The organism is Aeromonas sp. 30P (genome assembly GCF_051919805.1).
GTDB classification, from domain to species: Bacteria; Pseudomonadota; Gammaproteobacteria; order Enterobacterales; family Aeromonadaceae; genus Aeromonas; species Aeromonas veronii.
In genome coordinates this window covers 3047285-3855000 of record NZ_JBQBEA010000001.1, presented here as the reverse complement: position 1 = coordinate 3855000, position 807716 = coordinate 3047285, and the positions used below count along the sequence as shown (strand labels likewise).

The 807716-nt window shown below is 59.0% G+C and carries 703 protein-coding genes, 29 tRNA genes, 2 rRNA genes, 1 other RNA gene, 41 pseudogenes and 6 riboswitches (2 of these 782 running past the window's edge); of the genes and pseudogenes, 421 read left to right on the top strand and 355 right to left on the bottom strand.

Annotation, left to right across the window (positions count from 1 at the left end):
* From ACTG2B_RS17955 to ACTG2B_RS17925, 7 genes are all read left to right on the top strand, one after another.
* A 23S ribosomal RNA gene (locus ACTG2B_RS17955) occupies positions 1–1611 on the top strand; it begins 1279 nt to the left of the window's first position.
* An 81-nt stretch (positions 1612–1692) separates the two neighbouring features.
* A 5S ribosomal RNA gene (gene rrf / locus ACTG2B_RS17950) occupies positions 1693–1807 on the top strand.
* A gap of 95 nt (positions 1808–1902) precedes the next feature.
* Positions 1903–1979: transfer RNA gene (locus tag ACTG2B_RS17945), tRNA-Asp, on the top strand.
* 262 nt (positions 1980–2241) lie between these two features.
* A complete protein-coding gene (locus ACTG2B_RS17940; RefSeq protein WP_429202997.1) occupies positions 2242–2694 on the top strand; it encodes a pullulanase in 453 nt (150 codons plus the stop codon).
* Between the two features lie 211 nt (positions 2695–2905).
* Positions 2906–5053, top strand: a complete 2148-nt coding sequence (locus tag ACTG2B_RS17935; RefSeq protein ID WP_439996548.1) for an adenosylcobalamin-dependent ribonucleoside-diphosphate reductase — start codon at positions 2906–2908, stop codon at positions 5051–5053.
* A 10-nt stretch (positions 5054–5063) separates the two neighbouring features.
* On the top strand, positions 5064–5747 hold the full coding sequence (locus ACTG2B_RS17930; RefSeq protein WP_021231985.1) for a TSCPD domain-containing protein: 684 nt from the start codon (positions 5064–5066) through the stop codon (positions 5745–5747).
* A 220-nt stretch (positions 5748–5967) separates the two neighbouring features.
* A complete protein-coding gene (locus ACTG2B_RS17925; RefSeq protein WP_005339173.1) occupies positions 5968–7338 on the top strand; it encodes a PhoH family protein in 1371 nt (456 codons plus the stop codon).
* A 78-nt stretch (positions 7339–7416) separates the two neighbouring features.
* On the opposite strand, the gene thiQ is transcribed toward ACTG2B_RS17925, so the two are convergent.
* The 3 genes and pseudogenes from thiQ to thiB all read right to left on the bottom strand — a co-directional run bounded on the left by thiQ (position 7417) and on the right by thiB (position 10792).
* Positions 7417–8112, bottom strand: coding sequence for a thiamine ABC transporter ATP-binding protein (gene thiQ, locus ACTG2B_RS17920; protein WP_439996547.1), 696 nt, complete (start codon positions 8110–8112; stop codon positions 7417–7419).
* A gap of 81 nt (positions 8113–8193) precedes the next feature.
* Complete coding sequence (thiP, locus tag ACTG2B_RS17915; RefSeq protein WP_439996956.1) at positions 8194–9816, bottom strand: thiamine/thiamine pyrophosphate ABC transporter permease; 1623 nt, start codon at positions 9814–9816, stop codon at positions 8194–8196.
* A pseudogene (gene thiB, locus ACTG2B_RS17910) lies at positions 9813–10792 on the bottom strand (thiamine ABC transporter substrate binding subunit). The gene thiP and the pseudogene thiB overlap by 4 nt, the downstream one beginning before the upstream one ends.
* 60 nt (positions 10793–10852) lie before the next feature.
* Positions 10853–10943: riboswitch (TPP riboswitch) on the bottom strand.
* 89 nt (positions 10944–11032) lie between these two features.
* Between thiB and ACTG2B_RS17905 the strand changes: the two are divergent.
* On the top strand, positions 11033–11323 hold the full coding sequence (locus ACTG2B_RS17905; RefSeq protein WP_005339160.1) for a PilZ domain-containing protein: 291 nt from the start codon (positions 11033–11035) through the stop codon (positions 11321–11323).
* Between the two features lie 30 nt (positions 11324–11353).
* Here the strand turns inward: ACTG2B_RS17905 and ACTG2B_RS17900 are convergent, their stop codons facing one another.
* The 5 genes and pseudogenes from ACTG2B_RS17900 to leuA all read right to left on the bottom strand — a co-directional run bounded on the left by ACTG2B_RS17900 (position 11354) and on the right by leuA (position 17283).
* A complete protein-coding gene (locus tag ACTG2B_RS17900) occupies positions 11354–12283 on the bottom strand; it encodes a transglutaminase domain-containing protein (protein ID WP_236324256.1) in 930 nt (309 codons plus the stop codon).
* Positions 12284–12400: 117 nt separating this feature from the next.
* Positions 12401–13000, bottom strand: a complete 600-nt coding sequence (gene leuD / locus ACTG2B_RS17895; RefSeq protein WP_047436255.1) for a 3-isopropylmalate dehydratase small subunit — start codon at positions 12998–13000, stop codon at positions 12401–12403.
* 12 nt (positions 13001–13012) lie between these two features.
* Positions 13013–14409, bottom strand: a pseudogene (leuC, locus tag ACTG2B_RS17890) (3-isopropylmalate dehydratase large subunit).
* Positions 14410–14442: 33 nt separating this feature from the next.
* A complete protein-coding gene (gene leuB / locus ACTG2B_RS17885; protein WP_429215983.1) occupies positions 14443–15528 on the bottom strand; it encodes a 3-isopropylmalate dehydrogenase in 1086 nt (361 codons plus the stop codon).
* Positions 15529–15720: 192 nt separating this feature from the next.
* On the bottom strand, positions 15721–17283 hold the full coding sequence (gene leuA / locus ACTG2B_RS17880; RefSeq protein WP_005341192.1) for a 2-isopropylmalate synthase: 1563 nt from the start codon (positions 17281–17283) through the stop codon (positions 15721–15723).
* Between the two features lie 408 nt (positions 17284–17691).
* Here leuA and ACTG2B_RS17875 point away from each other — a divergent pair.
* The 8 genes and pseudogenes from ACTG2B_RS17875 (at position 17692) to ACTG2B_RS17840 (ending at position 24666) form a co-directional block, all read left to right on the top strand.
* A pseudogene (locus ACTG2B_RS17875) lies at positions 17692–18311 on the top strand (TetR/AcrR family transcriptional regulator).
* Positions 18312–18437: 126 nt separating this feature from the next.
* Entirely contained in the window at positions 18438–18941 is a 504-nt protein-coding gene (locus ACTG2B_RS17870; protein ID WP_439996546.1) for a phosphatase PAP2 family protein, read from the top strand.
* The gene (locus ACTG2B_RS17865) at positions 18938–20047 is read left to right on the top strand and encodes an MJ1255/VC2487 family glycosyltransferase (RefSeq protein ID WP_005349173.1); all 1110 of its coding nucleotides are present in this window, start codon (positions 18938–18940) and stop codon (positions 20045–20047) included. Before ACTG2B_RS17870 ends, ACTG2B_RS17865 begins: the two co-directional genes overlap by 4 nt.
* Positions 20048–20084: 37 nt before the next feature.
* Positions 20085–20237 carry a hypothetical protein gene (locus ACTG2B_RS17860; RefSeq protein WP_005339147.1) on the top strand — a complete coding sequence of 51 codons (153 nt, stop codon included), beginning with the start codon at positions 20085–20087 and terminating at the stop codon, positions 20235–20237.
* Positions 20238–20627: 390 nt separating this feature from the next.
* Positions 20628–22346: an acetolactate synthase 3 large subunit gene (locus tag ACTG2B_RS17855; RefSeq protein WP_279499959.1), complete on the top strand. Its 1719-nt coding sequence runs from the start codon at positions 20628–20630 to the stop codon at positions 22344–22346.
* Complete coding sequence (ilvN, locus tag ACTG2B_RS17850) at positions 22346–22840, top strand: acetolactate synthase small subunit (RefSeq protein ID WP_005311605.1); 495 nt, start codon at positions 22346–22348, stop codon at positions 22838–22840. The genes ACTG2B_RS17855 and ilvN overlap by 1 nt, the downstream gene beginning before the upstream one ends.
* Positions 22841–22944: 104 nt before the next feature.
* Positions 22945–23571 carry a LysE family translocator gene (locus ACTG2B_RS17845; RefSeq protein ID WP_439996545.1) on the top strand — a complete coding sequence of 209 codons (627 nt, stop codon included), beginning with the start codon at positions 22945–22947 and terminating at the stop codon, positions 23569–23571.
* Positions 23572–23706: 135 nt separating this feature from the next.
* Positions 23707–24666 carry a LysR substrate-binding domain-containing protein gene (locus tag ACTG2B_RS17840; RefSeq protein WP_100654501.1) on the top strand — a complete coding sequence of 320 codons (960 nt, stop codon included), beginning with the start codon at positions 23707–23709 and terminating at the stop codon, positions 24664–24666.
* Between the two features lie 90 nt (positions 24667–24756).
* On the opposite strand, the gene ACTG2B_RS17835 is transcribed toward ACTG2B_RS17840, so the two are convergent.
* The 4 genes from ACTG2B_RS17835 to ACTG2B_RS17820 form a co-directional block, all read right to left on the bottom strand.
* The gene (locus ACTG2B_RS17835; protein ID WP_439996544.1) at positions 24757–25938 is read right to left on the bottom strand and encodes a M20 metallopeptidase family protein; all 1182 of its coding nucleotides are present in this window, start codon (positions 25936–25938) and stop codon (positions 24757–24759) included.
* Entirely contained in the window at positions 25938–26387 is a 450-nt protein-coding gene (locus ACTG2B_RS17830) for a hypothetical protein (RefSeq protein WP_033114935.1), read from the bottom strand. Before ACTG2B_RS17830 ends, ACTG2B_RS17835 begins: the two co-directional genes overlap by 1 nt.
* The gene (locus ACTG2B_RS17825; protein ID WP_439996543.1) at positions 26384–27202 is read right to left on the bottom strand and encodes a DUF3100 domain-containing protein; all 819 of its coding nucleotides are present in this window, start codon (positions 27200–27202) and stop codon (positions 26384–26386) included. The genes ACTG2B_RS17830 and ACTG2B_RS17825 overlap by 4 nt, the downstream gene beginning before the upstream one ends.
* A 258-nt stretch (positions 27203–27460) precedes the next feature.
* Positions 27461–28342, bottom strand: coding sequence for a DMT family transporter (locus ACTG2B_RS17820; RefSeq protein WP_439996542.1), 882 nt, complete (start codon positions 28340–28342; stop codon positions 27461–27463).
* Between the two features lie 270 nt (positions 28343–28612).
* Between ACTG2B_RS17820 and ACTG2B_RS17815 the strand changes: the two genes are divergently transcribed.
* The gene (locus ACTG2B_RS17815) at positions 28613–29830 is read left to right on the top strand and encodes a tyrosine-type recombinase/integrase (protein ID WP_439996541.1); all 1218 of its coding nucleotides are present in this window, start codon (positions 28613–28615) and stop codon (positions 29828–29830) included.
* 170 nt (positions 29831–30000) lie between these two features.
* Here ACTG2B_RS17815 and ACTG2B_RS17810 read toward each other — a convergent pair whose 3' ends face one another.
* From ACTG2B_RS17810 to ACTG2B_RS17775, 8 genes and pseudogenes are all read right to left on the bottom strand, one after another.
* Complete coding sequence (locus tag ACTG2B_RS17810; RefSeq protein WP_439996540.1) at positions 30001–30177, bottom strand: hypothetical protein; 177 nt, start codon at positions 30175–30177, stop codon at positions 30001–30003.
* 36 nt (positions 30178–30213) lie between these two features.
* A complete protein-coding gene (locus ACTG2B_RS17805) occupies positions 30214–30918 on the bottom strand; it encodes a DUF2931 family protein (RefSeq protein WP_439996539.1) in 705 nt (234 codons plus the stop codon).
* Positions 30918–32861 (bottom strand): phospholipase effector Tle1 domain-containing protein, encoded by a 1944-nt coding sequence (locus ACTG2B_RS17800; protein WP_439996538.1) that lies wholly within the window; start codon positions 32859–32861, stop codon positions 30918–30920. Before ACTG2B_RS17800 ends, ACTG2B_RS17805 begins: the two co-directional genes overlap by 1 nt.
* Positions 32861–33655, bottom strand: coding sequence for a DUF4123 domain-containing protein (locus ACTG2B_RS17795; protein ID WP_439996537.1), 795 nt, complete (start codon positions 33653–33655; stop codon positions 32861–32863). The genes ACTG2B_RS17800 and ACTG2B_RS17795 overlap by 1 nt, the downstream gene beginning before the upstream one ends.
* Positions 33652–35693 (bottom strand): annotated as a pseudogene (locus ACTG2B_RS17790) (type VI secretion system Vgr family protein). The gene ACTG2B_RS17795 and the pseudogene ACTG2B_RS17790 overlap by 4 nt, the downstream one beginning before the upstream one ends.
* Positions 35694–35704: 11 nt before the next feature.
* Positions 35705–35992, bottom strand: coding sequence for a type VI secretion system PAAR protein (locus tag ACTG2B_RS17785; protein ID WP_439996536.1), 288 nt, complete (start codon positions 35990–35992; stop codon positions 35705–35707).
* Between the two features lie 199 nt (positions 35993–36191).
* Positions 36192–36710 (bottom strand): type VI secretion system effector Hcp1, encoded by a 519-nt coding sequence (hcp1, locus tag ACTG2B_RS17780; protein ID WP_010634822.1) that lies wholly within the window; start codon positions 36708–36710, stop codon positions 36192–36194.
* A gap of 365 nt (positions 36711–37075) precedes the next feature.
* Entirely contained in the window at positions 37076–38629 is a 1554-nt protein-coding gene (locus ACTG2B_RS17775; RefSeq protein WP_408843032.1) for a hypothetical protein, read from the bottom strand.
* Positions 38630–38923: 294 nt separating this feature from the next.
* On the opposite strand from ACTG2B_RS17775, the gene ACTG2B_RS17770 reads away from it, so the two are divergent.
* From ACTG2B_RS17770 to ACTG2B_RS17730, 9 genes are all read left to right on the top strand, one after another.
* Complete coding sequence (locus ACTG2B_RS17770; protein WP_139749891.1) at positions 38924–39136, top strand: helix-turn-helix transcriptional regulator; 213 nt, start codon at positions 38924–38926, stop codon at positions 39134–39136.
* Between the two features lie 257 nt (positions 39137–39393).
* Positions 39394–40272 carry a YagK/YfjJ domain-containing protein gene (locus ACTG2B_RS17765; protein WP_439996535.1) on the top strand — a complete coding sequence of 293 codons (879 nt, stop codon included), beginning with the start codon at positions 39394–39396 and terminating at the stop codon, positions 40270–40272.
* A 313-nt stretch (positions 40273–40585) separates the two neighbouring features.
* Positions 40586–41413, top strand: coding sequence for a GTPase (locus ACTG2B_RS17760; RefSeq protein ID WP_047234915.1), 828 nt, complete (start codon positions 40586–40588; stop codon positions 41411–41413).
* A gap of 38 nt (positions 41414–41451) precedes the next feature.
* A complete protein-coding gene (locus ACTG2B_RS17755) occupies positions 41452–43083 on the top strand; it encodes a GTPase (protein ID WP_439996534.1) in 1632 nt (543 codons plus the stop codon).
* Entirely contained in the window at positions 43070–44815 is a 1746-nt protein-coding gene (locus tag ACTG2B_RS17750; RefSeq protein ID WP_139749888.1) for a LeoA/HP0731 family dynamin-like GTPase, read from the top strand. Before ACTG2B_RS17755 ends, ACTG2B_RS17750 begins: the two co-directional genes overlap by 14 nt.
* Before the next feature lie 81 nt (positions 44816–44896).
* Entirely contained in the window at positions 44897–46663 is a 1767-nt protein-coding gene (locus ACTG2B_RS17745) for a sacsin N-terminal ATP-binding-like domain-containing protein (protein ID WP_439996533.1), read from the top strand.
* A complete protein-coding gene (locus ACTG2B_RS17740; protein ID WP_439996532.1) occupies positions 46660–48123 on the top strand; it encodes a DUF3883 domain-containing protein in 1464 nt (487 codons plus the stop codon). The genes ACTG2B_RS17745 and ACTG2B_RS17740 overlap by 4 nt, the downstream gene beginning before the upstream one ends.
* A gap of 97 nt (positions 48124–48220) precedes the next feature.
* Positions 48221–49162, top strand: a complete 942-nt coding sequence (locus ACTG2B_RS17735; RefSeq protein ID WP_439996531.1) for a DUF932 domain-containing protein — start codon at positions 48221–48223, stop codon at positions 49160–49162.
* A gap of 11 nt (positions 49163–49173) precedes the next feature.
* Positions 49174–49734 (top strand): lecithin retinol acyltransferase family protein, encoded by a 561-nt coding sequence (locus ACTG2B_RS17730; protein ID WP_439996530.1) that lies wholly within the window; start codon positions 49174–49176, stop codon positions 49732–49734.
* Here ACTG2B_RS17730 and ACTG2B_RS17725 read toward each other — a convergent pair.
* Positions 49723–50067 (bottom strand): helix-turn-helix domain-containing protein, encoded by a 345-nt coding sequence (locus tag ACTG2B_RS17725; RefSeq protein WP_075115759.1) that lies wholly within the window; start codon positions 50065–50067, stop codon positions 49723–49725. The genes ACTG2B_RS17730 and ACTG2B_RS17725 overlap by 12 nt on opposite strands.
* A gap of 147 nt (positions 50068–50214) precedes the next feature.
* On the opposite strand from ACTG2B_RS17725, the gene ACTG2B_RS17720 reads away from it, so the two are divergent.
* The 22 genes from ACTG2B_RS17720 (at position 50215) to ACTG2B_RS17615 (ending at position 67170) form a co-directional block, all read left to right on the top strand.
* Positions 50215–51402 carry a hypothetical protein gene (locus ACTG2B_RS17720; RefSeq protein ID WP_439996529.1) on the top strand — a complete coding sequence of 396 codons (1188 nt, stop codon included), beginning with the start codon at positions 50215–50217 and terminating at the stop codon, positions 51400–51402.
* A gap of 51 nt (positions 51403–51453) precedes the next feature.
* Positions 51454–51900, top strand: coding sequence for a hypothetical protein (locus tag ACTG2B_RS17715; protein ID WP_439996528.1), 447 nt, complete (start codon positions 51454–51456; stop codon positions 51898–51900).
* 84 nt (positions 51901–51984) lie between these two features.
* Positions 51985–52410, top strand: coding sequence for a DUF2787 family protein (locus ACTG2B_RS17710; protein WP_439996527.1), 426 nt, complete (start codon positions 51985–51987; stop codon positions 52408–52410).
* Between the two features lie 10 nt (positions 52411–52420).
* Positions 52421–52849, top strand: a complete 429-nt coding sequence (locus ACTG2B_RS17705) for a hypothetical protein (RefSeq protein WP_439996526.1) — start codon at positions 52421–52423, stop codon at positions 52847–52849.
* The gene (locus tag ACTG2B_RS17700; protein ID WP_439996525.1) at positions 52824–53138 is read left to right on the top strand and encodes a hypothetical protein; all 315 of its coding nucleotides are present in this window, start codon (positions 52824–52826) and stop codon (positions 53136–53138) included. The genes ACTG2B_RS17705 and ACTG2B_RS17700 overlap by 26 nt, the downstream gene beginning before the upstream one ends.
* Before the next feature lie 74 nt (positions 53139–53212).
* Positions 53213–53710: a RadC family protein gene (gene radC / locus ACTG2B_RS17695; protein ID WP_439996524.1), complete on the top strand. Its 498-nt coding sequence runs from the start codon at positions 53213–53215 to the stop codon at positions 53708–53710.
* On the top strand, positions 53707–53898 hold the full coding sequence (locus ACTG2B_RS17690; protein WP_439996523.1) for a hypothetical protein: 192 nt from the start codon (positions 53707–53709) through the stop codon (positions 53896–53898). The genes radC and ACTG2B_RS17690 overlap by 4 nt, the downstream gene beginning before the upstream one ends.
* A 24-nt stretch (positions 53899–53922) precedes the next feature.
* Positions 53923–54261 carry a hypothetical protein gene (locus ACTG2B_RS17685; protein WP_233716084.1) on the top strand — a complete coding sequence of 113 codons (339 nt, stop codon included), beginning with the start codon at positions 53923–53925 and terminating at the stop codon, positions 54259–54261.
* A 166-nt stretch (positions 54262–54427) separates the two neighbouring features.
* Positions 54428–54934, top strand: a complete 507-nt coding sequence (locus ACTG2B_RS17680) for a hypothetical protein (RefSeq protein ID WP_439996522.1) — start codon at positions 54428–54430, stop codon at positions 54932–54934.
* Complete coding sequence (locus ACTG2B_RS17675; RefSeq protein WP_042060653.1) at positions 54934–55149, top strand: hypothetical protein; 216 nt, start codon at positions 54934–54936, stop codon at positions 55147–55149. The genes ACTG2B_RS17680 and ACTG2B_RS17675 overlap by 1 nt, the downstream gene beginning before the upstream one ends.
* Positions 55146–55508: a hypothetical protein gene (locus ACTG2B_RS17670; protein WP_042060655.1), complete on the top strand. Its 363-nt coding sequence runs from the start codon at positions 55146–55148 to the stop codon at positions 55506–55508. Before ACTG2B_RS17675 ends, ACTG2B_RS17670 begins: the two co-directional genes overlap by 4 nt.
* Positions 55509–55594: 86 nt before the next feature.
* Positions 55595–56137: a hypothetical protein gene (locus ACTG2B_RS17665; RefSeq protein ID WP_042060657.1), complete on the top strand. Its 543-nt coding sequence runs from the start codon at positions 55595–55597 to the stop codon at positions 56135–56137.
* 1 nt (position 56138) lies between these two features.
* Complete coding sequence (locus ACTG2B_RS17660) at positions 56139–56480, top strand: hypothetical protein (RefSeq protein ID WP_042060659.1); 342 nt, start codon at positions 56139–56141, stop codon at positions 56478–56480.
* 30 nt (positions 56481–56510) lie between these two features.
* Positions 56511–56807 carry a hypothetical protein gene (locus ACTG2B_RS17655; protein WP_439996521.1) on the top strand — a complete coding sequence of 99 codons (297 nt, stop codon included), beginning with the start codon at positions 56511–56513 and terminating at the stop codon, positions 56805–56807.
* 116 nt (positions 56808–56923) lie between these two features.
* Positions 56924–57211 carry a hypothetical protein gene (locus ACTG2B_RS17650; RefSeq protein ID WP_439996520.1) on the top strand — a complete coding sequence of 96 codons (288 nt, stop codon included), beginning with the start codon at positions 56924–56926 and terminating at the stop codon, positions 57209–57211.
* 2 nt (positions 57212–57213) lie between these two features.
* Positions 57214–57630, top strand: a complete 417-nt coding sequence (locus ACTG2B_RS17645) for a type IV toxin-antitoxin system YeeU family antitoxin (protein ID WP_439996519.1) — start codon at positions 57214–57216, stop codon at positions 57628–57630.
* Between the two features lie 208 nt (positions 57631–57838).
* On the top strand, positions 57839–58066 hold the full coding sequence (locus tag ACTG2B_RS17640; RefSeq protein ID WP_080938208.1) for a CopG family transcriptional regulator: 228 nt from the start codon (positions 57839–57841) through the stop codon (positions 58064–58066).
* Positions 58063–60918, top strand: a complete 2856-nt coding sequence (locus tag ACTG2B_RS17635) for an SNF2-related protein (RefSeq protein ID WP_439996518.1) — start codon at positions 58063–58065, stop codon at positions 60916–60918. The genes ACTG2B_RS17640 and ACTG2B_RS17635 overlap by 4 nt, the downstream gene beginning before the upstream one ends.
* A complete protein-coding gene (locus ACTG2B_RS17630; protein ID WP_439996517.1) occupies positions 60915–62006 on the top strand; it encodes an AAA family ATPase in 1092 nt (363 codons plus the stop codon). Before ACTG2B_RS17635 ends, ACTG2B_RS17630 begins: the two co-directional genes overlap by 4 nt.
* Entirely contained in the window at positions 62003–62647 is a 645-nt protein-coding gene (locus ACTG2B_RS17625; RefSeq protein WP_200164137.1) for a DUF4276 family protein, read from the top strand. Before ACTG2B_RS17630 ends, ACTG2B_RS17625 begins: the two co-directional genes overlap by 4 nt.
* 23 nt (positions 62648–62670) lie before the next feature.
* Positions 62671–64308, top strand: a complete 1638-nt coding sequence (locus tag ACTG2B_RS17620) for a site-specific DNA-methyltransferase (protein ID WP_421349116.1) — start codon at positions 62671–62673, stop codon at positions 64306–64308.
* Positions 64309–64317: 9 nt separating this feature from the next.
* On the top strand, positions 64318–67170 hold the full coding sequence (locus tag ACTG2B_RS17615) for a DEAD/DEAH box helicase (RefSeq protein WP_439996516.1): 2853 nt from the start codon (positions 64318–64320) through the stop codon (positions 67168–67170).
* A gap of 238 nt (positions 67171–67408) precedes the next feature.
* On the opposite strand, the gene fis is transcribed toward ACTG2B_RS17615, so the two are convergent.
* Positions 67409–67705, bottom strand: a complete 297-nt coding sequence (gene fis, locus ACTG2B_RS17610; protein ID WP_005309538.1) for a DNA-binding transcriptional regulator Fis — start codon at positions 67703–67705, stop codon at positions 67409–67411.
* A 26-nt stretch (positions 67706–67731) separates the two neighbouring features.
* Entirely contained in the window at positions 67732–68697 is a 966-nt protein-coding gene (dusB, locus tag ACTG2B_RS17605) for a tRNA dihydrouridine synthase DusB (protein WP_019445016.1), read from the bottom strand.
* Positions 68698–68989: 292 nt separating this feature from the next.
* Between dusB and ACTG2B_RS17600 the strand changes: the two are divergent.
* From ACTG2B_RS17600 to ACTG2B_RS17585, 4 genes and pseudogenes are all read left to right on the top strand, one after another.
* Positions 68990–70384 (top strand): annotated as a pseudogene (locus ACTG2B_RS17600) (TolC family protein).
* Positions 70385–70457: 73 nt separating this feature from the next.
* Positions 70458–71462, top strand: coding sequence for an HlyD family secretion protein (locus ACTG2B_RS17595; RefSeq protein WP_335812886.1), 1005 nt, complete (start codon positions 70458–70460; stop codon positions 71460–71462).
* Positions 71462–72616 carry an ABC transporter permease gene (locus tag ACTG2B_RS17590; protein WP_439996515.1) on the top strand — a complete coding sequence of 385 codons (1155 nt, stop codon included), beginning with the start codon at positions 71462–71464 and terminating at the stop codon, positions 72614–72616. The genes ACTG2B_RS17595 and ACTG2B_RS17590 overlap by 1 nt, the downstream gene beginning before the upstream one ends.
* Positions 72616–73812 carry an ABC transporter permease gene (locus ACTG2B_RS17585; protein WP_439996514.1) on the top strand — a complete coding sequence of 399 codons (1197 nt, stop codon included), beginning with the start codon at positions 72616–72618 and terminating at the stop codon, positions 73810–73812. Before ACTG2B_RS17590 ends, ACTG2B_RS17585 begins: the two co-directional genes overlap by 1 nt.
* Before the next feature lie 110 nt (positions 73813–73922).
* Here the strand turns inward: ACTG2B_RS17585 and ACTG2B_RS17580 are convergent, their stop codons facing one another.
* The 3 genes from ACTG2B_RS17580 to ACTG2B_RS17570 form a co-directional block, all read right to left on the bottom strand.
* Positions 73923–74558, bottom strand: a complete 636-nt coding sequence (locus tag ACTG2B_RS17580; RefSeq protein ID WP_439996513.1) for an NAD(P)-dependent oxidoreductase — start codon at positions 74556–74558, stop codon at positions 73923–73925.
* A 133-nt stretch (positions 74559–74691) separates the two neighbouring features.
* Complete coding sequence (locus ACTG2B_RS17575; protein WP_005349200.1) at positions 74692–75546, bottom strand: DnaA ATPase domain-containing protein; 855 nt, start codon at positions 75544–75546, stop codon at positions 74692–74694.
* Positions 75547–75617: 71 nt separating this feature from the next.
* The gene (locus ACTG2B_RS17570) at positions 75618–76316 is read right to left on the bottom strand and encodes a DnaT-like ssDNA-binding domain-containing protein (protein WP_005349201.1); all 699 of its coding nucleotides are present in this window, start codon (positions 76314–76316) and stop codon (positions 75618–75620) included.
* A gap of 240 nt (positions 76317–76556) precedes the next feature.
* On the opposite strand from ACTG2B_RS17570, the pseudogene ACTG2B_RS17565 reads away from it, so the two are divergent.
* Positions 76557–77527, top strand: a pseudogene (locus ACTG2B_RS17565) (response regulator).
* A 74-nt stretch (positions 77528–77601) separates the two neighbouring features.
* On the opposite strand, the pseudogene ACTG2B_RS17560 reads toward ACTG2B_RS17565, so the two are convergent.
* From ACTG2B_RS17560 to ACTG2B_RS17540, 5 genes and pseudogenes are all read right to left on the bottom strand, one after another.
* A pseudogene (locus ACTG2B_RS17560) lies at positions 77602–78996 on the bottom strand (peptide MFS transporter).
* Positions 78997–79209: 213 nt separating this feature from the next.
* Positions 79210–80121, bottom strand: coding sequence for a UTP--glucose-1-phosphate uridylyltransferase GalU (gene galU, locus ACTG2B_RS17555; RefSeq protein WP_167570525.1), 912 nt, complete (start codon positions 80119–80121; stop codon positions 79210–79212).
* Positions 80122–80217: 96 nt separating this feature from the next.
* Positions 80218–80538 (bottom strand): ComEA family DNA-binding protein, encoded by a 321-nt coding sequence (locus ACTG2B_RS17550; protein WP_115521677.1) that lies wholly within the window; start codon positions 80536–80538, stop codon positions 80218–80220.
* A gap of 377 nt (positions 80539–80915) precedes the next feature.
* The gene (gene pta / locus ACTG2B_RS17545) at positions 80916–83096 is read right to left on the bottom strand and encodes a phosphate acetyltransferase (protein ID WP_005339119.1); all 2181 of its coding nucleotides are present in this window, start codon (positions 83094–83096) and stop codon (positions 80916–80918) included.
* A 54-nt stretch (positions 83097–83150) separates the two neighbouring features.
* Positions 83151–84353 (bottom strand): acetate kinase, encoded by a 1203-nt coding sequence (locus ACTG2B_RS17540; protein WP_005349210.1) that lies wholly within the window; start codon positions 84351–84353, stop codon positions 83151–83153.
* A 304-nt stretch (positions 84354–84657) separates the two neighbouring features.
* Between ACTG2B_RS17540 and yfbV the strand changes: the two genes are divergently transcribed.
* Entirely contained in the window at positions 84658–85098 is a 441-nt protein-coding gene (gene yfbV, locus ACTG2B_RS17535) for a terminus macrodomain insulation protein YfbV (protein WP_338710394.1), read from the top strand.
* Between the two features lie 59 nt (positions 85099–85157).
* On the opposite strand, the gene ACTG2B_RS17530 is transcribed toward yfbV, so the two are convergent.
* The 3 genes from ACTG2B_RS17530 to ACTG2B_RS17520 form a co-directional block, all read right to left on the bottom strand.
* Positions 85158–85658, bottom strand: coding sequence for a YfbU family protein (locus ACTG2B_RS17530; RefSeq protein ID WP_439996512.1), 501 nt, complete (start codon positions 85656–85658; stop codon positions 85158–85160).
* 163 nt (positions 85659–85821) lie between these two features.
* The gene (gene bcp / locus ACTG2B_RS17525; RefSeq protein WP_139732824.1) at positions 85822–86286 is read right to left on the bottom strand and encodes a thioredoxin-dependent thiol peroxidase; all 465 of its coding nucleotides are present in this window, start codon (positions 86284–86286) and stop codon (positions 85822–85824) included.
* Positions 86287–86310: 24 nt separating this feature from the next.
* Positions 86311–86844 carry a glycine cleavage system protein R gene (locus ACTG2B_RS17520; RefSeq protein WP_064337273.1) on the bottom strand — a complete coding sequence of 178 codons (534 nt, stop codon included), beginning with the start codon at positions 86842–86844 and terminating at the stop codon, positions 86311–86313.
* 205 nt (positions 86845–87049) lie between these two features.
* On the opposite strand from ACTG2B_RS17520, the gene dapA reads away from it, so the two are divergent.
* The 3 genes from dapA to ACTG2B_RS17505 all read left to right on the top strand — a co-directional run bounded on the left by dapA (position 87050) and on the right by ACTG2B_RS17505 (position 90328).
* Entirely contained in the window at positions 87050–87937 is an 888-nt protein-coding gene (gene dapA, locus ACTG2B_RS17515; RefSeq protein WP_120414831.1) for a 4-hydroxy-tetrahydrodipicolinate synthase, read from the top strand.
* A complete protein-coding gene (gene bamC, locus ACTG2B_RS17510; RefSeq protein WP_139399054.1) occupies positions 87930–89057 on the top strand; it encodes an outer membrane protein assembly factor BamC in 1128 nt (375 codons plus the stop codon). The genes dapA and bamC overlap by 8 nt, the downstream gene beginning before the upstream one ends.
* 167 nt (positions 89058–89224) lie before the next feature.
* Positions 89225–90328: a phosphoribosylaminoimidazolesuccinocarboxamide synthase gene (locus ACTG2B_RS17505; protein ID WP_040065098.1), complete on the top strand. Its 1104-nt coding sequence runs from the start codon at positions 89225–89227 to the stop codon at positions 90326–90328.
* A gap of 117 nt (positions 90329–90445) precedes the next feature.
* Here the strand turns inward: ACTG2B_RS17505 and ACTG2B_RS17500 are convergent, their stop codons facing one another.
* Positions 90446–91048: a short chain dehydrogenase gene (locus ACTG2B_RS17500; RefSeq protein ID WP_042052299.1), complete on the bottom strand. Its 603-nt coding sequence runs from the start codon at positions 91046–91048 to the stop codon at positions 90446–90448.
* 97 nt (positions 91049–91145) lie between these two features.
* On the opposite strand from ACTG2B_RS17500, the gene ACTG2B_RS17495 reads away from it, so the two are divergent.
* From ACTG2B_RS17495 to ACTG2B_RS17480, 4 genes are all read left to right on the top strand, one after another.
* Entirely contained in the window at positions 91146–92045 is a 900-nt protein-coding gene (locus ACTG2B_RS17495) for a LysR family transcriptional regulator (protein WP_144713888.1), read from the top strand.
* A 71-nt stretch (positions 92046–92116) separates the two neighbouring features.
* A complete protein-coding gene (locus ACTG2B_RS17490) occupies positions 92117–92758 on the top strand; it encodes a DUF2057 domain-containing protein (protein ID WP_144713700.1) in 642 nt (213 codons plus the stop codon).
* 73 nt (positions 92759–92831) lie between these two features.
* Positions 92832–93278, top strand: coding sequence for an HIT domain-containing protein (locus ACTG2B_RS17485; protein ID WP_005358267.1), 447 nt, complete (start codon positions 92832–92834; stop codon positions 93276–93278).
* An 89-nt stretch (positions 93279–93367) separates the two neighbouring features.
* Positions 93368–94066: a DUF3334 family protein gene (locus ACTG2B_RS17480; RefSeq protein WP_265776334.1), complete on the top strand. Its 699-nt coding sequence runs from the start codon at positions 93368–93370 to the stop codon at positions 94064–94066.
* A 67-nt stretch (positions 94067–94133) separates the two neighbouring features.
* Here the strand turns inward: ACTG2B_RS17480 and ACTG2B_RS17475 are convergent, their stop codons facing one another.
* Positions 94134–95126, bottom strand: coding sequence for a DUF2860 family protein (locus ACTG2B_RS17475; protein WP_335865661.1), 993 nt, complete (start codon positions 95124–95126; stop codon positions 94134–94136).
* 206 nt (positions 95127–95332) lie between these two features.
* Here ACTG2B_RS17475 and arcB point away from each other — a divergent pair.
* The 4 genes and pseudogenes from arcB (at position 95333) to ACTG2B_RS17455 (ending at position 101832) form a co-directional block, all read left to right on the top strand.
* Positions 95333–97646, top strand: a pseudogene (gene arcB, locus ACTG2B_RS17470) (aerobic respiration two-component sensor histidine kinase ArcB).
* A gap of 51 nt (positions 97647–97697) precedes the next feature.
* Positions 97698–99062: a dGTPase gene (dgt, locus tag ACTG2B_RS17465; protein ID WP_338710385.1), complete on the top strand. Its 1365-nt coding sequence runs from the start codon at positions 97698–97700 to the stop codon at positions 99060–99062.
* Positions 99063–99377: 315 nt separating this feature from the next.
* On the top strand, positions 99378–99581 hold the full coding sequence (locus tag ACTG2B_RS17460; RefSeq protein WP_005349248.1) for a hypothetical protein: 204 nt from the start codon (positions 99378–99380) through the stop codon (positions 99579–99581).
* Positions 99582–99855: 274 nt separating this feature from the next.
* Positions 99856–101832 (top strand): HAMP domain-containing methyl-accepting chemotaxis protein, encoded by a 1977-nt coding sequence (locus tag ACTG2B_RS17455; RefSeq protein WP_181269933.1) that lies wholly within the window; start codon positions 99856–99858, stop codon positions 101830–101832.
* Between the two features lie 59 nt (positions 101833–101891).
* On the opposite strand, the gene rfaH is transcribed toward ACTG2B_RS17455, so the two are convergent.
* The 4 genes from rfaH to metN all read right to left on the bottom strand — a co-directional run bounded on the left by rfaH (position 101892) and on the right by metN (position 104992).
* Complete coding sequence (gene rfaH / locus ACTG2B_RS17450) at positions 101892–102392, bottom strand: transcription/translation regulatory transformer protein RfaH (protein WP_058057235.1); 501 nt, start codon at positions 102390–102392, stop codon at positions 101892–101894.
* A gap of 96 nt (positions 102393–102488) precedes the next feature.
* On the bottom strand, positions 102489–103289 hold the full coding sequence (metQ, locus tag ACTG2B_RS17445) for a methionine ABC transporter substrate-binding lipoprotein MetQ (RefSeq protein ID WP_058057236.1): 801 nt from the start codon (positions 103287–103289) through the stop codon (positions 102489–102491).
* Between the two features lie 25 nt (positions 103290–103314).
* Positions 103315–103968: a methionine ABC transporter permease gene (locus ACTG2B_RS17440; protein ID WP_439996511.1), complete on the bottom strand. Its 654-nt coding sequence runs from the start codon at positions 103966–103968 to the stop codon at positions 103315–103317.
* Positions 103949–104992, bottom strand: a complete 1044-nt coding sequence (gene metN / locus ACTG2B_RS17435; protein WP_421308708.1) for a methionine ABC transporter ATP-binding protein MetN — start codon at positions 104990–104992, stop codon at positions 103949–103951. Before metN ends, ACTG2B_RS17440 begins: the two co-directional genes overlap by 20 nt.
* A gap of 505 nt (positions 104993–105497) precedes the next feature.
* Here metN and ACTG2B_RS17430 point away from each other — a divergent pair.
* On the top strand, positions 105498–105953 hold the full coding sequence (locus ACTG2B_RS17430) for a hypothetical protein (RefSeq protein WP_439996510.1): 456 nt from the start codon (positions 105498–105500) through the stop codon (positions 105951–105953).
* Positions 105954–106057: 104 nt separating this feature from the next.
* Here ACTG2B_RS17430 and ppgK read toward each other — a convergent pair whose 3' ends face one another.
* Together ppgK and queG are read right to left on the bottom strand one after the other, a co-directional pair.
* Positions 106058–106798: a polyphosphate--glucose phosphotransferase gene (gene ppgK, locus ACTG2B_RS17425; RefSeq protein WP_439996509.1), complete on the bottom strand. Its 741-nt coding sequence runs from the start codon at positions 106796–106798 to the stop codon at positions 106058–106060.
* Positions 106799–106909: 111 nt separating this feature from the next.
* Positions 106910–108064: a tRNA epoxyqueuosine(34) reductase QueG gene (gene queG, locus ACTG2B_RS17420; protein WP_439996508.1), complete on the bottom strand. Its 1155-nt coding sequence runs from the start codon at positions 108062–108064 to the stop codon at positions 106910–106912.
* A 60-nt stretch (positions 108065–108124) separates the two neighbouring features.
* On the opposite strand from queG, the gene ACTG2B_RS17415 reads away from it, so the two are divergent.
* The 11 genes from ACTG2B_RS17415 to ACTG2B_RS17365 all read left to right on the top strand — a co-directional run bounded on the left by ACTG2B_RS17415 (position 108125) and on the right by ACTG2B_RS17365 (position 119123).
* On the top strand, positions 108125–109636 hold the full coding sequence (locus tag ACTG2B_RS17415; protein WP_439996507.1) for an NAD(P)H-hydrate dehydratase: 1512 nt from the start codon (positions 108125–108127) through the stop codon (positions 109634–109636).
* A 10-nt stretch (positions 109637–109646) separates the two neighbouring features.
* Positions 109647–110120 (top strand): tRNA (adenosine(37)-N6)-threonylcarbamoyltransferase complex ATPase subunit type 1 TsaE, encoded by a 474-nt coding sequence (tsaE, locus tag ACTG2B_RS17410; protein ID WP_005339056.1) that lies wholly within the window; start codon positions 109647–109649, stop codon positions 110118–110120.
* A 23-nt stretch (positions 110121–110143) separates the two neighbouring features.
* The gene (locus ACTG2B_RS17405; protein ID WP_439996506.1) at positions 110144–111835 is read left to right on the top strand and encodes an N-acetylmuramoyl-L-alanine amidase; all 1692 of its coding nucleotides are present in this window, start codon (positions 110144–110146) and stop codon (positions 111833–111835) included.
* 16 nt (positions 111836–111851) lie between these two features.
* Positions 111852–112010 carry a hypothetical protein gene (locus tag ACTG2B_RS17400; RefSeq protein ID WP_202411275.1) on the top strand — a complete coding sequence of 53 codons (159 nt, stop codon included), beginning with the start codon at positions 111852–111854 and terminating at the stop codon, positions 112008–112010.
* A gap of 213 nt (positions 112011–112223) precedes the next feature.
* A complete protein-coding gene (gene mutL, locus ACTG2B_RS17395) occupies positions 112224–114092 on the top strand; it encodes a DNA mismatch repair endonuclease MutL (protein WP_439996505.1) in 1869 nt (622 codons plus the stop codon).
* Positions 114082–115011: a tRNA (adenosine(37)-N6)-dimethylallyltransferase MiaA gene (gene miaA / locus ACTG2B_RS17390; protein WP_439996504.1), complete on the top strand. Its 930-nt coding sequence runs from the start codon at positions 114082–114084 to the stop codon at positions 115009–115011. Before mutL ends, miaA begins: the two co-directional genes overlap by 11 nt.
* A 72-nt stretch (positions 115012–115083) precedes the next feature.
* A complete protein-coding gene (gene hfq, locus ACTG2B_RS17385; RefSeq protein ID WP_005339045.1) occupies positions 115084–115347 on the top strand; it encodes an RNA chaperone Hfq in 264 nt (87 codons plus the stop codon).
* A 63-nt stretch (positions 115348–115410) separates the two neighbouring features.
* Positions 115411–116697, top strand: coding sequence for a ribosome rescue GTPase HflX (gene hflX, locus ACTG2B_RS17380; protein WP_005339043.1), 1287 nt, complete (start codon positions 115411–115413; stop codon positions 116695–116697).
* Positions 116698–116788: 91 nt separating this feature from the next.
* A complete protein-coding gene (gene hflK / locus ACTG2B_RS17375; protein ID WP_005339041.1) occupies positions 116789–117940 on the top strand; it encodes an FtsH protease activity modulator HflK in 1152 nt (383 codons plus the stop codon).
* Positions 117941–117943: 3 nt separating this feature from the next.
* Entirely contained in the window at positions 117944–118828 is an 885-nt protein-coding gene (hflC, locus tag ACTG2B_RS17370) for a protease modulator HflC (RefSeq protein WP_005339038.1), read from the top strand.
* A 106-nt stretch (positions 118829–118934) separates the two neighbouring features.
* Complete coding sequence (locus tag ACTG2B_RS17365) at positions 118935–119123, top strand: DUF2065 domain-containing protein (protein ID WP_111900703.1); 189 nt, start codon at positions 118935–118937, stop codon at positions 119121–119123.
* Between the two features lie 81 nt (positions 119124–119204).
* Here ACTG2B_RS17365 and ispB read toward each other — a convergent pair whose 3' ends face one another.
* A complete protein-coding gene (gene ispB, locus ACTG2B_RS17360; protein WP_088870077.1) occupies positions 119205–120176 on the bottom strand; it encodes an octaprenyl diphosphate synthase in 972 nt (323 codons plus the stop codon).
* 242 nt (positions 120177–120418) lie between these two features.
* On the opposite strand from ispB, the gene rplU reads away from it, so the two are divergent.
* The 4 genes from rplU (at position 120419) to ACTG2B_RS17340 (ending at position 124145) form a co-directional block, all read left to right on the top strand.
* Entirely contained in the window at positions 120419–120730 is a 312-nt protein-coding gene (gene rplU / locus ACTG2B_RS17355) for a 50S ribosomal protein L21 (RefSeq protein WP_005304210.1), read from the top strand.
* A 17-nt stretch (positions 120731–120747) separates the two neighbouring features.
* Positions 120748–121005, top strand: a complete 258-nt coding sequence (gene rpmA / locus ACTG2B_RS17350; protein ID WP_005339028.1) for a 50S ribosomal protein L27 — start codon at positions 120748–120750, stop codon at positions 121003–121005.
* A 200-nt stretch (positions 121006–121205) separates the two neighbouring features.
* Positions 121206–122408: an Obg family GTPase CgtA gene (gene cgtA, locus ACTG2B_RS17345; protein WP_005339026.1), complete on the top strand. Its 1203-nt coding sequence runs from the start codon at positions 121206–121208 to the stop codon at positions 122406–122408.
* 366 nt (positions 122409–122774) lie between these two features.
* Positions 122775–124145, top strand: a complete 1371-nt coding sequence (locus ACTG2B_RS17340) for a YjiH family protein (protein WP_439996503.1) — start codon at positions 122775–122777, stop codon at positions 124143–124145.
* An 84-nt stretch (positions 124146–124229) separates the two neighbouring features.
* On the opposite strand, the gene ACTG2B_RS17335 is transcribed toward ACTG2B_RS17340, so the two are convergent.
* A complete protein-coding gene (locus tag ACTG2B_RS17335; protein WP_101531091.1) occupies positions 124230–124568 on the bottom strand; it encodes a hypothetical protein in 339 nt (112 codons plus the stop codon).
* Positions 124569–124873: 305 nt separating this feature from the next.
* Between ACTG2B_RS17335 and ACTG2B_RS17330 the strand changes: the two genes are divergently transcribed.
* The 3 genes from ACTG2B_RS17330 to ACTG2B_RS17320 all read left to right on the top strand — a co-directional run bounded on the left by ACTG2B_RS17330 (position 124874) and on the right by ACTG2B_RS17320 (position 126937).
* Positions 124874–125863, top strand: a complete 990-nt coding sequence (locus tag ACTG2B_RS17330; RefSeq protein WP_374810351.1) for a luciferase-like monooxygenase — start codon at positions 124874–124876, stop codon at positions 125861–125863.
* A 3-nt stretch (positions 125864–125866) separates the two neighbouring features.
* On the top strand, positions 125867–126313 hold the full coding sequence (locus ACTG2B_RS17325) for a bleomycin resistance protein (protein ID WP_181269922.1): 447 nt from the start codon (positions 125867–125869) through the stop codon (positions 126311–126313).
* A 123-nt stretch (positions 126314–126436) separates the two neighbouring features.
* The gene (locus tag ACTG2B_RS17320; RefSeq protein ID WP_021231934.1) at positions 126437–126937 is read left to right on the top strand and encodes a 2TM domain-containing protein; all 501 of its coding nucleotides are present in this window, start codon (positions 126437–126439) and stop codon (positions 126935–126937) included.
* A gap of 125 nt (positions 126938–127062) precedes the next feature.
* On the opposite strand, the gene ACTG2B_RS17315 is transcribed toward ACTG2B_RS17320, so the two are convergent.
* Genes ACTG2B_RS17315 through lptD form a run of 6 tightly spaced genes read right to left on the bottom strand, consistent with a single transcriptional unit; the run spans position 127063 to position 133824 of the window.
* On the bottom strand, positions 127063–127884 hold the full coding sequence (locus tag ACTG2B_RS17315; RefSeq protein WP_069526582.1) for a symmetrical bis(5'-nucleosyl)-tetraphosphatase: 822 nt from the start codon (positions 127882–127884) through the stop codon (positions 127063–127065).
* Between the two features lie 6 nt (positions 127885–127890).
* Positions 127891–128253 (bottom strand): Co2+/Mg2+ efflux protein ApaG, encoded by a 363-nt coding sequence (gene apaG / locus ACTG2B_RS17310; protein WP_040065073.1) that lies wholly within the window; start codon positions 128251–128253, stop codon positions 127891–127893.
* Between the two features lie 4 nt (positions 128254–128257).
* Entirely contained in the window at positions 128258–129070 is an 813-nt protein-coding gene (gene rsmA, locus ACTG2B_RS17305; protein WP_005339016.1) for a 16S rRNA (adenine(1518)-N(6)/adenine(1519)-N(6))-dimethyltransferase RsmA, read from the bottom strand.
* Entirely contained in the window at positions 129060–130055 is a 996-nt protein-coding gene (pdxA, locus tag ACTG2B_RS17300) for a 4-hydroxythreonine-4-phosphate dehydrogenase PdxA (protein WP_439996502.1), read from the bottom strand. Before pdxA ends, rsmA begins: the two co-directional genes overlap by 11 nt.
* Complete coding sequence (gene surA, locus ACTG2B_RS17295) at positions 130055–131353, bottom strand: peptidylprolyl isomerase SurA (RefSeq protein WP_439996501.1); 1299 nt, start codon at positions 131351–131353, stop codon at positions 130055–130057. Before surA ends, pdxA begins: the two co-directional genes overlap by 1 nt.
* Before the next feature lie 26 nt (positions 131354–131379).
* Positions 131380–133824 carry an LPS assembly protein LptD gene (lptD, locus tag ACTG2B_RS17290; RefSeq protein ID WP_429202841.1) on the bottom strand — a complete coding sequence of 815 codons (2445 nt, stop codon included), beginning with the start codon at positions 133822–133824 and terminating at the stop codon, positions 131380–131382.
* Between the two features lie 174 nt (positions 133825–133998).
* On the opposite strand from lptD, the gene ACTG2B_RS17285 reads away from it, so the two are divergent.
* From ACTG2B_RS17285 to djlA, 3 genes and pseudogenes are all read left to right on the top strand, one after another.
* The gene (locus tag ACTG2B_RS17285; protein WP_439996500.1) at positions 133999–135009 is read left to right on the top strand and encodes an aminoglycoside phosphotransferase family protein; all 1011 of its coding nucleotides are present in this window, start codon (positions 133999–134001) and stop codon (positions 135007–135009) included.
* Positions 135006–135673, top strand: a pseudogene (murU, locus tag ACTG2B_RS17280) (N-acetylmuramate alpha-1-phosphate uridylyltransferase MurU). Before ACTG2B_RS17285 ends, murU begins: the two are co-directional and overlap by 4 nt.
* A 19-nt stretch (positions 135674–135692) precedes the next feature.
* Positions 135693–136526, top strand: coding sequence for a co-chaperone DjlA (gene djlA / locus ACTG2B_RS17275; RefSeq protein ID WP_439996499.1), 834 nt, complete (start codon positions 135693–135695; stop codon positions 136524–136526).
* Positions 136527–136607: 81 nt separating this feature from the next.
* Here the strand turns inward: djlA and ACTG2B_RS17270 are convergent, their stop codons facing one another.
* Positions 136608–138059: an aminoacyl-histidine dipeptidase gene (locus ACTG2B_RS17270; RefSeq protein WP_439996498.1), complete on the bottom strand. Its 1452-nt coding sequence runs from the start codon at positions 138057–138059 to the stop codon at positions 136608–136610.
* A 945-nt stretch (positions 138060–139004) separates the two neighbouring features.
* On the opposite strand from ACTG2B_RS17270, the gene gpt reads away from it, so the two are divergent.
* The 5 genes from gpt (at position 139005) to ACTG2B_RS17245 (ending at position 143939) form a co-directional block, all read left to right on the top strand.
* Positions 139005–139472, top strand: a complete 468-nt coding sequence (gpt, locus tag ACTG2B_RS17265; protein WP_005339007.1) for a xanthine phosphoribosyltransferase — start codon at positions 139005–139007, stop codon at positions 139470–139472.
* A gap of 172 nt (positions 139473–139644) precedes the next feature.
* Complete coding sequence (frsA, locus tag ACTG2B_RS17260) at positions 139645–140913, top strand: esterase FrsA (protein WP_064338704.1); 1269 nt, start codon at positions 139645–139647, stop codon at positions 140911–140913.
* Between the two features lie 62 nt (positions 140914–140975).
* Entirely contained in the window at positions 140976–141368 is a 393-nt protein-coding gene (gene crl, locus ACTG2B_RS17255) for a sigma factor-binding protein Crl (protein ID WP_439996497.1), read from the top strand.
* A 179-nt stretch (positions 141369–141547) separates the two neighbouring features.
* Complete coding sequence (gene proB / locus ACTG2B_RS17250) at positions 141548–142651, top strand: glutamate 5-kinase (RefSeq protein WP_439996496.1); 1104 nt, start codon at positions 141548–141550, stop codon at positions 142649–142651.
* 34 nt (positions 142652–142685) lie between these two features.
* The gene (locus tag ACTG2B_RS17245) at positions 142686–143939 is read left to right on the top strand and encodes a glutamate-5-semialdehyde dehydrogenase (RefSeq protein ID WP_439996495.1); all 1254 of its coding nucleotides are present in this window, start codon (positions 142686–142688) and stop codon (positions 143937–143939) included.
* Between the two features lie 98 nt (positions 143940–144037).
* On the opposite strand, the gene ACTG2B_RS17240 is transcribed toward ACTG2B_RS17245, so the two are convergent.
* The 5 genes from ACTG2B_RS17240 to rsgA are packed head-to-tail and all read right to left on the bottom strand — an operon-like array spanning position 144038 to position 146872.
* Entirely contained in the window at positions 144038–144427 is a 390-nt protein-coding gene (locus ACTG2B_RS17240; RefSeq protein ID WP_429202828.1) for a hypothetical protein, read from the bottom strand.
* Between the two features lie 2 nt (positions 144428–144429).
* Complete coding sequence (locus tag ACTG2B_RS17235; RefSeq protein WP_005338984.1) at positions 144430–144681, bottom strand: DUF2960 domain-containing protein; 252 nt, start codon at positions 144679–144681, stop codon at positions 144430–144432.
* Positions 144671–144940 (bottom strand): VF530 family DNA-binding protein, encoded by a 270-nt coding sequence (locus ACTG2B_RS17230; protein ID WP_439996494.1) that lies wholly within the window; start codon positions 144938–144940, stop codon positions 144671–144673. The genes ACTG2B_RS17235 and ACTG2B_RS17230 overlap by 11 nt, the downstream gene beginning before the upstream one ends.
* Positions 144937–145809, bottom strand: coding sequence for an archaetidylserine decarboxylase (gene asd / locus ACTG2B_RS17225; RefSeq protein ID WP_041234352.1), 873 nt, complete (start codon positions 145807–145809; stop codon positions 144937–144939). The genes ACTG2B_RS17230 and asd overlap by 4 nt, the downstream gene beginning before the upstream one ends.
* A 28-nt stretch (positions 145810–145837) precedes the next feature.
* A complete protein-coding gene (gene rsgA, locus ACTG2B_RS17220; protein WP_041233898.1) occupies positions 145838–146872 on the bottom strand; it encodes a small ribosomal subunit biogenesis GTPase RsgA in 1035 nt (344 codons plus the stop codon).
* A 91-nt stretch (positions 146873–146963) separates the two neighbouring features.
* On the opposite strand from rsgA, the gene orn reads away from it, so the two are divergent.
* The 8 genes from orn (at position 146964) to ACTG2B_RS17180 (ending at position 148386) form a co-directional block, all read left to right on the top strand.
* Positions 146964–147509, top strand: a complete 546-nt coding sequence (orn, locus tag ACTG2B_RS17215; protein WP_201994615.1) for an oligoribonuclease — start codon at positions 146964–146966, stop codon at positions 147507–147509.
* 178 nt (positions 147510–147687) lie between these two features.
* Positions 147688–147763 (top strand) — tRNA-Gly (locus ACTG2B_RS17210).
* 37 nt (positions 147764–147800) lie between these two features.
* Positions 147801–147876: transfer RNA gene (locus tag ACTG2B_RS17205), tRNA-Gly, on the top strand.
* Positions 147877–147909: 33 nt separating this feature from the next.
* Positions 147910–147985: transfer RNA gene (locus tag ACTG2B_RS17200), tRNA-Gly, on the top strand.
* Positions 147986–148010: 25 nt separating this feature from the next.
* Positions 148011–148086 (top strand) — tRNA-Gly (locus tag ACTG2B_RS17195).
* 24 nt (positions 148087–148110) lie between these two features.
* Positions 148111–148186 (top strand) — tRNA-Gly (locus ACTG2B_RS17190).
* 24 nt (positions 148187–148210) lie between these two features.
* Positions 148211–148286: transfer RNA gene (locus ACTG2B_RS17185), tRNA-Gly, on the top strand.
* Positions 148287–148310: 24 nt separating this feature from the next.
* Positions 148311–148386, top strand: a tRNA-Gly gene (locus ACTG2B_RS17180).
* Positions 148387–148625: 239 nt separating this feature from the next.
* Here the strand turns inward: ACTG2B_RS17180 and ACTG2B_RS17175 are convergent.
* From ACTG2B_RS17175 to ACTG2B_RS17165, 3 genes are all read right to left on the bottom strand, one after another.
* Complete coding sequence (locus tag ACTG2B_RS17175; RefSeq protein ID WP_005338972.1) at positions 148626–148835, bottom strand: cold-shock protein; 210 nt, start codon at positions 148833–148835, stop codon at positions 148626–148628.
* A 274-nt stretch (positions 148836–149109) separates the two neighbouring features.
* Positions 149110–149778 carry a LysM-like peptidoglycan-binding domain-containing protein gene (locus ACTG2B_RS17170; RefSeq protein ID WP_323914500.1) on the bottom strand — a complete coding sequence of 223 codons (669 nt, stop codon included), beginning with the start codon at positions 149776–149778 and terminating at the stop codon, positions 149110–149112.
* A 99-nt stretch (positions 149779–149877) separates the two neighbouring features.
* The gene (locus ACTG2B_RS17165) at positions 149878–151980 is read right to left on the bottom strand and encodes a methyl-accepting chemotaxis protein (protein WP_439996493.1); all 2103 of its coding nucleotides are present in this window, start codon (positions 151978–151980) and stop codon (positions 149878–149880) included.
* 274 nt (positions 151981–152254) lie between these two features.
* On the opposite strand from ACTG2B_RS17165, the gene gltX reads away from it, so the two are divergent.
* Entirely contained in the window at positions 152255–153670 is a 1416-nt protein-coding gene (gene gltX / locus ACTG2B_RS17160; protein WP_439981371.1) for a glutamate--tRNA ligase, read from the top strand.
* A gap of 171 nt (positions 153671–153841) precedes the next feature.
* Here gltX and ACTG2B_RS17155 read toward each other — a convergent pair whose 3' ends face one another.
* The 3 genes from ACTG2B_RS17155 to ettA form a co-directional block, all read right to left on the bottom strand.
* Positions 153842–155185 (bottom strand): NCS2 family permease, encoded by a 1344-nt coding sequence (locus tag ACTG2B_RS17155; protein WP_439996492.1) that lies wholly within the window; start codon positions 155183–155185, stop codon positions 153842–153844.
* A 264-nt stretch (positions 155186–155449) separates the two neighbouring features.
* Positions 155450–155779 (bottom strand): hypothetical protein, encoded by a 330-nt coding sequence (locus ACTG2B_RS17150; RefSeq protein ID WP_005343410.1) that lies wholly within the window; start codon positions 155777–155779, stop codon positions 155450–155452.
* A 93-nt stretch (positions 155780–155872) separates the two neighbouring features.
* Positions 155873–157540, bottom strand: coding sequence for an energy-dependent translational throttle protein EttA (ettA, locus tag ACTG2B_RS17145; protein WP_005338959.1), 1668 nt, complete (start codon positions 157538–157540; stop codon positions 155873–155875).
* Positions 157541–157782: 242 nt separating this feature from the next.
* Between ettA and ACTG2B_RS17140 the strand changes: the two genes are divergently transcribed.
* Both ACTG2B_RS17140 and ACTG2B_RS17135 read left to right on the top strand, forming a co-directional pair.
* Positions 157783–158358: a Crp/Fnr family transcriptional regulator gene (locus ACTG2B_RS17140; RefSeq protein ID WP_064337235.1), complete on the top strand. Its 576-nt coding sequence runs from the start codon at positions 157783–157785 to the stop codon at positions 158356–158358.
* A gap of 57 nt (positions 158359–158415) precedes the next feature.
* Positions 158416–158979, top strand: a complete 564-nt coding sequence (locus ACTG2B_RS17135) for a YgjV family protein (RefSeq protein WP_181003219.1) — start codon at positions 158416–158418, stop codon at positions 158977–158979.
* 8 nt (positions 158980–158987) lie between these two features.
* On the opposite strand, the gene ACTG2B_RS17130 is transcribed toward ACTG2B_RS17135, so the two are convergent.
* The 5 genes and pseudogenes from ACTG2B_RS17130 to ACTG2B_RS17110 all read right to left on the bottom strand — a co-directional run bounded on the left by ACTG2B_RS17130 (position 158988) and on the right by ACTG2B_RS17110 (position 163497).
* Positions 158988–159845 carry a lytic transglycosylase domain-containing protein gene (locus tag ACTG2B_RS17130; protein ID WP_439996491.1) on the bottom strand — a complete coding sequence of 286 codons (858 nt, stop codon included), beginning with the start codon at positions 159843–159845 and terminating at the stop codon, positions 158988–158990.
* Between the two features lie 155 nt (positions 159846–160000).
* Entirely contained in the window at positions 160001–160189 is a 189-nt protein-coding gene (locus tag ACTG2B_RS17125; protein ID WP_160881516.1) for a hypothetical protein, read from the bottom strand.
* 204 nt (positions 160190–160393) lie between these two features.
* Positions 160394–160998: pseudogene (locus ACTG2B_RS17120) on the bottom strand (DUF2076 domain-containing protein).
* A 97-nt stretch (positions 160999–161095) separates the two neighbouring features.
* The gene (locus ACTG2B_RS17115; RefSeq protein WP_439996490.1) at positions 161096–162121 is read right to left on the bottom strand and encodes an NAD-dependent epimerase; all 1026 of its coding nucleotides are present in this window, start codon (positions 162119–162121) and stop codon (positions 161096–161098) included.
* A complete protein-coding gene (locus tag ACTG2B_RS17110; protein ID WP_439996489.1) occupies positions 162118–163497 on the bottom strand; it encodes a UDP-glucose dehydrogenase family protein in 1380 nt (459 codons plus the stop codon). Before ACTG2B_RS17110 ends, ACTG2B_RS17115 begins: the two co-directional genes overlap by 4 nt.
* A 241-nt stretch (positions 163498–163738) precedes the next feature.
* Here ACTG2B_RS17110 and ACTG2B_RS17105 point away from each other — a divergent pair, with 241 nt between their 5' ends.
* Entirely contained in the window at positions 163739–164350 is a 612-nt protein-coding gene (locus tag ACTG2B_RS17105; protein ID WP_005349421.1) for a YitT family protein, read from the top strand.
* Positions 164351–164451: 101 nt separating this feature from the next.
* On the opposite strand, the gene ACTG2B_RS17100 is transcribed toward ACTG2B_RS17105, so the two are convergent.
* From ACTG2B_RS17100 to ACTG2B_RS17080, 5 genes are all read right to left on the bottom strand, one after another.
* On the bottom strand, positions 164452–165498 hold the full coding sequence (locus tag ACTG2B_RS17100; RefSeq protein ID WP_100654460.1) for an ABC transporter ATP-binding protein: 1047 nt from the start codon (positions 165496–165498) through the stop codon (positions 164452–164454).
* Complete coding sequence (locus ACTG2B_RS17095; protein WP_236340973.1) at positions 165495–166553, bottom strand: ABC transporter ATP-binding protein; 1059 nt, start codon at positions 166551–166553, stop codon at positions 165495–165497. The genes ACTG2B_RS17100 and ACTG2B_RS17095 overlap by 4 nt, the downstream gene beginning before the upstream one ends.
* 31 nt (positions 166554–166584) lie before the next feature.
* Positions 166585–168402 carry an extracellular solute-binding protein gene (locus tag ACTG2B_RS17090; RefSeq protein WP_064338688.1) on the bottom strand — a complete coding sequence of 606 codons (1818 nt, stop codon included), beginning with the start codon at positions 168400–168402 and terminating at the stop codon, positions 166585–166587.
* A gap of 151 nt (positions 168403–168553) precedes the next feature.
* Positions 168554–169597, bottom strand: coding sequence for an ABC transporter permease (locus ACTG2B_RS17085; RefSeq protein ID WP_013724081.1), 1044 nt, complete (start codon positions 169595–169597; stop codon positions 168554–168556).
* Between the two features lie 106 nt (positions 169598–169703).
* Positions 169704–170729 (bottom strand): ABC transporter permease subunit, encoded by a 1026-nt coding sequence (locus ACTG2B_RS17080; protein WP_031227629.1) that lies wholly within the window; start codon positions 170727–170729, stop codon positions 169704–169706.
* Between the two features lie 739 nt (positions 170730–171468).
* Here ACTG2B_RS17080 and ACTG2B_RS17075 point away from each other — a divergent pair.
* From ACTG2B_RS17075 to ACTG2B_RS17040, 8 genes are all read left to right on the top strand, one after another.
* Positions 171469–174024, top strand: coding sequence for a TonB-dependent receptor (locus tag ACTG2B_RS17075; protein WP_439996488.1), 2556 nt, complete (start codon positions 171469–171471; stop codon positions 174022–174024).
* Between the two features lie 108 nt (positions 174025–174132).
* Positions 174133–174897: a DUF3450 domain-containing protein gene (locus ACTG2B_RS17070; protein ID WP_005338938.1), complete on the top strand. Its 765-nt coding sequence runs from the start codon at positions 174133–174135 to the stop codon at positions 174895–174897.
* Positions 174894–176267, top strand: a complete 1374-nt coding sequence (locus ACTG2B_RS17065; RefSeq protein ID WP_439996487.1) for a MotA/TolQ/ExbB proton channel family protein — start codon at positions 174894–174896, stop codon at positions 176265–176267. The genes ACTG2B_RS17070 and ACTG2B_RS17065 overlap by 4 nt, the downstream gene beginning before the upstream one ends.
* 10 nt (positions 176268–176277) lie before the next feature.
* Entirely contained in the window at positions 176278–176805 is a 528-nt protein-coding gene (locus ACTG2B_RS17060; protein ID WP_005338936.1) for a MotA/TolQ/ExbB proton channel family protein, read from the top strand.
* A gap of 67 nt (positions 176806–176872) precedes the next feature.
* On the top strand, positions 176873–177280 hold the full coding sequence (locus ACTG2B_RS17055) for an ExbD/TolR family protein (protein ID WP_005338933.1): 408 nt from the start codon (positions 176873–176875) through the stop codon (positions 177278–177280).
* A 16-nt stretch (positions 177281–177296) separates the two neighbouring features.
* On the top strand, positions 177297–177932 hold the full coding sequence (locus tag ACTG2B_RS17050) for an energy transducer TonB (protein ID WP_040068663.1): 636 nt from the start codon (positions 177297–177299) through the stop codon (positions 177930–177932).
* Between the two features lie 11 nt (positions 177933–177943).
* Positions 177944–179185: a tetratricopeptide repeat protein gene (locus ACTG2B_RS17045; protein WP_439996486.1), complete on the top strand. Its 1242-nt coding sequence runs from the start codon at positions 177944–177946 to the stop codon at positions 179183–179185.
* A 511-nt stretch (positions 179186–179696) separates the two neighbouring features.
* Positions 179697–180617, top strand: a complete 921-nt coding sequence (locus ACTG2B_RS17040; protein ID WP_005338927.1) for a L,D-transpeptidase family protein — start codon at positions 179697–179699, stop codon at positions 180615–180617.
* 91 nt (positions 180618–180708) lie between these two features.
* On the opposite strand, the gene sppA is transcribed toward ACTG2B_RS17040, so the two are convergent.
* On the bottom strand, positions 180709–182553 hold the full coding sequence (gene sppA / locus ACTG2B_RS17035; RefSeq protein ID WP_439996485.1) for a signal peptide peptidase SppA: 1845 nt from the start codon (positions 182551–182553) through the stop codon (positions 180709–180711).
* 208 nt (positions 182554–182761) lie between these two features.
* On the opposite strand from sppA, the gene ACTG2B_RS17030 reads away from it, so the two are divergent.
* Both ACTG2B_RS17030 and ACTG2B_RS17025 read left to right on the top strand, forming a co-directional pair.
* Complete coding sequence (locus ACTG2B_RS17030) at positions 182762–184789, top strand: oxidoreductase (protein WP_439996484.1); 2028 nt, start codon at positions 182762–182764, stop codon at positions 184787–184789.
* Between the two features lie 114 nt (positions 184790–184903).
* On the top strand, positions 184904–185452 hold the full coding sequence (locus ACTG2B_RS17025; protein ID WP_201952553.1) for an NAD(P)H nitroreductase: 549 nt from the start codon (positions 184904–184906) through the stop codon (positions 185450–185452).
* 382 nt (positions 185453–185834) lie between these two features.
* Here the strand turns inward: ACTG2B_RS17025 and ACTG2B_RS17020 are convergent, their stop codons facing one another.
* From ACTG2B_RS17020 to ACTG2B_RS16930, 19 genes and pseudogenes are all read right to left on the bottom strand, one after another.
* Positions 185835–186389 carry a sugar O-acetyltransferase gene (locus tag ACTG2B_RS17020; RefSeq protein WP_439996483.1) on the bottom strand — a complete coding sequence of 185 codons (555 nt, stop codon included), beginning with the start codon at positions 186387–186389 and terminating at the stop codon, positions 185835–185837.
* Between the two features lie 66 nt (positions 186390–186455).
* Positions 186456–186818, bottom strand: a pseudogene (locus ACTG2B_RS17015) (NAD(P)-dependent oxidoreductase); the annotation flags it as partial.
* A gap of 25 nt (positions 186819–186843) precedes the next feature.
* Positions 186844–188094, bottom strand: coding sequence for a beta-ketoacyl-ACP synthase (locus ACTG2B_RS17010; protein WP_179902437.1), 1251 nt, complete (start codon positions 188092–188094; stop codon positions 186844–186846).
* A pseudogene (locus ACTG2B_RS17005) lies at positions 188091–188814 on the bottom strand (3-ketoacyl-ACP reductase FabG2). The gene ACTG2B_RS17010 and the pseudogene ACTG2B_RS17005 overlap by 4 nt, the downstream one beginning before the upstream one ends.
* Positions 188811–189269, bottom strand: a complete 459-nt coding sequence (locus ACTG2B_RS17000) for a hotdog family protein (protein WP_267529692.1) — start codon at positions 189267–189269, stop codon at positions 188811–188813. Before ACTG2B_RS17000 ends, ACTG2B_RS17005 begins: the two are co-directional and overlap by 4 nt.
* The gene (locus tag ACTG2B_RS16995; RefSeq protein ID WP_115544388.1) at positions 189266–190432 is read right to left on the bottom strand and encodes a beta-ketoacyl-[acyl-carrier-protein] synthase family protein; all 1167 of its coding nucleotides are present in this window, start codon (positions 190430–190432) and stop codon (positions 189266–189268) included. The genes ACTG2B_RS17000 and ACTG2B_RS16995 overlap by 4 nt, the downstream gene beginning before the upstream one ends.
* Complete coding sequence (locus ACTG2B_RS16990; protein WP_115522832.1) at positions 190429–190983, bottom strand: DUF3261 domain-containing protein; 555 nt, start codon at positions 190981–190983, stop codon at positions 190429–190431. Before ACTG2B_RS16990 ends, ACTG2B_RS16995 begins: the two co-directional genes overlap by 4 nt.
* The gene (locus ACTG2B_RS16985) at positions 190983–193298 is read right to left on the bottom strand and encodes an MMPL family transporter (RefSeq protein WP_439996482.1); all 2316 of its coding nucleotides are present in this window, start codon (positions 193296–193298) and stop codon (positions 190983–190985) included. Before ACTG2B_RS16985 ends, ACTG2B_RS16990 begins: the two co-directional genes overlap by 1 nt.
* Positions 193285–193881, bottom strand: coding sequence for an outer membrane lipoprotein carrier protein LolA (locus tag ACTG2B_RS16980; RefSeq protein WP_439996954.1), 597 nt, complete (start codon positions 193879–193881; stop codon positions 193285–193287). The genes ACTG2B_RS16985 and ACTG2B_RS16980 overlap by 14 nt, the downstream gene beginning before the upstream one ends.
* The gene (locus ACTG2B_RS16975; RefSeq protein ID WP_376869627.1) at positions 193881–194303 is read right to left on the bottom strand and encodes an acyl-CoA thioesterase; all 423 of its coding nucleotides are present in this window, start codon (positions 194301–194303) and stop codon (positions 193881–193883) included. The genes ACTG2B_RS16980 and ACTG2B_RS16975 overlap by 1 nt, the downstream gene beginning before the upstream one ends.
* Positions 194296–195846: an HAL/PAL/TAL family ammonia-lyase gene (locus ACTG2B_RS16970; RefSeq protein WP_439996481.1), complete on the bottom strand. Its 1551-nt coding sequence runs from the start codon at positions 195844–195846 to the stop codon at positions 194296–194298. The genes ACTG2B_RS16975 and ACTG2B_RS16970 overlap by 8 nt, the downstream gene beginning before the upstream one ends.
* Positions 195847–195853: 7 nt before the next feature.
* Positions 195854–197530, bottom strand: coding sequence for a glycosyltransferase family 2 protein (locus tag ACTG2B_RS16965; protein ID WP_439996480.1), 1677 nt, complete (start codon positions 197528–197530; stop codon positions 195854–195856).
* Positions 197527–197892 carry an ApeI family dehydratase gene (locus ACTG2B_RS16960; protein WP_215801838.1) on the bottom strand — a complete coding sequence of 122 codons (366 nt, stop codon included), beginning with the start codon at positions 197890–197892 and terminating at the stop codon, positions 197527–197529. The genes ACTG2B_RS16965 and ACTG2B_RS16960 overlap by 4 nt, the downstream gene beginning before the upstream one ends.
* Positions 197892–199283 carry an AMP-binding protein gene (locus ACTG2B_RS16955; RefSeq protein ID WP_429202777.1) on the bottom strand — a complete coding sequence of 464 codons (1392 nt, stop codon included), beginning with the start codon at positions 199281–199283 and terminating at the stop codon, positions 197892–197894. The genes ACTG2B_RS16960 and ACTG2B_RS16955 overlap by 1 nt, the downstream gene beginning before the upstream one ends.
* Complete coding sequence (locus tag ACTG2B_RS16950) at positions 199280–199843, bottom strand: hypothetical protein (RefSeq protein ID WP_267529684.1); 564 nt, start codon at positions 199841–199843, stop codon at positions 199280–199282. The genes ACTG2B_RS16955 and ACTG2B_RS16950 overlap by 4 nt, the downstream gene beginning before the upstream one ends.
* On the bottom strand, positions 199843–200088 hold the full coding sequence (locus tag ACTG2B_RS16945; RefSeq protein WP_115522824.1) for an acyl carrier protein: 246 nt from the start codon (positions 200086–200088) through the stop codon (positions 199843–199845). Before ACTG2B_RS16945 ends, ACTG2B_RS16950 begins: the two co-directional genes overlap by 1 nt.
* Before the next feature lie 5 nt (positions 200089–200093).
* On the bottom strand, positions 200094–200354 hold the full coding sequence (locus ACTG2B_RS16940; RefSeq protein ID WP_429202774.1) for a phosphopantetheine-binding protein: 261 nt from the start codon (positions 200352–200354) through the stop codon (positions 200094–200096).
* Positions 200335–201093, bottom strand: a complete 759-nt coding sequence (locus ACTG2B_RS16935) for a lysophospholipid acyltransferase family protein (RefSeq protein WP_439996479.1) — start codon at positions 201091–201093, stop codon at positions 200335–200337. The genes ACTG2B_RS16940 and ACTG2B_RS16935 overlap by 20 nt, the downstream gene beginning before the upstream one ends.
* 26 nt (positions 201094–201119) lie before the next feature.
* Positions 201120–201833: a beta-ketoacyl synthase chain length factor gene (locus ACTG2B_RS16930; RefSeq protein WP_439996478.1), complete on the bottom strand. Its 714-nt coding sequence runs from the start codon at positions 201831–201833 to the stop codon at positions 201120–201122.
* Positions 201834–202087: 254 nt separating this feature from the next.
* Between ACTG2B_RS16930 and ACTG2B_RS16925 the strand changes: the two genes are divergently transcribed.
* The 3 genes from ACTG2B_RS16925 to ACTG2B_RS16915 are packed head-to-tail and all read left to right on the top strand — an operon-like array spanning position 202088 to position 203788.
* Positions 202088–202483: a hypothetical protein gene (locus ACTG2B_RS16925; protein WP_115522821.1), complete on the top strand. Its 396-nt coding sequence runs from the start codon at positions 202088–202090 to the stop codon at positions 202481–202483.
* A gap of 12 nt (positions 202484–202495) precedes the next feature.
* Positions 202496–203557, top strand: a complete 1062-nt coding sequence (locus ACTG2B_RS16920; protein WP_429202769.1) for a methyltransferase — start codon at positions 202496–202498, stop codon at positions 203555–203557.
* A gap of 18 nt (positions 203558–203575) precedes the next feature.
* Positions 203576–203788, top strand: coding sequence for a hypothetical protein (locus ACTG2B_RS16915; protein ID WP_050513450.1), 213 nt, complete (start codon positions 203576–203578; stop codon positions 203786–203788).
* Positions 203789–203830: 42 nt separating this feature from the next.
* Here the strand turns inward: ACTG2B_RS16915 and ACTG2B_RS16910 are convergent, their stop codons facing one another.
* Both ACTG2B_RS16910 and ACTG2B_RS16905 read right to left on the bottom strand, forming a co-directional pair.
* Entirely contained in the window at positions 203831–204739 is a 909-nt protein-coding gene (locus ACTG2B_RS16910; protein WP_439996477.1) for a pseudouridine-5'-phosphate glycosidase, read from the bottom strand.
* Positions 204733–205824, bottom strand: a complete 1092-nt coding sequence (locus tag ACTG2B_RS16905; RefSeq protein WP_439996476.1) for a PfkB family carbohydrate kinase — start codon at positions 205822–205824, stop codon at positions 204733–204735. The genes ACTG2B_RS16910 and ACTG2B_RS16905 overlap by 7 nt, the downstream gene beginning before the upstream one ends.
* 203 nt (positions 205825–206027) lie before the next feature.
* Between ACTG2B_RS16905 and ACTG2B_RS16900 the strand changes: the two genes are divergently transcribed.
* Complete coding sequence (locus ACTG2B_RS16900; protein ID WP_101531070.1) at positions 206028–206480, top strand: RNA methyltransferase; 453 nt, start codon at positions 206028–206030, stop codon at positions 206478–206480.
* Positions 206481–206599: 119 nt separating this feature from the next.
* Here the strand turns inward: ACTG2B_RS16900 and ACTG2B_RS16895 are convergent, their stop codons facing one another.
* On the bottom strand, positions 206600–207343 hold the full coding sequence (locus ACTG2B_RS16895) for a hypothetical protein (RefSeq protein WP_439996475.1): 744 nt from the start codon (positions 207341–207343) through the stop codon (positions 206600–206602).
* A 189-nt stretch (positions 207344–207532) separates the two neighbouring features.
* Between ACTG2B_RS16895 and ACTG2B_RS16890 the strand changes: the two genes are divergently transcribed.
* Entirely contained in the window at positions 207533–207964 is a 432-nt protein-coding gene (locus ACTG2B_RS16890; RefSeq protein ID WP_005335309.1) for a universal stress protein, read from the top strand.
* Positions 207965–208041: 77 nt separating this feature from the next.
* On the opposite strand, the gene ACTG2B_RS16885 is transcribed toward ACTG2B_RS16890, so the two are convergent.
* From ACTG2B_RS16885 to crp, 4 genes are all read right to left on the bottom strand, one after another.
* Positions 208042–208677 (bottom strand): murein L,D-transpeptidase catalytic domain family protein, encoded by a 636-nt coding sequence (locus ACTG2B_RS16885; protein WP_005354246.1) that lies wholly within the window; start codon positions 208675–208677, stop codon positions 208042–208044.
* 174 nt (positions 208678–208851) lie between these two features.
* On the bottom strand, positions 208852–209976 hold the full coding sequence (locus ACTG2B_RS16880; protein WP_429202765.1) for a porin: 1125 nt from the start codon (positions 209974–209976) through the stop codon (positions 208852–208854).
* Positions 209977–210316: 340 nt separating this feature from the next.
* Positions 210317–211117, bottom strand: a complete 801-nt coding sequence (locus tag ACTG2B_RS16875; protein ID WP_429202763.1) for a putative RNA methyltransferase — start codon at positions 211115–211117, stop codon at positions 210317–210319.
* A 125-nt stretch (positions 211118–211242) separates the two neighbouring features.
* Complete coding sequence (gene crp, locus ACTG2B_RS16870; protein WP_005335304.1) at positions 211243–211881, bottom strand: cAMP-activated global transcriptional regulator CRP; 639 nt, start codon at positions 211879–211881, stop codon at positions 211243–211245.
* Between the two features lie 300 nt (positions 211882–212181).
* Between crp and ACTG2B_RS16865 the strand changes: the two genes are divergently transcribed.
* Both ACTG2B_RS16865 and ACTG2B_RS16860 read left to right on the top strand, forming a co-directional pair.
* Positions 212182–212586, top strand: coding sequence for an OsmC family protein (locus ACTG2B_RS16865; protein WP_439996952.1), 405 nt, complete (start codon positions 212182–212184; stop codon positions 212584–212586).
* A gap of 92 nt (positions 212587–212678) precedes the next feature.
* Positions 212679–212975, top strand: a complete 297-nt coding sequence (locus ACTG2B_RS16860) for an MliC family protein (protein WP_005348285.1) — start codon at positions 212679–212681, stop codon at positions 212973–212975.
* A 141-nt stretch (positions 212976–213116) separates the two neighbouring features.
* Here ACTG2B_RS16860 and ACTG2B_RS16855 read toward each other — a convergent pair whose 3' ends face one another.
* The 3 genes from ACTG2B_RS16855 to ACTG2B_RS16845 are packed head-to-tail and all read right to left on the bottom strand — an operon-like array spanning position 213117 to position 214813.
* Complete coding sequence (locus ACTG2B_RS16855) at positions 213117–213650, bottom strand: DUF4136 domain-containing protein (RefSeq protein WP_005335300.1); 534 nt, start codon at positions 213648–213650, stop codon at positions 213117–213119.
* 16 nt (positions 213651–213666) lie between these two features.
* A complete protein-coding gene (locus tag ACTG2B_RS16850; protein WP_005335299.1) occupies positions 213667–214536 on the bottom strand; it encodes a phosphoribulokinase in 870 nt (289 codons plus the stop codon).
* 52 nt (positions 214537–214588) lie between these two features.
* Positions 214589–214813 carry a YheU family protein gene (locus tag ACTG2B_RS16845; protein WP_005335298.1) on the bottom strand — a complete coding sequence of 75 codons (225 nt, stop codon included), beginning with the start codon at positions 214811–214813 and terminating at the stop codon, positions 214589–214591.
* A 97-nt stretch (positions 214814–214910) separates the two neighbouring features.
* Between ACTG2B_RS16845 and ACTG2B_RS16840 the strand changes: the two genes are divergently transcribed.
* Positions 214911–216062, top strand: coding sequence for a GGDEF domain-containing protein (locus tag ACTG2B_RS16840; RefSeq protein ID WP_279505745.1), 1152 nt, complete (start codon positions 214911–214913; stop codon positions 216060–216062).
* Here the strand turns inward: ACTG2B_RS16840 and ACTG2B_RS16835 are convergent.
* The 3 genes from ACTG2B_RS16835 to ACTG2B_RS16825 all read right to left on the bottom strand — a co-directional run bounded on the left by ACTG2B_RS16835 (position 216041) and on the right by ACTG2B_RS16825 (position 218806).
* The gene (locus tag ACTG2B_RS16835) at positions 216041–217027 is read right to left on the bottom strand and encodes a hydrolase (protein ID WP_439996474.1); all 987 of its coding nucleotides are present in this window, start codon (positions 217025–217027) and stop codon (positions 216041–216043) included. The two genes, ACTG2B_RS16840 and ACTG2B_RS16835, sit on opposite strands and share 22 nt — an antisense overlap.
* A gap of 66 nt (positions 217028–217093) precedes the next feature.
* A complete protein-coding gene (locus tag ACTG2B_RS16830; RefSeq protein ID WP_439996473.1) occupies positions 217094–217993 on the bottom strand; it encodes a chemotaxis protein in 900 nt (299 codons plus the stop codon).
* Positions 217994–218146: 153 nt separating this feature from the next.
* Positions 218147–218806: a hypothetical protein gene (locus ACTG2B_RS16825; RefSeq protein ID WP_439996472.1), complete on the bottom strand. Its 660-nt coding sequence runs from the start codon at positions 218804–218806 to the stop codon at positions 218147–218149.
* 39 nt (positions 218807–218845) lie between these two features.
* Here ACTG2B_RS16825 and ACTG2B_RS16820 point away from each other — a divergent pair, with 39 nt between their 5' ends.
* Together ACTG2B_RS16820 and slyD are read left to right on the top strand one after the other, a co-directional pair.
* A complete protein-coding gene (locus tag ACTG2B_RS16820) occupies positions 218846–219049 on the top strand; it encodes a YheV family putative zinc ribbon protein (protein WP_005335287.1) in 204 nt (67 codons plus the stop codon).
* Between the two features lie 143 nt (positions 219050–219192).
* Positions 219193–219864: a peptidylprolyl isomerase gene (slyD, locus tag ACTG2B_RS16815; RefSeq protein ID WP_005348264.1), complete on the top strand. Its 672-nt coding sequence runs from the start codon at positions 219193–219195 to the stop codon at positions 219862–219864.
* A gap of 102 nt (positions 219865–219966) precedes the next feature.
* Here slyD and ACTG2B_RS16810 read toward each other — a convergent pair whose 3' ends face one another.
* Positions 219967–220182: a SlyX family protein gene (locus ACTG2B_RS16810; protein WP_005335285.1), complete on the bottom strand. Its 216-nt coding sequence runs from the start codon at positions 220180–220182 to the stop codon at positions 219967–219969.
* A gap of 14 nt (positions 220183–220196) precedes the next feature.
* A complete protein-coding gene (locus ACTG2B_RS16805; RefSeq protein ID WP_127006333.1) occupies positions 220197–221165 on the bottom strand; it encodes a hypothetical protein in 969 nt (322 codons plus the stop codon).
* A 118-nt stretch (positions 221166–221283) separates the two neighbouring features.
* Between ACTG2B_RS16805 and fkpA the strand changes: the two genes are divergently transcribed.
* Both fkpA and ACTG2B_RS16795 read left to right on the top strand, forming a co-directional pair.
* Positions 221284–222087, top strand: a complete 804-nt coding sequence (gene fkpA, locus ACTG2B_RS16800) for an FKBP-type peptidyl-prolyl cis-trans isomerase (RefSeq protein WP_005335283.1) — start codon at positions 221284–221286, stop codon at positions 222085–222087.
* A gap of 151 nt (positions 222088–222238) precedes the next feature.
* Positions 222239–223645, top strand: coding sequence for a sigma-54-dependent transcriptional regulator (locus ACTG2B_RS16795; RefSeq protein WP_005348258.1), 1407 nt, complete (start codon positions 222239–222241; stop codon positions 223643–223645).
* 55 nt (positions 223646–223700) lie between these two features.
* Here the strand turns inward: ACTG2B_RS16795 and ACTG2B_RS16790 are convergent, their stop codons facing one another.
* From ACTG2B_RS16790 to ACTG2B_RS16780, 3 genes are all read right to left on the bottom strand, one after another.
* Entirely contained in the window at positions 223701–224570 is an 870-nt protein-coding gene (locus tag ACTG2B_RS16790) for a hypothetical protein (RefSeq protein ID WP_439996471.1), read from the bottom strand.
* Between the two features lie 113 nt (positions 224571–224683).
* Complete coding sequence (locus tag ACTG2B_RS16785; RefSeq protein WP_005335280.1) at positions 224684–225019, bottom strand: hypothetical protein; 336 nt, start codon at positions 225017–225019, stop codon at positions 224684–224686.
* A gap of 144 nt (positions 225020–225163) precedes the next feature.
* Positions 225164–225508, bottom strand: coding sequence for a DUF2956 domain-containing protein (locus ACTG2B_RS16780; protein ID WP_005349520.1), 345 nt, complete (start codon positions 225506–225508; stop codon positions 225164–225166).
* Between the two features lie 259 nt (positions 225509–225767).
* On the opposite strand from ACTG2B_RS16780, the gene ushA reads away from it, so the two are divergent.
* A complete protein-coding gene (gene ushA / locus ACTG2B_RS16775; RefSeq protein WP_439996470.1) occupies positions 225768–227492 on the top strand; it encodes a bifunctional UDP-sugar hydrolase/5'-nucleotidase UshA in 1725 nt (574 codons plus the stop codon).
* Between the two features lie 195 nt (positions 227493–227687).
* On the opposite strand, the gene ACTG2B_RS16770 is transcribed toward ushA, so the two are convergent.
* Complete coding sequence (locus ACTG2B_RS16770) at positions 227688–228548, bottom strand: Tim44 domain-containing protein (protein WP_005335275.1); 861 nt, start codon at positions 228546–228548, stop codon at positions 227688–227690.
* Positions 228549–228911: 363 nt separating this feature from the next.
* Here ACTG2B_RS16770 and dnaB point away from each other — a divergent pair, with 363 nt between their 5' ends.
* The 3 genes from dnaB (at position 228912) to ACTG2B_RS16755 (ending at position 231998) form a co-directional block, all read left to right on the top strand.
* The gene (gene dnaB, locus ACTG2B_RS16765; protein ID WP_439996469.1) at positions 228912–230306 is read left to right on the top strand and encodes a replicative DNA helicase; all 1395 of its coding nucleotides are present in this window, start codon (positions 228912–228914) and stop codon (positions 230304–230306) included.
* 199 nt (positions 230307–230505) lie between these two features.
* Positions 230506–231579 (top strand): alanine racemase, encoded by a 1074-nt coding sequence (gene alr / locus ACTG2B_RS16760; protein WP_439996468.1) that lies wholly within the window; start codon positions 230506–230508, stop codon positions 231577–231579.
* On the top strand, positions 231579–231998 hold the full coding sequence (locus tag ACTG2B_RS16755) for a secondary thiamine-phosphate synthase enzyme YjbQ (protein WP_150389544.1): 420 nt from the start codon (positions 231579–231581) through the stop codon (positions 231996–231998). Before alr ends, ACTG2B_RS16755 begins: the two co-directional genes overlap by 1 nt.
* Before the next feature lie 114 nt (positions 231999–232112).
* On the opposite strand, the gene pepE is transcribed toward ACTG2B_RS16755, so the two are convergent.
* The 5 genes from pepE to ACTG2B_RS16730 form a co-directional block, all read right to left on the bottom strand.
* Positions 232113–232850 carry a dipeptidase PepE gene (gene pepE, locus ACTG2B_RS16750; RefSeq protein WP_429040691.1) on the bottom strand — a complete coding sequence of 246 codons (738 nt, stop codon included), beginning with the start codon at positions 232848–232850 and terminating at the stop codon, positions 232113–232115.
* A 243-nt stretch (positions 232851–233093) separates the two neighbouring features.
* Positions 233094–234455, bottom strand: a complete 1362-nt coding sequence (locus tag ACTG2B_RS16745; RefSeq protein ID WP_439996467.1) for an endonuclease/exonuclease/phosphatase family protein — start codon at positions 234453–234455, stop codon at positions 233094–233096.
* A 338-nt stretch (positions 234456–234793) separates the two neighbouring features.
* On the bottom strand, positions 234794–235606 hold the full coding sequence (locus tag ACTG2B_RS16740) for a heme ABC transporter ATP-binding protein (RefSeq protein WP_429202744.1): 813 nt from the start codon (positions 235604–235606) through the stop codon (positions 234794–234796).
* 11 nt (positions 235607–235617) lie between these two features.
* Positions 235618–236646, bottom strand: coding sequence for a FecCD family ABC transporter permease (locus tag ACTG2B_RS16735; RefSeq protein WP_439996466.1), 1029 nt, complete (start codon positions 236644–236646; stop codon positions 235618–235620).
* On the bottom strand, positions 236643–237494 hold the full coding sequence (locus ACTG2B_RS16730) for a heme/hemin ABC transporter substrate-binding protein (protein WP_042080088.1): 852 nt from the start codon (positions 237492–237494) through the stop codon (positions 236643–236645). The genes ACTG2B_RS16735 and ACTG2B_RS16730 overlap by 4 nt, the downstream gene beginning before the upstream one ends.
* 170 nt (positions 237495–237664) lie before the next feature.
* Between ACTG2B_RS16730 and hutX the strand changes: the two genes are divergently transcribed.
* Positions 237665–238177, top strand: coding sequence for a heme utilization cystosolic carrier protein HutX (hutX, locus tag ACTG2B_RS16725; RefSeq protein WP_216961149.1), 513 nt, complete (start codon positions 237665–237667; stop codon positions 238175–238177).
* A complete protein-coding gene (gene hutZ, locus ACTG2B_RS16720) occupies positions 238174–238731 on the top strand; it encodes a heme utilization protein HutZ (RefSeq protein WP_005335257.1) in 558 nt (185 codons plus the stop codon). Before hutX ends, hutZ begins: the two co-directional genes overlap by 4 nt.
* Before the next feature lie 87 nt (positions 238732–238818).
* Here the strand turns inward: hutZ and ACTG2B_RS16715 are convergent, their stop codons facing one another.
* The 3 genes from ACTG2B_RS16715 to ACTG2B_RS16705 are packed head-to-tail and all read right to left on the bottom strand — an operon-like array spanning position 238819 to position 240791.
* On the bottom strand, positions 238819–239202 hold the full coding sequence (locus ACTG2B_RS16715) for a hypothetical protein (RefSeq protein WP_005335256.1): 384 nt from the start codon (positions 239200–239202) through the stop codon (positions 238819–238821).
* Positions 239203–239239: 37 nt separating this feature from the next.
* The gene (locus tag ACTG2B_RS16710) at positions 239240–239794 is read right to left on the bottom strand and encodes a cysteine hydrolase family protein (protein ID WP_005335255.1); all 555 of its coding nucleotides are present in this window, start codon (positions 239792–239794) and stop codon (positions 239240–239242) included.
* Positions 239795–239819: 25 nt separating this feature from the next.
* Positions 239820–240791: a ChaN family lipoprotein gene (locus ACTG2B_RS16705; protein WP_439996465.1), complete on the bottom strand. Its 972-nt coding sequence runs from the start codon at positions 240789–240791 to the stop codon at positions 239820–239822.
* Between the two features lie 193 nt (positions 240792–240984).
* Here ACTG2B_RS16705 and ACTG2B_RS16700 point away from each other — a divergent pair, with 193 nt between their 5' ends.
* The 7 genes from ACTG2B_RS16700 to ACTG2B_RS16670 all read left to right on the top strand — a co-directional run bounded on the left by ACTG2B_RS16700 (position 240985) and on the right by ACTG2B_RS16670 (position 251721).
* Positions 240985–243045 (top strand): TonB-dependent hemoglobin/transferrin/lactoferrin family receptor, encoded by a 2061-nt coding sequence (locus ACTG2B_RS16700; RefSeq protein WP_439996464.1) that lies wholly within the window; start codon positions 240985–240987, stop codon positions 243043–243045.
* A gap of 306 nt (positions 243046–243351) precedes the next feature.
* Positions 243352–244062: a LuxR family transcriptional regulator gene (locus ACTG2B_RS16695; RefSeq protein ID WP_429202735.1), complete on the top strand. Its 711-nt coding sequence runs from the start codon at positions 243352–243354 to the stop codon at positions 244060–244062.
* 227 nt (positions 244063–244289) lie between these two features.
* On the top strand, positions 244290–244808 hold the full coding sequence (gene hcp1, locus ACTG2B_RS16690) for a type VI secretion system effector Hcp1 (protein WP_010634242.1): 519 nt from the start codon (positions 244290–244292) through the stop codon (positions 244806–244808).
* Positions 244809–245171: 363 nt separating this feature from the next.
* On the top strand, positions 245172–247262 hold the full coding sequence (tssI, locus tag ACTG2B_RS16685) for a type VI secretion system tip protein TssI/VgrG (RefSeq protein WP_439996463.1): 2091 nt from the start codon (positions 245172–245174) through the stop codon (positions 247260–247262).
* A gap of 9 nt (positions 247263–247271) precedes the next feature.
* Positions 247272–249761 carry an N-acetylmuramidase family protein gene (locus tag ACTG2B_RS16680; protein WP_429203134.1) on the top strand — a complete coding sequence of 830 codons (2490 nt, stop codon included), beginning with the start codon at positions 247272–247274 and terminating at the stop codon, positions 249759–249761.
* Positions 249751–250200: a hypothetical protein gene (locus ACTG2B_RS16675; RefSeq protein ID WP_346215784.1), complete on the top strand. Its 450-nt coding sequence runs from the start codon at positions 249751–249753 to the stop codon at positions 250198–250200. The genes ACTG2B_RS16680 and ACTG2B_RS16675 overlap by 11 nt, the downstream gene beginning before the upstream one ends.
* A gap of 366 nt (positions 250201–250566) precedes the next feature.
* The gene (locus tag ACTG2B_RS16670) at positions 250567–251721 is read left to right on the top strand and encodes a 3-phenylpropionate MFS transporter (RefSeq protein ID WP_439996462.1); all 1155 of its coding nucleotides are present in this window, start codon (positions 250567–250569) and stop codon (positions 251719–251721) included.
* A gap of 76 nt (positions 251722–251797) precedes the next feature.
* Here the strand turns inward: ACTG2B_RS16670 and ACTG2B_RS16665 are convergent, their stop codons facing one another.
* From ACTG2B_RS16665 to ACTG2B_RS16655, 3 genes are read right to left on the bottom strand one after another with little or no spacing between them, the layout of a single operon-like run.
* On the bottom strand, positions 251798–253012 hold the full coding sequence (locus tag ACTG2B_RS16665; protein WP_439996461.1) for a hypothetical protein: 1215 nt from the start codon (positions 253010–253012) through the stop codon (positions 251798–251800).
* A 7-nt stretch (positions 253013–253019) separates the two neighbouring features.
* Positions 253020–253229, bottom strand: a complete 210-nt coding sequence (locus tag ACTG2B_RS16660; RefSeq protein ID WP_005335250.1) for a helix-turn-helix domain-containing protein — start codon at positions 253227–253229, stop codon at positions 253020–253022.
* Positions 253230–253236: 7 nt separating this feature from the next.
* Entirely contained in the window at positions 253237–253782 is a 546-nt protein-coding gene (locus tag ACTG2B_RS16655; protein WP_236380222.1) for a DUF2975 domain-containing protein, read from the bottom strand.
* A gap of 215 nt (positions 253783–253997) precedes the next feature.
* On the opposite strand from ACTG2B_RS16655, the pseudogene ACTG2B_RS16650 reads away from it, so the two are divergent.
* Both ACTG2B_RS16650 and ACTG2B_RS16645 read left to right on the top strand, forming a co-directional pair.
* Positions 253998–257452 (top strand): annotated as a pseudogene (locus tag ACTG2B_RS16650) (hybrid sensor histidine kinase/response regulator).
* A 234-nt stretch (positions 257453–257686) separates the two neighbouring features.
* A riboswitch (cyclic di-GMP riboswitch) is annotated at positions 257687–257774 on the top strand.
* A 102-nt stretch (positions 257775–257876) separates the two neighbouring features.
* A complete protein-coding gene (locus ACTG2B_RS16645) occupies positions 257877–260471 on the top strand; it encodes a glycosyl hydrolase family 18 protein (protein WP_439996460.1) in 2595 nt (864 codons plus the stop codon).
* Between the two features lie 130 nt (positions 260472–260601).
* On the opposite strand, the gene ACTG2B_RS16640 is transcribed toward ACTG2B_RS16645, so the two are convergent.
* The gene (locus tag ACTG2B_RS16640; RefSeq protein WP_439996459.1) at positions 260602–261837 is read right to left on the bottom strand and encodes a sensor domain-containing diguanylate cyclase; all 1236 of its coding nucleotides are present in this window, start codon (positions 261835–261837) and stop codon (positions 260602–260604) included.
* A 315-nt stretch (positions 261838–262152) separates the two neighbouring features.
* Positions 262153–262240: riboswitch (cyclic di-GMP riboswitch) on the top strand.
* 104 nt (positions 262241–262344) lie between these two features.
* Between ACTG2B_RS16640 and ACTG2B_RS16635 the strand changes: the two genes are divergently transcribed.
* The 8 genes from ACTG2B_RS16635 to ACTG2B_RS16600 all read left to right on the top strand — a co-directional run bounded on the left by ACTG2B_RS16635 (position 262345) and on the right by ACTG2B_RS16600 (position 271351).
* Positions 262345–264957, top strand: coding sequence for a glycosyl hydrolase family 18 protein (locus tag ACTG2B_RS16635; protein WP_439996458.1), 2613 nt, complete (start codon positions 262345–262347; stop codon positions 264955–264957).
* Positions 264958–265030: 73 nt separating this feature from the next.
* Positions 265031–268012 carry a M66 family metalloprotease gene (locus ACTG2B_RS16630; protein WP_439996457.1) on the top strand — a complete coding sequence of 994 codons (2982 nt, stop codon included), beginning with the start codon at positions 265031–265033 and terminating at the stop codon, positions 268010–268012.
* 79 nt (positions 268013–268091) lie between these two features.
* Positions 268092–270008 (top strand): glycoside hydrolase family 19 protein, encoded by a 1917-nt coding sequence (locus tag ACTG2B_RS16625; RefSeq protein WP_439996456.1) that lies wholly within the window; start codon positions 268092–268094, stop codon positions 270006–270008.
* Between the two features lie 788 nt (positions 270009–270796).
* Positions 270797–270872, top strand: a tRNA-Ala gene (locus ACTG2B_RS16620).
* A 28-nt stretch (positions 270873–270900) separates the two neighbouring features.
* A tRNA-Ala gene (locus ACTG2B_RS16615) sits at positions 270901–270976 on the top strand.
* A gap of 65 nt (positions 270977–271041) precedes the next feature.
* Positions 271042–271117: transfer RNA gene (locus ACTG2B_RS16610), tRNA-Ala, on the top strand.
* A gap of 48 nt (positions 271118–271165) precedes the next feature.
* Positions 271166–271241 (top strand) — tRNA-Ala (locus ACTG2B_RS16605).
* A gap of 34 nt (positions 271242–271275) precedes the next feature.
* Positions 271276–271351: transfer RNA gene (locus tag ACTG2B_RS16600), tRNA-Ala, on the top strand.
* 171 nt (positions 271352–271522) lie between these two features.
* Here the strand turns inward: ACTG2B_RS16600 and ACTG2B_RS16595 are convergent.
* Positions 271523–273706: an ExeM/NucH family extracellular endonuclease gene (locus tag ACTG2B_RS16595; RefSeq protein WP_439996455.1), complete on the bottom strand. Its 2184-nt coding sequence runs from the start codon at positions 273704–273706 to the stop codon at positions 271523–271525.
* Positions 273707–273999: 293 nt separating this feature from the next.
* A riboswitch (cyclic di-GMP riboswitch) is annotated at positions 274000–274082 on the top strand.
* A gap of 114 nt (positions 274083–274196) precedes the next feature.
* Between ACTG2B_RS16595 and ACTG2B_RS16590 the strand changes: the two genes are divergently transcribed.
* Together ACTG2B_RS16590 and ACTG2B_RS16585 are read left to right on the top strand one after the other, a co-directional pair.
* Positions 274197–277223 (top strand): glycosyl hydrolase family 18 protein, encoded by a 3027-nt coding sequence (locus tag ACTG2B_RS16590; RefSeq protein ID WP_439996454.1) that lies wholly within the window; start codon positions 274197–274199, stop codon positions 277221–277223.
* A 139-nt stretch (positions 277224–277362) separates the two neighbouring features.
* Positions 277363–278307, top strand: a complete 945-nt coding sequence (locus ACTG2B_RS16585; RefSeq protein ID WP_005335238.1) for a chemotaxis protein CheV — start codon at positions 277363–277365, stop codon at positions 278305–278307.
* A 182-nt stretch (positions 278308–278489) separates the two neighbouring features.
* Here the strand turns inward: ACTG2B_RS16585 and ACTG2B_RS16580 are convergent, their stop codons facing one another.
* Positions 278490–279101, bottom strand: coding sequence for an arylesterase (locus ACTG2B_RS16580; protein ID WP_439996453.1), 612 nt, complete (start codon positions 279099–279101; stop codon positions 278490–278492).
* Between the two features lie 56 nt (positions 279102–279157).
* Between ACTG2B_RS16580 and ACTG2B_RS16575 the strand changes: the two genes are divergently transcribed.
* Together ACTG2B_RS16575 and ACTG2B_RS16570 are read left to right on the top strand one after the other, a co-directional pair.
* Positions 279158–279853, top strand: a complete 696-nt coding sequence (locus ACTG2B_RS16575; protein ID WP_047438095.1) for an ABC transporter ATP-binding protein — start codon at positions 279158–279160, stop codon at positions 279851–279853.
* Positions 279854–279889: 36 nt separating this feature from the next.
* On the top strand, positions 279890–282337 hold the full coding sequence (locus tag ACTG2B_RS16570) for an ABC transporter permease (protein WP_439996951.1): 2448 nt from the start codon (positions 279890–279892) through the stop codon (positions 282335–282337).
* A 127-nt stretch (positions 282338–282464) separates the two neighbouring features.
* Here ACTG2B_RS16570 and ACTG2B_RS16565 read toward each other — a convergent pair whose 3' ends face one another.
* On the bottom strand, positions 282465–283370 hold the full coding sequence (locus tag ACTG2B_RS16565) for a TIGR01777 family oxidoreductase (protein WP_439996452.1): 906 nt from the start codon (positions 283368–283370) through the stop codon (positions 282465–282467).
* A 252-nt stretch (positions 283371–283622) separates the two neighbouring features.
* On the opposite strand from ACTG2B_RS16565, the gene ACTG2B_RS16560 reads away from it, so the two are divergent.
* Positions 283623–285152: an EAL domain-containing protein gene (locus tag ACTG2B_RS16560; RefSeq protein ID WP_439996451.1), complete on the top strand. Its 1530-nt coding sequence runs from the start codon at positions 283623–283625 to the stop codon at positions 285150–285152.
* A 74-nt stretch (positions 285153–285226) separates the two neighbouring features.
* On the opposite strand, the gene ACTG2B_RS16555 is transcribed toward ACTG2B_RS16560, so the two are convergent.
* Entirely contained in the window at positions 285227–286408 is a 1182-nt protein-coding gene (locus ACTG2B_RS16555; RefSeq protein WP_429202264.1) for a PLP-dependent aminotransferase family protein, read from the bottom strand.
* Between the two features lie 349 nt (positions 286409–286757).
* Between ACTG2B_RS16555 and trmB the strand changes: the two genes are divergently transcribed.
* The 6 genes and pseudogenes from trmB (at position 286758) to ACTG2B_RS16525 (ending at position 291203) form a co-directional block, all read left to right on the top strand.
* Positions 286758–287471 (top strand): tRNA (guanosine(46)-N7)-methyltransferase TrmB, encoded by a 714-nt coding sequence (gene trmB / locus ACTG2B_RS16550; protein ID WP_429202262.1) that lies wholly within the window; start codon positions 286758–286760, stop codon positions 287469–287471.
* A 48-nt stretch (positions 287472–287519) separates the two neighbouring features.
* The gene (locus ACTG2B_RS16545; RefSeq protein WP_429202260.1) at positions 287520–287852 is read left to right on the top strand and encodes a YggL family protein; all 333 of its coding nucleotides are present in this window, start codon (positions 287520–287522) and stop codon (positions 287850–287852) included.
* 122 nt (positions 287853–287974) lie between these two features.
* A pseudogene (gene glsB, locus ACTG2B_RS16540) lies at positions 287975–288896 on the top strand (glutaminase B).
* Between the two features lie 29 nt (positions 288897–288925).
* A complete protein-coding gene (locus ACTG2B_RS16535; RefSeq protein WP_439996450.1) occupies positions 288926–290221 on the top strand; it encodes a sulfurtransferase in 1296 nt (431 codons plus the stop codon).
* A 203-nt stretch (positions 290222–290424) separates the two neighbouring features.
* The gene (locus ACTG2B_RS16530) at positions 290425–290634 is read left to right on the top strand and encodes a YgdI/YgdR family lipoprotein (protein WP_005335219.1); all 210 of its coding nucleotides are present in this window, start codon (positions 290425–290427) and stop codon (positions 290632–290634) included.
* Between the two features lie 167 nt (positions 290635–290801).
* Entirely contained in the window at positions 290802–291203 is a 402-nt protein-coding gene (locus tag ACTG2B_RS16525) for a DUF2541 family protein (RefSeq protein WP_005348146.1), read from the top strand.
* 83 nt (positions 291204–291286) lie between these two features.
* On the opposite strand, the gene mog is transcribed toward ACTG2B_RS16525, so the two are convergent.
* A complete protein-coding gene (gene mog / locus ACTG2B_RS16520; RefSeq protein WP_317114763.1) occupies positions 291287–291817 on the bottom strand; it encodes a molybdopterin adenylyltransferase in 531 nt (176 codons plus the stop codon).
* A gap of 393 nt (positions 291818–292210) precedes the next feature.
* Here mog and ACTG2B_RS16515 point away from each other — a divergent pair, with 393 nt between their 5' ends.
* The 5 genes and pseudogenes from ACTG2B_RS16515 to folA all read left to right on the top strand — a co-directional run bounded on the left by ACTG2B_RS16515 (position 292211) and on the right by folA (position 294680).
* On the top strand, positions 292211–292546 hold the full coding sequence (locus ACTG2B_RS16515) for a DUF3135 domain-containing protein (RefSeq protein WP_439996449.1): 336 nt from the start codon (positions 292211–292213) through the stop codon (positions 292544–292546).
* A 235-nt stretch (positions 292547–292781) separates the two neighbouring features.
* Positions 292782–293579, top strand: coding sequence for a threonine/serine exporter family protein (locus ACTG2B_RS16510; RefSeq protein WP_005348133.1), 798 nt, complete (start codon positions 292782–292784; stop codon positions 293577–293579).
* Positions 293576–293701 carry a hypothetical protein gene (locus tag ACTG2B_RS16505; protein ID WP_005335209.1) on the top strand — a complete coding sequence of 42 codons (126 nt, stop codon included), beginning with the start codon at positions 293576–293578 and terminating at the stop codon, positions 293699–293701. The genes ACTG2B_RS16510 and ACTG2B_RS16505 overlap by 4 nt, the downstream gene beginning before the upstream one ends.
* Entirely contained in the window at positions 293698–294165 is a 468-nt protein-coding gene (locus tag ACTG2B_RS16500) for a threonine/serine exporter family protein (protein ID WP_026035076.1), read from the top strand. Before ACTG2B_RS16505 ends, ACTG2B_RS16500 begins: the two co-directional genes overlap by 4 nt.
* A gap of 24 nt (positions 294166–294189) precedes the next feature.
* Positions 294190–294680 (top strand): annotated as a pseudogene (gene folA, locus ACTG2B_RS16495) (type 3 dihydrofolate reductase).
* Positions 294681–294758: 78 nt separating this feature from the next.
* Here folA and ACTG2B_RS16490 read toward each other — a convergent pair.
* The 5 genes from ACTG2B_RS16490 to prfB form a co-directional block, all read right to left on the bottom strand.
* Positions 294759–295553, bottom strand: coding sequence for a phosphoadenylyl-sulfate reductase (locus ACTG2B_RS16490; protein ID WP_439996448.1), 795 nt, complete (start codon positions 295551–295553; stop codon positions 294759–294761).
* Positions 295543–297267, bottom strand: coding sequence for an assimilatory sulfite reductase (NADPH) hemoprotein subunit (gene cysI, locus ACTG2B_RS16485; protein ID WP_439996447.1), 1725 nt, complete (start codon positions 297265–297267; stop codon positions 295543–295545). Before cysI ends, ACTG2B_RS16490 begins: the two co-directional genes overlap by 11 nt.
* On the bottom strand, positions 297267–299057 hold the full coding sequence (locus ACTG2B_RS16480; protein WP_439996446.1) for an assimilatory sulfite reductase (NADPH) flavoprotein subunit: 1791 nt from the start codon (positions 299055–299057) through the stop codon (positions 297267–297269). The genes cysI and ACTG2B_RS16480 overlap by 1 nt, the downstream gene beginning before the upstream one ends.
* Positions 299058–299254: 197 nt before the next feature.
* Entirely contained in the window at positions 299255–300790 is a 1536-nt protein-coding gene (lysS, locus tag ACTG2B_RS16475; RefSeq protein WP_005335201.1) for a lysine--tRNA ligase, read from the bottom strand.
* A 16-nt stretch (positions 300791–300806) separates the two neighbouring features.
* Positions 300807–301905, bottom strand: a protein-coding gene (gene prfB / locus ACTG2B_RS16470) for a peptide chain release factor 2 (RefSeq protein WP_100645262.1) whose coding sequence is annotated in 2 segments (ribosomal slippage) — positions 300807–301829 and positions 301831–301905 — 1098 coding nt in all. Because the reading frame shifts where the segments join, the coding sequence is not laid out codon by codon here.
* Between the two features lie 255 nt (positions 301906–302160).
* On the opposite strand from prfB, the gene ACTG2B_RS16465 reads away from it, so the two are divergent.
* Positions 302161–304032, top strand: a complete 1872-nt coding sequence (locus ACTG2B_RS16465; RefSeq protein ID WP_139494153.1) for a methyl-accepting chemotaxis protein — start codon at positions 302161–302163, stop codon at positions 304030–304032.
* 229 nt (positions 304033–304261) lie between these two features.
* Here ACTG2B_RS16465 and gltS read toward each other — a convergent pair whose 3' ends face one another.
* Positions 304262–305461: a sodium/glutamate symporter gene (gltS, locus tag ACTG2B_RS16460; RefSeq protein ID WP_005348115.1), complete on the bottom strand. Its 1200-nt coding sequence runs from the start codon at positions 305459–305461 to the stop codon at positions 304262–304264.
* A 446-nt stretch (positions 305462–305907) separates the two neighbouring features.
* Here gltS and ansA point away from each other — a divergent pair, with 446 nt between their 5' ends.
* Positions 305908–306915: an asparaginase gene (ansA, locus tag ACTG2B_RS16455; RefSeq protein ID WP_204477630.1), complete on the top strand. Its 1008-nt coding sequence runs from the start codon at positions 305908–305910 to the stop codon at positions 306913–306915.
* 235 nt (positions 306916–307150) lie between these two features.
* Here the strand turns inward: ansA and ACTG2B_RS16450 are convergent, their stop codons facing one another.
* Together ACTG2B_RS16450 and ACTG2B_RS16445 are read right to left on the bottom strand one after the other, a co-directional pair.
* Entirely contained in the window at positions 307151–307444 is a 294-nt protein-coding gene (locus ACTG2B_RS16450) for a YeaC family protein (RefSeq protein WP_005335194.1), read from the bottom strand.
* Between the two features lie 71 nt (positions 307445–307515).
* A complete protein-coding gene (locus ACTG2B_RS16445) occupies positions 307516–308949 on the bottom strand; it encodes a glyceraldehyde-3-phosphate dehydrogenase (protein ID WP_429202250.1) in 1434 nt (477 codons plus the stop codon).
* Positions 308950–309160: 211 nt separating this feature from the next.
* Between ACTG2B_RS16445 and ACTG2B_RS16440 the strand changes: the two genes are divergently transcribed.
* Positions 309161–309961 (top strand): DUF2989 domain-containing protein, encoded by an 801-nt coding sequence (locus ACTG2B_RS16440; protein WP_439996445.1) that lies wholly within the window; start codon positions 309161–309163, stop codon positions 309959–309961.
* 7 nt (positions 309962–309968) lie between these two features.
* Positions 309969–310529 carry an NUDIX domain-containing protein gene (locus ACTG2B_RS16435; RefSeq protein ID WP_439996444.1) on the top strand — a complete coding sequence of 187 codons (561 nt, stop codon included), beginning with the start codon at positions 309969–309971 and terminating at the stop codon, positions 310527–310529.
* A 107-nt stretch (positions 310530–310636) separates the two neighbouring features.
* Here ACTG2B_RS16435 and lipA read toward each other — a convergent pair whose 3' ends face one another.
* The 14 genes from lipA to leuS form a co-directional block, all read right to left on the bottom strand.
* Positions 310637–311602 carry a lipoyl synthase gene (gene lipA, locus ACTG2B_RS16430; RefSeq protein WP_439996443.1) on the bottom strand — a complete coding sequence of 322 codons (966 nt, stop codon included), beginning with the start codon at positions 311600–311602 and terminating at the stop codon, positions 310637–310639.
* Positions 311599–312276, bottom strand: a complete 678-nt coding sequence (lipB, locus tag ACTG2B_RS16425) for a lipoyl(octanoyl) transferase LipB (RefSeq protein WP_040066806.1) — start codon at positions 312274–312276, stop codon at positions 311599–311601. The genes lipA and lipB overlap by 4 nt, the downstream gene beginning before the upstream one ends.
* 62 nt (positions 312277–312338) lie before the next feature.
* Complete coding sequence (ybeD, locus tag ACTG2B_RS16420; RefSeq protein WP_005335178.1) at positions 312339–312602, bottom strand: DUF493 family protein YbeD; 264 nt, start codon at positions 312600–312602, stop codon at positions 312339–312341.
* 292 nt (positions 312603–312894) lie between these two features.
* On the bottom strand, positions 312895–314091 hold the full coding sequence (locus ACTG2B_RS16415) for a D-alanyl-D-alanine carboxypeptidase family protein (protein ID WP_005335176.1): 1197 nt from the start codon (positions 314089–314091) through the stop codon (positions 312895–312897).
* Between the two features lie 186 nt (positions 314092–314277).
* Positions 314278–315258, bottom strand: a complete 981-nt coding sequence (locus ACTG2B_RS16410; protein WP_128816657.1) for a septal ring lytic transglycosylase RlpA family protein — start codon at positions 315256–315258, stop codon at positions 314278–314280.
* Positions 315200–316198 carry a lytic murein transglycosylase B gene (gene mltB / locus ACTG2B_RS16405; RefSeq protein WP_069554125.1) on the bottom strand — a complete coding sequence of 333 codons (999 nt, stop codon included), beginning with the start codon at positions 316196–316198 and terminating at the stop codon, positions 315200–315202. The genes ACTG2B_RS16410 and mltB overlap by 59 nt, the downstream gene beginning before the upstream one ends.
* Positions 316198–317301, bottom strand: a complete 1104-nt coding sequence (gene rodA / locus ACTG2B_RS16400; protein WP_005335170.1) for a rod shape-determining protein RodA — start codon at positions 317299–317301, stop codon at positions 316198–316200. Before rodA ends, mltB begins: the two co-directional genes overlap by 1 nt.
* Entirely contained in the window at positions 317294–319210 is a 1917-nt protein-coding gene (mrdA, locus tag ACTG2B_RS16395) for a penicillin-binding protein 2 (RefSeq protein WP_040066816.1), read from the bottom strand. The genes rodA and mrdA overlap by 8 nt, the downstream gene beginning before the upstream one ends.
* Positions 319211–319313: 103 nt before the next feature.
* Complete coding sequence (rlmH, locus tag ACTG2B_RS16390) at positions 319314–319781, bottom strand: 23S rRNA (pseudouridine(1915)-N(3))-methyltransferase RlmH (protein ID WP_076493650.1); 468 nt, start codon at positions 319779–319781, stop codon at positions 319314–319316.
* 19 nt (positions 319782–319800) lie between these two features.
* The gene (gene rsfS, locus ACTG2B_RS16385) at positions 319801–320142 is read right to left on the bottom strand and encodes a ribosome silencing factor (RefSeq protein WP_005335165.1); all 342 of its coding nucleotides are present in this window, start codon (positions 320140–320142) and stop codon (positions 319801–319803) included.
* Positions 320143–320245: 103 nt separating this feature from the next.
* Positions 320246–320896 carry a nicotinate-nucleotide adenylyltransferase gene (gene nadD, locus ACTG2B_RS16380; protein ID WP_193860148.1) on the bottom strand — a complete coding sequence of 217 codons (651 nt, stop codon included), beginning with the start codon at positions 320894–320896 and terminating at the stop codon, positions 320246–320248.
* Entirely contained in the window at positions 320890–321927 is a 1038-nt protein-coding gene (gene holA, locus ACTG2B_RS16375; RefSeq protein ID WP_439996442.1) for a DNA polymerase III subunit delta, read from the bottom strand. The genes nadD and holA overlap by 7 nt, the downstream gene beginning before the upstream one ends.
* Positions 321927–322409, bottom strand: a complete 483-nt coding sequence (locus ACTG2B_RS16370; RefSeq protein ID WP_005335160.1) for an LPS-assembly lipoprotein LptE — start codon at positions 322407–322409, stop codon at positions 321927–321929. The genes holA and ACTG2B_RS16370 overlap by 1 nt, the downstream gene beginning before the upstream one ends.
* Before the next feature lie 205 nt (positions 322410–322614).
* Positions 322615–325191 carry a leucine--tRNA ligase gene (leuS, locus tag ACTG2B_RS16365; protein WP_439996441.1) on the bottom strand — a complete coding sequence of 859 codons (2577 nt, stop codon included), beginning with the start codon at positions 325189–325191 and terminating at the stop codon, positions 322615–322617.
* Positions 325192–325336: 145 nt separating this feature from the next.
* Between leuS and ACTG2B_RS16360 the strand changes: the two genes are divergently transcribed.
* On the top strand, positions 325337–325831 hold the full coding sequence (locus ACTG2B_RS16360) for a zinc ribbon-containing protein (RefSeq protein ID WP_005335155.1): 495 nt from the start codon (positions 325337–325339) through the stop codon (positions 325829–325831).
* Positions 325832–325913: 82 nt separating this feature from the next.
* On the opposite strand, the gene ACTG2B_RS16355 is transcribed toward ACTG2B_RS16360, so the two are convergent.
* From ACTG2B_RS16355 to fldB, 3 genes are all read right to left on the bottom strand, one after another.
* A complete protein-coding gene (locus ACTG2B_RS16355) occupies positions 325914–327254 on the bottom strand; it encodes a TldD/PmbA family protein (RefSeq protein WP_439996439.1) in 1341 nt (446 codons plus the stop codon).
* Positions 327254–328654, bottom strand: a complete 1401-nt coding sequence (locus ACTG2B_RS16350; protein WP_429202241.1) for a TldD/PmbA family protein — start codon at positions 328652–328654, stop codon at positions 327254–327256. The genes ACTG2B_RS16355 and ACTG2B_RS16350 overlap by 1 nt, the downstream gene beginning before the upstream one ends.
* Positions 328655–328856: 202 nt before the next feature.
* Positions 328857–329375: a flavodoxin FldB gene (gene fldB / locus ACTG2B_RS16345; RefSeq protein WP_429202239.1), complete on the bottom strand. Its 519-nt coding sequence runs from the start codon at positions 329373–329375 to the stop codon at positions 328857–328859.
* Between the two features lie 250 nt (positions 329376–329625).
* Here fldB and xerD point away from each other — a divergent pair, with 250 nt between their 5' ends.
* On the top strand, positions 329626–330525 hold the full coding sequence (gene xerD / locus ACTG2B_RS16340; RefSeq protein WP_429202237.1) for a site-specific tyrosine recombinase XerD: 900 nt from the start codon (positions 329626–329628) through the stop codon (positions 330523–330525).
* Here the strand turns inward: xerD and ACTG2B_RS16335 are convergent.
* Together ACTG2B_RS16335 and mscL are read right to left on the bottom strand one after the other, a co-directional pair.
* Entirely contained in the window at positions 330522–332057 is a 1536-nt protein-coding gene (locus ACTG2B_RS16335; protein ID WP_069526433.1) for a sensor domain-containing diguanylate cyclase, read from the bottom strand. The genes xerD and ACTG2B_RS16335 overlap by 4 nt on opposite strands.
* Positions 332058–332143: 86 nt before the next feature.
* Positions 332144–332554, bottom strand: a complete 411-nt coding sequence (mscL, locus tag ACTG2B_RS16330) for a large-conductance mechanosensitive channel protein MscL (RefSeq protein WP_005335147.1) — start codon at positions 332552–332554, stop codon at positions 332144–332146.
* 316 nt (positions 332555–332870) lie between these two features.
* Between mscL and ACTG2B_RS16325 the strand changes: the two genes are divergently transcribed.
* The 3 genes from ACTG2B_RS16325 (at position 332871) to ACTG2B_RS16315 (ending at position 336557) form a co-directional block, all read left to right on the top strand.
* The gene (locus ACTG2B_RS16325; protein ID WP_005335146.1) at positions 332871–333518 is read left to right on the top strand and encodes a disulfide isomerase DsbC N-terminal domain-containing protein; all 648 of its coding nucleotides are present in this window, start codon (positions 332871–332873) and stop codon (positions 333516–333518) included.
* Positions 333484–335214: a single-stranded-DNA-specific exonuclease RecJ gene (gene recJ, locus ACTG2B_RS16320; protein ID WP_439996435.1), complete on the top strand. Its 1731-nt coding sequence runs from the start codon at positions 333484–333486 to the stop codon at positions 335212–335214. Before ACTG2B_RS16325 ends, recJ begins: the two co-directional genes overlap by 35 nt.
* 158 nt (positions 335215–335372) lie before the next feature.
* The gene (locus tag ACTG2B_RS16315; RefSeq protein WP_439996433.1) at positions 335373–336557 is read left to right on the top strand and encodes a MerR family transcriptional regulator; all 1185 of its coding nucleotides are present in this window, start codon (positions 335373–335375) and stop codon (positions 336555–336557) included.
* A gap of 121 nt (positions 336558–336678) precedes the next feature.
* Here the strand turns inward: ACTG2B_RS16315 and lnt are convergent, their stop codons facing one another.
* The 5 genes from lnt to miaB all read right to left on the bottom strand — a co-directional run bounded on the left by lnt (position 336679) and on the right by miaB (position 342350).
* The gene (lnt, locus tag ACTG2B_RS16310) at positions 336679–338223 is read right to left on the bottom strand and encodes an apolipoprotein N-acyltransferase (RefSeq protein ID WP_069526430.1); all 1545 of its coding nucleotides are present in this window, start codon (positions 338221–338223) and stop codon (positions 336679–336681) included.
* Between the two features lie 148 nt (positions 338224–338371).
* Positions 338372–339256 (bottom strand): CNNM family magnesium/cobalt transport protein CorC, encoded by an 885-nt coding sequence (gene corC, locus ACTG2B_RS16305; RefSeq protein ID WP_005354092.1) that lies wholly within the window; start codon positions 339254–339256, stop codon positions 338372–338374.
* Positions 339257–339351: 95 nt separating this feature from the next.
* Positions 339352–339816 (bottom strand): rRNA maturation RNase YbeY, encoded by a 465-nt coding sequence (gene ybeY, locus ACTG2B_RS16300; protein ID WP_069554113.1) that lies wholly within the window; start codon positions 339814–339816, stop codon positions 339352–339354.
* The gene (locus ACTG2B_RS16295) at positions 339813–340862 is read right to left on the bottom strand and encodes a PhoH family protein (protein WP_151286092.1); all 1050 of its coding nucleotides are present in this window, start codon (positions 340860–340862) and stop codon (positions 339813–339815) included. Before ACTG2B_RS16295 ends, ybeY begins: the two co-directional genes overlap by 4 nt.
* 54 nt (positions 340863–340916) lie before the next feature.
* Complete coding sequence (gene miaB, locus ACTG2B_RS16290) at positions 340917–342350, bottom strand: tRNA (N6-isopentenyl adenosine(37)-C2)-methylthiotransferase MiaB (protein ID WP_439996430.1); 1434 nt, start codon at positions 342348–342350, stop codon at positions 340917–340919.
* Between the two features lie 265 nt (positions 342351–342615).
* On the opposite strand from miaB, the gene ACTG2B_RS16285 reads away from it, so the two are divergent.
* The 4 genes from ACTG2B_RS16285 to ACTG2B_RS16270 all read left to right on the top strand — a co-directional run bounded on the left by ACTG2B_RS16285 (position 342616) and on the right by ACTG2B_RS16270 (position 346322).
* Positions 342616–343779 (top strand): FAD-dependent oxidoreductase, encoded by a 1164-nt coding sequence (locus tag ACTG2B_RS16285; RefSeq protein WP_236341926.1) that lies wholly within the window; start codon positions 342616–342618, stop codon positions 343777–343779.
* Positions 343780–343828: 49 nt separating this feature from the next.
* Entirely contained in the window at positions 343829–344395 is a 567-nt protein-coding gene (locus ACTG2B_RS16280; protein ID WP_439996428.1) for a cysteine hydrolase family protein, read from the top strand.
* 132 nt (positions 344396–344527) lie between these two features.
* Positions 344528–345184: an excalibur calcium-binding domain-containing protein gene (locus tag ACTG2B_RS16275; protein WP_439996950.1), complete on the top strand. Its 657-nt coding sequence runs from the start codon at positions 344528–344530 to the stop codon at positions 345182–345184.
* 199 nt (positions 345185–345383) lie between these two features.
* The gene (locus ACTG2B_RS16270; protein WP_439996426.1) at positions 345384–346322 is read left to right on the top strand and encodes a diguanylate cyclase; all 939 of its coding nucleotides are present in this window, start codon (positions 345384–345386) and stop codon (positions 346320–346322) included.
* A gap of 94 nt (positions 346323–346416) precedes the next feature.
* On the opposite strand, the gene ACTG2B_RS16265 is transcribed toward ACTG2B_RS16270, so the two are convergent.
* Positions 346417–347325, bottom strand: a complete 909-nt coding sequence (locus tag ACTG2B_RS16265) for a LysR family transcriptional regulator (RefSeq protein ID WP_439996424.1) — start codon at positions 347323–347325, stop codon at positions 346417–346419.
* Positions 347326–347441: 116 nt separating this feature from the next.
* Here ACTG2B_RS16265 and ACTG2B_RS16260 point away from each other — a divergent pair, with 116 nt between their 5' ends.
* The gene (locus ACTG2B_RS16260; protein ID WP_139463531.1) at positions 347442–347687 is read left to right on the top strand and encodes a hypothetical protein; all 246 of its coding nucleotides are present in this window, start codon (positions 347442–347444) and stop codon (positions 347685–347687) included.
* 8 nt (positions 347688–347695) lie between these two features.
* Complete coding sequence (locus tag ACTG2B_RS16255; protein ID WP_439996422.1) at positions 347696–348346, top strand: HAD-IA family hydrolase; 651 nt, start codon at positions 347696–347698, stop codon at positions 348344–348346.
* Between the two features lie 114 nt (positions 348347–348460).
* Here the strand turns inward: ACTG2B_RS16255 and ACTG2B_RS16250 are convergent, their stop codons facing one another.
* Positions 348461–349063 (bottom strand): nitroreductase family protein, encoded by a 603-nt coding sequence (locus ACTG2B_RS16250; protein ID WP_265783975.1) that lies wholly within the window; start codon positions 349061–349063, stop codon positions 348461–348463.
* 248 nt (positions 349064–349311) lie between these two features.
* On the opposite strand from ACTG2B_RS16250, the pseudogene ACTG2B_RS16245 reads away from it, so the two are divergent.
* Positions 349312–350861: pseudogene (locus tag ACTG2B_RS16245) on the top strand (diguanylate cyclase domain-containing protein).
* A gap of 247 nt (positions 350862–351108) precedes the next feature.
* Positions 351109–351591, top strand: a complete 483-nt coding sequence (locus tag ACTG2B_RS16240; RefSeq protein WP_005354064.1) for a YMGG-like glycine zipper-containing protein — start codon at positions 351109–351111, stop codon at positions 351589–351591.
* Positions 351592–351671: 80 nt separating this feature from the next.
* Here the strand turns inward: ACTG2B_RS16240 and ACTG2B_RS16235 are convergent, their stop codons facing one another.
* The 5 genes from ACTG2B_RS16235 to ACTG2B_RS16215 form a co-directional block, all read right to left on the bottom strand.
* Complete coding sequence (locus ACTG2B_RS16235) at positions 351672–352628, bottom strand: D-2-hydroxyacid dehydrogenase (protein WP_439996420.1); 957 nt, start codon at positions 352626–352628, stop codon at positions 351672–351674.
* A 133-nt stretch (positions 352629–352761) separates the two neighbouring features.
* Entirely contained in the window at positions 352762–353526 is a 765-nt protein-coding gene (locus ACTG2B_RS16230; RefSeq protein ID WP_160881829.1) for a DUF3530 family protein, read from the bottom strand.
* 134 nt (positions 353527–353660) lie between these two features.
* On the bottom strand, positions 353661–354227 hold the full coding sequence (gene efp, locus ACTG2B_RS16225; protein ID WP_005362323.1) for an elongation factor P: 567 nt from the start codon (positions 354225–354227) through the stop codon (positions 353661–353663).
* A gap of 45 nt (positions 354228–354272) precedes the next feature.
* Complete coding sequence (gene earP / locus ACTG2B_RS16220) at positions 354273–355469, bottom strand: elongation factor P maturation arginine rhamnosyltransferase EarP (protein WP_429239105.1); 1197 nt, start codon at positions 355467–355469, stop codon at positions 354273–354275.
* 96 nt (positions 355470–355565) lie between these two features.
* On the bottom strand, positions 355566–356609 hold the full coding sequence (locus tag ACTG2B_RS16215) for a GMP reductase (protein ID WP_439996418.1): 1044 nt from the start codon (positions 356607–356609) through the stop codon (positions 355566–355568).
* A 381-nt stretch (positions 356610–356990) separates the two neighbouring features.
* On the opposite strand from ACTG2B_RS16215, the gene rloA3 reads away from it, so the two are divergent.
* The gene (gene rloA3, locus ACTG2B_RS16210; RefSeq protein ID WP_100653120.1) at positions 356991–357485 is read left to right on the top strand and encodes a retropepsin-like aspartic peptidase RloA3; all 495 of its coding nucleotides are present in this window, start codon (positions 356991–356993) and stop codon (positions 357483–357485) included.
* A 38-nt stretch (positions 357486–357523) separates the two neighbouring features.
* Here rloA3 and ACTG2B_RS16205 read toward each other — a convergent pair whose 3' ends face one another.
* The 7 genes and pseudogenes from ACTG2B_RS16205 to ACTG2B_RS16175 all read right to left on the bottom strand — a co-directional run bounded on the left by ACTG2B_RS16205 (position 357524) and on the right by ACTG2B_RS16175 (position 364136).
* On the bottom strand, positions 357524–358960 hold the full coding sequence (locus tag ACTG2B_RS16205; protein WP_335811849.1) for an ATP-binding protein: 1437 nt from the start codon (positions 358958–358960) through the stop codon (positions 357524–357526).
* Positions 358957–359642: pseudogene (locus ACTG2B_RS16200) on the bottom strand (response regulator). Before ACTG2B_RS16200 ends, ACTG2B_RS16205 begins: the two are co-directional and overlap by 4 nt.
* Before the next feature lie 130 nt (positions 359643–359772).
* Entirely contained in the window at positions 359773–360405 is a 633-nt protein-coding gene (locus tag ACTG2B_RS16195; RefSeq protein ID WP_203118643.1) for a tetratricopeptide repeat protein, read from the bottom strand.
* A 1-nt stretch (position 360406) separates the two neighbouring features.
* Positions 360407–361276, bottom strand: a complete 870-nt coding sequence (locus ACTG2B_RS16190) for an SDR family oxidoreductase (RefSeq protein WP_421339225.1) — start codon at positions 361274–361276, stop codon at positions 360407–360409.
* A 42-nt stretch (positions 361277–361318) separates the two neighbouring features.
* Positions 361319–361972 (bottom strand): TenA family transcriptional regulator, encoded by a 654-nt coding sequence (locus ACTG2B_RS16185; protein ID WP_429195825.1) that lies wholly within the window; start codon positions 361970–361972, stop codon positions 361319–361321.
* Complete coding sequence (locus tag ACTG2B_RS16180; protein WP_439996414.1) at positions 361969–363465, bottom strand: AMP-dependent synthetase/ligase; 1497 nt, start codon at positions 363463–363465, stop codon at positions 361969–361971. The genes ACTG2B_RS16185 and ACTG2B_RS16180 overlap by 4 nt, the downstream gene beginning before the upstream one ends.
* Entirely contained in the window at positions 363462–364136 is a 675-nt protein-coding gene (locus ACTG2B_RS16175; RefSeq protein ID WP_163129349.1) for a thermostable hemolysin, read from the bottom strand. The genes ACTG2B_RS16180 and ACTG2B_RS16175 overlap by 4 nt, the downstream gene beginning before the upstream one ends.
* Before the next feature lie 144 nt (positions 364137–364280).
* Here ACTG2B_RS16175 and ACTG2B_RS16170 point away from each other — a divergent pair, with 144 nt between their 5' ends.
* Positions 364281–364928, top strand: a complete 648-nt coding sequence (locus ACTG2B_RS16170; RefSeq protein ID WP_429116611.1) for a class I SAM-dependent methyltransferase — start codon at positions 364281–364283, stop codon at positions 364926–364928.
* A 41-nt stretch (positions 364929–364969) separates the two neighbouring features.
* On the opposite strand, the gene ACTG2B_RS16165 is transcribed toward ACTG2B_RS16170, so the two are convergent.
* Positions 364970–366358, bottom strand: a complete 1389-nt coding sequence (locus tag ACTG2B_RS16165; RefSeq protein ID WP_439996412.1) for an NAD(P)/FAD-dependent oxidoreductase — start codon at positions 366356–366358, stop codon at positions 364970–364972.
* Between the two features lie 28 nt (positions 366359–366386).
* The gene (locus ACTG2B_RS16160) at positions 366387–367310 is read right to left on the bottom strand and encodes an ABC transporter six-transmembrane domain-containing protein (RefSeq protein ID WP_439996410.1); all 924 of its coding nucleotides are present in this window, start codon (positions 367308–367310) and stop codon (positions 366387–366389) included.
* A 107-nt stretch (positions 367311–367417) separates the two neighbouring features.
* Here ACTG2B_RS16160 and ACTG2B_RS16155 point away from each other — a divergent pair, with 107 nt between their 5' ends.
* From ACTG2B_RS16155 to ACTG2B_RS16145, 3 genes are all read left to right on the top strand, one after another.
* Complete coding sequence (locus ACTG2B_RS16155; RefSeq protein WP_203118632.1) at positions 367418–368011, top strand: TetR/AcrR family transcriptional regulator; 594 nt, start codon at positions 367418–367420, stop codon at positions 368009–368011.
* A 107-nt stretch (positions 368012–368118) separates the two neighbouring features.
* Positions 368119–369345 (top strand): winged helix-turn-helix domain-containing protein, encoded by a 1227-nt coding sequence (locus ACTG2B_RS16150; protein ID WP_439996408.1) that lies wholly within the window; start codon positions 368119–368121, stop codon positions 369343–369345.
* A 91-nt stretch (positions 369346–369436) separates the two neighbouring features.
* Complete coding sequence (locus ACTG2B_RS16145; RefSeq protein WP_439996948.1) at positions 369437–370186, top strand: substrate-binding periplasmic protein; 750 nt, start codon at positions 369437–369439, stop codon at positions 370184–370186.
* A gap of 89 nt (positions 370187–370275) precedes the next feature.
* On the opposite strand, the gene ACTG2B_RS16140 is transcribed toward ACTG2B_RS16145, so the two are convergent.
* From ACTG2B_RS16140 to mscM, 10 genes are all read right to left on the bottom strand, one after another.
* Positions 370276–371400 carry a M20 family metallopeptidase gene (locus ACTG2B_RS16140; protein WP_439996406.1) on the bottom strand — a complete coding sequence of 375 codons (1125 nt, stop codon included), beginning with the start codon at positions 371398–371400 and terminating at the stop codon, positions 370276–370278.
* Between the two features lie 25 nt (positions 371401–371425).
* Positions 371426–371893 (bottom strand): YjiG family protein, encoded by a 468-nt coding sequence (locus ACTG2B_RS16135; RefSeq protein WP_005335063.1) that lies wholly within the window; start codon positions 371891–371893, stop codon positions 371426–371428.
* The gene (locus tag ACTG2B_RS16130) at positions 371890–372618 is read right to left on the bottom strand and encodes a nucleoside recognition domain-containing protein (RefSeq protein ID WP_005335061.1); all 729 of its coding nucleotides are present in this window, start codon (positions 372616–372618) and stop codon (positions 371890–371892) included. Before ACTG2B_RS16130 ends, ACTG2B_RS16135 begins: the two co-directional genes overlap by 4 nt.
* Positions 372619–372870: 252 nt before the next feature.
* Positions 372871–373227, bottom strand: coding sequence for a fumarate reductase subunit FrdD (gene frdD / locus ACTG2B_RS16125; RefSeq protein ID WP_005335059.1), 357 nt, complete (start codon positions 373225–373227; stop codon positions 372871–372873).
* A gap of 10 nt (positions 373228–373237) precedes the next feature.
* On the bottom strand, positions 373238–373636 hold the full coding sequence (locus ACTG2B_RS16120; protein ID WP_005335058.1) for a hypothetical protein: 399 nt from the start codon (positions 373634–373636) through the stop codon (positions 373238–373240).
* Positions 373637–373652: 16 nt separating this feature from the next.
* Positions 373653–374387, bottom strand: a complete 735-nt coding sequence (locus tag ACTG2B_RS16115; RefSeq protein ID WP_005335057.1) for a succinate dehydrogenase/fumarate reductase iron-sulfur subunit — start codon at positions 374385–374387, stop codon at positions 373653–373655.
* Positions 374380–376164 (bottom strand): fumarate reductase (quinol) flavoprotein subunit, encoded by a 1785-nt coding sequence (gene frdA, locus ACTG2B_RS16110; RefSeq protein WP_047437968.1) that lies wholly within the window; start codon positions 376162–376164, stop codon positions 374380–374382. Before frdA ends, ACTG2B_RS16115 begins: the two co-directional genes overlap by 8 nt.
* A gap of 509 nt (positions 376165–376673) precedes the next feature.
* Entirely contained in the window at positions 376674–378551 is a 1878-nt protein-coding gene (locus tag ACTG2B_RS16105; protein ID WP_005354019.1) for a methyl-accepting chemotaxis protein, read from the bottom strand.
* Positions 378552–378706: 155 nt separating this feature from the next.
* The gene (locus ACTG2B_RS16100; protein WP_439996404.1) at positions 378707–379390 is read right to left on the bottom strand and encodes a glycerophosphodiester phosphodiesterase; all 684 of its coding nucleotides are present in this window, start codon (positions 379388–379390) and stop codon (positions 378707–378709) included.
* 24 nt (positions 379391–379414) lie between these two features.
* The gene (mscM, locus tag ACTG2B_RS16095) at positions 379415–382696 is read right to left on the bottom strand and encodes a miniconductance mechanosensitive channel MscM (protein ID WP_439996402.1); all 3282 of its coding nucleotides are present in this window, start codon (positions 382694–382696) and stop codon (positions 379415–379417) included.
* A gap of 155 nt (positions 382697–382851) precedes the next feature.
* Here mscM and ACTG2B_RS16090 point away from each other — a divergent pair, with 155 nt between their 5' ends.
* Positions 382852–384189 carry an MATE family efflux transporter gene (locus ACTG2B_RS16090; RefSeq protein ID WP_439996947.1) on the top strand — a complete coding sequence of 446 codons (1338 nt, stop codon included), beginning with the start codon at positions 382852–382854 and terminating at the stop codon, positions 384187–384189.
* Positions 384190–384291: 102 nt separating this feature from the next.
* Here ACTG2B_RS16090 and ACTG2B_RS16085 read toward each other — a convergent pair whose 3' ends face one another.
* Positions 384292–385113, bottom strand: a complete 822-nt coding sequence (locus ACTG2B_RS16085) for a peptidoglycan DD-metalloendopeptidase family protein (protein WP_323876080.1) — start codon at positions 385111–385113, stop codon at positions 384292–384294.
* A gap of 303 nt (positions 385114–385416) precedes the next feature.
* Here ACTG2B_RS16085 and ACTG2B_RS16080 point away from each other — a divergent pair, with 303 nt between their 5' ends.
* Complete coding sequence (locus tag ACTG2B_RS16080) at positions 385417–386196, top strand: BPSS1780 family membrane protein (protein ID WP_021229782.1); 780 nt, start codon at positions 385417–385419, stop codon at positions 386194–386196.
* Between the two features lie 66 nt (positions 386197–386262).
* On the opposite strand, the gene ACTG2B_RS16075 is transcribed toward ACTG2B_RS16080, so the two are convergent.
* Entirely contained in the window at positions 386263–387162 is a 900-nt protein-coding gene (locus ACTG2B_RS16075) for a LysR family transcriptional regulator (RefSeq protein ID WP_021229783.1), read from the bottom strand.
* A 126-nt stretch (positions 387163–387288) separates the two neighbouring features.
* On the opposite strand from ACTG2B_RS16075, the gene ACTG2B_RS16070 reads away from it, so the two are divergent.
* The 4 genes and pseudogenes from ACTG2B_RS16070 to oxyR all read left to right on the top strand — a co-directional run bounded on the left by ACTG2B_RS16070 (position 387289) and on the right by oxyR (position 391737).
* Positions 387289–388149 carry a Vmh family MBL fold metallo-hydrolase gene (locus ACTG2B_RS16070; protein ID WP_058055949.1) on the top strand — a complete coding sequence of 287 codons (861 nt, stop codon included), beginning with the start codon at positions 387289–387291 and terminating at the stop codon, positions 388147–388149.
* A 75-nt stretch (positions 388150–388224) separates the two neighbouring features.
* Positions 388225–388869, top strand: a complete 645-nt coding sequence (locus tag ACTG2B_RS16065) for a DsbA family protein (protein ID WP_139428905.1) — start codon at positions 388225–388227, stop codon at positions 388867–388869.
* A 172-nt stretch (positions 388870–389041) separates the two neighbouring features.
* Positions 389042–390681, top strand: a pseudogene (locus tag ACTG2B_RS16060) (methyl-accepting chemotaxis protein).
* A gap of 156 nt (positions 390682–390837) precedes the next feature.
* The gene (gene oxyR / locus ACTG2B_RS16055; protein ID WP_021229787.1) at positions 390838–391737 is read left to right on the top strand and encodes a DNA-binding transcriptional regulator OxyR; all 900 of its coding nucleotides are present in this window, start codon (positions 390838–390840) and stop codon (positions 391735–391737) included.
* 49 nt (positions 391738–391786) lie between these two features.
* Here the strand turns inward: oxyR and ACTG2B_RS16050 are convergent.
* Positions 391787–394256: pseudogene (locus tag ACTG2B_RS16050) on the bottom strand (penicillin-binding protein 1A).
* A gap of 300 nt (positions 394257–394556) precedes the next feature.
* Between ACTG2B_RS16050 and tapM the strand changes: the two are divergent.
* The 19 genes and pseudogenes from tapM (at position 394557) to ACTG2B_RS15955 (ending at position 412907) form a co-directional block, all read left to right on the top strand.
* Positions 394557–395618 carry a PilM family type IVa pilus assembly protein TapM gene (tapM, locus tag ACTG2B_RS16045; protein WP_270905269.1) on the top strand — a complete coding sequence of 354 codons (1062 nt, stop codon included), beginning with the start codon at positions 394557–394559 and terminating at the stop codon, positions 395616–395618.
* Positions 395606–396184 carry a PilN family type IV pilus biogenesis protein TapN gene (gene tapN / locus ACTG2B_RS16040; RefSeq protein WP_439996399.1) on the top strand — a complete coding sequence of 193 codons (579 nt, stop codon included), beginning with the start codon at positions 395606–395608 and terminating at the stop codon, positions 396182–396184. The genes tapM and tapN overlap by 13 nt, the downstream gene beginning before the upstream one ends.
* Positions 396181–396780: a PilO family type IV pilus biogenesis protein TapO gene (tapO, locus tag ACTG2B_RS16035; protein ID WP_019446350.1), complete on the top strand. Its 600-nt coding sequence runs from the start codon at positions 396181–396183 to the stop codon at positions 396778–396780. The genes tapN and tapO overlap by 4 nt, the downstream gene beginning before the upstream one ends.
* Entirely contained in the window at positions 396777–397310 is a 534-nt protein-coding gene (locus ACTG2B_RS16030; protein ID WP_005335020.1) for a pilus assembly protein PilP, read from the top strand. The genes tapO and ACTG2B_RS16030 overlap by 4 nt, the downstream gene beginning before the upstream one ends.
* Before the next feature lie 16 nt (positions 397311–397326).
* The gene (gene pilQ, locus ACTG2B_RS16025) at positions 397327–399552 is read left to right on the top strand and encodes a type IV pilus secretin PilQ (protein ID WP_439996397.1); all 2226 of its coding nucleotides are present in this window, start codon (positions 397327–397329) and stop codon (positions 399550–399552) included.
* Between the two features lie 191 nt (positions 399553–399743).
* Positions 399744–400262 (top strand): shikimate kinase AroK, encoded by a 519-nt coding sequence (gene aroK / locus ACTG2B_RS16020; protein WP_005335014.1) that lies wholly within the window; start codon positions 399744–399746, stop codon positions 400260–400262.
* Between the two features lie 14 nt (positions 400263–400276).
* Entirely contained in the window at positions 400277–401359 is a 1083-nt protein-coding gene (aroB, locus tag ACTG2B_RS16015; RefSeq protein WP_021229792.1) for a 3-dehydroquinate synthase, read from the top strand.
* A complete protein-coding gene (locus ACTG2B_RS16010) occupies positions 401349–402929 on the top strand; it encodes an SPOR domain-containing protein (protein ID WP_439996395.1) in 1581 nt (526 codons plus the stop codon). Before aroB ends, ACTG2B_RS16010 begins: the two co-directional genes overlap by 11 nt.
* A 70-nt stretch (positions 402930–402999) precedes the next feature.
* Positions 403000–403871 (top strand): annotated as a pseudogene (locus tag ACTG2B_RS16005) (Dam family site-specific DNA-(adenine-N6)-methyltransferase).
* Between the two features lie 190 nt (positions 403872–404061).
* Positions 404062–404736 carry a ribulose-phosphate 3-epimerase gene (gene rpe, locus ACTG2B_RS16000; RefSeq protein ID WP_005335006.1) on the top strand — a complete coding sequence of 225 codons (675 nt, stop codon included), beginning with the start codon at positions 404062–404064 and terminating at the stop codon, positions 404734–404736.
* A complete protein-coding gene (locus ACTG2B_RS15995) occupies positions 404723–405391 on the top strand; it encodes a phosphoglycolate phosphatase (RefSeq protein ID WP_216961321.1) in 669 nt (222 codons plus the stop codon). The genes rpe and ACTG2B_RS15995 overlap by 14 nt, the downstream gene beginning before the upstream one ends.
* A gap of 42 nt (positions 405392–405433) precedes the next feature.
* Positions 405434–406438, top strand: a complete 1005-nt coding sequence (gene trpS / locus ACTG2B_RS15990; protein ID WP_005362251.1) for a tryptophan--tRNA ligase — start codon at positions 405434–405436, stop codon at positions 406436–406438.
* Positions 406439–406556: 118 nt separating this feature from the next.
* Positions 406557–406772 carry a hypothetical protein gene (locus ACTG2B_RS15985; protein WP_005334997.1) on the top strand — a complete coding sequence of 72 codons (216 nt, stop codon included), beginning with the start codon at positions 406557–406559 and terminating at the stop codon, positions 406770–406772.
* Positions 406773–406793: 21 nt separating this feature from the next.
* Positions 406794–407374, top strand: a pseudogene (locus ACTG2B_RS15980) (aminodeoxychorismate synthase component II).
* 276 nt (positions 407375–407650) lie between these two features.
* Positions 407651–408868, top strand: a complete 1218-nt coding sequence (locus ACTG2B_RS15975; RefSeq protein ID WP_199427302.1) for an aspartate aminotransferase family protein — start codon at positions 407651–407653, stop codon at positions 408866–408868.
* A gap of 76 nt (positions 408869–408944) precedes the next feature.
* The gene (astA, locus tag ACTG2B_RS15970) at positions 408945–409964 is read left to right on the top strand and encodes an arginine N-succinyltransferase (protein WP_005334994.1); all 1020 of its coding nucleotides are present in this window, start codon (positions 408945–408947) and stop codon (positions 409962–409964) included.
* A 72-nt stretch (positions 409965–410036) separates the two neighbouring features.
* A complete protein-coding gene (gene astD / locus ACTG2B_RS15965) occupies positions 410037–411506 on the top strand; it encodes a succinylglutamate-semialdehyde dehydrogenase (protein WP_439996392.1) in 1470 nt (489 codons plus the stop codon).
* Positions 411507–411614: 108 nt separating this feature from the next.
* The gene (locus tag ACTG2B_RS15960; RefSeq protein ID WP_021229798.1) at positions 411615–412412 is read left to right on the top strand and encodes a DUF1338 domain-containing protein; all 798 of its coding nucleotides are present in this window, start codon (positions 411615–411617) and stop codon (positions 412410–412412) included.
* Between the two features lie 234 nt (positions 412413–412646).
* A complete protein-coding gene (locus ACTG2B_RS15955) occupies positions 412647–412907 on the top strand; it encodes a hypothetical protein (protein ID WP_429202179.1) in 261 nt (86 codons plus the stop codon).
* 84 nt (positions 412908–412991) lie between these two features.
* Here ACTG2B_RS15955 and ACTG2B_RS15950 read toward each other — a convergent pair whose 3' ends face one another.
* Entirely contained in the window at positions 412992–413594 is a 603-nt protein-coding gene (locus ACTG2B_RS15950; protein WP_439996390.1) for an HAD family hydrolase, read from the bottom strand.
* 173 nt (positions 413595–413767) lie between these two features.
* On the opposite strand from ACTG2B_RS15950, the gene ACTG2B_RS15945 reads away from it, so the two are divergent.
* On the top strand, positions 413768–415144 hold the full coding sequence (locus ACTG2B_RS15945; RefSeq protein ID WP_439996388.1) for an MDR family MFS transporter: 1377 nt from the start codon (positions 413768–413770) through the stop codon (positions 415142–415144).
* A 110-nt stretch (positions 415145–415254) separates the two neighbouring features.
* Here ACTG2B_RS15945 and nifJ read toward each other — a convergent pair whose 3' ends face one another.
* From nifJ to pnuC, 8 genes are all read right to left on the bottom strand, one after another.
* Positions 415255–418800, bottom strand: coding sequence for a pyruvate:ferredoxin (flavodoxin) oxidoreductase (gene nifJ / locus ACTG2B_RS15940; protein WP_439996386.1), 3546 nt, complete (start codon positions 418798–418800; stop codon positions 415255–415257).
* 229 nt (positions 418801–419029) lie between these two features.
* Positions 419030–420670, bottom strand: a complete 1641-nt coding sequence (locus tag ACTG2B_RS15935) for an alpha-glucosidase (RefSeq protein ID WP_439996384.1) — start codon at positions 420668–420670, stop codon at positions 419030–419032.
* A gap of 200 nt (positions 420671–420870) precedes the next feature.
* Positions 420871–421251 (bottom strand): DUF1622 domain-containing protein, encoded by a 381-nt coding sequence (locus ACTG2B_RS15930; protein ID WP_439996382.1) that lies wholly within the window; start codon positions 421249–421251, stop codon positions 420871–420873.
* Between the two features lie 61 nt (positions 421252–421312).
* Positions 421313–422233: an alpha/beta hydrolase gene (locus ACTG2B_RS15925; RefSeq protein ID WP_421311475.1), complete on the bottom strand. Its 921-nt coding sequence runs from the start codon at positions 422231–422233 to the stop codon at positions 421313–421315.
* An 87-nt stretch (positions 422234–422320) separates the two neighbouring features.
* Entirely contained in the window at positions 422321–422647 is a 327-nt protein-coding gene (gene yqfB, locus ACTG2B_RS15920; RefSeq protein WP_439996380.1) for a N(4)-acetylcytidine aminohydrolase, read from the bottom strand.
* Between the two features lie 42 nt (positions 422648–422689).
* Positions 422690–423361 carry a Crp/Fnr family transcriptional regulator gene (locus ACTG2B_RS15915; RefSeq protein ID WP_439996378.1) on the bottom strand — a complete coding sequence of 224 codons (672 nt, stop codon included), beginning with the start codon at positions 423359–423361 and terminating at the stop codon, positions 422690–422692.
* 105 nt (positions 423362–423466) lie between these two features.
* On the bottom strand, positions 423467–424192 hold the full coding sequence (locus ACTG2B_RS15910) for a nucleoside phosphorylase (protein ID WP_201949825.1): 726 nt from the start codon (positions 424190–424192) through the stop codon (positions 423467–423469).
* A 3-nt stretch (positions 424193–424195) separates the two neighbouring features.
* Positions 424196–424912, bottom strand: a complete 717-nt coding sequence (pnuC, locus tag ACTG2B_RS15905) for a nicotinamide riboside transporter PnuC (RefSeq protein ID WP_139460484.1) — start codon at positions 424910–424912, stop codon at positions 424196–424198.
* 263 nt (positions 424913–425175) lie between these two features.
* On the opposite strand from pnuC, the gene ACTG2B_RS15900 reads away from it, so the two are divergent.
* Positions 425176–427008, top strand: a complete 1833-nt coding sequence (locus tag ACTG2B_RS15900; RefSeq protein ID WP_201949827.1) for an SLC13 family permease — start codon at positions 425176–425178, stop codon at positions 427006–427008.
* Positions 427009–427226: 218 nt separating this feature from the next.
* Here ACTG2B_RS15900 and ACTG2B_RS15895 read toward each other — a convergent pair.
* From ACTG2B_RS15895 to lolB, 15 genes and pseudogenes are all read right to left on the bottom strand, one after another.
* A tRNA-Leu gene (locus ACTG2B_RS15895) sits at positions 427227–427310 on the bottom strand.
* 8 nt (positions 427311–427318) lie between these two features.
* Positions 427319–427395 (bottom strand) — tRNA-Met (locus ACTG2B_RS15890).
* A 39-nt stretch (positions 427396–427434) separates the two neighbouring features.
* Positions 427435–427509, bottom strand: a tRNA-Gln gene (locus tag ACTG2B_RS15885).
* A 10-nt stretch (positions 427510–427519) separates the two neighbouring features.
* Positions 427520–427596 (bottom strand) — tRNA-Met (locus tag ACTG2B_RS15880).
* Between the two features lie 39 nt (positions 427597–427635).
* Positions 427636–427710 (bottom strand) — tRNA-Gln (locus ACTG2B_RS15875).
* Positions 427711–427756: 46 nt separating this feature from the next.
* A tRNA-Gln gene (locus tag ACTG2B_RS15870) sits at positions 427757–427831 on the bottom strand.
* Between the two features lie 46 nt (positions 427832–427877).
* Positions 427878–427952: transfer RNA gene (locus ACTG2B_RS15865), tRNA-Gln, on the bottom strand.
* An 8-nt stretch (positions 427953–427960) separates the two neighbouring features.
* Positions 427961–428037: transfer RNA gene (locus ACTG2B_RS15860), tRNA-Met, on the bottom strand.
* Positions 428038–428271: 234 nt separating this feature from the next.
* Positions 428272–429363: a redox-regulated ATPase YchF gene (gene ychF, locus ACTG2B_RS15855; RefSeq protein ID WP_005353921.1), complete on the bottom strand. Its 1092-nt coding sequence runs from the start codon at positions 429361–429363 to the stop codon at positions 428272–428274.
* Positions 429364–429479: 116 nt separating this feature from the next.
* Entirely contained in the window at positions 429480–430076 is a 597-nt protein-coding gene (gene pth, locus ACTG2B_RS15850) for an aminoacyl-tRNA hydrolase (protein ID WP_058059203.1), read from the bottom strand.
* Between the two features lie 218 nt (positions 430077–430294).
* A complete protein-coding gene (locus ACTG2B_RS15845; protein WP_042082594.1) occupies positions 430295–432283 on the bottom strand; it encodes a bifunctional metallophosphatase/5'-nucleotidase in 1989 nt (662 codons plus the stop codon).
* A 116-nt stretch (positions 432284–432399) separates the two neighbouring features.
* On the bottom strand, positions 432400–433347 hold the full coding sequence (locus ACTG2B_RS15840) for a ribose-phosphate pyrophosphokinase (RefSeq protein ID WP_005343846.1): 948 nt from the start codon (positions 433345–433347) through the stop codon (positions 432400–432402).
* A gap of 195 nt (positions 433348–433542) precedes the next feature.
* Positions 433543–433617 (bottom strand) — tRNA-Gln (locus ACTG2B_RS15835).
* A pseudogene (gene ispE / locus ACTG2B_RS15830) lies at positions 433597–434467 on the bottom strand (4-(cytidine 5'-diphospho)-2-C-methyl-D-erythritol kinase). Before ispE ends, ACTG2B_RS15835 begins: the two are co-directional and overlap by 21 nt.
* A complete protein-coding gene (gene lolB / locus ACTG2B_RS15825; protein ID WP_069526375.1) occupies positions 434467–435045 on the bottom strand; it encodes a lipoprotein insertase outer membrane protein LolB in 579 nt (192 codons plus the stop codon). Before lolB ends, ispE begins: the two are co-directional and overlap by 1 nt.
* A gap of 126 nt (positions 435046–435171) precedes the next feature.
* Here lolB and hemA point away from each other — a divergent pair, with 126 nt between their 5' ends.
* From hemA to ACTG2B_RS15790, 7 genes and pseudogenes are all read left to right on the top strand, one after another.
* A complete protein-coding gene (hemA, locus tag ACTG2B_RS15820; protein WP_005362209.1) occupies positions 435172–436431 on the top strand; it encodes a glutamyl-tRNA reductase in 1260 nt (419 codons plus the stop codon).
* A gap of 51 nt (positions 436432–436482) precedes the next feature.
* A complete protein-coding gene (gene prfA, locus ACTG2B_RS15815; protein WP_005353897.1) occupies positions 436483–437571 on the top strand; it encodes a peptide chain release factor 1 in 1089 nt (362 codons plus the stop codon).
* A gap of 61 nt (positions 437572–437632) precedes the next feature.
* Positions 437633–438484, top strand: coding sequence for a peptide chain release factor N(5)-glutamine methyltransferase (prmC, locus tag ACTG2B_RS15810; protein ID WP_439996375.1), 852 nt, complete (start codon positions 437633–437635; stop codon positions 438482–438484).
* 56 nt (positions 438485–438540) lie between these two features.
* Complete coding sequence (locus tag ACTG2B_RS15805; RefSeq protein WP_005334939.1) at positions 438541–438924, top strand: SirB2 family protein; 384 nt, start codon at positions 438541–438543, stop codon at positions 438922–438924.
* A 12-nt stretch (positions 438925–438936) separates the two neighbouring features.
* A complete protein-coding gene (locus ACTG2B_RS15800) occupies positions 438937–439737 on the top strand; it encodes a SirB1 family protein (RefSeq protein ID WP_005334938.1) in 801 nt (266 codons plus the stop codon).
* A gap of 183 nt (positions 439738–439920) precedes the next feature.
* Positions 439921–440774, top strand: a pseudogene (gene kdsA / locus ACTG2B_RS15795) (3-deoxy-8-phosphooctulonate synthase).
* Positions 440775–441075: 301 nt separating this feature from the next.
* Positions 441076–442356, top strand: coding sequence for a dicarboxylate/amino acid:cation symporter (locus tag ACTG2B_RS15790; protein WP_204482816.1), 1281 nt, complete (start codon positions 441076–441078; stop codon positions 442354–442356).
* A gap of 115 nt (positions 442357–442471) precedes the next feature.
* Here ACTG2B_RS15790 and grcA read toward each other — a convergent pair whose 3' ends face one another.
* Positions 442472–442852: an autonomous glycyl radical cofactor GrcA gene (grcA, locus tag ACTG2B_RS15785; protein WP_005334936.1), complete on the bottom strand. Its 381-nt coding sequence runs from the start codon at positions 442850–442852 to the stop codon at positions 442472–442474.
* 379 nt (positions 442853–443231) lie between these two features.
* On the opposite strand from grcA, the gene ACTG2B_RS15780 reads away from it, so the two are divergent.
* The 3 genes from ACTG2B_RS15780 (at position 443232) to ACTG2B_RS15770 (ending at position 445329) form a co-directional block, all read left to right on the top strand.
* Positions 443232–443960 carry a substrate-binding periplasmic protein gene (locus tag ACTG2B_RS15780; protein WP_439996373.1) on the top strand — a complete coding sequence of 243 codons (729 nt, stop codon included), beginning with the start codon at positions 443232–443234 and terminating at the stop codon, positions 443958–443960.
* 69 nt (positions 443961–444029) lie between these two features.
* On the top strand, positions 444030–444707 hold the full coding sequence (gene ung / locus ACTG2B_RS15775) for a uracil-DNA glycosylase (RefSeq protein ID WP_005353881.1): 678 nt from the start codon (positions 444030–444032) through the stop codon (positions 444705–444707).
* 70 nt (positions 444708–444777) lie between these two features.
* A complete protein-coding gene (locus ACTG2B_RS15770) occupies positions 444778–445329 on the top strand; it encodes a hemerythrin domain-containing protein (protein WP_005362195.1) in 552 nt (183 codons plus the stop codon).
* A 168-nt stretch (positions 445330–445497) separates the two neighbouring features.
* Here the strand turns inward: ACTG2B_RS15770 and ACTG2B_RS15765 are convergent, their stop codons facing one another.
* The 3 genes from ACTG2B_RS15765 to ACTG2B_RS15755 all read right to left on the bottom strand — a co-directional run bounded on the left by ACTG2B_RS15765 (position 445498) and on the right by ACTG2B_RS15755 (position 448324).
* Positions 445498–446322, bottom strand: a complete 825-nt coding sequence (locus ACTG2B_RS15765) for a helix-turn-helix transcriptional regulator (RefSeq protein WP_439996371.1) — start codon at positions 446320–446322, stop codon at positions 445498–445500.
* A gap of 11 nt (positions 446323–446333) precedes the next feature.
* Positions 446334–446870 (bottom strand): YbhB/YbcL family Raf kinase inhibitor-like protein, encoded by a 537-nt coding sequence (locus ACTG2B_RS15760; RefSeq protein ID WP_127005875.1) that lies wholly within the window; start codon positions 446868–446870, stop codon positions 446334–446336.
* Between the two features lie 197 nt (positions 446871–447067).
* Positions 447068–448324: an adenylosuccinate synthetase gene (locus ACTG2B_RS15755; protein WP_005347796.1), complete on the bottom strand. Its 1257-nt coding sequence runs from the start codon at positions 448322–448324 to the stop codon at positions 447068–447070.
* 170 nt (positions 448325–448494) lie between these two features.
* Between ACTG2B_RS15755 and ACTG2B_RS15750 the strand changes: the two genes are divergently transcribed.
* Positions 448495–449409: a LysR family transcriptional regulator gene (locus ACTG2B_RS15750; protein WP_042658174.1), complete on the top strand. Its 915-nt coding sequence runs from the start codon at positions 448495–448497 to the stop codon at positions 449407–449409.
* Between the two features lie 124 nt (positions 449410–449533).
* Here the strand turns inward: ACTG2B_RS15750 and ACTG2B_RS15745 are convergent, their stop codons facing one another.
* Complete coding sequence (locus ACTG2B_RS15745) at positions 449534–450958, bottom strand: TAXI family TRAP transporter solute-binding subunit (RefSeq protein WP_439996369.1); 1425 nt, start codon at positions 450956–450958, stop codon at positions 449534–449536.
* An 81-nt stretch (positions 450959–451039) separates the two neighbouring features.
* Positions 451040–452185 carry a MalY/PatB family protein gene (locus ACTG2B_RS15740; RefSeq protein ID WP_439996367.1) on the bottom strand — a complete coding sequence of 382 codons (1146 nt, stop codon included), beginning with the start codon at positions 452183–452185 and terminating at the stop codon, positions 451040–451042.
* A 182-nt stretch (positions 452186–452367) separates the two neighbouring features.
* Between ACTG2B_RS15740 and ACTG2B_RS15735 the strand changes: the two genes are divergently transcribed.
* Entirely contained in the window at positions 452368–453540 is a 1173-nt protein-coding gene (locus ACTG2B_RS15735) for an MFS transporter (protein WP_323937095.1), read from the top strand.
* 14 nt (positions 453541–453554) lie between these two features.
* Here the strand turns inward: ACTG2B_RS15735 and ACTG2B_RS15730 are convergent, their stop codons facing one another.
* Complete coding sequence (locus ACTG2B_RS15730) at positions 453555–454469, bottom strand: LysR family transcriptional regulator (RefSeq protein ID WP_323937096.1); 915 nt, start codon at positions 454467–454469, stop codon at positions 453555–453557.
* Positions 454470–454596: 127 nt separating this feature from the next.
* Positions 454597–455352, bottom strand: coding sequence for a YciK family oxidoreductase (locus ACTG2B_RS15725; RefSeq protein WP_005334909.1), 756 nt, complete (start codon positions 455350–455352; stop codon positions 454597–454599).
* 222 nt (positions 455353–455574) lie between these two features.
* On the opposite strand from ACTG2B_RS15725, the gene sohB reads away from it, so the two are divergent.
* Together sohB and ACTG2B_RS15715 are read left to right on the top strand one after the other, a co-directional pair.
* Positions 455575–456582 (top strand): protease SohB, encoded by a 1008-nt coding sequence (sohB, locus tag ACTG2B_RS15720; protein WP_005347779.1) that lies wholly within the window; start codon positions 455575–455577, stop codon positions 456580–456582.
* Positions 456583–456762: 180 nt separating this feature from the next.
* A complete protein-coding gene (locus tag ACTG2B_RS15715) occupies positions 456763–457986 on the top strand; it encodes an MFS transporter (protein ID WP_439996364.1) in 1224 nt (407 codons plus the stop codon).
* A gap of 34 nt (positions 457987–458020) precedes the next feature.
* On the opposite strand, the gene ACTG2B_RS15710 is transcribed toward ACTG2B_RS15715, so the two are convergent.
* The gene (locus ACTG2B_RS15710) at positions 458021–459103 is read right to left on the bottom strand and encodes a diguanylate cyclase domain-containing protein (RefSeq protein WP_069526364.1); all 1083 of its coding nucleotides are present in this window, start codon (positions 459101–459103) and stop codon (positions 458021–458023) included.
* Positions 459104–459278: 175 nt separating this feature from the next.
* On the bottom strand, positions 459279–459632 hold the full coding sequence (locus ACTG2B_RS15705) for a DsrE/DsrF/TusD sulfur relay family protein (protein WP_005334901.1): 354 nt from the start codon (positions 459630–459632) through the stop codon (positions 459279–459281).
* 158 nt (positions 459633–459790) lie between these two features.
* Between ACTG2B_RS15705 and ACTG2B_RS15700 the strand changes: the two genes are divergently transcribed.
* Positions 459791–460183, top strand: a complete 393-nt coding sequence (locus ACTG2B_RS15700) for a DUF1090 domain-containing protein (RefSeq protein ID WP_374879149.1) — start codon at positions 459791–459793, stop codon at positions 460181–460183.
* A gap of 75 nt (positions 460184–460258) precedes the next feature.
* Here the strand turns inward: ACTG2B_RS15700 and ACTG2B_RS15695 are convergent, their stop codons facing one another.
* From ACTG2B_RS15695 to ACTG2B_RS15685, 3 genes are all read right to left on the bottom strand, one after another.
* Entirely contained in the window at positions 460259–460507 is a 249-nt protein-coding gene (locus ACTG2B_RS15695; protein WP_005334896.1) for a YfhL family 4Fe-4S dicluster ferredoxin, read from the bottom strand.
* A gap of 1 nt (position 460508) precedes the next feature.
* Positions 460509–461870 (bottom strand): prephenate-dependent tRNA uridine(34) hydroxylase TrhP, encoded by a 1362-nt coding sequence (gene trhP / locus ACTG2B_RS15690; protein WP_042082572.1) that lies wholly within the window; start codon positions 461868–461870, stop codon positions 460509–460511.
* Positions 461871–462126: 256 nt separating this feature from the next.
* Positions 462127–462864, bottom strand: coding sequence for an EAL domain-containing protein (locus tag ACTG2B_RS15685; protein ID WP_111900532.1), 738 nt, complete (start codon positions 462862–462864; stop codon positions 462127–462129).
* 291 nt (positions 462865–463155) lie between these two features.
* On the opposite strand from ACTG2B_RS15685, the gene ACTG2B_RS15680 reads away from it, so the two are divergent.
* The 4 genes from ACTG2B_RS15680 to ACTG2B_RS15665 all read left to right on the top strand — a co-directional run bounded on the left by ACTG2B_RS15680 (position 463156) and on the right by ACTG2B_RS15665 (position 468079).
* The gene (locus ACTG2B_RS15680; RefSeq protein ID WP_439996360.1) at positions 463156–463854 is read left to right on the top strand and encodes a hypothetical protein; all 699 of its coding nucleotides are present in this window, start codon (positions 463156–463158) and stop codon (positions 463852–463854) included.
* A 45-nt stretch (positions 463855–463899) separates the two neighbouring features.
* The gene (locus ACTG2B_RS15675; protein WP_151285607.1) at positions 463900–464388 is read left to right on the top strand and encodes a CS1 type fimbrial major subunit; all 489 of its coding nucleotides are present in this window, start codon (positions 463900–463902) and stop codon (positions 464386–464388) included.
* Positions 464389–464453: 65 nt separating this feature from the next.
* Positions 464454–466862 carry a CS1-pili formation C-terminal domain-containing protein gene (locus ACTG2B_RS15670; RefSeq protein ID WP_323937103.1) on the top strand — a complete coding sequence of 803 codons (2409 nt, stop codon included), beginning with the start codon at positions 464454–464456 and terminating at the stop codon, positions 466860–466862.
* 17 nt (positions 466863–466879) lie between these two features.
* Positions 466880–468079 carry a hypothetical protein gene (locus tag ACTG2B_RS15665; RefSeq protein WP_439996358.1) on the top strand — a complete coding sequence of 400 codons (1200 nt, stop codon included), beginning with the start codon at positions 466880–466882 and terminating at the stop codon, positions 468077–468079.
* 61 nt (positions 468080–468140) lie between these two features.
* On the opposite strand, the gene ACTG2B_RS15660 is transcribed toward ACTG2B_RS15665, so the two are convergent.
* Positions 468141–468779: a response regulator gene (locus tag ACTG2B_RS15660; RefSeq protein WP_219264293.1), complete on the bottom strand. Its 639-nt coding sequence runs from the start codon at positions 468777–468779 to the stop codon at positions 468141–468143.
* Positions 468780–468901: 122 nt separating this feature from the next.
* Between ACTG2B_RS15660 and ACTG2B_RS15655 the strand changes: the two genes are divergently transcribed.
* The gene (locus ACTG2B_RS15655) at positions 468902–472345 is read left to right on the top strand and encodes an ATP-binding protein (protein WP_323937105.1); all 3444 of its coding nucleotides are present in this window, start codon (positions 468902–468904) and stop codon (positions 472343–472345) included.
* Here ACTG2B_RS15655 and ACTG2B_RS15650 read toward each other — a convergent pair.
* From ACTG2B_RS15650 to astB, 5 genes are all read right to left on the bottom strand, one after another.
* The gene (locus ACTG2B_RS15650; protein WP_416032322.1) at positions 472319–472609 is read right to left on the bottom strand and encodes a hypothetical protein; all 291 of its coding nucleotides are present in this window, start codon (positions 472607–472609) and stop codon (positions 472319–472321) included. The two genes, ACTG2B_RS15655 and ACTG2B_RS15650, sit on opposite strands and share 27 nt — an antisense overlap.
* A 142-nt stretch (positions 472610–472751) precedes the next feature.
* A tRNA-Tyr gene (locus ACTG2B_RS15645) sits at positions 472752–472836 on the bottom strand.
* 44 nt (positions 472837–472880) lie between these two features.
* Positions 472881–472965 (bottom strand) — tRNA-Tyr (locus tag ACTG2B_RS15640).
* A 38-nt stretch (positions 472966–473003) separates the two neighbouring features.
* Positions 473004–473088, bottom strand: a tRNA-Tyr gene (locus tag ACTG2B_RS15635).
* 241 nt (positions 473089–473329) lie between these two features.
* Positions 473330–474667, bottom strand: coding sequence for an N-succinylarginine dihydrolase (astB, locus tag ACTG2B_RS15630; RefSeq protein ID WP_439996355.1), 1338 nt, complete (start codon positions 474665–474667; stop codon positions 473330–473332).
* Positions 474668–475022: 355 nt separating this feature from the next.
* Here astB and topA point away from each other — a divergent pair, with 355 nt between their 5' ends.
* Both topA and ACTG2B_RS15620 read left to right on the top strand, forming a co-directional pair.
* The gene (gene topA, locus ACTG2B_RS15625) at positions 475023–477644 is read left to right on the top strand and encodes a type I DNA topoisomerase (protein ID WP_005362158.1); all 2622 of its coding nucleotides are present in this window, start codon (positions 475023–475025) and stop codon (positions 477642–477644) included.
* A 108-nt stretch (positions 477645–477752) separates the two neighbouring features.
* On the top strand, positions 477753–477917 hold the full coding sequence (locus ACTG2B_RS15620) for a hypothetical protein (protein WP_005334891.1): 165 nt from the start codon (positions 477753–477755) through the stop codon (positions 477915–477917).
* 15 nt (positions 477918–477932) lie between these two features.
* Here ACTG2B_RS15620 and ACTG2B_RS15615 read toward each other — a convergent pair whose 3' ends face one another.
* From ACTG2B_RS15615 to ACTG2B_RS15560, 12 genes and pseudogenes are all read right to left on the bottom strand, one after another.
* Positions 477933–478289 (bottom strand): MGMT family protein, encoded by a 357-nt coding sequence (locus ACTG2B_RS15615; protein ID WP_019446729.1) that lies wholly within the window; start codon positions 478287–478289, stop codon positions 477933–477935.
* Between the two features lie 66 nt (positions 478290–478355).
* Complete coding sequence (locus ACTG2B_RS15610) at positions 478356–479909, bottom strand: methyl-accepting chemotaxis protein (RefSeq protein ID WP_439996353.1); 1554 nt, start codon at positions 479907–479909, stop codon at positions 478356–478358.
* Positions 479910–480121: 212 nt separating this feature from the next.
* Positions 480122–481987, bottom strand: coding sequence for a beta-N-acetylhexosaminidase (locus tag ACTG2B_RS15605; RefSeq protein ID WP_439996351.1), 1866 nt, complete (start codon positions 481985–481987; stop codon positions 480122–480124).
* The gene (locus ACTG2B_RS15600; RefSeq protein WP_258721725.1) at positions 481972–482844 is read right to left on the bottom strand and encodes a BadF/BadG/BcrA/BcrD ATPase family protein; all 873 of its coding nucleotides are present in this window, start codon (positions 482842–482844) and stop codon (positions 481972–481974) included. The genes ACTG2B_RS15605 and ACTG2B_RS15600 overlap by 16 nt, the downstream gene beginning before the upstream one ends.
* Positions 482837–482962, bottom strand: coding sequence for a hypothetical protein (locus tag ACTG2B_RS15595; protein ID WP_269428992.1), 126 nt, complete (start codon positions 482960–482962; stop codon positions 482837–482839). Before ACTG2B_RS15595 ends, ACTG2B_RS15600 begins: the two co-directional genes overlap by 8 nt.
* Positions 482955–484688: a glycoside hydrolase family 9 protein gene (locus ACTG2B_RS15590; RefSeq protein WP_439996946.1), complete on the bottom strand. Its 1734-nt coding sequence runs from the start codon at positions 484686–484688 to the stop codon at positions 482955–482957. The genes ACTG2B_RS15595 and ACTG2B_RS15590 overlap by 8 nt, the downstream gene beginning before the upstream one ends.
* A gap of 114 nt (positions 484689–484802) precedes the next feature.
* A complete protein-coding gene (locus tag ACTG2B_RS15585; RefSeq protein ID WP_005353824.1) occupies positions 484803–485795 on the bottom strand; it encodes an ABC transporter ATP-binding protein in 993 nt (330 codons plus the stop codon).
* An 11-nt stretch (positions 485796–485806) separates the two neighbouring features.
* Entirely contained in the window at positions 485807–486823 is a 1017-nt protein-coding gene (locus ACTG2B_RS15580; protein WP_439996348.1) for an ABC transporter ATP-binding protein, read from the bottom strand.
* Positions 486820–487740 carry an ABC transporter permease gene (locus ACTG2B_RS15575; RefSeq protein ID WP_005353820.1) on the bottom strand — a complete coding sequence of 307 codons (921 nt, stop codon included), beginning with the start codon at positions 487738–487740 and terminating at the stop codon, positions 486820–486822. The genes ACTG2B_RS15580 and ACTG2B_RS15575 overlap by 4 nt, the downstream gene beginning before the upstream one ends.
* A gap of 1 nt (position 487741) precedes the next feature.
* Positions 487742–488725: an ABC transporter permease gene (locus tag ACTG2B_RS15570; RefSeq protein ID WP_005353818.1), complete on the bottom strand. Its 984-nt coding sequence runs from the start codon at positions 488723–488725 to the stop codon at positions 487742–487744.
* Between the two features lie 118 nt (positions 488726–488843).
* Entirely contained in the window at positions 488844–490529 is a 1686-nt protein-coding gene (locus tag ACTG2B_RS15565) for an ABC transporter substrate-binding protein (protein WP_005362139.1), read from the bottom strand.
* Positions 490530–490944: 415 nt separating this feature from the next.
* A pseudogene (locus ACTG2B_RS15560) lies at positions 490945–494381 on the bottom strand (ATP-binding protein).
* A 249-nt stretch (positions 494382–494630) separates the two neighbouring features.
* Between ACTG2B_RS15560 and ACTG2B_RS15555 the strand changes: the two are divergent.
* A tRNA-Gly gene (locus tag ACTG2B_RS15555) sits at positions 494631–494706 on the top strand.
* 57 nt (positions 494707–494763) lie between these two features.
* Positions 494764–494837 (top strand) — tRNA-Cys (locus ACTG2B_RS15550).
* Between the two features lie 48 nt (positions 494838–494885).
* Here the strand turns inward: ACTG2B_RS15550 and ACTG2B_RS15545 are convergent.
* Positions 494886–495179: a hypothetical protein gene (locus ACTG2B_RS15545; protein WP_005347702.1), complete on the bottom strand. Its 294-nt coding sequence runs from the start codon at positions 495177–495179 to the stop codon at positions 494886–494888.
* 212 nt (positions 495180–495391) lie between these two features.
* On the opposite strand from ACTG2B_RS15545, the gene ACTG2B_RS15540 reads away from it, so the two are divergent.
* The 9 genes from ACTG2B_RS15540 to ACTG2B_RS15500 all read left to right on the top strand — a co-directional run bounded on the left by ACTG2B_RS15540 (position 495392) and on the right by ACTG2B_RS15500 (position 502625).
* A complete protein-coding gene (locus ACTG2B_RS15540) occupies positions 495392–495592 on the top strand; it encodes a YbfA family protein (protein ID WP_005334863.1) in 201 nt (66 codons plus the stop codon).
* Between the two features lie 433 nt (positions 495593–496025).
* Positions 496026–496289, top strand: coding sequence for a BufA1 family periplasmic bufferin-type metallophore (locus ACTG2B_RS15535; protein WP_005334862.1), 264 nt, complete (start codon positions 496026–496028; stop codon positions 496287–496289).
* 73 nt (positions 496290–496362) lie between these two features.
* The gene (bufB, locus tag ACTG2B_RS15530) at positions 496363–497208 is read left to right on the top strand and encodes an MNIO family bufferin maturase (protein ID WP_439996346.1); all 846 of its coding nucleotides are present in this window, start codon (positions 496363–496365) and stop codon (positions 497206–497208) included.
* Entirely contained in the window at positions 497201–497953 is a 753-nt protein-coding gene (locus tag ACTG2B_RS15525) for an HvfC/BufC family peptide modification chaperone (protein WP_439996344.1), read from the top strand. Before bufB ends, ACTG2B_RS15525 begins: the two co-directional genes overlap by 8 nt.
* On the top strand, positions 497950–498393 hold the full coding sequence (locus ACTG2B_RS15520) for a DoxX family protein (protein ID WP_439996342.1): 444 nt from the start codon (positions 497950–497952) through the stop codon (positions 498391–498393). Before ACTG2B_RS15525 ends, ACTG2B_RS15520 begins: the two co-directional genes overlap by 4 nt.
* 97 nt (positions 498394–498490) lie before the next feature.
* Positions 498491–498973 carry a GNAT family N-acetyltransferase gene (locus tag ACTG2B_RS15515; RefSeq protein ID WP_439996340.1) on the top strand — a complete coding sequence of 161 codons (483 nt, stop codon included), beginning with the start codon at positions 498491–498493 and terminating at the stop codon, positions 498971–498973.
* Between the two features lie 179 nt (positions 498974–499152).
* On the top strand, positions 499153–500448 hold the full coding sequence (locus ACTG2B_RS15510; RefSeq protein WP_439996338.1) for a methyl-accepting chemotaxis protein: 1296 nt from the start codon (positions 499153–499155) through the stop codon (positions 500446–500448).
* A gap of 161 nt (positions 500449–500609) precedes the next feature.
* Entirely contained in the window at positions 500610–501164 is a 555-nt protein-coding gene (locus tag ACTG2B_RS15505) for a DUF3332 domain-containing protein (protein WP_439996336.1), read from the top strand.
* Positions 501165–501251: 87 nt separating this feature from the next.
* Positions 501252–502625 carry an HD-GYP domain-containing protein gene (locus tag ACTG2B_RS15500; RefSeq protein ID WP_439996334.1) on the top strand — a complete coding sequence of 458 codons (1374 nt, stop codon included), beginning with the start codon at positions 501252–501254 and terminating at the stop codon, positions 502623–502625.
* A gap of 77 nt (positions 502626–502702) precedes the next feature.
* Here the strand turns inward: ACTG2B_RS15500 and ACTG2B_RS15495 are convergent, their stop codons facing one another.
* The 6 genes from ACTG2B_RS15495 to ACTG2B_RS15470 form a co-directional block, all read right to left on the bottom strand.
* Positions 502703–503761, bottom strand: coding sequence for an FUSC family protein (locus ACTG2B_RS15495; protein ID WP_439996332.1), 1059 nt, complete (start codon positions 503759–503761; stop codon positions 502703–502705).
* A gap of 62 nt (positions 503762–503823) precedes the next feature.
* Positions 503824–505587: a bifunctional molybdopterin-guanine dinucleotide biosynthesis adaptor protein MobB/molybdopterin molybdotransferase MoeA gene (locus ACTG2B_RS15490; RefSeq protein WP_439996330.1), complete on the bottom strand. Its 1764-nt coding sequence runs from the start codon at positions 505585–505587 to the stop codon at positions 503824–503826.
* Positions 505584–506228, bottom strand: coding sequence for a molybdenum cofactor guanylyltransferase MobA (mobA, locus tag ACTG2B_RS15485; RefSeq protein ID WP_236316418.1), 645 nt, complete (start codon positions 506226–506228; stop codon positions 505584–505586). Before mobA ends, ACTG2B_RS15490 begins: the two co-directional genes overlap by 4 nt.
* Entirely contained in the window at positions 506200–506895 is a 696-nt protein-coding gene (locus ACTG2B_RS15480; RefSeq protein WP_005362120.1) for an energy-coupling factor ABC transporter ATP-binding protein, read from the bottom strand. The genes mobA and ACTG2B_RS15480 overlap by 29 nt, the downstream gene beginning before the upstream one ends.
* A 34-nt stretch (positions 506896–506929) precedes the next feature.
* A complete protein-coding gene (locus ACTG2B_RS15475; RefSeq protein WP_005347674.1) occupies positions 506930–507631 on the bottom strand; it encodes an ABC transporter permease in 702 nt (233 codons plus the stop codon).
* 129 nt (positions 507632–507760) lie between these two features.
* Complete coding sequence (locus tag ACTG2B_RS15470; RefSeq protein WP_439996328.1) at positions 507761–508603, bottom strand: substrate-binding domain-containing protein; 843 nt, start codon at positions 508601–508603, stop codon at positions 507761–507763.
* A gap of 255 nt (positions 508604–508858) precedes the next feature.
* Between ACTG2B_RS15470 and ACTG2B_RS15465 the strand changes: the two genes are divergently transcribed.
* Together ACTG2B_RS15465 and ACTG2B_RS15460 are read left to right on the top strand one after the other, a co-directional pair.
* On the top strand, positions 508859–510214 hold the full coding sequence (locus tag ACTG2B_RS15465; RefSeq protein WP_421269826.1) for a sigma-54-dependent transcriptional regulator: 1356 nt from the start codon (positions 508859–508861) through the stop codon (positions 510212–510214).
* A 25-nt stretch (positions 510215–510239) separates the two neighbouring features.
* Positions 510240–512342 (top strand): sensor histidine kinase, encoded by a 2103-nt coding sequence (locus ACTG2B_RS15460; RefSeq protein ID WP_439996326.1) that lies wholly within the window; start codon positions 510240–510242, stop codon positions 512340–512342.
* An 80-nt stretch (positions 512343–512422) separates the two neighbouring features.
* Here ACTG2B_RS15460 and ACTG2B_RS15455 read toward each other — a convergent pair whose 3' ends face one another.
* Together ACTG2B_RS15455 and ACTG2B_RS15450 are read right to left on the bottom strand one after the other, a co-directional pair.
* Positions 512423–513289 carry a substrate-binding domain-containing protein gene (locus ACTG2B_RS15455; RefSeq protein WP_439996945.1) on the bottom strand — a complete coding sequence of 289 codons (867 nt, stop codon included), beginning with the start codon at positions 513287–513289 and terminating at the stop codon, positions 512423–512425.
* A gap of 15 nt (positions 513290–513304) precedes the next feature.
* The gene (locus tag ACTG2B_RS15450) at positions 513305–514162 is read right to left on the bottom strand and encodes a formate dehydrogenase accessory sulfurtransferase FdhD (RefSeq protein ID WP_439996324.1); all 858 of its coding nucleotides are present in this window, start codon (positions 514160–514162) and stop codon (positions 513305–513307) included.
* 499 nt (positions 514163–514661) lie between these two features.
* On the opposite strand from ACTG2B_RS15450, the gene ACTG2B_RS15445 reads away from it, so the two are divergent.
* The 10 genes from ACTG2B_RS15445 (at position 514662) to ACTG2B_RS15400 (ending at position 524611) form a co-directional block, all read left to right on the top strand.
* Positions 514662–515183: a hypothetical protein gene (locus ACTG2B_RS15445; RefSeq protein ID WP_144715926.1), complete on the top strand. Its 522-nt coding sequence runs from the start codon at positions 514662–514664 to the stop codon at positions 515181–515183.
* A 388-nt stretch (positions 515184–515571) separates the two neighbouring features.
* Complete coding sequence (locus tag ACTG2B_RS15440) at positions 515572–516138, top strand: DUF3305 domain-containing protein (protein WP_439996322.1); 567 nt, start codon at positions 515572–515574, stop codon at positions 516136–516138.
* A complete protein-coding gene (locus ACTG2B_RS15435) occupies positions 516131–516724 on the top strand; it encodes a DUF3306 domain-containing protein (protein WP_439996320.1) in 594 nt (197 codons plus the stop codon). Before ACTG2B_RS15440 ends, ACTG2B_RS15435 begins: the two co-directional genes overlap by 8 nt.
* Positions 516725–516827: 103 nt before the next feature.
* On the top strand, positions 516828–518594 hold the full coding sequence (locus ACTG2B_RS15430) for a 4Fe-4S binding protein (protein WP_439996318.1): 1767 nt from the start codon (positions 516828–516830) through the stop codon (positions 518592–518594).
* Positions 518595–518603: 9 nt separating this feature from the next.
* Complete coding sequence (locus tag ACTG2B_RS15425; RefSeq protein ID WP_257725193.1) at positions 518604–519221, top strand: TorD/DmsD family molecular chaperone; 618 nt, start codon at positions 518604–518606, stop codon at positions 519219–519221.
* Positions 519222–519338: 117 nt separating this feature from the next.
* Positions 519339–519542, top strand: coding sequence for a transcriptional initiation protein Tat (locus ACTG2B_RS15420; RefSeq protein WP_005303194.1), 204 nt, complete (start codon positions 519339–519341; stop codon positions 519540–519542).
* A 23-nt stretch (positions 519543–519565) separates the two neighbouring features.
* Positions 519566–522442: a formate dehydrogenase subunit alpha gene (locus ACTG2B_RS15415; protein ID WP_439996317.1), complete on the top strand. Its 2877-nt coding sequence runs from the start codon at positions 519566–519568 to the stop codon at positions 522440–522442.
* Between the two features lie 4 nt (positions 522443–522446).
* The gene (gene fdh3B / locus ACTG2B_RS15410; protein WP_005334799.1) at positions 522447–523073 is read left to right on the top strand and encodes a formate dehydrogenase FDH3 subunit beta; all 627 of its coding nucleotides are present in this window, start codon (positions 522447–522449) and stop codon (positions 523071–523073) included.
* Positions 523070–524041, top strand: a complete 972-nt coding sequence (locus ACTG2B_RS15405) for a formate dehydrogenase subunit gamma (protein WP_005334792.1) — start codon at positions 523070–523072, stop codon at positions 524039–524041. The genes fdh3B and ACTG2B_RS15405 overlap by 4 nt, the downstream gene beginning before the upstream one ends.
* A 159-nt stretch (positions 524042–524200) precedes the next feature.
* Positions 524201–524611 carry a hypothetical protein gene (locus tag ACTG2B_RS15400; protein WP_013723543.1) on the top strand — a complete coding sequence of 137 codons (411 nt, stop codon included), beginning with the start codon at positions 524201–524203 and terminating at the stop codon, positions 524609–524611.
* A gap of 87 nt (positions 524612–524698) precedes the next feature.
* Here the strand turns inward: ACTG2B_RS15400 and ACTG2B_RS15395 are convergent, their stop codons facing one another.
* Entirely contained in the window at positions 524699–525463 is a 765-nt protein-coding gene (locus ACTG2B_RS15395) for a substrate-binding periplasmic protein (RefSeq protein WP_439996316.1), read from the bottom strand.
* 274 nt (positions 525464–525737) lie between these two features.
* On the opposite strand from ACTG2B_RS15395, the gene ACTG2B_RS15390 reads away from it, so the two are divergent.
* Positions 525738–527453, top strand: coding sequence for an NAD-dependent malic enzyme (locus ACTG2B_RS15390; RefSeq protein ID WP_323925425.1), 1716 nt, complete (start codon positions 525738–525740; stop codon positions 527451–527453).
* An 87-nt stretch (positions 527454–527540) separates the two neighbouring features.
* Here ACTG2B_RS15390 and ACTG2B_RS15385 read toward each other — a convergent pair whose 3' ends face one another.
* Together ACTG2B_RS15385 and ACTG2B_RS15380 are read right to left on the bottom strand one after the other, a co-directional pair.
* Positions 527541–527882: an RT0821/Lpp0805 family surface protein gene (locus ACTG2B_RS15385; RefSeq protein ID WP_123172591.1), complete on the bottom strand. Its 342-nt coding sequence runs from the start codon at positions 527880–527882 to the stop codon at positions 527541–527543.
* Positions 527879–529216: a hypothetical protein gene (locus ACTG2B_RS15380; RefSeq protein ID WP_439996314.1), complete on the bottom strand. Its 1338-nt coding sequence runs from the start codon at positions 529214–529216 to the stop codon at positions 527879–527881. The genes ACTG2B_RS15385 and ACTG2B_RS15380 overlap by 4 nt, the downstream gene beginning before the upstream one ends.
* Before the next feature lie 305 nt (positions 529217–529521).
* On the opposite strand from ACTG2B_RS15380, the gene ACTG2B_RS15375 reads away from it, so the two are divergent.
* The 5 genes from ACTG2B_RS15375 (at position 529522) to ACTG2B_RS15355 (ending at position 535332) form a co-directional block, all read left to right on the top strand.
* Positions 529522–530760 (top strand): uracil-xanthine permease family protein, encoded by a 1239-nt coding sequence (locus ACTG2B_RS15375; RefSeq protein WP_040065362.1) that lies wholly within the window; start codon positions 529522–529524, stop codon positions 530758–530760.
* Between the two features lie 551 nt (positions 530761–531311).
* The gene (locus tag ACTG2B_RS15370; protein WP_005334783.1) at positions 531312–532043 is read left to right on the top strand and encodes a substrate-binding periplasmic protein; all 732 of its coding nucleotides are present in this window, start codon (positions 531312–531314) and stop codon (positions 532041–532043) included.
* 65 nt (positions 532044–532108) lie between these two features.
* Complete coding sequence (locus ACTG2B_RS15365; RefSeq protein ID WP_429200667.1) at positions 532109–533635, top strand: methyl-accepting chemotaxis protein; 1527 nt, start codon at positions 532109–532111, stop codon at positions 533633–533635.
* Positions 533636–534011: 376 nt separating this feature from the next.
* The gene (locus tag ACTG2B_RS15360; protein WP_439996312.1) at positions 534012–534803 is read left to right on the top strand and encodes a winged helix-turn-helix domain-containing protein; all 792 of its coding nucleotides are present in this window, start codon (positions 534012–534014) and stop codon (positions 534801–534803) included.
* 10 nt (positions 534804–534813) lie between these two features.
* Positions 534814–535332 (top strand): hypothetical protein, encoded by a 519-nt coding sequence (locus ACTG2B_RS15355; protein WP_439996310.1) that lies wholly within the window; start codon positions 534814–534816, stop codon positions 535330–535332.
* Here the strand turns inward: ACTG2B_RS15355 and ACTG2B_RS15350 are convergent.
* Positions 535322–535741 (bottom strand): GNAT family N-acetyltransferase, encoded by a 420-nt coding sequence (locus ACTG2B_RS15350; protein ID WP_040065353.1) that lies wholly within the window; start codon positions 535739–535741, stop codon positions 535322–535324. The two genes, ACTG2B_RS15355 and ACTG2B_RS15350, sit on opposite strands and share 11 nt — an antisense overlap.
* 160 nt (positions 535742–535901) lie before the next feature.
* Between ACTG2B_RS15350 and ACTG2B_RS15345 the strand changes: the two genes are divergently transcribed.
* Positions 535902–536402, top strand: coding sequence for an SRPBCC family protein (locus ACTG2B_RS15345; RefSeq protein ID WP_005334766.1), 501 nt, complete (start codon positions 535902–535904; stop codon positions 536400–536402).
* Between the two features lie 205 nt (positions 536403–536607).
* Here the strand turns inward: ACTG2B_RS15345 and glk are convergent, their stop codons facing one another.
* Positions 536608–537576 carry a glucokinase gene (gene glk / locus ACTG2B_RS15340; protein WP_439996308.1) on the bottom strand — a complete coding sequence of 323 codons (969 nt, stop codon included), beginning with the start codon at positions 537574–537576 and terminating at the stop codon, positions 536608–536610.
* A gap of 350 nt (positions 537577–537926) precedes the next feature.
* Here glk and ACTG2B_RS15335 point away from each other — a divergent pair, with 350 nt between their 5' ends.
* From ACTG2B_RS15335 to befA, 3 genes are all read left to right on the top strand, one after another.
* Positions 537927–538781 (top strand): MurR/RpiR family transcriptional regulator, encoded by an 855-nt coding sequence (locus ACTG2B_RS15335; RefSeq protein ID WP_005334759.1) that lies wholly within the window; start codon positions 537927–537929, stop codon positions 538779–538781.
* Positions 538782–538944: 163 nt separating this feature from the next.
* Positions 538945–540384: a pyruvate kinase gene (gene pyk / locus ACTG2B_RS15330; RefSeq protein ID WP_005362071.1), complete on the top strand. Its 1440-nt coding sequence runs from the start codon at positions 538945–538947 to the stop codon at positions 540382–540384.
* 213 nt (positions 540385–540597) lie between these two features.
* The gene (befA, locus tag ACTG2B_RS15325; RefSeq protein WP_439996306.1) at positions 540598–541383 is read left to right on the top strand and encodes a beta cell expansion factor BefA; all 786 of its coding nucleotides are present in this window, start codon (positions 540598–540600) and stop codon (positions 541381–541383) included.
* 91 nt (positions 541384–541474) lie between these two features.
* Here befA and ACTG2B_RS15320 read toward each other — a convergent pair whose 3' ends face one another.
* Together ACTG2B_RS15320 and ACTG2B_RS15315 are read right to left on the bottom strand one after the other, a co-directional pair.
* Positions 541475–543226, bottom strand: a complete 1752-nt coding sequence (locus ACTG2B_RS15320) for an amidohydrolase (protein ID WP_439996304.1) — start codon at positions 543224–543226, stop codon at positions 541475–541477.
* Between the two features lie 66 nt (positions 543227–543292).
* On the bottom strand, positions 543293–544204 hold the full coding sequence (locus ACTG2B_RS15315; RefSeq protein ID WP_439996302.1) for an AraC family transcriptional regulator: 912 nt from the start codon (positions 544202–544204) through the stop codon (positions 543293–543295).
* 154 nt (positions 544205–544358) lie between these two features.
* Between ACTG2B_RS15315 and fliE the strand changes: the two genes are divergently transcribed.
* From fliE to ACTG2B_RS15120, 39 genes and pseudogenes are all read left to right on the top strand, one after another.
* Positions 544359–544676: a flagellar hook-basal body complex protein FliE gene (gene fliE / locus ACTG2B_RS15310; RefSeq protein WP_005362062.1), complete on the top strand. Its 318-nt coding sequence runs from the start codon at positions 544359–544361 to the stop codon at positions 544674–544676.
* A 62-nt stretch (positions 544677–544738) separates the two neighbouring features.
* Positions 544739–546448 (top strand): flagellar basal-body MS-ring/collar protein FliF, encoded by a 1710-nt coding sequence (gene fliF, locus ACTG2B_RS15305; RefSeq protein WP_181281569.1) that lies wholly within the window; start codon positions 544739–544741, stop codon positions 546446–546448.
* Positions 546441–547500, top strand: a pseudogene (fliG, locus tag ACTG2B_RS15300) (flagellar motor switch protein FliG). Before fliF ends, fliG begins: the two are co-directional and overlap by 8 nt.
* A gap of 68 nt (positions 547501–547568) precedes the next feature.
* Positions 547569–548393 carry a flagellar assembly protein FliH gene (fliH, locus tag ACTG2B_RS15295; protein ID WP_439996300.1) on the top strand — a complete coding sequence of 275 codons (825 nt, stop codon included), beginning with the start codon at positions 547569–547571 and terminating at the stop codon, positions 548391–548393.
* Positions 548394–548445: 52 nt separating this feature from the next.
* Entirely contained in the window at positions 548446–549777 is a 1332-nt protein-coding gene (fliI, locus tag ACTG2B_RS15290) for a flagellar protein export ATPase FliI (protein WP_279505523.1), read from the top strand.
* 27 nt (positions 549778–549804) lie between these two features.
* On the top strand, positions 549805–550245 hold the full coding sequence (fliJ, locus tag ACTG2B_RS15285; protein WP_005334746.1) for a flagellar export protein FliJ: 441 nt from the start codon (positions 549805–549807) through the stop codon (positions 550243–550245).
* Positions 550246–550312: 67 nt separating this feature from the next.
* A complete protein-coding gene (locus ACTG2B_RS15280; protein WP_439996298.1) occupies positions 550313–552220 on the top strand; it encodes a flagellar hook-length control protein FliK in 1908 nt (635 codons plus the stop codon).
* 57 nt (positions 552221–552277) lie between these two features.
* Positions 552278–552793, top strand: coding sequence for a flagellar basal body-associated protein FliL (gene fliL / locus ACTG2B_RS15275; RefSeq protein ID WP_005334744.1), 516 nt, complete (start codon positions 552278–552280; stop codon positions 552791–552793).
* Between the two features lie 7 nt (positions 552794–552800).
* A complete protein-coding gene (gene fliM / locus ACTG2B_RS15270; RefSeq protein WP_005334736.1) occupies positions 552801–553871 on the top strand; it encodes a flagellar motor switch protein FliM in 1071 nt (356 codons plus the stop codon).
* A gap of 49 nt (positions 553872–553920) precedes the next feature.
* Positions 553921–554313: a flagellar motor switch protein FliN gene (fliN, locus tag ACTG2B_RS15265; protein ID WP_005298791.1), complete on the top strand. Its 393-nt coding sequence runs from the start codon at positions 553921–553923 to the stop codon at positions 554311–554313.
* On the top strand, positions 554310–554690 hold the full coding sequence (gene fliO / locus ACTG2B_RS15260) for a flagellar biosynthetic protein FliO (RefSeq protein ID WP_374810114.1): 381 nt from the start codon (positions 554310–554312) through the stop codon (positions 554688–554690). Before fliN ends, fliO begins: the two co-directional genes overlap by 4 nt.
* Positions 554677–555450, top strand: coding sequence for a flagellar type III secretion system pore protein FliP (gene fliP, locus ACTG2B_RS15255; protein WP_005334729.1), 774 nt, complete (start codon positions 554677–554679; stop codon positions 555448–555450). The genes fliO and fliP overlap by 14 nt, the downstream gene beginning before the upstream one ends.
* A gap of 25 nt (positions 555451–555475) precedes the next feature.
* A complete protein-coding gene (gene fliQ / locus ACTG2B_RS15250) occupies positions 555476–555745 on the top strand; it encodes a flagellar biosynthesis protein FliQ (protein WP_005334727.1) in 270 nt (89 codons plus the stop codon).
* Entirely contained in the window at positions 555742–556539 is a 798-nt protein-coding gene (fliR, locus tag ACTG2B_RS15245) for a flagellar biosynthetic protein FliR (RefSeq protein WP_421310669.1), read from the top strand. The genes fliQ and fliR overlap by 4 nt, the downstream gene beginning before the upstream one ends.
* Positions 556532–557662 (top strand): flagellar biosynthesis protein FlhB, encoded by a 1131-nt coding sequence (gene flhB, locus ACTG2B_RS15240; RefSeq protein ID WP_005334720.1) that lies wholly within the window; start codon positions 556532–556534, stop codon positions 557660–557662. Before fliR ends, flhB begins: the two co-directional genes overlap by 8 nt.
* Positions 557663–557769: 107 nt before the next feature.
* Positions 557770–559872 (top strand): flagellar biosynthesis protein FlhA, encoded by a 2103-nt coding sequence (flhA, locus tag ACTG2B_RS15235; RefSeq protein WP_439996295.1) that lies wholly within the window; start codon positions 557770–557772, stop codon positions 559870–559872.
* A gap of 16 nt (positions 559873–559888) precedes the next feature.
* Positions 559889–561313: a flagellar biosynthesis protein FlhF gene (flhF, locus tag ACTG2B_RS15230; protein ID WP_439996293.1), complete on the top strand. Its 1425-nt coding sequence runs from the start codon at positions 559889–559891 to the stop codon at positions 561311–561313.
* Position 561314: 1 nt separating this feature from the next.
* Positions 561315–562190 carry a MinD/ParA family protein gene (locus tag ACTG2B_RS15225; protein ID WP_013723550.1) on the top strand — a complete coding sequence of 292 codons (876 nt, stop codon included), beginning with the start codon at positions 561315–561317 and terminating at the stop codon, positions 562188–562190.
* Positions 562183–562902 (top strand): RNA polymerase sigma factor FliA, encoded by a 720-nt coding sequence (locus tag ACTG2B_RS15220; RefSeq protein ID WP_019444723.1) that lies wholly within the window; start codon positions 562183–562185, stop codon positions 562900–562902. Before ACTG2B_RS15225 ends, ACTG2B_RS15220 begins: the two co-directional genes overlap by 8 nt.
* A 123-nt stretch (positions 562903–563025) precedes the next feature.
* The gene (gene cheY / locus ACTG2B_RS15215; protein WP_005334709.1) at positions 563026–563397 is read left to right on the top strand and encodes a chemotaxis response regulator CheY; all 372 of its coding nucleotides are present in this window, start codon (positions 563026–563028) and stop codon (positions 563395–563397) included.
* A 12-nt stretch (positions 563398–563409) separates the two neighbouring features.
* Entirely contained in the window at positions 563410–564150 is a 741-nt protein-coding gene (locus ACTG2B_RS15210) for a protein phosphatase CheZ (RefSeq protein WP_005353668.1), read from the top strand.
* 11 nt (positions 564151–564161) lie between these two features.
* Complete coding sequence (locus ACTG2B_RS15205) at positions 564162–566381, top strand: chemotaxis protein CheA (RefSeq protein WP_439996291.1); 2220 nt, start codon at positions 564162–564164, stop codon at positions 566379–566381.
* A 32-nt stretch (positions 566382–566413) separates the two neighbouring features.
* A complete protein-coding gene (locus ACTG2B_RS15200; protein ID WP_429131501.1) occupies positions 566414–567529 on the top strand; it encodes a protein-glutamate methylesterase/protein-glutamine glutaminase in 1116 nt (371 codons plus the stop codon).
* 2 nt (positions 567530–567531) lie between these two features.
* Positions 567532–568269: a flagellar motor protein gene (locus ACTG2B_RS15195; protein ID WP_005343988.1), complete on the top strand. Its 738-nt coding sequence runs from the start codon at positions 567532–567534 to the stop codon at positions 568267–568269.
* A 2-nt stretch (positions 568270–568271) separates the two neighbouring features.
* Positions 568272–569192 (top strand): flagellar motor protein MotB, encoded by a 921-nt coding sequence (locus ACTG2B_RS15190; protein ID WP_128814838.1) that lies wholly within the window; start codon positions 568272–568274, stop codon positions 569190–569192.
* Between the two features lie 4 nt (positions 569193–569196).
* Complete coding sequence (locus ACTG2B_RS15185) at positions 569197–569991, top strand: ParA family protein (RefSeq protein WP_005334696.1); 795 nt, start codon at positions 569197–569199, stop codon at positions 569989–569991.
* Positions 569988–570860 carry a chemotaxis protein CheW gene (locus ACTG2B_RS15180; RefSeq protein ID WP_042054452.1) on the top strand — a complete coding sequence of 291 codons (873 nt, stop codon included), beginning with the start codon at positions 569988–569990 and terminating at the stop codon, positions 570858–570860. Before ACTG2B_RS15185 ends, ACTG2B_RS15180 begins: the two co-directional genes overlap by 4 nt.
* 69 nt (positions 570861–570929) lie before the next feature.
* Positions 570930–571418: a chemotaxis protein CheW gene (locus ACTG2B_RS15175; protein WP_005298836.1), complete on the top strand. Its 489-nt coding sequence runs from the start codon at positions 570930–570932 to the stop codon at positions 571416–571418.
* Positions 571419–571446: 28 nt separating this feature from the next.
* Entirely contained in the window at positions 571447–571824 is a 378-nt protein-coding gene (locus ACTG2B_RS15170; protein WP_005362036.1) for a DUF2802 domain-containing protein, read from the top strand.
* A gap of 199 nt (positions 571825–572023) precedes the next feature.
* A complete protein-coding gene (gene ccmA / locus ACTG2B_RS15165) occupies positions 572024–572668 on the top strand; it encodes a cytochrome c biogenesis heme-transporting ATPase CcmA (RefSeq protein ID WP_439996289.1) in 645 nt (214 codons plus the stop codon).
* A gap of 4 nt (positions 572669–572672) precedes the next feature.
* Entirely contained in the window at positions 572673–573341 is a 669-nt protein-coding gene (ccmB, locus tag ACTG2B_RS15160) for a heme exporter protein CcmB (RefSeq protein WP_103251228.1), read from the top strand.
* 170 nt (positions 573342–573511) lie between these two features.
* On the top strand, positions 573512–574252 hold the full coding sequence (locus ACTG2B_RS15155) for a heme ABC transporter permease (RefSeq protein ID WP_043820935.1): 741 nt from the start codon (positions 573512–573514) through the stop codon (positions 574250–574252).
* Between the two features lie 2 nt (positions 574253–574254).
* On the top strand, positions 574255–574461 hold the full coding sequence (gene ccmD / locus ACTG2B_RS15150; protein ID WP_005353657.1) for a heme exporter protein CcmD: 207 nt from the start codon (positions 574255–574257) through the stop codon (positions 574459–574461).
* Positions 574458–574949: a cytochrome c maturation protein CcmE gene (ccmE, locus tag ACTG2B_RS15145; RefSeq protein WP_005334685.1), complete on the top strand. Its 492-nt coding sequence runs from the start codon at positions 574458–574460 to the stop codon at positions 574947–574949. Before ccmD ends, ccmE begins: the two co-directional genes overlap by 4 nt.
* Before the next feature lie 82 nt (positions 574950–575031).
* On the top strand, positions 575032–576987 hold the full coding sequence (locus ACTG2B_RS15140; RefSeq protein WP_439996286.1) for a heme lyase CcmF/NrfE family subunit: 1956 nt from the start codon (positions 575032–575034) through the stop codon (positions 576985–576987).
* Entirely contained in the window at positions 576984–577514 is a 531-nt protein-coding gene (locus tag ACTG2B_RS15135; RefSeq protein ID WP_005353655.1) for a DsbE family thiol:disulfide interchange protein, read from the top strand. The genes ACTG2B_RS15140 and ACTG2B_RS15135 overlap by 4 nt, the downstream gene beginning before the upstream one ends.
* Before the next feature lie 11 nt (positions 577515–577525).
* Entirely contained in the window at positions 577526–578005 is a 480-nt protein-coding gene (locus tag ACTG2B_RS15130) for a cytochrome c-type biogenesis protein (RefSeq protein WP_064340931.1), read from the top strand.
* A complete protein-coding gene (gene ccmI, locus ACTG2B_RS15125; RefSeq protein ID WP_019444735.1) occupies positions 578002–579270 on the top strand; it encodes a c-type cytochrome biogenesis protein CcmI in 1269 nt (422 codons plus the stop codon). The genes ACTG2B_RS15130 and ccmI overlap by 4 nt, the downstream gene beginning before the upstream one ends.
* An 85-nt stretch (positions 579271–579355) precedes the next feature.
* Positions 579356–580167 (top strand): annotated as a pseudogene (locus ACTG2B_RS15120) (MlaA family lipoprotein).
* Between the two features lie 112 nt (positions 580168–580279).
* Here ACTG2B_RS15120 and sodB read toward each other — a convergent pair.
* Positions 580280–580864 (bottom strand): superoxide dismutase [Fe], encoded by a 585-nt coding sequence (sodB, locus tag ACTG2B_RS15115; protein ID WP_005334664.1) that lies wholly within the window; start codon positions 580862–580864, stop codon positions 580280–580282.
* Between the two features lie 288 nt (positions 580865–581152).
* On the opposite strand from sodB, the gene ACTG2B_RS15110 reads away from it, so the two are divergent.
* From ACTG2B_RS15110 to ACTG2B_RS15085, 6 genes are all read left to right on the top strand, one after another.
* Positions 581153–581497: a Grx4 family monothiol glutaredoxin gene (locus ACTG2B_RS15110; protein WP_005353650.1), complete on the top strand. Its 345-nt coding sequence runs from the start codon at positions 581153–581155 to the stop codon at positions 581495–581497.
* 359 nt (positions 581498–581856) lie between these two features.
* On the top strand, positions 581857–582861 hold the full coding sequence (tdcB, locus tag ACTG2B_RS15105) for a bifunctional threonine ammonia-lyase/L-serine ammonia-lyase TdcB (RefSeq protein ID WP_005334660.1): 1005 nt from the start codon (positions 581857–581859) through the stop codon (positions 582859–582861).
* An 11-nt stretch (positions 582862–582872) separates the two neighbouring features.
* Positions 582873–584204, top strand: a complete 1332-nt coding sequence (gene tdcC, locus ACTG2B_RS15100) for a threonine/serine transporter TdcC (RefSeq protein WP_167572904.1) — start codon at positions 582873–582875, stop codon at positions 584202–584204.
* Positions 584205–584270: 66 nt separating this feature from the next.
* Positions 584271–585614, top strand: a complete 1344-nt coding sequence (gene tdcD / locus ACTG2B_RS15095) for a propionate kinase (protein WP_272953759.1) — start codon at positions 584271–584273, stop codon at positions 585612–585614.
* Between the two features lie 44 nt (positions 585615–585658).
* Positions 585659–587953, top strand: coding sequence for a formate C-acetyltransferase (gene pflB / locus ACTG2B_RS15090; protein ID WP_429131493.1), 2295 nt, complete (start codon positions 585659–585661; stop codon positions 587951–587953).
* Positions 587954–588022: 69 nt separating this feature from the next.
* Complete coding sequence (locus ACTG2B_RS15085) at positions 588023–588412, top strand: RidA family protein (protein WP_335839341.1); 390 nt, start codon at positions 588023–588025, stop codon at positions 588410–588412.
* Positions 588413–588517: 105 nt separating this feature from the next.
* Here ACTG2B_RS15085 and ACTG2B_RS15080 read toward each other — a convergent pair whose 3' ends face one another.
* A complete protein-coding gene (locus ACTG2B_RS15080; protein ID WP_439996283.1) occupies positions 588518–589729 on the bottom strand; it encodes an RsmB/NOP family class I SAM-dependent RNA methyltransferase in 1212 nt (403 codons plus the stop codon).
* 293 nt (positions 589730–590022) lie between these two features.
* Here ACTG2B_RS15080 and pdxH point away from each other — a divergent pair.
* From pdxH to ACTG2B_RS15060, 4 genes and pseudogenes are all read left to right on the top strand, one after another.
* Positions 590023–590681 (top strand): annotated as a pseudogene (gene pdxH / locus ACTG2B_RS15075) (pyridoxamine 5'-phosphate oxidase).
* Between the two features lie 36 nt (positions 590682–590717).
* The gene (locus ACTG2B_RS15070) at positions 590718–591332 is read left to right on the top strand and encodes a glutathione S-transferase family protein (RefSeq protein ID WP_429026488.1); all 615 of its coding nucleotides are present in this window, start codon (positions 590718–590720) and stop codon (positions 591330–591332) included.
* Positions 591332–592972, top strand: coding sequence for a GNAT family N-acetyltransferase (locus ACTG2B_RS15065; protein WP_439996281.1), 1641 nt, complete (start codon positions 591332–591334; stop codon positions 592970–592972). Before ACTG2B_RS15070 ends, ACTG2B_RS15065 begins: the two co-directional genes overlap by 1 nt.
* A gap of 6 nt (positions 592973–592978) precedes the next feature.
* Positions 592979–593518, top strand: coding sequence for a GNAT family N-acetyltransferase (locus ACTG2B_RS15060; RefSeq protein WP_005353625.1), 540 nt, complete (start codon positions 592979–592981; stop codon positions 593516–593518).
* 96 nt (positions 593519–593614) lie between these two features.
* On the opposite strand, the gene ACTG2B_RS15055 is transcribed toward ACTG2B_RS15060, so the two are convergent.
* The 17 genes from ACTG2B_RS15055 to ACTG2B_RS14975 all read right to left on the bottom strand — a co-directional run bounded on the left by ACTG2B_RS15055 (position 593615) and on the right by ACTG2B_RS14975 (position 612626).
* Positions 593615–594028 (bottom strand): hypothetical protein, encoded by a 414-nt coding sequence (locus tag ACTG2B_RS15055; RefSeq protein ID WP_439996279.1) that lies wholly within the window; start codon positions 594026–594028, stop codon positions 593615–593617.
* 183 nt (positions 594029–594211) lie between these two features.
* Positions 594212–595342 (bottom strand): ribosomal protein uL16 3-hydroxylase, encoded by a 1131-nt coding sequence (locus ACTG2B_RS15050; RefSeq protein ID WP_005334626.1) that lies wholly within the window; start codon positions 595340–595342, stop codon positions 594212–594214.
* A gap of 139 nt (positions 595343–595481) precedes the next feature.
* Positions 595482–596852 carry an adenylosuccinate lyase gene (gene purB / locus ACTG2B_RS15045; protein WP_088868772.1) on the bottom strand — a complete coding sequence of 457 codons (1371 nt, stop codon included), beginning with the start codon at positions 596850–596852 and terminating at the stop codon, positions 595482–595484.
* A 129-nt stretch (positions 596853–596981) separates the two neighbouring features.
* Entirely contained in the window at positions 596982–597596 is a 615-nt protein-coding gene (hflD, locus tag ACTG2B_RS15040) for a high frequency lysogenization protein HflD (protein ID WP_005334622.1), read from the bottom strand.
* 23 nt (positions 597597–597619) lie between these two features.
* Positions 597620–598726, bottom strand: a complete 1107-nt coding sequence (gene mnmA, locus ACTG2B_RS15035; RefSeq protein ID WP_439996277.1) for a tRNA 2-thiouridine(34) synthase MnmA — start codon at positions 598724–598726, stop codon at positions 597620–597622.
* Positions 598727–598883: 157 nt separating this feature from the next.
* The gene (locus ACTG2B_RS15030) at positions 598884–599375 is read right to left on the bottom strand and encodes an NUDIX hydrolase (RefSeq protein ID WP_439996275.1); all 492 of its coding nucleotides are present in this window, start codon (positions 599373–599375) and stop codon (positions 598884–598886) included.
* Positions 599375–600301 (bottom strand): 23S rRNA pseudouridine(2457) synthase RluE, encoded by a 927-nt coding sequence (gene rluE, locus ACTG2B_RS15025; RefSeq protein ID WP_439996273.1) that lies wholly within the window; start codon positions 600299–600301, stop codon positions 599375–599377. Before rluE ends, ACTG2B_RS15030 begins: the two co-directional genes overlap by 1 nt.
* A gap of 121 nt (positions 600302–600422) precedes the next feature.
* Complete coding sequence (locus ACTG2B_RS15020; protein ID WP_439996272.1) at positions 600423–601190, bottom strand: PTS sugar transporter subunit IIA; 768 nt, start codon at positions 601188–601190, stop codon at positions 600423–600425.
* Entirely contained in the window at positions 601190–601495 is a 306-nt protein-coding gene (locus tag ACTG2B_RS15015; RefSeq protein WP_421268697.1) for a PTS fructose transporter subunit IIB, read from the bottom strand. Before ACTG2B_RS15015 ends, ACTG2B_RS15020 begins: the two co-directional genes overlap by 1 nt.
* Positions 601496–601713: 218 nt before the next feature.
* Entirely contained in the window at positions 601714–603120 is a 1407-nt protein-coding gene (gene uhpT, locus ACTG2B_RS15010) for a hexose-6-phosphate:phosphate antiporter (RefSeq protein ID WP_005353611.1), read from the bottom strand.
* A gap of 580 nt (positions 603121–603700) precedes the next feature.
* Positions 603701–605608, bottom strand: coding sequence for a PTS fructose transporter subunit IIABC (locus ACTG2B_RS15005; protein ID WP_439996270.1), 1908 nt, complete (start codon positions 605606–605608; stop codon positions 603701–603703).
* 535 nt (positions 605609–606143) lie between these two features.
* On the bottom strand, positions 606144–606920 hold the full coding sequence (locus tag ACTG2B_RS15000; RefSeq protein ID WP_042011713.1) for a phosphotransferase family protein: 777 nt from the start codon (positions 606918–606920) through the stop codon (positions 606144–606146).
* Positions 606921–606931: 11 nt separating this feature from the next.
* Positions 606932–607447: an AAA family ATPase gene (locus tag ACTG2B_RS14995; protein ID WP_362786822.1), complete on the bottom strand. Its 516-nt coding sequence runs from the start codon at positions 607445–607447 to the stop codon at positions 606932–606934.
* A gap of 194 nt (positions 607448–607641) precedes the next feature.
* Positions 607642–609183, bottom strand: a complete 1542-nt coding sequence (locus tag ACTG2B_RS14990; protein ID WP_376899965.1) for an HNH endonuclease — start codon at positions 609181–609183, stop codon at positions 607642–607644.
* An 824-nt stretch (positions 609184–610007) separates the two neighbouring features.
* Positions 610008–610271: a hypothetical protein gene (locus ACTG2B_RS14985; RefSeq protein ID WP_193860072.1), complete on the bottom strand. Its 264-nt coding sequence runs from the start codon at positions 610269–610271 to the stop codon at positions 610008–610010.
* A 165-nt stretch (positions 610272–610436) separates the two neighbouring features.
* The gene (locus ACTG2B_RS14980; protein WP_181223796.1) at positions 610437–611348 is read right to left on the bottom strand and encodes a BRCT domain-containing protein; all 912 of its coding nucleotides are present in this window, start codon (positions 611346–611348) and stop codon (positions 610437–610439) included.
* Between the two features lie 240 nt (positions 611349–611588).
* Complete coding sequence (locus tag ACTG2B_RS14975) at positions 611589–612626, bottom strand: Mal regulon transcriptional regulator MalI (protein WP_439996267.1); 1038 nt, start codon at positions 612624–612626, stop codon at positions 611589–611591.
* 290 nt (positions 612627–612916) lie between these two features.
* On the opposite strand from ACTG2B_RS14975, the gene malX reads away from it, so the two are divergent.
* Both malX and ACTG2B_RS14965 read left to right on the top strand, forming a co-directional pair.
* Complete coding sequence (gene malX, locus ACTG2B_RS14970; protein ID WP_439996265.1) at positions 612917–614488, top strand: maltose/glucose-specific PTS transporter subunit IIBC; 1572 nt, start codon at positions 612917–612919, stop codon at positions 614486–614488.
* A gap of 87 nt (positions 614489–614575) precedes the next feature.
* Positions 614576–615766: a MalY/PatB family protein gene (locus ACTG2B_RS14965; RefSeq protein WP_439996263.1), complete on the top strand. Its 1191-nt coding sequence runs from the start codon at positions 614576–614578 to the stop codon at positions 615764–615766.
* Positions 615767–615858: 92 nt separating this feature from the next.
* On the opposite strand, the gene ACTG2B_RS14960 is transcribed toward ACTG2B_RS14965, so the two are convergent.
* The 10 genes from ACTG2B_RS14960 to ascN all read right to left on the bottom strand — a co-directional run bounded on the left by ACTG2B_RS14960 (position 615859) and on the right by ascN (position 623925).
* Positions 615859–616281 carry a hypothetical protein gene (locus ACTG2B_RS14960; protein WP_439996262.1) on the bottom strand — a complete coding sequence of 141 codons (423 nt, stop codon included), beginning with the start codon at positions 616279–616281 and terminating at the stop codon, positions 615859–615861.
* Positions 616281–617231, bottom strand: a complete 951-nt coding sequence (locus tag ACTG2B_RS14955) for a hypothetical protein (RefSeq protein WP_252412169.1) — start codon at positions 617229–617231, stop codon at positions 616281–616283. Before ACTG2B_RS14955 ends, ACTG2B_RS14960 begins: the two co-directional genes overlap by 1 nt.
* 137 nt (positions 617232–617368) lie before the next feature.
* Positions 617369–618427, bottom strand: coding sequence for a SctU family type III secretion system export apparatus subunit AscU (gene ascU, locus ACTG2B_RS14950; RefSeq protein WP_100645402.1), 1059 nt, complete (start codon positions 618425–618427; stop codon positions 617369–617371).
* The gene (gene ascT / locus ACTG2B_RS14945; RefSeq protein ID WP_019446797.1) at positions 618424–619212 is read right to left on the bottom strand and encodes a SctT family type III secretion system export apparatus subunit AscT; all 789 of its coding nucleotides are present in this window, start codon (positions 619210–619212) and stop codon (positions 618424–618426) included. Before ascT ends, ascU begins: the two co-directional genes overlap by 4 nt.
* Entirely contained in the window at positions 619209–619475 is a 267-nt protein-coding gene (gene ascS, locus ACTG2B_RS14940; protein ID WP_005334586.1) for a SctS family type III secretion system export apparatus subunit AscS, read from the bottom strand. Before ascS ends, ascT begins: the two co-directional genes overlap by 4 nt.
* Position 619476: 1 nt before the next feature.
* Positions 619477–620130, bottom strand: coding sequence for a SctR family type III secretion system export apparatus subunit AscR (gene ascR / locus ACTG2B_RS14935; protein WP_439996260.1), 654 nt, complete (start codon positions 620128–620130; stop codon positions 619477–619479).
* Positions 620127–621053 (bottom strand): SctQ family type III secretion system cytoplasmic ring protein AscQ, encoded by a 927-nt coding sequence (gene ascQ, locus ACTG2B_RS14930; RefSeq protein ID WP_439996258.1) that lies wholly within the window; start codon positions 621051–621053, stop codon positions 620127–620129. Before ascQ ends, ascR begins: the two co-directional genes overlap by 4 nt.
* Complete coding sequence (locus ACTG2B_RS14925) at positions 621050–622138, bottom strand: type III secretion system needle length determinant (RefSeq protein ID WP_439996256.1); 1089 nt, start codon at positions 622136–622138, stop codon at positions 621050–621052. Before ACTG2B_RS14925 ends, ascQ begins: the two co-directional genes overlap by 4 nt.
* 6 nt (positions 622139–622144) lie before the next feature.
* Positions 622145–622606, bottom strand: coding sequence for a type III secretion system central stalk protein AscO (gene ascO / locus ACTG2B_RS14920; protein WP_429200733.1), 462 nt, complete (start codon positions 622604–622606; stop codon positions 622145–622147).
* Positions 622603–623925 (bottom strand): SctN family type III secretion system ATPase AscN, encoded by a 1323-nt coding sequence (gene ascN / locus ACTG2B_RS14915; RefSeq protein WP_042054143.1) that lies wholly within the window; start codon positions 623923–623925, stop codon positions 622603–622605. The genes ascO and ascN overlap by 4 nt, the downstream gene beginning before the upstream one ends.
* Positions 623926–624114: 189 nt before the next feature.
* Here ascN and aopN point away from each other — a divergent pair, with 189 nt between their 5' ends.
* The 28 genes and pseudogenes from aopN to ACTG2B_RS14775 all read left to right on the top strand — a co-directional run bounded on the left by aopN (position 624115) and on the right by ACTG2B_RS14775 (position 643418).
* Entirely contained in the window at positions 624115–624993 is an 879-nt protein-coding gene (gene aopN / locus ACTG2B_RS14910; protein WP_040065260.1) for a SctW family type III secretion system gatekeeper subunit AopN, read from the top strand.
* Positions 624974–625255 carry a type III secretion system gatekeeper subunit Acr1 gene (acr1, locus tag ACTG2B_RS14905; RefSeq protein WP_005334576.1) on the top strand — a complete coding sequence of 94 codons (282 nt, stop codon included), beginning with the start codon at positions 624974–624976 and terminating at the stop codon, positions 625253–625255. The genes aopN and acr1 overlap by 20 nt, the downstream gene beginning before the upstream one ends.
* On the top strand, positions 625252–625623 hold the full coding sequence (acr2, locus tag ACTG2B_RS14900; RefSeq protein WP_021229940.1) for a SycN family type III secretion system chaperone Acr2: 372 nt from the start codon (positions 625252–625254) through the stop codon (positions 625621–625623). The genes acr1 and acr2 overlap by 4 nt, the downstream gene beginning before the upstream one ends.
* Positions 625620–625985, top strand: a complete 366-nt coding sequence (gene ascX / locus ACTG2B_RS14895; RefSeq protein ID WP_139410633.1) for a type III secretion system protein AscX — start codon at positions 625620–625622, stop codon at positions 625983–625985. Before acr2 ends, ascX begins: the two co-directional genes overlap by 4 nt.
* Positions 625982–626332: a type III secretion system chaperone AscY gene (gene ascY, locus ACTG2B_RS14890; protein WP_439996252.1), complete on the top strand. Its 351-nt coding sequence runs from the start codon at positions 625982–625984 to the stop codon at positions 626330–626332. Before ascX ends, ascY begins: the two co-directional genes overlap by 4 nt.
* A pseudogene (gene ascV / locus ACTG2B_RS14885) lies at positions 626265–628428 on the top strand (SctV family type III secretion system export apparatus subunit AscV). The gene ascY and the pseudogene ascV overlap by 68 nt, the downstream one beginning before the upstream one ends.
* Positions 628425–628880, top strand: a complete 456-nt coding sequence (locus ACTG2B_RS14880) for an LcrR family type III secretion system chaperone (RefSeq protein WP_439996251.1) — start codon at positions 628425–628427, stop codon at positions 628878–628880. The pseudogene ascV and the gene ACTG2B_RS14880 overlap by 4 nt, the downstream one beginning before the upstream one ends.
* A 39-nt stretch (positions 628881–628919) precedes the next feature.
* Positions 628920–629204, top strand: a complete 285-nt coding sequence (gene acrG, locus ACTG2B_RS14875) for an LcrG family type III secretion system chaperone AcrG (protein WP_005334559.1) — start codon at positions 628920–628922, stop codon at positions 629202–629204.
* A 9-nt stretch (positions 629205–629213) separates the two neighbouring features.
* Positions 629214–630299, top strand: a complete 1086-nt coding sequence (locus ACTG2B_RS14870; protein ID WP_005334556.1) for a virulence-associated V antigen — start codon at positions 629214–629216, stop codon at positions 630297–630299.
* Between the two features lie 9 nt (positions 630300–630308).
* Positions 630309–630812, top strand: a complete 504-nt coding sequence (acrH, locus tag ACTG2B_RS14865) for a SycD/LcrH family type III secretion system chaperone AcrH (protein ID WP_017411833.1) — start codon at positions 630309–630311, stop codon at positions 630810–630812.
* Positions 630793–631965 (top strand): type III secretion system translocon subunit AopB, encoded by a 1173-nt coding sequence (gene aopB / locus ACTG2B_RS14860; RefSeq protein ID WP_167572930.1) that lies wholly within the window; start codon positions 630793–630795, stop codon positions 631963–631965. Before acrH ends, aopB begins: the two co-directional genes overlap by 20 nt.
* A 12-nt stretch (positions 631966–631977) precedes the next feature.
* Positions 631978–632874, top strand: coding sequence for a type III secretion system translocon subunit AopD (aopD, locus tag ACTG2B_RS14855; RefSeq protein WP_439996248.1), 897 nt, complete (start codon positions 631978–631980; stop codon positions 632872–632874).
* A gap of 135 nt (positions 632875–633009) precedes the next feature.
* A complete protein-coding gene (locus ACTG2B_RS14850; protein ID WP_021229946.1) occupies positions 633010–633453 on the top strand; it encodes a type III secretion system chaperone in 444 nt (147 codons plus the stop codon).
* A 2-nt stretch (positions 633454–633455) separates the two neighbouring features.
* Positions 633456–633689, top strand: a complete 234-nt coding sequence (locus ACTG2B_RS14845; protein WP_236322011.1) for a T3SS regulon translocated regulator ExsE family protein — start codon at positions 633456–633458, stop codon at positions 633687–633689.
* Positions 633686–634087 carry a YscW family type III secretion system pilotin gene (locus ACTG2B_RS14840; RefSeq protein WP_236322010.1) on the top strand — a complete coding sequence of 134 codons (402 nt, stop codon included), beginning with the start codon at positions 633686–633688 and terminating at the stop codon, positions 634085–634087. The genes ACTG2B_RS14845 and ACTG2B_RS14840 overlap by 4 nt, the downstream gene beginning before the upstream one ends.
* Before the next feature lie 344 nt (positions 634088–634431).
* The gene (locus ACTG2B_RS14835; protein ID WP_439996246.1) at positions 634432–635247 is read left to right on the top strand and encodes a helix-turn-helix domain-containing protein; all 816 of its coding nucleotides are present in this window, start codon (positions 634432–634434) and stop codon (positions 635245–635247) included.
* Positions 635248–635366: 119 nt separating this feature from the next.
* On the top strand, positions 635367–636182 hold the full coding sequence (gene exsD, locus ACTG2B_RS14830) for a type III secretion system negative regulator ExsD (RefSeq protein WP_439996244.1): 816 nt from the start codon (positions 635367–635369) through the stop codon (positions 636180–636182).
* A 15-nt stretch (positions 636183–636197) separates the two neighbouring features.
* A complete protein-coding gene (gene ascB, locus ACTG2B_RS14825) occupies positions 636198–636623 on the top strand; it encodes a YscB family type III secretion system chaperone AscB (protein ID WP_017411838.1) in 426 nt (141 codons plus the stop codon).
* Entirely contained in the window at positions 636596–638449 is a 1854-nt protein-coding gene (gene ascC / locus ACTG2B_RS14820) for a SctC family type III secretion system outer membrane ring subunit AscC (protein ID WP_439996242.1), read from the top strand. Before ascB ends, ascC begins: the two co-directional genes overlap by 28 nt.
* Positions 638446–639747, top strand: a complete 1302-nt coding sequence (sctD, locus tag ACTG2B_RS14815; protein WP_439996240.1) for a type III secretion system inner membrane ring subunit SctD — start codon at positions 638446–638448, stop codon at positions 639745–639747. Before ascC ends, sctD begins: the two co-directional genes overlap by 4 nt.
* Entirely contained in the window at positions 639710–639913 is a 204-nt protein-coding gene (locus tag ACTG2B_RS14810; protein ID WP_033113160.1) for an EscE/YscE/SsaE family type III secretion system needle protein co-chaperone, read from the top strand. The genes sctD and ACTG2B_RS14810 overlap by 38 nt, the downstream gene beginning before the upstream one ends.
* A gap of 3 nt (positions 639914–639916) precedes the next feature.
* Complete coding sequence (sctF, locus tag ACTG2B_RS14805) at positions 639917–640165, top strand: type III secretion system needle filament subunit SctF (protein WP_042031485.1); 249 nt, start codon at positions 639917–639919, stop codon at positions 640163–640165.
* A 2-nt stretch (positions 640166–640167) separates the two neighbouring features.
* Complete coding sequence (locus tag ACTG2B_RS14800) at positions 640168–640518, top strand: YscG family type III secretion system chaperone (RefSeq protein ID WP_041208837.1); 351 nt, start codon at positions 640168–640170, stop codon at positions 640516–640518.
* Positions 640515–641066 (top strand): YopR family T3SS polymerization control protein, encoded by a 552-nt coding sequence (locus tag ACTG2B_RS14795; RefSeq protein WP_439996237.1) that lies wholly within the window; start codon positions 640515–640517, stop codon positions 641064–641066. The genes ACTG2B_RS14800 and ACTG2B_RS14795 overlap by 4 nt, the downstream gene beginning before the upstream one ends.
* On the top strand, positions 641066–641404 hold the full coding sequence (gene sctI, locus ACTG2B_RS14790) for a type III secretion system inner rod subunit SctI (protein WP_033113156.1): 339 nt from the start codon (positions 641066–641068) through the stop codon (positions 641402–641404). Before ACTG2B_RS14795 ends, sctI begins: the two co-directional genes overlap by 1 nt.
* A gap of 6 nt (positions 641405–641410) precedes the next feature.
* A complete protein-coding gene (sctJ, locus tag ACTG2B_RS14785; RefSeq protein ID WP_185430698.1) occupies positions 641411–642148 on the top strand; it encodes a type III secretion system inner membrane ring lipoprotein SctJ in 738 nt (245 codons plus the stop codon).
* Entirely contained in the window at positions 642148–642774 is a 627-nt protein-coding gene (locus tag ACTG2B_RS14780; protein ID WP_042031482.1) for a Yop proteins translocation protein K, read from the top strand. Before sctJ ends, ACTG2B_RS14780 begins: the two co-directional genes overlap by 1 nt.
* Positions 642753–643418 carry an HrpE/YscL family type III secretion apparatus protein gene (locus ACTG2B_RS14775; protein ID WP_439996234.1) on the top strand — a complete coding sequence of 222 codons (666 nt, stop codon included), beginning with the start codon at positions 642753–642755 and terminating at the stop codon, positions 643416–643418. Before ACTG2B_RS14780 ends, ACTG2B_RS14775 begins: the two co-directional genes overlap by 22 nt.
* A gap of 148 nt (positions 643419–643566) precedes the next feature.
* On the opposite strand, the gene ruvC is transcribed toward ACTG2B_RS14775, so the two are convergent.
* The 5 genes and pseudogenes from ruvC to ACTG2B_RS14750 all read right to left on the bottom strand — a co-directional run bounded on the left by ruvC (position 643567) and on the right by ACTG2B_RS14750 (position 651536).
* Positions 643567–644088 (bottom strand): crossover junction endodeoxyribonuclease RuvC, encoded by a 522-nt coding sequence (gene ruvC / locus ACTG2B_RS14770; protein WP_005334512.1) that lies wholly within the window; start codon positions 644086–644088, stop codon positions 643567–643569.
* A gap of 115 nt (positions 644089–644203) precedes the next feature.
* Positions 644204–645253, bottom strand: coding sequence for an efflux RND transporter periplasmic adaptor subunit (locus tag ACTG2B_RS14765; RefSeq protein ID WP_368175113.1), 1050 nt, complete (start codon positions 645251–645253; stop codon positions 644204–644206).
* Positions 645254–645268: 15 nt separating this feature from the next.
* Entirely contained in the window at positions 645269–648331 is a 3063-nt protein-coding gene (locus ACTG2B_RS14760) for an efflux RND transporter permease subunit (RefSeq protein ID WP_439996232.1), read from the bottom strand.
* 165 nt (positions 648332–648496) lie between these two features.
* Positions 648497–650834, bottom strand: a pseudogene (locus ACTG2B_RS14755) (acyl-CoA dehydrogenase).
* 48 nt (positions 650835–650882) lie between these two features.
* Entirely contained in the window at positions 650883–651536 is a 654-nt protein-coding gene (locus tag ACTG2B_RS14750; RefSeq protein WP_005334507.1) for a TetR/AcrR family transcriptional regulator, read from the bottom strand.
* A 471-nt stretch (positions 651537–652007) separates the two neighbouring features.
* Between ACTG2B_RS14750 and ACTG2B_RS14745 the strand changes: the two genes are divergently transcribed.
* The 3 genes and pseudogenes from ACTG2B_RS14745 to ACTG2B_RS14735 all read left to right on the top strand — a co-directional run bounded on the left by ACTG2B_RS14745 (position 652008) and on the right by ACTG2B_RS14735 (position 654261).
* Positions 652008–652748: a phosphatase gene (locus ACTG2B_RS14745; protein ID WP_439996230.1), complete on the top strand. Its 741-nt coding sequence runs from the start codon at positions 652008–652010 to the stop codon at positions 652746–652748.
* 89 nt (positions 652749–652837) lie between these two features.
* Positions 652838–652913 (top strand) — tRNA-Thr (locus ACTG2B_RS14740).
* 128 nt (positions 652914–653041) lie between these two features.
* Positions 653042–654261: pseudogene (locus ACTG2B_RS14735) on the top strand (IS3 family transposase).
* A gap of 136 nt (positions 654262–654397) precedes the next feature.
* On the opposite strand, the gene fdhF reads toward ACTG2B_RS14735, so the two are convergent.
* The 5 genes from fdhF to smpB form a co-directional block, all read right to left on the bottom strand.
* Complete coding sequence (gene fdhF / locus ACTG2B_RS14730) at positions 654398–658588, bottom strand: formate dehydrogenase subunit alpha (RefSeq protein ID WP_439996228.1); 4191 nt, start codon at positions 658586–658588, stop codon at positions 654398–654400.
* Between the two features lie 532 nt (positions 658589–659120).
* Positions 659121–660332 carry an EAL domain-containing response regulator gene (locus ACTG2B_RS14725; RefSeq protein ID WP_421277543.1) on the bottom strand — a complete coding sequence of 404 codons (1212 nt, stop codon included), beginning with the start codon at positions 660330–660332 and terminating at the stop codon, positions 659121–659123.
* Positions 660325–664566: an ATP-binding protein gene (locus ACTG2B_RS14720; protein ID WP_439996226.1), complete on the bottom strand. Its 4242-nt coding sequence runs from the start codon at positions 664564–664566 to the stop codon at positions 660325–660327. Before ACTG2B_RS14720 ends, ACTG2B_RS14725 begins: the two co-directional genes overlap by 8 nt.
* A 293-nt stretch (positions 664567–664859) precedes the next feature.
* Positions 664860–665219, bottom strand: a transfer-messenger RNA (tmRNA) gene (gene ssrA, locus ACTG2B_RS14715).
* 166 nt (positions 665220–665385) lie between these two features.
* Complete coding sequence (smpB, locus tag ACTG2B_RS14710; RefSeq protein ID WP_005334498.1) at positions 665386–665874, bottom strand: SsrA-binding protein SmpB; 489 nt, start codon at positions 665872–665874, stop codon at positions 665386–665388.
* 169 nt (positions 665875–666043) lie between these two features.
* Here smpB and ACTG2B_RS14705 point away from each other — a divergent pair, with 169 nt between their 5' ends.
* Together ACTG2B_RS14705 and ACTG2B_RS14700 are read left to right on the top strand one after the other, a co-directional pair.
* Positions 666044–666478: an SRPBCC family protein gene (locus tag ACTG2B_RS14705; RefSeq protein ID WP_005334496.1), complete on the top strand. Its 435-nt coding sequence runs from the start codon at positions 666044–666046 to the stop codon at positions 666476–666478.
* Positions 666471–666818, top strand: a complete 348-nt coding sequence (locus tag ACTG2B_RS14700) for an RnfH family protein (protein ID WP_040065214.1) — start codon at positions 666471–666473, stop codon at positions 666816–666818. Before ACTG2B_RS14705 ends, ACTG2B_RS14700 begins: the two co-directional genes overlap by 8 nt.
* 81 nt (positions 666819–666899) lie before the next feature.
* Here the strand turns inward: ACTG2B_RS14700 and ACTG2B_RS14695 are convergent, their stop codons facing one another.
* Both ACTG2B_RS14695 and fadE read right to left on the bottom strand, forming a co-directional pair.
* Positions 666900–668174: an amidohydrolase gene (locus ACTG2B_RS14695; RefSeq protein WP_139477619.1), complete on the bottom strand. Its 1275-nt coding sequence runs from the start codon at positions 668172–668174 to the stop codon at positions 666900–666902.
* Positions 668175–668353: 179 nt separating this feature from the next.
* A complete protein-coding gene (gene fadE, locus ACTG2B_RS14690) occupies positions 668354–670810 on the bottom strand; it encodes an acyl-CoA dehydrogenase FadE (RefSeq protein WP_058059900.1) in 2457 nt (818 codons plus the stop codon).
* Positions 670811–671066: 256 nt separating this feature from the next.
* Between fadE and lpcA the strand changes: the two genes are divergently transcribed.
* The 3 genes from lpcA (at position 671067) to ACTG2B_RS14675 (ending at position 673246) form a co-directional block, all read left to right on the top strand.
* Entirely contained in the window at positions 671067–671645 is a 579-nt protein-coding gene (gene lpcA / locus ACTG2B_RS14685; RefSeq protein ID WP_005334485.1) for a D-sedoheptulose 7-phosphate isomerase, read from the top strand.
* A gap of 164 nt (positions 671646–671809) precedes the next feature.
* The gene (locus ACTG2B_RS14680; protein WP_439996224.1) at positions 671810–672619 is read left to right on the top strand and encodes a class II glutamine amidotransferase; all 810 of its coding nucleotides are present in this window, start codon (positions 671810–671812) and stop codon (positions 672617–672619) included.
* 291 nt (positions 672620–672910) lie between these two features.
* Positions 672911–673246: an Hpt domain-containing protein gene (locus ACTG2B_RS14675; protein ID WP_005353511.1), complete on the top strand. Its 336-nt coding sequence runs from the start codon at positions 672911–672913 to the stop codon at positions 673244–673246.
* A gap of 39 nt (positions 673247–673285) precedes the next feature.
* Here the strand turns inward: ACTG2B_RS14675 and ACTG2B_RS14670 are convergent, their stop codons facing one another.
* Positions 673286–674200 (bottom strand): gluconeogenesis factor YvcK family protein, encoded by a 915-nt coding sequence (locus ACTG2B_RS14670; RefSeq protein ID WP_236302332.1) that lies wholly within the window; start codon positions 674198–674200, stop codon positions 673286–673288.
* Between the two features lie 113 nt (positions 674201–674313).
* Here ACTG2B_RS14670 and ACTG2B_RS14665 point away from each other — a divergent pair, with 113 nt between their 5' ends.
* Entirely contained in the window at positions 674314–675498 is a 1185-nt protein-coding gene (locus ACTG2B_RS14665; RefSeq protein ID WP_439996222.1) for an FIST signal transduction protein, read from the top strand.
* 31 nt (positions 675499–675529) lie between these two features.
* Positions 675530–677626 (top strand): ATP-binding protein, encoded by a 2097-nt coding sequence (locus tag ACTG2B_RS14660; RefSeq protein ID WP_439996220.1) that lies wholly within the window; start codon positions 675530–675532, stop codon positions 677624–677626.
* Between the two features lie 248 nt (positions 677627–677874).
* Here the strand turns inward: ACTG2B_RS14660 and ACTG2B_RS14655 are convergent, their stop codons facing one another.
* From ACTG2B_RS14655 to narQ, 3 genes and pseudogenes are all read right to left on the bottom strand, one after another.
* Complete coding sequence (locus tag ACTG2B_RS14655; protein ID WP_139460374.1) at positions 677875–678450, bottom strand: LON peptidase substrate-binding domain-containing protein; 576 nt, start codon at positions 678448–678450, stop codon at positions 677875–677877.
* Between the two features lie 103 nt (positions 678451–678553).
* On the bottom strand, positions 678554–679192 hold the full coding sequence (gene narL, locus ACTG2B_RS14650) for a two-component system response regulator NarL (RefSeq protein WP_005334471.1): 639 nt from the start codon (positions 679190–679192) through the stop codon (positions 678554–678556).
* Positions 679192–680902 (bottom strand): annotated as a pseudogene (gene narQ / locus ACTG2B_RS14645) (nitrate/nitrite two-component system sensor histidine kinase NarQ). The gene narL and the pseudogene narQ overlap by 1 nt, the downstream one beginning before the upstream one ends.
* A 78-nt stretch (positions 680903–680980) precedes the next feature.
* A riboswitch (molybdenum cofactor riboswitch) is annotated at positions 680981–681121 on the top strand.
* Between narQ and moaA the strand changes: the two are divergent.
* The 18 genes and pseudogenes from moaA to ACTG2B_RS14555 all read left to right on the top strand — a co-directional run bounded on the left by moaA (position 681109) and on the right by ACTG2B_RS14555 (position 695917).
* Positions 681109–682104: a GTP 3',8-cyclase MoaA gene (gene moaA / locus ACTG2B_RS14640; RefSeq protein WP_439996218.1), complete on the top strand. Its 996-nt coding sequence runs from the start codon at positions 681109–681111 to the stop codon at positions 682102–682104. Its footprint overlaps the riboswitch before it by 13 nt.
* 239 nt (positions 682105–682343) lie before the next feature.
* A pseudogene (gene napF, locus ACTG2B_RS14635) lies at positions 682344–682885 on the top strand (ferredoxin-type protein NapF).
* 29 nt (positions 682886–682914) lie between these two features.
* Complete coding sequence (locus ACTG2B_RS14630; protein ID WP_236340688.1) at positions 682915–683169, top strand: chaperone NapD; 255 nt, start codon at positions 682915–682917, stop codon at positions 683167–683169.
* Positions 683170–683270: 101 nt separating this feature from the next.
* A complete protein-coding gene (gene napA, locus ACTG2B_RS14625; protein WP_042082166.1) occupies positions 683271–685760 on the top strand; it encodes a nitrate reductase catalytic subunit NapA in 2490 nt (829 codons plus the stop codon).
* A gap of 16 nt (positions 685761–685776) precedes the next feature.
* Entirely contained in the window at positions 685777–686514 is a 738-nt protein-coding gene (gene napG / locus ACTG2B_RS14620) for a ferredoxin-type protein NapG (protein WP_206901460.1), read from the top strand.
* Complete coding sequence (napH, locus tag ACTG2B_RS14615; RefSeq protein ID WP_439996215.1) at positions 686511–687386, top strand: quinol dehydrogenase ferredoxin subunit NapH; 876 nt, start codon at positions 686511–686513, stop codon at positions 687384–687386. Before napG ends, napH begins: the two co-directional genes overlap by 4 nt.
* Positions 687386–687841 carry a nitrate reductase cytochrome c-type subunit gene (locus tag ACTG2B_RS14610; RefSeq protein ID WP_005334452.1) on the top strand — a complete coding sequence of 152 codons (456 nt, stop codon included), beginning with the start codon at positions 687386–687388 and terminating at the stop codon, positions 687839–687841. Before napH ends, ACTG2B_RS14610 begins: the two co-directional genes overlap by 1 nt.
* Positions 687842–687852: 11 nt before the next feature.
* Positions 687853–688443, top strand: a complete 591-nt coding sequence (locus tag ACTG2B_RS14605; protein ID WP_206901462.1) for a cytochrome c3 family protein — start codon at positions 687853–687855, stop codon at positions 688441–688443.
* Positions 688444–688685: 242 nt separating this feature from the next.
* Positions 688686–689192, top strand: coding sequence for a molybdenum cofactor biosynthesis protein B (moaB, locus tag ACTG2B_RS14600; protein WP_005344126.1), 507 nt, complete (start codon positions 688686–688688; stop codon positions 689190–689192).
* 9 nt (positions 689193–689201) lie between these two features.
* Entirely contained in the window at positions 689202–689726 is a 525-nt protein-coding gene (moaC, locus tag ACTG2B_RS14595) for a cyclic pyranopterin monophosphate synthase MoaC (RefSeq protein WP_439996213.1), read from the top strand.
* Positions 689723–689968 (top strand): molybdopterin synthase sulfur carrier subunit, encoded by a 246-nt coding sequence (moaD, locus tag ACTG2B_RS14590; protein ID WP_338771878.1) that lies wholly within the window; start codon positions 689723–689725, stop codon positions 689966–689968. The genes moaC and moaD overlap by 4 nt, the downstream gene beginning before the upstream one ends.
* Positions 689969–689970: 2 nt before the next feature.
* A complete protein-coding gene (gene moaE / locus ACTG2B_RS14585; RefSeq protein ID WP_064340972.1) occupies positions 689971–690444 on the top strand; it encodes a molybdopterin synthase catalytic subunit MoaE in 474 nt (157 codons plus the stop codon).
* Between the two features lie 87 nt (positions 690445–690531).
* On the top strand, positions 690532–691260 hold the full coding sequence (modA, locus tag ACTG2B_RS14580; protein ID WP_088869494.1) for a molybdate ABC transporter substrate-binding protein: 729 nt from the start codon (positions 690532–690534) through the stop codon (positions 691258–691260).
* 111 nt (positions 691261–691371) lie between these two features.
* The gene (gene modB, locus ACTG2B_RS14575) at positions 691372–692052 is read left to right on the top strand and encodes a molybdate ABC transporter permease subunit (RefSeq protein WP_005353447.1); all 681 of its coding nucleotides are present in this window, start codon (positions 691372–691374) and stop codon (positions 692050–692052) included.
* Positions 692049–693149 (top strand): molybdenum ABC transporter ATP-binding protein, encoded by a 1101-nt coding sequence (gene modC / locus ACTG2B_RS14570; protein WP_162519458.1) that lies wholly within the window; start codon positions 692049–692051, stop codon positions 693147–693149. Before modB ends, modC begins: the two co-directional genes overlap by 4 nt.
* 91 nt (positions 693150–693240) lie before the next feature.
* Positions 693241–694017, top strand: coding sequence for an alpha/beta fold hydrolase (locus tag ACTG2B_RS14565; RefSeq protein ID WP_162519457.1), 777 nt, complete (start codon positions 693241–693243; stop codon positions 694015–694017).
* A 105-nt stretch (positions 694018–694122) separates the two neighbouring features.
* On the top strand, positions 694123–695166 hold the full coding sequence (gene parM / locus ACTG2B_RS14560) for a plasmid segregation protein ParM domain-containing protein (protein ID WP_103252105.1): 1044 nt from the start codon (positions 694123–694125) through the stop codon (positions 695164–695166).
* Positions 695159–695917, top strand: coding sequence for a hypothetical protein (locus ACTG2B_RS14555; RefSeq protein WP_439996210.1), 759 nt, complete (start codon positions 695159–695161; stop codon positions 695915–695917). Before parM ends, ACTG2B_RS14555 begins: the two co-directional genes overlap by 8 nt.
* 72 nt (positions 695918–695989) lie before the next feature.
* Here ACTG2B_RS14555 and moeB read toward each other — a convergent pair whose 3' ends face one another.
* Together moeB and moeA are read right to left on the bottom strand one after the other, a co-directional pair.
* Entirely contained in the window at positions 695990–696745 is a 756-nt protein-coding gene (moeB, locus tag ACTG2B_RS14550; protein ID WP_439996208.1) for a molybdopterin-synthase adenylyltransferase MoeB, read from the bottom strand.
* A complete protein-coding gene (gene moeA, locus ACTG2B_RS14545; protein ID WP_439996944.1) occupies positions 696742–697968 on the bottom strand; it encodes a molybdopterin molybdotransferase MoeA in 1227 nt (408 codons plus the stop codon). Before moeA ends, moeB begins: the two co-directional genes overlap by 4 nt.
* Before the next feature lie 309 nt (positions 697969–698277).
* On the opposite strand from moeA, the gene folE reads away from it, so the two are divergent.
* Positions 698278–698934, top strand: coding sequence for a GTP cyclohydrolase I FolE (gene folE, locus ACTG2B_RS14540; RefSeq protein ID WP_439996206.1), 657 nt, complete (start codon positions 698278–698280; stop codon positions 698932–698934).
* A gap of 411 nt (positions 698935–699345) precedes the next feature.
* Positions 699346–701001 carry a methyl-accepting chemotaxis protein gene (locus ACTG2B_RS14535; protein ID WP_439996204.1) on the top strand — a complete coding sequence of 552 codons (1656 nt, stop codon included), beginning with the start codon at positions 699346–699348 and terminating at the stop codon, positions 700999–701001.
* 71 nt (positions 701002–701072) lie between these two features.
* Here ACTG2B_RS14535 and ACTG2B_RS14530 read toward each other — a convergent pair.
* A pseudogene (locus tag ACTG2B_RS14530) lies at positions 701073–702807 on the bottom strand (formate--tetrahydrofolate ligase).
* 67 nt (positions 702808–702874) lie between these two features.
* On the opposite strand from ACTG2B_RS14530, the gene ACTG2B_RS14525 reads away from it, so the two are divergent.
* Positions 702875–703303 carry a hypothetical protein gene (locus tag ACTG2B_RS14525; RefSeq protein WP_439996202.1) on the top strand — a complete coding sequence of 143 codons (429 nt, stop codon included), beginning with the start codon at positions 702875–702877 and terminating at the stop codon, positions 703301–703303.
* 42 nt (positions 703304–703345) lie between these two features.
* Here ACTG2B_RS14525 and ACTG2B_RS14520 read toward each other — a convergent pair whose 3' ends face one another.
* Entirely contained in the window at positions 703346–704248 is a 903-nt protein-coding gene (locus tag ACTG2B_RS14520) for a LysR family transcriptional regulator (RefSeq protein ID WP_005361788.1), read from the bottom strand.
* A gap of 109 nt (positions 704249–704357) precedes the next feature.
* Between ACTG2B_RS14520 and ACTG2B_RS14515 the strand changes: the two genes are divergently transcribed.
* The 4 genes from ACTG2B_RS14515 (at position 704358) to ACTG2B_RS14500 (ending at position 707348) form a co-directional block, all read left to right on the top strand.
* A complete protein-coding gene (locus ACTG2B_RS14515; protein WP_005334411.1) occupies positions 704358–704918 on the top strand; it encodes a YceI family protein in 561 nt (186 codons plus the stop codon).
* Positions 704918–705655: a hypothetical protein gene (locus ACTG2B_RS14510; protein ID WP_439996200.1), complete on the top strand. Its 738-nt coding sequence runs from the start codon at positions 704918–704920 to the stop codon at positions 705653–705655. The genes ACTG2B_RS14515 and ACTG2B_RS14510 overlap by 1 nt, the downstream gene beginning before the upstream one ends.
* A 182-nt stretch (positions 705656–705837) precedes the next feature.
* A complete protein-coding gene (locus tag ACTG2B_RS14505; RefSeq protein ID WP_193860001.1) occupies positions 705838–706962 on the top strand; it encodes an adenosylhomocysteinase in 1125 nt (374 codons plus the stop codon).
* Between the two features lie 77 nt (positions 706963–707039).
* Positions 707040–707348 (top strand): SelT/SelW/SelH family protein, encoded by a 309-nt coding sequence (locus ACTG2B_RS14500; RefSeq protein ID WP_043821170.1) that lies wholly within the window; start codon positions 707040–707042, stop codon positions 707346–707348.
* A 113-nt stretch (positions 707349–707461) separates the two neighbouring features.
* Here the strand turns inward: ACTG2B_RS14500 and ACTG2B_RS14495 are convergent, their stop codons facing one another.
* A complete protein-coding gene (locus ACTG2B_RS14495; protein ID WP_274160333.1) occupies positions 707462–709171 on the bottom strand; it encodes a lysophospholipid acyltransferase family protein in 1710 nt (569 codons plus the stop codon).
* Between the two features lie 202 nt (positions 709172–709373).
* Positions 709374–710595 (bottom strand): annotated as a pseudogene (gene pepT, locus ACTG2B_RS14490) (peptidase T).
* Positions 710596–711609: 1014 nt separating this feature from the next.
* Between pepT and speA the strand changes: the two are divergent.
* Positions 711610–713511 (top strand): biosynthetic arginine decarboxylase, encoded by a 1902-nt coding sequence (gene speA, locus ACTG2B_RS14485; RefSeq protein ID WP_069526750.1) that lies wholly within the window; start codon positions 711610–711612, stop codon positions 713509–713511.
* Positions 713512–713595: 84 nt separating this feature from the next.
* Here the strand turns inward: speA and ACTG2B_RS14480 are convergent, their stop codons facing one another.
* Both ACTG2B_RS14480 and ACTG2B_RS14475 read right to left on the bottom strand, forming a co-directional pair.
* The gene (locus tag ACTG2B_RS14480) at positions 713596–714120 is read right to left on the bottom strand and encodes a hypothetical protein (RefSeq protein ID WP_439996198.1); all 525 of its coding nucleotides are present in this window, start codon (positions 714118–714120) and stop codon (positions 713596–713598) included.
* Positions 714117–716113 (bottom strand): annotated as a pseudogene (locus ACTG2B_RS14475) (alkyl/aryl-sulfatase). The gene ACTG2B_RS14480 and the pseudogene ACTG2B_RS14475 overlap by 4 nt, the downstream one beginning before the upstream one ends.
* Before the next feature lie 235 nt (positions 716114–716348).
* Here ACTG2B_RS14475 and ACTG2B_RS14470 point away from each other — a divergent pair.
* Positions 716349–716537, top strand: coding sequence for a hypothetical protein (locus ACTG2B_RS14470; RefSeq protein WP_005334402.1), 189 nt, complete (start codon positions 716349–716351; stop codon positions 716535–716537).
* Positions 716538–716611: 74 nt separating this feature from the next.
* On the opposite strand, the gene ACTG2B_RS14465 is transcribed toward ACTG2B_RS14470, so the two are convergent.
* From ACTG2B_RS14465 to ACTG2B_RS14455, 3 genes are all read right to left on the bottom strand, one after another.
* Positions 716612–716905: a hypothetical protein gene (locus ACTG2B_RS14465; protein ID WP_257725628.1), complete on the bottom strand. Its 294-nt coding sequence runs from the start codon at positions 716903–716905 to the stop codon at positions 716612–716614.
* Positions 716906–717171: 266 nt separating this feature from the next.
* Positions 717172–719178 carry a methyl-accepting chemotaxis protein gene (locus ACTG2B_RS14460; RefSeq protein ID WP_439996196.1) on the bottom strand — a complete coding sequence of 669 codons (2007 nt, stop codon included), beginning with the start codon at positions 719176–719178 and terminating at the stop codon, positions 717172–717174.
* A 193-nt stretch (positions 719179–719371) separates the two neighbouring features.
* Positions 719372–720667: a hypothetical protein gene (locus tag ACTG2B_RS14455; protein WP_439996194.1), complete on the bottom strand. Its 1296-nt coding sequence runs from the start codon at positions 720665–720667 to the stop codon at positions 719372–719374.
* Positions 720668–720918: 251 nt separating this feature from the next.
* On the opposite strand from ACTG2B_RS14455, the gene ACTG2B_RS14450 reads away from it, so the two are divergent.
* From ACTG2B_RS14450 to ACTG2B_RS14420, 7 genes are all read left to right on the top strand, one after another.
* The gene (locus ACTG2B_RS14450) at positions 720919–721302 is read left to right on the top strand and encodes a Rid family detoxifying hydrolase (RefSeq protein ID WP_005344164.1); all 384 of its coding nucleotides are present in this window, start codon (positions 720919–720921) and stop codon (positions 721300–721302) included.
* Positions 721303–721324: 22 nt separating this feature from the next.
* Positions 721325–722614, top strand: a complete 1290-nt coding sequence (locus tag ACTG2B_RS14445) for an L-cysteine desulfidase family protein (protein ID WP_227273990.1) — start codon at positions 721325–721327, stop codon at positions 722612–722614.
* Between the two features lie 63 nt (positions 722615–722677).
* Positions 722678–723331, top strand: coding sequence for a helix-turn-helix transcriptional regulator (locus tag ACTG2B_RS14440; protein WP_227273989.1), 654 nt, complete (start codon positions 722678–722680; stop codon positions 723329–723331).
* A 153-nt stretch (positions 723332–723484) separates the two neighbouring features.
* The gene (locus tag ACTG2B_RS14435) at positions 723485–724072 is read left to right on the top strand and encodes a histidine phosphatase family protein (protein WP_204381666.1); all 588 of its coding nucleotides are present in this window, start codon (positions 723485–723487) and stop codon (positions 724070–724072) included.
* 323 nt (positions 724073–724395) lie between these two features.
* Complete coding sequence (locus tag ACTG2B_RS14430; RefSeq protein ID WP_021229324.1) at positions 724396–726021, top strand: methyl-accepting chemotaxis protein; 1626 nt, start codon at positions 724396–724398, stop codon at positions 726019–726021.
* A gap of 287 nt (positions 726022–726308) precedes the next feature.
* Entirely contained in the window at positions 726309–727502 is a 1194-nt protein-coding gene (gene fabV / locus ACTG2B_RS14425) for an enoyl-ACP reductase FabV (protein ID WP_139460349.1), read from the top strand.
* Between the two features lie 162 nt (positions 727503–727664).
* Positions 727665–729140, top strand: a complete 1476-nt coding sequence (locus tag ACTG2B_RS14420) for a YfcC family protein (RefSeq protein ID WP_058055838.1) — start codon at positions 727665–727667, stop codon at positions 729138–729140.
* Between the two features lie 63 nt (positions 729141–729203).
* Here the strand turns inward: ACTG2B_RS14420 and ACTG2B_RS14415 are convergent, their stop codons facing one another.
* Positions 729204–730418: a pyridoxal phosphate-dependent aminotransferase gene (locus ACTG2B_RS14415; RefSeq protein ID WP_005334367.1), complete on the bottom strand. Its 1215-nt coding sequence runs from the start codon at positions 730416–730418 to the stop codon at positions 729204–729206.
* Positions 730419–730799: 381 nt separating this feature from the next.
* On the opposite strand from ACTG2B_RS14415, the gene ACTG2B_RS14410 reads away from it, so the two are divergent.
* Together ACTG2B_RS14410 and aqpZ are read left to right on the top strand one after the other, a co-directional pair.
* Complete coding sequence (locus ACTG2B_RS14410) at positions 730800–731012, top strand: DUF1653 domain-containing protein (RefSeq protein WP_005334366.1); 213 nt, start codon at positions 730800–730802, stop codon at positions 731010–731012.
* 270 nt (positions 731013–731282) lie between these two features.
* On the top strand, positions 731283–731972 hold the full coding sequence (gene aqpZ, locus ACTG2B_RS14405) for an aquaporin Z (protein WP_005334357.1): 690 nt from the start codon (positions 731283–731285) through the stop codon (positions 731970–731972).
* Positions 731973–732064: 92 nt separating this feature from the next.
* Here aqpZ and ACTG2B_RS14400 read toward each other — a convergent pair whose 3' ends face one another.
* On the bottom strand, positions 732065–732814 hold the full coding sequence (locus ACTG2B_RS14400) for a lytic transglycosylase domain-containing protein (RefSeq protein WP_408069017.1): 750 nt from the start codon (positions 732812–732814) through the stop codon (positions 732065–732067).
* Positions 732815–733142: 328 nt separating this feature from the next.
* Between ACTG2B_RS14400 and ACTG2B_RS14395 the strand changes: the two genes are divergently transcribed.
* On the top strand, positions 733143–733583 hold the full coding sequence (locus tag ACTG2B_RS14395) for a GNAT family N-acetyltransferase (protein WP_041980377.1): 441 nt from the start codon (positions 733143–733145) through the stop codon (positions 733581–733583).
* A 5-nt stretch (positions 733584–733588) separates the two neighbouring features.
* On the opposite strand, the gene ACTG2B_RS14390 is transcribed toward ACTG2B_RS14395, so the two are convergent.
* Positions 733589–734131 carry a DUF1439 domain-containing protein gene (locus ACTG2B_RS14390; RefSeq protein WP_005353308.1) on the bottom strand — a complete coding sequence of 181 codons (543 nt, stop codon included), beginning with the start codon at positions 734129–734131 and terminating at the stop codon, positions 733589–733591.
* Between the two features lie 97 nt (positions 734132–734228).
* Between ACTG2B_RS14390 and cls the strand changes: the two genes are divergently transcribed.
* Positions 734229–735710, top strand: coding sequence for a cardiolipin synthase (cls, locus tag ACTG2B_RS14385; protein ID WP_005334350.1), 1482 nt, complete (start codon positions 734229–734231; stop codon positions 735708–735710).
* A 107-nt stretch (positions 735711–735817) separates the two neighbouring features.
* Positions 735818–737080 carry a DUF945 family protein gene (locus tag ACTG2B_RS14380; protein ID WP_439996190.1) on the top strand — a complete coding sequence of 421 codons (1263 nt, stop codon included), beginning with the start codon at positions 735818–735820 and terminating at the stop codon, positions 737078–737080.
* A 78-nt stretch (positions 737081–737158) separates the two neighbouring features.
* On the opposite strand, the gene purU is transcribed toward ACTG2B_RS14380, so the two are convergent.
* Entirely contained in the window at positions 737159–737995 is an 837-nt protein-coding gene (gene purU, locus ACTG2B_RS14375) for a formyltetrahydrofolate deformylase (protein ID WP_005353303.1), read from the bottom strand.
* 259 nt (positions 737996–738254) lie between these two features.
* A riboswitch (FMN riboswitch) is annotated at positions 738255–738411 on the top strand.
* Between the two features lie 104 nt (positions 738412–738515).
* Between purU and ribB the strand changes: the two genes are divergently transcribed.
* Both ribB and ACTG2B_RS14365 read left to right on the top strand, forming a co-directional pair.
* The gene (ribB, locus tag ACTG2B_RS14370; RefSeq protein ID WP_139428348.1) at positions 738516–739169 is read left to right on the top strand and encodes a 3,4-dihydroxy-2-butanone-4-phosphate synthase; all 654 of its coding nucleotides are present in this window, start codon (positions 738516–738518) and stop codon (positions 739167–739169) included.
* A gap of 225 nt (positions 739170–739394) precedes the next feature.
* Positions 739395–739637 carry an Lpp/OprI family alanine-zipper lipoprotein gene (locus ACTG2B_RS14365; RefSeq protein WP_005334342.1) on the top strand — a complete coding sequence of 81 codons (243 nt, stop codon included), beginning with the start codon at positions 739395–739397 and terminating at the stop codon, positions 739635–739637.
* 172 nt (positions 739638–739809) lie between these two features.
* Here ACTG2B_RS14365 and ACTG2B_RS14360 read toward each other — a convergent pair whose 3' ends face one another.
* Both ACTG2B_RS14360 and ACTG2B_RS14355 read right to left on the bottom strand, forming a co-directional pair.
* Positions 739810–740658, bottom strand: coding sequence for a tetratricopeptide repeat protein (locus ACTG2B_RS14360; RefSeq protein WP_115522919.1), 849 nt, complete (start codon positions 740656–740658; stop codon positions 739810–739812).
* On the bottom strand, positions 740655–741377 hold the full coding sequence (locus ACTG2B_RS14355; RefSeq protein WP_139407134.1) for a 4'-phosphopantetheinyl transferase family protein: 723 nt from the start codon (positions 741375–741377) through the stop codon (positions 740655–740657). Before ACTG2B_RS14355 ends, ACTG2B_RS14360 begins: the two co-directional genes overlap by 4 nt.
* Positions 741378–741652: 275 nt before the next feature.
* Between ACTG2B_RS14355 and ACTG2B_RS14350 the strand changes: the two genes are divergently transcribed.
* The 4 genes from ACTG2B_RS14350 to ACTG2B_RS14335 all read left to right on the top strand — a co-directional run bounded on the left by ACTG2B_RS14350 (position 741653) and on the right by ACTG2B_RS14335 (position 745892).
* Positions 741653–742141 carry a C40 family peptidase gene (locus ACTG2B_RS14350; RefSeq protein WP_005334331.1) on the top strand — a complete coding sequence of 163 codons (489 nt, stop codon included), beginning with the start codon at positions 741653–741655 and terminating at the stop codon, positions 742139–742141.
* Positions 742142–742289: 148 nt separating this feature from the next.
* Positions 742290–743261, top strand: a complete 972-nt coding sequence (gene rlmF / locus ACTG2B_RS14345) for a 23S rRNA (adenine(1618)-N(6))-methyltransferase RlmF (protein WP_257696107.1) — start codon at positions 742290–742292, stop codon at positions 743259–743261.
* 245 nt (positions 743262–743506) lie between these two features.
* Positions 743507–744232 carry a MaoC family dehydratase gene (locus ACTG2B_RS14340; RefSeq protein WP_019445964.1) on the top strand — a complete coding sequence of 242 codons (726 nt, stop codon included), beginning with the start codon at positions 743507–743509 and terminating at the stop codon, positions 744230–744232.
* 244 nt (positions 744233–744476) lie between these two features.
* Complete coding sequence (locus ACTG2B_RS14335) at positions 744477–745892, top strand: SLC13 family permease (protein ID WP_005353291.1); 1416 nt, start codon at positions 744477–744479, stop codon at positions 745890–745892.
* Positions 745893–746008: 116 nt separating this feature from the next.
* On the opposite strand, the gene ACTG2B_RS14330 is transcribed toward ACTG2B_RS14335, so the two are convergent.
* Both ACTG2B_RS14330 and ACTG2B_RS14325 read right to left on the bottom strand, forming a co-directional pair.
* Entirely contained in the window at positions 746009–746995 is a 987-nt protein-coding gene (locus tag ACTG2B_RS14330) for a DUF481 domain-containing protein (RefSeq protein WP_439996187.1), read from the bottom strand.
* A 39-nt stretch (positions 746996–747034) separates the two neighbouring features.
* Positions 747035–747991, bottom strand: a complete 957-nt coding sequence (locus ACTG2B_RS14325; protein WP_439996185.1) for a L,D-transpeptidase family protein — start codon at positions 747989–747991, stop codon at positions 747035–747037.
* A gap of 391 nt (positions 747992–748382) precedes the next feature.
* Here ACTG2B_RS14325 and ACTG2B_RS14320 point away from each other — a divergent pair.
* Positions 748383–748472, top strand: a tRNA-Ser gene (locus ACTG2B_RS14320).
* Between the two features lie 86 nt (positions 748473–748558).
* Here the strand turns inward: ACTG2B_RS14320 and ACTG2B_RS14315 are convergent.
* The gene (locus tag ACTG2B_RS14315; protein ID WP_439996183.1) at positions 748559–751693 is read right to left on the bottom strand and encodes a multidrug efflux RND transporter permease subunit; all 3135 of its coding nucleotides are present in this window, start codon (positions 751691–751693) and stop codon (positions 748559–748561) included.
* A 15-nt stretch (positions 751694–751708) separates the two neighbouring features.
* The gene (locus ACTG2B_RS14310; RefSeq protein WP_439996181.1) at positions 751709–752872 is read right to left on the bottom strand and encodes an efflux RND transporter periplasmic adaptor subunit; all 1164 of its coding nucleotides are present in this window, start codon (positions 752870–752872) and stop codon (positions 751709–751711) included.
* 157 nt (positions 752873–753029) lie between these two features.
* Between ACTG2B_RS14310 and ACTG2B_RS14305 the strand changes: the two genes are divergently transcribed.
* The 3 genes from ACTG2B_RS14305 (at position 753030) to ACTG2B_RS14295 (ending at position 759142) form a co-directional block, all read left to right on the top strand.
* Positions 753030–753758 (top strand): response regulator, encoded by a 729-nt coding sequence (locus tag ACTG2B_RS14305; RefSeq protein WP_058055860.1) that lies wholly within the window; start codon positions 753030–753032, stop codon positions 753756–753758.
* Positions 753755–754840: an ATP-binding protein gene (locus tag ACTG2B_RS14300; RefSeq protein WP_439996179.1), complete on the top strand. Its 1086-nt coding sequence runs from the start codon at positions 753755–753757 to the stop codon at positions 754838–754840. The genes ACTG2B_RS14305 and ACTG2B_RS14300 overlap by 4 nt, the downstream gene beginning before the upstream one ends.
* Positions 754841–755266: 426 nt before the next feature.
* Positions 755267–759142, top strand: a complete 3876-nt coding sequence (locus tag ACTG2B_RS14295; protein ID WP_439996177.1) for an SNF2-related protein — start codon at positions 755267–755269, stop codon at positions 759140–759142.
* A gap of 154 nt (positions 759143–759296) precedes the next feature.
* Here the strand turns inward: ACTG2B_RS14295 and ACTG2B_RS14290 are convergent.
* Positions 759297–760189: pseudogene (locus ACTG2B_RS14290) on the bottom strand (DNA replication terminus site-binding protein).
* A gap of 525 nt (positions 760190–760714) precedes the next feature.
* On the opposite strand from ACTG2B_RS14290, the gene ACTG2B_RS14285 reads away from it, so the two are divergent.
* Positions 760715–760924, top strand: coding sequence for a DUF1127 domain-containing protein (locus ACTG2B_RS14285; protein ID WP_005337823.1), 210 nt, complete (start codon positions 760715–760717; stop codon positions 760922–760924).
* Positions 760925–761218: 294 nt separating this feature from the next.
* Entirely contained in the window at positions 761219–762244 is a 1026-nt protein-coding gene (astE, locus tag ACTG2B_RS14280) for a succinylglutamate desuccinylase (protein WP_439996175.1), read from the top strand.
* A 159-nt stretch (positions 762245–762403) separates the two neighbouring features.
* Here the strand turns inward: astE and ACTG2B_RS14275 are convergent, their stop codons facing one another.
* Together ACTG2B_RS14275 and gloB are read right to left on the bottom strand one after the other, a co-directional pair.
* A complete protein-coding gene (locus tag ACTG2B_RS14275) occupies positions 762404–763957 on the bottom strand; it encodes a lytic transglycosylase (RefSeq protein ID WP_005361719.1) in 1554 nt (517 codons plus the stop codon).
* Positions 763958–764027: 70 nt separating this feature from the next.
* Positions 764028–764792 (bottom strand): hydroxyacylglutathione hydrolase, encoded by a 765-nt coding sequence (gene gloB, locus ACTG2B_RS14270; RefSeq protein WP_257686648.1) that lies wholly within the window; start codon positions 764790–764792, stop codon positions 764028–764030.
* 72 nt (positions 764793–764864) lie between these two features.
* Here gloB and ACTG2B_RS14265 point away from each other — a divergent pair, with 72 nt between their 5' ends.
* Entirely contained in the window at positions 764865–765587 is a 723-nt protein-coding gene (locus ACTG2B_RS14265; RefSeq protein WP_005361718.1) for a methyltransferase domain-containing protein, read from the top strand.
* On the opposite strand, the gene rnhA is transcribed toward ACTG2B_RS14265, so the two are convergent.
* Entirely contained in the window at positions 765575–766039 is a 465-nt protein-coding gene (rnhA, locus tag ACTG2B_RS14260) for a ribonuclease HI (protein WP_005337815.1), read from the bottom strand. The genes ACTG2B_RS14265 and rnhA overlap by 13 nt on opposite strands.
* A 132-nt stretch (positions 766040–766171) precedes the next feature.
* On the opposite strand from rnhA, the gene dnaQ reads away from it, so the two are divergent.
* Positions 766172–766852 carry a DNA polymerase III subunit epsilon gene (dnaQ, locus tag ACTG2B_RS14255; protein WP_439996943.1) on the top strand — a complete coding sequence of 227 codons (681 nt, stop codon included), beginning with the start codon at positions 766172–766174 and terminating at the stop codon, positions 766850–766852.
* The gene (locus tag ACTG2B_RS14250) at positions 766849–768114 is read left to right on the top strand and encodes a TIGR03503 family protein (protein WP_439996942.1); all 1266 of its coding nucleotides are present in this window, start codon (positions 766849–766851) and stop codon (positions 768112–768114) included. The genes dnaQ and ACTG2B_RS14250 overlap by 4 nt, the downstream gene beginning before the upstream one ends.
* A gap of 93 nt (positions 768115–768207) precedes the next feature.
* On the opposite strand, the pseudogene ACTG2B_RS14245 reads toward ACTG2B_RS14250, so the two are convergent.
* A pseudogene (locus tag ACTG2B_RS14245) lies at positions 768208–769724 on the bottom strand (HD domain-containing phosphohydrolase).
* A 324-nt stretch (positions 769725–770048) separates the two neighbouring features.
* Between ACTG2B_RS14245 and ACTG2B_RS14240 the strand changes: the two are divergent.
* The 5 genes and pseudogenes from ACTG2B_RS14240 (at position 770049) to ACTG2B_RS14220 (ending at position 774910) form a co-directional block, all read left to right on the top strand.
* Positions 770049–770850, top strand: a pseudogene (locus ACTG2B_RS14240) (siderophore-interacting protein).
* Between the two features lie 175 nt (positions 770851–771025).
* A pseudogene (locus tag ACTG2B_RS14235) lies at positions 771026–772061 on the top strand (FecCD family ABC transporter permease).
* A 7-nt stretch (positions 772062–772068) separates the two neighbouring features.
* Positions 772069–773106, top strand: a complete 1038-nt coding sequence (locus ACTG2B_RS14230) for a FecCD family ABC transporter permease (RefSeq protein WP_368174324.1) — start codon at positions 772069–772071, stop codon at positions 773104–773106.
* Positions 773106–773909 (top strand): ABC transporter ATP-binding protein, encoded by an 804-nt coding sequence (locus ACTG2B_RS14225; protein WP_439996173.1) that lies wholly within the window; start codon positions 773106–773108, stop codon positions 773907–773909. Before ACTG2B_RS14230 ends, ACTG2B_RS14225 begins: the two co-directional genes overlap by 1 nt.
* A gap of 83 nt (positions 773910–773992) precedes the next feature.
* Positions 773993–774910, top strand: coding sequence for an ABC transporter substrate-binding protein (locus ACTG2B_RS14220; RefSeq protein WP_439996941.1), 918 nt, complete (start codon positions 773993–773995; stop codon positions 774908–774910).
* Between the two features lie 118 nt (positions 774911–775028).
* Here ACTG2B_RS14220 and ACTG2B_RS14215 read toward each other — a convergent pair whose 3' ends face one another.
* From ACTG2B_RS14215 to ACTG2B_RS14200, 4 genes are all read right to left on the bottom strand, one after another.
* Positions 775029–775382, bottom strand: a complete 354-nt coding sequence (locus tag ACTG2B_RS14215) for a copper-binding protein (RefSeq protein WP_042656965.1) — start codon at positions 775380–775382, stop codon at positions 775029–775031.
* Positions 775383–775426: 44 nt separating this feature from the next.
* Positions 775427–778555 (bottom strand): efflux RND transporter permease subunit, encoded by a 3129-nt coding sequence (locus ACTG2B_RS14210; protein WP_439996171.1) that lies wholly within the window; start codon positions 778553–778555, stop codon positions 775427–775429.
* A gap of 73 nt (positions 778556–778628) precedes the next feature.
* Positions 778629–780161 carry an efflux RND transporter periplasmic adaptor subunit gene (locus ACTG2B_RS14205; protein ID WP_439996169.1) on the bottom strand — a complete coding sequence of 511 codons (1533 nt, stop codon included), beginning with the start codon at positions 780159–780161 and terminating at the stop codon, positions 778629–778631.
* A 296-nt stretch (positions 780162–780457) separates the two neighbouring features.
* Positions 780458–780958, bottom strand: a complete 501-nt coding sequence (locus ACTG2B_RS14200) for a hypothetical protein (RefSeq protein WP_439996167.1) — start codon at positions 780956–780958, stop codon at positions 780458–780460.
* Between the two features lie 393 nt (positions 780959–781351).
* Here ACTG2B_RS14200 and ACTG2B_RS14195 point away from each other — a divergent pair, with 393 nt between their 5' ends.
* From ACTG2B_RS14195 to ACTG2B_RS14185, 3 genes are all read left to right on the top strand, one after another.
* Positions 781352–782536 (top strand): OmpP1/FadL family transporter, encoded by a 1185-nt coding sequence (locus ACTG2B_RS14195; RefSeq protein WP_429135842.1) that lies wholly within the window; start codon positions 781352–781354, stop codon positions 782534–782536.
* A 182-nt stretch (positions 782537–782718) separates the two neighbouring features.
* The gene (locus ACTG2B_RS14190) at positions 782719–783117 is read left to right on the top strand and encodes a hypothetical protein (RefSeq protein WP_235666687.1); all 399 of its coding nucleotides are present in this window, start codon (positions 782719–782721) and stop codon (positions 783115–783117) included.
* A complete protein-coding gene (locus tag ACTG2B_RS14185; RefSeq protein ID WP_439996164.1) occupies positions 783114–784199 on the top strand; it encodes an HlyD family secretion protein in 1086 nt (361 codons plus the stop codon). The genes ACTG2B_RS14190 and ACTG2B_RS14185 overlap by 4 nt, the downstream gene beginning before the upstream one ends.
* A 60-nt stretch (positions 784200–784259) precedes the next feature.
* Here ACTG2B_RS14185 and ACTG2B_RS14180 read toward each other — a convergent pair whose 3' ends face one another.
* The 6 genes from ACTG2B_RS14180 to ACTG2B_RS14155 all read right to left on the bottom strand — a co-directional run bounded on the left by ACTG2B_RS14180 (position 784260) and on the right by ACTG2B_RS14155 (position 793896).
* Positions 784260–787364, bottom strand: coding sequence for an efflux RND transporter permease subunit (locus tag ACTG2B_RS14180; protein WP_439996162.1), 3105 nt, complete (start codon positions 787362–787364; stop codon positions 784260–784262).
* 9 nt (positions 787365–787373) lie between these two features.
* Positions 787374–788573, bottom strand: coding sequence for an efflux RND transporter periplasmic adaptor subunit (locus ACTG2B_RS14175; RefSeq protein ID WP_106842618.1), 1200 nt, complete (start codon positions 788571–788573; stop codon positions 787374–787376).
* A 398-nt stretch (positions 788574–788971) separates the two neighbouring features.
* The gene (gene xthA, locus ACTG2B_RS14170) at positions 788972–789778 is read right to left on the bottom strand and encodes an exodeoxyribonuclease III (RefSeq protein ID WP_439996160.1); all 807 of its coding nucleotides are present in this window, start codon (positions 789776–789778) and stop codon (positions 788972–788974) included.
* Positions 789779–790014: 236 nt separating this feature from the next.
* Positions 790015–790977, bottom strand: a complete 963-nt coding sequence (locus ACTG2B_RS14165) for an ion channel (RefSeq protein WP_064341878.1) — start codon at positions 790975–790977, stop codon at positions 790015–790017.
* A gap of 66 nt (positions 790978–791043) precedes the next feature.
* The gene (locus tag ACTG2B_RS14160; RefSeq protein WP_265773615.1) at positions 791044–792690 is read right to left on the bottom strand and encodes a tetratricopeptide repeat-containing response regulator; all 1647 of its coding nucleotides are present in this window, start codon (positions 792688–792690) and stop codon (positions 791044–791046) included.
* Positions 792691–792849: 159 nt separating this feature from the next.
* Positions 792850–793896, bottom strand: coding sequence for an FAD:protein FMN transferase (locus ACTG2B_RS14155; RefSeq protein WP_439996157.1), 1047 nt, complete (start codon positions 793894–793896; stop codon positions 792850–792852).
* A 335-nt stretch (positions 793897–794231) separates the two neighbouring features.
* Between ACTG2B_RS14155 and azu the strand changes: the two genes are divergently transcribed.
* Positions 794232–794672: an azurin gene (gene azu / locus ACTG2B_RS14150; RefSeq protein ID WP_005337768.1), complete on the top strand. Its 441-nt coding sequence runs from the start codon at positions 794232–794234 to the stop codon at positions 794670–794672.
* Between the two features lie 114 nt (positions 794673–794786).
* On the opposite strand, the gene ACTG2B_RS14145 is transcribed toward azu, so the two are convergent.
* The 14 genes and pseudogenes from ACTG2B_RS14145 to ACTG2B_RS14080 form a co-directional block, all read right to left on the bottom strand.
* Positions 794787–795344, bottom strand: a complete 558-nt coding sequence (locus ACTG2B_RS14145) for a HutD family protein (protein ID WP_439996155.1) — start codon at positions 795342–795344, stop codon at positions 794787–794789.
* A gap of 85 nt (positions 795345–795429) precedes the next feature.
* Positions 795430–796089: a YceH family protein gene (locus ACTG2B_RS14140; RefSeq protein WP_439996153.1), complete on the bottom strand. Its 660-nt coding sequence runs from the start codon at positions 796087–796089 to the stop codon at positions 795430–795432.
* A gap of 138 nt (positions 796090–796227) precedes the next feature.
* A complete protein-coding gene (locus ACTG2B_RS14135; protein WP_439996151.1) occupies positions 796228–798366 on the bottom strand; it encodes a diguanylate cyclase domain-containing protein in 2139 nt (712 codons plus the stop codon).
* Positions 798363–799556 carry a sugar ABC transporter substrate-binding protein gene (locus ACTG2B_RS14130; RefSeq protein ID WP_439996149.1) on the bottom strand — a complete coding sequence of 398 codons (1194 nt, stop codon included), beginning with the start codon at positions 799554–799556 and terminating at the stop codon, positions 798363–798365. The genes ACTG2B_RS14135 and ACTG2B_RS14130 overlap by 4 nt, the downstream gene beginning before the upstream one ends.
* Before the next feature lie 162 nt (positions 799557–799718).
* The gene (locus tag ACTG2B_RS14125; RefSeq protein ID WP_005337763.1) at positions 799719–799934 is read right to left on the bottom strand and encodes a YdcH family protein; all 216 of its coding nucleotides are present in this window, start codon (positions 799932–799934) and stop codon (positions 799719–799721) included.
* Between the two features lie 276 nt (positions 799935–800210).
* Positions 800211–800821, bottom strand: a pseudogene (locus ACTG2B_RS14120) (hypothetical protein).
* Positions 800818–802179: an MATE family efflux transporter gene (locus tag ACTG2B_RS14115; protein WP_429186346.1), complete on the bottom strand. Its 1362-nt coding sequence runs from the start codon at positions 802177–802179 to the stop codon at positions 800818–800820. Before ACTG2B_RS14115 ends, ACTG2B_RS14120 begins: the two are co-directional and overlap by 4 nt.
* 108 nt (positions 802180–802287) lie before the next feature.
* Positions 802288–804111, bottom strand: coding sequence for a SulP family inorganic anion transporter (locus tag ACTG2B_RS14110; RefSeq protein ID WP_439996147.1), 1824 nt, complete (start codon positions 804109–804111; stop codon positions 802288–802290).
* Between the two features lie 71 nt (positions 804112–804182).
* Positions 804183–804773 carry a nucleotidyltransferase family protein gene (locus ACTG2B_RS14105; RefSeq protein ID WP_421320032.1) on the bottom strand — a complete coding sequence of 197 codons (591 nt, stop codon included), beginning with the start codon at positions 804771–804773 and terminating at the stop codon, positions 804183–804185.
* Positions 804760–805020, bottom strand: a complete 261-nt coding sequence (locus tag ACTG2B_RS14100; RefSeq protein WP_439996145.1) for a GNAT family N-acetyltransferase — start codon at positions 805018–805020, stop codon at positions 804760–804762. The genes ACTG2B_RS14105 and ACTG2B_RS14100 overlap by 14 nt, the downstream gene beginning before the upstream one ends.
* 203 nt (positions 805021–805223) lie before the next feature.
* Positions 805224–806407 (bottom strand): annotated as a pseudogene (locus ACTG2B_RS14095) (iron-containing alcohol dehydrogenase).
* Between the two features lie 18 nt (positions 806408–806425).
* On the bottom strand, positions 806426–806944 hold the full coding sequence (locus ACTG2B_RS14090; protein WP_021230683.1) for a hypothetical protein: 519 nt from the start codon (positions 806942–806944) through the stop codon (positions 806426–806428).
* Complete coding sequence (locus tag ACTG2B_RS14085; RefSeq protein ID WP_335818830.1) at positions 806925–807545, bottom strand: TetR/AcrR family transcriptional regulator; 621 nt, start codon at positions 807543–807545, stop codon at positions 806925–806927. The genes ACTG2B_RS14090 and ACTG2B_RS14085 overlap by 20 nt, the downstream gene beginning before the upstream one ends.
* An 11-nt stretch (positions 807546–807556) precedes the next feature.
* Positions 807557–807716, bottom strand: partial view of a coniferyl aldehyde dehydrogenase gene (locus ACTG2B_RS14080; RefSeq protein ID WP_270656018.1) — the end only. The gene runs 1286 nt beyond the window's last position; 160 of the gene's 1446 nt are visible here — the last part of the coding sequence; the start codon falls outside the window, past its right edge; the stop codon is at positions 807557–807559.

Below are 807716 nucleotides of genomic sequence, written 5' to 3'. Positions count from 1 at the left end.
CTCGCCGGAAGACCAAGGGTTCCTGTCCAACGTTAATCGGGGCAGGGTGAGTCGACCCCTAAGGCGAGGCCGAAAGGCGTAGTCGATGGGAAGCAGGTTAATATTCCTGCACGACTTGTAATTGCGATGGGGGGACGGAGAAGGCTAGGTGGGCCAGGCGACGGTTGTCCTGGTGAAAGTGCGTAGGTGGTGTTTCTAGGCAAATCCGGAGACACAACACTGAGACACGAGACGAACACACTACGGTGTGGAAGCCATTGATGCCCTGCTTCCAGGAAAAGCCTCTAAGCTTCAGATTACAAGTCATCGTACCCCAAACCGACACAGGTGGTCGGGTAGAGAATACCAAGGCGCTTGAGAGAACTCGGGTGAAGGAACTAGGCAAAATAGAACCGTAACTTCGGGAGAAGGTTCGCTCTTGACAGTGAAGTCCCTCGCGGATGGAGCAGTTGGGAGTCGCAGTGACCAGATGGCTGGGACTGTTTATCAAAAACACAGCACTCTGCAAACACGAAAGTGGACGTATAGGGTGTGACACCTGCCCGGTGCCGGAAGGTTAATTGATGGGGTTAGCGCAAGCGAAGCTCTTGATCGAAGCCCCGGTAAACGGCGGCCGTAACTATAACGGTCCTAAGGTAGCGAAATTCCTTGTCGGGTAAGTTCCGACCTGCACGAATGGTGTAACCATGGCCATGCTGTCTCCACCCGAGACTCAGTGAAATCGAATTCGCCGTGAAGATGCGGTGTACCCGCGGCTAGACGGAAAGACCCCGTGAACCTTTACTACAGCTTGGCACTGAACATTGAACCTACATGTGTAGGATAGGTGGGAGGCTTTGAAGGCGTGACGCCAGTTGCGCTGGAGCCGTCCTTGAAATACCACCCTTGTATGTTTGATGTTCTAACGCAGGGCCCTGAATCGGGCTCGCGGACAGTGCCTGGTGGGTAGTTTGACTGGGGCGGTCTCCTCCCAAAGAGTAACGGAGGAGCACGAAGGTTGGCTAATCCTGGTCGGACATCAGGAGGTTAGTGCAATGGCATAAGCCAGCTTAACTGCGAGACGGACAGGTCGAGCAGGTACGAAAGTAGGTCATAGTGATCCGGTGGTTCTGAATGGAAGGGCCATCGCTCAACGGATAAAAGGTACTCCGGGGATAACAGGCTGATACCGCCCAAGAGTTCATATCGACGGCGGTGTTTGGCACCTCGATGTCGGCTCATCACATCCTGGGGCTGAAGTCGGTCCCAAGGGTATGGCTGTTCGCCATTTAAAGTGGTACGCGAGCTGGGTTCAGAACGTCGTGAGACAGTTCGGTCCCTATCTGCCGTGGGCGTTGGATGATTGAAGGGAGTTGCTCCTAGTACGAGAGGACCGGAGTGAACGAACCTCTGGTGTTCGGGTTGTCACGCCAGTGGCACTGCCCGGTAGCTAAGTTCGGAATCGATAACCGCTGAAAGCATCTAAGCGGGAAGCGAGCCCTGAGATGAGTCATCCCTGACCCCTTGAGGGTCCTAAAGGGCCGTTGGAGACCACAACGTTGATAGGTGGGGTGTGTAAGCGCAGTGATGTGTTGAGCTAACCCATACTAATTACCCGTGAGGCTTAACCATACAACACCCAAGAAGTGTTCTAAGGCTTGTAGCAAATACGAACGAATTACTTACGTCAGCTTTCTCAGATTGAAGAATTTGCCTGGCGGCCATAGCGCCGTGGAACCACCTGATCCCATGCCGAACTCAGAAGTGAAACGTGGTAGCGCCGATGGTAGTGTGGCATTCGCCATGCGAGAGTAGGACACTGCCAGGCACCCAATTAAACGGTGATGTGAAAACACATAGCCGGCTGCGAGGATGACACCTCAGAAGAAGCAGCAAAAGATTTAGCGAAAGCTAACCGAATGCGGAGCGGTAGTTCAGTCGGTTAGAATACCGGCCTGTCACGCCGGGGGTCGCGGGTTCGAGTCCCGTCCGCTCCGCCACTAATTTGAAGGCCTTCCCGATTGGGAAGGCCTTTTTGCTATGGGTGGTTTTGCTTAGTGACACAAAGATTTTTACAGGATTACCAACCATTTTAACAGGTTTACTTTTGGCCAAGCTCTGTTCATGGTGGCGATTAGGGTTGTATCTCGCTTATAACTCTGGAATGTGATGCCTCTACCTTTCTTGTGATGCCTCCTCTGGTTTAATTCTTCAGTCCATATTGATGGACCAAGGAATCACAATAATTTAAGGAATAGACCCATGTTCAAAAGAACAGTAACGATGATGCTGGCGGCGGGAACCCTGGTATTAGGCGGTTGCGCATCCAATGTTGGTGCAGAGCAGGCAGCGGCAGACAACAGCGATTTTGGTGGCAAGTCCATCTACCTGCGCGGGGAGATGAACGACTGGATGGCGACTGATGAAAGCAAGGTAGTCAAGGTGGCCGACAAGCTCTATATGGCCAAAGGCACCCTCAAGAAAGAGTGGGCCCCCTACAAGTTCAAGTTTGCTGATTCAGGCTGGAGCTGCGGTACCAACTTTGGCTACAAGAGCCCGAGTGATGGTGTTGCCGTGTTGGGTGGTGAGGCGGTGCCGGTCAACCCCTGCTCCAAGTATGAGGACATGAAGTTTTCACCGGATGCTGATGGCGTCTACGAGTTCTATCTGAATATGGCGGGTGAAACGCCGTCCGTTTACGTCAAGAAGCCCTGATCTGTCTCTGAGTGTTAAATCTCTCAGCAAATTAATCAGTTAAGTGCCCTGGCCCAGAAATCTGCTGGCCGGGGCATTTTTTTAGGTTAGAATCGGCGCCCTCATGGCATCAGGTGTACTATATGTTGTGCCATTAATTTTAGATGGCACCATTAGTTGTGTTTTCTGCTGTTGTCATGATGTTGATGCATTCACATAAGGTTGATTGAAAATGGCTAAATCGAACCCGGTGCTGGAGAGTGAGCTTGGCTCCCGCCTTATCCCCATGCAGGAAACGTCCCTCGAGATTTGGGATAGCAAGTATCGCCTCAAGAGCAAGGATGGCACTCCCATCGACAGCTCTATTGACGAGACCTTCCAGCGGGTAGCTCGTGCGTTGGCCGAGCAGGAGCTGGAACCGGAGGCCTGGTATGAGCCGTTCCTGTGGGCGCTGCGCAATGGGGCCATTCCGGCGGGCCGCATCACCTCTAATGCGGGGGCGTTTGAGCACAAGCCTGCCACTTCAACCATCAACTGTACTGTTTCCGGCACCATCGAAGATTCGATGGACGATATCCTCGGCAAGGTGCACGAGGCCGGTCTGACCCTGAAAGCCGGTTGCGGCATCGGATATGACTTCTCGACCCTGCGCCCGCGCGGTGCCTTTGTCTCCGGTGCCGGTGCCTACACTTCCGGCCCGCTCTCCTTTATGGATATCTATGACAAGATGTGTTTCACCGTCTCGTCAGCCGGTGGCCGTCGCGGCGCCCAGATGGGCACCATGGATATCCGCCATCCCGATGTGATCGAGTTTATTCAGGCCAAGCGCGAAGATGGCCGCCTGCGACAGTTCAACCTCTCTCTGCTCATCACCGAAGATTTCGTCAAGGCGGTGAAAGAGGATGCCCCCTGGTCGCTGATCTTCCCCTACACCGCTAAAGAGGTGGAGCAGGATGGCATTGCGCTGGACGATCCCGCTCAGGTGCTATGGGCCGACTGGCCCAACAAGGAAGGGGTTGTATTCAACGAGTTGGGGCAGGTCGCTTGTAAGGTCTACAAGACCATGCCAGCCCGCAAGCTGTGGAATGTCATCATGACCTCCACCTATGACTATGCAGAGCCCGGCTTCATCCTGATCGACAAGGTCAACCAGATGAACAACAACTGGTTCTGTGAAGAGATCCGCGCGACCAACCCCTGTGGTGAGCAGCCGTTGCCGCCCTACGGTGCCTGTCTGCTGGGCTCGGTCAATCTGACCAAGTTTGTGCACGACCCTTTTACTGAAAACGCGACATTCGATTGGCAGGCGTTTCGCAAGGTGGTGGCCATCTTTACTCGCATGCTCGACAACGTGGTGGAGATCAACCAACTGCCACTGGCCAAACAGCGCGAGGAGATCACAGCCAAGCGCCGTCACGGCATGGGTTTCCTGGGTCTTGGTTCAACCCTCACCATGCTGCAGATCAAGTACGGCTCTGCGGCATCCGTCGCCTTTACCGAGCAGGTATCCCAGGAGCTGGCGATGACCGGCTGGCAGGAGTCCCTGCGTCTAGCCAAGGAGAAGGGCTCTGCCCCCATCATGGAGCAGGAGTTCGAAGTAACCGGCAAGATGCTGCGTCTGCGCCCGGAAATGGCGGCTGATGGCATCAAGGTGGGTGACAAGGTGAAGGGCAAGGTGCTGCATGCGCGTTATAGCCGCTATATGCAGCAGGTTGCCGAGGTAGATCCTGCGCTGGTCGCCGAGCTGGCCGAAGTGGGTGGGCGTTTCACCCACCACAGCAGTATTGCACCCACCGGCACTATCTCGCTGTCTCTGGCCAACAACGCCAGCAACGGCATCGAGCCGAGCTTTGCCCACCATTACAGCCGCAACGTCATCAAGCCGGGCAAGAAGAGCAAGGAGAGCGTGGATGTCTACTCCTTCGAGCTGCTGGCCTATCGTGAGCTGGTGAATCCATCCGCCATGCCCTATGCCGATGATGAGGCGAGTCGTCTGCCGGACTACTTCATTACTGCCGACGACATCAGCCCGGCGCAACACGTGGACATTCAGGCGGCGGCCCAGCGCTGGATTGACTCCTCCATATCCAAGACCGCCAACGTGCCGACCGATTTCCCGTTCGAGCAGTTCAAGGACATCTACATGTATGCCTCGGACTCTGGCCTCAAGGGGTGCACTACCTTCCGCTTCAATCCGGAGGCCTTCCAGGGCGTGCTGGTGAAGGAGAAGGATCTGGAGAACACCCTCTATGAGTTTACTCTGGAGGATGGCTCCGTCATCTCCGTCAAGGGGAACGAAGAGATCGAATACGATGGTGAGCTGCATACTGCCGCCAACCTCTACGACGCCTTGAAAGAAGGCTATTACGGTAAATTCTGAGAACGACATTATGGTCAAGAAGATCGACAAGAAAATCGTCGCCTACAAGGTGCGTACCAAGGATGAGCCGCAAGAAGATCTCTCTGCGCAGGATGACGTGGTGCACATGCACGAAACCGTGCTGCGCCCGGAGCGGCTGATGGGCACCACCTACAAACTGAAGACGCCGGAGCATGTTTCCGAGCACTCGCTGTTCATCACCATCAACGACATCATTCTCAACGAGGGCACGGTTCACGAAACCCGCCGTCCGTTCGAGATTTTCATCAACTCCAAGAGCCTGGAACACTACCAGTGGATCGTGGCGCTGACCCGCATCATCTCCGCCGTATTCCGCAAAGGTGGGGATGTCACCTTCCTGGTGGAGGAGCTGCGTTCGGTGTTTGATCCCAAGGGCGGCTACTGGAACAAGGGCAAGTATGTACCATCGCTGATCGCCGAAATTGGCAACGTGATCGAGAGCCATCTCACCGAGATCGGCATGCTCAAGGCGCCGGGACTGGACGAGCATCAGCAGGCGTTTCTGGCCGAGAAACAGGCCGAGTTGAAAGCCGCTCAGGAGGCCGAAGAGCAGCAGGCGAGCAGTGGTTTCCCGGCCAATGCGGCGCTCTGCTACAAGTGCCACACCAAGGCGCTGGTGCTGAAGGATGGTTGCATGACCTGCCTCAACTGTGGCGACTCCAAGTGCGGCTGACAAACATGCCCAAGTAGTTGAACGATAGAAAAAAGACCGGCCACAGTGCCGGTCTTTGTATTGCTGTTTTTATGCGCAATCAAATCAGGCGGCCAAGTGATTTGTTGCGCGATAGTAAAATCGGGCGTAGCGTTGAGGGTAATAAAACTGTCACGGCCGTGTGGTTTCAATGACATCTGAGATTCACATACGTGGCCCTTCAGTGCCAAGGAGGATGCTTATGGACAATACGGACCGAAAGCTGTTTATCCTGGATACCAACGTTCTGCTTCACGAACCCCTCGCTATCTACTCCTTCAAAGAGCACGACGTGCTCATCCCCATGACGGTGCTGGAAGAGCTCGATAACATCAAGGATCGCAACAAGGATGTCAGCCGCGACGCGCGGGTGGCCATTCGTGCGCTGGAAGATGTGTTCCGCGATGCAACCCCGGATCAGATCACCCAGGGCGTTCCTCTGGCTGGCGAAGCGAGCGGCAATATCTGCATCTTCAGCGATCACCATCTGCCGCAGGATGCCGAGGTCTTTACCGACAAGGAGGCCGACAACCGCATCATCAACGCGGCCCTCTATCTGCAAAAGCACGAGTTGAAGCGTCAGGTGGTGCTGGTCACCAAAGACATCAATATGCGCCTCAAGGCCAAGGGGGCCGGACTTGCACACGTTGAAGATTACCGTAGCGACCAGTTGATCGATGATATCCGCCTGCTGGCCAAGGGCTTTCAGGTGGTGCCCGGCAGCTTCTGGGAGCGCGTCGGCGAGTGCGAGAGCGAGACCCACGGCCGCGACACCATCCATGTGATTGATGCCAACCTGCTGGAGGGAGTTCACGTAAACCAGTATCTGGTGGATGAGGAGAATTTCTTCGCAGCCCGGGTGCTCAGCCACGATGGCAGCAAGATCCGCATCAAGGATCTGGGCCGCGAGCGACTGATGTCCCGCAAGGCGTGGGGTGTACATCCCAAGAACGTCTATCAGGGGATGGCGTTGGATGCACTGCTCGATCCGCACATCGATCTGGTGATCCTGACTGGCCCGGCGGGTTGCGGTAAAACCTTGCTGGCAATGGCGGCGGCCTTGGAGCTGGTGATTGAGAAGGGCATTTACGAGAAGGTGATCGTCACCCGGAATACCCCGGAAATTGCCGAAAGCATCGGCTTCCTGCCCGGCACCGAGGAGGAGAAGATGATGCCCTGGCTGGCGGCGGTGACTGACACCCTGGAGGTGCTGCACAAGCAGGACGAGAACATGAGCGGCTCGCTCAGCTACATCATGGAGAAGGCCAACATCCAGTTCAAATCGGTCAACTTCATGCGCGGGCGCAGCATCCAGAACACCTTCGTGCTGCTGGATGAGTGCCAGAACCTGACCGCATCCCAGATCAAGACCATCATTACCCGTTGCGGGGAGGGCACCAAGATCGTCTGTTCCGGTAACCTGGCCCAGATCGACTCCAACTACCTGAGCCCGGTGACCTCGGGTCTGACCTACATAGTCGAGCGTTTCAAGGATTTTGACGGCAGTGCCAACATCTTCCTCAATGGCGTGGTGCGCAGCCGACTGGCTTCGTTCGCCGAGGAAAACCTCTGATTAAACTGAATATTTCCAGATACAAAGGGAGGCCAATCGGCCTCCCTTTTTGATCCCGGCGCAGTCTTGTGCCAAGGGCTATTGACCCAGGTAGCGCAGCAGCCCCGGGTGGTCACTGTTTTGCAGAATATCCGGCTTGCCTTGCAGGGCGATGCGGCCCTCGTCGACAAACAGCACCTGATCGGCAATCAGCTGGGCATCTTCCGGATTGTGGGAGACCATCAGTACGGTAATGCCCTGTTCGCAGGCTAGCCTCGCCACTTCGGCCAGCATCTCGCGGCGCAGGGCGGGATCGAGGGCAGAGAAGGGCTCATCCAGCAGCAGCAGCGGTTTGCCCCGCACCAGCGCACGGGCCAGCCCGACTCGCTGCTGCTGGCCGCCGGAGAGCTGCTCCGGCAGGCGGTTGAGCATCTCACCAAGACCGACCCGCTCGGCTGCATCGATCACCTGTGTACGCTGGGCTGCACTGAGGCGCAGACCCGGGTGCAAGCCGATGGCGATGTTGTCGAACACCGACAGGTGGAGGAACAGGTTGTGATCCTGAAACAGGGTGGTGACTGGCCGCTCGGCGGGGCCCAGTGGCAGCAGGTCTTCACCATCGAAACTGAGGCGGCCTGATTCCACCGGCACGAAGCCGGCGATCATCCCGAGCAGGGTCGACTTGCCCGCGCCGCTTGGGCCAATCAGCGCGGTGATCTCCCCCTTGGGCAGAGTCGCGCTGAAGCTGACTCGCCAGTCGGGGTAGCTGGTCACCAGCGTATCAATGTTCAGCATGTTTTCCTCCTCAAAGGGTCCGTTCCACCAGCCGGAACAGCCGCAGAAACGCTGGCACAGGGGCGCAAGGCGTTTAGTATCTCAATGTTGCTCGCCATTTTTTCCTCCAAGTCCCCGCTCCACCAGCCAGAACAGGGAGAAACAGAGTGTCAGCAACAGCAGAGCGGTGGCTGCTGCCTCGGTCAATCGGTAGCTGCCGAGCTGCTGGTAGAGCAGCCAGGGCAGGGTGGTGAGCTCCTGACAGCCAAACATGGCGATGGCGCCGAGATCCCCCAGCGAGAGGATCATCGACAGCGCCATCGCCAGTGCCAGCGGGCGGCGCAGCAGCGGCCACTCCACCAGTCGCAGGCGATGCAGGCCGCGTACCCCCAGGCTATCCGCCAGCCGGTCGTATTGGCGCACCACCAGCTGCATGGGGGCGGAGAGGGTGCGCAGCACGTAGGGTAGCGCCATCAGGGCGTTGACCAGCACCACCAGCCAGGGGCCGAGGGCGAACACATCGGCAAAGGGCATAAACAGGATAAAGAGACCGGTGGAGAGCACCACTGCCGGGATCATCAGGATCACCGAGCCGCTTGCCTCCCACAGAGCGGCAGCCCGCCGCTGGCGGGTGCGTACCTTGAGGTGACGGCTGGTGAGCAGCAGGCCGCTGCCGAGCAGGGTCGCCAGGGTGCCTGCCGCCAGTGCAATCAGCAGCGACTGGCCGCTCGCCTGCCACAGTTTGGCGGAAGTGAGCGCCGTCAGCAGGCCGGGGTGGAGGCCGGCCACCACGATAGCCAGCAGCGGTGGCAGAAAGATGGCGAGCCCGATACCGAGCGAGAGCAGATCCACCACGGCCGTGCCCGGCTGATGGCGATCCGGTCGCAGGCAGGGGCGACGGGGTGTCACCCTGCTGGCCGGGGGGCTCTGCAGCTTGTGCTGCAGGGCGAGCAGGGCGGCGGTCAGGATGAGCTGCACCAGCGCCAATCCGCCCGCGGTGGCGAGATCGAAGTCAAAGCGCAGCGCCTGATAGACGGCCACCTCCAGGGTAGTTGATTTCGGCCCGCCTCCCAGCGCCAGCACGGTAGTGAAGCTGGTGAAGCAGAGCATGAAGATGAGGCTGGCAAGCCCCGGCAATATGCCGCGAATAAGCGGCCACTCCAGCAGCCGGAAGATATGGGATGAGCGCATGCCGAGCTGGCTGGCGAGGCGCCAGCTCGATTCGGGGATGCTCTCTATGCTCTGCAGCATCAGCCGGGCCGCCAGTGGCATGTTGAAGAAGACGTGGGCCAGCAGGATACCGAACAGGCCGTAGAGATAATTGCCGGGATCCAGCCCCAAGGTGCGCAGCAGCTGCTGCAGCCATCCCTGTTTGCCGTGGACAGCCACGATACCGAAGATGGCGATGATGACCGGCAGTACCAGCGAGAGGCCAAACAACTTGATCAGCAGGGTGCGGCCAATGAAACGGCGCCGCGCCAGCGCGCGGGCCACCGGAATGGCCAGCCCCAAGCTCAGCAGGGTGGAGAGCAGCGCCTGCCCCAGACTGAATCCCAGCACATGGCGCAGATAAGGGTCTGCGAGCAGGGAGCGGGGCGCCAGCGAACCGGCCTGCCACAACAGGGCCGCCAGCGGCCCGAGGGACAGCAACAGGATCAACAGGGTGGCTGCACTGCCCGGCAGCCACCAGAGAGGACGAGCCTGTGGTTTCAGATAACGGTTCACTGGGTGACGGCTTGCAGCCACTCGCGGATCCACCCTTTGCGATTGGCGGCCACCTCATCGCTGCTGAAGGCGAGCGGCTTGGCTACGGTGATCATCTGCTCGAAGCCCTTGGGCAGCGGCGTGTCGATAACGGGATACATCCAGTTGCCGGTCGGGATCTCGTTCTGGAAGGCGGGGCTCACCATAAATTGCAGGAACTGGTCAGCCAGCTTCCCCTGTTTGGCGCTCTTAAGCTTGGCGGCTACTTCTACCTGACGGTAGTGCCCCTCTTCAAACGCCGCAGCCTGATACTGGGGCTTGTTCTCGGCAATCAGGTGATAGGCCGGTGAGGTGGTGTAGGAGAGCACCATGTCCGCTTCACCATCGAGGAACATGCCATAGGCCTCTGACCACCCCTTGGTGACGGTGACCGTCTTTTTGGCAAGCTCGGCCCAGGCTGCAGGCGTCTTGTCGCCGTAGATAGACTTCATCCACAGCATCAACCCCTGCCCCGGGGTGGAGGTACGGGGATCCTGATAGATCACCTTGAGATCGGGGCGCTCCAGCAGCTCTTTCAGGCTCTTGGGCGGCTGCTTGAGTTTGTCTTTGTCATAGATGAAGGCGAAGTAGCCGTAGTCGTAGGGGACGAAGGTGTCATCCTGCCAGCCACCCGGCACCTTGATGCCATCCAGCTTGGCGGGATGGGGGGTGAACAGGCCGCTCTGTTTGGCTTCGCTGATGAGGGCATCGTCAAGCCCCAGCACCAGATCGGCCTTGCTGTGGTTGCCCTCCAGCCGCAGCCGGTTGAGGATGGCGACACCATCTTCGAGGGGAACCAGATTGAGGGTGCAGTGCACGCTTTCTCGAAGGCCTGTTTGATCTTGGGCCCCGGACCCCACTCGGCAGTGAAAGAGCTGTAGGTGTAGACGGTGAGGGTGTCGGCGGCGAACACATTGGCCGACAGCAGGCCGGTGGTGACCAGCAGCAGGGTCTTCATGGGTGGCACTCCCTATTACTTGTTAATAACGAGGTGCCAGCGGGTGAGGGCGCAAAAAATGAGCGCCATGCCTCAAATTCCTCCGCCAGCATTATCTGGATCAGGTACACGGGTATAATCTCAGCGGTAAACCGCACCCCGTTTGAGAAACGAACCGCATTGTATTAACGTTCTTTTGGGTAGACCAGCACAATTGTGCAATACCCATGAGATGACGCCCACCCAACAGAGGATGTTCGCGTGCTTACCAATACCAAGGAAAGGCGTGCCTTTGCGCGCATGGTCATCAATGCTCCGGTCACCGTCTATCAGCAGCAGCTGGTGCTGGAGGGGATCTGCCGGGATCTCAGTGCCAACGGCATGGGGATTGCGGTCTCTGAACACCAGCTCGACATCAATCAGCCCATCCGGATCAGTCTTGCCACCAACAACAACCTGTTGCCCCCCTTTGAAGCCCATGCCCGTATTATCCGGGTGCTGGAGGAGGAGAGCGGGTTGCTGCTGGCGGTAGAGTTTCTGCCTCAGGGTTAATCCTCTCTCCCCATCGGCAGAGGGAGGGGATTAGCCTTTCTCCTGAACCGGCTGCACACTCAACTGCTTGCTATCGACCAGCGTTTTGCTGGTCGATGCTATTTGGCCCGCAGGCAAGGTGGCGGGGCCGGTAGGTTCGAGCAGCAGGTAGTTCTGCCCCTGCCAGTTGAGGGTCACATCCCCCGGCTTGGCGGGCAGGTCAACGGCCAGCAGAGCATGGCCGGGGACGAACACCATGGCCTGTTTCAGCTCGGGAAAGAGCTGAGCCAGCATGGCGGCCATCAGGGTTACCTTGCTGTCGCAATCACCCCGGTTCTGCTCCAGCACCTGACGGGGAGATAGAAATCCCTTGCCCTGCCTGCCGTTCAGGCTATCGAGCTGCTGATAGGGGATGCTCTGGATAAAGGTGAGCATATGGGCCACGGTTTTCTGGCGCGCTTCTGTTTCGGTACTGCCCTGCTGTTTGAGTTGATCCGCCAGCGGAGCCAGCCCGCTGCGACTCTCCAGCGCGATGCGCACATGGTCCTGCTTCACCGCCAGCTGCCCGTCCGGGGTGTTGAAGTACTGGAAGTAGTGTTTGGTCAGCCACGCCTGCTCCTCTTTGCTCCGCTTGGACTGCAGAAAGGCCATCGCCTCGCGCGCCTTGTCCTGATTGCGGCTTTTCAGATGCAGCTCCAGCGAGGGACGGGCGAGGGTGAACTGCACCTCGGGGTAGTTCTGGCGCACCTTCCGCAGCAACACCTGCAACACCTCCTCCTGCATTCTGGCCGGGCGATAGGCGATAAGGGGCGGCAACTTGCCCTGTTCGAGCCGGTAGGTGAGCTGTTGGGGTTTGCCTTCGCTATCCTGCCAGCCGACGCTGATCTGGCCGAGGCTGTTGTTGAAGCTGGTTTGGCTGGCCCCCGCAGGCAGGGCAAGCAGCAGGGCACAGAGCAGAGGAATTGCCGTCGGTCTCTTCATCATCCTTTCCTGTGGCACGGGCCAGTTCCGGTGGCCCAAAGTGGGAAGTGTCGCGGACAGTAAAACAGGGAGCCGAAGCTCCCTGTTGATTCTACTCGTTTTTTTGCAACTGGCGCGTTAAATCCAGCTCGGCTGCTTCGCCTCAAAAGCGCTGATGGCGGCCTCGTGCTGCAGGGTCAGACCGATGGCATCCAAGCCGTTGAGCAGACAGTAACGGCGGAATTCATCGATCTCGAAACCGAAGCAGAGGCTACCTGCACGTACCTGATTGGCCTCCAGATCCACCTCGATCTCGATGCCCGGTTTGGCGGCCACCAGCAGGAACAGGGCATCGACCTCCTTCTCCTTCAGGCGCACCGGCACCATGCCATTGTTGATGGCGTTGCCGTAGAAAATGTCGGCAAAGCTCGGGGCTATGATGGTCTTGAAGCCGTAGTCGGCCAGCGCCCAGGGGGCGTGCTCGCGACTAGACCCGCAGCCGAAGTTCTCGCGGGCCAGCAGAATGCTGGCACCGGCGAATTGCGGCTGGTTCAGTACAAACTCGGGGTTTGGCTGCTGGCCGGCATCGTCCAGAAAGCGCCAGTCGTGGAACAGGTGCTTGCCAAAACCAATGCGGTTTACTTTTTGCAAAAACTGTTTGGGAATGATGGCGTCGGTGTCGACGTTGGCGCTGTCGAGGGGGACGACGATCCCTTTATGCTGTTTGAATCCTGTCATCGAAATGTCCTCTTACAGTGCGCGAATGTCGGCGAAGCGGCCGGTGACGGCGGCGGCGGCGGCCATGGCCGGGCTCACCAGATGAGTGCGGCCGGCGCGGCCCTGACGCCCTTCGAAGTTGCGGTTGCTGGTGGAGGCGCAGCGCTCCCCGGTTGCAGCCGGTCGTTGTTCATGGCCAGACACATGGAGCAGCCGGGCAGGCGCCACTCAAAACCGGCCTCGATGAAGATCTTGTCCAGCCCCTCGGCTTCGGCCTGCGCCTTCACCTGCTCGGAACCCGGCACCACCAGCGCCTGCACGCCAGCGGCTACCTTGCGACCGCGAGCGATGGCGGCGGCGGCGCGCAGATCCTCGATGCGGCTGTTGGTGCACGACCCGATAAACACCTTGTCGATGGCAACGTCGGAGAGCTTCTGACCCGGTTGCAAGTCCATGTAGGCGAGCGCCTTGCGGGCGGATTGCTGTTCCATCAGGTCGTTGAAGGATTCCGGTGACGGAATGGGTTCATTAACGGCAATCACCTGGCCCGGGTTGGTCCCCCAGGTGACCTGCGGGGCGATATCGGCGGCATCCAGCACTACTTCGGCATCGAAACGGGCACCTTCATCGCTCTTGAGGCTCTGCCAGTAGGCGATGGCCTGCTCCAGCGCCTCGCCTTTGGGGGCGAACTCCTTGCCACGGATGTAGTCGATGGTGGTCTGGTCGGGGGCAATCATCCCCGCCTTGGCACCCAGCTCGATGGCCATGTTGCACACCGTCATCCGCCCTTCCATGGAGAGGCCCGCAATGGCCTCGCCAGCGAATTCCACCACGTAGCCGGTACCACCGGCATGGCCAACCTGACCGATGATGGCCAGCACTACGTCCTTGGCACTGATACCCTCGGCCAGCTTGCCGTTGACCGAAATGCGCATGGTCCTGGCGCGACCCTGTTTCAGGGTCTGGGTCGCCATCACATGTTCCACTTCGGAAGTGCCGATGCCGAACGCCAGTGAGCCGAAGGCGCCGTGGGTGGCGGTGTGAGAGTCGCCGCAGACGATGGTGGTGCCGGGCAAGGTGATGCCGAGCTCGGGGCCCATCACATGGACGATCCCCTGATATTTGTGGTTGAGATCGTAGAGACGAACCCCGAACTCCTTGCAGTTTTCGGCGAGCGTCTCCATCTGGATGCGGGCCATCTCGCCGGAGGCGGCGATGTCCTTGGTGGTGGTGGAGACGTTGTGATCCATGGTAGCCCAAGTCAGATCCGGGCGGCGCAGCTGGCGGTTCATGGCGCGCAGGCCGTCGAATGCCTGCGGGCTGGTCACTTCATGCACCAGATGGCGGTCGATGTAGATGAGGGGGGTCTCCCCCTCCACTTCCCGTACCACGTGGGCGTCGAATACTTTCTGATAGAGGGTCTTGGCCATTGCTTCTCTCTTCCTTGTTCTCTGTTATGCGGCTCAGATCCGGGCGGCGATCTGGCTACCCATCTCGGACGTGCTCTGCACCGGGTGGCGGGCGCTGGCCTGATGCAGGTCGGCGGTGAAGTAACCCTCGGCCAGGGTCTGGGCCACGGCCTGCTCGATGGCTTGAGCTGCGGCTTCCTGGCCCAGGCTGTAGCGCAGCATCAGGGCGGCTGAGAGGATCTGGGCAATGGGATTCGCAATACCCTTGCCGGCGATATCCGGGGCCGAACCACCGGCCGGTTCGAACAGGCCGAAACCCGATTCGTTGAGGCTGGCAGAGGGGAGCAGCCCCATGGAGCCGGTGATCATGGCGCACTCGTCAGAGAGAATGTCACCAAACAGGTTGGAGCAGAGCAGCACGTCGAACTGGGACGGATCCTTGATGAGCTGCATGGTGGCGTTGTCGATATACATATGGTTCAGCGTCACGTCCGGATAGGACTTGGCTACCTCGGTCACCACTTCGCGCCACAGAATGGAGGAGGCGAGCACGTTGGCCTTGTCGATGGAGGTGACCTTGCCACGGCGCACGCGAGCCGATTCGAACGCTATCTTGGCGATGCGCTCAATCTCGAAGCGATGGTAGACCTCGGTGTCGAACGCCTTCTCGTTCGCCCCTTCTCCCTCGCGCCCCTTGGGCTGGCCGAAGTAGATGCCACCGGTCAGCTCGCGCACACAGGCGATGTCAAAACCGCGATCGGAGATGTCGGCGCGCAGCGGGGAGAACTGTTCCAGACCGGTATAGATACGGGCCGGACGCAGGTTGCAGAACAGCTTGAAGTGGGCGCGCAGGGGCAGCAGTGCGCCACGCTCAGGCTGATCGTTGGGGGGCAGATGTTCCCATTTCGGGCCGCCCACCGAGCCAAACAGCACGGCATCGGCCGCTTCACAACCCGCGATGGTGCTTTGCGGCAGCGGGGTGCCGTGGTTGTCGATAGCGATGCCGCCCACGTCGTGGTGATCATACTCGAAGACGAGGCCGAACCTTGCCTGCACCTTCTCCAGCACCTTGACGGCCTCGGCCATCACTTCCGGGCCAATGCCGTCACCCGGCAATACTGCGATCCGATAACTGCTCATACACTCTCCATCCTGATATTGTCTTTGAGATCCCTCTGTCCGGTTTTCGCTAATCTGTGCGCGGTTGCCGGTTCAGACGTTCCCCGTCCCGATGTTGTCATTCCATGCCGTCTGTGTGGCTGCGAGTCCTGCTCAGACGGTTTCCGATGTGATGCTGTCATTCCATCCCGTCTGTTTGGTTCCGAGCCCTGTTCAGACGGTTTCTGATTTGATGCTGTTATTGCGTTCCATCTGCTCGGCCACCTGATCGGCGCGCCAGATACTGTTGATCACATGGAGCAGGGCGTGGGCCGAGGATTCGATGATGTCGGTGGCCAGCCCCATGCCGTGGAATTTGCGCCCTTTGTACTCGGCGACGATATCGACCTGACCGAGGGCATCTTCCCCTTCGCCCTTGCTCTTGAGGGCATATTTGTCGATGCGGATCTCATAGCCGGTGATGCGGTTGATGCACTGGTAGACCGCATCCACCGGGCCATTGCCGGTGGCCGCTTCACAGATCAGATCCTGCCCCACCTTCAATTTGACCGAGGCGGTGGCCAGCACCGAGCTGCCGCTCTGGACCCCGAGGTACTCCAGCTTGAAGTGCTCCGGCTCTTCGTGGATCTGGCTGAAGAAGGCCAGCGCTTCGAGGTCGTAGTCGAACACCTGCCCCTTCTTGTCGGCCAAGGTCAGGAACTTGCCGTAGAGGTGGTCGAGGTCGTAGCTACTCTCGGCATAGCCCATGGACTCCATCCGGTGCTTGATGACGTGGCGGCCGGAGCGGGAGGTCATGTTGAGGTTGTTCTGGGTCAGGCCGATGCTCTCGGGAGTGATGATTTCGTAGGTATTTTTCGCCTTGAGCACCCCATCCTGATGGATGCCGGAGCTATGGGAGAAAGCGTTGGCCCCGACGATCGCCTTGTTGGGCTGCACCGGCATATTGCACAGCTGGCTGACCAGCGTGCTGGTGCGATGAATTTCGTTGTGGCGGATATTGGTTTGCACCCCCAGCAGGTCGGCACGGGTTTTGAGGATCATAGCCACCTCTTCCAGCGAGCAGTTGCCCGCCCGTTCGCCGATGCCGTTGATGGTGCACTCGATCTGGCGGGCCCCCATCTGCACCGCGCCGATGGAGTTGGCCACCGAGAGCCCCAGATCATCGTGGCAGTGGACCGAGATGATCGCCTTGTCGATGTTGGGTACCCGGTTGAACAGGGTGTGGATGATGCCGGAGAATTCGGTCGGCACCGTGTAGCCCACGGTATCGGGGATATTGATGGTGCGGGCGCCGGCCTTGATGGCGGCTTCCACCATGCGGCACAGGTTGTCTATCGGGGTGCGGCCCGCATCCTCGCAGGAGAACTCCACATCGTCGGTGTAGCGCAGGGCGTGCTTGATGGCGCCGACCCCCATCTCCAGCACATCTTCGAAGCTCTTTTTCAGCTTGCTCTCCACATGGATGGAGGAGGTGGAGATAAAGGTGTGGATTCGAAACGCCTCGGCGACCCGCAAGGCTTCACCGGCGGCGTCGATATCCTTGGGCAGGGCGCGGGCGAGAGCGCAGACCCGGCTGTTTTTGATGTGGCGGGCGATGGTCTGCACCGATTGAAAATCGCCGGGAGAGGAGACCGGGAAGCCCACCTCCATGACGTCGACACCGAGCCGCTCCAGTGCCTGGGCGATCTGCAGCTTCTCCTTGACTGTCAAACTGGCCGCCAGGGCCTGCTCACCATCACGCAAGGTGGTGTCGAATATGATGACCCGATCTGACATGTGACTTCCCTCTTCCTAAGTTCGGTAACGTGCATCCTGCGGCGGCATAAAAAAACCCGTGCAGTGTGCACGGGTTTTTGTAAATTCCGGCTATGCCTTAGCCCGGCTACAAGGATCCCGCGCGAGTTAACGCGATTAGGGAGATTAGTAGTAGCGGGGTGGCGATATGCATGACGTTGTTATTCCTTCCAGTCGATAACGCTTTTACCAATATCGAGATTTTTATGCTGTGTCAACACGGAAGGTCAGGGGCAATCTGCTGACGTATTTAATCGGATTGTAAAGGATTGCAAATTTCCTTGTCCCATATTCGGCCCATGACCGATTATCTGGTCATTCCTGCTGTGCTCTATTCTCTGCACAACCAGATCGACTTATCAGCATTGGCTGAATTATCTGAGGTGTTAAATGGAAAAACGTAGACCTGGTCGTCCGGTCGGACGTTCTGACATTCGTGACAAGTTGCTTGCTGCCGCCCGTGAGCGTTTTCTCAATACTCCCTATAGCAAGGTGACTACACGCGAAATCGCGGAGCTTGCTGGCTCCAATCTGGCAATGATCCACTACTACTTCGGCAGTAAAGAGGGTCTTTACAAAGCGGTGTTGGGCGATGTCGCCGAGCCCCTCGACCATGCCTGGCAAGATGAACACAGCAATCACAGCCTCAACGAGCTGCTCAATACCTACTATCAGGTGATGGCGCCCAACAGCGAGCTGACCTCTGCCATCTCCAGCGCATTGTCGACCGAGAAGAGCCCGGGCCGGGATTTTGTGCTGAACCGCCTGCTGGAACGCCAGCTGCCGCAGTTCGATGCCCTGCTGGAAACCATGAAGTCCAACGGTGAGCTGGGTGACAACCTGGATCCGACATGCTGAAGATCTCCTTCCTCAGCATGATGTGGCAGCCGTTCGTGATGAAAGATCTCTACGAGCAGGTGTTTGGCCTGAAAGTGGATGAGCACTTCATGGCCCGTCTGGCAGACCACAACTGCCGTCTGATGGAGACCGGTCTGCGCGGCAGCCACTGATTTTGCCGCAACATCGAGATTAAAAAGGGCCATTCGGCCCTTTTTTCATAAATCTGTTATCCCTTGTTCAACGTAACGTCATCCCGCTTTCTTACTCTGCAAGCAGAATTCAGGGAAGGAGGGGATATGAACAAGATCCAGCAATGGGACCTGCAGGTGTGTCGGGTCTGCCTGCTTCACGGCTACAACCGGCAGCAGGCGAGGGTGAGTCGCCTCATTTCCCGCACCGGTGATGGTCCGCTTTACGCCGTGCTGGCCGCCTTGCTCTGGTGGCAGGGTGAGACAGAACGGGAACTGGTGCGGCTGGCGCTGCTTGCATTTGCCATCGAACTGCCCCTCTATCTGCTGCTGAAAAACAGCCTGAAACGGCAACGGCCGGTCGGCTTGCCGGTCTTTATCACCCCTTCCGATCGCTACAGCCTCCCCTCCGGCCACACCGCCGCCGCTTTTCTGATGGCCACCATACTGGCCACCGGCTTTCCGCTCTGGGCACCCCTGCTGTTTGGTTGGGCGGCGCTGGTGGGGGCATCCCGGCTGCTGCTCGGGGTACACTATCTGAGTGATTTGGTAGCCGGTGCCCTGCTGGGGGGCGGTTGCGCCGTGCTGGCGCTCAGCTGGAGCCACTCATGAGGATACTGTTTGGGGTGCAAGGCACCGGCAACGGTCATATCAGTCGCAGTCGCACCCTGGCGCGGGCGCTGCGCACAGCAGGGGTCGAGGTGGATTATCTCTTCAGCGGCCGCCCTGCCGACCGCTACTTCGACATGGAGGAGTTCGGCGCCTACCGCGCCTTTCCCGGCCTCACTTTTGTCAGCCACGAGGGGCGAGTTTCTCCGTGGCGCACCCTGCAAGCCGCCTCGCCGCTCACCTTCTGGCGGGATCTGCGGTCTCTCGATTGCAGCGAATACGATCTGGTGGTGAGCGATTTTGAGCCGCTGACCGCCCACGCTGCCCGCCGCTATGGCAAGCCGAGCCTCACCGTCAGTCATCAGGCCAGCTTCAACTGGCCCATACCGCGTTGGGGAGAGGATGGGGTCAGCCGCCAGCTGATGCGCCACTTTGCTCCTGTGGATCAGCCGCTCGGGCTGCACTGGTTTCACTTCGGTCACCCCTTGTTGCCGCCGGTGATCGACCCTATCGCCGCCGCACCGGATAACGGCGAGATCCTGGTCTATCTGCCATTCGAGCAGACCGAGGCGATCGCCGCCCTGTTGTCGCGCTTTGGTCAGCAGCGCTTCGTCTGCTTTCACCCCGCCATTCGTACCCCTAGCCAATGGCGCAACCTGCGCTTCGAACCACCATCGCGGCACGGGTTTATCGCCGTACTGGCCGGTTGTCGCGGCGTCATCTCCAACGCGGGTTTCGAGCTGGCTTCCGAGGCGCTCACCCTTGGCAAGAAGCTGCTGGTCAAACCCCTCGGCGGCCAGTTCGAGCAGCTGACCAACGGCAAGACCCTCGAGATGATGGGACTGGCGACCCTGATGGATGTGCTCGATGCCAATCTGGTGCGCACCTGGCTCGACAGCGCCTCGCCGGGGGCTGTCTGTTACCCCGATGTAGCGGGGGAGCTGGCCCGCTGGCTGGCGGCGGGCGCGGACGAGAGCGTGGCCTCTCTGTCACGGCGGCTCTGGGCGCGCACCCTGTTTCCGGAGGAGGTGAGTGATCGCCTGAGCGAGCTGGATGGGGGCGACTGTTTATCCAGTTGCTGGTTATCGCAAGTGAGCGTTGTTGACTAGACTGAAAGGCGATCCCACCAAGGAGAGGACGGAGCAAATGCGCTTTACCAATGAAAACGGCGAAGTCATGAACCTGGCTGACAATCTCACCCTGCACGAGTTGCTCGATATGGGTGTCAGCATTTCGGTCAGTGAAGAGACCGATCCTGATCAGCAGATCTGGTTGGCGGAGCCGGATCAGGAGAACTGAGTCATCATTCGGCATCAAGCCCATCGCTGAGCGGTGGGCTTTTTTGTGGCTGTTTTTCCCCTCTGCGGAATGATCCGCTGGCCATTCCCCGACTTCCTTCCCTTTTGTCTCATGGTCGCTGCGGCAAGTCATTGAATGTTAATAGCCGGTTGAAATGTATGACTGTTCTGGTCAGATAAAGCCGTGGACAAGCGTTATGAAGCGGGTTAAGTTGGTTTTTCACCCTATTTTCGGGTGAATGACGGAAAAATCCTTTTTTTCTACTGTCGACGGGGCTGAATTGGGCCGATCTGCATTCAGATAACAACAAGAAACGGATCGGGCCGTGCCGGGAAGCACGGCATCGTCGGCGGGATTCGCTAAACGGAGCAAAGCCTGGAGGGCTTTATCATGGAGATGTTATCAGGCGCCCAGATGGTGGTTAGAGCGCTGGAAGATCAGGGAGTTGAGCACGTCTTCGGCTACCCTGGTGGCTCAGTGCTCGACATCTATGACGCTCTCTTCGAAAACGGCAAGATGGAGCATGTCTTGGTGCGGCACGAGCAGGCCGCGGTTCACATGGCTGACGGTTACGCCCGTTCCACCGGCAAGGTGGGGACTGTGCTGGTAACGTCAGGCCCGGGAGCGACCAACTGCATTACCGGTATTGCCACCGCCTATATGGATTCCATTCCGCTGGTGATCCTCTCCGGCCAGGTGCCGACCAGCATGATCGGTGAGGATGCGTTCCAGGAGACCGACATGATCGGTATCTCCCGCCCGGTGGTGAAGCACAGCTTCCTGTGCAAGAAGGCGAGCGATATCCCTGAGGCCATCAAGAAGGCCTACTACATTGCAGCCAGCGGCCGCCCGGGGCCGGTGGTGGTGGATCTGCCCAAAGATGTGCAGAACCCGAAAGAAAAATTCCCCTACCAGTATCCCGAGACGGTCTCCCTGCGCTCCTACAACCCGACCAAGTCTGGCCATAAAGGGCAGATCAAGCGGGCTGCCAAGCTGCTGGTAGAAGCCCAGCGCCCGGTGATGTACGTGGGCGGTGGCGCCATCAACGCCAATGCGGACCATCTGGTGACCAAACTGGCGGAGCTGCTGAACCTGCCGGTGACCACCACCCTGATGGGGCTGGGGGCTTTCTCCGGTGTCCATCCGCAATTTATCGGCATGCTGGGGATGCACGGCACCTTCGAAGCCAACAAGACCATGCACAACGCGGATCTCATCTTCGCCGTGGGTGCCCGCTTCGATGACCGTGTCACCAACAACGTGGCCAAGTTCTGCCCCAATGCGACCGTGGTTCATATCGATATCGACCCCACCTCCATCTCCAAGACGGTGCAGGCCCATGTGCCCATCGTCGGCTCGGTGGAAACCGTGCTGGAGCAGATGCTGGAAGTGATCCGCGAGTGTGGCTTCGATAACGACAAGGAGGCGCTGGTGGACTGGTGGAGCCAGATCAACCAGTGGCGCTCCCGTCACTGTCTGGCCTACGAAAAGTCGGCCACCCAGATCAAGCCGCAACAGGTTATCGAGACCCTCTACAAGGTGACTCAGGGTCAGGCGTTCGTTGCCTCCGACGTGGGCCAGCACCAGATGTTTGCTGCCCTCTACTACCCGTTTGCCAAACCGCGCCAGTGGATCAACTCAGGGGGCCTCGGCACCATGGGCTTCGGTATTCCGGCTGCCATGGGGGCCCAGTTTGCCAACCCGGATGCGGTGGTCTGCTGCGTCACCGGCGATGGCTCGGTGCAGATGAACATTCAGGAGCTCTCTACCTGCATGCAGTACGGAGTGCCCATCAAGATCATCTCCATCAACAACCGTGCGCTGGGCATGGTCAAGCAGTGGCAGAAGATGTTCTACGGCGGCCGTCACAGCCACTCCTACATGGAGTCCCTGCCGGACTTCGTCAAACTGGCGGAAGCCTACGGCCACGTCGGCATCGCGGTGAGCGATCCGGCCGAGCTGGAGAGCGCCATGGAGAAAGCCTTCGCCATGAAGGATCGGCTGGTGTTCATGGATATCTCGGTCGACCCGGATGAGCACGTCTATCCGATGCAGATAAAGTTTGGCGCCATGGACGAGATGTGGCTGAGCAAGACGGAGAGAACCTGATGAGACACATCATTTCAGTACTGCTGGAGAACGAATCCGGCGCCCTGAGCCGCGTGGTGGGCCTCTTCTCCCAGCGTGGCTACAACATCGAGACCCTGACGGTGGCGCCGACCGAGGATCCCACCCTGTCGCGCATGACCATTGTCACCATGGGTGACGAGCGGGTGCTGGAGCAGATCCAGAAGCAGCTGCACAAGCTGGTGGATGTGCTCAAGGTGTGCGACCTGAGTGAAGGGGAGCATATCGAGCGGGAGATCGCGCTGGTCAAGGCGCGCGCTGCCGGTGGGGCCCGTGACGAGCTGAAACGGCTGGCGGATATCTTCCGTGGCCAGATCGTCGACGTCACCCCCGAGCAGTACACGGTGCAGCTGGTGGGTACCAGCGAGAAGCTGGATGCCTTTATCAAGACTGCGGCCCAGACCAACGAGATCATCGAAGTGGTGCGCTCCGGCGTCTGCGGTATCTCTCGGGCGGACAAGGCGTTGCGGCCCTGATGGCTGGCGGGACAGCTGATGACTCGTCAGCTGCCGCAGAGTGAAAGGAAAGAGGGCTCTGCGGAGCCCTCTTTGTTTGGTTTCGCTTTACGAGGGGAGGGGTGATGTTCGGTATTCATGATCTTGCACTGTTTATGATCTCGGGGTTGCTGCTCAATATCATGCCGGGGCCGGACTCCCTGCTGGTCATGCTGCGCAGCGGCTCGCAAGGGTGGCGTGCCGGTTCGGTCGCGACGTTGGGTATTGGCACCGGTGTCATGGTGCATGTGCTGGCGGCGGCGCTGGGTCTGTCGGCCCTGCTCAGCGCCTCGGCCGAGTTGTTTGCCCTTATCAAGCTGGCTGGCGCCATCTACCTGCTCTATCTGGGGTTCTCCTTGCTGCGCCAGCAAGCAACGGGTGCAATGGAGAGAGGGGCCACCCTGCCTGCCCTCTCCTATGACCAGATTTACTGGCAGGGGGTGCTGACCAATGTGCTCAACCCCAAGGTGGCGCTCTTTTTCCTCGCCTTCGTACCCCAGTTCATCGCACCGGATGCCCCCGACAAGGCGCTCGCCTTTATTCTGCTTGGCTGCATCTTCAATCTGGGCGGCATCATCTGGTGTCACCTGCTGGTCTTTACCACCGTCTATGCCAGCCACAAGGTACGGTTGTCGCAGCGTCTCGGTCGCTGGCTCAACCGGGGCATCGGCACCCTGTTTGTCGGGCTCGGGATCAAGCTCGCCAGCGACTAGCTCGCCGCTTTCTGACCTGAGGCAGATTATCGTGCTGCGCGCTGTGGTATGGTCGGCTGTTAGCTGCGGGTCTCTCCCGCGCTCTCTTATAAACGCCAGCATTTGCTGGCCGCAGCAGCGAGATCCCTTGCCCAGATGAACATCGCCCGGCTCAAGAACTTTACCGAGATCGTGAAGAACAACTTCAACATCTCGGCGACGGCGGAGAAGCTCTACACCTCCCAGCCCACCCTCAGCAAGCAGATGAAGATGCTGGAAGATGAGCTCGGGCTCGCCCTCTTTACCCGCAAGGGAAAGAATCTGGTCGGTTTGACCAGCGCAGGCGAGCAGGTGATGGAGTTGGCCAAGGGGGTGGTGGCACAGGTGGAGCAGATCAACCAGCTGTCGCTGGGGGAGCAGCTGGCCACCAGCGGGGTGCTGCGTATCGCCACCACCCACACCCAGGCCCGCTACAAGCTGCCAGCGGTGATCACCGAGTTCAGTCGTCGCTACCCTGACGTGGCGATCCAGCTCCATCAGGGGGCGCCTGCCCAACTGGCCCAGATGGTGCAAAGCGGCGATGTGGATATGGCGATCGCCACCGAGTCCATGTATCTGTTCGATGAGCTGGCCGCGGTGCCCTGCTATCGTTGGGGGCGCAGCGTAGTGGTGCCGCACGGTCATCCGCTGATCGACTGCCAGCCGCTGTCAATGGCGGATCTGGCCCGCTATCCCCTCATCACCTATGTATTCGGCTTTACCGGCCGATCCAAGATGGACAAGGCTTTCAGCCGCCACGGCCTGTCGCCGAAAACCGTGCTGACCGCCACCGATACCGATGTGATCAAGCACTACGTCCGGCTCGGAATGGGGGTCGGGGTGATTGCAAGCGTGGCCTTTGACGAGGGGGACAGGGAGGATCTGGTGAGTCTCAATATCGACCACCTGATCGCCTCGAGCGCCACCCACATCTGCCTGCGCAAACATGCCCATTTGCGTGACTACATGTACGACTTTATCCACCTCTACGCCCCCCATATCAGCCGGGAGACGGTGCAGCTGCACCTTATCAACCAGCCGCCCGCTGCCAATATGGCGGAGTTGCCATGGCTTTAACCGCGGGTTGTTTGTCGTACACAGAGCAAAAATACAGAGACAAAAAAAGAGAGGCCTTGGCCTCTCTTCTGGTTTTATCGGTATGCGGGATTAAGCGCTGCGGGTCGCCAGATTGATAAAGATCTGGGCTCCGACCAGCAGGCAGTCGTCATCGAGGTAGTAGGGATTCGCATGCAGGTAGTTGCAGATCCCCTTGGCCTGACAGCCGCTGCCGAGGAAGAACATGGCCCCCTTGCGGCCACGGCAGGCGTTAACCATGTAGCTGAAATCTTCGCTGCCGGTCATCGGCTGCCCCTGAGCGTTGATCCCCTCAGAGGGCAATACATCGGCGGCCGCTTGCAGCAGACGGGCGCAGGCATCGGCGTGGTTTTCGACAGCCGGATACCCGGCATAGACCATCTTGGTCTTGAAGCCGCGCAGTTCGCTCTGGGCCACGATCTCCTTGAAGCTGTTCTTCAGGATCTGGTCGGTCTCGGCATCCATGGCACGGATGGTGCCGCGCGCCTGCACATGGTCGGCGATGGCGTTGGGGATGGTGCCGCCGTTGATCATGCCGCAGCCAAATACCGCCGGGCTGAACGGACTGGTGCGCTTGGCGACGATGTAGTCCATGTCCTCGATGATCCGCACCGCTTCGCGGATGGCATCCAGCCCCTTGTGGGGGGTCGAGCCGTGGGCGGAGATACCGTGCACATCCAGCGTCCAGGCAGAGCCCCAGGAGGACATCACACCGTGGTTGAACTTGATGGTGCCGGTCTCCATGGCGCCGTCGTTATGGAGGGCATAGACCTCGTCCACCCCCTTCATGCAGCCCAGTTCCACCATCTTCTCGGCTCCAGGCACCCGCATGTCCTCTTCCGCCATCTGAAAGATAAAGCGGACGTTGTACTGCAGGCGATCGCGGTTGGCGGCCAGAAACTTGGCTGCGGTCAGGGCGATCGCCATATGGGAGTCGTGACCGCAGTTGTGGGCCATTCCCTCGTGGGTCGACTTGAACGCAACCTCGCTCATGTCGTGCATCTCGAGGCCATCCATGTCGGCACGGAAGGCGATGGTCGGCAGCACCGGGTCAACCACCAGATCGCCGTGGAAACCGGTGAAGCCCGGGTAGTCGGTGAGACGGTAGCCAAAGCTTGCCATCAGCTCGTGGCAGTAGGCTGAGGTCTTGAACTCGACGCCGGAGGCTTCCGGAATGGTGTGCAGATGGTGGCGCACTTCCTGACTGAAGTCGCGCAGGGCCAGCAGGGCCGGTTCAATGTGGATGTTGTTCATCAGATGATCCCTTGAATGGAGAAGCCGAGTTGGGCCACCAGCGAGGCGCCGAAGAAGCAGCAGGTGGAGACGATCATGAAGATCAGGATCACTTTCCAGGACATCTTCTTCAGCTCTTCCAGCTGACCACCCACCGAGAGACCGGCAAAGGCCAGCAGCGGTACGCAGCAGGAGAGGAAGGAGATCTTGGCGACGGCATCAATGAAGAGGCCGCGCACCGGGGTCTCCGGCAGGCAGATCAGAATGCCGATGATGGTGGCATAGGCAAATGCCGGCAGGGATGAGGGCAGGTAGCGCTTGGCAATCAGCGAAGCGAACACCACCAGTGACATGGCGATGAAGCTGTCACCCATCAGCCAGAGCGGAGTGCCGGTGGTCAGGGTCTGGGTAAACATAGCCAGCAGGATCGCCAGAAAGACGAACCGCATATCCATTACGATGCTTTTCATGCTTTCTCTCCTTTGGTAGTCAGGGCATAGATTTTTTCAGCGAGCGGCAGACCCAGATAGGTGAGGGAGAGGGCGCCGAGGGCAGACGAGAGCAGGTTCGAGGCTGCCGCGATACTCAGCACCTGCTGAGCCAGTGCTTCGTCGAGACCGTTGATCAGGGCGCCGGAAGCGGCACTCAGCATGGAGCCTGAGCCCACACCGGAGCCGGCAGCCAGAGCCAGCGGGTGCAGACCGGTGAGCGGGGCGATGCTGCCCAGCACGCTGAACCAGAGGGTGCCGATGACGGAGCCGCACAGGTAGATGGCCAGCACGCCGATGTACTCCTGGGAGCCGGTGCCGAACTTGCCCTGAATTACCGCAACGGACGGCTCACGGCTGATGGAGGAGCAGGCCCCGATGGCGCGGCGGCCAAAGCCGAACTTCACCGCCAGCGGAATGGCGATCAGGATCGGCAGCAGATTGCCAATCTCCTGCAGGAACAGCGGCACGCCGACGCTCAGGATCATCTTCAGGTTGGGGATGATCATCCCCGCGTACTGGGTACCCAGGATCAGCAGGCTGAAGCCTACCATTTTGCCGCAGAAGCCCTCTTCTTTTTCGGTGAAGAGCTGCTTCCAGCCGGGGATGCGATCCTTGACCGGCTTGGCGGAGACAATCATGCCGATGATGACGGCAAAGAGCATCGGCAGGATCGGAATGATGGCGATGCCTATCTTGATCTCCTGCTTGCCTATCAGGTACTGGGCCACAAAGATCAGCATGGCGGTTGCCAATATGCTGACCGTGACCGTCTTGAGGGGGCTGGTTTGCTGCATAGTCTTTTCTCTTGTTATTCCCATGTGTGGCCATCGTCAGGATTGTCCAGACCGATGATGGGGGCATCATAGGGAGCTAAGAGGGGCAGGTATGTGACCTTCATCAAGCTGGCCATATGGCATTTTTTCATGGGGTATGCCCTTTAACCCTCTGGATACCAAGGGTTAAAGGCCGTTAACAGAACGTCAGCATTGGCAGGACAAGATAAGCAAACAGGAGGGAAATGGTGACACCGCCCCGCAGGGCGGTGACGCGTATCAGACGGGCGTTTTGAGCCGTGCGCTGCGCAACAGCAGGGGAAGCTGGTAGAGCACCAGGGCGCCGAGTACCAGTCCGGCACCGGCCAGTTTGGCGCCGCCGAGGGGTTCGCTATAGAAGAGGGTGCTCAGCAGCAGAGTCCAGATCGGCTCCAGCAGCATCATCAGGGCGGCGTGGGCGGTGGTCATCTTGCTCAACGCATGGGTGAGCAGCCAGTAGCGCAGGGTGGTGGCGATCAAGACGCTCGCCGCAAACCAGCCCCAGATGCCGTGGCTGACTCCAGCCTCGGGCCACTGTTCGGTCAGCAGGGAGAGCAGGGTGCCGAGCAGGCCGGTCATCGCCAGCTGGATGCAGGTGAGCCAGGTGGGGGCAATAGATTGGGCGAAGTGGCGATGGACGGCAAGCTGGATACCGAGGGTGGTGGCCGCCGCCAGAAACCAGAACAGCGAGAGTGACACGCCCCAGTGGGTACTGCTGGAGAGCAGCAGCAAACCGGCGATGGCGATGGGCAGGGTGAGCCAGTAGTGGCGGCCGGGCTTGGCCCGAAAGGCTCCCCATGCGGCCAGCGGGGCCATCAGGGTGGCGACGCTCATGATAAAGGCGCCGCTGCCCAGCGCATCGCTCTGGCTGATGGCGGTGACCCACAGCAGCAGGCTGGCACCGAGCAATGTGCCGCAACCGGCAGCGCGCACCAGTTGGGCGCGAGTCGGCGGCGGTTCACGCAACCAAGCCAAGGGGAGCAACAGCAGCGCCGCCAGCAGGAAGCGGCTGCCGATAAAGGCGGCAGGGGGCAGTTCGCGGATCGCCTCTTTCGAGAAGAGCCAGCCAGCAGCGGCCAGCAGGGTGACCAGTACCATCAGCAGCAGGGGAGTGCGGTTCATCGGGGTCGTCATGGTGAAATGGAGGGGAGAGCATAAAGGAAAGGCGCCAGGTATTGCTACCTGGCGCCTTTCGCATCTGCCTTGAACCGCCGTCGCGGCTCGCGGCCAGCAATCAGTTCATGCCGTATTATCGTACCGCCTGTCTAATGCTGTTTTATGTCGTCTGTGATTTAGGTATATCTAATTGATCTATATCATTTAATTTTCCATTCTTGTCTAAAGTTATCTTAGGGGATATAAGACAGGTGTGGGTTCAAGTGTGGGTTCAAAATGGCAATCTCAGATTCAAAACTCAAAGCAATGTTGCGTGGTCACGATGATGATACGCCCAGAAAGGTTGCGGACAGGGATGGGCTATCTGTTCTGTGGAGGAATAGCGGAAAAGTCAGCTTCGTGTACCGCTATCGAATTTTAGGCAAGGCAAAAAACCTGACTCTGGGCTCCTATACCGGCCAGGAGGGGGGGCTGTCGCTTTCCGAAGCAAGGAAAAAGGCGGCGCAATGTCGAGCTTGGTTAGAAGAGGGCAATGATCCCGCCTTGATGACGCGGATCGGTAAAGATGAAAGGCTTAAGCCTGTTACGGTTAAAGATGCACTCGAGTATTGGCTCTGCCATCACGCCGATAAGAAAAGGTCGAACAGTGAGAAGCATCGCCAGCAATTTGCGAAGTGGGTCTATCCCCGTATCGGAGATCTTCCCTTGTCAGATTGTGATACTCGTCACTGGTTGAGCGTCTTTGACGAGTACTCGAAGGTAGCTCCTGTGGCTAGTGGATATTGTTTCCAAAACTGTAAGCATGCTCTGAAATTTTGCCGTGTCAGACAGTTTGCAGTCAGTAATGCGTTGGACGATTTGACCGTCGCTGATGTTGGGCAAAAAGCGAGTAAGCGAGATAGGGTTCTGACGCTAGAAGAACTGCGCACACTATGGGATTGGGCTGAGAAGCTAGGTCCATATTGCTACTACGGAAATTTGGCCAAGATTCTGTTGTCGTTCGGCGCAAGAACCCAAGAAGCTCGGCTATCAGCCCCCGAAGAATGGAATCTAGTCGAAGGTACATGGACCGTTCCTGCGTCCAATTCGAAAACAGGTAATAAAATCGTGAGACCAATACCTGATTTTATTCGGCCGACGATAGACGCCATGCTGAAAGCTGCCGCCGCACAGTCATCCTTATACTTGCTAGGGGAGCTCAAGCGACCAGAAGCGGTAAGTCAGTGGGGAAGGGGGATTTGGAAACGGATCGGGCATAGCGCCCCTTGGACATGGCACGATCTGCGAAGGAGCTTAGCGACCCGGCTAAACGAGGCTGGGATTGCCCCCCATGTCGTGGAACAAATTTTAGGTCATGCTCTACCTGGTGTAATGGCTCACTATGTTCATACGGTTCGGTTACCGGAACAAAAAATGGCTCTGGAGTTGTGGGGAGGGATTTTAAAACCTTCAGAACAACCGCCAGACAATATTGTGCATCTACAAGTGGGGTAGGGGAGCACAGATCTTTCTTCAGTGATTTGTAGACTGTGTAAATGGAGGGTACACCCGGTGTACCCTCCATTTACTTTTGCTGTATTTTGCAGACTGCTCCGCTATGCTACGCAGCCACCTGATGGGCATGTAGCTGATGCGGCGCCTTCCCTGGCCATTAGCCTTGCCTGTCAGGTGGTCTGTTGCAGGTGCTCCTGATAGACCTTCTGCCACTTGGTATGCTCAACCTTATCGCCTCTGGCCTGCCAGAAAGCACAGATGCTCTGTGCCAATTCTGCGGCCATGGCATGATCGTTATCACGACGACAAATCAGATACTGGGCCAACCAGTTTTGGTATTGCTTCATTGAGACCTCTTCAATCACCCTCTGGGAGGGTCGATCTTACTTGATCGGCTGAGTATCCGTCTTGGGCTGTGCGGCGCGGTAAGCGTCCATGATCGGGGCCCAGTCCATGCCCATGGGAACGGGGTACTGTTGATAGACTTTGCTGTACTTCGCATCAAAGTCTGCCCAAGCATTTTTATACTGACTGGAGAGCGGGAAGCGCTTGTCAAAGGGATCATCCGTTACCTCTTTGGCTATTCCCCTAGCCAACAGAATATCGGGCGTAGCTCTGACACTGGTTAAAAAGGCCTCGACATAACCACCTGTCGCCATGCCTAAGCCAATATTATCCCGCCTCTCTTCACGCCACTCATTCCTCACCTTGATGCGATAAGGTTGTGCAATCATGCTTTCCAGCTCTGCTGGCAACGCCAAGCTAATCCGATAGCGCTTCTTGTCGTGAAATGAAACCCACTCAACTTCAACTCGATCGGGAGCAGGGTGAATATCACGGCGGCCTTTGCCAATGCGCCAACGATAGTCCTTGGACTTAAGTGCTTTTGGCCCGACAAATCCGGCTGCGCCACTGGATGATGCATCCACCAGTTTTCCTTCGCGATAAAACAATGCCTCAGTTACCCATATCAGGTCTGCATTAGAACCGACCATATGACGCCAGTCTAAATTTCTGGAAGATGCATGTGTGGATTGGCTAGCTACTGCTAGTGGCAATAACAGCAGAAGCAGTAATATTCTTCGCATTAATAACCACCCTTTTTGTTACCGGTACTCTGGCGCACTTCTTTGCCTCCAACAGTGTTGGGAGTATTGACCAACCCAGTGTCTGCGCTGTAGTGCAAATATCCTAACCGCAGTTGTTGATACACCTCTGAAGGCAAAGCTCGGGCCAGGTTGACGATATCCTTACGGCGTTTTGCCGCATCCACCCATTGTTTATCGAGAGCAGTAAGATCGACAGTAGGGTTCGAAATGGCACTGTTGAGCATTAAGTCTCGACGACTGGGGTCCCACTTAATAAAGGGAACACCGGCATCCCGTGCAGCTTCTACCATCATGTGCAGCGGTATACGCGAATACTCCCCCTCTACCACACGATGTAACACCACATCCACAGTCATTTTTTGCTCTGACGCATCTTTACCCACAGAGGGAAGACGACGAGGGCGCACATTCAAATACCCGGACACAGTCGGACTACTGTGCGTTTGGAGCAACTTGATCCCCTTGGCCCACCCCTGTTCTGAACGCATTCGAGCATAGACTGTGGCATCACGGTATGCCTTCGAACCGGTGATCTCGCTACGAACCCACTCATCGGAACGGAAGGTGGCGATCACGGTATTTTCGGTGATCACGGGTGAGGCATAGTTAGGATCTCGCAGGCTCCAGCGACTGTAATAGCCACCTCCGACATCAGAGTGAGCACCGGGAATGATGACTTCGGTAAAGTTGTCTGCAATATCGGTTCCTGCAGCATCGTCAGTGATACGGGTCAGGTCGAAGTGAAAACGCCACTCATCAGCAGCAACGATATGCACCACTCGTTCAGCACAATCAGGATCCAGCACCACGCTGCGTTTGCCCCACAGATAGGAGCTGACTACTGTATCAAACAACCCAACAAACTGAATGCGCACATCATCACGACTCGACCAGTCAAAGCCCGCCTTCAGGCGGATTTCGGGAGCGTTCGCAATGGCCTCAACCAAAGGATGGTCACCCTTCTTGTCAATACGGTTAACAAACTGGCGAGCAGCAGAAGCACCTCGGCTAAAGCCGAATACATCGAACTCAACTTTATGGATACACTCGATGGTTGGCAGTATTCGCTCAAGTTGTTCTTTTATCTCTGCAACAATCTGAGCACGACACGCTTGTTCGACCCGAGCGGCACTGGAGGTGTCGCCTTTGTCTGCTGCAAGGCCAGCTTTCGTGTCATCCTGCCCTTGGGTGGTACCTATACCTTCAACATAAACCGCCACCGTCAACTCAGTTTCTGTTGGCGGCAGGTATAAGCGATGAGCCTTACCAATATTGGTGACGTCGTTCTTCTCGCTATTATTGAGCTCGCTGGGCAGCGCATCATTAAAACATTGCTCCAGCAAGGTTTCCTGCTCCGCTGGGGAGCAGGAGGCCAATGCAGCCTCCAGGGCTGGCTGCCCTTCTTGGTGCTTGAAGGTGTTGTTAGCTGTGCCGTCAAAAAACACGCCGATACGCAAGGTAGTGAGCTGATATCCCTTCACCTCAATCACGTAGGAGTGCTTGGTGATAAAGCGCGGTGGCTGGGCTTGCCCAGCTTTGTGCCCTTCTGGTAGCGGCTGCTCAGGGTCAGTGAGGCAAAGGTCGCCGGACGTCACCTTGATGTGTTCGCGCTTCACGTCGCAGTGCCCCCAAAACTTGTCTGTGTAGGCGGGGACCTGGCTGGTTTCGCCCTCTTTCAGGGCTTCACGGGATTGAGCGGCTTTGAGCCAAGGCAGGGTCTCGAGCTTGACCGTCACCGGCCCCACCGCAAAGCCTTGCACCAGAGTCGGGCCGTCTTTCAGGGTCACGGTTTGGGTTTTACCGGTTTCATCGGTCAAGGTGGCTTTTTGCCCCTTGAACGAGCGGTTCTGTTCGTCGCGAACGTCTATCTCAATCCAGCAGTTGTATTGTTCACAGGGGATGCAGTAGGGAGAAATCGCCATTAGCTGGCTCCTATCAATTCAGGGTGTTTGTTCAGCCAGTTATTCACCTGAGCCATTTCGTCGTCGGTCAGCATCAACGGCGCTCTGATGGCATCCAGCGCCATGTTTGCCTGCAGCGTGAGAGCGCCAGCTACCACGCCATCAAGGACATCGCTTGCCAGCCCTGCTTGATTAACCTGCTTGAGGACGGTGGTAATGGCGGCTTCCGGATTGGGATGACGCGCCATCATATCTTCCATCCGTTGCCAGAGGTGGCGGGAGAGGATGTAGGCGTGACGGCTTTCCTCATACAGCGGCGTCAGGTGGTGAGGCTGAATGCGAAACCAGGGGGCTTGGCGGGGAGTAAATTCGGTAGCCGGCGTGCGCTGCCAGACACTGTCGTTGGCCCACAGGCTTGAGCAGGGCCCCAGGACATCATCGAGTTCCTGCTGGCTCATGGTGGCCAACATCTTGGGAAAGACCCGATTATCGGCATAGCGAAGCCACATCACTTCCCCTTCGAAGGCCACTTCTATCAGGCTTTGCCAGTGCTGCTGGACGATGTCGATAGCGGCATCGCTTGTGACGTATACGCCGCCCAGTTGTGGGTGAGCCGCGATAAACTCGGGGGTGGGGTTGGGCAATAGCCAGGGGCCTTGTTCGGCTTGGTCCGCAAACGCCGTACCAGCAAACAAGGGGATAGCATTGCTACCGCTCTGGTTGCAGTAGTCCGCCACCGCAGTGGTATCGAGCGCGGCATCGACGATGGCAAACAGTTGGCCGGGGTGTCGGCTACGCCACTCTTGAAAAGTCATGCCTTACCTCCTTGGGCAAAGGGGCAGGGCTTCACCAACGGGGCCATGGACTCCATGCTTTTTTGAATGGCGCTCGCCGGGATAGTGGCTGGTGGTGCGGGTGGCACCTTGACTGCCCCCGGCAAGCCGGGCATTTGACCCGCCCAACCGGAGCCCGAGCCGGGACTACCGCCAGAGTTCATCTTGATAGTGGGACCGACCAGAGTGACGCCGCTCGGGTCAACCTTCACAAAGCTACCGCCCACTTTGAGGGTCAGCTCGGAGCCCGCTTCCAGCACAATCTTGTTACCGGCCTTGATGTGGACCTCTTGGCCTGCCTCAACCAGCAGCGACTGGCCCAGCTTCTGGTGGAGCGAGGCATCGACTGTGAGGGAGTAGTCCGCCTTGATGTGGTCCCGCTTCTCGCCTTCTACCGTCAGGTGGTCATTAGCCTTGATACGGGCCACCCGCTCGTTGTCGATATCACGGTGCTCGTCATGCTTAATGTGCCAGGGGCATCGTTCTCTATCAGCACGTTCAGGTCTTTCTGACCGTGGATGTAAATCTCTTCCTGGCCCGCCTGGTCTTCGAAACGCAGCTCGTTGAAGCCTTCCCCCTGATGGGTTTCGGTGCGCAGCACGGTGCGGGTCTTGTTGGCAGGTAGCTCATACGGCGGCCGGTTGGTGGCGTGGTAGGTGCGACCGGTCACGATGGGCTGGTCGGGGTCTCCTTCCAAAAAGCTCACGATGACCTCGTGGCCGATGCGCGGAATGGCCATCATACCGTACTGGCCACCGGCCCAGCCTTGCGATACTCGCACCCAGCAGGAGCTCTGGTCGTTGGAGCTACCATATCTGTCCCACGGGAATTGCAGCTTCACCCGGCCATGCTCGTCGCAGTAAATCTCCTCGCCCTCGGGGCCGACTACAATGGCGATTTGCGGGCCATCCACCATCGGCTTGTGGGATGCCTCGGGGCTGCCGATGCGGGCGCGCCAGGTGGTACTCGCCTTCACTACGCCAAATTCGTTGTGGTAGACAGTCGGGCCGCTGCCCCCCTCTTCCTCCAGCGCCTGCGGTTGTTCACCGGTGTGGTGGATATGAACGATTTGCCAGTCGGTGTTGAGGCTGCCGTTGGGGTGTTCGGTCAGCGAGAAGCTCTGGCCGGGCAGCAGCGCCGCGCTGTTGGATTTGCCACTGCCGCTGACTGCGTCATTGCGCAGGGCATCGAGCCGATGCTGGGCAAAGGCCTTGCCACTCGGGTCCTCTTTGTAGCGACCCGGATAGTCAAAATGCTGGTAGGTGTCGCGCTGGTGCTCAAGCTCTGCGCCCTGCTTGTTGTGGGAGAGGCCATAGGCCGGGGTTTTGAAGCTGTAGTCCTTGAGCTCCACCTCTGAGGTGCGCACCGCTTCGCGGTAGTGGAACTGGCGCACGTAAGGCCCCTGTTCCAGTGAGCGGTTGCCGAGGTTGAAAAAGAGCTCGGGGCCTTGGGTCAGGGCTGCGGCATCGTCGGCAAAGACGATGCGGTGTTTGCCCTGCTCGAATTCATGGAAGTAGAACAGCCCCTCTTCGGCGGCAAGGCGGTTCACGAAATCGAGGTCGGTCTCGCGGTACTGGACGCAATATTCGCGCTGGGCATGCTCATTCTTGAGCGCAAAGGCGTAGTCGGTAATGCCGTGCTCTTGCAGCAAAATAGAGAGGATTTCATCAGGCTTTTGCGCCTGAAAGATGCGGGAGTTTTGGCGCAATCCCAGTCGCCACAGGGCCGGTTTGACCTCTAGGCTGTAACGGGTACGGCGAAAGCCGCTGTCCCCTTGGGCAAACTCACTCACCACCCCGCAGACCCGGCGCTGTAGTTCGCCGTGGTGCCACACCAGCAGCTCACAGGGCTGGTCCAGCACGGCGCCAAAGTCGATGTCCGGTTGCTGGCTGGCGACCTCAAGGTGGAGGTTAAAGGGACGGTTCAAGCCTTCATCGAGCTTGAAGCTCGCGACCGCAAAGGTACTGTCAGCCAGTGCGCCAACCTTGACGGTGAATTGTAATCCTGTGCTTTGTGCCATGACCTTGTTCCTTATCCTGCCTGTCCACTGCCCGAACCAATCACCACGCCACCACAATCCACCGCTGCGCCTGTAACAGCGATGGGCTTGCCGTTCACCAGCACCGAGCCGACACCACCGGCAATGCTGCGTGGATGCGGCGGGTTGTTGGGCTTATCGTGGGGTGCAAGCGGGTCACCCTGACGGGCCACTGGCTTACCATCGAGAAAGACATCAGGACTGGCGCTCATCACCGGGGTCGGCGGAAAGCCATCGTGGTCGGTGCCGATGTCACCGAGCAGTGCAATGGAGGGACACATAATTCAAACCTCTTGTGTGCTTTGCCATCACTCCGCTCTCGCCATACAAGACATCGGTGTCATCACAGGGGGATGGCAAAACATAAAAGCTCCGGCAGCCAACGGCTGGCCGGAGAAAGCACGGGCTGATAGGCCGGTTGCACACCGGCCAGACAGTACAAGATTTACTACAAGGAATTCCAAAATAAGAAAGGGAGGCTTAGGCCTCGATAGGCGCACGCCAGTCGTCAGCACCAGAGGTACCGGCAACAGTGTGTTCCCAGTCAATCTTGCGGTAAGCCAGAGAGACCTGGATCAGCTGGGTGAAGTCAGACTTCGCCGGATCCTGGCAGTGGGGCATCTGGCAGTCGATGTCAACGATGGTGGCATCTGTCAGCACGGTAGAGAAGAAGTGCTCCTGCTTACCTTCAACAGAGGTGCGGTACCACTTCAGGGTCACTTTCGGCAGCATTTCACCGGAAGCCAGGGAGTTGTACATCAGCGGTACGGCTTTGTTCAAGGCAACGGTGAACTTGAACGGCTTGTGGACACGCTGACCAGCAGGCTGACCAGATTGCGGGTCAGTCGGGACAGTCACAACGTGTTGGAACTCTTGTACCAGCATCTCGTCTTCGTGACCTTGTACGAAGATGTTGCCGACGGAATCAGAGGTGAAGGCGCCAGCGGTGATGTTGCCCTGAGTTTTACCTTCAATGCTGATATAACATGGAGTTGGCATGTGTATGCTCCTAAATAGATTGGTTAAATGAGATAGCACTCGACCAGACTATTAGCAGCGACCATGCCAATCTTCCCACATTGTTATTTATCAATAACTTAACCAAATAGCACGGCTACAGCAGCCCAACACTGAGCAATATTCCGCTCAAATTTATTGCATGCACTATAAAGTATTGCTGAGCTAGTATATTTCACTGCAACTCGCGCAATATGTTGCGCCATTCAGCATCATTCACTAGTACGACTGATATTTCCTACTTCTTTAGCACCAATATACAGCTTACCACTCCCTGTTTGAGGGCCCAGGAGCAGGAATTGGCTAGCTTACACACTGAACACCACTCCGCCTTCTCATCTGGCCGCTTAACCACCCAAGTTCTTCTGTAATTCTTGCAACGCCGCAGATGTATCGATCATGGGGTTTGGTGCATCAACCCCTTGACCTTCATTCTCAACAACATCAGATGCTGGCAGTTCAGCAGAAGTAGGCTGTTGATGAGATTGAGGCACCTCAGATGTGGCTGTACTGACACCATTCTCATTCACGTTATCCAAGAAAGCTGATGTATGTGGCGCATCTTGTATTTCATTATTTGAATGTCTGTTCTTATTTTTCCAAGGTGGCATTCTTAAACTATTATTTTGACGTCTCTTCTCATTAGGGAATGAACTATTTCGATTGGGGCTGCGGCATACTTTTAAATACTCCGCCTCAATAATATCTGTAATGAGCTTTTTTTTAGTAAGCTCTTTATTTGTTTTGCGCTTTTCAAAATACAATTGCTCGAAATGCACCCTCACTGAGGGGGCGACATTAAAAATTAGTTGTTTCACTTCTTCAGTCGATTTTCTAGCCTTACACCGCTTAGTGCTGTTGGCTGAGCTTATTTTTTGCAAAAGTGCATCTATCTGTTGATATGTCATGGAGAAAGAATTCAATACCGATTTTAAGTAAATGACCTTTTCCTTCTTGTCTTTTGCTGATGTCAACAATGTTGAAAACCACCAACATGACTTAATGGATGAAAACACAAACTTAGATAAATATTCAATTGTGTGCTCGTCAGAGTAAACCAGACTTTCTAGTTTATGCAATAAACGCTCATCAAACGTGGTTAATGACACTTGTTCTGCGCCATATATTATTGCCGCTATAGCTTTTTTACGTAAATGTCTAGCGGACTCGTCGTTCATTGCAGACAAAATTATCGAATCAACTAACACTTGAAGCATCGCTCCTACGAGTCGATTATCTTTCGACAATAGCAGTGCGCCTCCATGTAATGAAAAAAACATCTCTGCGATACTATTGCTTGGTAAAAGCATGCTGTTTTTATCGCGTTCAGACATCTTCATTAGATTGATGAAGATCACTGATAATGTATCAATCGAAGGAATATGTTCAAATGCACCTTTAACGGGATAGCTTTCCTTTTCAAGAGTGCAATAAAATAATGATAGCACTGCGTCTATAAACCCCTCCACCTCATTTTGAGATAAAGAATGTGCGTATATGTTACCTAAAGGTACTAACTCATTCCCAAGGGATTGCAACCTGTGCTCAATAAAAAAATCAAACCGTTCTAAATCAACGTTCACTGACTCCAGTGTTAATGCATCATGTTTTTTATTTACTGAAGCAAGCCGCCACAAAGGATTGCTTATAACAAATCTATAATGACAAATGTTTTCAAAGGTAACTTTTTCCTCCGAAGGATAGATGGGCCTCTCCCGCTTATAAATGAGATATCTATAAATGAGGTCGTACACCCCTTTATCATTTTTCCATAAGAGCTTAGACATTATATTTTTATAGATCCTATCGCTCTTGTATTTGTCAGCCCCACCTCGTTTACGGCTAGATGGAAAAACAAAACAATGATAAATAAAATCTACGCATCTATTTTCTCTATTCACCTGAATCTCCATAGAGTTAATTTAAAATGAACTCAACAATGCGTCACCAAGGTGACATTTTTGACTCTAAGCCAAGGTAACACAGCACATTGTTCAGGAAAATCCCTAATGATTTGACTGACCCTAAATCATCCCATCTGGGTTGACACTCTCTCAATTAGTCTTCCCTAACGAATTGCCCATCATACGACACTCTCGACTCTCCCTTCATTTCTGCGCAGAGCCTCTAAAGCCTGTTTTTTTCAACCTCACTTTCCTTCTGGTGAACGAAACCTATACCACCAGGAGCACACCATGAACTCTTCCCCCAAAGTACTGCGCATCAGAGACGTTATCCAAAAGACCGGACTTGCCCGCTCAACTATCTATGACCGTATCAGCGATAAATCACCTCGCTATGACTCGCGCTTCCCTAAACCATTCAAGATTGGGCTGTCTGCTATTGGTTGGTTTGAACATGAAATTGATGCTTGGTTACACGCACAAGCATCAACAAGAGCATTTTAATTTAAGCCATAAATGCTCCATAAGTTTATCGACATATACCTGGGGTTATTAATGTAAAAATGCATTCTCTTCTATATATGCCACTACTTAGAATTATCGAGCATTCGATAAGTAAAGCTGAATTCTATTTAAGGGGCTTATGTTATTCAATTAATATCATTCACATTCAACTATCCATTCCCACTTAGTTTAATCAATATCGTTCAATTAACTAAACATCAGCTATCCAATCAATACTCTTCATTGAGGGACTACTCATGTCTACAGATATCCTAGACTTCATCAACCACATTGAGTCTAACTATCCATCATTCAGCATCCATGCTTTCCAAAAAGCAATGGATGCAGTAACTAAACACTACTATCAATACCAAGAGGCTAAAGCAGCTCATCCATCTGTCGAACTGTTTCTGCAATCCTTCTATCAATACCGAGACCTGAATGTATTTGACGAATGTTTGTCTGCTGAAGCACGCAGTGAACTTTTGACTGAGCTAGAATACGTTCTAGAGGATTTCATGAGTGACCTGATGTCACCGCATCATCAGAAGCGGCTACGCAATCTGAGGCGTTCTGAGAAGCGTAATAGCGCAAGTATAAAATCGTATGTAGATGAACTATTTGCCAAGCATGCAAAACTACTAGTTGTACGAGTAGATTTCCATTTTAGAGACTCAGTGACTATCGAAGAAGCTCAAGAGGAACGAGAGTGGTATTTACGTTCGATTAAACGAAAGTACAAATCACTGGTCGGTTATGTGTGGAAATTAGAATGCGGCAAGTATCGTGAATATCACTATCACATCGCCTTTTTCTTCAATGGCAATATTGTGCAGAACGATATCCGGATAGGTCGTTTATTAGGGGAGGCTTGGAAAACTGGTAGTTATCGCAATTGCAATGCTGACAAGCAAAAGTATGAGGAATGGGGTACGTGCGGTATTGGAGAGGTGCATTGGGATGATTCGAACAAACGGCGGAGGCTATTAGATCATGCCCTGAACTATTTGTTCAAAATGGATGAAAGGTTACTGGCTACGATGTTTGAACGCTCCCGTAGCGTGGGCAAGATGGAGGTGCCGAGCAGGAGAAGGAAGGGTGGACGACCGAGGGTTCTCAGGGCCTATCTGAAGTAGTATCTTATTGGCTCCCCTTTCCGGAGCCCAAAACGACCGTAGAGCAGCTCTACGTAACTGTTGTAAAGGCGATACTAGGCATGGGCGTGAGTCACAGGGCAGGTCATAGACCTGCCCCTGGCTCCGATTAGGTGGTCGACTTGAAGAGATAGGTGCACAGCTATATGGGGATGCAATGTATCCACTACAAATGCACTTCTTGCCTAGAGAGCGGCTGATAATGAAGAACTACTGAGAACTTGATAGCTCTAATTTGCGACATGCAATTCAGCTACCTTGGCATCAGTCCATTCAGTAACGATTAAGGAACAAAATGAGTAAGGCTAAGGATTTCTCAAAGCTGTACGCTCGGGTTGCCAGTGATCTCGCCATGGCTCTGGATGATGTATCCAGTCTGGATGTAAGCAATGACAAGGGAAGTGCACATCTTGCCAACGTCAAAGGGAAGCTGAGCGAGATGAAAGCTCGCTTCGACGGCGAGATCTCGTACCTTGAAGAACATGCTGAATGGGATAAATTCACCATTGCATTTTTCGGTGAAACCAATGCAGGGAAAAGTACCATTATTGAAAGCCTACGTATCCTTTTTGAAGAAAAAAAACGTCAGGCTCTGATCAAGAAGAACCAGGCAACCGCCAACGACATTGAAGCTGTGTTCTCGGAAAAAAGCGATGAGCTAATAGACGAGCTCAGCACTCGTTACATCAGTTTCTGCGAGGATATTGCCTCTCTGGGAGATGATATTGGAGCCTTGGTCAATCAGACTCAACGTGACTTACAAAGCACCCGCCAGCAGTTGGAGCATACCCAACAGGAATACAACGATTGCAAAGGGCGGTTGAGCCATGTCTTAAGTGAATTGGACTCTACTCGCCAGTCACTTAATCTCAATGAAACTCGTTTGGAAGAAAACCAGAGGCTACTCAGTCAATCGCAGAGAGAACTGGAGTTGGTCGGATTGCAGTTAGCAGAACGGAGCTTGCAACTAGAGGAATGCCAGCATGAGGCTAAGGCAACCCGCATCTCGCTTGATCATCGCGCAAAGATGAGATTGGTATTTGGGCTGGTAGCTGGGGCCGCCATCGGTACCGTTGCAGGTGCTTTGGGCTACGCCCAGTGGCTCTCAGGTCATAGCTTTTAAACCCAGCACTTTCCCTTTTAGTAAAACCCGGACATCCCATGCGCGAACAACATTCCTTGAGCGATCTGGTCAGCCGCAGGCTGCCAACTCTACTGAAGCTACAGAAAGAACTGGAGCACGTGCAACGTTGTGCAGGACAAGTCGATGGTGAAATTGTTGGTACCGGTCAGGCGGACTTCACCCAAGACAATGTACTGTACGAATTCAACCATCAGGGTAAGAGCTTTCAACTAATCGACGTTCCCGGAATCGAGGGGAACGAGTCCAAATATGAAGCGATGGTCAAAACCGCCATAGCCAAGGCCCATTTGGTATTTTATGTAAACGGCACCAACAAAAAACCAGAGGCTGATACCGCAAGGAAGATCAAGCAGTATCTCAACCGTGATGCAAAAATTTACGCCATCTGCAACCTGCGCGGGAAAGCCGACTCCTATGAATTTGCCCAAGACCGTCAGTCACTTGAGCAAACCCACAAAGACGCAGTCGCTACTCGCGAGCAAACTCGGGAAGTATTGGAAGAAATTCTCGGCACCGAATTGGTTAGTGGTTGCCAAAGCCTACAAGGCCTACTGGGTTTTACAAGTGTGGCGTTCGATGAACGTGGCCTGACGAGTATTCATGCAAGCAGGACTGACCTACTGAAGTCACAAAGAGCTTATAGACAGGACTTTGTCAGCCTCCAAGCCATGCGCAACTTCAGTCAGTTGGACCAGTTACACCAAGTAATCAGCAAAGGTTGCGCTAATTTCGAAGTCGACATTGTTGAAAGCAACAAGCGCAAAGTTCTTCGCTTACTTCAAGACACAGTGCATGACCTGAAGAAGCAACGGGATGAACACCAAGAGTTTTCCTGCAAAATTGATATGGAAATTCTGGAGTGTCAAAAATCTATTCGTCTCAGTTTTGAAGAACTAACAACTAATTTTCGAAAACAGCGCAATAATGCCCTTGTTTCCTTTTTCAATGAGTTGACAAGTGCCGCACGAATGGCAGTAGAAGAACATTTCAGCGATAAAGACGATGTTGAGCAGGCAATCCAGAATCACGTCATAACCGGTCAGGAACAACTGACCAAAAGATTGGAAAATAGCCAAGAAGAGCTACTTGAACAGCTGTCTAAAGCTATTGAGCAGGCACTCAAACGTCTGCAAGAAAATGCTGAGCGAGTTAGTTTTCAACAACGCTTGAGTGCTGCTGCAAACAGCTCATTCTCGCTTTCCAGTGCGATGGATGCGATCAGCTTCAATTTTTCCGATGTCGGTGGCCTGCTATTGAACATTGGTAGTTATGCCATGAGCGGCTTCGCAATTGGTTCCTTAATTCCAGGGGTAGGCAACATTGTCGGTGCAGTCATCGGCGGTATCTTCGGGTTAGTTGCCACCGGATTGAGATACTTCTTTGGTGGACGTAGCAAGAAGATTGCTGAGGCGCAAGCCAAGGTTAGCGAGGCCATCAAAAAAGAGCGCATGATTTGCGAGAAGACATTTGAACAAGACACCCAGTCTATGTTGGGAAAAATCAAGGAGCAGATTGACAGCACTACCTTATGCCAATTAGATAGTGAACGTAACAAACTACTAGAAGTTGGTAAGCTATTCGATGACAAGATCGCCTCTATTCAGGCAATAAAAAATCAAGTGGAAGCCAAACCCTATGGAACAATTTAAGCATTTCAACGCGAGTAAAAATGAAGTTATCCAGTCCCTCGACCATCTCCAGAACCTTGTTGGTGAGCTTGAAAAACTAGGGCTCGACGTAAGTCAGGACATAGATAAGATCAAAAAGGCTATTAGTGATGTCCAAAGCGATGCTTTACGCATCGCTCTACTAGGCGCATTCTCCGATGGCAAGACGAGCGTTGTTGCCGGCTGGCTGGGCCAGGTCATGAAAGACATGAAAATCGACACCAATGAGTCTTCAGATGCTCTAGCCATTTACCGTCCTGATAACCTCCAGGAACGTTGTGAAATCGTTGATACGCCAGGTCTTTTTGGTGACAAGGAAAAAACCGCAGAGAATGGGGCACTAGTTCAGTACGGTGATATAACCAAAAATTATATCTCCGAGGCACACCTGATTTTCTATGTGGTAGATGCAACCAACCCGCTAAAGGAAAGCCATCAAGATATTGTCCGCTGGGTGTTAAGAGACCTCAATAAGCTGAGTTCAACTATCTTCGTCATCAACAAGATGGATGAAGTGGCAGACCTGCGTGACACCGAAGAATTTCAGCAGCAAAGTGCCATCAAGAAGAATAACTTGCTGGATAAACTACAACGCTTTGTTGGCCTAACGTCAGTGGAGCGTGACAAGATTAACGTGGTCTGTGTTGCGTCCAATCCCAACAGCAGAGGGTTGGAATTTTGGCTTGAGCAAAAGGACCTCTACGATCAACGCTCTCGCATCAACGAACTCAAGCATATAACTCACAAGGTACTCGATAGCTGCGGTCATGAAGCCCTGATCAAGAAAACTGGTGTCGATGTCGTACGTGATGTCCTAGGCAAGAAGATCTCGACGGCTAAGGATGAATTGATCAAGCTTGAGCTGCTGGCCGCAAACCAGCGTCGCGATTCTGCACGAATCCAAGAAGACATTGACGAGGGCAGGCGCAAAGTTCTTGCCACAGTAGGTGGCCTGTACGAAGAACTTAGCAATCTAGAAAAAGACCTTCTCAACAGCATTCGTACTTTGCCCCGAGATCAAGTTCGCGCTTTCCTTGAAGCGGAGATCGGTTTTACTGACAAGGAAATCGGTGAAAAATTACGTTTTCGTATCGACCATTTATTTAGCACGGCATTCAACCAGTCCTCGACCATCATGAATGGCATCAGTGCTAGCATTGAGCATCAATTGGATTCATCATCAGATTTTGCCGACACTATCACCGCTTCAGCCTTATCAGCTTCAAGCAGAGCATTAAGTGCGGTATCAAAAATTCCCGTTGAAAGCATCAAGAGCGGCGTGTTTCTAGCTCGTGAAACTCTGAAAAACCTTACTGGCTACGTCTATAAATTCAAACCCTGGGAAGCTACCAAACTGGCTGCAAATATCAGTAAATGGGCTGGTCCGATCGGGGCTGGTATCCAAGTACTAACCGATGTCGTCAGTGTTGCTCAGCAACAACGTGCAGAAGCAGAGCTCAAACAGTTGCAGAATGATCTCGCAGAAGTAGTCAAGCTCCACTTTGCTGAGCCAATGAAACTCCTGAAAGATCAAGAAAAAGTGATGGATATTTTTGCTCCGCAGATCAAAGAATTTGAAAAAATTTTGGTCGACCAAAAGGAAAGTTTACAGAGCCTGCGTAGCCGTCAAGTACAACTGGAGGAACTTGAAGCACAATTAAGACAAGCCTTTGGTTCGCAAACGGTGATCGAGGGAGAGTTTCAGGCTGTTTGATTATGTAGGCCTAGCCCGTTGGCTAGGCCTAACCAAGTGTCCGGATTTAGTTGACCACTACAGTGGTTATTCGGAGGGGTTGTGACATCGAATTATGAAGCTATTTGTAAAGAAAACAGAGAGAGCTATGGTACCAAAGGAGCTCAAAAATCTGGCAAGCTAGCCGCCGAATTATATGACGACCGTACGCACTTCATCTTTGAATTACTGCAGAATGCCGAGGATGCTCTTGGTCGGCGTGATGAGTGGCATGGAAATCGTAAAGTTTCATTCAACCTAACTCCAACCAACCTGAGACTTTCTCACTTCGGCAAGCCATTTGACGAGGCTGACGTTCGTAGCGTTTGTGATATCGCAGAAAGCACCAAGAATGAGGCCTCTATCGGCCGCTTTGGTCTAGGCTTCAAATCTGTCTACACGGTCACGGATTTTCCGGAAATTCACTCTGGTGATGAAGATTTTTTCATTGAGGACTATGTCTTCCCCAAGCAATTAGAGAGATCTAACCGAGCTGCGGATGAAACGCAGATCATTTTGCCTCTTAGAGCTGGCGATGTAAGGGTAATACAAGAGATCACTGCTGGATTCCGCCGCTTAAACCCAAGTGCACTACTCTTTCTCCGCCACATTGACGAAATAAGCTGGAACATAGAAGGTGGCGCTTCCGGATTTTATCTGCGCAATAGCCCTGAGTTGTTAGGACCAAATGTTCAGCGGATCAGGGTGATCGGCCAAGAGGATGGGTCCCCAGAGGTTGAGCAACACTGGCTAGTTTTCCACCGGGATGTATTTTCTGCCAAGCGGCAGAAGACCGGACGAGTGGAAATTGCTTTCTCGCTAATTGCGATAAAGGAGTCACCTGGTCGCTGGATGGTACAACCCCTGGCAAAGTCACCGCTAGTGGTATTCTTCCCGACCGTTGTTGAGAGTCATTTAGGTTTTCTTGTTCAAGGGCCTTACCGTACCACGCCAAGCCGCGACAACATTCCGCCTGGTGAACCATGGAATCAGCATCTGGTTAAAGAAACATCCAGTCTTCTGGTTGAAGCCATGATCTGGATGCGGGACAAAGCAATGTTGAATACCTCAGCACTACGTTGCCTACCACTTGATCGCGGAAAATTCCCGAAGGATTCGCGGTTCGCTCCGATGTTTGATTCTGTCCGGCAGGCATTTCAGGAACAAGAACTGCTTCCAGCCTTCGAAAGCAGGTATGTTACAGCCTATCAGACTAAGCTAGCGCGTACACAAGAGATGCGTAAGCTTTTCAGTCCTACACAGGTTGCCGCACTGTTCAGTACAGAGTTTACCGCTTGGCTATCTGACGATATAACTCAAGACAAAGCTCCAGAGATTCGCCAGTACCTGATGCGAGAACTCGATATAGACGAGATCACACCAGTCAAGCTCATTCAGAGCCTTACCAAATCGTTCCTTGAAACTCAATCTGATGAGTGGATGTTACGACTTTACGAATTCCTGAGCCGCCAAGAGAAAGCACTGCATCGCCACTTGGATAATGTTCCACTTATCCGTCTCGATAATGGCGAACATGTCGTCGTTCGGGAAAACGGAAAAGCCAAGGCATTCCTACCAAGTGCCATTGCTACCAGTTTCCCGACAATAGACTATGCAGTGTGTGCGACACCTGAGGCTCGTGCCTTCCTAATTTCGCTTGGCATCACCGAACCAGACCCTGTGGATGATGTCATATGGAACATCTTACCAAAGTATCAGCGAGCTCCCGTCGATATAGATGACAAAGCCTATGCTGCCGATATTGAACGCATACTTGCAGCATTCAAAACCGATTCAACAATGCAGAAGGAAAAACTCGCACAGTCTTGAGTGATACCCACTTTGTTATGGTGGTTGACACTGATGATAGCAAAACCTACCTCGCTAAGCCTAGAGAGACCTACATCGCTACCGAGCGTCTTCAGCAGCTATTTGCAGATGTGCCAGGCATTTTGATCGTCGATGATGAATACGACTGCCTCCACGGTGAGGACATCCGTAACCTTCTAGTGTCATGTGGTGCAAGTCGCTACCTCATACCGCAAAAAGTGCCTTCTGTGCTTGAGCCTTCAGAGAAGGCTCATATTCGCAAAGAAGCAGGCCTTGAGCGTGCAAGTTGGGAAAACACACCAGAAGATTTCACTCTTCGTGGATTGGATTCGTTACTGGAGTTATTGCCGACACTGAAACCCGAGGAAGTAATCACCAGAGTGAAGGTTTTGTGGGAAGCTTTGGTTGATCTGGAGGTACGTAGCAATTCTTCCTTCTTCGGCATCTATAAGTGGGGCTACTTTCATGAAACAAAGGCAGCTAAATTCGATGCTCTTTTTATTAAGATGCTCAATCAAATCGCTTGGATACCAAGCACAGATGGCAGGCTTGTACCACCGGGATCAGTGATGTTTGATACTCTCGGTTGGAAACCCAACCAATTCCTTGAGAGCAAGATCGCATTTAAGCCCCCGATTATCGATCAGCTTGCCAAAGCAGCTGGCATTGATCCGGCTATTCTCGACCTGATACGAAGCAACCCGGCTATCGTTGCAGAATTGGCATCTAGATTAAGTGCGGCTCCAAGGCCAGAGCAACCGTCCCATCCAGAGCCAGAAGTCGACGAGCCGTCCAGTGACAATATGGGCGATAGCGAGAAAGATCCTCACAACGGTGACGCTTTGGGCACGAATGCAGGAAGTAGTGGAAATGGTTACTACGGCACAGGGGGTCAACATGGTAGCGGACCTAGTGGTTACACTACGTCTACAGGCAGTGCCAACAACCTTGGTCAGGGAAAGAGGACTCCTGGGTACTCTGGGGGGCGACCATTCATTTCCTACATAGGTACACACCCCAACGAAGATGACAAAGACCCAAATGATCCAGATCAGATAAAGAGAATGCAGATCGAGAAACATGCAATCGACCTTATCATGGACCTTGAACCAGGTCTTTCGCGCACACCTGAAGGTAACCCTGGTTTTGACCTCTTCGAGGCTGACATCAGTGGTCACACAGTACGATGGATTGAAGTTAAGTCAATGACCGGTGCTCTAGAAGATCGTCCCGTTGGACTATCACACACACAATTTAATCATGCTCGAGAGAAGGGTGATGCATATTGGTTATATGTAGTTGAATATACTAATGATCCAGATAAGGCTAGGTTGCTAAAGATCCAAAACCCTGTTGCACATGCCAAAACATTTACCTTCGATCATGGCTGGCGTGAAATAGCACAATCAATTTCATTCCCACAAGATAGCCCACATCAACGCCGACCCGCGACAGCGTAGAGCTCCAGGCTCAAACGAACCAAATCTCAGACATATGTTATCTCCATGAACCTACCTCAGGGACTGCTTCGGCAGTCCCTTTTCATTGGAGATCTCTATGGCTCATTTGATTGATTCCATGGCCTACACTGGCCAAACCCCCTGGCATGGCCTCGGCAATGTCTTACCCCCACAACAGTCCCTGGATGTCTGGCTACAAGCTGCCGGGATGGACTGGACCATCGAACAAAGCGATGTGCTGTATCAGGGCTCGCCTGACCTGCACACCTACCCCGACAGCAAAGTGCTCTACCGCTCCGATACTCTGGCACCACTGTCGGTGGTCTCACAACGCTACAACGTGGTACAGCCCCATGAGGTGCTGCACTTCTATCAAGATTTGGTGGAAGCGGGCGGTTTCGAGCTGGAGACCGCAGGCTCACTGAAAGGTGGTCGCAAACTCTGGGCCTTGGCCAAGACAGGCCAGGATCTGATGCTCAAAGGCGGTGATCTGGTGAAGTCCTATCTGCTGCTGGCGACCAGCTGTGATGGGACGCTCTGTACCACGGCGCAATTCACCTCGGTGCGGGTAGTCTGCAACAACACCCTTCAGGTAGCAGTAGGTAACCAGTCCGCCGCCATCAAGGTGCCCCACTCAACCCAGTTTGACGCTGTAGCAGTGAAACAGGCGCTGGGGCTGGGGGTAAGCCAGTGGGACCATTTCGGTCTGCATGCTAAAGCGCTCAGCCAACGTCCAGTGGCACCTCAAGAGGCACTGCGCTTTTTCAGTGACCTGCTGGCTCAGCCTTTAGATGAAGAGAGCATTGTGCTCACTCGAGCTGTGCAGCGTTTGCATGAGCTCTATCAAGGGGCAGGAATGGGGGCTGAGTTGGCCAGTTCGCACAACACTGCATGGGGATTGGTCAATGCAGTGACCGAGTATGTCGATCACCATCGCCGTACCCGCAGCCAGGATCATCGGCTGGATTCAGCCTGGTTTGGTCAAGGCGCTCAACTCAAATCCCGTGCCCTGGCACAAGCCACCACCTTGCTGCAGTAGGAGAGAGCATCATGTCCGCATTGAACTATGGCGACCACCTTATCTCCCCGCGTATCGGTTATGAGCACCACGGGATCTACGTGGGTAACAATATGGTGATCCACTACCAGGGCCCCTTCTCGGGACACGATGCTTGCCAGATTGTCCGCTCCAGGCTCAGCCAGTTTTCCCAGGGAAATGACGTCCGGGTCCAGCAGCACCCCCATCGTTACTTCAGCCGGGAAGAGGCGGTCAATCGTGCCCGCCGTCGTTTGGGGGAACGCAGCTACAACCTGCTGTTCAACAACTGTGAGCACTTTGTGCAGTGGTGTATTGAAGACCGGCATCACTCACCGCAGGTCACCCGTGCAGCCCAAACGGTAATCGCTTCTCAGGTGGTGAAAACCTCGGTCGGCAAGCTCGCCTCCACGGCAGGAGCCGGGCTGACTGGCGCCTATGTCAGTAGCACCGCAGCGACGTCCACGGCGGCCTCCCTGGTTGCGCTTGGGAGCGCGCCTGCCTGGGCACCTGTAGCCGTGGGAGTGGTCGCGGCTTACGGTGTTCACAAACTGTGGGATTGGTTAACGGACTAACCGGCCAATCAGCGTCGTCATCATCTCCATCACCAGTTGCCGGTCATCATTACTCAGCGCTGCCAACTGCTGGCTGAGGATGATGGCCTGCTCCTGAGGACGGGGGCTGGTTTCACGCAGCAAGTCCACCAGCTCACAGTCAAATATGTGAGCCAGTTCAGCCAATCGCACAATGGTGGGGACCACGACCCCGCGCTCCATTCGCGATACCGCTTCTATCCCTATCTCTAACCGTTCAGCCACCGCCTCCTGGGTCAATCCACGCAGTTGGCGTTGGTGAGCAATCGCTTTACCCACCAGCTTGGCTAACACCTTTTGATTGATCTTTGTCATACGTCCTCCAAACCAACGGAAAGGTTGATAGCTAGAGCCATTGACATGAAGGACTCAAAAAGATGAGGATCGCCTTTTATGGTCGTATTCGGTTGGGTGTGGACGTTTTAAGTTGGATTGCTCGAAACAAATAACAAGGAAACAAATATGAAAAAGTCACTGTTACTGCTTGCCATGCTGGCAGCTATTCAGGCCCATGCTGCACCTGCCCAAGAGGGAGTGTGGCAAGTCAGCAAGGGCAAACCCTTTCCGGGATACAACTACCGGGTAGAGGACAACTCAGGGAAGGAGGAGGTTAGCCTGACCCTCACCTGTGACCCCAGCGCGACCGCCGAGCTCATTGCTACGGTGGGTTATACCCAGTATGGCCACTATGGCGACAAGGCATTCGGGTTGATTATTGATGGCAAGCGATACGATGGTATTCGTCGTCTCGGTGAGGATTTCCCAGCCTTTTGGGAAGCGCTTCGTGCAGCCAAGCAGTTGGCGATTTTTACTGAAGATGAGGAAGAGCAAGGCATCGTCCCAGTGCCCACCACGGGACTCGCTGCTGCGTTGCCTGCCGTCGGTTCATCGGGCTATTTCTGCCGAGCCAAAGAGAAACCCGAGTCAGAGAAGCCGCAACCAGCCAAAGGTATCTGGCGCAGCTCTGGGGATGCTAGCAAGGGATACAGCTATTCCGTACAGGCCGAGACCGGATACAAAGCCCTCTCGATCACCTGTGCCCCTGGTAAACCGGTTGAAATGAGTCTTGCGCTGGGACTCGATAATTTCGGCACCAACCCACTGCGTAACAACTTCGACTTGATGGTCGATGGCAAGCAGTTCGATGCCAGAGCATCGCTGGAGAACGACTTCAATACTCTCTGGGACGCACTGCGCAATGCCAAGCAACTGGCCATCTACCGACGTGATGGCCAGCATGTGCCACTGCCCACCGAGGGGATAGCCAGCACCTTACCAGCGCTTGGTTCTTCAGGTTTTCCTTGTCTGACCGCAGCGCAGCATAACGCGGCGGTGCTCGATGATGATCTCGCCAACATCGAGCCGCTGAAGGATGGGGATGTACACCTTCGTAAGCGCATCAACCCCTACTACCGCAAAACAACCTGGAACAAGTACCTGCTCGATATCACCAGCCGCAGTAACCGGATGGTGATCACCGACCTCAAGATCAACCGGGGCAGTTGCACGATCGATCCGAAAGCCAAGCTGCCATTTCGGATGGGCTTTGGCGGCAAAGTAACGCTCTCTCTGCTGCCGGAGGACTGCAACCCCCTTGAGGTCACGGTGACCACACTCGGTGGCGAGCAGACGCTGTCGTTTGACCAATAACCCAACCCTGGGAGGCAACAGCCTCCCTGTTATTTTTAAAAGGTAACCACAATGAACCGAGTTATCGCGCTGCTGGTGGCGCTTGCCACCAGTGGTGTCGGGGCAGAGGGAAATGGCTGGTCTCGCAGTTGGGGGCCGGGTACGCAGGCCAATTACACCGTCACCTTCGCAGGCATCACGCTGCTTACCATCATCTGCCGGGATGATGCGCCGCTCACCATGTTGGCGACGATGAACGGTCGTGATTATGGCAGCGACAGCAAACGTCAGTTTGCCTTGCTGGTGGACGGACAACACTATGATGCCCCTTACCGACAAGGAGACTTCACCACGTTCTGGGAGGCACTTCGCAACGCAACCTCAGTGGCGCTATTGCTGCCGTCAAATCCGCCCATCGATTTGCCCACCAGCCACCTTGCAGAGGTACTGCCAGCCATTGGCTCGCCAGATAACAACTGTATTGCGCCTGGGTCATCACCGGACTTTGGCACACCGTGACGCCGAGTCGCACCAACCATTGCAACCACACCCAGAGGGAGGCTAACGCCTCCCTCGCTGTATTGGATATGACAAGGAACGCTTATGACTATTCCCTTTTTCCGGGATGGCTTTGCCCTGCCCGTTACCCAAGCGCTGCTCGCGTTGCTCAATCAGGAGGTCGCCCATATTGGCCTCAACCTCGAGCGCCTGACCCAACTCACCTTCCACTTTCGCAGTCCCACCTATAGCCCCGAGCAGGGAGGGGCTCACCCCGTCGAGATACGCCTGATCCGTGGGCTCGATGGCTGGCTGTTCGATTACGTCACCAACTTCAGCTATCAGGGAGTGGGTCAGGATGCCGAGCTCTGCAAGGAGCTCGATTTCAATTTCCTGGATGACGAACACTATTTGCAAGGATGGGGGCCAATTCAGCGCTCAGAGGCCCATGAGTTATTCACCCTGTGGCAGACCAACTTTGTTGCCTACTGCCGGATGGCGTACTTCACCGTCACGGTCAGCGGGGATTAGGAGGTGTGTGATGACTAACGAACAGCCGCTCTCCCACTATTCACGTCAGTGGCTGGGGCTGGTCGCCGCCAAGGCCAAGATACAACCGCGCCACCGTGGCCAGCGCTGGTTGCTACACCTCACTCCTGATAGCCCCCATGCCCGTACCGTTACGCTGCACCTGCGCTGGTCTGGGGTGCAGTGGCAACTGCTCTCCCTCACCAATGCCGAGGATTGGAGCACCATGAGCCAGCACGTGGATGAAATCTGTGTGGACCCCACGCGTCGCTGTTTCTGGCGCTGTCAGGCTGGACCGGTGCCACTCACTGAGCAGCCCCGAGTACTGGGGCGCTTTCTGAGCGACCTGCAGCGTGCCTGCATTCATCACGGTTATCGTGTGGAGAGTGACCCCTTACCCCAAGAGGAAGCACTCGATGCCCAAACAACCGATAGCCGTTGAGCTTGAAGCGATTAATCGAGATGGCGAGACGCAGGTGGTACGTGACAGTAGCCTGACGGTTCAGGGCTACAGCGTCTACCTGCGGGCCGTGGAGAGCAGCGGGTTGGCGCTGGCCACTTGGGTGGCAGACTACGACACTATAGGCCCTGCCTATGAGCTGGCAGAACGGCTGAGCGTTGCGCTCGCTATCCCGCTCACCATGCTGATCCCAGAACCGCTGATGCCAGTGAAGAGTGAATCCGTAGCCACGCAGGCCCCACAACGGCCAGCTGAACTACCCTCAAAGTGAACCAACAACCGCTCTACCTTTAACCCCGACATGCTCCATGCGTGCCGGGGTTTTGTTTATTTGGAGAACCCCACATGCATTACCACAAGCTGAAAGCCGGGGAATGCCCCGGCACGTATGTCGTCACCGAGCCGGTGACCGAGCAAGACCTGTTGCGTATCGCCAATCAGATTGCTCGCAAGCGTCTGGCCAAAGGCTCCGCCATCACCAGTACCACAGAGGCCGCTGAGCGGCTGCAGACCCTGCTGCAGGGCCGGGAGCACGAAGTGTTCGGGGCACTGTTCCTCGACTCCCAACATCGTGTACTGGCCTTTGAGGAGCTGTTTCGCGGCACCCTCGACAGCGCCAGTATCTACCCACGGGAGGTGGTCAAAAGGGCCTTGTTACTCAATTCCGGGGCCATCATTGCGGTCCACAATCACCCCAGTGGTGACCCAGAACCCAGTCACTCTGACCGGGTCTTTACCCAGGCCCTCAAAGAGGCCTTGGCGCTGGTCGATGTGCGATTGCTCGACCATCTGGTGGTTGGTGCCGAAGGCGTGGCCTCGCTGGCTGAGCGAGGTCAGCTATGACTCTAACCCCAGGTAAGTCACACCTCACCGCCCTCGACATCCTCCTCGAGCTGCGCTGCTGGCTTGAAGACAACGTTCAGATGCAGGCCGAGCCTGCTATCGTCGCTCATCTGCCCAACGGCTACCAGCTCACCCAAGCTGAGTGTATCGAGGCCATTGATTCACTGCTGCATCAGCTACGCCATTAGTCGCGCCAAGAAGGAACAAACGCCATGCGATTACCTAATCCTTATTCCCTGGTGGAAACCCTCGAGAAGCTGCGCCATGGCCTGGCAGCCACCAGCAACGAAGGGGCGCAGGAGTTGCTGGAGAAGGCCGTCGCCAAGGCCCATGATGACGAGGCCTATGCCAGGCAGTTTGAAGAGACCTTGCTGCAGGGCTCCACCATCGAGATCCGCGAGTGCCTCAGTTGCTTTGGCGACTACTTCGAGCGATCCCGAGACGCACCACCCTATTACCCGCACCACGACGCCGTTAACGGCATTGATTGTGCGCTCTACACCATCCTGTTTGATGCGGCTCTCCCCGACACACTCCAGGATCACCAATAACGAACCGTCGATCGCCGAATAACATGCATGCCGATCACGTTTCCACCCGATCACCCGGATCATCAAACCAGGATCATCAGGTCCCACACCATGATCCGGATATCCCGACACAACCCACAAGGCCACCTCACTGCAGGTGGCCTTTTGCATTTCAAGGAGTCACCCCATGTCTGCCTTCATGATCGATCGCAAGGACTACCTTACCTTTGCCGTACAGTTACACCGCTTTTGCAATGCCCCCATGCCACCGCACTACACCCTTGAGCTGCTGCGCTCCCTCTGGTGGAATTCACCAATGGATGTCACCAGTATCTGGACGTGGCGGGTAGACCGGCTGGTACGGCTGATGATGCTCGCCAATCGGCGGGCTGTCTGGCATCGCTATCAGCTAGGGCGTCAACAGGAGCTTAAGGAACTACGCCAGCGCTGCTTGACCAAGCAGGGACAGATTAAACCTGCCCACCGTTACCACCAGGGACCGCTCACCGATAGCGAGCTGGTTGCCCTCTACAAATTCACCTGCTGCGCCCTGTACCAGTCAAGCGAATGGAGTGGGAGTCCTGAGCAGGCCCCTCGGTTGGTCAAGGTAATACAGCAGTTTCAGCAAGCGCTGGCGCAAGACGTGCTGACCCGGCTGTCACTGTGGGAGCAAGCCCCCTGGGGAGAGATGTGATGAACCTTTCCATCATTCTGACAGTGACAAGCTCACCTCCGCGCTCAACTGCCCATATAGCCCAGCGTATCGCCGATGACATGGCACACTTGCATCAGCGTTTGGGGGATGCAGTGAGCGATGAACTGGGCATCAGTATCAGTTATCTGGTCGAACAGTTTGCGCTGCTGGCAGCGGCTTACCGCACATCAGCGGAAATGGAGAAACACCCATGATCGAGTTCAACGATAGCTTCACTCAGGTCGCCGTCGCTCAGGCAATGAGCGCACATGGCGATTTGCATCGGCTCATTACCTATCAGCTCACCTTCCCAAAGTGGGCGCACGACTATGACGAGACCGGCAAGCGCACTGGCCCCGACAAGATCAAGCCCGTGCCAACGATGCACAAGACCTCGCTGTTCGTGAGTCCACTGGACATGGTGGACAACCTGCCCCGCGAAATTAACTTTGCGTGGTGGGAGCGTGAGTGCAACGACCTCGGCTATCCCGTTGGGGAGTGGCGACGCACCATTGTGGGTGCCTACGTCAACCACGGCAGTAATGACAAGCCGGATTGGAGTAGTCACACCTGAACCTGAACCACTGCCACCAGCACACCCAAGACCCCATACAGCCCCTCACGCCGAGGGGCTGTTTGCATTTGAAGGAAGCCCCAACCATGCATGACTTACGTGATTACAACACCCTGACCGCTCAGCAGCTCACCGCCGCTATTGGTCAGCTCAACCACAACACCGCGCCGAAGATAATGACCCACCTGGCATTGCGGGCCAGACAACCACACCAGCTAGGTAATGGCCGTAGCAGAGCCAAGGCCCTCAAGCTGCTGCGCCGGGTCAAGAAGGCTCACAAGACTGGCCGTATCCAGTTTGAGCTCACCGTGACGGGTTGCCGCATCGACCGAGGCAGCCATCAAGCGGACCGTTACTACTACGACCGCACGCTGCTGGCCCAGGGCTGGCAGCAATACGATACCGAGGAAGACGCCTGGTATTTCGGCATCTGGATTAACACAGAGAAGCTGGAGACCTTTACCTACGCCGAGGGGGATACCAGCCATGTGATTGCGCCAAACGTCGAGGCGTTTCGTGCTGAGCTGGAGCGGCTCTACCAGTACTACCCACAAGCCCCGGCGTTTATCAGCATCGATCCGGAGGCGGGCGTTGTGACCCACCATTTTGAAGCCAAACCGGAGGTGTGAAATGGCGAAAAACATCACCATCAAGGTGCCCGGCAAACATCCGCAAACCGGCGAGTTCACTACCTTCGAGCTCAAGGGCCAGCGCATGGATATCGACATCGGCGGCCAAGCCGTGCCCTTCCTCATTCACGGGAGGGGGATAGGGACGTCGCTCACCCACATCCCGAGTGGCTATCGCATCGCGCTGCTCGGCGGTTGGCTCACCGCGCGTTACGCAATCCCTGAGAATAAGCCCAGCAGAACGGCCTGCGCCCAGATGGCCATAGACCGACTGGTAGCCCAATACGGCTCGCTACACCTGCTGGACCGTCTCAATTGCAAGCCGGTTATCAATCAGTTGTAACGCACAGCCCAGACAACAAGGAACGATGCAATGACCAACACCCTCCCTGCAACACCTAACCCACTGGCAGGTCATTCGGTGATGCAGATGCTGGATGTCGCCATGAGTTCCATCATCGGCGATTACGATGACGCAGACTTGGTACCGGAATGGCAATGGGTCAAGCAAATGGCCTCCCATGAGCATGTCGGCGTGAAGGATGACTCCGCCTATGAGTACACCCTGAACCTGGCTATGGAGCTCGATGCCATCCCGCTAGCACTGCAACCCTTGCTCACTGCCGCCCAGCAGGCCGGTGTGAACTACATCCTGTTTTACAACGGCTAGCCACCACGACCATCTCATCACTCATCAACAAACAACATAAAAGGCCAGCCCTCACAGGCTGGCCCTTTGCATCATTGGAGTCACCGAACATGACCCGTCTTATCACCTGACTCGAGGTGCATCACTATGCCCCCGAGCTTAACAAACTGCATCTGCGTAACCGGCAGACGTTACCCGCTCCCGGCATCACCACCATCAAAGAGGCCAAAGCCCGCCTGTTTGGTCGCTGGCAGCCAGGGCATCTGGTGACCATCACCGTGAGCCATCCTGACTACGTCAATCTCTCCCGGCTCTACCGAGGGCGACTGACAAACCTGACCGACCTCCCAGAGCACCTGACCAGACTACGCCAACGTCACAACGTGCCTGGCACCCGCATCGACATTCAACTGAGGTATCGCTAATTATGACCACGAGCCATTCCGCATACCCTGCAGCCCACAATTCAGAGTTACAAGTTCCCGCACAAGCCTCCTGCATCAGCTGGGGCCTGCCGCGTGATATCTCTCCACGCTTTGGCGCTCGTCTGATACAGAGCCGCTACCGACTCGATTTTCTATCCGCTCGGGCCAGTCTGATAGGTGACTGGAGTGAGGTGCTAATAGCCAAGCTCGACCAGGCTTTCCCGGAGATCATCAAAGCTCTAGAAGCCAAGCTGCTGACCGGCGAACTGGATGCCCAACGCCAGCACTGCATCACTATCCAGCACGGCGGCTTTACTTGCGAAGCCGATACCCTGGGTAGTCACGGCTATGTCTATATCTGTATTTACTCTGCGGAGAGCATGGAGGCGACCCCTGATGTCAGGGATAGTCAGAGCTAACTCTGATATCAGCACGATTGTAAATCGTTGGGAAGGTCACGAGTTGGCCTTCCCGTAACGCCTGGGCGCAACTCCGCATGGCTCTTGGTTGTGTCTCAATTGGGTTCTTTTGGGATGATGATTGGCTACACTTCAGCCAATTTTATCGATAAAGATCATGGAGTTGTTATCTGGAGTGTCATTCAGAGTGACACCGTGATGTAATGTGATGCATCTCGCATCACTCTGTGACTTAGGCGCTATGAAATCCGTTAGAACGACCGTCTCTTTATCTCATTCACAGCTCGAGTCCTTGCAACGGATAGCTGAAAGCAATGAGGTGTCCATCTCATGGCTTATTCGCCAAGCTGTAGGGGATTTTCTGGCAGTTCATAACGAGGAGGATTTCCACCCCCTCAAGCGCAAAACTGCACAGCAAGAAGGCAATCAGGAATGACATTCTATTCACCACATCAACAGGCTTGGCTTGCCCATTACCTGACCCTTGAGGGAAAGGCGGAAGAATCGTTAACCAAAACGATGGCCGGGGCTAAGGTGGACATGAACCCGCATCAGATTGAGGCGGCGATGTTTGCCTTGGCATCCCCCTTGTCTAATGGCGTTATTCTGGCCGATGAAGTTGGATTGGGGAAAACGATCGAGGCCAGCTTGGTTTTGGCGCAGAAATGGGCTGAGCGTCGGCGAAAGTTGCTTTTGATCGCTCCTGCCACTTTGCGCAAACAATGGAGCCAGGAGCTTGAAGAGAAGTTTTCGCTCCCCTCTTTCATCATGGAGGCCAAGTCCTTCAATGAGGCAAAAAAGGCAGGAATAGCCAATCCGTTTGATATGGAAAGTGCCTTTGGCCAGCCTGCTATCTGTATATGTTCCTACGAGTTTGCTGCTCGGAAATCATTGGAACTCCAACGAGTTCCTTGGGATCTAGTGGTCATGGATGAAGCGCATAAGTTGCGCAATATCTATAAAAATGATGGGGCCAAAACAGCCAAGGTGCTTGATAACGCTTTAATGGGCATCAAAAAGGTCCTGCTTTCTGCCACCCCATTACAGAACAGCATGCTGGAGTTGTATGGGCTTGTATCCGTCATAGACCCGTACTTTTTTGGCGATTTACCTTCGTTTAAGGCTCGATATGGTCGGCAGCAACTTGAGCAGGTTGAATTGGCTATGCTGCGAACTCGATTGAGCAAGGTTTGTAATCGCACTCTCAGACGTCAGGTCCAAGAAGAGGGCGGGATCAGCTTTACTCGCCGTTATTCCATGACTGAAGACTATCGACCGTCAGCGCAAGAAGAGCAATTGTACAGGCAGGTATCCGAGTACCTGCAACGTGAAGATCTGCTGGCAATCAAAAGCGGCGCTAGGCATCTTGTGACGCTGGTTATTCGTAAAATTTTGGCGTCCTCTTCACATGCAATTCAAGGTACTTTACAGACCATGATTGCACGGCTGGAACAAAAGCTGCCCCTGCTTGATGCCTTGGAGGATTATGAGAATTTTTCTGACCTTCAGGATGAAGAAGGGATTGGTGACGAGGAGCTGATCGACCCGCAAGCCCTGCAGGCCGAAATTGATCTACTTAAGGATTTTCAAGGCCTTGCCAGTAGTATTTCGAACAATGCCAAAGCTGATGCGCTTGTTCGTGTTCTCGAACGTGCATTTGAGAAAACGGCTGAGCTAGGTGGATCACGCAAGGCGGTGATTTTTACCGAATCGGTTCGGACGCAAACATGGTTGGCAGAGATGTTAGCCACCCAGGGCTATGACGGCCAAATCGTGATGCTGAATGGTAGTAACAGTGATTCTGTGTCGAAACAGATTTATCGGGACTGGCTTGAACGTCATCGAGGTTCAAGCCGTGTCTCTGGCTCCAAAACAGCAGACATGAAAGCCGCTCTGGTTGAGAAATTCCGCGATGATGCCACCTTGATGATCTGTACCGAAGCCGGTGCGGAAGGTATCAACCTGCAGTTCTGCTCCTTGCTGATCAATTACGACTTGCCATGGAATCCGCAGCGGGTAGAGCAGCGCATTGGCCGCGTTCACCGCTATGGCCAGAAAAATGACGTGGTCGTGGTCAATTTCATCAACAAGGGTAACCGCGCCGATGAGCGCGTATTTGAACTGCTTAGCCAGAAATTCCAACTCTTTGAGGGCGTCTTTGGTGCCTCGGATGAAGTTCTGGGTTCTATCGAATCTGGCGTCGATATTGAGCGCCGGATCCATGATATCTACCAGCGTTGTCGCAGTGATGCACAAATTGAGTCTGAATTTAATGCTTTGCAGGAAGAACTCAGGGAGCATCTGGAAGCCAAAAACAGTGACACTCGGCGTTCACTCTTCGAACACTTCGATGCAGATGTCGTCCGCCGCCTTAATCTTCGTCGCGGCAAGACAACAGCGGAATTGACGGCTTATCAGCAAAAGATGTTGTTGCTGGCGCGTATGACCTTACGGGGGAATGGTGACTTTAGTGAGTCCATGGATGGTTTTGTCTGGCTAGGGAACAAGTACAATCTGAACTGGCAGAATGCGGAAATTGAGGAAGGTGAGTTTTTCCGCCCCCACGATGGTCTGGGAGCAGCATTGATCGAGCAGGCCAAGACCGCGCCATTGCCACCTGTTGCACTCCAGTTTGTTTATGAACGCTCGCCGGATCAAGGACAATGGGTTGATGTGAAGGAGCAGATAGGTAATAGCGGCTTGCTCAAAGTCATCAAGGTGAGCATTGAGTCAGAGGCGCAGCGACGTGAACAATTGCTGCTGCTAGCCACTAACCATGATGGCGAGCAGTTACATGCCGAGACGGTCGAACGGCTGTTACAACTCCCGTTAGCACAAGCTCCACTCGTCATTCCAGAGCCTGATGTATCAGCCCTGTTAGGCCTGCAGCAAACACTGCTGGGGGATTTCCAGCGTGAGGTTGAACGGGATAACGAAACCTACTATGGCGAGGAAGTAGAGAAGCTGGAACGCTGGTCAGAAGACAAACGCATTGCTCTGGACCTGCGTATCAAACAGCTGGATCTAGAGATCAAGGAAGCGCGCAAGGCCTCCCGGCAGCTGACCTCCTTGCAGGAGAAGATGGAGGCCAAGAGAGCCCTTAAGCAGTTAGAGAGAGAACGAGACAACGCCATGCTGCATTATTACGAAGAGAAGAAACTGATTGAACAGGAGGAGGACCGCCTGTTGGAAGAGGTTGAGGCACGCCTGGCAACCGAAACCCGCGTAACTGAGCTCTTTGCGGTAACATGGCAGATCGTAGCTAATGAATGTGAGGCTGCAGCATGAAGGATGTGACCAGTAGTGACCAGTTGAGCCGCATAGTGATTGATGGCTATAAATCGATTGCTCATTGTGACCTTAAAATGGGCAGTTTGAATGTACTAATTGGTGCCAATGGCGCCGGTAAATCAAACTTCATCGGATTCTTTAGATTAATTGCCACCCTGCTTGATCACCGTTTGCAATCATTGGTTGGCAAGGCGGGTGGACCTGATGCTTTGTTACATTTTGGTCGCAAACAAAGTGAAACGCTTAACGGAGCGCTGTTTTTCGGCAACAATGGCTACCAGTTTGCACTGGAAGCCACCAACGATAACCGCATGATGTTTCAACGCGAGGCTTTATGGTGGAACATTAACGGAATTAATTTAGTTGGTTCTGGACATTTTGAATCACGGGCGGAACAACATCACTCTCGCATCAAAGAGTTTACTCTTCCTATCATGCGCCGCTGGCGTGGTTACCACTTCCATGACACCAGCGAAAGTGCCAAGGTCAAGCAGATCCACCGTATCAACGATAATGACTATCTGCGTGAAGATGGCGCTAATCTGGCCGCTTTTTTGTTCCGGATACAAAAAAATCACCCTAGCCACTACAAGCGGATAATACGTACTATCCGTATGGTTGCCCCCTATTTTGGTGACTTTTACCTGCGAGCCACGCCAGATAACCAAGACAGCATTCAGCTTGAATGGACTGAGAAAGATCACGATATTCCCTTCAAAGCCAGTGAGCTGTCGGATGGCACGCTGCGCTTTATTCTGTTGGCGACAGTGTTGTTGCAACCAGAAGAGTTTATGCCTAGCGCCATTATCGTGGATGAGCCCGAGCTGGGGTTACATCCTTATGCGATAAACGTATTAGCAGAATTGATAAAAAGTGCCAGTCATGAGCATCAGCTGATTATTTCGACACAGTCTGTCGAGCTCGTTAACCAGTTCGATGCCGAGGATTTGATCGTGGTAGATAAACAAGGCGGCTCCTCAACCTTCAAACGCTTGGAGACTGCTTCATTAAGCGAATGGTTAGAAGATTACAGCCTCGGTGATTTGTGGAAGAAAAACCTGTTGGGTGGGAGACCACAATCATGAGTCGAGTATTGGTCTTCGTAGAAGGGCAGACTGAAGAAACATTTGTACGCGATCTGCTAGTGCCCTATTTTGCTCCACTTGGCATTTATCTCACCCCCATCCTGGCACAGACCAGTCCGGGTCATAAGGGCGGGATTGTCAGCTATGGCAAGGTAAAACATCAAGTCACCCGCTTGTGTCGACAAGATCACAGGGCTTATGTTACCACCTTGATCGACTACTACGGTTTACCCACTGACTTTCCTGCCATCGATAACCAAGCGCAGGATGCCCATCAACGGGTATTGCAGATAGAGCAGGTGCTACAACAGGATATCGATGAGCCCAACTTTATCCCTAATCTGCTACTGCATGAGTTCGAAGCGCTGCTCTTTTCTGCCCCCGCCAAGTTTGCCGAGTGGTTGGATGATGGTGAGCCGATTGTTGAGCTGGAGGCCATTCGTGCTGCGTTTGACTCGCCAGAGCATATCAATAACAGCCCGCACACTGCGCCTTCCAAGCGGATCCTGGCACTGGTGCCGAACTATAAAAAGACACTGCATGGCCCCTTGATTGCTGAAGATATCGGTCTGGATGCGATCCGCGCCCAGTGCCCCCACTTTAATCACTGGATTGAGCGCCTGCTGGCGCTACCTCGTTAATTTCTATTGGAATTAGAATCACAATGAACAAACAAAAACTTGAGCTGACCTGGATTGGTAAGGATAAAAGACCACGCCTTGAACCGCGTATTTTTCTGGAAGATAAGGGCCTCTCTTATCAGGCACCATTGATGGGATTGAATAATGATAGCAATGCTAAAAATATAATTAATGACAACATGTTAATCCATGGTGATAACCTGTTGGTACTTAAAGCTTTAGAGCAAAAATATGTAGGAAAAGTAAAGGCTATTTATATAGATCCGCCATATAACACAGGGGCTGCATTCTCTGAATATGATGATGGCCTTGAGCATTCCCTCTGGTTGAGCTTAATCAGAGATAGATTGTCGCTTCTGTCCAAGCTATTACGTGAAGATGGAAGCATATGGATTAGCATAGATGACAATGAGTATGCCTACTTAAAAGTTTTATGTGATGAAATTTTTGGGAGAGAGAATTTTGTTGGGACTATGATTTGGGAAAAAAGAAAAACAAGAGAAAATCGCCGCGTATTCTCATTTAACCATGACTTTATTTTAGTCTATGCTAAATCAAAGCTTGTTTTCGATAAGCAAAGAAACCCACTTCCTATTACTAACGATATTTTGGCTAGATATAAAAACCCTGATAATGATCCAAGAGGTCCATGGCAATCCATATCCGCATTAGCTCAAGCTGGGCATGGGACATCAAGTCAGTTTTATGACCTCACACTTCCATCAGGAGGTGTCGTAAGTCCTCCTAAAGGAAACTGCTGGAGATACTCTCAGTCTAGAATGAAGCAAGAAATTGAGGCAGGAAGAATATGGTTTGGGAAAAATGGCGGTAATGCCCCGAGAATAAAAAAATATCTTTCTGAGTCAGAAGATAAAGGTGTTACACCCGAAACAATATGGAAGGCTGATGATGTAGGAACAACAGATTCAGCTAAAAAACATATAAACCAACTATTGCATGAAATTTCATTTGATACACCTAAGCCAGAGGAGCTTTTGTCAAGAATTCTTCATATATCTTCCAACCCTGGGGATTTAATTTTAGACTCTTTTGCTGGTTCAGGCACTACTGGCGCAGTTGCTCACAAAATGGGACGTCGCTGGATAATGGTTGAGCTGGGTGAACATTGCCATACCCATATAGTTCCACGTCTGAAAAAGGTAATTGATGGGGAAGATCAAGGGGGTATTTCCAAGGCTGTTAACTGGCAAGGTGGTGGTGGCTTCCGTTATCTTCGCTTGGCCCCTTCTTTGCTGAAAAAAGATGATTGGGGCAACTGGGTTATCAATAAGGAATATAACGCCGAGATGCTGGCCGAGGCTGTATGCAAGCATATGGGCTTTACTTACGCACCAAGCCAAACCCAGTTCTGGAATCATGGTTACAGCACTGAAACGGATCATATCTACGTGACCACCGGTTCACTGGCCTATGACCAGCTCAAGCGGATCAGCGAGGAAGTGGGGAATGAGCGTACCCTGTTGATCTGTTGTAAGGCGTTTATGATGGATGGCGCCGACTTCCCGAATTTGACGCTGAAGAAAATCCCCAAAGTCATTCTGAACAAATGCGAGTGGGATCATGATGATTACAGCTTCACCCTCAATGTGCTGCCAGAAGAGCAGGACGAAGAGTGGGCTGATGACGACAGCGAAGAATAAGGAAAACAGATGAGCAACGGGACCACTATCGCCAACCAGATCGGGGCGCGCCTTTCCCTGCGCAAGCCGCAGAGTGAATCGCTTGCGATCCTCTGCCGCTTGTTAGAACAGCTGAAGCTGGAGAAAGAGCCTGATTTACAGCACTGGATTGATCTCCTCAAAGCCGAGAAGCTGCCATTCAAGAGTTTTGAGCGAGACTTCCCTTCGCTCTGCTTTGCTCTGGCAACCGGTGTTGGTAAGACTCGCCTGATGGGAGCCATGATTGCATGGCTCTATCTGACCGGGCGTAGCCAGCATTTCTTTGTCTTGGCTCCTAACCTGACAATCTATGAAAAGCTGAAGCAGGATTTTCTGCCCGGCTCGCCCAAGTATGTGTTCCAAGGCATCCCCGAATTGGCTCAGACACCGCCGGTATTGATCACCGGTGATGACTATCAGGAGGGACGTGGCGTTCGTCTGGATCAGGTTCAGACGATGAGTGCCACGGGAGATTTGTTTGCTGCCGAGACCGCGCCGCATATCAACATTTTTAATGTTTCCAAGATCAATGCTCTGGATAACAAGAAAGGGGCTGAGAAGTCCAAGCAGGCGAAAGTACGTCGCTTGCAGGAGTATATCGGGGATTCCTACTTCAACTATCTAGCCGACTTGCCTGATCTGGTGGTCTTGATGGACGAAGCCCACCGTTACTACGCCGACTCTGGTGCAACCGCAATCAACGACCTCAAGCCAGTGCTGGGTATCGAGCTGACAGCAACACCGAAAACCACTGGGGCCAAGCCACGAGAGTTCAAGAATATCGTGTTGCACTATCCGCTTGCCCGAGCCCTCAATGATGGTTATATCAAGACTCCGGCAGTGGCTACCCGCAAAGACTTCAAAGCGAGTAATTACAGCGAACAGCAGCTTGAAGCCATCAAGCTGGAAGATGGAATCCATCATCATGAATACGTCAAAACCGAGTTGGCCAGCTACGCCAACAATACCAATCGGCCACTGGTTAAGCCCTTTATGCTGGTGGTTGCGCAAGACACCAACCACGCCGAAGCCATCAAGGCCCGTATAGAAGATAGCGAATTCTTCAATGGTGCCTATAAGGGTAAGGTGATTACCGTCCACTCTAACCAAACCGGCCAAGAGTCTGACGAAAACACCCAACGCCTGTTGGCAGTTGAGCATGACAAGGACACCGAGATTGTCATCCACGTTAACAAGCTCAAAGAAGGCTGGGATGTCACCAACCTCTACACCATAGTACCGCTGCGTGCGTCTGCTTCTGAGATCCTGACCGAGCAGACCATCGGCCGGGGTTTGCGCCTGCCCTATGGGAAACGTACAGGGGTCGAGGCCGTGGATCGTTTGACGATCATTGCCCATGACCGGTTTCAAGAGATCATTGACCGTTCCAACCAGGAAGACTCCATCATCAAGAAAATGCTCTTCATCGGGGCTGATGATGACGATGACGGGATCCCGGAACATAAGCCGAATCAAGTGATCGTGCCATCGCAGGCCGATACGCTGCTGGGACTAACTCCTACTGATGGTCAGGGCCATCAAGTCAAGGAGGGCTTTGCTCCACCATACCAGGGCAACAGTACACACACGGGTAATCTCCCACCGGTTCTCGCAACTGAGGCTCAGCGGCAAGTTGCCGAGATCACTGTCAGGATCATCAGCGATGAAGCCAAGCGTCTTGGAAGCAGCAAAGAGTTGATGACACCTGAAGTGCTACAAAGCGTTACCCGTAAGGTTCAGCAGGTAATGAAGGAGATATCACCACCTATCTCCAGCCCAGCCATTCAACCAGAGCTGACCGGTATGTCTTCCCCTGCTCCAATTGCTCCGCGTGAGTTGGATGAGAAGAGTATTGCGAAGTTAGTTGGCCAGATTTCTGAAAAAGTAGCAGAACACACTATCGACATTCCCCAGATCGTGATCCTGCCGACCCGTGATGTGAACTATGGTTTTGCAGAGTTTGAGTTGGGTCGGTTAAACAGCATTGCGATGCGGCCAAGTAGTCAGGAGATGTTGCTGCAAAATCTGCAGGACAATAGCTCCAGCACCATCAGTTGGGCTCAAAGCGGTATGTCAGAGGAGCGTCTGGAAAACTACCTGGTTCATTATCTCTTCGACCATGACGAAATAGATTATGACGAGCATGCGGGATTGCTTTACCGCCTTGCAGGGCAAATGGTTGCACATTTGCAAACCTACCTGAATGATGAAGAGGTAGAGGTTCTGCTCAAAACACAGGGGCGGCAACTGGCAGACTTTATCTGGGTGCAGATGAAACAGCATATGTGGACGACACCAACCGATTACATTGGCCACGTTACTAAAGGGTTTGATGTATTACGGCCAGCCACCTTCAACTATGCCCATAACGAACAGCCTCGTGACTTCCGCTCTCCCATCCAGGCAGGAGAGAAGAGCAGGGTTCGCCAGATGCTGTTCACTGGCTTTAGCAAATGCTGTTATCCGTACCAAAAGTTTGATTCTGTCGATGGGGAGTGGCGCTTGGCGCAGATCCTCGAAGGGGATGCAAGCGTGCTCAAGTGGATGAAGCCTGCCCACGGGCAGTTCCGGATCGAATATGCCAATGGGCAGAACTATGAGCCTGATTTTGTGGTGGAGACTAAAGACTCCTGCTTGCTGATCGAGCCCAAAAAGGCAATCGAGGTATCAACCCCAGATGTGCAAGCGAAAGCTCGGGCTGCAGTTCGTTGGTGTAAGTACGCTAATGAGCATGCAAGCCAGCATTCTGGCAAGCAATGGCGTTACTTGCTGATCCCCCATGACGATATCGAGTTGGGTCGGAGCATTGCGGGTTTGATGCAAGAGCATGAGGTGACGAGTTAACCGAGACTCGTAAAGCTAAACAGAAACAGCAGCAGAGGGCTTTTTAGCCCTCTGCTGTTCTATGGAGTGGCCAAAAAATCAGGAGGACTTGAGGCTATGGCTCAAAGACAGTAATCAGTACGACCTTAAAGGGGTGGTCAACATAGATGCCTAGCTCTACATGTGTGGGTTCAAAACTAAAAAAGCACTTTCATTAAAATGAAAGTGCTTTTGTTTTCAATAGCTTAGTTGTTATGGCTTAGTTCATGCCGTAACGCTTGAGCTTCTTGCGCAGGGTGCCACGGTTGATACCCATCATCACGGCAGCGCGAGTCTGGTTACCACGGGTGTACTGCATGATCACGTCCAGCATCGGCGCTTCGACTTCGGAGAGAACCATATCGTACAGATCAATCACTTCCTGACCGTTCAACTGGGCCAGGTAGTTACGCAGGGCCTGTTGCACAGAGTCACGCAGGGGGCGCTGGGTCGGCTCGGCAGCGTGATTGTGAGTAGTTGTTACCAATGCATCAGAAGTCAGGGTTTGTTCGAACATATTCGGTCGGCTCTTTAGTTATCTTGTTAACCTAATCCATCGAAATACGCTTCGAGTGCCTCAAGTTGCGCGTCTGCGCAATCCAGGGCATTGAAGTGCTTACGGAATTCTCGGCCCGTCTCTTCTTCATCCAGATACCAGCCCACGTGTTTACGGGCTATGCGCGCTCCCAGATATGCACCATAAAACCGGTGCAGGTTGGTTACATGCTCGTTCATCAGGGTGCGAACCTCTTCCCTCTCGGGAGGCGGCAGCTTGGTGCCCGTCTCAAGAAAATGACGGATTTCCCGGAAAATCCAGGGTCGTCCTTGCGCAGCTCGGCCGATCATCACGGCGTCAACACCGGTATAGTCGAGGACATACCGGGCTTTCTCCGGGCTGTTGATGTCACCATTGGCGACAACAGGAATCGATACGGCCTGCTTAATCGCCCTGATCGTGTCGTACTCCGCTTCGCCCTTGTAGAGGCAGGCACGGGTACGACCATGCACGGCAAGGGCCGCGATACCGCAATCTTCGGCGATTCGGGCGATCTCCACGCCATTGCGGTTATCCGGATCCCATCCTGTGCGGATCTTCAAGGTGACAGGCACCTCCACTGCATCAACCACGGCCCGGCAAATTGCTTTGACCTGATCGGGGGCACGCAGCAGGGCAGAACCTGCCAACTTCTTATTCACTTTTTTTGCCGGACATCCCATGTTGATGTCGACGATCTGTGCGCCCTGCTCCACGTTGTAGCGGGCAGCAAACGCCATCATCTCGGGGTCGGCTCCGGCAATCTGGACCGATCGCAATCCGCCTTCTGCAGAGTGATCCATCCTCATCCGGGTTTTCTGGGTATCCCAGACATCCGGGTTGGCCAGCAGCATCTCGGAAACGGCCATGCCAGCCCCCAATCGCAAACAAAGTTCACGGAATGGTCGGTCAGTTACACCGGCCATGGGAGCCACAATCAAGGGTGTTTCAAGCGTGTGGGGACCTATCTGCATTCCACGGTTACCATCGGCTTAGGGCGGCGTATATTACGCATTTTTTAGGCAGGAGAAAAGGTTAGTATTTGAGCGTCAGCCATTTTTTTCTGAAAAAAACGTCGCGCCAAGGCTTGCAAATTCTGGAGTTATTGAAAAACGGCCAGATTGACGGAGAGTGAGCGCTGTACCATTCGGGTCGGACACCTGCATAATTGTCAGTCCACTTGCAGGCCCGCTTTGCGTTATGATAGCGGGCTTAAGTCGAGCAAATGCTCCAAACATTTATGCAACAAAAGCGGATTGGGGATCTATGACGTCAAGGTTCATTAAATCACTCTGGCCGTGTCTGATGGGGGCCGTGCTGGGGTCGGCGCAGGCGCAAACCATCAGTTTTGGCGAAGCCTGGACCCGGGTCATCCAGCAGGATGAAGGGCTGGCTGCCGAGCAGGCCGGGGTCGATCGGGCCAAGCAGCTGCGTGAGGCGGCCAAGGACATGTATCTGCCCAAGGTGGATCTGGGGGCCAGCTATACCCATCTTGATCAGCCGATTGAACTTGATGCCCTCGATCTCAATCCGCTGGCCAAGCAGAAAGATCTGATCCTGGCGCTCGGCAGCCTGTTCGGGGTCGGGGCCAACGCATTTGTCACCCCCCTGACCAAACAGAATGTAGTGACCAGCTCGGTCAAGATGCTCTGGCCGCTGTTTGCCGGTGGTCGCATCGATGCGGCGCAGGATATCCGCCAGGCGCAGGTGAGCGAGGCGCAGCAACTGCTGGTGCTCAAGCAGCAATCCACCTTCGAGAGCCTCTCCCAGACCTATTTCGGCGTGGTGCTGGCTGCTCAGGTGGTGCAGACCAAACAGGAGATCGAAGAGGGGCTGGCCCACCATCTGGATCACGCCAAGAAGCTCGAAGCGCAGGGCCAGATCGCCAGGGTGGAGCGTCTCTCCGCCCAGTCGGCCTATGATCGGGCCGCATCGATACCCAGAAGGCGCGCCGCAGCCTCGAGATCGCCGAACTGGCCCTCGGCCGCATGCTGAAGTTGCCAAATGCCCAGCCGGGCAGCGGCCTGTTCGTCAACAAGGAGCTGCCGCGCCTCGAGGGGTTGGTGAGCCAGACCCTGGCGGTGCACCCCGGTCTCAAGCTGCTCACTGCCAAGAAGGAGCAGGCCAAGGGGATGATCCGGGTCGAGCAGGGCAAATATGCCCCCGAGGTGTTCCTGTTCGGCAACTACAACCTCTATGAAGATGATTCGCTCGCCTCCAAGACCGCGCCGGACTGGCTGGTGGGGGTGGGTGTCAGCATGCCGCTGGTGAGTCGCGATGGCCGTTCCGAGACGGTGCAGGCAGCCAAGAGCGCCGAGCTGCAGGTCAATCTGCTGCAGGCCAAGACCCGTCAGGATCTGGAGTTGCTCGTTGAGAAGACCTGGCGCGAAGCAGCGCAGGGGCTGGAGGAGTATCAATCCCTCTTCCACCCAGGCGTTGGCAGAGGAGAACGTGCTGCTGCGGGACAAGGCCTTCGGGCAGGGACTCTCTACCTCCCTTGATGTGGTGGATGCCCAGAACCAGCTGGCGGGGGTGAAGACTCAGCGCGCAGCGGCGGCCTATCAATATGTGGTGTCGCTGGCCCGCCTGCTGGCGCTCTCCGGCCAGATGAACAGTTTCAATCAATATCAGCATGGTCAGGTGATCGAGGTGAACTCATGATCCCGGTCCTGTCTGTTCCTTTTTTCATGTCTTTTCCGACCGTCAAGGGTCGCCCGTTTGTCGAGGTGAAGTGATGAGCCATCCCCCCATCAAAAAGAAGATGAGCCAGGGTAAACCGCTGTTGTTGCCGCTGGCGCTGGTGATCCTGGTGGTGTGGCTCGGCTGGCGCTTCTGGCTGGCCTATCAGCCGGAGCCGGTGCATCTGCAAGGGCAGATTGAAGCGCAGCAATATTCGGTCTCCTCCAAGGTGCCGGGTCGCATCGACGAGGTGCTGGTGAAAAAGGGCGATCAGCTGACCAAGGATCAACTGGTCTTTACCCTGGCGAGCCCCGAGATCGAAGCCAAGCTGAGCCAGGCCAAGGCCGGTGAAGCTGCTGCGGGGGCGCTGGCGCAAGAGGCCGAGAAAGGGGCCCGAGCCCAGCAGATCGCCGCTGCCAAGGATCAGTGGCAAAAAGCCAAGGCTGCCGCCCAGCTGCGTGGCAAGACCTATGAGCGGGTTGCCAGCCTGCACCGCGACGGCGTGATGCCGCTGCAAAAACGCGACGAGGCTTGGACTGCCTGGCAAGCCGCCCGCTACAGCGAAGGGATGGCGTGGCAGCAGTACCAGATGGCGCTGGAAGGGGCGCGGGAAGAGACCAAGATCGCCGCTCGCGAGAAGGCCAAGATGGCGGCCGGTTCCGTGGCCGAAGTAGAGGCCTATCTGGCCGATACCCGCGTCACCAGCCCCCACAATGGTGAAGTGAGTCAGGTATTGCTGCGCAGCGGCGAGCTGGCGCCACAAGGTTTCCCGGTGGTGACCCTGCTCGACATGAGCGATGCCTGGGCCCAGTTCCACGTTCGCGAGGATCTGCTGCCCCGCTTCCCGGTCGGTACCGAGTTTGATGCCCGCATCCCGGGTCTTGGCGATCAGATGGTGCGCTTCAAGGTGACCCATGTGGCCGTGATGGGGGATTTTGCCACCTGGCGCGCCACCGATACCCGTCAGGGTTTCGATATGAAGAGCTTCCAGGTGGAGGCTCGCCCGCTGCAACCGGTTGAGGGGCTGCGGGTTGGCATGAGTGTGCTGGTTGAACTCTGATGGGACGTGAATTTCGGCTGCTGTGGCAGGATCCCTTCAGCCGTGCCCTGATGAGCTGGGTGCCGCTGCTGCTGATGGGGATCCTCTGCTGGATCTTCTCGGCAGGGCTGGCCCGCGACCTCAAGGTAGGGCTGGTGGATCTCGACCACAGCGTGCTCTCGCGCCAGCTCGCCTTCTCGCTGGATGGCTCTGCCGGGCTCAAGGTGGCGCAACAGTTTGACTCCATCGATGCCGGGGCGCGCGCCCTGCGCGGTGGCGATATCTATGCGCTGGTGGTGATCCCCAACCATCTGGAGCGGGATGCCCGTCAGGGCACCCAGCCGCAGGTGACGGTGTTCAACAACGGCCAGTTCATCCTGATCGCCAAGCTGGTCAACTCGGCGCTGGCGCAGGTGGTAGGCACCCTTAACGGTCAGGTCGGCGTGCTGGAGGCGATGGCCGATGGCAAGGCGCTGCCCGGCGCTCTCGGGCAGTCGGTGCCCATCAGCAGTCAGGTGACTGCGCTCTATAACCTCAACTCCAGCTACGCCCAGTTTCTGCTGAGTGCCATTCTGCCCGCGGTGTGGCAGATCCTGGTGGTGCTGTTTGGCCTCAATGCGCTGGCCCGTACCGATCGGCTGGGACTGGACTGGACCACTCGCGGTGTCTGGTTTGGCCTCTGGCGCACCCTGCTGCCCCACGTGCTGATTGGCTGGGGCTGGGGGATTGTCTGGACGCTGCTGCTGTTCAAGGGCTTCTCCTACCCCATGCACGGTAACTGGCTGGTATTGCTGGTGGGGCTGGGGCTGGCCTCGGCCGCCTGCGTCACCATGGGGGCCTTCTTTTACGGCATCATCCGGGATCCGGCGCGCGCCCTGTCGCTGGCGGGGGCTTACACGGCGCCCGGTTTCGCCTTTATGGGGGTCACCTTTCCGGTGAGCGCCATGGGGGATTTCGCCCGCTTCTGGCGCAGCCTGTTGCCGGTCTCTCACTATGTGGAGCTGCAGATTGGTCAGAGCAACTACGGTCTGCCCCTCGCATCGGCGTTGCCGCAACTGGGGGCGCTGCTGCTGTTCCTGCTCCCCCTGCTGCTGGTGGTACGCCGTTACAAGCAGCAGGCCGAGCTGGCCCGTCAATCAGCCGCAGTGGCGATCGCCGAAAAGGAGCCTGAGTGATGTTGGGATTTGTCGATCTGTTGCGCCTAGAGCTGCGCACCCTGCTGGCGGATCGCGCCATCATGCTCACCCTGTTTGGCGGGGTGATCTTCTACTCGTTTCTCTATCCCCAGCCCTATCTGCATCAGCTGCCGCGGGAAGAGGCGGTGGTGGTGGTCAACGAGGATGGCAGTCAGTTGTCCCGTCAGCTGGAGTTTATGGCCGATGCCACGCCGCAGGTGAAGCTGGTGGCGCGGGCCAATTCGCTGGCCGAGGCGCGCCAGCTGATGATGGCCGGGAAGGCGAGCGGGATCCTGCATATCCCCAACCACTTCTATCGGGATCTGATGTTGGGCAAGAGCGTCACCCTGAGTTATGCCGGTGATGCCTCCTACTTTCTGGTCTACGGTACCATTGCCGAGGGGCTGGCGCAGGCCGGCGGCACTCTCGCCGCGCAGGTGAAGGTGGCGCGGTTGTTGAGCCACGGCGAGGCGCTGCCACAAGCGGCCATGGGCTGGAATGCGGTGGCCCTCAACGTGGTGCCGGTGTTCAATCCCACCATGGGCTACGTCAACTACGTGGTGCCGGCGGTATTTGTGCTGATCCTCCATCAGGTGTTGCTGATGGGGGCGGGGATCCTGGGGGCGACCCAGAACCAGCGCAGTTGTCGCGGCGAGCATGGTTACTGGCAAAGCGCGCCTGTATTGCCGCTGCTGCTGGCCAGAACCCTGGTACTGGCGGGGTTGTTCCTGCTGCCGGTGAGCTACTTCCTCGGCTTCTGCTTCGATCACTACAATATCGCTCGTCATGCCGACCCGGTGCAGCTTTGGCTGTTCGCCCTGCCGTTCCTGCTGGCGACCTGCTGGTTCGGTATTGTGTTGGGCGCCATCTTTACCCGGCGCGATCTGCCCACTCAGGTGGTACTCATCTCCTCCCTGCCGCTGGTCTTTCTGGCGGGCTTTATCTGGCCGCTCGAGCTGATCCCGGCGCCTCTCAACTGGCTGGCTCAGTGGGTGCCCACTATCCCCGCCATCGAGGGTTTTCTGCGCCTTAACCAGATGGGGGCCGACTTTGCGCAGGTCTCCCGCTACTGGTGGCAGCTGTGGGGTCTGGCGCTGCTTTACGGTGTGCTGGCCAGCCTGTTGCTGCGTTGGCGGCAGCAGTCGTTGCCGGTTGCTCGTCCGTCAGTCGTGCAGAGTGAGACGACCGCCGGTTAAACGGGATAGGGCAAGCGCCCGTGAGATGGCGGGTGCGGTAAAGCGAAAACGGTCAGCCCTTGGGCTGACCGTTTTGTTATGTGGTGGGGTTAAGCGGTTTTACTGCTGCTTTAGCCACGCTGGAGTTCGGGATCCCCGATGGCGTAGATCTGCCCCACTGCCGTCTCATCCGCCAGCAGGCGCAGCCCTTGGGCGGCCACATCGGCGCGGCGCACCAGTCCGTGTACTTCCTTGCCCTGACTCAGTTCGGCGCGGCCGGTGGCGTCGCCATCCTGCAGGCCCGCCGGGCGCAGAATGGTCCATGCAAGGGCGCTGGTCTGCAGCCAGCTCTCCGCCAGACTCTTGAGACGTACCTCGTGACCGAAGGCGGCGCGTGCCCGCTCCGGCAGATACTGCCAGCTGTCGCCACAGCCGAGGGAGGTGACCAGCAGCAGCCGTTTCAGGCCTACCTGCTCCATGGCATCGATTACATGGCGGTTGCCCTGATAGTCCACCGGCGCGGCTTGACGGAAGCTGCCGAGGGTAGAGACGACCTGTGCATCTTGCCCCGCCAGAACACATGCCTGCTGCACCGCAGCCAGATCCAGCGCATCCCCCTCGATCACCTCAACTCCCAGCGCACCTAGTTCTGTGGCCATCTCGGGGTTGCGTACCAGCGCAACGACCCGGTGACCCTGGCTCAGGGCGTGATGAGTAAAGGCGCGGCCCAGCCCGCGGCTGGCTCCGAAAATCAGTGTGGTTGGCATAGCTGAGCTCCCTTGGCAAAAGGGGCTAGCCTAGTTGCTTGTTCGCCTGCTGTAAATGAGAGTTGTTTTTATTTGTGAGTCAGCAAGGAGGAGAAGGTGCGAGCCGTCAGCGACTCGCACTCTTTGAGAGGGATCAGCCGTTGTAGTTGCCGATGCTGGGGCGACGGCTTGGGCCGCTCAGGTGGATATCCACCGGATTGAATGCCTTGATCGCCTCATAGCTGAAATCACCGATCGCCTGATGCAGGCTCTGGGGCGTGTGGTTGGTGATGATGATGACGCTCTTTGACAGGTTGCGACGGCGGCGCAGCAGGTGGCCGAGGAAGCTGGACTGGCTCTCCGCCATCTTGGCGCGGTTGGCCGATACCTCGTCGATGATCAGCAGATCCACCTCTTCCAGTGCGCGGCGGTACTGGTTGCGCTCGTCCTGATCGGGGATGACGTTGAAAAACAGCCGATCGACGATGGAGGCCCACTGCTGGAAGATCACCGATTTCTGGTGACGGGCGATCAGCTCATGCGCTACCGCTCCCGCCAGGGTCGACTTGCCGGTGCCGTAGTCGCCGTAGATCAGCATGCAACCGCCACCGCTCTTCTCCCAGTGCTCGAAGCCGCTGATAAAGTAACGGGCTGTTTCAATGGGGTATTGCAGCGCCGGGTCACCGGCATCCATCTTGTCAAATACCCAGTCAGGGTTGAGATCGGCCTGGGCGATCAGCTTCTGGATCCGCTCCTGACGGGCTGCCTTCTGCAGCTCGCGTACCTCGGCGTTGGCCTTGGCGTCGTACTCCTTGCGCAGGGTCTCGTAGTCATACTGGCCGCCACCGGTCTCTTGTTGCAGGCGACGAATGCGCTCCAGCAGGCCACCCACATGGCGACTCAATTCCGGGTCGTGAATGCGGTGATCCTGCTTGGCCTTGGCGATCTTCTGGCGCTTGGCTTCGATCTCTTCCAGCTCCTGGCGCAGGGGATCTTGCGGGTCAGTCATGGAATGCTCCTTCTGCTCGATCAGGGATGGGTAGACAAGGGGTTGATTCTGCCTGCAGACGGGGGCCGCTATCAATCATTATCCGGCTCCTGCTGCGCTGCGGGTTCTTGCGTCTGCTGTTGGGCCAGTCGTTTGGCCTCTTCAATCATCTGTTGGGCCCGTTTGCTGGGGCCCGACTCTGCCGGGGCCGGCGTCACCTGCTGGTAGCCCTGCACCTCCATCGGCTTGCGACGGGTATAGCGGCGGGTCTTGAGGGCGCGAATGAACTTGAGCATCCATTGATGCTGGGAGTCGAACACCTCGGGGCGCCCCAGCCAGTAGGCGATAAACTCCCCCAGATCCTCTTCGCTGTAACTGGCATCGATCACCCCGCACAGACGGGCGAGGGCGGGCAGCTCTTCGTCCGGTCGCCACTGCAGATGCATCTGGAAGGGGCGCTCCGGCAGCGGGCTGCGCAGTTTCTGGGTCAGCAGCGGCAACTGAAACGGGCACTGGTGGTAGTGCTCACTCTCGGGCTGAGCCTCGACTTGCAGCAGGCCCGCCTCCATCAATTCATCGAACAGCTCGGTGAGCTGGCGGGCATTGACCTGAAACGAAAAGCCGCAGGGATCTCCCGGATCGACCACTGCCAGCGCCCGACCCAGCTCGGGATAGTTGAGCCGGGCCGCCTGATTTTCCAGCACCAGTCGGCGCAGCTGCAGGGTATAGAGACTGCGGGCCGGATGGGACAATCTTGGGTGGGCAAGGGCACTGTATTCGGCTGGGGTCATGGTCTTCTTCACGAGCTGGAGTGGGGGGCATTATCCCTTATGGCGTCCACTTGCACAATTCGGATGGCGGTCGTAGTCGTGGGGCCACCCAAGCGAATAGAGCTGCGCGGGCGGATAGGGTTCTCTTGATGCCATCGTATGATCGAGGTCTACTTTTGACGCAGGGTTTCCGCGCTGACCGCACTTTTGAGCTAGTCTTAATGCCTAAATAACCAATTGACTAATAAGAGCTTTATCAAGATGTCAAAAGCCGGGCTACGGATCCTGGTGGTGGAGGACGAGGTCGTTTTTCGCCACTCGTTAGTGAGTTACCTCGCACGGGACGGGGCAAGGTGTTTCAGGCCGAAGACGGAATCGAGGGTCTGTCGGCCGCTGCTCTCTACCATCCCGATGTGGTGCTCTGCGATCTCAATATGCCCAATATGGATGGCCACGAGGTGATCGCCTGTCTCTCTGCGCGCTATCCCCATATTCCGGTTATCGTCATTTCGGCCCAGAGCACCATGGAGGCGGTCGCCAGCGCCTTGCGTGCCGGTGCGCGGGACTATCTGCTCAAACCCCTCGAGGATTACGCGCTGGTCGAGCGCAGTATCGAACAGTGTCTCAACGGCAGCGTCAACCGGGCGCAGCAGCTGGAGCTGATGGATCACATCGACTATTTCAGTGCCCATGACAAGGCGGCCAGCCGCCTGCTGGCGGGGCTCAAGCCGCCGAGCTTGCAGGAGTGGGGCCCCTGGCAGGTCACGTTCAAGGGGCTGGGGCAGTTGTTTATTCCCGATACCTTCAAGGTGGAAGACAAGCTGCTGGTGCTGGTGATGGAGCTGCCGATCATGGGGACGGATGCGGCATTTTGTGGGGCACTGGTGCGCTCCTTGATGAACGTCCCCTATCGCCAGTTTCAGCAGAACGAGAGCCGGTTGCTGAGCCAGCCGCACCGGTTGCTCGACTACCTCAACCATCAGTTGATGGCGTCCGGGCTTCGCCACTCTTTTGCCATGGCGGCGCTGCTGTTTGATCAGCATGATGGGCTGGTGTTTGCCAACGCAGGGCTCACCTCTCCCCACTGGCTGATGCGCTCCGGCGGCCTACCCCTTGGTCTGATGCGCAGCAGCCACTACGCCCTGCACAAACGCAGCTGGCATGAACCGTTCGCCCTGCAGTTTCGCAGCGACAGCGGCGGCTCGCTGGATGTGCAGGTTCGTCATCACTGATGCCGCCTGATAAACAGGCCAAAACAAACAGGGCGCCGATGGGCGCCCTGTTTGTTGTTTACAATCCTGACCGTTTAGACGGTGGCGGAGTGCAGTTTCTTCTCTTGAGCTTGCGGCTCTTTGGCCGGGCCTTCGGCACCGTGCATCCAGTAAACCAGGCGGTTTGCCATGGTCAGCAGGATCAGGGCGCTCAGTACCGCCGCCAGGGCGATGCCACCGAAGATGGCGATCGGGCCGGCTTCACCCACGAAGGAGCCGATAAAGCCCGCAGCGTAGTTGGCCAAGGCAACGAAGCCAAACCAGGCACCCATCATCAGGGAAGCCAGACGCAGCGGAGCCAGCTTGGTCACCATGGAGAGGCCAATCGGGGAGAGGCAGAGCTCACCTAGGGTGTGGAACAGGTAAGCACCTACCAGCCAGAACATGGAGGTCTTGACGGTGTTGTCACCACCCTGCTGCAGCACGGCACCGACCATGAACAGGAAGCCGATAGCCAGGAACAGCAGACCCATGGCGAATTTCACCGGAGAGTTCGGCTCTTTCTTGCCGAGCTTGATCCAGATGGCCGCAACGACCGGTGCCAGGGTGATGATGAAGAAGGGGTTCAGGGACTGGAACCGGCGGTCGGCACTTCGAAGCTGCCGATCATGCGGTCGGTATACTCCTGGGTGTAGAGGTTCATCAGACCACCGGCCTGCTCGAAACCGGCCCAGAAGATGATGGTGAACAGACCCAGTACCAGAATAACCTTGATGCGATCCACTTCCTGCTTGGTTAGCGGTGCTTTCTGTTCGGTAGTACGCAGGGCGGCTGCGCGCTGGGCGGCAGTGACGCGACCGATGTCACCCAGGAAACGCTGGGCCATGGTGGCCTGGATCACCAGAGAGAGCAGCATACCGATACCGGCGCCGACGAAGGCTGCTTGCCAGCCGTAGGCCGTAGCGGCAGCACCACAGATCACGCCTGCCAGCAGGGAACCCAGGTTGATACCCATGTAGAAGATGGTGAAAGCACCATCACGGCGGTGATCGCCCTCTTCATAGAGGTCACCCACCATGGTGGAGATGTTCGGTTTGAACAGGCCGTTACCCACGATCAGCAGCGCGAGGCCCGCGTAACATGGTGTTGACCATATCCGGGAACATGGCGTGGGGCAGTGCCAGAGTGAACTGACCTGCGGCCATCAGTACGGCACCGATCAGGATGGCGCGACGTTGACCCAGGAAGGTGTCAGCCAGCCAGCCGCCGATCAGCGGAGTGATATAAACCAGACCGGTATAGATACCGTAGAGTTTGAGGGCATCTGCCTGACTCCAGCCCAGACCGCCGTTGGCAGTCAGGTCGGTCAGATAGAGCACCAGCACGGCACGCATGCCGTAGTAGGAGAATCTCTCCCACAGTTCGGTACTAAAGAGCAAAAAAAGCCCTTTAGGGTGACCTAAAAAGGTCCCTTTTGACGGGTTATTCATTGGAACTTCCACCTGTGTCTTATATTTTTTTGAGTTTTTTATGCAAGGGCGAGAAACACGCCTCAATCCTTATAGAGCATGTGTGAATAAATTACAACATTATGATTTGCTGAGAGTTTATTTACTCTTGATTGATTTTTTGTTGCAAAAATGAAAAAGGAGTATCATTTGATGCCCCTTAAATACGTCTATAAAAAACAGATTTATCAGCGATTACAACTGCTTGACGAACTGCTTCAGCCAACCGATAAATTCACCATTCAGCTCGTGATGGCGCACGGCATATTCCACATTGGCTTTCATGTAGCCCAGCTTGCTGCCGCAATCGTGGCTCTTGCCCTTCATGAAGTAGGCGTTGACCTGCTCCTGCTCCATCAGCATGGCGATGGCATCGGTCAGCTGGATCTCGTCACCGGCACCGGCCGGGGTCTTCTCCAGCAGCGGCCAGATATTGGAGGAGAGGACGTAACGACCCACCACCGCCAGATTGGAGGGGGCTTCGTCGCGGGGCGGCTTCTCGACAATGGCCTGCATCGGCAGGGACATCCCTTCGCTCAGGGCCTCGCCCTTGATGTCGGCGATGCCGTACTTGTCCACTTCGCTTTCGGGAACCGCTTCCACCATGATCTGGCTGATCTGGTTCTCTTCGAACATGTGTACCATCTCGGCCAGGTTGTCTTTTTTCGGGTCGCTGGCCACTTCATCAATCAGTACATCCGGCAGCAGCACGGCGAAGGGGTTGTCACCGATCAGCGGGCGTGCGCACAACACAGCGTGGCCCAGACCTTTGGCCTCACCCTGACGGACGTGCATGATGGTGACGTCTTTCGGGCAGATCTGTTGCACCTCTTCCAGCAGTTGACGCTTGACCCGCTTCTCTAGGGTAGCTTCCAGTTCGAAACTCTTGTCGAAGTGGTTTTCGATGGAGTTCTTGCTCGAGTGGGTGACCAGCACGATCTCTTTGATCCCGGCGGCGATGGCTTCGCGCACTACGTACTGGATCAGCGGTTTGTCGACCACCGGCAACATCTCTTTCGGGATGGCCTTGGTGGCTGGCAGCATACGGGTACCCAGACCGGCTACCGGGAGCACGGCCTTGCGAACTGTCAGAGGAGTCTTTTTCATGGAAAACTATCCAGCGGGATTAAAGTGTGGCCATGATACTCCAAGAAAAATGGGGCAGCCACAGGCTACCCCATTCGTATATGCAGAGCTCGGACGTTATTTGACGATGATCATGTCACGGTTGGCTTCCAGCGTGGCTGGGCCAATGCCGTTGACATCTGCCAGCTGATCGACCGAGGTGAACTTTCCCTGTTTTTCCCGATAGTCGACGATGGCTTGTGCCTTCTTGTCGCCAATCCCTTTCAGGCTGGTGAGTTCGGCAAGGGTGGCCGTATTGATATTCAGCTTGCCGGACTCCTTGGCGACCTCGGCTGTGGTTGTTTGCTTGGGCGCTGCCTTATCTACGGCCAGCACAGGTTGGCTGAACAGGGGCAAGCAGGCCAGCAGCATAACTGCAGAGAGCTTCTTCATCAGCATTTCCATTCCTCCATGATGTGGATATTGCCGAGTGGCACATTGATGAATAGCGTATCGAACGGGTCTTTTTCACTGCTATTTCTAACAGGTCAAATCCTCATGCCGATGGCGAAATATTTGCTATAAGCGCTTAGCTATGAATGCTCTCATATATCCAACCGTATGATCTTGAATCTATTTTAGATACATCTTTAAGGTGGCGGGCACGCTTTCCCGTAGCACTACGCTCGAGATATTTCTGGCACATCACATGGCATTATTCTGTGCAACACTGCACTGATGGCATGTTTCACTGGTCTTCAAAAGATAACCAATAAAAAAGGCTGCTCACCTGGGGTGAGCAGCCTTTGTGATCGGTTTTTTCAGACAGGCACTGATTAGGCTTGTTCGTCAGCTTGGGCAGCCTGGATACCGGTCAGGGCGATGGTGTAGACGATGTCGTCAACCAGGGCGCCACGGGAGAGGTCGTTGACCGGCTTGCGCATGCCTTGCAGCATCGGGCCGATGGAGACCAGGTCAGCGGAACGCTGCACCGCTTTGTAAGTGGTGTTACCGGTGTTCAGGTCCGGGAATACGAACACAGTGGCTTTACCTGCAACCGGTGAGTTCGGTGCCTTGGACTTGGCCACATTCTCCATGATGGCCGCATCGTACTGCAGGGGGCCGTCGATGATGAGGTCGGGGCGCTTGGCCTTGGCCAGCTCGGTCGCTTCACGCACTTTCTCTACATCGGCACCGGCGCCAGAGGTGCCGGTGGAGTAGGAGATCATGGCTACACGCGGCTCGATGCCGAAAGCGGCAGCAGAGTCGGCGGACTGGATAGCGATCTCGGCCAGCTGCTCGGCAGTCGGATCCGGGTTGATCGCGCAGTCACCGTAGACCAGCACCTGGTCAGGCAGCAGCATGAAGAAGATGGAGGAGATCAGGGAAGAGCCCGGAGCGGTCTTGATGATCTGCATCGGCGGACGGATGGTGTTGGCCGTGGTGTGCACCGCGCCGGATACCAGGCCGTCAACTTCATTGCGCTCCAGCATCATGGTACCCAGTACCACGTTGTCTTCCAGCTGCTCGCGGGCAACCACTTCGGTCATGCCCTTGTTCTTGCGCAGCTCGACCAGACGCGGCACATAACGCTCGCGTACAACGGCCGGATCGATGATTTCGACGCGATCGGTCAGAACTACACCCTGCTGCTCGGCAACACGACGGATCTCTTCCGGGTTACCCAGCAGTACCGGACGGGCAATGCCACGCTCGGCACAGATGGCGGCAGCCTTGATGGTGCGCGGCTCGTCGCCTTCCGGCAGCACGACACGCTTGTTGGCCTGACGGGCCAGCTCGGTCAGCTGATAACGGAATGCCGGCGGGCTCAGACGACGGGAACGGGTAGAGCTGACGGTCAGCGACTCGATCCAGTGTTTGTCGATGTGGCCAGCCACATAGTCCTGCACCAGCTCGATACGCTCGCGGTCATCTTCCGGAATATCGACGTTGAAGTTCTGCAGGCTGACGGCGGTCTGCCAGGTGTTGGTACCGGTCATCATGATCGGCAGGCCGGTGGCCATGGCCTGTTGGCACAGCGCCATTACCTGCGGCTCCGGATGATAGTTACCGGTCAGCAGCAGGGCGCCCAGCTTGACGCCGTTCATGGCGGAGAGGCAGGCGGAGACGATGACGTCAGAGCGGTCGCCGGAGGTGACCAGCAGGCTGCCCGGACGGAAGTGCTCGACCATGTTGTGGATGGAGCGGGCGCAGAAGGTCACGGTCTGCAGGCGACGGCTGTCCAGCTCACCCTTGTGCAGGATCTTGGCGGCCAGATGCTTGGCGAGATCCTTGGCGCGCGGGGCGATCAGCTGGGTGTTCCAGGGGATGCAACCCAGGATGCGCAGCGGGCTCTTGCCGAACACTTGCAGCACTTCCAGGTTGTGAGCCGCGTCAGAAGCGTGGTGATGGGCTTCGAACATCTCGGTCAGGTCAGGGCGGGTTACGCCATGCTCGTCAACCGGCGCGCCAACCTTGTTGATCACGCAGCCAACGATACGGGGGTTGTTGACACCACCGAAGTTGGAGCAGGCCAGTTCGATGCGCTCTTTCAGCTTCTGGCTGGAGTCATGGCCCGGGTGGGTCACGAATACCATGTCAGCATCCAGCGCCTTGGCGACGTCGTAGTTCAGCTTGTTGGCAAAGGGCTGCTTGTCGGTCGGCACCATACCTTCGACAACCAGCACTTCGGCACCACTGGATTTCACGTGCTCTTCGAAGCGGGCAACGATCTCTTCCAGCAGGATGTCGGTGTTGCTGGAGCTGATCATGTTCTCGGCGTAGGAGAGGGTGAAGGGCTCGGGCGGATTGATGTTGGCAGCAGCGCGGATAACGGCGGTTGAGCGCTCGGCACCGGTTTCACCCGGACGCGGCTGGGCAACCGGTTTGAAGAAGCTGACATTGACACCGTGACGCTCCATGGCGCGAACAACGCCCAGACTCACGGAAGTTACGCCGACACCAGTGCCGACCGGGATAAGCATAATAGTGCGTGCCACTTTATACCCCTTGTTCATTTTTTGGGATCAGGAAAAGGCCGCCCTGTGGGCGGCCTCGAGTTACTGCGTCAATTAAGCGCCGACCAGTTCCAGCGCGTCGTGGGCGATAACCCACTCTTCGTTGGTCGGGATAACCAGGGCCTTGGTAGAGCCAGCCTTGGTGATCTCGCCACCCTTGCCGAAACGAGCCTTCAGGTTGGCGTCGTGATCGACGTCAAAGCCCAGCAGACCCAGCTTGTTCAGGGTGATTTCACGGATCGGGGCGGAGTTTTCACCGATACCACCGGTGAAAACAACGGCGTCCAGACGACCGTCCATGGCGGCAGCGTAGGCGCCGATGTACTTGGCCAGGCGATAGCAGTAAACGTCCATAGCACGCTTGGCTTCTTCTTTGCTGTCGTAGTTGTCTTCAACGAAACGGCAGTCGGAGGTCACTTCGGTCAGACCCTGCAGGCCGGACTCTTTGGTCAGCATGGTGTTGATATCGGCCACGCTCATGCCCAGCTTGTCGTGCAGGAAGAAGATGATGGCCGGGTCCAGATCACCGGAACGGGTACCCATCACCAGACCTTCCAGCGGAGTCAGGCCCATGGAGGTATCAACGGATTTGCCGTTCTTGATGGCGCAGACGGAACCGCCGTTGCCCAGGTGGCAGTTGATGATGTTCAGCTCTTCAACCGGCTTGTTCAGCTGCTTGGCAGCTTCCAGGCTGATGTAGTAGTGGCTGGTGCCGTGAGCGCCGTAGCGACGGATGCCGTTCTCTTTGTAGAGCTTGTACGGCAGGGCGTACAGGAAGGCTTCTTCCGGCATGGTCTGGTGGAACGCGGTATCGAATACGGCCACGTTCTTGTCAGCCAGCGCCGGGAATACGCGGCGAGCTTCACGGATACCGATCAGGTGAGCCGGGTTGTGCAGCGGTGCGTACGGAACAGCCGCTTCGATGCCGGCAATCACATCTTCGCAGATGACAACGGAAGAGGTGAAGCGCTCACCGCCGTGAACAACACGGTGACCGATGGCGATCAGGTTCTTGGACAGTTCCGGATTGAGCGGCAGGATCTTGTTGACGATGAAGTCCAGCGCTTCCTGGTGAGCGGCACCCGCGCCCAGATCGGCACTGCCTTTCTCGCCATTCAGTTTCCACTTGATGCGGGCGTCGTCGAGGTTGAAGCACTCGGCCAGGCCGGACAGCAGGTCATCACCGGTGGTTGCGTCAATGACGGCAAACTTCAGGGAAGAGCTGCCACAGTTAAGAACAAGAACCAGCTTACTCATGAATAAATCCTATCGCAGATTGGGTTGTGTAGGCGGATGCGTTGGACGCGGTGCGGCCAAAAACTTTCAACTTATCCTTATGAGGGTTGGCAATCTGTTGCTTGCCCCTTGTATAGTGATACAAGACCCGAAATCCAGACGTCCCTGACAGGTCAATAGCAAGACGCTTTTGACGCAAAAATGGGCGTACAAAGGATAACCCGATTGTTGAAAAATAACAAAGTCATCCTCAACCTTTGTTACTTTGCATCAAATTTTGTCGAGGTTTTGCCGTTGGTACGTTCAAAAAGCGCTCGGAGGTAGTATGAGCATGAACATTTTTGGAACTAAGTTACAGCAAGGCCGCTATTATATGACGCTTTGGCCGCGCCGTCCCGAGCTCAATTCGATGTTTCCTGAAAATCGGGTGATCAAGGCGACCGAGTTCGCCCTCAAGGTGATCCCCGCGCTGGCGGTGCTGAGCGTGATGCTGCAGTTCCAGTTTGGCGAGCTGCACTACTGGCCTTCCGTCATCACTTCCGTGCTGTTTCTGCTCAGTTTGCCGCTGCAGGGTTACTACTGGCTCGGCCAGCGTGCCGACACCCGCTTGCCCCCGTCGCTGGCGAGCTGGTATCGGGAGATCAACGGCAAGATGAACGAGCAGGGTGGTCGTCGTCAGCTGGTGTCTCAGCCGCGCTATGAAGAGCTGGCCGATACCCTCAAGGCCGCCTTCCAGCAGCTCGATAAATCCTTTCTCTATGAATAACCCGTTTCAGATGCAAAAAGGCGCCAGTGGCGCCTTTTTTGTTGCGGTTGGTGTGCGGATCAGGCCGCCAGTACCTTGCGGATCTCCTGGATGGAGAGCTTGTACTGACGGGGGCACTGACACCACACCTGCAGCATCCGCTGGTACTTGTCGCGCATGGCGATGTCGCTGGATAGCTCGTCGCACGGGCACTTGAGCTCGGGGAAGCGCTTGTCCACCTCCAGCAGGAAGCAGACGTAGTCGGCCAGCTCACGCTCCTGGCTGCGGCTGTAGCCATTGAACTCCAGACGGCTGGCGTTGATCTCGCCCTGATCGGCGGCCTCCAGATTGCCCCATGAGATGGCCAGTGCATGGTGCAGCTCCAGGGTGTCGATCACCTCCTGGCAGGTCGCCAGATCCAGATGGCCGAAGCTCTTCTCCAACTCGAGGATCTGCAGGCAGTAGCCGCGCTCGATGATGGTGCTGGCGCGTTGGTAGACGTCCGCTTTCTCCGGATTGAGTTTCGCCAGAATTTCGTACTGGTTGCTCAGGATCAAACGCTCAGTGTTGCTCATGTTCATGGGATATCTCGCTGGAAGATGATTCTGGGGTCACGTTAACCCATATATAAAATGAATTTTTTGATCTGGGCGGGGGAGTTGGTGAGAAAAGTCCGTTGGCAAGGGGCGGCTGGCCAGACAAAAAAGGCCTGCATGGCAGGCCTTTCAATGACGCAGGGGAGGGTTATCCCTTGAGGAAATCCAGTACCACCTGATGGTGATCGCTGGTTTTGAACTTGTCGAAGTGGTGGGCAATCTTGCCCTCTTCGTCGATCAGGAAGCTCTGGCGGTGAATGCCGTCATACTCCTTGCCCATGAACTTCTTCGGGCCCCAGACGCCAAAGGCATCGGCGACGGCGTGGTTTTCATCAGCCAGCAGGGTGAAGTTGAGCTGGTCCCGCTCTTCGAATTTCTTCAGACGTTTGGCCGGATCAGGGCTGATGCCAAGCACCACCACATTGAGGGCGGCCAGCTCGGCGTTCACATCGCGCAGGCTGCAGGCCTGGGTGGTGCAGCCGGGGGTCATCGCCTTGGGGTAGAAATAGACCAGCACCTTCTTGCCGCGCAGGCCAGCGAGGCTGACCTGATTGCCATTCTGGTCGGGCAGGGAGAAATCGGGGGCGGGGCTGCCAGCTTGTAGTGGTTGCATGGGGTCTCCTCGGGTAAAACGCCCTCAGGCGTGTTTGCGATTGACGATAAACTCGAACGATTCGGCACCCAGTTGACGACAGAATTCGGCGAAGGCGGTTTGCGAACCTTCCACTTCACCCTCTCTGGCCAGATTGAGCTGAAAACTGATCTTCAGCAGGTTGAACGGCTGCTGCTCCAGGGTCATGGATTGCATCGCCTGAATGTTCCAGCCATGTTCGCTGAAGAACTGGGTGCACTGGCTTACGATGCCGGGCTCGTCGCGGATCAACAGGTCGGCACTGGCGCGGATGTCATACTGCAGGGACTGGTGGCGTTCGGTGCGTTTCATCATGGTGATGAGATCCCACTCCTGGCTACGCAGGGGCAGGCTGATTTCGAGTTGCATCATGCTGTTCCAGTCGCCCGAGAGCAGCATGATAAAGGTAAATTCATTGCCGAAGATGCCAAGGCGGCTGTCCACAATGTTGCAACCACAGCCACTGACGTGGCGGGTCACTTCATTGACGATGCCAGGCCTGTCCGTGCCGATGGCCGTTACGACCAGGTAGTGAGTCATAAATCTTCTCTCGTCCGTTATTTCGTTGCGAAAGCCGCGCTGGCAAGCCAACCCTCCGGCCCTGATGACCACTCCCTGAGGGACGCTGCCGACTTTCGTCCATTACTTTTTGTTCCGGATGGTATCACGGCTTGCCCCCTCTCTCCCTTGTTTTTCAAAGGGGTCAGCTTTACCATTACGCCCCTGAAAATCGGGAGAAAAGTCCATGTTACGCGGTAGTATTGTTGCGCTCGTTACCCCCATGCTGGCTTCAGGTGAAGTCGATTGGGCCAGTCTGGCCAAGCTGGTCGACTATCATGTCAGCGCCGGGACCAGCGCCATTGTTGCGGTGGGGACCACAGGGGAATCGGTGACCCTGAGCGAGCAGGAGCATATCGCCGTCGTTGAAAAGACCGTTGAGTATGCCGCCGGACGCATTCCCGTCATCGCCGGTTGCGGCTCCAACAATACTGCCCATGCTATTGAATTGGCAAAGCGACTGGCCAAAACCGGCGTGGTGGCGGGCCTTTCGGTGACTCCTTACTACAACAAGCCCACTCAGGAAGGTCTCTATCGCCACTATTGTGCGATCGCCGAGGCTAGTGGTCTGCCCCAAATTCTTTATAATGTGCCCGGTCGCACCTGTTGCGATCTCAAACCGGAGACCGTGGCCCGTCTGGCCAAGGTTCCCGGCATTATCGGTTTGAAAGAGGCAACCGGCGATTTGAGCCGCACCCCGCTGCTGCGCGAGCTGTGCGGGCCGGAGTTTGCTCTCTACAGTGGCGACGATGCCACTGGTTGTGATTTTATGCTGCAAGGTGGCGATGGCGTGATTTCGGTCACCACCAATATTGCAGCGGCCCAGATGGCCGACATGTGTCGTGCTGCGCTGGCCGGTGATGCCGGGCAGGCGCATGACATCAACAATCTCTTGATGCCGTTGCACAAGACTCTGTTCTGCGAACCGAGCCCCACCCCGGTGAAATGGGCCTGTGTCCAATTGGGGTTGATTGCAACAGCCACCTTGCGCCTGCCGCTGGTTGACCTCACCCCCGAGGGCGAACAGCTGATGGCGCGAGCACTGACCACAGCGGAGTTGATGGCGAGTGTTTAAATCTAATGGAAAGGGAAATAGAGCACGTCTGGTGCTGAGCGTTGCGACTGTGGCCGTCTTGGCCGGTTGCAGCACCCCCCAGGATCGCAAAATGGCCAACCGCGACTTCGGTTACGAAGATGCCCGTCTCGAGGGCCGCGCGTTCTTGATCCCCGCAGGATTGAGTGCCCCCACCTTCAACAGCCAGTACGATATCCCGCCGCTTCCCGAGAGCAGCCGTGAAGGTGCCCTCGGCGCCCAGGTCGATGTGCGCCCACCCGCTCAACTGCTGACCGTGGTACCGGGCAGCCAGGTGGTGCAGAGCGCAACCGAACCGACCGTTGCCTTCTATGCCCTGAGCACCAGCCAGAGCGTGGAGCGCGATACCTGGTCGTTCCTGATGAACTTCCTGGCCAAATACAAGGTCACCACCGAGAAGCTGGATCAGCAGGATGGCGTATTGCAGACCGGCTGGTTTGACAACACGGTCGCCCTCGATGGCTGGGGTGAAGATGACGAAGACTTCAAAATCCGTCAGCGTTACCAGTTCACCGTGCGCAACGATGCCCAGCGCCACGCCGTCAATATGTCGGTCCGGGTACTGGATCACGAAGAGACCATCGACGGCGAGACCAGCAACAAGCTGACCCCTGCCGATGCCCAGCGCTATGCCGCGCGAGTGCTGAACCAGTTCTCGCTCTATTACGACAGCCAGCTGAAAGCCCGCGAGCAGCACAAGTCCAACGATGGCATGGGTCTGCAACTGGGTCTGGACAACAACGAGCTGAGCGCCTGGATTGCCGAAGGCTCCTTTGATCAGGTGTGGCGTCGCCTCAACCAGGTACTGCCTGCTTACGGTTTCGCCATCAAGGATACCCAGCAGTCACTGGGCTGGATCGACGTCGAGTACGAAGAGCCGGGTGCCGAGTTCTGGAAGGCGAAAGGGAGCGAGCCGTTCAAACTGGAGGAGGAGAAATATCGCTTCCAGCTTGGCGAAATGGCGGGAGGCAAGACCTCCATCACCCTGTTCGACAAGGACAAGAAGCCGGTATCGTCCGGGGTTATCTCCCAGATGTATATCAGCCTGTCCGAGGCGTTCGCCAAGGGGCTGGCCGATCAGGCAGCAGCAAAAGCAGAATAAATACAGGGGCCTTGTGCCCCTGTTTTGTTATCAAAATCCCCCTGAAAACGCGGGGATTCCGAGCGGTTTTCGATGATGCGAGCCCCCTTGCCAGCCCGTTGCAAACAGAGCACGCAGGTGAGGAACTCGCGATGTTTACCCCCCACAAACAGGAAGTGTTATTAGCCATGAGTCTTGCAGATCAAGTATTGGCGGTGAATGACGATTTGCCGATCCGTACCGATAAACCTGTCCATTCCGGCAAAGTGCGCAGCGTCTACTGGTTGACCCCCGAAGACAGTGCCCGGCTCATAAAAGAGAAAGGCTATGATGTGCCGGCCGATGCGCCCCTCGCCCTCATGGTGATCAGCGATCGCATCTCGGCTTTCGATTGCATCTGGCAAGGTGTGGATGGCCTGAACGGCGTACCGGGCAAAGGGGCGGCGCTCAACGCCATCTCCAGCCACTGGTTCAAGCTGTTCAAGGAGAAGGGACTGGCTGACAGCCACATTCTGGATATTCCGCACCCCTTCGTCTGGATCGTGCAAAAAGCCCGTCCGGTGATGATCGAGGCGATTGCCCGCCAGTACATCACCGGCTCCATGTGGCGTGCCTACAAGGATGGCGAGCGCGAGTTCTGCGGCATCACCTTGCCGGAAGGGCTCAAAAAAGATCAGAAGCTGCCGGAGATCCTCATCACTCCCTCCACCAAGGGCGTGCTGAAAGGGCTGGATGGCGTGCCGGAAGCCGATGACGTCAACGTCTCCCGTGCCGATATCGAGCGCCACTACAAGGGCTTCAACTTCAGCAAACCGGCCGACATCGACCGCTACGAAGTGCTGCTCAAAGAGGGCTTCAACGTTATCAGCGACGCGCTGGCCGGGCTGGATCAGATCTTCGTCGATACCAAGTTCGAGTTTGGCTATGTCCACGATGCCGCCGGCAACGAAAAGCTCATCTACATGGATGAAGTGGGTACCCCCGACAGCTCCCGTATCTGGGATGGCGCCGCCCTGCGCGACGGTCAGATTGTCGAGAAGTCTAAAGAGGGTTTCCGTCAGTGGCTGCTCAACCACTTCCCGGATCCGGACATCCTGCTCAACAAGAACCGCATGCCGGAACGTTTTGCCCTGGCCCGCGACAACAAGCTGCCGACCGAAGTGATGATGGATATCTCCAACACCTACGTCGGGATCGCCGAGAAGATCATCGGCCACAAGCTGGCGCGTTCTGCCAATCCCAAGCAGGAGATCATCGAGGTGCTGCGCGATCAGTACGGCCTGATCGACTAAGGGTTGCGCTCTTTTTTTGTCGCCAACAAACAAACGTTTGCTGGTGGCGAAAGATAGAAGCAAATAAACAGACGGGCCCCATTATAGGGCCCGTTTTTTGTATCCAGCGCACGACGATCAACCGTTGACCCTGAACACCTGGCCGGTCTGGATGCCCAGCACCGACTTCTTGTAAGCCTGCGCTACCTTGGCGGCGGGCACCGGCACGAACCCCGGGAAGAAGTCGGCGTATTTGTCCATCGACTCCGCCAGCACGGTGGGGCTCACCACGTTGATGCGAATGCCCCTTGGCAGCTCGCAGGCGGCCGCTTTCACAAAGTGATCGATGGCGCCGTTGACGGTGCTGGCGCTCACGCCCCAGTTGATCGGCTCCTCGCTCAGAATACCGCTGATCAAAGTGATGGAACCCTTGTCAGTCAGATAGGGAATGGCGGCTCGGGTCAGGTTGATCTGGCCCATCAGCTTGCTCTCCAGTCCCACCTGCCACTGCTCGTCGGTCATCTCGGTCAGGCCGTTGAAGGCCACACTGCCGCTGGCGACAACCAGTGCATCAAACTGGCCCACTTGGGCAAACAGCGCCTTGATGGAGGCGGGATCGCGCATGTCGACCGTGGCATCGCCACGGCTGTGGCCGACCCGGATCACCTGATGATCTTTGGCAAGCAGTTCACTGACCGCGGAGCCGACGGTGCCGGAGGCACCCACAATCACAATTTTCATCTGCATCACTCCTGGTTGGGATGTATCGATTCTAGCGCAACAGAAAATGCGAAAAAGCGCGTAAAATAAACCCATTGTTTCCATATTGGAGCTAATGATGGATGTTGCCCATCTGGCCAGCTTTTACGAAGTGGTGCTGCGCGGCAGTTTCTCGGCTGCTGCCGATACGCTGGGGGTCAGCAAGGGGATGCTGAGCCGCCATGTCAGCGCGCTGGAGACCTCCCTCAATGCACAACTGTTGCAGCGCACCACCCGCCGCCTCAGTCTGACCGAGGCGGGCAAGACCCTCTATCAGCAGGCGGGGGAGATCTTCGCGCTGGCTCGGCAGGCGGAGCAGGATATTCAGGCGCTGACCGAAGAGGATTGCGGACGACTGCGCTTTACCTGCCCGGTCAGCACCGGCGATCGCATGGTGAGCGAACTGCTGACCAGCTTTGCCGCGCTCTGCCCGGGAGTGGAGGTGGAACTCAACTTCACCAACCAGATGGTCGACATGAGCCAGGGGGAGAACGACATCGCCCTGCGCGCCATGAACGAGGTGCCGGACAATCTGGTCGCACTTCCTCTTGGCCGACTCAAGGATGTGGTGGTAGCGAGCCCCGCACTGGTGGCGCGAGAGGGGCGTCCTACCACCCCCTATGAGCTGAGCGGGCGCAGCTGCCTGTTGCAGGGGCACAATCCGGCCTGGGAGCAGTGGCACTTTATCCGTGAGGGGGAGGAGGCCCACATTCTGGTGCAGGGCAAGGTGCGGGCCAACCACTACAGTACCGTGTTGCAACTGGCGCGCGCCGGTATGGGCTATGCCAAGTGCCCGCTGATGCTGGTGGAATCGCTGCTGACGGCGGGGGAGCTGGTGACCGTGCTAGATGAGTGGCAGAGCGGGCTGCATCAGCTCCATGTGCTGCATGCCCAGCAGCGACGGGTGCCGCGCAAGATCCGGTTGTTCAAGCAGGTGCTGGCCCAGTGGTTTGCCGAGCGACCCCACTACCTGCTCTGAGCGGCGTTATTTTTCTGTCATCTTCGGCTGCTACCCTGCGCCCATCATCGGCATCAGGAAGATCAGCGGGAATGAAGAGCAATAGAGGGTTGACCGGTTTTGTGCTGCTCTGTGCAGTGTTGGGGACAGGCAGTGTACAGGCCATGGTGGAAGTGAAGGTGCCGGAGAATTTCCGCATCCTCGCGGTGAGCAACGGCACCTTGCAGGATGAGCAGCATGCCACCCTGGCGGATGGCGAACAGCAACTGCTGGTGCGCTTCGAGGGGGTGATCCCCAGTCGCAGCAGCAGCGAGAATGATCAGCAGGTACGTTCCGAGCCGCAGGTGGTGCGCTATCAGGGCAGCAATCAGCATTTGCAGCTGACGGCCAGTGTACCGGGAGACGAGCAGGGGATGCAGGCCTATGCCAAGGCTCCTGTGGTGGCGTTGCAGGAGAATGGCCGCGCGCTTGCCATCCAGCAGGACGCACTGGTGACCAGCGGCATGCTGCTTGGGGTGGATTGGAACGGCAAACTGGCTGAATACAACCGCAGCGGCGGCAAGGCGGCGCTGACGGTTGGCGCCGTTGCTACGCAGCCAACGGCCACGGCCGCTGGTGGTGCTCAACCCGTTGTGGCAGCCAGCGAGCTGGAAGGGCAGTTGCAGCAGCTGTTCCTCCAGGCCGATCCGGCCCTGCGCAAGCGCTTTATCGGTTGGGCGGTCCCACAGCTTTAAGTTTTCTGCCCGTTGCAGTAACGTGGACACTCCTTTTTCAGGCGCTCTGTTCATCGTACTCAACGAGGTTTTCATGTTTGAATTGCATTCACGCCTGCAGGCAGATACCCGGTGGCTCGGGGATCTGCCCCTCTGCCGTGTCTTGCTGGCCAAAGACAGCCAGTATCCCTGGCTGATCCTGGTACCGCGAGTAGCCAACCTGCGGGAAATTCACCATCTGGCGCCGGAGCAGCAGCAACAGCTGATGCAGGAGTCCTGCGCCGTCGCCGCCCTGATGGAGCAGGCCCTCAGCCCGGACAAGATCAACATCGGAGCGCTGGGCAATCTGGTGCCGCAACTCCACCTTCACCATGTCGCCCGCTTTGCGACGGATCGCGCCTGGCCAGGCCCCATCTGGGGTGCTCATCCGGTCGTGCCTTATGAGCCACAAGTTTTGGCCCAGCAGGCCGATATATGGCGTGCCCGGCTCGCCAAGCTGAGCGGTTTCACCCCTGTGGCTGCTGATAACGGAGTCAACTGAGAGGCGTGTCGCTATTTCAGTCTCCGGGCCGCGCCATCTGTTAGAGTTATGGTATAGATAAGCCCATTTTCGATGTTCAGGAAGGTCCCATGATAGTGACAAGATCCGATGACGATGCCGTATTGACCACAGAGGATGTGCTGCTCAGCCTGTGCAACTCGGTGACGGACGTTTTGAGTGCCGCGACCATGAGTCAGGTGCGGTTTTCCGGCATGGTGCAGCGGATCAGCAAGACCTGCCTCAAGCCGGATATCGGCTGCTTCGTGCTGTTTGATGGCGGTTTTTCCGGTCTGGTGGTGATCAACTTCTCCGCCGCCGCCGCCATGGAGCTGTACGAGAGCTACATGCTGAGCATGGGGCTCTCCAAGGAGGATCTCGCCATCTCCCACACCTCTGATGAGGTGAGCAACGTGATGGGCGAGCTGATGAACCAGATCGTCGGCAGCTTCACCGTCAAGGTGGGCCGCGATCTGCAGACTCACATCACCCAGAACCAGCCGAAGATGCTGGCGCTAAACAAGCAGGTGATGCTGAGTGTCGATACCAATCTCGACAGCCCGGAGTCCCGCCGCGTCACTTTCTTCACCGCCCGCAACAACATCTTCTATCTGGAGCTGGCGATGGACAAAACCGAGTTCATCCGCATCCACAATGAGGGAATGGAGCATGAAGAGCTGGATCCCGATGCGCTGATCGCCCAGGCCAAGCAGGATGCCGCCAAGCCGGCTCAGGCTGCGGTCCCGGTCGCCAACGATCACGACGATCTGCTCGACTCTCTGGGTATTTGAGGCAAATGCCGGATAGCAACAAGGCCACCTTCGGGTGGCCTTGTTGTATCGGTGCGCACAACAGTTGTTAGAAGTTGTAGAGCAGGCCGGTGTTGAACATCACGGATTCAGAATCGTAGAAGTTGATGTCGGAATCGGACTTGGCGTAGCCGGCAGTAAAGGTTGCGGAGAGCGGTGCAATACCGAACAGGCGGTGCCAGAAGAAGGTTCCGGTCAGGGCAAACTCGTCGGAGTCGGCGTTTTGGCCAAAGATGGGGTTGGCCTCATCATATTTGGTCTGGCCCAGATAGGCGTTGCTGACGAAAGACCACTGGGAAGCGCGCATGCCGTAGGTCAACTGGAGGCCGTTGCTCTTGTAGCTTTGGGCGCTGCCATCCAGATCGGCTTGGCGGTAGATAAAGGCTGGCTCCAGCATCTGACCGGGTGCCAGCTGCCATTTGTAGGAGAGGTCGAGGGCGTGGATCTTGCCGTTGCGATCCAGTTTGGCGGCAGTATCGGCGCCGTACTGGCTGCCGCTGCGCTCCTCATCCACCTCGATGTTGCGGGTGGTCAGGCTGCCATTGAAGTTGCTACCCCAGATGCTGTCCCAGGCGAAGCGAACCCCTTTTGACTTGATATCGGTCGACTGGCGGTCAACACCCACCGCGAAGGGATCGCTCCACTGCTCGGTCGGCATGGCATTAAAGACCACGGAGCCAGCTACGATGCCCTTGTCGCTCATTTCCTGACGGATACCGAGCTGCTGGGTGAAGTCGAAACGGATGGCATCCTGGATCAGGTTACCGAGGAAGACCTGGGTGCGGGTATCGGCAAAGGTGTAGCGGATATCGGCGTTGAGCAGCGGGGCAACGGCGGAGCTGCTCTCGGCACTGCCCAGTCCGCTCAGGCGGCGGTTTTCGTCATCACCACTATAAAAATTCGATTCGTAATTGATGACACTGACCCCGCCGAGCAGGAAACCGGACCAGCCAGACTCCTTGGGAATTTCGCCCAAATCAGCATAAGCACTATTTGCGACCAGCAGGCCCAGGCCCAGGCCCAGCAAGGTGGTGTTGCGCATCGGATAACTCCTAAATTAAATGGTGGTGAATTTTTTCGGCCGGTGAGTATAAAGAAAAAACCTTAATGGCAACTGACTCAATATTGCCAATTATCCTAACCCACTCATTTCATTCGGCGAATCGTTAATTAATTGTGCGAGATTAAGAAGAGTTCACTCGGTTGTGCTGGTATTCTGTACCGCGAATATCGGGGGAAAACAATAAGATGAAACAGATTAAATCCTGGGCGCAATATTATGTCGATCTGATGACCAAGCTGGGACTGGTACGCTTCAGCATGTTCCTGGCGGCGGGCATTATCGTGCTGGCGGTCGCCATCCAGATGGGGGTGACCCTGTTCCTGCGCGGCAATATCGATGTGATCGACTTCGTTCGCTCGGTGTTTTTTGGCCTGCTGGTGACCCCCTGGGCGGTCTATTTTCTCTCCATCGTGGTGGATCAGCTGGAGGATTCCCGTCAGCGACTGAGCCGGATGGTGCGCAAGCTGCAAGATATGCGCGAGCGGGATCTGGAGCTCATATACCCAGCTGCAGGAGAACATCAGCCGCCTCAACGCCCAGATTGCCGAGACCAACCGGGCCGAGAGCCTGCGCCTGCAGGCCATCGAGGATCTCGAGAACGAGGTGTTCCAGCGGGAGAAAGCCCAGCTTCATCTGGGAGAGCGCACCGCGCTGCTGCGCTCTTTTATCGACTGCTCCCCCGATCTGGTTTACTACCGCAATGAGGATGAGCAGTTTTCCGGCTGCAACCGCGCCATGGAGGAGCTGACCGGCAAGGTGGAGGCCGAGCTGATCGGTCTGACCCCGTTCGATGTCTACAAGCAGGAGATTGCCAACAAGGTGGTGGAGACCGACAAGCAGGTCTTTGCCAGCAACGAGCCGCTCACCTACGAGCAGTGGCTGGAGTATCCCGATGGCCGCAAGGCTTACTTCGAGTTGCGCAAGGTGCCCTTCTTCGACCGCTTCGGCAAGCGACTCGGGCTGCTCGGTTTTGGCCGTGACATCACCGAGCGCAAGCAGTATCAGGACAAGCTGGAGAAGGCGAGCCGCGACAAGACCACCTTCATCTCGACCATCAGTCACGAGCTGCGTACTCCGCTCAACGGCATCGTGGGCTTAAGCCGGATGCTGATGGATACCCCCCTCGATCCCAAGCAGCATCAGCAGCTCAAGACCATTCACCTGAGTGCGGTGACCCTTGGCAATATCTTCAACGACATCATCGACTTGGACAAACTGGATCGCCGTCGCCTCGAAATTGCACCGACCCGTATCGATCTGCCCGCCTTCCTCGACGAGCTGGAGACCCTGTCGCGCATTCAGGCGGAGCAGAAGGGGCTCTATCTCCATTTCGATCGGGATGGCGACATGCCGCAATTCGTGATGGCTGACGGCACCCGCCTGCGTCAGGTGCTGTGGAATCTGGTGGGCAATGCGGTCAAGTTTACCGATGAGGGGGGCGTCACCGTGCGTTGTCTCTCCCATCCCGCCGATGAGCCGGGCAAGCTGGCCCTGCACTTTGAGGTGGAGGATACCGGCATCGGCATCCCGCGCGCCCAGCAGGAGAAGATCTTCGCCATGTACTATCAGGTGCAGGGCAAGAAGCACGCCACTGGCACCGGCATTGGCCTTGCGGTCTCCCGTCAGCTGGTGCAGGCGATGGGCGGCCAGCTCTATGTGGACAGCGATCCGGGCGAAGGTTCCTGCTTCACCGCCGAGCTGGAAGTGGCTTGCGCCGAGCCTGTGTTGCCAGAGCAGGAGGAGGAGATGCCCTCCCTCGATATCCTGCTGGTGGAGGATGTGGAGCTCAACGTGACGGTGGCCTGCGCCCTGCTGGGCAAGTTGGGTCATCAGGTGCAGGTGGCACGGGACGGCACCCAGGCGTTGGCGATGGCCAACCCGGATGATTTCGACCTCATTTTGCTCGATATCCAGCTGCCGGACATGACCGGCTTTGATGTGGCGAAAACCCTGCTGGAGCGTTATGGCGACAGCCTGCCACCCATGGTGGCACTCACCGCCAACTCTACCGGCGATCGCCAGTACTACCGGGATCACGGCATGCAGGATGTGATCAACAAGCCGCTTGGCTCCAAAGCCGTGCGGGAGGTGATTGGTCACCTGTTTGCCGATCTGGCCGAGGATGAAGCGGACGAGCAGGCGGATGCGGGCAATCAGGATGCCCTGCTGGATATCCCCTTCCTCACCGATTACGCCGATACCGTGGGCAAGCCGGTGCTGCTCTCCAGCGTCGATCTGTTCGAGAAGATGATGCCGGACTACATGGCAGTGCTCGACTCCAACATGATTGCCAAGGATCAGGCCGGCGTGGTGGAAGAAGCCCACAAGATAAAAGGGGCGGCAGGCTCCATTGGCCTGCGCCGTTTGCAGCAGACGGCTCAGCTGATCCAGAGCCCGGATCATCCCGCCTGGTGGGAAAACGTGGAAGACTGGATTGAGACGCTGCGCCGCGAATATCCGGGCGATATTGCCCGTCTGCGGCGCTGGTTACTGTCTTGAGGCTGGAGGTTGTCTTGAGTCTGATGGAAGTTGCTGGCAAGGAGCTGCGAGATGTATAGCCGTTTGATTACCCCCGCGCGCATCCACCCCTGGGGGGACGAGGAGCTGCTGGAGGCGACCGAGCAGGATCGCGCCCGTATCGTGCAGGCCGCGCCGGTGCGCCGGTTGCAGCAGAAGACCCAGGTCTTTCCGCTCGATGTGAAGGCCTCGGTGCGCAGTCGCCTCACCCACTCGCTGGAGGTGCAGGAGACCGGTCGCCAGATCAGCCGTCGTATTCTGGCCGCCTTGCCAGTCGGGATGGTCTGCGAAGGGGCCTTTATCAATCTGGTGGAGATGTCCTGCCTGCTTCATGACGTGGGCAACCCGCCGTTTGGCCACTTTGGCGAGCAGGTGATGAGCCAGTGGCTCGGCGAGATGCTTGATCCCCTCTATCAGCAGGCGCTGGCGCAGCCCCCCTCGGCCCAGTGGGCTGAATTGCGTCAGGATCTGCAACTGTTTGATGGCAACGCCCAGAGCTTGCGGCTGGTGCACAGCCTGCACGAGCTCAACCTGACGCTTGGACAATTGGCGGCACTCTGCAAATACCCGCAGCAGCCCCAGCCCGGGGTGAGCTATGGCCAGCATCATGGCTGGAGCAGCAAGCGGGGCATCTTCTTCAGCGAGCAGCCGCTCTACCGCGCCCTCGGTCAGAGCCTGGGATTGGCCCCCGGCTGCCGTCATCCGCTGGTTTACATCATGGAGGCGGCCGATGACATCTCCTATTGCATCGCCGATCTGGAAGATGCGGTAGATCGGCGGATCCTGACTCAGGGTGAACTGCTGGCGGCACTGCGAGCTGCCGACCAGAGTGACTACATGGGCACCTTGCTGGATGACGCGCTTGCCAGTGATCGGGGCTTTTTCCCCCATTTTCGCCAGCAGCTGACCCGGGATCTGGTGGCGTTGGCGGCGCAGAGCTATGTCAGCGAACATCAGGCCATTTTGCAGGGCTCCTATCCGCAAGCGCTGCTGCACGGTCAGGCGCCGGCGGCGCGGGTGCTCGATATACTCAAGCGGGTGGCCCGCGAGCTGGTCTTTATGCGCCCCGAGGTGGAAGCGCTCGAGCTGGAGGGGTATGCGGCGCTGCGCGGGGTGCTGACCAGTTATGCCTGTCTGTTGGCGCTGCCAGCGCCACAGTTTGCCCGCCTGCTGGCCGGGGAGGGGAGTCAGGCGCTGTTCTTTGCGCGCCGCCTCTATCACCGCCTCTCGGCCCGCCATCTCAAGGCCTATCGATTGGCGATCGCCACCCCGGATCCGCGCTTTGCCTGCCAGAACGAGCAGGAGTGGTATTACCGGGTGCGGCTGCTGCTCGATTATGTCAGCGGCATGACGGATACCTACGTGCTGGAGGAGTACCGGCTACTCTCGGGGATCTGATGCCCCAGGCTCCCTGTCGGGCAGCATAAAATGCCGTAAAAACGTTTAAAAAGGAGTCGCAAGAGGCTTGTTTTAAATTCGGATATTTTTTAGACTTCTGCAACCTGTTCAACTTTTATCCGGTAAGGAGACGAATATGCAACATCTGATGCTCAATATTGCATTCTCTCGCGGCACTGCGTGCGGCGTGAAATCTCGTGCTCTTTTACCGCGTGGCGTAAACAGGTAACCCCTGTCTTTTTATCACCCGCGGTTCGTCCCGCAGGGTGATATCCACTTTCTCCGGGAGAACCGCATGTTCAACTGGAGAATGTCATGTCTATCGAACTGGTTTTACTGCGCAGTGTTGAATCCTTGGTTCAGAGAAGGATTGCCCGGGTCGAGCGTCGTCTCGTGCAGGTCAATCTGTCACCTGCCCTGCTCAGGGATATCGGGCTGGAAGGATATCAGGGTCAAATCGCCCTCGTTCGCGAGCGGGAGTATCAAACCGGCTTCCGCCTCGGGAATCGAATAACCTGATGAAAGGGGCTTGTTTCGCCCCTTTCTTGGCATTGATGGCAGACTTCGGTCTGCCATTTTTGTTTGGCCCCGTGAGGGGCAGGCAAGGATAAACGTTGAGGTTGAATTACTGTGTCGTAGTTCTATGCACGGCGATCTGGCCACGTTGTTGTGGGCCGTCAAGTCATTACGCAGTGAATTGGCTAATTGGCACCGGACTTGGCAAGATAGATTGCCTACACTGATATCTATCTGATTCTGTTGGCTGGATCCCTCCGTTTGAACAAGGATGTTCATGAAAATCTCAAGCAAGTTGCTGCTCAGCTTCGGTTTTATCAACCTGCTGATCCTGCTCTCCTCCACGCTGGTCTATTACCGGCTGACCCAGATCAATCAGGCCCAACACACCCTGCTGGAGCAGGCACTGCCCGCTTTGCAGCGGGATGAGGCGAGCCAGAAGGCGCTGGTTGCCACCGTTTCCGCCTTGCGTGGCTATCTTATCCTCGGCAAGGATCCGGCTCAGGCCTCCCGCCTCAAGCAGGAGTGGGAGTCGGCCTGGCAGGCCATCGCCCATCAGGCGTTCAGCCCGGCGCTCGCCAAGTCTCTCGAGACCTTCAAAAGCCATCAGGAGAAGGTGTGGACCATCGCCCAGAGCGAAGAGAATCTGCCCGCTCACACCCTGATGTTGCAGGAGGCGGGGCCGTTGGCGGAGGCGGCGCTCGATCAGTTGCAATCCTTTGCCAATGAAGAAGTTGGCACTCCGCAGGATCAACTCTCCGGCGATCGCCGCATGCTGCTCAAACAGGTGGGAGATGCCTATAACAGCCTCGCCAACGCCCTCTCTGCCCTGAGGGATTTTCTTATCTCAGGCGATCCCGAATACCGCAGCAAATATCAGGATTACTACCAGTTTCATCAGCAGCGGGTGGCTGAGGTTAAGCAGCAAGCCGCGCTCTTTACCGACACCCAACAGAGCCTCTGGCAGCTGTTTGAAGAGATGGCGACCCCTTTCTCCGAGCTGGTGGGACAGGTGATCGAGAAGCGCCAGGCACCGGATTGGGATCAGGCAAACTACCTGATGGGCACCGACATCGAGCCGATGCAGTCCAGCCTCAGCGAGCAGCTGGTCCAGCAGGTGGGGAAAACCCGTGCCGAGGTGGATCAGATTTCGGCGCAGATGACCGGAGCCGGGAGGGCTATCAACCAGACACTGCTGTTGGCTACCGGCAGCGCCATCGTGCTTGGCATGGTGGTCGCCTGGTTCTTTAGTCGCCGTCTGACCCGTGACATTGCCTGTCTGGTGACCCGGGCGGGGCAGGTTGCGGATGGCCGGCTGGCGGCTGAGCCCTTGCCAATCACAGGGCAGGATGAGTTGGGAGAGTTGACCGGTTCCATCAACCGGATGTCTGCCCAGTTACATCATCTGGTCGGGGAGTTGCAGGGCGCAGTGGGGCAGGTCGAGGTGGCCTGTCTCGATGTGGGCAGCACTACTAGAGCCATAGTGGCGGATCTTACGGAGCAGGATCAGCGGGTCGATGCGGTGGCGGCGGCTATCGATCAGATGTCAGTGAGTGCTCGTGATGTGGCTGGCAACATTGCCGGTGTGGCGGATGGAGCCCATCAGGTGCGGCAGCAGACCCGTCAGGGAGAGGCCGCGCTGGCGCGAATGAGCGATACCATGCAGCAGATTGCCGCCATGATTGGACAGGCCAACGAAGCCATGGGGCTGCTGGAGCATCAGAGTGAACAAGTGGGGCAGATCACCGAGGTGATCGCCACCATTGCGGAGCAGACCAATCTGCTGGCCCTCAATGCGGCGATAGAAGCGGCGCGGGCAGGCGAGCAGGGGCGCGGTTTTGCGGTAGTGGCCGACGAGGTGCGCCAGCTGGCGACCCGCACCCATCAATCAACTGCCGAGATCAGCCAGACTATTGCGGCCATCTCCCAGCAGACTCGCCAGACGGTGAGCACCGTCAGCAGCGGTACCCGGTTGGTGGAGCAAGGGCGGGATGCAGTCGGATTGGTGACAGATACCCTGAGTGCCATGAACCAGCTGGTACAGTCGCTGTCGGGACAGCTGGAGGCCATTTCGGTGGCAACCGAGCAGCAGTCGCGGGTGGCCGCCGAGGTATCCGGGACGGTCGACGACATTGCCGCGCTCAGTCGGCAATCCTGTCAGCGTAGTCAGCAGGGGGAGGAGATCGTAGCCAGACTGGCTGGCGATACCGGCAAGCTGAAGGCGGTCATCGCCCGTTTTGATCTGGATGCGTGAGATGGCGGGGTCATCCCGCCATTGCTATTGCCATGCACCGGGCCGCCTGGCCCGTGGGCTTAGTCCAGACGTCGGAAGGTGTGGTTGTCGAAGCTGCTGGTGGTCTCCCGGTTGAGCAGGCTGACCAGCAAAATCGCCCGTTTCTCTCCATCCGGCTCCATATAGATGGCTTCGAAGCCGGCAAGCGGCCCCTCTTCAATCAGCACCTTGTCGCCCGAGCAGGGCAGGTTAGCGTAGCTGGCTCTCGCCTCATCGCTGTCATCGCGACTCATCAGCTGATAGACCAGCTTGCTGCTGATGGGGGTCCATTCACTGCCAAAGTGGATGATCCGGCTGATGCCGCGGGTCGATTTCAGGGTGACCGGTGTCACCTCTTCCAAATCAACGAAGATAAACAGATAGTTGGGGAACATGGGTTCCCGTACCGGAACTCGCTTGCCCCGGCGCAGCTTCTCGATCTCCACCATGGGGTAATAGGATTCGATACCCTGGGCATCGAGGTGGGCGCGGGCGCGGGCCTCTTCTTTTGGCTTGCAGTAGGCCAGATACCATTTTTTCATGTTATGAGTATGTTCGTGTTGCCGTGCTCGCGGATATGATAGCGGCGCCAATAAAAAAGGCCACGCATTGCGTGGCCTTTTTTGCCGAGTGAGCAATTACCAACCTTTTACCAGGCCGCCTTTGAACAGCTCGAGACCTTTCTTGTAGACATCATCGGTCTGGAAAGCTTGTACGAACTGTTTGACCTTCTCGTCATCCTTGTTGTTGTCGCGGGCGACGATCAGGTTGACGTAGGGGGACTCTTTGTCCTCAACAAACAGGCCGTTCTCGGTCGGGGTCAGACCAATCTGACCGGCGAAGGTGTTGTTGATGATGGCTAAGTCCACGTCTTCCAGCGAGCGCGGCAGTTGGGCTGCTTCCAGCTCGACAATCTTGAAGTTGCGCGGGTTGCTGGCGATATCCAGCACGGTGGCTTCCAGACCGGCGCCATCCTTCAGGGTGATCAGACCCTGTTTGGCCAGCAGGATCAGGGAGCGGCCCAGGTTGGTCGGATCGTTCGGTACCGCGATCTGGGCGCCATCTTGCAGCTCGCTCAGCGCCTTGATCTTCTTGGAGTAACCGGCGATCGGGTAGACAAAGGTGTTGCCAACCGGAATCAGCTTGAAGCCGCGATCACGCACTTGTGCATCCAGATAGGGTTTGTGCTGGAAAGCGTTGACGTCGATGCTGCCATCGTTCAGCGCCACGTTCGGGGTGACGTAGTCGGAGAAGTTGACCACCTCGACTGTCAGACCGTATTTCTCTTTGGCTACCTTGGCAGCCACTTCAACCAGTTCGGTCTCCGGGCCGGCAATAGCGCCCACTTTCAGAACCTTGCTCTCTTCTTTTTGACCGCAACCGGCCAGAACCAGACCAGCCAGCAGGGCAGCCGCAACGGATTTGATGCCAAATTTCATAAAACCTCCTGTCAGAAATCGACGATTAACGATGATCACATTTGTTGACCAGGCGCTCACCCGCGCTCTGGATAAGTTGAACCAGTACTACCAGGATAACCACGGTCACCAGCATGACGGTCGGGTCAAAGCGCTGATAACCATAACGAATACCCACATCCCCCAGACCACCGCCACCGATGGCCCCGGCCATGGCCGAGTAGTTCACCAGAGTGACGAGGGTAATGGTGACACTGTTGAGGATGCCGGGCAGGGCCTCGGGCAGCAGCACCTTGGTGATGATTTGCAACGGCTTGGCACCCATCGCCTTGGCCGCTTCCAGCAGGCCGTCCGGCACCTCCATCAGGGCGCCTTCTACCAACCGGGCGATAAAGGGCACTGCGCCAATGGTGAGTGGCACGATAGCGGCGATAGTGCCGATACTGGTGCCGACAATCAAGCGGGTCAGCGGAATGATGGCGACCAGCAGGATGATAAAGGGCACCGAGCGGCCCACGTTGACCACCATGCCGAGGGTGCGGTTGAGCAAGGGGTTAGCCAGGATCTGGCCCCCTTTGGTCACATGCAGCGCCACGCCGAGCGGCAGGCCCAGCAGGCAGCCGAACAGGGCGGAGGCAAACACCATGATCAGGGTGTCGCTCAGGGCCGTGATGAGCAGATTAATCATGGCTTCGGACATAACCCATTACCTCCAGCTGAATGTGGTTGTCGATAAGGAACTGCTGGGTCGCCTCGCACTGGGCTTCATCCCCGAACAGCTCGGCCAGCAGGAAGCCGAATTTGACGCCACCTGCGTATTCGATGTCTGCGCTCAGAATGCTGATGTCGATATTGAAACGGCGGCTCGCCTCGGAGATCAGCGGCGTATCGACCGTGCTGCCGGTAAAGCCAAGCTTCACCAGCGGATAACTGCCCGGCACCCGCTCGCTGCTCATCCGTTCCTGATACTCCTGCGGTACCTCCAGATGGATGGTGGAGTGGATGAAGTCACGGGCCAGCTGGGTCTTGGCATTGCTGAAGAACCAGGCCACTTCGCCCTGTTCGATCAGACGGCCGTCGCTGATGATGGCCACTTCGTCACAGATCCCTTTCACCACATCCATCTCGTGGGTGATGAGCAGGATGGTGAGCCCCAGCTTGACGTTGATCTCCTTGAGCAGGGTCAGGATCGAGCGGGTGGTTTGCGGGTCGAGGGCCGAGGTAGCCTCGTCACAGAGCAGCACCTTGGGGGCCGGTGCCAGTGCGCGGGCAATGGCGACGCGCTGTTTCTGACCGCCGGAAAGCTCGGACGGATAGGCCTGGGCACGGGCTTCCAGCCCGACCAGCGCCAGCAGCTCGGCAACCCGTTGCTGGATCTTCTCTTTGCTCCAGCCTGCCAGCTCCAGCGGAAAGGCGATGTTGGCAAACACGGTGCGGGAGGCAAGCAGGTTGAAGTGCTGGAAAATCATCCCGATCTGGCGGCGAGCCTGGGTCAGATCCCGTTCGCTCAGGGCGACCAGATCCTGGCCATCAACGATGACTTGACCCTCTGTCGGGCGCTCCAGCAGGTTGACACAACGAATGAGGGTACTCTTGCCGGCACCGGAGGCACCGATCACCCCGAAAATTTTGCCTTGGGGTACATGCAGACTCACATCACGCAGGGCGTGCACGGCGTCACTGCCTGTACCGTAGACTTTGTTGAGACCGATCAACTTAATCATGGATTCTTCCGTGCTAACAGCCTTAAAGCACAGGGCGCTACAGGCGGGGAAATTGGGCAGAGGTTTCACTGGGTTACTCTGTCATCATGGAGGATGATGCTAAGATGTCTGGATGGCCATGTCAACGCATGTTTTTACGTCTAGACGTCTAAAAAGCTGATAGGGATTTCTGTCAGGCAGATAACGATCAGGATGGTATTGATGCTCTTCCAGATCCTGTTTCGTCCCTGCGGTACATGGCCGAATTAAAGATGGTTTATATCGGGTAAATGCTGGTTTTATTAGTGTGTCAGCCTGTATCTGTCCACATCGGCTATTGAGCCTGATGCTCCTCCATCGTTGCACAAATTGCTGCACAAATCGTTCCCTATTCGCGGCCGGAGCACCTGACCGCCACTTTGTCGGGGTCAACCTTGATGCAGCGCAAGGAGGGCTCGGGTAGGGATTGGGTCGGTGGCGCCGATTTTTTATACTGATGATGTCGACAAGCATGGAGGGCAGTGCGATGAGATTCCTACAGATCAAAGAGTTGCTGCACTATCTTGAACAGGTTCACCACCAGCTCGGACTCTGTTACGGGCGTTTGACCAGTCAGGTGGACAGCGAACGCAGCCGGATGTTGCTGGTCTATCTGCAAGGGCGTGAGGATGCGGCCAGTGCCCATCTGCACGAATATGCCGCTCAACTGGGAGAGGCGGTCAGGGAGACCTGGCTGAACCAGAGTTTCAGCGAGGACATGCTGCCTGCCATTACCCGCTTCGAGCTGCCGGCATCAGTCCAGACCCAGGATATCGTCACTCAGGTATGCCGTTGGGAAGAGCAACTGGTGGGCGAGCTGAGCCATCTGGCCCGGGAGTGCCCGACACCGGCCACCACCGCTTTGCTCGAGAATCTGGCCGGGCTGGAGCAGACCCGCCTGACCCGACTGGTGCACGGAGTGCACCGACTCGACGACATGTAGCGGGTGATAAGCACCAAACACGCAAGAGGACGGCCAAACAAAAGGGCCCGGCAGCAGTGCCGGGCCCTTTCCATTGGTATCTGCTGACTTGCAGTGAACGTCGGTCAGCCCTGCTGCTCGGCCGCGTAGAGTGCGGCCCCGATAATGCCCGCCTGATTGAGACTTGCTGCCGGAATGAGTGGCGCCCGGGTCTCGATGCGATCGACAAACTTCTCCAGCTTGGCTGCGCTGCCGCCCCCCAGAATGAACATATCAGGGGAGAAGAGAAACTCGAGGCGGGCCAGATACTTGTTGAAGCGCTTGCCCCAGCGGTTCCAGGAGAGATCTTCCCGCTTGCGCACCGCATCGGAGCAGTAGTGCTCGGCGACCATTCCTTCCAGCATCAGGTGACCCAGCTCGGTGTTGGGCAGCAGATGGCCGTTGACGAAGATGGCGGTGCCGATGCCGGTACCGACCGTGATGAGGATGATGACCCCCTTGCGATCCTTGCCGGCGCCAAAGCGCATCTCGGCCAGACCCGCCGCATCGGCATCATTCAGCACGTAGCAGGGTTTGCCGGTGACATCGGTAAACAGATGTTCGGCATCGGTCTCAATCCAGCTCTTGTCGATATTGGCGGCACTCTTGGCAATCCCGTTGTGGATGGTGGCAGGAAAGCCGCAGCCCACTGGCCCTTTCCAGTCGAAGTGTTCGACCAGCGCCTTGAGGGTATGGGCGATGGCGGCCGGGGTGGCCGGTTGCGGTGTGGCAATGCGATGGCGCTCGCCAATCAATTCGCCGGTTTTGGTATCCACCAGACAGCCCTTGATCCCTGAGCCTCCAATATCCACTCCCAACATATGCATCTGTGTTGTCCTTGTTGTGTGCCGACCCGTTTGCAGTGACCACGTTGTTATGGGCACAGCAGGTCGGCAGAGCATGAAAAAAGTGCTGCAATCCGGCAAGGGGCAGATCACTTATGCGTGATCCGGCAAACCTTTTTCGATGCAGCGGATCAGCAAACGGGTTTTCTTGTTCTCTTCATCCTGGCGCAGTGCAAGGGTGGCCAGCGCCCATTCGATATGTTCGGCCACCATGGGGTCGGCGGTGGTCAGTTCCTGTTGCAGGGCGGCGATCACCTCGGGGGTCGCCGGGCCATTGCCAAGGGCCACCGCCAGATTGCGGCGCCAGCGTTGATAGCCGATGCGGCGGATTGGGCTCCCCTCGGTCTGTTTGAGAAAGTCGTTCTCGCTCCAGCGCCACAGCGCCAGCAGGGGCGGGCGGTGCAGGCTGGGGCGCGGGCTGAAGTCGGGTTCCGGACTGGCATCTGCGTAGCGATTCCAGGGGCAGATAAGCTGGCAGTCGTCGCAGCCGTAGATGCGGTTGCCCATCAGGGGCCGGAACTCTTCCGGAATTGGGCCGTCATTCTCGATGGTGAGATAGGAGATGCAGCGGCGGCCATCCACCACATAGGGGGTGACAATGGCGCCGGTCGGGCAGATGTTGATGCAGGCGACGCACTTGCCGCACAGCGCCTTCTCCACTGGCTGGTCGAGCGGCAGCGGCAGGTTGAGCAACAGCTCTCCGAGAAAGAAGAAGGAGCCGGCCGATTCGTTGAGCAGCAGTGAGTGTTTGCCAACCCAGCCGAGGCCCGCCTTGGCTGCCAGTGGCCGCTCGAGGATGGGGGCGGAGTCGACGAAGGGGCGCCACTCCCCCTGAGTGTCAGCAGTGCCTTGAAACAGCTCGGCGCAGCGCGCTTCGATGCGATCACCCAGCTGTTTGAGCCGGTTGCGCAGCACCTTGTGGTAGTCGCGGCCGAGAGCATAGCGGCTGATATAGCCGAGAGTCGGATCGCGCAGGGTGGCGGCAAAACCCGCCTCGAACGGCAGGTAGTTCATCCGCACCGACAACACCCGCGCCGTGCCCGGCAGCAGCTCGTGGGGGCGCGCGCGCATCATGCCGTGGCGCGCCATGTAATCCATGCTACCGTGATAGCCCGCATCCAGCCAGGCCTGCAATCTCGGCTCTTCGATGCGCAGATCGGTGTCGGTGATGCCCGCCTGGTCAAATCCTAGCTCCCGTGCCCAGAGCTTGATATCGTGAGCCAGCTGGTGGAAGTCAGGTGCGCTCATGCGGCTTGGCCTGGCCGGTGTTTGCTGGCGTGGGTCGATTGATAAGAGGCGGGAGCCGTCATGGTAGAGATCATCAGGGGCGCGTTGGGCACAAAAGAGGGGGGCAGTTTACCACAGGGGTTGTGGCAGACTGAACAGATCCGCGCACTGGAGCTCAACTGGGCCGCGCGTGAGGGGCAACCTCTCTATGCCCTGATGGAGCGAGCCGGTGCCGCGCTCCGCACCTATGCCACTCTGCATTGGCCCGACAGTCGCTGCTGGTGGATTTTCGTCGGCCCCGGTAATAACGGCGGTGATGGCTATGTGCTGGCCCGCCTTGCCCGCCAGATTGGCATCGAGGTGGTGGTGATTGCCGCCAGAGCACCTGACCAGTTGAAGGGGGATGCCAGACGGGCCGCCGATGAGTGGCTGGCGACCGGTGGCCGGGTCTGGCTGGCCGAACAGTTTTATGGGGACCAGCACTCCACCCCGGAGCTGGTGGTCGATGCCCTGCTTGGCACCGGCGTCAACACGTCCCTCTCGCCACTACTGACAAAGATCGTCGCAACAATCAATGGCTTGGCTGTGCCCGTGCTGGCGGTGGATCTCCCCTCCGGCCTCAACGGCGATACCGGCCGTGCCATGGGGGCCGTGGTGCAGGCCACTCGCACCCTCACCTTTATCGGTATCAAGCAGGGGATGCTCACCGGCGACGGGGTGGATTGTGTCGGCCAGCTCGACTGTGATCCCCTTGGCGTGACGCCAGATGATGCTATTTCGCCCGCCGCCTGGCGTATCGATTATCCGCAGCTCTGCACGCAGCTGACCCCGCGCCCGCGCGCTTCCCACAAGGGCTCTTATGGCAAGGTACTGCTGGTGGGGGGCAATCGCGGCATGCAGGGGGCCATCGTGCTGGCGGCCCGCGCCTGCCTGCGGGCGGGGGCCGGGCTGGTGCGGGTATGTCAGCATCCGGAACATCCGCCGGTCAGCCTCTATCAACCCGAACTGATGAGTCTCACTACCGCAGATGACGAGGGGTGGGCGTCGGTGCGGGTCATTGGCCCCGGGCTCGGTCAGGATGAGTGGGGAAGAGCGCAAATCGCTCGTTATCTCACCGATCGGCTGCCACTGGTTTTGGACGCCGATGGATTGAATTGGCTGGCGCAATCTCCCCGCCATCAGGATAATTGGGTGCTCACGCCCCATCCCGGCGAAGCGGCGCGCCTGCTGGGATGCACCATTGCCGAGATTGAAACAGACCGGTTTGCCGCCGTGCAGGCGCTGCAGCGGCGTTATGGCGGTGTGGTGTTGTTAAAAGGGGCGGGAACACTTATTTATGACGGCGAGCGGGTCGCTCTCTGTTGTGAAGGCAATCCCGGCATGGCAAGTGGCGGGATGGGCGATCTGTTATCTGGTATAATCGCCGCCCTTTTGGCCCAGGGCTGGTCTGCCACCATGGCAAGCTGGCTGGGCGCAGTGATCCACGGCGAGGCTGCAGATCAGGCCGCCGCTGACGGCGAGCGGGGCATGCTGGCGTCAGACTTGCTGCCGCTGATCCGCAAACTGGTTAATCCCGACACCATTACAAGTTAAAAAGAAGAACATGGCAAAACAGTTGATGATGACACTGCCGGACGAGGCAGCAACCGTGGCACTGGGTGGCCGTCTGGCACAGGCTTGCCAGCAGGCGACCACAGTGTTTTTGCATGGCACGCTTGGCGCCGGTAAAACCACCCTGACCCGCGGCTGGGTGCAGGGCCTTGGCCATCAGGGCAAGGTAAAAAGCCCGACTTACACCTTGGTCGAACCCTATGAGCTCGATGGCTGGCAGGTCTACCATTTTGATCTCTATCGCCTTGCAGATCCGGAAGAGCTGGAATTCATGGGCATTCGGGACTATTTTGCCGCCAACACTCTCTGTCTGGTGGAGTGGTCCGAGAAGGGCGAGGGCTGGTTACCGGCTCCCGACCTGGAAATTACCCTCACTTATGTAGGCGAGCAGCGCGAGGTTCTGATAGAGGCCCGCACTGCTATTGGCGAAGCCATTCTGGAACGGTTGTCATCTACGTGCGCTTGATCCTTGTTATTGCTCTCTCTTTGATGGCGTTACCCTCCTGGGCGAATCAGCTCAAGAGCGTACGAATCTGGCCATCACCGGATAACACCCGGGTGGTGCTCGATATGAGCAGCGCCCCCAACTTCAACTATTTCACCCTCACCGGCCCGGATCGGCTGGTGATCGATCTGAAAGGGGCGAGCAACGCCGCCAATCTGGCGCGGATCGAGAACAACAGCGAACTGGTGCGCAAGATCCGCCAGAGTACTCCGCTGGAGAAGGGCGGTCTGCGGCTAGTGATGGATCTAAGCTCCGCCATCAAGCCGGTGGTCTTTCCGTTGGCGCCAGCCGGGCCCTATGGCCACCGTCTGGTCATCGACCTTCCCTATGAAGAGAAGCGCTCGGCGGCAGCAGTGCAATCCACGCCTGTCGGTGGCAAGGGCAAGGGGGTGGTGATTGCCATCGACCCGGGCCACGGCGGGGAAGACCCAGGCTCCATCGGCCCGCGTCGTACCTACGAGAAGCGGGTCACGCTGGCGGTCTCCCAGAAGCTGGCTGCACTGATCGACCGTGAACCGGGGATGCGCGCCGTGATGACCCGTCGTGGCGATTACTTCGTCGATCTCAACAAGCGCTCCGAGATCGCCCGCAAGGCCAAGGCGGATCTGCTGGTCTCTATCCATGCAGACAGTTTTCATAACTCGACTCCGCGTGGTGCCTCGGTCTGGGTCTTGTCGACCAACCGTGCCAACCGCGAGATGGGTAGCTGGCTGGAGAAGCAAGAGAAGCAGGGCGAGCTGCTGGGTGGTGTCGGCAAGGTGTTGGCGGAATCCGATCCCAACCCCTATCTGGCACAGACCTTCCTCGACCTCTCCATGGACAAGTCCCGTGCCGAAGGGTATGACGTCAGCCGCCAGATCCTGCGCTCCATGGGCAAGGTTGCCCGACTGCATAAGAAGGCGCCGGAGCACGCCAGTCTGGCTGTGCTGAAGGCGCCGGATATTCCATCCGTGCTGGTGGAAACAGGCTTTATCTCCAACCATGCGGAAGAGAAGCTGCTGGCTACCGCCAGCTATCAGGACCAGCTGGCCCGCGCCATCTTCGAGGGGATCCGCAACTACTACCGCGCCCACCCGACCAAGGGGGCCATGCTGACCGGCAAGGGGCAGGTGAGCCAACCTGTCGCGACCACTCGCCCTGCACCGGTAGCCCGGCAGCCGGTGAGCCAGCCCAGGCAGACACAGTCGCAGCCGGTGGTGACCAACAAGATGCCCGCCACCGCCCGCGACGGCGGTGCTGGGAGCGGCTCTGGCGCCGGGGTGATCAAGCCTTACTCGGCGGCAGCGCAAGAGAGCGGTGCACCGGTCAGCAGTGTGGGGGACTATGACAAATCGCGGATGCTCCGCCATGTGGTCAAACGGGGCGAGAGCCTCTCTCGCCTTGCCGAGAAGCATGGAGTGAGTCAGTCCACTCTGGTGGAGATCAACCAGCTGCGCAGCCGGGATATTCAGATCGGTCAGACTATCTATATCCCTCAGCAGGGGCAGAGCCGAGCTACCGCCCCCGTTCGCAGTGACGACAAGTCGCAGATGATCCGCCATGTGGTCAAGCGGGGCGAGAGCCTCTCTCGCCTTGCCGAGAAACATGGGGTGAGTCAGGCACGGCTGGTAGAGATCAACAAGCTCAAGTCGCGGAATATTCAGGTAGGGCAGGTGCTCTACATTCCGCAAAACTGACGCTCGGGAGCGGGTGATGCCGCTCCCGCTGTTAGCGAATACCATCAGCAAGATTGAAATTCAGGAGCAAGTGATGCCGATCCGTATATTGCCCCCTATCCTTGCCAACCAGATTCCGGTTGGTGGAGAGGTGGTGGAGCGGCTCTCTATCCGCAAGATTGAAATTCAGGAGTAAGTGATGCCGATCCGTATATTGCCCCCTATCCTGGCCAACCAGATTCCGGTTGGTGGAGAGGTGGTGGAACGGCTCTCTATCCGCAAGATTGAAATTCAGGAGTAAGTGATGCCGATCCGTATATTGCCCCCTATCTTGGCCAACCAGATTCCGGTTGGTGGAGAGGTGGTGGAACGGCTCTCTATCCGCAAGATTGAAATTCAGGAGTAAATGATGCCGATCCGTATTTTGCCACCCATTCTGGCCAACCAGATTGCAGCCGGAGAGGTGGTGGAGCGGCCCTCTTCTGTGGTGAAAGAGCTGGTGGAGAACAGCCTGGATGCGGGGGCCGACCGGGTCGAGATCGACATCGACAAGGGGGGCGCCAAGCTGATCCGCATCCGTGACAACGGCTGTGGCGTCGCCAAAGATGAGTTGGTGCTGGCGCTGTCGCGTCATGCGACCTCCAAGGTGGCCACGCTGGATGATCTGGAAGGGATCAACAGCCTCGGTTTTCGTGGCGAGGCGCTCGCTTCCATCAGCTCGGTCTCCCGTCTCACCTTCACCTCCCGTACCGCCGAGCAGTCCGAAGCCTGGCAAGCCCAGGCGGAAGGGCGGGAGATGAGCGTCACCATCAAGCCGGCGGCCCATCCTGTGGGCACCACAGTGGAGGTGGTGGATCTCTTCTTCAATACCCCGGCGCGGCGCAAGTTCATGCGCAGTGAAAAGACCGAGTTTGCCCATATCGACGAGCTGGTGCGCCGCATCGCGCTCTCCCGCTTCGATGCCACCCTGATCCTGCGCCACAATGGCAAGGTGGTGCGCCAGTACAAGGCCGCCAATACCGTGCCGGAGCAGGAGCGACGTCTCGCCGCCGTTTGCGGCACCCCCTTCATGCACCATGCGCTGGCGGTGGAGAGCGAGCATAGCGACGTGCGGCTGTGGGGCTGGCTGGCGACTCCGGAGGGGGCAAGACCGCAAAACGATCTGCAATACACCTATGTCAACGGCCGGATGATGCGCGACAAGCTCATCAACCACGCCATTCGTCAGGCCTATGACGAGTTGCTGCCTCCCGACCGCTTCGCCGCTTATGTGCTCTATATCGAGCTGGATCCCCGTCAGGTGGATGTCAACGTCCACCCGGCCAAGCATGAGGTGCGCTTCCATCAGGCGCGGTTGATCCACGACTTTATCTTTCAGGCATTGTTTACCGCGCTGCGCCGCGAAGGAGTCAGCGCCGCTCATCAGGACGCGCCGCTGGCCGAAACCCTGGTCGAGTTGCCGGTCAGTCCGCAGATTGAATATCCCGGTCAGGCGCCACGCCCGGAGTGGTACGGTGCCGAGCACAGCTACCGGGCACCTGCACAGGTGCGGGAAGGGAACGGTGGTGGTGCAGGTCGAGCCAGCAATTATCAACCACCTGAGCCGCCGAGTCGGGAGGCGATGCGCGGCATGGGCGCTCTGCTCACTACGCTGCCTATCGCAACTGAGGCTGCTCCTGTGCAGCCCACCGATACAGTGCCGTCACCCAAACAGGGGGGATGTCGTGCCCTGACACTGGTGGAGCAGGCCTACCTGTTGATCGAGTGGGATAAGCAGCTGGCCCTGCTTTCGCTGGTACGCGCCGAGCGGGTGCTGCTACGCCACTGGCTGCTGGAGACCTGGGGCCAGGGACTGGCGGCCCAGCCGCTGTTGCTGCCGGTCTCCTTCAAATTGCCGAAGAATTTGATCGCGCTGGTGACCGAGCAGGAACGTTTGCTGAAACGGATGGGGCTGGAGTTGAAAAGCGGGGGGCGCGACACCATGATCCTGACTCGGGTGCCGGCTCTGCTGCGCCAGACCGATCTGGTGCGTCTGTTACCCGAATTGCTGCAAATTATCGAGGGCGGATCTGACAGTGATGCTGGTCAGCAGGCTGAAGTATTATGCCAATGGCTGGTGGAGCAGGGGATAAGCCGCGAGAAGATATACGATTTTTCAACTGCCAGTCGTCTGCTGACGGAACTTGTGACCGATTTCAGTGACCAACTGGCAGACATTCGCATGGTGCGCCCCCTTTCGCTGGCGACCGTGCTGGAGGAGTTTGAACATGGCGAGTGACTTGCCGACCGCAATTTTTCTGATGGGGCCGACGGCCTCCGGCAAGACGGATCTCGCCATTGAACTGTGCCAGGCGCTGCCCTGCGACATCATCAGCGTCGATTCTGCGCTGATCTATCGCGGCATGGATATCGGTACGGCCAAGCCGACTGCCGATGAGCTGGCGCGGGCCCCGCACCGGCTGATCGATATTCTTGATCCTGCTGTGAGCTATTCGGCAGCCGATTTTTGCAAGGATGCCCTGCGGGAGATGAAAGAGATCGCCGACCGTGGCCGCATTCCGCTGCTGGTAGGCGGCACCATGCTCTATTTCAAGGCGCTGCTGGAGGGATTGTCCCCGCTGCCCTCCGCCGATCCCGCCATTCGAGCCGGGATTGAGGAAGAGGCTGCCCGCCTCGGTTGGCAGGCGCTGCACGATGAGCTGGTACGCATCGACCCGGTGGCAGGAGCGCGAATTCACCCCAATGACCCGCAGCGACTCTCTCGGGCGCTGGAGGTCTACCGCATCAGCGGCAAGACCCTTACCGAGCTGACGCAGGTGCAGGGGGAGGGCTTGCCCTATCGGGTGCTGCAGTTTGCCATCGCCCCGAGCGATCGCGCCGTGCTGCATCAGCGGATCGAACAGCGCTTTGACAAGATGCTGCAAGGTGGCTTTGAACAGGAGGTTCGTGCGCTGATGGCGCGCGGCGATCTGACCCCGGATCTCCCCTCCATTCGCTGTGTGGGTTATCGCCAAATGTGGGACTACCTGTGCGATGAAGTGGGGTATGATGAGATGCGTTATCGTGGCATTGTTGCCACACGCCAATTGGCAAAACGACAGATGACCTGGTTGCGCGGCTGGCCCGACGTGACCTGGTTGGAATCTGGTGAGTCTGGCAATCTCGACCGCGTGCTTGCTCGCGCTGGTGCGGCTTGACACTCCCTGTATAATCAGGTTGTTATATTGATATTCGGTGTTTAAAAACAACAAACTATAAGGAAAAGAAAAATGGCTAAGGGGCAATCTCTCCAAGACCCGTTTTTGAATGCGCTGCGCCGTGAGCGGATTCCTGTTTCTATCTATTTGGTGAACGGCATCAAACTGCAAGGTCAGATCGAGTCTTTTGACCAGTTTGTTATCCTGCTGAAAAACACCGTGAGCCAGATGGTTTACAAGCACGCCATCTCGACTGTCGTACCGGCCCGTGCCGTCAATCATCACCAGCCCACTCCGGGTGGCGCGGCTGATGAACAGGGTGATGCCGAGGCGTGATATCCCTGGGCGAGTCGACTCGCCAACTCAGATTCATCATGATTCCTGTTAAGGAGCAAGCGCTTGTTTGACCGTTATGAAGCTGGCGAACAGGCCGTTCTGGTGCATGTCAACTTCAGTGATGAGGGTGAGCGGGAGGATCTGGAAGAGCTCAAGATGTTGGTGAGCTCGGCCGGAGTCAATGCGCTGGGGGTAATTACCACCAGTCGCAGTGCGCCCAGTGCCAAATTTTTTGTCGGCAGTGGCAAGGCTGAAGAGATCGCGTCCCAAGTCCAGATGCTGGATGCCGACGTCGTCATCTTCAACCATGCCCTGACCCCTGCCCAGGAGCGCAACCTGGAGCGTCTGTTCCAGTGCCGGGTGGTGGACCGAACCGGCCTGATCCTCGATATCTTTGCCCAGCGCGCCCGTACCCACGAAGGTAAACTGCAGGTCGAACTGGCCCAGTTGCGCCATCTTTCCACTCGTCTGGTGCGAGGCTGGACCCACCTTGAACGTCAAAAGGGCGGGATCGGTCTGCGTGGCCCGGGTGAAACCCAGCTTGAAACTGACCGACGTCTGCTGCGGGAACGCATCAAGGCGATTTTGCGTCGGCTCGACAAGGTGGCCAAGCAGCGGGAGCAGGGACGCCGCGCCCGCAATCGCAACGAAGTGCCGACGGTGTCACTGGTTGGTTACACCAACGCCGGAAAGTCCACTTTGTTCAACCAACTTACAGCTGCCAGCGTGTATGCTGCCGACCAATTGTTCGCAACTCTGGATCCCACCCTGCGTAAACTGGTGATCCGGGATGTGGGTGATGTGATTTTGGCGGATACAGTTGGATTTATTCGACACTTGCCCCATGATCTGGTCGCGGCCTTCAAGGCGACCCTGCAGGAGACCCGTGAAGCGGATCTGCTGCTGCATGTGGTGGACTGTGCCGATGAGCAGATGCAGGAGAATATCGACTCCGTGCAGCAGGTGCTCGCCGAGATCGAAGCCGATGACAGGCCCCAGCTGATGATCTGCAACAAGATCGACAAGCTGGCGGATCGTCCGGCAGGTCTGGAGCGAGATGACGAGGGGCGCCCGTTGCGCGTCTGGTTGTCGGCCCAGACCGGTGAAGGTTGTGAGCATCTGTTTACGGCGCTGACCGAATTGCTGGCTGGCTCCATGGTGCATCACACCCTGCAGTTGCCTCCTTCTGCCGCGAGATTGCGCAGTGCGCTCTATCAGCTGAAAGGGATTGAGCAGGAAGGTTTTAGCGAGGAGGGTGATTTCGTGCTGGAAGTCCGCTTGCAAGTGGCCGACTGGAACCGCCTCGTGAAACAGGAAGGTGAGAGTTTACAACGCTTTATCAGGCATTGATTCGTTGATGAAGGTGAACCCTTAGGGGCTTCGCAACGTATGATGGCCCGATAGAGATGATATCCATCCGCATGTATTAATGGAGACGCTGATGGCTTGGAATGAGCCTGGTAACAACGGCAAAGACCGTGACCCTTGGGGGAATAACGGCAAGAATCAGGGACCCCCTGATCTGGATGAAATGCTGCGCAAAGTGAGTCGCCGTTTCGGTGGCTTGTTTGGTGGCGGCAAATCTGGCGGCGATGTAGGTCGCTTTGGTATCTCCATCGCGCTGGTTGTGGCTGTGGTGGTGTGGGTCGTCAGCGGCTTCTACACCATTCGCGAAGCGGAGCGTGGTGCCGTGCTGCGGTTTGGCAAGTTTTCCCATATTGTCGAGCCGGGCCTGCGCTGGAAGCCGACCTTTATCGATCAGGTGATCCCGGTGGACGTCGAGTCTGTGCGCTCCCTGCCTGCCTCCGGTTTCATGCTGACTCAGGATGAGAACGTGGTACGGGTCGAGATGGACGTGCAGTACCGTGTGGTCAATCCCGAGCAGTATCTGTTCAGCGTGACCAATGCCGACGAGAGTCTGGGTCAGGCCACCGATAGCGCCCTGCGCTACGTGGTGGGTCATACCCGGATGGATGACGTCCTGACTACCGGTCGTGAGAAGGTGCGTCAGGAGACCTGGCAGGTGATCGATGGCATCATCGAGCCTTACCAGATGGGTCTGCAGATCGTCGACGTCAACTTCCTGCCGGCGCGTCCGCCGGAAGAGGTGAAAGACGCGTTTGATGACGCCATCTCCGCTCAGGAAGATGAACAGCGTTTCATTCGTGAAGCAGAAGCCTATGCCCGTGAAGTGGAGCCCAAGGCCCGTGGCCAGGTGAAGCGTCTGGAGCAGGAAGCGGAAGCTTACAAGTCCCAGATCGTGTTGAAAGCCCAGGGTGAAGTTGCTCGCTTCAACGAGCTGCTGCCCCAGTATCTGGCTGCCCCCGAGCTGACCCGTGAGCGTATCTATCTGGAAACCATGGAAGAGCTCTATCAGCAGGCCAACAAGGTGGTGGTCGACATGCCGGCTGGCAACAACAGCATGATCTACCTGCCGCTCGACAAGCTGTCTGGCAAGCCGAAAGCAGCCCAGTCTGATCGTGCCACTGTCGCCCCGGTCACAGAGCAGGTCCCCGTTTCCAACGAGGGTGCCAACTCTACGCCGACAATGCCGCTGCGTAGCGGTGACCGCTTCAGCTCAGGGAGAAACTGATAGATGAAAAAGCTAGCTATTGGTGCAATCGCTGTCGCGGCCATGGTCTGCTTCTCCTCTGTCTTTATCGTTGATGAAGGTCAGAAGGGGATTGTGGTGCAGTTTGGCAAGGTGAAGCGGGTTGACTCCGGTGAACCCCGCCTCTATGAGCCGGGCCTGCACTTCAAGGTGCCGCTCATCGACCAGGTTCGCAAGATGGATGCCCGCATCCAGACCATTGACAGCCAGGCCGACCGTTTTGTCACCTCCGAGAAGAAAGACCTGATCATCGACTCCTACGTGAAGTGGAAGATCGAGGACTTCTCCAAGTACTACCTGGCAACCGGTGGTGGCAACAAGCTGCAGGCTGAAGATCTGCTCAAGCGCAAGATCAACAACGGTCTGCGTTCCGAGATCGGTAACCGCACCATCAAGGATATCGTCTCCGGTGAGCGCAGTACCGTGATGGAAGATGCCCTGAAGAAGATGGCGCGCTCCTCCGAGCTCGGTATCAAGGTGGTGGATGTGCGGATCAAGCAGATCAACCTGCCGGTGGAAGTCTCCAACTCCATCTACCAACGGATGCGTGCCGAACGTACCGCAGTCGCCCGTGAGCACCGCTCTCAGGGTCGCGAGAAGGCTGAAATCCTGCGTGCCGATATCGACCGCAAGGTAACCGTCATGATCGCCGACGCCGAGAGTAACGCTCGCCAACTGCGTGGTGAAGGGGATGCGGAAGCCGCCAAGATCTATGCCGACAGCTACAAGAAAGACCCCGAGTTTTTCAGCTTCGTGCGTAGCATGGAGGCCTATCGCAAGAGCTTCGCCGGTGGTAACGACCTGATGGTGTTGAAGCCGGACAGCGAGTTCTTCCGTTACCTCAAGTCTCCTCACGGCACCAAGCAGTAATCGCCACGAGGTCACATTCAAAGGGTCTGCATTGTCAGACCCTTTTTGTTTTTGGTGCCAATGCCAGCCGTTGACCCGAGGGGCTGGTTGCATTGAAGGAGATCGGATGCTGACATCCATGCTGATGGGGTTGGGATTGCTGCTGTTGTTCGAGGGGCTAGGCCCGTTGTTGATGCCCAGGGCATGGCAGCAGATGTTGCGGCTGCTTAGCGATCAGCCTGCGGAGCAGTTGCGCCGTATCGGCGGCTCGCTAGTGGTGGCAGGTAGCGTGATCCTCTGGATGCTGAGTCGCTGAGTCTGGCGCAATACACTGTCCAGCAGATAGCAGACAATAAAAAAGAGGCCGAAGGCCTCTTTTTTCATCCATGTCGTTTACTCAGGCACTGCGCTGCACGGCCATGTGGGCCAGTGTTTCCAGCGCCTGTTTGTGCGGGGTGTCAGGCAGGATAGCGAGGGCGGCAATGGCCTTGTCGGCCTCTTCCCTGGCACGCATGCGGGAGTACTCCAGCGCGCCAGTGCGGTCGAGAATGCCGAGGATCTGCTCAAGATGCTCCATGCCGTTGCGGTGCTCGATGGCATCGCGCACCAGCTGGCGCTCTTCCGGCGTACCCACTTCCATGGCGCGCAGCAGCGGCAGGGTCGGTTTGCCTTCGGCCAGATCGTCGCCGACGTTCTTGCCCATCTCTTCGCTCTGGGAGCAGTAGTCCATCACGTCATCGATGATCTGGAACGCGGTGCCCAGATACTTGCCGTAATCGGTCATGGCCTGTTCGACGGGCTCGGGCTGATGGGTCAGCACGGCGGCGAGCCGGGTAGCGGCCTCGAACAGTTTGGCGGTCTTGCAGTAGATGACCGTCATGTAGCTCTCTTCGGTGGTATCCGGGTCGTTGCAGTTCATCAGCTGCAACACTTCCCCTTCGGCGATGGTGTTGGTGGCATCCGAGAGGATCTCCATCACCCGCAGGTTGGAGAGTTCGGCCATCATCTGGAAGGAGCGGCTATAAAGGTAGTCACCGACCAGTACGCTGGCGGCATTGCCAAACATGGCGTTGGCGGTCTCCCGGCCACGGCGCAGGTCGGATTCGTCGACCACGTCGTCATGCAGCAGGGTAGAGGTGTGAATGAATTCGATGATGGCGGCCAGTTTCAGGTGATCCTCACCCTCATAGCCCAGCGCACGCGCAGCCATCACGGTCAGCATGGGGCGCATCCGTTTCCCGCCGGCGCTGACAATGTAGAAACCCAGCTGATTAATCAGACTAACGTCGGACTGGAGTCGGGCCAGGATCAGTTCATTGACCGCCGTCATGTCGGCGGCACAGAGCGCACGGATAGTCTGTTGGTCCATAAGTCTCGTAACGTGACAGCAGCAATAACTGCGATTTTAGTAATGGCAGGGATTCTACACGATTTCACAATGGGTTACAGTTAGGCGTTTATCCACGGCGGCAGATATGCGCACAAAATAAACTTTTTGCTAAATTGGCCTTGCCTGAGCAGATCGATTTGCGTAGAATGCCCGCCCATTGTTATAGGTTTTTGCGCATGTCTAGCCTTGAGCAAAAGACATGCCTTTACGGAGTTAATCAAATGTACGCGGTATTCCAAAGCGGCGGAAAACAACACCGTGTGGCCGAAGGTCAAATCGTTCGTCTGGAAAAGCTGAACGTTGAGACTGGCGCTACCATCGACTTCAACGAAGTTCTGATGGTTGCTGCAGGCGACACTTTTAAAGTAGGTGCTCCTTTCGTTGAAGGTGGCAAGGTTGTAGCTGAAGTTGTGGCTCACGGCCGTGGCGAGAAAGTGACTATCGTCAAGTTCCGTCGTCGTAAGCACCATCGTAAGCAAGCGGGCCACCGTCAGTGGTTCACTGAAGTCAAAATCACTGGCATCAGCGCTTAATTAGAGGAGTCCGATAAATGGCACACAAAAAAGCTGGCGGTTCATCCCGCAACGGTCGCGATTCTGAAGCTAAACGCCTGGGCGTGAAGCGTTTCGGCGGCGAAACAGTTCTGGCTGGCAGCATCATCGTTCGTCAACGTGGTACTAAGTTCCACGCTGGCACCAACGTTGGTCTGGGCAAGGATCACACCCTGTTCGCTACCGCGACTGGTAAAATCCTGTTCGAAGTTAAAGGTCCGCTGAATCGTAAGTACGTTAGCATCGTTGCTGAGTAATTACGGACCGCAAGGATCCGAAGCCCCGCCAACAGGCGGGGCTTTTGTTTTTCTGACGTCTTTCTGATGTCGTTGACGAAAAAACGGAACGCAGCTGACTTTGGCTCTGAGGGGCATGATTGGCAAGATGCGTATCGCCCGCAGGGGTCTGTACCACTATAATTGCGTATCGGTTTTTCGAATTAAGGTGACGGTTACCTATGAAGTTTGTTGATGAAGTCCAGATTCGAGTCGATGCCGGTGACGGTGGTAACGGTTGTGTAAGCTTTCGCCGTGAAAAATATATTCCCAACGGTGGTCCGGATGGCGGTGACGGCGGTGACGGTGGCGACGTATATCTGATCGCCGACGAGAACCTAAATACCCTGATCGACTACCGTTTCGAACGTTTCCATGCTGCCGAGCGCGGTGAGAATGGCCAGAGCGCCAACTGTACCGGTCGCCGCGGCAAGGACAAGATCCTGCGCGTGCCGGTCGGTACCCGAGCGACCGATGAAGATACCGGTGAACTGCTGGGGGATCTGACCCACCACGAGCAGAAGCTGCTGGTTGCCAAAGGTGGTTTCCATGGTCTGGGTAACACCCGCTTCAAGAGCTCCGTCAACCGTGCTCCCCGCCAGAAGAGTAATGGTACTCCGGGTGAAGTGCGTACTCTGAAGCTGGAGCTGCTGCTGCTGGCCGATGTCGGCATGCTGGGTCTGCCCAACGCAGGCAAGTCTACCTTTATTCGCGCCGTTTCTGCGGCTCGCCCGAAAGTAGCTGATTACCCCTTCACTACCCTGGTACCGAACTTGGGTGTGGTGCGTGGCGAGAACTCCCGCTCCTTCGTGATCGCCGATATCCCGGGTCTGATCGAAGGCGCAGCCGAAGGCGCAGGCTTGGGTATCCGCTTCCTGAAACACCTCGAGCGTTGCCGCGTGCTGATCCACCTGGTGGATATCTGCCCGGTTGATGGCTCCGATCCTGCTGAAAATGCCGTGACCATCGTCAAGGAGCTGGAGAAGTACAGCCCTGAACTGGCTGGCAAGCCGCGCTGGTTGGTGTTCAACAAGATGGATCTGATCCTGGAGGAAGAAGCCCAGGAGGTGATGGATCGCGTCAAGGCGGCCCTGAACCACGAAGGTCCGGTCTATGCCATCACTGCCATCAGCAAGGAAGGCACCAAGAAGGTCTGCTACGACATTCTGGATCTGCTGGATACCATGCCCCGTCAGCTGGCGGAAGATGCCAAAGACGCCATCGAGAAGGTGGAGTTCAAGTGGGACGACTACCACAAGAACCAGTTGGCCAAGGCTGAAGCGGAAGCACTGGCTGCCTCTCTTGCCTTCGATGAAGGGCTTGATGATGACGATTGGGATGACGACGAAGATGATGGCGTTGAAGTCATCTACGTCCGTGACTGATCCCCGTCACTCTCATTGAAAACCGGAGCCTGAACAGGCTCCGGTTTTTTTATGTCTATCGAGCAGCAACTCATTAGGTATATTTGTGATGTCACTTATTGCCTGCTACTGATAACCGATTATACTGCCCACCAAAATTAACAATAACGAAACAATCATCTGGCGATGTCGATTGAATCGATATGCGCCGCTGTATCTTATTGTTTTAATGGAAGGTTTGCCCGTGGAGATATTTATGCGCAAATTTCTGCCTTAAGGGCTTGTTTGTGCATTTTTTTAGAGTATTCTTGCGCCCGTTTTGCCGGTTAATGCATGAATACGCAGGTTGGCCGGGCTAGGGAAAAGTAACATTAGGGCAGTCATATCATGTTGGAAAAGAGTCTCGAAGCACCTGCGGTCAATACTCGCCGTAACTTGTTGATGTTTCTGGTTCCGTCACTTATCGGGATCCTGCTGTTCATGACGCCGGTCGTCTATGACGGTAACGTCACCATCCCGGTGGCCGTGCTGGCCAAGCTGGTACAGCGCGTTTTTGCCGATTATCTGGTCGCCATGGTCAGTGCGGTGATCACCACCACCATGCTGATGACGCTGATTGCCTGGCTGTTCAAGCCAGCGATTCTGGTGCGTCGTCCTTTCCTCAACAGCTTGTTTAATGTCTCCCCTTTCTGGGCCTGCGTGCGGGTATTGGGCGGTATCTTCGTGTTGCTGACCTTCTTCCAGGTGGGGCCAGAGGTGCTTTACTCCGGCGCAACCGGTGGACTTGTGCTCAACGATCTGCTGCCGGTGCTGTTTTCAGTCTTCATTTTTGCCGGCCTGCTGCTGCCGTTGCTGCTCGATTTCGGGCTGCTGGAATTTGTCGGCACCATGATGACCCGCATCATGCGTCCTGTCTTCCGGTTGCCGGGTCGCTCCGCAGTGGACTGCTTTGCCTCCTGGCTTGGCGATGGCAGCGTCGGCATCCTGCTGACCAGCAAGCAGTACGAAGGGAAGTTCTACACCCAGCGTGAAGCTGCGGTGATTGGCACCACCTTCTCTGCGGTCTCCATCACCTTCTGTCTGGTGGTGATCTCCCAGGTGAAGCTGGAGCACATGTTCGTTCCCTTTTATCTGACCGTCTGTCTGGCGGGGGTGGTCGCCGCCATCGTGGTGCCGCGTCTGCCACCGCTCTGCTGGAAAAAGGACATCTATGCCGATGGCACCCCCCTGTGCCGCAAGCAGGAAGCCGTGCCACACCAGCACAGCGTGATGAGCTATGGTTTCGAGCGTGCCCTGACCAAGGCTGACAGCATGACTGATCTCGGCGCCGTCGCGCGGGAAGGGGTGAAGAATGCACTGGATATGGTGTTTGGCGTGCTGCCGGTGGTGATGGCGATAGGTACCTGTGCCCTGATGCTGGCCGAACATACCCCTATCTTCAACTGGCTTGGCGCCCCGTTCGTCCCCTTGCTGGAGCTGCTGCAACTGCCGGAGGCGGAAGCGGCTTCCAAGACCATCATGGTCGGTTTTGCCGACATGTTCATTCCGGCGGTGCTGGCCTCGACCATCGAGAGCGACATGACCCGCTTCGTGATTGCCGCCATGTCGGTAACCCAGCTGATCTATATGTCGGAAGTGGGCGCCCTGCTGCTGGGCAGCAAGATCCCGGTCAAGCTGTGGGAACTGTTCGTTATCTTCCTGCTGCGTACTTTGGTTACCTTGCCGGTTATTGCCGGGGTGGTACACCTGCTGTTCTAAGGGCGCTGCGCAGTGAAAAACGGTCAACCTCGGTTGACCGTTTTCTTTTTCGCAGTAACGGGAGAGAGTACCCCTTCGGTTGGCTCAGCCTGTAGTGACAGGACACTGGATAGTCAGGGAGTGGACCGTGTTGGCGATGCGATAGGGCTTGGCTGCTTTGTAGACCTTCTTTTCGTCGTCATAGCTTCCCCCCAGATACTGGGTGCTGTAGAGCGTCTGCTGGCGGCGGTCGGTCTCCTTGTAACCTTGCGGGCAGGTCTGGTTGGCCTGCTGGAAGCAGGCTTTCATGCTGCTGCACTCGATGTAGAAGCCACGCAGGCTGGGATCGGCAAGGTGCACCGGGGTGACGGTGGGGGCGGGAGGAGACAACAGGGCGCAACCGGAAAGCGTCAGCGCGCCCAGCAGAACGAGATGTTTTGACATAGATAACCTGAACAGTGTGGTGTGACAAAGAGTGAGGGGGAGTCTGTTGCTCCCCCTTCGCTATAGGGGCACCGTTATAACCAGCCGGGGGCGCTCAGGCCAGCCCGCAAATGTAAGAAAATATGATCCACCCCCGGGCTTGCGCGGCCAGCAGGATGAGCATTCAAACAATAATTGCCTGAGATTTGTTCCGTTCGATTGCTGCCACTTGGCAGGCAGAGTGTGGCAGGAGATAGTGATTCATTCAGGTATCCCGTGCTACATTGCCCCACTTGTTACTGGTCTGTAAATCAATGGAGTGACCCATGTCTGCCATCCCCTATTCCGTGCTCGATCTGGTGCCTGTTGCCGAAGGTTCCGTGCCTGCCGAGTCGTTTCGTCGTTCACGGGATCTTGCCCGCCATGCCGAGGGTTGGGGTTACCAGCGCTACTGGCTGGCCGAACATCACAACATGCCGGGCATTGCCAGTGCCGCCACCTCGGTGCTGATCGGCCATCTGGCCGAAGCCACCACCGCTCTGCGGATCGGCGCGGGTGGCATCATGCTGCCGAACCACTCGCCGCTGGTGATTGCCGAACAGTTTGGCACCTTGGCTTCTCTCTATCCCGACCGCATCGACCTTGGCCTTGGCCGCGCCCCCGGTACCGATCAGCGCACCATGCGGGCGCTACGGCGTATGCGTAGTGGCGAGGTGGATGATTTCCCGGCCGATGTGCGCGAGCTCATGAGCTACTTTGGCGACGAGATCGGCGTGGTGCAGGCGGTGCCCGGTCAGGGATTGCATCTGCCCATCTGGCTGCTGGGCTCCAGCCTCTACAGCGCGCAACTTGCAGCGGCGATGGGCTTGCCGTTCGGTTTTGCTTCCCATTTCGCGCCCGCCATGTTGCTGCAGGCGCTGGAGATCTACCGCAGCCAGTATCGCCCCTCCGCTCGCTGGCCCAAGCCCCATGCGGTGGTCTGCATCAACATGATCGCCGCCGACAGTGAGCGGGAGGCCCGCTTCCAGTTCACTACCGTGCAGCAGCAGTTCTTGCGCCTTCATCGCGGTGATGCGGGCAAGCTGCCCGCGCCGGTCGTCCAGCTTGGTGACGAGTGGGCACCCCGTGAGCTGATGGCGATGGAGCAGACCCTGGCCCGCTCTCTGGTGGGCAACCCGGAGCAGGTTCGTCATGGCCTCAAGGCGCTGCTGGCGGAAACCCGTGCCGATGAGCTGATGTTCAATGGGCCCATCGTCGATCATCAGGCCCGATTGCGCTCCTTTGAAATTGCCGCCGAGCTGATGCAGAGCCTGTAAGCCATGACGAACCCTACTGTCGCGGTGGATGAGGTGTATTGGAATCCCATGGTACCGGAGCTGTCTGTTACCGATCTGGCTCGAGCTCTGGTTTTCTATACCGGTTTGTTGGGCTTCTCGGTCCGCTATCGGCGCGATGACCCTCCTTTTGCTTATCTTGAGCAGCAACAGGTACAACTGATGCTGGAGCAGGTACATCCGGCGGGTTGGCAGGTCGGGGCGCTGGAGCCACCGTTCGGTCGGGGGATCAATCTGCAGATGGAGCTGACCGAGATCCAGCCGCTACTCGACCGCTTGCAGGCCGCCGAGATTGCACTTTTCCGGCAGCCCACTGAGGTCTGGTATCCAGTGGGCGAGATGCTGGCCGGGCAGCGCGAATTTTTGCTGCAGGATCCCGATGGTTATCTGTTACGGTTTGTGCAATATCTGGGGGAACGAGCGGCTGACTGACAAGATCAAAATCTTAACCATCTGATTTTAAAGGACTGTCAGATGTATGTCGGCTATCTGTCGTGTCACCTTTCGCGGCGCAAGCCCTATGCTGGTCCTGTCAATTACCACAAGGAGTTCGAGATGATCGTCAGGAAGTTGAGATTGCAACGGGGTTGGTCTCAGGATCAGTTGGCAACGTTGACTGGTTTGAGTGTCCGCACTATCCAGCGGATCGAGCAGGGGCAGCAACCCGGACTGGAATCTCTCAAGGCCCTGGCCGCCGTCTTTGAACTCGATGTGGCTCAACTGGATGGATCAGAGCAACAGGAGCGCGAGATGAGAGGAAGTGACACTATGGGTCAGGATGCGGTGCAGGTATCGGCAGAGGAGCGGGCGGCAATGCGCTATGTGGAGGAGCTCAAGGGCTTCTATCACCATGTCGCCAGCTACGTGGTGGTGATCTGCGGGCTGTTTGTCATCAACTACCTGAGCAATCCCGAGTACATCTGGGCCTGGTGGCCAACCCTGGGTTGGGGGCTGGGACTTGCCTCCCATGCTGTTCGGGTGTTTCAGCCCTTCAAGCTGTTTGGCCCCGAGTGGGAGAGGCGCCAGATCGAGAAGCGGCTGGGGCGCAAGTTGTAACTTCATTCGCCGGAAAACAGGGAACCTAAAACAGCAAGCCCGGCAGATTGCCGGGCTTTGTTATTGGAACGGGTTGTGGCAATCCGTGCGGCAGCGATCGCGACCGCCTGATTGCAGTGCTACCCCTAGCTGGCGTGGACCGGGCAGGGGGTGGCGATCAGCGCATCATCCTCGTAGCGCCACAGGGTCAGGCTGTTGCCCCAGACACATCCGGTATCGAGCGCCTTGATATCGCTCTTGCCGGTGTTGCCCATCAGGGCTGCCCAGTGGCCGAACACCAGAATGGGGTCGTCCACGTGATGCTCGCGCTGCTCGAACCAGGGCCGCAGGCCCGGGGTCGACTCCTTGGGGCCCTTCTTGCATTTGAAGTCGAGACGACCGTCGAAATAGCAGAAGCGCATCCGGGTGAAGGTGTTGATGATGTAGCGGTAGCGGTCGATCCCGACCAGATCATCTTTCCAGCCATCGGGCTGGTCGCCGTACATGTTGTGCAGCAGCCAGCTGTACTGGTCACCGCGCAGCAGGCTCTCTACCTCGCGGGCGCAGTTGCGCGCGGTGCGGACATCCCATGCGGGGGAGATCCCGGCATGCACCATCATGATGGGGAGATCCGGATGTTCGGCCAGCAGTGGGCGGTGGCGCAGCCACTCCAGCAGTTCATCCCGATCAGGGGCATCCATCAGGCTTTGCAGCTTGTCTTTCTTCTTGAGCGGTGCAACGCCATCGGCGACCGCCAGCAGGTGCAGGTCGTGGTTACCGAGCACGGTGACGGCGCGGTTGCCCAGCCCTTTGACAAAACGCAGGGTATTGAGGGAGTCCGGGCCGCGAGCGACCAGATCGCCGCAGAGCCAGAGCACGTCATTTTCGGGATCGAACGTGGCAAGATCCAGCAGACGGCGCAAGTCGTCGTAACAGCCCTGGATGTCACCGACAAAACAGTTCGCCATGAAACCTCAGTTGATAATATTGGGGATGGCCAGCGTGAAGGGGGCGATGGGCGCCTCAAACTGCTGACCAGAGCCATCTTGCAGGGTATAGCTCCCTTCCATCACCCCAAGCGGGGTCGCCAGCGGCACGCCGCTCTGGTAGCGGTAGGTCTCACCTTCGGCAATGACGGGTTGTTCCCCGACCACGCCCGGGCCTGCCACTTCCTGCATCTTGCCATTGGCATCGGTGATGAGCCAGCGCCGATGCAGCAGTTGCACCGGGCCGGGCCCCAGATTCTCAATCTCGATCAGATAGTGAAACTGGTAAGGGTCTTTGGAGCCCGCCACATACACGGGGTATGGGCGGATCTCGATGTGCGGGAGTGCCACAGGATCAGGCCTGTTGCTGATCCGCCAGCCAGTTGGCGATCATGACAAACTGCTCGAGGGAGAGATTCTCCGGGCGCAGGTTGCCATCGATACCAAGCTCGGTCAGCTGGGCGTCGGTGATGAAGTTGGAGAAGCTGTTGCGGATGGTCTTGCGACGCTGGCCAAAGCCCTCGGTACAGACGCGATTCAGACAACGAATGTCTTTTGCGACTATGGTCGGATTCTTGTGCGGGATCAGGCGAACCACGGCAGAGTCCACTTTCGGCGCCGGTTTGAAGGCGCCCGGGCCCACTTCCAGCACAGGCACTACCTGACAGTAGTACTGGGTCATCACGCTCAGCCGGCCATAAGCCTTGCTGCCCGGGCCAGCGGCCAGACGCAACACCACTTCTTTTTGCAGCATGAAGTGCATGTCTTCAACCCGGTCGGCAAACTCGCACAGGTGGAAGATGAGCGGGGTGGAGATGTTGTAGGGCAGGTTGCCGAAGATGCGCAGCGGCCCCTTGCCTTCACCCATCAGGGTGCCGAAGTCGAAACGCATGGCATCAGCTTCGATGACGGTCAGCTTGTCTTTGAGGGTCGGGTGCTCGCGCAGGCGAGCTGCCAAGTCCCGGTCAAGCTCGACCACGGTCATTTTGTCCATCTGGGCGGCGACCGGTTCGGTCAGCGCGGCCAGACCCGGACCGATCTCCACCAGATTCTGACCCGGCTGCGGGTTGATGGCGGCGACGATCTGATCGATCACATACCGGTCGTGCAAGAAGTTCTGACCGAAACGCTTACGGGCCGTGTGGCCCATGTGCACCTTACTGCTCATATCTTTTTTTCTCTACCATCTTGATGGCGTGGTTAATCGCGGTGACAAGGCTACCCGGATCGGCCAGGCCCTTGCCTGCCAGATCCAGCGCGGTGCCGTGATCCACCGAAGTGCGGATGAAGGGAAGCCCCAGAGTGATATTGACCGAACTGCCGAAGCCCTTGTATTTGAGCACGGGCAGCCCCTGGTCGTGGTACATGGCGAGTACCGCATCCGCATCCTTGAGGTATTTCTCCTGGAACAGGGTGTCGGCCGGCAACGGGCCGACCAGATCGATCCCTTCCTGGCGCAAAGTAGCCAGGGCGGGTTCGATCACGTCAATCTCTTCACGTCCTAGATGGCCACCTTCCCCGGCATGAGGGTTGAGGCCGCAGACGTAAATACGGGGTTTGGCGATGCCAAACTTGGTGGCGAGATCCTCATTGAGGATCCGGATCACCTTGCCGAGGCGATCCTCGGTGATGGCCATCGCCACATAGGCCAGCGGAATATGGGTGGTCGCCAGTGCGACCCGCAGCCCCTCGGTTGCCAGCATCATTACCACATCTGCGGTGTTGGATTGCTGGGCAAAGAACTCGGTGTGGCCGCTGAACGAGACCCCGGCCTGGTTGATGATCCCCTTGTGCGCCGGCCCGGTCACCACGGCGGCAAATTCGCCGCTCATGTTGCCATCACAGGCGCGCTGCAGGGTTGCCAGCACATAGGCGCCATTGCCTTCGTTCAGCTCGCCCGGCACCACGGGGGCGCCGAGGGTGACCGGACAGACGGTCAGGGTGCCCGCCCGCTGCGGATGATCAGGGGCGGTTGCGTCATAGGGCTCAAGCTCGATGGGCAGCCCAAGCAGGGTCGCCCGCTCGCGCAGCAGCGCCGGATCGGCGATCACCACCAACTGGTGGGGCCAATCCTGCTGGGCAATCTGCAGCACCAGATCCGGGCCGATCCCGGCCGGTTCGCCCGGGGTAACGGCAAGGCGACGGCAGCTCATCAGCTACCGGCTCCTTCGATCTGGATGTAGGCCTCGTCACGCAGCTCATCCAGCCACGCCTGGGACTCTTCCACGAAGCGGCGATTGTAGATCAGCTGGTAGGCGCGCTGCTCCTGAGCCTTGTCGGTCGCATCCTGGCTGCGGCGATCTTCCACCTGCACGATGTGCCAGCCGTGGCTGGTACGGAACGGGGCACTGATCTGGCCCGGTTGCAGACGGTTGACCATGTCGCGGAACTCCGGCACATAGACGTTGGGATCAGACCAGCCCAGTTCGCCACCCTGCACCGCAGAGCCTGGATCTTCGGAGTACTTCTCCGCCATGCTGGCGAAGCTGGCCTTGCCGCTCTTGATGTCGTGCAGAATGCCATCCAGCATCCCCTTGGCTTTCTCTTCGCTCAGGATGATGGAGGGCTTGATCAGGATGTGACGGGCTTTCACCTCGGTCTGCATCACTTGCTGCTGGCCCTTGGTGTCGAACACCTTGACGATGTGCAGGCCGGCGCCGGAGCGCAGCGGGCCGACGATGTCGCCCTTCTTGGCGCCCTGTACTGCTTCCGCCATCAGGGTCGGCATCTCTTGCGGGCTCATCCAGCCCCAGTCGCCCCCTTCCAGCGCCTTGGGGCCGTTACTCTCGGCAATGGCCAGTTTGCGGAAGTCGGCACCTTGCTTGAGGGCGGTCAGAATGCGCTCGATCTTGCTCTTGGCGGCATCCAGCTGGGCGGCAGTGGGGTTGTCCGGCAGGGCAATCTGGATATGGCCGACGTGGTATTCGTTCTGCTGTTGACCCTGTTTCTTCAGGATCTCCACCACCTGCTTCACCTCCTGCTCGGAGATGTTGATACGGCGGCGCACCTGATTGCGGCGCACCTCGTTCATCAGGATCTCGCGGCGAACCTCTTCCCGATATTGGGCATAGGTCATCCCTTCACGGGCGAGCTGGGCGCGCAGCTGATCCAGGGTCATCTTGTTGTCGGCAGCGATGCCCTGAATAGCCTGTTCCAGCTGGGTGTCGCTGATCTTCAGCCCCTGGCGCTCCGCCAGTTGCAGCTGCAGGCTCTCCTGGATCAGGCGATCCAGCGCCTGTTTGCGCAGGGTGGCATCGTCAGGCAGGGACTGGCCGCTCTCCTTGGCGGAGAGTTTTACCTTGTTGACCAGTGCGTCCTGTTGGCTGGACAGCACCACGTCCTTGTTGACCACGGCCAGCACCTTGTCCATCAGCTCGGGCGCAGCCAGTGCGGCCTGGCTCATGGCGCCGAACATTCCCGCGGTCAGCAGGGCAATCAGGGTCTTTTTCATATCCATCTCTCAAGGCTGGGCCAGCATCATTGCTGGCCTTTCAGATTAAACGGGCGAACATAGGGCAACAGCTCGGTATCCAGTGTGACGCTGCGGCCACCTGTACCCACGCTGCCAAGTCCCTTCATTTCAAACTGCAGACCAATGACTTTTTCCGAAGTGGGCTTCAGGGTGACGTTGTCCGGCTGATTGTGCCACTCCAGGCTCATATTGATGCTCCAGCAGCAGGAGTCGTATTTGACACCAATCTTGCGGTCAATGTTCACATCCTGCTTGATGTCACGGTAGTAACCACCATACATCTGCCACTGATCGGCGATCGGCGCCATCATCACCAGACCCGCCTGGCTCAGATCTTCTGCCAGTGCCGTGTTGGTCGGATAGCGATAGTCCAGGTTGCCATCCTTGATGTAGCGGTAGTTGACCTGAGTGGTCAGCTTGCCGGTCCGGTACTCGACTGCACCGTTGCCAGCCGTAAATTCACCCTCGGAGGTATCGTACTGGGTTCCTGCGTGGGCAAACCACTCATCGGTGATCCGGGCATCCCCCTCAAACGAGAGCAGGGAGCGTGCGTTGGTACTTTCCGGATCGGACGAGTAGAGGCGCACCTTGGGTGGTGTCATTTCGAAGGCCTGGGCCACCGCCAGACGCAACCGTTCATCACCCACATTGTCATAAACCCGGCTGGTCAGGCCAACGGTGACCCGGTTGGCATCGCTGATGCGGTCGAGACCGGCAAAGCGGCGATCGCTGAACAGGCTGTAGTAGTCCTGACGGGTGGTGGTGGTGTCGTAGATCCCGATCTCGTCCTGATTTTTGTAAGGGATATAGAGGTACTGGAACTCGGGCTCCAGGGTCTGGGTGCCCTTGCCATCATACCAGTCGAGCGGCCGATCGAAGTTGACGCCCCCCTTGAGGCGGAAGGAGGGCAGAGTACGGGTAATGGTGCCCTCTTTCAGGGTCAACTGTTTGCTGTCTGCATCGGTGAAGCGGCTGCGGTCCTGGCTAACCAGATTATCGGGTACCTCCTGGTTGTAGGAGGTAAACATCAGTTTGTACTGACTGGTCAGGTAGTAACCCGGCGCATCCACCAAGGGCACAGTCAGGGTGGGTGCCAGATGCAGACGGGTGGCGGTATAGCGCTCACCGGCTTGCTGGATGGTGGCACTGCCGCTGTTATAGCCAAACTTGGTCAGTTCGCTGTTCCAGGCCAGATCGAACCACTTGCCCTGCTGGAAGTAGTTGTAGTCGATACGCGGCAGCATCTCGTGGGGTAGCAGCGCATACGGACTCAGGATCTGGTAGCGGCGCACCTCGGAGGTGAGGTTCCAGTTGTGCTGGTAGTAGCCGGCGGTAAAGGATTGTTGCAACTGGCTGTCGACCTGAGTGCCGACCTGTGGGCTGAAGTCGTTGAAGTAGTTGTAGTCCTTGTCACGCACCTGGGTGTAGTCGATGCCAAAACGCAGGCTGCCATCCATCAGGGCTGAGCCGTGTCGGACGTTCATCATGTAGCGATGGCCATCGGACAGGCTAGCCAGACTCGGATTGCTCGGGCTGTACTGCTTGTCATCCGCCAGATTTTCAAAGTACAGAATACCTGCATGTGCGGGGTCCGGCATGTAGCGGAACTCCACCTGTTCCATCAGGCCGCGTTTATCCATAAAACGGGAGGTGATGGTGGCATCATAGTTGGGGGCAATGTTCCAGTAGAAGGGCTGGGTGATATCCATGCCGTTGCTGGAACTTTGCTTGTAACCCGGGTAGAGCAGACCGGTCTTCCGCTCATCCTTGATGGGGAAGTTGATATAGGGGAAGTAGAACACCGGGTAGTCATAGAGCCAAAGGCTGGCGTTCCAGGCTTCGCCAAACACCTCTTTCTGGTCGATGTCGATGCTGCCCGCCTTGAGGGTCCACACTTCCTGACCGGGGGGGCAGGTGGTGTACTGGGCCCCCTCCATGGTGATGTTCTGGTTGTTGTTGGTCATCACCACGCGCTTGGCAAAGCCGCGCACCGGTGAGCCATGCACCTGATACTTGCCCTCTTCCAGTTCGGAGTTCTTGGTATCCAGGTTGGATTTGAGGGTCTTGTCGCTGGTGACGGTCACCTGACCGTCGTTGTAATAGATGTTGCCGATGGCGATGACATCCCGGCTCTTCTGGTCGAGCTGGGCATAGTCGGAGTCAAACTTGCGAACACCCTGACGAACCTTGACGTCACCTTCATAGACGGCGGTGCCGCCCTGTTTGGCCTCGAGACGGTCAGCATCAACCTCGACCGGCTGTGCGTTGGCATCCTGATCCGATGCAGGCTTCTCTATCTTGGGAACATAGTCATAGCAGAGACTATCTAGAATGCCGGTGGCTGGCGGCGCTTCGAACGGGGCCGCCTGCACCATCATAGAGGTGAGTGCGGGGGCCAGGCTGATAGTCAGGGCGATGGGATAGCGGTACCCCAGTGTCCATTTTGTCATGTGAAAGACTCGTGCAATCCGTGATAGATACGGTTGATCCAAGGCATGCATTTTACGACAGGTTTCATCGAGTTGACATTGCATGTCATTGCTTTATGTTAGCCGGCAATGATAAAGCATTATTGCGGCCAGGGCTAACAGCCAAGTGCTGCTTTCCACCTTGGTCCTCTACTTATGCACGATCGCGATTCCCTGCTATTGCAGTGGGCACGCCGTATTTCCGGTGATGCCAATCTTCAGTTGACCCTCATTTCCGGTGATGCCAGCTTCCGCCGCTACTCTCGTGGTGGTGGTCTTGTGTGGGTGGATGCCAATCCGAAAACCGAAAAAAATCATGAGTTTGTTCGTAACGCGGCCGCCTTGCAGGCGCGTCAGCTGTTGGCGCCAGAGGTCAAGGCGGTGGACTACGAACAGGGTCTGCTGGCGGTCAGTGATCTGGGCGATACCCAGCTGATCAGCTGCCTGAACGAGCACAACGTGCTGGCCTGGTATGGCAAGGCGATTGATTTGCTGCCCCGCCTGGGGGCGGTTGAACTGGCGCTTGAGCCCTTCGATGCGGCATTTATGGCGCGGGAGAACAGCATTTTCCCCGAATGGCTGCTGGGTCATCATCTGCAGCTGACCCTGAGCCATGGAGAGCAGCAACTGCTGGACGAGACCTTTGCCTGCCTCACCGCCTGCAATCTGGCCCAGCCGCAGGGGGTGATGCATCGGGATTTCCACAGTCGCAACCTGATGGTATGTGGCGGTGATACCCCCGAGAGCAGCCGGCTGGCCATCATCGATTTTCAGGATATGGTCATCGGGCCGCTCACTTATGATCTGGTCTCCTTGCTGAAAGATTGCTACGTGCGCTGGCCGGACGAGGTGATCGATGAAGGGATGCGCCATGGCTTTGCCACCCTGCAACAGGCGGGTCTGCTTGGCGAGCTCGATTATGCCAGTTTCCGTCGTGATGCCGATCTGACCGGCATGCAGCGCCACCTCAAAGCGGCCGGAATCTTTACCCGGCTCTATCATCGCGACGGCAAGTCCGGCTATCTCAAGGATATTCCCCGTACCCTCGGCTATGTGGTGGATGTCTGTCGCACTCACGGTAGTGCCTACCCGGGATTGGCCCGTTTTGGTCAGTGGCTGGAGCAGGTGGTGTTGCCGGGGATCGCCAATGCTGGAGTTAAATCATGAAGGCGATGATCCTGGCCGCTGGCCGTGGCGAGCGGATGCGCCCGCTGACCGACCTGCTGCCCAAGCCGCTGCTGGCGGTGGGGGGCAAGCCGCTCATCGTTCATCACATCGGAAAACTCAAAGCCGCTGGCGTGACCGAGTGGTGATCAACCATGCCTGGCTCGGCCACAAGCTGGTTGAGAGCCTTGGTGATGGCAGTGCGCTTGGCGTGACCATCCACTGGTCAGCCGAGGAGAGCGCGCTGGAGACCGCAGGCGGCATCGTGCAGGCGCTGCCACTACTGGGGGCAGACCCTTTTCTGGTGATCAACGGCGATACCTGGCTCGATCTCGATTATCACACTCTGGTCAGCCAGCCCCTGGGCGAGGATCTGGCCCACCTTTGGCTGGTGCCTAATCCGCCCCAGCACCCGAGCGGGGACTTTGCCCTGCAAGAAGGGCGAGTCATGGATACGCCAGCGTTTACCTTCAGCGGGGTCGGACTATATGATCCGGCGGCCTTTGCCGGTCTCGCGGGCGGCGCCCGCAAACTGGCGCCCCTGCTCCGTGACTGGATGGCGCAAGGGCGGGTGGGCGGCAGCCTGCTCGCTGGCGAGTGGCGTGATATCGGCACGGTCGATCGACTGCGCGAGCTGGATGACCAGCTCCAGGCCCGCACTCATTAACTTCAAGAGGTCTTGAACCATGCGTATTTGGGGTAAGGTGCTGGGCGCCTTCTTCGGTTTTCTGCTCGGCAATATCATCGGCGCCCTGATTGGCCTCTGGATCGGCCACCGTTTCGACCGTGGCATGGGGCTGCAGGGGGCGTTTCGTCGCGGTCCGAGTCAGGAGCAGCAAGCCGTCTTCTTCCATGCCACTTTCTCGGTGATGGGTCACATCGCCAAGTCCAGCGGCCAGGTGACCGAACAGGAGATCCGGGTTGCCTCCAACCTGATGGATCGTATGCGGCTGGCGGGCGAACAGCGTGCCCGGGCGCAGGAGTCGTTTCGTCTCGGTAAGGAGGCCGACTTCCCGCTGCGCGAGACCCTGGCCGAGTTCCGCCGTGCCAGTCTGGGGCAGCGCGACATTCTGCGCTTCTTCCTCGAGGTACAACTGCAGGCGGCCTTTGCCGACGGGCGGGTGGAGGAGGGCGAGCGCGCCATTCTGCATACCATTGCCGACGAGCTGGGTTTCAGCCGCATCGAGTTGGCCCGCATTCTGGCGATGGCCGAAGCGCAGATGAACTTCTTCAATCAGGCCCATGGCAAGTATCAGGGGGGCGGTGCGGGTGGCCAGCAGTATCGGCAGGCGCCTCCCTCGGCGGATCGCCTCAAGAATGCCTACCAGCTGCTGGGGGTAAGCGAGAGCGACAGCGATCAGGATATCAAGCGCGCCTACCGCAAGGAGATGAGCAAGCATCACCCGGACAAGTTGGCCGCCAAGGGGTTGCCGCCGGAGATGATGGAGATGGCCAAGGAGAAGACCCAGGAGATCCAGCAAGCCTGGGAGTGGATCCGCGAGGCGCGCGGCATCCGGTAAGCGCCAACGTCAGGTTGGAACAGACAACAAAAAGCCCCGCAGCAGTGCGGGGCTTTGTTTTGTTGTTTTATCCGGGCTGGCTTACTTGGCCGGAATCGCTTCCAGCACGTGCACCAGCAGTTGCCAGAAACGCTCGACCGCCGGGATATGTACCTTCTCGTCAGGGGAGTGGGCACCGCGGATGGTCGGGCCGAAGGAGACCATGTCCCACTCCGGATAGGCGCTCTTGAACAGACCGCACTCGAGACCGGCGTGGATCACCATCACGTTGGGCATGGTGCCGAACAGGGTCTGGTAGCTATTGCGTACCAGCGCCATGACGGGGGAGTCCACGTTCGGCGCCCAACCCGGATAGGCACCGGTGAATTCGCAGCTGGCGCCTGCCAGGGTGAACAGGGAGCGGGTCATCTGCTCGATGCTCTCGCGGCCGGAGTCAATCAGGGAGCGGATCAGGCACTGGACGTACACTTCGCCATCCTGAGTCTTGATGACCCCCAGGTTGGTAGAGGTTTCGGTCACGCCGGGCATGGCATCGCTCATGCGCATCACGCCGTTCGGGCAGGCCATCAGGGCATCCAGCAGGCGCTGCTGCAGGGAGACGCTCATCAACTTGGCCGGTTTGGCGGCGTTGTTGACCAGCACGGTCAGGTTCGGCTCGGTGGCGGCCAGCTCGGTCTGGTAGATCCCGGTGTAGCGGTCAACCAGCGCCTTGAACTCGTTTACGCTGGCAGAAGGCACCAGCAGGGTGGCGCGAGCTTCGCGTGGGATGGCGTTGCGCAGGGTGCCGCCGTGGATCTCGGCCAGACGAACACCCAGCAGCTCTGCTGCTTTGAGCAGGCGAACCAGCAGCTTGTTGGCGTTGCCACGACCGCGATGGATATCGCAACCGGAGTGACCGCCGCGCAGTCCTTTCACGGCCAGCTCGAGGGCTTCGCCTTCCGCAGCATCAACCAGCTCAAGCGGGAAACGGATATTGGCATCCACCCCACCGGCGCAGCCCATATAGACCTCGCCATCCTCTTCGGAGTCGGTGTTGAGCAGAATTTCGCCCTCCAGCCAGCCCGCTTCCAGACCGAAGGCGCCGGTCATGCCGGTCTCTTCGTCTGTGGTCAGCAGCACTTCCAGCGGACCGTGCTTGATGGTCTTGTCAGCCAGCACAGCCAGGCAACCGGCCATGCCGATGCCGTTGTCGGCACCCAGAGTGGTGCCACGGGCAGTGACCCACTCGCCATCTACATAGGCATCGATGGGGTCGGTCGCGAAGTCGTGTTTGGTGTCGGCGTTGGCCTGCGGCACCATGTCGATGTGGGCTTGCAGTACCACGGCTTTGCGGTTTTCCATCCCCGGGGTGGCCGGTTTCTTGATGATGATGTTGCCGACCTTGTCCTGCTTGACCGCCAGACCTTCCCCTTGAGCCCATTGGATGATCCAGGCGCTCAGTTTGGCTTCATGTTTGGAAGGGTGGGGAATGGAGCAGATCTGTTCGAAGAAATGCCAAATCAGTTTGGGAGAGAGAGAGCTAAGCTGTGCCACGTCGGGACTCCTTACCAGCACGGAATTAACAGGGCCCCATCAGCGGGCCGGGGAAGAGGATAACGATAATACAGTCAATCACACAAAAATGTGAGCAATCAGCGCAAATCGCAGGCAGCTTGTGCTGGCTGATGGCAACCAGGCAGTACGATCGTCAGGTTCGGACGACGCTGACCGATAGAAAAGAAAATGTGTGACCGATCTCACAAAAATATTGAATTTAACGCACCGACTGGTAAATTAGCTCCCGTGGTTCGCCACCCGTCAGGATGACGATGAAAGCCTCCAGGGAACCGAAGCAAAGCAAGTGCGCCTCCATGGAACCGAGTGTTCGTTCAAGGATTTGAGCCCGCATTAAAGGTACGTAACTTGTTAAGCAATCAGGAGTTTCAATATGCCAGGCAGCAACTCAACCTATTGGTTTGCCCCTTCTTTGTATACCCAGGGTTTCAGCTACCCTAACCCCTTCGTCACTCGTCGCTAAGACGAGCTGCCCAACCAGGCAGAGGCGAGAAAGCAGCAGGTGCGTGAGGTAAATCCTCCCCCTGCTATTTTTTTATCTGCGATTTGCCGCACAGCCCATTTGGACTCGGCAGCAGGGATGGCAGGTTAGTCGTTTGGCGCTCGAGATATGCGGAATGGAGAGGGGGATGCCGATTTTTCCTGTTTTTGGCATACGTTTGCCAGGCATTTTCTCTGCAAACGGTGCTATCATATCGGCCCAATAGCCTGTCCGCGGTTTGGACACATCATCTAACCGATCGCCGGATAAGCCCATCTTGCTTCCATTGTTATCAGATTTGCTGCCGAGGCTTAGCCCTGAGGCAGCCGAAGTGCAATCTGAATTCAGTCGGGCAAGGGCCGCCATTTACTGGCATCCGCAGGGATAATTGCGGGTGTTTTTTTTAAGTGATTGTTTTTAAATAACTATTCGAGATCGATAACATGCCGAAAAAGTTCTATGTGTCGTGGGACAACCTGCAACGTGAAGCTCGCCGTCTGGCCCGTCGTCAGCTGCCTGTCAGCCAGTGGAAAGGTATCATCGCGGTCAGCCGTGGTGGCCTGGTGCCCGCAGCCCTGATGGCCCGTGAACTTGGCATTCGTAATGTGGAAACCCTCTGCATCTCCAGCTATGACCATGACAGCCAGCGCGAGCTGGTGGTCGTGAAGGCTGCCACCACCGCCGGTGACGGCGAAGGTTGGTTGGTGGTGGAAGATCTGGTGGATACCGGCACTACCGCCAAGGCAATCCGCGAGCTCTATCCGAAAGCCAAGTTCATCGCGATCTTTGCTAAGCCGATGGGCGAAGCGCTGCTGGACGATTTCGAAGTGGCGATCCCGCAGGATACCTGGATTGAACAGCCGTGGGATATGGCACTGGAGTTCGCCACACCGATCTGCGACGAAAAGTAACGGGATCGGGATGTGACGCTCGCTGCGTTCATTGGTCGCAACCGGCAATAATGGTTTCACAGGGCTCCAATTTGGAGCCCTGTTTTTTTGTGTATCAATCTGTTGCAGGGTGGCTGATGGGCAGTAAAAGTGGTTAAGATGAGCTATTGCCTGATATGAATGGGACACTATCTTGGACTTGAACGAAGACCTAAACCTGACCGAACAGCTCTTTACCCGCGTCAAGAAGGTATTGGAAACATCCGAGATCTCCAACTCCAGTGCGGCTGATCTGGCGCAAGCCGAGTCAGACGAGATGTTTATCGACGGCTCCATGTCAAAGAGCTGGTATCGCCTGCTGCGTCGCCCCTCTTGGACTTGGCAGGGGGCAGACCCCATCGAAGTGGAGCAGACCCTGGCCCGTATCGCCATGGCGACCGGCGAGCGCACCCATGACTGCTATCTCGATACCATCAAGGGCTATGTGCCCGGCAACTGGATCTACGAATGGAGCCAGGTGGCTGGCAACTATTTCAAGCAGGGCCGCGAACTGCGCGAGAAGGGGGATACTTCTGGCGCCCTGAAGCAGCTGCTCAAGGCGGTGCGCTACTACTCCATCGCCAGCTATCCCCATCTCAAGGATGACGAGCTGGCGGATCAGGCCCAGCTGCTCGGTAACATGGCCTATCGCGAGGCGGGTCGCCTGTTCAAGGTGCCGCTCAAAGAGATCCAGGTGCCTTTTCGCGGCAAGCATATTCAGGGTTATCTCCACCTGCCGACGACCGAAAAACCGGTGCCGCTGGTGATCATCAGCGGCGGGATTGACTCCCTGCAGCTCGATTTCCTCAACTTCTATCTCAAACGGCTCGAGCCCAACGGTATCGGCATGCTCTCCCTCGATATGCCCGGGGTTGGCTATGCCGAGCATTGGCCGCTGGTGCAGGATACCAGCCGTCTCCATCAGGCGGTGCTCCATTACCTCTCCGAAGTGGCCTGGGTCGATCATCAGCGTATCGCCATGGTGGGGATGCGTCTGGCGGGCAATATCGCAGCCAGACTGGCCTTTATCGAACCCTTTAAGCTGCGCACCGTGGTTTGTGTCGGCGCCGGGGTCAATCAGGTGTTTACCAATCAGGAGCTGTTTGCCAAGTGTCCGCGCATGATGCGGGACAGTCTGGCCAACCGGTTGGGGGCGGATGCGGCGCAGTGGGACGGCATGCGTACCAAGTGCCAGGTTTTTTCACTTAAAACACAAGGATTACTGGGGACTCGCACCTCAGTGCCGATATTGAGTATTGGACACAAGCGAGATTTTATTTGTCCCGAGCAGGATGTACGGGCATTGGCGGCGGCCAGTCGTAACGGCAAGGCCATCGTATTCGACAAACAGCCTTTGCTGGAAGTGTATGACAAGGCGCTGGACGAAATCGTCGAGTGGCTGAAACAGCATTTGTGTACCTGACATTGCGCTAAAAAACTGACGCCATCCCGAGGTGGCGCGGCTTGTTTAACAGGGAGGTTAACATGTCTGAAAGAGTGACCTACAAGCGACTGCTGAGGCAGTTTGCTGCCATTGGCCCCTATTTGCGTGAGGATCTCTGCGAAGAGGGGCGTTATCGTTTCGACTGCCTGTCGGTCTGTGTCAGCGCCAAGCCGGCGCCGGACAAGCGGGAGTTCTGGGGCTGGTGGCTGGTGCTGGAGCAGGACGATCACCATTTCCGTTACCACTATCAGCTCGGTTTCTACAATGCCGATGGTGAGTGGCTGGACAAGCCGATCCCCAAGAAGCATCAGGTAGAAGTAGAGCGGACCCTCAACTGTTTCTACAAGCTCATCAGCGACAAACTGACGGCACTGGAGTGCCAGTTAGCGCCAGCGGATCAGGTCACCAATGAGTTGACCGTGACCGCCGCTTGATCCCTGATGCCCGGCGAGCAGCATCCCGCTGTTTGCCGGGCCATCAGTCAGCCATCTCCCCTTCCGACCGTAATCATCTGGGCTTTGCCCCATCTCTTCACCCCGGCGTTAATTGCCTTGCAGGGCACCATGGCCGTGGGTATAAAGATATTCCTTACTTTTTTAGCCTTTATGCTCCCATGGAAAACAGAACCATAGTCGTCAAGTTGGGCACCAGCGTGCTCACAGGGGGGTCTTCCCAGCTCAATCGTGCCCATATGGTCGAGCTGGTCAGACAGTGTGCGGCCTTGCACCGTCACGGCCATCGGGTCGTGGTCGTCACATCAGGCGCTATCGCCGCCGGGCGTGAACATCTGGGTCACCCGCCACTGGCGCCAACCCTGCCCAACAAGCAGATGCTGGCGGCGGTTGGTCAGACCCAGCTTATTCGGGTATGGCAGGATCTGTTCAACCTCTACGGTCTGCATATCGGCCAGATGCTGCTGACCCGCGCCGATCTGGAAGATCGGGAGCGCTACCTCAACGCCCGCGACACCCTGCGCACTCTGCTCGATCACCGCATTATTCCGGTCATCAACGAAAACGATGCGGTGGCGACCGCCGAGATCAAGGTCGGCGACAACGACAACCTCTCCGCGCGGGCCGCCATTCTGGCGGATGCGGAGCTGCTGATCCTGCTGACTGACCAGAAGGGGCTCTTTACTGCCGATCCGCGCACCAATCCCGACGCCCAGCTCATTGAAGAGGTGCAGACCATCGACGATACCCTGCGCTCGCTGGCGGGTGACAGTGTCAGCGGCCTTGGCACCGGCGGCATGGCTACCAAGCTGCAGGCCGCCGATGTGGCCCGTCGAGCTGGCGTCAACGTGGTGATCGCGACCGGCCAGATGCCGGAGGTGATCGGCCGTCTCGCCAAGGGCGAGCGTATTGGTACCCTGTTCCCGGCGCTGGCGTCCCCGCTGGAAGGGCGCAAGAGCTGGATCCTGGCAGGCCCACCTCCTCACGGCGAAGTGCATGTGGATCAGGGGGCTGTCGCCGCCATGAAGGATAAAGGCTCCAGCCTGCTGCCCAAGGGGATTGTCGCCGTCAAGGGCGACTTTATTCGAGGCGATGTGGTGCGCATTCTTGATCCCAAAGGCGCCGAGTTGGCGCGCGGTATCTGCCGTTACGACCATCTGGAGCTGGACAAGCTGCGCGGCGTCCACTCGGATCAGATTGAGCAGGTACTGGGCTATGGCTACGGCTCTGTGGCCATCCATCGAGACGATATGGTGCTGCTCTAATCAGAGCTGCACGGTATGAACAAAGGGAACCGAGATGAGTCTGGAGAAAATGGGGCTGGCGGCCCGTGAAGCCGCCTATCAGCTGGCTACCATCAGCACGGCGCAGAAGAATCGGGCGCTGGCCGCCATTGCCGATGAGCTTGAGGCGCGCAGTGAACAGATCCTCGCTGCCAACGACAAGGATATTGCGGCTGGCCGTGAAGCGGGCTTGTCAGAAGCGATGCTGGATCGCCTGCTGCTCAATCCGGCCCGGCTGGCCGGTATCGTGGCGGATGTGCGCAAGGTGATCACGCTGGATGATCCGGTCGGCGCCGAAATGGATAGCCGGGTGCTGGAAAATGGCCTGCGGCTCTCCCGTCGTCGGGTGCCCATCGGGGTTATCGGCGTCATCTACGAGGCGCGCCCCAACGTCACCATCGATATCGCCAGCCTCTGCCTCAAGACTGGCAACGCCAGCATATTGCGTGGCGGGCGCGAGACCTTCCACTCCAATCTGGAGCTGGTGCGGGTGATCCAGCATGCCTTGGCGGCCTCCGGTCTGCCCGAGGCGGCGGTGCAGTACATCGACAACCCGGATCGGGCGCTGGTCGGCGAGTTGCTGCGTCTCGACCGCTATGTGGACATGATCATCCCCCGTGGCGGTGCCGGCCTGCACAAGATGTGCAAGGAGAACAGCTCCATTCCGGTCATCATCGGCGGGTTCGGCATCAGCCATATCTTCGTCGACGAGAGTGCCGATTTGGTGCGCTCTCTGGCTGTTATCGACAACGCCAAGGTGCAGCGCCCCTCCGCCTGCAACGCCCTCGATACCCTGCTGGTGCACGAGAAAGTCGCTTCGACATTCCTGCCGCAACTGGTGACGCTGATGAACAAGCGCAAGGTGACGCTGGTGGCCGCGCCCAACGCCATAGCGCTGCTGGCGGGTGCCGACAACCTGTGCGAGGCTGGGCCGGAGGATTTCGATACCGAGTGGCTCGGGCTGACCCTGGGGGTCAAGTTGGTGGCAGACGTCAACGAAGCGCTGGCCCATATGCGCGAGCATAACGCCGGCCACTCCGATGCCATCCTGACCAACGATCTGGCCAACGCCGAGCGTTTCGTCAACGGAGCCGGTTCGGCGGCGGTCTATGTCAACGCCTCCACCCGTTTCACCGATGGCGGCCAGTTTGGGTTGGGGGCGGAGGTAGCGGTGTCGACCCAGATGCTGCATGCCCGTGGCCCCATGGGGCTGACCGAGCTTACCAGCTACAAGTGGGTAGGGCAGGCCGATTACCTCAGCCGAGCCTGATAACCGGTTGTGTCAGATACAAAAATGCCGACCCCTTGGGTCGGCATTTTTGTTCGCGTGCATCGCGCCGATACCACGCCGTGCGCTATTCCTCGGGGTTATTCCCCGTGATAGAGCGCCTTGTCACCGTGCTTGAGCACATAACCCTTCCAGATAAAGAGGGTGTAGCCGCGACCCTGCCACGACCAGTTGCCCTCCGCACCTTGACGGGTCAGCGCAAGCAGCTCGCCGCTTGGTAGATGCAGTTCGGCCTGCGTCTGATCGGCATTGAACAGCACGAAGGCGCTGCTGGTCTGGCTGGTATCGGTCGGATTGAGCCGGATACCCTGCTCAAACAGGCGCACACATTTGCCAGTCAGCGCTGACCACTGATAGCCCGCACTGCCGATACAGCCGTGGCTGTTGCGATCGCCGCCCACCAGATGTTGTTCCGGTGTACTGCATGCCGCCAGCAGCAGAGAGGCGGCCATCAGGGTCAAGGTGCGCATGGTTACTCCTGCAGATCCCGTTCGATGACGATGTTGGAGAATCCCAACTCTTTGAAGTAGTTCTCCTGGTAATCCTTCACGCTTTTCTTGTCACGGCGACAAACCTGAGCCAGCTGGGCCTCCATGGCGTGAAAACTGGTAAGATCCAGCCCTTCGGCAGCGGCGATGGCGTCGTAGATGCTGCGGAACTTGTCGTTCGCGTAGCCGATCTCTTTGGCCTGTTTTTTATAGGTATACGTAATCTTAAATGCCATCTTGCCCTTCCTTCTTCGATTTGGCTTGCTTGCGCTGGACGTAGAGGTAGAGGCTTTCGACCTTCTCCCGAGCCCAGGGGGTCTTGCGCAAGAACTTCAGGCTGGACTTGATGCTGGGATTATCGGTGAAGCAGCGGATATTGATCTGCTGCCCCAGCTCTTCCCAGCCGTAGTGTTCGACCAGCGCGGTGACGATGGCTTCCAGCGTCAGCCCGTGCAGCGGGTTGTTCTTCTGCGAGGCGTTCGGTTGTTCGCTCATGCCTGCTCCGCCAGCTTGGCAAAGGGCTGACCCATACGGGTGGTGACCCCGTTGGCCAGATGCGGCTCGAAACCGGCCAGCATGCCCGGGCCAAACAGGCAGACGACAGTACTGCCCAGTTTGAACAGCCCCATCTCGGCACCTTTTTGCAGGGTAATGGCCTCGTCGCCAGTGTAGTCCCAGCGCACCACCTTCTTCTCTTTGGTCGGCGCAATGTTGCCGGCCCAGATGGTCTCGATGCTGGCCACGATAGTGGCACCGACCAGCACCAGCGCCATGGGGCCGTGCGGAGTGCGGAAGGTGGCGACCACACGCTCGTTGCGGGCAAACAGGTTCGGCACGTTCTCGGCGGTGAGCGGGTTGACGGAGAAGAGATCCCCCGGCACGAACACCATGCTCTCCAGTACACCGTCCAGCGGCATGTGGATGCGGTGGTAATCCTTGGGCGCCAGATAGATGGTGGCGAAGTCGCCATCCTTGAACGGCGCAACCAGATCCTCATAGCCGCCCAGCAGCTCGCGGGCGCTGTAGTCGTGGCCCTTGGCCTGAATGATGCGACCCTGCTGGATGGGGCCAAGCTGGCTGACGGTGCCATCCACCGGCAGGGCCAGAGTCATGGCATCTTCTACCACGGGGCGGATACCGGGCTTGAGCTCGCGGGTGAAGAACTCGTTGAAGCTCTTGTAGTGGGCCGGGCTTTCGTGCAGCGCCTCGCTCATGTCGACCTGGTACTGCTTGATAAAAGCCTCGATCACCCTGGTGGTGATATTGCCCGCTTCGGCGGCGGCAAACTTGCCGATCAGACGGGAGAGGGCGTGCTTGGGCAGACAGTATTGACCGGCAATTTTCAGGTTGTCAGTAATGCTCATGTTCATCATCAACGTAGGTTAAACAGGGTCACAGGCGCGCCTGTTGGCGACCGTGACGGGCTTCCTGCATGGTTTCCAGGATGCGGTGATAGTTGTGGAAGCGATCGGCGCTGATAGCGCCCGCGTCGACCGCGGCGCGCAGGGCACAGCCGGGATCGTCCTTGTGGGTACAGTCGCGGAACTTGCAGCCACCCAGATAGTCGCGGAATTCGACGAAGCACCAGGTGATGCGGTCGGCTTCCAGATGCCAGAGGGCGAACTCGCGGATCCCGGGGGAGTCGATGAGATCGCCACCGCTCGGGAAGTGGTAGAGCCGCGCCGTGGTGGTAGTGTGCTGGCCGAGCCCCGAGTTTTCGGAGATCTCGCCTGTGAGCACATCCAGCCCCGGCATCAGGGCGTTGGTGAGCGAGGATTTGCCCACCCCGGACTGGCCGACGAAGATGCTGATCTTGTCGGTGAGCTTGGCTTTCAGCTCATCAAGCCCTTCACCGCTCTCGCAGCTCACCAGCAGCACCTCGTAATTGAGCTTGCGGTAGGTTTCGAGCTGGAGCTCGATGCGCGCTCTGGCGGCATCATCAAGCATATCGACTTTGTTCAGCACGATGAGGGGGCGGATCTCCACATCCTCGGCGGCCACCAGATAGCGGTCGACGATGTTGGTGGAGAACTCGGGCATCACCGCCGAGACGATGATGATCTGGTCGATGTTGGCGGCGATGGGTTTGACCCCGTCGTAGAAGTCCGGTCGGGTCAGTACCGAGTGGCGCGGATGCACCGCCTCGATGACGCCGGCGATGGCGGCATTGAGGCCGGGACGCCACACCACCTTGTCGCCGCACACCAGACTGCTGATGCTGCTGCGCCGCAGGTTGCTGCGGTGGATGGTGCCATCGCTCGCTTCCACGTCTGCGTGCTGACCAAAACGGCTGATCACCACCCCTTCGATGGCCGGGCCAAACAGGGTGTCATCCACCTCTGTGGTGTGCTCTTTTTGCAGCCGACGCTCGCGGTTGGCCTGGACGCGTCTTTGTTGACCCAGATTGAGTTTTGCTTTCTTTGCCACTCGATTCGCCAGTTTATGAACAGATCCAAAGCCAGTATGATACATGCAAATTGGCAAAATTCCGCCATTCCTCCCAATAGAGAGAGCAATCATGACAGTCAGCGCGCAGAACCTGGTATGGATCGACATGGAGATGACGGGTCTCGACCCCGAAGAGAACGTGGTACTGGAGATTGCCACCATAGTCACCGACAAGGATCTGAACGTACTGGCCGAAGGGCCGGTCATCGCCATTCATCAGAGTGATGAAGAGCTGGCCAAGATGGACGACTGGAACGTCAACACCCATACCAAGAGCGGTCTGGTGGCCCGGGTCAAGGCGAGCCAGCACGACGAGGCGAAAGCCGTTGCCGAGACCCTCGACTTCATTCGCCAGTGGGTGCCGGAGCGCACCAGCCCGCTGTGCGGCAACAGCATCGGTCAGGATCGCCGCTTCATGGTCAAGCACATGGCCGAGCTGGAAGCCTTCTTCCACTACCGCAACGTCGACGTCAGCACCATCAAGGAGCTGGTACGCCGCTGGCAGCCGGAGTTGCTGGATCAGTTCAAGAAGAGCGGTACCCATCAGGCGCTGGACGATATCCGCGAATCCATCGCCGAGCTGCAGTTCTATCGCAGCCACGTCTTCAAGATCTGATTCCCCGGCAAGGGTTTGTCATACTCTGGCTGCTAAAATCGACAGTTCGGCCAGCTTTTGAGCGAACGCGCGCAACCAGACAAAAAAGCCCTTGCAATTGGAATGACTGCTCTTATAATTCGGCTCCCGTACAGTAGCGCAAGCAACCAAATGCTGTACGCCCTGTTTTAAGGTAGTTGCGGGAATAGCTCAGTTGGTAGAGCACGACCTTGCCAAGGTCGGGGTCGCGAGTTCGAGTCTCGTTTCCCGCTCCAAAAATCTGATGATGACACTGGTGCAAACCAGCCCGATGCGGGAATAGCTCAGTTGGTAGAGCACGACCTTGCCAAGGTCGGGGTCGCGAGTTCGAGTCTCGTTTCCCGCTCCAATCATCAGTCAGCCTCAAGACAACCAAATTGTTGCGGGAATAGCTCAGTTGGTAGAGCACGACCTTGCCAAGGTCGGGGTCGCGAGTTCGAGTCTCGTTTCCCGCTCCAAAAAATTTGTAAGTGATATTCCGATGCGGGAATAGCTCAGTTGGTAGAGCACGACCTTGCCAAGGTCGGGGTCGCGAGTTCGAGTCTCGTTTCCCGCTCCAATCACTTGCAGATGACATTCTGTTGCGGGAATAGCTCAGTTGGTAGAGCACGACCTTGCCAAGGTCGGGGTCGCGAGTTCGAGTCTCGTTTCCCGCTCCAAACATTTGTAAGTGACATTCCGTTGCGGGAATAGCTCAGTTGGTAGAGCACGACCTTGCCAAGGTCGGGGTCGCGAGTTCGAGTCTCGTTTCCCGCTCCAATCACTTGTAAATGACATTCTGTTGCGGGAATAGCTCAGTTGGTAGAGCACGACCTTGCCAAGGTCGGGGTCGCGAGTTCGAGTCTCGTTTCCCGCTCCAATCTCTCTTCGAAGTTTTCATAACCCCTTTGAATTGCCCTTCACATCGCGCTGCGATGCTTTGTCGTATCTGGCGTTTACTCAGCGCGTCTCTACCACCTCCTGCCAACAGGAAGGGGATGTGGGCTCATGGTGCGGATTGTACGAGGCAAGCGGTTGTGACAGGTGGTGGGAGGCGAGAATTGCGGGCAAAAAAGAGGAGGGGCCTTGGCTCCTCCTGCATGATTCACTGGCGCGGGCTTAGACCAGAGTAACGTTTTCAGCCTGAGGGCCTTTTTTGCCCTGGGTCACAGTGAACTGGACTTTTTGACCTTCAGCCAGGGTTTTGAAACCGGTGCTCTGGATGGAGGAGAAGTGAACGAATACGTCCGGACCTTGGGATTGTTCAATAAAGCCAAAACCCTTGGTTTCGTTGAACCATTTTACCTGGCCGGTGCGAATGTCAGACATGTGCTAAATCCTATCAATAACAAAATGAAACTAAGCCCGTGCTGGGCTGCATTTGCCTTGCAAGCAGGGGTTGGCTCATGACTGACCACGTCTCTTTGTCCCAGTAGCACGTAGAACAATCCCTGTCTAAAGCACAAACGATTGTACGTTAGCGCCGATCCTTGTCAATTTGACCCCTTTCGTTTTTTGAACAAGCTAAAAATATTGTGAAGTCAGTAGCTTATTTGAAGATATTTGACTGAAAAAAACGGGAGGCCAGCGCCTCCCGTTTTTGTTATTCCTTGAGGGCGAACCCTTCGCCCTGCCGGTCGTAGCGGTAAACCGCCTGACCGTAGGAGCGGATCTCCACCCGCTGGATGCGGCGGGTGTCGTCCACCAGGATGAAGATAGAGCGGCCCGATTGCAGGCGGGTCAGGGGGCGATCCGGCCCCTCGATGGCGATCAGGCGGCTCAGCTCGGCACCTGGCAACTCGAATTTGCGCCAGATGGAGTAGAGGGTCTCACCCGCCTGCACATCGTGTTGCAGCCAGGTGCCGTTGACCTTCTCTTCGACCGGCTTGGCAGCCGCGGGCGCACTGCCTGCTGCGCCACTACCGACAGTTAGAGCTTGAGCAGGTACGGCCAGCGGCACTTCCAGCGAGCCGGAAGGGGCTGCTTTGGGAACGGATGGTGCCGGCTCCCAGGCCAGTACCAGCAACCAGAGCGGGATCAGGATCAGCAGACCTATGGTGTTTTTGCGGGGCAGCGGGCTGGACAGCTTGAATTTGCCTGCTTTGGCATCCTGGCGGCGTTGGCCGAGGTTGCTCATCCCTTGGCCAAAACGTTGGCGCAGGGACAGGGTCGCGGCATTGATGCGATGGAGCAGGGATCCTTGTGATTCGTCTTGGCGACGCTGCTGGGCTCGTCTGTTATGGCCTCGTGGGCGACGGTCCGGGGTGGGCACGGCATTTACCTCTCACTACATTGCCTGCCATCAGGCAAATTCGTCGCCTATGGTAAACGGACTCGCCCCCGAGGGGGAGAGTCCTGAGGCGGAAAATTATCAGCTGAGACGAAATTGACCCAATAATTGCTGCAATTTGTCGGCCGCCTGACGCAATGCCTGACTGGCTTTGGCCGTTTCGGTCGCATCCTGAGCAATGTCGTTGGCCAGTGCGTTGGTTTTTGACAGGTTGCCGGAGACGGTTTCGGAGACAGAGCTCTGCTCTTCGGCGGCGGAGGCGATCTGATAGGTCATGTCGTTGATGGTGGAGATGGCCTGGTAGATGCTGCCGAGCGCCTCTTCCGCCAGATCCGCCTCGCCCACCGCCTGATGGGTCAGCTGCTGGCTCTGGGTGATGGCGTTGACTGCATTGGTGGAGCTGAGGCGGATCTTCTCGATCAACTCCTGGGTGTTCTGCACCGCCTGCTGGGTATTGCCTGCCAGTTTGCGCACCTCGTCGGCCACCACCGCAAAGCCGCGGCCCTGTTCGCCAGCCCGGGCAGCCTCGATGGCGGCGTTGAGGGCCAGCAGGTTGGTCTGATCGGCAATCCCCTGAATGACGGTGAGTATGCTGGTGATCTGGGCGCTGTCGTGAGCCAGCCCTTCGACCACTTCGGCCCCTTTACCGGCTTCCGCCGCGACCTTGTGCATCGACTGGATCACCTGCTGGAAGCGCTCCTTGCCCTGATCGGCTGCGCCTTGCGCCTGTTTGGCCGAGTCGGCGGTGTTGTTGGCGTGGGTGGCGACCTCCTGGCTGACGTAGGACATCTCCTGCACCGCGGTCAGCATCTGCTCCATCTCCGCCTGATGGTGCTGAAGGTTGTTGTCGGTCTGGCCGGCGATGCGATCGGTATCACCGGCGTAGCGGTTCACCTCACTGGCAGTCTTGAGCACATCCCCGAGCAACCCTTGCAGCTTGTCGATAAAGCGGTTTATCCCCTTGGCGAGATCCCCCAGCTCATCCACCGAGCGGGTTGCGAGGCGCTTGGTGAGATCCCCTTCACCATCTGCGATGTCATCCACCAGGCTGACCATCTGACGGATGGGGCCGGTGATGCTGCGGGCAATCACCAGCATGGTGGCCAGCGCCAGCACCAGTACGATAACGGCACCCACCAATTGCTGGGTCATGGCTGCTTGGTTCATGTCGCTCAGCTGGCTTTCCAGTTGATCGGCCCCCGCCAGTACCACCTTGTAGGGCAGGGTGACGATGATGGCCCAGTTGCGGCTCATTCCCGGCACCATGATGGGGACGGAAATACGAAATGACTCGTCCAGCTCCTGACGCTGAATTTCCGGTTTCAGGTACTGCTGCCACTGGTTGCCCAGCACCTTACCTGCGCTGCTGCCGAGCAGGCTGGCATCGCCGCTGGTGCCGGTGATGACACCGGCAGCGCTGACGATCAGGGTTTCCCCCTTGCCGTCATAGATGTTGCTGTTGAGGGACTGTGCCTGACGGCTGATGGAGTCCACCGCCAGATCGAGCGCTGCGATCCCCTTGAACTGACCATTCACCATGATGGGGGTGGTGATGGTGCTCACCAGCACCTGCTGACCGTTGATATCCACCTTGAAGGGATCGATGAGGCAAGAGCGTCCTTCCCGTTTCGGGCAGGCGTAGTAGTCGTTGGCGGGATTGCCGAATTCGTCCGGGTCGGTTTTTTCGATGGAGAGCAGCAGATCGGTGCCGATTTGATCCTTGTCGCGATAGAAGTAGGGCACGAAGCGCCCCTTGTCATCACTGCCCAGCGCACTCTGGCCAGCAAAGCTGGCATCCTGACCGTCGAAACCGTTGGGCTCGAAGCCGGCGAAGGCGCCATAAAGCTGGGGCTCCAACGCCAGTTGTGCCTTGAGCAGGTCGGTCGCCTGCTGGCGATCCAGCGGCAGTTTGCCCTGTTGTTGCAGGGCGAGGGCGCTGGCCATCTGCTGGGTGTAGGAGAGCCCTTTTTGCAGCAGTTGGGTGATGGTGGCCGCCTCGGCGCGGGCATTGGCGCTGACCTTCTGCCATGCCTCCTGCTGCAGCGCTTCACGGCTGGAGCTGATGGTGAGTTGTTGGGTCTGTTGGCCGGAGTATTGGTTGAGCAGGATCAGGATGACCAGGGCTGCGGTCATGGCGATCCCGGCCATCACTAGAATGCGATTCTGGATAGAACGGAACTGCATCGTCTCTTCCTTGTTCGTGAGAAGTGTGGTGAGCGTTGTTTGGGTATCGACCGGAGGAGGCAGCTCTCCAGCATTGTGCATAGCAAATCGGAAACGGGGCTTCGGTTTTGCGATCCTCTTCAAATATCGGGCTACAGATGCAAATGGCGACAGATTTAATCCCCTACTTTAGCCCGCAATGGCGTCATGGTTTTCCCATCCGTGATTGTCGGTGCTAAAATGCGACGGTTTTTTCTAACGAATTGGCCCAAGGCCCTCTACACAAGGCTTAAAGATGAAAGTCAAAACCCGTTTTGCTCCCAGCCCGACCGGCTTTTTGCATGTCGGCGGTGCCCGTACCGCACTCTATTCCTGGTTGTTTGCAAAGAACCAGGGCGGTGAGTTCGTGCTGCGTATTGAGGATACCGACCTGGAACGTTCCACTCAGGAGGCGATCGACGCCATCATTGAGGGCATGGAATGGCTGGAGCTGAACTGGGATGAGGGCCCCTACTACCAGACCAAGCGCTTCGATCGCTACAACGGTCTGATCGACGAGATGCTGGCCGATGGCCGCGCCTACAAGTGCTACTGCTCCAAAGAGCGTCTGGAAGCGCTGCGTGAAGGCCAGATGGCCAACGGCGAGAAGCCCCGTTATGACGGAAAGTGCCGCGACCACGCCCACGATCACCCGGCCGATGCGCCGCACGTGATTCGCTTCCGCAACCCGACCGAAGGTTCCGTGGTGTTCGATGACCATGTCCGTGGCCGCATCGAGTTCGCCAACACCGAGCTGGACGATCTGATTATCCGCCGTACCGACGGCGCGCCGACCTACAACTTCTGCGTAGTGGTCGATGACTGGGACATGGAGATCACCCATGTGGTGCGTGGTGAAGACCACATCAACAACACCCCGCGCCAGATCAACATCTACAAGGCGCTGAACGCACCGGTGCCGGAGTTTGCCCACGTCTCCATGATCCTGGGTGATGACGGTGCCAAGCTCTCCAAGCGCCACGGTGCCGTTTCCGTGATGCAGTACCGCGATGACGGCTACCTGCCGGAAGCGCTGCTGAACTATCTGGTACGTCTGGGCTGGTCCCACGGCGATCAGGAGATCTTCACCCTGGAAGAGATGATCAAGCTGTTCAGCCTGGATGCCATCTCCAAGTCCGCCTCTGCCTTCAACACCGACAAGCTCTTGTGGCTGAACAACCACTACATGCGCAGCCTGGATCCGGCCTATGTGGCCAAGCACCTGGCCTGGCACATGGAAAATCAGAAGATCGACACCAGCAATGGCCCGGCACTGGCCGAGGTAGTCACCCTGCTGGCCGAGCGCTGCAACACCCTGGTCGAGATGGCCGCGCAGAGTCGCTATCTGTTCGAAGATTTTGAGGCGATCGACGAAGCGGCTGCCAAGAAGCACCTGCGTGGCGTCGCTGCCGAGCCGCTGGCTCTGGCCAAGACCAAGCTGGCGGCCCTGGAGAGCTGGACCACCGAGGCGCTGCACGAGCTGATTGAAGCGACCGCCGCCGAGCTGGGTCAGGGCATGGGCAAGGTTGGTATGCCGCTGCGTGTGGCCGTCACCGGCCTAGGCCAATCTCCTGCCATCGATGCCGTGATGGCACTGGTGGGCAAAGAGCGTGTACTGGCGCGTATCGACCGCGCACTGGCTTACATCGAAGCCCGCATGGCTGCCGAGTAAGTGCTGCCGAGGTGGCAGGCGAGGGGATAACCTCGCTCTGCCATATGCTGAATAGCAAAAATCCGAAACCACAGGTTTCGGATTTTTTTATGGCCTGCGTACAGGCCGAAAAACTTTGGATAAAAAAACGCCAGTCAGCTGACTGGCATTTTTATTAGGACAGAGTGCCGCTTAGTGGCTGTCGACCCAGACGAACTTGAGCACGAACAGCAGGGCGACCACCAGCACGCAGGGGTTGATTTCGCGCCAGCGGCCGGTGCCTGCCTTCATCACGCAGTAGGAGATAAAGCCCACGGCGATCCCCTCGGTGATGGAGAAGCTGAACGGCATCATGACGGCGGTCATAAAGGCCGGTACCGCTTCGGTCAGATCTTCCCACTTCACCCGGGTCAGCTCGGAGCACATCAGCACGCCCACATAGATAAGGGCGCCAGCGGCGGCGTAGGCCGGCACCATGGCGGCGACCGGAGAGAAGAAGATCGCCAGCAGGAACAGCATGCCGACCACGATGGCGGTCAGACCGGTACGGCCGCCGACGGCGACGCCGGAGCTGCTCTCGATAAAGGCGGTAACCGAGGAGGTGCCCATGAAGGCGCCGCCGACGGAACTGACGCTATCGACCATCAGCGCCTGTTTCATGCGCGGGAAGTGGCCCTTGTCATCGGCCAGCTTGGCGCGGTTGGTGACGCCGATCAGGGTGCCGGAGGAGTCGAACAGGTTGACCAGCATAAAGGAGAAGATGATCCCGGCGAGGCTGATATCGAGCGAGCCCATCAGATCCAGCTGGCCGAACACCGGTTCGATGCTGGGGGGCATGGAGACAAAGCCCTTGAAGGTGACATCGCCAAACAGCCAGCCCAGACCCGTGGTGACCACGATGGCGATCAGCACGGCGGAGTGGACGCCGCGGGCGGAGAAGATGCAGATCAGGAAGAAACCGAGTAGACCCAGCAGGCAGGGCAGGGAGGTGAGGTTGCCCACGGTCACCATGGTGGCCGGGCTCGCGACCACAATCCCAGCGTTGTGCAGGCCGAGCAGGGCGATTAGCAGACCGATACCGGCGGTGATGCCGACCCGCAGGGTGAGCGGGATGTTGCCGATCAGCCAATAACGCACCCGCAGCAGGGTGAGGATCAACAGACCCATGGCGCCCCAGAAGATGGTGCCCATGCCCACTTGCCAGGAGTAGCCCATACCTGCAACCACCACGAAGGCGAAGAAGGCATTGAGGCCCATGGCGGGGGCCAGCGCGATCGGCAGGTTGGCCAACAGGCCCATCAGGATGCTGCCGATACCGGCGATGAGGCAGGTGGTGACGAACACGGCCTGGGTGTCCATGCCCGCCGCAGAGAGGATCTGCGGGTTGACGAACACGATATAGACCATGGTCAGGAATGTGGTGATACCGGCAATCACTTCGGTGCGGGCGGTAGTGCCATGGCCTTGCAGGGCAAACAGGCGCTCAAGCAATCCTTGCCCGGCAGCCTGATTGGCAGCTTGGTGTTGTTGATTCATGTTGGATTCCAATAGGTGACGTGAAATAAGCAGCAGGGGAACGGGCTATCCCATCCATGCGGGGTAAATTGCCCTTTTTCTGGCGGTTAAGTAACCAGACTCGTCCTGATACCGTGACAGCGCGCACATTTTTACACAGGCGGCGCCGTTTACAAACCCCGGATCTGCGAAGCAGATCAATGAATAGAGTAAAAATTCAAACGTTTGCTTTTTGAGCATGATAAAAGGTTCTCAGCAGAGAACCTTTTATCGAAAATTGGGGGCTTACAGGGTTTTGAAGTAGCGCTCGACCAGCTGGGCCAGTACCGAGTCGAGCCGGTCTTGCACTTCACCCAGTTCACGGCCGAAGCGGCGCAGAAAGAGGCTTGCCTGCTCTTCGGTCAGCTTGCGCCCCTCGATAAAGAACTCCTGCTCAGGCAGTTGCTTGTCGTAGCGGGGGATCAGCACCCAGCTCACCAGCTCGGGCTCCACGGCGGCAAAAATCTTGGCGGCAGCAGCACAGAAGGTCTCTATGTGCTCCTTGCCATCCGGCCCGAGGCAACCCGGTTCAACCCGGATCTGGATGGTGAGTTTTTTCTCTATGGGGGTCGTCATCGTGCTACATCCATGCAAAGGCATCCGTCTAGGATTGTAAGTCAAAAGGCAAGAGAAAGGGGAGCCGAAGCTCCCCTCAACACGCAGTCAGCCCTATTTGGCGATGCGCTTGTACTTGGCGCGATGGGGCTGGATCGCCTCGGCGCCGTAGGTCTTCTTCTTCCACTCTTCGTATTCGGTAAAGTTACCTTCGAAGAACTCGATCTTGCCCTCATCCTGATAGTCGAGGATGTGAGTGGCGATACGGTCGAGGAACCAGCGGTCGTGTGAGATGACCATGGCACAACCCGGGAACTCCAGCAGGGCGTTCTCGAGGGCGCGCAGGGTTTCGATATCCAGATCGTTGGTCGGTTCATCCAGCAGCAGCACGTTGCCGCCGGTCTGCAGCAGCTTGGCCAGGTGCAGACGACCGCGCTCACCACCGGAGAGTTCGCCAACCCGCTTCTGCTGGTCGGAACCCTTGAAGTTGAAGCGGCCGATATAGGCGCGGCTCGGGAACTCGTAGTTGCCGATGCGCAGGATATCCTGACCGTCAGCGACCTCTTCGAAGACCGTCTTCTTGTCATCCATGCTGTCGCGGAACTGATCGACAGAGGCCAGCACCACGGTTTCACCCAGGGTGATGGCGCCGGAATCCGGCTGCTCCTGACCCGACATCATGCGGAACAGGGTCGACTTACCGGCACCGTTCGGGCCGATGATGCCGACGATGGCACCCTTCGGAATGGCAAACGACAGATCGTCGATCAGCACCCGATCACCGTAGGATTTGCGCAGGTTGGCCACTTCCACCACCTTGTCGCCGAGGCGCGGTCCGGGCGGAATGAACAGCTCGTTGGTCTCGTTGCGCTTCTGGTAGTCGTTGGTGTTGAGCTCTTCGAAGCGAGCCATACGGGCCTTGGACTTGGCCTGACGCCCTTTCGGGTTTTGACGAACCCACTCCAGCTCTTTCTCGATGGACTTGCGACGGGCCGCTTCGGAACTGGCTTCCTGCGCCAGACGGGCGTCCTTCTGCTCCAGCCAGGAGGAGTAGTTGCCTTCCCACGGGATACCCTCGCCGCGGTCCAGCTCTAGGATCCAGCCTGCCACATTGTCGAGGAAGTAACGGTCGTGGGTGATGGCCACAACAGTGCCTTCATAGTCGTGCAGGAAGCGCTCCAGCCAGGCCACGGATTCCGCATCCAGGTGGTTGGTCGGTTCGTCCAGCAGCAGCATGTCCGGCTTTTCCAGCAGCAGACGGCAGAGCGCCACACGGCGGCGCTCACCACCGGAGAGGTGTTTGATCTTGGCATCCCAGGCCGGCAGGCGCAGGGCATCGGCCGCACGCTCCAGCTGGTTTTCCATGTTGTGGCCGCCCTGGGCCTGGATGATGGCTTCCAGCTCGCCCTGTTCGCGGGCCAGCTTGTCAAAGTCGGCATCCGGGTCGGCGTAGGCCGCATAGACCTCGTCCAGACGGGCCATGGCGCGCTTCACCTCGCCAACGGCCTCTTCGACCGCTTCACGTACGGTCTGCTCCGGCTCCAGCTTCGGCTCCTGTGGCAGGTAGCCGATCTTGATGCCGGGCTGCGGACGGGCTTCCCCTTCGATCTCGGTGTCGATGCCCGCCATGATGCGCAGCAGGGTCGATTTACCGGCGCCGTTCAGACCCAGCACGCCGATCTTGGCGCCCGGGAAGAAGCTCAAGGAGATGTTCTTGAGAATATGACGCTTGGGCGGCACTACCTTGCCGACCCGGTTCATGGTGTAAATAAATTGAGCCATTGGCTAATTCTCTTCCTTTTCAGCAGGTTAATGTCTTGGCATTAACAGACTGATGTCGTGGTGGGGCCAGGTCGACACAGGTCAACCGGGTTCCAAAAAACCCGTCGATTGTAAACCAACGGACGAGGGGGGGCAAAGGTGGCACCCGGCTATGTCCCCCCTTTGCCGCAGCGGTCACGCCTTGCTGCATCAGCCGTGCAATTTGGGCATGATGTGGGCTGCCGTTTTGTTCCGGAGCCGTCATGAAACTATCTCCTCAAGCCCCCTCACTGGCCGCCTTTCTCTGCACAATGGGATTGGACGCCGCGCTGAGCGAAGCCATCAGCCTGCGCTTGCCACGGCAGACACTGCGCGCCGGTCAGGTGCTGTTGGCGCAGGGGTCAGAGCAGGAAGCTGCCTTCTATATCGAAGCGGGCATCGCTCGCGCCTGCCACTACACCCGGGACGGACAGGAGCGCTGCAAGGAGTTCTACTTCGAAGGGGAGCTCTGCCTGCTCTATGACAGCTGGCTCACTGGGTCGCCCGCCCGCTACCAGCTGGAGGCGCTGACGGAGTTGCAGGTAGTTCGGGTGCCGCTCGCCCTGCTGGAAGAGCCCGCCTGGCAGCCAGTCTGCATGGCCCTACTACGCCAGCAGCTCGGTTACAAGGAGCGCAAGGAGGCATTTTTGCTGCTCCACTCTCCCGAGGAGCGTTATCGGGAGCTCTGCCACACCTTCCCTCACTGGCCTGCGCGGCTCACTCAGGTGCAGCTCGCCAACTACATCGGCATCAGCCCGGTCACCCTGTCACGGATCCGCAGGCGCATTAACACGGGTTAATGCCGCTCTCCGACCATCCCCTCATGCTGCGCCATCCAAATGACGGATGAGGTGTGGATGATGTCGCTGTTTCTGTGGTCGCAGCTGGTGGTGAGCCTGGCCTTGTTGCTCGATCTGTTGTCGTTTCAGTTGCGGGATCGCCGCAGGATCCTGGCCTGTCTGGCCCTCTCCTGCGCCCTCAATGCCGGTCACTTTGCCCTGCTCGGGCAGTGGTCGGCCGCCAGCCTGTTGCTGCTGGCCAGCATGCGCTTTCTGGTCAGCATCTGGCTGGTTCGCCGCATCTTGATGTGGTTTTTCATGGGGTTGGCCTGTGCGGCGGCGCTGGCGACCTATCAGGGCCTGCTCTCATGGATCGGGCTGCTGGCGAGCTTGCTGCAAACCCGGGCCGCGTTTTGCCCGGATGATCGCCTGTTGCGGCGCTGGATGCTGCTCGGCACCCTCTGCTGGCTGGGTAACAACTTGCTGGTGGGCTCACCGGTGGCCGTGCTGATGGAGGGGCTGTTTCTGATCAGCAATCTGGTGGGTTACTACCGCCACTATGGCTTCGATTATTGGGGGCGTGGCCGCCACTGTGGCCGCAGAAAGAGGTGTGTGCCTCCTTCCGAGCGGGCGAGCTCCTGACCTCCCGCTCAGGGCTGCTTGTGGCCAGCGAAGTAGAGCACCCGTTTCACATACTCCTGCGTCTCGTCATAGGGCGGGATCCCGCCATAGCGTTCCACCGCTTTTTCCCCGGCATTGTAGGCTGCCGAGATCAGTACCCAGTCGCCATCGAAGCGGCGATCCAGCCACTTGAGATAACTGACGCCACCCTTGATGTTCTGGGCTGGATCGAATGGCCGGGTTACCCCGAACCGTTGCTGGGTTTCGGGGATCAGCTGCATCAGCCCTTGGGCATTCTTGGGGGAAACGGCACGGCTGTTGAGATTGGATTCGGCGATGGCAATCGCCAGTACCAGCCGGGCATCCACCTTATGGTGTTTGGCGGCGTGGCGCAGCATGCTGACCAGTTTTTGCTTGGCGGGGGGCTGGCGGGCAACCCAGGAGTCGACATTGAAGGGGGTGGAAGGGAGCCCGGCCAGATAGCCACCCTGACCGCCATGGATCCCGATGCCACACCGCTCCCCCATAGGGGCATTGCCGATGCGGGCGTTGTAGTAACGGGCGGCCTGTTGGTTACCAAGGCGCATTGCCATGGCGAGATAACTGTTGGCCAGCTTGGCGCTGCGAACCGAGGCGGGGCCGGTGGCGAGCAGGCGACCGATCCGGAAATATCCTTCAGGGTTGCCGGTGCTGGCGGCGACACAGTAGAGGGCGATGGCTTTTTGCAGATTGCCGTGTTGCTGGGCCACTTGACCCTGCTTGATCGCCGTCAGCGCCTTGGGGGCCTGTCTGAAATCCCTGCCTTGTGCCATCGCCCGCGGCGTACCTGCCAGTAACAACGACAAAAAAAGCAGCAAAAACAGTCCGTTTTCGCTGATGTGCCTCATGGGTTATCTCCTGTTTGAGTACAGAAGATATAGAGGAACATGGCTGCTATCGCCACGAACCCAGTGGATCCTGTTGTTATAGCCGGTTGATTTCAGAGAGCAAAACGGTATGGAACTAACGGCATCTCGACCGTTTCACACCTTTTTTCATCCGGTTAAAAGTCGTGGTGATACTCCTGCTCATCCAGCACCGTGGGAGGAAGCGCGCGATAGAAGCTGCCAATTTCGCTGACAACCCAGAGCGAAAGCAGGGCCAGCAGGCTGAGCAGGGGAAGCAGAGAGTGGCTCTGGGTCAGGGCATAGGCCGCAATGGCGGCACCGGTCAAAAGCAGGGTTCGGATCATGAGGTGGCTCCTTGTCGTCATGGGGGTGTTGCGTGGCCACGGACAGAGCGCCTGGGGTCGGGAGTTGTTCCCGGGTGGCACGAAGCGCGCTGAGTATATCGCGTCATGCCGCTGCCGATCCGTGGTGTCATCACACTTTCCATAGTCATGGGTTTCGTATCGAGTTGGGCCCCGCCAGATGCGGGGCCAGTAATGGTTTGACGGTCAGAAAAAACTGCCGTTGTTATCGTCACTGTCGGCCCAGCCGCCACTCAGGTTATCGTCGTCGAGAAAACTGCTGCCAACATCGGGAGGTGAATCCCAGCCGTCCCAGCGTACCGGTTCCGCATCGACCGGATTGGCGATGGGCGCTGGCTCTATGATGTCGATGATCTCCTCGGGCCGATTGTTGTGAAACAGTCCGCCGATCATATCGGCCAGCATCACGCCACCGGCCACACCGGCGGCGGTTTGCAGGGCGCCCCTAAAAAGGAGCTGGCACGGGACGCGGGCTGGGCAGAAGCGGTTGCCGGTGGTGGCGTAAAGCGCGGGGGCGGGCTGCTTTCGCTACCAAACAGGCCGGAGAGAAAACTGCCACCACTTGGGGTGCTCTGGCTGGCTTCCAGCTCCTTGACCCGCTCGTTGAGGCGAGTAAGGGCTGCCTGCTGAATTAGCAGCGCCTGGGCCATGTAGTAGGGGGCATCGGGCTGCTGGGCCAGATGTTGGCGGATCAGCTGATCCGCTTGTTGGTCTCGCTTGCTATCCCTGGCTTGCGCTTGCTTGAGGCGGTCGAACAGTCCATCGATCAGACCCTGTTCCTGTTGTTGCATCTCAAATCCTCGCTATGGTGCGCAGACAGTGCGTTCAGCCATCCTAAAACCCGCGGGGCATCAGTGGTATCTGATTAACTCATCAATGACCGAGGGGCTACCCGCGCTCGTCAGCGGCGGGCCGGTAGTAGTCGAGAAACCAGCGGACAAACTCGGCAACCCCCTGCTTGAGGGGGGTAGCGGGGCGCAGGCCGGTGAGGGTGTGCAGCGGCTCGCTGTCGGCCCAGGTTGCGTGCATGTCGCCTGCCTGCATCGGCAGCATCCGCTTGATGGCGGGCTTGCCGATGGAATCCTCCAGCGCCTCGATAAAATCGAGCAGCCGCACCGGCTGGCCGTTACCGATATTGAGGATGCGGTAGGGGGCGGCGCTCTCGGCCGCGCTCTGCTCGCTGGCGCGCCAATCGGAATTGGGGCGGGGCGGCTGATCGGCCACGGCGAGGATCCCCGCGACGATATCGTCTATGTAGGTGAAGTCGCGGCTGAGATCGCCGTGGTTGTATACGTCGATTGGCTCGCCCGCGAGGATGGCGCGGGTGAACTTGATGATGGCCATGTCGGGCCGCCCCCAGGGGCCGTAGACGGTAAAGAAGCGCAGCCCTGTGGTGGGCAGGCCATAGAGCGCCGAGTAGGCGTGGGCCATCAGCTCGCCACTCTTCTTGGTGGCGGCGTAGAGGGAGACCGGGTGATCCACCTGCTGCGCGGTGGAGTAGGGCATCTGCTCCCCCATGCCATAGACCGAGCTGGAGGAGGCGTAGATGAGGTGCTGAATCCCGTGGTGACGACACCCCTCCAGCACCGTCAGCATACCGGTGAGGTTGCTGTCGGCATAGGCGAACGGATTGTCGATGGAGTAGCGCACCCCCGCTTGCGCCCCCAGATGGATCACCCGTTCGAAACCATGACGGGCAAAGAGAGCCGCCATCGCTTCGCGATCCGCCAGATCCAGCCGCTCGAAGTGAAAATGGGGGAAACTGGCCAGCTGGGCCAGCCGCGCCCCTTTCAGACTCACCTCGTAGTAGTCGTTGAGGTTATCGAGCCCCACCACCCTATGACCTGCGGCGCACAGCTTGCTGGCCACATGAAAACCGATAAAACCGGCGACGCCGGTAACCAGATAGATCATGGTTGGGTCTCCGGGTTGCAGCTGGTGTTGGCAGGCTGCTTTTTGGCGGGAAGATGTGGCCGCCCGATGGCGTGATAGTCAAACCCGAGCTCGCTGAGCTGGCGCGGGTCATAGAGGTTGCGGCCATCGATGATGACAGGCTGGTTGAGCAGCGCTTTCAGCTGCTGGAAATCGGGGGCGCGAAACGCCTGCCACTCGGTGCAGATCAGCAGGGCATCAGCCCCTTCCAGTGCCGCCTCCTGAGTCGGGCAGAGCAGCAGATCCGCTCGCTGGCCGAAGATCTGGTGGGCGCGCTCCATCGCCTTGGGATCAAAGGCCTGCACCCGGCCACCGGCAGCCCAGATGGCGGCCAGCAGCGGGCGGCTCGGCGCATCGCGCATGTCGTCGGTGCCGGGTTTGAACGCCAGCCCCCACAGGGCGAAGGTGCGGCCGCGCAGATCCGGCCCGAAGCAGGTCCGCAGGGTTTGCGCCATCTTCTGTTGCTGGCGCTGGTTGACCTGCTCGACCGCCGCTAAAAGCGGGGCGTCGCAGCCGACGCTCGCCGCGGTATGGCGCAACGACTTGATATCTTTGGGGAAGCAGGAGCCGCCATAGCCGCAGCCCGGGTAGATAAAGTGGTAACCGATGCGGGGATCGGCCCCCATCCCCTGGCGCACCGCCTCTATATCGGCCCCCAGCTGCTCGGCGAGGGCTGCCATCTCGTTCATAAAGGAGATCTTGGTGGCCAGCATGGCGTTGGCGGCGTATTTGGTGAGCTCTGCGCTGCGCAGATCCATCACCACGATCCGGTCGTGATTTCGGTTGAAGGGGGCGTAGAGGGCGCGCAACTGCTCAAGCGCCCGCTCGCTGTCACAGCCGATGATGATGCGATCCGGCCGCATGCAGTCGTTGACAGCCGCCCCCTCCTTGAGAAACTCGGGATTGGCGGCCACCTCGCAGGTGAGGGTCAGCCCACGTTCGGCCAACTGTAGCTCAATGTGTTCTTTTACTTGCTGCGCCGTGCCGACCGGTACTGTGCTCTTGGTCACCACCAGCTTGGGGCTGCTCATCAGTCGGCCTATGGTGTCGGCCACTGCCAGCACATGTTGCAGATCGGCCGAGCCATCCTCGTCAGCCGGGGTGCCCACGGCGATCAGCAGCAGGTCGGCGTGTGCCACGCCAATGGCGGGATCGACCGTGAAGCTCAGGCGGCCGCTGGCCAGATGGCTCTCGACCAGCGGGGCCAACCCCGGCTCATAGAAGGGGATCTGCCCCAGCCTGAGGGCGGCGATCCGTTCATCATCCACATCCACGCAGCAGACCTGATGGCCCACCTCGGCCAGAACGGCGGCCTGCACCAGCCCGACATAGCCTGTGCCAAAAATGGTGACCTTCATGAAAAGAGCCTCGTGCTGTGAATGGGGGATGGCGCGCTTAAACCGCGGCATGCTGCATCTTGGTGCAGCGAGTGTCAATGCCAGATGACAGGCACCAGAATGGGGCGTTCAGCCTGACTGTTGTGATCCTTTTCACAAAAAATAGACTGGACCCATAACGAAGCCCTGTGGACAGGGCTCGCAGCCCGCCCGCAACGGCAGGCGACAGACACTCTCTCATTACTTCGCTTGGATACAGGTTATGGACAACACCTCGATTCGCACTGCTCATCCTATTTATGAGGATGTGCTGGCCCTGCTGACGGCGGCCGGCTTTGTTTCCCTCGGCATCTTTCTGTTTCATCAGGTTGGCCTGCTCACTGGCGGTACTGCCGGGCTGGCGCTGCTGCTGCAAAAGGTGACCGGCATCAGCTTCGGCCTGCTGTTTTTCGGCATCAACCTGCCCTTCTATGCGCTGGCATGGTTGCGGATGGGGCCACGTTTTACCTTCAACACCTTTGTCTCGGTGGCAGCAGTCTCCTACATGACCGATCACCTCAACGGCGTGTTGCAGATCGGCAAGATAGAGCCTCTCTATGCGGCGCTGATCGGCGGAACCCTGATTGGCATGGGGCTGCTCATCATGTTTCGCCACAAGTCGAGTCTGGGGGGCTTCAACATTCTGGCGCTCTTTATTCAGGATCGCTTTGGCATCCGGGCGGGCAAGCTGCAGATGGGGCTCGATTGCGCCATTGTTGTTGCCTCGTTTTTCGTGGTGCAGCCCTGGATCCTGGCGCTCTCCATCGTGGCGGCGGTTATCTGTAATCTGGTGTTGACACTCAACCACAAGCCCGGCCGTTACCAGATTGCCTGACAAGCTGCGGCAGTGGCTCGATAAGACAAGCGTGACCCGATAGCACGAGGCGGCCTGATGGCCGCCTCGTCTGTTTCTACCCAGGGGTTTGTTCGCTGCGCCTAGCTTGCCTGCTCCAGCCTGCTGTCACCGCTCATGGCGTTGCCACTGATGGCGCTGCCGCTGATAGCGTGACCACTGACGGCGAGCGGGGTGTGGCAGGCCACCTGATGATGTGCCTCATCACACGCCTCAAGCTTGGGCGCCTTGCTTTTGCACAGCTCGGTCGCATGGGGGCAGCGCTGGTGGAAGTGGCAGCCGCTTGGCGGCGAGATGGGGGAGGGCACATCGCCGGTCAGCAGAATGCGCTGGCTGCGCCTGCGCGGGTCCGGTACCGGAATAGCGGAGATCAGCGCCTGGGTGTAAGGGTGGCGCGGTGCCAGATAGAGCGACTGGGCATCCGCCAGCTCGACGATCCGTCCCAGATACATCACTGCAATCCGATCCGAGATGTGTTTGACCACCGACAGATCGTGGGCGATGAAGATGATGGAGAGGTTCATCTCCCGCTGCAGGCTGAGCAGCAGGTTGACGATCTGCGACTGCACCGAGACATCGAGGGCCGAGACCGCCTCGTCGCACACCAGCAGCTTGGGCTTGAGAGCGATGGCGCGGGCGATGCCGATCCGCTGGCGCTGACCGCCGGAAAACTCGTGGGGGTAGCGATCCACCGCGCTGCCCGGCAGGCCCACTTTTGCCAGCAGCTCCTGCACCCAGCCGCGTCGCTGCTCAGTGTTGCCTTTACCGTGGATGATAAAGGGCTCCTCCAGGATCTGGCCCACGGTGTGGCGGCTGTTGAGGGATTCTGCAGGATCCTGAAATACCATCTGCATCTCCTGGCGCAGGGAGCGCATCTCCTTCGGGCTGAGGGCAGTGATGTCGCGTCCCTCGAAGGTGATGGTGCCCGCGGTCGGCTCGAACAGCTTGAGCAGACTGCGCCCGAGGGTGGACTTGCCGCAGCCCGACTCACCCACCAGTCCCAGCGTCTCTCCCTGTTTCAGGTCGAAGCTGATGCCATCCACCGCATGAACCGTATATTGCTTGCGCAGGAAGCCGCCTCCCAGCCGGAAGTGCTGTTTCAGATCCCTGACCGATAACAGAGTGCTCATGGGGTCAACTCCTTCCAGTAGTGACAGGCGACATGGTGGCGCGGATTGAGTTGCTCCACCGCCGGAATGGCGCTGATGCAGAGATCGGTCGCATGGGGGCAGCGGTTGGAGAAGCGGCAGCCAGCGGGCATCTCGTGCAGGGCCGGTACCTGTCCCTTGATGGTCTTGAGCAGGCTCTTGGGCTCATCCTCCAGGCGCGGGATTGAGCTCATCAAACCGTGGGTATAGGGGTGACGGGGATGGTCAAACAGTTCGAACACATCGGCCTGCTCCACCGCGCGGCCGGCGTACATCACCACCACTTCGTCGCACAGCTCTGCAACCACCCCCAGATCGTGGGTGATAAAGATGATGGCCATCCCGGTCTGGGCTTGTAGCTCTTTCATCAGTTCGAGGATCTGGGCCTGAATGGTGACATCCAGCGCCGTAGTCGGCTCGTCGCAGATAAGCAGGTCTGGCTCGCAGGAGAGCGCCATGGCGATCATCACCCGCTGGCGCATACCGCCGGAGAGGTTGTGGGGATAGACCGCAAAGCGCTGGGCCGGTTCCGGGATGCCCACCTTCTGCAGCATGGCGATGGCCGCAGCTTTGCGCTGGGCTTTGTCATACTCGGGGCGATGGAGGCGAAACACCTCCATCAGCTGCTCCCCCACTGTCTGTACCGGGTTGAGTGCCGTCATCGGCTCCTGAAAGATCATCGAGATGCGGTTGCCGCGCACCTTGTACATCTGATCCGGCGCAAGCGACAGCAGTTCCTCCCCCTGAAAGCGGATGGAACCGGCTACCACTTGGCCATGGGGCTTGGGCAGCAGCCCCATGATGGCGAGTGAAGTGACACTCTTGCCACAGCCGGACTCGCCGACGATCCCCAGCGTCTGACCCGGGGCCACCTTGAAACTGACCCCGTCGAGCACCTTGATCTTGCCGTCATCGACGGCGAACTCCACCTCAAGATCGCGTACTTCGAGGATTGGGGCCTGGTGCTGGCCGTTATCAGCGGCGAACTCCCCCCCGTTATCCGGTACGTCAAGGATGGGGGCCTGAGTGTTGGGCATAACGGCTGCTCCCTTCGCAATGGCCTGAATATCAATGACGTGCATAGGTCTTGTCGAGCAGGTTGATGGGCGCCAGCGCCTCCCCTGCCTCCTTGGCGTTGCGGGTCTCTTCCTTCACCTTGGGATCGAGCCAGAGCAGACCGCCACTACTGTGAGGATAACCGTCCATCGGCCAGTAGAGCAGATCCGGCGTGTTCTTGGTGGCAGGAACTTCCGGCAGCATCACATAACGCCAGCTGCTGGCCCGCACATAGTTGAGCTGCACCCCGGGCACGAAGATGGCGAGGTCATAGATGCGCTGCTGGATCTGCTGGGAGAGCTTGGCCCGCTTGGCCATGTCGAATTCGACGTTGTAGGCATCGATCAGCGCGTCCAGCTCCTTGTCAGCCACGTTGAACAGGTTGTTGGTCTGCGGTTTGTTGGCGTTGGCGGAGTGGAAAAACTCCCAATATTGCGGATAGAGACCGCCGCCGCCCCAACCGAGCCAGGCCGCCTCGTGTTTCTTCTCCAGCATCACCTTGAAGCCGGTGGCGCCATCCACCAGGTTAAGCTCCAGATCCAGACCCGCCTTCTTGGCCTCCTCTTTCAGCACGGTCAGTCGCTTGGAGTGCTCCTGACTGGTGTAGGTGAGTGCCAGCGTCAGCCGCTCCCCCTTCTCATTTTGCAGGATGCCGTCCGGCCCCGGCTTGTTGTAGCCGCCCTTGGCAAAGTACTCCCGCGCCTTGCCAATGTCATAAGCCCGCTCAGGCAGCGTGATGTCAGTGAACTCGCCAAAGCCCGAGTCGAAGGTGGTGGCTCTGTCGTAGTCGCCGCGCAGCACGGTCTCGATCATCTTGTCGATATTGAAGGCGTGCTGGATGCCGAGGCGCACGTTTACGTCCGCCAGCTTGGGGTTGGCCACATTGAGGTGAACCCCCTGACCACCCTGTTTGGTATCGGTCATGGCCATTACCTTCTGCACGTAGCCTTTTTTGTACTCCGGGGTTACCGCTTTTTCATGCCACCAGTTGGGCAGGATCATCTCGAAGGTATCGATCTCCCCTTTCAGGAAGTGGCGGAAGGCGATGTTGTGATCGCGGATCACCTGCACCTTGATGGTGTCGATGTTGAATCTGTGCTGGTTATAGCGATCGTCTTTTGCCCACCAATCCTTCTGTTTGCTGAAGGTGACCGACTTGCCCTTCTTGACGTCGCTGATCACGTAGGGACCTGTGGTGGGCACCACGGCCCAGTTGTACTGCTTCACCCAGTTGGGGGTCAGCTTGTAGTAGTGCTTGGGTTGGGGCCACAGCTCGGTGGTGTTGAGCAGGTCCATCTTGGCCTTGCGGTTGCCCGCTTTGACCATAATAGTGTGGTCATCGATCTTCTCTACCGCGACCACTTCAGTGGTGTAGTAGTTGTTGAACCAGGGCCCCTTGATGTGTTTGGAGCGCATCATCTCGTAGCCGAAGGTGTAGTCATCGGCATTGACCGGCTTGCCATCCGACCATTTGGCGCGGGGATCCAGCTTGAAGTAGACGGTCTGGCTGTCTGGCGCTATGGCCCAGTGGGTCGCCAGCGAGGGGATGGGGTTGCCGGTATTGGGGTGGAAGCTGATGAGTCGCAACTGGTTATCGAGAATAAAGGAGCGGAACGATCCGTTGGAGTCAGGCCCCACGGTGCGGAACGTCAGCGGAAAGCTCTCCACAAACATATTGAGGCTGCCGCCCGACAGCGCCTTGGGGGAGGCGAACACAGGATCCGTGTCGTTGGTCTCCCATTTGAGATCCGCGGGTAGGCTGGCCGCCCAGACCCAGGATCCGTTTACCAGCACAAAGAGAGCACCTATCCATTTGATTTTATTTTTCATGTTTGACTTCCAGGTCTGGCCCCTGCACTGGGGGTCTTGATTGATAACGGGATTATCCCTTGCTCCCGGGACCGCCGATGGCGGCGGCCCGTCCTTCATTAATCACTGTTCGTTACCTGACGCCTGCCGATGCGCGCTGGTACCGTCTGGCTTATTGGTAACGGGTAAATTTGCGTGGGTCGAACGCCTCGCGGATCGCCTCGCCGATAAAGGAGACCATGATCAGCACCAGACTCACCGCGGCCACCACTGAGCTGACTATCCAGATGGCATCCAGATTGTTGATGCCCTGGGAGAGCAGCTCCCCCCAGCTCGGGGTCGGCGGTGCCAGCCCGAAGCCCAGATAGTCGAGTGCCGTCAGGGTGGAGATATTGCCCACCACGGCGAATGGCGCCAGGGTGACGATCATCATCAGGGTGTTGGGCAGGATGTGGTTGAAGATGATCCGCCCGGTGGTCGCCCCTTGTGCCCGCGCCGCCATCACATAGTCCCGCGCCCGCTCCTTGTAGGTGAGGGTGCGCATATACCAGGTGATCCCCATCCAGCCGAACAGCACGTTGATGGCGACAAACAGGCCGAAGTTGGGCTTGGCCAGCGACACCAGGATCATGATGACGTAGAGAAACGGCACCTGGGACCAGATCTCGATAAAGCGTTGCAGGATGAGGTCAAAGCGGCCGCCAAGAAAGCCCATCAGACAGCCGATGGTGACCCCGATGGCGTAACTGGCCGCCAGTGCGATAAAGGCAAAGCCGATGGCGATGCGAAAGCCGTAAACCAGCCGCGCCAGCACGTCGCGGCCGCTGGTGTCGGTGCCGAGGAAGTGGCGCTCAGCCGCGCTGGGGGCGTAGGGCGGGTAGGCATCCTCCTTGAAATCCTGCTCGTAGGGGTTCCAGGGCACTGGCGGCAGCAGCACCCAGTCGCCCTGGCCCTCTGCGGCAAATTTGGCCTTGAGCTGGCGGTAGTTGGTTTCGTACTCGTAATCGAGCCCGAACTGCTGACCGGGGATCACATCGCCATAGGTGGGGAAATGCAGCTGGCCCTGATAGCTCACCATCAGTGCCCGGCTGTTGACCAGCAGCTCCGCCAGCAGGGAGAGCAGCACCAGGGTGGTGAAGATGATGAAGGAGTAGTAACCGCGCTTGATCGACTTGAAGCGCTTGAGTTTTTTCAAGGTAACCGGATTGAGCTTCATGGTCAGTCTCCAAACCGCACGCGGGGATCAACGAGGGCAACGCAGATATCGGAGACGATATGGCGTGATATCAGCATCGGCATGGCAATAGAGGTCTGGTTCATGGTCAGTCTCCAAACCGCACGCGCGGATCAACCAGAGCCACGCAGATATCGGAGACGATATTGCCAATCAGCATCAGCATGGAGGTGATGGCCAGAATGCCCATAACGGTGGGGTAGTCCCGCTCGACGATCGCCTCGTAACCGAGCAGGCCGATGCCGTCGATGTTGAAGATGGTCTCGATGAGGAAGGAGCCGCCAAAGAAAACGGTGAGCACAGACCCCAGGTGACTGGCGATGGGGATCAGGCTGTTGCGCATGGCGTGGTCGGTGACCGCCTTGCGAAACGGTAAACCCTTGGCCACCGCAGTACGCACATAATCGGCCGACAGGTTCTCCATCAGGCTGTTTTTCATGGTCATGGTGAGGATGGCGAAATCGCCGATGGCGTAGGCGATAAGCGGCAGCAGGGCGTGGGCAAAGACAGTGCGGATCTGATCCCAGCTGCTCTCCATGTACTCAAAATCATCCCCCGGAAAACCGCCCATCGGCAGCCACTCCAGATGGAAGGCGAAGACGGTGATGAGGAAGATCCCCACCACGTAGGCTGGCAGGGCATAGGCCATGTAGATAAGCATGGAGCTCAACGAGTCGAAGCGGCTGTTGTGCCTGAGCGCCTTCGCCACCCCCAGCGGAATGGAGACCGCATAGCTCAGCAGAAAGGTTGCCAGCCCGAAGAAGGCGGTAACGGGGAGCCGCTCCTTGATGAGATCCCACACAGGCTCGTAGTAGCGGGTTGATTCGCCCAGATCCAGCACCGCCAGCTTCTGCAGCCACTCCCAGTAGGCGACCAGCATGGGCTTGTCGAGGCCATAGAAGGCCTTGAGCTCCTCGATCTGTTCATCGGAGAGGGCCTGCGCCCCCTTGCTGCCGCTGGAGCGGCCAGATTCATTCTGGGAAACCTGGGCTTGCAGCAGCATGCGTTCGACCGGTCCGCCCGGCACGAAACGGGTGATGGTGAAGACGAGCAGGGTGATACCGAGAAACGTCGGGATGATCAAAAGCATCCGGCGTAGGAAATACGACAGCATGGTGGAACCTCGTCCTTGTTGTTCTTTTTTGCGGCCAGTCAAATCCGGTGACGGGCCTGTCCTTCCTGGCATTACGCGCTGGATTGGTTGCCAAACAGCAGACAATCCGCTTGGCCACTGTAAAAGCTCTGCAACAAAAATCAAGTACAAGGAAATGGAAAACTGGGACAAATGACCCGCTGAGACCAAAAGCACCGAAAAAAGACGTTTTTTATCTGAAAAGTGAAAATCAAAACAAAACGCTACTGCTCAACATTATTTTAAAAAATATAAACAGCTGTTTGTTTGAGTTTTGAATGTTTTTAAGTTGTTGATTGGTAATGTTTTTGTTTGGGGTGTGAAATTGAAGGAAAACGATATCATCTCGACGACTTTAACTGTTATCCCCATGGGAGCGGTCAGGTTCAACCCTCATGAAGTTAGTGTTTTATTCTTATTAATGCCGGTAAATCAAAATAAGATATAAACGGACAGCACGTTAACTAATAAGTTCATCAAATTTTAATTCAGCGCCATTTACGCCATTTAACAATGTTTTTACATTGCACTGGTTGTTTTTGGCAGAATTATTCACTAATTATGTCGGTCAAAATTAATGCACTCCGCTTATTCTACGCCTGACCTCGCCACCCCCCTGCTCCATTGACGTCGCTAGTCAAAGATTGATAAGCCTTACACATCGCTCCAAAGAGGGCGGTATCAGGAAGCAAACAATAAACAACCAGGAAGGATATAAGCGATGCTTAGGAAGAGCAGAATCTCTGCTGCGATTGCGTTCGCCTTGGCGAGCCTTGCGGCGGCCCCATCCGTATCTGCCGAAGAAGGGCAGAACGTCGAAAAACTGCAGAAAATCAAAGTCACTGGCTCCCGTATCTCCCGTGTTGATGTTGAGGGTGCGACTCCGGTTGTCTCTGTCAGCAAAGCCCAAATTGAACAGTCTGGTCAGCAGACTGTGGCCGATTATCTGAAACAAGCCTCCTACAACTCCTTTGGTGGTTTCTCCCCATCCTCCGGTAGTTCCGCCCAATCACAAGCCACAGTAGGGCTGCGTGGTCTTGGTGAAGATCGCACGCTGGTGCTGCTTAATGGCAAGCGTATCGCCGGTTCTCCCTCCATGGGCGGCACTGCCATCAACCTCAACACCATCCCCATGGCGGCGGTTGAGCGGGTGGAAGTGAACCTGGACGGTGGCTCCGCCCTGTATGGCTCTGATGCCATCGGCGGCGTTATCAACGTGATCCTCAAAGAGGGTTTCGAAGGGCTGACTTTCCAGGGACGTATTGGTTCACCGACCGAAGAGGGTGGTGACGAGCAGAGTGGTTCCATCGTTAGCGGCATCTCGGGTGAGAAAGGTTCCCTGATGATGGTCTACGAGCATGATGTCAAAGACGAAATCTATTACAAGGATCGTGACTATCTGGCCAAGCAGGGGGCTGAGTCTCCTAGCCTCTATGGTCGCAATATCAAGGGCGTAGACGCGGCAACTGGCAAGACCGTAACCCGTACTCTGAATGGGGTCGACTGTGAAAGCACCGGCGCCGGTTTTGTCACCAAGGGTACGGCTTGCCGCTTCGACTTTGCCCAGGTCGCAGCCAAGACCGCCTCGCGTACTCGCGACACCGTCTATGTCAACGGCCGCTACCATATCAACGACAATGTGGATTTCGTGCCACAGATGATTGGTTCCCGGGTCACCAGTTTTGGTCGTTTTGCCCCTGCTGCCGGTGACTTCACTGTGGATGGCTCCACCCCTGAAAGCGCTGCAGTCCTGTCTGCCAACAACTTCAGCACCGCCAAGGCTGCGACGGTTTACTACCGCTTCAACAACGTCGGTCCCCGTGACAATGAAGTGACCGACTTGACCGGTACCCTGAACCTGGGTTTTGAAGGGGTGGTTCCGACCGAGGCGGTTGGCGATCTGGAGTGGAACGCCGGTTACATGTACTCCAAGACAGATAACCAGAGTATTGGTAATGGCTATGTATTGGAGCCGGCGGTTCAGACTCAGGTAAACAGTGGAAACTTCGTCAACGGCAGCTTCTCCGCTGATGCCACCAAGGATCTCTCTTATACCACCAGCCGCAACTCCAAGATGGATTTCTTCCAGTGGTATGGCGGTCTGGGTTGGGAGATGGGCGAACTGCCTGCTGGCCCGGTCAGCTGGTATCTGGGGGCCGAGTATAACGATTGGGTTTACTCCGACACCTACGACAGCCAGTCCGAAGCGGGTAACGTACTGGGTTCATCCGGCAACTCCGGTAGCGGTGTGCGCGATGTGTTTGCCACCTACATCGAGAGCCTGATCCCCATCACCGAGCAGATCGAACTGAACCTGGCGGGTCGTTATGACAAGTACAGCGATTTTGGCAGCGCCTTCTCGCCCAAAGCGAGTCTGCGTTATCAACCGCTCGACCAGCTGATGTTCCGTACCTCCTGGTCCCAGTCTTTCCGCGCGCCGGGTCTGAACGATCTCTACGCGGCTGATGCCCAGTCAGCGGACTTTGCCAAGGACTATGTCTCTTGCCAGGCCAATGGTGTGGCCAACTGCGCCGAAGAGCAGTACGAGACAACGCGCCAATCCAACAAGAACCTGAAGGAAGAGACCGCCAACACCTTCACTATCGGTACTGCCTACAACCCACTGGACAATCTGAATCTGTCGCTCGATTACTACTACATCAAGATTGATGACGTTATCCAGCTGGCTACCACCCAGACCCAGTTCTATCAGGAGCTCAATACCGGCAGCAACCCGAACGTTATTCGCGATGCCAACGGCGATGTCGAGAAAGTCTATGCCGGCATGGTTAACCTGGGGCAACTCAAGACCAGTGGTATCGACTTCAAGGCGGACTACAAGTACGACTTCAACACCTTCACCCTGCGTTATGACTTCGGTGGTACTTACATCCTGCAGTACGAAGAGGGGCTGTTTGCCGGTGGTCCGATGATCGACAAGAAGGGTTGGAATGGCAAACCTGACTTGCGCCTCAACTCCGGGATCGGTGCCAACTTCCCGCAGCTGTGGAATCTGGATACCTACCTGAGCACCAACTATATCGACTCCCAGAGCCAAGACTATGTGGATGACAAGGAAGAGGGCCATATTGCTTCCAACACCATCTGGAACCTGAACGTCGCGGTCGATACCAGCTGGAATGCCAAGATCCAGACCGGCGTGAAGAACATGTTCAACCGCGGGCCTTCCCTGTCCAACGATGGTTTCACTTACGATGAAGACCTCTACGGCATCGACGGTCGCGTCTACTACATCGACTACACCCAGAAGTTCTAATCAACCCTGTTGATATACAACCTCAGCCGGCCCGGTCGGGCCGGCTGTGCCCAACGTCCAAGGAAGTTACGGAGATAGGGTAATCCTATGAAGACAAGGACCATTACAATGAAGAAAGCGCTCCTTGGCAGCCTGGTTTCGGCCGCCTTGTTGACCAGCTTCAATCTGAGTGCCGCCACTGCCGGTCAGGCCGTGGACGCTCAAGCCGCCACCGACAACGCATCCAAAGTTTCCCAGCAGAAGATCGACAGCTATGCCGAATCTGCCGAATCCGCACTGGCCCAGTACAAGGCAGCCCTGCGTCAGGTCGACAGTCTGCGCACCTACAACGAGCAGGTGAGCAAGATGGTCGAGTCCCAGAGTGCCGAGCTGGCGTCGATGCAAAAGCAGATCGCCCAGATCGACCAGACCAGCACCGAAGTGGTGCCCCTGATGCTCAAGATGATCGACTCCCTCGAGCAGTTTGTGTCACTGGATCTGCCGTTCCAGAAGGTCGAGCGCGAGGACCGCGTGGCGGCCCTGACCGACCTGATGAACCGGGCCGATGTCACCATCTCCGAGAAGTACCGCAAGATCCTGGAAGCCTACCAGATCGAGGAGGGCTTCAGCCGCACCATCGAGGCCTACAAGGCGAGCCTGGACAAGGATGGCAGCGAGAAGACCTACGAGTTCCTGCGTGTTGGCCGCATCGCGCTGCTCTATCAGTCCCCGGATGGTCAGGAGACCGGCATGTGGAACAAGCAGACCCGCCAGTGGGAAGAGTTGCCTCAGGAGTATCGCAGTGCGGTTGAACAGGGCCTTCGCATCGCCAAGAAGCAGGCGCCTCCCGCGCTGATCAAGCTGCCGGTTCAAACTGCGGAGAAAGCATCATGAAAGGAATCAAACTTGCTATTGCCTCCCTGATTGCGGGAGCAACCCTGGTCACCCTGCCGGTGACCGCCGCCGAAAAACCGGTGGATCTCAATGCGCTGCTGAACCAGGTCAAGGCCTCCAGCCTGAGCGAATCCCAACTCAACAAGGAGCGGGAAGCCCGCTTCCTGGCTGACAAGAACGAGCAGGGGGCGCTGCTGGCCAAGGCCAAGGCCGAGCTGGCTGCCGAAACCGCCAAGGGCGAGCAGCTCAAGGCGACCTTTGATGCCAACGACAAGCAGCTGACCGAACTGACCGAAACCCTGCGCCAGCGTTCCGGCAACATGGGCGAGATGTTCGGCGTACTGCGTCAGTTCGCCGGTGAGTTCAAGGGGATCTTCAATGCCTCCGCCCGTCGGGTCGAGCATCCGGAACAGACCGCGCTGCTGACCCGTCTGGCCGAGAGTAAAGAGCTCCCCTCCAGCGACGATCTGGAAGCGTTCTGGACTACCACCCTCAGCCGCATGGTGGACGGTGGCAAGGTGAACCAGATCCCGGCGACCGTGGTCTACGGCGAAGGCAACCAGGCCGAGAAGACGGTCACCCAGATCGGTGAGTTCAACACTGTCTCCGAAGGCAAGTACCTCACCTTCGTGCCGGAGACCGGCAAGTTCGAGCAGCTTTCCCGTCAACCTGACAAGGGGGTGCTGGAACCGATCGCCGAGTTTGAACAGGGCGGTGACGGGGTCAAACCCATCTTTATCGACCCGTCTCGCGGCGTGATCCTCTCTCTGCTGGTGCAGTCACCGACTCTCAAGGAGCGGATCGATCAGGGTGGTGAAGTGGGTTACGTCATCATGGTGCTCGGTGTGCTCGGTACCCTGCTGGCCATCTTCTGTGGTATCCGGCTGTCGTTGATCGGCTCGTCCATGCGCAAGCAGCTGAAATCCGATCAGATCATCAAGGGCAACCCCATTGGTGACATGCTGGGAGCCTACCAGAGCCATCGCGGTGACAACATCGAGGATCTGGAGTCCAAGCTCGACGAGATCATCCTGCGCAACGTGCCCAAGTTCGAGAAGGGTATCAGCATCATCAAGCTGATCGCCTCGGTCGCGCCGCTGCTGGGCCTGCTCGGTACCGTAGTTGGGATGATTGCCACCTTCCAGGCCATCACATTGTTCGGTACCGGCGATCCCAAGCTGATGGCGGGCGGTATCTCGGAGGCGCTGGTGACCACCATGCAGGGTCTGGTCGTCGCGGTGCCCATGCTGTTCCTCTATACCATTGTGCAGACCCAGAGCCGTCGTCTGATCCAGGTGCTGGAAGAGCAGAGCGCCGGTTTCGTTGCCCGTTATCAGGAACGTCTGCACGCCTCCAAAGCCGCAGCGTAAGGAGTCACCCATGTGGTTCTGGTTGATTGAAGAAGTCGAGTCGGTCCGCCGGTTTTTGGGATTGGGGGGCGATGTATTGGTCGCCCTGTTCTTCCTGACCCTGATGATGTGGGCCCTGTTGCTGGAGCGCTGGTTCTACTTCATGGCTGTCTACCCCAAGCAGGTGAAGCAGACCAAGGCCACCTGGCTGGCCCGCACCGATCATCTCTCCTGGTCTGCCAAGCAGATCCGCCGCGAGCTGGTCTCACGGGTTGCCATGGCGGTGGACAAGGGGATGCCGGTCATCAAGGTGCTGATCGCTCTCTGCCCGTTGATGGGGCTGCTGGGGACCGTGGTGGGGATGGTGCAGGTGTTTGACACTTTGGCCATCACCGGCACCGGTTCGCCGCGGGCGATGGCATCGGGGATCTCCAAGGCAACGGTACCGACCATGGCGGGCATGATTGCCGCCCTTTCCGGCCTGTTTTTTGTCAACCAGCTCGATCACAAGGCCAAACTGGCGGTGCAAAAGCTGGAAGACAACCTGAAACACGGTTGATGCAGGATGCATACCCCCGGCGAGGCATGGCCTGCCGGGGGCACAGAACAAGCAAGGAGTTTCTGCTATGAGAAAACGTTACAGCGACAGCGGTGCTGACGAGGCGGCTATCGATTTGACCCCCATGCTGGACATAGTGTTCATCATGCTGATCTTTTTCATCGTTACCACCTCCTTCGTCAAGGAGTCCGGTGTCGAGATCAACCGTCCCAGTGCCAGCACGGCCGAGACGGTGAAGAAGGGCAATATCATGGTCGCGGTGCGCGAAAACGGTCAGGTCTGGGTCGACAAGCGGGTGGTCGAGGTGGGGGCGGTACGCGCCAACATCGAGCGGCTGCGGGCCGAAAACCCGGAGAGCGCCGTGGTGATCCAGGCCGATAACGAATCCCGTTCCGGTCTGGTGGTGCAGGTCATGGATCAGATCCGCATGGCCGGTGTCCAGAACATCTCCATCGCGGCAGACAAGAGCAGCTGATGCCGGAGAGAGACCTATGAGATACCTGATATCGTTGGCGGTCTCCTGTGTGGTGGTGTTCTTTCTGTTTCTGGGAATGAACAAGCTGATCACACCGGATCACCGGGAGCTGGTGGAGAAGGAGGACGTCACCATGACCGATTTCATCCGCCTCAAGCCCCAGGAGACCCTGCAAGAGAAACAGCGAGAGCTGCCCAAACCGCCGCCGCCCAAGCGTCCGCCACCGCCTCCCGAGATGGAAGTGGCCAGCACGGATCGGCCTAAGATGGAGAGCGCGCCGATGGACATGCCCAAGCTCGACATCCCGGTCAACATCGGTGGTGGCAACGCGCTGGGTGCTTACAGCACCGGCGGCGGTGGTGGCGGAGTCGGTGGCAACAACGGCGCCATTCCGCTGGCAACCTTCGAGCCCATGATGCCCCGCAAGGCGGCGCTGGCGGGGCTGGCCTCCGGCAAGGTGCTGGTGGAGTTCACCGTCACCGAGCGCGGCACCGTCAGCAACGTGCGGATCGTCAAGGAAGAGCCGCGCAGCTATGACCTCGGCAAAGAGGCGCGCAAAACCATCGCCAAGTGGACGTTCAAACCGGCCATGGTGGATGGCAAGCCGCAGGCGAGTCGTATGCAGCAAGAGATCGAGTTTGCGGTCAACTAAGGAAGGTGGCGATGAACAAGTTACACAAGATGATCCTCGCCCCGGTCGCCATGGCGGTGCTGCTCAGCGCCGCCAGTTGGGCCGCCGAGCAGCCGGCCCTGTCGGATCGGGCCTATCGGGCGGTCAACAAGGCGCAGGAGCTGATCACTGACAAGCAATACGGTCTGGCGAATGCCAGATTGCAGGAGGCACTCTCCAGCGTGGGTGATAGGGTCTACGACAAGGGAGTCATATTGCAGACTCTCGGTTTTGTGGCCGCCCAGCAGGAGAAATACGGTCAGGCGACCAAGTACTTTGCCGATGCCATCGCGACAGGCGGCTTGCCGCCACAGGTGGCCCAGCAGGTGCGCTACAACCTGGCCCAGCTCTATATGGCGGAGGGTAATTATCAGGGGTCGATCAAGACCATGAAAGAGTGGTTTGCCAACCAGGGCAAGGATGACAAGCCCAACTCCCATGCCTATATCACGCTGGCCAACGCCCACGTGCAGCTCAAGCAGTACCGTGACGCGATCCCGGCGGTGGATCAGGCGATCAAGCTGTCGGCAGGTAAAGCGCCGGAGTCCTGGTATCTGCTGAAGATGGGGGCTCACTACGAGCTGAAACAGTACAAACCGGCGACCGAGGTGCTGACCTCTCTGGTCAATATGTTCCCGGAGAAGAAGAAGTACTGGACCCAGCTGTCGGCCATGCACATGCAGGCAGGCAACGATGCCAAGGCGCTGGCGGCGCTGGAGTCGGCTTATAACCTTGGCATGTTGACCGAGGCCGCCGAGCTGCAGCGCCTCGCCAACTACCTCGCCTTCACCGGCATTCCCCATCGCGCCGCACGGGTGATGGAGAAGGGGATGAAGGATGGGGTGATTGAGCCGAGTGCCAGCAACTACAAGACCCTGGCCAACTACTGGCATCAGGCCAAGGAGCTGGATCCGGCCATCGACACTCTGGCCAAGTCCTACCAGCTGGCCCCGAGCGCCGAATTGCAGCTGAAAATGGCGCGCATGATGATCCAGAGCAAACGCTATCAGGATCTGGTGGCGCTGGCCGCCAAACCGGCAGCCAATGCCAATGGTGAACAGCGGGCGGATCTCAAGTTCCTGACCGGGGTCGCCTATTTTGAGCAACAAAAGCCGAAGGAGGCCCTCAACGCCTTCACCCAGGCGGCTCAGAATGGCAACGTCAGCGGTCGGGCATCTCCGTGGATCAGCTTCCTCAAAGAGCAGAGTGGCACCGGAGAGGCAGCCGTCCAGTAATTCCAATGACAACTACCTGTAGTCCCTTTTATGGTTGCCTGGTGGCTCCATTAACCGCTCTTCGGAGCGGTTTTTTTATGGTGGCTGCCAGCACCGGCGGGTGGCCGACGCACGGTTTTATCCCTCTTCATACCAATAAAGAGCCTACGTCGACATTGGTTTATCTCCCCGGATGCGACAAACGTTTTAGCTAGGGCTGCAACCGTGAAGCAAGGTGGCGCTGCGCTGTGGTTGACTAGGGCTCGGGTGGCTCGCTGAGAAGCGGGCAGTGCCATTCATCTTTCTCTTTGCTGCGACTTGCCAGTGTGGCTTTTGCCCTGTTGATAAGCGTCACACCGAAAACGGCTACTTTTAACAAGAAAAGCAACATATGGAAGTTGAAATTTTGGCCGACTCAGGAAAGAATGCGCGCTCGGTTATTGGCGTCGTGGGGCAGGTTGACCCGCCACCGGCAGACCGAGGATGAGACGGCCCCCGGCCCATTTGGTACAGGAAACCACACAGGAATTTTATGAATCCTCTTCGCACTGCCGCTTCGGCCCTTTTATGCACTTTTGCGCTGGTCAGCCAGCAGGCTGCCGCCGTCGAGTACCGTCTGCCTGCGGCCAACAGCCGCCTGATCGGTGAAAACCAGGAATACGTGGTGCCTGCGGACAACCGTCCGCTGGAGCAGATCGCTGCTGACTTCCAGCTGGGTCTGACCAACATCATGGAAGCCAACCCGGGCGTTGATCCCTATCTGCCGAAAGCGGGTAGCACCCTGATCATTCCCCACCAGCTGATCCTGCCCAACGCGCCCCGCGAAGGGATCGTCATCAACGTTGCCGAGATGCGTCTCTACTACTACCCGAAAGGGAAGAACGTGGTGGAAGTACTGCCCATCGGCATCGGTCAGCTGGGGGTAAACACCCCGGAGAACTGGATCACCAAGGTAGAGCGCAAACGCGCCAACCCGACCTGGACCCCGACCGAGAACATCCGTCGCCGCTATGCTGCCCAGGGCAAGACTCTGCCGGCAGTATGGCCAGCCGGTCCGGATAACCCCATGGGTCTGCACGCCCTCTACATTGGCAACCTCTATGCCATCCACGGCACCAATGCCACTTTCGGTATCGGTCTGCGGGTGAGCAGCGGCTGCGTGCGTCTGCGCGCTGACGACATCAAGTATCTGTTCGACAACGTGCCGGTCGGCACCCGCGTCCAGTTCGTCAACCAGCCGGTCAAGACCACGGTCGAGCCGGATGGCGGTCGCTACATGGAAGTACACGAGCCCCTGTCGCGCACCGAGGAGGAGTTCAACTCCACCGCCTCCGTGCCGCTCCCGATGACACCGGCCATCACCCGCTTCATCGCTCACGCCGAGTCTGACTCCAACGTGGTCAAGCAGGTGCTGGAACAGCGTACCGGTATGCCGACCCGCCTCAATCCCTGATTGAGCAAGTTGGCGGTGCCGCGCGCACTGGCTGAATAAAGAAAACGGCGACCAGATGGTCGCCGTTTTTTATGGGGGAGTCACCGCTTGCTTACTGCACGCAGACCGGGCAGAAGGCGTAGGTGCCTTGCGGATCGTTGAAGCGGGTGAGCGGGTCGAGACTGCGGTTTACTTCCACCAATGCCTTGCCAAATCCAGCCGGCAGCCAGCTTTGCAACTGGGGGGCCAGCACTTGGGCACTGCTGTCAAACAGCTGGCGCAGGAACTTGTCCTTGGTGGACTCCTCCTGCTCGATGGGGGTCACCTGCCACTCTTTGAGGTTGGCCAGTTCGGCTGCTGCCTTGATGGCGTCATCCAGATTGCCGAACTCGTCCACCAGACCCAGGGTCTTGGCATCTTCGCCGGTCCAGACTCGGCCTTCGGCTGCTTTCTCGGCCTCTTCCGGACTCAGGCCGCGGCCCTTGCTGACCAGACCGATGAAGCGCTGGTAGGTATCCTCCACGCTCAGCTGGATTGCCTGACCGATGTGATCCGGCAAGGCGCGGGTCGGGCCGACGCCGACGTAATCTGTGGTGCCGACCCCGTCGGTATGGACACCGAACTGGGCCAACGCCTTGTCGATGGTGGCAAACATGCCGAACACCCCGATGGAGCCGGTGAGAGTGGTGGGGGAGGCGAAGATCTTGTCCGCATCGGCGGAGATCCAGTAGCCACCGGAGGCGGCATAGCTGCCCATGGAGACCACTACCGGTTTGCCAGCCTGTTTCAGAGCCAGCAGCTCGGCGCGGATCTGCTCGGCGGCGAAGGCGCTGCCGCCCGGGCTGTCGACCCGCAGGACCACGGCTTTGACCTTGTCATCGCGGCGGGCATCGGCCAGCAGGTCGGAGAGGCTATCACCGCCTATGGTACCGGCAGGCTGGACGCCATCCATGATGGCGCCGCTTGCGACCACCAGACCCACCTCATCCTTGCCGCTCTGGGGATATTGTTCCGGAATGGCAGCCAGATACTCTTTCAGGCCGACCCCTTTCCAGCCGTGGTCGTCCGCTTCACCCACCTCTTTAATGACCGCCTGGGTCATCTCGTCGCGGGTAGCCAGCTGATCCACCAGCCCGTTGTCGAGGGCGTAGTTGGCGGCATTGCCACCGGCCTTGCGCAGCAGCTCGAGGAAGCGCTCCTTGCCCGGTGCCACGGCATCCGGTTCGATCTCCCGTTGCTCGGCTACGTCAGCCACATAGGATTGCCACAGCTGATCCAGCCAGCGCTGGTTCGCTTCTTTGCTCTCGGGGGACATCTCGTCGCGGGTATAGGGTTCGACGAAGGATTTGTAGGTGCCGACCTTGAACACGTGCGGGGTGATGTTGAGCTTCTCCAGCGCCGACTTGAAGTAGGTCTGGTAGACCCCAAGCCCCTCGATCACCACGGCGCCGCTCTGGTTGAGCAGCACGTGATCGGCGTGGGCAGCCAGCAAGTATTGGCCCTGAGTGTAGAAGTCGGCCATGGCGATCACCGGTTTGCCGCTTTCCCGGAAGGAGTCGATGGCTCTCGCCACCTCCTGCAGTTTGGTGAAGTTGGCTCCCTGCAGCCCTTGCGGCTTGATCACCAGCGCCTTGATGCGCTCGTCATCCTTGGCACTCTTGATGGCCCACAGCAGGTCGGAGAGGACGATCTCGCTCGGCTGCTCGTCGCTGCTGTCCATCTGGCGCAGCAGTTGTACGGTGGGATCTGTCTGGGAGCGTTGCTCCACCAGCACGCCGTTGAGATTGAGGGTTAGCGCCCCTTCGATGGGCGCCTTGGGGGCCTCTTTCTGGCTGACGCTGAAGACGATGACCAGCACTACGATGAGAAACAGCAGATTGACCAGCATCAGCCGGGTGAAATTGAGCAGGCGCCACAGGCTGCGGAACAACCAACCCAGACCTTTGAAAATAGACATAGTCGCGTTATCGCCCTGTTAATGGGTAGAGAAGAGCCATTATTAACCAGTTGCGGGCGAAATTGCCATTTCCGACTGGCGGATCCCGTCTATCTTCGTTCAGGGCACGGCTGTTCGCTGAAAAATTGTCCAAACATTTGTTTGAAAAAGAATTTTCGATTCTTTACTCTAGCCTCAGTTTGATAACAAAAAATTAACTGGAGGCATCGTGAGCCGCTATCCGACCCTGCTGACCCCGCTCGACCTTGGTTTTACCCAGCTGCGCAATCGCGTGTTGATGGGCTCCATGCACACCGGCCTCGAAGAGGAGAAGGGCGGTTTTGACAAGCTGGCCGCCTTTTATGCCGAGCGTGCCCGCGGTGGCGTCGGTCTTATCGTCACCGGCGGCATCGCCCCCAATCTGCGCGGTCGGCTGGTGCCTCACGGCTCCCAGCTGAGCTTTCCCTGGCAGGTGAGCAAGCACAAGAAGGTGACCAGCGCCGTGCATCAGGAGGGGGGCAAGATAGCGCTGCAGATCCTCCATGCCGGTCGTTACGCCTATCATCCGTTCAGTCTGGCGCCGAGCGCCCTCAAGGCCCCCATCTCCCCGTTCAAACCGCGCGCCATGAGCGAGCGGCAGATCCGCGGCACTATTCGCGACTTCGCGGCTACAGCTGCGTTGGCCAAGGCGGCCGGTTATGACGGTGTCGAGGTGATGGGCTCGGAAGGCTATCTCATCAACCAGTTCATCTGCGAGCGTACCAACAAGCGTACCGATGGCTGGGGCGGCAGCAGCGAAAACCGGATGCGCTTCCCGGTGGAGATTGTCCGCGCTATCCGCGAGCGGGTCGGCACCGACTTCATCATTATCTTCCGCCTCTCCATGCTCGATCTGGTGGAACAGGGGTCGACCCTGGAAGAGGTGATTGCCCTTGGCAAAGCGCTGGAAGCGGTGGGGGTGACCCTGATCAACACCGGCATCGGTTGGCACGAAGCGCGTATTCCCACCATCGCCACCAGCGTGCCGCGCGGCGCCTTCAGCTGGGTGACCGCCGAGCTGAAAAAGCATCTCAAGGTGCCGCTTATCACCACCAACCGGATTAACACCCCGGAGGTGGCAGAGCGGATTCTTGCGGGGGGCGAGGCGGATATGGTCTCCATGGCGCGCCCCTTCCTGGCTGATCCCGAATTTGTCATCAAGGCGGCCGAGAACCGGGCGGACGAGATCAACACCTGCATCGCCTGCAATCAAGCTTGCCTTGACCATGTGTTCAAGCAGAAGCGAGCCTCCTGTCTGGTCAATCCTCGCGCCTGTTTCGAGACCGAGCTGACCTTTGGCCGCGTGCCCCAGCCCAAGAAGCTGGCGGTAGTGGGGGCGGGCCCCGCCGGCCTGGCGTTCGCCTGTTACGCCGCCGAGCGCGGTCATCAGGTGAGCCTGTTCGATCAGGCCAGCGAAATCGGCGGCCAGTTCAACTTCGCCAAGCAGATCCCGGGCAAGGAGGAGTTTCACGAGACTCTGCGCTATTTCGCCAAACGGCTGGAGAAGTGCGGCGTAGAGCTCTATCTGGGCCAGCGCCAGAGTGCCGAGAGCCTGCTCGGCGGCGGTTTTGACGAGGTGATCCTCGCTACCGGTATTCGTCCGCGCACTCCCAATATTCCGGGGATCGAGCATCCCAAGGTGATGAGTTATCTCGACGTATTGCGGGATCACAAACCGGTCGGTCAGAAGGTGGCGGTGATCGGCGCTGGTGGCATCGGCTTCGATGTGGCCGAGTATCTGGTAGAGAAGAAAGTGGAGATGGATGCCGATGGGCACCGTGATCACTGGCTCAAGGAGTGGGGCATCGACAAACAGCTTGGCGAGCGCGGTGGCCTCACGGCTCCTGAAATCGACGCCCCCGAGCGCCAGATCTGGCTGCTCCAGCGCAAGGAGAGCAAGGTGGGTGACGGACTTGGCAAGACCACCGGCTGGATCCACCGTACCGTGCTCAAGAACCGCAAGGTGCAGATGCTCTCCGGGGTGCAATATCTGGGGATCGATGACGAGGGCTTGCACATTCAGGTGGGCGAGAGCAAGCAGTGTCTGCCGGTGGAGCAGGTGATAGTCTGCGCCGGGCAGGAGCCCCTTAAAGAGCTGCAGGCCGGGTTGCAGGCGGCAGGCAAGCCGGTGCATATCATCGGCGGAGCCGACGTTGCTGCCGAGCTGGACGCCAAGCGAGCGATCAGACAGGGCGCCGAACTGGCTGCGGTCATCTAGCCAACTGTGCCCTCTTGTCCTTTATAGTGCGATAAACCTCTGAGCCTCAGGGGTTTTCTTCATTCGGTGCTGTGCTAAGGTAGCGCCATCATTGCCCCAGAGAAGGAATTGCCCATGGATGCCCTCACCCTGTTGCTCAACCGCCACTCCTGTGGCCGTCTCGCCGAGCCCGCCCCGAGCGGTGAGGTGCTCGACAATATCCTCAAGGCGGGCCTGCGCGCGCCGGATCACGGCACCCTGACCCCTTGGCAGTTCATTCTGTTTGAAGGGGAGGGGCGTGAGCGGCTGGGCAAGCTGCTGGCCGAGGCGGCCCGTGCCCGTGGCGAAGATGAAGAGAGCATCAAGAAGTGCAGCGAAGCGCCACTGCGGGCGCCCTTGATCGTCGCCGTGGCAACCCGTTATCAGGATCACCCCAAGGTGCCGAAACTGGAGCAGGAGCTCTCAGCCGGGTGTGCCCTGATGGCGATGCAGATGGCGGCGCAGGCGCAGGGCTTCAACGGTATCTGGCGCTCTGGCTGGTTTATCTTCGATGAGCAGATCAACAAAGGATTGGGACTGGCGGCAGAGGATCAGCTGGTGGGTTTCCTCTATCTCGGTACCCCCATGCTGGAAGCACGCAAGCTGCGCGAACTGCCGCTCGATGAGTTTGTTCGCCGTTTCTGACTTTTCGGCCACGTTGTGGTTAAGAGGAGCAAAGCCTCGAGAAATCGGGGCTTTTCTGTTTAACCGTGAATAGTAACCAGAGAAATTGGGGAAAATAAATGGCTCAAAGAGGCTTCGCGCGCCATAGCAGGTAATTATTTAAATAGTGCGATGTACCTCGCAATCCTGTTGTATTTCACTATGTAAAACGTTTGCGTGTTCGCTAATATCTCCCTGCCAGTTTAGAAGGGCACTCCTTCTAATTTTTCTGCGATGAGAGTCGCAATTCCGTAGCACCTTTTAACAGCCCAACGTCTTCGTGACATTGGGCTTTATTTTTTTATGGGGTGTCGGGGTTACTGTGAGCTGATGGTTGCATCATCATACAGCCCGGTTGGCAGCCTTATGTCCTGTTTTTGGCTGGCAGGATCCGGGCCGGGTTGCCGACTACCCGAGCACCGGCCGGTACATCTTTGGTGACTACGGCGCCCACGCCGACGATCGCCTCCCGCCCTATGGTGACGCCGGGCAGCAAGATGGCGCCGCCCCCAATCCAGACCTTGTCTTCAATGGTGACCGGCAGCGCCGTCTCTGTTCCCTGAATCCGTTCGTCGGCCTCCAGTGCATGGGCTGCGGTATAGATCTGCACGTTTGGCCCAATCATCACATGGGCGCCGATGCGAATGGGGGCATTGTCCAGCAGGGTCGCTCCCATATTGATGTAGGAGTCCTTGCCCAGGTGGATGTGGCGGCCATAGGTGCAGTAGAGGGGCGGGCAGATAAAGGCATTTTCTGCCAGTCCGCCAATCAGTTCCGCCAGTAGTGCCCGCTGCTCAGCCTCATCTTCCGCCTGATTGAAACGGCGATAGCGCCGTGCCGCCTCCCGGCGCAACTGGGCCAGCTCGGGTGCCATGCAGTTGTACGGTTGGCTGCTAATCATCTTCTGGTATTCGATCATGAAGGTTGCTTTCCTTTATCTGCCAGGGACTTGGATATTGGCGCCAATACGGCAGAAGTAACGTGGTCATCCACCCGATATGGGCAGAACCAGGTTGGCAGGTCTGCCTTCGGCAAAGGCCAGCACATTCTCGAACGCCACGCGAAAGTAGAGTTCGTAGCTGTTTTACTCCACATAGCCGAGATGAGGTGTCGCCAATACGTTGGGCAGGCGCAGCAGGGGCTCGTTTTGTAGTGTTGCCGGCTCGATGTCAAATACATCGAGCGCGGCCCGTTTTCCAGGATGGGTACTTAGCTCTGCATAGAGGGCGCCCGGCTCGATAAGTTCGGCACGGCTGGTATTGACCAGCAGAGAGTCAACTTTCATGCGGGCCAGATCTGCGCGGGTAACAGCGCCGCGGGTTGTCTCGCTCAGGCGCAGATGCAGCGTTCAGTCCGAAAGGACTTACTTACCTTTAATCTTGCTCGAGTGCTTCGCCGTGCCAGCGGCGGAAGATCAGCGAGGTGTTGATGCCGCCAAAGGCGAAGTTGTTGGACATCAGATACTCGATCTCCAGCTGTCGTCCCTGACCCGTGATGTGGTCGAGGGGCTCGCAGGCAGGGGCCGGGTTGGCCAGATTGAGGGTCGGCGCAAACCAGCCATCGTGCAGCATCTCAAGCGACAGCCAGGCTTCGATGGCGCCACAGGCGCCGAGGGTATGGCCGAAGTAGCTCTTGAGCGAGGAGATGGGAGTCTGCTGACCGAAGATGGCGGCAGTTGCCTGGCTCTCGGCGATATCGCCCCGCTCGGTGGCGGTGCCGTGAGCACTGATATAGCCAATCTGCTCGGGACGCAGCCCGGCCTGATCCAGTGCCATCTGCATGCAGAGCTGCATGGTCTGGCTCTGGGGCTGGGTGACATGGGCCGCATCGCAGTTGGTGGCAAAGCCGACCAGCTCGGCGATGATGTGGGCGCCACGGGCGAGAGCGTGCTCCAGCTCTTCGAGCACCAGAGTGGCAGCTCCTTCGCCGATCACCAGTCCGTCGCGATCCCGGTCAAACGGGCGCGGGGTGAGCTCGGGGGTGTCGTTGAGCTGACTGGTGGCAAACAGGGTATCGAATACCACGGCTTCTGAAGGGCAGAGCTCCTCTGCGCCACCTGCCACCATCACGGTTTGGTAGCCGTGGCGGATTGCTTCGTAGGCGTAGCCGATCCCCTGGCTGCCCGAGGTGCAGGCGCTGGATGTCGGGATGACCCGGCCACGCAGGCCGAAGAAGAGGCCGGTGTTGACCGCCGTCGTGTGCGGCATCATCTGCACATAGGTGGTGGCGGTGATGTTGGCAGTGGTCTTGTCGTTGAGCATGGCGCCAAAGGCGCCGATGGGCGCCGTGCTGCCGGTGGAGGAGCCATAGGCGATACCGGTGCGACCATCGCTCAGCACAGGTTCGTTCAGCAACTTCGCCTGCTCCAGCGCCAGCTCGGAGGCCACGGTCGACATCTCGGAGACTCGTCCCATGGCGCGGATCTTCTTGCGCGGATAGTGGGCCGGCAGGGCAAAGTTGCTGATCGGCGCGGCCAGCCGGGTGTTGAGCCCGTCATAGACACCCCACTCGTGCATGGTGACCACGGCGTTGCGTCCAGCCTGAAGGCGCGGTTTGACGCTGGCCCAGTCGTTGCCAAAGGCGGTCACACCGGCCATGCCGGTGACTACGACCCGTCGATTCATATCAGGCCTCCGTTGATGGAAATTACTTGCCGGGTGACATAGCCGGCGATGTCGGACATGGTAGGAGACCAGTCCGGCCACCTCCTCTGCCTGTCCCATGCGTTTGAGGGGGATCATCTTGAGCGCTTCACCTTCCACTTCTGGGCTGACCATGCCGGTGTCGATAAGGCCGGGCGCCACGCAGTTGACCGTGATCCGACGTTTGGCGAGCTCCAGCGCCAGTGCCTTGGTCGCGCCGATAAGGCCAGCCTTGGAGGCGCTGTAGTTCACTTGCCCACGGTTACCCATGATGCCGGAGACCGAGGAGAGTGTGACGATGCGCCCGCCGCGACGCAGCCCGATCATCGGCATGATGCAGGGCTTGAGCAGGTTGTAGAAACCGTCGAGGTTGGTGTGGATGACATCATCCCACTCGTTGTCGGTGAGTGCCGGGAAGGCGCCGTCACGCACGATGCCGGCATTGCAGACCACGCCGTAGTAAGCGCCGTGCTGCTCGATGTCGGCTTCAAGGCGTGCGCGGCACAGCTCGCGATCGCCGATATCGAACTGGATGAGGCGCCCGCTGCCGCCCTGGGCGGTGATCTCGTCGAGGGTCGCCTGCGCCCCCTGCTGGTCGCTGTGGTAGTGGACAACCACGGTGAAACCGTCGGCCGCCAGCTTGAGGGCGATGGCACGGCCAATTCCCTTGCTGGCGCCGCTAACAAGTACGGTCGAGTTCATTGTTTCTGCTCCAGTAAATCTGTCAGTTGTGCCTCGGTGGGCTGATAGGTGCTCAGGCGGGCTCTGGCACACTCGTGATCCCCAAGCCAGATGCTGCATTCAAAGCTGGCCATTCCGGCATCTTGCAGCAGGCTGCGGGCCTCGATGCGCAGCAGGCTGCCGGCGGCGAAGACGGGCAGTTGGCTCTGGTATTTGCGGGTGCCGAGCAGCATGCCGATCCGCACCGGCTCATGGTGGCTGTACGCCTGCATACCGGCCCAGGCGGCGATGGTTTGCGCCATCAGTTCGATACCACACCAGCCGGGCAGATCGCCGTTGTCATCGAGCAGCAGCGCCTGCCGTGTTCCCACCACCGTTTCGCAGCAGACACTCTGCTCGTCGTGCGCCGTGACGCGCTCGAGCAGCAACATTGGCGCACGATGGGGAAGCAGTTGTTCTATGGGAGGAAAAGTCATGATGCCTCTTTGCCAAAAATCAGGCTGACATTGTTGCCACCAAAGGCAAACGAGTTGGACATGATGATATCGACCGATCCCTGCTCCTGTACAAGGGCGATGGGAGCCAGCGCCGGATCGGCCGTTTCACCCTGCGGTGGCAGCGGTAGGCCCCGCTCGATCAGCAGGCAGCAGAGCGCCGCTTCGGTCGCACCGGCAGCCCCGAGGGTGTGGCCGGTCAGCACCTTGGTCGAGCTGACCGGCACCTTGTTCGGGAAGAGGCGCGCCAGCGCGCGGCTCTCCATCTCGTCGTTGAGACGGGTGGCGGTGCCGTGGGCATTGACGTAGCCGACCTGCTCAGCCTCAAGGCCGGCGCGGGTCAGCGCCATCCGCATCGCCCGCTCGGCCCCTTCCCCTTGCGGGTGGGGGGCCGAGATATGCCAGGCATCCGATGACTCTCCATCCCCCAGCAGGGCAAGCGGAGCGGGCTCCAGGCTCACCAGAAACAGGGCTGCCCCTTCGCCGATGTTGATGCCATCGCGCCCGGCGGCAAACGGCTGGCAGCGCTGTTCGCTCAGGGACTCCAGACTGTCAAAGCCGTTGAGGGTGAGGCCGCACAGGGAGTCGGCACCACCGACCAGCGCCACATCGGCCTGACCGCTGGCCAGCAGTCGGCGGGCGGTAATAAAGGCGCGCGCGCTCGAGGAGCAGGCGGTCGAGATGGTCATCGCCGGCCCTTCAATGCCAAGGTGAGCGGCGAGAAACAGCGACGGCGAGCCGAGCTCCTGCTGCACGTAGTCAAACTGCGGCGGCAGCGCTTCGCCACGCTCGCTCGCCGCAATGGCAGCCTCGGCCTCACCGATGCCGGAGGTGCTGGTGCCGAGCACCAGCGCTACCCGCTGCGATCCGACGCGGGCGATAGCGACGTTCACTTCCTCTTCGATATCGGCCAGCGCAGCGAGCAGCAACCGGTTGTTGCGCGAGTCGTAGGGGGTGAGCGTCACCGCTGGCAACGGATGGCGCACCCGACCAACCGGCGAGATGCGGCCATCGACCAGCGTCCAGCGCTCGCCATCGAGCGGGCTGTCGCCACGGGTGCGCCACGCCTCGAGGGCGGCACTCACCTCATCCTTGCCACGGCCGAGGGCGTTGATGAGGCTGTAGGCGTGAATGTAGAGGGTCATTGCGCCAGATTCTCCAGTTGCAGGCGGTAGCCAAAGCGGTGTTGGGTCAGGCTGACCGGCTCGCGCTGGCCTTGCCAGTGCTGATAGCGGATCTCGGTGACCAGCATGCCTTCAGGGTCGGTGAGGCGGCGAACATCCCCCTCATCGACCAGCTGCCAGCCCGCCGGCAGACGGGATTGCCACTCGGCCAGCGGCCAGTAGCAGAGCATCACGTCGGCCAGTACCTGAGCTGGCGGGGGCAGGGCGTTACCGGGCAGGGGGATCAGCCGCTCGCTGTGAATGCCGCTCTGGTCGTACTGCACCTTGAACAGGCGCGCACCGGTCGGCATCAGCCCGACCAGGGTGATGCCCTGCTGGTCGGCCTCCAGTGCGGTGAGCAGCTGATACTGCTTGCCCTTGACGCTGGCGATCAGCAGTTGTTGGCGGTTTAGCGGTTCGGCGCGCTGGGGCGCCGGCAGCGAGAGGGGAACGCCCGGGGCGATAAACGCCTCTATCCCCTGCTGGCTGCTGCAACCGCTCAGCAGCATCAGCAGCAAGTACCAGTATCTCATCATGACTCCGCAGCTGGCCGCGGGGCCAGCACCATGGGGGATAACAGAAACGCGGTGAAGATCCCGCCGCTCAGCACAATTCCGAAACCGGCGATGGCCGGAGTATTGCTGAGCGCCAGCAGGCCGAAGGCCAGCAGGGTGGTGAGGTGAGCCAGCAGGATGGCGAGCAGGGTCGATTGCTGGCGGGCAGGCTCGCTGCCGCAGTGGGCGAAGAAGAGCCCGTAATCGATGCCGATGCCGAAGATAAGGCTGAGCGCCAGTACGCCAAAGAGGGTCAGCGGCTGGCCGCTGAAGCCAAGCAGCGCCAGTCCCATGGCGATGGCCAGCCCGTTGACCAGCAGGATGCGCAGGGTCAGGCGCCAGCCGATGCGATGCCAGAGCAGCCCCATCACCAGCACCACCGCGACCAGCAGCAGCTCGGCGAGCTTGAGGCGGTAATCGGCAAAGAGCTGGCTCCACTGGCTGCGCTGATCCTGCCAGATCACCCCGTCATGCTCGTCGGCCAGACGGGCCAGTGCGGCGGCATCGTGAATGCCGGCAAGCGGCACCCAAATCCCGACCCTGCCATCGGGCAGGGCGTACCAGAGCAGACTACTTCCTTCGCTGACCGGGCTGGTTAGCCACGCCTCGGGGGTCAGCAGAACCAGGGGGCGAGCGCTGGCATCCACCGGTACACCGGCCGCCTTTAGGGCGGAAATGACACCCGGTTGCAGCGCCATGATGGCCTGATGATCCGCCTGCTGGCGGGCCCTTGAGGGGATCCACTGGCTGATGGCTACAAACTGGTCGAGCACCTTGTGCTGGCGGGCCAACTCAAGCTGGTCTGCCAGCGCTTCGAGGCGGGTGAGGGCCTGCTCGCCATTGCTGCCCACCACCAGATAGCCGGTCATGCCCCCCTGCTGGCCGGTCAGTTGCTGGATCTGGCGCTCCTGCGCCTGCAGCTCGTGGGGCAGGGGTTGCAGCTTCTGGATATCGTCATCCACCGCGAGGCGGCTGATGCCGATGGTGCTGATCACCAGCACCAGTAGCGGCAGCCAGCGGCGCAGGCCGCCCGGGCGTTGCCACGCCTCAATCCAGCGCACCTGCCAGTGGCGTATGGGCAAGGCCCCCTGCGGCAGGTCGCCCAGCCAGTAGGGGAAGAGCAGCAGCACGGTCAGGAAGGCGGCCAGCAAGCCGGCCAGCGCGCAGATGGCGAGCTGCTGCAGCCCCGGGAAGGGGGCGAGCCAGAGCAGGGCATAGCCGATCAGGGTGGTGAGCAGCGCCAGACTCAGCCCCGGCAGCAGGTGGGCGCGGGTCTGCGCCGGTGTCTCGTGGCCATGCAGGCGCCGCTCGCTCAGGAAGTGGATGGCGTAGTCGATGGAGATGCCGATGAGGCTTGAGCTGATCACCAGGGTGAAGACGTGGATCTCGCCAAACACCAGCAGTACGGCGCCGAGCCCCCACAGCATCCCCATCGTCAGCGGTAGCAGGGAGAGCAGTAGGGCGCGCACCGAGCGAAACGCCAGCCAGATGAGTACGATGACCCCGATCAGCGAGCCCAGCCCGATGGTCGAGATATCCTGCTCTGCGAGCGAACTGGCGTGCTGGCTGTAGAAGAGGGTGCCGCGGCGCAGCAGTTCTACGCCCGGATAGTGCTGACGCAACTGCTGCTCGGCGGTTGCCAGCTCGGTGAGGAGCTGGCGGTTGCGCGCCATGTCGAAAGCGGAGAGGTTGATTTCGGCCCGCACCATATACCAGCGACGGCCATCCGGCCCGGTGCTGCTGAGCCAGCCTTTTTCGTCCAGCTGCATCGGACTCTTCTGCTCCAGCACCGCAGCGCGGGTCAGCAGCAGGGGATCTGCCTGCCACTCGGCGCGCGAAACGCCGCCGAAGGGGGAGTAGATCTGCCCCAGCATCCACTGGCTCCACCCCTGTGGGCCACTGGCCAGCCGTGCCCGCGCGCTCGGCGTGAGGTGTTGCCACGCCATCTGCCCCATGTAGCTCTGCCAGGCACCGGCGAGAGCCGGCTGGGCCGCTTTAAGATGATCCAGTGAGTCGATGCCGGTCAGCTGCTTGCTCCACGCGGTCGCGGCAGCTTCGCCATTTTCGCCGGCGGGCAGGCTCACCAGCCACACCAGCTGCCGGTCGAGGTTGGCGAGCAGTCCGGCCCGGATTTCCGGATGCCACTGCTGGTGCTCCTCTTTGGGCAGCAGATCCATCACGCTGGTATTGAAGCGGGCGCGGGGCAGGGCCAGCACCAGGGCAAGGCAGACCGCCACGCAGAGCAGCAGCCACAATCGCCCCAGCAGGCGCCACTGTTTCTCAGTGAGCATCAAAACGGGATTGCTCCTCGGTACTCAGGGGCAGGGTTTTAAGCTGCCAGTCAACAAAGCGGATCTGGGTGACATCCCCCTGTTTGTCATGGATGGCGAGCGAGGCGAGCTCGTGACGCCCCTTGAGCACCAGACTGGCGAAGACCTTGTCGAGGGGCGAGCGGATGGGCTCGAGCGTCAGGGTCCACTCTTCCCCCTCGCTGGCGAGTTTGTGGCGAAAGTAGTTATCCAGCGCCGCTTCGCTCGGGTCGAACAGGGCCAGCATCAGGTTGCTGAACTCCAGCAGTTGCGGGCTGTCGAGGGTCTGGGCCGGTTGACCTGGCAGCTGCTGCACCATGCGCGTCGGCGTGAGAGTCAGCGTCAGGGGAAAGGGTTTTAGCTGCTGCCACCAGAGCCCCTTGCCCTTCACCAGCAGTAGCTCGCCGCTGGAGCGCAGCGCCTGAGTGAGGCCGCTTATCTGGCGCTCCTGCTCGAAGCGGGCGCTGCGGGCATCCGCCGCTGTGAGCTGTTGCTGCACATCGGCCAGGGTGATTGCCAGCGCGGGCCAGGAGAGCAGAGCCAGCAGCAGAAGGGTGAGACGGGCCATCATTCGCTCACCCCCAGCTTGTCGAGCAACACCTGTGGCGAGGCGAGGCACATCTCGCCGCTCTGCTTGCTGACCGCCACCTGCACCGTGTAACCCTTGCTGGTGCGTTTGCCACTCTGCGGGTCATAGAGGAGGTAATCGATCTTGAGGCGGTGCTGGTACTCGACCAGGGTGGCGCGTACCCGTACCGTCTGGCCAAAGCGCAGCGGGGCTATGTACTTCATCCGCACATCGATGACCGGCCACAGATAGCCGGAGGCCTCCATCTGCGGGTAGTTGTAGTCGATGCGATCGAGCAGGGCACAGCGGGCCAGCTCGATGTAGCGCAGGTAGTGGCCGTGCCAGGCGACGGCCATCATGTCCACGTCGTGGAAGGGGACGGTGACATCGACTTCGGCACTCAGCTGCCAGGGCTCAGACATGGGATACCTCGTCATAAATCGGGTAGTGGCGTGCCTGCAGGCGGGCCATCATGGCGCGCAGCTCGGCTTCCAGCGGGCGATCTTCGCAGAGGAAGGGGTGATCGCGGCGTACCGCCTCGACAGTGGCTGCGAGCGCCGGACTGAGGGTGGTCAGGTCATGACCCTGCAGGGCAAGGCGCAGCTCGACTCCCTGCACCGCCGCCAGCAGGCTGGCGCTGGCCACCTGTTCGGTCAGCGTCAGCACCCGCAGCGCATCGCGGGCGGCGATGGTGCCCATGCTCACCTTGTCCTGATTGTGGCACTCGGTCGAGCGCGAGAAGACGCTGGCGGGCATGGTGTGCTTGAGCGCTTCCGCAGTCCAGGCCGAGGCGCCAATCTGCACCGCCTTGAAGCCGTGGTTGATAAAGCGGCGCTCGTCGCTCGCGCCGGAGAGGTTGCTCGGCAGCCCCTGATTGAACTTGCTGTCGACCAGCTGGGCCAGTTGACGGTCGAGCAGATCGGCCAGATTGGCCACCGCCACCTTCATGCTGTCCATCGCCATCGCGATATGGCCGCCGTAGAAGTGACCGCCGTGCATCACATGCTCCCCGTCGCCGTCGATGAGGGGGTTGTCGTTGGCGCTGTTGAGCTCGTTTTCGATAAGCGTGCGCCACCAGGGCAGGCTGTCGGCCACCACGCCAATGACGTGGGGCGCGCAGCGCAGGGAGTAGCGATCCTGCAGCCGGTTGCTGTGGTGCGGCAGCTCGCCGCTCTGCAGATCGGCGCGCAGCCAGGCAGCGATCTGCTGCTGTCCCGGGTGGGGCTTGGCGGCAAACAGGCGCTCGTCAAAGTGGAAGGCGTTGCCCTCCATCGCCACGCTCACCAGCGCGGTGATGCGGGTGCAGAGCCGCATCAGGTAGTCGCAGCGGGAGTAGGCGAGGCAGGCGAGCGCCGTCATCACCGAGGTGCCGTTCATCAGTGCCAGTCCCTCTTTCGGGCGCAGCTGGAGCGGAGTGATGCCGAGCTCGCGATAGAGCTCGGCCGCGCTGGTCAGCTCCCCGTTGCAATAGAGTTCTCGCTCGCCGATGAGTGCTGCCGCCACGTAGGAGAGCGGAGTGAGATCGCCGCTGGCACCGACTGAGCCCTCTTCGGGAATGCGCGGCAACAGGTCTTGCTCCAGCAGCCAGGTAAGCCGCTCGAGCAGGGGCAGGCTGACGCCGGAGACCCCCTGTGCCAGCGAGTTGAGGCGGGTAGCCAGCACGGCGCGGGTGGCAGCCAGACTCAGGTTCTCGCCCATGCCACAGCCGTGAAAGCGGGTCAGGTGCAGAGGCAGGGTATCGACCAGATCGAGTGGTACCGCGCGGGTGACCGAGTCGCCATAGCCCGTGGTGACCCCGTAGATCACCCCTTCCTCGGCGAGCAGCCGGTCAAGATAGTCGGCACCGCGCTGGATGCGGGCCCGGAACTCGGGGGCCGGGTTGAGGCGTGGCGTGGCGCGCCGTTCGGCCAGCGCGACGACCTCTTCGATAGTGAGGGGGCGGGCCCCGAAATGGATCTCGTGCATGCCTTGTTCAGTCCTGCTCATCGGTCAGATGCCAAAAGTCGAAAAAGTTGAACCACTCCAGCGGCGCACGCAGGCAGTGGTGCTCCAGCCGGTTGGCGTAGTGCTGTACCCGGGCCTCGAGTTGCTGCTGGCGCCCGGCGCGCGGCAGGGGTGAGCCATCGGCGAACGGCTCGAAGTGCACCCGAAAGCGCCCCTGCTCCCGCAGCCCGAACATCATGTAGGTAGGGCAGCCGAGGATGGCCGACAGTGCAAACGGGCCGAGCGGGAAGGGGGCCTTCGCCCCGAGAAAATCGGCCCAGACTACCCGTTTCTCTTTGGTGACAGAGGTGCGATCGCCGACGATCACCACCCACTCCCCCGCCTCGATGCGCGATTTGAGCATGATGGCGGTATCGGCTCCCAGCTCCTGCACCTGCACCAGATTGAGGCCGGAGTCGGGGTTCACCTCCTGCAGCAGGGCGTTGAAACGGGCTGCGTGGCGGGTAAAGACCAGCGCCGTGATGCGTACCCCCTGCGCCTTGCTGCCAAGGGCGCGGCACAGCTCCAGATTGCCCAGATGGGAGCCGATGATGAGGGCTCCCTTGCCGCGAGCAGCCTCGTAATGGTGCGGGTTCACCAGCTCGATGTCGTCGAGACCGACATCGCCGCGCCAGGCGGCCAGTTTGTCGAGCGCCGCCTCGCCAAAGCGCAGGAAGTGGCGCAGGCTCCCCACCGGTTCGGGCAGCGGCTGGTTGAGCTCGGCGGCGCGGGCGGTGAGGCGGGCCAGATAGTCGCGGGAGGCCTCGCGCTGGCTGCGACCGGTCAGCCAGAAGTAGCTGATGACCGGCAGCAGCAGGGCCTTGAAGCCCGGACGGCCGAGCAGCCGGTAGCTCCAGAGCATGGTGCGAATGCCGAGCAGGGTGCCGCGCTCCGGGGTGCGTGACCAGTGTTCCCGTCCGCGTTTCAACAGCTGGCCGGGGGTGCGCAACAGGCTGGCTGCACCATCGCGCAGCAGGGTCAGCACCAGACGGGTGTGCATCCAGGAGATGCGCAGGTTGTCGTGCAGCGGGTTGAAATGGGAGAGGCCGTTCTCGGGGTAGTGCACCTTGACCGGAACAAAGCGCACTGCCACGCAGCGCCAGTGCAGGCGCACCATGATCTCGATGTCGAAATCCATCCGCTCGCCGAGAGTGCACTGCTCAAGCAGCGCGCAGCTCGCCTCGACCGGATAGACGCGAAGGCCGCACATGCTGTCCTTGATCTCGAAGGAGAGCGTCTCGATCCAGACCCAGACATGGGTCAGGTAGCGGCCGTAGAGGCGCCCCTTGGGCACAGATTCATCGTATTCGGGGGCGCCGGAGATGAGGGCCTGCGGAAAGCGCTCCGATTCGGCCAGCAGCTCTGGCAGGCGGGAGAGATCGTGCTGGCCATCTGCATCGACCTGCAGGGCATGGCTGAAGCCGCGCGCTCTGGCAGCCAGCAGCGCCGTCTTGACTGCGCCACCCTTGCCACGGTTGTGTGGATGGCGAAGCAACGTGACCCAACCGGCGTGTTCGGTTGCCAGCTGATCGAGCAGGGCGGCGGCCGCCGGCTCGCTGCCATCATCGACCAGCAGGCAGGGGAGGTTGAGCTGCGCGAGTTCACGCAGCACCGCCGCGAGAGGGGCTGCGTGGTTGTAGCAGGGGATGATGATGCAGGACGTCACGACAGCTTGACCCGTCCGCTGCTGGCGATTGGCAGCGTATCGACATTCTCTGCGCTGCCGAGACGATATTCAAAGCGCAGCTGGCCGTCGCCATGAGCGCGCAATATCAGCCAGCAGTGATCATCCGGGCGCAGCGGGCGTTGGAACTTGAGCTGGTCCATCCCCTGAAACTCGCCGGCGAGCAGGTTCTCTGCGCGGGCGAAGTGAATGGCCAGTTGCAGCTGGGTGACTCCGGGGAGCAGGGGCGCGCCGGGAAAATGGCCTGCAAACCAGGGCAGGTCGGCACTCAGGTGCAGCAGCAGCTGCACGCTATCGGAGGTGGCCTGACGTGCCAGCAGGGCGGGCAGCAGTGAACTATCCATCAGGTGGGTACTCCGGGTTGTTGCAGTGGTGTCTGGTCAAACGCCTGACGCAGCACCACACCGTCGCGTTTGCCCGCGCCGGTCAGGGGCAGCGCCGGAAAAAGTCTGATGCTGCGCGGCAGCGCCACCGGCTCGAGCCAGGGGCGCAGCTGGCGGCGCAGCTGTTGCAAGAAGGCACCGTGGCCAAGGCGGGTGAAGCTCTGCATCCCCTGCTGGCTGAGCACCAGTGCGGCACCAAGCACCTGCCGTCCGCCCTGCTCAAGGGGCAAGACGGCGGCATCGAGAACCTCCTCCAGAGCCTTGATGCGCAGCTCGACATCGTCGAGCGAGATGCGTTTCTCCTCGAGCTTGACGATGCGATCGCGTCGGCCAAGCAGGTGAAAACGGCCTGCTGCGCCTTTGTCGCCATCATCACACAGAGCGATGCGATCGCTGCCGACCCAGGGCTCAGGCTCATCCATAAAGGGTGAGCGCAACAGCAGAGTCTGCTCTTCGTCACAGCTGACGGAGACGCCGGCAAAAGGGGTCCAGGGGATATCGGGCGCAGCGCTCTGGCGCCAGCCGATGCCGCCGGTCTCGCTGCTGCCGTAGATCTCCACCGGCAAGGAGCCGAGCAGCGCCGCACACTGGCGCGCATCTTCATAGGCGAGTGGGCCGCCGGAGGAGAAGATCAGCCGGCAGCCGCTTCCCGCAAGGGCGGGATCGAGCCGCGACAGGAAGGCGGGCGAGCTGACCAGTACCCATGGCTCTTTCTGGTTGGCCAGTTGCTCCGGATAGTCGGTCTGGCTGCGGGCAAACGGAATGCCGAGCGCCAGCGGCAGCAGGATGCGAAAGAGCAGGCCGTAGATGTGCTGATGGCTGACGCTGGAGAAGAGTCGTGCTCCCTCAAGATGCTGATGCCACAGGGTGAGCTGGGTACGTACCTCTGCCTCAAGCAGCGACCATGGTTTGGTGATCCCCTTGGGCTGGCCGGTTGAACCCGAGGTGTAGAGGGTGATCTCGGGGGCCAGCGTCGCTATCGCTTCCGTGGCTGGCAATGGCTCGCAGGCTGCGATGGCATCGATGCGCAGCACGGTGCAGGGGAGCGGCAGTGGTTCATCGCAAAGCAGCCCATCGAAGGCATCTTGAGCCAGCAGCTCCTGCAAGCCGGCGAGGCGCTGGTGGCCGGGCAGCACCAAGGCACGCCCAGCCATGGCGCAGGCGAGCAGTGATTGGCAAAAGTGGTAGCTGTCACCGGTGCAAATAGCCCAGCGCTGCGCCGGCATAGCGGTGAGCTGGCGGGCGAGCCGCCAGGCGCTCTGGCGCAGCTGTGCCAGCGTCCACGCGCGTTGGTCATCGAAGGTGACGACACGGTTGCCATCTGCCTGCAGCAGTTCATCGAGCAGGGTCATGCGCTATCCCGTTTCATCACGCGCTGACGCACCAGCCATTCACTTCCCATCAGCGCACCCATCAGTAGATAGCTGACAAGGCCGTTGTAGAGGCTCCAGAGCGCCAGATCGCCGTGCCAGACTGTCCAGCCAGAAAAGAGGCCGTTGCCGATAAAAAAGAGGCACCAGACCCGGGTCACCTTGCGGGTGTAGCGGACTCCCCGCTCCGGCAGATCCGGCGTGGTGAGTCGGGCCAGCCGCTCAACCAGAGTCATAGGTTGACCGAGGCTCCAGCCAAACACCCCCAGCAGGGTGGCGTTGACAGCAATGGGGTAGTACAGCAGCCAGTCGTGCTCGCGAAACCAGAGGTTGAGGCCGATCAGCAACAGGCCGACGGCCCCGAGCCAGCGGGTCGCCCAGCGCCAAGCTCCCGGCAGGGTTGCGCCGGCAAACAGGCGAATGGCGAACAGAGGCAACAGCAGCAGAGCCAGCAGGCCTCTCTTCCCGTGCGACAGGCCAAGATAGACCAGCAGGGGATAGAGCAGCAGCAAGGCTCCCGCCAGCAGGTTGATGCGACGCATTACTCGGCGAGCAGGCGTTCGACGGCGTCAACCACGTCGGCGACGGTGCGTACCGACTTGAACTCTTCCGGCTTGATCTTCTTGCCGGTCAGTTTTTGCAGGTGCACCACCAGATCGATGGCGTCGATGCTGTCGAGCTCAAGCTGCTGATAAAGCTTGGCATCCATGGTGACGTCTTCGGAGGCGATTTCGAACAGCTCGACCAGGGCACGGCGAATTTCGTTGAAGATCTCATCTCTGGTCATGGCGATTATCCCCGCGGCTGGTTGACGAGGGCAGCCAAGGCTGCAACAGAGGCAAAGTGACGACGGGTATTCTCGTCATCAGCCGAGAGCACGATGCCGTAGCGTCCCTTGATCGCCAGTCCCAGCTCCAGCGCATCGATGGAGTCGAGCCCGAGACCGTCATTGAAGAGCGGGGCGTTGGTGTCGATATCGGCAGTCGTCATGCCTTCGAGGTTGAGGCTGTCGATGATCAGTTGTTTGATTTCTTCAGTTAGTGTTTGTTGCATCTTGAGTCCATACAGAGGCAGAGGCGGATTGGGCCGGGCTCAATACCCGTTTGAAATAGTGAGTGAGATGACGCGCGGCCAACGAAGGGGCCTCTTCGTGCGGCATCAGATCCCGAGCCTGACACTGGGGCAGAAATTCTACCGTAAAGAGTGGTTTGTGCGCGGGAACATGGAACCATTTGTGCTGTTTGGTCAGAAACGGGGCCGAGCAGTGAATGCGAACCGGTTGCAGCATGGCTTGGCAACGGACAGCCAGGTGGGCTGCGCCGCGTTGCAGCTGCAGCGGCTCGCCGGGGGTCGTGCGGGTGCCTTCCGGAAAGACCAGCAGTACCGCTCCTTGCTGCAGGCGTTCACAACATATCGGTAATAGTGTTTCGGCCGCGGCATTGGGAATATAACCGGCTGCCCGCACGATGCCGGCGACAAACGGGTTATGCCAGAGCGCCTCTTTGACAATGCAGTCGCACTCCGGCATGTAAGCCGCTAGCAATACATAATCGAGCAGGCTGGGGTGGTTGGCCAATACCAATACGCCGCTCAATTGCTGGGGCATATTGTTAAAGCGATAATCCAGCACCCTTAATTGCTTGAGCACATTGAGGAAAAAACGAAAACTTATTCTGATGGTGCTTTGGGCAAGGTGGCGACGCGTTTCCCCGCGCACTAATAACCAGAGCAGTGGAAACCAGATCAGCGTCAGTAGCAGGCAGCCAATTCCGAACAGGGTAAATCCCAGCATGGTACCAATCAGGCGCCATAGCCGGTTCAATTGCGCTGCCATAGCCACTCCCTGCGACCGTCGGAGATCCGAAATTGCGGTGTGTCGGTCAGCAAGGCGCGCCAGCAAGCGAGCGCGCCGCCCTTGCCTGTTGCGCCAGCGTCCGTCGCCACTGCTTCTCCCTGCCACTCATCACCCCGGGCCAGCAACAGCGCCACCGCATGGGGCGGCGGTTCATCGTCAAGCCAGGGTTGGTTAAATGTCGGTAGCACACCCTCAAATGCCACCACCAGTACCCGTTCCATACCGTCGGCGAGCATGCCGATGGCCTCCTGCAAGGCCGCGGCAAACGTACCGCTACCGGCTGCCAGCGAACTCATGGGGATGGGCTGCTTACCTTGAATGGAGGTAAGCCCTGCGGCGGTGTTGTGTACTGACTGGGAGAAATCGGTGGGAGAGAGGCTGTGAGCCCGTGCCAGCGCCGTCAGCAGGCCAATGGAGCGATCCAGCTCCCCGTGGCGGCTGGCAAATACGGCACCCTCAACGGCATGGCGCGACATTATATCGAGCGCCACTTCTACGGCGAGGTGTCCACCCAGACTCATCCGTCGTGCCACCATCATGGGGATATGAGGCGTTGCCAAAGGGGGTTGTGTTGGCCAGAACCCCTTTTTCGCCCAGCTTCGCCACTGCTCCGGGGTCGATAGACCCGGCGCCAGTGCGCAGCTTTCAGCGATGGAAAAAGAGGGGTTTTTGTACACGAAACGACCTTGACGGAATGATGTTAACAGGGACACTCAACCAAGCTTGTCACAAGCTGGTTCAGCTCCGGTTAAGGGTTTTAAATAGGACGTGCATATTACCACCATTTCACATCAAGAACAGAGGCAAGCAGTGATGCAAGCAACAACTTTGAAGAAAGAATTCTATTTCACCTTTATTTATTGAAAGGGCGCACATTTTATTGTCTTATTGGGTCGGCTTTGACAGGTACCAATTACAAAAGGTTACAAAAATGAAAATGCTCAAAATTATTATCAGCGCATTGGCACTGGTATTGGTTGCTGGCTGTTCAACTTCTCAGCCAGTCATGAATATGACCAATAGCCAAGTTCCGCCCAGCCTTAGTGAGTCGGATATTTCTCGCGCTATTATTAATGCTGGTGTTAGTAAGAAGTGGGTAATGCGTGAGGAGCGCCCCGGTTTAATTACTGGCCATATTCAGGTTCGTCAACATCAGGCAAATATCAGCATTCCTTATAACACGGCAAACTATTCCATTAATTATGTGAGCAGTGTCAATTTGGATGACAAGGGTAAAGGAAAAATCCACCGCAATTACAACCGCTGGATTAATGGTCTGAACCAGGCCATTCAACTCGAACTGAATCGCGCCAGCAGTTACAAGTAAGGTTGGTGTATTTTGAATCACTATCAGTCGGATCGTTATAACGCACTGGATGCTATCAGCCAGGCTCAGCGTATCGCTTTTGCGCCTATGCTGTTTCAGGCCGCCTGGAGCTTGCGCGAGTTTGGCATTCTGGCGTTTCTTGCCAAAGAGCGGCAAGGGGCGACCGCTGCGCAGATCGCTGAGGCGACCGGCTTGACCGAGTATGCGGTCAGCGTACTGCTCGACATGGGACTGGGGGGCGGTATCTGCCACCTCAACGGGGAGTGTTACCTGCTGGACAAGGTGGGTCACTATCTGCTGAGCGACCCCATGACCCGGGTCAACATGGATTTTGTCCAGCATGTTTGTTACAAGCCCCTTGCCCATCTGCAACAGGCCATCGAAAGCGGTACGCCTGCCGGGCTCAAGGAGTTTGGTGACTGGTCCAATCTCTATGCCCATCTGAAGGATCTGCCGGAGCCGGCACGAAGCAGCTGGTTTCGTTTCGATCACTTCTATTCGGATTGGGCGTTCAAGCAGGCGCAGGATCTGGTGCTTGGATATGAACCGCGCCATCTCTACGATCTGGGGGGGAATACCGGCAAGTGGGCCATCTCGTGCGCCCGTCGCAGTCCTGAACTGCAGGTGACCATTCTCGATCTGCCCGAACAGATCGCCATGGCCAGCGAGCAGATCCGGGCTGCGGGGCTGGCCGAGCGGGTGCACGGTTATCCTGTCAACCTGCTGTCGGAACAAGCGCTGCCCGGTGAGGCGGACATCTGGTGGATGAGCCAGTTTCTCGACTGCTTCAGCCACGACGAGATTGTCGCCATGCTGCGGCGGATCAGGAGCAGTATGAAGAAGGGCGCGAGGCTGTGCATCCTGGAGTTGTTCTGGGATCGGCAGCCGTTCGAAGCGGCAAGCTTCAGCCTCAATGCCACCTCTCTCTACTTTACCTCTCTGGCCAATGGCAACAGTCGTTTCTACCACTCCAAGGAGTTCTACCAGTGCCTGCGCGAGGCCGAGTTCCATGTCGAGGATGATCACGATATTCCGGGGCCCGGCCATACCCTGCTGGTTGCCACGCCATTGTGATAACACCGGAAACGTGACATGAGTACAGTACAGATGAAATGCGTTCTGCTGATTGCAGGTGTGCTGCTGACGGGGTGTGCCGAGATGAAGGGGGTTGGTCGAACGATTGGCCATACCTCTCGCGATGTTACCCGGGAGATAGGTCATACGACCCGTGATGTGACCAAGGAAATAGGTCACGGTACGCGTGATACCGTCAAGGGCATCGGCAACGAGATCAAAAACATGTGATAGCAGGAGGGCCAACAGGCCCTCCTTTCATTGGGGCATTGATTAGAGTACCGCAGCGATCCGGGCGCCGAGGGCCGCGTTGTTCAGTACCAGCTGGATGTTGGCGGCGAGCGAGTTGCCGCCAGTCAGCTCGCAGACGCGAGCCAGCAGGAAGGGGGTTGACGCCTTGCCCTTGATCCCCTGCTCATCCGCTTCATGGAGCGCCCGGGCAATGGCTGCGTCGATATCGGCTTTCGGCATGGCGTGTGCGGTCGGGATGGGGTTGGCCACCACGGCGCCGCCCGCCAGTCCCAGCTCCCATTTGAGGCGAAGTGCCTCGGCGATGGCTGTCGGGGTATCGAGGCGATAATCGACCTTGAAGCCGCTCTCGCGGGTGTAGAAGGCTGGCAGCTCTTCGGTTTGATAGCCGATCACCGGCACGCCCTGGGTCTCCAGATACTCCAGCGTCAGTCCGATATCTAAGATCGATTTGGCACCGGCACAGACCACGGCCACCGGCGTTTGCGCCAGCTCCTGCAGATCGGCCGAGATATCGAAGGTCTCCTGCGCGCCGCGATGCACCCCGCCAATGCCACCGGTGGCAAAGACCCGGATCCCCGCCATGGCAGCGATGATCATGGTGGAGGCGACCGTGGTGGCTCCCATCCCCTTGCGCGCCAGTACGAACGGAATGTCGCGGCGGCTGCACTTGGTCACGCTGTGGCCTGCCCGGCCCAGCGCTTCCAGCGCACCGGCATCAAGACCCACCTTGAGGCGGCCGTCGAGGATGGCGATGGTGGCCGGAATGGCGCCGTTATCGCGCACTACCTGCTCCACCTGACGGGCGGTCTCCACGTTCTGCGGATAGGGCATGCCGTGGGAGATGATGGTGGATTCGAGGGCGACGACCGGTTTGCCGGCGGCCAGCGCGGCAGCCACTTCCGGTTGGATATCGAGATAAGCGTTCAGCATGAGTACTCCTCCAGTATGCGGTCAACGGCGGTCTTGCTCAGACCGGAAAAAACGGTATCGGAACAATTGACGGTGAGGGCGGCGCAGCCCAGGGCAAAGCGGGTGGTTTGGGCAATGTCGAGCTCTTGCAGCCAGGCGTGGGCGAGGCCAGCCATAAAGGCATCCCCGCCGCCGGTGACGTTGAGCACTGGACTGCCCAGCACCGGCAGGTGGCCCTGTTGCCCGTCATCGCTGTAGAAGATCCCCTGTTCACCCAGACTGAGGAACAGCCGCTTGACCCCGGCGCGGTGGAACCAGGCGGCCACCATGGGCCAGGTTTCGGGCCCGGCGATGGTCATGCCGCACAGCTGCTCGGCTTCGCTTCGATTGGGTTTGAGAGTGTGGATCTTGCCGAGCCAGGGGCGGATCTTCTCCACCTTGGCCACCGAAACGGTATCGACAAAGATGGCGTGCTCCCCCTGTCGTTCGAACAGCCAGTCGAGGGTGTGGATGGCCAGATTGGTGTCGAGCACCCAAAGCCGGGCACCGCCGAGAAAGCCTGCGAGGGGGGTCAGGCGGGCAGGAGTGAGCTGCTCGATAATGGCCATGTCATTGATGGCACAGCTCATTTCGCCGCTACCATCATGCAGGCTGAGATAACAGGAGGTGGTGTGGCCATCGAGCACCAGGGTCTGGCGCACATCGACGCCGGCCCGCTGGCTCACTTCCAATAGATGGTGGCCATACTGGTCGTTGCCGACCGCTGTCAGCAGCCGGGTATCACTGCCGAGCCGCGCCAGATTCTCGGCGATATTGCGGCCGACACCACCGGCCGAGGTGCGCACCTTGCCCGGGTTGGAGTCGCCGAGCAGCAGGTTGTCGTGGCTGGTGCCGCAAATATCCATATTGGCACCGCCGATCACCACCACGTAGGGACCTTCTCGCAGTACATAACCTCTGCCTTGCACATATCCCTGCCGGATCAGGCTTGAGATGTGGCTGGCCAGCGCAGAGCGGCTGATGCCGAGGCGATCGGCCAGCTCCTGCTGGGCAATCATGGGATCCTGACGCAGCAGGGCTAGGATCTCTTGTTCACGCTCAGTCATAGACAAACATCCATTTACAAACGTTTGTCTATTATTGCTGGGAAACGTTTGCTGGCCATCAGCTTGTACAAAATTTGTCGGCTTGCGCACAAAAAATCGACATCCGTGATGGGGCGACGAGTCGTTGAGCCTGGCGAGGTACTTTTAACGGGTCGATGACCCCGCAGCGGCTTATAATGGCCGCCGCAAGATGAGGAGAGATGATGGAAAAGAGAGCATTCTGCTGCGTAGGGCTGGTCAATCCCAAATCCCCGGAAAATGTCGGCTCCGTGATGCGGGCTGCGGGTTGTTACGGGGTGGATGAGGTCTACTACACCGGCAACCGCTTCGAGTTGGCGCGCCGTTTTGCCACCGATACCAAGCAGATGGTGGAGAAGATCCCGCTGCTCGGGGTTGATGACCTGCTGCAATTCATGCCGGAAGGGTGTGTTCCCGTGGTGGTCGATCTGATCGACGGCGCTACGCCGCTCCCCGACTATGTCCATCCGGAGCGCGCTTTTTATATCTTCGGGCCGGAGGATGGCACGCTCGATCCCGCCCTCTATGGCGCGGTGAAAGATGTGGTCTATGTGCCGACTCAGGGCTGCATGAATCTGGCCGCCTCGGTCAATGTGATCCTCTATGACCGCTTGGCGAAGGGGTTCCGGCAACCCTGAGTTGTGGCGTGGCTACGGTGACTCAAACCACAATGGAAAGGTGTTGCTCATGGGCAGGTTGCTGGCGGTGGCCGCGGTTGACGGGGCTGCGGTATCCTTCTCTTTCCCCTATGGAGGGATCAGTTTTCGCCGGCCTTGACCGCCTGCTCCTCGAGAAAGTCGCGGTAGTAGTCATAGAGGTGATAATGGCGATATATCTCGGCCAGCGTGCCGCGACTGATCAGATTCACCATCTCCTGATCCCACAGCTGCAATAAGCGCTCGCCCCGTTCGGTATCGGCAAAAATGGGGTAAGTCGGGATCCAGCGCAAAATGGTGCGGTACATATTGGCCGGGGTCTCATCGGCTGCATGGAGAACGCCAGCGGTCAGGTAATAGCGATAGCGCCCCTTGCCAATCAGCTGCAGGGCCATCTCATGGTTGTCGATCTCGTGCCACCGCATGGTGACCGGAAGATATTTATCCAGCACCCATCCTCGCCGCCAGAGTACGGTCTCTCCCTCCAGGCTGCGCTCTCCCCGCCATTGTGGCTGCCATTGCTTGAGCATGAAGACGGTCACATCATCGGCGGAGGCTGGCTGACGGGGCTGTTTGACCCCCTTGATCTCGTCCAGATAGACACTCATCGCCATATCCCCCTCTTGCCTGGCTACCATGGCGACGGCACGTTTGTAGGGCACGATATGGGGCACGATCTGATAGCCGTGGGGTTGGTAGATGGTTCGCACCAGATCGAGATAGATACCGCGGCCATCCGGTTGGCAGAAACCGGGCCAGCCATCGCAATAGACGTGAATATCGGCTGTGCGAGCGTGGGCGATCGCACACAGAGAGCAAAGCAGCAAACAACCGATGCGCAGCATGGTCAGCATTATCCTCGCAGGGGTGAGGAGAGCATTTATCACCTGATTTATACCATGCCATTGATCGCGGCGGGCGGAGAAAACATCCCGCATCTCCATTTTGCGACAGGGTCGAGGGTTATTTGCGGTCGGATCGTTATGATCGAGTAAAGATTCAATAGCACCCCAATCAGTAGAGGAGACTGCATTATGCCATCGATCAAGACTCTGCTCTGTCCAGTCGATTTTTCCCAAATGTCTCGCGCGGTACTCGACTATGCCGTTTTCATGGCACAGAGCCATCAGGCCCAGCTCAAGCTGATCCACGTGGTTGATCAACTGCACGGTTTTGACAGTTACAAGATCCTTCATATGACGGCCATCGAGATCACCCACGAGATGGAGCGTCAGGCCAGAACCCAGCTCAAAGAGCTGGTTGCCACCCTGCCGATCCCGGCCACCTTTGATATTCGCTTTGGCCGTGCCGCCGATGAAATTGTCATTCAGGCCAAGGAGGATGAGGTTGAGCTGATCGTGATGGGCAGCCACGGTCGCTCCGGTATCAGCCATCTGCTGGTAGGCAGTGTCGCCGAGTCTGTGGTGCGTCATGCACCCTGTCCGGTACTGGTGGTGCGCCAATAACGCTCCACGTTTAGAGTGAAAAGCGTAACAAACAAGGCCAGCGATCGCTGGCCTTGCGTTTTCTGGTGTTGTGCCCGCTAGCCGTGAGCGTAGATGACACTCCCTCCCTTGATGGTATCTATGATGGCCCTGGCCTGCTCTTTGGGCAGGGCGGGGCAACCCCAGCTGCGGCCCAGCTTGTCATATTTGCGCAGATGGGTCGGGCTGGCATAGGCGGCGCCATGTACTACGATGGCCCGCTTGCGGGCATTGCTGTTCTTGCCGGGGCTGAGCCCGTCCAGCCGCAGGGAGTAGCCATGCTTACCCAGATAGGTTTCTGCAGTGCGATAGACGCCGAGGGAACTTTGGCGGGAGTTGAGCTGGTTGGAAAAGTGTTTTGCTGCCAGTTCACCTGAGTTGCGGCCATGACTGACCCAGGTGTGATAGAGCAGCTTGTGGCGTTTCATATCGATGACAAACAGCCTGCGCTGGGTGGATGGCTTGCTGTAATCGATGATGGTGAGAATGGGTTTGCGTTTGTGGCGCACGGTTTGATAACTGTTGAGGGCCTGACGAAAGGTCTGTTTATCCAGCTTGCCGGCCAGACCCAGTTGACGATAGAGGCTCTGATCCCAGCTGGCATCTGCCGTGCTGCTCCAGATGAGCGATATCAACAGCAGTGGCAACAACAGCCACCCGCGTTGCCAGTCTATGTTCCCGCGCGCTTGTCTCATCCGTGAATATCTCCTTGTCACTCCCTGTCAACGACGCGGATATTGCCATCAATCCGCTCGATAGTTATATGCAAGGTGCTGAAAAGGCGCAATAAAAAAACCGGCCGCAGAGCGGCCGGAAGTAATTCAAACAGTAGACATTGGTATCACAGGGTATAACTGACTTCCAATTACTTAGAAGTTGTACTGCAGGGCAACCGCGACTACGTCGTCGGTGTTCTGGCCCAGAGAGTTGGTGGACTTGCCATTTACGGAGTCCAGCAGGTTCAGCTTGTAATCAACGTAGGCGTTGAAGTTCTCGGTGAAGTTGTACCAGGCACCGATAGATACGTACTCGGTGTAGGTATCATCGATACCGCGAGCGGAGTCTTTCACGTCAGTGCGCAGGTAGGCCAGAGAAGGCTTGAACTTGCCAATGCTGTACTGGGCAACGGCTTCGTAGCCATCCATCTTCTCGGCGTAACCGTTGTTGACGAACAGGTGGTCTTCACCGTGGGAGTAGGTTGCAGCCAGGTAGAGGTCGCCAGTTGCATATTTGGCACCAAAGCCCATCAGCTTGGCATCCTTGTCGCCGCCGAAGGCGGCATAGCGAGCTTGCTCGTCGGTCTTGCCAGCCTGGTTATAGGCAGCACCCAGGCTCAGGCCCATATCGAAATCGTAGTTGGCAGAAACTGCGAAGCCCTCTTTGGAGCCAGTGCTATTCCAGGTTGCGTTATCAGCGATAGTGGTTCCGTCTACGTGGTCAACGCTGAAATCTTTATCAGTCGCAGTGCGACCAGAGTTCTGCGGATCATTGTTACCGGTGAACTGGGCACCCAGGGTCAGACCCTGATAGGTGTAGATGTACTGGGCCAGACCGTTGGTACGGCCGGTACCGAATACTTCGGTATTTTTGCCCAGGCCGTCACCGCCCCACTCAGGCAGGACGTCGGTATAGTTGTTGACGGCCTTGGTGAACAAGCCATCCTGACGACCATAGCTGAATGCGCCGAAACGGTCGTGCTTGATGCCGGCATAGGCATAACGCAGCTCGTCGTTGTCAGAACCGGAGGTCGGCAGGTTGTACTCGGCAAAGCCGAACGCCTTCATCTCGGGCGCAATCTTGGTCTCGCCAGCAACGTGCAGACGGAAGTAGCTCTGGTCACCTTCGGCACCGTTGTCGTCAGTACCGTAGTAAGCACCTTGTGCACGGCCGCCGATTTCCAGCTTGGTATCGTTCTGGTTGTAAACGGTAGCAGCATGGGCGCCGCTCGCCAGCAGCAGGCTGGAGATGGCAATAGTCAGTGCAGACTTCTTCATATGCGTTATTCCTCTGATGTAAACACTTCCGAACTTGTTGTCGGTTCTGTGAAATCGGAAATGGTCCGATAGCCACACGGTAGGCGTCCCAACCTTGACTGGGCCTGAATCCATCGTTGTTTAATTGAGGTGACGAGGTCGTTATCAAGACTGGGTGTGACGGTTTTTGACAAGATAAAAAGAGATTAAATTCAATGAATTATTTTCTAGTGACTTTTTTGACATCAAGGCTGTTCTGAGCAACAAGGTCGATGGCTCAAGTTGTGAGCTAGATCACGCAGGGGAGAATGGGGCGGGGCGGGAAAAACGGGGGGGAGCCTTGCAAGGCTCCCCCCAGTGATCAGATGGGCTTGTGCCACAGGGTCAGCAGCAGATCCTGTTCCAGTTCATTCGGGCCCTGTTGAGCGAAAGCGTGACGCTGCTCACCGGTTGCCCGCCAGCCAAGGCGGCTGGTCTCCAGAATAAAGCTGCGCATGGCCTGATCCATGGCGAGGCTGAACTGACAGCGCTGTTGAGCCATCGGATTGAGACCGCCGAGGGTTGGCCAGCTGAGGGGGTGTTCCATGCTCACCGGATTGAGGCTGACCCGCAGTTGCCACTGATGGCGCGGGCCCGGCTGCAGGTAGAGCAGATAGCCACCGGGGGCCAGCCAGCTGACCAGCTGTTCGGTCTTGACCTTGAGATCGTTGACCAGCAGCACCTGAGCAGAGCCCGGTTGCAACGGTGCGCGAGCGGGATCGGCAATGACAAACTGGCCGTCCGGCTGCGCTTTTTTGGCGGCAAAGATGGTGTTCTTGGCGATATCAACCCCAGCAAACTGCCAGCCGGGCAGGCGCTCTGCCAGCGCGCGGCAGTAGTAGCCTTCACCGCACCCAAGATGGATCAGCTCTTGTGGGGCCAGCGGAGCGAGCAGGCTGGTCATGGCCTCAACCAGCGGCAGTTGGTGGCCGGCTTCCAGGAAATGGTGCTTGGCGCGCATCAGGGCACGGCTGTCGCTGTCTTTGGGGTTTTTCTTGCCGGGGATGAGATCCAGATAACCTTCCGGTGCCGGATCGAAGTGATGCTTGTTGTCGCAATAGCGTCCCTGGGAGGCTTCATGAAGATGGAGCGGACTGCGGCAGCGGGGACATTGAAGATGCATAGTAACTCTCTGGGCGAATGCCGGAACAGTGAAGGGCGTTCGGGATTATAGGGGAGAGGATCAAAAAAGGCTGCCGTAGCAGCCTTTTTTATCCCAAGGCCTCAGTCAGGCCTGCGGACGGGTCATCAGCGAGTGCCAAATACCACAATGGTCTTGCCGTGAGCAGAGATGAGCTCCTGCTCTTCCAGCATCTTCAGGATGCGGCCCACGGTTTCACGAGAGCAGCCGACGATCTGGCCGATCTCCTGACGGGTGATCTTGATCTGCATGCCATCCGGGTGGGTCATGGCATCCGGCTGTTTGGCCAGGTTGAGCAGGGTCTGGGCGATCCGGCCGGTCACATCCAGGAAGGCGAGGTTACCCACTTTCTGGCTGGTGTGTTGCAGGCGCTTGGCCATCTGGCCAGAGAGACGCATCAAAATGTCCGGGTTGACCTGGATCAGCTGGCGGAACTTCTTGTAGGAGATCTCTGCCACTTCGCAAGAGCCTTTCGCGCGAACCCAGGCGGAGCGCTCGGGGTTCTCGTTCTCCTCGAACATCCCCATCTCGCCCAGGAAATCACCCTGGTTCAGATAGGAGAGGATCATCTCTTTGCCCTCATCGTCCTTGATCAAGACGGCCACAGTGCCCTTGACGATGTAGTAGAGGGTCTCCGCTTTTTCACCCGCATGGATCAGGGTGCTCTTGGCGGGATACTTATGAATGTGGCAGTGCGACAAGAACCATTCCAGGGTGGGATCGCTTTGCGGTTTGCCAATGACCATGAGAATTCCTCTGTAGTGTCTTTTTATGGACTTGTGCGTCCGGGCAAGCTGCCAATCTTGCCATTCCTTGTATTGGTCGCAGTAGGATAAGAGCCTTTGCCTGTGCTGACAAGGCTTTGCGGGCTTTTGACAGAGCCCTTTGAGTAATGCCTGCTGCGCCGCTTCGGCCATTCTAGGGAAGATAGAGGTCGGAGATGTTGATTTTGATCTATTTCCATCCCAACTCCCCCTGTTCGGCAGAGATAAGCGACTGGGTTATGCTAGGGATCCATCATCATGATTAACAGGAGAGAGTGCGAGATGAAAGCCAAGGTCAGCTGGGTGGAAGGGATGAAGTTTGTGGGTGAGAGTGAATCCGGTCACAAGGTGATCCTGGATGGTGCCAACCCCGGTGAGGGGGCCAGCCCGATGGAGATGATCCTGCTGGCAGTCGGTGGCTGCAGCTCCATTGATGTGGTCTCCATTCTCGAAAAAGCGCGCCAGTCGGTGGCCGCATGCCACGTCGATGTCAGTGGCGAACGGGTCGATAGCGTGCCCCGGGTTTTCGAGAAGATTAATCTGCACTTCGTGGTGACGGGCAAGGAATTGGCAGAGAAACAGGTGGCCAAAGCGGTCGATCTGTCGATGGAAAAATACTGTTCTGTTTCCCTGATGTTGGAAAAAGCGGTACAAATTACCCATAGTTATCAAATTGTTGAAGCTTGATAACGATAGTTTCGTTGGTACCCTGGCATAAGGCCGTACGTAAGGCCACTGCACAAGGCCATGACATAAAGCCATTACATAAGGAAAGTGCAATGAAAAAATTGATCGCTCTGCTTCCCCTTTTGGGCCTGGCGGCGTGCAGCAGCCCGCAACCTACCCAGTATCAATACAGCCAATACCAGTGTGGCGAAGAGATGCTGGCCGTTACCTATGATGCCCAGGCTGACATGGTGCAGTTCCCCTATGCCGGGGTTTACCACAAGCTGGCGCGTGTGGAGTCAGAGTCTGGCGCCAAATATTCTGACGGCCTGACCACCTTCTGGAATCAAGAGAAACAAGCTCTCCTCACCCAGAAAGGGGTGACGCTGCTGACCTGTACGCTTAAATAAGTGACCACAGATAGCTGAAGGTGTGCAGCTTTGTGCCCGGGTCTGGCCTAGGCCGGATTGGGTCAAGAGGTTGAGACCACAAAAAACGGCTTGCCGGGAGGCAAGCCGTTTTTCTATCCATCCGTTATCACTAAGCAAGCGCTAGTTGGTGGGGACGCGATTGAGCAGCTCAGCCGCGAGCTGTTGGCTGAGTGCCTGACGCTGGCTGTCTGCAATGCTCACATCGCTGGTCAGCTGGATGATGCTGCTCCAGACTGCTTTCTGGGTTTTACGATCGAGCAGCACGATGGCCAGCGACCCTTTGCGCTGGTTGGCCGAGGCATATACCCCGGGTGTCATGCCAAGACGTGCGAAAATCTCGCCATCACTCATATCCTTGCCGCCCGCGACGCCGATGGCGACCCACAGATCCGCCTCGTCGAGCGGTGCACTCTGCCATCCCTTGCCATTGAGCTCCCGGCTTACCGCCTGCTGCATCGGCTCCAGCCACCCTTCCGCCAACTCACCGGCAAATTGATACTGTTCGGCCAGGGCGTAGCGCGGGGTTGCACCATAGGTCCAGTTGCCCATCGGGCGAACCAGCATGGTGCCGGACTCCAGCGTGGGGGCCGCCGGCCCGCTGCTGCAACCGCCAAGCAGGGCGAGCAGTGCCACAGAGAGATAAGCAAGCCGCATCGTGAACTCCTTTGAATCAGGTTATTTTGCCGGTTTCGATCAATTGCTGGATGAGCGGGCGCAGGATCAGCTCCATCGCAAAGCCCATCTTGCCACCCGGCACCACTATGGTGTTCATCCGCGACATGAATGAGCCATCGATCATCGACAGCAGGTAGGGGAAATCCACCTGCTTGATACCGCGAAACCGGATCACCAGCATACTCTCGTCCAGACTCGGGATCACCTTGGCGCTGAAGGGGTTGGAGGTATCCACCGTCGGCACCCGTTGGAAGTTGATATGGGTGCGCGAGAACTGCGGGGTGATGAAGTTGATGTAGTCATCCATGGAGCGAACGATGGAGTCGGTCACCGCCTCGCGAGAATGCCCGCGCTCCGAGGTATCGCGGATCAGCTTCTGGATCCACTCCAGGTTGACGATGGGTACTACACCTATCAGAAAATCCACGTGGCGCGCCACATTGTGATCCTCGGTGACCACGCCGCCGTGCAGCCCTTCATAAAACAGCAGATCGGTATTGCTGGGCAGATGCTGCCAGGGGGTGAAGGTGCCGGGCATCTGGTTGAAGGGCACCGCCTCGTCAAAGCTGTGCAGGTAGCGGCGATACTGGCCATTGCCATCCTGCCCATAGCCCTGAAAAAAGCTCTCCAGCAGCCCGAAGTCATTGGCCTCAGGGCCAAAATAGCTGATATGACGCCCCTGTTCGCGCGCCTTGCGGATCGCTACATCCATTTCCGGTCGGGTGTAGCGGTGAAAACTGTCACCTTCCACCACCGCCGCGGTATATCCCAGTTGATGGAACATGGAGCGAAAGGCGTTGGTGGAGGTGGAGGTGCCGGCTCCGGACGAACCGGTAACGGCAATAATGGGGTGCTTGGCCGACATGGGATTCTCTCTTCCTTGGGAATTCCGTTATAAGGTCCGGATTGCGGTTGGGTCAAGACTGCTCGATGAAGCGGTCTTTCATCACGATATTCACCGATTCGTGCAGCTCGCTATAGACGATGACAGCTTTGCCTTGCTGTAATTGTTCTCTCACTGCATCGACTTTGACGCCAAGCGGTACATCCTGCTCTCCATATTCGGTTCCCTCCTGCAACACAAAGTGTTCGATCAGGTTGGTCAGGGTGTCGCCGTCCAGTTCTTGCCAGGGAATGATCATTTAAAGGTCTCACAGCAAAAGAGGTGATCGTCAGGCTATTGTTGTGTTGAATCCCGCGAATGCAATCACTTTTTACCTTTTCACCGGAGTCTGAGAGATGTTGTCTGAAGCGCAGCGCAGCGCGCCGTTAACCCTGACTGAGCATCTGGACAGCGCACGTCGAGAGGCGATTGCCCGAGGCATGGTGTGGTTCTGGTTGTTGAACTGGCTGGTGGTGTTGTTTCTTTCGATACGCTACGAGGTTTACAGCCAAGTCGGGCTCGCCAGTGATGACAGCTTGCCCTGGCGCTTTCAGAGTGAGCTGGCCCTGGTCATGGTGGTGCTATTGCTGCTACCTGTTGTCAGCCTGTTTTGTGATCATCTGCAGGATCGCCTCTGGTTACGGATGGCTGCGCTTGTGATGGTGCTATGGGGCGGACTCTGGACGCTGCATATCTATACGATTGGTCAGGTGGAGCTGCGGGGAGGAGTCAGCTATGCCAACGGGATCATGCGGCTCAACCTGCTGGCTGCGCTCATCGCGTTTTATCCCGATCGCAAGGTTTTTTATGGCTATCTCTTGGGCCCGATGACGGTGGGTGTGGGGTTGGAACTCTTTTTACGCGTCGATTTTCCCCAGATCTACCTGCTTGGCGTGTTGTTTGGCGTGATTGCGCTGGAGGTCGGCCGCCGCATGCTGCACCGCTGGTTTGAGTTGGCGATCATGCGGGAGCATGAAAATCTGATGCTGCTGCGCCAACTTGATCTGCTCGCCAAGCAAGATCCTCTGACCGGTGTCGCCAACCGGCGGCATTTCAATATCGAGCTGGATCGCGCGTTGGCCCATAGCCAGGAGAGCGGCGCTCCGCTATCGCTCATCCTGATCGATGTGGACTATTTCAAGCGCTTCAACGACCACTATGGCCATCAGGTAGGGGATATGTGCCTCAAGGAGGTGGCACAAGCGCTCAACCGTGCGGTACGCACACCATCTGATCTGGTGGCCCGCTATGGCGGGGAGGAGTTTGTGCTGCTGCTGCCCAATACCGACCGTCAGGCGGCGGCCAGCGTGGCGCAGCGGCTGCAAGATGGCTTGGCCATCCTGCGGCTGGAGCATCTGGCGTCCGATGTTGCCCCCTGGGTGACGGTGAGTCAGGGGATTGCCAGCAATGTGTCCGGCGAAGGGGCGAGCCAGTTGCTGGAGCGGGCCGATCAGGCGCTCTATCGGGCCAAGGAGTCGGGACGCAATCAGTTCTGTGTTGCGGAGTGACTCTGTTCGGCAATCCAGCGACTGATCCGCTCATCCAGCCAAAACCGTGGCCGCCAAGGCGTGCCGTGCAGAAAGCCGACATGGCCGCCGCGCTGGCTCAGCTCATAGCGCACCGTAGGCGAGAGTTGCTCTGGCCGGGGAATGACCGCGCGTGACATAAAGGGATCGTCGGCGGCGTGCAGGATAAGGGTAGGGATGGGGATTTGAGCCAGCAGCGGTAGTCCCGAGCAGCTTTGGTAGTAGTGGCTGGCGCTGTGAAAGCCGTGCAGCGGCGCGGTGACCAGCTCGTCAAAATCGCGCAGGGTGGCAATCTGCTCCACTTGTCGAGGTTGCCAGCGCTCACTCGCTTTCTGCTGCTGGCTGATTTTGCTGAGCAAATTGCAGCGCATGGTGCGCAGCAGATAGTTCTGATAGACCTTCGAGAAGCCCTGATTGACCCGCTCGGCGCAGCTCGCCAGTTGCAGCGGGGCCGAGATCACCACCGCTGCTTTCAATGCCGCAGGACAGGCCCGTGTCAGCAGATTGACCAGCATATTGCCACCCAGTGAAAAGCCGATGGCGATCAGCGGCTTGCCCGGGAAGCGCTGGCTCAGCTCGGCAATCAGCTCCTGCGCATCACCGATGGCGCCGGAGTGATAGGCCTGCAGGTGGCGATTGGGCTCGCCACTGCAACCGCGAAAGTGCATCAGCACGGCCTCTCTGCCCTCTTGCTGCAGGTGGGCGAACAATCCCTTGGCGTAGTGGGAGTGAATGCTCCCCTCCAGCCCGTGAAACACCACTATCAGCGGCCGTTCATCAAGGCTGACCTCCCCGCTCCAGGCGAGGTCGACAAAGTCCCCATCCTGCAGTTCAAGCCGCTCCGCCACAAAACGGGCTGGGGTGCGGCGCAGCCATTTGGGCAATATGGTCTGCAGATGAGGATTGCGTGCCCACCAGGGGGCGTGGAAGTGGCTCTCGGTCAGCATGGGGTCAGTCGGTCTGGGTCGAAGATAAGGAGGACGGGAGGCGTGTTCCTCCCGCCAGTCATTGGCTTATTTCAGCAGGCGATCGTGATGTTCGGCACCGCGCAGCATGGCCTGGATCAGCTCATTGGCTTCGAACTTGGTCAGCGCCTCATGGGCTCCCACCTGATGGGCCCGCTCCACACTGATCTTGCTGGAGAGCGAAGTGTGCAGGATGATGTAGGCCCCCGCCAGTTTGCTATCACTCTGCACCTCGAAGGCCAGCTCGTAGCCATCGAGCCCCGGCATCTCGATATCGCTCACCAGAATGTCGATCGGGGTCTTCTGGCTCGCCCGCGTCTGCATCAGGGTCAGTGCATCCTTGCCATTGGTGCAGACCTCATAGGGGATATTGATGTAGTCCAGCGCGGCCATCAGCTGACGGCGAGCGACCGAAGAGTCATCGACCAGCAGGATCCGCATCGGCTTGATCCGTTCCCGCTGCACATCGGTCAGTACCGGATAGAGGTGGCTCGGATCATCCGGATAGACCCGGGAGAGGATCAGCTCCACATCCAGCAGCTGGATCAGCTGGTCATTGACCCGGGTCACACCGGTTACGAAGACATTGTGGCCGAGGGAGGCGGGGGGCGATTCGATATCGCGCCAGTTGCACTCGGTGATTTTATCGATGCCCCGTACCAGAAAGCCCACCAGGGTGCGGCGGCAGTCGGTAATGATGATGAAGCAGTGGGGCATCTCCTCCTTGCTGATGGGGCGATAGCCCACCGCCATCGCCATGTCGATCACCGGAATGGTGGAGCCGCGCATATTGGCAGCCCCCAACACGGTCGGGTGCGAGTGCGGCATTGCCGTCAGCTGGGTGTAGGGCACTATCTCCTTCACTTTGAGGGTACCGATAGCAAAAGATTGCTTGGCAGAGAGATGAAACAGCAACATGCCCTGTGATTGATTGGCTTTGCTCGTCATGGCAGATGTCCTGTTGGTCGAAACGTTGGCAGTCACTTCAGGCCTCTAGCATAAAGGATTACGGGGGGAATGGCCCCTCCTTGTTAACGACCATCTGGCAAAAAACTGGACTCATTCAGCTAATTTAGTTCGCGCATTCACATCGGCGTCCGGTTATTGATCGCCATCCTCGCCAACGCCCCACTGCTGGCAGGCAGCTTGCAATGCGGTCTCATCGGCATAACCCAGCTTGCTGGCCACCTGCGCGGGTTTGCTGCCGCCCTTGAGCAATCTGAGCGCCTGCAGCAGTTGCCACTGTTGTTGCAATTCACTCCCTTCCACCGGCGCATCGGCTTGTTGTGCCCACAGTTGCAGAGACTCAGGCTGGCCATTAGCCAGCGCTTGCCAGCAGGCTTGCAGCTCACCGTGACCCTGCTGGCTGATGGCGCACTGTTGCAGCTCATCCAGGATCACCTGCAGTCGCTGACCGTAGGCCCCTTGCCACTCTTTCGGACGTTGCCACCGGGCCAGCGAGTCGAGCAGGGCATCGAGCAGGGGCGTGACCTGCAGCCAGCCTGCCTGCTGCGGCTGAGCCACGCGCAAAGAGACATTCAGCTGATCGTACTCGCAACCGCTGATGGGGCTGAAGGCCGCAAGGGCATCGGCGCAGAGCCAGAAGCTGCTGCCTGCCGGCAGCAACAGCTCATGTTGGCCCAGTCTCAGCAGCGCGGCGCCCCGGGTGATCCGCAACAACTGCCCGACCGGAGTTCGTTTGCGGTTGCCGGCGTGCAGGCCATGGCAGGAAAAATGGTGATACTCGATGGCGTGATGCATGTAAAAACCCTGATATGATGCTGCCTGGAGGTAACAAATATGGAAACCAGACGTAAAAAACGCTTCATTGCCGGTGCGGTCTGCCCGGCGTGCGGCAAGTTGGACAACATGATGCTGTATCTGGAGCATGGAGTCGAGAAGGTGACCTGTGTCGCCTGTGGCGATACCCAGGTACAAACGCCTGCCGAGGTCGACAAGCAGACTCGCGAGGCGGAAGAGGTGATCGGGGTGTTTCGCCCCTGATAAGGGAACGGCGGGTGGAATGCGGGTCTCCTCGCTGACGCTGTTGCCGTTTTTTTCGTCACTCCGAGGCACGGCACGGCATATGCGCGGCCCGCTTTTTAGGGTATTCTGAGCCCGTTTTTTTCTATCCGCAGGATCCTGACATGAAAGTAGCTCCTCTGAGCGTGGTTACGCTGGAATACACAGTCACCGACGAGCACGGTGAAGTCATCGACAGCACTGTCGGCAAAGAGCCGCTGGTCTATCTGCACGGCACCCGTTATCTGGTCTCAGGCCTGGAAGCCGAGTTGGAAGGTCGCGCGGTAGGTGAAGCCTTCGAAGTGACTCTGGCACCGAGCCAGGCCTACGGCGAATATGATGAGACACTGGTACAAGAAGTGCCGGGCGAGCTGTTCGACGGCATGGAAGTCTCCGAAGGGGATACTTTTGTGGCTGAAACCGACGATGGCCACCGTCCGGTGACCGTGGTTGAAGTGTCCGAAGAGTTCGTCAAAGTGGATGGCAACCATCCGCTGGCTGGCGTGACTCTGGGCTTCAAGGTCGAGATCAAGGATGTGCGTGCTGCCACTGCCGAAGAGCTGGCCCACGGCCACGTTCACGGTGCCGGTGGTTGCGGTCACGATCATGGTCATGACCACGATCACGGCGGCTGCTGTGGCGGTCATGGTCACGACCATGATGAGGATCACGGCCAGGGCGGTTGCTGCGGCGGTGCTGGCCACGGTCACGATCATGGCCATGACCACGGTGACGACCATGGTCACGGCGGCTGCTGCGGTGGCGGCGGTTGTGGTGGCAAGGGCCATCACCACTGATCACAGCCATGCCGATGATAAAAAAACCCGCGATAATCGCGGGTTTTTTTATTGGCTGACAGCTATGCCAAGCCATGTCGCCTGACCAGAGATAGCGCCGGTTCAGTAGTGCGGCGGCGGGGTCTCTTCGGCCATGCTGGCAATCTGGCTGGGCTGTACGCTTTGTAGTTTGTCGATCAGCAGCTGGATCTGGTATTTGAGCCGATCGAGTTCACGGCCCTGGGTGGTCACCTCGTCGTTGAGCTGCTCTATGGTGTATTCCGCATAGGCGAGACGGGTTTCCAGGGTTTCGATGCGATCGTTAAGTTGCTGACTCATGGGCCTTCGGGTCCTTACTTGATTGTCCAGATTTCGGCCAGACCACTGGAGCTGGCACTGACAAGGTGGCTATTGTCGCGCAAAGCGACGCCGTAGACCACTGCGCTGGGCGGTTTCACCTTGGGTTGCGGCGAGACGCGCCAGCTCTGCAGCAGGGCACCATCGCTCACTTGCCACAGGGATAGCTGACGGGAAGGGGCGCCGGTGATGAGCCACTTGCCATCGTTGGCAAAGCGGGCGCTGGTGTAGACCTCGAAGCGGTGATCATATTGCAGCTGACTCACCTCCTTGCCGGTTTTCAGATCCCAGATGCTGGCCCGGCTGCTGTCGGCGGTGAAGGCGTAGCGGCCGCTCGGCTCCAGTCTGGCCATGATCACCCGGCCACCATGGTTGAAGCGCCAGATCACCTGCCCGCTACGGGTATCCCACAGATAGGCGCTATAGTCGTTGCCGCCGGTCAGGGCGTAGCGACCGTTGGCGGAGAGATCCACCGTATTGACCTGTTCGGTGTGCCCCAGAAACTGCAGGCGACGACCGCTTCGGGTATCGAGCCACTCGGCCTTGCCATCTTCCCGCCCGATCAGCACATAACGACCGTCGGCAGAGAGCGCGATGTCCCTCAGCCTGGATTCAGGAAGTGAGTAGTAGCCTTGTGATTGCCCGTCGCTCAGCCGCCAGGTAGCAAAGGTGTCTGGGGTGGCGGTGATGGCATGGCTGTTGCCTTCGGAAAAGCGGGTAATGAATACCAGATCATCCGCCGAGTCGGATTGCTTCCAGCGCCAGCGTTGACGGTTCTGTTCCAGATCCCAGACGATGATGCCCTGGCTGATGCTGGAGACGATGGCCTGCTTGCCATCACTGGATAGATCTGCGGTCAGCAGACCCGTGCTGGCGAGGGTCATTTGCTGGTTGGGTTGGGAGCTTTGCTCGCAACCGGTGAGCATTAAACAGAGGCTCACCAGATAAATGGCACTTTTTATCATTTTTGCGGTCTCACGCTTTTGTTACCTGCGATCACGGCGTTAGTATAAGGCGCTTATCACGATAAACCTCTCATTTCACGATGGAACCGAGAGCGGTATTTGGAGTTTGGAGAAACTGATGAACAAATTTCTGAAGGTGTCCCTGTTGGCGGCGGCCGTTGCCGTCGGTCTGACTGCTTGCCAAAAAGACGAGAAGCCTGCTGCGGCCAATACCGCCGAAGTGAAGGCAGAAGCCAGCAAGCCGGCAGAGGCGACCAAGGCCGAAGCGAAGAGCTTTGAAGAGCAATCTGGCTACGCAATTGGCCTCTCCATGGGTCGTTACATCGCCAATACCCTGGAGCGTCAGCAGGAACTGGGCATCAAACTGGACAACGCCGTGATCCTGAAAGGGGTGACTGACGGTCTGGGCAAAGAAGCCAAGATGACTGATGAAGAGATCCAGAAGGTACTGCAGGATTACGACGCCAAGATCAACGAGCTGACCAAAGCCAAGGCCGAGAAAGACGCCGTTGAGAATCTGAAGAAGGGCGAAGAGTTCCTGGCTGCCAACGCCAAGAAAGAGGGTGTGAAGAGCACTGAATCCGGCCTGCAGTACGTGGTCGAGAAGATGGGCACTGGCGCCAAGCCGAAATCTACCGATATCGTCAAGGTTCACTACACCGGTACCCTGACCGACGGCACCAAGTTCGACAGCTCTGTCGATCGCGGCGAGCCGGCTACCTTCCCGCTCAATCAGGTTATCCCGGGTTGGACCGAAGGTGTTCAGCTGATGCCGGTTGGCTCCAAGTTCAAGTTCTTCCTGCCGTCCAAGCTGGCCTATGGCGAGCACGGTGCAGGCTCCATCCCGGCGAACGCCGTGCTGGTGTTTGACGTTGAGCTGCTGGCTATCGAGAAGCCGACTGCAGACGACGCCAAGAAGTAATCCCCTCTTGTAGTTAAAAACGGCTCCTTAAGGAGCCGTTTTTACTTGTGTATTCCCTGCAATCGCGGGATAACAGAGCTGTCTTGGCGTTGGGTTTGCGCGCGGAAATAAGGCAAAATAGATCGCAGAATCAAATACAAGGATGAGTCCAGTGGCTGAAAATAAATCGCGTGTCCTGCTGGTGGAAGATACCCGTAGTCTGGCGGTGGTCTATGAACAGTACCTGCGCCAGGAGGGGTATGAGGTGGTGCTGGCCGACTGTGGTCAGCAAGCGTTGGCGCAGTTGCTGGCAAGTCCTCCCCCCGTGGTGCTGCTGGATCTGGAGCTGCCGGATATGTCCGGTATGGATATTCTGCAAATGATCACCGAACAGCAGTTGCCTTGCTCGGTGGTGGTGATCACCGCTCACGGCTCGGTGGATGTGGCGGTGGAGGCGATGCGCCTCGGTGCCTTCGATTTTCTGACCAAGCCGTTTGACAGCAAGCGGCTCTGCGCCACCGTTCGCAATGCCTTGAAACACCAGCAGTTGAGCTCGCTGGTTGCCCACTATCGGGAGAATTTCGAGCGTAGCTCCTTCTTCGGTTTTATCGGTGCCTCCATGTCGATGCAGGCGGTCTATCGCATCATCGAAAGCGCTGCGCCCAGCAAGGCGACCGTCTTTATCACTGGCGAGAGCGGCACCGGCAAAGAGGTGTGTGCCGAGGCGATTCACCAGTGCAGTCCCCGCAGCGAACAGCCCTTTATTGCCCTCAACTGCGCCGCCATTCCCCACGATTTGATGGAGAGCGAGATCTTCGGTCATGTGAAGGGCTCCTTTACCGGCGCCCAGGGGGATCGCAAGGGGGCGGCCAGTCTGGCCGATGGCGGTACCCTGTTTCTCGACGAGATCTGCGAGATGGATCTCGACCTGCAGAGCAAGCTGCTGCGCTTCATCCAGACCGGCACAGTGCAGCGGGTCGGCAGCGGCAAGCTCGAGACGGTGGATGTCCGCTTTATCTGCGCCACCAACCGGGATCCGCTGGTGGAGGTGAAAGCGGGCCGTTTTCGCGAGGATCTCTACTATCGGCTCCACGTCATTCCGCTTACCCTGCCGCCACTGCGGGAGCGGGGTGAGGATATCCTGCTGCTGGCGCGCACCCTGCTGCAAAGCTACGCCAAGGAGGAGAACAAACGCTTCAAGGATTTCGATGTCGAGGCGGCGCGAGTGCTGCTTGACTACCCCTGGCCTGGCAACGTACGCGAGCTGCAAAACGTGGTGCGCAATATCGTGGTGCTCAATGACAAGGAGCTGGTGAGCCCGGATATTCTGCCTCCACCGCTCAATGGGGTGCGCCCCCAACTGCCGGCTGCGATTGCGGCAGCGGTGGCATCGGCTCCGGCCGCCACTGGCGTGGCCAACGGGCCGATTCGTCCGCTCTGGCTGGTGGAGAAAGAGGTGATCGAACAGGCCATCGCCAGTTGTGACGGCAACATTCCCAAGGCGGCGGCCCTGCTCGAGATCAGCCCCTCCACCATTTACCGTAAAAAGCAGGGGTGGGAGGAGTCCAATCGGGCCTGAACCATCTTGCCAGCAGATAAGGGCGGCTAGCGTGCCGCCCTTGCTATTTTGGGGATCAGAGTTTGGCGAGGCGCTTGAGGCGGGCCAGTCGTTCCCCCTCGTTGGCGCTGAACCAGCGGTCTTGCGACAGCAGAAACCAGGCGCGGGAGAAGTATTCCGCGGCCAGCGGATCGTCCAGCACCAAGGCATTCTCCCCTAGCTCCTCGAACAGATAACCATCCTCAGGTTCGCCTGCCTCGGCCATATCGGCCTTGAGTTGGTGCAGCTCTGCCTGCGCCTGCTGGTGCTGACCCTGGGCCCGGGTCAGGCGAGCCAGACTCCAGCGGGCGATAAACGCCTTGGCCGGCTGGTTATGTTGCAGATGCCAGGCCAGACACTTCTGTTGCTGGATTTTCGCCTCCTCAAAGCGGCCCAGTTCGAACAGGGTCCAGCCCTGATTGTTGTAAAGGGGAGCCAGCCAGCCACGCACCTTCTCGTCACAGCTGCGTTCCGCCAGCTCCATTGCCAGTTGATGCCAGCGGCTCTGCTCTTCCAGTGGTGCGGCGATGGCGATCATGTGAGCAGCGTCGATGGCGAGATAGGTTTCCTTCTCCTTGAGCCCCCACTGCCAGGCTTGTTCAAACAGCGGTTTGGCACTGGCTTTGTCGCCCGCCGAGTTAAAGGTGCGGCCTCGTTCCAGCAGGGCCCTGATCCGCGCTCTGGGGGTTTTATCGGTGAGGCGGGGCTCTATCTCGTCGAGCAGCTGATGGGCTTCGGCAAACTGGCGCTGCAGCGAGTGGGTGCGGGCAATTTGGGTCAGCAACTCCAGTTCGAGTTGCAGGTCGGCTGCGGCACGCGCTTCGGGAAGAAGGGTGTGAAAACGCAGGGCGCTGGCGGCGGGATCCTGATAATCCCACAACGCCATGAAATCGGGCGGATTGTCCATTTGGCCTCCTTGCTGGTTATCCTGTCACCAAGATGCCTGCAGGCCATTGTTTGTACAAGGGGCGCCCGTCACAGAGCGCCCCTTGAGTCATGTTAACGGCTGTGGCCGGTTGGTCAGTAGACCATGGCCAGGCTCATCAGCATCAGACCGAGGGCGGCAAAGGCCCCCTCTTTGATGGCGAGCCGTGGCACCAACGCCTTGGGCAGGGCCGGGAACAGGCTCAGGGCAAAGCCAAGGCCCGGCATCAACCAGTGGAATGCTGGATCGCGCAGGGTGGGATCGGCGGCACCGTTGATGATGATCAGTAAAATAAACAGGGTGAAGGCGGGGAGGATAAACCAGCGTACCCCGCCGGCGGCGACCGCCCGCAGCGGCGAAATGCGATAGAGCAGCATGGTCACAAGGAACAGAACAAAAGGGGCCAGCAGATAGAGCGGAGCGGGGTTCATAACATCTTTCCTGAAAACTGATCGTCAAAAAACCGGGTGTCCGGTGCAAGAGGCGCGGGATTTAATCACTCTTCGCAGGTAATCACCAGCAGTCCGGGTCCGGGCTGTGAAGAGGATCCCGGATAAAGGTTTGCTAGCGCACTCTTAGTGCAACCAGAACCAGGCTGCAGCAAATCCCAGCCAGCTCAGCACCAGCAATATCCAGGGCAGGGGATGCTGATGGCTTACTTCAACCAGCTCCAGCTGATCGTCTTGTTCTTCGGTTTGGGGCGCGCCCTGTGGCTGCCTGGCTTTGGCCTGCAATTTCTTCTGGCGGCTCGCTTCACGGGCCCGCGCCTTCATCTGTTTCTTGTATTCGTCGATGCCTTTCTGGATCCCTTGCGCGATAAGCTGGGTCTGTTCCTTGGTCTGCCCCGGCTTCTGGTTGGCACGGGCAATTTTCATCGCCTCCTGCTGGGTCTCGGGGGAAATCTTGTCGTACTTGGCCATCAACACACTCCTCGGGCATGGGGGAGGGAGTATGCCATAAAACCGCGTTTCGTGGGGCTAGGTCAGGTATGGCTACAAATGAGTAACACATCAATAAAAGCATTTAAAAATCAGCAGCAAAGGGCAAGTTTGGCCGTCGATCACAATTAACAACATTTGTGAGTCGCTGATGAAAATTTCTTCTTCGTTGTTTGTTATATTTGGGCCCGACCTGCTGGATAGGGTCACTAAATAACAAAACAATCAAGGTGATATGGAAATGAATAATAACGTTATCAAAGGCAGCGTGGCCCTGGCCGTGCTGGCGGCACTGACGGGTTGCAATATCTCCAAAAACGACAACGTGGCACCCTGCACCGAAAATGTCTGCAAACTGACCATTCTGCATACCAACGATACCCACGGCCGTTTCTGGAACAACGCGGAAAACGAATATGGCATGGCAGCCCAGAAGACGTTGGTCGAACGGCTGCGTAGCGAGGCCAAGGCGGCTGGCAGCAATGTGCTGGTGCTCTCCGGCGGTGACGTGAATACCGGGGTGCCCGAGTCGGATCTGCAGGATGCCGAACCCGATTTCATGGCGATGAACAGCATCCGCTACGACGCCATGGCGGTGGGCAACCACGAATTCGACAACCCCCTCAGCGTGATCGAGAAGCAGCGCAAGTGGGCCAGGTTCCCCATGCTCTCCGCCAACATCTATGACAAGGCGAGTGGCAAGCACTACTTCGATCCCTACAAGGTGTTCAAGCTGGAGAACGGTCTCAAAGTTGCCGTACTGGGCCTGACCACCGAGGATACCGCCCAGCTGGTGGATCCCGACAACGTGAAAACCCTGGAGTTTCGCGATCCGACCAGCGAGGCGGCCAAGCTGGGCAAGCAGATCCGTGCCAAGAAGGAGGCCAATCTGGTCTTCGCCATCACCCACATGGGCCACTATGCCGATGGTCAGCACGGCAGCAACGCGCCGGGCGATGTGGAGATGGCTCGCAAGCTGCCGGCCGGCACCCTGGATGCCATTATCGGCGGCCACTCCCAGAATCCGGTCTGCATGGAGCCGGGCAGTGCGAACAAGTACGCAAACTTCAAGCCGGGTGATGCCTGCCTGCCGGATCAGCAGAATGGCACCTGGATCATGCAGGCCCATGAGTGGGGCAAATATGTGGGTCGTGCCCAGTTTGACTACCAGAATGGCAAGCTGACCCTGACCAGCTATGAGCTGATCCCGGTCAACCTCATCAAGCGCAACGCCAAGAGTGAGCCGATCGATGCCAACGGTGTCGTGACCAAAGACCCGGCCAAGATGCAGTTCGTGCAGGACGAGATCGTGAAGGATCCCGAGCTCTACAACACCCTGCTCACCTATCAGGAGAAGGGTCAGCAAGAGCTGAATGTCGTCATTGGCTCGGCAGATGGCTTGCTGGTGGGGGATCGCAACTCGGTGCGCAACAAGCAGACCAACCTTGGCCGCCTGATCACGACGGCGACCACCGGCAAGCTGGGCGTTGACTTCGGGATCGTCAACTCCGGCGGTGTGCGTGACAGCATCCCGGACGGCGACATTACCTATCGCAGCGTGCTGCTGGTGCACCCCTTTGGCAATACGGTCAACAAGGCGGTGATGAAGGGGAGCGAGCTGGCGACCTATCTGGGCCAGGTTGCCACCAAAACCCGCAACACCGGTGGTTACGCCCAGTTTGGCGGCATCAATATGGCGGTGGATTGCCAGGCCAAGAGCGTCAATATTACCAGTATCGGTGGCAAGGTGTTTGATCCGGCAGCAACTTACAGCTTCGCGATCCCGAGCTTCAGCGCCTCCGGTGGTGACGGCTATCCGAAGATCGATACCATCAATGCCGGTTTGGTGGATGCTGCCGTGCTGAAGGAGTACATCGAGATCAAGAAGACCATCAACGTGGCCGATTATCAGCCAGGCAATGAGGTGAGCTATCTGAACTCAACATCTGCCGAAGGGTGCAACTGATTCGTCAGCGGTGCGTTTAGCTCCAGATGTGATCCCCAAGGGCAGCCGGTGGCTGCCCTTTGTCGTTGTTTGGGTGGCGGTTACAACTCTTCAATCATCAATGACGATAGCAATCGCCTGTATGAGGTCAGGTGAGGGGATGAAATGAAAAGAGGCGGCCCGTTGGCCGCCTCTTGCGCAGTGACAATCTGAACCTTACAGCTGTTCGATACCAACGATATGCCAGGGAGCATTGTTTTTGGCCAGATCGCGCTCGAGGTGCCACACCTCTTTGATGTCTTCTTCGACCTGCTCCTGACGGTCCATGTAGCGGCCGCTGAAGCGCACACTCACCTGAGCCCAGTCGCTGCCGTAGTCGGCGCGTACCAGCTGGGTATCGACGTACATCACTTCGGTGTGCTGGTCGCCGGTCAGTTCGGCGCGCTCGGCTTTGAGCTGCTCAAACAGCTCGGGGCTGACGTACTCGCGCACTTTTTCCAGATCGTTCTTGTTCCACGCCTCTTGCAGGGTGCGATAGTGATCGCGGGCACCGGCCAGGAAGCTGTTCATGTCAAAGCCCGGCGGCAGGCGGAACGGCACGTCGCTGTCGGCAAAGCCGGTGGCTTGCGGGGCGCTGTTGCTCTGCTCAAATTGCTGCGGGGCCGCGGATTGCGGTGGCTGATAGCCCGCATAGGCCGCCTGTTGTGGCTGTGGCGTCGCGACCTTGCCCTTGCGCAGGGTACGGATCAGGAACACGGCCCCCAGCGCCAGCAGGGCGATCAGCAGGAAGTCCATTCCTTGCAGACCTTCGAAGGCACCGCTGCCCAGCAGGTAGGCAAACAGGCCGCCAGCCAGCAGGCCGCCCAGCAGGCCACCCATCATGCCGCTCTTTTTCGGCGGAGTCTGGGCATTCAGTGTCGGATTCTTGTTGTCGACCGGTTTGGCCGCAGGCTGGGCCGGCGCAGTTTTGTAACTTTTACCAAAGGATTTGCCGCCGCCAAATTTCTTGGCTTCGGCGTGAGGTGCCCCCAGGCCAATGGCCAGGATCACGGCAAACAGGGTCAGCATCTTTTTCATTTTGACTCTTTTCACTCTCGTCTGTGGGTGGGGCATGCTCCGCTTTGGCAAGCTCAGCAAGGCGCATGGCAGGCTGCCTGTCCCTAATTGTGTTGCAGCTTGTATTCATCAATATCACCTCTGGCATGAATTATTCATGAACGAGGTTGCCGCGATGCGGCGTCAAACAAGAGGAGTAAACCGGATGAAAAGCAGAAGATTGAGTCGCAAGGAGCGCAAAATGCGAAGCAAAATCAAAATGGTCAAGGTAGAGCAGACTCTGGTTTGGCCCTTTATGATGGTATGAGCCGCCAGATAGGGCTCGCCGTAGTTGGCTTTCTTTTGTAAAATTCCCGTCCCCTTCCCGCTGCGGTTTTTATGTGTATGGCAGAGCAAGTGACGGCGAAAAAAGACGCCAAGACACAACAGCTGAAAGTTCCTCCCCACTCTTTTGAGGCCGAACAGTCCGTACTGGGCGGCCTGATGCTGGATAACGATGCCTGGGATCGGGTTGCCGAACGGGTTATCGATCAGGATTTCTACAGCCGTCCGCACCGGTTGATCTTCCAGGCCATGACCCGCCTCTCCAACGCGGGCAACCCCATCGACCTCATCACCCTGCAGGAGGAGCTGGAGCGCTCCGAACAGCTGGAGGAGGCTGGTGGCTTCGCCTATCTGGTGGAGATCGCCAAGAACACCCCGAGTGCCGCCAACATCAACGCCTACGCCGAAATCGTGCGCGAGCGAGCGGTGGTGCGGGAGATGATCTCGGTCGCCAACGAGATAGTCGAAGCAGGCTACGAGCCACAGGGCCGTACTTCCGGCGATCTGCTGGATCTTGCCGAGAGCAAGGTATTCAAGATTGCCGAGCAGCGCACCAGCGCCAACGAGGGGCCCCAGCCCCTGAAGCTCATCCTCGAGCAGACCGTCGACAAGATTGAAGAGCTGTTCAAGAAGCCGCACAACGGGGTGACCGGGGTATCGAGCGGTTACAACGATCTCGACAAGATGACCGCCGGTTTGCAGCGTTCGGACTTGATCATCGTGGCGGCCCGTCCTTCCATGGGCAAGACCACCTTTGCCATGAACCTTTGCGAGCATGCGGCCCTCACTGCCGACAAGCCGGTGCTTATCTTCTCGCTGGAGATGCCCTCCGAGCAGATCATCATGCGTATGCTCGCCTCGGTCGGTCGCATTGACCAGACCAAGGTGCGTACCGGTCAGCTCGACGACGAGGATTGGGCACGCCTCTCCTCCACCATGGGATTGCTGCTGGAGAAGGGCAAGATGTATATCGATGACGCCTCCGGCCTCACCCCGACCGATGTACGCTCCCGTGCCCGTCGGGTGGCACGCGAGCATGGTGGCCTATCCATGATCATGGTGGACTACCTGCAGCTGATGCGGGTGCCGGCGCTCTCTGACAACCGTACCCTGGAGATCGGCGAGATCTCTCGCTCCCTCAAGGCCTTGGCGAAAGAGCTGCAGTGCCCGGTGGTGGCGCTCTCCCAGCTGAACCGAAGTCTGGAACAGCGGGCCGACAAGCGCCCGGTCAACTCGGATCTTCGTGAATCGGGCTCCATCGAGCAGGATGCGGATTTGATCATGTTTATCTATCGTGATGAGGTTTATCACGATGACAGCCCGGACAAGGGGATTGCCGAGATCATCATCGGCAAGCAGCGTAACGGCCCTATCGGAAGAGTGCGTCTCACCTTCCAGGGTCAGTTCTCCCGGTTCGACAACTACGCCGGTCCGGCGTTTGATGACGATTATTGATAAGTAACAATCATGGCAATCCTGTAGTCAGGATTGCCACCACCGCTCTGACCCGCTTGCCATTTATTGAGAGGCAGCCAGCCAGAGCCTGTTTTCCCGGTTCGACAATTATGCCGGTCCGGCCTTCGACGACGATAAGTGAGTGGCGGTCTTCTGCCCGATGAGGGGGAGACCATTTGTGCCCTCGTAAGGGAAAACCATGAAAGCGGCTACTGCCCAAATCAACACTGCGGCCTTGCGCCACAACCTCGCCGTGGTCAAGCGCCACGCCCCCGCTTGCAAGATCATCGCTGTGGTCAAGGCCAACGCCTATGGCCACGGACTGCTGCCGGTCGCCCGCACCCTGGTGGATGCGGATGCCTATGCGGTGGCCCGTATCGAAGAGGCGCTGATGCTGCGCTCCTGCGCCGTGGTCAAGCCCATCGTGCTGCTGGAGGGCTTCTTCTCCGCCGACGACCTGCCGGTGCTGGCGGCCAACAATCTGCAGACGGCGGCTCACACCTGGGAGCAGCTCGAAGCGCTGGAGCAGGTCGAGCTGCCAGCGCCCGTGGTGGCCTGGCTCAAGCTTGACACCGGCATGCATCGCCTCGGGGTACGTGCCGACGAGATGCCCGCCTTTATCGAGCGCCTCGGCAAGTGCAAGAACGTGGTGCAGCCGTTCAACATCATGACCCACTTCAGTCGCTCCGATGAGCTGGAGCAGCCCACTACCCGCGAGCAGATCGACTTGTTCAGCAAGTTGACCGCACCGCTGGCGGGCGAGCGGGCCATGGCCAACTCGGCGGGCATTCTGGCCTGGCCAGACTCCCACTGCGACTGGGTTCGCCCTGGCGTCATCCTCTATGGCGTGTCGCCCTTCCCCAACACGGTGGCGGCCGATTACGACCTGCAGCCGGTGATGACCTTGAAGACCCAGCTGATTGCTGTGCGGGATCACAAGGCGGGCGAGCCGGTGGGTTATGGCGCCAACTGGGTGTCGGATCGCGATACTCGGCTCGGGGTGATCGCCATCGGCTACGGTGACGGTTATCCGCGCATGGCGCCCAATGGCACTTCCGTGCTGATCAACGGCCGCATCGTGCCGCTGGTGGGGCGTGTCTCCATGGATATGAGCACGGTAGATCTTGGGCCCGGCGCCACCGACAAGGCCGGCGACGAGGCGGTGCTGTGGGGTGAGGGGTTGCCGGTGGAGCGGGTGGCCGACGAGATTGGCACCATCCCCTACGAGCTCATCACCAAGCTCACCTCCCGCGTCTTTATGGAGTACGTCTGATGTGGCAGCAGTGCCTGCTGACGTTGAAGCCCCGTTCGCGGGGCTTTCATCTGGTGACGGACGAGCTGGTGGCCAAGCTGCCGATGCTGGCGGATTATCGGGTCGGCATGGCCCACCTGCTGCTGCAACACACCTCCGCCTCGCTCACCCTCAACGAGAACTGCGACCCCAGCGTGCGCAGCGATATGGAGGCCCATCTGCACCGGCTGGCGCCGGAAGATGCCCCCTACTATCGTCACACTTATGAGGGGCCGGATGACATGCCCGCCCATATCAAATCCTCCCTGCTCGGGGTGAGCCTGCTGCTGCCGATCCGTGACGGTCAGCTGGCACTTGGCACCTGGCAGGGGATCTGGCTTGGCGAACATCGCGTCGATGGCGGTGCCCGCAAGGTGCTGGTGACCCTGCAGGGGGAGTAATCAGACTACAACTAGCTGAAAGATAAAAAAGAGGGATGGCGCCGAGCCATCCCTCTGTCGTTTCTACGGTTTTGTGAGCCATCCACCTGCCAGTGGTGAAGCGCTTTTCGTGGCTTAGCCGACCTTGAAGGGGGTCAACTCGGCCAGCGGGGAGGCGTCCATAAAGGCTTGCGGCTCCTGACCGTGTTTGAAGATCTTGAAGTCCTGATCGCGGGCGCTCCAGTACTCCAGACGCTCGCTGCCGTTTTCTCCGGTGATTTGCAGCAGACTCGCTTCGCGCAGGGCCACAACGTATTCGCTCGGGTTGATGGCGCAGAACTCGGCCAGACGCTCGTCGCGGGTTTCGCCCATGTGTCCGCTGATGCTGGCATCCAGATAGTGCGGGTTGATCTGCAGCGGGAACAGGCCCAGCGCGGGCAGCACGGCGGCGTTGCAGACCGGCATGTCGTTGGTGGTGCGGATGCTCGGGGTCGCCACGTTGCAACCGGCGCTCCAGCCCACATAGGGGACGCCCCGTTCGCGCACGGCACGCTGGATCGGCACGATCAGGCCGTTTTCATGCAGCAGCTGATTCAGGCGCCAGGTGTTGCCGCCGCTGATAAAGATGGCGTCGGCCTGATTGACGGCCTCGACCGGATCATCGAAGTGGTGAATGCTGATGGTCTCGATCCCGAGGCTCTCGGTAAGTTCGTTGGCGCGGGCATCCCAGTCGCTGCGGATCACCGCATAGGGGATGAGCAGAATGCGTTTGACCTGTTTGCGAGCCAGCAGGCTTTGCACCCGGTCGCGGGCCCAGCCGAGCAGACCCGGAAATTCGTTGGCTTTACCATTGCTAAGCAGAAGCAGTTCCATCAGATACGTCCTCAAAAAGTGAAAGCGGAGGAGGGAGGGCCACCGGAACCGCCGTGCGGCCGGATGGCAAGAGGAGGCATGCTACCACCATTGGCGCGGCGGTTCTGTGATCGCGAGGCCCATTCAACGGCTATGGAGGAGTTATGGATGGATAAATCAATGCCAGCTGGTGGATTAATAAGCAGCGCTCCGCTCGCTGCCATCGCCAATAAAAGACCCCGCCGCAGCGGGGTCATGGCAGAGTTAGTCGAGTTTGAGATCGACCCACACCATGCGGTGATCCGAGCTGACTCCCTTGGCGATGCCGAGTTTCGCATCATAGACCAGGTGATAACCGGCCTCGAAGCTGGCAGGCCAGAAGACGCCGCTCTTGACCGCGTTGAGGTTGGCGGAGGGGATGACGTGATCCAGCTGTAGCACGCTGGAGTTGGTGATCCGTTCCGGGTTGGGGCGATTGAGGTTACGTTTGCAGTCGGCCCCTTTGCTGACACACTCCGGTCCCCCTTCGCTGACCGGGATCAGGGTGCCATTGGTGATGGCCTGATTCATCAGCGGGTTGTTTAGCAGATCCTGAATGGCGGTCAGGTCGCCGTCACCGGTGAGCGGATCTGCGTTGAGATCGCCGGCGATGACGAACTTGGCGTTTTTGGCCAGCCCACCCTTGGTGCCCTTGTCATCGGTCATGTAGTTGAGACCCTTGACGTAGTCGTTCCAGAAGGCGATCTCGGCGCGGTTGTGTTTGACGGTGTGGCGCGCCGCGTTGGCAAAGATTGGCGGGGTCGGGTGGGAGATCAGGAAGTGGATCACCTCTTCACCCTTCTCGGTCTTGATGCGTACCGGCACATCGGCGTGGTTCTTGGAGGAGAGCGGGTACTGCTGCCAGGCTGCGTCTGAATACCAGGCATCGCCACACTGGCGGCTGGCCGGGATCTTGACCTTGGGATTGTTGCAGTCATCGATGATGGGATTCTGCTCGCTCGGCATATCCTTCCACTTGAAGTTCTGGAAGGTGCGGATCTGCTTGGTGTCGATGGGGTATTTGGACATTACCGCAAAGGCGTACTGGCCGTGGTAGTTGCCAAAGCCCCAGGCATCGTCGGGGCCGCTGTTGACCTTGCCATCCAGATTGAGGTCATAACCGCTCATCAGGCCGGTGTTGGTGGCGAAATTCTGCATCACCGGATAGCTGATGGCCGTCACCTCTGCGTGCTGGGCGTGGGCCAGATAGTTGTCGTTGAAGGCTTTCAGATCGGCGGTGCTCTCGCCTTTGCCGTCGTTGTCGAACTCGTTGAGCAGGAACACATCCGGGCGGGTTCGCTGGATGATCTCCGCCACGTTGCGGATCTGCTGCACGTTCTTGGCTTTGGTTTCCGTGGCGCCGCTCAGGCTCCCTTCGGCGAGGCGGGCCAGCAGGGCATCCTGCTCGGTGCGGGTCAGTGCCAGCTCACCGGTCAGCATACCGGCGGCAGTGCGGTCAAAAGAGAGGTTGAAGGTGGCAAAACGAACCATGGGATCAGCTGCCTTTGAGTCGTTGTCGCTGTTGCAGCCTGCCAGCATCCCGAGGGAGATGGCGGCAGCCAGTAGGGTCTTGTTGATATTATCCATTGTAATTATTCCGTAGCATCAATGAGTTATGCCTTCTGTGAGGCGGCGTCATTATAAGTAGACGGTGATGCTGCGGGGGGGTTGCCTGAGCAAAGTGTGAGGATATTCACACCACATATCTGGCGATGATGAATGTTAGCAGGGCGATATGGGGTGTGAAAAACCGGTTTATACGCTGCCGTTTCCGGGATGAATAGCGCGTTTCCTGCCGTTACCGCACTCTGAATTTGTCACTGATGAATGTTAGCAGGGCGATATGGGGTGTGAAAAACCGGTTTATACGCTGCCGTTTCCGGGATGAATAGCGCGTTTCCTGCCGTTACCGCACTCTGAATTTGTCACACCACCATCGGCAGGCCGCTCTCGGGGTGGTGGATCACCTGTGCCGGATAGTCATAGAGCCGGGCGATCAGCTCAGGGGTCAGCACTTCGGCAGGCGTGCCATCGGCCATCAGCTTGCCCCGCTCCAGCATCACCAGCCGATCGGCATAGCGCGCCGCCAGATTGAGGTCGTGCAGCACCACCAGTACCGCAGTATTGCGGCTGGCGAGGGCGCGCGCCATGGTGAGCAGCTGATGCTGGTATTTCAGATCCAGCGCCGAGGTGGGTTCGTCGAGCAGCAGCAAGCGGGGTTGCTCGGCCTGCTCGGTCGGGGAGGGGGCCTGCCAAATCTGCGCCAGCACCCGGGCAAACTGCACCCGCTGCCGCTCGCCGCCGGAGAGCCCGGGATAGAGCCGCTTGGCCAGATGCTCGACCCCGGCATGGGTCATGGCCGCCGCCACTATCTCGTCACGCCGCGCCGCCGGTTCACTGTGGGGCAAGCGCCCCATGGCGACCACTTCCTCGCAGAGAAAGGGGAAGTTGAGGGAGGAGCTTTGCGGCAATACCCCGAGCCGGTGGGCCAGCTGGCTGCTGTCCCACTGCTGGCGATTTTCGCCAAACAGAGTGATGGTGCCCTCATATTCCAGCTCGCCGGTCAGGCACTTGAGCAGCGAGCTCTTGCCCGCCCCGTTGGGGCCGAGCAGCGCGGTGATGGTACCGCTCTCGAGACTAAGATCGAGCCCATCCAGGATCTGGCGCTGGCCACGGCGCAGGCTGAGTCGGCTGCAGCTCAACAGGGGGGAGGAGAGTGAGGATGAGAGTGGTTGCATAACAGTCCGTATCACAGGGCGCGGCGGCCTTTTACCAGCAGCCAGATGAAGGGGGCGCCGAGCAGGGCGGTGATGATGCCCACCGGCAGCTCGGCCGGGGCCAGCAGGGTGCGTGCCAGCATATCGGCTGCCAGCAGCAGGGCGGCGCCAAGCAGGGCCGAGAGCGGCAGCAACCTGACGTGGTTGGGACCCGCCAGCAGGCGCACCAGATGGGGCACCACCAGCCCGACGAAGCCGATCATCCCCGATACCGCTACCGCCACCCCGACGCCCGCTGCGGTGAGCAGGATCAGGCGGCGTTTGAGGGATTGCACATTGACCCCCAGATGACGGGCCTCCCCTTCACCCAGCAGCAGGGCGTTGAGGGGATTGGCATCGCGCATAAAGAGCCACAGCAGGGCCGCCAGGGTGAGCAGGGCCAGCGCCACATCAGCCGGTTTGCCTGCTGCCAGCGTTCCCATCTGCCACAGGCTCAGGTTGCGCAGCATCTGATCGTCCGCCAGATAGGTGAGCAGGCCGATCACCGCGCCGGAGAGCGCCGTGATGGCGACCCCGGCCAGCAGCATGACGGTGACCGAGGTGCCGCCCTCACGGGTGCCGAGCAGATAGACCAGGGTGGTGGTGAGCGCGCCGCCGAGAAAGGCGAGCAGCGGCAGCAGACCAACCCCGATGGTGGCTTGCAGCTGCTGGCCGAGGGGGGCCAGCAGCACGATGGCGAGCGCCGCGCCGAGCGCCGCACCGCCGGAGACACCTATGATGCCTGGGTCAGCCAGGGGGTTGCGAAACAGTCCCTGCATCACGGCGCCACAGAGCCCGAGGATCCCCCCCACTGCGATGCAGAGCAGGGTGCGCGGCAGGCGAATTTCCTGAACGATCAGCAGCTTGTGTGACTCAATCCCGCTCTCCTGCCCGGCAAACAGCGCCCGCAGACTCTCGCCCAGGGTGAGGGTCATGGGGCCGGTTGCCAGCGAACCGAGCAGCAACAGCGCCAGTGCGGCCGTGGTGAAGGCCAGCAGCCAGGAGAGGGGCAAGCGCATCATGACCCCTGCTTGATCCACTGGGCGATCTGGTTCGCCTGTTGCAGGGAGTTGAGGCTCAGGCCCCCTTGCAGGGCGTGACCGTCGATAGCGTGAATGGCGTTGCGCTTGCCTGCCGGGGTAGCCGCCAGGGCGGGCACTTCGGCCAGCACCTTGGCCGGGTCGGCATACTGCTGCCAGTCACGACCGCTGACCAGCACCAGATCGGGCTGCATCTCGATGAGGGATTCGGCGGATACCGGCTTGTAGTTGCGCAACTCGGCGACCGGATTGATGCCGCCTGCCAGCGAAATCAGCGCGCTGGCGGTGGTGTCCCCCCCGGCGATGCTGGTGGGTTGCCCCTTGTGCAGCAGCAGGAAGGCGACCTTGAGCGGTTTGTTCTGTTTGGCTTGCGCCGCCAGCTGATCGGTCTGAGCCTGGATCTCTGCCTTCAGGCGATCGCCAGCGGCTTTATCGCCCAGCAGGCTGGAGAGGGTGTCGATGCGCTGATTGAGGTTGGCGAGGGTCGGCGCGGTATCCAGCACCTCCACCTTGACCCCGGCACGACGCAGCTGATCCAGGGTCGGGGCCGGGCCCATCTCGTCGCTGCCCACCAGTCGGGTGGGGGAGAGGCTCAGGATCCCTTCGGCGGCCAGCGCCCGGTGATAGCCCACCTTGGGCAACCCTTTTGGCAAGGGGCTGCTGACATCGGTGGCGATCAGGCTCGATTCACCGCCAAGGGCCAGAATGAGTTCTGTGGTGGCCGGGCCGATACTGACGATACGCTCTTTCTGTCCGTCGGCGGCAACGGCAGAGAAGGGAGAGAGTGAACTGCAGAGCAGGGTGATGGCGAGGGCAAGACGACGGCCCATGCTAACCTCCGAAGGGGTGAATGAAACGGGTGTGCCGCCGAGAATATCAAGGCTTTGGAAAAAATGCACTGATAATGATAGCAATTATCAATTGCATTGGTTTCGGTGCTTTATTAGAGTAGCCGCCATGATAAACAGCGGGACAAGATGGTCCCGCAGAGGGAGAAAACATGAGCATTGCACAACGCATTCACGCGCTGCTGGAGCAGGATCCCGGCGCTCATCCGTCCACCCTGGCGGCCCAGCTTGCCATCAGCGAATGGGAGGTGGTTCGCCATCTGCCCTCCGAGCTGGTGACCCTGCTACCCGCCGATCGCGCACAAGGTCTGCTGGAAGATCTGGCCGACTGGGGCCCGGTGACCACCATCGTCGAATCAGAAGGTTCCATCTTCGAGGTCAAAGCCCCCTTCCCGAAAGGCAAGGACGCACGCGGCTACTACAACCTGATGGGCCGCGACGGTGAGCTGCATGGTCACCTCAAACTCGACAACGTGGCGGGGATTGCGCTGGTCAGCAAGCTGTTCATGGGCAAGGAGGGGCACTCCTTCCAGTTCTTCGGTCACTCCGGCCGCTGTATTTTCAAGGTCTATCTGGGTCGCGACGAGAAACGCCAGCTGCTGGCCGATCAGGTCACCCGTTTCATGGCGCTGCGCCACAACTCTCAAGAGGAAGTCAAAGCATGAGTGAACGTCAGGAGCGTCTGCAGAACCGCCTGCAACCGGAGATCCGCGAGTTTCGCGACAGCTGCCGTACCCTGCAGCTCGCCACCGTCGATGGTGAAGGCAATCCCAATGCCAGCTATGCCCCGTTCGTGCTGCAGGAAGATGGCTACTATGTGCTGATCTCCGAGATCGCCCGCCACGCCCGCAACCTGCAACAGGTGCCCCGGGTATCCTTGATGCTGATCGAGGATGAGAGCGGTGCCCGCGAGCTGTTTGCCCGCAAGCGCTTGACCTTCGATGCGGTGGCTGAAGTCGTTGCCCGTGACGACGCTCGCTGGAGCAAGGCGGTTGCAGCGCTGGAGGGGCGTTTTGGCGAGATCATCAAGGGTCTCTCCAACCTCAAGGATTTCAAACTGTTCCGCCTCAAGCCGGAGCAGGGGCTGTTCGTCAAGGGCTTCGGCCAGGCGTTCGCGGTCTCCGGTGACGAGCTGGTGGATTTCGTCCATCTGGTGGAGGGGCACAAGCGCATCGACAACGGTGCCGAGCTCACCAGCCCGGCCGATGCGCCGGTCTGATAATCCCTGTCGACCACAACAGCCGTCATAACAAAACGGGCAGCCACTGGGCTGCCCGTTTTTATTGCGTTATCTCATCCGGCCTGTTCAATCCTGCCAGCTGGCCTTGTTGGGAAAAGCGCGACGATCGGCGTCGGTGGCCGTTTCGTTGCACTCTCCCCGCACCTTCCAGGAGGTCTGGCTCAGCACTATGTAGCCCTGGCGGCAATACTGCTTGGTCGCCAAGGTTTCGGTCAGCAGATTCTCCTGTAACGCCTCCCGCTGTTCCAGCAGCCGCTGGCTCTGGGCCGCCGAGAGGCCGCGCGGCAAGGTGTCGTTGGGCGCAGCTTCAAAGGTGAACCGCTTGCTCCCCTCCTCGTTGATGTGGGTCAGAAACAGGGGTTCCGGCCCGTCATACTTCTGTCCGGGCAAGCTGGAGCAGGCCGACAGCAGGGGAACAATCAACAACAGGGTGGCAGACAACAGGCGCACGACAGACTCCAGTGAGAAACGAAGCGAGGCTCGCAGATTAGCACGGCTGCAGGGCGGGTGTTACTGCCAGCAGCTCGTCGGTGGTGAGCAGGGTCACACTGCGCCCCTCCGGCAGGCTGAGGTGGCGCCACATCCAGTGATGGTGCTCGGTGATCTGGGCTGCGCTCAGGTGGGGGCGATCAGCGGTGGTGTGACCATCGCTTAATACCAGCACCTCGTACCCATGGGAGGCGGCACTGCGCACCGTGGTATCGACGCAAAAATCGGTGGCGCAGCCACAGAGAATGAGTCGATCGACCGGCTGCTCGGCCAGCAGGAAGGCAAGCTCGGTATCGAGAAAGCTGTCACAGGCAGTCTTGCGCACCCGACTATCTCCTTTGGCCGGTTGCAGCGCACTGTGCAACTGCCAACCCGGTGTGCCCGGTTCCAGTTCGGTACCGGGGGGCGAGTCATGCTGGATATAGATGACCCGTCCCTGTTGCTGCCTGACATGGGCCGCAGCCCGATTGATATTGGCCAGCACCTGCTCCTGGCGGTAACGGGGCTCGTTGAACAAGCCTTGCTGCACATCGATGATCAGTAACACATCCATATTTTACCCGCCGTTTCCTGGAAGATTAGGGTTGCAGCCACTGGCTGCAGTCACGACTGCGGGATTGATGCAGCGCGCCCATATCTTGCTTCATCTCGTCACTGTTTTGCCAGCGCTTAGGCAGCGGCATGATGGTTACCTGCACATCGGCTGCGGGATCTGTAACAGAGGTCTCATCTGTACGGGGCACGACCAGCGCTACCTTGAGTGCCGGATTGCGGCTGGCGATGCGACTGGCGAGCCCAAGCCCCCCCTCGACGTGGAAATTGCCGGCGATATGCATGATCTGCTGGCCCGGGTGCTTGGCGAGATAATCCACCATGCTCTCGGCCATGGTGTCATCCCAACTGGTCTGGGCGGCGAAGCGGCGGGCGTTGCTGTCGGCATCGCCGTGGTGCATGGAAGCCATAAATTTCTGGCGATAGGGATCATCCCCCAGCGTCAGCTGGCGGGCCAGCTGGCTGCGACGTGTGGCGGGCAGTTTGTCGAGCCACTCAGCCCCCTCCTGACCGACACAGCTCACCAGGGGCTTGGGGGCGTTGGCGGCGATCACCAGCATCTGGTGCGCTTTGGCAAACTCCACCAGCGGGCGGTAGTCGCTCGGATAGTTGGGCCAGGCGTTGCCTTCGCGGATCAAGGCCGCTTCACCAATCTGGTTCGCCAGATAGGCATCCAGCGTCTTCTGATCGGCGCGGCTGAACTGCTCCATGGAGAGGGCCAATGGCCGACCGTGCTGCTGACCTGCGGTGTAGAGCCCGCTCAGCAGGCGCGATTGCAACAGATGCACGGCGGGATGGCTGTGCAGCTCACCCACCAGAATGATGTCGGCGTCGGCAATGCGCGCGATTGCTTGCTCCAGCGTCAGGTCTGCGTCTCCCTCGCTGCTTAGCCGGTAGTCATAGAGCGTCTGCAACTGTGATGACTGGGTCGGTTGGGTGGGGGTGGCACAGGCTGCCAGTAGCAGCGGCAGGGCGAGCAGGGGAAGTCGTCTAATCATGGGATCTCACGGCTGATATGCCCGGATGCCGGTGCATCTCGGGGGGCTAATAGAGAATAAGGGCAACACAGGGCGACAGTGTAAAACCAATTTGGCTCAAAACAAATGAGAATGATTTCGTTTCTTGTTGATCTTTGTCAGGAGCCGGGTAATATGCGGCCTGTTTGATAACAGTTCTCAATAAGGATTCGCTGTGACCCATCATAACGCACTCTCTCTGGTTGCCCTCGCCGTGGCAGCCGGTCTCTCTTCCCAGGTCTTTGCTGCCACCCAGAAGGCGGATGAAGTCGTGGTCGTCAGCGGCTCACGGATGGAGCAAAAACTGGAAGATGTCTCCGGCCCCATCTCGGTGATCACCGCCAAGCAGATTGAAGAGCAGGTCGTCACCAACGTTGCCGACCTGTTCCGCTACGAACCCGGTGTGACCGTGAATGGCGGTAGCCATAATGCTACTGATGGTCAAACCTTCTCATTGCGTGGTATGGGTGGAAATCGCGTCAAAGTGGTGAGCGATGGTGTTCGTCAAAACGATGCTTATAGCGAAGGTGGTGTAGGACAGAACTACTTCGATACTGACATGATCAAGCAGGTTGAAATTGTTAAAGGACCTGCTTCAACTGCGTATGGCTCGGATGCTATTGGTGGGGTTATTGCAATTACGACCAAAGATGCATCGGATTTTTTGCGTAATAAAAACAGCTATGTTGATGTGACCAGTGGTTATGCATCCGAAAATGGTCAATGGATGGGCGGTTTTACAACCGCATTGCGTACCGGTGATTTTGAGCATCTATTACGCTATACAGAGCGTAATGGCGGCGTCAAACAGAACTATAAATCAAGTTTGTATGACTTTGATATTGTTGACCGTTCCGTTCTGCTCAAAAGCAAATGGTATATATCAGCAGTACAGCAGGCGCAGCTGACATTTGATTATTACGATCAAGATAAAGAATCCGATCCGTTTGATAACGCTAAAGATTTGAGACTGAAAGATGAGAAAAGTGAAAACTATCGCATCATGCTGGATCACCAGCTTAAAGTAAGCTCACTGCTCACAGATCGAGTTTCTTCGAAGGTTTACATCAGTAAATTTGACCAGAGCAATAATAAAAACACTGGTAATACAATAAAAGGAAGTTCAGAGCATAATACGTTTTTACAAGACGCCTTGGGTGCACAGCTACAGTTTGACAAGCGTTTGGGGGCAAACAGCATTGTTTGGGGTCTTGAGTATGAAAAATCAACCACAGAACGTGAGAAGACGAAAACCAGTTACCCGAGTGGCGCAATAGCGAACCGAAGCCCATTCCCAGATAGCGATACGCGGCGTGCTGCAGTGTGGTTTTTTGATAATATAGCGGTTAATGATAAATGGCAGCTAACTCCGGGCATGCGGTATGATCATTATGAACTGCAAGCTACTTCCAGTAACGGTAAATCATCATTTGGAGAGATCAAGGAAGGTGAACTATCTCCAAAGCTTGGCCTTGTATATAAGGCCCATGAGCTGGCAAATATATATGCGCAATATAGCCATGGTTTCAGGGCTCCTACATATAGTGAGTCTTTAGCATCTGATAGTTATAGTGTGCCAGGTTTTACTCATGTCTTTATCCCTAACTCTGACTTACGTCCAGAAAGTAGTGATGGTATTGATCTCGGGGCTCGCGGCCAGTCAGATACAATTGACTATGATATTTCTGTGTTCAGGGCAAAATATAAAGATTTTATTGATACAGAAAACACATCATCCTTTGGTCGTACAGGTATGACAATGGTGACTAAGTATGTCAACAAGGATAAAGTCAATACCAATGGAGCTGAGTTGAAACTTGGTTACTGGTTCGATGATGATATATATACTTGGGGTGCTCTGTCATACATCAACGGAAAAGATCAAAATGGGAACTACATTAACTCTCTGAACCCTTTGAGTGGAAATATCGGTGTGCGTTTTGAACAAGCGCTCTGGAATTTCAATACCGCGCTTCGCTTTGCTGATGATATGGATAAGGTCGGTAAGGATGAAAACGGTAAGGAGTTTATGAAGTCAGCTGGTTGGGTGGCGGTGGATATGTATGCCCAGTTTAATCCTTTGCCTGAGTTGCAACTCAACGTTGGGGTCTTCAATCTGTTTGATCGGGAATACACCACATATAATCGTCTCGCAGGGAAAGATGCCGCTGCAGATGTCAGTACCTTTACCGAACCGGGCCGCAACCTGAGTGCTCGGGTCAAATACGTATTCTAAAAAGACAACACACGCAGTGATCTCGGGCTGTTGCCCGCACCGGATCCCCGCCCTGACAGGCGGGGATTTTTTATACATGTAGCCAGGTGTGAGGTGACCCGGTCACACCATGTTATTCATTGGCTTCGCCTTTTTCTTTGTGTTGGTGAGATATTATGCTATTCGATTCATTGTTAATGACATTTAGTAATTCTTTACAATGGGTGTGCCTCGCTTTTGACTTCGACATCGAACTTTTTCCTCGACACCGCCGACGCTCTTGAGCTGATTACCCGCTTCAATGAGGCCTCTGACGAGCAGACCATAGTGGCCCTGCTGCGTACCCTTAGCCAGCAGATGGGTTTTGACCACTTCCGGCTGGGATTCATCTTTCCCAGTTCGATTCAGCGTCCTGATGTGAGGATTTTCAACGGCTGTCCTGCCGAATGGGTGCAGACCTATGACAAAAAGCGTTTCTTTGCGGTAGATCCCGTTGTGCGCAAAGGAATGAAGCAGAGCACCCCCATCCTCTGGGCCAACCTGATCACCGAGTGTTGCGATCTGCAGGACGTCGCTGGGTTGGAAGTGATGCTGCAGGCACAAGAGATGGGGCTGCGCGACGGGATCACGATTCCCTGGCACGGGCCGAATGGCCATGTTGGCTTGCTGTCATTGATCACTCGTACGCCACGAACCGAACATCAGTGGCTGACGGCTATTCCCTTTTTAAGCTGGCTGGCGGTGCATGTCTTCGAGGCGGTGACCCGTGTTTGTCTTGCCGTGAAGCTTTCTCAGGAAGATCTGACGCTACGGGAGCTGGAGGTGTGCCAATGGGCCGCCGAAGGCAAGCAAGTGAGCGATATTGCCCAGATCCTGGGGATCAAGCCCAGAACTGTCACTTTTCATCTTGAGCGGATCGCGGAGAAGCTGGGGGCAAGCAGCAAAAATCAGGCGATATCCTGGGCACTGATGCAGGGGATTGTCAGGCTGAACATTGACACGGCACAAATCGAAAATGTGGATGATAACAGTGCATGATGCTACCTAACGCAAAAACTTGCTCATCAAGTAGATGAAATTACTGAAAAGGTCAGTTTTGCCAGTGAGTGTGATGATATTGCGCAACTTATTGCACCCATGTGCGTTGAGCGAGAACAGGTGGAGTGTAATTGTTTGATAAATAAGGAATAAAAAAAGTGGCATGGTCGCTGCTAAAGGTTGGTCGAGTGCTATCTCGTTTAACCAATCTATTTAGGAGCATACACATGCCAACTCCATGTTATATCAGCATCGAAGGTAAAACCCAGGGCAATATCACCGCAGGTGCCTTCACCTCCGATTCCGTCGGCAACATCTTCGTACAAGGCCACGAAGACGAGATGCTGGTACAAGAGTTCCAGCACGTCGTCACCGTCCCGACCGACCCGCAATCCGGTCAGCCTGCCGGTCAGCGTGTCCACAAGCCGTTCAAGTTCACCGTGGCGCTGAACAAAGCCGTACCGCTGATGTATAACGCACTGGCGTCCGGCGAGATGCTGCCGAAAGTGACCCTGAAGTGGTACCGCACCTCCGTTGAAGGCAAGCAGGAGCACTTCTTCTCTACCGTGCTGACCGATGCCACCATCGTTGACATCGACTGCCAGATGCCCCACTGCCAGGACCCGGCGAAGTCTGACTTTACCCAGCTTATCCAGGTCTCCATGGCTTATCGCAAGATTGACTGGGAGCACACCGTTGCCGGTACTTCCGGTGCGGACGACTGGCGCGCGCCCATCGAGGCGTAAGCCTTGCTTCGGTACTTTGGTATTCCTTGTAAGTAGTAATGTGTCTTTGAGCCGGTTGTTCAACCGGCTTCTTGTACTGTGCATTTTCTCCAGCCTGGCCAACGGGTTGGCTGGAGCTTTTCTGTTTTGCCATCCCCCTGCCGGGGTTTGATGCCCTGCTGGTGAGTGCGGAGGGATGGCAAAGCACTAAAGGGTGTCCTGTGATGCAGACCCGACCCGCTCGTAACCTGTTAACCCCCTTATCTTTGGTGGCCCTTGCGGCACCGGAGAGGGCGGTAGCGTGGCTGCGCGGTGAGGGCGTGAGTGGGCGCGAGAGTAGGGAAGGGCTCAGGCACTGCTTGGCCGTGACAAGAGGGGAAAGCCATGGCTAATCAAACCGGATTGCAATTTACCGTCAAGGTGGGGGCGTTGCCCGAGAGCACCTTCGTGGTGGCCAGTTTCCAGCTGGATGAGGGGCTGAACCGGCTGTTCAACTTGCAGCTGGAGTTGGCGAGTAGCCAGCCCGATGTCGACTTTGGCGCCGTGCTGGACCAGCCCTGTGAGCTGCTGGTGTGGTACAACGGTGAGCTGCAACGCCGGGTATGCGGCGTAGTGAGCGAGTTTGCTCAAGGGGACAGTGGCTTTCGCCGCACCCGTTACAGTCTGGAGGTGAAACCGGCCTTGTGGCGATTGGGATTGCGCCAGAACTCCCGCATTTTTCAGGCGCAAAAGCCCGATGAAATCCTCTCTATTTTGCTGCAAGAGCATGGCATCACCGATTACGCCTTTGCGCTCAAGAATGAGCACGCCCAGCGCGAATACTGCGTGCAGTACCGCGAGACCGACCTCGACTTCCTCAATCGCCTCGCAGCCGAAGAGGGGCTGTTCTACTTCCACGAGTTTGAAGCAGGCAAGCACCGCATCGTCTTTGCTGACGATGCGGCAGCCCTGACCGCGGGCCCCGAGCTCTTCTTCAACCTCGGCAACCGTTCGCTGGAACAGGGCCCTTACGTGCGCCAGTTCCACTACCGCGAGGCGGTGCGCCCCTCGGATGTGGAGCTGAAAGACTACAGCTTCAAGACGCCGGCCTATGGTCTCTCCCATAAAAAGCAGGGTGCAGAACTCGAGCATCAGCGCGATACCTATCAGCACTTTGACTACCCGGGCCGCTACAAGCAGGACCCGAGCGGCAAGGCGTTTGCCCAACACCGGCTCGATGCGCTGCGCAACGACGCGGTGGCGGGCAGTGGCAAGTCCAATAGTTCGGCGTTGCTGCCGGGACAGTTCTTCTCGCTCACCGAACACCCCAACAGCGTCCTCAACACCGACTGGCAAATTGTGCGTATCCGCCATACAGGTGAACAGCCGCAGGCGCTGGAGGAAGAGGGTGGCAGCGGCCCGACTGTCTACCACAACGAATTTGGCGTAGTGAAAGCGAGCACTACCTGGCGTGCCCGCATCGGCAGCCCCGAGGCACCTTACAAGCCGATGGTGGACGGCCCGCAAATCGCGATAGTGGTCGGCCCCGAGGGGGAGGAGATTTACTGCGACGAGCACGGCCGGGTCAAACTGCAATTCCCGTGGGACAGATATGGCAGCGCCAACGACCAGAGCTCCTGCTGGGTACGGGTGAGCCAGGGCTGGGCCGGTGGCCAGTACGGCATGATGGCGATTCCGCGCATCGGCCATGAGGTTATCGTCTCATTCCTCGAAGGTGACCCCGACCAGCCTATCGTGACCGGCCGTACCTATCACGCAACCAACCGGCCACCGTATGAACTGCCGGCCAACAAGACCCGCACCGTGCTGCGCACCGAAACCCACAAGGGCGAGGGCTTTAACGAGCTGCGCTTTGAAGACCAGGCTGGGCAGGAAGAGATTTACATTCACGGTCAGAAAGACCTGAATGTACTCATCGAGAACGATGCCGCTTGGCATATCAAACACGACCAGCACACCGATATCGACAATGAGCGGGTCACCCGCATCAGAAAGGTGCCGGGCAAGGATGGTGCTCCGCCCAGCCTCGGCAATGACCACCTGACAGTTGAAGGTGAAAAACGCGACCACATCAAGGCGGACTATTCGCTGACAGTTGATACCTCCCTGCATCAGAAGCTAGGCCAATCTCTCTTGGTGGAAGCGGGTGAAGAGGTGCATATCAAGGTGGGTGACAAGCTGGTGCTGGAGGCGGGCTCCGAGATCACTCTCAAGGGCGGCGGTAGTTTTGTGAAAGTTGACCCGAGTGGCATCAAGCTGGTCGGCCCTGCCATCAAGCTCAATGCCGGCGGCAGCCCGGGAGCAGGCTCTGGCTGGGCTGGTCAGGCTCCCGTTATTCCCAAAGGGGTTGAGGTGGTCAAAGCTCCTGAACTGGTTGAACTGGTTGAACTGGTCAAGGCGATTGCCACCGAGAAGGCTATGGAGGCGCTCTTGAAAGAAGAGAAGCCCGCTGCGTTCTATCTCTTTTCTGAATAAGGAGAAAGCATGAAGTTTGCATTTCCCATCCTCACTGCCAAAGGTGAAGAATTCAAGGATGTCAAAGCGCTGACGGCACTTATTAATGGCGAAAAATCCGGTCATTATCTCCTTGGCAATCACAACAAATGGCACGGTGGTATTCATATCAGCGACCAGTGCGCCCCCTGGTGCAAGGATAAATATCCTGTCCGAGCCATTGCTGACGGCAAAGTCGTGGCTTTTCGGATGATGAAGGATTATCTGACCTCTGAATTTCAGGGGGAGTCACTGCGTTATTCCAACTGCTTCTGCCTGGTCCAACACGAATATTGTGAAATCAATGCAGAAACAAAAGCTAAAAACGAGTTCACCTTTTATTCGCTCTATATGCACCTGTTGCCTTGGGATAAGTACCAAAGTACCGAGAAGCTGGTGTTGAAAAAGGGTTGGAATGCTCGCAATTCTGTTCCCCATGCGAATCCTGATGCAGAGCAGCAGCGTGCCGATGCTGCCTTGCCCCGTTTCACTTTGCCTAAGGATACCGAACTGGAGATGGATAGCAGCATTCCCCCCAAAAAGGGGAGTGTTGGGGGCAAGGAGTATGATTTCATCAAGGTAAAGATCAAGAGCAAGCTGTCCAATGCCCAGATAAAAGAGGCTGAAAAGACTGGTGTATTGGTCAGTGAAGGAAGTTCAGTCTGGATCGCCAATAGCCCAGATGCCGTGACCTTTATCAAGCCCAATGTGCCAACCTGGCTATTCGATCAGATAGATGCAGAGCTATTGAAGGATATGGCTGGGCGTGCAGATCCTGTCTTGGATGATAAAAGTGGTCGCTTGATGGCTGGCAGTGGCAATGTCTCACTGCCAGCTGGCACCAAGTTGCAGTATGATGCCCACCAACTCGAATTCCATTGGATTGGTGATAAAGCGCGCAAGATGGCCAGATGCAAATATGTCATGCCGAGTGGGAGTGACGCTCAGGGGAATTGTGGTCTCGCCTGGGTGTGCGTTGAAGATGAATTTATCAAAGCTAAAAGGCTTCCCCCTTCCCATCTCGACGAGCTATATGTGCTGCCATCTCCCGTGATAATTGCTGCGGGTGAAACCATAGGCTATCTCGGCTTGGTGGAAACACCGGGGTCCCTGATTGGGGGCAAACAGAGCAAGCATCAGGTTCATCTTGAGGTGTTTACTCAAGATCCCCGTCTGGACGATGTTCTGGCCAACAAGGCGGGAACGAAAGGTGGTGCAATCTATGCCAAAGTGCCTGCCGATTTGATCCTCCATGAGAAGAAGAGTGAGGCAGGCAAATCCAAGTGGGTGGCAACCAAGGATAAAAGCAAGGAAGCGCTGGTTGAATCACCCAAGCTGGAAAAGGATGCTGCCAAGCAGGAGTGGATTTGTGTCTCATCAGATAAATATGTCAAGAAAGAGCAAGTTGAGTTATTGAGTCAGCATGACTGGTTGAAGATCGGTTTTAAAAAGGTCGATGGTAGTGGCTCCGACGGCTATCTGGATCCTGACGCGCCCTCCACCTTCTTTACCGAATTGGTAAAGAGTTTCGATAGTGATAAGAGTGGTAAGCTTAGTAGCGAAGAAATACAGGCTGCCCTGCAAAACAGCAGCAATGCTGAGCAACTTCACAAGCTTATCGTCAAGCACCCCAGCGAATGGTATGAAAAATCGTCAGCCAGTAGTTATCAATGGCTGGATAAACTTATGACCAAAATTGGTCTGCCTGATTTTGACCAGTTGGTGGATCATGAGAAACAGCGAATTGATAAGCTGGAGTGGATGCAGAGTGCAACTAAGTTAACACTTGAGAAAGATAGCTGGCACTTTTCGCCTGTCGGAATTATGGCGTTAGCAATAAAGGCCAGAAATGGGCACCCTAAAACATATATAGGTGATAATTTAAATGAAATTGAGTTTTTGTCTTTCTATAATGGTGAGGTAGTTGAAGAGTCAGATTATGTCAATGCTGCTGCTGAGCTTGGTTGTGAGGTAAATGCTATAAAAGCAGTAGCGTTAACTGAAACCGGTAGTACAGGCAGTTATTATAAGTTCTCAGATCAGGATGATGCAGTGCTTTCTATTTTGTTTGAAAGGCATAAATTTAGTAATATGACGAATGGGAAATATGATAAGTCTCACCCTGAAATATCTAACCCTGTGGGGGGCGGATATGGGAAATATAAAGTTCAGTATAGGAAACTTATGCTGGCCTACTCATTGGATAAGGATGCTGCACTAAAAGCAGCATCTTGGGGGAAGTTCCAGATATTAGGTTCCAACCACTTGAGTTCTGGATATAAAGATGTAAATGAATTCGTTAGTTCGCTCAGTAGTTCAGAAAAAAACCATCTTAAAGCTTTTGTTAATTTTATAAAATCTGATAATAGATTGCTCAAAGCTATTCGAGCAAAAGATTGGTTAGCATTTGCACTAGTGTACAATGGTCCTAGGCAGAAAGGATATGATATAAAAATGAAGGATAATTACAATGCGCTCTAATATTTATGTTTTCATGTTGCTTTATTTAATTTCAGCTTCTTCGTATAGCGGCGAAAACGTGTATTTTTCTTGTGAGACTGATAAAGGTGACGTTAAGTTATTCGTTGATGGAAATATATTGAATTATGAATTCTCGAAAGGTGATAAGACTGAGCTTTCTTATCACTCATTGGGAGATGATTTTAGTGGATTCAGTCATAATTATTACTATAGATACCAGACTGAATATGGAAAGGTTTCTTTCAGTAAAGGGAAATACAAGTATTCGATTTTTAGTAACTACGAAGGAAATGAAGAAATGTCAGGTGTAATAGTAACTATATCCGAAAAAGAATATAACATCCCTTGCAGAAAAATAATTAAAAACAAACTTGTTGATCTTATCCCTTTACTACAATGTGATAAAGAAGATGCATTGGGATGTTATCCTGAAAGATAATATCTTTAATATTTTTTTTCTGGTAAGATGTACAGATCTAGTTATTACCTGACACCGACCTCAAACCAGAGTCTTTTTTACGCCACTTTAGTATGCATTTCCTTTTAGGTTAGCTAGCTACCCTATTATTTGTGACGATGGTCAAATTATCCGCAAGGTTGGCCGTAGCAAAAAAAGAAACCCGCCATGGGCGGGTGGAAGGATTGCAACACTAACCAGGAGGAGGTGTTACCAGGTAGACCCCACCTCTTCGGTAATAGTTCAATTTTATTGGAGTTTTTTCGTTTTCTGCGCAGGGTTTCCATCGGGATCTGCGGGGGCGGATGGGTTATCATTCTGCTCCCGTCATCCGGTTGCAGAGGATCTATGCCCGCGTTCTCCTGGTTAGCGCTCTTTTTCGGCGCCTTCTATTTTGTCTACGGTGCTTACTTACCGTTCTGGTCGCTCTGGCTGGAGGGGGTGGGCGTCAGCGCCGAGATGATTGGTCTGCTGCTGGGGGCGGGGATGGCGATCCGCTTTGCCGGCAACCTGATGGTGATGGGGCAGATCAAGGGGGCGGGCCATCTGCTGCCGGTAACCCGATTGTTATCTCTGCTCAGTCTACTCGCCTTCCTTGGCTTCTATCTCAGCCATAACCTTTGGTGGCTGGTGGGCTTGACCCTGCTGGCGAATTTTATCTATCCGACCCTGATGCCGGTGGGGGAGGCGCTGGCGACCCGCATGGTGGTGCAGGCGCACCTCGATTACGGCAAGGTGCGGCTGTGCGGTTCGTTTGCCTTTATTGTCGCCTCGACGCTGGTGGGGGCACTGGTGGGCAACTTCGGTAGTGACTGGATTTTGCACACCATGGTGGCGGGGCTGGTGCTGATGCTGCTGCTCAGCTGGCTGCCGCTCTATCCGGCGCCACAGGATAGTCAGGGCGAGCGGGCCAAGGCCTCTTTGTTGGCAACCCTGCGCAGCGCACCGGTACGTCGTTTCTTGCTGCTGACCGCTCTGCTGCAGGGGAGCCACGCCGCCTATTACGGTTTCAGCGCCATCTACTGGAAGGCGCAAGGGTATAGCGGCACCATCATCGGCTATCTCTGGGCGCTCGGGGTGGTAGCGGAGATCTGCATGTTCGCCGCTGACAAGCGGTTCTTGCAGCGCTTTGGCGCCCAGAGCCTCTTTATTGCCGGTGCCATCGGTTGCGTGGTGCGCTGGGTATTGCTGGGTGCCTCGACCGAGTTGTGGGTGCTGGTGCTGGGGCAATTGCTCCACTCGGTGACGTTCGGCATGAGTCATCTGGGGGCGGTGCGTTTTATGACTCGCCAGCTGCCCGCCGAGCAGTTGATCCCGACTCAGGCGCTCTATGCGGCCCTCGGCCTCGGCATGACGGTGGCGGCCCTGATGGCACTTTGCGGCGTGCTGTTCGAGCCTCTCGGCGGCGGCATCTTCTTCCTGATGGTGCTGGTGGTCTTGCCGGTCTTCTTCCTGCGGCTGCGCCCCTTTGCGCCCTCTACGCAGGAGAGGGCTCCGGCCTGATATTTGTCTATTTGAATCATCACCTAACAAAAGGGAGAGCCACGGCTCTCCCTTTTTCGTTGTCGCGGTTGCGCTGTTACTGCTGCTCGCCCAGATAGAGGCGGCTGAGGCGGCGCCAGGTATCCGAGCCGATGGTGCCGGCAAGCAGCTCATTGGATGCAGCATCAAAGCGGCCATCCGGCAGCCAGCCCAGTTGGGGCAGCAGTTGCGCCATCGTCACGTCATTGTGCTGCAGCTCCCGCTCCAGCGCTTCCCAGAAGGCGCTCCCCTTGACGTAAAAGAGCGGGTAGTAGGAGCGATCGCCCGCCAGCACCTCGCGAGCTGCCCGATAGAGGCCGCTATCGCTATTGGGCAGCTGTTTGCCCCGCTCGGCCAGCTCGTTGACCGCCGTGACCTGATGCAGCCGAAAGCGGCGCAGCGCCTTGATGGCGAGGTACTCGGCGAGGCTCTCGTTGACCCAGGTGGGTTGTGGCGCAGTATGGCGAGCGCTGAGGATATGCACCGCCTCGTGGGCCGAGGTGCGCAGCAGGCGCAAGGGGGCCTGTGGCGTCGGCTTGCCAGCCTCGGTGGGATAGTTGGCGACAAACACCTGATCCCCGGCTGCTCCGCCGAGGGAGCGGGTCGCCACATCCCGCCCCAGCCACACCAGTTGCCATGGATGAGTGGGCGGATCCACATCGAGCTGGAAGGCCAGATAGTCGATGATCTCATTCAGTTGCTGCTGCAAGGCCGGCAGATCGAGCTGGTTGGCGGTCTCGTCATGGCTCAGCACCAGCCGCGGATCTGGCTTGGTGACGGGCACAGTGTCCAGACCAAACGGCAGGATCAGCGGTGGCTGGTTGACATCCGGCAGCGGTTGGCAGCTGCCATCCGGCAGACAAACCTTTCCTTGGCGACTCCCCATCTGGCGCACAAAGTTACCCCACTCGGTCAATAGCCACTGATTGGGAGCAAACAGCAGCGACTGTTGGGCCGAGGCATCAGCACCCTCTGCCGGAGCCGGTGTGAGCGTGATCTGCCAGCCGATCTCCTTGCAGGAGAAGGGCTGGTTGAGGGCAACCGGCTGGTTGTTTGCAAGGCAGACCAGCGCGGGGGAAACCGGCGCGGCACTGCCCGGCAACTGGCGGGCGGGGAGCAGGGTAAAAGGGGGCTTGCCCTGCATGGTGAGGCGCACTTGCAGCACATTGGCGCTGGCGCCCTGTTCGATAAGGTAGCGGGGGCCGCTCGCGTCATTGCCAGCGCAGGCCCACAGCGGCAGCAGCCACAGAAACAGGGTGATATGACGACTCATAAGGGGGTTAGCGCTCCTGCTCGTAGCCCAGCAGATCGCCGGGCTGGCATTTGAGTTCACGGCAGATGGCCTCCAGAGTGGAGAAGCGCACAGCCTTGGCGTGGCCATTCTTGAGGATCGAGAGGTTGGCCTCGGTGATGTCGATGCGTTGGGCCAGCTCGCGGGCGGTCATTTTGCGCTCGGCCAGCAGGGCATCGAGGCGGATGATAATGGGCATAGGATCCTCACACCGTCAGTTGCTGTTCATCGGCCAGCAGTTTGGCCTCGCGCATGACCAGTGCCAGCGCCAGTACGATCAGTCCCGCCAGCAGTACTCGGAAATCGGAGGTACTCAGCGCTATGGTACCGAGTACTTCCGGGCCTCTCATGGTGAGCACCGTATCCAGCAAGGGGGTCAGGATCAACTCGACCAGGAAGGTTGTACAGAGCAACAGTCCGATCTGCCGATAGCGGCGGATCTGCTCGAAGGTGAAGAGCAGACCGGCGCGGTAGCCGCGAAACAGCTGACGCAGTTGCCAGAGCATCATCATAAAGACCAGATCCGGCAACAGCTGCACCAGGGTGCCGAGCAGCCGGGTGGAGAAGTGAAGGGGATAGTCGGCAGGATTGATGCCGGGACGGCTCAAGATGGTGTTGAGTTTATCCTGCAGAAAATCGGCGCCACCGAAGGGGGTCCACACCTCCAGCAAGGTGATCAAAGGGGTCGCTAGCAGAGCCAGCAGCAGCCATTCGATCAGCATGCTCGAGCGTTCGAGTTTGTTGGAGATCATCTCATTCCTCACTGTGATGGTTTTATCTGAAAGGTAAAGTTTATCGTTTATCAATATTCACATCGGCAATATTTATTGTTTTACGATATGCAGTCAAGATAAAACTTATTGAAAAACGATAATTTCAATCTGTCCGAAGGGGATGACTTTTGGCCGCAGCCTCTCTAGACTGGCGAGGTTGTATACAAAAACTCAACATGGACAAGGAGTTATCGATGCACCAGGGATGGCTGCTGATCGGATTGTCGCTCACCTATCTGGGGCTGCTGTTTCTGATCGCCTTCGTGGCAGACAAGCACAAACGGCACCGTCTCAAGGGGCAACCGCTGCTCTACAGCCTGTCGCTGGCGGTCTACTGCACCTCCTGGACCTTCTTCGGCACCGTGGGGCAGGCGAGTGAATCCCCCTGGTCGCCGGTGCCCATCTACCTTGGCCCCATGCTGGTCTTTCTGTTTGGCTGGCGGCTGCTGGCCCGCCTTATTCTGGTGGCCAAGCGCGAGCACATCACCTCCATCGCCGACTTTATCGCTGCCCGTTACGGCAAATCCCAGCGGCTTGCCATGGTGATCGCCCTCATCGCCATCATGGGGATCCTCCCCTATCTGGTGTTGCAGCTCAAAGCCATCGTCACGGGGCTGGATCTGCTGATGGTCAACAGCGGCGGCATCAGCCCGACCAGCAATACCAGCGAGCTGGCGCTCGGGGTCACCCTGCTGCTGGCGCTGTTCAGCATCCTGTTCGGTACTCGCCATCTCGATGCCACCGAGCACCACAGGGGGATGGTGGTGGCCATCGCTTTCGAGTCGGTGGTCAAATTGCTGGCCTTTATCGCGGTGGGGGGCTTCGCCCTCTGGCTGATCCTGAGCAAACCGGGCGAGGCTCACGAGCAGGTGACCCGCGACTTCTTTGCACAGGTGGTGGCGGTGAGCCCCGGCAATCTGCTGGAGCTTGCCATCTATACGGTGCTGGCGATGTGCGCCGTCATCTGCCTGCCGCGCCAGTTTCATGTGACTGTGGTGGAGAACAATCAGGGGCAGGACCTGCACTGGGCGCGCTGGATCTTCCCGCTCTACCTGTTCGTGATGGGGCTCTTTATCTGGCCGCTGGCGCTGGCGGGCAAGCAGTGGGTGGGTGCCGATATGGCCTCCGACACCTATGTGATCAGTTTGCCGATGGCCCTCGGGTTCGATGGCATGGCGATGCTGGCGTTTCTCGGCGGCACCTCGGCGGCTACCGGCATGGTAATCGTCTGCACCATCGCACTGGCGATCATGGTGAGCAATGATCTGGTGCTGCCGGTGCTGCTGCGCCGCTTCTGGCGGCAGGGGCGTGACGAGCGGCTGGTACGGCTGCTGTTGCAGGTGCGCCGTGGCGCCATCCTGCTGATCTTGCTGGCGGCCTGGGGGCTCTACCTTTGGCTCGGCGATCTCACCAGCTTGTCGCGCATCGGCTATCTCTCTTTTGGCGCGGTGGCCCAGTTTGCGCCGGCCCTGCTGCTCGGTCTCTACTGGCGTCACGGCAATCGCAAGGGGGTCTATCTTGGGTTGAGCCTCGGTGTTAGCCTCTGGTTCGTCACCCTGCTGGTGGAGAGCGGGCTGCTTGCCGGTTCACCGCTGGCCGAGCTGCTGGCGCCGCCGGACTGGCCTGCGTTTCGCGAGCTGAGTCTCGGAGCGTGGTGCATCTTCCTGAGCCTGCTCTTCAATCTGCTCGGCTATGTGGCAGGCTCGCTGCTCTCCCGTCCGGCGGTGAGCGAGCGGCTGCAGGCGGCCAACTTTGTCGGCAAGCCGAGCCGCGATACCGCTGCCCTCTATCAGGCGCGGGTCTCGGTCAAGGAGCTGGAGATGCTGGCGGCCCGCTTCGTCGGTTCAAGCCGGGTCAAACGCGCTTTTGGTCGCTTCGCCGGTGAGCGGGGCGGCACCCTGGCGCCCCAGATGCAGGCCTCGGCCGAGCTGATTGCCCACACCGAGCGGCTGCTGGCGGGGGTGTTTGGTACCTCGTCGGCGCGGTTGGTGCTCGCCTCGGCCCTGCAGGGGCGCAACATGCAGCTCGAGGAGATTGCCACCATAGTGGACGAGGCCTCCGACGTGTTTCGCTTCAACCGTGGCCTGCTGCAGGGGGCGATCGAGCATATCGGGCAGGGGATCTCGGTGGTGGACAGGGAGCTTCGTCTGGTGGCCTGGAACCGCCGCTACATCGAGCTGTTCCACTATCCGCCGGGGCTTATTCAGGCTGGGCGCCCCATTGAAGAGATCATCCGCTACAACGCCCAGCAGGGGCTCTGTGGCCCCGGTGATATCGAGGATCATGTGGCGCGGCGGGTCGCCTTTATGAAGCGCGGCAGCGCCCATATCTCGGCGCGGGAGCGCCCGGACGGGCGGGTGATCGAGATGCAGGGCAACCCCATGCCCGCCGGTGGTTTTGTCATGACCTTTACCGACATCACGCCGTTTCGCGATGCGGAGCGGGTGCTGCGCGAAGCGAACGAACATCTGGAGGCGCGGGTGGCCGAGCGTACCCGTGAGCTCTCCGAACTCAACCGCCAACTGCTGCTGGTGAACCAGCAGGTGGAGCGGGCCAATCAATCCAAGAGCCGTTTTCTGGCGGCGGTCAGCCACGATCTGACCCAGCCCCTCAATGCGGCCAAGCTGTTTACCTCCTCCCTGCTGGAGATGTTGCCTGATGCTGGCGAGCAGGCCCGCATTGCCCGCCATATCGATGATGCGCTGGGGGCGACCGAGGATCTCATCACCGATCTGCTCGATATCTCGCGGCTCGAAGCGGGCAAGTTCAAGGCCAAGAAGCTCGACTTTGCCCTGCGCGATCTGCTCGACAATCTCAAGGCGGAGTTTGGCGTGCTGGCCCAGGCGGGGGGATCCACTTCTCGGTGGTGGAGAGCAAGCATGCGGTACACAGCGATGTGCGGCTACTGCGCCGGGTGCTGCAGAACTTCCTCACTAATGCGTTTCGCTACAACCCGGGTGGCCGGGTGCTGCTTGGTTGCCGCCGGATGGGTGAGAAGATCCGCATCGAGGTATGGGACAACGGCCCCGGCATCCCGCAGGACAAGCAGGAGGCTATTTTTGACGAGTTCTCCCGCCTCGATCACTCCCGCACTGCCAGGGAGCAGGGGCTGGGTCTGGGGCTTGCCATTGCCCGTGGCATCTCGCAGGTGCTCGGTCATCAGCTCATATTGCAGAGCTGGCCGGGCAAGGGATCGGTCTTTGCGGTGACCCTCAATCTGGCGACCCGGCCGGTCACGGCCCATCAGCTGGCGGCGCCGGTGGCGCGTGACAGCCAGCTGGAAGGTGTAACCGTGCTCTGTATCGACAACGAGCGGGACATTCTGACCGCCATGAGCACCCTGCTCGGCCGTTGGGGCTGCGAGGTGCGCTGCGCCGTCGATCTGGCCGAAGCCGAGGCGCTGGTGGCTGACGGGTTTGTGCCGAGACTGGTGCTCTCCGACTACCACCTCGACGATGGCAAGACCGGGTTGGAGGCGCTCGCTGCCCTGCAACGGGTGTGTGGCGACGAGCTGGGAGGCATCATCATCAGCGCTGATCGCAAGAGCGAGTTGCAGGCGCAGATCCGCGAGCGGGGGTATGGCTACATCAGCAAACCGGTCAAACCGCTCAAACTGCGGGCCCTGATGAACAGCCTGCTGCTGCGCTAGCCGCATCCGGGGCGGCTAGCCGTGAACCGGCTCACAAAACCGTAGAATGATCCTGTGGCCCGTGGTCATGGATGAATGTCGAAAACAGAGATTTATTGGCGAAGATCTCTTCATCTCCCTGCGCAATCGCCGCCAGTTACAGTATTGGCTTGCCACTGTCGGTGAACGCCGACAGTGGCAGACCGGATTGGCTCACTCTATAGTCGGGATGCGATTTTTTGCATCGCAAATGAAGTAACCGAAGGGCAAACCGATCGCAAGATCGGGACGCAAAGCTTCCGGTCCAGGGATGAGCCGTACTTGAGATAGCGGGGCCACCACAGGTTGTTGTGCACCTTTGCCAAGAGGCCGCACTGCCGTCTGCGTTACCTGTCAGGGCGTAGCCCTTTTCGTTGCCAACATAACGAAATAGGGAAATATAAAAATGCTAAGTCCAAAGCCTACCATGCTGGCCCTTGCGGTCGGTCTGTGCTGCGCCTCGTCCGCTTATGCTGCGGCGCCCGGCAAGCCGACCATCGGATGGGGCCCCACCAAGTTTTCCATCGTTGAAGTCGATCAGGCGGCCACTGCCTACAACAATCTGGTCAAGGTAAAGGATGCCGCCGATGTGGAGGTGAACTGGAACCTCTGGAGCGGCGATCTGGGCCAGAGTGCCAAGGTACTGCTCAATGGTCAGGAGGTGTGGTCCGGCCCCTCGGCCGCGGCGGGCAGCGCCAAATTCAAGGTGAAGAAAGGGGGGCGCTACCAGATGCAGGTGGCGCTGTGCAACGCCGATGGCTGTACCCTCTCTGATGCCAAGGAGATCGTGGTCGCCGATACTGACGGCAGTCATCTGGCGCCACTCAAGGCGCCGCTGCAGGAGAACAACAAGCCCTACGCCAACAAGTCCGGCAAGGTGGTGGGGACTTACTATGTGGAGTGGGGGGTCTATGGCCGCAAGTTTACGGTCGACAAGATCCCGGCCCAGAACCTGACCCATATCCTCTATGGTTTCACCCCCATCTGCGGCGGGGATGGCCTCAACGACAGCCTCAAGGAGATCGAAGGGAGCTTCCAGGCGCTGCAGCGGGCGTGTGCCGGTCGCGCCGACTTCAAGGTGGCGATGCACGATCCCTGGGCCGCCATCCAGATGCCGCAAGGCAACCTCACTGCCCATGACGAGCCCTACAAGGGCAACTTTGGCGCCCTGATGGCGCTCAAGCAGGCCTATCCGAACCTCAAGATCCTCCCCTCGGTCGGCGGTTGGACCCTCTCAGACCCCTTCTACTTCCTCGGTGACAAAACCAAGCGTGACGTGTTTGTCGGCTCGGTGAAAGAGTTCCTGCAGACCTGGAAGTTCTTCGACGGTGTGGACATCGACTGGGAGTACCCGGGCGGACAGGGCGCCAACCCGAAACTGGGCAGCCCGAGCGATGGGGCCACCTATGTGGCCCTGATGAAGGAGCTGCGGGCCATGCTCGACGAGCTGGAGGCCGAGACCGGTCGCCAGTATGAGCTCACCTCGGCCATTGGCGCGGGGGGCGACAAGATCCAGGATGTGGACTACAAGGCGGCCCAGCCCTACATGGACCACATCTTCATGATGACCTACGACTACAACGGTGCCTGGAGCAACACCGAGCTGGGCCACCAGACCAACCTCTATGCGGCGAGCTGGGATCCCGATACCAAGTACACCACCGACAAGGCGGTGAATCAGCTGCTGGCGCAGGGGGTTGAACCGGGCAAGCTGGTGGTCGGGGCCGCCATGTATGGTCGTGGCTGGACCGGGGTGAGCGGTTATCAGAGCAACAACCCCTTCACCGGCAAGGCGACCGGCAAGGTGAAAGGCACCTGGGAGGACGGGGTGGTGGATTACCGCGACATCGTCAACAACCGGATGGGGGCTGGCTGGGAGAAGGGCTATGACGAGGTGGCCGAGGCGCCCTATCTGTTCAAGGCGGCGACCGGCGACCTCATCACCTATGACAACGAGCGCTCGGTCAAGGCCAAGGGGCAGTATGTGCTGGCCAACAAGCTCGGTGGCCTCTTCTCATGGGAGATCGATGCCGACAACGGCGACATCCTCAATGCCATGCATGAAGGGCTGGGCCACGGCGAGGGGACAACTCCACCAGCCAACAAGCCGCCGCTGGCCAACGCGGGCAGTGACCTCAAGGCGACCGGCCCGACCGAGGTGACGCTGGATGGTTCGGCCTCCCACGATCCGGAAAACAGCGCGCTCAGTTATAGCTGGAAGCAGATCTCCGGCCCGCAGGCTGCCCTGCTTGATACCACTCAGGCCAAGGCCCGTGTTGTACTCGATGCGGTGACTGCCGACATCAATCTGGTGTTCGAGCTGACGGTGACCGATGACCAGCTGTTGAGTGCCAAGGATCAGGTGGTGGTGACCAACAAGGCGCCGCAGGCCAATCTGGCGCCGGTGGTGAGTGTACCTGCCACGGCCTCTGTGGAGGCGGGCAAGCAGGTGACCATCAAGGCCACCGCCTCTGATCCGAACGGTGATCCGTTGACCTATCAGTGGAGTGTGCCGGCAGGCATCACCGCAACGGGTCAGAACAGCGCCACTCTGGTGGTCACCGGCCCGAGCGTCACCATCGACACCGGCTATGACCTGAGCGTCACTGTCTCCGACGGCGGGCTGGATGCCAGTGCGGCAACCCGTCTGACGGTCAAACCGGCCAGCAGCGGCGGTGGTTGCACGGCGACCGATCCGGATGCGGCCAACTGGCCAGTCTGGAAAGCGGCCAGCACCTATAACAGCGGCGACAAGGTGAGCCATAACCAGCTGGTGTGGCAGGCCAAGTACTGGACCCAGGGCAACGAGCCGAGCCGCACTGCGGATCAGTGGTTGCTGGTGAGCAAGGTGCAACTGGGTTGGGATGCCAATGTGGCCTACAACGGTGGCGAGCTCACCACCCATAACGGCCGTCAGTGGAAGGCGCAGTACTGGACCAAGGGCAATGAGCCCGGCAAACACGACGTCTGGCAGGATGTGGGGGCCGCCAGCTGTAAATAAGCATTGAATGGTGGCGGGGCATGCCAGTCATGCCCCGTTTTTTCTCCCCGCTTCGCCATATTCTGGCGGGCCTGCCAATCGGTTTCCCCACCCAGCTTCTCTTTTGTGCCTGCAAAGCAGCCCTTCCGGGCTAGTGATTAATGCTCTCCCCGATAGCTGGCATCTGTGCCGCACGTTGCTCTTTGTGGTGCCGCTTGTGTTGGTACATGTCGGTATCGGCCCTGGCAAACGCGGCGGCAAAGTCGCCGCGATAGGGGGCCATCCCCATGCTGCACGAGATAGTCGGAGAGGCGCTGGCCAGCATGGTCGTCAGCCTGGCCATCGTCTGTTGCAGCTCGGTCGGTGTCAGGGTGGTGAGCAGCACAAACTCATCCCCGCCGAAGCGGGCGGCAATCACTCCCTGACCGAAGTGCTGGCGTATGCCATCTGCGATAAGGCGCAGGGCCTGATCACCGGCCAAATGGCCACTGCTGTCATTGAGCTGTTTGAGATTATCCATGTCGATCAGCAGCAGGGTGCCTTCCGGCTGCCCCTGCAGAGCGAGTTCGAATTGCTGGCGATTGGCGAGCCCGGTCAGCTGGTCGGTATTGGCCAGCTGATAGATGCGGCGGGACTGCTGATAGATGGTGATGGCGTGGCGAATATCCCGCGCCAAGATCGCCATCAGGTGGCTGTCGTAGCGGGTAAAGGCATTACGTTTGCTGCTGTCCATATTGATCATGCCGTAGAGCTGACCATCGATATGGATCGGGGTCGCCAGCGTGGCCTGGATGGGCAGGTCGGTGCAGTTGACCAGCAGTTCTCTGTCCTGTTCGGACAGGGGCATGGTGGCATTTATCTTCGACAGGTCGTTGATCAGCAGTGTTTTGTTGCAGCGCCCCTGAGTCAGCTTGTACTGAAAGGTGTGCTCCAGCGGCAGATTGATCCGCCGCAGTTTCACCAGATCCATGCCGATGGCCGCTTCATACCTCAACATGACTGTGCCCGGCAGCAGCTTGATCAGGCAGCCCATCTCGGCCCCCGGGATCAACATCACGGCTCGTCTGAGCAGATCCTCCAGAAAGGCCTCTTCGGTCTGGTATTGCGCCGAGTTGCGGGCCAGCTCGGCGGTGGTTTCGTTGATCTTGAGCGCCTCACTCAGATGCTGCCACTGGCGGTGCAGATGGTAGCGGTAGTGGCGATAGAGCCAGAAGGTGCAGATAAGGTAGCTCTGGACTAGCAAGGTGCTGGCAAGCGGCGCCCTTTGCCAGCCATTGAGGCTGTTGATAAGCCAGATCATCCCGGCCAGTGGCAAGGCATAAATCGTCAAACGAACAAATTTGTCGTATCTGGATAACCGGGTGCGTGAGGGCAATTCGCTGGGCATGAAGACACCTGCTGGCCATGCAAAGCGGCGATTATAAATTCATTAGTTGCGATACAGATGGGTCTTTTGTCGCATATTGTTCTTACTCATTGATTTTTCTCAATTTGGTGTGATGCAGATCAAAAAAATGGTGTGAGGTATCTGGTTGGAGGTGATGAGATTATGTCTGCATATCCGGCTGTTTTTTAAACATTAATTTCTTGAAAGTGGGTAATTGTCGGGGTTGGTAACTGGTGGGCTGGCAATGGTCCGATTTGCTTACTTATCAGAATTACCCTACAGTCAATCGGCGATTATTTATCGCCAGAAATAACGTTGTGACAAGGGCAAACCGATTGAAAAGTCGGGACGCAAAGCTTCCGGTCTAAGGGTCAAGACGACCTAGGATAGCGGGGCCACCACAGTAGAATGCAGGCTGCCTTTGCCAAGGGGTGGCCGTTTTTGTGTCACCTGTCGTGTTGCGTTGCCCTTTCGTTTTTCCCATAACGAAACGAAAAGGAAAGCAATATGCTAAGTCCAAAACCTGCACTGCTGGCCATGATGGTCGGCACCCTGCTCGCCTCCTCCGCCGCTTATGCGGCAGCTCCCGGCAAACCCGCTATCGGTTGGGGTCCCACCAAGTTTGCCATCGTCGAAGTCAGCCAGTCCGCGACTGCTTATAACGAGCTGGTCAAGGTGAAGAATGGCGCCGATGTGACCGTCACCTGGAATCTCTGGAACGGCGATATTGGCCAGAGTGCCAAGGTGCTGCTGGATGGCAAGGAGGTGTGGTCCGGTCCCTCTTCCGCCGCGGGTACCGCCACCTTCAAGGTGCACAAGGGGGGCCGCTATCAGATGCAGGTCGCGCTGTGCAACGGCGATGGCTGTACCCTGTCTGATGCCAAGGAGATCGTGGTCGCCGATACCGATGGCAGCCACCTTGCGCCGCTCAAGCCTGCCCTGCAGGAGAATAACAAACCCTATGTCAACAAGTCCGGCAAGGTGGTCGGTACCTACTATGTGGAGTGGGGGGTCTATGATCGCAACTTCACCGTGGACAAGCTGCCGGCCCAGAACCTGACCCATATCCTCTATGGCTTCACCCCGATCTGTGGCGGTGATGGCCTCAACGACAGCCTCAAAGAGATTGCCGGCAGCTTCCAGGCGCTGCAACGTGCCTGCGCCGGGCGCAAGGATTTCCAGGTCGCCATTCACGATCCTTGGGCCGCGCTGCAAAAAGGGCAGGGGTCACTGGTTGCCTGGGATGAGCCCTACAAGGGCAACTTCGGTAACCTGATGGCCCTCAAGCAGGCCTATCCGGACCTGAAGATCCTCCCCTCCGTCGGTGGTTGGACCCTCTCCGACCCCTTCTTCTTCATGCATGACAAGGCCAAGCGTGACGTGTTCGTCGCCTCGGTCAAAGAGTTCCTGCAGACCTGGAAGTTCTTCGACGGTGTCGACATCGACTATGAGTTCCCGGGCGGCGACGGTGCCAACCCCAATCTGGGGGACAAGACCAAAGATGGGGAAACCTATGTGCTGATCATGAAGGATCTGCGCGCCATGCTCGACGAGCTGGAGGCCGAGACCGGTCGCACCTATCAGCTCACCTCCGCCATCGGTGCCGGTTACGACAAGATTGAGGATGTGGATTACAAGGCTGCCCAGCAGTACATGGACCACCTCTTCGTGATGAGTTACGACTACAACGGTGCCTGGAGCAATATCTCCCTGGGTCATCAGGCCAACCTCTATCAGGCTACCAACGGCTCGGCCAACAAGCGCTACAACACTGATGCAGCGGTACAGCAACTGCTGGCGCAAGGGGTCGACTCCGAGAAGCTGGTGATAGGTGCCGCCGCCTACGGTCGCGGCTGGAAAGGGGTGAGCGGATATCAGGGCAACGATCCCTTCACCGGCACCGCCACCGGCAAGATCAAGGGCACCTGGGAAGATGGCGTGCTGGATTATCGCCACATCGTCAACAGCCATATGGGCGCAGGCTGGGAGTACAACTACGACGAGACTGCCGAAGCTGCCACCCTGTTCAAGCCCTCCACCGGCGAGCTGATCACCTATGACGACGAGCGCTCGGTCAAGGCGAAAGGCCAATACGTGCTGGCCAACAAGCTGGGCGGGCTCTTCTCCTGGGAGATCGATGCCGACAACGGTGACATCCTCAACGCCATGCATGAAGGTCTTGGTCACGGTGAAGGGGTTACCCCACCAGCCAACAAGCCGCCGGTCGCCAATGCGGGCAGCGATCTGAGTGTCACCGGCCCGACCGAGGTGACGCTGAACGGCTCCGCGTCCCACGACCCGGAAAATGGCGCCCTCACCTATAGCTGGAAGCAGGTCTCCGGCCCGCAGGCCGCTCTGCTTGATACCACTCAGGCCAAGGCCCGGGTTGTACTCGATGCGGTGTCCGCCGACATCAATCTGGTATTCGAGCTGACGGTGACCGATGACCATCAACTGACCGCCAGGGATCAGGTGGTGGTGACCAACAAGGCGCCGCAGCCCAACCTGCCTCCGGTGGTCACTCTGCCCGCCAGCGTCAAGGTAGAAGAGGGCAAGCAGGTGAGCATCACCGCCAAGGCATCCGACCCCAACGACGACGAGCTTATCTATCAATGGCAAGTGCCTGCCGGTATCACGGCGACCGGCCAGAACAGCGCCACCCTGGTGGTCACCGGCCCGGCGGTCGATGTCGAGACCGGTTATGACCTCTCTGTAACCGTCTCCGATGGTGCGCTCGACGCCAACGCGGCCACCCGCCTCACCGTTACCCCGATCAACGAAGGCGGTGAGGGTGGCTCTTGCAACACCACCGACCCGGAAGCGGCTAACGTCCCCGCATGGCAGGCCAGCAAGGTCTACAACGGCGGTGACAAGGTGAGCCACAACCAGCTGGTATGGCAGGCCAAGTACTGGACTCAGGGTAATGAGCCGAGCCGCGCCGCCGATCAGTGGGCGCTGGTGAGTCAGGTTGATCTGGGTTGGAACGCAGCCGTTGCCTACAACGGCGGGAATCTCACCAACCACAACGGCCGTCAGTGGAAGGCCAAGTGGTGGACTCAAGGCAATGAGCCGGGCAAGCACGATGTCTGGCTGGATATCGGGGCAGCAAGCTGTAACTGAGGCCTCCTCACCGATGACGGGGCATGGCGACATGCCCCTCATTCCCGGTAGCAATATGAACGAGAACCCGACAATGACCACAAATGTGACCCGAATCGCTGCCCTCATCATGGCAACCCTGGCGGCTGGCCCCCTGTCTGCCGCCACCTCGTCCCTTATATTCAATGACACGACACCGCAAAGCGATCTGGCGGGTAGCCTGGCTGCCAGCGTGCAGTTTGCCCAGAGCCAGATCCTGCCTTCCCATCCCAAAGAGGGGGATCGCCAACCCATCCTGACCAGCCTGCGTAAGAGCCTGCTGCTGGTGCAACCGCTCCAGGCCGACGGGGTGACCCCCATGACGGTGGAGGCCCGTGATGGCAGCGGCAAGCTACTTGGCACCCTGACCTTGTCACCGCCATCGGCGCTGCCCGAGACGGTCTACCACCTCGCGGGGGTTCCCGAAGGCGGAGTGAGCTTCGTCCCGGAGAGCGGCAGCACTGCCGTCATCAGCAGCAGTGCTGATTTGGCCAAACTGAGCGACAAGAGCGGCTCCTTCCTCAAGGACCGGCTGACCGGGCGTGCGCTGGTGGAGATCCAGACCGCCGACGGCCGCTGGGTTCGGGATATCTACCTGCCCGTGAGTCCGGAGCTGGAGGGCAAGATGGTGCGGATCCGCTCCAGCGCCGGTTATAACTCGACGGCCTTTTATGGTGAGCGACAGGTGACCGTCTCCCGTGGCCAGACCCTGCAGTTCAAGTTTGCCAATGGGCAGTGGTTCCGCGAGGGGGAGCTGGAGAACAACCGCATCACCTATGCAGCGGATACCTGGAGCGGCGAGCTGCCTGCCGAGTGGATCCTGCCCGGACTGAACCTCTCCGTTCGACAGGGCAATCTCAGTGGTGAACTGCGTGATATCAAGGTCGGCGCCCCCGGCGAGCTGCTGCTGCACACCATCGACATCGGCATGCTCACCACGCCACGGGATCGCTTTGCCTTTGCCAATGACAAGGAGGCCCATCGCGAATACTTCCAGACCATTCCGGCCAGCCGGTTGATCGTCAGTCAGTATGCACCGCTCTCCCTGCCTGAGGTGATGCTGCCCAATGGCACATTGCTGACCGACTTTGACCCAAGCGAAGGGGGCTGGCATGGCGGCACCATGCGCCAGCGCATCGGCAAGGAGCTTATCTCCCACGGCATCGACAATGCCAACTACGGCATCAACAGCAGCGCCGGTGAAGGGGAGGGAAGCCATCCCTTTGTGGTGGCTCAGCTGACGGCGCACAACAGCCGCGGCAAATATGCCAATGGGGTTCAGGTGCACGGTGGCTCCGGTGGCGGTGGTATCGTCACGCTGGATGATTCGCTGGGCAACGAGTTCAGCCATGAAGTGGGCCATAACTTTGGCCTTGGCCACTATGTGGATGGCTTCCGTGGCTCGGTTCACCGCAGTGCCGATCAGCTCAACTCCAGCTGGGGCTGGGACAGTGACAAACACCGTTTCATCCCCAACTTCTCGCCGACCCGCACCAATGAGGATGCCTGTCTGGATGGCCAGTGCCAGCCACCGTTCGATGGCCGCAAGTTTGGCTACGATGCGATGGCGGGCGGCAGCCCTCTCTCCGGCGCCAACCGATTCACCCTCTACACTCCCAACTCGGCTGCCATCATTCAGCGTTTCTTCGAGAGCAAAGCGGTGTTCGATGCCAACTCGGCCACCGGCTTTAGCAAGTGGAACAGTGCGACGGCCAGGATGGAGCCCTATCAGCACACAATCGAGGGGATCGAGAAGGTCGATGCTCCCATGGATGCCCTGAGCGAGGCCGGGCTGAGTGCCCTGCTGGCGGATTACGGCTTGGTCAGGATCGCCATGTGGGACGGTCGCTGGACCCGCGATATCCGGGTGCCGGTTGCCTCTGCGGACAACCGGGGACGCAGTCTGACCATCGATCACGGGGCCGGTTACAACAGTCGCCTCTTTATCAACGGCAAGGAAATTGTGGTGAACCGGGGCTTCAAGAAGAGCTTCACCTCGGATGGCCAGAGCTGGGTGGAGGTCTCCCCCATCAATACCAAGGTTGCGCGCAAGCCCGAGCAGTTCGGCGTGCCGGTGACCACCCTGGTGGGCTATTACGACCCGCAGGGGAGTCTGCCCAGTTACATCTATCCGGCGCTGCATGGCGCCTACGGCTTCACCTATCCGGATGACAGCAACACCCTGTCCGGCAGTGACTGCCAGTTGCAGGTGGAGACCCGCGATGGTCTGCAGCGCTTCAGGCTGGCCAATCACCGGGCGGCCAGCAGCGTCATGAACAAGTTCCACATCAACCTGCCCACCGCCAGCGAGCTCGGCCGCGCCACCATCCTGTGCCGTGGCCAGACACTGGTACAGCAGAGCTTGCTGCCACCGCAGCAGTCACTCTCCTTTACCGTCAACGGGCGGCCGCTGGAGCAGGGCGTGGTTGAGAACCAGCCTCCGGTAGTGACCGCACCGGCGCAGCTCGACGGCATCGGCGGTGAGTGGCTGACCGTCACCGCCGAGGCGAGGGATCCCGAGGGCGATGCGCTCAGCTACCGCTGGCACTTCCCGGCGGGCTGGCAGGCGGAAGGCGAGGCCAGTGCCAACCTGCGTCTGCTGCCGCCGGCAGTCACCACCAGCGAGCAGCATGAGCTGAGTGTGAGCGTCTCGGACGGGGTCCATCAGAGCGAAGGGCGCGTCGTGCTGACGCTGGCGCCCGTGGTCGACGGCTCTTGCAACACCACAGATCCGGAAGCGGCGAATGTTCCCGCATGGCAGGCCAGCAAGGTCTACAACGGCGGCGACAAGGTGAGCCACAACCAGCTGCTATGGCGTGCCAAATACTGGACTCAGGGCAATGAACCGAGCCGCGCCGCCGATCAGTGGGCGCTGGCGAGTCAGGTTGAGCTGGGCTGGAGCGCAGCCGTTGCCTACAGCGGCGGGGAGCTGACCAACCACAATGGCCGTCAGTGGAAGGCCAAGTGGTGGACTCAAGGCAACGAGCCGGGCAAGCACGATGTCTGGCAGGATGTCGGGGCGGCAAGCTGCCCCTAGGTTGAGTCCATGATGAAGATGGCGGAGCCTGTTCAGGCGGGTTCTGCCTTTTGCCACAAAACCATAGAGAGCAACAATAATGAAAAAAAACCGCATCACCCTTCTGCTTGCCGGCATGATGCTGAGCGGCCACCTGTGGGCGGCCGAGGCATACGACATCAACAAATCCTATCCGGGCGGCAGCCAAGTCAATTACAACGGCCAGGTTTTCGAGGCCAAGTGGTGGGTCAACCCGGGTCAGACTCCCGGCATGGCGGCCGCCAATGAGTGGGATACCCCGTGGAAGCTTGTCGGCGAAGGGGAAGTGACCCCGCCGGATACCGGTGGCGATGACAAGCCCAATCCGCCGACGCCAACTCCGCCGGATGGCAGCACTACCCCCGTCTATATGAGCCAGGCCGAGTTGGATGCCAAAGAGAAGGCGCTGACCGACTTCCCGGCGATGGAAGCGGTCAAGGCCTCCATCGCTACCCGTGACAATCTGGTCGTAGAAGCTGTGCTGCCGGGTCGTGTCGACAACCCGGGCAACGTCAAGCGGGTCGAAAGCCTGCTGAGCGAGAGCCAGTTCAACTACCTGTTCCCGCTGCGCGCCCCCGAGTACACCTATCGTGGCCTGTTGCAGGCGGCGGCCAAGTTCCCGGCCCTGTGCAGCGACTACAGCGACGGCCGCGATGCTGACGCCATCTGCCGCAAGACGCTGGCGACCATGTTCGCTCACTTCGCTCAAGAGACCGGCGGCCATGAAAACTGGCGCCCGGAAGCCGAGTGGCGTCAGGCACTGGTCTACGTGCGCGAGATGGGATGGAATGAGACCATGCGCGGCGGTTACAACGCCGAGTGTCGTCCCGATGTGTGGCAGGGTCAGCAGTGGCCGTGCGGTACGTTCGACAATGGCGAGTTCAAGAGCTACTTTGGCCGCGGCGCCAAGCAGCTCTCCTACAACTACAACTACGGCCCCTTCTCCGAGGCGATGTTCGGCACGGTACGCACCCTGCTCGACCGCCCCGATCTGGTGGCCGACACCTGGCTGAACCTGGCCAGTGCGGTGTTCTTCTATACCTATCCGCAGCCGCCCAAGCCCTCCATGCTCCATGTCATCGATGGTACCTGGCAGCCGAATGACCATGACAAACAGAACGGTCTGGTGCCGGGCTTCGGAGTCACCACCCAGATCATCAATGGCGGGGTGGAGTGCGGTGGCCCGGTCGAGCACGCCCAGTCCCAGAACCGCATCAACTACTACCGCGAGTTTGCCAACTACCTCGGGGTGGCGGTGCCATCCGACGAGGTACTGGGTTGCAAGAACATGAAGGTGTTTGACGACAAGGGCGCCGGTGCCCTGCCCATCTACTGGGAGCAGGACTGGAGCTATGTGGCAGAAAACCCCAACGGCGGCAAGAGTTACGCGTGCAAGCTGGTGGGTTACCAGACCCGTTTCAGCGCCTTCAAGGAGGGGGATTACAGCCGCTGTGTTCAGCACTTCTATCCGGAGGTGGTGATCGAGGATAACGGCGGTGGCACCAACCTGCCGCCGGTGGCCAATATCACCGGCCCGGCGCAGGCCGAAGGTGGCAGCAAGGTAACCCTCTCCGGTCAGCACTCCAGCGATCCGGAAGGCAAGCCGCTCTCCTATGCCTGGACTATCCCGGCTGGAGCCTCTGCCCCGGCACTGGATCAGGTCACTCTGGAGTTGACCCTGCCCAAGCCGGCGACCGATACCAAGCTGGAGATCAAACTGACGGTCACAGATGAAGGTAATCTGAGCCGCAGCACCACCCATAGCCTGCTGGTGAAAGGAGAGGAGGGGGGCGTAACGCCGCCTGACTATCCGGCCTATAAAGAGGGGACTCCCTACAAGGCAGGCGAGCGGGTCAGCAACGGCGGTGCCAGCTACGAGTGCAAACCGCACCCCTACACCGGCTGGTGCGCCGGTGCCGCCTGGGCTTATGAGCCGGGCAAGGGCACGGCCTGGGCCGATGCCTGGATCAAGCTCTGAGCCATTTCAGGGTTACAAGGCTTGCCGATTAGCCAGCGCACTATCCAGTGCAATGACAATCCGGAGCAATAAAAGATGGGGCCTGCGGGCCCCATTCTTGTTTGGTGGAGTTCAGGTTTGGCCGTGGAACATCTGGCCCGGACAGGACAGCGCCTCGAAAGGGCTGTGTGATGATGTGTGTTGTTGTTTTATTACATTTTTCGTGAAAGGCTTTCAGCAATTACTTGCCGTAGCGGAAGTAGTATTCACGGGTGGAGGGAGCATAGGCATCTTTCTCTACAACGCCGTTCTTGGTGGTTGCACCGCGCAGGTGGAACAGGACTGCCAGATTCTCAAACATGGTTTACCTCATCGCTCTGTCATTTATGGTTATGGTGTGTGACCTGGGTCACGGTTTGATCCTATGGTCATTTGTGAGCCAGTTCAACTTTCTGTGTTGTAAATTTACAAAAATCATGGAAAGGGTTTTCAAATGCAATGCCCTTTATGGAAAGGCTTTCCCGAGGTGACGGGGGAGAAGCTGATGATCAGCCAGCAAAAGAGGCCTGAGAGCGGGGGCGTTGCACGGGGAAAGAGGCTTGCTGCACGGCCTCTCCTGTATAGCTGCTTGAGCCGATTTGTGACATAAAACAGAGAGATAGCACGCGCCTTGCTGGTAAAAACAGCGAACTGCTGCAATTTTGACTAAACGAATCAGTCGCGGTTATTTTAGGGTTGACAGCAAAGCGGGTGATGCCTATCATGCGCCTCCGTTGCCGGAGATAACTTCGTCGGCGCCGAGGTGAGTTGGGGTTATAGCTCAGCTGGGAGAGCGCTTGCATGGCATGCAAGAGGTCCGCGGTTCGATCCCGCGTAGCTCCACCAAATTCTCCTCGAACAATCTGGAATCAAAGGGGTTATAGCTCAGCTGGGAGAGCGCTTGCATGGCATGCAAGAGGTCCGCGGTTCGATCCCGCGTAGCTCCACCAGATTCCTGATTGTTGTATTGAATACCCAGGGCAGTGTGGTGTGTATCACCCAAGCCGACCTTTGTGGGGTTATAGCTCAGCTGGGAGAGCGCTTGCATGGCATGCAAGAGGTCCGCGGTTCGATCCCGCGTAGCTCCACCATTATTTAGGATGAATGGCAGCCAGAACCATTCATTAAGTACCGAATTTGGGGTTATAGCTCAGCTGGGAGAGCGCTTGCATGGCATGCAAGAGGTCCGCGGTTCGATCCCGCGTAGCTCCACCAAATTCAGAGTGACTGCTGGTCATTCACACAAATCGGGGTTATAGCTCAGCTGGGAGAGCGCTTGCATGGCATGCAAGAGGTCCGCGGTTCGATCCCGCGTAGCTCCACCAAATTCTTGTTACAAGAAGCAAAAAGGCCACCGCATCGCGGTGGCCTTTTTATTTTCTCCATCATTTATTTTCTCCATACGTCCGCGCCTTTCATTTGTAAATCCAATGACCTGAATGAAAAAGCCCGCGAGAGTCGCGGGCTTTGCTTGCACTATTCAGATACGCCAGTGGTTAACGGCGACGTCGCCAGGCCAGTGGCAACAGGGCCAGCAGGCCGAGTCCCAGTGCACCACCGCCTGAGGAGGTGTCCGGTTTGGTGGCATCGCTCTCCAGTCTCAGGTCGACGATGATGGGATCATGGTCGGAGGCACTGAAGGGGTTGTCAGACTTGAGCAGGGAGCCGGTGTACTTGCTGCCGTATTCGAACAGGGAGCTTTCGAAGGAGTTGATGTGCCAGTCGGCGACACCTGCCACCTTGCTGGCCAGCGCCGGGTTGGCGAGGGCATAGTCCAGAGTGCCCAGCTCCCCGTCGTAGCTGTAGGAGATGGCTTTCTCCTTGTTGAATTTGACGTTGAGATCGATCAGGCCGTAGCTGCGAGTCACTTCGCGACCGAGCTGTTCATAGGACTGCTCACCGATAAAGGTGTGAGAGGCCGATACGATCTTCCGCTCGCTGGTGGCCGGGTTGTAGTCGGTCAGCACCCGGATCGGATCTTCCTTGGCGTAGGAGTTGAAGTCGCCCACCAGCAGCACTTGGCCCGGCAGTTTGCTGACCGCCTCACCCAGCACCTTGGCGGCAGAGACCCGGAACTCGGTGCACTTGCCCTGCAGGTCGGCCGGTTCTGTCTTGCCATCGCCATTTTCGTAGCAGCCTGACCCCTTGGATTTGAGGTGGTTGACCACCAGCGTCAGCGGCTCCTTGCTCTTGGCGAGGGTGAAGGTCTGAACTAGCGAATCGCGCTGACCGGCTGTCTTGGCCACACCACCAGTGGTGTAGCGCTGCTCCGGCAGCTTGATGACGCTGGCATCTCCGCTGGGGGTGAGCAGGGCAGGACGGTAGAGCATCGCCACCATGATGGCGTCGCCGCCGAAGAACTTGCCATCGGTAAGGGCAGTGACCGGCAGGCGGACATAGGCGTAGTGTTTGCTCGCATCCTTCTGCTGTTCGTTGAGGCGGGTCACCAGATTGTGGAGGGCCGAGTTATCCTCGAAGCCGTTGTTCTCCATCTCCATCAGGCCGAGCAGATCGGCATCCATTGCGGTAATGGCATTGACGATCTTGGTGCGCTGTTTCTCGAACTCGGGCTGGCTCTTGGCACCCCGGTTGCAACCTTTGGCGTTGTCGGCATCCGCCTGATCCTTGCACAGGATATTGAGTGCGCCGCCAATGCTGGAGTGGCTGGTGAAGTAGTTGAGCACGTTGAAGCTGCCGATCCGCAGATCGCTACCAGCGAGGCGAGCCGGCGCGTCTTGACGATCCTCTTCAGGGCTGCGCAGCAGAGCACCGGCAGTCAGGGTGATATCGCTCGGTACCACCAGACGGAAGGCATCTTTGTTATAGACGATCACCCCCTCCAGCCCGGTCAGTTGATCACCGATGCGCAGATATCCCTGATCGGCATCCCAGCTCGGGAACCAGGGCAGTACGCCATCCGGTGCTTTGTAATCAGACTCGACTACCAGACGGTTACTGCCATTTTTGGTGGCCAGTGCGACAGCGTCCGCACTGTTGGCAACATGAAGTTGGGTCGGTTTGATCAGCGGGGTTTTGTGGGCCAACTCTACGTTGTTGCGAGAGACCTTGTAGTCGAAGCCGTAGTTGCGGGTCAGGTGCAGGTCACTGCTGCTGTCGAGACGTACCCGCATCCCTTCGTGGCGATTGAGTGCCTGCGCCAGCGTCTCCCCTTCATTGACCTGCAGTACGCTGGTCGGCACATTCAGCCCTTGTGCGGTGACTTGCAGGCGGGCTTTGCTGGATTCGAAGGTGGGCTTGAGCTGGGTGCCGCCGTAATACTCCTCGACCTTGGCTTCGAGGCAGAGTTCAGACCCCGGTTTGATGTCTTTATATTTGGTCGCGAAGTCCTTGTCGTTCAGATAGACAAAGATGCCATCAGAGGTGGCCGGATTGCCATCGCCCACCGGGTCGGTCAGATAGAACCCCTTGGTCAGGCTTTGGCCCAGCGTCGTCACGATACCGCGAACGTTGAAGGTGCCCGGGCTGATTTTGCCGGTCACGTTACCGTTCTTGTCGGTCACGGTCTGGGTAGCCAGCGCGCTGGCGGAGCCTGTGCCCTGAATGGTCGGGATGGGGGTGAGTTGAGCCGGATCGGACGGGCAGACAAATGCCGCATGGGCGCCTGAGGATGCAAGTGCCAGCCCCACGGCCAGCGACAGCAGGGTACGAGTACCTTTCATAGGTGTTCCTTTTTTATTTTTGCCAGTGATTCCATAGCCTTGGCTCGTTGACCAAGGGCGCGCATTGTCACATTTCTGGCATGTCATACCAGTGAGCCAACGCACATTAAATGAATCTGGGAAGGTGCGGGAAAGCGTTTTTATGATCCCAGTAACGATATGATTTTTTTGATAATTAAATCAATTTTAACCCTGTAATCATGACGCTTTCGTGGCAGGGGATAATTCTCTTTGAGAATAAAGATTGAGGGGATCTTGTCGCCTTCCTATACTGGGTTCGTTCCTCACGGAACCCAGGTAAAGGGCAAACCGGCAGTGATGTCGGGGCGCAATGCTTCCGGTCTCGATCGTGGATCCAGATAGCGGGGTTTCCCTGGGTGAGGGGTGGTTTTTGTGGCAGGTCCATTGCCAGTTGTCTGCGCCCATCATGCAGGTTGCGATTTTCTTTGCCTTGGTGACCAAGCCAAGACAAAACAAGGAAGATAACAATATGCAACAGCTCTTCAGACCCAGCAGGCTTGCCATGCTGATCGCCCTTGCGGCCGCGCCCGCCTGGGCTCAGGCCGCTTATCCCGCCTATAAATCCGGTACTGCCTACAAGGCTGGCGATATCGTCAGCAACGTCGGTGCCCTCTATGAATGCAAAGAATTTCCCTATTCAGGCTGGTGCGGGGCATCCCCCTATCACTATGAGCCGGGGGTAGGGGTGGTCTGGGCAGATGCCTGGAAGCCCTATGGTGGCGAGGTGCCTCCTCCTGCGCTCGGCGTAGCCATCAGCTCACCGGCTGCCGGTGCCAGCTTCAACGAAGGAGCCAGCGTGGCGTTGGCGGTGAGCCTGAACGGCCCGGTAACGGCCTTGGCCCGGGTGGAATATCTTGTTGACGGCAAGCTGGTCGCCACGGCGAACGCCTCGCCATGGAGTGCCAGCTGGAGCGCCGCCGGAGTGGGGGCCCATACCCTCAAGGCTCGCGCGCTGGATAAAGACGGCAAGGTGCTGAGCGAGGCGGATTCCAGCTTCAACGTCGCCGCCGTGGTGGCGCCAGAGGCGCCCAAGGCGAGCATCAGCAGCCCGGCCAATGGAGCCAAGGTGACGCTGGGTCGCAGTGTGGCGGTGAGCGGCAACGTCACAGATGCCAACAACGATGTGGCCAAAGTCGAGCTCTATGTCGACGGCAAGAAGGTGGGCGAAGATACCACTGCCCCCTGGCAGGTGAACTGGACACCGGATGCCAAAGGCAGTGCCGCCCTCAAGCTGGTGGCCACTGACAAGAGCAATCTGAGCGGTGAGTCGGCGGCGGTGACCGTCAATGTCGAGGAGGCCGCGCTGCCGCCCACCGGTGGCAACCTCTCTTGTGACATTCGCCAGATCTATCGCCCGGATGGTTACGAGTGCATGGGGGATGACCATGCCCGCCGGGTTATCGGCTACTTCACCTCCTGGCGCACCGGCAAGAACGGCCTGCCCGCCTATCTGGTGAGCGATATTCCATGGAACAAGATCACCCACATCAACTACGCCTTCGCGGCGGTGGATGAGCAGAGCCACATCATCAAGGTGGACGATGCAGCCACCAAGATGACCTGGGATGGCGTGCCAGGTGCCGAGATGGATCCTGAATTTGCCTACAAGGGCCACTTCAACCTGCTGTCGAAGTACAAGAAGCAGTATCCGGACGTGAAGACCCTCATCTCGGTCGGGGGCTGGGCCGATACCCGCGGTTTCTACACTGCCACTACCAAGGGTGACTGCTCGGTCAATACTGCAGGTATCAACACCCTGGCTGACTCGGCGGTGAGCTTTATCCGCCAGTACGGTTTTGACGGGGTCGATATCGACTACGAATACCCCACCTCGATGAAGGATGCGGGCAACCCCAACGATTTCCCGCTCTCCAACCAGTGCCGGGCCAAGCTGTTTGCCAACTACGAGGTGCTGATGACCTTGCGGGCGCGGCTCGACAACGCCGGTAACGAAGATGGCCGCAAGTATATGCTGACCATCGCCTCACCGGCCTCGGCCTATCTGCTGCGCGGGATGGAGAACTTCCAGGTCACCCAGTACCTCGACTACGTCAACCTGATGACCTATGACTTCCACGGTGCCTGGAACCACTTTGTCGGTCACAACGCTGCCCTGTTCGACAACAATGCCGACCCCGAGCTCTCCCATTGGGGCGTCTATACCCAGACCCAGTTTGGCGGTATCGGTTACCTCAACGCGGCCTGGTCTGCCCACTACTTCCGCGGTGCGCTGGCGGCTGGCAAGATCAACGTTGGCGTGCCCTATTACACCCGCGGTTGGCAGGGGGTGAGCGGTGGCAGTCACGGGCTGGGTGGCAAGGCAGCCCTGCCGAGCCAGAACGAGTGCCAGCCGGGCACAGGTGGCAGCACTATTCCGTGCGGCAACGGGGCGGTCGGCATCGACAACATCTGGCATGATCTCGACAAGAACGGCAAAGAGATCGGCGGTGGCGCCGTGCCCATGTGGCATGCCAAAAACCTGGAGCACGCGGCCAGCCTCGGCATCACCACGCTGCCGAGTTATGGCACTGCCTGGGGTCTGGATCCCAACAATCCGGCTCACGTGATGCAGGGCAAGTATGTGCGTTACTACGATGAGAAGGCCCACGCGCCCTGGCTGTGGAATGAAGAGAAGAAGGTGTTCCTCTCAACCGAAGATGAAGAGTCCATGGGCCACAAGCTCGACTACATCATCAAGCGCGGTCTGGGTGGCGTGATGTTCTGGGAGATGGCGGGTGATTACGCCTTCGATCCGGCCAAGAACGAGTACGGCATGGGCAGTACCCTGACCACCCTGGCTTATGAGAAGTTTGCCAAGGCAACTCCGTACAACACCAAGCAAAACGATCTGGCCGCGCCGAGCGCCCAGCTCGACATCCAGGTCAGCCTCTCCGGCTTCAAGGAAGGGGACTCCAACTATCCGATCAACCCGAAACTCAAGCTGGTCAACAAGTCGACCCAGACCATTCCGGGCGGCGCGCGCATCGAGTTTCTGGTGCCCACCTCTACCTCTGACACCATCACGGATCAGAGTGGCATGGGCCTGAAAGTGGTGGAGAGCGGTGGCAACGACAACTCGGAAGGCATTGCGGGCGAGAAGGACTTCCACAAGGTCGCCATGAACCTGCCGGGCTGGCAGACTCTGGCGCCGGGGGCCGAGATTGAAGTCGCCATGACCTACTACCTGCCCGCCGCTGGCGTGCCGAGCGGTATGCGCATCATCAGCGGCAGCCAGACCATTGGTCTCAAGGCCGAGTTCCCGACCTTGCCGGAGGCCGTGCTGGGCTCGGGTGGCGGCGAGAATCCGGGCACCAGCTGCAGCAGCCAGAACGTCAATCCGGCGGCCTACAAGGCCTATCCGAGCTGGCCGCAGGGGGATCATGCCAATGGCGGTGATCGCATTACCCATAACAAGGTGGTGTGGCAGGCCAACTGGTGGACCAGTAGCGAGCCCAAGGCAACCGATGGCAGCTGGAAGTCTGTCTGTAGCTATTGATTTTAAAATCAATGAGATAAGTGAGGCTTCGGCCTCACTTTTTTTGTCTGGTTGGTCGCTTTGGTTGAAAATGCGCCTGCCTTTCCTGGCGGGCAGCCTCTATAATAGAGTCGATTAATAATCAGATGGATATCAGCGTATGGCGAGTATATTGGATTCCGTTGATCAACGAACTCAACTGGTGGGTGAAAACCGCCTCGAGTTGTTGATGTTTCGTCTCGGCACCCGTCAGATGTTCGCCATCAACGTCTTCAAGGTACGGGAAGTGGTCAAGTTGCCCCATCTGAGCAAGATGCCGGGCTCCCATCACAATATCAGCGGGGTGGCCAATATCCGCGGTACCTCGATCCCGGTGATCAACCTGCGTAGCGCCATCGGCATGCGTCCCATGCCCATCGACAGTGAATCCAACCTCATCATCACCGAGTACAACCGCACCATTCAGGGCTTTCTGGTGGGGCAGGTGGCCAATATCGTCAACATGACCTGGAAGGACATACTGCCGCCGCCGCGCTCCGCCGGGCGCGCCAACTACCTCACTGCCATCACCCGCATTCCCGAAGATGGAGTGGATCAGATCGTCGAGATCATCGATGTGGAGAAGGTGCTGGCGGAGATCATCACCTATGACATCCGCATCTCCGAGGAGGTGCTGGACCGGGAGATCCTGCCCGAGATGCATGGACGCAAAGTGCTGATCGTCGATGACTCCAGCACTGCCCGCAATCTGGTGCGCGAGACCCTGGGCCAGCTTGGGCTTGAGGTGATCGAGTGTCAGGATGGTTTGCAGGCGCTGACCCTGCTCAAGGGGTGGTGCGATGCTGGCAAGAAGGTGACCGACGAGATCCTGCTGATGATCACCGATGCCGAAATGCCGGAGATGGACGGCTACCGCCTGACCCACGAGGTGCGCAGCGATCCGCGTATGTCCGATCTCTTTATCACCCTTAACACCTCCCTGAGCGGCAACTTCAACGAAGCCATGGTCAAGAAGGTGGGGTGCGACCGCTTTATCTCCAAATTCCAGCCCGATTTGCTGGTCGGCGTGGCCCAGGAGCGGCTGCGTCAGGTGCTGGAAAGCTGAGAAGTTGCCTGCCGGTTATGCTAAATCAATAACAACACATCCCGCTTCGGCGGGATGTGTTGTTATTGGATATTGGCGATGGATTGGTTGAATCAAGGTGCCACGCAGAGATCGTCGACCATTCAAAACATCCGATTTTGGCGGGATGTTTAGTTATGGGATATTGGCGATAGGCGGCGGGCTTATTGGCTAAGCAGCGGCTCCATAAAGCGGGCGACTTTATCGCGGATTTGGGGCTGGGCCGCCGGGGTGGGATGAATACCATCGTTCATCATAAGTTCAGGGCGTAGCGCAATATCATCCATAAAGAAGGGCAGCAGCGGCAGATCGTTAGCCTGGGCCAACTCGGGAAAGAGCTGTTCGAACTGGCGCAGATAGCGGGCACCGTAGTTGCGGGGCAGCTGGATTTGGGTCAACACCACACGGGTCTGCTGCTCCTTGGCGAGCGCGATCATGCTGGCCAGATTTTGGCGGGTAATGGTCGGTGCGAAGCCGCGCAGGCCATCGTTGCCCCCCAGTTCGATCAGCAGCCAGTCCGGCTTGTGCTCCTTCAGCAGAGCGGGCAGACGGGCCAGCGCCCCTTGTGTCGTTTCACCGCTGATGCTGGCATTGAGCAGGGTGTGTTTGCCCCCCTCCTCCTGCCATTTCTGGTTGAGCAGGGCAGGCCAGCTCTGCTCAACCTGCATCTGATAGCCGGCGCTCAGGCTGTCTCCCAGCACCAGCAGGGTCTTGGCCTGAGCCGACGAGAGCAGGCTGCCGAGGCCAACGAACAAGACAAACAGAATACGCACCATCAATTCAACTCCCGCTATGGATTGTCATCAAGGGATTGGAACAAAGGATACAGAGCATGAGTTCAACCCCCATTATTGTCGTCAAGGGCCTCGGCAAATCGGTTCGCCTCGGCCAGGAAAGCCTCACCATCCTTGAAGGGATCAATCTGCAAGTCAATAGTGGCGAGACGGTGGCACTGGTCGGTGCCTCCGGCTCCGGCAAGTCCACCCTGCTGGGGCTGCTGGCCGGGCTCGATCTGCCGAGTCAGGGAGACATCGAAATCCTCGGCAAATCTCTCGGTGAGCTGGATGAGGAGGGGCGGGCCCGATTGCGCGCCGAGCAGATCGGTTTTGTGTTCCAGTCGTTCCTGCTGCTCCCGACCATGACGGCGCTGGAGAATGTGATGCTGCCCGCCGAGCTGCGCGGCGAGCGTGATTGCGAACCAAGAGCTCGCGAGCTGCTGGCCGCGGTCGGGCTTGGCGAGCGGTTGCACCATCTGCCGCCACGGCTCTCCGGCGGTGAGCAGCAGCGGGTGGCCATCGCCCGCGCCTTTATGACCCGTCCAAGCCTGCTGCTGGCGGACGAGCCGACCGGCAACCTCGACAGCAAGACCGGCGAGAAGGTGATAGAGCTGCTGTTTGAACTCAATCGCAAGCACGGCACCACGCTAGTGGTGGTAACCCATGACCATCAGCTGGCCGAACGCTGCCAGCGGCAACTGGTCATGACGGCGGGCAGACTGGATCGCGAGGTGGCCCATGATGTGGTGTAACGGGGTGAGCTGCGGGTCAGGCGGGAGATGCAAGGGATGATGCAGTGGCGATTGGGATGGCGACTGCTTCGCCGGGAAGGTTTCAGCGGCGAGCTGCGCTGGTTTGTGCTGGCGCTAGCGCTTAGCGTGGCGTGTGTCTTGAGTGTGGCATTGGTGGCGGATCGGCTCGATGCCGGACTCAAGGCGTCGGGCCGCGACTTTATCGGAGCGGATCGGGTGCTGCGCACCGCCGCCGCCCTGCCGGATGGTTGGCTGGAACGAGCGAAACAGGATGGCTTGGCGGTGCAGACCACAGTCAGCTTCAACAGCATGCTGTTTCACGGTGATGCGTTGCAGCTTGCCTCCATTCGGGCGGTGCCCGATGGTTTTCCCTTCTATGGCAAACTCACTCTGGAACCTGCCCGTGCCCCGGCTCCCGGCGAGATCTGGCTCTCCGCCCGGGTGATGCAGCTGCTTAAGGCCAAAACGGGGGATGAGCTGGAGGTAGGCAATACGGTGCTCAAGGTGGCAGGCCTGCTTGGCGAGGAGCCCGATCAGGGCTTCAGCCCCTTCCTGTTGGCGCCGCGTGTACTGATCCACAGTGCCGATATCGAGGCGACCGGCGCCCTGCTCCCCGGTAGCCGCCAGCAGTGGCGCTATCTGTTCAAGGGGCCGAGAGAGTCGCTGGCCCGTTACGAGCAATGGCTGCTGCCGCAATTGCAGGCCGGACAGAAGTGGATCAAACCGGATGACAGCGAATCCCAAGTGGGCCGCTCGCTGGCCAATGCCGAGCGTTTCTTCCGGCTTGCCTCGCTAAGCGGGGTGTTGCTGGGGGCGTTGGCGATGGGGATTGCGGTGCGCCACTTTGCCGAGCGCCAGACCAATATGGTGGCGCTGCTCAAGACGCTGGGGGCATCCCGTCGCTCGCTCTGGCAACTGATGGGAACCCTGCTGCTGTCGCTGACGCTGATCGGTGCGCTGCTGGGTCTGGTGGCGGGCACCGTCATGCAGTGGATCACCTTGCAACTGCTGGGGGACCTGCTGCCGCCGGATCTGCCGCCCCCCTCCTGGCGCCCCTTTGCCCTGGGCGTGGCGGTGGCGCTCTTTATCACCCTGCTGCTCGCTTTTGTGCCTTTCTTGCGGCTGCTGAAAGTGCCGCCGCTGCGGGTATTGCGCCGGGAGCTGGAGGCGGGTATTCCCCCCTGGCTGGCCCTGCCGGTCGGCCTGTTCGGGCTGTTTGCGCTGGTCTGGGGCTTTACCGCCGATGTACGGCTGGCGCTGGGTCTGGTGGGGGGCATGGGCTTGCTGATGGGGCTACTGGCCCTGCTGGCGGCGCTGATGTTGCGGCTGGGGGCAAGAGTGAGCGGGCCTCATGCCTTGCGGCTGGCGCTCGCCCACCTGTCGCGCGAGCGCAGCAGCGGCCTGTTTCAGCTGGCGGGCTTTGCGCTGGCATTGATGCTGTTTGGTCTGTTATGGGCGGCCCGGGTCGATCTGCTGGATGAGTTTTCGGCCCGTCTTCCCGTCGATGCGCCCAACCGTTTTCTGGTCAATGTGGCGGAGAACGAGCGGGAGGGGATCCTGAGCGAACTGGCGGCAGCCGGGGCCACCACTTCCGATTTCTATCCCATGGTGCGTGGCCGGCTGACCCATATCGCCGGTGAGGCGGTGGGCGAGGGGGCCAGCAGTGGCCGCGAGGGGGTCGATCGGGAGCTTAACTTCACTACCACTGCGACCCTGCCAATCGACAACAAGTTGGTGGCCGGGAAATGGCTCGCTGGGCCCGGCGAGGTGTCGGTGGATAGCGAGCTGGCCAAGCGACTCGATATCAAGCTGGGGGACATGCTCGCCTTTACCATCGAGGGGCGCAGCTTCGGCGCCAGGGTCACCAGTTTGCGCAGCATCAAGTGGGACAACATGCGCCCCAACTTCTACATGATCTTCTCCGAGGATCTGCTGGCACCCTTCTCCCGAACCTGGCTTGGTAGTTACCGATTGCCCGAGGCGGGGCGCTCTGCCGAGGTGGAGTTGATCCGCCGTCACCCCACGGTGAGCCTTATCGATGTGGATGCCCTGATTGCGCGGCTTACTCAGGTATCGGAGCAGGTGAGCCGGGCGCTGGCGCTGATGCTGGGGCTGGTGACAGTGGCCGCACTGCTGGTGCTGCTGACCCAGACCCAGGCCAGCATGGCTCAGCGTCGGCGCGAGCTGTTGCTGATGCGCACTCTGGGCGCCAGCAGCGATCTGCTCAGGAAGATGCTGCGCTGGGAGCTGGTGGCCAGTGGTGCGCTGGCGGGGCTCTGTGCCGCCATGGTGGTGGAGCTCTGCTCCTTTGGCCTGCAGTGGTGGTGGTTCGAGGGGCAGTGGCAGTTCCACTGGGCTATCTGGCTCGGCCTGCCGACGCTGGGAGCCTTGTTGGTGACTTTGGCGGGGCAGGGGATGCAGCGCCAGCTGCTGGCTGGCACCCTGAGCGATCGGCTGCGGGGTCTGGGTCAGGGATTGTTGTAATCCTGCCAGCGCGAGCCGATGCATACAAGGTGCAATAGCGCAGCCACAATAAACAAGCAGCCCGGCCATTGGCCGGGCTGCTTGTTATGCGAGGTGCTGACGAGCGGAGGCAGCGAGCGGGTGTGAGTTAGCGGGGCTCGCGCAGCAGATTGGCGAGGGCACTCGGCAGCTCGGGATAGCTGAAGTGAAAACCGGCCTGTTGCAGCCGTGCTGGTATCACCTTTTGTCCGGTCAGCAGCAGATCTGCCGCCTCCCCCATCACCAGTTGCAACAGCGGCGCCGGGACGAAGAAGAGGTGTGGACGGTGCAGCGTGGTGGCAAGGGTCTGGCTGAACTCCCGGTTGCTGACTGGATGAGGGGCGGTTCCGTTGAAGATGCCGCTGCACTCTTCGTGTTCCAGCAGGAAGAGCATTGCGCGCACCAGATCTTGCACATGGATCCAGCTCATCATCTGGCTGCCCGATCCCATGGGGCCGCCGAGTCCGAGTCGGTAGGGGGGGAGCATTTTGGGCAGGGCGCCGCCATCCATGCCAAGCACCAGCCCGATCCGCACGATACAGACCCGGGTTTGGCGGCTCTGGGCCTCCTGCGCCAGGGTTTCCCACTGCTGGCAGAGTTGGTGGGTAAACTCGTCGTTGGGAGAGCGGCACTGCTCATCGAGGGTTTCGGTGCCCTGTCTGCCATACCAGCCGATGGCGGAGGCGTTGATCAGCACCTTGGGCGGCGTGCTGGATAGCTTGATGAGATCCACCAGCTGCTCGGTCAGTAGCCAGCGGCTATCGCAGAGCAGCTGTTTGCGCGACTCGCTCCAGCGTCCGGCGGCGATGGGTTCGCCGGCCAGATTGATCACCGCGTCCACGTCATTGAGGTCATCAAGCCGGTCGAGGTTATCCAATACCTTGATATCGTGGCCGAGCAGGGAGTAAGCGCGGTTCCCCTGCCTGCTCAATACCACGACCTCGTGATTGACCTTGAGATGGGCAACCAGCTTACGGCCGATAAAGCCGGTTCCTCCGGTAATAAGAATCTTCATCGCTGCATGCTCCTGCTGCCGTTTGCTCAACTTTAATGGTGTGGCTTCCCTTCAACAAGTGAGACGTGCTTCGGGAGTTTTCTGTTTGACGTTTGTTAACTCTATCCTCTTCTTACGACATATTGTTGAACAATAGTTTGAATTGATTGATTTTTATTGTGTGGATATTTGTTGAACAATCGCTATTATGGCGACCCTTTTCGCCTGTCCACCGAGGCTGTCACCCATTATCCGAGCATCAAAGAGGCCGCCATGCCATTTCGTCGTTTGAAACTTCGCCAGCTTTACTCGAGGATTCTGTTGGCGCTGCTGATGGGGGGCGGGATCCTGCTGCTGGGGGTTGTTGCCGTTATCTGGCAGACGGTGACGGAGACAGAGCGTGATGCCGATTCACGGTTGCAGCATGCCCGTGTGATGTTTGAGCGCTCCATTGGCCATGCCCGGCAGGCGGCCATCAATGTGAAGGGGATGCTTGGTCACTCGTGCAAGGAGGCGGCACAACTGCTGCGCGAACAGGTGGCCACGGTGCCTTATGTCCGTTCCGCCAATCTGGCTGTAGGCAGCCACATCTACTGCACCTCGCTCTATGGTGACTACGATGGCCCCTTCAATCCCGACCGCTATGTGGATGGCAGGTTGCAACTGCTGCCTGGCAATGAGGTCACACCGGATCGCCCCTTGATCGTGCTGCGTCATGAAACGGACAAGGGGAGTGTGCTGATCGGTGTAGATGGCTACTACCTGCGCAATACCCTGGAGATCTCCAGCAAGAACTCCCCGATGGCTCTGGTGGTGGGGCAGAGGGCACTGTTTGGCTCAGGTCAGGTCGGGGCGGCGCCCTCTCCGACAGAAGAGGGTTATATTGCCCTCGCTTCGGCCGATTTCCCCTATCAGGTCGTCACCCGGGTCACGGTGCATGACTACTGGAGTCACGCATGGCGATACTCCAGATATACCTTGTTCCTCTCTCCGTTGCTGGCGCTGCTGATTGGATTCGGCACCTTCAGGCTGATGGGGCGTAGTAGCTCACCAGCGGAAGAGCTCAAGCGGGCATTGATCGACGAGGAGTTTATCCCCTATCTGCAGCCGGTGGTCTCCGGTGAGGATGAGCAGTGGCGTGGCTGTGAGGTGCTGATGCGCTGGCAGCATCCCAAGCAGGGGATGATCTCGCCGGATCGCTTTATTCCGCTGGCGGAAGATAGCGGGTTGATCGTGCCCATGACCAGCCTGTTGATGGCGCAGGTGCGTGATCACTTCTCCCCTTATGCCCGCAAGCTGCCGGCAAAGTTTCATTTTTGCTTCAATATCAGCGCCAAGCACTTTCAGGATCTCGACCTGTTGGCTGACTGCAAGGCGTTTCTCGACGCGTTTAAGGACAATCCCGTTGATTTAGGGCTGGAGCTGACTGAGCGTGAACTGCTGGTGGCTGATGAGACAACCGCTCAGATGTTTGCCGAACTGCGCAAACTGGGCGTCTTGATCTCTATCGATGACTTTGGCACCGGTCACTCCAGTCTCACCTATCTGCAACAGTTTCAGGTCGATGCAATCAAGATTGACCGGAGCTTTGTAGAGATGATCGGCACGGATGCACTCTCCAGTCATATCGTTGAAAACGTGATTGATCTGGCGAAGCGACTTGAATTGATCCTGATCGCGGAGGGGGTCGAGAAGCAGTCGCAGGCGGACTACCTGCGGGCGCGCCACGTTGACTATCTGCAAGGGTATCGTTACAGCCGCCCCATTCCGATGAAGCAGTTTTGCAAGACCCTGTTTGGCTGAACGGTTGAATGGGGAGCATAAAAAACCAGCGATCACTCGCTGGTTTTTTTGTTGATACGGTTTGGCTTGGGCGATCAGAGCATGCGCTGGAGGGCGCGGGCCAAGCGTTTGACCCCCTCCTCGATGGTCGCTTCATCGACGCAGGAGAAGCTCAGGCGCAGGGTGTTCTTGATCTCGGGTCGCACGTAGAAGGGGGCGCCGGGCACGAAGGCTACCTTCTCCTTGATCGCCTCGTCAAACAGCACCATGGCACTGATGTGGGCTGGCAGAGTCAGCCAGAGGAACATGCCCCCTTCCGGTCGGGTGTAGCTGACGCCGGGCGGGCAGTGACGGGCCAGCGCGGCCTCCATGGCGGCGCGCTGGCGACCATAGACCTCCTTGATCTTCTCCAAGTGAGCGTCGAGGGAGTTGTCGGTCAGGAAGCGGTGCAGCACCTGCTGGCTGAAGGCGTTGCTGTGCAGATCGGTCGCCTGCTTGGCGATGGTCACCTTCTTGCGCAGCCAGTCCGGCATTACCATCCAGCCCAGCCGGAAGGCGGGCACCACGGTTTTCGAGAATGAGCCGAGCAGCACGGTATTGTTTGGCGCCAGCTTGGCAATGGGGGGCAGATGGTCGCCCTCGAAGCGCAGCTCGCCGTAGGGATCATCTTCCACCATCAACAGCTCGTGGCTGATCAGCCGCTCCGCCAGTGCCTCGCGGTTGGCACGACTGTAGGAGACACCGCTCGGATTCTGGAAGTTGGGCACGCCGTAGAGCAGCTTGGCATTGGAGCCGCTTGCCAGCAGCGCATCCAGCGCCGCCAGGTCCAGTCCCTCTTCTTCAAGGGTGATCGGCTTGAAGGTGGGCTGGTAGACAGAAAAAGCCTGAATAGCGCCAAGGTAACCCGGCTCTTCGATGATGAGATCCTGACCCTCGTCGATCAGTACCTTGCCCAGCAGATCCAGCGCCTGCTGGGAGCCGCTGGTGATGAGGATGTTGTCCGGATTGACCTGCATGCCGTGGCGGGCCAGATAGCGGTCGGCAATATACTGGCGCAGCGGGGCGAAGCCCTCGGTCGCCGCATATTGCAGGGCGGCAGCCCCTTGCTCGCGCAGCACATCCTGACAGGCCTGATCGATCGCCTTGACCGGAAACAGGTGGGGATTGGGCAGGCCACCGGCGAAGGAGATGATCTCCGGATTGGCGGCAACTTTGAGGATTTCACGGATAAAGGAAGGCTCGACCTTCTCGAAGCGCTGGGCAAAAAACGGCTGCATAGACAATTCTCTCGGCATGTGGGCGGTCGCTCCATTCGACCGCCAGGTTATCCGTTTGTATCAGATTTCAGAAATGAGGCAATGATTGTCACAAAAATCGCCAAAAAAGGGCTGGAACGACTCTACTGCGGATTATATTGGACGGTTAGTCGGTGTGGTGATGCCAGTGAGGGAGCTGGGAAGTTGATGGCCAGAATATTTGTTGCGCGAAACACTTGCGCCTTGGGCCTATCTTGGGATAATTCGCTCCCCTGTTTTCGCGGGTCGATGAAATGCCGAGCCGCGAGCGGTCCCGCTCGGGATCGAACACAAGATGTATTACCCGGATTGATGAAATAACGAGACCATTATGCCTGTGACCCAAGATGTATTTAACGAAGACGGCAAGTTCATGCGCAAGATCCGCAGCTTTGTCCGTCGCGAAGGCCGCCTGACCAAAGGGCAGGAGAAGGCCCTGGAAGAGCTCTGGCCGGTCATGGGCATCGATTTCGAGCCAAAGCAGCTCGATCTGGTCGCACTGTTTGGCCGTGAAGCACCTGTGGTGCTGGAGATCGGCTTTGGCATGGGCGCCTCTCTGGTGGAGATGGCCAAGAATGCCCCCGAGAAGAACTTCATCGGCATTGAAGTACACTCCCCGGGCGTGGGTGCCTGTCTGGGTACCGCTCAGGAAGCGGGCGTCACCAATCTGAAGGTGATCTGCCACGATGCGGTCGAGGTGCTGGAGCACATGATCCCGAACGGTTCACTCTCCTGCCTGCAGCTCTTCTTCCCGGATCCCTGGCACAAGAGCCGTCACCACAAGCGTCGCATCGTACAGCCTGCGTTTGCCCAGGATATTCGCCAGAAGCTGGCCATCAGTGGCGTATTCCACATGGCGACTGACTGGGAAAACTATGCAGAGCACATGCTGGAAGTGATGAGCGCCGCCGAGGGTTACGAGAATACCTCTGCCACCGGCAACTGGGTGCCTCGTCCGGACTGGCGTCCGCTGACCAAATTTGAACAACGTGGCCACCGTCTCGGCCACGGGGTTTGGGATCTGATTTTCAAGCGTGTCAGCTAAGCTGGCACGTCAACACACCTAGCGTATCAACTAACTTGAGGAGCTATCATGGCCAATCGTAGCCGCCGCCTGCGCAAGAAACTGCGCGTCGATGAATTCCAGGAAATGGGTTTCGACATCAGTTTCAACTTCCCGGTCGGCACTGCCGAAGAGACCATCGATGCGGTAGTCGATGCGATGATCGATGAGGTTGTTGAACCCCGCAAACTGGCTTTTGCCGGCTCCGGTCACCTGGCCTGGGAAGGGATGATCTGCACCCAGCAACTGGGCAAGTGTACCGAAGAAGACCGCGCCGCCGTCAAATCCTGGCTGGAAGCCAAGGGGATGGAAGCAGTGGTCGTTACCGAGCTGTTCGACCTCTGGTACGGTGAACCGGCCTGATACAAGGCTGCCGCATCTGGCGCCTTGTTGTGGGTAACTGAAAAATCCCGCCGCTGGCGGGATTTTTGTCAGTGGGGATGGGATCTCCACCGCTGTTTTAGTCATGGAATCGCTTATTGCTTATGGTGTTGTCATCCGAATTACTGGCCAGCATCCTTGAAGAGGTGCGCCCGTTGCTGGGACAAGGCAAGGTGGCCGACTACATTCCGGCACTGGCTCAGGTACCGGCCGATCGGCTGGGTATCGCAGTCTGTACCGTCGAGGGGGAGTTGTTCACCGCCGGTGACGCTTTTGAACCCTTCTCCATCCAGAGTATCTCCAAGGCCCTGAGCCTGACCCTGGCACTCACTCTCTATCAGGAGGAGGAGATCTGGGCCCGGGTTGGCAAGGAGCCCTCCGGTCAGCCCTTCAACTCGCTGGTTCAGCTCGAGTTCGAGCAGGGGATCCCCCGTAACCCCTTTATCAATGCCGGGGCGCTGGTGGTGAGCGATCTGTTGGAGACCCGCCTCACTGCGCCCCGTCAGCGTACCCTCGAGCTGGTGCGCCGTCTTTCCGGCAATCCGGCCATCATGGCGGATCAGGTGGTCGCCCGCTCCGAATATCAGCACTCTGCCCGCAACGCCGCCATCGCCTATCTGATGAAGGCCTATGGCAACTTCGAAAACGAAGTGGACAAGGTGCTGCAAAGCTACTTCAATGCCTGTGCCATTCGCATGAGCTGCGTCGATCTGGCGCGGGCATTCATCTATCTGGCCAACCGTGGTGTGCCACTGGGTGAGAGCGTGCCGTTGCTGCCCGCCCCGTACCACCAAGCAGGTCAACGCCCTGCTCGCCACCTGCGGCCTCTATGACGAGGCGGGCGATTTTGCCTATCGGGTCGGCATGCCGGGCAAATCGGGTGTCGGCGGCGGTATCATCGCCCTGATCCCGGGCGAGCTCTGCGTCTGTGTCTGGTCGCCCGAGCTCAACAAAGCCGGCAACTCGCTGGCGGGCACGGCGGCGCTGGAGCTGCTGGCCGAGCGGCTGGGTCGCTCCATTTTTTAACCTTGTTCACTATGAATCGAGAAATCAACATGAAACGACATCTTCGCTTCCTGCAGGCCGCGTTGGCGGCCTTACTGCTCTGGTGTGCCCTGCCCGCCGTGGCAGGGGAGTTGCCACCGCTCTCGCTGGCCGATGCCAAGGCCAAACAGGCTGTCATCCTGGATACCCGCGCCAGCTACTTCTATCAGGGGTGGCCGATGGAAGGGGAGAAGCAGGGCGGCCATGTGGCGGGCGCCGAGAACCTCTCAGCCGAGTGGAAATACAGCGATGAAGAGTGGCCAAAGGCGCTCGAGATCAAGGGGCTGAAGGCCGATCGTCCGGTTGCCCTCTACGGTGCGTCCCGCGAAGTGGCCGAGGTGGCCCGTCTGCTGCGCAAGCAGGGGATCAAGCAGCTGTTCGAGCTGCAAGGGTGGCAAGCCGCACCGCGCGAGTCGCTGGCACGCTGGCAGCAGCTGGTCTATCCGCGCTGGTTGGCGGATCTGCAAGAGGGCAAGCCGGTTGCCGCGGCGCCCAAGGGCGACTGGAAGCTGTTTGAAGTGGATTGGGGTTCACCCAAGGCCTACCTCATCAGCCACATCCCAGGGGCCGGTTATATCGATACCAACAGCCTCGAAGAGGAGCCGCTGTGGAACAAGGTCTCTGACGAAGCGCTCAAGAAGCTGCTGCTGGATAACGGCATCCGTCACGACACCACCGTCATCCTCTATGGTCGCAACACCATGGCGGCCGCCCGTGCCGCGCATCTGATGATGTATGCGGGGGTGGAAGATGTACGCCTGCTGGACGGTGGCCTGGATGCCTGGTTTATCCAGCATCTGCGCACCGAAACCGGTCTGCCCAACAAATATGAGCCGGTGAAGGAGTTTGGCGTGGCCATTCCCGCTCACCCCGAGTACTACACCACGCTAAGTCAGGCGAAAGAGCTGCTCAAGAAGCCCGATAGCGCCCTGGTCAGCGTGCGTACCTGGGACGAGTTTGTCGGCAACACCTCTGGCTACAGCTACATCAAGCCGAAGGGCGATATCCCGGGGGCCAAGTGGGGTCATGGTGGCGTCGATGCCAACAGCATGAGCGACTTCCACAACCCGGACGGCACCATGAAGCCGGCCCGCGAGATCCTCGCCATGTGGGACCAGTGGAACATCGAGCCGACCCAGCAGGCTGCGTTCTACTGCGGTACCGGCTGGCGCGCCTCCGAGGCCTTCTTCTACGCCTGGCTGATGGACTGGAAACAGATCAGCGTCTACGACGGCGGTTGGTACGAGTGGAGTTCCGATCCCAAGAACCCGACCGTGACCGGTGAGCGTCAGCCTGCCAAGTCATGATTGCGTTCTTGCGCTGAAAAGAAGAGGCCGGACAGAGATGTCCGGCCTTTTTCATTGCGCTCGCCACCCGGCCAGATAGCGAGGCTAAGTTGCTGATTATTGACGGCGATCCCGCTTTGCTCATCCCGCCATCCCGTGCCGTGCTATTGAACTAGGCTTCAAGAAACATCCTCGTGGTGAGGATGATCGCAGAAGAGGCCGCAATGAAAAAACTGATGATGATCCTGGTGTGCGCCCTGGGGCTGGTGGCATGCAGCTCCCAATACATCATGAGCACCAAGGATGGCAAGATGATCACCACAGAGAGCAAACCCAAGCTGGACGAGAGTACCGGCATGTATCGCTATTACGATCATGAAGGGCGCGAGGTGATGATCAAGAAAGATGACGTGACCCAAATCATGGAGCGCTAAGCGCTCTCTTGCCGCAAGGGCCGCTATCTGCGGCTCTTCTCATTTTCGCCGAAAATTCGCGCTGTTCCTCTGTTTATCCCCGCACATTCGCAGCAAATTCAGTCGTGATACAGCTTCCGTTATGGTTTAACCCTTATCATCACACTCCATTTTTTATTGGAGGTGTTATGTCCTTGATGTCTATCTGGAATTCCCGTTTTTCTGCACGCAGCTTGCTGGGTGGTGTCTTGCTGGTGGTGGCGTCAGCCAGCCATGCCGGTGACGATCAGTTCACGCTGGGGCGGACTATTTTGCTGGGAGCCGGTGATCATGGTGCGACAATTCCTTTGGTGATTTGCCGTCAGACCAAATATATCAAGGTGAAGGCGGAGCGTGATTTGACCCTGGATCGGGTGGTGGTGACCTATGGCGGTGATCGTACCAAGACCATTCGTTTCGATCGGGAAATGAGCAGTGATAAAGAGACCGAGTGGAAATCACTGGGCTCGCGCCGTTGTGTGAAAAAAATCGAAGTGTACGGTAATTCAGAGCGCAGCAAAGCGGGTGTAAAAGTATTCGGCCGCAAATAAGTGATGCGGTTTTTCTGCGCAGACAGATGAGTTAAAAATAATGGCGAGCCGTGGCTCGCCATTATTTTTTATGGTCGGGTTCGCTATTTTTTCGGCCGAAACGGCTTGATGACGGTTTCATCGCACTCGAGATACGGCCCTTCCATCAAATCGATGCAGTAGGGGATGGCGGGGAATACTGCATCCAGACATTCGCGGATTGATTTGGGCTTGCCCGGCAGATTGACGATCAGGGTATCGTCGCGCAGTCCAGCAGTCTGGCGCGACAGAATGGCGGTTGGCACAAATTTGAGGGATTCGGCCCGCATCAGCTCGCCAAAGCCCGGCATCATGCGATCACATACCGCTTCGGTCGCTTCCGGCGTGACATCCCGCTTGGCCGGGCCGGTGCCGCCTGTGGTGACGATGAGGCAACACTGTTCCTCATCCGCCAGCCGGATCAGGGTCGCTTCAATCTGCTCCTGCTCATCGGGGATCACCTGATAGATAGGTTCCCACTCCGAGGTCAGATAGGCGTTCAGGGTGTCGATGATGGCCTTGCCGGAGAGGTCTTCATAGATACCCGCGCTGGCGCGATCGCTGACGGTGACGATACCGATTTTTGCCTTGCTCATGGTCTGCTCTTGAATGTCCGATAAAAGTGGCAATTAAAATAACATAATCAGTGAGATATGTTAAACCGTCAGGAGATGACGCGGGTCGGTGAGGGAAGAATAAAGTGTCGAATGAAGCAAAATAAGGCCACCCGGATTTTTATTGGCAATAAAAAACAGAAAATCACAACCTAAAATGTATAAGTGTTTTATCTCGCCTGAATTAAAAACAATCGCTTGTTTCCAAACACAATTAAAATAGATAGACACCCTCGTAGTGACCATTGTCCGGTTTAGTCGCCAGTGGATGGATTGAACCCTTTTTAGCCGCGTCGTATATACAGATTTATATGGCTGGGACGTGATGGTGTGGTACCGCAGTGTGTTGCCAGCAATAGTCGCCAAGGAGGGCATATGGAGTTGCCTGATTTTGACACCCTGAAGGAGTTGGCTGCGAGTGAGCCCTCCCGGCTGGATGCGATTCTGGAGCAGCAGATCGACCAGTTGATGGCCCGAGCGAGCCCCGATCAGCAGCGCCGTCTGCGCGGGTTGCAGTTCAAGATTGATGGTCAGCGCCGTCTGGCGAAAAACAATCTTGATAGCTGTATCCGGATTACCAACATGATGCGGGAATCTTTTTATTTGATGCGCAGCGAAATGAGCCAGTTCAGGGAAGAGGGGGACCCTCCGCTTGAAAGCGATGGCAGTGGTAAAATAATCCGTCTGGCGGACTATCAACGTCGCAAATAATCTGCAATAACCCCCTTGAATGATATTTCAGCCAAATCGGTGAGGCCATGATAAAGGGAATTGCTGGCGACCTGATTGTTATGGTTTTTAATGTTAGTCGTAATGTATTTGTGATGTAATTTCTTTTCTCCTTCTTGTAATAACTTATTAGTCAGGTTGTGATAGGGGTGGATGAATAACAGTAAAAGTTAGGCTAATATGGCCGAAATTTTTATTGCTACGACTCGAAGGGATTATGAGAAGTATCACACCAAGACGGGTGTTGTCGCGGGAGCAACAGACAGAGATCACCCGCATTATCGTCAAGGTGGGTCAGATGTTGGCCCAGTTCGGGGCGGAGAGCCGGATCATCGAGCAGACCACGGTGCGGTTGGGGATGGCGCTGGGGCTGGAGAGTGTCGAGATGGCCATCTCTTCCAGTGCCATCGTGCTCACCAGTCTCTATCAGGGGGGCTGTGTTACCACTACCCGGCGGGTGCGCGAACATGGCATCAACATGCAGGTGGTGTGCGAGATCCAGCGGATCTGCATCATGGCGGAAAAAGAGCTGATCGGTGCCCGTGAAGTGCGCCAGCGCCTCGAAGCCATCGTCCCTTTCCACTATCACCCCTGGTTGGTGGTCCCCATGGTGGGGCTCTCCTGTGGTGCCTTTAGCCTGCTGTTTGGCGGTGACTGGCCCATCTTCCTGGTGACCTGCTTCTCATCTGCCGTGGCGATGCGGGTGCGCCAGCTGATGGCCCGCCATCACCACAGCCCGCTTATCAACTTTGCCGCCACCGGCTTTATTGCCACCTTGCTCTCCTCCAGCGCCACCTTCTTCAACTGGGGTGACCAGCCCTATCTCGCCATGGCGGCCAGCGTGCTGCTGCTGGTGCCGGGCTTTCCGCTGATCAATGCCGTCTCCGACATGGTGAAGGGCTACTTCAACATGGGGCTGGCCCGCTGGGGGACAGCGACCCTGCTGACCATCAGCGCCGCCATAGGTATCATTTTGGCCATGTCGGTCACCGGGATCTGGGGGTGGAAGGTATGAAGGCTGTCGACTCTGTATCGGCCAGCGGGAACGGGGTTGCCCTGCTCACCATCAGCGCACGGATCAATACCGGCATCATTCTCGCCATGTCGGTCACGGGGATCTGGGGGTGGAAAGTATGATGGATTTGCTCTGGCTACTGGCCAAGGATGCTTTCTGGTCCTCCATCCCGGCGGTGGGGTTTGCCATGCTGTTCAACGTGCCGCCACGGATGCTGAAGTATTGCGCCATGGGCGGCGCATTGGCCCACAGTCTGCGGACCCTGCTGATCCACTATGGTATGCCCATCGAGTGGGCGACGCTGGCTGCGGCGACCACGGTCGGCTTTGTCTGCGTCTACTGGTCTCGCCGTCTGCTGGCGCCGCGTCCGGTGTTCAGCGTTGCCTCGATTATTCCGATGATCCCGGGCAGCTATGCGTTCAAGACCATGATTGCGGTGGTAGAGCTAAACATCAATGGCGTGACCATGGAGTTGATCCAGAGTGCGGTGGAGAACGGCCTCAAGGCGCTCTTTATCGTCGGTGCCCTCAGTTTCGGTTTGGCTATTCCGTCTCTGGTCGTGTATCGTAACCGCCCCATTATATGAATGGTGAAGTGAGATACTGATACCGTGAAGATTTCTATGATTGCTGCCCTCGCGAAAAAGCAGGTGATCGGCAAGAATAACCTGATGCCTTGGCATATGCCTGCTGACTTGGCCCACTTCAAGCGTGTCACCCTCGGTAAACCGGTATTGATGGGGCGCAAGACCTTCGAATCCATCGGTCGACCGCTGCCCGGACGGCGCAATCTGGTGATCAGCCGCAATCCCGACTATCAGGCTGAGGGCATTGAGGTGGTGGGCTCCGTCGAGGCGGCGCTGGCGCTGTTGGCAGGCAGCTCGGTGGAGGAGTTGATGGTGATCGGTGGTGGTCATCTCTATGCCGAGATGTTGCCGAGCGCGGATTGTCTCTACCTGACCCGCATCGATCTGGCGGTGGAGGGAGATACCCGCTTCCCTGCTTTTGACGATGGTCAGTGGCAACGCGTTGATTGCGAGAGCCACCCTGCCGATGAGAAGAACCCGCACCCTATAGCTTTGAGACCTGGCTGCGCCGCTGACGGGCGAATGCTAATGGGCAAATAACAACAAGGGCATCTTCGGATGCCCTTGTTGTTCTGTTGGATTTCAAGGCGGGATTAGATGCCTGAGCCGTCGTTCTCGCCATTTTCCTCGTGCAAACCGCACTCGCGCTTGAGGCCGAAGAAGCGGGTCTGCTCCTCGCTCATGCCCGGCTCCCACTTGGCGGTGGTGTGGACATCGCCCACCGAGAGATAACCCTGCTCCCACAGCGGGTGGTATGGGAGGTCGAACTCCTTGAAGTAGTAGAAGACATCCTTGTTGCTCCAGTCGATCACCGGCAGGAACTTGAAGCGGCCGCGCTGGATGCCCAGCACAGGCAGCTTGCCACGGCTGCCGGACTGCTCCCGGCGCAGGCCGGAGAACCAGGTCTGGGCCCCCAGCTCACGCAGGGCGCGGTCCATCGGCTCCACCTTGTTGAGCTGGTTGTAGCGGGTGATCCCCTCCACCCCCTGCTCCCACAGGAGACCGAAGCGCACCTCCTGCCAGGCAGGGCTGAGCTCGGCCCGATAGATCTTCAGGTTGAGCGCGAGGCGCTCGGTCAGCTCGTCGATGAAACGGTAGGTCTCCGGGAAGAGATAACCGGTATCGGTCAGCACTACCGGCACGTCGGCCCGCTCGCGGCTTACCAGATGGAGCATCAGCGCCGCCTGAATGCCGAAGCTGGATGAGAGCACATGCTCCCCCGGCAGATTTGCCAGGGCCCAGCGCACCCGTTCGGGGGCACTCATGGTATCCAGTTCCCGGTTGAGGGGCGCCAGTGCCTCGACTTGCTCCTCACGGCCGAGGGCCAGCAGCACCTGCAGGTCAAGGCGGCCATCTTCAGTGACATTAAGCGGCAGATTAAGCGGCATAGAAGTCCCTCGCAGAATCGATAACGGGGGCAATCACCCCAACCCGGATCACGAAGTCGCCGAAGCACTCACCCTGATTGCGCTCGCTGGCCCAGCGGCCGATCAGCGCGTCCAGTTCGGCCAGGATCTGCGGCTCGGTGATGTTCTCCTGATAGAGGCGCGGAATGCGGGTGCCTTCCAGGTTGCCCCCCAGATGGAGGTTGTAGCGGCCTGGTGCCTTGCCCACCAGACCCACTTCTGCCAGCATGGCGCGGCCGCAGCCGTTGGGGCAACCGGTGACCCGGAAGATGATGGCGTCATCCGCCAGCCCATGTTTGGTGAGCAAGCCCTCGATGTCGGTGACAAACGCTGGCAGCATGCGCTCCGCCTCGGCCATCGCCAGCGGGCAGGTGGGCAGGGCCACACAAGCCATGGACTGCTTGCGTTGCTCGCTCACGCCGTCATCCAGCAGGCCGTATTGGCGCGCCAGCCCTTCGATACGGGCCTTCTCGGCAGCCGGGACGCCCGCGATGATCAGGTTCTGGTTGGCGGTCAGGCGAAAATCCCCCTGATGCACCTTGGCGATCTCCAGCATGCCGGTTTTGAGCGGCTTGCCCGGGAAGTCCAGCAGGCGGCCATTCTCGATAAACAGGGTGAGGTGGTGCTTGCCGTCGATCCCCTCGACCCAACCGAAGCGATCGCCCCGGCTGGTGAACTCATAGGGGCGAACCGGCCCGAACTGGATGCCGGCGCGGCTCTCCACCTCGGCCTTGAAGGCTTCGACGCCAACCCGTTCAAGGGTGTACTTGGTCTTGGCGTTCTTGCGGTTTACCCGGTTACCCCAGTCGCGCTGGGTGCTGACCACGGCGGCCGCCACCTCCAGCACGTGGGAGAGCGGAATAAAGCCAAAGTCGCTCGCCTTGCGTGGGTAGGTGCTGGTGTCGCCGTGGGTCATGGCGAGGCCCCCGCCCACCAGCACGTTGAAGCCAACCAGCTTGCCACCTTCGGCAATCGCCACGAAGTTGAGATCGTTGGCATGGATATCCACGTCGTTGTGAGGCGGGATCACCACAGTGGTCTTGAATTTGCGCGGCAGGTAGTTGGAACCCAGGATCGGCTCCTCGTCCTGCCCCAGTTTTTCACCGTCCAGCCAGATCTCCACGTAGGCGCGGGTCTTGGGCAGCAGATGCTCGGAGATCTTCTTGGCCCACTCGTAGGCCTCCTGATGCAGCTCGGACTCCACCGGGTTGCTGGTGCAGAGCACGTTGCGGTTCACGTCGCCCGCAGTGGCGATGGAATCGATGCCGGTGCTGTTGAGAGTCTGGTGCATCAGCTTGATGTCGCGCTTCAATACCCCGTGAAACTGAAAGGTCTGACGGGTGGTGAGGCGGATGCTGCCATAGAGGGTATTCTCTTCGGCGAACTTGTCGATCACCTGCCACTGAGCCGGAGTAATGATGCCGCCGGGCAGACGGGCACGCAGCATGACGTTGTGCAGTGGCTCCAGCTTTTGCGCCGCGCGCTCCGGGCGGATGTCGCGGTCATCCTGCTGGTACATGCCGTGAAAGCGGATCAGCTGGAAGTTGTCGCCGTTGAAGCCACCGGTGAGTGGATCCTGCAGATCCTGCTCAATGGTGCCGCGCAGGAAGTTGCTCTCGCGCTTGAGGCGCTCGTTGTCGGCCAGCGGCCCTTCGACCGGTCCCGCTTTTGGGTGAGAAAGAGGTTGTTTGCTCATCAATAGACATCCCTTTGATAACGTTTGGCACGACGCAATTCGCTCAAATACTCTTCTGCTTCCTCACGGCTCTTGTGACCGTGTTCGGCAATTACATCCAGCAGGGCTTCCTGCACATCCTTGGCCATCTTGTTGGCGTCGCCACACACATAGAAGTGAGCGCCTGCTTCCAGCCACTGGTAGAGCTCAAGCCCGGCCTCGCGCAGGCGGTCCTGCACATAAATCTTGTTGGCCTGATCCCGGCTGAAGGCTAGCGAGATCTTCGACAGCAGCCCCGATTTCACATAACGCTGCCACTCCACCTGATAGAGGAAATCCTGGGTAAAGTGGGGGTTGCCGAAGAAGAGCCAGTTCTTGCCCTCGGCACCTTGGGCTTCCCGCTCCTGCATAAAGGCGCGGAACGGGGCGATGCCGGTGCCCGGGCCCACCATGATGACGGGGGTGTCGGGGTTTTGCGGCAGGCGGAAGTTGTCGTTGTGCTCGACGAATACCCGTACCTCGCCATCCTCAATCAGCCGATCCGCCAGATAGGAGGAGGCTGCGCCGCTGCGCACTGTGCCATCTTCCTGCGGGTAGCGCACCACGCCGACGGTCAGGTGCACCTCCTCTTCCACTTCGCTCTGGGCGGAGGCGATGGAGTAGAGGCGCGGGGTGAGGGGGCGCAGCAGGCCGACTAGTTGCTCGGCCGTGAGGGCGGTCGGGAAGCGTTTCAGCACATCCACCACCTGAGCGGAGGCCACCAGTGCATTGACCTGGGCCTTGTCACCGGCCAAGTCTTTCAGCGCCGCGTTGTCCGATATGTCAGCGAGTCCTGTGATAAAGCCGCCGTGCAGCCGGGTCAGTTCGAAGTGACCGGTCAGGGCGGCGCGCAAGGTGCCGTGGGTCGTGGCTTCATCGCCAGAGAGGCCGGTCAGGGCCAGCACTTCATTAACCAGTTCTGCATCGTTGTCGAACCAGACGCCGAGGGCATCCCCCGGCTGATAGGTGATGCCGGAGTCGGCCAGATTGATCTCGATATGGCGGATATCCTTGGTGGAATCCCGGCCGGTGATCTTCTGATTGACCGACAGGCGGGCAGGGAAGGGGTTCTCCTTGCTGTATTGGCTGTGGCCAACCGCCTGCTGTACCGCGCTGGCTACGCTGCTGCTGGCCACACCGGTAGAGAGGGTCGTGGCAATGGCGTTGAGTGCCTGCTCGCCCCAACTCTTGGCCGCATCCTGATAATCCACATCGAGGCTGGCGAGCTCATAAACCCGCTCGGCCCCTGCTTTGGCGAGGAAGTCGTCAAAATCTTTGCCGGTCTGGCAGAAAAATTCGTAGGAGCTGTCACCCAGCCCCAGCACGGCGAACTTGAGCCCGTCCAGCTTGCCAATCTTGCCTTTTTTAAGCTGCTCGAACAGATCGACGGCGCTCTCCGGCGGTTCACCCTCCCCGTAAGTGCTCACTACCACCAGCAGGTGGCTCTCTTTCTTGAGCTGCTTGGGTTTGTAGTCGGCCATCGACGCTAGGGTGACGGGGAGGCCGCGGGCCTCGGCCTGCGCCTTGATGGCAGTGGCGACGCCTTTGGCGTTGCCTGTCTGGGAGCCGTAGAGAATGGTCAGGCTGCCGCTGGGCGCAGCCACGGCGGCGCTGGCAGCAACGTTCTGGTGACCGCTCTGGGAGAGGCCGTAGAGATATCCGCTCACCCAGGCCAGTTGCTGGGTATTGAGGGTCGAGAGTACTTGGCCCAGCTGACGTTGCTGCTCGTCAGAGAGGGGAGAGAGGTTGAATGGGGAATCCTTCAATTGCATCACACGCGTCTTCCATGGTCTGATTTTTGGCCAGATTAAAGGGCGTGTTGGCTAACAACAAAGAATAAAAATATCTTCTTTATTCCATTATTGAATTTTGAAAGTGATTTTGCGGTAAAGGAGATAGAAAAACGCCCCGCTGTTGCGGGGCGTTTTCAAGCTATCGCGCTCGGGATGGATCCCGGCGGGCATGAACCTTATTTCTGCGGACGCAGGGCCGGGAACAGAATGACGTCACGGATGGTGTGGCTGTTGGTAAACAGCATGACCAGACGGTCGATACCGATACCCTGACCGGCAGTCGGCGGCAGGCCGTGTTCCAGCGCGGTGACGAAGTCGGCGTCGTAGAACATGGCTTCGTCGTCGCCAGCTTCTTTCTGATCAACCTGATCCTGAAAGCGCTTGGCCTGATCTTCAGCATCGTTCAGCTCGGAGAAGCCGTTGGCCAGCTCGCGGCCACCGATGAAGAACTCGAAGCGGTCGGTTACGTCCGGGTTCACGTCGTTGCGACGAGCCAGCGGAGAAACGGCGGCCGGGTACTCGGTGATGAAGGTCGGTTGCAGCAGCATGTGCTCCACGGTCTCTTCGAAGATCGCGGTGATCACGTGGCCCAGCTCCCAGCCCTTCATCAGCTCGATGTGCAGACGCTTGGCAACGGCCTTGGCACTCTCGAGGGTAGCCAGATCGTCCAGGGTCACATCCGGGTTGAACTTCAGGATGGACTCGACCATGGTGAGGCGCTGGAACGGCTGACCGAAATCGATGGTCAGACCCTCTTCACCCTCTTTGGCGTAACGGATCTTGGTGTCGCCCAGAATGTCCTGCGCCAGGGTGCGCAGCAGCTCTTCGGTCAGGTCCATCAGATCGATGTAGTCGGCGTAGGCCATGTAGAACTCGATCATGGTGAACTCGGGGTTGTGACGAACCGAGATACCTTCGTTACGGAAGTTGCGGTTGATCTCGTAGACACGCTCGAAACCACCGACCACCAGACGCTTCAGATAGAGCTCCGGAGCGATACGCAGGTACATATCGATGTCCAGCGCATTGTGGTGAGTGACGAACGGACGCGCAGAGGCACCACCCGGGATGACTTGCATCATCGGGGTTTCCACTTCCATGAAGCGCTTTTCGTTGAAGAACTTGCGGATACCGGCAACCACCTGAGTGCGGATCATGAAGGTCTTGCGGGACTCTTCGTTGGCGATCAGATCCAGGTAGCGCTGGCGGCAGCGAGCTTCCTGGTCGGTCAGGCCTTTGTGCTTCTCGGGCAGCGGACGCAGTGCCTTGGTCAGCAGGCGGATATCGGAAACGTGAACGGAGAGCTCACCGGTCTGGGTCTTGAACAGGGTACCTTCGACACCCACGATGTCGCCCAGATCCCACTTCTTGAACTGCTCGTTGTAGAAACCTTCCGGCAGGTCGTCACGGGTGACGTAGACCTGGATCTTGCCGGCCATGTCCTGCAGGGTGGCGAAAGAAGCCTTGCCCATGATCCGGCGGGTCATGATGCGACCGGCAATCTTCACCCGTTTACCCAGGCTCGTCAGCTCCTCGGCGCTCTTGTCGTCGAACTCTGCGTGCAGATCGCCAGAGAGGCTGTCGCGACGGAAGTCGTTGGGGAAAGGATTACCCTGGGCGCGCAGGGCGGCCAGCTTGGAACGACGCTCGGTCATCTCGTTGTTGAGTTCGAGAGTTTGGTCGACTTCCGGAGTGATGGTTTGTTCAGACATGGTGATTCCTGCTTGTTTACAGACCTGATTTCAGGCTGGCTTCGATAAACTTGTCCAAGTCACCGTCGAGCACCGATTGGGTATTACGGGTTTCGACGCCGGTGCGCAGATCCTTGATACGGGAGTCATCCAGCACATAGGAACGGATCTGGCTGCCCCAACCGATATCAGACTTGGTCTCTTCCAGGGCTTGTTTCTCAGCGTTTTGCTTCTGAATTTCCAGCTCGTAGAGCTTGGCTTTCAGCTGCTTCATACACTGGTCTTTGTTTTTGTGCTGGGAACGGTCGTTCTGGCACTGTACCACGACACCGGTCGGAACGTGGGTAATACGCACTGCGGATTCGGTTCGGTTAACGTGCTGACCACCGGCACCGGAGGCGCGGTAGACGTCGATCCGCAGATCCGCCGGGTTGATCTCGATATCGATATCGTCGTCGATCTCGGGGTAGACGAACACAGAACAGAAGGAGGTGTGACGGCGGCCACCGGAATCGAACGGAGACTTGCGAACCAGACGGTGCACGCCGGTTTCAGTACGCAGCCAGCCGAACGCATATTCGCCGGTGAACTTGATGGTGGCGGATTTGATACCGGCTACGTCGCCTTCGGAGCATTCAATCAGCTCGGGCTTGTAGCCGTGGGCATCGCCCCAGCGCAGGTACATACGCAGTACCATGTTGGCCCAATCCTGCGCTTCGGTACCACCGGAGCCGGACTGGATGTCGATATAGCAGTCGGAGCCGTCGTGCTGGCCGGAGAACATGCGGCGGAACTCGAGATCCACCAACTTGGCTTCCAGCTGTTCGGATTCGGCGATGGCTTCGTTGAAGGTCTCTTCGTCTTCCCCTTCCACGGCCAGGCTCACCAGCATCTCGACGTCATCCACGCCCTGGGTCAGGGTGTCGATGGTGCCGACCACGTTTTCCAGCGCGACGCGCTCTTTGCCCAGCGCCTGTGCGCGCTCGGGCTCATTCCATACGTCCGGCTGTTCCAGCTCGGCGTTGACCTCTTCTAGACGCTCTTTCTTGGCGTCATAGTCAAAGGTACCCCCTAAGAAGCTCGGTCCGCTCAGACAGCTCCTTAAGTTTATTTAATACGGGATTAACTTCGAACATCGTGAAAACTCTCAGGGTCGATGTGATTTAAAAACGGGATATTCTAGCCAATTGTGGAAGGAATAAACAGGGTTGCCTTGGCTTGTGCGGCTCATGCCGTCAATTTCTGGTGCACTTTTCTCCACCTCGGTAGAAAATATCGCCCGCCGACCCATTTTCAGGTTCAGTTTTGGCCATTCGGGTCGCTAATGACTACGTGTAGTGTTGTGCAATTTAGGGAAAAACCCGCTCCTCACCTCAATAGAAGAACACATGATGAAAAACCTGTCACTCAAGCAGAAGATACTGTTGTCAGTGGTGATCGCCCTTTCGTTGGTGATTTTGTTGCTCTCCTGGCAGAGCTATAGCAGCCAGAAGTCCCTGTTGCTTCAAGGCAGCCAGGAGCAGTTGCAACGGCTGGGTACCCAGCAGGCCGAGCGTGTCAGCGACTGGCTCGCAGCCCGTCGCGACGTGATCCAGGCGCTCGGCAACAAGGCCGGTGCCGAACCCCTCAATGCCTTGCAACAGGCACAAGTTTCCGGCCGTTTCCAGCTCACCTATTTCGGTGAGAGCAGCGGCAAGATGAATGACTCAGATCCTTCAATCAACCGCGATGGCTACGACCCGCGCTCCCGTGGCTGGTATCAGGAGGCGATGAGCAAAGGTGGCCTGATTGTCACCAAACCCTATCTCGACGTGGCTTACAACATCATGGTGGTGACCCTGGCCCAGCCGGTTTCTGGCGGGGTAGTCGGTGGTGACCTCTCCATCGCCTCGCTAGTGGAAGACGTGACCAAGATGCAGCTGCCTGCCGACGGTTTCGCCATCATGATGCATAAGGATGGCACCATCATCGCCTACAAGGATGCCGCCAAGGCGATGAAACCGGCCAGCGAGATCGACAACGATCTGACCAACGCGCTGATTGAGCAGAGCAAGTCAAGCAAGGATTTGGTACCAGCTTATTTTGACAATGAAGGTCGCGACAAGCTGCTGTGGGCGGCTGATATCCCCGACACGGATTGGGAGCTGGTGCTGGTGCTGGACAAGGCCGCGCTGGAAGCGCCGCTCTCCTCCCTGCTGATGACCCAGCTGGGGATGGCGCTGCTGGTGCTGGTGGGTAGCATCCTCGCTATCTCCTGGCTGGTCAGCATGCTGCTTGGCCCGCTCACCAAGGTCTCCCAGGCGTTGGCCCGCATTGCCGATGGTAACGGTGATCTGACCCAGCGCATCAAGATCGACGCCAACGACGAAGTGGGCCAACTGGCCAACAGCTTCAACCGTTTCGTCGGCAGTCAGCATCAGCTGATCGGCAATATCCGCCAGCTGGCCAACGAGTTGAACGCCGATGCCGAGCGCAGTCTGGTGACCAACCAGGCCGCGGTGGACGAGTTGCAGCGTCAGCAGCAGGAGGTGACCATGGTCGCCACGGCGGTCACCGAGATGGCGAGCGCCACCATGGAGATCGCCGGTAACGCCGAGAACACCGCCGCCGCTGCCCAGCAATCTGCCCAGAGCAGTGAGCAGGGCAAGATGCTGGTCAACAAGACCCGCCAGTCCATCAATGGTCTGGCCGAAGAGGTGGGGCAGGCGACCGAGGTGATCGGCGAGCTGAGCCGTCACGCGCAGGCCATCACCAGCATTCTCTCCACCATTCAGGGGATTGCCGAGCAGACCAACCTGCTGGCGCTGAACGCAGCCATCGAAGCGGCTCGCGCCGGTGAGCAGGGGCGTGGTTTTGCGGTGGTGGCGGACGAGGTACGGGTGCTGTCGCGCCGTACCCAGGACTCCACCCAGCAGATCCAGTCCACCATCGAGACCCTGCAACAGACCACTGCCCGTGCGGTGAGTCTGATGCAGACCAGTCAGGGGCTGGCGGACAACAGCGTGCAGGATGCCGATCAGGCGGTGCGCGCGCTGGAAGAGATCACCAGCGCCATCTCCCTCATCTCCGACATGGCGGGCCAGATCGCCACCGCCGCCGAGGAGCAGACCCAGGTGACCGGCGAGATCACCCAGAACACCACCGCCATCAAGGATGTAAGTGACGAGATCACCGCATCTGCCATGCGCGATCTGGATCAGGCCCACAGCCTTAAAGGGCGTGCTGCTGACCTGAACCAGCAGGTGTCGACCTTTATCCTGTAAGGTGCATCTCTCGGCCTGTTCCGGCTGACATAAACAAGCCCCGCCTCTGTCGAGTGCGGGGCTTTTTGTTGTTCGGGGGAGTGCGGGCTTGGTGATTTCGGGCTGTTTAGGTTGCTCGCGGGTCACCCTGGTGCCGGATACGAGCCCCTGCGTCAGCTGGCGAGTTGAGAACAAACAAAGAGCCCACCGAAAGGTGGGCTCTGATCATATACGTCTAACGGAAAGGGAATTACAGGAATGGCATCGCCATAAACAGCTTGATCACCATGGCGTTGATGATGTCGATAAAGAAGGCGCCCACCATGGGCACCACCAGAAACGCCAGGTGGGAGGGACCGAAGCGCTGGGTGATGGCCTGCATGTTGGCGATGGCTGTCGGGGTGGCCCCCAGGCCAAAGCCGCAGTGACCTGCCGCCAGTACGGCCGCATCGTAATTTTTGCCCATCACCCGGAAGGTGACGAAGATGGCGTAGAGCGCCATCGCCACTGTCTGGGCGGCCAGCAGGATGAAGATGGGCAGAGCCAGGCTGGCCAGATCCCACAGTTTCAGGCTCATCAGCGCCATGGCGAGGAACAGCGACAGGCTGACGTTGCCCAGCAGGGAGACCTCGCGATCGCTCACCTCATGCCAGTTCAGCAGGGTCAGGACGTTGCGCAGCAGCACGCCGACAAACAGCACGCAGACGAAGATCGGCAGCTCGAAGGCGCCCCCTTTGAGCGAGGCGGAGAGCAGCTCGCCGCCCTTGAGGCTGATGGCGATCAGCGCCAGCGTCTCGATAACGCTGAAAGTGGTGAGGGGGCGCTCCATGTCGGGCATTTCGAAGCCTTGAGGGGCCTCATCCTGATTGTGCTCCTCACCGGGCACCTGCACTTTCTTCACCAGATAGCGAGCCACCGGGCCGCCAATCAGGCCGCCCAGCACCAGACCGAAGGTGGCACAGGCGATGGCGAGTTCGGCGGCGGATTGCACCCCGTATTTCTCGGAGAAGGTGGCACTCCAGGCCGCCCCGGTGCCGTGGCCGCCGGAGAGAGTGATGGAGCCTGCCAGCAGCCCCATGTGGGGATCCAGACCGAGCAGGGTCGCCAGACCGACACCCAGACTGTTCTGCACCAGCAGCAGGCCGGTGACCACCATCAGGAAGGTAACCACCGCCTTGCCGCCGCGTTTCAGGCTGGCGAGATCGGCGGAGAGACCGATGGAGGCGAAGAAGGCCAGCATCAGCGGGGTTTGCAGGCTGGTATCAAATTGCAGCTCCATCTGCAGGGTGGAGCGCAGCAGCAGCAGTACCAGCGCGACCACCAGGCCGCCGGCTACCGGTTTGGGGATGTTGAAGGTACGCAGCAGCCCGACTCGGGTAACCAACACCCGGCCAAGCAGCAATACCAGAGTGGCAGCGACCAGCGTTGCGTAGGAATCAAGTTGTAACATTCAGTACTCCCATGTTGATTGGCTGTGTCTTTCATAGCAAAAGACTTACAGATTCAGCCGGGATGAAAACAGTGTGGCTTATGTGCCAGCAAAGAAGGGGAAACATCTCCCCGCCCCAGGAAAGATGGGGCTTGTGCGGGCCTGAAATGCTCAGGCATCCAGATGAGATTTTAGTAAAATCCGGCGGATTGTAGCAAAAAGCATCGTTTAATTCCATCTTTGTCGTATTAATGCTCATTTTAGTCATTTATTGTGACATTTAACACTATGTAGGTAGAGGGCAGAAAAGCCGAAAAGGGTGCATGGAACGGCTGTCATTTGGGGCGCCAGTCTCTATAATTCGCCGGTTTCCGCTGCACGCAGAGGCGCTGGCGGGCGTTGACATTGTGGTTCACCCCGACATGGTTCATGTTTTGGCGGTGTTCACTTCATCAAGAGGAGAGGGTGTGAAGAAGTCTATCTACATTGCCTACACAGGCGGCACCATAGGGATGCAGCGTTCCGATCACGGCTACGTGCCGATGGCGGGCTTTATGGAAGACTGTCTGGCGCGGATGCCCGAGTTCCACCGCCCCGAGATGCCGGATTACTATATCCACGAATATGCGCCCCTCATCGACTCCTCCGACATGACGCCAGCGGATTGGCAGCGCATCGCCGAGGACATTCGAGACAACTATGAGAAATACGATGGTTTCGTGATCCTGCATGGCACTGACACCATGTCGTTCACCGCCTCGGCGCTCTCCTTCATGCTGGAAGATCTGCACAAGCCGGTCATCATCACCGGCTCCCAGATCCCGCTGGCCGAGTTGCGCTCCGACGGTCAGCAGAACCTGCTCAACGCCCTCTATATTGCGGCCAACTACCCGATCCACGAGGTGACGCTGTTCTTCAACAACCAGCTCTATCGCGGCAACCGTAGCAAGAAGGTGCACGCCGACGGCTTCCACGCCTTCGACTCCCCCAACTATCCGCCGTTGCTCAACGCCGGGATCGCCATCTCGCTGGAAGCGGGTGAGCTGGGTGTGCCCTCCGAGCGGCCGCTGGTGCTGCACGACATTACCCCCCAGCCCATCGGCGTGGTGACCCTCTATCCGGGGATCTCCAGCGAGGTGATCGCCAATATCCTGCAACAGCCGGTGAAGGCGCTGATCCTGCTGTCATTCGGGGTCGGCAATGCGCCGCAGAACCCGGCCATGCTGGCGCTGCTTTCCGAGGCTTCGGCCCGCGGCGTCATCATCGTCAACCTGAGCCAGTGCCTGCACGGCAAGGTCAATATGGGGGGCTATGCTACCGGCAATGCCCTGTCGCGGGCCGGGGTGATCTCGGGCTTTGACATGACCGCCGAAGCTGCACTCACCAAGCTGCACTTCCTGCTGAGCCAGGACTTACCCTCCCACCGCATTCGCGAGCTGATGCAGCAGTCCCTGCGTGGGGAACTGACCCCCTGAGAAACTGTCCACGATCTTACTGCGAAGCCGTGATCAAGGCTCATGTGCTGCTCGGAATCCTCACGTATATCTATACGCTCCGGTTCCTGCGCTGCTCTTCACCTTGCTGACGTCTTCTCGCTACAGGTCGTGAACAGCTTCTGACCTCCCTACCATGGGGAGAGTGGAAAAAGAGGGGGGCCATCATGGCTCCCCTCTCTGTTGTGGCCGCCGAGAGCGGCCTGCCGGATCAGGTTCAGTGGTTGAGGTCGACCCGCACTATCTCTTCCTCGTCGCGATACTGACGCTTGAGCTCGCTCTTGCTCTTCATCACGATCTCGCCGTCACGGCCTATGTTCATGTGCTCGGGGTTGTCGAGATGCATCGCCTGCCAGGCCATCACGGCTTGCAGGGAGGTGGCCTTCTGCTCGTCGGTGAGGGGCTTGCCATCGGGCCACTTGCCCAGCTCGACTGCGGTTTTGAGCCGCTCATACACCTCTTCGGGCATCTGCCTGATAGCTTGTAAAAACTCACCCTGTTGAAACGACATTTGGCCTCTCCTTGAACTATTGAGCCATAAACAGCGGGGTCTGATGGGCCATGCAGGTAGACCCCATTGGTCTATGCCGGTAGATCCTGGCGGACTACGCCAGCCATCTGCTCCATCACCCGCACTACCTGACAACTGTACCCGAATTCGTTGTCATACCATACGTAGAGCACACAGTGATCCCCCTCGGCGATGGTCGCCTGGGAGTCGACGATGCCCGCATAACGGGAACCTACCATGTCGGAGGAGACCAGCTCGGTACTGGCGCTGAAGTCGATCTGGCGGTGCAGGGCCGAGCTTAGCGCCATCTGCTGCAGATAGGCGTTGAGGCTCTCCCGATCGGTGGCCTGCTCCAGCGACAGGTTGATAATTGCCAGCGACACATTGGGGGTCGGCACCCGGATGGCGTTGCCGGTCAGCTTGCCCTTCAGTTCCGGCAGCGCCTTGGCCACCGCCTTGGCGGCGCCGGTGCTGGTCATCACCATATTGAGGGCGGCGCTGCGACCGCGGCGCTCGCCTTTGTGATAGTTATCGATGAGGTTCTGATCGTTGGTGTAGGAGTGGACCGTCTCCACGTGGCCGTGGCGAATGCCGTAACGCTCCTGCATCACCTTGAGCACAGGGGTGATGGCGTTGGTGGTACAGGAGGCGGCGGAGATGATCCTGTCACCCGGGCCTATCACTTCATGGTTGACCCCGAACACCACGTTTTTCATCTCCCCCTTGCCGGGAGCGGTCAGCAGCACCTTGCCGGCACCGCGCGCCTTCAAGTGCTCGGAGAGGCCTGCCTCGTCACGCCAGACGCCGGTGTTGTCGACGATCAGCGCATCGTGAATGCCGTAGGCGGTGTAGTCGATGTCGGCCGGGCTATTGGCGTAGATCACCTGAATGAAGGTGCCGTTAGCGATGATGGCGCTGCGCTCCACATCCACCTCGATGGAGCCGTTGAAGGGGCCATGCACCGAGTCGCGGCGCAGCAGGCTGGCACGTTTCTCCAGATCTCCGTCGCGACCGCCACGTACCACGATGGCGCGCAGGCGCAGCGGATTGGCGGCGCCGGTGCGCTCGATCAGCAGGCGGGCCAGCAGGCGGCCGATACGGCCAAAGCCGTAGAGCACCACGTCGGTCGGCTGCGGCATCTGGTTGCGGCCAAGGGCCGGTGCCAGTCGCGCTTGCAGATAGTCCTCGATCCCCGCCTCATCCTGATGATCCCGCCAGTAGCCGACTGCCAGCTTGCCAAGGTCTACCTCAGCGGCGGTGGGTTTGAGGGCAACGATGGCCTGAAGCAGGGGGAAGCTTTGCTGGATGGGGAGGGGAGCGCCCTGGTGGCGGCGGACGACCCGGTGGGCCTTGAGGATATCGATGGTGGAGGCGTTTTGCAGCGGGCGGCCGTAGAGGGTGATCTCGACCCCTTGTTGTCGGTAGAGGCGACCAATCAAGGGCTGCATGGCTTCGGCGAGCTCCTGGCTCTCCTGCCACGCTTGCAAGTAGTGCTCGTGGGTCATTGACCAGATCCTTTATTTCACGTTGTTGGTGTAAATAGAAAATTCGTCGAATGCAGATCAGTGTAGGGGTGTATATTTCGTTATATTATTCTGCAATCGCGGCCTTATATGGCGCGCGCATTGTAATGGATATGTAACCGGTTTGCTAGCCGGAGGTGGCCCGTAAAGGTGCCAGTTGTTACCAGCCCGCGTTACCAACAAGATGTGAACCATGGCCAATTTCCCCCTGCGACAGACCTTCATCATGCTTTCAGTCGGCCTTGCCGTGGCTGGCTGCAATGACGATCGGATCCACAATATCTGCAGCAACCATGCCGAGCTCTGTCAGGATCTGGTGGACGATGGCTGGTGCCGCTACGAGCGTACCGATGTGATCCGCAGTCGCTTCTATCTCAAGGAAGAGGGGACGGATCGGCGCAAGTATGAGCTGATGCGTAACCTTGAGCGCTATCTCAAATGTGCCGAGCGCTCCACCAACATCGAGTACAAGAATGCCCGTGAGCAGAAGAGTCCACGGGTCGAGGGCATGCTGGCGGCCGGGGATCAGTTGGCCCAGCTCGATGCGGCGACCCGCAATTCACAAGATCCCTACCTGCTGCTCTGGCACTGGACCAACAACACCAACGAGCTGGCTCGCCAGCAGTTTATAGCGCTGGAAGGCACCAAGGCGCTGGATGAACCCGAGTTGCAACTGGCGCTCGGCGGTATCTACGCCAAGAGCGACCCCGAAAAGGCCATTGCCACCCTGCAGCACGGGCTCTCCCTCTATCAGGAGGGGGACAAGCTGAACAGCCGCATATTCACCTCCCTCAGCACCCTCTATATGGGCCAGAAACAGTATGGGCTGGCCTATCTGTGGGGCAAGGTGAGCGAATCGTTTCAGGATAGCCCCGAGGTCTCAGCCAAGCGTTTTGGCATCTACCACACCCTGAGCAAGACAGAGCAGGATGGTTACGATGTGCGGGCTGCCGAAATTGTCGAGCAGCTCAAGCATGGCAACTACCGGCCCTGAGGCAGTGATGACGATGCTCTCCCCGGCCAGCTGCTGGCCCAATCCGTTCGATCTCTCTTTCGTTCATGGCGAGGTACGTACCGATGGCCGCACCCTGGAGCGCCTCACAGTGCGCGCCGTGGTGCCCCGTGGCGACGAGCTGCTGCTGGTCCACTCCCGGGTCAACGGCGATCTGATGTTCCCTGGGGGCGGCATTGAAGCGGGGGAGAGCCACCATGTGGCGCTCGCTCGCGAGCTGCTGGAGGAGTGCGGTGCCGAGCTGCGGGAAGTGGGGGGCCTGCTTGGCGAGACCCGTGAATATCGCGCCGCCCGCGAGCCGGGGTTCGATGCCTACTGCATCCGCTCGCTCTACTACTTGTGCCGGATTGGCGATCATCTGGTGGCCCCGCAGCCGCAGCCCTACGAGATCCGCCTTGGCTTCGTGCCCGGCTGGTTTGCCCTCGACGAGGCGCTGCAGACCAACAAGACCCAGCTGGCGGGGCCCTGTCCCCAGTGGACGGCGCGAGAGACCCGGGTGCTGGCCCAACTGCAACGCTGGCATCAGCAGGGGATCTTCGACCACGGCTGATGAGTAGATCAAGCCGCAACGGTCAGTGATACCAACAAAAAGAGCGCCAATGGGCGCTCTTTTTTATTGCGAGGGTGGTGGTTACTTGGCCACTCTGTCGTGCGAGATCATTTGACCTCTTCGCCCTTGGCTTGCAGATCAGCATGGTAGGAAGAGCGAACGAAAGGACCGCAGGCTGCGTGGGTAAAGCCCAACTCCATGGCGACATATTTCAGCTCGTCAAACTCTGCTGGCGGCACGTAGCGTTTCACCGGCAGGTGGTGGCGGCTCGGCTGCAGATACTGACCCAGGGTCAGCATGTTGACGCCGTGGGCGCGCAGATCCTTGAGCACCTCGACGATCTCTTCGTTGGTTTCGCCAAGGCCCATCATCAGACCGGATTTGGTCGGAACGTGGGGGTGCATCTCCTTGATGCGGCGCAGCAGCTCCAGTGACCACTTGTAGTCGGCACCCGGGCGGGCGACGCGATACATGCGCGGTGCGGTTTCTAGGTTGTGGTTGAAGACATCCGGCGGGGTTTCGCGGAACACCTCCAGCGCTTGCTCCATCCGGCCACGGAAGTCCGGGGTCAGGATCTCGATGCGGGTCTGCGGGCTGTGCTCGCGGATCTCGCGAATGCAGTCGGCGAAGTGCTGGGCACCGCCGTCGCGCAGATCGTCGCGGTCCACCGAGGTGATCACCACATACTTGAGGTTCATCTCCTTGATGGTCTGCGCCAGCTTCTTCGGCTCTTCCGGATCGAGTGCCAGCGGGCGGCCGTGGGCCACGTCGCAGAAGGGGCAGCGACGAGTGCAGATGGCGCCCATGATCATGAAGGTGGCGGTGCCGTGGTTGAAGCACTCCGCCAGATTGGGGCAGGAGGCCTCTTCACACACCGAGTGCAGCTTGTTCTTGCGCAAGGTGCTCTTGATGTGTTCGATCTTCTGGCTGGAGGGGGGCAGCTTGATCCGCATCCAGTCCGGCTTGCGAAGGAGTTCTTCGTTGGGATCCGGCATGAATTTCACCGGGATCAGGGCCATCTTGTCGCCATCGCGCAGCTTGACGCCCGGCTCCATACGAACGGGTTTGCTCATGATTCACTCTCGGTGTTTGTTATTGTTTGATAGCCAATCAGGCGGGCCAGTTCGGCCACCAGAATGGATTGCGCCTCGGCCACGCTTTGCGGGCCGCCCAGGGCGCTGGTCTGGGTCATGGCCATGCCCGCATAGCCGCACGGATTGATGTGCAGGAAGGGGGTCATGTCCATGTTGATGTTGAGGGCCAGCCCGTGGAACGAGCACCCCTTGCGGATGCGCAGACCCAGCGAGGCCAGTTTTGCCTCCATGCCAAGGTCATTTTTCACATAGACCCCGGGGGCATCGGCCTTGGCATAGGCCTGGATATCGCTTTTGGCGAGGGTATTGATGATGGCTGTCTCCAGCGCGGTCACCAGCTCGCGAACCGAGAATTTGCAGCGGCGGACATCCACCAGTACGTAGAGCACCAGCTGGCCCGGGCCGTGATAGGTCACCTGACCGCCGCGATCGCTCTGCACCACCGGGATATTGCCCGGATTGAGCAGGTGTTCGGCCTTGCCGGCCTGGCCCTGGGTGTAGACGGGATCGTGCTCGACCACCCAGAACTCGTCCGGGGTGTCGCTGGTGCGGTTGTCGGTGAAGGCTTTCATGGCGTCCCATACCGGCTGGTAGGGGCGGCGACCCAGCTGCCTGACAATCAGGCTGGACTGGGCGGGGATCTGGGATGACATGGCGTCCTCGCGGCGTGCTGCGGCCAAAAACAGTCGCCCCGCAGAACGGGGCGAGAGAGAAATTACAGTACGTATTTCACCAGCTCGATCTTGCCAAGGGCGTGGTACATCGCTTCGATGTGCTCTTTGCTCTGGGCAGTCACGGTCACGCGGACCGAGTGGTAGTTGCCCTTGGAGCTGGGCTGGACTGTCGGGCTGTAAGTGCCGGGGGCGTGCTGCTGCAGCACTTCAACCACCATTTCCGGCAGTGCCGGGTCGGCAACGCCGAGTACCTTGAACGGGAATTTGCAGGGAAACTCCAGCAGTTCATCAAACTTGGTATTCATTTACTCACCTTTTGCGTCATCACCGGGATGACTTCATCTTGGATGGCTAGTGGCCGATGGCCCGTGGAGGCCGCCATTTCAAGTCTATATGGGCACGGCTCATAACTATATGGGCGCTGCCCGGACCGGGATCAAGGCCAGGATCGGTCAGACAAGGATGGAAGTGCTGCTTTTTACCACAAATCAGGGTGAGGCGGAACCTGCAGTTTACAGGGTTATTCACTGCCTTTGTCCGTCACAGACAGCAGCGGCGCCTGTTGGCGCCGCTGTTTGGTGAGGATTGTGCGTTGGATTACTTGAACCAGCTGGTGACCAGCAGTACCAGGTAGTCCCACAGACGGCTCATCAAGCCACCTTCCTGCACCTCTTCCAGGGCGACCAGCGGCACCTGCTTGATCTCTTTGTCGCCCTGCTTCAGGAACACGGTACCGACGCGCTGACCCTTGGCCAGCGGCGCTTTGAGTTCGCTGTCGAGCTGGAAGTCAGCCTTCAGGTTGTTGCCCTGACCGCGGGTGACCAGCACGGAGACATCTTTGTCGACGCCCAGTTTCACTTCCGGTTTGTCGCCCATCCAGATCTTCTGGGTGACCAGCTCGGTGCCTGCCTTGTACGGGGTCAGGCTCTGGAAGAAGCGAAAGCCATAGGTGAGCAGTTTTTTGCTCTCGGCGGCGCGGGAGGCTTCGCTGCTGGCGCCCAGTACCACGGCGATCAGGCGCATGCCTTCGTTGTTGGTGGCAGAGGAGACCAGGTTATAGCCGACCTGGCTGACGTGGCCGGTCTTGATGCCATCCACTTGCAGGGATTGATCCCACAGCAGGCGGTTGCGGTTGTGCTGGGTGATGCCGTTGAACACGAAGGATTTCTGGGAGTAGATCTTGTACTCCTCCGGCAGGTCGCGGATCAGCGCCTGACCCAGACGGGCCATGTCGTGAGCGGTACTGTAGTGACCTTCCGCATCCAGACCGTGCGGGTTCATGAAGTGGCTGTCGTTCATACCGAGCTTGGCGGCCCAGCTGTTCATCAGGCTGGCGAAGGAGTCGGTGCTGCCCGCCAGGAACTCGGCCATGGCGACGCAGGCATCGTTGCCGGACTGGATGATGATGCCCTTGTTGAGATCATCGACGGAGACCTGCTTGCCCACCTCGATAAACATCTTGGAGGAGTCAGAGTAGTTCTTGGACCAGGCGTTCTGGCTGATGGTCACCATGTCGGTGCGCTTGATGTTCCCCTTCAGCAGCTCCTGGCCGATGATGTAGGAGGTCATCATCTTGGTCAGACTGGCAGGCGGCAGACGCTCTTCGGCGTTCTGCTCGGCCAGCACCTGACCTGAGTAGTAGTCGATCAGAATATGGGCCTTGGCGGAGATCTCCGGCGCGGCGGGAACCACCATGGGCATGGCATTCGGGGTTGGTGTCGGCACCGGCGTATTGGCCTGGGCGGTTACGCTGATCAGTGAGGCCAGAAGAACTGAACGGGCAAATTTGGACATCTTGAAATTCCTGCGAGCCAGATGGGGATAAAATGCGGGCCTAACTATACCAGATGCGCCCGCAGGTTATAGCCCGAGATGGCGATCTGAACTGGTTTTTTATCCATCACTCCCTGTCATCACGCCATAAAACGACGTGATGACAGTGAGTAAGCGGTTAGTCACATCCGCGGCAAAGGGGGGCGATCAGGGCACGATAAAGGCCTGTTCCAGCCCGCCCTGACGTACTTTTTCCAGCACACTTGCCTGCTGGTCGGCGGCGACCGGGCCAATCAGCACCCGGAAAATGGCGCCATGGGCATCGATCCGGTAGGGCACGCCGTAACGCTGGGTCATCACCTTGCCCATCGCCTCGGCCCGATCCCGGGAGCCGCTGGCCAGTACCTGGATCATCTTGCCATCACCACTGCTGGCAGGCGCTGCGGCCTTGGCTGGCGCTGGATTGACAGGTGCCGCTTTGGCGGGCTTGGCGGCGGGTGCCTTGACGGGAGCGGGTTCGGCAGCGGGAGTGGCCATCGCCAGTGCGGTTGGTTCACCCAAGAAGCCATCTTGCGACAGCGTGTTGGAGGCCGCAGCCGGAGTGGTCGGAGTCATTTCGATGGGCTTCATTGGCTCCATGATCACCATCTGATCCGGAGTGTCGCTGATCAGCTCCAGCCGTACTCGGGCCTCACCGCTATCGACCATCTCCAGCTGCTTGGCCGCTGCGTAGGAGAGGTCGATCAGGCGCGGGCTGTTGAAGGGACCGCGATCGTTGACCCGCACTATGGTTTCCAGCCCGTTGTCCAGATTGGTGACCCGCACATAACTCGGGATGGGCAGGTTGCGGTGGGCGGCACTGAACAGCTTGCTGTCCAGCACATCGCCGTTGGCGGTCTTCTGGCCGTCCAGATCCGGCGACAGCCAGCTGGCGGTGCCCTCTTCGCTGTAGTGTTTGATGTCGCGCCACACCTCATGCTTCTGCTTGCCGATCCAGTAGTCCCGGTTGCCGCTGGCACTCAGGGGCTCGGGGCGCGGAATGGCGCCGGTGGCTTGCGGGATCTCGATAACGGGTGGCTTGCTGACCGGTGCTTGCGGCTCGACGGGGGCGCTCTGTTCCGGCTGGCTGCTACAGGCGGCCAGCAACAAGCTCAGGCTGAGCGGGAGGAGTTTGTGACGAAGATGCATACGCTTCCTGAATGGCTTGGCTAAGTTGATACACCGCCATCGCATAGAGTGGGCTGCGATTGTAACGGGTGATCACATAAAAGTTATGCCGTGCGACCCAGTATTCCGGTCCATCGGCTTGGGCAAACGCCAGCAACTTGACCGGCGTCTGTGGGGCCAGCGGCGTGGCGAGCTCAATCCCTGCCGCCGCCAGTTCTGACCACTGTTGTGTTAACTCGGGCTCAGGCCTGAGTAGAGGTTCGACTGCCATCAACCCGATCTGGGCCGGTTCCACCACGGATTCGCCCCAGCGCCACTGGTGACTGGCAAAATAGTTGGCCACGCTGCCGATGGCATCGACCGGGTTGGCAAACAGATCCCGCTTGCCATCCCCGTCAAAATCGACGGCGTAGTGGCGATAGCTGGAGGGCATGAACTGCCCCATCCCCATGGCGCCGGCATAGGAGCCCTTGAGGGTATCGAGTTGCCACCCTTCCTCTTTGGCCAGCACCACAAGCTGGGCAAACTCCTTGGCAAAGAAGTCGCTGCGCTCCGGGTAGTGGAACCCCAGGGTGTAGAGGCTATCGAGCACCGGATGACGGCCCATCTGGCGACCATAGAAGGTTTCTACCCCTATGATGGCCACGATGAGCGAGGCGGGCACCCGATAGGTCTGCTCCGCGCGAGCCAGCGTCTCGGCATGTTGTTGCCAGAACTGCTGGCCATCACGGATGCGATCCGGGGTAACAAACAGCGGCCGGTAGCGATGCCAGGGTTTGGCCTCCCACGGCTTGCTGATGGTGTCGAGCACCTCTTGGCGCAACTGGGCGCGGGCGACCGCGGCCTGCAACTCCGCCAGCGGCACCTGTTGCTGTTCGGCGAGCAGGGCCAACCGATCCGGCGCCACAGCGGCGGTCGCCATCGTGGTGGCGAGCGAGAGCAGCAATCCGACCCGTCTCATCAGGCGAGCAGTCTTCTATGAGTCTGGATGGACATCAGTATGCCAAAGCCGGCCATCAGGGTCACCATGGAGGTACCGCCATAGCTCACCAGCGGCAGGGGCACCCCTACCACCGGCAAGATGCCGCTCACCATGCCCATGTTGACGAACACATAGACGAAGAAGGTGAGGGTGATGGCGCCGCCCAGCAGTCGCTCGAAACTGTTCTGGGCCTGCATCGAGATAAACAGGCAGCGGCTGATGACGTAGAGGTAGAGCACCAGCAGCAGGGCAACCCCCACCAGACCGAACTCTTCGCTGAATACCGCGAAGATGAAGTCGGTGTGGCGCTCGGGCAGGAACTCCAGCTGGGACTGGGTCCCTTGCAGCCACCCCTTGCCAAAGACGCCGCCGGAGCCGATGGCAATCTTGGACTGGATGATGTGGTAGCCGCGGCCGAGCGGGTCTTTCTCCGGGTCGAGCAGCATCAGCACCCGCTGGCGCTGGTAGTCGTGCATCAGGAAGAACCAGAGCACCGGCATAAAGGCCAGCATCAGCAGGACCGCCAAACCGATCAGCCACCAGCTGAGCCCCGCCAGGAAGATGACGAAGAAGCCGGAGGCGGCCACCAGAATGGAGGTGCCAAGGTCAGGCTGGGCGGCGATCAGCAGGGTGGGCAGCAGCACCATGATGAGGGCGATCACCACATGGCTGAACTTGGGGGGCAGCGAGTGGCGACTGAGCCAGGCGGCCACCATGATCGGCATGGAGAGCTTCATCACCTCGGAGGGCTGGAACTTCATAAAGCCCAGATCGAGCCAGCGCTGGGCCCCCTTGCCGATGTGGCCGAATACGTCCACCGCAATCAGCATCAGCACCACCACGGCGAACAGCGGCACCGACCAGCGGGCGTAGAGGGAGGGGGGCAGCTGGGCCAGGCCGATCATCAGGGCAAAGGCGAGACCGCCGCGCACCAGCTGGCGCACGATGGAGTCCATATCCTGACCGGAGGCGGAGTAGAGCACCACCATGGAGAGGGTCATCACGGCCAGCAGACCGAGCAGCAGGGGCAAGTCGATATGCAGCTTGTACCAGATGCTCTGCTGGCGGGCAGAATTACTCATTGGGAGCGACCTCACTCGGTTGGGACGGCTTTTCCGGTGCCGGTGGCAGTTGCGGATCAGGGGGCAGCAGATAGGCATCCAGCATCTGGCGAGCAACGGGTGCCGCATTGGTACTGCCACCACCGGCGTTTTCCAGCACCAGTGCCACGACTGCCTTGGGTGTTTCATAGGGGGCAAAGGCGACAAACAGGGCATTGTCGCGGTGCTCCACTTTCATGGTTTTGGCGTTGTAGACCTGATTCTCTTTCATGTTGACCACCTGGGCGGTGCCGGACTTGCCTGCCGCCACATAGGGGGTGTTGGCAAAAGCGCGACGGCCGGTACCCTCGTGGCCGTTGATCACTCGCCACATCCCCTCACGCGCCACCTGCCAGTAGCTGTCGCTCTTGGTTTTGAGCGCCATGTTCGGGTTGATCGGTGCATCGACCACTCCCGCCTGGGAGGCGGTGCTCTTGAGCAGGTGCGGGGTCACATCGTGACCGTTCTGGGTCAGGATGCTGATCGCCTTGGCCAGCTGGATTGGCGTGGCGCTCCAGTATCCCTGACCGATACCGATGGAGATGGTGTCCCCCTGATACCAGGGCTGACGCCAGCGGGCCATTTTCCAGTCACGGGACGGCATGACCCCCTTGGTCTCTTCATAGAGGTCGACGCCACTGTACTGACCGAAGCCGAACTTGGTCATGTAGCTGTGGATCTTGTCGATGCCGACCCGATAGGCGAGATCGTAGAAATAGGTATCTGCCGAGACCTCGATGGCGCGATAGACATCGAGCCAGCCGTGTCCCCAGCGACGCCAGTCGCGGAACTTCTTGGTGGTGCCGGGAATGGAGAAGCTCGGGCCGCCGAAATAGCGGTAGCCCGGGGTAATGGCCCCCTCGTTGAGCCCCATCACCGACATCATGGGTTTGACGGTGGAGGCTGGGGCATAAATGCCCTGAGTGGTGCGGTTCACCAGCGGCCGCGCCGGATCGTTGAGCAGCGCCGAGTAGTTGGCGCTGGAGATGCCGGTCACGAACAGGTTGGGGTCATAGCTGGGGCTCGACTCCATGGCGATGATGGCGCCGGTTCTCGGGTCCATCATCACGATGGCGCCGCGCTGGCCGGCCAGCAGTTGCTGGGCCTTGAGCTGCATCCGGACGTCGATATTGAGGTAGATATCCTTGCCGGGAATAGGCGGCTGGAACTTGAGGGTACGGACAATCCGGCCGCGGTTGTTCACCTCGACCTCCTGATAGCCCGCCACGCCGTGCAGCTCATCCTCGTAATACTTCTCCACCCCCTGCTTGCCGATATCCTTGGTGGCCGCATAGTTGGCGAGTTTTTCTTCCTTCTCGAGGCGCTCCACGTCACGGGTGTTGATCTTGGCCACATAGCCCAAAGCGTGGGTGAGGGTGTCACCAAACGGGTAGTAGCGTTTGAGGTAGGCCTCGATGCTGGCGCCCGGGTAGTTGTGCTGGTTGACCGAGAAGAGGGCTACCTGATATTCGGTCAGCTTCTCGTAGAGGGGGACCGGCTTGAAGCGGCGCTGGCGTTTCACTTCGGCGAGGAACTTCTCCTTGGTACCCTCCGGCAGACCCAGCAGGGTGATCAGCTGGTCGGCGGTTTTTTCGAGATCTTTGGTCTCTTCCGGCACAATTTCCAGACTGTAGACCGGGCGGTTTTCCGCCAGCAGCACGCCGTTGGCGTCATAGATGAGGCCCCGTGGCGGCGCCACCGGCACCACGCGGATTCGGTTGGAGTTGGAGCGAGTCTGGTAGGTGTCGTAGGACTCGACCTGCAGATAATAGAGATTGCCCAGCAGCACCAGCATCAGCACGACGATGCCGATGTAGGCTACCAGGGTGCGCCGGAAGAACAGATTGCCCTCGGCACTGTGATCGCGCATTTCGATGCGTTGTTTCAGCATGCCTTTACCTCAAGACCCTTGGGGGCAATAAGAGCAGGAACTGCATTGTTCACTCTCTGTGATAGGGGGGAATATGAGAGGTGAGACTCCAGAGACGCATGGCTCACTCTCTATGATACGGATGATTGGTGGTGATGCTCCAGGCCCGATAGAGGCTCTCTGCCACCAGCACCCGCACCAGCGGATGTGGCAGGGTGAGCGGTGACAGTGACCAGCTCTGTTCGGCGGCAGCCTTGCACTCGGGGGACAAGCCTTCCGGCCCGCCTACCAGCAGGGCTACATCGCGGCCATCGAGTTTCCACGCCTCCAGCTGGGTAGCCAGCTGCTCCGTGGTCCAGGGCTTGCCCGGAATGTCGAGGGTGACGATGCGCGAGCGCCCCGCAGCCGTCAGCATGGCTTCCCCTTCCTTCTGCAGGATGCGCGGAATGTCGGCATTTTTGCCCCGTTTGCCTGCGCCAATCTCGACGAGTTCAAACGGCATGTCTTTGGGGAAGCGGCGACGATACTCTTCGAAGCCATGCTCTACCCAGGCGGGCATCTTGGTGCCCACCGCAATCAACTGGATCTTCATGGTCGTTACACTTGTGCTCTTATTGCGTATTCATTTGAGCGGCACCGCTCCACAGCTTTTCCAGTTGGTAGAAGTCACGATGTTCATCCTGCATCACATGCACGATCACCGAGCCCATATCTACCAGCACCCATTCACCGCTCAGTTGCCCTTCCACGCTCAGCAGATCCAGACCCGCGTGGCGGGCCTCGCTGGCCAGATGGTGGGCAATGGCGCTGACGTGACGACTGGAGTTGCCGGAACAGATGATCATGGTGTCAGTAATGCTGGATTTGCCACGTACATCGAGGGTGATGATGTCGCGGCCTTTCATGTCATCGATCTTGTCGATGATAAAGGCATGCAATTCTTGGCCTTGCAATGAGTCTCTCCTGTATTCCGGCGCGCAGCGTTTGCGTCAGAGCGGCGGATTATATCATGGTCACTCCCGTTTCCCATCGGGTGGGGCAGGATTACGACAGGGGCTAGCGGCGGTTGGCGCGGTAGAGCCCCTGTTGATCAATATAGTGCGCAACCGACTCGGGCAAGAGGTAGCGGGTGTCTTGCCCCTCATCCAGCAAGGCTCGCAGTCGGGTGGCTGACAGTTCGATGGGCTGGTTGTCCGCCAGCCAGATATGACCGGCCAGACGCTGATGCAGCGCGTTGGCATCTGTGGTGTGATGGCGCGCCAGCAACTGTGCCACCCCGGCCGGATAATCCGGTTGCCAGCCCGGCCGCACGCTTACCACCAGATGGGCATGGTCGAGCAGCTCCTGCCAGCGGTGCCAGCTTGGCAGGCTCAGCAGTGAATCCATCCCCATCAGAAAACAGAGCGGCGTATCGGGCAGTTCATGACGCAGCTCGATAAGGGTATCGATGGTGTAAGAGGGCTTGTCCCGTCTCAGCTCCCGCTCATCTACCACAAAGTGGTGGTTCTCCGCTGCCGCCAGTTTGACCATGGCGAGACGCTGTTCGCTGGAGCAGAACGGATTGGCACGGTGGGGCGGGATATGGTTCGGGATCAGCCGCATCTCGGCCAGCCCGAGGGCATCGCGCGCCTCGATGGCCGGGCGCAGATGGCCGATATGGATAGGATCGAACGTGCCCCCCAGCAGGCCAATGGGCGCCTTCAGCACGGGCTGCTCTCCATCACCAGCGGCAGCGGGGTGCCATCACGAAAGCCGAGGGCAATGGTCTGCAGCATCAGCCAGGCCTGTTCGGTATCGAAGCGGCGCTGGGCATCGTCCAGCTGGGCCATCAGTTGCCACAGTTGCTGCAACTTGGCAAACGGCAGTCGGGTCAGTGCTTGCTGAATGAGCTGCTGGCGGCTCTGCCAGATGCGCAGGCGGCTGAAGTGCTCACCCAGCGGCTGGCCGTTGCGCATCGCCAACGACAGCTCGGTCAGCTGCTCCAGCTCGCGGCAAAGGGTCCAGGCCAGCATCCCCGGCTCGGTGCCTTCGGCCCGCAGGGCGGCCAGAATGCGCTGGGCCCGGTTCACCTTGCCCTCCAGCAGGGTATCGACCAGCTGGAACGGGGTGAAGTGGGCGTGGCGGATAATGGTCTCTTGCAGATAGGTGACGCTGATGGGCTGGGACGGCGAGAGCAGGGTCAGCTTCTCGATCTCCTGACTGGCGGCCAGCAGGTTGCCCTCGTAGGAGTGGCACATGAAGTTGATGGCATCCGGCAGCGCCTTGAGGCCGAAACGCGCAAAACGGGCGCTCATCCAGCGCGGGAAAAACTTGGGCTCCGGATGGTTGACCGGCACATAGGTGCCAATTTGGTAGAGCTTGTCGAACCAGGCTGCCTTCATCTGGGTCTGGTTGAGGCGACCGCCACTCAGCACCAGCAGCAGGTCGGGGTGGAGCTGCTTGCCAATGTCGCTGATGCGGGCAGCGAGATCCTTGTCCACCTTGGCGGGCAGCTCCAGCTCGATGATCTGGCGGGCGGAGAAGAGGCTCATGGCTTGACAGGCATCGTAGACCTGATTCCAGTCCAGCCCCTGTTCCACCACGAAGGTGTGGCGCTCATCGAAACCCTGCTTGCGGGCGATCTGACGGATGGCATCGATGGCCTCCAGTCGCAACAGGGGCTCGTCGCCAAAAACGAGATAGCAGGGCCGAAGCCCTGCTTTGAGGTGGTCACCAAATTGTTCCGGGTAAATCCGCATCAGAAGCTGACCTGACTCAACTGCCGGATCACCTGATTGGCCGCCTGCTCCTGCATCTCGCGGTTGAGCTGCTCCTGCTCACGGGAGGAGGCGAGCGCTGCATCCGGCTTGTTGAGGAAGCTGCGGTTGAAGTTGATGGGGAAGACCTGAGTCGGCTTGCCCGGCACCGAGATGGTGAACTGGGTACCAAAGCCCAGCACATATTCGGTGTCCGTCCCCAGCGCGTTGACCGAGGCGACCTGACTGGTGCTGCCTACGCCGCCCAGAGTGAGCACCGGAATGCCCTCCTTGTCGGCCAGGGTCACGCCAGAGGCCTTCAGACGGGTGGTAACCATCCGGTAGAAGTCGCTCTTGTTGTCGCCCACGACCTTCATGGTCATCAGCTCGCTCGGAATGCCGTTGCCGCGCATGTGAAAGCCGCAGCCTTGCAGCAGCAGACCAGCCAGCACGATGGCCATCCAGCGGGTGAAGATGGTGCCCATAGAAAATCCTCTTTGCATTAAGGGAAAGCGGCGGGCGCAGGGCCCGCCGTTATCATCCGTTTGCTGTCACAGATTGGCAATGATCAGTTGGCAGCCAATTAGTTAGCGACAATGTTGAGCTGTCATGGGCCGGTACGTCGTTACCCATGAGTGGCCACACAGTCAGCCAAGGTCGCCAAATGGTATGACATCAGTTGGCAACCGATCAGTTAGCGACAATATTGAGCAGCTTGCCAGGTACATAGATCACCTTGCGCACGGTCAGCCCGTCGGTGAACTTCTGCACGGAGGCATCAGCCATCGCCAGCTTCTCGACGTCGGCCTGGCTGATCTCGGCCGGCACGGTCAGTTTTCCGCGCATCTTACCGTTGATCTGTACCACCACCAGCTTCTCGGTCTCGACCATGGCCGCTTCATCGGCCACCGGCCAGGCTGCGTGATCGATGTCGTCGCCCTTGCCCAGCATCTTCCACAGCTCGAAGCCGATGTGCGGAGTGATGGGGTAGAGCATGACTACCACAGCTTCCAGTGCTTCCTGCATCAGGGCGCGGTCCTGCTCGTCGTTGCCCAGCTTGGAGAGATTGTTCATCAGCTCCATGATGGCGGCGATGGCGGTGTTGAAGGTCTGACGGCGACCCACGTCGTCGCTCACCTTGGCGATGGTCTTGTGCAGCTCGCGGCGAATGGCTTTCTGCTCGTTGGAGAGGGCAGCTACATCGAGTGCGGCAACGGCGCCACCGGAGACGTGCTCGAAGGTGGTGCGCCACAGGCGACGCAGGAAGCGCTGGGCACCCTCTACGCCGGAGTCGGACCACTCCAGGGTCATCTCGGCCGGCGAGGCGAACATCATGAACAGACGGACGGTATCGGCGCCGTAACGCTCGACCATCAGCTGCGGGTCGATGCCGTTGTTCTTGGACTTGGACATCTTGGTCATACCGGAGTGAATCACTTCACGGCCTTCGTTGTCGATGGCCTTGGTGATGCGACCCTTCTCGTCACGCTCTACCTTGACGTCGGTCGGGCTGACCCAGACGTTGCCGCCCTTCTCGTCCTTGTAGTAGAAGGCGTCGGCCAGCACCATGCCCTGACAGAGCAGACGCTTGAACGGCTCGTCGCTGTTCACGAGACCCGCGTCACGCAGCAGCTTGTGGAAGAAGCGGGCGTAGAGCAGGTGCATACAGGCGTGCTCGATGCCGCCGATGTACTGATCCACCGGCAGCCAGTGGTTGGCAGCCGCCGGATCCAGCATGCCCTTGTCGTAGTCCGGAGAGCAGTAGCGCGCGTAGTACCAGGAGGACTCCATAAAGGTGTCGAAGGTATCGGTCTCGCGGAACGCTTCCTGACCGTTGTAGGTGGTCTTGGCCCACTCGGCATCAGCTTTGATCGGGCTCTGGATACCGTCCATCACCACGTCTTCCGGCAGCAGTACCGGCAGCTGGTCTTCCGGCGTCGGCACTACGGTACCGTCAGCCAGAGTCAGCATCGGGATGGGGGCACCCCAGTAACGCTGACGGGAGACACCCCAGTCACGCAGACGGTAGTTTACGGTACGCTTGCCCTTGCCGAGCCCTTCCAGCTTGCTGGCGATGGCATCGAAGGCGCCCTGGAAGTCGAGACCGTCGAACTCGCCGGAGTTGAACAGCACGCCCTTCTCGGTGTAAGCCGCGTCGCTCACGTCGACGTCGCCATCAACCGGCTTGATGACCGCCTTGATGTCGAGGCCATATTTGGTGGCGAACTCGAAGTCACGCTGATCGTGGGCCGGAACCGCCATCACGGCGCCGGTGCCGTAGTTCATCAGCACAAAGTTGGCGACCCAGACCGGTACCTTGCGGCCATCCAGCGGGTGAATGGCATAGAGGCCGGTGGCCATGCCCTTCTTCTCCATGGTGGCCAGTTCGGCTTCGGCTACCTTGGTGTTCTTGCACTCTTCGATAAAGGCGGCCAGTTCCGGGTTGTTTTCGGCGGCCTGCAGGGCCAGCGGGTGGCCGGCGGCGATACCGACATAGGTGACGCCCATGAAGGTGTCCGGACGGGTGGTGTAGACCTCCAGCTGCTTAGCCTGATCTTCGATGGCGAAGCTGATGTTGACCCCTTCGGAGCGGCCAATCCAGTTGCGCTGCATGGTCTTGACCATTTCCGGCCAGCCTTCCAGATTGTCGATGTCGCTGAGCAGCTCTTCGGCGTAGTCGGTGATCTTGATGAACCACTGGGGGATCTCTTTCTGCTCCACCGGGGTGTCACAGCGCCAGCAGCAGTTGTCGACCACCTGCTCGTTGGCCAGTACGGTCATGTCGTTCGGGCACCAGTTGACGGAGGAGGTCTTCTTGTAGACCAGACCCTTCTCGTAGAGCTTGGTGAAGAACCACTGCTCCCAGCGGTAGTAATCCGGTTTGCAGGTGGCGATTTCACGATCCCAGTCATAACCCAGACCCAGCATCTTCAGCTGGTTCTTCATGTATTCGATGTTTTCGTAGGTCCAGGGCGCCGGCGCGGTATTGTTTTTGATCGCGGCGTTCTCGGCCGGCAGACCGAATGCATCCCAACCGATGGGTTGCAGCACGTTCTTGCCATTGAGGCGTTGATAACGGGAGATCACATCACCTATGGTGTAGTTACGAACGTGCCCCATGTGTAGTCGACCAGACGGATAGGGGAACATGGACAGGCAGTAGAACTTCTCCTTGTCTACCTTCTCCACGGCCTTGAAGGTTTTCTTGGCATCCCAGTGCTTTTGCGCTGCTGGTTCGATTGATTGGGGAACGTATTGCTCTTGCATTGGTGACATCCGGATCTGTGAAATGAATAGATAAATCAGCTGGGAAATCGCAATAGAATACCCATATCCTGCGGCGGCAACAACCGCCAGCGTCCCTTGGGCCTTAAGCCGGGCCAGATCAGGGTTTAGTAGAGGAGTTAGAGCCATGGACAAACGTCAAAAAGGGTACGAAGCCTTCATTGCCGAGCTGCAAAAACAGTGGCAAGAGACTGAAGAGTTCCAGGGGGAGCGCCTCAACCGGATGATTGCCAAGGTGCAGGCCTATCTGGAGGCTGCCAGCGACCTGACTCAGGACGAACTGGCGCTCATCGCCGAGTACGTGAAGCGGGATCTGGGCAACTATGACGAGGGGCGCCATGACGATAGTGCGCAGGTGGAAGAGTCTGCCTTTATGCTGGCCCTGAAAGACACCGCCTGGTCCTGGCTGGCGGATGTGACCGACCGCGCCCAGGTGGAGTGGCGCGAGCTGGCCGACGAGCTCGAGCACAAGGGGGTTTACGAAGCGGGTGATTGGGTAGGGCTCGGTGTCATGGTGTGCGACCAGTGCGGCTGGCGCCATACCGTGCTACACCCACAACAGCTCGATACCTGCCCCGAATGCGGCTGCGCCGAGTATCATCGCGAGCCGCTCTCGCCCTGAGTCAGGCCTCAAGGCGGACGAGATAACGAGAAAAAGGCGCCATAAGGCGCCTTTTTCTTGCTTGCAGGTTTCGTCGGGGCGTTTACTTGCCCGCGACGGAGAGACCGCCAAAACGGATCTGCGGGGCGTAGAAGCCCTTGCCGTCGTTGTGGTGCAGGGTATCCCCGACCGCTTCCAGCTCGCCCAGCAGGCGGTAGAAGTTGCCTGCTACCGTGATGCCGCGCACTGGCTGCAGGCGTACGCCATCGCGACAGAGGAACCCTGACGCGCCAAAGGAGAAGTCACCGCTCACCGCATCGGCACCGGAGTGCAGGCCATCCAGCTTGACCAGCTCCAGATAGTCGCCGCTCTGCACCTCCGCTTCGCTATGGGGGCCCGCGCCAAACACCAGATGGCGAGCGGTCACATCGAGGGCACTGCGGGCGCCGCGGGCGGCCGAGCCGTTGCTGGCCACACCAAAGTGGCGGGCGGTGGCGCTGTTGTGGAGCAGGGTTTTCAGCTCCCCTTCGCCAATCAGCAGCAGATCCGAGCTGGCCGCCCCCTCGCCATCAAACGCCTTGATGTTCATGCCGCCCGGCATATAGACCCGGCTTTCCAGAGTAAGCCAGCGTGACGCCACGCTCTGGCCGACCTTGCTGCGCCAGGGGTTGATCCCCTGCTGGGCCCACTTGCCCGACAGCACGCCCTGAAAGCAGCCAAACAGGCTGGCAAAGCAGTTGGTACTGAAGATGACGCTGTAGCGACCGCTCGGCACCGCTTCACCGGGCAGCAGGCCATCGGCGATGGCGTAGATCTGCTCGATCAGGGCCTGACTGTCCAGCTCGTCGAAGCGACGGCCATACTGGCCCTGCGAGTGCATCGACTGGCGGCCATCCCGTTCCACCAGCGCCGAGGTGTAGCAGCCGACGCTGAACTCGCCGTGCTGGCAGAGGGTACCCTGACTGTTGGCGAGCCAGATCTGGCTCTCCCCTTCGAAGAAGCTGTTGTAGGGGGCGCCGCTCACATCGGGCATGGCCAGCATGTCAGATTCCAGGCGCAGGGCCAGAGCGATCTTCTCCTCAACCGGCGTGGTATCGGGCTGGTTGATCTCGGCGCAATCTGTGGTGATCCGGCTATTGGCCACCGAGATGCGCTGGTCCGCATCCACCTTGGCAAAGCGGCTGGCATCGAGCGCATCCTGCAGCATGGCATCCAGCGCCAGCTCATCGAGGGATTCCGAGTAGGCGACGCCGACCCGGCCCTCTTTGATCAGGCGAATACCGAGTTGCTGGCTGCTGGTGACCTTGTATTCACCCAGCTCGCCCTTGTCTGCCTTGAGGGAGAAGGCCTTCTCCTGATTGGCGATGATGTCTGCCTCGGCGCCGAGGTCGGCCACCTTGCCGAGCAGGCAGGTGAGCAGTTGGTTCATGTCAAGTTGGCTCATCAGGCGTTCCCTCCCACCAGAATATTGTCTACTTTGAGGGCCGGCTGGCCCACCGAGGTGGGAACCGAGCCCGAGACAGAGCCGCACATACCGGCGGCCAGCGCCAGATTGCGGCCCACCATGGAGATCTCTTTCAGCACCTGCGGGCCGGTACCGATCAGGGTGGCTGACTTGAGCGGTTTGGTGATTTTGCCGTGCTCGATGAGGTAGGCCTCTTGCACATTGAAGTTGAATTCACCGGTGCCGGGCTGTACCGAGCCGCCCCCCATCTTCTTGGCGTAGATGCCATGTTCGACGGTGGCCAGCATATCGTCGAGGCTGTGGTTGCCCGGTTCGATATAGGTGTTGCGCATGCGCGAGGTGGGGGCGTACTTGTAGGATTCGCGCCGCCCCGAGCCGGTGCGTGCGTAGCCCGTTTTGAGGGCACCCATTCTGTCCACCAGAAAACCGGTCAGCACGCCGTCCTTGATGAGCTGGGTATGCTGGGTCGCCATCCCCTCGTCATCGACGTTGATGGAGCCCCAGGCGTTGCCTTGCAGTCCCTCGTCCACCGCATTGACCACCGGATTGGCGATGAGCTGGCCCATCTTGTCGTGGAATACCGACGCCTTCTTGGCCACCGAGGTGGTCTCCAGCAGATGACCACACGCCTCGTGGAAGATGACGCCGCCAAAGCCGTTCTCCATGATGACCGGCAGGGTGCCGCTCGGGCAGGGAGCCGCGCCCAGTTTCACCAGCGCCTGACGGGTGGCAGTGAGGGCCAGCTCGCGCGGATCGATGCGATCGGCATGCTCCCAGCCCATCAGGGCGCCGGGGGCCTCGTAACCGACGCTCTGCTCGCTCCCTTCCATGGCGATGGTCTGGGCCATGATGCGGTTGTAGTGGCGGCGATCGGCGACTTGCACCCCTTCGCTGTTGAAGATCTCCACCTCCTGCTCCCAGCCCAGCACGTTGCCGGAGAACTGGCTCACCTTGTCGCTCTCGGCGCGGGCCGCAGCATCCATGGCGTGCAGATAGGCGATCTTCTGCTCCAGCAGCTTGTCTGCCGACAGCGGCAGCGCGACCGGGTTGCGATCGTTCAGGCGGGTGAAATCGAAGGCGGTGGCGGTCACCACGGGGTCGCGGCGGTCTTTGGCCGCCAGCAGGGTGACAATGCGCAGCAGCTCGTCGCGGCTGGCCAGATTGGTGTAGCCGTAGAGCACCTTGTGGCCGTAACAGAGGCGCACGCCGATGCCGAAATCGAGGCCGCCGCTGATGTTCTCTATCTGGCTGGAGAGCAGGCTGAGCTGGCTGCGGCGCTTGCGCTCGACAAACAGCTCGGCGAAATCGGCACCCAGCGCCAGCGCGTGATCGAGCACGTCACGGGCGATGGTGGGGGCCAACAGGGAGAATGGGGTCATAGAATATCCTTTTCTGGTCTGTCCGTTTGCTTCCGACATCCGGCTCTGATTGTTATGGGATGTCGAGTCCATTGTTGCAGACCAGCACAAAAAAGTCGCTATAGCGTCATGCGATGATACCGATTGAGAAAATCGGTGCGATAACTGCGCCCGGCGGCCAGGGCCAGGCGCTCAGGGTCGTTTTGCCAAAACGTGGGAAAGATCAGAGCAGGGCGTGGATTTCGCTCAGGATCTGCTCGACCCACTGCTCGATGCGCGGATCGGTCTGGTCATATTGGTTGGCATCATCGAGGGCCAGCCCGACGAAGTGACGGCCATCGTCGATCAGTGCTTTGGAGGCATCGAATTCGTACCCTTCGTTGGGCCAGTAGCCCACCAGCTTGACTCCTTTTGGCACCAGCTGGTCGTGCAGCATGCCGAGGGCGTCCTGGAACCATTCGCCATAACCGAGCTGATCGCCGAGGCCAAACAGGGCCACGATGCGTCCCTCCAGATGGAGGTCGGCGATATCTTCCCAGCGGGACTCCCAGTCCTCCTGCAGTTCGCCAAAATCCCAGGTGGAGATGCCGAGGATCAGGACCTCGTAATCCTCCATCAGGCGCAGGGAGACATCCTTGATATTGTGAATATCCACCAGCTCGGGGCCGATGAGGGCGCGGATCTTCTCGGCAGCCATCTCGGTGTAGCAGGTGGTGGAACCGTAAAACAGACCAATCTTCATCGCTCTTCTCTCTGTTGGCGCTTTCTCGCTTGCTTTTGGCGCGTTCTCGCATGCTCGTGTGGGCTGCGCCATGTTGGCAACACGATGGGTAACGTAAGGGGAGGGCGCCAGTCTAGCAGATTGCCATTCGACCTTCACCGCCCGGCAAGGGGTGTGGCAAACGTGCCTTATCTTTCCAATGAAAGTGCCTTGTCTTTCCAAGGAGTTGGCGCGTTACAATGGGCCATCTTTCCCCTTATTGCAGCGCACCATGAGCAAACCCGACCCCCATCCCCTGATTGAACCCTTTCTCGATGCCCTCTGGCTGGAGCGGGGATTGTCTGACAACACGGTCAGCTCCTATCGCAGCGATCTGGAGAAGTTCTCCCTCTGGCTCGACGAGCAGGGGAGCTCGCTGCTGCTGGCGGGGATGGACGAGATCCAGCACTACCTCGCCTGGCGGGTCGATCACCAGTTTGCGGCCAGCAGCACCGCCCGTTTTCTCTCGGCCTTGCGCCGTTTCTATCAGTATCTCAACCGTGAGAAGCTGCGCAGCGATGATCCGACCGTGCTGCTGGAGGGGCCCAAGCTGCCGAAAAAACTCCCCTCCGATTTAAGCGAAACGGAGGTGGATGCGTTGCTGAGTGCGCCGCTGGTGGATGACCCGCTGGAGCTGCGGGACAAGGCAATGCTGGAACTGCTCTACGCTACCGGCTTGCGGGTTTCCGAGCTGGTGGGGCTCACCGCCGAGCATGTCAGTTTGCGGCAGGGCTTGGTGCGGGTTATTGGCAAGGGTAACAAGGAGCGGTTGGTGCCGATGGGCGAGGAGGCGATGCACTGGCTGGAGCGTTACTACCGAGAGGCCCGCACCCTGCTGCTGGGGGGCACCACTTCGGATGTGGTATTTCCCTCCAAGCAGGCCCGTATGATGACCCGCCAGACCTTCTGGCACCGCATCAAGCTCTATGCCCTGCGGGCCGGGATTAACGGCGAGCTATCCCCCCATACCTTGCGCCACGCCTTCGCCACCCATCTACTCAACCACGGCGCCGACCTGCGAGTGGTACAGATGCTGCTGGGCCATGCGGATCTCTCCACCACCCAGATCTACACCCATGTGGCCAACGAGCGACTCAAGGCGCTGCACGGTGAGCACCACCCCCGCGCTTAAGCCCGTTGCAGGCGATTTTTGCCCGCTTGTTTAGCCTGATACAGGGCTGCATCGGCGCGGGCCATCACACTGTCTGGCGCATCATTCAGGGATTCGGCAATGCCACCGCTAAAGGAGACGCTTAAGCCCTTTTCACGCCAATCCTGTTGCCCCATGCTGATACGCCACTGCTCCATCAACTGCTGTGCACTAGCAATATCCGTCTGTTCAAAAATGGCGACCAGCTCTTCCCCCCCAAAGCGGCACAGGGTTGCCTGTTCCTCCAGCAATTGGCTACCTAGCTGAGCGGTGCGTTTCAAAACGGCATCACCGATGGGATGACCATAGGTATCATTTATTTTTTTGAAGTTATCAATGTCGATAATCGCCAATATATATTGGCTATTTTCTTTATGTAGAGTTGCGAGCACCTCTTCCAAATGACGGCGGTTGTACACGCCGGTTAATGCATCACGCAGCGATTTTTCTGTTTCGGCCTGCATTTTGTCTGAAATCATTACAATTTCATCCTCCAGTTCCTCTATGCCTGCCAGCTTGGGGATAATAATTTGTTGCCCTGGAGGGGTGATACGCAATTGTCTAACAACTTGTACCAATGTGCTGATTGTATGCTCCAGACGTTGCCTGAAAATAATAGCAACCAGTGTGAATATCGATAATGATAATACCAGAGTGATAAATATAGTAGGCAGTATCTCACCAATCAAAATATCGCTCTCGAATGGAAATACAGTAATAACCAGCCACGATGGGTTGTTGTGAAGGGCGTGATATGAAATGAGATCACCATTTTTACTCATTAAGGTACCATTCCTGCCTTTCAATTCAGAAATCCATGGTTGGTCAAGTCGACTGCCGTTTTCCTGAGGGTCGCTGTGAGCCACAATCATCTTACTGCCTCGGTCAAAGAGCATATATACAACATTGTTACTACTCTCCAGAATCCGCCCTATACGTGCTGAAAATACTTTCAAGTTCAGGTCGATGCCAATCACGCCAAGAAATTCCCCCTGGTTATTAAAAACAGCATGGGAAAGGGTGACGACCGGCATTTTTTCAATCGCGTCAATGTAAGGGGAACTCCAGATATTGATGCCGGGATGCTCGATAGCATTGCGGTACCATGGACGTTCCGACTCTTTGAACTCAATCGGGGTAGGATGAAGAGAGAAATTGATATGCTTGTTATCCTGAAGCATGTAGTACACGGTTTTTATTGGGCCATCAGGGTAAAGAAGGTATTGCCAAATGTCGCGATAACGTTGTTTTAATTCCGGGGGAAGGTCTCCATTATTCTCAGTAATGTCGGCAATGATGATATTTATTTGCCTCTCAACCGAAGATAGTGAGTTATCCCATTGCTGCGCAGTACTATCGTTAAAAAATCTGGCGGTGCTTAGCAAGGTGTTTTTCTGCATAACAGAAAAAAGGTACGCACTACCCAATGTGGTCAAAACAAGTGGCAGCGCAAGCAGCAAAAGAAAACGGAGAATAAAGCTGTGATTGGAGTTTGCAGCATTGGAGGTTTGCATAGTCACGACGCCTATATAACTTTACGCTATCTAACCATAGCCCATGGGCATCGTGACACACATACACACCAGTCTGGGGAGTCGGCTTAACGCTCCTGTTGAGATTTCAGCAGATCACGGATCTCGGTCAGCAGCTCCTGATCCTTGGTCGGGCCTGCCGGGGCGGCGGCTTCCTCTTCCTGCTTTTTCTTCAGGGTGTTGATGGCCTTCAGTCCCATGAAGATGGCGAAGGAGATGATCAGAAAGTCGATGATGGTCTGGATGAACTTGCCATAGGCGATGACCACGGCGGGTGTTGCACCTTCTGCGGCCTTCAGGGTGACCGCCAGGTCGCTGAAGTCCACGCCGCCCAGGATCAGGCCGATGGGCGGCATGATCACGTCACCGACAAAAGAGGAGACAATTTTGCCGAAGGCGGCACCAATGATGATACCGACCGCCATGTCGATGACGTTGCCGCGGGCGGCAAAGGCTTTGAACTCTTGAATCAGACTCATTATTTCCTCCGAAATTAAACAAGATAGCGCGTTGATTACCCTTGCCAAAGGGCGAACTCTTGTCAGGAAAAACAGAGGCTAAGCCGCGTTATTCCTGTCGTCCTGACTAGCTTGCGGGCGTTATGAGTCCTTGGCAATCGGGGGGAACCATTTTTTTGGTACAAAGTGATATTAATTTTTTGGTAAGTAGCTGGTTGAATGATGAACTGTGCTGCTGTAGTTTGCTGGGTCGATTCATTCATACCACGTGAGTAAACAAGTGAAGTATTTACTACTGGGAATGATGCTTTTGTGCACATTTGCTGCCAGAGCGGGGATGGATACCCAAGCCTTGAAACAGACCATCACGGCCCGGCTGGGGGTCCCCGTCTATCTGGTTGAACCGACCCCGATTGCGGGGTTGTATATGCTGGGCACCTCACAGGGGGTGCTCTACAGCGATGCCAAAGGGGATTATGTGGTGCAGGGGGTCATGCTGGATATGACTCGCGACATGAAGAACCTGACCATCTCGGGTATGCGTGAGCAGCGCCGACTGGGGCTGGCGCAGGTGGCTCATGCCCCCATCGTGCTCAAGGCTCGGGATGAGCGTCACCGGGTTGCACTGTTTCTCGGCGAGCAGGACGCAAAGCGCCGTCAGCTCTCCGGCACCTTGCAACACCTGCAGGCATCCGGGGTGAGCGTGGCTCTCTATCCGGTGATTGATCACGCCGAACGCGCCGCCGACTGGTGCAGCGATCCCCTGCTGCAAAATGATCCGTTAAAAGCCTATTTGCCTCAAACGGCATGTAGTGAGACCCTTATCCAAAATATTGGCCTGAGCCAATGGTTGGGGGTCAAGGTACTGCCGGCCTGGGTCTCCTCTGACGGGGATCTGGTGCGCGGGTATCAGAGCCCCGAACAGCTGCTCAAGATACTGGATCATATTGATGTCCCTGCAAATCCGTCGTCGTCCGCGAGTTGATGATTCCCATCTGCCTGCCACCCTGCATCCCCTGCTTCGCCAAATCTTCGCCAGCCGTGGCGTAGAGGATCCAGCCCTGCTGGAGCGCAGCGCCAGTCAGCTGTTGCCGCCCCAGCGCCTCTATGGCATGGAACAGGCGGTGCCGCTGCTGGCGGATGCCCTGACTGCCCAGAAACGGATCCTTATCGTCGGCGACTTCGACTGCGATGGTGCCACCAGTTCGGCCCTGTGTGTGCTGGCCCTGCGCGCCATGGGCGGTCGCCACATCGATTTTCTGGTGCCCAACCGCTTCGAGTTTGGCTACGGCCTCACCCCCGAGATTGTCGAGCTGGCGGTGGCCCGCGGCGCCGAGTTTCTTATCACGGTGGATAACGGCATCTCCAGCATCGCCGGGGTGGCGGCTGCCAAGGCGGCTGGTATGCAGGTACTGGTTACCGATCACCATTTGCCGGGTCAGGAGCTGCCTGATGCCGATGTCATCGTCAACCCTAACCAGCGCGGTTGCGATTTCCCCTCCAAGTCCCTGGCCGGGGTGGGGGTGGCCTTCTACCTGATGGCGGCCCTCAACACCCATCTGCGTCAGCTTGGTTGGTACGAACGGCAAGGGTTGCGCGCCCCCAATGTGGCGGATTACCTCGACCTGGTGGCCCTCGGCACGGTCGCCGACGTGGTGGCGCTCGATGGCAACAACCGCATCCTGGTCCATCAGGGGTTGCAGCGGATCCGGGCCGGCCGCTGTCGCCCCGGCATTCAGGCGCTGGTGGATGTGTCGGGTCGCGATGGTCGCCGTCTCACCGCCGCTGACCTCGGTTTTGCACTGGGGCCACGCCTCAATGCGGTAGGGCGCCTCGATGATATGTCCCTTGGGGTCGCCTGTCTGCTCTGTGATGACCTCAATCTGGCGCGCCAGCTTGCGGCCGAGATGGACAGCCTCAATCAGGAGCGCAAGGAGATCGAGCAGGGGATGCAGCAGGAGGCCCTCGCCACTCTGGAGCAGATCCGGTTTCGCGATGGCGAGGTGCCGTCGGGCATAGTGCTGCACCGCAACGAGTGGCATCAGGGGGTGGTGGGGCTGGTGGCCTCCAAGGTGAAGGAGAAGTACTACCGCCCGGTCATTGCCTTTGCCGAGAGCAGCGAGACCGAGCTCAAGGGCTCCGGCCGCTCCATCCCCGGGGTGCACCTGCGCGATGCGCTGGAACTGCTCGATACCCGCCATCCGGGCCTGATGGGCAAGTTTGGCGGCCATGCCATGGCGGCTGGGTTGACCCTGCCCAAGGCCAACATCGAGGCGTTCGGTCGGGCCTTTGAGGCGGTCATCAGCGAGCTGGTGACCCCCGAGCTGCTGACCGGAGTGCTGCTCACCGACGGCGAGTTGTTGCCGGATGAGCTCAACCTCGAGCTGGCGGAGCTTATTCGCGCCTCCGGCCCCTGGGGCCAGGCCTTCCCCGAGCCACTGTTCGACGGCGAGTTCGTGCTGGTGCAGCAGCGGCTGGTGGGGGAGAAGCACCTCAAAATGATGCTGACAACCGATTCCGGTCACGCGGTGGATGCCATCGCCTTTGGCGTCGATCTCAAGCGCTGGCCCGATGCCTCGGTCAAGCGGGTGCGGCTTGTCTACCGGCTTGACGTCAACGAGTGGCGCGGCAACCGCAGCGTGCAGCTGCTGGTCGAACATCTGGAGGCGGCCGGTCTCTGAGCCGGTAGCATTGCTGCTCTGATCGCTGACATCGCCCACCCTTGGGTGGCCGTTTTTGATGGCGGACCTCTGGAAAAGGGCGTTGACCTGTCTATAGCTTCACAGTTTAAGCTCATCTCTATCGGGTCACTTGAGGGCCCGCACCGTGAGTGATTGCCATGAAAATATCCGAACTGGCCCGCCGCTGCGGCCTCGCCCGCTCCACCCTGCTCTATTACGAGAAGCTGGGGGTGATTGCCGGTACCCGGGCCGCCAACGGCTATCGCCACTATGACGAGGGGGATCTGCAGCGACTGCAGATGGTGCAGGCCCTGCAGGCGGGTGGTATCAGCCTCAAGCAGTGCCTCGCCTGTCTGGCTGGCGAGATAGATCAAGCGGCATTGCAGGCCCGGGTCAGGGAGCTGGATGAAGAGCTGGCGCGGATGCAGCGTGCCCGGGATCTGCTGGCGGATCTGGCAGGGCTGCGCCCGCGCTCCGGTGAGGAATTCAAGGCCTGGCAGCTGCAACTGCAGCGCGAGGCACCGGATGCCTACTTCGCGTGGGTGATGACACAGGGTTTTAGCGAGAAAGATCGCTACCACTTGCAATGGTTGAGCAAAGACATGAATGAACATGAGCGTTACATCAAAAACTTTATCCAGCTGCTGGATGGCATGAGTTACTGGGGGCCGGGGGATCGCGCCTTCACTCAGCAGCAGTTTGCCGCCTTGCCCATCCGGCCGAGCCGGATCCTCGACATGGGCTGTGGGCGCGGTGCCTCGACCATGGCGCTGGCTCAGGTGACCGATGCCGCCATCGTAGCCATCGATCTGGAAGAGGAGGCACTGGCCGCCGTGGCGCACTCCGCCCGTGCAGCGGGCTTTGAGCATGTCTCCACCCTCTGCGCCAACATGGCGGCACTGCCGGACGATTTGGCCCCGGCCGACCTCATCTGGGCAGAGGGGAGCGCTTACGTGATGGGGGTTGCCAATGCACTGAAGGCGTGGCGCCCGCTGCTCGCGAGCCCACAGGCTTGCATCGTGCTGAGTGATGCGGTCTGGCTGACCGATAACCCGCCCGAGGAGGCATTGGCATTCTGGCAGCAGGATTATCCCGCCATGCAGACGCTGGCGGGCCTGCTTGAGACGGTACAAGCGGCAGGCTACCGCTGCCTGTCACACACTCCCTTGCCGATGAGCGCCTGGAACAACTATCTGGACCCTATTGAGGTCAATCTGGTGCGCTATCGAGACGAGCTGGGGGAGAGTGCCGCCTGGCAGGACTTGAGCCGGGAAGTGGCCATCCACCGCCAATATCTGGGCAGTTACGGCTATGTGATCTGCTGCCTGCAAAAAGATAAGTGATTAGCTGTCGTAAAAAAACGAGGCGCCTGCGGGCGCCTCGTTGTTTATCAGGGATTAGCTGTCGTAAAAAAACGAGGCGCCTGCGGGCGCCTCGTTGTTTATCAGGGATTGCGGATGGCCATTACAGCTCGCGGGCCCAGGGGTGGGCCTTGGGGCGCAGCGCCAGCGCCAGACCCAGCAGCAGCACGGTCAGGCCATAGAGGGGCCAGCTGCCAAAGCGCATGTAGGGGGTCTCGCCGTGGGCGGGACGTACCTCGCTGCGCAGCACGCCCGCTTCAAACTGCGGGATCTGGCCGATAATGCTGCCGTCAATCTCGGTGACGATAGTGATACCGGTGTTGGTGTCGCGCAGCAGCGGACGAGCCAGCTCCAGCGCGCGCATCCGGGCGATCTCCATATGCTGCCAAGGACCGATGCTGGTGCCGAACCAGGCGTCGTTGGAGACGGTCAGCAGGAAGTCGGTATCGGCATTGACGTTGCGGCGTACCTCCTCTGGGAAGATGATCTCGTAGCAGATGGCGGCGGCAAACTTGAGCCCCTTGGCGATCAGGTTTGGCTGCACTTCGTCACCCCGGCTGAAGGAGGACATCGGCAGGTTGAAGAAGGGGGCGATGGGGCGCAGCAGATCTTCAAACGGCACGAACTCGCCGATGGGCAGCAGGTGGTATTTGTTGTAGCGGTTGGAGTGGTTGTAGAAGTAGGACTCCTTGCCATCCGCATCCTGCACCCCCATGCCGAGCACGGTATTGTAGAAGCGCTGTTGCTGCTCGTCGTAGTGAATGATCCCAGCCAGCAGGCCGGTATCGTTCACCTTCATCGCCTTGTCCAGATTCTCCAGATAGGGGCCCATCGCCTTCTCGATGGCCGGGATCGCCGACTCCGGCCAGATGATGATGTCGGCATCCTGATTCTCGCGGCTCAAGTCCTGATAGGTGCGCACCGTGGGGGCCAGCGCCTCCGGATCCCATTTGAGGGATTGGGCGATATTGCCCTGCACCAGCGCCACCTTGACCGGCTCGCCACGGGTCACCCAGTTGAGCTGCATCAGACCGTGGGCACCGGCCACCAGCAGGGCGGGCACCGCCAGCCAGAGCGGGGAGCGGGATTTCCACACCAGCCAAATGGCGGAGGCGGAGAATAGCAGTGCCAGGGTGATGCCCTGTACCCCGAGAATGGGGGCAAAGCCCTTGAGGGGGCCGTCGATCTGGCTGTAGCCAAACCAGAGCCAGGGGAAGCCGGTCATCACCCAGCCACGTAGCCAGTCAGCCACTAACCACAGGGCCGGGAAGGCGAGCAGCCAGCGGCTCCAGTGACGGCCGCCAAAGAAGCGGGCAAAGACCCAGCAGGCGAGCGTCGGGTAGAGTGCCAGATAGGCGGAGAGCCCGGCCAGCAGGACGAAGGCGACCGGCAGCGGGATGCCGCCAAACTCGGTCATGCTGACGTGGATCCACCACAGCCCCGGCAAAAAGAGTCCCATGGCGTAGCCAAAACCGCGCCAGGCGGCCTGTTTCGGCGTGGCTTTGTCCAGCAGGGCGTAGAGGCCAAGCAGGGAGGGGATCACCAGCGGCCAGTAGCCGAAGGGGGAGAAGGCCAGCACGGCGATGGCACCAGAGGCCAATGCACTGAGGCTTAACAGAATTTTGGAAGTAACAGGGGATAATCTCACGGGCGATGGTGCTCGTCTTGGTGTGCAACTGGGGTCGAATGGCCGGTATCTTAACCTGTAAGCGGGGCAACGGCGAGCCTCGATGCCGGTGGCAGAGAGCACAACGCCCCGAGGTCGGGGCGTTGTTTCACACATCGAGCGGATCTGCTTATTGCGGCTCGGATTGCGCCGCCGCGTGGTGCTCGGGGATCTTCACCTGCAACTGTTGCAGACGGCGCCGGTCGGCATGCATCACCTTGAACAGGTAGCCATCCAGCTCGATCTCCTCGCCCTTCTTTGGCAGGTGGCTGAAGGCGTGCATCACCAGACCGCCCACCGTATCCACCTCTTCATCGCTGAATTTGGTGCCGAAGAAGTCGTTAAAATCCTCGATCTCGGTCAGGGCACTGATGGAGAAAACCCGCTTGCTGAGGCGGCGGATTTCGTCCGGTTCATCCTCGATGTCGTCAAACTCGTCGTCGATCTCGCCAACGATCAGTTCCAGTATGTCTTCGATGGTCACCAGACCGGAGACGCCACCAAATTCGTCGACCACGATGGCCATGTGGTAGCGCTCTTCACGGAACTCCTTGAGCAGACGGTCAACCCGTTTGCTTTCCGGTACGATCACCGTGGGGCGCAAGATTTTCTCGAGCTGCAGCGGCTCGCTGGCGTGATGGCCGCCAAACCCGAAGGGGAGCAGATCCTTGGCGAGCAGAATGCCCTCCACATGGTCCTTGTCCTCGTTGATCACCGGGAAGCGGGAGTGGCCGGACTCGATGATCACCGGCAGGATTGCATCCACCGGTTGGGACTTCTCGATGGTCACCATCTGGGAGCGGGGGATCATGATATCGCGCACGCGAAGATCGGCGATCTCCAGCACCCCTTCGATCATGTCCTTGGTGTCCTGATCGATGAGGTCGCGCTCTTCGGCATCGGCTATCACGTCTACCAAATCATTGCGGTCTTTTGGCTCGCCCTGGAAGAGTTGGCTGAGTTTGTCGAGCCAGGTTTTCTTCGGCGAGCCGGTACTAGGGTGATCGTCGGTCATTTTCTCTCTTGGTTACTCGTATGAACACACTTGAAATAGTTCGGGTTATATAAGGATGGCCATCTGCTGTTTCAAGACGATGACCATCCGGTTCTTTACTCTTCGTCGTTCAGATAAGGATCGGCAAAACCTAGCTCCTGCATGATGTCGCGCTCAAGCGCTTCCATCTCTTCGGCTTCCTCATCCTCGATATGGTCATAACCTAGCAGATGCAGACTGCCGTGCACAACCATGTGGGCCCAGTGTGCCATGAGGGGCTTGCCCTGCTCCTGTGCTTCCCGTTCTACCACCTGACGGCAGATCACCAGATCGCCGAGCAGCGGCAGCTCCAGACCGGGTGGCGCCTCGAACGGGAAGGAGAGCACGTTGGTGGGCTTGTCCTTGCCGCGATAGGTGAGGTTGAGCTCGTTGCTCTCCGCCTCGTCGACGATACGCACCGTCACTTCAGCCTCCTGCTGAAAGCCGAGAATGGTGCCGTCTAGCCAGCCTTGCAGCTGGGCTTCGGTGGGCAGGCCATCAGTGCTGGCACTGGCCAGTTGCAGATCCAGGGTTACGCTCATTGCTCACTCTCTTTGCTGGCGTTTGTTTGGCCGGCAACCTTCTCGGCGGCCTGTTTGGCGTCGAACGCCTCATAGGCCTGCACGATGCGGGCCACTACCGGGTGGCGAACCACGTCTTTGGACTCGAAGAAGTTGAACGACAGACCATCGACCCCTGGCAGCACTTCCAGCGCGTGGCGCAGGCCGGATTTGGCGTTGCGCGGCAGATCTACCTGGGTGATGTCACCGGTGACCACTGCCTTGGAGTTGAAGCCGATGCGGGTCAGGAACATCTTCATCTGCTCGGTGGTGGTGTTCTGGGCCTCATCGAGAATGATAAAGGCGTCATTGAGGGTTCTTCCGCGCATATAGGCGAGCGGCGCCACCTCGATGATATTGCGCTCCATCAGCTTCTCGACCCGCTCAAAGCCCAGCATCTCGAACAGGGCGTCGTAGAGCGGGCGCAGGTAAGGATCCACCTTCTGGGAGAGATCCCCGGGCAGGAAGCCCAGCTTCTCCCCCGCTTCCACTGCCGGACGGGTCAGCAGAATGCGGCGAATTTCCTGACGCTCCAGCGCATCCACCGCCGCCGCGACCGCCAGATAGGTCTTGCCGGTACCGGCCGGGCCTATGCCGAAGCAGATATCGTGGCGCACGATATTGGCGATGTATTGGGCCTGATTGGGGCTGCGTGGTTTGATGAGACCGCGCTTGGTCTTGACCGTCACCTCCTTGCCATAGGGGATGCTCGGCGTTGGTTCGTCATCCTGCTCCAGCACCCGCGACTCCTGAATGGCCAGATGGACCATGTCGGGGGTGATGTCGGTCACCTTGCCACCCTTGAGGGGCTGGGTTTCCACATAGAGGTGCTTGAGGATGACGGCGGCGGCATCCAGCTGGGCCGGTTTGCCCACCAACTGGAAGTGGCTGTCACGGTAGCTGATCTCGACGCCGAGGCGGCGCTCCAGCTGCTTGATGTTGTCATCGAAGGGGCCGCACAAGCTGGCAAGGCGCTGGTTGTCGGCGGGCTCCAGATGCAGATTCAGGGTCGAGATGTGTCGGCTCAAAATATCCTCGTCTCAAGGCGCTCCCCATCCGCCGGGCGAATGGGGAGGAGGGGATTAATGGGGAGTGAAGGCGGCAACGCCCAGCTCGTCCGGTACGTTATCCGGGCGACGGGCCAGGATTTCGCTCGGGGCGGTGGCGATCCGCAGGTTCATCTCGCTCTCGCCGCGGATGAACTTGCCGCGCAGGGAGTTGGGACGCACCTCGGTGATCTCCACGTCGGCAAAGCCGCCGATCAGGGTGTGCAGGCCTTCGAAGTTGACCACCCGGTTGTTCTCGGTGCGGCCACACAGCTGCATCGGGTCGAGCTTGGAGGGCCCTTCCACCAGGATGCGCTGGGTGGTGCCCAGCATGGCACGGCCAATCTGCATCGCCTGGTTGTTGATGACGTGCTGCAGGCGGGCTAGACGGGCTTTCTTCACTTCCATGTCGACATCGTCTGGCATGTCGGCGGCCGGGGTGCCCGGGCGCGGACTGAAGATGAAGCTGAAGCTCATGTCGAAACCCACATCCTCGATCAACTTCATGGTCGCTTCAAAGTCTTCGTCCGTCTCGTTCGGGAAGCCAACGATGAAGTCGGAGCTGATGGTGATGTCGGGACGGGCGGCACGCAGGCGACGGATCTTGGATTTGTACTCCAGGATGGTGTGCGGGCGCTTCATCATGGTCAGAATACGGTCGGAGCCGCTCTGCACCGGCAGGTGCAGGAAGCTGACCACTTCCGGAGTGTCTTTGTAGACTTCGATGATGTCGTCGGTGAACTCGATCGGGTGGCTGGTGGTGTAGCGAATGCGATCGATACCGTCGATGGCGGCCACCAGACGCAGCAACTCGGCGAAGGTGCAGATGCCGCCATCAAAGGTCGGACCGCGGTAGGCGTTGACGTTCTGGCCGAGCAGGTTCACTTCGCGCACGCCCTGCTGGGCGAGCTGGGCGATTTCGTAGAGCACGTCGTCCAGCGGTCGGCTCACCTCTTCACCGCGGGTGTAGGGCACCACGCAGTAAGTACAGTATTTGGAGCAGCCTTCCATGATGGAGACGAACGCGGTGGCCCCTTCGGCGCGCGGTTCGGGCAGGCTGTCGAATTTTTCGATCTCGGGGAAGGCGATATCAACCTGGGCACCACGGCCCTCTTGCACTTCCTTGATCATGGCGGGCAGGCGATGCAGGGTCTGCGGGCCGAACACGATATCCACATAGGGAGCGCGCTGGCGGATGGCATCGCCCTCCTGAGAGGCAACGCAGCCACCCACGCCGATCACCAGACCGGGCTTGTTGGCCTTGAGCTTTTTCCAGCGTCCCAGCTGGTGGAACACCTTCTCCTGCGCTTTTTCGCGGATGGAGCAGGTATTCAGCAGCAAGACATCTGCCTCTTCGGGCTCTTCGGTAAGGGTGTAGCCATTGCTGGCATCCAACAGGTCGGCCATTTTGGACGAGTCATACTCGTTCATCTGGCAACCCCAGGTTCTAATGTGAAGTTTCTTGCTCATTGCTTCTCTTGACTTGTTTTGAAATCGGCATGGTCAAAGGACCGCGCATTTTACTCCGCAATCTGGATACTGCCTAGCTAATATCCAGCTGGCAATGGTGCTCACCCGATACCTGTTGCCAGCAAGCTCAATAAGCTTTCTCCTTGATTTGACGCAGCAATTCCCCGTTTGTCTCACTGTTTATCAGCCGCCCTTGCGCTATCATGCTGCCATCCGGTTCACGTCCGGGCGCTGTCGCCGGACGCACCCTTTCAGGAATAAATGTATGGAACAGTGTGATATCGCCATCGTCGGCGCCGGCATGGTGGGCGCCGCCACCGCCTGTCTGCTGGCGGCTCAGGGCCTCTCGGTGCGGGTCATCGAGACCCAACTGCCGGAGCATTACGCGCCGGAGCAGCCGCTGGATCTGCGGGTCTCCGCCATCAGTCAGGCCTCGGTGGCGCTGCTGGAGCAGGCCGGTGCCTGGCACCATCTGCAGCAGATGCGGCTCTGCCCCTACCGCCGGCTGGAGACCTGGGAGCTGGACGGTTTTGCCACTCGCTTCAATGCCGCCGATCTCGGTCTGCCCCAGCTCGGCTACATCATCGAAAACCGGTTGGTGCAGCTTGCCCTGCTCAAGCGGATGGAGGATTTTCCCACCATCCAGACCCACACCCCGGCGGCGGTGACCAGCCTGCGCCAGAGTGCGGATGAAGCTGTGCTGACTCTGGATGATGGCACCGAGCTGGCGGCCCGCTGGGTGCTGGCCTGCGATGGTGCCGAATCCCACACCCGCAAGCTGGCCGGTATCGGTGTATCGCGCTTCGAGTACCGCCAGCACTGCATGCTGATCAATATCGACACCGACTTTGCGCAGGAAGATATCACCTGGCAGCAGTTCACCCCGAGTGGCCCGCGCGCCTTCCTGCCGCTACCCGGTCAGCACGGCTCCCTGGTGTGGTATGACAGCCCGGCCCGTATCCGGGTGCTCACTGCCATGAGCAACGAAGGGCTTGCCGCCGAAGTGCGCCGCCACTTTCCGAGTCGGCTCGGCGGGTTCACCGTCACCGGCAAGGGGAGTTTCCCGCTGGTGCGTCGCCACGCCAACGACTATCACATCGGTCGGGTGGTGCTGCTTGGCGATGCTGCCCACACCATCAACCCGCTGGCGGGGCAGGGGGTCAACCTCGGCTTCAAGGATGTGGCCTGCTGGGCTGATCTGCTGCAAGGAGCTGGCGCCGACTGGCATCAGCTGGCGCTGGCCGAGCGTTACGAGCGGCGCCGTCGTCCCGACAACCTGCTGATGCAGTCGGGGATGGATCTCTTCTACGGGGTATTCAGCAACGAGATTGGCCCCCTCAAGCTGGCCCGCAATCTTGCTCTCAATCTGGCGGACAAGGCGGGCCCGCTCAAGGAGATGGCGCTGCGCTATGCACTGGGGCTGGTTTGACAGGTAGAAACCAGATTGCACGGGCTGAATGCGCGAAGGAGCAAAGGTGATGAACAAGGCACTGCTGGTGATCGATTTTATCAACGATATTGCCCATCCCGACGGGCGCATTGCCGCCTCCGCAGCCCATGTGCTGGAGCAGGATGCCATCGCACATGCCAATCAGGTGCTGGCCCATGCCCGTGCCAACGGCTGGCTGGTAGTGCTGATCAAGGTGGGCTTTGACGGCGGCTATCAGCTGCAACCCAAGGGATCTCCCATGTTTGGTCGCGCTCACCAGTTGGGGGCGCTCTCTTTGGCTGACAGCGGCACCGACTTTCATCCTGATCTGGATGTGCAGCCCGGCGATCTGGTGCTGACCAAGCCCAGGGTCAGTCCCTTCTATGGCACGGCGCTGGAGCCTGCGCTGCGGGCCAATCACATCGACCACCTCTATCTGTGCGGGGTGAGCACCAGCTGGGCCATTCAGGCGGCAGCGCGGGATGGTCACGATCGCGACTACGCCATCACCATTCTGGAGGATGCCTGCGCCGCCGCAGATGCCACCGAGCATCACACCTCGCTGCGGATGCTGGGTCGCATCGCCGAGATCATCAAGGTGTCCCAGCTGGCTTGATCCTTAACGCAGGCTGCACCCGATCACCGTGTTGAGATTGACTCTGCGGCCCTCTGTCGGGCCGCAGCGCTTTTGGGCAACATGATTGTCGGGCAATATAGTGCTCACATGGATAACAACAAGGATGGACAGATGCGTTATCAGGGACGGATCGCGAGCTGGAACGAGGCGCGCGGCTTTGGATTTATAACGCCGGAGCAAAATGGCGCCGAGCAGACAATCAATGGATCACGCAGTGCAGGGCTGTTTGTGCATGTTACGGCGCTGCAATCAGATGGCCGCGTGCCCGAGCCGGGGGAGCGTGTCACCTATCTGATCGGCAGTGGCCAGGATGGCAAACCGAGGGCGTTACAGGTCTTTTTCCCCGATCGCCCGCTCACGTTGGCGGGTGTTGTGCCGTCGGCCGCATCATCAGCGGCGCCATCGTTTCGGGCGGCAAGTCAGCCGCCACGACCCACTTCTACCAGAGAGCGGAGTAACCCCTATCGACGTCGCAAGAGCAGCTGGAGTGGCAAATTGATCCCTCTGCTGGTGCTCGTCGGCCTCTTTTCCATCTATTCCCGTTTCTCGGCCGAGTCGATGGCGCCATTGCCGGTCTCCTCTTTCAATCAGGAGGAGGTCAGCACGCCACAGGCAACGACCTTTATTCGCCAGTGTGATGGTCGGCAGCATTGCTCCCAGATGACCTCCTGCGAGGAGGCAACCTGGTTTTTGCAACATTGCCCGAACACCAAAATGGACGGAGAGGGCGATGGCATCCCCTGCGAAAATCAGTGGTGTGGCCATTAAATGTGACTTATCAGATACATATGCTCATGATGTGCTCTTGTTATCCGGAGCAGGGAAACTGGCCTGAAACCTTGCCGGATGGTGTGCGATGGTGAAATTTGGTCTCAGTTGGCTAAGTGGGAATGGGGTGCTTTACTCTATCTGCTGACTTAATTGTTAATAGATGGCGGTATGCCACTTTTGCCACAGGATGGCCACCATGGCGGATGATATACAGACGCGGCAGAGTCACTTCGCCGAGCGAGCCCATCATCTGGCTGCGCTGCTGGATTCGCTGGAAGACCAGATATCGGTGATAGATCGGGATGGCGTGATCCATTACACCAATCTCGCCTGGGATCTGTTTGCCGAGCAAAACGGCATGCCCAAGGGATATAACTGTATTGGGGTCAATTATATGGGGGCTTGTGATGCTGAATCCGAGCCCTCTGGATTGGCTGCCGTGGAGGGGATCCTTCGGGTTATCCGTCATCAGCAGGAGAAGTTCTATCTGGAATACCCCTGCCACAGCCCCGACACCCAGCGCTGGTTTATGATGCGAGTAGCGCCGGTACCCGGGCTTGACGCCGAGTATTTTTCCATCGCCCATATCAATATCACCGAGCGCAAGCTGCTGGAGCTGGAAGTTGCCAGCCTCTCCCAACATGATCCCTTGACCGGGCTGGCCAATCGGCGGCTGTTCAACAGCTTTTTGCATAACGAGTGGCGGCGCAGCATGCGTGAACATACCCCGCTCTCCCTCATCATGCTGGATCTGGATAACTTCAAGGCGTGTAATGACCATCTTGGTCATCAGATGGGGGATGGATCCCTCCAGCTGGTGGGCCATCTTCTGCAATCTTTCTGCCAACGTCCGGCGGATCTGCCCTGCCGTTTTGGTGGTGACGAGTTTGCCCTGATCCTCGGCAATACCGATCGAGATGCGGCCCAGCGGATTGGAGAGGAGATCCGTCAGGCCATCAACGATCTCGACATCGTGGTGGCAAATAATATTCAGCTTAGCGCCAGCATTGGCATTGCTACCTACACGGCAGAGCAACTGCTGGAGGGGGAAGGGGTGTTGCTGGCCGCGGCCGATGCGGCGCTTTATTGCGCTAAGGGGGCGGGTAAAAACCGTAGTCACTGCGCCAGCTGTTGAGCCGCATTGCCGCTTTTGTCCTGCATGCGCCCCCTTGATGGGGGCGCACGGTTTTTTGGTTGGTCACGGTGTTAGCAACCAGCAAGGGTTGGTTTCAGCGCTCGGGTGTGGCCGACACCGGCAGGGGATGGCTGGCGATCACCTGCTTGACGAAGTGATCCCGGATGGGGTCGGCAAAGTCCGGATTCCATACCATGCTGACCTCCCACTCGGAGCTGGGACCAGAGAGGGGATAGAGGGTGACATCGGGCCCTGCGATAAAGCTGACGCTGCGTGGCAGGATGGCATTGCCTATGCCCGCCGCGACCAATGCCACCAGCGTCTGGATATCCTCGGCCTCCTGGACCATGCCGGTCAGCCGATTGGCGCCGAGAAAACCGGCGATCTGCTGGCTGAGCCCGGGGCAGCGGTGGCCCACCATCTGCAACAGGGGTTGACTGGTCAGTGCCTGCTGGACGTCGAATGCGGCCGGGTCTGGTTCGGTCATTCGTGTCGGCACCGCCAGCACCAGCTGGTCGATCAGCAGTCTGTGCTCCTGTAACTGCGGCACCTGAGGTCTGCGCATAAAGCCCAGCTGCAACTGGCCGGAGAGCAACTGCTCTTGCTGGATGGCGGAGGGCATATCCTGCAGATGGACCATCACGTCCGTGACCTGCTGCTTGAAGCGGGCTACCAGCGCAGGGGCCAGCGCGAAACTCGACAGGCCAAACCCAATCTTGAGCCGACCGGCCACGCCACTCGCCACTGCCAGCGCGTGACGTTCAAACTCCCTGCCGTGTTTGACCAGTGCGCTTGCCTGAGTGAGCAGCTGGGCGCCGAGCGCCGTCAGCTCGGCGCCGTGGCGGCCCCGTTTGAACAGGGTGCAGCCCAGCGTCTGCTCCAGCCCCTGGATCTGCTTGGTGAGGGCCGGCTGGGTGATAAAGAGGCGGCTGGCCGCTTCCCGGTAGTTGGCGGTGTCGGCCAGCGTCACAAACGCCTGCAGTTGCCTCAAGTCGAATTTCATTCCAATTGGTTATCCAAAGTGGCGATTTATTGATTATAAATTATCTAATCGCCTTGTTCTAATGGCTCGGCAAGGGGGGAATCGTCCTCCTCTGAACCGGAACAAGGAGCCATATCATGTCCACTCAACGTTATCTTTTTTTGATCAAGGGCAAGCTGGTGCTGGCTCAGCCGTTGGCGGCCCCGGAGACGGGGGAGCTGCTCGCCAGCCTGTTGCAACAGGGGTTTGTGGTCGGCCCGCTGCAGGTGTGGGCAGGCAGCGCCGAACAGGCGCTCGCCTGTTATGAACGTGCCGCCCAGCAGCAGGCCTTTGCCGATGCACTCTCTGGCTCTCTGCCCGAGCTGGCCGGGGTGCCTGTATGAGTGCTGGCATGAACACGATCACCCTGTCGGTATCCGCCCTGCTGCTCGATATGGATGGCACTCTGGTCTGCTCGACCGGCGATGTGGAGAAGGTGTGGCGGCTCTGGTGTCAGCATCATCAGCTGGCCCCCGAGCCGGTGCTGGCGATGTGCCACGGCATGCGCTCGCGAGAGGTGATCCGGGCGCTGGCCCCGCAACTGGATGTCGAGCGGGAGGCGGCGCGGCTCGACGAGCTGGAGATGCTGCATACCGGTGGCGACGCCATCTTTGGGGCTGGCAAGTTGCTGCGCCGCTTGCCGCCAGAGCATTGGGCCATTGTGACCTCCGCCAGCCAGCGGGTTGCCCGCCATCGCCTGAGTTGTGCCGGTTTGCCGCTGCCCAGCGTGCTGGTGGGGGCCGAAGAGGTGGTCAATGGCAAGCCCGATCCCGAGCCCTATTTGCTGGGGGCTGAACGGCTTGGCGCCTCGCCCGATTGTTGTCTGGTGTTCGAGGATGCCCCGGCCGGTATCGAGAGTGCCCTGCGTGCAGGTTGCACCGTGGTGCAGGTAGGAGGCGATGCGCCGCTCAATCCGGCGGTGGTGGCGGTGATCCGCGACTGGCGCGAGGTGAAGGTGGAGTTGGAGGAAGGCGAGTCCCTGCTGGTAAAGCTGCCCGCCTGAGCGGTGGATAGAGCGTATTACGACCGCAGATTGCGGTATGAACCATCGCCATCAACACTGTATGCCGCAATAAAAACGCCCCCGAGATGCGGGGGCGTGTTGCTTTCTCAACGGTTATTTGAAAACACGGAAACGGGTAGCGTCGTCGATAAAGGTCTTGTCACCGGCCGGTTGCTTGATGCTGCCAAAGGGCATCTGGGCACGCAGCAGCCAACTGGCGGGCAGATTCCACTCCTTGCGTACCGCCTCGTCGATCAGCGGGTTGTAGTGCTGCAGGGAGGCGCCGACTTTCTCCTGTGCCAGCGTCGTCCAGACCGCAAACTGGGCGATACCGGTGGCATGTTCCGACCAGATAGGGAAGTTGTCGGCGTAGAGGGCGAATTTTTGCTGCAGATCCTTGATGACGCCGGTGTCTTCGAAGAACAGCACGGTACCGAAGCCTGCGCGGAAGCTGCCATCTACCTTGGCCTCACTCTGGGCGTAGGCATCCGGCGGCACAATCTTTTTCAACTCGGCTTTGACGATATCCCACAGCTTGTGGTGCTGGGCGCCAAACAGGATGACGGCACGGGAGCTCTGGGAGTTGAAGGAGGAGGGGCTGTGCCTGATGGCATCCTGGATCAGGGTCGTCAGCTGCTCCGGCGTGTGGGACACCTGGTCACCCAGGGCATAGATGGTACGACGTGCTTTGATCTGTTCGATAAACGGACTGCTCATAACATCTCCTTGTTCTGCTTGGCGTTGCAGCCGGTGATGGACGGTTTGTCCAGCGCCTGCCGAATCAGGTATAGACTATAACACCCACGATGCAGAGCGGGGTTAACCCGGGGTAACTAGCGTTTTTCCTGTCAGTTGATATTCGTTTGCGAACCTTGACGTTTCGTTAGTGTTGGAAGTGTCATTTAAGGGGCGCGAAAGTGATATTAATCAATGATTCACTCTCCTTTCTCTCCCACAATCCCCGTATGTTTTCTTGGTTCGGATGTGATGTGAGCCGTTCGTATCTCAATAAACGCTACTATGTGCTGGTTCCCCTCTCTGCATTAATTGGTTTGATGATCCTGATAGTGACGATCATCATGGCTATTGCCAGCTATCTGAGGGATATCGACATGACGGTATCCGGTTTCGGCCACATGGCATCCTCCGTTGAAGCGTCCCTGATCCACGAGATGGTGAAGGTCAATGAGCGGCAACTGGCGGTGCTGGAGGCCTCGCTCGACAAGGAGAAGATCGCTCGCGGCGGGCTGGCCGACTCCCCCATCTGGGCCATTGCGCACAAGATCAAACCAGGCAACCACTACATCTACTTTTACAACCTGAACGCGGATCGTATCGACAGCTACCCGGACTGGCTACCGCCCCCCGGTTATCAGGCGGCGCTGCGACCCTGGTATCAGGTGACCACCATGCCGGGCGACGAACTCGTCTGGTTTGGCCCCTACCCTGAATACAATACCAATGAATTGATACTCAGCCTGATCAAACGGGTGCGGGACGATCAGGGGCAACTGCTGGGGCTGCTGATGGTCGACATGTCGTTCGACTCGCTGCAGCAGGCGCTACAGCGGACGGTTGGTGGCAATCAGGCCGCACTCTATCTTACCTTGCGCGACAGCGGCCAGCTGGTGGTGGGCAGCAATATGGATCTGCTGGCAGATCACCCTATCGAGCAGCATCAGGGCCAGCAGTGGCTCGGTCTGGATGTGTTGTGTCATGGCACTTTCCTGAAGCGCGAGCTGGCGGACATTGGCTGGGATCTCAATATCTATCTGCCGCCCGTGCTGTTTCGCAACAGCCTCTATGAGGCGCTGCAGATGGTGGTTTTGCCATTGATCTCCCTGTTTGCCATCTGGTGTTGCACACTGAGTCTGCTGGTGCGGATCTTCCGCCAGGAGCAGGCACTGGTGTCGGGTTCACTGACCGGTATCGTGCGCAATCTGGAGAGTTCTCCCCCATCTCCAAGGCCAATACCTGGTTTGTGCGGCGCAGCCTGAACGAGATCGATCAGGTCAGGGCCAGCTTCCTCAAGGGGCAGGATGCGCTGTTACGGGACCCTCTGACCGGTATCATGAATCGGCGAGCCTTCGAGCAGCACAAGAGCGCGCTGGAGCTGAGGGGGGAGCACTTTTGGCTGCTGCTGTTTGATATTGATCACTTCAAAGGACTCAATGACAGTCGGGGTCATGCCTTCGGCGATCAGGTGCTGTGTCGGGTGGCCAACTGTCTTGCTGATGTGCTGGGGGTGAGCACGGTTTACCGGATTGGTGGCGATGAGTTTGCCGCTCTGCTGCAACAGCCACAGGATGAGCTGGCGGAGAAGCTCAATTGTCTGCTTGAGGTGGTGCGACATCAACAGTGGCGTGAGCACAAGGGGCAGGTCACCTTGAGTATCGGCGGCGCCTGCCATTCACCCGTTGCCGACCCCATCTTCGAGCGTGCTGATGCAGCCCTTTATCGTAGCAAGGAGACAGGCCGGGACTGCTGGCATCTGGCGGATGAGGCTGCTGACTGACAGCTTTTGTCCCAGCGCGGCGGGTCTGTGCCGGGACACGACAACCAGATTGTGGGTCACCCTGCCGTAATAGTTTGGCTTTTTGGTGATTTTAATCTTTAAATTCAATTGCTTGATTTTACTCTTCCATTCTGGGCGGTGGCCGTGCGGCCATTGACTGTCGCATCCCTCATTTCTGCTGGCTGGCGAACCCCGTGGCACTTTGTATAGTGCCGCTGAATATTAATCAGGTTTGACAGGAGTACCCATGGAGATGAATTCGCGTGCTCTTCGCGCACTGGCATTGCTGGGCGCCTTGCTGGCTGGCAGCACGACCGTGCACGCCTCCGAGACCCTCAATACCATTTTGGGTGGCGGAGCAGGCGGGGTGGCGGGCACCATGATCGGCAAGGAGCTGGGGGGTGATACCGGTGCGCTGGTGGGAGCGGCATTGGGCGGCGCAGCTGGTGGTGCGGCGACGGCCAACAAGGGCAACAAGAATGAAGCGGCCCTTGGCGGTGCGGTGGGGGCGCTGGGCGGTGCCGCTATCGGCAAGAGTGTTGGTGGCGATACCGGTCAGCTGATCGGCGCCGGGGTCGGCGGGGCGAGTGGTTCGGCCATCGGTGCCAAGACTGGCGATGGCCACAAGAGCCAGGATCGCTATTACGATGATGACGATGATCATCACCATCACAAGCACCACAAGAAGTACAAAAAGCACAAGAAGCACAGATGGCATGACGACGATTGATGTGCGCGCAGTGAGTGCGAAAGATGCAAAACGGGGCCTGTTGGTCCCGTTGTGCATTGTGTGGTGACTCGATCGTGCAGTCACACCAGCCGGTGCTGGCGGCGACCGGCGGCAAAGGCGTTGATGTTGTCGATCAGCTGATCGGCCAGTCGCTGCATCGACTCTTCGCTGGCCCAGGCCACATGAGGGGTCAGAATGAAGTGAGGGTATTGCAGCGCCTTCATCAAGGGATGGTCGGGAGGCGGCGGTTCGACACTCGCCACATCGAAACCGGCGCCACCGAGGCGGCCGTTGGCCAGCGCTTGCAGCAGCGCCTCCTCATCCACCAGACCGCCGCGGCCGACGTTGATCAGCAGGGCGCCCGGTTTCATCAGATCCAGCTCCCGCTCGCCAATCAGGTTGCGGGTGTAGGGGGTGAGCGGGCAGTGCAGGCTGATGACGTCCGAGCTTTGCAGCAACTCGTCGAGGGGCAAGCGATCCTCGTCGTGACTGGCGCCGACCTGGCTCTGGGCGTAACGCACTGTCATCCCCATCCCTTGGGCCCGCTCGCCGAGCGCCTGTCCGAGCGTTCCTTTGCCGATGATGCCAAGCTGCTTGCCATGCAGATCCATGATGTTGTGGTCGAAGAAGCAGAACTGGCCGCTCTGTTGCCAGCGCCCCTCCAGCAGCGACTGGCGCCAGCAGAAGAGGTTGCGCGACAGGGCCAGCATCAGCGCCATGGCGTGCTCCGGCACCGAGGGACCCGAGTAGTTGCGGATATTGCACACCCCGACGTTGGCGGCGCGGCACGCTTCCAGGTCCACGTTGTCGCTGCCGGTGGCGGCCAGGGCGATGAGTTTGAGCTCAGGCAGCTGGGCCAGTTCGGCGGCGCCGATCCGTACCTTGTTGATGATGGCGATGCTGGCATCTTTGAGCCGTTCCACCACCTGTTCCGGGGTAGTACTTGAATAGCTCTGCCAGTGGTGGGGGAAGTCGGGGTGATGCAGGGTGATGCCCGCATCCAGGGTATCGCTGTCGAGAAACACAATCTGCTGCATGGGCCTTCCTGCCATTGTTCAGGTTCGAGAGGCCATGATGCCAAAGAGGATGCAGTCAGGGCCAGCCTGCCGCTGTGTCATGGCTGGGCTTTATCCGGCAGATGTGATGTTGCGCGCGCTTTGTGGCCCGAGGTCAGAGCCAGCCCAGATGGTTGAGCCAGCCCTGAATGCGGGTGGGGGTTTCGCCCAGTTCCATCAGGGCGTAAGGACGATAGTTGAGCTTGTGGCTGCGTCGGCTCTCGGTCTGGCGTGCTTCGGCCGCCAGCAGGGGCCAGCGACCGCCATCCTCCTGATAGAGGTCCAGGGTGGGGATGGCCGCCTGAGCCACCTGTTTGGCCAGGGTCTGGTTGCTCTGCTGATTGGGGAAGAAGCCATCGAGCAGCACCAGCGCGTCGGGGGCGGGCAACTGTTCGCTGGCGATGAGGTTGGCAGTCCAGGCGGCGCCGGTACCTTGCGCCAGGATCAGCTTGAAGCCCCCCTCCTGCAGCTTGGCATCGGCCAGCTTGCTGATCCGCTCGGCAAACTGCTTGCGAAACTCATCGCTGTTTTTCGCTTTTTTCTCGGCGGCTGGGTCCAGTTCGGTCTGTTGGGGGGAGGGCAGCAGCAGCAGGGTATCAAAGCCCAGTCGGCCGAGGGCGCGAGTCAGTTGCCAGAGCTGGCCGCTGCGCTGCCAGTCGGGCAGTAAAATGGCGAGCCCCAGATAGTTTTCACTGTCGTGTTTGGCGAACAGCACCGTCTGCTTGTCGATCTGGGTGGCATCGGGTAGCCCTTTCCAGTCGCTGGCTTGCCAATGGTCGAGGGGCATTGGTTCGGCAACGGGGGGCGCAACCTCGCTCGCCTCTGCCCCATGGCCAGCCAGCAAGGTCAATAACAGCAGTGATAAGGATAATCTGGCCATAGTGTGCTCCCCCGGTTATCTGGGTTAGCGGCGGCGGTGGGATTTTCTGAAGGAGGTTGGCGTTACAGCTGCGAACAGGCAATAAAAAAGCGAGCCGGTGGCTCGCTTTTTTGCTATCAATTCAAAGCGGTCAATTAGTTGACGCGACGCTTGAATTCACCGGTGCGGGTATCGATTTCGATCTTGTCACCGATCTCTACGAAAGCGGCAACAGCCAGCTCGTAGGTAGTGCCTTTCAGACGGGCAGGCTTGGTCACTTTACCGGAGGTGTCGCCACGGGCAGCCGGCTCGGTGTACTCAACTTCGCGCACGATGGTGGTCGGCAGTTCTACGGAGATGGCTTTCTCGTTGTAGAAAGTCACTTCGCAGATGTCTTCCATGCCGTCTACCAGGTAGTTCAGCACGTCACCCAGGTTGTCTTTCTCTACGTCGTACTGGTTGTACTCGGTGTCCATAAAGACATACAGGGGGTCGGAGAAGTAGGAGTAGGTGCACTCTTTACGTTCCAGCTGAACAACGTCCAGCTTGTCGTCGGCCTTGAAGACGGTCTCGGTAGCGCTGCCGTTCAGCAGGCCCTTCAGCTTCATTTTGACCACGGCGGAGTTACGGCCGGATTTGTTGAATTCAGCCTTCTGAACCACCATCGGCTCGGTGCCGATCATGACTACGTTACCAGCGCGGATTTCCTGTGCGGTTTTCATGTAAAAAATTCCTGTTCGTGAAACGGACGGATAAAAACTGCCAGATTATATACGGCTTTCTAAAAATTTCACCAACCGTGTGACGAGATCCCCATCCCGGAGCAACTTCTGTGACCAGCTTCGCCCATGTTGCTGCCAAATGGCGCTATATCGTGGCCATTGGCCCCAAAGTTCGCGGCAATCTTCGCCACGATTGAGAGCCAGATTAAAGCGGCGCAGCCATTGAGCACATTCGGCGGGCAGATCGGCAAGATAGTGGTCAAGGAACTGCTCCAGCTTGACCAGATGAGCCTCCTCCTCCTGTTGGTAGATATGCCAGAGGAAAGGACGAGCCGCCCACTGGGCCCGCACGAAGGAGTCCTCCCCACGCACCAGATTGAGATCGCAGCTCCACAGCAGTCGATCGTAGCCAGCCTGATCTGTCATCGGCAGCAGCTTGATGGTGAGGTTGCCCGAGTGGAGCAGATCCCCCGCTTTGGCTGCAGGGATGGCATCAGTCAGACCGGCACCGGTGAGCACATCGTTGAGGGAGCGCCCCAGCGGCAGCAGCAGGGTGACGGGGGTGGCGCTCTGGCACCAGCTCTCGACCAGACTCTTCAGCGCATCGCTCTCGTAGGTAAAGAGGCTGACCCGCAGCTCGTTCTCTTGTTTTGGCGGCAAACCGAGGCTGGCCCAGTAGTCTGCCAGTCCCGCTTCATCTTGTTGCCACTGCTCCCGTTCGGCGATCAGGTCGTGCTCGCACAAAAGGCCGCCGGTTTTAGCGGTAAAGCCCGGGAAGAAGAAGTATTTATTGAGGCTTTTATTGCCAACCCGCTGGGGCGAGGCGAGGCCGTGGCAATCCTCTACCCAGCTCTCTGCCGAGAGGTATTCCAGATTGAGCCAGCATGGGGGGCTGGGTTGGCTCGCCATCAACTCTATGAAGGGGGCGGGCAGTTCACAGGCAAAGGCCTCGATCACCACCTTGGCCGGGGTCATGTCGCTCGGCAGGGTCTCATGCCAGTGCTGGATATAGATGCCATTGACCCACTGGCCATCCTGCGCCGGGTCGAGCCCCGGACAGATGCGGGCAAAGCTTGCCAAATCGTCCACCCAGAGCCGCACCTGAACCTCATTACTAGGTGCCGCAATATTCCCCTCCCGTTTTAGTTGGCGGGCTAGTCGCCAGGTGACGCCGATGTCGCCGAAGTTGTCGACGACGCAGCAGAAGATGTCCCAGTCAAACGGGGGCAGGGGAGTTGTCATGGCTCGGGATCCCAGATGCAAAAAAACCGGTGCGCAGGGTAGCACACCGGTTGACTGGCTTCTAACCGTCAGCGCGTGACGGCGGTCTGTGGCAGGTTACTCCTTGCCGTAGACGTTGTTCTCTTGCTCACGAACCCGGATAAAGGTGGTGCGTTTGGTGAGCTCTTTCAGCTGGCTGGCGCCCACGTAGGTACAGGTGGAGCGCACGCCGCCCAGAATGTCGCGCACGGCGTTCTCGACCGGGCCGCGGTAGGGCAGCAGCACGGTTTTACCCTCGGAGGCGCGGTATTCCGCGACGCCGCCGGCGTGCTTGTCCATGGCGCTGGAGGAGCTCATGCCGTAGAACTTCATGAAGGGTTCGCCGTCTACATCGACGATCTCGCCACCGCACTCCTCGTGGGCTGCCAGCATGCCACCCAGCATGACGAAGTCGGCGCCACCGCCGAAGGCTTTGGCGACGTCGCCCGGGCAGGTGCAGCCGCCGTCACCGACGATTTGGCCGCCGAGGCCGTGGGCCGCATCGGCACACTCGATGATGGCGGAGAGCTGCGGATAACCGACGCCGGTCTTGACGCGAGTGGTACAGACGGAGCCCGGGCCGATGCCAACCTTGACGATGTCGGCGCCGGAGAGGATCAGCTCTTCGACCATCTCGCCGGTCACCACGTTGCCCGCCAGAATGACGTGGTTGGGGCAGGCTTCACGAATTTTGCGCACGAACTCGACGAAGTGTTCGGAGTAGCCGTTGGCCACATCGATACAGATGAAGCGCAGCGCTTCGGACATGGCGAGGATCTGGCGGGTCTTGGCGAAGTCTTCAGCCGAGGTGCCGGTGGAGACCATCACATGGCCCAGCAGTGCCGGATCGGTCTCGTTGACGAAAGCTTGCCACTGCTCAAGGCTGTAGTGCTTGTGTACCGCGGTCATCATCTCGAAACCGGCCAGCGTGCGCGCCATGGCGAAGCTGCCGACGGTATCCATGTTGGCGGCGATGACGGGTACGCCTTGCCATTGGGTCTGAGTGTGTTTGAAGGTGAACTGACGGGTCAGGCTTACTTGGGAACGGCTCTTGAGAGTAGAGCGCTTGGGGCGGAACAGGACATCCTTGAAACCGAGCTTCAAGTCTTCTTCGATACGCATTACAAATTCCTTATTGAGCCTTGTTGAAAGTCACTTTTGCAGTGGCAAATTTTCGGCAGGCGCAAAAAAACCGGTGGTTTTCAGGCCCTCCGGTTTACAACAGTGTAGGCAAAAATCCCTTCAGAACAAGACTGATAATATGTAAATCCTTGTGGTAGCCTTTGGCGTCACAACCTGAGGTTAACCACCAGCTTCATCCAGCACCGTTCGGTGCCTTGCTCTCCTTCGATATTCCCGCCCGCTTGGGCCGCCGTTCGGCCACTCTTTGTCGTCTCTCTCCTGACCCGCCAGATATTATCCAAGTAGCTGAAATAAATCGGATTGACCCACAATGGGACTGTGGTAGATCTGGGCGCAGGATTGACAAGGCAGGGCAGTAAAATGGGCAAGATGATGGTGGGGATCGCCTTGATGCTGGCACTGTGTGGCAGTGCGCTGGCTGAGACCCCGACCAGCTATGGCTGGATCGAGAAGGGGCTTATTTTGCCTACCGGCGTGGCGGTGAAGATGAAGCTCGACACCGGGGCGCTCACCTCTTCCCTCGATGCACGCTCCATCACCAGATTCAAACGGGATGGCAAGCCCTGGGTGCGCTTCATGCTGGTGGTGACCGATGCCGACAGCGGCAAGCTGGTCAAACAGCAGTTCGAGCGGCGGGTCGAGCGCAGCGTGACGGTGCGCGGGGCGGGCGGCATGGAGCAGCGGCCAACGGTGACCATGTCCATCTGTCTGGGGGACAAGGTGTATGAGGAGTGGTTCACCCTGCGGGATCGCAGCAAGATGATCTATCCGGTGCTGCTGGGCCGACGTCTGCTGGCGGAGCTGGGCCCGGTGGACTCCAGTCGAACCTTTACCGTGCAGCCAGATTGTCATTGAAAGTAAAGAGCCCGCATCGCGGGCTCTTTACTTATCGCTTATCTTGCCGGCGGCAGCGGGAGTAACACGCTCACCTCCAGTCCCCCTTCCGGTCGGTTGTGGACATCGAGGTCGGCGCCGTGCAACTGGGCGATGCGTGAGACGATGGCCATGCCAAGGCCGACGCCATCCCCCTGCTGGGGATTGACCCGAAAGAAGCGTTCATACAGCCGGGGCAAGGCGCTGGCGGGAATGCCGGGGCCGTTGTCGCTCACATCCACCCTCACCCGGTTGCCCTCTCGCAGTACCCGCACCCTGATCTCGCCCTCCGGCTGGGTGTAGCGCAGCGCATTGTCGATCAGGTTGCTGAACAGCAGTTCGAGCAGGGTGGCCTGCCCCATCACCAGCTGCGGCAATTCACACTCCAGCGACAGTTGCTGATCCTTCTTGAGCGCTATAGGAGCAAGCGTTGCCAGGGTGCCTTGCAGCAGGTGGCCCACCTCCAGCTCGGTCAATACCAGCCCCTGTTGGTTGTCGATACGGGCCTGGGTCAGCAGTTGGCGGATCAGCCGATCGCTGCGGTCGAGGGCCTGCAGCATCTTGTGCAGGGATTGCTGGCGGCTCACTTCATCTTCGGCAGCCAGGGCATTTTCACTGTGGATCCGCAGCACCGCCAGCGGGGTGCGCAGCTCGTGGGCCGCCTCGTTGGTAAACTGTTTCTCCCGCTCTATGGTCTCCGCCAGCGCCTGCATCAGCCGGTTGATCTCGTTGGTGAGGGGGGTCAGCTCCTGAGCGCTTATCTTGAGGCTGAGCGGGCTCAGGTTGGCGGGGTGACGTTCACTGATGGCCTGGGCCAGCTGACGCAGGGGGGCCAGCCCGCGGGTGATGAGCCACCAGAGCAGGGCCAGCAGGAACGGCAGGGTGATCAGCAGCGGCAGCATGGTGAGGGTGGCCATCTTGCTGGCCAGTTCGCTGCGCTCGTCGTCCCGCTCGGCCACCACCAGCCAGGTCTGCTCCTGCTGGTTGTAGAGAGTGAAGGTGCGCCACTGGTGATTATCTTTTTCGACCGTGTCGAAGCCGATGGCCAGGGTGACCAGCGGCTGCTCCGGGGCGCTGGGGGCGCGCAGCAGCAGGCCGCCTTTCTCATCGAGCAGCTGGAAGTAGAGATTGCGTTCGAACTCGTGGCCGTAGGGGGTGATTTCCCGATCCTCGCCGGTCAGGTTGAGGCTGGGGTCTTTTTGCCACTCATCGGGATTTTGCGCCTCCCACTCCTGATAGACGGTGCCGTTGGCGGGCAGTTGCCCCTGCTGGGCCATGTAGCGAGCCAGCAGCTGATTGGTGATGCGGGCCGACTGGGCGAGGCGGGCATCAAACAGCTCCTCCATTTCGTGGCTCGCCTCCATGTACCCAATAAAGGCGCTGATGGTAAGACTCAGGCTCACCAGCGTCAGGATACCGGTGAGCAGAAAGCGGCGAATGGAGCGGGGACGTTTCATCGTGCGGGTGTCCGGCTTGGCTGTTCGAGCTGGGGAATGATGTAGCCGACCCCGCGAATATTGCGGATGAGGTCGCTGTAGAACTTCTTGCGCAGATGGTGGATATGCACCTCTACCGCGTTGCTCTCGGCCCCTTCATCCCAGCCGTAGAGGCTCTGTTGCAGCTGATCCTTGCTCAGCACCCGGCCGCTCTGGCTGATCAGCTCCTGCAGCAACTTGTATTCATGGGGGTGAGTTTGACCGCCTCCCCCTGATAGGTGACCTGCTGGGATTCGGGATAGATGAGGATGTCGCCATACTCCAGTATCGCCTGTGCCTGCCCCTTGCTGCGGCGAACCAGGGCGCGCAGACGGGCGTTGAGCTCCTGCAGGGCGAAGGGCTTGACCATGTAGTCGTCGGAGCCGGCATCGAGACCGACCACCCGATCGTCCAGCGCATCGCGGGCGGTGAGGATCAGCACCGGCAGCTGGTGGCCCTCTCGCCGCAACTTGCGCAGCAGGCTGAGGCCATCGATGTCGGGCAGGTTGAGATCGAGGATCAGGGCGGCGAACTCGTCGCTCTTGAGGGCTGCCAGAGCGGGCAACCCCTGTTGCAGCCAGTCCACCGTGTAGCCGCTATGGCGCAGTGCATCCTGCATACCATCCCCCAGCATCACATCATCTTCCACCAGCAGGATCCGCATTCTTTTCTCCCTGTTTGTTGGGTGTGGCGATCTGGCTCAGCGCCAGGGCGTGCCGTGGCATAAACAACCCTGCCCACCAGTATGCAAGCTGGTGGGCAGAGTTTAAATAGTTCTTTGATCCATCAGGGTTTTATAGCTTGGCCAGCCGATCGCGGATCTCCATTCTGCGCCCTTCATCGGCCACTTCGCGACCCGGGCGGGCCGGGGCGGCCAGCGCCTTGTCGAGATAGGTTTTGGCCTCGGCCTTGCGACCCTGATCCAGCAGGAAGTCGCCATAGAAGAAGTTGGGGTCTATGCCATCCGGATTGATGGCCAGCGCCTGCTTGAGCAGCTGCTCTGCCTTTTCGTCATCGCCAAAGCCGACCGGCCAGCCGGGCACCTGATAGTAGAGGGAGCCCAGACTTGTGTAGGCAGAGCCATCCAGCGCCTTGGGATCTTGCTTGAGCGCCAGCTCCAGCTTGGCTTTGGCCTCTTTCACCAGCCCCAGCGCTCCCAGCCCGCCCTTGGCGCCAGCCCAGGTGCTCTTGACGATGGCCGACCAGATCAGCAGATCGGCGCGAAAGGGCTCCTTGGCGCTGGCCGCTTCGGCCCGGGTGCTCAGGGTTTCGAGGCAGCTCTCTTTCGCCTTGCCGGTCTGTTGATACTGGCAGACGGCCCACTGTTGCTGGATGGGGACGAGGGCATCACCCGCGGCCATGACCGAGGAGGACCCCAGCAGGATGGCGATGGCACAAGAGGTCACTGATTGACGGAAAAAGTTCATATTAATGCTCCTTCTTGGTCGGGATCGGGCGGGACAAGTCTGGTTGTGGCGCACTGTTTGCGCCGGCATCAGCCGTCCTTGGCTGAAGATGACGGGCATAACGTTTGATGATCGGCAGCTGTCTGGCCAGCGCCTTGTCGACAATGCCGGGCAGCAGGGCGTTGAGCCGCACGAACAGTTTTTCCGGCCAGCCGAGCCAGCTGCGGCGGGTTTCGTTGCACAGGGCGATGACAGCCTCTTCGGCCACCTCCTGCGGGCTGTCGGTCTGGGTGCCGAGCGCTGCATTCATCTCGTAAGCCGCTTCGGAATTGAGTTTGGTGCGGGTGGCGCGGGGGGCAAAGTGCAGCACCTTGATGCCGCTCCCCTCCAGCTCCCGTCCCAGCGCTTCGCTAAAGCCGCGCAGGGCAAATTTGCTGGCGCAGTAGACGCTGTAACCGGGGTAGCCGATGCTGCCCAGGCTCGACCCCATGTTCATGATGATCCCCGGCTTGCGCATGGTTGGCAGCAGGGCACGGGTGAGCTGGATGGGCGCCTCGATATTGAGCAGCAGCTGGCGCTCCACTTGCTCGAAGCTCTGATCTTCCAGCCAGGCAAACTGGTTGCAGCCAGCGTTGTTGATCAGGATGTCGATCCCGTCCTCCAGCGCAGGGTGTTGCAACAGCTTGGCCCGATCCTGCGCAGAGCCGAGGTCGGCGAGCACCACCTGATGGCGCTCGGGATGAGGCAGTGACTTGCACAGCCGCTCCAGTGCCGGGCCGCGACGACCGTGCAGCAGCAGGTGTGCCCCCTGGGCCGCCAGCTCCTGCGCCAGCTCCTCACCTATGCCACCGCTGGCGCCGGTGAGCAGCACGAGTTTTCCTTCAAGGTTCATGGTGTGGGTTCCCTTTTTGCTGTCTGCTGATCTGCTGCCGACTTACGGTGTGGCGGTGAGGTTGTAGAGCATCTCGCCATAGAGGCGGTAGACCACCTTGGCCCCGTGGAGGATGGCGGCCTGATCCGCCGGACTCTCGACCTTATCCATCAAGGATTCAAAGAACTTGAGGTGCTCCTGATCCAGGGCGCCGTGGGAACTCAGGTAGCTCATCGCCTGGGGTGGCAGGCCGAGACCCTTTTTCAGCTGGTCGGCGACGGTGAGGGCGATGGCCACGCTGGTGCCTTCCAGCACCTGTACCATGCCGAAGAAGCCCATGGGGTTGCCGCGCTGGATCTGGTCGTAGAGGAAGGCCACCATCAGCTCGATGGGCAGCCCGGGCTGGCCGTGGCGCACCGCCTCGGCATCACCGCCACAGGCGCGGATATCGTTGAGGATCCACTCCTGATGGCCATACTCCTCGTCGATGTACTCGGCAAGGGCGCCACGCACCCACTCGTACTCCTGACCCAGCTTGCCACCGGTTGCCATCAGCAGCGGAACTGTGTGGCGCACGTGGTAGTAAGCCTGTGCCAGAAAGGCGAGATAGGTGTCACGGCTGATATCGCCACGGCGACAGGCTTCGATAATGGGGGCGTTGAACAGATGCTCACGCTCCTGAGCAGTGGCTTGTTGCAGAGTCTGGTAGAAGCTCATGACGATTCTCCTGTAAGGCATTGGCTGATTTGCCGGGAAAAGTGTTGGTAAATCTCGTTGCGACGGGGGCGCCCGTTGGCGGTCAGCAGGCCGGGATGCTGGTCGAGTGCCACCGGCAACCAGTGGTGCAGGCGGGCATAATCGGGCAGCCGCTGGTTCAGACCGGCGATCTGGCGGGGCAGATCCGCCTCTTTCCCCGGCAGGGGCTGGATTAGCGCCACGTTGGCGGGCTGACCATCACCAAAGACCACGATGCGGGCGATGGCGGGGCAGAGCTGTGCTTCGGCCTCCACCCACTCTGGGGAGAAGTTGCGGCCAAAGGCGGTGATCTGGACATTCTTCTTGCGCCCGGTGATATGGAGGTAGCCCTCATCATCAAGATGACCCAGATCGCCTGTGGCGATCTGCGTGGCAGAAGGTTCGCCAGTGGCAATCTGTTCGGGAGTCGGTTCGTTGCTGCCGAGATAGCCCAGCATGGCACTGCCGCTCACCATAATTTCGCCGTCGCTGGCGATGGTGACCCGGGTGTGGGGCAGGGGGCGGCCGACGCTGCCGGGCTTGTCAGCATCCGGGCTGTTGAGCGCCACCACGGAGCCGCACTCCGAGAGGCCATATCCCTCATACACCGGCAGGCCGAGCTGACGGGCGTGTTTGATCAGGTCGGGTGCTACTTTGCCGCCACCGACGGCAATAAAGCGCAGGCTCTTGAGCTGCTGGGCCAGCGTCGGTGTGCTGGTGCAGAGCCCCAGCAGCAGGCGCAGCAGTTCGGGCACCAGCACCAGACTGTGGGTCGGCCAACGCAGCAGGGCCTCCCCCAGCATGGTTGGATTGAGCGAACTGGAGCCGGTGAAGCCGAGCTCCCCGAGAGATGGAATGCGGCTGCAGGCACCGGTCAGCAGCGGCACATAGAGGCCGGTGAGGTTCTCAAGCAGGGTCGCCAGCGGCAGCAGGGTCAGGTGTTTTTCCACCTTGGCTGGCGCGACATGCTCGGCCAGCGATTCGCACACCGCCATCATGCTGGCCAGCGAGAGGCAGACCCCTTTGGGCTGGCCCGTGGTGCCGGAGGTGTAGGTGATCTTGGCAGTGCCCTGTGGCAATGCCGGGAGGGTTGCCGGTGTGCGGCGCCAGAGCGGCAGTTCGCCGCTGACCAGCAAGAGCGGTTCGGCGGCGTGCCACCCCTGATGAGCCGGGCCAACCAGCGCATCGGCGCCGCTGCTCTCCAGCAGCCAATCTTGCTGCTCAAGGCTGAAGAAGTGGGGTACCGGTATGACCACGATCCCGGCTTTGGTGCAGGCCAGATCCATCAGCGCCCAGGGCAGGCCGTTGTCCAGTTGCAGCGCCAGACGGCTGATGTCGAGCTGTTGCAGCTGGCTGGCCAGACGCTGGATCTGTTGCCACAGGGTCTGGTAATCGAGGCGCTGCTGGCTGCTCAACAGCGCAGGGGATTGCGGATTCTCGCGGGCATGTTTGGCGATGGCGTCGAACAGGCTCATTGGGCGCACCTTTTTTGATGGGTCTGGTTATCACTGCTCTTGCCGGCATCCTCAAACAGGGTCGGCATGGGGGCCAGCAGATTGAGCAGCAGGCTGCGCTGGGCGAGCACCTCGCGCCCCTGATTGATGTCACCCACCATCACCTTGGGTTGGCAGCGGTAGTACTCACCCCAGGCGTCGGCGTCGGCCCCCACCTGATGAGCCTGGGCGGGGGCCAGCTCCACCGGGTTGAGTTGCAGTCGGGCAAAGCTGTTGCGCAGCTTGGCCGTGCCGGTAAAGACCACGTAGTCGAGGGCGTTTTCACACAGCAGACGACACAGGGCCGCGAACATCAGGCGGGCATTGCCTGGTTCGCTGCAGGCCAGATTGCCCACTTCGATAATCCGATTGCGTGCTGGGTAGACCCCGAGGCGGGTGTTGATGGCGGCCTCGATGGGTTGCTCCAGATACTGTTCCAGATAGAGAGGCCCCTCACTGGCATGATTGAGACCACAGGCACCGACCAGCGTCCCGTCCGCCCGATATAGCCCCAGCAGACAGGGGAGAAAATGGGGGATGCGGGCGTTGAATTCGAGGGTGTAGGCGGCCTGGATATAGGTTTGCAGCGCCATGACCTGCTGCGGGGACTTGGCTAGCAGCAATCGGTAGGGGGCCTGGATCTCGATGGTCATGGGTGACTCCTTCTCTTGCGATGGTTTGAGAGTAAAAGGGCAAACTTAAGAAACCCTTAAGGAGCAAAAAAAGTTGTCAGCGAGGCAGCGGGCAGGCAATCTGCGCCGCTGTTATCCAACAGGAATCCCCCAAGAGGAATAGCCATGTCATCCACCGTCAGCTGTCCCCTGTGTGCCAGCCATCGCAGTTATCCTCTGCCGGTGGCGGGCAAGCGCTATCATCGCTGCCTCGCGTGCGAGCTGGTCTGGCTGGATGAGGCGGATCATCTGGATGAGGCGGCGGAGAAGGCGGTCTATGACGGTCACGACAATCGGGTGGATGATCCCCGTTATCGCACTTTTTTGATGCGGGCTTTTGGCGAAGTGCTGGCGCGGGTGCCGCTACCTGCCAGTGGTCTCGATTTTGGCTGTGGCCCGGGCCCTGCGCTGGTGGCGATGGGGCGTGAGGCGGGTTACGACATGGTTGGATATGATAAGTTCTATGCCGACTTTCCCGAGTTGCTGACGCGTCAGTATGACTTCATCACCAGTACCGAGGTGATCGAGCACATTGCCGAACCGCGTGCCGTGCTTGACCGGTTGTGGGCCTGTCTCAAGCCCGGCGGCATGCTGGTGCTGCAGACTCAGCGGGTGCTCAGTGACGAGCGGTTTAAAAACTGGCGCTATCGCCACGACCCGACCCACATCGTCTTCTTTGCCGAGGCATCGTTTCAGGTGCTGGCCGCCAGCTGGCAGGCCGAACTCTGCTTCCCCCACGCCGATGTGGCGGTATTGCAGAAAGGCACGCCCTGAGGCGTGCCTTTGTCTGTTACTCGTCGGATTTTTGCCCGGCGCTACTCCTTGTAGCCCTTGTCCTGCCACTGGTAGTACATCAGGGCAGATTTGACGCCGATTGACTTGAACGGCTCTGGCGGCAGCCACATCGGCAGCGTCTGCTCCGCGTGGTTGAACCAGGGATGCTCCTTGCCCTGATAGAGGCTGGCTACAATGTCGCCAAACAGGAAGGATAGGTTGATGCCGTGGCCGTTGTAGCCGAGGGTGTAGTAGATGTTCTTGTGAGCCCCCATCACCCCCACCGCTTCGGTGCTGTCGCCGGTCATGCCGAGTACCCCGTCCCATACCTGCTCAAATTTGATCCCCTTGAGGGCCGGATAGAGGGTCACCAGCTCGGTCATCATCATCTCGCTGACCCGGTTGAGATCGCCCTTGTATTTGAGGCCATCGTTGAAGACGTACTCGGCATTGCCGCCACCGATGACGATGCGGTTATCCGGGGTCAATACCAGATGGAACAGGATGTTGCGGGTGTCGTAGTAGGGCACCCGACTCTGCCACTGGATGGCGGCCAGCTGCTTTTTGGTAAGCGGCTCGGTGACGGCGCTCTGGGCGTGCACCGGAAAGACCCGGCCGCTGAAGTAGCCAAGTTTTGAGGTATAGCCGTTGGTCGCCAGCACTATGCTGTCGGCGGTCACCTTGTACTTGTCGGCCACGTTCAGTTCGATCTGCTTCCCCTCCTTGATCCCGAGAACCGGGCTCTGTTCATAGATGGTGACGCCCGCGTGCTCCACCGCCTTGTGCAGGGCGTTGACCAGCTTCATGGCGTGTACCTGACCGCCATTGGGGTCGTAGACGGCGCCTGCGTAGCGGTCGGTGCCGAGTTTCTCTTCGGTGGTGTCGGCGTTCCAGTATTGCAGCGGGATGCCGAGGCGATTGGCGGTTTTCACATAGTCGCGGTACTCGGCGATATCCTCCTCATCGAGGATCGCCTCCACATAGCCATCGAGCTTGAGGTCGGCCTCGACGCCGGTTGAGGCGACCAACGCCTGCAGCTTGCGCATGCTGGCGACGGTGAGATCGTAGTGGCGCTTGCTCGCTTCCCCCTCTTCGTAGAGGTCCATCACCTCGGAGCCCGGCAACACCATGCCGCCGTTGCGGCCCGAGGCGCCGCTGCCCACCTGCTTGGCCTCGAAGATGGCGATCTTGAGCGACGGATTGGCCTTGGCCAGATGCCAGGCACTGGAGAGGCCGCTGTAGCCACCACCTATGATGGCGATATCCACCTTCATGTCTTGCGCCAGCGGGGCACTCTCCTCTGCCGGTTTCTCCTTGAACCAGTAGCTGGTGTTGGGCTCAAAGTCGCTCATCTTGGGGCCGCAGGCGGTGAGGAAAAAACAGCTGATGCACATGGTCAACGCTCGTTGGCAAAGGGTGGTCGGATTCATCTTCTACTCCGGTTACAGATACAAAATATCAAATCAGTTCATCGGGTTGGGTGGTGTTGACCCGGCGACCGATATCTCTCAGCCGGGCCAGCTGATCGGCAAGACCGGGCCCCTCATCCAGGCTGGTGACAAAGTTCCAGAGGTAGGTCATCACAGCATAGACATGGCCTGCCGAGACCTGGGGCTGGGCCATCAGCATGGTGATGGCCAGCAGGAACAGCAGGGAGGCGCTGATGCCGACCGCCAGAAAAGCGAGTGCCTCCCGATCCGAAATCCGGATACGGAGCCAGGCCAGCGCGCGGTAGTGGCGGGCGAGGCTGGCTGATTGGGCATGAGTGACCAGTTTGACTTCGTGTTCCAGCCGATCGTTGAGCCGCTCGTGCAGCAGCTGGTTTTTGCGTGAAAAGCCGGGCAGCAGCAGGCCGAACAGCAGCAATACCCCCATGCAGGCGATGCCGACCCAGAACTCGATCACCATCAGCATCACGGCCGCACCGACGATGGAGATCAGGCTGGTGGCCAGGATCGGGATATGTTTCTCGAAGAAGTCGACAAACTCCCGCGCCAGGGTGACCCGCGCCACTATGGTGGATTGCCCCTCCTGCTGCTGGCGCTGGGTCAGGATCACCGGCACCGCCAGTGCCGCATAGATATGGGTAAAGGTGCGGGTGTCGACCGCTCGGCGCAGGGCGCCGATGAGCCAGAACAGCAGCACGATCAGGGCGTAGCTTGAAGCCTGCCACCACTGGCCCTTGACGATGGCGTCGATGGCAAAGCCGGCGAACAGGGGATAGACCACCAGCAGGATGTTTTCGAGGGCCACCAGCGAGAAGGTGCCCGCCAGCTTGAGGGGATTGGCCCGTGCAATCGCCCCCAGCGAACGACCGGCCGAGTGTGGCAACGGCGTGGCCTGCTCGTCGCAACAGGCTGCCGAAGTGGTTGGTGTTGTCATGGGTTATCTCCTAAGATGTCGGAAACGCCAAGTTTGAGCGAGTGCTCAAAGTTTGTTTGAGCGACTGCTCAAAGTCAAGCAGATCGATTGATATCGCAGGAGGTCAGATGGCACGCCCATCAGCAGAACAGCGCAAAGAGATGATCATCGAGGCCGTACTGGCCCTGTTTCGAGAGAAGGGAATGGCGGCATCGTCAACCCGTGATATTGCCGAGCGTACCGGTCTGGCGCGCAGTCACGTCTACCACTACTTCAAGGATTGGAAGGAGCTCTGCCTCTGCGCCGTGGAGCGTTTCACCTATCAGGAGATCGCCGAGCAGCGGGAGTGGCTGTTGCCGCTGCCAGCCCGCGAAGCGTTGCCGCTCTTTGTGCGGGACAACCTGCCGACCAGTCAGGATGCCTCCTGGGCCATCTATCTGGATGCCTGGAACGAGTCACTGCGCGACCCGGTATTTGCCGAGAGCTACCGCAAAATCATTCTGGCGTGGCGCGAGGTGCTGGAGCAGATCCTGCAAAAGGGGATCGACAGCGGCGAGTTTGTGGCGGGCGATGCCCGGCGACTGGCGCGCCAGATCACCTCGCTCATCAACGGCTATGCCGATGACCTTATTCTGGAGCCGACCCCCGAGACGGTAGAGGCCACTTATCAAGAGATCATGCTGGTGGTCAATCAGCTGGTCTTGCCCCCGACTCACTCATAGCGGCGCAGGCAAAAAAGGGTGGGGAGGCATGCCAGCGTGGTGTCTCCCCCGGTTTTGTTGGCCATCCGCCGGGCGCGCGATGGCCAGATACCAGGGAGCGGTTGTTGATGTCGATTACCCATTTGTCACTGCAAGATGCCCGTCATCTGCAACTGGCGGCGCAGGGGCTGCTTGCCCCCCGTCGCAACAAGGCGACCCCGGCTGATCTGCTGGCCACCATTCGCCGCATGGCGCTGCTGCAGATCGATACCATCTCGGTGGTGGCGCGCAGCCCCTATCTGGTGCTGTTCAGCCGGCTTGGCCAGTACGAACCGAGCTGGCTGGAGCAGCTGCTGGCCGACGGCGAGATCTTCGAATATTGGGCCCACGAGGCCTGCTTTGTGCCCCGCGAAGATTACCGGCTGTTGCGCCATCGGATGCTCGACCCCGTCGCCATGGGCTGGAAGTTTTCGGCCAACTGGCTCGCTACCCATCAGCAGGAGATTGGCCAGCTTATCGAGCGCATTCGCCAGCACGGCCCGGTGCGGGCGGCTGACTTTGAACGCACAACCGGCAAGGGGAACGGCTGGTGGGACTGGAAGCCGGAGAAGCGCCATCTGGAGGTGTTATTTACCAGCGGTCAGCTGATGGTGCGGGAGCGGCGCAACTTTCAGCGGGTCTATGACCTTGCCGAGCGGGTCATCCCCGAGTGGAGTGACCAGCGGGATCTGCCAAGCGTCGAGCAGGCGCAGCGGGATATGGTGCGCGCCAGCTGCCGGGCGCTGGGGCTGGTCAAAACTGGCTGGGTTGCGGACTACTACCGGCTGCGGCGCGGCAAATATGACGCCCTGCTCCATCAACTGGCGGACGAGGGGGAGCTGTTGCCGGTACGAGTGGAGGGATGGCAGCACGGCGCCTTTGTGCACGCCTCGCTGGCCGATGAGCTGGCAAGGGCACAGGCGGGCACCCTCAAGGCAACCCATACCACCGCCTTGTCGCCGTTTGACCCGCTGGTGTGGGATCGCAAGCGAGCCAAGGATCTGTTCAACTTCGACTATCGCATCGAGTGTTATACCCCGGCCCCCAAGCGCCAATACGGTTACTTCGTGTTGCCCTTGCTCCATCGTGGCAAGCTGGTGGGCAGGATGGATGCCAAGGCCCATCGCCAGCAGGGGATCTTCGAGATCAAGAGCCTCTATCTGGAAGCCGGGGTGAGAGTGACCCGCACGCTTGCACAGGATCTGGCGAAAGCCCTGCAAAAGTTGGCTGACTGGCACCAGACGCCGCAGCTTCGTTATGGTGCCATTCCGGCCAATTTGCTGGCGTTGTGGCATGAAAGCGCCCCTGCAAAGTGAGCAAAATCCCTTCTGGGCTAAGCTGCAAGAGGGATCAACAGTCCGGGAGCGGGAGATGAAACGAGTGGCAACATGGTGGGCGGGATTGGCGATGGCCATCTTGTCCCCCGCGCTATGGGGGCAAGAGCCGCCAGTGAAGATCTGTCTGGGGGAGGGCAACGAGTGGGCCCCCTTTACCTACTGGGAGCGCAAGGACGGGGTGCCCGATACCAGCCGCCTGACCGGTTCGGCGACGACGCTGGTGCTCGATGCCCTGCAACAGAGCGGGCTCTCGCACCAGATCCGCTATCTGCCCTGGGCGCGGGTGCAGCAGGAGCTGGCGGATTATCGCCAGAATGGTCTGTGCGAGCTGACCTGGGATGCCAGCTACAAGCCGGAGCGGGCCGAGTTTGCCTTCTACAGCGTTCCCCTCTACTACACCCACCTCGGTTTCTTCTATCTCAAGCGCCGCTACCCCGAACCGCCGGATCTGCAGACGGTCAATCGTTCCCGGGTGTGCGGGGTGATTGGCTACAACTACACACCCTACGGGCTTGCGCAGGAGCCACGCCGGGTCAAGCAGTTGCAGCAGGCGCTCGATATGCTGGAGCGGGATCGTTGCGACTTTCTGCCGAGCGAAATCGAACCTCTGGTGGCAGGCATCAGCCTTGGCATCTACCGCAGCGAGAGCGGGTTGCTCAATCTCGCCCTGCCCAGCCGCAAGGGATTCTATCTGCTGGTGAGCAAGGGCTCCCCCCGCGGCCACCAGCTGGTGAACATCCTCAATCAGTCGCTGGTGGCATTTCAGGAAGGGGGGCATTCGGATGAGGTGATGCGCCGCTTCTTGCCACCGATGGAGTAATAGCGAAGGGGGGCTGTCATTCAGGAGGAACAGATGGACAGAGGGCCAGCCGGTGAAAACCGGCTGGCCCTTTTTTACGTGAGAGCTTGTCAGTCTGCCAGCCGGGTCAGTACCTTCACCAGCAGCTCGATGCGCGGGGCAATGCTGGCCAGATCCAGATACTCTTCGTCACTGTGGAAACCGGCACCGATAGGGCCCAGACCATCCAGAGTGGGGATGCCGAGGGCGGCGGTCAGGTTGGCATCGGAGCCGCCCCCAACCTCCTGCCAGCTGATCGGCAGCCCCAGTTCGGCGCCACACTCTTCCACCAGCAGCATCAGTGCCTGAGTACCCTCTGACGGCACCATGGCCGGTTTATGCGCCTCACGGGTCAGCTTGATGGTGACCCCGTCCAGATGGGGCCGCTCGACCAGGGTCAACAGATGATCGTTGACCAAGCTGTACTCCTGATTGTCCCAGAAACGGACATCCACCACCGCGCTGGCGTGGGCCGGCACTATGTTGGCACCGTTGCCACCCTCGACAATGCCGATGTTGAGGGTGGTGCCGCTCTCGAAGTTGGTCAGGGCGTTGATAGCCAGGATCCAGTGGCCCAGCTCGGTGATGGCGCTGCGCCCCTTCTGCGGTTCGTTGCCCGCGTGAGCCGCCTTGCCGGTGAAGTCGATGCGATAACGGGCCATCCCCTTGCGCGCCTTGACCAGCGAGCCATCCGCTCGGGCCGCTTCGGCCACCAGCACCTGTTTTGCCTGTTTAGCCACCGTTGCCAGCCAGTCGCTGGAGTGCAGGGAGCCGATCTCCTCATCCGGGTTCATGCAGACGCAGATGCTCAGGCGATCGCGCACCTCACGGGGCAGTTCACGCAGGGCATAGACGATGTTGAGCAGGCCGGATTTCATGTCGGAGACACCGGGGCCGTAGGCGCGCTCACCATCGATGCTCATCGGGCGGGCGGCGGCGGTGCCGACCGGGAAGACGGTATCCATATGGCCGATCAGCATTACATCGATCTGCGCCGCTTCGGGCTGGTTGCGGATCTCCAGCCCCACCCCCGCGGCGCCACAGTCGACCCGCTTGATCTGCCAGCCGCCCATCACCTCATATTTGGCGGCCATCAGGTCGGCCACTGCCGCAATGCCCGGCTGGTGCAGGGATCCGCAATCCAGATTGATCAGCGGGGCCAGTTCGGTCAGGTATTGATCCAGAGAAAAAGTCATTGCTTGCTCCACTATCAGGTTCGGGTCAGAGAAGGATGTTCATCACCAGCATGGCGCCGAAGGCGTTGAGTACCGAGATGGCGACCATGATGGGGATGTAACGCCCTTCGGTGCCGATGCAGCCGAGGATGCGGCCCATGTACTGCACCTGTGAGCCCATCAGGTAGATGGCTGGCGCCAGAATGGCGATGTGGGTGCCGTTGAGGATGCCCTGATCGAACAGGGTGATGACCACACCGACCGCGCCACCCATCGACATCCAGGCGCCGATCAACACGGCTGCCGCCTCACCGGGTAACCCGAAGATGGCCATGACAGGGGAGAAGATGGCGCCCATGGCATCCAGCGCGCCGGTGATCTGCAGCGCCTTGATGATGACGAAGGCCATCAGTACGTTGGGTACGGTGGAGGTGGTGGCGATGACCCAGCCCTTCTTGGCCCCTTCGACGAAGATATCGGTGACGATGGGTTTCTTGATGTTGGCCTGGCTCATTTGGCTTGCTCCTGAGTGTTGAGGGTCTGCTGGGTGTTGTTATCGGTCTGCTTGCCTTCGCTCATATTGAGGTAGACCCGGAACAGGTTGGCCCCGACAAATTTGAAGGCGAACATCACGATGACAGCCAGACCGATGGAGGAGCTGACCGCCGGGCTGCCATCTGCCAGCGTCAGGGTGAACAGCACGGCGCCGGAGGAGAAGAAGTTGACGATGGTGGCACCAGCGGAGAACTGGAACATGGTGAACACGTCGGTTTCACGCTTGGTGATGAGCCCTTCATCCTTGAGCTGACGAGTCATGGCGGCACCGGCATCGGTACTCTGCAGGGAGGCGATCAGTGCCAGACCTGTATTGCCCGGGATCCCCATCAGCGGACGCAGCAGCGGGGTCAGCAACTTGCGGGCCGCTTCCAGCGCGCCGTAGTGCTCCAGCACATTGATCATACCGAGGGCAAACATCACGGTGGGGATCAGGGTCAGGGCGAACAGAAAGCCGTCTCTCGCCCCGTTGCCCCCCTTGCCGCGCATGTCGGTCATGGCGGTCTTGATGCCGTCACCATTCTCGCTGACGCTCTGGACCATGGTGCCGAACGAGCCGTTCAGCGTGGTGAAATCGAATACCCCGTACCACTCGCCGGATTGCAACAGTCCGGAGAAGAAGACCACGGCGAAGGCCAGAGCCAGGTAACTGCCTATGCTCACCGAGCGTGTTTTGTCTGTCATTAGCTAGCTCCATATGAATAATTATTTAATCTGAATAATTATAATTGATATGGATGTCACTAAATTGATGGTGGTCAAAATGGTTTGCTACAAATGACGAATGTATTGGTGTTATGTGACTGCGATCGCCATATGCTTGGACGATAATCTGGTTTTTATCGAATTGTTTGAGTGAATAAAAAGCAGGGGCGGGAAAGTGGGGCAATAAAAAACCGGGCACGAGGCCCGGTTTGGTCAATCAGTCAGATGTGATTACTGGAGTACCAGTACCATCAGCAGGCCGACACTAATGGCAGATACCAGGAAGGCAAAGCCATAGAACACATAGTGGTGCAGCTTGGTGGTGTGGATCCCGAGATCATGCAGACCGTGGTAGATACGGTGCATGCCGTGCCAGACTGGCAGGGCGATGATCACCAGCAGGATGCAGGCACCCCACCAGGAGCTGGCGAACGCGTGCACGCGGTCATAGCTCATGGTTTCCACGTCCATGATGCCCATGGGCACCAGCAGACCGGTGATGAGGACAATGACCGGCAGCAGCATGGCAACGACCATGCCACCCGCACCAAACAGACCCCAGTAAATTGGTTCGTCAGAACGTCTCATTGTTTTCTCCTCAGGCCACGATGATCAGGACAAGCAGGGACACCACCGCCAGCGCCACATACTGGGCGAGAACGATCGGCTTCTCCGGCACCAGGTCTTCACCACGGAAGATACGCATGGCTTTCGGCGCCAGGGCGAACCAGGTTTTGGCATGGAACAGGCACGCCGCCAGAGCGACGACATGGAACAGGATGGCGATCGGGCTTTGCAGGGATTCCAGCCAGCCGTTGAACGCTTCCTGACCCTGAACCAGGCGCATCAGGCCCCACATCAGCACAACGGCGTAGATGGAGACGAAGATACTGGTGCCTTCACGGATCATGTAACCGGTGTAGAAGGCGTTCTTCAGCCACCAGTCTTTCTTCATTTCGCGGACGTAAGGTTTACGTTTGCTATCAGTGTTGTTCATGGTCTCAATCCTGCTCTCAATCTGGCTTGAACATGGCGATCATGTAGTCCTTGGCGCTTTCGACCTTGCCAAGCTGGATGGCCGCCGCCGGATCGACGCCCTTCGGGCACACTTCGGAGCAGTAGCCCACGAAGGTACAGCCCCAGACGCCTTCGTCCTGGCTGATGATGCGCATACGCTCTTTGGCACCAGCATCGCGGTTATCGACGTTGTAGCGATAGGCCAGAGCCAGTGCCGCCGGACCGGTGAACTTCTTGTTGATGCCGTACTGCGGGCAGGCCGCGTAGCAGAGACCACAGTTGATGCACTGGGAGAACTGCTTGTACTGCGCCATCTGGGCCGGAGTCTGGATGTACTCGCCATCACACAGGCTGCGCGGCTCGCTCGGGATGATGTACGGCTTGATGCTCTCCAGCTTCTCGATGAAGTCGGACATGTCGACCACCAGATCGCGCTCGATCGGGAAGTTGTTGAGCGGCTCGACGGTCATCTTGCCCGGCAGGTAGTCGCGAAGGAACGCCTTGCAACCCAGCTTGGGCACACCGTTGACCATCATGCCGCAAGAGCCGCAGATCGCCATCCGGCAGGACCAGCGGAAGCTCAGGGTAGAGTCCAGGTGATCCTTGATGTACTGCAGGGCGTCCAGCAGAGACATCTCTCTCTGGTATGGCACCTGGAAGGTTTGCATCCAGGGCTCGTTATCCTGTTCCGGACGGTAGCGCAGGATCTCAATTTCAATCATCTCAGCCATTCTTTTTAGCCTCGTCTTGTTTCTCACCCTCGGAGCCGTACACGCGTTTTGCCGGCTGGGACTTAGTGATCTTCACATCGGAGTAATCGATGGAGGGCGTTTCGCCATTTTTGTAGAACGAGAGCGTGTGCTTGAGGAAGTTCACGTCATCGCGCTCTTCGTAACCATCCAGACGCTGGTGGGAACCGCGGGACTCTTTACGATTGATGGCGGAGTGCGCCATGGCTTCAGCCACGTCCAGCATGTAACCCAGTTCGATGGCGTACAGCAGATCGGTGTTGAAGACAGAGGACTTGTCGTTGATTTTGACCTTCTTGTAACGGGCTTTCAGCTCGTTGATCTTGTCGATGGTGCCCTGCATCAGCTCTTCGGTACGGTAGATACCGACACCGGCTTCCATGGACATGCCCAGCTCGTTGCGGATATCGGCCGGGTTTTCGGTACCGTCTATGTCCATCAGGGAGAGGTGCTGCTTGATGAGCGCCTCAGCCTTGGCGGCCAGTGCTTCGGTATTGCCATGCTTCTGAGTCTTGGCAAATTCACCAGCCTGCTCACCGGCCAGCTTGCCGAATACCACGATCTCGGACAGGGAGTTGGAACCCAGACGGTTGGCACCGTGCAGACCGACGGAGGCACATTCGCCCGCGGCGTAGAGGCCGGGCAGACGGGTGGCACACTTGTTGTCGGTCTCGATACCACCCATGGTGTAGTGGGCAGTCGGACGTACCGGGATAGGCTCTTTGGCCGGATCCACGTTGACGTAGGCTTTGGCCAGTTCGCAGATGAACGGCAGACGCTCTTTCAGGTACTTCTCGCCGAGGTGACGCAGGTCGAGGTGAACCACATCGCCCATCGGGCCCTGAATGACGCGGCCTTTCTGTTGCTCTTGCCAGAATGCCTGGGAAACGCGGTCGCGCGGACCCAGTTCCATGTATTTGCTCTTCGGCTGGCCGATCGGGGTTTCCGGGCCCAAGCCGTAGTCTTGCAGGTAGCGGTAGCCATCCTTGTTCAGCAGGACGCCACCCTCACCACGACAACCTTCGGTCATCAGGATGCCGGTGCCCGGCAGACCGGTCGGGTGATACTGGACGAATTCCATATCACGCAGCGGTACGCCGTGACGGTAGGCCAGTGCCATGCCGTCGCCGGTGACGATGCCACCGTTGGTGTTGTAGCGATAGACACGGCCAGCGCCGCCGGTTGCCACGATCACGGATTTGGCCTGGATGAAGCGGGTGATACCGTTCTGGATGTCGAAGGTCAGTACGCCCTGGACACGGCCGTCGTCCACGATCAGATCAAGGCAGAAATGCTCGTCGAAGCGCTTGATGCTCGGGTATTTGACGGAGGTCTGGAACAGGGTGTGCAGAATATGGAAACCGGACTTGTCTGCGGCGAACCAGGTACGCGGAACCTTCATGCCACCAAACGGACGCACGTTGGCTTTGCCATCCGGCTTGCGGCTCCAAGGGCAACCCCAGTGCTCCAGCTGGATCATCTCTTTGGTCGCGTTGTTGACGAAGTATTCCACAACGTCCTGCTCGCACAGCCAGTCACCACCGGAGACGGTGTCGTTGAAGTGGTTTTCGAGGGAGTCGTCATCACGGACGACACCGGCGGCGCCGCCTTCGGCAGCAACCGTGTGGCTGCGCATCGGGTAAACCTTGGAAATCAGGGCGATGTCCAGGTCTGGCTGTGATTCGGCTATAGCGATAGCGGCGCGTAAGCCGGTACCGCCAGCACCGATGATGGCCACATCGGTCTTGATAATATCCACATCTGCCTCCTTAGGGATAGATTTGCTGGGCACGATTTTGCTCTATGAAAAAAATTCAGGCTTGATGCAAGTCAAACTGCTAGGTTTTATTCCCTTTTTATTGGCTATTTTTCTATAAAACACCCAAATCCCTGGATGAAAATGTCGTTATTATCGTCATTTTTTGGTGTTGCTGAGCAGTTGAACACCTAGCTACGAGTACTTTAACTTCTGGATTGTACGTAGTTTTCTTTCAATAAAATGCGAATCACCTCTCTTTTTAGGTACTCGCGAAAAAAATTTTAAGTTTTTTATTGTAATTTTTTAATGAGAATTATTGGCATTTATCTATTCGGATAGAAATATGTAATCCGAAATGCGGCGGTGACCACGGCGGTGATCTGATAATTCCAGACGAATTACAAGGATTTCAAGGTGGGGTATTTGGCGGGTAATGTGAGATTACTCACTGAAAATTAAGCGCTATTTAGAAAAATAAAAGGGGCCTGTACGGCCCCTTTTGCTCATGCTCAAATGCGGAACATGCCGACCTGATTGCTCAGTTCACCCGAAATATTTTTAAGTTGTTCAGAGAGATGGCGTGAGCTGTCTGCATCCACTGCCAGTTCGTCCGAGACATCTTTCACTGCCTGAATGTTGCGGCTTACCTCGTCGGTGACGGCCCGCTGCTCTTCAGCCGCGCTGGAGATCTGGGTCGCCATGTCGGAGATCTGGTTGATCGAGGTGGTGATCTGCTCCAGCGCATGGGTGGCGTTGTTGGCGTCATCCACGCTGTTCTGGGCCAGCAGCTGGCCTTCGTGCATGGTGCTGACCGCCCCTTGGGTATTGCGTTGCAGGGTTTCGATCATATTGCGGATCTCGACGGTGGAGCTGTGGGTACGCTGTGACAGAACGCGCACCTCGTCGGCTACCACCGCAAAGCCGCGGCCCTGTTCACCGGCACGTGCCGCTTCGATGGCTGCGTTGAGTGCCAGCAGGTTGGTCTGCTCGGCGATGCCCTGAATGGTGGAGAGGATGGTGTTGATCTCCTGAGCGTTTTTCTCCAGTTCCTGAATGATGTTGGAGGCCTGTTCCACCTGGGTGGCCAGATCGGTGATGGAGCGCTGGTTGCGGGCAATCACCTGCTTGCCATGCTCGCAGCTGCTGGAGGAGCTGCGGGCCGCTTCGGCGGTCTGCTCGGCGTTGCTGGCGACCTCGACTGCGGTGGCTGACATCTCGTGTACCGCAGTGGCGATCTGGGAGATCTCGTTTTGCTGGCGTGCCAGCCCCTGATTGGCCTTCTCCGCCATGCTGTGGGAGGACTTGGCCTGCTGGTTGAGTTGGCCGGAGGAGTTGGAGATATCCTGCACCATCACATGGATCCGCTCGATGAAGGTGTTGACGTGTTTGGCAACCGCGCCTACTTCATCCTCACGTTCAATCTTGATGCGGCGGGTCAGATCGCCGTTGCCACGGGAGAGATCGGCAATCGCTTCGCCCAGGGTTTTCAGAGGGGCCAGCGAGCTGTTGATGGCGACATAGGAGAAGCCTGCCACGATCAGTATGGTGATAAGCCCCTGAATGAGGGAGGAGGTAACCATGCGGCGTACCGACTGGTAGGCGATCTCTTCATCCACCATCATGCCGTAATACCAGTTGGTATTGGGAATGGCATTAAAGTCGTAGACCTCTTTCTTGCCGCTGATCACCAGCTCGTTGATCATGCCGTCATGGGCGACCTGATTGATGTAGGCGGCAGTCAGTTCCGGTGCCAGAGCGGTGGCGGATTTCAGGCTCAGGGAGGCATCGGGGTGCGCGATGATGGTGCCATTGCTGTCCACCAGCATGGCGTAGGTGCCCTCGGTGGTGACCGCCAGAATGTCCGAGATCAGTGAGCTGATGGAGACGTCACCGGCGATGACCCCCTGGGTATTGCCGCGCTGGAACGGCTCGGCAATGGTAACAATCAGCTGGCCGGTGGAGATATCGGCATAGGGGGCTGTGATGACCAGCTTGCCTGCGGCGGCCGCGTCCTTGTACCAGGGGCGTTGACGGGGGTCATAACCGGCGGGCAAGTCGGTTGGTTTGCTCTGGATCATCTTGCCGTCTGCGGTACCGGCATAGACCAGGTCGAAGCCACCGGCATTCATGGACTGTGCCAGATGACTGATGGGCTCATCTTCTTTGGCGAATGCTTCCTTGGTGGTGCTGACCATGCTGATCCGGGAGTCGACCCAGCGGGAGATCCCCTTGACGTTGGCCATGGAGCTTTCGTCGATGATGTTCCAGACCAGTCGCTGGGTCTCGCTGCGCAGTTGCGAGGTGTTGTACCAGACCTGCAGGCAGGTGATCACCAAAATGATGACCCCGATAGCCAGGACAAGCTTGTTTTTAATGGATAAGTTCATAGTTACATCCTTGTGAGCGTCAGTCTGAAGTGTGTGTGGAATCTAGTTATTGTTATGAGCCTCTGTTTATCGGCTGAAGTTGAACTCTTTGTATCCCGGTCAGCTATTTAAAGTTAGTGCCTAAATCAGTGGTTATCCATGCGCGTATCCCCCCCTTACTGCGCCAGAAAACGATCTGGTCGATTGGTGAAGATTCCATCGACCCCCATGCTAGAGAGCGTTTCATAATCTTCTGGATAATCAACGGTATAAACCAGAACTTTGAGCCCTCGGCGATGTGCATCATCGACCAGCGCGGTGTCGATGAAATCAACATCGCAATTGATGGACCAGGCCCCCAGCTCGTCGGCAAACTGCGCCAGGTTGAGCGGCAGGTTGGCGGTCAGGGCACCGAGCCGGATATCGGGCCGCAAGGCGGCAAATCGGGCCAGCTCCGGGTGGTGGAAGGAGGAGACCACCCACTGGCCGGGAGTAAAGCCCAGCTCGGCCTCTGCCCGTCGGGTCAGGGCTGCCACCGCATCGGCGGTATGGGCCCCCTTGAGCTCGATATGCAGCTCGCAGCGTCCGGCGATGATCTCCATCACCTGCCACAGGGTCGGGATCACCTCTCCTTCACCGGCATCGAGTTGCTCCAGATATGAGCGGGATTGTTCGGTCAGCACCCCCTTGCCATTGGTGCAGCGCTCCAGCCGCCGGTCGTGGAAGACCCACAACTCGCCATCGGCCGCCTGCACGTCGATCTCGATGGCTGACGCTCCCAATTCCAGCGCTTTGGCCATCGCCTTGAGAGTGTTTTCGGGGGCCAGGCCGCTGGCGCCACGGTGGGCAATAATCTGCATGTTCTGCTCCTTTTACCTCGCGGATCAGCCGCGGCTCAGGTGAATGTCGATCTGTTGATGGGGCAGGGTAAGTCCCTGCTGCTGCATCTTCTCCAGCACCAGCGAGTGAACCTCGTGAGTGATGGGCATCCGGTGATCCATGTTGTTGACGTAGAGGCGGATCTCGTAGATCAGTGCCGAGTCGGTGAATTCGATCAGGAAGACCTCTGGCGTCGGCGTCTCCAATACCAGGGTCGATGCTTGGATGGACTCTTCCAGAATGCGCTGCACCAGTTTCGGATCCCGGGTCAGGCCGATCCGGATCCGCAGTTTGACCCGGGTGATGGCATCGGAGAGCGACCAGTTGATGAACTGTTCGGTGATGAAGGCCTTGTTGGGCACGATGATCTCCTTGCGATCCCAATCCACTATGGTGGTGGCCCGGGTCTTGATCTTGGTGACGGTGCCGGTGAGATCGCGGATGGTGACGGTGTCACCGAGCCGGATTGGCTTCTCAAACAGGATGATGAGGCCTGAGACAAAGTTGGCGAAGATCTCCTGCAGACCGAAACCCAGCCCCACCGAGAGGGCGGCGACCAGCCACTGGGTCTTCGACCAGTCGATGCCCAGCATGGAGAAGCCGGTGAGGGCACCGATCAGGATCACCAGATATTTGCTGGTGGTCGTGAGGGCAAAGCCGGTACCCGGGGAGAGGCTCAGGTGTTGCAGCAGGGTCAGCTCCATCAGCCCCGGCAGGTTGCGGGCTGTCACCACGGTCAGAATGAAGACGAAGGCGGTCAGCATCAGATCCTGCAAGGTGATGGCCGAGAGCTGCTCGATGCCGCCAATCTTGCTGCTCACCTGCCACACCTCGATATTGCTGAGGAAGCTGAAGGCGGAGTTGAGATCCGACCATTGCACCACCACCAGCATGGTGAAGCCCAGCATCAGCAGGGTGCGCACCAACCCCAGCGACTGTGCGCTGATGGTATCGAGATCCAGCTCAGTCTCTTCCACCACGTCCGGGGTTTCGGAGCTGAGCTCGTCATGCCCCTCTTCCCGGCCGCGCTGGGCCAGGATCTCGGCCCGCTTGCTCTTGGCACGCTCGAAGGCGAGGCGGCGGCGCTGGATCAGCATCCAGCGTCTGGCCAGATAGTAGATCAGCAGGCAACCCAGCCCCATCAGCAGGCTAAGCTCCAGCTGGCGCAGCAGGGTGCGCGAGGTATAGAAGTAGCCAAACAGGGCGCCGATCACCGCCAGCAGCGGCGCCAGCATCAGGCTGTTCCAGATGAAGTGGTGTAGCAGATGGGGCTTGGTCATGTCGGTCTGGCCCCAGGTGAGCGGCAATCGCTCCCGGTTGAGGCGGGCAAAAAAGAGCAGCAGCCAGAGTGCACCGATCATGAAGGCCATCCGGCCGAGGGAGTCGTAGAAGGCGTGCTCCTGATAGCTGTTGGCCATCCCCTGCACAAAGAAACTCGGGATCAGCACCAGCAGCAGGGTGCGAAACTGCCCCCACACCTTTTGCACCTGTTCCCGAGGCCAGCGGAAGTGGTGGATCAAAATCCCCCGCTCCAGCGTCAGGTGGCGAGCCATCACCAGTGCCAGCAGCAGAAACCAGATCTCGCCAAGGCCGCGCGCCACCGCCACCGCAAACGGGTATTGCCAGGCCCCTTCGAGCAGGCCGCGCACCATCAGTATCATGGCGGGCAAGGGGAGGGCGGCAAGCAGGGAGCGCAGCAGCAAGCGGCTGGTGAGGCTGAATTTGTCCTGAGTTACCTTGCCGATCCGCGGCGCAATATGGTCGCAATAGAGGCTCAGGTGACGGGCCAGCTTGAACCAGCTCCAGGCCAGCACCAGCAGACCAATACCGGCCAGCGTGAGGCTTAGCGGGCTGTTTTCGGCGATGGCGTAGGGCAGTTGCAACCAGTTGTCCGGGTTGAAGGCCAGAGTCAGCGCGGCGGGAATACCGAGCATGACCTGTGGGGTAAAGGGGCGCACATCCGGCATCCAGAACAGGTGGCTGGCACTGATCTCACGGATCTCGTCGATCTTGCTGTTCTGACGGCTGTAGAGCAGTTTGAGGCGGGTCTGCTCCTGAATGAGGGTGTCTGAGGCGTCGTTGAGCCGGGTCAGCAGCTGGCGCCGGGCCTTGAGCAGGTTGTCGAGCACCGCTTGCTGCGGTCGATCGAGCGTTACCTCCTCTTCGGCCATCAACTTGTCGCGCAGCTGGCGGGTATCCTTGAGCCCATCCTGCTCGCTCTCGTACTGGTACTTGGCCATGCGGGCGCTGACGATGGCTGACTCCAGCTTGTCGAGGGGGAACTGGGGAGGCAGATCGGAGAGTTTACTGCGCAGGTTCTCGCCGTAGGCATTACTGATCTGCAGCCACTCCAGCTGTTCGCGCACCGAGTTGACCAGCTCATTCAGCTCAAACAGATTCTTGTCGACGCTGCGCTGCTCATCCTGCACCCGCTCAATTTGATCTTCCAGTGTGCCGAGCTGGATGGAGAGCGCCTGATTCTGCTGTTGTTGCTCCAGCAGCAGCGGCATGTCGGTGGTGAGCTGTTTGCGCAGCCGCTCGCTCTCCTCCAGCGCCTGCTCGGTCTTCTCCCGCCGTAGCTGGTTCTGTTGGGTCAGCAGGCTGGCTTGCCACTCATCCTCGTCGGCGATGGCCAGATTGAGCTCCTGCAGCTTCAGCTTGCCGAGATCGTTGCGCTGCTGGGCCGAGAGCTGCTCCAGCTCCAGCATCTGGATCCGGTCGGAGAGGCTCTGCTCTTTCATTCTGGTCAGCAGCAGTTGTGCCTCATGCTGGCGATCCGATTCGCTGCTGAAGCTCAGTCGCTCCAGCTGACTGCGGGTCAGTTGCAGCTGCTTGCGCAGATCGTCCACCCGCAGGTGATACTCCTGCCCGGTGCTCTCCAGCTGGTTGAGGCTGTCCATCACCCCCTGCCGCTCCTTGCGCAGGTTGAGCTGGCGGTTGCTGCTCAGGCCAATGGCCTGGCGCAGCGCCTCCTCCTTGAGGCTCGCCAGCGGCGGGCGAGCGGCGGGCTGATAGTTGTGCAGGCTCTCCTTGAGGCGTGCCGACTCCTTGGGGTAATCGATAAGGATCTGCTGATAGGCTTTACTCTGCTCCCGGTAACGCTCGGCCTCTCTGGCAAATTGCAGCGCCTGCTGGTAGCTCTCCCGCAGCTTCTGGTTTTCCGGGGTATCGCTCTTGGGCACGCTCTGCAACAGGGATTCGGCCTGGGCAATGGCATCGTTGGCGCGCACGGCTGGCGGCAACAAGATAAGGGAGAGCAGCAAGAGGGTGAGCAGGCGTTGCAACATGAGGCTCGTTTCCGTTCAGAAGAGGTGGCCCTAGCCTAAAACAGGGCAGGGAGGCGGGTAAAGCAGTCTATATTAATGATTCATAACACAAATAACAGGAAGTCGTGCTGCCGTTTCGCTATGATCCCGGCCGCTTTCTCTCCACCGAGTCGAATATGTCAGCTGTTGATCTGGGCACAGCCCCGCTATCTCGCCTTTTCTGGCGTTACGTAACCCCGACCGTTGCGGCCATGCTGATCACCGGCATCTATGTCACCATCGATGGCATCTTCGTTGGCCATGTGCTGGGTCAGGATGGGATGGCCGGTCTGATGCTGGCTTATCCCATCTGCGCCGTGCTCTATGCGGTAGGGGCGCTGATCGGCATGGGGGCCTCGTCGCTGGTCTCCTTCTATCTGGGGCAGGGCAACCCGGCCAAAGCCCGCCATATCGTCGGCAATGCGCTGGTGATGGTGTTGCTGGCCTCGGCACTGCTCAGTTTTATCGGGATCCGCTATGGCGAGCCCATGCTGGCCTGGATGGGGGCGGAGGGGGTGATCTTCACCGCCGGGCTCTCCTACCTGCAGGCCTACGCTTGGCTTGGTGTCTTTGCGGTGCTGTCGATGGCGTTCAGCTCGCTGCTGCGCAACGATGGCCGCCCCGGATTTGTCACCCTCATCATGGTGGTCGGGGGGCTGCTCAACGTGCTGCTCGACTATCTGCTGATGGTAGTGTTTCCGTTCGGACTGGCCGGGGTGGCGACCGCCACTATGCTCTCCCAGGCGGTGACGGGCCTTGCCTGCCTGTGGCACTTCTTCACGCCGCGCAGCCAGCTGCGGATAAGCTGGGACACCCTGCGCCCCGATCTGCGGCTGATGGGCGAGACGGTGCGCCTCGGGATCTCCAGTTTTCTGATGTACCTCTATCTCTCTGTGGTGCTGGCGCTGCACAACAAGGCGTTGCTGGCGGTCGGCACTTCGCTGCATGTGGCGGCCTACGGGGTGATCAGTTACACCGAGGCCTTCTTCTATCTGGTGTTCGAGGGGATCGCCATGGGTATCCAGCCCATCGCCAGCTTCAACGCGGGCGCCGGTCACTGGCGGCGGGTGTTGCGGATCCGCAATCTGGCACTCGGAGTGACGTTGGGGATCGCCCTGTGCGCCATGTTCCCGCTCTATCAGTGGCCGGAGGCGGCGGTCTATCTGTTTGCTGGCGACAACGCTACCCTGCTGCCGGTAGCGAGCCTCGGGATCTGGCTCTACTTCTGGGGGCTGCCGATGGAGGGCTTGCTGCTGGTGGGGGCCACCTACTTCCAGGCCATCAATCGGGCCCGCATCGCCTCCCTGCTCACCGGTGGCAAGCTGGTGCTGATCGGCGGTTTCTTGTGGGGATTCTCGACCCTGTGGGGCGTGCCCGGGGTCTGGCTGGCATTGCCAACGTGCAGCTCCTTGCTGGTGTTGGTGATGTGGCGGGCGATGCGTCGGGAGTCCGGCGCCCACGCGCTGGCCGGATAGGTAATCAGGTTCGACGTGCAGATAGCATACAGGCAGCCATGGGCTGCCTGTTTTGTTATCGGACTTTTGTTCGTGGATATTTTGTTAACGGGCTCTGCCGATTCAGGGCTTGAAGGCACCGATAAATATGGCGGGATCGACCCGTGTGTCGTTGAGGCTGACGTTCCAGTGCATATGGGGGCCGGTAGCGCGGCCGGTCGAACCGACTCGCCCGACGATGCCGCCACGTGGCAGGCTCTGGCCGAGCTTCACATCTACCTTCGACATGTGGCAGAACATGCTGATGAGCCCCTGACCGTGGTCGACAAAGACGGTATTGCCATTGAAGAAGTAGTTGCCGATCAGGATCACCTTGCCTGCGGCGGGGGACTTGATCGGGGTGCCGGCGCCCACTGCGAAGTCGAGGCCGGAGTGGGGATTGCGCTCCTCGCCATTGAAGAAACGACGCAGGCCAAACGGGCTGGAGAGGGGGCCGTTGACCGGCTTGTCGAACATCAGGTTGCTCGGCTGGTTGGGGCTGAAGGTCTGGTAAGCCCGGGTCTGCTCCGCCAGCTCGCGGTTGATACGTGTCATATCCTCGGCGAGCGGATTGACCTGACGGCTGTTCTTGAGCTTGATGTGCTGCTCGCGGTAGTGCTTGGGGGTGACGGTGAAGCCGAGAGTACGGTCATCACCTGTGGTCAGTTGCTGGGCCCCAAGCGGGTTTTTGAGAGAGATGCCGACGATGGCGATCCACTGGTTGTCTTCGCGCACCACCAGCACGGGTTTGTCGTGATAGCGGGCCGTGGGGGCAGTGGGTGACGCGCCAAGAGGGATCACCGCAACGCCACCCGGCACCGGATGGTTGAGCAGGCGACTGATAAAACCCTCGGCCAGGGCTGACTGGCTGGCCAGTAACAACAACAGACAACAAACAACTCTCATGACGATACCACTCGATGTTAAAGCGCCCGGGATGGCGGGATGACAACCCCCCTGTCCGGCATTCGTCGATCACTAAAGGGTGATCACGGCACGCTGGCCACGACTGGCGCGGCTGGGGAAGGGGGCAGATTGTGCCTCGTTATAGTCGGGGCAGCCAGAGGCGAGGCATGGCTGACGCCCCTTTTGTGCATAGCTGCGTCAGGTTTTATGTCGTGGTCGGGCCGCTTCGCCATTGAGTCGCCCCCGCCCTGGCTCTAGAATCGGCTTCCGGCACTGATGCCACCGACACTCCGAGGAGACGATATGAACGGATTACCCCCTTTGCGCACCACTCCGGCCCGGTACACGACAGGTCGTGGCTGGCTCTGGGTTCGCAGCGGGTTCGATATCTTCAACAAGGGGATGGGGATCAGCGTGGCCATGGTGCTGGTCTGGTTTATGGTGGGCATGCTGCTGGAGCAACTGCCGGCGGGTGGCCTTATCTCCCAGCTGCTCTACATGGTGTGGGGCGCGGGTTGGGTGGCGGTCGCCGCTCGGGGTTATCGGGGGGAGCCGCTGCAGTTTGCCGATCTCTTCGCCGGTTTTCGCCACAAGCTGACCCCGCTGATGCTAGGCGGTCTGCTGGTGTTGCTGCTGTTCAGCCTGGTGGGCCTCGTCTGTCTCGGTCTGCTCTCCATGTGGGGGCTGCTCCCGCTGCTGACACAGGATCCCGAGAGCATGGTGGTCTCAGCCAGCCAGTTGCAACAACTGCTGCTGGTATTGCTGGTGGGGATGCTGCTCATCATTCCCGTGCTGATGGGGGTCACCTTTGCTCCGGCGCTGATCTACCACCACGATATCGGCATCATCCAGGCGGTGCGTCTGAGCTTCTTCGGTTGCTGGCGCAATATGTGGCCCTTCTTCTGGTGGGGGCTGCTCTCAGCTATTTTGTTGTTGTTTGGCGCAGTGCTGTTGCTGGTAGGTCTGCTGGTGGTGATCCCGGCGCTCAACTATTCCATCTATGTGGCTTATCGGGATATTTTCCTGGACGAGAGTGCGCAGCCGGAAGCGCCGCACTCAGAACCATTCGGATTTGAAGCCTGATCAAGGGATCAGAGTGAAGAAGGGGCCCGCAGCGGCCCCTTCGTTATGTTTGGGTGTGCGGAGTGCTTACTCCTGCCAGATGGGATCCGCCGCCATGCGGGCCAGCAGAAAATCGAGGAAGCTGCGCAATAGCGGCGACATCTGCTTGCGGGTGGCATACACCCCGTAGACCCCGAGGCGCTTGGGCTGCCAGTCGGTCAGCAGGGGAACCAGTTCTCCGCGCTCCAGATAGGGTTGGGCCGAGTAGCGGGGCTGCAGGCTGATCCCGGCGCCTTCCAGCGTTGCTTCCAGCAGCAGGTTGGAGATATTGGCGCTCAGGTTACCGCTGACCGGCACTGACTCGGGACCGTTCGGTCCATTGAACTCCCACAGGCTCTTGCCAAAGTAGGTGTAGGTGAGGCAGTTGTGCAGCGCCAAATCCTGCACCTTGTGTGGCATCGGATGATGGGCCAGATAGGCCGGGCTGGCACAGACTACCGAGTGGCAGGTGCCGAGACGGCGCGCCACCAGATTGGGGTCGAGGTCGTTGGTGATGCGCACCGCCAGATCGATCCGCTCCTCTACCAGATTGACGGTTCTGTCGAGCAGCAGAATGTCGATGGCCGTCCCCGGGTATTGCGCCAGATAGTCGTTGGCAGCCCCGACCAGCAAGGCTTCTGACAGGGAGTAGCTGCTGGTGATCCGCAGTTGTCCCTTGGGGGCGTCATCTCCCTTCACTGCGATCTGCTCCATCTCTTCGCCGAGTGCCAGCATGGCGCGGGCCCGGTTCAGCGCCTCCTCTCCTGGCCCTGTCAGGCTCAGACGACGGGTGGTGCGGTGCAGCAGGCGGGCGCCCATCCAGCTCTCCAGCTCGGCCAGATAGCGCGACACCATGGCGCGCGACATATCCAGTTTCTCTCCGGCGCCGCTCAGGCTCCCTTGTTCGACTACGCTGACAAAGACCCGCAAGGCGGTCAGTCGATCCATGTATGGCTCTCTATATGTTCGATATGTGCAACAGTGATGCGCTTTTTATACTGTATTTGCACCTTAAGTGATCCAATACACTGTGTCCATCAAATGAACCCCCGAATACTTAATGAGGAATAGATGATGAACAACACCCTGATCCGCAACCTGACTCTGGCGACCACCTTGTTGAGTGGCGCCGCACTGGCCGCCCCCCTGAGCGTGACCGTCTACAACCCTGGCGAGAAGGCGATCTTCCCGGTCTCCTCCTCATTGGTGACCGGTGACAAAGAGGCCATCCTGATCGATGCCCAATTCGATGTGCAAAATGGTCAGGCGCTGGTCGACATGATCAAGAAGAGTGGCAAGAAGCTGACCACTGTCTATATCAGTGCCGGTGACCCCGACTTCTACTTCGGTCTGGAGCCGGTCATGGCGGCGTTCCCGGATGTCAAAGTGCTGGCCGATCAGCATGTGGTTGACCATATCAACCAGACCAAGGATGCCAAGCTGAGCTACTGGAGCCCGATCCTCGGCAAGGGCGCACCGAAGAGCCTGACCGTGCCGCAAGTGATGACCGCCAGTCACCTGACGCTGGATGGGGAGAAGATTGAAATCAAAGAGATGAACACCCCGAATGCCTACCTCTGGGCCCCTTCCATCAAGACTGCTTTTGGTGGTGTGCCGGTCTACCACGGGGTGCATGTCTGGATGGCCGACAGCCAGACCAAAGCGGCTCGCAGCAACTGGGTCAAGGCGCTGGATAACCTGCTGGCCCTGAAACCCGAGCGTGTGGTACCGGGCCACTTCCTGGGCACTGCTCCCAAAGGCACTGCTGCTGTGAGCTTTACCCGTGACTATGTAGAGCGTTTCGAACAGGAGCTGGCCAAGGCGAAAAACTCCGGTGAGCTGATTGAGGCTCTGAAGAAGGCCTATCCGGCACTGCCGGTTGACGATGGTCTGGCCATTGGTGCCAAGGTCAATACCGGCGAGATGAAGTGGTAAGCCACTGAGCCTGCTTTCCCTGTGTTTTTTTACCGGGCCTAAGGGCCCGGTTTTTTATCCGAGATCGAAGCGAGAATAAAGATGAGCGAACAACAAACCACCCTCCATTATGTCTATGACCCGCTCTGTGGCTGGTGCTACGGTGCCGCCCCCCTGTTGCAGGCGGCAGCCACCATTGCTGGGCTCAAGATCGAGCTGCATGCGGGCGGTCTCTGGCTGGGTAGTCGCCGTCAGCCGATGGGCGAGGCATTGCGTGATTATGTGCGCCCCCATGATCAGCGGATCGAGGCGCTGACCGGCCAGCATTTTGGCGAACGCTACTTTAACGAACTGCTGCTGCGGGAAGGGTGTCTGCTGGACTCCGAGCCGCCGATCCGTGCGGTTTTGGCCGTCACGGCGTTGGGGGGCGATGGGCTGGTCATGTTGCACCGGATCCAGCAATCCCACTATCGGGACGGGATCTGGATTGGTGAGCCGGCATTTCTCGCCACGCTGGCGGCAGAGCAGGGGATTGCAGCCGAGGCGTTCCAGCAATCCTATCTGCAGGCCCCCTTGCTGCAACATCTGGCAGATAGCCAGGGCTGGATGAAACGGCTGGGCGGTCAGGGTTATCCCACCCTTGGGTTGATGCACAACGGTAAGGTGAGTGCTGTTCGAGTGGCTGACTTTTTGGGCGATCCTGCCGGGTTGCGTCAGCATCTTCTTGAGTTGATGGAATAGTTATTAGAATGTGAACGGACAAGGTCTCTTTAGAAGTGAAGTGAACGGGCCGATATTCCTGTATGCAGAAGCGATATGAAAGCCTTCGACTTTCTGCTTGCAGACTATGCTCTATGTGACCATTCCCGGCGGATGTTGCGGGAGTGCAGACTCATTTCAAGGAAGCCCCCATATGTTCAAAAACATGTCTATCGGCCAGAAACTGAGTGCCGGATTCGCCATCCTGGCACTGCTGGTACTGGGCTTGGCCTGGTTCTCCATCAGCCAGTTGGCAAAGCTCTATGGTGATACCGAAACCATTACTGACAACCTGCTCCCGTCAACCCGCTATGCCAGCCAGATGCACGTGGCCATTCTGGATGCGCGCCGCTCCGAGCTGTCTCAGGTGATTGCGGGGCTAAACAAAGATGATCAAGAGGTAAGCGAGCGCACCCTGACCTTCAATAAGGCCAGGCAGGAATTTGAACAGGCCGCCCAAAAATACGGTGCTTTACCTTTCACTACTGGTGAAGAGAAACAGGTTTATGAGCAGGTGGTTGCGGCGGGGGCCAAGTATTTTGCGGTGCATGACCAACTGTTGAGCGCCTTTGCTGCTGGCGATCTGGAGCGAGTCAGAAGTCTGCGCAAAAACGAAACCCGGGTCGCGCTGGAGGAGGTGGGAGCAAAATCCTTCCGCTTGCGGGAAATCAATAACGAGATTGCGGCCCAGATGACAAAAAATGTGGAGGCGCTCTACAGCAGTGCCAGAACCATGAGCGTCATCGTCAGTCTGGTGACGCTGGGTTTTGTGGTGGCAATTGCCTGGCTGCTGACTGGTCAGATCCGCACCCCGTGATGGCGTTGCTGGAACAGACCCGTCGTGTCTCCTCTGGTGATCTCACCTCCCGTATCGATATGCAGCAGTTCAACAATGATGAACTGGGAACCCTTGCCAAAGGGTTTGGTGAGATGCAGACCAATCTGCGCACTCTGGTGAGTGAAGTGTCGGGCTCTGTGGTTCAACTGAGTTCCGCTGCGGAGGAGATCAGCTCTGTTGCCAGCCAGTCAGCCAACAATATGAATGCTCAGCAACATGAGCTGAACCAGCTGGCGACGGCGATGAACGAGATGCAGGCTACGGTGCAGGAGGTCTCTCGCAACACCAGCGATGCGGCCAGTGCCGCCACCTCGGCCAGCGAAACGGCAGAGATTGGTGCGCAAACGGTGAATGACTCCATTCTGCGCATCGAGCGGGTCGCCGGTGCTATCGAGAGCACTGCGGTGGTGATCCGCCAACTGGGCGATGACAGCCGCAATATCGGTATGGTGCTAGAGGTGATCCGTGGCATTGCCGAACAGACCAACCTGCTGGCATTGAACGCAGCCATTGAAGCGGCCCGTGCCGGTGAGCAGGGGCGGGGTTTTGCGGTGGTGGCCGATGAGGTGCGTACTCTGGCCAAGCGCACTCAGGATTCCACCTCCCAGATCAACACCATTATTGCCGAGTTACAGCAGCGTGCCGAACAGGCCGGCAGTACCATGCAACAGAGTCAGGAGCTGATGAACACCACGGTTGCTACCGCGCGGGAAGCTGGCGAGTCCATTTCCCAGATCAGTGGCTCAGTCAGCAGCATCTCTCACATGAACATCCAGATTGCAACGGCCACCGAAGAACAGGGAGCGGTGAGCGAGGAGCTCAACCGTAACGTGGTCAATATCAGCCATGCTTCCGAAGAGGTGGCCGCCGGTGCCACCCAGATGGCTCAGGCGTGCAACGAGTTGAACCATTTGGCTACCCAGTTGCAGGATATGGTGCGCCGTTTCAGGGTGTAATCCCTCGGCGAGCCAAACAGCCCGATTACCGCAAGGTGATCGGGCTTTTCTGTTTTGGAGGGGCAGCCAGAGAGGTTCACCGCGAGCGGATGACTTGTCCCGCCGGACGATATTGTGCATGCTGATGGCCCATTTTCCAGGCAGGACTCTTGCTGTATGAATCTTCGCGATCTCGAATATCTGGTGGCGCTGGATGAGGAAAAACATTTTCGCAAAGCCGCTGAACGCTGCTTTGTCAGTCAACCCACCCTGAGCGGCCAGCTGCGCAAGCTGGAAGATGAACTCGGGGTCATTCTGATCGAACGTACCTCGCGCAAGGTGCTGTTTACTCCGGCTGGCGATGCCATGGCCCATCAGGCGCGTCGGGTGCTCAAGGAGGTACGCGAGCTCAAGAGCATCGGTCAGCACTTCTCCGAGCCGATGTCAGGGGAGATCCATATCGGTTTTATTCCGACCGTGGGCCCCTACCTGTTGCCCCGCATTATCCAGACCCTGCGTGAGCGTTTTCCTCAGCTGGAGTTCTACCTCTATGAGGAGCAGACCCAAACCCTGCTCAAACGGCTGGAAGAGGGGGAGCTGGACTGCGTCATTCTGGCCGAGATGCCGGGGATGGAGGGGTTTGGTTCAATCCAGCTCTACCACGAGCCGATGTGGCTGGCGGTGCCTTGCCATCACCCCGAAGCCCAGGCTAGGCAGGTGCCCCTTGGCAATCTCAAGGGCAAGAAATTACTGATGTTGGCCGATGGTCACTGTTTGCGGGATCAGGCGATGGGATTCTGTTTCGCCGGCGGGATAGGTGAGGATCAACGCTTTAAGGGGACCAGTCTCGAGACGCTGCGTAACATGGTGGCCGCCGGTAGTGGCATGACTTTGGTGCCAAAGTTGGCCGTACCTGCCGATCATGATGAGGGAGGGGTGAGCTATCGACCTGTGGTTGACCCTGTGCCGGGGCGTACCATCTCGCTGCTCTATCGCCACTACTCGGTGCGTCGCCCCTGTTTCAACGAGCTGGCCGCCTCGATCGCCACGCTGATGACCAAGCAGTTGGCCCAATAAAAAAACCGGCAGCCAAGGCTGCCGGTTTTGCTTCTGCCGCGAGAGCAGCTTAGAAGATATCGTCGGTTGAGACAGGCCCTTCTACATCGGGGTTGTCACCGCCGTAGACCTGATTGCCATCCGAGCTCGGTGCTGCGTAGCGGGTCGGCTCGGTCCCTTCCTTGAAGTATTCGTCGGTGCCGCCACTGGTTGCCAGCAGGCCGGTTTCGCTATCAATCTTCACCGTCATGATCCCCTCGGGAACCGGCATCTTGTGCTCAGGCAGCTTTTTGAGGGCGACTTTCATGAAGTCGATCCAGATAGGCTGCGCGGCGCCACCACCAAACTCGGCACGGCCAAGGCCACGCTGGTGGTTGTCAAAACCGATCCATGAGGTAGCAACGATCTCCGGGGTGTAGCCGGAGAACCAGGCATCCCGCGATTCGTTGGTGGTACCGGTTTTACCGGAGATGTCGTGACGTTTCAGGTCGCGGGCTGCACGCCAGCCGGTACCACGCCAGCCGTTGCCACCCCAGATGGCTGTGCTCAGGGTGTCGGTGATCAGGAACGCACTCTGGGCACTGATGGTATGCGGTGCGATGGTTGGCGCGAGAGGGGTCTGCGTGCCATCTTGTGCGGCACCATCAACAGTTGGCTCTGGCAGTGTGCTCTGCTCGGGCGCGGCCTGCTGTTCGCAGGTGGTGCAAGCAATAGCAGGATTGGCCTGATAGAGGGTGTTCTCCAGACTGTCGGTCACTTTGTCGATGAAGTATGGGGTAACCAGGAAGCCACCGTTGGCCAGAACCGAGTAACCACGCACTACCTCGAGGGGGGTGAATTCGGCAGCGCCCAGTGCCAGCGACTCATGGGGAGAGATGAAGTCGCGGGGGAAGCCAAAGCGGGTCAGACCGTCGATATAGGTATCCAGACCGATGGCGCGCATCAGTCGAACCGACATCACGTTCTTGGACTTGGCCAGACCCAGACGCAGCGGGGTGGGACCATCATAAACGGCCGGGGAGTTCTTGGGCTGCCACATGGGCCCTTTTGACGGATCCCACTGGTTGATCGGCGCATCGTTGATGAGCGACGCCAGGGTATAGCCATGCTCCAGCGCGGTCGCATAGAGGAAAGGCTTGATATTGGAACCGATCTGGCGACGCGCCTGATCGACCCGGTTGAATTTGGAGAGTTCGAAGCTGAAACCACCGACCAGTGCTTCCAGCGCCCCATTTTTCGGGTTCATAGCAACCAGCGCGGCGTTGACGTCCGGGATTTGGGCCAGCAGCAACTCTTCGCCCTCTTCCCGCACCCAGATCTGGGCGCCGACTTTCAGCACATCGCGCGCCGATTTCGGGGCATAGCTCTGACGGTCGTCGGTAATAAAGGAGCGGGCCCATTTAATGCCGTTCCAGCCGAGCTCTGCTTCCTTGCCATTTTTCAGTACCAGCGTGGCGCTGCGATCACCGAGCTTGGTCGACCGCCGCCATCAGCGGATCGTAAGTGGGCTGTTTGCCAAGGTGAGCGACAATCTGCTCGTAATCCCAGGCTGGCTCGCCAGCCTTCCACAACTGAGCCGTCGGGCCGCGATAGCCATGGCGCATGTCATAGGCAAAAACGCCATCCAGCAGCGCCTGTCTGGCTGCCCGTTGACGTTCGGCAGAGACGGTAGTGTAGACGTGCAGGCCCATGGTGTAAGCATCTTCACCGAACTGCTCGACCATCTTCTGGCGCACCATTTCACCGAGATAAGGGGCGTGCAGGGTCACTTCGGCGCCGTGAAAACGGGCCTTGATCGGCATTTTGGACGCTTCGTCAAACTGGGCCTGGGTGATCTTGCCGGTTTCCAGCATCCGGCCCAGCACAACGTTGCGGCGCGCAAAGGCCCGCTCGGGGGAGCGGATGGGGTTGAGCATGGAGGGGGCTTTCGGCAGACCGGCAATGATGGCGATCTCGTCCAGTCCCAGATCCTTGACCTCTTTACCAAAGTAAACCTGTGCCGCCGCACCGATCCCGAAGGAGCGATAACCGAGGGGGATCTTGTTGAGGTAGAGTTCGAGGATCTCGTCTTTTGAGAGATTCTGCTCGATCCGCCAGGCCAGGAAGACCTCCTTGATCTTGCGGATGATGGTCTTCTCATTGCTCAGGAAGAAGTTGCGGGCAACCTGCTGGGTGATGGTACTGGCACCCTGACGGGCATGGCCGGAGACAGCCCAGACGGATGCAGCTCGAATGATACCAATCGGGTCAATGCCCGGGTGCTCATAGAAACGTGCATCTTCGGTCGCCAGTACGGCATCGATCATGGGTTGCGGAATTTCGTCCAGACGCAGCGGAATGCGACGAATTTCGCCATATTGGGCGATCAACTCCCCATCCCGGCTGTAAACCCGCATCGGGGTTGCCAGCTTGACGTCACGCAGTGCGGTGACATCGGGCAGTTGGGGTTTGATATAGAAGTAGATACCGATGAGGCTGGCGATACCCAGCACAGCACCCAGCATCATGACAATAAACAGGCGAACGAGCCATTTCAGCATGGAAGAACTACCAATCGTCTTAAAATTAGCCAACGGGCGCAGAGTATAGCCCTTTTGCCATCGGGAATTCGAGGTTTTCCTGTGGCGAGCCACCCACCTCAAAAGGATGCGAGAGGTTAGCACTACGGGGAGCAATAACCAAGGAGGGCCACTTGCCATGAAGAAAGCGAGATGGGTCACTTTTCGGCATAAACTTTATGACATTGATAGTTAGAGCATTTAGGATGAGTGAAGCACTCCTCTGATCGGGTGTCCTACACTCTGTTCAGGAATAAAACCAAATAACGCATGGATGTGTATATGTTTGGGCTTTTTAACAAGGGATCCCTCCTCCCTCTGGTGGGCATTGATTTCGGCAGCCAGACCATCAAGGCCGTTACCCTCAGTGGCCGACCTGGCAAGCTTCATCTCGAATCTGTCGCCGATATTGCCACCCCGAAAGGGACGCTGGTTGACTATCAATTGCAGGATATCGAGCGCGTCAGCCAATCTCTCAAGACCCTCAAGCGCCTGATCCCAGCTCACAGTGACTATGCCGCCACTGCGGTGACCGGTTCCAACGTGATAACCAAGGTGATCCAGATTGATGCCCGCCTCAGTGACAAGGAGCTGGAGAATCAGGTGCAGCTGGAGGCCGAGCAGATCATTCCCTTCCCCCTCGATGAAGTGAGTCTCGATTTTGAGGTGCTGAGCACCAACAATAGCGAAGATCGTCAAGATGTGCTGCTGAGCGCAGCCCGCACCGAGAGTGTCAACGGCCGGGTCAGCGCCCTTGCCGAAGCCGGTATTGCCGTCAAGGTGGTGGATGTGGGCGCCCATGCGCTGGGCCGTGCCGTGGTGGCCTGTCTGCCCGAATTGCTGGAGAGTGAACGACCAATCGGGGTGATCGACATTGGTGCCAGTGCCATGACCTTTGCGGCGCTGGTCAAGGGAGAGGTGATCTACTCCCGCTTGCAAAACTTCGGTGGCGATCAGTACAGCCAGGCGCTCTCCTCCTTTTATGGCATGACGCTCGATGAGGCTGAGCAAGCTAAAACCAAAGGTACCTTGCCTGTTGACCATGAGCTGGATGTGTTGATGCCCCACATCAACTCGCTGCTGCAGCAAGTGCGGCGCAATATCCAGCTGTTTTGCAGTTCATCCGGTTATCGCGACATCGCAAAACTGGTGCTGACGGGGGGAGGCAGTCTGCTACCCGGTTTGTTGGTACAGGTAAAAGAAGAGGTCAATTGCGAGGTGTTGCACCCGGATCTGTTCGCCCTGTTTGGCAAACCAAAAGGGGAGGCCGAACTGGTACATGGTGCTAAATATATGACGGCATTCGGGTTGGCTCTGAGGAGTTTCACACCATGTCAAATATAAACCTTCTACCCTGGCGTGAAGCCCGGACCCAGCGCCAAAAGAAACAGTTCGGTGCCTTGCTTGGGATTTTTGTGCTGGCCACGGTCGCGCTGGGATTGTTTGCCAACTGGCTGGTTGATCGTCAGATCGTCGCCCAGCAGCAGCGCAACCAGCGGCTGGTTCAGGAGATGACTATTCTGGATGCCCAGCTGGGGGAGATCCGTCTGCTCAAAGAGCGTCGCAAGGAGCTGATCGATCGGATGCAGCTCATCGAGCAGTTGCAGATGCGCCGCAATGTGCCCGTTCGCCTCTTTAATCAACTGCCTTCATTGGTACCCAATGGGGTTTACCTCAACACCCTCTCGATGCAGAACAATATTATTGATGTAAATGGCAAGACCGAAGCCTATGGTCGGGTGGCCAGCATGATGCGGCGGATTGATGGTTCCGGTTGGTTGGGTCAGGCAAAGATAAGCACTATTTTTGCGGCTGATGTTGCGCCAGTGTCATTGAGCCAGTTTTCCATGATGTTCCTGATCGCAAACAATGCTGCGGCTGCAGGGAATGTGGCCAAGGAGCAACAATGAACCTTCAGCAACTTAACGAGCTGGATATCAATGACATAGCAAGCTGGCCAAAATGGGCAAAAGGGGTCTTCATCTTTTTCTGCTGCGTGTTGACCGGTGGCGCCATCTACTACTACGTGATTGCCAACTCACTGACTAGTTTGACTCAGGAAGCGGGGAAGGAGACCGAACTGAAAGCCCAGTTTGAAAGCAAGGCGATGCTGGCTGCCAACCTGGGGGCATACAAGGCACAAATGGTTCAACTTGAACAACTGGTTGATACCCAGCTCAAGCAGTTGCCCAATACCCATGAGGTCGCCGGTCTGCTGGACGATATCAGCTTTATTGCTACCGACAACGGCTTGAAATTGAACCGGATCAACTGGGAGCCAGAGGTAAAGCACGAGTTTTCAACCGAGCTACCAATGCGTATCGAAGTCGTGGGCACTTACCATGAAATTGGCAAGTTTACCGCTGACATGGCCGCTTTGCCCCGTATCGTCATCCTTGACTCCTTCACTCTGGGTCAGAGCAAGGATGAAGGGGAGCTGATTTCGATGTCGATGCTGGCCAAGACCTACAAGTACAACGGTAAAACAGTGGAGCCGAAACAATGAGACGCATCTGCTGGTTATTGCCTGCCCTCTTGCTGGCGGCCTGTGGTGGTCAGGAGGACATGGATAGCTATGTCGCCCAGACCAAAGCAAGGCCACCCATACCTATCGAGCCCTTGCCCGAGCTGAAGCCTTTTGCCCCTATGCACTACCAGCAACGCGAGTTGCGCAGCCCCTTCATGGTTCCCCAGCCTGAGGCGACGGTCGGAAGTACAAGTACTGCCAAGGCCCAGCCGGATTGTGCACAGACCCTGATGGATCGTGAGAAAGAGGTGCTGGAAAATTATTCGCTGGCCAGTCTGTCGATGCATGGTTCTTTAGGTAAGGCGGGTCAGTTGTGGGCCTTGATCAGCACCCCGGATGGCAAATCGATGCGGGTCGGGCTCAACCAGTATATGGGGCTTGATCAGGGCCGGGTCATCAAGATCACTGACACTGCCGTGGATTTGCTGGAAACCATTCCGGACGGGAAGGGGTGCTGGGTAACAAGAGAAACCCAGTTGGCGATGGCCAATGTGCAAGAAAAACAATAATCAGGGACGAACAGCAATGAGAACAACAATAGAGAGTGTATCCAAAGTGGCTTTGCTGTTTTGCGCCAGCGCCCTCAGTCAGGCGTGGGCAGTGGCAACCCTGCAGGAGATCAAGGTCAATCCGCTGCTGGCCGATCAATTGCTGGTCGAGCTCAGTTTTAGTGAGCCGGTCACGGGCTTTACCGATCGTCTCTCTTACCAACCCAATCAGCTGTTGTTGCATGTTCCCGGTGCGGCAGGGGCGCTGAAAGTGAACCCGCTGCCGATCCAGCGCCTGGGGGTTGATAATATCAAGGTTGAGGGTAAGGGCGCAGGTCTGGATATCAAGATCGCACTCGATCAGCTGGCCCCCTATCAGGTTCAGCAACAGGGGAACAAATTACTGGTGTCATTGGGCGAGGGGGCCTCTTCCGGGCTCATCAATGGTGAGAGCGCGCTGATTGCACCCGCAACCTCGGCTACTCCTGTGACAGCACCCTCTGCGATGGTGGCCACACCCTCTCCCTCGGCACTGCTCAATCCTCAGGTCGTCGCCCGGTCGATGCCTGTTGCGCCCGTGACTACGCCGGTAGCAACACAGCCTGCCAGCAAGCCGGTGCTTAACAACTATCAGAGCAGTGGGGGCGGCGCCTATTTCAACTCGGTTACCGGTGTGGATTTTCGTCGTGGTAAAGATGGACAGGGGGAGTTTCTGGTCACGCTGGATAACAGCTCGGCCGCCGTCGATGTGAGCAGCCGAGGCCAGACCGTACTGGCCAAGTTTCATGGCACTCGGGTGCCGGATGGCTTGCTTAATCTGATCAACGTGCAGGATTTTGCAACGCCGGTCTCTCAGGTTGAAGTCTCCCGGCAGGGGAGCGATACCCTGTTTGAACTGTCGATCAATGGTCAGTTTGATTACCGTTACGATCAGGCAGACAAGCTCTTCATTATCGAGGTGAAAAAGCGGACGACGGCCACGGCATCCAAGCAGTATCAGGGAAAGCCCATCTCATTGAACTTTCAGGATATTCCAGTCCGTACCGTGTTGCAGCTGATCGCTGACTTCAACAATCTCAACCTGGTAACAACAGATTCGGTCGCAGGCAATATTACCCTGCGTCTGGACGGGGTGCCGTGGGAGCAGGCGCTCGACATTATTTTGAAGGTGCGGGGTCTGGATAAGCGGTTGGATAACAACATCTTGCTGGTAGCGCCTGCAGAAGAGATCGCAACACGCGAGAAGCAACAGCTGGAGAGCCGAAATCAGGTTGCCGATTTGGCTCCGCTCTATACCGAATATCTGCAGATAAACTATGCCAAGGCCTCGGAAGTGGCTGCCCTGCTCTCTTCCGAAAGTACCAAGTTGCTGTCACCCCGTGGTGCGGTGAGCGTGGACGAGCGAACCAACGTGCTGGTGGTCAAGGATACCGCCGATGTCATCAGCAGCATCAAACGGATGCTCGATATTCTCGATATTCCGGTCAAGCAGGTGGTTATCGAGGCGCGGATGGTGACCATTGATGACGGCTTTGATGAAGCGCTCGGGGTGCGGTGGGGAGTGACCAAAAACGATGGTCATGGCAACAGTACGTCCGGCTCCATAGCGGGGAATGATGGCTCTGGTAATAACAATGGTGGCTCGACAATTACCAGACCGACAGCAGACGATCGGTTGAACGTCAACCTGCCGGTGACCAATGCGGCCGGTACTTTGGCCTTCCAGGTTGCCCGTTTGGCTGATGGCACCTTGCTGGATCTCGAGTTGTCGGCGCTGGAAAAAGAGAGCAAAGCCGAGATTATCGCCAGTCCGCGCGTGACCACGGCGAACCAGAAACCGGCGCTGATCGAGCAGGGTACCGAGATCCCCTATGTGGAGTCCTCTTCCAGTGGCGCTACCTCGGTTACCTTCAAGAAGGCGGTATTGAGTCTGAAGGTGACCCCGCAGATCACCCCTGACAATCGGGTGATTCTCGATCTGACCGTGACCCAGGATACCAAGGGTGAAACGGTACCGACTGGTACCGGTGATGCGGTTTCCATCAACGCCCAGTCTATCACCACTCAGGTGTTGGTGAACAATGGCGAGACCCTGGTACTGGGCGGCATCTATCAGCAGACCATCAAGAGCGATGTGACCAAGGTGCCGCTGCTTGGCGATATCCCTGGATTGGGGGCCCTGTTCCGCAAGACCACCAGCGAGAACAAAAAGCGGGAGTTGCTGATTTTCGTGACGCCCAAGATAGTCACCGACGCCTTCTGAATGCTTTACATGTGAGGGTAAAACACATATAACCTTACGCCCCAATGAGGCTGGGGCGTAAGGGCTGCGGTTGCCAGTCCCGATATCTATTGAGATAATCCCCCTCCTGATCCATCGCAAGATAAGGTTCATAGGTACCCCGATCCAGTATTCATCGGGGTCGTACAGTTTGTAATTACTAACGAAAAGACATGGCTGAGAAACGCAATATTTTCCTGATAGGTCCCATGGGTGCGGGCAAGAGCACCATAGGTAGACATCTGGCAGAACAACTGCATATGGAGTTTTTCGACTCAGATCATGAGATTGAGCGCCGCAGTGGTGCTGATATCGGCTGGGTGTTCGATGTTGAAGGCGAAGAAGGTTTCCGGATTCGCGAAGAGAAGGTGATCGGCGAATTGTCAGAGCAGCAGGGTATCGTGCTGGCGACGGGTGGCGGTGCCATCAAGAGTCGCGAAACCCGCAACAAGTTGTCTGCTCGTGGCATCGTGGTCTACCTCGAAACCACTATCGAAAAGCAGCTGGCGCGCACACAGCGAGACAAACGCCGCCCTCTGCTACAGACCGAAGAACCGGCACGCGAAGTGCTGGAACGTCTGGCACAAGAGCGCAATGCCCTGTATGAAGAGGTTGCCGACTTTGTTGTGCACACCGATGACCAGAGCGCAAAAATCGTTGCCAATCAAATTGTAAAGCTGATCGGTATGTAATCTAGAGGACGTCCATGGAACGGTTGAAGGTCGAACTGGGTGAACGCAGCTATCCCATCGAGATAGCTGCTGGGTTGTTGCAGCGCCCCGAGGCGCTGGTATCGACCATCAAGGGCAAGCGGGTGATGATAGTGACCAACACGGTCGTTGCTCCGCTTTATCTTGAACGGGTAACCGCTCTGCTGTCGGGTTTTCAGGTTGAACACCTGATCCTGCCTGACGGCGAGGCGTACAAGAACCTGGCGACCTTTGAGCAGATCATGTCTGCTCTGCTTGAAACCAACCATGGGCGCGATACGACACTGATCGCTCTGGGGGGCGGCGTGATCGGGGATGTGGTGGGCTTTGCGGCAGCAAGCTATCAACGTGGCATTCCTTTTATCCAGATCCCGACCACCCTGCTCTCCCAGGTTGACTCCTCTGTTGGCGGTAAAACTGCTGTCAACCACCCCCTCGGCAAGAACATGATTGGGGCTTTTTATCAGCCCAAACAAGTTGTTATCGATACCGAATGTCTGAGTACCTTGCCAGCCCGCGAATTTGCCGCAGGGATGGCCGAGGTGATCAAATACGGCATCATTTGGGATGCTGATTTCTTCAGCTGGCTGGAGCAGAACATGGTGCGTCTGCAACAGCTGGAACCTGCCGCGCTGGCCTACGCCATCAAACGATGCTGCGAGATCAAAGCCGATGTGGTCGGTCAGGATGAGACCGAGCACGGCGTCCGTGCGCTGCTCAATCTGGGCCACACCTTTGGTCATGCCATCGAGGCCGAGCAGGGTTATGGCAACTGGCTGCACGGTGAGGCAGTGTCCGCCGGCACCATGCTGGCTGCCTGGACTGCGCAGGCCCGTGGCGATATGAGCGAAGCGGACGTTGCGCGAGTGCGCGCTCTGCTGCTGGCCGCCAATTTGCCCATTCATGCGCCTGCCGAGATGGATTTCGCCGCCTTTATTCGCCATATGCGCCGTGACAAGAAGGTGCTGGAAGGCAAGCTGCGTCTGGTATTGCCGGTTGGCATCGGCCATGCGCAGGTGGTGGGGGATGTATCCGATGCCGAGTTGCTGGCGGTGATCGAGTCTGGTCGTGACGAATAAACTGCTAAAACTTCCTTCCCAGCGGCAGCTGGTTGACCGGCTGCTGCATCTGATTGAATTCAATCACCCTTTCATTTTTCTCTCCGGTAAACCCGGTTGTGGTCGCGGTACCCTGTGCGAATCGCTGCTCGGCGTGTTGCCGGAAAAAGTGCGGGTGGTAAGCCTGATTGGTACACCTGCCATGAAGATGGTGGATGTGCGCCAGCTGTTGCTGCCACAGGTGGTGGCGCGCCCGCTGTTCAATCCACAGGATGCATTGGCAGAGAGCTTCTTTCGCATGCTGGAGGGGAGCAAGCCTGCCACCCTGTTGCTACTGATAGAGCGTGCCGACCAGTTGCCGGCCGACCTGCTGGGAGAGTTGTGGGCGATCATCCGTCATAACGATACCCTGGCGGCGCCCCATCAGCTGGCCATTATTGTCTCGGGCAGTGACGTCTGGTGTCGTACCCAACGGCCGCAGCTCAAAGGGCGAGCCATGCCAGCCCTTGAGCTGGAAGTGCCGCCACTGAGCCCGCCGGAGCAGCGCATCTTCTTGTATGAAAAAGCCAAAGAGCTCAAGATCCCGGCGACCCTCTTGCCCAAGCCGCAAGTGGAGGAGATCCTGAAAACGGCGAACGGACATCCGTCCACCATCATGCAGTTACTGGAGGATATCATGACCGACAGAAGGCCCAAGAAGCGTCAGGCGGAGTTGCCTGTCAAGAAGATTGCCACCGCTATCGCGCTGGTCGCTGGCGGCCTGCTGGCGTTGAGCTACCTGCTGCCTGCGCTGTTTGACAATGAAAGCAAACCGGCGCTGCAGGATCCGGCGCAGAACACGGCATTGCCGATCCCGGTAGCGGGAGGCGATCCCCTCACCGCAGGCGGTTCGAATACCGATGCCGCTGCACAAGGCGCGCAAAACCGCGATGCAGCCAGCAATCCCAACGGGGTAGTGAAAGATTGGCAGCCGGAGGCGAAAGTGCTGCCCAAATCGGTGGAGAGCGAAACCGTGACCACCGAATCAACCAATTACGAAGGGCGTCGGGTGGTGATCTCTGACGAGGTCGTGCAAAAGCTGATGACCGAACCCAAGGTGAGCGGCGCTCTGCCTACTGACGTGGTGGACGAGCTGACCGGCAAGAACCCGAGTGGCACAGCCCCCAGTGGTGCAATCGCAACCACGGTGCCAGCCAGTACCTCCAAAGCACTGAATCCGGCGACAACCGCAACGCCTGCTGCTACCACCAAAACAGCCAGCAACGAGCCGGTTGCCGCGCCAGCACCCAAAGTGGCCCTGACACCGGTCGCCACCTTGAACAAGAAGCCGCGCAACCACTACAGCGTTCAGCTGATGGGGGCGAGCAACACCAAGGCGGTGGATCAGTTTGTCGCCGAGCATGGTCTGGCGGGCAAGGTATGGGTCTATCAGACCAAATTCCGTGGCAGTCCCTGGTATGTGGTGCTGCAAGGAGATTATGCCGGTCTGACCCAGGCCAAGAGTGCCATTCGCAAGCTTCCGCCAGCCTTGCTGAAAGGCCAGCCCTGGCCCAAGTCGTTTGCACAGGTACAAAAAGAGCTGAAGCAATAGCCTTGATACCGGATAAGGGGGTAGAATCGTCCCCCTTTTTGGGTCTTGCCTTCTTACACACCGGATTTCCATGAAAAAAACACGCGCTTTTTTAAAATGGGCCGGGGGAAAATACTCCCTGGTTGAAGAGATTGCCGAGCGCCTGCCGGCCGGGCGTGTGTTGCTGGAGCCCTTCGTCGGGGCCGGGTCTGTGTTTCTCAACACCGACTACGACGCGTATGTGCTCAACGACATCAATCCGGATCTGATCTGCCTGTACAACCCCTCAAGCTGACGCCGGACAGTTTCATTGCCGAGGCGCGCAAGCTGTTTGTGGCAGAGCACAACCACAAGGCGGCCTATTATCGGCTGCGTACCCAGTTCAATCAGACCGAGACCACCTTCGAGCGGGCACTCTTGTTCCTGTTTCTCAACCGTCACGGTTTCAACGGACTGTGCCGCTACAACAAGAAGGGCGGCTTCAACGTGCCGTTCGGTTCCTACAAGAAGCCCTATTTCCCGGAAAAAGAGCTGTGGGCCTTTGCCGAAAAGGCGCAGAAGGCGACCTTTATCTGCGAGAGCTACGCCGACGCCATCAAGCGTGCCGAAGAGGATTGGGTTATCTATTGTGATCCACCCTATGCGCCGCTCTCCACTACGGCGAGCTTCACCACCTATGCCTCCGGCGGGTTTACCCTGGATGATCAGGCGATCCTGGCGCGACTGGCCCGTCACACAGCCGCTCACAAAGGGGTGCCGGTGCTGATCAGCAACCATGATATCGAGCTGACTCGTGAGCTTTATCGCGGTGCCCGCCTCGACGAGATCCTGGTCAAGCGCACCATCAGTCGCAACGGCGGCACCCGTAACAAGGTGGCCGAGTTGCTGGCGCTCTATCCCCCCGGAATCGAACCTGAGCAGGGTTACTATCCCAGCGACAGTGAACTGCTGCCGCTGACGTAACAGACCATGCGGCGCCCAGGGGCGCCGTTTTTTTATGGGCGCGCCTAGGCCCGTGCCGATGCCCCAAAACCCGGGTGGCTGGGGGAGGGGAGGCGATTGCCCCATTTACCCCGCATTCGAGTCGTTTTCGCCCGCCTTTTACGTTAAAATTGCGCCGCTTTTTCTCCCTGGCTGCCAATGGATGATGCTGATGAAAGACTTTCTGATTGCCCCCTCGATCCTCTCTGCCGATTTTGCCCGTCTGGGTGACGATGTAGCCAAGGTACTGGCTGCAGGTGCCGACGTGGTTCACTTCGACGTGATGGACAACCACTATGTCCCCAACCTGACCATTGGCCCCATGGTCTGTCAGGCGCTGCGTGACTACGGTATCGAGGCCCCCATCGACGTGCACCTGATGGTCAAGCCGGTGGATCGCATCATTCCCGATTTTGCCAAGGCCGGTGCTTCCCTCATCACCTTCCATCCGGAAGCGTCCGATCACGTTGATCGCTCTTTGGGCCTCATCAAGGAGATGGGCTGCCAGGCGGGTCTGGTTCTGAATCCTGCTACCTCGCTCTCCTGCCTCGAGTATGTGATGGACAAGCTGGATGTGATCCTGCTGATGTCGGTCAACCCGGGCTTCGGTGGCCAGAGCTTTATCCCCGGCACCCTCGACAAGCTGCGTCAGGTGCGTCGTCTGATCGACGAGAGCGGCCGCGATATCCGCCTCGAGATCGATGGCGGGGTGAAGGTCGACAACATTCGCGAGATCGCCGAAGCGGGCGCCGACATGTTTGTCGCCGGCTCTGCCATTTTCAGCCAGCCTGACTACAAGGCGGTGATCGACAAGATGCGTGCGGAGCTGGCTCATGTCACACGCTGAGCGCGCATTTGATTTGGTGCTGTTCGATCTGGACGGCACCCTGATTGACAGCGCCGCCCAACTGGCGCTGGCGGTCAATCTGACTCTGGCAGACCTCGGTCTGGCGCAGGCCGATGAAGCGGTTATCCGTACCTGGGTCGGCAACGGAGCCGACAAGCTGATCCAGCGGGCCCTTGCCTATCGCGAGGCCGATCCCGAGCTGTTTGCCAAGGCCAGGCCGATCTTTTTCCAGCACTACAACGCTTGCCTGCTGCAAGGGTTGGAGATGTATGACGGGGTGGCTCAGAGTCTGCGTCGCTTGCAAAGCCTGGGCTACAAGCAGGCGATCGTCACCAACAAGCCGAGCGATTTCGTGGCACCCATCCTCGATGCCCTTGGCATCAGCGATTGCTTCGAACTCTGGCTTGGCGGCAACTGCGTGCCGGTCAAGAAGCCGAGCCCGGAGCCCTTGCTGCACGCCTGCCAGGAGTTGGGGGTGAGCCCGGCTCGCACCCTGATGGTGGGCGACTCCGAAAATGACGTGCTGGCGGCCAAGGCGGCTGGCATGAAGGTGGTGGGTCTTACATACGGCTACAACTATGGCCGCCCCATCGCCGACTCCCATCCAGACTGGGTATTCGAGCAGTTTGCCCAGCTCGATGCACTTTTGGTCTAATAGCGCAGCTGGGCTGGCTGAATAACAAGGATTAACACTCTCATGACTAAACCAATCGTATTGAGCGGAGCGCAACCCTCCGGTCAACTGACCATCGGCAACTACATGGGGGCCCTGCGTCAGTGGGTCAACATGCAGGATGAGTTCGACTGCCTCTACTGCATCGTCGATCTGCACGCCATCACCACTCGTCAGGACCCGGCTGCCCTGCGCAAGGCTTGTCTGGACGCAGCCGCCCTCTATCTGGCGGTCGGTATCGATCCCAAGAAGAGCACCGTCTTTATCCAGTCTCACGTGCCGCAGCACGCCGAGCTGGGCTGGATCCTCAACTGCTACACCCAGATGGGTGAGCTGTCGCGCATGACCCAGTTCAAGGATAAGTCCGCTCGTTTCGAGAACAACGTCAACGTCGGCCTGTTCGGTTATCCGGTGCTGATGGCCGCTGATATTCTGCTCTATCAGGCAAATCAGGTGCCGGTTGGCAACGACCAGAAGCAGCATCTGGAGCTGACCCGCGACATCTGCACCCGTTTCAACAACCTCTATGGTGAGGTATTCACCATGCCGGAGCCTTTCATTCCGACCGAAGGGGCGCGGGTGATGAGTCTGCAGGATCCGACCAAGAAGATGTCCAAGTCGGATGACAACGAGGCCAACTTCATCGGCCTGCTGGAAGATCCCAAGCAGATCGTCAAGAAGATCAAGCGTGCGGTGACCGACTCCGACGAGCCGGCGGTGGTGCGTTTCGACCCGGAAAACAAACCGGGTGTCTCCAACCTGCTGACCCTGATGTCCGGTGTGACCGGCCGCTCCATCCCCGAGCTGGAGCAGCACTTCGAAGGCAAGATGTACGGTCACCTCAAGACCGAAACCGCCGAAGCCGTGGTTGCGCTGCTGGAACCGATCCAGGCCCGTTTCCACGAGTTGCGTCAGGATGAGGCCCATCTGATCGCGATTCTGGCAGAAGGAGCACAAAAGGCGCGCGAAAGAGCTGAAAAAACCCTGACCAGCGTATATGATGTAGTCGGCTTCGTTCCTCGAGCCTGACATACTGGGAAGGTGTAGTAGAAGAGAGCTGGGTATTTGCCTGGCTTTCTTTATTTTCTGCCCGGCTATTTTGTTTAATTTCTTTATTTCAACCTGGGTAATATCCCCAAGAGAAAGCATGCCTGTTCAACCAACTATTTCTGCTGAAGAGCTGAGTGACAAAGGTCACTGGCTACGTAAATTTCGCAAGGCGAAAAACCTCAATACCCTGCAGTTGATGGTCTCCAATGCCATCGACAAGCACCATAAAACCCCTGCCGTTGCTGCCGCCATCTATCTGGCCGAGTGTCAGCGTGAACGGGAAATGGAACAGGGTCGTTATCTCGATCGTTAATTCTCCGCTGTTGGTTATCTCATGCTGTTGTTGATCGATAACTACGACTCTTTTACCTGGAACCTGGTGCAATATTTCGGCGCCCTGGGACAAGAGGTTGTGGTCAAGCGCAATGATGAACTGACGCTTGATGCCATAGCGCAGCTCTCCCCCGTTTTCTGGTGATCTCCCCCGGTCCCTGTACGCCCAATGAGGCGGGGATCTCTCTCGATGCCATCAGCCACTTTGCTGGCAAGCTGCCCATTCTCGGCGTCTGTCTCGGTCATCAGTCGTTGGCGCAGGCCTTCGGCGCCCGCGTAATACGTGCCCGTCAGGTAATGCACGGCAAAACCTCGCTCATCCGCCATCGCCATGAGGGGGTGTTCAAGGGGCTCAACAACCCGCTGAGGGTGACTCGTTACCATTCACTGGTGGTGGAGCGCGACACGCTGCCCGACTGCTTCGACATCACCGCCTGGAGTGAGCATGCCGATGGCTCGTTTGACGAGATCATGGGGCTGCGCCACAAGACGCTCCCTGTCGAGGGTGTTCAGTTCCATCCGGAGAGCATATTGAGCGAGCAGGGCCATCAGTTGCTGGCCAACTTTCTGGCGCGTTCATAAAAAGTTGTGATCGCCTTCTCAAGTTCGAGAGAAGGCAAAAAAAATTTCCCTGACACTTTATTCACCCCCTCTCCTGCCCAAATTATCTCTTGCCAAGCCCCCCTGAGTCGTTATGCAATGCGGTTGCCTAAAATCTCAAGAGCAATCGAACATTGTTCCTTATAGGCCGTCTTGTTACAGACTTTTTACTTTATTTCTGTGATAATCCCGTCACGTTTACACGGATTTAACTTTTGGGCGGTGGATTATTCTGTCGCCGAATCGAAGGAGAGCTATATGTCAGAGTTGTTGGCAGTGACACGTGAAGTGTTTGATGAAGTGATGGTTCCCAACTATGCGCCCGCCAAGATCATCCCGGTGCGTGGTGAAGGGTCACGTGTCTGGGATCAGGAAGGGCGCGAGTATGTCGACTTCGCCGGTGGCATCGCCGTCAACGGTTTGGGTCACTGTCATCCCAAGCTGGTCGAGGCCCTGAAAACCCAGGGCGAGAAGCTGTGGCACCTCTCCAACGTCATGACCAACGAGCCGGCCCTGCGTCTGGCCAAGAAGCTGGTTGCCGCCACCTTCGCCGACAAGGTCTACTTCTGCAACTCCGGCGCCGAAGCAAACGAGGCTGCCCTCAAGCTAGCTCGCCGCTACGCCATCGAGAAGTTTGGCGAGCAGAAGACCCAGATCATCGCCTTTAATCAGGGCTTCCACGGTCGTACCTTCTTTACCGTCAGCGTCGGCGGTCAGGCAGCCTACTCCGATGGCTTCGGTCCCAAGCCCGGTGACATTACCCATGTTCCCTACAACGATCTGGCGGCGCTGGCCGAGGTGATCTCCGACAACACCTGCGCCGTGGTGATGGAGCCGCTGCAGGGGGAGGGGGGCATCATTCGTCCTACCGACGAGTTTGCCAAAGGGGTGCGCGAGCTGTGCGACAAACACAATGCCCTGCTGGTGTATGACGAAGTGCAGTCAGGGGTCGGCCGGACCGGTGATCTCTATGCCTATATGGGTCTGGGCGTCACGCCGGACATCCTCACCAGCGCCAAGGCGCTGGGGGGCGGTTTCCCCATCGGCGCCATGCTGACCACCAACGAAATCGCCTCTTACTTGAAAGTGGGCACTCACGGCTCTACTTACGGCGGCAACCCGCTGGCCTGTGCGGTCGCCGAGGCGGTGATCGATGTGATCAATACCCCGGAGGTGCTGGCGGGCATCAAGCAGCGCGAGCAGCTGTTCCGTGATGGACTTGAGGCCATCAATGCCAAATACCACTGCTTTAGCGAGATCCGCGGCAAGGGTCTGCTGCTGGGAGCTGCCCTGAGCGAAGCCTACAAGGGTCGCTCCCGCGACTTCCTGCTGGCCTCCATCGATCAGGGGCTGATGGCACTGGTGGCCGGTACCAACGTGGTTCGTTTTGCCCCTTCACTGGTGATCCCGGAAGCGGACATCAAGGAAGGGTTGGCCCGCTTCGAGAAGGCGGTTGCCCAGGTGGTTAACGCCTGATTCCAAATTGAGGTGGGGAGCTCTCCCGGCAGGAGCCGGGACCCCACCTGTCGTCAATGAAAGGGAGTTGTCATTTATGTTGGTTATCCGTCCCATCGAGCAAAAAGATTTTGCCGGGCTCAAGACCTGCGCCATCGAGTCCGGCACCGGCATGACCTCGTTGCCCGTCAACGATGAGCTGCTGCAGCGCAAGATTGACGCCTCTACCCAGACTTTTTCCGACAAGCCTGCCGGCAAGGGGGACTGCCTCTACTTCTTCGTGGCCGAGGATCTGGAGACCGGCGAGATGGTCGGCACCTGTGCCATCGATGCCGCGGTTGGCCTCTCCCAGCCGTTTTACAACTACCACATCGGCAAGGTGGTGCACTCTTCCCCCAAGCTCGGCATCTACAACGTCGTTGAAACCCTGACCCTCTCCAACGACTACACCGGCAACTCCGAGCTCTGCACCCTGTTTTTGCGCGAATGTGCCCGCGAGGGGCTCAACGGCCGCCTGCTCTCCAAGCACCGCTTCCTGTTTATGGCCGAACACCCCGAGCTGTTTGACGAGACCGTCTTCGCCGAGATGCGCGGCGTCTCCGATGCCAACGGCCACAGTCCCTTCTACGAGTGGCTGCAGACTCACTTTTTCTCGATGGATTTTCCAACCGTCGACTATCTGACCGGCATCGGCAAGAAGCGCTTTATCGCCGAGTTGATGCCAAAGTATCCCATCTACGTCAATTTGCTGAGCAAAGAGGCGCGGGCCGTTATCGGTCAGACCCACGAGAAGACCCGCCCGGCCATCAAGATGCTGCAGGACGAGGGCTTCGTGAACCGTGGCTACGTCGATATCTTCGATGCTGGCCCCACCGTCGAGTGTGACGTGAAGAATATCCGCAGCGTGCGCCGCAGCAAGAAACTGCGGGTGCTGGTGGGCGAGCCTATCGGTGGCAAGACCCACCTTATCTGCAACAGCCGTTTCGAACATTACCGCGCCTGCTACGGCAATATCCGGGTCGATCTCGACAAGCACGAAGCCATCATTCCGCCCAAGATGGCGGCGGCACTCAAGGTGCAGGATGGCGACATGGTGCGGGTGGTTGACCTCGACTGAGGTAAACAGGACAAGCAAACCGATTATCAGACAGGCAGCCGAGGCTGCCTGCCAGCGACAGGGAGTGAATGGATGAGCCAGTTAGTGCAATTTATCGACGGTCAGTGGCTTGCCGGTGAAGGCAAGCCGTTCGAGTCAACCGATCCGGCCAAGAACGAGGTGATCTGGCAGGGGGCTGCTGCCAGCGCGGCGCAAGTGGATGCCGCCGTCAAGGCCGCCCGTGCCGCCTTTTACCACTGGGCGGACATGAGCCTTGAGGACCGTCTGGCCATAGTGCGTCGTTATGCCGACCTGCTCGGCGAGCAGAAAGAGGCGCTGGCCCTGACCATCGCCCGCGAAACAGGCAAACCGCTGTGGGAGACCCGCACCGAAGTAGCCGCCATGCAGGGCAAGATTGCCATCTCCATTCGTGCGCACGACGAGCGCACCGGCACCGTTGAAAATGCCATGCCGGGCGCCAAGGCGTTTGTCCGTCACAAGCCCCACGGTGTGGTGGCGGTGTTCGGCCCTTACAACTTCCCGGGCCATCTGCCCAACGGCCATATCGTACCTGCACTGATCGCGGGTAACGCTGTGGTGTTCAAACCCTCCGAGCTGACCCCCATGGTGGCCGAGACCATGGTCAAGGTGTGGCAGGAGGCCGGATTGCCCAAGGGAGTGCTCAATCTGGTGCAAGGGGAGGTCGAGACCGGCAAGGCGCTGGCGGGCAACCCCGATATCGACGGCCTCTTCTTTACTGGTTCTTCCCGCACCGGTCATTTCCTCCATCAGCAGTTTGCCGGTCAGCCGGGAAAAATTTTGGCGCTGGAGATGGGCGGCAACAACCCGCTGATCGTGAAAGACGTGAGCGACATCGACGGCGCCGTCCATGCCATCGTCCAGTCGGCGTTCATCACTTCCGGTCAGCGCTGCACCTGCTCCCGCCGCCTGTTTGTCGAGCGCGGCGAGCGGGGCGATGCGCTGGTCAAGCGACTGATCGAGGTGGTCGGCCAGATCAAGGTCGGCCTCTATGATGCAGCCGAGCAGCCTTTCATGGGCTCGATGATAAGCGAGAAGGCAGCACAGGGCATGGTCGATGCGCAAGCCAACCTGCAGCGCCTCGGTGGCGAGAGCCTGCTTACCCTCAAGCACCTGGAAGCGGGCACAGGCTTTGTCTCCCCGGGCATTATCGACGTGACCTCAGTGAGCGCGCTGCCGGATGAAGAGTACTTCGGCCCGCTGCTGCAACTCATTCGTTACGATGATTTCGATGGTGCCATCGATCAGGGCAACGCCACCCGCTACGGTCTCTCGGCCGGTCTGCTGGGGGACAAGGAGGCGGACTGGCACCACTTCTTCAAGCGGATCCGCGCCGGTATCGTCAACTGGAACAAACCCATCACCGGCGCCTCCAGTGCCGCGCCGTTTGGTGGCATCGGCGCCTCCGGTAACCACAGAGCGAGCGCCTACTACGCAGCTGACTACTGTGCGTATCCGGTTGCCTCCGTCGAAGACAGCAAGGCCGCCATGCCAGAGCAGCTGTCTCCTGGTTTGACGTTTTAAGAAAGCCAAGGTCGGCGCTATCTCCGTTGGGGCTAGCACCTGACCACGACAATAAAAGGGGCGCTGAGCAGGTGCCCTTGTCTGTACCCGCAATCAAAGGAAAGAGAGATGCAAAAGGATATCGACACCCTGTTCAGCCATCTGTGGGACAACTACATCAAGGTGACCCCGAGCGCCCTCAAGGTGCACACCCTGCTGGGTGGCGGCGAGCCCATCGTCAATGATCACGTGGCGTTTCGTACCTACAACCTGCCCAAGCTGGGGCTGGAGAAGCTGGCAGCCCACTTTCTGGCGCTCGGTTACGAGCAGAAGGGCGAGTACGTTTTCAAGGCCAAGAAGCTCTACGCCAAGCACTTCGAGCATCAGGATCCGGACGCTCCCAAGGTGTTTATCAGCGAGCTGAAGGTGGAAGAACTCTCCCCAGCGGCGCAGGCCATCATCCACAAGCTGGCCGATCAGGTGCCCGATCATCTGACCGATACACCGGCATTTCTCTACACCGGTGCCCCCTGGCAGGTCTCCTATGCCGATTATCAGACCCTGCTGGCGGAGAGCGAGTACGCGGCATGGATGGCAGCATGGGGCTATCGTGCCAACCACTTCACGGTCAATATCAACAAGTTGAAGGATTTTGACACCATCCATCAGGTCAATGCGGCACTGAAGGCGGCGGGTTTCGTGCTCAACAGCGTGGGTGGCGAAGTGAAAGGGGACCCGCAGGTGATGCTGGAGCAATCCTCCACCATGGCGGACAAAGCAGAGGTGCCGTTCAGCGATGGGGTGCGTACCATCCCGAGCTGCTTCTACGAGTTTGCCCTGCGCTATCCGCAGGCCGATGGCGTGCTCTATCCGGGCTTTGTCGAGGCCTCGGCCGACAAGATCTTCGAATCGACGAATGCCATGTAACGGGAACCACCCTGTTTCAGTCGCAACGCCTCCTCGTCGGAGGCGTTTTGTTTGGCGCCGAGTGACGGTGGCGAGTGTTGTCTGACGCCGTGTGGGAAGGGGATTTGTACGGCGCCCAACCGGTAAATGTGTGTTGATAAAAATGTGAACGAGATCACTTGAGACGACACAGATTGACGCTGGCGGTGGAGCAAAAAGGAGTAGAATGGCGCTTTATTTTTGCGGGGCCAATCGATGCCTAACTATCACTTTTTCAAGCAAGGTCAGGCGCTTACCTATCTAGATGCCAATGCGCCCAGCTATAGCGATGAGCGTCGTCAACTGGTCGAACAGGGATTTGCCGCCATCGCCGCCCCCACCTTTGCAGATACCCCGGCCGAAGCTCTTGAGCTGCTTCGCAGTCATCAGGCACTACAGGATGAGGCGCAGGCCAACGCCCTTTGTCTGACGGTTGCCGCTATTCCGGCGGTGATCGCAACTCTGTCCGGGCACTGACGCTGCCGCCAAGCTCACATGAATAAAAAATGGTGCCACTGTCATGACACCATTTTATCGGTTTGACTGCTTGCCCTGAGTACTTTACCGCTGGTGCAGGTCACCTTCGATAACCAGCACGGTATCCATCCCTGCCGCCTTGCCTGCCTCAAGCCCGATCCGGGTATCTTCAAACACCAGACAGTTGGCCGGATTAGCGCCGAGCAGCTCGGCCACCCGCAAAAAGGTGTCGGGATGCGGCTTGTGGTTGGTGACATCATCGGCGCTCACCACCACAGAGATATAGGCATCGAGTCCGGTGCTTTTGAGGATGGCCTCCGCCTGATTGCGCGGTGAGCCGGTGCCAATCCCCATCTTGACCTTGCCGTGATAGTGCCTGACCAGCTCCCACATCTTGGAAAAGACGCTGACCTTGTCGATATGTTCCATATAGAGGGCAATCTTGCGACGGGTAAAAGCCTCGACATCCACCGTCAGTCCCTGCTGCTCGGCCAGCATGGCGATGATCTTGCGGGTGGGAATGCCGCCGTACTGATAGAGCTGTTCCCGCTCGAAGGGGATGCCGAATTCGGCGCAGGTGAGCTCCCAGGCATCCAGATGAAGGGGCATGGAATCTACCAAAGTGCCATCCATATCGAAAATCAGGGCATCGTAGTGATCAAACCCGTACTGCTCACGCTCGCTCATGGGGGCTCCTCGAATCAAATAGAGCAGGCTAGCAGAAACGGTCGACGTTTTGTGGGATCGGCCTCATGGTTGGGCAGATTGTGGCCGCCGTTTTTTCTATCTCTTGCTGATTTGTGAGACAATAATCCGTTCATTGCCGGATACTTTGGCATATCAGATCAGCGAGTCCGCTTATGACCTCGAAAATATCCCCCAAAACCATCTTCTCCAGTGTGGCGCTGGTGATCGCGCTCGGTTCACTGGAAAAGAGCATAGTCACCACCCCGCTGCCCATGATTGGCGCCGAGCTGCATGCCGGTGCCGCCCTCACCTGGGTGGTCACCGCCTACCTGCTGGCGGCTACCGCCGTGCTGCCCCTCTACGGCAAGCTGAGCGATCTCTTTGGTCGGGTGCGGATGCTCAATATCGGCATCGGCCTGTTTCTGGCGGGCTCGGTGGCCTGCGCGCTCTCCCAGGATCTGCCGATCTTGCTGGCAGCGCGGGTGCTGCAAGGGCTGGGGGGCGGAGGTCTGATTGCCCTCGCGTTTACCGTGATTGCCGACACCATACCTCCGCGTGAGGTGGGCAAGTATCAGGGCTACATCTCGGCGGTCTATGCGGTCTCCAGCATCGCTGGCCCCTTGCTCGGCGGTTATTTCACCGAGCAGCTCAGCTGGCGCTGGATCTTCTGGATCAATCTGCCGCTCGGGGCGCTGGCGGTCTTTCTCATCAACCGCAACCTCAAGCAGCTCAACGTACGTCGCCACAGTCGCTTCGACTGGAAGGGGGCGGGTCTGCTGATTACCGTTACCACGCTCACCCTGTTGCTGCTCTCGCCGGAGGCTGCGCTGCCTGCAGTCTGGCTCTCGGCGGCGCTGGGCGTCGCGTTGCTGCTGCTCATTCTGATTGAGCGGCGTGCCCACGACCCCATTCTGCCTGCCCATCTGGCCAGGCTGCCCGGCTATCTGGTGAGCGTGCTGCTGGTGATGCTCTCCCAGTTGCTGATGTTTGCCGTGCTGGTCTATCTGCCGTTGCAGATGCAGTGGCAGAAGGGGATGAGCGCCAGCGAGAGCGGCGCCATCATGGTCATCTTCATGATTTGCATTACCGCCGGCGCCTTTGTCGGCGGCAAGCTGATTGGCCGTACCGGTCACTACAAAAGCTTTGTCGCGGTGGGGTTTGCGCTGGCGGCGGTGGCGCTCTGGCAGATCCACTTCGATGCCTGGGTCAAGCTGGCCCTCGGGTTTGCCGGTATTGGTCTGGGTCTGGTGCTGCCCGCCCTCTCGGTGGTGGTACAGAATGCCCTGCCACGGGAAGATCGCGGCATCGGCATGTCGCTGTTCAACTTCGGGCGGGAGCTTGGCGGTGCCGTCGGCGTGGCCATCTGCTCCATGCTGTTTCATTTCCGCCTGCCAGCCGGCAGCGATGGCGATCTGAGTCGGCTCGCCCCCGATCTGCTGGCCCCGGGCTTCAGCGCGACCTATATCGGCATGGCATTGATCGCCACGCTGGCGCTGCTCATCACACTGCTGGCGTTGAAGCGCCACGAGTTGGCCTCCATCAGCGCCTGATTTGGCCTGCGCCGATATTGGCTCACCATAGATAGCATCAGGGCTCCCCGCGGGGAGCCCTGTTGTTATTTGGCGGATAGAGTGGCTGCTGCCATCAAGCCATGCGCGAGTTACTCCTGCGCTGGACTCTCCTTGCCCGCCAGCTGGCTCAGCCAGGCGAAGCGGCGGTTGGCTTCCTGCTCAGCCTCTTCATAGAGCTGGCTGGCCACCTCAGGCAGCTGGCGCTCCAGCCGCTGGAAGCGGGGCTCGTGGCGCAAGGTCTCGGCCAGCGAGGCATTGGGGGCCCGCGAGTCGAGCGCCAGCGGCAGTTTGCCCTCGTCAGCGCGGCGCGGATCGAAGCGGTAGAGCGGCCAGAAGCCGGTGGCGGTCAGCTGCTTCATCTGCTCGTGGCTCTCGGCCATGTCGTATCCATGCTCCTCGCAGGGGCTGTAGGCGATGATGAGCGAGGGGCCCGGATAGGCTTCCGCCTCATGAATCGCTTTTACCGTCTGGTTCATCTGGGCGCCGAGGGAGATCTGCGCCACATAGACGTGGCCATACATCATCATGCTGGCCCCGAGATCCTTGCGTGCCTTGCGCTTGCCCTGCTCGCCAAACTTGGTAATGGCCCCGAGTGGCGTCGCCTTCGATTGCTGGCCGCCGGTGTTGGAGTAGCACTGGGTGTCGAGCACCAGCACATTGATGTTCTCCCCCAGACTCAGCACATGGTCGAGCCCGCCAAAGCCGATGTCGTAGGCCCAGCCATCGCCGCCGATGAGCCAGACCGATTTTTCCACCAGATAGTCTGCATCGCGAGCCAGTTCTTGGGCTTCCGGGGCCTTGCTCTGTTGCAGCAGATTTCGCAGCTGCTGGATATGGGCCCGCTGCTCGGAAATCGGCAGGGTGGCATCGCCGAGCGCCTCGCGCAGCGCTGCCGGAATGGTGTCGCCCAGGCTCGCCAGCAGACGGCGCACCCGCTCCCTGTGCTGATCGACGGTGAGGCGGAAGCCCAGTCCGAACTCGGCGTTGTCTTCAAACAGCGAGTTGGCCCAGGCCGGCCCGCGCCCCTCGGCGTTGGTGGTGTAGGGGGTGGTAGGCAGGTTGCCGCCATAAATGGACGAGCAGCCGGTAGCGTTGGCAATCAGTAGCCGATCGCCATAGAGCTGGGTCAGCAGCTTGATGTAGGGGGTCTCGCCACAGCCGGAGCAGGCGCCCGAGTATTCAAACAGCGGCGAGATGAGCTGGGAGGTGCGGATGTCGATGCGCTCCAGCTGCTCGGCGCTGCGCTCTGGCAGGTCGAGGAAGAAGTCGTAGTTGGCCTTCTGCTCGTCGAGGTGATCGAGCCGTGAAGCCATATTGATCGCCTTGCGATCCGGGTTGCTGCGATCCTTGGCCGGGCACACCTCGACGCAGAGGTTGCAGCCGGTGCAATCCTCCGGCGCTACCTGCAGCACGTACTGTTGGCCGCGCATGTCACGGGATTTCACATCCAGCGCATCGAGAGTGGTGGGAGCAGCGGCCAGCGCATCGGGTTCTACCACCTTGGCGCGAATGGCCGAGTGGGGACAGGCGGCGACACAGTAGTTGCACTGGGTGCAGAGCTCCGCCTCCCAGATGGGGATCTCCTTGGCGATATTGCGCTTCTCCCAGCGGGTGGTGCCGACCGGCCAGGTGCCATCCGGCGGGAAGGCGGAGACAGGCAGGTTGTCCCCCAGCCCCGCCAGCATGGCGGCGGTGACTGTCTGGACAAAGTCGGGGGCCTTGGCCGAAACCACCGGCGGGCGGGGACGGCTGGCGGGATCCAGCTCACCAAGTTGCACCCGGGTCAGGGCGGCGCAGGTTGCCTCCAGTGCCTGCCAGTTGCGCTCGACCAGCGCTTGTCCCTTGCTGCCATAGCTGGTGGCGATGGCCTGCTTCAGCAGGCTGGTCGCCTCTGTGGGGGGAATGATGGCGCTGAGCTGGAAGAAGGCCATCTGCATCACGGTATTGATGCGGTTACCGAGCTGGCAGTCGCGGGCAATTTTGGCGGCGTTGATGATGTAGAAGCGCGCCTCTTTCTCGCGCAGGGCGTGCTGTACCTCGCTGGGTAGTCGTTGCCAGATCTCCGCTTCGCTGTAGGGGGTGTTGAGCAGGAAGATACCGCCCGCTTTCAAGCGTTCCGCCATCCGGTACTTGTCGACAAACTGCCACTGATGGCAGCCGATAAAGTCCGCATCTTCCACCAGATAGGCCGATTGGAGCGGTCGCTCGCCCACCCGCAGGTGAGAGACGGTGAGGCCGCCCGCCTTCTTGGAGTCGTAGACGAAATAGCCCTGCGGATAGAGGTCGGTGTGGTTGCCGAGGATCTTGATGCTGTTCTTGGCCGCCGAGACGGTGCCATCGCTGCCAAGGCCGTAGAAGAGCGCCTCCAGCTTGTGTTGATGGCTGTGAATGAGGCTGTGCGAATCCAGCGCTGCCAGCGGCAGCGAGAGACCTGTGATGTCATCGAAGATGCCGACGGTAAAGCGCGGGCGCGGGTTCTCCTGTGCCAGTTCGGCAAACACCGCCAGCGCGCAGGCGGGGCCGAACTTTTTGGAGGAGAGGCCGTAGCGGCCGCCGATAACCCGCGGCAGGCTTGCCCGCTCGCCCCGACTGACCGCTTCGGCCAGCGCTGTCATCACGTCGAGATAGAGGGGCTCGGCCTGTGCGCCTGGCTCCTTGGTGCGATCCAGTACGGCGATGGAGCGGGCACTCTCGGGAATCGCGGCCAACAGGTGTCCGGCCGAGAAGGGACGGAACAGCCGCACCTTCACCAGCCCCACCTTCTCTCCTTGGGCCAGCAGGCGTTCGATGACTTCTTCACAGGTGCCGATGGCCGAGCCCATCAGCACCACAATCCGCTCCGCCTGCGGGTGGCCGACATATTCAAACGGTCGGTAGTGGCGGCCGGTCTGCTCGCCAAAAGCCTGCATCGCCTCGCTCACATGGCCATAGGCGGCGTCATACCAGGGGTTGCTCGCCTCCCGGCACTGGAAGTAGGTGTCCGGGTTGGCGGCGGTGCCGCGAATGACCGGTTTGTCGGGGGTGAGCGCCCGGTCACGATGGGCTCGGATGGCATCTGCGGGCAACAGGGCACGCAGGGTGTCGTCAGCGAGCGGCGCTATCTTGGCGATCTCGTGAGAGGTACGAAAGCCGTCGAAGAAGTGGATAAAGGGGAGGCGGCTGTTGAGGCTCGCTATCTGGGAGATCAGGGCAAAGTCCTGCGCCTCCTGCACATTGCTGGCACAGAGCATGGCACAGCCAGTCTGGCGCACCGCCATCACGTCAGAGTGATCGCCAAAGATCGATAGCGCGTGGGTAGCCACGGTACGTGCCGCCACATGCAGCACGAAGGGGATGAGCTGACCCGCCAGCTTGTAGAGGTTGGGGATCATCAGCAGCAACCCCTGCGACGAGGTAAACGAGGTCGCCAGCGCGCCGGTCTGCAGGGCGCCGTGGACGGCGGCGATGGCGCCCCCTTCCGACTGCATCTCGACAACCCGGGGGACATCCCCCCAGAGGTTCTTGCCCCGCTCGCTCGACCAGGCCGACGACTGCTCAGCCATGGCCGAACTGGGGGTGATGGGGTAGATGGCGATGACTTCGCTGGTGCGGTACGCCACCGAGGCGACTGCGTTATTCCCGTCTGTGGTGATCATCTGTTTTCCACTTTGCTATGCCAGTTTGAAGGCCGATAGTTGCATCGGCAATGGATAGGTCGCTGGCATAGTAAGAGGGGCAATAAGAGCGTATCAAACGGGATAAATAATCAATTAATAAATCAGTAATAGTGGTTAATTTAATCCCGCCGCGTGGGGGCATGATTTTCTGCTGGTAGCCGGTGGAGTAGCGATTGACGGGCCATTGCTTTGGCCCGTCAGCACGGGGTTAACCCTGCTCCACTCGCAGCCAGATGGCACACTGATAAGGGGCGAAGAGTGGCAGCGGTTCGTTTGGGTAATTGGCCAGCAGCAACCGCATCTCGTCTGTCACCTTGTCGAAGTGGGGCATCGTCAAGGGATTGGCCGTGAGATTGGCGAGCAGCAGCAGGGTGTGCTGCTCTCCGCTAGCCGGATCCTGCCAGTGGCGGCGATAGCTGATGCGCTCGGGATCATCCCCATCCAGCAGCTCGAAATTGCCGTGGCGAACGACCGGGTGGGCCTTGCGCAGGGCGATAAGCTGGCGATAGCAGTGAAACGGCGAGTCGGGGCGGGCCAGCTGCTCGGCGGCATTAATCTCGATGTGATTGGCGTTGAGGGCGATCCAGGGCGTGGCCGTGCTGAAACCGGCGTGGGGGCCGGCGTCCCACTGCATCGGGGTACGGGCGTTGTCGCGGCCGATGGCATCGAGCCGCCGACTCAGCTCGGCAGGATCCAGCCCTGACTGGCTGGCGCGGTAGTTGAGCGCCTCCACATCGCGCAGCTCGCCCGGCTGCCAGTGGCGGTTGGTCATGGCGAGCTCCTCCCCCTGATAGATGAAGGGAGTGCCCTGCATCATGTGCAGCACCATGGACCACAGCTTGGCGCTGGTTTCCCGCCACTCTGGCCTGTCATCGCCAACGCGAGAGACGGCGCGGGGCAGGTCGTGGTTGCCGAGAAACAGGCTGTTCCAGCCACGCCCGTGCAGCCCTTGCTGGTGGCGGGCCATGGCCCGTTTGAAGGCGAGGGGATCAAAGCGGGATGACCACTTGTCACTGCCCAGCCCCAGATGCTCGAAGTTGAACACCATGCTGAACTCGCTGCCATCGTGGTTCGAATAGTTCTGCATATGGGCGAGATCGGCTCCCCAGGTCTCCCCCACCGTGATGATCCCTTTGCCGCCGAAGCTCGCGGCATTGAGCTCGCGGATATAGTCGTGCAGGCGCGGGCCATTGCTCATGGCCAGCCGGTCCCACTCCTTGCTCACCATGTCGATCACATCGAAGCGAAATCCCTTGATCCCTTTGCCCAGCCAGAAGTTGATCACCTCTGCCATCTCGGCCCGCACCGCCGGGTTGTCCCAGTCCAGATCGGCCTGACTGGGATCGAAGTTGTGCAGGTAGTAGCGATCAAGCGCTGGCACATACTGCCAGCCGCTGCCGCCAAAAATCGAGGTAATGGGGTGAGCATCGACAAAGGCTTGATCCCGGAATACGTAATAACCCTGATAACGGGGATCCCCGGCCAGTGCCTTCATAAACCACTCGTGCTCGGTAGAGGTGTGGTTGGCGACGATATCCATCATGATGCCGATACCGTGAGCGGCCGCTTCGGCTATCAGCTGCTCCATCTCGGTCAGGGTACCGAAGGCGGGGTCGATGGCACGGTAGTCCGCCACGTCATAGCCGTTGTCCCGCTTGGGGGAGCGATAGATGGGGGTGAGCCAGAGCATATCGACCCCGAGGGTGGCCAGATAGTCGAGGCGCTGACGGATGCCGTTGATATCGCCCATGCCGTCGCCATCGCTGTCCTGAAAACTCATGGGGTAGATCTGGTAGATGACGCAGCTATCGAGGTCTATATCGGGCGTGTGAAGGGAGTGCGTATTCATCAGCGTGGCCGGTTGGGGGAGAAGATTTTCTATCTTACGCAGATGAACGGGGACTCGACAGGGCAGGGGAAACCTTGAAAAGGGTTCCATAGTTGGCTGATTGCCAAAAGTGCGGGAAGGGTCACAAAGGTGCCATCCTGGGCCACGGCTGTGGTCGGGATGGCACGGCACTTAGCGTTGATGCTATGCAGGAATACTGGTTATTGAGCAGCCTTGACCTGCTCGCTGCGCTGTTCCTGCTGGCGTTCCGTCTGGGCTTCCAGCTCCTTGCCGAGGAAGTAGTTCAGGAAGGTGCGGATCACCGCGATGATGGCAAGGCGGATCAGCTCCTCCTTGCTTGGCGCGACCGTGGTGGCCAGGATGTCGGCGGCGAGCTGGAACTCCAGCGCCAGAATGAGCCAGCTGCCAAAACAGAGGCGAATGCGGGGAAAGCCCGGTTCGTGATCCTCCATCCGTGCCGCCAGCCAAAGGGTCTTGCCAAGCCCTATTACCACACAGGCGATGGAGATGATCTCCAGCAGCAGCTGGAACAGCTCGACCCCGTGCATCATCCCTTCTCTCAGGCTTGCTATCTCAAACACTCGGGTCACCTCCCTGATTCAAAAGAGGACACTATTAACACATCGCTCGGCAAAGGCCAAATCAGAGTCTCCTGATAAGCAGTGAGAGCTGTTCAATGAGCTGACGCGCCGCGGGGCTGACTCCTGCCAGTTGGAAGAAGCCGTGTATAACCCCCAGTTGCCGCTGACAGGTAGCCGTGACATCGGCTTGCAGCAGTTTGCGATAGAGGGCTTCCCCCTCATCGCGCAGCGGATCATATTCCGCCGTTACGATATGGGTCGGCGGTAATCCTGACAGGGCTGGATGATGGAGCGGACTTGCTTCGGGGTGAGTGACGGGCTGCTCCCCCAGATAGGCGTGAAAACCGCTTAACAGCATGTCGCGGGTGATGAGGTAGTCATCCCCTAGCTGTCGATAGCTGTCACTGTCGCCAGCAGCATCGAGCATCGGATAGATGAGCAGTTGGGCAGAAGGCAAGGGGGCGCCTCGCTCCTTGAGTCGCAAGGTGGTGATCAGGGCTAGGTGGCCGCCGGCACTGTCGCCCGCAAGGACAACCCGCGCCGGATCCCCATGCCATTTCTCCACATCGGCCATGATGGCGAGCGTAGCAGCCATTGCATCGTCGTGTGCTGCAGGATAGGTGTGTTCGGGTGCAAGGCGGGTATGCACCGCGAACACCAGTGCTTCGGCGCGATTGCACAGCATCCGCATCTGGCGGTCGTGAGTGCCGAACTCGCCGCTGACAAAACAGCCGCCATGAAAGTAGAGCAGGGCCGGACGGCTTGCGCTTGAGGTTGGTGCTGGTTGATAGAGGCGAACGGAATAATGGCCGTTTTGCCACTCTTCGACAGCGCCAACCTCCTCCCGTTCACCACCCAATATGGCTGAAGCAAGATAGCCTTCACGCCGCTCCTGCCAGCTCAGGCTACTCGCCTTGGGGCGGCCTGCTGCAATGAACTCTGCCACCATGGCCGCAATGGCCGGTTCAAGTTGTGTATCCATAACGCACCAATGACTGTATATAAAAACAGTTATTTTGCGCTTTTAGCCAGAGAGCGCAACCGGCGTTAGCTGAGGCAGCTCACAAAATCAGGCTTCAATCAGCACGAATTCAATCACATAGAGCGGCGGCAGATCGGGGTAGATATCGCGGATCACCTGTTTGAGTTCGGGGAGGGTCATGTTCTCCTGACGGGCGTGCTCCTCATTCAGTTCATCGAAGGCGACCGCCTTGACCGAGAGCACCTCTATGGTGCCAAAGGGCTGGTGCTCCGGGTTGGTAAAGAGGGCCAGCCGCTGGCCGGGTTGCCAGTTGGCCTCGCTCTCGTCGCGGATGGTGATGGTCTTGCGGCCCGCCTGAATGTCGGCAACGAAGCGGCTGAAGAAGGTGAACTCTGGATAGGTGTGAGTAGACATGGTGACTCCTGACAGGGTGAATCGAAATGGGATGAATGGAAATCAAAGGTCGAGATAGGCACGCAGCCTGGCCAGATCGGCGATGACGGGGCCGTCACTGCAGTCGGCAACTATGCCCTGTTCGACCAGCTCCTTGAGGGCGCGGCGGTAAACCCGCTCGGTGGTGCCGAAGCGCGCCGCCTCGTGGGCCCGCTTGCGTGACCCCAGCATGGGGGTGCGCTGGCGTTCTCGCCACAACTCATAGGCGATGTTGTAGGCGATGGGGTGGAGCAGCCGGCTGGTGGTTATCTCCAGGGTATCGAGATAGTCGCTGGCAAGCGCCGCTGCGAAGAAGAGGGTCAGCTCGGGCTCGGTCAGCAGGCGCTGGGCCAGTTTGTGAGCGCAGATGACTCGGGCATCCAGCTCGGTCTCGGCCACCACGTTCCACTGTACCAGGGTTGCGCTGAAGAACTCCATCTCGCCGAAGATTTGGCTGTGGCACTCAATTTCGCCAAGCTGGAAGCGGCGGCCAGAGTGTACCGTGCTGTTGAGGGAGACCCGGCCATGTTCGACCAGATAGAGCTGCTCGCTCTGCTCCCCCTGCCGCATGATCAATTCGCCCGGTAGGTAACGGCGCAGAAACAGGGTGCAGGCGTCGAGCGCCGCGGCAAAGCGGGGTTCAAGCTGCTGGAGTTCGGCGTGAAAACGGCCGAGGGGGTAGGGCTGTTGCTGCATGACTTGCCTGTCGCACCGGATGACGAGGGCCATGAGGCTAGCAAGAGTGCGGGCCGGATACCAGCCCGCACGGTAGCGGATGTGCCGCAGTTAACGGTTTGCGGTTTATTGCACCAGAGCGTGGAGGGCGGCGGCGATGGCGTGTTGCTCACCGGCCATCATCGCCTGTTCGGCGCTGGCGTAATCCGCCACCCCTTGTTGCACATCCTGCTCGAACAGCACCACGTTGCAGAGCACGGCGGCGACCCGCACCTTGCGCAGGCGACCCACCGTCAGCAGGGAGGCGGTCTCCATGTCAGCGCCCAGTACGCCACGGGCATGCCAGTAGCGGCACACCTCCTGCTCGTCATCCCGATAGAAGCTGTCGTGGGAGCGCACCAGCCCGTGCCAATGAGGTTGGCCGCTGGCCGCCACCTGATTGAGCAGGGCCGCTTGCAGCCAGATATCGGCGCAGGCGGGGTACTCGGCGGGCAGATAGGCCTGCGAGGCCCCCTCATTGCGTACCGCCCCTTCCACCACGATAAGGTCGCCGAGCCCGATGTCGTGCTGCAGGGCACCGGCGGAGCCGACCCGAATGAGCGAGCGGGCACCGGCTTGCACCAGCTCCTCCAGCGCGATGATGGCCGAGGCGCCGCCAATGCCGGTGCTGCAAACCGTGATGGGCAGCCCCTGATAGCGGCCGTTGATGAGGCGAAACTCCCGGTTTTGCCCCAGCACTTCACACTGTTCGAGCTGGCTGGCGATGCGATCGACCCGGGCCGGGTCGCCGCACAGTACCACCCGCTCGGCAATCTGGTCGGGGAGGCACTGGAGATGGGGTAACAGACTCATGGCTTACAGACCTTGTGGCTGGCGCTTGGCGGCAATCACCCAGAGGCGAGTGCCGTTGGCGGCGATAAACAGCAGGATCAGGTACTCCAGCGACATGGCGTAAACGCCCTGCGCGGCATAGACACCGATGCTGATGATGTTGATGACGACCCAGAGGATCCAGTTCTCCACGTATTTGCGGGTCATCAGGATCTGGGCGACCACCGAGAGCACCGTCATGCTGGCATCCCAGAACGGGAAGGCATCGGGGGAGGGCTCGGGGGTGGCAAGGTTGGCACCAAACAGGTTGAGCAGGGAGACCGAGGTGCGTGCCAGGGTGGCGAAGACCGGGTCGATATAGCGGGTCAGCAGAGCGATGGCCAGCACGCTCACGGCGGCGGTCACCATCAGTTTGGATCTGCTGAGCCAGCGGATCTGCAGGGTATCCCCTTGCTCGTTGGCGGGGCGGGTCCAGGCGTACCAGCCGTAGACGTTGGCGCAGAAGAAGAACAGCTGCAGCATCAACAGCCCGTAGAGCTGGATCTGGAAGAAGATGATGGCAAACAGGCTGACGTTGATCAGACCAAACAGGTAGTTGATGGTCTTCTCCTGACTGGCGAACCAGATACAGGCCAGCCCGAACAGGGTACCGATGGCTTCAATCCATGACATGGCATAGCCGCCACCCAGCGGTATGGTCACTAGCGTGTTATTGATGCTGAACAGCTCGAATATGCTCATTTTCTGATCCTTGGGCATGAGGGTTAGTATGCGAGGGGGCCATTCTAAGGGGTGAGGGGGAGGAGGGGCAGGACTTTTGTCCGCCCCGTACTTGGCCCATATCAAAGAAATCGCCGCTGCTGCCCGGTTATTCCAGCAGTGATGGGTTATGGGGTCCCGATGGGCCGGACTTTATTGATATGTAGCAAGATGATAGCGCCATGAATGTGGTCTGATAGAGTCCACTCTCCGGGAGGAGAATCACGTGATAAAAGGAGGTTGTATTGAATTCTGAGCTTGTCTGGGTGCTCTGTCTGCTGGCTGGCGCCATCTATCTCTTTATGACCAACAAGGTGCGCATGGATGTGGTCGCCCTGTTGATCATTATCCTCTTTGTGCTGAGCGGCACCCTCACCCTGCCGGAGGCGCTGGCGGGCTTTAGCGATCCCAACGTCATTCTGATAGCAGCCCTGTTTGTGGTGGGTGAGGGGCTGGTGCGCACCGGCATCGCCTATCAGGTGGGGGATGCATTGGTGAAGGTGGCGGGGAGCAGCGAGACCAAGCTGCTGGTGTTGCTGATGGTGGCGGTGGCGAGTCTGGGGGCGGTGATGAGCAGCACCGGGGTGGTGGCCATCTTTATCCCGGTGGTGCTGAGTGTGGCGAATCGAATGGGGATCCCGGCCGGTCGCCTGATGATGCCCCTCGGTTTTGCCGGGCTGATCAGCGGCATGATGACGCTGGTGGCTACGCCCCCCAACATGGTGGTCAACAGCGAGCTGATGCGCCACGGCATACATGGTTTCGGATTCTTCGATTTCACCCCCATGGGCGTGCTGATCCTGGGGCTGGGCATCCTCTACATGCTGCTGGTGCGCGGCTCCCTGGTGGGCGAGGGGGAAGAGGGCAAAGGCAAGTCGACCGGGCGCCGCACTCTGCGCGATCTGATCCGAGACTACCGACTGGCCGGTCGGGCCCGTCGTCTGGCGCTGCGGCCGGACTCCCCGCTGATTGGTCACACCCTGGACGAACTGCAACTGCGTGCCCGTTATGGTGCCCACGTCATCGGGGTGGAGCGCTGGCGCAAGTTCCGCCGGGTGATGGTGCCGGTGTCGGGGATCAGTGAATTTCAGGCCAAGGATGTGCTGCTGATCGACATGTCAGATCCCGAGGTGGATGTGCGGGCGTTTTGCAGCGAGGCGCGGCTCGAGCCGATGATCCTGCGCGGGGAGTACTTCTCCGATCAGGCGCGGGAGGTAGGGATGGCCGAGGTGTCGCTGATCCCCGAGTCCAAGCTGCTGGGTAAAAGCGTGCGTGAGGTGACCTTCCGCTCCAGCTATGGTCTGAGCGTGGTGGGGCTGCGCCGCGACGGTGAGGCACTGGCAGGCAAGTTGGTGGACGAGCCGTTGCAGATGGGCGACACCCTGCTGGTGGTAGGGAACTGGAGCCACATCAGACAGTTGCAGACCCATAGCCGCGACTTTCTGCTGATGGGGTTGCCCGCTGAAGTGGACGAGATGGCCCCCGCCCGCAGTCAGGCGATCCATGCCCTCTTTTGTCTTGGAGTGATGATCCTGCTGATGGTGACCGATCCGGTGCCCAACGTGATTGCCGCGCTGATCGCCTGTCTGCTGATGGGCAAGTTTCGCTGCATCGATATGGAGAGTGCCTACAAGTCGATCCACTGGCCGACCCTGATCCTCATCGTCGGCATGCTCCCCTTTGCGCTGGCGCTGCAAAAAACCGGCGGGGTGGATCTGATCGTCGGAGGTCTGATCAATGCGGTAGGGGAGATGGGGCCGCGGGTCATGCTGGCCAGCCTGTTTGCCCTCTGCGCGGTGATCGGGCTCTTTATCTCCAACACCGCCACCGCAGTGCTGATGGCGCCCATTGCGCTGGGCACGGCCCAGCAGATGGGGGTATCGCCCTATCCGTTTGCCATGACCATTGCCATCGCCGCCTCGGCCGCTTTTATGACGCCGGTCTCGTCACCGGTGAATACCCTGGTACTGGGGCCGGGCAACTACAAGTTTGCCGATTTTATCCGTATCGGGGTGCCCTTCACCTTGTTGGTGATGGCGGTGAGCGTGGTAGCGATCCCCTGGTTCTTCCCGTTCTGATAACCGGGATGATGAATGTGTGCACCAGCGGCCTGCGGGCCGCTTTTTTATGGCCGGGAGACAAGAGTGGCAAGGCGTGATCGGAATAAATGAAGAGGGACGTGAACGGGAATTAACGTGGAGCTGAGTTAATAGAGGAGCGAGAGAAAAACCGGGGAGAGGCAAATTTCAGATACAAAAAAACCAGCGTGAGCTGGTCTGTTTGGTACTGCTATTAATGGTGCGGAAGGAGAGACTCGAACTCTCACGCCTAGGGCGCCAGAACCTAAATCTGGTGCGTCTACCAATTTCGCCACTTCCGCAATATTAATGGTGGCTATGACGGGATTCGAACCTGTGACCCCCGCATTATGAGTGCGATGCTCTAACCAACTGAGCTACATAGCCGTTTGTTATCGACCACTGATGTGGAAGAGAACAGAAAAATGGCTGGGGTACTAGGATTCGAACCTAGGGATGGCGAGATCAAAACCCGCTGCCTTACCGCTTGGCGATACCCCAACAGAAATAATGGTGGCTATGACGGGATTCGAACCTGTGACCCCCGCATTATGAGTGCGATGCTCTAACCAACTGAGCTACATAGCCGTTTGTTATCAACCACTGATGTGGAAGAGAACAGAAAAATGGCTGGGGTACTAGGATTCGAACCTAGGGATGGCGAGATCAAAACCCGCTGCCTTACCGCTTGGCGATACCCCAACAGCGCTCCTCAACAGTCATGAGACTGGCAAAGAACTTTTAAAAATGGCTGGGGTACTAGGATTCGAACCTAGGGATGGCGAGATCAAAACCCGCTGCCTTACCGCTTGGCGATACCCCAACAGCGTTCCTCAACAGTCGCGAGACTGGCAAAGAACTTTTAAAAATGGCTGGGGTACTAGGATTCGAACCTAGGGATGGCGAGATCAAAACCCGCTGCCTTACCGCTTGGCGATACCCCAACTAGAGATGGTGGCTATGACGGGATTCGAACCTGTGACCCCCGCATTATGAGTGCGATGCTCTAACCAACTGAGCTACATAGCCAACCTTGCTTCCGGTGAGTCGTTACCTCGTCACCGTGCGGGCCGAATTATGCGTATCTGGCTCTGGGGCGTCAACCCTTTTTTTGCCAGAAAAACGCAATTTGAGTGCGTTTGACCAGTTATTGGTCTCTGTTGCGCAAAAGCCCAACAATCTGGTTTTTTTTAAGACATTGCCATTATTGCCGGGGCAATGGCAGATAAAAAACAGGCCAGCAAATGCTGGCCTGTCATGGGATTAGACGTTGAACAGGAAGTTCATGATATCGCCATCTTTGACGATGTAATCTTTCCCTTCAGCGCGCATCTTGCCCGCTTCCTTGGCGCCTTGCTCACCCTTGTAGTTGATAAAGTCTTCAAAGGCGATGGTTTGGGCGCGAATAAAGCCTTTTTCAAAATCAGTGTGGATCTTGCCAGCCGCTTGCGGGGCAGTAGCACCGACCGGAATAGTCCAGGCGCGTACCTCTTTCACACCGGCGGTGAAGTAGGTCTGCAGGTTGAGCAGCTGGTAGCCGGAGCGGATAACGCGATTCAGGCCCGGCTCTTCGATGCCAAGGTCAGCCATGAACTCGGCGCGATCTTCATCGTCCAGTTCGGCGATGTCGGCTTCGATGGCGCAGCAGACCACGACCACGACCGCGTTCTCGGCGGCGGCGATTTCACGCACCTTGTCCAGATAGGGATTGTTCTCGAAACCATCTTCCGCCACGTTGGCGATATACATGGTGGGTTTCAGGGTCAGGAAGTTGAGGTGGCTGACTGCGGCCAGCTCTTCTTTGTCCAGCTTCATGCCGCGGATCATCTGGCCGTTTTCCAGTGCAACCTTGATCTTCTCAAGCACTTCCACTTCCAGCTTGGCATCCTTGTCGCCGCCTTTGGCGCGCTTGGACTGACGGTGAATGGCACGCTCGCAGGCGTCCAGATCCGACAGGGCCAGCTCGGTGTTGATCACTTCGATATCGTCGGCAGGGGAGACCTTGCCGGCAACGTGAATGATGTTCTCGTCGTCGAAGCAGCGCACAACGTGGCCGATCGCTTCGGTTTCACGGATGTTGGCCAGGAACTGGTTACCCAGACCTTCACCCTTGGAGGCGCCGGCAACCAAGCCGGCGATGTCCACGAATTCCATGGTGGTCGGCACAACGCGCTGCGGATTGATGATGGCAGCCAGCTGATCGAGGCGCGGGTCCGGCATCGGCACCACACCTGTGTTCGGCTCGATGGTGCAGAACGGGAAGTTGGCGGCTTCGATACCGGCCTTGGTCAGCGCGTTGAACAGGGTGGATTTACCTACATTGGGCAGGCCCACGATACCGCATTTAAAACCCATGGATTGTTACCTTACTTGATGGATGCTGTTGGGGGTCGCCCGCAGGCGGCCCATGTCATGCTTGTTCTGGTCGTCGCTCATGTACCGGCACAATGCCCGTACAGGGTCAAACCGACCTAACCCTTTTCCGCCTTGAAGCTGTGCAAGCGATTCATGGCCTTGGTCATATCTTGTTTGAACAGGATGTCGGTGGCGCGCAGGGACTCGTCCAGCGCGGCGTCGATCAGGTTCTGTTCACTGCTGGGAGCCTTGGTCAGGACGAAGCCTGCCACCTGCTCTTTACTACCGGGATGGCCGATCCCGAGACGCAGCCGGAAGAAGTTATTGTTGTTGCCCATCTTGGCGATGATGTCCTTGAGGCCGTTATGGCCACCGTGACCACCGCCCTGCTTGAACTTGGCGATGCCAGGCGGCAGATCCAGTTCGTCATGGGCCACCAGAATCGCTTCCGGTTCAATCTGATAAAAACGCGCCAGTGCGGCCACCGCCTTGCCAGAGAGGTTCATATAGGTGTTCGGGATGAGCAACCGCACATCCTGCCCCTCGACCAGGATGCGGGCAGTATGGCCGAAGAACTTGGGTTCTTCACGCAGGCTGACATTGTGCCAGCGGGCCAGTTGCTCCACATACCAGGCGCCCGCGTTGTGGCGGGTCTTGGCATATTCCGGGCCGGGGTTGCCCAGTCCGACGATCAGTTTGATTTCGCTTGTCACGCTTGATGTCTTCGCTCGCAGCTGCCGTGGGCACACTACCCAGGGCAATAGGACGCAATATTCTAGCCGCCGAGTGGCGATCACTCAACCAATGCGCATGTTATGGCGGGATTTGCAGCATTATTGCGGCCAATGGGTGGCTAACGGTGGGCAAACGGGCCTCTTGCAAGAGGCCCGTTTCAGTTTACCGATGGATTGTGCCCGGTTGACTACCGTCGTTATTTGGTACGCAGCAGGGTGACGGTCTCTTCATCCAGTGCTGTCAGGGTGGGACGGGCATCGCGCACATACTCCACGAAAGAAGCTGCATCGGTGCCGCAATCCACGCCGCTGGCTTTGCAATCGAGGGGCTGGCCCGGGGCATAGACAGCGCTCAGCAGCTCGCCGTTTTGTGCCACCTTCAGCACCGGGAAGGCGGTCAGCTTGCCATTGACGCTGGCGATATCGACTCGCTCGCTCTGGTGGCGCTGGGCATTGGCCAGTGCCTGCCAGCCATCGTTGCCGTTGGCGCTGTAGGCGTTCATCACCACCCGATAGTGCTGGCTATCCACCAGATCTTGCCACTCGCCGCTTGCGGTCTTGCGCTGCAATTGGGTCAGGGTGCCCGCCTTGCCTGCGTCGGTCTCCTGGAAGGTGTAACGCAGGTGGCCGCCATAGGGGAACTTGCCGGCATGGGCGCTGGCGGGCAGGGTGGCGGTGATGGTCTCGGTCAGGAGGGTGCGCACCTCGGCGCCAGTCAGGGTCAGCACCGAGAGCTGGTTCTTGAACGGCAGCAGGGTGAGGGCGCTATCCCCCTCACGCCATTCGCCAGCAGGCAGGTCGGCGCGCACGCCGCCCACCGCAACCAGAGAAAAATCGACCGGGCCGCCGGTCAGGGCTTGCACTGCTGGGGTATTGGCCCAGTAGAACTCCCCTTCGGCAACCAGCGGCGCTACATCTGAGCCGTGGCTGTCGCTGCCGTTGTCACCGGGACGACGGGCATTTTGCAGTTGCTCGGGGATGGTGCCGATCACTGGGCCATAAGCTTTCTCCAGCGCCGGTTTGTAGTGGCTGTCGATGATGCCGCGCAGGCGCGGGTCTTCATCCACGGTCACCAGATTGGGCTGGTTGTCGACAAACTGGCTCGCCTCTTTGCTGCGGGTCTCGTCGAGTGCTTGCTTGCGCGCCGCATCGGCGAAGAAGTCGCGGCTGGCCAGCAGGCTGTTGTGGCCCTGGCAGTCTGTCACCTGACCCTGGCTGTCAAAGGTCACCTGTGCCAGACCGATGGCCTGGGCGTAGGAGCCCGCCTGCACCACGCAGGTCTTGCCGATGCCATCCGGATTGGTCACCAGCTTGGCGTAATCGCCGGTCTTGCCCCAGCCAATGTTGCGAAAATCGCCGAGCAGGCTGTGGGAGTGGCCGCCGACGATGGCATCGAGGCCGTTTACCTTGGCGGCCAGCGCCAGATCCCGCTCGTTGCCGATGTGGGTGAGCGCCACAATCTGGTGGATCCCCTTGGCTTGCAGCATGTCGACCGTGGCCTGAGCCGAGGCGACCTCCTTGCCAAAGCGCAGCTTGCCGACGTTGGGGGCGATATTACCCATGTCTTCCAGTACCAGACCGATGATGGCGACCAGCTGTTTGCCTTGCGGCAGGTTGTCGAGATCGGTGACCGGACTCTTCTGGTTGCCGTCAAAGGCGTAGACCACGAAGGGTTTGAGGTTGTCAGCCTTGCTGAGGGCCGGATCGGCCTTGGTGTCGAGGTTGGCGGCCAGCACCGGGAAGTTGACCCCCTCGATGAAGCGGGCCAGCTTCTGATTATCCAGATCGAACTCGTGGTTGCCCAGCGCCATGGCATCGAGGCCGAACTGGCTCAGCAACTCGGCGTTGGCCATCCCCTCGTTGAGTTTGAAGTAGCCACTGCCCTGCCAGGCATCACCGCCGTGCAGCAGCAGCAAGGGCTGGTTCTTGGCCAGCGCATCGGCCTGATAGGCTTTCGCCATGGTCAGCAGGCGCGGATAACCGCCAAAGCGGGTATAGAGGGTGTCCGTCTCGCCCTGCTGGGCAAAGATCTGCCCTTTGATCTCGGCATTGACCGGATCAAACTGGGAGTGGGTGTCGTTCATGTGAGCCAAGGTCAGCACGAAGGGCGGGTTCTCTTTGGCGGGCTGACAGGCGAACAGGGCGGAGGTAAGGGTCGCGAGCAGGAGGGGACGCAAGCAATTCATGGGTAAATCCTTAAGCCTGCCGGGGGCAGGGTCGTACCAGATAGCAGAAAGTTGGAAAGAGAAGGTCCAGAAAGACGAAAACCGCCTGATGGCGGTTTTCGTTATTGCTGAATCTATCAATGCTCAAACATGGCAGAGATGGACTCTTCGTTGCTGATGCGACGAATGGCTTCGGCCAGTACAGTTGACAGCGTCAGCTGCTTGACCTTGCCTACCGCTTTCATCTCCGCAGTGAGCGGGATGGAGTCGGTGATGATCAGTTCATCGATCACGGAGTTCTTGATGTTCTCGACGGCGGAACCGGAGAAGACCGGGTGGGTGGCGTAGGCGAATACACGCTTGGCACCGCGCTCTTTCAGGGCCTCTGCGGCTTTGCACAGGGTGCCGCCGGTGTCGATCATGTCATCAACGATGATGCAGTCGCGGCCGGCAACGTCACCGATCAGGTGCATGACCTGGGAGACGTTCGGGCGGGGACGGCGCTTGTCGATGATGGCGATGTCGGTGTCATCCAGCAGCTTGGCGATGGCGCGGGCACGCACAACGCCACCGATGTCCGGGGAGACAACGACAGGAGACTCGAGGTTCTTGGACTTCATGTCTTCCAGCAGCACCGGGCTACCGAACACGTTGTCTACCGGAACGTCGAAGAAACCTTGAATTTGCTCGGCATGCAGGTCAACGGTAAGCACGCGATCCACACCGACGCTGGAGAGGAAGTCAGCGACAACCTTGGCGGTGATGGGTACACGGGCGGAGCGGACACGGCGGTCCTGACGGGCATAACCAAAGTAGGGGATAACGGCAGTGATACGGCCAGCTGAAGCACGACGCAGAGCATCCACCATGACGATCAATTCCATCAAATTGTCGTTGGTCGGGGCACAGGTGGATTGAATGATGAAGATATCGCCACCACGTACATTCTCATTGATCTGTACGCTGATCTCGCCGTCGCTAAAGCGACCTACGGCAGCATTGCCGAGTTTGATAAACAGGCGATCTGCGATCTTCTGGGCTAGTTCCGGCGTTGCGTTACCAGCAAACAGCTTCATGTCAGGCACGGTTTGAAACCTCGGGGTTGCATCCAGTATGTGGGGGAGTCTGAAATCAGACCCTATCGTTTTGGGGCAAACGATTTATCAAGATAACGTACAAGGTGTCTGCTGCCCAATGAATGTGATGATACCGGTAACCCGAATCCGTGGCCGAGTGCAAAACCGGCCACGTTAATCATCATCAATACCGTTCGGTAAAATTGGCTGGGGTACTAGGATTCGAACCTAGGAATGGCGAGATCAAAACCCGCTGCCTTACCGCTTGGCGATACCCCAATCATTTGAACTGTTGCAATGTGGAGAAGAGAGGTGATATGTTCTCGCCCTTGGCGACAAACCCATCAAGTCCCTTCGGCACGCAGGCCAACACTTCCCGAGCAGTCACTTCGTCTTCAAATTGAGCAAAGACGCAGGCTCCTGTGCCCGTCATTCTTGACGGCGCGTATTCTAGCAACCAGCCGAGCGCATTGGCAACCTCGGGGTGGCGCTTTTTCACCAGTGATTCGCAATCGTTTTTCCACTCGCCTTCCAGCAGGTTGTCCAGCGACATTTTCGGCGTGGCTCTCGGCAGGTCCGGATCCTGGAATACGGCCGCGGTCGCCACATGGCAATCGGGCTTGAGCACCAGATACCAGGCATCGGGCAGTTCGACCGGTTGCAGCCGCTCGCCCACTCCTTCGGCAAAGGCCGCCTTGCCACGGACAAACACCGGCACATCGGCCCCCAGCTGGACGCCGAGCGCTGCCAGTTCATCTTCACTCAAACCCGCTTGCCAGAGGTGGTTAAGCGCCACCAGCGTGGTCGCTGCATCGGACGAACCGCCGCCAATGCCGCCGCCCATGGGCAGCACTTTCTCCAGCCGGATATGGGCCCCCTGCGGGCTCGGCAGGGTTGTCTGCAGTAGGCGTGCCGCCCGGATAATCAGATTCTGCTCATCCGGCACCCCGGGAATGGCCGGGCTCAGGGTGAGGGTGTCGCTATTTGGTATCACCTCAAACTCGAGCCAGTCGCTGTGGTTGAGGAAGATAAACAGGGTCTGCAGCTCGTGATAGCCATCGGGACGACGGCCATTGACGTGTAAAAACAGGTTGAGTTTGGCCGGTGCCGGCCAGCGTGTGGAAGCCATTAACGTGCAAGAGTCCATTGGTTGATCTGAAGCTTGAGGCGGCTGTTCTGGCCGGTCATGGTCAGCTGGTGCGGCAGGCGGTAGCCATCCTGATCCCGATAATCGCCATAGACGATCTGCCACTGGCCGTCGCGCACGCTGGCCAGACTGCTGTCGGGGTTGAGTTCAAACTCCGCCTGACCTGGCAGCCCCTTGATCCACTCTGGCAATCCCGCAACCGGAATATTCCAGCCGGTCAGTTGATAGATGAGCGCTTCGGCATCCTGGCTCTGGTGGCGATTGCCGTCGCTGTCGAGCAGGGTGATCTCCCCCTTGCTGCGGGAGAGCTCCAGAATGCTGGTGCCAATCAGGCTGGTGAGGTTGAGGCGATAATCATCGCCATCCTGCTGCCAGTTGAGGCGGGCACTGCCCTTTTGCTGGGGGGTGATGATGGCCATCTTGCCGGATAGCTGCCAATGGGTCAGCTGCTCGAGACGGGCCCGCTCCTGGTTCCAGTTCACCTGGTCACGCTGGGGCTGGGTGGTGGCACAACCGGCCAGCAACAGCAGGCAGGTGAGGGTAAAAATACGTAGCAGCAAGGGACGGCTCCAGAGAGAGGAATTTGCCACAGTATACGGGGCGGCCGTATTGCTTTTAAAGACTTACCCTTTCTCGTACAATTGGCAGCCTTTGCACCCAGCGTATGAAATGATCGTCGCCCACTCATGAGTTTGCTTGCCCTCGGAATCAACCACAACACCGCCAGTGTCGCCTTGCGGGAACGGGTCGCCTTTGGCCCGGACTGCATCGATCGCGCCTTGCGTGAGCTGGTGAGCCAACCCGGTGTCAGCGAGGCGGTGATCGTCTCCACCTGCAACCGGACCGAACTCTATTGCAATCTGGAGGAGGAGCGGCAGGAGCAAGTGCTGCGCTGGCTGCAACAGTTCCACGGGCTGGACGCGGCCGAACTGGTCACTGCCATCTATCAGCATCACGATGAAGAGGCGGTGCGCCACTTGATGCGGGTGGCGTGCGGGCTCGATTCGCTGGTGCTGGGGGAGCCGCAGATCCTGGGGCAGATCAAGCAATCCTACGCTCATGCCCAGCAGGCGGAGTCGGTGAAGGGGGCGCTGGAGCGGCTGTTCCAGAAATCCTTCTCGGTGGCCAAACGGGTGCGTACCGATACCGAGATTGGCGCCAGTGCCGTGTCGGTGGCGTTTGCCGCCGTCAGCCTGGGTCGGCGGATCTTCTCCGATCTCTCCCAGACCAAGGTATTGCTGGTCGGGGCGGGGGAGACCATCGAACTGGTGGCCCGTCATCTGCGCGAGCAGAACGTCACCAAGATGATGGTGGCCAACCGCACCCTGCAGCGTGCCCAGACCCTGGCGGCCGAATTCGGTGCCCAGGTGATGACGCTCGAAGAGATCCCCGACTATCTGCACGAGGCGGATATTGTCATCAGCTCGACCGCCAGCCCACTGCCCATCATCGGCAAGGGGATGGTGGAGCGCGCGCTGAAGGCCCGCCGCTTCAAGCCCATGTTTCTGGTGGATATTGCCGTGCCGCGCGACATCGAAGCCGAAGTCGATGAGCTCTCCGATGCCTATCTCTACACGGTGGATGATTTGCAGGGGATCATCGAGCAGAACCTCGAAACCCGTAAACGGGCTGCCGCACAGGCCGAGGTGATCGTGCAGGAAGAGCGCGACGAGTTTATGGGCTGGTATCGCGGCCAGAGCTCGGTCGACCTCATTCGCGATTACCGCCATCAGTCACAGCAAGTGGCTGATGAAGAGTTGCAACGGGCCCTGCTGGCATTGGCGCAGGGCGAGAGTGCCGAACAGGCGCTCAAGGCGATGGCCCATCGCCTCACCAACAAATTGATCCACGCGCCGACCCAGGCGTTGCGCCAGGCTGCCTCCCAGGGGGATCAGAGCGAGCTCTCCCGCTTGCGGCAGGCGCTGGGGTTGTCACAAGAGCCATAATTTTCGGGCAACCTGCCGGTTGTCCCGTCCTCCATTGAGAATGCAAGAGTTATGAATCCGTCACTGATCAGAAAGCTGGAAGGCCTCATCGAGCGCCACGAAGAAGTACAGGCCATGCTCGGCGAGCCAGACGTGGTCTCGGATCAGGATCGCTACCGCGCCCTGACCCGCGAATATGCCCAGCTGGAAGATATCGTTCACGCCTTCCAGCGTTACCGTCAGGCTCAGGATGATCTGGAGACCACCCAGATGATGCTGGAAGAGGATGACGCCGACCTGCGCGAGATGGCGCAGGAGGAGCTGCCGCTCGCCAAGGCTAATCTGGAGGCGCTGGAGCAGGAGCTGCAACTGATGTTGCTGCCCAAGGATCCCAAGGATGACAACAACTGCTATCTGGAGATCCGCGCCGGTGCCGGTGGTGACGAAGCGGCCATCTTTGCCGGTGACCTGTTCCGCATGTATTCACGGTTTGCCGAGCGTCAGGGCTGGCGTGTCTCCATCGTCAGCTGCAATGACGGTGAATACGGTGGCTACAAGGAGGTGATCGCCAAGATCGACGGCGAGCGCGTCTATGGCCGTCTCAAGTTTGAATCCGGTGGTCACCGGGTGCAGCGGGTGCCGGAGACCGAATCTCAGGGCCGGGTGCACACCTCCGCCTGTACCGTCGCCGTGTTGCCGGAAGTGCCGGAAGCCGAGCAGATCGAGATCAACCCTTCCGACTTGAAGATCGATACCTTCCGCGCCTCCGGTGCCGGTGGTCAGCACGTCAACAAGACCGACTCGGCCATCCGCATCACCCACCTGCCGACCGGTCTGGTGGTGGAGTGTCAGGACGAGCGCTCCCAGCACAAGAACCGCGCCAAGGCGATGTCGGTGCTCTCCGCCCGCCTGCAAGCGGCCGAGGATGAGCGCCACCGCGCCGCCGAGCAGAGCACCCGCCGCAATCTGGTGGGCTCCGGCGATCGCTCCGAGCGCATTCGCACCTACAACTACCCGCAGGGTCGCCTCTCCGAGCATCGCATCAACCTGACCCTCTATCGCCTCTCCGAAATTCTGGAAGGGGATCTGGACTGCGTTATTACCCCGCTGGTGCAGGAGTATCAGGCCGATCAGCTCGCCTCGCTGGCCGAGAACAACTGATGCAAATGGTGATCCGGCAAGCTCGCATTAAGTGTTCTGCCCATAAGGTGGAGTGGCACTGATGCAGATCCAGCAGGCCCGCGCCCATATCATGACTGTGTTGGCTGAGGGGGAGTCCCCCCGCGCCGATGCCGATGTAATGCTCTGTCATCTGCTCGGGTGTCGTCGCAGTTATCTGATGACCTGGCCCGAGCGTGAGCTGGATGCCGCCCAGCAGGCCACCCTGCAGACGTGGCTGGCTCGTCGTCTCAACGGCGAACCCATCGCCCATCTGGTGGGCGAGCGGGAGTTCTGGTCGCTGCCGCTGAAAGTGAGCCCAGCGACCCTGATCCCGCGCCCCGATACCGAGGTGCTGGTCGAGCAGGCGCTGACCAGAATCCCGCAAGGGCCTTGCGCCGTGCTGGATCTCGGCACCGGCACCGGCGCCATCGCGCTGGCGCTCAAGTCCGAGCGGCCCGAGGTTGATGTGTGGGCGGTGGATCGGATGGCCGATGCCGCGGCGCTGGCCCGCGAGAACAGCGCCGCGCTGGGATTGCCCATCGAGGTGCGCGATGGCAGCTGGTTCGAGCCCCTTGGCGAGCCGGATCGCGACAATACGCCACGTTTTGCGGTGATTGTCTCCAATCCCCCCTATATTGATGGCGCCGATCCCCATCTCGAGCAGGGTGACGTGCGCTTTGAACCCCGCTCGGCGCTGGTTGCCGATGACGCCGGGCTGGCTGATATCCGCCACATCGTGGCCCATGCTCCCGCTTATCTGCTGACCGATGGCTGGTTGCTGCTGGAGCATGGCTGGGATCAGGGGGAGGCTGTGCGTCAGTTGCTGCGTGATGGCGGCTACCGTGAGGTAGCCACGGTGCGTGATTACGGGGATAACGACAGGGTGACGCTGGGCCTCTGCCCGCTGCGCTGACAGCCCCTTACTGTTACACGGCGGGTTGCCTGTGCGCCCCCATGCAAGGATTGAATATGGTTTTTGTGCTCAAACACCTGCACCTCACCCTGATTGCCGGGGCCGTGCTGATGTTTATGCTCCGCTTCTACTGGGTACAGACCGCCACTGGCCGAGCTTACAGCGCGCCGGTGATGAAGGTCAGCGGCTGGCTCAACGGTCTGGTGGTGCTCTCCGGCGTATTGCTCTGCATGGTGCTGGATCTCAACCCGCTCAATAACGGAACGCCCTGGCTCAGCGAGAAGCTGATGGCCATTCTGGTGCTGGTATTTCTGGCGGCGATGGCGCTGCGGCTGGCCAAAAGCAATCTGGTGCGCTGGTGCTCCTTTCTGGGGGCGCTCGGCTGGATCTACTTTATTGCCAAGTTGGCAGTGCTCAAACAGACGAGTGTGTTCGGCTAAGGCATGAAGAGAATGTTACACATAGACGAATGGACCGATTTCGAAGCCCACGACATCACCGAGCTGGCGTTGTCAGTCAGTGACGAAATTTATGGCTCGGTCGAGGAGGGGATGCGCGAGTTGAACCTGCTGGACGAGTGGCTGGACGAGCAGATCGAAGAGGGCACCTGCGACGAGGTGCGCCAGCAGTTGCTGCAGGGCTTCTACCACAGCCTCGGTTTTCATGGCGACTGGCAGGATTATTTCTCTGCCAACAACTGCGATCTCAATCAGGTGCTGGTTCAGCGCAAGGGGATCCCGGTCAGCCTCGGCATTCTCATTATCCAGCTGGGGCGCAAGCTCGGGCTCGATGTAGAGGGGATCTGCTTCCCCGGCCACTTCCTGGTGAGCTTTGCCGGTGGCGAGGGGGAGGTCTATGTCGACCCCTTTACCGGCGACGAGCTGAGTCTGGCCCGCATCGAGCTGCTGCTGCGCGGTGCGCTGGGGGACTTGGCGACCTTGACCCCCGACTACCTGCAGCCCTCCGGTCAGTGGGAGATCATCGAACGGCTGCTCAACGTCAGCAAGGGGGCCCTGCTGCGGGAAGATCGCATGCCCGAGGCGCTGCGTTGCAGCGAGTTGTTGCTGCGGATGAAGCCTGGCGATCCGCTGGAGACGCGGGATCGCGGCTTTATCTACGAGCAGCTCGATTGCCCGCGCCAGGCCGCCGACGATTTTGAATATTTTATTGAACAATGCCCGGACGATCCGGTCGCTGATGTGCTGAAAGTGCAGCTGGCTGCGCTGGATCTGAGCCCCAAGCCCCTCCATTAAGGGCGGCTTGAAACTGAAACAGAAGAATATCAAGGCCGCTGCGTCCGGTCGCAACGGATTAACTAGGCTTCAGGCCCTTTTATTAAGGATGTCTTGGAGTTGAAACAGAAGAATATCAAGGCCGCTGCGCTCGGCTGCAACGGAGTAACTTGGCTTCAGGCCCTTTTATTAAGGATGTCTTAGATGGAACAGAAGAATATCAAGATCAACCAGATCGACGTTGCCAATGACAAACCGTTCGTGCTGTTTGGTGGCATGAACGTGTTGGAATCCCGCGACATGGCGATGGCGGTGTGCGAGAAGTACGTGGAAGTGACCAGCAAGCTGGGCATCCCGTTTGTCTTCAAGGCGAGCTGGGACAAGGCCAACCGCTCCTCCATCCACTCCTACCGCGGTCCGGGTCTGGAAGAGGGGATGAAGATTTTCCAGGAGCTGAAAGCGACCTTCGGCATGCCGGTCATCTCCGATCTGCACGAACCCCATCAGGCCAAGCCGGTCGCCGAGGTGGTTGACGTTATCCAGCTGCCCGCTTTCCTGGCACGCCAGACCGATCTGGTGGAAGCCATGGCCCGCACCGGCAACGTTATCAACATCAAGAAGCCGCAGTTCCTGAGCCCAAGCCAGATGAAGAACATCACCGACAAGTTCGAGGAGTGCGGCAACGACCAGCTGATCCTGTGCGAGCGCGGTGCCAACTTCGGCTACGACAACCTGGTGGTGGACATGCTGGGTCTGGGCGTGATGAAGAAGAGCACCGGTGGCTATCCGGTGATCTTTGACGTGACCCACTCCCTGCAGTGCCGTGATCCGCTGGGTGCCGCCTCCGGTGGTCGTCGCGAACAGGTGACCGAGCTGGCGCGCGCCGGCATGGCGGTCGGTCTGGCCGGTCTCTTTATCGAATCCCACCCGGATCCGAAAATTGCTCGCTGCGATGGCCCGAGTGCCCTGCCGCTGGAGAGCTGGAAGGCTTCCTCAAACAGATGAAGGCCATCGATGACCTGATCAAGGGCTTCGAACCCCTCGATACTTCGGCCTGATCCCGACGCTGTCATGCCTGATAAAAATGCCCCGCAATGCGGGGCATTTTTATATCTGCCATATTTAGTTGAAGACTCAAATTAATCTGCGAGCAAACAATTATTGGTTGTCGTGGTGTTAATGATGTTAATTTTGTTGTGTGATTAATGTCTCTTAATTGTTTTTTATTACATGTAAAGTGGTCACCGTAGTAATGCAGAAACAGCATGGATCGGGTGAGGTACGCAGATATCTCGTCCGGCTATCTGCATGTTTATTGCTGCCATAACAATGTGCAATTAAATTAACAGGACGTTAATAATGCGAAAGAAACTATTTAGCAGCCTCTATTTTCAGGTATTGCTCGCGATTACCCTCGGGGTATTTCTGGGGCATGTCTATCCGGAACTGGGCGCCGATATGAAGCCCCTCGGTGATGGCTTCGTCAAATTGATCAAGATGATCATCGCCCCCGTTATTTTCTGTACCGTGGTTACCGGCATTGCCGGGATGGAGAGCATGAAGGCGGTCGGCAAGACCGGCGCCATTGCTCTGCTCTACTTCGAGGTAGTCAGCACCATCGCCTTGATTATCGGGCTGTGCGTGGTCAACCTGCTGCAACCGGGTGCCGGTATGAACGTCGATCCGGCTGCGCTGGATGCCAGCGCCATCTCCGCCTATGCGGAGCAGGCCAAATCCCAGGGCATTATCGCCTTTTTACTGGATATTATTCCGGGCAGTGTGATCGGTGCCTTTGCCAGCGGTAATATCTTGCAGGTGTTACTGTTTGCGGTGCTGTTTGGCTTCTCCCTGCATCATATTGGTGAAAAGGGACAGGTTATTTTCGGCGTCATCGATAGTTTCTCCAAAGTCATATTTGGCATTATCAATATGATAATGAAACTGGCGCCGGTCGGTGCATTCGGGGCAATGGCATTTACCATCGGCAAATATGGAGTAGGTTCACTGGTACAGCTGGGCCAGCTTATTGCCTGCTTCTATCTCACCTGCCTCTTCTTTATCTTCATTGTGCTGGGCAGCATCGCTAAAGCCTCGGGTTTTAGCATCCTGCGTTTCATCTCCTACATTCGTGAGGAGTTGCTGATCGTGCTGGGGACCTCCTCTTCCGAGTCGGTACTGCCGCGGATGCTGGACAAGATGGAGAAGCTGGGTTGCCAGAAATCGGTGGTGGGGCTGGTCATTCCGACCGGGTACTCCTTTAACCTGGATGGCACCTCCATCTATCTGACCATGGCGGCGATTTTTATCGCCCAGGCTACCAATACGCCGCTGGATCTGTTCCAACAGATCACCCTGCTGGTGGTACTGCTGATCTCCTCGAAAGGGGCTGCGGGGGTGACTGGTAGCGGCTTTATCGTGCTGGCAGCGACCATTTCGGCGGTGGGCCATCTGCCACTGGCTGGTTTGGCGCTGATCCTGGGGATCGACCGCTTTATGTCCGAAGCGCGGGCGTTGACCAACCTGATCGGTAACGGGGTTGCCACCGTGGTGGTCGCCAAATACTGCAAGCAGCTGGACGAGAAGAAAATGGATGCAGTGCTCGGCGGCAAGGTCGGGCAACTGGAAGCGGACAGGGCGTAAGCGCTGTTTCCCCCGCACGACAGCGTTGGCTGGTGCGGGGGCAATAAAAAAACGGCCGATTGGCCGTTTTTTGTGCTGATACCGCAAGTATCAGCTCTTCACTGCAGGGCGCTGATTACAGGCTCTGGGTGAAAGTACGGGTAACCACGTCACGCTGCTGTTCCGGGGTCAGGGCGTTGAAACGCACTGCGTAGCCAGATACACGGATGGTCAGCTGCGGGTACTTCTCCGGGTTTTCGATAGCATCTTCCAGAGTTTCGCGACGCAGCACGTTGACGTTCAGGTGCTGGCCACCTTCAACAGCAGGCTCAGCCTGAACCGGCAGTTCGCGGTATTCGAACTGACCCAGGTCAGCCAGTTGCACTTCTTGATCGGCAGCGAAAGCATCGCCTTTGACGCAGATGCAGCGAGCTTGTTGCTTCTCTTCGTCCAGCAGCCAGAAAGAGTTCAGCAGAGCGGTGTTGGCGGCCTGGGTGATTTGAATGCCTTTGATCATGGTATGACTCCTCAATGGGAACGCGAATCCAACTGTAAGGAAATTACCCTGATGTATTTAAGCTACCGTCGATGGCGATGACTTAAAGGGCCCTTGCCTTACACCTTTTCTTTGATGGGGTCATATATACCACGGTGGTAATATTACCAAAATTGATCTAGATCAAGAAAATCCGACAAAGCGCCATTTCAATGGGATTAAATTCTTGAGTTGAATCAAAAATAGGTCATTTTTCTGATTTTGTAAGATATCCAAATTATGCATCTTTTATCTCGCCAATCTAGTAATTTAACTACATCTTTTAGGCTTTTTTCTGAGGTTAATTGAGGGGTTGGCTACACTCAGCAAAAAAACGAGGAGAGTGCCGGGTGAATAATGGGTGGCGAAGTGGGTATGGCTCGCCCTGTGCTGTTGCTGGGCAAGCAGTGTTGCGGTGCGGGCCGAGACGGTGCGTATTGCTGTGGGCGAGTGGCCGCCCTATATCAGTGAGTCGTTGCCCAATCAGGGCTTTCTCTGTGAGGTGGTGCGCCAGGCCTTTGCCGAAGAGGGGCTCGATGTCAGCTTTCACTTCTATTCCTGGGCCGAGGCTTACCGACTGATTCTGGAGGGGCGCTATGTGGTCACCATGCCCTGGTTTCGCTCCCGCGAGCGGGAGCAGCTTTTCTATCTCTCCGCCTCGCTCGGCCATTTCACCACTCGCCTGATGACGCTGACCGGTACGCCCGCGGTCAATCTGGGTGAGCTGAAACACGAGCCGGTCGGGGTGACCCGTGGCTATTTCTATGGCGATGGTTTTGCCGCCCGCCAAGCCGGTCTCACCCTCGAGTGGTCAGATTCCGATGAGGAGAGCATGGGCAAGCTGCTCGACGGGCGGATCCACTATCTGGTGATGGATGAGCAGGTGGCACAGACTCTGTTCCAGCAGGCGCTCTTTCGTCATCCCCAATCGCTGTCACTGACCGGTGCCGCCGACCCCATCTGGTCGCAACCGGGATACCTGCTGATGCGCAAGGCTGATCCAGAGGCGCGCCGTCTGATGCTGCTGTTCAATACCGGGCTGCGCAAGCTGGAGCGCTCAGGGCGCCTAGCCAGGCTCTGGAAAGCGTGAGCCACGGTTGCGTCTTGCGGGCTGGCCCCCTATCCTGAGCCCTTCGCCGTATCAAGTGAGGAGGCCGGGGTGCTGACCTGGAGTGATGTGATTGGCTCTGAGAAAGAGCAGGACTATTTCAAGAGTACGCTGGCAACTGTCAGAGCCGAGCGGGAAGCGGGCAAGGTGATCTACCCGCCAGCCACCGATGTGTTCAATGCCTTCAAGCTTACCGAGCTGGATCAGGTCAAGGTGGTGATCCTGGGCCAGGATCCCTACCACGGCCCCAATCAGGCGCACGGGCTCTGCTTCTCCGTTCTGCCCGGCGTGCGTACGCCTCCCTCACTGGTCAACATCTATAAAGAGATGCAGCGTGACCTGCCAGGTTTCGTCACACCCAATCACGGCTTTCTCGAATCCTGGGCCAAACAGGGTGTCTTGCTGCTCAACACTGTGCTGACGGTGCAAGCCGGTCAGGCCCATTCCCACGCCCATCTGGGATGGGAGACCTTTACCGATCGGGTCATCGAGCAGATCAATGCCAGCTGTCAGGGCGTGGTGTTCCTGCTGTGGGGTGCCCACGCCCAGAAGAAAGGACGTTTCATCGACCGCCAGCGCCACTATGTGCTGACCGCGCCGCACCCGAGCCCACTCTCTGCCCACCGCGGTTTCATCGGTTGCGGTCACTTTAGCGAGACCAATCGCTTGCTGGAACAACAGGGCAAGAGTCCGATAGAGTGGAAATCTGTCTGCATCCCACTTGATTGAGTGCAAAGTTCGGGCGACAAATGACCGTATACTCAGGGACATAAGATTAATTCAGAGCCAAGGAGTGCCCATGTTATCCAGTCTGCACAAGGACCATCTCAACATCGCCCGACTTTTGGAGCTGCTCAAGCACAAGCTGGCAGCCATCCGTGCCGAAGAGCCCATCAGCTATTTTCTGGTGCGCGATGTCATCGACTACCTGCGGGAGGTCTCCGACAAGTACCACCATCCCAAGGAAGACCTCATCTATGACTACTACCTGAAATATCGGGTGGTGGAGGGTGAGGTCGCCAACCGCCTGCAGGAGGAGCACGTCAAGCTGCTGGAAGCCGGGGCCGATCTCAAGGAGATGGTGGAGATGATCCTGATGGATGCGGTGATCCCCCTCGATCAGTTCACCACCAAGCTGGAGCGCTTCGTGGAGCTGCAAGAGGCACACATGAACTATGAAGAGGGGGTGATCTTCCCCCATCTGCGTGACTCCCTGACCGAGGATGACTGGCGTCATCTGGAGCAAAACTGGCAGAACCGCGCCATTGGCGACCCCCTGTTCGGGGCTGAGGTGAGCCAGCACTTCCAGGCACTGGCCAAACGCCTCTCTTTGCCGCTCACGAACGGCTAAGACTAGCCCGTACCTGCCGTGTGGTGGGTATTGTGTGAGTGCAACTTGAGTGAAAACAGAAAGGCCTCCGGATGGAGGTCTTTTGCATGATGGATGTTGCCATTCATTGCGCAGCCCAAGGATATACAACTGCTGGCAGCAACTCTCTTCGGAGAAGTTACATATCGACTATCTGGCGTGACTGAGCAGGGTGGATGGGCAGGTGTGCAGGTATTGGTGGGGCGTCAGGCCAAACTCCTGTTTGAAGCGGGCGGCAAAGCGGCTGGGGGAGTCATAACCGCAGGCGAAAGCGGCTGGGGGAGGGCAGGCGAGGGCGACCTCCAGCGGGGTCAGGCCCTGTTGCAACAGGTTGAGGGCGTGGCTCATGCGTACCTGAGCCAGCAACTGGCGAAAGCTGCGACCTTCGGCGGCCAGCTTGCGCACCATGGAGGCGCGGCTCATGGAGAAGTGGGGGGCCACCGCCTCCAGGGTGTGGTCGATGCCGGGTTCCACCGCCAGGTAGCGTGCCAGCCGCTCTGCGAGGGTCATGGTGCTGGCGGGAAAAAGTAACCCGAGGGCGTTGGCGGCCCGCAGTTCGGCATAGAAGCCGCGCAGCAGTTCGGCCTGTGTTGCTTCGCTCAGTCCCCGTTCGGCCATGGTGCTGATGAGTTCAAAGCAGAAGGCGAGCCCGGGGGTGACCTTGACGGCGGGTTCCTCCAGATCGGCGTGGGAAGGGGCTGACTCGGCCAGCCATTCTGGTGGTGGCGGGGTGAGCAGCGTGATGGCGTGGGAGCGAAATTTGCCCTGCTCCGGCTGATTGACGAAGGTGAGCTGGTGGCCTGCCGGGATCAGCAGCCACCGCTCCCTGTCAAACGACAGACGCTGCTCGCGCCACCACAGTTGCTTGCTCCCCTGGGTGACCCAGATGAGGGTCGGGGCGTAGATGAGCACCCGATGCAGGGGCTGCTGGCGGATCCCGAGATAGTGGCTCTGTTGCAGCAGGGGAGTGCTCATCCGGTTGGCTCCTAGGGGGTGACGAAGGTGGCGGTCAGGGTGGCCTTGCCGAGCGCCATGTTGTTGAGCATGTAGCCTACCATAGCGGGCGGGGTATCAGCCTTTACCTCGAGATCATGGGGCAGGGCCCAGGCGGTGAACTGATAGCGGTGCATGCCGTGACCTGCGGGCGGGCAGGGGCCGCCATAACCCTGGCTGCCAAAGTCGGTGCGGATCTCCAATCCCTGCTTGAGCTTGCCGGAGGCATTGCTGGCCAGCTCGCTCTGGGTGGCAGGCAGGTTAACCACCAGCCAGTGCCACCAACCGCTGCCGGTAGGGGCATCGGGGTCATAGGCGGTGATGGCAACACTCTTGGTGCCTGCCGGCAGATCCTGCCAGCTAAGTTGGGGCGAGTGGTTGTCGCCGCTGCAGCCAAAGCCGTTGAAGCTGAACTGTTTGTCCATCAACTGGCCTTCGTGAATGTCCGTGCTCTTCAGGGTCATGGCAAAGGCTGGCATGGCCGTCAGGCAGAGCAGTGGCAACAGGGCACTCTGTTTGAGCAATTTCATCGGGTGACTCCTCGTGTGGTAACGGGTTCACTTTAGCGAGGGTGGGACAGGATTTTGTTGCAGAACGGCTCAATGTGAGGTCGATTGGTGAGTTAATTGAGCCTTTGGGTGGCTTTTATGGCGATAAGGTAAATAGCAGCCATAAAAAAACCGGCATCAGGGATGCCGGTTTTTTGTTTGACGATAAGAGGTGAGGCTTAGCGCAGGATCATCTCGTCACGGCCCGGGCCGACGGAAACCATCGGAACCGGTACGCCGAGCAGCTCTTCGATGCGCAGCACGTACTGCTGGGCAGCGCGCGGCAGCTCTTCGAAGGTGCGGCAACCGGTGATGTCTTCGCTCCAGCTTTCCATCTGCTCGTAAACCGGCTTCAGGGCTGCGGTTTGCGGCCAAATCGGGTTTTCGGTGTGGGCACCTTCGTAGGCCACGCAGATCTTCAGATCCGGCAGACCGGTCAGGCAGTCCAGCTTGGTCAGTGCCACTTCGGTGGCGGCTTGCAGCTCGACACCGTTCTTGGTGGCGACGGCGTCGAAGTAACCGACATCACGGGGACGGCCGGTGGTAGCGCCGAACTCATTGGTGATCTTGCGGAACTCGTCCTGGTTCTCCATGGCGGTCAGCAGGGTGCCGGTACCGACAGAGGAGCTGAATGCCTTGGCCACAGCGATGACGCGCTCCGGGCGCAGACCCGGCAGACCGCCACCGATACCGGCGTAAGCGCCAGATACGTGGGAGGAGGTGACCCAGGGGTATTCGCCGTAGATCAGGTCACGGCCAGCGCCCAGCTGGGCTTCGAACAGCAGGGTCTTGCCTTCAGCTTGCAGTGCTTTGAGCGGCATGCTGACGTTGCAGACGGCGTCGATCCAGGGTGCAGAGACTTCCAGCAGCCAGTCAGCCATCTCCTGGGCAGTCTGGGTGAATTCGAAGGAGGGGTAGATAGCCTTCATCTGCGGCAGTTTCCAGTCCAGCATGAACTGGATGCGCTCGACCAGCACGTCCGGCTGTTTCAGCCAGCCAACCAGGATCGCTTTTTTCATCACGCGATCGCCGTAGGCAGGAGCGATACCCTGACGGGTGGAGCCATAGGCGCCGTCACCCAGACGTTGCTCTTCCAGGGTATCTTCCAGTGCGTGCAGCGGCAGGCAGAGGGTTGCGCGGTCAGAGATGGCCAGCTTCGGAGTCACGCCGGAGGCTTTGACTTCCTCGAGCTCGACGGTCAGTTTCTCGGGGCTGATCACCATGCCCGGGCCGAGGACAACCAGGCAATCCGGGTTGAATACGCCACTCGGAACCTGGTGCAGCTTGAAGGTGCCAAGGTCGTTGACCACGGTGTGGCCAGCGTTGTTGCCGCCCTGGAAGCGAATGCTGGCGCCAGCTTGACCTGCCAGATAATCCACGATGCGGCCTTTGCCTTCATCACCCCAGTTAGCACCTACGACTACGATAGACGACATGACTCTTTCTCCTAAGACGTTAGGCGTCCATCCTAGGAGCCTGATGTGGATTAGAAAAATTAATTATCTTTATAATTCCGATAAGAGAACCATATAATCATGGCCAATTAAGCGGCAAACCGTCCGATTTTGCCTGGCAAGCCCCGCACATCGCGGGTTGAGGGACTCTTATGCTGGATATTCACTGGTTGCAAACCTTTGTCACCCTGGCCCGATTGCAACATTTTGGCCAGACCGCCACCGAACTGCACATGACCCAACCCAATGTCAGCCTGCATATCAAGCGGCTGGAGCAGGCGACCCGGGTGCGGCTGATCGAGCGCAGCCCATTTCGCCTGACGCAGGCGGGGGAGCGACTGCTGCAAAGCGCCGAGCGCACCATCGCCGAGTTGCAGCTCTGCCAGTCCGATCTCAATGCCCTCAACCAACTCAGCCAGGGGACGCTGGCCATTGCCGCCAGCGACATTATCTCCCGCCTGCTGCTGATCCAGCCGTTCCAGCGCTTCAAGCGGGAGTTCCCCGGCATCGACCTTACCCTGTTCAACACAACCTCGGATCAGGCGGCCGAGCTGGTCAAGGCGGGCAAGGCGGATCTGGGTTTTGTCATGGCGCAAAAGCGCAGCGAGCCGCTCTTCTATACCGAGCTGCAACAGGTGACCTGGTGCGCGCTGGGGCACGGCCTTGCCCGCTGGCAGGCGCGGGCGGTGGCGGGAGAGAGCGATCCCCTCGATGAGCCGACCCTGATCCTGCTCGGTCACGACACCCGCACCCGGGCGCTGATCGACCCGTCCCTGCCGCTGCTGGCCTTGCCCCCCTGCCGCATCATGGAGGTGGGCAGCGTGGACGCCCAGCTCGATTGGGCCGAGGCGGGCTTTGGTGTCGCCATCGTGCCGGACTTCTCCCTGCATCCGCGCCTCAACCTCACCGCGCCGGTCACCAGCCTCGGCGACTTTCCCGGTACCAGTCTGGGCTACGTGGTGCGCCAGAATCAGGTGTTGTCGCGGGCCATCAAGCAGTTGCTGCACTGGGTGGAGGAGGAGATCCAGAAGCCCAATCCCTATCTGACCCGGGTGATAGAGCCGTAGCGGGGCTGCAAGGTGAGCAGGCCTATCGGGGTGACTGTGCCGCTCTCAATTGCGTCACTATCGAACGCGCGTAAACAATCAGGGCAGCCGAAGCTGCCCTGATGCATTTGTGGGCGCTGAGCACTCAGGGCTGCAGCGGGGTGGCTGCGCTAGGGGCTGGGGAGGGAGGTGTATCGGTTTTATCCTGCGGTGGGGTTTCGTCAGCAACCGCGCTGCTGGCAGGCTGGGTTGCCTGCTCTTGCGACGAAGTTGCCGCAGAGGCGCTTTGTGGCCACTGAGTCGAAGCGGCTGCCGATGGTGATGGAACCGTTGACGCTGCGGCCGAAGGGGCCACGCTCTGACCCTCAGTGGTCGGCGTAGCAGTGAGTTCGGGGGTGACCTCAAGTGCCTCTTCGGGCAAGGGATTAACCTCTGTGGCTTCTGTTGCCACTGCGGCACTGCTGGTGGCGGTTGCGTCAGAGGGCGCTTCAAGGGGGGCAGTCGTCCCGTCGGCGGCACTCACCGGCTCTGTCGTGGGCGCCGCCTCCGAGGCCGATGGCGCTGGTGTTAACGGCTCCGGTGTCAGCTGTTCCGCTGTTAACTGCTCGGGAGTCAGTGACAAGGGAGCTGGCGGTTGATCCGACATCCCAGCATGGAGGGGCAGCTCGGTTTGCGCCTGCAACTGCTCGGGGGTCACCTTGCTCAGGGCAGGATGCAGCCGACTGAACTGTTTGACCCGGGCCAGCAGGGTATCGCGCACGGTTCGGACGATGGGGTCCGGCAGGCTGGCCAGCGCCACCAGTTCGGCACTCATCCCGATGTTGTTGATGGCAGTAGTCTGCCCCGGATAGAGGTTGGCGGCGATGCGGCTGCGCTGGTAGTAGGGGTGCTGCTTGAGCAGCGTGTCGATCTGCTCCCCTTCGATGGGGATGAGGCGCACCTTGCAGCGGCTGATTAGATCGCCGACCGCCAGACTGGGGTGACCGGCCACCACAAAAGCGGCATCCAGCGAGCCATCGCAGAGTCCTTCCAGCGGTTCGCTGTCCGACTTGAGTTGATAGGCAGCAAACTGCCCGGGTTGCCATCCCATGGCTGCCATCAGGGCCTGGCTGGTGATCTGCTCACCGGCGCCCTTGTTGCCCGGATAGACCCGCTTCCCTTCGATATCTGCCAGGGTGGTGATGCCGCTATTGGGGGCGGCCAGCAGGGTCAACGACTCCTGATAGAGGCGAAACAGGCTGCGCAGCTCATTGTTGGCCCCCTGCCCACTGAAGGGGCCGGTGCCGTGCAGGGCGTGGTGCAACACATCGGACTGCACCAGCGCCAGCTGTACGTCCCCCTTGTCGAGTGCCTTGAGGTTGGCCATCGAGCCACGGGTGCTCTGCACGGTGCAGCTGTCCCCATGCAGGGCATGGCCGGCATTGAGCACCCGGCAGATGGCGCCACCGGTCGGGTAGTAGACCCCGTTGAGCGGGCCCGTTCCGATAGTCAGCGCCTGGCTGCCAAAGGGGAGCAGCGCAGAGAGTGCACAGAGGGGGAGCAGAAGGTGATGCAAGATCCGTAGAGACATAATTGACCGTTGACTGAGTTGACCGCTGGCTGATGACACCGGGGAAAAGGGATGGGGCTTGCCCATCCCGTTGCTGGCTGATCAGGGCTTGCTGTGTTTGAGGATTGCCCGCTCCATCCGCGCCAGCGCGTCGGTCAGTCGTGCCCTGGTGCAGCCGAAGTTGAGCCGCACGAACTGACCGTCGCCAAACTGGGCGCCGGGGGAGAGACCAACGCCGGCCTGCTCGAAGAAGGGGATGGGATCGGCAAGGCCAAGGGCGCTCACATCGAGCCAGGCCAGATACGTCGCCTGATGGCTGGCCAGCTTGACGCCGGGCCAGCGTGCAACCGCTTGCTGGATCAGGGCCAGATTGGCCGCCAGATAGTCGAGCTGCTCGGTCAGCCACTGTTCGCCACCCTCATAGGCCGCTTCGGCGGCGACAAAACCCAGCAGGTTGACATCTGCGCTGATGCCGCGCATCGCCTGTTGCAGCCTGAAGCGCAGACGGGCGTTGGGGATAATGGCGAAGGAGCAGCAGAGACCGGCGATATTGAAGGTCTTGCTCGGGGCCATCATCACCGCACAGCGCTCGGCCGCTTGCGCACTGATGGCGCCGTAGGGAATGTGGCGGGCGTTTTTATCCAGCAGCAGATCGCAGTGGATTTCATCGGAACAGATCACCAGATTGTGGCGCGCGGCGATGGCATCGATGGCCAGCAGCTCGTCACGGGTGAAGATGGTGCCGCCCGGGTTGTGGGGGTTGCAGAGCAGCAGCAGATCTGCGGCGGGAGCCTGACGCTCCAGCTCTTCAAGATCCAGCACCCAACGACCGGCTTCTTCAATCATCGGCACGGTGAGCAGGGGACGATCATTGAAGCCCGGCGCCTGCAGGAAGGGGTAGTAGACCGGCTTGGGGGTGATGATACCGCGGCCATGCTGGCTCCACGCCTTGCAGGCAAGGTTGAGCCCCGGCACCACGCCGGGCAGGAACACCAGCCATTCGGGCTCGATTGTCCAGCCATAGCGGGTCGCCATCCGTTCGATAATGAGTTCGATCAGGCGCGGCGAGGGGCGTGAATAGCCGAAAATGCCGTGGGCGACCCGTTTGGTCAACGCCTCAATCACGGACGGGGGGGAGACAAAGTCGGTATCGGCAACCCACATGGGCAGCACATCCTGACCCTTGTACTTGTCCCATTTCAGGCTCATGGTGCCACTGCGGTCTACTTCCTGATCAAAATCAAACATGCGAACTCCTTGTGCTGGCAGGATGGGCTTTCACTCTACGGGGTCGCGGCCTCCCTCGCAAGGCGCACACCTGCTTATGCCATCCTTGAGCCCGCTCTTGATAGTGACATAAGATAGGCGCCGAATTTTCATACGGCTGCCGCCCGTTAGCCCGTATCGTCCTTCCAATCAGTGGTAACCCTATGAGCTTGTCGATAGCTGCGGTCAAACGCCCGGATCCCGTCTCTCTTTCATTTCTTGCCGTGACCTTTATGACCGGCGTCGCGGTGGCACTGCAGGTGCCTACCTTAAGTCTGTTTCTGGCCGAAGAGGTGCAGGTGCGCCCCTTTCTGGTCGGGCTCTTCTATACCATCAATGCGGTGGTGGGCATTCTGGTCAGCCAGTGGCTGGGCCATCGCTCTGACAACAAGGGGGATCGCAAGCGACTGATCCTGCGCTGCTGTTTTGCCGGGGTGGCGCTCTCCTTGCTGTTTGCCTGGAACCGCAACTACTGGCTGTTGGCGAGTCTTGGGGTGATGCTGGCGGCGCTGGCGGCCACTGCCAGCCCCCAGCTGTTTGCGCTGGCGCGGGAGTACTCCGACAGCCGCAACCGGCGGGCGGACATGTTCAGCTCGGTGATGCGCGCCCAATTTTCGCTGGCCTGGGTCATAGGCCCGCCCATCGCCTTCGCGCTGGCCATCGGCTACGGTTTCGAGCTGATGTACCTGGCCTCGGCACTGGCCTACCTGCTCTGCGCTCTGGTGGTGTGGCGCTGGCTGCCCTCTCTGCCGTTGCCCAAGATGGCTGAAGAGATCGAGCGGGTCAGCAGCTGGCGGGATCCGGCGGTGCGGGCGCTCTTTATCGCCTCCACCCTGATGTGGACCTGCAACAGCATGTACCTCATCAATATGCCGCTCTACATCACCCGGGAGCTTGGGATGGATGAGAAGCTTGCCGGTATCCTGATGGGCACGGCGGCGGCGCTGGAGATCCCCTTCATGCTGCTGGCGGGTTATTACACGGCGCGCTTTGGCAAGCGCCCCATGATGCTGCTGGCGGTGCTGGCTGGCGCGGCCTTTTACACAGGTCTGGTGACCCTCACCGACCAATACGCCCTGATCGCCTTGCAGCTGTTCAACGCCATCTTCATCGGTATCGTGGCGGGGATCGGCATGTCCTACTTTCAGGATCTGATGCCGGGGCGGGCCGGGGTGGCGACTACCCTGTTTGCCAACAGCATCCGCACCGGCTCCATCATGGCGGGGGCCATCGCCGGTGTGGTGGCGGAGGTGTGGAGTTTCCACGGGGTCTTTATGGTGGCGCTGGGATTGGCGCTGGTGGCACTGGCCGCCAGTTGGCGGGTGCCCAACGTTTGACAGGGGGCTGGCTGTTATTTGTCGTGCCGGGGCTGGGGGTGCGGGAGCGTCGCTGATTCGCCCTGATACTCGTTGCGCAGGCAGCGCAGCAGCAGCTCGGTCGCGGGGCCGAGAGATTCGGGGGAGAGGGTCAGCAGATAGGTGTAGAGGTGGCGCTCGTTGCCGCTTTCCAGATCCAGCTGTATGAGTGAACCTTCCGCCAGCTCCCGCTCCACCAGATGGCGCGGCAGCCAGGCATAGCCGAGGCCGAGGCGCAGCATGGCGAGCACTTCGTAGTAGTGGGTTGCCTTCCAGCCGGTGTCATCCGCATCGTTCCAGTCCACCGAGCGGTGAATGGGGGGATGAAGGCTGATCTGGTTGTTGCTGGTCAGCACGTCGCTGCGGATGGGCCCCTCCTCTTGCGCCAGCGGATGGCTGGCGGCGCAGAGGGGCAGCAGGCACACCTCGTCCAGCAGCAGGCCGGTGCGATCGCCGGGCAGGTGCTCGGAGAGCATCAGATCCCCCGGTTGCAGGGCGTTGAAGTGGCAGTGAATGCGTTCGTGCAGGTTGACCCGGCAACCCCGGCTGCGGGGATAGAAACTGGCCAGCGCCCGATAGAGGCGATCCCTTGGCTGCAGCGCCGAAACATAGAGGTTGATCTGCGGCTCCCACTGCCGCTCCAGGTTGTTGGCCAGATTTTCCAGCTCTTCCACCTGCTGGCTCAACTGACGGGCCCGCTTGAGGAAGATCTCGCCCGCCGGTGTCAGCACCGCCTTGCGGCCGCGCACCTCCAGCAAGGGCACCCCCAGACTCTGCTGCAACTTTGCAACCGCATGATTGAGGGAGGACTGGCTCTTGTTCAGCGCCTCGGCCGCCTGGGCGTAGCCGCCGCAGTCGACCACCGCCTGAAAGATCCGCCATTGCTCAAACGTGCTCTTGGGACGAAACATAGTTCAACCTGATTGGAGATAGGATGGTCAGTGGTTCGAACAGGGAGCCTGTGCCCCCTATTCAATTTAACCCCTGCCGCACAACACTCTGGGTATTTTATTGATTTATTTGGACTGAGCCGCCTGTTTATTTTGGCTGAGCCACAAAGGTCTGGCCGGTTTTGCCGCGGCTGTCCGACCCCATCAGGTAGAGGTAGAGCGGCATCAGGTCGGCCGGAGTCTTGAGGTTCATGGGATCTTCCGCCGGGAAGGCGCTGGCGCGCATCTTGGTACGGGTACCGCCCGGATTGAGCGTATTGACCCGCACACCGGTGTTCTCAAGCTCGTCGGCCAGCACTTCCATCATCCCCTCGATGGCAAATTTGGAGATGGCATAGGTGCCCCAGTAGGCGCGCCCCTTGCGTCCCACGCTGGAGGAGGTGTAGACGATGGAGGCATCGCCCTGCGCCTTGGCGGTCTGGCGCAGCAGCGGCAGCAGCGCCTGGGTCAGCAGGAATTCCGATTTGACGTTGACCTGCATCACCTCGTCCCACTCCTTCTCCTGAATGTGTTCAAACGGAGAGAGGGTGCCAAGCAGACCGGCGTTGAACAGCACGCCGTCGAGGCGGCCAAACTGCTGGGCGAAGGTTTCGGCCATGCCGCGGTAGTGGGCGGCGGTGGCCCCTTTCAGATCCACCGGCACGATGGCGGGCAGCGGATAACCGGCCGCTTCAATCTGGTCATACACGGCTTCGAGTTTGGCGCTGGTGCGGCCGAGCAGGATCACGGTGGCACCGTGGGCAGCGTAGGTGAGGGCGGCTTCGCGGCCGATCCCGTCGCCGGCACCTGTGACCAGAATGACTTTATCCTTGAGCAGATCGCGGGGTGCCTGATAATCGAGCATGACAACTCCTGTTAACAAATTCCGGCCATAAGTGCATGGCAATCGGCGCCAAGTGTACTGATCCGCGCGCCTGTTTGACCAGCCAGCGGCAAGAAAAATGTGAAGAAAATAGAGAGGTTGTGATGCTCGGGTTGGTTTTTCCGGGCACTGGCTGCGATTTTTTGCGCGCCTCCATCAAACTCCCTAGAATGTGACGAAAACCGATCAATTTTGGAGTCCATCGTGACATTTCTGACCGAGTATGGCCTGTTTCTGGCCAAGACAGTGACCTTCCTGCTGGCCATCGGCGCCATCATCCTGATGATCGTCAGCACTCGCCAGCCGAAAGCGCGCAAGGGTGAGCTGGTGGTGACCGATCTCTCGAGCGAGCTGGAGCAGGGGCAATTTGCGCTCAAGAGCGCGCTCGCCAGCAAGGCCGAGCGCAAGGTGATGGAAAAGCAGCAGAAAGAGGAGCAGAAAAAGCGCGCCAAGGCGGGGGATGAGCGCAGTCGCCTGTTCGTGCTCGACTTCAACGGCAGCATGGATGCCAAAGAGGTGGCCTCCCTGCGCGAGGAGGTGAGCGCGGTGATTGGTGTCGCCCAGCCCGGCGACGAAGTGCTGCTGCGGCTCGAATCTGGTGGCGGCGTGGTGCATGGTTACGGCTTGGCCGCTTCCCAGTTGCAGCGACTGCGCGATCGTGACATCAAGCTCACCGTGGCGATTGACAAGGTGGCGGCGAGCGGCGGCTACATGATGGCTTGCGTGGCGGACAAAATCCTGGCGGCCCCCTTTGCCATCGTCGGCTCCATCGGGGTGATCGCCCAGATGCCGAACTTCAACAAGTTGTTGAAAAAGCATGACATCGAATTTGAGATGCACACCGCCGGTCAGTATAAGCGCACCATCACCATGTTCGGCGAGAACGACGATCTGGGGCGCGAGAAGTTTCGCGAGGAGCTGGCAGCGATCCACGAGCGCTTCAAGGCCTTTGTGGCCGAACACCGCCCGCAACTCGATATCGATCAGGTCACGACCGGCGAGCACTGGCTGGCGAGTCAGGCCAAGGGGCTGGGATTGGTGGATACCCTCTGCACCAGTGATGACTATCTGCTGGCGCAGGCCAGCCACCACAAGGTGATCGGCATCAGCTATCGCAAGCCTAAAAGTCTGACCCAGAAGCTGGGACAGCAGGGCGCTCAGGCGCTGGAAGCCGGACTGGGGCGTCTGTGGCAGCAGAGCCCCTGGCGCTAGCCCGAGGGAAATCCCGCGATAAAAAGGCCAGCCGATGCCCATCGGCTGGCCTTTTTGCATCCGGTTGCACCTTGTCGGTGAGCGAGGGTTGTTTCTATTGAGGCCCTCTGTTACAACTGAATGCTTTCCCCGTTTATGACAGGATCTTGTGGTAAGAGCTGCGGGGCATGGAGCATAGCGATGTCATGGAGCACCTTCAGGCAATTTACCCCGCTGGTCTGGATCGTCATTCTGGGCACCTTCATGGTACGCACCAGCTACTACATGGTGTGGCCCTTCCTCTCCATTCTGCTCTATCGGGAGTATGACCTTTCGGCCACCTTCATCGGCCTGTTGCTGGGGGGCTCAATGGCCCTCTCTACCCTGGTCAGCTTCTACGGCGGCTGGCTCTCTGATCGCTTCGGGCGGCGCAGCATACTGCTGGCCGGTTGTCTGGTGGCGATGATCTGTTTCGGCCTGCTCGGTTTTTCGCACGAGGTGTTCTGGCTCGGAGTCGGGATGATGGGCAGCGGCCTCTCGTCGGGGCTCATCGATGCCCCTGGCAAGGCGCTGATGGCCGACAGTCTGGCCTCGGCCAAGGCGCGGGAGCTGGCACTGCACCTGCGCTATTTTCTGCTCAACCTGGGGGCCGCGTTGGGGCCTCTGCTCGGGGTGACCCTCGGGATCAACGCCCAGCAGGAGACCTTTCTGTTTCTGGTGGTGAGCTATTTGCTGCTGGCGCTGGCCTTTGGCTGGGGATTTCGCCGGGCTGGCAGCACAGGCAAGCCGGGTGCTGCTGGCCCCGGACTGCGGGATGCCATCAAGGTGTTGCTGGCGGATCGCGCCTTCCTGCTGCTGGTGATGGCCAATCTCCTGATGGTGCTTGTCTACTCCCAGTTTCACTCGCCGCTGGTGCAGTACCTGACCCGGGCTGGTATGCCGCAGGTGGCCGAGCTGGTTGCTCTGCTGGTGGCGACCAATGCCCTGACCGTGGTGCTGCTGCAGTTTCCGCTGCTGCGGTTGTTGTCACGCTGGCCGGTGCGGGTACGGCTTCATATCGGTATGGCGCTCTTTCTGGCGGCCCAGCTGCTCTTCGCGCTGGGGGACCCGATGGTGCGCAGCCACTGGTTTGGCGCCGTGCTGCTGCTCAGCATCGGCGAGACCATCCTGTTCCCCCTGCTTAACGTGCTGATCGACCAGATGGCCCCCACCCACCTCAAGGGGAGCTACTTTGGTGCCAGCGCACTGGCCGGGTTGGGAGGGGCCGCCGGCGCCCTGCTGGGAGGCTGGATCCTCGAGCAGTGGAGCGGTCAGTTGCTCTATGTGCTGATGGCGCTGCTTTGTGTGGCGATTTTTGCGCTCTATGAGTGGGGGGCCAGAGTACAGCGTCCCGCAGTGGCCACGTCTGTGGTTGAGCGGAGCTGACCCGGTTAATGCGGGGTTCTGTGATGCTGAATGTTCAGTGCGTGCTACCCGGCGTCTTCTCTTTGAGCGCCTTCTTGGCTGCGTACATCCTCTCGTCGGCGAGCCGGATCAGGTTTAGCCCGTCGTCGTAGTGCTCCGGCCCGGTCTGCACTATGCCGATACTGAGGGTGAGATCGCCCAGCTGCTCCTTGACAGTGTTGATCAATCGTTTGAGATAGATATCCCGCGCTTGACTCTCGTTGCAGTTGGGCAGGATCAGGCAGAACTCATCTCCCCCATAACGAAAGCAGCAGTCTTCGGCGCGAAATACCTGACGGATGCAGTTGCCGACGATGCGCAGGATCTCGTCTCCGCGCTGGTGACCTTCGGTATCGTTGATTTGCTTGAAGTTGTCGATATCGAGATAGGCGATGGCCATGGGTTCGGCACGGCGCTGACAGGTGCGCAGGCTTAGCAGCAACAGCTCGTTGAGGTGGCGAACGTTGAGCAATCCGGTCAGGGCATCGGTGCGGTTCAGCTCCTCCAGTTGTTTGGTACGCTCGCGTACTTTCTGCTCCAGACTCTTGGCATAGTTCTCCGACTTCTCTCTGGATGACTCTATTTCCGACACCAGACTGCGAATGTAGGTTTCGAAGACCAGAGTGATGTCGAACAGAAAGAGTTTGTCCAGTGCGGCCAGCATGACGAGACGCTCCGGTTCATCGTGGATCTGCTCGAACATATCCTCGATCAGCAGGGCTTTGAGGGTGTTGATGGCGGCCAGATAGAGCTTGGGTTCGACCCCGATCCGCTTGTGAACCAACCCGATCCGCAGCCGGTTGTTGACGTACTCCAGATCGTAATGGCCGCTGAAGAGATCGAGCACATAGCGCCGTTGCGCGGTGCGCAACCGTATGAGGGTATCGGCATCCCCGATCAACAGGGCGATCTCGGTGATGGCCGTCTGCTGCTGGTAGAAGCGATCCACCAGGGCGTCGATCCGTGGTTCTATCTTGCTGCAATAACTTGCCAGCCGCGCCACATCCTGCTCATTGAGCAGCAATAACTCCTTGCGATGGGCAATTTCGAAGTCGGTGATCCTCATCTGCTCAAGCAGGGTCTGTTCGGTCGGATTCATCGTCGTCCTCGGTTTATTACTGGGCGTTACGCTGTCCGTGAGGTGGGACAAACAAGCAGGTGTAGCAACTGATAGTGTAGTCAGTGAGACTGGCGGCGCGTGCAATGCCCCCGTATGGCGGGGGCCATGGAGGGTCAGATGAGAGCTAAAGGAGCAAGAGATCCGGAGGGGGTGATCAGAAGGTCAGCACCTTGTCGGCAGCCAGGGTCCATTGGGCCAGCATCGGCAGGGTGCCGACCTCAATCCCCTCGATCAGCGGCAGGGCGGTGATGCCACGGGCATCGGTGCAGGTCTTGCACAGGCGAATGGTGACGCCTTGCGCCAGCAGGATCTCCAGCATCTGGCGCAGGTTGTATCCCTCGGCCGGTGCCTGACCGGCCAGCGCAGCACTCACCGCATCGGACATCAGGAACAGCTTAAGGCTGGCACCACCCTGTTCGTTGAGGGCGATAGCGAGACGCAGGGCGTTGAACAGGGATTCGCTGCCATAGGGGGCCCCGTTGGCAATGACCACAATTTGTTGATTCATAACAGACTCCCGATTGGAAAGAGCGCCATTGTAGAACCAACAGGGTGGCAATTGCGTGATGTTGCACAACTTCTGTCGCACCTTTTTCCCGCTTGCTTGACCCTGCTGCCGATCGAGGTTTTTATGGTCAGCTCGCAAACAAGACCGGATGAATCGAGATGTGGAAAGTATTGGGAGCCGGCTTGCTGCTGTTGGCGGGTCAGGCCTTTGGCAGTGAGGCGGTCGGTTGCAAGGCCCGTCTGCAGGCCATCAATGACCAGCTGGTGTTTGCCAAAGAACACAATAACGCCGGGCAGATTGCCGGGCTGGAACAGGCCGCGCGCAATATCAAGGCCAACTGTACCGATGAAGGTCTGCTTAAGGAGCAGAAAGAGAGGGTTAACAAACTGCGTGGCGAGGTGGATGAGCGTCTGCTTGAACTGCAGGAGGCGAGAATCAGTGGCAAACCGGAGAAGATTGCCAAGCGGCAGGCCAGGCTGGAGGAGTCCCAGACCCGGATGCTGGAGGCCCAGCGTGAGCTGGACAAACTGATCCGGCTGGTCGGCAAGTGATGGCCAGCCGCTGAACGCAGGATCAAAAAAGGCCGATTATTCGGCCTTTTTTTCGTTTTACGGTCTGTGCTTCAGCTACTGCCTGTGCATCCGCACAAACTTCTCCATCAGCTGATCTTCGGTCTCCACATGAGCGGGATCCCAGATGATGCAGTCGATAGGGCAGACACTGATGCAGGTCGGCTTCTCATAGTGACCGACGCACTCGGTGCAGCGACTGGGGTCGATCTCGTAGATCTCCTCACCCAGGCTGATGGCCTGGTTGGGGCACTCGGGATCGCACATGTCACAGTTGATGCACTTGTCGGTGATGAGCAGCGCCATCTCAGGCCGCCGTGTGCGGGTTGCGGGTATCCTGGCTGTCGCCAAGATTACGCAGCAAAATGCCGTAGTTCACATCCAGATCTTTCGGGACTGGCACATAGACCACGTGACCGTTGCCCGGCGCGGTATCGATAAGCTCGCCCTTGCGGTTCTCCATCTGCTCCAGATTGAAACGGACGTTGCCCTGCGGGGTCATCAGCTCCAGGTTGTTGCCTACCAGGAACTTGTTCTTCACCTCGACCTCGACCATGTCACCTTTGCGACCGGTGATCTCGCCGACAAACTGCTGGGTGTCGGAGACGGAGTAGCCGTAGTCGTAGTTCTGGTATTCGCTGTGGTTGTGACGGCGCAGGAAGCCCTCGGTATAGCCGCGGTGGGCCAGATTTTCGAGAGTGCCCATCAGACTGCGGTCGAACGGACGACCCGCCACCGCATCGTCGATGGCCTTGCGGTAAACCTGAGCGGTACGGGCGCAGTAATAGAAAGACTTGGTGCGCCCTTCGATTTTCAGGGAGTGAACGCCCATCTTGGTCAGTCGCTCGACGTGCTCGACGGCACGCAAGTCCTTGGAGTTCATGATGTAGGTGCCATGTTCGTCTTCGAACGCGCTCATGTACTCGCCCGGGCGGTTGGACTCTTCCAGCAGCACAAGGGCATCAGTCGGCTTGCCAAGGCCCAGGGTGTTGTCCGGACGCACTGCGATGGGCTCCTGACGGTGGACGATCTGGCCCACGTCATCTTCTTTACCCTCGTGTACCTTGTACTCCCAGCGGCAGGAGTTGGTGCAGGTGCCCTGGTTGGGGTCACGCTTGTTGATATAGCCGGAGAGCAGGCAGCGGCCGGAGTAGGCCATGCACAGCGCGCCATGGACGAACACCTCCAGCTCCATCTCCGGCACCTGCATGCGGATCTCCTCGATCTCGTCCAGCGACAGCTCGCGGGAGAGGATGGCGCGGGTCAGGCCCATTTGATGCCAGAACTTCACCGTGGCCCAGTTGACCGCGTTGGCCTGCACCGAGAGGTGAATGGGCATATCCGGGAAGGCTTCACGCATCATCATGATAAGACCGGGGTCGGACATGATCAGCGCATCGGGGTTCATCTCCACCACAGGGCGCATGTCGCGGATAAAGGTCTTGAGCTTGGAGTTGTGGGGCTGGATGTTGGCCACCACATAGAACTGCTTGCCCAGCGCATGGGCTTCGTTGATGCCCAGCTGCAGGTTTTCGTGATCGAATTCGTTGTTGCGCACCCGCAGGCTGTAGCGGGGCTGACCGGCATAGACGGCATCGGCGCCATAGGCGTAGGCGTAACGCATGTTCTTGAGGGAACCTGCGGGGGAGAGCAATTCTGGTTTAAACATGGCGGACTCTTTATATCTGATTGCAAATCAGGACGATGCCACCTGATGGCATCGTAGTGGTTGAGTTGCGGTGCAAAAAGCTCTCAGAGAAGAGGCTCAATGCAGCGCGACCCGATGACGGCATATCCGGGCCTATCTACAGAAGATGCGCCGGATATTCGGGGTGCGAGATTGTACTCGCCCCCACGTCATCATGCAATTTGGCTGGAAATTGTTGGCAGCGCGAGCCGACAGAATGCCGAAATGAAACAGCCGCTCAGGCCCAACGGGAGAGGGGGGCGGGCATGGCGTAGACGTAACCCTGTTGATAGTCACAGCCGAGCTGGTCGGCAATCTCGATATGGGTCTGGTTTTCCACCCCTTCGCACACCACCTTCATGCCGAGTCGCTGCAGGTACTCCACCAGTCCGGTCAGCATGCGCAAGGCATGGCTACTCCTAGTCGCTTGCAGCAGCAGGGAGCGATCCAGCTTGATGACCTCGTAGGGGAGCGCCATCACTCGCTGAAAATTGCACTCCTGGGTGCCAAAGTCATCGCAGGCGATATGGGCACCGTGGCTGCGCAGTACCTCGATCAGGGCCAACTCCTTGCGCTCTAGCGGGGCGTACTCCACCACCTCGAACCAGATTGCGATATCCAGCTTGCGGGCCTGCAAGAGAGTGAGTAACAGCAGGTTCTTATATGTAGTGCTCTCAAAAGCGGGGTTGAGGTTTATCGAGAGGGTACAAGGAGCATGGCATGCCAGTGCTGGCAGGTCGCGTAGAATGGCTCTGAGCATAACGATATCCACATGCAGGGACTCGTCATCGCTGAGAGAGGGAAAGTCTATTCCCTGATAGCGCTGCTGGCGGGGTTCCCAGCGTCTGGCCAGCGCCTCAAAGCCGATGATCTGGCGATCCCGGTTAACGATTGGCTGATAAAAGGGCACGGCAATGTCCGCTGTCGTCAGGGATGCCACGTCACCGACCGGAAACTCTTCTTTAAACGCAAACATGTCACTTCCCTGCTGACTGAGATGATTTCAGATAATAGGGGAGGATGTTGAAAGCTGGCTGTAGGAATTGTCTGATTGTTTGCAGAAAAAATACTTTGGCAGTATCAGATTATTCCGATTAAGTCCGCTGTGTGGATTATCTAGACTGGCCTCAATGACGAATCGCCGAGCCAAATATGATCATTGGGCGATTTGCATATATGGAACTCACATATATTGAACTCATATATCTTTCGGAGCCTGCAATGAAGGCACTACTCTCTATCATTTTCATAGTGTGATTATTATTTCATGAATAAGATTTTTGCTGTGTTGCTGCTTATATTCAGCAGCAATGTCTTGGCATCTCCAGATATTAGCGTTGGCACCTTATATGACTATATGTCAGCAGAAAAAACTACGCTGCTCAAGCGGGTTAGAAATCTTGGTAATGAGACGGCCTTTGTCAAAATAACGCTGGCCGAAATTATATATGGTGCCGATGGCGTGCCGAAGGAGCGGGAGTTACCGGAGGAGGGCGTTCGCCAGCTGGTGACAAGTCCATCTCGGTTGATTATTCCTATAGGTGGAATCCAGGCTACCCGTTTTATTTATATGGGTGAGAGGGAGCGCGAACGTTATTTTCGGGTGCGTTTTGTACCGGTCAAACCACAGGATGATGAAATAACCGAATTGCCACCACAGCAGCAAATTAGCGCCGGTGTCAGCATCATGACCGGTTATGGCACCATTTTGTTTGTGGCACCCAAAGAGACCCATTATGACACCCGGATTGGCCGCGATAACGGTGCCCTCTATGTGGAGAATCGGGGCAATACCACCGTGATTCTCGATTATCTGGAGTTGTGTGACAAAACGTCATGCAGCCAACCGGAGAAGCTGCATCTGTTGCCCGGCGTTAAAAAACGGGTCAGCCAAGATGCCACCAGTACGGTTCGTTTTGAACTGATAGAAGGAAAGCAATCGGTATTCAAGGAGTTCAAGGCCTGAACATCGATATGTCATATGAATATCATCAAAGAATAAGGAGTGGTTATGAAGAGGTTATGGTTCACCCCCGCACTGTTGTTGGCAAGCAGTACCCTGATGGCAGCCGAGAAGGTCGAGCATACGGTAACGGTGACGGCGCAGATCCCGACGGACAAGTTTTATGTGCAGCCGGTCGGGGACTGGATGAATACCCCGCAGAAACTGACCTTCAACCCTTTTAACCAGAAGTTGGATCCCTTGGCCAAGCAGCTGGAGATGAAGAGCACTCTTGGCCCCATCAAGGGCTATCTGGTCTATCCCGCCACCATGGCTAGCGGCAAGGATAGCATCGGTTTGACGGTCAAGGTCGGAGGCGTCGCACTGACCACCACATCCGCCGAGCTGTTGACTCAGGCCGATGCCAATACCGGCAAACAGGTCGGACTGGAGATCATTCCGGCCGTGGCTCCAAGCGGTGGCTACAAGCCCGGCAACTATCAGGGAATTGTCAGCATGATGTTTGAATCCGAGGCGCCGCCTGCTCAAGGTGGCTGACTTGGGGATGTGGGGGCCATCAGGCCCCCCTTTAATTGAGATTTCAGGCTTTCAGGTTGTACTTCATGGTTCGTTCTCTTCTTCTTTTGCTCGGGCTGTTGCTCTCTGCTCCGCTGGTGGTGGCTAAACCTGCACTGCTGTTGCAACAGGCGCAGCAGTTGCCGGAAGGGTTTGAAGAGCACTTTTTTGGCGTCCCGCTGATGGTGCGAGTCACTGTCGACGGTCGCCTGCTGGGGGATGGGGAAGTGCTGCTCGGGCGGGATAACTCGGTACAGCTGCTTTCACTGGTGGATGTACAGGAGAGCGAGTTTGACGAGGGTACGCGTGAACGCTGGTTGAGCAAGTTGGGAAGCCATCTGCCACTCGGCGAGTGCGGCCGTGCCTGTCCCGAAGGCATAGTGGGGTTGCAATACAGCCTGGAGGAGTCCCAGCTCTCGGTACTGACCGGTCAGGTGGAGCTGGGGGCGCGGGATCAGCGCTTTATGGCGCTGCCTCAAGAGAGCAAGGGGTTGCTGATCCAGAACCAGCTGAACCTGGTGCAGGGCACTCAGCGCCATGGACACTACAACCTGCAGCTGGAGGGCAGCTGGGGACCGTGGACCCCTTTTATGGAGGGGGATGCCACCTGGCAGGAGGGGCAATCGAGTGAAGTCGGCCTGGCTCAGCTTTATGGCGAGCGGCTCCATGAGGCCAATTTTTATCGTCTCGGCTTCTTCTTTCCCTCGGCGCAGGGGTTGGTGCGTCAGCCCAACTACTACAGTGGCGCGACCCCCACAGTGCTCGGGATGATGTGGGGCAGCTCGGATCTGCTGCGCCGGGAGCGCGGGGTCCCCAGTCTGGCGCCGATCCAGGTGGCACCGGCCCGGCCGGGCATGGTGGAGATCTATCGTGATGGCAACCTGATCCAGTCCCAGCCGGTCGTATCGGGTTTGCAGGCACTTGATACCCGATCGCTGCCCGGAGGTATCTACGAGGTAGAACTGCGGTTGCTGGAGGATGGTCAGGAGACCCGCCGTTGGCGCGAAATGATCTACAAACCCTCCAACTGGCAGACGCCGGAGGAGCCGTGGCGCTTCAACCTGTTTGCCGGACGCCAGACCCGCTGGCTGGTGCGGCAAGGAGATAGTGATCTGGAAGGGGCCAGTGGTGGTATTGCCGTTAACCATCTGCTGCTCCCCTCGCTGGTAGCGGGGGCGGGTAGCCAGTATGTGGACAAACGAGCCCAGCACTCTCTCTCGCTTGATTGGGAGGCGACCAGTCAGCTCCACGGTTTTGCCTCCCTCAACCAGAGTGTCGGCATGGGGTGGGGTTACGACTTGCAGGGGATCTACTGGCATGGCAACAGCAGTCTGGTGGCCAGCCATTCGCGCAATCTGCGCAAGCAAGGGGAGGCGAGTGCGGTGTCCAGTCTGTCACTGCAGAAATCGCTGGAAAAATGGGGATCCCTCGGGGTCTATCTCTCTCATCAGTCTGGTCGTGGTAATGGCGCTGATGTGGGATGGCACTATAGCGATCGGCTGTGGGGGCGTTGGGTGACCTGGGGGGTGACCCTGTTCGATCGCCCCGGCAGCGAGAGCACGGCGCAGCAGCGGGATCGCGGCAGCACGTTCAGTCTGACCGTCAACCTGGGCGGACAGGATCGCCAGTTGTCGTTGGGGCTGGGCAGCAATACTTCCCGCTCGGGCGGTGCCCAGCGCAGCGCCTATCTCAATTATCAGCAGGAGGTGGACTGGGGGCCGCTTCGTCAGGTCAGCGTCGGTAGCACCCACGACAGTTATGGTACCGGCCTGTCAGGTTATGGCCGTTTTGCATCGCCCTGGCTGGGGGGGGACCTGTTTGCCCAGCACTCCTCTTATAACGAACAGGTGACTGGCGGTATCAATCTGGAGAGCTTGGTGGCACTGGGGCGGGAGGGGGAGCTGGCGCTCGGTTCTCGAGAGATGGGCGGTATGGGCAATGAGGCTGCGATGATCCTCGATATCGACGCCGACGATGAGGCGGCACGGATCCGGGTTAGCGACGACTTGGGTAGCGTCCAAACTCTTGGACCTGGGCGCCATCTGGTCTCGGTGCCAGCCTTGCAAAGTGGCGCCTTGCAACTGGAGATGGCCGACCACGAAGGGGCACCGCTCACCATCAAGCCCACGGTGCTCCCCTACCACCTTAACCGCGGCGGAGTAGGTTATGGCCAAGTAAATATCATGAGTACAGTTACTGTTATAGGGAGACTGCTTAATAAAGAAGGTAAGCCCCTAAAAGGAGCCGTGGTACGGAATCATATTGGCCGCACAATCAGTGAAAATGATGGCTTTTTTGTAATTGAGATGAGCAAAAACAATCCTAGTTTACAGATTGAACATGATGGCAGATTACAATGTCAGATGTTATTGAACCAAGATGATAAAAAATGGAGACAAGATACGTGGCTTCTTGGTGATCTCGTTTGTCATGAACAATTACTTGCCAAAAAATAACTTAAGGATATCTTATTATGCGCAGAGGATGTTTTTTGGCGATATATGTCGTAATGAATTTATTTTTCACCTCAGCCAATGCAGTCACAGTAGATGTCACTGCTGAATATAAACCAGCAGTTTATGAGGATGCGCGTGGTACATTTAAAAGTACCACGGCATGTAAAAACCAGCTGTCTGGTGTGGCTATCGAAGAGTGTTTTGGAAATATAGTATCGCTCGATAATTTATTGTTTTCGTTTAAAACAACTATAAAAAGAGTAATTGCCAAGGACTTCAAGGATCCAAAAGAATCGTTTGTATTTTTTGCTGCGTCAGGAAAAAAAACGATGACCATCAAATCAGAGAAAGGTACCGAGTTTTCTGTAGACATTATTCCTGAGCAATTAGGCGCTGATTTGGAATCATCAATTGATATCGGTGAAGGTTGGGATTTTTATCACAAAGAGATTACAAGTCCGGCGGGTGGTTGCCGATATGTTAATAAAAACATAGCAGGCGGTAAATATTTATCCAGATGGGTTTTTCTATGGGGTAACACTGCGGGTAAGTCTTGTTATACAAAAAAATCAGTTAAACCTATCGATAATAAATATACCATCAATATGGTTATGTTTGGCTTTAAAATAAAACCACCATCACCATTGGAGATGCCTAATGGTACTTATCGCGGATCATTGACACTGTCGATGGGTAATAATGGTGATATAAGTTTGGGTAATGGAGAGTATTCTGATAATCAACTTATCATTAATTTAACGCTGACAGTTAGGCATCAGCTTAAAGTATTGTTCCCATTAAAAGAGCGGCAGCTGGATTTACAGCCACCTGGCGGCTGGACCAATTGGATTCATCGAAATAATCGTAATTCGCCAGTATCATTAACTGCGACCTTGGCGACCAGAATATGGGCCTCTGCACCCTATAATGTTCGACTGAAATGCCAATATATAAATAGTAGTGGAGATCGCTGTTTGATTAAAAATGAACAAGCAAACCACTCTGTCCCTGTTGATGTCTATGCTACCGGCATGCGTAACAATCAATATTTAACATATCCAAATAAAGATGAAAATTATTATGGTCACTCCATTCTATCGGGTGATGATCGGCCATTCAAATTTGAAATAAAAAGTGCACAGATTTCAGAAATGATGAAGCATCCTGGTGGGCGTTACAAAGGAGATATCACGATCATAATTGAAGCGGCAATCTGACCATTACCAATGCACCATGATTGCTCTAAGATAATACATTGCAAAATAAATCAACAGCTTTTTAATATAGGCCATGGATTTTTGCATATTCAAAAAGGGCACTGTCACTGGTAATTCCCAACCTTGCCATGGCATTTTTCTTCTGGGTGCTGATGGTCTTGACACTGCGATGAAGGTATTTCGCTACTTGGGTGACTGACATGCCGCTGGCCAGCAGGCGCACTACTTCACTCTCTTTGGGAGTGAGCGGGTTGATACTGTCTGGATCCGTGATGCCAGCATTGGCTAGCAGCATTTGTACTGTCGGGCCAATATAGTGATGGCCGAGCAATATCTGGCGAATAGCATCAGCCAATTCATTAATAACCGATTTCTTTAGTATCAGTCCTTTTACCCCAGCCTGAATAAGGGATTGCAAGATGGCACTGTTCTGGATTTGGGTCAGCACGATAATGGGAAGATTGGGATAATCCCGGCGCAACTGCTGGATCATGACCAGCCCATCGCTACGGGTATCTCCCGGCATGCTGAAATCAGTGATCAACAGCTCACAATGATGTTGCTGCAGTAAATTCAGCAAGTCAGATACCTGAGATGCCTCGGCGATCACTTCACAATGGGGGGTTATCCGGTCAATCAGGCTGCGGATCCCGGTCAGAATCAAGGGGTGGTCATCGGCAAGAATAATCTTGAAGGACATGGATGAGCCTCTTATAAAACGATGAATAATATTCAGGCTATTAAAGCTAACATTTCTATACTACCGTGCGCACCCCATTTTTTCAGGTGCATATCTCTTTTGATAAATATATGTGAATCGTTATGTCTATATACTGTTCGCTTATGTCATTAATCAAACGATTCATAATTATTGTCTCTGTTTTGTTCTTGACGCCTGCCGTATTGGCGAAATCTGGTCCCTCTCTCCCAACGATTGAAGTCGGAATATTGGCCGGAGGGTGGGGCCCTTTTCAGCAGTGGGACGGCAAGGTCGCAGCCGGCTTTAGCGTTGAATTGATGGAGGAATTAGCCAAAAAGCTGGACTACCGGATTGCCTGGCAGGTTTACCCCGACTGGGAGGCTATGTATAGCGATGCCTGCCGTGGCAAGCTGGATATCCTGCTCGATGCCTTTAACTCTGAAGTGCGCCAGTGCGTCACCTATAGCCTGCCTTACTACACCTCGCCGACTGTGGTGGTGGTGCGCCAGGATAGCGCCCTGTTTCGGGATGTAAGCCGTTTGCAATCTGCAAGCATTGCCATCGAAAAAGGTTTTCTGACCGAGAAGCTGGTCAAGCTGCACTATCCCAATGTTACGCCCCGGCTCTTTGTCGATACTCGCCGTGCATTGCAGGCGGTTGAACAAGGTCGGGCAGATGCCTATATCGGCAATCTCCATGTGGCCAATCTGTTTATCGAGCGCCACCCAGCGTTGGCAGTGGTCGCCCAGTCCCCCTTGTTGATGGAAACCCTGCATCTTGGCGTCGCCAGCCAGAAACACTCCCTTGCTATCCGGCTTGATACGGCAATTCAGGCGCTGACGGTCGAGGCGCGCAGTGAACTGGAGAGACGCTGGCTTGGGGAGAGCCTGGAGCCCAACTTTATGGGGCACAGCAATTTCTTGCTGCGTCCTGATGAGCGAGCATGGCTCTCGATGCTGCCGCCGTTAAAGTTGGGATTGATCCCCGGCTGGGTGCCCTTCTCTTATCACGATGAGGGTGGCAATCCGGTCGGCTTGATGGCGGATTATCTGGACGTGCTGCAAGAGAAGTTGGGGCTGGCATACAGCCGTGTGCCAGTGCAGAGCTGGCCCGATCTGCAGCAGTTGCTGCTGCATCACGATGTGGATCTGGCGGTATTACCCACCCGCATCATTGAGCGGTTGGTGGGTTGGCATGCCAGCGAGCCCTTTGCATCATTCCCGATGGTGCTGGTGACGGCGCGCGGTAGTATTCCGATCGGGGATCTCTCTGATCTGGCCGGTAAAAAGTTGTTGTTGACCGACAGTATGCTGATCCCCCAGCTAAGGACACTGGTGCCTGACCTGAAACTGATCACGACCAAGAGTGCCAACGAGGGGCTCGCTCGTGTTGCAGCAGGTGAGGGAGATGCCTATATCGGCAATCTGGTGGTGGTTTCCCGTCTTGTCACCGAGCAGTTTGATGACCGACTTCATATTGCCGCGCCCACCCCTTTCAAAGATGAGTTGGCCGTTGCGGTACGTGAGCCTTACAGCCCCTTGCTGCCCCTGGTCAACCGGGTGCTTGCCAGCATGAGCGACAAGGAGAAGCGCCAGATACGCAACAGTTGGCTGGCGCTCAATTACAGCGAAGGTATCCCCAGAGCGAAACTGGTGCGAACCCTGCTGCCCGCCGGGATGGCGATCACGCTCTTTATTCTGGTGCTATCGGTGGCTTACTGGCGGCTGCGTCAGGAGATAGTCCGTCGTCATCAGGTTGAGGCAGCACTCGCCAGAGCCAAGACCAAGGCGGAGTCTGCCGCCACCCAGAAAGGAGAGTTTCTGGCCACCATGAGCCACGAAATTCGCACGCCCATGAATGGCATTGTCGGCATGGCGGAGCAGCTCACCTTTACCGAGCTGACCCAGGATCAGCGCCAGATGGTGGAGGTTATCAACCGTGGTGCCCAAGGGTTGCATGCGCTGATCGACAACGTGCTCGACTTCGCCAAGCTGGAGGCGGGCAAGATGCAGCTCGAAGATGCCCCTTTTCTCATCCGTGAATTGATCGACAGCGTGCTGACCATGACGGTGAGCGAAGTACATCGCAAGGGGTTGCGCGTCTATCTCTGGGCCGATGCCGGTGTGGCGGCCCGGGTGAGCGGTGATGCGCTGCGTCTGCGCCAGATCCTCTTCAACTTTGTCAGCAATGCCATCAAATTTACCGAACGGGGCTTTATCGAGATCTCGGTGCAATTGCTGTCGCAGGAGGAGGGGCAACAGCAACTGTGCTTCGGCGTGCGCGACAGTGGCATCGGCATGAGCGCCGAAGCGCTTGGCCGGATCTTCAATGCCTTTGAACAGGCAGAGAGCTCCACCACCCGCAGTTATGGTGGTACCGGCTTGGGCCTGAGTATTTGCCAGACCCTGGCCACCTTGATGGGTGGCGAGATCCGGCTGGAGAGTGCCCCTGGGCTAGGCACTTTCATCACCCTGACGGTTACGTTGCCAGTGCTGGCACAGCGAGAGCCGGATCTCCGTCTCAATGGCGTGCAAGCCCATATCGATCTCCATGACGATAAGCTGTGCCACACCCTGCTGTTGCATCTTGACGCCTTGGGGGTAACACGAACGTCGGAGTCTGGTGATGCTCAGTTGCGTTTCACAGACCATGAGTTGGCGGGCAACAGGGTCATCCGGGTGCTGCCGCTGGCAACCCCCCTCGGTTATCGTTGTGATGAGGAGGGTTACACCCTCAACAGCAATCCCATGACCTGGCATGCGGTGCGGGAAGTTTGCTATCACCAGCTTGGCTTGAGCGATGGGACGGCAACGAAAGGGATGCGAAAGAGCGCACCCATGCAGCCCTGTCGGGTATTGCTGGTGGAGGATAATCCCCTCAACCAGTCGCTGGTGATACGCCAGCTCAGGCAACTTGGGATGAACTGCGATGTGGCAGAGCATGGCCAGCAGGCCCTCGAGATGGTTGCGCAGCATCCCTATGATCTGGTGCTCTGTGACTGCCAGATGCCGGTGATGGATGGTTATGAGTTCACGCGCAGGATACGGGCTGCAGAAACAGGCGAGCGGCTGCTGATCATCGCCATGACGGCCAATGTGTTGCCAGAACAGGCTCAGCGCTGTTTTGCCGCTGGCATGGACGATCTGTTGGGCAAGCCGGTGCTGCAGGATGCTCTGCGTCAGATGTTGCAGAAGTGGCAAATCTTACCCGCGCCAACCTTGATTGATGTCGCGGCCATGGCGGCATTCTTTGGGCAAGGTGACAAGTTGCGGCAGATGTTTCCGCTTTTTCGCCAGGAGCTTGAACAGTCGATGGCACAGGAGCCACTTGATGACAATGCATTGGCCAATTGGGTACATCGTCAGGCGGGAACCATCAGTATGATGATGGCGCCGCAGCTGGCTGAGCAGGCATGGCAATTGGAAGAAAAAATCCGCCAGTTTGGATCGCCAGCTTGTACTGATGAGCTGACACGCTTTCGTGCCCAATTACAGCAAATCATCGGTGAGTTGACGTTATTGAGCGAGCGAGATGGGCACTCAGTTATCGAGGGAGAACTGGAGTAAGGGGAACTGTTCGCTCATAAAATTGCGGGGGCTGTGGCCATTGCCTGCGCTGGCCAGCCATTCCCAATCCAGTTTTGGCGAGCCCGCTTTGAAGCGTTGATAGGCAACGCCCTGATGAATGGTCAGAAAGAGGGTCGTGGGGAGTCCCAGCTTGTTGCTGTAGCGCACCATCAGATCGCCCTGATAGTCGTTGCTGATTCTGACTTTGAGCGCCTGCAGTGTCAGACCGGTGGCGTGACCATGCTCGTCCCAGACTTCAAACATGATATGAACACTCTGATGTCGATGATGCCACGATGAGCAAGATGGGATGCAATTGCAACTGTCAGATCTGACAATGCCGAAAAAGTGTGAGGGGGATAGCAGAAAGCGAAAACCCGGCGCGAGGCCGGGTTTTCTTGAATGATGGTGGAGGGAGAAGGATTCGAACCTTCGAAGGCAGAGCCGTCAGATTTACAGTCTGATCCCTTTGGCCGCTCGGGAACCCCTCCACAGGGGCAAAGCAAATTGTATTCAGCCATTGCAATCAGGGAAATGGTGGAGGGAGAAGGATTCGAACCTTCGAAGGCAGAGCCGTCAGATTTACAGTCTGATCCCTTTGGCCGCTCGGGAACCCCTCCACGGGGTATTTCCTGATTGTCACTACTTTGCACTTGAATGGTGGAGGGAGAAGGATTCGAACCTTCGAAGGCAGAGCCGTCAGATTTACAGTCTGATCCCTTTGGCCGCTCGGGAACCCCTCCCCAAGTGCGAGGCGCATACTATCAGATCCAGAGGCTTTGTGAACCCCTTGATGAGGCATCTGGCAGTAAAAAATGACTGTTCGTCGATTTTTTGATACATCCAGCTCAAAATTCAAGCTTATCAGCAAGTTGTGCGCTGCTTTTCTGCACAAAACAGCATCTGTGCAATTTGGCGATCGCGCTGAAGAGAAGGCAGATAGCAGAAGACCGCCAGTGTCGGCGGTCTTGCCGGGCATCACATCTAGCGCTGGAACGGGTAGACCGAACCCAGTTTCAGGATCTGGGTCAGCTCGTCCAGTGCGCTGCGGGACTCCTGCACCAGTGCCGGATCCCGCAGGTCATCGAGGGTCAGGCGGTCGCGGTAGTGGCGATCGACCCAGCCATCGAGGCGGGCAAACTGGCTGTCGTTGATCAGGCAGGCCGGATTGACCGCGGCAAGTTCCTGATCGTTCATGGCAACCCGCAGTCGCAGACAGGCCGGGCCGCCACCATTGCGCATGCTCTGTTTCACATCCATATAGTGGACTGCCTTGATCGGGGTCTCCTGCGTCAGCAGCTTGCCGAGATAGGCCGACACCGCCGGATTGTCGCGGCACTCGGTGGGGGCGATGATGGCCATCTCACCGCTCGGCAGGGTGAGGATCTGGGTGTTGAACAGGTAGGATTTCACCGCATCCAGCACGGATACCTCGGCAGTCGGCACTTCGATAAAGTGCAAATCTCCCTCGCCAAACTTGCCGCTGATCTCGGCCAGCACCGCTTCGGTGTTGAGGAACGCTTGCTGGTGGAAGAAGAGCACGTTCTGGTTGCCCACCGCGATCACGTCGTTATGGAATACCCCCTGATCGATCACCTCCGGGTTTTGCTGAATAAAGACCACGCTCTCCTCGCCAAGGCCATGCAGGCGGGCGATGGCCTGGCTTGCCTCCAGAGTCTGGCGGGCCGGGTAGCGCTTCGGCGCCGGGCGGGAGTAGTCAAAAGCGCTTCGGCCATAGACGAACAGCTCGACCCCCGCCTCACCATAGGCGCGACAGAGGCGGGTATGGTTGGCCGCCCCCTCGTCGCCGAAGTGCTCATTCTCCGGCAGATGGAGGTGGTGGCTGAAGTGGCGATCATTGTTGAACACGGCGCGCAGGATGCGACCAGTGACGTCGGGCTCCAGGGAGCGGTGAAACTTGTTGGTCAGGTTGGCGGGGGTGAAGTGAATGCGGCCATCCTGGGTATCGGCACTGGGAGAGACGGTGGCGGCGTTGGCGGTCCACATGCTGGAGGCCGAATAGCATGCAGCCAGTACGGCAGGAGCCTGCTTGGCGGCCTGCTCCAGCACCCGGGCATCGTTGCCGGTGAAGCCGAGGCGGCGCAGGGTGGCGAGATCGGGACGCTCTTGTGGCGCCAGTACCCCCTGGGTCATGCCAAGCTCGGTCAGCGCCTTCATCTTGCGCAGCCCCTGTTTGGCGGCCTCTTTCGGATTGGAAGCCTCCTGGGCATTGCTCTGGGAGGCAACGTTGCCGTAGGAGAGGCCAGCATAGTTATGAGTCGGGCCGACCAGACCGTCGAAATTGACCTCGAAGTGCTTCATTGAGTACATCCTTTCGATTTTTATGATGGGTAGCGGTTCCTTCCGCGCGCAATGCGTCGGGGTTGGGCCATTATAAAGAGATTTTATGTTTTTGTAACAAGCCGGTAACCAGCAGACGTTTTTATGTCGTTTCAGATATAAAAAGAGGGGCGGTATGGCAGAAAATTGAAAAAGCGGTTGCGTCCAGCCTGTTGCCTTCGCATTAATAAATAAAGAAGCAATAAAAGAAGCCGTGTGGTTCGGGCTGGTCAGGCAAATTTGCTCACAAGATTGCTTTTTCGCGCCAAATCTCTTATACAGCCCCACAAAACCGCACACCAACCCCGTCGGGTGCAATGAGGATAATAGTTACAGCATGGGCAAATCACTGGTCATAGTGGAGTCTCCGGCCAAGGCCAAGACGATCAACAAATATCTGGGCAAGGACTACGTGGTGAAATCCAGCGTGGGTCATGTTCGCGATCTGCCCACCAGCGGCAGCGCCAGCACCGAGCCCAAGAAACCTGTCATTCGCGGCATCAAGTTGAGCGAATCCGAGAAGGCTGCCAAGGATCGCAAGGCCCTGTTTGCCCGGATGGGTATCAATCCGACCGCTGGCTGGCAGGCTAACTACCAGATTTTGCCCGGCAAGGAGAAGGTGGTCAGCGAGTTGCAAAGTCTGGCCGAGAAAGCCGACACCATCTATCTCGCAACCGACTTGGATAGAGAAGGAGAGGCGATCGCTTGGCACCTGCGCGAGATCATCGGTGGCGACGACAGCCGCTACAAGCGCGTGGTGTTCAACGAGATCACCAAGAGCGCTATCAAGGAGGCGTTCGCCCAGCCGTCCGAACTCAATATTGACCGCGTCAATGCCCAGCAGGCCCGTCGTTTCCTCGACCGCGTGGTGGGTTACATGGTCTCCCCGCTCTTGTGGAAAAAGCTGGCTCGTGGCCTCTCTGCCGGTCGAGTGCAGTCCGTTGCGGTGCGTCTCATCGTCGATAAAGAGCGCGAAATCAAGGCGTTCGTTCCGGTCGAGTTCTGGGATCTCAATGCCGACCTGCTGACCGCCGACAAGAGCGATCTGCGGATGGAAGTGGTCAGCCGCAACGGGGCTGACTTCAAGCCAGTGACCCAGGCCGAGACCTTTGCCGCTGTCGCAGCCCTGGAAGGGGTCGACTACAAGGTCGTTAACCGGGAAGACAAGCCGACCGGCTCCAAACCGTCCGCGCCGTTTATCACCTCCACCCTGCAGCAGGCGGCCTCTACCCGTCTGAGCTTCGGGGTCAAGAAGACCATGATGATGGCCCAGCGTCTCTATGAAGCGGGTTACATCACCTATATGCGTACCGACTCCACCAACCTCAGCAAAGAGGCGGTTGAGGCGGTGCGTGAATATATCGGCGAGCAGTATGGCGCGGCCTATCTGCCAGCCGAGCCGAATTTGTATGGCGCCAAGGCCAATGCTCAGGAAGCGCACGAGGCGATCCGTCCCTCCAACGTACAGGTGACTGCCGAGATGCTGGAAGGGATGGAGCCGGATGCCATGCGTCTGTACGACCTCATCTGGCGTCAGTTCGTGGCCTGCCAGATGACCCCGGCTCAGTACGACTCCTCCACCCTGACTGTCAAGGCGGGCGAGTTCGAGCTCAAGGCCCGTGGTCGTACCCTGCGCTTCGCCGGTTGGACCAAGGCCCTGCCGCCGATGGGTCGCAAGGGCGAAGATAGCCAGCTGCCGGCGGTGACCGTGGGCGAGGTGCTGAAACTGGTCAAGCTGGATCCGCGCCAGCACTTCACCAAACCGCCTGCCCGTTTCACTGAAGCTGCGCTGGTGCGCGAGCTGGAAAAACGCGGCATCGGCCGTCCGTCAACCTACGCCTCCATCATCTCCACCATCGTTGATCGCGGTTATGTGCGGGTCGAGAGCCGCCGTTTCTTCGCCGAGAAGATGGGCGAGATCGTCACCGATCGTTTGGTGGAGAACTTCGTTGAGCTGATGAACTACGAGTTCACCGCCAAGATGGAAGACAAGCTCGATGGCATCGCTGAAGGGAGCCTTGAGTGGAAGAAGGTGCTGGACGCTTTCTACGCCGAGTTTACCCAGGAGCTGGAGAAGGCTGACAAGGCGCCCGAAGAGGGCGGCATGCGTGCCAACCAGATGGTGATGACCGACATCGACTGCCCGGATTGCGGCCGCAAGATGGGGATTCGTACCGCCACCACCGGCGTGTTCCTCGGCTGCTCCGGCTATGCTTTGCCGCCCAAAGAGCGCTGCAAGAAGACCATCAACCTGGTCTCTGCCGACGAGTTTGTCTCCGCCACTGACGGCGAAGAGGCGGAAACAGAAGCACTGCGCGCCAAGCACCGCTGCGGTGTCTGTGGCACTGCGATGGATGCCTACATCATCGATGACAGCCGCAAGCTGCACGTCTGTGGTCGCAACCCGGACTGCGATGGCTACGAGATCGAGAAGGGCCAGTTCAAGCTCAAGGGCTACGAAGGGCCGAGCATCGAGTGCGACCGTTGCGGAGCCGAGATGCAGCTCAAGAACGGCCGTTTCGGCAAGTACATGGGCTGCACCAACGAGACCTGCAAGAACACTCGCAAGATCCTGAAAAACGGTGACATCGCGCCGCCGAAAGAGGATCCGGTGCCGCTGCCGGAGCTCAAGTGCACCCAGTCCGATGCTCACTTTGTGCTGCGTGACGGGGCTGCCGGTCTGTTCCTGGCTGCCAGCAACTTCCCCAAATCCCGCGAGACCCGCGCGCCGCTGGTGGAAGAGCTCAAGCGCTTCAAGGATCGCATCTCCGCCAAGCACAAGTATCTGGCCGGTGCCCCGCTCACCGATCCGGACGGCAATCCCGCTATCGTGCGCTTCAGTCGCAAGACCAAGGAGCAGTACGTGATGAGCGAGGTCAACGGCAAGGCGACCGGTTGGACCGCTCACTACGACAACGGTACCTGGCAAGAGAGTTTGCCAAAGGCTAAAAAAGCCTGATGAAAAGAGGCCCCGACAAGGGGCCTCTTTGCTTATGGATAGCGGTATACTGAGACAGCTGCAAGGAGTGCAGCTGTCGTCAATCGCGAAGTAGACAAGGAGGTTGAGATGGAGATTAACGAGATCCGGCCAGGCATGAGCTGCATGACCCGGGAAGGGGCGGCCTATGTGCTGGAGGTTGACCGGCAGAGCCTGCTGGTGCTGCTGCAGCGAGCGGATGAGACCATACCGGTGCAGGTGCGCAGCGACGAGATCCTGGCGCCGCTGGAGTGAGCCGGCTGTGCCCCCTCAAAACGGCAGTAGAAAAAGCAGCTCGGCCAGATCGGGCTGCCATTGCCACTCCTTCATTCTGACCCGCCCACCGATCACCACGACCCCTTCTTGCTGCAGGCGTCCCGTTTGTTCGGCAAAGCCTGGCGATCCTTTCGGTAACGAGATAGTGCCCGCTGCGCCCAGCACCCGATGCCACGGCAGTACCTTGTCGGTTTCCCGCAGCACCTTGCCCACCAGTCTTGCCCGTCCGGGCAACCCCGCCAGATCGGCCACCTGACCGTAACTGACCACCCGGCCTGCCGGGATCAGGGCGATGATCGCTTCGATACGGGCAGTTTTGTTCAATGGGGATGGACTTGGTTCAATGCTCATAGACCCGATTCGTCAAAAACAACAGAAGCGCCATTGTGGCGCTTCTGTCATGAGGCTGGCAATGATTCAGCCGAAGGTCTGGCTAAGGCCCTTCAGTTGCTTGGCCCGTTCCAGCAGAGCCTGACTGGAGTGATCGACATCCAGCATCTTCTGACTATTGGCGTGGGAGTATGCGGATATCTGGTGGATGCTGCGGCTGATCTCCTCCACGACCGCTTGTTGCTGCTCTGCAGCGGTGGCGATCTGGGTGGAGTGTTCGGTGACCAGCTCTATCTCTGCCAGCACGGTATGGAGGCTGCTGGCGCCCTGGCGGGTCATCTCGGCACATGCGCGGGTCTGTTGCAGGTTCTCCTGCATCATCCCCTTCCAACGTCCCAGCGTGTGCTGGATCTGCTTGATGCTGCCCTGGATCTGCTCGGTCGCTTTGTGGGTGCGGGTCGATAGAGTACGCACCTCGTCTGCGACCACCGCAAAACCACGGCCCTGCTCCCCGGCGCGAGCAGCTTCGATGGCAGCGTTGAGGGCCAGCAGGTTAGTCTGCTCGGCGATGCCCTGGATCTCGCCCATGACACTGCCAATCCGTTCGGATTCACTGGCGAGCTCCACTGCCGAGTTGAACGCCAGCTCTGCCTGTTTGGCGAGCTGTTCGATCTGTTGCTCGGTCTGGTTCAACTGCTGGTTGGTTTGTTCACAACGATTGCGAGCTTCGTTGACCTGACCGTTGGAGTCCTGAATGTTGCGGGCGATCTCGTGAGCTGTGTTGGCCATCTGAGTCATAGCCGTAGCCATCTGCTGGGTCTGGGCATCTTGCTCGTTGATATCGAGACAGGCCTGATGAGAGGCCTGCTTCAGATTGATGGCCAGGGTTTGTAGAGGTGCCGTGGCATCGTTGATCCGCCCCAAAACGGTTCGGATGCGGGCCTGCAGCATCTTGATATGAAAATCGGCAATGGCGCCGGGGTTGTCACCGGAGTAGACCAGCCGGGTCAGACTGTCATATTCACGGCCCAGTTGCTGCAGATAGTGGGGCAGGGCAAAGAGCTCGCGCCAGTAGGCTCCGCCAATAAGCAACAGGGGCAGCAGCATCAGCAGGACGGTCATGGCCCCTTGGCTGGCGAAGGCCCATCCCATCAGGCCGAGCAGCAGCAGGGTAATGGCCGGGGTGCGCACTCTGGCAAGAGAGGGAAGGTTGCTGCTGTTGCCGCGCTCGGCCTTGAGCAGAGCTTGGTAGGTCTGAGCAGCGATGCGCTTGAATTGGGGCTCGGGCTTGCAGCGTACCGACTGGTAGCCGCTGATCCTGTTGCCTTCATAGATGGGGGTCACATAGGCATCTACCCAGTAGTAACGACCATCCTTGCAGCGATTCTTGACGATGCCGCGCCAGGGTTTGCCCTCCTTGAGGCGGGCCCAGAGATCGGCGAAGGCGGCCTTGGGCATGTCGGGGTGGCGTACCAGATTGTGGTTGTGACCGACCAGCTCGTCGGCGCTATAGCCGGCGATGGTGCAAAAAGCCGGATTGGCATAAGTGATCACCCCGCGTAGGTCAGTGGTGGAGACCAGTTGTACGTCGGCAGGAAACTCCACTTCGCTATCCAGGGTATGGACATCTCTGCGGGTCATAGGAATACGCTCCGATGTTCTTGTTGATAATGTTGTCGTTGTTATTGTGGCAGATCTGGAGGTGGCCGCAGGCTCGCGCCAGCAGGAGGCAGACCAGCTTCATTGGGGGCTGGATTTTGCCAATAATGGCGGATGAATGGTAGGGGGAAGTTGATGTTTTGTTGGCTAATCGTAAAAAAGGCGGCCGATTGGCCGCCAAAGTAGAGACAACATTACCTCTGTGGCATCCGGTAGCGCACCTGCAACTGATCGAGGATCTGCAACTGACCCGGCAGGCGGGCGGCGAAGTGCTCCCAGCCCTTGTGGGCGGGATCGCTCCAGGCCACCTCGGCCGTGGCCAGCATACGCGGGAACAACATGTAGTCGAGACGATCACGGCTGGTGATCAATTCTGACCACAAGGGGCTCAGCACCCCGAGGATGTTATCGTTGGCATGGAAATCGGCTGGGGCAGGGTCACACGCGTAGATCTGCTCCAGATTGAGGGTCCCCGCCCAGTAGAGGCCGGGTTCATGAATATCGGCGCTCCATGCCAGATCCAGATAGAGGAACTGGGCGGGCGCCATCACCACCGGATAACCGGCCGCGGCAGCGTCCAGCCCCGCCTGGAAGCTGGTCCAGGCACAGATGGCCGCTTTGCGGCTCACCTTGTCGCCGTGCAGGATCTCCTCCCAGCCGATCATCTGTTTGCCTCTGGCGGCCAGATAGCGCTGGCAGTGGCGCAGCAGATGGCCCTGCAGCTCTCGGCAGTCGGCGTAGCCCTGTTCGGTCATCAGCTGCTGGCAGGCGGGGCTGTCGGTCCAGACCCCGGTCGGCACCTCGTCACCCCCCATGTGGATCTGCGGGCCGGGGAAGAGTTCGCACACCTCGTCCAGCACCGCCTCCAGGAAGCGGTAGGTGCCGGGCAGGGCGGGGTTGAGCACGTTGTCATCGAAATGCTGGACCGAGCGGTAGCGGGAGTGATCTGCCGTTTCGATCAGCAACTCGGGCAGCGCCTTGATGGCGGCGTGGCAGTGGCCCGGGATGTCGATCTCGGGAATGACGGTGATGCCGAGCTCACTGGCATAGCTCACCAGCTCCTTCACCTCGCTCTGGGTGTAGTAGCCGCCATAGGGTTCGGCACCGCCGCTGAGCTGGGGGTCGATCGCCAGATTATGGCCGCGCCAGGCACCCACGTCGGTCAGCTCCGGGAAGGTCTTTATCTCGAGTCGCCACCCCTCGTCATCGGTCAGATGCCAGTGGAAGCGGTTGAACTTGTAGAGGCTCATCAGCTTGAGCAGGCGCTTGATGGTGGCCGGAGTGTGGAAGTGGCGGGCGCAGTCGAGAAAAATGCCGCGAAAGCCAAAGCGCGGGGCATCCTCCAGTGTGACGCAGGGCAGGCTCTCCCCATGTTGCAGATACCACTGGGCCAGCGTCACCAGCCCATGACGCCAGCCCGCTTCGTCGGTGGCGGCAATCACCACCTCCTGCGGCGTGATGGTGAGTTGGTAGGCTTCGGGGGCCAGCTTGGCCTCGGTTAGCCGGATTTCTGCGTCGTGATCCTGCTCCAGTGCCAGCGACGTCAGCTCGTTGAAGTGGGCCAGCAGCTTCGGCACATCGTGAGGGGCGCTGACATGAGCCCGCTCGGCCAGCCGGAAGTTCCCCTCCAGCAGCACCAGATGGGCCGGTTGCGGCACTATGCCGGGCAGGGGCTCGACCTCCGGCAGGTCGGGGCGGGTTACCGGCGGGTTCTCCAGTCCGAGATCCTGAGCCGCCAGCGTCACCGGCAGCAGCTGGGCACCCGTGGTCGCCTCCGGCAGGCTGAGAAAGAAGCCCTGCGGCATGTCGGAGAGCTTCTTGATGGGGGTCTGGCGGCAGCAAAAGCGTAGCTCGCAGCTGCCAGCTTTTGGGACTATCACCTTGTAGCTGCCACTTTGGCGCTCCAGCTCGCCCCCTTGCAAGGAGTCGGGGTCGATATGGCGAGCCAGACAGAAGTGCAGCTTCCACTTGGTATCCGGCATGCGGGAGAGGGTGAAGGTGAACCAGACATCCTCGCCGTCACGTCGGGCGACCTGGGTGTGGATCAGGGGTGTAGACATGGAAAATCCTCTGATTGGGCAAACAGGATGGCGCCATCGAGCGCATCTGCCTGGGGGGGGATCAGGTTGAGCTGGCCGAGACGGGGAGCGAGGCGGGTGCCAATCCCCCCCAGCAGGGCGATCTGTCTGGCACCGAGCTGGGTCATCCCCTCCAGCAGGATCTGCAGCTGCTCGCAGGTTTCGTCCAGCAGCTGATTGGCGAGCTCGTCGCCATCGCTGGCTGCATCAAATACCCAGGGGGCAAAGTGGCCATAGTCCGCCGGAATGGCGCGGGCGGCCCAGCGTACCACCTCGGCCTGATCCCGCTTGAAGCGATCCATCAAGCGGATGGCGAGGGTGCTGGGGGGCAGAATGCCGTCGTGGCAGAGCAGGGATTGCTGGATGGCGCGCAGCCCCAGCCAGGCGCCGCTGCCTATGTCTGAAATGGGGAAGCCGCGGCCGGAGCAGGTGCGGATCTGCCCCTCCTGATAGACCAGCCCCACCGAGCCGGTACCGGCGATCAGAATGGCCCCCTCACGGCCTCCAAAGGCGCCGAGGCAGGCACCGAAGGCATCGGAGGTGAGCCTGACGCTGGCAAAGGGGAAGGGCATCTCGAGCAGGGCGTGATAGCAGTCGGCCAGCTCGGCGGAGGCGAGCGCCAGCCCGACCCCCATCTGCTGTTCGCTCTCGATGCCGAGTCCAGCGGCAAGGCGGGCGCTGGCGATGGCGGCCAGCACATTGGCGTGGGCATGGGGGATGCCCAGCTCCAGATTGGAGCCGGCCGCGCGCCCCTCTCCGAGCAGTTTGCCCGCCCGATCCCGAATGCGGGCGCGGGTGTGGGTGCCCCCGCCATCGACGCCGACCCAGAACTCAATCATGGCGACCTCCATTTCCCTGCGCATTCAGCCAGGTGATGGCAAGGGCAAACCAGGCTGGCTGTATGGAGGATCCACTACTCTCCCCAATGCCAATGATGCTCGAGCCGATCTCAATCATGGTGCTCTCCCTGCTCATTTCGAGCACTCAGGGCGCTCTGCCAGCTGATAGCCAGGGCAAACCAGGCGGCGTGGGGGATCCACTGCTCGCCCCAGCGCCAGTTCTGATCCAGCCTATCCTTGTACACCTCCGGAATAAAGGCCACCTCATTTTCGTCATCGAATCCGGCGGTGATGCCGTTGCAGATACCTCCCTGCGCATTGGGATACCCGGCGGTATAGGCGGGGTTGTTGATGCCGTGGCCCGCCAGCATGCAGGCGTTGAAGGGGTTCTGCCCGAGGATCCAGTCGAGCTGGCGCTGACCGTAAGTGAGCAGTGGCTGGCTCTGGCGGGGGAAGTGGCGGGCGCCAGCAAAGGCCATGGTTGCCAACGATGCGAGGCGGGCATTCTCACCCTGCCACCAGTAACCGGACTCGTTGTGATGGGGCATAAAGAAGCTGACGCGCGGCGCTTCATCCACCCCTTTGACATATTGGCGGGCGAGGGAGAAGGGGTTGCCCACGCGGGCGCAGAGCGCCAGCTCGGCGGCCAGCGCCTGCTCCACCACGGTTTGTACCCTGGCCTTGTATTCCTGATCCGGCTCTACGCCCAGATATTCCAGCAGCGCCAGTACCGGCAGACCCGCCTCAGCGGCGTGGTAGTAGGGGCGCGAGCCATCCTCGTTGGCCGACCAGTAGTGACCCAGCTCAGGATGGGAGCGCTGGCGGGCACAGAGCTTGCTGGCGCGAGCTCTCGCCTCATTCAGCCACTCGGCGCCGAAGGTGCCGGTCAGCTCTACCGCTGCCAGCAGGGCGCAGTAGTCGTCGATGATGTTCTCGACCCCGTCATCCAGATAGGAGAGGTTGTGTTCACGCAGATGCAGGTAGCCGCGTTTGGCGGCCTCGGCGTAGCGGCTGGCATCGAAGTCGCCGCTGACGCTCTCGCGGGCGGCGCGGGCCAGCGCGGCGATGGCCATGCCGCCCCCTTGGCGAAAACCTGCCTGCCAGTTGGCGGACTTGAGCCCCTGCTGGGTGGCATAGGCGCATAGCTCGCGCTGCTCCGGGTCCTTGCTCCACTTGTCGAACAGGGTCATGTAGAAGAAGCCCGACTCATCCTGCATCCGGCAGAGGAAATCGGCGCCGTGCAGCGCCTCGTCATTGAGCCGCTTGCAGAGGTTCACCCCGTCGATATCGCGGCGCGGGGCCAGCAGTTCCCGGCACTTGAGCAGAGCCCACACCACCATGGGGGTCTGCTGGGGGTTGAGGTAGTTGGCGTAGGAGAGGTGGCTCAGGTACTTGCTCATGTCGCCGCTGGCATCGAACCAGCCGCCGTGAACATCTTTGTGCTGGTCGGTGCCAAACAGGCGGGCGTTGCGGTCGGCCCGATCGAAGGTGCCGCTGGCGCGCTGCCCCTTGAAGTAGTGGATGACATCGGAGAGGCAGCGGCTGGCCAGCAGATCCTGGCCGATGGCAAAGCGGGTCGAGCGGACAATGCCTTGGGCAGTGATCGCCTCCAGCCGATAGTCGCCGGGCTCCTTGAAGGCGGAGAAGTCGGCACGCCAGTAAGCGCGCCCTTGCCAGCCTGGGACGCTGCCAGCCGGTTGCAGCGGGGTTTCAAACAGGATCTGGCCATCATCAAGGCGTTGCAGCCTGACATAGCCGCCGAGATCAGGGGCGGGGGAGGTTTGCAACAGGGCGACCTTGTGTCCGTCGCACTCGTAGCCCACCTGATTGATCAAGAGTTCCATCAAGGTATTACTCCTGTGGTTCACCGCCGGGCGGTGAGGCACATCACGGGGCTGTGGCCGCCCCGTATCGAGGCATGGCCGGACAGGATTGTCCGGCCGGTCTAAGGCTCACCCTCACTCGTAGAGGTAGCAGCGCACGAAGTGGTTGTCGGCAAGCTTGGTGATGGGGGGCAGCGCCTCCTTGCAGCGGGGCATTGCCTGATTGCAGCGCCCGGCAAAGGGGCAACCGCAGGACTCCGGCGTCCAGAGCGGGATCTCCCCCTTGCGGCCTCCTTCCAGCTCGGCGTGGATACTCTTCTCTGGGTCGGGCACCGCCGAGATGAGCAGCTGGGTGTAGGGGTGCTGCGGGTGGTGCAGGATCTCGTCCACCTCGCCCCACTCCACCATGTGACCCACATACATCACCGCCAGATCTTCCGCCACATAGCGGGCGGTGGCGATGTCGTGGGTGATGTAGAGCATGGAGACGCCGAGCTCATTCTTCATCTGCTCCATCAGGTTGAGGATGCCGATGCGAATGGAGACGTCGAGCATGGAGGTGGGCTCGTCCGCCAGCACCACTTCCGCCTCCACCGCCAGATTGCGGGCGATGTTGACCCGCTGGCGCTGGCCGCCGGAGAGCTGGTGCGGATACTTGGCCGCCGTCGCCTTGGCGGGGGTCAGGCCGACCTTCTCCAGCAGGGCGTAGACCATGTCGGGCAGCTCTTTCTTGTCGATCACCTTGCTGTGCAGCAGCAGGGGGCGGGCGATGTGGTGATAGATGGTGTGGGTCGGGTTGAGCGAACCGAACGGATCTTGCCACACCATCTGCACGCTCTGGCGATAGTCCAGCAGGGCGGTGCCCTTGTTGAACTCCTCCAGATCGTGGCCGCGATAGAGAATGCGCCCGGCACTAAGCTTGTACATCTTGGCGATGATCTTGGCGATGGTGCTCTTGCCGGAGCCCGACTCCCCGACCACCGCCAGGGCGCGGCCCCGGTGCAGGTTGAAGGTGATGTCGGAGAGCGCCCGCATCTTGCCACTCTTGATGGCATTGGAGTTGATGGGGAAGTCCTTGTAGAGGTGCTGGACTTCGATGATGGGTGCATCGGTTTTGGCGATTTGCATGACAGACATCCTTAACAGCCAGCGGCCTTGTCCAGATAGATCACGGAATCTTGTTGCAGTCCCTGCTCCTCATAGAGGTGGCAGGCGGTCTGTTGCCCGGGGCGGATCTCGGCCAATCTGGTGTACTCCTGACGGCAGCGATCGTGCACCTTGCCGCAGCGGGCCTGAAAGCGGCAGCCGACCGGCACCTCCAGCAGGTTGAGCGGGGTGCCCGGGATCCCTTCCAGCACCTTCTTCGGCCCGTGCAGGGGCGGGAAGGAGTTGCCGAGCCCTCTGGTATAGGGGTGCAGCGGCGCGGTCAGGATCGCCTTGGAGGGGGCGACCTCCACCAGTTCACCGGCATACATGATGCCGATGCGATCGCAGAACTCCACCATCAGGGAGTCGTGGGTGATGAACAGAATGGAGAAGTTGAACTTCTCTTTCAGGGCATAGACCTTCTGCAGGATCTCCCGTTGTACCACCACATCGAGCGCCGTGGTTGGCTCATCCATGATGAGCAGCTCGGGGTTGAGCGCCATGGCGATGGCAATCACCAGCCGCTGGCGCATGCCGCCGGAGAACTGGTGCGGGTAGTCCTTGAGCCGGCTCGGGTGGATATCGACGATGGTGAGCAGCTCCTGGGCGCGCTTGATCGCCTCGTAACGGGTCAGGCCGGGGTTGTGGGCCAGCAGCACGTCGCAGAACTGCTCCTCCATCCGCAGCACTGGGTTCAGGGCGTTCATGGCGGACTGGAACACCACCGACACCTGTTGCCAGCGATAGGAGCGCAGCCGCTCGTCGTTGTAGTGGAGGATGTTCTCCCCCTTGAACAGGATCTCGCCACCGCTGATGTAGGCAGGCGGCTTGTGCAGCCGGGCCACCGAGAAGGCGACGGTGGATTTGCCGCAACCCGACTCACCGGCGAGACCGAAGATCTCGCCCTGTCTGATATCGAAGCTCACCGAGTTGACGGCGCGCACGTCGCCATTTTCGGTGATGTAGTCGACGCAAAGATTGCGTACTGACAGCAGGGGATGCTTGTTCATGCTGTCTTCTCCTGTGCGGCAGAGAGTGGTGTTGCGACCGGGGTGGCAAGTTTCTTCCAGCGGCTCAACCCTTTGTGGGAGCGCAGCTGCGGGTTGGCAATCTCGTCGATGGCGAAGTTGAGCAGGGCCAGACCGGCGCCCAGGGTGGCGATGGCGAAGCAGGGAGCCAGGATCTCCCACCAGGCGCCGACCAGAATGGCACTGGAGGTCTGGGCGTTGTAGAGCATGATGCCCCAGCTCACCACGGTCGGGTCGCCAAGCCCTAGGAACTCCAGGGTCGCTTCGGTGACGATGGCGTAGATGATGGAGCCGATGAAGCTCACCCCGATGATGGAGATGAGGTTGGGCAGGATCTCCACCAGAATGATGCGCCAGGCCGGCTCGCCCAGCACTTCGGCGGCAATGACGAACTCCTTCTCGCGCAGCGCCAGGGTCTGGGCGCGGATGACCCGCGCGCCATAGGCCCACGAGGTCAACCCTATTATCACCGCAATCACCGCCGGCGACGCCTCCCCGATAAAGCTCGCCAGCACCAGTAGCAAGGGGAGGTTGGGGATCACCAGCACCACGTTCATCAGGAAGGTGAGGCACTCATCCACCAGACCGCCGAAGTAACCGGCGGTGATGCCGATGGCGACGGCCAGGGTGCAGACCAGCAGGCCAGCGCTGAAGCCCACCAGCAGCGAAATACGGGCGCCGTTGGTGAACTGGGCCCAGATATCGTGGCCCATGCGGGTTGAACCCATCACGAACTCGGCACTGGGCGGCTGGTGCGGGCGAGCCACCCGTTTGGTCGGCTCGTTGCTGGCCAGAATGGGGGCAAAGAGGGCCATCAGTACGAAGGCAACCACGATGGCGAGGCCACAGGCAGCCTTCTTGTTGCCCAGCAGGATTTTGAGGATTGTGGGCATACGCATCTTATTTGCCTCCTGTACGCAGACGGGGATCCAGGAAGACGTAGAGCACGTCGGCCAGGAAGTTGAAGCTGAGCATGGTGATGGTCATGATGAGCAGCTGCCCCTGAATGAGCGGGTAGTCGCGGGCCAGAATGCCCTGATAGAGGGTCAGGCCCAGGCCGGGATAGTTGAAGATCACCTCGGTGATGAGGGAGCCACCGATGACGAAACCGAGCGCCATGGAGAGGGCGGTGACGCTGGGCAGAATGGCGTTGCGGGCGCCGTAGTTGAAGATCACCCGGTTGCTGGAGAGCCCCTTGGCCTTGGCCATGGTGATGTAATCCTCGCCCAGCAGGTTGATCATGTTGTTGCGCATGGTGATGAGAAAGCCCCCCACCTGCACCACGGCCAGGGTCAGCACCGGCATGATGGCGTGGGTCATGATGCTCTTGATGTGCTCCCAGCCCCAGTCAGCCTTGATCTCCGGGCTGTAGGCGTAGCCGATGGGCAGCCACTCGAGGCTGACCCCGAACAGGAACAGGGCGAGCAGGGAGACCACCACCGGCGGAATGGCCTGCATCACCAGGGTGAGCGGGGAGAGAATGCTGTCCATCCGGCCGCCGCGATACCAGGCGGCGAAGATGCCGACGATGGAACCGATGGAGAAGCTCAGGATGGTGGAGGTGCCGACCAGAAACAGGGTCCAGCCGATGGCACGGCCCAGCACGTCAGAGACCTGCTGTGGGTAGAAGCGCACCGAGGTGCCGAGATCCCAGGTGAAGACACTCTTCACATAGGTGAGAAACTGGGTGCCGATGGGGCCGTCGACAAAGCCGAAGGTGGCTTTGAGGGCTTCCAGGGCGGCGGGTTCCATCATGGCGCCAGCGCGGGCAAACATCACGGAGACAGGATCCCCTGGCATGGCTCGGGGTAACAGGAAGTTGATGGTGGCGGCTACCAGAAAGGCAACCAGATAGAAGGAAAAGCGTCTCAGTATGAATCCCATGATAGTACCTTTTACTGCAAGTCTGCCCCGCGTCGGGTATAGCTACCCCAACCCCGGCAAAGCCGGGCAAGAAGGGGATTAACGGGGAAGATGGCCCCCCGCAGGGGGCCGGGATTGTTTAGCTGTTTGGCTTGAGGGACAACACGTGCAGCAGACGCTCAGGGGTGTCCGGGTGGAGCTGAGGTTTGGCTACCGGGTTATCAGCACTGAACCAGCCGTTGAAGCGCTTGGTGCTGTACTCGTACCAGGTCGGGTTGTTGAAGACCGGAATGATGGTCTGGTTGGCACCAACACGATCCTGGATGGCGAACATGATCTCCTTCTGCTTGGCCGCATCGGCGGTCTGGGTGAAGTCATCGATCAGCTTGTCGAGCTCGGGGTCCTTGTAACGGGGTGCGGCGAAGCGGTTGCCACGGTCACCCATGTTGCGGGAGTGGAACGCGGTCTCGAAGTACTTGTGCGGGTTGGCACCGGCAAAGTAACCCTGCAGGGCGACATCGAAGTCACCGGTGATCAGGTTCTCGGTCCAGACGGTCGCTTCCGGGGTGGCGGTCTTGGCGTTCAGGCCCAGCGCCTGCAGCCCTTCTACACCAATCTGAACTGTGTTGACCCAGTCGGTCCAGCCGTTCGGTACCAGTACCTTGAACTCGATCTTTTTGCAGCTCGGGGTGTCGAGGAACTTGTCGCCGTCACAATCCTTGTAGCCTGCCTCTTTCAGCAGGGCCTTGGCCCCTTCCAGATCGAACTTGTTGTACTTGCCGTACTTCTTGTCCACTTCCGGGTTGTTCCAGGAGTCAAAGGCTTTGCCCAGACCTGACGGGTACTCGTTGACGGTGGGGTAGCCGTAGCCCGCGATATCCACCATGGACTGGCGGTCCATCGCCATGGAGAAGGCGCGGCGGAAGTTGATGTCGTTGAAGGCTTCGTTATTGCCCGGGTTCTTGGTCTGGAAGTTGACGTTGAACGCCACGGTACCGGAGGCCGGGAACCAGTATTTGTTGTTCTTCGGATCGTTGCCGACGTAGAGGCGCTCGATATCCGGCACGAAGGAGCCGAACCAGTCGATGTCACCCTTCATGACAGCCGCCAGCACCTGGTCGTTGGTGGCCATCTGCGGCATACGCAGACAGTCGATAGCGAGGTTGGCGTTATCCCAGTAGTGCGGGTTGCGGCACTGGGTATAGAGCTGGGCGGAGAAGTTGTCCACTTCGGTGAAGGGGCCAGTACCAACCGGCTTGTCGTTGGTGAAGGCAACCGGATCTTTCACCGATTTCCACTGATGCTCCGGCACGATAGGTACCAGCACCAGATCGTTCACCACGTTGGTGTTGACCTCGGTCAGGTCGAATTTGACCTTGTTGGGGGCCAGCTTCTCGACGCTCTTGATCTGGGTCCAGATTGAGCGCTCATCCAGCGCCTTGTTGGCCTTGACCAGATTGAAGGAGAAGATGATGTCATCGGCATCAAAGGCTTCGCCGTCAGACCACTTCACGCCGTCACGCAGATCGAAGGTGACGGATTTCAGGTCATCGCTGAACGCATAGTTGGTGGCCAGACGATAGACGGGTTTGCCCCCTTGCATATCGTTGAAGATCACCAGCGGTTCATAGATGAAGTGACGGGTGGTGTGCAGCAAGCCCGCTTGCAGGAAGGGGTTGAAGTTCTTGACCCAGGCGGTTTCCTGCTGTGCGACCATGGTCAGCACGGTTTTGTTTTCTGCGGCCATGGCGTTACCGGCGGCACCGGCAAGCATCATGGTTCCCAGCATTACAGCGGTAGAGATTTTGGATACTTTGGCAAGCATATGTTTTCCTTTCTTATTTTTTGGCATTCCCGAGGGTTCGCCTTGTTTTGTGTGAGCACCGGTTTCGCATGCTGATGAAATCGGCCCTCTGTGTTGGTCAGGTGTCTAACCTTTGTCGTTCTGTTTTCCAACGCCCTAAGCAAACCAGAATTAACAGGAAAACAACAACTATTGATTTCGTTGTTTTCGTAAAAATTGACGGTGTTACGTCAATCTCGTCAAAATGCTTTTTTATCTGTTTAGAATCATTGGTTTGCGTTATTTGCTCTCGCGTAGAAAGTGGCTGTGAAAATGGCGTATATGACAAATTTGTGAATTGGATCTGCTCTCGGTTTCGGGGTCGGGCGGGGCTTTGTTTTGCATAAAAAGAAACCAGATTGCCAATTGTGATCCGGCGCCCGTTTAGGGCGCCGTGTCACGGCTTGCGGTTGGCGAGTTGACGCAGGGTCTGGGCGCTGTGCTGCAACTGCTGGCGCTGGTGGTCATTGAGCGGGCAGTGGCCCAGCACATACTCGGTGGTGGCCACGACCGTCTTCCAGCGTGGCGACTTGGGCAGGGTGTCCAGACTCAGGTATTTGTCGAGGGTGCGGGTCTGCGGGCTGGATCTGTCCATATAGACGCGCCACAGCTTGCTCTTCTCCGCCAGCACGATTTTGCCCTTGCCGGTCCCCTGCTGCCAGGCATCCAGGGTGAGCTGCATGGTCTCTACCAGCGCCCGGCGCAGCGGCTCGTCATCCTGCTGGCGAATGAGGTCGTCGGCCAGCGAACGGAACTCGCCACCCAGGCGGCTCAGCTCGCCCAGCAGCTGTTCATCTTCGATGATGGCTTGCCGCGAGAGGTTCTTGAGGGCGTTCTCCAGCGCCATTACCCGGTTCTCATCCTGACGCAGCTCGGTACTCAGAGTGAGGGCGAAAGCGGCCTGTCCTCCGAGCGCGATGGGCAGGGCACGGGCGTTGAGCACATCTTTTTGCCCGGCCACCAGAAACTCCAGATTGTGTTCCCGCTCGCTGGCAAGGTCGGGCCACTGCTGTTGCAGCGGGGTGGCGAGCCACTCATTGAGGGGCTGCCCCTCCATGGCTTCCGGCTCCTGTCCCAGCAGGCGCGCCAGCACCCGGGAGGCAAACAGCACTGTGCCCTGCTCGTCGATAAGATCATGGGGTCTGCCCCTTCACCGAGCAGGGCCAGCAGGCGCTGCTGATCCTGATGCAGTCGATCCTGCAGGGTGAGGCGATGTTCGATCTCCTGCTTCAATAGCCGGTTCTCTACCAGCGAGGCGCGTCCGGCCTTGGCTTCCAGCAGCGCCTTGACCCGGGCAAACAGCTCCTCCTTGCAGAAGGGTTTGACCAGATAGTCGTTGGCTCCGGCTCCAAAGCCCTCCTCGATATCCTTGGGTTGGTTAAGGGCGGTGAGCAGCAGCACCGGCAGCATATCTTTCGGGTGCTGCTGGCGCAGGCGGCGGCAGACGTCAAAACCGGAGAGGGTCGGCATCATCACATCGAGCAGGATGAGGTCCACCGGCTCCTCGGCCAGCTTGGCCAGCGCATCGTGACCGTCACTGCTGGGCAGGATGCGGTAGCCGCAGGGCTGCAGCAGATGGCGCAGGATGTGCAGGTTGATGGGCTCGTCATCCACCACCAGAATGAGCGGTGCATCCTCGGGGGGAGGGGGCAGATCGTCGCTCTCCCAGTCCGGCAGGATCAGCGGTTGCTGGCGCACCAGCTGATGCTCGATCTGGCGACTGTCGAGAGTCAGATTGGCCGCTTTGCCGGTGGCAAGGGGCAGGGTAAAGGCGAAGGTAGAGCCAACGCTCGGCTCACTCTCGACGAACAGCTCGCCCCCCATCAGGTGCACCAGCTGGCGGGTGATGGAGAGGCCAAGGCCGGCCCCCTGCTTGCTTACCTCCGGGCTCATCTGCACCAGTGGCTCGAAGATGTGTTCCAGATGATCGGGGGCGATGCCGATGCCGGTATCCGTGACCTTGATGCGCAGGAAGTTGTTCTCGACGATGGCACTGAGCACCACCTTGCCCTGCGGCGTGTACTTGATGGCGTTACCCACCAGGTTGTAGAGCACCTGTTCGAGCCGCTGCTCGTCGGCCAGCACCGGCGGCAGTTCGGCCGGGCTGATATCCACCAGAGTAAGGGGTTTGGCCTGCACCAGATGCTGGCAGAGATCCAGCACCAGCCGGATAACCCCCTTGGATGAGACGGGCTGGGAGTGGATCTCCAGCTGGCCGTAGCGCATCTGGTGGTAGTCCAGCAGATCGTCCACCAGACGGGCCAGGCCGTCGGCGCTCTTGATGATGAGGCCGAGCTGCTTTTGCTGCCCTTCGGTCAAATCCTGCTGACTGGCGAGCATGGACTCGGCCATCCCCTTGATGCCGTGAATGGGGGTGCGCAGCTCGTGGGAGGTGTTGGCCAGCAGTTCATCCTTGAGCTTGTCCGCCTGCTGCAGGCTGAGGTTCTGCTTGTGGGTCAGCTTGACCTGCTGTTGCAGCTCCTGGGTCTGCTGTTCGATCAGTTCGATCTTGTCCTTCACCGAGCGCTGCATATGGCGAAACGCTTCGGCCAGCCGGTCGATATCATCGCCGGTGCGCTCGATGGCGATGGGGTGATCCAGCGCGCCGTCGGCCACCTGCTCGGCTGCTTCGGTGAGAGAGCGCAGCGGCGCCGTGATGGAGTGGGATAGCCAGCGGGAGAAGAGGATCAGCAGCAGCACCGAGCCGGCACCCAGCACAATCACCAGAGTTTCCAGCTGGCGGATCGGGGCATAGGCTTCCCGGGTGGAGATCTCGGCGATAAAGGCCCACTCGGTATCGAACACCTTCACCTGGGTGTAGGCGGCCAGCACCTCGTCATCCTGATAGGAGTGGAACAGCCCGACTCCCTGCTCGCCGGAGAGCGTCTTGGTGATGAGGGGCGTTTGCAGCGGCCGGAAATTGGGGCTGAAGCTGTTCTCGACGCTGAACTCCGGTGCCAGCCAGGCATCGGCGCGCATCCGCTTGTCGGGGCCGATCAGGATGGTCTCGCCGGTCTCGCCCAGCCCCTCCCGCTCCGCCATGATCTGGTTGAGCTTGTCCGGCAGCAGCTCGAAAATCACCACCCCGCGCACATAGTCGTACTGCATCACGGGGGCTGCCATGTAGGCGACCACCTGCCCGGTCAGCTCGTTGCGGCCAAAATCAGTGAACTCGAAGATCTGCTGTGGTTTCTGGCCACCATCGAGGCGGCGTTTGATCTTGGCGAAGGTCTGGCCCAAGCCACTGCCCTGATAGGGGCCGGAGAGCAGATTGGTGGCAAAGTTAGGGTGCTTGGTGACCGAATAGACCACATCACCGTTGAGGTCCACCAGAAAGATGTCGCTGTAGTTGGACTTGCGCACCATGTCGGCATAGCCGCGATGAAAGCGCTGGTGCACCCGGCCATACATCTCGTCGGCGAGGATAAGCGCCGTGATGGAGGGTTCGATCTCCACCTGACTGTCCGGTTTGCGCAGTTGATCCCAGGAGCCGGGCAGATAGCGGGCCTGGGCGCGGCTGCGGGCCTCCTGCGGTGTGGTGCCCAACTTCTCGAAGGCGCCGGTAAAGCCATAGAAACGGCCGATACTGTTGCCGGCAAAATCCTGTTGGGAGAAGTTGATGATCTGCTTTTTGAGGTTGTTGAAGTAATCCTCGAGCTGACTCTTCTTGATATTACGAACGGAGACCAGATGGTTGGAGGTCTGGGTGGTGAGATCCTTGCCGTGGCTGTATAGGAAGAAGAGGGTGATGACCAAAAAGGGCACCATGCCCAACATGAAAAAAGCCAGCATTAACTGCGGCCTGAGCCCACGAAGCGTGAAGATCCATTTCATCTTGTGATTTTCAATTGAGAATCCGGTTATTAAGCCGCTCAAGTCTCGAACGAAAGCGTAATCATTTCAACGACTTTATCCCAAATTCGCTTGGTGGGTCACAGCTGGCTGGAGAAAAATTCAGCAAGGCGTTTAAACCCTGAGCAAACAGTCTGCATCAGGGCTTAAATTGCGAAAAAGGGGTTGTGCTGGCGCTCGTGGTACGTATAATGCGCCTCGTTGTCAGGCAACTGGCACGAAAGCAATAACGCGGGAATAGCTCAGTTGGTAGAGCACGACCTTGCCAAGGTCGGGGTCGCGAGTTCGAGTCTCGTTTCCCGCTCCAATTTTCCATCGCACCAACGATGGAACTCACTTTCAAGACAATCAGTCTTGTCAGCATGGCGCGTTAGCAAAGCGGTTATGCAGCGGATTGCAAATCCGTTTAGTCCGGTTCGACTCCGGAACGTGCCTCCATATTTTCTCTGTTTATCTCAATCATCACTCTTCGAGTCTGAGCTTTGGTCAGTATCCTTGCTGTACCAGTAACTGTTCGCAGCCAGCCTGTTTCCACTCGCGCTCGAGATAGTGGCTCACATCCGCCATGTTTTGCCCCCGATATTGAAACTGCACCTCGGCGCTGTGCTGGTTGAGATCCGCAATCCGTTGCTTCAGTGTGCCGCATTGCCACAGGCTGACGGTGGGCACGCCCCGTTCGGCCAGCACGATGGCATCTTCCCGATTCAGTTGCCACTCCTCCAGTTGTGCCCGTGTCAGGGCAACCATCAGCACCAGCAGTGCCACTTCCGGCAGTTTCATGCGTGTCTCCCTACTGCATGTTTTTCCCCTGATAACTGTGGCAAAGCGCACGATTTTCGCAAGTTTGTTAACTGTTGGTTAATGACGTAACCTGTTTTCAGTATTTCCCATTTTTCACCATTTTTTTATAAAAAAATGCGTTGGTGATGTAGTAATCCTACATGGAGTGGGGTAATCTTTGTTCAGTGGTCTTACCAGTAAGGAGTTACATCATGTTTCATCCCTTTTCCCTGACTCAGATTATTCTTCGTCGCATTTATGTATTGCTGGTGGGCATTCTGGCTTTCCCCGTGATGCTGTTTCGCAGCGATCGTGCCCGCTTCTACAGCTATCTGCACCGTATCTGGAACAAAACCAGCACCAAACCGGTGTGGCTCAAAATGAGCGAGCGTGGCGAGCGGATCTTCTACTAAACCCCATTCGCACCATGTGCAAAAAGAGACGGCCAAAGCTGTCTCTTTTTTTATCTGCTTGCCGCAACTCCTGGCTCCCCCCCCCCCCGCTTGTTGATTTCTTGTTTCTTTAAAGTTGCATCCAGCCCTGCCTGTTGGCGGGGATTTTTTATGTCTGACATATCTCTTTTGATGGAAGCAGTGAAGAAGATTAACGGGATGAAAGCATCAAACGGCACTCTTTTTTGTTCATAAAATGGTGGTCGGCAAGAAATTTTCAATGATGAAATAGCTGTTTTAAATCAATGCGTTGATCGTTTTCCTTCGGGTTGTTCAACTCTTTTTTGTGTTTTTTTGAAAGGGAATATCCCGTTTGCCGGTTCTATTGCAGGTACCCGGTTGCGACAAATCGGGGATATCAGCAACATCCAACGACATCAAAAGGAACATGAACATGAATGTTAAAAAAAGCACTGCTATCGCCTCCGCCATGACCGGTCTGCTGGCGCTTGGCGCCCAATTTATCGCGGCACCAGCCATGGCTGCCGATGAAAAGGAGAAGTGCTACGGCGTGGTCAAGGCCAGCAAAAATGACTGTGCGACCAAGAGCAGCTCCTGCGCCGGTACTGCCAAGGAAGATGCTCAGGGTGATGCCTTTGTGGTGATGCCCAAAGGGCTGTGCGAGAAGCTGGTCGGCGGTTCGCTGCAACCCAAGTAAGAGACATCGGGCAGGGGGGATGGCCAACGGGCCGCCCCTGCATCTTCTCTGGTTGGCGAAAGCGAGTCTTGCGATGAACCCTTTGATTGGCATCGGATTACGCACTCCCCATTACGATGAGATCCGGCAAACCCTGCCGGCAGTCGGTTGGCTGGAGGTGCACAGTGAAAATTACTTCGAACGGCACAGCCAGGGTTTTCAGGTGCTCGCCGAACTGGCGCAACACTACCCCGTCAGTCTTCACGGCGTTGGCATGTCCCTCGGTTCTGCCGACCCGCTCGATCCGCACCATCTGCAGCAGTTGTCGACACTGGTAGCGGCGATCAAACCGGTACGGATCTCCGAACATCTCAGCTGGGGCAGCATTGGCGGGCGCTATTTCAACGATCTGCTGCCGGTGCCCTATACCCGCGCCTCCCTGCGCAACATGAGCGACAAGATCCAGCAGGTACAACAGACTCTGGGTTGCCGCATGCTGATTGAAAATCCCTCCTCCTATCTGCAACAGGCCGGGGAGATGAGCGAGTGGGAATTTCTGGCCGAGCTGCAGCAGCGCAGCGAGTGCGGCATCCTGCTCGACCTCAACAATCTCTATGTCAGTGCCTTCAATCACGGTTTCTCTTGCGATGAGTATCTGGCGGCGATCGATCTCGCCACCGTCGGGGAGATCCATCTGGCCGGTTATACCGAGAAACAGCTGCCGGAAGGCTCCCTCTATATCGATACCCACAGCGCCCCTGTGGTGGAGCCGGTCTGGGAACTCTATCGCCAGATCTGCCGCAAGCAGGCCATTCCCACCCTGATTGAGTGGGACCTCGAGATCCCGCCGCTACCGGTCTTGCTGGCAGAGGCGGCGCAGGCCAGTGCCATTCTGGATGAGGCGTGCATGAGTGCGCCACGGGAGGTAGCCCATGGCTGAACTGGCACAGCTGCAACAGCACTTTGCCGATGGTCTGCTGGGGGCGTATGACGCCATTGCCCCTCACATCAGCTCCCGACTCTTTTCTGCCGAATCTGTGCTGCAGGTCTATCGCAACCACTTCATCCTGAGCCTTGGCGAGGTGCTGGCGAGCAGTTATCCCGCCGTCAAGGCTATGGTCGGGGATGACTTTTTTGCAGCGGCGGCCCGTGGCTTCGTATTGGCCGAGCCGCTCAGGGAAGGGAGCGTCATGCAATATGGCGCCGGATTTGGCCAATGGTTGGCCCGCTTGCCGACTACAACCGGACTGCCCTGGCTGGAGGAGCTGGCTCAGTTCGAATGGCAGCTTGAGCGTGCCAGTCTGCTGCCGCTGGAATCACGCTGCTGGCCAGCCGAGCGTCTGGCCGCATTATCGCCGCAACAATGGGAGCGGCTGCGGCTGTTGCCAGCCACGGATCTGCTGCTGGTTGCCAGCGATTATCCGGTACTGGCCCTGTGGCAGATGGCGCTGCACTGTGGTGAAGTGGTGGACGCGCTTGATGCCCCCGTCTGGCTGGCATTGAAGAAACAGCCGGATTGCCGGGTTGCCCCCTTGCCCCTGACGGCGGGTGAGTGGGCGCTGCTACAGGGATGTCTCGCTGGTACGGCGCTGGTCGATCTGCTGGCGGCCGACCCTGCGGCCAGTGAACATCTCACTCGCCTGATAACCCTTGGTCTGCTGGTGGATATGGAGGTAATGCCATGATGGCAAACAAATGGCTGGCGCTGGCCAGCTCGAGTGGTGATTTGCCGCGCTGGAGCAGTGCCGGTGTGCTGTTGTTGGCGCGGCTTTGGGTCGCCTCGGTTTTTATCACTTCAGGCTGGCTCAAGCTGACGGCGTGGGATTCCACCCTCTATCTGTTTGAATCCGAGTATCAGGTGCCCCTGCTGCCCTGGTTGTGGGCTGCTTATCTGGGTACGGCGACCGAGCTGCTGTTGCCGCTCTTCCTGCTGGCGGGGCTTTTTACTCGCCCGGCCGCCTTGCTGCTGTTTGGCTTCAATATCATGGCGGTGATCTCCTACCCGACCCTCTGGGCGGGCGGCTTTTACGATCACCAGTTGTGGGGCTGGATGCTGCTGACCCTGACCATCTGGGGCAGCGGTGTGCTGAGCCTGGATCACTGGCTGACACGTCGAAACCATTGATTTAACAGTGATTTTCCCAATCACAAAGAGCGCCACAAGGCGCTCTTTGTCATAATGACGGCCGGCGAAATTTCCCATGAGAGAAAAGGAGCAGCCAATGATTATTCGTCAGGCAAGGGCCGCAGATATTCCCGCAATGGTGGCGCTGCGCATGGAGCTGTTTTGTGAGGTCGGTGAGCTGGTGACGCCGCAGGCAGACCCGGCCTTGTGGCAGGCCGCCCTTGACTACTTTACCCGGGCGATGAGTGAAGAGAGTGCTTTATCCTGGCTGGCTGAGGCCGATACGCAGGAGGGCGGCAAACAGATCGTGGCGGCAGGGACGCTGGCATTGTTTGAACGGCCACCCTATCCCGGCAATCTGGCGGGGATGGAGGGGTATCTGCTCAATATGTATACGCGGCCGCAATGGCGCCAGCAGGGGATCGCCACGGCGCTGCTCGATGCCATAACGGCCTTCGCCAGCACGCGTCAGCTGGGCAAGGTGTGGCTCCATGCCAGCGAGCAGGGGCGCCCTCTCTATGAGCGGATCGGCTTTGTCGCCAATCCGGCCTATCTGGAGTGGCAACCGGCGGTGGAATAAGGGTTGCAGCTCTGCATGAGTGGCGTTTGGTCGGTGAATTTGATTTACAGCAATAAATATGGCGTCAGATGGGATCGCGGCAAAGCCGCCAACTATGCTGATGGAGCACGCCACCATTATCTTATTGATCCACTGTGTGGTTTGGCCATGGTGGGTGCCAGTTTGGAGGATACGTTTCGATGTTCAATAGCAAACTGAAAGCCGAGTTGCAGCAGTGCCAGGATCAACTTCTGGAACAGCAGGGATTTTTTGACGCAGTGCACGGCAGCGTGGCGACCATCACCTTTACGCCGGATGGCACTGTGCTGGCCGCCAATGATCTCTTTCTCAACGTGGTGGGCTTCAGTGCGCCCGAGGTTATCGGCCAGCATCACCGTATCTTTTGCGACAAGCTCTATGCCCAGAGCAGCGACTATCAGCAGTTTTGGGCGGATCTGAAGCAGGGGCGTTCCCGCACCGGGGTATTCCAGCGCTTCAACAAACGGGGCGAGGCGATCTGGCTGGAAGCGACCTATTTTCCGGTCAAGTTGCGGGGCGTGGTGACCAAGGTGATCAAGATCGCGGCCGATATTACCGAGCACCACCTGCAACTGCTCAGCCAGCAGGCGGTGGTGACGGCGCTGGATCGGTCGCTGGCGGTCATCGAGTTCACCCCCGGTGGGGAGGTGATTGCTGCCAACGGCAATTTCCTCCATACCATGGGCTATACCCTGGCGCAGGTGCAGGGCAAGCATCACCGTATCTTCTGCGACGATCAGTTCTATCGAGACCAGCCTCACTTCTGGGATGAGCTGGGCCGTGGTCAGTTCAAGTCCGGTCTCTTTTGTCGTCAGAACAGTCACGGTAGCAAGGTGTGGCTGGAGGCAACCTACAACCCGATCCTGGATGACAACCGCCGGGTGGTGAAGGTGATCAAGTTCGCAAGCGATATTACCGAGCGGATCAACAAGAGCGATGCGGTGCGGGAAGCGGCCATGCTGGCCCACGATGCGGCCCGGGAGACCCTGAACTGCGCCGAGCGCGGCGCGGGTCTGCTCTCCTCGGTGGTCGATACCTCCAACCTGATTGCCAGCCAGTTGACTCACAGTATCGGTCTTATCAACCAGCTCAACGAGCAGTCGCGCAGCATCGAGGCGATTGTCTCCACCATCAGCAGCATCGCCGACCAGACCAATCTGCTGGCCCTTAACGCGGCCATCGAAGCAGCCCGGGCCGGGGATCAGGGTCGTGGGTTTGCGGTGGTGGCCGACGAGGTTCGCCAGCTGGCGGCCCGCACGTCTCTCTCTACCGACGAGATTGCCAAGGTGGTACAGAACAACCGGGAGCTGACCGCCAAGGTCACCTCCGAGATGTCTGACGTCGCCAGCAGCGCCGAGCTGGGCAAGCAGCAGGTGGGCGAGGTGAATGAGGTGATGAGCGACATCCGCCGGGAGGCGAACAACGTCTCCAGCACCGTCTCTGATCTGGCGATTTGAACCCCCTGACTTCCTACCATGCCGGGGCATTGACTTATATTTGAGCAGTCAGTGCCCCAATCTGAACCCCTCCTGTATCGTCCCGCCATTGTGAATTGTCCTCTTCTGGCCCCTTGATTAGGCTTGCCGCCTCATTTATTTCAGAGCAGGAACAGAACACGATGGCATTACAACAGAAGGGGCGGGCAATGGCCCTGCTGGTTATGGTCGCGAGCATGGGGCTGGGCGGCTGTATGGGGCAGATGGGGCTTTCCGGCATGGTCACCAAGGGCAACCTGAGCGTGGTGGATAACCGCTACGCTCGTGCCGGGGTCTTTATGCTGCTCTCCCCTGTCTACGGTCTGGCCGCGACCGCTGACTTGTTTGTGTTCAATACCATCGAGTTCTGGTCTGGCAAGAACCCCATCACCGGTAAATCTCCGGCTGTGGTGGACATGAAGGCCAATCCGGTGATCAAGGTGAACCAGCATCTGGATCCGGCCCTCAAGAAGGTGCCGCTGGCCATGCTGCCACAAGGGGTGCGCGAGGTGGAGATCAGCTACCCGGACGAGCATACCGCCCAGATGGAAGTGCACTATCTGGATGGCCGCCGCAGCATGATGCGTGGCGAGAAGCGTGGCGAGCTGATGGATATCTACTTCGATGGCCGCTTTGTCTCTACCCTGAGCCGTGCAGAGCTGGAAGTGCGGGCTAATCAGGGCAAGGCTGCTGCCTAAATTCAACTGAATCCAGATCGATCCAGCTTCAGATGGGGTATACCTAATCTGCTGGCAAAATCGCCATGATGTCTAAGGGAGTAGACTATGACGGTGAATGGATTGCGATTGGCGGAGTTGATTGGTTCTCTCAGTCATGCGCTCGACATGACTGAGGGGCAACCAAGAGGACACTGCATCCGCTGCTGCTGGATAGGTTCCCGTCTGGGGGAGCGGCTGGGACTGGACGCCCGGCTGCGCCATGATCTCTACTACACGCTCCTGCTCAAGGATCTTGGGTGCAGCAGCAATGCTGCCCGCATCTGCGAGCTCTATCTCACCGACGATCTTCACTTCAAACGCGATTTCAAACTGGTGGATGGCTCCCTCTCCGAGGTAGTCAACTTCGTGCTGGGCCATACCGGCCTGCAGGCGGATCTGCTGGGACGTTTTCGCAGCCTGTTTCATATCTTTCGCAACGGCGACCAGATTGCCAACGAACTGATCCAGACCCGCTGTCATCGGGGGGCGGATATTGCTCGCCAGCTGCGTTTCAGTGACGAGGTGGCCGATGGCATCCTCTCCCTTGATGAACACTGGAATGGCAAAGGTCGGCCCCTGCAACTGGCTGGCGAGGCGATCCCGCTCTTCTCGCGCATTGCCCTGCTCTGTCAGGTGGTGGATGTGTTTCACGCAGCCGCAGGCCCGGATGCGGCGCTCAAGGAGCTGCGCGAGCGCAGCGGCAGCTGGTTTGATCCGGCACTGGTTCGGGAATTTGAAGCGCTGGCCGACGAGGAGTTCTGGCAAGGACTGGCCGATCCACGACTGACCGAGTGGGTCCTGGTCCACCCGGCCGGGCGGGGGGAGGTGGCGCTGGATGAGGATTATCTGGACGAAATCGCGGCGGCCTTCGGGCAGGTGGTGGACTCCAAAAGTCCCTACACCGCGGGTCACAGCGGCAGGGTGGCGCTCTATACCGACATTCTTGCCACCCAGATGGGGTTGTCCGAGTCGCGTCGACGCTGGCTCAAGCGGGGCGCCTTGCTCCATGATGTGGGCAAGCTCGGGGTGAGCAACGCCATTCTCGACAAGCCGGGCAAACTCGATGCGCAGGAGTGGGCGGCGGTGCAGATGCATGCCGCCTACACCGAGGAGATCCTGAGCCGTATCGGCGCCTTCGAGGAGCTGGCACAAGTGGCGGGCGCCCACCATGAGCGGCTCGATGGCAAGGGCTACCCCAAGGGGCTGAAGGGGAACGAGATTACCCTTGAGACGCGCATCATCACCACAGCCGACATCTTCGATGCCATCACCGCCAAGCGCCCCTATCGCGACGCCATCCCTGTGCCGCAGGCGTTGGAGATGATGGCGGAGAATCTGGGCACCGCGATAGACCCCGACTGTTTTGCCGCCCTGCAGGAGGGTATTCAGGATTTCTCCCTCTACCTCACCACCGAGCAGCCGCTGGCCAATGCCAGTTAAGATTTGCAGCCTTCATGGCCCAAGTGGCCAGTCAGACAGCAAAACGCCCCGCAACAGCGGGGCGTTTTGCATTGGGTCTAGTCGGGCTGCTTGCGATGGGGCGGAGTGAGGATCAGCCCCAGCAGGCGGCGCAGGTGGGTGAGCTGCTCGGTCAGCTGGACGTTGAGCCAGAGGTAACCATTGATGGCCGCCTCTGCGTTGGGCGGCAGCGATACCCGGGTCGCCACCTCGTGCAGGCGGGCGATGGCGGCATCGGCCCCGCGACCATCGCCGGTTTGCATCATCAGGGCAAGCTGGTTGATCGCCTCCTCGGTGGCCAGATGGCAGGCTTGCAGCGCAGCCGTGCTCTGCATCAGGAAGTGGCTCTCCCGATCGTTCCAGTAGGTGTTGGCCAGCATCTCAAGAATGCAGAGGGTGTTGCGCATGGTGACCTGCACTGCATCAAACAGGGCGATGCTGTGGCGTGTCTCCTTGGCCGCCGGGGCCAGCAGGGCCCGCAGTTTGCCGGTCTGTGCCAGCAACTGGGAGAGATTGTGCTTGAGGCGCGGGCGCTCCAGCACATTGGGGGAGAGGTGGGTGTGATAGAGCCGCCCCGACTGCTGCAGGATCTGGTGCAACTGCAGCCGCCAGTGGCTGTAGGCCCGCTGGGGATAGATGCTGCAAAAGAGCAGCGCCAGCAGGGAGCCCAGTATCACGTCGGCACTGCGCCACAGCGCCGTCTCTATGTCCCCTGGCATGGCCCCCATGGTGACTCCCAGCGTGATGCCGATCAGCAGCCCCACATAGGGGCGCTTGCCGAGGGCCAGATAGCCGCAGAGGAACATGATGCACCCGCACCAGATCAGGGTCAGCGGTAGCGAGTAGATCTCGAGATAAAGCGCCACCACCCCGCAACTGGCGCCGAAGATGGTGCCCACCACCCGCTGCAGGGCGCGGGAGAGCACATTGCCCCAAAACGAGATGGGGCCCATCACCACCACCAAGGTTATCAGCGGCCAGGTGCTCTCCGGCAGTTTCAGCTCGCGGGTCAGCAGAAAGGTGAGCATAAAGGCGAGCGCAATGCGCAGGCCATGGACGATCCGGTAGCGGCCATAGACCAGCAGATCGAGTCGGGAGAGGGGGGCATCAAGACGCACGGTCTGCCTCCTGTCAGGTGGGTGACGGGGCGACGTGCATCCGGCCGACGCCCCGTCGGGATTTAGGCCAGTCGTCCCTGCAGGGGATGGATCCAGACTCGCTCGCCAATGGCGATCCCGGGTTGGTCCGGTACGATTTCGATCAGACAGTTGGCATCGGCCATGGAGCTGAGAATACCCGAGCCCTGTGGCCCTGTGGTGCGCACCCGCAGCTGGCCGTTGCGGTCCTGATGGAAGATGCCGCGCAGAAACTCGGTGCGCCCCGGGCGGCTTTTCATCTTCTCGTCTGCCAGTGCCGAGAGGCGCAGCGGCTGCCACCGCTTGCCTTGCAAGCGGGCGATGGCGGGCTCGACAAATTGCAGCACGCAGATCATCGCCGCTACCGGATTGCCCGGCAGGCCGAAGAAGGGGGTCTGCCCCAGCTTGCCAAAGGCGAGCGGGCGGCCCGGGCGCATCTGGATGCGCCAGAAATCGATCTGGCCGAGCTCCGCCAGCACCAGCTTGATAAAGTCGGCGTTGCCCACCGAGACCCCACCCGAGCTCAGCACCAGATCGGCGCTGGCGGCGGCCTGCTCCAGCTGCTGGCGCAGAATGGTTTTGTCATCGGGAATGATGCCAAGGTCCATCACCTCGCAACCGGCGGCGCGGATAAGGGCCATCAGGGTGAAGCGATTGCTGTCGAAGATATGGCCGGGGGCGAGCTGCTCGCCCGGGGCCTGCACCTCGTCACCGGTACTGAACAGCGCCACTTTCAGCGGGGTGCGCACAGTGAGACTGGCTTGACCGAGTGATGCCGCCAGCCCCAGCTGGGGGGCGCCAAGCCAGGTACCGGCCGGGATGGCGACCGCCCCCTTGGCGAGATCTTCCCCGGCGAGGCGCACATTCTGCCCTGCGCGGATCGGGGCGGTGACCGTGACCCACTCACCTTCAATCAGCGTCTCTTCCCGCATCACCACGGTATCGACACCGGGGGGCAGCGGGGCGCCGGTCATGATCTGCACCGCCTGACCGGCCAGCACAGGCTCGTGGCGCTGCTGGCCTGCCAGCACTTCCCCCACCAGTTGCCAGCGACCGGCGGCGAGATCGTCGCTGCGAAGGCCAATGCCGTCCATCGCCGAGTTGGCATGGGGCGGCACATTGATGGGGCTGATCAGATTGGCGGCCAGCACGGCGCCGTGGCATTGGGCCAGCGGTTTATCTATGCAGGCGTTGCTCGGGGTGAGGGCCGCCAGAATGGCATTGCGGGCCGCCTCGACTGAGAGAAAGCCCTTGCCCGCCTCAGGCTCCTTGCTCTGGCAGCCGTCAAGCCAGCGGCAGACGAAGTCGGCGATAGCCGCCAGATCGTTGATATCGAGGCGGGGCAGGCTTGTCTGCTGTTGTTCGCCACTCTGTTGGGGCTGATCGTTGGCCAGCGCGATAATGTCGCCGTCTTCGGGGAAGAGCAGCGGCTTGCCAATCTCGGCGCGGTGCAGCTCGATTTTCGGGAAGTGTTCGTGCTTGAACCCCTCGACCAGCAGCAGATCGAGCTCTGTTTGATCGAAGCTGGCCAGCAGCTGGCGAAAATCAGCTTCGGCCAGTTCCGTCTCAATGATACGAGCATGACGACGACGGGAGGCGACCATCATCTGCTGGGCACCCGCCTTGCGCAGGCGATAGCTGTCTTTGCCCGGCTGGTCGATATCAAAGTCGTGGTGGGCGTGCTTGAGCACCCCGATGCGCAGGCCGCGATCCACCAGCAGGGGGATCAACTGCTCCAGCAAGGTGGTCTTGCCGGTGCCGCTCCAGGCGGCGAAGCCGAGCAGGGGAAGGGTGGGGGCCGGGGTCATGAGGTGACTCCTTGTTGGGGGGCGATAGCCGGGGCGAGCAGACGGGCCTCGTAGGCGGCCAGCTCGGCAGGGCTATTGAGATTGATAAAGGCATCCGGCTGATCGGCAAAGCTCACCACCGCCATATTGTGGCGGGCAAACCAGATATCGATTTTGCGCTCCCCCTCTGCCAGTGCGGCGGTGAGGGAGGGGAGCAGGGATTTGTGCAGCAGGGCCACCACGGGTTGCAGCCAGTCGCCATCGTGGGCTACCACCAGCTCGGTATCCGGGGTCAGGGCGGTGCGAAAGCGGCTCATCAGATCCAGCGGTAGGGCGGGGCCATCGCAGGGGACAAACAGCACCCAGTCGTGACGGGCGGCGGCAAGACCTGCCTGCATGCCCGCCAGCGGGCCGAGATAGTCGTTGTTGTCATCGCTGATGACCGGGGCCAGCGCCTGATAGCGGGCCTGACTGCGGTTGGCGTTGATCAGCACCTCATCCACCTGGGGGCGCAGGCGCGCCAAAACGTGGTCGATCAGGGGGCGTCCCGCCAGTGCTACCCATCCCTTGTCTTCGCCCCCCATGCGGGTGGCGCGGCCTCCTGCCAGGATCACTGCTGATACGGCAACGGGATCAGAGTGGCTGTCGCTTTTTGAAGTCATGTCGCTCGATGATTTTTAAAGGGGTCGTCTCTTGCAGCTGGCCACGGGCGAGGGTCCATTGCCGCTCGCACAGGTCGGTCAGGGCATTGCTCTGGTGGCTAATGACGACCAGGCCGCTGCCATGTTCCCGCAGATCTTGCGCCAATGCGGCCATCAGGGCAACCGAATGTGTGTCCAGATTGGCGGTGGGCTCATCCATCAGCAGAAAGGCAGGTTGCAGCGCCCAGGCGCGTGCCATCGCTAGCCGTTGCCGTTCGCCACCGGACAAAATGCTGATGTGCTCCCGTGCCAGCCCCTCCAGCTCGACCCGGCGCAGCGCCTCGAACACCCGGATCTCGCTGCCGAGCTGTTTATCGAGCGCCCAGGCCACGTTGTCGTGCACCGTGCGATCGAACAGATAGGGGGTCTGGTGCAGATAGGTGACCCGGCCCGGCCCCAGGTCCCGCTTGAGCAACCGGTTGAGCCGCTGTTGCCAGCGCCCCGGCAGATTGGTGTGGCCGCGGGTGGGTGCCAGCAGTCCTGCCAGGATTTTGAGCAGAGTGGTCTTGCCCACCCCGTTGGCTCCATGCAGCCAGATGGCATCCCCCGGTGCGATGGCGAGCCGGTCAATCTCGAACAGCTGGCGCTCGCCAAAGCGCATCGTCAGCTGGTGGGCGGTCAGGGCCATGGGGTACTCCTGTTGATACGCAGTGGGGGCATGGTCAGTTCTTCAGATAGCTGTGGCCGCGACATGCCGTCAGCAGCAGGTTGAGCAAGAGGGCCAGGGTGAGCAGCACTATGCCGAGCGCCACCCCCTGGGTGAAGGCCCCTTTCTGGGTCTCCAGCGCGATGGCGGTGGGGATATTGCGGGTAAAGTGCAGGATATTGCCCCCCACCATCATGGAGCAGCCCACCTCGGTGACGATGCGGCTGAAGGCGCCGATGATGGCGGCCAGCAGGCCAAAGCGGCACTCGTGCATCAGGCCGATCAGCGCCTTGGGCCAGGAGACCCCCAGGGTCAGGGCGGTCTCCCAGGCACGCCGGTCACTCTGGACAAACGCCGCGTGAGCCATGGTGGCGATCACCGGGAAGGCGATCAGCATCTGCCCCACCACCATCGCCTGCTGGGTAAAGAGCAGCTTCCAGTCGCCAAAAGGGCCGGCCCGCGACAGCAGCATATAGAGCAAGAGGCCAATCACCACGGTCGGCACCGATTGCAGGGTATTGATGCAGGAGAGCCAGAGCCAGCGGCCGGGCAGCGGCAGATAGGCCAGGGCAAAGCCCAGCAGCAAGGCGGGCAGCAGCACCAGCAGCAGGGCGATGCAGGAGACGGAGAAGGAGACCCCCACCACCTGCCACAGTTCGGTGTCACCACTGAACAGCAGGGCGAGGGCAGCCAACGTAGTATCGAGCAGAGTCGGCATCAGACCTCTCTCTCATCGTGCAGGGCGAGGGCCGTCAATACGGTAGTGTCGAGCAGGGTCGGCATCAGGCGCCTCCCACAGCGAACCGGGGGAGGGCCCTCAAGGTCATCGCAGGGGTCAGGGTTGCCATTATTTCCCGTTGGCATCCGCCACAAACAGCGCCTGACCCGCCACCTTGAAGTCGCCGATCAACTTCTGGCCATGCTCGGAGATCAGCCAGTTTTTCAGGGTGCGCGCCCCTTCGGTGTTGAGATCCGGGTAGCGCTTGGGGTTGACCAGGATCACCTGATAGGGGTTGAACAGGCGCTTGTCACCCTCCAGCAGCACGGCGAGATCCAGCTTGCTCTGGTAGGCGAGCCAGGTGCCGCGGTCGGTCAGGGTGTAGGCACCGAGCTCCGAGGCCATGGTCAGGGTCGGGCCCATCCCCTGACCGATGGATTTGTAACCGGCAAACTCGGGTTTGACGTCAGCGGCTTGCCACAGGGTCTTCTCCTTGATGTGGGTACCGGACTCGTCACCGCGGGAGATAAAGATCTGGCCCTGCTCCTTGATGGCTTGCAGCCCCTTGGCCGCGTCATGCAGCTTGGCCAGACCCGCCGGGTCTTTGGCCGGGCCGACGATGACGAAGTCGTTGTACATCAGGTGCACCGGCTCGATGCCAAAGCCTGCGTCGACGAACTTCTTCTCGGCAGAGGGGGCGTGGGTCATCACCAGATCCGCGTCGCCATTCTCGCCCATCTTCAGGCTCTGGCCGGTACCGGCCGCCATCACCTGCACCGGATAACCGGTCTCCTTGGTGAACTGGGGCAGCAGCCAGCCCAGCAGACCGGACTGCTCGGTGCTGGTGGTGGTGGCGAGGCGGATCGGCGCTTTTGTGGCATTAGTATCCGTTTCGGCGTGGGCCGCACCGGCGATCAGCAGGCTGGCGGCGAGGGAGAGGGCAAAACGTTTGAGGCTGGTTTTTATCGTCATCTTGATGCAACTTTTTTCAGGGTGGATGAGGAGAGGGCAAGAGTAAGCAAGCAGGGTGCCAAACTGTTCCTTTGCCGCTGCATTCACGGTTTGCCGTTTAAAAACAGAAGCTTATTCAAATCAATTAGGTGAGCTTGTTATCGCTTTTAATAATTGGTGTTGGTGCTTTTGATTCGGTAAGGACAAAATGTCCCACTAAGGTTCCGGTTATCGGGACATTCACCGACCGTACGTGCATCCGAGGTACTTTTTTCCATGACACTCCCTCCCAGCCGCTGGTCTGCCCTCTCCCTGCTTATCGTTGACGATGAGCCCGGCATGCGCAGCTTTCTGGCCAAGGCGCTGGCCAAGCGTTTTGCCCAGATTGAGACTGCCGCCAGCGTGGAGGAGGCGGAAGCCCTGCGCTGCCGCCTTCACTTCGACCTTATCATCGCCGACATCCGGCTGCCGGGGCGCTCCGGCATCGAGTGGCACGAGGCCATCGACCCCGCTACCCGTCGCAGCGACATCATCTTCATGACCGGTTTTGGCGATATGGAGACCGCCCTCAAGGCGCTGCGCCTCGGCGCCAGCGACTTTATCCTCAAGCCCTTCAACCTCGATCAGATGGTGCAGGCGGTTGACAGAGTCATCGAGCGCCGCCAGATGGAGCGGGAGAACCTGCTGCTGCGCCGGGAGGTGAGCAAGCTGTTCCCGCCCACCCTGATTGGCGACAGTGCCAAGACCCGCGAGCTCAAGACGCTCATCGCCAGAGTGGCCCCCTCCAACGCCGCCGTACTGGTGGAGGGGGAGTCCGGTACCGGCAAGGAGCTGGTGGCCCGCGCCCTGCATCAACTCTCCGGCCGGATGGGGGCCTTTGTGCCCCTCAACTGCGCTTCCATCGCGCCGGAGCTGCTGGAAAGCGAGCTGTTCGGCCATGTGCAGGGGGCCTTTACCGGCGCCCGCAAGGGGCGTGACGGCCTGTTCCGGGTCGCCCATCAGGGCACCCTGTTTCTCGACGAGATCGGCGAGATGCCGCTCGCCATGCAGGCCTCGTTGCTGCGGGCGCTGGAGCAGAAGGCCATCCGCCCGGTGGGGGCCGAGCGCGAATTGGCGGTGGATGTGCGCATCGTCGCTGCCACCAACCGCAACCTCAAGGCCGAGGTGGAGGCGGGCCGCTTTCGCGAAGATCTCTTCTATCGCCTCAACGTGGTGGCGCTGCCGGTGGCGCCGCTGCGGGATCGGATCGACGATATTCCCGCGCTGGTTCACCACTTCACCCGCCAGCTCACCGCCGAGATGGGGATGGGCTCCTTGAGCTGGACCCACGAGGATGTGGTGGCGATGCAGGCTTATCCCTGGCCCGGCAACGTGCGGGAGCTGCGCAACCTTATCGAGCGCTGCCTGCTGCTGGGCAAGCCCCCGGCGGATTACTGGCAGAGCAGCAAGCCCGCCGAACCGGGGGCGAGCGAGGAGGGCTATCCGCTGGCGTGGCCGCTGGCGGAGGTAGAAAAAGCCCACATCCTGCAAGTGGTGGCGAGCCATGATGGCAACAAGTCGGCCGCCTCCCGGGTGCTCGGGGTGGCGCGCAAGACGCTGGATCGCAAATTCAAGGAGTGGGCCATCGAATGAGGAAGGCTGATCGGATGGGGTGGCGATGAAACTGACCCTGCTCTCCCGCTGCATGCGCGCCCTGTTGCCCCGTTGCGTGCGCACCAAGGTGCGCTGGCGCCTGCTGCTGCTCACCTCGGTACCCATCATGCTCACTCTGGTGGGCATGATCGCGCTCACCCTCTACTGGACCCTCACCTACAGCTGGCAGAACCTGCTCACCACGGTACGCAGCGATCTCGGGGTGGCCCACCACGCCATCACTGTGCAGCAGCAGCGCCAGACCGAGCATCTCGAGCATCTGCGCGATGCCTGGGCCTTTCAGCTACGGCTGCGGGAATCGCCGGATCAGCTGCATGACTGGGTGATGCCGCTGGCGGCCAACTATGGTCTCGATTTTCTGCGCTTGCGCCGTGGCCCCGAGCTGGATCAGCTGACGGCGCAGGAGCGTGCCGCCCTCACGGCCGGACGCAGCGTCAGCCACTTCGTGGTCTGGTCGCAGCAGGAGATGCTCACCCTCTCCCCGCAACTGGCCAAGCGGGCCGTGCTGTGGCAGCGGGATGGCACCAGGGTGGTGGAGGACAGGGGACTGATCAGCCTGTCACTGACCCCGGTGATGGGCCGCGACGGCTCCCTTTGGGCCGTGCTGGAGGGGGGCGAGCTTGTCAACGGCAGCACCCGGCTGGTGGATGAGCTCAAGGGGCAGGTGTTTGCCAAAAACACCCTGCCGGATGGCAGTGTTGGCACCGTCACCCTGTTTCTCGACGATCTGCGGGTGAGCACCAACGTGCCGGTCAGCAGCAGCCGTCAGGTGGGTCGGGCGGTGGGCACCCGGGTCTCGCCGCCGGTGCGCGAACAGGTACTGGGGCGGGGGGAGATGTGGGTTGACCGCGCCTTCGTCCACGACGCCTGGTATGTCTCGGGCTACGAGCCGCTGCTGGGAGCCAGGGGCGAGCGGCTCGGCATGCTCTATGTGGGCTTTCTCGAGTGGCCCATTATCCGCACCTACCTCACCAATCTGGTGGAGCTGGGCTCCGGCGTAGTGCTGCTGTTGCTGCTCTCCGGCCTGCTGGTCTATCGCGGCGCGCGGGATCTCTTCTCCCCCATCGAGCGGATGCACAAGGTGGTGCGGCAGGTGCAGGCCGGGGAGTCCGCTCGCATCGGCCCGCTGGCCCTCGACCCTGACCACGAGCTGGCCCAACTCGGTCGCCAGTTTGACGCCATGCTGGACAGGCAAGAAGCGCACCAGCAGCAGATGGCTCGCAGCGCCGACGAGCTGGAGCAGAAGGTGGCCGAGCGTACCCAAAGCCTCGAGCTCAAGACTGCCGAGCTGGAAGATCATATCCATATGCTGACCGAGGCGCGCCAGCAGCTGCTGATCAGCGAGAAGCTGGCGGCCCTTGGCGAGCTTTCGGCCGGGGTGGCCCATGAGATCAACAACCCGCTAGCGGTGATCCTCGGCAATGTGGAGCTGATGAAGCTGGAGCTGGGGGAGGCGGCCGAGCCGGTCAGCGAGGAGCTGGCGCTGGTGCTGGCCCAGATCGAGCGCATTCGTGCCATCACCCGCAGCCTGCTGCAATATTCGCGCCCCGGCGACTACGAGACGGCGCCGGTGTGGCAGCACCTCAACCCCATCATCGAGGAGAGCCTGACCCTGGTGCGCTCCGCCCTGCGTCAGCAGCAGGTGGAGCTGGTGGCCGATCTCAAGGCCCAGCAGCCCATAGAGGCGGATCGCCAGCAGCTGTTGCAAGTGCTGATCAACCTCCTGGTCAACGCCAGCCACGCGCTGGGGGAGCAGGGGGAGATCCGGGTCGAGAGCCGCGACTGGGTCGATGAACTGGGTCAGCTGCGCGGGGCCGAGGTGCGGGTGATCGACAACGGTAGCGGCATTGAGGCGGCCATTATCGACAAGATCTTCGACCCCTTCTTCACCACCCGCGCTACCGGCACCGGTCTGGGGCTGGCCCTGAGCCACCGCATTATCAGTCGCTGGGGTGGGGAGCTGTTGGTGGACTCCACCCCGGGGCAGGGGAGCTGCTTTACCGTGCGGCTGCGCAGCCACGCCCTGCTGCCAAGCGGCAGTGAGCCTGCGAAACTGGAAGGGTGGCGCATCGCCCTCAATGCCGAGGGGCGTGAGACAGGCGATTGATCCCGTTATAAAAAGGCCCGTGATAAAAACAGCCCGTCAACATGGTTGGCGGGCTGTTTTGTCTGTGGGTGAGTGGTTCTTTACTGCGGGCTCCACACCAGCTTGCCGCTCTGGGTCAGGTCATAGCCGCCGAGGCGGGCCGCCAGCTCGCGCCCCTCGGGGGATTGCAGCCAGCCGATCAGCTGTTGCAGCAGGGTGCGAAAGAAGACCCCCTGCGGCATCACCAGATCGAAGCACTCCTGCGACAGCGGCATAAAGCCGAGGCCAAACTCGGTGGCGGTGCTCTGGGCGCCGGGCCCGACATCCGCATCGCCACGGCTGATGGCGGCGGCCAGCTCCCGCTCGCTGTTGACCTCGAGGGTGCGCTCCAGCCGGGTCAGCGACTCCCCTTGGGTTTGCAGCCACTCCTGCAGGGCGCGCTGGCTGCCAGCCCCCTTCTGACGCATGGCCCAGCGCCAGTCGAGCGCCTCTTTCGCCTCCTTGGGTTGCAACCCCTGGCGCAGCACCAGCCCCTGCACCCGCCTGAATCCATGAACGATCACCCATTGCCGGTGGCCCTGATACTGCTGCACCAGCGCCGGGTGGCGCAGGTGCGCCTCCTCGGCCTGCCCCCAGTGGATGGCGCAGAGATCCACATGGCCGCGCGCCAGCATCGCCAGCCCCTGACGGGTGCCGCACGGGGTGTAGCCCACCAGTGCCTGGGTGCCGAGCTGCTGTGCCAAGCGGCTGCTGGCGTAGTGGAGCAGCACATCGTCCGAGCCTGCCAGCAGCAGCCGGTCGTTCATCACCCCCTCGTGGCAGCTGCCGAGCAGCCAGCGGTCGAGCAGGGAGCGGGGAAACAGCCACTTGCCGGTCGCCTTGGTGGCGGGGATGCGCGCCTCGTTGGCGAGCTGGTAGACCTTCTTCTCGTTGAGATCGAGGTATTCCGCCACCTGCTTGACGTTCATAAATTCGTTCATTGCTTAGTCCCGCATCCCGCGACCGGCTGAACCGGGCGCCAGCACCGGCGGCTTCTCGTCCAGCACGATATGGTCGTGACCGCTAAAGACCTCGAAGTGGCGCCCCTTGGCGCGGGCAATCATGGTGATGCCGAGCTGGCGGGCGAGATCCAGCCCCATCTGGGTGACGCCGGAGCGCGACAGCAGCACCGGAATGCCCATCTGCGCCACCTTGATCACCATCTCCGAGGTGAGCCGCCCGGTGGTGTAGAAGATCTTGTCGTGGCCAGCCTCGCCACTCATCCAGAGCTCGCCCGCCAGAGTATCCACCGCATTGTGGCGCCCCACATCCTCGACAAAGGAGAGGATCTCCGCGCCGCGACAGATGGCGCAGCCATGGACGGCACCGGCCATCTTGTAGGTTTCGTTATGGGCCGACAGCGCCTTGAGCAGGGCGTAGAGGGTGCTCTGTTTAAGCTCAGGCGCCGCCAAGACCACCCCTTCGAGCTTCTTCATCACGCTGCCATACATGGTGCCCTGACCGCAGCCGGAGGTGACCGTCTTCTTCTCCAGCGACTTGTCGAGATCGGCGGCCTGCTGACTGCTTACCACGGCGGCGGCCTCGCTCTCCCAGTCGACAATCACCGATTCGATGGCCGAGATATCCTCGATAAAGCCCTGATTTTTCAGATAACCCAGCACCAGCGCCTCGGGGCGGGCTCCCAGCGTCATCAGGGTTACGATTTCCTTCCAGTTGAGGTAGACCGTCAGTGGCCGCTCACAGGCGATTTGGCGGGTGTTCATTGTGCCCTGTTCATCCATCACCTCGACGGCCATGGTGAGCTGGGCTGCTGCATTGCTTTTGATAAAGGTCGGTGTCATGGGCCCCTCGCGACCGGTTGCCGGGATCTAAGGGGAGGGATACAGCAAGTTTTGTTCCAGATTACTTTTAGGCGAGGCTCTCTTTCTATGCGGTTGAGTAGGTTCGAATAGCGGAGCGTATTCGGACGATCGCGAGATTTGCAGCCTTGCACTCGTGCGCATATCGCTGGGTCGTGACGCTATGCTTGGTTTTTCGGCTACGAAAAGAAAAGGGGATGGCCGCTTGGCCTTATTCCACCGTTCATAATTACACAGCAAGCGGTATCTCCCCGCCGAATTGGTGCGGCATGATTGACCAGTCTCGACAGAAAATGGAGTGACCGGCTAACGGATTTATCGTTTAGTAGTCGGAATGACCGAATCAACCAATCGTTAGATACTCGATCGTCCGAATACGCTCCGCTATTCGAACCTACGGCCCCCAAGTTTTTAATTTGTATGACAATGTGTTAATGTTGTTTTTAAAATCACCAATTAGTCATTTTTAATGGGGGTTAAAATGGAAGAAATTAAAGTATGGTTGCAAAGAAATATTTATGTAATGGCTGATTTCACTGACGAAACATACACGAGCATTTCTGATTTTAGTATTATGTGGGCAATTTTCGAGGGTACTCAGTTACAAGATCGTCCTGAGGATCGAGCCGCGGTGGATGAGCTGGAATTTGTAGCACAACGAACTTCCTATTGTGCTACCGTTTTGGAGTACGCACGCACTTACTGGTCACACCGTTATATTGGAGCTGATGGTGAGGGAAATGATAAATTCAGAAGGCTAGGTTTTAGGCATAAACCGCATTCTGAATTAGTACTTCGAGTATTGAAAGGAGAGGTAGTCAATGAAGAGGAACAGATTCATGCTTTGCTGCTAATAGTATATCGTCTTCGAAATAATTTATTTCATGGTGAAAAGGATATGGCGAAGATTAATAGTCAAGTTGAGAATTTAAAATATGGCGCTTCAGTGCTAAAAGACATTATTGAAGCTACAAGAAGACATGTATTTCTAAACGTGACATAAATATTATCTCGTATGTTGGGCTAAATCGTAGGTTGGTGATGAACGAAGTGAAGCCCAACGTTTACCGCGAACAGCCTTATTAAGGCAATAATCGGATAATTCGGCCTTATTCGATTATTGCCATCCCTCTTGATTAGACTCTGGCGGATTGGTTTTACTCCGCATGTTGGGCTTCGCTGCGCTCTGCACCAACCTACGCCCGCGTCGATCCATATCCCGCACAACTCGCCAACCCGCAGCAATGCCTCCATCAACCACCAAACCTGCCTTGGCCCCACTCTTGCTAAGTCTTATCCCATTGATGGCCGTAGCCGCCATAAGTCTCCTGCTGTGATCCGCCCCGAACGGGGGGGAGCACGGGGGAGGGCGGCCCGGCCGAGACCTTTTGATGGGAGCCGTGACAGTGCAAGACACCACCAATACCTTGCCCCCGCAGCGCTGGCTGCAACTGGAGTTAAAGGCCATCGACAGCCAGGTTGGCCGCTGGCAGAGCCGCCGTTTCGAGATTGCGGCGCTCCATCCCGCTGAGCCCGAGGCTGCCGGTGCCTTGCCCCTTACCCTGTTTCGCGATGAGCGGGGGGATTATCGCTTCAATCTGAGCTCCGGTTCGCCCCGCCTTTTTGTTACCGGAAGTGTCACCGGAAGCCGCGTGGACAGTGGCTTTGTGGCCGATGGCCTCACCCTGAGCCAGACCGTGGCTGCCGCCTATATGGATGGCGAGCGGCAGGTGCTCTCCTGCCCGTTGCCCGAGGCGCTGCAAGCCTGGGTGGAGGCCTTTATCGGCCGTCACGGCGAGCTGCTGGAGGCCCGTCGCAAGGGCAAAAAGGGCAAGGGGCGGGCGCAGGATCAGCTGGGTGTCGATAGCCAGGATCAAGCCAGCTGTGGCGCCGTGAAAGCCACCGGCCCCGATGGCCGCGAGCGTGGCAGTGACAGCGGAAATCGCGCCCATGAGTGAGTTCCTCAAACGCTGGTCGTCTCGCAAGAGTGAGGCGCGCAAGCATCAGGTATTGCAGCCACGGGAAGAGGCCATTCCCGAGGCGGTTGCAGCCCCCATCGAAGGCAGTGGCGAAGGTGAAATCCCAGATACTGCGCTGGATAGCTCCGTAGTTAGTACTGACAAGGGGAGTGGCGAATCCTTCCATATCGAAGGGGCCGAGAGTGGCGAACCGCCGCTAACAACAGCCCAGCCGGGCAAGGCCAAACTCCCCGACAAGGAGGCGCTGCGGGCCATGTTTCGCAGCCATAAGCCGGATGGGCTCGACGACTACACCCAGGATTTCAGCCAGCCCGAATTGCTGCCCGCGGCCCTGACCACCGGGCTGCGCAACTGGCTGGTGGATCAGGTGATTGCCCCTGACAGCGAATCGGCCAATCCGGCCAGCGGATCCGCTGAACCGGTGGCGCTTGTCAGCGAACCTGCCGCCGACGAGCTGGCTGATAACCATTCTCAAACCCATACCGACGATCGGGACATTTTGGTTTCCTGTGATGGACAAAATGTCCCAGCCAAAGGTGGGGGAATGGAACCTTCAGGATCCTGACTCCCTGTCAGTCACTTTTTTCCCGGGGGAGTTGGCTCGCCTCTTGCTCTCTCGGCTTACCAACAAGCGCCCATCCCATGAGGTGGCGCGCACAGGAGCGTATGTGAGCACTGAACAAACATTGCCAAATCTGGCCCCAAATCTGGCCTCCAATCTTGCCCATGGGGCGGGGGCGGCCGAGCATAACGCGCGAGCTCGCGCCTATGCTCTGCAGCATACGGTCAAGACCGACAACCTGATCCCGGCCACTGTCTCTTACCAGAGTCAGGGGCGCCTGCTGCTGGTCGGCCCGGAAGATCGCATTCGCCGCGCTGCCAGCCAGCTGCCTGCCGGGGTAAAGCCTACCCTGCTGGTGACCGAATCCGTTTTTGATGCCGAGGCGGCGGATCTCGAAGCCATTTTCGATGCCACCTCATCCCTCGCGGCCCTGACCCTGCGCGAGCCGAGCCTGACAGGGTATCTCGGCCAGTTCCAGCTCACCGGCCTCAATGGTCAGGGGGAGCGGGTTAATCTAGCGGCGCTTTGCTTCCCACAACAAGGCTTTCCACAACAAGCGACTGCTGTTAGTGAACAGCCACGCGAACCGCGCTTCGATCTGGTGGCCGATCTGGGCCGCACCCAGCTCTTTGCGCTGGAGTGTCCGCCGGTGGGTTATCTGCATCTGGCTGATGACACAGACTTGGCTGAACGGCTCGCCGAGCTCTGTGCGCTGACCGGTATTTTCGACAAGCCGCGCTATTTTCGCCTCGACCCCGAGGCCTGCGCCTTTACCGCCCGCGGCGTGCCCGGTTGCAGCCGCTGCCTTGATGTCTGTCCGACCGATGCCCTCAAGCCCATCAATGGTCGCATCCAGATCGATCCCCATCTCTGTCAGGGCTTCGGTAGCTGCGCCTCGGCCTGCCCGACCGGGGCGATTGCCTATCACCAGCCCGACGCCAACACCAGCGGCGACTACCTGCTGCGCTTGCTCAAGCATTATCGGGAGGCGGGCGGCGAAGCGCCTCGACTGCTGATCGCCGGTGAAAACGAGCGCGAATGGGTGGAAGCCGAACTCACCCGACTGCCCGCCAACTGGCTGCCAGTCTGGGTGGAGGAGAGCGCGAGTTTAGGCATCGAGAGCTGGTTCGCCGCACTCTCCTATGGCGCCAGCGCGGTACGCATTGCGCTCGGTGACGATGCCCCCGCAAGCGTCCGTGCGCTGGTTGAGCGGGAACTGGCGAGCGCCGCCGTGCTCTTGGCGGGCGCCGGTCTTGCTGCCGATCGCATCGCCCTGTTTAACCCGGATGCTGGTGAGCCAGTTTCCGGCCAGCCAACCGTTGCCCTGCTGGAGAAGCCGCTCAAAGGGGACAAACGGGAGAACCTGTTTGCCACCTTCGATGTCCTCTGGCAGGCCAACGAGGGGAGCCGCGAGCCGCTGGCGGTGCCCCATGGCGCTCCATACGGCAGCGTGGAGCTGAAAGAAGCTGACTGCACCCTCTGCATGGGTTGCGTGGCGGTCTGCCCGAGCCGTGCCCTGCATGCGGTGGGGCACACTCCGGGTCTCAACTTTATCGAGCAGGACTGCATCCAGTGCGGCATGTGTGAAAAGGCGTGCCCCGAGCAAGCCATCGTACTGGTGCCCCGCCTGCAACCCGTGCCCGAAGCGCGCCGCGCCGTGCAGAGCCTGAAAGCCGAAGAGGCTGCCTGCTGCATTCGCTGCTCCAAGCCGTTCGCGCCCGCCTCGATGATCCGCCGCATCCAGCAAAAACTGGCCGGTCACTCCCACTTCCAGAATGAGGCCGCCCAGCGGCTGCTGATGTGCGAGGACTGTCGGGTCAAGGATGTGTTTGCGGCGCTGGCGGCGGATCCCGTCTCCCAGCTCAAGGTGTGAGGGCCAGTGATGAGTGAACAACATAACGAAAAGGCTGGCGAACTGACCATGACCGAACTGGAACAGAGCAGCGCCGATCTCTACGCCCTGCTGGCAAGCCTCTGGCGTGCCGCCCCCCGTGGCGAACAGCTCGCCTGGCTGCAAGGGTTGCAGCCGATGCCTGGCCCCTTTGCCAGAGGGCTCGGGCTGGTGCAGCTGGCGGCCAGTAGCCACCACGAAAACGAGCTTGCCGAGGAGTATCAGAATCTCTTTATCGGGCTGGGGCGCGGGGAGATCGTGCCGTTTGCCTCCTGGTATCTCACTGGCTCTTTGATGGAGCTGCCGCTGGCGGTGCTGCGTGCAGATCTCCAGTCCCTCGGTTTTGAGCGCCAGAGCGGAGTGTGCGAGCCGGAAGATCATCTGGCCGCCCTCTGTGAGGTGATGGCGGTACTGATTGGCGAGCAGCATCCGGAGCGCAACCGCTTCTATGAGCGCCACCTTGCCCCTTGGGTACTCGCCTGCTGCCGCGATCAGCAACAGGCGAAAGGGGGCAGCTTCTACCGGGCAGTCGGCGCCCTTGCCGAAGATTTCTTCAAGCTGGAAAACGAATTGCGCCTGCCGTTTGGCGCCTGCGTGGTGCCGGGCTGAACGCCCTTATCTGCGCATAACAAGAGCTGCACATAACAAAACGAGCAGACGAGATATCCCATTGGACGCGAAGCTGGCGCGCAGGCGCCAGCAAGAACAACAACAGAGGTCACAAGAATGAGCGATGAACAGCTGAAAGACCCGTCCCGCCGCAATCTGATCAAGGGAGTTGGCGTGGTCGCCACCATAGGCGTATTGGCCGGTGCCACCGGTCGGGTGGTGGGCAAAGAGGTGCTGACCCACGACACCGAGCCTGACAAGGGCTATCGGGAGACCCCCCATGTTCACGACTTTTATCGCACCCTGCGCGGCACCGACTGAGCCGGATCAGTGAAGGAGAACTCATGAAACTGACAAAACGTGCCGAGCAGCCCCAAGTGGGCGAGCAGGGCAATGAGGCCATTCGCGGTCAGGGGCTGACCCGTCGCGCCTTTATGGTCAACTCCGGTCTGGTGGCCGGTGGCGCCGTGGCCGCCGGTTGGCTGGCGCCAGCCATGATGCAGCGGGCCGAGGCCAAAACCGTGGCGGCCGACGTGCCGGTCGAGGTGAAGCGCACCATCTGTTCCCACTGCTCGGTGGGCTGCGGCGTTTATGCCGAGGTGCAGAACGGCGTCTGGACCGGTCAGGAGCCGGCCTTTGATCACCCCTTCAACCTTGGCGGTCACTGCGCCAAGGGGGCGGCCCTGCGCGAGCACGGCCACGGTGAGCGTCGCCTCAAGTACCCGATGAAGCTGGTGGGCGGCAAGTGGCAGCGCATCAGCTGGGATCAGGCCATCGAAGAGGTGGGTAACGAAGTGCTGCGCCTTCGCAAGGAGTCCGGCCCCGACAGCGTCTACTGGCTCGGCTCCGCCAAGCACTCCAACGAGCAGGCCTACCTGTTTCGCAAGATGGCGTCGCTTTGGGGCACCAACAACGTGGATCACCAGGCGCGGATCTGCCACTCCACCACGGTCGCTGGGGTCGCCAACACCTGGGGCTACGGTGCCATGACCAACAGCCTGAACGACATGCACAACAGCAAGTCGATCATGTTTATCGGCTCCAACCCGGCGGAGGCCCACCCGGTCGCCATGCAGCACATCCTGCTGGCGAAAGAGCGCAACGGCTGCAAGATTTTGGTGGTCGACCCGCGTCGCACCCGCACCGCCGCCAAGGCGGACATGTACCTCTCCCTGCGTCCGGGCACCGACGTCGCCTTTATCTGGGGCATGCTCTGGCACATCTTCAAGAACGGCTGGGAAGATAAAGAGTTCATCCGCACCCGTGTCTACGGCATGGATGAGGTGCAAAAAGAGGTGGCGCGCTGGACTCCGGCGGAAGTGGAGCGGGTAACCGGCCTCAACGAACAGCAGGTCTATGGCGCCGCCAAACTGCTGGCCGACAACCGCCCCGGCTGCGTGGTCTGGTGCATGGGCGGCACCCAGCACACCACAGGCAACAACAACACCCGCGCTTACTGCATCCTCGAACTGGCCCTCGGCAACGTGGGCAAGAGCGGGGCGGGCACCAACATCTTCCGTGGCCACGACAACGTGCAGGGGGCCACCGACTTTGGCGTCACCTCCGACTCCCTGCCCGGCTACTATGGGCTGGAAGAGGGCTCCTGGAAGCACTGGGCCCGGGTGTGGGATGTGGATTACGAGTGGATCAAGGCGCGCTTTGACAACAAGGCCTACAACGGCAAGCTGCCGATGAACAACAACGGCATTCCGGTCTCCCGCTGGGTGGACGGGGTGCTGGAGAACGCCGATCTGATCGAGCAGGGCTCCAACATCCGCGCCATGTTCTACTGGGGCCATGCGGTCAACTCCCAGACTCGCGGCCCGGAGATGAAGAAGGCGATGCAAAAGCTCGACATGATGGTGATTGTCGACCCGTACCCCACCGTCGCCTCGGTGATGAACGATCGCACCGACGGCGTCTACCTGCTGCCGGCCACCACCCAGTTCGAGACCTATGGTTCCGTCACCGCCACCAACCGCTCCATGCAGTGGCGCGACAAGGTGATTGAGCCTCTGTTCGAATCCAAGGTCGATCACGAGATCATGTATCTGCTGAGCAAGAAGCTTGGCTTTGCCGACCAGCTGTTCAAGCACATCAAGGTGGAGAACAACCAGCCACTGCTGGAAGACATCACCCGCGAATATAACCGCGGCATGTGGAGCGTGGGCTACACCGGTCAGAGCCCGGAGCGGCTCAAGGCGCACCAGCAGAACTGGCACACCTTCCACAAGACCAACCTCAAGGCCGAGGGCGGCCCGGTCAGTGGCGAAGTGTACGGTCTGCCCTGGCCCTGCTGGGGCACCCCGGAGATGAAACACCCCGGCAGCCATATCCTCTACGACACCAGTATTCCGGTGTCGGAAGGGGGCGGCGGTTTCCGTGCCCGTTTCGGCATCGAGTATCAGGGCGTCTCGCTGCTGGCTGAAGAGTCTTGGCCGAAAGGGAGCGAGGTAGAAGACGGCTATCCCGAGATCACTGCCGACCTGATGAAACAGCTTGGCTGGTGGGATGAGTTGACCGAGGCCGAGAAGAAAGAGGCCGAGGGCAAGAACTGGAAGACCGATCTCTCCGGCGGCATCCAGCGGGTCGCCATCAAGCACGGCTTTGTGCCGTATGGCAACGCCAAGGCGCGCTGCGTGGTGTGGACCTTCCCGGATCAGGTGCCCAAGCACCGCGAGCCGCTCTACACCCCGCGCCGCGACTTGCTGGCTGACTACGCCACCTGGCCTGATTCGAAGAGCCTGTGGCGCCTGCCGACCCAGTACGCCTCGGTGCAGGAGAAGGATGTCAGCAAGGAGTTCCCGATCATCCTCACCTCGGGCCGTCTGGTCGAATACGAGGGTGGCGGCGATGAGACCCGCTCCAACCCCTGGCTGGCTGAATTGCAGCAGGAGATGTTCGTCGAGATGAACCCGGCGGATGCCAACGACGTCGGTGTGCGCGATGGTCAGGATGTGTGGGTCGAGGGGCCGGAAGGGGGCAGGGTCAAGGTGAAGGCGCTGGTGACCCCGCGGGTCAAACCGGGGCTCGCCTTTATGCCGTTCCACTTCGGCGGCCACTTCGAGGGCAAGGATCTGCGATCCAAATATCCGGAAGGGTCTGACCCCTATGTGCTGGGGGAGTCGGTCAACATAGTCACCACCTATGGTTATGACCCGGTCACCCAGATGCAGGAGACCAAGGTCACCCTGTGCCGTTTTCGCAAAGTAGGAGCCTGATCCCATGGCCAGAATGAAATTCATGTGTGACACCAAGCGCTGCATCGAGTGCAACGGCTGTGTGACGGCGTGCAAGAACGAGAACGACGATGCCCTGGAGTGGGGCATCCAGCGCCGCCGGGTGGTTACCCTCAACGACGGCCTGCCGGGGGAGACCTCCATCTCGGTCGCCTGCATGCACTGCACCGACGCCCCCTGCATGGCGGTCTGCCCGGCCGACTGCTTCTATCACACCGACGACGGCATAGTGCTGCACAACAAGGATCTCTGCATCGGTTGTGGCTACTGCCTGTTTGCCTGCCCGTTCGGGGCGCCCCAGTTCCCGAAGACCGCCGCCTTTGGCGATCGGGGCAAGATGGACAAGTGCACCTTCTGTGCCGGCGGCCCGGAAGAGGATCACAGCGAGGCTGAGCGTCAGAAGTACGGTGCCAACCGCATCGCCGAGGGCAAGCTGCCCATGTGTGCCGAGCTCTGCTCCACCAAGGCACTGCTGGCAGGGGATGCGCAGGTGATCTCCGATATCTTCCGCGAGCGGGTTGCCTATCGCGGTGCCAAGGATGCGGCTTGGGGTAATGGCGATGAGCTGTTTCATGATGCCAGCAAGCTGAACAAGCAGGGAGGGGCGGCATGAAAACCTGGCTAATGGCCCTGTTTGCTGCCCTGCTGCTGGTGAGTACCGCAAGTTTCGCCGATGCCGAGAAAGAGGCGGTCGGCTTTGCCGGCGCCGATTACTGGCGGGCGGTGAAGGATGGGCAGGAGGGGGTGACCACCTCCCGCTCGCCGGAGCACGGAGTGCTTATCTCGGTGCCGGGCCAGCTCTGGTTCGAGGTGAAGACCAAGTGGGTGTCGCCGCTCGGCGCCATCGCCATTTTCGGGTCGCTCGCCATGTGTGGCCTGATGTATCTGGTGGTGGGGCAGACCAAGCTCTCCAAACCGCGCACCGGGCGCAAGCTCAAGCGCTGGAGTCGGCTGGATCGGGCGCTGCACTGGACCACGGCGGCCATGTTCCTGACCCTCTCCGGGTCGGGGCTGGCCATCATCTACGGCAAGTACTTCATCAAGCCGGTGGTGAGCCTCGGGGTGTGGGAGAACTGGATCTGGTTCGCCAAGGTGTTCCACAACTACGTGGGGCCGCTCTTCTTCCTCTGCCTGATGGGGGTACTCATCAAGTGGTTCCGCCACAACATCGTCAACATGGTGGATGTGCAGTGGTTCATGAAGTTTGGTGGCATGCTCGGCAAGCACAAGGGGAGTCACCCTTCGGCAGGCTTCTCCAACGGCGGCGAGAAGGCGATCTTCTGGTTGCTGATCTGGTTTGGCGGCATTGTGGTGGCGACCGGGCTGTTCCTCGACTTCCCCATCTTCGGCCAGCTGCGCCGCCAGATGGAGTGGGCCAGCTTTATCCATATCGTAGGCGCCTTGATCCTTATCTGCGGCTTTATCTTCCATATCTACATGGGTCTGTTCCAGCTGGAAGGGGCGCTGGAGGGGATGGTGACCGGCGAGGTGGACGAGACCTGGGCCAAGGAGCACCACGACCTCTGGTATGAAGAGGTGAAACACACCCTCGATGAGCCCAAGGCGGGCAAATCAAGCTGATGGTCGACAAAGAGTAAAGAGAAGGGGCGCTGCGGCGCCCCTTTTGATGGCGGGTCGATCGTGATGGCAAATTGATTGAGCGATGCCGCAAACGGCGATGGTTTTTTGGGCCACCTTGAGCAACAGTAACAGGGGTTCCATTCACACAAGGGATGACAAATGATGAGAAAAGCATGGCTGGCAGCGGTATGTGCATCTGCGCTCTTCGGTGGTATTGCGGGCGTGGCGCAGGCGGCTGACGGGATCAAGACCCAGCAGGTGCAGTTCAAGAAGGGGGAGTCAGGGGCGACTATCAACGGCACCATTCAGGGTAGCCAGACCCTCGATTACAAGCTGACGGCCAACAAGGGCCAGAGCATGGTGGTGATCCTGACCGGCAAGCCCTACTTCAATATTCTGCCGCCGGGCAGCAAGGGGGAGGCGATGTTTATCGGTTCTACCGAAGGGAACAACTTTGAGGCGACCCTGCCCGCCAAGGGCACTTATACCATTCGGGTCTACCAGATGGGGGCGGCCGAGAGCAGCAAGGCCAAGACGCCGTTCAAGCTGGAGGTGGGCATCAGCGGCTAATGCCAGCCGCTGACAAGCATCACAGAGGTGGCGGCCACAAAGGGCCGCCACCGTTGTTTTATCCCCTCTGTTTTTGCCTCGCCAAGGTCAATATTCCCCCCGGGCCAGCCGCTCGAAGTAGCGCTTATAACGTCCGCTGGCGATGGCCTGCTGCAACTGCTGATTGAACTGATCCCGCAGTTTGGCTGAATCCGGCATCTTGCGTGGGAACATCACGAAGCTGTCGTTGCGCAGAAAAGGGGTCTGACTGTGGGTGATGAGTGCCGCGCTGGCGGGGTCGAGCTGGCTCTGCAACTCGGCCAGACCGACTCGCAGCTCTTGTGGATAGAGGTCGATCCGTCCGCGCAGCAGCTTGCCGAAATTCTGTTTCACGTCGGTGACTTTCTGTTGAGTTACCTGGCCATCGGCCACCATCTTGTCCAGCTCGGGTCCGTAGCTGTAGGCGATATCGCCCCCCAACTGCATGCCGATGATCTGCTCAAGGCGCTCGGCCTGCAGCTGCCGTGATTTGAGGGAGAAGAAGACAAACTGCTCCTGCAGCACCGCTTCGCTGAACAGAAAATCCAGCTCCCGCTCCGGTTTGTGCATCCAGACTGCGGTGGCATCGTAGAGCTGGCTGTTGGCCGCCAGCGAATAGACCCGACCCCAGGGGGCGAAGTGGAACTTCACCTGATAGCCCGCCTCCTTGAACAGATCGCTGATGAGGTGGGCCACTGGCCCGTGCTGTTTTGACTGCTCGGAGACGAAAGGGGGCCATTCACCCACGATGATGTTGAGCACCCGGCCCGGTGCGGCGAGAGCCGACTGGCAGGTCAGAAACAACCACAGAGCAAGCAGCGGGATCAGGCGCATGGCTGAAAGAAGGGGACGCAGGCTGGCAGAGGCGAGGGCATCAGATCACTCCCGGCTGTGATGCGGTGAAAGGGGCTGGGTTGCCCGCAATGCTAACATGAGTCTCATTCCTTGCCGTGGATATTTGTTTCGCCGGGGTCGCCGGGCGCCTATTTTGGCCGCAGGGTATGCCCAAGCTCACAAAACCGATCGAGTAAACGTCATATGATTGATTTCATTATGAGTCTTGCTCTCCTGCCGAACGGCAATTTCACGTAAATCAAAGAGAATGACTATGGCTACCGGACAATATCTGCTGTGGAAAGATGCACAGGGACAGGATTTTCGCCCCGTTGCACTGACCGGCACTGATCTGCTTAACAATCGATACCTCAACAAGGGCACGGCCTTCACCGAACAGGAGCGGGCCGATTTTGATCTCGATGGTTTGCTGCCGCCTCAGGTACAAACTTTTGAAGCCCAGCTCGAGCGAGTGTATGAGGGGTTCAAGAGCGCTTGCAGCGATATCGAGAAGTACCAGAACCTGCGTGCCCTGCAGGATCGCAACGAGACTCTCTTCTATGCCCTGTTGTCACGCCATGTGGAGGAGATGACTCCCTACATCTATACCCCGACCGTGGGCAAGGCGTGCCAGGAGTTCAGCCACCGCTTCCAGAAGCCGCGCGGCCTCTACATCACCCCGGACAACGTGGATGACATGGGCAGTCAGGCCCGTCACTTCGATGCCAAATCGATCCGCATCATAGTCGTCACCGACAGCCAGGGCATTCTGGGGATCGGTGACCAGGGTGTTGGCGGCATGGGCATCCCCATCGGCAAGCTGGCGCTCTATACCTTGGGGGCCGGTATTCACCCCGCCTGCTGCATGCCCATCGCGCTGGATGTGGGCACCGACAATCAGAAACTGCTCGATGACCCCATGTATCTGGGCCGCCCCCACAAGCGTATTCGCGGCAAGGAGTATGAAGAGTTCATCGACAAGTTCGTGCAGGGGGTCAAGCGCCACTTCCCCAATGCGGTGCTGCAGTGGGAAGACTTCAGCAAATCCAACGCCTTCAACAATCTGGCCCGCTACCAGCAGGCACTGCCGTCATTCAACGATGATATTCAGGGCACCGGTGCCGTGGTGCTGGCCGGTATCATAGGAGCGGTCAAGGTCAAGGGCGAGACGCTGGGCCAGCAGAACTATCTGGTCTATGGCGCTGGCGCCGGCGGGGTTGGTGTCGCGGATCAAATCTGCGCGGGGATGATCCGCGAGGGGATGGATCCGCAGGCGGCCCGCGATCGCATCTACATTCTGGATACCCAGGGGCTGGTGTGCGACAACCGGGACGGACTCGACGAGTACAAGCGTCGCTACGCCAAACCGGGTTTGCTGCTGGCGGGTTGGGAGACCGAGGTGCCCGGCAAGGCCAATCTGGCCGATGTGCTGCGTCATGTGCCCATTACCGTGTTGCTGGGTACCAGCGGCTCGGGCGGGGCCTTCCAGGAAGAGCATATCCAGCTGATGCTGCAGCATTGCGAGCGCCCCATGGTGTTCCCGCTCTCCAACCCGACCGCCAACTGTGAAGCGCTGCCGGAAGATATCTACCGCTGGAGCAAGGGCAAAGCCATTGTCGCGACTGGCAGCCCGTTCAAGGATGTGAGCTACGAGGGGCAGGAGTTTCGGGTCGGGCAGGGCAACAACGTCTTTATCTTCCCCGGTGTAGGTCTGGCGGCCATCGTCAGCCAGCTCCGCGAGATCACGCCCGATGTATTCACTACCGCCGCCTTTGCGCTGGCCGAGTGCGTGAGTGAGGTTGACCTGGCGAAAGGGGCCGTTTATCCCCGCATTCGCGAGCTGCGCAGCATCTCGGTGCATGTGGCGACCGCCGTGCTCAAGGATATCGTGCGTCGGGATCCCTCCCACCCGTTGATCGGTCAGGATCTACAGCAGCATATCCTCAACCACATGTGGGAGCCGGTTTACCTGCCCTATCGTCGGGTATAACCGCATATTCACCGCTCGGATAACGGGTCGGTAAAGATGACAAGGGGGTAGCGCTGCTACCCCCTTTCGTTTACCCCGTGGCATTCACTAAGTTCGCAATGGCCGCCAGCGCCCTTGCTGACTGCGACAGGCGGTATCCTGCCACTGCTGGCTCGCCTTGCCGATATAGAGTTGCTCGCGATAGTCGCGGCACCACTCCCCGCTGGTATGGCGGAAGGTGCGTAGCGGGGTGACGCTACCCGAGTGACGGTTAGCCGGATTGAACCAGGTGAGGCTCTGCCCTTTGGTGCGGGTTTCCAGCGCCTTGGCAAGGGCCTGATTGGCCAGTTGAACATCTGCCTTATCCATTTGATGGTAAAGCGGCGGAGTGTCGACCGTGGCGCAGCCAGCGAGGCCGAGCAGGAGGAGTGGTAACAGATATCGCATCATGGTTGCCCCTGTTGGCGAAAACCGTTGTTGAGCAGCGCCCGCTCCTGCTCATCGGTAAGCACTTGCTGGCGATCATCGATCGAGCCATCACCCCTGAGCTTGTTGCCATTGGCATCGACAGCATCCACACCGTTGTCATCGACCGTGCCATCGCCCCTGAGTTTGTTGCCATTGGCATCGACGGCATCCACACCGTTGTCATCGACTGTGCCATCGCCTCTGAGCTTGTTGCCGTTGGCATCGACGGCATCCACACCGTTGTCATCGATGGTGCCATCGCCTCTGAGCTTGTTGCCATTGGCATCGACCGCATCCACGCCGTTGTCATCGATGGTGCCATCACCCCTGAGCTTGTTGCCGTTGGCATCGACGGCATCCACACCGTTGTCATCAACGCCATTGCCAAACCCGCGGCCACCCCCATGGCGTTCTCCCCCTGCATGTTTTTCTCCACCAGCATGCCGTTCACCTCCACCATGCTGCTCTCCGCCGGCATGCTCGCCTTGGCCGCCACTGTCATCGCTGCCCCCATCGCTGCCACCGCCGCTGCCACCGCCGCTGCCACCGCCGCTGTTGCTGCCCCCACCGCTGTCGCTGCCACCGCCGCTGTCGCTGCCTCCGCCGCTGTTGCTGCCCCCATCGCTGTCGCTGCCACCGCCGCTGTTGCTGCCTCCGCCGCTGTTGCTGCCTCCACCACTGCTGCCCCCACTGCCACCATCGCCATCTTTGTTGTGAACGATCAGCTCATTGGCGATGTAGCTGTGGCTGCCATCGAGCAGCAGATTGAAGAGTGCGGTAGTGGGAGATGCCTCGATCCAGCAGAGTGACTCAACCAGCAGTAATTCCGGCTGGGGTTGCAGGGCCAGATTGCCCGTCACCATAACAGGTGCGGGGCGACACATTATCTGCATGCCGGTAAATAGCGGCAGCACCGCCAGTTGCGGGTTTTCGGTTCGTGTCATGGCCGGTGAGATGGCTGCCCAGCCCCGAGTGGTCAGCAGAGGGTGCTCTGCGGTAAAGAACGGGGGCAGATCATTGATCCCATAGAGTCTACGCTTGCCCAGTATGACCCGTTCGACCGCCAGGATCCGGTTACTGCCGCCGTGCTGATCCAGCACCTGTTCACCGACCCGGAGCGTCTCTATGGGGCGGGTGGAGCCATCGGCCATCGTGATGCGAGTGCCGGCGATAAAGCAGGACTTGGCATAGGCCTGATTCATTTGCCACTCATTGTGGGCGAAATCATAACTGAACGGGTTTGCAAACAGGGCGAGTGCGATGGCCGAGCCAATAAGCAATCTGCGCTGGTTGGCCTTGAATGGGGGCTGTGACATGGGGACTCCTTGTCCATCTTGATTCACAGGATCCATTATAGAGCGCCCTCTGGCGGCGGCATTTTTGACCATGAACACAATAAACATGATGGAAAAACGATTGGCGTTCGTCATAATAATGCGTAAAATCGCATACTCGATGCTTGTAGCAACGAATCCCGCCTAAAAAGCCAGTTTCATGCCCTTCCCAAGCAGTAAAAGGTAACAAGTGGCGAATTTGTGTTCATTTTGTGCCTTGAAAAAGTCTTGTGATAACTGAAAAGTGATAAATATCCCCATCAGTTATCAAAAAATTAAGGACATCCATGTTTTCCTTAGTCAAGCAAAGTGTCGCCGGGCTGCAAATCCTGTTTGTCGCCTTCGGCGCCATGGTTCTGGTGCCCCTGCTCACCGGACTGAACCCCTCCATGGCCCTGCTTGGCGCCGGTGTGGGCACCCTGTTGTTCCAGCTCTGCACCCGCCGCCAGGTCCCGATTTTCCTCGGTTCCAGCTTTGCCTTCATCGCCCCCATCATCTACGCCACCCAGACCTGGGGATTGCCATCCACCATGTTTGGCCTGTTTGCCGCCGGTTTCATGTATTTCATTCTGGCTGCGCTGATCCGGGCAAAAGGGATGGGGTTTGTGCACAAATTGCTGCCCCCGGTGGTGATTGGCCCGGTGATCATGGTCATCGGTCTTTCTGTGGCGCAGGTTGCCTGCAACATGGCGATGGGCCGTGCCGGTAGTGAGCAGGTGGTACCTGCGGGGACTGCGCTGACGCTGGCCGGTATCTCGCTGGCGGTCACCCTGATTGCAGCTGTGTTCTGCAAGGGATGGATCAAGCTGATCCCCATCCTGTGCGGCGTGATTGCCGGTTATGTCTCGGCGGTGTTCATGGGCCAGGTGAGTTTCGATGGCATGGTGAACGCCCCCTGGCTGGCGCTGCCCCACTTCGAAACCCCGGAGATCAACTGGGCTGCTGCGTTGTTCATGTTGCCGGTAGCCATCGCCCCCTGTATCGAGCATATCGGTGGCGTGTTGGCGATTGGTGGTGTGACTGGTAAGGATTACACCAAGGAGCCGGGTTTGCACCGTACGCTGGCCGGTGACGGCATCGGCGTCTGCTTCGCCGGTTTCATCGGTGGCCCCCCTGTGACCACCTACGCCGAAGTGACCGGTGCCGTGATGATCACCCGCAACTTCAATCCGGTCACCATGACCTGGGCTGCGGTGTTTGCCATCATTCTGGCCTTCTTCGGCAAGTTCAATGCGCTGCTTACCTCCATCCCCATGCCGGTGATGGGCGGTATCATGCTGCTGCTGTTCGGATCCATCGCTGCCATCGGTCTCAAGACGCTGGTGGAATCCAAGGTGGATCTGGGACTGTCACGCAATATCGCCATCGTTGCCGTGACTCTGACCGTCGGTGTCGGTGCGCTTGAGATGAAGATTGGCGACTTCGCGCTGGCCGGTGTTGGCCTGGCCTCTGTTGCCGCCATCCTGCTCAACCTGATCCTGCCTGCGCACTCCGAAGAGGGGGTGATGGACGCGGCCAAGGATTGAGTTCCACCAGACGTTCATTGTTGATTTGGAGAAGGCCACCTCGCGGTGGCCTTCTCATTTTCGGGTATCTAGCGCCACTTTTTGGCTCGACGGAGCTCATCTGGAATCTAATTTGGAAGCAGATGAGGGGGTTAGCATTCTCATTTGACGTATCTCTTTTCGTGACCTTAGCTAAAGGACAGGTTTGGCTCTGAGGTCTCCTCGAGCAGTATGGGAAAATGGATGTTGGCGTTTTCTATCATTTCTCTCCCAGACCCCTGTTATAAAACGATGCGCTTTTTCTTTGCCACGGCGCTGTTGTATGGCAGAGGCTTATCCGCCCCACTCCACACTCCCCTTATGCTGCCCTGGCATGTTTCCTCCTCGATTTGTTGTGAGCCTCCCTCGCCGGTTGCGTTTCGTTGCGCACAGGCAAAATCCGGATCTGTTTGCTGCTGCACATGGGTGGGCGGCGAGCCGTGAAAGCCGGCATGACCCCAGCGGGTCAGACGTGCACCGCCATCGGTAACGGCGGATGTTCAGGGATGAATGGCAAGCAAAGCGAGGTTGCAATGAACTATCAACTGCTGTGGAAAAGTGCAATTTTTTCAGTCTCTTCCATGATGGCGATAAGCGCTGTTCAGGCTGCGCCACTGAACGTGATGACCGAGGATTACCCGCCATTCAACATGCAGGGAGAGGGGGGCAAGATTGTCGGGCTGTCGACCGAGGTGGTCGAAGAGCTGTTCAAGCGTGCTGGAGTCGAATACAAGCTGACCCTGATGCCCTGGAAACGGGCGTACGAAGATACCCTCGGTACTCCCAATACCGCCCTCTACTCCACGACCCGTACTCCGGAGCGGGAAGCACTGTTCAAGTGGGTAGGGCCGCTGGTCAATAACAACTGGGTGTTTTTCTCCAGCTCGACCGCCAATATCACGGTCAAGTCGCTGGAAGATGCCAAGCAGTATTCGGTGGGTGGCTATAACGGCGATGCGGCCGCCGAATATCTCAAGGCCCAGGGATTTGCCAAGTTGCAGTTGGCTGCCAACGATACCGCCAACGTGAAGAAACTGGAGGCCGGCCGCATCGATCTATGGGCAACCGGCCAGTATCTGGCCCCCTATCTGGCCAGCAAGGAGAAGGTGGCCTCACCCAAGCCGGTCTTCGTGTTCAAGGAAACCCAGATGAGCTTGGCGTTTAACAAGGACACGCCCGATGAGCTCATCACCAAGCTTAACGAGATCCTCGCTGCCATGAAGGCGGATGGCACCATCGACAAGATCAATGCCAAGTACCAGTAACAGTACCAATAGGCAAGTGCCGCTCAATGGCACTGCGCCGGCTGCCGTAAAACCGGGAGGAAACCATGGATTGGAAAAGTCTGACGTTCAGGATTGCCGTGTTGACCTCCCTGTCGGTGAGTCTGCTACTGGTGTTGTTTGGCGCTTACAACTACCACGCCGTCAAGGCGGAGAGCTACAGCAAACAGAGTGCGCTGGTCGAACAGGCCATCGGCCGGCTGCAGCTCTCCCTGCCCGGCCCGCTGTGGAATTATGAATCGGCCTTCATCGAGGCATCGCTCAAGTCCGAGCTGGCGGCCGATATACTCAGTGCGTTGCTGGTGGTCAACAAGGACAAGCTGGTAGCCGGGTTTGCCCGTGACTCGGCGGGGAGCATTGCCCCCGTGACAGCCATGCCTGCCGATACCGCTGCCTACGGAGGGTATGATCTGGTCTATGACGACAGTGGCCAGAAAAACACCGTGGCCCGATTGCTGGTGCAAACCAGTGATGCCGCCATTCAGGCCCAACTGCGCCAGCAGTTGATCACCACCGTCTGGCAGATCCTGATGCTCGATCTCTGCATCATCGCGCTGCTGATGGTGCTGATTCATCGCAACGTGCTCAGGCCGCTTCATCAGATGAATCAGGCGGTGTTCGATCTGGCCAAAGGAGAGGGGGATCTGACCCGGCGTCTAAAGATCAGCCGCCAGGATGAGATGGGCGCGCTGGCCACCAACATCAACCACTTTATTGCCAAGTTGCAGGAGATGGTGGCGGAGATCAACGAGCTCTCTGCCGGTGTGTTGCAAACCGCCGAACTCTGTGACTCCCTCTCGGCAGATACCCGGGTAGGCAGTGACGCCCAGCAATCCGAGCTGGATCAGGTCGCCACCGCCATTACCGAAATGAGTCAGGCTGTGCAGGAAGTGGCTGGCAATGCGGTGAAAACCTCTGGCGCTACCGATGAGGCCAACCTCTATGTGGAGCAGGGTTACAATCTGGCGGGCCATGCCAATGAGGCCATCCATCAACTGGTGGGGGAGGTGGAGCGAGTCGCCACCCTGATGCGCACCCTTTCGACCGAAAGCAGCAGCATTGGCACCATCATCGAAGTGATCAACGGCATTGCCGAGCAGACCAATTTGCTTGCCCTCAACGCGGCCATCGAGGCGGCGCGGGCGGGTGATCAGGGGCGCGGTTTTGCGGTGGTGGCGGATGAGGTGCGCACCTTGTCGGGCCGTACTCGCCAGTCGACGGAGGAGATCAGTGCCAGTATCAAGCGGTTGCAGCAAGCGACCCAGAATGTCGGGGCCGGCATGCAACAGAGTCAGGAGAAGGCATCCCGCGCCGGCATCGAGGCGGCAGATGTGCAGATATCGGTGGAGAAGATTAAAAATCAGGTCAGCCTGATCCGCGAGATGAACATGTATATCGCCCAGGCATCGGAAGAACAACACTCGGTGGCGGAGGCGGTCAGCCACAGCGTCAACCGGATTGCGACGCTCAACAGCGAGAGTGCGGCCAGAGTGGCACAGGTTGCCGAAGCCAGCAGCGATCTGCGGCAGCTGTCGGCCCAGCTCGACACCCTGCTCAAGCAGTTTCGGGTCTAGTCAGTTCACTTCGCCCCGTTGGATCATCCTGCGGGGCAGGTCGGTCCCCATTATTTTGAGGCGCTGCGAGATGTCGTGAGGGGCAAGGGGTCTTGTCCTGCAGCGCTTTTCGTCATGTCCATGTCACTGTTCAGCTGATATTGGCGTGACCGCGATAGGCGAAACTCGCAGCATCATGCTCTGCCCGATACGCAGTCCGACAGTGCTGGACGCATATTTTCATTTTCCCCGCTCATGCCTGCCTGCATCTATTGTGCCGCTGATCTCGACCCTTTAGAATTTCGTTTAATTACAGCGAGTCCTGAGCCGCCATCTGGCTTTATCAGGTGTGGAATCCCATCTTCTTCATGATGAATGCAAATAACAGGTGGTTGGTATGACGGGGGTTGCGCCAGGCAATAACATATCAGCCTATCACTTCGGTGATTATGTCTTTGATGTCAAAAGGCGAGAGCTGATCTTCTGTGCCGACAAGGACAACTTGCAAAGCGCCCGGGTGGTGCGTTTGTCATCGGCAGAGAGCCTCATTTTCAGCTATCTGCTCGATCACCATGACGAGGTGTGCGACAAGGATCTGTTGCTCGAAATCGGCTGGTTGGGTCGCCCCATCAGCCCCAACTCACTGAACGTGGCCATCGCCAATATTCGTCGCCACTTCACCTCATCCCCCCAGACGCTGGATATCAGAAGTACCCCGAAAAAAGGGTACTCCCTGCATCTGAACTGCAAGATGAAGAGCTATTACGGCAAGGCACTGCCAACAGAGAGTGAGCCCTTGTCCGAGCCGATGAGCGAGCCCACGCCTGCAGTGGCTGCGCAGTCACCGTCGACATCACCAAGCTCCGACCACGAGGTCATCAAAGAGCCTGCTGCTCCCCGTTCTTTTGGTGAGCGCGCCAAACTTGCCTTTCTCAGTGGTATCGGGCGGCCAATGCTGGCAAGGGGCCTGATATACGTCAATCTGCTACTGGTTGTGTTGGTGGCGTTTGTCGCCAGCTATCTCCATTTCGAGTGGCTCCATGTGAACTGCACCGACTCGCCGACCGGCGTTGTTTGCCAGATGGAGGCACGGAGCGATGTGCCACCAGTCAAACCGGCATCGCTGGTGCTGGTCTCCGGCCACCAGGTTCGCGTGCTTTCCTATAAAGAGCTCGAAAAAACGCTGTAAGGGATCTCTGATGAAACGAACGCTGAAAAATACCTTGCTGCTGTTGCCACTGCTTGTCGTGCTGCTGTTTGTGGTCGGGATGTTTATCAACAGTCTGGGCTGCCATTACGACCTGAAAATGTCGGCCAATGGAGTCAACTATCACGGGGTGTGCCGCTGGGGAAAAATCACCGTGATCGAAGAGGAGGAGGCGACCAGGGAGAAGTGGCGGGTGACCGGTTTTCAACTGACCTTCTTCAACCAGCTTGTTTACCTCATCGACAGTCGTACCCAACTGCACGAATCGGGTAACGATGACTCCTATCTCAATGAGTACAACCTGATCCAGTCGCAATATGCGCTGGTCAACTATGCCTGGGTGCCGCTGACTGAAAACAAGGTGGCGATCTTCCAGCGCGATCCGGTGCATGAGGTCGTGATTGCCCAGCGAGATGGCTGGTTCGATCTCTACCGCTGGTTCTTCCCCCCGGCACCGCTGGTGCCTGTTCAGCCACAAAGCGAAGGTGCCGGGCGTCCCGCTAGTTTCTAAGCAACTTGCACCAGGGGCCGGTGACCTCGCAGTGGCCTGTCTCATCACTGTTTTGCCAGCCCAGCCGATGGTAGAAGGCTACTGCCGCCGTGTTGCGGGTCGCAACCTTGAGCGAGCCGTGCGGCGAATCAGCGAGGCCCCGCTCCAGCAGGGCGCGCCCGATCCCCTGGCCGTGCCAGTCGCTTGACACATAGAGGTGATGGACGAAGTGATCGGGCTGCCAGATGGCGATAAAGCCGCAGATATTGCCCCCCTGCTCGGCTACCCACACCTGTTCACCTTTGGTCTGTTCCTCGAAATCCTCGAGTTGGAAACGGGCGGGATCGACCCAGTGAAAGGTGTGGCGGCGGCTTTTCAAAAACAGCCGAGCCAGTTGTGGAATGTCGTGTTCTTCCATGAGCCGGATCATGATGCCCTCCCGGATCAAGCCAATGTTCATTGAGGCAGCTGCACAGCGGCAGGTTAATCGATGCAAATGACAAGGGTGTGATTAAGCACTGTCCATTGTATTTGCCATGGGGCTATACTGCCGGAGTCCCTTGTATGGATGGCTTGAGGATCGCTGATTTATGGACAATAAACTGATTGAAGGCAACATTTTTGTTCCGGCGCACATAGACGATGTCTGGCACGCCTGGACTACCGAAAGCGGTCTGCGCAGTTTTCTGGCTCCCGAATGTTTGATGGTGGCCGAACCGAATGGTCCTTTCGAGATCTACTTCAGGCCTGATGCCCCGCTGGGTGAACGTGGCAGCGAAGGGTGCCGGGTCATGGCCGTCATGCCCTATGACCTGCTCAGTTTCAGCTGGAATTTCCCGCCCAGCCTACCCCATATCCGCCAGCAAAAGACCCAGGTTTGCCTGCGATTTGTGCCGGAAGGGCAGGGCACTCGCCTCTACTTCCTCCAGAGCGGTTGGGCCAATGATCCGGATTGGGATCAGGGTTATGCCTATTTTCGGGAAGAGTGGCTGGAGACCAGCCTGCCACGGTTGCAGTACCGTTTTACCCACGGTCCCATCGACTGGAACAATCCGCCAGACAAGGCGCAGTTGAAGGCGCTGGCCCAGTAATCCCGGATATCAGACATAAAAAAAACCGGCCAAAAGGCCGGTTGAAACAGTTCAGGCTTGTCAGGTGACAAACGTATCCAGCGGATGAGAGTCGCTTTCCACTCCTTGTGAAGCACAACCCTCTTGGTTACGTGCGGCTACTATATGCCATTCACACTGAATCGAGGCTGAACCATGGATGATCCCGCTTCGTTCCCCTCTTCAATCAGATAGTGATCCCCATCGACTGACGCAAGTAAGCGCCCGCACCGAGCAGCCCCGGCCCTTCATGGGTGATCAGAAACACCGGGATCTCCTTGAGGTAGGACTTGAAGCGCCCCTTGTCTTCAAAGGCGACCCGGAAACCGGAACCGGTAAAGAATTCCTGGAAGCGCGGCACTATGCCACCTGCGATATAGACGCCGCCAAAGGTACCCATATTGAGGGCCAGATTGCCGGCAAAGCGGCCCATCAGCACGCAGAACAGGCTCAAGGTGCGACGGCAATCGAGGCACTCACCCGCCAGTGCGCGCTCGGTAATGTCTTTGGGGGCGAACGGCTCTGGCTCACGACCATCGGATTTCACCAGCCCGCGATAGAGATTGACCAGACCCGGGCCGGAGAGGAAACGCTCTGCCGAGACATGGCCCAATTCGCCACGCATCACCTGGAGCACCGCATCTTCCTCTTCGGTGTTGGTTGCAAAATCCACATGACCACCTTCACCCGGCAGGCTCAGCCACTGCTCACCCGCCTTGACCAGATGGGCGACCCCAAGGCCGGTGCCCGCACCATAGATGGCGATGGGCTTGCCCGCTACCGGCGCGGCGCCGCCAAGCTGGATGCGATCCGATTCAGCCAATACCGGCACTGCCATCGAGACGGCGGTAAAGTCGTTGATCACTTGCAGGCGTGCCAGCCCGAGATTGCCCTGCATCTCGCTGATGGAGAACTCCCAGCTGTGGTTGGTCATGGCAACCCAGTCACCGTTGATGGGGCAGGCGATGGCGATGCAGGCTTCAGCCACCTGTACCTTGTGTTCCTCCAGATAGAGGCGTACCACGGCTTCAAGGCTGGGATGGGCCAGACCTGAGTAGGTCTTTGCCTGAGAGATAGTACCGGTGGCCAGCTCACACAGGGCCAGACGCGCATTGGTGCCGCCGACATCGCCGACCAGCGCATGGGTATGCTGCATAATAACTCCTTCGTTACAGGATGGGGACGACTCTGGTGTCCCGAGATTATTGTTGGATTATGACGGTCCATTCTATCCGAGCTCAGGCTTGCTCACCTGCCGGATCGATACAAACGTGCGCCTGCTCACAGTGTTGTTGCTTTGCAACATTTGTAAGCGCTTTCATGGCAAGGTGACGTTTTGTAACGAAAAGTACGAAATAATTAGAGATGAGTCATACTTTGTATGGCAGGCGTTAGTTGCCATAACCGCTTGTCTTGTATAGTCCTTAGCTTGAATGGAAACTTGCTTAGCCGTAGATTGAGTGCAAAGACACTGAAGCTAAATTACAAAAACGCCTGGTGGTGATGATGAATACCCTTGATAAAATTACGAACAACTTGGAAAGTTTCAGTAAATCAGAACGCAAGGTTGCCGAGGTGATCCTGGCGTCTCCCCAGACCGCCATCCACTCCAGCATCGCCGCTCTGGCCAAGATGGCCGACGTCAGTGAACCGACCGTCAACCGCTTTTGCCGCCGTCTCGATACCAAGGGCTTTCCTGATTTCAAACTCCATCTGGCCCAGAGCCTGGCCAATGGCACCCCTTACGTAAATCGTCATGTGGAAGCGGAAGATGGGCCTGATACCTACACCGCCAAGATCTTCGAATCCACCATGGCCTGTCTGGATGCCGCCAAAAACAGCCTGGATATCTCTGCCATCAACCGCTGCGTCGATATCCTGACCCAGTCCAAGAAGATCAGCTTCTTCGGCCTTGGCGCCTCCTCCGCCGTTGCCCGCGATGCCCAGAACAAATTCTTTCGCTTCAACATTCCGGTAGTGAGCTTTGACGATATCGTCATGATGCGCATGAGCTGCATCAACAGCAGCGAAGGGGATGTGGTGGTGCTCATCTCCCACACCGGCCGCACCAAGGCACTGGTCGAGATCGCCGCGCTGGCCCGCGAGAACGACGCCACCGTGATCGGCATGACCGCCAAGGACTCCCCGCTGGCCCGCGAGTGCAATCTGGTGCTCTCCATGGATGTGCCGGAAGATACCGATGTCTATATGCCGATGGCATCCCGCATCGCCCAGCTGGCGCTGGTGGATGTGCTGGCGACCGGTTTTACCCTGCGCCGGGGGATGAAATTTCGCGAAAATCTGAAGAAAGTAAAAGAGGGATTGCGCGAATCCCGCTTCGAAACCCCGCACTCTTCCTGAACCGTCGGGGGCTCAGGCCCCCGACTGTCTATGCCACCCGCCTTGGTGTAGTATTGTAATTTAATAACAAAAACCACCCAGATGGTTTGTAAACGGGTGCATCGAGCCATGGGCTTGATGGGGCAGAATCTCAAGTCATATCAACTTCATATTGGAGTCTTTCATGCCTAGACGTACAAAGATTGTAACCACACTCGGTCCGGCTACCGACCGCGAAGGGATCCTCGAAGGGATCATCCGCGCCGGGGCCGACATGGTGCGGATGAACTTCTCTCACGGCACTGCTGAAGACCATATCCTGCGCGCCAATCAGGTGCGTGACATTGCTGCCAAGCTCGGTCGTCACGTCGCCATCATGGGTGATCTGCAAGGCCCGAAAATCCGTGTTTCCACTTTCAAGGATGGCAAAATCTATCTGGCCATCGGTGACAAGTTCATTCTCGACGCGGCACTCGGCAAGGGTGAAGGTTGTCAGGAGCAGGTCGGTATCGACTACAAGAGCCTGCCAGACGATGTGGTACAGGGCGACATCCTGCTGCTGGACGATGGCCGTGTACAGCTGAAGGTCGAGCAGGTTGAAGGCACCCGCATTCACACCACGGTGACCGTGGCCGGGCCGCTCTCCAACAACAAGGGCATCAACAAGAAAGGGGGCGGTCTCTCCGCTCCGGCCCTGACCGAGAAAGACAAGGAAGACATCAAGACCGCTGCCCGCATGAATGTGGACTATCTGGCTGTCTCCTTCCCCCGTTGTGGTGATGACCTGCGTTATGCCCGCGAGCTGGCCCGCGAAGCCGGTTCCAATGCCAAGATCGTGGCCAAGGTTGAGCGCGCCGAAACCGTCGCCACCGATGAGGCGATGGAAGACATCATCCTCGGTTCCGATGCTGTGATGGTCGCCCGTGGCGATCTGGGTGTCGAGATCGGTGACCCCGAGCTGGTTGGCGTACAGAAGAAGCTGATCCGCCACTCCCGTCGCCTGAACCGCGTGGTGATCACCGCTACCCAGATGATGGAGTCGATGATCAACGCGCCGCTGCCGACTCGTGCAGAGGTCATGGACGTGGCCAACGCCGTGCTGGATGGTACCGATGCGGTGATGCTCTCCGCCGAGACTGCCGCCGGTCAGTTCCCCATCGAGACCGTGACCTCCATGGCAAGCGTCTGTGTCGGTGCCGAGAAGCACCCGAGCCTGAACGTCTCCAACCACCGCATGAGCTACACCTTCACCTCGGTAGAAGAGGCGGTGGCAATGTCCACCATGTATGCGGCCAACCACCTGGAAGGGGTCAAGGCGATCGTGGCACTGACCGAATCCGGTACCACCCCGCTGCTGATGTCCCGTATCAGTTCCGGTCTGCCGATCTTCGCCATGTCTCCCCACAACAAGACCCTGGCCTGGACCAATCTCTACCGCGGCGTCACTCCGGTGATGTTTGACGGTGACGAGACCAAACCGGTCTACGAAGTGTGCCGCGACGCGCTGGCCGTGCTCAAGGAGAAGGGGCTGCTGCAGAGCGGAGACATGGTGCTGCTGACGCACGGTGACAAGATGGAAACCGTGGGTAGTACCAACACCTGCAAGGTGATGATGGTCGAATAAGCCCGTCCGGTTTTACTGTGCTTAACAAGGCTGCTCCTCTTTGATGAGCAGCCTTTTTGTTAACCGCAGTCGGGCTGTGGCGGTATAAACAGGACTCAATGATTGCTTAACCGGATTCCCCTTCCGATAATGCGGGAGTGATTTTCAGCGGGTAGCCTGTTGTAGGTGATCGCCCCAGGTAACCCAGACACTCGACAATACGGGAGTGAAAAAATGAACAAGCGTAACTGGTTGCTGGCCCTGTCACTGAGTCTGGCCTTCTCACCCTGTTATGCCGACTGGGCCAAGCTCAAGGCCGCAGCGTCCGATCTGGGAGCGGCAGTGAGCGAGACCAGCAAGGAGGTGTGGCAGGATCTCAGCGATTTCTCCAAGAAGAGCTGGGCTTCCATCTCTGCATGGGGTGAAGAGGCGTTCAATACCGCCGGGGTCTGGACCGACAAGAGCATCGCGACCGGTAAGGAGTGGCTGAAGGCAGCCGACAAGGAGCTCAACGAGATGCTCAACCCCAAGACGGCGAAAGAGGCGAGGATCGCGCTCAATACCATGGCCGACACTGCGCTGATCCGGTTGTTCAACGAGCAGCCATCAGCCAAGTTGTTGTTTGACAAGGCTTATGGCTATGCAGTGTTCGATTCGCGCAAGTTCTCCCTGATGCTGCATACCAATCAGGGGGCCGGGGTGGCAGTCAATCGCAAAACCGGCAAGCACACCTATATGAAGATGTTTGGCGCAGGTCTGGCGGCCGGGATTGGCGGCAAGTTCTATCAGCAGGTGATCCTGTTTGAAGACAAGGCCAGATTCGATGCCTTCGTGACTCAGGGGTGGGAGGCCACCTCCGAAGTGGGTGTGGTGGCCGGCAAGGAGAGCGCCGAGCTGACTGCCAAATACAATGGCGGCATGGCGATCTACCAGATTGGCGAGAAGGGCCTGCTGCTCGATGCCAATATCTCCGGTTCCAAATACTGGATTGACAAGGACTTGACTGAAACGAGCCGCTAATCCCGCCGTTATCGGTTGCTCACTGCACGCCATGCGCTTGTCGTGATCTCGCCAACAGGCCCGCAGTGCGGGCCTGTTTGTTCTCTCGGTGTCAGTGGGCTGAATAGACCTGCTTGCCCTTGAACATGGTCCAGAGCACCTTGGTCTCCTTGAGCTCTTCGCTTGCTACCTGTTCCAGATTGCGATCCAGCAAGATAAGGTCAGCACTCTTGCCCGCGCTGATGGAGCCAATCTCCTTCTCCCGCCCAATCACCTTGGCGGCGTTGAGGGTATAGGCCTGCAAGATGGCCTGACGGCTGATCTGCTCGCTGGCGGGGGGCAGCAAGCCAAGCTCACCTTGGCGGGTGATCGCGGTATACATGGCGAGGAAAGGGTTGGGGCTGGAGACCGGCCAGTCACTGGCGCCGGCGATAATGGCGCCGCTTTGCAGCAAGCTGCCTGCCGGATAGAGGCGGGCTAGCAGTGCCGGGGGCACTTTTCCATCAAGCAGCAGGGTGGTCGCCACGTTTTTCCCGGCCCACAACAGTTGCATCGATGCGGCCACATTAAGCGGTTTGAAGCGGGCAATACTGGCCGGGCTCACTACCTCCAGATGGGTGATGCTGTGCAGCAGGCGGTGATCCCGATTGTGGGCCCGGGCATAGGCGATGGCATCGAGGGATTCTCGGACGGCCCGATCGCCGATGGCATGAAAGTGAGCGATAAGTTGATGGGCATCCGCGGTGCGGATCAGCTCGTTGAAACGCTGCTTGTCCAGATCGTTCTTGCCGCTGTAACCGGGACGGTTGAGGTAGGGATCGCTCAACTTGGCGGTCTGGGATGGATACTCGATGACACCATCTTGCAGGATCTTGATCCCCACCAGTTTAACGTCCGGGGCATCTTGAAACTGCTGTTGCAGCGCCAATACGTCATCAATGATGGCGGGTGATGCGTGGATCCCCACCAGTGCCAGTGCGGATACATGTCCGGTCAGTTTGTCTTCCCGGGAGAGCATGCTGTACGCCGGCAGCAGGCCGGTATCGCGGCGATCCGGCTCGGCGTTGAAGATGGGGGCAAGGGGGCGAATGTTGCTGATAGGGTCCATCCAGGCGGTAATGCCCACCTGATTGAGTTGTTTGGCGGCAGTCATGATGGCACTGGCAATCGTCTCGTCGCTGACGGGGGGCAGCGCCTTGAGGATGGCATCCCAGCCGCCTTCCGAGGCAAAGCCATTGAGCTTGCCGGATGGGGTGAGGCCAAAATTGCCTTTCAGCGGAGCATAACGACCGTCAAGGGTGTCGGCATCAATGCCAGCCTTGCGCAGCATGGCCTGATTGGCCCAACCGGTGTGGGCATCCGAACCGGCAAGCACTACCGGGATCTGCCGGTATTGCGGGCCATTGAACACCTGATCGAGCAGGGGAAGCTGATGCCAGTAGTCGAGGGAGACATTGCTGTATAGCTCTACATCGCCCAGTGTCAGGCGGGGATCATCCTTGCTGCGGGTCAGAAATTGCTGCACCTGCTCAACCTCACTCATGGCGTCAGGAAAGTTAACCGTCATCCCCTGAAAACCGGCAAATGCCGCATGAACATGGCTGTCGATGAGCCCCGGCATCAGGTACTTTCCTTTCAGATCAAGACGCTTGGCATGGTTGCCGAGGCGGGCACTGACCTCCTGATAGCTGCCGACTGCCACGATCTTTTTACCTTCAATGCCGACCGCTTCCGGGTGAGGGTTCGCCGGATCACCACTGTAGATGGTGCCGCCAAAGATCAGTGTCTGGCTCTGTGACTGGGCATTGGCGGCAGCGGGAAGCGTTACCAGCAGGCTGGCGAGAAACAGCGTTTTGATATTCATGGGCATGACTCCGTCGCTTCGGTGCCCGAAGGCACCGAAGTGGGTAAATGGAAATGAGGTATCGGCTTATCGGTTGATCAGCGGGATACAGATATCAAACACGTAATGCTCCCGGTCGGGGTCCGTGCCTGCGTGGTATTGCTCGTAACACGGGCGATCGTCGCAGTTCAGCCCTTGGCCCACTACCCAGCGAAACGCCGTTTCCCAGCAGGCAACCAGTTGATCGCCGCGAGCGATAAACTGACAAACCGCATAGGGGCCCGCGGCGATGGTCTGGGTGGTTAACTGGCGCCCAGCGGGGATCTCTGGCCCCAGCTCGATGCAGATGTCAGTACGGCAACGGGTCTCATCGGTGATATCGGGGATATCCCAATAGAGACTCAGGGTACCAGCCGGTGTCATCGCCTCGTCTGAGGCGAACAGCGCGAGCAAATCCCGATGAGCTTGCTCACAGGTCTCTTTGCCATAGGGGCCCAGGCGGCGCATGTACGCCACGCGCCGGGCGGGCATCAGCCTGACGCTTGCCCCCTGCAACAGACCCGGGTGTTCGGTGACCGGGTGCATGACCAGGCCATCATAGGTGTCAAAGGGAAGGGGATCGTTTCCAATCTTGCTTTTCCAGTTTCCCCCCTGCTGCTGGCGGTATTCCGAGGGGCTCATGGCGAAGTGCAGGCGAAAGGCCTTGGCGAAATTCTGCGAGCTGGAGAACCCGGCGGCCAGTGCGAGGGTGGTGATATCGCTCTGGGGAGAGGCGAGCAAGCGACGGGCTGCGCGCTCCATACGCAGGCGCCGGGTAAATCCGGCAATGGTTTCGCCGACCATCGTTTTGAAAATACGGTGGAAGTGGAAGGTGGAGATGGCCGCCGCCGCTGCGACCTCATCCAGGCCCGGATTGTCATCCAGATGGTGGCTGATGTAGTCCATCGCCTTGAACACGGGTTTGCGATAATCCAGAGCGGACTCCTTGCCAGCCAGCAAAAGTGGGCGTCAGAGTCGGATTTAATCAGAGCCACCTGCCGTTGTCGAACCCGCCCAACCTGGTCTGGCCACTCATCTGCATCGCGCTTTTAACTCATTGGCACTCTAATTGCTTGTTGCATGCCAGCGTCAATGATTTGTCTGGGGATGGAAAATGGAAATTAGTGCAAGCAGCCTGATGCAAGAGATGCAGGCGCTCAAGATCGAAGCAGGCGCAACGCCGCTGGCACAACCCGGTCGTCAGGTAACCTCCGACTTTGGTCAGCTGCTGCAACAGGCGCTTGGCAACGTCAACGAGCTGCAAGGGGCCGCCAATGACCTGCGTACCCGTTTCGATATGGGTGACAAGTCGGTGGATCTGGCCGAGGTGATGATCGCGGGCCAAAAATCCTCCATCGCCTTTGAAGCCACGGTACAGGTGCGCAACAAGATGGTCGATGCCTACAAGACCATCATGAACATGCCGGTATAAGCGACGCCAATAAACCATGACGACTGAACATCATGAACATGTCAGCAATAAGGACATAAATCGTGGCTACTGACCAAAACGGCGATCTGCTGATAAACGATGAGGGCACCGCCGCCCTCGATGAAAATGAGCAGAAGAGTTCGGCGCTGGGCTTCCTGTCCAACACCGATGTGCTGCGGCAAATCACCCTGATCCTGGGGCTTGCCATCTGTCTGGCCATTGCGGTGTTTATCCTGCTGTGGGGCAAGGAGCCGGACATGCGTCCCCTCGGCACCTACACCACCCAGGAGCTGGTGAAGACTCTCGATTTCCTCGATCAGCAGAAGATCCCCTATGAAGTGGATGGTAAGAGCGTGCTGGTCAACGCCGAAAGCTACCCCAATATCCAGCTGGCCCTGACCCGTGCCGGTCTTGCCAATGCCACCGATAGCAGCATCGGTGGTGAAGATATCCTGCTCAAAGATTCCAGTTTCGGCGTCAGCCAGCGGATGGAGAGTGAACGTCTGAAGCTGAGCCGCGAGCGCCAGCTGGCGAGCGCCATCGAGCAGTTCCAGAATGTGGCCAAGGCCCAGGTGCTGCTGGCTATCCCGAAAGACAACGTGTTTGCCCGCAACGAACGCAAACCCAGTGCCACCGTGGTGCTCAACCTGAAAGGAGCGGCGCTGGGGCAGGGGGAGGTGGACTCCATTGTCGATATGGTTGCCTCTGCCGTGCACGGTCTCGAGCCGACCCGCGTCACCGTCACCGACCAGAATGGCCGCCTGCTCAACTCCGGCTCGCAAGACCCGATCTCGGCCCAGACTCGCAAAGAGTTTGCCATGCAGCAGAAGCAGGAGCTGGAGTACAAACAAAAAATTGACGCCATCCTGATCCCGGTGCTGGGGGCCGACAACTATACGGCGGAAGTGGATCTCTCCCTCGACTTCTCCCAGCAGGAGCAGACCCGCAAGACTTACAACCCTGACTTGCCTGCTGTGCGCTCCGAGATGACCATGGAAGAGAACAGCGCCAGCGGCAGCAACGGTGGTGTGCCTGGTGCACTCTCCAACCAGCCCCCTGCCGCCTCCAATATTCCCGAGGAGGCGACCGGTGGTGATGGTGCCAGCGCTGCTGCTTCGGGCCGTTCCCGCAAAGAGGCGACCCGCAACTTCGAGCTGGATACCACCGTCAGCCATACCCGTCGCCAGATGGGAGGCATTCGCCGCATGACCGTCTCGGTTGCCGTGGATTACAAAGCGGTGCCCGGTGCCGACGGGGCCGTGACCCGTGAGGCGCGCACCCAGGCAGAACTCGATACATTGCGTCGTTTGCTGAGCGGTGGCCTTGGCTTTGATGTGACCCGTGGTGATACCCTTGAGGTGGTCGCGATTCCGTTCAATCGCCCAGAGCTTGATACCGTGGCCGAGGTGCCGCTCTACGATCAGCCCTGGTTCTGGCGTGCGGTGCGGATTGCCGCCTCGGTACTGGTGATCATCGTCTTGATCGTCACCGTGGTTCGCCCCATGCTCAAGCGACTGCTCTATCCGGATGCCAAACCGGAAGGGGAAGTGGATTTCGACAACCACACCGTACTGGGTGGCGACGACGAGTTGAGTCTGCTGTCAGCACAAGTCGAGAACGATCAGGTATTTGGTGTACGCGATGGTCAGCTGAAACTGCCGGATCTGCACCGTGACGAAGACTTGCTCAAGGCGGTACGTGCGCTGGTGGCGAACGAGCCGGATCTGGCCGCTCAGGTCATTAAAGAATGGGTAACGAACAAAGATGCCTGAAGAAAAGAAGAGTCAAGTCACCGGCAATGACATCACCGACAGTCAGCGCCAGATCCTCGACCAGATGTCGGGGATGGAGATGGCTGCGGTGCTGATGCTCAGCCTCAATGAAGAGGATGCCGCCCAGATCTTCCGTCATCTCGAGCCCAAGCAGGTGCAGCGGCTCGGTATGTCGATGGCCTCCATGTCCGACTTCAGTCACGATCGGGTGGCGGCGGTGCACCGTCAATTCATCGACGATATCCAGAAGTACACCAACATCGGTATCGGCAGTGAAGACTTCGTGCGCAAGGCGTTGGTGGCGGCCCTTGGCGAGGACAAGGCGAGCAATCTGGTGGACCAGATCATTCTCGGTTCCGGCGCCCGCGGTCTCGATTCGCTCAAGTGGATGGATGCCCGTCAGGTGGCCAGCATCATCCAGAACGAACACCCGCAGATCCAGACTATCGTGCTCTCCTATCTGGAGCCGGAGCAGTCAGCCGAGATCCTGAGCCAGTTCCCCGAGCAGGTGCGCCTCGATCTGGTGATGCGTATCGCCAACCTGGAAGAGGTACAACCGGCGGCGCTGCAAGAGCTGAACGACATCATGGAGAAACAGTTCGCCGGTGCGGCCGGTGCCCAGGCAGCCAAGATGGGCGGCCTGAAGGCTGCAGCCAACATCATGAACTACCTCGACACCAACATCGAAGGTCAGCTGATGGACTCCATCCGCGAGTCGCGAGGAGATGAGCCAGCAGATCCAGGATTTGATGTTCGTGTTCGAGAACCTTATCGATGTGGACGACCGTGGCATCCAGACCATGCTGCGGGAAGTGCCGGGGGATCTGCTGCAACGCGCCCTCAAGGGTTCCGACGATCAGATGCGCGAGAAGATCTTCAAGAACATGTCCAAACGGGCGGCCGAAATGCTGGCAGACGATCTGGAGGCCATGGGGCCGATCCGGGTCTCCGAAGTGGAAGCGGCCCAGAAAGAGATCCTCTCCATCGCCCGTCGTCTGGCGGATGCTGGCGAAATCATGCTGGGTGCCGGTGGCGGCGAGGAGTTCCTCTAAGCCATGGCCCATAAACAGAATTGCGATGCCAAGCCCGCATCAGGCAGTGGTAAGGAGCCGCGCAAAGCATGAACAACAAACTGCGTGGTTATGTGCGCCCCGACGGCGATGATGCCCGGGTAGAGACCTGGGGCTGGCCCGAGATGGAGGTCGAGGTAGAGGCGGGAGCGCCTACCAATGCTCTTGGCCTGGCCCCTGACTGGTATCAGCAGGAAGAGGAGGTGGTGGAGCCGGAGCCCGAACAGGAGCCGACCCCCAGCATCACAGCCGAAGAGCTTGAAGCGATCCGTCAGGCCGCCTGGGAAGAGGGGATGGCCGAGGGGCGCGAGTCCGGTTATGCCAAGGGTATGGAAGAGGGCAAGCTGGAAGGATTGCAACAGGGTCATTCTGCCGGTCTCGAACAGGGGCGCGAGGAGGGGCTGGCCATGGGCCGCGAGCTGGTAGAGCAGGAGATCGCTCACTGGCAGGGGCTCGCCGCCCGCCTTGCCAATCCGCTTAACGAGCTGGATCAGGCGGTGGAGCAGCAGCTGGTCTCGCTGGTGATGCAACTGGCCCGCGCGCTTATTCGTCACGAAGCGGAGACCTCCCCCCGCATTCTGCTGGAGGCGCTTAAAGAGGGGCTGGCCTTGCTGCCTGCCGCCGAACAGGGGGTGACTCTGATGTTGCATCCCGACGATATCGCGCGAATCGAGCAGGCATTTGGCGCCGACGAGTGCGCCAAGCGCCACTGGCGATTGCAGAGCGATCCCACTCTCTCCCCCGGCGATCTGCAACTGGCTACCGAGCTCTCCAGCATCGATCTGACCCTCTCCGGGCGCATCGATCAGTTGCTGCGCAACTTCTTGCGGGACAATGCGTCGCAGAAACCGGCTTCGCAGGACTCACGCCCATAACCGATGCCGGACGTTGCTGTCCGGCTGCACTTTTTAGCTCTCAGGAGGCCAGATGAGCGGCTCGCTACTGAACCGGTTGCAAGGGTACAAGGTACGCGACAGCGCCCCCAAACCGCCGGTCGCCGGCAAATTGACCCGGGTGGTGGGGCTGACCCTCGAAGCCATTGGCTGCCGCGCCGCCATCGGTGCTCTCTGCCGCATCGATACCCTTGATGGGATGCTGGAGGCTGAAGTGGTCGGTTTTTCTGGCGATCGCCTCTATCTGATGCCGAGCGAGCAGCTCAAGGGGGTGATCCCCGGTGCCCGAGTGGTGCCCATTACCGAAGAGCACGGCATTCCGGTCGGGATGAACCTGCTTGGTCGGGTCATCGACGGCATTGGTCAGCCACTCGATGGCCTCGGCCCCATTCTCTCCTCCCAGACCGTGCAGTTTGCCCAGCACCGCATCAACCCGCTCTCTCGCCGCCCGATCCATCAGCCGATGGACGTGGGGGTGCGCGCCATCAACGCCGTGCTGACGGTCGGTCAGGGCCAGCGGATGGGGTTGTTTGCCGGTTCCGGTGTCGGTAAATCGGTGCTGCTGGGCATGATGACCCGCGGCTCGGTGGCGGATGTGGTGGTGGTCGGCCTCATCGGTGAACGGGGCCGGGAAGTGAAAGAGTTTATTGAAGACATTCTGGGAGAGGAGGGCCGTGCCCGCTCCGTGGTGGTAGCGGCTCCCGCCGATGCCTCGCCGCTGATGCGGCTAAAGGGGTGTGAAACGGCGCTGGCCATCGCCGAGTATTTCCGCGATCAGGGGCTCAATGTGCTGCTCTTGATGGACTCCCTCACCCGTTACGCTCAGGCCCAGCGTGAGATCGCGCTGGCGGTGGGCGAGCCGCCGGCGACCAAGGGCTATCCTCCCTCGGTATTTGCCAAATTACCGGCGCTGGTGGAGCGGGCGGGTAACGGCAGTGACGGCCAGGGCTCCATAACCGCCTTCTTCACCGTCCTGACCGAGGGGGATGACCTGCAAGATCCCATTGCCGATGCGGCGCGGGCGATCCTCGATGGCCACATAGTGCTGTCGCGCGAGCTGGCCGATGCGGGCCACTATCCGGCTATCGACATCGAGAAGTCCATCAGCCGGGTCATGCCCATGGTGACCTCGCCGGAACATATGGATTTGGCGCGCACCCTCAAGCAGTTCTACTCCCTCTATCAGCAGAACCGGGATCTCATCACCATCGGCGCCTACAGTCAGGGTTCCGATCCGCGTATTGACCGCGCCATCATTCAAAAACCCTATCTGGATCAGTTCTTGCAGCAGGGGATGCGCGAGGTCATTCACTACGATGATGGCCTGCAAGCCTTGCAGATGGTGGCGATGCCATTGATGCGCTGATGATGGTCGGTAACAGAGAGGTCGACGATGAGTAAAGGGTTGGTATTGTTGGCCGATCGGCTGGTGGAGGCGGAGCAGCAGTGTGCGCTGGCGCTGGTGAAGGCGCAGCAGGATCTCAAGCTGTTTATGGATCAGCAAAATGCCCTCAACCAGTACCGCCAGATCTATCACCAGCAGTGGACCGATCGCGGCCTGCAGGGGATTTCACCTCAGCAAAACACCCAGTATCACGCCTTTATCAACAAGCTCGAACAGGCAGCGACCCAGCAGTACGAAGGGGTGTTGCAGGTGCGTCAGGCGCTGGAACAACGCCGTGAAGAGTGGCTGGCGGCCCAGCAGCGGCGCAAGGCGGTAGAGCTGTTGCTGGAGAAGCAGGCGAGCCGCGAGCAGCAGAAAGCCCAGCGTCAGGAGCAGAAGATGCTGGATGAGTACGCCATGTTGCGACGTTTTCATCAATCTGGCCTGTAACTTGCTTTGATATGGACATTGTCGGTGGCCATCTCTTTGGGGGCCACCAGAATTCAGGGATCCCATCATGATGCAGACACTGTTGACACAAACGCCTTCGGCTGCGGCCAACGGGTTGGATAAAGCGCCTCTGAGCGGTTCCGTCGAGAGCAAAAGCATCGATGGTGGGACCGGCAGCGACAGTAAGGGGGATTTCGCCACCCTGATTGCCAAGGCCCGGAACAGCGAACAGGGCGCCGCCGAGGCCACTCAGGGCGGTAACCATGTCCGATCAGCCAAATCTTTGGCGACCGAGAGCGCCTCTCCCAAAGAGGAGACCGGCAAGGAGCAGGCTTCTGACGCCGACAACAAGGTGGAGGAGGTCCCTGCCACCGACTTTCTGCTGCGTCTGCAAGACTCCCTCAAGCTCGATACCTCGCTAGTGACACCCCAGCTGGCGGTAGCAGCCCAACAGAGCGCCACTGTGGTAGACGGCAATCCGTTGCCGCAAGAGGGTGAGCTGGAGGGGATTGCGCTTGATGAAAGCGAGCAGACTCCTGCCGCTGCCAGAATTGCCAGCCAGCTTGCCGGTCAGACCGGGGCGCAGTCGCCGCTGGCGACGACCGCCAATTCGACTTCAGAAACCACCGTATCGTCCTCAGCGGCGCGAGTGGTGGCGCAGGGCGATGCCTCTGCTGCCGTTCTCTCCTCTGAAGGTGAAGATGTCGCCACTATTGCGGATGGGCAGGCCGGGGAGAAAGCCTCTGCCAAGGGCGAAACCCTCGGGGCTGATGGCAAGCACACCAAGCCCCTAACGGGGGCAGAGCGAATGGCCCTGCTGGCCAAGGTGCTGCCGGTCGATGAGTCGGCAAGCACCGCCAAATCCGTGGAGTCTCTTGCAACCAAAGAGACTGGCGACAGCAAATCCGATCTCGTCGCCGGTAATGTTTTGACTAACAAGGGGCAGGCGACGCAAGCCGCGACTCAGGGGGCTGCGCTCAAGGCCTTCAGCGAGGGGCTCAAGCAGCCTGAAGCTGGCGCTGCAACCACCTCAGCAACTGCGGATGGAAGTGGGGTAGCTGGCAAGGGGGCAGAAAAGGGGGCCGCCGAGGGTAGCCAGCAGCAAGCCACCGCCGCTAATCAAGGTTCGGCGCACGTGACGACGGCGCAAAGTGCCGCAGCCCAGAGCAGCGTAACGACAAATGCGACGGCTCCGACCGATAGTGCTGCCGCCCCCGTGATGGTGGCGCCGCAGCAGGTGTTGGCACAGGCTGAATCTCAGGGGCCGCAAGCGCCGCTGTCGACTATTTCAGCCGGCATCAAGCAGATGGAAGTGACCGGCACCGACGAGGTGCGCAAAGCGGTTTCGCTTGAGGTAAAACCGAAGGCCGGTGAGGCGGAGAAGAGCCTGGTTGCGACGACATCTAGCAGTGAGAGCAGCGCGAGCCAGACCGTTCAGCATAGCCAGAACAGCCAGACTCAGCCACAGGTAGCCGATAGCCGGGCGCCCGCCGCTGAGACGACGTTGCGCCGTGAGTCGCAGAATTTACCTCATTTGAAACTGGCCAGTCAGGAAGCGCCTGCCGAATTGCACCAGAAGGTCAATGTGATGCTGGCCGAAAAACTGCAACAGGCGGAAATTCAGCTCGACCCCCTCGGCCTTGGCAAGATGAAGATCCAGATCCAGATGGGGGCCGACAGCCAGGCCAACGTCCATTTTGTGGTACAACATGGACAGACCCGCGAGATGCTGGAGCAGGCGATGCCCCGGCTGCGTGACATGCTGGCAGGGCAGGGGATCCAGCTTGGTCAGACGCAGGTGCAGCAGCAGTCGCAACAACAGGGCCAGCCCACCTTTAACGGGCAGGGGCAGCAAGGTCAGAGTAGTGGTCAGCCGCGGTCCGGTAACGGGCTGGTTGAAGGGGATCTCACCACATCCAACCCCAGTTTGCTGGTGGAATCGACAAACGGTTCCGGAATTGATTTCTATGCTTGATGCAATCCCGAGTAAGTTTATGATATCGAACAAGTTTGAGACTAGGGTGGATAAGGGATGGCTGACGATAACGAGTTGACGCTAAAAGACCCGGCTGCGGGCAAGAAAAAGAAGCTGATCATTATCATTGCCTTGGCGGTAATTTTGCTGGGCGGTGGTGGTGCTGGCGCCTTCCTGATGCTCTCCGGCTCCGATAAACCGCCCGCTGAAGCGGCGGAAGGTGCCGAGGCCGCACCCAAGGAGGAAGCGCCTAAACCTTCCCTCTATGTCGGTATGCCGCGCCCCTTTGTCTTCAACGTCGCAGGTGCCCAGCGAGATCGACTGGTGCAGATCAAGATCCAGCTGATGGTGCGCGGTACCGCCGACGAGACGCTGGCCAAACAGAATATCCCCCTGATTGAAGGCACCTTGTTGCGGGTATTCAGTGCAGCCAGTGCCGAACAGCTGATGACCTTCGAAGGCAAGGAGAAGCTGCGCAAGGATTCACTGGAAGAGTGCCGTAGGGTGCTCAAGGACCTGGTCTCTTCCCCCGTTATCGAACAAGTGCTGTTTACCGGCTTTGTAATGCAGTAGGTGAAGCGTGAGCGATCTGTTAAGTCAGGACGAAATTGATGCCCTCTTGCACGGTGTCGATGATGTCGAAGAGGAAGAGATAGGCGGCGCTGGAGACCCCGGCGTAGCCCAGTTTGACTTCTCCTCCCAGGACCGCATCGTCCGTGGTCGCATGCCGACGCTGGAGCTGGTGAATGAACGTTTCGCCCGCCATATGCGGATCAGTCTGTTCAACATGATGCGTCGTACCGCCGAGGTCTCGATCAACGGCGTGCAGATGCTCAAGTTTGGCGAGTATGTTCATACCCTGTTTGTGCCGACCAGTCTCAACATGGTGCGCTTCCGCCCGCTCAAGGGGACGGCGCTCATCACCATGGAGGCCCGACTGGTCTTCATCCTAGTGGAGAACTTCTTCGGTGGCGATGGCCGTTATCACGCCAAGATTGAAGGGCGCGAATTTACCCCGACCGAACGGCGCATTATCCAGATGCTGCTCAAACTGGTGTTTGAGGATTACAAGGATGCCTGGGCGCCAGTGATGGATGTGGGGTTCGAGTATCTCGACTCCGAAGTGAACCCGGCAATGGCCAACATCGTCAGCCCGACCGAGGTGATCGTGGTCAGCTCGTTCCACATCGAGCTCGATGGTGGCGGCGGCGACTTCCACGTGGCGATGCCTTATTCCATGCTGGAACCGATTCGCGAGCTGCTGGACGCCGGTGTGCAGAGTGACAAGGGGGATACCGATGTACGTTGGAGCAAGGCGCTGCGTGACGAAATCATGGACGTCAAGGTGGAGCTGCGGGCCAAGCTGCTGGAGACCGAACTCACCCTGCGTGAACTGATGGAGCTGCGACCCGGCGATATCATTCCGGTCGATATGCCGGAAAATCTGCTGGTTTTTGTGGAGGACTTGCCCACTTTCCACGCCAAGATGGGCCGCACCAAGGATAATGTGGCGCTCAAGATCACCGACAAGCTCAAACGTCCGGAAGGGGTCAAGACGGAGATGCATCTGGTGACCCGGGGCGGGGTACGAATTGATGGCGAGGCCGAGCTGGAAGAGCTCGAGCGCAGTATCGAAGATCAACAGCGATAATTGACGGTTTATTACGGTAAACGGTCACGAAGTAGCATAAGGAAACAAGATGAGCGGAACTGAGGAAGAGGATCTGATGGCTGATGCCTGGGCTGCGGCTCTGGAGGAGCAGGTGACGGCGGAAGCCAAGCCAGCCCCGCTGGAAGAGTTGAAAGATGATGCCCCCATCAGTGCCGAGGAGCGTCGCAAGCTCGACACCATTCTCGATATTCCGGTCACTATCGCCATGGAGGTGGGCCGCAGCCAGATCAGCATCCGCAACCTGTTGCAGCTGAACCAGGGCTCGGTGGTGGAGCTGGATCGGGTTGCAGGCGAGCCGCTGGACGTATTGGTCAACGGTACCCTGATCGCTCACGGCGAGGTGGTTGTGGTGAACGACAAGTTCGGTATCCGCCTGACTGACGTCATCAGCCAGATTGAACGGATCAAGAAGCTCAAATGATGCGCCTCCTGTTGTTATTGCTGCCTGTTCCGGCCTTTGCCGAGACAGCGGCATCTGCCAACGTGCCTAGTCTGAGCTCCTGGTTGCTCTCCAGTCTGATGGTGATTGGTCTCATTCTGGTGCTGGGCTTTCTGCTCAAGAAGAGCAAGCTGGCGACCGCCATGGGGGGCGACCAGATGCGGGTCATCGCCTCGTTGCCGGTGGGTTACAAAGAGAAGCTGCTGGTGGTCAAGGTGGGCGAACAGCAGTTGCTGGTCGGCGTAACACCGCAGCAGGTCAACTTTCTCTACCGGCTGGAGGAGCCGCTGGACGAAAACCAGCCGCAGGCGTTTTCCCAGCAGCTTGGCAAATTGATGGGCAAGCATGAAAAAAGCTAACGGCTTATGGCTGAAAACGGGGCTGTTGGTCAGCCTGCTGATACCACTGTTTTGCTCCTGGCCAGCGCTGGCACAGGACGCCATGTCGGCGGTGACCGTCAAGACCATGGGGGATGGCTCTCAGGAGTACAGCCTGACCCTGCAAGTGCTGGCGCTGATGACCGCGCTCTCCTTCTTGCCGGCCATGGTGATCATGATGACCTCGTTTACCCGCATCATAGTGGTGCTGGGTATCTTGCGCCAGGCGATCGGTCTGCAACAGAGTCCCTCCAACCAGGTGTTGATCGGCATTGCCCTGTTCATGTCGTTTTTCATCATGTCGCCGGTGCTGGATCGCATCAATGATGAGGCGCTGCAGCCCTATCTGGCCGAAACCATTCAGGCAAAAGAGGCGCTGGAGCGGGCCGAGTTGCCCATCCACCAGTTCATGTTGGCCCAGACCCGGATCAAGGATCTCAACACCTTTATGGAGATCGCCAACGTGCAGGTGGAGAAACCGGCCGATGTGCCGCTACGGGTGCTGATCCCGGCGTTTGTCACCAGCGAGCTGAAAACCGCCTTCCAGATTGGTTTTATGCTGTTCTTGCCATTTCTGGTCATCGATCTGGTGGTCGCCAGTATTCTGATGGCGATGGGGATGATGATGCTCTCGCCGATGATTGTCTCGCTGCCTTTCAAGCTGATGCTGTTTGTGATGGTGGATGGCTGGAACCTCATTCTGGGGTCGCTGGCCAACAGTTTCGGACTGGGTGCCGGTTAGCCGGTCGAGCGCAAGGAGCCCGAACATGAGTCCTGAAACCTTTGTCGACGTCTTTCGCGAGGCGCTCTGGCTGGTCAATATCATGGTCAGCGCCGTGATCCTGCCCAGCCTCGCTATCGGACTGGTGGTAGCCATCTTTCAGGCGGCCACCTCCATCAACGAACAGACCCTGAGCTTTCTGCCCCGTCTTATCGTGACCCTGCTGGCCTTGGGAATTGGTGCTCACTGGGGAATGCAGAGTCTGATGGACTTCTTCATACTGATGGTCAATCAAATCCCCGAGGTGGTGGGATGACCTACACAACCGCTCTGATCATGGAGTGGTTGTCTTCCATCCTCTGGCCGCTGGCGCGGGTGAGCAGTCTGCTGATGGTGATGGCGGTGTTCGGCAGCCGCCTCGCTCCTGCGCGGGTACGGATGGGGCTGGCTTTGGCCATCACCTTTCTGATTGCTCCGTTGCTTCCGAAAATGCCTTTCATTGAACTCTTCTCGGTCGGCAGCTTTCTGGTATTGGGCCAGCAGTTGCTGATCGGAATTGCCCTCGGCCTGATGACCCAGTTTCTGATGGAGAGCTTCGTGATGGCCGGTCAGGTCATCGCTATGCAGACCAGTCTGGGTTTTGCCACCCTGGTGGACCCGATGAATGGCCAGTCTGCCCCCGTGGTGGGTCAGTTTTATCTGATGCTGGCGACCTTGGTGTTTCTGGCGCTGGATGGTCATCTGGTGATGCTGCGGCTGGTCATTCTTAGTTTCGAGACACTGCCTGTCTCCGAGCACGGCCTCTCGGTTTCATCCATGAAAACCCTGAGTGCGTTTCTGGGTGTGATGTATCAGGCTGCTTTGGTGATGTCGCTCTCAGCCATCGTCGCCTTGCTCCTAATCAACTTCGCCTTTGGTGTCATGACCCGGGCGGCGCCGCAGCTCAACATTTTCAGTATCGGTTTTGCGGTCAGTATGATGTCGGGTCTGCTCATCCTCTGGCTCACTATCGGCGGGTTCCTCGGTCACTTCGACATCATGTGGGAGCGGGTGCAGGAGGTTAGCTGCGAGCTGATCAACACCCAGTGCTTCGGGGGCGCTCATGGCTGATACCGACCAGGAACGTACCGAACAACCCACGGGCAAACGACTGCAACAGGCCCGTGAAAAAGGGCAGATTGCACGTTCAAAAGAGCTGGGGACCGCCAGTGTTCTGCTCTCGGCGGTATTTGGCCTGCTGATGCTCAAGGGCTCGCTGGCGACAGCCATGATCAAGGTAGTCACCATGGGCTTTACTCTGGACAGGGAGCAGGCTTTCGATCCCAATGCCATGATCGCTATGGTGCCGGCGCTGCTGGGGGAACTGGTGCTTCCGCTGGGACTCTTGTTTGCACTGGTGGCGATTGCCGCTTTTATCGGCAACACCCTGATGGGGGGGATGAACTTCTCCACCGAAGCCATGATGCCCAAGATGAGCAAGCTGAGCCCGCTCAGCGGCCTCAAGCGAATGTTCGGGGTGCAGTCGCTGATCGAGCTGGTTAAATCCATCGCCAAAGTGGTGTTCATCACCCTGTTTGCCTGGTGGATGTTATCCAGTCAGTTCAATCATCTGCTCAACCTCTCCATGGAGGGCTTCCCCGGCGGCATTATCGATGCGCTGGAGTTGTTTCTCTGGATGTTGATCATCCTCTGCTGCGCCCTGCTTCCCATCGTTGCCATCGACGTGCCGTTCCAGCAGTGGAACCACATGCGTCAGCTCAAGATGACCAAACAGGAGGTCAAGGACGAGTTCAAGGACAGCGAAGGCAAGCCCGAGGTAAAGGGCAAGATCCGTCAGTTGCAGATGCAGATGGCGATGCGCCGGATGATGGGGGATGTTCCCAAGGCCGATGTGGTGATCACCAACCCGACCCATTACTCGGTAGCGCTCAAGTATGATGCGGGCAAACCCGGTGCCGCGCCCAAGGTCGTGGCCAAGGGCACCGATGAAATTGCAATGAAGATCAGGGAGATCGCCAGAGAGTACGAGATCCCCATCATGCCGTCACCGGCTTTGACCCGGGCTATTTACCACTCAACCGAGCTGGGCCACGAGATCCCGGAAGGGCTGTTTGCGGCGGTTGCCCAGGTGCTCGCTTATGTCTTCCAGCTCAAGAAATTCCGCCGTGGTCAGGGGCGCCGTCCCCAGCCGCTGGCTAAAGATCTGCCCATTCCGACCGAATATCGAAAATGACAAAGTTCTGACGTAGTCAAAATAAATCCATTGCATTTCAATGCCTTGCATTGTTGGCTTGATGTTTGCTTTAATCTGGCACCAGCAGGTTGAAATTGAGAAGCGCGATGGAATTCAAGGCAGTATTGGGCCAGTTCAAAGAGTACCGGGGAGTTTTGGGCAAAGGCCTTGGCACCCCTCTGCTGGTATTGGCCGCGCTCGGCATGGTGGTGTTACCCATCCAGCCGCTGATGCTGGACGTGCTCTTCTCCTTTAACATTGCCCTCTCCATCGTGGTGCTGCTGGTATCCGTCTATACCCGCCGCCCCCTCGAATTTGCAGCCTTCCCGACCGTACTGCTGCTCGCTACCTTGCTGCGGTTGGCGTTGAACGTTGCCTCGACCCGGGTGGTGTTACTGGAAGGTCATAATGGTAGTGCGGCGGCCGGCCATGTGATCGAGGCGTTTGGTAACGTGGTGATCGGCGGCAACTATGCGGTCGGCATCATCGTTTTCACCATCCTGATGATCATCAACTTTGTGGTCATTACCAAGGGTGCCGGGCGGATCGCAGAAGTGAGTGCCCGTTTTACCCTTGATGCGATGCCGGGCAAACAGATGGCCATCGATGCCGATTTGAACGCCGGTCTCATCAATCAGGAAGAGGCTAAGAAGCGTCGTCAGGACGTGACCCAGGAAGCCGACTTCTACGGCTCCATGGATGGTGCCTCCAAGTTTGTCAAAGGGGATGCCATTGCGGGCATCATGATCCTCTTTATCAACATCATCGGCGGCTTCATCATCGGGATGATGCAGCACCAGCTGACCTTCAGCGAATCGGCCGAGATCTATACCCTGTTGGCCATCGGTGACGGTCTGGTGGCGCAGATCCCCTCCCTGCTGCTCTCCATCGCCGCCGCCATCATAGTGACCCGTCAGAATACCGATCAGGACATGGGAACTGCGGTGCTAGGTCAACTGTTTGACAATCCAAAGGCGCTGATCATCTCGGCCGGGATTCTGCTGATGATGGGACTGGTGCCGGGGATGCCGCATTTCGCCTTCCTGAGTCTGGGGGCTCTCGCCGCTGCCGGCGCTTGGTGGTTGCTGCGCCGCGAGAAGCTGGCAGCCGCCAAAGCGGCCAAGGGCGAGCTGCTGCCTGCCACAGCCGAACAACCTCATGAGCAGAAAGAGCTGAGCTGGGACGATGTGATGCCGGTGGACATCATCGGGCTGGAAGTGGGTTATCAGCTGATCCCGCTGGTGGATCGCAATCAGGGTGGCGAACTGCTCAACCGGATCAAAGGGGTGCGCAAGAAACTCTCGCAAGAGCTGGGCTTTCTGGTCCCGGCCGTCCACATTCGCGACAACCTGGATCTGGCGCCAAATCAATACCGCATCACCTTGATGGGGGTCAGTACCGGCGAGGCCAATGTCTACCATGATAAGGAGATGGCCATCAATCCGGGGCAGGTGTTCGGCCAGATCCAGGGGATAGCGACCCGGGATCCCGCCTTCGGGCTGGAAGCGGTCTGGGTTGCCAAGGAGATGGTCTCTCAGGCACAGACGCTGGGGTATACGGTGGTGGATACCGCGACCGTGGTGGCTACCCATCTGAGCCAGATCCTGACCAACCATGCGGCTCTGCTGCTGGGCCATGACGAGGTACAACAACTGCTCGACATGATTGGCAAACATCAGAGCAAGCTGGTCGAAGGCCTGGTACCGGAAGTGATCAGCATGGGTAACCTTGTGAAGGTATTGCAGAATTTGCTCAATGAAGGCGTGCCAATCCGCGATATGCGCACTATCCTGCAGACCCTGGTTGAATACGCGCCGCGCAGTCCGGATCCGGAAGTGCTCACGGCCGCTTGCCGGATTGCCCTGCGTCGCCTGATTGTACAGGAGATTGCAGGCCCCGATCCCGAGCTGCCGGTGATTACCTTGGCGCCGGAATTGGAACGTATATTGCATCAATCCCTGCAGGCAGGTGGCGGTGATGGTGCCGGTATTGAACCGGGTCTGGCTGAGCGGATGCAGCGTTCGCTGGTGGAAGCCACTCAACGACAAGAATTGGAAGGCCAACCGGCCGTGCTTCTGACATCGGGGATCTTGCGCAATACCCTTGCGAAATTTGTCAAGAATGCCATTCCTGGATTGCGCGTTCTGTCTTATCAGGAAGTGCCCGACGACAAGCAGATCCGCATCGTCAGTGCGGTAGGGCAGAACTAGTTAGCGGAGACGACGGGTGAAGATTAAGCGGTTTTTTGCCAAGGATATGCGAACGGCTCTGGCCGAGGTCAAGGAGACTCTCGGGCCGGATGCCGTCATCATGTCCAACAAGAAGGTCACCGGAGGGGTAGAGATAGTCGCAGCAGTCGATTATCAATCCCAGGTTCCGGGGCCCAAAGATGCGCCGGTTCGCCGTCAGCTGAACGATGAGAGCGTCAATATTTCGTCTGCTGCACGGCAGATGATCCGCCCCGAGCCGACGCCGGCGAAGGAGCAGAACGAACATTATGCCGATACCCTGGCCGCCTTGCTGGCGCGCCAGCAGAAGCTCAAGCCGGGCAATGGGGCGCCAATGGGCAATACCCAATCGGCCGGGCTGGCCGCTGCCAATGCAGCGCCCAGAACATTGGCCGAGCAGGGGCAGTGGGGCGGAGCCCCGGAGCCTGCCAAGCCCAAGGCCCGGGTTGCGTCCGGCCAGCGCCCCCCTCAACCTGCCCAGCGGGATCAGGAGATGGAAGGGATGCGCAAGGAGATGGCCAGCATCCGCAAATTGCTGGAGCACCAGATCTCCGGACTGATGTGGCAAGAGGTGGAGCGCCGCGAACCGATGCGGGCCCTGTTGATCAAGGAGCTCAAGAAACTGGGCTTTGATGATGCGTTTGCCGATCAACTTGCGGGACTGATCCCCGAAGATATATCCATCCATCAGGCGATGGCCCAGTTGGCCGAGGTGCTGACGGCCCAGCTCAAGATCAGTGAGGACGAGATCATGCGTCAGGGCGGCGCGGTTGCGCTGCTTGGCCCGACCGGGGTGGGCAAAACCACTACCATCGCCAAGCTGGCTGCCCGTTTCGCCATGAAGTATGGCGCCGAGCAGGTGGCGCTGATCACCACCGACAACTACCGGATTGGTGCCCATGAACAGCTGCAGACCTATGGCCGCATCATGGGTTGCCCGGTACGGCAGGTGCGTGATGCCGAAGAGCTGGCCAATGCCCTTTATCAGTTCCGCCACCGTCGGCTGGTACTTATCGATACGGCCGGGGTTGGCCAGCGGGATATCCGCCTGACCGAGCAGCTCGATACCTTGGTCAAGAATGCCAAGGTGCGGATCCGCAGTTATCTGGTGATGTCGGCAACTTCCCAGCGTCGGGTGATGCAGGAGGCGGTTGACCATTTCCGGCGTATTCCATTAAGCGGCTGCATACTTACCAAATTGGATGAAAGTCTGAATCTGGGCGAAGTGATTAACGTGTGTATCCAGAATTCATTGCCCATCAGCTATATCACTGACGGACAAAGGGTTCCGGAAGATATTCAGGTTGCCAATGCGGCGCAGCTCGTCGGGGCAGCCATGGGCTCGCTGGAGCGAGAAACAGAGGAGCCCTATTTCTGGGGCGCAGGCTTTGGCGAGGCCGAAGATTCGGAGTTTTATGAGTAACATGTATATGGATCAGGCGAGTGGTCTGCGCAAAATGCGTCAAAACAATCGAGTAAAAGTAATCGCCGTTTCCGGTGGTAAAGGTGGCGTGGGCAAGACCAACGTGACCCTGAACGTGGCCGGAGCCATGGCCGCCCAAGGCAAGCGGGTGATGGTGCTGGATGCCGACCTGGGTCTGGCCAACGTCGACGTCATGCTTGGGCTGCGGGTTCATCGCAACCTCTCTCATGTCCTGGCGGGTGAATGCACCATCGACGATATCATCGTCGAAGGTCCCTACGGCATGATGATCGTGCCTGCGACCTCAGGCACCCAGTCCATGGTCGAGCTTTCTCCGGTGCAGCATGCCGAGCTTATCCGTGCCTTCAGCGAGATGAAGACCCAGGTCGACATCCTGCTGGTGGATACGGCCGCGGGGATCTCCGACATGGTGCTGAGCTTCACCCGAGCCGCTCAGGACATCATGGTGGTGGTCTGCGATGAGCCGACCTCCATCACCGATGCCTACGCCCTCATCAAGATCCTCTCAAAAGATCACGGTGTGTTTCGTTTCAAGGTGGTGGCCAATATGGTGCGCAGTCTGCGCGAAGGGCAGGAGCTCTTTGCCAAACTGACCCGGGTCACGGATCGTTTCCTCGATACCTCGCTGGAGCTGGTCGCCTGTGTACCCTATGACACCAATCTGCGTGCCGCCGTGCGCAAGCAGAAGCTGATTGTCGAGGCGTTTCCCAAGTCGCCGGCCGCACTGGCGTTCCGGGCCCTTGCCAACAAGGCGGCGAGCTGGCCGGTTCCCAACCAGCCGGGCGGCCATCTGGAGTTTTTCCTGGAAAATTTGTTGCAGAAACCGGCCACAACACAGGAAGGTTCCCGTGAATAAAGCCCAAGCGTACTTGCGTCATCAGGATTCCTACGTGCTGGTGGAGCGTCATGCTCCCCTGGTCAAGCGAATTGCCCAACATTTGTTGGCTCGCCTGCCCAGCAGTGTCTTGCTGGATGACCTGATCCAGGCAGGTATGATTGGGCTGCTTGAAGCCTCCCGCAACTTTGACGGTAGCAAGGGGGCCAGCTTCGAGACGTATGCCGGGATCCGCATCCGAGGCGCCATGCTGGATGAGATCCGGCGTGGTGACTGGGTGCCCCGTTCAGTGCATCGCAACAGTCGGGCTATTGCAGAGGCGATCGAGAATGTCGAGCAGACTCACGGGCGTGACGCGCGAGATACCGAGGTTGCTGCCGAGATGGGGGTCTCCATCGCTGATTACCATGCGATGCTGCAAGATGTCTCCTGCGGCAAAATTATCGGCATCGAAGATCTGGGGGTCAGTGAGGATGTGATCGGCAACCCCGATGATGCCCCTTCAGGCTCCGGATTCGATGAATTGGCTGCCGAGCGATTTCAGATTCAATTATCCGAGCAAATTGGTCGTCTACCAGAGAGAGAAGCTTTGGTTCTCTCTCTTTACTACGATGAAGAGCTGAATTTGCGTGAAATTGGCGAGGTTTTGAATGTCAGCGAGTCGCGTGTGAGCCAGATCCACAGTCAGGCAATGCACAGATTGCGTGCTCGTTTGAGAGATTGGCATCTATAAGTGTTTGTACTGGCTACACTGAGATGAAACTCTAAGGCATAATCCGCACGACACAACCCGTTTTTAGCATCATGTAAGTGAGCCACTCTGGTGGCTATTTAGGAGGGAATTTTGGACAAGAACATGAAAATCCTCATTGTTGACGATTTTTCAACGATGCGCCGGATTATCAAGAACTTGCTGCGCGACTTGGGATTCAACAATACCCATGAGGCGGATGACGGCAATACAGCGCTGCCGATGCTGAAAAATGGTGATTTTCAGTTTGTAGTTACCGACTGGAACATGCCTGGCATGCAAGGTATTGACCTGCTTAAAGCCATCCGTGTTGATGAGAAGCTCAAGCATCTGCCGGTACTGATGGTAACCGCTGAAGCCAAACGTGAGCAGATCATTGAAGCCGCCCAAGCTGGCGTCAACGGTTACATCGTCAAGCCCTTCACCGCAGCAACGCTCAAAGAAAAACTCGACAAAATTTTCGAACGAATTGGCTAAGGAGCTGCAGGGATGATGGCCAAAACGAGAGCAATGATTTCGCTCGACCAGGCAAGGATGCTTGTTGCTCATCTGGAGCAAGGCGAATTTGAGCTGGCCGATGAACTGCTTGCCGAAGTATGTGCCCCCAACGCAGCCGATCTGTTTGAAAAAGTAGGTCAGCTGACCCGACAACTGCATGATTCACTTCAAGAATTTCGCCTCGATCCCCGTATTCCCGATTTGGCTACTCATGATATTCCCGATGCTCGGGAGCGCTTGAGCTACGTTATCGATATGACCGACAAAGCGGCCAATCGCACAATGGATGCGGTGGAAGCCAGTTTGCCGATAGCGGATCGCCTGAATGACAATATCCAGCTGGTGATGCCGAACTGGAATGCCCTGATGTCTCGTGACATGAGCGTGGGGCAGTTCAAATCCTTATGTCACCAACTTGATGATTTTATTAAGGCTTCAGAGTCTGATGCCGATAAATTACGGCAACTGCTGACAGAAATCCTGATGGCACAAGATTTTCAGGATTTGACAGGTCAGATGATCCGCAAGGTCATCAAGCTTGTTCAGGAAGTTGAAACAAAATTAATAGAAATGCTGACCATGTTTGGTGAGGCTTCTGCTGAGCATTCAACTCGTAGTATTCCTGTCAACGGGATTGAAGCAGAGGGCCCTATCATGAACCCCGAGGCTCGTGCCGATGTGGTCAATGGTCAGGATGATGTGGACGATCTGCTGTCTAGCTTGGGATTCTAATGGAGTGACGCATGGCCTTCGAAGTTGATGAAGACATACTGCAAGACTTTCTGGTCGAAGCATCCGAAATATTGGAACAGTTGTCTGAACAACTGGTCGACTTGGAAAAGCGGCCCGATGACAAGAACCTGTTGAATGCCATCTTTCGCGGTTTCCATACCGTGAAAGGGGGGGCTGGTTTTCTGTCGCTCGGTGAACTGGTTGATGTATGCCACGGTGCGGAAAACGTGTTCGATATCTTGCGTAATGGCAAGCGAACCGTTACTGCGGAGCTGATGGATGTAATCCTGCAAGCGCTGGATGCCATCAATGTCATGTTCGCCCAGGTTCAAAATCGCGAAGCACCCAGCCCTGCGTCAGATGATTTGCTTCATGACCTCCACGAGTTGTGCAAGCCGGAAGGGGAAGAGCAACTGCGCACTGCTACCAGTGCGGCTGCGGCTGTAGAATCTGAACCTGCAGCACCGGTAGTTGTTGAAGAAGTTGCTCCAGAAGTTGTTGAACCCGCAGCCATCAGCAGCGAGCCTGCTCCTGTCAATGGCGGCGGCTCGATCGATGAAATTTCTGCAGACGAGTTTGAACGTCTGCTGGACGAGCTCCACGGCGTGGGTGGGGCACCGACCAAGACGGTTGCAGCAGCGCCTATCGCTGGTGGCTCTGGCGATATCACCGATGATGAGTTTGAGGCCTTGTTGGACCAGTTGCATGGTCAGGGACAGCACATGGGGGCGCCAGAGGTGAATCCTCTGAAATCGGTGCAAAAAGAGGTGGACGAGCTTATCGATGATGATGAGTTTGAGCGTCTGCTTGATGAATTGCATGGTCGTGGTCAAGGGCCTCAGAGTACTATGGCACCTGCCGCACCTGCCGCACCTGCCGCACCTGCCGCACCTGCCGCACCTGCCGCACCTGCCGCACCTGCTGCGGTGACTCCGCCCAAACCGGCCACTCCTGTAGCCAAACCAGCACCGGCTGCCCCCGCAAAACCTGCCGAAGCAGCTAAGACACCAGCGCCTGCCGCCAAGGCGGCACCTGCGCCAGCAGAAAACAGTGCCGTACAAAGCGATACGACGGTGCGGGTGGATACCAAGACCCTCGATGTCATCATGAACATGGTAGGTGAGTTGGTACTGGTCCGTAACCGTCTGGTGAGCCTGGGTATTGCCAGCAATGATGAAGAGATGTCAAAGGCGGTTGCCAATCTGGATGTGGTAACGGCTGACCTGCAAGGTGCGGTGATGAAAACCCGCATGCAGCCAATCAAGAAGGTATTTGGTCGTTTCCCGCGCGTGGTACGTGATCTAGCCAGAACCCTCAAGAAAGAGATTGAGCTGGTGATGGTGGGGGAAGAGACCGATCTTGATAAAAACCTGGTGGAGGCGCTCGCCGATCCTCTGGTTCACCTTGTTCGCAACTCATGCGATCACGGGGTCGAAATGCCGGATGTGCGAGAGAAAGCGGGCAAACCGCGTCAAGGGACAATAACCCTTAGTGCCTCCCAGCAAGGTGACCATATTCTGCTTTGCATCGAGGATGATGGGGCAGGGATGGATCCTGAGAAACTCAAGTCCATCGCAATCAGTCGCGGTGTTCTGGATGCAGATACTGCCGCTCGCATGAGCGACAACGATGCCTATAACCTGATCTTTGCTCCGGGCTTTTCAACCAAGGCCGAGATCTCCGATATCTCTGGCCGTGGTGTCGGAATGGATGTGGTTAAAACCAGCATTGTCAGCCTCAATGGATCGGTGCACATCGATTCCACCTGGGGGAAAGGTACCCGTCTCGAAATCAAGGTTCCGTTGACGCTGGCCATTCTGCCAACTCTGATGGTGGAAGTGGGTGAGCAGACTTTCGCACTTCCCCTTGGTTGTGTGAATGAGATTTTCCATCTGGATCTGAAAAAGGCCAACATGGTTGATGGCCAGCTCACCATCATTGTGCGCGAGAAGGCGATACCGCTCTTCTATCTGCACAAGTGGTTGATTCGTGGCGCCAACAAGCGTTCACGTCAGGATACCGGACATGTGGTGATTGTGCAGATTGGCACTCAGCAAATCGGGTTTGTGGTAGACAGCCTGATTGGTCAGGAAGAGGTGGTGATCAAGCCACTCGATAATCTGCTGCAAGGCACCCCTGGCATGGCCGGGGCGACGATTACCAGTGATGGCGGAATTGCTCTTATTTTGGATGTGCCGAGTCTGCTCAAAGCATATGCGCGTAGACATTAATAGCTCAGGCCCAAGGAGTTAGAAAAACAACAATGGCAGTCAAGGTATTAGTTGTCGACGATTCGAGCTTCTTTCGCCGTCGGGTGAGCGAGATCATCAATCAGGATCCCATGCTGACGGTGATTGATACGGCCCAGAATGGACGTGAGGCGGTGGACAAGGCGATGTCGCTGCGCCCTGATGTGATCACCATGGACATAGAGATGCCCGTGATGGATGGCATCAGTGCGGTGCGGGAGATCATGGCCAAGTGCCCGACCCCCATTCTGATGTTCTCCTCCCTGACCCATGAAGGGGCCAAGGCTACGCTTGATGCGCTGGACGCCGGAGCCCTCGACTTCTTGCCCAAGAAGTTTGAGGACATTGCCAGAGACAAAGATGAAGCGGTCAGACTGTTGCAACAGCGGGTAAAGGAGATCTCCCGCAAGCGCTTCCTGATGACATCAGCTGCTCGCCCCAAAGCACCTGAACCGGTTGCTCGTGCTCCGCTGGGTAGCCCAGCGCCCAGAACTTCAGATCGTCAGCCTGACCTGCAACGTACTGTGCCAAGTGCTTCATTCAAGCGCAGTGGCAAGAGTTATCAGTTGGTGGCGATCGGTACTTCTACCGGCGGACCTGTTGCTTTGCAAAATGTGCTGACCAAGTTGCCGGGGGATTTTCCTCATCCCATCCTGCTTATCCAGCATATGCCAGCCACTTTTACTGCCGCGTTTGCTGCCCGTCTCAACGGGTTATGTCAGATTGGCGTCAAGGAAGCGGAAGATGGCGATGTGCTTAAACCCGGGCATGCCTACCTTGCTCCCGGTGGCAAACAGATGCTGCTGGAAGGTCGTGGTGCAGGGGCTCGCATTCGCATCGTGGATGGCAACGACAAGGTAAATTACAAGCCTTGTGTGGACATCACCTTTGCCTCTGCGGCCAAAACCTATGCCGACAAGGTACTGGCGATTGTGCTGACCGGTATGGGCGCAGATGGCCGTGATGGCGCCAGACTGCTGAAAGAGCAGGGATCAACCATCTGGGCTCAGGATGAGGCTTCCTGCGTGGTATATGGTATGCCCCAAGCAGTAGCCAAAGCGGGGATTGCCAGCGAATCACTCCCTCTGGACAAGGTGGCCCAGCGTATTCTGGTTGAGTTGGGGCGCTAATCATGGGCTTGCTCGGTCTGCTCCTGGCATTGGGGGCTATTGCCATTGCCCAACTGTGGCATGGCGGCTCCCTGTTGACGCTGGTGGACGGCCCCGCTTTTTTGATCGTACTGGGTGGTACCGTTGGTGCCGTCACGTTGCAGACCCCAGCCAAGTACATCTTGCTGGCGTTGCGCCAGCTGTTATGGATTTTTACCCCTCCCCGCCAGGATCTCGCGACGCAGGCCGAACGGTTGCAGTCATGGGCCGTCTTTGCGCGCCAGCAAGGGCTGCTTGCCCTTGAAAATCAGGCCGAGCAGGAGGAAGACAACTTTACCCGTCAAGGGCTCGGCATGATTGTCGATGGGGTCTCCACAGAGGATATCCGTATGCTGCTGGAAGCGGACATCGATATCGAGCAGGAGCGCAATGAACATGCCGCCAGGGTATTTGAAGCTATGGGGGGGTACAGTCCGACCATCGGGATCATCGGTGCCGTGCTGGGCCTGATCCAGGCCATGTTTCATCTCGAAGACCCGTCAGCGCTGGGGGCGGGTATCGCAGTGGCATTTGTGGCAACCATCTATGGAGTGGGGTTTGCCAACCTCATCTACCTGCCTATCGCCAACCGGCTACGCGCATTTCACTATCACTACGCACTCTTTCAGGAGATGACCCTGGAAGGGCTGCTGGCTATCGCCCATGGTGAAAACGGCTTGCAGGTTGAACGCCGGCTCAGGGCCTATTTGAAAGGAGAGTAGCCATGCGCAAGCGCTATCGGTTGCACTTGCAGGGTCGCGAGCATCTTGACCGCTGGCTGGTCTCCTATGCCGATTATATGACGCTGATCTTTGCTTTGTTCGTGGTGCTTTACTCTGTTGCGCTGGTGAACAAGGACAAGTATCGCGCGGTGATTGATGGTATGAGCCAGGCGTTCAGTGTCATGCAGTCTGGCGGCAATGGCTTGCTTGAAGGGCAGGGTAATTCCCTGCTGGATAACGCGGTATCTGCCTCTCCATCGTTGCTGGAAAGCCCAGCATCCCCCTCTCCTTCACTTGCTCCCATTTCTGGAGTGCCAGTACTGCAAGATGGCACGACACTTGCGAAACTTGATATGCAGTTGCAACAGAGCATGGGGTCGCTGGTGGATGCCGGTATCGTCAAAGTGACGCAAGATGAGAACTGGCTGACGGTTGAACTCAGTTCCGGCTTGTTGTTTGGCAGCGGCAGTGCCTTTTTGGGACCAAACGCTGCACCGGTCATTAATACTCTTTCAAGTATTCTCAAACCGGTCGATAACTATGTAAGGGTTCGGGGTTATACCGATAACCAACAGATAAATAATGAAATTTATCGTTCTAACTGGGCGCTTTCTGCTGCTCGGGCCGAGGCGGTACTGAATGGCTTGATTGCTGATGGGATCGCCCCCCAGCGTCTGGCGTTCGAGGCATATGGCGAGTTTTCCCCCTTTGCTGACAACGGCAGCGAGCAGGGCAGACTGCAGAATCGCAAGGTTGTGGTCGCTATCTCCAAGTTTGCCTGGGTGCCGCCAGCACCTGTGGTTGCAACGCCTACGGTAGTTGCTGAACCTGTTCCTGCTGTACAACAGGCGGTGGATGCAGGAGAGATAAAGGTGATCACCTTGCCCGGTGGTGGCATACGCATAACAACAAGGCAGGATTGATACAGTGATTGTTTGGACGGTTGCCAACCAGAAAGGTGGTGTGGGTAAAACCACCACAGTGGTCTCGCTTGCGGGGATCCTGGCCCAGCGTGGCCAGCGGGTGCTGTTGATTGATACCGACCCCCATGCTTCGCTGACTGCATATCTTGATTTTGATTCAGATCGCCTGGATGGAACCCTCTATGAGTTGTTTCAAGCTGTCAAACCGACAGCCGAGCTTGTCAATAAACTGACGCTCAAGACCAAATTCGAAAATATCAACTTACTGCCAGCATCTATTACCTTGGCGACCCTTGATCGGGTGATGGGCAATCGTGAGGGGATGGGACTGGTACTGAAACGGGCACTGCTGCGCATTCAGGATCAATATGATTACGTGCTGATCGATTGCCCGCCAGTGCTGGGAGTGATGATGGTCAACGCGCTGGCTGCCTGCGATCGCATTCTGGTGCCTGTCCAGACCGAATTTCTGGCCCTCAAGGGGTTGGAGCGGATGATGAAAACATTCGAGATCATGCAGCGTTCCAAGCGTGACAAGTTCCGTTATACCGTGATCCCGACTATGTTCGACAAGCGCACCCGTGCTTCTTTGATGACCTTGAAATCGATTAAGGATCAATATGGAGATTCAGTGTGGAATGCGGTGATCCCTATTGATACCAAGTTTCGGGATGCCAGCTTGCTGCATATCCCCCCGTCTATCTATTCTCCCGGGAGTCGTGGAACCTATGCATATGAAACGCTGCTCAATCATCTTGATGCCCTTGAGCGGCAACGGGTTCATGAGGTGACGGCATGAGAGATACCATTCAAGTTCGGGCGATGGATGACTATTTCCACTCCCTGCTGCTCGATGAGCCACTGGTGCTGGATGAGGTGGAAGAGGTTCAATCTGCCCCTGTTTTACAGTTGCAACGTCAGCCTCAAAGCGTCCCTGAGGTAGTCGCCGCACCTTACCTTGAAAGCGATCCACGGCTTGCCCAGCTCGGTGAGCTATTGGCTCAGGTGGGACAAGTCCAGTTCGAAAATGATGCCTTCACCCAGGAGATAACACTCACCGCACCTCTGGAGATTGTGGCGGAGGAGTCACTGTTGCCGGTGGAGCCTGAGTGGCCTGCGGAGGTGCTGCTCCCCGAGGTTGCGGAGCCCCATACTACTATCCTGACCGAGACAGCGCTGGAGGTTGCTCCGGTAGAGGCCAGTGAACCGGTTGCTTGGGAAAATATCGATACCGGTAAAGAGTTTCAGGCCCTTTTCTTTGAAGTCGCGGGCGTGACGTTTGCGGTGCCGTTGACCGAGCTGGGTGGTATTCATCAGCTGGGCGAGATCACCTCCCTGTTTGGCCAGCCTGGCTGGTACAAGGGGATCATGACCTCCCGCGAGCAGAAGATGAATGTGGTCGATACTGCCCAGTGGGTCATGCCGGGTCAGCATCTCGAGATGGATGATTACAAGTATTTGATTATGCTTGGTGAATCGCCGTGGGGATTAGCCTGCCATCATCTCAAAGGGACTGAATTGTTACACCGTGACCAAGTGAAATGGCGCCATCAGGAGGGCAAGCGCCCCTGGTTGGCGGGCATGGTCAAAGAAAAAATGTGTGCCCTGTTACACGTCCGCGAACTGCTCCTGTTGCTGGAGCGTGGGGTTAACATAGAAGGTCGCTGATAACTTCTGCAATCGAGCTGTTTTATTGCTAGTTTTAGCAGTAGACGTTTTCATAAAAGGAATAAAAACATGACAGAAAAGCGCAATATTGCACAGAATCTGGCCGAAGATGAAGTGCTGCAATGGGTAACCTTCCAACTGGAAAACGAAACCTACGGCATCAATGTGATGCAGGTTCAGGAGGTGTTGCGCTACACCGAAATTGCACCGGTGCCGGGTGCGCCGGAGTACGTACTGGGGATCATCAACCTGCGTGGCAATGTGGTGACTGTCATCGATACCCGTTCCCGTTTCGGTCTGCCTTCCGGTGATGTGAGTGAAAACTCCCGGATTGTGATCATCGAGGCCGAGAAGCAGGTGATCGGCATCATGGTCGACAGCGTGGCGGAAGTGGTTTATCTGCGTTCTTCCGAGATCGATGCGGCACCTGCGGTCGGTACTGAAGAGAGCGCCAAGTTTATTCAGGGGGTGAGCAACCGCGATGGGCAACTGCTGATCCTGGTTGACTTGAACAAGCTGCTCTCCGATGAAGAGTGGGAAGATATCGGTTCCCTCTGATAAGTAAGGTGATGTTTTGATAATCGAGATGGTTGCCTTGGGGATGTCCCTGATTGCCTTGGTGTTTGCCTCTTATATCTGGTTCAAGAGCAAGCGCAGCAAGCAGGAGTCCGAGGCCAGTGTGGCAACCCTGCAAGGTCAGTTGGAAAGCTTGCGCAAGCAGATGATGGAGCTCCATACCGGTGCCATTGGCATGGGTCAGCGTCTGCAGTCGGTGGAAGGGGCGATGCAGCAGGTCAACGAGCGCCAGCAAGAGCTGACCATGCAGGATCCCGAACGCAGGCTCTACAGCCGAGCGGCCAAGATGGTCGAACTGGGCGCCGATCTTGATGAAGTCATGAGTGAGTGCGAGTTGCCAAAGGCAGAGGCTGAGCTCTTGATATCGTTGCGAAAAGGTCGCTCTTGATGATTCAGGAAGGCAATTGCCTTCCTGAATTTTATGGCGTGTAGCCGCTTGTCCCCCAGCTGCGTTGAGCAGGGGGGGGTCTACCATATTTTCTTTGTGATCCTGGTCGCCAGTCAGTTCAATTGTTGCATCTTTGAAAAGACGTATTCCAATACTGTGTTAAGATGCAGACCGCTTCATTTTCTCTGAAAAAATCCCCATGCTGCTTCAAGTTAACAATCTGAGCTGCGTGCGCGAAGATCGCACTCTGTTTGAACACCTCTCTTTCTCTGTTGCGCCCGGCGATCTGGTGCAAATTGAAGGGCCCAACGGTGTTGGCAAGACCAGCTTGTTGCGGTTGTTGACCGGGCTGTCGCAGCCGTTTGCCGGTGAGGTGTGCTGGAATGGGGAGAATATTCGTCACTGTCGTGATGAGTATCATGCCAATCTGCTCTATCTCGGCCATCAGCCCGGTGTCAAAGCGGCGCTGACCCCTTTTGAAAACCTGAAGTTCTACCAGCAGCTACATCACCCGCAGCAAACAGAGATCGACTTGTGGCAGATATTGGCCCGGGTAGGGCTGGCCGGATTTGAAGAGAACCCGACCGGGCAACTCTCTGCTGGTCAGCAACGCCGGGTTGCCCTGGCCAGACTCTGGCTGTCACAAAAACCGGCGCTCTGGATCCTCGATGAGCCCTTTACCGCTATCGACAAGCAGGGAGTCAAGGTGCTCGAGCAGCTCTTTCTGGTCCACGCCGAGCGGGGCGGCATGGTGATCCTCACCACCCATCAGGATCTGACCCTGATGCAGGGACGGCTGAAGACTATCTCGTTGACCCCCTTCGCCTCGACATTGCAGGAGTAACGCCATGTTGCGCGCTGTTATGCACCTTATTCACCGTGAACTGCTGATGGCCCTGCGCCAGCGTTCCGATATTCTCAATCCGCTCTGGTTTTTCCTCATCGTCATCACCTTGTTTCCGTTAGGCATTGGCCCGGAGCCCAAACTGCTGGCCCGTATTGCCCCGGGGATTATCTGGGTGGCGGCGCTATTGGCGGCCATGTTGTCGTTGGAGCGGCTGTTTCGCGACGACTTTGTCGATGGCGCGCTGGAGCAGATGATGCTGATGCCGCACCCGCTGGGCTTGCTGGCGCTGGCGAAAGTGGTCGCTCACTGGCTGCTGACCGGCTTGCCGCTGCTGCTGATCTCTCCCTTGTTGGCGATTTTGCTGTCGCTGGATATGAACACCTATCTGGCTGTCGTCGCGACGCTGGCACTGGGCACTCCGGTATTGAGCCTGCTCGGCGCGGTCGGGGTCGCGTTGACGGTGGGATTGCGCAAAGGCGGGGTTCTGCTCAGTCTGCTGATCCTGCCGCTCTATATTCCGGTACTGATTTTTGCCACCTCAGCCATCGATGCCGCGGGGATGAGCTTGCCCTATGGCGGGCAGCTTGCCATTCTGGCCGCCATGCTGGTGGGGGCTTTGACACTGACGCCGCTGGCTGTGTCGGCGGCGTTGCGGGTCAGCCTCAACTGATGGCCGTGAGCTGAACTGAATTTGGCTCCGAATGGGGTCTTTTTGCAAAAAATAATGTTGCGATGGATCAAGGAGAGTGCCGCTTATTGCTTTCGGGGTATTTGATGCTGCCCCGTGGCCGGTATGGTAGGCCTCGCCAAACGATTAATAACAAAAAGGTTTTGTGAGCTATGTGGAAATGGTTGCACCCTTATGCCAAACCGGAGCGGGCCTATCAGCTGGCAGGCACGCTGTTGCCCTGGTTTGCGGTGATTAGTCTGCTCTCGTTTGTGATCGGTACTGTCTGGGGCCTCGCGTTTGCGCCAGCGGATTACCAGCAGGGAGATTCGTTCCGGATCATCTATATCCACGTGCCTTCCGCCATTCTCTCCATGGGAGCCTACTCCACCATGGCGGTGGCCGCCTTTATCGGCCTGGTGTGGCAATTGCGGATGGCGGACATGACGGTTGCAGCCATTGCGCCGGTCGGCGCCGTATTTACCTTTATTGCCCTCTTTACCGGTGCCGCTTGGGGCAAGCCGATGTGGGGAACCTGGTGGGTGTGGGATGCGCGGCTCACCTCTGAACTGATCCTGCTGTTTCTCTACCTCGGCGTGATTGCTCTTTACAACGCCTTCAGCGACAAGGTGGTCGCTGGCCGTGCGGCCGGCATTCTGGCACTGGTTGGGGTGATCAACCTGCCCATCATTCACTACTCGGTGGAGTGGTGGAATACCCTGCATCAGGGAGCCACCATCACCAAATTTGACAAACCCTCCATTTCACCCGAGATGCTCTGGCCGCTGCTGATCATGATCCTGGCGTTTGCCACGTTTCTCGGGGCCCTGACCCTGATGCGTTTTCGCAATGAACTCCTGATGCGGGAGTGGCATCGCCCCTGGGTCAAAGAGATTGCAGAGCAGGAGAAGTAAGCATGCACTTTGCCTCTTTCAGTGATTTTATGGCGATGGGCGGTTACGCCTTCTATGTCTGGCTCTCTTTTGGCCTGACGCTGGTGTGTCTGGTCGGCATCATTATTTCTACCCGCATGAAAACCCGCAGCCTGCTCGCCGAGTTGCGCAGCAAACAGGCGCGTGAGGCCCGTCGCAAGGCGGCCCAGCAGATGGAGAACACCCTATGAATCCGAGACGCAAAAAACGCCTCACCATCATTCTTGCCATCACCCTGGGTCTGGCGACCGTCAGCGGGCTGGTGCTCTACGCCCTCAGTCAGAATATCGACCTCTTCTATACCCCGAGCGAGCTGGTGGAGGGGAAGGGGCCGGACAAGATCAAGCCGGAAGAGGGGCAGCGCCTGCGCATCGGTGGGTTGGTCGTGCCGGGGTCGGTGCAGCGGGATCCCCAGAGCCTCAAGGTTGCCTTCAAGCTGGTGGATAACGGCGGTCATCTGGTGAAGGTCGAGTTTGACGGCATCCTGCCGGACCTGTTCCGTGAAGGGCAGGGGATTGTTGCCCAGGGCACCCTCAAGGATGCCACGACCGTAGAGGCGTTCGAGGTGTTGGCCAAGCACGATGAGAACTACATGCCGCCGGAAGTGGCCGATGCCACCAACGGCATGCACTTCAAGCCGGAGTATACCGAAGCGCAGTTGAAGGGAGCCAAGCAGTGATCCCTGTGGTGTTTGCCTTTTCCGCTTTGCCTGCCGTGTGTGGTGCGGCTGTTGTCACCGTTCAATTGAAAGGAATGCCTTCATGATCCCGGAATTAGGTCAGTTTGCGCTGATCCTGGCCTTTGCCACCGCCCTGCTGCTGGGTAGCTACCCGCTGCTGGGCGCCAGTTGGGGGCGTCTTGGCATGATGTCGGCGGCCCGTCCGCTCGCCTATGCCCAGTTCTTGCTGCTGCTGCTGTCGTTTCTCTGCCTGACCTGGGCTTTTATCGATAACGACTTCACCGTGCAGTATGTGGCCACTAACTCCAACAGCCTGCTGCCGCTCGCCTATCGCATTTCCGCCGTATGGGGGGCCCACGAAGGTTCCCTGCTGCTGTGGGTTCTGACCTTAGGGGGCTGGACTGCGGCGGTGGCCATGTTCAGCCGCCGTCTGCCGCTCGATGCTGTCGCGCGGGTACTTGGTGTGCTGGGGCTGATCTCGGTCGGCTTCACCGCCTTCGTGCTGTTCACCTCCGATCCCTTCACCCGCACCTTGCCCTATTTCCCGGTCGATGGTCGTGACCTCAATCCGCTGCTGCAGGATCCGGGTCTGATCTTTCATCCGCCGATGCTCTACATGGGTTATGTGGGCTTCTCGGTGGCATTTGCCTTCGCCATAGCCTCATTGATGACCGGTCGTCTCGATGCAACCTGGGCCCGCTGGTCGCGCCCCTGGACCATGGCTGCCTGGGTATTCCTGACCCTGGGCATAGTGCTCGGCTCCTGGTGGGCCTACTACGAGCTCGGCTGGGGCGGTTGGTGGTTCTGGGATCCGGTAGAAAACGCCTCGTTTATGCCTTGGCTGGCGGGTACCGCTCTGCTTCACTCGCTGGCGGTGAGCGAGAAGCGCGCCACCTTCAAGGCGTGGACCGTGCTGCTGGCCCTCTCTGCCTTCTCGCTGAGTCTGCTGGGTACCTTTCTGGTGCGCTCCGGCGTGCTGGTGTCGGTCCATGCGTTTGCCTCCGATCCGACCCGCGGTCTGTTTATTCTCGGCTTCCTGCTGGCGGTGATCGGCTCATCCTTGCTGCTGTTTGCCTTCAAAGGCTCGCAAGTGAAGAGCCACGGCAAACACGAGCTGTGGAGCCGCGAGACCCTGCTGCTTTGCAACAACATCATGCTGGTTGCAGGTCTGCTGACCGTGCTGCTCGGTACCTTGCTGCCTCTGGTGCACAAGGAGCTGGGGCTGGGGAGCATCTCTATCGGCACCCCCTTCTTTAACCACATCTACAGCTGGCTGATCATCCCGTTTGCCCTGCTGCTGGGGGTTGGCCCGCTGTTTCGCTGGCGTCGTCAGGAGCTGGGGGAACTCAAAAACAAGGTGGTTGTGGCACTGGTGCTGAGTCTGGCCGCAGCCTTGCTGTTGCCGCTGCTCTTTGCCGAAACCTTCAAGCCGTGGGCGGCGGTAGGGATTGGTCTGGGGGCCTGGATCATTGTCACCAGCGTGCAGGAGACCTGGGCGCGAGCGACCCACAAGCACAGCTTTGCAGTCGGTGTGCGCAAGCTTGGCAACAGCCACTGGGCCATGATCCTCGGCCATGTGGGGCTGGCAGTCAGCATCATAGGTATCGCCTGCACCCAGAACTACAGCATCGAGAAGGATCTGCGGATGCTGGCGGGTGATCGGGTGCACTTTGCCGATTACGAGTTCGTCTTTGCCGGGATCAAGGAGAAGAACGGCCCCAACTACGATGGCTTCAAGGGCGTGCTGGAAGTGCACAAGAATGGCAAGCAGGTCGCCCTGCTCAAGCCCGAGAAGCGGATGTACAAGGTGACCCGGATGCCGATGACCGAAGCGGCCATCGATGCCGGTATCACCCGCGATCTCTATGCGGCGCTGGGGGAACAGCTCGACAACGGAGCCTGGGCGGTGCGGATCTACTACAAGCCGTTCGTGCGCTGGATCTGGTTCGGCGGCGTCTTTATGGCCATTGGTGGCGTGCTGGCGATGCTCGACAAGCGTTACCGTTTCGGCCGTCGTGAGGAGGAGGCCAAGGCATGAACAAAAAGACCTGGTTGTTTTTAATCCCCTTTATCGTCTTTTTGCTGGGGGCTGTGTTCCTGTTCAAAGGGCTTTACTCCGATCCCACCAAGCTTGAGTCCGTGATGGTGGGCAAAGAGGTGCCGGTGTTCACCCTGCAGGACATTTACGATCTGAACAAACAGCACGATCGCAGTATCCTGACCGGTCGCCCCATGCTGCTCAACGTTTGGGCCACCTGGTGCCCGACCTGCTACGGCGAGCACACCTACCTCAAACAGCTGGCGGGGCAGGGCATTCCCATCATTGGCATGAACTACAAGGATGAGCGCGACAAGGCGATCAAATGGCTGGCTGAGCTGGGCAACCCCTATCAGGTCAACCTCTATGATCCGGACGGCATGCTGGGGCTGGATCTCGGGGTATATGGCGCGCCGGAAACCTTCTTTATAGACAGCAAGGGGATCATCCGGTATCGCCACGTGGGGGATATCAACCCCGAGAACTGGGCGTCGACCCTCAAACCCATCTTTGATGCCATGAAGTGAGGGGAGTCTTGATGAGAGTATTTATTGCTTCCCTGCTGCTGTTGCTGGGATGGGTGGTGCAAGCGCCGGCCATGGCCGCTATCGATGTCTACACCTTTGACAACGACAATCAGGAGCAGGTCTTTCGCGAACTGACCAAGGAGCTGCGTTGCCCCAAGTGTCAGAACCAGGATATCGCCGACTCCAATGCTGGGCTGGCCAAGGACTTGCGCGACAAGACCTACCAGATGGTGCGCGAGGGCAAGGATAAAGATGAGATCGTGGATTACATGGTGGCCCGCTACGGCAACTTTATCCTCTATAACCCGCCCCTGATGGCCTCCACCCTGATCCTCTGGCTCGGTCCGCTGCTGGTGATCCTGATTGGTGGCGCCGTGGTCGTGATGCGCAGTCGCCGGACTCCTGCGGTGAAAAAACAACTGGATAACGCCCTGAGCGAGGAGGAGCAGCGCCGACTGGCCGAGCTGCTCAAAGAGGAAGAGAAACAATGACCGCTTTTTGGATAGTGATTGCGGGTTTGCTGGTGCTGGTGAGTCTGGCGCTCGTCGTGCCGCTGTGGCGTGGTGAAGGCAAACAGAGCATCAGTCGCTCGGCGCTCAACAAACAGCTCTATCGCCAGCGGCTGCTGGAGATTGGCGAAGAGCGCGAGCAGGGTGTCCTGGCTGAGGAGTCTGACTCGCTGGTCGAGCTGCAACGAAGCCTCTTGGATGATATTCCCGATGTGGAGCAGACAGCCCGCAGTGGCAAGAGTCTGATCTGGATCCCGGGTGTGCTGGTGCTGTTGGTGGTGAGTCTGGGGCTCTACTACAAGTTGGGCTCCTGGCAAGAGGTGAGTCGCTGGCAAGATGCCAGCAGCCGTCTTGGCGAGCTGAGCAACCGCATTCTGGTGGAACGCGATGCCCAGGTGACCGAGCAGGATCTGCTGGATTTCACGCTGGCACTGCGTACCCGCCTCAAGGATGAACCGAACGACTACCGCGGCTGGCTGCTGCTGGGACGCTTGGCGCTGGATGGCAATGATCCCGAGATGGCCAGCGAGGCGCTGGAGCGGGCCTACACGCTGGCTCCCCAGAAATCGCTGGTGGCGGTACCCTACGCGCAGGCGCTGATGATGACGGGGGATGAGGCGCAAGCGGATGCCCTGTTGCAAGCGGCTATCGCGCAGGATCCGGACAATATCGAGGCGCGCTCTGTCTATGCCTTTATGGCGCTGCAAAAAGAGGACTTCCAGACCGCGCTGGCTCGCTGGCAGGCGATGTTGCCACTGATGGAGAAAGGTACTCCCCGTTACGTGATGGTCGAGCGCTCCATGGAGTATGCCCGCGCGCAGCTCAAGCAGCGCGGCATCGAGGTGACGAATTCAGGCGCAGCCAAAGCGGGCGCAGTTGAGGGACAACCGCTGGCGGTGAAGGAGGGGGAATTCCCCATCCACGTCACGTTGGCGGCGGGCATTCAGATGCCGGAAGATGCCCATCTCTTCGTCTTTGCCGTGGTGCCCAACGGGCCGCCCATGCCCATCGCCGTGAAGCGTATCGCAGGGCCAACCTTGCCTGTTACCCTGTCACTCGGGGATGGCGATGCCATGATGGAGGGCAGCAAACTGGCGGCCTATCCGGAGCTGCAGTTCAAGGCACGTCTCTCGCGCGGCGGCAATGTGATGAACAAGGAAGGAGCCTTCGAAGGGGTATCCGTGCCGGTCAAGACGGCCGAGATCCCTGCTGCTCCGATTGACATCCGCATCGATCACGCCCTCTAATATGCCTTTGGATAACCCGGCTCCTGGATAGGAGCCGGGTTATCTATACTTCTGATAAATCAAAATAAAACGTCAGGACAATCATATGTATCTTCGTTCAGGGGCCATACTGGCAGCCCTCTTGCTGGCTGGCTGTGCCGGTGGCCCACCCAAGCCTGGCCCAGAGAGTCTGGATCTCAATCCCGGCATGAATAATCCGGGTGCCACCAGTACGGCGGCCGATCCCCGCGATCCCTTCCAGGGGGCCAACCGGGCCATGTGGGCGGTCAACTATGATGTGCTGGAACCCTATGTGGCACGTCCTGTGGTACATGCCTATGCCCGCTACATTCCGGTAGGGGTGAAGGATGGCATTGCCAACTTTGTTGCCAACTTTGATGAGCCAAGCAGCATGGTAACCATCTGATCACCGGTGATTTGAAGGGGGCGGGCACCAACCTGGGGCGCTTTACCCTCAACACCACGGTCGGTCTGCTGGGTATCTTCGATGTGGCCAAACATGCCGGCCTCGAGCGTAACAAGCTGGAGATGGACACAGTGCTGGGCAGGGCCGATATCGGTAATGGTGCCTACATCATGGTGCCTGTCTACGGTCCGACCACCACCCGGGAGCTGGTTGGTGATGCGATTGACAGCTTCTACTTCCCCTATGCCCTGTTGACCTTCCCGATGAAGGTCGCACACTGGGCGCTGGATGGCTTGGGCACACGTGCCAAGCTGATCGATCAGGAGCGGATCATCGACAACTCCCTCGACCCCTATGCGCTAACCAAGGACTTCTACCTGCAATATAATCAGGGCAAGGTGACGGGCAAGCAGACCGAGCTGAAAGCGTCTCAGCAAGAGCAGGCCGACGATGCCAATCTGGATGAATATATGGACGAGTTGGACCAGTAAACGGGCTATCTCGATATGTAAAAGGCGCCTGCGGGCGCCTTATTCATTTACGCAGCCATATCGAGATAAAAAAACGCCCCGCAGTGCGGGGCGTTTTGGCAAGCGAGGCTGATTAAGCAGCCAGATTCTTGGCCACGAATTCCCAGTTAACCAGAGCCCAGAAGGTTTCCATGTACTTCGGACGCAGGTTGCGGAAGTCGATATAGTAGGCGTGCTCCCACAGGTCAACGGTCAGCAGCGGGGTGGTACCGGCTTCAGTCAGCGGGCAGCCGGCGTTGGAGGTGTTGACGATAGCCAGAGAGCCGTCAGCTTTCTTCACCAGCCAAGTCCAGCTGGAACCGAAGTTGCCGATGGCTGATTTGGTGAAGGCATCTTTGAACTCGGCGAAGGAGCCGAATGCCTTGTTGATGGCATCAGCCAGGGCGCCAGTCGGCTCGCCACCGCCATTCGGGGAGAGGCAGTGCCAGTAGAAGGTGTGGTTCCAGATCTGGGCGGCGTTGTTGAAGATGCCGCCGTTGGAGGTCTTGATGATCTCTTCCAGAGACTTGCCTTCAAACTCGGTACCCGGCACCAGATTGTTCAGGTTGACCACGTAGGTGTTGTGGTGCTTGCCGTGGTGATATTCCAGAGTTTCCTGGGAGATGTGCGGTTCCAGAGCGTTGATTGCATAGGGCAGAGCGGGAAGTTCGAATGCCATTTTCTACTCTCCATTGGCTGGACCGTGCGAAGGCGACGGTTGCAAGACATTGCGTACTCTTTTCTATATGTGAAAAGAGTTGTTTTTAAAATGATGGGGCTGGGTAGCCCAAAGCCAAGGGATTGTAGCAGTATCAAAGATGGCCTAACAACTCTTGATTGGCGCCATGATCGCGATCAATCCTGTGTGGGTTCTTTGCACAATTCGAGCCGGGTCACCCCTTTGTCAGTTTGTGCTCGGGCAAGATTGCAGTAGAATGGCCGCCGAAATCGCTCTAGTGAGGCACCTATGGAAACTATTGAAAAGATTAAGCAGCAGCTGGCTGACAACCCCATCATCATCTACATGAAGGGCTCCCCCAAGCTACCCAGCTGTGGCTTCTCTGCCCAGGCCTCCCAGGCTCTGATGTCCTGCGGCGAGCCGTTTGCATACGTTGATATCCTGCAAAATCCGGATATCCGCGCCGAATTGCCAAAATTCGCCAACTGGCCGACCTTCCCCCAACTGTGGGTTGAAGGTGAGCTGATCGGTGGCTGTGACATCATGATCGAGATGTTCCAGGCTGGCGAGTTGCAGGCTCTGATCAAAGAGACTGCTGCCAAGTACAAGAAAGATGATGCTGCAGCCGAGTAATCGGTTCTGTGTTGTCAAAAGGGGGCCATATAGGCTCCCTTTTTTATTGTCCCGGTTCTGGCAGGCAAGCAACTGATTGCCGGTTGCAAAAAGCAACGCAATTGCCCTGAAAAATCTAATCTTTACGGCTTTGTTTTGGAGTTGTTAATTATATTATTTGCCAATATTTGATTACTTTTTTTAATCCATTTGGATTCAAGTGTTGCTGCCATCACATTTTTTGATAATTTCACCGTAACGCAGTCTCTTTGTAGATTTTTTTGTGTTTATGCTCACATTAATTGCAAGTGATAGAACCTAGTATCGCTTCGCCCTGTGAAATAAAACCCTACAAATTAATAAATAAAAAGAGATTTGCGATGAAGATGTATAGCAATCTGCCCATTGGTCTTCATGATATTACTGAAGCCAAAAAAAGACTGACCAATCATATATACAAGACCGCGCAACTACCCTCTAACTACATCAGCGAACGTTGCCATGGCGAGGTTTACCTCAAGCTTGAAAACATGCAACGTACAGGCTCTTTTAAAATTCGTGGTGCCTTCAACAAACTCAGTTCATTAAGTCTGGAAGACCGACAAAAAGGTGTTGTCGCCTGCTCGGCGGGCAATCATGCCCAAGGTGTATCACTCTCCAGTGCCATGCTGGGAATTGATGCCAAGGTGGTCATGCCTTGCTGTGCCCCCAAATCCAAAATTGCTGCAACCAGTGACTATTCAGCCAAAGTGATCCTCCATGGAAATAGCTTCAATGACACCATTGCCAAAGTCAGCGAAATCGTGGAGATGGAAGGCCGCGTATTTATTCCCCCCTTCGACGATGCAAAAGTGATTGCCGGCCAGGGCACCATTGGCCTGGAAATTATCGAAGATTTGTATGATGTCGATAACATCATAGTGCCGATCGGTGGTGGTGGTTTGATTGCCGGTGTTGCCATGGCTATCAAATCTATTAATCCGACCATCAAGGTGATTGGTGTGCAATCCGAGAATGTGCACGGTATGGCGGCCTCTTTCTATGCCGGTACCATGACCAATCACAGAACCAGCAGCACGCTAGCCGATGGCTGTGATGTGGCAAGACCCGGTTCACTGACCTTCGAAATCGTCAAACAATTGGTGGATGATATTGTACTGGTCACCGAGGATGATATTCGTCATAGCATGGTTGACCTTATTCAGCGCAACAAGGTGATTACCGAAGGGGCGGGAGCTCTGGCCTCGGCAGCGCTGCTCAGTGGCAAGCTGAAACATTATGTCGAAGGTAAAAAGACCGTCAGCATTATTTCGGGTGGCAATATTGATCTGACCCGGATCGCCGAAATTATCGAACAGAACAATATTCGTCAATTTAGCCTGTAAGGAATGCAGTCATGATATTAGACAGTGTTGTCACCGGCAGTAAAGAGAATACTCGTGCATGGCGTAAATCGGATACCACATGGGGATTAGGTCTGTTCGGTACTGCTATCGGGGCGGGGGTCTTGTTCTTTCCAATCCGGGCCGGATATGGTGGCCTGATCCCAATATTAATCATGTTGGCGTTGGCTTACCCCATTGCATTTTATTGCCACAGGGCATTGGCCAGATTATGTCTTTCTGGCAATAATCCATCGGCAAATATTACCGAGACCGTTGAGGAACATTTTGGCAAAATGGGTGGAGTGGTAATTACCTTCCTCTATTTCTTTGCTATCTGCCCACTGCTGTGGATATATGGTGTGACGATCACCAATACCTTTATGGCATTTTGGGAGCATCAACTACAGTTGGTTCCGCTTAATCGAGGTGTGGTTGCACTGGCATTGTTGATGTTGATGGCATTCGTGATCTACTTCGGTAAAGATCTGATGGTCAAGGTGATGAGCTATCTGGTCTTTCCCTTTATTGCCAGTCTGATCGTTATCTCTCTCTCCCTCGTCCCGTACTGGAACAGTGCCGTCTTTGATCAGGTCAATCTGAGCGAGATATCGATGTTTGGTCACGATGGTATTCTGGTTACCGTCTGGCTGGGGATCTCCATCATGGTCTTCTCCTTCAACTTCTCGCCGATTGTCTCCTCTTTCATCGTCTCCAAACGGGAAGAGTATGAGCAGGAGTTCGGTCGTGATTTTACCGAGAAGCGCTGCTCGAAGATTATCTCCGGTGCCAGCATGCTGATGGTGGCCGTGGTGATGTTCTTTGCCTTCAGCTGCCTCTTTACCTTGTCACCGCAAAATATGGCGGAAGCCAAAGCCCAGAACATTCCGGTGCTCTCCTATCTGGCCAACCACTTCTCCTCAATGACGGGCAGCAAGTCTGCGTTTGCCACCACTTTGGAGTATGCGGCGTCCATCATTGCGCTGGTTGCCATCTTCAAATCCTTCTTTGGCCACTATCTGGGGACGCTGGAAGGGTTGAACGGCCTTATCCTCCGCTTTGGCTACCAGGGCGACAAGAGCAAGGTTTCCAGTAAAAAACTCAACATGGTCAGTATGTTGTTCATCATGGGTTCGACCTGGCTGGTCGCTTATGTGAACCCCAACATCCTCGACCTGATTGAGGCCATGGGGGCGCCGATCATCGCTTCTCTGCTCTGTCTGCTGCCGATGTATGCGGTGAGCAAGACACCGGCACTGGCAAAATATAAAGGTCAGGCCAGCAACTTGTTTGTCACCATCATAGGTGTGCTGACCATCCTGAATATTGTTTCCAAGCTGTTCTGAAAACCTTTTCTGCAAGTCATCAACCATTCAGGCCCCCCTGGCGGGGTCTGGATGGTGCAGTCAGGCATGAGCAATAACCGGTTCTTCGTTGGCCCAATTGTGTGGGCCCCGGGCAAGGCTATCCATTATTTGGCCACCAAAAACATTGGCAAAGATGCTCTGACTGCAGTGACTCGACATCATAAATATCGAGGCGATGTAATGAAGTTTGATTCGTTGGTTCTGGTTATCAATTGCGGCTCTTCGTCGGTCAAATTCTCGGTACTGGACAGTAAAACCTGCGAGGTGGTGATCTACGGTATAGCGGATGGTATTGAGACAGCCCATCCACAATTGCAAGTGGGTAAAGAACCCGCAATGTCATTAGCTGAAAATAACCACACCTGTGCATTGGCTGCCATCGCGGAGGAATTGAAAAAAAGGGATCTGCTGGATGCCATTGCACTGGTGGGTCATCGGATTGCGCATGGTGGTAGTGAATTTAGCGAAGCCGTGATCATTGATGAACATGTATTGGCCAAAATAAAGCAGGTGTCACCCTTGGCTCCCCTGCACAATCACACCAATTTGAGTGGTGTGATGGCGGCTCGTCAGCTATTTCCCACACAACCCCAAATTGCGGTATTTGATACCGGTTTTCACCAGACCCTGAAGCCGGAAGCCTATATCTATGGGCTGCCTTACCAATATTTGCAGGATTATGGCGTGCGTCGCTATGGTTTCCATGGCACCTCCCATCGCTATGTTGCCGAGCAGGCTTGCGTATTTATGGGGCTGGATGAGCAACATGCCGGTCTGGTCATCGCTCATCTGGGCAATGGCGCCTCTATTTGCGCGGTGCAGGATGGCAAGAGCGTCGATACCTCAATGGGGATGACGCCGCTGGAGGGGCTGATCATGGGCAGCCGCAGCGGCGATATCGATTTTGGCGCGCTGGCCTATATCGCCAGCAAGACGGGTCAATCCATCGAGGATATCGAGCGGGTATTGAACAAGCAGTCCGGCCTGCTGGGTATTTCGGGGCTCTCCTCCGATATGCGGGTATTGGAAGCTGCCTATCACGAAGGACATCCCGGGGCAAAATTGGCCATTCACGCTTTTGTCCATCGTATTGCCCGCCATATCGGCGGCCATGCCACCTCATTGCGCCGACTGGATGCCGTTATTTTCACCGGCGGGATCGGCGAGAACTCGGCCTTTATCAGAAAGCTGGTATGCGAACGACTTCAGGTATTTGGCGTAGCGATCAGCGAGCCGTTTAACCAGCGTCCCAATAGCGAGGGCTGCCGGGTAATTTCGGCGGCAGAGTCCATGGTGCTGGCGGCGGTTATTCCCACCAATGAAGAGAAAATGATCGCGCTGGATGCCATTCGTCTGGGGCAGCAGGTTCGTCAGGCCGAGTGCGTCTGAGATCTTCCACTGTAATGTCATGAGTAGTGAATGAGGTTTATTTGATGAAAGTTGATATGCAATTGGATCAGGATAAATTCCGACAGGCATGGCAAGGTTTTGCCGGTGAAAACTGGAAGCACGAGATCAACGTCCGTGATTTTATCCAGCAGAACTACACCCCCTATGAAGGTGACGAACAGTTTTTAGCAGATGCGACCGAAGCGACCACCACCTTGTGGAACAAGGTGATGGATGGGATCCGCATCGAGAATGCCACCCACGCGCCAGTCGATTTTGATACCAATATTGCCACGACCATTACTGCCCACGGACCCGGTTATATTGAACAGGGGCTGGAAAAGATTGTTGGTCTGCAAACAGATAAACCGCTGAAAAGAGCGCTGCACCCCTTTGGTGGTGTAAATATGATCAGAAGCTCTTTTGAGGCATATGGTCGGGAGATGGATCCCGAATTTGAATATACCTTCAGCGAATTGCGCAAAACCCATAATCAGGGGGTGTTCGATGTCTACTCTCCCGAGATGTTGCGCTGCCGAAAATCAGGGATTTTGACCGGTTTGCCGGATGGTTATGGACGTGGTCGCATTATCGGAGATTATCGTCGGGTCGCGCTCTATGGAATAGATTATCTAATCCGTGAGCGGGAGCTGCAGTTTGCCGATCTGCAACCGGCGCTTGAGCGGGGAGAGCAGCTGGAGCAGGTGATCCGCCAGCGCGAGGAGCTGGCCGAGCACAAGCGGGCACTGGTGCAGATCAAGCAGATGGCAGCCAGCTATGGCTTTGACATCTCCGGGCCGGCACGCACAGCCCAGCAGGCGGTGCAGTGGCTCTACTTTGCCTATCTGGCGGCGGTGAAGTCGCAAAATGGCGGGGCCATGTCCCTCGGTCGTACTGCCACCTTCCTCGACATCTATATCGAGCGGGATCTGAAGGCGGGGCTTATCAGCGAGCAGGATGCCCAGGAGCTGGTCGATCACTTCATCATGAAGATCCGCATGGTACGTTTCCTGCGTACCCCCGAGTTTGACTCCCTCTTCTCCGGCGACCCCATTTGGGCCACCGAGGTGATTGGTGGCATGGGGCTGGATGGTCGCACCCTGGTGACCAAGAACTCCTTCCGCTACCTCCACACCCTCAAGACCATGGGGCCAGCGCCTGAGCCCAACCTCACCATCCTATGGGCGGAAGGGCTGCCGCGGGCCTTCAAGATCTATGCTGCCCGCGTCTCCATCGATACCTCATCCCTGCAGTATGAGAACGATGATCTGATGCGCACCGACTTCGAGAGCGATGATTACGCCATCGCCTGCTGCGTGAGTCCCATGGTGATCGGCAAGCAGATGCAGTTCTTCGGTGCCCGCGCCAACCTCGCCAAGACCCTGCTCTATTGTATCAACGGTGGGGTGGACGAGAAGCTTAAGATCCAGGTTGGCCCGAAAGTGGCGCCCATCATGGACGAGGTGCTGGATTACGACACTGTCATGGCCAGCCTCGACAGCTTTATGGATTGGCTGGCGGTGCAGTACATCAGCGCGCTCAACCTTATTCACTACATGCACGACAAGTACAGCTATGAGGCCTCCCTGATGGCGCTGCACGATCGCGACGTCTATCGCACCATGGCCTGCGGTATCGCCGGTCTGTCGGTGGCGGTCGATTCGCTGGCGGCCATCAAGTACGCCCGGGTCAAGCCTGTGCGCGATGCTGATGGGCTGGCGGTCGATTTCGTGATTGAGGGGGCGTATCCCCAGTACGGCAACAGCGACGAGCGGGCCGACTCCATCGCCTGCGATTTGGTCGAGCGCTTCATGAAGAAGATCCAGGCGCTGCCGACCTACCGCAATGCAGTGCCGACCCAGTCGATCCTGACCATCACCTCCAACGTGGTGTATGGCCAGAAGACCGGCAACACCCCGGATGGCCGCCGCGCCGGTGCCCCGTTTGCCCCGGGGGCCAACCCGATGCACGGTCGGGATCGCAAGGGGGCGGTTGCTTCACTCGCCTCGGTGGCCAAGCTGCCGTTCAAATACGCCAAGGACGGGATCTCCTACACCTTCTCCATCGTGCCGGGGGCGCTCGGCAAGGAGCCGGCCAATCGCGAGAACAATCTGGTGGGGCTGATGGATGGCTACTTCCATCATGAGCGGGATGTGGAAGGGGGTCAGCACCTCAACGTCAACGTGATGAACCGCGAGATGCTGCTGGATGCCATCGACAATCCGGACAAGTATCCCAGCCTGACCATCCGGGTCTCCGGTTATGCGGTGCGCTTCAACGCCCTGACCCGCGAGCAGCAGCAGGACGTCATCTCCAGAACCTTCACCAACATGATGTAACTCTCATGCCCGGGGTGAGCAGGCTTGCTCCGGGCCTACTCTTTGTTTGTCAGCACGAGGAAGTAACAGATGCGACAGGTTATCAGTACCAAAGCGGCGCCGGGCGCCATCGGCCCCTATGTGCAGGCCACCCGGATTGGCAACATCCTCTACACCTCCGGTCAGATCCCGCTGGACCCGGTGAGCGGCGACGTTGCGGAGGGGATCGAAGCGCAGACCCTGCGCTCCCTGCAAAACGTACAGGCGATTGTCGAGGCGGCAGGTGGCGAGGTGCGCAACATCTTCAAGACCACGGTGTTTGTCTCGGATCTGAACGACTTTGCTGCGGTAAATCAGGTCTACAACGACTTCTTCACCGAGCACGATGCCATGTATCCGGCTCGCTCCTGCGTAGAAGTGGCCCGCTTGCCGAAGGATGTGAAGATTGAGATAGAGGCGATTGCTGCGCTGGAGTCCTGACGCGGCGATCCTTATCAATAAAAAGAGCGGCAGCCCGAGGGCTGCCGCTCTTTTTTATCGAACCCGCCGTGCGCGATAAGGGCGCAAGGAGCAGGTCATTCTGGATCAGGCGATCCGTTCGATACGAGCCATGTAGAAGCCGTCGAAGCCGGTCCCGGACGGGCTCACGGTGTGATCGTCACGCAGACGGAAGTTTTCGTTGGCGGCGAGGAACTTGTCCACCTGCTGGCGGTTCTCCTCGGGCAGGATGGAGCAGGTTGCATAGACCAGCAGGCCGCCGACTTTCACCATCTGGCTGTAACGCTGCAGGATCTCTTCTTGCAGCGCGACCAGCACCGGCAGACGCTCGGCGGTATCACGCCACTTGGCATCCGGATTGCGCTTGAGTACGCCTAGACCGGAGCAGGGCACGTCCAGCAGTACGCGGTCGGCGCTCTCTTTGAGGCGCTTGACGGTCTTGCTGCTGGTGATGACCCGGGTCTCCACGTTGTGGGCACCGGCGCGACGAGCGCGTTGCTTGAGGTTTTCCAGCTTCCACTCTTCCACATCCATCGCCAGCAGACGGCCTTTGCCCTGCATCATGGCGGCGATATGCAGGGTCTTGCCACCGGCACCGGCGCAGGCGTCGATAACGCGCATGCCTGGGGCAACTTCCAGCGCAGCAGCAACCAGCTGGGAGCCTGCGTCCTGCTGTTCGAAGCAACCATCGGCAAAGGCCTTGGTGCGGAACAGGGCTGCGTCGGAGGTGACCTGCAGGGCAGTCTCAACACCTTCAACCGGAATGGTGGTGACCTGCTCTTTGGCCAGCATGGCTTGCAGCTCATCACGGGTGCACTTGAGGGTGTTGACCCGCAGGTAACGCTTGGGCATCCAGGCCAGGGCGGCACGCTCGGCAGGCCAGGCTTCACCCAGCTGCTCGCTACCCAGTTTCTCCAGCCAGCTCGGGCAACCATCCATCAATACCGGGTTCTTCTTCGCCTCGGTCAGACGGCGGCGGAATGCTTCTTCATTGAAGCGATCCAGGGTCGGGTGGTTGGGCTGGGCAATTTTGTGGAAGGCGTGCCAGCTGTTCAGCAGTGGCCAGACATTCTTTTCGGCCTGACGCACCTGAATACCGGTGAGGAAACAATAGAGGCTGAGACGGCGCAGCAGGTCGCCGGTGACCAGGGCAATCCTTGCCTGTTCTTGCGGTTTGAGTTCGATGCCGGAGAAGTGACGGGCATAAGCGCGGTCGAGGGTAAGACCCTGACCGAGCACATCGTCAACAATGGCAACGACCAGATCCCCGAAACGGGGCAACAGTGGGGATTTGAGCATGAGATTAACCTTGGCCAGATAAAGATGAACCATCCGAGTAGCTGTGGATGATTCTAAAACAGATAAACCGGCGCAATGATAGGTGTAAGGGTCATGCGGTGCAAGGTGGATATATAAGGTGTTGACTGTGACTACGCCTGAAATTGGCAAGAGCAATTGCCGAAGTGTTATCTGTTCTGCGTTGGAGCAGCTCGGCTGTGTTATGGGTTGTCACTGAGAGATGAGCAGAGCACAATGCCTGCGTCACTCTCTTGATGGTCGTGGAACCATTATTTATTTGAAGGAAAATCAAGATGATGGATGTTGCTGATCTGCGTCGTGAATACTCCCGTGGCGGGCTGCACCGGGCCGTGGCGGGCTGCACCGGGCCGATCTGCCGGCCGAGCCGCTGGTGCTGTTCGAGAAGTGGTTGGCGCAGGCCTGTGAGGCCAAACTGACCGATCCCACCGCTATGGTGGTAGCGACGGTGGATGCCGATGGTCAGCCCTGGCAGCGCACTGTGCTGCTCAAGCACTACGATGCCCTGGGAATGGTCTTTTACACCAACATGGGTAGCCGCAAGGCGCAGCAGCTGGAAGGCAATCCTCGTATCAGCCTGCTCTTCCCCTGGCATACGCTCGACCGTCAGGTGCATGTGACCGGTCGGGTGGAGAAGATGAGCACCTTCGAGGTGATGAAGTATTTCCACAGCCGTCCCAAGGATAGCCAGATCGCTGCCTGGGTCTCCAAACAGTCGACCCGCATCTCGGCCCGCGGCGTGCTGGAGGCCAAGTTCCTCGAGCTAAAGCAGAAGTTTGCCAATGGCGAAGTACCGCTGCCGAGTTTCTGGGGTGGCTTCCGGGTGGTGATCGAGACGGTGGAGTTCTGGCAGGGGGGCGAGCACCGGCTGCACGACCGCTTCTACTACACCCGTGACGGGGATGGCTGGCATATCGAGCGTCTGGCTCCCTGAGCGCGCTGTTCAAATCTGTTTTCACAAGGAGTGTGTATGCATCTGTATGGTGATCTGCGTTCCGGCAACTGTTACAAGGTGTGGCTGCTGGCCCGCTGGCTAGAGCTGCCCCTTGAGTGGGTAGAGGTGGATATTCAGGCGGGGGATACCCGTACCCCCGCATTTCTGGCCATGAACCCCAACGGCAAGATCCCGGTGCTGGAGATTGGCCAGGGCGATACGCTGGCGGAATCCAACGCCATCCTCTTCTATCTGGGGCAAGGCAGTACCTTGTGGCCAACCGATCTGCGCCAGCAGGCCGAGGTGCTCAAATGGATGTTCTTTGAGCAGTACAGCCATGAGCCCTACATCGCGGTGGCCCGCTTTATCGTTCACTATCTCGGCCGACCCGAGTCGCAGGAGGCGAGGCTCGACGGTCTGAAAGCCGGTGGCGAGAAGGCGCTGGCGGTAATGGAGCAGCAGCTGAAACAGAGCCCCTACCTGTGCGGTGATGCGCCGACCATCGCCGATATCGCCCTTTATGCCTACACCCATGTGGCAGAGGAGGGGATCTTCTCTCTGCAGGGGTGGCCCGCTATCCGTAGCTGGATCGCCCGTATCGAAGCCCATCCCCGTCACCTGACGCTGCCAGCGGCCTGTCAGGCCAGCTGATGGAACTGCTGATCGAGGCTAGTCTGTGGCAACCGCAGTGGGCTGCGCTGTTGCCGCACTGGCAGCAGCAAGGTCATCGCTGGCAGCTGCTGCTGGGCAAAGAGGCGGCGGCCGCCCTCGATCAAACCGATGCACCCTGGGCGAGCAGTCCTCCTGACGGAGTGCTCTGCCCGGGGGCCCTGCTGGCTGCTTGGCTCGATGGGGATCTGCTGGCGGATTTTCATGTTGATCCCAGTCGCCAAGTCCTGATCAGCGCCTCCACCTCGCTGCTGACCCTCGCCAGGGAGCAGGGACTGCTCACCCTTGGCCCTGTGGGGGCCGATCTGCCGCTCACCCCCGAGGCCGATTTGGGCGCCGTGCTTAATCGCCTGCTGGCGCGCCGCGTGACGGTGCCGACCCTGGTTGAGAGGCATTCGCTATCAGGCGTCGTGCTGCGACCACTGCAGGCCGACGATGAGCGCGAGATAGTGCGCTACTGCAGCGACGAGGCGCTGGCGCGCTACACCCTCAATATTCCTCACCCCTATCCGCCGGAGGGGGCCCGCGACTGGCTGGCGCTCAGCTGGCGCAAGGCGGCGCTTGGCCTTGGCTGGAGCTGGGCCATCACCTTGCCAGAGGAGCAAGGTGCGGCGTTGCTTGGGGTGACCTCCCTGCACTGGAATGGCGAGCTCGCCTGGTGGGTGGGCGTGCCCTGGCAGAATCGCGGTCTGGCGACCCGGGCCGCCAGCTTGGTCAAGGAGTTTGCCTTTGATCAACTGCAACTGCCTGCGCTGACGGCTCGCCATATGCCGGACAATTTAGCCTCCGGCCGGGTGATGGCAAAAGTGGGCATGCACTATCGCGGGCGGCGCCATATCAGTGGTCGCCAGCCGTGCGAGGTGAGCTACTGGCGACTGGATCGCGCACCCTCTTTACCCAATCCCTTGCCCGAGGAAATTTCCAGCTGGCTTGCTGATGAGCGGATCGCCGTGGTGATCCTGTATGATCCCGCAACGACCAATCGGCAGAGTACCAACGGCAAGCTTGCCATCTCGCTCTTTGTGGATGAGAGGGGCGCGGGGGAGAAGCCCTGTTTTCTGCGCTGCCCGCCGCATCTTGAGAGGTTGCTGGCTCTGCACTGTTACTCCGTCGAACTGCTGGAGCAGGCCGAACCGGAGCAGTTGTCCCATCTTGGCGGCGTCTTGCTGAAAGACAGGGATGAACAGGGGCTGGCGTGGTTGCTGAAACTGGCCGCGCTGCAGCGTCAAGGGCCCGAGCTGCTTAGCCGCGAGGAGCGCGCATCACGGCGCCACTGGTTCAACCAATTGATGGCGCAGGCGCTGGGCGGCAACGGTGACTCGTCGCAGATACGCTATCAGCAGTTACGGCTGCTGGTGGAGCTGCCGGAGCTGGTCGATGAGCTGGATGGCTGTTGGCATCAAACGCCCGAACTGACCTTTGATCGGTTGGCGCGGGAGGCTCCTGCCCTCTGGCTGGCCTACCGCGAGGCGATGAACAGGGTCACCCCGGCTACGCTAACCGCCTTGCAGCAGCAGTTTGCCGCTCGTTTTCCTGAGTGCACCCTCCCATTTTTGGACAAAGGTACTCAGAATGACCAGCCGTTGTGTGGAATAATGCCCGCTCTGCTGTACGAGGAGTAATACCTGATGTTGAGAACCGAGCGCCCCGGTGACATGCTGCCGGTCTATGAGCTGCTGAGTGCCGCCTTCGGTCGTTCCGATGAGGCCGAACTGGTCAATCGCCTGCGCGAATGTGGTGCTGCCGTAGTGACCATGGTCGAAGAGGAAGAGTACGAGTTCATGGGGCACCTGATGCTAAGCCCGATCACCATTAACGGCATGGAAGGGCCCTGGCTCGGTCTGGCGCCGGTCGCGGTTCATCCCGACTGGCAAGGTCAGGGGATTGGCTCTGATCTCATCCGTGAAGGGCTTGATACGGCGCTCGAGATGGACTGGAAAGGGGTGGTAGTACTCGGGGATCCGGCCTATTACAGCCGTTTCGGTTTCCGCCCGGCCAGCGAGTTTGGCCTGCACTGCATCTATGAGGTGCCTGCCGACTGCTTTATGGCGATGGAGCTACAGGAGCGCGGTTTTGCGGGTGTGCAGGGTGAGGTGCTCTACCACCCCCTGTTTGATGAACTCCCCGACGAGCTGCCGGACGCGCAGGCAGAAGAGTCCCATTTATAGCGAGACGTCGCAGCGACAAGCTATAACGAAAAAGCCCTCATCGAGGGCTTTTTCATCTTGTATTGGTCCCTACCGGGCTTATTCGAGCAAATTGGCTCAGGCAATGATGTCGAGCTGGGTGCCCTTGCGATTATCTTCGCCCACAATGTCACCCATCTGCTGGGCGAGCGGGCTCTGCTGGAATTGCATGTAGTCACTCAGATTCTGCTGGCGCTGGTAGCGATTGGCCGCCTGATAGAGTTCAGCAGTGCTCGGGCCCGACTTGCTGTCGGTCTCCTGACCGCTGGCTTCCAGGTAGCGCTCCACCACGGCTTTATCTTGCTGGTTAGCCGTATAAGAGACCGCCAGGGTTCTGCGAGCCGTTGCTTTCTCTTCGTTCTGTGCCTGCAATTCATCCTTCTTGGTCAGTGCTTCGTTACGGGCTTGACTGACCTGCTCGGGTGTGACAGCCGGAGAGGAGGGGTATTTGCCGTAATCAGGCAGCGGCATGGGCCGGGAGGTGATTTGCATGGTGGCGCTTCTCTTTTGAACAGGTACGGACGCATGATACCCATCGATCTTAGTTCAATAAATCACCACTTGTCGGTTCATCAAGAGTGGGTTCAGCTTCACGCATCGATTGTTAATTGGACAGCATCTGAATGACAAAAAAGGCGCCATAAGGCGCCCCTTTATCCTTCGGTTACCACCGGATCAGTTGAAGAACCAGTAACCGCGGTTGACCAGACGGGTCAGCAGTTGCAGGAAGCCAGCCTGATCGGCCAGCTCTACCATGTCGGCCTGAGTGATGATGTCTTTGTCACACAGGAGCGAAATGGCTGCCGCGTCTTCGCTCTGCAGCGTCCAGGCTTCGCCGTCGATGAAGCACTGCTGGCTCTCGCCGCTAAACCAGACGGTGCGCAGGCCCGGCACCTTGATGGCAGGTTCGCCCTGGGTCAGCAGATCGGCTACCTCCTCGGCGCTATAGTCTGGCTCGACCGGATTGACGTCCAGGTCGTGCTTGGCCTCGGAGATCATGGTGCCGAACCACTCCTTGAACAGGGTCTCGTCATCGAGGGCCTGTTGCATCAGCTCGCGCAGACGGTGCAGCTCGTGTGGCTGGATCTCGCCGTGACGGGCGCGGGGCTTGAGATCGGCATCGCCGTAACGCTCGGTACGCACCTCGTTATCGATCAGGTGATCGGCAAAGGAGGAGATAAGCGCCTTGGCATCTGGTGCGCGGAAACCCACCGAGAAGTTCATGGAGGGCTCGATGGCGTAGCCTTCGTGGGGGAATCCGGGCGGAATGTAGAGGATGTCACCCGGCTCCATGATGACGTCGATGATCGCCTCGAACGGCTCGCAGTGCAGCAGGGCGGCGTGGGCGGCGAACTCGTTGAGCGGCTTGGCATCACCAACGCGCCAGTGACGCTTGCCCAGACCCTGGGTGATAAACACATCGTAATTGTCGATGTGGGGGCCAACACCCGCATGGGGGGTGGAGAAGCTCACCATCACATCGTCAAAGCGCCAGCCCGGAATGAACTGGAACGGTACCGCCAGCTCGTTCACCTCGGGAGCCCAGTGGTTGCAAGCCTGTACCAGAATGGTCCAGTTCTCTTCGCCCAGATGGTCGTAGGATTCGAAGGGACCGTGGGCGGCATCCCACTTGCCGTCGAAACGGGTGACGAGGCGGGACTCTACCACCTCTTCCATGGCCAGACCCGCCAGCTCGTCCGGGCTGATAGGGTCCTGAAAGTCGGTGAAGCCACCCTTGATAAGGAGCGGGCGCTTCTGCCAGTAGTGCTCGAGGAAGTGAGCGATATCCAGATTGAGTTCGTACATGCTGTTTCTCGTGTCTCGCAAAGAGGTTTTGCCCAAGGCAGGCTTGGGAAAAGCCACTCGGGACCCTGCCGTGGCAGGGAAAATAACAGGGGCCCTGTGGCGTATCGTGCACAGGGCCCCTTCGTCAGTAGCGGCTGGCTTACTTCAGCAGATCAACCAGACGCTGGGCGTCACCGATGTAGTTGGCCGGGGTCAGCTTCTTCAGCTCAACCTTGACAGCTTCCGGCAGCTCCAGGGTGTCGATAAAGGTACGCATCCCTTCGGCATCGACGCGGCGACCACGGGTCAGCTCCTTGAGCTTCTCGTAGGGTTTCTCGATACCGTAGCGGCGCATCACGGTCTGGATCGGCTCGGCCAGCACTTCCCAGTTGGCATCCAGATCGGCAGCCATGGCTGCGTCGTTGGCTTCCAGCTTGGAGATGCCCTTCAGGGTCGCCTGATAGGCAATCAGGGAGTAACCCACTGCCACACCCAGGTTGCGCAGCACGGTAGAGTCGGTCAGATCACGCTGCCAGCGGGAGATAGGCAGCTTGCTCGCCAGATGCTGGAACACGGCGTTGGCCAGACCCAGATTGCCTTCGGAGTTCTCGAAGTCGATGGGGTTGACCTTGTGCGGCATGGTGGAGGAGCCGATTTCCCCCGCGATGGTGCGCTGCTTGAAGTGACCCAGGGAGATGTAACCCCACACATCGCGGTCGAAGTCGATCAGGATGGTGTTGAAGCGGGCCATGGCGTCGAACAGCTCGGCGATATAGTCGTGCGGCTCGATCTGGGTGGTGTAGGGGTTCCAGGTCAGGCCCAAGGAGGTAACAAACTCCTCGGAGAACTGGTGCCAGTCCACATCCGGGTAGGCGCTGAGGTGGGCGTTGTAGTTGCCGACCGCACCGTTGATCTTGCCGAGGATCTCCACCGCCATGATCTGCTTGAACTGGCGCTCCAGACGGTAGGCGACGTTGGCCATCTCCTTGCCCATGGTGCTCGGGGTTGCCGGCTGACCGTGGGTGCGGGAGAGCAGCGGCATGTCACGGTACTCGTGAGCCAGACGCTTGATCTCGCTGATCAGCTTCTCGCAATAAGGCTTGATGACCTCTTCGCGGGCAGTTTTCAGCATCAGACCGTGGGAGTTGTTGTTGATGTCTTCCGAGGTGCAGGCGAAGTGGATGAACTCGCTGACAGCCGCCAGCTCCGGGTTCACTTCAACCTTCTCTTTGAGGAAGTACTCCACCGCTTTCACATCATGGTTGGTGGTGCGCTCGATCTGTTTGATACGGGCGGCGTCACTCTCGTTGAAGTTGCTGACGATGCCGTCGAGCAGGGCGTTGGCTGCCGCGCTCAGGGCAGGGACTTCCGGGATCCCGGCGTGGCTGGCCAGTTTTTGCAACCAGCGCACCTCGACTTCGACGCGAAAACGCAGCAGGCCGAATTCGGAGAAGATAGGGCGCAGGGCATCGGCCTTGTCGCCATAACGACCGTCAATCGGGGAAACAGCAGTCAGCGCGGACAGCTCCATGGGGTGAACTCCTGATGATTTGTGTGGGGGATCCGTATCCACTCGCACGTGGGGCTGAGTCGTCATCAAGGCGGATGTGCGGCTATTTACCCTGATGTCGACCTCGCTTGCCCGCACGCGAGCCGATGATTAGTAACGTTTGGCCAGCTCCACCATCTTCTTGCGAGCGAAGATGATTTGGGTGCGGCTGCCACCGAGCTGACGCCACAGCACGCAGGCACGAATGCCTGCCAGCAGCAGGGCGCGCACTTTGTGCTGCACCAGCGGCTGCTGCAGGAACAGCGGGGTACCCGCCACCTGGATACGCGGCCCGATGGGGCTGATAAGATCGCTGTAGATGCTCGCCATGTTGGCCAAAATCTGCTCGTCGAGCAGATCGAAGTGCTGTTGCTGGCGGCCAATCTGGCTGATCCGCTCACCCAGCATATTGAGAATGTCCTTGCGCTTGGCCAGCTTGCGCTCTAGCGCAATCAGGCTCACCACGTAGCGGGTCAGCTCGGCATTCTTCTGGCTGCCGTCGGCACCCAGCTGCTCGACCAGCGCACGGTAGCCGTCGCGAATGGCCAGATGGGTGTTGTTGAACACCTCGAGCGGCTGGCTCGGGTTGGTCACCAGAATGCTGGAGAGGCTCTCGCGCAGGGCGGCCTCGTCACAGCTGCCGTCTCGGGCCACCTTCTGCACCAGATACGCGGCCTGGCAGATGCCGGCAAAGGCCATTGTTCTGTCTTGGAATTTATCGCTCACGTCTGCTGCCTTCTGTTAAGGATTCAAACCGGATGGCTGAAACGTTGTTCGATGATGCCGCCGCCCAGACACACTTCCCCGTCGTAGAAGACGGCGGACTGGCCCGGGGTCACCGCAGCCTGTTTCTCGTCGAAGATGACCCGGATGGTCTCGTCGTCGATGGGCTGGATCAGGCAGGGAATATCCTGCTGACGGTAGCGGGTCTTGACGGTGCAGCGACGCGGCTCGCGAATGGGAGTGCGATCCACCCAGTGCAGCTGGCTGGCGATGAGGCCGTCGGAGTAGAGGCGGGGATGCTCGCCCTGCGCCACCACCAGCACGTTGCGCTCAACCTCTTTGTCGACCACATACCAGGCCTCTTCGGTGGCATCCTTTCGACCACCGATACCGAGCCCCTTGCGTTGGCCCAGGGTGTGATACATCAGACCCTGATGCTCGCCGATCACCTTGCCATCCACGGTCTCGATGTTACCGGGCTGGGCGGGCAGGAACTTGGCCAGGAAGTCCTTGAACTTGCGCTCGCCGATAAAGCAGATACCGGTGGAATCTTTCTTCTTGGCGGTGATGAGATCCATCTGCTCGGCGATGCGGCGCACCTCGGGCTTTTCCAGGTCGCCAACCGGGAACAGGCTCTGACCCACTTGCTTCTCGCTCAGGGTATAGAGGAAGTAGCTCTGATCCTTGTTGGTATCGAGACCGCGCAGCAGGCGCGGGCGGCCTGTGCTGTCGTCACGGCGCACATAGTGGCCGGTGGCGATGTAGGTGGCACCCAGCTCTTCGGCGGCAAATTCGAGGAACGCCTTGAACTTGATCTCCTTGTTGCACAGGATATCCGGGTTCGGCGTGCGGCCAGCCTTGTACTCTTCGAGGAAGTGCTCGAACACGTTGTCCCAGTACTCGGCCGCGAAGTTGATGGTGTGGAGTTTCATCCCCAGCTTGTCGCAGACGGCCTTGGCATCAGCCAAATCCTGGGCGGCAGAGCAGTACTCGTCCGTGTCGTCTTCTTCCCAGTTCTTCATGAACAAGCCTTCGACCTGATAGCCCTGCTGCTGGAGCAGGTAGGCCGAGACGGAAGAATCCACGCCGCCGGACATGCCGACGATCACCTTGATTTGGCTGTTGTCTGTCATTAGTCGAAGTTACCAGTTCGTTTAAACGGGGCGTATTCTACCAGAGTTTTGCGCCCCCGGTCACATATCCATGCCGCAGTTCCCATCAGGAGCCTGATAGCAGGAAATCGTTTTTCTGCTGTTGGCCTTTGTCACCGAAAAAGAGTGTCAAATGGCCTCATATAAAGGCCTTGAGGGCCGACAGTGGCAGCCGTGTCCCCGCCAGATAGTCCTGAATGCACTGCCATACCAAGGGGCTGCGCAGGGCCGGTTTGCATTCCGCTATTTCTTCCAGAGTGAGCCAGTGGCAAGCCAGCACATCGCCGTCAGGATCCTCTGGATGGTGCTGACCCGGCGCTTTTTCAAGGTCGAAGATGATGGCGGTGCGCACATAGGTGGCCTCGCTGTCGGCCGGTTTGTAGAGATAGGTGCCAAGCCAGGCGGTCGGCGTGGCGGTCAGCCCCGTCTCCTCTTTCAGCTCACGACAGGCCGCTTCAAGCAGGTTTTCCCCCGGCTCCACATGGCCGGCGGGTTGGTTGAAGCGGCGCAGGCCTTTTATCTCCTCCTCCACCACCAGAAAGCGCCCCTGCCACTGCACCAGGGCGGCGACCGTCAGGCGCGCCTCCATGCGGGCGTGGCTGGTGGTCGATTGCTCTGCCTGATTGCTCATCATGACTCCTTGTCGTTGCCATCGGGATTGCCCGCACGGGCGGGTCTGCGTGCCGTTCCTCGCCCGCTGCTGCGGGGTTTGCCGCTGGTCGGGTTTGAAGTTGAACGCTCGGTTGGGTGAGTGCTGTGGGGACGCTCGTCCCGTCTCGGCTGGCTGGGCCGCCGTGGCGCCTCCCCTGCCGGTTTGGCCGGTTTGGCGGTATGAGCGCCTGAACGGGATGAGGAGGGACGCGGGCGGCTGCTGGAGCTCGGCGCCAGCTCGGGGGCGGGCAGGCAGCGGCTCTCGCCGGGGGCCAGTCCATCCAGGGTCCAGTCACCGATGGCGTAGCGAATAAGGCGCAGGGTGGGGTGGCCGATATGGGCTGTCATCCGCCGTACCTGCCGGTTGCGCCCCTCGATGATCTTGATCTCCAGCCAGCTGGTGGGGATCTCCTTGCGCTCGCGGATCGGCGGATTGCGCGGCCACACCGCAGGTTCATCCATGATACGCGCCCCGGCGGGCAGGGTCATGCCGTCATTGAGCTCCACACCGGCGCGCAGGGCGGCCAGTTTCCCTTCGCTGGGGATGCCTTCCACCTGCACCCAGTAGGTCTTGGGGGTCTTCTCCCCCGGCTGGGTGAGGCGCGCCTGCAGCTTGCCGTCGTTGGTGAGCAGCAGCAGCCCCTCGCTATCGCGGTCAAGCCGGCCAGCGGCATAGATGCCGGGCTCGCTGATGTAATCCTTGAGGGTCTCGCGGCCCGCCTCGTCGGTGAACTGGCAGAGCACCATATAGGGCTTGTTCAGCAGGAGCAGCTTGCGATCCTCGGGGGCCAGCTCCGGCTTGCGCGCCGCAATGTGGCGGGATTCGGCTGGTCGGGCAGCAGGGCGGGGGGCGCCATCGCGGGCGGGACGGTTTGGCAGCGAGAGTCGGGAGCGGGCAGATTTCATCGGATAGCGGATTGGCAAGTGGGAATGGCAGCGAGTGTACCACAGGGGGCTGACGGCAGGATGAATGGGAGTGGCTGTCGTGAAGAACGCTTGGGAAATGGGGCCCGGTTACAGCCGGGAGTCAACCGAGCAGGTTTTCAATCACGATGGCTTGTCTGGCGGGGGCTGAGCTTGCTTGCAGCAGGGCGTGGCTGACCACATCGTCGATCATCGCCTGCGCCAGTCGGGTGAGGGGGCGCAGGGTCTCCCGTCCGCTACCAACCGGCACCGCCAGCAGAATAATGGTCTGCACCGGCCCTATCTGAGAGCCCCATTCTATGGGCTCTTTGCAGCTAAGCAGGGTCAGCGCTGGCTGGCTGATCCCTTCGCTCAATACATGGGGCATGGCAAGGCCGGGGCGGATGATGGTGGCCGAGACCTGCTCGCGCCGCTCTACCGCAGCGGTCAGTGTGGCGCGGTCGGTGATCAGCTCGGCGGGCAGCAGATCGATCAGATGCTCGAGCGCTTCGGCCTTGGTCACCGGTTCGGGGCTGTAGGCAAGCTGGCGCAGGGCAAAATGGTAGTCGGGCAGGGTGTTGGCCAGTCGCAACTCCGCCAGCGCGGCGGTGCGCGGGCGCACCAGTGGTTGACCCAGTTCCCCGCACCAGCAGGTGAAGGCCATGTGGGCCAGCTCGGCATCGCACCCTTCAATCTGCAACTGGCAGAGATCGCCGGGTTGGGTGGCGAGGGTCAACAGGGAGAGCTGGTTGTTGGCGGCAACGGTCTGACGCCGGGTGAGGTTGGCGCAGCGGATGGTGGATTTGAACATCCCCGCCAGCCGGTTCAACTGCTTGGCCTGGGTGATGCTCAACCCCTGCTGGCAGTAGAAGGTGATTTCGCGGGTCAGCATCAGGCCGGGATCGGCAGGGCCTTGAGTGCGGCGTTGGCATCCAGCAGCACGGTTTCCAGTCTCACCTGATGGATGGTGCAGCCGAGGAAGCGCTCTTTCTGCTCAATCTCGATATCGGAGGCAATCAGCACCAGGTCGGCGCTGGCAATATCGCGGGCGGTCAGCATGTTCTCCATGCCCATGGCGCCCTGAGTCTCGACCTTGATCTTGAGTCCCAGCCCAGTGGCGGCTTTTTGCAGGGCATCGGCAGCCATATAGGTATGGGCAATACCGGTCGGGCAAGCGGTGACGGCAACGATCTTCATCTGCTCTCTGTGATGCTGACAAGGGGGAGCAACAAGATAGCGCCAGCGGGGGGCTTTTACCAAAAGCGCATATGAAAAGTGGGATCTTGATGGGGATATGCCCGTCCCTTGAACGGCTGTGCAGGCTGATATGGGCCAGCCGGGAGTGGGATTTTCCCAAACAACAAGGGCCACCCCTGTGGGTGGCCCTGAACAATCTGCGTCTGTTGTTATGGCTATCAGGCGGTCTGGGCAGCCAGTTCGGCGGCTTTCAGTTCGCGCTTGATGCGGCGGATCTTGCGCTCTTCGGCGACCGCGACACAACCCATCAGTACCAGACAGGCGGCGGCTGCGATATCCAGCGCCGCGAAGGTGCCAGTCCAGCCGGTCAGACCGAAGATGGGGGTGCCATCGGCGATCATGCCCAGACCCAGTTTGGCGAAGCTGTCACCAATCAGGTAAGCGAAGGTGCCCTTGACGCCATCGGCTACGCTGATGCCCTGCTTGGGGACGAAGCCCACGGCGGCGACGCCGATCAGCAGTTGCGGACCAAACACCAGGAAGCCCAGGGTGAACAGGGAGCCCAGGAACATAAACTGGGTAGTCGCATGCTGGTAGAGACCCAGGGTGGCGATGATCAGCGCCAGTGCCACACAGGCAACCAGACCACGACGGCCATTGGCCAGATCGGAGAGGTAACCCCACATCAGGGTGCCGACCAGAGCGCCCACTTCGAAGAAGGTAAAGCCCTGAATGGCCACGTCTTTGGAGAAGCCCAGCTCCTGGTGGGCATAGACGGTAGACCACTGGTCGATACCGATACGCACCACGTAGAGGAAGATGTTGGCAAAGCAGAGCAGCCAGATCACCTTGTTGAGCAGCACGTACTTCACGAAGATCTGCCACTTGGTCAGCTGCTGCTCCTCGGTGGCGATATCCTCTTCGCTCGCCACTTCGTCAAACAGCTCTTCCACCTTGCCAAGGCCATAGGCTTCCGGTGAATCGCTACCAAAACGCAGGCCGATAAAGCCGACGATCAGTGCGATGATGGAAGGGAAGATAAACATGCCGAGCACGTTGCCATCAAACAGGTAGTTGGCACCGAACAGCGCCACACCGGCCGCACCGGCACCGCCCACGTTATGGGAGAGGTTCCACATGCCCAGATAGGTGCCGCGCTTGTTGCGAGGGGTCCACTTGGTGATGGTGGAGTAGCTGCAGGAGCCACCACAGCTCTGGAAGAAGCCGCTCAGGGCATAGAAGAAGATCATGAAGTAGAGGCTGAAACCGGTGCCGCCCATGCTGGCACTGAAGCCCAGCATGCAGAGCGCGGAGAGGATCAGCATCAGCGGCAGGAACTGCTTGGTGTTCTTGCCATCGGCGTAGTAGGAGACGATGGTCTTGCCCACCCCGTAGGTGATGGAGAAGCCAAGGCCGATCATGCCAAGCTCGGTCATGGAGAGACCGTACTCCTGGATCATGTCATTTTGCGCAATGTTGAAGTTCTTGCGGATCAGGTACATGGTCAAATAGCCAATAAATACAACCAGATAAGATTGCATAAACGGCTTGAACCAGAGCTTGCGCCGGGCTTCGACCGGCAGGTCGAGGGTGGGGACCCGGACCTGTTGGAGCAATTTCAACATCTTCGTTCATCCTCTGCGAGATAGACGGTATTTCCGCCGCGCCCCTCATTTGTAGATAGGTTGTTCGAGGTCACGCCACGGAAGGGGGAACGGAACGTCGGGGCTGTCAGCCGTTGCTGCGCTCGACGCTCCATCCATATAAACCCGGGCCCGGCACGGGATGACGGGGCGCATTGCCCGTCGCGGTGCGGGTCACGACATCAGGTGGGGTGACTCTAATAAGAGGGGCAAAAAATGGCTTGAGAGCCATCCCTAGTGGAGCTAGGAAATTTTCCTAGTTTTTGCGCTTTCGCGGACAAAGCGTGAGAAACATCACACCGCTGACGCCAGATTGCTGCCATTTCAGCCAGTTTGGCGCTCTGTGTGAGTGCTGGGCTGGTGGGATGGATAGGCCAGAAGGGAGCCAGGGAAAGGCAAGGGGAGAGGTGAAGGCAGAGATAAGGGAAGAGTGCTTATCGACCACCATTTCGTGAGTGTCGATATTGGGGAATACGGCCCACCAGCCATCCCCAAAAAACAAGAGGCCACCCCATGGGGTGGCCTCTTTTTATGCTCTATGAGCCGCGATGGCGAGAGGGACTCAGGCCGCCTTGGCCAGAGTTATCTCATCACTCTTTTTGACCCGCAGTTTTTTCAGGGCAACCGCCACCACGCCGGTGACGATGGCACCGCAGATCATGCAGAGCAGGGCCAGCAGCGGCTTGTTGACGGCGCCCAGCAGGGCCACGATGGGGCCACCGTGGGCAACGCTGTTGGTGATGCCGAACAGGAAGGCCATCACAGCTGCGGTCATGCTGCCCAGAATGTTGGCCGGGATCACGGCCAGCGGGTCACGGGCGGCGAACGGAATCGCCCCTTCGGAGATACCCACTAGACCCATGGCTCCGGCTGCTTTGCCCGCTTCGATTTCAGAGGCATCGAAGATACCCAGCTTGCGGCCGAGCACGGTAGCCAGCGACATGCCAAGGGGCGCAGCCGGGATGGCGCAAGCCATGGCACCCATAAACTGGGTCTGACCGGAGGCGATCATGCCGACCGAGAACAGGAAGGCCACCTTGTTGACCGGGCCACCCATATCAAAGCCAGCCATACCACCCAGCACGATACCCAGTAGCACCAGACTGCCACCGCTCATGGAGAGCAGCATGGCGTTGAGGCCAGTCATCATGTCGGCAATGGGAGCGCCGATGATGAAGATGAATACCGCAGCGATAAAGAGCGACCCGACGATGGGGGCGATCAGGATCGGCACCAGCGGTTGCACCATCTTGTGGTACTGACGAGTGGCAATCCAGCGCACCAGATAACCGACCAACAGGCCCGCGATGATGGCACCGATAAAGCCGGTACCGGCGTCAGCGCCGTAGAAGCTGCCGTTGTTGGCGATCCAGCCGCCGATAAAGCCCGGTGCCAGCGCCGGACGGTCACCGATGGCGTAGGCGATATAGCCGGCCAAAATGGGGATCATCAGGGTGAAGGCGGCCACGCCGACGTTGAGGATCTGGTTCCACATGCTCCCTTCCGGGATCTGCATGCCGCTCGGGGTCGGGTTGCCGCCGATGGCGAGTGCCAGCGCAATCAACAGACCGCCGGTCACCACAAACGGGATCATGTGCGATACACCGTTCATGAGAAAACGATAGAGATCGGAACTGCCGCCCGCGCTCTTCTCTTCACCTTTTTTATCTTCTTTGCCAGCCACATAGGCGGGGGCTTTCAGGGCCTGCTCGATCAGACCCTTGCCATCCTTGATGGGGGCCTTCACGCCGGTCTTGATGAGCGGCTTGCCGGCAAAGCGGGCCATGTCCACCTGCTTGTCGCAGGCGACCACGATGGCGGTGGCGCGGGCGATCTCGTCCGCGGTCGGGCTGTTCTTGACGCCGATGGAGCCGTTGGTCTCCACCTTCACCTCATAACCCAGCTCCTTGGCGGCGCGCTCCAGCGACTCGGCCGCCAGATAGGTGTGGGCGATACCGGCCGGGCAGCCGGTGACACCGATGATAAAGCCTTTGTTGGTGGTCGGGGCCGCGCTCTGCTCCTCTTTCTTGGCCAGCAGCAGCGCCAGCGCATCGGCCGGGGTGTTGGCCGCCAGCAGCTTGGCGATAAAGCCCTCTTCGATCAGCTTGGCGGAGAGCTCGGCCAGCACCTCGATATGGTGGTTGGCGCCGCCATCGGGGGAGGCGATCATAAAGAAAATATGGGATGGCTTGCCATCTTCGGCGCCGTACTCGATGCCGTTGCGGCTGATGCCGATGGCGACCGCCGGATTGCACACCGCCGCACTCTTGGCGTGGGGCAGGGCCACGCCCTCTTCAAAGCCGGTGTTGCCCAGCTCTTCGCGGGCCCACAGATCCTTGATAAAGGCCTGCTCGTCGCTGACCTTGCCTTGCGACGCCAGCAGGCGGGCCATCTCGGTGAAGACCTCTTCCTTACGCGTCGCTTTCAAATCGAGGTTGATCAGATGTTCATTGATCAAGGTGGTGATCATGGCGCTCTCCCCGCTTCCGGTGACGGAAGCTATGCGTGAGTACGTATCGACGTACTGGATAAAAATGACCTGATCATTATCGCGGCTCGCCCGCACCCTCCCTATCGGACAAATGTGCTAATCACTGGATTTTTGTGCGCATAAAAACGAGATGTGATGAAGATCTCGTTTTCAGGCAGGACTCGCCATTTTCAGTCGGCCATCAATTTTTTCTTTAAAAACAGATGAATGCATTTATGTCAGGCTCACCGTCAGGTTTGTAATGAGCCATATCAATAAATTAATCATCAGCATGGTCTGGATTTATATGTGGTTAAACGGTGCCATCAGATGTGACCCTTCTCACAAAAAGTCGCCATTTCGCCGGGCGGATTAGGATTTTTATGCGCCTGATGGCGGAGGCCAATCGAATTGGCTGGGCGAGCGCAGAGGGGTGTTGTTTGGGAAGAAAGTGTGGTGGCAAGAGAGGGATGGCCGAAAAGAGAGATGTGATAACACGAACGTTCGAATACGCTGCGCTATTCGAACCTGCGGATTACACAATATGCGCCACCGACCCCAGCCAGTTGGGAACTTGTTGCCGATACCACTCCAGATATTGCTGTGCCTGCGGCTTCTCTCTTCTGGTCAGCAGATTGGTGACCTCAATAATCAGCCAGCACTTGGCCATGACGAGATGGCGGAGCAACCGGTCGCCAGAGAGCAGCGAACTGTGGCGCAGATAGCGTTCAATGATGGTTTCATATTCAGCCAGCGAACCCATCCGCGGCACCAGCGGGGCCAGATCGATGGCCGGACTACCATAACCAAATCGCTCCCAGTCAAACAACACCAGCTCACCATTGTCGCGGGTGCCCCAGTTTCCCTCGTTGCTATCTCCCGAAATCAGGTATGACTCCTCGAATAGTTCGTGGCCGACTTGCTGGATATGGCGGATCTTCTCGTTTACCGCTTCCGGCAGGCAGAGTACAGAGAGCGCCTCGTTGGTGTCGGCGAGCGACCAGCCGTGAGTTTTCACCGCAAAGTCGGGCTGATAGTTGGCGTTATGCAGGCAGGCCAGCTGAGCAAAGGTCTGTTCGTTGTGGTGCAGCTGCGTGAGCGTGACCGGATGAGGGATCTGCTCAAGGAACAGGGTCTCCCCTTCGACCTTGAGCAGGGAAGGAGTGTTGAGCCCGCTCAAATGCAGTGCGGCGCGTTGGTAGAAATGGCGCTCGACAGGCGATGCGCAGCTTTTTCTGATACAGGGCTTGCCATCCAGCAGCTGGATATTTACCGAAGCGCCCCCCATTTTCGCCAACTCCTGTTGCGTCATCCTCTACCCCGTTAGCTATGAGTGGTCAGTTGCGTGAGATAGCTATTTACCTCTGTGCGAGTCGTGAAATGGTGCTTGTCGTTTGGGAATCGATCAAACAACTCGTGATGGAATTGGCGGGAACTTTTACCGGCTCGCTGCCCATATTCCGATGCCCACACCAGCAGTTGTTGAAAGTTCTTTTCAGCTGCCACTGCATCGCGCTGTTTGGCACTTTCCGAGCCGCGCAACAGCAGCGAATCACGGCATACAGACCAGTCGAGATCCAGAAAGAGCAGGGTATCAGCGGCATCAAGCAGTTGCTCGGCCAGGGCACCAAATACCCCTTCGACCACCCATGATTGCTCTTGAACAAGTGTCTGAATGGCATGGTCAATCTCATGCTGGGGCCGTTTTTGGTTAAACCCGCCCGGTTGCCAGACAATGGTGTCCAGATTGACCTCGCGGATAGTTAACCGTTCAGCCAGCTGCGCCGCCAACCAGCTTTTGCCCGATCCCGAGTTGCCAATAATCAGAATACGTTTCATCTCTGGGGGCTCTTTTCTGGAACAGATATCTGGAGGCTGAAAAATAGAGGTGCAATACGCTGTGCTTATTGCACCTCTACCGAGATGGTGTTGATTACGCGAATATATGAATACTCTTCACTGGATATTTACAGCCCTCGTTTTAGTTGTTGGGTAATGTGCTAAATAGTTTGTGACGTTAAATGAAAGAAATTTTAGTTTTTAGCACCTGTATTACAGTATGGGTGCATTAGTGCACCATTAGATGCAGTTCCCTTTCCTCCATCTCGAACTCGTTGAATATGGTCAAAGCTTATTGAATTTGTATGAACAAAACCTTTGCAATGCGCGCATATCATACTTTTTGGTAATGACTCCTGAATGTAAATTTGAGATTTTATTTCCCCTGAGAATCTACTAGATGTAATTTCTATCTCATCATTACGGGATAAAAAAGAAAACTCAGAAAGAATTTGCTCAACAATATATTCATCAGTCTCTTGCTTCTGCATCATTCTAATGATTTTTAACATTACCTTGTGAATGTGCTTGTTACTTTTTAAACCACTCCCATACTTTGCATTTATGCCTGAAATAAAGTGCTTATATTTAATTAAAAATGACTCCAATCTATTTCTTATATGTAAAAAAGAAGCTAAAGATGATTTGGTTTTATTTATATCTGCTATTATATCGACCCATGCTAGAATCGCAGAATATATATGGTTCCCTCTCTTGTTGTAGAAGTATACAAGAGGGTGTAATCCTAATGATGAAGGATGTGATGAGTTAATGATTCGAAGAAATTTCAAAACGTTTTTAAGGTGATTAATGGTTTCTGAACCATCGGTATCATCCACTATAGAATCAGTCTTCCCAGAAATTTTATTGCATTTTTTTACTAAATCGAAAATAAAACTATTAGTTTGTGGGGCGTTATGTTTTTTTATCAGAGGAAGGTCTAATGTCTTTACTGGACCAGCAACCTTGGGATGGAAAATTAGTTCATGAATTTCTTTTGCTATAGACTCAATTTCTATGATTTTTTCCGGTGAAAATTTTGACCAGTACTGATGTCCATTTCCTGCTCTAATGATCGCCCTTGAAGCAATGGAAAAAGATTTTCTTCTGGATCTCAATAACTCAATTTCTGTTTCATTTATTTTTGATGCTTTTTGGTTTATTTTGAAAAAAGATTCTTCTGCTTTTTTTGAACCCCCTGTGACCCATTGCAGTTGAATGGATGTTCTGCCTAGACTAAGAGCCTTTCGCAACATATCCTGATCACCATCTAGGTTATTTATAATCGCCTGTTTGTAATCACTATATGGTTTGACTGTTCTTTTTATTTTTTCTCTGGTTTTATTGGCTATCTCTCGTTGCTCATCATCTATTTCGTTGTTGTAGAATTTTTGTGAGATAGTTCCATCTCCATAGTCATCGTTTATCCAAGCGATTAATGCTCCAAATCTATGAGCACCATCAATAACGAAGTTATATGGACCTGAATTCCATAAGATTACGGCAGGTATTAAATCGCCATCGATAAAGCTCTGGATGAATTCACAAAGTTGGTCATCACTCCAATCTGAAGTTTCACGTTGAAAGTCAGGCTTTCTTAAGCCAGCATAGAAAAACTCTCCGCGCTCTAAATCTTTCACACTTACATTTTGGTTAAATGAGGATGCATTTGATGCATTATCAATAACTTCAAAATCTTCTCTTGAAATCAAAGCATCTAGATTTACATTTGGCATTTATATCACCATATTAAAGTTTTATTTTAAATTTTCGCTAGGCTACTAATATAAAAGTATTAATTAAGTCAGATTTAATCTTTAGGAAACATTTTTAATTATGAACGAATTTGGTTTGATTAAATGTCTTTGAACAACAATGTGTTTGTAATAAAGGGGTTAACCGCACTGTCATTTCCGCCTTGTTGTTTTCTAATTTTTTCTTTTGCAGAAAATAATTTTACTGCCTCTGGCAAACATCTTCCAACCACTCATGGTAGTATTTTTAATATATATTTTTAATTAATTTGAAGCGAAGCTTGCTATTCATACCTTATGCCTACGCGGGCACGCTGGCCAAAACTACCCTCTTTTGAAGGTTATTTGTAAGTCCTAAATTACATCAGTGTGGATATATAGAGTCTTATTGATGACCTTTCTAATTATCCAGAGTGTCTGCGCTCGTTCAAAAACGACTTTTTATCTGAGGGCGTTCTTTACAGTAATGCCCCCATGTTTCTATCTCCTCAATGGTGGCAAAGTTACAGGGCTTGTACATCCATCTTATTGGGGAGCAAAATTCCACGCTACCGCCCGTGGATTACAGCCTCCAGCCTGCTGCTGTTTTCCGGCGATGTGGTGGATGGCGAAACGGCTGCACAGGGTTATCTCTGCAAGAGTGGTTGCCAAGTGGGGCATATTAATCGAGAGAGGGGCAGGGTAAAACCGCCGTCGGGCAAAAACCTGCCAAAGATCAATAAATTGCTCATTAAGTGGGTGTTATTTGTCCGCTTGGCGCTCTGAGCGCAAGCAGAGCTTCATTTCTTGCCGGGTGCTACCGCCACTCAATACTCCAGAAACTTCTCCCCGCAGCGTTCGCAGATCAGATGTTTTACATGGGTGGTCTGGTAGGCCAGTGTTTCACCAAACGCCCAGTTGGTGATGCTGCTGGAAGTAAAGGCTTGCCAGAAGGCTTTGCGCGGATCCTTGGGCATGATGTCCTGGCTGTGATCGCGGGCGACCAGCACCACGATATGGCGGGTACGTTCCCTGCATTTGTCACAGCGATGGATTTCAGTTGGCGGATTCTGGTCGTGCGGGTTGCTCATAAAGAGGCTCGTGAAGAGAGTGGACGCCCATCATATTCCTCTCCACTTGGCTCTCAATCTCTCCTTGCCAGCGCAGTGAGCAGGCTCACATTTTGGCGTGCTGTTGGCTTGCAGAAGGAGTGAATTATCAAGGCGCGGGCGTGAGCCCCCGCCGTGATATAAGGTTCAAGCCGACTCGTGCAGAGTGTTGGCATGGGCAAGCCAGGCTTCTTCGGTGACGATACGTACCGAGTGTCCTTTCTCCTGCAACAACATGGCCTTTTCGATTTTTCTGCCGTATGAGGAGAAGCGCCAATCCCGCGAACTGAGCTCACCGATGATGAGGTAATCAAGTTTCTGGGTGACAGAATCTTGGGGAGTTGCCCCCAATAGCAAGGCTGTTTCCTCGCACTGTCGGCGTGTACCGGAAAGAAACATGCCGGTGAAGCAAACAGTACAGTCATATAGGGTATCTATTTCGGAGTCACTGATGGCCAACTTGGTTGCCATACCCGTGACAGCCCCCTGCTCGAAGGGATTGCCGATAAACAACATCAATTGTTGCTGCAACTCCTCTCTCTCTTCGGCAGTAATAATGCCATCCAAAAGGATACGCTCCACCGTCTGATACAGCTGTTTTCCGGGATAGTGGGCCCTCAGCATGCTGTTTTGTTTCATCCACCAACTCAGGTAATGGATCTCGTCATCGGACAGCTGTTGATCTCCCATCAACCCCTGACAGAGCCCCTCGAGTAATAGCTTGTCTGATTCCTCTGAATAGAAGTCGACACCCGGTAAATGACGATATGTTTCCATCAGACGGGGAAGCGCACTCATAAGGTGGATTTTTTCTTCTTCACACAACTTACCGTCTTGCAGCACATTAGCGACCATTTCTCGTAGCTCACGAAAGATCCAGCCGTTGAGGCTGGCACTCTCTTTGAGCCAAGTATCCAGATAAAGGATCTCCTGCTCATCGATGAGACTGTCTGCGATTATGCCATCCAAGATCCCCATCAGATTATTCAACTGCTTGTCGCGGTTGCGTGCTGCATTGTAGTTAGCGACTGGCTGGCCATGACGATTCAATTCACCCATTGCATGATCCCTTGCTGGTTACAAAGAGAGTGGGAACTACCCATAGAGATATGGCTCGCTGCGGGTGAACCTAATGACCTCATCATATAAAAGATGGCTTCAATCAGGCCAGAAGACTTGTCTGCCATTCGTCACGCATGTGAGCTTTGTCGAGAAATAGTTCCCAAGAAGATTGGAGATAAATGTCCATGCTTGCCGGGTGGTGGGCCAACTCATGTTCATCTAGTAAATGGCGGGAGCTCAGGCCGACTCCCGCTTTTGCAGATTGGGGGTGATGATATGGCGGTTGGGGGCGAGCTCGGGTTGCTGCATCCGGGTCAGCAGCCGCCTCGCCGCCTGACGGCCGATTTCGCGGGCCGGTGAGCTGACGAAGGTGAGGGCGGGGGAGGTGAGTTCGGCCTCCGCCACATCGTCAAAGCCGAGCAGGGCCACCTGCTGGCCGATGTAGTTGTCCTTGCCCACGGTGCGGCCGCTCGCCTCGACGCCATAGATGGCGCCGAGCGCCACCTCGGGGTAGTGGCAGAGCACGGCGGTCACCTTGGGGTGCTGATGCAGCAGCTGGGCGATGGTGTCGGCGGCGCTGCGCTGGGTGCGCTCGCACTCGAGTACCCACTCCGGTTTGAAGGGCAGGCCATATTGCAACAGGCTGGCGCAGTAGCCGCCGATCCGCTCGGCACGGGTGAGGGAGTCGGCTCGCCCGCCGACATAGGCGATATGGCGGTGGCCTTGCTCGATAAGGTAGGTGGTGGCCTGCTTGGCGGCGTGGGTGTTGTCGGGGCCGATAAAGTCCACGTCATCACGATAGTAGGAGCGGGCGGCGCACACCACCGGCAGCTCGGAATCGAGCAGGGTCTCCAGCGTCTTGGCCGCCGCGCCGCGCACCGGATTGAAGATGATGCCCGCCACCCCTTGCCGTGACAGGGAGTGGATGCTCTGCTGCAGCCGCTCCGGGCTGTGGCCGCACTGGGTCAGAAACAGCAGATAGCCCTGCTGCTCCAGCACCTCGCTCACCCCGGCGGTCACCTCGGTATAGAAGGGGTCGGTGATGTCGCGCAGGATCAGCCCCACCAGATTGGACTGCTGGCTGCGCAGGTTGGCGGCGGCGCTGTTGGGTACGTAGTCGAGCTCTTTTATCGCCTGCTGCACCCGATCGGCGGTGGCCGGGGAGATGCGCCCCTTGCCGTTGAGCACCATGGAGACGGTGGTGACCGACACTCCCGCCCGCTGGGCGACATCGGTGATCTTGGTGGCTTTGGCAGAGAGGGATTTGGGCGACATAGGGCGAACGGACGACGGACAGTTGAAAGCGAGGCCCCAGCATACCTGCTCAGATGCTCAAGTGAAACGTTACATCACTATCTGGCCGATCCGGCTCACAAATTTGGAACCTGCTGCCAGCCAGCCCCCTTATTCTGTGATCCTGTCGGCACTTGTAAATTGATAAAACGTTTTATCATCCAGCAAAACCTAATGCTGACCCGCGCCTTTGTTTCGAGATTGCTTCGAGATTGCCTCGAGCGGGGGAGGGCAGCCGCAGATATTGCTGTCTATTCACAAGGAGCCGTTTCATGGCCAAGCCTCAAGCCAAATCCACCATCTGGGAGTTCCTGCAGAGCCTCGGCAAGACCTTTATGTTGCCGGTCGCCCTGCTGGCCTTCTCGGGCATCCTGCTCGGTGTCGGCAGCTCGCTCACCAGCGATGCGGTCAAGCAGAGCATGCCCTTCCTCGACAATACCGTGCTGCAACTGCTGTTCCTCTGGATGACCAAGGTGGGGCTGGTGGCCTTTATCTACCTGCCGGTGATGTTTGCGGTGGCCATTCCGCTCGGGCTGGCGCGAGAAGAGAAGGGGGTCGCGGCCTTTGCCGGTTTCGTCGGCTATGCGGCGCTCAACCTCTCCATCAACTTCTATCTGACCGTGGCCAACGTCATCGGTGACGCGGCGGCGGAGAAGGCCTACGGGGTGAAATCGATCCTCGGCATCAGCTCCATCGATACCGGGATTCTGGGGGCCATCATCGTCGGGGTGATCGTCGCCAAACTGCACGCCCGTTTCTACACCTACAAGATGCCCGATGCGCTCGCCTTCTTCGGCGGTGCCCGCTTCGTGCCCATCATCACCGCGCTGGTGCTGGGTGTGGTCGGTCTGGTCGTGCCGTTCGTCTGGCCCTGGTTTGCTGCCGGCATCAACGGCATCGGGGCGCTCATCTCCCACGCTGGTCCCTTCGGCCCCTTCCTGTTCGGTACCGGTGAGCGTCTGCTGCTGCCGCTCGGTCTGCACCACAGTCTGGTGGCGCTGATCCGCTTTACCGAAGCGGGCGGCACCCAGCTGGTATGCGGTCACGAGGTGAGCGGCGCCCTCAATATCTTCTACGCCGAGCTCTCCTGCGCTGACACCACCGGCTTCTCGGTCTCTGCCACCTCCTTCCTCTCTCAGGGCAAGATGCCTGCCTTCCTCGGCGGCCTGCCGGGTGCGGCGCTCGCCATGTATCACTGCGCCCGCCCTGAAAATCGCGGCAAGATCAAGGCGCTGCTGGTTTCTGGCGTGGTGGCCTGCGTCATCGGTGGCATCACAGAGCCGCTGGAGTTCCTGTTCCTGTTCGTGGCACCGGTGCTCTACGTCATTCACGCCATCCTGACGGGTCTGGGCTTTATGACCATGGGGCTGCTCGGCGTCACCATCGGCAACACTGACGGCAACCTCATTGATTTTCTGGTGTTCGGCGTGCTGCAAGGCACCGCCACCAAGTGGTATCTGGTGCCGGTCGCCGCGGCCATCTGGTTTGCCATCTACTACAGCGTGTTCCGCTTCGCCATCGTGCGCTTCAACCTGAAAACCCCCGGTCGTGAAATCGAGACCAGCGAGGCTGCCCAGCCCGCAGGCAAGAAGGCAGGCAACAGCGGTTACAACGGTGAAATCATCCTCAATGCGCTGGGCGGCGCTGATAACATCCTCGCGCTCGATAACTGCATCACCCGCCTGCGGATGTCGGTGCAGGACATGAGCCGGGTCGATGACAAGGTACTGAAAGCGAACGGCGCCATCGGGGTGATCAAGCTCGACGAGCACAACCTGCAGGTGGTGATCGGCCCGCAGGTTCATCTGGTGAAAAACCGGCTGCAGAGCCTGATGGGGGCCTGAACCGGCCAATAAGATCCGAACGGGGGGCGCAAGCCCCCCTTGTTTGCCTCTCCCAATATGTCTCCTGTTTATGGAGGGAGAAACTTCATGCACGATATTTATGATTTCGACCGCGTGGTCGACCGCCACGGCACCTACTGCACCCAGTGGGACTATGTAGCCGACCGTTTTGGCCATGCCGATCTGCTCCCCTTTACCATCTCCGACATGGATTTCGAGACCGCCCCCTGCATTCGCCAGACTCTGGCAACCCGCCTTGAGCACGGGGTATTTGGCTACAGCCGCTGGAATCACGACGACTTCAAGGGGGCGGTGAGCAACTGGTTTGCCAGCCGTTACGGGGCGAGCCTTGAACCCGAGACGCTGGTCTACGGCCCCTCGGTCATCTATGTGATTGCCCAGCTGGTGAGCCTCTGGTCGGCGCCGGGGGAGGGGGTGCTGGTGCATACCCCCGCCTACGATGCCTTCGGCAATATGCTGGCAGCCAACGACAGGGTGCTGCTGCCCTGCCCGCTTAAAAAAGAGGAGGGGAGTTACCAGATCGACTGGGAATGCTTCGAGCAACAAGCGGCTCGTCCCGATTGCCGGATTTTGCTGCTCTGCAGCCCCCATAACCCCACTGGCCGGGTCTGGACGCGGGATGAACTGGGCCGGATGGCCGCCATCTGCCAGCACCACGGGGTCAAGGTCATCTCGGACGACATCCATATGGATGTGAGCTTTGCCCGCTACCTGCCGTGGAGCGAGGTAGCGCCGGACGATCACTGGGCGCTGGTGAGCTCGGGCTCCAAATCCTTCAATATTCCTGCCCTTGGCGGCGCCTACGCCTTTATTGCCAACGCAGCGGCGCGGACCGCCTATCTGCAGCGGCTCAAGGCGGCCCATGGTCTCTCATCGCCCCCCATTCTCGGGGTGCTGGCCCATATCAGCGCCTATCGGGATGGCGCTGCCTGGCTCGATGCCCTGAAAGCCTACCTGCACGGCAACCTCACCCATGTGGCGGCGCGGCTCAACGCCGCCTTCCCCGCCATCGACTATCGGGTGCCCGAGGGAACCTACCTCGCCTGGATTGATCTGCGCGGCCTTGGCATCGACTCCACCAAACGGATGGATGCGCTGCAAACCTTGCTGGTGGAGAAATACCGGGTCGCCATCATGCGCGGCGACACCTACGGCCCGGAAGGCTCAGGCTATATTCGCCTCAACGTCGGCTGCCCGCGCTCGAAGGTTGACCAGGGACTCAACGCCCTGATCGGCGTACTGGGGGAGGTGGTGTAAGGCAAATCCATTCAACATGAGAAACATAACGGGGCCATCAGTGATGGCCCCGTTATGTTTGCGCTGTTTTCCCTTATGAGCAGACGCCGATATCAGGCGCGAATGGTCGTCGGGATACCGTAGTTCGGGCGTGACATGGCTGGTTCGATTGCGGGTTCGCTGAGCTCGGTAGCTGCTAGTGCAGTGCCTTGGGTCAGGGCTTCAGCCTGATGCAGCATGCGGCTGACAAGCTCAATCAGAAGTTCCACATCCAGCTTGTCCAGCCACTCGCGACACCAGAGCAGGGAGCTCTGCTCGCTGTCTCTACTGAGTTGCAGCACAGGCCAGTCGGCCATGGCGGCGAGGGAGGGGGTCTGGATATCCCCCAGCGGGATAAACAGGGTCACCAGTTGATCCCGCTCGCGAATATGGAGGCTGAAGGGGCCCGCCTGCAGATCCAGCCCCTCTTCGTGCAGGCACTCCTGCGGCAGGGATAGCTGGCGAACGAGGGTTGATAGCATGGCATGGAACATCATTAATCCTCCCGATGGGTGTTATCAAAGACCGACTCTGTGGGCGGCCACAGGTTGGCGATAGGGGGGCGGGCAGGGGTACCGACCAGTGGCGCCCCTATGGTGGCGGCCCAGGGGTCGACTACCTTGGCGTGTGGCCCCCAGCTTTCCGGCTTGGTGAGTTCACTCCCCTCGGCGCGGCCAATCACCACAAAGCAGTGGGTCTGGGCGTGACCTTGTGCACCACGATGGGCCAGCACTTCGATCCGCTGGTCACTGTTGTGGCGCAGCAGTTCGGCCGCCGCCGAATAGGCCAGGGTCGAGCAGCAACCGGCCTTGGCGTCATCCACCGCTTTGGCGATGTTTTCCATGGTGCGCAACGAGAGTGGCTGCTTGTTTCTGGTGATCTGGATGGCGGCCATATTGGCGCTGTTGTTGGCGCGCTGGTTGGCCGCCAGGCGCTGGGGATCCTGTCCGAAGGCGTTGAGTTTGCCGATGATCTTCTGATAGCTCGGGTTGTTCGGCTGGACAAAGGTCTGGGCGTCGGTACAGGCGTAGCTGCCCAGTTTTTCCAGTCCGGCCATGCTCTTTTGCAGCAGGGCCTGGGTGCCACCCGCCATCACTTTCGGTTCATGTCGCGGGGCGGCTCTGGTGATAGCGCCCTGTTCGGCCAGCGCCTGTTTCAGTTCGGTCAGACGAGCGCCACGTGCAGCCACCTCTTTGGGGTGGTGCTGCTCCCAGTGCTGGATCGCATCCTGCACCCGCTGCGCTTTGCCGCTATCGGGGGCGCTTTGCAACTGGCGCAGGGCGCTGATGACCTGCTTGAGATCGCTGCTCTGGAAGTGGCCGATGCCACGCTTGACGGATTGTTCGAACAGCTTGTTACCCTTGGCCAGCAGCGGGCTGGCCTCTGTCTGTTGGGGTGAGACTGGGCGGTTGAGGTGAATGTGTCCACCGATTGCTGGTAAGGCCATGATGTGATTCCCGACAGGGTTGACGATAAGGGGATGATACCGAGCCGTGACGGCGCGCTATATCAGGGAGCGGTCGGGGATTTGTCAGTTTTTCGCGTGTTGCGCAGTTTGTTTGGCCAGTCGGGCAGCGTGCTGCCCTACCACTGTGGCCCTTCGCTCTGGCGCCACTGCTCCAGCCAGCGCAGAACCTCGGCAGTCGCCTCGATCTGGTCGGCGGGAATGTAGTTGTTGAGCTGGGCATCCCGATAGAGGGCTCGGGCCAGTGGAATGCGTTGCAGCACAGGGATCCCCTCCTCTTCGGCAATCTTGCGCACCTGCAGCGCCTGGGCATCGGTGAATTTGAGGGTCACCACCGGCAGCGGGGTTTCTCCCCGCTCGTAGCGGATACCGATGGCGATATGGGTCGGGTTGGCGACGATGACCGAGGAGCGCTTGACGTCGGCGCGCATGTTGCTCGACTGCAACTCCTGATGGAACTGGCGGCGCTTGCTCTTGATCTCGGGGCTCCCTTCCATCTCCTTGTACTCCCGCTTCACCTCGTCCTTGCTCATCTTGAGCTGCTTGATGTGCTGGTAGTGTTCGAAGGCGTAGTCAGCGATGGCGATCACCACAAAGCCCATGGCGCAGACCGCCATCAGCTGGCCCAGCATGCCTCCCAGCACCGGGGTGATGCAGCTCATGCCGCAGCCGGGCAACTGGAGCATCGCCTGCAGATTGCCCTTTATGGTGACCCACACCAAGAGGCTCAGGAGACTCACCTTGAGCAGTGATTTGACGAACTCCATCAGGCTCTTGATGGAGAAGATCTTCTTGGCCCCCTCCACCGGATTGATCTTTTTGATATCGGGCTTGATGGACTCGCCGCTCAGCAGAAAACCGTACTGGGCGAAGTGGGAGACGAGCACCACCAGCGCCGACACCGCTAGGATCGGGATGCAGAGATAGGCCATCTCCTGCATCAGGTTCTCCACCACATGGTTGAGCGCCTGGGTAAAGGGGAGGTTGATGTGGGATTCCGGGATCATCATCAGCTTGCCCAGATGTTCGAGGTAGTAGTCGGACATCGCCATCAGCATGCCTACCAGACTGAGGATGATGGCGGTGGAGACCACCTCCTTGCTCTTGACCACCTGCCCCTTCTGGCGTGCATCCCGCAACTTTTTGGGGGTGGGTTGTTCGGTTTTCTCGCCGCTCATCGCGCCTCCAGAATGGGGATCAGCAGTTGCAGCGGATCCATCACTGCCAGCACCTGTTGATAGGCGTGATCCATCATCAGTTTGATGTAGATGACCAGTAACAGGCTGGCGACGGCGCTTTTTATCGGCATCGCCAGCACGAAGACGTTAAGTGAAGGGGCGAAGCGGCTGATCAGCGCCAGCCCGAATTCGGCCAGAAACATGGCGATCAAAAGCGGCGCGGCCAGCAAAGCGCAGAGTAGCAACATATGGCTGAACTGGCTGTAGAAAAAGTTGACCCACTGCTCGTCGATGGTGGGGAAAAAATGCGCCACCGGCCAGCTGATATAGCTCTGGAACAGGGCGGCCAGCAGGGCGAGAAAGGCGCCGCTGGCAAAGAAGAGGGTGATCAGGGTCTGGGTCAGCAGCAAGCCGGTGGGACTGGTCTGGCTGCCGAGACTCGGGTTGAACAGGGAGCCCATGGCGGCACCCCGCTGGTTGTCGATCAGAAAACCGCTCGCCTCGATGGCCCAGAAGGGGATGGCGGCGACAAAGCCGATCAGCAGGCCGAGCAGCACCTCCTTGGCGATCAGCATGGCCAGCGCCATGCCGTCGATCTGATCCGGCAAGGTGTCGGCGACTGTGGGGTAGGCGTAGAGTGCCAGCGAGCAGACCACGCCGTTGCGGATCATCGCCCCTCCCAGCATCTGTTTGCTCAGCACCGGCAGCATCACGAAGCAGCTGATAAAGCGCGGCAGCAGCAAGGTATAGGCCAGCATCTGGGCCTGCAGGCTCTCCAGTGTCATTGGATCTGCGGCACCTTGAACAACACCATATCGGCAAAGCTGTAGAGCTCGTTACCCAGCCAGGCGGTGGTGGCAAACAGGGTGATCACCACGGCGATCAGTTTGGCGACAAAGCCCAGGGTCTGCTCCTGGATCTGGGTCAGCGCCTGCAGCAAAGAGACAAGGGTGCCCACCAGCGCCGCCACCAGCACAGGTGGCATCGAGAGGATCAGCACCAGCCAGAGCGCCTGGCTGGTGAAGTGAAGGATATCGGCGTGACTCATCCTAACCTCCGTAACTGATGACTAGCCCGTGGGTCAGGCGGGCCCAGCCATCGAGCAGCACGAACAGCAGCAGCTTGAAGGGCAGCGAGATGGTCATGGGGGAGACCATCATCATCCCCATCGCCAGCAAGATGTTGGAGATGATGAGGTCGATGGCGATAAAAGGCAGGTAGATCAGAAAGCCGATTTCGAAGGCGCGGCTCAGCTCGCTCACGGTAAAGGCGGGCAGCAGGATCAGCAGGCTGTCGGGCTCCAGCCGGTCGGCATATTTGCTGGGCCAGAGTTGCTTGGTGCTGTCGATAAAGAAGGCGTGTTCCCGCGGTTTGATCTGCTTTTTCAAAAAGTCGCGGTAGGGGGCAATCCCCTCATCGAGGAACTTCTCCACCGATTCGGCTTTCGCCAGCGACACCTCGTTCTGGCGCAGGTAATCCTGGGTGGTAAAGCCGACCGGCGCCATCACATAAATGCTGAGAATGATCGCCAGCCCGTACATCGCCATGTTGGGGGGGATCTGCTGCACCCCGAGGGCGTTGCGCAGCAGCGAGAAGACCACCGCCAGCTTGACGAAGGAGGTGGCCATCACGGCGATAAAGGGGAGCAGTGCCAGCAGGGCCAGCCCGACGATAAGGTTTAGCTCGTCTGGCAACTGGATCATGACTGTGACTCGTTGTCGAGGCGTTCGACCCTTACCCCCAGGCGCCCCTGGATCTCCACCAGTCGCCCCACTCCCAGCGAATGGCCGTTGCTGATGATGCGCACTTCGCCATCGAGGGGCGTGCCAAGATCGATCAGGGCGCCCGGTTGCAGGCTGGTGAGGGTATGCCAGTCCAGGGTCTGGCGGCCCACTTCGAAGCTCACCTGGATCGGCAGTTGATCCAGATCGGTCGGGCCGAAGGGTTCAGCGGAGGCAGCATTATGCATGGCAGTCAATTCCAGATGTTGTTGATGGGGTTGGCAGTAGGCAAAGGGGCGACCCTCCACGCAGATCAGCAGTTGCTGGCCGAGTTGCGGATGGGGTGGCGGCAGCAGCACATCGCCGATAGCGAGGGTAGCGAGCTCATCCATGGTCAGCCCCATTTCGCCCCACAGCAGGGAGAGGGTGAGGGGCAGCGGCAACCGCTGCTGCCGTGGCCGTGGTGGCAACTTGCTCAGCAAGGGCTCGGGCTGCGGCAGCCACAGAGCGAGCGTGGCCCCCTCCCGTTGCAACAGCAGTTGCAGGGCTGGCTCATCGGTCTGAACGTTACTCTCCGGTCGGGTCAGCGCCGTGCAGGTGAGGCCACCGAGGGGTTGTCCCAGCCGTTCGATCAGTGCCAGTTGCAGCGGCTCGGGCAGGCTGAACAGCGCCGCCTGTTGTAGATCCGGCGCCAGCCAGTGAGCCAGATCTGCGCCGTGGCACAACAGCGGCAGAGAGAGCCCCTGCCACTGCAGTTGCAGCCGGGTATCGAGCGTCGCAGGCGGCAAACCGATGGCGAGGAGCAGCTCGCCGCCACTCCAGCCAAAGTGCTGGCGGTATTGGCTCAGGGTCTGCTGTAAAGTCAACTCCGCCAGCGAGGCGGAGGTGAGGATAATCGGTGTCATGCGTCGGCATCCCACTCTTCGTAGATGGATCGTTTATGGCGTGAGCCCTGCTCACTGTCGGGCTGGCCGAAGAGATCGAGGGCGACCCGCTCGCCGGGATAGAGCCGTTGCAGGCGGTCGACCAGATCGCTGCGCCCCTGATTGAGCAGCAGCTCACCTTGCGCCGTGGCGAGGATCTCGATCTGCAGCTCGCCAGGGTGGTGAGCGATGCGAATGGAGAGATCGCCCAGCTGTGGCAACGTCAGGCGCAGCAGTGGCGGGCGCTCCGGGCGGCCCAGCTCCTGATAGATATCCACTGCCAGCCGCTCCAGCAATTGACCCAGCTCCCGATTGTTTTCGGCAGGTGCCAGCCGTGCGAGCTGCAGATCCCCTGGGGTTTTCACCTGTGGGGGGATCGGTTGACCGCTGGCTTCGGGCATCTCGTTGCTCAGAGTGAGCGCATTGATGTCAGTGTCAGCGGCGAGCGGCTCTGCGAGCTCACGGGCATCGACTAAGGATGCTTCGTTCAGTTGCTGGGCGGCTTTTTCGGTCACTAGCGCCCTGTCCAATCCAGAGGTGTCACCTGTTATCAACGTGTTATCCGTGCCCTTATCGGAATATGCCGGGTGCTTTTCCTGTGCCGATGACGATGTGGACAGCGAGCTCTTTTGTCCTGGTAGTGACCATGCTTCTGGGGACAGGTGTGCGCAGCCCTCCAGCTCTTTATCCTGCGAGTGTTGATCTGCTTGTCGCTCTGTTTCCTTCTGGTCACGGGCGGCCACTTCAGAGAGGGAAATGCCGAGTTGCTCCTCTTTGACGAGCGGCTCTGGCTGCCGTTTTTTTGACCTTTCGTGAGCGGCGGCAAGCTCCTGCTGTTGGGCCTTATCGGCTATCTCTTTTTTCTGTTGCTGCGCCTGCAATAGCTGTTGATGCAACGGAACCCTGCTCTGGTGCAGGTTATTTTCCCGGTGTTGGTGAGCTGTCTTTTGTTCCTGATCAAGCCGCATTGCCTGCTCGAAACTCTGTTGTTGCGACCGATTGGCTTCAGCCATCTGGGTATCACCCCGGGCTGTCACTGTGCCCTGTATCGGGAGGATTCGGTTCATGACTCGTTACATCCTGATCTGCTGGCGGAACTCTTCCTGTTCCTGCTCTTCGTTGTAGTCACGCAGGGCTTGCTGTGAGGCCAGCTCCTGACGGTGTAGTTCGGCAAATTTCTGTTGCTGCTGGCGGGCTCGGTGTACCGCCTGCTGGCGCTCCTGCAAGCGGATGCGCTCTTCGGCGACCCGCTCGGCCTGCTCGGCGGCAGTTTGTTCAAGCTGGGCCTCTTTCTCCCGCAGCAGCGCCACTTGCTGTTGCCACGCCTTGAGCCCCTTGCGATCGAGTTGCTCCGCCTGACAGATGGCAAATAGCCGCTCCTCTTCGGCAAGGCGCCACTTGCGATAGTCGAGACTCTCCTGCTCCGCTTCGCGTTGGCGAACGCGGGCGAGTTGCACCCGAGCCTGCTGGGCGGCGAGCTGCTGCTCGGCCCGATCCAGCCGCAGGTCTTTTATTCGTTGCAGGCGGCCAATCATCGGGTCAGCGCCTCCAGAGTCGAGAGGGCTTCCGGCAGTGAGCTGGGTTCATGGGTGCCTTGCCTGAGCCACTGGCGAATAGTCTCGATGCGGGCGATCGCCTCGTCGGCTACCTTGTCCTGCCCTTTCTGGTATTCGCCTATCTGCAGCAACAGCTCCACCTCTTCATATTTCGCCAGCCAGCTGCGCAGTCGACCTGCCTGAGCCTGATGCTCGGGCTCGATGATCTGGTTCATCACCCGGCTGGCGGAGCGCAGCACGTCGATGGCCGGGTAGTGGTTGGCCGCCGCCAGTTTGCGCGACAGGATGATGTGGCCATCGAGGATGGAGCGGGTCTCGTCGGCGACCGGCTCTGTCATGTCATCCCCCTCTACCAGCACGGTATAGAGGGCAGTGATGGAGCCCTTGTCTGACTGACCGGCCCGCTCCATCAAGCGGGGCAGGGCGGCAAACACCGACGGCGGATAGCCCCGTCGGGTTGGTGGCTCGCCAGCGGCCAGACCAATCTCCCGCTGGGCACGGGCAAAGCGGGTGACGGAGTCCATCAGCAGTAGTACCCGCTTGCCTTGATCTCGGAAATACTCGGCGATGGAGGTGGCGACAAAGCCCGCCTTGGCTCGCTCCATGGCGGGACGATCCGAGGTGGCCACCACCAGCACAGCCTTCTTGAGTCCCTCTTCACCCAGGTCTGCTTCGATAAATTCGCGTACCTCACGGCCTCGCTCACCGATCAGCGCCAGCACGGTGACATCTACCTCGGCGCTGCGAATAAGCGACGCCAGCAGGGTGCTCTTGCCACCACCGGCGGCCGCGAAGATCCCCATCCGTTGCCCCTCACCGCAGGTGAGCAGGCCGTCGATGGCGCGAATACCGAGCGAAATGGGCTCGGCGATGCGCTTGCGGCTCATGGGGGCCGGCGCATCCCGATAGACCGGATACCAGGCATCGGGCTCTGGCAGATGGCCGCCGCCAAAGGGGTTGCCGAGGCCATCAAGCACCTGGCCAAGCAGATGTTCGCCGACCCCGACCTGATGCATGGCACCTGTCGGGCTCACCTCGGTGTTGGAGGAGATGCCGAACATCTCGCCAAGGGGGGTGAGCAGAGCCTGATGCTGGGCAAAGCCGATCACCTCTGCCTGCAGGGAGAGAGTGTTGTCCGGGTTGCGCAGATGGCAGAGCTCACCGATCCGCACCCCGGGGACGACCGCCTTGAGCAGGGTGCCGGTCACCTGGGTGACCCGGCCACGGATCTGAATCAGGCGGCACTCGTCGATGGCGTGACGAAGCTGGTCGGGAATGTGGTCGAGGGAGAGGGTCATAACAATCTGCGCCATTGAAACTGGTGGCCACTATAGGGGATGGGGGGCTACGGGGATTTCAGCGCGAGTCGGGACTTTTTAGAAAACCGTTGGGGGCGGGCTAAAAATTCACGGCCGATTTTGGCATAGGGGGATGAGGGCGATTTTTATAATGCCATCCTCGTCAATCCATTCGTCACGGGAGTTTCCATGGCCATTATCCAGAGCAACCCCTATGCCCCTGCCGCCCAGCCCGAGCTGCGCGGAGCAGAGGTCGCATCCCGTCAGGCTCCCCTGCAGGGTGGGCAATTTCAGGGGGAGCGGGTCGTGCTGGCCAGTGCCGCCCAGTCGCTGGCCGATGCCGCCGAAGAGCTCACCTTTGTCTTCTCCGAGCGATCCGAACTCTCGCTCGCCAAGCGCAAGCTGAGCGACAGCCACGCCCGCATCAGCGAGATCGAGGCACTGGTGGGGGATTACCTCGACAAGGTGCCGGAGCTGGAACGCCAGCAGAAGATCAAGGAGATGGTGAGCCACCTCGGTAGCGGTCGGCTGGCCAACCTCTCCCAGTTGCTGGCCTACCTCGAGAGCTATTCGGGGGAGGTGAGCGAGCAGTTCGAGGCGCTCTGCCAGGCGCGCAAGGCCCTCGCCGGACGACCGGAGATGCAGGGCACCCTGGCGCTGGTGGAGCAGGCGCTGGCCAAGCTGGCGGACGAGCAGGGCAGTGCCATCGTGCTGGGGGCGCGCATTACCGGCCCCGCGGCCGAAGCGGCCAAAGCTGGCGTGGGAGCCGAGCAGGATCTGCGGGATCTCTATCGCGATGCGGTGCAGGACTACCGTGCCCTTTCTGCCGCCTGGCGCGATATTCACAGTCGCTTTGGCAACGGAGCGCTGGAGAAGGTGACCGGCTTCATGATGAAGGCCCTGAGCGCCGATCTCGACAGCCAGCAGCGCTGGCTCGACCCGGTCAAGCTGGAACGGGTGATGAGCGACATGCACAAGCTGCGGCTGCTCAACACTCTCTCGGCGCAAGTAGACGAGCTGTGGCAACGGGTGAAGGAGGGCTCGGCCCATGGCATACGGGCCTTCTGATCTGATGGGCGATCTGATCGCCCTGGTGGAGAAACGCTGGGCCAGCGTGCGGGATGTGGAGCAAGTCGGTGTGGCTCTTGAGCTGTCAGATTGTCGCCAGCAGGTGCTGCTCTATCAAGAGCTCAAGCGGCTGATCCGCCTGCTGCCGGTGGAGCTGTTCAGTGAGGAGGAGCAGCGCCAGAACCTGTTGCAGTGCTGTCAGGGGGCGCTCGATAACGCCATCGAGCGGGAAGAGGATGAGTTGTCTGGAGAGTCGTCATGAACTGGATTGAACCCCTGCTGGTGCAGTTTTGCCAGGATCTGGGCATCACCATAGGGGATAACCCCCATTCGCTGATCCAGCTTGAACTGGAGCAGAGCGGCACTCTGCAACTGGAGCGCCATCAGGGGCAACTGACCCTCTGGTTGGCCCGCGCCGTGCCCTGGCATCAGAGTGGCGAGGCGATCCGCCGCGCCATGACCTTGACTGCCGCGGCGCAAGGGCCGGCACTGCCGGTGCGCAGCGGCTGGTTGGGGGAGGATCAGCTGATCCTCTTCGTCACTCTCGATGAGCGGGCCGTGACTTTGCCCCAGCTCCATCAGGCCGTGACCACCCTGACCCGGCTGCAGCGAGAGGTGCTGGCGTCATGAGCCGGATCACTGCTGCCCATATCGGTATCGAGCAGCTCAGCGCCATCTCTCTTGACGATCAGGAGCGAAGCCTGCCGGGGCGTTATGCCCTGTTGCCCGATGGCCAGTCCATCGAACCCCATATCAGCCGCCTCTACCCCGAGCGGCTGGTGGATCGGGCGCTGCTCGATTTCGCCACCCCGGATCGCGGCTTTCACGATTTGCTGCGGCCGGTTGATTTCAATCAGGCGATGCAGGGTCTGCGCAGTGTGCTGGCAGAAGGGCAGAGCCCGGAGTTGCGAGCGGCCGCTGCGCTGCTCGAACAGATGCACGCCGATGAACAACTGATGCAGATGACCCTTCATCTGCTGCACAAGGTATGACCATGGTGCTTACGTCACAGCAGCAGGATGCGCTGCTGCTCACCGGCTGGCTGCAACTGCAATATGGCCACCCCGACAAGGCGAGCGTCCTGCTGGCCGCCCTGCTGCAGATCCACCCCGACCATCAGGGAGGGCGACGGACCTTGCTGGTGGCCCTGCTCAAACAGGGGGAGGGGGAGGCGGCGCTGGCCCATGTCGATCAGCTGATGCAGCAAGGGGAGGCCGACGGCCCGCTCTTGCTCTGTCGCAGCCGGGCCTGCCAGTTGGCAGGGCGGCTGGATGAAGCCCGTTTTGCCTATCAACAATACCTCGAACTGGAAGAGCAGAATGAATCAACGCTCCCTTGAGCTGCTGCGCCGGATAGGCGAGCGCAAGGACATCATGCTGGCGATCCTGCTGCTGGCCATCGTCTTTATGATGGTCTTGCCGCTGCCGCCGGTGGCCCTAGATATCCTGATTGCCATCAACATGACCATCTCGGTGGTGCTGCTGATGATGGCGGTTTATATCAATTCGCCGCTGCAGTTCTCCGCCTTTCCGGCGGTGCTACTGATCACCACCCTGTTCCGGCTTGCCTTGTCGGTGAGCACCACCCGGATGATCCTGCTGCAGGCCGATGCGGGGCAGATCGTCTACACCTTTGGCAACTTCGTGGTGGGGGGCAATCTGGTGGTGGGGATCGTCATCTTCCTCATCATCACCATCGTCCAGTTTCTGGTGATCACCAAGGGCTCGGAGCGGGTCGCCGAGGTGAGTGCCCGCTTCTCCCTCGATGCCATGCCGGGCAAGCAGATGAGTATCGACGGTGACATGCGCGCTGGGGTGATCGACGTGCACGAGGCGCGGGAGCGCCGCGGGGTCATCGAGAAGGAGAGCCAGATGTTCGGCTCCATGGATGGCGCCATGAAGTTTGTGAAGGGGGACGCCATCGCGGGCCTCATCATCATCTTCGTCAACATCCTCGGTGGGGTCACCATAGGGGTGACCCAGAAGGGGTTGTCCGCCGCCGATGCGCTGCAGCTCTACTCCATCCTGACGGTGGGTGATGGCATGGTCTCCCAGGTGCCGGCGCTGCTGATCGCCATCACCGCGGGGATCATCGTTACCCGGGTCTCTTCTGAAGAGTCTTCCGATGGGTACCGATATCGGTGCCCAAGTGGTGGCCCAGCCCAAGGCGCTGCTGATCGGCGGTCTGTTGCTGGTGTTGTTTGGTCTGATCCCGGGCTTCCCGATGATCACCTTCTTTGCGCTGGCAGCCATCGTCACGGCAGGCGGTTATTTTATCGGCTTGCGTCAGCGCAAGGCGCAGAGCAGCAACAGTCAGGATCTTCCTGCCGTGCTGGCGCAGGGGGCGGGAGCCCCCGCCGCCCGCAGCAAGCCAAAACCGGGCAGCAAGCCGCGGGGCAAGCTGGGGGAGAAGGAGGAGTTCGCCATGACGGTGCCGCTCCTGATCGATGTGGATGCCGCTTTGCAGGCCGAGCTGGAGGCGATTGCCCTCAACGACGAACTGGTGCGGGTGCGCCGCGCCCTCTATCTCGATCTCGGAGTGCCCTTCCCGGGTATTCACCTGCGTTTCAACGAGGGGATGGGGCCTGGTGAATACCTGATCCAGCTGCAGGAGGTGCCGGTCGCCCGCGGTCTGCTGCGCCCGGGCCATCAGCTGGTACAGGAGAGCGCCTCCCAGCTCGATCTGCTGGGGATCCCCTACGAAGAGGGGGCGCCGTTACTGCCGGGACAACCGACCTTGTGGGTCGCTAATGAACATCAGGAGCGGCTGGAGAAGTCACGGCTGGCCAGCCTCACCACCGATCAGGTGGTGACCTGGCATCTATCCCATGTGCTGCGGGAATATGCCGAGGACTTTATCGGCATTCAGGAGACCCGCTACCTGCTGGAGCAGATGGAGGGGAGCTATGGCGAGCTGGTGAAGGAGGCGCAACGCATCATCCCGCTGCAGCGTATGACCGAAATTTTGCAGCGGCTGGTGGGGGAGGATATTTCCATCCGCAACATGCGCGCCATCCTCGAGGCGATGGTGGAGTGGGGCCAGAAGGAGAAGGATGTGGTGCAGCTTACCGAGTACATCCGTAGCAGCCTCAAGCGCTACATCTGCTACAAGTACGCCAACGGCAACAACATCTTGCCTGCTTATTTGCTCGATCAGCAGGTGGAGGAGCAGATCCGCGGCGGCATTCGCCAGACCAGCGCCGGCAGCTATCTGGCGCTCGATCCCACTATTACCCAGAGCTTCCTCGATCAGGTGCGCCATACCGTCGGTGATCTGGCCCAGATGCAGAACAAGCCGGTGCTCATCGTCTCCATGGATATCCGCCGCTATGTGCGCAAGCTCATCGAGGGGGATTACCACGCCCTGCCGGTGCTCTCCTATCAGGAGCTGACCCAGCAGATCAATATCCAGCCCCTCGGGAGGGTCTGCCTGTGAGGGGGGACCCGTTAACCTCTGACCCCCTGATCCCCTGGCTGCAAGCTAGGGGTGTGGCGGTAGCCCCTCACCATTTGGGGGCAACCCCCATCCAGCTCGGCCACGGTTTTTGCTATCGCCAAATTTATCTCGCTTGGCGCTTTGATCCTGCGACCAGACGGGTCTGGATCCTGCTGGTGCGCCGAGAGGGGGAGTGGGCTGGACTGGCCAATCCCTTTGCCGCCCTCTATCTGCTGGCCGAAGCCACTCTGGCTGTACTCGGTCCGGGCCATTTCCTCTACGGCAACGTCGATGTCTTTCGCGGCAGTAGCCTGAGCGGTGAGCGGCTCGGGCGCTTCTACCTGCGCTGGACGGGAGCCTGCGAACCCGAGCCCGGCTGGTTCATGCTGGCCGCCGAGCAGGTGTGTTCCCTGCGAGATATGCGAAAACGACAAAAGCACGGCCTTGCGTGACAGGCATGTCCAAAAGGGCCTCATAGAATAGGAGCCAAGATGAAACAACCGCGTTTTGCCGACCATAGCGAGACCATTTCGCAGGCAGAGCAGGCCATTGCCGACAGCGATCACCGCAACGCTCTGTTGCAAGAGATGCTGGCTGGCCTCGCTCTCTCGGATCAGACCTGTCAGCTGCTATTCGATGCGCCGACCGAGCAAGTGGCCGTGGCCGAGCAGGAGTTGCTGGCTGAGATCCAGCGCAGACAGGCGTTACTGCCGGCACAGCCGGGAGAGGGCCGCAAGAGTCGCCGTCCCACCATGATGCGCGGACTGATGATTTAAGGAGTCGTGATGAGCACTATCCCTGACTACAACACCAACCCGGGCGCGTTCGTCGGCTGGCTTGATGGGCAAGCGCTGGACGCATTGCCGGGCCATAAAAACCCCAAGTTGACCGAACTGGTCGAGCTGCTCAAGGGCAAGATCACCATCAGTGCTGACTCATCGACTGCGCTGAGCAAGGAGCAGCTGGAGAAGTTGCTGGCTGCCTATCTGACGGATCCCGCCTCGATCAACGGGGGTTGGGCGATGGGCCAGTTCCAGGGGGGGCAAGATGCGGCCATTGCCGCCATCAAGGGAATGATCGAGCGGGGAGCAAAACAAACCCCGCCAGTCACCCACTGGACCGTCCCTGAATTTATGCTGCTCTCCCTCAGTGCGCTGACCATGGATCGCATCGATGACGATCTCATCACGACCTTTACCGGGGTGATGGCGTTTCAGGACAACCAGCGTAAAGGGCTGCGGGACGAGCTGGCAGAGATGACCGGTGAGCTGAAGATCTACGGGGTGATCCAGTCCGAGATCAACAAGGTGCTCTCTGCGGCATCCAGCCAGACCTTCAACACCAATTTCAATCTGCTGGATTACAAGCTCTATGGCTATCAGTCTCTGGCCGAATTTATGGATGGTTCAGAGTTCAAACTGTTGTCAAAAATGTTTACCGATGGGTCGGTGCAAAAAGCACAGCAAGATTTCACCAACGCTAAAAACGAGCTGGAAAAAGTAACGTCTGCCAGCCTCGACCCCAAAACGCTGGGGGAGGCCAAGGCCGATTATGAGCGTAAAAAAGCCAATTTTGAGAAGATCGTAGCAACGCAGGTCATCACAGTTAAAACGTTCCTCGAAAGTGATCAGAAGAAGAGCGGCGCGATGAAAAATATCGAAGCCAGCTACAGCTATGACAAGGACAACAACAAGCTTGGCAACTTCTCCACCAGTGTGAGCGACCGTTCTCGCCCGCTCAACGATCAGGTCAGTGAAAAGACCACCCGCCTCAACGACGTCAGCTCGCGCTATAACGCCGCCATCGAGGCACTCAACCGCTTTATCCAGAAATACGACAGCATCATGCGCGACATTCTTGGCGCAATTTGAGGAGAGATCATGCAGACCGATACCACCCTGACCCCGGAATATGAAGCAGAGCTGGAAGCCTTTATGGCTGACGGTGGCACCTTGGCCATGCTGCAGGATATCTCGGGCGACACCCTGGAGCAGCTCTATGCCCTGGCCTTTGGTCAGTATCAGGCCGGCAAGTGGGAGGATGCTCACAAGATCTTCCAGGCCCTCTGCATGCTGGATCACTACGAGCCGCGTTATTTCCTCGGGCTGGGTGCCTGCCGTCAGGCGATGGGGGAGTTTGAAACGGCGGTTCAAAGCTACAGCTTTGGCGCCATGCTCGACCTGAAAGATCCCCGTTTCCCGTTTCATGCTGCCGAGTGCCGGCTGCAACAAGGTGATTTGAACGGGGCCGAGAGTGGCTTCCACTCGGCCCGACTGCTGGCGGACACAGATCCCCAGCAGGCAGACCTGGCGGCAAGCGCCAAGGTTATGTTGGAAGCCATCGCAATCAGAAGGGATCTGCAAGATGAACCCGATCAGCAATGAAAGACAGGTTTCCCCGCTGGGAAACACAGGTGATGTTGCGGGCCTGGTGCCCGTAACCCAACCTCGCAGTGAAACACGGCTCGATGCCGCCACGGTGCAAGTCGCCGGTCAGGCCCGCAAGTCAGGGGTCTCGCTAAACGCACCACTGGCGGTAAGCAATAGCCAGGTCAGTGCGCAGCAACTTGGTGAAATCGGCAAGTTGGTGGCTTCGGTGAAAGAGAACACCCGCTTGATTCTGCCGCACACCACCGGGTTGGTGACAGCAGCCTTTACCTCGCCCGAAGCGTTCGAGATTGAGCTGGGCAAGCTCACCAGCGATCTGGAGAAGACCCAGACCAAGCTGAAGCTTGATGATATCCGACAAGCTCGCACGCTGAACGAGAAGAAGATCGGCGAGAACCAGGCGAAGATCAAAGAGGCAGAAGAGAGTGCTCAGGAGGCCAAGAAGGCCGGTATCTTTGGCAAAATTTTTGGCTGGATCAGTGCCATCGCTTCGCTGGTGATCGGTGCCATCATGGTGGCAACCGGGATTGGTGCTGCCGCCGGTGCCCTGATGATCGCAGCTGGCGTCGTTGGCGTGGTCAACATGGCTGTGCAGCAGGCTGCCGCTGATGGCCTTATCTCCAAGGAGGTGATGGAGAAGCTGGGGCCAGCCCTGATGGGGATAGAGATTGCATTGGCAGTGATTTCGGCCGCAGTCAGTTTCGGCGCGACCATTGGCGGTGCGATTGCCAAACTGGGCGCCAAGATTGGTGGCAAGGTTGCGGATGTTACCGCCAAAATCGTTGCCAAGGCGGGTGAAGTGGCCGCCAAATTTGGTGCCAAAGCAACCGCTGAAGCGGTGAAAGTGACCAGTCAGGTGGCGAAAGTGGCCAAGATGGCCACCCAGGGGGCCGATATCCTCATTGATGTGAGCAGTGGCGTGGCCAAAACGGTCCAGTCGGCGAAAGAGTCCGAGTCGCTCGATGCTCAGGCTGATCTTGCCTTGAGCAAGAGCGAGATGACCGAGTTGCAAGGGGTCATCGACAAGCTCAAGGAGGCGATAGCCCAGATGATCGAGGCGTTCCAGCAGACCATGGAGATGATCTTCCAGATGATCAATGCCAAGGGCGACATGATGAACAACCTGGCCCGCAGACCTGCCGCTATCTAAGGAGTACCGACCATGATTAACAGTGATTATGCAAATAGTGTGACCCGTACCGCCCCGCTGACCGAGGTGCAGGCCGGTGAGCCGCAGCAGGTTCGCAGTGCGACCACAGCCCATGAGGCCGCCCCTTCGACTCGTTCGCAAGGGGCAGAGAACAAGAGCGTTCCTACTCTGCCACGTCCCTCCATTCCCTTCGATACCAAAGGGGTGACCCAGATGGTTGCGCAGCTGGACAGTGCGATGGATATGATGTCCTTGCTGTTCAAGCTGGCCCGTCAGGCCCGTGAGGAGGGGTTGCAGGTTCGGGATATCGAGAACAAGCTGGTCATCAGCAACCAGCAGGCACAGGTTGACGAGATGCGCCACGGCGCCAAGCTGATGATCGCCATGGCGGTGGTCTCCGGCGTGATGGCGGGGTTCTCTGCCATTATGGGCGGGATCAGCCTGGGCAAGGGCGCCAAGACTATCAAGCAGCAACAATCCCTTGATGGCAAGATTGCCGGTCGCGAGGCCTTGATTGACGCCAAGGTTGATAGCTTGAGCAAGCAGGGCCAACAGGTTGACCGCGCTGATGTGGGCAAAGTCTGGAAACAGGATCAAGTTGCAGACAGTAATGCGAGCCGATTGTTGGACAAGAAATTTGCTCGCACTTCCGAACGGGGGCAGGTGTTCAACACTGTAACCCAGTCTGTGGGGCAAATGAGCAACTCTGCGGTGCAGGTGGCGCAGGGTGACAGCCAGGCCAATGCGAAAGAAGACGAGGTCGAGGCGACTATCAGTCAGACCGAGAAGCAGAAGGCCGAGGACAATATGTCCTTCAATGCCAACTTTATGAAAGATCTGCTGCAACTGATGCAGCAGTATTCCCAGAGCCAGAATCAGGCCTGGAAAGCGGCATTCGGCGTTGCATAAACGTCATGGCAATCAAGGCGCCCATTGGGGCGCCTTTTTGTTTTTCCGGCCATTTTTCTTAAAAGTGCCGCCCTTGAGTGACAGCCCGCATGGCGGTGGCAGGCTAACATCTCTTCCTCTCTGCTGGAGGAAATCATGGATGTAACTGTCATCATCAATCGACTGCTCGCTGAATTTGCCACCAAATATGGTTTGCCATCCCTGGCTCTGAATCAGGAGGGGGTTGCGGCGCTCTGCTTTGACGAGCAGTTGCAACTCAGCCTGATCCTGGTGCCGGAGCGGGATCAGCTGGTGTTGCAGGCCGACGTGGCCGAGCTGCATCAGGTGGGCGAGGGGATTTTCCGTCAGTTGGCCAGCTTCAATCGTCACTGGTATCAGTTCAATCTTCACTTCGGTTTCGATGAAGAGAGTCTGACGGTGCAACTCTATCGCCAGATGGCGGCAAGCCGGTTGACCCTGGCGTACCTTGAAGAGAGTCTCGCCAGCATGCTGGAGCATGCCGAGTTCTGGCAGGAGTTGCTGCAACCCGGTACGCGGGAGGCAGGCAGCAGTGATCAGGTGATGGGAGTGCGGGTATAACCATGAAGATTCAGGAATCACAAGGCGCGCTGGCCCTGCATGGGGCAGAGGCGGGCAAGGTGGGGGCATTTGCAGGCAGAACCGTGAGTGCCCGGTCAGCCAGTGCGAGCCAGGTTCCCCTGTCGGCACTGCTGCGACGCTCCATTACCCTCAATCAGGTCCAGGAGCTGACGCTGCAGCGACTGCAACAGGGTGAGCACACACCGCTGAGTGAGCGGCGGATCCGGGTGTTATGAGAGGTCTGCTGGCACTGATGTTGTCGGCCATGCTGGCCGGTTGTGTCACCACCCCGGAGCTGAAGCCATCGCAACAGCAAATCAAGGGCGAGGTGCATTTCCCGCAAGCCTTGCCACGTCCAGCGACGGTGGAGGTGGCTGTGCTCAGCGTGATCGGGGGGCGTCCGTTGCAAGTGGCAGCCACCCGTTATGAGGTGACCATGCTGCCATTGCTGTTTGATCTGCGTTTGACCCCTCTGCAACTGGCGGAAGGGGAGATCTATCTGCGTGCCCGCTTGCAATTTATGGATGGCACTGCGGTACAGGCTATGAGTCAGCAGAAAGTTTTTAAGATTTTTAATGACAAAAAAATGGTTATTCAATTGCAGCCAAAAGCTTGTTATCCACAATGTCAGTAATGATTGTGTTTAAATAAAAAGCCTCAAATCAATAATTTATTAATTTGTCAGTTAAGATTGAAGGTTTCTTTTTGTAACGAAGTATCTTTTGCTGTAAGCACACCATTAAGTATGAGTCGTTGCACTGGATAAATAGTGTGTTAGCTCTAATTTTAGGCTGGTTTTTCTGCTTGTGACTGTTGTAGGATCCCCCCTCATTTCAATGGTGATTAATTTTTGAATTCACCAGCGAATGACTTGATTACAAAATAATAAATAAAAATAACAGCAATAATAAAGCACCCGAGAGCGACCAGCTTCCGGAGGTGTTACTGGTACTACACGCAGATTCAGGAAAATAAAACATGAAGGGCATTACTACCACAGAGAAGGGCGATATGGCCCTGATCCAGTGGTGCATGTCTGCTTTTAACGTTATCGAACATCCGCAAGAGGGAATTTATATTCTCCTGGAAGGATCGATGAAGTGGCAGGACTGTACCGATACCTATGAATTATCCCCCAACGAACTTCTGTTCGTGCGCCGTGGCAACTACGCGGTCTGTACCGGTGACGGCCCCTGCCGCCTGCTTTGGCTACCTCTTTCAAACTCCTTTTTGCAAGGCTTCTTGCAACGTTTCGGTTCACTGCTGAGTGAAGTCCCCCGGCTGGAGGGGATGGCCCCCACGCTGTTGCCGTTTCACTCATCCCCCTTGCTGACCCAATGTATTCAGGGGCTGCGCGGGTTGACCGAACATGAACATCCCCCCGCACTGGCCCAATTACGCACCGAAGAGTTGCTGTTTCTGCTCGCTTTTGGCGAACAGGGGCCGCAACTGATGTCTATTTTGCGCCAGCTGAGCAATCGCCAGGTCGAGCGGTTGCAACAGTTTATGGAAAAGCACTATCTGATGGAGTGGAAGCTCAGCGAATTCGCCAAAGAGTTCGGTATGGGATTGACCACTTTCAAGGAGCTGTTTGGCTCGATATATGGTGTTTCTCCACGCGCCTGGATCAGTGAAAGGCGGATCCTTTTCGCTCATCAGTTATTACTCAATAGTGAAATGAGCATCGTCGATATTGCGATGGAGGCCGGTTTCTCCAGCCAATCCTATTTTACCCAGAGTTATCGTCGTCGTTTTGGCTGTACGCCAAGCCGTGCCCGACACGGCACAGATTAACGCCGGACTAAAATAATCTGACGTTTTTTATAAGCCGCGGAGCGAGGCAATGGATAGAATAGCCAGCATATCGAAACATCATTCCATTATTGCCCGCAGCAAGATGAGCAAGGCATAGCATGAGTCAGCAAGATCACCATTCACCTAACCAGGGCCTGTTTGCAGGTCGTCGGGTTACCGTTGTCCAGCCAGATACCCTGAGTCGGGATCGTCTGGTCGGCCAGCTGTCCGTGCTCCGTTATCAGGATGCCGGCGTGATCACTTCGCAGCAGATGGCCCTGTTGCAACGACTGTTGCCAAGAACCCGACTGGAGAGTCTGTTGGGCTCCATCTGGTTTCAGCGCCGTCTCGATGCCGCGCTGACCGTCTCGCGTGAGGAGCTGCAACAGATCTTGCGGCTGGCAGGCAGTGAGCGTTGTGACTGGATGCAGCAGCTGGGGGACCGCATCAATCTGGCGGATCGTCCCTTGCTGTGGCACTGGGTGCTCTATCCCTTGCACCGCTGGTGGGTTCAGCGTCTTGAACCACTTTACGGCGCCTGGCTTAACGAACTGGAGCAGTTGCAGGTGATGCGCCGCCAACTCAATGCCCAGGCCGTGTTCTGGCAGACCGTTGTCGATGTACCGGCGGATCTGGAGAGCCGGATCGCCGATCAGCTTGAGCAGTTGAACCAGCGCGAGCAGGAGCTCACCCGGCTGCAGAGTGATTGTGAGACACGTCTCCAGCTGGCCTGGCCTGCCTGGTATGCGCAAACGAGCAAGGAGGGGGACCCGGTTCACCTGATGCCGGTACCGCTTGAGCTCGGCACATTTTGGCATGCCCTGCAGGCTCTGCCCCATCAGGACGAGGCAGCCCTAACCCTGCATGAGTGGCTGGCCGGCCGGGGCATTGCCCTGGGTCAGGATCACTTCTACTGGCAGCCTCCTGCGCCCTAGATAGCCCGAGGAACTATGCAAACGCTACTGAATCGATTGGCCGCAAACCTTGGCCAAGGGCCTTTTATTGCCGACGCACAGGGAAAGTACCATCTGCGGATCGATGGTTATCCCCTTTTTCTGACCCCCAGAAACGGTGAATTGCTGCTGAGTACCCCGCTTGCAAGCAGCCAGAGGAATGACGCTGAGGCCCATGATCCGGCGCTGCTAAAGCGTCTATTGCAACAGGTGGTGGCCTGGGGGCGTCATGCCCCCCATGCTCTGGTGCTGGACGATCTTGGCAATTTGCAGCTGGAGGCGCGGCTCGCGCTGGAGTGGCTCGACGAGGCGCTGCTGGCGGAGCGCCTAAGCCAGCACATCGCCCTGCTGGAGCGGTTGGAACCCCAATTGACCGAGGCCGCCTTGGCCCCCCAATGGAGACAGATGATATGGCACCCTTGAGTGTGCAACCCCTGCTGCGTCCCCTGTTGTGGATCTGCCTCGCCGTGATGGCGTGGCAGCGTCCCGCCATGGCACAGGAGCTGGACTGGGTGCCCATGCCTTACAGCTATGTGGCAGAAGGGGAGAGTCTGCGCGACGTGCTGGTCAACTTCGGTGCCAACTACGAGGTCTCCGTGGTGGTCAGCGACAAGGTCAACGATCAGGTCAACGGTCAGTTTGAGCATGACGAGCCGCTCGCCTTTTTGCAGCAGCTCTCCTCCCTCTACAACCTGGTCTGGTACTACGACGGCAATGTGCTCTACGTCTTCAAGAACAGCGAAGTGCAGTCCCGTCTCATCAATCTGGAGCAGACTGGTGCAGCAGAACTCAAACAGGCACTGCAACGAGCCGGGATCTGGGAGCCCCGTTTTGGCTGGCGCCCCGATGCGGATAACCGGCTGGTCTATGTCTCCGGCCCGCCTCGTTACCTTGAACTGATCGAGCAGACCGCGCTGGCACTGGAGCAACAGTCCCAGCTGCGCAGCGAGAAGACCGGGCCGCTGGCCATCGAGATCTTCCCCCTCAAGTACGCCTCGGCGACTGACCGATCCATCCAGTACCGCGATACCGATGTGGCGGCGCCCGGTGTGGCGACCATTCTGGCCAAGCTGCTGAGCGATGCTGGCGTGCAGATGGTCAACGGCGAGGGTAGCAAGGCAGCGACGGCCACCTCCGGTCAGGCCATCGTGCAGGCCGATCCTTCCCTCAATGCGGTGATCGTGCGCGATGCTCCGGAGCGGATGGCGATGTACGGCAAGTTGATCGCCGCGCTCGACAAACCGGCGGCCCGTATCGAGGTGGCGCTCTCCATCATCGACATCAATGCCGAGGATCTCTCCCAGCTGGGGGTGGATTGGCGAGTGGGGATCCGCACCGGTTCCAACCAGCAGGTGATTATCAAGACCACCGGCGATCGCAAAGGAATTGAAGGGGGCGCTGCGCTCGGCAGTCTGGTGGATTCCAAAGGGCTCGACTATCTGCTGGCCCGGGTCAATCTGCTGGAAAACGAAGGCAATGCCCAGGTGGTCTCCCGCCCGACCCTGCTGACCCAGGAGAACACCCAGGCGGTGATCGACCACAGCGAAACCTATTACGTGAAGATCAGCGGTGAGCGGGTGGCCGAGCTGCAGGGGATCACTTACGGCACCATGTTGCGGATGACGCCCCGGGTGATCCAGATGGGTGACAGACCCGAGATCAGCCTGAGCCTCCACATCGAGGATGGCAACCAGAAACCCAACAGTGCGGGGGCCGATGGCATTCCCACCATCAGTCGCACCGTGGTCGATACCATCGCCCGGGTCGGCCATGGCCAGAGTCTGCTGATAGGCGGTATTTACCGCGACGAGATGAGCGAGAACCTGAGCAAGGTGCCCTTCCTTGGTGACATCCCCTATCTGGGGGCGCTGTTCCGTAGCAAGGACACCCAGACCCGTCGTTCAGTGCGGCTATTTATCATCGAGCCTCGTCTGATTGATGACGGTATTGCCCACTATCTGGCCCTCGGCAATGGTCAGGATTTGCGAGCCGGGGTGCTCGGGGCTGATGAGATCTCCAATCAGAGTCTCTCCCTTGGCAAGGTGCTGGGCGGTGCCCAGTGCCAGCCGCTGGCAGCGGCGCGGGATGTGCAGAAACTGCTGCGTCAGGGGGGCAAGAGCTCCGCCCTTACCCAGTGCCGGATGGGCAATGAGCTGGGCTGGCGTCTGGTCGAGATGGCGAAGGATCAAAAATGCACCCCGGCGGCCAGCTGGTGTATGCAGGCGACTCCGGCCGGAGCTGGTCGATGAGCTGGAAGTGCCGCGTATATCGCGGGCTTAACCGCGGGGTAGAAGTAGCCCTGCCGGAAGGGCGTCTGGTCATCGGCTCCGATCCGCTGCTGGCCGATCTGGTGCTGGTGGACGAGGGGATGGCTGCCGAGCATCTGGTGCTGCTGGTGTCGGCCGAAGGGATCAACCTGCAGGGGTGGGCTGAGGGCATCCTGCCGACTCAGGATGGCGCGGCACTGGAGGCGGGTGCCCAGCTGATGGCCGGTACCCGGCTGGAGGCTGGCCCCCTGCTCTGGAGTTTTTGCGACAGCAGCCGGTCGCTGCCCGAACAGCTGGAGGCGTTGCCTGCCATGGCGGCACCGGCGCGACCACGACGGCGTGCCGGCAGTGCCGAGTGGTGGCTGGTTGGCCTCTGCCTGTCGCTGGTCATGGCGGTGGTTGTGATGCTTGGTCACGGCTGGTGGCAGGGGAGCAGCGAGAGCGATACCGCTCGCAATGAGCTGGAGCTCAAGCGCTTTCTGGCCGCGCCAGCCTATCGCCAAGTGGTGCTCAACAGCAGTGACCCCGAACTCTGGCTGCTCTCTGGTTATGTGGATGAGAACGGCAACCACCTCGCCCTGCAGCAGTATCTCGATGGCAAGGGGCTCAGCTATCGCCTTGACCTGCGCACCATGGAGGATCTGCGTCAGGGCGCCGGGTTCATCCTGCAAAAACTCGGTTACGAGCAGTTGCAGATCCGCAATGGCAAGGAGCCAGGCTGGCTGCGCTTGAGCGGAGCCATCAGTGTGCAGGATGAACGCTGGAACAGCATTGAATCCCTGCTGAAGCAGGAGGTGCCTGGGCTACTCGGCATCGAAAACCGGGTGCAGGTAGCCGGTGCCCACCGCAAGCGACTCGATGCCATGTTGCAGGAGCAGGGACTGGCCGGTTTGCTGCGGGTGAGTGAATCGCGCGACCGGATCGAGCTGTCAGGTCAGCTGGATGAGGCGAGGCTGGCGCAATTTCAGCAACTGCAGTTGCAGTTTCGCCGCGAGTTCGGCTCTCACCCCATGCTGGAGCTGATCAACCAGAGCCGTTCGCCCCGTCAGGATGAGCTGGAGTTCGAGGTGCGCAGTGTCTCCCTCGGCCGGGTGCCCTACGTCACCCTGGCGGACAACCGCCGCTACCCGGTCGGAGGGGCGACAGCCAACGGAGTTCGCATCCTCTCTATCCAGCGCGATGCGGTGGTGGTGAGCAAGGGCAAGCAGCAATACATCGTCAGATTGAAAGGGGGCGAAAGCCATGATGACCAGTTTGGAAACGCGACTGTCCGGCGCTGATCCCGCCTTCGCCCGCGCCCTGCAGGAGCAGCTGGTGCAGGCGTTGGGGGAGGTCAAGCGCCAGCTGATGCGCGGGGGATCTCCGCAGCAGTACCGGCAGTGGCAACAGGAAGCGGACGCCATCGAGGCGGGCATGCAGATACTTGAGCAGATCAAAGGAGCATAAGAGATGGCAGAACCCATTTTTAACCCGGGGAATACCCTGGATAACGTAGCCGAGGCGCTGAAGAAGCAGGCGAACGATGCCAACAATGACGTAAAAGCTGCGATTGACGCACTGAAAGATAATCCCGATGACCCCGCCAGGCTGGCCGAGCTGCAACACAAGATCAACAAGTGGTCGGTGATCTACAACATCAACTCTACCGTGACCCGCAGCATGAAAGATTTGATGCAGGGCATCTTGCAGAAGGTGTGACGATGGATCGCCAACTGAAACGGCAACTGGCCGAACTGGCGGTGGCCGGCACCGGTCATCATTGTCACTCGCAGGCCGCCGCCATCGCCGACTGGCTCGCAAGCGATCCGCAGATGAGCGAGTGTGTCACCCTGATCCGCCTCTCCTCCCTGATGAACCGGGGAGATTACGAGGGGGCTCTGGCGCTGGGCAAAGGGTGCGATACCCCCGAACTGGAACCCTGGCTCGCCCTGTGCGAATGGCGGCTGACGCGGCTGGATGCACTGCAGAGCCGGTTGGCCCGGCTTGAGCAGAGTGAGCTCTCCTCCTTGCAGCAGTTTGCCGCAGGCATGCGCGAACAGATTGCCTCATGAAGGTCGATGGTAACGAGCTAGGCATCCGTCCGCTTGCGGTAACGCCGCCGGGCTTGCCCCCGCCTGCAGCGGCAGAGCGGCAACAGTTTGAGCGGCTGCTGGCCAAAGAGGAGAGCAGTGCCCTGTTGACGCGCTGGAAAGAGGGGACGCCACTGGAAGCGCTGCTGGAGGGACACTCTCCCGCCACCCGGCGCGAGCTGCTCTGGCAGGTCTATCAGCAGGATGAGAAAACGGCCGGGGTCGCCGACCAGCTCTTCAAGCCGGTTGCGAGCAAGCTGATTGAGCGCTTTGGCGAGCGCCAGCTGCCAGTGGTGGCGGCCATCGACCTGCCAGAGCTGCGTACCCTGATGCGGGAGTTTGACCCGCTCTCGTCGCGGCGGGAGACGGTGCTGCTCAAGGTGATGGCAGAGCTGCGGGGGCAGGGGGCATTGTCCGGTAACGACTATCTTGCCGAGCTGGCCCGACGCGAACTGATGACCCTGATCCCGCACAACGGCATGGTCAACAATCTGGTGCGTCATGCACACAAACTGGATCTGGAGGAGTGATGGAGATAGCACAAAGCGCGCAGGCCGTAGTGACCAGCCTGGATGAGCTGAAAGCGGCGGATGTTCCCGGTGCCCAGATCGCCACCTTCGAGCAGGCGATGGGCGGCAGCGCTCAGGGGATCGGCGGTACATTGCTTGGCGAAATCGGCGAGATCAAGCAGCAGTTTGTCGAGGCCAAGCAGAGCCTGCAGGCCGAACTGGCTACGCCGGGCGATGATCCCAACAGTTTGATGCAGATGCAGTGGTCGCTGATGCGGATCACCATGCAGGAGGAGCTCATTGCCAAGACCGTGGGCAAGATGAGCCAGAACGTAGAAACCCTGTTGAAGACCCAGTGAGGTAGTGTGAAGAGATCGATGCTGATGGGGGTGCTGTGCACCTCCTTGCTGCTCAGTGGCTGCAAGGTGGAGCTCTATACCGGGGTGAACCAGAAAGAGGGCAACGAGATGCTGGCGCTGCTGCGTACCGAGGGGATCTCCTCGGACAAGCAGCCTGACAAGGATGGCAATATCAAGCTGCTGGTCGAGGAGTCCGATGTGGCGCAGGCGGTTGAACTGCTCAAGCGCAAGGGGTATCCGCGCGAGAGCTTCTCCACCCTGCAGGATGTCTTTCCCAAGGATGGCCTCATCTCCTCGCCCACCGAGGAGCGGGCTCGCCTCAACTACGCCAAGGCCCAGGAGATCTCCCACACCCTCTCGGAGATCGACGGCGTGCTGGTGGCCCGCGTCCATGTGGTATTGCCCGAAGGGAACGAGGGGATCAGCAAGAAGCCATCGCCCGCTTCGGCCTCGGTCTTTATCAAACATGCGGCGGATATCCAGCTCGACACCTACATCCCGCAGATCAAGCAGCTGGTCAACAACAGCATCGAGGGGTTGGCTTACGACCGGATCAGTGTGGTGCTGGTACCCTCGGCCGATGTACGCCAGAGCCCGCTGATGCCGCGCAATACCACCCTCTTCTCCATCGAGGTGAGTGAAGGCTCCAGATGGCGGCTGGGTGGACTGATCGCGCTCCTGCTGGCGCTGGTGGTGACCACCAATCTGGCCCAATTCATGTGGCACCGGCGTCGGAGTCGTTGATGGCGGTCGGCCTTACCCCCTATCAACTGCGCTTTTGTCCGGCCAGCTATCTGCACGAGGAGCACTTCCCCGCCTCGTGGCGCTGGCTGCAGGCGAGTGTGCCCGAGTGGCGCACTCTGCCTGCCTGCAATCAGGCCCTGCTCGACGAGCTGGCACTGGCTATCGACTACGAACTGCCCGCGCAGCTTGGCGGGCTGGCGCTCTTTCCGGCCGAGGCGCTGGCGCTCGTGCTGCGCCAGCTTGGCGCCGTGCTCCATGGCGAGGCGATCCGCCACTGCCTGCAAGCGCCTGTGCTGCGCCAAATCATCGCGGTGTTGGGAGAGGAGGGGCACAGGTCGCTGCTTGCTCGCCTCGACCTCTTGATCGGCCCCTGGCCTGCCGGCTGGCAGCAACCGCTGCCCGCCACGCTCGATAGTGCCTCGCTGGAGGCGGCAGGCTTGGGATTCTGGCTGGCTGCGGCAGGGGGGGCTCATCCCGCCTGGGCCCGTCGCCTTGCGCTACGTTTGCCGGTATCACCCCTGCGCCCAGGCTGGTCACTGGCTGATGCCGAGCTGCCACTCGCTCGCGCACTCTGTCTCAAAATTGCCAAACAGGTAACGCCACAATGCTGCCATTTGTTGAAATAAAGAGTGAACACCTGCAACTGGCTCCCGGTCAGCGGATCCTGCGCAGTCACGATTATCAGGCCTATCTGAGTGCTCAGGCGCTGGTCGATGCCGCCCGGGCACAGGCTGCCGATATCGTCGAGGAGGCGCGTGCCGTTTATGAGCAGCAGAAGCAGCTTGGTTGGCAGGCCGGTATCGAGGAGGCTCGCCGCGAGCAGGCTGTGCTGGTGCACCAGACCCAGCTGCAGTGCCAGCAATACTACCGCACGGTGGAACAACAGATGAGCGAGGTGGTGCTGCAGGCGGTGCGCAAGATCCTGCACGATTACGATCAGGTGGCGCTCACCCTCAAGGTGGTGCGCGAGGCGCTCTCGCTGGTGAGCAACCAGAAGCAGGTGACGGTGCGGGTCAATCCCGAACAGGTGCAGGCGGTACGCGATCAGATTGCCCGGGTGCACAAGGATTTCCCCGAGATCGGGTATCTCGAAATCTCTGCCGATGCCCGCCTCGATCAGGGGGGCTGCATTCTCGAGACCGAGGTGGGGATCATCGATGCCAGCCTCGACGGCCAGCTGGAGGCGCTCTCCCTCGCCATGAGCTCGGCGCAGGAAAAGCGTGGTGAACAGCAGGCCCGACTCGCCGGGGCGAATACCGCGGTTGAATAAGGCGGCTGAATATATGGCCGCCTACGTGAGAGAATATTCATCTGACAAGTCCCGCCGGTTGTTACCTGCGTAAAACAAAACCGCCCCGGAGATCCGGGGCGGTTTTTTATTTAGCGATACCGAGATGAGCCGTGGGCGACATAAGGGCTCAGCGATAGCGGCCACGTACCGAGCTGCTGGCGCGGCCTGCCATCTTGATCAGGCTCTGGCGGGTGTGCAGGTGGCAGAGCGCGACGCCGAGGGCATCTGCTGCGTCCGCCTGCGGGGTGGCGGAGAGTTTCAGCAGATGGGTCACCATATGCTGCACCTGCTCCTTGGCGGCGCCGCCAGTGCCGACCACCGCCTGCTTGATCTGGGTGGCAGAGTATTCGCTCACCGGCAGATAGGCGTTGACCGCGGCGACGATGGCGCTGCCCCGGGCCTGCCCCAGTTTCAGGGCCGAGTCGGCGTTGCGGGCCATAAAGACCCGCTCGATGGCAAACTCGGTGGGTTTGAACTGGGTGATGATCTCGCATACCCCGTCATAAACCTGCTTGAGGCGCTCCGGCAGCTCGCCGCAATCGGTGCGGATGCAGCCAGAGCCCAAGTATTCGGCCTTGCCGCCCACGACCCGGATAACCCCGTATCCGGTGATCCGCGAACCCGGATCGATGCCCAAAATAATGCTCATGGGTGTTGATTGCTCTAAACGCGAGTGATGGCCGCCAAGATAGCAAACTGTGGCCCGTTTGGCTGTATGTCCCGGGTCAAGCGGGCAAAGATTGGCCAGCCTGCGTCGGGCGTGGCTACCCCTTGAACAATTCTATGGTATCGCCATCCTGCAGGCTGCCCGCGCCACGCACCACCACCCGGTCCCCCTGCTTGAGGGCGCCGCTCACCGCCACCTGCTGGCTGTCGCCAAACAGCACGGTGACCGGCACCCGATTCACCTTGAGCGCCTTGCCGCTTCTCGCCACCTGATAGACCACGCTGCCATCGGTGCCGAGCACCAGGGCATCTCGGGGCAGCAGCATGCTCTGCTGATCCCCCAGTGGCAGGGCAACCCGTACCGGCGAGCCGATGATAAAGGTGCCCGCTTCCGGTTTGAGGCGCAACTCGATGAGGCGCGACTTGGGATCGGCGCTGGCGGCTCGCTGGTAATAGACGCCGTGACCGCTCAGCTGCTCCCCCTCCACCCGCAGCCGGGTTTGCGGCGCCAGCTGTTGGGCCCAGAGGATGGGGGCCTGCAGGCGGATATCCGGCTGATCCGGGTTGACCAGCTCCAGCGCCTGCTCGCCCGCGTCCACATGCTCGCCGGGCTGGATGAAGTGGTTGTTCACCACCCCATCGAACGGGGCATAGATGTGGCTGCGGCGCAGCTGTTCTTCAATCTGGTTCACCTGTATGGCGGCCAGCCGCTCGGCCAGAGCGGCCTGCTCCACATCGTAACTGGCCTTGTCGTACTGGCTTTGGGAGGCGCTCTTTTGCTGGTGTAGCCGGGTGATCCGCCGGGATTCGGCGCGGGCGAAGCGCAAGTTGCTCTGCCATTTCGCCTGCTCGGCGCGAGCCTGCTCCAGCGAGAGGCGCAGTGCTGCGCTGTCGAGGCGCAGCAGCTCGTCCCCTTTTTTGACCCGGCTGCCAAATTCGGCGATCCATTCCACCCGGCCGCTCACTTCGGCACTGAGCGCCGCCTGCTGGCGACTCGCCACCGTGCCGCTGACCCAGATATTGGCGGCCGCATCCCCTTGGGTCACATCCGCCAGGGTCACCATCTTGCCCTGATCGGCCAATACCGGTAGCGCACTGCCTGCAATCAGCGCAGCGCCAGCCAACATTCGGGTAATCATATGTGTCATCGATGAGCTCCTTGCTCAGGCCCGCTGGCGCAGGGGTTGTGGGATCGCTACCTGCTCCCCGAGACGCAGGAAGGCAGGCAACAGGATCAGGGTAAACAGGGTGCTGCAACTCATGCCGCCGACAATGACGGTGGCGAGCCCGCGGTAAATTTCGCTCCCTTCGCTCGGGCTCAGCATCAGCGGCAGCATGCCGAAGATGCTGGTGAGGCTGGTCATGGCAATGGGGCGCATCCGGCTTTGCAGGGCATCAGCCACCGCCAGCTGACGGCTCATACCGTCCCGCTCCGCCGTGCGGGTCTGATGCACCAGCAGGATGGCGTTGTTGACCACCAGTCCCAGCAGGATGACAAAGCCGATGATGGTGAGCAGGTCCATCGGCAGCGGCACCAGCAGCCCGCTCAGTTGCAGCGCCAGCACGCCGCCAACCGAGGCAAGGGGCAGGGTGAGCAGCACCAGCAGGGCATCCTTGATGGAGGCAAATACTCCCCACAGCAGCACCAGCAGGATCACCACGGCGAACAGGAAGATGGTCCCCAGATTGTCGAGCGCCTGTTGCAGGCTGTCGGCGTTGCCGGCAATGCGCAGCTCGCCACCAGCGGGCAGCAGGGGGCGGATGGCGGCAAAACTGCGGTTTTTCAGGGTGTCGATCACCTGCTCCATGGTCATGCCCGCCGGAGGTGCTATCTGCAGGATGATGCTGCGACGCCCATCGGCCCGGAAGATACTGGCCGGGCCCATGTCGTGCTCCACCCGCAGCAGCTCGCCAAGGGGGACGATGCGCCCGGAGGGGGTGGCCAGCGGCACTGCCTTCAGTTCGTCCGGATTGGCGGAGCTCTGCCCCATCAGCATGATGTCGAGCCGATCCTCGCCGTCGAAATACTCGCCAACCCGCAAGCCGTCGCCAAAGGTCTGGATGATGGTGGGCAGGGGCGTGCGATCCCAACCCACTTCGGCGAGGCGCCGATCTTGCGGCACCAGTTTGAGCTCGGGGGCGGTGAAGTCGAGACTCGGCTCGGGCCGGATTTGTGCTCCCGGCAGGTCCTTGCTGAGGATCCCCATGCTGGCTCGGGCCGCCTGATAGAGCTCGGGCAGGTTACCCCCCTGCAGCAGCAGGGAGACGCCGTTCTCGCTGTCAAAGCCGCCAAACAGCGACCCCTGACCGCCGAACACCCGGGTGTCGGGAATACCCACCAGCAGCTGTTTCATCAACAGGCTCTCCAGCTCCTTGATGCGGGTCTCGTCCTTGGGTCGCACGCCAATCTGGGCGCCCCCCGGGTAGCGCAAGATGTAGTAGTTCTTGAGGGCTGGCTCTTTCTCCCCCTTCATATAGGGGGCGAGGCGGGCGATCAGAGTATCGATCACCTCTTCGCGCTGGGCCTTGAGATTGACCCCGGGGGTGAAGTTCATCCAGACATCCACCGCGTCCCGTTTCACGTCCGGCAGATAGTCCATCTTGGGCAGCAGCGCCCAAGTGGCCAGTGCCGGCAGACTCATCATCAGGGTGATGACCGTCCAGCGCTGGCGTGAGGTCGAGGTCCAGCGGATCACATGACGAGTGGTGCGCTGCCACAGCGACTCATAGGGATCGGTCAGCGTTTCATGTCCCATCCAGCGCGCCGCCACCGCAGGCAGCACGATGACGGCGACCAGCATGGAGACAGTCACGGCGCAGGCGATGGTGAGCGCCAGATCGGCAAACAGCTGACCCTCCACATCGTTGAGCAGCAGCACCGGCAGGAAGATGGCGACCGTGGTCAGGGTGGAGGCGACCAGCGCCGTCCACACCTGACGGGTACCTTCGAGCGCCGCCTCCGCCTTGCTCAAATCTCCCCGCTCGTGGCGCCGGTAGATGCTCTCCAGCACCACGATGGCGGCATCGAGCACCATGCCGACGGCAAAGGCGATGCCCGCCAGCGAGATGATGTTGAGGGTGCGATCCATCACCTTGAGCAGGCAGAAGGTGAGCATGATGCTGATGGGGATGGCGAGGGCAATCATCAGGGTCGCCTTGAGCTGGCGCAGGAAGAGCCAGAGGATGGCGCAAGAGAGCAGCACCCCGAGCCCCAGGTTGGCAGTGACCATGCTGACGGCGCGATTGATGTAGAGGGAGGCATCGAACGATTGCTCCATGTGCAGCCCGACCGGCTCCAGCACCTCGCGGTTGAGCTCGTTCACCCGGGCCTTGATCGCCTCAAGGGAGGCCAGGGCATTGGCACCGCTCTCCTTGAAGATCTGGGCGGCGATGGCGGTATTGCCGTTCTGGATCCGCAGCACCGGGTTCTCTTCCCTGGCCACCCTTACTTCCGCCACATCCCGCAGATAGATGGGCAGGCCATTGCGCCAGTCCACCACCTTGTCCCCCAGCGTCTCGACATCGTAACGACCGGCGAAGCGCAGCTTGTACTCCCAGCGCCCGATGTCGAGGGTACCGGCCGACACGTCCCAGCCGGTGGTGGCGCGGCTGGCCAGCACCGGGATCTCCACCCCCAGCTCGGCGGCGCGATAGGGGTCGAAGCGGATCTGGATCTGGCGCTCGTTGATCCCCTCGACTGCGACCGTCGAGACCCCTTCAATGCGCTCCAGCTCGGGTTTGACCCGCGCCTCGATCAACGCCTGATGATCATCGATCACCCCTTTGGCGCCGGGCAGCTGCTGGATGAAGAAGAAGGTGAGGGTGTCGTTGCTGCTGTAGTTGTTGACGTAGGGGCCGCCAATCTTGTCCGGCAATCCCGAGACCCGGTTCAATCGCGAAATCACATCGAGCTGGGCCCGTTGCATGTCGGTGCCGAGGGCAAACTCCATGTCGATTTCGGTAAAGCCGGGATAGCTGTTGCTGACAAGGCTCTTGAGCCCCTGAACCCCCTGCATCTCCTGCTCGATGGGGTCGGTGATCTCCGACTCCATCTCTTGAGGCGAGGCTGAACGCCAGCTCACCGAGATGTTGAGGTGTGGACGGTCGATGTCGGGGAACAGCTGGATCGGCAGTCCCCGGATGCTGAGCAGGCCCAGCAGGAAAATCAGCACGATCGAGACCGCCACCCAGATGGGGCGTTCGATCGCCGTTTTGGCGAGGTTCATTCACTCTTCCTGAGTTGTTGTTATCGGCCATTCCGCTGGCCTTGCTTCCAAAGCCCCTGCAAAGGGACTCAAGCATTTAACTGGAATTCTCCTTGCTTGTAAATGCATGGTTAACAAACAAAAAACCGGCCACGAGGGCCGGTTTGGTACAGGGTTGCCAGGGGATCAGGCGGCGTGTTCGACCTTGTTTGGCTGCTTGTTTGCTTGCTGGGAGAAGCCTTCCAGCTCGCCCGGGGCGAAGTTGTCTACCTGAATCGCTTCGTAGCGCAGGGCATCGGCGGCCAGCAGCTTCCGCTTCGTCCTTGCTCAGGATGGAACCGGCCAGCGCGGCGGCGACCAGTTCCGGCAAGGCCAGTTTGCGGGGCAGTTTGCCCTCTTTCTGGGCCTGCACCAGCTTCTTCTCGTAGGGCTGCACAGCGACCATGGCCTGGAAGGCGCGCTCCATCAGGCCGACCGGATCCGCCTCGTCCTTGCCTACGTAGCAGAGGGCGGTCAGACGGTCGCGGAACTCGCCCGGCTTCATCATGGCCAGACAGATGGCGTGGCAGCGATCGTCGGCCGGCATCTTGTAACCGACGCCGAACGGGAACACCACGCGCTTGAGTACGGCACCCACCACCTTGTTCGGGAAGTTCTGGAAGAAGCCCTCGAACGCCTTGCCAATCAGGTAGAGGTTGCGCTCCACCGCGTACTGCACGAACGGCAGATCGGAGACCATGCGGCCCTGATCCTCGTAGTGCTTGAGGGTGGCGGAGGCCAGATAGAGGTGGCTCAGCACGTCACCCAGACGGGCGGAGATCATCTCCTTGCGCTTGAGATCGCCACCCAGCATCAGCATGGAGACGTCGGCGCACAGGGCCAGCCCTTTACTCATGCGGGAGAGCTGCTTGTAGTAGCGGGCGGTTTCACCGGCCACCGGCGCGCTGTTGAACTGGCCCAGGGTCAGCCCCTGGAACAGGGAACCGAAGAAGTTGCCGGCGCCGAAGGTGATGTGCTTCATCAGCAGGGCGTCAAACTTCTCGAGACCACGCTCCACGTCGGTATCAGCCGCCGCTTCCAGCTCGGCAAACACGTACGGGTGGCAGCGGGTGGCACCCTGCCCGAAGATCATCAGGTTGCGGGTCAGGATGTTGGCCCCTTCCACCGTGATGGCGACCGGAATACCCATGTAGGCGTAGCCGGTGTAGTTTTTCGGGCCTAGCTGGATGGCACGACCGGCGTGGATGTCCATGGAGTCATCCATGATCTGACGCGCCATTTCGGTCATGTGGTACTTGGAAATCGCGGTGACGATGGCCGGTGCCTGACCCAAATCCAGCGAACCGGCGGTCATGCGACGGGCCCCTTCCAGCTGATAGGTGAGGCCGCCGATACGGGCCAGCGCTTCCTGCACACCTTCAAATTTGCCGATGGACATGCCGAACTGCTTGCGTACGTAGGAGTAGGCACCCACGGTGCGGCTCGCCATATGACCGCAAGCGGTGCCAAGGGCTGGCAGCGAGATGCCGCGACCGGCGGAGAGACACTCTACCAGCATGCGCCAGCCGCGACCGGCGTAATCTGGGCCACCGATGATCCAGTCGAGCGGAATGAACACATCCTTGCCGAAGGTCGGGCCGTTCATGAACGCCAGACCCATGGGGTAGTGGCGATCGCCGACGCGCACGCCCGGGTGGTTGGTGGGGATGAGCGCGCAGGTGATGCCCAGCTCCTCCTTGTCACCGAGCAGTTTTTCCGGGTCATAGAGTTTGAACGCCAGCCCCAGCACGGTAGCGCGGGGCGCCAGGGTGATGTAGCGCTTGTTCCAGTTGAGGCGAATACCGAGTACCTCTTCACCCTTGTGCATCCCTTTGCAGACGATCCCCTTGTCAGGAATGGCACCTGCATCGGAGCCCGCTTCCGGCCCGGTCAGGGCGAAGCAGGGCACCTCTTTGCCATTGGCCAGCCCCGGCAGCCAGAAATCTTTCTGGGCCTGGGTGCCGTAGTGCATCAGCAGCTCACCCGGGCCAAGGGAGTTCGGTACCATGACGGTGACCGCCACGCTCAGGCTCTTGGTGGCAATGCGGGTGACGATGGTGGAGTTGGCAATCGCCGAGAATTCGCGGCCGCCATAGGATTTCGGGATGATCAGGGAGAAGAAGCCTTCCTTCTTCAGATAGTCCCACACCGGCTCTGGTAGGTCTTTGGTTTCGTTCACGATCTTGAAGTCGTCAACCATGGCGAGCAGGGTTTCGACCTGATTGTCGATAAAGGCCTGCTCCTCTGCGGTCAGCTCGGCCTTGCCGTAGCCGTGCAGTTTTTTCCAGTCGGGGTTGCCGCGAAACAACTCGCCATCCCACCAGACTGAGCCGGCTTCCATGGCCTCCCGCTCGGTGGCTGACAAGGGCGGCAGTATCTTTTTGAAGATGCCGAACACCGGACGGGTTACCACCTTTTTACGGATGGAGGGTACGCCGAGCACAACGGCTATCGCCAGCACCAGCAGGACAAGCAATGTGATCATACCGAAGTTCCTTCTATTTCACTGTTTCCGTTGATTTATTGTTGGTTGTTACACGGCCAGGGAGAGCCTGGTCGACTCCACGGGCGCCCCGACTCCGGACGCCAGATAAGGAATAACGTTGCGCACCAGCCCTTCCACATCGAGCTGCTGGCCAAAGTCGGCCAGGGCGATGTCGCGCAGCGCATCGGCAGAGGCCATGGTGAATACGACGGTGCCCAGAGTGAAGTGCAGGCGCCAGAAGAGGTCCGCTGGCGACAGGGCCGGATTGGCCTTGGAGATGGCCTGGGTGATCCGCTGCAAAATGGGGCCATAGTGGGCGGTGATAAAGCGGCGCAGGTGGCCCTGGCTGTCGATATAGCCGCGCCCCAGCAGCTGCATGAAGATGGCCGGTCCGTTGGCCCGCACCGCCGATAGCTTCATCAGCGGCTCGACAAAACTTTCAAACAGTTGCAGCAGGGTCAGCTGCTCCTGCTCCATCAGTACCCGCAGGCGAGCATCGAGATCGGGCATAAACAGGCTCAGATAGCGGTCGAGCACCGCCTGGATCAGCTCCTTCTTGGAGCCGAAGTGATAGTTCACCGACGCCAGATTGACGTCGGCCTCACTGGTGATCAGACGCAAAGAGGTATCGGCGAATCCCCGCTCGGCAAACAGCACTTCAGCGGCGTCGAGAATACGGTTTTTGGTATCGATTTTACTCACTGGACACCTCACTTAAACGAATGTTTAAAAAGTACGTTTCATAACGTGAAGTGTCAAGAGAATGTGAATGAGTGTTAGCGGAATGTTTTTCGATGAAAAAAGCAAAGTGGGCGGAACTTAGTCAAAAAGCAGGACTCTATATCTATGCCACTGCAATTAAACATTAAGTCTCGCCCAACCTGCTTCTTGCTAGTTGGGCATTTTTTTGCCCGGTTGGCTGTGGCAGAGAGTAACAAACAGGCAAAAAAAACCGCCGCAGGGCGCGACGGTGGGGAAAGTGAGTTCGCGTCATCCTGACGGCAAACTGTCGATGCGAGTTCAGGCATGTATCGACGGGGGCAGTATGCCAGCCAGAGCCCCTCAGACTATGTCAGCTTCGCGGTATTTTGTGACAAAGTGTGGCAAGCACTGGCGTGGCCCAAGCTGCCGCTCTTTGCTATGCTGCCCTTTCAAAATATGAGGGGAGAGAAGATGAAGTACCCGGTCGATACCCACACTCACACCATTGCCAGCACCCATGCCTACAGCACCATCCACGACTATCTGCCGATAGCCAGGGCCAAGGGGATCAAGCTGTTCGCCACCACGGATCATGGCCCCGAGATGGCCGATGCCCCTCATGTCTGGCATTTTGCCAACTTGCCGATATTGCCAAGAGTGGTGGATGGGGTAGGGATCCTACGGGGTATCGAGGCCAACATCAAAAACCTCGACGGGGAGATCGATTTCCCAGAGCGTTATGAGTCGCACCTCGACATGATCATGGCGGGTTTTCATGAGCAGGTATTCCCTCCCTGCGATCAGGCAACCCATACCCAGGCGATGATCAACGCCATCAAGAGCGGTCGGGTCGACATGATCAGCCACCCGGGTAACCCCGCATTTCCCATCGACATTCAGGTTGTGGTCAAGGCAGCGGCGGACTATCGGGTAGCGCTGGAGATCAACAACTCCTCCTTCATTCACTCGCGCCCGGGCAGCGAAGGCAACTGCCGCGCCATAGTCGAAGCCGCGCGAGATCTGGGGGCCTATCTCACTTTCGGCTCCGATTCCCACGTGGCATTTACTCTTGGCGATTTTGACCACTGCCACCGTCTGGTGACCGAAGCGGGCTTCCCGCAAGAGCGGATCCTGGTGCGTTCCCCCCGCGCCCTGCTCGAATTTCTCGAAAGCCGCGGCCGGGCCCATATCCCCGAGTTTGCCGATCTGTAAATCGGGTTCTAACACCATGAGCCAACTCATAAAATCGAGCTGGCTCAATTGACTTGCCGGTCATTTTTCATGAATGTGGAGAGCAACAAGCCGGTATAGCTCAGTTGGTAGAGCAGCGCATTCGTAATGCGAAGGTCAGGAGTTCGATTCCCCTTATCGGCACCATATAAAACAAAGGGTTAGCTTCGAGATGAAGCTAACCCTTTGTTTTATATGGTTGGTGGCCCCTTTTCATACCCCTGTCCCGTCCTGAATATGGTTTACACCTTTCCCCCCAATAAATGGAGAACCCGATGGGACAAGGTGTGAAACGGACACAGCGCGATTACTCGCTGACTTTTAAACTGGCACTGGTCGAGCAGATTGAAAAAGGCGAGCTCACCTACAAACAGGCTCAGGTGCGTTATGGCATTCAGGGCCGCTCCACCGTTCTGGTATGGTTGCGTAAACATGGTCGGCAAGATTGGAGCCAGGGGGCTTCTGTACGTGCCGGCAGGAGCATCACCATGCCTGACCCCGACAACAAGACGCCCGAACAGCGTATCAAGGAACTCGAGCAGCAGCTGGCGCTGATGAGTCAGAAAGCCCAGTTCTTTGAGGCCGTCGTCGATGTACTGAAGAATGACTACGGTGTCTCCATCGTAAAAAAGCGACCCGGCAAGTCCTCTCGCAGCGGCAAGTCGAGAGGCTGACCATTGTCAGGGCTTGCCTGTTTCTGGGGATAAGCCGGCAGGCTTACTACAAGCGCAATCGGGTCGCCGACGAGCGCCATGCACAGGGATTGCAGGTGGTGCGCTTCGTGCGTCAGGTTCGACTGCGACAACCGCGGGTGGGCACCCGCAAGCTGCATTATCTGCTGCAGGGTCAGGATGATGGCGGGCTCAAGGTCGGGCGGGACAGGCTGTTTCGGATATTGGCCGGGCACCGCCTGCTGGTGCCACCCAGACGGGCGTATCACACGACCACCCACAGTTTTCACCGTTTCTACCGTCATCCCAACTTGCTCAAGGCGGGGCCAGAGCAGGTCACGCCGGTGGCCCCGGAGCAGGTCTGGGTCGCAGATATCACCTATCTGCCAGCCAGGAGCGGGCCGCTGTACCTGAGCCTGGTGACGGATGCGTACTCACGCAAGATAGTGGGCCATCACGTGCACGAAGGGATGCACGCCGAGTCGGTGGCGATGGCGTTCAAGAAAGCACTGAAGTAACGACGTGGCGGCGGTGAACTCATCCATCACTCGGACCGCGGCGTGCAGTATTGCTCGGGGCTGTATCAGCCATTACATGAACGGTACGGGGTGAAATGCTCGATGACGGATGGGTATGACTGTTACCAGAATGCGTTGGCGGAGCGGGTGAACGGGATTTTGAAAGGAGAGTTATTGTTGCAAAGCCCGCAGGATTTGGCGCAAGCGCGGGAGATGGTGCGTGAGGCAGTGGATATTTACAACGCGGAGCGGCCGCATCATGCGTTGAAATACAGAACCCCCGATGCGGTACATAGGGGGTTCTGAGTAGAGAAATGCTAGTTGAAAATGTGTAAACCTATTTCAGGACTAGACACCCTCTTTTGCTCTCGCAAAGTCAAGGGGGGAAGGGTCAGCGGGCCAACCCTTTCGGCAGGCGGTTACTCAGGTTTTGCTATTCCCTTCAGGCAACCTCGATGTCTGGCTTGGCTGGCTCCTTCTGCATGGAGAGCTCTCCAGTTTGCGACGGGGATTCCAGCTTGTCGATGCGCACCGCTGCCACCTTGAACTCGGGGATCTTGGCGTGGGGGTCGGTGGCATTGATGGTGAGCCGGTTGGCCGGGGCTTCGGCAAAGTGGAACGGGATAAAGACCACTCCAGGCTGCATCCGCTTGGTGACGAAGGCGGGCAGTTCGATATGGCCGCGGCGACTGGTGACTTTTACCTGCTCGCTGTTGCTGATTCCCAACCGCTGCGCATCCACCACGCTCATCATCACCCGCGGGCCAGCCAGCTTGTCGAGCCCCTTGGTCTTGCGGGTCATGGTGCCGGTATGGAACTGCTCCAGCAGGCGGCCGGTAGTGAGCACGATGGGATAGGTCTCGTCGGGCAGTTCGGCGGCATAGCGGAACGGGGTGGCGACCATCTCCCCCTTGCCACGGGTGAACTGCTTGCCGTGGAGCAGGCGAGTGCCTTCGGGCGCCGCGTCGTTGCAGGGCCACTGCAACCCTTCCGGCCCCACCTTGTCCCATTGGATGCCAGCGTATTGCGGTGTGACCCGGCAGATCTCGGCGGTGATCTCCTGCGGGTATTGATAGCGCCAGTCACCGCCCATGGCGTTGGCGATCTGCTGGATGATCCACCAATCCTCTCGCGCTTCCCCCGGCGCCTTGAGGGCGGGGGAGATGCGCTGCACTCGCCGTTCGGTGTTGGTGAAGTGGCCGCTCTTCTCGGCAAAGGAGCAGGAGGGGAGCACCACATCGGCGAGTTGGGCGGTTTCGGAGAGGAAAATATCCTGCACCACCAGAAACTCCAGCTGCTTGAGCCCCTCGATGACGTGATGCTGATCCGGATCGCTCAGCACCGGGTTTTCTCCCATCACATAGAGCCCCTTGATGCTGCCCGCGCAGGCGGCATCGATGGTCTCGGTGAGGGTAAGGCCGGGCGTGCGCGGCAACCCTGGTTGCTGCCAGGCGGCGGCGAAGCGGGCATGAACCTCGGGGTTGGCCACCTTCTGATAGCCGGGCAGGCAGTTGGGCAGCGCCCCCATGTCACAGGCACCCTGCACGTTGGATTGGCCCCGCAGCGGGTTGATGCCACCCCCTTCGATGCCGATGTTGCCGCACAGCAGTTGCAGGTTGGCGATGGTCCGCACGTTGTCGTGGCCGGTAGTGTGCTGGGTTATCCCCATCGAGTAGTAGATGGCAGTGCGCTCGGCGGTGCCGATGAGGCGCGCGAGCTCGATCACCTGCTCGGCCGGTACGCCGGTGACAAGAGCCACCTTGTCCGGGGCATAGGTCGGAGAGAGCACCTCCGCTTGCAGCGCCTCGAACCCTTCTACTCGTGCGGCGATATAGGCCTGGTCGTGCCAGTTGTTCTGGATGATCTGCTGCATCAGGCCGTTGAGCAGCATCACATCGGTGCCGGGGCGGTGTGCCATATAGAGGCTGGCATGGTCGGCCATCTCGATCCGTTTCGGATCGGCCACTACCAGCCGTGCCTTGCCCGTTTTCACCACCCGCTTGATATGGGAGCCGATGATGGGGTGGGCCGCCGAGGTGTCGGAGCCGATGATGAAGATGAGATCCGAGTGGTCGATGCTCGGGATGTCGTTGGTCATGGCGCCGCTGCCGAGCGACGCCTCCAGCCCGGTGACGGTGGAGGCGTGGCAGAGCCGCGCGCAGTGATCCACGTTGTTGGTGCCCAGCTCCCGGCGCATGAACTTCTGGAACAGGTAGTTCTCTTCGTTAGTGGTTTTTGCCGACGAGAAACCCGCCAGCGCATCGCTGCCATAGCGCTGGCGCAGGGTGGTGAAACGCTCGGCCACCAGGGCGATGGCCTCTTGCCAGCTGGCTAGCACTAGCTTGCCATCTTTGCGGACAAGCGGCGTGGTGAGGCGCTCCTCGCTCTGGATAAAGTCAAAGCCGAAGCGCCCCTTGACGCAGAGCAGACCCTGATTGACCGGCGAGTTGCGATTCCCCTCCACATAGCGGATGCGGTTGCGCGCCTCATCGACGTAGAGGGTGACACCGCAGCCGACCCCGCAGTAGGTGCAGATGGTATTGACCGGCGTGAGCAGTTCGGTGCGCCCCTGCGACTTGTCGCGGGCATCCACCAGGGCCCCGGTGGGGCAGACCTGTACGCAGGCGCCGCACTGCACGCAGTGGGAGTCGCCCATCGAGAGTCCCGTGTCGAACTGCGGCCGGTTCGAGAGGGTACCATCGTTGTTTTTGGCAAAGCGCAGCACCCCCTGCACCGCTTGCTCACCACAGGCCTGCACGCACTGGCCGCAGCCAATGCAGCGGTTGGCATCAAAGACGATAAATTCGCTGCTGCTATCTACTGCAAACTTCTGGCATTGACTGGTATCGAGAGCGCTCTGCTCGACTTTGTATTCGGTGGCGTAGTCGCGTAGCGCGCAATCAGTGTTGGCCTGACAGCCGCACTCGAGGCAGCGGCTGGCTTCGCTGCGGGCATCGGCATCACTCAGCCCACGCTCCACCTCGGCAAAGCTGCCCTCGCGATCCTTCTCTGCCAGATGGGGCATGATGGTGCGGGCGACTTTTTTCAGGTGAGCAAACTGGGCGGGATCGACCTGCTTGAGTGTGTGAGCCTTGCAGGCGTTGAAGGGCCGCACCGGGTCGATCATGTCACCGTGGAGGAACTGAACGATGGCCAGCGCCGCCTTGCGGCCATCGGCGACCGCCTCGATGGCGGTGGCGGGCCCGCGGCGCAGATCGCCGATGGCGAACAGGTTGCCGTGGCCGCTGTGCATGGTCTCGGGGTGGGACTCCAGCGTCTGCCAGCGGGTGAAGGGGAGGGTGAGGGGCTCCCCTTCCATAAAGCTGAGATCCGGCTGCTGCGACACTGCCGCAATCACGGTATCAAACTCTTCAAGGAAGAACTCACCGGTGGGCTCCGGGCGTCGGCGACCGGAGGCGTCCGGCTCGCCGAGGGCCATCTTCTCGAGACGCACCTGACAGACGCGACCAGCCTCATCGGCCAGATTCTCCACCGGATTGGTGAGCATCAAAAAGCGCACCCCTTCGTGCTCCGCCTCGTCGATTTCGTAGGCTTCGGCGGGCATCTCGGCGCGGGTTCGGCGATAGATAAGGGTGGTCTCGGCGCCAAGGCGTACCGCTGTGCGGGCACAGTCAATGGCGGTATTACCACCCCCGATCACCGCAACCTTCTTGCCAGTGGTGAGCCGCTTGGCCAGCATCCGATCCTTGAGGTAATCGACCCCGAGATAACAACCTGCCAGGGTGCTGCCCGGGTAATCCATCGGCACCGCCTTGGAAGCGCCAACCGCCAGACAGACCGCATCATAGTCGCGGCACAGCGCCGAGAGGGTGATCTGGTGGCCCAGTCGCTGCTGGGTGTGGATCCGCATACCACTCTGGCACATCAGCGCTATCTCCTGATCGAGGATCGCCTTGGGCAGCCGGTATTCGGGGATACCGTAGCGCAGCCAGCCCCCCGCTTCGGGCATCGCCTCGAACAGATCGACCTCGAACCCCTCGTAACCCAGATAGTAACCGCAGGTGAGGCCGCCCGGGCCGCTGCCGATGATGGCCACCCGCTTGCCCTTGGCGGGCTTCTTTGCCGGTTGATAGGGGGCAACCTCTGCCAGATCGAGATCGGCGGCATGGCGCTTGAGTTGGCGAATGGCGAGCGGCTCATCCACCAGCGCGCGGCGGCACTCTGCCTCACAAAAAGCGGGGCAGACCCGGCCAATGGAGAGGGGCATAGGCAGGGTCTGCTTGATGACGGCCATCGCCGCCTCGTGCTCCCCCATGGCGATATGGTGCAGATAGGATTGAATGTCCACCCCGGCCGGACAGGCGCGCTGGCAGGGGGCTTCGCAATCGGCGTAGTGATCTGCGAGGATGCGGCCGAGCGCCTGCTGGCGGTGTGCGCGCAGGGCCTCGCTTTGGGTCGTGATCACCATCCCTGCCTCGGGGGGCGTCTCGCAGGCACGGCGGATGCCGAGACCGGCAATCTCCACCACGCAGAGATCGCACGGTGTCTTGGGGGCACTGGTGTTGTCACCGCACAGGGAGGGGATATCAGTCTGGTGCTGTTTTGCTATCTGGAGCAGGGTTCTGGTCGGGTCAACCGTCAACTGAGCCCCATCGAGGGTGATGGTGATCATGGCGTCATAAACTCGCTTTCAAGGCGCAGAAAATGCTGCATCTGGCGGAGCCAGCAGGGGAAGCGACAGGGCGGCCGCTTGCTATACGCTCACCATAACAAAGATTATTTACAACTTTATTTGATTTTAGACAGCTTATTGTTCAAAAGGGAAAACGATTTCAGGTTGTCTTGTCTACCTCATCGGCTCGGCGCATCGTTGAGAACTATTCCTTTTAAAGCAGGATATTCATTGTTTTATTGTCAGTTGATGCGTCTGGTAGAAGAGAGGCTGCTCTCGCTCGCGATAGGCATTATCCGCCAGTAGCACCATTTGTGATGCAACTTATTTTGCATAAATGGTGACTCAAGGCATGCGGCGTATACAGAGCAAAGGGGGTGGGTGGCACTCGGTTGGATAAAAAGGTTGGTGGATAGGGGGCGGGCATGCGTGAGTGGCGAGTCCTAGATAAAGAAAATGGCCACCTTTTCCAAGGTGGCCATTCACGTTGCCGATCGGCGCGCTGTTGGCCCAAAGGGTTGGTTGCGGAAGATCACCCGGATATCAGGGTGGGCAGCCGGGCTTGCCAGATCTGGTGCCAGTGCTGCAGTTCGCTGCGTGGCATCGGGCGGGCGGTAAAGAAGCCCTGGCAGATATCGCACCCCAGCTTGGCCAGCAGTTGCCAGGTCTGTACATCTTCCACCCCTTCGGCGACTGATTTCAGCCCCAGCTTGCGTGCCAGCTCGATGCTCGATTCGATGATGGCCAGACGGGAGGGGTCGGCATAGCAGCGATCGACAAAAGATCGATCAAGTTTGAGCTCGGTAAACGGCAGCAGCGCCAGCTGCTGCATCGAGGAGTAGCCGGTACCGAAGTCATCGATGGAGAGGCCAAAGCCGTGCATCCGCAGCCGGGTCAGCACCTCCAGTGCCTTGCCGATATCCTCGACAAACGAGCTTTCGGTCACCTCCAGGGTGATCAGCTCGGGATTGACGCCCCAGCGCTGGCACTGGTTGATCAGGAAGTGGCAGAGATCTCCCTCAATCAGCGAGGTGGTGGAGAGATTCATAGACAGATTGAGGGATAGGCCGGTCTGCCCCCACAGATGGCAATCCTGCAGCGACTTGTTGATGATGACATCGGTCAGCTGGTCGATAAGGCCGTTGTTTTCCGCCAGCGGGATAAACATGCCGGGGGAGATCAGCCCGTATTCCGGATGCTGCCAGCGGGCCAGCGCTTCCATCCCCACCCACTGGCCGGACGCAAAGCCGACCTTGGGTTGATACCAGGGCAGCAACTGGTCGTTGTCGAGGGCGCGTTTGAGCTCGTCCACCGAGAGGACGAGGCCATCGTCCTTGCCCGAGGGGGCCGACTTGGGTGCCCAGGAGTCGATCAACTGGCGCAGCCGCTGCGGGTTGGAGGGTTTCTCGATGCGACCCAGCACATGAAGACCATAGGCCGCGCTCATGCGCAGCACTGCTTCCACCACGTCATCTTCCAGCGCGCTGGAGAGGATGATGCCGCCCCGAAAGCCGCCCAGCGAGAGGCGGCGCAGCAGCGCCATGCCATCCATGCCGGGCATCCGCAGATCGCAGAACAGGATGTCGACAGTGTGGCTCTGGCATAACGCCAAGGCTTCGATGCCGTCTGCGGCCTCCAGCAGTTGCTGATAACCGAGCGCCCGGATTTGGTGCATCAGGGTCTTGCGTTGAAACCCGTGATCCTCGACCACCATGATGACCAACTCGTCTGCCGTTCTACTCATCGAGCCACAATCCCATTTCACGTTCAATATTGTTCATCTGTTCTTCCACTCTCTGTGTCAGCAGCGCGAGCTCGCTCAACTGTTTGAGGCGGGCCACCGATTCCAGTTGCGCCGCCTGCTCGGCCAGGGAGAGCTCCCCGACCATTCTGGCTGCCCCTTTGATGCGGTGGGCGATCTCCACCAGCTCCTGGCTATCATCGGAGGAGAGCGCGCTCATCATAGCGTGGCAATCTTTCCGGTTGGAGGCCAGATACTCCCTTGCCATGCTTTTGGCAATCTCTTCATCGCCAAAGAGATGCCAGCGACCGATCATGTCGAGATTGATGGCCTGTCGTGCGGGCACTCTCTCTGTGATCGTAGTCGCGGGCAACCACCGCAGCAGCATCTGGCGCAGTGACTCCAGCGAATAAGGTTTGCACAGCATGCCGTTCATGCCTGCTGCCGTCATATTGGCTGCCGCCTCCTCCGAGGTATCGGCGGTGACGCCGATAATGGGGGCTTGCTCCCCTTGTTCCCGCAGGTGGCGGGTCAGGGTGTAGCCATCCATGTGCGGCATGTGGCAGTCGGTGATCAGCAGGGCGAAATCCCGGGTTTGCCAGGCGCGCAACGCCTTCTCGCCATCTTCCACTACCTCGCACTCCACCCCCAGAATCGCCAGCTGACGGGTCAGCAGGGCGCGATTGACCAGATGGTCATCGGCGACCAGCACCCGCCCGCCCATTTTTTCGATGCTGGCGGCATGGGTGGTCACGGCTCGCCCGGTGATCAGTTCGCGGCAGCTTTCGAGCAACAGATCCGGATAGAGGGGGGATTGGCCGAGGCGCCACCAGTTCTCCGAGCCCATGCGCCCCCGCAACGCTTCGCGGGGGGAGAGGATGACCCCCTTGAGAGTGCCGGACTGCAACAAGGTGTGCCAATCGCTCCCCAGACTGGATTCCAGCGCGGCCTCTTCCGCCAACAGCAGTCCGTCGAGATCGGCGGTGAACTGGTGGATATCGAGGGGGCTCAACCGGGCGCCGAGCCGTGCCATGGTGGCCTGCAAGGCGGCATCGCTACCCAGCCACCACCATTCGCTGCCCGCCAGTGCGGGTGGCTCCCACAGGCCATTGAGCAGCGGGATGCTAAAGCGGAAACAGGCCCCTTCACCGAGCTGGCTCTTGACCGTCAGGGTGCCGCCCATCTTCTTCACCAGCTGATCACAGATGGCCAGGCCCAGACCGGTGCCGCCAAAGCGGCGATTAATATCGGATTCCACCTGCTCGAACGGGGTAAAGAGCAGCGCTTGCTTCTCTTCGGCGATGCCGATGCCGGTATCCGTCACCGCGATAACCAGCTGCTGGTCGTGACAGCTGACCTGGATCGAAATGGTGCCCTGCTCGGTGAACTTCACCGCATTATTGAGCAGATTGGAAACCACCTGGCCCACTCTGACCGGATCGATATCGGCCAGGTCGGGGAGTTGATCATCCCACTGGAGCGTGACCTTCAGCCCCTTGCTGTAGGCCAGTGCGGCATGGCCGCGGATCACATCGCACACCACAGGTTGCAGACGGCAGGATTGGCGATTGAGGTGCAGCTGACCCGCCTCGATTTTGGAAAAGTCGAGGATATCGTTGACCAGATAGAGCAGGTGGTTGGCCGAGCTCTCCACATTGCGCAGCAGATAGCGCTGGTCATCATTGAGCTCGCTCATGCGCAGCAGCTCCAGCATGCCGTGCATGCCCGAGATGGGGGTTCTCAGCTCATGGCTCATGGTGGCCAGAAAAAGGCTGCGAGCCTGCATCGCCTGCTCGGCCGCGGCGCGCGCCTCACGCAGCTCATGCTCCTGTTGCTTGATGGCGGTGATGTCCTGCACCACGCCGTTGAGCAGGCGATCATGGCCCTGTTGCGCCACAAAGTTGCCGCGGATCTGGATATAGCGCTCCCCCTGAACAGAGGGCACCAGCACCTCCATATCGAGCGGCTCAAGGGTTTGCGCATGTTTGGCCACCTTATCGATAAAGGTTGCCATAGCCTCATCGTTCAAGCCGAGGATCACGCCGCCAGACTCGGCTGCCATCAACTCTTGATGGGTCATCCCGAGAATGTCGCTGGCTCCTTGGGACAGATAGAGGAATTTCCCCTTGCCGGCCCCTTGCCAGAGATATTGATAGACCAGACCCGGCATGCTGTCGGTGATGTCCCGCAGCCTGCCCTCCACTTCCCGCACCTTGTTTTCGGCGGCCTTGAGGGCACTGACATCGGTCAATACCGTCAGCACCCCCTGAATGGCGCCGCCTGCTGCGCGATAGGGCAACTTGACGTAGACCACGTGAAGGGGAACATCCCCCTCGCGCTGGGTATAACCCGATCCTTGGAAGATCTCGCCGGTTTCCCAGACCGCACGCTCCTCGCGCAACATCTGTTGCCGCTCGTCCTCGGTCATATAGCCCCAGCGATCACCTTCTTCCCCATCACCGACAAACAGCTCGCGGTATGCCCGGTTGCTGAGGGTCAGGCGATGATCGCGATCCCGTAGCGCCACCATATTGGGCAGGGAGTCGAGCAGGGTCTGGATGAACACCAACTGCTCATTGAGCGTCTTCTCGGCCCGTTGTCGCTGCACGATCTCCCGTTTCAGGGTACGGTTCCAGGCCCAGAACAGGGTAAACAGCAGGGTGGCAGTTGCGCCGCTCATTACGAACCAGAACAGCACTGTTTCGTTATTGATGCCGGTCTGCACGCTCATGGAGAGCCAGCGTCTCTCCACTTTATTGAGCTCCTCCGGCGGTATCGAATAGAGCACCTTGGTAAGGATCCGCTGCAGCATGGGATCTTTGCGCGTGGCCATGGCGACCGGCAGGCGCAAGTCTTTGCCGGCATAGACCACCTGATAGCGTTCGCTCACCCGCTTGTTGATGGATGGCAGGGTGACCATCACGTAGTCGGCATCGCCCGTGTCCAGCAGCTCCAGCAAGCGGTTGTCATTGTTGACCTCTACCGGATGGGCGCCGATGTGGGTCAGTAGATCTTTATCCAGCGAGCCATGCACCATGCCGACCCGTTTCCCTCGCAGCAGTGAGAGATCGGTGATATCGGCACTGCGTTTGGGGGCAATGACTACCCGATCGACAAACAGATAGCCAGGGGTGAACAGCGCAAACTGGCCGCGGTCGTGGTTGGGGGAGATGGCCGGAATAAAATCGATCTGCCGCAGCTTCAGCATATTCTGGGTTTCACCCCAGCTATTGGTGCGAACCAGAGAGAACTTCAGCCCGGAGACTTGCTGCATCAGCGCCATCAGGTCCGCCACATACCCGACCAGTCGGCCCCGGTAATTGAACTCGCTCATGGAGGTCCAGTCCGGGGAGACGCCGTAAGTGAGCTCAGGATGCTGGTTGAGCCACTCCTGCTCCTCAGGGGTAAACTGGACAGACTTAACCGCTCCTGAGTCCGCATGTTGGCTAGTTGTGGTAGCGGCCAGCATGTGACGACGATCTTCAACCGGTATCTCGTTGAATGCCTTGCTCACCAGGCTGACCAGTGCCGGGTCGCTCTTGTGCATATTGATAGAGAGAGACGTGCCGCTTACCCATTCCGGGGTGGCAATGGTGAAACCAGCCTTGGGGTGCTGATCTTTCACCATCACCAGTGACGGCATGTCGGCAAGATAGGCGTCAGCCATGCGCTTTTTGAGCATAAAGGCCGCTTCGCCGCGACTCTCTGCCTCGGTCACACGGGGAAATCCCAGTTTTTTCAATTCACTGCAAGCATTGACTCCCGTGACACAGACCCAGTGCAAACCATGGGCATCCTGTCGTGACAACTTCGTTTTGCCATTGTTGAGCAGCACGCCGCGCGGCATGGAGAGCAAAAACGGCAGGGAGACAATATTGGAGCGCCATTGTTCGCTTGGTTGGTCGTTCACCAGCATGTCGATTGCGCCGTGGTCAAGCCCGGTCAGCGCATCCACGTAGGAGGGGTAAACCTTGTAGCGCAGGGTCAACCCGAGCGTTCTGGCAATCTGCTGCGCAATATCGGGGACTGGGCCGGTAAAACGTTGATCTGCATCTTTATAGCTGTATGGAGGGTCACCCATCATCGGCATGCCGATGACCAGCTCCTGGTGTGATGACAGCCAGGCGCGCTCAGACAGATCAAACTCGTCTTCATTCAGACTGGTAATGGCGTGCGCCGCCACGCCCCAGAGCAGTAGCAGGAGAAACAGGAATAGACGATCACATTGGCGGAGCATCAGAAGGAATCCAACAGAATTGGGCGCATATTGTAAGTGCATTAAAATGCAGCGGCCAACATCAATTTACTCAATATTGGGCCACGACATGCCACAGTGCGGCTGTGAGTTCGGCTAGTACCGGGATGGCAACCTGATGATAAAGCCTGCGCGGTGATGCGCCTGATTTTTTTGCCAAAGGCCAGTTCAAGGGGGATATTGGAAAAAATCCAACCAGTTTGATATCGGTAAACAACATGGACATGGACAAATAAAAAGGGCCACCTCTTGCGAGGTGGCCCTTTCCAAACGTTTGGTGGAGCTGGGGGGATTTGAACCCCCGTCCAAAATTACTACATCCTTGGCACTACATGCTTAGTCACTCTTTACATTCGCCAACCCGCTGCGGAGAGACACGCCACGAATTGACTAGCTCGATTGGTTTTAATGCTTCCGCCCCGAGCAGGACTTCCACACGATCCTGTGAAGGATGACCTTCCGATTCCCTAGGACACAGGCAAGCTAGGGTAGAAGGGCTCTATGCAGGTTATTAAGCTGCTAGTGCGTAGTTTTCGTCGTTTGCGACTATTTTTTTGCGGTTTATTAACGAGGCCTACCGCACCTCGGCATGCACCTTGGGTTTCGTGAATCTTGTCGAATCCAGAATCAGCCCCAAGTTGTTAATTGCGATTGTACGCAAAAATGCTGTCATAGCAAGGCGTTGATACCCATTCCCTCTGGCAGCCAGTCTGTTTGCCGATTTATTGTACGCAGCTGAGCCTGAAGAGCCAGCTGCGCCGGGGGAAGGTGAACTGGCGTCCTGATCCTGCCAGTCGCAGGTTAGCCGCGATGCTTGTTCTTCATGATGCGCGCTTTTTCCCGATCCCATTCGCGGGCCTTGGTATCTTCGCGCTTGTCGTGCTCTTTCTTGCCCTTCACCAGGCCGATCTCGACCTTGACCCAGCACTGTTTCCAGTAGAGGGCGAGGGGAACTATGGTGTAGCCCTGACGGGCAATCAGGCTTTCGAGCTTGTCGAGTTCACGACGGCTCAGCAGCAGTTTGCGGGTGCGGGTCGGGTCACATACCACATGGCTGGAGGCCGCTTGCAGTGGCAGGAAGCTGGAGCCGAACAGGTAGGCCTCGCCATCGCGGAAGATGACATAGGCTTCGCTGATGTTGGCCTTGCCCGCCCGCAGGGATTTGACTTCCCACCCTTGCAGGGACAGACCCGCTTCGATCTTCTCTTCGATGAAGTATTCGTGGCGCGCGGTTCTGTTGAGTGCAATGGTGCTGGACCCGGCTTTGTTTTTACTGTTTTTTTTGCTCATGACGGGCGATTTCCGGCAATGACTAGGAGGCTCGTATTATACGTAGGCAGGGGCGGCTGTAAAACGCGCAGCAGGTCAAGTGGTGGCTTTCTGAGCGGTTTGGCTGAGGTTTTACCTCCACAACCCCAAACATGGTGATAAAATCGCGCCGATTGGATGAGGAAAAGCCATGCCCCGAATTACGCGCAGTGCCCTGGTGATGTTCAGTGCAGAACAGATGTTCAAGTTGGTTAACGATGTGGATGCCTATCCGCAGTTTTTGCCCGGCTGTGTCGGCAGCCGTGTCCACGAGGCTGGCGATGACTACATGATGGCGTCGGTCGATGTGGCCAAGGCGGGGATTGCCAAGACCTTTACTACCCGCAATCAGCTGGATGTGAACCGCCAGATCAGGATGGAGTTGGTGGATGGCCCGTTCCGCAAGCTGGCGGGCTGGTGGACCTTTACCCCGCTCGATGTGGATGCCTGCAAGGTGGAGTTTGATCTCGATTTCGAGTTTACCTCCAAGCTTATCGAGGTGGCCTTTGGTCAGGTATTCCGCGATCTGGTGAGCTCCATGGTCTCCGCCTTCTCCAACCGGGCGAAGGAGGTCTACGGTGTCTGACCAGCTCAATATCGAGGTTGTCTATGCCTTGCCGCAGCAGCAGACGGTGATTGCCCTGCGGGTGGCGCCCGAGACCTGCGTTCAGGCGGCCATCGAGCAGTCCGGCATCGTACAAAAACACCCCGAGATCGATCTGGCGGTCAACAAGTTCGGTATCTACAGCCGCCCGGTGAAAGGGAGCGAGCCGCTGCACGACGGCGATCGTATCGAGATCTACCGCCCGCTCATCGCCGATCCCCGCGAGATGCGTAAAAAGCGCGCCGAGAAGGCCAAAGAGGAGGGGAGAGCCGATAGCGTGACCGGTGGCCGCCCCGATGTGCATCGCAAGCTCCGCGAGTAGTGCTCAGGTTTTTCTTGCAGAAAAAAGGCGCCGAGGCGCCTTTTTTTGATCCCGTTAGCCGGTGAGCTTGCCGAGGGGATATCAAGAGAGGGCTGCTTCTGCCACACCCAGTCGGGCACGGGCCCAGGCGGCCAGTAGCTCTACCCCGCTTTGCATAACCCGCTCATCGAAATCGAATTCGTTGTGATGGTGTGGTGCCGCCAGATCGGCCCCCAGGATGAGGTAAGCTGCTTCGCCCCCCTGTTTTTGCACCCGCTCCATCAGAAAACCGGCATCTTCGCTGGCGCCAAAGCGGCGAGTCTGGATGGTGGCGAGCCCCTGCTTGCGGGCCAGCGCCGCCAGCTCGGCCTGCAGCGCCGGGCTGTTGTCGAGCGCAATGGCCTCACCCTGCTTGATGATGCGATAGGTGACACCGTGGGCGAGGGCGGTACCTTCGACGATGCGCTGTACCTGACTGAACATGTAGTCGTTGAGCGCGCTGTCGGCGCCGCGGGTTTCACCGCGCAGCTCGGCATGATCGGGGATGACGTTGCGGCCGCTGCCAGCGTGAAGCTGGCCGACGTTGATGCGGGTCATGCCGTCGCGGTGGCGGGGAATGCCGAGCATGGCGGTGGTGGCCATGCAGGCGGCAGCCAGCGCATTGCTGCCGGCATTGGGCTCGAGCCCTGCGTGGGCGGCAGTGCCCATAAAGTGGACGTCGAACTTGGTGGAGCAGAGAAACTCGGTGGGGTTGATCACCAGCTCGCCGCTGCCAGCGTGAATACCGATATGGAGCGAAAGCAGGGCATCCACGTCATCGAGTGCGCCACCGGCAGCCAGCGCCTTGCCACCGCGGCACCCCTCTTCGGCGGGCTGGAAGAAGAGCTTGATACGACCGCACAGCTGCTCCTTCATCGCCATCAGGCTGCTGGCCAGCCCCATGCCGATGGCGGTGTGGCCATCGTGAGCGCAGGCGTGCATCCACCCCTTGTTGTGGGAGGCGAAGCCCTCCTGCTGCGGTTGGTGCTGTTCGGCATCGGACTCTTCCACCTCCACCGCATCGATGTCGAAGCGAAAGGCCAGGGTCGGGCCGGGACGGCCGGTATCGAGCTCTCCCATCAGGCCAGTGACATCGCCAATCCGCTCCAGCCAGTCGGGATGGGCCCCCTGACGGCGGGCGCGAGCCTTCTCGGCCGCCACATCCACATCACGCCCCATCATCAGATTGCTGGCCAGCAGCTTGTCGCCGAGCACGATGCGATAACCGAGCTCGCTCAGGTGGTGGGCAATCAGGCTGGTGGTGCGAAACTCTTTCCAGGCGGCTTCCGGCAGGCGGTGCAGGTCGCGGCGCCACAGGATCAGGTGCTCAAGGGTCATCTTGGCTTCCTTGGTGATTCGATTTGTCGGCTATTGTGCCTTTTTTCCCGGCTGACCACACGGGGCCAGCAGCTGGTCGGGGGAGCTGTGAGTGCAAGTGGTGGCTGTTCGGGCCGTGAATAGTGGTGAGCGCCCATAAAAAACGCCTCCACAAGGGAGGCGTTGTCGATAGGTGGTTATCAAGCCGCGTGATGGTAAGCGGAGGCTTCAAACAGCTTCTTGTTGGCCACCAGATCGATGGGGTCAAAATCATCGACGTTGATGGTGCGCAGGCGACTTACCTCGGCGCGGCGCAGCAGCTCGGCTTCGCTCTGGGTCAGTACGCCAGCGGCCAGGCCGATGTCGGCCACCTTGTCCAGCGCCATGAAGGGACGCTTGATACCATCGCTCTTGCAGACTTTCTCGAACAGCGGCTCGGCGGCCAGCACGTCATCGAGCGCCTGCTCCAGCAGGCCGAAGGGGTTGCCCTCTTCGCGCGTCAGGTATTGGCCCTTGGCCAGGCGGCTGCGGGTCTCGCTCGGGGTTTGCAGCAGACGGGCAACCTGTTGGTCCAGCTTGTCGCACGGACGGTTCAGGTCACGACCCAGCGGCAGCACCACGGCGCGCAGGGCAAGCCCAATCCAGCGGTTCGGGAAGTTGCGCAGCAGCTCGTCGATCGCCTCTTGTGCCTTGAACATGGCATCTTGCAGTGCCCAGTGCAGCAGCGGCAGGTCGGCCTGCTGGCGTCCCTCGTCCTGATAGCGCTTGAGGGCGCTGGAGGCGAGATAGAGCTGGCTCAGCACGTCGCCAAGGCGGGCGGAGACCCGCTCCTTGCGCTTGAGCTCGCCACCCAGGGTGCCCATCGCCATGTCTGACAGGAACGCCAGGTTGGCCGAGAGGCGGGAGAGCTGCTGGTAGTAGCCCTTGGTCTGATCCTTGTAAGGGGCCGCGGCAAAGCGGGCGCCGGTGATACCGAGCCAGAAGCTGCGTACCAGGTTGCTGATGGCAAAGCCGACGTGGCTGAATACCGCCTTGTCGAAATCTTTCAGCGCCTGCTCCTTGTCGGGATGGCTGGCGGCCAGCATCTCCGGCAGTACATACGGGTGGCAACGGATAGCGCCCTGACCATAGATGATCATGCTGCGGGTCAGGATATTGGCCCCTTCCACCGTAACGGCGATGGGCGCACCCTGATAGCCACGGGCCAGATAGTTGTTGGGGCCCATGCAGATGGCCTTGCCGCCGTGGATGTCCATGGCATCGATGATGCACTTCTGGGCTCGGTCGGTGAGGTGGTATTTGACGATGGCGGAGATGACTGACGGCTTCTCGCCAAGGTCGATACCGGTCACGGTCAGGTTGGCTGCGGCGCCCATGATGTAGGCGTTGCCGCCGATGCGGGCCAGCGGCTCTTCAATCCCTTCCATCTTGCCGATGGGCAGCTTGAACTGGCGACGGATGCGGCTGTAGGCGCCGCTCGCCAGGGCCAGCATCTTGACGCCGCCAGTGCTGTTGGAGGGCAAGGTGATGCCGCGACCGACCGACAGACACTCGACCAGCATGCGCCAGCCCTGACCGGCCATGGCCGGGCCACCGATGATGAAATCGAGCGGGACGAACACATCCTTGCCCTGGGTCGGACCGTTCTGGAACGGCACGTTGAGCGGGAAGTGGCGACGGCCAATGCCGACCCCCTTGATGTGAGTGGGAATGAGGGCGCAGGTGATACCGAGCTCTTCCTCTTCACCCAGCAGGTGCTCGGGGTCACGCAGTTTGAAGGCGAGACCCAAGACGGTAGCGATAGGGGCGAGCGTGATGTAGCGCTTGTTCCAGGTGAGGCGCATACCGAGCACCTCTTTGCCTTCCCACTCGCCCTTGCAGACGATACCGAAGTCGGGGATGGAGCCTGCGTCCGAACCTGCCTCCGGGCTGGTCAGGGCGAAGCAGGGGATCTCTTTGCCTACCGCCAGGCGGGGCAGGTAGTAATCCTTCTGCTCGTCAGTGCCATAGTGTTGCAGCAGTTCGCCCGGGCCCAGCGAGTTGGGTACGCCAACGGTGGAGGCGAGCACGGCGCTGGCACCGCACAGCTTTTGCAGGACACAGGACTGGGCGTAGGCCGAGAACTCCAGACCGCCATATTTCTTCTTGATGATCATGGCGAAGAACTTGTTGTCCTTCAGGTATTGCCACACCTCGGGGGAGAGATCCGCGCGCTCGTGGGTCACTTCCCAGTCGCTCACCATGCGGCACACTTCCTCGACCGGACCATCCATAAAGGCCTGCTCTTCGGCAGAGAGGGCGCTGACCGGGATGGCGTGCAGCTTTTTCCAGTTCGGGTTGCCCGCGAACAGATCGGCTTCCCACCAGGTGGTGCCCGCTTCAATCGCCTCTTTCTCGGTGCGGGACATCTCCGGCATGATCGATTTGTAGATCTTGAACAGTGGCTTGGTTATTTGATTGCGGCGAAATTCCACCAGATTGAGCGGGATGGCGATCACCGCGAACAGCGCCCATACCAGCAAGGGCACATGACCATAGATGGCGCCAAGCACCAGGGCGGCGCCGGTGACCAGGGTGGAGATGAACAGGGATGCCCGGCGATAGGCCAGGGCTCCGATAACCAGGATCACCCCGAGCAGAGTGAGGGTCGTCGTCATTGCTTGCTCCTTGCGTGTATAAATGTGCCAACGTGGTGTAACTCATCCAGAGGTCTGACCTGTTGGATATGGCCCCTGTTGTAATTCATACGCACAAAGTTATCAAGCTGTTTACATCTTCATTACCTTCTCTCTGTGATCCCCATAACGCTCACGCGCCGCCAGCGCTGTGGCTCGCAGGGGGGCGACTGTGCGATTCGCTTGTGCGAGAATAGCCGGGATCTACACGCACACTAAAAACAGTGGAAGAGACATCATGTACCAAGAATTGATCCGCAATGAACTGACCGAAGCAGCCAGCGTGCTGCAGGCCTTCCTGGCTGATGAGCAGAACCTGAAAAACATCGAAGCGGCCGCCAAACTGCTGGCTGACTCTTTCAAAGAAGAGGGCAAGGTGCTCTCTTGTGGCAACGGTGGCTCCCACTGTGACGCCATGCACTTCGCCGAAGAGCTGACCGGTCGTTACCGCGAGAACCGCCCGGGTTATGCCGGTATCGCCATCTCCGATCCGAGCCACCTCTCCTGCGTCTCCAACGACTTTGGCTATGACTATGTCTTCTCCCGTTACGTAGAAGCGGTTGGCCGTCGTGGCGACGTGCTGCTTGGCATCTCCACCAGCGGCAACTCCGGCAATATCCTGAAAGCCATCGAGGCAGCCCGCGCCAAAGGGATGAAAGTGATCGCCCTGACCGGCAAGGATGGCGGCAAGATGGCGGGTCTGGCGGATGTCGAGATCCGGGTTCCGCACTTTGGCTATGCCGACCGTATTCAGGAAGTGCACATCAAGGTGATCCACATCCTGATCCAGCTGGTCGAAAAAGAGATGGCCAAGTAATCAGGCCATCGTCACCAGACAAGGGCAACGCCGGTAACATGGTTCGCCATCGGCCGGTTGTTGCCAGTCACAGGGGAAGGGATTGCGCCTCCCCCTGCTGTCTGTCGAACCAGCGTGCTGGTCGAACATGACACAAGCCAAATCATGAAAGGAGTCTGCCGGATATGTGCGAACTGCTCGGCATGAGTGCCAATGTGCCGACCGATATCTGCTTCAGCTTTACCGGGTTGATGCTGCGTGGCGGTAAGACCGGGCCCCACAAGGATGGCTGGGGGATCACCTTCTACGAGGGGAAGGGCTTTCGCACCTTCAAGGATCCCGAGCCCAGCGCCCAATCTCCCATCGCCAGACTGGTACAGGCGCTGCCCATCAAGAGCTGCGCCGTGGTCAGCCACATTAGGCAGGCCAACCGTGGCTGCGTGTCGCTGGAAAATACCCACCCCTTTACCCGTGAGCTGTGGGGTCGTTACTGGACCTTCGCCCACAACGGTCAGCTCACCGGCTACAAGAAGCTGCTAACCGGCCGCCACCGGCCGGTGGGGGATACCGACAGCGAGCACGCCTTCTGCTGGCTGCTCGATCGGCTGGAGCAAAAATATCCCAAGCGTCCTGCCAACTTTCCCGCCATGTTTCGCTATCTCGCTACCCTGTGTGACGAGCTCAGAGCGTTCGGGGTGTTCAACATGCTGCTCTCGGACGGGGAGTATGTGATGAGCTACTGCAGCAACAACCTGCACTGGCTGACCCGCTGTGCGCCCTTTGGCGAGGCGAGCCTGCTGGATGAGGAGGTGGTGATCGACTTTCAAAGCGAGACTACCCCCAACGATGTGGTGACCCTGATCACCACCCGTCCGCTGACCGGCAATGAGAATTGGGTCAAAATGGCGCCCGGCGAATTCAATCTGTTTCGCATGGGAGAGCGGGTGGCGACCAATCAGGTCGCGCTTGAGCAAGATAAAAAAATACCAGGGTAGATACCTACCCTGGTTCTTCGCAGCAGCCATAAAAGGCAAAAGGGATGAGAGGTGTTGCTGAGCATCATCACTCTGATGGCATTGAGTGTTGATCAATTGTTAATTTGTGGCAATCAAGTTGTTGTCTTGACGGGCGTTTCAGCATCGCTATTTCGATATTGATCACATTTTTTGCCACTTTATTCCCTGAGCCATCCAATCGGGTGCTTCATCACAGCCTGGTCGTGAGCCACGACATCGAAAACTATCTATAGTATGGTCTGTTTGAATACCGTTCAGGAGGAGCCTCGCATGGAGTGGGTGGATCGCAAGGTGTTGCAGCAGCTGGCAGAGGATATCGGTCCGGATATGCTGCCCGTGGTCATCGCAGTCTTTATTGAAGAGGTGGGCGAGCAGCTGAGTCAGCTCAGACCCCTCTATGAACAGGGAGAGTGGGAGGCGCTGGCTCGGGTGGCGCACAGCATGAAATCATCCTGTGGCAGCTACGGCGCCATGCCGAGCTATCAGCAGGTGATGGCGCTGGAGATGGCCAGCAAGCAGGCCGATGTGGCCGAGGCAGAGCGCCAGTTGCAACTGCTGGAGGCATCCTTGCCTCAGGTACTCGCGTTTCTTGCCGATTATCAGTAACGGCGCCATGCAGGGGGGCCGGGGCGCCGTGACCGTTGCCTAACGCTGGTTGAGAAGTTGCTGGATGATCCGGTCCAGCGCCAGTTTCAGCTTCAATCGATCGTGCCGATGGGGCAGCTCAAGCTCGCCCAGCTCGGCTTCGATCACACGCCCTTGCCAGTCCCCCGCATCACCCGCGCCCTGTGGGGTCAGGATGGCATCCAGTCGACCCTGGCCGACCCGGGACTCCAGCCAGCGACACTGACTCATCAGATCCAGCTGACTGGCAGGACCGTTCTCCGCCACCAGATTGCAGACGAAAACCAGCATGGCGCTGCTCTCGTTGATGGCCTGGGCGATCTCGGCCAGCAGCAGTGGCGGCATGATGGAGGTGAGGAAACTGCCCGGCCCTAGAATGATCATGTCCGCCTGCTGCAATGCCAGCACCGCTTCCCGGGTCGCTTGCACCTCCGGCATCAGGCCGAGGGAGAGGGGCGGTGTTGCCAGTTGATCGATGGATACCTCTCCCAGGATCTGGGTGCCACACTCCATATGGGCGCAGAGATCGGTGGGAAATTCAGACATGGGTAGCAATTGTGACTCGATTTTGAGCATGTCACTGATCAGCTTGATAGCATCAAGAGGACGGACACAGAGATTATCGAGCGCCAGCAGCATCAGGTTGCCAAGGTTGTGGCCCGCCAGCTCGCCTTTGCCGGCGAAGCGGTACTCGAACAACAGGCTGCCGATACTGGGATCGGTGACCAGCTGGTTCAGGCAGTTGCGCAGATCGCCCCAGGCGATGCACTCCTGACTCTTGCGCAAGCGTCCGGTCGAGCCACCATCATCTGTGGTGGCGACGATGCCGGTGAGCCGTTGACCGAGAAACGAGAGGGACGAAAGCACTCGTCCCATGCCGTGGCCACCACCGATGGCAACGACCCGATCGAAGTCATTGATGTTTTTTTGCCACATATGGGCGTCCTGTCATTGGTCTCAGTTGACCGCTATGTTAGCAAGTGAAGCGAGATAATTGTTTGATAAAGGTATGATTTTTGCTTGAGGCTGCCATTCGATAAAACAAGGAGATGGTGTTGAAATTTCTGACCGTTCACTCCCTCGCCCAGAATTCATCGCTGGCGGCCCAAGATATCTGCGCGCAGCTGCGCCACCATGCCGCTCAGGCCCCCTCCCTGCTGTTACTCTATTTTACCCAAGCCCATGAGGGGGTGATACTACGCGACGCGCTCAAACGCCAGTTCCCGACGACCCGCCTGCTTGGGTGCAGCTCTTGCGGTGGTGTCATGACCGAGATGGGACACCACGCCCGAGACGGATATGGGCTGGCTGTTGCTGCTCTTTACGATGAGAAAGGGGCATTCGGGGTAGCCGGTGCCAGCGGTGACGGGGTGGATGTGCGGCAGTTGCTGCGCCGAGCCATGAGCGACTGTGGTCGGCCGGGCGAGCTGCCCCAGTTGATCCTGTTTCATGCCAGTCCCGGCAAGGAGGAGGGGCTGCTGGCCGGTATCGAGGCCGAACTCGGTGCCTCGGTGCCGGTGGTCGGTGGATCCGCGGCTGATAGCAGCGTCAGCGGTGACTGGCAGCTCTGCTGGGATGAGGCGGTGGCTCAGGATGGCATCGGTCTGGCGGTGCTCTATCCCGATTGCCAGCTCGCTTTTCAGTTTCACTCGGGCTATGTGCCTGCCGAATTCAGCGGCGAGATCACCGCCTGCAACGGGCGGGAGGTACTCACCATCGATCACCAGCCAGCCGCCGAGGTCTATGCCCGCTGGTGCGGGCGCGAGCAGCCTTGGCCGGTAGGGGCGATTTTGCGGGAGACCACGCTCACCCCGCTGGCTCGTCAGGTGGGAGCACTGGATGGCATTCCTTACTACAAACTTTCCCACCCCGAAGCTGTGACCGAACAGGGCGGGCTGCGGCTCTTTACCGATGTGGTGCAAGGGGAGCGTCTGCTGTTGATGTACAGCAGCCAGGAAGGGTTGTTGCAGCGCAGCCTCAATGCCATGCGCGTCGAGCCAGGGTACGGGGTCGATGTGGAATTGCAGCCTATCGGCGCTCTCATCATCTTTTGTGCTGGTTGCCGTTTGGCGCTAGGTGATATGTTGTGCCAATTTGTCGAGCAGAGCCAGGCTCGCCTCGGCAACATCCCCTTTATCACCCCCTTTACTTTCGGCGAGCAGGGGCGGCTGCCCAATGGCGAGCTGGCCCACGGCAACCTGATGGTATCGAGCGTGATTTTCCTGACCCGTTGAGTCGGCAGAACATAACAGAGCAGGCAACAAGATGATTGGCAACAATGAACTGGAAGCCCTCGGCGACAAATTGCAGACCACGCTGGTCGACCTTATGCGTTGCCGCGAGCGCGAGGCCAAGTATCGTCACGAGTCCCAGACCCTGCTGGGGGGGGTTGCCACCCTCGCCGATGCCAAGACGCTGGAGCAGGTGCTGGAGAGCCTTATCCAGGTGCTCAAACCCTTTATCGGCTTTGAGCACGCGGATGTGGTGGCCTGGGAAGGGGAGCAGGGAAGTACCCACCTCAGTACCGAGCCGATGCTATCAGCCCGCAGTTGGCGCATGACCCCGGCATTTGCCCGCGCCATCTCGGGTGAAACTCTGGTGATTTACGATCCCGCCCAGCTGCCTGAGCTGGCGCCGCTGGCGAGCGAGCCGGGCTGGGCCAGCGTGATGCTGACCGGGCTGCAGGCCCCCGGTTTTACCGCCACTCTCATCTGTCGCCACGCTCGGGCGGGCACCTTCGATCTCACCAGCAAGGCCGCCATGGAGCGTTGCCGTCCGCTCATCGCCCAGGCGCTGGTCAACATCACCTATCGGGCCCGCTTGCAGGAGCAGGTCGCGGTAAAAACCGAGGCGCTGCAGGCCAGCGAACGCCGTTTTCGCAGCTTTGCCGCCATGGCTTCGGACTGGTTCTGGGAGACAGATGCCGAGCATCGCCTCAGTTACGCCTCTGAGCCGGGTTATCTGGATGAGATGACCCCGCAGGCGACCCGGCCGACCCTCTATGACTACGTCTGCAACAAGCAGAGCTGCGATGCCCAGAAATACCTGCAGCTTTTGGATCTACGCCAGCCGGTGCGAGGGGTGCGGATGCAGGTTGCGCTGCAACACGGCCCCTGCTGGATGGAGGTGAGCGCCGAGCCCTGCTTTGACCATGATGGCCAGTTTATCGGTTATCGCGGCACTGCCCGGGATATCAGCAACCAGATCCGTAGGGAAGAGGAGCTGGCGCGGGCACGGGATGAGGCCGAAGCGGCCAACCGTGCCAAGTCCCAGTTTCTGGCCATGATGACCCACGAGATCCGCTCGCCCATGAATGCGGTGTTGGGGATGCTCGATCTGGTGCAGCATGCCGAGCTGGCGCCGGAGCAACAGAGCCTGCTGCGCCATGCCACCCACTCGGCCAGATTGCTGCAAACCATCATCGACGACGTACTCGATTTTTCGAAAATCGAGTCGCAAACCCTGGTGTTTCACTGCGAGACCCTGCAACCCGTCCAGCTTTGCCAATCTCTGGTCGAGCCGCTGCAAGCTCGCGCGACCGCCAAGGGGATTGCGCTGGTTTATCGGGTCGATGAGTCGGTCCCCCGGGAGTTGCAGGGGGACCCGATGCGTCTGTCGCAGGTGATGGGCAATCTGCTGGACAACGCCCTCAAATTTACCGAGCAGGGGCAGGTGACACTGCACCTGGGTTGGCAGGATGAGAAGTTGCTTATCTCGGTCTCCGACACCGGGATCGGGATCGCCGATGCGGATCAGGCGCTGCTGTTTGAACCCTTCTCCCAGGTCGACAACTCGGCCACCCGGCGTTTTTCCGGTACCGGCCTCGGTCTTGCCATCAGCAAGCGTCTGGTGACGCTTATGGGGGGAGAGATCCACCTGAAGAGCGAGCCGGGCAAGGGAAGTTGTTTCTGGTTCGAACTGCCTGGCATGGCGTTGCCTTGCCATTGTCAACCACAGCGGGAAGAGAGCGTTGCTACGTTGCTGCCGCTGGATGTGCTGGTGGTGGAGGATAGCCCGGTGAACCAGTTGGTGGTGTCGCTGATGCTACAAAAACTGGTGGGCAAGGTTCGGCTGGCTGCCAATGGTCTGGAAGCGCTGGCGCAGGTGGATGAGCAGATCCCGGATCTGATCCTGATGGATATGCGGATGCCCCTGATGGACGGACTGGAAGCGACCCGACGCTTGCGTGAGTTGGGATGTACTATGCCTATCGTCGCCCTGACAGCCAATGCAATGGCGGAGGACAAGGCCTGCTGTCTCGCGCAGGGGATGGATGACTTTCTCGCCAAGCCTATCACCTTGTCACGGTTGAGAGAGTGTTTGCAGCGTCACTTTGGTCAGCGATTGCCGACGCGCGGATAAAAAAAATGGTCAACTTTGTGGGTTGACCAGTTCTTCAGCAAATACTGAAGAGAGCACGGGATAAATCGGGTTGTATCAATCTATATGAAAAATCTGTGCCAACTTTTTTAGACTCTTTTGTGTTCAATTTTGGCCGTTTAGCGCAGCCGCTCTCTCTTGTTATGGCGTTCTGCGTTCCTACTCACTCGCAAAATGCGAATTTCACATTTTCATTGTTGGAATAATTGCATTTTGCAACGCTGTTTTTGTCATTGTGAAATCAGGCGATGCAGAAATTTACGGGCTGCCTCGCTGTTTTGTTTGGCAATCAGCATCTGCTTTTCATAAATCGGCATCGGCAATATCTCGAGCCAGCGCTGGCAGAGCCAGGCGGCATCTTCAAAGCGCTTGTCCGGATAGAGCTCATCAAGCTCCGGATACTGCTCGAACACTTCCCGCAGGCGATTGACCAGCAGCTTGTCGTTGAAATCTGAGTGGGTGCTCGGCCAGTTGGGCAGCATCTCCACCTTGGCCCGGCGCAGGCCTATCTCGTCTGTTTCCATCTCGTGGATACAGAACCGCTCCAGTCCCAGCACCGTCACCCCCAGCAGGCCATCATTGAGGGTGTAGAAGTCAGTCACCTTGACCCGGGTGCCCACCGGCAGAATGCGGCCGGATTGTCCCGAGGTGGTCGACTCTTCCATCACGATGCCAAAGCCCTGATCGTTGATGAATGACTCCTTGAGCATCTGCAGGTGGCGTGGCTCGAACAGACGCAGAGGAAGCTTGCCGCCCGGCAGTATGTGGGAAGGCAAGGGGAACAGTGCCAAAGGTTGTAGTTTCATGTTCCATCCTCCATTGAGTAGTTGCTGAATATGACAATGCAGCGACTGTGCCAGAGAATGAAAAAAGCCACCGGAGGGTGGCTTTTCGGGCGGTTGAGGGCGCTTAGTTGCGCTGCTCCAGATACATGACAGCCGCTTCCACACGGCTTTGCGCCTCGAGTTTCTTCAGCAGGCTCTTCACGTGAACCTTGACCGTTCCCTCGGAGATATGGAGTACCGAGGCGACCTGTTTGTTGGAGAGGCCTTTTGCAATTTCGCGCAGGATTTGCATTTCGCGACGCGTTAAGCTTTCCAGCTTCTGCTGCAGGTGATCCAGCTCGTAGATGTTTTCGAGATAGGGGCGCAGCGGCTCGCTCAGGATCTGCTTGCCGGTCATCACGTCGGCCAGCTGGGCCAGCAGCAGATCTGGCTCGGTATCCTTGAGCAGGTAGCCATCAGCACCCGCCTTGAGCAAAGCAACCACATCCTGACGGGCATCGGAGACTGTGAGGATCACCACCCGGGAGGTGATCTCTTCGGCCCGCAGCGCCTTGAGGGTATCGAGGCCGGAGAGCCCCTTCATGTTGAGGTCGAGCAGGATCAGGTCCGGCTCGGACTCTTTGGCCAGCGCCACGGCATCTGTGCCGTTGGAGGCTTCACCGGTCACCTCCATGTTCTCTTCCAGAGCCAGCAACTGCACAATCCCTTTGCGCATGAGGGGATGGTCATCTACGACCAAAACTGTGTATTTCATCTCGTCCATCAGGCGTCTCTCGCTAGACTGGTGGGAAAGGTCAGATGCACGCAGGTGCCTTGTGGTTGCTGCTCGTTGATGGTCAGCAGACCGTGCAGTTTGCTGGCGCGCTCGTTCATGATGCTCAAACCGTAATGGTTGATCGCCGAGCTGGCGAGTCCGATCCCGACACCGTCATCTGAAATCTGAACCTCAATGTTACCACTGGCGAGGGTCTCACAGCTAACATCAATCACTTGCGCGTTGGCATGTTTGATGGCATTGAGCACTGCCTCACGGATCAACTGCAAAATGTGGATATGCTGGCCCGCCTCCAGGTCGTTGTCGGCCAGTCCGTAATGGAACCGGATTTCGGCCTGGGTCTGAGGCTGCAGTTGATCAAGCATGACGCGGATCGCTTCCCCCAGATTGGCATCGCCAATGGTGAGACGGAAGGTACCGAGCAGTTCGCGCAACTGGGTATAGGCATTGCTAAGCCCCTCGTCGATCTGCTGCATCGCCTCCTGCGCCTTGTCATGCTGCCCCTTGGCGTAAGAGCGCTTGAGCAGGGTGGACTGGATCTTGAGATAGGAGAGGGCCTGCGCCAGCGAGTCGTGCAGCTCCCGGGCGATCACCGCCCGCTCCTCCATCAGCAGCAGTCGCTGCTGTTGCAGCAGGGTCTGGTCTTTGTGCAGCACCTGAGCCAGCAGCATGGTGAAGTTTTTAATCAACCGCTCATCGATGGGGTGTTGGCTGATGATGTCGAGGCGGCCGAACTCCTGCTCATCCATCTGCAGATAGAAGCTGGCGACCGCATCGAGATCGCCGGGCCAGCCGGTGCGCCCCGAGATGTAGACCGGCATGGCGTTGTGCTCGAAGCGGGTCAGCCGGATGTGGTCGATATGCTGGTGGGCGGCGGCGCGGTCCAGCAGTTTGATAAGGGTACGGGTGCTGAGCGGGGCAGCGTGCAGCTTCTGGGCGGTCGAATAGAGAAACGAGAGGGTGTCATTGGCCTGCTGCAGCTTGGCGGTTTTCTCTTCCACCTTGTTTTCCAGTTCCCGATAGAGCTTGCCCAGCTCGTCCGCCATGGTGACGAAGGCGCGCGACAGCTCCCCCAGCTCATTTTCGCCGTGGGCGGGCAGCTTAAGATCGAAATCCTGCCGCTGGATCTGGCGGGCGCAGTAGACCAGCTGGTTGAGGGGGGCGACCACCTGCTGGCGGGTGAAGCGCACCGTGAACCAGGCGATGGTGATGATGGCCAGCAGGCCGAGCCCCTCTGCCAGTGCCAGCATCCGCACCTTGAATTCCACGTGGTACTGCATCTGATTGACGAAATTGTCGATGGCCGCCACAAACTGCTCGGTGTTATCGGTGTACCGTCTGGGGGTGCGATCCTCGATGTGCTGGCGCATCACCTGCCACTGGCCGAGCACCTCGCCATAGGTGCGACGCAGGGAGGGGAGTGATCCAGCGCTGGGTCTCCTGCAGCTCTTCGGCGTGCAGGGTCTCTTCAAACTGGGAGAGGCGCCCCAGCACGCTGTCGCCCCGCTCGATTTCGTAGGCCATCCGGTAGGCCTGCATCCGCAGCGAACCGGAGAGATTGATCGCCTTGGCATCGGGTACCGAGTAGAAGAGGGTGACCATGGCGACCAGCGCGATCAGGCTGGCCATAAAGAGGATCAACACCATGGCGCGCCCGATGGCACTGCTGACCGAATGGACCCTGAACCGTTTTCCCATACTGATGCGCACCTCTGAATAGTGATAAGGACCCCGCAAGATGCGTGGGAGTGTACTCCAACTTGTGTTAGCATCGAAAAACTAGATGAACTCCGAGCGGTTTTGCCTAAGTCCTAGCGATAGGGGGAAACCAGCCGTCAGCCGACGTTCGAGCTGTAAGGGTCAGGAAAGAAATGCCCTGGCCTCCCGTATTTGGAAAGGTGTTTATGTTGCCACTTGAAGATGGTTTTTCCCGTCGTTTTTACTATTTGCGTCTGTCGGTGACCGATGTGTGCAATTTCCGTTGCACCTATTGTTTGCCTGACGGTTATCGCCCCCCCGAAGGTCACAAAGCGGGGCGTCAACCCTTTCTCTCGATTGACGAGATCCGCCGCGTGGTCAGCGGTTTTGCCGCCATGGGCACCCGCAAGGTGCGCATCACGGGGGGCGAGCCATCCCTGCGCCGCGATTTCACCGAGATCGTCAAGGTGATTGCCACCACCCCGGGTATCGAGAAGGTCGCCATGACCACCAACGGTTATCGCCTCAAGGAGCGGGCTCAAGAGTGGTTTGATGCCGGACTCAACGCGCTGAATGTCAGTGTCGACAGTCTCGACCCGCGCCAGTTTCACCAGATCACCGGTGAGAACAAGCTGGCCGAGGTGATGGAGGGGATCGAAGCAGCACTGGCCGCCGGTTTCAAATCGGTGAAGATCAATGCGGTGCTGCTCAAGGGGCTCAACGACTACCAGCTTGATGCCTTTCTGGGCTGGATCAGGTACAAGCCCATCGAGCTGCGCTTTATCGAGCTGATGCAGACCGGCGAGATGGATACCCTGTTTCGTGACCACCATGTCAGCGGCGAGCAGATCAAACAGCGCTTGCTGGAGAGCGGCTGGGTGCAGCAGTTGCGGGGCACGGATGACGGTCCGGCGCATGTCTTTATGCACCCCGATTCGCAAGGTGGGGTGGGGCTCATCATGCCCTACAGCAAGGATTTCTGTGCCGGTTGCAACCGGCTGCGGGTCTCCTCGCTGGGGAAGCTGCATCTGTGCCTGTTTGGTGACAACGGCATCGACCTGCGGGATCTGCTCGGCGCAGATGCACAATCCGATGAGCTGCAACAGCGCATTCGCGCGGCACTGGCGGGCAAGAGTGCTACCCATCGTCTCCATGAGGGCAATGCCGGCATCACCCCTCATCTCGCCTCGATCGGCGGATAACCGCAAAAAATCGCCAACGATTAAATAGCAATCCTCACATGGAGGTATTTTAACCGACACCTCCATTTTTATTGCGCTGCAAGGCTTTGATCTGGCGCAAGAATCCCCCCTGTTTATCTCCCTGGTGGTATATCCCTTACCTTGTCAGGGCCGCAATATACACCCACTCTTATAATTGGTATCAAGAATGCCAATCATGGACTCGCACTGTCCCCTTTTTCACCAGAACAGGAGTCAACATGCCGGATGAGATCGATCTTGCCCGCCGCGGCCTGTTCCGGGGGCGGCTGAGAACTGCCGAACCGCCGGTGCAGTTGCCCTGGTCAGTCAACTGGTCGGCATTTGTCGCCGACTGCACCCGCTGCGGGGACTGTCTGGCGGCCTGTCCGGAGCAGATCCTGGTGAATGGCGAGGGCGGTTTTCCGGTGGTCGATTTCCAGCGTGGCGAATGCACCTTCTGCACCGAGTGCGCCACGGTCTGCAAGGCGCCTGTGTTTCGCCCGACCAGCGAGTCCCCTGGCACTACAAGGCCCATATCGAGGCCAACTGTCTGGCCAATGGTCAGGTGTTCTGCCAGCGTTGTCAGGACAGCTGTGAGCCCAATGCCATTCGTTTTATTCCGGTGCTGGGGCGTGTGCCCACCCCGACGGTCGAGCCGGATCGCTGTAACGGCTGCGGCGCCTGTGTGCAGGATTGTCCGGTTGGCAGCATCAAGGTCGACGGGCGAGCCGCCCCATCCGGTGGTGCGAGCCAGCCCACCCTCAAGCAGGAGTCAGAATGAGTCAGAAGCCGTGTGACACAGAAGCCACAATGGATCAGGAGTTCCATGTATCGAGTCTGGTGGTGCTGACCCAGCCCCCCTTGCGCTATCAGCTCGCCGAGCAGATTGGTGCCCTTGAAGGGGCCGAGATCCACGCCGTCAGTGACGAGGGCAAGCTGGTCGTGACCCTGGAAGGTCCGAGCCAGCGGCCGATCATGGCGGCCATTGATGCGATACAGGCGATGCCGGGTGTGCTCTCTGCCGCCCTGATTTACCACCAGTTCGATGAACTGGGCGGTCACTGAAAAGAGTGATGGGATGCCGGGCGTGCCCTCTGCCGCTGATGGCTGGCTCCCGTTCGACAGATTCGACAACTATTACGCGATAAGCAATGTGAGGATATGCCATGAAGCTGAGTCGACGCGACTTTATGAAGGCCAACGCGGTGGCAGCTGCCGCTGCCGTGGCCGGTGTCAGTGCCCCCACGCTGGCAGCCAATCTCATCACCAGTACCGACAAGACTGCCATCCATTGGGATAAGGCTCCCTGCCGCTTCTGCGGTACCGGCTGCTCCGTGCTGGTGGGCTCTCAGGATGGTCGGGTCGTGGCGACTCAGGGTGACCCCGATGCACCGGTCAACCGTGGCCTCAACTGCATCAAGGGTTACTTCCTCTCCAAGATCATGTACGGCCAGGATCGCCTGACCCAGCCGATGCTGCGGATGAAGAACGGCCAGTTCGACAAGGATGGCGACTTTGCCCCCATCAGCTGGGATCAGGCGTTCGACATCATGGCCGAGAAGTTCAAGGCGACCCTGAAAGAGAAGGGGCCGACCGCCGTCGGCATGTTCGGCTCCGGCCAGTGGACCGTCTGGGAAGGTTACGCCGCCGCCAAGCTGATGAAGGCCGGTTTCCGCTCCAACAACATCGACCCCAATGCCCGCCATTGCATGGCCTCTGCGGTCGTCGGCTTCATGCGTACCTTCGGCATGGACGAACCGATGGGCTGCTACGACGATATCGAACAGGCCGATGCATTCGTGCTGTGGGGATCCAACATGGCCGAGATGCACCCCATCCTCTGGTCGCGGATGTCCGATCGCCGTCTCTCCAACCCGGATGTGCAGGTGCACGTGCTCTCGACCTTCGAGCACCGCAGCTTCGAGCTGGCGGACAACGGCATGGTGTTCACTCCGCAGACCGACCTGGCGATCCTCAACTATGTTGCCAACTACATCATCCAGAACGACAAGGTGAACTGGGACTTCGTCAACAAGCACACAGTGTTCAAGAAGGGGGCCACCGATATCGGTTACGGCCTGCGCCCGACCGATCCGCTGCAGCAGAAAGCGAAGAACCCGGACAGCGGCGATGCCACTCCGATGACCTTCGAGGAGTTTGCCAAGTTCGTGGCGGATTACGATGTGGAGTCGGTCTCCAAGCTCTCCGGCGTCTCCAAAGAGAAGCTGGAAAAGCTGGCCAAGCTCTATGCCGACCCGGGCAAGAAGGTGGTCTCCTACTGGACCATGGGCTTCAACCAGCATACCCGTGGCGTCTGGGCCAACAACCTTTGCTACAACATCCACCTGCTGACCGGCAAGATCTCCGAGCCGGGTAATGGTCCTTTCTCACTGACCGGCCAGCCCTCTGCCTGTGGCACCGCGCGTGAAGTGGGTACCTTTGCCCACCGTCTGCCTGCCGACATGGTGGTGACCGAGCCCAAGCACCGCGCCATTGCCGAGCAGATCTGGAAACTGCCGGAGGGGACCATTCCCGACAAGGTGGGTTTCCACGCCGTGCTGCAGGATCGCATGCTCAAAGATGGCAAGCTCAACGCCTACTGGGTGATGTGTAACAACAACATGCAGGCTGGCCCCAACATGAATACCGATCGCCTGCCTGGCTATCGCGATCCGCGTAACTTCATCGTGGTCTCCGACCCTTACCCGACCGTCACTGCCCAGGCTGCTGACCTCATTCTGCCCACAGCCATGTGGGTGGAGAAAGAGGGGGCCTACGGCAACGCCGAGCGCCGCACCCAGTTCTGGCACCAGCAGGTGAAAGCGCCGGAAGGGGCCAAGTCCGACTTGTGGCAGCTGATGGAGTTCTCCAAGCGCTTCAAGGTTGAGGAAGTGTGGCCGGCTGAGCTGATTGCCAAGATGCCGGAAGTGAAGGGTAAAACCCTGTTCGACGTGCTCTATGCCAACGGTCAGGTCAACCAGTTCCCGAAAGAGCAGAGCAAAGGTCTGCTGAACGACGAGGCCGAGCACTTCGGGTTCTACGTCCAGAAGGGTCTGTTCGAAGAGTACGCCACCTTCGGTCGTGGCCACGGTCACGATCTGGCGCCGTTCGATCAGTACCACGAAGCCCGTGGTCTGCGTTGGCCTGTGGTAGATGGCAAAGAGACCCTGTGGCGCTACCGCGAAGGGTTCGACCCTTATGTGAAAGCGGGCGAGGGGGTACGTTTTTATGGCAAACCCGATGGCAAGGCGGTCATATTCGCCCTGCCGTTTGAGCCCGCCGCCGAGTCGCCCGATAAAGAGTACGACCTGTGGCTCTCTACCGGTCGCGTGCTGGAACACTGGCACACCGGCACCATGACCCGTCGGGTGCCCGAGCTCTATCGCGCCTTCCCGGATGCGGTGCTCTTCATGCACCCGGACGATGCCAAGGCTCGCGGCGTGCGCCGTGGTGAAGAGGTGATCGTCTCCTCCCGCCGTGGCGAGGTGAAGACCCGGGTCGAGACCCGTGGTCGCAACCGTCCGCCGAAAGGACTGGTCTTCATGCCCTTCTTTGATGCGAGCCAGTTGGTCAACAAGCTGACCCTGGACGCCACCGATCCGCTCTCGAAAGAGACCGATTACAAGAAGTGCGCCGTCAAGGTGATGAAGGCCTGAGGCGGGGGAGCGCGAGATGAGTCGTAGTCGTCGCCAGTTTCTGGCCGACATGGCCAAGGGGGCCTGCGGTGTGAGCCTGCTTGGCGTGGGGCTCGGCGGCATGGCACGCCAGCAGGCACAAGCCGTGCCTGCCCAGGCGCTGCGCCCGCCCGCGGCTCTCGATGAAACAGAGTTCCTCGGCGCCTGCGTGCGCTGCGGACTCTGCGTCGAGGCGTGCCCCTACGACACGCTCAAGTTGGCCCGGCTGTTTGACCCGGTGACCACTGGTACCCCCTATTTCAAGGCGCGTGCCGTGCCCTGCGAGATGTGTGATGACATCCCTTGCGTGGTGGCCTGTCCGAGCGGTGCGCTGGATCAGCAGATGACCGACATCGATCAGGCGCGGATGGGGGTGGCAGTGCTCATCGATCACGAGACCTGCCTCAACTATCTGGGTCTGCGCTGTGATGTCTGCTATCGGGTCTGTCCGCTGATTGACAAGGCGATCACTCTTGAGCTGCAGCATAACCAGCGTACCGGCAAGCACGCCATGTTCCTGCCCACGGTACACAGCGATGTCTGCACCGGCTGTGGCAAGTGCGAGCATGCCTGCGTGCTGGAGGAGGCCGCCATCAAGGTGGTGCCACGCCAGCTTGCCAAAGGTGAGCTGGGTCATCACTACCGGCTCGGCTGGGAAGAGAAGGCCAAGGCGGGGAACAAGTCGCTCATCGGCGACAGGCTCACCCTGCCCACCCGCAAACCGGAGGGGTTATGAGTCGTTATCCGGGGGAAGAGGCTCGCATCAAGCTGGGGTGGTGGCGTTCCCACCGCTTCCTGTTGCTGCGTCGGCTGAGTCAGTTGAGCGTGCTCGGGCTGTTTTTGCTGGGGCCGCTGGCGGGTATCTGGATCCTCAAGGGCAACCTCTCCAGCTCGCTGTTGCTGGAGACTATGCCGCTGACCGATCCGCTGACCCTGTTGCAGTCGCTGGCAGCGGGCCACTGGCCCATCACCACCCTCTGGCTGGGGGCTGCCATTGTGCTGGCCGGTTACTGGCTGGTGGGGGGGCGGGTGTTCTGCTCCTGGGTCTGTCCGGTCAACCTCATCACAGATGCGGCGGCCTGGCTCAGGGGGCGCCTTGGCCTCAAGGGCAATGGCCAGTTCAGCCGTGCGACCCGCTACTGGCTGCTGGCCATGGTGCTGGTGGTGCCAGCGGTGGTCGGGGTGATGGCGTGGGAGTTGGCCAATCCGGTGTCGCTCGCCATGCGCGGTCTGCTGTTTGGCATGGGGGCGGGCTGGGCCCTGCTGGTGGCGCTGTTCCTGTTCGATCTTTTCGTGGTTGAGCGGGGCTGGTGCGGTCATCTTTGTCCGGTGGGGGCCTTCTATGCCCTGGTCAACCGGGTCGGATTTATCAAGATTTCTGCCAAGGGGCGCGAGCGGTGCAACAACTGCATGGATTGTTATGCGGTCTGCCCGGAGCGTCCCATCCTGCGCGGGCCTGTTCACGGTGCCAAGCGCGGTCACGGGCCCTTGATTGCGGCTCAGGAGTGTACCAACTGTGGCCGCTGCATCGATGTCTGCGCGGAACAAGTTTTTGAAATCACTGTAGGTTTTGCCGTCAAGGCAGAAAAAACGTCGGAGAACAAATAATGAAAAAGCTGATTGGAGCAATGCTGGCCTGCCTGATGGCGGGATCCTTGATGGCAGCGGCCCCCGAGATCACCAACAGTACCGGTGGCCTCAAGTCCGAGCGTGGCGCCACCGATCTGGTGACCGATGCCACCGCCGCGCCCCTGAAAAACTTCCGCAAGGATGGTGCGCCCTACGATCGCCAGTACATGCATCAGCCGCCGCTGATCCCCCACGACATTCGCAACTACGAGGTGGATACCAAGGTCAACAAGTGCCTGGCTTGCCACAGCTTCAAGAATGCCAGTGCCATGAAGGCTCCCAAGATCAGTCCGACTCACTTCGAGACCCGCGATGGCCTGACCCTGGGTGAAGTGTCGCCGCGTCGCTACTTCTGCCTGCAGTGCCATGTGCCGCAAGCGGATGCCAAGCCGCTGGTGGAAAATACCTTTAAACCGGTTGAAGCGCTGAACTGAGGAATCCATAGATGAAATTACCCGGCTTTATCCAGCGTCTGTGGACCACCTTCAAGTCACCGTCGAAGGCGGCTCTCTGGGTCATCCTGCTGATGGGCTTCTTCGGTGGCGTGATTTTCTGGGGTGGTTTCAACACCGCCATGGAAGCATCCAACACCGAAGCCTTCTGCACCAGCTGTCACGAGATGAAGGACAACGTGTTCGAGGAGTACCGCGACACCATCCACTACTCCAACCGCTCCGGTGTGCGCGCCAGCTGCCCTGATTGCCACGTACCGCACGAGTGGACCTACAAGATCATCCGCAAGGTGCAGGCTTCCAAGGAGCTGTGGGGCATGATCACCGGCAAGGTGGATACCCGTGAGAAGTTCGAGTCGCACCGGCGCGAGATGGCGGAGCGGGAGTGGCAGCGGATGAAAGAGACTGATTCGCGCGAGTGCCGCAACTGCCACAACTTCGAGTACATGGACTTCTCCCTGCAGGGGCAGCGTGCCGCCAAGATGCACTCTACCAATCTGGCCAGTGGTGAAAGTACCTGCATCGACTGTCACAAGGGGATAGCTCACCAGCTGCCCGACATGACCGGGGTGAAAGGGTTCTGATCCTGCGACGACAGGCCGGGTTTCCCCGGCCTGCGTTTTGTTCATATATGGGACAAGCATCAGATTTGTGTGTCTTTTAAATCCCATATCTCGTGAAACCTTTGATAGAATCAGCCCGCCGTCACACGCTTGAGCAAGTTGGTCACCCCTGTCTGCGTCCGTTTTTGCGCTCTGACAGCTGGCCTTTCATACCCCTTCTCTTCCTGCCTCGTTGACGGCCCATAGCCACAAGGAGCTGCCCGATGGGACAGAAACACAACGCATTTATTCCCCTCAAGATCGCCGTGCTGACGGTCTCCGACAGCCGCACCGCCGCCGATGACAGCTCGGGCGACTATCTTGTCTCGGCCCTTACCGACGCGGGCCATCAGCTGGCCGATCGGGCACTCTGCCCGGACAACCTGTTTCGCATCCGCGCGCGGGTGAGCGAGTGGATCGCCGATGAGGGGGTGCAGGTGGTACTGATTAACGGCGGTACCGGCTTCAATGAACAGAACCGGGTACCGGAAGCGGTCGGTGTGCTGTTCGAACGCACCGTACAGGGTTTTGGCGAGATGTTCCGTCAACTCTCTTTTGCCGAGATTAAAGGCTCCGCCATGCAGAGCCGTGCGCTGGCGGGACTCGCCAATCGCACCCTGATCTGCTGTCTGCCGGGCTCCACCGGCGCCTGTCAGCTGGGTTGGGAGCAACTGATCCGCGATCAGCTCGATGCCCGCACCAAGCCGTGCAACTTTGTCTCCCACCTCTGAGAGCAAGTGATGAACCAGACCGATACCAAGCAGACCCAGCCCAATCTGACGCATCTGAACCAGAGCGGCGAAGCCCATATGGTGGATGTGACCGACAAGCAGGTAACCGAGCGTGAAGCCTGTGCCGAGGCGTTTGTTGCCATGGCCCCCGAGACCCTGGCGCTGATCCTGAGCGGCCAGCATCACAAGGGTGACGTGTTCGCCACCGCCCGCATCGCCGGCATCATGGCCGCCAAGAAGACCTCTGATCTGATCCCACTCTGCCATCCGCTGGCCTTGACCAAAGTCGAGGTGGAGATTGTGCCGCTGGCCGAGCAGAATCGGGTGCATATCCGCACCCTCTGCAAGCTCTCCGGCAAGACCGGGGTGGAGATGGAGGCGCTGACGGCCGCGTCGGTAGCGGCGCTGACCATCTACGACATGTGCAAGGCGGTACAAAAGGACATGGTGATCGAACAGGTGCGGCTGGTAGAGAAAAAGGGCGGCAAGTCCGGCCATTTTCAGCTGGGGTCAAATAGCGGGGGGCAAGCATGATCAAGGTACTGTTTTTTGCGCAAGTAAGAGAGCTGGTGGCCTGCGATGAGCTGAGCCTGCCGTGCGACTACGCCACCGCCGAACAACTGCGCGCGGCGCTCTGTGAGCGCGGCGACAAGTGGGCACTCGCCCTCGAGTCGGGCAAACTGCTAGTGGCGGTCAACCAGACCCTGGTGCCCCTCGATACCTCCATCAATGATGGCGATGAGGTGGCCTTCTTCCCGCCGGTGACCGGAGGTTAAGGATGAGCGAGGCAACCATGACCGATCGCATTCTGGTCCAGCGGGAGGATTTCTCGCTGGCGGACGAATATGCCCGCCTCGCCACCCGCCCCGACAGTGGCGCTATCGTCACCTTCGTTGGCAAGGTTCGCGACTTCAATCAGGGGGAGGAGGTGAAGGGGCTGGCCCTCGAGCACTACCCCGGTATGACCGAGAAGGCGCTGGCCGATATCGTGCAGGAGGCCCGCCGCCGCTGGCCGCTGCAGGAGTGTACCCTCATTCATCGTATCGGCGAGCTGTGGCTTGGCGATCAGATCGTGCTGGTGGCGGTGAGCAGTGCCCACCGCGACGCCGCCTTTGACGCCTGTCACTTCATCATGGATTTCTTGAAAACCCGGGCGCCGTTCTGGAAAAAAGAGCTGACCGCCGAGGGTGTGCAACGCTGGGTCGAGGCCAAGGAGAGCGACAACGCCGCCGCTGCCCGCTGGCAAGCCTGACCTGTTCATCACGAGGGGCACAGGTTCAACGGGAACCACGGCCCCGCCAAGGGGCGCGGATGTGCGGGCCCCATCAGGAGAAAGGGAATGAAACCGCTGTTATCTGTTGTCATCGCCGGCGTCTGCGCCGCCACCTTGCATACCGGTGCCGTGCAGGCCGATGAAGTAAAAGTGGCCGTGGCGGCCAACTTCAAGGGCACCATAGAGCGTATCGGCAAGGAGTTCACCGCCAAGACCGGCCACACTCTGGCCATCTCGTCTGCCGCCACCGGCGTGCTCTACACCCAGATCAGTCACGGCGCACCGTTCGATCTCTTCCTCTCCGCCGATGCGGCGACCCCCGAGAAGCTGGAAAAAGAGGGCATGGGGAGCGATCGCTTCACCTACGCCATCGGCCAGCTGGGGTTGTGGAAGAAGGGGGGGCCGGCCCCTGACGAGGCGACCCTGCGTAGCTGGAAAGGCAACCTTGCCATCGCCAATGCCCGCACTGCTCCCTATGGTGCTGCCGCCATGGCGACCCTCACCCATCTCAAGATCGATCCCAAGCAGTACCGGTTGCTGACCGGCGCCAACATCGGCCAGACCTGGCAATTTGTCGACACCGGCAATGCCGAGCTGGGCTTTGTCGCCTGGGCCAATCTGGTTGAGGCGGGCAAGACTGGTGAAGCCTGGGCAGTGCCAGCGAGCTTCTATCCTCCCATCGAGCAGCAGGGGCTGGTATTGAAGAAAGGTGCCGCGGTCGAGGCGCTGGTCGCCTGGCTCAAGGGGCCGGGTCAGGCGCAGATCAAGGCAGCGGGTTATGCCTTGCCCCAATAAGGGGATGGGCCTGATGCGATACCCTGAGTGGTCGGCCTTCGGGTCGGCCACTCTTTGCAATAAGGATGGATACCATGCCGTTGGGGGCATTTATCAACCGGGAGGTCGGCAATGAGTGAAGGGGATCTGCTGGCGGTCTGGCTCACCCTGAAGCTTGCAGCCAGTACCACAGCGATTTTGCTGTTGCTGGCTCCGCCGCTGGCCTGGTGGCTGTCGCGCAGTCAGAACCGGCTGCGGCCGCTGGTGGAGGCGCTGGTGGCGCTGCCGTTGGTGCTGCCCCCCACAGTGCTGGGGTTTTATCTGCTGCTCGCCTTCTCCCCCGAATATGGCTTCGGCGCCTGGTGGCGCGACACCTTTGGCGCCCCGCTCGCTTTCAGCTTTCTCGGCCTGCTGTTTGCCTCCATCCTCTATTCGCTGCCGTTTGTGGTGCAGCCGCTCACCTCCGCCTTCGTCAACATGGGCAACAAGGAGCTGGAAGCTGCTGCGACCCTGGGGCTCGGCCCGCTGGAGCGCTTCTTCCACATCATCTTGCCGATGACCCTGCCCAGCTTCGTGATGGCGGCAGCGCTGGGCTTTGCCCACACCCTGGGGGAGTTTGGCGTGGTGCTGATGATTGGCGGCAATATTCCGGGCGAGACCCAGGTGCTCTCGATTGCCCTGTTTGATCATGTGGAGGCGATGGATTACCAGAACGCCCATATTCTGGCGGGCGGCCTGATGGCCTTCTCGCTGGTGATGCTGGTGCTGGTCTATGGTGTGTTGCAGCGCCGACAGCGGAGAGTGTTTGGATGAACCAGCCCGCTACTATGCCGCCAGTGAACGAGCCGCACCGCCATGCCTTGAACCTCGATGCCCGGCGCGAGTTTGGCTCCTTTACCCTCGATTGCGCACTGACCCTCGAGCTGGGGGGGATCCTCGGCCTGTTTGGCCCCTCGGGCTGTGGCAAGAGCACATTGCTGCGCATCATCGCCGGGCTCGATCGCCAAAGCGGGGATCGCTTATGGTGGCGCGATCGGGAGTATGCTCAACTTCTGCCCGAAGCGCGCCGGATCGGACTGGTGTTTCAGGACGCGCGCCTCTTCCCCCATCTGACGGTGCTCGGCAATCTGCAACTGGCGGCCCGCAAGGGGCGAGGGCGCTGGCAGCCCGAGGCGCTGGCGGCGCGACTCGGTTTTGCCGATCTGCTGGGGCAGCCTGCCCATGCCCTCTCTGGCGGTCAACGCCAGCGGGTAGCGCTGGGGCGGGCGCTGCTGGCCGAGCCTGATCTGCTGCTGCTCGATGAGCCTTTGTCTGCGCTCGATCGGCGCAGCCGCATCCATCAGGCCCATGTGCTAAAGGGCTTGCAGCAGGAGAGCGGCATCCCGATGATCTTCGTCAGCCACGCCATGGAGGAGGTGAGCCTGCTCTGCGATCAGCTGGTGCTGCTGGAAGGTGGCAGGGTGGAGGCGCAAGGTAGGCCGAGCGAGATTTTCGCCCGAACCGATCTCTCGCTTGCCAGCCGTGACGATGCAGGGGTGATGCTGGCGGCGACCCTCTCTCACTACGATGAAGAGGAGCAGATGGCGACCCTGCAGCTTGGTGAGCAGCAACTGCGGGTCACCATGACCCATGTGCCGGATGAGAGCGGCCCTTTGCAGATCAAGGTGGCGGGGCGCGATGTGGTGATTGCCACAGCACCTATCGAGCACTCCAGTCTCTCCAACTGTCTCGTCACCCGTCTGCTGGCGGTGCGCGAGGTGCGCCCCGGCCAGACCCTGTTGCAGTTGGCGCTGGGTGAGCAGATACTGCTGGCCCGGATCACCAGCCGCTCCGCCAGGCGGCTGGCGCTGGCGCCGGAGCAGCAGATCTACGCTTATATCAAGGCGGTGAGTCTGGTCAGCGAAGGCTGATTGGGCGCCGTGCTGATAACGTGGCAGGATGGCCACGGGCAACATAACAACAAGAGATGGTTCAGGTGATGAGTCGAGAGGCAATACACTGATGCGCCGCAATCAGGTGATGAAATTCAACGGTCTTGCCCTGCGCAGTGCGGGGGAGGGGCCCTTGCTGTTGCTGCTGCATGGGCTGGGCTCCTCCAGCCTCGACTGGCAGGCGCAGATCGAACGGTTTTCCGAGCACTACCGGGTGGTGGCGCTGGACTTGCGCGGCCACGGCCAGAGCATGCAGGAGGGGCCGTTCGATGTGGCGACCCTGGCAGCCGATGTGGTGAACTGGCTCGATGCACAGCCAGAACCCGCCTGGGTGGTGGGATTGTCGCTGGGGGCCATGGTCGCGCTGGAGCTGGCGCTGCAACTGCCCCACAAGGTGCAGGGGCTAGTGCTGGTCAACGGTTTTAGTGAGTTTCTGCTGGAGACCCCCAAAGAGCAGGAGCGTTACGCCCAGCGCCTCAAGTGGCTGCGCTGGTTTGGCATGCGCCCCCTCGCCTGGTGGCTGGGACGCGAGCTCTTCCCGGGCCCGGATCTGGCGCAGGTGCGCCACACCTTCCGGCTGCGTTTCGTGCGCAATAAAAAGAAAACCTACAAGGCGCTGCTGGAGGCGTTACCCGGCTGGTCGGTACGTGCCCGGCTCGGCGCCATCTGGCAGCCGGTGGCCATCATCTCCACCAGTCACGACTACCTGCCGCTGGCCAAACGGGTAGAGCAGTTTGCCGCCTTGCCCAACGCCACCATCCACACCCCCAACGGCCACCACGTCTGGCCTGCGGAAGATCCTTCCGGATTTAATCATTTGCTTCACCGGATTTTAGAAACCCATTAAACTTGTCGCCCTTTTACCCCGTGTATGTATTGGTTCGATCGCCTTGCCAAAGGCATAAGGCAAGGCAATCGGACCCATTTCTGATCTATTAACAGGTGTTTCCTCATGTCTGAAGTAATGAAAATGGCCATCGATGATGGCTCGACCAACGTCAAGGTGAGCTGGATTGAGAACAAGGTGCTCAAGACCATCATCTCTCCCAACTCCTTTCGCAAGGACTGGAAGAGCGCCGCATTGCGTAAAGACAAGAAGATCTACAACTACGAGATAGGCAACACCAAGTACACCTACGACGCGACTTCCGACAAGTCTCTGGCCACCACTCATGTGGAGTACCAGTATGACGATCTCAACTTACTCTCCGTGCATCATGCCCTGTTGCAGACCGGTGTGACGCCGTGCGATGTCGCCATTACCGTGACCCTGCCCATCACCGAGTTTTACAACCCGGACGATTGCCAGCGCAACGAAGAGAAGATCGAGAAGAAACGTCGCAACCTGATGCGTCCAATCACCCTTAACAAGGGCGAGCTGTTCAATATCGTCAGTGTCGAAGTGATGCCGGAGAGTCTGCCTGCTGCGCTCTCCCGTCTGATTGGTTCAGGCTGCAACGAGTTCACCAAGACTCTGGTGATCGACTGTGGCGGCACCACTCTGGATATGGGGATCATCGTCGGTGAGTTTGATGATGTCTCCGATGTCTACGGTAACAACGAGATCGGTGTCTCCATGGTGACCGACGCTACCCGCAAGGCGCTGGCCGCAGCAGACAGCGACTCCAGCTATCTGGTGGCCAACGAATTTATCAAGCGTCGTCACGACATGAGCTTTGTACGCGATGTGGTCAACGATGAGAGCCAGATCCCCAAGATCCTCGAGAAGATGCAAAACAAGATCGACGAGCTGGGCACTCAGGTTGCGCATGAAGCGAAGAAGTTCGCCAAGAACCCGAACCGTGTCTATCTGGTCGGTGGCGGCGCATCTCTGATTTATGATGCGATCAAGGCGGCCTATCCCACCCTGGGTGACCGTGTCGAGCTGCTGGACGATGCCCAGTCCGCGCTGGCTCGTGAAATCTGCCTCTACACCACGGAAGAGGATGAAGTCTATCGCGAAGCGCCTGTGATGGCCGAGGTTGACGATGAGTAGTCAACTCAAGCGCATGACCTTCTCCATCTACATGGATCCGGGGGCGCTGGAGTCTGATCGCTATGCGGTCGGGGTATTGCAGAACTGGTATCAACGGGCGCGAAAGATCCAGGATGGCACCGAGGAGTTTGACTTCTCCAAGAGCCGTTTCCACAAGGATATCTACCTCTCCGGCATGTTCATGTACGTGCTGGCGCCCAACCTCTGCAAAGCGATTGCCAATGCGCTGGGGCCGGAGCAGGTGAGCATGACGACCCTGCGTCATGCCTTTGCCAGCTGTGGTTTCAATCTGGGTGAGGTCGCTGGCGAGGCGCAGCCTGCCGCAGATGTGATGATCAACGAGATAGTGGCCAGACTGGCCCCACAGCTGGGACAGAGTGATACCACTTCACTGGTGGACGAGATTGTCAGCCGGCTCGGCGAGCAGCAACCCAGCGAGATGTGGGATGAACTAGGGCAAGGACTGCCTGCCGCACTGGATCATGACCAGCTGGCCGAAGCCATCGCTGGCAAGCTGCCATCAGCAGGGGCCGAGCAGGATCTGGCTCCCCTTGCCACCAGTATCCAGCTGATCTCTCGCCAACTGGAAGAGCAATCCCGGCTGATCCGCGAGCAGCACAGATTGATCCAGCGACTGGCCAGTGCCCCTGCTCGACAGAGTGTTGTCGGCACAGAGGCAGAACCTTTGATCGAGGATCTCTCCAGTCAGGTGGCCAGTATGAAAAAGGTCAAAGCCAAGGGGATCTTCTGATCCCCGATACCGTTGCTAAATCGGAATACAAAAGCCGAACCACAGAGTTCGGCTTTTTTGATCCCGTTTGCGTCAAGGGTGGGAGCAGACCGGGCAGTCGGGGCGCTTGGGCAGCTTCATCTCGCGAAAGGTGCCGCTCAGGCCGTCGATCATCAGCAGGCGGCCGTTGTAGTTCTTGCCCATGCCGGCCAGTAGCTTGATGGCTTCGAGCGCTTGCAGGCTGCCCACCAGACCCACCACGGGGGCGAGCACTCCCGCCTCGACGCAGGTGAGGGCCTGCTCGCCGAACAGGGCGCTGAGGCAGGCGTAGCAGGGCTCATCTTCCTGCCAGGTGAAGCTGCAGAGCTGCCCCTCCAGCCGGATTGCGGCGCCACTGACCAGCGGCACCTTGTGCTGGCGTGCCTTTTGATTCAGCAGGTTGCGAATGGCCAGGTTGTCGGTGCAATCGAGCACCAACTGATGTCGGGGCAGCAGGGTATCGAGCAGCGCCTCATCGGCCATGGCTGCGTGGGTCTCCACCTTGAGCCAGGGATTGAGGGCACGCAGCGACTGCGCTGCTGAGTCCACCTTGTAGTGACCGATGCGCTCATCGTTGTGTAGCACCTGACGCTGCAGGTTGGAGAGCTCCACCTTGTCGAAATCGACCAGGGTGAGTTGGCCAACCCCGGCCACCGCCAGATACTGGCTGGCGGCGCAGCCAAGGCCACCGGCACCGATCACCAGCACACGGGCCTGTTTGAGCGCCTCCTGCCCCTCGAAATCGAAGGATTTGAGGATGATCTGGCGGTTGTAGCGCAGCAGTTCGGCGTCGCTCAGGATCTCGCTCACAGCAGCAATCCCCCGAATGGCTCCACGGTCACTGTCTCGCCCGCGGCGACGCGGCCCTGTTCCCGTTCAAGAACGATGTAGCAGTTGGCTCGCGACAGGGAGCTGAACACGGCGGAGTCTTGCGAGCCGGTGCTGCGCACCTCGAGGCCGTTTGGCCCCTGACTCAGGATGCCGCGCTGGAAGTCGAGTCGGCCCGGGCTCTTTTTGAGTGGCTCGGCCGCAATGGCTTGCAGCTGGAGCGGGCGCTCGAAGTGCTGACCTGCCAGCTTGGCCAGCGCCGGTTGCACCAGCTGATCGAAGGTGACCATGGCGGAGACGGGGTTGCCCGGCAGGCCGAAGAACCAGGCGCGGGGCAGACGGCCAAAGGCAAACGGCTTGCCCGGCTTGATGGCCAGCTTCCAGAAGCCAATCTCGCCGAGCTCGTCCAGCAGCTGTTTGGTGAAGTCCGCTTCCCCCACCGAGACGCCGCCGGTAGTGATGAGCACATCGGCCTCTTCATCGGCGCGGATAAAGGCGGCGCGTAGCTGGGCGGGATCGTCGGGGATGATGCCAAGGTCGAGGCAGTCGCAGCCCATGCGCGCCAGCATGGCCCGTACGCCATAGCGGTTGGAGTCATAGATATCGCCGTGGGCGAGCGGGGTACCAACCGGTTTGAGCTCGTCGCCGGTGCTGAAGATGGCCACTTTCAGCGGGCGACGCACCGTGACGGTAGCCACGCCGAGGGAGGCCAGCAGTGGCATTTCGCGCGGGGTGAGGCGAGTACCGGCTGGCAGCACGCAGGCGCCCTTGCCGATATCGCTGCCGGCGCGGCGGATATTCTGGCCCGGTTCGGGTTGTGCCAGAAAAGTGATCCGATCGCCGTCGGCCTGCGTTTCTTCCTGCATCACCACCGCATCTGTGCCTGCGGGAACCGGGGCGCCGGTCATGATCCGCACGCAGTGGCCGGCGGGCCACTCGCCCTGATAGGGCTGACCGGCAAACGCCTTGCCCGCCATGATGAGCGGGGTGCCGCTGGCGAGATCCGAAAGGCGCACGGCGTAACCGTCCATAGCGGAGTTGTCGAAGGGGGGCACGGCGAGGGGAGAGGCTATGTCGCTGGCAAGAACCCGGCCAAGGGCCTCTGGCAGGGGCTGCTGCTCGCTGTCGCAGCAGCAGGCGAGTTGTTCCAGCATCCCTTGCAGGGCATCGCTTAAGGGGAGTAGTCCGCTGGTATCAAATCCCATCGTCATGACCTCTTTCTATGATTGAAGGCGGGATTATCACAAAAATCCCCGGGTATGGGCAGGTTATCTCAAGGGAATCTCGGGGTAATCGGCGCCAAAACGGGGGTAGATGGCCATAAAGTATGAGGTGACGCACAAGTTGACTTGAATCTTGGCGGCAATGGCCGTTTACTATGCCGCCATAACAGATGGCCGTTACATCCCGAGTGGCGACCATTACAGCGATACCGTCGGCCCTGTACGCCGCCATAACATAAGGGGTTGCTCCTTGAGCAGCCCTCACAGTCCCTGAGCGTGGGAGAGAAGATAATGCCAACCTTAAGTCCGGAAGCCTTGCTGGTCAGGGCTGCCCTCGAAGCCCAGGGACTGGAAACCCCCCTGGTCACCAACGAGCTGAACAGCCAGCAGAAGCGGGAGAAGATCGAAGGCCATATGCGCGCCATCATGGAGACGCTGGGGCTGGATCTGACCGATGACAGTCTGGCCGAGACGCCGCATCGCATCGCCAAGATGTACGTCAACGAGATTTTCTCAGGCCTCGACTATTCCACCTTCCCCAAGGTGACGGTGATCGAGAACAAGATGCAGGTGGACGAGATGATCATGGTGCGGGACATCAGCCTCACCAGCACCTGCGAACACCACTTCGTCACCATCGACGGGCTGGCCCATGTGGCCTATATCCCTCGTGGCAAGGTAATTGGCCTGTCGAAGATCAACCGCATCGTGCAGTTCTTCGCCCGTCGTCCCCAGGTGCAGGAGAGACTAACCCAGCAGATCCTGCTGGCGCTGCAGACCCTGCTCGGTACCAAGGATGTGGCCATCAGCATCAAGGCGACCCACTACTGCGTCAAGGCGCGCGGAGTGATGGACTCCACCTCCTATACCACCACCACCTCCCTCGGCGGGGTGTTCAAGACCCAGCCCGATACCCGGGCCGAATTTCTGGGCGGCCTGCGCGGATAAGATGGCGGTTGTTTTGTAACCGCCACGCTGAATAAACGAGACGCCAGCAGCCATTGCTGGCGTTTTTCATTGGTTCCGGATGAGAGTGGCGGCCTGCAACGGCTTGGCCCGTGCGGCTTGCACTATGCAAACGTTATGTATTTTTTCGATTTATTCATCTGAGCGGTATATTTAATCGAGTACGATAAATCCCTCGTTTTCACCTTACAAAAAGTAACCGGACAGACTCTTTCCGAACCATCACAATCCGGTTACTCTAGCGCCCCCTCACGGCTCTCGCTGCCGCTCATGGAATTCAGAGATATTCATCAAGGTTGGATGGTGCGCCACTGAACAGGTGGCCAGATAGTTCATGCCAAGAGGGCGTGAACCGGACGAGTGCTACGAATTTAACGACCACCAGGATATCCCATGAATACCAGTACCATGACCATAGGCAAAAAACTCACCGCCGGCTTTGCCGTGCTCGGTTTGATGGTCGCCTTTATCGGCGGTTTTTCCCTTGTCCAGTTTGGCAACATGAATGATGTTGCCATCCGGTTTACCGACAGCATCTTGCCAGCGGTCAATCGCACCAGCGCGATCGGGGATTCTCTCGGTGAGTTGCGTCGTTATGAGCTGGGTTATTTCGTGGTGGCTGCCGAGCCGTTGAAAAGGGCTGAATATCGGAATATTGCCAGTCAACAGCTTAACTCGATCGCGCAGCAGCTGATTGCCCATGACAAGACGATCTGGCCTGAGGATGTGGCGGAGCGCCGTACCTTCGATACGGTGAAATCTGACTGGGATCGTTACGTCGCCCTGCACCAGCGAGTCAAACGGCTGCAAGACAGCGAGCAGCTTGCCGAAGCCCAACGCATCTTCCTTGAGGAGGGGGTTCCCCTTTACACCGCGCTGAGCAAGTCAGTGGCCTCCCTTATCCAGATTAACCATGGTTATGCGTCTGAATCCCGCAGCGACATTGTCGACTCTTATCAATCCGCCAATCTGAGTGTCACCATCGCGCTGGTGATCGGCCTGATCCTTGTGGTGGTGCTCTCCGTGGTACTGACCCGCCAAATTCGCGATCCGCTGATCATGCTGGCCCGTCAGGCCCAGCGTATTGCCAATGGCGATTTGGGTCAGGGTGAACTGCAGCAGTGGATCCGTGACAGCCGCTTCAACCGCGATGAACTGGGCCAGCTGGGTTCCGCCATCAACCGGATGCAGGGTTCCCTCTCCGATCTGGTGAGCGAGATCGCCGGCTCCGTGAGCCAACTCAGCAGCGCAGTGGAGGAGGTGAGCGCCATCTCCAGCCAGTCAGCCAGCGGCATGGCCATCCAGCAGAACGAAGTCTCCCAGGTGGCGACCGCCATGAACGAGATGCAGTCCACCGTCAATGAAGTGGCCCGCAACACTACGGATGCCATGAGCGCCGCCAAGGATGCCTCCCGCACCTCCGCTGCCGGCAGCGAAGTGGTACGCAGCTCCATTGCCAGCATTGAAGAGGTGTCGGTCAAGATTGAACAGGCGGGCACAGTGGTGCAGCAGCTGGAGGCCGACAGCGCCAACATCAGCGTGGTGCTGGATGTGATCCGCGATATCGCCGGTCAGACCAACCTGCTGGCCCTTAACGCGGCCATCGAAGCGGCCCGTGCCGGTGAGCAGGGTCGTGGTTTTGCGGTCGTTGCGGATGAAGTGCGTTCATTGGCCCAGCGGACCCAGGACTCCACCGCCGAGATCAGCAAGATGATCGAGCTCTTGCAGAGCCGCGCCGCCGAGGCGGGCAACGCCATGCAGCTGAGTCGTCACCAGATGCAGGAGAGTGTCGGTCTGGCACGGGATGCCGGTACCAGTATCGAGACCATCAACGGTGCCGTGGTGCGCATCACCGACATGAACACTCTGATCGCCACTGCCACCGAAGAGCAGAACGCGGTGACCGAAGAACTCAACCGCAGCATCGTCAACATTCACAATGCCGCTGACGAGAATGCCCAGGGCGCTCATCAGATCGCCCAGGCTTGCGTCGAGCTGAGCAAGCTGGCCAACACCCTGCACCATATGACCCAGCGCTTCACCCTCTAAGGGTTGATGCATGGATAACAGAAGGCCCCGCAATTGGCGGGGCCTTGTTGTTTCTGGCGTTGTGGAAGGGCTCAGCTCAGGCCGACTATCTCGCCGTTCTCATCGATCGATATCGATATGGCGATAGGCAGGCAAACTGCCCAGCCCCGGCATGGTCATGATGGGGCCCGCCAACGCATAGACGAACCCGGCACCGGCGCAGAGCTTCACCTCGTCGATGGGCACCTCGAAATCGGTCGGCACTCCCTTGAGGGCGGGGTCGTGGCTGATGGAGAGCGGCGTCTTGGCCACGCAGATGGGCAAGTGATCCCACCCTTCGGCGGAGAGTTGGGCCAGCTGCTGGCGCGCTCTGTCGGAGAGCTGCACTCCGCGGCCGCCGTAGCCGCACTCCACCAGGGTCGCCAGTTTGGCGTCGAGGCTCGCCTCGTCGGGGTAGAGTAGTTTCACCTTGCCGGGTTGCTCGCAGGCGGCCACCACGGCGCGGGCCAGCTCGCTGGCACCGGCACCACCCTGGGTGAAGGCGTTGGAGATGGCCGCGCCACAGGCACCGGCTTGCTGCGCTTCATGGGCCAGCAGCGCCAGTTCGGCCTCGCTGTCGGTGGGGAAGCGGTTGATGGCGACCACCACCGGCACCCCGTAGCGGCGGGCGTTCCGGATATGCCAGGCGAGGTTGGCGCAGCCCTGCTTGAGGGTCGGCAGATCTTCCTCTTGCAGGCTGGCTGGCAGCGGCTGGCCCGGGCGGATATCGAGCAGGCCGCTGTTGGCCTTGAGGCCGCGCACCGTGGCCACCAGCACCACGCAGGCGGGGGTAATACCGGATTGGCGGCTCTTGATGTTGAAGAACTTCTCCAGCCCCATGTCGGAGCCAAAACCTGCCTCGGTCACCACATAGTCGGTCAGGCCAAGGGCGATACGATCGGCGATCACCGAGGAGTTGCCGTGGGCGATGTTGGCAAAGGGGCCGGCGTGCACCAGCACCGGTGTCTGTTCGGTGGTCTGCATCAGGGTCGGTTGCAGCGCATCTTTGAGCAGCACCGTCATGGCGCCCGCCACTTCCAACTGTTCGGCGGTAATGGGCTCGCCGTGAATATCGCGGGCCAGCTGGATGCGGCCGATGCGCTGGCGCAGGTCTTTCAGATCGCTCGCCAGCGCCAGAATGGCCATCAGCTCGGAGGCGGCGGTGATGACGAAGCGATCGCTGCGCTCCACACCATCGGCAGCGCCCCCCTGTCCAATCGTGAGGTGGCGCAGTGCGCGGTCATTCATGTCGAGGGTGCGTGGCCAGAGGATGTTGTCGGCATCGATATCGAGCCGCGGCAGGCCGGTTTTGGCGGTGAACTCGGAACCCAGTTTCTGTTCGTGGAACAGGCGGGCATCGAGGGCTGCCGCCGCCAGATTGTGGGCTGCAGTCAGGGCGTGAAAATCGCCGGTGAGGTGGAGGTTCATCTCCTCCATCGGCACCACCTGGGCGTGGCCGCCACCAGCGGCCCCCCCCTTGACCCCGAATACCGGCCCGAGGCTCGGTTGGCGGATAGTGGCGATGCTGGGCTGGCCGATATGGTTGAGCCCCATGGAGAGGCCAAGGGTGGTCACCGTCTTCCCTTCACCGAGCGGGGTCGGGGTGATGGCGCTCACCAGTACCAGCTTGCCGCGCTGTATGTGTTGAGACGTGAGCAGGTCGAGGCTGAGTTTGCCTTTGTAGTGGCCATGAGGGCTGAGCAGGTGCTGGGGGATGGCGAGGCGTTCGGCCAGCGCGTGGATTGAGAGACGGGGGGACTGGCGGGAGATCTCGATATCGCTTAGCATCAGCACCTCGTTGGCATATCGGGGTAAAATATGCGGCGCAGTCTAGTGGAATATAACGGGTAATCCAATGACGAAAACGATTTTATTTGGTGGGGGTGAGGTTCGTCAGAATCCTGTTCGGTTGGATCTCAACGCACTCTATCATCCCCCCAAGCAGCCGATGACGGCGCTGGGGATTGTCAGCGCGCTGGTGCCGTTGTTCGGTTTCGGCTGGCAGGCGATGACCCAGGACCCCGAAACCCAGCTGTGCCACGAGATCCGCAAACGGGTCAACAAGCACAAGACCGACGAGGCAAACCTCATTTTGATCCTGCAGCTGGCCGCCATGTTTGACTGCCCCGAGATTGAAGTGGCGCTCCCCTATGCCCTCAGTGAGCAGCAGTTGTCGGTTGTCCGCACCCGACTGCCACGCTGGCAGTTGCACCCCGAGCAGGAGCGTCTGCTAGCCAAGCTCACCCCTGTTGCCGCATCCACCAACGCATCCGGCCAGCGTTAGGTTTCAAGCCGGACCAGCAGGCCGTACCCTCTGCTCTGGCAATCAGGTCGGCGCATCCCACTGTAGCGGGGCGAGATAGCGCTCCTGCACGAACTCGATAAAGCAGCGCACCTTGGCCGAGACGAAGCGGCGGTGCGGATAGACCGCATAAAGTCCCACATCTCCCTTGTCCCACTCTGGCAGCAGGCTGACCAACTGTCCTGACCGCAGCGCCTCCCCCACGATAAAGGTGGGCTGCAATATGATGCCCTGATCATCACAAGCGGCGCGGGTCAGCGCCACCCCGTTGTTGGCCCGCAGTGGCCCCTGTGGCCGGATGCTCTGCTGCTCGTTTCCCCGTTTGAAGTGCCACTCCGGCTGGGTCAGGGTGTAGATCAGACAGTCGTGCTGCTTGAGATCCTCGGGCTTTTCCGGTCTGCCCTTGCGTGCCAGATAGGCGGGGCTGGCGCAAAGCTCGACCCGAATGGTGGCCAGCTGGCGCGCCACCAGCGAGGAGTCGCTGAGGTGGCCGATCCGCAGCGCCAGATCGAACCCCTCTTCCACTAGCGCGACCCGCCGGTCGCTGTACTCGATATCGAGTTTGAGATCGGGAAAGCGCTGGCGAAACAGCGGCAGGGCGGGGGAGAGGTGCAGATAGCCAAAATCCATCGGCACCGAGAGCTTGAGGGTACCGTTGGGCTGCTGGTTGTGGTGGGTCAGCTGGCTGTGGGTATCTTCCAGCTCTGCCAGCAGGGCGAGGGAGCGCTGGTAGTAGAACTGCCCCGCCTCGGTGGGATTGACCTGACGGGTGGTGCGCGACAGCAGCCGGGTGGCGAGGGACTCCTCCAGCTGCTGCATCAGTTTGGAGGCCATGGCGACCGAGATGCCGAGCTGGTTGGCGGCCTTGGTAAAGCTCTGGCACTCCACCACCTTGATAAAGGTGCGCATGGCGGCGATCTGGTCCATTTTCCATCCTCAGTAAATAATGAATTTAATAAATCACTGATTATTCATCTTCAGAACGAGGTTAGCATTTTAACCACTGATGTGAACCCCAAGATGAAGGAACGAACGGATGAAAATGACCAAGGCTCTGCTGGCCTCCTGCCTGTTTATGGCTACCCCTCTGATGGCGGCGGATTACGATGTGGATGCGGCGCACACCACGGTGCAGTTCAAGGTGGGTCACCTGGGCTTCTCCGAGCTGGTGGGTCGCTTCAACACCTTCAGCGGCACCTTCAGCATGGATGATGCCAACCCGGCGGCGGCCAAGGCGAGCTTTGAAGTGGATGCCGCCAGCGTCGACTCCAACCACGAAGCCCGCGACAAGCACCTGCGCAGTCCGGACTTCCTCGACGTGAAGCAGTATCCCAAGATGACCTTCGTCAGCTCCGCTTACGAGGGCACCAAGGATAAAGGCGTGCTGAAAGGGACCCTGACTCTGCACGGCGTCTCCAAGGAAGTGGCCTTCGATCTGGTCAAGATCGGTGAGGGCAAGGATCCCTGGGGCGGCTACCGCAGCGGCTTCAACGCCTCCACCACCATCAAACGCAGTGACTTTGGCGTGAGCTACATGCTGCCCGGCATTCCGGACGAGATGAACATCAACCTGTTTGTCGAAGGCGTGCGCAAGTAATGGGCGCGGAACTTCTGCTGCAAACCCTGGCGGCTCCTCTGGGAGCCGCTTTGCTATCGTGGCGCTGGCCGCGATTGGGGTATCTGTGGGGCGCGCTGGCGCTCTGGCTGGTGGGATCCTGGCTCGGTGGCCTCTATGGCATACCGGAAAAGGCGTGGCAGTGGCTGCCGCTAACCCTGCTGGTCCCCGCCATTGCGGCTCAGGTGAACGATCTGCGCGGCTCGCTGCTGCTCTTTGCCGTGTTCAGCGCGCTGGTGTGGTGGCAGGGATTGGCATCGGTATTGGCGAGCGAACCCGGGATCTGGCTGGCGCTACTGCCCGCCATCTTCTGGTTTGGCTGGAGCACCTTGCGCTGTGATAGCCGCGAGGGGCTCGGGTTTGCCCTCGGCTGTATCTGGCTGGCGCTGGTGATCGGCATCGATGGCAGTCTGCTGATTGCCCAGCTGGCCGGTGCGCTGGCCGCTTTCGCCGGTTTTCGCGCCCTGCTTGCCACCTTTGTTGGCATCAAGGTAGCACCCGCCGGTCTGGCGCTGGCCCTCGCCTTCGTCCAGATGCTGGCCTGGCAATATGTGGAGGTGCCGCTGGTGGTGTTGCTGCCGGTCTGGTTGCTGCCGCTGCTGGAGTGGGTGTTGCGTGACAAACCCTGGCCAGTGCGTTGGGGTGGGCTGATCTTGCTCGCCGCGGCGGGAACCGGGCTCAGCCTGTGGTGGGTGTGGCCTGCTGCTTCTTTGTACTGATTTTTGCATGAAAAACAGGCAATTACAGTCATTTTTGCATACCCGCTCATACTCTTGGCAGATAATGATTGAGCCACCTATGTGTTTCAGATAAAAAGGTTTTTCATTTTATTTGGACACACACAGAACCCGGCCGCGCCGGGTTCTGTTTGCCTGCTTTGCGGCACATAAGGAGGCCACAGTTGCGCAGTCAAGGATCTGAGCATCTGTTTTTTCGCCATTTCACCGGACAGGGACGTATCGATGGTCTCTGCATTTTGCTGGTCACTCACCTGCTTCCCGATCGCCCCCGTTTTATCGAAGCGCTTTCCCGGATTGGGCGGATTGGCGCCATTTTGCCCAAACCGAAATCGGTACACGGTCCGACCCTGGAGTGGGTATCCCAGCACTATCCGGTGCTGCCCCTCAACCGACGCTGGACCAATGAACCCGACAGCCTCATCCAGCAGATTGCACCGCTGGTGGCCCCCCATGAGCGGTTGCTGATCCTCGATATTGGCGGTTACTTTGCCAAAACCCAGGTGATCTTGAGTGAATACTTCGGCCCCCGTTTCCTCGGGGTGGTGGAGATGACCGAGAACGGCCATCAGCGCTATGAGCAGGAGGTGCTGGCGACCCCGGTGGTGTCGGTGGCACGCAGCCCCCTCAAGCAGGCCGAGGATATCCAGATTGGTTTGAGCGTGGTCTACTCCGCGGAGTCACTGGCCCGCAACCTCAACCGTACCTTCAACGTCTGCGAAGCCGTGCTGTTTGGCTATGGCAAGGTGGGGCGCAGCATCGCCCGCGACCTGCGCTGTCGCAACCTCCATCTCGGGCTGGTGGAAACAGATGTGCTGCGACAGGTCGAAGCGCTCTCTCACGGTTTTCGCCTGATCACCAAGGCTGAGGCCTTGAGCCGCGCCGAGCTGGTGATCTGCTCTACTGGCAACGGCTCGCTGGACTTGGCGGATCTGCAGGCGCTGCGCCCCGGCACCATGGTCGCCTCGGTCACCTCGGCTGACGACGAGTTCGCCTTCTCGCTGGCCCAGTTGCCGTGGCCGAGCGAAGAGGTGTGCCCCCATGTGCTGGCCCTCAACCGGCCGGATGGTACCCAGATCTACCTGCTCAACCGGGGCGAGGCGGTCAACTTCGTCCATGGCGCCGTGATTGGCGAATATGTCTATCTGGTGCTGGCGGAGATTATGGAAGGGATCCGGATGCTGGCGGCAGGCCCTCTTGCACCCGGCCTGTTCGAGCTGCCAGAATCGGCGATGCGTACCATTGCCCGCCATTGGCTGGCCGATTTTCATGGGGTTGATCAGCACTGATTTGACCGAATCGGGATCGGCCATTGGGCGGCGGTACGCCACTTACTGCCATTGGCCGATTTTTTATGGAGTCCCTCATGACTGAATCCGAAACCCTGATCAGCAAACCCCGCATCGAGATCCGCTACTGCACCCTCTGTCGCTGGATGTTGCGCGCCGCTTGGCTGGCACAGGAGCTGCTCTCCACCTTCGACAGCGATCTGGGGGAGGTGGCGCTGGTGCCGGCCAGCAAGGGGGAGTTTCGCATTCTGGTGAGCGGGGTGCAGGTGTGGGATCGGGTGGTCGATGACGGCTTCCCCGAGGCCAAGGAGATCAAGCAGCGGGTACGCGATGTCATCGCCCCAGAGCGGGATCTCGGCCACTCGGATCGCAAGGCGGCCGAGTAACGCCTGATGGGCCGAGCGCCTCGAAAAGGTGCTGAGCATGAGAGTGGAAGGAGAGGGAGGCGATGGCCTCTCTCTCTTTTTTGCATTTGGCTGTTTGCCTGGCGCCAGCAGGGTTATAAGTGCGACTCGGCCAGATGACTGCCGATATAGCGGGCCCGCTTGTGGGACTTGATGCGGCTCACATCGACCCACACCAGCCCGTCGATGCAGTGGTTGAAGTCGGGGTCGATGCCAAAATCCATAAACTGGACGCCGCCCGGCTCGCACAGTTCGGAATACTGCTTGTAGAGGGTAGGGATGGCGCAGCCCAAATTGTCGAGGCGGGCCTTGAGAGCTTTGAGGTCGGCGCCGTAATCCACCCCTTCGAACAGAGGCTGCGTCTCGGGGTAGGGACGGCGGGAGGGGGCCAGCGCCAGCTCGGGGGCAAAGTGCTGGCGGTAGAAGCTCACCAGCAGATCCTTGGCCGCCGGCGGCAGGCTGCCGGAGAGCGACACCGGGCCAAACAGGTAGCGGTAGCGGGGATAGCGGGCCAGATAGGCACCGATGCCGAACCAGAGATAATCGAGCCCCCGCTTGCCCCAGTAGGCGGGCTGGATAAAGCTGCGGCCAAGCTCGATGGCCTGCTCCAGCCGGGGCAGCAACTTATCCTCGAAGCCGAACAGGGTATGGCTGTAGAGACCATCCTTCCCCTTGCTGGCCAGCAGCTCCGCCACCGGGGCGAACCGGTAGGCACCGATAATATCGAGCCGGGCCGGATCCCAGAGGATCAGGTGGTGATAGTCGTTGTCAAAGCCATCGAGATCCCGCCGCTTGCCGGATCCTTCCCCCACTGCGCGAAAGGCGATCTCCCGCAGCCGCCCCAGCTCGCGCAGGATCACCGAGTGGCTCAGTTCGTGGCGGCGGTAGAGGTAGATCCCCTGACCATCCGGGGTGGTGCCGAGCTGTTCGCAGCTTTCGATGGCCTGTTTGAGCTGGCGGCGATCCTCCGGCAGGGCGATGGGGGCCTCGGTCTGCAGCCGTCCCGCCTTGCCACGGCCAATCCGGTAGAGGTGGTTGCGCACCAGCCGCGCCGCCGTCTTGGCGGGTAGATCCTGAAAACTGCCGAGTGGAATGCGCGCCCCTATGGTCACCGGCAGGGTCTGCCCCTGCTGGCGAAACAGCTGGCGCACCAGCAACAGGGCTGAGGCGGGCTTGTTGAGCCAGGAGGCGAGATAGAACCAGAGGCTGTTGCGCCCTCCCAGATGGATGGGCACCAGCGGGGTACGGGTGCGCTGGGCCAGCTTGATAAAGCCTGCCTGCCAGGGGCCGTCTTTCACCCCCTTTAGGCCAAGCCGCGAGACTTCGCCTGCGGGGAAGATCACCAGCGCCCCTTCATGGGCGAGGTGTTCGTTCATGGCGAGGATGGCCTGTCGATCGGTCTTGCCCTCCATATTGTCCACCGGCAATAGCAAAGGGCGCAGCGGCGCGAGCTGGGCCAGCAGCTGGTTGGCGACGATCTTCACATCGGGGCGGATGCGACCGAGCAGTTGCAGTAGCGCCAGTCCATCCAGCGAGCCGATGGGGTGGTTGGCAACAAGAATGACCCGGCCGCTGGCGGGAATATGCTCCAGTTGCGCCTCGCTGACCCGATAGTCGAAATCGAGCTGGGTCAGCGCCTGCTCGACAAAGTCGAGGCCGCGCAGGTGCGGGTAGCGGGCGGCAAAGTCGGCAAAGGCACGTTCGTTGAGCAGCCAGCCCAGCAGCCGCTTGAACAACGGGGTAAGCAGGGGGTAGCCAAGCAGGCGGGGGAAGTGCTGGGTCAGCAGGGTATCGATAGTGAACATCTGGAGGGCTCCGGCGATCCGTTGCTCCCAGCATGATGTGGCACTGTTCCCGCGACATGTCAGCGGGATGACAGTTTGATGGCAGCGGCAGCCAGTTGCTCCTGAGCGACTCTCCCCGGTTTCCCTTTCCTGATGGGGGATGGCCAGATAGCAAGGGGAGAGCCGGTTAACCGGCTCCCCCCTTGGTTGTCATGGTAATCGATTAACCGCGCCAGGCTGCGGTGAGGCGCACCAGCTCCACCAGGGTGGCGACCGATTTCTCCATCGATTGCAGCGGGATGAACTCGTGCTTGCCGTGGAAGTTGTGGCCACCGGTGAAGAGGTTAGGGCAGGGCAGACCCATAAAGGAGAGGCGGGCGCCATCGGTACCGCCGCGAATGGGCTTGATTTTCGGCACCACGTCGGCGGCCTCCATGGCGGCCTTGGCCAGCTCGACGATATGCATGTGCGGCTCAATCTGGCTGCGCATGTTGCGATAGCTGTCGGTCAGGGTCAGCTCGATGCGGGCCTTCGGATACTCGGCCTGCAGGGCGGCCACCCGGTTCTGCATCTCGGCCTTGCGCGCGGCGAAGTGCTCGTCGTCGAAGTCACGGATGATGTAGTGCAGGGTGCTCTCCTCCACCGTGCCGCTCATCTGGGCCAGATGGAAGAAGCCCTCATACCCTTCGGTGCACTCCGGGGTCTGCTCGGCAGGCATGGCGGCGTGGAAGCGGGCGGCCAGGGTCTGGCTGTTGATCATGCTCCCCTTGGCGGTGCCGGGGTGGACGTTATTGCCGATAAAACGCACCGTGGCGCTGGCGGCGTTGAAGTTTTCATACTCCAGCTCGCCCAGTTCGCCGCCATCCACGGTATAGGCCCACTTGGCCGGGAATCTCTCCAGCGGGAACAGGTTGGCGCCGCGGCCAATCTCTTCATCCGGGGTAAAGCCGACCCAGATATCGCCGCGGGGGATCTCGGTGGGCCTGCAGGTGGTCGATGGCAGTGAGGATCTCGGCGATACCCGCCTTGTCGTCAGCGCCAAGCAAGGTGGTGCCGTCGGTGGTGATGAGGTCCTGACCCAGATAGTTTTTCAGGAAGCGGTAGTCACGGATGGCGAGCACCTCGTCACCCTTGCCAAGGCAGATGTCGCCGCCCTGATAGTTTTCGATGATTTGCGGTACTACGTGCTCCGCCTCGTAGTCGGCGGTATCCATGTGGGCAATCAGGCCGATGGCGGGGGCGTCCGGCTGATTGCCCGGCAGGCAGCCGGTGAGGTAGCCGTGCTCATCCAGAGTGACCTGGGTCAGCCCCAGCGCCTTCATCTCTTCTTGTAGGGCACTGGCAAAGATCAGCTGGCCTTCGCTGCTGGGGCAGGCTGGATTGGTCTCATCGGAGCGGGTATGAAAAGTTACGTAACGCAGAAAACGCTCAAGCAGGGTATCCATTAGTCAGCCTCTAACCGATTGTGAGCGGTCATTGTGGCCAATCCGTGCGGGGCACTCATTGCGTCAGCGCAGGTTTTTCACATTTTTTGACGCAAGGGAAGAGCGGCGAATGTGCGGCGCGCAGGGCAACGTCCGGGAGGGAGGTCGCATAAATGTGGCATTTATTACGATATTTAGGCGCTGGCGGTGGCGACCAAATTCCCCTCAGCTACCGCACTGCAAGGCGCCAGCCCAATCATGGCGTTTTCACACACTTTTCAAGGGGAAACCGGGCTGTCGCATAACCTGCGCCATCCCAGAGCCCGCCTGCTCGCCAGCAAGATTTGATCGACTTATTAAAAGGGGATTTTGAACACTATTTTTTATTGTCACTGCCCGCGGTAAGTGTGTACACTCCGCGCCGATCCAAGGGCAACCCTGAAGCAGGCAGAGCCGCCAGAAACCCGACCGATCATACGCCTATAGGGCGAGGCACGCAGAAACGACAGACACTGCTGGGGAATGGTTTCTTTAATACCGGTTAGGCTCCGGTATCAGGGAGAACAACAGACTCTCATCCTTCATTTGACCGAGTGGGCCACCGGCTCATCATCTTCCCTTGTCATGGGCGGTCACTGACGGTGAGGTGGGCTGTGGTTGTTGTCGTCTATCAACACGCATGCGTGCTGGCGCCTTCGCTTCTCTTCCTTGGAACCCTCTCCTTCTGTCGGGATCGCTGCCGAATGATGAACTGACGGCGTGGCTGATGTCGTCTGTCATCAAAGTACCGCGGCGCTACGGCATAGTGGCACCGCATACCGTTGAGCTTGATGTAAAGCCACCAGCCCCACATCAAGACTCGTTACTTCCCCAAGATCCACCAGGCAGCCTCTGGCTTGCCGCGATGTGCAAAAGGTTGGTTTGGGTGGCTGCGTCTCGTGATGGCAGCGCTCGCCGTACTCTGCACTAGATGGTCTGGATGTGATTGAGGGTAACGAAGGCGACTTTGGGTCGCTCATTTGCGAGGCATAGCCCATGACTAACTGGTCCAGCAAGGACTCCTTGAAGGTCTACAACGTTCCCTACTGGGGTGCGGGTTTTTTCAATATCAATGACGCCGGTCATGTGACCGTCGCCCCCGACAAATCACGCCCTGACGCGCATATCGTGCTCTCTGACGCCATCGAACAGTTGCGTCAGTCCGGGCTGACCACCCCCGTGTTGCTGCGCTTCCCTGACATCCTCAAGAGTCGGGTCGATGCGCTGTTCAACGCTTTTGGTCAGGCCATCGAGAAGTCTGGCTATGAAGGGGACTACCTCTGCGTTTACCCGATCAAGGTAAACCAGCAGCGTCGTGTCATCGAGACCATCAGCCAGTCCTACAGCGACAAGCCCCGGCTTGGCCTGGAAGCTGGTTCCAAACCGGAACTGCTGGCCGTGCTGTCCCATCACCATGAGCAAGGCTCGGTGATCGTCTGCAACGGTTACAAAGACCGCGAATATATCCGCCACGCCCTCTTGGGCAACCTGATGGGCCACAAGGTCTACATCGTGGTGGAGAAGCCCTCCGAGCTGGAGATGGTGCTGGACGAGTCAGCTCGTCTCAACATCAAGCCCAACATCGGGGTGCGTGCCAAGCTCGCTTCCACCGGCTCCGGCATGTGGGAATCGAGCGGCGGCTCCATGTCCAAATTTGGTCTCTCCGCCTCCCAGATCCTGGCGCTGATCGAGCGTCTGCGCGGGCTGGGCAAGCTGGATTGCCTGCAACTGCTGCACTTCCATCTGGGCTCCCAGATCGCCAATATCCGCGACATTCAGGGCGGCATCCGCGAGTGCGGCCGTTTCTACGCTGAACTGCGTCGCCTCGGTGCCAACATCGAAGTTGTGGACGTCGGTGGCGGCCTGGGGGTGGACTACGAGGGAACCCGTTCCCAGAGCCACTGCTCCGCCAACTACAGCCTCTCCGAGTACGCCAACAACGTGGTATGGGGCATCGGCGATGTCTGCCGCGAGTTCGATCTGCCGCACCCGACCATCATCAGCGAGTCTGGCCGTGCCTTGACCGCCCACCACGCCGTGCTGGTCACCAATATCATTGGTGCCGAAGGGGTGGAGATGAACGACATCAGCGCGCCGGACGAAGATGCACCGACCATTCTGCAGAACATGTGGAAAGGCTGGCTGGATCTGCGCAGCGAAGATCCCTCCCTGCTGGAGATCTTCCATGACTCGGTAGCCGATCTAGGTGACGTGAATACCCAGTACACCATGGGCCTCTTGAACCTTGAACAGCGTGCCTGGGCCGAGATGCTGCACCAGAACACCTGTCTGGCACTCAAAGAGCTGCTCAACCCGGTCAACCGCAACCACCGTGCGCTGGCTGACGAGCTGAGTGAAAAGCTGGCGGACAAGTGCTTTGCCAACTTCTCCCTGTTCCAGTCCCTGCCGGATGCCTGGGGTATCGGTCAGGTATTCCCGGTGATGCCGCTGGCTGGTCTCGATCGTCCGCTTAGCCGTCGCGGTATCCTGATGGATATTACCTGTGACTCCGACGGTCAGGTCGAGCACTATGTCGACGGTCTGGGGGTCGAGAGCACCCTGCCAATGCCGGTCTACGGCGAGAACGAAGAGTGCCACGTCGGCTTCTTCCTGGTCGGTGCCTATCAGGAGATCCTCGGCGACCTGCACAACCTGTTCGGTGACACCCACTGCGCGGAAGTGTGGCTGGACGAAGAGGGCAAGATGGACATTCGCAACGTGGTGCGTGGCGACACCGTCGACCAGCTGCTGCGTTACGTCAACATCGACCCGTCCGTGATCCGCGAAAACTACCAGCGGATCGCCGCTCACCCGGCGCTGGACGATGCCACTCGCAAAGCCCTGCTCGACGAGCTGGAGCTGGGCCTGCAAGGCTACGCCTATCTGGAAGACGAATAAGCGCCCGCGCTTGATGTTCGCCGTGAAGGCATAAAAAAGGGAGGCATTTGCCTCCCTTTGTTCTATCGGTTCCTCCTGTGGCGGTCAGGTCTGCGAGCTCAGCGCCTTGTGCAGATCCCGCTGTAGCTGCTGATTGTCGTCTCTTTGCAGCTCCACAATACCCAATTGCAGTCCCTGCTCGATGGAGAGCGACCCATTCAACATGGCATTGATGGCGGCTTCACTCAGCAGCATCACCCGGTCTTTTGGGTTTGGGCCGCTGGTGTGCAGCTGGAGCAGTAGGGACTCCTTGCCTCGTACTCTGGACCAGAGTCCTGAGTCGATAAGCAGGATGGAGATCCCGCCGCCTACCCCTGCCTGCTGGAGTCGACTTTTGAGGGTTTGGAGCCATGCCTGGCTACGGGAGAAGCCGGCTTCGCCTGTCAGGGCTGCCAAGGGGGGTAACTGCTCACGGCTCACCGCAGTCGCTGTGGCCATGGCAATATTGACCGTCCCCGGCCAGCTCTGTTCGAACGGATTGGGATAAAGGGCATCATAACCACAGCTCTGCCCTATCCCGGGGATGAGGCAGAGGAGGACCATGCATGCGCGCAAGGTGCGTTGCATCATGGCGTCACTATGTTGAACCAGAAGTTGAACTTGTCGAGCAGCGTGACGAAGTCGCTGAACGTCTGCTGATCACCCTCTATCTTGATCTCGCCGTTGGCGATCTTCTGCTCCATGGTGCCCTGACCGAGCTGGATATCATCCAGCGTCTTCTTGCTCAGGGTAATGGTCACATCAGGCTTGGCGGCATAGCGGGTTGTGTGGTTGAGCACCGAGTTCTCCAGACTCAGGGTATGTTTCTCCTCTATGTCGGTGAACGCCATGTTGATGACCATCTTCTTGCCCGCCGCTTTCTCGGGGTTAATGCGCACCGAGAGATAGTCAAACAGCATGCTGGGGCTCATGGCCCGGATGGTATCCGGTGAGGCGGTGACTGTTCCGCCAACATTGGGAACGCCATTGCGCAGCTCATAGGCGCCTTGCAGATAGACGGAGCGCCACGGGCCGGATTCAGCCTGATAGCCCAGCTGCTCCAGTGCATCTGCCAGCAGCAGCTTGCCCTCTGTGTTGTTCGGGTTGGCAAACACCAGATGCTTGAGCACTTCTGCTACCCAGCGATATTCCCCCTTGTCGAACGAAGCTTTGGCTTTTTTCAGTACCTCCTGCTCGCCCCCCATGAACTCGATATATTTGGGGCCGACCATTTCTGGGGGCAGGTTGTCGAGATCGGAGGGGTTGCCGGAGTACCAGCCCATATAGCGCTGATAGATGGCGCGGCTGTTGTGGCGCAGGGTGCCGTAATAACCGCGGTTCGGCCAGAAGTCGTTGAGCTCGGGGGGAGGGTGATCTGTTCGGAGATCTCCTCACCGGTGTAGCCCATGTTCATCAGGCGCACCGACTGGTCGTGGATGTATTTGTAGAGGTCACGCTGCTTCTTAAAGTAGTCGACGATATTTGCATTGCCCCAGCGTGGCCAGTGGTGGCTCTGGAACTTGACCTCGGCCTGATCACCCCAGGTTTCAATGGTCTCGTTGAGAAAGCTGGCCCACTTCAGCGCATCGCGCACCTGGGCGCCGCGCAGGGTGAGGATGTTGTGCATGGTGTTGGTGGTGTTTTCGGCCATCCACAATGCTTTGCTGTCCGGGAACCAGGTGTTCATCTCGGCCGGGGCTTCAGTGCCCGGGGTCATCTGGAAGACCATCTTGACGCCATCGACCGTCAGCGTCTCACCGGTTTTGGTGATAAAGCGGGTCGGCAACAGCAGCGAGGGCACGCCGGTGGAGGTGGTTTGCCCCAGACCGCCGTTGACGCCCCCCTGCGGGTTACGCGGCAGCAGGGCGCCGTACATGTAGACGGCGCGGCGAGCCATGGCGTTGCCGGCGATGACGTTCTCCGACACCGCGTGTTCGGTAAATCCTTCCGGCGCGATGATCTCGACGCCGTTCTTTTTCACCTCGTCCAGCGAGTTGAACAGACCGGCGGCACCGCCGTAGTGATCCACGTGGGAGTGGCTGTAGACCACCGCAGTGACCGGGCGCTCCCCTTGGGTCTTGTTGATGAAGGCCAGCGCCGCCTTGGCGGTTTGCGGGGAGATCAGCGGATCGAACACCACCCAGCCCTTGTTGCCTTCGATAAAGGTGATGTTGGAGAGATCAAAGCCGCGAATTTGGTAAATCTTGTCGGTGACCTTGAACAAGCCGTACTGCATGTTGAGCTGGGCATTGCGCCACAGGCTGGGGTTGACGCTGTCCGGCGCGGCCTTGTCGAGGCCGATGTAGCTCTTGTACTGCTCCAGATCCCACACCACGTTGCCCTTGTCATCCTTGATGGTTAGGGTCTCCGGCTTGGCGATAAAGCCACGCTGGGCATCCTCGAAATCCTGCTTGTCATTGAAGGGCAGGGTATTGAGCACCTGCTGGTTTGCCTTGATGGTAAATTCGCTGGCAGGCTTGGGGTCGATGGCGGCCTTGGCCGACTGCACAAGAGCAGGTTGCACAAGCAGTGCGCCACAGAGCAAGAGCGAGAAAATCGTGGGGGTGGAAAGCCTCGGTTTCATCGGTATGACTCCAGATGGTGGTGTGGGTCGACAGGGCTAAGTGTAGTCAGGCTCAAGTCAGGGAAGAGAAGAAAGGAGGACTTGCGCTGCACAACGCCATCCGAGAGGAAAACTGCGGGAGTTGCGTCCGCAGGAGCACTGCCGTTGCACATCTTGATCTGTATCAAGATAGGTCGCAGCGGGTTGTCTTACGGTCAGAAGTGATGTTGATGGAATGTAACAAAAGGATGTGCATATGGAACTGAAAAGGGACCCGAGATGCTATACCGACGTCTGTATCGACGGTAAGTGGTATCACTACGACCACTGCAGCACCAACGTCTACATGCTGATGGGAGGCGCTGCGCCGAGCCTTCAGCTGGCCTATGAGCCGAGCAGCGAAGAGGAGCTGATCGAGATGCTCCAGCAGCTGGGGCGCTTCTGACTTACCGAATTGATGTCTTGCCATATGGCCATCGGGCGCGTTGCCACGATGGCCACCACTCTTTACCGCTGCACCTAATCTCGGCGGGTTTTATTGCCCAATAACCCCTTGCCAATCTCCAGCATGGCGACGGCCGCGGCGTAGCTGCTATCGGACTTGCCTATCTCATCCGCTATATAGAGAAAATTGGATTGGTACTTCTCGACGGCCTCTCGCGGGCTGGTTGCGTCAATAAAGTCCTCCTCCACCTCGAATCCTTGGGTCAGCAGTGCCGCCTTTTCACTCAGAAAAGTCGGAGATGCCATGTCGATAAAGGTGTATTGCTGCCGATTGGACGCCGGAATGGTAAAAAACTGGTATCTGGCCATGGGTAAATCCTCGCTTGAAGCGGGTGATAGATGACGTGACGCTGGTTTTAATCTGTGGCTCGCAGGCGGCTTGCTTGCCTCGACGTCGCAGACCGTGCGTGTCGGGAATGCCGCATTTTGTTTTCGTTCGAGACTACTTTGTTGGCATTTGCCCGGCAAGTGGGTCGCAGAGATTTTCTGGATGATCCGAGCAACCGAGATGTTGTTGGCAGGGGCGAGACCGGATAATGCCGGGCTCACGTTGAGCCCGGCTTGTCAGCGCTCTGTTACAGCACGAAGCTCTGTACCATGGCGCGCAGCTGTTCGGTGAGCTGGTGGATCTGGCGGGCGGCATCGCGGGCGGCGTTGGCCACTTGCAGCGCCTCGTCGCTGCCATCGGAGATGCGCACCACGTTGCGTTCGATCTCGTTGACCACGGCGCCCTGCTGCTCGATGGCGCTGGCGATGATGGCGTTGGTATCGACCATCCGATCCACCTTCTCGGTGATGGCGCCGAAGGCCTGTTTTGCCTCCTGCGCCAGCCCGACCCCCTCCTGTGCTTCATGGCTGGCCGCTGACATGGCGGTGACCGAGGCACGGGCGCCGGATTGCAGCTGTTCAATCATCTGCTGGATCTCGACGGTAGCCCCCTGGGTGCGGTTGGCAAGAGAGCGCACCTCGTCGGCCACCACTGCAAAGCCGCGACCCTGCTCACCGGCCCGGGCCGCTTCGATGGCAGCGTTGAGGGCCAGCAGGTTGGTCTGTTCGGCGATGCCGCGGATCACGCTGATGACGCCGCCAATCTGGCTGCACTGCTGCTCCAGTTGGCCGATGGTGTCGGCGGTGCGCAACACCTCGCGGTTGATATGGTCGATGGCCTTGATGGTGCGCTCCACCACATCCTCGCCCTGACCGACCACGTTCTGCGCCTCCTGGGTCATGCGGGCGGCTTGCAGGGCGTTGCCCGCCATGTCTTGTGAAGTCGCAGCCAGCTCCTTGATGGCGGTAGCGACCTGATGGGTCTCCCCTTGCTGATCGGCAATGACCTCCTGCGAGCGGCAGGTGCGCGCTTCGATCTCGGTAGCGCTCTCCACTACTGTGACGCCATTTTCCCGCACTCGCAGCATCAGGGTGCGCAGGGTCTCCAGGGTCACGTTGTAATCCCGGCTGATGGCGGCCAGCTCGTCCTGACCAACGATCTCGATATGCTGGCTAAGATCCTGGGCGTTGACCCGAGCGGCAATATCACGCACCCGCCCTACGGTGTCGCGCAGGGAGATATAGGCACCGATCATCAGGTAGAGGTAGAGCAGCAAGCTGACGGTCAGCGGCGCGGTGACCCACCAGAAGTGTCGCTGGTTGGCGGCCAGCCGATGATGCAGGTCGGCCTCCAGCCGCTGGCGTACCTGGCCTGCCAGCGCGGTGATGGCCTCGTCCATCTTATCCCCCAGCGCCTGCACCTCCTTGGTTGAGAGTTGCACCAGCTGATCCTTCATCATCTTGTTTTCCATGGTCTCGAGCCCCTGACGCACCAGCTGTATCAGAGCATCGGTCTGCTGACCCAGCTCGGCGCGGTAGGCCGGTTCGATCTGGTAGAGCAGGGTCAGATCGGCCTCCAGCTCCTGCAGAGTGGCGCTGATCAGGTCGAGACGAAAACGCAGGCCGCTGTAGCCCTCGGCCTGAAACAGGCCGAAATCGGCGATGGTGGCGGCGCGATCCCGCACCTGAGCCAGCAGGTCGCGCAGTTGCGGCAACCGCTCACTGGCGAGGATCACCATGTAGTAGGTACCGAGCGCCGGATCCTGGATCAGGCTGCTACTGGCGGTAATGTGCTTGTAGAGGTGGCGCACCTCAGTCAGCAGCTTGTCGTGGCGCAGGTTGCTCTGCTCCACTTCCAGCTTGCCTGTTTCACTCTGCAGGGCGGCCCAGCCCTGCTGGATCACCTCAAAGGAGGGGTTGTTCTGGCGGGTGTCGGCAAAGGCTTGCAGGCTCTGAGCAACTATTTGTGCGGCTGCCTTGACCTGATCATCACCGACCGGATCCACCTCATAGGCGTGACGGGTCACCAGATTGCGATGGGTGAGCAGGGCCTGTTCGATAGCGGGCACGGGGTTGAGATTGGCCACTCCCGCCAGCTCGCGGTTGGCCTGGACGTTGTCATCCTGCAGCCGCCCCAGCAGATTGGCCATGCTGTAGGCCAGTGGCAGCAGCATCAGGCAGGACCAGAGCAGGAATTTGTATTTGAAGGAGAGCTGATTGCCCAGCCGGATGGCGGGGTTGAAAATCCATTTCATGTGAAGCCTCGATACCGGAGTGCGGGCGTGAGTCGTGTTGCCTGAATAGTACTCCGAGCGGCCTCCCTTGGGTGATGGCCGGTTGCAAGTTGTGATCCCCTTGGCTTTTTACTTCCGGGCGGGGGCGCGGTCAGCCGCACCAATAGAAAACGGGCCACCCGAAGGTGACCCGTGGTCGATAAGGGGAAACCGATCAGTTGAACGCCAGGAAGGGCGAGACACAGAGCAGTAGGCCGGTGACGATGATGATGTAGAGGGAGGTGCCCTTGTACTTGTGCAGCGCCGGTACCTGATAGACCAGATAGGCCGGGATGAGGCAACCCACCATGCCGAAGATGGGGCTGCAGATGGAGGTGAAGCTCAGCACCGGTGCGTTGAGCACGATAGCCCCCCAGGAGAGCATGACGGTAAACACCATGATCCCTTTGCCTACCAATCCTTTGTTGATGCTGTTTTCCGGCAGCACCCGGCGCAGCAGGTTCATCGCCAGACCCTGACAGGCTTCACGGAAACCGAGGTAAACGCCGAAGTAGGCGGTCATTACCGCAAAGATGTTGAGGGTGAGGCTCAGGAGCTTGAGGGTCTGGCCGGGCATCCCCTGGGCTACCATGGCCAGCGCGGAGATGTTCTCTTCGGAGGCTTTGACCGCCTGATCGTGGCCCATGGCCAGGGTGAAGGAGACCGCGTAGAAGAACACCACCACGAACAGGATGCCGAAGGCGATATTCATGGCGCGCATCGCCTTGAAACGGGCCACCTCCAGCGACTTTTCCCGCGAGCGGTAGGAGATCACCATGGGGCTCAGGCTCTGGATAAAGAGGATGGAGGTGAGGGTAAAGGGCAGCATGATGATGGCATCCTTCATCCAGTCACCGGCAGCGGGCATGGCGGTGATGTTGGCCGCATCCCACTTGTCCACCATCATCAGGCCGAGCACCGCTACCACACTGATCTTGGTCAGCACCATAAAGGTGGAGATCTTGAACAGCAGGTTTTCGCCGCGCGAGGCCAGTGCCACCAGACCGCAGATCAACACCAGACCGTAGAGCGGGTTTTCGGAGAGCAGGCCCTCGGTGACGCCGAAGCTCTGCAGGAAGGAGGCGCTGTCATTGGTGATGGCGGTGGAGTAGACGAAGACCCAGATCACCAGCATCACGAAGTAGAGGGCGCCGAGCAGCACACCCCAGTTCTTGCCAAGGTAGCCGGTGATGACGCTGGGGTAATCCTTGCACTCCGGCGAGGTGGCCAGGGTGTTGATAAAGAGGCGCTGGAACATGTACATGGCGGGGTAGCCGATCACCGCCGAGAGCAGAAAGACCCACAAGCCCATCAGACCCACCTGTACCGGCAGGAAGACGATCCCTGCGCCGATGGCCATGCCGATGCTCATGATGATCCAGCCCCAGTCGGTGCTGTCGAAGCGAACCGCTTCTTTCCATTCCAGCGTGCCCATCACGGGGCTGGCGAGTGTAGTGCTATGCGCGTCCATTAAAACCTTCTTTTTTGTAGGGATGTGGGAAAGCGGCGCAAATATAGTTGAATGAAACTGTCATAAACAATGCCCATAAGAGTACTTTTGTTCAAATCAGGATGGTGATCACGGTTTATATTGAGGCCGAAAGGTGCCTTTAAACGCCATTTTTGTATCTTTTTGTTGAATGGATAAAATAAAAAGCAAATAATGTTGAACGGAATGAGATTCATGGTTGCAAAAAAAATTGCACAAACAGGAGTGGCTATATGAAACGCATCATCACAGCAGCAGCGGCACCTGACGCTATCGGTCCCTACAGCCACGGCACTGCCTATGGCGACCTTATCTTTACTTCCGGTCAGTTGCCGGTCTGCAAGCAGCAGGGTGGTGTGGTGGAAGGGGGGATTGCCGCCCAGACCCGCCAGTCACTGGAAAACCTGAAATCCGTGCTGGAAGCCGCTGGCGGCTCGCTGGATACCGTGCTCAAAACCACCTGCTACCTCGCCGAGATCAGCGATTTTGCCGCGTTCAACGAGGTCTATAAAGCCTATTTCCAGAAAGATTGTCCGGCGCGCAGCTGCTTCGCAGTGAAGGATCTGCCGATGGGCGTCAAGGTTGAAGTGGAAGCGATCGCCCATATCGCTCGTTAATGCTGATAAAAAGGTTCAAGTGATGAAACAAGCGTGGCAGCAGTATCTGCAGATTATTCAACAGGTTGTCAAACCAGCGCTGGGTTGTACCGAGCCAATCGCCGCCGCCTATGCCGCAGCGGTCGCCACCCGGCAACTGGGCTGTGAGCCCGGTCGCCTCGAGGTTGCTGTGTCGGACAATCTCTATAAAAACTCGATGGGTGTCTATGTGCCGGGCACCGGCAAGATCGGTCTGGCCATTGCGGCCGCGGCCGGTGCTATCGGCGGTAACGCCGATGCCGGGCTGGAGGTGCTGGCCGCGATCCAGCCAGAACAGGTGGAGCGTGCCCAGCAGCTGATCGATGCCGGCAAGGTGCAGGTGAGCCGCACCGCCGCCCCCGAGTTTATTTTCTGCCGCGTGACCGTTTATGGCACTGATGACAAGGGTGAAGAACACAGCGCCGAAGTGACCCTCTGCGGCGGTCATACCCGCATCGTCGAGCAGCGCCGCGATGGCGAGGTGACCTTCACCGCTGATCAGAGCCAGGGCGGCGCCACCGGTTCCATCTGCGATGGGGTAGATATCAGCATCGCCGCCATCTACGAGTTCGCCACCCAGGTGGAGTTCGAGCAGATCAGGTTCATCCTCAAAGCCTCCGAGCTTAACGGCAAGCTCTCTGCCGAGGGGATGAATAACCCCTATGGCCTGGAGATTGGCCGCACCATGCAGCAGAACATCAATGCCGGTCTTATCGGCGAGGATGTGATGAACCGCATCGTGATGATGACGGCGGCCGCCTCCGATGCCCGCATGGGGGGCGCGACCCTGCCAGCCATGAGCAACTTTGGCAGCGGCAACCAGGGCATTGCCGCCACCATTCCGGTGATGGTGATTGCCGAGCGTTTTGCGGCCAGCGAAGAGCAGCTGGCTCGCGCCCTCATCATGAGCCATCTGGGCGCCATCTATATCAAGTCCCACTATCCGCCGCTGTCGGCCTTCTGTGGCAATACCGTGACCAGCGCGGCCGCCTCCATGGCCATGGTCTATCTGGCGGGCGGCAGCTTCGAGCAATCCTGCTTCGCCATCCAGAACGTACTGAGCGACAGTGCCGGTATGGTATGTGACGGGGCGAAAGCCTCCTGCGCCATGAAGGTCAGTACCTCCTCCGGCGCGGCGGTGCGCGGTTTCCTGATGGCCCTCAACAGTCACTCGGTGTCGGGGCAGGGGATCGTCGCCGGCGACGTGGATCAGACCATCCGCAACGTCGGCCAGATGGTGAAGGAGGGCATGTCTGCCACAGACAGCACCATTATTGATATCATGTCCGCCTGATGTCCCTGTCGGTTCTGCCCGGCGCACATTGCCCGGCAGCAACCCTTGCAAGAAGGTCCCATTGTGAAGCTGCAAGAGTTGAGTCTGAGCGATTTTGAGATCCTCAAGTCGATGGAGAACATAGTGGATGGCATCGCCGCCATGTATGGTCAGCACACTGAAGTGCTGCTCCACAGTCTGGATGCGCGCAATCCCTCGATCGTCAAGATTGCCAACGGCCATATCACCGGTCGCAGTGTCGGCGCTCCCATCACCAACCTGGCGATGATGAAGCTCAAGAGCGGGCAGGATATCTCCAGTCCCTACATGACCAAGTGCGCCACCGGCAAGACCCTGCGCTCTATCACGACCGTGATCCGCAACGGGGAGCACAGGGCCATCGGCTTGCTCTGCATCAACAGCGACATGGACGCTCCGCTGCAATCTGTGCTGCGTACCATGATGCCGGAGTGCATGCATCCCCACGAGAGCCATGCCACCCCGGAGGTGTTCGCCCGCAACATCGACGAAGCGCTCAACAGCACCATCGACACCGTCAGTGCCGAGGTGCGTGGCAACGAGGCGGTGCCCCCGTCCCAGAAGACCCGGGTCATCGTCAACCAGCTGCACGACATGGGGATCTTCGAGCTTAAAGACAGTGCCCAGATTGCGGCGCGCCAGCTCGGCATTTCGGTTCACTCCATCTACCGCTACCTGCGGGAGATCAAGAAGGGCTGAGCCAGTTCACTCTGGCCAAATTGACAGCAAACGGGTCGGCACTGACCCGTTTTTTACGCCTGCGTTTACACGTCTGTTTGGGCCATCCACCTGGCTCATCTGCTATCATCGTCCCCCTTATTTTTCTATCTCTCTGAACGTGCTGGAGAAATCATGTCTCGACTCATCTATCTGCTGCGCCATGGCCAGACCCGCTTTAATGCCGAGCAGCGTCTGCAGGGGCGTTGCAACTCCGATCTGACCGACAAGGGTGAGGCGCAAGCCATCGCCATGGGGCGGCGCCTTGCCGTCGAACTGGCGGATCCCGCCCGCTGGACCGTCTATGCTAGCCCGCTCGGTCGCGCCCGTCAGACTGCATTGCTGGTGTGTGAGCAGTTGGGGCTGTCAACTGATCGCATAATCTGGGACGATCGATTGATGGAGTTAGGGATGGGGGAGTGGGAGAGCTGCCAGATCCCGGTGCTGCGTCTTGCCCACCCCGAACTCGATACCGGCAAGGGGGACTGGTATCTGCAGGCACCGGGGGCCGAGAGCTTCGAGAGCATTCAGCGCCGGGCACACCAGTGGTTGCAGGATCCTGCCATCGCCGAGCGGGCCATCGTTATCTCCCACGGTCTGCTCGGTGCCATGTTGCGTGGCGTCTATGCCGATCTCGACTATGAGGCGATCTGGTCACAGGAGTTGCCCCAAGATGCCTTCTATAAGCTGCAGGATGGCCACATCACTCGCATTGCTTGCTAGTTTCGTGGACGTTGCCGCCATCAGTGCATGGACGATGCAGGCTGCAACGCGCTACGGATTTTGCTTTGCGAAGATTAGACATCAACGAAATGATGAATAGACTCAAAAAGCGCATTATCAATAAGGGCATTAGCCCTTCTTCTGCGGTGATGTGTTTAAGGTCTGGTTTTGCGAACAGGTTGCAACTTGCATTGCACTATGGTGCACAGACCGCGCTTTTTAATGAGGTAAGCGGGTGATTGTATTGAAATGAGTGGTCGCGTGATGCTTGGTGTATCAATTGCATATTAAACGACCAGTGGCCTGAGTATGAGGACGACACCATGAAAGGGATCTCGGTTCGTAGCAAATTATTGATGCTGGTTGTGGTACCGCTGTTTTGTATGATTTTGCTGTGCACTCTCTCCCTTTGGGGGATGCGCCTGATGAATCAGGCTGCCCATCAGGTGAATGAAGAGGAGGTGCAGCAGTTATCCGAACTGAAGCTGATTTCAGACTTGTATGCGGTCAGTGTCGTTGATGCGATCAATAAAGCGCATGTTGGATTAATCACCCGTGAAGAGGCAAAACGTTCCGTTACTGAAGCGCAGTTAAAAGCAGCAACGGAATGGAAGCGTTACATGGCCCAGAAGATGTCTGCGGAAGAGCGGGCGATTGCGGAGTCTGCCCAGGTATTGATGAACAAAGCCGACATTACACTGGATGGTATTAAGAGTGATCTTTCATTAAAAGCTCCTCTTGATAAGGCAATTCATCAGTTATACAGCACGGTTGATCCTTTTAATGAGGAGCTGGGCAAGCTGGTTGAACTCCAGCTGAGATTTGCAGATGAGCATGTTGGTACCCTGGAAAGTCTGGCCGTTGATTTCTCATTTGCCTTCCTCTCCATCACCGGGATTGCCCTGTTCGCTTTATCCGTGCTGGGGATCTGGATTTTTCGCGGGATCAGTCAACCGCTCACCGCTTTGCGCAGAGCGCTTTACAAATTGCAGCATGAGCAGGATTTGACCGTCACCGTCCCCGTCATTCGGGAAGATGAATTGGGGCAAGTCGCACGGGCGCTGAATGATATGGTTAGCCATTTCCGCAGATTGATTGGCGAAATGGATGACGTGGCCGAACAGTTATCGACAGGCGCCGATGCACTGAACGAGCTGGGGCTAACCAGTGCAGAGCAAATGGCCCAGCAGCGTCTGGAGACAGATCAGAGCGCTGCGGCGATGAATGAGATGAGCGCAACGGTTAACGAAATCGCCCAGAATACAAATAGTGCTGCAATTGCCGCCCGTCAGGCTGAAAACAAGGCGGAAGAGGGGCAAGCGGTTGTCAAGGAGACCATTGGGAATATGGCTCTGCTCTCTGGTCAATTGCAAAATACATCCACTGTGCTGCAAAACCTGGCCATCGAAAGCAATAACATTACCCAGGTGATGGGGGTTATTCGCTCGATTGCCGAACAAACCAATTTACTGGCACTGAATGCGGCAATTGAAGCCGCCAGAGCTGGTGAGCAGGGGCGTGGCTTCGCTGTTGTGGCTGATGAAGTCCGGGTACTTGCTCAGCGCACCCAAAACTCTACCGGAGAAATCCAGAATACCGTCAATCGCCTGCAACAGAATGCAACTATGGCTGTTGATAGTATGAATATCGGATTATCTGAAGTGGAGAAGACGAATACCCTGATGCTGACCTGCGGCGTCTCTTTGGAAGAAATTGTGAGTGCCGTGGATGATCTGAATAATCTCAATGTGCAGGTCGCCGCTGCAGCCGAAGAGCAAAGCAAAGTCACCGAAGAGATGACGCGCAGCATGGTCAATATTGCCGATATCGCAGTACATACCTCGGACTCGGCAGCCCATGTATCGGCCAAGTGTCAGCGTCTTGATGAGATGGCCAAGTCAATGAGAACACAGATTAATCATTTTAAATGGCGCTCACATGCCGCTTGATATAATTCGATGACATTACCCCCAGGCCCCGAGAGTTCGGGGCCTTTTTGTATCATGTTGGTCGTACTGCACCTGCGTTGAAACATGTCATCGGTTTCCATAGATATGGGGAGATTCATTACCGGACTGATGAAGTGACGCTTTCCGAAAAATTGTGCATTTTTGACGGCAGCCGTCACCCTGAATGGCCATTTTTGCCGCAGTTCAACACATCAGAGCACCTTATCGCGGCAAGATGAGGTATCTTATGCCCCGATTTCATCCATTAAACGGATCCGAGACCCCATATGATCATCAAACCAAAGGTTCGCGGCTTTATCTGCACCACCACTCATCCGGTCGGTTGTGAAGCCAATGTTCGTCGCCAGATCGCTTATACCAAGGCCAAGGGCACCATCGAGAATGGTCCCAAAAAGGTGCTGGTGATCGGCGCTTCCACCGGTTATGGCCTGGCCTCCCGGATTGCGGCTGCCTTCGGTAGCGGCGCCGCCACCCTCGGCGTCTTCTTTGAAAAAGCGGGCACCGAGTCCAAGACCGGTACCGCTGGCTGGTACAACTCTGCCGCCTTCGACAAGGCCGCCAAAGAGGCGGGTCTCTACGCCAAGAGCGTCAACGGCGATGCCTTCTCCAACGAGTGCCGCGCCAAGGTGATCGAGCTTATCAAGCAGGATCTGGGTCAGATTGATCTGGTTGTCTACTCCCTGGCCTCTCCGGTGCGCAAGATGCCGGAAACCGGCGAAGTTGTGCGCTCTGCCCTCAAACCCATCGGCGAGGTCTACACCACCACCGCCATCGATACCAACAAGGACCAGATCATCACCGCCACCGTCGAGCCGGCGAACGAGGAAGAGATCCAGAACACCATCACAGTGATGGGCGGTCAGGATTGGGAGCTGTGGATGGCTGCCCTGCGTGATGCCGGCGTGCTGGCTGACGGCGCCAAGTCCGTGGCCTACTCCTACATCGGTACCGATCTGACCTGGCCAATCTATTGGCATGGCACTCTGGGCCGCGCCAAGGAAGATCTGGACCGCGCCGCCACCGCCATCCGTGGCGATCTGGCTGCCAAAGGCGGCACCGCTCACGTGGCCGTGCTCAAATCCGTGGTGACCCAGGCCTCTTCCGCCATTCCGGTGATGCCGCTCTATATCTCCATGGCCTTCAAGATCATGAAGGAGAAGGGCATTCACGAGGGCTGCATGGAGCAGGTGGATCGCATGATGCGCACCCGTCTCTACGCGTCCGACATGGCGCTGGACGAGCAGGCTCGCATCCGCATGGATGACTGGGAACTGCGTGAAGATGTGCAGCAGACCTGCCGCGACCTGTGGCCATCTATCACCAGCGAAAACCTCTCCGAGCTGACTGACTACACCGGCTACAAGCAGGAGTTCCTGCGCCTGTTCGGTTTCGGTCTGGATGAGGTCGATTACGATGCGGATGTAAATCCGGATGTGAAATTCGACGTGGTCGAGCTCTGAGTCTGACTCAAGTGAAAACAGGGCCCCGCGGGGCCCTGTTTTTTTGGCAAACATTCCGCTAATTTGCGGAATTTTATTATCAGCGATCACCTTTTTCCCATATCAAACCCGCTAGTCTTGCGCTGATCGGATCACAGACGGCATTGCCGAGGTACGGAAGCTATGACCACTCCAAACGAGGCGCCCAAGAAGCGCCAACTCCCCACTGTTTATACCCTGCTTTTCATCATCATCGCCCTGATGGCCGCCCTGACCTGGGTGCTGCCAGCGGGCAAATATGACTATGTCACCGCCAAGACCCAGCAGCCGGTGGCGGCAGCGGCCGTGGCCGATTACAGCGGCGACGAGCGGCTGTTGCCGGTGCCCGGCAGCTACACCGAGTTACCCGCCCACCCGCAAGGGGTATTCGAGGTGCTCAAGGCGCCCATCCAGGGTTTTCACAAGGCGGCCGATGTGGCGCTGTTCGTGCTCATCATCGGTGGTTTTCTCGCTGTGACCATGCAAAGCGGTGCGCTTGATGCCGGGGTAGGGGCCATTGTGCGTGGCTTTGCCGGGCGTGAGCGGCTGCTAATTCCTGTGTTGATCGCCCTGTTTGCCCTCGGCGGCTCCACCTTCGGCATGGCGGAGGAGACGGTAGCCTTCTGGGCGCTGATCGTGCCGGTCATGATGGCGGCTGGCTTCGATCGCATGGTGGCTGCGGGCATTATCCTGCTCGGCTCCGGGGTCGGGGTGCTCGCCTCCACCGTCAACCCGTTTGCCACCGGTATCGCCTCCGGTTTTGCCGGCATTCCCATCGGTGAGGGGATCGGTTTGCGGGTCATCCAGTGGCTGCTGCTGGTGATCTTTGCCTCCTGGTTCGTGATGCGCTACGCCAAGCAGGTGCAGCAGGACAAGTCCCGCTCCGTGCTGGCCGACATCACCTATGACGACGAGTTCTCCCAGATGAAGAGCGGCAACCTCGCCTTCACCGGCAAGCAGAAGCTCACCATGCTGGTCTTCTTCGGCACCTTCCTGCTGATGATCTATGCGGTGGTGCCCTGGTCGGACTTGGGGATCGATGTGCTGCCCACCTTTGGCTGGTGGTTTGACGAGCTATCCACCCTGTTCTTCAGTGCCTCCATCCTGATCGCGCTGATCAACCGGATGCCGGAGTCCAACTATGTGGCGACTTTCCTGAGCGGCGCTCGGGATCTTATCGGGGTGGCGCTGGTGGTGGCGGTGGCGCGCGGCATCTATGTGGTGATGGAGCAGGGCGTCATCATCGACACCATTTTACACTGGGCCGAAGGGCTGGTGACCGGACTCTCCTCGTCGGTCTTCATCCTGATGGCCTATCTGGTGCACATCATCCTGAGCTTCTTCATCCCCTCCACCTCGGGGCTGGCGACCGTCTCCATGCCGCTGATGGGGCCGCTGGCGGACTTCTCCGGCATCTCCCGGGATCTGGTGATCACCGCCTATCAGTCCGCCTCCGGCTGGATCAACCTGTTCGCCCCTACCGCCGCCCATCTGGTGGCCGGTCTGGCGCTCGCCAAGATCCCCTACGATCGCTTTGTGCGCTGGGTGCTGCCCTTTATCATCGGCGTAGCCCTCATCACCATGGCGGTGCTGGTAGCCGGTGCCCTGCTGCACGGCTGATGGCACGGATAAAACCACAGATAACAAAAAGGCTCCCGCGGGAGCCTTTTTCATGAGCCTTGCTTACTGCTTGTAGCCCTTGAGGAAGCGGGCGAGGCGGCCGATGGCATCTTCCAGCTCCTCTTCGCGGGGCAGGAACACCAGCCGGAAGTGATCCGGCGCCGGCCAGTTGAAACCGGTGCCCTGTACCAGCAGCAGCTTCTCCTGCTGCAGCAGGTCGAACACCATCTTCTGATCGTCGCGTATGTCATACACCTTGGGGTCGAGGCGCGGGAACATGTAGAGCGCCCCCTTGGGTTTGACGCAGGAGACCCCGGGGATCTCGTTCAAGAGCTCCCACGCCTTGTCCCGCTGCTTGCGCAGGCGACCGCCCGGCAGGATCAGCTCGTTGATGCTCTGATAGCCACCAAGGGCTGTCTGGATAGCGTGCTGCATCGGCACATTGGCACACAGCCGCATGGAGGCCAGCATCTCCAGCCCTTCAATGTAACCGCGAGCACGGCCTTTGGGGCCGGTGATGACCATCCAACCCTGACGGAAGCCGCAGGCGCGGTAGGCCTTGGAGAGGCCGTTGAAGGTCACCACCATCACATCGTCGCACAGGGTGCAGACGCTGGTGTGGGAGATATCGTCGTAGAGGATCTTGTCGTAGATCTCGTCGGCGAAGATGATGAGATTGTGCTGGCGGGCAATCTCGATCACTTCCAGCAGGAACTCGCTGCCGTAGACGGCACCGGTCGGGTTGTTGGGGTTGATCAGTACCAGGCCGCGGGTGCGCGGGGTGATGCGGGCGCGGATGTCGTCGAGATCCGGGTACCAGTCAGCCCCTTCGTCGCAGCGATAGTGCACCGCATGGCCACCGGAGAGAGTGACGGCAGCGGTCCAGAGCGGGTAGTCGGGGGAGGGCACCAGCATCTCGTCGCCATTGTTGAGCAGCGCCTGCATCGCCATCACGATCAGCTCGCTGGCGCCATTGCCAATGTAGATGTCGTCGATATCGACCTTGCGCATCCCTTTTTGCTGGTAGTACTGCATCACCGCTTTACGGGCAGAGAAGAGCCCCTTGGAGTCGCAGTAGCCCTGGCTCAGCGGCATGTTGAGGATCACATCCTTGATGATCTCTTCCGGCGCATCAAAGCCGAACGGGGCCGGGTTGCCGATGTTGAGCTTGAGAATGCGGTGGCCTTCGTCTTCGAGACGGCGAGCCTCTTTATGCACCGGGCCGCGGATGTCATAGCAGACATCGTCGAGCTTGTGCGACTTGTCGATTGTGAACATGGTGACAGTGATTCCTTCCCCACAGGGACGCGTTGGCGAAAAAGGCGATTTTTAGTATCAAATTTCTTTTCCCCTATTCTTCACAGAATTGAATGCTAGAACAATCCTCTTTTTAGAAGAATTCCCTGATTTTTAGCCCTAAAACAGGGTTGCTAGAACGTTAAATTCAGCACGATCTTTGGTGCTAACCAAGGTTAACTAGTGAAACATGGGGAACGAATTAACAAAGCTGCCTGACTGTGTTGCAATATCCGGATCCTGTGGCACGATTGGCTTGTGTAAAAAATCGTCTTCGTCCCCCTTTTCGATGAGTTGACTGGCACTCATGGTGTCATCTTTATGTGGTTCGCTCATCGGTGTTCACTTCTGCGAGGTTTTCCCATGCAAGCACCCGTTCCAGGCCGCTATCGCCACTTCAAGGGGGGTTACTATCAAGTGCTTGCCCTGGCTTTGCATACCGAAACCCAGGAGCAGCTGGTCATTTATCAATCCGAGCAGGATGGTCAGGTCTATGCCCGTCCCGTCGCCATGTTTATGGAGTGGATTGAGCATCAGGGGCAGGTTGTCAGCCGTTTTGCCCCTGCAGGAGACTGACCACGCCTCCGTTTTTATCGTTCAAGGGATGAGCACTCGAGCTAAACGGTGTCACAAGTTGTCGCATGACGCCCTTGGGTATGAGATGTGCAGCCGGCTGTCTTAATGATAAATCCCTTATCTAATCAACTAATTGTGACGAACATCACATTCAATGAGCTCTGCCTGCCGGGTTCGCAATCTGGACTCACACTCCCATAATGCTGCGCTTGTTCAAGCATGGGCCCTTCTCGGGTCTTGTTCGGTGTTATCTCAAATGGGAGAAATAATGTGAAACCTGTTGCTGCTGAGTTTATGGGCACTTTCTGGCTGGTATTGGGCGGTTGCGGCAGTGCCGTGCTGGCTGCTGCCTTCCCTCACGTCGGGATTGGTCTGCTGGGGGTCTCGCTGGCTTTCGGTCTGACCGTGCTGACCATGGCGTTTGCCATCGGCCATATCTCCGGTTGCCACCTCAATCCGGCCGTGACCGTCGGTCTGTGGGCGGGTGGTCGTTTTCCGGCATCCGGTGTACTGCCGTATATCGTGGCGCAAGTGTTGGGTGGCATTGCCGCCGCTGCCGTGCTTTACGTGATTGCCAGCGGTCAGGCAGGGTTTGATCTCTCTGCCGGTTTTGCTTCCAACGGCTATGGTGAGCACTCTCCGGGTGGTTACAGTCTGACTGCCGCACTGGTATGCGAAATGGTGATGACCGGTTTCTTCCTGTTTGTCATCATGGGGGCCACTGATAGCCGTGCGCCTGCCGGTTTCGCGCCGATCGCTATCGGTCTGTGCCTGACCCTGATCCACCTCGTCAGCATTCCGGTGACCAATACCTCGGTCAACCCGGCCCGCAGTACCGGTGTTGCGCTGTTTGTCGGTGACTGGGCTATCAGCCAGCTGTGGCTGTTCTGGGTTGCCCCGATTGTCGGTGCCATTCTGGGTGCGCTGGCTTATCGCCTGGTGGCGACTGAGCAGAAGTAATCATTTGCGAAACAAAGTGTGGTATCGACACGCCTGCGGGCGTGTTTTTTGTTTCTGGAGGGGCGAGAAAAGAGCATTAACCGAGGCTAACCTCAGAGCCCTTTGGCCTGTAGCATCTCTTTGTAGCGCAGGTGGAGGAGCTGGACGCGCTCTACATAGGCACGGGTTTCCGCATAGGGCGGGATACCGCCATGTTTTTGTACGGCGCCCGCGCCGGCGTTGTAGGCCGCGGTCGCCAGCGCCACGTTGCCGTCATACTGCTTGAGCAGTCCCGCCAGGTATTTCACCCCGCCGAAGATATTCTGCTCCGCCAGCAAGGCATTGCCGACCCCCAACTCCCGCGCTGTGGCGGGCATCAGCTGGGTCAGACCCATCGCCCCCTTGCGGGAGACCGCCAGCGGATTGAAAGCGGATTCCGCATGGATCAGCGCCCGGATCAGCGCAGGCTCAACCTGATAGGTTTTGGCAGCCGCCTTGATGGTGCTGGCATAGTCATAGAGAAACAGCCCTGTAGTTTGCCAGTTGACGCTGGATTTGGGATCGCAGGCGAAGCAGTCGTTGAACAGCAGCAGCTCGTAATGGCCCTGTTCGGGTGCCATATCGGAGTAGCGAACCACCCCGTTTTGTTGCACCGATTTATAGACCTGGATCTGCTTCTTGCCGTTGGTGGCGACTGCCGCTGTTTGAGCGGTGTCGGGTTGTGGGACGGGTGTGGCATCTTTGCTCGGACGCAAGGGGGAGGGAGCAGCGGTCAGGAAGATCACCTCCGCGGGAGGGGGAGTCTGGCTCCATCCGCTCAGGGGAATCAACAACATATGGCCTGCCAGCATCCATGCTTTCAACCCTGATACTCCTTCTTGTGATGACCATGTTGAGTAAAGCATCATGACGAGGGCAGAACAAGCGGCCAACAGGGGGCAAATGATCCGATTCGGTGACCGGGATCAAAGTATCCGCCGCAATACAGGATTGTCATCATAAAGCACGGTTTTGGCCGTCAGGCGGTGGGTAATGGCCTCTTCCACCGGGTAAGCAAGCTGCCCACGACGTCCGCTTTTTTGTTGACGAAAGGCATGCTATCGTGCTGGCGTCATGTGGTCGGATTAGCGCACCGTATCTGGCACTAATAACTGATTATCAAAGGATTTGTCTGTGACAAGCAAGCTGGCGATGGAACTCACTTTCGAAGAGTACTGCGACGCCGACCTCTCCCTTATCAGGGACTATTACGAGACGACGTTTTCCCACTATGTGCCGGATCTGGCCGAGCGGATCTTTGTCGTGCGTGATGCTCACTGGCTGGTGGGGGCGGTACGGTTGCGGGACGAGGAGGAGTTTTACCATCTGTGCGGCTTTCGCCTGTTGCCCCACTACCAGTCGCTGGGATTGGGATCTCGGCTGTTGCAGCACGCCTGTCACGGTCTGTTGGACAAACCTGTGGTCTGTCAGGCGCTGCCCTTCGAGAAGCCTTTCTATCTCAAGGCCGGGTTTGCCGATATGCCCCTCAACCAATTGAGCGGGTCGCTTTTCTCCCTCTACGAGCGGCAGCAGCAGCAGGGTTATCAGGTGGAGCTGCTGGTACGGGATACCACCCAGCCCCTCCTGAATTGAGCGGTTTAGCGCGGTTTGGTCAGCAGGTGGATCTTGCCCGGTGACAGCTCCAGCCCCAGCAGATTCTCCTTCAGCCAAGCCTGATCCGGATCCTTGTCATTGAGTTTGTAGACCGGTTTGGTCTCGAGCCGCTTCTCCATGCTCTGCAGCAGCATGTTGAGCATCAGCCCGAACTTCTTCTCGGCCGCCTCCGGCTCCAGCTTGTACTCCACCAGCTTCATGTTATCGAGAAACAGCGCGCTCTGGCTCTTGTCATAGCGGGGCCTCGCCTCATAGGTCATCTGCAGGCGGGCGTCATATTCGGTATTGTCTGGCAGGGCGATTTTGAGCTTGCCCTTGCCATAGACCCGGGCGGTATCGGGGCGTTGGCGACCGATTTGGACGTCGCTCTGCTCAAGCGTCACATGGGCCTTGATGATGCCCGGCAGCTCCAGCTGTTTGTCGACTTGCACCTGAGATTGCAGGTACTGGTTTATCTGTTGCTCATTGATGTCATATGAGCCTTGGCCTAGCATGGCCAGGCTGAGCAGCATAGATTGCAGGATCATGCGTGCGACCTGATAGAATGGATTTGCCTTACAGCATACCATCCCGGCCGGTTGGGGTCTGCCCACCGCGCTGTTTGTCGATTAGAAGGAGTCCCCGTTGTTTAACGGTCTGGAACACGATCTTCAACTGCTGTTTTCCCGTTTTCTGGGTTGGCTGCTACTGCTTTTTCATACCGTGATTGTCACCGGGGTGTCGTTTCGGGTGGTGATGAAACGCCGTCCCATCGGGGTGTCGCTGGCCTGGCTGGCGCTGATCTATGCCATTCCGTTTGCCGGGGTGGGTTTCTATGTGCTGTTTGGTGAAATAAAGCTGGGGCGCCGCCGTGCCGAGCGCGCCCAGGCCATGTATCGCCCTTATGCCATCTGGATCCGTCAACTGGCCCGTCTGTTCCCGCAGCACTGCTGCGAAGTGGGCGCCAAGGCACAGCCGCTGCACGATCTGATCCAGGGACGGCTCGCCATGCCGATGCTCTCTGGCAACCGCATGACCTTGCTCAACAGGCCAGACTGGATCTTGCGCGAGATTGCCCAGGATATCCGTCGCTCGACGCTCTCCTGCTATCTGGAGTTCTACATCTGGCATCCAGGCGGCGATGCCGACGAGGTGTGCGAGGCGCTGATTGAAGTGGCGCAACGCGGCGTGGATTGTCGCTTGCTGCTCGATTCGGTGGGCAGCAAGCAGTTCTTCCGCTCCCACTGGCCCAAAAAGCTGCGCAAGGCGGGGGTCAAGCTGGTGGAGGTGCTGCCGGTCGGCGCCTGGCGCATTCTGTTCCAGCGTCAGGATCTGCGGATGCACCGCAAGTTGGTGGTGATCGATGACAGGGTGGGTTACACCGGCTCCATGAACATGGTGGATCCCCGTTTCTTCAAGCAGGATGCAGGGGTCGGCCAGTGGGTCGACATCATGATCCGGGTGCAGGGGCCCATGGTGCCGCTGATGTGGTCGATCTTTGTCTGGGACTGGGAGATGGAGACCGGCGAGCGGCTGCTCGACAGTCTGCAGCATGAGCCGGAGGCCTGGCCCCAGACCAACTACCGCGCCCAGCTGATCCCGTCCGGCCCCTTCGTCGGCGGCGACTGCATCCAGCAGAGCCTGCTGCTGGCCATCTATCAGGCACGCAGCCATCTAGTGCTGACGACCCCTTACTTTGTACCCGACGATCCGCTGGCGGCTGCACTCAGCTCGGCAGCGGCGCGCGGGGTGCAGGTGCAGCTGGTGTTGCCGGCACGCAACGACTCCATCATGGCCAATTACGCCTGCAACGCCTTTATGGAGGAGCTGCTGGCGGCCGGGGTGGAGATCTACCGCTACGATGCCGGTCTGCTCCATACCAAGAGCGTGCTGGTGGATGATGACTTCGCGCTGGTGGGGACGGTCAATCTGGATCGGCGCAGCCTCTGGCTCAACTTCGAGGTGACCCTGCTGGTGGACAACCCCTCGTTCGTGGCCCAGATGACCCGGCTGGTACAGGGCTATATGGCGGAAGCCACCCCGATGACCCTGGCCCAATGGCAGGCCCGCCCCTGGTACAAGAAGGCGATGGAGAACATCTTCTATCTCTTCAGCCCCTTGCTGTGATGTTGTGGCGAGCCGCAAGAAAGTGGACTCGCCATCTGATTGGACTTGCCTAGCCCCGAGTCCGCCCCGTAGAGTGCAGTGACAACTCCCTGGAGACACATGGATATATGAAAAAGATAGTGGCCCTCGCCGTGGGTGCGGCACTGGTAGGTGGTGGTCTGGCTGCGTGCTGGTACACGGGCAACAGCTTCGACAACATCATGGTGGAACAGATCGCCAAGGTAGAGCAAGAAACCGGTATCGATATGCAGTGGCAGCCGGGTAGCAGCAACCTCTTCACCCGTGACGGGGTCCTGAAGGTCGTGGTGACGCCGGAGGAGCTGGCTACCATCGACAGCGAGCTGGAGGGCAGTCAGCCCATCGAGTTGCAACTGGTGGTCAAGAGCCAGATCCTGCCGCTCTACATCAAGAGCCACTTCCTGCTCGATACCCATAATGGCACTCTGGCGCCGGTTTTCACCGCACTGGGCATGGAGCAGTGGGAACTCGGTCTGGAGTCGGTCACCAGTCTCTGGACCCAGGGTAACAGCAGCCGTTTCTGGGCCAATGAATTCAAGATCAAACAGGGGCTGGACGAGTTCAGCTTCCTGCCCCTGAGCGGCGAGTTCCACGGCAATCTGGAGGGGAATGGTCACCTCACCATGACTTGGCAGGGGATGACGGTTCACGAAGAGCAGAGCAAGATGGACTTGGTGCTGGCCGATCTGAAAGGGAGTGCCGACATTGCCGAGATCAGCGGTGTGCTCCTCTCGCCCCAGAGCGAGATGACCCTCTCGGCCCTCACGGTACAACTGCCTGACAGCGTCAAGGTCGCCCTGCAGGGGATGACAACCGAGACTCAGCTGACCGGTGATGATGCCCAGACCCTCTCCAGCAGCTATCAGATGAAAATTGCCAAGCTGGATCTGGAGAACGAGACCGACACCCTGGCGGTGACCGACAGCAAGTTGGCGCTCAACCTCAACGGTCTGGATCTGGAAGGGTATCAGGGGCTGCAGGCCGCCGGTGGCAAGGGGGTTGAAGATGCCGCCATCCAGCAGGCGCTGGACAAGATGCTCAAACGTGGCGCGACCCTTGAACTGGCCGATCTCAGTGCCAAACTCAACGGTGAGGCGGTGACCATGAAGGGGGACGTGAAGTTGGCCTCCACCTCGCTGGAGCAGCTGTTCAACAGCGACGCGGGCATGCAGGCCCTCTCCGGCATGCTGCATGCCAGCCTCAGCGACAAGCTGGGCAAGGCGGTGCCGCAACTGGCCCCCATGCTCGATCAGCTGACCCTGATGGGTTATCTGAAGGCCGACAAGCAAGCGCTGACCTCCGAGCTGAGGCTGGAGAAGGGCGCTGTGACGGTAAACGATCTGCCGCTCTGACACATGATGTAGAAACAACAACGGCTCCTGGGGGAGCCGTTGTTGTTTCTGGCGTTTGCATACGTGCGTGTGGGCGAATTACTTGAAGACTACCGTCTTGTTGCCGTAGACGAACACCCGCTCGTTCAGTACCAGCTCCAGCGCGCGGCTCAGCACCGATTTCTCCACATCCCGACCCGCCTTGGCCATGTCGTCCGCACTGAAGGCGTGACCGACGTGGATCACGTCCTGTTCGACAATGGGGCCTTCATCCAGATCGTCGGTCACGAAGTGGGCGGTGGCGCCGATCAGCTTGACGCCACGGTCGAACGCCTGCCGGTAGGGGCGGGCACCGATGAAGGCGGGCAGGAAGGAGTGGTGGATGTTGAGGATCTTGCGCGGGTAGGCCTCGACGAAGCTCGGGGTCAGCACCCGCATGTACTTGGCCAGGATCACATAGTCAGGCTCATAGCTGTCGATGATGGTGCGAACCTGCTCCTCATGTTCGGTCCGGCTCAGATCCTCGTGACTGACGGTGTGGAACGGGATATCGAACTTGCCGGTGAGCTCGGCCAGGGTGTCGTAGTTGCCGATCACCGCGACGATATCCATATCCAGCGCGCCCGCGTAGTTCTTCATCAGAATATCGCCGAGGCAGTGGGTCTCTTTGGTCACCAGGATGACGATGCGCTTCTTGCCTGCCTTGACCAGACGGCGCTGGGCGCCGATGGGCAGGGCATCATCGAGGTCGGCCAGCAGGGTCTCGTCGTTGAAGCGCCCCTCCAGCTCGGTACGCATAAAGAAGCGGCCATTCTCGTGATCCACAAACTCATCGTTCTTGATGATGTTGAGCTGATGCTTGTAGCAGATGTTGGTGATCTTGGCGATGAGCCCTTTGGCATCCGGGCAATCAGTGAGCAGTATTTTCTTTTCCATCTCTGTCATTTTCCGTTTGTGGTGTTGGCGCTGCTGTCTGCGCCGGCAGCGTTGTTCAGGCTCTCTTTTCGGGCCCTGTTTTTTTGTTTCGGGAACTATGCCATAAACCGATCCGAGCCATAAAGAAATTCGCCAGTCATGGCCTCGCACGCTGGCGAGCGTGCCGCAGAGCGGGATCCCGGGCGCAATGTTGAAACGCTTTTCAGCCTGCGGGGGATTTTGACTGGTATCTGCAACCGTTTTTCTTTAGGCTGTCTGCGCTTATTCTCAGGGCGGGGTGCAATTCCCCACCGGCGGTATCCCGATTGACTCGGGGAGCCCGCGAGCGCCCGACTTGGCTGATTGCCGGGTCGGGGTCAGCAGATCCGGTGAGATGCCGGAGCCGACGGTCATAGTCCGGATGAAAGAGGATAAGACAGACCTTGCCGTGTTGGCCCTTGTGGGCTGGCTGCTGCATACCCGTCTCTGTCTGCCTTTCCATGCCCTGATTCTGGTCCTTGTCTTGTTTAGGAGTTTTACCATGAATCAGTCTCTACTCAGTGAATTCGGTGATCCCGTTGCCCGTGTCGAAACGGCCCTGTCTGCCTTGCGTGCCGGAGGCGGCGTGCTGGTGGCCGATGATGAAGATCGGGAGAACGAGGGCGACCTCATTTTCGCCGCCGAATCCATGACCAATGAACAGATGGCGCTGATGATCCGCGAGTGCTCCGGTATCGTCTGCCTCTGCCTGCCCGACGAGCGGGTTCGCCAGCTCGAACTGCCGATGATGGTGGAGGCCAACTCTAGCCACTACCAGACCGCCTTTACCGTGACCATCGAAGCGGCGCAGGGTGTCACGACCGGTGTCTCGGCGGCAGATCGCATCACCACCATCCGCGCGGCTATCGCTGACGGTGCCAAACCGGGCGATCTGCACCGCCCGGGTCATGTTTTCCCGCTGCGGGCGCGAACCGGTGGGGTGCTTACCCGCCGTGGTCATACCGAAGCGACGGTCGATCTGATGCAGCTGGCTGGCCTCAAACCGTTTGGTGTGTTGTGTGAATTGACCAAAGAAGATGGCTCGATGGCGCGTCTGCCAGACCTGGTTGCGTTCGGTCGCAAGCACCAGATGCCGGTGCTGACCATCGAGGATCTGGTGCAATATCGTCAATTGTTGTCAGAACGTACAGCCTGAGCCTCATACGAAATTGTAATAAGGCAAAAATTTGGTTAACCTTTGTCCGTGCCCCCACCACACGGCACTCATTTTTTAGACGAATCTGGACAAAAACTGTTCATTCAAAAAAAAATGAGGGTTTTAATGCATTTATCTGTGGTGGGGACTATGCAAAGTAGGATTTTTTTGTGCCATAATCACGCCGCTTGCTAAACGTCTGGCGAGTTCAAGGGAGCTTTAAAAATGAAAAAATTGTTGTTGGTAGGTGTTGTTGGTCTGTCCGCTCTGCTGGGCGGTTGTGCAAACACCAGCGAACTGGAAACTTCCGTTCAGAATCTGTCTAACAAAGTTGACCAACTGGCTCAAGATGTTAGCGCAGTTCGTGCTGATCAGTCCAAAATCGCTGCTGATGTTGCCGAAGCCAAGCAAGAAGCTATGCGTGCTAACCAGCGCATCGACAACATGGCTACTTCCTACAAGAAGTAATCCATGCGAAAAAAATGGCGCAGTTTTGCGCCATTTTTTTTTGCCTGAAATTCACCGTATTTCCACTATTCCCAGAGCACCTTATTCCCACAATACCTTCTTCGTACTTGACCCATGAGGTCATGCCGGTCTCCCGGCACTCCCCCATCATTACCAGCCAGTTCGATTCCGCTCAGTAGAGCAGACTATAGAGTTTGCGACGGTAGCTCTGTGCCGCCGGTGTGCTGCCCATGGTCGCCAGAATATCGAGATAGGTCTTTCTGGCATCGCCGAATGCCAAATCCCGCTTGAGGATCTCCAGCAGCAGTCCCAACGCCTCTTCCTGACGACCAGCCTGGTTGTATTGCACCGCCAGCTCCTGAGTCAGGGCATAATCATCAGGCTGTTCTGCATGACGGGCTTCCAGCGCGCGCAGCTCCGGGCTGTCTGCCGCTTGCAGGGCCAGCGCCAGTCGTGAGCTCAGGGTATGGAAGTGGCCATCCTGCGCCGCCATCGGGATGGTGCCGAGGCGCTCCTGTGCTTCATCCAGCAGGTTGAGGTCGAGCGCAGCTTGAATGAGCCACAGGCTGATGTCGTGACGTTCAGGAGCCAGCTGGTGTGCCTTGGTCAGATGGGCATAGGCGATGCTGGGCTGCTCGTCAGCCAGCGCCTGTTGCCCCTTGGCCAGCAACTCTTCCTCTTCTTTGGGGGCGAAAGCGGCGAAATACTGGCGCAGGGTGGCTTCATCCTGCGGTCCTTCGATGATCCCCTGTTCGTCAGGGCGCCCCTGATGGAACAGCACCAATGCGGGCAGGGCGCGTAGGCCGAGCTGACTGGCCAGCGGCTGCAACTGGGGATCGTTCATATCCACCTTGGCCAGGGTAACCTGCTCATTGGCGGGCCCAACCAGTGATTCGATCAGCGGTGTCATCCCCTGGCACTCCGGCATCTGCGGAGCATGGAAATAGATGACAACCGGCTTCTTCATGGACGCATCGATAAGTTCAGCGTGAAAATTCTGGGGAGTAATGTCGACGATCATGAGTTGGACTCTTCAGAAAGGGTGTTGAGTAAGATGGGGTTAAGCAAGTGGCAATTCAAGCGCTCATCCAGCCGGTAAAAGGTCACGGGGGCTGCCGTCGCCGCGAGACTGAGCCAGCCGCTGGCAAAGGGCCAATCTTGTACCTGATAAGGGGTGTCATCGAGCCGGTTGTCGAGTCGCCATCCTTCCTCCGGGATAAACCGCACCTTCTCCAGCCCCGCCGCTATGCCGCCACCGTGGGCTTTCAGTACCGCCTCCTTGCGTGACCAGAGCCGATAGAAGGCGCTCTCCTGTTCTTGAGCAGGCTGTGCGCAGAGCCACTCATATTCACTCTGTGCATAAAACCGGCGGGCCAGGGGGAGGGGGTGATGCCGCCGTTTGCCCAGTTCGATATCCACCCCAAGCGGCCCCTGTGGGCAGATCGCCAGCACCAGCCAGCTGCCACTGTGGCTCAGATTGAACTGCCAAGCATCATCATGCAGTCGGGGCTTGCCGTGGGGGGCGTTGCAAAATTGCAGGCTGGCTGCGGGTTGTTGCAGCCGCTCGGCCAATAGCTGGCGCAGCAGGGCGCGGCTCACCAGATATTCCTGACGCCGTTCAGGATGGGTCATGGCTTGCCAGATATGTTGCTCATCGGTTGACAGCCATTCAGGCAATTGAGCAAGCAGATCCTGGCATACCCTGGCCGGTTTTAACAAAAAAAGATCGGTTTCGATCATGATTTTTCACTTTAAAAAGGTGCTGAAGCAGGGATAAAAGCCAGTTATCTATGAGGCCCAAGGCTCTTTTTGCGATTGTATATTGTTTGGGCATGATCACATTAATTATGAAAAATCGTGCATTTCCTTGCAAAAATGTGAGCTTGATAGGGATTTTCACTTGCCTCGATAGAATTCTTGGATATAGTCGGGTGCTGTTGCCTTATAAATTGCCCTTTGGGGCCGTATTTTAACAAGATTTACTATTTAGCGGGGATAAAGGATTGCGCCACCTGATGCTACTGCTGGTCGCGCTCGGAATGGTGGGTTGTGCCTCGGCACCCCAACCCGAGGTCGCGAGCAAGATCGAAGTTTCCATGGTTGAACCTGTCATCGAACCGGAAGCTTCCCAGACACCCGATGTGAATGAAATCCTGACTGTATATAAAGAGTGGCGTGGTGTTCCGTACCGTATGGGTGGCAGCAGCCAGCGCGGTATCGACTGTTCCGCCTTTGCCCGTGAAGTGTTCCGCAATGCCGTCGGTATCGAATTACCCCGCGATACCCGCTCCCAAGTCCATGAAGGGACGCGCGTTTCCAAGCAGGATCTGGTCGAGGGTGACCTGGTCTTCTTCAAAATCAATCGTCGTCTCAACCACGTTGGTATCTATGTCGGCAATGGTGAATTCATCCACGCCTCGACTCGCGCCGGTGTGACACGCTCCAAGCTGGATAGCCAATATTGGCGCAACAAGTTCTGGCAAGCTCGCCGGATCGATATCTGAGTCAGGCTGGACAAACGGCTCGCAGTACGGACTGTTTTTCCAACCTCACTTGAACCGGGCTCGATAGCCCGGTTTTTTATTGCCCTCGTTTAGACTTTCCCGAGTCAAATCACTATAGTGTGGGCCCGTTTTCTTCGGCAGGCTCAGCATGAAACCCCGCATCCCATCAGCCGGTGGCCCCAAGTCGGGCGACCGCACATCCGGACTCCACTCCCGTAATCGCCATCAGGCGGGTTACGACTTTGAGGCGCTCTGCCTGCGAACTCCCGAGTTGGCTGCCCACGTCTTTATCAATGACTACGGCACCCGCACCATCGATTTTGCCGATCCCGATGCAGTGAAGACCCTCAATCGCGCCCTGCTGGCCCATCACTACGGGATTGCCCACTGGGACTTGCCTGCCGGTTACCTCTGCCCACCCATCCCGGGACGGGTGGACTACCTGCACTGGGCAGCCGACCTGTTGGCCGAGAGCGCAGGCCAGCTCCCTACCGGCAAGGGGGTGAGGGTGCTGGATATCGGGGTGGGGGCAAACTGCATCTATCCGTTGCTGGGTGCCCGCGAATATGGCTGGCGTTTTGTTGGATCGGATATCGATCCGGTCTCGGTCAAGGCGGCCACCCTGCTAGCCAAGAGCAACGGACTCGGCAACCAGATTGAGTGTCGTTTGCAGGGTAACCCCAACCATGTGTTTCGCGGCATCATAGGGCCGAAGGAGCGCTTCGCTCTGACGCTGTGCAATCCGCCGTTCCATGCGTCGCTGGAAGAGGCGAGCAAGGGGACGGAGCGCAAGCTGCGCAATCTGGGCAAGGAGGTGACAGGCGCTCCTGTGCTCAACTTCGGCGGCCAGAAGGCCGAGCTCTGGTGCGAAGGGGGCGAGGCGGCGTTTCTGGCCAACATGATTGCCCAGAGCAAGGAGTTTGCCACTCAGTGCCTCTGGTTCAGCTCGCTGGTGTCGAAAAAAGAGAACCTGCCGGGGGCAAAAAAGGCGTTGAGCCGGGTGGGGGCGCGTCAGGTACGGGTGATCGACATGGCACAGGGCAACAAGGTGAGCCGGATCCTCACCTGGTCCTTTCTGGATGAAGAGGGATTGCGTAGCGGCTGGTCGAGCGCGCGCTGAGTCCCCACCACAAGGCCCGATGAGGGCCTTTTTTCATGATGAGCACCGCGAATTTCCCCTGCTGGCGGCATCTTTGGCAATCGATTTCCTCATTGGCAGATCGTGCTGGTTTGCATGGTGTAAGTAGTTACTTCCGCCTTGGTACAGGTGTACGCCGAGATTTTTTTGCACTTACAGCTGAAACTTTAATAAAATAGGACTGGTTAGACCTCTTTACAGGCATTGAATCAAATAGGGATCGGTAGATGAAAGTTGTCGATTTTCTGAAGCGCAAGCGCGAAATTCTGGCGCAGCACCCCTTTGAGCTCAAGGATTGGCTCTCTCCGGCGATCCGCGACTACTGGCGTGAGTTTCAGCAAAAGGCACATCTTCATCCTTTGCTGGGGCGTGTGCTGGACTTGCAAGCCGAGTCCCAGAGCGAGCAGCAACAGGATGCAGCAACCGTGGCACAAGTAGCCAACGGTCAGCCTGCCGTCGCTCAGGAACCCGCTGTTGAGCTGGGGGCCGAGGCGGCCGAGCTCTATGCCGCCCTGCAGGCTCGCATTGGTGAAGAGACACATGTCGGCGAGTGGCTGCACGTCAGCCAGCAGATGATCGATCAGTTTGCTGCAGTGACCGGGGATCACCAGTGGATCCACACCGATCCGGAGCGTGCGGCCGCAGAGTCGCCTTTCAAGACCACCATCGCCCACGGCTTCCTGACCCTGGCGCTGCTGCCGCAGTTGACCGGCTCGGTCGATGAGGCCACCCCCGAGTTCCCGACCGCCCGCATGGTGGTGAACTTCGGGCTGGATCAGGTACGTTTCCCGTACCCCATCAAGGTGGACAGCAACATCCGCGCCCGCACCAAGCTGGCCCGGGTTACCCCCATCAAGGGTGGGCTGGAGTTGCTCAAAGAGATCAAGGTTGAGATCGAAGGGATCCGCCGCCCGGGTTGCGTCATCGAGTCGGTGACCCGCATCTACTTCTGAGCCCCCCATCGGCATGAATGGTGAAACGGGCCCGCTGTCGTGTGCAACGAACAGCGGGCCCGTTTTTTTGCCTGTTTGTTGCAAGGGTTGAGGCGTCAGCCATTGCGCGCCGACCCCAGCTTGATATGACTCACAAAACGGTGCGCCGTGCAGTTAGCCAGCTCTCATTTTGGCGAGTTGGCCGCGTGAGGCGATAGCATGTTATGCCACTATTGGCTTCTTACTCCCGATCCTGGAGACAATAGTGCCCATCAATAACAAGATTATTCTGCCACTGCTGCTGAGCCTCACCATCCTGCTGATCCCGACCCACTGGATCCCGCTCGAGGGGATCACCGTCATCGAGCAGCGGGTCGTGGCCATTTTCGTGCTGGCCGCCCTCTGCTGGATCCTGGAGCCCATCCCTATCTTTGCTACCTCGGTGCTGATCATCGTGCTGGAGCTGCTGCTGCTCTCCGACAAGGGGCTCTGGTTCATGACTGCCGACAAGGCCGAACCGGGGTTTGGTGAGTTGCTCAAGTCCACCGAGGTGATGGCGACCTTTGCCTCGCCGGTCATCATGCTGTTTCTCGGCGGTTTTTTCCTCGCCATTGCGGCGACCAAATACCATCTGGACGTCAATCTGGCGCGGGTGCTGCTGCGCCCGTTCGGTCAGGATCCCCGGATCGTCATGCTGGGGCTGATGTTGATCACCGCCACCTTCTCCATGTTTATGAGCAATACCGCCACCACCGCCATGATGCTGGCCATTCTTACCCCGGTGCTGGCGGCGTTTCCCGACAAGGACCCGGCCAAAATCGGCTTTGTGCTGGCCATTCCGCTAGCGGCCAACCTCGGCGGGATCGGCACTCCCATCGGCACTCCGCCCAACGCAGTGGCCCTCAAATACCTGACCGGCGAGCATGCCATCTCGTTCGGTCAGTGGATGGGATTTGCGGTGCCCTTCGTGGTGCTGCTGTTGCTGCTCGGCTGGTTCCTGCTGGGGCGTTTCTTCCCGAGCACCCTCAAGCGGATGGATCTCAAGATTGAAGGGCGCTTTATGCAGACCCCTCGCGCCTGGGTGGTCTACCTCACCTTTATCACCACCATAGTGCTCTGGCTGCTGGGGGATCTGCACGGCATGAGCTCCTACGTGGTCGCCATGATCCCGGTAGCGGTGTTCCTGACCACCGGCATCATCACCAAGGACGATCTGCACAAGATCTCCCTCGACGTGCTCTGGCTGGTCTCGGGCGGTATCGCGCTGGGGCTGGCGCTGGAGGACTCCGGGTTGGCCGAGCGGCTCATCACCCATATTCCGTTCCACGAATACTCCACGCTGGCGGTACTGGTCGGGGCCTGTCTGCTGGCGGTGGTGATGGCCAACTTCATGTCCAACACCGCGACCGCCAACCTGCTGCTGCCACTGGTGGCGGCGCTGGCGGTCAGCATGCCGGAGCTGGCCGAGTGGGGCGGCAGTCATACCCTGATCCTGGCGGTTACCATTTCGGTTTCGCTCGGGATGTCTCTGCCCATCAGTACCCCGCCCAATGCGCTGGCCCACGCCACCGGTCTGGTGGAGAGTCACCAGATGGTGCGCATCGGCGTCATCATGGGGTTGGTCGGCACCCTGCTGGCGATGGTATGGATCTACCAGATTGCCGCTTGGGGACTGATCTGAGCGTACGGCCGGTTTCTCATCTGTTGCCTGCTCCATCATTGGAGAAGTGCCATGGCAGGTGATGACCAAAACAGAAAGAGGAGCCAACTTGGCTCCTCTTTCTGTTTGCAGTTGACTCAGAAACTGGCGCCCAGATTGAGCAGGTGCCTGAGTTCGGTCTCTTTGTACTTTTGCTCGAGACCGACGAAATGTACTTCGCCATCTTCCCACTCCATCTCGCTCGACCAGGAGAGGCGCAGGTGGTCGTTGAAGTAGTAGCGCAGGCCCACGCTGCCGGTCACATCTCGATTCAGAGTGATATAGGGTGATGGTTGATCCAGATAGAGCAGATAGCGCCCCTGACTGAACAGCTCCAGTTTTTCCCGCCATATCGGGATGGGTTGGCGATAATCCCAGTTCATGCTGGCAAAGGGGTAGTCAATGATCCGGTTGCCTTTGAAGAGCAACCCAATCCCGCTCTCTTCTCTGAAGTAGGCCTTGCGCAGACCCCCTTGCGCCACGAACTCCAGCCGACGGCGCTTCTCGTTCCAGAAGCGGTAACCCGGCCCGGTACCATAGTCGAGGCTGAGGTAGTTGCTTTCCAGCATGTCATATTCGGCATTGAGCGAGCTGCGCACAAACCACTGCTGATCGAAAAAGTAGTCAATGGTCGGGTTCAGTTTGTAGTCGTGGTTATCGGTGACGCTGTCAGACGTTTCGTAGGAGTACTCTCCGGAGAAGCTGTAGCGCCAGTCCAGATTGGCCAACTCGGTCTTGCCCTTGAAGTTGACGTTGTTGGTGTGCTTGTCCTTGTGTTTGAGCTTGATGTTGAGATCGCCACTACCGGTCCAGAGCCAGGCCTTGCGTTCATCCTGCTCATCCTTGAACAGGGTGAATCCACCTTTGGCGGTCGCCTTGGGTTTATCCTGATGCTCTAGTCGCCAGCGCTTGATGGCATCCCGCTTGACGGTAACGGCACCGGTATAGGGCAAAGAGATGCGTACCGACTCATCGCCAATCTCTTCGATGGTACCGGTCAGACGGTCGCCATTGCTCATCCAGAGGATGTCCTTGGCCCACAAGGAGTGACAGGCCAACAGGAGTAGGAGGGGCAGGAATTTCATGAGATAAGGTGACTCCGGTGCGACTTGGGCGCTGGTGACTTAGCCACTGACAAGTTGGCTGCTGATGGGGCGGGGCAGGCCGTTTTTGCTCTCCAGCGCCGCCGTCACCTCATCCTGCATCACGTCAGGTGCACTGATAAAGCTCTCTATGGCCGGAGATAGCACCAGCGGGGCGCCATTTTCAAGCTCCTCTTCGGTGCGGGAGAGCGGGGAGTGTACCTCCAGCCAGCGGCGACCATCCGGTTCGATGGCCACCTTGACCGGTTGGTTGATGACCCGCACCGACGTGCCAATCGGCACAATCTTGAACAGGGCCTCAATATCGTCAGGTCGCAGCCGGATGCAGCCTGCACTTACCCGCAGGCCAACGCCAAAATCCTTGTTGGTGCCGTGGATCAGGTAGTCGCGCTTGCCATAGCCAAGGCGCATAGCGAACTTGCCAAGGGGATTCTCCGGGCCGGGGGGCACCACGGCGGGCAGGGTGATCCCTTTTTGCTCCAGCCAGGATTTGCGCACCATGGGACCGGGTACCCAGGTCGGGTTGGGATTCTTCTCGATGACCGTGGTGGTCATCTCCGGAGTCTCACGGCCGATATCGCCAATTCCGATGGGCAGCACGATGACCTCGCTCTTCCCTTTGGGGAAGTAGTAGAGACGCAGTTCGGGCAGATTGATGACGATCCCCTCGCGAGGCACATCAGGCAGCAGCATCTGGGTGGGCAGCGTCAAGCGGGTGCCAGGCTTGGGTAAATAAGGGTCTACACCCGGATTTGCCTCAAGCAGCGCCAAAAATCCAATTTGCGTATTTTTGCCAACCAGCTCCAGATGTTCATTCTGCTGGATGATGTAATCCTCCAGCTCACCGATGAGACGACTCCCGGCAGCTGGCAGCGGGTAGCGTTTGGCCTCTGCCGGCGCCGCGCAGAGCAGGATCGCTGCCAGCAGCAGGGAAAGGGCGGGCGTTAAGGGTAGGGGCTTGAGTTTCGGCAATCGCATAAGAAGATCCATCAGTTCAATCGGGGCGGAACATCATCAATACAGCCGCCAGGATGGCGCGATTGTTCCTCAATCAGCCCATGATTACCAGCTTGCCGCGCACTCGCAATGATGTGGGGATACATAGGAAACCGGCCAAAATCGGCATCACCCATAAATTTGAGCGCCAAGCAGGAAAGAGAGACGCCTGATGGCAATGGGTGAATATCACGATATGGATAATGGCCGGGTGTGCGAGCGGGTTAATGTCGGGTGGATGCAGGGTGGCCTGGCAACGCGAACAGCACGCGCCGCATTGTGAGCCTGCTCCCAGATATCTGATTCAGCCATTTGATATCTAAGAAATTTTTATTGCATCCTCGGCCCTGCTTGGGTAAAAATCTCTCCCCACGGAGAGATGCCGGAGTGGCCGAACGGGATTGACTCGAAATCAATTGTGGCAGCAATGCCACCCAGGGTTCGAATCCCTGTCTCTCCGCCACATACCAAGCCCAACCTGTTTCGCAGGTTGGGCTTTTTCTTTTGGTGATGTGCTGAGGGACTATCCGGCCGCCTGTGTATCTGTGGTCATCGAGCCGGATGAATGCGGTTGGATGCTCGCCGTGCCCGCCAGGCCTGAATGCGCGCCTGGGTGCCGATGACGAAGACGAAGAAGACCGGTACGAAGAAGATGGCCAGCAGGGTGCCGCTGATCATGCCGCCAAACACGCCGGTGCCGATGGCGTGCTGGGTCTCCGCGCTGGCGCCACTGGCGAGCATCAAGGGCACTACCCCGAGGGTGAAGGCCAGCGACGTCATCAGAATGGGGCGCAGGCGCAGGCGGGCAGCAGTGACAGCCGCATCAAGCAGTGAACGCCCTTCGCTGTGCAACTGGCGCGCAAACTCCACGATGAGGATGGCGTTCTTGGCCGACAGACCGATGATGGTGATCATGCCTACTTTAAAGAAGACGTCGTTGGGCATGCCGCGCAGCATCACTGCCGCGACGGCACCGAGCAGGCCCAGCGGCACCACCAGCATCACCGAGAGCGGGATCGACCAGCTTTCATAGAGTGCCGCCAGCACCAGGAAGACCACCAGTGCCGACAACAGCATCAGCAGGGGGGCCTGCTCGGCCGACTGGCGCTCTTGCAACGACTGTCCCGTCCAGGCCAGGGCGAAGCCTGGCGGCAATTGCGCCACCAGACGCTCCATCTCCGCCATCGCCGCTCCGCTGGAGATGCCGGGCGCTGCCCCCCCGGCAATACGCACGGCAGGGAAGCCATCGAAGCGCATCATCTGTTGCGGCGATTCGCGCCATTCCGGTGTCACCACCTCCCGCAAGGGGACCATGCCGCCGCTGGCATTGCGCACCCGCAGGCCGAGCACATCATCGAGCTGCATGCGCGCCGACGCGTCGGCCTGCAGAATGACCTGCTGCATGTGCCCGCCGTTGGGGAAGTCGTTGACGTAGAGCGACCCCATTGCGGCCGACAGGGTACTGCTTACGCTGGCGAACGAGAGTCCCATGGCTTCGGCCTTCTGTCGGTTGATCTCGAGGTGAATGCTCTCGCCGGGAGGCAGATTGTCGGGATACACATCACTTACTACCTGGCTTTTGGCGGCCAGTTCCAGCAGTTGGGCCTGAGCGGCCAGCAGCGCGGCGTCCCCCCGATTGGCCCTGTCTTGCAGGAACAGGGTGAAGCCGGAGGCGGTGCCCAGCTCGTCGATGGCGGGCGGCAGCAGACTCATTACCGTGCCTTCAGGAATGTTTGCCATAGCCGCTTGTGCCAGCTCTGCCTCTTCGGCTGCCGTGGCACCATGACGCTGATCCCAATCTTTGAGCATGGTGAAGGCCATGGCGGCATTGGGGCCTGCGCCGGAGAAGCTGAAGCCCTGCACCACCAGGTTGGTGTCCAGCACCTCGCGAGAGGCGACGTGAGCTTCGAAGGCCTTGACCACCTCAAGAGTACGCTCGCTGGTGGCGCCGGTTGGCAACTGGATGGAGGTCATGAAGTAGCCCTGATCCTCGTCCGGCAGGAAAGAGGAGGGCAGCTGGGCGGCGGCGATGGCCAGCACGGCGCAGAGGGCGGCAAAGGTTGCCATCATCCGTCCGCTGCGCCCGACTAGCCGGGTTACCCGCGCACCGTAGCCAGCCGTGAGCCGCTCGAAACCCCGGTTGAAGGCACCGAAGAAGCCGCGCTTCTCATGATGATCCGGGCTGACCGGACGCAGCAGGGTGGCGCAGAGCGCAGGCGTCAGGGTCAGGGCGAGGAAGGCCGAAATGAGGATCGACACCGCCATCGACAGGGTGAACTGCTGGTAGATGACCCCCACCGAGCCGCTGCCAAACGCCATGGGAAGGAACACCGCCGTGAGCACCAGGGTGATGCCGATCACCGCCCCGGTGATCTCTTTCATGGCCTGCGACGTCGCCTCCCGGGGCGACAGCCCCCGGGTGGCCATCAGGCGCTCGACGCTCTCCACCACCACGATGGCGTCGTCGACTATGATGCCGATGGCCAGCACCATGCCGAACATGGTGAGGGAGTTGATCGAAAAACCGGCCAGCAGCATCACCGCGAAGGTGCCAAGCAGAGCGATGGGGGCGACGATGGCCGGGATCAGGGTGTAGCGCAGGTTCTGCAGGAAGAGAAACATCACCAGAAACACCAGCACCATGGCTTCCTGCAGGGTATGGACCACCTTTTCGATGGAGACCTTGACGAAAGGGGCCGAGTCAAACGGGATCGAATAGGCCATGCCCGCCGGCAGGGTGGGGGCGAGCTGGGCGAGACGGGTGCGTACCGCATCTGCGGTACGCACGGCGTTGGCGCCGGGGGAGAGCTGGATGGCGGCGCTGGTGGCGGCCACGCCATTCTCCCGGTTGGAAAAGGCGTAGGATTGCGCCCCCAGCTCGACCCGGGCGACATCACCCAGCACCAGCTTGGCGCCATCACCACCAGCTCGCAGCACGATGGCGGCGAACGCCTCGGGGGTTGTCAGCTGCCCTTGAACCGTGAGGGGTACCGTCAGGCGCTGGCCAGGCAGGGCGGGCTCGTCACCGAGACGTCCCGGTGCAATCTGGATGTTCTGCTGCTCGATGGCCTGTGCCACCTCGCTGATGGTCAGCCCGTAGGCGGCGAGTTTGGCCGGATCTACCCAGATGCGCATGGCCTGCTCGGCGCCGAACAGCTGCACTCGTCCTACCCCGTCGATGCGGCGCAGCTCCTGCACAATATTGCGTGCCATGTAGTCGTTGAGGGCAACTTCATCGAAGCGGCCATCCGGTGAGGTCATGCCGACCATCATCAGAAAGCCGGATGAGGCTGACTCTACCTGCAGGCCGGTTTGCCGCACTGCTTGCGGTAAACGGGGTTCGACCGCCTTGATGCGGTTTTGCACGTCCATCTGGGCCAGCTCCGGATCGGTGCCCGGCTTGAAGGTGGCAGTGATCTGCGCGCTGCCCGAGGCGTCCACAGAGGACTCGAAGTAGAGCAGGTTCTTCACTCCCGACAGCTCGCGCTCGATCAGGCTCACCACCGCATCATTCAGTGTCTGCGGCGTGGCGCCCGGATAGGTGGCATAGAGGGTCACCGACACCGGCGCCACCGAGGGATAGCGGGAGATGGGGAGCTTGGGGATGGCGATGACCCCTGCCAGCACGATGAACAGGGCGATCACCCAGGCAAACACCGGGCGATGGATAAAAAACTGCGGCATGGATAACTCTCCGATTCAGCGAATGCCGCTGTCAGCCGGTTGGCTGACGGCGGGTGGTTGCCAGAGGGAGGCAATGACCTGAACCCCCGGGGTCAGACGGTCGATCCCTTCGATCACCACTTGTTGCCCGGCACTGAGCCCGGACGCGATGCGGTACTGGCTATTCACCAGTTCAGCGGTGTTGACCGGAACCAGCTGTGCCTGCCTCTGGCCATCCACCACCCACACGCTGGTCTGACCCGAGGTGCGAACTACCGCTTGCTGGGGCACGGTCAGGGCGTTGGCATAGCGGGCCCGGGGAATGCGCGCCTGCACGTAGAGACCGGGCAACAGCCGCCTCTCGGGATTGTCCACCAGCACCCGCAGCAGCACGTCGCCGGTTCCGGCATCGACCTCGATACCGGAGAAGAGGATGTGCCCCTGCATGCCCAGTGGTGTGCCATTGCTGCCGAGGATCTCCACTGCCAGTTCCGGTGCCGTTGCCGTTGAGCCAGCCTGTTGGCGCAGGGATTCCAGCGCCGAGGCAGGTTGGCGCACATCGACGTAGACCTGATCAATCTGCTGGATCCGGGCCATGGGAGTGGTATCGGTGGGGGACACCAGGGCCCCTTCACTCACCAGCGCCTGATCGATACGTCCGGCGATGGGGGCCTCCACGCTGGCAAATTGCAGGTTCAGTTGGTGCCGGGCCAGAGTCGCCCTGGCCTGGGCCACATCGGCGGCCGCCTGATCCCGCTGGGAGATCGCATCGTCATAGGTCTGGCGGCTGATGGCGTCGGTGCGCAGCAGCGGCTTCAGGCGCTCAATCTGGATGCGGGCGCGGGCCAGCACGGCCTCGGCCCGTTGCAATGCGGCGGCAGCGCTGTCGACATCGGCCTTGAAGGGGGCCGGGTTTATCTGGAACAGCACGGTACCTGCGCTGATCTCGGCGCCCTGCTCGAACAGGCGGCGCTGTACGATGCCGCTGATCTGGGCGCGAATGTCAGCGCTGCGCAGTGCCGCCACCCGGGCGGGCAGATCCTCGCTGATGACAAGCTCCCGACCAGTCAGAGTCAGCACCGACACCTGAGGCAGGGCGGGGGCCTCCTGCTCTTGCGGCGCGACATCGCAACCCGCCAACCCGAATGCGGCAATGACGGCGAGCAGGGCGCCCGCATACCGCTGTTTGACAAACATCATCCACTCACCTCGTTAAACCGTCTCTCCGGTGTGATGTGACCGGAGAGTGCATCGAGCGGCCATTATGGCGAGGGGCTATTGCGAATGATTCGAGGCTTTGTGGAGAATCCATGGAGGCGATGATAAAGTTCAACGCCACCTTTTTTCGAGTCCGACTATGTCCCATCTCAATGCTCCCGCCAGCCCGGCGGGCCAGTCACTGGTACTGATTGCAGAGGATGAAGCCGAGATCGCCGACATCCTCGCCGCTTACCTGCAACGTCATGGCTTGCGCTCCCTGCACGCCGCCGATGGCCGTGAAGCGCTGGCCATGCATCAGGCATTCAAACCCGATCTCCTGCTGCTGGATGTGCAGATGCCGCAACTGGATGGCTGGCAGGTGCTCAGCGAGATCCGGGCGCGCGGCGATACGCCGGTGATCATGCTGACCGCCCTCGATCAGGATCTCGACAAGCTGATGGGGCTGCGCATGGGGGCGGATGACTATGTGGTCAAACCCTTCAATCCGGCCGAAGTGGTGGCGCGAGTGCAGGCCGTGCTCAGGCGCACCCGGGCCGTAAAGCCTGCCACGGCGAACGTGTTGCGGGTCGGTCAGTTTCAGATCGATCTGGAGAGCCACGAGGCCAGCATTTTCCGCGATGACCAGCAGCAGGTGCTGGAGCTGACCCTGACCGAGTTCAAGTTGCTCGCCTCTTTGATGCGGGCGCCGAAACGGGCGTTCAGTCGCGCCGAACTGCTGACTCACTGCTTGCCGGAGGGGGATACCCAGGAGCGTACGGTGGATAGCCACATCAGCAAGTTGCGCAAAAAACTGGAGACACACGGCATTCAGGGGGTCCCCGCCAGTGTCTGGGGGGTTGGCTATCGCTTCGGGGGCGATGCATGAAATCGGCGCCCGGCCTTCGCAGGCAGATCATCCGCTCTCTGGGCTTGATGACGCTTGGCATCATCTCCCTCGCGGTGATCGGCACCTATGTGTTTTATGGCATCGCCGTGGCGTTTGTGCCGGGCAGCATCTCCGAGACCTGGGTGCCCTCCAGAGTCGAGATGTTATGGATCGGCTCCACCATTCTCATTGCATTGGGGATGGCGCTGTACGTGGCGGTGCGCCTCTCTCGCCGCATCCTGACACCCCTCAACTCGGTGGCAACCAGCCTGCGCGAGGTGGCCGAGGGCAAACTCGATGCCCGCGTGCCGGAGGATGAGCAGGCGATCGGGGAGACGGCGCAACTGGTGCGCGACTTCAACGCCATGGCCGAGCGGCTGCAGAGCATGACCCGCGAGCGGGAGTTCTGGAATGCCGCCATCGCCCACGAGTTGCGTACTCCCGTCACCATTTTGCGCGGCCGTTTGCAGGGGCTGGCCGAAGGGGTATTTCCTCCCAGCAGCGAACTCTTCGAGGGGTTGCTGCGTCAGGTGGAGGGGCTCAATCACCTGATCGAGGATTTGCGGGTATTGAGCCTCAACGACAGCGGCCATCTGGAGTTGCAGCGGACCGAGGTCAGGCTGGCCGACGAGCTTGCCGTGGTGCTTGAGGCATTTGCCAGCCCTCTGGCGGCGAGCGGATTTGTGTTGCAGCGGGAGCTGGATAGCGAACTTCATGTTTGCTGCGATCTGTTTCGTATCCGTCAGGCTCTGATGGCTCTGTTGGAAAATGTCCAGAAGCACGCGCTGCCGGGCCTGCTGACCGTGCGGCTGCATCGCTCGGAGAGTGTGTGCGTCCTGAGTGTGGAAGATGAGGGGCCAGGCATCAGCGAGGAGATCGCCGTCTGTATCTTCGATGCGTTTCGTCGCGGAGATCCGTCACGCTCGCGCAAGAGCGGCGGCAGCGGACTCGGACTCGCCGTGGTCAAGGCGATTGCAGAGGCGCACGGCGGCAGCGCGGTTTGCCAATCGACCGGACGGGGAGGGAGCCGATTCGTGCTCTCCTGGCCCATCTCGGCCATGTCCGGTGGCCCTGAAACCTAGCCTGCGGGCGGCAGGTTCTGATGAAGCTATACAGCTGCCCGCACAGGGGCGTTCGACAAGCGACCGTTATAGGGTTTTCTACCGCTTGTGCCGGGTGAGCAGGAGGGGTTTGGACATGGCTCATTTGGCGCGAAATCATGGTCTTTTGCCGCTAAAAATTGAAACCGTTTTCAGAAATCCTTTTCAACTGTGATCCGCTTCAAAGCTTTTTCGGGCGCCAACCTCTAGCATTGGCTCCACGAATTAGGGGCTAGCGCTCCCGATTTTCCCGCTGTGGGAGGTAACCGGATGATCCGGCTATTTCCTTCGTTACTTTCGACGGTCATCATGGATGGCCGTTTTTTTTTGAGTTATTTCACGGTAAAGGGTCGAGCCGCTGGCGCTTTACCGTTAAAATTCCGCTTTTGCACTTGCCCGTGAGTCTTGATGTCTGCGTCCACCCTCTCTTCGGATAGTTATGCCCTGCTCGCCACCCTGCAATTGCAGCGCGTTGCCAGTACCCGTTTGCTGCAAGAACAACTGGCGATAGGCCATGCCCTGATCGATAAACTGACCCGACTGCAGGATGCGGGGCTGGTCAGATTGCGCGGGGAGCAGCAGTGGAGCCTGACCGCCGAGGGAACGCTGGCGCTGATCCTGGGGGTGCGTGCCGGTCTCTGCCCGGCGCCGGACTGGAGCCGGGTGCCCTCATTGACCGGGCAGGATCTTACCCATGCGGTGGTGCGCGAGCTCTGCCGCGGCAAGGCGGGGGAGATCCCGACCTATTTCTCGGCCAGCGATCTGCTGACCCTGCTCGATACCCCGGACGCTCACCAGTTGCTGGCGGGCTCCAGCCCCGCCTGGCAGCAAATGTTGCTGGAGCACTTCTCGCTGCAACTCTTGCTCGATGCCCCCTATGAAGAGCGCTGGCCGCTGGCCAATGCGCTGGTGCGCTGCGCCCCCGAGGTGCAGGCACGGGCCAAAGCGTTCGAGGCGGAGTGGCGCTGGCTCTGCGGGGATGGCGAGAGCACATCGCCAACCGGCGAGGACAAGGATGCCGCCCCCGGCTGGCCAGCCCTGCAGGCGCTGGCCCAGCAGAGCCAGAGCGGCCCGCTTGGCGAGCGACTGCTCACCGCGCTGGGCCAGTGGCAGGGAACCGATGAGGGTGAAGCGGGCCAGTGGCCCCGTTCATTCAGCGCCCTGCTCTGGCTTGGCTGGTTGCAGCAGGCCGATCCCGTCATCGCCAGCGAACAGCGCAAGAAGTGGCAGCGCAGTCTGACTGGCCAGTTCCCCCTGCTTGCCGACCTGCTCAGCCAGTGGGCGGGCGATCGCCACGGTCAGGCGGTCGGCCTGTTCGATACCCTGCAGCTGCCGGTGGAGGAGCTCCACTGGGGCTACCTCTGGCTCGATCTCTGCGCGCTGGCCCGTCACGGTGCCCAGAGTCCGCAGGTGGCCATGCTGCACAAGTGGGATCTCACCCATTTGCTCGATGCCGAACCCCATCATCGCCTGATGGCATTTTGTCAGGATCTGCTGCGTATCTTGTTGGGCGAGGCGGCCAAAGGGGCGCCCTTGTGCCAGCTGCGCGGCAGTGAGGAGAGTGCGCAAGAGGGCAGTGACGAGCAGGATGATGACGGGGACGAGGATAAAACCGCGGCCTCTGCCAGCTGGCTCAACTGGTTGCAGGGGCTGGGACGCGCCAGTGGCGTACGCAAGCCGCAGGAGCGGTTGGTGTGGCTGCTCCATGCCGATGGCCCCGAGCTGGAGTGCAAGATCCAGAAACTGAGCACCAAGGGGGAGTGGACCGCCGGTCGCCGGGTCGATCCGGCCCTGCTCTCTACCCAGTATGCCGCCATGCTCGATGAGCACGACTGGGCACTGGTTCGCACCCTGCCACGGGTGATGGGACGACTGCCGCGGGATGTCTGGGCGCCGCTGGCCGATCACCCCCGTTTGTTCAACGCCAAGGGGCAGAAGCTGCAACTGGCCATCAGCGCCCCCCTGCTGCAGGTGGTGGCCACCGAGCAGGGGATGAGCGCGCAGCTCTGCCCCGATGCGGCCGCCCGCGGGGCCCATATCATGCCGCTGGCGCAGGATCTGTGGCAGCTCATCCTCACCCCGCAGCCGCTGCTCGACCGCTTGCCAGCGCTCGAATCCATCCCGCTGCTGCCCGCCGAGGGGCTGGCCGAGCTGCAACGCACCCTGGACGCCATTCCCGAGCTGCCCTGGCACAGTCAGGTTGCGGGGCTTAGCGGCAACGCCGAACTGGCTCCCTGGCCGGGCATTCCTTCGGTGCAACTGGATTGGCAGGATGGTCAGCTGTCGGTCAAGCTGGTGACCCGCTTTGAGGATCTGCCGCCCCAGCCCCTTGGCAAGGGGGAGGCGATCGTGCGGCAGGGGATCAAGGCGTACCACTACTGGCAGCGGGATCTCGCGGCCGAGAAGGGGCAGGCCCAGTTGCTGCGCAATCAATTGCCCATCGGCCTGCCCGGCAGCGAGTGGCTGCTACAGGGGGAACAGGCGCTGGCGCTGGTCAATGCCCTGCCCGAGCTGGTGGATGCCGGCGTGGTCATTCACTGGCATCAGGACAGCGCTCGCCTCAAGAGCCTCGATGAAGCGGCTCTGAGCCTGCGCATCGAGCGGCGGCAGGACTGGTTCCAGGTCGAAGGGGCACTGGCGCTCGATGAGCACCAGATCCTCGATCTGCGCCTGATTTTGCGCCAGATGACCCCGGGGCAGCGCACCGTTCAGCTCGACGAGAAGACCAGCCTGATGCTGAGCGACAAGCTGGTGGAGCGGCTCACCATGCTGGGGGCCATGCTCGATGAAGAGCAGCGAATCAACAACAAACTGGCCTATCCGCTCACTCGCCTGCTCTCGGTCATTACCACCGAAGGGGATGCGGCGTGGCAATCCCTGCAGCAGGAGTGGCAGCAGGAGGTCGAGTGCCCGGACGAGCTGCTTACCTCCCTGCGGGACTATCAGAAAGAGGGGGTGCGCTGGATGGCGACCCTGGCCCATCACGGTTTTGGTGCCTGTCTGGCCGATGACATGGGTCTGGGCAAGACGTTGCAGGCGCTTATCGTGTTGCGGATGCGCCAGCATCTTGGCCCAGCGCTGGTGGTGGTGCCCAAGTCAGTGGTCACCAACTGGCAGGAGGAGGTGACCCGTTTCGCCCCCGAACTGGATGTGGTTGTGTTCGAGAACCCGGCCGAGCGGGAGGGGATGATTCGCGAGGCCAAGGCCGGTCAGGTGATCCTCATCAACTACGGCATGCTTGGCAGCCTGGCGGAGGCGCTCAAGTCCCGCCGATGGTCCAGCATGGTGCTCGATGAGGCGCAGCAGATCAAAAACGCCGGTACCCAGCGCGCCAAGCTGTTGTTCCAGCTCGACGGCGATTTTCGCCTCGCCCTCTCCGGCACTCCTATCGAGAACCATCTGGGGGAGCTGTGGAGCCTCTTTACCTTTATCAACCCGGGGCTGCTCGGCAGCCTTGGCGAGTTCAAGCGTCGCTTTGGCAAGGCGGTCAAGGATCCCCAGCACATGGCGCTGCTGCGGGCGGTGATCAGCCCCTTTATCCTGCGTCGTCTCAAGCAGCAGGTGCTGACCGAGCTGCCGGACAAGACCGAGATCATTCACCACATCAGCCTCTCCCCCGAAGAGCGCCAGCTCTACGAGGCGACCCGGCGGGAAGTGGTGCAGCAGGTGCAAAGCGCCGATGGTCGCGCCCTGATGCATGTGCTGAGTGGCCTGACCCGGCTGCGCCGTCTCTGCTGCTCACCGGAGCTGGTGATGCCCGAGTGGTCGCAAACCAGCAGCAAGCTGGACGAGGCGATGGCCCTGCTGGAAGAGGCGATCGACGGTGGTCATCGGGTGCTGGTGTTCAGCCAGTTTGTCGATCTGCTGAGCCTGCTGCGGGCCCGCATCGAGCAGAAGTCCTGGGACTACTGCTATCTGGATGGGGGCTGCTCCGCCAAGTCCCGTCAGGACTCCATCCTGCGTTTTCGTCATGAGGAGGTGCCGCTGTTCCTCATCAGCCTCAAGGCGGGGGGGACCGGCCTCAACCTCACCCAGGCCGATACCGTGCTGCACCTCGATCCCTGGTGGAACCCGGCGGTGGAAGATCAGGCGAGCGATCGGGCGCACCGGATGGGCCAGACCCAGCCGGTGACAGTGTACCGGCTGGTGTGCGAGCAGACGGTGGAGGAGAAGATCGTCGCTCTGCACGACGAGAAGCGGGCGCTGGCCGATGGCCTGCTGAGTGGCCAGTCCGAGGTGCGCGGGCTGGATGTGGAGAGCCTGCGGGCCCTGCTGATGGGCTGATTGGCGACGCCACCTTTCATACCGCCTATCGAGACAGAAAAGGGGAGAGCATCCAGAGATGTTCTCCCTTTTCTCGTTTGGGACGCAGATGCGGGATACTCGTTTATCGCGACAAGGCGGCGCAGTTATCCCGGACCAGCTATCCCTGATCCAGTCATCCCTGATAGAGATAGAGGTGCAGCCGTTCGATGATGGGTTCGCCGCCAATCTTGCGATCCCGCCGCGCCTGTCGGCTCTTGGGGGGATAGTTGCCCAGATGGGTGACTGCAGGCGGGGTATCCGAGCAGAGCAGCAGAGGCAGGCTCGCCTTGATCTGCTGCTTGCGCGGGGTGCGCTCCAGCCAGAGCAGATTGATCATCGGGTGGGTCTTGACCGGGCGGCGGATCCGCAGCTCTGCATCGGCCGGCAGACGGCGAATGTCGTACACCTCCTGATCCACCATCTTGCTCCACTCCTCGTTGTTGGAGAGGGCCGGTATGTAGCGGCGGCTGCGCTCCAGCATCTCAAGCACCTGCTCGCGACTGAGGCGATTGATGGTCTGCTTGTCAGCCCAGGTAAAGCCAAGGGATTGCAGCTCTCCCGCCAGCAGGGTCAGTTTGCGGTAGACCTGCAGGGTGATCACCCCGGGCAGGGCGGTATGTACCAGCTCGAACTTCTCGTCCCGTCCCCCGCCTGCTGCACCAGCGCCTTGAAATCGAGCTTGTGCTGGTTGATTTGGTCGATCAGCGGTTGCAGCAAGGGGGCTGCGGCGGCAGGAAAGCGCAACCAGCCGGGCAGCCGATGAGTCGCCTTGGTGGAGCAGCCGGGACGGGCGCTGTGGTCCCGATAGGCGGCGAGGGTGGCCGCCAGCGCGGCTTCACCGTTGAGATAGCCCACCTCAATTTGCTCGATCGGGTCGTGCTCTTCCCCCTGTGCAACCGGGGGGAGAGGATAGACATGAGCCTCCTGCAGCTCGAGTTGGCCAAGCAGATCGGCCAGCTGGTTGAGAGAGGCTTCAATGGCGGCCATCTGTTGACGCAGGGCGGCGGTCGGGGTAAAGGTATCCATCGATGATCCTGTGGTCTGACCCGCTGTTGACGACATCAGGTATGACATCGCTGCGGGTAGCAAAACTACTGTATAAATAAACATACCAGCATGCTGTTAGAGTGCCAAGAGGCACTTTGAGTAGGGGGCAATGTGCGCCTCAGAATGGGGATGCGGTGCTGGTTTTATTTATGTTTCATTGTGTTAAATAAAGATCGTCACAAGATCATTAAATTAACAATTTCGTGTAACTCCGCTGTTGCCAGCTGTTCACACCTTGTCCATCCCTGCATATGTAAAGCAGTAAAATGCATATATAGATGGGTGCCATGCAGCACAATATGCTGTGCGACTCTGCTGGCCAACTGTTAAAATAATTTTTTGTTTAAAATCAAAGCGTTAAAATTAAATCCTGCCGTTTTTAGACATTAGATTTACTAATGTAACGTATCAAAATTCGTCAATTGAGTCGGTCTGACTCCCTGACTAAGCTTTGCGCATCAAATAAAGCCCAGTGCGTAAACAAATATTCAGAGGAGCCACATCATGGCCAACATGACTTATACCGAAACCGGTTACCAGCATTCCAGCCAATTGAATCTGGTTGCTCGCGTTAAAATGACCGTTCTGACCTGGCTGGAGCGCAGCCGCAGCCGTCGCCAGCTCTCCGAGCTGCCCGAGTACCTGCTCAAAGACATCGGCCTGAACGAAGCTGACCGTTATCAAGAGACCACCAAGCCGTTCTGGCGTGGTTGATCTACCTGGCATGGATGCCTTGTTTTTCTGCTGAGTCGTTTGCTGTTCTGCCCCTGTGGGGACCAGCCGCCAGGTCTGTCATTGTCTGTTTTATCCTCCCCCCGTTTTTCCCCGTTATTTATTGATCCTTTTTCCTTTCATATTTATTCCATATCGCTACCGTCATTGCTGTCATCGTTCGATTGTTATCACACTTGTATCGTTAATGTTTGAATTTGTTTAAAAAATGATTTTAAGCCGCGATGCCTTGCGTATAATCCGGCCATAGTATTCCAGAGCGAGAGGGTGAGACTGATGATTCCCCAGCACGATTTTTTGGCCTTGACCCGCAGCCATGAGTGGCAGCTTGAGCCCTTTGAATTTGCCCTGCCCGATGGTGCGCGGGTCAGCGTCTGGGATACGGGCGTGCTCTGTCTGGAGCCTGCCAGTGGCGCGGGCGGCCAGCCGGGAGGGCGCAAGGATATCGTCCTCTCCTGCGGTATCCACGGCAACGAGACCGCTCCCATCGAGATCTGCAACCAGCTGCTGAGTCGTCTGCTCTCAGGCGAGCTGAGCGCCCGCCATCGGGTGCTGTTCATGTTTGGCAATCCGGCGGCGATGAATCTGGGGCTGCGGGAGGTGGAGGAGAACATGAACCGGCTCTTCTCCGGAGCACACAGCAAGGGGGAGGGGCTCTGCAATCGGGAGCGGATCCGCGCCATGCGCCTCGAGCAGTATGTGAGCCGCTTCTTTGCCGATCAGGCTCGTCCCCGCTACCACTACGACCTGCACACCGCCATTCGCGGTTCGCGCCACGAGAAGTTCGCCGTCTACCCCTTTCCCCACGAGCGGCCCCACTGCCGCGAGCAGGTGCAGTTCCTCGGCGCCTGCGGGGTGCGTACTATTCTGCTCTCCGCCAGCCCGACCACGACCTTCAGCTACTACAGCTCCCGCCAGCATGGTGCCCACGCCTTTACGGTGGAGTTGGGCAAGGTGCGCCCGTTTGGCGAGAACGATATGACCCGCTTTATCGAAACCCGCCAAGCGCTGCAGGAGCTGGTCACTCAGGATGAGGTGGCGCTGGAGCCGTGGCGGGCGGATGATTTCACCCTGTTTGCCATCGATCGGGTGATCACCAAAAAATCGGCGGACTTTCGCTTCCTGTTCGCCAGCGATGTGGACAACTTCACCGAATTTCCGCAAGGGTTCGTGCTGGCCGAGGATGGTGAGCTGCGTTACACCGTCGAGAAGCCGCGTGAGGCGGTGGTCTTCCCCAATGCCAACGTGGCGATCGGTCAGCGCACCGTGCTGATGGTGGTGCCGACAAGGCTCTGGGAATAGCGGTGATAGTTTGCCTGCAGAGCGGTGATGCATCCGCAGGTGGCGTCAAGCCATTGTTTTAGTCGGCGGCTCAGACACAGCAGCGGTTAGCCGCAGTAATAAAAAACGGGGCCAGTCAGATGACTGGCCCCGTTTTTTATCGGGTTCAAGCGGTGAGGCTTAGCTGTTGTTCTTCACAAACAGGGTCAGCTCCTGACCGGGCTTGAGGTAATCCCCTTTGTCCAGCTGGTTCCAGCGCATCACATCGTTGATGGCCACCTGGAAGCGAGCCGCGATGGAGGAGATGGAGTCGCCACGGCGAACCTGATACACCATCGATTTGTCGCTCTTCTTCCCTTGCTTGGGATAGACCACCAGCTTCATGCCTGGCTTGAGCGCCGACTTGGCATTCAGACCATTCCACTTGGCGAGCTCTTCGTGGGAGACGCCGTGTGCCTGGCTGATGCTCCACAGGTTGTCACCCGAGCGCACCTTGTAACTGACCTTGGCCTTCTGGCTGCTGCCACGGCTTGCCAGCTGTTGCGGTTTGCTGGCGGAGCTGGCCTTGCTGCTGACCTGACCGTGGGTCGGGATCACCAGTTGCTGACCGCGACGCAGGTTGTTGCTGCGCAGATTGTTGGCCAGCTTCAGCTCGTTCACGCTGACGCCATGATTCTGGGCGATGCGCGACAGGGTATCGCCACTGGTGACCTGATAGGAGCGGGTACGAATACGCTCGCTCTTGGGCAGATCGGCCAGTGCCAGCTCCAGGGTATCGGCATACTCTACCGGTACCAGCAGGCGGTAAGGGCCACGGGGTGACATCACACCACGGCTCAGGGCCGGATTGACCTCCTTGAGCTGTGAGGTGCGCAGACCTGCCAGTTGGGCGGCCACGTTCAGATCGATCTGGCTGCCGGTCTCCACCACTCGCAGCTTCGGCTCGTTGGCGAGCACCGGCAACTGGATATTGTACTTGTCCGCATTGCTGATCATGTCAGCCATGGCGAGGATCTTGGGCACATACATCCGGGTTTCGCGGGGCAGATCGAGCGACCAGTAGTCGGTCGGTTTGCCTGCGCGCTGGTTACGCTGTATGGCGTTGCGCACCCGTCCTTCCCCGGCATTGTAGGCGGCCAGCGTCTGCAGCCAGTCACCGTCAAAGAAGCGGTTCAGGTACTCCAGATAGTCGAGCGCCGCATTGGTGGAGGCCAGCACATCGCGCCGTCCGTCATACCAGTTGTCGTGGCGCAGACCGAAGTTTCTGCCTGTCGCTGGCACAAACTGCCAGAGTCCGACGGCATTGCTGCGGGATCGGGCATGAGGATCAAACATGCTCTCGATCATCGGGACAGTAATAAGCTCCATTGGCAGCTCACGCCGTTCAATCTCCTCTACCATCAGATAGAGGTAGGGTTCAGCCCGGCTGGCAATGGTCGCCAGATGCTTATCATTGCGCAACAGCCACTCACGTTGCTGGCGGATGCGCGGGTTGTCCGGAGTTTCCAGTTGCATATCATCGCTGATACGCACCCACAGATTGTCCGTATCTTCCATTTCGTCCAGCTGTTCATCGCCAAACAGGAAATGGGAAGAGTGTTTTTTATGCGCTTTTTTCTTGACCTGGGGGGACTTGATCGGCTCGATTGCCGTTAGCGCCCGGTCATCCTGATGGCTCAGGTTTTGGCAGCCGCTGAGCAACAGCGCTGCCAATAAGGCCGTTCGTACCTTCATCTCGTTCCGGTCATTTTTAGGAAAAACAGCTCGCATCATAAGGGGCAATGGCCCCCTGATCAAGGTTTGTTCAAAAAACGTCCTTCCACTGACGCAGGATGGTGAAGGTATCTACCGGATTTTCCACGCATTTTAGCCCATGCTTTTCAGCAGAAAATTTCACTGAATCCTGTTCGCATCGCAGAAAAATGTTGAAAGTGCGTTCGTCACCCAGCCGGGTTGGCAGGCTTGGCAGCCCTTGTTGCCGCAGTTTGCTGATCAGCCCGATCTGGCGGCGGATCGCCGGGTTGTCCGGCTCGACCGCATAGGCAAAACGCAGGTTGGAGAGGGTGTACTCGTGGGCACAATAAATGAGGGTCTCATCGGGCAGGGCGGCGAGTCGTTGCAGCGAGTGGTACATCTGCTCCGGCGTCCCTTCAAACAGGCGGCCACAACCGGCCGAGAAGAGGGTATCGCCACAAAACAGCATGCCGTTGCCGTGGTAGGCGATGTGGCCGCGAGTGTGCCCGGGCACATGGATCACCTCGAGGGCGAGGCCGTGCCAGTTGATCTGATCGCCATCTTCCAGCCACTGACCGTGGTGATCCGGCATCGGGTCAAGTTTGGGGCCATAGAGCCGGGCGTGGGGGAAGTGGGCAAGCAGGTCGGTGACGCCCCCGACATGGTCGTGATGGTGATGGGTCAGCAGGATGGCATCGAGCACCAACTCCAATGCCTCGAGCCGCTCCAGCACGGGGGCGGCATCGCCCGGATCGACCACCAGACAGTGATTTTCGTGGCGGATCAACCAGATGTAGTTGTCATTAAAGGCTGGAACTGTGATCACTGGATACATGAGTCTGCTTCTCTTTAGGGAGGGTATCTTATATAACAGGATGGCGTTCGAAACCCCGAGTTGAGCCCTATTATGCAGGTGGCACGTACCGAACAACAAATCGAGATCCCGACCAGCTGGTCTGCATTGCCTATGGGGGACTGGGTGGCGGCCGAGATCCAGGATCGGCTCGACAACTGGTGTCCCAATCTGTTTGGGTATCATCTGCTGAAAATTGGTGCTCTGAGCGCCGAACTCTCCTGCAAACGCTCCTCCATTCGTCACCAGATCGGGGTCGCCCCCGGCGGGCGGCTGCTCGACATGTATGGCGATCCCCTCGATCTGCCGGTACGGACCGGCAGCGTCGATGCCTGCCTGCTGGCTCACTGCCTCGATTTCTCTGCCGATCCTCATCAGGTGTTGCGCGAAGCCGAAAGAGTGTTGACCGACGATGGCTGGCTGATCATCAGTGGCTATAACCCCATGAGTCTGGTCGGGATCGGTCACTGTGTGCCGTTCTTGCGGCGCAGAATGCCCTGGTCGGCACGGATGTTCACCCCGGGGCGGGTGACGGACTGGCTGCATCTGCTGGGATGTGAGGTGATGTTCGACGAGCGTTTCGGTTACTCGTTTATGGGTAAACAGAGCTGGCACAGTTGGTGGCGGGAGAGTATCGGGCGGGATTATTGCAGGGCATTTGCATCGGTATACGTGATTGCGGCCCGTAAACGGCGCTTTCCACTGATCCCGGTGCGGCGCCGCTGGCAGCTGCCAAAGTCCCTCGCCACACCGGGAATGGCCCGTCAGGGCTGGTAGCCGGTATCTTCGGCCAGATCCTTGCCACAGGCTGCATCTCTGGCCAGCTCGTCGCACCGTTCGTTCTCCGGATGGCCGGAGTGACCCTTCACCCAGAGCCACTCAATCTGGTGGCGACCCACTTCCGCATCCAGCTCCTTCCAGAGATCGACGTTCTTGACCGGTTGCCGGTTGGCGGTCATCCACCCTTTCTTCTTCCAGCCGATGATCCACTGGGTGATCCCCTGGCGGACATACTGGCTGTCGGTGGTGAGGCGTACCTTGCACGGTTCGTTGAGGGTGCGCAGCCCCATGATGGCGGCCATCAGCTCCATCCGGTTATTGGTGGTCAACTTGAATCCGGCGGAAATCTCTTTGCGGTGCTTGCCGTAGACCATCACGGCCCCGTAACCACCCGGGCCCGGATTGCCGAGGCAGGAGCCGTCGGTATAGACATCAATCTGTTTTAACATGAGCAATCAATCTGTTTTAACATGAGGCTTGGGGTAAACTAGCGAGTAAGTAAAGCCGAAGTTTGACATAGATTGGATCATGAACACACCCCACTGAATCGCCAGATCATTCTGGATACTGAAACCACAGGTATGAATACGGCGGGTGGCCCTGTCTATCTGGGGCACCGCATTATCGAAATCGGCTGTGTGGAGGTGATCAACCGCAAGCTGACCGGTAACCACTATCACGTCTATATCAAGCCTGATCGTCTGGTCGACCCGGAAGCGATCCAGGTGCACGGTATTACCGACGAGTTCCTGCGTGACAAACCGTCGTTCAGCCAGATCGCTGACGAGTTCCTCGACTTCATCCGCGGCGCCGAACTGATCGCCCACAACGCGCCGTTTGACGTGAGCTTCATGGACTACGAGTTCAGCAAGCTCGGACTCAACTTCAAGACGGCGGATATCTGCACCATCACAGATACCCTGGCGATGGCGCGGGATCTCTTCCCCGGCAAGCGCAACAACCTGGATGTGCTGTGCGATCGTTACGGTATCGACAACTCCCACCGTACCCTGCACGGGGCTCTGCTCGATGCGGAGATCCTGGCTGACGTCTACCTGCTGATGACCGGCGGCCAGACCAAACTCAATCTGGCTACCGAGAGCAACGAAAACGAAAGCAATCAGGACACCAGCATTCGCCGGTTGGAGAGCAACCGACCCGCCCTCAAGGTGGTGCGTGCCACTGCCGAGGTTCAGGCCCTGCACGAAGCGAGACTGGATCTGGTACAGAAAAAGGGAGGAAGTTGTCTGTGGCGGCAATGAGCAAGTGGTGTGCCGGTCTGCTGTTGTTGCTCTCGCTGGGGGCGGCGGCGACCGAGGTATTTGCCCCTTCCGATATTCCGCTGCTGGATAACCGCTTTCGCATCGATTACGGCGTGAAGGAGATCACCTTCATTATCAAGCGCAAGCCGGGCACCCCGTCCGTGATCCTGGTTCGCCCCGATGGCAGCAAGCTTTACGTGGGCAAGGTCAAACCTGCCGATGTGGGTTGGCTGGCGCTGCCGGAGCATGATCTCATTACCCTGCGCAATCCCATGCCGGGCCCCTGGCAGGCGATTGGCGAGGTGGATCCCGATAACCGGGTGCGCATTCTCTCCGATATCCGGCTCGATATCGCCGCCCTGCCGATGCAGCTCTATCAGGGGGAGGTGGTCAAGCTCAAGGCGTGGTTGCTGATCAATGGTCAGCCGCCGAAAGATAAATACTATCTCTCTGACCTTGGCATGACCGTCAAGCTGCAATCGTTCAACGATGCCGATAAGAAAGAGGTCGTGCTGGATCAAGTACTTGGCCACTATCGCGATGATGGCAAGGGGCTAGATGAGGTGCCGGGCGATGGCATCATGACGGCGGAAGTGACGCTTCAGGATATTCCCGGTGGCAAGTACCGCGCCATGTTCAGCACGGGCAATCAGGTGTTTGTCCGTGCCCGTTATCAGGATGTTCTGCTTTACCCCTATCCGTTCAGCTATAACTTGTCGCCGCCTTCGGATGAGCTGGGTGCCAAGCTCTCACTGCTAATCGACCGTGATGAGCTGGATCCCGCCTCCGTGGTGATCAAGGGGAGTGTGACCAGCAATGTGGGCGGCCTCTACGAGTTCAGCGAGACCGCCAGCGACCCCAAGCTTGATATCGATCTCTCCAACATCAAGGAGGTCGGTCAGCATGAGGTGAAAGCAACCCTCTATGGCACCACTCGCCTCGGCCGTGAGCTGAAAATCGAGTTGCCGGTGAAAACCTTCAATGTATTCCCGCCACCGCCGCCTCCTGTAGAGGTGGTGTCGGCCGCCGCACCGGCCTCCAGTGCCGAGGCGACCCATGAAGCTCCGGCAGAGGAGGAAATGGGCTGGCTGGTCTGGGCATTGGCGGGCGGTGGTGTGCTGCTGGCGGTATTGGGTGGGGTCGGGTTCGTGGTGATACAAAAACGGCGTGCCCTGAAGCGTGCTCTGGCCGCTGCGCAGGCCGAGAATCAGCAAGCCGGACAACCTGCTGCCAAGCTGGATCTCAATCTGCCAGAGCAGTAACCCTCGTACTGAAGTGGCGTGATGCCAGAGATAAAAAACCGCCCTGATAAGCAGGGCGGTTTTTTTGAGTTCATAAACAGAACAAGCTGGCTATCAGTGTTCGCCGATATAGACATCCTTGTTCTGCTCGCGGATCTCGAGGAACTTGTCCAGATTGGCCATCATCAGCTCGACCAGCTGGGGGTCGAAATGCTGCCCCTTCTCCTCTTCAATCAGGGCCAGCACCTTGTCCAGCGGCCACGCCTTCTTGTAGCAGCGATCCGAACCCAGGGCATCGAACACGTCAGCCAGCGCCACAATTCGCCCCTCCAGCGGAATATCCGTCCCTTTCAGACCGCGGGGATAGCCACTGCCATTCCACTTCTCATGGTGATTGCCAGCGATGGTGGCACCAATCTGAAACAACGCCAGATCGCTGCCGGAGAGCATATCCTGCCCGAGCTGGGCGTGGGTTTTCATGATCTCCCACTCCTCCGGTGTCAGCTTGCCCGGCTTGTGCAAGATGGCATCGGGAATTCCCACCTTGCCAATGTCATGGAGCGGCGAGGCGCGTTTCACCAGCTCGCTCTGCTCTTCGCTCATACCCATCAGGTGGCAGAATTGTTCGGTATAGAGCGCGACCCGTTTGACGTGCAGTCCTGACTCTTTTGAACGGGTTTCGACCAGTTCGCCGATGCGATAGATGATCTCCCGCTGGTTGTCGGCGATCACCTCATTGAGCCGGATATTCTCCAGCGCCACTATGATGTTTTCAGTAAACAGGGTCAGCAGACTGGTATCGATCTGGCTGAGCTGGCGGGTGGTCTCGATGTGGAACAGCAGGTGGTGGCGCGGATTCTGGCAGTAGAGCACCATCTGGGTGGCGTTATAGACATTGCTGCGCTTGCTCATAGCCTGGCGCAGGATCTCCGGCGCTTCTGTGAGGAGCATGGCGGGATGGCCGGGGAGCAGGGGCTCCAATACTTGATCCTTCACCTCATAGGCGTATTGCTTGACGTCGTATATCTGGGTTTCCCCAGATGGAGCAGGGCGCTGAGCTGCTCCTGAGCGCCTTCGACAAACTGGCGCAACGCCCGTTTCTCAAAGATCCCCTTGGAGGCTTCGATGACTTTTTCCAGCCCCTGACGGTTACTCTCCAGGGTGCGGATATCCCGATAGGATCGCAGGCTGGCCCGCAGCAGGGTGCGCAGCTTCTGGGAGGTGAGCTCGGTTTTATCCTTGTAGTCGTTGATGTCGTAGTTGGTGACCACGTCATCTTCCGGCGCCTGGCCGGGTTGGCCGGTACGCAACACGATGCGTACCATCTTGTTTTGCAGATCTTCACGGACGTATTTGACGACATCGAGGCCGGCGTGGTCGACCTCCATCACCACGTCCAGCAGCAACAGAGCAACGTCCGGGGTGGTGGCCAGCAACTCTTTGGCCTGTGCCGCGGAATAGGCATGCAGAAAATCGATGGGGCGATTGTCAAACTCGAATTTGTTCAAGGTGATCTTGGTGATGCGATGCACTTCAGGCTCATCGTCAACAATCATCACCTTCCAGCCCGCTTGCTGTGCGTCGGGGAGGGAGAGATCGTCATCATCAATAATCAGGATCTGGTCATCCATCATACAATCCTGTTTGGCATCCTGTGCTTACATTAACTGCTTCACTAAGGATAGGAAACTTATTGGGAAATAAAATTTGATCTCGAAAAACTATGGTCGAAATAAGCAAATGGAACCCTTTGTAACTGTGGCGTTGTCCGGCTGCTTTCTTTGCCCAATCATGGAGCTAGCGTGCATAAAGCCTATTTCTGGATTGGGGTGTGTACGCCAGTGGTTGGGGATGTTTGAATCCAGTTTGTAGCTATTAGACGAGAAATAATCTTATTTGATAGTAATTCCTATTTGCGTGTAGCATGGGCGACACATTCAACGAGGAGCCTCATTGTGTCCCCATCTCTGCCTCCCAATCGTCCCCGTCTGCTGACTGTCAAAGCCATTACCCAGATCACCCCCCATTTGCGTCGCATCACCTTTGGTGGCAGCGAACTGGCTGACTATCCCTTTACCTGCGGTGGGGCCCATATCAAGGTGATGCTGGCCCAGCCCCATCAGGTAGAGCCGGTGCTGCCTGCCATGACCCCGAGCGGCCCGCGCTGGAGTGACCCGGCTGACAAGCCGGTGATCCGCACCTACACCATCCGCGCGTTTCGCCGTGATGAGCAGGAAATTGATATCGACTTCGTGCTGCACGGTGACGGCGGGCCCGCCAGCGCCTTTGCTACCCATGCCAAGCCGGGAGAGAAGGTGATCCTCTCCGGGCCGGGTGGTCCCAACCCCATGCTGCAACCGGCCGATCACTACTGTCTGGTAGGGGATCTCACCGCCTTGCCCGCCATCATGGCGATGTGTGAGGTGATGCCTGCCGAGGCCAGAGGGGAAATTGCGATTCTGGTGCCGGATCAGGCCGATGCTCAGCCGTTGACGCTGCCGGTCGGGGTGCGCTGTCACTGGTTTGTCGGTGAGCCAGTCCAGCGGCCTGCTGGAGCATGTGATTGCTCTGCCGCTGGTGCGCGATGGTGGCTTCTTCTGGCTGGGTGGGGAAGAGGCGCTGGTGCTGCCGCTGCGCCGCCATTTTCGTTCCGTGCTCGAGGTGGATCGTCAGTCGCTCTACGCCGTGCCGTACTGGCGCCGGGGCAAGAGTGAAGAGGCCTATCACCAGACCCGTCACGATGTGATGGATAATTAAGCGGATGCGAAAGAATACCTGATTCACGCTTGCAAATAAAAATGATTTGCATTTAGTATTGCGCCGTCTGGGTATTCGTCCGGGCGGCGTTTTTATTTCCGTTGACACAAGAGTGCCCTGTTTTCACGTCGGTTTGGCTGCATGTTGTCAGACCCAACGCAAGGAGTCGTAAAGGGTGGTTAAGTACCAGACCCCTCTGTTCTGGCTGGCATTGTTCCTTCTCTGCACGCTGTTTTGCCTCTCGCTCGCCACCGGTGCGGGTGTTCGCCACCGGTGCGGGTGTTTATGGTGCCCGCGAGGTGTTCGGCTACCTTATGGATTACGCGCCTTGGGCGAGTGACGAGAAGCTCGCCATGGTGCTCAATACCTTGCGACTGCCGCGCACCCTCTGCGCCATGGTGGTCGGCGCCTCTTTATCTCTGGCTGCCTCCTTGTTGCAGAGCGCGACCCGCAACCCACTGGCGGAGCCCGGCCTGCTCGGGGTCAACGCCGGGGCCGTCTTTGCGCTGGTTGTGGGGCTCACCTGGTTCGGGGTGGAGTCTGCCTATGGCTATCTGCTCTGGGCTGGCCTCGGCGCGCTGCTCGGCAACGTTATTGTGCTGGGACTCGGCATGATGATTGGCCGCTCCAATCCGCTGAAGCTCATTCTGGTCGGGGTGGCGCTCTCCGCCACCTTCGGCGGTCTCTCCAGCTTTTTGCTGCTCTCCAACAAGATGGTGCTGGAGCAGTACCGCTTCTGGAACCTCGGCTCCCTGTCGGCGGCCAATCTCGATGCCATCATTGCCGTGCTGCCCTTCGTGCTGGCGGCGTTTGTCATCACCTTGCTGCTCTGTCGCCAGCTGACCCTGATGCAGATGGGGGACAGTCAGGCCCAGGCGCTGGGGATCCGCCCCAACCGGGTGCGAATTGGCGTGCTGTTGGCCGCCACCCTGTTTACCGCCAGTGCCATCGCCATCGCCGGCCCCATCGGCTTTGTCGGCTTTCTGGCCGCCTACTGTGGCCGACTGGTAGAGCCGGTGAAACTGTCGGTGCAGGTCTGTTTCTCCGCCCTGTTTGGCATGCTGTTTCTGCTGTTGGCCGACATTCTGGCGCGCTGGCTGATCCAGCCGTTCGAGCTGCCCAACGGGGTCATTCTGGCCCTGATCGGGGCACCTGTGCTGATCGCCATTGTCCACCGCGGGGGCTTTCGTACCCTGCTGACCGTCAAGTGAGGGGCTGATGCGCACACCTACCGATATGCTCTGCCTGCGGGCTGGCAACCGCTCTTTGCTGATCCATCTGCCGAGTTGGCGCTGGTTGGCTCTGCTGGCCATGGCGCTGCTGGCGCTTGCGCTGCTGGCCTTGAGTGTTGGCGGCGGCAAGCTCGGCTTTGCCGGGGTGGTCAACACCCTGCTGGGGGAGGGGACGCGGCTTGAGCAGCTTACCTTGTTCAAGATCCGGCTGCCGCGCATCCTTGGGGTGGTGGTGGCGGGGGCCGCCATGGGGCTCTCCGGCTGTCTGGTGCAGACTCTGGTTCGCAACCGGCTGGCTACCCCCGACATGGTGGGGGTCAACAACGGCGCCTCTCTGGCCATCATCGTCTTCTCCCTCTACCTGACGGTAGGCAGCTGGCCCTGGTGGGCTGCCCCCATCGGCGCTATCTTCGCGGCGCTGGTGCTCTATGCCCTCTGCCGCAAACCGGGTGAGCAGGGCTATCTGTTCGTGGTGATCGGCATCGGCCTCTCCGAGCTGTTCGAGGCGCTCGGCCAGTTTGTGATGTCCACTCAGGCCCTGCTGCACCTGAGCTCCCTCTATCTGTGGAATATGGGCAGCTTTATCGCCGTGGGTTACAGCACCATCACCCCTATCGCCATTCTGTTGCTGTTGCTCTGCCCGTGGATCGTCTATCTCTCCCGCGAGCTGGCGGTGCTGCGCTTTGGTCCCGAGATGGCCAGAGGGCTTGGCGTCAACGGCGATCGGGTACAACTGGGCATTCTGGCCCAGGCCATTCTGGTGGCGGCGCTCGGCACCGCCATCGGCGGCCCCGTGGTCTTTATCGCCATGGCGGCCCCCATTCTTGCCTCCTGGCTGGTGAAAGACCGAGTGGTGCCGCTCTGGCTGGCGGCACTCAGCGGCGCCTTGCTGCTGCTTGCCAGCGATACCTTGGTCCGGGTGCTGGCCAGCCCTCACGAGGTGGCGACCGGCATCATGACCCGCATTCTCGGCGGCCTGTTGCTGCTGTTTCTTCTCGTTAACGATCGCCAGAGGGCTGACTGATGACGCTCACCGTAAATCGCCTCCACTTCGCCTATCAGCAGACCCCCATTTTGCGGGACATCTCTTTCAGCGTGCCGAGAGGCAAGCTGGTGGGGATCGTCGGCCCCAACGGCTGCGGCAAATCGACCCTGCTCAAGCTGCTATCCGGCCAGATGAAAGCCCAACGCGGCGAGATCCTGCTCAAGGGCAAGCCGCTCGCCAGCTACCCCATGAAGGGGCTGGCGCGGGAGCTCGCCTATCTGCCCCAGCGGCCGACCCTGCCTGCCGGCATTCTGGTGGAGCAGTTGGTGCAGTATGGCCGCCACCCTCATCAGGGTTGGTTCAATCAGTGGGGTGAGGAGGATGCCCGCATGGTGCGTATTGCCTGCGAGCGAATGCAGCTTGAGGGGATCTGGCAGCAGAGCGCTGCGTCCCTCTCCGGCGGGCAGGCACAGCGGGCCTGGCTGGCGATGATCCTGGCACAGGACAGCGACATGGTGCTGCTCGACGAGCCCACCAGTGCCCTCGATATCGGTCACCAGACCGAGGTGATGGAGGCGATCCATCGCATCACCGCCGAGGGCAAAACCGTGCTGCTGGTGATCCACGATCTGGCGATGGCGGCCCGCTACTGTGACGAGTTGATCGCCATCGGCGAGGGGACCATTGCCGCCATGGGCCCGGCCCGGGAGGTGGTGACCAAGGATCTAATCGACCGGCTCTACCAGACCAGTATCGACATTCTGCATGCCCCCGGCGACGGGGCGCCCATTATCGTGCCCCGTCGCCACGAACATGGCCGCACCCTGCGTTCGGCGAGTTGAGTCATATGGGCCTGCTCTGCGGGCCCGCCGAGTGTATTCACGCGGCCGATTATCCGGGCCGTGCAACGAGAAGGAGTGAGATGATGAAGCGTTTTGCCGCTCTGGCAGCAGCCATCCTGATGTTGGCCGCGCCGCTGGTTCAGGCGCAGGAGATGCGTGAAGTGACCGATGCGTTTGGCCAGAAGGTGCAGGTGCCAGCCCAGCCAATGCGGGTGGTGGTACTGAGCGAGCTCGAACTCGACAGCACCCTGACCCTGGGGCTGACCCCCATCGGCGCCGTCAATGGCCGTGGTCAACCCACCTTGCCCCGCTATTTGCTGAACAAGGCGGGCATGGGTATCCAGGTGATCGGCGATCTCGACAGCCCCAATCTGGAGTCGCTGATTGCGCTGGAGCCTGACCTTATCCTGATAGGCCAGACCCGTCCAGAGCTGCTGACCTTGCTGGGGGAGATCGCGCCGACCGTGGTGACCAGCAAGTGGGGTGAGCCGTGGCAGGATAGCTTCCGCCGCACCGCTCACACCCTCAACCGCGACCAGCAAGGGGATACTTTTTTGCTGCAGTATGCCGAGCGGTTGACTCAGGCCCGCAGCAAGCTGACCAAGCATCAGGGGGAGAGCATCAGCATAGTGCGCTGGAACCCCAAGGGGCCGAGCTTTATGTATCAGGGCACCTTTGCCAGCAGCGTAGTGGAGTCGATGGGGCTGGTACGCCCAAGCAAGCAGCAGGGTACTGGCGCACCCCACTCACCGGCGCTGAGTCTGGAGTCCCTCAACCTGCTGGATGCAGACTGGCTGGTAGTCGGTACCCTGAGCGCCAGCGGTGATGCGGTGGATGCCATGCGTCAGGCGGAGCAGACTCCAGCGTTCCAGCAACTGCCGGTGATCAAGGCCAAGCGCTTTGGCGCCGTGGACGGGTCGCTCTGGACCTCCAGCGGCGGCCCGCAGGCGGCCCTCAAGGTGATCGAGGATGTGGAGCAGTTGCTGGCAACCCGCAGCTGAGTGCTATCGCGTGCCAGAGGTTGACCGCATGAACAGGTTGACCAAAGAAGAGGGAGGCTGATGCCTCCCTCTTGCGTTGTCACTGTCTATCGTGACCTTTTCGGCGAGCCAGAGCCGTTTATTGCGGCTGGATGGCTGTCACTGTGAGCTTGCCGCTCTGGCTTTCGGCATGAAAGTGGATGGCATCCCCCACCTTGAGCCCTTTGAGCTGTGCCGGATCTGCCACTCGAAAGACCATGGTCATGGCGGGCATCTTGAGATTCTCGATCGCCTCGTGCTTGATGCCGACCTTGCCGCTCCCCTCATCGAGGCGGGTAATGACCCCCTTGGTCATCACCATTGCGGCCTGTTCGCTCATCTCACCCGTCTGGCTCATCTCGTGCCCTTCATGGTGCATCATCTCTTCGGCCTGCAGGTTGGTCTGGGTGGCAAGGCCAAGCAGCAGGGTCAGGGTCAGCGTTTTGTAGTTCATGATGGTTTCCTTATCGCTCAGTCAATATGGATCGTGAAATCGGGTTATTCAGATTGCGGGTTCACGCCCTTGCCAAGGCTGCGACTGCGCCACAGGTAGTAGGCCGCTGGCAGCACCAACAGGGTCAGTACCAGCGCGCTCACCATGCCGCCGATCATAGGGGCGGCGATGCGCTGCATCACTTCGGATCCGGTACCGTGGCTCCACATGATGGGCAAGAGGCCGGCGATGATAGTCACCACCGTCATCATCTTGGGACGCAGGCGCAGGGCGGCGCCGTGGATCACCGCCCGGTGCAGACCCGCCTTGTCCGGCTTGCCGCTGGCAACGAGATCGTCCCAGGCGTGGTTGAGGTAGACCAGCATCAAGACGCCGGTTTCCACCGCCACCCCCGCCAGAGCGATAAAGCCCACTCCGACCGCCACCGAGAGGTTGAAATCGAGCAGCCAGAGGGTCCAGATCCCGCCCACCACTGCCAGCGGCAAGGTAGTGAGAATGAGCAGCACCTCCTGGAAGCGGCGAAACGCCAGATAGAGCAGCAGCACGATAATGGCGACCGTGAGCGGCACCACGTAGGCGAGGCGCGCCTTGGCCCGCTCCATGTATTCGAATTGACCGGACCAGGTGAGGGCGTAGCCCGCCGGCAGCACCAGCTGCTTGTCCACTTGTGCTTTGGCTTCATCGACGAAGGAGCCGATGTCGCGGCCGCGAATATCGACGTAGACCCAGCCGTTGAGGCGCGCGTTTTCACTGCGCAGCATGGGCGCCTCGTCGCTGATGTAGACCCGCGCCACATCCGCCAGCGCGATGCGCGCACCGCTCGGAGTCACCAGCGGCAGCAGCTCGAGGCTCGCCACCGAATCGCGATAGCTCTGGGGATAGCGCAGGTTGATGGGGTAGCGCTCGCGCCCCTCGATGGTCTGGCCCACCTCCATGCCGCCCACCGCGGTGGCGAGTACCGCCTGTACGTCGGCGATGTTGAGGCCGTAACGGGCCGCTTTGAGCCGGTCGATATCCACCTTGACGTAGCGGCCACCCGCCACCCGCTCGGCGTAGACCGATGAGGCGCCCTCCACCTTGCCAACGATCTGTTCGAGCTGTTGGCCGAGTTGCTGGATCACCTTGAGATCCGGCCCCGCTATCTTGATGCCGACCGGGGTCTTGATACCGGTGGCCAGCATGTCGATGCGGGTCTTGATGGGGGGCACCCAGGCGTTGGTGAGGCCGGGGAAGCGAATTAGGGAGTCGAGCTCCTCTTTGAGCTTCTCCGGGGTCATGCCGGGGCGCCACTGATCGCGGGGTTTGAGCTGGATGCTGGTCTCCATCATCACCAGATCGGCGGGGTCTGTGGCGGTCTCGGCGCGGCCCGCCTTGCCGAACACGTTTTGCACCTCGGGCACGGTACGAATGAGCTTGTCGGTCTGCTGCAAAATCTCCCGCGCCTTGCCCACCGAGATATTGGCCGCTGTGGTGGGCATATACATGATGTCCCCCTCATCGAGCGGCGGTATGAACTCGGAGCCGAGGTACTTGAGCGGCCAGAAGCCCGCCACCGTCACCACGGCGGCGATGGCCAGGGTGGTTTTCGGGCGGGCCAAGACGGCCTTGAGCAGCGGCACATATGCCTGGCTTAAGCCACGGTTCAGCGGGTTGGCCTGCTCCGCCAGCACCTTGCCACGGATGAAGTAACCCATGATCACCGGCACCAGCGTGATGGCGAGCCCGGCCGCGGCGGCCATGGCGTAGGTCTTGGTGTAGGCGAGGGGGTGGAACATCCGCCCCTCCTGCGCCTCCAGCGCGAACACCGGCAGGAAGCTGATGGTGATGATCAGCAGGGAGAAGAAAATGGCGGGCCCCACCTCTATGCTCGCCTCGGTGATGATGCGCCAGCGGTTCTTGTCGGTGAGCGCCTCCCGCTCCATGTGTTTGTGGACGTTCTCGATCATCACGATGGCACCGTCCACCATGGCGCCGATGGCGATGGCGATGCCGCCCAGCGACATGATGTTGGCGTTGATCCCCTGCAGGTGCATGACGATAAAGGCGGTCAGGATGGCGATGGGCAAGGATATGACCACCACCAGGGATGAGCGCAGGTGGAACAGGAAGGCGAGGCAGACCAGCACCACCACCGCGAACTCCTCCACCAGCTTGCCGGAGAGGTTGTCGATGGCGCGCTGGATAAGGTCGGAGCGATCGTAGACGGTGACGATCTCTACTCCTTCCGGCAGGCTGCTCTTCAGCTGGGCGAGCCGCGCCTTGACCCCGTCGATGGTGTGCTGGGCATTCTCGCCATAGCGCATGACGATGATGCCGCCCACAACTTCCCCTTCGCCGTTGAGCTCGGCCAGACCGCGCCGGCTCTGGGGGCCGGTGACTACATCCGCCACGTCACCCAACAGCAGCGGGGCACCGCGCACATTGGTGCCGAGCGGGATCTGCTTCAGATCCTCGACGCTTTTCAGATAGCCGTTGGAGCGCACCATGTACTCCGCTTCCGCCATCTCGATGACGGAGGCGCCGGTCTCCTGATTGCCCTGCTTGATGGCGGTCTCGATAAGGGAGAGCGGGATGCCGTAGGCGCGCAGTTTGTCCGGATCGACCCGCACCTGATACTGGCGCACCATGCCGCCCACGGTGGCGACTTCGGAGACCCCCTCCACCGTCTGCAACTCGTACTTGAGGAACCAGTTTTGCAGCGAGGTGAGCTGGCTGAGGTCGTGCTTGCCGGTTCTGTCCACCAGCGCGTACTGGTAGACCCAGCCCACCCCGGTGGCATCAGGGCCTAGCTGGGGGCGGGCGGAGGCGGGCAGGTTGGGGGCGACCTGACTCAAATACTCCAGTACCCGGGCGCGGGCCCAGTAGAGATCGGTGTTGTCGTCAAACAGCACATAGACAAAGGAGTCGCCGAAGAAGGAGTAGCCGCGCACCGTGGTGGCCCCCGGCACCGCCAGCATGGCGGTGGTGAGCGGGTAGGTGACCTGATCCTCTACCACCTGCGGTGCCTGGCCCGGGTAGGAGGTCTTGATGATCACCTGCACGTCGGAGAGATCCGGCAGGGCGTCCACCGGGGTCTGTTTGACCGACCAGAGCCCCCAGGCGGTGAGCATGAGGGTCAACAGCAGCACCAGAAAGCGGTTGCCTACTGACCAGCGAATAATCGACGGGATCATGATTGAACTCCTTTCTCACCAAGTAGAGAGAGCGGAGAACGGTTGCCTGCTAGGCAGCGAATGATGGAAGGGATCATGATTTCTTCTCCATCTCGGGCATCGTCATCTGATGCTGGCTATGGTCCATGCCTTCCATCTTCTCCATCTCATCCGTTCCACGCTTGGCGTCGCCGTCAGTAGCGGGTGCCTGCTCCTGATGGATGGTGGTGATGCGGTACTCATCCCCCTCCTGCATCACCTGCAGATGGAGGGTCTGCCCCTCGACCAGCTTGCTGATATCGACCCCGTCGGCGACGGTGAACTCCATCTCCATTGCGGGCCACTGCCACTCGGGGATGGGCTGGTGGGAGACCATCAGGGTACGGTTGGCCAGATCGATGCTTTCAACCTCGCCCTGGGTCCACACCTGTGCAGGACGCACTGCCGTCATACGCTGGAAGTCCGAATCGATGGCCGACTCGGAGTCGAGCAGGAACTGGGCCGAGCTGACTATGCTGTCACCCGCTTCCACCCCCGCCTTGATGGCGACCTTGTCGCCAAACTGGGGGCCGAGGTTGACGGCCACCGACTTGAAGTTGCCATCCCCCAGCGCCAGCACCAGCCGATCCTGACTGCCGGTGCGGATCACCGCTTCGCTCGGCACCACCAATTGCGGCTCTCCCTGCCCGGTGCGAATGCTTACCTTGGCAAACATATTGGGTTTCAAAAACTCGTCCGGGTTGTCAAAGCGCAGCCGCACCTTGAGGGTGCGAGTAGCGGCATCGAGGGTCGGATAGAGGTAATCCACCTTACCTTGCCAGCTGCGGCCGGGGGCATAGTCGAGGGTCATGGTGACCGGATCCCCCACTTTCAGCTGGGCGGCTTGACGCTCGAACACCTCGGCACTGACCCACACCTGCTTGAGGGTGCTGATGTTAAAGAGCGCCGCAGCGGGCTCCACATACTGGCCCTCGCGCACCTTGAGCTCGGAGGCATAACCGCTGCTGGGGGCGTAAATGCTGATGGTTTCGCGCACCTGACGGGTGCGCTTGAGGGCTGAGATTTGATCTGCCGGCACCTGCAGGGACTTGAGCTTGCCCTCGGCGGCGCGGAGCAGCAGTGGGTTGGCGGTGTTGAGTGCCAGCAGGTATTCGTGCTGGGCGTTGACCAGGTCCGGCGCGTAGAGCTCGTAAATAAGGCTCCCCTTGCTCACCTGTTGCCCCTCGCTCTTGATGGCGAGGGTGCGGATCCAGCCAGCCATGCGGGCGTTGACTGCCTCCAGCCTGTCCTCGTCATAACCGACATAGCCCACCGTCTCGATCTGCTGGTGGATAGGCAGCTTCTCCACTTTGGCCAGCCGCACCCCCAGGTTCTGCTGGATCTCGGGGCTGATGGTGACTGTGCCCGGCGAGCCGTTTTTCTGCTCCTCATAGACGGGGATAAAGTCCATCCCCATGTTGTCCTTGGCCGGGCCGTCGCGCTTGTCGCGGGGATCCATGGGGTTGACCCAGTAAAGGGGCGTCTTCTCTTTGGCGCTGGCGCCATCGGAGGTCTGTTTGGCGGCCCAGTAGCCGCCACCAGCGCCAAGGGCAAGCAGCAGGGCCGACATCAGGATGATCTTGTTCATGACTGGTCTCCGGCGCGGATCTGCATGCAGAAAGTGCAGGAGGGTAATGCGCCCGCAAAGGCAGCAACCTTGGACGGTGAAAAGTGGGCTGGTGACATAATACGTCTTCTCTTTTGCAGGCCGCCGGTCGGGTGAGGTGCAAGGCATCACCAAAGGGGCTGGCGGCAAACGGGGCGCAGCTGTATCAGTGCGCACGGCTCCCTGTGAGCGGACCGGTTTGGCCGGGGCACAGGGTCAGGCAAGGCGGCAGGAAACGGGCAAGTTAAAGCTTGCCTGTGCCGCAAGAGAAGGACTTTCTAGTGGCGTAACACCGACAGCATCAGATGTCGGCGCGGCCAGGAGGGAGGGTGAGTGCCGCGCGATCGCAGGAAGGGATCCCGCAACCAGTTATCAAGCAGTGCAGTTGCGACGTTGTGGCCAAGTAGCAAGGGAAAGAGCAGCAGAGCGACCAGTACCCCAAGCAGAGTCATCGCGCCGAAGGAGGGGGCATTGATGCCTGTCTGCATCTGGCACTCATCGCCCATGGCTGACCCCTCGTCTCCCTGATGGCAGGAGAGGGGCATGACATCGCCCGGGTTATCCATCGCGGGCATTGCATGAGAGATATCGCCATCCGCCATCGCCATGGATGAATCGAACATCACCATCGATTGGGCGCTGCTTGGGGTCGGCTCGGAGGAGAGGGGAGAACCATGCCAGCTGATGCAGAGGGTCAGATTGCAGACGAGCAGCAGCGCCAGCAATAGCCGGGCCAGAGCAACAGAGGGCAATCTTGCAGCAAGCTGGGTGAGTGACAATCCGGGCATCCTTCGGGAGCAGATGGCGGGACTGTAAACCTTGCCACGAGGTGAAGGTCAATGGCGCCGGTGATGTAATAGAGATGCTGTGTTGGGGGGGGATATTTAAGCAATGCTTAACCATTGCGTATGCCCAACCCTAATGAAGCATGCCCCTCATCCCGTTAGGATGCCCCCTGTCAGTTACCACGATGACGTGATGGTTCACTCTTTTGCTTCGGCATAAATGACTGCGGCAGGAGTGCTTGCCGACCTTATCCATCCCGTGACGCCATGAGCGAGCAGTATAAAGCCGCAGGTCTCCCGGATGCTGACAATCAAAGAGTCAAACCGTGTTTTTGAGCAGCACACCTTGCCGGGTGCTCACCATGTTCACTATTCAGGAGTATTGAAATGCAGCCACGACAGCTGTCGCTGATGCTTGCCGCTTTGCTGAGTCCATCAGCCATGGCTGGCGGCCTTGCCCTCTACGAGACCAGCACTGCCAACAGTGCGCTGGCCAACGCAGGGTCTGCCGCCCGTGCCCAAGGGGCAGATACTATCGCAAGCAACCCGGCCGGTATGACCAAACTGGAAGGTACCCAGTTGCAGGTCAATGGCGGTGTGGTATACGGCGATCTTGAGCTGGATCTGGACAACGGCGGTAACAACGGTGGAAATGCCCTGCAGACCGCGCCGCTCGGCAGTCTCTATCTGACTCATGCCATCGACGATCAATGGGTCGCAGGTATCGGCGTCTTTGGCAGTCACGGTCTGGGTATCGATTATGGCGATGGCTGGGATGGTCGTGGTTATACCCAGTCGGCCAAGCTGACCGGCATCGCCTTCGCTCCGAGTCTGGCGTACCGCATTGACTCAAATTGGTCGGTGGGAGCCAGCCTGATCGCCATGAATGGTTCGCTGGAAGCCTCTGTGGATCTGACGTCCGGGATGGGGGAAGGGCGGGAATTCTCCAACAGCGACTGGGCGTATGGCGCCTCCTTCGGGGTACTTTACGAGCTGGATCAGCACTCCCGTATCGGCCTGAGCTACTTCTCCGAACTGAAGTGGGAGCTGGAAGATCAGCTCTTCCCACGTGCTGATGTGGCAGGTCTAGGGGTCGAGATCATGATTCCGCAGACCATTACGCTAAGTGGCTATCACCAGCTCAACGACCAGTGGGCCTTGCTGGCCAGTGCCAACTGGCAGCAGTGGTCCCGTTTTGGCGATATCGGTGTGGCATCTGCCATGGGCAGCCAAACCATTGATATGAATTACAAGGATACATGGCATGCCAGCCTGGGGGCACAGGTTGATGTCACCCCTGCACTGCGTTTGAGCAGCGGAATAGGCTATGACAGTAGTGCAGTGAGTGATGAGTACCGTACTGTGATGCTTCCGGTGGGGTCTGGTTGGCGCTGGGGTCTGGGGGCCAGTTATCAGTTGAGCCCAGCCACCAAGGTGGAAGCCAGCTATACCCTGGCCTGGCTGGGTGATATGCCAGTGGATCAGGACGGGATCGGTCGCCCGCACTTGTCCGGCAGCTACAACAACAGCTACCTGAACTTCTTCAACATCGGTGTGCAACACCAGTTCTGAGTTGCAAGCCTTCACTGGTTGGGGGCTTCTCCACCCAGCCCGTCGCGCCGATCCGGCGCGTTATTAGCTGGGTGGCTCGTGAGGTCCACTTGTTTGCTCATCCGTTACTCAAGGAACAACATCAAATGTCATCACAATCAACCTCTGCGTTAGCGCGGTGGCTTTGGCGCCTGACGTTTATATTGGTCACGGTCGCTCTGGTTGTCTTCTTCTCGAAAGGTGCCCACATCGATCCAATAGAGGCGACCAAGTTCAACCATGCTTTGCCAGCCATCATGGTACTGCTTGATTCCGAGATCTTTATGGGGGTGATTACTGTGATCACTCTCTATGTGGTCCTCTATCTGGTCTATCTGCTGTGGCAACTGCATGAGATCGCTGTGCATCGTGCCAAGGTGTCTGAGTCGGTGCATATCACCCTGGTGTTTGCGCTCTCCTTGTGCGGACTGTTTATCGACAAGACCTGGTGGGTGCTTGCCGTCATCATCGCCTTTGCCCGTTGGGATGTGCTGAGCGAGCGGATGAGCCTTATTATCGGCCATGGTATTCGACGTGGCCGTCATGAGGGGGAGGCATCATGAAAGAGATCCTGCTGCCCTATATCCTGATCGTCTGGTTGCTGGTCAAGCTGAACATATTGCCTTGGAACCTAAAAACGGGTTTTTGGAGTACCGCAATTGGCGCGTTATTGGCGCTTGGTTTATTGACTACCTCTCGCCATTTGGCTCCGGTGGATTTTACCGATTCGGCGACGGTCAAGGCACCTCATGCGGTGTTGGGACCCTTACTAGGCATCAACCAGTTTCATCAGATAGATCAGATTTATGTTGCGCATAATCAGCGTGTTGCGCGTGGTCAGCCCATTTATAGTCTTGCAGACTGGGAGAGTAACGGTAAGTCTCGGGCGTTGAGCTATCAGATTGACGTCCAGCATGCCCAGGTGGCGTCAGAGGTAAGCCAGCAGCGAGCGATCCAGTCACGACTGAACCTCAATCACAAGGAATTGGCTCGGCTGACCCAGTTGGGTAACTTTGCCAGTATTCAGAGCCGTGACCAGCTGCAGACCCAAATTGATGGCGATCTGGCGCAACTGAGTGCCAGTGAAGCGAAGGTTCAGTCGATTGAAGCTCAGGTGTTGAATCTAGAGACAGAGCTGGCCTTGCAGGAGCGACGGAATGAAGAGAAGGTGATCAGGGCTCCGTTTGATGGTCAGGTCTCGATAGTCAATATTGCCAGCGGTTCCCGTACCGGCAACATGCACCTATACGACACTTCTCGCAAGTTTCTGGAGTTTCGCATTCCGGATCAGAGTTTTCGCAACATAGCACCAGGCCAGTTTGCCGAGTTTTATGTAGATGCCTATCCCGGGCGCATCTTTCGGGCACGGGTGCACTCAGTACTTACTGGTACGGGGGAGGCCCAGATGAGTGTTGCGCAGGGGGATCAAGATGTACGGCAGCATGTGGGCAACAACATGTCCAGCCATGGCCGGACAGTGGTGCTCGACATGCTGGAGCCGGAAGGGGTCGTGCTGCCCATCGGGGCGACCGGTTCGGCCTGGATTTCGGCACATAAACCCCATCCGCTGCTTGGCTTTATCGACATCATCGGTGCCGCTACCGTACGCCTCAAGGCGATGAAGGCCTATCTGTTTGCGATGTAACGGAGTGACATAAAAAAGCCCCTCCGTGAGGGAGGGGCTTGGTGAGCTTTACCAGAATAGTCAGGCCCTTTTTTCCGATCCTCTCATGATGAGGCGGAAGAAGAGCGGGATAAAGAAGATGGCGATAAAGGTGGCCGCCAGCATACCGCCGATCACCGGCCAGCCGAGAGCGTGACGGCTTGCGGCACCGGCCCCGCTGGAGGTGACCAACGGCACACAGCCGAGGATGAAGGCGAGCGAGGTCATCACGATGGGACGGAAACGCAGGCGTGCCGCCTCCAGTGCCGACTCGATGAGGCTCATCCCCTCTTCGTGCTTCATCACCGCGAACTCCACGATCAGGATTGCGTTCTTGGCGGCAAGGCCGACCAGGGTCACCAGCCCGATCTGGAAGTAGACGTTGTTGGTCAGCCCCACCAGCCAGGTGGCGAGCAGGGCACCGAACAGGGCGAACGGTACGGCGGTGATCACCGCAAACGGCAGGCTCCAGCGTTCATACTGGGCGGCCAGAATGAGGAAGATCATCACGATACCGAAACCAAAGGCCATGCCTGCGCTGCCTGCGGCCGCTTTCTCCTGATAGGCGGAGCCGGTCCACTCCAGCTTGGCGTCGTTGCCAAGAGCCTCATTGGCGACCTCTTCCAGCGCGGCGATGGCTTGACCCGAGCTGTAGCCAGGGGCGGGCTGGGCCATGATCTTGGCGGCCTGGAAGATGTTGAAGCGTTCGACCAGTTCGGGGCCGGTGGCATCACGCACCGTCACCAGACTGCTGAGCGGGATCATCTCCCCCTTGTCGGAGCGGACATAGACGTTGCGGATGTCGTTCTTCTTGGCGCGATAGTCTGCCTCGGACTGCAACTGCACCCGGTAGGTACGGCCGAACTGGTTGAAGTCGTTGACATAGACCTGGCCGAAGGTGGCTTGCATGGTGTCGAACACTGCGTTGATGGGCAGCCCCAGCGCCTTGGCCTTTTCGCGATCCAGGTCCAGATAGACCTGTGGCACGTTGGCGCGGTAGGTGCTGGTGACGCTGGCAAACTCCGGGCGCGCCTTGGCCGCTTCGAGGAAGCGTTGCACTTCGCCTGAGAATGCCTGGGCGTTGCCGGTGCCACGGTTCTGCAGATAGGCTTCAAGGCCACCTGTGGTGGACATCCCCTGAATGGGAGGCGGGTTGAAGGAGGCGACAAAGCCATCCGCCAGCCCCATCAGGCTCAAGCCCTGGAAGGTCTTGGCCAGCGAGAAGGAGTCCTGCCCGGCCCCCTGACGCTCGCTCCAGTCCTTCAGGGTAATGAAGGTCATGCCGCTGTTGCTGATGATGGCATTGGAGAGAATGTCAAAGCCCGAGAAGGTGATCACATCCTTCACATGGGGGTTGGCCATGGCGATCTTGTCGAACTGATCCGCCACCGCCTGGGTCCGGCTCATCGCGGCGGCATCCGGCAGCATGACGGCGGAGATGAGGTAGCCCTGATCTTCGTTTGGTACCAGTTCGCCCGGCACTTTCAGGAAGAGGCCGTAGATGGAGAGGATCAGCACGGCGATGATGGCAAAGGCGACCCCCACCCGACGGTTCAGGAAGGCCACACCCCGTACATAGCCGCGGGTCAGCTGGTCAAATTTATCGTTGAACCACACAAAGAAGCGGGCCGGTTTGTGATGTCCCTCTTTCAGCAACACGGCACAGAGGGCCGGGGAGAGAGTCAGTGCCACCAGACCGGAGATGGCGACCGAGACCGCGACCGTGATGGCAAACTGTTTGTACATCACCCCGGTCATGCCGCCCATAAAGGCGACCGGCAGGAACACGGCGCAGAGCACCAGCACGATGGCGACCACCGGACCGGAGACCTCCTGCATGGCGAGGATGGCAGCCTCCTTGGCGGAGCACTTCTTCTCACTCATGATCCGCTCGACGTTCTCGAGCACCACGATGGCGTCATCCACCACGATACCGATGGCGAGCACCATGCCGAACAGGGTCAGCAGGTTGATGGAGAAACCGAGCACCAGCATGCCGGCGAAGGTCCCGATGAGCGACACCGGCACCGCGATACAGGGGATCAGGGTGGCGCGGAAGTTCTGCAGGAACAGATAGACCACCACGAACACCAGTACGATCGCCTCGAACAGGGTGTGTACCACCTCTTCGATGGAGATCTTCACGAACTCGGTAGTGTCGTAGGGGATCTGGTACTCGATATCCTGCGGGAAGCGCTCCTTGAGTCGCTCCATGGTGGCATGTACCGCATCGGCGACCGCGACGGCGTTGGCGCCCGGTTGCAGATAGGTGGCGATACCGATGGCCGGTTTGCCGTTGGCGCGGGCGACCAGATCATAATCCTTGCCCCCCAGCTCGACCCGGGCGACATCGCGGACCCGGATCTTGGAACCATCGGGCATGGAGCGGACGATGATGTTCTGGAACTCCTTCACATCCTCAAGGCGCCCCTTGGTCTGCACCGTGTAGGTGAAGTCGATGGGGGCCGTGGTGGGCTGGGCACCGATCTTGCCTGCCGCGAACTGGGTGTTCTGCTCGCGAATGGCGCCAATCACGTCGCTCGGGGTGAGCTCGAGCTGGGCCAGTCGATCCGGCCGCAGCCAGATACGCATCGCATAGTCGGTACCGCCAAACAAGGTGGTATCACCGATGCCGGGAATCCGCTTGAGCTCGTCGATGATGTTGAGCAGGGCGTAGTTCGACAGATAGGTGGTATCAAACGAGCCGTTCGGTGACTGGAGGGTGACCACCTGCAGGATGGAGGTCGATTTCTTCTTGACCGTCACTCCCTGCTTTTTCACCTCTTCCGGCAGCTGGGCCATGGCGGCCGAGACCCGGTTGTTGACGTTGATGGTGGCCTGATCCGGATCGGTGCCGATCTCGAAGTAGACGTTGAGGTTCATTTGGCCGTTGGAGGCCGACCCCGACTGCATGTAGATCATCCGCTCGACGCCGTTGATCTGCTGCTCCAGCGGCGCTGCCACGGTCTGGGAGATCACCTCCGGGGTTGCGCCCGGATAAAACGCCGTGACCGAGACCACCGGCGGGGTGATCTGGGGATATTGCTCGATGGGGAGCGCCCGCATCGCCGCCAACCCGCCCAGCACGATAATGATCGAAATCACGCTGGCGAAGATGGGACGTTCTATGAAGAACTTGGAAAACATACGGGCTCCTTACTTGGCCGCAGACTGGCTGACCACCTTGCCGGTGATCGCCTTCATCTCGTCGGCAGAGACAGGTTTTACCACGGCGCCGGGGCGAGCCTTCATCAAGCCTTCGACGATATAGCGCTCACCTGCCTGCAGACCGCTCTCGATCAGCACGCCTGAGTCGACTGCCGTGCCCAGGGTAACCGGACGGGGCACTACCTTGTTGTCGGCATCGACCACCATCACCATGCGGTCAGCCTGGGACTGGACGATGGCGCGTGGCGGCACCACGATGGCGTTTTTGCGGGTGCCCAGATCGATGGTCATGCGGACAAACTGGCCGGGCAGCAGTACGCCGTCCTTGTTGTCGAAGATGGCACGGGCACGGATGGTGCCGGTCTGGGGATCGACCCGGTTGTCGGAGAAGTTGAGCTTGCCCGCCTCCGGATAGAGGGATCCATCGGCCAGACGAATATGGGTGCGCCAGGTGGTGGCATCCTTCGCCTCAATCACCCCTTTTTTTACCGAGTTTTCGAAGTTGAGGCGATCCTGCTCCGAGTAGGAGAAGTTGACGTAGAGCGGATCAAACTGGGTGATGGTGGTGAGCAGGCCGTTGTCGCCGCTGGTGGAGATAAGGCTCCCCTCGGACTGGGAGCTCTTGCTCGCCATGCCGTTGATGGGGGCGGTCACCTGGGTGTAGCTGAGGTTGAGCTCCGCCTCTTTCACCTTGGCCTGAGCGGCCTGATGACTGGCGATGGCCGCTTCGTAGTTGGCGATGGTGTCGTCATAGTCCTTGCGACTCACCACCTGACGCTTGAAGAGGGGAATGATGCGATCCCGATCGGCACGGGCCTTGTTGAGACGGGCCTGCTCCTGAGCCAAGGTCCCTTTGGCCTGCTCCAGCGCCACCTTGTAGGGCTCCGGGTCAATCAGAAATAGCTCCTGACCGGCGGTAACCGGCTGGCCTTCCACATAAGTGCGCTTGAGCAGGATGCCACTGACCCGGGAGCGCACATCAATCTCGCGAAAACCGGCGGTCTCTCCCACCATCTCGGTGGTGAGCGGTACATCGGTCAGCTTGACCTCGGCGACCACCACAGGGACGGCGGGCATGGTCTGGGCCGTCTGGGTCGTCTCGCCGCCACAGGCACTCAGACCGCTGATCAGCGCCAGGGTCAGCAAGCTGCGTTTGTAAACCTCTCTTCCGGCATTGGGCACCTTCATCATCACACTCCTGTTGGATCGATTTCGGCTGCTGCGTTCAGCATGTTTCTCCATATACATCATTAACTTCATGATTAAAAAAACAACTTCTTTATGATTGGAATGGGAGATGATAGGGCGGCAACCTTGAACACAACCTTCTCAAAGTGACAATTAGGGTTGCCGATTGACGAAAAAAGTCTGACTTTTCCGATATGGGCGGGGGGCTTCGGGGATGTTCATCCCGGGCCAGGGCTCTTCGCAACCGTATCACGCCAGCCACTCCTTGCTGCAAAAAAATAAGGTGCCATAAGGCACCTTGTCTGGATGGGTTTTTTACGCCCTTTTATCGCCGGCAACCGCGAGCCGCTTCACAGTTTACGAATTCGTCGCGGCTCATCGGTTAATCTTGCGCCGCATCAGGCAAAGCAGGCCCAGATGGGGGCGTGGTCGGAGGGTTTCTCGATGCCGCGCAGCTCGTAGTCGATGCCGGTCTCGGTCACCTTGTCCTTGAGTGCATCGGAGGCCATGATGAGGTCGATGCGCAGGCCACGGTTCTCGTCAAAGCCCTTGGAGCGGTAGTCAAACCAGGAGAAACGCTCGCACTCGGTGGGGTTGGCGGCGCGAAAGGTGTCGGTGAGACCGAACCCTTTCAGTCGCTCCATCCATTCGCGCTCGATGGGCAGGAAGGAGCATTTGCCATCCCGCAGCCAGCGTTTGCGGTTTGCCTCGCCGATGCCGATGTCGAGATCGGTGGGGGAGATATTCATATCCCCGATCAGCACCAGCTGGTCGTCCGGGGTGTGGTTGGTCTCGAGGTAGTGCTGCAGATCCTCGTAGAACTTCTGCTTGGCCGGGAACTTGGTCTCGTGATCCTGACTTTCACCCTGCGGGAAGTAGCCGTTCATCACCTTGATGAGGGTGCCGTCTTCACGTTCGAAGGTGGCCATGATCATCCGGCGCTGGGCCTCTTCGTCATCGGTGGGGAAGCCTTTCTCCACCTTGACCGGCTTCTGCTTGCTCATGATGGCGACCCCGTAGTGGGCCTTCTGGCCGTGAAACTCCACGTGATAGCCCATGGCCTCCACATCGGCCAGCGGGAAGGCCTCATCGTGCACCTTGATCTCCTGCAGGCCGATCACATCGGGCTGGTGCTTGTCGATGATGGCTTGCAGCTGGTGCAGACGGGCGCGCAGGCCATTGATATTGAAAGAGATGATCTTCATGTCCGGGATGCTCATGTCATTTTTATAAGTGGCTATTGGACTAGGAATCGGCGGTGGATGCAAGTTCGGGGGCTGTGACTGGTGCAACTGCTTGGTAACCTGTTCACGATCCGTCGCGAGAGGCTGTCAGCAAGGTGAAGCGCAGCGCAGGAACCGGATTGTATATGTATACATGAGGATTCCGAGCAGCACATGAGCCTTGATCACAGCCTCGCAGTAGGATCGTGGACAGGTTTTCAGCGGGTCATCTTCTTGACGAAAACCACCACAAACAGCGCCAGCGTAAAGCTGCCGGTGAAAGCTTCGAAGGCGGCGAAGATCCTGGAGAGCCCGACCGGAGTGAAGTCGCCGTACCCCAATGTGGTGAAGGTGACCACGCTGTAGTAGAGGCATTCGAGCAGGAAGATGGCATTTTGCTCGAGCGGGGCACCGGGTTGGTAGATGAGGTGCTCGCCCTGAAAATGCAGTCCGCAGAAGAAGTAAAAAATGCTGCAGATAAAGATGAGCAGCAACGAGAAGAGCACCACCCGCATCGGGGCCTCGCCATAGCCGCAGAAGAGATCGACCACCCAGGAGGTGAAGCGCTGGGTCGACCAGAACGGCAGTTGCAGGCGGCGCATGGTGAGCTCCTGCTGGATATAGTTGCCAGACATGGTGAAAATCCCCTGTGCCTCGGAGGCTTTGCGCAGATCCCGGTAGGTCTCTTCCGCCTCCTTGAACCAGATGCGCGCCTGTTTGGGATCCCGTTCGCGGCGCCCCTTGCGATCCTGCATCACCCGTTTGCCGGTCTGCATGTTGTCGAGCCGGGTGTTGTGCCAGCGGATGCCGAGCAGATTGACGTCATCGAGGGTAGCGCACTGGAGGTTGGCATCACTGAGATCGGCCTTCATCAGGCTGCCGCCCTTCATGCGCAGGCCGTAGAGGTGACCACCGCGCAGGTTGGCGCGATAGAGGTTGCACTGCTCCAGCAAAAATCCCTGATCGGACTCCTTGTTGACCAGATTGAGGCCCGCCAGATTGGCCCGTGACAGCTGCAGGCCGTGGCAGAGTCCGCCTGCGCGAACGTACTGTTCAAGCGCCTCGGCGGTGTGGGCTTCCTGATGGGTATGGTGGGGATCATGCCAGTGGCAGAGATCGTGATCGCCAGCCTCTTCACTGCAGTGGCGGCCATCGGCCACCAGATAACGACACATCGCCATCTTAGTTTCCCTCGCATTGCCGAACTGGTTTCAGCATAGGCGGGGAAAAGGGGGCGCGGCGGCGTCTTAGCTGAACTGGTTGAACTCCTGACGCAGCTTGCGAAAACGCTCCTGCTGGGCCGGGTTGAGGGGGATGCCGTCGAGCACGTCCAGGGTGTCTTTGCACTCGGCACCAAATTCCGGACTCTTGCGGTTTTTCTGCATCAGTTGCAGCAGCACCTGGATCTTGTTGAGAGCCGCACCGGTATTGGCGGGAGCGCGGCGCAGGGCCTCGCGAAAATGGCCGAGGGCCTGCTCCAGCTCGCCGCTCTGATAGGCTTTGATCCCCAGATCGTTGAGCTGCTGGTAGCGCTGACGCCGCTCCAGCACCGTCTTGTCATCGCGGGTTGCCTGAATGCAGGTGGTGAGCAGCCGATCTTCGTCCTCCGCCAGCAGCCCTTGCAGGCTTTCGGCATATTCGAACTCGCCGAGCTGGTAGAGGGCAAGGATGGTCTCGCCAAGCAGGGTGGGGGGCATGGTGGCCGGTTCATCGAGCCAGTTCTGATTGGCGCGATAGAGCATCTTCTTCCCCTTGAGCAGCTCGCCCAGCGCAATCTGCACCCGGGCCTGACAGATCTGCTCGAACACCGGGTAGTTGAACTCCGACATCATCAGCGAATCGCGGATGCGCGACAGGGCCGAATTGACCTGCTTTTGCAGGTTGGCGATGTGGTAGCTGTCGTTGCTGTTGAGGGCGTAGAGGGTCAGGGTCTGGATATAGGCCCCCAGATAATGGGGCGTGCGATGGATGGAGTTGCGTGACAGGTCGATCAGTGACATCAGCACATCCTTGGCCTGGGCGTAGTCGTGGCGCTGCAGGCAAACCTCCGCCAGTCGTCGGGAGAGTTGCACCGACTGGGGGGATATATCCACCGCCCGTCTGAGCTCCTGCTGCGCCTGCTCGTCATTGCCAAGGGCCAGCAGGGATTCTGCCAGCCAGAGGTGAGCCTCCACCATCAGCGGGGTATTTTTGAGGGTCGCCTGCAGATGGCTGACCGCCTCTTCGTGGAGCCCCAGGGTGTTGCACGCCTTGCCCAGCGTCAGGCGGGCCCAGCTGTTCTCCTGCCCGGCCAGCAGCTGGCGCATTAAAGAGCGCGCCTCCTGCGCCTGACCCAGCTTGAGGTGGGTATCGGCCTGCAGGCAGCGGCAGTAGTTGGCAAAACGGGGCACCGCATCGGCCCGCTCGGCACAGGCGGTAATGAGGGCTGCCAGATTGTCATCGGCCAGCGCGGTAAAGACGCTGGCCAGGGCGTTGCGCCGGGCGAGGGCACGCTTCAAGCGAAACGAGAACTGCTCTTGGGAGAAAGGTTTCATCAGGTATTCGTCGGGCTCGGCCTCCAGTGCGCTCAGCACCATGGCGCGGGAGCTGTCGCCACTCACCATGATCACCACGCTCTGGGGCGGGATCAGGTCTTTGTCGCGCAGGCTTTCGAGCAGCTGGCGACCATTTTCGCCAACCCCGAGATCGTAATCGATGAGATAGATGTCGAAACTGCCCTTCTGGCAGCGGCGCCGCGCATCCTCGGCGGTATTGGAGTAGGTGATGTTGCTGATACCCAGATTGAGCAGCATCGCCTTCATCATCACCTGAAACGAGCGCTGCTCATTGACCATCAGAATGCGTTGTGGCTTGGCTGGGCTCTTTTTTTCTGGCTCTTGTTCAGGTGTCTGCATCTGTCTGGGTCGAGGCGCTACGGGCTGATGGGAGAAAGTGTGCCACCAAAGCGCCCGAAGAGGCAATTGGCCAAGTTGTCGATTGCGAACCATCTCCGTTTGTCCGCCTTTTGCCCGCGATGAGTGAAAGAGAAAGGCCCTGTTGCCAGGGCCTTGAACTCACCGTTTTTTCTCTGCCAGATAGGGAGCAAATTGCGGCGTGTACTCGGCCTTGAACCCCTGTTCGGTCTTGATGATGAGATAGACCGCCAGCTTGTGCTGTTTGGCAAATGCCAACCCCGCTTCAGGCCCCATCACCATCAGGGCAGTATCGAGGGCATCGGCCTCCAGTGCGGTCGGGGTGATGACGCTGGCGGAGACCAGCTTGTGGGTGACCGGCTGGCCGGTGGCGGGGTCGATGATATGGGAGTAACGCTGGCCATCCAGCTCGTAGTAGTTGCGATAGCTGCCTGCAGTGCTGAGCGCCATGCCGTTGGGGATGACGATATCGGAAAACGCTCCCGGCTGATCAGAGGGTTCGACGATGGCCACTTTCCATGGCGAGCCCTTGCTGTTGTTGCCCTTGCTGCGCACCGCACCGGCCACTTCGATCAGGTAGTTGTGTACCCCCTTGCCTTCGAGCAGGGCGGCAATCTCGTCAGAGGCGGCCCCCTCGCCAAGGGTGGAGAGGTCGAGATAGAGATCCGGGATCGTTTTTTCGAGCAGGAAGTGATCCCCCTGCGGGGTCAGGCTCAGCTTGTCGATCCCTACCTTGTGGCGGGCGGCGGCGATGGCTGCCTCATCGGGCCGCTTGACCGGCCGTTTGTCCGGGCCAAAGCCCCACAGATTGACCAGAGGCCCCACGGTCACATCCAGCTTGCCGTCGGTCAGCTTACCGGCATCAATCCCCTGCTGGACTATGATGGCCATGGCGAGCGGGATGGCAAACGGGGTATTGGCGGGCCCCTGATTGAAACGGGAGATGAGCGAGCCCGGATCGTAGGTGGAGATCTCCTTGTTCATCCGGGCCAGCAGGCTCTCTACGTCGCTTTTGAGGGCGCGCTCCCCACCGAGATAGCTATCGCTCAGGGTCACCACATAGTAGGTGCCCATGGTCTTGCCCTGAATACGGGTCTGGGCAGGCGGGGTGGGCTGGCAGCCGGCCAGCGCCAGCAGCAGGGTCAGCAGCAGGCCGCGCAGGGCCGCCACGGGGGTTATCGCAATCATCCGGCGCTCTCATCTGGAGAAGGTTCATATCGGGGCGCTAGCTTAGCCAAGGGGCGCCCGCCGGGCGAGCCCTGATAGGGCCAATCGGAGGGAAAAGGGCAGAAAAAATTAAACAGTTTTGAACCTGTGACAGCCGAGCGCCGTATCGTCCATCCGTGAGGGAGAGAGTGGCGAGTAGAGCACCGTCTGGTGACCTGGCCCGCAGCTTTGGCCAAAAGCCATAGCCGATTGAAGACAATTGAGTAAAATGAAGGTCGATTTAGACGGCATCTTTGCGAAGCGTTAACCGCATCCGCCAAGTCGTTGCCATCCATTGCCAATCAAAGGAGAAGATGATGAAAAAGGCGATTACCCTGCTGTTTCTGAGTACCCTGGCTGCCCCCGTGCTGGCGGATGAGTGTGCACTGGTCATCGAAGGCAATGATGCCATGCAGTACAACCTCAAAGAGATGAGCGTGCCGGCCACCTGCAAGGAGGTGACGGTCACCCTGAACCACACCGGCAAGCTGCCTGTGACCGCCATGGGTCACAACTGGGTGCTGGCCAGCACCGCCGACTATCAGACAGTGGCGACTGCCGGGATGAGCGCCGGGGCCGAGAACGGCTATCTGCCCAAGGATGATCCCCGTGTACTGGCTCACACCAAGCTGATCGGCGGTGGCGAGAGCAGCAGCGTCACTTTCAAGACCGACGGTCTGGCGGGCAAGGATCTCACCTTCTTCTGCTCTTTCCCCGGCCACTTCGCCATGATGAAGGGCTCCTTCAAGGTTAACTAAGGCGCTGATCGGCACGAGCCGGTTGCCTCGATAGCAAAAGCCGGGATTTCCCGGCTTTTTCATCTCTGCTGTTTGTGTGTGGCGTGGCATGACTGTACACCGCCGACTTTTGCGCTATTTAGTCTGCAGGGTAAAGAAGGCGATGGTGGTCTTCTTCTGGCATTCGAAGTGAATGCTCTCTTCCCCGGTCACCACCAGCGTCTCGTTGATGGCCACCTCTTTGCCCTGCACGGCCAGCTGGCCGCTCAGCAGGTGACAGAGGTAGGTTTTCTCTGGCTCGAGGGTAAGGGTCAGCGGGAAGGGGAGGTTCAGCACCCGCACGTTGGCGCTGATGCGATCCGGGTGGTAGATAAGCCCGAGATCGGTCACCTCTTTTTTCAGCAACTCGCAGTGGGTCTCCTCATCGCCGCTAAAGTGCGCCGCCTCGAAGGTGGCGTAGGGGTGGCCGTTGAGCACAAAGCCTGCCCCGCTCACCGGCAGCAAAATGCGCTGATAGCCGGGAAAGGGGGAGAAGGGGCCCGCGCTCTTGATGGGGGCCGAGCTCAGTCGATAGTCAAAGTCGAGTTTGGCAAGGCTGCTCCCCTTGGGGGAGATGAGGATCTGGCTGGTGGTGCCCTGCTGGTTTTTCCAGGGCATCTTCTGGTGGTCAGACTCTTTAATCAGGGTGATCACGGGCACTTCCTCATGATAAAAAAACGCAGGGAGCCGGGGACATCTGCCCCGGCTCCCTGATAGAGAGTGGCGATGGTAAAGGCGATCAGCCCTGACCATCCAGCGCAGCCTGCCGCGCTTCCATGGCGGCGAGACGGCTCTTGAGCTCGCTCACCTCCTGCTCCAGCTCGCTCAGACGGTCAGCGGCAGGGGAGGCATAGGCCGCGGCGGGGGCGGCATCCATCATCGCCTGAATATCCACTTCGCCGCTAAACAGGTGGGCGTAGCGGGATTCGCGCTTGCCCGGCTCGCGCGGCAGCTTGACCACGTAGGGGCCACGCTCGATGAGTTGGATCAGTACCGCATCTACCTCGGTGACATCATCGAAGCTGCAGAGGCGGTTGGTGCGCGAGCGCAGCTCCCCCGGGGTTTGTGGGCCGCGCAGCAGCAGTTCGCAGACGATGCCGAGCTCCTGGGCACTGAATTTCAGCTCGCCAAATTCGGTGTTGCAGAATCTGTGCTGGTAGCGGGGCACCCGGGCGTTGAAGCCGGCGGTGTTGACCACCAACCGCTTGCGGATCAGCTCGTCCACCACGGCGCGGATATCGAGCTCGGAGAGCTCCAGCACCGGCTCGCGGTTGCTCTTCTGGTTGCAGGCGTTGACCAGTGCATTAAGGGAGAGGGGATATTGATCCGGGGTGCAGATCTCTTTTTCAATCAGACAGCCGATGACACGGGCTTCCAGTGGGCCAAGTACTAACTCCATTTCCTACTCCCTTCCAAATCGAGACATCAAGAGCCCCTATCTTAGTCATGGTCCGCGCCGCGTCTAGCGTTGCGCGCCATTTTTGCGAGCTGATCAGGGCGTTGGCGAAAGGCTCGCCAACGCCAGAGGTCTCCGCTTTTAGCGCTGCCCCTGATAGAAGCGCGCCTTATTGGCATACATGGCGTCGTCAGCCACCCGGCTCAGCTCCGCCAGCGGGGTCTGGTCGCTGCTGCTCCAGCCGATGGCAAAACGCAGCGGGAAACTGTGCTCCCCATGCTGCACAATGGCGTGCTGCTGGCTTGCCTCCAACCTGCCTGCCAGCTGCTGGCTGGCGAGGTGATCCGCCTCCGCCAGCAAGACGAACTCGTCGCCGCCGATGCGGAAAATCTTCTCATCCTGACGGCAGAGGGTGCGCAGCTGGCGAGCCATCTGGATTAGCAGGGCGTCGCCCGCCTCGTGCCCATACTGGTCGTTGGTGCGCTTGAGGCCGTTGAGATCGAGCATGAAGAGGGCGAGGTGACGCTCGGGATGGCGTGCCAGCACCGCCTGATAGTGATGGAAAGCCTCTTCGAACGCCTGCCGGTTGGGCAGCCCGGTGAGGTTGTCGGTGCGGGCGACCCGCGCCAGCTCGTCGGTGAAGAGGCGCCCCTCGATGCCCACCGCCAACTGCTTGGCAAACAGCCGCAAGATGGCCCTGTCTTCAGACTCCAGCCCTTCTGCGCTCACCATCAGATAACCAAACAGCACGCCACTTTGGCTACCGGGTAGAGTCATGATCTTCCAGAGAGCGTCATCCCACTGGCATTCGGAGTGTTTAACCTCCTCATCCATCAGTTGAGCCAGTTTCTCCTGCAAGGCATCCCGCAAGGGGAGATCGACCCCCTGGGTCAGGGAGTAGTGGGGCTGCCCGTCTCGGCGGATCACCAGTCCCCAGCGGTGGCCGGGATAGAGCTGCGAGAGTTGCAGCAGGGCGGAGCTGGCCAGCTCGGCAATATCGATATCCAACTGCTGGTGCAGACCGAACTGCAGCCAGGATTGCAGGATATGGCGGCTGCGCTCCTCCCGGCTCAGGGCCGAGCGCAGGGCGGTCGTTTGCGAGGCAACCTCTTGCTCCAGTTCGTCGTTGAAGCCGAGCAGCCGCTGGTTGAAGGCCTCTTTCTCGCTATTGGCCTGCTGCAGCTGTTCATTTTGCTGATAGAGCGCCCGCACCTGATCCGAGATGGTGCTGGCCATCTCCTGCAGCAACTGGCGCACCTCGTCGTACTCCACAAAGCGCAGCGGTGCCTGCCGTTGCTGGTAGTTGCCCTTGCCATAGCTGCGCACCAGCGCGGCCAGCGAGCGCAGCGGTCGGGTGAACCAGCGGGTGAGCCAGATGCAGCCGATGGCCACCAGCAGCAACATGACAGCGATGCTGACGGTCAGCAGCTGTTGGGATTTATTGAGCTCGCTGACCCTGTCATTGCTGTAGCTGTAGAGGGTGATGGTGGGGGTGATCTCTTGCTCCAGCTGGGGCCAGCCAATGGCCAGGGGCTGCGCCAACTTGCTTGGCTCCCTGTCATCCATGGCGTTGGTGTTCTGGTGAGCCCCTTCGTAGAGACGGTTCTCGCCCTGGGAGATCACCAGATATTCGCTTCCCTTGAGATAGGGTTCCAGCAACTGGGCCATCTGCCGCCAGGGGAGAATGGCCATCACGAAGCCGGAAGGGGTCTGCATCACCCCAGCGCGCTGGTGGTTGCGATAGATGGGGGCTACCAGCGCCAGCCCGCCGCTGCGGTTTTGCTCCATGTCGTCGACCAGCACGGGATCATCGACGGGCAGCAGCAGATGCTTGCCCTGTTTCGCCTCGCGGGTCTTGCCCCAGGCCATCAGCTGCGGCATCAGGTCGCTCGACTCGAGGTGGGAGGCCTGACCATTGATGTACTCCACCACCAACCCCTTGTCATCGATGAGGTAGGCTGAGGTGATCAGGCTGTTGGATTTGACAAAGGTGGCCAGTGCCAGTCGGGCATGGCTGGAGAAGAGGAAGTTGTCGAGGGCCTGATGGAGTACCCGATCCTGGCTGAGCTGATTGATCTGGGTGCCGATCAGCTCGCTGCGAAAGCGGGCCTCGCGGGTCATGCTGGTGAGGGCCCGCTCCAGCTGTGACTGCTCGCTCTGGGCGATGATCTGGTGCTGGCGGATCAGCAGCACAGTGCTGGCCAGCAGCGCCGGCAGCAGGGCGACGGTGAACAGGATGATGATGAGGGTCGGGCCGAGCCGAAAGGTGCGATGTTTCATGGTGTTTTGACCTGCCGGTACTGCTGATCGGCCAGCTGCTGCATATAGCGGGCGGTGTCGGCAGCACTGATCCCCTCTTTAAATCGCTCGAACCCTTTCTCCATCGCTTGCCAGGCGATGGACATGGCGCTGTCGGAGGGCATGGGGGTACTGAGGGTGAACTGTTCCAGCAGCACTTTTTCCTGAGGCGTGGGACGGCGGCTGATGGCGGTAAAAGCCTGCTGATTGACCGGCAGCAGCGCCCCCTGATGATAGATGGACTGCTGAATATCCTGACGCTGGATAAAGGCCATCAATGCCTTGATGATGGGTTGCCGATCCTCATCGTCCATCGCCCCGCGGGAGGCTCCCAACACGTAGGCGCCGCTCATGGAGTGCATGGGATGGCTTTGCCAGCGGGGCAGCAGGGCAACGCCCAGCTTATCCCCCATATTCTTCACCAGATCATTGAACGCCCAGTCCCCATTGATGAGGTAGGCGCTCTTGCCCTCATTGAAGCGGGTGAGGGCGGTGTCATAGTCGCACTCGGGATCGACCCACTGTTCGCTGGCGACGGTGCGGTAGGCCTCCAGCGCCTGCACCATGGCCGGGCTGTCGAGGGTGATGCGCCCTTCGGTCACCGGCGAGCCACCAAAGGTGTGTAAAAAGGCGGCGAAGTAGTACATGTCGTGATAGGGCCAGCTGACGGGGTAGACCCCCTTTGCCTTGAGGGCCAGGGTGATAGCAGTCAGTTGCTGCCATTGGGTCACCGGAGTCGAGACCAGCGCCTTGTTGTAAAACAGCATCAGATGGTTGCCCTGCATCATGGGCATGCCCCAGCGTTGCCGATCCAGGGTGACATAACGCAAGGCGCTGGCCATCAGCGCGGGGGAAAACCACTCGGTCGGGAGGGGGGAGAGGGTCATCTGGCGATAGAGGCCGATAAAATCGGAGGGGATTAGCATCAGGTCGGGCAGCCCCCTGGCCTGAGCTGCCAGCAGTAGATCCGCCTTGATCTTGCCCGGCTCAATCTGGGTGACCCGCACTCTGTGGTTCCCCTCCTGATTGAAGCGGGCGATCACGTCGTCGATCACGTAACCGGCTTGCTGGGAGTGCCACAGCTCCAGTTCAGGCTCCTGAGCCTGCAGGGGGTGGCTCAATGCGAACAGGCAAAGCAGCAAGAGATGATAAAAAGATCGTTTTCTGCTCATGTTATCATCACCGTTATTCCCTGAATTCCAAGGGAAAAATGTAACAAACTACCAGCAAGATCGGTAGGCTCGGGTGTCAACTAATTGACTGAAACAACAAAAAGCCCGGCGCGTGGGCCGGGCTGGGGGATAAATTGCTTATCCGCATATTCTTCGAGGCATCTATTGTGGATGTTGTTTGAGGATGTCGTATATCTCCTCTTTCAGTTTGAGTTTCTGTTTTTTCAGATCTCTCACCTCGGCGCTATAGTCGCTGGCGTGATGCTTTTCCAACTTTCTAATCTCCGCATCCAGGTCGTTGTGCAAGTCAAACTTCTTCTGGAAATGGACATCACTGCTCTTCAGTTTCGAGATGAGTTCTCTGTACTCTGGGAACATGTAATGGAGCCTCCTTGGTTTCGTTTGATTGTGCCTGTAAGACCAAAGCTACCCCTTAGTGCCGGGGATAAATGTGATCCTGATCGGATTTGGGGGCAATGATTTGGAGTATTCGGCGGGATATTTATAACTTGTTGAATCAAAACAAGATAAGTGATTTATCAATCTGAATGGTGAGCCAAACTGTGCGACAAGTCACAACAGAGGCAGTGTTGGCGTGAGGGTGCAGGATCAAAAAAGGGGCCGAGTGGCCCCTTTTTATGGATGTAGGCAACGTTACTCTTTCTCTTCGTCCGCCTGCTCTTTTTTCTTTTTCTTCTCGGGCAGCGGCTTGCCGTCGCGGTGTATCACCTTGCCCGCCTCAAAGCCAATCTGGGCGGCCAGCTCCTCCAGATCCGCCGACTTGGCCTGATCACCGATGGCGTAGCGATAGTTGGCAATGGAGAGCTTTTCGGCCACCGGCGTGCCCGGGACGATAGGCTCGCGCCAGCCCTGGCCGATGTGGGCCACCAGGGTGCCGTTCATCAACAGCTCGCCGACGATCTCCTGGGTTGGATTGCCCTTGCCGTAGGTGAGACCCTGCGGGTGCTTCTTGCCGACCAGCGGCTCGTTGCTGGCGGGGATCAGCTTGGTGCGGATCAGCCACTTGGGCTTTTTGGTGTTGCCCACCGCCTTGCCGGTTTGGTACTCGTTGATCTTGATGGTCTTGATCTCTGGGCCATGAAGTCCTTGGTCAGCGCCTTCTGGGCGTCGCTGGTTTCATCGATGGCGATGGGGGCCACATACCAGGTCTGGGTGGCTTGAGCCTTGGGAGCGGCAGGGGCAGTTTGCGCCATGGCCAGGGGGCTGAGCAGGATGGCAGCCAGCAAGAGTCCTATCTTCTTCATTGTGATTCCGCTTTTGTTTCAACAAGAATTTTGTTTTGCCAGCGACGACTGCGCCAGCGCCAGAACATGGCCAGACCGCGCACCCACTCGTCGCAGGCCAGCGCCAGCCAGATACCGACCAGTCCATAACCCTGCATGATACCGAGGAAATAGGAGAGTGGCACGGCAATTCCCCACATGGAGAGCAACGCCATGTAGAGGGGGAAACGGGCATCCCCGGTGGCCCGCAGGGCGTTGATCACCACCAGATTGAAGGTGCGGCCGGGTTCGAGGATAAGGCTGATAAGAAACAGCTGCGCCACCTCGGTGATGATGTCGGCATCATCGGTAAAGAGGCTGATGATGGTACGGCCATTGAGGGCAGCCGCCACGGCGATGACGCAGGTGACTGCCAGCCCGAGCTTGAGGCTCTTGAGCAGCTGTTGATAGGCGCGATCGAACTGTCTGGCCCCCGCCAGATGACCGATGATGATCTCGTTGCCAAGGCCGATGGAGAGTCCAAACAGCAGGATAAACAGGCAGATCTGAAAGAAGTAGGATTGGGTCGCCAGCGCCTTGTCACCCAGCAGTCCGACAAAGGCTGTCACCACCATAAACTGCAGCATCCAGGAGAGGTTCTCTCCTGCCGCCGGCAGGCCGATATGGAGCACCTTGCCCAGCATCTCCCGGCTGGGGTGGACGATATCGCGCACCACCAGTCGAATGCCGGTCTTGCGTGCTACCAGCCACACCAGCAGCACCACGCCGACCAGTCGGCCCGCGACCGTGCTGATGGCGACACCGGCGACGCCAAGCTGGGGCAGGCCGAACCAGCCGTAGAGCAGCAGCAGGTTGCCGACGAAGGTGATGAGGTTGACGATCAGGGTCACATACATCGCCTGACGGGTGTGGCCGTGAGCGCGCAGGGTGGCTGCCAGACAGAGGGCTGCGGCCTCCGGCAACAGGCAGAGACCGATGATCTGCAAGTAAAGCGTCCCGTCGCTCATCAGATTGGCAGGCAGGTTCATCAGCGCCAGCATGGTGCTGGCGCCTGCCATCACGCCGATGGCTGCCACCAGACCGATCAGCAGGTTGAAGCCGATGGCGGTGTGGATCACCACCCGACTCTTCTCCCGATCGCCCGCCCCCAGATACTGGGTGATCACCACGCTGGTGCCGATACTGACGAAGCTGAACAATGTGATGGCGAGGTCGAACACCTGATTGCCGACCGCCAGCGCCGCCACTCCCTGATAGGAGACGTGACCCACCATGAAGGTATTGAGGGCGCCGGTCAGAAAGTGCAGGGCGAGATCGATAAAGAGCGGCCAGGTCAGCGCAAAGAGCGTGCCCGGGCCTGCGTGGGATTGAGATTGCATGGCATGTCCAACAGCTGGGAGGACACGGGGGAGTGCCCTCTGGGGGCGCATTTAACACCAAGGCCAAGGCCGGTGCAATCCTTGTGCAGGATTGCATCGGCCAGGGGATCAGGCTGGCGTGGCGCCCGCCTCCTGTTCGCTTGGCAGGGTGAGGCGCGCCGAGTCGGGCAGGGCATCATCCTGCGGCCAGTTGGAGCGGATGGCCTCAGTGGTGCTCTCCACCACCGCATCATCCTTGAACACCGGCTCGCGGTAGCAGCGGGTCAGGCGCAGAGCCTGATACATATCGGGGCAGAGGATGATCCCTTCATAGCCCACCCGCACGCCCGCCTGCTTTAGCCAGTGGGTCATCTGGCCGTGGCGACCCGCCATCACCATATGGATGCCGCGCCGTTTCAGCTCTTTGTGCAGCTCTCCCACCATGCTCATCACGCTGATGTCCTGATGGGTGAAGCAGGCGACCGCATCGATCACCAGACACTTGGGGGCTCGGGGATCCTGCACCAGCAGGGCCAGCACCCGCCGCTTGAAATAGGGGGCATTGAAGTAGGTGAGCGGCGAGTTGAAGCGATAGACCAGAATACCCGGGATCGCCTTGGCCTGTTCGTTGTCCCCCAGGGTACGTACTACCCCCTCGTCATCCATGCCGAGTAGTTGATCGGTGGGACGCATCACATTGCGCAGGAACTGGAACAGCCCCAGCAACACGGCAAGGGTGATCCCCGGGATCACCCCCATGGTGAGCACGCTGATAAAGGTGACCAGCGCCAGCCAGAAAGCGGAACGATCGGAGTTACGCAGCGCCCACAGTCCGCGAAAATCGGTGAGCGACAGGGAGGCCATCACCAGCACCACCCCGAGGGCGGCGGTGGGAATATATTTGAGCGGCGCCGTCAGATAGAAGGTGATGAGGGCGATCACCGCCGCAGCGATGATGGAGACCAGCTGGCTCTTGCCGCCGTTGGCGTCGTTGACCGCGGTGCGTGAATCCGCGCCGCTGATGGCAAAGCCTTGCGAGACCGCCGAGGCGAGGTTCGCCATACCGAGGGCCCGAAACTCCTTGTCTGCGTCGATTTCGTAACCGTTTTTGGCGGCAAAGCTGCGGGCGGTCAGCATCATGGAGACGAAGCTCACCATGGCCAGGTTAAGGGCGGGCAGCACCAGCTCCCGCATCAGACCGGGGGGAAATTCCGGCATCTGGAAGGCGGGCAGGCCGGAGCCCACCGTCCCCAGGGTGGCGATATCAAACTGGCCGAGATTAAAGCCCCACACCAGCGCAGCGGTCACCACCATGGCCACCATGGAGGAGGGCCATGCCGGTTTGTAGCGCTTGGCCAGCAGCAGGGTGAGCAGGGCCACCATACTCATGGCCAGAGTGGGCAGATGGGTCTGGGTGATATAGGTAGCCCCGCTGGCGATCCGTTCGATGAGGTAACGTTCGCTGAAGGTGAAGCCGAAGATCTTGGAGAGCTGGCCCACCATGATGGTGATGGCCACACCATTGAGCAGCCCCATCAGGATCGGGCGGGAGAGAAAGTCCGCCAGCACCCCCAGCTTGAAGCGGCTGGCAATCAGGCACCAGAAGCCGGTCATGGCGGTCATGGTCATCACCAGTTGCCAGTGACGAGTTGGGTCGCCTGCGGCCAGCGGCGTTACCACGGCGGCGATGACCGCACAGGTGGCGGCATCGGGGCCGACAATCAGCTGTCGGGAGGTGCCAAACAGGGCATAGACCAGCATGGGCAGGATGCAGGAGTAGAGGCCGACGATGGCACCCACCCCGGCAAGCTCGGCATAGGCGATGGCGACGGGCAGCGCCACTGCCGCCACCGAGAGTCCGGCGCGAAGATCTGGCATCAACCAGGCGCGCTGGTAATGCAGCAGGGCGGCGAGGCCCGGTAGCCAGCGTTCGAGAGAGAAGAAGTCGCGCATTATTTAACCCATTGAGTTACAACCAGCTTTTCCCCTAGTGTGCCCAAGGTTATCGAAAGATTGCAATCAGGTTATGGCCAGTTTACCTGAAGGTCAGGCCAGATAGCCTGCCAGCGTTTCTCCTTGATGCGCTGGGTAAAAATCTGTTTGTCCTGGCGACATCTGGGGTTGGCACTCACTTGCAGCGACCAGTTGATGGCAAAGCCGTAGGGGGCGAGCCACTCGAACTCGCCATCCTGATTCAGGCGTACGCCGATGCAGGTGGGCACTTCGACCCAGTGGCTCAGCGCCTCAAGGCTGCTGGCAAACGGCGTTACCAGCTGGCGAGTGTGCATGCGGGCCTGATTGCGCACTTCCCACTGCTGATCCGGCAGCCGCTTTGCCAGCCAGGCTTCATGCTCCGCTTCGGCCAGCCCTTGCGGATCGGTTTTATCGAGATAGATAAGGTCGATATCGTTGAGCGGGGTGGGCTCCGCCTTGTGGTGAAGGTGATCCCAGATGAGGTTGCGGATAAAACCGGCCCCCAGCGCCCAGTCGGGCAGATTGAGCTCGGCCGCGGCTTGCAGGCAGGCCATCCGCTGCGGATCGGCCCGCAGCAGGGCTTCTGTTTTGGCTTGGAATTGCTGTTCGAGGACGGTGTTCAGAGGTTCAGTTGTTGGCATTGCGGCGTAACCAGACATCAATGTAGCGGCAGCTCGGCACTATAGTGAGCCCCTCCGCCTGAGTCCAGTTGAAGAAGGAGCGCGCCAGCTGATCGGCAATCCCCTGCACCCGCAGCTCGGGCGGTACGAAGGTGCTGTAGGCGTCGATGGTCTTGGCATCGAGCCGCCGGTAGCGCAGTCTCGACTCTTTCCCCTCCACCATACAGATGAACTGCTGCTGGTTGGCCTGATGGATGATGTCGCTCATGGTGGGCACCTCTGGCATAAAGTTGGGTCTCTCGGCACAACATAACTGTTAGCCAAGGTATAGAACAGATAATGAGAGCCCGTGGTCAATATCATCCCCCTTTGACAGAGGGCGCATCGATATCGCGATGCAGATCAAGGTGCCCGATGGTGAGTCGGGCACCGCGTTTGTGTCAGCACAAGAGTGTTGGCAAAGGGGAGGGATCAGACCCAGGCTCGCTCCAGCAGGGTGAGTAACTGCTCACGGTCGGCGTCCTTGCGATTGAACAGCAGGGCACCGTCGTTGATCGCCAGATCGCGGATCTCGGTCAGTAGCGAGCGATCGCTTACCCCAGCCTCGCTCATGGTGCGCGGCAGCTTGACCGCTTGCCACAAGGTGTCGCGCAGGGTGCGAATGGCTGTGATGGTCGCCTCCGCCCGCTGATGGGCCGGGGTGGCAGCAAAGCGCTCTGCCCCCACCAGCGGCAACAGCAGCCGGGCCAGCTCGCTATCCACCTCGGGGCGGTTGTAGTCGAGCACGGTCGGCAAAAAGAGGTTCATGCACAGCCCGTGGGGCAGATGGCAGCGGGCTCCCAGACTGTGGCCGAGGGCGTGCACCAGCCCCACCATGGAGTTGGAGAATGCCATGCCAGCCAGCGTGGAGCCTTCCGCCAGTTGCAGCCGCAGCTGTTTGTTTTGCGGGTCGTGGATGATTTGCGGCAGGGCGCTGGCGATCTTCTCCACCGCCATCAGGGCCAGTGCATCGCTCACCGGGTTCTTGGCGGTACCGATAAAGGCCTCGATGGCGTGGGTCATGGCGTCCATGGCGGTGGCGGCGGTGATATTGAGGGGCAGCCCCTGGGTCAGGCGCGGGTCGAGCACCGCCAGTTGGGGCAGCAGGAAGGGGGAGGTGAAGGGCACCTTGCGCCCGCTCGCCTCATCCTTGATCACTGCAACCAATGTCACTTCTGATCCTGTGCCCGCCGTGGTGGGCACCACCGCCAGCGGCTTGAGGGGACGGGTCAGGCAACCGGCGCCCGAGTAGTCGAGCAGATGATCTCCCCCATGGAAGTGAGAATGTTGACTGCCTTGGCTGTGTCGATGACCGAGCCGCCCCCCAGCGCCACCAGACTGTCGCAGTCGAGCTCGCGATAGCGTTTGGCGATCCGCTCCACCACGGCGGTGGAAGAGTCGGCCGGGATCTCGTCCCAGATGGCGGCGACCGGCAGCTCCCCCTCGGCCAGCACATTGGCCAGCAGGGTGGCAAGGCCGGTGGCATTGACCCCCTTGTCGGTCAGCAGCAGCGGGCGACGAGCACCCAGGCTGGCCAGCTCGCTGGCCAGCTGCTCCAGCGCCTGTTCACCGGCCAGCAGTTTGACCGGGCAGAAAAAATCGTAATAGCGGCTCATTTCAAGGCTCCTTGCGCGTTAGCCGGTCACCAGACCCAGATAGATGTTGCAGGCCCGGCCAAGCTTGTTGGTCGGGGCGGGATAGTGGCGCAGCAGCGGCCGCGCGATAAAGGCGGGCAGGATCAGGGACTGCAACTGCTCAAGCCCCCGCACCAGATGCATGGCAACGGTCAGGTCTCCCTCCACCAGCAGCCGGTTTTCGCCAAATGCCTGATTGACCCCGAGCCGAAAACTCAGGGCGCGAAAGGCGATATTGGGATGCTTGAAGCGCACCCGTAGCGGATGGATGGTGGCATGAGGGGCGGCTGGCGCACCGGGATACCAGCGGCCACCCTGCTTGTGCATGTTCATGGCGTAGCCGATGCCGCCTACTTCGAGGCGGATTGCCAACCCGTCCGGCAACGGCGCCAATTCACGGCGGACTGCCTCGTCGGTGCGGGCGGCGCGACAGAGTGTGCGACCCACCACCCAGAGCAGAGTGGTGATCCAGAGGCGGCGACCAAGGGCGGCTAGAGATTCAACGGTCGGAGTTGTCATAGGGGTTGGCTCCTGAGATGGCTGACCAGAAGAGGGCGAACGCACTGGCTTGCCAGTAGTCGTCCTCTCCCAGCTCCGGTTGATCGACAAACAGTGATGCGCAGGCGAGGAACTGGCCCTGACACACCTCCAGCAACAGTGGCGCGGGGGCCTGCATCAGCTCGCCGCTGGCCTGCCCCTTTGCCAGCAGGGCAGGCAGAAAGCGCAGGGCATCGTTCAGGATCTGGCTGCGGGCCGGTCTGGCCAGCAGCGGAGAGTGAAAGAAGCCCAGCACGAATTTGAGCTCATTGGGATGCGCGAGCATCCACCCCATCGCCAGCTGCCAGTAGTGGCGGGTCTGGTCGTACAGCGACAGGGTGGGATCTGCTTCATGGATGGCGCTCCCCATCCGGGTTTTCACATCCTGATAGAGGGCGAGGATCAGCGCCTCCTTGCTCGGAAAGTGGTGGAACAGAGTGCCGTTGGCCACCCCGGCCGCCTTGGCGATGCGGGCGGTGGCGGCCCCCTGCAGGCCATCTTCGGCGCAGAGGGCGAGGGCGGCATCCAGGATCTGGCGGCGCTTGTCGGTCATGGTTTGTGGCTGCGGGATAGCCTGGTTCATGGTCATCTCCATCAGCGCAGGAAGAAGGCCATCATCAGCTTCTGGATCCAGCTGTGGTAGGGCGGATGGATCAGGGAGCCGGTGGTGAACTTGCCGCGGGTCAGCACGGTTTTCGCCTTGGAGAAGGTAAGAAACCCCTCGTGGCCGTGGTAGTGGCCCATGCCGGAGGCG

Coding starts and splice junctions, on each gene's coding strand:
- ACTG2B_RS17940 (WP_429202997.1), top strand. CDS start 2,242: ATGTTCAAAAGAACAGTAACGATGATGCTGGCGGCGGGAACCCTGGTA.
- ACTG2B_RS17935 (WP_439996548.1), top strand. CDS start 2,906: ATGGCTAAATCGAACCCGGTGCTGGAGAGTGAGCTTGGCTCCCGCCTT.
- ACTG2B_RS17930 (WP_021231985.1), top strand. CDS start 5,064: ATGGTCAAGAAGATCGACAAGAAAATCGTCGCCTACAAGGTGCGTACC.
- ACTG2B_RS17925 (WP_005339173.1), top strand. CDS start 5,968: ATGGACAATACGGACCGAAAGCTGTTTATCCTGGATACCAACGTTCTG.
- thiQ (WP_439996547.1), bottom strand. CDS start 8,112: ATGCTGAACATTGATACGCTGGTGACCAGCTACCCCGACTGGCGAGTC.
- ACTG2B_RS17900 (WP_236324256.1), bottom strand. CDS start 12,283: ATGAAGAGACCGACGGCAATTCCTCTGCTCTGTGCCCTGCTGCTTGCC.
- leuD (WP_047436255.1), bottom strand. CDS start 13,000: ATGACAGGATTCAAACAGCATAAAGGGATCGTCGTCCCCCTCGACAGC.
- leuB (WP_429215983.1), bottom strand. CDS start 15,528: ATGAGCAGTTATCGGATCGCAGTATTGCCGGGTGACGGCATTGGCCCG.
- leuA (WP_005341192.1), bottom strand. CDS start 17,283: ATGTCAGATCGGGTCATCATATTCGACACCACCTTGCGTGATGGTGAG.
- ACTG2B_RS17870 (WP_439996546.1), top strand. CDS start 18,438: ATGAACAAGATCCAGCAATGGGACCTGCAGGTGTGTCGGGTCTGCCTG.
- ACTG2B_RS17865 (WP_005349173.1), top strand. CDS start 18,938: ATGAGGATACTGTTTGGGGTGCAAGGCACCGGCAACGGTCATATCAGT.
- ACTG2B_RS17860 (WP_005339147.1), top strand. CDS start 20,085: ATGCGCTTTACCAATGAAAACGGCGAAGTCATGAACCTGGCTGACAAT.
- ACTG2B_RS17855 (WP_279499959.1), top strand. CDS start 20,628: ATGGAGATGTTATCAGGCGCCCAGATGGTGGTTAGAGCGCTGGAAGAT.
- ilvN (WP_005311605.1), top strand. CDS start 22,346: ATGAGACACATCATTTCAGTACTGCTGGAGAACGAATCCGGCGCCCTG.
- ACTG2B_RS17845 (WP_439996545.1), top strand. CDS start 22,945: ATGTTCGGTATTCATGATCTTGCACTGTTTATGATCTCGGGGTTGCTG.
- ACTG2B_RS17840 (WP_100654501.1), top strand. CDS start 23,707: ATGAACATCGCCCGGCTCAAGAACTTTACCGAGATCGTGAAGAACAAC.
- ACTG2B_RS17835 (WP_439996544.1), bottom strand. CDS start 25,938: ATGAACAACATCCACATTGAACCGGCCCTGCTGGCCCTGCGCGACTTC.
- ACTG2B_RS17830 (WP_033114935.1), bottom strand. CDS start 26,387: ATGAAAAGCATCGTAATGGATATGCGGTTCGTCTTTCTGGCGATCCTG.
- ACTG2B_RS17825 (WP_439996543.1), bottom strand. CDS start 27,202: ATGCAGCAAACCAGCCCCCTCAAGACGGTCACGGTCAGCATATTGGCA.
- ACTG2B_RS17820 (WP_439996542.1), bottom strand. CDS start 28,342: ATGAACCGCACTCCCCTGCTGCTGATGGTACTGGTCACCCTGCTGGCC.
- ACTG2B_RS17815 (WP_439996541.1), top strand. CDS start 28,613: ATGGCAATCTCAGATTCAAAACTCAAAGCAATGTTGCGTGGTCACGAT.
- ACTG2B_RS17810 (WP_439996540.1), bottom strand. CDS start 30,177: ATGAAGCAATACCAAAACTGGTTGGCCCAGTATCTGATTTGTCGTCGT.
- ACTG2B_RS17805 (WP_439996539.1), bottom strand. CDS start 30,918: ATGCGAAGAATATTACTGCTTCTGCTGTTATTGCCACTAGCAGTAGCT.
- ACTG2B_RS17800 (WP_439996538.1), bottom strand. CDS start 32,861: ATGGCGATTTCTCCCTACTGCATCCCCTGTGAACAATACAACTGCTGG.
- ACTG2B_RS17795 (WP_439996537.1), bottom strand. CDS start 33,655: ATGACTTTTCAAGAGTGGCGTAGCCGACACCCCGGCCAACTGTTTGCC.
- ACTG2B_RS17785 (WP_439996536.1), bottom strand. CDS start 35,992: ATGTGTCCCTCCATTGCACTGCTCGGTGACATCGGCACCGACCACGAT.
- hcp1 (WP_010634822.1), bottom strand. CDS start 36,710: ATGCCAACTCCATGTTATATCAGCATTGAAGGTAAAACTCAGGGCAAC.
- ACTG2B_RS17770 (WP_139749891.1), top strand. CDS start 38,924: ATGAACTCTTCCCCCAAAGTACTGCGCATCAGAGACGTTATCCAAAAG.
- ACTG2B_RS17765 (WP_439996535.1), top strand. CDS start 39,394: ATGTCTACAGATATCCTAGACTTCATCAACCACATTGAGTCTAACTAT.
- ACTG2B_RS17760 (WP_047234915.1), top strand. CDS start 40,586: ATGAGTAAGGCTAAGGATTTCTCAAAGCTGTACGCTCGGGTTGCCAGT.
- ACTG2B_RS17755 (WP_439996534.1), top strand. CDS start 41,452: ATGCGCGAACAACATTCCTTGAGCGATCTGGTCAGCCGCAGGCTGCCA.
- ACTG2B_RS17750 (WP_139749888.1), top strand. CDS start 43,070: ATGGAACAATTTAAGCATTTCAACGCGAGTAAAAATGAAGTTATCCAG.
- ACTG2B_RS17735 (WP_439996531.1), top strand. CDS start 48,221: ATGGCTCATTTGATTGATTCCATGGCCTACACTGGCCAAACCCCCTGG.
- ACTG2B_RS17730 (WP_439996530.1), top strand. CDS start 49,174: ATGTCCGCATTGAACTATGGCGACCACCTTATCTCCCCGCGTATCGGT.
- ACTG2B_RS17725 (WP_075115759.1), bottom strand. CDS start 50,067: ATGACAAAGATCAATCAAAAGGTGTTAGCCAAGCTGGTGGGTAAAGCG.
- ACTG2B_RS17720 (WP_439996529.1), top strand. CDS start 50,215: ATGAAAAAGTCACTGTTACTGCTTGCCATGCTGGCAGCTATTCAGGCC.
- ACTG2B_RS17715 (WP_439996528.1), top strand. CDS start 51,454: ATGAACCGAGTTATCGCGCTGCTGGTGGCGCTTGCCACCAGTGGTGTC.
- ACTG2B_RS17710 (WP_439996527.1), top strand. CDS start 51,985: ATGACTATTCCCTTTTTCCGGGATGGCTTTGCCCTGCCCGTTACCCAA.
- ACTG2B_RS17705 (WP_439996526.1), top strand. CDS start 52,421: ATGACTAACGAACAGCCGCTCTCCCACTATTCACGTCAGTGGCTGGGG.
- ACTG2B_RS17700 (WP_439996525.1), top strand. CDS start 52,824: ATGCCCAAACAACCGATAGCCGTTGAGCTTGAAGCGATTAATCGAGAT.
- radC (WP_439996524.1), top strand. CDS start 53,213: ATGCATTACCACAAGCTGAAAGCCGGGGAATGCCCCGGCACGTATGTC.
- ACTG2B_RS17690 (WP_439996523.1), top strand. CDS start 53,707: ATGACTCTAACCCCAGGTAAGTCACACCTCACCGCCCTCGACATCCTC.
- ACTG2B_RS17685 (WP_233716084.1), top strand. CDS start 53,923: ATGCGATTACCTAATCCTTATTCCCTGGTGGAAACCCTCGAGAAGCTG.
- ACTG2B_RS17680 (WP_439996522.1), top strand. CDS start 54,428: ATGTCTGCCTTCATGATCGATCGCAAGGACTACCTTACCTTTGCCGTA.
- ACTG2B_RS17675 (WP_042060653.1), top strand. CDS start 54,934: ATGAACCTTTCCATCATTCTGACAGTGACAAGCTCACCTCCGCGCTCA.
- ACTG2B_RS17670 (WP_042060655.1), top strand. CDS start 55,146: ATGATCGAGTTCAACGATAGCTTCACTCAGGTCGCCGTCGCTCAGGCA.
- ACTG2B_RS17665 (WP_042060657.1), top strand. CDS start 55,595: ATGCATGACTTACGTGATTACAACACCCTGACCGCTCAGCAGCTCACC.
- ACTG2B_RS17660 (WP_042060659.1), top strand. CDS start 56,139: ATGGCGAAAAACATCACCATCAAGGTGCCCGGCAAACATCCGCAAACC.
- ACTG2B_RS17655 (WP_439996521.1), top strand. CDS start 56,511: ATGACCAACACCCTCCCTGCAACACCTAACCCACTGGCAGGTCATTCG.
- ACTG2B_RS17645 (WP_439996519.1), top strand. CDS start 57,214: ATGACCACGAGCCATTCCGCATACCCTGCAGCCCACAATTCAGAGTTA.
- ACTG2B_RS17640 (WP_080938208.1), top strand. CDS start 57,839: ATGCATCTCGCATCACTCTGTGACTTAGGCGCTATGAAATCCGTTAGA.
- ACTG2B_RS17635 (WP_439996518.1), top strand. CDS start 58,063: ATGACATTCTATTCACCACATCAACAGGCTTGGCTTGCCCATTACCTG.
- ACTG2B_RS17630 (WP_439996517.1), top strand. CDS start 60,915: ATGAAGGATGTGACCAGTAGTGACCAGTTGAGCCGCATAGTGATTGAT.
- ACTG2B_RS17625 (WP_200164137.1), top strand. CDS start 62,003: ATGAGTCGAGTATTGGTCTTCGTAGAAGGGCAGACTGAAGAAACATTT.
- ACTG2B_RS17620 (WP_421349116.1), top strand. CDS start 62,671: ATGAACAAACAAAAACTTGAGCTGACCTGGATTGGTAAGGATAAAAGA.
- ACTG2B_RS17615 (WP_439996516.1), top strand. CDS start 64,318: ATGAGCAACGGGACCACTATCGCCAACCAGATCGGGGCGCGCCTTTCC.
- fis (WP_005309538.1), bottom strand. CDS start 67,705: ATGTTCGAACAAACCCTGACTTCTGATGCATTGGTAACAACTACTCAC.
- dusB (WP_019445016.1), bottom strand. CDS start 68,697: ATGCAGATAGGTCCCCACACGCTTGAAACACCCTTGATTGTGGCTCCC.
- ACTG2B_RS17595 (WP_335812886.1), top strand. CDS start 70,458: ATGAGCCATCCCCCCATCAAAAAGAAGATGAGCCAGGGTAAACCGCTG.
- ACTG2B_RS17590 (WP_439996515.1), top strand. CDS start 71,462: ATGGGACGTGAATTTCGGCTGCTGTGGCAGGATCCCTTCAGCCGTGCC.
- ACTG2B_RS17585 (WP_439996514.1), top strand. CDS start 72,616: ATGTTGGGATTTGTCGATCTGTTGCGCCTAGAGCTGCGCACCCTGCTG.
- ACTG2B_RS17580 (WP_439996513.1), bottom strand. CDS start 74,558: ATGCCAACCACACTGATTTTCGGAGCCAGCCGCGGGCTGGGCCGCGCC.
- ACTG2B_RS17575 (WP_005349200.1), bottom strand. CDS start 75,546: ATGACTGACCCGCAAGATCCCCTGCGCCAGGAGCTGGAAGAGATCGAA.
- ACTG2B_RS17570 (WP_005349201.1), bottom strand. CDS start 76,316: ATGACCCCAGCCGAATACAGTGCCCTTGCCCACCCAAGATTGTCCCAT.
- galU (WP_167570525.1), bottom strand. CDS start 80,121: ATGAAAAAGACTCCTCTGACAGTTCGCAAGGCCGTGCTCCCGGTAGCC.
- ACTG2B_RS17550 (WP_115521677.1), bottom strand. CDS start 80,538: ATGCTGATGAAGAAGCTCTCTGCAGTTATGCTGCTGGCCTGCTTGCCC.
- pta (WP_005339119.1), bottom strand. CDS start 83,096: ATGAACAAGGGGTATAAAGTGGCACGCACTATTATGCTTATCCCGGTC.
- ACTG2B_RS17540 (WP_005349210.1), bottom strand. CDS start 84,353: ATGAGTAAGCTGGTTCTTGTTCTTAACTGTGGCAGCTCTTCCCTGAAG.
- yfbV (WP_338710394.1), top strand. CDS start 84,658: ATGAGCATGAACATTTTTGGAACTAAGTTACAGCAAGGCCGCTATTAT.
- ACTG2B_RS17530 (WP_439996512.1), bottom strand. CDS start 85,658: ATGAACATGAGCAACACTGAGCGTTTGATCCTGAGCAACCAGTACGAA.
- bcp (WP_139732824.1), bottom strand. CDS start 86,286: ATGCAACCACTACAAGCTGGCAGCCCCGCCCCCGATTTCTCCCTGCCC.
- ACTG2B_RS17520 (WP_064337273.1), bottom strand. CDS start 86,844: ATGACTCACTACCTGGTCGTAACGGCCATCGGCACGGACAGGCCTGGC.
- dapA (WP_120414831.1), top strand. CDS start 87,050: ATGTTACGCGGTAGTATTGTTGCGCTCGTTACCCCCATGCTGGCTTCA.
- ACTG2B_RS17505 (WP_040065098.1), top strand. CDS start 89,225: ATGAGTCTTGCAGATCAAGTATTGGCGGTGAATGACGATTTGCCGATC.
- ACTG2B_RS17500 (WP_042052299.1), bottom strand. CDS start 91,048: ATGAAAATTGTGATTGTGGGTGCCTCCGGCACCGTCGGCTCCGCGGTC.
- ACTG2B_RS17495 (WP_144713888.1), top strand. CDS start 91,146: ATGGATGTTGCCCATCTGGCCAGCTTTTACGAAGTGGTGCTGCGCGGC.
- ACTG2B_RS17490 (WP_144713700.1), top strand. CDS start 92,117: ATGAAGAGCAATAGAGGGTTGACCGGTTTTGTGCTGCTCTGTGCAGTG.
- ACTG2B_RS17485 (WP_005358267.1), top strand. CDS start 92,832: ATGTTTGAATTGCATTCACGCCTGCAGGCAGATACCCGGTGGCTCGGG.
- ACTG2B_RS17480 (WP_265776334.1), top strand. CDS start 93,368: ATGATAGTGACAAGATCCGATGACGATGCCGTATTGACCACAGAGGAT.
- ACTG2B_RS17475 (WP_335865661.1), bottom strand. CDS start 95,126: ATGCGCAACACCACCTTGCTGGGCCTGGGCCTGGGCCTGCTGGTCGCA.
- dgt (WP_338710385.1), top strand. CDS start 97,698: ATGTATAGCCGTTTGATTACCCCCGCGCGCATCCACCCCTGGGGGGAC.
- ACTG2B_RS17460 (WP_005349248.1), top strand. CDS start 99,378: ATGTCTATCGAACTGGTTTTACTGCGCAGTGTTGAATCCTTGGTTCAG.
- ACTG2B_RS17455 (WP_181269933.1), top strand. CDS start 99,856: ATGAAAATCTCAAGCAAGTTGCTGCTCAGCTTCGGTTTTATCAACCTG.
- rfaH (WP_058057235.1), bottom strand. CDS start 102,392: ATGAAAAAATGGTATCTGGCCTACTGCAAGCCAAAAGAAGAGGCCCGC.
- metQ (WP_058057236.1), bottom strand. CDS start 103,289: ATGAAATTTGGCATCAAATCCGTTGCGGCTGCCCTGCTGGCTGGTCTG.
- ACTG2B_RS17440 (WP_439996511.1), bottom strand. CDS start 103,968: ATGTCCGAAGCCATGATTAATCTGCTCATCACGGCCCTGAGCGACACC.
- metN (WP_421308708.1), bottom strand. CDS start 104,992: ATGATTAAGTTGATCGGTCTCAACAAAGTCTACGGTACAGGCAGTGAC.
- ACTG2B_RS17430 (WP_439996510.1), top strand. CDS start 105,498: ATGAGATTCCTACAGATCAAAGAGTTGCTGCACTATCTTGAACAGGTT.
- ppgK (WP_439996509.1), bottom strand. CDS start 106,798: ATGCATATGTTGGGAGTGGATATTGGAGGCTCAGGGATCAAGGGCTGT.
- queG (WP_439996508.1), bottom strand. CDS start 108,064: ATGAGCGCACCTGACTTCCACCAGCTGGCTCACGATATCAAGCTCTGG.
- ACTG2B_RS17415 (WP_439996507.1), top strand. CDS start 108,125: ATGGTAGAGATCATCAGGGGCGCGTTGGGCACAAAAGAGGGGGGCAGT.
- tsaE (WP_005339056.1), top strand. CDS start 109,647: ATGGCAAAACAGTTGATGATGACACTGCCGGACGAGGCAGCAACCGTG.
- ACTG2B_RS17405 (WP_439996506.1), top strand. CDS start 110,144: ATGGCGTTACCCTCCTGGGCGAATCAGCTCAAGAGCGTACGAATCTGG.
- ACTG2B_RS17400 (WP_202411275.1), top strand. CDS start 111,852: ATGCCGCTCCCGCTGTTAGCGAATACCATCAGCAAGATTGAAATTCAG.
- mutL (WP_439996505.1), top strand. CDS start 112,224: ATGCCGATCCGTATTTTGCCACCCATTCTGGCCAACCAGATTGCAGCC.
- miaA (WP_439996504.1), top strand. CDS start 114,082: ATGGCGAGTGACTTGCCGACCGCAATTTTTCTGATGGGGCCGACGGCC.
- hfq (WP_005339045.1), top strand. CDS start 115,084: ATGGCTAAGGGGCAATCTCTCCAAGACCCGTTTTTGAATGCGCTGCGC.
- hflK (WP_005339041.1), top strand. CDS start 116,789: ATGGCTTGGAATGAGCCTGGTAACAACGGCAAAGACCGTGACCCTTGG.
- hflC (WP_005339038.1), top strand. CDS start 117,944: ATGAAAAAGCTAGCTATTGGTGCAATCGCTGTCGCGGCCATGGTCTGC.
- ACTG2B_RS17365 (WP_111900703.1), top strand. CDS start 118,935: ATGCTGACATCCATGCTGATGGGGTTGGGATTGCTGCTGTTGTTCGAG.
- ispB (WP_088870077.1), bottom strand. CDS start 120,176: ATGGACCAACAGACTATCCGTGCGCTCTGTGCCGCCGACATGACGGCG.
- rplU (WP_005304210.1), top strand. CDS start 120,419: ATGTACGCGGTATTCCAAAGCGGCGGAAAACAACACCGTGTGGCCGAA.
- rpmA (WP_005339028.1), top strand. CDS start 120,748: ATGGCACACAAAAAAGCTGGCGGTTCATCCCGCAACGGTCGCGATTCT.
- cgtA (WP_005339026.1), top strand. CDS start 121,206: ATGAAGTTTGTTGATGAAGTCCAGATTCGAGTCGATGCCGGTGACGGT.
- ACTG2B_RS17340 (WP_439996503.1), top strand. CDS start 122,775: ATGTTGGAAAAGAGTCTCGAAGCACCTGCGGTCAATACTCGCCGTAAC.
- ACTG2B_RS17335 (WP_101531091.1), bottom strand. CDS start 124,568: ATGTCAAAACATCTCGTTCTGCTGGGCGCGCTGACGCTTTCCGGTTGC.
- ACTG2B_RS17330 (WP_374810351.1), top strand. CDS start 124,874: ATGTCTGCCATCCCCTATTCCGTGCTCGATCTGGTGCCTGTTGCCGAA.
- ACTG2B_RS17325 (WP_181269922.1), top strand. CDS start 125,867: ATGACGAACCCTACTGTCGCGGTGGATGAGGTGTATTGGAATCCCATG.
- ACTG2B_RS17320 (WP_021231934.1), top strand. CDS start 126,437: ATGATCGTCAGGAAGTTGAGATTGCAACGGGGTTGGTCTCAGGATCAG.
- ACTG2B_RS17315 (WP_069526582.1), bottom strand. CDS start 127,884: ATGGCGAACTGTTTTGTCGGTGACATCCAGGGCTGTTACGACGACTTG.
- rsmA (WP_005339016.1), bottom strand. CDS start 129,070: ATGAGCAGTAAGGTGCACATGGGCCACACGGCCCGTAAGCGTTTCGGT.
- pdxA (WP_439996502.1), bottom strand. CDS start 130,055: ATGAGCTGCCGTCGCCTTGCCGTTACCCCGGGCGAACCGGCCGGGATC.
- surA (WP_439996501.1), bottom strand. CDS start 131,353: ATGAAAAAGACCCTGATTGCCCTGCTGACCGCGGGAATGTTCGGCGCC.
- lptD (WP_429202841.1), bottom strand. CDS start 133,824: ATGACAAAATGGACACTGGGGTACCGCTATCCCATCGCCCTGACTATC.
- ACTG2B_RS17285 (WP_439996500.1), top strand. CDS start 133,999: ATGCACGATCGCGATTCCCTGCTATTGCAGTGGGCACGCCGTATTTCC.
- djlA (WP_439996499.1), top strand. CDS start 135,693: ATGCGTATTTGGGGTAAGGTGCTGGGCGCCTTCTTCGGTTTTCTGCTC.
- gpt (WP_005339007.1), top strand. CDS start 139,005: ATGCCGAAAAAGTTCTATGTGTCGTGGGACAACCTGCAACGTGAAGCT.
- crl (WP_439996497.1), top strand. CDS start 140,976: ATGTCTGAAAGAGTGACCTACAAGCGACTGCTGAGGCAGTTTGCTGCC.
- proB (WP_439996496.1), top strand. CDS start 141,548: ATGGAAAACAGAACCATAGTCGTCAAGTTGGGCACCAGCGTGCTCACA.
- ACTG2B_RS17245 (WP_439996495.1), top strand. CDS start 142,686: ATGAGTCTGGAGAAAATGGGGCTGGCGGCCCGTGAAGCCGCCTATCAG.
- ACTG2B_RS17240 (WP_429202828.1), bottom strand. CDS start 144,427: ATGCGCACCTTGACCCTGATGGCCGCCTCTCTGCTGCTGGCGGCATGC.
- ACTG2B_RS17235 (WP_005338984.1), bottom strand. CDS start 144,681: ATGGCATTTAAGATTACGTATACCTATAAAAAACAGGCCAAAGAGATC.
- ACTG2B_RS17230 (WP_439996494.1), bottom strand. CDS start 144,940: ATGAGCGAACAACCGAACGCCTCGCAGAAGAACAACCCGCTGCACGGG.
- asd (WP_041234352.1), bottom strand. CDS start 145,809: ATGAGCATTACTGACAACCTGAAAATTGCCGGTCAATACTGTCTGCCC.
- orn (WP_201994615.1), top strand. CDS start 146,964: ATGACAGTCAGCGCGCAGAACCTGGTATGGATCGACATGGAGATGACG.
- ACTG2B_RS17175 (WP_005338972.1), bottom strand. CDS start 148,835: ATGTCTGACATTCGCACCGGCCAGGTAAAATGGTTCAACGAAACCAAG.
- ACTG2B_RS17165 (WP_439996493.1), bottom strand. CDS start 151,980: ATGCAGTTCCGTTCTATCCAGAATCGCATTCTAGTGATGGCCGGGATC.
- gltX (WP_439981371.1), top strand. CDS start 152,255: ATGAAAGTCAAAACCCGTTTTGCTCCCAGCCCGACCGGCTTTTTGCAT.
- ACTG2B_RS17155 (WP_439996492.1), bottom strand. CDS start 155,185: ATGAATCAACAACACCAAGCTGCCAATCAGGCTGCCGGGCAAGGATTG.
- ACTG2B_RS17150 (WP_005343410.1), bottom strand. CDS start 155,779: ATGACGACCCCCATAGAGAAAAAACTCACCATCCAGATCCGGGTTGAA.
- ettA (WP_005338959.1), bottom strand. CDS start 157,540: ATGGCTCAATTTATTTACACCATGAACCGGGTCGGCAAGGTAGTGCCG.
- ACTG2B_RS17140 (WP_064337235.1), top strand. CDS start 157,783: ATGAAACTATCTCCTCAAGCCCCCTCACTGGCCGCCTTTCTCTGCACA.
- ACTG2B_RS17135 (WP_181003219.1), top strand. CDS start 158,416: ATGATGTCGCTGTTTCTGTGGTCGCAGCTGGTGGTGAGCCTGGCCTTG.
- ACTG2B_RS17130 (WP_439996491.1), bottom strand. CDS start 159,845: ATGAGGCACATCAGCGAAAACGGACTGTTTTTGCTGCTTTTTTTGTCG.
- ACTG2B_RS17125 (WP_160881516.1), bottom strand. CDS start 160,189: ATGATCCGAACCCTGCTTTTGACCGGTGCCGCCATTGCGGCCTATGCC.
- ACTG2B_RS17115 (WP_439996490.1), bottom strand. CDS start 162,121: ATGATCTATCTGGTTACCGGCGTCGCCGGTTTTATCGGTTTTCATGTG.
- ACTG2B_RS17110 (WP_439996489.1), bottom strand. CDS start 163,497: ATGAAGGTCACCATTTTTGGCACAGGCTATGTCGGGCTGGTGCAGGCC.
- ACTG2B_RS17105 (WP_005349421.1), top strand. CDS start 163,739: ATGGACAACACCTCGATTCGCACTGCTCATCCTATTTATGAGGATGTG.
- ACTG2B_RS17100 (WP_100654460.1), bottom strand. CDS start 165,498: ATGAGCACTCTGTTATCGGTCAGGGATCTGAAACAGCACTTCCGGCTG.
- ACTG2B_RS17095 (WP_236340973.1), bottom strand. CDS start 166,553: ATGCCCAACACTCAGGCCCCCATCCTTGACGTACCGGATAACGGGGGG.
- ACTG2B_RS17090 (WP_064338688.1), bottom strand. CDS start 168,402: ATGAAAAATAAAATCAAATGGATAGGTGCTCTCTTTGTGCTGGTAAAC.
- ACTG2B_RS17085 (WP_013724081.1), bottom strand. CDS start 169,597: ATGAAGCTCAATCCGGTTACCTTGAAAAAACTCAAGCGCTTCAAGTCG.
- ACTG2B_RS17080 (WP_031227629.1), bottom strand. CDS start 170,729: ATGCTGTCGTATTTCCTACGCCGGATGCTTTTGATCATCCCGACGTTT.
- ACTG2B_RS17075 (WP_439996488.1), top strand. CDS start 171,469: ATGCTTAGGAAGAGCAGAATCTCTGCTGCGATTGCGTTCGCCTTGGCG.
- ACTG2B_RS17070 (WP_005338938.1), top strand. CDS start 174,133: ATGAAGAAAGCGCTCCTTGGCAGCCTGGTTTCGGCCGCCTTGTTGACC.
- ACTG2B_RS17065 (WP_439996487.1), top strand. CDS start 174,894: ATGAAAGGAATCAAACTTGCTATTGCCTCCCTGATTGCGGGAGCAACC.
- ACTG2B_RS17060 (WP_005338936.1), top strand. CDS start 176,278: ATGTGGTTCTGGTTGATTGAAGAAGTCGAGTCGGTCCGCCGGTTTTTG.
- ACTG2B_RS17055 (WP_005338933.1), top strand. CDS start 176,873: ATGAGAAAACGTTACAGCGACAGCGGTGCTGACGAGGCGGCTATCGAT.
- ACTG2B_RS17050 (WP_040068663.1), top strand. CDS start 177,297: ATGAGATACCTGATATCGTTGGCGGTCTCCTGTGTGGTGGTGTTCTTT.
- ACTG2B_RS17045 (WP_439996486.1), top strand. CDS start 177,944: ATGAACAAGTTACACAAGATGATCCTCGCCCCGGTCGCCATGGCGGTG.
- ACTG2B_RS17040 (WP_005338927.1), top strand. CDS start 179,697: ATGAATCCTCTTCGCACTGCCGCTTCGGCCCTTTTATGCACTTTTGCG.
- sppA (WP_439996485.1), bottom strand. CDS start 182,553: ATGTCTATTTTCAAAGGTCTGGGTTGGTTGTTCCGCAGCCTGTGGCGC.
- ACTG2B_RS17025 (WP_201952553.1), top strand. CDS start 184,904: ATGGATGCCCTCACCCTGTTGCTCAACCGCCACTCCTGTGGCCGTCTC.
- ACTG2B_RS17020 (WP_439996483.1), bottom strand. CDS start 186,389: ATGATCGAATACCAGAAGATGATTAGCAGCCAACCGTACAACTGCATG.
- ACTG2B_RS17010 (WP_179902437.1), bottom strand. CDS start 188,094: ATGAATCGACGGGTCGTAGTCACCGGCATGGCCGGTGTGACCGCCTTT.
- ACTG2B_RS17000 (WP_267529692.1), bottom strand. CDS start 189,269: ATGACTTTTCCTCCCATAGAACAACTGCTTCCCCATCGTGCGCCAATG.
- ACTG2B_RS16995 (WP_115544388.1), bottom strand. CDS start 190,432: ATGACCCTCTACATTCACGCCTACAGCCTCATCAACGCCCTCGGCCGT.
- ACTG2B_RS16990 (WP_115522832.1), bottom strand. CDS start 190,983: ATGAGATACTGGTACTTGCTGCTGATGCTGCTGAGCGGTTGCAGCAGC.
- ACTG2B_RS16980 (WP_439996954.1), bottom strand. CDS start 193,881: ATGGCCCGTCTCACCCTTCTGCTGCTGGCTCTGCTCTCCTGGCCCGCG.
- ACTG2B_RS16975 (WP_376869627.1), bottom strand. CDS start 194,303: ATGTCTGAGCCCTGGCAGCTGAGTGCCGAAGTCGATGTCACCGTCCCC.
- ACTG2B_RS16970 (WP_439996481.1), bottom strand. CDS start 195,846: ATGCACGAGATCCATTTCGGGGCCCGCCCCCTCACTATCGAAGAGGTC.
- ACTG2B_RS16960 (WP_215801838.1), bottom strand. CDS start 197,892: ATGGATAGTTCACTGCTGCCCGCCCTGCTGGCACGTCAGGCCACCTCC.
- ACTG2B_RS16955 (WP_429202777.1), bottom strand. CDS start 199,283: ATGACCCTGCTCGATGAACTGCTGCAGGCAGATGGCAACCGTGTCGTC.
- ACTG2B_RS16950 (WP_267529684.1), bottom strand. CDS start 199,843: ATGCGTCGCATCAACCTGCTGGCGGGAGCCTTGCTGCTGCTCTATCCC.
- ACTG2B_RS16945 (WP_115522824.1), bottom strand. CDS start 200,088: ATGACCAGAGATGAGATCTTCAACGAAATTCGCCGTGCCCTGGTCGAG.
- ACTG2B_RS16940 (WP_429202774.1), bottom strand. CDS start 200,354: ATGCAACAAACACTAACTGAAGAAATCAAACAACTGATCATCGACAGC.
- ACTG2B_RS16935 (WP_439996479.1), bottom strand. CDS start 201,093: ATGCTGGGATTTACCCTGTTCGGAATTGGCTGCCTGCTACTGACGCTG.
- ACTG2B_RS16925 (WP_115522821.1), top strand. CDS start 202,088: ATGAAAATGCTCAAAATTATTATCAGCGCATTGGCACTGGTATTGGTT.
- ACTG2B_RS16915 (WP_050513450.1), top strand. CDS start 203,576: ATGAGTACAGTACAGATGAAATGCGTTCTGCTGATTGCAGGTGTGCTG.
- ACTG2B_RS16910 (WP_439996477.1), bottom strand. CDS start 204,739: ATGCTGAACGCTTATCTCGATATCCAACCGGAAGTGGCTGCCGCGCTG.
- ACTG2B_RS16905 (WP_439996476.1), bottom strand. CDS start 205,824: ATGACTGAGCGTGAACAAGAGATCCTAGCCCTGCTGCGTCAGGATCCC.
- ACTG2B_RS16900 (WP_101531070.1), top strand. CDS start 206,028: ATGGAAAAGAGAGCATTCTGCTGCGTAGGGCTGGTCAATCCCAAATCC.
- ACTG2B_RS16895 (WP_439996475.1), bottom strand. CDS start 207,343: ATGCTGCGCATCGGTTGTTTGCTGCTTTGCTCTCTGTGTGCGATCGCC.
- ACTG2B_RS16890 (WP_005335309.1), top strand. CDS start 207,533: ATGCCATCGATCAAGACTCTGCTCTGTCCAGTCGATTTTTCCCAAATG.
- ACTG2B_RS16885 (WP_005354246.1), bottom strand. CDS start 208,677: ATGAGACAAGCGCGCGGGAACATAGACTGGCAACGCGGGTGGCTGTTG.
- ACTG2B_RS16880 (WP_429202765.1), bottom strand. CDS start 209,976: ATGAAGAAGTCTGCACTGACTATTGCCATCTCCAGCCTGCTGCTGGCG.
- ACTG2B_RS16875 (WP_429202763.1), bottom strand. CDS start 211,117: ATGCATCTTCAATGTCCCCGCTGCCGCAGTCCGCTCCATCTTCATGAA.
- crp (WP_005335304.1), bottom strand. CDS start 211,881: ATGGTCATTGGCAAACCGCAAAGCGATCCCACCCTGGAATGGTTCTTG.
- ACTG2B_RS16865 (WP_439996952.1), top strand. CDS start 212,182: ATGAAAGCCAAGGTCAGCTGGGTGGAAGGGATGAAGTTTGTGGGTGAG.
- ACTG2B_RS16860 (WP_005348285.1), top strand. CDS start 212,679: ATGAAAAAATTGATCGCTCTGCTTCCCCTTTTGGGCCTGGCGGCGTGC.
- ACTG2B_RS16855 (WP_005335300.1), bottom strand. CDS start 213,650: ATGCGGCTTGCTTATCTCTCTGTGGCACTGCTCGCCCTGCTTGGCGGT.
- ACTG2B_RS16850 (WP_005335299.1), bottom strand. CDS start 214,536: ATGTCGGCCAAGCACCCCATTATTGCCGTTACCGGTTCGTCCGGAGCC.
- ACTG2B_RS16845 (WP_005335298.1), bottom strand. CDS start 214,813: ATGATCATTCCCTGGCAAGAACTGGACGGCGACACCCTGACCAACCTG.
- ACTG2B_RS16840 (WP_279505745.1), top strand. CDS start 214,911: ATGTTGTCTGAAGCGCAGCGCAGCGCGCCGTTAACCCTGACTGAGCAT.
- ACTG2B_RS16835 (WP_439996474.1), bottom strand. CDS start 217,027: ATGCTGACCGAGAGCCACTTCCACGCCCCCTGGTGGGCACGCAATCCT.
- ACTG2B_RS16830 (WP_439996473.1), bottom strand. CDS start 217,993: ATGACGAGCAAAGCCAATCAATCACAGGGCATGTTGCTGTTTCATCTC.
- ACTG2B_RS16825 (WP_439996472.1), bottom strand. CDS start 218,806: ATGCATCACGCCATCGAGTATCACCATTTTTCCTGCCATGGCCTGCAC.
- ACTG2B_RS16820 (WP_005335287.1), top strand. CDS start 218,846: ATGGAAACCAGACGTAAAAAACGCTTCATTGCCGGTGCGGTCTGCCCG.
- slyD (WP_005348264.1), top strand. CDS start 219,193: ATGAAAGTAGCTCCTCTGAGCGTGGTTACGCTGGAATACACAGTCACC.
- ACTG2B_RS16810 (WP_005335285.1), bottom strand. CDS start 220,182: ATGAGTCAGCAACTTAACGATCGCATCGAAACCCTGGAAACCCGTCTC.
- ACTG2B_RS16805 (WP_127006333.1), bottom strand. CDS start 221,165: ATGATAAAAAGTGCCATTTATCTGGTGAGCCTCTGTTTAATGCTCACC.
- fkpA (WP_005335283.1), top strand. CDS start 221,284: ATGAACAAATTTCTGAAGGTGTCCCTGTTGGCGGCGGCCGTTGCCGTC.
- ACTG2B_RS16790 (WP_439996471.1), bottom strand. CDS start 224,570: ATGGACAATCCGCCCGATTTCATGGCGTTGTGGGATTATCAGGATCCC.
- ACTG2B_RS16785 (WP_005335280.1), bottom strand. CDS start 225,019: ATGAACCCCGCTCCGCTCTATCTGCTGGCCCCTTTTGTTCTGTTCCTT.
- ACTG2B_RS16780 (WP_005349520.1), bottom strand. CDS start 225,508: ATGGCCAAGTACGACAAGATTTCCCCCGAGACCCAGCAGGAGGCGATG.
- ushA (WP_439996470.1), top strand. CDS start 225,768: ATGAATAATAACGTTATCAAAGGCAGCGTGGCCCTGGCCGTGCTGGCG.
- ACTG2B_RS16770 (WP_005335275.1), bottom strand. CDS start 228,548: ATGAAAAAGATGCTGACCCTGTTTGCCGTGATCCTGGCCATTGGCCTG.
- dnaB (WP_439996469.1), top strand. CDS start 228,912: ATGGCAGAGCAAGTGACGGCGAAAAAAGACGCCAAGACACAACAGCTG.
- alr (WP_439996468.1), top strand. CDS start 230,506: ATGAAAGCGGCTACTGCCCAAATCAACACTGCGGCCTTGCGCCACAAC.
- ACTG2B_RS16755 (WP_150389544.1), top strand. CDS start 231,579: ATGTGGCAGCAGTGCCTGCTGACGTTGAAGCCCCGTTCGCGGGGCTTT.
- pepE (WP_429040691.1), bottom strand. CDS start 232,850: ATGGAACTGCTTCTGCTTAGCAATGGTAAAGCCAACGAATTTCCGGGT.
- ACTG2B_RS16745 (WP_439996467.1), bottom strand. CDS start 234,455: ATGGATAATATCAACAAGACCCTACTGGCTGCCGCCATCTCCCTCGGG.
- ACTG2B_RS16740 (WP_429202744.1), bottom strand. CDS start 235,606: ATGCAACCACTCTCATCCTCACTCTCCTCCCCCCTGTTGAGCTGCAGC.
- ACTG2B_RS16735 (WP_439996466.1), bottom strand. CDS start 236,646: ATGATGCGCTTGCCCCTCTCCTGGCTGCTGGCCTTCACCACGGCCGCA.
- ACTG2B_RS16730 (WP_042080088.1), bottom strand. CDS start 237,494: ATGGGCCGTCGTCTTGCCCTCGCCATCACCCTGCTCTGCAGTTCACTC.
- hutX (WP_216961149.1), top strand. CDS start 237,665: ATGAGCATTGCACAACGCATTCACGCGCTGCTGGAGCAGGATCCCGGC.
- hutZ (WP_005335257.1), top strand. CDS start 238,174: ATGAGTGAACGTCAGGAGCGTCTGCAGAACCGCCTGCAACCGGAGATC.
- ACTG2B_RS16710 (WP_005335255.1), bottom strand. CDS start 239,794: ATGGATGTGTTACTGATCATCGATGTGCAGCAAGGCTTGTTCAACGAG.
- ACTG2B_RS16705 (WP_439996465.1), bottom strand. CDS start 240,791: ATGATTAGACGACTTCCCCTGCTCGCCCTGCCGCTGCTACTGGCAGCC.
- hcp1 (WP_010634242.1), top strand. CDS start 244,290: ATGCCAACTCCATGTTATATCAGCATCGAAGGTAAAACCCAGGGCAAT.
- tssI (WP_439996463.1), top strand. CDS start 245,172: ATGGCTAATCAAACCGGATTGCAATTTACCGTCAAGGTGGGGGCGTTG.
- ACTG2B_RS16680 (WP_429203134.1), top strand. CDS start 247,272: ATGAAGTTTGCATTTCCCATCCTCACTGCCAAAGGTGAAGAATTCAAG.
- ACTG2B_RS16675 (WP_346215784.1), top strand. CDS start 249,751: ATGCGCTCTAATATTTATGTTTTCATGTTGCTTTATTTAATTTCAGCT.
- ACTG2B_RS16670 (WP_439996462.1), top strand. CDS start 250,567: ATGCCCGCGTTCTCCTGGTTAGCGCTCTTTTTCGGCGCCTTCTATTTT.
- ACTG2B_RS16665 (WP_439996461.1), bottom strand. CDS start 253,012: ATGAGTCGTCATATCACCCTGTTTCTGTGGCTGCTGCCGCTGTGGGCC.
- ACTG2B_RS16660 (WP_005335250.1), bottom strand. CDS start 253,229: ATGCCCATTATCATCCGCCTCGATGCCCTGCTGGCCGAGCGCAAAATG.
- ACTG2B_RS16655 (WP_236380222.1), bottom strand. CDS start 253,782: ATGATCTCCAACAAACTCGAACGCTCGAGCATGCTGATCGAATGGCTG.
- ACTG2B_RS16645 (WP_439996460.1), top strand. CDS start 257,877: ATGCTAAGTCCAAAGCCTACCATGCTGGCCCTTGCGGTCGGTCTGTGC.
- ACTG2B_RS16640 (WP_439996459.1), bottom strand. CDS start 261,837: ATGCCCAGCGAATTGCCCTCACGCACCCGGTTATCCAGATACGACAAA.
- ACTG2B_RS16635 (WP_439996458.1), top strand. CDS start 262,345: ATGCTAAGTCCAAAACCTGCACTGCTGGCCATGATGGTCGGCACCCTG.
- ACTG2B_RS16630 (WP_439996457.1), top strand. CDS start 265,031: ATGACCACAAATGTGACCCGAATCGCTGCCCTCATCATGGCAACCCTG.
- ACTG2B_RS16625 (WP_439996456.1), top strand. CDS start 268,092: ATGAAAAAAAACCGCATCACCCTTCTGCTTGCCGGCATGATGCTGAGC.
- ACTG2B_RS16595 (WP_439996455.1), bottom strand. CDS start 273,706: ATGAAAGGTACTCGTACCCTGCTGTCGCTGGCCGTGGGGCTGGCACTT.
- ACTG2B_RS16590 (WP_439996454.1), top strand. CDS start 274,197: ATGCAACAGCTCTTCAGACCCAGCAGGCTTGCCATGCTGATCGCCCTT.
- ACTG2B_RS16585 (WP_005335238.1), top strand. CDS start 277,363: ATGGCGAGTATATTGGATTCCGTTGATCAACGAACTCAACTGGTGGGT.
- ACTG2B_RS16580 (WP_439996453.1), bottom strand. CDS start 279,101: ATGGTGCGTATTCTGTTTGTCTTGTTCGTTGGCCTCGGCAGCCTGCTC.
- ACTG2B_RS16575 (WP_047438095.1), top strand. CDS start 279,158: ATGAGTTCAACCCCCATTATTGTCGTCAAGGGCCTCGGCAAATCGGTT.
- ACTG2B_RS16570 (WP_439996951.1), top strand. CDS start 279,890: ATGATGCAGTGGCGATTGGGATGGCGACTGCTTCGCCGGGAAGGTTTC.
- ACTG2B_RS16565 (WP_439996452.1), bottom strand. CDS start 283,370: ATGAAGATTCTTATTACCGGAGGAACCGGCTTTATCGGCCGTAAGCTG.
- ACTG2B_RS16560 (WP_439996451.1), top strand. CDS start 283,623: ATGCCATTTCGTCGTTTGAAACTTCGCCAGCTTTACTCGAGGATTCTG.
- ACTG2B_RS16555 (WP_429202264.1), bottom strand. CDS start 286,408: ATGCAGCCGTTTTTTGCCCAGCGCTTCGAGAAGGTCGAGCCTTCCTTT.
- trmB (WP_429202262.1), top strand. CDS start 286,758: ATGCCTGTGACCCAAGATGTATTTAACGAAGACGGCAAGTTCATGCGC.
- ACTG2B_RS16545 (WP_429202260.1), top strand. CDS start 287,520: ATGGCCAATCGTAGCCGCCGCCTGCGCAAGAAACTGCGCGTCGATGAA.
- ACTG2B_RS16535 (WP_439996450.1), top strand. CDS start 288,926: ATGAAACGACATCTTCGCTTCCTGCAGGCCGCGTTGGCGGCCTTACTG.
- ACTG2B_RS16530 (WP_005335219.1), top strand. CDS start 290,425: ATGAAAAAACTGATGATGATCCTGGTGTGCGCCCTGGGGCTGGTGGCA.
- ACTG2B_RS16525 (WP_005348146.1), top strand. CDS start 290,802: ATGTCCTTGATGTCTATCTGGAATTCCCGTTTTTCTGCACGCAGCTTG.
- mog (WP_317114763.1), bottom strand. CDS start 291,817: ATGAGCAAGGCAAAAATCGGTATCGTCACCGTCAGCGATCGCGCCAGC.
- ACTG2B_RS16515 (WP_439996449.1), top strand. CDS start 292,211: ATGGAGTTGCCTGATTTTGACACCCTGAAGGAGTTGGCTGCGAGTGAG.
- ACTG2B_RS16510 (WP_005348133.1), top strand. CDS start 292,782: ATGAGAAGTATCACACCAAGACGGGTGTTGTCGCGGGAGCAACAGACA.
- ACTG2B_RS16505 (WP_005335209.1), top strand. CDS start 293,576: ATGAAGGCTGTCGACTCTGTATCGGCCAGCGGGAACGGGGTTGCCCTG.
- ACTG2B_RS16500 (WP_026035076.1), top strand. CDS start 293,698: ATGATGGATTTGCTCTGGCTACTGGCCAAGGATGCTTTCTGGTCCTCC.
- ACTG2B_RS16490 (WP_439996448.1), bottom strand. CDS start 295,553: ATGCCGCTTAATCTGCCGCTTAATGTCACTGAAGATGGCCGCCTTGAC.
- cysI (WP_439996447.1), bottom strand. CDS start 297,267: ATGAGCAAACAACCTCTTTCTCACCCAAAAGCGGGACCGGTCGAAGGG.
- ACTG2B_RS16480 (WP_439996446.1), bottom strand. CDS start 299,057: ATGCAATTGAAGGATTCCCCATTCAACCTCTCTCCCCTCTCTGACGAG.
- lysS (WP_005335201.1), bottom strand. CDS start 300,790: ATGTCTGAACAAACCATCACTCCGGAAGTCGACCAAACTCTCGAACTC.
- ACTG2B_RS16465 (WP_139494153.1), top strand. CDS start 302,161: ATGAAAAACCTGTCACTCAAGCAGAAGATACTGTTGTCAGTGGTGATC.
- gltS (WP_005348115.1), bottom strand. CDS start 305,461: ATGTTACAACTTGATTCCTACGCAACGCTGGTCGCTGCCACTCTGGTA.
- ACTG2B_RS16450 (WP_005335194.1), bottom strand. CDS start 307,444: ATGTCGTTTCAACAGGGTGAGTTTTTACAAGCTATCAGGCAGATGCCC.
- ACTG2B_RS16445 (WP_429202250.1), bottom strand. CDS start 308,949: ATGACCCACGAGCACTACTTGCAAGCGTGGCAGGAGAGCCAGGAGCTC.
- ACTG2B_RS16440 (WP_439996445.1), top strand. CDS start 309,161: ATGGCCAATTTCCCCCTGCGACAGACCTTCATCATGCTTTCAGTCGGC.
- ACTG2B_RS16435 (WP_439996444.1), top strand. CDS start 309,969: ATGACGATGCTCTCCCCGGCCAGCTGCTGGCCCAATCCGTTCGATCTC.
- lipA (WP_439996443.1), bottom strand. CDS start 311,602: ATGAGCAAACCCGTTCGTATGGAGCCGGGCGTCAAGCTGCGCGATGGC.
- lipB (WP_040066806.1), bottom strand. CDS start 312,276: ATGTCATCCCAGATCCCCGCCCAGTCCAGCCTGATTGTCAGGCAGCTG.
- ybeD (WP_005335178.1), bottom strand. CDS start 312,602: ATGAATACCAAGTTTGATGAACTGCTGGAGTTTCCCTGCAAATTCCCG.
- ACTG2B_RS16415 (WP_005335176.1), bottom strand. CDS start 314,091: ATGTCCAAATTTGCCCGTTCAGTTCTTCTGGCCTCACTGATCAGCGTA.
- ACTG2B_RS16410 (WP_128816657.1), bottom strand. CDS start 315,258: ATGCATCTTCGTCACAAACTCCTCCCGCTCAGCCTGAGCTTGTTGCTG.
- mltB (WP_069554125.1), bottom strand. CDS start 316,198: ATGAGACGGGTCGGATTGCTGCTCTCGCTCGCCACCACGATGGCGACC.
- rodA (WP_005335170.1), bottom strand. CDS start 317,301: ATGAGTAATTCTGCCCGCCAGCAGAGCATCTGGTACAAGCTGCATATC.
- mrdA (WP_040066816.1), bottom strand. CDS start 319,210: ATGCTGAAACAACGCATCGAAATGCGCGATCACAGTGCCGAGGGCAAT.
- rlmH (WP_076493650.1), bottom strand. CDS start 319,781: ATGAAGATCCAGTTGATTGCGGTGGGCACCAAGATGCCCGCCTGGGTA.
- holA (WP_439996442.1), bottom strand. CDS start 321,927: ATGCGGATTTACCCGGAACAATTTGGTGACCACCTCAAAGCAGGGCTT.
- ACTG2B_RS16370 (WP_005335160.1), bottom strand. CDS start 322,409: ATGGGCACCATCTTCACCCGCTGGATGGCCATCGTGCTGGCTGGTCTG.
- leuS (WP_439996441.1), bottom strand. CDS start 325,191: ATGCAAGAGCAATACGTTCCCCAATCAATCGAACCAGCAGCGCAAAAG.
- ACTG2B_RS16360 (WP_005335155.1), top strand. CDS start 325,337: ATGGACAAACGTCAAAAAGGGTACGAAGCCTTCATTGCCGAGCTGCAA.
- ACTG2B_RS16355 (WP_439996439.1), bottom strand. CDS start 327,254: ATGAGCCAACTTGACATGAACCAACTGCTCACCTGCCTGCTCGGCAAG.
- ACTG2B_RS16350 (WP_429202241.1), bottom strand. CDS start 328,654: ATGACCCCATTCTCCCTGTTGGCCCCCACCATCGCCCGTGACGTGCTC.
- fldB (WP_429202239.1), bottom strand. CDS start 329,375: ATGAAGATTGGTCTGTTTTACGGTTCCACCACCTGCTACACCGAGATG.
- xerD (WP_429202237.1), top strand. CDS start 329,626: ATGAGCAAACCCGACCCCCATCCCCTGATTGAACCCTTTCTCGATGCC.
- ACTG2B_RS16335 (WP_069526433.1), bottom strand. CDS start 332,057: ATGCAAACCTCCAATGCTGCAAACTCCAATCACAGCTTTATTCTCCGT.
- mscL (WP_005335147.1), bottom strand. CDS start 332,554: ATGAGTCTGATTCAAGAGTTCAAAGCCTTTGCCGCCCGCGGCAACGTC.
- ACTG2B_RS16325 (WP_005335146.1), top strand. CDS start 332,871: ATGGATACCCAAGCCTTGAAACAGACCATCACGGCCCGGCTGGGGGTC.
- recJ (WP_439996435.1), top strand. CDS start 333,484: ATGTCCCTGCAAATCCGTCGTCGTCCGCGAGTTGATGATTCCCATCTG.
- ACTG2B_RS16315 (WP_439996433.1), top strand. CDS start 335,373: ATGAAAATATCCGAACTGGCCCGCCGCTGCGGCCTCGCCCGCTCCACC.
- corC (WP_005354092.1), bottom strand. CDS start 339,256: ATGACCGACGATCACCCTAGTACCGGCTCGCCGAAGAAAACCTGGCTC.
- ybeY (WP_069554113.1), bottom strand. CDS start 339,816: ATGAGCGTAACCCTGGATCTGCAACTGGCCAGTGCCAGCACTGATGGC.
- miaB (WP_439996430.1), bottom strand. CDS start 342,350: ATGAGCAAGAAACTTCACATTAGAACCTGGGGTTGCCAGATGAACGAG.
- ACTG2B_RS16285 (WP_236341926.1), top strand. CDS start 342,616: ATGGAACAGTGTGATATCGCCATCGTCGGCGCCGGCATGGTGGGCGCC.
- ACTG2B_RS16280 (WP_439996428.1), top strand. CDS start 343,829: ATGAACAAGGCACTGCTGGTGATCGATTTTATCAACGATATTGCCCAT.
- ACTG2B_RS16275 (WP_439996950.1), top strand. CDS start 344,528: ATGCGTTATCAGGGACGGATCGCGAGCTGGAACGAGGCGCGCGGCTTT.
- ACTG2B_RS16270 (WP_439996426.1), top strand. CDS start 345,384: ATGGCGGATGATATACAGACGCGGCAGAGTCACTTCGCCGAGCGAGCC.
- ACTG2B_RS16265 (WP_439996424.1), bottom strand. CDS start 347,325: ATGAAATTCGACTTGAGGCAACTGCAGGCGTTTGTGACGCTGGCCGAC.
- ACTG2B_RS16260 (WP_139463531.1), top strand. CDS start 347,442: ATGTCCACTCAACGTTATCTTTTTTTGATCAAGGGCAAGCTGGTGCTG.
- ACTG2B_RS16255 (WP_439996422.1), top strand. CDS start 347,696: ATGAACACGATCACCCTGTCGGTATCCGCCCTGCTGCTCGATATGGAT.
- ACTG2B_RS16250 (WP_265783975.1), bottom strand. CDS start 349,063: ATGAGCAGTCCGTTTATCGAACAGATCAAAGCACGTCGTACCATCTAT.
- ACTG2B_RS16240 (WP_005354064.1), top strand. CDS start 351,109: ATGGAGATGAATTCGCGTGCTCTTCGCGCACTGGCATTGCTGGGCGCC.
- ACTG2B_RS16235 (WP_439996420.1), bottom strand. CDS start 352,628: ATGCAGCAGATTGTGTTTCTCGACAGCGATACCCTGGATGCGGGCATC.
- ACTG2B_RS16230 (WP_160881829.1), bottom strand. CDS start 353,526: ATGGCCAGATTATCCTTATCACTGCTGTTATTGACCTTGCTGGCTGGC.
- efp (WP_005362323.1), bottom strand. CDS start 354,227: ATGAAAACCGCACAGGAAATCCGCGCTGGTAACGTAGTCATGATCGGC.
- earP (WP_429239105.1), bottom strand. CDS start 355,469: ATGACAACTCCCCTGCCCCCGTTTGACTGGGACATCTTCTGCTGCGTC.
- ACTG2B_RS16215 (WP_439996418.1), bottom strand. CDS start 356,609: ATGCGTATCGAAGAAGACTTGAAGCTCGGTTTCAAGGATGTCCTGTTC.
- rloA3 (WP_100653120.1), top strand. CDS start 356,991: ATGGGCAAGATGATGGTGGGGATCGCCTTGATGCTGGCACTGTGTGGC.
- ACTG2B_RS16205 (WP_335811849.1), bottom strand. CDS start 358,960: ATGAAACGTCCCCGCTCCATTCGCCGCTTTCTGCTCACCGGTATCCTG.
- ACTG2B_RS16195 (WP_203118643.1), bottom strand. CDS start 360,405: ATGAACTTTTTCCGTCAATCAGTGACCTCTTGTGCCATCGCCATCCTG.
- ACTG2B_RS16190 (WP_421339225.1), bottom strand. CDS start 361,276: ATGAACCTTGAAGGAAAACTCGTGCTGCTCACCGGCGCCAGCGGTGGC.
- ACTG2B_RS16185 (WP_429195825.1), bottom strand. CDS start 361,972: ATGAGCTTCTACCAGACTCTGCAACAAGCCACTGCTCAGGAGCGTGAG.
- ACTG2B_RS16180 (WP_439996414.1), bottom strand. CDS start 363,465: ATGAGCCTGTTCGACGCCATCGCCAAACATGCCCGCGAGAATCCGCAA.
- ACTG2B_RS16175 (WP_163129349.1), bottom strand. CDS start 364,136: ATGACCATCGAGATCCAGGCCCCCTACCGATTGCTGCTAGCCAAGTCC.
- ACTG2B_RS16170 (WP_429116611.1), top strand. CDS start 364,281: ATGTCATCCACCGTCAGCTGTCCCCTGTGTGCCAGCCATCGCAGTTAT.
- ACTG2B_RS16165 (WP_439996412.1), bottom strand. CDS start 366,358: ATGAATCCGACCACCCTTTGCCAACGAGCGTTGACCATGTGCATCAGC.
- ACTG2B_RS16160 (WP_439996410.1), bottom strand. CDS start 367,310: ATGACAACACCAACCACTTCGGCAGCCTGTTGCGACGAGCAGGCCACG.
- ACTG2B_RS16155 (WP_203118632.1), top strand. CDS start 367,418: ATGGCACGCCCATCAGCAGAACAGCGCAAAGAGATGATCATCGAGGCC.
- ACTG2B_RS16150 (WP_439996408.1), top strand. CDS start 368,119: ATGTCGATTACCCATTTGTCACTGCAAGATGCCCGTCATCTGCAACTG.
- ACTG2B_RS16145 (WP_439996948.1), top strand. CDS start 369,437: ATGGCCATCTTGTCCCCCGCGCTATGGGGGCAAGAGCCGCCAGTGAAG.
- ACTG2B_RS16140 (WP_439996406.1), bottom strand. CDS start 371,400: ATGACTTTTTCTCTGGATCAATACCTGACCGAACTGGCCCCGCTGATC.
- ACTG2B_RS16135 (WP_005335063.1), bottom strand. CDS start 371,893: ATGAGCCAGGCCAACATCAAGAAACCCATCGTCACCGATATCTTCGTC.
- ACTG2B_RS16130 (WP_005335061.1), bottom strand. CDS start 372,618: ATGACAGACAAAACACGCTCGGTGAGCATAGGCAGTTACCTGGCTCTG.
- frdD (WP_005335059.1), bottom strand. CDS start 373,227: ATGAGACGTTCTGACGAACCAATTTACTGGGGTCTGTTTGGTGCGGGT.
- ACTG2B_RS16120 (WP_005335058.1), bottom strand. CDS start 373,636: ATGAACAACACTGATAGCAAACGTAAACCTTACGTCCGCGAAATGAAG.
- ACTG2B_RS16115 (WP_005335057.1), bottom strand. CDS start 374,387: ATGGCTGAGATGATTGAAATTGAGATCCTGCGCTACCGTCCGGAACAG.
- ACTG2B_RS16105 (WP_005354019.1), bottom strand. CDS start 378,551: ATGAACTTATCCATTAAAAACAAGCTTGTCCTGGCTATCGGGGTCATC.
- ACTG2B_RS16100 (WP_439996404.1), bottom strand. CDS start 379,390: ATGCAGATTATTGCCCACCGTGGCGCCAGCGGCCTGGCCCCCGAAAAC.
- mscM (WP_439996402.1), bottom strand. CDS start 382,696: ATGTTGCAACGCCTGCTCACCCTCTTGCTGCTCTCCCTTATCTTGTTG.
- ACTG2B_RS16090 (WP_439996947.1), top strand. CDS start 382,852: ATGTCAGCTGTTGATCTGGGCACAGCCCCGCTATCTCGCCTTTTCTGG.
- ACTG2B_RS16085 (WP_323876080.1), bottom strand. CDS start 385,113: ATGAGAGTTGTTTGTTGTCTGTTGTTGTTACTGGCCAGCCAGTCAGCC.
- ACTG2B_RS16080 (WP_021229782.1), top strand. CDS start 385,417: ATGAACGGATTACCCCCTTTGCGCACCACTCCGGCCCGGTACACGACA.
- ACTG2B_RS16075 (WP_021229783.1), bottom strand. CDS start 387,162: ATGGATCGACTGACCGCCTTGCGGGTCTTTGTCAGCGTAGTCGAACAA.
- ACTG2B_RS16070 (WP_058055949.1), top strand. CDS start 387,289: ATGAACAACACCCTGATCCGCAACCTGACTCTGGCGACCACCTTGTTG.
- oxyR (WP_021229787.1), top strand. CDS start 390,838: ATGAATCTTCGCGATCTCGAATATCTGGTGGCGCTGGATGAGGAAAAA.
- tapM (WP_270905269.1), top strand. CDS start 394,557: ATGTTTGGGCTTTTTAACAAGGGATCCCTCCTCCCTCTGGTGGGCATT.
- tapN (WP_439996399.1), top strand. CDS start 395,606: ATGTCAAATATAAACCTTCTACCCTGGCGTGAAGCCCGGACCCAGCGC.
- tapO (WP_019446350.1), top strand. CDS start 396,181: ATGAACCTTCAGCAACTTAACGAGCTGGATATCAATGACATAGCAAGC.
- ACTG2B_RS16030 (WP_005335020.1), top strand. CDS start 396,777: ATGAGACGCATCTGCTGGTTATTGCCTGCCCTCTTGCTGGCGGCCTGT.
- pilQ (WP_439996397.1), top strand. CDS start 397,327: ATGAGAACAACAATAGAGAGTGTATCCAAAGTGGCTTTGCTGTTTTGC.
- aroK (WP_005335014.1), top strand. CDS start 399,744: ATGGCTGAGAAACGCAATATTTTCCTGATAGGTCCCATGGGTGCGGGC.
- aroB (WP_021229792.1), top strand. CDS start 400,277: ATGGAACGGTTGAAGGTCGAACTGGGTGAACGCAGCTATCCCATCGAG.
- rpe (WP_005335006.1), top strand. CDS start 404,062: ATGAAAGACTTTCTGATTGCCCCCTCGATCCTCTCTGCCGATTTTGCC.
- ACTG2B_RS15995 (WP_216961321.1), top strand. CDS start 404,723: ATGTCACACGCTGAGCGCGCATTTGATTTGGTGCTGTTCGATCTGGAC.
- trpS (WP_005362251.1), top strand. CDS start 405,434: ATGACTAAACCAATCGTATTGAGCGGAGCGCAACCCTCCGGTCAACTG.
- ACTG2B_RS15985 (WP_005334997.1), top strand. CDS start 406,557: ATGCCTGTTCAACCAACTATTTCTGCTGAAGAGCTGAGTGACAAAGGT.
- ACTG2B_RS15975 (WP_199427302.1), top strand. CDS start 407,651: ATGTCAGAGTTGTTGGCAGTGACACGTGAAGTGTTTGATGAAGTGATG.
- astA (WP_005334994.1), top strand. CDS start 408,945: ATGTTGGTTATCCGTCCCATCGAGCAAAAAGATTTTGCCGGGCTCAAG.
- astD (WP_439996392.1), top strand. CDS start 410,037: ATGAGCCAGTTAGTGCAATTTATCGACGGTCAGTGGCTTGCCGGTGAA.
- ACTG2B_RS15960 (WP_021229798.1), top strand. CDS start 411,615: ATGCAAAAGGATATCGACACCCTGTTCAGCCATCTGTGGGACAACTAC.
- ACTG2B_RS15955 (WP_429202179.1), top strand. CDS start 412,647: ATGCCTAACTATCACTTTTTCAAGCAAGGTCAGGCGCTTACCTATCTA.
- ACTG2B_RS15950 (WP_439996390.1), bottom strand. CDS start 413,594: ATGAGCGAGCGTGAGCAGTACGGGTTTGATCACTACGATGCCCTGATT.
- ACTG2B_RS15945 (WP_439996388.1), top strand. CDS start 413,768: ATGACCTCGAAAATATCCCCCAAAACCATCTTCTCCAGTGTGGCGCTG.
- nifJ (WP_439996386.1), bottom strand. CDS start 418,800: ATGATCACCACAGACGGGAATAACGCAGTCGCCTCGGTGGCGTACCGC.
- ACTG2B_RS15935 (WP_439996384.1), bottom strand. CDS start 420,670: ATGAATACGCACTCCCTTCACACGCCCGATATAGACCTCGATAGCTGC.
- ACTG2B_RS15925 (WP_421311475.1), bottom strand. CDS start 422,233: ATGGATACACAACTTGAACCGGCCATTGCGGCCATGGTGGCAGAGTTC.
- yqfB (WP_439996380.1), bottom strand. CDS start 422,647: ATGTCTACTCACACCTATCCAGAGTTCACCTTCTTCAGCCGCTTCGTT.
- ACTG2B_RS15915 (WP_439996378.1), bottom strand. CDS start 423,361: ATGCAGCAACAGCCCTACCCCCTCGGCCGTTTTCACGCCGAACTCCAG.
- ACTG2B_RS15910 (WP_201949825.1), bottom strand. CDS start 424,192: ATGAGTCTGTTACCCCATCTCCAGTGCCTCCCCGACCAGATTGCCGAG.
- pnuC (WP_139460484.1), bottom strand. CDS start 424,912: ATGAGCATATTCGAGCTGTTCAGCATCAATAACACGCTAGTGACCATA.
- ychF (WP_005353921.1), bottom strand. CDS start 429,363: ATGGGTTTTAAATGCGGTATCGTGGGCCTGCCCAATGTAGGTAAATCC.
- ACTG2B_RS15845 (WP_042082594.1), bottom strand. CDS start 432,283: ATGAATTGCTTGCGTCCCCTCCTGCTCGCGACCCTTACCTCCGCCCTG.
- hemA (WP_005362209.1), top strand. CDS start 435,172: ATGAGTTTGCTTGCCCTCGGAATCAACCACAACACCGCCAGTGTCGCC.
- prfA (WP_005353897.1), top strand. CDS start 436,483: ATGAATCCGTCACTGATCAGAAAGCTGGAAGGCCTCATCGAGCGCCAC.
- prmC (WP_439996375.1), top strand. CDS start 437,633: ATGCAGATCCAGCAGGCCCGCGCCCATATCATGACTGTGTTGGCTGAG.
- ACTG2B_RS15805 (WP_005334939.1), top strand. CDS start 438,541: ATGGTTTTTGTGCTCAAACACCTGCACCTCACCCTGATTGCCGGGGCC.
- ACTG2B_RS15800 (WP_005334938.1), top strand. CDS start 438,937: ATGTTACACATAGACGAATGGACCGATTTCGAAGCCCACGACATCACC.
- ACTG2B_RS15790 (WP_204482816.1), top strand. CDS start 441,076: ATGCGAAAGAAACTATTTAGCAGCCTCTATTTTCAGGTATTGCTCGCG.
- grcA (WP_005334936.1), bottom strand. CDS start 442,852: ATGATCAAAGGCATTCAAATCACCCAGGCCGCCAACACCGCTCTGCTG.
- ACTG2B_RS15770 (WP_005362195.1), top strand. CDS start 444,778: ATGTTATCCAGTCTGCACAAGGACCATCTCAACATCGCCCGACTTTTG.
- ACTG2B_RS15765 (WP_439996371.1), bottom strand. CDS start 446,322: ATGAGCACTCCCCTGCTGCAACAGAGCCACTATCTCGGGATCCGCCAG.
- ACTG2B_RS15760 (WP_127005875.1), bottom strand. CDS start 446,870: ATGAAATTGCTCAAACAGAGTGCCCTGTTGCCACTGCTCTGCCTGACG.
- ACTG2B_RS15755 (WP_005347796.1), bottom strand. CDS start 448,324: ATGTCGTCTATCGTAGTCGTAGGTGCTAACTGGGGTGATGAAGGCAAA.
- ACTG2B_RS15750 (WP_042658174.1), top strand. CDS start 448,495: ATGCTGGATATTCACTGGTTGCAAACCTTTGTCACCCTGGCCCGATTG.
- ACTG2B_RS15745 (WP_439996369.1), bottom strand. CDS start 450,958: ATGTCTCTACGGATCTTGCATCACCTTCTGCTCCCCCTCTGTGCACTC.
- ACTG2B_RS15740 (WP_439996367.1), bottom strand. CDS start 452,185: ATGTTTGATTTTGATCAGGAAGTAGACCGCAGTGGCACCATGAGCCTG.
- ACTG2B_RS15735 (WP_323937095.1), top strand. CDS start 452,368: ATGAGCTTGTCGATAGCTGCGGTCAAACGCCCGGATCCCGTCTCTCTT.
- ACTG2B_RS15730 (WP_323937096.1), bottom strand. CDS start 454,469: ATGTTTCGTCCCAAGAGCACGTTTGAGCAATGGCGGATCTTTCAGGCG.
- ACTG2B_RS15725 (WP_005334909.1), bottom strand. CDS start 455,352: ATGCTCGATTATCAGGCACCCCGCGATCTGCTCAAGGATAAAGTCATT.
- ACTG2B_RS15715 (WP_439996364.1), top strand. CDS start 456,763: ATGTCATGGAGCACCTTCAGGCAATTTACCCCGCTGGTCTGGATCGTC.
- ACTG2B_RS15710 (WP_069526364.1), bottom strand. CDS start 459,103: ATGAATCCGACCGAACAGACCCTGCTTGAGCAGATGAGGATCACCGAC.
- ACTG2B_RS15705 (WP_005334901.1), bottom strand. CDS start 459,632: ATGAATCAACAAATTGTGGTCATTGCCAACGGGGCCCCCTATGGCAGC.
- ACTG2B_RS15700 (WP_374879149.1), top strand. CDS start 459,791: ATGTGGAAAGTATTGGGAGCCGGCTTGCTGCTGTTGGCGGGTCAGGCC.
- ACTG2B_RS15695 (WP_005334896.1), bottom strand. CDS start 460,507: ATGGCGCTGCTCATCACCGACAAGTGCATCAACTGTGACATGTGCGAT.
- trhP (WP_042082572.1), bottom strand. CDS start 461,870: ATGTTTAAACCAGAATTGCTCTCCCCCGCAGGTTCCCTCAAGAACATG.
- ACTG2B_RS15685 (WP_111900532.1), bottom strand. CDS start 462,864: ATGTTTGCGTTTAAAGAAGAGTTTCCGGTCGGTGACGTGGCATCCCTG.
- ACTG2B_RS15680 (WP_439996360.1), top strand. CDS start 463,156: ATGAATAAGATTTTTGCTGTGTTGCTGCTTATATTCAGCAGCAATGTC.
- ACTG2B_RS15675 (WP_151285607.1), top strand. CDS start 463,900: ATGAAGAGGTTATGGTTCACCCCCGCACTGTTGTTGGCAAGCAGTACC.
- ACTG2B_RS15670 (WP_323937103.1), top strand. CDS start 464,454: ATGGTTCGTTCTCTTCTTCTTTTGCTCGGGCTGTTGCTCTCTGCTCCG.
- ACTG2B_RS15665 (WP_439996358.1), top strand. CDS start 466,880: ATGCGCAGAGGATGTTTTTTGGCGATATATGTCGTAATGAATTTATTT.
- ACTG2B_RS15660 (WP_219264293.1), bottom strand. CDS start 468,779: ATGTCCTTCAAGATTATTCTTGCCGATGACCACCCCTTGATTCTGACC.
- ACTG2B_RS15655 (WP_323937105.1), top strand. CDS start 468,902: ATGTCTATATACTGTTCGCTTATGTCATTAATCAAACGATTCATAATT.
- ACTG2B_RS15650 (WP_416032322.1), bottom strand. CDS start 472,609: ATGTTTGAAGTCTGGGACGAGCATGGTCACGCCACCGGTCTGACACTG.
- astB (WP_439996355.1), bottom strand. CDS start 474,667: ATGAAGCACTTCGAGGTCAATTTCGACGGTCTGGTCGGCCCGACTCAT.
- topA (WP_005362158.1), top strand. CDS start 475,023: ATGGGCAAATCACTGGTCATAGTGGAGTCTCCGGCCAAGGCCAAGACG.
- ACTG2B_RS15620 (WP_005334891.1), top strand. CDS start 477,753: ATGGAGATTAACGAGATCCGGCCAGGCATGAGCTGCATGACCCGGGAA.
- ACTG2B_RS15615 (WP_019446729.1), bottom strand. CDS start 478,289: ATGAGCATTGAACCAAGTCCATCCCCATTGAACAAAACTGCCCGTATC.
- ACTG2B_RS15610 (WP_439996353.1), bottom strand. CDS start 479,909: ATGACCCGCAGAGATGTCCATACCCTGGATAGCGAAGTGGAGTTTCCT.
- ACTG2B_RS15605 (WP_439996351.1), bottom strand. CDS start 481,987: ATGTCTACACCCCTGATCCACACCCAGGTCGCCCGACGTGACGGCGAG.
- ACTG2B_RS15600 (WP_258721725.1), bottom strand. CDS start 482,844: ATGATTGAGTTCTGGGTCGGCGTCGATGGCGGGGGCACCCACACCCGC.
- ACTG2B_RS15595 (WP_269428992.1), bottom strand. CDS start 482,962: ATGATTGAGATCGGCTCGAGCATCATTGGCATTGGGGAGAGTAGTGGA.
- ACTG2B_RS15590 (WP_439996946.1), bottom strand. CDS start 484,688: ATGGAACTCTTGATCAATCAGGTGGGCTACGAGTGCGACGGACACAAG.
- ACTG2B_RS15585 (WP_005353824.1), bottom strand. CDS start 485,795: ATGCAAATCGCCAAAACCGATGCACCCATCATCGAAGTCCAGCACCTC.
- ACTG2B_RS15580 (WP_439996348.1), bottom strand. CDS start 486,823: ATGAACAAGCATCCCCTGCTGTCAGTACGCAATCTTTGCGTCGACTAC.
- ACTG2B_RS15575 (WP_005353820.1), bottom strand. CDS start 487,740: ATGCGTATGCCCACAATCCTCAAAATCCTGCTGGGCAACAAGAAGGCT.
- ACTG2B_RS15570 (WP_005353818.1), bottom strand. CDS start 488,725: ATGGGATTCATACTGAGACGCTTTTCCTTCTATCTGGTTGCCTTTCTG.
- ACTG2B_RS15565 (WP_005362139.1), bottom strand. CDS start 490,529: ATGCTTGCCAAAGTATCCAAAATCTCTACCGCTGTAATGCTGGGAACC.
- ACTG2B_RS15545 (WP_005347702.1), bottom strand. CDS start 495,179: ATGAAACTGCCGGAAGTGGCACTGCTGGTGCTGATGGTTGCCCTGACA.
- ACTG2B_RS15540 (WP_005334863.1), top strand. CDS start 495,392: ATGTTTCATCCCTTTTCCCTGACTCAGATTATTCTTCGTCGCATTTAT.
- ACTG2B_RS15535 (WP_005334862.1), top strand. CDS start 496,026: ATGAATGTTAAAAAAAGCACTGCTATCGCCTCCGCCATGACCGGTCTG.
- bufB (WP_439996346.1), top strand. CDS start 496,363: ATGAACCCTTTGATTGGCATCGGATTACGCACTCCCCATTACGATGAG.
- ACTG2B_RS15525 (WP_439996344.1), top strand. CDS start 497,201: ATGGCTGAACTGGCACAGCTGCAACAGCACTTTGCCGATGGTCTGCTG.
- ACTG2B_RS15520 (WP_439996342.1), top strand. CDS start 497,950: ATGATGGCAAACAAATGGCTGGCGCTGGCCAGCTCGAGTGGTGATTTG.
- ACTG2B_RS15515 (WP_439996340.1), top strand. CDS start 498,491: ATGATTATTCGTCAGGCAAGGGCCGCAGATATTCCCGCAATGGTGGCG.
- ACTG2B_RS15510 (WP_439996338.1), top strand. CDS start 499,153: ATGTTCAATAGCAAACTGAAAGCCGAGTTGCAGCAGTGCCAGGATCAA.
- ACTG2B_RS15505 (WP_439996336.1), top strand. CDS start 500,610: ATGGCATTACAACAGAAGGGGCGGGCAATGGCCCTGCTGGTTATGGTC.
- ACTG2B_RS15500 (WP_439996334.1), top strand. CDS start 501,252: ATGACGGTGAATGGATTGCGATTGGCGGAGTTGATTGGTTCTCTCAGT.
- ACTG2B_RS15490 (WP_439996330.1), bottom strand. CDS start 505,587: ATGACCCCGGCCCCCACCCTTCCCCTGCTCGGCTTCGCCGCCTGGAGC.
- mobA (WP_236316418.1), bottom strand. CDS start 506,228: ATGACTTCAAAAAGCGACAGCCACTCTGATCCCGTTGCCGTATCAGCA.
- ACTG2B_RS15480 (WP_005362120.1), bottom strand. CDS start 506,895: ATGGCCCTGACCGCCCACCAGCTGACGATGCGCTTTGGCGAGCGCCAG.
- ACTG2B_RS15475 (WP_005347674.1), bottom strand. CDS start 507,631: ATGCCGACTCTGCTCGATACTACGTTGGCTGCCCTCGCCCTGCTGTTC.
- ACTG2B_RS15470 (WP_439996328.1), bottom strand. CDS start 508,603: ATGACGATAAAAACCAGCCTCAAACGTTTTGCCCTCTCCCTCGCCGCC.
- ACTG2B_RS15465 (WP_421269826.1), top strand. CDS start 508,859: ATGACACTCCCTCCCAGCCGCTGGTCTGCCCTCTCCCTGCTTATCGTT.
- ACTG2B_RS15460 (WP_439996326.1), top strand. CDS start 510,240: ATGAAACTGACCCTGCTCTCCCGCTGCATGCGCGCCCTGTTGCCCCGT.
- ACTG2B_RS15455 (WP_439996945.1), bottom strand. CDS start 513,289: ATGAACGTCAAGCAGGTGGCGGAATACCTCGATCTCAACGAGAAGAAG.
- ACTG2B_RS15450 (WP_439996324.1), bottom strand. CDS start 514,162: ATGACACCGACCTTTATCAAAAGCAATGCAGCAGCCCAGCTCACCATG.
- ACTG2B_RS15445 (WP_144715926.1), top strand. CDS start 514,662: ATGGAAGAAATTAAAGTATGGTTGCAAAGAAATATTTATGTAATGGCT.
- ACTG2B_RS15440 (WP_439996322.1), top strand. CDS start 515,572: ATGGGAGCCGTGACAGTGCAAGACACCACCAATACCTTGCCCCCGCAG.
- ACTG2B_RS15435 (WP_439996320.1), top strand. CDS start 516,131: ATGAGTGAGTTCCTCAAACGCTGGTCGTCTCGCAAGAGTGAGGCGCGC.
- ACTG2B_RS15425 (WP_257725193.1), top strand. CDS start 518,604: ATGAGTGAACAACATAACGAAAAGGCTGGCGAACTGACCATGACCGAA.
- ACTG2B_RS15420 (WP_005303194.1), top strand. CDS start 519,339: ATGAGCGATGAACAGCTGAAAGACCCGTCCCGCCGCAATCTGATCAAG.
- ACTG2B_RS15415 (WP_439996317.1), top strand. CDS start 519,566: ATGAAACTGACAAAACGTGCCGAGCAGCCCCAAGTGGGCGAGCAGGGC.
- fdh3B (WP_005334799.1), top strand. CDS start 522,447: ATGGCCAGAATGAAATTCATGTGTGACACCAAGCGCTGCATCGAGTGC.
- ACTG2B_RS15405 (WP_005334792.1), top strand. CDS start 523,070: ATGAAAACCTGGCTAATGGCCCTGTTTGCTGCCCTGCTGCTGGTGAGT.
- ACTG2B_RS15400 (WP_013723543.1), top strand. CDS start 524,201: ATGATGAGAAAAGCATGGCTGGCAGCGGTATGTGCATCTGCGCTCTTC.
- ACTG2B_RS15395 (WP_439996316.1), bottom strand. CDS start 525,463: ATGCGCCTGATCCCGCTGCTTGCTCTGTGGTTGTTTCTGACCTGCCAG.
- ACTG2B_RS15390 (WP_323925425.1), top strand. CDS start 525,738: ATGGCTACCGGACAATATCTGCTGTGGAAAGATGCACAGGGACAGGAT.
- ACTG2B_RS15385 (WP_123172591.1), bottom strand. CDS start 527,882: ATGATGCGATATCTGTTACCACTCCTCCTGCTCGGCCTCGCTGGCTGC.
- ACTG2B_RS15380 (WP_439996314.1), bottom strand. CDS start 529,216: ATGTCACAGCCCCCATTCAAGGCCAACCAGCGCAGATTGCTTATTGGC.
- ACTG2B_RS15375 (WP_040065362.1), top strand. CDS start 529,522: ATGTTTTCCTTAGTCAAGCAAAGTGTCGCCGGGCTGCAAATCCTGTTT.
- ACTG2B_RS15370 (WP_005334783.1), top strand. CDS start 531,312: ATGAACTATCAACTGCTGTGGAAAAGTGCAATTTTTTCAGTCTCTTCC.
- ACTG2B_RS15365 (WP_429200667.1), top strand. CDS start 532,109: ATGGATTGGAAAAGTCTGACGTTCAGGATTGCCGTGTTGACCTCCCTG.
- ACTG2B_RS15360 (WP_439996312.1), top strand. CDS start 534,012: ATGACGGGGGTTGCGCCAGGCAATAACATATCAGCCTATCACTTCGGT.
- ACTG2B_RS15355 (WP_439996310.1), top strand. CDS start 534,814: ATGAAACGAACGCTGAAAAATACCTTGCTGCTGTTGCCACTGCTTGTC.
- ACTG2B_RS15350 (WP_040065353.1), bottom strand. CDS start 535,741: ATGATCCGGCTCATGGAAGAACACGACATTCCACAACTGGCTCGGCTG.
- ACTG2B_RS15345 (WP_005334766.1), top strand. CDS start 535,902: ATGGACAATAAACTGATTGAAGGCAACATTTTTGTTCCGGCGCACATA.
- glk (WP_439996308.1), bottom strand. CDS start 537,576: ATGCAGCATACCCATGCGCTGGTCGGCGATGTCGGCGGCACCAATGCG.
- ACTG2B_RS15335 (WP_005334759.1), top strand. CDS start 537,927: ATGAATACCCTTGATAAAATTACGAACAACTTGGAAAGTTTCAGTAAA.
- pyk (WP_005362071.1), top strand. CDS start 538,945: ATGCCTAGACGTACAAAGATTGTAACCACACTCGGTCCGGCTACCGAC.
- befA (WP_439996306.1), top strand. CDS start 540,598: ATGAACAAGCGTAACTGGTTGCTGGCCCTGTCACTGAGTCTGGCCTTC.
- ACTG2B_RS15320 (WP_439996304.1), bottom strand. CDS start 543,226: ATGAATATCAAAACGCTGTTTCTCGCCAGCCTGCTGGTAACGCTTCCC.
- fliE (WP_005362062.1), top strand. CDS start 544,359: ATGGAAATTAGTGCAAGCAGCCTGATGCAAGAGATGCAGGCGCTCAAG.
- fliH (WP_439996300.1), top strand. CDS start 547,569: ATGAACAACAAACTGCGTGGTTATGTGCGCCCCGACGGCGATGATGCC.
- fliI (WP_279505523.1), top strand. CDS start 548,446: ATGAGCGGCTCGCTACTGAACCGGTTGCAAGGGTACAAGGTACGCGAC.
- fliJ (WP_005334746.1), top strand. CDS start 549,805: ATGAGTAAAGGGTTGGTATTGTTGGCCGATCGGCTGGTGGAGGCGGAG.
- ACTG2B_RS15280 (WP_439996298.1), top strand. CDS start 550,313: ATGATGCAGACACTGTTGACACAAACGCCTTCGGCTGCGGCCAACGGG.
- fliL (WP_005334744.1), top strand. CDS start 552,278: ATGGCTGACGATAACGAGTTGACGCTAAAAGACCCGGCTGCGGGCAAG.
- fliN (WP_005298791.1), top strand. CDS start 553,921: ATGAGCGGAACTGAGGAAGAGGATCTGATGGCTGATGCCTGGGCTGCG.
- fliO (WP_374810114.1), top strand. CDS start 554,310: ATGATGCGCCTCCTGTTGTTATTGCTGCCTGTTCCGGCCTTTGCCGAG.
- fliP (WP_005334729.1), top strand. CDS start 554,677: ATGAAAAAAGCTAACGGCTTATGGCTGAAAACGGGGCTGTTGGTCAGC.
- fliQ (WP_005334727.1), top strand. CDS start 555,476: ATGAGTCCTGAAACCTTTGTCGACGTCTTTCGCGAGGCGCTCTGGCTG.
- fliR (WP_421310669.1), top strand. CDS start 555,742: ATGACCTACACAACCGCTCTGATCATGGAGTGGTTGTCTTCCATCCTC.
- flhB (WP_005334720.1), top strand. CDS start 556,532: ATGGCTGATACCGACCAGGAACGTACCGAACAACCCACGGGCAAACGA.
- flhA (WP_439996295.1), top strand. CDS start 557,770: ATGGAATTCAAGGCAGTATTGGGCCAGTTCAAAGAGTACCGGGGAGTT.
- ACTG2B_RS15225 (WP_013723550.1), top strand. CDS start 561,315: ATGTATATGGATCAGGCGAGTGGTCTGCGCAAAATGCGTCAAAACAAT.
- cheY (WP_005334709.1), top strand. CDS start 563,026: ATGAAAATCCTCATTGTTGACGATTTTTCAACGATGCGCCGGATTATC.
- ACTG2B_RS15210 (WP_005353668.1), top strand. CDS start 563,410: ATGATGGCCAAAACGAGAGCAATGATTTCGCTCGACCAGGCAAGGATG.
- ACTG2B_RS15205 (WP_439996291.1), top strand. CDS start 564,162: ATGGCCTTCGAAGTTGATGAAGACATACTGCAAGACTTTCTGGTCGAA.
- ACTG2B_RS15200 (WP_429131501.1), top strand. CDS start 566,414: ATGGCAGTCAAGGTATTAGTTGTCGACGATTCGAGCTTCTTTCGCCGT.
- ACTG2B_RS15195 (WP_005343988.1), top strand. CDS start 567,532: ATGGGCTTGCTCGGTCTGCTCCTGGCATTGGGGGCTATTGCCATTGCC.
- ACTG2B_RS15190 (WP_128814838.1), top strand. CDS start 568,272: ATGCGCAAGCGCTATCGGTTGCACTTGCAGGGTCGCGAGCATCTTGAC.
- ACTG2B_RS15180 (WP_042054452.1), top strand. CDS start 569,988: ATGAGAGATACCATTCAAGTTCGGGCGATGGATGACTATTTCCACTCC.
- ACTG2B_RS15175 (WP_005298836.1), top strand. CDS start 570,930: ATGACAGAAAAGCGCAATATTGCACAGAATCTGGCCGAAGATGAAGTG.
- ACTG2B_RS15170 (WP_005362036.1), top strand. CDS start 571,447: ATGGTTGCCTTGGGGATGTCCCTGATTGCCTTGGTGTTTGCCTCTTAT.
- ccmA (WP_439996289.1), top strand. CDS start 572,024: ATGCTGCTTCAAGTTAACAATCTGAGCTGCGTGCGCGAAGATCGCACT.
- ccmB (WP_103251228.1), top strand. CDS start 572,673: ATGTTGCGCGCTGTTATGCACCTTATTCACCGTGAACTGCTGATGGCC.
- ACTG2B_RS15155 (WP_043820935.1), top strand. CDS start 573,512: ATGTGGAAATGGTTGCACCCTTATGCCAAACCGGAGCGGGCCTATCAG.
- ccmD (WP_005353657.1), top strand. CDS start 574,255: ATGCACTTTGCCTCTTTCAGTGATTTTATGGCGATGGGCGGTTACGCC.
- ccmE (WP_005334685.1), top strand. CDS start 574,458: ATGAATCCGAGACGCAAAAAACGCCTCACCATCATTCTTGCCATCACC.
- ACTG2B_RS15140 (WP_439996286.1), top strand. CDS start 575,032: ATGATCCCGGAATTAGGTCAGTTTGCGCTGATCCTGGCCTTTGCCACC.
- ACTG2B_RS15135 (WP_005353655.1), top strand. CDS start 576,984: ATGAACAAAAAGACCTGGTTGTTTTTAATCCCCTTTATCGTCTTTTTG.
- ACTG2B_RS15130 (WP_064340931.1), top strand. CDS start 577,526: ATGAGAGTATTTATTGCTTCCCTGCTGCTGTTGCTGGGATGGGTGGTG.
- ccmI (WP_019444735.1), top strand. CDS start 578,002: ATGACCGCTTTTTGGATAGTGATTGCGGGTTTGCTGGTGCTGGTGAGT.
- sodB (WP_005334664.1), bottom strand. CDS start 580,864: ATGGCATTCGAACTTCCCGCTCTGCCCTATGCAATCAACGCTCTGGAA.
- ACTG2B_RS15110 (WP_005353650.1), top strand. CDS start 581,153: ATGGAAACTATTGAAAAGATTAAGCAGCAGCTGGCTGACAACCCCATC.
- tdcB (WP_005334660.1), top strand. CDS start 581,857: ATGAAGATGTATAGCAATCTGCCCATTGGTCTTCATGATATTACTGAA.
- tdcC (WP_167572904.1), top strand. CDS start 582,873: ATGATATTAGACAGTGTTGTCACCGGCAGTAAAGAGAATACTCGTGCA.
- tdcD (WP_272953759.1), top strand. CDS start 584,271: ATGAGCAATAACCGGTTCTTCGTTGGCCCAATTGTGTGGGCCCCGGGC.
- pflB (WP_429131493.1), top strand. CDS start 585,659: ATGAAAGTTGATATGCAATTGGATCAGGATAAATTCCGACAGGCATGG.
- ACTG2B_RS15085 (WP_335839341.1), top strand. CDS start 588,023: ATGCGACAGGTTATCAGTACCAAAGCGGCGCCGGGCGCCATCGGCCCC.
- ACTG2B_RS15080 (WP_439996283.1), bottom strand. CDS start 589,729: ATGCTCAAATCCCCACTGTTGCCCCGTTTCGGGGATCTGGTCGTTGCC.
- ACTG2B_RS15070 (WP_429026488.1), top strand. CDS start 590,718: ATGCATCTGTATGGTGATCTGCGTTCCGGCAACTGTTACAAGGTGTGG.
- ACTG2B_RS15065 (WP_439996281.1), top strand. CDS start 591,332: ATGGAACTGCTGATCGAGGCTAGTCTGTGGCAACCGCAGTGGGCTGCG.
- ACTG2B_RS15060 (WP_005353625.1), top strand. CDS start 592,979: ATGTTGAGAACCGAGCGCCCCGGTGACATGCTGCCGGTCTATGAGCTG.
- ACTG2B_RS15055 (WP_439996279.1), bottom strand. CDS start 594,028: ATGCAAATCACCTCCCGGCCCATGCCGCTGCCTGATTACGGCAAATAC.
- ACTG2B_RS15050 (WP_005334626.1), bottom strand. CDS start 595,342: ATGTACGAACTCAATCTGGATATCGCTCACTTCCTCGAGCACTACTGG.
- purB (WP_088868772.1), bottom strand. CDS start 596,852: ATGGAGCTGTCCGCGCTGACTGCTGTTTCCCCGATTGACGGTCGTTAT.
- mnmA (WP_439996277.1), bottom strand. CDS start 598,726: ATGACAGACAACAGCCAAATCAAGGTGATCGTCGGCATGTCCGGCGGC.
- ACTG2B_RS15030 (WP_439996275.1), bottom strand. CDS start 599,375: ATGAGCAATCAGGCAGAGCAATCGACCACCAGCCACGCCCGCATGGAG.
- rluE (WP_439996273.1), bottom strand. CDS start 600,301: ATGAAATCTGCCCGCTCCCGACTCTCGCTGCCAAACCGTCCCGCCCGC.
- ACTG2B_RS15020 (WP_439996272.1), bottom strand. CDS start 601,190: ATGCTGACCCGCGAAATCACCTTCTACTGCCAGCAGGGGTTGAGCATC.
- ACTG2B_RS15015 (WP_421268697.1), bottom strand. CDS start 601,495: ATGAAGATCGTTGCCGTCACCGCTTGCCCGACCGGTATTGCCCATACC.
- uhpT (WP_005353611.1), bottom strand. CDS start 603,120: ATGTTGAAATTGCTCCAACAGGTCCGGGTCCCCACCCTCGACCTGCCG.
- ACTG2B_RS15005 (WP_439996270.1), bottom strand. CDS start 605,608: ATGATCACCACCTTGATCAATGAACATCTGATCAACCTCGATTTGAAA.
- ACTG2B_RS15000 (WP_042011713.1), bottom strand. CDS start 606,920: ATGACGCAACAGGAGTTGGCGAAAATGGGGGGCGCTTCGGTAAATATC.
- ACTG2B_RS14995 (WP_362786822.1), bottom strand. CDS start 607,447: ATGAAACGTATTCTGATTATTGGCAACTCGGGATCGGGCAAAAGCTGG.
- ACTG2B_RS14990 (WP_376899965.1), bottom strand. CDS start 609,183: ATGCCAAATGTAAATCTAGATGCTTTGATTTCAAGAGAAGATTTTGAA.
- ACTG2B_RS14985 (WP_193860072.1), bottom strand. CDS start 610,271: ATGAGCAACCCGCACGACCAGAATCCGCCAACTGAAATCCATCGCTGT.
- ACTG2B_RS14980 (WP_181223796.1), bottom strand. CDS start 611,348: ATGGGTGAATTGAATCGTCATGGCCAGCCAGTCGCTAACTACAATGCA.
- ACTG2B_RS14975 (WP_439996267.1), bottom strand. CDS start 612,626: ATGTCGCCCAAATCCCTCTCTGCCAAAGCCACCAAGATCACCGATGTC.
- malX (WP_439996265.1), top strand. CDS start 612,917: ATGGCCAAGCCTCAAGCCAAATCCACCATCTGGGAGTTCCTGCAGAGC.
- ACTG2B_RS14965 (WP_439996263.1), top strand. CDS start 614,576: ATGCACGATATTTATGATTTCGACCGCGTGGTCGACCGCCACGGCACC.
- ACTG2B_RS14960 (WP_439996262.1), bottom strand. CDS start 616,281: ATGATGTTCCATGCCATGCTATCAACCCTCGTTCGCCAGCTATCCCTG.
- ACTG2B_RS14955 (WP_252412169.1), bottom strand. CDS start 617,231: ATGGCCTTACCAGCAATCGGTGGACACATTCACCTCAACCGCCCAGTC.
- ascU (WP_100645402.1), bottom strand. CDS start 618,427: ATGAGCGGCGAGAAAACCGAACAACCCACCCCCAAAAAGTTGCGGGAT.
- ascT (WP_019446797.1), bottom strand. CDS start 619,212: ATGACACTGGAGAGCCTGCAGGCCCAGATGCTGGCCTATACCTTGCTG.
- ascS (WP_005334586.1), bottom strand. CDS start 619,475: ATGAGTCACGCCGATATCCTTCACTTCACCAGCCAGGCGCTCTGGCTG.
- ascR (WP_439996260.1), bottom strand. CDS start 620,130: ATGATCCAGTTGCCAGACGAGCTAAACCTTATCGTCGGGCTGGCCCTG.
- ascQ (WP_439996258.1), bottom strand. CDS start 621,053: ATGACACCGATTATCCTCACCTCCGCCTCGCTGGCGGAGTTGACTTTA.
- ACTG2B_RS14925 (WP_439996256.1), bottom strand. CDS start 622,138: ATGAACCGAATCCTCCCGATACAGGGCACAGTGACAGCCCGGGGTGAT.
- ascO (WP_429200733.1), bottom strand. CDS start 622,606: ATGATTGGCCGCCTGCAACGAATAAAAGACCTGCGGCTGGATCGGGCC.
- ascN (WP_042054143.1), bottom strand. CDS start 623,925: ATGACCCTCTCCCTCGACCACATTCCCGACCAGCTTCGTCACGCCATC.
- aopN (WP_040065260.1), top strand. CDS start 624,115: ATGGCCATTATCCAGAGCAACCCCTATGCCCCTGCCGCCCAGCCCGAG.
- acr1 (WP_005334576.1), top strand. CDS start 624,974: ATGGCATACGGGCCTTCTGATCTGATGGGCGATCTGATCGCCCTGGTG.
- acr2 (WP_021229940.1), top strand. CDS start 625,252: ATGAACTGGATTGAACCCCTGCTGGTGCAGTTTTGCCAGGATCTGGGC.
- ascX (WP_139410633.1), top strand. CDS start 625,620: ATGAGCCGGATCACTGCTGCCCATATCGGTATCGAGCAGCTCAGCGCC.
- ascY (WP_439996252.1), top strand. CDS start 625,982: ATGACCATGGTGCTTACGTCACAGCAGCAGGATGCGCTGCTGCTCACC.
- acrG (WP_005334559.1), top strand. CDS start 628,920: ATGAAACAACCGCGTTTTGCCGACCATAGCGAGACCATTTCGCAGGCA.
- ACTG2B_RS14870 (WP_005334556.1), top strand. CDS start 629,214: ATGAGCACTATCCCTGACTACAACACCAACCCGGGCGCGTTCGTCGGC.
- acrH (WP_017411833.1), top strand. CDS start 630,309: ATGCAGACCGATACCACCCTGACCCCGGAATATGAAGCAGAGCTGGAA.
- aopB (WP_167572930.1), top strand. CDS start 630,793: ATGAACCCGATCAGCAATGAAAGACAGGTTTCCCCGCTGGGAAACACA.
- aopD (WP_439996248.1), top strand. CDS start 631,978: ATGATTAACAGTGATTATGCAAATAGTGTGACCCGTACCGCCCCGCTG.
- ACTG2B_RS14850 (WP_021229946.1), top strand. CDS start 633,010: ATGGATGTAACTGTCATCATCAATCGACTGCTCGCTGAATTTGCCACC.
- ACTG2B_RS14845 (WP_236322011.1), top strand. CDS start 633,456: ATGAAGATTCAGGAATCACAAGGCGCGCTGGCCCTGCATGGGGCAGAG.
- ACTG2B_RS14840 (WP_236322010.1), top strand. CDS start 633,686: ATGAGAGGTCTGCTGGCACTGATGTTGTCGGCCATGCTGGCCGGTTGT.
- ACTG2B_RS14835 (WP_439996246.1), top strand. CDS start 634,432: ATGAAGGGCATTACTACCACAGAGAAGGGCGATATGGCCCTGATCCAG.
- exsD (WP_439996244.1), top strand. CDS start 635,367: ATGAGTCAGCAAGATCACCATTCACCTAACCAGGGCCTGTTTGCAGGT.
- ascB (WP_017411838.1), top strand. CDS start 636,198: ATGCAAACGCTACTGAATCGATTGGCCGCAAACCTTGGCCAAGGGCCT.
- ascC (WP_439996242.1), top strand. CDS start 636,596: ATGGAGACAGATGATATGGCACCCTTGAGTGTGCAACCCCTGCTGCGT.
- sctD (WP_439996240.1), top strand. CDS start 638,446: ATGAGCTGGAAGTGCCGCGTATATCGCGGGCTTAACCGCGGGGTAGAA.
- ACTG2B_RS14810 (WP_033113160.1), top strand. CDS start 639,710: ATGATGACCAGTTTGGAAACGCGACTGTCCGGCGCTGATCCCGCCTTC.
- sctF (WP_042031485.1), top strand. CDS start 639,917: ATGGCAGAACCCATTTTTAACCCGGGGAATACCCTGGATAACGTAGCC.
- ACTG2B_RS14800 (WP_041208837.1), top strand. CDS start 640,168: ATGGATCGCCAACTGAAACGGCAACTGGCCGAACTGGCGGTGGCCGGC.
- ACTG2B_RS14795 (WP_439996237.1), top strand. CDS start 640,515: ATGAAGGTCGATGGTAACGAGCTAGGCATCCGTCCGCTTGCGGTAACG.
- sctI (WP_033113156.1), top strand. CDS start 641,066: ATGGAGATAGCACAAAGCGCGCAGGCCGTAGTGACCAGCCTGGATGAG.
- ACTG2B_RS14780 (WP_042031482.1), top strand. CDS start 642,148: ATGGCGGTCGGCCTTACCCCCTATCAACTGCGCTTTTGTCCGGCCAGC.
- ACTG2B_RS14775 (WP_439996234.1), top strand. CDS start 642,753: ATGCTGCCATTTGTTGAAATAAAGAGTGAACACCTGCAACTGGCTCCC.
- ruvC (WP_005334512.1), bottom strand. CDS start 644,088: ATGAGCATTATTTTGGGCATCGATCCGGGTTCGCGGATCACCGGATAC.
- ACTG2B_RS14765 (WP_368175113.1), bottom strand. CDS start 645,253: ATGACACATATGATTACCCGAATGTTGGCTGGCGCTGCGCTGATTGCA.
- ACTG2B_RS14760 (WP_439996232.1), bottom strand. CDS start 648,331: ATGAACCTCGCCAAAACGGCGATCGAACGCCCCATCTGGGTGGCGGTC.
- ACTG2B_RS14745 (WP_439996230.1), top strand. CDS start 652,008: ATGAAGTACCCGGTCGATACCCACACTCACACCATTGCCAGCACCCAT.
- fdhF (WP_439996228.1), bottom strand. CDS start 658,588: ATGATCACCATCACCCTCGATGGGGCTCAGTTGACGGTTGACCCGACC.
- ACTG2B_RS14725 (WP_421277543.1), bottom strand. CDS start 660,332: ATGAGTAGAACGGCAGACGAGTTGGTCATCATGGTGGTCGAGGATCAC.
- ACTG2B_RS14720 (WP_439996226.1), bottom strand. CDS start 664,566: ATGCTCCGCCAATGTGATCGTCTATTCCTGTTTCTCCTGCTACTGCTC.
- smpB (WP_005334498.1), bottom strand. CDS start 665,874: ATGAGCAAAAAAAACAGTAAAAACAAAGCCGGGTCCAGCACCATTGCA.
- ACTG2B_RS14705 (WP_005334496.1), top strand. CDS start 666,044: ATGCCCCGAATTACGCGCAGTGCCCTGGTGATGTTCAGTGCAGAACAG.
- ACTG2B_RS14695 (WP_139477619.1), bottom strand. CDS start 668,174: ATGACCCTTGAGCACCTGATCCTGTGGCGCCGCGACCTGCACCGCCTG.
- fadE (WP_058059900.1), bottom strand. CDS start 670,810: ATGACGACGACCCTCACTCTGCTCGGGGTGATCCTGGTTATCGGAGCC.
- lpcA (WP_005334485.1), top strand. CDS start 671,067: ATGTACCAAGAATTGATCCGCAATGAACTGACCGAAGCAGCCAGCGTG.
- ACTG2B_RS14680 (WP_439996224.1), top strand. CDS start 671,810: ATGTGCGAACTGCTCGGCATGAGTGCCAATGTGCCGACCGATATCTGC.
- ACTG2B_RS14675 (WP_005353511.1), top strand. CDS start 672,911: ATGGAGTGGGTGGATCGCAAGGTGTTGCAGCAGCTGGCAGAGGATATC.
- ACTG2B_RS14670 (WP_236302332.1), bottom strand. CDS start 674,200: ATGTGGCAAAAAAACATCAATGACTTCGATCGGGTCGTTGCCATCGGT.
- ACTG2B_RS14665 (WP_439996222.1), top strand. CDS start 674,314: ATGGTGTTGAAATTTCTGACCGTTCACTCCCTCGCCCAGAATTCATCG.
- ACTG2B_RS14660 (WP_439996220.1), top strand. CDS start 675,530: ATGATTGGCAACAATGAACTGGAAGCCCTCGGCGACAAATTGCAGACC.
- ACTG2B_RS14655 (WP_139460374.1), bottom strand. CDS start 678,450: ATGAAACTACAACCTTTGGCACTGTTCCCCTTGCCTTCCCACATACTG.
- narL (WP_005334471.1), bottom strand. CDS start 679,192: ATGGACGAGATGAAATACACAGTTTTGGTCGTAGATGACCATCCCCTC.
- moaA (WP_439996218.1), top strand. CDS start 681,109: ATGTTGCCACTTGAAGATGGTTTTTCCCGTCGTTTTTACTATTTGCGT.
- ACTG2B_RS14630 (WP_236340688.1), top strand. CDS start 682,915: ATGGATCAGGAGTTCCATGTATCGAGTCTGGTGGTGCTGACCCAGCCC.
- napA (WP_042082166.1), top strand. CDS start 683,271: ATGAAGCTGAGTCGACGCGACTTTATGAAGGCCAACGCGGTGGCAGCT.
- napG (WP_206901460.1), top strand. CDS start 685,777: ATGAGTCGTAGTCGTCGCCAGTTTCTGGCCGACATGGCCAAGGGGGCC.
- napH (WP_439996215.1), top strand. CDS start 686,511: ATGAGTCGTTATCCGGGGGAAGAGGCTCGCATCAAGCTGGGGTGGTGG.
- ACTG2B_RS14610 (WP_005334452.1), top strand. CDS start 687,386: ATGAAAAAGCTGATTGGAGCAATGCTGGCCTGCCTGATGGCGGGATCC.
- ACTG2B_RS14605 (WP_206901462.1), top strand. CDS start 687,853: ATGAAATTACCCGGCTTTATCCAGCGTCTGTGGACCACCTTCAAGTCA.
- moaB (WP_005344126.1), top strand. CDS start 688,686: ATGGGACAGAAACACAACGCATTTATTCCCCTCAAGATCGCCGTGCTG.
- moaC (WP_439996213.1), top strand. CDS start 689,202: ATGAACCAGACCGATACCAAGCAGACCCAGCCCAATCTGACGCATCTG.
- moaD (WP_338771878.1), top strand. CDS start 689,723: ATGATCAAGGTACTGTTTTTTGCGCAAGTAAGAGAGCTGGTGGCCTGC.
- moaE (WP_064340972.1), top strand. CDS start 689,971: ATGAGCGAGGCAACCATGACCGATCGCATTCTGGTCCAGCGGGAGGAT.
- modA (WP_088869494.1), top strand. CDS start 690,532: ATGAAACCGCTGTTATCTGTTGTCATCGCCGGCGTCTGCGCCGCCACC.
- modB (WP_005353447.1), top strand. CDS start 691,372: ATGAGTGAAGGGGATCTGCTGGCGGTCTGGCTCACCCTGAAGCTTGCA.
- modC (WP_162519458.1), top strand. CDS start 692,049: ATGAACCAGCCCGCTACTATGCCGCCAGTGAACGAGCCGCACCGCCAT.
- ACTG2B_RS14565 (WP_162519457.1), top strand. CDS start 693,241: ATGCGCCGCAATCAGGTGATGAAATTCAACGGTCTTGCCCTGCGCAGT.
- parM (WP_103252105.1), top strand. CDS start 694,123: ATGTCTGAAGTAATGAAAATGGCCATCGATGATGGCTCGACCAACGTC.
- ACTG2B_RS14555 (WP_439996210.1), top strand. CDS start 695,159: ATGAGTAGTCAACTCAAGCGCATGACCTTCTCCATCTACATGGATCCG.
- moeA (WP_439996944.1), bottom strand. CDS start 697,968: ATGGGATTTGATACCAGCGGACTACTCCCCTTAAGCGATGCCCTGCAA.
- folE (WP_439996206.1), top strand. CDS start 698,278: ATGCCAACCTTAAGTCCGGAAGCCTTGCTGGTCAGGGCTGCCCTCGAA.
- ACTG2B_RS14535 (WP_439996204.1), top strand. CDS start 699,346: ATGAATACCAGTACCATGACCATAGGCAAAAAACTCACCGCCGGCTTT.
- ACTG2B_RS14525 (WP_439996202.1), top strand. CDS start 702,875: ATGACGAAAACGATTTTATTTGGTGGGGGTGAGGTTCGTCAGAATCCT.
- ACTG2B_RS14520 (WP_005361788.1), bottom strand. CDS start 704,248: ATGGACCAGATCGCCGCCATGCGCACCTTTATCAAGGTGGTGGAGTGC.
- ACTG2B_RS14515 (WP_005334411.1), top strand. CDS start 704,358: ATGAAAATGACCAAGGCTCTGCTGGCCTCCTGCCTGTTTATGGCTACC.
- ACTG2B_RS14510 (WP_439996200.1), top strand. CDS start 704,918: ATGGGCGCGGAACTTCTGCTGCAAACCCTGGCGGCTCCTCTGGGAGCC.
- ACTG2B_RS14500 (WP_043821170.1), top strand. CDS start 707,040: ATGACTGAATCCGAAACCCTGATCAGCAAACCCCGCATCGAGATCCGC.
- ACTG2B_RS14495 (WP_274160333.1), bottom strand. CDS start 709,171: ATGTTCACTATCGATACCCTGCTGACCCAGCACTTCCCCCGCCTGCTT.
- speA (WP_069526750.1), top strand. CDS start 711,610: ATGACTAACTGGTCCAGCAAGGACTCCTTGAAGGTCTACAACGTTCCC.
- ACTG2B_RS14480 (WP_439996198.1), bottom strand. CDS start 714,120: ATGATGCAACGCACCTTGCGCGCATGCATGGTCCTCCTCTGCCTCATC.
- ACTG2B_RS14470 (WP_005334402.1), top strand. CDS start 716,349: ATGGAACTGAAAAGGGACCCGAGATGCTATACCGACGTCTGTATCGAC.
- ACTG2B_RS14465 (WP_257725628.1), bottom strand. CDS start 716,905: ATGGCCAGATACCAGTTTTTTACCATTCCGGCGTCCAATCGGCAGCAA.
- ACTG2B_RS14460 (WP_439996196.1), bottom strand. CDS start 719,178: ATGAAATGGATTTTCAACCCCGCCATCCGGCTGGGCAATCAGCTCTCC.
- ACTG2B_RS14455 (WP_439996194.1), bottom strand. CDS start 720,667: ATGGACGCGCATAGCACTACACTCGCCAGCCCCGTGATGGGCACGCTG.
- ACTG2B_RS14450 (WP_005344164.1), top strand. CDS start 720,919: ATGAAACGCATCATCACAGCAGCAGCGGCACCTGACGCTATCGGTCCC.
- ACTG2B_RS14445 (WP_227273990.1), top strand. CDS start 721,325: ATGAAACAAGCGTGGCAGCAGTATCTGCAGATTATTCAACAGGTTGTC.
- ACTG2B_RS14435 (WP_204381666.1), top strand. CDS start 723,485: ATGTCTCGACTCATCTATCTGCTGCGCCATGGCCAGACCCGCTTTAAT.
- ACTG2B_RS14430 (WP_021229324.1), top strand. CDS start 724,396: ATGAAAGGGATCTCGGTTCGTAGCAAATTATTGATGCTGGTTGTGGTA.
- fabV (WP_139460349.1), top strand. CDS start 726,309: ATGATCATCAAACCAAAGGTTCGCGGCTTTATCTGCACCACCACTCAT.
- ACTG2B_RS14420 (WP_058055838.1), top strand. CDS start 727,665: ATGACCACTCCAAACGAGGCGCCCAAGAAGCGCCAACTCCCCACTGTT.
- ACTG2B_RS14415 (WP_005334367.1), bottom strand. CDS start 730,418: ATGTTCACAATCGACAAGTCGCACAAGCTCGACGATGTCTGCTATGAC.
- ACTG2B_RS14410 (WP_005334366.1), top strand. CDS start 730,800: ATGCAAGCACCCGTTCCAGGCCGCTATCGCCACTTCAAGGGGGGTTAC.
- ACTG2B_RS14395 (WP_041980377.1), top strand. CDS start 733,143: ATGGAACTCACTTTCGAAGAGTACTGCGACGCCGACCTCTCCCTTATC.
- ACTG2B_RS14390 (WP_005353308.1), bottom strand. CDS start 734,131: ATGATCCTGCAATCTATGCTGCTCAGCCTGGCCATGCTAGGCCAAGGC.
- ACTG2B_RS14380 (WP_439996190.1), top strand. CDS start 735,818: ATGAAAAAGATAGTGGCCCTCGCCGTGGGTGCGGCACTGGTAGGTGGT.
- purU (WP_005353303.1), bottom strand. CDS start 737,995: ATGGAAAAGAAAATACTGCTCACTGATTGCCCGGATGCCAAAGGGCTC.
- ribB (WP_139428348.1), top strand. CDS start 738,516: ATGAATCAGTCTCTACTCAGTGAATTCGGTGATCCCGTTGCCCGTGTC.
- ACTG2B_RS14365 (WP_005334342.1), top strand. CDS start 739,395: ATGAAAAAATTGTTGTTGGTAGGTGTTGTTGGTCTGTCCGCTCTGCTG.
- ACTG2B_RS14360 (WP_115522919.1), bottom strand. CDS start 740,658: ATGATCGTCGACATTACTCCCCAGAATTTTCACGCTGAACTTATCGAT.
- ACTG2B_RS14355 (WP_139407134.1), bottom strand. CDS start 741,377: ATGATCGAAACCGATCTTTTTTTGTTAAAACCGGCCAGGGTATGCCAG.
- ACTG2B_RS14350 (WP_005334331.1), top strand. CDS start 741,653: ATGCTACTGCTGGTCGCGCTCGGAATGGTGGGTTGTGCCTCGGCACCC.
- rlmF (WP_257696107.1), top strand. CDS start 742,290: ATGAAACCCCGCATCCCATCAGCCGGTGGCCCCAAGTCGGGCGACCGC.
- ACTG2B_RS14340 (WP_019445964.1), top strand. CDS start 743,507: ATGAAAGTTGTCGATTTTCTGAAGCGCAAGCGCGAAATTCTGGCGCAG.
- ACTG2B_RS14330 (WP_439996187.1), bottom strand. CDS start 746,995: ATGAAATTCCTGCCCCTCCTACTCCTGTTGGCCTGTCACTCCTTGTGG.
- ACTG2B_RS14325 (WP_439996185.1), bottom strand. CDS start 747,991: ATGCGATTGCCGAAACTCAAGCCCCTACCCTTAACGCCCGCCCTTTCC.
- ACTG2B_RS14315 (WP_439996183.1), bottom strand. CDS start 751,693: ATGCCGCAGTTTTTTATCCATCGCCCGGTGTTTGCCTGGGTGATCGCC.
- ACTG2B_RS14310 (WP_439996181.1), bottom strand. CDS start 752,872: ATGATGTTTGTCAAACAGCGGTATGCGGGCGCCCTGCTCGCCGTCATT.
- ACTG2B_RS14305 (WP_058055860.1), top strand. CDS start 753,030: ATGTCCCATCTCAATGCTCCCGCCAGCCCGGCGGGCCAGTCACTGGTA.
- ACTG2B_RS14300 (WP_439996179.1), top strand. CDS start 753,755: ATGAAATCGGCGCCCGGCCTTCGCAGGCAGATCATCCGCTCTCTGGGC.
- ACTG2B_RS14295 (WP_439996177.1), top strand. CDS start 755,267: ATGTCTGCGTCCACCCTCTCTTCGGATAGTTATGCCCTGCTCGCCACC.
- ACTG2B_RS14285 (WP_005337823.1), top strand. CDS start 760,715: ATGGCCAACATGACTTATACCGAAACCGGTTACCAGCATTCCAGCCAA.
- astE (WP_439996175.1), top strand. CDS start 761,219: ATGATTCCCCAGCACGATTTTTTGGCCTTGACCCGCAGCCATGAGTGG.
- ACTG2B_RS14275 (WP_005361719.1), bottom strand. CDS start 763,957: ATGAAGGTACGAACGGCCTTATTGGCAGCGCTGTTGCTCAGCGGCTGC.
- gloB (WP_257686648.1), bottom strand. CDS start 764,792: ATGTATCCAGTGATCACAGTTCCAGCCTTTAATGACAACTACATCTGG.
- ACTG2B_RS14265 (WP_005361718.1), top strand. CDS start 764,865: ATGCAGGTGGCACGTACCGAACAACAAATCGAGATCCCGACCAGCTGG.
- rnhA (WP_005337815.1), bottom strand. CDS start 766,039: ATGTTAAAACAGATTGATGTCTATACCGACGGCTCCTGCCTCGGCAAT.
- dnaQ (WP_439996943.1), top strand. CDS start 766,172: ATGAATACGGCGGGTGGCCCTGTCTATCTGGGGCACCGCATTATCGAA.
- ACTG2B_RS14250 (WP_439996942.1), top strand. CDS start 766,849: ATGAGCAAGTGGTGTGCCGGTCTGCTGTTGTTGCTCTCGCTGGGGGCG.
- ACTG2B_RS14230 (WP_368174324.1), top strand. CDS start 772,069: ATGCGCACACCTACCGATATGCTCTGCCTGCGGGCTGGCAACCGCTCT.
- ACTG2B_RS14225 (WP_439996173.1), top strand. CDS start 773,106: ATGACGCTCACCGTAAATCGCCTCCACTTCGCCTATCAGCAGACCCCC.
- ACTG2B_RS14220 (WP_439996941.1), top strand. CDS start 773,993: ATGAAGCGTTTTGCCGCTCTGGCAGCAGCCATCCTGATGTTGGCCGCG.
- ACTG2B_RS14215 (WP_042656965.1), bottom strand. CDS start 775,382: ATGAACTACAAAACGCTGACCCTGACCCTGCTGCTTGGCCTTGCCACC.
- ACTG2B_RS14210 (WP_439996171.1), bottom strand. CDS start 778,555: ATGATCCCGTCGATTATTCGCTGGTCAGTAGGCAACCGCTTTCTGGTG.
- ACTG2B_RS14205 (WP_439996169.1), bottom strand. CDS start 780,161: ATGAACAAGATCATCCTGATGTCGGCCCTGCTGCTTGCCCTTGGCGCT.
- ACTG2B_RS14195 (WP_429135842.1), top strand. CDS start 781,352: ATGCAGCCACGACAGCTGTCGCTGATGCTTGCCGCTTTGCTGAGTCCA.
- ACTG2B_RS14185 (WP_439996164.1), top strand. CDS start 783,114: ATGAAAGAGATCCTGCTGCCCTATATCCTGATCGTCTGGTTGCTGGTC.
- ACTG2B_RS14180 (WP_439996162.1), bottom strand. CDS start 787,364: ATGTTTTCCAAGTTCTTCATAGAACGTCCCATCTTCGCCAGCGTGATT.
- ACTG2B_RS14175 (WP_106842618.1), bottom strand. CDS start 788,573: ATGAAGGTGCCCAATGCCGGAAGAGAGGTTTACAAACGCAGCTTGCTG.
- xthA (WP_439996160.1), bottom strand. CDS start 789,778: ATGAAGATCATCTCTTTCAATATCAATGGCCTGCGCGCCCGTCTGCAC.
- ACTG2B_RS14165 (WP_064341878.1), bottom strand. CDS start 790,977: ATGGCGATGTGTCGTTATCTGGTGGCCGATGGCCGCCACTGCAGTGAA.
- ACTG2B_RS14160 (WP_265773615.1), bottom strand. CDS start 792,690: ATGCAGACACCTGAACAAGAGCCAGAAAAAAAGAGCCCAGCCAAGCCA.
- ACTG2B_RS14155 (WP_439996157.1), bottom strand. CDS start 793,896: ATGATTGCGATAACCCCCGTGGCGGCCCTGCGCGGCCTGCTGCTGACC.
- azu (WP_005337768.1), top strand. CDS start 794,232: ATGAAAAAGGCGATTACCCTGCTGTTTCTGAGTACCCTGGCTGCCCCC.
- ACTG2B_RS14140 (WP_439996153.1), bottom strand. CDS start 796,089: ATGGAGTTAGTACTTGGCCCACTGGAAGCCCGTGTCATCGGCTGTCTG.
- ACTG2B_RS14135 (WP_439996151.1), bottom strand. CDS start 798,366: ATGAAACATCGCACCTTTCGGCTCGGCCCGACCCTCATCATCATCCTG.
- ACTG2B_RS14130 (WP_439996149.1), bottom strand. CDS start 799,556: ATGAGCAGAAAACGATCTTTTTATCATCTCTTGCTGCTTTGCCTGTTC.
- ACTG2B_RS14125 (WP_005337763.1), bottom strand. CDS start 799,934: ATGTTCCCAGAGTACAGAGAACTCATCTCGAAACTGAAGAGCAGTGAT.
- ACTG2B_RS14115 (WP_429186346.1), bottom strand. CDS start 802,179: ATGCAATCTCAATCCCACGCAGGCCCGGGCACGCTCTTTGCGCTGACC.
- ACTG2B_RS14110 (WP_439996147.1), bottom strand. CDS start 804,111: ATGCGCGACTTCTTCTCTCTCGAACGCTGGCTACCGGGCCTCGCCGCC.
- ACTG2B_RS14105 (WP_421320032.1), bottom strand. CDS start 804,773: ATGCCAACAACTGAACCTCTGAACACCGTCCTCGAACAGCAATTCCAA.
- ACTG2B_RS14100 (WP_439996145.1), bottom strand. CDS start 805,020: ATGAGCGACATCATCCATCAGGCCAACCAGCAGCAGTTCATCTGTATG.
- ACTG2B_RS14090 (WP_021230683.1), bottom strand. CDS start 806,944: ATGACAACTCCGACCGTTGAATCTCTAGCCGCCCTTGGTCGCCGCCTC.
- ACTG2B_RS14085 (WP_335818830.1), bottom strand. CDS start 807,545: ATGAACCAGGCTATCCCGCAGCCACAAACCATGACCGACAAGCGCCGC.